661 protein-coding genes, 7 tRNA genes, 2 pseudogenes and 1 riboswitch are annotated in these 801,766 nt (G+C 46.8%); of the genes and pseudogenes, 408 read left to right on the top strand and 262 right to left on the bottom strand.

Annotated elements, in window-relative coordinates; all coding sequences use genetic code 11:
• Positions 1-1,617, bottom strand: a 1,617-nt coding sequence (locus ACO0KW_RS10215) for an Ig-like domain-containing protein (protein ID WP_423052971.1), incomplete at its 3' end; no start/stop codon positions are given.
• A 419-nt stretch (positions 1,618-2,036) separates the two neighbouring features.
• Positions 2,037-2,333 (bottom strand): DUF4286 family protein, encoded by a 297-nt coding sequence (locus tag ACO0KW_RS10210; RefSeq protein ID WP_423052970.1) that lies wholly within the window; start codon positions 2,331-2,333, stop codon positions 2,037-2,039.
• Positions 2,334-2,638: 305 nt separating this feature from the next.
• Between ACO0KW_RS10210 and ACO0KW_RS10205 the strand changes: the two genes are divergently transcribed.
• On the top strand, positions 2,639-5,062 hold the full coding sequence (locus ACO0KW_RS10205) for an EAL domain-containing protein (protein WP_423052969.1): 2,424 nt from the start codon (positions 2,639-2,641) through the stop codon (positions 5,060-5,062).
• A 14-nt stretch (positions 5,063-5,076) separates the two neighbouring features.
• Here the strand turns inward: ACO0KW_RS10205 and ACO0KW_RS10200 are convergent, their stop codons facing one another.
• Positions 5,077-5,652 (bottom strand): DUF6622 family protein, encoded by a 576-nt coding sequence (locus tag ACO0KW_RS10200; RefSeq protein WP_423053463.1) that lies wholly within the window; start codon positions 5,650-5,652, stop codon positions 5,077-5,079.
• Positions 5,653-5,797: 145 nt separating this feature from the next.
• Here ACO0KW_RS10200 and ACO0KW_RS10195 point away from each other — a divergent pair, with 145 nt between their 5' ends.
• From ACO0KW_RS10195 to ACO0KW_RS10185, 3 genes are all read left to right on the top strand, one after another.
• On the top strand, positions 5,798-6,256 hold the full coding sequence (locus tag ACO0KW_RS10195) for a DUF2721 domain-containing protein (protein ID WP_423053462.1): 459 nt from the start codon (positions 5,798-5,800) through the stop codon (positions 6,254-6,256).
• A gap of 122 nt (positions 6,257-6,378) precedes the next feature.
• Positions 6,379-6,912, top strand: a complete 534-nt coding sequence (locus tag ACO0KW_RS10190) for a hypothetical protein (protein WP_423052968.1) — start codon at positions 6,379-6,381, stop codon at positions 6,910-6,912.
• A 51-nt stretch (positions 6,913-6,963) separates the two neighbouring features.
• Complete coding sequence (locus tag ACO0KW_RS10185; RefSeq protein WP_423052967.1) at positions 6,964-9,246, top strand: UvrD-helicase domain-containing protein; 2,283 nt, start codon at positions 6,964-6,966, stop codon at positions 9,244-9,246.
• A 28-nt stretch (positions 9,247-9,274) separates the two neighbouring features.
• On the opposite strand, the gene coq7 is transcribed toward ACO0KW_RS10185, so the two are convergent.
• Positions 9,275-9,907: a 2-polyprenyl-3-methyl-6-methoxy-1,4-benzoquinone monooxygenase gene (gene coq7, locus ACO0KW_RS10180; RefSeq protein WP_423052966.1), complete on the bottom strand. Its 633-nt coding sequence runs from the start codon at positions 9,905-9,907 to the stop codon at positions 9,275-9,277.
• Between the two features lie 401 nt (positions 9,908-10,308).
• On the opposite strand from coq7, the gene ACO0KW_RS10175 reads away from it, so the two are divergent.
• From ACO0KW_RS10175 to ACO0KW_RS10150, 6 genes are all read left to right on the top strand, one after another.
• Positions 10,309-11,373, top strand: coding sequence for a porin (locus ACO0KW_RS10175; protein ID WP_423052965.1), 1,065 nt, complete (start codon positions 10,309-10,311; stop codon positions 11,371-11,373).
• Between the two features lie 286 nt (positions 11,374-11,659).
• Positions 11,660-13,873: a DUF5916 domain-containing protein gene (locus ACO0KW_RS10170; protein WP_423052964.1), complete on the top strand. Its 2,214-nt coding sequence runs from the start codon at positions 11,660-11,662 to the stop codon at positions 13,871-13,873.
• A 335-nt stretch (positions 13,874-14,208) separates the two neighbouring features.
• Positions 14,209-15,336 carry a homoserine O-succinyltransferase MetX gene (gene metX / locus ACO0KW_RS10165; RefSeq protein ID WP_423052963.1) on the top strand — a complete coding sequence of 376 codons (1,128 nt, stop codon included), beginning with the start codon at positions 14,209-14,211 and terminating at the stop codon, positions 15,334-15,336.
• Positions 15,333-15,938 carry a methionine biosynthesis protein MetW gene (metW, locus tag ACO0KW_RS10160; RefSeq protein ID WP_423052962.1) on the top strand — a complete coding sequence of 202 codons (606 nt, stop codon included), beginning with the start codon at positions 15,333-15,335 and terminating at the stop codon, positions 15,936-15,938. Before metX ends, metW begins: the two co-directional genes overlap by 4 nt.
• Before the next feature lie 3 nt (positions 15,939-15,941).
• Positions 15,942-17,231, top strand: a complete 1,290-nt coding sequence (locus ACO0KW_RS10155; RefSeq protein ID WP_423052961.1) for an AmpG family muropeptide MFS transporter — start codon at positions 15,942-15,944, stop codon at positions 17,229-17,231.
• A gap of 103 nt (positions 17,232-17,334) precedes the next feature.
• Positions 17,335-18,231 (top strand): M48 family metallopeptidase, encoded by an 897-nt coding sequence (locus ACO0KW_RS10150; protein ID WP_423052960.1) that lies wholly within the window; start codon positions 17,335-17,337, stop codon positions 18,229-18,231.
• A gap of 98 nt (positions 18,232-18,329) precedes the next feature.
• On the opposite strand, the gene ACO0KW_RS10145 is transcribed toward ACO0KW_RS10150, so the two are convergent.
• On the bottom strand, positions 18,330-19,100 hold the full coding sequence (locus ACO0KW_RS10145) for an exodeoxyribonuclease III (protein ID WP_423052959.1): 771 nt from the start codon (positions 19,098-19,100) through the stop codon (positions 18,330-18,332).
• A 150-nt stretch (positions 19,101-19,250) separates the two neighbouring features.
• Here ACO0KW_RS10145 and ACO0KW_RS10140 point away from each other — a divergent pair, with 150 nt between their 5' ends.
• From ACO0KW_RS10140 to ACO0KW_RS10110, 7 genes are all read left to right on the top strand, one after another.
• Positions 19,251-19,634, top strand: a complete 384-nt coding sequence (locus ACO0KW_RS10140; protein WP_423052958.1) for a hypothetical protein — start codon at positions 19,251-19,253, stop codon at positions 19,632-19,634.
• 1 nt (position 19,635) lies between these two features.
• Entirely contained in the window at positions 19,636-22,632 is a 2,997-nt protein-coding gene (locus ACO0KW_RS10135; RefSeq protein ID WP_423052957.1) for a glycosyltransferase, read from the top strand.
• A gap of 69 nt (positions 22,633-22,701) precedes the next feature.
• On the top strand, positions 22,702-23,370 hold the full coding sequence (gene pyrE / locus ACO0KW_RS10130; protein WP_423052956.1) for an orotate phosphoribosyltransferase: 669 nt from the start codon (positions 22,702-22,704) through the stop codon (positions 23,368-23,370).
• A 203-nt stretch (positions 23,371-23,573) separates the two neighbouring features.
• Positions 23,574-24,611 carry a GDP-mannose 4,6-dehydratase gene (gene gmd, locus ACO0KW_RS10125; RefSeq protein ID WP_423052955.1) on the top strand — a complete coding sequence of 346 codons (1,038 nt, stop codon included), beginning with the start codon at positions 23,574-23,576 and terminating at the stop codon, positions 24,609-24,611.
• Positions 24,595-25,575: a GDP-mannose 4,6-dehydratase gene (locus ACO0KW_RS10120; RefSeq protein WP_423052954.1), complete on the top strand. Its 981-nt coding sequence runs from the start codon at positions 24,595-24,597 to the stop codon at positions 25,573-25,575. Before gmd ends, ACO0KW_RS10120 begins: the two co-directional genes overlap by 17 nt.
• On the top strand, positions 25,572-26,804 hold the full coding sequence (locus ACO0KW_RS10115; RefSeq protein ID WP_423052953.1) for a glycosyltransferase family 4 protein: 1,233 nt from the start codon (positions 25,572-25,574) through the stop codon (positions 26,802-26,804). The genes ACO0KW_RS10120 and ACO0KW_RS10115 overlap by 4 nt, the downstream gene beginning before the upstream one ends.
• A gap of 51 nt (positions 26,805-26,855) precedes the next feature.
• Positions 26,856-27,968, top strand: a complete 1,113-nt coding sequence (locus ACO0KW_RS10110) for a glycosyltransferase family 4 protein (protein ID WP_423052952.1) — start codon at positions 26,856-26,858, stop codon at positions 27,966-27,968.
• Positions 27,969-28,015: 47 nt separating this feature from the next.
• On the opposite strand, the gene ACO0KW_RS10105 is transcribed toward ACO0KW_RS10110, so the two are convergent.
• From ACO0KW_RS10105 to ACO0KW_RS10095, 3 genes are read right to left on the bottom strand one after another with little or no spacing between them, the layout of a single operon-like run.
• Positions 28,016-29,278: an ABC transporter ATP-binding protein gene (locus ACO0KW_RS10105; protein WP_423052951.1), complete on the bottom strand. Its 1,263-nt coding sequence runs from the start codon at positions 29,276-29,278 to the stop codon at positions 28,016-28,018.
• Entirely contained in the window at positions 29,275-30,069 is a 795-nt protein-coding gene (locus ACO0KW_RS10100; RefSeq protein WP_423052950.1) for an ABC transporter permease, read from the bottom strand. Before ACO0KW_RS10100 ends, ACO0KW_RS10105 begins: the two co-directional genes overlap by 4 nt.
• A gap of 60 nt (positions 30,070-30,129) precedes the next feature.
• Complete coding sequence (locus tag ACO0KW_RS10095; RefSeq protein ID WP_423052949.1) at positions 30,130-31,581, bottom strand: mannose-1-phosphate guanylyltransferase/mannose-6-phosphate isomerase; 1,452 nt, start codon at positions 31,579-31,581, stop codon at positions 30,130-30,132.
• A gap of 310 nt (positions 31,582-31,891) precedes the next feature.
• Here ACO0KW_RS10095 and ACO0KW_RS10090 point away from each other — a divergent pair, with 310 nt between their 5' ends.
• From ACO0KW_RS10090 to ACO0KW_RS10080, 3 genes are read left to right on the top strand one after another with little or no spacing between them, the layout of a single operon-like run.
• Entirely contained in the window at positions 31,892-33,334 is a 1,443-nt protein-coding gene (locus ACO0KW_RS10090; protein ID WP_423052948.1) for a class I SAM-dependent methyltransferase, read from the top strand.
• A 13-nt stretch (positions 33,335-33,347) separates the two neighbouring features.
• On the top strand, positions 33,348-36,836 hold the full coding sequence (locus ACO0KW_RS10085) for a glycosyltransferase (RefSeq protein ID WP_423052947.1): 3,489 nt from the start codon (positions 33,348-33,350) through the stop codon (positions 36,834-36,836).
• Positions 36,830-37,792 carry an acyltransferase family protein gene (locus ACO0KW_RS10080; protein ID WP_423052946.1) on the top strand — a complete coding sequence of 321 codons (963 nt, stop codon included), beginning with the start codon at positions 36,830-36,832 and terminating at the stop codon, positions 37,790-37,792. The genes ACO0KW_RS10085 and ACO0KW_RS10080 overlap by 7 nt, the downstream gene beginning before the upstream one ends.
• Before the next feature lie 16 nt (positions 37,793-37,808).
• On the opposite strand, the gene ACO0KW_RS10075 is transcribed toward ACO0KW_RS10080, so the two are convergent.
• On the bottom strand, positions 37,809-38,513 hold the full coding sequence (locus tag ACO0KW_RS10075) for a Crp/Fnr family transcriptional regulator (protein ID WP_423052945.1): 705 nt from the start codon (positions 38,511-38,513) through the stop codon (positions 37,809-37,811).
• A 318-nt stretch (positions 38,514-38,831) separates the two neighbouring features.
• On the opposite strand from ACO0KW_RS10075, the gene ACO0KW_RS10070 reads away from it, so the two are divergent.
• From ACO0KW_RS10070 to ACO0KW_RS10040, 7 genes are all read left to right on the top strand, one after another.
• Entirely contained in the window at positions 38,832-40,199 is a 1,368-nt protein-coding gene (locus ACO0KW_RS10070) for a FecR family protein (RefSeq protein WP_423052944.1), read from the top strand.
• 86 nt (positions 40,200-40,285) lie between these two features.
• The gene (locus ACO0KW_RS10065) at positions 40,286-42,277 is read left to right on the top strand and encodes a CHASE2 domain-containing protein (RefSeq protein WP_423052943.1); all 1,992 of its coding nucleotides are present in this window, start codon (positions 40,286-40,288) and stop codon (positions 42,275-42,277) included.
• A gap of 332 nt (positions 42,278-42,609) precedes the next feature.
• Positions 42,610-43,743, top strand: coding sequence for a hypothetical protein (locus tag ACO0KW_RS10060; protein WP_423052942.1), 1,134 nt, complete (start codon positions 42,610-42,612; stop codon positions 43,741-43,743).
• Between the two features lie 332 nt (positions 43,744-44,075).
• Positions 44,076-56,501, top strand: a complete 12,426-nt coding sequence (locus ACO0KW_RS10055; protein WP_423052941.1) for a DUF4214 domain-containing protein — start codon at positions 44,076-44,078, stop codon at positions 56,499-56,501.
• A gap of 131 nt (positions 56,502-56,632) precedes the next feature.
• On the top strand, positions 56,633-57,499 hold the full coding sequence (locus ACO0KW_RS10050; protein ID WP_423052940.1) for a SapC family protein: 867 nt from the start codon (positions 56,633-56,635) through the stop codon (positions 57,497-57,499).
• A gap of 282 nt (positions 57,500-57,781) precedes the next feature.
• On the top strand, positions 57,782-58,378 hold the full coding sequence (locus tag ACO0KW_RS10045; protein WP_423052939.1) for a calcium-binding protein: 597 nt from the start codon (positions 57,782-57,784) through the stop codon (positions 58,376-58,378).
• 73 nt (positions 58,379-58,451) lie between these two features.
• Entirely contained in the window at positions 58,452-59,048 is a 597-nt protein-coding gene (locus tag ACO0KW_RS10040; protein WP_423052938.1) for a calcium-binding protein, read from the top strand.
• A 651-nt stretch (positions 59,049-59,699) separates the two neighbouring features.
• Here the strand turns inward: ACO0KW_RS10040 and ACO0KW_RS10035 are convergent.
• Positions 59,700-65,867 carry a DUF4347 domain-containing protein gene (locus tag ACO0KW_RS10035; protein ID WP_423052937.1) on the bottom strand — a complete coding sequence of 2,056 codons (6,168 nt, stop codon included), beginning with the start codon at positions 65,865-65,867 and terminating at the stop codon, positions 59,700-59,702.
• A 485-nt stretch (positions 65,868-66,352) separates the two neighbouring features.
• On the opposite strand from ACO0KW_RS10035, the gene ACO0KW_RS10030 reads away from it, so the two are divergent.
• Both ACO0KW_RS10030 and ACO0KW_RS10025 read left to right on the top strand, forming a co-directional pair.
• A complete protein-coding gene (locus tag ACO0KW_RS10030; RefSeq protein WP_423052936.1) occupies positions 66,353-68,452 on the top strand; it encodes a tetratricopeptide repeat protein in 2,100 nt (699 codons plus the stop codon).
• A 314-nt stretch (positions 68,453-68,766) separates the two neighbouring features.
• On the top strand, positions 68,767-69,381 hold the full coding sequence (locus tag ACO0KW_RS10025) for a calcium-binding protein (RefSeq protein WP_423052935.1): 615 nt from the start codon (positions 68,767-68,769) through the stop codon (positions 69,379-69,381).
• 96 nt (positions 69,382-69,477) lie between these two features.
• Here ACO0KW_RS10025 and ACO0KW_RS10020 read toward each other — a convergent pair whose 3' ends face one another.
• The gene (locus tag ACO0KW_RS10020) at positions 69,478-69,783 is read right to left on the bottom strand and encodes a hypothetical protein (protein WP_423052934.1); all 306 of its coding nucleotides are present in this window, start codon (positions 69,781-69,783) and stop codon (positions 69,478-69,480) included.
• On the opposite strand from ACO0KW_RS10020, the gene ACO0KW_RS10015 reads away from it, so the two are divergent.
• From ACO0KW_RS10015 to ACO0KW_RS10000, 4 genes are all read left to right on the top strand, one after another.
• Positions 69,769-71,289, top strand: coding sequence for a class I SAM-dependent methyltransferase (locus ACO0KW_RS10015; protein ID WP_423052933.1), 1,521 nt, complete (start codon positions 69,769-69,771; stop codon positions 71,287-71,289). The genes ACO0KW_RS10020 and ACO0KW_RS10015 overlap by 15 nt on opposite strands.
• A 332-nt stretch (positions 71,290-71,621) precedes the next feature.
• Positions 71,622-73,448, top strand: coding sequence for a type I secretion system permease/ATPase (locus tag ACO0KW_RS10010; protein WP_423052932.1), 1,827 nt, complete (start codon positions 71,622-71,624; stop codon positions 73,446-73,448).
• Positions 73,449-73,450: 2 nt separating this feature from the next.
• On the top strand, positions 73,451-74,806 hold the full coding sequence (locus tag ACO0KW_RS10005; protein ID WP_423052931.1) for an HlyD family type I secretion periplasmic adaptor subunit: 1,356 nt from the start codon (positions 73,451-73,453) through the stop codon (positions 74,804-74,806).
• A 2-nt stretch (positions 74,807-74,808) separates the two neighbouring features.
• Entirely contained in the window at positions 74,809-76,161 is a 1,353-nt protein-coding gene (locus ACO0KW_RS10000; protein WP_423052930.1) for a TolC family outer membrane protein, read from the top strand.
• A 72-nt stretch (positions 76,162-76,233) separates the two neighbouring features.
• On the opposite strand, the gene gatB is transcribed toward ACO0KW_RS10000, so the two are convergent.
• From gatB to gatC, 3 genes are all read right to left on the bottom strand, one after another.
• Entirely contained in the window at positions 76,234-77,706 is a 1,473-nt protein-coding gene (gatB, locus tag ACO0KW_RS09995) for an Asp-tRNA(Asn)/Glu-tRNA(Gln) amidotransferase subunit GatB (protein ID WP_423052929.1), read from the bottom strand.
• A gap of 124 nt (positions 77,707-77,830) precedes the next feature.
• Complete coding sequence (gatA, locus tag ACO0KW_RS09990) at positions 77,831-79,285, bottom strand: Asp-tRNA(Asn)/Glu-tRNA(Gln) amidotransferase subunit GatA (RefSeq protein WP_423052928.1); 1,455 nt, start codon at positions 79,283-79,285, stop codon at positions 77,831-77,833.
• Between the two features lie 120 nt (positions 79,286-79,405).
• Positions 79,406-79,708 (bottom strand): Asp-tRNA(Asn)/Glu-tRNA(Gln) amidotransferase subunit GatC, encoded by a 303-nt coding sequence (gene gatC, locus ACO0KW_RS09985; protein ID WP_423052927.1) that lies wholly within the window; start codon positions 79,706-79,708, stop codon positions 79,406-79,408.
• Positions 79,709-80,240: 532 nt separating this feature from the next.
• On the opposite strand from gatC, the gene ACO0KW_RS09980 reads away from it, so the two are divergent.
• From ACO0KW_RS09980 to ACO0KW_RS09955, 6 genes are all read left to right on the top strand, one after another.
• The gene (locus ACO0KW_RS09980) at positions 80,241-81,275 is read left to right on the top strand and encodes a rod shape-determining protein (protein ID WP_186941084.1); all 1,035 of its coding nucleotides are present in this window, start codon (positions 80,241-80,243) and stop codon (positions 81,273-81,275) included.
• Between the two features lie 131 nt (positions 81,276-81,406).
• Positions 81,407-82,522, top strand: coding sequence for a rod shape-determining protein MreC (mreC, locus tag ACO0KW_RS09975; RefSeq protein ID WP_423052926.1), 1,116 nt, complete (start codon positions 81,407-81,409; stop codon positions 82,520-82,522).
• Positions 82,519-83,034, top strand: a complete 516-nt coding sequence (gene mreD / locus ACO0KW_RS09970) for a rod shape-determining protein MreD (protein WP_423052925.1) — start codon at positions 82,519-82,521, stop codon at positions 83,032-83,034. The genes mreC and mreD overlap by 4 nt, the downstream gene beginning before the upstream one ends.
• An 18-nt stretch (positions 83,035-83,052) precedes the next feature.
• Positions 83,053-85,185, top strand: a complete 2,133-nt coding sequence (mrdA, locus tag ACO0KW_RS09965) for a penicillin-binding protein 2 (RefSeq protein ID WP_423052924.1) — start codon at positions 83,053-83,055, stop codon at positions 85,183-85,185.
• Position 85,186: 1 nt separating this feature from the next.
• Positions 85,187-86,296, top strand: a complete 1,110-nt coding sequence (gene rodA / locus ACO0KW_RS09960) for a rod shape-determining protein RodA (protein WP_423052923.1) — start codon at positions 85,187-85,189, stop codon at positions 86,294-86,296.
• Between the two features lie 12 nt (positions 86,297-86,308).
• Positions 86,309-87,469, top strand: a complete 1,161-nt coding sequence (locus tag ACO0KW_RS09955) for a septal ring lytic transglycosylase RlpA family protein (RefSeq protein WP_423052922.1) — start codon at positions 86,309-86,311, stop codon at positions 87,467-87,469.
• 10 nt (positions 87,470-87,479) lie between these two features.
• Here the strand turns inward: ACO0KW_RS09955 and rsmI are convergent, their stop codons facing one another.
• On the bottom strand, positions 87,480-88,388 hold the full coding sequence (gene rsmI, locus ACO0KW_RS09950) for a 16S rRNA (cytidine(1402)-2'-O)-methyltransferase (RefSeq protein ID WP_423052921.1): 909 nt from the start codon (positions 88,386-88,388) through the stop codon (positions 87,480-87,482).
• 40 nt (positions 88,389-88,428) lie between these two features.
• On the opposite strand from rsmI, the gene ACO0KW_RS09945 reads away from it, so the two are divergent.
• The 5 genes from ACO0KW_RS09945 to ACO0KW_RS09925 all read left to right on the top strand — a co-directional run bounded on the left by ACO0KW_RS09945 (position 88,429) and on the right by ACO0KW_RS09925 (position 92,923).
• Positions 88,429-88,815, top strand: a complete 387-nt coding sequence (locus ACO0KW_RS09945) for a YraN family protein (RefSeq protein WP_423052920.1) — start codon at positions 88,429-88,431, stop codon at positions 88,813-88,815.
• Between the two features lie 136 nt (positions 88,816-88,951).
• Entirely contained in the window at positions 88,952-89,560 is a 609-nt protein-coding gene (locus ACO0KW_RS09940) for a phosphoheptose isomerase (protein WP_423052919.1), read from the top strand.
• Positions 89,553-90,224, top strand: coding sequence for a BON domain-containing protein (locus ACO0KW_RS09935; protein ID WP_423052918.1), 672 nt, complete (start codon positions 89,553-89,555; stop codon positions 90,222-90,224). Before ACO0KW_RS09940 ends, ACO0KW_RS09935 begins: the two co-directional genes overlap by 8 nt.
• 60 nt (positions 90,225-90,284) lie before the next feature.
• The gene (locus ACO0KW_RS09930) at positions 90,285-90,872 is read left to right on the top strand and encodes a LemA family protein (protein WP_423052917.1); all 588 of its coding nucleotides are present in this window, start codon (positions 90,285-90,287) and stop codon (positions 90,870-90,872) included.
• Between the two features lie 53 nt (positions 90,873-90,925).
• Positions 90,926-92,923 (top strand): M48 family metallopeptidase, encoded by a 1,998-nt coding sequence (locus tag ACO0KW_RS09925; protein ID WP_423052916.1) that lies wholly within the window; start codon positions 90,926-90,928, stop codon positions 92,921-92,923.
• A gap of 17 nt (positions 92,924-92,940) precedes the next feature.
• Here ACO0KW_RS09925 and ACO0KW_RS09920 read toward each other — a convergent pair whose 3' ends face one another.
• The 4 genes from ACO0KW_RS09920 to ACO0KW_RS09905 form a co-directional block, all read right to left on the bottom strand.
• Positions 92,941-93,366, bottom strand: a complete 426-nt coding sequence (locus ACO0KW_RS09920; protein ID WP_423052915.1) for a BLUF domain-containing protein — start codon at positions 93,364-93,366, stop codon at positions 92,941-92,943.
• Between the two features lie 61 nt (positions 93,367-93,427).
• Positions 93,428-94,132, bottom strand: a complete 705-nt coding sequence (gene folE / locus ACO0KW_RS09915; protein ID WP_423052914.1) for a GTP cyclohydrolase I — start codon at positions 94,130-94,132, stop codon at positions 93,428-93,430.
• 154 nt (positions 94,133-94,286) lie between these two features.
• Complete coding sequence (locus tag ACO0KW_RS09910; RefSeq protein WP_423052913.1) at positions 94,287-94,493, bottom strand: zf-HC2 domain-containing protein; 207 nt, start codon at positions 94,491-94,493, stop codon at positions 94,287-94,289.
• A 21-nt stretch (positions 94,494-94,514) separates the two neighbouring features.
• Complete coding sequence (locus ACO0KW_RS09905) at positions 94,515-95,099, bottom strand: sigma-70 family RNA polymerase sigma factor (RefSeq protein WP_423052912.1); 585 nt, start codon at positions 95,097-95,099, stop codon at positions 94,515-94,517.
• Between the two features lie 91 nt (positions 95,100-95,190).
• Here ACO0KW_RS09905 and argB point away from each other — a divergent pair, with 91 nt between their 5' ends.
• From argB to slmA, 4 genes are all read left to right on the top strand, one after another.
• Entirely contained in the window at positions 95,191-96,114 is a 924-nt protein-coding gene (gene argB, locus ACO0KW_RS09900; protein ID WP_186941068.1) for an acetylglutamate kinase, read from the top strand.
• 22 nt (positions 96,115-96,136) lie between these two features.
• The gene (locus tag ACO0KW_RS09895; RefSeq protein WP_423052911.1) at positions 96,137-96,529 is read left to right on the top strand and encodes a hypothetical protein; all 393 of its coding nucleotides are present in this window, start codon (positions 96,137-96,139) and stop codon (positions 96,527-96,529) included.
• Between the two features lie 311 nt (positions 96,530-96,840).
• Entirely contained in the window at positions 96,841-97,539 is a 699-nt protein-coding gene (locus tag ACO0KW_RS09890) for a pyrimidine 5'-nucleotidase (RefSeq protein WP_423052910.1), read from the top strand.
• Positions 97,540-97,562: 23 nt separating this feature from the next.
• A complete protein-coding gene (gene slmA, locus ACO0KW_RS09885; RefSeq protein ID WP_423052909.1) occupies positions 97,563-98,135 on the top strand; it encodes a nucleoid occlusion factor SlmA in 573 nt (190 codons plus the stop codon).
• Positions 98,136-98,141: 6 nt separating this feature from the next.
• Here the strand turns inward: slmA and ACO0KW_RS09880 are convergent, their stop codons facing one another.
• The 3 genes from ACO0KW_RS09880 to ettA form a co-directional block, all read right to left on the bottom strand.
• Entirely contained in the window at positions 98,142-98,729 is a 588-nt protein-coding gene (locus tag ACO0KW_RS09880) for an IMPACT family protein (protein WP_423052908.1), read from the bottom strand.
• 27 nt (positions 98,730-98,756) lie between these two features.
• Positions 98,757-99,197 (bottom strand): flagellar basal body-associated FliL family protein, encoded by a 441-nt coding sequence (locus tag ACO0KW_RS09875; protein ID WP_423052907.1) that lies wholly within the window; start codon positions 99,195-99,197, stop codon positions 98,757-98,759.
• A gap of 102 nt (positions 99,198-99,299) precedes the next feature.
• On the bottom strand, positions 99,300-100,967 hold the full coding sequence (gene ettA / locus ACO0KW_RS09870; RefSeq protein WP_423052906.1) for an energy-dependent translational throttle protein EttA: 1,668 nt from the start codon (positions 100,965-100,967) through the stop codon (positions 99,300-99,302).
• Between the two features lie 561 nt (positions 100,968-101,528).
• Here ettA and ACO0KW_RS09865 point away from each other — a divergent pair.
• The 5 genes from ACO0KW_RS09865 to ACO0KW_RS09845 all read left to right on the top strand — a co-directional run bounded on the left by ACO0KW_RS09865 (position 101,529) and on the right by ACO0KW_RS09845 (position 107,521).
• Positions 101,529-102,578, top strand: coding sequence for a GGDEF domain-containing protein (locus ACO0KW_RS09865; RefSeq protein ID WP_423052905.1), 1,050 nt, complete (start codon positions 101,529-101,531; stop codon positions 102,576-102,578).
• A 93-nt stretch (positions 102,579-102,671) separates the two neighbouring features.
• Positions 102,672-103,604, top strand: a complete 933-nt coding sequence (locus ACO0KW_RS09860) for a LysR substrate-binding domain-containing protein (protein ID WP_423052904.1) — start codon at positions 102,672-102,674, stop codon at positions 103,602-103,604.
• A complete protein-coding gene (locus ACO0KW_RS09855; protein ID WP_423052903.1) occupies positions 103,577-104,683 on the top strand; it encodes a sensor histidine kinase in 1,107 nt (368 codons plus the stop codon). The genes ACO0KW_RS09860 and ACO0KW_RS09855 overlap by 28 nt, the downstream gene beginning before the upstream one ends.
• A 2-nt stretch (positions 104,684-104,685) precedes the next feature.
• Positions 104,686-105,432, top strand: coding sequence for a LytR/AlgR family response regulator transcription factor (locus ACO0KW_RS09850; protein WP_423052902.1), 747 nt, complete (start codon positions 104,686-104,688; stop codon positions 105,430-105,432).
• A 133-nt stretch (positions 105,433-105,565) separates the two neighbouring features.
• On the top strand, positions 105,566-107,521 hold the full coding sequence (locus tag ACO0KW_RS09845) for an alpha/beta hydrolase family protein (RefSeq protein WP_423052901.1): 1,956 nt from the start codon (positions 105,566-105,568) through the stop codon (positions 107,519-107,521).
• Between the two features lie 137 nt (positions 107,522-107,658).
• Here ACO0KW_RS09845 and ACO0KW_RS09840 read toward each other — a convergent pair whose 3' ends face one another.
• Together ACO0KW_RS09840 and ACO0KW_RS09835 are read right to left on the bottom strand one after the other, a co-directional pair.
• Complete coding sequence (locus ACO0KW_RS09840) at positions 107,659-109,848, bottom strand: M56 family metallopeptidase (RefSeq protein WP_423052900.1); 2,190 nt, start codon at positions 109,846-109,848, stop codon at positions 107,659-107,661.
• Between the two features lie 13 nt (positions 109,849-109,861).
• Positions 109,862-110,245 carry a BlaI/MecI/CopY family transcriptional regulator gene (locus tag ACO0KW_RS09835; protein ID WP_423052899.1) on the bottom strand — a complete coding sequence of 128 codons (384 nt, stop codon included), beginning with the start codon at positions 110,243-110,245 and terminating at the stop codon, positions 109,862-109,864.
• Positions 110,246-111,084: 839 nt separating this feature from the next.
• Between ACO0KW_RS09835 and ACO0KW_RS09830 the strand changes: the two genes are divergently transcribed.
• Positions 111,085-114,702: an indolepyruvate ferredoxin oxidoreductase family protein gene (locus ACO0KW_RS09830; protein ID WP_423052898.1), complete on the top strand. Its 3,618-nt coding sequence runs from the start codon at positions 111,085-111,087 to the stop codon at positions 114,700-114,702.
• Positions 114,703-114,999: 297 nt separating this feature from the next.
• Positions 115,000-118,278, top strand: coding sequence for a fused isobutyryl-CoA mutase/GTPase IcmF (gene icmF, locus ACO0KW_RS09825; RefSeq protein ID WP_423052897.1), 3,279 nt, complete (start codon positions 115,000-115,002; stop codon positions 118,276-118,278).
• Positions 118,279-118,971: 693 nt separating this feature from the next.
• Here icmF and ACO0KW_RS09820 read toward each other — a convergent pair.
• From ACO0KW_RS09820 to ACO0KW_RS09810, 3 genes are all read right to left on the bottom strand, one after another.
• Entirely contained in the window at positions 118,972-119,466 is a 495-nt protein-coding gene (locus ACO0KW_RS09820; RefSeq protein ID WP_423052896.1) for a hypothetical protein, read from the bottom strand.
• Between the two features lie 216 nt (positions 119,467-119,682).
• Positions 119,683-120,558: a hypothetical protein gene (locus ACO0KW_RS09815; protein WP_423052895.1), complete on the bottom strand. Its 876-nt coding sequence runs from the start codon at positions 120,556-120,558 to the stop codon at positions 119,683-119,685.
• 110 nt (positions 120,559-120,668) lie between these two features.
• Positions 120,669-121,235, bottom strand: a complete 567-nt coding sequence (locus ACO0KW_RS09810) for a hypothetical protein (RefSeq protein WP_423052894.1) — start codon at positions 121,233-121,235, stop codon at positions 120,669-120,671.
• Between the two features lie 326 nt (positions 121,236-121,561).
• Here ACO0KW_RS09810 and ACO0KW_RS09805 point away from each other — a divergent pair, with 326 nt between their 5' ends.
• Positions 121,562-122,113 (top strand): REP-associated tyrosine transposase, encoded by a 552-nt coding sequence (locus tag ACO0KW_RS09805; RefSeq protein WP_423052893.1) that lies wholly within the window; start codon positions 121,562-121,564, stop codon positions 122,111-122,113.
• Positions 122,114-122,260: 147 nt separating this feature from the next.
• Here ACO0KW_RS09805 and ACO0KW_RS09800 read toward each other — a convergent pair whose 3' ends face one another.
• Positions 122,261-123,085, bottom strand: a complete 825-nt coding sequence (locus tag ACO0KW_RS09800; protein WP_423052892.1) for an alpha/beta hydrolase — start codon at positions 123,083-123,085, stop codon at positions 122,261-122,263.
• A 298-nt stretch (positions 123,086-123,383) separates the two neighbouring features.
• A complete protein-coding gene (locus ACO0KW_RS09795) occupies positions 123,384-124,715 on the bottom strand; it encodes a hypothetical protein (protein WP_423052891.1) in 1,332 nt (443 codons plus the stop codon).
• Between the two features lie 415 nt (positions 124,716-125,130).
• Between ACO0KW_RS09795 and ACO0KW_RS09790 the strand changes: the two genes are divergently transcribed.
• Complete coding sequence (locus tag ACO0KW_RS09790) at positions 125,131-126,108, top strand: hypothetical protein (RefSeq protein ID WP_423052890.1); 978 nt, start codon at positions 125,131-125,133, stop codon at positions 126,106-126,108.
• Between the two features lie 158 nt (positions 126,109-126,266).
• Here the strand turns inward: ACO0KW_RS09790 and ACO0KW_RS09785 are convergent, their stop codons facing one another.
• Both ACO0KW_RS09785 and ACO0KW_RS09780 read right to left on the bottom strand, forming a co-directional pair.
• Positions 126,267-126,758, bottom strand: a complete 492-nt coding sequence (locus tag ACO0KW_RS09785; RefSeq protein ID WP_423052889.1) for a hypothetical protein — start codon at positions 126,756-126,758, stop codon at positions 126,267-126,269.
• An 85-nt stretch (positions 126,759-126,843) separates the two neighbouring features.
• Entirely contained in the window at positions 126,844-127,479 is a 636-nt protein-coding gene (locus ACO0KW_RS09780; RefSeq protein WP_423052888.1) for a LysE family translocator, read from the bottom strand.
• 151 nt (positions 127,480-127,630) lie between these two features.
• On the opposite strand from ACO0KW_RS09780, the gene ACO0KW_RS09775 reads away from it, so the two are divergent.
• From ACO0KW_RS09775 to ACO0KW_RS09765, 3 genes are all read left to right on the top strand, one after another.
• On the top strand, positions 127,631-128,086 hold the full coding sequence (locus ACO0KW_RS09775; RefSeq protein ID WP_423052887.1) for an Lrp/AsnC family transcriptional regulator: 456 nt from the start codon (positions 127,631-127,633) through the stop codon (positions 128,084-128,086).
• A 315-nt stretch (positions 128,087-128,401) separates the two neighbouring features.
• Complete coding sequence (locus ACO0KW_RS09770; RefSeq protein WP_423052886.1) at positions 128,402-132,475, top strand: DUF4214 domain-containing protein; 4,074 nt, start codon at positions 128,402-128,404, stop codon at positions 132,473-132,475.
• A complete protein-coding gene (locus ACO0KW_RS09765) occupies positions 132,381-134,537 on the top strand; it encodes a hypothetical protein (protein ID WP_423052885.1) in 2,157 nt (718 codons plus the stop codon). Before ACO0KW_RS09770 ends, ACO0KW_RS09765 begins: the two co-directional genes overlap by 95 nt.
• A 240-nt stretch (positions 134,538-134,777) precedes the next feature.
• Here the strand turns inward: ACO0KW_RS09765 and ACO0KW_RS09760 are convergent, their stop codons facing one another.
• From ACO0KW_RS09760 to ACO0KW_RS09750, 3 genes are all read right to left on the bottom strand, one after another.
• Entirely contained in the window at positions 134,778-136,892 is a 2,115-nt protein-coding gene (locus tag ACO0KW_RS09760; protein WP_423052884.1) for an SPFH domain-containing protein, read from the bottom strand.
• Positions 136,893-137,174: 282 nt separating this feature from the next.
• Entirely contained in the window at positions 137,175-137,768 is a 594-nt protein-coding gene (locus tag ACO0KW_RS09755; RefSeq protein ID WP_423052883.1) for a 2OG-Fe(II) oxygenase, read from the bottom strand.
• A 166-nt stretch (positions 137,769-137,934) separates the two neighbouring features.
• Positions 137,935-138,645, bottom strand: coding sequence for a hypothetical protein (locus tag ACO0KW_RS09750; RefSeq protein WP_423052882.1), 711 nt, complete (start codon positions 138,643-138,645; stop codon positions 137,935-137,937).
• A gap of 313 nt (positions 138,646-138,958) precedes the next feature.
• Here ACO0KW_RS09750 and ACO0KW_RS09745 point away from each other — a divergent pair, with 313 nt between their 5' ends.
• The 4 genes from ACO0KW_RS09745 to ACO0KW_RS09730 all read left to right on the top strand — a co-directional run bounded on the left by ACO0KW_RS09745 (position 138,959) and on the right by ACO0KW_RS09730 (position 141,572).
• Complete coding sequence (locus tag ACO0KW_RS09745) at positions 138,959-139,774, top strand: class I SAM-dependent methyltransferase (RefSeq protein ID WP_423052881.1); 816 nt, start codon at positions 138,959-138,961, stop codon at positions 139,772-139,774.
• Positions 139,775-139,878: 104 nt separating this feature from the next.
• On the top strand, positions 139,879-140,505 hold the full coding sequence (locus tag ACO0KW_RS09740) for a hypothetical protein (RefSeq protein WP_423052880.1): 627 nt from the start codon (positions 139,879-139,881) through the stop codon (positions 140,503-140,505).
• A gap of 173 nt (positions 140,506-140,678) precedes the next feature.
• Positions 140,679-141,206, top strand: a complete 528-nt coding sequence (locus ACO0KW_RS09735; RefSeq protein WP_423052879.1) for a GNAT family N-acetyltransferase — start codon at positions 140,679-140,681, stop codon at positions 141,204-141,206.
• 15 nt (positions 141,207-141,221) lie between these two features.
• Positions 141,222-141,572: a hypothetical protein gene (locus ACO0KW_RS09730; RefSeq protein WP_423052878.1), complete on the top strand. Its 351-nt coding sequence runs from the start codon at positions 141,222-141,224 to the stop codon at positions 141,570-141,572.
• 21 nt (positions 141,573-141,593) lie between these two features.
• Here ACO0KW_RS09730 and ACO0KW_RS09725 read toward each other — a convergent pair whose 3' ends face one another.
• The gene (locus ACO0KW_RS09725; protein WP_423052877.1) at positions 141,594-142,520 is read right to left on the bottom strand and encodes a hypothetical protein; all 927 of its coding nucleotides are present in this window, start codon (positions 142,518-142,520) and stop codon (positions 141,594-141,596) included.
• A gap of 277 nt (positions 142,521-142,797) precedes the next feature.
• On the opposite strand from ACO0KW_RS09725, the gene ACO0KW_RS09720 reads away from it, so the two are divergent.
• Positions 142,798-143,124, top strand: coding sequence for an NINE protein (locus tag ACO0KW_RS09720; protein ID WP_423052876.1), 327 nt, complete (start codon positions 142,798-142,800; stop codon positions 143,122-143,124).
• A 135-nt stretch (positions 143,125-143,259) separates the two neighbouring features.
• Positions 143,260-143,763, top strand: coding sequence for a GNAT family N-acetyltransferase (locus ACO0KW_RS09715; protein ID WP_423052875.1), 504 nt, complete (start codon positions 143,260-143,262; stop codon positions 143,761-143,763).
• A 130-nt stretch (positions 143,764-143,893) separates the two neighbouring features.
• Here the strand turns inward: ACO0KW_RS09715 and ACO0KW_RS09710 are convergent, their stop codons facing one another.
• The gene (locus ACO0KW_RS09710) at positions 143,894-144,328 is read right to left on the bottom strand and encodes a MarR family winged helix-turn-helix transcriptional regulator (protein WP_423052874.1); all 435 of its coding nucleotides are present in this window, start codon (positions 144,326-144,328) and stop codon (positions 143,894-143,896) included.
• Positions 144,329-144,604: 276 nt separating this feature from the next.
• Here ACO0KW_RS09710 and ACO0KW_RS09705 point away from each other — a divergent pair, with 276 nt between their 5' ends.
• Positions 144,605-144,997 carry a DUF2845 domain-containing protein gene (locus ACO0KW_RS09705; protein ID WP_423052873.1) on the top strand — a complete coding sequence of 131 codons (393 nt, stop codon included), beginning with the start codon at positions 144,605-144,607 and terminating at the stop codon, positions 144,995-144,997.
• A 62-nt stretch (positions 144,998-145,059) separates the two neighbouring features.
• Here the strand turns inward: ACO0KW_RS09705 and ACO0KW_RS09700 are convergent, their stop codons facing one another.
• From ACO0KW_RS09700 to ACO0KW_RS09690, 3 genes are all read right to left on the bottom strand, one after another.
• Positions 145,060-146,952, bottom strand: a complete 1,893-nt coding sequence (locus tag ACO0KW_RS09700) for a potassium transporter Kup (RefSeq protein WP_423052872.1) — start codon at positions 146,950-146,952, stop codon at positions 145,060-145,062.
• Positions 146,953-147,019: 67 nt separating this feature from the next.
• Positions 147,020-147,739 carry a response regulator gene (locus ACO0KW_RS09695; protein WP_423052871.1) on the bottom strand — a complete coding sequence of 240 codons (720 nt, stop codon included), beginning with the start codon at positions 147,737-147,739 and terminating at the stop codon, positions 147,020-147,022.
• Positions 147,736-149,280 carry a DUF4118 domain-containing protein gene (locus tag ACO0KW_RS09690; protein WP_423052870.1) on the bottom strand — a complete coding sequence of 515 codons (1,545 nt, stop codon included), beginning with the start codon at positions 149,278-149,280 and terminating at the stop codon, positions 147,736-147,738. The genes ACO0KW_RS09695 and ACO0KW_RS09690 overlap by 4 nt, the downstream gene beginning before the upstream one ends.
• A 134-nt stretch (positions 149,281-149,414) precedes the next feature.
• Between ACO0KW_RS09690 and ACO0KW_RS09685 the strand changes: the two genes are divergently transcribed.
• The 8 genes from ACO0KW_RS09685 to ACO0KW_RS09650 all read left to right on the top strand — a co-directional run bounded on the left by ACO0KW_RS09685 (position 149,415) and on the right by ACO0KW_RS09650 (position 158,849).
• Positions 149,415-149,552: a hypothetical protein gene (locus tag ACO0KW_RS09685; RefSeq protein ID WP_423052869.1), complete on the top strand. Its 138-nt coding sequence runs from the start codon at positions 149,415-149,417 to the stop codon at positions 149,550-149,552.
• Positions 149,552-149,641, top strand: a complete 90-nt coding sequence (kdpF, locus tag ACO0KW_RS09680) for a K(+)-transporting ATPase subunit F (protein ID WP_423052868.1) — start codon at positions 149,552-149,554, stop codon at positions 149,639-149,641. Before ACO0KW_RS09685 ends, kdpF begins: the two co-directional genes overlap by 1 nt.
• Complete coding sequence (gene kdpA / locus ACO0KW_RS09675; protein ID WP_423052867.1) at positions 149,641-151,461, top strand: potassium-transporting ATPase subunit KdpA; 1,821 nt, start codon at positions 149,641-149,643, stop codon at positions 151,459-151,461. Before kdpF ends, kdpA begins: the two co-directional genes overlap by 1 nt.
• A gap of 16 nt (positions 151,462-151,477) precedes the next feature.
• Positions 151,478-153,637, top strand: a complete 2,160-nt coding sequence (gene kdpB / locus ACO0KW_RS09670) for a potassium-transporting ATPase subunit KdpB (protein WP_423052866.1) — start codon at positions 151,478-151,480, stop codon at positions 153,635-153,637.
• 31 nt (positions 153,638-153,668) lie between these two features.
• The gene (gene kdpC, locus ACO0KW_RS09665) at positions 153,669-154,259 is read left to right on the top strand and encodes a potassium-transporting ATPase subunit KdpC (RefSeq protein ID WP_423052865.1); all 591 of its coding nucleotides are present in this window, start codon (positions 153,669-153,671) and stop codon (positions 154,257-154,259) included.
• A gap of 30 nt (positions 154,260-154,289) precedes the next feature.
• Positions 154,290-157,055 (top strand): two-component system sensor histidine kinase KdpD, encoded by a 2,766-nt coding sequence (kdpD, locus tag ACO0KW_RS09660; RefSeq protein WP_423052864.1) that lies wholly within the window; start codon positions 154,290-154,292, stop codon positions 157,053-157,055.
• A complete protein-coding gene (gene kdpE, locus ACO0KW_RS09655; RefSeq protein WP_423052863.1) occupies positions 157,052-157,777 on the top strand; it encodes a two-component system response regulator KdpE in 726 nt (241 codons plus the stop codon). The genes kdpD and kdpE overlap by 4 nt, the downstream gene beginning before the upstream one ends.
• A gap of 325 nt (positions 157,778-158,102) precedes the next feature.
• Complete coding sequence (locus ACO0KW_RS09650; protein ID WP_423052862.1) at positions 158,103-158,849, top strand: TorF family putative porin; 747 nt, start codon at positions 158,103-158,105, stop codon at positions 158,847-158,849.
• A gap of 106 nt (positions 158,850-158,955) precedes the next feature.
• Here ACO0KW_RS09650 and corA read toward each other — a convergent pair whose 3' ends face one another.
• A complete protein-coding gene (corA, locus tag ACO0KW_RS09645) occupies positions 158,956-159,921 on the bottom strand; it encodes a magnesium/cobalt transporter CorA (RefSeq protein ID WP_423052861.1) in 966 nt (321 codons plus the stop codon).
• A 348-nt stretch (positions 159,922-160,269) separates the two neighbouring features.
• Here corA and ACO0KW_RS09640 point away from each other — a divergent pair, with 348 nt between their 5' ends.
• From ACO0KW_RS09640 to ACO0KW_RS09615, 6 genes are all read left to right on the top strand, one after another.
• Entirely contained in the window at positions 160,270-163,926 is a 3,657-nt protein-coding gene (locus ACO0KW_RS09640) for an ATP-binding protein (protein ID WP_423052860.1), read from the top strand.
• A gap of 110 nt (positions 163,927-164,036) precedes the next feature.
• Positions 164,037-165,236 (top strand): pyridoxal phosphate-dependent aminotransferase, encoded by a 1,200-nt coding sequence (locus tag ACO0KW_RS09635; protein WP_423052859.1) that lies wholly within the window; start codon positions 164,037-164,039, stop codon positions 165,234-165,236.
• Positions 165,237-165,493: 257 nt separating this feature from the next.
• Positions 165,494-166,264 (top strand): substrate-binding periplasmic protein, encoded by a 771-nt coding sequence (locus ACO0KW_RS09630; RefSeq protein ID WP_423052858.1) that lies wholly within the window; start codon positions 165,494-165,496, stop codon positions 166,262-166,264.
• A 201-nt stretch (positions 166,265-166,465) separates the two neighbouring features.
• Positions 166,466-167,176 carry a putative metalloprotease CJM1_0395 family protein gene (locus ACO0KW_RS09625; RefSeq protein ID WP_423052857.1) on the top strand — a complete coding sequence of 237 codons (711 nt, stop codon included), beginning with the start codon at positions 166,466-166,468 and terminating at the stop codon, positions 167,174-167,176.
• A gap of 41 nt (positions 167,177-167,217) precedes the next feature.
• Positions 167,218-167,421 (top strand): hypothetical protein, encoded by a 204-nt coding sequence (locus tag ACO0KW_RS09620; RefSeq protein ID WP_423052856.1) that lies wholly within the window; start codon positions 167,218-167,220, stop codon positions 167,419-167,421.
• Between the two features lie 146 nt (positions 167,422-167,567).
• On the top strand, positions 167,568-168,548 hold the full coding sequence (locus tag ACO0KW_RS09615; RefSeq protein WP_423052855.1) for an alpha/beta hydrolase: 981 nt from the start codon (positions 167,568-167,570) through the stop codon (positions 168,546-168,548).
• A 91-nt stretch (positions 168,549-168,639) separates the two neighbouring features.
• Here the strand turns inward: ACO0KW_RS09615 and ACO0KW_RS09610 are convergent, their stop codons facing one another.
• Complete coding sequence (locus tag ACO0KW_RS09610; protein WP_423052854.1) at positions 168,640-169,197, bottom strand: cytochrome b; 558 nt, start codon at positions 169,195-169,197, stop codon at positions 168,640-168,642.
• A gap of 276 nt (positions 169,198-169,473) precedes the next feature.
• On the opposite strand from ACO0KW_RS09610, the gene ACO0KW_RS09605 reads away from it, so the two are divergent.
• From ACO0KW_RS09605 to ACO0KW_RS09575, 7 genes are all read left to right on the top strand, one after another.
• Positions 169,474-170,679, top strand: coding sequence for a sensor histidine kinase (locus ACO0KW_RS09605; RefSeq protein ID WP_423052853.1), 1,206 nt, complete (start codon positions 169,474-169,476; stop codon positions 170,677-170,679).
• Between the two features lie 43 nt (positions 170,680-170,722).
• Positions 170,723-171,517, top strand: coding sequence for a LytR/AlgR family response regulator transcription factor (locus ACO0KW_RS09600; protein WP_423053461.1), 795 nt, complete (start codon positions 170,723-170,725; stop codon positions 171,515-171,517).
• A 467-nt stretch (positions 171,518-171,984) separates the two neighbouring features.
• The gene (locus ACO0KW_RS09595; protein WP_423052852.1) at positions 171,985-173,478 is read left to right on the top strand and encodes a M4 family metallopeptidase; all 1,494 of its coding nucleotides are present in this window, start codon (positions 171,985-171,987) and stop codon (positions 173,476-173,478) included.
• Between the two features lie 479 nt (positions 173,479-173,957).
• Entirely contained in the window at positions 173,958-175,586 is a 1,629-nt protein-coding gene (locus ACO0KW_RS09590) for a DUF1800 domain-containing protein (protein ID WP_423052851.1), read from the top strand.
• Positions 175,583-176,950 (top strand): DUF1501 domain-containing protein, encoded by a 1,368-nt coding sequence (locus ACO0KW_RS09585; protein WP_423052850.1) that lies wholly within the window; start codon positions 175,583-175,585, stop codon positions 176,948-176,950. Before ACO0KW_RS09590 ends, ACO0KW_RS09585 begins: the two co-directional genes overlap by 4 nt.
• A 12-nt stretch (positions 176,951-176,962) precedes the next feature.
• Positions 176,963-180,124 (top strand): DUF4214 domain-containing protein, encoded by a 3,162-nt coding sequence (locus ACO0KW_RS09580; protein ID WP_423052849.1) that lies wholly within the window; start codon positions 176,963-176,965, stop codon positions 180,122-180,124.
• 232 nt (positions 180,125-180,356) lie between these two features.
• Entirely contained in the window at positions 180,357-181,748 is a 1,392-nt protein-coding gene (locus tag ACO0KW_RS09575; protein WP_423052848.1) for an amino acid permease, read from the top strand.
• 14 nt (positions 181,749-181,762) lie between these two features.
• Here ACO0KW_RS09575 and ACO0KW_RS09570 read toward each other — a convergent pair whose 3' ends face one another.
• The 13 genes from ACO0KW_RS09570 to ACO0KW_RS09510 all read right to left on the bottom strand — a co-directional run bounded on the left by ACO0KW_RS09570 (position 181,763) and on the right by ACO0KW_RS09510 (position 197,709).
• On the bottom strand, positions 181,763-182,800 hold the full coding sequence (locus ACO0KW_RS09570; protein ID WP_423052847.1) for an oxidoreductase: 1,038 nt from the start codon (positions 182,798-182,800) through the stop codon (positions 181,763-181,765).
• Positions 182,801-182,857: 57 nt separating this feature from the next.
• Positions 182,858-184,423, bottom strand: a complete 1,566-nt coding sequence (locus ACO0KW_RS09565; RefSeq protein ID WP_423052846.1) for a S41 family peptidase — start codon at positions 184,421-184,423, stop codon at positions 182,858-182,860.
• A gap of 236 nt (positions 184,424-184,659) precedes the next feature.
• Positions 184,660-185,073: a hypothetical protein gene (locus ACO0KW_RS09560; protein WP_423052845.1), complete on the bottom strand. Its 414-nt coding sequence runs from the start codon at positions 185,071-185,073 to the stop codon at positions 184,660-184,662.
• A 61-nt stretch (positions 185,074-185,134) separates the two neighbouring features.
• Complete coding sequence (locus tag ACO0KW_RS09555) at positions 185,135-185,584, bottom strand: hypothetical protein (protein ID WP_423052844.1); 450 nt, start codon at positions 185,582-185,584, stop codon at positions 185,135-185,137.
• Positions 185,585-185,635: 51 nt separating this feature from the next.
• Entirely contained in the window at positions 185,636-186,172 is a 537-nt protein-coding gene (locus ACO0KW_RS09550; protein ID WP_423052843.1) for an SRPBCC family protein, read from the bottom strand.
• Positions 186,173-186,238: 66 nt separating this feature from the next.
• On the bottom strand, positions 186,239-186,700 hold the full coding sequence (locus ACO0KW_RS09545) for a WapI family immunity protein (protein WP_423052842.1): 462 nt from the start codon (positions 186,698-186,700) through the stop codon (positions 186,239-186,241).
• 67 nt (positions 186,701-186,767) lie between these two features.
• Entirely contained in the window at positions 186,768-187,115 is a 348-nt protein-coding gene (locus tag ACO0KW_RS09540) for a hypothetical protein (RefSeq protein ID WP_423052841.1), read from the bottom strand.
• A 73-nt stretch (positions 187,116-187,188) separates the two neighbouring features.
• On the bottom strand, positions 187,189-187,662 hold the full coding sequence (locus ACO0KW_RS09535; RefSeq protein ID WP_423052840.1) for a hypothetical protein: 474 nt from the start codon (positions 187,660-187,662) through the stop codon (positions 187,189-187,191).
• A gap of 103 nt (positions 187,663-187,765) precedes the next feature.
• Positions 187,766-188,029, bottom strand: a complete 264-nt coding sequence (locus tag ACO0KW_RS09530; RefSeq protein WP_423052839.1) for a hypothetical protein — start codon at positions 188,027-188,029, stop codon at positions 187,766-187,768.
• A 101-nt stretch (positions 188,030-188,130) separates the two neighbouring features.
• Entirely contained in the window at positions 188,131-188,535 is a 405-nt protein-coding gene (locus tag ACO0KW_RS09525; protein ID WP_423052838.1) for a hypothetical protein, read from the bottom strand.
• Between the two features lie 102 nt (positions 188,536-188,637).
• On the bottom strand, positions 188,638-189,000 hold the full coding sequence (locus tag ACO0KW_RS09520; RefSeq protein ID WP_423052837.1) for a hypothetical protein: 363 nt from the start codon (positions 188,998-189,000) through the stop codon (positions 188,638-188,640).
• A 368-nt stretch (positions 189,001-189,368) separates the two neighbouring features.
• Complete coding sequence (locus ACO0KW_RS09515) at positions 189,369-193,493, bottom strand: DEAD/DEAH box helicase (protein WP_423052836.1); 4,125 nt, start codon at positions 193,491-193,493, stop codon at positions 189,369-189,371.
• Between the two features lie 115 nt (positions 193,494-193,608).
• Positions 193,609-197,709 (bottom strand): two-component regulator propeller domain-containing protein, encoded by a 4,101-nt coding sequence (locus ACO0KW_RS09510; protein ID WP_423052835.1) that lies wholly within the window; start codon positions 197,707-197,709, stop codon positions 193,609-193,611.
• Between the two features lie 426 nt (positions 197,710-198,135).
• Between ACO0KW_RS09510 and ACO0KW_RS09505 the strand changes: the two genes are divergently transcribed.
• Positions 198,136-199,830 (top strand): response regulator, encoded by a 1,695-nt coding sequence (locus ACO0KW_RS09505; RefSeq protein WP_423052834.1) that lies wholly within the window; start codon positions 198,136-198,138, stop codon positions 199,828-199,830.
• Between the two features lie 52 nt (positions 199,831-199,882).
• On the opposite strand, the gene ACO0KW_RS09500 is transcribed toward ACO0KW_RS09505, so the two are convergent.
• From ACO0KW_RS09500 to ACO0KW_RS09470, 7 genes are all read right to left on the bottom strand, one after another.
• Positions 199,883-200,959, bottom strand: coding sequence for a branched-chain amino acid ABC transporter permease (locus ACO0KW_RS09500; RefSeq protein WP_423052833.1), 1,077 nt, complete (start codon positions 200,957-200,959; stop codon positions 199,883-199,885).
• 72 nt (positions 200,960-201,031) lie between these two features.
• A complete protein-coding gene (locus ACO0KW_RS09495; protein WP_423052832.1) occupies positions 201,032-202,042 on the bottom strand; it encodes a branched-chain amino acid ABC transporter permease in 1,011 nt (336 codons plus the stop codon).
• Positions 202,043-202,078: 36 nt separating this feature from the next.
• A complete protein-coding gene (locus ACO0KW_RS09490; RefSeq protein WP_423052831.1) occupies positions 202,079-202,816 on the bottom strand; it encodes an ABC transporter ATP-binding protein in 738 nt (245 codons plus the stop codon).
• Positions 202,809-203,588, bottom strand: a complete 780-nt coding sequence (locus ACO0KW_RS09485; protein WP_423052830.1) for an ABC transporter ATP-binding protein — start codon at positions 203,586-203,588, stop codon at positions 202,809-202,811. The genes ACO0KW_RS09490 and ACO0KW_RS09485 overlap by 8 nt, the downstream gene beginning before the upstream one ends.
• Positions 203,589-203,611: 23 nt before the next feature.
• Positions 203,612-204,847: a substrate-binding domain-containing protein gene (locus ACO0KW_RS09480; protein ID WP_423052829.1), complete on the bottom strand. Its 1,236-nt coding sequence runs from the start codon at positions 204,845-204,847 to the stop codon at positions 203,612-203,614.
• Positions 204,848-204,942: 95 nt separating this feature from the next.
• A complete protein-coding gene (locus ACO0KW_RS09475; RefSeq protein WP_423052828.1) occupies positions 204,943-205,827 on the bottom strand; it encodes an alpha/beta fold hydrolase in 885 nt (294 codons plus the stop codon).
• 209 nt (positions 205,828-206,036) lie between these two features.
• Entirely contained in the window at positions 206,037-208,322 is a 2,286-nt protein-coding gene (locus ACO0KW_RS09470) for a TonB-dependent receptor (protein ID WP_423052827.1), read from the bottom strand.
• Between the two features lie 562 nt (positions 208,323-208,884).
• Between ACO0KW_RS09470 and ACO0KW_RS09465 the strand changes: the two genes are divergently transcribed.
• The gene (locus ACO0KW_RS09465; protein WP_423052826.1) at positions 208,885-209,796 is read left to right on the top strand and encodes a LysR family transcriptional regulator; all 912 of its coding nucleotides are present in this window, start codon (positions 208,885-208,887) and stop codon (positions 209,794-209,796) included.
• Positions 209,797-209,911: 115 nt separating this feature from the next.
• Complete coding sequence (gene pbpC / locus ACO0KW_RS09460) at positions 209,912-212,326, top strand: penicillin-binding protein 1C (RefSeq protein ID WP_423053460.1); 2,415 nt, start codon at positions 209,912-209,914, stop codon at positions 212,324-212,326.
• 52 nt (positions 212,327-212,378) lie between these two features.
• On the opposite strand, the gene ACO0KW_RS09455 is transcribed toward pbpC, so the two are convergent.
• Positions 212,379-213,794, bottom strand: coding sequence for a methyl-accepting chemotaxis protein (locus ACO0KW_RS09455; protein ID WP_423052825.1), 1,416 nt, complete (start codon positions 213,792-213,794; stop codon positions 212,379-212,381).
• 185 nt (positions 213,795-213,979) lie between these two features.
• Positions 213,980-214,609: a hypothetical protein gene (locus ACO0KW_RS09450; protein WP_423052824.1), complete on the bottom strand. Its 630-nt coding sequence runs from the start codon at positions 214,607-214,609 to the stop codon at positions 213,980-213,982.
• Positions 214,610-214,830: 221 nt separating this feature from the next.
• Here ACO0KW_RS09450 and ACO0KW_RS09445 point away from each other — a divergent pair, with 221 nt between their 5' ends.
• On the top strand, positions 214,831-215,313 hold the full coding sequence (locus tag ACO0KW_RS09445; protein WP_423052823.1) for an FKBP-type peptidyl-prolyl cis-trans isomerase: 483 nt from the start codon (positions 214,831-214,833) through the stop codon (positions 215,311-215,313).
• A gap of 44 nt (positions 215,314-215,357) precedes the next feature.
• Here the strand turns inward: ACO0KW_RS09445 and ACO0KW_RS09440 are convergent, their stop codons facing one another.
• Entirely contained in the window at positions 215,358-216,104 is a 747-nt protein-coding gene (locus tag ACO0KW_RS09440) for a helix-turn-helix domain-containing protein (protein ID WP_423052822.1), read from the bottom strand.
• A gap of 214 nt (positions 216,105-216,318) precedes the next feature.
• On the opposite strand from ACO0KW_RS09440, the gene ACO0KW_RS09435 reads away from it, so the two are divergent.
• Complete coding sequence (locus ACO0KW_RS09435; RefSeq protein WP_423052821.1) at positions 216,319-217,128, top strand: hypothetical protein; 810 nt, start codon at positions 216,319-216,321, stop codon at positions 217,126-217,128.
• Positions 217,129-217,486: 358 nt separating this feature from the next.
• Here the strand turns inward: ACO0KW_RS09435 and ACO0KW_RS09430 are convergent, their stop codons facing one another.
• Entirely contained in the window at positions 217,487-218,350 is an 864-nt protein-coding gene (locus ACO0KW_RS09430; protein WP_423053459.1) for a LysR family transcriptional regulator, read from the bottom strand.
• Positions 218,351-218,468: 118 nt separating this feature from the next.
• On the opposite strand from ACO0KW_RS09430, the gene ACO0KW_RS09425 reads away from it, so the two are divergent.
• Positions 218,469-219,455, top strand: coding sequence for a sodium-dependent bicarbonate transport family permease (locus ACO0KW_RS09425; RefSeq protein ID WP_423052820.1), 987 nt, complete (start codon positions 218,469-218,471; stop codon positions 219,453-219,455).
• 115 nt (positions 219,456-219,570) lie between these two features.
• Here the strand turns inward: ACO0KW_RS09425 and ACO0KW_RS09420 are convergent, their stop codons facing one another.
• Complete coding sequence (locus tag ACO0KW_RS09420) at positions 219,571-220,467, bottom strand: DMT family transporter (RefSeq protein ID WP_423052819.1); 897 nt, start codon at positions 220,465-220,467, stop codon at positions 219,571-219,573.
• A 13-nt stretch (positions 220,468-220,480) separates the two neighbouring features.
• Positions 220,481-221,554 (bottom strand): MBL fold metallo-hydrolase, encoded by a 1,074-nt coding sequence (locus ACO0KW_RS09415; protein ID WP_423052818.1) that lies wholly within the window; start codon positions 221,552-221,554, stop codon positions 220,481-220,483.
• Between the two features lie 222 nt (positions 221,555-221,776).
• Here ACO0KW_RS09415 and ACO0KW_RS09410 point away from each other — a divergent pair, with 222 nt between their 5' ends.
• The 23 genes from ACO0KW_RS09410 to ACO0KW_RS09300 all read left to right on the top strand — a co-directional run bounded on the left by ACO0KW_RS09410 (position 221,777) and on the right by ACO0KW_RS09300 (position 245,514).
• Entirely contained in the window at positions 221,777-222,178 is a 402-nt protein-coding gene (locus ACO0KW_RS09410; protein ID WP_423052817.1) for a MerR family transcriptional regulator, read from the top strand.
• A 219-nt stretch (positions 222,179-222,397) separates the two neighbouring features.
• Entirely contained in the window at positions 222,398-223,582 is a 1,185-nt protein-coding gene (locus ACO0KW_RS09405; RefSeq protein WP_423052816.1) for an isovaleryl-CoA dehydrogenase, read from the top strand.
• A gap of 219 nt (positions 223,583-223,801) precedes the next feature.
• The gene (gene aceK, locus ACO0KW_RS09400) at positions 223,802-225,568 is read left to right on the top strand and encodes a bifunctional isocitrate dehydrogenase kinase/phosphatase (RefSeq protein ID WP_423052815.1); all 1,767 of its coding nucleotides are present in this window, start codon (positions 223,802-223,804) and stop codon (positions 225,566-225,568) included.
• A 161-nt stretch (positions 225,569-225,729) separates the two neighbouring features.
• On the top strand, positions 225,730-226,911 hold the full coding sequence (locus tag ACO0KW_RS09395) for an acetyl-CoA C-acetyltransferase (protein WP_423052814.1): 1,182 nt from the start codon (positions 225,730-225,732) through the stop codon (positions 226,909-226,911).
• Positions 226,912-227,124: 213 nt separating this feature from the next.
• Positions 227,125-227,793 carry an SDR family oxidoreductase gene (locus ACO0KW_RS09390; RefSeq protein ID WP_423052813.1) on the top strand — a complete coding sequence of 223 codons (669 nt, stop codon included), beginning with the start codon at positions 227,125-227,127 and terminating at the stop codon, positions 227,791-227,793.
• 21 nt (positions 227,794-227,814) lie between these two features.
• Positions 227,815-228,267 carry a hypothetical protein gene (locus ACO0KW_RS09385; protein WP_423052812.1) on the top strand — a complete coding sequence of 151 codons (453 nt, stop codon included), beginning with the start codon at positions 227,815-227,817 and terminating at the stop codon, positions 228,265-228,267.
• 51 nt (positions 228,268-228,318) lie between these two features.
• Positions 228,319-229,452, top strand: coding sequence for an acyl-CoA dehydrogenase family protein (locus ACO0KW_RS09380; protein ID WP_423052811.1), 1,134 nt, complete (start codon positions 228,319-228,321; stop codon positions 229,450-229,452).
• A gap of 44 nt (positions 229,453-229,496) precedes the next feature.
• Positions 229,497-230,102, top strand: a complete 606-nt coding sequence (locus tag ACO0KW_RS09375; protein ID WP_423052810.1) for a 2-hydroxychromene-2-carboxylate isomerase — start codon at positions 229,497-229,499, stop codon at positions 230,100-230,102.
• 111 nt (positions 230,103-230,213) lie between these two features.
• Entirely contained in the window at positions 230,214-230,612 is a 399-nt protein-coding gene (locus ACO0KW_RS09370) for a rhodanese-like domain-containing protein (protein WP_422996231.1), read from the top strand.
• A 100-nt stretch (positions 230,613-230,712) separates the two neighbouring features.
• Positions 230,713-231,090 carry a YchJ family metal-binding protein gene (locus tag ACO0KW_RS09365; protein WP_186922282.1) on the top strand — a complete coding sequence of 126 codons (378 nt, stop codon included), beginning with the start codon at positions 230,713-230,715 and terminating at the stop codon, positions 231,088-231,090.
• 44 nt (positions 231,091-231,134) lie between these two features.
• Positions 231,135-232,757: a carboxyl transferase domain-containing protein gene (locus tag ACO0KW_RS09360; RefSeq protein WP_423052809.1), complete on the top strand. Its 1,623-nt coding sequence runs from the start codon at positions 231,135-231,137 to the stop codon at positions 232,755-232,757.
• A gap of 10 nt (positions 232,758-232,767) precedes the next feature.
• The gene (locus ACO0KW_RS09355; RefSeq protein ID WP_423052808.1) at positions 232,768-233,115 is read left to right on the top strand and encodes a ribonuclease E inhibitor RraB; all 348 of its coding nucleotides are present in this window, start codon (positions 232,768-232,770) and stop codon (positions 233,113-233,115) included.
• Positions 233,116-233,187: 72 nt separating this feature from the next.
• The gene (locus ACO0KW_RS09350) at positions 233,188-233,970 is read left to right on the top strand and encodes an enoyl-CoA hydratase/isomerase family protein (RefSeq protein WP_423052807.1); all 783 of its coding nucleotides are present in this window, start codon (positions 233,188-233,190) and stop codon (positions 233,968-233,970) included.
• Between the two features lie 319 nt (positions 233,971-234,289).
• On the top strand, positions 234,290-235,663 hold the full coding sequence (gene bioA, locus ACO0KW_RS09345; RefSeq protein WP_423052806.1) for an adenosylmethionine--8-amino-7-oxononanoate transaminase: 1,374 nt from the start codon (positions 234,290-234,292) through the stop codon (positions 235,661-235,663).
• Complete coding sequence (bioF, locus tag ACO0KW_RS09340; RefSeq protein WP_423052805.1) at positions 235,660-236,844, top strand: 8-amino-7-oxononanoate synthase; 1,185 nt, start codon at positions 235,660-235,662, stop codon at positions 236,842-236,844. Before bioA ends, bioF begins: the two co-directional genes overlap by 4 nt.
• A 250-nt stretch (positions 236,845-237,094) precedes the next feature.
• A complete protein-coding gene (bioD, locus tag ACO0KW_RS09335; RefSeq protein WP_423052804.1) occupies positions 237,095-237,781 on the top strand; it encodes a dethiobiotin synthase in 687 nt (228 codons plus the stop codon).
• Positions 237,782-237,801: 20 nt separating this feature from the next.
• Entirely contained in the window at positions 237,802-238,848 is a 1,047-nt protein-coding gene (gene bioB / locus ACO0KW_RS09330) for a biotin synthase BioB (protein WP_423053458.1), read from the top strand.
• 76 nt (positions 238,849-238,924) lie between these two features.
• The gene (locus ACO0KW_RS09325; RefSeq protein ID WP_423052803.1) at positions 238,925-240,919 is read left to right on the top strand and encodes an acetyl/propionyl/methylcrotonyl-CoA carboxylase subunit alpha; all 1,995 of its coding nucleotides are present in this window, start codon (positions 238,925-238,927) and stop codon (positions 240,917-240,919) included.
• Between the two features lie 199 nt (positions 240,920-241,118).
• Positions 241,119-241,490, top strand: a complete 372-nt coding sequence (locus ACO0KW_RS09320; RefSeq protein ID WP_423052802.1) for an endonuclease domain-containing protein — start codon at positions 241,119-241,121, stop codon at positions 241,488-241,490.
• Between the two features lie 151 nt (positions 241,491-241,641).
• Positions 241,642-242,571: a 2-hydroxyacid dehydrogenase gene (locus ACO0KW_RS09315; RefSeq protein ID WP_423052801.1), complete on the top strand. Its 930-nt coding sequence runs from the start codon at positions 241,642-241,644 to the stop codon at positions 242,569-242,571.
• A 2-nt stretch (positions 242,572-242,573) separates the two neighbouring features.
• Positions 242,574-243,506, top strand: coding sequence for a hydroxymethylglutaryl-CoA lyase (locus ACO0KW_RS09310; protein ID WP_423052800.1), 933 nt, complete (start codon positions 242,574-242,576; stop codon positions 243,504-243,506).
• 8 nt (positions 243,507-243,514) lie between these two features.
• Positions 243,515-244,579, top strand: coding sequence for an acyltransferase family protein (locus ACO0KW_RS09305; protein WP_423052799.1), 1,065 nt, complete (start codon positions 243,515-243,517; stop codon positions 244,577-244,579).
• 143 nt (positions 244,580-244,722) lie between these two features.
• Positions 244,723-245,514: a TIGR00266 family protein gene (locus tag ACO0KW_RS09300; RefSeq protein ID WP_423052798.1), complete on the top strand. Its 792-nt coding sequence runs from the start codon at positions 244,723-244,725 to the stop codon at positions 245,512-245,514.
• Between the two features lie 230 nt (positions 245,515-245,744).
• Here ACO0KW_RS09300 and ACO0KW_RS09295 read toward each other — a convergent pair whose 3' ends face one another.
• Both ACO0KW_RS09295 and ACO0KW_RS09290 read right to left on the bottom strand, forming a co-directional pair.
• Positions 245,745-246,284 carry a GNAT family N-acetyltransferase gene (locus ACO0KW_RS09295; protein ID WP_423052797.1) on the bottom strand — a complete coding sequence of 180 codons (540 nt, stop codon included), beginning with the start codon at positions 246,282-246,284 and terminating at the stop codon, positions 245,745-245,747.
• 1,049 nt (positions 246,285-247,333) lie between these two features.
• On the bottom strand, positions 247,334-247,651 hold the full coding sequence (locus ACO0KW_RS09290; RefSeq protein ID WP_423052796.1) for a DUF6916 family protein: 318 nt from the start codon (positions 247,649-247,651) through the stop codon (positions 247,334-247,336).
• Positions 247,652-248,251: 600 nt separating this feature from the next.
• Here ACO0KW_RS09290 and ACO0KW_RS09285 point away from each other — a divergent pair.
• The 4 genes from ACO0KW_RS09285 to ACO0KW_RS09270 all read left to right on the top strand — a co-directional run bounded on the left by ACO0KW_RS09285 (position 248,252) and on the right by ACO0KW_RS09270 (position 253,111).
• Positions 248,252-248,965, top strand: coding sequence for an aspartyl/asparaginyl beta-hydroxylase domain-containing protein (locus ACO0KW_RS09285; protein WP_423052795.1), 714 nt, complete (start codon positions 248,252-248,254; stop codon positions 248,963-248,965).
• 241 nt (positions 248,966-249,206) lie between these two features.
• Positions 249,207-249,884 carry a phage tail protein gene (locus tag ACO0KW_RS09280; protein WP_423052794.1) on the top strand — a complete coding sequence of 226 codons (678 nt, stop codon included), beginning with the start codon at positions 249,207-249,209 and terminating at the stop codon, positions 249,882-249,884.
• A gap of 141 nt (positions 249,885-250,025) precedes the next feature.
• Positions 250,026-252,182 carry a DUF4214 domain-containing protein gene (locus ACO0KW_RS09275; protein WP_423052793.1) on the top strand — a complete coding sequence of 719 codons (2,157 nt, stop codon included), beginning with the start codon at positions 250,026-250,028 and terminating at the stop codon, positions 252,180-252,182.
• Positions 252,183-252,493: 311 nt separating this feature from the next.
• Positions 252,494-253,111, top strand: a complete 618-nt coding sequence (locus ACO0KW_RS09270) for a DUF4124 domain-containing protein (RefSeq protein WP_423052792.1) — start codon at positions 252,494-252,496, stop codon at positions 253,109-253,111.
• Between the two features lie 76 nt (positions 253,112-253,187).
• Here ACO0KW_RS09270 and gshA read toward each other — a convergent pair whose 3' ends face one another.
• Positions 253,188-254,789, bottom strand: coding sequence for a glutamate--cysteine ligase (gene gshA, locus ACO0KW_RS09265; RefSeq protein ID WP_423053457.1), 1,602 nt, complete (start codon positions 254,787-254,789; stop codon positions 253,188-253,190).
• A 401-nt stretch (positions 254,790-255,190) separates the two neighbouring features.
• On the opposite strand from gshA, the gene ACO0KW_RS09260 reads away from it, so the two are divergent.
• Both ACO0KW_RS09260 and ACO0KW_RS09255 read left to right on the top strand, forming a co-directional pair.
• A complete protein-coding gene (locus ACO0KW_RS09260; protein WP_423052791.1) occupies positions 255,191-256,468 on the top strand; it encodes an Hsp70 family protein in 1,278 nt (425 codons plus the stop codon).
• Positions 256,469-256,610: 142 nt separating this feature from the next.
• Entirely contained in the window at positions 256,611-258,842 is a 2,232-nt protein-coding gene (locus ACO0KW_RS09255; protein ID WP_423052790.1) for a bifunctional diguanylate cyclase/phosphodiesterase, read from the top strand.
• Positions 258,843-258,924: 82 nt separating this feature from the next.
• Here ACO0KW_RS09255 and queC read toward each other — a convergent pair whose 3' ends face one another.
• The 3 genes from queC to ACO0KW_RS09240 form a co-directional block, all read right to left on the bottom strand.
• Positions 258,925-259,641 (bottom strand): 7-cyano-7-deazaguanine synthase QueC, encoded by a 717-nt coding sequence (gene queC, locus ACO0KW_RS09250; protein WP_423052789.1) that lies wholly within the window; start codon positions 259,639-259,641, stop codon positions 258,925-258,927.
• A gap of 89 nt (positions 259,642-259,730) precedes the next feature.
• Complete coding sequence (locus ACO0KW_RS09245; protein WP_423052788.1) at positions 259,731-260,483, bottom strand: DUF3108 domain-containing protein; 753 nt, start codon at positions 260,481-260,483, stop codon at positions 259,731-259,733.
• Between the two features lies 1 nt (position 260,484).
• Positions 260,485-261,618 (bottom strand): DUF3108 domain-containing protein, encoded by a 1,134-nt coding sequence (locus tag ACO0KW_RS09240; protein WP_423052787.1) that lies wholly within the window; start codon positions 261,616-261,618, stop codon positions 260,485-260,487.
• A gap of 110 nt (positions 261,619-261,728) precedes the next feature.
• On the opposite strand from ACO0KW_RS09240, the gene ACO0KW_RS09235 reads away from it, so the two are divergent.
• Complete coding sequence (locus ACO0KW_RS09235; RefSeq protein ID WP_423052786.1) at positions 261,729-262,544, top strand: PhaM family polyhydroxyalkanoate granule multifunctional regulatory protein; 816 nt, start codon at positions 261,729-261,731, stop codon at positions 262,542-262,544.
• 117 nt (positions 262,545-262,661) lie between these two features.
• Here the strand turns inward: ACO0KW_RS09235 and ACO0KW_RS09230 are convergent, their stop codons facing one another.
• The gene (locus ACO0KW_RS09230) at positions 262,662-263,222 is read right to left on the bottom strand and encodes a glutathione peroxidase (RefSeq protein ID WP_423052785.1); all 561 of its coding nucleotides are present in this window, start codon (positions 263,220-263,222) and stop codon (positions 262,662-262,664) included.
• Between the two features lie 188 nt (positions 263,223-263,410).
• Here ACO0KW_RS09230 and rfaE2 point away from each other — a divergent pair, with 188 nt between their 5' ends.
• On the top strand, positions 263,411-263,887 hold the full coding sequence (gene rfaE2 / locus ACO0KW_RS09225) for a D-glycero-beta-D-manno-heptose 1-phosphate adenylyltransferase (RefSeq protein ID WP_423053456.1): 477 nt from the start codon (positions 263,411-263,413) through the stop codon (positions 263,885-263,887).
• A 127-nt stretch (positions 263,888-264,014) separates the two neighbouring features.
• A complete protein-coding gene (locus tag ACO0KW_RS09220; protein ID WP_423052784.1) occupies positions 264,015-264,773 on the top strand; it encodes an Hpt domain-containing protein in 759 nt (252 codons plus the stop codon).
• A gap of 75 nt (positions 264,774-264,848) precedes the next feature.
• On the opposite strand, the gene ACO0KW_RS09215 is transcribed toward ACO0KW_RS09220, so the two are convergent.
• The 9 genes from ACO0KW_RS09215 to ACO0KW_RS09175 form a co-directional block, all read right to left on the bottom strand.
• Positions 264,849-265,937 (bottom strand): protein-glutamate methylesterase/protein-glutamine glutaminase, encoded by a 1,089-nt coding sequence (locus ACO0KW_RS09215; protein ID WP_423052783.1) that lies wholly within the window; start codon positions 265,935-265,937, stop codon positions 264,849-264,851.
• Positions 265,937-266,428 carry a chemotaxis protein CheD gene (locus ACO0KW_RS09210; RefSeq protein WP_423052782.1) on the bottom strand — a complete coding sequence of 164 codons (492 nt, stop codon included), beginning with the start codon at positions 266,426-266,428 and terminating at the stop codon, positions 265,937-265,939. The genes ACO0KW_RS09215 and ACO0KW_RS09210 overlap by 1 nt, the downstream gene beginning before the upstream one ends.
• A gap of 35 nt (positions 266,429-266,463) precedes the next feature.
• Positions 266,464-267,297, bottom strand: coding sequence for a CheR family methyltransferase (locus tag ACO0KW_RS09205; protein WP_423052781.1), 834 nt, complete (start codon positions 267,295-267,297; stop codon positions 266,464-266,466).
• Positions 267,287-267,862 (bottom strand): chemotaxis protein CheW, encoded by a 576-nt coding sequence (locus ACO0KW_RS09200; RefSeq protein ID WP_423052780.1) that lies wholly within the window; start codon positions 267,860-267,862, stop codon positions 267,287-267,289. Before ACO0KW_RS09200 ends, ACO0KW_RS09205 begins: the two co-directional genes overlap by 11 nt.
• Before the next feature lie 9 nt (positions 267,863-267,871).
• A complete protein-coding gene (locus ACO0KW_RS09195) occupies positions 267,872-269,974 on the bottom strand; it encodes a methyl-accepting chemotaxis protein (protein ID WP_423052779.1) in 2,103 nt (700 codons plus the stop codon).
• Between the two features lie 172 nt (positions 269,975-270,146).
• The gene (locus tag ACO0KW_RS09190) at positions 270,147-272,354 is read right to left on the bottom strand and encodes a chemotaxis protein CheW (RefSeq protein ID WP_423052778.1); all 2,208 of its coding nucleotides are present in this window, start codon (positions 272,352-272,354) and stop codon (positions 270,147-270,149) included.
• A 32-nt stretch (positions 272,355-272,386) separates the two neighbouring features.
• Complete coding sequence (locus ACO0KW_RS09185; RefSeq protein WP_423052777.1) at positions 272,387-272,662, bottom strand: STAS domain-containing protein; 276 nt, start codon at positions 272,660-272,662, stop codon at positions 272,387-272,389.
• A 15-nt stretch (positions 272,663-272,677) separates the two neighbouring features.
• Positions 272,678-273,046 carry a response regulator gene (locus ACO0KW_RS09180; protein WP_423052776.1) on the bottom strand — a complete coding sequence of 123 codons (369 nt, stop codon included), beginning with the start codon at positions 273,044-273,046 and terminating at the stop codon, positions 272,678-272,680.
• A gap of 41 nt (positions 273,047-273,087) precedes the next feature.
• Entirely contained in the window at positions 273,088-274,188 is a 1,101-nt protein-coding gene (locus ACO0KW_RS09175; RefSeq protein ID WP_423052775.1) for a methyl-accepting chemotaxis protein, read from the bottom strand.
• Between the two features lie 419 nt (positions 274,189-274,607).
• On the opposite strand from ACO0KW_RS09175, the gene ACO0KW_RS09170 reads away from it, so the two are divergent.
• On the top strand, positions 274,608-275,024 hold the full coding sequence (locus ACO0KW_RS09170; RefSeq protein WP_423052774.1) for a response regulator: 417 nt from the start codon (positions 274,608-274,610) through the stop codon (positions 275,022-275,024).
• A gap of 89 nt (positions 275,025-275,113) precedes the next feature.
• Here ACO0KW_RS09170 and trmL read toward each other — a convergent pair whose 3' ends face one another.
• Positions 275,114-275,584: a tRNA (uridine(34)/cytosine(34)/5-carboxymethylaminomethyluridine(34)-2'-O)-methyltransferase TrmL gene (trmL, locus tag ACO0KW_RS09165; protein ID WP_423052773.1), complete on the bottom strand. Its 471-nt coding sequence runs from the start codon at positions 275,582-275,584 to the stop codon at positions 275,114-275,116.
• A 96-nt stretch (positions 275,585-275,680) separates the two neighbouring features.
• A complete protein-coding gene (locus ACO0KW_RS09160; protein ID WP_423052772.1) occupies positions 275,681-276,292 on the bottom strand; it encodes a ComF family protein in 612 nt (203 codons plus the stop codon).
• 263 nt (positions 276,293-276,555) lie between these two features.
• On the opposite strand from ACO0KW_RS09160, the gene ACO0KW_RS09155 reads away from it, so the two are divergent.
• From ACO0KW_RS09155 to ACO0KW_RS09125, 7 genes are all read left to right on the top strand, one after another.
• Complete coding sequence (locus ACO0KW_RS09155) at positions 276,556-277,467, top strand: methyltransferase domain-containing protein (protein WP_423052771.1); 912 nt, start codon at positions 276,556-276,558, stop codon at positions 277,465-277,467.
• A gap of 216 nt (positions 277,468-277,683) precedes the next feature.
• Positions 277,684-278,874: a cytochrome c oxidase subunit II gene (coxB, locus tag ACO0KW_RS09150; RefSeq protein WP_423052770.1), complete on the top strand. Its 1,191-nt coding sequence runs from the start codon at positions 277,684-277,686 to the stop codon at positions 278,872-278,874.
• Positions 278,875-278,891: 17 nt separating this feature from the next.
• Positions 278,892-280,505, top strand: a complete 1,614-nt coding sequence (gene ctaD / locus ACO0KW_RS09145; RefSeq protein WP_423052769.1) for a cytochrome c oxidase subunit I — start codon at positions 278,892-278,894, stop codon at positions 280,503-280,505.
• A gap of 41 nt (positions 280,506-280,546) precedes the next feature.
• Positions 280,547-280,651, top strand: coding sequence for a cytochrome oxidase small assembly protein (locus ACO0KW_RS09140; RefSeq protein WP_222612416.1), 105 nt, complete (start codon positions 280,547-280,549; stop codon positions 280,649-280,651).
• A 56-nt stretch (positions 280,652-280,707) separates the two neighbouring features.
• Entirely contained in the window at positions 280,708-281,295 is a 588-nt protein-coding gene (locus ACO0KW_RS09135; RefSeq protein WP_423053455.1) for a cytochrome c oxidase assembly protein, read from the top strand.
• A 12-nt stretch (positions 281,296-281,307) separates the two neighbouring features.
• Entirely contained in the window at positions 281,308-281,523 is a 216-nt protein-coding gene (locus ACO0KW_RS09130) for a DUF2970 domain-containing protein (protein WP_423052768.1), read from the top strand.
• A gap of 48 nt (positions 281,524-281,571) precedes the next feature.
• Positions 281,572-282,432: a cytochrome c oxidase subunit 3 gene (locus tag ACO0KW_RS09125; RefSeq protein ID WP_423052767.1), complete on the top strand. Its 861-nt coding sequence runs from the start codon at positions 281,572-281,574 to the stop codon at positions 282,430-282,432.
• Positions 282,433-282,509: 77 nt separating this feature from the next.
• Here ACO0KW_RS09125 and ACO0KW_RS09120 read toward each other — a convergent pair whose 3' ends face one another.
• Positions 282,510-282,710, bottom strand: coding sequence for a twin transmembrane helix small protein (locus tag ACO0KW_RS09120; protein WP_423052766.1), 201 nt, complete (start codon positions 282,708-282,710; stop codon positions 282,510-282,512).
• 32 nt (positions 282,711-282,742) lie between these two features.
• Here ACO0KW_RS09120 and ACO0KW_RS09115 point away from each other — a divergent pair, with 32 nt between their 5' ends.
• From ACO0KW_RS09115 to ACO0KW_RS09095, 5 genes are read left to right on the top strand one after another with little or no spacing between them, the layout of a single operon-like run.
• On the top strand, positions 282,743-283,462 hold the full coding sequence (locus ACO0KW_RS09115; RefSeq protein ID WP_423052765.1) for an SURF1 family protein: 720 nt from the start codon (positions 282,743-282,745) through the stop codon (positions 283,460-283,462).
• Positions 283,443-284,036 carry an SCO family protein gene (locus ACO0KW_RS09110; RefSeq protein ID WP_423052764.1) on the top strand — a complete coding sequence of 198 codons (594 nt, stop codon included), beginning with the start codon at positions 283,443-283,445 and terminating at the stop codon, positions 284,034-284,036. The genes ACO0KW_RS09115 and ACO0KW_RS09110 overlap by 20 nt, the downstream gene beginning before the upstream one ends.
• Before the next feature lie 10 nt (positions 284,037-284,046).
• Positions 284,047-285,111 carry a COX15/CtaA family protein gene (locus ACO0KW_RS09105; RefSeq protein ID WP_423052763.1) on the top strand — a complete coding sequence of 355 codons (1,065 nt, stop codon included), beginning with the start codon at positions 284,047-284,049 and terminating at the stop codon, positions 285,109-285,111.
• A 9-nt stretch (positions 285,112-285,120) separates the two neighbouring features.
• On the top strand, positions 285,121-286,005 hold the full coding sequence (gene cyoE, locus ACO0KW_RS09100) for a heme o synthase (RefSeq protein WP_423052762.1): 885 nt from the start codon (positions 285,121-285,123) through the stop codon (positions 286,003-286,005).
• A gap of 52 nt (positions 286,006-286,057) precedes the next feature.
• Positions 286,058-286,618 (top strand): SCO family protein, encoded by a 561-nt coding sequence (locus ACO0KW_RS09095; RefSeq protein WP_423053454.1) that lies wholly within the window; start codon positions 286,058-286,060, stop codon positions 286,616-286,618.
• A gap of 115 nt (positions 286,619-286,733) precedes the next feature.
• Here ACO0KW_RS09095 and rpoH read toward each other — a convergent pair whose 3' ends face one another.
• The 4 genes from rpoH to ftsY all read right to left on the bottom strand — a co-directional run bounded on the left by rpoH (position 286,734) and on the right by ftsY (position 290,677).
• Positions 286,734-287,633, bottom strand: a complete 900-nt coding sequence (gene rpoH, locus ACO0KW_RS09090) for an RNA polymerase sigma factor RpoH (RefSeq protein ID WP_423052761.1) — start codon at positions 287,631-287,633, stop codon at positions 286,734-286,736.
• Between the two features lie 239 nt (positions 287,634-287,872).
• Complete coding sequence (locus ACO0KW_RS09085; RefSeq protein ID WP_423052760.1) at positions 287,873-288,790, bottom strand: cell division protein FtsX; 918 nt, start codon at positions 288,788-288,790, stop codon at positions 287,873-287,875.
• A 28-nt stretch (positions 288,791-288,818) separates the two neighbouring features.
• On the bottom strand, positions 288,819-289,517 hold the full coding sequence (locus ACO0KW_RS09080) for a cell division ATP-binding protein FtsE (protein WP_423052759.1): 699 nt from the start codon (positions 289,515-289,517) through the stop codon (positions 288,819-288,821).
• Between the two features lie 32 nt (positions 289,518-289,549).
• Positions 289,550-290,677 carry a signal recognition particle-docking protein FtsY gene (gene ftsY / locus ACO0KW_RS09075; protein WP_423052758.1) on the bottom strand — a complete coding sequence of 376 codons (1,128 nt, stop codon included), beginning with the start codon at positions 290,675-290,677 and terminating at the stop codon, positions 289,550-289,552.
• A 170-nt stretch (positions 290,678-290,847) separates the two neighbouring features.
• On the opposite strand from ftsY, the gene rsmD reads away from it, so the two are divergent.
• From rsmD to ACO0KW_RS09060, 3 genes are all read left to right on the top strand, one after another.
• The gene (gene rsmD / locus ACO0KW_RS09070; RefSeq protein ID WP_423052757.1) at positions 290,848-291,528 is read left to right on the top strand and encodes a 16S rRNA (guanine(966)-N(2))-methyltransferase RsmD; all 681 of its coding nucleotides are present in this window, start codon (positions 290,848-290,850) and stop codon (positions 291,526-291,528) included.
• Positions 291,529-291,629: 101 nt separating this feature from the next.
• Positions 291,630-292,118, top strand: a complete 489-nt coding sequence (coaD, locus tag ACO0KW_RS09065) for a pantetheine-phosphate adenylyltransferase (RefSeq protein WP_186917029.1) — start codon at positions 291,630-291,632, stop codon at positions 292,116-292,118.
• A 90-nt stretch (positions 292,119-292,208) separates the two neighbouring features.
• Positions 292,209-292,469: a YfhL family 4Fe-4S dicluster ferredoxin gene (locus ACO0KW_RS09060; protein WP_423052756.1), complete on the top strand. Its 261-nt coding sequence runs from the start codon at positions 292,209-292,211 to the stop codon at positions 292,467-292,469.
• Positions 292,470-292,482: 13 nt separating this feature from the next.
• Here the strand turns inward: ACO0KW_RS09060 and ACO0KW_RS09055 are convergent, their stop codons facing one another.
• Complete coding sequence (locus ACO0KW_RS09055; protein ID WP_423052755.1) at positions 292,483-293,571, bottom strand: DUF484 family protein; 1,089 nt, start codon at positions 293,569-293,571, stop codon at positions 292,483-292,485.
• Positions 293,572-293,881: 310 nt separating this feature from the next.
• On the opposite strand from ACO0KW_RS09055, the gene ACO0KW_RS09050 reads away from it, so the two are divergent.
• Positions 293,882-294,730 carry a hypothetical protein gene (locus ACO0KW_RS09050; RefSeq protein WP_423052754.1) on the top strand — a complete coding sequence of 283 codons (849 nt, stop codon included), beginning with the start codon at positions 293,882-293,884 and terminating at the stop codon, positions 294,728-294,730.
• 127 nt (positions 294,731-294,857) lie between these two features.
• Here ACO0KW_RS09050 and ychF read toward each other — a convergent pair whose 3' ends face one another.
• On the bottom strand, positions 294,858-295,949 hold the full coding sequence (ychF, locus tag ACO0KW_RS09045; protein ID WP_423052753.1) for a redox-regulated ATPase YchF: 1,092 nt from the start codon (positions 295,947-295,949) through the stop codon (positions 294,858-294,860).
• A gap of 133 nt (positions 295,950-296,082) precedes the next feature.
• Positions 296,083-297,468, bottom strand: a complete 1,386-nt coding sequence (locus ACO0KW_RS09040; protein ID WP_423052752.1) for an MATE family efflux transporter — start codon at positions 297,466-297,468, stop codon at positions 296,083-296,085.
• Between the two features lie 198 nt (positions 297,469-297,666).
• On the opposite strand from ACO0KW_RS09040, the gene ACO0KW_RS09035 reads away from it, so the two are divergent.
• The 4 genes from ACO0KW_RS09035 to ACO0KW_RS09020 all read left to right on the top strand — a co-directional run bounded on the left by ACO0KW_RS09035 (position 297,667) and on the right by ACO0KW_RS09020 (position 302,634).
• On the top strand, positions 297,667-298,590 hold the full coding sequence (locus tag ACO0KW_RS09035) for an SPFH domain-containing protein (protein WP_423052751.1): 924 nt from the start codon (positions 297,667-297,669) through the stop codon (positions 298,588-298,590).
• Between the two features lie 148 nt (positions 298,591-298,738).
• Entirely contained in the window at positions 298,739-299,218 is a 480-nt protein-coding gene (locus tag ACO0KW_RS09030; RefSeq protein WP_423052750.1) for a hypothetical protein, read from the top strand.
• 6 nt (positions 299,219-299,224) lie between these two features.
• Complete coding sequence (locus ACO0KW_RS09025; RefSeq protein WP_423052749.1) at positions 299,225-299,410, top strand: hypothetical protein; 186 nt, start codon at positions 299,225-299,227, stop codon at positions 299,408-299,410.
• Between the two features lie 428 nt (positions 299,411-299,838).
• On the top strand, positions 299,839-302,634 hold the full coding sequence (locus tag ACO0KW_RS09020) for a TonB-dependent receptor plug domain-containing protein (protein ID WP_423052748.1): 2,796 nt from the start codon (positions 299,839-299,841) through the stop codon (positions 302,632-302,634).
• A gap of 186 nt (positions 302,635-302,820) precedes the next feature.
• Here ACO0KW_RS09020 and pth read toward each other — a convergent pair whose 3' ends face one another.
• Positions 302,821-303,399, bottom strand: coding sequence for an aminoacyl-tRNA hydrolase (pth, locus tag ACO0KW_RS09015; RefSeq protein ID WP_423052747.1), 579 nt, complete (start codon positions 303,397-303,399; stop codon positions 302,821-302,823).
• 171 nt (positions 303,400-303,570) lie between these two features.
• The gene (gene uvrA, locus ACO0KW_RS09010; protein ID WP_423053453.1) at positions 303,571-306,438 is read right to left on the bottom strand and encodes an excinuclease ABC subunit UvrA; all 2,868 of its coding nucleotides are present in this window, start codon (positions 306,436-306,438) and stop codon (positions 303,571-303,573) included.
• Between the two features lie 370 nt (positions 306,439-306,808).
• Between uvrA and ACO0KW_RS09005 the strand changes: the two genes are divergently transcribed.
• From ACO0KW_RS09005 to ACO0KW_RS08995, 3 genes are all read left to right on the top strand, one after another.
• The gene (locus tag ACO0KW_RS09005; protein ID WP_423052746.1) at positions 306,809-308,056 is read left to right on the top strand and encodes an MFS transporter; all 1,248 of its coding nucleotides are present in this window, start codon (positions 306,809-306,811) and stop codon (positions 308,054-308,056) included.
• Between the two features lie 117 nt (positions 308,057-308,173).
• Complete coding sequence (gene ssb, locus ACO0KW_RS09000; RefSeq protein ID WP_423052745.1) at positions 308,174-308,689, top strand: single-stranded DNA-binding protein; 516 nt, start codon at positions 308,174-308,176, stop codon at positions 308,687-308,689.
• A 187-nt stretch (positions 308,690-308,876) separates the two neighbouring features.
• Complete coding sequence (locus ACO0KW_RS08995; protein WP_423052744.1) at positions 308,877-309,668, top strand: EAL domain-containing protein; 792 nt, start codon at positions 308,877-308,879, stop codon at positions 309,666-309,668.
• Positions 309,669-309,739: 71 nt separating this feature from the next.
• Here ACO0KW_RS08995 and ACO0KW_RS08990 read toward each other — a convergent pair whose 3' ends face one another.
• Complete coding sequence (locus ACO0KW_RS08990; protein WP_423052743.1) at positions 309,740-310,156, bottom strand: hypothetical protein; 417 nt, start codon at positions 310,154-310,156, stop codon at positions 309,740-309,742.
• A 636-nt stretch (positions 310,157-310,792) separates the two neighbouring features.
• Between ACO0KW_RS08990 and ACO0KW_RS08985 the strand changes: the two genes are divergently transcribed.
• The 7 genes and pseudogenes from ACO0KW_RS08985 to ACO0KW_RS08955 all read left to right on the top strand — a co-directional run.
• Positions 310,793-311,971 (top strand): sensor histidine kinase, encoded by a 1,179-nt coding sequence (locus ACO0KW_RS08985; protein ID WP_423052742.1) that lies wholly within the window; start codon positions 310,793-310,795, stop codon positions 311,969-311,971.
• 12 nt (positions 311,972-311,983) lie between these two features.
• On the top strand, positions 311,984-312,607 hold the full coding sequence (locus tag ACO0KW_RS08980) for a response regulator transcription factor (RefSeq protein WP_423052741.1): 624 nt from the start codon (positions 311,984-311,986) through the stop codon (positions 312,605-312,607).
• Between the two features lie 162 nt (positions 312,608-312,769).
• Positions 312,770-313,156 carry a response regulator transcription factor gene (locus ACO0KW_RS08975; RefSeq protein ID WP_423052740.1) on the top strand — a complete coding sequence of 129 codons (387 nt, stop codon included), beginning with the start codon at positions 312,770-312,772 and terminating at the stop codon, positions 313,154-313,156.
• A gap of 247 nt (positions 313,157-313,403) precedes the next feature.
• A complete protein-coding gene (locus ACO0KW_RS08970; RefSeq protein ID WP_423052739.1) occupies positions 313,404-313,913 on the top strand; it encodes a chemotaxis protein CheW in 510 nt (169 codons plus the stop codon).
• A gap of 66 nt (positions 313,914-313,979) precedes the next feature.
• Positions 313,980-315,686 carry a methyl-accepting chemotaxis protein gene (locus ACO0KW_RS08965; RefSeq protein ID WP_423052738.1) on the top strand — a complete coding sequence of 569 codons (1,707 nt, stop codon included), beginning with the start codon at positions 313,980-313,982 and terminating at the stop codon, positions 315,684-315,686.
• 121 nt (positions 315,687-315,807) lie between these two features.
• The gene (locus ACO0KW_RS08960) at positions 315,808-319,461 is read left to right on the top strand and encodes an ATP-binding protein (protein ID WP_423052737.1); all 3,654 of its coding nucleotides are present in this window, start codon (positions 315,808-315,810) and stop codon (positions 319,459-319,461) included.
• A 92-nt stretch (positions 319,462-319,553) separates the two neighbouring features.
• Positions 319,554-319,742: pseudogene (locus ACO0KW_RS08955) on the top strand (hypothetical protein); the annotation flags it as partial.
• Positions 319,743-320,408: 666 nt separating this feature from the next.
• On the opposite strand, the gene ACO0KW_RS08950 reads toward ACO0KW_RS08955, so the two are convergent.
• Positions 320,409-320,843, bottom strand: a complete 435-nt coding sequence (locus ACO0KW_RS08950) for an Lrp/AsnC family transcriptional regulator (protein WP_423052736.1) — start codon at positions 320,841-320,843, stop codon at positions 320,409-320,411.
• Positions 320,844-321,129: 286 nt separating this feature from the next.
• Here ACO0KW_RS08950 and ACO0KW_RS08945 point away from each other — a divergent pair, with 286 nt between their 5' ends.
• Together ACO0KW_RS08945 and ACO0KW_RS08940 are read left to right on the top strand one after the other, a co-directional pair.
• Complete coding sequence (locus tag ACO0KW_RS08945; RefSeq protein ID WP_423052735.1) at positions 321,130-322,278, top strand: ornithine cyclodeaminase; 1,149 nt, start codon at positions 321,130-321,132, stop codon at positions 322,276-322,278.
• 232 nt (positions 322,279-322,510) lie between these two features.
• Positions 322,511-322,837 (top strand): hypothetical protein, encoded by a 327-nt coding sequence (locus ACO0KW_RS08940; protein WP_423052734.1) that lies wholly within the window; start codon positions 322,511-322,513, stop codon positions 322,835-322,837.
• 99 nt (positions 322,838-322,936) lie between these two features.
• On the opposite strand, the gene ACO0KW_RS08935 is transcribed toward ACO0KW_RS08940, so the two are convergent.
• Positions 322,937-323,932 carry a tetratricopeptide repeat protein gene (locus ACO0KW_RS08935; RefSeq protein WP_423052733.1) on the bottom strand — a complete coding sequence of 332 codons (996 nt, stop codon included), beginning with the start codon at positions 323,930-323,932 and terminating at the stop codon, positions 322,937-322,939.
• A gap of 419 nt (positions 323,933-324,351) precedes the next feature.
• Between ACO0KW_RS08935 and ACO0KW_RS08930 the strand changes: the two genes are divergently transcribed.
• Entirely contained in the window at positions 324,352-326,421 is a 2,070-nt protein-coding gene (locus ACO0KW_RS08930) for an esterase-like activity of phytase family protein (protein WP_423052732.1), read from the top strand.
• Positions 326,422-326,594: 173 nt separating this feature from the next.
• Here ACO0KW_RS08930 and ACO0KW_RS08925 read toward each other — a convergent pair whose 3' ends face one another.
• The 8 genes from ACO0KW_RS08925 to ACO0KW_RS08890 all read right to left on the bottom strand — a co-directional run bounded on the left by ACO0KW_RS08925 (position 326,595) and on the right by ACO0KW_RS08890 (position 337,672).
• A complete protein-coding gene (locus ACO0KW_RS08925; protein WP_423052731.1) occupies positions 326,595-327,638 on the bottom strand; it encodes a DUF475 domain-containing protein in 1,044 nt (347 codons plus the stop codon).
• Between the two features lie 121 nt (positions 327,639-327,759).
• The gene (locus tag ACO0KW_RS08920) at positions 327,760-330,555 is read right to left on the bottom strand and encodes a molybdopterin-dependent oxidoreductase (RefSeq protein ID WP_423052730.1); all 2,796 of its coding nucleotides are present in this window, start codon (positions 330,553-330,555) and stop codon (positions 327,760-327,762) included.
• Positions 330,556-330,589: 34 nt separating this feature from the next.
• Positions 330,590-330,934: a nitrite reductase small subunit NirD gene (gene nirD, locus ACO0KW_RS08915; RefSeq protein ID WP_423052729.1), complete on the bottom strand. Its 345-nt coding sequence runs from the start codon at positions 330,932-330,934 to the stop codon at positions 330,590-330,592.
• A 205-nt stretch (positions 330,935-331,139) separates the two neighbouring features.
• Positions 331,140-333,566, bottom strand: a complete 2,427-nt coding sequence (nirB, locus tag ACO0KW_RS08910; protein ID WP_423052728.1) for a nitrite reductase large subunit NirB — start codon at positions 333,564-333,566, stop codon at positions 331,140-331,142.
• A gap of 40 nt (positions 333,567-333,606) precedes the next feature.
• Complete coding sequence (locus ACO0KW_RS08905; RefSeq protein WP_423053452.1) at positions 333,607-334,419, bottom strand: ABC transporter ATP-binding protein; 813 nt, start codon at positions 334,417-334,419, stop codon at positions 333,607-333,609.
• Positions 334,420-334,439: 20 nt separating this feature from the next.
• Entirely contained in the window at positions 334,440-335,246 is an 807-nt protein-coding gene (gene ntrB, locus ACO0KW_RS08900) for a nitrate ABC transporter permease (protein ID WP_423053451.1), read from the bottom strand.
• 141 nt (positions 335,247-335,387) lie between these two features.
• Positions 335,388-336,572: a CmpA/NrtA family ABC transporter substrate-binding protein gene (locus tag ACO0KW_RS08895; protein WP_423053450.1), complete on the bottom strand. Its 1,185-nt coding sequence runs from the start codon at positions 336,570-336,572 to the stop codon at positions 335,388-335,390.
• Positions 336,573-337,024: 452 nt separating this feature from the next.
• Positions 337,025-337,672, bottom strand: coding sequence for an ANTAR domain-containing response regulator (locus ACO0KW_RS08890; RefSeq protein WP_423052727.1), 648 nt, complete (start codon positions 337,670-337,672; stop codon positions 337,025-337,027).
• A gap of 397 nt (positions 337,673-338,069) precedes the next feature.
• Between ACO0KW_RS08890 and ACO0KW_RS08885 the strand changes: the two genes are divergently transcribed.
• Together ACO0KW_RS08885 and ACO0KW_RS08880 are read left to right on the top strand one after the other, a co-directional pair.
• Positions 338,070-338,657, top strand: a complete 588-nt coding sequence (locus tag ACO0KW_RS08885) for an outer membrane beta-barrel protein (RefSeq protein ID WP_423052726.1) — start codon at positions 338,070-338,072, stop codon at positions 338,655-338,657.
• A 209-nt stretch (positions 338,658-338,866) separates the two neighbouring features.
• Positions 338,867-339,184, top strand: a complete 318-nt coding sequence (locus tag ACO0KW_RS08880) for a hypothetical protein (RefSeq protein ID WP_423052725.1) — start codon at positions 338,867-338,869, stop codon at positions 339,182-339,184.
• Between the two features lie 199 nt (positions 339,185-339,383).
• Here the strand turns inward: ACO0KW_RS08880 and ACO0KW_RS08875 are convergent, their stop codons facing one another.
• Positions 339,384-340,934 carry a DUF4214 domain-containing protein gene (locus ACO0KW_RS08875; RefSeq protein WP_423052724.1) on the bottom strand — a complete coding sequence of 517 codons (1,551 nt, stop codon included), beginning with the start codon at positions 340,932-340,934 and terminating at the stop codon, positions 339,384-339,386.
• Positions 340,935-341,183: 249 nt separating this feature from the next.
• Between ACO0KW_RS08875 and ACO0KW_RS08870 the strand changes: the two genes are divergently transcribed.
• Positions 341,184-341,891: a transposase gene (locus ACO0KW_RS08870; protein WP_423052723.1), complete on the top strand. Its 708-nt coding sequence runs from the start codon at positions 341,184-341,186 to the stop codon at positions 341,889-341,891.
• Between the two features lie 132 nt (positions 341,892-342,023).
• On the opposite strand, the gene ACO0KW_RS08865 is transcribed toward ACO0KW_RS08870, so the two are convergent.
• Positions 342,024-342,749 carry a hypothetical protein gene (locus ACO0KW_RS08865; RefSeq protein WP_423052722.1) on the bottom strand — a complete coding sequence of 242 codons (726 nt, stop codon included), beginning with the start codon at positions 342,747-342,749 and terminating at the stop codon, positions 342,024-342,026.
• A 190-nt stretch (positions 342,750-342,939) separates the two neighbouring features.
• Between ACO0KW_RS08865 and ACO0KW_RS08860 the strand changes: the two genes are divergently transcribed.
• A complete protein-coding gene (locus tag ACO0KW_RS08860) occupies positions 342,940-344,607 on the top strand; it encodes an amidohydrolase (protein WP_423052720.1) in 1,668 nt (555 codons plus the stop codon).
• An 84-nt stretch (positions 344,608-344,691) separates the two neighbouring features.
• On the opposite strand, the gene ACO0KW_RS08855 is transcribed toward ACO0KW_RS08860, so the two are convergent.
• A complete protein-coding gene (locus tag ACO0KW_RS08855; RefSeq protein ID WP_423052718.1) occupies positions 344,692-346,071 on the bottom strand; it encodes a M28 family peptidase in 1,380 nt (459 codons plus the stop codon).
• Positions 346,072-346,157: 86 nt separating this feature from the next.
• A complete protein-coding gene (locus tag ACO0KW_RS08850; protein WP_423052716.1) occupies positions 346,158-348,968 on the bottom strand; it encodes a TonB-dependent receptor in 2,811 nt (936 codons plus the stop codon).
• 183 nt (positions 348,969-349,151) lie between these two features.
• On the opposite strand from ACO0KW_RS08850, the gene ACO0KW_RS08845 reads away from it, so the two are divergent.
• Positions 349,152-349,634 (top strand): Lrp/AsnC family transcriptional regulator, encoded by a 483-nt coding sequence (locus ACO0KW_RS08845; RefSeq protein WP_423052714.1) that lies wholly within the window; start codon positions 349,152-349,154, stop codon positions 349,632-349,634.
• A gap of 256 nt (positions 349,635-349,890) precedes the next feature.
• On the opposite strand, the gene ACO0KW_RS08840 is transcribed toward ACO0KW_RS08845, so the two are convergent.
• Together ACO0KW_RS08840 and ACO0KW_RS08835 are read right to left on the bottom strand one after the other, a co-directional pair.
• A complete protein-coding gene (locus tag ACO0KW_RS08840) occupies positions 349,891-349,989 on the bottom strand; it encodes a hypothetical protein (RefSeq protein WP_423053449.1) in 99 nt (32 codons plus the stop codon).
• A 116-nt stretch (positions 349,990-350,105) separates the two neighbouring features.
• Positions 350,106-350,651: a DUF4256 domain-containing protein gene (locus ACO0KW_RS08835; protein WP_423052712.1), complete on the bottom strand. Its 546-nt coding sequence runs from the start codon at positions 350,649-350,651 to the stop codon at positions 350,106-350,108.
• Positions 350,652-350,982: 331 nt separating this feature from the next.
• Here ACO0KW_RS08835 and ACO0KW_RS08830 point away from each other — a divergent pair, with 331 nt between their 5' ends.
• The 3 genes from ACO0KW_RS08830 (at position 350,983) to ACO0KW_RS08820 (ending at position 358,124) form a co-directional block, all read left to right on the top strand.
• A complete protein-coding gene (locus ACO0KW_RS08830) occupies positions 350,983-354,624 on the top strand; it encodes a two-component regulator propeller domain-containing protein (protein ID WP_423052710.1) in 3,642 nt (1,213 codons plus the stop codon).
• 522 nt (positions 354,625-355,146) lie between these two features.
• Complete coding sequence (locus tag ACO0KW_RS08825) at positions 355,147-357,456, top strand: DUF5916 domain-containing protein (RefSeq protein ID WP_423052708.1); 2,310 nt, start codon at positions 355,147-355,149, stop codon at positions 357,454-357,456.
• A 149-nt stretch (positions 357,457-357,605) separates the two neighbouring features.
• Positions 357,606-358,124 carry a hypothetical protein gene (locus ACO0KW_RS08820; protein ID WP_423052706.1) on the top strand — a complete coding sequence of 173 codons (519 nt, stop codon included), beginning with the start codon at positions 357,606-357,608 and terminating at the stop codon, positions 358,122-358,124.
• Positions 358,125-358,212: 88 nt separating this feature from the next.
• Here the strand turns inward: ACO0KW_RS08820 and ACO0KW_RS08815 are convergent, their stop codons facing one another.
• A complete protein-coding gene (locus tag ACO0KW_RS08815; protein ID WP_423052704.1) occupies positions 358,213-359,001 on the bottom strand; it encodes a hypothetical protein in 789 nt (262 codons plus the stop codon).
• A 176-nt stretch (positions 359,002-359,177) separates the two neighbouring features.
• Positions 359,178-360,077: a MipA/OmpV family protein gene (locus ACO0KW_RS08810; RefSeq protein ID WP_423052702.1), complete on the bottom strand. Its 900-nt coding sequence runs from the start codon at positions 360,075-360,077 to the stop codon at positions 359,178-359,180.
• A 512-nt stretch (positions 360,078-360,589) separates the two neighbouring features.
• Between ACO0KW_RS08810 and ACO0KW_RS08805 the strand changes: the two genes are divergently transcribed.
• From ACO0KW_RS08805 to ACO0KW_RS08790, 4 genes are all read left to right on the top strand, one after another.
• Positions 360,590-361,903: a M20 metallopeptidase family protein gene (locus tag ACO0KW_RS08805; protein WP_423052700.1), complete on the top strand. Its 1,314-nt coding sequence runs from the start codon at positions 360,590-360,592 to the stop codon at positions 361,901-361,903.
• A 729-nt stretch (positions 361,904-362,632) separates the two neighbouring features.
• Positions 362,633-363,226, top strand: coding sequence for an ECF-type sigma factor (locus tag ACO0KW_RS08800; protein WP_423052698.1), 594 nt, complete (start codon positions 362,633-362,635; stop codon positions 363,224-363,226).
• A gap of 24 nt (positions 363,227-363,250) precedes the next feature.
• The gene (locus ACO0KW_RS08795) at positions 363,251-365,986 is read left to right on the top strand and encodes a protein kinase domain-containing protein (protein WP_423052696.1); all 2,736 of its coding nucleotides are present in this window, start codon (positions 363,251-363,253) and stop codon (positions 365,984-365,986) included.
• 121 nt (positions 365,987-366,107) lie between these two features.
• Complete coding sequence (locus tag ACO0KW_RS08790; protein ID WP_423052694.1) at positions 366,108-366,959, top strand: hypothetical protein; 852 nt, start codon at positions 366,108-366,110, stop codon at positions 366,957-366,959.
• 278 nt (positions 366,960-367,237) lie between these two features.
• Here the strand turns inward: ACO0KW_RS08790 and ACO0KW_RS08785 are convergent, their stop codons facing one another.
• The 8 genes from ACO0KW_RS08785 to ACO0KW_RS08750 all read right to left on the bottom strand — a co-directional run bounded on the left by ACO0KW_RS08785 (position 367,238) and on the right by ACO0KW_RS08750 (position 374,568).
• A complete protein-coding gene (locus ACO0KW_RS08785) occupies positions 367,238-370,315 on the bottom strand; it encodes a beta-propeller domain-containing protein (RefSeq protein WP_423052692.1) in 3,078 nt (1,025 codons plus the stop codon).
• 110 nt (positions 370,316-370,425) lie between these two features.
• A complete protein-coding gene (lepB, locus tag ACO0KW_RS08780; RefSeq protein WP_423052690.1) occupies positions 370,426-370,875 on the bottom strand; it encodes a signal peptidase I in 450 nt (149 codons plus the stop codon).
• Positions 370,876-371,059: 184 nt separating this feature from the next.
• Positions 371,060-371,818 (bottom strand): 3D domain-containing protein, encoded by a 759-nt coding sequence (locus ACO0KW_RS08775; protein ID WP_423052688.1) that lies wholly within the window; start codon positions 371,816-371,818, stop codon positions 371,060-371,062.
• Between the two features lie 117 nt (positions 371,819-371,935).
• Complete coding sequence (locus ACO0KW_RS08770; protein ID WP_423052686.1) at positions 371,936-372,457, bottom strand: hypothetical protein; 522 nt, start codon at positions 372,455-372,457, stop codon at positions 371,936-371,938.
• 132 nt (positions 372,458-372,589) lie between these two features.
• Positions 372,590-373,039, bottom strand: coding sequence for an SLATT domain-containing protein (locus tag ACO0KW_RS08765; RefSeq protein WP_423052684.1), 450 nt, complete (start codon positions 373,037-373,039; stop codon positions 372,590-372,592).
• Between the two features lie 157 nt (positions 373,040-373,196).
• On the bottom strand, positions 373,197-373,391 hold the full coding sequence (locus ACO0KW_RS08760) for a hypothetical protein (protein WP_423052683.1): 195 nt from the start codon (positions 373,389-373,391) through the stop codon (positions 373,197-373,199).
• Between the two features lie 11 nt (positions 373,392-373,402).
• Entirely contained in the window at positions 373,403-374,242 is an 840-nt protein-coding gene (locus ACO0KW_RS08755) for a hypothetical protein (protein ID WP_423052681.1), read from the bottom strand.
• Positions 374,218-374,568 carry a hypothetical protein gene (locus ACO0KW_RS08750; protein WP_423052679.1) on the bottom strand — a complete coding sequence of 117 codons (351 nt, stop codon included), beginning with the start codon at positions 374,566-374,568 and terminating at the stop codon, positions 374,218-374,220. Before ACO0KW_RS08750 ends, ACO0KW_RS08755 begins: the two co-directional genes overlap by 25 nt.
• Positions 374,569-374,727: 159 nt before the next feature.
• Here ACO0KW_RS08750 and ACO0KW_RS08745 point away from each other — a divergent pair, with 159 nt between their 5' ends.
• The gene (locus ACO0KW_RS08745) at positions 374,728-374,862 is read left to right on the top strand and encodes a hypothetical protein (RefSeq protein WP_423052677.1); all 135 of its coding nucleotides are present in this window, start codon (positions 374,728-374,730) and stop codon (positions 374,860-374,862) included.
• Between the two features lie 605 nt (positions 374,863-375,467).
• Here the strand turns inward: ACO0KW_RS08745 and ACO0KW_RS08740 are convergent.
• From ACO0KW_RS08740 to ACO0KW_RS08710, 7 genes are all read right to left on the bottom strand, one after another.
• Entirely contained in the window at positions 375,468-375,803 is a 336-nt protein-coding gene (locus ACO0KW_RS08740; RefSeq protein ID WP_423052675.1) for a YciI family protein, read from the bottom strand.
• A gap of 375 nt (positions 375,804-376,178) precedes the next feature.
• Positions 376,179-376,895, bottom strand: a complete 717-nt coding sequence (locus ACO0KW_RS08735; protein WP_423052673.1) for a hypothetical protein — start codon at positions 376,893-376,895, stop codon at positions 376,179-376,181.
• Between the two features lie 168 nt (positions 376,896-377,063).
• Positions 377,064-377,405 (bottom strand): YciI family protein, encoded by a 342-nt coding sequence (locus tag ACO0KW_RS08730; protein WP_423052671.1) that lies wholly within the window; start codon positions 377,403-377,405, stop codon positions 377,064-377,066.
• Between the two features lie 14 nt (positions 377,406-377,419).
• Positions 377,420-377,758: a hypothetical protein gene (locus ACO0KW_RS08725; RefSeq protein WP_423052669.1), complete on the bottom strand. Its 339-nt coding sequence runs from the start codon at positions 377,756-377,758 to the stop codon at positions 377,420-377,422.
• A gap of 93 nt (positions 377,759-377,851) precedes the next feature.
• The gene (locus ACO0KW_RS08720) at positions 377,852-378,238 is read right to left on the bottom strand and encodes a hypothetical protein (protein WP_423052667.1); all 387 of its coding nucleotides are present in this window, start codon (positions 378,236-378,238) and stop codon (positions 377,852-377,854) included.
• A gap of 92 nt (positions 378,239-378,330) precedes the next feature.
• A complete protein-coding gene (locus ACO0KW_RS08715; RefSeq protein WP_423052665.1) occupies positions 378,331-379,023 on the bottom strand; it encodes a hypothetical protein in 693 nt (230 codons plus the stop codon).
• A gap of 93 nt (positions 379,024-379,116) precedes the next feature.
• The gene (locus ACO0KW_RS08710; RefSeq protein ID WP_423052663.1) at positions 379,117-379,431 is read right to left on the bottom strand and encodes a hypothetical protein; all 315 of its coding nucleotides are present in this window, start codon (positions 379,429-379,431) and stop codon (positions 379,117-379,119) included.
• Positions 379,432-379,968: 537 nt separating this feature from the next.
• On the opposite strand from ACO0KW_RS08710, the gene ACO0KW_RS08705 reads away from it, so the two are divergent.
• From ACO0KW_RS08705 to ACO0KW_RS08695, 3 genes are all read left to right on the top strand, one after another.
• Positions 379,969-384,651 (top strand): glutamate synthase-related protein, encoded by a 4,683-nt coding sequence (locus ACO0KW_RS08705; protein WP_423052661.1) that lies wholly within the window; start codon positions 379,969-379,971, stop codon positions 384,649-384,651.
• Between the two features lie 262 nt (positions 384,652-384,913).
• Positions 384,914-386,377, top strand: a complete 1,464-nt coding sequence (locus ACO0KW_RS08700; RefSeq protein ID WP_423052659.1) for a glutamate synthase subunit beta — start codon at positions 384,914-384,916, stop codon at positions 386,375-386,377.
• A gap of 193 nt (positions 386,378-386,570) precedes the next feature.
• The gene (locus ACO0KW_RS08695; protein WP_423052657.1) at positions 386,571-387,035 is read left to right on the top strand and encodes a hypothetical protein; all 465 of its coding nucleotides are present in this window, start codon (positions 386,571-386,573) and stop codon (positions 387,033-387,035) included.
• An 18-nt stretch (positions 387,036-387,053) separates the two neighbouring features.
• On the opposite strand, the gene ACO0KW_RS08690 is transcribed toward ACO0KW_RS08695, so the two are convergent.
• The 4 genes from ACO0KW_RS08690 to ACO0KW_RS08675 all read right to left on the bottom strand — a co-directional run bounded on the left by ACO0KW_RS08690 (position 387,054) and on the right by ACO0KW_RS08675 (position 390,064).
• Positions 387,054-388,424: a hypothetical protein gene (locus tag ACO0KW_RS08690; protein ID WP_423052655.1), complete on the bottom strand. Its 1,371-nt coding sequence runs from the start codon at positions 388,422-388,424 to the stop codon at positions 387,054-387,056.
• A gap of 18 nt (positions 388,425-388,442) precedes the next feature.
• Positions 388,443-389,387 carry an ABC transporter ATP-binding protein gene (locus ACO0KW_RS08685; RefSeq protein ID WP_423052653.1) on the bottom strand — a complete coding sequence of 315 codons (945 nt, stop codon included), beginning with the start codon at positions 389,385-389,387 and terminating at the stop codon, positions 388,443-388,445.
• A complete protein-coding gene (locus ACO0KW_RS08680; protein WP_423052651.1) occupies positions 389,377-389,772 on the bottom strand; it encodes a GntR family transcriptional regulator in 396 nt (131 codons plus the stop codon). The genes ACO0KW_RS08685 and ACO0KW_RS08680 overlap by 11 nt, the downstream gene beginning before the upstream one ends.
• Positions 389,773-389,896: 124 nt before the next feature.
• Positions 389,897-390,064: a hypothetical protein gene (locus tag ACO0KW_RS08675; protein ID WP_423052649.1), complete on the bottom strand. Its 168-nt coding sequence runs from the start codon at positions 390,062-390,064 to the stop codon at positions 389,897-389,899.
• 141 nt (positions 390,065-390,205) lie between these two features.
• Here ACO0KW_RS08675 and ACO0KW_RS08670 point away from each other — a divergent pair, with 141 nt between their 5' ends.
• Entirely contained in the window at positions 390,206-392,122 is a 1,917-nt protein-coding gene (locus tag ACO0KW_RS08670) for a methyl-accepting chemotaxis protein (RefSeq protein WP_423052647.1), read from the top strand.
• Between the two features lie 102 nt (positions 392,123-392,224).
• Here ACO0KW_RS08670 and lpdA read toward each other — a convergent pair whose 3' ends face one another.
• From lpdA to ACO0KW_RS08650, 4 genes are all read right to left on the bottom strand, one after another.
• Positions 392,225-393,634 (bottom strand): dihydrolipoyl dehydrogenase, encoded by a 1,410-nt coding sequence (gene lpdA, locus ACO0KW_RS08665; protein WP_423053448.1) that lies wholly within the window; start codon positions 393,632-393,634, stop codon positions 392,225-392,227.
• A 192-nt stretch (positions 393,635-393,826) separates the two neighbouring features.
• Positions 393,827-395,143 (bottom strand): dihydrolipoamide acetyltransferase family protein, encoded by a 1,317-nt coding sequence (locus tag ACO0KW_RS08660; RefSeq protein WP_423052645.1) that lies wholly within the window; start codon positions 395,141-395,143, stop codon positions 393,827-393,829.
• A gap of 1 nt (position 395,144) precedes the next feature.
• Entirely contained in the window at positions 395,145-396,182 is a 1,038-nt protein-coding gene (locus ACO0KW_RS08655) for an alpha-ketoacid dehydrogenase subunit beta (protein ID WP_186921805.1), read from the bottom strand.
• A 2-nt stretch (positions 396,183-396,184) separates the two neighbouring features.
• Positions 396,185-397,417: a 3-methyl-2-oxobutanoate dehydrogenase (2-methylpropanoyl-transferring) subunit alpha gene (locus ACO0KW_RS08650; RefSeq protein ID WP_423052643.1), complete on the bottom strand. Its 1,233-nt coding sequence runs from the start codon at positions 397,415-397,417 to the stop codon at positions 396,185-396,187.
• A gap of 637 nt (positions 397,418-398,054) precedes the next feature.
• Here ACO0KW_RS08650 and ACO0KW_RS08645 point away from each other — a divergent pair.
• Positions 398,055-399,587, top strand: coding sequence for a methyl-accepting chemotaxis protein (locus tag ACO0KW_RS08645; protein ID WP_423052641.1), 1,533 nt, complete (start codon positions 398,055-398,057; stop codon positions 399,585-399,587).
• Positions 399,588-399,637: 50 nt separating this feature from the next.
• On the opposite strand, the gene ACO0KW_RS08640 is transcribed toward ACO0KW_RS08645, so the two are convergent.
• Positions 399,638-400,222 (bottom strand): RNA polymerase sigma factor, encoded by a 585-nt coding sequence (locus tag ACO0KW_RS08640; protein ID WP_423052639.1) that lies wholly within the window; start codon positions 400,220-400,222, stop codon positions 399,638-399,640.
• 1 nt (position 400,223) lies between these two features.
• On the bottom strand, positions 400,224-400,433 hold the full coding sequence (locus ACO0KW_RS08635; protein WP_423052637.1) for a YgaP family membrane protein: 210 nt from the start codon (positions 400,431-400,433) through the stop codon (positions 400,224-400,226).
• Between the two features lie 241 nt (positions 400,434-400,674).
• On the opposite strand from ACO0KW_RS08635, the gene ACO0KW_RS08630 reads away from it, so the two are divergent.
• Positions 400,675-400,989 carry a hypothetical protein gene (locus tag ACO0KW_RS08630; RefSeq protein WP_423052635.1) on the top strand — a complete coding sequence of 105 codons (315 nt, stop codon included), beginning with the start codon at positions 400,675-400,677 and terminating at the stop codon, positions 400,987-400,989.
• A 66-nt stretch (positions 400,990-401,055) separates the two neighbouring features.
• On the opposite strand, the gene ACO0KW_RS08625 is transcribed toward ACO0KW_RS08630, so the two are convergent.
• A complete protein-coding gene (locus ACO0KW_RS08625; RefSeq protein ID WP_423052634.1) occupies positions 401,056-401,820 on the bottom strand; it encodes a substrate-binding periplasmic protein in 765 nt (254 codons plus the stop codon).
• 178 nt (positions 401,821-401,998) lie between these two features.
• Between ACO0KW_RS08625 and ACO0KW_RS08620 the strand changes: the two genes are divergently transcribed.
• From ACO0KW_RS08620 to tatC, 25 genes are all read left to right on the top strand, one after another.
• The gene (locus tag ACO0KW_RS08620; RefSeq protein ID WP_423052632.1) at positions 401,999-402,298 is read left to right on the top strand and encodes a helix-hairpin-helix domain-containing protein; all 300 of its coding nucleotides are present in this window, start codon (positions 401,999-402,001) and stop codon (positions 402,296-402,298) included.
• A 429-nt stretch (positions 402,299-402,727) separates the two neighbouring features.
• Entirely contained in the window at positions 402,728-403,543 is an 816-nt protein-coding gene (locus ACO0KW_RS08615; protein WP_423052630.1) for an ABC transporter ATP-binding protein, read from the top strand.
• Complete coding sequence (gene mlaE, locus ACO0KW_RS08610; RefSeq protein ID WP_423052628.1) at positions 403,540-404,319, top strand: lipid asymmetry maintenance ABC transporter permease subunit MlaE; 780 nt, start codon at positions 403,540-403,542, stop codon at positions 404,317-404,319. Before ACO0KW_RS08615 ends, mlaE begins: the two co-directional genes overlap by 4 nt.
• Positions 404,320-404,395: 76 nt before the next feature.
• Positions 404,396-404,869, top strand: a complete 474-nt coding sequence (gene mlaD, locus ACO0KW_RS08605; protein ID WP_423052626.1) for an outer membrane lipid asymmetry maintenance protein MlaD — start codon at positions 404,396-404,398, stop codon at positions 404,867-404,869.
• Positions 404,866-405,654 (top strand): MlaA family lipoprotein, encoded by a 789-nt coding sequence (locus tag ACO0KW_RS08600; protein ID WP_423052624.1) that lies wholly within the window; start codon positions 404,866-404,868, stop codon positions 405,652-405,654. Before mlaD ends, ACO0KW_RS08600 begins: the two co-directional genes overlap by 4 nt.
• A 210-nt stretch (positions 405,655-405,864) precedes the next feature.
• The gene (locus ACO0KW_RS08595) at positions 405,865-406,491 is read left to right on the top strand and encodes an MlaC/ttg2D family ABC transporter substrate-binding protein (protein WP_423052622.1); all 627 of its coding nucleotides are present in this window, start codon (positions 405,865-405,867) and stop codon (positions 406,489-406,491) included.
• A 30-nt stretch (positions 406,492-406,521) separates the two neighbouring features.
• The gene (locus ACO0KW_RS08590; RefSeq protein WP_423052620.1) at positions 406,522-406,806 is read left to right on the top strand and encodes an STAS domain-containing protein; all 285 of its coding nucleotides are present in this window, start codon (positions 406,522-406,524) and stop codon (positions 406,804-406,806) included.
• Positions 406,807-407,062: 256 nt separating this feature from the next.
• Entirely contained in the window at positions 407,063-407,992 is a 930-nt protein-coding gene (locus ACO0KW_RS08585) for an ABC transporter ATP-binding protein (RefSeq protein ID WP_423052618.1), read from the top strand.
• Positions 407,989-408,741: an ABC transporter permease gene (locus tag ACO0KW_RS08580; RefSeq protein WP_423052616.1), complete on the top strand. Its 753-nt coding sequence runs from the start codon at positions 407,989-407,991 to the stop codon at positions 408,739-408,741. Before ACO0KW_RS08585 ends, ACO0KW_RS08580 begins: the two co-directional genes overlap by 4 nt.
• 69 nt (positions 408,742-408,810) lie before the next feature.
• Positions 408,811-409,044 (top strand): BolA family protein, encoded by a 234-nt coding sequence (locus tag ACO0KW_RS08575; RefSeq protein WP_423053447.1) that lies wholly within the window; start codon positions 408,811-408,813, stop codon positions 409,042-409,044.
• A gap of 2 nt (positions 409,045-409,046) precedes the next feature.
• A complete protein-coding gene (murA, locus tag ACO0KW_RS08570) occupies positions 409,047-410,297 on the top strand; it encodes a UDP-N-acetylglucosamine 1-carboxyvinyltransferase (RefSeq protein ID WP_423052614.1) in 1,251 nt (416 codons plus the stop codon).
• Between the two features lie 25 nt (positions 410,298-410,322).
• Positions 410,323-410,976, top strand: coding sequence for an ATP phosphoribosyltransferase (hisG, locus tag ACO0KW_RS08565; RefSeq protein ID WP_186921818.1), 654 nt, complete (start codon positions 410,323-410,325; stop codon positions 410,974-410,976).
• Positions 410,976-412,301, top strand: coding sequence for a histidinol dehydrogenase (gene hisD / locus ACO0KW_RS08560; RefSeq protein WP_423052612.1), 1,326 nt, complete (start codon positions 410,976-410,978; stop codon positions 412,299-412,301). Before hisG ends, hisD begins: the two co-directional genes overlap by 1 nt.
• A gap of 165 nt (positions 412,302-412,466) precedes the next feature.
• The gene (locus ACO0KW_RS08555) at positions 412,467-413,396 is read left to right on the top strand and encodes a DNA-methyltransferase (RefSeq protein ID WP_423052610.1); all 930 of its coding nucleotides are present in this window, start codon (positions 412,467-412,469) and stop codon (positions 413,394-413,396) included.
• Between the two features lie 72 nt (positions 413,397-413,468).
• Positions 413,469-414,566 (top strand): histidinol-phosphate transaminase, encoded by a 1,098-nt coding sequence (hisC, locus tag ACO0KW_RS08550; protein WP_423052608.1) that lies wholly within the window; start codon positions 413,469-413,471, stop codon positions 414,564-414,566.
• 33 nt (positions 414,567-414,599) lie between these two features.
• On the top strand, positions 414,600-415,190 hold the full coding sequence (hisB, locus tag ACO0KW_RS08545) for an imidazoleglycerol-phosphate dehydratase HisB (protein WP_186891067.1): 591 nt from the start codon (positions 414,600-414,602) through the stop codon (positions 415,188-415,190).
• Between the two features lie 74 nt (positions 415,191-415,264).
• Positions 415,265-415,903 (top strand): imidazole glycerol phosphate synthase subunit HisH, encoded by a 639-nt coding sequence (gene hisH, locus ACO0KW_RS08540; protein WP_423052606.1) that lies wholly within the window; start codon positions 415,265-415,267, stop codon positions 415,901-415,903.
• A gap of 96 nt (positions 415,904-415,999) precedes the next feature.
• Positions 416,000-416,791 carry a 1-(5-phosphoribosyl)-5-[(5-phosphoribosylamino)methylideneamino]imidazole-4-carboxamide isomerase gene (gene hisA, locus ACO0KW_RS08535; RefSeq protein ID WP_315468117.1) on the top strand — a complete coding sequence of 264 codons (792 nt, stop codon included), beginning with the start codon at positions 416,000-416,002 and terminating at the stop codon, positions 416,789-416,791.
• Positions 416,788-417,552, top strand: coding sequence for an imidazole glycerol phosphate synthase subunit HisF (hisF, locus tag ACO0KW_RS08530; RefSeq protein WP_423052604.1), 765 nt, complete (start codon positions 416,788-416,790; stop codon positions 417,550-417,552). The genes hisA and hisF overlap by 4 nt, the downstream gene beginning before the upstream one ends.
• Complete coding sequence (gene hisI / locus ACO0KW_RS08525; RefSeq protein ID WP_395012372.1) at positions 417,549-417,947, top strand: phosphoribosyl-AMP cyclohydrolase; 399 nt, start codon at positions 417,549-417,551, stop codon at positions 417,945-417,947. The genes hisF and hisI overlap by 4 nt, the downstream gene beginning before the upstream one ends.
• A 14-nt stretch (positions 417,948-417,961) precedes the next feature.
• Positions 417,962-418,309 (top strand): phosphoribosyl-ATP diphosphatase, encoded by a 348-nt coding sequence (locus ACO0KW_RS08520; protein WP_423052600.1) that lies wholly within the window; start codon positions 417,962-417,964, stop codon positions 418,307-418,309.
• Between the two features lie 44 nt (positions 418,310-418,353).
• Positions 418,354-418,710: a histidine triad nucleotide-binding protein gene (locus ACO0KW_RS08515; protein WP_423052598.1), complete on the top strand. Its 357-nt coding sequence runs from the start codon at positions 418,354-418,356 to the stop codon at positions 418,708-418,710.
• 48 nt (positions 418,711-418,758) lie between these two features.
• Entirely contained in the window at positions 418,759-418,968 is a 210-nt protein-coding gene (tatA, locus tag ACO0KW_RS08510; RefSeq protein WP_423053446.1) for a Sec-independent protein translocase subunit TatA, read from the top strand.
• 26 nt (positions 418,969-418,994) lie between these two features.
• Entirely contained in the window at positions 418,995-419,498 is a 504-nt protein-coding gene (tatB, locus tag ACO0KW_RS08505; protein WP_423052596.1) for a Sec-independent protein translocase protein TatB, read from the top strand.
• 42 nt (positions 419,499-419,540) lie between these two features.
• Positions 419,541-420,299 carry a twin-arginine translocase subunit TatC gene (tatC, locus tag ACO0KW_RS08500; protein WP_423052594.1) on the top strand — a complete coding sequence of 253 codons (759 nt, stop codon included), beginning with the start codon at positions 419,541-419,543 and terminating at the stop codon, positions 420,297-420,299.
• A 5-nt stretch (positions 420,300-420,304) separates the two neighbouring features.
• Here tatC and ACO0KW_RS08495 read toward each other — a convergent pair whose 3' ends face one another.
• Together ACO0KW_RS08495 and ACO0KW_RS08490 are read right to left on the bottom strand one after the other, a co-directional pair.
• Positions 420,305-420,982, bottom strand: coding sequence for a DUF2461 domain-containing protein (locus ACO0KW_RS08495; protein WP_423052592.1), 678 nt, complete (start codon positions 420,980-420,982; stop codon positions 420,305-420,307).
• Between the two features lies 1 nt (position 420,983).
• The gene (locus ACO0KW_RS08490; protein ID WP_423052590.1) at positions 420,984-422,150 is read right to left on the bottom strand and encodes a S1C family serine protease; all 1,167 of its coding nucleotides are present in this window, start codon (positions 422,148-422,150) and stop codon (positions 420,984-420,986) included.
• 9 nt (positions 422,151-422,159) lie between these two features.
• On the opposite strand from ACO0KW_RS08490, the gene ACO0KW_RS08485 reads away from it, so the two are divergent.
• The gene (locus ACO0KW_RS08485; protein WP_423052588.1) at positions 422,160-422,927 is read left to right on the top strand and encodes a Nif3-like dinuclear metal center hexameric protein; all 768 of its coding nucleotides are present in this window, start codon (positions 422,160-422,162) and stop codon (positions 422,925-422,927) included.
• A gap of 77 nt (positions 422,928-423,004) precedes the next feature.
• On the opposite strand, the gene mscL is transcribed toward ACO0KW_RS08485, so the two are convergent.
• Positions 423,005-423,436 (bottom strand): large conductance mechanosensitive channel protein MscL, encoded by a 432-nt coding sequence (mscL, locus tag ACO0KW_RS08480; RefSeq protein WP_423052586.1) that lies wholly within the window; start codon positions 423,434-423,436, stop codon positions 423,005-423,007.
• Positions 423,437-423,801: 365 nt separating this feature from the next.
• On the opposite strand from mscL, the gene petA reads away from it, so the two are divergent.
• From petA to ACO0KW_RS08450, 6 genes are all read left to right on the top strand, one after another.
• Positions 423,802-424,416, top strand: a complete 615-nt coding sequence (gene petA, locus ACO0KW_RS08475) for a ubiquinol-cytochrome c reductase iron-sulfur subunit (protein ID WP_423052584.1) — start codon at positions 423,802-423,804, stop codon at positions 424,414-424,416.
• Complete coding sequence (locus ACO0KW_RS08470; protein ID WP_423053445.1) at positions 424,416-425,828, top strand: cytochrome b; 1,413 nt, start codon at positions 424,416-424,418, stop codon at positions 425,826-425,828. Before petA ends, ACO0KW_RS08470 begins: the two co-directional genes overlap by 1 nt.
• Before the next feature lie 25 nt (positions 425,829-425,853).
• Complete coding sequence (locus ACO0KW_RS08465; RefSeq protein WP_423052582.1) at positions 425,854-426,618, top strand: cytochrome c1; 765 nt, start codon at positions 425,854-425,856, stop codon at positions 426,616-426,618.
• Positions 426,619-426,721: 103 nt separating this feature from the next.
• Positions 426,722-427,333, top strand: a complete 612-nt coding sequence (locus tag ACO0KW_RS08460) for a glutathione S-transferase N-terminal domain-containing protein (RefSeq protein ID WP_186921835.1) — start codon at positions 426,722-426,724, stop codon at positions 427,331-427,333.
• 82 nt (positions 427,334-427,415) lie between these two features.
• A complete protein-coding gene (locus tag ACO0KW_RS08455) occupies positions 427,416-427,898 on the top strand; it encodes a ClpXP protease specificity-enhancing factor (protein WP_423052579.1) in 483 nt (160 codons plus the stop codon).
• Between the two features lie 69 nt (positions 427,899-427,967).
• Positions 427,968-428,043 (top strand) — tRNA-Thr (locus ACO0KW_RS08450).
• Between the two features lie 213 nt (positions 428,044-428,256).
• Here ACO0KW_RS08450 and ACO0KW_RS08445 read toward each other — a convergent pair.
• Positions 428,257-428,856 carry a UbiX family flavin prenyltransferase gene (locus ACO0KW_RS08445; RefSeq protein ID WP_423052577.1) on the bottom strand — a complete coding sequence of 200 codons (600 nt, stop codon included), beginning with the start codon at positions 428,854-428,856 and terminating at the stop codon, positions 428,257-428,259.
• 12 nt (positions 428,857-428,868) lie between these two features.
• A complete protein-coding gene (gene grxD, locus ACO0KW_RS08440; RefSeq protein ID WP_422995489.1) occupies positions 428,869-429,180 on the bottom strand; it encodes a Grx4 family monothiol glutaredoxin in 312 nt (103 codons plus the stop codon).
• A 277-nt stretch (positions 429,181-429,457) separates the two neighbouring features.
• Here grxD and ACO0KW_RS08435 point away from each other — a divergent pair, with 277 nt between their 5' ends.
• Both ACO0KW_RS08435 and ACO0KW_RS08430 read left to right on the top strand, forming a co-directional pair.
• The gene (locus ACO0KW_RS08435; protein ID WP_423052575.1) at positions 429,458-429,883 is read left to right on the top strand and encodes a DUF2141 domain-containing protein; all 426 of its coding nucleotides are present in this window, start codon (positions 429,458-429,460) and stop codon (positions 429,881-429,883) included.
• A gap of 11 nt (positions 429,884-429,894) precedes the next feature.
• Positions 429,895-431,415, top strand: a complete 1,521-nt coding sequence (locus ACO0KW_RS08430; RefSeq protein ID WP_423052573.1) for a carotenoid oxygenase family protein — start codon at positions 429,895-429,897, stop codon at positions 431,413-431,415.
• A 96-nt stretch (positions 431,416-431,511) separates the two neighbouring features.
• On the opposite strand, the gene ACO0KW_RS08425 is transcribed toward ACO0KW_RS08430, so the two are convergent.
• Together ACO0KW_RS08425 and ACO0KW_RS08420 are read right to left on the bottom strand one after the other, a co-directional pair.
• Entirely contained in the window at positions 431,512-433,869 is a 2,358-nt protein-coding gene (locus tag ACO0KW_RS08425) for a Tex family protein (protein ID WP_423052571.1), read from the bottom strand.
• 138 nt (positions 433,870-434,007) lie between these two features.
• Positions 434,008-434,700, bottom strand: coding sequence for a hypothetical protein (locus tag ACO0KW_RS08420; protein WP_423052569.1), 693 nt, complete (start codon positions 434,698-434,700; stop codon positions 434,008-434,010).
• Positions 434,701-435,373: 673 nt separating this feature from the next.
• Here ACO0KW_RS08420 and ACO0KW_RS08415 point away from each other — a divergent pair.
• From ACO0KW_RS08415 to ACO0KW_RS08340, 16 genes are all read left to right on the top strand, one after another.
• Entirely contained in the window at positions 435,374-436,162 is a 789-nt protein-coding gene (locus ACO0KW_RS08415; protein ID WP_423052567.1) for a type II secretion system protein, read from the top strand.
• An 18-nt stretch (positions 436,163-436,180) separates the two neighbouring features.
• The gene (locus tag ACO0KW_RS08410) at positions 436,181-437,032 is read left to right on the top strand and encodes a type II secretion system protein (RefSeq protein WP_423052565.1); all 852 of its coding nucleotides are present in this window, start codon (positions 436,181-436,183) and stop codon (positions 437,030-437,032) included.
• Positions 437,029-437,538 (top strand): hypothetical protein, encoded by a 510-nt coding sequence (locus tag ACO0KW_RS08405; protein ID WP_423052563.1) that lies wholly within the window; start codon positions 437,029-437,031, stop codon positions 437,536-437,538. The genes ACO0KW_RS08410 and ACO0KW_RS08405 overlap by 4 nt, the downstream gene beginning before the upstream one ends.
• A complete protein-coding gene (locus tag ACO0KW_RS08400) occupies positions 437,535-438,875 on the top strand; it encodes a hypothetical protein (protein ID WP_423052562.1) in 1,341 nt (446 codons plus the stop codon). The genes ACO0KW_RS08405 and ACO0KW_RS08400 overlap by 4 nt, the downstream gene beginning before the upstream one ends.
• Positions 438,872-439,417 carry a hypothetical protein gene (locus tag ACO0KW_RS08395; protein WP_423052561.1) on the top strand — a complete coding sequence of 182 codons (546 nt, stop codon included), beginning with the start codon at positions 438,872-438,874 and terminating at the stop codon, positions 439,415-439,417. Before ACO0KW_RS08400 ends, ACO0KW_RS08395 begins: the two co-directional genes overlap by 4 nt.
• A 94-nt stretch (positions 439,418-439,511) precedes the next feature.
• Positions 439,512-440,168: a hypothetical protein gene (locus ACO0KW_RS08390; protein ID WP_423052560.1), complete on the top strand. Its 657-nt coding sequence runs from the start codon at positions 439,512-439,514 to the stop codon at positions 440,166-440,168.
• Entirely contained in the window at positions 440,168-440,911 is a 744-nt protein-coding gene (locus ACO0KW_RS08385; RefSeq protein WP_423052559.1) for a type II secretion system protein, read from the top strand. The genes ACO0KW_RS08390 and ACO0KW_RS08385 overlap by 1 nt, the downstream gene beginning before the upstream one ends.
• Before the next feature lie 202 nt (positions 440,912-441,113).
• A complete protein-coding gene (gene mshL, locus ACO0KW_RS08380; protein ID WP_423052558.1) occupies positions 441,114-442,781 on the top strand; it encodes a pilus (MSHA type) biogenesis protein MshL in 1,668 nt (555 codons plus the stop codon).
• Entirely contained in the window at positions 442,778-443,923 is a 1,146-nt protein-coding gene (locus ACO0KW_RS08375; protein ID WP_423052557.1) for a tetratricopeptide repeat protein, read from the top strand. The genes mshL and ACO0KW_RS08375 overlap by 4 nt, the downstream gene beginning before the upstream one ends.
• Positions 443,920-445,449 (top strand): AAA family ATPase, encoded by a 1,530-nt coding sequence (locus ACO0KW_RS08370; protein WP_423052555.1) that lies wholly within the window; start codon positions 443,920-443,922, stop codon positions 445,447-445,449. The genes ACO0KW_RS08375 and ACO0KW_RS08370 overlap by 4 nt, the downstream gene beginning before the upstream one ends.
• A gap of 80 nt (positions 445,450-445,529) precedes the next feature.
• Positions 445,530-447,224 carry a GspE/PulE family protein gene (locus ACO0KW_RS08365; RefSeq protein ID WP_423052553.1) on the top strand — a complete coding sequence of 565 codons (1,695 nt, stop codon included), beginning with the start codon at positions 445,530-445,532 and terminating at the stop codon, positions 447,222-447,224.
• Between the two features lie 2 nt (positions 447,225-447,226).
• Positions 447,227-448,477 carry a type II secretion system F family protein gene (locus tag ACO0KW_RS08360; RefSeq protein ID WP_423052551.1) on the top strand — a complete coding sequence of 417 codons (1,251 nt, stop codon included), beginning with the start codon at positions 447,227-447,229 and terminating at the stop codon, positions 448,475-448,477.
• A gap of 24 nt (positions 448,478-448,501) precedes the next feature.
• A complete protein-coding gene (locus ACO0KW_RS08355; RefSeq protein WP_423052549.1) occupies positions 448,502-450,760 on the top strand; it encodes a type II secretion system protein in 2,259 nt (752 codons plus the stop codon).
• Positions 450,757-451,914 (top strand): type II secretion system protein, encoded by a 1,158-nt coding sequence (locus ACO0KW_RS08350; RefSeq protein ID WP_423052547.1) that lies wholly within the window; start codon positions 450,757-450,759, stop codon positions 451,912-451,914. Before ACO0KW_RS08355 ends, ACO0KW_RS08350 begins: the two co-directional genes overlap by 4 nt.
• The gene (locus ACO0KW_RS08345) at positions 451,911-453,128 is read left to right on the top strand and encodes a type II secretion system protein (protein ID WP_423052545.1); all 1,218 of its coding nucleotides are present in this window, start codon (positions 451,911-451,913) and stop codon (positions 453,126-453,128) included. Before ACO0KW_RS08350 ends, ACO0KW_RS08345 begins: the two co-directional genes overlap by 4 nt.
• 53 nt (positions 453,129-453,181) lie before the next feature.
• Positions 453,182-453,874 (top strand): type II secretion system protein, encoded by a 693-nt coding sequence (locus ACO0KW_RS08340; RefSeq protein WP_423052543.1) that lies wholly within the window; start codon positions 453,182-453,184, stop codon positions 453,872-453,874.
• A 21-nt stretch (positions 453,875-453,895) separates the two neighbouring features.
• On the opposite strand, the gene ACO0KW_RS08335 is transcribed toward ACO0KW_RS08340, so the two are convergent.
• From ACO0KW_RS08335 to ACO0KW_RS08325, 3 genes are read right to left on the bottom strand one after another with little or no spacing between them, the layout of a single operon-like run.
• The gene (locus tag ACO0KW_RS08335; RefSeq protein WP_423052541.1) at positions 453,896-454,339 is read right to left on the bottom strand and encodes a GNAT family N-acetyltransferase; all 444 of its coding nucleotides are present in this window, start codon (positions 454,337-454,339) and stop codon (positions 453,896-453,898) included.
• Positions 454,340-454,350: 11 nt separating this feature from the next.
• Entirely contained in the window at positions 454,351-455,211 is an 861-nt protein-coding gene (prmC, locus tag ACO0KW_RS08330) for a peptide chain release factor N(5)-glutamine methyltransferase (protein ID WP_423052539.1), read from the bottom strand.
• Positions 455,211-455,711, bottom strand: coding sequence for a disulfide bond formation protein B (locus ACO0KW_RS08325; RefSeq protein ID WP_423052537.1), 501 nt, complete (start codon positions 455,709-455,711; stop codon positions 455,211-455,213). The genes prmC and ACO0KW_RS08325 overlap by 1 nt, the downstream gene beginning before the upstream one ends.
• Before the next feature lie 321 nt (positions 455,712-456,032).
• Between ACO0KW_RS08325 and ACO0KW_RS08320 the strand changes: the two genes are divergently transcribed.
• The 6 genes from ACO0KW_RS08320 (at position 456,033) to ACO0KW_RS08295 (ending at position 466,665) form a co-directional block, all read left to right on the top strand.
• The gene (locus tag ACO0KW_RS08320) at positions 456,033-458,111 is read left to right on the top strand and encodes a molybdopterin-containing oxidoreductase family protein (RefSeq protein ID WP_423052535.1); all 2,079 of its coding nucleotides are present in this window, start codon (positions 456,033-456,035) and stop codon (positions 458,109-458,111) included.
• Between the two features lie 323 nt (positions 458,112-458,434).
• Positions 458,435-460,141: a long-chain-fatty-acid--CoA ligase gene (locus ACO0KW_RS08315; RefSeq protein WP_423052533.1), complete on the top strand. Its 1,707-nt coding sequence runs from the start codon at positions 458,435-458,437 to the stop codon at positions 460,139-460,141.
• A 222-nt stretch (positions 460,142-460,363) separates the two neighbouring features.
• Positions 460,364-460,573 carry a hypothetical protein gene (locus tag ACO0KW_RS08310; protein WP_423052531.1) on the top strand — a complete coding sequence of 70 codons (210 nt, stop codon included), beginning with the start codon at positions 460,364-460,366 and terminating at the stop codon, positions 460,571-460,573.
• Between the two features lie 884 nt (positions 460,574-461,457).
• Positions 461,458-464,403 (top strand): TonB-dependent receptor, encoded by a 2,946-nt coding sequence (locus ACO0KW_RS08305; protein WP_423052529.1) that lies wholly within the window; start codon positions 461,458-461,460, stop codon positions 464,401-464,403.
• Positions 464,404-464,519: 116 nt separating this feature from the next.
• Positions 464,520-465,878, top strand: a complete 1,359-nt coding sequence (locus tag ACO0KW_RS08300; protein ID WP_423052527.1) for a pectate lyase family protein — start codon at positions 464,520-464,522, stop codon at positions 465,876-465,878.
• Positions 465,879-465,915: 37 nt separating this feature from the next.
• Positions 465,916-466,665, top strand: a complete 750-nt coding sequence (locus ACO0KW_RS08295) for a sulfite exporter TauE/SafE family protein (RefSeq protein ID WP_423052525.1) — start codon at positions 465,916-465,918, stop codon at positions 466,663-466,665.
• 28 nt (positions 466,666-466,693) lie between these two features.
• Here ACO0KW_RS08295 and ACO0KW_RS08290 read toward each other — a convergent pair whose 3' ends face one another.
• From ACO0KW_RS08290 to ACO0KW_RS08250, 9 genes are all read right to left on the bottom strand, one after another.
• Positions 466,694-468,586: a glycoside hydrolase family 28 protein gene (locus ACO0KW_RS08290; protein WP_423052523.1), complete on the bottom strand. Its 1,893-nt coding sequence runs from the start codon at positions 468,584-468,586 to the stop codon at positions 466,694-466,696.
• A 214-nt stretch (positions 468,587-468,800) separates the two neighbouring features.
• Positions 468,801-470,036, bottom strand: a complete 1,236-nt coding sequence (locus tag ACO0KW_RS08285; RefSeq protein WP_423052521.1) for a DUF4861 family protein — start codon at positions 470,034-470,036, stop codon at positions 468,801-468,803.
• Positions 470,037-470,058: 22 nt separating this feature from the next.
• Complete coding sequence (locus ACO0KW_RS08280; RefSeq protein WP_423052519.1) at positions 470,059-471,465, bottom strand: glycoside hydrolase family 88/105 protein; 1,407 nt, start codon at positions 471,463-471,465, stop codon at positions 470,059-470,061.
• A 682-nt stretch (positions 471,466-472,147) separates the two neighbouring features.
• Positions 472,148-472,846, bottom strand: coding sequence for a FadR/GntR family transcriptional regulator (locus tag ACO0KW_RS08275; RefSeq protein WP_423052517.1), 699 nt, complete (start codon positions 472,844-472,846; stop codon positions 472,148-472,150).
• 163 nt (positions 472,847-473,009) lie between these two features.
• Positions 473,010-474,449, bottom strand: coding sequence for an amidohydrolase family protein (locus ACO0KW_RS08270; protein WP_423052515.1), 1,440 nt, complete (start codon positions 474,447-474,449; stop codon positions 473,010-473,012).
• 63 nt (positions 474,450-474,512) lie between these two features.
• Complete coding sequence (locus ACO0KW_RS08265) at positions 474,513-475,169, bottom strand: methylamine utilization protein (RefSeq protein ID WP_423052513.1); 657 nt, start codon at positions 475,167-475,169, stop codon at positions 474,513-474,515.
• A 37-nt stretch (positions 475,170-475,206) separates the two neighbouring features.
• Positions 475,207-476,091 carry a hypothetical protein gene (locus ACO0KW_RS08260; protein ID WP_423052511.1) on the bottom strand — a complete coding sequence of 295 codons (885 nt, stop codon included), beginning with the start codon at positions 476,089-476,091 and terminating at the stop codon, positions 475,207-475,209.
• Complete coding sequence (locus tag ACO0KW_RS08255) at positions 476,078-478,489, bottom strand: putative bifunctional diguanylate cyclase/phosphodiesterase (RefSeq protein ID WP_423052509.1); 2,412 nt, start codon at positions 478,487-478,489, stop codon at positions 476,078-476,080. The genes ACO0KW_RS08260 and ACO0KW_RS08255 overlap by 14 nt, the downstream gene beginning before the upstream one ends.
• Positions 478,490-478,729: 240 nt before the next feature.
• A tRNA-Phe gene (locus ACO0KW_RS08250) sits at positions 478,730-478,805 on the bottom strand.
• Positions 478,806-478,976: 171 nt separating this feature from the next.
• Here ACO0KW_RS08250 and ACO0KW_RS08245 point away from each other — a divergent pair.
• From ACO0KW_RS08245 to ACO0KW_RS08225, 5 genes are all read left to right on the top strand, one after another.
• A complete protein-coding gene (locus tag ACO0KW_RS08245) occupies positions 478,977-480,182 on the top strand; it encodes an FAD-dependent monooxygenase (protein ID WP_423052507.1) in 1,206 nt (401 codons plus the stop codon).
• Positions 480,183-480,213: 31 nt separating this feature from the next.
• The gene (locus ACO0KW_RS08240; protein ID WP_423052505.1) at positions 480,214-480,969 is read left to right on the top strand and encodes a DsbC family protein; all 756 of its coding nucleotides are present in this window, start codon (positions 480,214-480,216) and stop codon (positions 480,967-480,969) included.
• A gap of 40 nt (positions 480,970-481,009) precedes the next feature.
• The gene (locus tag ACO0KW_RS08235; RefSeq protein ID WP_423052503.1) at positions 481,010-481,594 is read left to right on the top strand and encodes a nucleotidyltransferase family protein; all 585 of its coding nucleotides are present in this window, start codon (positions 481,010-481,012) and stop codon (positions 481,592-481,594) included.
• Between the two features lie 160 nt (positions 481,595-481,754).
• Positions 481,755-482,210: a DUF3429 domain-containing protein gene (locus ACO0KW_RS08230; protein ID WP_423052501.1), complete on the top strand. Its 456-nt coding sequence runs from the start codon at positions 481,755-481,757 to the stop codon at positions 482,208-482,210.
• A gap of 18 nt (positions 482,211-482,228) precedes the next feature.
• Positions 482,229-484,043, top strand: coding sequence for a M61 family metallopeptidase (locus tag ACO0KW_RS08225; protein WP_423052499.1), 1,815 nt, complete (start codon positions 482,229-482,231; stop codon positions 484,041-484,043).
• A gap of 95 nt (positions 484,044-484,138) precedes the next feature.
• Here ACO0KW_RS08225 and ACO0KW_RS08220 read toward each other — a convergent pair whose 3' ends face one another.
• Genes ACO0KW_RS08220 through ACO0KW_RS08210 form a run of 3 tightly spaced genes read right to left on the bottom strand, consistent with a single transcriptional unit; the run spans position 484,139 to position 487,143 of the window.
• Positions 484,139-485,308, bottom strand: a complete 1,170-nt coding sequence (locus tag ACO0KW_RS08220) for an FAD-dependent monooxygenase (protein WP_423052497.1) — start codon at positions 485,306-485,308, stop codon at positions 484,139-484,141.
• Between the two features lie 18 nt (positions 485,309-485,326).
• Positions 485,327-486,085 carry an N-acetylmuramate alpha-1-phosphate uridylyltransferase MurU gene (gene murU / locus ACO0KW_RS08215; protein ID WP_423052495.1) on the bottom strand — a complete coding sequence of 253 codons (759 nt, stop codon included), beginning with the start codon at positions 486,083-486,085 and terminating at the stop codon, positions 485,327-485,329.
• A 17-nt stretch (positions 486,086-486,102) separates the two neighbouring features.
• Positions 486,103-487,143: an aminoglycoside phosphotransferase family protein gene (locus tag ACO0KW_RS08210; protein WP_423052493.1), complete on the bottom strand. Its 1,041-nt coding sequence runs from the start codon at positions 487,141-487,143 to the stop codon at positions 486,103-486,105.
• 378 nt (positions 487,144-487,521) lie between these two features.
• On the opposite strand from ACO0KW_RS08210, the gene ACO0KW_RS08205 reads away from it, so the two are divergent.
• From ACO0KW_RS08205 to pgi, 5 genes are all read left to right on the top strand, one after another.
• Positions 487,522-489,777 (top strand): LPS-assembly protein LptD, encoded by a 2,256-nt coding sequence (locus ACO0KW_RS08205; RefSeq protein ID WP_423052491.1) that lies wholly within the window; start codon positions 487,522-487,524, stop codon positions 489,775-489,777.
• A 90-nt stretch (positions 489,778-489,867) separates the two neighbouring features.
• Positions 489,868-491,316 (top strand): peptidylprolyl isomerase, encoded by a 1,449-nt coding sequence (locus ACO0KW_RS08200; protein WP_423052489.1) that lies wholly within the window; start codon positions 489,868-489,870, stop codon positions 491,314-491,316.
• Between the two features lie 31 nt (positions 491,317-491,347).
• Positions 491,348-492,412 (top strand): 4-hydroxythreonine-4-phosphate dehydrogenase PdxA, encoded by a 1,065-nt coding sequence (gene pdxA, locus ACO0KW_RS08195; protein WP_423052487.1) that lies wholly within the window; start codon positions 491,348-491,350, stop codon positions 492,410-492,412.
• Between the two features lie 109 nt (positions 492,413-492,521).
• Entirely contained in the window at positions 492,522-493,295 is a 774-nt protein-coding gene (gene rsmA / locus ACO0KW_RS08190) for a 16S rRNA (adenine(1518)-N(6)/adenine(1519)-N(6))-dimethyltransferase RsmA (protein WP_423052485.1), read from the top strand.
• A 32-nt stretch (positions 493,296-493,327) separates the two neighbouring features.
• Positions 493,328-494,974, top strand: coding sequence for a glucose-6-phosphate isomerase (pgi, locus tag ACO0KW_RS08185; RefSeq protein WP_423052483.1), 1,647 nt, complete (start codon positions 493,328-493,330; stop codon positions 494,972-494,974).
• 104 nt (positions 494,975-495,078) lie between these two features.
• Here the strand turns inward: pgi and gloA are convergent, their stop codons facing one another.
• The 6 genes from gloA to glyQ all read right to left on the bottom strand — a co-directional run bounded on the left by gloA (position 495,079) and on the right by glyQ (position 501,455).
• Complete coding sequence (gene gloA / locus ACO0KW_RS08180; RefSeq protein WP_423052481.1) at positions 495,079-495,483, bottom strand: lactoylglutathione lyase; 405 nt, start codon at positions 495,481-495,483, stop codon at positions 495,079-495,081.
• A 142-nt stretch (positions 495,484-495,625) separates the two neighbouring features.
• On the bottom strand, positions 495,626-496,525 hold the full coding sequence (locus tag ACO0KW_RS08175; protein WP_423052479.1) for a M48 family metallopeptidase: 900 nt from the start codon (positions 496,523-496,525) through the stop codon (positions 495,626-495,628).
• 147 nt (positions 496,526-496,672) lie between these two features.
• A complete protein-coding gene (locus ACO0KW_RS08170) occupies positions 496,673-497,407 on the bottom strand; it encodes a lysophospholipid acyltransferase family protein (RefSeq protein WP_423052477.1) in 735 nt (244 codons plus the stop codon).
• A gap of 87 nt (positions 497,408-497,494) precedes the next feature.
• The gene (gene gmhB, locus ACO0KW_RS08165; protein ID WP_423052475.1) at positions 497,495-498,064 is read right to left on the bottom strand and encodes a D-glycero-beta-D-manno-heptose 1,7-bisphosphate 7-phosphatase; all 570 of its coding nucleotides are present in this window, start codon (positions 498,062-498,064) and stop codon (positions 497,495-497,497) included.
• Between the two features lie 227 nt (positions 498,065-498,291).
• Positions 498,292-500,376 (bottom strand): glycine--tRNA ligase subunit beta, encoded by a 2,085-nt coding sequence (gene glyS, locus ACO0KW_RS08160; protein ID WP_423052473.1) that lies wholly within the window; start codon positions 500,374-500,376, stop codon positions 498,292-498,294.
• A gap of 80 nt (positions 500,377-500,456) precedes the next feature.
• Positions 500,457-501,455, bottom strand: coding sequence for a glycine--tRNA ligase subunit alpha (gene glyQ / locus ACO0KW_RS08155; RefSeq protein WP_423052471.1), 999 nt, complete (start codon positions 501,453-501,455; stop codon positions 500,457-500,459).
• Positions 501,456-501,816: 361 nt separating this feature from the next.
• Here glyQ and ACO0KW_RS08150 point away from each other — a divergent pair, with 361 nt between their 5' ends.
• The 3 genes from ACO0KW_RS08150 (at position 501,817) to ACO0KW_RS08140 (ending at position 504,038) form a co-directional block, all read left to right on the top strand.
• Positions 501,817-502,668, top strand: coding sequence for a c-type cytochrome (locus ACO0KW_RS08150; protein WP_423052469.1), 852 nt, complete (start codon positions 501,817-501,819; stop codon positions 502,666-502,668).
• 207 nt (positions 502,669-502,875) lie between these two features.
• The gene (locus tag ACO0KW_RS08145; protein ID WP_423052467.1) at positions 502,876-503,229 is read left to right on the top strand and encodes a hypothetical protein; all 354 of its coding nucleotides are present in this window, start codon (positions 502,876-502,878) and stop codon (positions 503,227-503,229) included.
• Positions 503,230-503,276: 47 nt separating this feature from the next.
• Entirely contained in the window at positions 503,277-504,038 is a 762-nt protein-coding gene (locus ACO0KW_RS08140) for a head GIN domain-containing protein (protein ID WP_423052465.1), read from the top strand.
• A gap of 119 nt (positions 504,039-504,157) precedes the next feature.
• On the opposite strand, the gene ACO0KW_RS08135 is transcribed toward ACO0KW_RS08140, so the two are convergent.
• Entirely contained in the window at positions 504,158-505,153 is a 996-nt protein-coding gene (locus ACO0KW_RS08135; RefSeq protein WP_423052463.1) for an aldo/keto reductase, read from the bottom strand.
• Positions 505,154-505,499: 346 nt separating this feature from the next.
• On the opposite strand from ACO0KW_RS08135, the gene ACO0KW_RS08130 reads away from it, so the two are divergent.
• Entirely contained in the window at positions 505,500-506,855 is a 1,356-nt protein-coding gene (locus ACO0KW_RS08130) for an amidohydrolase (RefSeq protein WP_423052461.1), read from the top strand.
• 69 nt (positions 506,856-506,924) lie between these two features.
• On the opposite strand, the gene ACO0KW_RS08125 is transcribed toward ACO0KW_RS08130, so the two are convergent.
• From ACO0KW_RS08125 to tyrS, 4 genes are all read right to left on the bottom strand, one after another.
• A complete protein-coding gene (locus ACO0KW_RS08125; RefSeq protein ID WP_423052459.1) occupies positions 506,925-509,114 on the bottom strand; it encodes a TonB-dependent receptor plug domain-containing protein in 2,190 nt (729 codons plus the stop codon).
• 132 nt (positions 509,115-509,246) lie between these two features.
• Entirely contained in the window at positions 509,247-509,900 is a 654-nt protein-coding gene (locus tag ACO0KW_RS08120; RefSeq protein ID WP_423052457.1) for a histidine phosphatase family protein, read from the bottom strand.
• Complete coding sequence (gene dtd, locus ACO0KW_RS08115; protein ID WP_423052455.1) at positions 509,897-510,367, bottom strand: D-aminoacyl-tRNA deacylase; 471 nt, start codon at positions 510,365-510,367, stop codon at positions 509,897-509,899. Before dtd ends, ACO0KW_RS08120 begins: the two co-directional genes overlap by 4 nt.
• On the bottom strand, positions 510,364-511,623 hold the full coding sequence (gene tyrS / locus ACO0KW_RS08110; RefSeq protein ID WP_423052453.1) for a tyrosine--tRNA ligase: 1,260 nt from the start codon (positions 511,621-511,623) through the stop codon (positions 510,364-510,366). The genes dtd and tyrS overlap by 4 nt, the downstream gene beginning before the upstream one ends.
• 292 nt (positions 511,624-511,915) lie before the next feature.
• Between tyrS and ACO0KW_RS08105 the strand changes: the two genes are divergently transcribed.
• From ACO0KW_RS08105 to ACO0KW_RS08095, 3 genes are all read left to right on the top strand, one after another.
• Positions 511,916-513,310 carry a peptidoglycan DD-metalloendopeptidase family protein gene (locus ACO0KW_RS08105; protein WP_423052451.1) on the top strand — a complete coding sequence of 465 codons (1,395 nt, stop codon included), beginning with the start codon at positions 511,916-511,918 and terminating at the stop codon, positions 513,308-513,310.
• A gap of 97 nt (positions 513,311-513,407) precedes the next feature.
• Positions 513,408-514,523 (top strand): anhydro-N-acetylmuramic acid kinase, encoded by a 1,116-nt coding sequence (locus ACO0KW_RS08100; RefSeq protein WP_423052449.1) that lies wholly within the window; start codon positions 513,408-513,410, stop codon positions 514,521-514,523.
• 22 nt (positions 514,524-514,545) lie between these two features.
• Positions 514,546-515,202, top strand: coding sequence for a DsbA family protein (locus tag ACO0KW_RS08095; protein ID WP_423052447.1), 657 nt, complete (start codon positions 514,546-514,548; stop codon positions 515,200-515,202).
• Between the two features lie 482 nt (positions 515,203-515,684).
• On the opposite strand, the gene ACO0KW_RS08090 is transcribed toward ACO0KW_RS08095, so the two are convergent.
• On the bottom strand, positions 515,685-516,014 hold the full coding sequence (locus ACO0KW_RS08090; RefSeq protein WP_423052445.1) for an SHOCT domain-containing protein: 330 nt from the start codon (positions 516,012-516,014) through the stop codon (positions 515,685-515,687).
• Between the two features lie 489 nt (positions 516,015-516,503).
• Here ACO0KW_RS08090 and ACO0KW_RS08085 point away from each other — a divergent pair, with 489 nt between their 5' ends.
• The 9 genes from ACO0KW_RS08085 (at position 516,504) to purH (ending at position 525,571) form a co-directional block, all read left to right on the top strand.
• Positions 516,504-517,394 carry a hypothetical protein gene (locus tag ACO0KW_RS08085; protein ID WP_423052443.1) on the top strand — a complete coding sequence of 297 codons (891 nt, stop codon included), beginning with the start codon at positions 516,504-516,506 and terminating at the stop codon, positions 517,392-517,394.
• A gap of 237 nt (positions 517,395-517,631) precedes the next feature.
• Positions 517,632-517,835, top strand: a complete 204-nt coding sequence (locus tag ACO0KW_RS08080; RefSeq protein WP_423052441.1) for a hypothetical protein — start codon at positions 517,632-517,634, stop codon at positions 517,833-517,835.
• A 4-nt stretch (positions 517,836-517,839) separates the two neighbouring features.
• On the top strand, positions 517,840-518,151 hold the full coding sequence (locus tag ACO0KW_RS08075; protein WP_423052439.1) for a hypothetical protein: 312 nt from the start codon (positions 517,840-517,842) through the stop codon (positions 518,149-518,151).
• An 81-nt stretch (positions 518,152-518,232) separates the two neighbouring features.
• Positions 518,233-519,150 carry an aldo/keto reductase gene (locus ACO0KW_RS08070; RefSeq protein WP_423052437.1) on the top strand — a complete coding sequence of 306 codons (918 nt, stop codon included), beginning with the start codon at positions 518,233-518,235 and terminating at the stop codon, positions 519,148-519,150.
• A 197-nt stretch (positions 519,151-519,347) separates the two neighbouring features.
• A complete protein-coding gene (locus tag ACO0KW_RS08065) occupies positions 519,348-521,708 on the top strand; it encodes a putative bifunctional diguanylate cyclase/phosphodiesterase (RefSeq protein ID WP_423052435.1) in 2,361 nt (786 codons plus the stop codon).
• Positions 521,709-521,814: 106 nt separating this feature from the next.
• Positions 521,815-522,351: a TlpA family protein disulfide reductase gene (locus ACO0KW_RS08060; RefSeq protein ID WP_423052433.1), complete on the top strand. Its 537-nt coding sequence runs from the start codon at positions 521,815-521,817 to the stop codon at positions 522,349-522,351.
• A 250-nt stretch (positions 522,352-522,601) separates the two neighbouring features.
• Positions 522,602-523,636, top strand: coding sequence for a tRNA dihydrouridine synthase DusB (gene dusB / locus ACO0KW_RS08055; RefSeq protein ID WP_423053444.1), 1,035 nt, complete (start codon positions 522,602-522,604; stop codon positions 523,634-523,636).
• Between the two features lie 114 nt (positions 523,637-523,750).
• Entirely contained in the window at positions 523,751-523,984 is a 234-nt protein-coding gene (locus ACO0KW_RS08050; protein ID WP_186892113.1) for a helix-turn-helix domain-containing protein, read from the top strand.
• A gap of 21 nt (positions 523,985-524,005) precedes the next feature.
• Positions 524,006-525,571 carry a bifunctional phosphoribosylaminoimidazolecarboxamide formyltransferase/IMP cyclohydrolase gene (gene purH / locus ACO0KW_RS08045; protein WP_423052431.1) on the top strand — a complete coding sequence of 522 codons (1,566 nt, stop codon included), beginning with the start codon at positions 524,006-524,008 and terminating at the stop codon, positions 525,569-525,571.
• Here purH and ACO0KW_RS08040 read toward each other — a convergent pair.
• Positions 525,568-525,771, bottom strand: a complete 204-nt coding sequence (locus tag ACO0KW_RS08040; RefSeq protein ID WP_423052429.1) for a hypothetical protein — start codon at positions 525,769-525,771, stop codon at positions 525,568-525,570. The genes purH and ACO0KW_RS08040 overlap by 4 nt on opposite strands.
• Before the next feature lie 60 nt (positions 525,772-525,831).
• Here ACO0KW_RS08040 and ruvC point away from each other — a divergent pair, with 60 nt between their 5' ends.
• The 6 genes from ruvC to ACO0KW_RS08010 all read left to right on the top strand — a co-directional run bounded on the left by ruvC (position 525,832) and on the right by ACO0KW_RS08010 (position 533,075).
• Positions 525,832-526,374, top strand: a complete 543-nt coding sequence (gene ruvC / locus ACO0KW_RS08035) for a crossover junction endodeoxyribonuclease RuvC (protein WP_423052427.1) — start codon at positions 525,832-525,834, stop codon at positions 526,372-526,374.
• A 613-nt stretch (positions 526,375-526,987) separates the two neighbouring features.
• Entirely contained in the window at positions 526,988-527,569 is a 582-nt protein-coding gene (gene ruvA, locus ACO0KW_RS08030; protein ID WP_423052425.1) for a Holliday junction branch migration protein RuvA, read from the top strand.
• Between the two features lie 17 nt (positions 527,570-527,586).
• Positions 527,587-528,654: a Holliday junction branch migration DNA helicase RuvB gene (gene ruvB / locus ACO0KW_RS08025; protein WP_423052423.1), complete on the top strand. Its 1,068-nt coding sequence runs from the start codon at positions 527,587-527,589 to the stop codon at positions 528,652-528,654.
• A 260-nt stretch (positions 528,655-528,914) separates the two neighbouring features.
• A complete protein-coding gene (alr, locus tag ACO0KW_RS08020; protein WP_423052421.1) occupies positions 528,915-530,066 on the top strand; it encodes an alanine racemase in 1,152 nt (383 codons plus the stop codon).
• Positions 530,067-530,113: 47 nt separating this feature from the next.
• Entirely contained in the window at positions 530,114-531,391 is a 1,278-nt protein-coding gene (locus ACO0KW_RS08015) for a D-amino acid dehydrogenase (RefSeq protein ID WP_423052419.1), read from the top strand.
• Positions 531,392-531,518: 127 nt separating this feature from the next.
• Positions 531,519-533,075 carry a sigma-54-dependent transcriptional regulator gene (locus tag ACO0KW_RS08010; protein WP_423052417.1) on the top strand — a complete coding sequence of 519 codons (1,557 nt, stop codon included), beginning with the start codon at positions 531,519-531,521 and terminating at the stop codon, positions 533,073-533,075.
• Position 533,076: 1 nt separating this feature from the next.
• Here the strand turns inward: ACO0KW_RS08010 and ACO0KW_RS08005 are convergent, their stop codons facing one another.
• From ACO0KW_RS08005 to ispB, 7 genes are all read right to left on the bottom strand, one after another.
• Positions 533,077-533,271 (bottom strand): DNA gyrase inhibitor YacG, encoded by a 195-nt coding sequence (locus ACO0KW_RS08005; RefSeq protein ID WP_423052416.1) that lies wholly within the window; start codon positions 533,269-533,271, stop codon positions 533,077-533,079.
• 26 nt (positions 533,272-533,297) lie between these two features.
• A complete protein-coding gene (zapD, locus tag ACO0KW_RS08000) occupies positions 533,298-534,053 on the bottom strand; it encodes a cell division protein ZapD (protein WP_423052414.1) in 756 nt (251 codons plus the stop codon).
• Positions 534,054-534,152: 99 nt separating this feature from the next.
• Complete coding sequence (coaE, locus tag ACO0KW_RS07995) at positions 534,153-534,755, bottom strand: dephospho-CoA kinase (RefSeq protein ID WP_423052412.1); 603 nt, start codon at positions 534,753-534,755, stop codon at positions 534,153-534,155.
• Between the two features lie 66 nt (positions 534,756-534,821).
• Complete coding sequence (locus ACO0KW_RS07990; protein WP_423052410.1) at positions 534,822-535,688, bottom strand: prepilin peptidase; 867 nt, start codon at positions 535,686-535,688, stop codon at positions 534,822-534,824.
• Positions 535,688-536,920 (bottom strand): type II secretion system F family protein, encoded by a 1,233-nt coding sequence (locus ACO0KW_RS07985; protein WP_423052408.1) that lies wholly within the window; start codon positions 536,918-536,920, stop codon positions 535,688-535,690. The genes ACO0KW_RS07990 and ACO0KW_RS07985 overlap by 1 nt, the downstream gene beginning before the upstream one ends.
• An 18-nt stretch (positions 536,921-536,938) precedes the next feature.
• Positions 536,939-538,666, bottom strand: a complete 1,728-nt coding sequence (pilB, locus tag ACO0KW_RS07980; RefSeq protein ID WP_423052406.1) for a type IV-A pilus assembly ATPase PilB — start codon at positions 538,664-538,666, stop codon at positions 536,939-536,941.
• A gap of 380 nt (positions 538,667-539,046) precedes the next feature.
• Positions 539,047-540,027, bottom strand: a complete 981-nt coding sequence (ispB, locus tag ACO0KW_RS07975; RefSeq protein ID WP_423052404.1) for an octaprenyl diphosphate synthase — start codon at positions 540,025-540,027, stop codon at positions 539,047-539,049.
• A 369-nt stretch (positions 540,028-540,396) separates the two neighbouring features.
• On the opposite strand from ispB, the gene ACO0KW_RS07970 reads away from it, so the two are divergent.
• The 6 genes from ACO0KW_RS07970 (at position 540,397) to ACO0KW_RS07945 (ending at position 545,445) form a co-directional block, all read left to right on the top strand.
• Positions 540,397-541,365 (top strand): glycosyl hydrolase family 18 protein, encoded by a 969-nt coding sequence (locus ACO0KW_RS07970; protein ID WP_423052402.1) that lies wholly within the window; start codon positions 540,397-540,399, stop codon positions 541,363-541,365.
• Between the two features lie 176 nt (positions 541,366-541,541).
• Positions 541,542-541,853, top strand: coding sequence for a 50S ribosomal protein L21 (rplU, locus tag ACO0KW_RS07965; protein WP_186892095.1), 312 nt, complete (start codon positions 541,542-541,544; stop codon positions 541,851-541,853).
• A gap of 51 nt (positions 541,854-541,904) precedes the next feature.
• A complete protein-coding gene (gene rpmA, locus ACO0KW_RS07960) occupies positions 541,905-542,159 on the top strand; it encodes a 50S ribosomal protein L27 (RefSeq protein ID WP_315472469.1) in 255 nt (84 codons plus the stop codon).
• Positions 542,160-542,540: 381 nt separating this feature from the next.
• On the top strand, positions 542,541-543,650 hold the full coding sequence (gene cgtA, locus ACO0KW_RS07955) for an Obg family GTPase CgtA (RefSeq protein WP_315485208.1): 1,110 nt from the start codon (positions 542,541-542,543) through the stop codon (positions 543,648-543,650).
• Positions 543,651-543,832: 182 nt separating this feature from the next.
• Positions 543,833-544,951 carry a glutamate 5-kinase gene (proB, locus tag ACO0KW_RS07950; RefSeq protein ID WP_423052399.1) on the top strand — a complete coding sequence of 373 codons (1,119 nt, stop codon included), beginning with the start codon at positions 543,833-543,835 and terminating at the stop codon, positions 544,949-544,951.
• A gap of 320 nt (positions 544,952-545,271) precedes the next feature.
• The gene (locus tag ACO0KW_RS07945) at positions 545,272-545,445 is read left to right on the top strand and encodes a hypothetical protein (RefSeq protein WP_423052397.1); all 174 of its coding nucleotides are present in this window, start codon (positions 545,272-545,274) and stop codon (positions 545,443-545,445) included.
• A gap of 201 nt (positions 545,446-545,646) precedes the next feature.
• Here the strand turns inward: ACO0KW_RS07945 and ACO0KW_RS07940 are convergent, their stop codons facing one another.
• Together ACO0KW_RS07940 and ACO0KW_RS07935 are read right to left on the bottom strand one after the other, a co-directional pair.
• Entirely contained in the window at positions 545,647-545,928 is a 282-nt protein-coding gene (locus ACO0KW_RS07940) for a PsiF family protein (protein WP_423052395.1), read from the bottom strand.
• Positions 545,929-546,322: 394 nt separating this feature from the next.
• Complete coding sequence (locus ACO0KW_RS07935) at positions 546,323-547,105, bottom strand: substrate-binding periplasmic protein (protein WP_423052393.1); 783 nt, start codon at positions 547,103-547,105, stop codon at positions 546,323-546,325.
• Between the two features lie 282 nt (positions 547,106-547,387).
• On the opposite strand from ACO0KW_RS07935, the gene ACO0KW_RS07930 reads away from it, so the two are divergent.
• Both ACO0KW_RS07930 and ACO0KW_RS07925 read left to right on the top strand, forming a co-directional pair.
• Positions 547,388-548,335 (top strand): hypothetical protein, encoded by a 948-nt coding sequence (locus tag ACO0KW_RS07930; RefSeq protein WP_423052391.1) that lies wholly within the window; start codon positions 547,388-547,390, stop codon positions 548,333-548,335.
• 2 nt (positions 548,336-548,337) lie between these two features.
• Positions 548,338-549,849 carry a sensor histidine kinase gene (locus ACO0KW_RS07925; RefSeq protein WP_423052389.1) on the top strand — a complete coding sequence of 504 codons (1,512 nt, stop codon included), beginning with the start codon at positions 548,338-548,340 and terminating at the stop codon, positions 549,847-549,849.
• A 302-nt stretch (positions 549,850-550,151) separates the two neighbouring features.
• Here ACO0KW_RS07925 and ACO0KW_RS07920 read toward each other — a convergent pair whose 3' ends face one another.
• The gene (locus ACO0KW_RS07920) at positions 550,152-550,766 is read right to left on the bottom strand and encodes a DUF938 domain-containing protein (protein ID WP_423052387.1); all 615 of its coding nucleotides are present in this window, start codon (positions 550,764-550,766) and stop codon (positions 550,152-550,154) included.
• Positions 550,767-551,101: 335 nt separating this feature from the next.
• Between ACO0KW_RS07920 and ACO0KW_RS07915 the strand changes: the two genes are divergently transcribed.
• Both ACO0KW_RS07915 and arsC read left to right on the top strand, forming a co-directional pair.
• On the top strand, positions 551,102-553,618 hold the full coding sequence (locus ACO0KW_RS07915) for a TonB-dependent receptor plug domain-containing protein (RefSeq protein ID WP_423052385.1): 2,517 nt from the start codon (positions 551,102-551,104) through the stop codon (positions 553,616-553,618).
• Positions 553,619-553,848: 230 nt separating this feature from the next.
• Complete coding sequence (gene arsC / locus ACO0KW_RS07910) at positions 553,849-554,274, top strand: arsenate reductase (glutaredoxin) (RefSeq protein ID WP_423053443.1); 426 nt, start codon at positions 553,849-553,851, stop codon at positions 554,272-554,274.
• 107 nt (positions 554,275-554,381) lie between these two features.
• On the opposite strand, the gene ACO0KW_RS07905 is transcribed toward arsC, so the two are convergent.
• A complete protein-coding gene (locus ACO0KW_RS07905; protein ID WP_423052383.1) occupies positions 554,382-554,834 on the bottom strand; it encodes a YciI family protein in 453 nt (150 codons plus the stop codon).
• Positions 554,835-555,110: 276 nt separating this feature from the next.
• Here ACO0KW_RS07905 and ACO0KW_RS07900 point away from each other — a divergent pair, with 276 nt between their 5' ends.
• Positions 555,111-555,971 carry a hypothetical protein gene (locus ACO0KW_RS07900; RefSeq protein WP_423052381.1) on the top strand — a complete coding sequence of 287 codons (861 nt, stop codon included), beginning with the start codon at positions 555,111-555,113 and terminating at the stop codon, positions 555,969-555,971.
• Positions 555,972-556,152: 181 nt separating this feature from the next.
• Positions 556,153-559,161 carry an alpha/beta hydrolase family protein gene (locus ACO0KW_RS07895; RefSeq protein ID WP_423052379.1) on the top strand — a complete coding sequence of 1,003 codons (3,009 nt, stop codon included), beginning with the start codon at positions 556,153-556,155 and terminating at the stop codon, positions 559,159-559,161.
• 102 nt (positions 559,162-559,263) lie between these two features.
• On the opposite strand, the gene ACO0KW_RS07890 is transcribed toward ACO0KW_RS07895, so the two are convergent.
• The gene (locus ACO0KW_RS07890) at positions 559,264-561,129 is read right to left on the bottom strand and encodes a DUF885 domain-containing protein (protein ID WP_423052377.1); all 1,866 of its coding nucleotides are present in this window, start codon (positions 561,127-561,129) and stop codon (positions 559,264-559,266) included.
• Between the two features lie 258 nt (positions 561,130-561,387).
• Here ACO0KW_RS07890 and ACO0KW_RS07885 point away from each other — a divergent pair, with 258 nt between their 5' ends.
• The 21 genes from ACO0KW_RS07885 (at position 561,388) to ACO0KW_RS07785 (ending at position 583,602) form a co-directional block, all read left to right on the top strand.
• On the top strand, positions 561,388-562,134 hold the full coding sequence (locus ACO0KW_RS07885; RefSeq protein WP_423052375.1) for an MgtC/SapB family protein: 747 nt from the start codon (positions 561,388-561,390) through the stop codon (positions 562,132-562,134).
• Positions 562,135-562,269: 135 nt separating this feature from the next.
• A tRNA-Tyr gene (locus tag ACO0KW_RS07880) sits at positions 562,270-562,354 on the top strand.
• 43 nt (positions 562,355-562,397) lie between these two features.
• A tRNA-Gly gene (locus ACO0KW_RS07875) sits at positions 562,398-562,471 on the top strand.
• 42 nt (positions 562,472-562,513) lie between these two features.
• Positions 562,514-562,588 (top strand) — tRNA-Thr (locus tag ACO0KW_RS07870).
• A gap of 91 nt (positions 562,589-562,679) precedes the next feature.
• A complete protein-coding gene (gene tuf / locus ACO0KW_RS07865; protein ID WP_315472496.1) occupies positions 562,680-563,873 on the top strand; it encodes an elongation factor Tu in 1,194 nt (397 codons plus the stop codon).
• Between the two features lie 73 nt (positions 563,874-563,946).
• Positions 563,947-564,022, top strand: a tRNA-Trp gene (locus ACO0KW_RS07860).
• 37 nt (positions 564,023-564,059) lie between these two features.
• Positions 564,060-564,440: a preprotein translocase subunit SecE gene (secE, locus tag ACO0KW_RS07855; RefSeq protein ID WP_186941269.1), complete on the top strand. Its 381-nt coding sequence runs from the start codon at positions 564,060-564,062 to the stop codon at positions 564,438-564,440.
• The gene (gene nusG, locus ACO0KW_RS07850) at positions 564,440-565,045 is read left to right on the top strand and encodes a transcription termination/antitermination protein NusG (protein WP_315472494.1); all 606 of its coding nucleotides are present in this window, start codon (positions 564,440-564,442) and stop codon (positions 565,043-565,045) included. Before secE ends, nusG begins: the two co-directional genes overlap by 1 nt.
• 126 nt (positions 565,046-565,171) lie before the next feature.
• Entirely contained in the window at positions 565,172-565,603 is a 432-nt protein-coding gene (rplK, locus tag ACO0KW_RS07845; protein WP_315469670.1) for a 50S ribosomal protein L11, read from the top strand.
• Positions 565,603-566,298, top strand: a complete 696-nt coding sequence (rplA, locus tag ACO0KW_RS07840; RefSeq protein WP_186891710.1) for a 50S ribosomal protein L1 — start codon at positions 565,603-565,605, stop codon at positions 566,296-566,298. Before rplK ends, rplA begins: the two co-directional genes overlap by 1 nt.
• Positions 566,299-566,604: 306 nt before the next feature.
• Positions 566,605-567,141 carry a 50S ribosomal protein L10 gene (gene rplJ, locus ACO0KW_RS07835; RefSeq protein WP_423052372.1) on the top strand — a complete coding sequence of 179 codons (537 nt, stop codon included), beginning with the start codon at positions 566,605-566,607 and terminating at the stop codon, positions 567,139-567,141.
• Positions 567,142-567,190: 49 nt separating this feature from the next.
• The gene (gene rplL, locus ACO0KW_RS07830) at positions 567,191-567,562 is read left to right on the top strand and encodes a 50S ribosomal protein L7/L12 (protein WP_186921956.1); all 372 of its coding nucleotides are present in this window, start codon (positions 567,191-567,193) and stop codon (positions 567,560-567,562) included.
• Between the two features lie 268 nt (positions 567,563-567,830).
• Positions 567,831-571,937 (top strand): DNA-directed RNA polymerase subunit beta, encoded by a 4,107-nt coding sequence (gene rpoB, locus ACO0KW_RS07825; protein WP_423052369.1) that lies wholly within the window; start codon positions 567,831-567,833, stop codon positions 571,935-571,937.
• A 273-nt stretch (positions 571,938-572,210) separates the two neighbouring features.
• The gene (gene rpoC, locus ACO0KW_RS07820) at positions 572,211-576,440 is read left to right on the top strand and encodes a DNA-directed RNA polymerase subunit beta' (RefSeq protein ID WP_423052367.1); all 4,230 of its coding nucleotides are present in this window, start codon (positions 572,211-572,213) and stop codon (positions 576,438-576,440) included.
• A 155-nt stretch (positions 576,441-576,595) separates the two neighbouring features.
• The gene (locus ACO0KW_RS07815) at positions 576,596-577,390 is read left to right on the top strand and encodes a biotin--[acetyl-CoA-carboxylase] ligase (protein WP_423052365.1); all 795 of its coding nucleotides are present in this window, start codon (positions 576,596-576,598) and stop codon (positions 577,388-577,390) included.
• A gap of 57 nt (positions 577,391-577,447) precedes the next feature.
• Positions 577,448-578,218 carry a type III pantothenate kinase gene (locus ACO0KW_RS07810; RefSeq protein ID WP_423052363.1) on the top strand — a complete coding sequence of 257 codons (771 nt, stop codon included), beginning with the start codon at positions 577,448-577,450 and terminating at the stop codon, positions 578,216-578,218.
• Between the two features lie 30 nt (positions 578,219-578,248).
• Positions 578,249-578,920 (top strand): SPOR domain-containing protein, encoded by a 672-nt coding sequence (locus tag ACO0KW_RS07805; RefSeq protein ID WP_423052361.1) that lies wholly within the window; start codon positions 578,249-578,251, stop codon positions 578,918-578,920.
• 73 nt (positions 578,921-578,993) lie between these two features.
• Entirely contained in the window at positions 578,994-579,830 is an 837-nt protein-coding gene (hutG, locus tag ACO0KW_RS07800; RefSeq protein WP_423052359.1) for an N-formylglutamate deformylase, read from the top strand.
• Positions 579,831-579,832: 2 nt separating this feature from the next.
• On the top strand, positions 579,833-581,218 hold the full coding sequence (locus ACO0KW_RS07795) for a formimidoylglutamate deiminase (protein ID WP_423052357.1): 1,386 nt from the start codon (positions 579,833-579,835) through the stop codon (positions 581,216-581,218).
• Positions 581,219-581,325: 107 nt separating this feature from the next.
• Entirely contained in the window at positions 581,326-583,158 is a 1,833-nt protein-coding gene (locus ACO0KW_RS07790; protein ID WP_423052355.1) for a DUF885 domain-containing protein, read from the top strand.
• Between the two features lie 168 nt (positions 583,159-583,326).
• Complete coding sequence (locus ACO0KW_RS07785; RefSeq protein ID WP_423052353.1) at positions 583,327-583,602, top strand: hypothetical protein; 276 nt, start codon at positions 583,327-583,329, stop codon at positions 583,600-583,602.
• Positions 583,603-583,646: 44 nt separating this feature from the next.
• Here the strand turns inward: ACO0KW_RS07785 and ACO0KW_RS07780 are convergent, their stop codons facing one another.
• On the bottom strand, positions 583,647-584,291 hold the full coding sequence (locus tag ACO0KW_RS07780) for a YcbK family protein (RefSeq protein ID WP_423052352.1): 645 nt from the start codon (positions 584,289-584,291) through the stop codon (positions 583,647-583,649).
• Between the two features lie 149 nt (positions 584,292-584,440).
• On the opposite strand from ACO0KW_RS07780, the gene ACO0KW_RS07775 reads away from it, so the two are divergent.
• Both ACO0KW_RS07775 and ACO0KW_RS07770 read left to right on the top strand, forming a co-directional pair.
• Positions 584,441-585,214: a phytanoyl-CoA dioxygenase family protein gene (locus ACO0KW_RS07775; RefSeq protein WP_423052350.1), complete on the top strand. Its 774-nt coding sequence runs from the start codon at positions 584,441-584,443 to the stop codon at positions 585,212-585,214.
• A 241-nt stretch (positions 585,215-585,455) separates the two neighbouring features.
• Positions 585,456-586,013, top strand: coding sequence for a hypothetical protein (locus ACO0KW_RS07770; RefSeq protein WP_423052348.1), 558 nt, complete (start codon positions 585,456-585,458; stop codon positions 586,011-586,013).
• Between the two features lie 235 nt (positions 586,014-586,248).
• Here the strand turns inward: ACO0KW_RS07770 and lysA are convergent, their stop codons facing one another.
• Positions 586,249-587,499 carry a diaminopimelate decarboxylase gene (lysA, locus tag ACO0KW_RS07765; RefSeq protein ID WP_423052346.1) on the bottom strand — a complete coding sequence of 417 codons (1,251 nt, stop codon included), beginning with the start codon at positions 587,497-587,499 and terminating at the stop codon, positions 586,249-586,251.
• 132 nt (positions 587,500-587,631) lie between these two features.
• On the opposite strand from lysA, the gene ACO0KW_RS07760 reads away from it, so the two are divergent.
• The 17 genes from ACO0KW_RS07760 (at position 587,632) to pssA (ending at position 606,192) form a co-directional block, all read left to right on the top strand.
• The gene (locus ACO0KW_RS07760; RefSeq protein ID WP_423052344.1) at positions 587,632-588,093 is read left to right on the top strand and encodes an Lrp/AsnC family transcriptional regulator; all 462 of its coding nucleotides are present in this window, start codon (positions 587,632-587,634) and stop codon (positions 588,091-588,093) included.
• Positions 588,094-588,136: 43 nt separating this feature from the next.
• Positions 588,137-590,287 carry a DUF6311 domain-containing protein gene (locus ACO0KW_RS07755; RefSeq protein ID WP_423052342.1) on the top strand — a complete coding sequence of 717 codons (2,151 nt, stop codon included), beginning with the start codon at positions 588,137-588,139 and terminating at the stop codon, positions 590,285-590,287.
• Positions 590,288-590,355: 68 nt separating this feature from the next.
• Complete coding sequence (locus tag ACO0KW_RS07750; protein WP_423052340.1) at positions 590,356-591,312, top strand: glycosyltransferase family 2 protein; 957 nt, start codon at positions 590,356-590,358, stop codon at positions 591,310-591,312.
• A complete protein-coding gene (locus ACO0KW_RS07745) occupies positions 591,309-591,656 on the top strand; it encodes a DMT family transporter (RefSeq protein WP_423052338.1) in 348 nt (115 codons plus the stop codon). The genes ACO0KW_RS07750 and ACO0KW_RS07745 overlap by 4 nt, the downstream gene beginning before the upstream one ends.
• A gap of 402 nt (positions 591,657-592,058) precedes the next feature.
• On the top strand, positions 592,059-593,327 hold the full coding sequence (locus ACO0KW_RS07740) for an efflux RND transporter periplasmic adaptor subunit (RefSeq protein ID WP_423052336.1): 1,269 nt from the start codon (positions 592,059-592,061) through the stop codon (positions 593,325-593,327).
• A gap of 67 nt (positions 593,328-593,394) precedes the next feature.
• Positions 593,395-594,123, top strand: a complete 729-nt coding sequence (locus ACO0KW_RS07735; protein ID WP_423052334.1) for an ABC transporter ATP-binding protein — start codon at positions 593,395-593,397, stop codon at positions 594,121-594,123.
• A gap of 17 nt (positions 594,124-594,140) precedes the next feature.
• On the top strand, positions 594,141-595,454 hold the full coding sequence (locus ACO0KW_RS07730; protein WP_423052332.1) for an ABC transporter permease: 1,314 nt from the start codon (positions 594,141-594,143) through the stop codon (positions 595,452-595,454).
• Between the two features lie 18 nt (positions 595,455-595,472).
• A complete protein-coding gene (locus ACO0KW_RS07725; RefSeq protein ID WP_423052330.1) occupies positions 595,473-596,720 on the top strand; it encodes an ABC transporter permease in 1,248 nt (415 codons plus the stop codon).
• Positions 596,721-596,844: 124 nt separating this feature from the next.
• Positions 596,845-598,182, top strand: a complete 1,338-nt coding sequence (locus ACO0KW_RS07720) for a sigma-54-dependent transcriptional regulator (RefSeq protein ID WP_423052328.1) — start codon at positions 596,845-596,847, stop codon at positions 598,180-598,182.
• A gap of 69 nt (positions 598,183-598,251) precedes the next feature.
• Positions 598,252-599,652 (top strand): sensor histidine kinase, encoded by a 1,401-nt coding sequence (locus tag ACO0KW_RS07715; RefSeq protein WP_423052326.1) that lies wholly within the window; start codon positions 598,252-598,254, stop codon positions 599,650-599,652.
• Between the two features lie 160 nt (positions 599,653-599,812).
• Positions 599,813-600,484 (top strand): glycerol-3-phosphate acyltransferase, encoded by a 672-nt coding sequence (locus ACO0KW_RS07710; RefSeq protein WP_423052324.1) that lies wholly within the window; start codon positions 599,813-599,815, stop codon positions 600,482-600,484.
• 109 nt (positions 600,485-600,593) lie between these two features.
• Positions 600,594-602,282 (top strand): aminotransferase class V-fold PLP-dependent enzyme, encoded by a 1,689-nt coding sequence (locus ACO0KW_RS07705; RefSeq protein WP_423052322.1) that lies wholly within the window; start codon positions 600,594-600,596, stop codon positions 602,280-602,282.
• A 161-nt stretch (positions 602,283-602,443) separates the two neighbouring features.
• Positions 602,444-602,995, top strand: coding sequence for a cob(I)yrinic acid a,c-diamide adenosyltransferase (locus ACO0KW_RS07700; RefSeq protein WP_423052320.1), 552 nt, complete (start codon positions 602,444-602,446; stop codon positions 602,993-602,995).
• Positions 602,996-603,064: 69 nt separating this feature from the next.
• Positions 603,065-603,625, top strand: a complete 561-nt coding sequence (locus ACO0KW_RS07695) for a DUF5946 family protein (RefSeq protein WP_423052318.1) — start codon at positions 603,065-603,067, stop codon at positions 603,623-603,625.
• Between the two features lie 12 nt (positions 603,626-603,637).
• Positions 603,638-603,976, top strand: coding sequence for a VOC family protein (locus ACO0KW_RS07690; RefSeq protein ID WP_423052316.1), 339 nt, complete (start codon positions 603,638-603,640; stop codon positions 603,974-603,976).
• A gap of 125 nt (positions 603,977-604,101) precedes the next feature.
• Positions 604,102-604,728, top strand: a complete 627-nt coding sequence (locus ACO0KW_RS07685; protein ID WP_423052314.1) for a hypothetical protein — start codon at positions 604,102-604,104, stop codon at positions 604,726-604,728.
• Positions 604,729-604,830: 102 nt separating this feature from the next.
• On the top strand, positions 604,831-606,192 hold the full coding sequence (gene pssA, locus ACO0KW_RS07680) for a CDP-diacylglycerol--serine O-phosphatidyltransferase (protein WP_423052312.1): 1,362 nt from the start codon (positions 604,831-604,833) through the stop codon (positions 606,190-606,192).
• Between the two features lie 98 nt (positions 606,193-606,290).
• On the opposite strand, the gene ACO0KW_RS07675 is transcribed toward pssA, so the two are convergent.
• Complete coding sequence (locus ACO0KW_RS07675) at positions 606,291-607,190, bottom strand: dienelactone hydrolase family protein (protein WP_423052310.1); 900 nt, start codon at positions 607,188-607,190, stop codon at positions 606,291-606,293.
• 244 nt (positions 607,191-607,434) lie between these two features.
• Between ACO0KW_RS07675 and ACO0KW_RS07670 the strand changes: the two genes are divergently transcribed.
• The 6 genes from ACO0KW_RS07670 to ACO0KW_RS07645 all read left to right on the top strand — a co-directional run bounded on the left by ACO0KW_RS07670 (position 607,435) and on the right by ACO0KW_RS07645 (position 613,904).
• Positions 607,435-608,463: a sulfate ABC transporter substrate-binding protein gene (locus ACO0KW_RS07670; RefSeq protein ID WP_423052308.1), complete on the top strand. Its 1,029-nt coding sequence runs from the start codon at positions 607,435-607,437 to the stop codon at positions 608,461-608,463.
• Positions 608,464-608,876: 413 nt separating this feature from the next.
• On the top strand, positions 608,877-609,752 hold the full coding sequence (locus tag ACO0KW_RS07665) for an EAL domain-containing protein (RefSeq protein WP_423052306.1): 876 nt from the start codon (positions 608,877-608,879) through the stop codon (positions 609,750-609,752).
• Between the two features lie 123 nt (positions 609,753-609,875).
• A complete protein-coding gene (gene cysT / locus ACO0KW_RS07660; RefSeq protein WP_423052304.1) occupies positions 609,876-610,730 on the top strand; it encodes a sulfate ABC transporter permease subunit CysT in 855 nt (284 codons plus the stop codon).
• Complete coding sequence (gene cysW, locus ACO0KW_RS07655) at positions 610,730-611,629, top strand: sulfate ABC transporter permease subunit CysW (RefSeq protein WP_423052302.1); 900 nt, start codon at positions 610,730-610,732, stop codon at positions 611,627-611,629. Before cysT ends, cysW begins: the two co-directional genes overlap by 1 nt.
• A gap of 254 nt (positions 611,630-611,883) precedes the next feature.
• Positions 611,884-612,954 carry a sulfate/molybdate ABC transporter ATP-binding protein gene (locus tag ACO0KW_RS07650; protein ID WP_423052300.1) on the top strand — a complete coding sequence of 357 codons (1,071 nt, stop codon included), beginning with the start codon at positions 611,884-611,886 and terminating at the stop codon, positions 612,952-612,954.
• An 8-nt stretch (positions 612,955-612,962) separates the two neighbouring features.
• Positions 612,963-613,904 carry a CysB family HTH-type transcriptional regulator gene (locus tag ACO0KW_RS07645; protein ID WP_423052298.1) on the top strand — a complete coding sequence of 314 codons (942 nt, stop codon included), beginning with the start codon at positions 612,963-612,965 and terminating at the stop codon, positions 613,902-613,904.
• Positions 613,905-613,973: 69 nt separating this feature from the next.
• Here the strand turns inward: ACO0KW_RS07645 and dxs are convergent, their stop codons facing one another.
• From dxs to ACO0KW_RS07630, 3 genes are read right to left on the bottom strand one after another with little or no spacing between them, the layout of a single operon-like run.
• On the bottom strand, positions 613,974-615,818 hold the full coding sequence (gene dxs / locus ACO0KW_RS07640; protein ID WP_423052296.1) for a 1-deoxy-D-xylulose-5-phosphate synthase: 1,845 nt from the start codon (positions 615,816-615,818) through the stop codon (positions 613,974-613,976).
• 2 nt (positions 615,819-615,820) lie between these two features.
• Positions 615,821-616,708 carry a polyprenyl synthetase family protein gene (locus ACO0KW_RS07635; protein WP_423052294.1) on the bottom strand — a complete coding sequence of 296 codons (888 nt, stop codon included), beginning with the start codon at positions 616,706-616,708 and terminating at the stop codon, positions 615,821-615,823.
• On the bottom strand, positions 616,705-616,962 hold the full coding sequence (locus tag ACO0KW_RS07630; protein WP_423052292.1) for an exodeoxyribonuclease VII small subunit: 258 nt from the start codon (positions 616,960-616,962) through the stop codon (positions 616,705-616,707). Before ACO0KW_RS07630 ends, ACO0KW_RS07635 begins: the two co-directional genes overlap by 4 nt.
• Before the next feature lie 459 nt (positions 616,963-617,421).
• On the opposite strand from ACO0KW_RS07630, the gene ACO0KW_RS07625 reads away from it, so the two are divergent.
• The 6 genes from ACO0KW_RS07625 (at position 617,422) to ACO0KW_RS07600 (ending at position 626,158) form a co-directional block, all read left to right on the top strand.
• Positions 617,422-619,929: a DUF1631 family protein gene (locus ACO0KW_RS07625; protein WP_423052290.1), complete on the top strand. Its 2,508-nt coding sequence runs from the start codon at positions 617,422-617,424 to the stop codon at positions 619,927-619,929.
• Positions 619,930-620,467: 538 nt separating this feature from the next.
• Positions 620,468-621,754, top strand: a complete 1,287-nt coding sequence (locus tag ACO0KW_RS07620) for a Glu/Leu/Phe/Val family dehydrogenase (RefSeq protein WP_423052288.1) — start codon at positions 620,468-620,470, stop codon at positions 621,752-621,754.
• 310 nt (positions 621,755-622,064) lie between these two features.
• Positions 622,065-622,943 (top strand): amino acid ABC transporter substrate-binding protein, encoded by an 879-nt coding sequence (locus ACO0KW_RS07615; RefSeq protein ID WP_423052286.1) that lies wholly within the window; start codon positions 622,065-622,067, stop codon positions 622,941-622,943.
• 176 nt (positions 622,944-623,119) lie between these two features.
• Complete coding sequence (locus ACO0KW_RS07610; RefSeq protein WP_423052284.1) at positions 623,120-624,160, top strand: DUF6174 domain-containing protein; 1,041 nt, start codon at positions 623,120-623,122, stop codon at positions 624,158-624,160.
• Positions 624,161-624,297: 137 nt separating this feature from the next.
• On the top strand, positions 624,298-625,350 hold the full coding sequence (gene pyrC / locus ACO0KW_RS07605) for a dihydroorotase (RefSeq protein ID WP_423052282.1): 1,053 nt from the start codon (positions 624,298-624,300) through the stop codon (positions 625,348-625,350).
• Between the two features lie 7 nt (positions 625,351-625,357).
• Positions 625,358-626,158 (top strand): DUF3025 domain-containing protein, encoded by an 801-nt coding sequence (locus ACO0KW_RS07600; RefSeq protein WP_423052280.1) that lies wholly within the window; start codon positions 625,358-625,360, stop codon positions 626,156-626,158.
• A gap of 306 nt (positions 626,159-626,464) precedes the next feature.
• On the opposite strand, the gene ACO0KW_RS07595 is transcribed toward ACO0KW_RS07600, so the two are convergent.
• The 5 genes from ACO0KW_RS07595 to ACO0KW_RS07575 form a co-directional block, all read right to left on the bottom strand.
• Complete coding sequence (locus tag ACO0KW_RS07595) at positions 626,465-626,710, bottom strand: YdcH family protein (protein ID WP_423052279.1); 246 nt, start codon at positions 626,708-626,710, stop codon at positions 626,465-626,467.
• Positions 626,711-626,803: 93 nt separating this feature from the next.
• On the bottom strand, positions 626,804-627,682 hold the full coding sequence (locus tag ACO0KW_RS07590) for a MurR/RpiR family transcriptional regulator (protein ID WP_423052277.1): 879 nt from the start codon (positions 627,680-627,682) through the stop codon (positions 626,804-626,806).
• 378 nt (positions 627,683-628,060) lie between these two features.
• Positions 628,061-628,513, bottom strand: coding sequence for a DUF2147 domain-containing protein (locus ACO0KW_RS07585; RefSeq protein WP_423052275.1), 453 nt, complete (start codon positions 628,511-628,513; stop codon positions 628,061-628,063).
• Between the two features lie 442 nt (positions 628,514-628,955).
• Positions 628,956-629,942, bottom strand: a complete 987-nt coding sequence (locus tag ACO0KW_RS07580; RefSeq protein WP_423052273.1) for an SRPBCC family protein — start codon at positions 629,940-629,942, stop codon at positions 628,956-628,958.
• Positions 629,917-630,285, bottom strand: a complete 369-nt coding sequence (locus tag ACO0KW_RS07575) for an ArsR/SmtB family transcription factor (protein ID WP_423052271.1) — start codon at positions 630,283-630,285, stop codon at positions 629,917-629,919. The genes ACO0KW_RS07580 and ACO0KW_RS07575 overlap by 26 nt, the downstream gene beginning before the upstream one ends.
• A gap of 379 nt (positions 630,286-630,664) precedes the next feature.
• On the opposite strand from ACO0KW_RS07575, the gene ACO0KW_RS07570 reads away from it, so the two are divergent.
• Positions 630,665-631,456, top strand: a complete 792-nt coding sequence (locus ACO0KW_RS07570; RefSeq protein ID WP_423052269.1) for a hypothetical protein — start codon at positions 630,665-630,667, stop codon at positions 631,454-631,456.
• A 379-nt stretch (positions 631,457-631,835) separates the two neighbouring features.
• Entirely contained in the window at positions 631,836-632,384 is a 549-nt protein-coding gene (locus tag ACO0KW_RS07565; RefSeq protein ID WP_423052267.1) for an STM3941 family protein, read from the top strand.
• A 135-nt stretch (positions 632,385-632,519) separates the two neighbouring features.
• On the opposite strand, the gene ACO0KW_RS07560 is transcribed toward ACO0KW_RS07565, so the two are convergent.
• Entirely contained in the window at positions 632,520-633,056 is a 537-nt protein-coding gene (locus tag ACO0KW_RS07560; RefSeq protein WP_423052265.1) for a DUF2058 domain-containing protein, read from the bottom strand.
• Between the two features lie 398 nt (positions 633,057-633,454).
• Between ACO0KW_RS07560 and ACO0KW_RS07555 the strand changes: the two genes are divergently transcribed.
• The 5 genes from ACO0KW_RS07555 to ACO0KW_RS07535 all read left to right on the top strand — a co-directional run bounded on the left by ACO0KW_RS07555 (position 633,455) and on the right by ACO0KW_RS07535 (position 636,688).
• Positions 633,455-634,540, top strand: a complete 1,086-nt coding sequence (locus tag ACO0KW_RS07555; protein ID WP_423052262.1) for a potassium channel family protein — start codon at positions 633,455-633,457, stop codon at positions 634,538-634,540.
• Positions 634,541-634,560: 20 nt separating this feature from the next.
• Positions 634,561-635,235: a tetratricopeptide repeat protein gene (locus ACO0KW_RS07550; RefSeq protein ID WP_423052259.1), complete on the top strand. Its 675-nt coding sequence runs from the start codon at positions 634,561-634,563 to the stop codon at positions 635,233-635,235.
• An 80-nt stretch (positions 635,236-635,315) separates the two neighbouring features.
• Positions 635,316-635,681: a hypothetical protein gene (locus tag ACO0KW_RS07545; RefSeq protein WP_423052257.1), complete on the top strand. Its 366-nt coding sequence runs from the start codon at positions 635,316-635,318 to the stop codon at positions 635,679-635,681.
• 242 nt (positions 635,682-635,923) lie between these two features.
• Positions 635,924-636,391: a VOC family protein gene (locus tag ACO0KW_RS07540; protein ID WP_423052255.1), complete on the top strand. Its 468-nt coding sequence runs from the start codon at positions 635,924-635,926 to the stop codon at positions 636,389-636,391.
• A 174-nt stretch (positions 636,392-636,565) separates the two neighbouring features.
• Positions 636,566-636,688, top strand: a complete 123-nt coding sequence (locus ACO0KW_RS07535) for a hypothetical protein (RefSeq protein ID WP_423052253.1) — start codon at positions 636,566-636,568, stop codon at positions 636,686-636,688.
• Positions 636,689-637,600: 912 nt separating this feature from the next.
• Here ACO0KW_RS07535 and ACO0KW_RS07530 read toward each other — a convergent pair.
• The gene (locus tag ACO0KW_RS07530; protein ID WP_423052251.1) at positions 637,601-640,420 is read right to left on the bottom strand and encodes a valine--tRNA ligase; all 2,820 of its coding nucleotides are present in this window, start codon (positions 640,418-640,420) and stop codon (positions 637,601-637,603) included.
• 484 nt (positions 640,421-640,904) lie between these two features.
• Here ACO0KW_RS07530 and ACO0KW_RS07525 point away from each other — a divergent pair, with 484 nt between their 5' ends.
• The 11 genes from ACO0KW_RS07525 to ACO0KW_RS07475 all read left to right on the top strand — a co-directional run bounded on the left by ACO0KW_RS07525 (position 640,905) and on the right by ACO0KW_RS07475 (position 652,769).
• Positions 640,905-643,049 (top strand): diguanylate cyclase, encoded by a 2,145-nt coding sequence (locus ACO0KW_RS07525; RefSeq protein WP_423052249.1) that lies wholly within the window; start codon positions 640,905-640,907, stop codon positions 643,047-643,049.
• A 179-nt stretch (positions 643,050-643,228) separates the two neighbouring features.
• Positions 643,229-643,330, top strand: a riboswitch (TPP riboswitch).
• Between the two features lie 84 nt (positions 643,331-643,414).
• Positions 643,415-645,328: a phosphomethylpyrimidine synthase ThiC gene (thiC, locus tag ACO0KW_RS07520; protein WP_423052247.1), complete on the top strand. Its 1,914-nt coding sequence runs from the start codon at positions 643,415-643,417 to the stop codon at positions 645,326-645,328.
• 8 nt (positions 645,329-645,336) lie between these two features.
• Entirely contained in the window at positions 645,337-645,537 is a 201-nt protein-coding gene (thiS, locus tag ACO0KW_RS07515; protein ID WP_423052245.1) for a sulfur carrier protein ThiS, read from the top strand.
• A gap of 183 nt (positions 645,538-645,720) precedes the next feature.
• On the top strand, positions 645,721-645,834 hold the full coding sequence (locus tag ACO0KW_RS07510) for a DUF559 domain-containing protein (protein WP_423053442.1): 114 nt from the start codon (positions 645,721-645,723) through the stop codon (positions 645,832-645,834).
• A 21-nt stretch (positions 645,835-645,855) separates the two neighbouring features.
• Positions 645,856-646,650, top strand: coding sequence for a thiazole synthase (locus ACO0KW_RS07505; protein WP_423052243.1), 795 nt, complete (start codon positions 645,856-645,858; stop codon positions 646,648-646,650).
• Positions 646,650-647,525 carry a bifunctional hydroxymethylpyrimidine kinase/phosphomethylpyrimidine kinase gene (gene thiD / locus ACO0KW_RS07500; RefSeq protein ID WP_423052241.1) on the top strand — a complete coding sequence of 292 codons (876 nt, stop codon included), beginning with the start codon at positions 646,650-646,652 and terminating at the stop codon, positions 647,523-647,525. The genes ACO0KW_RS07505 and thiD overlap by 1 nt, the downstream gene beginning before the upstream one ends.
• Positions 647,522-648,184 (top strand): thiamine phosphate synthase, encoded by a 663-nt coding sequence (gene thiE / locus ACO0KW_RS07495; RefSeq protein ID WP_423052239.1) that lies wholly within the window; start codon positions 647,522-647,524, stop codon positions 648,182-648,184. The genes thiD and thiE overlap by 4 nt, the downstream gene beginning before the upstream one ends.
• A gap of 166 nt (positions 648,185-648,350) precedes the next feature.
• The gene (locus tag ACO0KW_RS07490; protein WP_423052237.1) at positions 648,351-649,226 is read left to right on the top strand and encodes a response regulator; all 876 of its coding nucleotides are present in this window, start codon (positions 648,351-648,353) and stop codon (positions 649,224-649,226) included.
• Between the two features lie 516 nt (positions 649,227-649,742).
• Complete coding sequence (locus tag ACO0KW_RS07485; protein WP_423052235.1) at positions 649,743-650,858, top strand: aromatic ring-hydroxylating oxygenase subunit alpha; 1,116 nt, start codon at positions 649,743-649,745, stop codon at positions 650,856-650,858.
• 91 nt (positions 650,859-650,949) lie between these two features.
• On the top strand, positions 650,950-651,885 hold the full coding sequence (locus ACO0KW_RS07480) for a DMT family transporter (RefSeq protein ID WP_423052233.1): 936 nt from the start codon (positions 650,950-650,952) through the stop codon (positions 651,883-651,885).
• Between the two features lie 20 nt (positions 651,886-651,905).
• Positions 651,906-652,769 (top strand): sulfurtransferase, encoded by an 864-nt coding sequence (locus tag ACO0KW_RS07475; protein WP_423052231.1) that lies wholly within the window; start codon positions 651,906-651,908, stop codon positions 652,767-652,769.
• Positions 652,770-652,786: 17 nt separating this feature from the next.
• On the opposite strand, the gene ACO0KW_RS07470 is transcribed toward ACO0KW_RS07475, so the two are convergent.
• Complete coding sequence (locus ACO0KW_RS07470) at positions 652,787-653,539, bottom strand: ZIP family metal transporter (RefSeq protein ID WP_423053441.1); 753 nt, start codon at positions 653,537-653,539, stop codon at positions 652,787-652,789.
• Between the two features lie 267 nt (positions 653,540-653,806).
• Positions 653,807-654,322 carry a hypothetical protein gene (locus ACO0KW_RS07465; RefSeq protein WP_423052229.1) on the bottom strand — a complete coding sequence of 172 codons (516 nt, stop codon included), beginning with the start codon at positions 654,320-654,322 and terminating at the stop codon, positions 653,807-653,809.
• An 89-nt stretch (positions 654,323-654,411) separates the two neighbouring features.
• Here ACO0KW_RS07465 and ACO0KW_RS07460 point away from each other — a divergent pair, with 89 nt between their 5' ends.
• The 3 genes from ACO0KW_RS07460 to ACO0KW_RS07450 all read left to right on the top strand — a co-directional run bounded on the left by ACO0KW_RS07460 (position 654,412) and on the right by ACO0KW_RS07450 (position 658,181).
• Positions 654,412-655,608: an RCC1 domain-containing protein gene (locus ACO0KW_RS07460; protein ID WP_423052227.1), complete on the top strand. Its 1,197-nt coding sequence runs from the start codon at positions 654,412-654,414 to the stop codon at positions 655,606-655,608.
• Positions 655,609-655,799: 191 nt separating this feature from the next.
• Positions 655,800-657,608, top strand: coding sequence for a Wzy polymerase domain-containing protein (locus ACO0KW_RS07455; protein WP_423052225.1), 1,809 nt, complete (start codon positions 655,800-655,802; stop codon positions 657,606-657,608).
• Between the two features lie 24 nt (positions 657,609-657,632).
• Positions 657,633-658,181, top strand: a complete 549-nt coding sequence (locus ACO0KW_RS07450; RefSeq protein WP_423052223.1) for a hypothetical protein — start codon at positions 657,633-657,635, stop codon at positions 658,179-658,181.
• Position 658,182: 1 nt separating this feature from the next.
• On the opposite strand, the gene ACO0KW_RS07445 is transcribed toward ACO0KW_RS07450, so the two are convergent.
• The 3 genes from ACO0KW_RS07445 to ACO0KW_RS07435 all read right to left on the bottom strand — a co-directional run bounded on the left by ACO0KW_RS07445 (position 658,183) and on the right by ACO0KW_RS07435 (position 660,967).
• Positions 658,183-658,707 carry a glutathione peroxidase gene (locus tag ACO0KW_RS07445; RefSeq protein WP_423052221.1) on the bottom strand — a complete coding sequence of 175 codons (525 nt, stop codon included), beginning with the start codon at positions 658,705-658,707 and terminating at the stop codon, positions 658,183-658,185.
• Positions 658,707-659,843: a PilT/PilU family type 4a pilus ATPase gene (locus ACO0KW_RS07440; protein ID WP_423052219.1), complete on the bottom strand. Its 1,137-nt coding sequence runs from the start codon at positions 659,841-659,843 to the stop codon at positions 658,707-658,709. The genes ACO0KW_RS07445 and ACO0KW_RS07440 overlap by 1 nt, the downstream gene beginning before the upstream one ends.
• Before the next feature lie 80 nt (positions 659,844-659,923).
• Positions 659,924-660,967: a type IV pilus twitching motility protein PilT gene (locus tag ACO0KW_RS07435; protein WP_423052217.1), complete on the bottom strand. Its 1,044-nt coding sequence runs from the start codon at positions 660,965-660,967 to the stop codon at positions 659,924-659,926.
• A 126-nt stretch (positions 660,968-661,093) separates the two neighbouring features.
• On the opposite strand from ACO0KW_RS07435, the gene ACO0KW_RS07430 reads away from it, so the two are divergent.
• From ACO0KW_RS07430 to ACO0KW_RS07415, 4 genes are all read left to right on the top strand, one after another.
• Entirely contained in the window at positions 661,094-661,810 is a 717-nt protein-coding gene (locus ACO0KW_RS07430) for a YggS family pyridoxal phosphate-dependent enzyme (RefSeq protein WP_423052215.1), read from the top strand.
• Complete coding sequence (gene proC / locus ACO0KW_RS07425; protein WP_423052213.1) at positions 661,800-662,636, top strand: pyrroline-5-carboxylate reductase; 837 nt, start codon at positions 661,800-661,802, stop codon at positions 662,634-662,636. The genes ACO0KW_RS07430 and proC overlap by 11 nt, the downstream gene beginning before the upstream one ends.
• Before the next feature lie 51 nt (positions 662,637-662,687).
• Complete coding sequence (locus tag ACO0KW_RS07420) at positions 662,688-663,542, top strand: PA4780 family RIO1-like protein kinase (RefSeq protein ID WP_423052211.1); 855 nt, start codon at positions 662,688-662,690, stop codon at positions 663,540-663,542.
• A gap of 119 nt (positions 663,543-663,661) precedes the next feature.
• A complete protein-coding gene (locus ACO0KW_RS07415) occupies positions 663,662-664,297 on the top strand; it encodes a TMEM175 family protein (RefSeq protein ID WP_423052209.1) in 636 nt (211 codons plus the stop codon).
• 24 nt (positions 664,298-664,321) lie between these two features.
• Here the strand turns inward: ACO0KW_RS07415 and ACO0KW_RS07410 are convergent, their stop codons facing one another.
• The 7 genes from ACO0KW_RS07410 to ACO0KW_RS07380 all read right to left on the bottom strand — a co-directional run bounded on the left by ACO0KW_RS07410 (position 664,322) and on the right by ACO0KW_RS07380 (position 669,884).
• Positions 664,322-664,738: a YqjK family protein gene (locus ACO0KW_RS07410; RefSeq protein ID WP_423052207.1), complete on the bottom strand. Its 417-nt coding sequence runs from the start codon at positions 664,736-664,738 to the stop codon at positions 664,322-664,324.
• Positions 664,739-665,152, bottom strand: coding sequence for a phage holin family protein (locus ACO0KW_RS07405; RefSeq protein WP_423052205.1), 414 nt, complete (start codon positions 665,150-665,152; stop codon positions 664,739-664,741).
• A gap of 7 nt (positions 665,153-665,159) precedes the next feature.
• On the bottom strand, positions 665,160-665,471 hold the full coding sequence (locus ACO0KW_RS07400; protein WP_423052203.1) for a DUF883 family protein: 312 nt from the start codon (positions 665,469-665,471) through the stop codon (positions 665,160-665,162).
• 125 nt (positions 665,472-665,596) lie between these two features.
• Positions 665,597-666,463, bottom strand: coding sequence for a 4-hydroxybenzoate octaprenyltransferase (gene ubiA / locus ACO0KW_RS07395; protein ID WP_423052201.1), 867 nt, complete (start codon positions 666,461-666,463; stop codon positions 665,597-665,599).
• A gap of 110 nt (positions 666,464-666,573) precedes the next feature.
• Complete coding sequence (locus ACO0KW_RS07390; RefSeq protein ID WP_423052199.1) at positions 666,574-667,518, bottom strand: LysR substrate-binding domain-containing protein; 945 nt, start codon at positions 667,516-667,518, stop codon at positions 666,574-666,576.
• Positions 667,519-667,833: 315 nt separating this feature from the next.
• Positions 667,834-668,499: a LytR/AlgR family response regulator transcription factor gene (locus ACO0KW_RS07385; RefSeq protein WP_423052197.1), complete on the bottom strand. Its 666-nt coding sequence runs from the start codon at positions 668,497-668,499 to the stop codon at positions 667,834-667,836.
• 80 nt (positions 668,500-668,579) lie between these two features.
• The gene (locus ACO0KW_RS07380; protein ID WP_423052195.1) at positions 668,580-669,884 is read right to left on the bottom strand and encodes a sensor histidine kinase; all 1,305 of its coding nucleotides are present in this window, start codon (positions 669,882-669,884) and stop codon (positions 668,580-668,582) included.
• A gap of 345 nt (positions 669,885-670,229) precedes the next feature.
• On the opposite strand from ACO0KW_RS07380, the gene ACO0KW_RS07375 reads away from it, so the two are divergent.
• Positions 670,230-671,123: an ABC transporter ATP-binding protein gene (locus tag ACO0KW_RS07375; protein ID WP_423052193.1), complete on the top strand. Its 894-nt coding sequence runs from the start codon at positions 670,230-670,232 to the stop codon at positions 671,121-671,123.
• Between the two features lie 26 nt (positions 671,124-671,149).
• Positions 671,150-674,740 carry an ABC transporter permease/M1 family aminopeptidase gene (locus ACO0KW_RS07370; RefSeq protein WP_423052191.1) on the top strand — a complete coding sequence of 1,197 codons (3,591 nt, stop codon included), beginning with the start codon at positions 671,150-671,152 and terminating at the stop codon, positions 674,738-674,740.
• A 122-nt stretch (positions 674,741-674,862) separates the two neighbouring features.
• Here ACO0KW_RS07370 and ACO0KW_RS07365 read toward each other — a convergent pair whose 3' ends face one another.
• A complete protein-coding gene (locus ACO0KW_RS07365; protein WP_423052189.1) occupies positions 674,863-675,354 on the bottom strand; it encodes a GNAT family N-acetyltransferase in 492 nt (163 codons plus the stop codon).
• 150 nt (positions 675,355-675,504) lie between these two features.
• On the bottom strand, positions 675,505-676,017 hold the full coding sequence (locus ACO0KW_RS07360; protein ID WP_423052187.1) for a peptidylprolyl isomerase: 513 nt from the start codon (positions 676,015-676,017) through the stop codon (positions 675,505-675,507).
• A 345-nt stretch (positions 676,018-676,362) separates the two neighbouring features.
• Between ACO0KW_RS07360 and ACO0KW_RS07355 the strand changes: the two genes are divergently transcribed.
• From ACO0KW_RS07355 to ACO0KW_RS07345, 3 genes are all read left to right on the top strand, one after another.
• Positions 676,363-677,745 carry a DUF3422 family protein gene (locus ACO0KW_RS07355; RefSeq protein WP_423052185.1) on the top strand — a complete coding sequence of 461 codons (1,383 nt, stop codon included), beginning with the start codon at positions 676,363-676,365 and terminating at the stop codon, positions 677,743-677,745.
• 314 nt (positions 677,746-678,059) lie between these two features.
• The gene (locus ACO0KW_RS07350; protein ID WP_423053440.1) at positions 678,060-678,995 is read left to right on the top strand and encodes a histone deacetylase family protein; all 936 of its coding nucleotides are present in this window, start codon (positions 678,060-678,062) and stop codon (positions 678,993-678,995) included.
• A gap of 78 nt (positions 678,996-679,073) precedes the next feature.
• The gene (locus ACO0KW_RS07345) at positions 679,074-681,752 is read left to right on the top strand and encodes a GNAT family N-acetyltransferase (RefSeq protein ID WP_423052183.1); all 2,679 of its coding nucleotides are present in this window, start codon (positions 679,074-679,076) and stop codon (positions 681,750-681,752) included.
• 8 nt (positions 681,753-681,760) lie between these two features.
• Here ACO0KW_RS07345 and ACO0KW_RS07340 read toward each other — a convergent pair whose 3' ends face one another.
• Positions 681,761-682,531, bottom strand: coding sequence for a helix-turn-helix domain-containing protein (locus ACO0KW_RS07340; protein WP_423052181.1), 771 nt, complete (start codon positions 682,529-682,531; stop codon positions 681,761-681,763).
• Positions 682,532-682,734: 203 nt separating this feature from the next.
• Between ACO0KW_RS07340 and msrA the strand changes: the two genes are divergently transcribed.
• The gene (msrA, locus tag ACO0KW_RS07335) at positions 682,735-683,265 is read left to right on the top strand and encodes a peptide-methionine (S)-S-oxide reductase MsrA (RefSeq protein WP_423052179.1); all 531 of its coding nucleotides are present in this window, start codon (positions 682,735-682,737) and stop codon (positions 683,263-683,265) included.
• 84 nt (positions 683,266-683,349) lie between these two features.
• On the opposite strand, the gene pdxH is transcribed toward msrA, so the two are convergent.
• Both pdxH and ACO0KW_RS07325 read right to left on the bottom strand, forming a co-directional pair.
• Positions 683,350-683,985: a pyridoxamine 5'-phosphate oxidase gene (gene pdxH / locus ACO0KW_RS07330; protein WP_423052177.1), complete on the bottom strand. Its 636-nt coding sequence runs from the start codon at positions 683,983-683,985 to the stop codon at positions 683,350-683,352.
• Between the two features lie 138 nt (positions 683,986-684,123).
• Positions 684,124-684,660, bottom strand: a complete 537-nt coding sequence (locus ACO0KW_RS07325) for a hemerythrin domain-containing protein (RefSeq protein ID WP_423052175.1) — start codon at positions 684,658-684,660, stop codon at positions 684,124-684,126.
• Between the two features lie 207 nt (positions 684,661-684,867).
• On the opposite strand from ACO0KW_RS07325, the gene tcdA reads away from it, so the two are divergent.
• A complete protein-coding gene (tcdA, locus tag ACO0KW_RS07320) occupies positions 684,868-685,683 on the top strand; it encodes a tRNA cyclic N6-threonylcarbamoyladenosine(37) synthase TcdA (protein ID WP_423052173.1) in 816 nt (271 codons plus the stop codon).
• A 27-nt stretch (positions 685,684-685,710) separates the two neighbouring features.
• Here tcdA and ACO0KW_RS07315 read toward each other — a convergent pair whose 3' ends face one another.
• The 8 genes from ACO0KW_RS07315 to ACO0KW_RS07280 all read right to left on the bottom strand — a co-directional run bounded on the left by ACO0KW_RS07315 (position 685,711) and on the right by ACO0KW_RS07280 (position 694,997).
• On the bottom strand, positions 685,711-686,610 hold the full coding sequence (locus ACO0KW_RS07315) for a DMT family transporter (RefSeq protein WP_423052171.1): 900 nt from the start codon (positions 686,608-686,610) through the stop codon (positions 685,711-685,713).
• 52 nt (positions 686,611-686,662) lie between these two features.
• Positions 686,663-687,763, bottom strand: a complete 1,101-nt coding sequence (locus ACO0KW_RS07310) for a M48 family metallopeptidase (RefSeq protein WP_423052169.1) — start codon at positions 687,761-687,763, stop codon at positions 686,663-686,665.
• A gap of 27 nt (positions 687,764-687,790) precedes the next feature.
• The gene (locus tag ACO0KW_RS07305) at positions 687,791-689,002 is read right to left on the bottom strand and encodes a YjgN family protein (protein ID WP_423052167.1); all 1,212 of its coding nucleotides are present in this window, start codon (positions 689,000-689,002) and stop codon (positions 687,791-687,793) included.
• 120 nt (positions 689,003-689,122) lie between these two features.
• A complete protein-coding gene (locus ACO0KW_RS07300) occupies positions 689,123-690,073 on the bottom strand; it encodes a metallophosphoesterase family protein (RefSeq protein WP_423052165.1) in 951 nt (316 codons plus the stop codon).
• 150 nt (positions 690,074-690,223) lie between these two features.
• Positions 690,224-690,406, bottom strand: coding sequence for a hypothetical protein (locus ACO0KW_RS07295; protein ID WP_423052163.1), 183 nt, complete (start codon positions 690,404-690,406; stop codon positions 690,224-690,226).
• A gap of 296 nt (positions 690,407-690,702) precedes the next feature.
• Positions 690,703-693,525, bottom strand: coding sequence for a M16 family metallopeptidase (locus ACO0KW_RS07290; RefSeq protein WP_423052161.1), 2,823 nt, complete (start codon positions 693,523-693,525; stop codon positions 690,703-690,705).
• 119 nt (positions 693,526-693,644) lie between these two features.
• Entirely contained in the window at positions 693,645-694,382 is a 738-nt protein-coding gene (locus ACO0KW_RS07285; protein ID WP_423052159.1) for an SOS response-associated peptidase family protein, read from the bottom strand.
• A 42-nt stretch (positions 694,383-694,424) separates the two neighbouring features.
• On the bottom strand, positions 694,425-694,997 hold the full coding sequence (locus ACO0KW_RS07280) for a 5-formyltetrahydrofolate cyclo-ligase (protein ID WP_423052157.1): 573 nt from the start codon (positions 694,995-694,997) through the stop codon (positions 694,425-694,427).
• A 34-nt stretch (positions 694,998-695,031) separates the two neighbouring features.
• Here ACO0KW_RS07280 and ACO0KW_RS07275 point away from each other — a divergent pair, with 34 nt between their 5' ends.
• The 5 genes from ACO0KW_RS07275 (at position 695,032) to ACO0KW_RS07255 (ending at position 701,208) form a co-directional block, all read left to right on the top strand.
• Positions 695,032-697,053 carry a transglycosylase SLT domain-containing protein gene (locus tag ACO0KW_RS07275; RefSeq protein ID WP_423052155.1) on the top strand — a complete coding sequence of 674 codons (2,022 nt, stop codon included), beginning with the start codon at positions 695,032-695,034 and terminating at the stop codon, positions 697,051-697,053.
• A gap of 59 nt (positions 697,054-697,112) precedes the next feature.
• The gene (locus tag ACO0KW_RS07270; RefSeq protein ID WP_423052153.1) at positions 697,113-697,832 is read left to right on the top strand and encodes a glutathione S-transferase family protein; all 720 of its coding nucleotides are present in this window, start codon (positions 697,113-697,115) and stop codon (positions 697,830-697,832) included.
• 61 nt (positions 697,833-697,893) lie between these two features.
• Complete coding sequence (locus ACO0KW_RS07265; protein ID WP_423052151.1) at positions 697,894-699,129, top strand: multifunctional CCA addition/repair protein; 1,236 nt, start codon at positions 697,894-697,896, stop codon at positions 699,127-699,129.
• A 168-nt stretch (positions 699,130-699,297) separates the two neighbouring features.
• Positions 699,298-700,128 carry a hypothetical protein gene (locus ACO0KW_RS07260; protein ID WP_423052149.1) on the top strand — a complete coding sequence of 277 codons (831 nt, stop codon included), beginning with the start codon at positions 699,298-699,300 and terminating at the stop codon, positions 700,126-700,128.
• A 63-nt stretch (positions 700,129-700,191) separates the two neighbouring features.
• Positions 700,192-701,208, top strand: coding sequence for a PstS family phosphate ABC transporter substrate-binding protein (locus tag ACO0KW_RS07255; protein WP_423052147.1), 1,017 nt, complete (start codon positions 700,192-700,194; stop codon positions 701,206-701,208).
• Positions 701,209-701,277: 69 nt separating this feature from the next.
• On the opposite strand, the gene ACO0KW_RS07250 is transcribed toward ACO0KW_RS07255, so the two are convergent.
• Positions 701,278-701,856, bottom strand: a complete 579-nt coding sequence (locus ACO0KW_RS07250; RefSeq protein WP_423052145.1) for a M10 family metallopeptidase C-terminal domain-containing protein — start codon at positions 701,854-701,856, stop codon at positions 701,278-701,280.
• Between the two features lie 151 nt (positions 701,857-702,007).
• Positions 702,008-702,337: pseudogene (locus ACO0KW_RS07245) on the bottom strand (Lrp/AsnC ligand binding domain-containing protein); the annotation flags it as partial.
• On the opposite strand from ACO0KW_RS07245, the gene ACO0KW_RS07240 reads away from it, so the two are divergent.
• Positions 702,335-703,078 carry a substrate-binding domain-containing protein gene (locus ACO0KW_RS07240; protein WP_423052143.1) on the top strand — a complete coding sequence of 248 codons (744 nt, stop codon included), beginning with the start codon at positions 702,335-702,337 and terminating at the stop codon, positions 703,076-703,078. The pseudogene ACO0KW_RS07245 and the gene ACO0KW_RS07240 overlap by 3 nt on opposite strands.
• Positions 703,079-703,147: 69 nt before the next feature.
• Here ACO0KW_RS07240 and ACO0KW_RS07235 read toward each other — a convergent pair whose 3' ends face one another.
• Positions 703,148-703,711, bottom strand: coding sequence for a hypothetical protein (locus ACO0KW_RS07235; RefSeq protein ID WP_423052141.1), 564 nt, complete (start codon positions 703,709-703,711; stop codon positions 703,148-703,150).
• 153 nt (positions 703,712-703,864) lie between these two features.
• Entirely contained in the window at positions 703,865-704,380 is a 516-nt protein-coding gene (locus ACO0KW_RS07230; protein ID WP_423052139.1) for an Lrp/AsnC family transcriptional regulator, read from the bottom strand.
• Positions 704,381-704,580: 200 nt separating this feature from the next.
• Between ACO0KW_RS07230 and hppD the strand changes: the two genes are divergently transcribed.
• A complete protein-coding gene (hppD, locus tag ACO0KW_RS07225; protein ID WP_423052137.1) occupies positions 704,581-705,699 on the top strand; it encodes a 4-hydroxyphenylpyruvate dioxygenase in 1,119 nt (372 codons plus the stop codon).
• Positions 705,700-705,779: 80 nt separating this feature from the next.
• Complete coding sequence (gene phhA, locus ACO0KW_RS07220; protein ID WP_423052135.1) at positions 705,780-706,664, top strand: phenylalanine 4-monooxygenase; 885 nt, start codon at positions 705,780-705,782, stop codon at positions 706,662-706,664.
• A 378-nt stretch (positions 706,665-707,042) separates the two neighbouring features.
• On the opposite strand, the gene ACO0KW_RS07215 is transcribed toward phhA, so the two are convergent.
• From ACO0KW_RS07215 to ACO0KW_RS07205, 3 genes are read right to left on the bottom strand one after another with little or no spacing between them, the layout of a single operon-like run.
• Positions 707,043-707,993 carry an alpha/beta fold hydrolase gene (locus ACO0KW_RS07215; RefSeq protein ID WP_423052133.1) on the bottom strand — a complete coding sequence of 317 codons (951 nt, stop codon included), beginning with the start codon at positions 707,991-707,993 and terminating at the stop codon, positions 707,043-707,045.
• A 35-nt stretch (positions 707,994-708,028) separates the two neighbouring features.
• The gene (locus ACO0KW_RS07210) at positions 708,029-708,928 is read right to left on the bottom strand and encodes a lipid A biosynthesis acyltransferase (RefSeq protein WP_423052131.1); all 900 of its coding nucleotides are present in this window, start codon (positions 708,926-708,928) and stop codon (positions 708,029-708,031) included.
• Complete coding sequence (locus ACO0KW_RS07205) at positions 708,925-709,785, bottom strand: lysophospholipid acyltransferase family protein (RefSeq protein ID WP_423052129.1); 861 nt, start codon at positions 709,783-709,785, stop codon at positions 708,925-708,927. Before ACO0KW_RS07205 ends, ACO0KW_RS07210 begins: the two co-directional genes overlap by 4 nt.
• Before the next feature lie 304 nt (positions 709,786-710,089).
• On the opposite strand from ACO0KW_RS07205, the gene metK reads away from it, so the two are divergent.
• The 5 genes from metK to ACO0KW_RS07180 all read left to right on the top strand — a co-directional run bounded on the left by metK (position 710,090) and on the right by ACO0KW_RS07180 (position 718,143).
• A complete protein-coding gene (gene metK / locus ACO0KW_RS07200) occupies positions 710,090-711,268 on the top strand; it encodes a methionine adenosyltransferase (protein ID WP_423052127.1) in 1,179 nt (392 codons plus the stop codon).
• A gap of 73 nt (positions 711,269-711,341) precedes the next feature.
• Positions 711,342-712,211: a M14 family zinc carboxypeptidase gene (locus ACO0KW_RS07195; protein WP_423053439.1), complete on the top strand. Its 870-nt coding sequence runs from the start codon at positions 711,342-711,344 to the stop codon at positions 712,209-712,211.
• A 178-nt stretch (positions 712,212-712,389) separates the two neighbouring features.
• Positions 712,390-714,474 (top strand): prolyl oligopeptidase family serine peptidase, encoded by a 2,085-nt coding sequence (locus tag ACO0KW_RS07190; RefSeq protein ID WP_423052125.1) that lies wholly within the window; start codon positions 712,390-712,392, stop codon positions 714,472-714,474.
• Between the two features lie 102 nt (positions 714,475-714,576).
• On the top strand, positions 714,577-716,328 hold the full coding sequence (locus tag ACO0KW_RS07185) for an ABC transporter ATP-binding protein (RefSeq protein ID WP_423052123.1): 1,752 nt from the start codon (positions 714,577-714,579) through the stop codon (positions 716,326-716,328).
• Positions 716,329-716,397: 69 nt separating this feature from the next.
• Complete coding sequence (locus ACO0KW_RS07180; RefSeq protein WP_423052121.1) at positions 716,398-718,143, top strand: ABC transporter ATP-binding protein; 1,746 nt, start codon at positions 716,398-716,400, stop codon at positions 718,141-718,143.
• Positions 718,144-718,157: 14 nt separating this feature from the next.
• On the opposite strand, the gene ACO0KW_RS07175 is transcribed toward ACO0KW_RS07180, so the two are convergent.
• Positions 718,158-718,511, bottom strand: coding sequence for a hypothetical protein (locus ACO0KW_RS07175; protein WP_423052119.1), 354 nt, complete (start codon positions 718,509-718,511; stop codon positions 718,158-718,160).
• A 500-nt stretch (positions 718,512-719,011) separates the two neighbouring features.
• Between ACO0KW_RS07175 and ACO0KW_RS07170 the strand changes: the two genes are divergently transcribed.
• Positions 719,012-721,255 (top strand): penicillin-binding protein 1A, encoded by a 2,244-nt coding sequence (locus ACO0KW_RS07170; protein ID WP_423052117.1) that lies wholly within the window; start codon positions 719,012-719,014, stop codon positions 721,253-721,255.
• 226 nt (positions 721,256-721,481) lie between these two features.
• Here the strand turns inward: ACO0KW_RS07170 and ACO0KW_RS07165 are convergent, their stop codons facing one another.
• Complete coding sequence (locus tag ACO0KW_RS07165) at positions 721,482-722,078, bottom strand: DUF2242 domain-containing protein (protein ID WP_423052115.1); 597 nt, start codon at positions 722,076-722,078, stop codon at positions 721,482-721,484.
• A gap of 72 nt (positions 722,079-722,150) precedes the next feature.
• On the bottom strand, positions 722,151-723,230 hold the full coding sequence (locus ACO0KW_RS07160; protein ID WP_423052114.1) for a 3-deoxy-7-phosphoheptulonate synthase: 1,080 nt from the start codon (positions 723,228-723,230) through the stop codon (positions 722,151-722,153).
• A gap of 265 nt (positions 723,231-723,495) precedes the next feature.
• Between ACO0KW_RS07160 and ACO0KW_RS07155 the strand changes: the two genes are divergently transcribed.
• Positions 723,496-724,026, top strand: a complete 531-nt coding sequence (locus tag ACO0KW_RS07155; RefSeq protein ID WP_423052112.1) for a hypothetical protein — start codon at positions 723,496-723,498, stop codon at positions 724,024-724,026.
• A 106-nt stretch (positions 724,027-724,132) separates the two neighbouring features.
• Here ACO0KW_RS07155 and ACO0KW_RS07150 read toward each other — a convergent pair whose 3' ends face one another.
• From ACO0KW_RS07150 to ggt, 5 genes are all read right to left on the bottom strand, one after another.
• Complete coding sequence (locus ACO0KW_RS07150; RefSeq protein ID WP_423052110.1) at positions 724,133-724,621, bottom strand: hypothetical protein; 489 nt, start codon at positions 724,619-724,621, stop codon at positions 724,133-724,135.
• A 105-nt stretch (positions 724,622-724,726) separates the two neighbouring features.
• On the bottom strand, positions 724,727-725,473 hold the full coding sequence (locus ACO0KW_RS07145) for a response regulator (RefSeq protein ID WP_423052108.1): 747 nt from the start codon (positions 725,471-725,473) through the stop codon (positions 724,727-724,729).
• A 40-nt stretch (positions 725,474-725,513) separates the two neighbouring features.
• Positions 725,514-727,193, bottom strand: a complete 1,680-nt coding sequence (locus ACO0KW_RS07140; protein ID WP_423052106.1) for an ATP-binding protein — start codon at positions 727,191-727,193, stop codon at positions 725,514-725,516.
• A 180-nt stretch (positions 727,194-727,373) separates the two neighbouring features.
• Positions 727,374-728,165 carry an MBL fold metallo-hydrolase gene (locus ACO0KW_RS07135; RefSeq protein WP_423052104.1) on the bottom strand — a complete coding sequence of 264 codons (792 nt, stop codon included), beginning with the start codon at positions 728,163-728,165 and terminating at the stop codon, positions 727,374-727,376.
• A gap of 171 nt (positions 728,166-728,336) precedes the next feature.
• The gene (gene ggt / locus ACO0KW_RS07130) at positions 728,337-730,130 is read right to left on the bottom strand and encodes a gamma-glutamyltransferase (protein WP_423052102.1); all 1,794 of its coding nucleotides are present in this window, start codon (positions 730,128-730,130) and stop codon (positions 728,337-728,339) included.
• Positions 730,131-730,381: 251 nt separating this feature from the next.
• Here ggt and ACO0KW_RS07125 point away from each other — a divergent pair, with 251 nt between their 5' ends.
• Positions 730,382-732,841 (top strand): GspE/PulE family protein, encoded by a 2,460-nt coding sequence (locus ACO0KW_RS07125; protein WP_423052100.1) that lies wholly within the window; start codon positions 730,382-730,384, stop codon positions 732,839-732,841.
• Between the two features lie 99 nt (positions 732,842-732,940).
• Here the strand turns inward: ACO0KW_RS07125 and ACO0KW_RS07120 are convergent, their stop codons facing one another.
• The 6 genes from ACO0KW_RS07120 to ACO0KW_RS07095 all read right to left on the bottom strand — a co-directional run bounded on the left by ACO0KW_RS07120 (position 732,941) and on the right by ACO0KW_RS07095 (position 738,440).
• Positions 732,941-733,528: a 50S ribosomal protein L25/general stress protein Ctc gene (locus ACO0KW_RS07120; protein WP_423052098.1), complete on the bottom strand. Its 588-nt coding sequence runs from the start codon at positions 733,526-733,528 to the stop codon at positions 732,941-732,943.
• Positions 733,529-733,693: 165 nt separating this feature from the next.
• On the bottom strand, positions 733,694-734,650 hold the full coding sequence (locus ACO0KW_RS07115; protein ID WP_423052096.1) for a ribose-phosphate pyrophosphokinase: 957 nt from the start codon (positions 734,648-734,650) through the stop codon (positions 733,694-733,696).
• Positions 734,651-734,800: 150 nt separating this feature from the next.
• A tRNA-Gln gene (locus tag ACO0KW_RS07110) sits at positions 734,801-734,877 on the bottom strand.
• 110 nt (positions 734,878-734,987) lie between these two features.
• Positions 734,988-735,875 (bottom strand): 4-(cytidine 5'-diphospho)-2-C-methyl-D-erythritol kinase, encoded by an 888-nt coding sequence (ispE, locus tag ACO0KW_RS07105; protein WP_423052094.1) that lies wholly within the window; start codon positions 735,873-735,875, stop codon positions 734,988-734,990.
• A 37-nt stretch (positions 735,876-735,912) separates the two neighbouring features.
• Positions 735,913-736,554, bottom strand: coding sequence for a lipoprotein insertase outer membrane protein LolB (gene lolB, locus ACO0KW_RS07100; protein WP_423052092.1), 642 nt, complete (start codon positions 736,552-736,554; stop codon positions 735,913-735,915).
• A 41-nt stretch (positions 736,555-736,595) separates the two neighbouring features.
• On the bottom strand, positions 736,596-738,440 hold the full coding sequence (locus ACO0KW_RS07095; protein ID WP_423052090.1) for a tetratricopeptide repeat protein: 1,845 nt from the start codon (positions 738,438-738,440) through the stop codon (positions 736,596-736,598).
• Between the two features lie 194 nt (positions 738,441-738,634).
• Here ACO0KW_RS07095 and mutM point away from each other — a divergent pair, with 194 nt between their 5' ends.
• From mutM to ACO0KW_RS07060, 7 genes are all read left to right on the top strand, one after another.
• On the top strand, positions 738,635-739,456 hold the full coding sequence (gene mutM / locus ACO0KW_RS07090) for a bifunctional DNA-formamidopyrimidine glycosylase/DNA-(apurinic or apyrimidinic site) lyase (RefSeq protein WP_423052088.1): 822 nt from the start codon (positions 738,635-738,637) through the stop codon (positions 739,454-739,456).
• 84 nt (positions 739,457-739,540) lie between these two features.
• Positions 739,541-741,466: a dynamin family protein gene (locus ACO0KW_RS07085; protein ID WP_423052086.1), complete on the top strand. Its 1,926-nt coding sequence runs from the start codon at positions 739,541-739,543 to the stop codon at positions 741,464-741,466.
• A gap of 74 nt (positions 741,467-741,540) precedes the next feature.
• On the top strand, positions 741,541-742,653 hold the full coding sequence (locus tag ACO0KW_RS07080) for a WD40/YVTN/BNR-like repeat-containing protein (protein WP_423052084.1): 1,113 nt from the start codon (positions 741,541-741,543) through the stop codon (positions 742,651-742,653).
• A gap of 38 nt (positions 742,654-742,691) precedes the next feature.
• Positions 742,692-743,867, top strand: coding sequence for an A/G-specific adenine glycosylase (gene mutY, locus ACO0KW_RS07075; RefSeq protein ID WP_423052082.1), 1,176 nt, complete (start codon positions 742,692-742,694; stop codon positions 743,865-743,867).
• Positions 743,868-744,069: 202 nt separating this feature from the next.
• On the top strand, positions 744,070-745,539 hold the full coding sequence (locus tag ACO0KW_RS07070) for an alpha/beta hydrolase (RefSeq protein WP_423052080.1): 1,470 nt from the start codon (positions 744,070-744,072) through the stop codon (positions 745,537-745,539).
• Between the two features lies 1 nt (position 745,540).
• Positions 745,541-746,365 (top strand): ATP-binding cassette domain-containing protein, encoded by an 825-nt coding sequence (locus ACO0KW_RS07065; protein WP_423052078.1) that lies wholly within the window; start codon positions 745,541-745,543, stop codon positions 746,363-746,365.
• Complete coding sequence (locus ACO0KW_RS07060; RefSeq protein ID WP_423052076.1) at positions 746,362-747,525, top strand: ABC transporter permease; 1,164 nt, start codon at positions 746,362-746,364, stop codon at positions 747,523-747,525. The genes ACO0KW_RS07065 and ACO0KW_RS07060 overlap by 4 nt, the downstream gene beginning before the upstream one ends.
• Positions 747,526-747,863: 338 nt before the next feature.
• Here the strand turns inward: ACO0KW_RS07060 and ACO0KW_RS07055 are convergent, their stop codons facing one another.
• Positions 747,864-748,037, bottom strand: coding sequence for a hypothetical protein (locus ACO0KW_RS07055; RefSeq protein WP_423052074.1), 174 nt, complete (start codon positions 748,035-748,037; stop codon positions 747,864-747,866).
• On the opposite strand from ACO0KW_RS07055, the gene ACO0KW_RS07050 reads away from it, so the two are divergent.
• The 4 genes from ACO0KW_RS07050 to ACO0KW_RS07035 all read left to right on the top strand — a co-directional run bounded on the left by ACO0KW_RS07050 (position 748,037) and on the right by ACO0KW_RS07035 (position 752,706).
• Complete coding sequence (locus ACO0KW_RS07050) at positions 748,037-750,001, top strand: acetate--CoA ligase family protein (RefSeq protein WP_423052072.1); 1,965 nt, start codon at positions 748,037-748,039, stop codon at positions 749,999-750,001. The genes ACO0KW_RS07055 and ACO0KW_RS07050 overlap by 1 nt on opposite strands.
• A 143-nt stretch (positions 750,002-750,144) precedes the next feature.
• The gene (locus ACO0KW_RS07045) at positions 750,145-750,597 is read left to right on the top strand and encodes a hypothetical protein (RefSeq protein ID WP_423052070.1); all 453 of its coding nucleotides are present in this window, start codon (positions 750,145-750,147) and stop codon (positions 750,595-750,597) included.
• Between the two features lie 48 nt (positions 750,598-750,645).
• Positions 750,646-751,848 carry a cytochrome P450 gene (locus ACO0KW_RS07040; RefSeq protein WP_423052068.1) on the top strand — a complete coding sequence of 401 codons (1,203 nt, stop codon included), beginning with the start codon at positions 750,646-750,648 and terminating at the stop codon, positions 751,846-751,848.
• Positions 751,849-751,854: 6 nt separating this feature from the next.
• Positions 751,855-752,706 (top strand): hypothetical protein, encoded by an 852-nt coding sequence (locus ACO0KW_RS07035; protein ID WP_423052067.1) that lies wholly within the window; start codon positions 751,855-751,857, stop codon positions 752,704-752,706.
• A 9-nt stretch (positions 752,707-752,715) separates the two neighbouring features.
• Here ACO0KW_RS07035 and rapZ read toward each other — a convergent pair whose 3' ends face one another.
• The 7 genes from rapZ to ilvA all read right to left on the bottom strand — a co-directional run bounded on the left by rapZ (position 752,716) and on the right by ilvA (position 760,708).
• On the bottom strand, positions 752,716-753,579 hold the full coding sequence (gene rapZ, locus ACO0KW_RS07030; RefSeq protein WP_423052065.1) for an RNase adapter RapZ: 864 nt from the start codon (positions 753,577-753,579) through the stop codon (positions 752,716-752,718).
• A gap of 6 nt (positions 753,580-753,585) precedes the next feature.
• The gene (gene hprK, locus ACO0KW_RS07025) at positions 753,586-754,530 is read right to left on the bottom strand and encodes an HPr(Ser) kinase/phosphatase (RefSeq protein ID WP_186941900.1); all 945 of its coding nucleotides are present in this window, start codon (positions 754,528-754,530) and stop codon (positions 753,586-753,588) included.
• 109 nt (positions 754,531-754,639) lie between these two features.
• A complete protein-coding gene (locus ACO0KW_RS07020) occupies positions 754,640-755,104 on the bottom strand; it encodes a PTS sugar transporter subunit IIA (protein ID WP_423052062.1) in 465 nt (154 codons plus the stop codon).
• A 160-nt stretch (positions 755,105-755,264) separates the two neighbouring features.
• Positions 755,265-757,901 carry a sensor domain-containing phosphodiesterase gene (locus tag ACO0KW_RS07015; RefSeq protein ID WP_423052060.1) on the bottom strand — a complete coding sequence of 879 codons (2,637 nt, stop codon included), beginning with the start codon at positions 757,899-757,901 and terminating at the stop codon, positions 755,265-755,267.
• 238 nt (positions 757,902-758,139) lie between these two features.
• The gene (gene queF, locus ACO0KW_RS07010; protein ID WP_423052058.1) at positions 758,140-759,000 is read right to left on the bottom strand and encodes an NADPH-dependent 7-cyano-7-deazaguanine reductase QueF; all 861 of its coding nucleotides are present in this window, start codon (positions 758,998-759,000) and stop codon (positions 758,140-758,142) included.
• A 17-nt stretch (positions 759,001-759,017) separates the two neighbouring features.
• A complete protein-coding gene (locus tag ACO0KW_RS07005; RefSeq protein WP_423052056.1) occupies positions 759,018-759,155 on the bottom strand; it encodes a hypothetical protein in 138 nt (45 codons plus the stop codon).
• A 17-nt stretch (positions 759,156-759,172) separates the two neighbouring features.
• On the bottom strand, positions 759,173-760,708 hold the full coding sequence (gene ilvA / locus ACO0KW_RS07000; RefSeq protein WP_423052054.1) for a threonine ammonia-lyase, biosynthetic: 1,536 nt from the start codon (positions 760,706-760,708) through the stop codon (positions 759,173-759,175).
• A gap of 260 nt (positions 760,709-760,968) precedes the next feature.
• Here ilvA and ACO0KW_RS06995 point away from each other — a divergent pair, with 260 nt between their 5' ends.
• From ACO0KW_RS06995 to ACO0KW_RS06955, 9 genes are all read left to right on the top strand, one after another.
• A complete protein-coding gene (locus tag ACO0KW_RS06995) occupies positions 760,969-761,460 on the top strand; it encodes a YqaA family protein (RefSeq protein WP_423052052.1) in 492 nt (163 codons plus the stop codon).
• Between the two features lie 224 nt (positions 761,461-761,684).
• The gene (locus tag ACO0KW_RS06990; protein ID WP_423052050.1) at positions 761,685-765,677 is read left to right on the top strand and encodes a DUF3683 domain-containing protein; all 3,993 of its coding nucleotides are present in this window, start codon (positions 761,685-761,687) and stop codon (positions 765,675-765,677) included.
• An 11-nt stretch (positions 765,678-765,688) separates the two neighbouring features.
• A complete protein-coding gene (locus ACO0KW_RS06985; RefSeq protein WP_423052048.1) occupies positions 765,689-766,108 on the top strand; it encodes an HIT family protein in 420 nt (139 codons plus the stop codon).
• Between the two features lie 141 nt (positions 766,109-766,249).
• Entirely contained in the window at positions 766,250-766,681 is a 432-nt protein-coding gene (locus ACO0KW_RS06980; protein WP_423052046.1) for a gamma-butyrobetaine hydroxylase-like domain-containing protein, read from the top strand.
• Positions 766,682-766,852: 171 nt separating this feature from the next.
• The gene (ubiE, locus tag ACO0KW_RS06975) at positions 766,853-767,611 is read left to right on the top strand and encodes a bifunctional demethylmenaquinone methyltransferase/2-methoxy-6-polyprenyl-1,4-benzoquinol methylase UbiE (RefSeq protein ID WP_423053438.1); all 759 of its coding nucleotides are present in this window, start codon (positions 766,853-766,855) and stop codon (positions 767,609-767,611) included.
• Between the two features lie 78 nt (positions 767,612-767,689).
• On the top strand, positions 767,690-768,649 hold the full coding sequence (locus ACO0KW_RS06970; RefSeq protein ID WP_423052044.1) for a Tim44 domain-containing protein: 960 nt from the start codon (positions 767,690-767,692) through the stop codon (positions 768,647-768,649).
• Between the two features lie 115 nt (positions 768,650-768,764).
• The gene (locus tag ACO0KW_RS06965; protein WP_423052042.1) at positions 768,765-769,403 is read left to right on the top strand and encodes a ubiquinone biosynthesis accessory factor UbiJ; all 639 of its coding nucleotides are present in this window, start codon (positions 768,765-768,767) and stop codon (positions 769,401-769,403) included.
• A complete protein-coding gene (gene ubiB / locus ACO0KW_RS06960; RefSeq protein ID WP_423052040.1) occupies positions 769,400-770,971 on the top strand; it encodes a ubiquinone biosynthesis regulatory protein kinase UbiB in 1,572 nt (523 codons plus the stop codon). Before ACO0KW_RS06965 ends, ubiB begins: the two co-directional genes overlap by 4 nt.
• Positions 770,968-771,591, top strand: a complete 624-nt coding sequence (locus tag ACO0KW_RS06955) for a methyltransferase domain-containing protein (RefSeq protein ID WP_423052038.1) — start codon at positions 770,968-770,970, stop codon at positions 771,589-771,591. The genes ubiB and ACO0KW_RS06955 overlap by 4 nt, the downstream gene beginning before the upstream one ends.
• A gap of 132 nt (positions 771,592-771,723) precedes the next feature.
• Here the strand turns inward: ACO0KW_RS06955 and ACO0KW_RS06950 are convergent, their stop codons facing one another.
• From ACO0KW_RS06950 to kynU, 4 genes are all read right to left on the bottom strand, one after another.
• The gene (locus ACO0KW_RS06950) at positions 771,724-773,826 is read right to left on the bottom strand and encodes a M13 family metallopeptidase (protein ID WP_423052036.1); all 2,103 of its coding nucleotides are present in this window, start codon (positions 773,824-773,826) and stop codon (positions 771,724-771,726) included.
• 199 nt (positions 773,827-774,025) lie between these two features.
• Positions 774,026-776,869 (bottom strand): TonB-dependent receptor domain-containing protein, encoded by a 2,844-nt coding sequence (locus ACO0KW_RS06945; protein WP_423052034.1) that lies wholly within the window; start codon positions 776,867-776,869, stop codon positions 774,026-774,028.
• Between the two features lie 910 nt (positions 776,870-777,779).
• Complete coding sequence (gene kynA / locus ACO0KW_RS06940) at positions 777,780-778,637, bottom strand: tryptophan 2,3-dioxygenase (protein WP_423052032.1); 858 nt, start codon at positions 778,635-778,637, stop codon at positions 777,780-777,782.
• Positions 778,638-778,720: 83 nt separating this feature from the next.
• Positions 778,721-779,974 (bottom strand): kynureninase, encoded by a 1,254-nt coding sequence (kynU, locus tag ACO0KW_RS06935; protein ID WP_423052030.1) that lies wholly within the window; start codon positions 779,972-779,974, stop codon positions 778,721-778,723.
• A 216-nt stretch (positions 779,975-780,190) separates the two neighbouring features.
• Here kynU and ACO0KW_RS06930 point away from each other — a divergent pair, with 216 nt between their 5' ends.
• A complete protein-coding gene (locus tag ACO0KW_RS06930; RefSeq protein ID WP_186941862.1) occupies positions 780,191-780,664 on the top strand; it encodes an Lrp/AsnC family transcriptional regulator in 474 nt (157 codons plus the stop codon).
• 45 nt (positions 780,665-780,709) lie between these two features.
• Here ACO0KW_RS06930 and ACO0KW_RS06925 read toward each other — a convergent pair whose 3' ends face one another.
• Together ACO0KW_RS06925 and ACO0KW_RS06920 are read right to left on the bottom strand one after the other, a co-directional pair.
• Positions 780,710-782,923 carry a phosphocholine-specific phospholipase C gene (locus ACO0KW_RS06925; RefSeq protein ID WP_423052027.1) on the bottom strand — a complete coding sequence of 738 codons (2,214 nt, stop codon included), beginning with the start codon at positions 782,921-782,923 and terminating at the stop codon, positions 780,710-780,712.
• Positions 782,924-782,963: 40 nt separating this feature from the next.
• A complete protein-coding gene (locus ACO0KW_RS06920; RefSeq protein WP_423052025.1) occupies positions 782,964-784,889 on the bottom strand; it encodes a beta-galactosidase in 1,926 nt (641 codons plus the stop codon).
• 626 nt (positions 784,890-785,515) lie between these two features.
• Here ACO0KW_RS06920 and ACO0KW_RS06915 point away from each other — a divergent pair.
• The 3 genes from ACO0KW_RS06915 to ACO0KW_RS06905 all read left to right on the top strand — a co-directional run bounded on the left by ACO0KW_RS06915 (position 785,516) and on the right by ACO0KW_RS06905 (position 792,668).
• Positions 785,516-788,623, top strand: a complete 3,108-nt coding sequence (locus ACO0KW_RS06915; RefSeq protein WP_423052023.1) for a TonB-dependent receptor — start codon at positions 785,516-785,518, stop codon at positions 788,621-788,623.
• A gap of 102 nt (positions 788,624-788,725) precedes the next feature.
• The gene (locus ACO0KW_RS06910) at positions 788,726-789,358 is read left to right on the top strand and encodes a 2-dehydro-3-deoxy-6-phosphogalactonate aldolase (protein ID WP_423052021.1); all 633 of its coding nucleotides are present in this window, start codon (positions 788,726-788,728) and stop codon (positions 789,356-789,358) included.
• Between the two features lie 322 nt (positions 789,359-789,680).
• Complete coding sequence (locus ACO0KW_RS06905) at positions 789,681-792,668, top strand: TonB-dependent receptor plug domain-containing protein (RefSeq protein WP_423052019.1); 2,988 nt, start codon at positions 789,681-789,683, stop codon at positions 792,666-792,668.
• Positions 792,669-792,742: 74 nt separating this feature from the next.
• On the opposite strand, the gene ACO0KW_RS06900 is transcribed toward ACO0KW_RS06905, so the two are convergent.
• Positions 792,743-793,201 (bottom strand): rhodanese-like domain-containing protein, encoded by a 459-nt coding sequence (locus ACO0KW_RS06900; protein WP_423052017.1) that lies wholly within the window; start codon positions 793,199-793,201, stop codon positions 792,743-792,745.
• 595 nt (positions 793,202-793,796) lie between these two features.
• Here ACO0KW_RS06900 and glnA point away from each other — a divergent pair.
• The 5 genes from glnA (at position 793,797) to ACO0KW_RS06875 (ending at position 799,572) form a co-directional block, all read left to right on the top strand.
• On the top strand, positions 793,797-795,212 hold the full coding sequence (glnA, locus tag ACO0KW_RS06895) for a type I glutamate--ammonia ligase (protein ID WP_186944221.1): 1,416 nt from the start codon (positions 793,797-793,799) through the stop codon (positions 795,210-795,212).
• 117 nt (positions 795,213-795,329) lie between these two features.
• The gene (locus tag ACO0KW_RS06890; protein ID WP_423052014.1) at positions 795,330-795,833 is read left to right on the top strand and encodes a DUF4124 domain-containing protein; all 504 of its coding nucleotides are present in this window, start codon (positions 795,330-795,332) and stop codon (positions 795,831-795,833) included.
• Positions 795,834-795,911: 78 nt separating this feature from the next.
• Complete coding sequence (glnL, locus tag ACO0KW_RS06885) at positions 795,912-796,973, top strand: nitrogen regulation protein NR(II) (protein ID WP_423052012.1); 1,062 nt, start codon at positions 795,912-795,914, stop codon at positions 796,971-796,973.
• Between the two features lie 96 nt (positions 796,974-797,069).
• Complete coding sequence (ntrC, locus tag ACO0KW_RS06880; protein ID WP_423052010.1) at positions 797,070-798,524, top strand: nitrogen regulation protein NR(I); 1,455 nt, start codon at positions 797,070-797,072, stop codon at positions 798,522-798,524.
• Positions 798,525-798,744: 220 nt separating this feature from the next.
• On the top strand, positions 798,745-799,572 hold the full coding sequence (locus tag ACO0KW_RS06875) for an HDOD domain-containing protein (protein ID WP_423052008.1): 828 nt from the start codon (positions 798,745-798,747) through the stop codon (positions 799,570-799,572).
• Between the two features lie 123 nt (positions 799,573-799,695).
• Here the strand turns inward: ACO0KW_RS06875 and ACO0KW_RS06870 are convergent, their stop codons facing one another.
• Entirely contained in the window at positions 799,696-801,318 is a 1,623-nt protein-coding gene (locus ACO0KW_RS06870) for an NAD(P)/FAD-dependent oxidoreductase (protein ID WP_423052007.1), read from the bottom strand.
• Positions 801,319-801,766 lie beyond the last annotated feature (448 nt).

Here is an 801,766-nt window from a genome sequence, read left to right as displayed (position 1 = left end):
TGTATAAATAATGGAGAGTCCACTGACGCTGGCAGTTCCGTTACTTGGTGAGCTGAACAGGGCAATACTGCTAGCATTTCCGGTAATACTCGAAATAATGACGTTGTTATTACTGTTTTGCAAAACACTCGCACTAATCGTATTGGCAACTGCAGGAACCCCCTTTACATCAACACTGATACTCGCAATGCTCGAGGTACCATAGGCGTTGCTGGCAGTATATTTAAAGTTGTCTGTGCCAACAAATCCTGGGCTTGGCGTGTACAGAATATTCATCCCGCTCACAATCGCCGTACCATGAATCGGCGTGCTAAACAGGTTGATACTAGAGGCATTGCCTGTCACGTTGCTGGCAATCGTATTATTGCTACTATCTTGCAATACGCTAGTGCTGACACTAGTCACGCTCGGGGGAATGCCGTTGACATTGATATTGACAGATGCAATCGCAGACACCCCGTAGTTATTTGTCGCGGAGTAGGTGAAAGCATCGCTACCGACATAAGCGGCGCTTGGCGTGTAGATGAAATCTAACCCGCTGATACTGACGGTACCATGCGCTGGGGAGCTGGCTATTGTTACGCTAGTCGCCGTCCCAGTAATATTGCTGGCAATGGTGTTTGCACTACTGTTTTGTAATACCGTCGCGTTGACTATGTTCGTAACAGGTGGAATACCATTGACGTTAATACTGACTCCAGCGACCGATGATGTGCCATAAAAATTACTGGCGACATAGTAAAAATTCTCCGTGCCGGTAAAGCCTAGCGCTGGGGTATAAATAATGTTGAGCCCGTTCACGCTGGCTGTTCCGTGGCTCGGAGCGCCAATTAATGCAATGCTGGATGCGCTGCCGCTAATATTCGCGGCGATTGAATTGGCGCCGCTGTTGAGCACCACATTGGCGCTAATCGGGTTCGCTGTCGGCGGCAGACCGGTCACAGTGATATTAACACTGGCGGCGGACGAAGTTCCTGCTGTGTTTGTGGCAGTGTAACTAAGGCTATCCGCACCAATATATCCAGCGCTTGGTGTATACAGAATTTTGAGGCCACTGACGCTGGCCGTACCGTGAGATGGTGGGCTGCTGATTGCAATGCTGCTGGGGCTTCCTGTGATGCTGGGGTTGATCAGATGGTTAATACTATTGACGGTGAGCGTGGTGTTAACTGGATAGCTTGTCGGTACTACTTGCAAGACCGTAATCGAGACCCGAGCTGGAGCTGATACGCCAGCAATATTGGTTGCGGTATAAAAAAAACTATCAGCACCCGAATAATTTGCGGCCGGGGTGTACAAAAAATTCAGGCCGTCGACGATCAGAAAACCATGCGTAGGTGGGCTAGTAATTTGTAAGGTATCCACGGTACCCACAGTTTGTGCTGGTAGGACATTTGCCACAGTGTTTTCGATTACTGTGGTGCCAAAGGGATTCGCGGTTGGCGGCCCAGATGTAGATTGCGCTAAGACCATTGATGGTGACACCAGCAAAAACAATAATGCGCTGAATATCACGCGCATCATCAATTGCAAATAGTGATTGGTCTCATTCTGACGGAATAATTCTTCGATGGATGCTGGATTCGAAAAAGTATCGCTATGCTGGATGTTCATCATACAAAATCCCTTTGGTAAGCAAGCTTGTATCTGTAGGCTAAATTTCGTTTAAATTTAGCTTAAGTATAGGACGATTATGCAGTCGAGACGAGTTTGTTTTTCAATACTTTTTATATATCGAAAATATCCTTGTCAGTGAAATTGATGCAAGCAAGCTGATTGCTGTTGCGTGTGTGATGTAGATCCGCAACATGGATTTTGGTGTTAGTGTCAGCTTAATGATTCTCGCGATAAAGTGTCCCAGCCGCTATAGGGGAACCTGGTCTACGCTGGATAGACAAAAATCATGTTAGTCGGGTGTCGACCTGCCTGTCCTGGTATCTGACGCGAATTGTATCGGAGGACAAATGTGTCGAAAACAGTAGTTCTGCATACCGCAATGAGTGTCGTAAATTCGCCACCTGCACTCGGTAAAAAGGCTATTTCCAAATTTTTTGCGTATGCCAGAGCTGTCGCGTTACTGTACAGCCCTCCGGAAAATGTTGCATGAAATCGGCTCGCATGGAAGCCGCATGCTGATCGATATAACGTTCATAATCAGCGAGACTGGCGGCCTGGTAACTAGTGCGATAGTGGGTTGCCTCGTCTTTATCAAAATGAATTTGACGAAAGCATGTCGTCGCCCAAATTTCAGGAATATGTTTGTTCTGCATATATTCTTCAAAAGCGACACTCATATCGGCACGAACGTGGACACTGACTTCGTATAAGACCATAGCTGCTCTTCGAAAATAGATCAGAAAAAAGTGATTATCCCAGTTTGCATCGGCCCTGTCATCTCGGCCATTTCATTGTCTGTACACCATTCGAGTCTTTGAATTATCTTGCCGATTCAAATTTATTTCTTGTACTACTTCGTTGAAGTTTGCCGCAGTTTGTTGTTTTGCAATCTAAATTATCTATTTTCTATTCGCTCGCGAGTAGAATGCCTGCACCGACAGAGAGATTGACGAGCGCTGATTTTTTATCCAGTTCGTGCTTTTAAAAATTATATTAACTTTGTGAATAGCATCTACCCGCCATGCCGAATCAGTCGTCGCCCAGTGTGAATTTTGAGCACAATACCGAGCACGAAATTGCGATGCTGCGTGAACGCAATTCTTTACTCAATATTTTGAGTGAGTTTGCCATCGCCTTGTTACGTTTGCGTACGCGTGAAGAAGTATTGTGGTACACCGCAAACGAGGTTGTCGGGCAGATGGGTTTTGATGATTGCGTGATCTATCTGTGGGATATACCCACCCAGACTTTGATTCAGCAATCGGCATTCGGACATAAAATTTCTGAACAAGGCTCGGTGAATAATGCGCTGACTTTGCGTTTGGGTGAAGGCATAGTAGGGCGTGCCGCTCTGACCAGAGAAACGATTGTGATTAATGACCTGAGTATAGAACCGAGCTACGTGATGGATATGCAGCAGGCCGGTTCCGAATTGGCGATTCCGATTATTCACTCGGATCAGTTGATCGGCGTGATTGATAGTGAAAATCTGGCGAAAAATTTTTATACGGCGGAACACATCAAAATACTGACTGCGGTCACCTCAATGGTTGCAGCAAAGTTGGCGCAAGCGGACCTGATTCACCAACTGGAATCTTCGATTAGTGAATTGGAATACGCGAAGAAATTGCAAAGCGTTTTGTTTAACATCGCTGCACTGACTTATGAAGATGAAAATTTTTTCAAAGTTTATGAAAAAATTCATCATCTGATTGCCGAACTTCTCTACGCAAAGTCTTTCTTTGTAGCGGTCTATAACGAAGAAACTCGGCGCATAGAATTTCCCTATTTTATTGATGAACGTCATCCCGAATTAGCAGCTGATATTGGACCGGTCGATATCGAAATGCGCGGCATGTCGGCTTGGGTCATTTTTAATAATACCTCCCTATTGTTGAGTCGCGAAGAAGTATTGGCGCGCGCGAATCGCGGCGATTTTGAAATTTTGGGCACGATTGCCGAATCCTGGTTAGGTGTACCAATCCATGCTGGAGATGATTTAAAAGGTGCTTTGGTCGTACAAACTTATTCACCTTTGGTTTCCTACCTAGAAAAAGACCGCGAATTACTGAGCTATGTTTCGCGTCACGTATCGAATCTTTTGAAACGCAAGGTCACGGAAAAAAAATTACAACATCTGGCCTTGCATGACCCCTTAACTGGCTTGGCGAATCGAAGTCTATTTTTGGATCGGGTATCGCACGCCTTGAAGAAACAAGAGCGACAAGAAAATCGCATGTGTGCTGTGCTGTATATGGACGTCGATTTGTTTAAAACAGTGAACGACCGGTATGGGCATGCGGTGGGCGATGCTTTATTGAATAAATTTGCCGCATTGCTCACACAGCAAACGCGCCAACTCGATACGGTCGCACGTTTAGGTGGCGACGAATTTGCTTTATTTTTAGAGGATATCGAGCAGCACGACACAGCCATTCAACTCGCCGAGCGCATCATTTTAGCCTTACAGCAACCGATTGCCGCGAACGAAGCGTTGATTACCTGTTCGACCAGCATCGGGATCGCTTTTATCAATGATACGTCGATATCGGCGACAGAGATTATTCGACGTGCGGACACCGCGATGTATCAGGCTAAGGCGGCTGGGCGGGGGAATTATCAGTTATATGATCCACTGCTTGATCGCGCTAATGTACGCGATTTGGTGTTGGGCGAAGAAATTCATACCGCACTCGCTGAGCAACAGTTCGTCTTGCATTATCAACCAGTGATTGATGTTGCGACGGGTGTTGCGGTTGGGTTTGAAGCCTTGATACGCTGGCAGCATCCAGAACGTTCTTGGATCGCGCCCAATGAATTTATCGACTATGCCGAGAAACATCGGCTCATTGAAAAAATCGATCGCTACGTGTTGCGTCGAGCGCTCCAACAAATGTGCGCTTGGCGTGCCAGCACGGGAATGTCGCCCAAAGTGAGCGTGAATATTTCAGGGCGTCATTTTGCCAGCGCAGAATTCATCAATACTGTCTTGAGCTTGCTGGAGGAATTCGAAGTTCCACCGAACACGCTGGGGATAGAAATTACCGAACGTGCGGTGATTGATAAATTTGCGATTGCGCAAAACAATATTCAGATTTTGCAAAAACATCACATTCGTGTTTTGCTGGATGATTTCGGGACTGGCTATTCTTCACTGAATTACCTGCATCAATTAACATTAGATGTACTCAAAATCGACCGTACCTTCGTAAGAGGAAGTCGCGGTAATCAACAAGACAATCCAATCATAAACAGCATCGTGGCACTAGCTGCGGCAATGAATTTAACCGTTGTGGCAGAAGGCGTAGAAACCGAGGATGAGCTGAAGGTTCTGCAAGCCGCTGGCTGTGATTTATGTCAGGGTTATTATTTTTCTAAGGCCTTACCAGCTGACCAAGCAATCCAGTATTTTCTTGAACATCAAACCCTCGTTGTCGGCGCCTAATTTGCCTCAATAACTTATACTTTTAGAACCGTTGGTGCGGTTTGAGTGAGCTGTTCCTGAACGCGATTTCTTAATCGTATCAACTTGATCGGTCGCGCTAAGAAGGCACCGTTAAACACCCCAAAGAGAATAGCAAAACCAAGTGTGAAAGTGGTATGTTGTGCTAGTTCGGGACGTATCGCTAAGCTGATATTCAAGGCATATTTAGCGATAAACATAGCAAGTATCAGGAACAATGGTAGCCAACTACCAGCAATCGTAAACCGTTGAGTGGTGAGATCATATTGGTGTTTCTTTGATAGTGGGCGACGTACGAAAAGCATGCAGCTAAGCGCTACGCTGAGGCCCCACGCTCCCAACGTGATTAGTTCCGAGCCGATACCACTATGCATACTAGTGAGAGACAATATCAGCATCACCAGTGGCAATGTCAATACGCGTTGTAATGAAACCTCGCGGGTTCTAGTTTGGCTGAAACCGAGGAAACATAGGCCAGCTAACAGTAACCAGACCCAAGTTGGGGTGTGTGTAAAAATTTGCGCCATAATTTCCTCCTGAATTGATTGAATGACGCTACTTTGCCTAAGCATGGCGGAGACGACGATAGAAATGCGACGAAGCGTCCTAATTTGACGTGACCCTCGCATTATTGGCGCGAACGAATGTACGGCGGCGGGTGACTTCGGTGTATGCCTGTTAAAATATCGCTTCCCATCCAGCACAGAGACTATCGTGATCAATTTACATCTAGGGAATATCGGTCAAATTATTCAATTAGCAATTGCCCCCGTATTTTTGTTGACCGGCGTTGGCACCAATCTGACCGTACTGACGAATCGCTTGGCACGCATTATCGACCGTTCCAGAGTATTAGAAGAAATCGTCACTACCCAGGGTGCCGATGGCTTAACACCGAATATGCGGATCGAACTCGACGAGTTATATCAGCGTTCGCATTTGATTAACCGTGCAATTACTCTGAGTTCTACCTGCGCCTTATTGGTGTGTTTGGTGATCGCCGCTTTATTTCTCGGCGATGCTTTAGACCTGCACTTAGACAAAATCATTGCGTCACTATTTGTTGGCGCTGTATTTGCTTTGATCGGTAGTTTTATCTTCTTCTTACGCGAGATTTTTGTCGCGACCAAGACGCTCAAGCGTCAACGCGAACACGGTGCGCGTTACCTGCCTTAAGGGCAGTTCGAGACATGCTCCAAAAAACCACGCCCAGCACCAGATCTGGCGCAAAGATCGCAGCAAATCTTGCTTTGTCGAAAAATTAAGGCACAATGGAATTCCCCTACCCTTGTTAAGACATGGGATTCCCTATTCAGGAGTTGGCGATGATGACCGTGCCCATCATTATAGATTTTGAAGCATCTGGTTTCGGACAAGGTAGCTATCCGATTGAAGTTGGATTTTCCGGTCGTCACGGTGAAGGCTGGTGCTCATTGATCCGGCCGGAGGACGATTGGACACACTGGGATTTAGATGCCGCGCGCTTACATGGAATCGCCCGTGAAATATTAATTGAACGCGGTAATACAGCTCAGTTTGTAGCGGCGCAACTCAATTTCTTTCTGGGTGGACGCACCGTCTACACCGATGCCTGGGGTCAAGATTATGTCTGGATGGCACGATTGTTTGATTCCGCGCAAATCACGCCGAAATTTAAATTAATAGACTTATTTGAAATAATTGAAGATGGTCAATTGCCGAATTGGGATGCGACCAAAGAGCAAGTCATGAAAGAATTATGTGTCGCCAGACATAGAGCTAGTAGCGATGCGCGCGTATTGCAACTAACGTGGTTACGTACTTATGACGAAGCGAAGAAACAAGCTGTATAAAAAATCAGTCTTTTTTGATGATGCCTGCTGACACTCCCGTATAATATCGGGATGCAAAATCTCCTACACAATCTCAATCCCGAGCAGCTCGCTGCCGTCACTTTACCAGCACAATCTGCCTTAATTCTGGCGGGCGCTGGTTCTGGTAAAACCCGCGTATTGACCACGCGTATCGCTTGGTTGATTCAAACTGGACAGATTTCGCCAAACGGTGTGTTAGCGGTGACGTTCACCAACAAATCAGCGAAAGAAATGTTGACGCGTTTGTCGGCGATGTTGCCGATCAATACGCGTGGGATGTGGATAGGGACTTTCCACGGTTTATGTAATCGATTGTTGCGTGCACATCATCGTGACGCGGGTTTGCCGCAGACTTTCCAGATTCTTGATTCGGGCGATCAGCTTTCCTTCATTAAGCGCTTACTAAAAGCGAATAATATCGATGACGAAAAATTCCCGCCTAAAACTTTGATGTACTTTATCAACAGTGCCAAAGACCAGGGCTTACGTGCAGCCCAGGTGGATGCCTACGACGATTTTAATCGCAAGATGGTGGCCTTGTATGACCTTTACGATCTGCAATGTCAACGTGAAGGTGTGGTGGATTTTGCCGAACTCTTATTGCGCACTTACGAATTACTGAGTCGAAATCAACCTTTGCGCGAACATTATCAAGCGCGTTTTAAACACATCTTGGTCGATGAGTTTCAAGACACCAATGACCTGCAATACAAATGGCTTAAGCTGATGGCGGGTACGCATGGCGCAGTGTTTGCGGTGGGCGATGATGATCAAAGTATCTATGCGTTCCGTGGCGCGAATGTCGGCAATATGGCCGCATTTGAAAAAGAATTTCGCGTCGAAAATCTGATCAAGCTAGAACAAAATTATCGTTCGCACGGACACATTCTGGATACCGCGAATGCGCTAATTGAACACAATAGCAAACGCCTCGGAAAAAATTTACGCACCGATGCGGGGCATGGCGAGCTGGTCAGAATTTTTGAAGCTAGTAGCGATATTCAAGAAGCGCAATGGATCACGGAAGAAGCTAAGAATCTGATCCGCGATGGTTTTGAGCGTAGTCAAATCGCAATCTTGTATCGCTCAAATGCACAATCGCGTGTGATTGAACATGCCTTGTTTTCGGCGAATGTACCGTATCGCGTTTACGGCGGCCAGCGCTATTTTGACCGCGCAGAAGTCAAACATGCGATTGCCTATTTGCAGTTAATGGACAATCCACACAATGATTCAGCCTTTATGCGCGTAGTGAATTTTCCTACACGTGGCATCGGTGCGCGCTCGATAGAGCAACTGCAAGATGCGGCTAAACAATACAATATTTCTTTGTATGCGGCGGTGCCCTATGTGTCGGGTAAAGCAGGTTCTTCGCTAGGTGGGTTTGTCAAGTTGATTGAAGGCGCGCGCTTTGAAACACAAAACTTGCCTTTGCCAGAAATGGTGCAAGTGGTACTTGATCTGAGCACTTTACTGACGCATTATCAAACCGAAAAAGAAGGCGCGGATCGCATAGAAAACTTGGAACAGCTGGTGAATGCGGCGACTTTGTTTGTCTCCGAAGAAGGCTTCGGGCATGATGCACCAGCCTTGGCCGGACCTGTATCGCGCCCAGCGAGCAGTTTGATTGCGAATGCAGATGGCATTGAGATCATAGATGCTGATGCCGCCTTGCCAACCGTGATGTCGCCGTTGTCTGCGTTCTTGTCGCACGCATCCTTGGAAGCAGGTGATAATCAAGCGCAAGTGGGGCAAGATGCTCTGCAATTAATGACCGTGCATGCTGCCAAAGGTTTGGAATTTGATGCGGTGTTCATCGGCGGTTTGGAAGAAGGCTTATTCCCGCACGAAAATAGTAGTCAGGAAGAGTCTGGTGTAGAAGAAGAAAGACGTCTGATGTATGTGGCGATCACCCGTGCTCGGCAACGTCTGTATATGACCTTTTCACAGACGCGTATGTTGCATGGACAGACCCGTTACAACATGCGTTCGCGATTTTTTGAAGAGATGCCGGAAGAGTCACTGAAATGGCTGTCGCCTAAAATTCAACCAAGCTGGTTTGCACGTCCAAAATCGGCGTGGGATGAAACACCAGAATCAGGTGCGAACGCGATTGCACAAAATTTCCAAAAGGCCCAAGTAAGCAATGGTAATAGCTGGCGCATAGGCCAAAACGTCGCACATGCGAAATTCGGTGAGGGCGTGATAGTGAATATCGAGGGCAGCGGCACGAATGCGCGCGCCCATATTAATTTTGGCAAATTTGGAATGAAGCTGCTCGATCTGAGTATCGCCAAGTTAGAAAAGTGCTAGGCGCGCCTTGATCTGACACAAATGTAAGTTACAAATGATAGGCGGCAGTCGTCATCACTTTTGCCATTCCCTGCATCAAGATTTTTACAGGAGTTGGTAGGTTCGTAGCACCGAGTGCATCAGCTGCCGCACCATGCGCGATTTCATCGACCCGCATCTGCTCAACGATGGCACGTGACTTTGCGTCTTGTAGTGGGAGCTTTTCTAAATGACTGGCGAGATGTGCTTCGACTTGTTTTTCGGTTTCCACTACAAAGCCCAGACTAACGGCATCGCCGCAGCGACCCGCAATTAAGCCGCATGCATAAGCACCGGCGTACCACAACGGATTGAAAACGCTGGTATGCGAATTGAGCTGCTGCAGACGTTCTGCGGTCCAGGCAAGGTGATCTTCTTCTTCTATGCTGGATCGCGCGAATTGTTGTTTGACTTCGTTTGACTTAGAAAACACGGCTTGCGAATCATACAAAGCCTGCGCGCAAATTTCGCCTACATGATTAACACGCATCAGACCAGCACTATGCTTTTGCTCTGCTTCAGAGAGATCTTGATCCAGACATTGCCTTGCCGGATTTTGACGCGACGCCCTTGCTTGCCCTGAAATGACGCGTAGTGCGCGGTCAAAGTTGATAATCGTGCTGTCTATGGATGGCAAAAACATGGCTGATCTGTCTAGGCTGGAAAAACATCAATTGTAATGCGATTAAGCTCAAACGCCGCCGTAAATAATGAAGAAATAAGGCACCGAAGTTTGCGCTACAGCAAAACTGGCGTTAACAGAAAAATTATACTTGTGGCAGCTTTTTTGAGTGAAATTCGGGCTTTGTTGTTGCAATGCCACATAAATCTTGAATATGTTCTATAATAGCGTAATTCTCTTTGCCCAAAATAGCGCATTTTGTTCAAATGCCACTTAGTATACGAGGCAAAAGTAGCTATGTTTTTATAACATGGTGCTAACAAGAGACAAAAATTTTCGTTTGATATGTTAGTAGTCGGTAAGAACGTCAGTAATATTTCATATCAGACAAAAAAATTCATTAACCTTTGGAGAGTTTTTCAATGAAAAAATCACTTATCGCTTTCGCAGTTTTGGGTGCATTCGCATCCGCCGCTTCTGCTCAATCTTCTGTCGTTTTGTACGGTATCGTAGATGCATCTACTTCCTACATGTCTAACCAAACAACAACTGGTGGCAAAAAATTCTCTTTGGATAACAGCAACATGTCATCTTCCCGTTGGGGCTTCAAAGGTTCTGAAGATCTGGGTAATGGCTTAAAAGCAAACTTCCAATTGGAAAGCTCTTTGAGCGTTGATACTGGTACAGCAGGTTCTTTGTTTGACCGTATTGCAACAGTTGGTGTTTCTGGTGACTTCGGTACATTGAACATGGGTCGTCAAACTAACCTGGCTTACGATACATTGATCCAAGTTGATCCATTGAACGTAGCGCATGTCGGCACTAACCCAAACATCGCTTTAGGCGGTTTGAATAACGCGACTTTGTACGGTACACACGGTTCTAGCAACGGCTTTAGCTCTGCTACACGTCAAAACAATTCCGTGAAATATGCATTCCCATCAGTTTTGGGTGGTATCAATTTCGGCGCAATGTACGGTTTCGGTGAAAAAGCTGGCGATGCTTCTGCAAGCAGCTACATGGGTGCATCTGCTGGTTTCAACCAAAATGGTTTGACAGCTGTATTCTCTTACGGCCAAATGAAAGACGCGACAAACAGCTCTACATTGCGCGTTTATACAGGTGGTGCGAAGTTTGTAGTTAACGAAGAATTCACTGTAAAAGTGACTTACGCTGAAAACGAATTGAATACAACAGGCCGCACGATCGGTGTATTCGGTGCTGGTGTTGATTACATGTTGACTCCACAAACAACATTGACAGCTGCTTACTACGCTAATCGTCGTTCTGGCGACATGAAAGCAAAAGCGGATCAATACGTAGCAGTTGCTAAGTATGCTTTGAGCAAACGTACAGCATTCTACGGTTCTTTCTCTTATGCTAAAGCTGGTACAACAGCTGCTAAAGATCAAGAATTGGGCTTGTTCATCGGCGCTGGCAACAAGACAGCAACTCGTACAACAGTTGGTTTGTTGCACGCATTCTAATCATAGCTGTTTAGAACTGCCTCATAAAAAAGACTGCTTCGGCAGTCTTTTTTTTTTGCCCAGCACTTTCATGTTCATTGGTTCACATGAACGGCATTGTGTTCTCATCAGATCAAACGGAATCGACGTAGCACCTAGGTAGCTTGAGTTGAGCTTAGGATCATTGAACTCAGATTGAACATAGGTTGAACTTAGGTTGAACTATATGGCAACACAAAGCTCTAAGTTTCCTTGATAGAAACTTGTTAAAATACTAGTTTTACAAATTACTCATTTTTGAATGCCTATGAAAGTTTTCCTCTCCGTTCTTGTTAGCACTTTGCTTTTTTCTAGCGCAGCCCAGGCAGGATTTCAGGCGCACCAATTGCAGAAAAAAGAGGTGATCAAGTTAGATGGAAAATTGGATGAAGCGGTTTGGAAGCAAGCAATTCCGCATACAGAATTCTTTCAGACACAACCCTTCGATGGCGTTGCAGCGCATCTAAGAACGGAAGTCAGAGTTTTATATGACGACAAGTTTTTATATGTTGGTGTAACAGGTTTTGATAATGAACCCAATCAAATCCGCGACTCATTTGCGCGCAGAGACAAGATTAGTATCGATCAGGACTTTTTCACTTTATATATTGATCCGAGTAGCGGACATAAGGCAGCGCAGGTGTTTTATGTGAACGCACGTGGTGCTGTCATGGATGGTATTTACAGCGATACCATGGGTGACGATACTGCACCGGATTACGAGTTCTCCGCCAGCACGGCACGCTTTGACGGCGGCTGGAGCGCAGAATACAAAATTCCTTTCTCTTCGATCGCTTACGATAAACATTCAACGACTCCGTGGAGTCTTTTGGTATTGCGCAATATGACACGCGATCAGCGCTACCGTATGTATAGTGGTGCTGTGACGCGGGCAACCAGTTGTAACTTATGCTTTTCTCATCCTATCGAAGGTATGCAAAACCTGCCTTCCGGCATGAATTGGAATGTCACGCCACAATTGGTTAGCCGTCGCAATAGAGATCAAATTGAAGGTAAGCCCGCGCCTTCTAGTTCATCCAGTGATGTGAGCGTAGATTTCAAATTTAGACCGACTTCTGCCATCACGATTGATGCGACCTTGAATCCTGACTTCTCCCAAATCGAGTTAGATTCTCCACAGCTGTCTGGTAACACACGCTTTGGCATTTTCGTACAAGAAAAGCGCCCATTCTTTTTGGAAGGCGCTGACATATTCCGTACGCCTTTGAATGCGATCAGTACACGCACGATCGCGAATCCTGATGTCGGCTTGCGTTACACCCAACGGGATGCGGATAAAGATTTTAGTATTCTCACGAGTCGCGATACAGCTGGCGCACTGGTCATGGTGCCGCGCACCTATTACACCGCGTATGCGAACAGCACGGTCGCTTCGACCGCAACCGATGCCAGAGCCAATTTTCGTTTGGGCTCATTGTCCTTAGGTGCGATTGCGACTGATAGACAATATGCCGATGGACAAGGTTACAACCGTGTCGCTGGGCCGGATTTCGTCTGGCAAATCGACCGAAATCAATTGATGCGTGGCCAGCTTTTGATGAGCTCAACCAATGCACAATTAGATTCCAAAGGAAATATTGCGCGCGCTGACGTCACAACTGGCCATGCAGCTTATTTCGACTGGTCGCGCGGCAATGATGACTATGGCATGTCAGTCAGTGTGCGTGATTTTAGTAAGGATTTTCGTGCCGATAATGGATTCTTCTCACAAGTCGGTTTCCGGAGTGTGAACTCTGACATCACCAAAAAATTTGGTCGCATGGGTGAATTGCATGAAGTGAATGCCTACGTCTCTGCCGAATACAAAGTTGATAGCGACGGAAATATTCTGTCAAAAATTCTCAGCCCCGGCGTCAGAGTTGCGGGTCCGTATGATAGCTCGGCGTATCTAAATATTAGTCCCACTGTGCGTAGTCGCGTGAATCAACAAGGGGAGTTATTTTCTATCGGCCGGTTTGCCTGGGGCCTTGCTGCCAGTCCGGGCAAACAAGTCGCTCGTATCGCCGCTGATTTTAGCGTAGGCGATGTGATCGACATCTTGGCCAATCGTTTGGGGCGCGGCGGTTCGTATTCTATGAGCGCCAAGTTGCGACCGCTTGATCGTCTTGAGGTGGAACCTAGTTTTGCGACCAATTGGATTAATGGAAGCGGTGAAGCCGCGAGTCAGGCGCGTGCTTACAAAGAGACGGCGCTGCAAATTAATAGCATCTTGCATTTGAGTCCTAAAGATACGATACGCATGATTCTGCAAGATGCCCGCACCAAACGCGATCCTCTAGCGTATATCGTGGTGGTCGCCCCTGATAGTAGCCGTAGCGTGAATTCCTTCGTGTACACGCATCGTGCAGGCGTCGGTAGTGCCGTGTATTTAGGCTGGACCATGACTAAATCAGAAACACCGGGCTTTGTGGCGCAGCGTAAGCAAAGTGAATTGTTTACCAAATTCTCCTGGCAGATCTAAGAATGTATGAGTAGTGCGGTTTGAACTGAGGTCAGCTTAGGTGAGCTTAGGTCAGAACAATTCGGTCAATATGGATTGAAATTATTTAAAAAGCATCGAAAATCCGGGCAAATTTGACGCTAAGCCCAGACTTCGCTATTCTTCGCACATTGCGCCGATTTGAAATCAGCTTGCGGGCGCAGTTTAAATGTCTGAAAAAGAGATTTGAACAAATAAATACGGCTAAAGCGAGCTTGAATGCCGCAGTACCTCTCTCCTCATTCAGCCCCTCTTTTAGCCCCTTTTTAAATTTGTTTTTTTAAAAATGAGACCTCCATAGTCTCAAGGGAAAATCTATGTCATCCGTTGGAATCGTCACGCCACAAGCGTATCGCTTCAGTGATCCTTTACTTTTGCAAAGCGGTGCCAGTATCGTCGACTACACCTTAATGGTCGAAACTTACGGCACCTTGAACGCCGATAAGTCGAACGCCGTACTTGTCTGTCATGCCTTAAATGCCTCGCATCATGTCGCCGGTTATTATGCTGATCAACCAAAAAACATTGGCTGGTGGGATAACATGGTCGGCCCAGGTAAGCCGCTAGACACGAACAAATTCTTTGTCATCGGTATTAATAACTTGGGTTCTTGTTTCGGTTCGACCGGCCCTATGCATATCAATCCTGCTACCGGTAAGCAGTACGGTGCAGATTTTCCGGTCGTTACGGTGGAAGATTGGGTACGTGCTCAGGCGCGGGTGGCTGATGAAATGGGCATCACCCAATTTGCTGCAGTGATGGGCGGCTCGCTCGGTGGCATGCAAGCCTTGGCGTGGAGCATTTTATTCCCTGAACGATTGCGTCATTGTGTGGTGATTGCATCCACACCTAAACTCTCAACGCAAAATATTGCGTTCAATGATGTGGCGCGGCAGGCGATTTTGACTGATCCTGATTTTCACGGGGGGGATTTTTATGCACACAAAGTTGTGCCTAGAAATGGTCTGCGCGTGGCGCGCATGATCGGTCACATCACCTATCTTTCGAATGACGATATGGCAGAAAAATTCGGGCGTGAACTGAAAACCGCGGACTACCAATTTGGCTATGGTGTGGAATTTGAAATCGAATCCTATCTGCGCTATCAAGGCGATAAGTTCTCAGATTACTTCGATGCGAATACTTATTTGCTGATTACCAAGGCGCTCGATTATTTTGATCCGGCGCGTGAGCATGGCGGCGACTTAAGTAAAGCCTTGGCCGGTACGAAAGCACAATTCTTACTCGCTTCGTTTACGACTGACTGGCGTTTCTCACCAGAGCGTAGCCGCGAAATCGTCAAAGCCCTGGTCGATAACAAACGCACCGTCAGCTACGCTGAAATCGACGCCCCGCACGGACACGATGCCTTCCTCTTGGAGGATTCCCGGTATCTCAATTTTGTCGCGGCCTATTACAATCGCATCGCGCAGGAGTTCGCATGAACGTTCAAGAATTAAAACGGCATCGTCCCGATCTCGCTTTTATTGCAGATTGGATTAAGCCTGAATCACACGTACTGGATGTTGGTTGCGGCGATGGCGTCATGCTTGACTATCTGCGCACCGATAAACAATGTAGTGGCTATGGTATCGAGATTGCCGATGACAAAGTATTGGAATGCGCAAAGCGCGGTATCAATGTCATCCAACAAGATATGGAAAATGGCCTGAGCATGTTTGGCGAACATGCGTTCGATACGGTCTTATGCTTATCCTCGTTGCAAATGATGAAGCATGTAGAGCCGCTCTTGCGTGACATCGCCCGTGTCGGTAATGAGGCCATCGTATCTTTCCCTAACTTCGGTTACTGGCCGCATCGCACTGCTTTATTGCAAGGAAAAATGCCGGTGTCAAAGTCACTGCCGTTTGAATGGTACGACACCCCTAACGTGCGGTGCGCGACGATTTATGATTTTGCTGACTTAGCGGATGACGTTGGTTTACAAGTGATGGAATGCGTCGCGTTGCATGAGGGAAAACAGATACACTGGCTGCCTAATTTGCGTGGTAGTCTTGCGGTTTTCCGCCTCAAGAAGAGAATTTAAGATATGAGCGATCAAGATCAGAAGCCCGAACAGAAACAGACGGCACTCGCCGTGAATAAGTGGCAGACCTATTTCAATAAACGTATGTTGATTTTGGTCTTTCTCGGTTTCAGTTCAGGCCTGCCGTTGTTCATTCTGATCAATCTAGTCCAAGCGTGGCTGGCGAAGTCCGGTATCGATATCAAGAAATTGGGTTTGTTCACCTTGGTGATGTTTCCCTATCCATGGAAATTTATCTGGTCGCCTTTGATGGATCGATTTAGTTTCGGCTCACTTGGGCGACGCCGTGGTTGGATGGCATTTACCCAAGTCGCCTTGTTCTTGTGTGTCGGCGCTATGGGCATGCTTGATCCCATCTCCCAGTTTGCATGGGTGATCCCGCTGGCAATTGCGGTTGCATTTTTCTCGGCAAGTCAGGATATTGTGATCGATGCATTTAGTCGTGAAATTCTTGACGATAATGAGCAGGGTTTAGGTGCGGCAGTTAAAGTGAATGCGTATAAAGTCGCCGGTCTTGTGCCGGGTGCTTTGTCACTGATTTTGGCGGATTTAATTTCTTGGACGTGGGTATTCTGGATCACTGCAACCTTCATGCTACCCGGTCTGTTTTGTACATTGCTGGTGCAAGAACCTAAGACCTATGGCGAACCGCCAAAAACTTTGGAAGATGCGGTTGTGCTGCCTTTTCGTGAGTTTGTCACGCGCTCGGGTTGGTTGAACGCCTTTTGGATTTTGGCTTTCATCTTTTTGTATCGTCTTGGCGATACGATGGCGGCAACGCTGGCGACCAAGTTTTTCCTCGACTTGGGATTTCAACTTACACAAATCGGTACGATTGCTAAGCTGACTTTGTTCTGGGGCAGTATCGCTGGCGGTGTGGTCGGTGGTGTCTGGATGATCAAATTAGGCATTAATCGTGCTCTCTGGATCTTTGGCGTACCACAAGCCTTGAGTATTTTAGGTTTCGCTATTCTGGCGCAGATGGGACCAGATCCCTTGATGCTGGGCATTGTGCTGGCATCGGAAGCCTTTGGTGTTGGCTTGGGCACGGCCGCTTTTGTTGCCTATATTGCGCGCACCACCGACCCCCGCTATACGGCAACGCAGTTCGCCCTCTTCACTAGCTTGGCAGCGGTGCCACGTACCTTTACGACTGCGTTGATTGGTTATATTGTGGCAAGTACCGGATGGTTTAATTTCTTCCTGATTTGCTTTGCCTTGGCGATTCCTGGCATGTTGTTGTTATTTAAAGTCGCACCTTGGAATGGTGATCAGAAAACATTGTCAAACTGATCATCGTTGTAGCTATGCATAATTAACATTCGTTTGCCTTGGCGCTTAAGTTAAAACGAACCTCTTCTGTTACCATCTCTGCGATAGAAATGGAGATTCCCTCATGATGAAAAAATCGTTATTAGCCTTTGCCATTAGTTCGGCCTGTTGGATTCCAGCCTTGGCTTCAGCACAAGAGCATGAACCGCAAGACGGTGTCAAAGTCGGCAAAATGTCGATGATGCGCAAGCTCGGTAACCTCGGCGGAAATTTAGATCAGCAAGCTGCCACGCAGTACATGCAGACGATGAAGGACGCAGAGCAAAAGCGCGCTTTGGCACCGGACAATCACCCACAGGTCATTCGCTTGCGTGCCATCGCAAAAAAACTGATCCCTTTTGCACTGCCATGGAATGACCGCGCCGCAGAATGGAAATGGGAAGTGAATTTGTTAGGCTCGACGCAGATCAATGCTTACTGTATGCCTGGCGGTAAGATCGCTTTTTATACGGGCATACTCGATACTTTAAAACTGACTGACGATGAAGTCGCGATCGTGATGGGGCATGAAATCGCGCACGCCTTGCGCGAGCATGGCGCTGAGCGTGCTGGTAAGTCTCTCGCCACCAATATTTTGGTCAAAGGTGCAGCGCTGTTTGCTGAATACAAAGGCTATAACGGTCAGGCTGTCGCTGGTATCGGTGGTGCTGGTGCGAATTTGGCGATGTTGAAATTTTCGCGCGATGATGAAACGGAGGCAGATATAGTCGGCCTCGATATCGCCGCCCGTGCTGGCTATGACCCACGCGCCGGCATCGCCCTCTGGCAGAAAATGGGCATCGTGAATAAGAAAGCACCACCAAAGTGGCTATCGACGCATCCTGCTGGTACAGACAGGATTAACGAAATCCGCAAGCATTTCCCGGAAGTGATGCCTTTGTACGCGAAAGCGAAAGAGGTAGATTTGTCGACCTTGCCGCCGTACCGCAGCAATGTGAAGGGCGTTCCTGAGGTGAGATAAGCAGACGCAATGCGAACATGAAAAAAGCTTGATAGAGAATTCCTCCATCAAGCTTTTTTCTTATCGCGTGCAGCAAATTATCCGATCATGCACAATATTCAGTAAGTAATAATCAAAGGCGAATGATCGCTAAAGCGTTGCTCTTTATAAATCGCAGCCGATTTTGCTTTGGCCGCGATACCTGGTGTCGCGACGTGGTAATCAATGCGCCACCCCACATTATTCGCCCAGGCCTGACCGCGATTACTCCACCAAGTGTAAGCTTCACCGGTAGTCTCCGGATGCAGGCGGCGATAGACATCGACCCACCCCATTTCTTCAAATAAATGCGTCATCCATGCGCGTTCTTCTGGTAAAAAGCCGGAATTTTTCTGGTTGCTCTTCCAATTTTTTAAATCAATCTCTTTGTGTGCAATATTCCAATCGCCGCAAATCACCAACTCTCTGCCGGCATTGATTAAGTCTTTTAAATGGGGTGCAAATTCTTGCATAAAACGAAATTTCGCTTCTTGCCGTTCGGGGGATGACGAGCCGGACGGGCAGTACACCGAAATCACCGACAAGTCGCCAAAATCGCAGCGGACATAGCGTCCTTCGGCATCAAATTCTGCGCTACCGAAGCCAATGTGGACGGCATCTGGTTTCTGCTTGCTATACACGCCAGCTCCCGAATAGCCTTTCTTTTCGGCATAGTGGAAATGGCCATGGTAGCCATGTGGTTGCAAGAAGTCTTCCGTCATATCATCAGCTTGCGCTTTCAATTCCTGCACGCACAGGAAATCCGGCATTTCTAGCTTCATCCAGTCGAAAAAACCCTTTTTTGCGGCGGAACGTATGCCATTCAGATTGGCGGAGATGATTTTTGTCATGATTTGTAGGGGAAATGTCCGTAATTGTCTAAATGCCAGAATTATAGAGGGAGAATAGCAGATACTTTCAGACAAAGTCATACGGATCAAGCCAAAGAAAATCAGCATGGATGGTTTATACTAGCGCACTTCTTCAAATCTTGTCGAAATATGAACGAAAAGCAATTACGTGCCGAATTGGAAGCTGTGTACGGAAGTATCTCTTGGCGTATTACAGCCCCGCTTCGCTACTTTTCAGCTTTTGTGAAACGCTATATTTTGCGTCCACTGTCGCCCAAAGTCTGGTTGCGTGCATTCGTCGCGTTTGTTCTGCGCAGGCCGTCACTGGTGGCATTCTTAAAAAGTGCTTTGACGTATGTCCCTTGGGCAAAGTCTTGGGCGCAGCGTTTGTTTCGAAAAGGAATGCCGGCGGTGCAACAGACGCCTTTGCCACCTACCGTTGAATTGCATGCAGAAAGTCAATTGCCCGCTATATCGGCGGCTTCATCGTTGATTTACCGAGAATTGCAAGCCGCGATTCAGGAACAGGTTTGAAATGCGTTTGCTAATTGATCTTCAGGCATGCCAGTCGTCCGGAAGTAAAACACGAGGTATCGGTCGATACTCCATGGCCTTGGCAAAAGCCATGGTCAGGCAAGGCGCTGAGCATGATATTCACTTATTGCTCAATGCCGCGTTTCCAGTGGCAGTACAAGAAATCCGTGAAATATTCGCCGAACTTCTACCGATCGAAAATATTCATCTGTGGCATGGATTGACGCCTTCGTCTGAATTAGAGGCACAGAATAGTTGGCGACTGCGCGCTAATGAATTTATCCGTGAGCAGGCAATTCGCGAACTTGCACCCGATATCGTTCATATCAGTAGCCTGTTTGAAGGCTTGAGCGATGACGCGGTGACCAGCGTTGCCAGTACGGACAAGCAAGCGGCACCGGTCGCGATCACGCTATACGATTTGATTCCACTCATTAATGCGCGCCCTTATCTTGAAAATGAGCAAGTTCGTGCCTGGTATTATCGTAAAGTGCAGGCATTAAAACGCGCGGACTTATTATTAGCAATTTCTGAATCCTCCCGACAAGAAGGTTTGGATTATTTGTACTTGCCCGAGTCCCGTGTGGTGAATATTTCTTCCGCCGTGGATGAACGATTTTACGTTGCAGAATGGCCCGCCTCTGCATTGCAGGAATTGAAGCTGCGCTATGGTTTGACCCATCGTTTTGTGATGTACACCGGCGGGATAGATTTACGTAAGAATATCGAAGGTTTGATTGAAGCCTACGCGAATTTGTCGTCAGACATTCGCGCTCAGCTGCAGTTGGCAATCGTGTGCAGTGTGCATGAAAATGACCGCATTCGTTTGCAAAAATTAGCCAAGACTTTCGGCCTGGAAGACGATGAATTGGTGATGACGGGCTTTGTCCCGGACGATGACCTTCCCAAGCTTTATCACGCCTGCGAGTTATTCGTTTTTCCATCTTGGCATGAAGGTTTTGGACTGCCCGCATTAGAGGCAATGGCCTGCGGTGCGCCCGTGATTGCGGCTAATACCAGTAGTTTGCCAGAGGTAGTCGGGTGCGATGAAGCGCTGTTTGATCCGCGCGATATCGCGAAGATGACGGCGAAGATGGAAGAAGTGTTACTTGATCAAAAAATGCGTCAAAGATTAGTGATGCATGGCGTTGAGCAAGCTAAGAAATTCTCATGGGATGCTTCGGCACGTCGTGCTTTGATAGCTTTAACGGCGTTGGTTGAGAGTCGAAAAAGCGATACATTAAATTCGGTTGCAAGCGTCGCACAATACCGACCTAAGTTAGCCTATTTTTCACCGGTACCACCAGCACAGTCAGGCATTGCAGACTATAGCGCTGAATTGTTACCGGAGTTGGCGGCGCACTACGATATTGACATCATCGCAGATCAGACTCAGATTGCTGATCATTGGATTGCGGCCAATTTCCCGATACGCGACTTGAATTGGTTCGAGCAGCACGCGAAGAGATTTGATCGCATTTTGTATAACTTCGGGAACTCCATGTTCCATGAATACATGCTCGATGCGATGGAACAATTTCCTGGCATCGTCGTTCTTCATGACTTTTATCACAGCGGCCTAATTTCTCATTTGGATCTGACTGGTAAGAGGAGGGGCATTTGGGATACCGCGCTGTTCCAAGCCCATGGATATTCAGCGGTGAATAATAAAATGCGCACCGACGATTTGAATCAAATTATTTGGGAATATCCCTGCAATCAATTGGTTCTCGATCGCGCGCACGGCATTATTGTTCATTCCGGGTATTCAAAAACACTCGCACAGAAATGGTATGGCGCCCACGCTGCGGATGCGTGGCATTTGATTCAGCATCTTCGCGTTTTGCCACAAAAAATTGACCGCCAACAAGCGCGCAAAAATCTGGGATTGCAAGAAGAAGATTTCTTGATTTGTTCGTTTGGCATTCTAGGCCCGACCAAGTTAAATCATATCTTGTTACAAGCGTGGCTTGATTCAGTTTGCGCATCCGATGCCCACTGTCATCTCGTGTTTGTTGGCAGAAATGATGGTGGCGAGTATGGCGTTGAATTGCTAGAAACGATACAAAAATCTGCCGCTGCTGATCGTATCAAAATTACGGGTTTTGCGGATGTTGATCTGTTCAGAACCTATCTGCAAGCAGCGGATATGGCTGTCCAATTACGTGGTCTATCACGCGGGGAAACCTCCGGTACCGTACTTGATTGTCTGGCTTATGGGCTTCCCACGATCATTAATAAAAATGGTTCTATGGCCGAGTTACCGGATGAGCCTTTGATCAAATTGGAAGAGCAACCAGATGCGGTGCAATTACGTGTGCATATAGAAAGACTCAGAGCACAAGCCACCGAACGTGTTGAATATGGTACAAAAGCACGTGAATATATTGCGGCCAAACATGCGCCAAATCAAATTGCTGAAGAATACCGCACCGCGATTGAAGGCTTTTATCGGACAAGTGAGTCCGTTCAATTACGTCAAACAATCACTAAGTTAGCCCAGCTTGATGATCCGTTTACCCAACAAGATTTGATGCGGGCAGCGACGTGCATGCAAAGAAATCGAGTGTCGCATCATCGCCCAAGATTACTTATCAATTGTGGTAATTTCTATCCAAGGGTTGACGATGAGCTTGACGATGAAATTTTGCAAAACTGCTTGCGCGCATTATTGAATGTTGTGCCGGTTCATATCCAAGTTGTGCCGATGGTGTTTGCGGATGGTTGTACACGATTGGCAGCGAGAAGCTTTGAGCGCATCCTTGGCATCCATTCTTATATTGGCGCGCAATTCGATCTCGAACCCATCGATCTGACAACGCAAGACAAGGTACTTTCAATGATCCGCGCGGGTGATGATTTGGGTGTCTCAGATGATCTGCTTTTGCATCTATCATGGCTTGGAATTGTGCATCGTGCTGTAAGAATTGTAGACCCGGCCGGTATGGATGTCGATGGCTCTGAATTCTTAAAAAATATAGCGGAAATTTGGCGCTGAGCGATGTCAGTATCTACTTAGTACGACCGTCGCATAGTATTGAAGTCTTTGAATTTTGAAAGTTAAAAAATGAGTACAAATCTGAAACAAGAATTTATTCAATTCGCCGTTGATGCACAAGTTATTCGTTTCGGTGAGTTCATCACCAAAGCGGGCAGAACATCACCGTATTTCTTTAATGCTGGCTTGTTCAATGATGGTGCCAATCTCGGCAAAATCGCCAACTACTATGCACAGACTTTGCTCGATTCTGGTGTTGAGTTCGATATGTTGTTTGGGCCTGCCTACAAAGGCATCACTCTCGCTTCAGCAACTGCAGTCGCATTAGCCGCGAAAGGCCGCAATGTACCGTTTGCTTACAATCGTAAAGAAGCGAAAGATCATGGCGAGGGCGGCACCATTGTTGGCGCAAAGTTGCAGGGTAAAATTGTGATTGTCGACGACGTGATTTCTGCAGGTACATCGGTGCGAGAATCCGTCGAATTGATTCGTGCAGCGGGCGCGATGCCTGCAGCTGTCTTGATTGCACTTGATCGTATGGAACGTGCTGGCAAAGACGATGATTTGTCCCCGCACTCAGCCGTGCAGGAAGTTAGTCGCCTGTATGGCATCCCAGTAATCGCTATCGCTAACTTGAATGATTTGTTTGAATGCTTGTCGAGTGCGACCGCCGATGCCTCTTTATCCCAGTACAAAGAGGCTGTAGGTGCGTATCGACAAAAGTACGGCGCAATTTAATATAAATAAAATTAGTATAATTTGAATTGTTGACAGCATTTGCTTACAAATAAATGACAAAAAATTACTATTGGACATACTAAGTGAAGGTATACTGCGAAAATGTGATGTCCATCACAGAATAAGTAGGCGCAACGTGGAAATATTCGTTATAGCGCTAAAATTAGTTAAAAATTAATATTCGCTCAGGCGAAAGGTTTTGCATGAACAAGAAAGCATTAGTCACTGGTATTACTGGACAAGACGGCGCCTATTTGGCCCAACTTCTGTTGGAGAAGGGGTATATCGTCTATGGCACATATCGCCGTACCAGTTCCGTGAACTTTTGGCGTATCGAAGAATTAGGAATCCAAAATCATCCGCAACTGCATTTGGTGGAATACGATTTGACTGACTTGTCTTCCAGTGTACGTTTGATACAGTCAACTGGTGTAAGCGAGGTTTATAACCTAGCTGCACAGAGTTTTGTTGGTGTTTCGTTTGAACAGCCTGTGACGACGACGGAAATCACAGGTTTGGGTGCACTCAATTTATTGGAAGCAATTCGCGTCGTTAATCCTAAGATTCGTTTTTATCAGGCGTCCACTTCCGAAATGTTCGGTAAGGTTCAAGCTGTGCCACAGGTAGAAAGTACGCCGTTTTATCCACGCAGTCCGTATGGCGTTGCCAAGTTGTATGCCCATTGGATGACTATCAATTATCGTGAGTCTTATGGCATTTTTGCCTGCAGTGGTATCTTATTCAACCACGAATCTCCTTTGCGCGGACGAGAGTTTGTCACACGCAAAATTACTGATTCAGTCGCTAAAATCAAACTGGGTAAGCTTGATTGTCTGGAGCTGGGCAATATGGATGCTAAGCGTGACTGGGGCTTCGCGAAAGAATACGTAGAAGGTATGTGGCGCATGCTACAAGCCGATGAGCCAGATACTTTTGTGTTGGCGACTAATCGCACTGAAACCGTGCGGGATTTCGTGACAATGGCGTTTAAGGCGGCGGAAATTCAATTGGAATGGGAAGGCAGTGCAGAAAATGAAATCGCACGCTGTTCCGTGACGAAGAAAATACTTGTGAAAGTTAATCCTAAGTTTTATCGCCCCGCTGAAGTGGAACTGTTGATTGGTAATCCGCAAAAAGCAAAAGATGTATTGGGTTGGGAACCAAAAACCACTCTAGAACAACTGTGCCAGATGATGGTGGCAGCAGATATACAGAGAAATACGCATGGACACTCATTCTAAACATGCGCGACCACGCGCGCTGATTACGGGCTTACGCGGTTTTACCGGTGAGTATCTGGCGCGTGAATTGCGTGCATGTGGATATGATATTTTCGGCACCGCCTACGGAAATGAAGCCTTGGGTCAGGGTGTTTATTACGTTGATCTTTGCGATCCTGTGGCTATGCAAGAGGTCGTCAACCAGGTGCAACCCGATATTGTTGCTCACTTGGCGGCGATTTCGTTTGTAGGGCATGGCAATGTTGAAGATATATACCGTATCAATGTCGTCGGCACCCGCAATTTATTGGCTGCTTTGAGTAATTTGCCGACACCACCACGTTCGGTGTTGGTCGCCAGTAGTGCAAATATCTATGGGAATTCAACTGCCGGTGTGATCGCAGAGACCGAAGCGGCTCACCCTGCAAACGATTATGCAGTAAGTAAGTTGGCGATGGAGCATGTTGCCCGCTTGTGGATGGATAAGCTGCCGATTTTTATTACGCGCCCATTCAACTATACGGGCATTGGTCAAGCAGACAATTTCCTATTGCCCAAAATTATCAGCCATTTCAAACGTAAAGCGACGCAGATTGAATTAGGTAATCTGGATGTTGCCCGCGATTTTTCTGACGTGCGCAATGTCGCGAAGGCCTATTGCGAATTACTATTGAAAGCACCAGCTGGGCAGACTTTTAATATTTGCACAGGTAAAGCTTACACCTTACGCGAAGTCATTCAATTGGTAGAAGAACTTGCCGGTTATTCTATTCAAGTCCAGGTGAACCCCGCATTTGTGCGGACGAATGAAGTGCGGATTCTTGTTGGTAATCCCGATAAACTACGTAGTTGTATCGGTGAATTGCCGACGATTGAATTGCGACAGACTTTGCAATGGATGTTGTACGAACAAGCCTTGGTGCATACGCCTGTGAATTTCCCCTCAGTTCAATTACGACCTGTGGTGATCGAGGCCGCGGCTTGAAGATCATCCTCTCAATAGAGGCGATTCACGCACCACTCGCAGGAATTGGACGTTATGCTTGGGAATTGGCCACCCGCGCCCCCGCCCACCCTGCAGTTGAGTCCATGCGTTTTATGTCTGATGGGCGTTGGGCAAACTTACCTGAAATTGAGCCAGTTGGCAGTTCCAGTACAAGTACAGAACAGAATCAATCATTGGCGCACACTTCCGCCGTTGTCCTTAATTACAAAGGCAGAATGCGGCAACGTTTGGAAAATATTCCTACGCAATTGCGCCGCAATTTCGGACAGATTCCGCTGGTCTCGCGCCTGTATGGCAAATTGATGCCAGGTTTGGTCGCTGGACAATTAAAGAAAGTCAAAGAGGGTATTTTTCACGGCCCCAATTATTTCGTCCCGCCCACGCATCTGCCAACGGTTCTAACGATTCATGATTTATCGATTTATCGTTATCCGCAATGGCATCCGAAGGCACGGGTTGATCGCATGTTGGCAACGATTCCTGAGTCAATCCAGCGTGCCAATTTAATTTTGACTGATTCAGACGCGATACGGCGCGAATTGATCGCGCAATTTAATTTATCCGAACAGCGGGTTAAGACGGTTCTGTTGGGCGTGGATCAGATCTATTTCCCACGCTCCGTTCAGGAATTGCAACCTGTATTGGACAAGTTTGGATTACAAGCAAACGGATATTCATTGTTTGTATCGACGATAGAGCCTCGCAAAAACTTACAAAATTTGATCGCTGCCTATCGCGCATTACCCCCAGCGGTGAAACAGCGCTGGCCTTTAGTGTTGGCAGGTGGACGGGGCTGGGAAAGTGAAGCCATTCATGCCGATATGCTGCAAGGCGAAGCAGAAGGATGGTTGAAATACCTTGGCTTCATCGAGCAATCTGCACTGCCGTATTTATATGCTGGCTGTCGCTTGTTTACCTATCCTTCCTGGTATGAAGGATTTGGTTTGCCGATTGCCGAAGCGATGGCGAGTGGTGTCCCCGTGTTGACAGCGAACACATCCTCGATGCCCGAGGTTGCTGCCGGTGCCGCCATGTTGGTAGATCCGGCAGATCATGACGATATTCGTACCGCCTTGATGCGTGGATTAGAGGATGAAGTATGGCGTTTGCAAGCGATCTCACGCGGATTACAGCGTGCTAAAGAATTGAGCTGGGATGCTTGTGTGAATAATACAGTAGCGGCTTATCAAACCGTTTCTCAGCATTGATACTGATTTTTCCTCGATCTTTGCTGAGAGTTGTCATAGAAATAGTCAAGAATGAAAATACTTCATTTTTATCGCACCTACTATCCCGATAGTTTTGGTGGTGTAGAGCAAGTCATACGGCAGATGGTGACGGGTTCTGCACGTTTGGGTATTCAAGCTGAAGTGTTAACCCTGACACGTGAAAAACAAAACATGGAATTAGAGTTTGAAGGACACACAGTGCATCGTGTTCCTTTGAACATCGAAATTGCTTCAACCGGATTTTCATGGTCGGCATTTTCCCGACTGAAACAACTGGCCAAGACGGCTGATATTGTCCACTACCACTTCCCTTGGCCTTTTATGGATATGGCCCATTTTGCCTGCCAGATCAAGAAGCCCAGCGTCGTCACTTATCACTCCGATATTGTGCGTCAAAAGTATTTGTTTAAGTTGTATCAGCCACTGCAAAACCGGTTCTTAAATAGTGTCGACAAAATAGTTGCCACTTCCCCTAATTACTTGGCGACCAGCGCAACCTTGGCGCGCTATCGGGCAAAAACAGAAGTGATTACTTATGGCCTAGATGCAGCGATTTATCCTACGCCATCGAATCAATTGCTAGGTGAATGGCGAGCACGTTTTCCTGCACCGTTTTTCCTGTTTGTCGGCATGCTGCGCTATTACAAAGGCTTGCATGTTTTACTCGATGCAGTCGCTGGTACGCAGATCCCTGTGGTGATTTTGGGCGACGGTCCGGTGGAAGCAGAGTTGAAGCGGCAAGCGCAGAGTCTGGGTTTGCAGAATGTGCATTTCCTTGGTGCTTTGCCAGAAGAAGATAAAGTCGCTTTGATGCAGCTCTGCTATGGGTTGGCATTTCCGTCGCACCTTCGCTCTGAGGCATTTGGAATTACTTTGTTAGAAGCGGCTATGTATGGAAAACCAATGATTTCTTGCGAAATCGGTACGGGTACTTCGTATGTAAATGTGCACGAAAAAACAGGACTAGTCGTCCCTGCCAGCGATCCACTCGCGTTTCGACAAGCGATGCAATACTTGCTGGCGAACCCAGAGCGAGCGCAGCAAATGGGTAAGCAAGCGGCGCAGCGTTATGCAGAGTGTTTTACAGCTGAGCGTATGGCACGCAATTATCAGACGCTTTATCAACAAGTACTGAAGAAGTGAAAGTAAATTCGCGAACCGAAATCAGTCATAGAAACGATGGCTAATGGCTAACTTGGTTCCGATTTTTTCTGTACATTCACAATGAATTTGGTGTCAAACCAATGACTGCCAATAAAGATGTCTTTGTCGACGTTGATGACATCAAACACCAATAAATTGTCTGACCATTCAAAGTTTTGATCCAAGTGTGATTCGCCACGAGTCAGCGCGGTTGTGACTGAGTAAGAACCTGCACCAAGATTGCATTCAAACGGCAGAACAAAACGCAAGCCGTCACCCGCTTGCAGATTCGTTTGCAATTGACCTGTATGCCAAGTATTGCTTCCCCAAATAACGCTGCCTTGCTTGTCGCGTAACATTATCCCTAAGACTAACTCAGGAATGGCGCCCAGTACGTCGACTTCGCAGACTAATTCAACTGCTTGACCAACTTGCGCAGCGGCCACTTCGGCGCCAGTTTTTTGATCCTTCAACTGCAAGCGTTTGACGACGGCTGTGCCAGAACCAGAGCGTGTTTTCAACCATCCTTGTGCATCACGATTTTGTTCAATCGCGAGCTTGGCATTTTCTTTTTGTGCAATGAGAGCATTATAAAAATCGACAACCTCATCTGGCGCGCCCTGTTTGAGCATGCGTCCCTGGTCGATTAAAACAACGTGGTCGCACAGTGAGCGCACATCGCCCATGCCGTGCGTTACTAAAATAATGGACGTGCCTTGTGCTTTAAATTGACGGATGCGATCAAAACTTTTATGTTGAAAATAGCTATCGCCCACCGACAAGATCTCATCGACAATCAGAATATCTGGACGCACTGCAGTAGCCACCGCAAACGCCAAACGCGCCTGCATACCGCTAGAATACACACGCAAAGCTTGGTCGAAAAAATCGCCGATCTCGGCAAAGGCTTCGATTTCCGGCATTAATCGATTGAGTTCCTGATTGCTCAGTCCCATCAATCCACCCGCCATGTACGCGTTTTGACGGCCAGTAAATTCGGGATTAAATCCTAATCCTAATTCCAGCATGGCGCTGATACGTCCATTCACCGTAATGCTGCCTTGGGTCGGGCGTACTGTGCCAGTAATCATTTTCAGTAAGGTACTTTTGCCAGCGCCATTCTGGCCGATGATGGCAATCGCCTGGCCAGCTTGTACTTGGAAACTGATGTCCTTGTTCGCCCAATATTCATAGGCAGGTTGAACGTTCAAACCCATCCAGTTGAGCAGGCGCGAAAAATTTCCATGGTATTTGGCATAGCATTTACCTACGCCGTCAATGTTCAATACGCTGTGATTTGTCTGACTCATAATGCATCCACCAAATCAGCACTAGCGCGACGGAAAATCCAAAACGCGAAGAGAAATAATCCTGCACCAATCGCAAAGGGCGTCAGTAGATTTTCCCAGGCGGGAAATCTTCCATATAGCAAAGCGTCCTGATAAATTTTTACCAGGCTAGACATGGGATTAATTCCTAAAATAAAACTGAATCGTTTGGGCAAACTGTCTGCTGTATAAACCACCGGCGTTAACCAAAACCATAATTGCATGACGATGGTCATGACTTGACCGACGTCGCGTGAGAAGACATTCAATAAACCCAGCAATATGCCAAGTCCAAATGCGAATAAGACGATTAAGAGCATACCGACGGGGAGCGTCAGCCATGCCAGATTCGGGGGGTGTCCCAGACACAGGAACACGAATAGAATCGCTAACAGTAACAGACAGTGATTGAGTAATGCACTACCACCGACAATCAATGGTAAGCAGATGCGCGGGAAGGCAATTTTCTTTAAGGTATTGGCATAATCAATAAACACTGTACTGCAACGTGTGACGATTTCCGCGAATAATCCCCACGCTGCAGTGCCTGCCATCAGATACACGGCATAAGCGGATTTACTATCGACGTGGGGCAGTTTGGCCGCCAGTACTTCTGATAATACGATCGCAAATATCGTCGCCTGCGCGAGTGGGTTTAAAATCATCCACAGCGCGCCTAATTTGCTACGTGCAAAGCGACCACGAAATTCGGCCTTGATGGACGAGAGCATAAAATGCCGGAACGCCCAGATAGAAGCTAATAGCGCTTTCAATTAACTGCTCGCAATTCTAGAAATGTGATGAGTGTCAGGATGAAACAAACCGGCCAAACCTTATTCAACACGTCCATAAATATCGCCAAAACGAACGATGTCATCTTCACCAAGATAAGTGCCCGATTGTACTTCGACCACTTCCAGATCGATCGTGCCGATATTTTCTAATCTGTGTTTAACGCCGAGTGGGATATACGTAGATTGGTTTGCGTTCAAGTGCAAGATGTCATCACCACGGGTGACACGTGCCGTACCGGAAACCACAATCCAATGCTCTGCGCGATAATGATGCAGCTGCATCGACAAGCTGCCACCAGGCTTAACGACAATACGTTTTACTTGAAAGTGTTCACCGCTATCGACGGAATCATAATGACCCCACGGACGATAAACTTTTCGATGATTATCGGTCTGCAGATAATTATTATCTTTCAAGCGAGTAATGATGCGCTTGATATTGCAGGTATTTTGTTTGTTCGTGACTAAGACTGCATCGGGTGTTTCGACCACGATCACATCTTCCAATCCTAAACATGCCACTAGTCGGCTATCAGAAATCACCAGACAATCTTTGGAGTCTTCCATGATGACATCGCCGCGTGCCGAATTACCTTGCGCATCTTTGTCTGATACTTGCCAGACTGCATCCCAAGCACCAACGTCAGACCAGCCAGCATCGAACGGCACAACGCAGCCGCGGATGCCGAGCTCTGGTGTGTTGGCGAGTTTTTCCATCACCGCGTAATCGATAGAATCTGAGGGGCATTCAGCAAAAGCAGTTTTGTCGATTCGTACAAAATCACAATCCACTTTGGCTTCCCGGATGGATTTTTCGCAGGCCTGATACATAGCCAAATTAAAATGTTGAATCGCTTTGAGCCAGACGCTTGCACGCATCATAAAGATGCCGCTATTCCAGACATAATCACCACTTGCCACATATTGTTGTGCGACTTCATGCGACGGTTTTTCGACGAAATTTTTCAATGCGACCGGTGCGCCACCGTTAATCGATTCACCAATTTCTATGTAGCCGTAACCAGTTTCAGGCCGGGTTGGTACGATACCAAAGGTCACCATTGCACCTTGTAGTGCTTGTGGCAAACCATTGGCTACTACTGCATGAAATTTTTCTTCATCCGCGATCACATGATCAGCGGGCATGATCAACAGCACGCTGTCTTGATCTTCAGCGCAGGCGTTCAATGCAGCGAGGGTCACAGCAGGAGCAGTATTTCTTCCGAAAGGTTCCAAAATCAAGGCACAATTTTGGTAATCAATTTCACGTAATTGTTCGGCTGTGATAAACCGATATTCTTCGTTGCAGACAACGATCAGTTTGGGGCTGACTTCAATTTCACCCTGAAATTTCCTGACGCGTTGCGCGGTCGCTTGTAACATCGTTTCATTGTTAAAAAGCGAAAGTAATTGCTTTGGATGTTTTTCGCGTGACAGAGGCCACAAGCGAGTGCCGGAACCGCCCGACAAAATTACCGGTTGAAGTAACATGCTCTTCCTTCAGATTTGAATCTTATTGATATTTACTGATGTGATGAATTTTTTTGCTGGCGCCTGCTGCGCTTTAGGTCGGACTAGCTGTGCGAACAGGCTAAAAACTGATGAAATAAGGCAAATAATAAAGTCGCTTATTGTACATGTAGATCCGGTCAGTCTTTGTCGAACTTTGTCTGAATATTGTAGAAATATTAAATCAATAAAGCGGAGAGGCGACCTGATCATTTATACTGAACTATTTTTTCAGCGCAGCACTAATTTATGTTGAATGATGCCGACGGTCATGGCGAAGAGTAATGATATTATGAAAACACAGCAGCAACTTGAGGCAGAAGATGTCTTGATTCGCCAACGCATACAATCAAATGCGGGTGCCGCGCACAACCGACCCCTTGATCAGCGGAGCGGCTCAAGCCAGATCGACGCGAATATTTTTGCACAGAAACCGCCTTTTCCTTCTAGTCCTGAAAACTTGCAGCAGGCATTGCCGCAAGAGCTGCCAGGAAAGGTATGGCCACGTGGCATTATTCCTTATTTTAAAGCCAGAGTGGCGGCAGTGTTTGACGCGAGTTTGCCTTTAAAAAACCGGCTGCGCTCCTTGCCGGTTTTGGGTTATGGATTTGGCTGGTTAAATGCCTTGTTGCGTTTGCCATTGACGCGTTACCGACATACCGTCGCAATTGATGTGTTGCGTCAACAAAATATTCTGTTGCATGCGCAGATACAAAGCTTAAATCATCGAATTAGTTTGTTAGAGCCTTACATAAATCATCTATGGCAAGACCTAGAAAAACTGCAAGAAATACAAAGTGCATCACGCCTGCGGAAATTAGAAAATTTTGATATCGGTAACCGATTAATGCAGCTTGAACAATTAGAAATTGCGCGTAAATTTAAACAAATGACGCACTTGATTAGCCTTGCTCAGCGTGACCGCCCGCACAACCAACCCGATTACACGGAATTGTTAAAGCGCTTGGAAGTTTTGGAAAAGAATGCGCGCGGGTCTTCCGATCTTGCGCAGACAAAAGCAAATCCTTCCGAACACGAAATTGCCTCAGAGGCATCGTCAACTGCACCAGACCTAGCCGATTTTTATGTGGAGTTTGAAGAACTGTTTCGTGGCTCGCATGCCGACATTAAACGACGTCAAGAAGTTTATTTGCCGTATTTGAGTGACATAACGGCGCAAGCTCCGGAGCACAGAAAATTATTTGTGGATATCGGATGCGGTCGTGGTGAATGGTTGGAACTATTGAGCGAAAGCGAAATTCCCGCGTTAGGAATCGATTCGAACGCCAGTATGGTGGAAGCCTGTTTGCGCAATGGATACGCGGCGAAAGTCGCGGATGGCATAGAATTTTTGCGGCAACAACAAAAGTCCAGCCTGTCAGGCGTCAGTGGATTTCATATTATTGAACATCTGCCCTTTGAAAAATTGATCGCTCTGTTTGACGCTGCCTATGCCGCACTAAGTGATGGTGGTCTACTGATTTTCGAGACGCCCAATCCTGAAAATCTGATTATTGGCGCCTGTAATTTTCATTACGATCCTACGCATCTGAAACCTATAGTGCCAGATGTAGCGCAGTTTATTGCGCGCCAGCGTGGCTTCCGTCAGGTCGAAATTAAGCGCCTTCACCCTTTTCCAGAACGTGCCCAGATGACGGGCGATAGCCAACTTGCTCAGACTTTGAATAAGTTTCTTTTCAGCGAACAAGATTACGCTGTGATCGCGCGCAAATAGTTCGACACTTTCTATGACAGATATTATTTCAAATACTTCGTCGACGATGTCGCTCAAACAAATTCACCAATACTATTTGGCGTTGGAAGCAGATCACGAGCTTACGAATAGCATGTTTTATATTCGACGGCTATTACGTGATTTAGGTTTTATTTCTCACATTTATGCCGACACGGTTCCAGTTGATCTACAGGGCGAAGTGTTCGATATCGCGCAGTTGCCGGCGCAAGAAAATGTTCTGTTACTCGTCCACCATTGTTCGAGATACTCAGCAGACAATCACTGGCAACGTCTAATTGAATTGCCGTTTCCTAAAGTGATGGTGTATCACAGCCTAAGCGCGTCACCATGTTTGTCAGGCGAAGCAGGTATCGTCGAGCGCGAACAACTGAGTCATTGGGGATCGCATTTTCTCGGTGCGATCGGCATGTCAGCACGGCATGCGCAAGAACTTCGGTCATGTCATTTTACGAATGTGGCGACAATTCCTTTGCAGTTTGATGTTGAAAAATGGCTGAATGTGCAACCAGATGTAGCGGATTTCACGCAATTACGGAATGCTTATAATGTGCTGTTTGTCGGCGATATTTGCGAAGACCAACAGCAACTTGAACTGCTAGATTTAATTTGGCACTTAAAACATAATTCACCAACACCTGTTCGTCTGATACTAGCGGGTGCCGCGAAGAACGAAGCCTACCGGGCATTGTTAGACCAAATTATTGCAGAACGTGGCTTGCAAGACGAGGTGCTCTTCATTGGCAAGCTGAGCGATGAAAAATTGCTTGGGTTGTACCGTTGCGCTGATGTGTTTGCGAGCTTGAACGCGCATGAAGAATTTGATACTCAGTTGCTTCTTGCGATACGTCATAGGTTACCGATGGTGTTGCGAGCGAGCCGTGATATGACCAATGCAACGGGCTCCGGTGGATTAGTGCTGCCAGCCGGTAGTAACCCGTGGGATTTTGCTCAGGCAGTCTGGACTTTGTCGCAGGAGCCAGGCTTGCGGCGCCAGATTATTGAACGCCAACTTAGTCATCTGCAGCGTGTTTCAGGCAAGTCTGCGCGCTCTCAGCTGCACGACTATTTGCAGTCAATACAGATTGAACTCTCGGTTATCGCGCCGCCCTTGAGCGCAGGTAAGTTGACACTCTCAGCTCACGCAGACGAGAGAAGCTCGACATCCACAACCAGCGAATTAGATCAGTCCAATGACTGGCAAATTGAAGGGCCATTTGATTCCAGCTATAGTCTGGCAATTGTGAATCGTGAATTGGCAAAAGCATTTGATCAGTTGCACATCCCCTTACGTTTGCGTTCGCATGAGGGACATGGCGATTTTGTGCCAGCGCCTGAATTTTTACAAGCGGACGCGGTGTGTCGACGTCTCTATCAGGCGTCACTCACGGCACACCTGCCGCCCGCCGTCGCTCTGCGATTTTGTTATCCCCCACATCTTGATGATATGCCGGCGACAGTGCGTGCGATTCATTCTTACGGTTGGGAAGAAACAGGTTTTCCAGGCGCGTATGTAGAAGAATTTAATCGACGCCTTGATTTGATCTCGGTGTTGTCGAAAACCGTCGAAAAAATCTTGCGTGACAACGGCGTGCGGGTACCTATCGCAGTGACGGGCGCTGGCGTTGATCACTTATTGCGGACTCTGCCGGGCGAATTGCCAGCGGCTCTGACTACATCATGCAAGGCATTCCGTTTCTTGCATATTTCTTCTTGTTTTCCGCGCAAAGGCGTGGACGTATTGTTGCGGGCATATGGTGACGCGTTTCGGATTCAGGATGAGGTCAGCCTGATCATCAAAACTTTTACAAATATTCACAATACAGTTGCCGCGCAACTGCAGGAACTACAACGAGTCGATGCAGATTTTCCGCATGTCGTGCTGGTGAATGAAGATTGGGACGACGCAAAAATCGTCGCGCTGTACCAATTTGCCAATGCCTTCGTTGCGCCAAGTCGCGGTGAAGGTTTAGGTTTGCCGATGGCCGAGGCGATGTTATTTGAGTTGCCGGTGATTACGACCGCGTGGGGTGGGCAAACGGATTTTTGCGATGATACGACAGCCTGGTGTTGCGATTATAGTTTTCAAAAAGCACAGACCCACATGCAATTGACCCACACTTTATGGGCTGAGCCAGACCAGCGACACCTGACACAGTTGTTAAAGCATATTCATACGATGGACGATGTGCAAAAAAATGCCAAAACCAAGGCCGCACGTCAACGTGTGATGCGCGATGTGAGTTGGGCTAAAGCCGCGCAGAATGTACAAGCGGCAGTTGGTGCATTAACTCAGCAGACCACTTTACGACGTGAACCAAAAATCGCTTGGATCAGTACGTGGAATGCACGTTGTGGTATCGCCAATTATTCGGATTATCTGACCCAGGCATTCCCACTGGGTCGATTTACGGTTTTGGCAAATCACATTGCTGAGCGTATGGAAGTTGATCAATCACACGTGATTCGTTGCTGGATTGCGAGCGAAAGCGAGCACCTCGATTACGCGCTCGAAATTGTCGAAGCGCAAAAATTTGATGCGGTCGTAATTCAATATAATTTCAGTTTTTTTAGCCTAGAGACTTTGGCCGCGACGATAGAGAGACTTAAAGCAGCTGGCAGGCAAGTGCATCTCTTCTTCCATTCGACTGCGGATGTCTTATTGCCTGGCCAAGCCAAAACTTTGCGCAGTATTGCCGCGCAGTTAAGGCTGGTAGATAGAATTTTTGTACACGGCATTGACGACATGAATCGTCTAAAAAATTGGCAGTTGGTCGACAATGTGACCTATTTCCCGCATGGTATTGCACAATCATCTGCGCCCGTAATGACAACGCAGATGTCGGAACGCGATGTCACAAGAACCGTGATTGCCTCGTATGGATTTTTGTTGCCGCACAAAGGGATCCCTGAACTGATAGAAGCGTTTTCTTTGCTTGATCATGAACGTGAAAATCTTCATTTAATGTTAGTGAATGCCTTATATCCAGTACCAATATCGACTGAATTAAAAAATAGCTGTCTAGAATTAATTGAGCATTTAGGCTTGCAGAGCAAAGTAAGTCTGCTGACGGATTTCTTATCGGATACCGAAACACAGAGTTTATTGGCGCAGGCGGATGTCATCGTTTTCCCTTACCAGCAGACCCAAGAATCATCGAGTGCCGCGGTACGTGTTGGCCTAGCCAGCGGGCGGCCAGTTGCGGTCACGCCTTTGACGATCTTTGAAGACGTGGAAGATGCGGTGACCAAGTTGCCAGGTACGACGCCGGTCGAACTGGCACACGGTTTGGCGCAAATGATAGCGTCATTGCACGCAATCGCGTCATCACATTCTGTAGCGTCACCAAGCATGCATGAAAAAAAGGCCCGTGCCGAATTGTGGATGCAAGAACGACGTTGGCCTGCACTATCTAGGCGCTTGTTGAACATAATAGATGGGATTGCGAATCAATTACCGCAGAAAGACGATACATCATGTTAGGAAGTTTTCGATTGATGTTGGCGATTTTGGTCGCCTTGAGTCATGCCGGTTTTCGGATCGCCGGACTCAACCCCGGGGTCTTTGCCGTGGTTTGTTTTTATCTGATTTCTGGCTATGTGATGACAGGTTTGCTGCGCCGGCATTATGCTGGGTGGCACGATATCGGCGCGTTTTACACGGACCGCGGTTTGCGTTTGTTGCCGCAATATTTTGCTCTCGCCCTATTGACACTGTTATGGTTCTACGGGGCGCACCAGTACACCGCGTTCCTACAACATAATCCGGACGGGATGGAATTGTTAGCGAATTTTTTGGTCGTCCCTTTGAACTACTTCATGTTCAACCACAGTGATCAATTTACTTTGATTCCACCGGCTTGGTCGCTCGGGGCAGAGATTCAGTTTTACTTATTGATGCCGCTGATTTTGTTGTGGCGGACGCGTTGGCTGGTTGTGGTCGGCAGTTTGCTGGTATTCGCTACGGCCGCATGGGGGATGATTCATACCGATTATTATGGCTATCGTTTATTGCCAGGCGTGTTGGTCTTTTTTATGCTCGGATCTTTTTTGTATGACTATCGTGAGCAAGCGGTACAGCGCAAAACGCTCATTGTTATTGCCCTCGCTACAGTATTGAGTGGCGTCGCGGTGTTAGGGTATAGCGGACACCTGCAGCTTCCATATAACCGTGAGACTTTACTTGGGGCCGCAATCGGCGTCCCGGCCTTATATTTCTTAGGTCGTTTGCCTCAGCGCCATTGGGATAATCGCTGTGGCGATTTATCGTATGGCATATTTCTTAATCATTTTCTGCTGCAATGGAGCTTCATCGGAGTGCCGCAGTCAACAGGAGCTTGGGGATTATATATCGCTAGTTCCATAGCATTGTCGTATCTCACGCAAAAACTGATAGAGCAGCCCGTGCTGCAGTGGCGCAAGAAACTACGTAAGGCGTAAAAGTAGGCAGGCGAGATTATTTTTTAGGAACGCTAGCTTCGTCGACACCGACAGTGGCGGCATGTTTAAGTTGTTCTGGTTTTTTTACGATCAGGATCGTGCCCTGCTTTTCGACAATATTTAATTTCATCAAAGTGTGAATGGCGCGCGATACAGTTTCACGACTGGTGTTCACCATAATCGCGATTTCATGTTGCTTTGGTAAGCCTTCGATGATCTGCCCATCTTTTGAATCTCTGACAAAGGTATGCAGCTGTGCATAGACACGTTGAAACGCATTTGGAATACTCAAAAGTGTGCGTTGATTCGACGCTGCGCGCACAATTTGTGCAAAATGCGTCATGAGTCTTTTAGCAATCAGCGGGTGATGAAAAATTAATTCCCGGGCGTGATTACTGGGCAAAAAAGCGACCTCGGAAAGTTTGACTGAGATCACCGACGCAGAACGCGGCTGCCCATCAATGACGGATAATTCGCCAAAGTAAGCTCCAGGCAAAATGAAGTGAATGCCAATTTCTCTACCCTCTTCGCTAAGATCGACTACTTGTAACTTACCGCTTAATAAAAAGCCCAGACTGTCAGCGGTTTCTCCTTTGCGCATCACAATGTCGTGGCTCAAAAAGCTACGGCTGGTCATCAGCTGTGCCACTTTCTTGAGCAACGGTTCGTCAAAATCTTTGAACAGGGGAATGTTTGCTGCTACTTCAAATGCAATGGACATGTAGATAGGAAAAAGACTTGAATTGAAAGAAAATTATCTTATTGTGAATGCTTCACGTCGACAAACTTATTGATTAATATCACTTAATTGTGTTTTGTGTAAAGTTCATACTGTGCTCTTATCTGTTTGGACATCGAAGAATAGACGGGTTTCGTCACTTTAAGCGCCATATTCTCGTGATTCAAATTAAAACAAAACGTCCTTAAAAAACAACAAGATAACTGAAATAATGTAGAATCGCGTGTAGAGTTACCAAGCGGCAAATGAAGCATCGTTCGCCAAAAAGAATTTTAGCTGTTTTACAGGTTATTAGGTGCTATGCAGGATTTTATATTCAAATTAAATAAATGGATGTTCGCGACGGTCTTGGTGTTTTTGACACAGGGCATGGCGTACGCGCAGCTTGGTGCAGGCACTGTTTCTTTCGTTATTGGTGACGCCAATGTATCGACAGCCTTGACGCCTGATCAAGCAATTCATCGTGGAGATCAAATCGCCGCCGGACAAATCATTTTGACTGGAGCGAATGGTCACGTACATTTGAAAATGATTGATGGTGCTTTCGTCAGTATTCGTCCGATGTCCCGCTTTCGTATCGAAGAGTACAAATACGATGCAGAAAATCCGAAAGACAGTCGCGTTAAGTTCACACTCGAATCCGGCACGGTACGCAGCATCACAGGTAAGGCTGGCCAGTCAGCAAAACAATCTTTTCGCCTAAACACGCCCTTGGCCGCAATTGGCATTCGCGGGACAGACTTTGTGGTGCAAGCTGGCGCCGACGTCACTCGCGTGATGGTGCAAAGTGGTGCGATTGTGATGACGCCATTGAACAAAGAATGTTTGTTCGCGGAACTTGGTCCTTGTAACTCCAATGCGGCTCGTGTGCTGACATCGGCGATGCGTGATGCCTATCTGGAATTACGTAATCGTAAAGAAGCACCTATACTGGTGCCGGCAGCGAAGTCTTTAAATTCGCCCAATTTATTATCACCCCCACGCCCTGAAGAACCTGCAGTGGATAAGGCCAATAAGGGCTCAAATTCGTCTGCTACTGAAAATGGTCAGGACAACGCCCAGTCAGTTGCGGTCGCCACGGTGAAAAGTCATGTGGATGCTTTGGTGAAAGACGCGAAACCTCCTGAAATTGCACCTGATAAAATAACGCAAGGTCCACCACCAGTCGCATTGCCGACCGCACCAGCCAGAATTTGGTGGGGGCGCTGGGCGATTGCCGAAGATGAGGGACGTTCTTTTAATTCAGTCAATACCTCTGATCGCGAAGTGACGATTAGCAATGTAGTGTTTGGCATGCTACGTGAAAAAGGCGAGGCCTTTGTTCCTAGTTCTGGTGTGGCTAAATTTTCCCTAGCGGAATCGGAGTCGTATTTGTTGAATCCAGACCGGTCTTTGACGGTCGCCAATATTACCGACCCGAAGTTGACGATTGATTTTGGACGTAAGAAATTCGATACTTCGCTAATAGTCAACGTCAAAGGTCTAGTGCCAACTGAAATTCGTGCGACTGGCGAAATTACGCTCCAAGGATTGTTTATGAGTGAAACAACTTCACCAGAGACAATTTTGGCCGGATCTTTATCGAAAAGTGCAGACCAGGCTGGATTTATATTTCAGAGAACAACCTCTGGCGGTATAGTCACTGGTGCAACCCGATGGGTTCAATGAGTAAGTGACTTTTAATCCATTTACTTACGCAGCACAACCATCGAAAATCAGGAGTCCGCTCCTGATTTTTTTATTCTGAACAATTTATGCGTTTTCCACAGACCCGGTTCTTGACTTCACTGTGTGTCTTATTGGTCGTGGTCTTTGCCGGCCATTTCTCTCCTGAATTTACTGGGCCGATAGAGAAATTCCTCGGCGATTGGCGTTTCCGTGCTGCCATCAACTGGACCAGTTATCAAGCGCGGCAACGTTCGCAAGATAACAAAGAGCGCCGCCTTGTCCTCATTGATATCGACGAAAAAAGTGTCGCTGTCGAAGGTGCTTGGCCTTGGCCACGGACAAAAATCGCGGCATTGCTCGAGAGTTTGATTGAACATTATCAGGTGTCAGGTGTGGCACTCGATATTGTCTTTCCAGAGGCACGCGACAACGATGATGTTTTGGCAAAGCAGATGACAAGATCAGCGGTAACTGGTGCAGTTATCTATGATTTACAAAGCCGAAATTTGCCACAAATCAGCTATGATTTGCCCTCAATGATCGGGTCGGAATTCCCCAAAAACGCGCCGCGAATAATTGGGCATGCGACGACGAGTAATTATCCATCCATCTTACCAACACGGGTGGGACATATCACGCCAGTGATTGACAGCGACGGCGCGATCCGAAAAATTCCTGGCGCGATCTGCGCCCCGGGAATAACTATCAAGTGTGTTCCCTTGTTTGAAGCGTCAATCATGAGTGGCTTACTTGAACAACCTCAATTGCGTTTGCAAGCTGGCGCAAGTATCTTCTCCTCGCCGTGGGAATTACTGGTGTTGGATGGAAGCGAAGGTAGTGATGCGGCGATTGCGCACATTCCGCTAGACAGAGATGGGTTACTAGTGATTCCCTACCGGCATCTTCCCACTGACTGGATCGCATTTTCGGCGACGGACATACTGCGGCGTCAAATCGAGGTACAAGATTTGCGTTCGACGATTGCCTTAATTGGATCTACCGCAATGGGTATGGCGGACGTTATCGCAACGCCGATTAACCCGAATGCCGCTGGCTTAGAGCCGCATGCGGAGATTTTGTCAGCCATGTTAGATGATAGTTTTGCCTATCAACCAAAGTATGCTGAGCTGCTGGTTTTGAGTGTACTTTTCCCTCTCCTATTGTTATTGAATTATGCAAACCGGCGCTGGAAAACATCCTTGCTCGCTTCCTTGATTTATCCAGCCTGGCTGATCATTACTTGTGGATGTGGTTTTGTATTGTCGTTGTGTTTCTATTTGTTTGCGAATCTGCTACTGCCACTTTTTGGATTCTTGATTTTCCCCCCTATCGCTATCTTGATTTATGTTTTGTTCGCTTTGTACAAATCAAATACAGCCTACTTTGGTTTGCAAAAACTGATGAGCGTTTATTTACCAAGACAAGTCACTAATCAGCACGATGATGCAGTGCGGGCACCGCGCATTATGGATACCAGCATCGATGCGGCGCGCCGAGAGATTACCGTTTTGTTTGCCGATGTCCGAGGGTTCACTGGTTTGGTTGAGACGCAGAGTCCTGAAGTGATCGCAGTTCTCATGGACAAAATTTTTAGTGAAATGGCGAGTGCGGTGATTCACCACGGCGGAACCATCGATAAATTTATCGGTGATGCGGTCATGGCATTTTGGAATCCTAACGAACAAGTTGTCGCGCGCAATAATGAGCAAACCATTGGAAGTGTAGACAAACATGCGAGGTCTGCATTGATGGCGGCTAAAGAAATGCACCAACGTATACAAAATTTGGCGGATTTTTGTACGCAACTCGGTGTACCGCCAGTCAGTATTAGTATAGGCATTGAATCCGGGATGGCGATAGTCGGACACTTTGGCTCAGAACAAAGACGGACCTACACAGCCTTCGGCGATGTCGTGGTGGTGGCAAGTCGTTTAGAGGCCCTAGCAGCGCAATTCCAGGAGCATATTTTATTGGGGCAAGGATGCTCGCAACAATTGGAACAGAACGAGCTCCGCCATTTGGGGCAAACGCAAATTCGTGGTCGGTCACAATCAATTCAAGTGTTTGCACCGCTTTGATAGATTGCCGCAGTCGCCGCACTCCCTGCAATCGCGTCGATTGCACAACGATGACACTCTATAGATAGCTTATGTACTTTTCGATTTTCCAAATTTCTCGAATTTGTTTGATGGTGGGGTGTTTGACGATTGCATGGTGTGGTCCGCTGTGTGGTTCGGCGTACGCCCAAAGCTCAAGTCAGGCGAGCGATGTTCTGATGCAAAAATTGAGAACATTTCCAGCGGCCTACGAATCCTTTATGCAAGCAAAGGTGGCTGATGCGATTCAGATCTTGGATGCGCAATCGATAGCGTATCAAGATGACGCCGAGTACTTTAATTTGGTTGGTGTATTGCAGTTAAAACAAAAAGACTATGTTGCCGCTGCCAATATGTTTGAGCGGGCGGTCTTGATTGATCATGATAATGCCGGTGCGTGGATGGATCTCGCCATCGCCACATTCGAGTCTGGAAACGTCATCAGCGCGCAGAGTTACTTCGAATATATAGAAACGAAATTTCAGCCGCCAGCCGCGATCAGAAAACTGATTGATGCTTATAAGAAGCGAATCGAACTTAAATCCTATTCACCCAAACCGTGGCAAGCGCTTGCTGAATTTCAGGTGGGGCATGATTCGAATGCGAACAGCGGGCTGCAATCGAGTGCTATTCCCATAACTTTTGGTGGTGAAACAGTTAATCTCCCTTTGGATTTGAGTTTGAAGGCGCGCGCAGATCAATTTATACAAGCCGCAGTGTCGGGTAATTATCGATACGCTGGTGAGAATTACCTGATCGAGGTTGGTGCTGGCGCAAAGAATCGTACCTATCAACAAGAGAAGGCCTTCTCCAGCACTGAGTTATCGGCCAATGCTGGGTGGCAATTCTGGACCAGTCAAGGCATTATCGCTACTGGCCTCTATATAGACCACAGCCAATTATCAGGCCAAAGCCTATTAAATAACCTTCGGTTGAATGCCGCATGGGATCGCCAATGGAAAACTTGTCGATATGATCTTGGTTCTGAATTGGAATTGCGAAGATACCTTGCATTACAGCCGTTGAATGCTAATATTGTTTGGATGCAATTGGCGGGTGCCTGTCATGCCGAACTGATAGATCGGGACATCCAGGTATCCATGATTACCCGTTTTGGCATTGACGACGCAACGGGCATCAGGGCAGGAGGCAACTCCCAGCGCAAAGAATGGATGCTGCAATTAAGTGTGCCAATAAGCAACAAAATCAATTCCCAGATAAGTGTGAACTTTTCCTCGACCTTAGACGCAAAAGGTTACAGCGATTTACTTGAAAATAATGCACGTAGAAATTTAACTAGAAAAAGTTACGGTTGGCAATTTTCCGCACTCGTTTATCCCAATGTAAATGTTCTATTCAAAATAGAAAAAAATCTCATTCAATCCAATTTGTCTTTGTTCAATCAGTCTGGTCAACTTGTTAATTTAGGGCTGAAAGTAGGGTTTTGAAAAGCCTCGCTTGATAATTAGTAAAAATATTAGATAAAAGTATTTTTTTACAATGTTAATACAAACAAGTGTTTACATTCAAGGCAAGTTCTGCAGTAGAATTGTCGGTTACTGCGCATACAAGTTTCAAACTAAAAAGTTTGTTAGGCGGTAAGAGTAAGTAAATCTGTTGTTTTTACTGATAAAAGATAATAAATGTGATACGCATCACATTTGTTTTCATTCTGTTTCTTTATCATCTAGAAGACAAGTAACCCGACAGGCGAACTTGCTGTTTTTAAGCTGTTTTTTAAGCAGTTTTTTTTATTAATTTCCTTTTAGGAGTTACACACATGGCTGTTACTACACAAATGCGCACGCAAGTTGCTCAATTGTACGTCTCGCTTTTCGGCCGCGCGCCTGAAGCAGAAGGATTGAGCTACTGGGCTAAGCAATTGGAAGCAGGCAAATCGTTTCAAACAATTGCACAAGACATGTTTAACGTTGCCCCAGCGCGCGATTACTATCCAAGCACATTCACAAACCAAGAAATCGTTGCTAAGTTCTACCAAAACGTATTGGGCCGCCCAGCAGATGCACAAGGTTTGGCGTATTGGACAGCACGTCTGAACACTGAATCTACAACAGGTACGACGGCTTCCAAAGCAATTGCAGTAGGTACAGTCATTACTGAATTGTTGACAGCTGTTTCTAACTACAGCGGTACTGATGCAGATGCAATCAAATCTCAGTCATTGTTAGCGAACAAAGTTGATGTAGCTTTGTACTATGGCGTGCAGAAGGCAGACGATGCCAAGATTCAAGCAGCCTTGGTCGATAAAATGGCAACAGTTGCCAAAGACGTTATTGCAATGGTTGTTCCAGGTGCAACTGGCGCTGCAGCAGCAAAAGCTTATGCAGATCCAACACATATCTTCACGTTGACTGAAAGCTACACTCCAGGATCATCTGGTTCTGAAGGTACTAAAGTTGTGTATTGGGGCTACAACCCAATCGCTCCAGGCAATAGCGGCACTGGTGCTCCAAGCACTGGCGGTATCCCAGTTGAAGACTTGAAATCATTCTTGTTGACAATCACTGGTTTAGATTTAAAAGAATTGGGCTTGATCGATGCTGACGGCAAAGATCCATTCCAAAACGTAACAAGCTTGACATTGAGCAATCCATTGTCCAGTGGTGCTAATACAAATGGTTCTGGCAACAATGCAAACCAAAGCTCTGGCAACTCATTGACAATCAGCTTCGCTGACGGCACAAGCCTGAACGCAGAAGTTAAATTGGGCGAAGCTTACTTCAAGTTCTTGAACGATTTGTTGTTCGACAAAAACGGTAACACACGTTTGTTCGAAAAAGTTATCGGTGCAACTTCTGGTACAGAATCAAGCTTGCAACCAATCAAATTGACACCAGCAGCAAACAACGGTGGCACTTTGGAAGAAGGTTACACAACTTTGGGTGACGACGTTATCGTTGCTGGTCGTTTAGAGTTGTTGCATCAAGCTTACATCGACGGTGGTGCTGGTTTCAATGTACTCGAAATCGATGCAAAAGGTACATACGCACAACCTACACAACTCTTGAATATTCAAGAAATTCGTGTAACAGATTTGCCAAATTTCTACACCACACCATACGGTCAAGGTTCAGGCAATCTGGAAAACACAAATACCAACAATTCTGGTTTCCCAGTTCCTGCAGGTACACAAACAACTAACGACAGCTGGATCGATTTGAGCCGTGCAACTGCATTGGGCAACACAGTCAATGGCGTTAAAGGTAAGTTGATTGTTACTGATCAAAGTGTAGATTCTGGTAACTTGACTATCGTTGGCGTACGCAACGGCGCAACTTTGCGTTTGGAAGGCAACTTCGGCGGCGGTTCTACAACGATTCAATACGGCGTTGGCCAAACTGGCACATTGAACATGGAATTGGCAGTAGGTGATGTTACTGCACCAATCAACGTGTTGCAAAATGCTTCTAGCTTGAACATCGACAGCCAAGGTATCGAAAATCATTTCCATACTTTCTTCGCTGGTGGTTCTGTCAGCAACATGACAATCAAGGGCACAGGCGTATTTGGCGTTGATCAAGATTTGTTCTCAAGCTTCAACTCAGGTCGTCCAGCAGTGATCAATGCATCTGCTAACACAGGCGGTCTCGATGTAACTTTGAACAATCACTACAACGTGAAAATCACTGGTACAGCAGCTGACGACGAAATCACAACTAACTACACAAGCTCTGGCACATTCAAGTCAGTGATTGTTGCTGGTAACGGTGATAACACAATTACTGCAAACGGTAACGGTTCTGCAATCACAACAGTAAGCATCACTTCAGGCACAGGTAACGATGTTATCTCCGCATTGAATGGTACTAACGTGACGATCAGTGCTGGTGATGGTAACAACAACATCATCGCTGACACATCATTGGCAAACGCAAATGTTTCCGTAACATCTGGCGCTGGCAATGACGTTATCCAAGTATTGACAACACAAGCTAGCGGTACAGCAGTGGTGATCGATGCAGGTAATGGCGCGAACAAAGTGACTGTATCTGGTGCAGACGTTACTGTAACTACTGGTACAGGTAACGACACTGTTACTATCAATGGTACAAACAACACGTTCCTGAACGGCGACAACAACGGCAGCGACAACAACGGTACAGACTTCGTAGGCACTATCGCTAACAGCGGCGTATTGTTGAAATTAGATCTGGGTACAGGTACTAACGTATTGAATCTGGGTCGTTTGAGCGCAGGCGTTGTAGCGTTGGAAGGTTCCAGCATCACTGGTTCTAACATCACGATGTTTGTAGAAAACAATAGTGATTTGCGCGAAGCTACTTTAACTGGCATCACTAAAGTAACGATGAAGCAAGAATTGACAATCACTGATGATCAATTCAAAGCAATCGGTGCAAATGCTTTCAGCACATGGCATGCTTCTTACGGTGCGACAGAAGATCTGCGTATCGTTGTTGACTCCAATGTTGTGTTGACAGATTTGTTGAACGGTAAAGATTTGAGCGCAAACGTACGTTTGAACTTCGAATTGCATAACGGCGCAACATTGACATTGACAGCTGAACAATTGCACAAATACGTTGCAATTGGCGGTATCGCTGGTGCAGATGGCTTGAACGGTAAAGTTATCATCAATCAAGCTGGCGCAAACTTCGACCCATTCAACAGTGGCAATAACTACTTGGTAATCGACGGCGGCACAATTTCTGCTGGTAACTTGTACGGTGCGGAAGACGTTACTATCATCCGTGACGGTTCTTACGAGCGTCCAACAACAGGTCCATTGCAAGACTCAATGACTTTGGGTTCAGCAACAGCAACTGCAGATTTGACAGTAGCTAATTTGGTGACTGAAGCGCAAGTATTGAAATTGATCGGTGCACAAAACATCAAGTTCACAGGCGTTGTTGATCTGGGTGGCGAAGTTTCCTTGAGCGGCAAAGATGATGTCAACAATGAAACTGATGCATTCTCAGTCGATTTCTCTGCTGTAACTGGCAAAGTAACTGGCTTGACTTTGGATCACTTCCAAGACGTTAAATCTATTCGCGGTAACGGCCAAGCTGGCAACCGTGTCGATGTTATTTTGAACGGTGACGTTGGTAGCACAGGTATCAACCAAGGTTTGAACACTAGTGGTGTTGAAACTTTCATGGTTACTCGTATCGATACTAAGTCTGGTAATGCAAACGGCGAAAACGGTTCAGTTGACGGCCAATTCGGTGATGCAGCTGGTTCAGTGACAATCAACCTGTGCGATTTGACAAAAGATGTCAAGTTCATCGGTTTGAAAGGCAACGTTGGTAATACACTGACTTTGAACAGCGTACCATGGGGTGCAGTTGCTCCGCACATCGTCTTAGAAGGCGACGGCTATGCAAATGCAAGCCAAGCTATGAAAGTTGATGGCAGCCCAGACACATCTGATGTTGGTAATATCGTTGCTAACTTCTACGGTTCTAATGCAACTGCAGTTGTTGACATCAACAACGCTGGTGTAGAACTCGGTACAACGACAACTGGTACAGAGCGCAAATTCAGTGTTGGTGGTATCACATTGAACAACGCATCTACAGTAACTATCAATGTTGCACAAGGTGATGCAACTATCGCTTCTGTTGGTGGTAACAGCTTATCTACATTGACATTCGTTGGTACAGAAGACGTTGCTGTTACTTCTTCATTGCCATCAAGCGTGGCATTGATCGATGCAAGCGGCGTAGCTGGTGCATTCAGCGCAACTTTGGTTGATCCAGGTAATCACAAAGTGTCCTTCGTTGGTGGCGCTGGTGTTGCAAACTTGACCTTGAGCGATGTTCAAATCAGCGCAACTCTGGGCGGTGACTACGGTAGCTCTATCGTCGGTGGCGCAGGTGGTGTTAATTTGACAACTACCGGCACTAACGACTTGTCTGCTGCAACTTTGACCAATGTTAAATCTGTAGCACTCGCAAACGGCTCAATATTGACATTGTCTGTTGCAGAATTAACAGCCATTGGCCAAGCGAACATCAATGTTGCAAAAGTAGTGGCATCTAACACAGCAACTTTGAACTTCAATGGCTTGGATAGCGCAACAGTATTTAACGCAGCTGGCTTCAGCAGCGGTCTGACAATCAACACAGTAACTGTAGCAGCTGGCACAACATCATTGAATGCAGCAACAAGCCTGAAAGGTGTGGCAGTATTGTCAATCCCTACTGGCACAACTTTGAGCATGACAGCAGCACAATTCATGCAGTTGCCAAATTCAGCAGCCGTAGTTTCTGGTGCTGGTCGTGTGAACATCACTGACGTAACACAAGCTGACGTAACAAATGGCTTGTTGGTACGTTTGGGTAACGTCAGCTCATTGGCTGGTTCAATCACATTCAAAGAAAGCGTCACATTAGGTACGTCTGACACATTCGCTGCATTCAAGACTTTGAACTTGGGCAACGACATGACATTGACAGCACCAAGCGTAGCGCAATTGGGTGGTACAGCACTGAGCACAACTGCAATCACTGTCAACGGTGGTACAAACAGTACAATCGTCTTCACAGACAGCACATTCAACACTGGTGCTTTGAATGCAAACGGTTCTGACGTTATCAACGCATCACGCTTCAACGTTACAACAATCAAGATGTTGGATACATTGGTAGCAGGTCAAAACATTGACCAAATCTTGACTGGCTTGAAGAGCACTGTCACTAAAGTGGTGTACAACGCTGCTGGCGCAACTTTGATCGACCAAGTGGTTAACCTCGACGCAGGTGTAACAACTGCGGCTGGTATCATCACATTGAACCCAGCTAGCACATCTGCTGAATTGAATTCAATCACATTGAATTTGAACGGTGGCGTGAACTTGGATGGTGGTATCGATTTGCGTACAGGTGCAAAAGACGTTGTCGATAATGCTATGGCACGTTTGAAACTGGTGACAATCAACTCTACTGGTACAGCAACTAACGTTCACTCTGGCGACGCAACTAACATCATCAACGGTACTATTACTGGTGCTGGTACTGGTGGCGTAACAGAAAACAATCTGTTGAACGTTGTGGTTAATGCTGACCAAGCTTTGAAGATCACTGGCGGTATCGTGTTCAGCTCTCATAACGATGGCTTGGCAACAACAACATTTGACTCCAAAGCAACAGCATCATTGACAATCAACGGTTCGAAGAGCGTCAGCTTGGGTAACTTGGATACAAGCGATGCCGACGTTGTTGCATTGAAAGTCAATAACGCAGGTACAGGCGTTGTTACAGCAAATATCGGTTCTGGTGTTCAAGCAGCTGATGCATTGTCCTTCACTGGCACAAACATCAAGTTGAACTTGACTTCCACACGTGATATGACAGCTGACGTGTTGACTGGTGTGACTGACATCACAGTGTCTAGTGCGCAAATATTGTCTTTGACAATGGCACAAGCAACAACATTGGGTGCTTCTCACCTGACAGTTTCTGGTGCAAGTGCAACATTGAACTTAGTCGGTTTGTCTAATCAAGCATTTGCAGTTGCAGATTACTCTGCTAAGTTCACAATTGGTTTGACATTAGCGAACGATCCAGTTGTTACTCTGAACAGCGCAACTAGCTTGGCAGGTATCAACTCCTTGACAGTTCCAGATGGCACGACATTGAACTTGACAGCTGCGCAATTCTTGCAATTGGCACCAGCTGGTGGTATCACAGGTTCAGGTACTGCTACTAAAGGTACTGTCAATATTACTGACTTGACACAAGCAGATATCGATGCAATTGGCGCTTTCAATTTGGCTACCATCACAGGTGTTAATTTTGGTTCCATCACGTTGAAAGAAAGCGTTGCTTTGGAAAGCGGCGACAGTTTGGGTTTCTTCAAAGTTGTCAACATGGGCGCTGGCATGACCCTCTCCTTGCCAACGATTACTCAAGCTGATGGCTTGACAATCAATGGCGGTGCAAACAGCACGTTGATCTTTACGCAAACAGATCCAGCAACATGGTTGACACACATCGATGCATCTGGCTTCCATGTTTCCACATTGAAAGTAACGGCAGACGCAATCGCTGGTTTCAATATCGACAGCGTATTCACAGGCTTGTTGGGTAGTGTTTCTAAACAGATCACAACAGACAGCCTCAATGCACCAACGCAAATTGATCAAATCGTGACTGTCGACGCAGGATCAACTGTAGCTGGCCGCTTGATTTTCAATCCAGCTGCTGACACAGAAGAGTTGCATAGCCTGACATTGAACTTGAAAGGTGGCGTGAACGTTGGCGGCGATATCGTTCTCGATGCACACAATAAAGCAACTGGCTTGAAGTTGAAATTGTTCGATACATTGACAATCAACTCTTCAGGTACAGCGGGTAACGCGAACTCCTTCGATCCAGCCAATATCATTAGCGGCAAAATCACTGCGTTCTCTGCATTCGGCGGCAACGTTGACAACAACTTGTTGAAAGTGAACATCAATGCAGATCAAGCATTGAGTGTTAACGGCATCGAGTTCTCTTCCGTCAATGATGGTGCAGCTTACACAACTTACGACTCTACAGCGGTAGCAGTTGTGAACGTAACTGGTACGAAGAATGTAAGCTTGGGCGAAGTAGACACTAGCGATACAGACGTTGATGGTTTGACGATCAACAACACTGGTACAGGCACAGTTTCTGTTACTTTGAACTCTGCAAAAACACCAGACGCAGACGTGTTGACATTCTCAGGTAGCAAGATCGCTGTAAAAGTGACTTCTACTTCGACATATGACTTCACTGGTGACAGCTTGGCAGGCGTAAGCACATTGACTTTGGATGGCAACGCGACAGCAACATTGTCGATGACGCAATTCAATACATTGACTCCAGCTAACATCAAAGCAGATACAAACGTCCTCACAACAGCGCACTTGAACATCGTTGGTTTGGATGGCACTGCATTCAACGTAGCATCTTTGGCGTCCGGTATTTCTCTGGATTCAGTCACAGTTGCTGCAGGTACAACAACATTGAATGCTGCGACAAACTTGACTGGCGTACAAACAATCTACGTACCAGAAGGCTCTGTATTGAACCTGACAGCAGCTCAGTTCCAACAACTGAAAGGCACAGGCACTATCGTTGGTGTGAATACTAACGGTAACAATACTGACGGCAACAAGTTCACATTGAACATCACTGATTTGACACAAGCAGATGTCAACAAGGATGACTCTTTGACAGTTGGCGGTTCTGCTGGTTTCAGCCTCGCTGGTGTACAAGATAATGCAACTGTCAATGTGACGTTGAAAGACGCTTCTGTCATGCTTGGTAAGTTTGTTTCAGGCACAGGTTACACAATCACTTCCGACATCGCTGTTGGTGGTGTAGGTAATACTGCAAACTTCAACTTAACTGCTGGTCAAACATTGGGCGTGACAACTTACGCACAAGCGAATGGCTTGCATGTTGTTGGTGGTGCAAACTCCACAGTCGTGTACACATTCGGTGCTGGCGCGGTAACTGGCTTGAATCAGATCGATGCGAAGAACTACAGTGTTACAACATTGAAAGCTTTGGCAGCGTTCTTCACAGCAATTCATTCGAACGTAGAATACACAATCGATGATTTGGCAAGCGCAGTTGAATTGCGTCTGTATCAAGATGCAGCGGCAATGGGCGTTGATTTGTTCGCAACAGATCGCGTTGTAGTGATCGAAGCTGGTATCACAACACCGTCTCAATTGGTATTCAATGACTGGGATACAACTGACGAAGTACGTTCTTTGAAATTGTCTTTAGAAGGCGACGTCAATTTGAACGGCAACTTGCGTATCCCAACACGTACCGACAAGACAGGCACGATGACGCAGAAGTTCTTCGATACATTGACCATCGTATCTGAAGGCGCAAAAGTCAATACCATCACTGGTAGCGTGACAACTGTTCCAGCAATCGGTGCTCCAGCAACAAGTCAAAACAACTTGTTGAAAGTAACGATCGATGCGAAACAAGACTTGGTGATCACTGGTGACATCGCGTTCCAATCCGCTGGAACAGATACAACTGACGACACAGCAAGCTTGACATTGACTGGTACGAAAAACGTCACAATGACGCATTTGAGCACAATCGATGGCACAAATGACGGTATCGCGACATTGAACATCGTCAATAACCTGACAGGCGGCGGCACATTGACAGTGACAGGTAACACACCTGCTATCTCTAGCGATGGTCACCTCGAAACAATCAACATGTCTGGTACAGGTAATGTTGTGTTCGATACTAAAGGTGCTTTGAGCGAAGGTATCACAAGCGCAACTTTGTCCGTATTGAACGCTTCTGGTTTGTCAGGTAACTTGTCCTTGGGCGATATCACTGATGTTGACTCTGAAGACTTCACATTCACATCTGGTACAGGCGTGACGAAGTTGAAATTCGGTGGCGACACATTGGATGCAGCGGCAACGCATGCAGCACAATGGAAATTTGACTTGTCTAAAGCAGCAGCTGGCAGTGAGTTCCACTTAGGTGCGAATACTTACGGTAACGGCCTCGATTTGGCAAGCGCAACTGAGTCCAATGCCTTGGTTATCGATTTGGGTGCTAATGCAACGCTGTACATCGATGCAAATACTGACTTCACATTGCTCGATACATTGAGCATCACAGGTCTGAAAAACATCGTATTGAAAGATGGCGTCACATTAAAAATGACTGCTGCACAAGCAAACGGCTTGCACATTGTTGCTGGCGCAGACTTGGACAGCAACCCATTGACTAACGGTACAGTCAACATCGTTGATCTGAGCACTGCAGCAGTTGATTTGAGCGGCATCGCGGTTGAAGTTGCTGGTGTTGTAACCTTGAAAGAAAGCAACGCTATCACTCACGCAGCAAACGTGACGTTGAACGCTGCTACTAACTTGGGTAACTTCACTGTTCAATTGTTCGACGTTGGTGGTGATAACTCAACATTGGGTGGTCAAACTATCCAAATGCAAAACGTTGCACAAGCAGCACATAAGATCACGGTTGTTCAAGATGTTCTGGATCTCAATCCATCAACTTCTACTAACGTGGTTTGGTTGTTCACAAGCGTAACTGGTCCAGTGAATACCAATGGCTATGCAGCGAACTTGGGTCGTGTATTCTTCCCAGAACAATTGGTCACTAACCAAAACGTTGAGAACTTGTTCACATCATTGCCAACACAAATCTTGCGTGTTGACTTCCATAGCCTGACAGATTTGGCAGCAGCTTTGGATAATTCAGTAGGCGTTGATCGTGTGATCGAATTGGCTTCATTCACCAATGTAGCGAATTTGGCATTCAGCGATCTTGATCGTTTAGAGAATATCCAATCTCTCGACATCCGTATGGGTGGTCAAGTGACTGTTGGTAACATTGAAATCGACAACTTGGTAGTACCAGATGTTGCACCAGCATCTATCCACTTTGACTCTTTGACTATCCGTTCAGTATTGGCGGATGACACAGGCGATTTGTTGGCACGTTGGGGCTTCAATGAAACTAAACATGTCAGCCCAACTGGCGTGAATACAATCGGTAACATCGCTGTTGGTACAGCTAATGGCTTGGATCTCAAAGAAGTCACGATGTTGACAGGCGCTGATTTGCTAGGTAACAACACAGATCACACTGCGAATGTATTGACAGGTGCTGCTTTGGTAGCTGGTACGATCACATTTGATGCAGAAGCTCCTGCAGCAAAAACGATCAACACTGCTACGTTGAAATTAGATGGCGCAAATAATGTAACGTTGAAGTCCTTGAATGTCATGGATACAGACTTTGCAGCAGCGACTATCGATTTGACTGACATCATTCCAACAGGTACTGATGGCACAACTGGTTTCGCAGGCACATTGGCAATCACAGGTGCAAGCCCAGCAGTGAATTTGAACGCGAAAGCCGAAACATTCACAATCAAAGGCGATGCAGTCAGCAAAAACGCAACAGCAACGATCACTTTGGGTTCTAACGATTTGTTAGGCAAAGTAGTCAACGCTGGTGTAGCAGGTGCTGAATTGAGTGATATCAAAGTCACGAACTACGACGGCACATTGAACCTCGGTACATTGTCTAGCATTGATGGCACAGATGATGTGGCTGAAGGCGGCAATTTGACGAAGTACGATGCAGCGTCTGGTGAAGAAGCGTTCACATTCGTTACTGGTGCTGGCTTAACTACAGCAACATTGGCAGCAGTAGCTGGTCAAGGTACGCCAACATTGACGACAGGCAGCCATTGGGTGTTTGATTACACAACAGCAGCAGCAGGCAGCTTCTTGGCCTTCGGCGCTGGTTTGGTATTGCAAACTGGTTCATTCTTGACATTGACTAACGTACCATTGGTCATCGAAAGCTCTATCGATTTGACATTGATCAACTTGACGATGAACTCTGCAGCTGGTATCGAAGTTAAAACAGGTCAAACATTGACATTGACACCTGCTCAAGCAGATACATTGGCATTGGCTGGCGTGAACATCTTCGGTGCAGGTACAGTGAAACTGGTTGGTAATGCTTCTAACTTGGCATTGGGCGCTAATTTGCAAACAGCTATCGTAGACATCTCTGGCGCGACATTGATCGTTAATCCAGCAGTTGGCTTCGATACAGATGCAACTTTGTCCTTGACTTTGGGCGATTCCAACATCGGTTCTATCGGTGGCAAAGCAGTGTTGTCTGGTCCTACAGTAATCGGTTCTGCAAATGATGACGCAATCACATTGACAGGCACGAAAGACGCAACAGTGGCTGGTAATGGTGGCAATGACACAATCGACGAATCTGCTTTCAGCGGTATCGTGACACACAACATTACTGTTGGCATTGACACTATCGTTGGCTTGATCGGCGAAGTTGCTCCTGGCACACAGCAAGACGTGTTGGTAGTTTCTGCTGGTGCAACTGTTAATGCTAGTTTGACTAACGACATCTCTGCAGGTGTACGTGGTTTCGTAGCGACAGCAGCATCCGCTAACAACGGTGGTACTGTGAACTTGACAGTAGATATCGGTGCACCAGCAAGCAAAGTGGATATGAGCTTGGCGACAGGTACTAAGGGTTACAGCCTGTTGGGTAGCGCAGACACTGCAACTGGTACTGATACTTTGATTGGTAGTGCATTCGCCGATATCATCGGTGGCGGCAACAAAGATCAAACTACAGCGTTGGCAATTGACACAATGACCGGTGGTTTGGGTGCTGACGTGTTTGAGTTCATCGTGGGTACAAGTACTCCATTGGTAATGACGACATTGACGACAACACCTGGCCATGATCGTGAGAACATCACGTTCACAGGCAGTCCAACTCAGTCTGGTATTTTGGTGGTCAATTACTCTGTCAACGGTGCAGTCGCAACTGGTCTGAACGTGGCATTGGTTGCTACTGATACTCCAGATCAAGTGGCCGCGAAAGTTGCAGCAGCGTTCTCTGGATTGACAGGCTTCACGGCAATCCCAGTAGGCGGTGGTTCAGGAATCGTTACTATCGAACCAGCGACAGGCAACTCCATTACAATTGGAGCGATTGACGAAACAGCTGTAGAACTCGCGGCAATTGACTTCACTGCAACAGCAGGTCCAGGCGCTGACGTTGCTCAAGTTCAGACTTTGACTGTTGGTACGGCAGCAGGTGATCTGTTGGTAGCAGGTGAGAAATACACATTCACCTTTACACCAGCAGGTGCAGCAATTAGCACAGCAATCACGTTGACAGCTCTGGCACTCGAAACAGCAGGTGGTATTGCTGCTCGCTTCCAGTCTGCAATTGATGCACAAGCTGACGTTAATGCGACAGTGTTGGGCAACGTTGTAACAGTTACTGATGCAGTTGCTGATAACGGTGGCTTCTCAGCTTCTGCTATCACTAAAGGCGGCTTCAGTGGATCTGGTGCTTCTGAAACTGGTGCGTTCGATATCGCAACTGCCGACGTGATCACGGACTTCTTGTCAGGTACTGATAAGATTGACTTGAACTTGTTGAGCGGTAGCTTGACGAACTACGCTGAAGCTGCTGGTGTTGCAGATTACGCTACTGCTTTGGCAGCAGCAAATGCAGCATTCGGTGCAAGTCCAAATGTGGTTCAGTACTACTTGACATCAGTTAATGGCGCGAGTGGTTACGGCGTGTTGTTCTTCGATGCAAACGGCGACGGTACAGTTGACGGTGTAGTGAAATTGGTTGGTATTACTGCAGCTAACTTCACACACACTGACATCATGGCTTAAGTTGATGTAGTGCACGGAACCTGAGACGTTTTCAGGTTCTAACAGTGAGAAGCCCCTCGGATCCGGCCGGATTCGGGGGGTTTCTCTTTATGAGAGCTGTATTTTTCTTCTTACTATCGATATTTTTATTTATGACACCTACTATTCAGGCAATTGATCACATCACCGGGGTTCAACATGGTTTTCGTCCGGTCAGCAATTATCTCTTCGCAAAAGAGCAACCAGCGCTGCCGATACAGATCTCTGAAATAGGCGCTTTAGTCGCTAGTTTGCCCTTGGCGTTTGCCAAAATGCCAGATGGCATGTTTGTGCTGGTCGCTGTGACCGGTTTTAAAGATGGACGCAATCTCTTAGTCGACGAGCAAGGTCGCTGGGGCGGCAAATATTTGCCGAATCATTTGCGTGCATATCCATTTAGTTTGCAGGCTGCGGGCGCAAAATCCGCTACCGAGCAGCAATTCCAACTCTGCTTTGATCACGCGAGTGGTCTGTATCGCGAAAATCCCGATGCGAATCAAGGCGAACTTCGCTTTTTTGATGACGCAGGTGCGCAGCAAGAAACTCTCAAACAAGTGATCCAATTTTTGTCAGACATCGTGATCAAACAAACCCTGACGCAGACTGCAGTCAATTCTTTGGCGGCGGCGAATTTATTCAAACCGTGGACGCCGATCATGAACACCGCCGGCATCACCGCCGAGAACACGACGACCGTTCCAGCAGGTCTATTCAGCATTGATGAACAAGCCTTGCGCACGGTCGACGATGCGACTTTGGTGCAATTACATCGCGATCACGCCCTGGCGATTGCGTACGCGCAATTGCTATCGATGACGCGTGTCACCGTTTTGGTTGAATTATTAAAGCGTCATCAAGCAGTTGCTACCGCTGCGCAAGCCAAAGCCGCAGAGAAACCCATGTTTGTCGGCACCAAAGATTTGGCACAAATGCTGGGCGACCCGCAAGGCGAGATTTTAAAATTTGATTGGATGAAGTAGCCAGTAAAACAATGCTATTGAATTGTTTTGATTTTAAATAAATTCCAAAAATTTATGAATTGAAAAGCATCCTCACAAGTCGTGATTTCCTGTGCATTTGTGTCGGAAATTCGCCAAAGCTTGTGACGATTTGCAAAGTTTCGCTTGACCAATGTTCTTGATTCGCTATCATGGGCGAGGTATGCGGTTAAATCAAAATTTGATTCAATCATTCACGCAAGAATCTGCTTCAAAAAATTTACTCAAAAAGAACAATTTAGTTAAAAACGAAAAGGAAAAATAATGCCAAAAGTTTCGAAAACCCAGTATTTGACCGACGGCGATGATTTCGTTACAGGCACATTCGGCAATGATATTATTTACGGCAATGCTGGCAATGACGTGTTGTTCGGTGAAGATGGTAATGACTACCTGTACGGCGGCATTGGCGACGATATGCTCATGGGCGAAGATGGTAATGACCATCTGTTCGGTGGCGACGGCAACGATCAACTCAATGGCGGCACTGGTAATAATGTATTGGCCGGTGGGTATGGCGCAGATACATTTATCTTGAATGATTATCAGGTCATTACGTTTGGGGGATTCACGCAACCAACGAACCTGATTGCCGATTTCGTTTCAGGTGTAGATAAGTTGCGCGTTATGGATCCTGTGCTAGGTATCAATGTGCATTCAGGTCCGATCGACCCGGCTTTCTTTGTCGCCGGTACTGCCGCAGTCGATAACAACGATTATTTTATATATGATCGTACTACCGGCAGCTTGTATTTTGATGCAGATGGCAGTGGCGGTGGAGCGAAAATTTTGATCGCTACTTTGCTTGGTCATCCAGATCTGAAAGCAAGCGATATTGAAACGGGATACATTCCGGTTTAATAGCAATACGCTAATTGAATATCACTGTTGTTTTCAAAGAACATGAATTAGTTAAAAACGAAAAGGAAGAATTATGCCAAAAGTTTCTAAAACCCAGTATTTGACCAACGGTGATGATTTCGTTGTAGGCACAACCGGTAATGATATTATTTACGGCAATGCTGGCAATGACGTGTTGTTCGGTGAAGATGGTAATGACTACCTGTACGGCGGCATCGGTAACGATACACTCATGGGTGAAGATGGTAATGATCATTTGTTCGGCGGCGATGGCGACGATCAACTCAATGGCGGCACAGGCAACAATGTATTGGCCGGTGGGTATGGCGCAGATACATTTATCTTGAACGATTATCACGTCATCCCGTTTGGTCCTTTTGTACAGCCGGTGAATACGATTGTTGATTTTGTGTCTGGCGTCGATAAGCTGAGTGTATTAAATCCCCTGAATGGCTTTATCCCTCTGAGCGGTCCACTTGATCCTAACTTCTTTGTTGCAGGTACTGCCGCAGTCGATAACAACGATTATTTTATCTATGATCGTACATCCGGCAGCTTGTATTTTGATGCGGATGGCAGTGGCGGTGGAGCGAAAATTTTGATCGCTACTTTGCTTGGTCATCCAGATCTGAAAGCAAGCGATATTGAAACGGGTTCCTTTCTGCTTTAATCGTAGTAGGTTGATTGAATTACGCGTAGGTTTTTTATTGACGCCTTCTTGTTTACGGGTTCTGTGAATTCCTTGATTGAATTCATTGATTGAATTCAATGATTGACTTAATAATCAAATAAGAGACGTGAATGAAAGACAGGAACTAGTTAAGTTCGATAGAAAGACCGCCCAACACATGTTCGGCGGTCTTTTTTTGTTGTGTGGCAGCTCAGAAATAGATTGTAAGTTTTCCTCCTGGTTAGATGGAACATCAATGTTAGCCGTGAACATGTGGAAACGCATGACATACTGCGGATCTCACAGCTCTCCTTCCCGAGAGCATGTTCGTCTGAGGAGATTTTTACGCGCTTGGCTTTTCACTATTTTCGCAGGGGTGATTCTAGTCAGGCAATGAGCGGTCATGCGCAATCAGCACCCTGCTTGCATTCTCCACCTCACCCTTCGTAAGAGGGATCATTGTTGACGATCACTGATTGAGCGCCATTTCCGCCCGTTGAACAGCGTGCGCTGTTTTATACCCTTCGTTAGTGCTGAAGGCATTTGATCCCCGCAAAAAAAACGGCTAAGCAGGGTAGGCTGCTTAGCCGATTCTTGTATCCAATTTAGCGCAACTTCAGGTGCGCGTTCCGATCCAAATTGGTAACGCTATCAGAAATAAACTTCAGCGATATGGTGAGTACCGATGAGCTCAGTTTGCATCAACTGCGCCATGTCATCCGCCACGTGATTGTTGGCATCTGGTGTGTACACAGGCGACTCTAAGGCACCAAAATGCTTGCCATAGAAGTAGGCATCATGGGTATCGTTCGCGCCGAATGAGGCTGCGATGGCGTTGGTTGGTATGGTGCCACCATTGGAACTCGGGCCAGCAAAAGCGAAGAGGTTTGCCGCTGCCACCGCTGCCGTAGGCGCAGAGGTCACGCTTTCTTCGGTATTACCCAGATCGGTATAGTACACTTTGACCGTAATCTGTTTGCCCAAATCACCTGTTTTGAGTGTGTAACTTGGTGAGCTGGCACCTTTGATATTGACGCCATCTGCCATCCAACGATAATAAACTGTTCCCATCCCATCGAGGTCATTGACAGTGCTATTCACGCTCAATGTTTGTCCAACTTTTGCGATGCCATTTAGGGTGACAGTGCCAGTCGGCGCATCATTCACATTGATTACCGCAGGGCTTGAACCTGAGTTGACGCGCTCGGTGTTACCTAGCAGATCAAGATAAATGGCGGTGACGGAAATGTACTTGCCCACCTGAGCTTGGCCTAAGGTGAGCGTCGGATCGTTCGCTCCTTCGATGTTGACGCCATTCGCACGCCATTGATAACCAACCGCGCCCATGCCATCAACGTCTGCCAAGGTATTCGTTGCGGTGAGGGTTTCGCCTTGTCTGTTGATGCCAGTGAAATTCACCGTACCAGTTGGCACGTGGTTATTGTCGGTGACGACGCCGGTCGCAGCAGACGCAACGTTTTCAATGTTCATTTGTTGATCGGTATAGGAAGCGTTGACCGTAATTGTTTTGCCAAGGTCAATACTGCGTAAGGTCAAGGTGGCTTCGGTCACGCCCCTGATTAATGATCCACCAGATCGCCAGGTGTAAGTGATTGGCCCCATGCCATCTTGATCGCTAATGGTGCTGTTCGCAGTCAGCACTTGTCCTACATTCAAATTGCCAGTGATAGTCACAGAACCTGTCGGCGCATCGTTGACTGGGGTAACATTAATCGTCCAGGTCGCTGCATTTGACAGTGAGTCGCCATCGCTGACTTTAAATCCAAAGTTAGCATACCCATTGCCGAACGCATTGGCGGCAGGCGTGAAGCTTACGTGTCCACCCGTAATATCTTGTACGCTGATGGTTTGGTTCTGCGTGACTGGACTGCCGTTTAAGCGTAGCGTGCCTGCACCAGGTAATGTGGTGACCAAAACCGATTGCAAGGAACTACCACTGTCTAAGTCAGAGAAACTAAAGTCCGCAGCAGAGAAGGTGTAGCTCACATCTTCGTTGGTAGTACTGAGGTGATTGCTGGTGCTTGGGGCGCGATTGACTACTTCGATGGATACGTCATCTCCGCTACCGTCATTGCCGGCGATATCCGTGTATTTACCGTTTGCTACTTGTATGGTTGCGATGCCGCTCTTATTTGGTGTGAAGGTCGCCGTGCGTTGCAATCCGGTACCTGCGATAGGACCGACGCTTCCTCCATTTACGCTGATATCACTGAGGGTGAAGCTAGAACCCGGATCTTCACTGAAATTAAAAGTCAGATTGGCGGTTTGACCGCCATTCATGGTTTCAAGATTACTACTGAGCGACAGAGTTGGTGCGGTGGTGTCGATTTTGAACGCTTTAGACAAAGCAGTACCGCTGTTGCCAGCTGTATTGCTGACGACGACTTTGATCGTATCGTTGCCACTTAAAGTCTTGCCTATCGTCCAGGCTTTTGAACCTACTTCGGCCGTGGCATTACTCCACGTTGCGCCATTGTCGATCGACACCTCAACAAATTCGTCTTCGCCCAAAATGGCGCTGAGCGTTCCTGAGATTGTTTGTGCGGCTGTTTTGGTAATGAAGTCGTTGGACAAGGTGCCGGTGTCTGCGGACAGGCCAGCCGTCGCGATCGTTGTTGTCGGCACAACGGTGTTCAGTACATACACCTGCGACAAGGTCGTGCCGCTATTGCCTGCGGTGTCAGACACTCTGACTTTGAGTGTACTGCTGCTGCTGAGTACTTTGTCGATACTCCAGGTACTTAGGCCTACCGTGGTCGTGGCATTTGACCATGTTGCGCCATTGTCGATCGAAACTTCAACGCGTTCGCCACTGGCGATGTTGGCGCTGAGTGACCCCGAAATCGTTTGGCTCGCGGTGTTGGTAACGAAGTCTGAATTGGAGACGCCGTTGTCGACAGAAAATTGTGCCGAGGTGATGGTTTTGGTGGGGGCGGTGGTATCCAACACATAGGCTTGCGTCGCTACTGTGCCAGTATTACCCGCAGTATCAAAGACACGTACTTTGATATTGTCATTGCCGGCGATGGTGCTATCTATCGACCAGTTTTTGCTGCCTGTTGTGCTTGTCGCTGGTAGCCATGTACTGCCATTGTTGACTGAGACTTCAACCCCTTCATCTGCGGCGAGAGCGGCCGTTAAAGAACCAGAAATGGTCTGACTTGCGGTGTCGGTAATGAAGTCGGTGGAGGAAGTTCCATGATCGGCGGACAGCGCCATGCTTCCGACGGCATTGCTCGGCGCAGTTGTATCTATCGTAAAACTGTGTGAATAAGCGGCGCCGTCATTTCCTGCAGTGTCGCTGACTTTTACTTTGATGGTATTTGCGCCGATCAAAGTTGTGCCTAATGACCATGCTTTGCTGCCCACTGACGCGGTGGCTGGATTCCATGTATAACCATTATCGATGGACACTTCGACCTTTTCGCCCGACGCCAAATTCACACTGAGGGCACCAGAGATCGTCTGACCTCCTTTATTAGTAACGAAATCGTCGGATAAGCTACCGTTGTCGGCGCTGAGTTGTGCAGTTGCGATGGTGTTAGTTGGTGCCGTCGTGTCAATCACGATGCTTTTTCCACCTGCTAGTGATGCGCCCGCATTGGTCGCTGGTAAGCTGAGATCAACGTCAGTAACATCATTCGCATTTTTGATGCTGGCACCAGACACACTTAAGGCTGAAACACTTTCGTAGTTGAGATCGGCGGAAGTGTCACCGGCTTGCACGGTGTAGGTGAAGTGTAAAGTGTTTGTACCTGTGCCACTTGCGTAACTCACTGAACGATCCGTTGCACCCGTTTCTAATAACAATTTTGGTACGCCTGTGACGTCAACCGCTTTATCAAACACGACAGTGATGTCGATGATGCCGCCTACTTTATAGGCGCCATCCGCGGTTGTCGCACTGACCGCTGTCACGACCGCAGGATTGGTTGCGGTCGACAGTAATACCCGGCCTTCAATACCCGCATTGCCTGTACCGTCAGAGTCATTGTCAACCCACACTACCGCAAATTTGCCAGAAGAAAGCGCGGTGACCGCCGGTGAATTTTGGTCACCTTTGCGATATTGATTGACTTCAAATTCCGCCGCATCAGTGGCGACGCCGGAGGAATCAAATCGTCGGGCGAAAATACCATTTTGATCGTAGTCACCTAAATCAGACTGCCAAGTGATGATGAAGCCACCATCCGAAGACGCCGCAATCGAGGCTTCATATTTTTTGGAATTAGCAGTGGGGTCAACGTTCGCTTGGGTAATGCCGCCTAATTTGGCACCGGCACTGGAGAAGCGTTGAAAGAAAATATCTGAACGCAAATAGCTAATAGGAGTATTTGCTGCACTATCCCAGGCAATGACAAAACTACCATCGGTCAAGGTTGTGACGCGCGGCAAAGGGTAACCTTCATCGATAGAAAAGGCGCTGGCATCGGTTGTCACGGAAATGATTGTGGATGGCGCTGCACTACGCACTGCGTGAATGTTACCGTTGCCATCGCCCCAAGTGGTTACGTATTCACCATTGGCGAGTGCCGCGATCGTGGGATTGGCTAAGCCCAGAGGCGTATCAGGATCATCTGCAACAATAGTGATTTCGCCGCCGATTTTTGCTCTGGTGGTTGGATTAAATTTTTGTGCATGAATTTCTTGTACCGACTCCGTCGTGACCCAGCTCACTAAGACGTTGCCGTCAGATAGCGTCGTGATTGTTGGTGAAATTTGCGCATCTGCTAAAGTTGTATTGGCAATGATTTCGCCTTCGATGGTGCCGTTTGCTGCGACAAAGCGGACGGCAATATCTGTGGAAGTGCCATCCGTGGTGTAGGCAACTGCAAAGCGGCCAGAACCGAGTGCAGTGACGACCGGCGCAATATCATTGGTGCCATTCGCAGCGACCGTAATCGCAAACTCCGAGCCGACTGCGACGCCCGCTTCTGTATAAATTTGTGCGTAGATCCCGTTTTTACCAGCAGCTTCGCCTTGACCGTCAGATTGCCAGACGGCGACAAAATTGCCGTTGCTCAGTGTCGTAATTGTTGGGCGCAGCTGGGCATTAGTTGCCGTGGTACTGGTATTGATATCGTTCGAAAAATCAAACTCTTTGGATTGATCATCGACGACGTGAAACGTAAATTGTTTTGCAATGCCTTCACCTGCGATTGGCGTATTGTTGGCATTGTATTCAAAAAGATCGTAAAAATGCGCAGTGAGTGTCGCTGTCTGTCCTATTGCTGGTAAGGTGCCTGCGCCGATGCCAACTGTTGCTGAGTTCAGGCCATTGCTACCGTTGTTGTCGGAAGTAAGTGTAAATAAATTCGCATTTGACTGGGTATCAATTTGCCAGAGGCCGTTATTGGTGTCACCCACATCAGTAGGGTTTAACTTGGCAAATGCAGTACCGTTGGTGGAGTTGGCCAGAATGTAAATATTGTTCGTGTTGATATCAGTCGGGGCTGTATCCGCCACAATAGTCAAACCTGTGGTGGAAGTGCCGCCACCTTCAGTTGCACGATAGGTGTAACTAATTACGTCATACGCTGGCGTTGTCGTTAAATTCTTATCGACAAAACGCCAAGTTGTTCCTGCAGTTGGAACGAAGTTAATTGGACCATTGCCGTTATTGTCTTTCGACGTGTCAATGTAATCGATCCAGCTTGTACCACCATTGGTGCTGTACTGAAACAAGCCACGTGTCAGAATCTTACTTTGTACGGGAACGTCGAAAAAACCGGTGTCGAAGATACCGGTAAATGTCCAGGTGAAACTAGTGCCACCAGGGCGCGCATAAATGCCATAGATTTGGGGCGCAAATGTCTTTTGTATATAATCAACGGAAGTAGAGATCACAGTCGTCGTACTATTATTCACCACGCCAGAGTTACCATCATTGACGCTGATCGTGAACGTAGTCGTCTCTGTGCTGCCAGTAGCAACGCGGTTATCTGAAGGATCAAACACCAGTTGACGAATCGCCGCTTGCACGGTTGCAGGGCTGGCGGCTGCGTGGGTGTAGCTCAATCCGCCATTCGATGTAGAGAAACCAGAGGCGGTTAATGAGGCGGCTGTAAACGTGCCTTTCGCTGCGTTATCCAAAGTAATCGTCACCGTTTCACTGGCACCACCGTCTGCATCGTTAATCGTCACATTTTCAAATGGTTTGAGTGTTCCGACGTCATGGACGGTTTGGCCTGCAACTGTGCCGCCTATCGTTGGTGCTGCCAACGCATATTGGTAGGTTTGGAGTTTGGCTTGCTCAAATGGGGAGACAGTTTCAATGGGTCCTGTTGATTTTTCTAAAATCCAATTGCCGCCCAAGACTTGGCCACCTGTTAAGTCATTCGAGGCGTTTACGTCAGCGCCGAGTTTTAAAGACAATGCTTCGATCAATGCAACACCCGTGGCATTTGCTGCGACATCGCAAGCGTAAATGAGTACATCTGCGTTACTCGACAAGCTGCTCTTGATCGCACTGAGTGCCGTATCAAACTCAGACAAATTACTCATAGTGAGTTGTGCATTCCCAACGTCAATGACGCCGTTTGTGCCGTGCGTAATTAGGTGGATTGCATCAACATCGCTTCGGTTTGCCAAGATAGTCGCAATCTGTTGCAAGGCATTTTGCGTGGAATCCAAGATATGTACTTCGACATTCGATTTTAGCGAGGCGATTAAGCGCGCGTAGTCTTGGATGTTATTCGCAATAAAAGCGATTTCTTTTCTTGTTGTAGACGCCATGTTGTTGGCACTATTGAATTGGATGCGACTATCGTCGATAGATGCTGGTGTGAAAGTAGACATGGAGACGTTCCTTCGTATGGGAAAAATGGGATGGGGCAATCGCAGCCACAAAATGGGCGAACTCTATGCGCATACGCAATATATGTGCCCGCTGAAATCTCTATCCTTAGGGAAATATTATGATTTTTTACTAGGTGAATAATGAGAGTAAGATATTTTCGTTAACTTAAATTTACATGTAAATAAGTGAATATTTTATGTATTTACGTGTAATGTGAATTTGTTGACGTCTCTTTTGAATAGGACGTTGAGCACACGGCATTAGCGGAACTCAGATCGACAAATAGTGCTTGCTTGCCCGCCGGCGCAGACTGATCATGCTGAAGGCTTTGAATGTAGATTCATTGCTGTCACAATATGACTATTCAATCGCGGCTGTGCCAGACGAATTGACGTTTTCTTGAGCGGATACCGGTGAGAATTTTGCTATGCCCTATCCGCCCAGTTTTTAAACTACTGAACTAGTCACTCACGACAAGAGCAACGTGCAGCAAACATCTCTAGCCATTTTGATCCAACGCGGCCTGGCCTTACATCGACAAGCGAAATTCGATGGGGCACAGAAATTTTATGAGCAGGTCCTAGCGCAACAGGCGAATCATTTTGATGCGCTATATCTATTGGGTACTTTGTCAGCACAGCGTCAGCAATTCACACGTGCTGATGCGCTTTTGTCGAAAGCATTGCAAATCAATCCACAGCACGCGGGATGCTATTCGAATCGCGGCAATGTATTAAAGGCGCTTAAGCGTTTAGATGAGGCCTTATGTAGCTACGATGAAGCGATTCGCCTTCAGCCCGATTTTGCGCAAGTGTACGCAAACCGTGGCAATGTTTTGCAAGAACTTAATCGATTTGATGATGCACTTTGCAGTTACGATCAGACGATCGGTCTGCGGGCCGGTGACGCTGAATGTTATTCAAATCGTGGCATCGCATTACAAAAGCTCAAGCGATTGGATGACGCTGTATTGAGTTACGATCAAGCGATTGCGGCGAATTCCGCGTACGCGCCAGCTTACTTTCATCGCGCGAATGTTTTGCACGAGCTAAATCGATCAGATGAAGCGCTCACGAGCTACGATCAGGCGATAAAGCTCAAGCCCGAGTACGCGCCTGCTTACTACAATCGCGGCAATCTATTACACCAACTACAGCGTTTCGATCAGGCACTATCGAGTTATGATGAGGCGATCAGATATCAACCAGACTATGCTGACGCTTATGCAAATCGCGGTATAGTTTTGCTGGAACTCAATCGCCTTGATGAAGCCCTTTTGAATTTTGATCTTGCGCTGACTTTGCATCCCGATGCTGCGCAATTTCACTTTAACCGTGGTAGCGCACTGCTCAGATTAAAGCGTTTTTCCGAGGCGTTATCGAGCTTTGAAAATGCAATTCGCATGCAAACTGATTGCGCTGATTTTTATTGCAATCGCGGCCAGGCACTTCAAGAACTCCTTCGATTTGAAGACGCATTATTGAGTTACGATCGAGCGATTAGCATCAAATCTGATTACGCGTCAGCTTATTACAATCGCGGCTTAGCCTTGCGTGAACTTCAACGCTTGGATGAAGCCATCATGAGCTATCAACGAGCGATTCAAATTAGTCCTGATTTTGCAGAAGCGCATTGGAATCTCGCGCTATGCCATTTGTTAGCAGGTAATTTTAAAGATGGATGGCAGGGATTTGAATGGCGCTGGCGCGATGCGCTGGCCTTCAAATTTCAAGAGCAGAGAAATTTTTCGCAACCATTATGGCTTGGCGAAGCATCGCTCGAAGATAAAACCATTTTGCTTTATGCGGAACAAGGTCTGGGTGACACCCTGCAGTTCTCTCGCTATGTTGAAGGCGTAGTTCAGTGCGGGGCAAAAGTGATCTTAGAAGTTCAGCGCCCTCTAGTCAGCTTGTTAGGCCATTTGGATGGTATTAGTCAAATCGTGGCACGGGGTGATGCGCTGCCTGCGTTTGATTACCAATGTCCATTGTGTTCATTACCGCTGGCTTTCAAAACAGAACTACACACCATTCCTCAGGTGTCGCAACAGATCACCAGCGACAGCGATCACGTCGAGAAATGGCGCAGTCTAATAGGCCAATCCGGTAAACCTCGCATCGGTATCGTTTGGCGCGGCAACCCCATGCATAAAAATGATGATAAGCGTCGCATCAGTCTTGCACAGCTCATTCCGTATTTATCTTCACAGTTTGATTATTTCAGTCTGCAAAAAGAGCTAGGTGAAACTGATCGGGCGTTATTGGCTGATTGCGGTCGCATCAAACACTTTGGTGAGAAATTGGAAGATTTCGCTGATACGGCTGCACTCTGTACATTGATGGATCTCGTCATCAGTGTCGACACAAGCGTTGCGCATTTGGCTGGGACGTTAGGACGGCCGACTTGGATCTTGTTGCCCTATAGCCCAGATTGGCGCTGGCTGTTGGAGCGTGATGACAGCCCTTGGTACTCCTCTGTAAAACTCTATAGGCAAGAAACAACAGGCGATTGGCGTAGCGTGTTGGAGAAAGCCCGCTGTGACTTGCAGCAGCTTTTGTCAGATCGTGGGAATGTGATTTTCTAAATACGCCTCTTTGTCGCTTGTCTGCAACTGTGGAGGCGAGGACAGGAAATATGGCGGCCATTTTTTGTGTTCTATTGAGACTTCAGATAGTCGTTGAGAAAGGGATATTTGCATCTATCGAAAGCCGCGGGGGTAGTCGCGTTTTAAGCAAAAATTTTCTTCCTTAGTTTTGGCGTAGATGCACTACAAGTTCGAATATGCACTATGATTACGTTTGAACTTGTATATGAATTCACTACGATACAGATTCAGTATGCGATGGCTTAGTGTTTAAACCAAAAGCGATCGTTGTAGATAACTTGAGGAGTCAAGTAATGCCAAAAATATCAAGAACACAGTACGGTACAGATGATAATGATCAACTGATCGGCACTGCATTGGACGACACTATTTACGGTGGTGCGGGCGAAGACTACCTTGTTGGTGGCGACGGAAATGATCGATTATACGGTGGCGCTGATACCGACTACTTAATGGGCGGCAAAGGAAATGATTCCTTGTTTGGGGGCGATGGCTTTGATTTATTAGTAGGCGGCACGGGTAATAATATACTCGCGGGCGGCTATGATATGGATTTATTCGTGTTGCGTATGGACCTCTCCATATTCGTAGCACCGGGACACTTTGCAGAAAATTCTTTTGATACGATCGTTGACTACGTACCAGGCCTTGATAAATTCTATATTGGCGTGTTGAGTCAACAAAATGGTCAGGGATCACTGCCATTGTCTGCATTTGTTTCGGGTTATGGTGCGGTGGCGCAGGACGCAGATGATAGGCTTATTTATGACCGGTCGACTGGCAATCTGTACTGGGATGAGAACGGGAACGCGCCGGGCGGATCAGTATTGTTCGCGAAATTGCTTGGCGCGCCTGATCTAAAATACACCGACGTCTTTCTTGTGAATGTGACTCCAGTTGATCCCTAGTCTTTTTGTGACTTGACTGGTGTTTGTGTTTGAAGGGATGACTTGAAACAGGTCATCCCTTTTTGTTTCGTGGTTCTGTCTTCCGAATGTCTGGTTTTACTTTAAATCGGCTTCGATCATTTTAATCCACGCATTCAGTAAGAAATGGCTGGCCGAAGTTTCACGGCACTTCACCATGCCATTCATCGCTGCAAATTTCAGAATCGTCCAAAAGTGCCCAGATAAATCTCCGCCGATATTGTGCCGCGTCAACGGTAAGCCTGTTTCAACAGGCCGAATTGTTGTTGAACTGTCAGTGAATATGTAGAGGATGAGTAACAGCTCTGCTACACTGTCGGGATCAAAAATTGTGAATATGATTTCGACAACATCAAAAGGAGCAACATCTTGAACTGGAAACACGGCTATTTCGCAGACAGTGGATATACCTACGGATTTTATCCTGAGACCATGCCCTGGCGTCTGCATTGGGCGGCCATGTTGCAAGATCACCGCACCAATTTGCAAGGATTTCGTTACCTCGATGCAGGTTGTGGCCAAGGTTACAATCTAATTATCGCTGCCATTTGCCATCCAGACTCGGAGTTTGTCGGTATCGATTTTCTACCTGAGCATATTGCCCATGCACGCGGTTTGGCCGAGCGCTGTGGTGTGCGCAATGTGCGTTTTATAGAAGGCGACTTTATTCGCTTGGCAGAAGACCCTACATCGTTGGGTGAATTTGATTATGCCGTTTGTCACGGCATTGCCACTTGGGTCGCGCCGGTCGTTAGAAACGCCTTGTTTAAGTTGATAGGTCAGGTGTTAAAACCGGGTGGCGTTTTCTACAACAGCTATAACACGCTTCCTGGCTGGCTCAGTATGATTCCTTTCCAGCACTTGGTGCTGTTGGAACAAAAAACCAAGTCAGGCCACCTTGCGATTGAAGCCGCCACTTCTGATATTGAACGTTTGCGAACTTTGGCTCCGTCGATTATCAAAGCTTTGCCGGGAATGGAAGCACGTTTTCAAAACATGAAAACCCAAGATACGAGTTATTTGCTGCAAGAATACAATAATGAATTCTGGGAGCCTCTGTTCGTTAGTCAAATGATTGGCGATATGGCCAATGTCAAATTGAATTATTTGGGAACCGCAACATTACCAGAGTGTTTCGATGCTCTATTGCCCAAAGAATTGAAGGAGTGGCTGTTCACACAAGAGAGTGTGACGATGCGTGAGCAATTGCGTGATTACGCTCTGAACCAGAGCTTCCGTCGCGATCTGTATGTCAAAGGTGGGAATAAATTCTGGCAGCATGAAAAGTCCAAGGTCATGCACGAAACACGTTTTGTGTTTAATCCAATGATGAAACTGCCTGAAGAAGGAGCCCCGTTTGAAATCAAAGGCGGCATCTTGACCATTTCTGGCAAGCCTGAGATTTATCTTCCATTATTGAAATTCGTCAAAGATGCGGGCGCTGCTGGTGTCAGTATTACGGAATTGATGGCACGTTCGACTGATCCTGCAGAACGGCTGTCGGTGCAATCTACTGTCACATTAATGGTCCACTCAAATTATTTGATGCCAATTACCAATGCCGGTGTGCCTAGTCGTCAGGTTACCGCTAAACTAACCGAAGCAGTGTTGGCAGGCGCTCCTTATAAGTATCTTCCTTTGCCGACTGTTGGTACCGCGGTCACTATGGGAGAAGTTGATTGGGTATTGATGCATTTGTCCCTCACCGACGTGCCTTCAGATCAATGGAATAAAGCGCTGCCTGAATTCTTAAAACAACTTGGACGTAATCTGCTGAAAGACGGCGCGCCAATATTTGATGCTGCAACTCAAACCCAAATTGTCGATGGTTTAATTAAGATATGGGTTGATGTAAAGGAGCCCTTTTTCAAAGCAGTGAAAGCCATTTAAGGCTGAGATAGTACTTAATTTTGTCGGCAAAAAGAGGATGTGCATTGAATTGCACTTCCTCTTTTTCTTTTCAATGCACCCGAAAATCATCTCAGGTCATGCCTATTTGACCATCCAAAACCTAGGAAGTCGTCGCTTGTAAATTTGTTGGTAATTTAAGAATGCTATGTTACGATGTCGAAAATGTGACGTTCATCACATTTTTGATGAGTCAGGCAGACGATAATATGCCTAAGAAGTCGAGTGGTTTTTTTGCGTTAAGGCATTTGCTGGCGCGTTGAATCCGTTTTTTCGTTGGATCTCTAGGGCACGATGATGTGCTGAAATGGTTTATGAAATCAAATTCACAACTCCCAAGAAATGAAATAATTTCTCTTTTGGCCTCGTTCAAAAGTACATTTATTACAATCGGTGTGTTTAGTGCCATCATCAATTTGTTGATGTTGGCCCCCTCATTGTATATGTTGCAGGTCTATGACCGCGTGTTGCAAAGTCGTAATGAAATGACCTTGTTGATGCTTAGTTTGTTGATTCTGGGCGCTTATGCATTTATGAGTGCGCTGGAATTCATCCGAAGCTTCGTGTTGATTCGCGTCGGTACCAAACTCGATATGCAAGTCAACAAACGTATTTATACGGCGGCATTTGAACAAAACTTGAAGCGCGGCGGTGGCAACGCCGGGCAGTCCTTGCAAGATCTGACCACCATTCGTCAATTTTTGACGGGTAATGGTCTCTTCGCATTTTTTGACGCGCCTTGGTTTCCGTTCTACTTGTTCGTTATTTTTATGTTCGACACGTACATGGGTCTTTTCGCTTTGTGCGCCGTCGCAGTCATGGTTTTTCTGGCGTATGTGAATGAACGTGTTTCCAAACAACCCTTAGCCGAAGCGAATGCGATGGCGATTTCTTCTACCAATCTCGCGACCAATAATCTGCGTAATGCAGAAGTGATTGAAGCGATGGGTATGTTGCCAAATTTGATGGCACGTTGGTACAAATTGCACGGTCGTTTTTTACAACTGCAAGCAGAGGCGAGTGAAAAATCTGGGATCGTCACGGCATTAAGTAAGTTTGTGCGTGTTTCTGTTCAATCCCTGGTATTGGGTTTGGGTGCCATCTTGGTGATCGAAGGCAAAGTTTCGCCAGGTATGATGATTGCCGGCTCGATCTTATTGGGTAAAGCGACTGGCCCGATTGATCAATTAATTGGGGTTTGGAAGCAATGGAGTTCGGTCAAGGGTGCCTACGAACGGCTGAATCAATTGCTGGCTAATAATCCACCACGCAACCCTGGCATGGAATTGCCGAAGCCAGAAGGACATCTGGCGGTTGAAGGTGTGACCGCTGCGCCACCGGGTTCCCCAATTGCGATAATTAAAGCACTCTCATTCTCATTACAACCAGGCGATGTGCTCGGTATCATCGGCCCTTCTGGCGCTGGTAAATCTACACTGGCTAGATTGTTAGTTGGGGTCTGGCCTGCTGCGGTCGGCAAAGTGCGTTTAGATAGCGCCGACATTTACCAATGGAGCAAAGATCAACTGGGTGGCCATATTGGTTACCTGCCGCAAGATATTGAACTATTCGGTGGAACTGTCGCAGACAATATTGCACGCTTCGGTACGATCGATTCTGAAAAAGTCATTTTGGCGGCAAAACGCGCTGGCGTGCATGAAATGATTTTGCACTTCGCTAAAGGCTACGACACGATTTTGGGTGATGGCGGTGCAGGTTTATCGGGCGGTCAAAAACAAAGGATAGGCTTGGCGCGTGCCATGTATGACGATCCTTCTTTATTGGTGCTTGATGAGCCGAACTCGAATCTGGATGACGTCGGTGAACAAGCCTTGGTCGCTGCGATTAATGATTTGCGCGAGCGCGGCAAAACAATCGTGTTGATTACGCACAGAACCACCGTTTTGAGTGCGACGACAAAATTGTTGTTGTTGAATGATGGAACAGCCCAGGCATTTGGACCGCGTGAGCAAGTTTTACAAGCCTTGGCACAGGCAAGCCAACAGGCGCAACAAGCTCAGGCACAACAATTACTCGCACAGAAGTCGCAAACAGCAACCCCGCCAGCAGATACGCAAGCGCGCATTGAGGCGGCTGATGCTGATGCGGATGCTGATGTTGAAGAAGCTAAACAGGATTAATTATGAATAACGCTTTAGTGAAAAAAAATGACGTGACGGACGTGGTTCCTCACGAAGAGCCGGCGATTGATGTCGCGACGGATGCAGGTGGATATGCACGCCTCGGTTGGATTATTGTAATAGTGGGCGTAGTCGGCTTCTTCCTCTGGGCTTCGTTTGCACCGCTGGACAAGGGCGTCGCATTAAGTGGAACGGTGGCAGTTTCTGGTAATCGAAAAGTCATTCAGCATCAAACTGGTGGTACGGTTGATGCAATCTTGGTGAGTGATGGCGACGTTGTCAAAGCTGGGCAAGTCTTGATCAAGATGAATAGCGTGTCCGCGAAATCGAATGCCGAAGTAAGTCGCGTTCAGTGGTATACGGCATTAGCGACTGAGTCCCGTCTTAAATCTGAGCGCGATAACGCGTCAGCGGTGTTGTTTCCAAAGGAATTACTCTCTGCCAAATCAGATCCACATGTGGCTGACAGTATCCAGTTACAACAGCAGCTTTTCAGTGCTCGTACAGGCGCATTACGTAGTGAAATGGCTGCGTTTGATGAGAACGTCGCTGGCGCTCAAATTCAGTTAAAGAGTTTGGAAGAGTCGATGCAAAACAAGAAGCAGCAAATTTCATTTTTGAAAGAGCAGCTAGATAGTTTGCGCGAATTATCGAAGGACGGTTATGTTGCCAGAAGTCGTTTGCTCGATCTTGAACGTACGTATGCCCAAGTGACAGGCGCAGTTTCGGAAGATATCGGAACTATAGGCCGCGTGGGACGTCAAGTTGCAGAGTTAAAATTGCGTAAGGCACAACGTCAGCAAGAGTATCAACGTGAAGTGCGTTCGCAATTGTCCGACACGCAAAAAGAAGCTGAGGCTTTGCTGAATCGCCTGAAAGCTTTGGATTATGAATTGAAAAATGTGGACGTTAAGTCACCAGTCGATGGCATCGTGACCAGCTTAAACGTATTTACGGTAGGCGCAGTCGTCGGTAGCGGCTTTAAATTACTCGAAGTCGTTCCTGCAGATGATATGTTAATTGTAGAAGGTCAATTGCCAGTTCATTTGATCGACAAGGTACATGTTGGTTTGAGTGTAGATATTATTTTCTCTGCTTTCAACACGAATACGACTCCACACATTCCGGGCATTGTGAAGCAAGTATCGCCTGACCGTACTGTTGAAGAACGCACAGGGCAGCCGTTCTATAAGATCAAAGTAGTAGTCGCACCTGCAGGCGTGAAAATGCTGGGTAATTTGCAAATTCGCCCTGGTATGCCTGCCGATATGACGGTTAAAACCGGTGAGCGTACGATGATGAACTATTTAATGAAGCCTGTACTTGATCGCGTCCATTCTTCTATGAAGGAAGAGTAATTATGTTCAAACTACCTTTTCGTCTTAGTCTCATTTCAGGTGCCTGCGCATGCATATTGATACACGCGCAACCGGCAAGTGCGATTAGCCTAATTCAGGCTTACCAAGCGGCATTGCAAAATGATCCTCAGCATCGTAGTGCGAAAGCTGACAATGATTCGGGCAAGCAATACGAGGTAATTGGTCGTGCCGGATTATTGCCGCAAGCGCAGTATGGCTATTCGCTTACCCGTAATAAAGGCGAGTCTGTAAATCCGCCTAACTTTTTGGGTATAGTAACCAAAACGAATTTGGACTACTTGAGCAGCAGTAAAAGTGTTTCGATCCGTCAGACATTGTTCAATTTGGATAGCTACGCCCGTTTCAAACAGGGTGTAGTTCAAACGAAATACAGTGCTGCGCAATTTGATGCGCGTAGTAAAGATTTGATGTCACGTGTTTTAACCGCCTATGTTGAAGCCAAGTTCGCGGACGATCAACTAGCCTTATTTAAGGCGCAACGTGATTCTTACGCGGAGCAACGCAAGGTGAATCAGCGCCTGTTTGAAAAAGGCGAGGGCACGAAAACCGATATGCTTGAAACGCAAGCCAAACTGGACGTTGCTGAAGCAGTCATTTTGGAAGCGGAGGATAACTTATTTAATGCGCGTAATGCCTTAACTGCCATTATAGGGATGGACATTACCAGCTTAGATAAGTTGCGAGAAGGTGCGGAGTACTCCTATCTGATCGACGGTGATTTTGAGTCATGGCGTTCGATTACCACAGCGAACAATTCGGAATTGGCGGCAGCACAGTTAGCCGTAGAAATCTCAGAACAAGAGATTGCAAAAAGCCGTGCTGGACATGCCCCACGTTTAGACTTGAGTGCCAACTATAATCACGGGAAATCTGAAACAATTACCACGCTGCAGCAGGATAATAATGTTCGTTCACTCGGTGTGCAATTGGTGATTCCGATTTATTCTGGTGGCTATGTGAATGCTGTCTCAAAACAAGCCGTCGCACAAAAGGAAAAAGCCTTGGCTGATTTAGAATCTGTGCGAAATCGGGTGATGAATGAATTGCGTAAGCAATACAATGGTTTGAAAAGCAGTGTAGCAAAAATTGAGGCTCTACAAAACTCAGTGCGTTCAGCGACTATGTTGGTTGAAGCCACTAAACAAAGTGTTAAAGGTGGTGTACGGATCAATCTCGATCTGCTCGGAGCTCAGCAACAATTGGTCTCCGCTAAACGAGATTTGGCGCAAGCACGTTACAGTTATTTGTCTAGTTTTGTGAAACTCAAAGTTACAGCAGGAACAGCTAATTTAGATGATCTGCAAACAGTCGCTAGTTTTTTTACTGCGGACTGAGTTTAACGTCAGAACCTTCATGGCAAGTTGAAACAAAAACGGGACTCATATTATTCATGAGTCCCGTTTTTTTTACGCAGTCAATTTCTTCTTCAATAACTCATTGACCTGTGCAGGATTGCCTTTGCCCTTGGTCGCCTTCATTGCCTGACCAACGAGCGCATTAAAAGCCTTTTCTTTACCTGCGCGATATTCGTCGACCGATTGCTGATTCGCGGCCATCACTTCGTCGATAATTTTTTCCAATGCACCGACATCAGAAATTTGTTTGAGGCCTTTGGCATCGATCACTTGGTCTGCCAAATTGACATCAGTCGTTGGTGTTTGCCACATAGCGGCGAAGACTTCTTTCGCGATCTTGTTGGAGATCGTGCCATCGGCGATGCGTTGCAATAGCAAAGCGAGTTGTGCCGCATTGACCGGAATGCTGGTAATGTCCATGCCTTCGCGATTCAGTGTCGAGGAGACGTCGCCCATCAACCAGTTGGCAATTTGTTTTGCCTGTGCGGGCTTGTCACCAGCAGGAGAGGCGGCGATTGCTGCTTCAAAGTACGTCGCCATCGCTTTCGATTGCGTGACGATCATTGCGTCATAGTCGGATAATCCGTATTGCGCGATAAAGCGTTCACGCATCGCCGTTGGCAATTCAGGCATGGTGCTGCGGACTTGCTCTACCCATTCGCGGCTGATGCGTAAGGGCGGCAAATCCGGATCAGGAAAATAACGATAATCTTGCGAATCTTCTTTGCTGCGCATAGAGCGCGTTTCTTTGCGATCTGGATCGTAGAGGCGAGTTTCTTGCACTACCGTGCCGCCGTCTTCGATGAGTTCGATTTGACGACGTACTTCGATATTGATCGCCTCTTCGAGGAAGCGGAAGGAGTTCAAATTCTTAATTTCGCAACGTGTGCCGAATTCTTTTTGACCGACCGGACGCACAGAAACATTGGCGTCGCAACGGAAGGAACCTTCCTGCATATTGCCATCGCAAATGTCCAGCCACATCACTAACGAATGAAGTGCTTTGGCATACGCAACCGCTTCGGCCGCGCTGCGCATGACGGGTTCAGTCACGATTTCTAGCAGCGGTGTGCCAGCACGATTGAGATCGATGCCGGTCATGCCTTGATAGTCCTCGTGCAGAGATTTACCTGCATCTTCTTCCAGATGCGCGCGTGTGAGTTCAATGACTTTGACTTCGGATTTGCCATCCTTTTCGACCACGCAGGTGACCGTGCCACCTTGCACCACCGGGATTTCAAATTGACTGATTTGATAGCCCTTAGGCAAATCAGGGTAGAAATAATTTTTGCGCGCGAAGATGGATTCTGGTGCGATCGTGGCACCAACGGCTAACCCAAACTGTATGGCTTTTTCTACCGCGCCTTTATTCATCACTGGCAATACGCCAGGTAAAGCCAAGTCAACAGGGCTGGCTTGCGTATTGGGTTCTGCACCAAATTGTATGGACGAACCGCTGAAAATTTTAGAGTTGGTTTTGAGCTGTGCATGCGTTTCAAAACCGATAACGACTTCCCATTGCATAATGAATCCTTTAGTAATTCTTTATTGGCCTAGCTATGTTTGAAATTTCCTCTCCAGTTCGCGGGAGAGAGTGAGGTCGATTCAGAGAAGACAATAATCAATCTTCAACTGCATTCCTCATCGATTACTCCGGTGCCTTAGTATGCCAATCCGTCGCTTGTTGGAACTGGTGTGCGACATTGAGCAATTTCGCTTCCGCAAAATAATTACCAATAATCTGCAAACCAACCGGGCGCTTACTATTCTTTTCACCTTGACCAAAACCACATGGAATCGACATGCCGGGTAAGCCCGCTAAGCTGGTCGATAAAGTGAAAATGTCGGCTAAGTAATTCGCCACAGGATCATCTGATTTATCACCAAGATCCCATGCGACGGTCGGTGCAACAGGGCCCATAATCACATCACATTGTTCAAACGCAGCTTGAAAATCTTGCGCGATTAAACGACGGATTTTTTGCGCTTGTAAGTAGTAGGCATCGTAGTAGCCGTGCGATAAAACGTAAGCACCAGTCAAAATGCGGCGCTTCACTTCATCACCAAAACCTTCGGTGCGCGTCTTGCGATACATATCGTTTAAGTCTTTGTATTCTGCTGCGCGGTGACCGTAGCGCACGCCATCAAAACGACTCAAATTAGATGATGCTTCGGCCGGTGCAATGATGTAATACACGGGAATCGATAATTCCGTTTTAGGCAGAGAAATATCGACTAAGATGGCGCCCATTTTTTCGTATTCTGCCAAGGCCGCGCGGACTGCTTGTTCCACATCTTTGGCGAGCCCTTCGCCGAAAAATTCACGCGGGACACCGATGCGCAAGCCTTTGATATCTTGATTCAAGTCGCGCGAAAAATCTTCTTTGTCGCGCTGCACGCTGGTGGAATCTTTTTCGTCAAAACCCGTCATTGTGTTTAAGAGCCAACTGCAATCTTCTGCAGTCTGGGCAATCGGGCCACCTTGATCGAGCGAAGAAGCAAAGGCGATCATGCCGAAGCGCGAGACGCTGCCGTAAGTGGGCTTGATACCCGTCACGCCGCAGAAGGCGGCGGGTTGGCGTATTGAGCCGCCAGTATCAGTGCCGGTCGCTGCGGGCGCTAAACGTGCCGCAATTGCAGCAGCGGAACCACCGGACGAGCCACCTGGAACGGCAGTGATATCCCAAGGATTTTTGACCGCGCCAAAATAAGAATTTTCATTGCCTGAGCCCATTGCAAATTCATCGCAATTAAGTTTGCCTAAAGTGACAGTGCCTGCTTGATTGAATAATTCAACGACGGTCGCATTAAATGGGCTGACATAATTTTCTAACATACGAGAACCAGCAGTGGAGCGCCAGTCACGGGTCACAAAAATATCTTTGTGAGCGATGGGAACGCCAGTTAGCGCGCTTACATCACCTTGCGCCAATCGTTGATCCGCGATGGCAGCTTGTGCCAATGTCAGAGTGCGATCGACATGAGTGAAAGCATTCAGATGACTAGTTTCAATACGGTTCAAGTAATGTGTCGCTAATTCAGTAGCGGAGACTTGCTTACTTTGCAGTAAAGCGGAGAGTTGTTTCAATGAGTGCGTATGCATGGATTTTCTCAGCGTATTCTTGATGTCGTTGCGTCATGCCTGCCGGGCTATTGCATAACTTTTGCATAAGCGGCGGCGGGCACGCATAAAATTGCTCGTGTTGGCTGGTGATGGGGCGCTCTACTCTATGACTTTTGGTACCAGATAGAGGCCGTCTTGGGTCGCGGGTGCAACCTGTTGATATTCTTCACGATGATTGCTTTCGGTGACTTTATCTTCACGCAACCGCAGGCAGATTTCTGGCATCACAGTTGCAATCGGGTGGCTCAAAGGTGCCACGCCCGTGGTGTCGACCGCCTTTAATTGTTCGGCGATTGAGAAAAAGCCATTGAGCTTCTCTAGTGTGCTTGCGGCTTCAGCTTCAGATAATTCTAGTCGTGCCAGATTGGCGATACGTTTTACATCGTTGAGTTCTAATGACATGGTTTACAGCGCCCTTGGGCGCGCCAGAATGATGTTAATGATAAGAAATTGCTAGTAAAACGAGTGCATAGTTTGGCGTTTACTTGCACTTTTTTTATGCTTTTAAGATCTCATAAAAAAAACCGAAAGAAGTGCAAATTCATCGCGAATTAAGTGCAAATTCTATTTGGTGGATTACCTATGATTTCTAGGATTATAAGGTAGAATGTCGGGTTAATACTCTTAAAATCGCCGAAGATGTCGAGTTTGTTAATGGATCTGGTGATTTTGGTGTTGAGGTGTAAGAGATGCTAAATGGGGTACTTAATGCGAATGAGCTTTGTGATTTTCGCTCTTTTGTTGCTAAGTTCATTTAAAAAATCTTATTTTCGTTCCGGCTGAGCCTGTTTTTCGCCGTGTTTCTCATGAAAATACGACGCTTTTCTCGCCCTTTGCAGCAAAAAGAGTAACAAATTTTCGTGTAGCAAAGCTGCTGCACATGTCGGCATTACGTCGGCACCATATCGATAATACAGAATACACAGGAATTTACATGTTTGGTTTTTTTCGTAGTAATGATTTGGCAATCGATCTCGGTACAGCCAATACGCTCATTTATGTTCGTGGTCAGGGCATCGTATTAGATGAACCTTCCGTCGTCGCGATTCGTCAAGAAGGTGGTCCAAACGGCAAGAAAACGATCCAAGCCGTGGGTAAAGAAGCGAAGCAAATGTTGGGTAAAGTGCCAGGTAATATCGAAGCGATTCGCCCGATGAAAGACGGCGTGATTGCAGACTTTACCGTGACTGAGCAAATGCTCAAGCAATTTATCCGCATGGTGCATGACACTAAATTATTCAAACCATCTCCGCGCATTATCATTTGCGTTCCTTGCGGCTCGACGCAGGTGGAACGCCGTGCGATTCGTGAATCTGCCTTAGGTGCGGGCGCTTCTCAGGTATATTTGATTGAAGAGCCAATGGCAGCCGCGATTGGTGCGGGCTTGCCCGTGTCTGATGCGACCGGTTCCATGGTCGTCGATATCGGCGGTGGCACTACGGAAGTTGGCGTGATTTCTCTCGGTGGTATGGTGTACAAAGGGTCTGTGCGCGTTGGCGGCGATAAGTTTGACGAAGCGATTGTCAACTACATTCGCCGTAACTACGGCATGCTGATCGGTGAGCAAACGGCTGAAGCGATCAAGAAAACTATCGGTTCTGCTTTCCCCGGATCTGAGATTAAGGAAATGGAAGTCAAAGGTCGTAACTTATCCGAAGGTATTCCACGCTCATTCACAATTTCAAGTAATGAAATTTTGGAAGCCTTGACCGACCCATTGAACAATATCGTATCCGCGGTGAAGAACGCTTTGGAACAGACCCCACCAGAGCTCGGTGCCGATATTGCTGAAAAAGGCATGATGTTGACTGGCGGCGGCGCTTTATTGCGTGATCTGGATCGTCTGTTGATGGAAGAAACTGGCTTGCCAGTGTTGGTGGCAGAAGAGCCTCTGACCTGCGTCGTACGCGGTTCTGGCATGGCACTCGAACGTATGGATAAATTGGGCTCTTTGTTTTCCTACGAATAGTTTGTGTATTGTTTGTGCGTAGTGCGGTGATGTAATGAAATTACCGTACTCACAGTGTAAAGTCAGATCTGGCAGAGGTAGAATGCCAGATCTTTTTTTAAGTTTTATTGCTTGCTCGCTGGCGTCAACCTATGCAACATAGTCCACCTCCACTTTTTAAACAGGGCGCTTCAGCGCGCGTTAAAGTGGTGTTCTTCGCAGTTTTCGCGATCGCATTATTGGTCGTCGATTCACGTATCAATTCCTTGGTACGCGTACGCCAAGTCGTTGCTACGGCACTTTATCCTTTGCAAATGCTCGTGCTGATGCCGCGTGACGCGGTGAAAGGCGTAGGCAATTATTTTGCTTCGACCGTGAGCCTGCAAAAAGAATTAAGCGACCTGAAACAGCAACAAATTTTGCAGACGCAGATGCTGCAAAGAAGCACATTGCTGCAAACTGAAAACGCACACTTGCGTCGTTTGATGGAGTTGAAAGAGCGTACGCCAGGCAAGTCTTTGCTGACGGAGATTTTGTATGACGCCCGCGACGAATATGTGCGCAAAATTATCCTCAACAAAGGTATGCAACAAGGTGTTGCGCTCGGTCAGCCGGTGATCGATGAGCGTGGCGTGATCGGCCAAGTGACGCGAGTATTTCCGCTGACTTCCGAAGTAACTTTGCTAACCGACAAAAATCAGGCGATTCCGGTGCAGGTAGAGCGCAGCGGGATGCGCAGCGTGATTACGGGGCGTGGTCGTTCAGCGTATCTGGATATGCGTGTGACCAGCAATGCAGACATCAAATTAGGCGATATTTTAGTGACGTCGGGTCTGGATGGCATTTATCCAGCTGGCTTACAAGTCGCGAAAGTGGCCCAGGTTGAAAGCAAAGCATCGACTACTTTTGAAGTTGTTTTGTGTACGCCAATCGCCGGTATTGAACAACATAAACAATTGCTGATCTTATTGGTAGAAACTAGTCAACTGGCACCGCCTGAATCAGAAGAAGAGCGCACTAAGAAAGAAAAAATAAATCGTCGTATGACCCGCGACTCTGTTAAGGATGGCGATAAGAACCTGAGTAAGGAAGCCGTGCCTGCGGCCGCCGATGCTCTGCCTTCAACTTCGCCAGCAACCAATAATACGACTGCTAATGCAGCCAATAATGCAGCCAATAATGCAGCAACTAAAGCAGCCACAACTGCAGTTCCCAAAACCGAAGTGCAGAGCACCGCTGCCAGTCCAACGAAAGAGGATAAAAAATGAACCGTCCTCACTATATTTTATTGCCCGCCAATTCCTTATTTATCACCTTGAGTTTGGTGGTGGCATTTATGTTGAACTTGTTCCCTTGGGGCGCACGTGTCGGTATCCCTGATTTTGTCGCTTTAGTATTGGTGTTTTGGAGTATCCATCAACCACGCAAAGTTGGGATCGGCGTGGCGTTTACGATGGGCTTATTGATGGACGTGCATGATGCCGTTTTTCTGGGTGAAAACGCCTTGGCATTCACGCTGCTGTCGTATTTTGCGATCTCCATTCACCGTCGTGTTTTGTGGTTTCCACCGCTGGTGCAGAGCTTGCAAGTATTTCCCTTATTCTTGGGTGTGCAGTTGATTCAGTTAACCGTGCGCTTGTTGTCTTCAGATTCGCATTTTCCTGGCTGGACATTTTTTCTTGAATGCGCAGTGACCACTGCACTTTGGCCAGTCGCTTCTTGGTTACTTTTGGCTCCGCAACGTCGCCCTGTCGATAAAGACAATACGCGTCCTATTTAACCTTAGAGCGGAGCGAGTATGACGGAGTTAAAAAATACTGAGCGTGAGCTGTATCTATTTCGGGTGCGCTTGTTAGTCGTCGGTATTGTCGCCTTAGTTTGTTTTAGCGTCTTGATTGGGCGTTTTATCTGGCTGCAGATCGTTAAGCATGAATCGTATGCGACGAAGGCAAATGAAAACCGGATTTCAGTTGTGCCTATCGTGCCGAATCGCGGTTTGATTATGGATAGGAATGGCGTGATTTTGGCGCGTAATTATTCTGCCTACACCTTAGAAATTACGCCTTCCAAAATTACCCAAGATCTAGACGCATTGATCGATGAGTTAGCGTTGCTGGTTGATATCCAACCCAAGCATCGGAAGCGCTTGCGTAAGCTGATGGAAGAATCGAAAAGTTTTGGCAGTTTGCCGATCCGCACCCGCTTGTCCGATGAAGAAGTCGCCCGCTTTACGGCACAGCGATTTCGTTTTCCTGGCGTCGATGTGCAGGCACGTTTATTCCGTCAATATCCACTTGGTGATGTGGCTTCACATGTCATTGGTTATATCGGTCGCATCAATAAACATGACGCAGAATTAATTGAAGATAGCGATGACGCGCCGAATTACAAAGGCACTAATTACATCGGTAAGGAAGGTCTGGAAAAGAGCTATGAAAAGCTCTTACACGGTAATACCGGCTTTGAAGAAGTTGAAGTGTCGGCGGGTGGACGTCCGGTACGAACCCTGTCGCACAATTTACCAAGCTCAGGCAAAAACCTGATCTTGTCGGTCGATATAGAATTGCAGAAAGTCATTGAGCAAGCATTCGGTGACCGACGTGGTGCCTTGGTGGCAATCGAACCTGAGACTGGCGATGTGCTGTCCTTCGTATCCATGCCAACTTTTGATCCGAATCTGTTTGTGGAGGGCATCGATCAGCAAAGCTGGAATGAGTTGAATACGTCCGAAGATATTCCACTATTAAATCGTCCCCTAAGCGGCGCTTATCCACCTGGCTCTACCTACAAACCTTTTATGGCATTAGCTGCCTTGGAGCTGGGTAAACGTACGATGACGCAGGCAATTTCTGATCCTGGCTATTTCGCGTATGGCAATAAAATTTTCCGTGATGATCGAGTTGGTGGCCATGGCTTGGTCGACATGTATCGAGCCGTTGCCTTATCTTGCGATACGTATTTTTACCAACTTGCGAATGACCTCGGCGTCGATGCCATGCATGATTTCATGGCGCAATTTGGGATGGGGCAGATCACCGGCATTGATCTAGACAATGAACGCAAAGGTCTATTGCCTTCCACCGAATGGAAGCGTACAGCCTTCAAAAAAACCATCAATCAACGCTGGATTCCAGGCGATACAATTTCTCTGGGTATCGGACAAGGTCAAAACACGTTCACACCTTTGCAAATGGCGCATGCCACGGCGACCTTAGTCAACAATGGCATCGTCATGAAACCACATTTGGTGAAAATGGTGGAGGACCCACAATCTAAAATCAGAACCTTGACAGTCCCAAAAGAAAGTAACCGGATTCAGTTGAAGCCTGAAAATGTGGAATTCATCAAAAACGCCATGGGCGGTGTGGTGCGCGAAGGAACGGGCGCACGTGCTTTTGCTGGTGCAGAATATCAGTCGGGTGGTAAGACAGGTACAGCGCAGGTCGTAGCGATGAAAAAAACCGAAAAACACGGTACAAAACATGCCAATCAACGGTTTCGTGATCACTCATGGTATATCGCTTTTGCACCGCTAGATAAACCAAAAATTGCCATCGCGATTATTGTTGAAAATGGTGGTTATGGTGCGGAATCTGCTGCACCGATCGTGCGAAAGGCAATGGACTATTATTTGTTGGGTAAGCGTCCAAATGACAAAGCAGCTGCGCCTGTAGCTGCTAAAGTCAGTGACGATACAGAAATAATTGATCCGGCGATACAAAACGAAGAAGACCTTGTGAAAGCGATGTCGACGCAACAAGCCCCAACAAATCCGCCAGCAAATGCGCCTGCGACTATGCCAATTGGTCCGGCCAGCAATACGCCAAAACTTAGTTCAAGAGTGGCGCCTAAGAGCACGCCAGCGAAAACTCCGGCAAAAACTTTAGAATCGATGCCAGATCCGGTTCAAGCTGCTAAGGTGAAAAAATAAGATGGACAATAAAGCGGTCTACTGGCAGCGCATACGCTCCTTCTTTCTGGTGTTCGATGCACCTTTGTCGATACTTTTATTTTTGATTATGTCGACCGGTATCGTCACGATGTATTCGGCGGGTATGGATTTCCCCGGACGCTTAGAACATCATTTGCGCAACATCGTGATCGCTTTTTTTGTGATGTGGTTTGTCGCCAATATTCCGCCCCAAACCTTGATGCGCTTTGCCGTGCCTTTGTACACCTTCGGTATCGCACTATTGGTCGCGGTAGCGATGTTTGGATTAGTGAAAAAAGGGGCGCGGCGCTGGCTCAATGTTGGCACCGTCGTGCAGCCTTCAGAAATTTTAAAAATCGCCCTACCGTTGATGCTGGCTTGGTATTTTCAAAAGCGCGAAGGTGCCTTGCGTTGGAAAGACTTCGGTATCGCGACGGTGATATTAGCGATTCCCGCGGGCTTGATTGCGAAACAGCCCGATCTGGGAACCACTATTTTGGTTTTTGTGGCTGGATTTTCGGTGATCTTTTTCGCAGGATTATCGTGGCGTTTGCTCGGTGTTTTGGTGATATTAGGGCTCGCTAGTCTGCCGTTGGTCTGGCAATTCTTATTGCACGATTACCAGCGTCATCGGGTGGAGATTATGTTTGATCCCACGGTGGATGCGTTGGGTAAAGGTTTTCACATTATTCAATCGATGATTGCAGTCGGTTCTGGCGGTTTGACCGGAAAAGGTTGGCAGAACGGAACCCAATCACATCTTGAATTTATCCCTGAACACACGACGGATTTTATCTCCGCGGTTTACTTGGAAGAATTCGGATTTGTCGGTGCGGTGTTTTTAGTGGTGCTTTACTTTTTGGTTGTGGTTCGTGGCTTGATGATTTCGGCGAATGCGCCGACCCTGTTTTCACGTTTGATGGCAGGCGCTGTAACCATGATTTATTTCACTTATGCCTTCGTGAACATGGGTATGGTAATTGGGATCTTGCCAGTGGTCGGGGTGCCCTTACCATTTATGAGTTTCGGTGGCACCGCGATGGTCACGCTGGGGATGGGCGCGGGTATTTTGATGAGCGTGCAATATCATCGTAAATTGATGAAATCCTAAGGCTTAGAAATAATGACTATCCAACGTAGCTTATCCTACTTAAGCCAGAGCGCAGCCATTGCCGCCATCTTGTTATTGGCAGCTTGTTCGACGCCAGTCAAGGTTGCGCCCGCGGCGAAAGAAGCGAGTAAGCCAGTGAATGCAAACAATACTGCGTCCACGCCTAAGCCTGGTGTCAGCACTCTGCCCGCTTTGCCGAAAGCGAATTCAGGGCGCGGTGGTTATTATCAGGATGATGGTCCCGGTGACGATATTCCCGAAGGTTTGGAATCGACGGTGGATCCTATTCCCGTAGTCGAACCGTATTCGCGCACAGGCAACAAACCCTACAAAGTTTTCGGTAAAGAATACACACCAATTAACGACAGCACCACACCGTATAAGCAACGCGGTGTCGCCAGTTGGTATGGCAAAAAATTTCATGGCAAGCGAACCTCCTCCGGCGAGCCGTATGACATGTATAAAATGACTGCCGCGCATCCGCTGCTGCCGATACCTTCGTATGCACGCGTGACTAATTTGAGTAACGGCAAGCAAATTATTGTTCGGATCAATGACAGGGGACCTTTTCACTCCAGCCGTATTATGGATCTATCCTACACTGCTGCTTTGAAATTGGGTTACCTAGGAAAGGGAAGCAGCGAAGTAGAACTTGAACGTTTGCTGCCGGAAGATATCGCTAGAATGGCGGAGAACAGTCAAAATCAAGTCGCTCAGAATTCGTCAGCAAGTCGCGCCATCAGTGTGAGTAAAACGCCGGCTGCAACTGCAGACAAAGATGGCGTGACGCTGGAAACCATGATCGCTGCGCAAGAACGTAGAATGCCTACCGAAACACGACCAGTGGCAGCGCCTGAGCAAACGGTAAAAGTGGAGACCAAATCGCAAAACAGTAGTGAAACTAGTGCAGGATCGAGCGGAACTAATTTCTACTTGCAGTTCGCCGCGTTTGCGATTCGCGCCAATGCAGAAGCGAGCATGGCACAGCTAAAACAAGTACTGCAAAACCGAGAAAGTCGTGACGGTGCTGGAGCTGAAATCAATTTAGAAATTGTGCAGCAAGGTAATCTGTATCGCCTGCAAAGCGGCCCGTATACACAGCGAGATACCGCTCAGCGTGCGGCGCAAGAGCTTGCCGTCGGCAGCGCCAAACCAATTGTGATTCAGCGTTGATTGCTTACTCTTACGCTCGCTCTTTCATTTCTAAGGCCATTTGATACAGCGCGTTCTTTTTTTGACCGGTGATCTGCGCCGCCAATGCTGAGGCCTGCTTCACTGACAATTCTGTGAGCAAAATAGTCAAAATGCGTTTCGCTTCAAGATCGTCGTCCGCCTGATCAGGATTGGCTCCTTCGACAATCACAACATATTCGCCTTTTTCTCTGTGACTATCTTGCGCCAGCCAATGCGCGGCTTCGCCTAAAGTGCAGCGATGAATTTCTTCAAACAGCTTACTCAATTCACGCGCAAATACGATCCGCCGTTCGCTCCCAAAAACGTGCAATAAAGCCTGGCAAGATTCGAGTATCCGGTGTGGTGCTTCATAAAAAATTAAACTTGCGGGGATTTGAGTTAATCCTTGCAATACGCTCTCGCGTTGACCGGCTTTGGCAGGCAAGAAGCCGACAAAATAGAATTGATCATTCACTAAACCGCTGGCAGATAAAGCACTAATCGCCGCTGATGCACCAGGTAGCGGCGAGACACGCAAACCAGCGGCACGTACCGCATCGACAATAATCGCACCCGGATCGGACACCGCTGGCGTGCCCGCATCGGATACCAGGGCGATGCGTTCACCTGCTTGTAAACGCTGTATCAGTTTCGCGGCGACTTCGTGTTCATTATGCTGATGTGCAGCGATTAAGGGTTTATGGAGGCCATAGCGCGTTAATAATTGCGCGGTATTGCGGGTATCTTCACACGCGACTGCATCGACGATGTTCAACAGATGCAAAGCGCGCAATGAAATATCCGCACTATTGCCAATCGGTGTTGCTACTATGTACAGAGTCGCGTTAGGATAGCTTTGCTGTTTCACCGCTTCAAATAAGGCCGCAGGATTGAAAGCAGCATCGTGGTCTTGGCTCATGGGACTATTTCCATATTGTTCGTAACAAAGATTGTACGCTATGACAGAATCAAATTGGTTAGCACGACGACTGGCGTCTATTCGTACCAGTAAACAAAGAACGGGCGACGCCGCCGAGCAGCAAGCTTTGTTGCATTTGCAAACGCAGGGTTTGCAATTAGTACAAAGAAGTTTCTTGTGCAAAGGTGGCGAGATTGATTTGATCATGCGTGATGGTAAACATCTAGTATTTGTCGAAGTGCGCAAGCGCAGTTCGCGACAATTCGGCGGTGCTGTCGCTAGCGTGACCGCCAGCAAACAAAAGCGCCTTATCCACGCCGCTCAAGTGTATTTGCAGAGTATTAAGCCCTTGCCGGCCTGCCGTTTCGATTTGGTGGCGTTTGAGGGTGAACAACTGATCTGGTTAAAGAATGTAATTTCAGGCTGAGTTAAAATAAACACTCGAAATTGTCACTAAAATGCGCTGAAACATCGCTATTGTCAGCGTTGACGGTAATAAAATCCTTCTTTTACCTGAAAATCAGATACCTACTTGATCTGGACTCCCCTATAATCGCCCCACTATGAAAAATCCACGCATACTTTCGCACTTTCAAGAAAGTGCAGAACTGAAAATGATATCGGCTGAATTACTCGCCGAGCCTATCGAGCAGGCGATCGAGCTGATGTTCACTGCTTTATCAAATGGAAATAAGATTCTTGCCTGTGGAAATGGTGGATCTGCAGCGGATTGCCAGCACTTCGCTGCAGAATTGGTTGGACGTTTTGAACGTGAGCGTTTGCCTTTACCTGCACTCGCACTGACTACCGATAGCTCGATTATGACGGCGATTGCGAACGACTACAGCTTTCAGGAAGTGTTCTCCAAGCAGGTGCAAGCTTTCGGGCAGGCTGGTGATATTTTATTGGCGATTACGACCTCAGGAAATTCACAAGGCGTTTTGAATGCAGTTGACGCTGCACTTGAGCGTGATATGCGGGTCATTGCCTTGACAGGCAAAGGCGGCGGCGAAATGAACAACAGGCTGACTGAAGCAGACGTGCACATTTGTGTTCCACATGACAGAACCGCACGGATTCAGGAAGTTCATTTATTAACGATACACTGTATGTGTGACGGCATTGATGCCGCTTTATTTGGAGGCGATTTTGGAGACAGTTCGGATGAATAAATCTTTTTGGAATCCGGTAGTAAAAAGTCTGGCGCGACCGTTTTTGGTAGCGAGTTTATCTTGCGCGGCGCTAGTGAGTCTGCAAGGCTGTGTGGCAGTTGTGGTTGGCAGTGCGGTGATGGGAACGTTAGCGGCCACTGACAGACGCACTTTCGGCGCTCAAACCGAAGATAAAGCCATCGTGTTGAAAGGTGAGCTCGCGATTAAACGTGTTTTGGGCGATGCCGCGCACGTCAATGTAAATAGTTTTAATCGGGTGGCTTTATTGACTGGCGAAGTTGCAGATAACGAAGCACGTGCCGCAGCTGAGAAAGAAGTGCGCGCAGTGCAGGGCGTTATGAATGTACAAAACGAAATACTGGTTTCGGGCTTGTCGAATTTCTCGGCACGCTCATCGGATACGGTGATTACCACAAAAGTGATTGCTTCTTTGGTTGACACTAAAGATCTCTATCGCAGCGCATTTAAAGTCATCACGGAAGGTGGTACGGTCTTCTTGATGGGACGCGTGACGCATCGTGAAGGCGACTTAGCGGCACGTGTAGCGGCAGGGGTGAACGGTGTGCGTAAAGTGGTCAAGGTGTTTGAATACATCACTGAAGATGAGTTGAAAACCATGCTGGCAACCCCAAACAAAGTGGATTTGAACGAGGAATCTAAGTAAGCAAAAAAACTATAGAGCTGCAGAGTTACGATTTGCAGCTCTTTTTTTCAGGAGAATGATATGGGATTTATTATTTTTTTACTTATCGTTGGCGCGCTGATTTTTTGGGCCATTAGTACCTATAACAATCTGGTGAGTTTTCGTAATCGTTTTAAAAATGGATTTGCACAAATCGACGTGCAGCTTAAACGTCGCTACGATTTGATTCCGAATTTGGTGGAAGTTGCCAAAGGTTATATGAAGCACGAGCGCGAAACTCTGGAAGCAGTGATCGCAGCGCGCAATCAGGCAGTCACAGCCAATGCGCAAGTGGCGGCTGATCCAGCGAACGCGGCTGCAGTGCATCAGTTGTCGAATGCCGAAGGCGCTTTAGCTTCGTCTCTAGGAAAAATGTTTGCGTTATCAGAATCGTATCCAGATCTGAAAGCGAATGAAAACATGCTGCAATTAACAGAAGAATTGACCAGCACAGAAAATAAAATTTCATTTGCTCGTCAAGCGTATAACGACAGTGTGATGCAATACAACACGGCGTGCGAGCAATTTCCGGGCAATATTTTTGCCGGTATGTTTGGCTTTAAAACAGCCGAATTATTGGAAGCGACCGAGGCACCGGAAGAACGCAAAGCCGTCAAAGTTTCGTTCTGACGCTACTGAATCTCTTCTTCACTGCTTAATTCGCACAGCTTAAGTATGCACCCATGAACTTCTTTGAACATCAGGCGCAAGCACATCGCGAAAGTAAGAAATTACTCTTCCTGTTTGTGCTGGCCGTGATCGCAATCGTGCTGGCAGTCAATGCTACTTTAGCTTTGCTATGGTTATGGTCAAAAGGCCTGCACGCGGCGGGGACTTTCACCTATCCACGCGGTTTCTTTTTTACGAATACTGCCGTGACGCTTTTGTTTATCGTCGGTGGTACTTTGTTCGAAATGGCGCGCCTAAAAGATGGTGGTGATGCCGTGGCGCAGATGGCAGGAGGGCGTTTGGTGCAACCCGACTCGCGCGATATTCAGGAACGTCGTCTTTTGAATATCGTGGAAGAAATGGCATTAGCCTCAGGTATCGCTTGTCCGCGTGTCTATGTGATGGATGAAGAAGATGCGATTAATGCGTTTGCCGCAGGTTATCATCAGAATGAAGCGGTGGTGGCAGTCACACGCGGCACTTTATCGCGCTTAAGCCGAGATGAATTGCAAGGTGTGATCGGCCACGAATTCAGTCACATTTTAAATGGCGATATGCGCATGAATGTGAAACTGATCGGCGTTTTGTTTGGTATCCAAATGCTGGCCAGTTTTGGTCAGCATTTGATGGAATGGGGTGCCCGCATGGGTGGCTCCCGTAGCCGTGATGAAAAAGGCCCATCCTTACAATTGATGATGATCGTGTTTGGTGTAGCCTTGTTCGTGATTGGTTACATCGGTATATTTTTCGGACGTTTGATTAAATCAGCAGTATCGCGTCAGCGTGAATTTTTAGCCGACGCCAGCGCCGTACAATTTACCCGCAATCCGGATGGGATAGGCGGTGCTCTGCGCAAAATTGGTGGATTAACGCGGAAAAACAAATGTGGTTCGCGGATTAATAATCCGAATGCTGAACAGTTATCGCACATGTTCTTAGGCGCGGCGCGGCCCAATTTATTGTCTGGTTTATTTGCTACCCATCCGCCCATAGAGACGCGCCTACAACGTTTGTATGGTCGTAATGTGGAGCTGCTGGATGCCAGTGAATTACCGGCAGAAGTGGATCACCTTCCTGTAATGGGCGTCGCTGCCTCAGGCTTTGCTCCAGCCTCACCGAGGGCGCAGCTGCCGTCCGCCATTGCGGTTTCTACTTCTAGCTTTCATCCAGAGTTCGGCTATCAGGCTGCAACGCCGTCGGTTGAAACACCCTTAGCAAACCAGTTACCTGCTGCCGCGACCAACAAGATGGCGGTAAGTATTCCTGCTGAAATTGTACAAGCTGCGCGTGACCCCAAAGCGGCTAGCGCCTTGGTCTATGCTTTATTACTGGATCGTAGTGATGCCGCCAATTTTCAAATTCAACTCGATATCTTACGTCAAGCGGTCGCTCCACAATGTGCGCTCGTGACCTTGTTGCATGAGTTGACGGAAACGATGTCGGCAAGCATGCGTTTGCCTGTCTTGGATTTAGCCATGCCAGCGTTGAAATTATTAAGTGCGGAGCAGGCCCAACAATTATTGGGTATAGCAGCGCGTCTGATCGCCGCGGATCAGGTGGTGACGCAGGCGGAATTTGTCGTGCAAACTTTGTTGCAGCGACGCTTGAGTTCGCAAGCGGGTCGTGATGTGAAAGTCAAATATGCAGGGCTGCATCAATTGTCCGCAGAAACTGCCTTGCTGATCTCATTAATGGCAACGACAGAATTTGCGGCGGAGCAGGCAGAGCAAGCCTTTCAGACGGCCTTGAACAACATGCCTGATCTCGGTTTGGGCGCTGCACGGTTTGTACCTCGGGCAGCGGTAGATTACTTTGACGTGAAGCAGGCGCTCGACAAATTCCAGCAATTAGCACCCTTGGCGAAACCATTTTTGGTTCGCTTGATGCTCAAGGCTAGTGGAGAGAAAATAAGTATCGCTGGTGCCGATTTATTGCGCAGTGTTTGCGCAGCATTAGATGCACCGATACCAGAAGTAGTGAGTGCCAGCTACGCATCGATACCCACTTCGTAACACTAAGAAAGTATTAACTAGGCTCGCCCTACAATCGCTGCGGTTGCCATTAACTCTTCGATCAAAGCCAACGACATTTTCCCTGACATTCTGTGTGGATTAAGTTCAGGAAGTGCCGAGTATTTTAATAAAATGGACGGATTAATTTTGCCTAGGTTGGCTTGCCCCATGGTCCAACCAGCATAGCGGCGTTGGCTGATCTCTTCGTAATCTAAAAGGATCACATCGGTGTGGCGTGGGTCGCGCAAGATGTGACCATACAGCGTATTAATCGCTTCGCGCCCGCCTTCTAAAACTTGCATAAATACTTGATCGCTGTGACAGAGAATGCCAGTAATTCCATGCTGCGGATTATGATCGCGCGATTGTTGCATGATGTTTTGTACGGTCTCACTTAAATTGCCATCGATGGCACGGCTCGCGTATAAAAGACGGACTAACATGCTGGTTTTCCTATCACGGTTGAAATTGTGGCTAGCGTTATTTCTTAAGTTACTTCCCAAATTATTTCTTAATCAGCGATAAAAACTCACGACGTAAATTTGGATCTTTTAAAAATGATCCATGCATCACGCTATTGATCATTTTTGAATCCATATCTTTCACGCCACGCCAATGCATGCAGAAGTGATCGGCCTCCATAACTACCGCTAATCCATCGGGTTGCATCTTTTCTTGCAAGGCGTCTGCGAGTTGCACGACCGCTTCCTCCTGAATTTGCGGGCGACTCATGATCCAGTCGGCAATGCGGGCGTATTTCGACAAGCCGATCAGATTCGAATGTTCGTTCGGCATCACACCAATCCAGACCTTACCGATGATCGGGCATAGATGATGCGAGCAGGCTGAGCGCACCGTAATTGGGCCGATGATCATTAATTCGTTCAGGTGCGACGCATTCGGAAATTCCGTGACCGGCGGCATAGGCAAGTAACGACCTTTGAAGATTTCGTTCAGATACATTTTGGCGACACGGCGCCCAGTATCCAAAGTATTGTGGTCGCTGGCGGTATCGATGACTAAGCTCTCCAATACGCCACGTAGTTTGCCTTCGACCTCGGCCAACAGCAGATCGAGTTCGCCTGGCTCGATGAAATCGGCGATATTGTCATTCGCGTGGTAACGAACCTTAGCGTTGACGATACGCTCACGGATACGCTGTGAGACAGGGATCGTAGGAACAGCTTGAAATTTGGAGTCAGTTGGCATTATTTGTCCAGTCGGCGCGAACGCCAAAAGCAAGATTTCGTGCGAGAAGTGATGCTGAAAGGTGCTATGGTAACTGAATCAGACACATTGTGTTTTTCACTGTGGTTCTTTTAGCGGTTCAACTCAGTGACATCGCCGCTTTCTAAGCCATAATTCAAGGCTCATGCTGGTCTGAAGACTTGCCTTTCGCCATTTCTTGCATTGCTATCCGTATGGTGCGCATTTGCGTGCCAAAGTTAGTACAAGAACGACACATACTCAAATGAATTTTCAATTGAGTACGTTCCGTTAGGCTCAACTCACGATCTAAGTTTTCGGAGAGTTTTTGGTGGGCCTGCTTGCAGGTATAAAAGATACGCATAAGAAAACTCTGGTAAAGATGCTATTTCGCAGCAGGTGTATGGGCAAACCAATTGAGTTCCAGGCATTCACGCAAACGTAAGCGCGCACGATAGAGCAGAACCCATAGATTAGACGTACTCAGAGCCAATTCCTTACAAATTTCTTCGGTGGATAATTCCAGCCACTCACGCATCATGAAAACACGGGCCGTTTGTGGCGGCAATTTTTCCAAGCAAATTTCTAAAGTTTTGAAAAAATCTTGCTGCTGCAGACTCGCCTCCGGTGCACCCCAAGCGCTAGCGACTTCTATCGTATGCCCATTCGCATTAAATAAATGATCGACAACATCGTCATCGGATTGGTCTTCACCGGCAAAATCGGCGAACTGCGCTTCACGATTCCCTGCACGGAGAAAATCAATGATTTTGAATTTTAAAATGCCAATAACATACGTTCGCAGACTGGATTTGCCGCTGAAACTATCGGGCTTTTCCAGCACCGCCAGCAAGGTTTCTTGCACGGCATCGTCAGCATGTACAGCATTTCTCAGCTGCAGCAGAGCAAAACGCTGCAAGGCTGGGCGCATGATCTCAAGCTGTTGATGCAATTCCGCAATGTGGGACATAAATAAAAATACCTAATCAGGTTTTAACGGGCATCGCTTTTGCCTGTAAAATTCAGGCTAAGATCTCGATACTTCATAGGATAACCTTAATATGAGCATTACGACAAACACTCTCGACGAAACACCCGATCGCTTAGCTGGGGTAGAACCTGAAATTAAAGCGGAGATTTTGGCAGAGGCATTACCGTATATCCGTAAATTTCACGGTAAAACCATCGTCGTGAAATACGGCGGTAACGCGATGACCGAAGAACGTTTAAAACACGGCTTCGCACGCGACGTCATTTTGCTCAAATTGGTGGGTATGAACCCAGTTGTTGTCCATGGTGGTGGTCCACAAATCGACAACGCCCTGAAAAAAGTCGGCAAACAAGGCACTTTCGTCCAAGGCATGCGCATCACCGACGAAGAAACCATGGAAGTGGTGGAGTGGGTGTTGGGCGGTGAAGTGCAACAAGATATCGTCATGCTGATCAATCATTACGGCGGTCAAGCGGTCGGGTTAACAGGCAAAGACGGCGGCTTAATCCGCGCCCGTAAAATGAAAATGCCAGACCGCGAAAACCCTGGTGAATTCTTAGACATCGGTTTCGTCGGCGAAATCGACGCGATCAATCCAGCGGTCGTTAAAGCCCTGCAAGACGATGCCTTCATCCCGATTATTTCCCCTATCGGTTTCGGCGAAGACGGCCAAGCCTACAACATTAATGCCGACTTGGTAGCAGGCAAAATCGCCGAAATTCTGAAAGCCGAAAAGCTGATCATGATGACAAATATCCCTGGCGTCTTAGACAAACAAGGCAACTTGGTAACAGACCTATCCGCCAGAGAAATCGACGAAATGTTCGCAGACGGCACGATCTCCGGCGGCATGTTACCGAAGATTTCTTCCGCCTTAGATGCCGCAAAATCAGGTGTGAATACGGTCCACATTATCGATGGCCGCATTCCGCATTCTTTGCTACTTGAGATTTTAACGGAGCAAGCTTTTGGTACGATGATTCGTAGTCATTGAAAATCATTATTAGGGATGAGAAATGTACGCACTTAAAGTTCAGGTCAACGAAAGGACTCCAATAGTTGGTGGGACGGAGGATCTTGGTGTTTTGAGTGCGATATTATCTTGTTCTGGAAAATTAGGTAGTGCGACTAACTCACGCGGACGTGATGATACAAAGGATTTTTCCTTTCGTCTCGGAGGATTGACAGCACGTTTTGATGGTGTTCAAGATGAACATTTAGTTTGGTTGGAAGATAATAATTTGGCGTTGGGCGATAGAGTTACCATTGAGATTGTGGAAGTTAATTTGGCAGACCCTATAATCCGTGGTCAGGAGGCTGAAACGAGAGCAGAAGATGAGAGGGCATACTTCGAACATTGTAAGCGCACATATTTTGAAATGCGTGAAAAATATGAAAGCGATGTTTAGTTTGAAGATTCTTTTGAATTAATTTGACATCACGTTTTACTGTCGACGTTCGAGACCTTGAGCTTTCCGCTTCTAGCGATGCCAATTGTGCGATACGGAAAATGGAAAGAGAAAGCTTCGTTGTTTGAGCGAAGCGAGTTTCGAAGCTTTCCCATTTTTTGTTTCGCACAATTGGGAACCCGAAGGGCAGCGATAGTGCGGTCGCCTTTTTTGGGTTACCTTTTTTGGCGAAGCAAAAAAGGTAACTGGCTGTCGGGCCACCCCCGACCTGTGAACGATGAGCTTTGCTCAAAACGTAAAGCCAAAGCGAAATGCAAGCAAAACAAACCATCTGGCTATTCGACCTAGACAACACCCTACACAACGCCAGCGCAGCAGTCTTCCCCAGCATAGCCAACAACATGACCCGCTATATGACCCAAGTCTTAGCAGAGGCCAATCATCCTTCAGACCCAGAAACCGTCAACCAACTAAGAATCAGTTACCTGAAACGTTACGGCGCCACGCTAAAAGGCATGGTCATCCACCATGGTGTGAATGAAAAAGACTTCCTGCGTGAAGCGCACAAGTTCGATCACTTACCAGATCTGCTCAGACGAGAACGCGGATTGTCGAAAATACTTGCGCTATTACCCGGCAAAAAAATCTTGTTCACCAATGCCCCGCAAAGCTATTCACAACAAGCCATCAGGCACTTTCAAATTCATCGCCATTTTGCTGCGCATATCTCCATAGAAAACATGCGCGTGCATGGCAAATCTCACCCTAAACCCAGCAAGCCCTATCTGCGCAGGCTGTTAGCGCAACATGGCTGGCACCCCAGTCAATGTATTTTGGTGGAAGATAGCGTGGCCAATATCATCGCTGCTAAACAATTAGGCATACGCACGGTGATGGTGACGGGGCACGGACAACACGTGCAACAGAAAAGTATTTCTGCCAGCGCCGATATCACAGTAAAATCAGTGTTCGACTTGCCGCGACGCTTACGTCAGTTGCACATTTCTTAGTCTTCACCAATTACTTTCAAGCTATGTCTATCACGAAACCCGGCGAGCGTAAGCTCCAGATCTTACAGGCCTTAGCAGGCATGTTAGAAAACCCTAAGGGCGAAAAAATTACCACGGCAGCATTGGCCGCTAAAATCGATGTGTCAGAAGCGACTTTATATCGTCACTTTGCCAGCAAGGCGCAGATGTTTGAAGGCTTGATCGAATTCATTGAAACAACCGTGTTTGGCCTGATTAATCAAATCAGCCAACAACATAAAGACGGCTTGCAGCAAGCGCAGGGAATCACCTTGATGTTATTGAGTTTTGCTGAGCGCAATCCGGGCATGACCCGAGTGTTAATTGGAGATGCTTTAGTGCATGAAGATGACCGCTTACAACTACGTATTAATCAATTGATGGACAGAATTGAACTCGCTTACAAACAGGCACTCAGACAAGCGGGTGCACAAGGACAAGTCCCAGAATCGGAAGTGGCGATGCGCGCGAATTTGTTGACGACTTTTGTGCTCGGACGTTGGCAGCGTTATGCGAAGACGGGTTTTAAAGCTAGCCCGACTGAGTTGGCGACCTTGCAAATCGCCGTGCTGCTCTGATGGAAATTATTCTTCCGACAGCCGTTCCAAATTGCCACGTAATAGATTGAAGGCTTCTTGGTAAAAGGCATCGACTTGATTGGCTTTGAGTTTGATCGTTAATATTGCTCGGTCCGCATAGTCGACTTGCAAAATACTCGCCTGATAATGATCGCATACGCGTCGTAATTGCGATTCATCAGCGAAGTTAGCCGCTAATTGGATTTCACTCAATACTTCAATGGCGATTAATTCTGCATTCTTAAACGCATCTGAAATCGCCTGACCGTAAGCGCGGGTTAATCCACCTGCACCTAGCTTGGTGCCGCCCCAATAGCGCACTACCACTGCCAACACATTGAACAATTCTTTATGTACCAGCACGTTGTACATGGGCTTAGCGGCAGTGCCAGAAGGCTCGCCATCATCATCTAAGCCGGAGTCACCCTCGCACAATAAGACCCAACAAACGTGCACTGCATTTGGATGTTGGGCGCGAATTTGACTGAGTAGAGTTTGTGCTTCGTTGCGGCTAAAAATCGGATAAAGCTGACCAAGAAAGCGACTTTTTTTTATTTCGATTTCAGCAGCGACTGCCGATTTGAGTTGATACATAGAGACCGATGATGGGGGATGTCGCGATTATTGTACGACGAAGTTTTCAAAGAAGACATCGGACACCATTTCTTTATCCCATTGCGTTAAAGCTTTGTTGAGCTTTTCGCGCAGTTCATCAATCAGGAGCTTCTTTCCAGCCGTAGTCAACATATCGGTCGATTCCTTGGCACTCAGTGCCATGATAATGACATGGCGCACGATAGGCGTGAGCTGTTTAATTTTTTCAGCCGCTTCCGCATTCGTTAGTTGCAAACTAACAATGGTTTGCAGATAGCGATCAAAGCTCGTCAGGTTCACGACGAAAGGTTCTAGGCGTGAGATAGGCAAGGCGGTACTGTCACCACTTGCAGCTTTCTCATTAAATGCCTGGGCATTCCCCGTTATCAGGGTTGCGCTGAGCAACAAGCAACCTGAAAGAATAAATTGGCGTATTCCAGCCCGTGTGACACGCATCTTATCGATCATACTCATACTCTACCATTATGCAAAATAAACGAAGGATTTTTGACTTGATTCATGACAGTGTGGAAAGCGATTGACGATGCCGTCAACCGCTTTGTACTCAACTTATACCGTCAATGGTTTGTAACGAATACGCTTAGGTTTTGCACCCTCTTCACCTAAACGTTTTTTCTTGTCGGCTTCATATTCCTGATAGTTGCCATCGAAGAAGCTTACTTGTGAATCGCCTTCAAACGCAAGGATGTGTGTCGCAATACGATCTAAGAACCAACGATCATGTGAGATCACCATTACGCTACCAGCGAATTCCAATAAAGCATCTTCTAAAGCGCGTAAAGTTTCTACGTCTAGATCATTCGATGGCTCATCGAGTAATAAGACATTGCCGCCTTGTAGCAAGGTTTTTGCCAGATGCAAACGACCACGTTCACCGCCAGACAAATTGCCGACGATTTTTTGCTGATCGCCACCTTTGAAGTTAAAGCGTCCGAGGTAAGCACGGGAAGGCATCTCGAAACGTCCGACCGTCAAAATGTCTGCACCATTCGCGACATCTTCAAACACGGTTTTGGTATTACCCAAATCTTCGCGTGATTGATCGACCAGTGAGATTTTTGCAGTCTGACCGAGCACAACTTCACCGCTATCTGGTTGTTCAATTCCTTTGATCATTTTGAACAAAGTGGATTTACCGGCGCCGTTCGGGCCGATGATACCGACGATTGCGCCAGGTGGAATCTTAAAGCTTAGATTGTCGATCAAGAGGCGATCACTAAAAGATTTACTGACGTTTTTGAATTCGATCACTTCATTACCTAAACGCTCTGCTACAGGAATAAAGATCTCCTGTGTTTCATTACGTTTTTGGTATTCATGTTCACTCATTTCATTGAAGCGTGCTAGACGTGCTTTACTCTTCGCCTGACGTGCTTTTGGATTCTGGCGTGACCATTCCAATTCTTTTTGCAAGGCGCGTTGACGTGCCGATTCAGTCGCTTCTTCTTGTTTCAAGCGTGCTTGCTTTTGATCTAACCAGGATGAGTAATTGCCTTTCCAAGGAATACCTGCACCGCGATCCAACTCCAAAATCCATTCAGCGGCATTGTCCAAGAAATAGCGATCATGCGTAATCGCGACGACGGTGCCAGGGAAACGTAATAAGAATTGCTCCAGCCAATCGACTGATTCTGCATCCAGATGGTTGGTCGGTTCATCAAGCAACAACATGTCAGGCTTAGATAACAACAAACGGCACAAAGCGACACGGCGTTTTTCACCACCCGACAAGACCGCAATTTTGGCATCCCAAGGTGGCAAGCGCAAAGCATCCGCAGCCATTTCTAATTGCAGTTCAACATTGTCCCCGGCTGAGGTAGAGATAATCGCTTCTAAGCGAGCCTGTTCATTCGCCAGCGCATCGAAATCGGCGTCTTCTTCCGCATAAGCGGCATACACTAATTCTAGTTTGGCTTTTGCTTCAAATACTTCGCCAAGCGCACCTTCAACGGCTTCACGTACGGTTTGTTCTGGATCGAGTTGTGGTTCTTGCGGTAGATAGCCGATATTCAGATTCGGCATGGGTACCGCTTCGCCCTGAATATCTTTATCGATACCTGCCATGATTTTCAATAGAGATGATTTACCCGAGCCATTCAAACCCAAGACGCCGATTTTGGCACCCGGGAAAAAAGAAAGGGAAATATCTTTTAAAATTTGACGTTTAGGTGGGACGATCTTGCCGACCCGGTTCATGGTATAGACGTAATTTGCCATTTTGGGGGAGTTCTTAGAGGGAAAATTGGAAGCCGCTAGGATACCTCAAGAGCAGGGGTAAGCGCGCTTTGGATAAGAAAAATAGTTGCTGTAAAAATGCGATCTACCTGCGCGAAGCATTAAGAGTTTGTCCTTGATAGGGTATCTGTTGCGGTTTCAAGATGTTGAGTAGCTTTTCTGATATCACAGTGACGGCTTGTTCGCTCTACTTGGCGATTATTGTTGTTTCGTTAAAGGACTACGAAACAACAGTAGTTTGATAATTCTCATAGGCAATCTGAAAGCCTTGCTATCAATTGTCATATAAAGTTAAGATGAACAAAACCAAGTTCAAAATGGTTAGAAAATAAACAAAATACTGGTATAGTCGACGTTTTACTAAGCTCTTTGCCCGATTCCTGCAGTTGACTTGCGGCTAGCTATGGCGGAAAACAGTCGTGCGCAGTAAATGACATAGATATTGATGGCAGTGCTCGTGTTGGATCTTGTGCTTGAGGCGATTCACTTTTTTGCAGTTTTTCTTGTTGTTTTTTCTTGGACCTCGTTCCTTAGATCGTATTTATGGAATCAATCATTAAACATTTGATGGAGATTACGGGTCATCGTGACCATGATCTTCTCAATATCTCTGTGATATCTGCGCTCAGTGAACTCACGCATGCGGCGCGCGCACGCGTCTTAGACATTTTGCATGTTGGCGATAAGGTGTTGGTTAAAGCGCAGATTACTGTGGATCATGGAAAAGTCGCGGTCAACGAAGAGCACTTGGTACATCTGGTGCCGGAACTGCCGATCGAGCATTTCCCCTCGCTGTTCAAGGGTCTAGGGCAACAAGAGAGTGTTATCGAACAGCTCGACGAGCAAGGAAATCGCACCATCTGGTTACCAATCTGGATGAATGAAAAGGTCAATGTTTGTCTGGAAATTCACAATCCTGCTGTGTATTCCGAGAATACGAAAGAAGTGATGAGCGGTATTCTGGTTGTCTACCGTAATTTCCAGAATTTGCTCGATTATAGTGAGCGCGACTCCTTGACCGGATTATTGAATCGCAAAACTTTTGATGATAACTTTTCAAAAATCTTGCGTACCAGCGTGCAAAAACAACTATCCGAGGAAATTGACCAACCCGATGTGGAGCGCCGTCATAACGACAAAGAGAAACAACATTGGTTGGCGGTACTAGACATCGATCACTTCAAGCGTGTCAATGATACGTTCGGACATTTGTACGGAGATGAAGTGTTGATCCTGGTCGCAAATCTCATGCGTACTTCATTTCGGCCTAGTGATAAATTATTCCGCTTTGGTGGGGAAGAATTTGTGATCTTATTGCGCTCGACCGGCAAAGATGATGCAAAGATGATTTTCGAGCGTTTCCGCGAAAATGTCGCACGTTATCCTTTCCCACAAGTCGGCACGGTGACAATCAGTATTGGGTTTGCACATATCGATCCGTTCGAGCCTGCGGTCGGCATTATTGGTCGTGCAGATCAAGCCTTGTACTTCGCTAAGAGTAATGGGCGTAACCGTGTTTGTCACTATGAAGACTTGGTCAAAGCTGGTGATTTGCATATCGAACAATCGCATGACAGCGTCGAATTTTTCTAATTAATTCGGACACTCATTGTTTTGACTTAGCGGTTTTACAAATCGTTAGTTTTGCGCTCTTTTTATTGATTTCTTCTCCCACTTTTCCCACGCATGGAACTACGTCAACTACGCTATTTTGTTGCTATTGTTGATCACGGTTCCTTATCGCGTGCAGCGCGAGTCTTGCATATCGTCCAGCCTGCTTTGACGCAGCAGATTCAACAACTCGAAGAAGAATTGGGCGCCAGTCTTTTGCATCGTTCTGCGCAAGGTATGCAGGCGACTGATGCTGGAAAAATTTTTTACGAACACGCTTTAGCGATTTTGAAACAGGTCGCCGATGCTAAGTCTGCAGTGAATCAAACGACCGATAAACCAAGTGGCACGGTGGCACTTGGCATTCCTCAAAGTGCTTCGGGCGCTTTGGCGTTTCCGCTGTTGACTGCGGTACGTGCAGCATTCCCAGATATCGTTTTTCAATTGACTGAAGAATTGACTGGTAATTTGACTGAACAGCTAGCCTCTGGTCGTTTGAATCTGGCAGTACTTTTTGACGACGGTCAGCTTGGAAAATTCAATACCAAAGCTTTGGTCGAAGAACAGATGATGTACATCACACGCACTGATTCTCAATATGCGTGCAAGCGTAAATCCATCACACTCGATAAGGTCCTGCAAGCACCGTTGATACTGCCGAGCATTCAGCACGGTGTAAGGCCACGCATAGAACAAGTCGTGCGCGAACAGGGCAAACAAATTGCGAACGTCATCGACATTACGTCAATTGCGATTTTGAAGTCCGCGATTTTGGCCGATATGGGAGCGACTATTTTGCCTGTATCGCCGTTGTTGGCCGAAATTGAACGCGGTGATATGCGAGCAAGTGTGATCAGTGATGCCGCGCTATCACGCACCGTGACTTTGTGCTCCTCTAAAAATATCCCGCTCACCAATGCTGCGCAAGCGGTGGAAAAATTGGTACTCGATGTCAGCCGTGACTTATGCCAGAGTGGCAAATGGCTGGGTGCAAAGAGTTTGATCTGATGCCCAGCCTGACACAACAACGTATCGGTCGTCTCAGCATGATAGGCGGTGCGATTTTGTTCTGGGCATTGATGGTGGCGGTTGCAATACAGGATTACTGGCGCGACGGTGGTCAGAATTTGTGGGAACCTATATTTTGGGAAAGCTCTTCGGCGCTGGTGGGCAGTTTTCTGTTTTATCTGCAGTTACCGGTCTTGACCGACAGGCAGCTACTGCAAACGCCGCGGCGCTGGTTCTTGCGCCAGATCGCTTATTTGCCGCTGGTCTGCATCGGTTTTATTGTACTGACTTTTTCGCTCCGTCATGGCGTATATGCCCTATGTGGCCTCACATATAAACACGATCCGTGGCTAGAAGTTTTTGTGTATGAATCGATTAAATTATCGATCTTTCTTGGCCTATTTTACGTGGTCATTTTCGGCGTGCAATCCTATGTGTTTTTGTTAGAAGAGAAAAATAACGCTGAGCGTGCGACCAAATTATTACAGGTCGCACATATACAAAGATTAAGTCAGCAAATACAACCACACTTTCTATTCAATGCCTTAAATGCGATTTCCTCGCTCATGTATACCGACGTCGACGCGGCAGATAGAGCACTCAGTCGCCTCGCCGCTTTATTACGCCATACGTTGGATTTAGGTGAGGAAACCGAAACCAGTTTGGAGCGCGAACTTGAACTCTTGCATGCCTATGCGGATTTGATGCTGATACGATTTGGCGAACGGGTGAGTATAAGCTGGCAAATCGACCCCCAAACCTTGCGCTGTAAAGTACCTACCATGTGTTTGCAAGTGTTATTGGAAAATACCTTTAAGCACACTGTTGAAAAACGTTCGGGCTTGACGCAGATTAGCGTACAGGCAAATCTGTTGGCAGATCAATTGCAATTGATTGTGGAGGATGATGTTGGGCACTTAGTTACTGGCCCAAGCAGCAATCCGCCTGGCATAGGCGTACATAATTTGCGCCAGCGTTTGGCTGTGATGTATGGGGAACGAGGGCGCATCCAGATTGAAGCAAGGCTTCCAGCTGGAGTTCGCAGTGAGATTATTTTGCCTTTGCAGAATGAAGGATAATCATGGCTGAACAACTGCGCGTTTTAATTGTCGACGACGAACGGCCAGCACGCGATAAACTGCGTCGTTTGCTTAGCGCGCATTCATTGGTCAGTTTTATCGCTGAAGCACGCGATGGTGTCGCGGCATTGCAAGCCTTGGCGCAAAGTACTTTTGATATAGTCTTCTTAGATATTCAGATGCCAGAGCTCGATGGTTTGAGCGTCGCACAACAAATCCCCGAACCAGCACCACAACTTATCTTCGTAACAGCATACGATCAATTTGCCTTGCAGGCATTTGATGCCAATGCGGTTGATTATTTGCTCAAGCCATTTGACGAAGAGCGGTTTTTACGTGCTTTCAACAAAGCCAATAATGCCGTAGTGGCTGCGACGACTTATGCAGCGCAGCAAGTAAGCACGCGTGCGTCCTTTAAAGCTGCGCCTTTGATCATTCAGGAGCGCGGCAGTATGTATATCGTGCCAGTGGAAGAAATCCACTGGGTCGAAGCTGCTGATAATTATGTCTTGCTACACACTGCACAGGCTAACCACATGCTGCGCCAAACCTTGTCGGTCTGCGCGCAAAGATTAGGTGGCGCATTCTCCCGTTGTCATCGAAGTTATTTGGTCAGACGCGATCAAATTATGCGCTTTGATGCGAATGGAAAAGGGGATGGGGAGTTTCATTTGCGGAGCGGTGCGGTGGTGCCCTGTAGCCGCCAATATCGCGAAGAAATTCTCGTAAGCCTGCAACAACCTAGTTAGATCGTCGTGAGTTTTTAGCGTAAGTTTGCAAGCTAGTTTGTGTGGCAAGCACGCAGAAAAGACGCGACGCATAAAAATGCTATATCTCTCTTCATATTGGCGTTATCATAATTGCTTTTAATTACAGAGACTGATGATGAAGCGTCTAATTCCTTTTTTGTTATTGGCGGTGAGCGCTGCCGCGAATGCGCAAAAATCCGATCAAGTGGTGCCAATTGATGCTTTCGTTGAAGAGCAAAAATATAGTAATCCGAGGTTGTCCCCCGATGGCAAACACTTAGCCGTCAATGTGCGAATCCAACGCCGCGACCGTATCGTCCCCACGATGACGATTTACGCGCTACCCGACCTGAAAATTGTGAACACTTTCGTGCTGCCTGGGTATGAAGTTCCGATTGATTTTGGTTGGATCAAGAATGATCGATTGGTGATTCAAAAAGGAATTGAAGTTGGCTATCGCGAGAGACCAGAAGCGACCGGCGAAGTTGTTGCCGCAAATATGGACGGTAGCGAAATTGAATATCTGTACGGGTACAACGGTTCAACTCAATCAAAACGTGCATCGCGTTATCACGACGATTTGGGTTATGGAATCATCAGCCATATTCCAGCATCAATGGACGGTACGATACAACTGACCTCAAATGAATGGCGAGTCAATCGAACCCAATTATATGAAATCAATACCTATAGCGTCTTCCGAAAATTGTTGGCAGATATTCCCTTGCGTCGTCTGAGCTTCGTGCATCAATCCGATGGTAAACCACGTTTTGCGATTGGTTCTAGTGAGACAAATGATACGATCGTATTACGCAAAGACGACGCTAGTGGTGCGTGGAATAGTATTGACAAAGCATCCTTGGATTTGCATTTGCAGCCTTTCGACTTTACCGCTGATGATAGTGCTTTTTATGCGCATTTTAGTCAAGACGACGGTCCGTATGGTTTGCTGCGTGAAGATGTCAAAACTGGGCAGCGTAGTATCATTATGCAAGACAAATTGTCTAACGTTGGCACCATAGAATACACATCACATCCGTCGACGCCGTTTGCATATACCTTGAGTGTTGGCGTTCCAAAAGCGCGCTATCTGGATGAAAATTCAGCCGACGCACAGCTGCACAAATCTTTGAGTGCTTCTTTCCCCGATGCCTATGTGCACTTCATTAATTTCACATTGGACGGACAAAAACTTTTGTTCAGTGTGAGTAGTGATAAAGATCCGGGTTCTTACTTTATCTTTGACCGGAAAACTGGCAAGGCGGATATGTTGTTGACAAATATGCCGGGGATTAATGCAGAACAAATGGCTGAACGTCGTGCGATTAAATTCAAAGCGCACGATGGAATGGAGATTGCTGGCTATTTGACGATGCCGAATAATCCGGATGGTAAAAAATTACCGATGATCTTGTTGCCTCACGGCGGACCATTTGGCGTCAGTGATACGTGGTATTTCGATGACGAGGCGCAGTTTTTGGCAAGTCGTGGCTATGCCGTATTGCAAGTGAATTTCCGTGGTTCTGGCGGACGGGGTCCAAAATTCCGTCGTGCTGGCTATCGCGAATATGGCGGCAAAATGATGGACGATTTGATTGATGGCGTGAAGTGGGCGAATAATCATCCAGAAATTGATAAAGACCGGGTATGTGTATTTGGTATTAGTTTCGGTGGCTATGCAGCCTTGATGGCACCAATCAAGGCGCCAGGCATGTTCAAATGCGCAGTGGGCTACTCAGGGCGTTATGACCTGTCAAGTCGTTTGAAACGCGAAGACATTAGTTCCGATAAGCAAGCAACAAATTTCGTTGTTGAATCGATGGGAAATGATCCGGTATCACTGGCGCAACAATCACCGTCGAGCCAGGCTGAGAAAGTAAAAATTCCGGTATTTTTAGCACATGGCACAAAGGATGAAACGACGCAATTAGATCAAGCTGAAAAGATGCGTGACGCATTGATTAAAGCGGGTAATACACCGGAATGGATGCTGGCTAAAAACGAAGGCCATGGCTTTTACGATAGTGAACATCGCCGTGATTTCTATATGCGCTTAGAAGCTTTCTTGAAGAAACATCTCTCTAAGTAAAATCACATCCCACAAAAAAAATGAAGCGTTGTCGAATAGAATTTCTGCAATGCTTCATTAAGGGGAGATTCTTTTTTTGTAGCCTGCTGGTTACTTTCGTTCTTTCAACGCTTCTTCAGCCAGCAATATTTGATCTTCTATTTTGTGTTTGGACTGACATTGGGATTCGTGGATGTAGTGATGGTGCGAATACCCGTCTCGACTTCGACTTGCGGCCGTAGCATTCTTGCAAAATGCGCTTGTTCCATTTCGCGTTTTATGATTTCATTGCGCATGACTTGATTACTAATGTCAGCTCGCCAGAGTTGATTCTTATTGTCGAACTCCGCGAGCATTTGTTCACTATTGCGCATCGCTTGTACACCCATTTCATAGTAGACGTTTTGCACCAGCTGTTTAGATTGTTCAATTTCGTCAGCTCGCATTAAGCGGCGCAGGTCAGCACTCAGATAATTTTCACTCGCTAAGCTTTGTTTGAGGTTGGCGACATAGCTGTTGTAGCACGTTAGATTTGCATTCAATTTGTCGATGATTCCGGTGTATTCTTTTGTCGCAGGTCGAGTGCTGGATAGCGTTGGACGCTCGCAAGTCTGCTCTGTCCACTTCAATTTGCCGCCATCGAAATTCTGCGTAAGATAGTTCAACTCGGTTTGATGTTGTGCTCGCTGCGCAAACAGTTCCACGTATTTCTGCGCTTTCATATGGCCCTGGCCAGCGGCTTGGCTCAATAGCGTAATAGCCGCTTCCGGATTGACTTTTTCACCTTCACCTAGCCATAACATTTCACCTGCCGCGAATTGTGCTTCGGCGTGACCACTTTTCGCCAATTCTCTAAATAATTGCAAGGCAAGTGGGAAATTTTTACTATGATAAGCCGCTTGTGCTTGCTCGAACACCGCACTTTGCTTGCTTGAGGTGGAAAGACTATTCTCGGCCTGAACGGCGGGTGTGGCGAGTTTGCTAGGTGGGTTAGCGATGTTGCTGGTCGTCGTGTAAGTTGGGACGTCGATGGCCGCATCGTTTGGTCTATCGTTTGGTGCATCGGCTGGTCCACCTATTGTTACCGACAAATTGTTGGCATGCGCTGGTTCTGACAGTGTTGCTAACTCGACTGACGTTGTCTTCGCGAGGGTCGGCGAATTGTTGGTGTTGGTGTTGGTCGCTAGGGCAGGTATCGACTCACTAGCAAAGTGTATGGCAGGCATGGCAAAACTGATTCCCGATAAACTTAACACCGCGAATATGCCCAGGCCAATTGCTCCTGCGTTTGCTTGCTTAATATGTTTCTCTGAAATCAAATTGTACATAGCGTCCTCATTAAAAAGAAGATTGATACGACGTAGTAGTGAAGAAGGCGTTGCCATGGAGCTGGCAAAAACGGGGGGGGTATTGGCGTAGTACATTTCCGCACAACGTAATAAGCTGCGGGAATAGTTTTCGACTGAGCAGCTCTGAATCGCGCTGTGGTCGCAGTCGATTTCTGCTAAAAGCTGCAATTGTTGGTTGGCGTAACGATTCAGCGGCTGGAAGAAAAATATCGATGTGATTAATTGTTGTGCGATCCGCCATTTCCCATCGGCCCTGAGGACGTGTTGGACTTCGTGTGTCAGCATCGCATATGTCTGCTCAGGATCGACATCTTGAAGCGCCCACGCAGGCATACAAATCGTTCCGTCAGGGCAAACGAAAGGGCTACTCCAGGTGCGATGGTGGCAGATCCGAATCGAAATCTTTGCATGCGGTGCTAAGCGTTGCAATAGAGCTTGCAAATCGGCACGCTCTACTAAAGGCAGGCTGGCGGCTAGGCGGTGCAGGTATCTGACCGAGATAGTGGCCTTTGCAAGAATGAAACCGATGTAAAGCAGCCAGGCAATCAAAAGTGCGCGAGTCAGTTGTTTAAGGTTTTCTGGAATTTCCCATGCGGCAGTGACAACTGTCGATGTCGATGCCGCGCTAGAAATTTGTCCTCCAGCAGACTGCGCTTGAAAAGGCGTTGATAAATTATGGGTAGCGATGGACGGCGGCAGCACACTATTCGCCTGACTTTGTGGGAAATCATCACTAAGCGCAACCTTGGGTGAGATTGTTTCTACAGCGATGGTGGTTGGTGGTGCTGATTGAAAATTCATCCACAAAAGGCTGCTTAGTATGCTGCTCAACAGACCGCCAAATAGCGCAAAGCGCCATGCTCTTTCTGCCAAGCGTAATGGTTTTAGCATGCCAAGATGTTGAGCCGCGGTCGCTACACATAACAATGCAGAGCTATGCAGAAAATAGCTGATCAGACCATAGACGATTACTGCCAAAACATTATCTATACTATTCATGCTCACACCCACTTTAGTTTTTTTGATTCAAGCGTTGACGAATTTGCTCCAGATCTTCTGCTTTAATCTCATCTTCTTTTAGCAAATGACTGAGCAAAGCTTTGGCATTGCCTAAGAAAACTGACGACAGCAATTCAGCCACCATAGATTTTTGGACTTCCGATTCGGATAAATTGGCGCGATAAATTAATTGGCGCCCCTCTTTAGTGGCGGTTATTAAGCCGCGCTTTTCCAGACGCATCAACATCGTCGCAATCGTTGTATGCGCTAGGGGGCGGCTTTGGCGCATCGCGTCGACTACTTCGATCACGGTAGAGTTTGGCTTGCTCCAGAGGACACGCATCAGTGCCAGTTGCGGCTCACTGAGTGAAACATTTTTTAAGTCGTCTTCCATCATTATTCTCTCTACAAAAATTTTTGTATGAAGCTTGGTTGCGCGTAATTTCTTCGCCTTTGTTTGGTTTGACGTTGCGAGCTAGCTTCAACTACTTATGTAGTTCTACAACTGTAGTTTTTATTGCGTGGAAAGTCAACAAAATTTTTAGGATATATTTTTTGTTACTATTTTCTGTGGAGATGGCCATCAAAGACTTGTCATGAAATGCGCGGGCTGAAAAAAAACATAGCTATCATTTTTTACGATACCCCTATTTTTATTCCGTATTTTTCAAACGACTCCATTCTCACTACACTGTGAACACAGCAGATTTCAAAGGAAGTCGAGAAAGCGCTGCAGCGAATGGGTGTGGACTCCATCCCGGAATTTCGAAAGCTTTCTTTGATGTCTCCGATTCAGATTTGCCTGATACCAAGTTGAAACTAACTAGAAGTATTAAAACCTGATTCTCAAACAAGCCTCAAGCGCAGTGCGGACAATTAGGTTTTAAGAAACTTTTAAAGAAAATTGCCGAATGTATAGGCAACGCATTGAGGAAACTCAAATGTTTGAGGCGTCGTTCCAGCGAAGGCGGGAACCCAGTGGCGTGTGGCTAGAACGCCAATGGATCCCTGCCTACGCAGGGATGACATCGCAGCGTTTTGCTATAAAGCGAGTGGAATTGCGGCGGTTTTTCTTGGGAATCAGGCCTGAATTGAATTAAAATGGCTGCTATCTCAGCCGATGCAACTTGAACTTATGGCGATTACCTTCCCATAAGCTCAGAACAGACTTGTGTCTTACCGGACGCAGCCCAAGTTCTTTGCACACAAAAATCACAAATTTTTTGGAGCTCTACAATGTCATCCGACACAGCAATGAAATCTGCTGGTCTGGTGGAAGCGTCTTCGCTTTCGTCCGCCACAGCATCTGAAGCAAATTCAGCAACATCCTCCGACGTCACCAATTCCGCGCCGCATTTGGCACCCGCTTTGGCTCCCGTTACGCTCGACGACAAATACACATCAAACACCGGCACGATTTTCTTATCAGGCATTCAGGCATTAGTGCGCTTGCCCATGATACAAAGACAGCGTGATCTCGCTGCTGGCTTAAATACAGCTGGTTTCATATCAGGATATCGCGGCTCACCGCTCGGAGGTTTGGATGAAACCTTGTGGAAAACCAAAAAGCTTTTAGAACAACATCACGTCAAGTTCGTACCTGGTGTCAATGAAGACCTCGCCGCCACCGCGGTATGGGGGACGCAAACTGTTGATCTGATCGGTCCAGCTAAATACGATGGCGTGTTCGGCCTGTGGTACGGCAAAGGCCCAGGCGTTGATCGCAGTGCCGACGTTTTCAAACACATGAACCATGCAGGTACCTCGAAACATGGTGGTGTGATTTTGGTGGCAGGTGATGATCATGGCGCTTATTCTTCAACGCTGCCGCATCAATCGGATCACATTTTTTCTGCCTGCATGATTCCTATGCTGTATCCAGCGAATGTCCAGGAATACTTAGACTTGGGTTTGCATGCATGGGCGATGTCGCGCTTCTCTGGTTGTGCAGTGGGCTTCAAAGCTTTGGCTGATACCGTCGAATCCACGTCATCCGTTGATGCCGATCCTTTCCGTTTGAAAATCACAATTCCAGAAGATTTCGTGATGCCAGAAGGTGGCCTAAATACCCGCCTGTCGCTCGATACTTTAGGCATCCAAGCGCGTAAGCAAGAAGCCTTGATGCAAGATTACAAAATCTATGCGGCGTTGGCGTATGCACGTGCGAATAAACTCAATCATGTCACGATTGATAGCCCGCATGCCAAGCTCGGTATCGTCGCTTCAGGTAAATCTTACCTTGATGTGTTGGAAGCATTTGAAAACCTCGGCATCGATGAACAAATGGCGGCGGATATTGGTATTCGCTTGTACAAGGTGTCTATGCCTTGGCCATTGGAGCCAGATGGCGTAAGGGAATTTGCACAAGGCTTGGACGAGATTTTGGTAGTTGAAGAAAAGCGCCAAATGGTCGAGTACCAACTTAAAGAACAACTCTACAACTGGCGCGATGATGTGCGTCCACGCGTGATCGGTAAATTCGACGAAAAAGGTGAGTGGGTTGCGCCACGCGGTGAATGGTTGCTGACATCAAAAGCCGATTTCTCCGTGTCGCAAATCGCACGCGTCATTTCCGCACGTATCGCCCGCTTCCACACCAGCGATTTGATCAAAGCACGTTTGGCTTTCCTCGAAGCCAAAGATGAAGTATTAAACAAACAGGTTAATACGCCAGCCCGTCCTGCTTACTATTGCTCAGGTTGCCCACACAATACTTCAACTAAAGTACCAGAAGGTAGCTTGGCTTTAGCAGGTATTGGTTGCCATGTGATGGCGACAGCGATTTATCCTGAGTTCAATAAGTTAACGACGCACATGGGTGGCGAAGGTGCACCATGGATCGGTCAGGCAGCATTCTCGACTTTGCCTCATGTGTTCCAAAATCTGGGTGATGGTACTTACTTCCATTCCGGTTATCTGGCGATCCGCGCTGCGGTGGCGGCAAAGGTCAATATTACTTACAAGATCTTGTATAACGATGCGGTAGCGATGACAGGTGGTCAGCCCGTCGATGGCACCATCAGTGTGCAAATGATGGCGCAGCAAATGGCAGCCGAAGGTGTGAAACGCATCGCCTTGGTGACAGAAGATTTAACACGTTACACAGATCGCAGCGGCTTACCAGCCATCATCACTTTGCACGGCCGCAAAGACATGGATGCGGTACAACGTGAGTTGCGTGAAATAGAAGGTGCAAGTGTCTTGATCTACGATCAAACCTGCGCAGCAGAAAAACGCCGTCGTCGCAAAAAAGGCCAATTCCCTGACCCGAATCAACGCATGTTCATCAACGAAGCGGTATGCGAAGGTTGTGGTGATTGCGGTGTGCAATCGAACTGTACTTCCATCATGCCGTTAGAAACAGAATTGGGTCGCAAGCGTGCGATTGATCAGTCTTCCTGCAACAAAGACTATTCCTGCGTGAAGGGCTTCTGCCCAAGCTTCGCCACGGTCGAAGGCGGTAAGTTAGTGAAGTCGAAAACGGGTGTCACACAGAAAAATCAGACCGATGACTTCGGCGATTTGCCTTTGCCAGTTTTGCCTAGCTGCGACACTTCCTACAACATCTTGTTGAACGGTATTGGCGGCACAGGCGTGATTACCGTGGGTGCTTTGCTCGGTATGGCAGCACATCTCGAAGGTAAAGTTGCATCCGTGTTGGATATGACAGGCATGTCGCAGAAGAATGGTTCTGTGACTTCACACATTCGTATCGTTGAAAAAGTCAGCAAACTACGCGCGCAACGTATCCCAACAGGCGAAGCGGATCTAATTTTGGGTTGCGACATTTTGACCGCAGGTCAACATGATGCGATCTCCAAAATGCGTGCAGGCCGTACGCGTGCTGTCATCAATAGCCACGAACAACCGACCGGCGCATTTGCGAAAAATCCTGATTGGCAATTCCCACTAGAATCGACTGAACGGTTGATCTCTGATTCAGTTGGCGGCAATGTGGATTTCGTCAACGCGACGAAACTTGCTACCGCTTTGATGGGCGATTCCATTGCAACCAATTTGTTCATCCTAGGTTTTGCCTTCCAAAAAGGCGCGATACCTTTATCTGAAGCGGCTTTGTTACGTGCAATTGAATTGAATGGCGTAGCAATTGATGCCAATAAAAAAGCCTTCTTGTGGGGACGTAGAGCTGCAGTAGATTTAGCGCGCGTAGAAAAAATTGCGATCCCAGCGCAACCAGTCGTGATTCAAATGCCGCAAAGTTTGGATAGCATCATCAAACGTCGCGTCGCCTTTTTGACTGATTACCAAGACGCCGCTTACGCTGCACAATACGAAGAACTTGTTGGCAAAGTGCGCGCAGCTGAAGAAAAAATCGGCGGGACTAAGCTAGCAACGGCAGTAGCAAAGTACGCCTATAAATTGATGGCGTACAAAGACGAATACGAAGTAGCACGTTTGTACACCAATGGTGAATTCACTGAAAAATTGAAGCAACAATTTGAAGGTGATTTCTCAGTCAAATTCAATTTGGCACCACCTTTGTTTTCCAAAAAAGACGGTCAAGGTCATTTGATCAAAGCGCAATATGGTTCATGGATGTGGCAAGCATTTAAATTGCTAGCAAAGCTCAAAGGTCTACGCGGTACGAAGTTAGACGTGTTTGGCTATACAGAAGAGCGTCAAAAAGAACGTGCCTTGATTACAGATTATCGCGATACGATATTGTCGTTGCTGACTAAACTCAACACTGACAATATCGATCAAATCGTCGCGATTGCTAGCTTGCCAGAAAAAATCCGTGGCTTTGGTCATGTGAAGGAAAAGGCAATGCAGGCTTATCATGTTGAAAAAGCGGCTTTGATGAACGCGCCTAGTAAGCAGCAAGCAGCTTGATTTTCCAGTCCCCTCTCCCGCAAGCGGGAGAGGGCTAGGGTGAGGGAAGCTCAGAAATAGTACCGAATGAAGCGAAGCAGAAAAGTGGTTTTGTTCTGACTTGTATTTTCTGTATCCGAATCTGAATTTCCGTCAAAGCATGCTTTGACTCCCCAACCCTTCTCCTGCTTGCGGGAGAAGGGAGTGAAAACCAACACAAAACCACAATTAATAAGTGACGTGAACGTAAACGTAAATCGAAACGTCATATAATCGAAAAAATACCCAAACCATGCCACAAGCATCGAAGGAATGAAAATGACTAACCTGTCTATCACAGAAAAACTCACCGAATACAAACCTACCAACAAAGTCCGTTTTGTGACTGCAGCGTCCTTGTTCGACGGCCACGACGCCTCGATCAATATCATGCGCCGCATCTTGATGGCAAATGGCGCTGAAGTGATCCATTTGGGCCACAACCGTTCGGTAGAAGAAATCGTCACCGCAGCATTGCAAGAAGATGCGCAAGGTATCGCGATTTCGAGTTATCAAGGTGGGCACGTCGAGTATTTCAAATACATGATCGACTTGCTCAAGCAACGTGGTGGTGAGCATATCAAGGTATTCGGTGGCGGTGGCGGTGTGATCGTGCCAGAAGAAATCGCGGATTTGCACGCCTACGGTGTGACACGCATTTTCAGCCCAGAAGATGGTCAGCGCATGGGTTTGGTGGGTATGATTTTGTCGATGATCAAGGCGTGTGATATCGATCTATCACCATTCGCACCAACAAGCTTAGATGTGTTGCAACAAGGCGAACTCGCTGATAAACATCGTCCACTCGCGCAACTGATTACCGCTTTAGAAAACGATAAAGTCGACGCAGCTTTGCGCGCGACCATTATCGAATCCGCGAAAGCGATCAAGACTCCAGCCTTCGGTATCACAGGCACTGGCGGTGCCGGTAAATCTTCCTTAACTGATGAATTGATTCGACGTATTCGTCTCGATCAAGATGATGAACTAAATATCGCTTTGATCTCCATCGACCCATCACGCCGTAAGTCCGGCGGTGCTTTGCTCGGTGACCGTATTCGTATGAATGCGATCAACCCGTGGAAGGGCAAAGTCAAAGTTTTCATGCGTTCATTAGCGACACGTGAAGCCGGTTCAGAGATCTCTCAAGCCTTACCTGATGCGATCGCTGCCTGCAAAGTGGCAGGCTTTGATTTGGTCATCGTCGAAACATCCGGTATCGGCCAAGGCGATGCAGCGATTGTGCCGCACGTGAATTTATCGATGTACGTGATGACGCCAGAATTTGGTGCCGCTTCACAACTAGAAAAAATCGACATGCTCGATTTCGCTGATTTTGTTGCGATTAATAAGTTCGACCGCAAAGGCGCACAAGACGCGCAACGCGATGTCGCGAAACAATACCAACGCAACCGCGAAATGTGGACCAAGAAGCCGGATGAAATGCCAGTCTATGGCACACAAGCGTCGCGCTTTAATGATGACGGCGTTACCGCTTTGTACCAAGGCATTTTGCCTGAGTTAGTCGCACGTGGTCTCAAAGCGAAACCAAGCAAACTCGCGCCAGTGAGCAGTAAAACATCTAGCGCACAAAACGTCATCGTGCCTCCAGCCCGCAGTCGCTACATGGCAGAAATCGCCGATAGCGTACGTGCTTACCACAAACATACATACAAACAAGTTGGCATCGCCCGTGAACGTCAGCAATTGCAGGCGACTAAGCAGATGCTGACTGTGGCTGGTAAAACAGCCGACTTCGACGACTTAATTACAGAACGAGATAACAAGCTCGATGCAGAATCCAAGAAGTTGGTCGCTATGTGGCCAGACATGCAGAAAGCCTATGCGGGTGATGAATACGTCGTCAAAATCCGTGACAAAGAAATCCGCACGCAATTAATCAGTAACACTTTGTCTGGCACAAAAATCCGTAAAGTCGCCTTGCCACGCTTTGAAGATCACGGCGAAATCTTGCGCTGGTTGATGTTAGAAAACGTGCCTGGTTCTTTTCCATTTACGGCAGGCGTGTTTGCCTTCAAACGTGAAGGTGAAGATCCAACGCGTATGTTTGCCGGTGAAGGCGATCCATACCGTACCAACCGTCGTTTCAAACTCGTGTCACAAGGTATGGATGCGAAGCGTTTGTCGACGGCGTTTGACTCCGTCACTTTGTACGGTGCAGACCCAGCGATTCGTCCAGACATCTACGGTAAGATCGGTAACTCAGGTGTATCAGTCGCGACTCTGGAAGATATGAAAGTTTTGTACGATGGTTTCGATCTGTGCGATCCAGCAACCTCTGTTTCCATGACCATCAACGGCCCAGCACCAACGATTTTGGCCTTCTTCATGAATACCGCAATCGATCAGCAAATGGATAAATTCCGTGCCGATAACAAGCGCGAACCAACCGCAGATGAAGCCGCAAAAATCCGTGCGTGGGTATTGATGAATGTTCGTGGTACGGTACAAGCCGATATTCTGAAAGAAGACCAAGGTCAAAACACTTGTATCTTCTCGACCGAGTTTTCACTCAAAGTCATGGGCGATATTCAAGAGTATTTCGTGCATCACCAAGTTCGTAATTTCTACTCCGTGTCGATCTCTGGTTACCATATTGCCGAAGCAGGTGCGAACCCGATTTCTCAGTTGGCATTTACCTTGTCGAATGGCTTCACCTTTGTTGAAGCCTACCTCGCACGCGGTATGCACATCGATGATTTCGCAGCGAATTTGTCCTTCTTCTTCAGTAACGGCATGGACCCAGAGTACACAGTCCTAGGTCGCGTTGCTCGTCGTATCTGGGCAGTGTCGATGCGCGACAAATACGGTGCGAACGATCGTAGTCAGAAGTTGAAATACCATATCCAAACTTCAGGCCGCAGCTTGCACGCACAAGAAATCGACTTCAACGATATCCGTACAACTTTGCAAGCTTTGATCGCGATCTACGACAACTGCAATAGCTTGCACACCAACGCCTACGATGAAGCGATCACTACACCGACCGATGAGTCTGTACGTCGTGCTTTGGCAATCCAACTGATCATCAACCGCGAATGGGGCTTAGCCAAAAACGAAAACCCTATCCAAGGTAGCTTCATTATCGAAGAACTCACCGACTTGGTTGAAGAAGCGGTAATGCAAGAATTCGAGCGCATCGCAGAACGCGGCGGTGTATTGGGCGCGATGGAAACTGGCTACCAACGTGGCAAGATCCAAGAAGAATCCATGCACTACGAACACCTGAAACACGACGGCACGCTGCCTATCATCGGAGTCAACACCTTCCGTAATCCTAAGGGCGGTGAAGCACCACAGAAGATAGAATTGGCACGTTCCACGGACGAAGAAAAGCAATCGCAATTAACGCGCTTGGCAGACTTCCATACACGTCATGCAGACGTTGCACCACAAGCGCTGGCAGCATTGCAGCAAGCGGCGATTAATAATGAAAACGTGTTTGCGAAATTGATGGAAGCGGCGCGGGTTTGTTCGCTTGGGCAGATTACGACTGCGTTGTTTGAAGTTGGGGGGCAATATCGTCGCAACATGTAAATGACACGCCGTTAAATTCAATTGGCGGGCACAGCGCGTTGTAAGGTGCTGAAGCTGCGATCCTCGCAATACTTCAGTATTGTTGAGGGAAGCGCCTAGCTCTGTATCCCGCTAATTGAATTTTCTGGCATGTCATTGCGTTAGTGGGCACTCGCAATATTGACGATTCGCTCGGTCGTACGTGCTTTACAGCATTCTTCAATTTGAGGCATAGTGCACATCAAATCAAACTAGGAATTTGTAATTGCTAAGTTTTCTTCGAATTGTTCACCCATTATTCAGTTGGTTGGTTTTTTTGACCTTAGGTCTTGAAGCAATACACCGAACTCTTTATCTCCCTATGATAATTGTTTCTCTTGGGCTAGCAGGCATGTCTCAAACGTTTTGGAGAATCCAACTAAAAGGAAAGGAGAAGGGGGCGAAAGGTGATATTGCTTCCTTTTTCTTGGGAGTCATTCCTTCGATTGTTTTTCCGTGCATGGTTGTGGGTAGCCAATATATGTAGGGCGGGTGCAACCCGTGCTGTCAAACAATCGCGACGATTTATCGTTCATTTTTTTCGCATTAAATTACCATCACGGCAACTTGAAAATCTAGGCTGCGCTGAATGCAACTATCCTACGAGATTGCTCGCAGCGAAGAACCAATTATCAAAAAGCAAATTAGAAATTAATGAATCAGCGAGTAAAATCGTTAACGCATGCAAGTCGTAGTGACTTCGGCTTCTTTGTATTTCGCGTTGATCGGAAAGGTGTGAAGTTCTTTTGCGTTTAATTTTAAGACGCGTGAATGAGAGATCGGTTTTGCCGTAACCTGTTCTTCGAGAACTTTCTGTCCCATCGCTTTTGAAATGAATGGATCGGTCGCGCTAATGAACTCTTCTTTGGTTGATTGAGTTTCTAACACCTTGCCTTTAATCTCCCAGCGCCCTTCGCTGCGGTAGATTGTTGAAAACGAAGGCCTATCAGTTGGGTCTACTTTAGTGCTTGTCAGTTCAATATATGTGTGATCAGGTAGGTAGTTGACACTCCAACTAGCAGTGACTGTCGCTTGTGGACCTTTCATAATTGCAGGGCCACAATTCCATTTTCCCAAAATGTCACGCTTGGTATTGGTCGCGTTCGATTCCGTAGAAACCAGAATCGCGAATACGAAAAACAAAGGAGCTAATCGCGTCGTTATTTTCATGAGGAATATCTTCGAATGCTATGTGATTAAGTGATAATTGTAGCCGAACCATGGACGGGTGTGACCTAAGCCGCAAAACAAGATTTACGGTTTGTCGTTCAAATATTTTTTCTTGCTTCGAATTACCATCACGACACCTTGAAAATTCTAGCATTGCGGATTGCTCCTAAACTATCAAGTTCTTTAATTGGTTTTCGATGAAATTGGAGGTGCGACTTAATCCTCGATCGCCACAGAATCCTTCAAGTTTTTCATCATTTTATTCTTTTCACTTTTTGAGATTTTTAATTCTTGGATCAATTTTGTTAGGGAATCTTTATCGTAGCTAGACATTTGGAGACTTGAAAGATGCGCGATTTCAGGTTTCAATAAGTTGATACCGGCACCTAAATCATGCAAATAATAGATGGGAAAAGGAGGCTTAACTTGATTGCTGTCAACACGTAAGCTCTGTTTCAAAGCCCGAATTATTTGTGCTTGACCTCGGTAAAGTTGAATAAGAATTCGGAGAGCATCATCCCTTCGTTCACTATTTTCATAGGACAATAGTCCGACTAAAAATGGGATAGCAGCATCGGCATTGTCTTTGAAGTCGGGGAAACGAGACATGGCTTCTTGACTTCCAGCAATGCTAGCTTTGATGAGAAAGTCGACGGCTTGTTTGGGATTTTGTTTTCCGGCGACATCAGCGTAGAGTAAAGAAGCATTTTCTAGCAAAGTAGGTTCGTTGATTTGTTCTATAAGGACTTCACTAAGTTGAGGATAATCGGGCACTAAATGTGCGAGTGTGCGTGTCGCTGCTCCAGCGCGGTTCAAGTCGAGTTTGGATACTTTGAACAATCGATCGATTGTTGTTTGATCTGCGTTGGCGAGTTCACCCAGAAAAAATCCTGCTGTTTCTGACTGTAAAGCTGTGCCATTTTCCATGAAATCAAGTAATTCTGGTTTGAGAAAATTAAGTAATACTTGTTTGCGAGATTTGACCTTACTTGATTCTGTAGCGTGAGCCGAGAGGCCGAAGTCTAAACTGCGGAAGGTCTCTTGCGCCTGGCTAATGTTACTGGGGTCGCCTGACGATAGTAGAGATAACAAATCATCCTTGTAGTACGTTAACGCTTCGGTTGGAGTTTCTTTGGATTCACTGATAATGCGTTCGAGAAACGCGGTGAGGCATGGTCTTTCCTCTATGTTTAAGGTATTTCTTAAATTCCAGATCGCATTAACATCAGGCAGTGAAGCGAGGGGAAATCTGTTCGGGTATAGGTCTGTCCAACCTTGAAGCCATTGATCGGCGACACACGAATTAGGTTATCGACGTCAGCATTGTTTAGCTTGCTAATTAGCTTTTGTTTGATTAATCGCTTAATTGAAATATTCTTTGATTTCTTTTTGAGAAAATCACGCTCTAGCTTGTCGGTGTTGAAGGTATAAATTGCATTCTCCGAATCTACTTTCGAATCAAATGGCTGTAAGGATTGAATAGTTGCCGCGATTATCTTCTTTGATTCACCCTCGAAAATTTCAAAGTCGCTTGCTCTTATGTTTGGCAGTTGATGCCTTCTTACGATCATTACTCTGGGGCCTTCGAAATGAATGATGTCCGGAATAAAAGGGCTCAAAAAGAGCACTCCCTTAGCGTTCACTGGTAGCACCTTAGTGCTGGCATGAATAAAACCAGCATTGATTTGTCCCGCACACGAACAGGCATACATCATTGGCGAAAGAAAGATGCATAGAAATAAAAAGCCAGCGTTAATCAATTTTTTCATCGCAATTTATTGTGAATAAGAGTTGATATTGAATATATGATTGTAAATGGAATTGATTCGTCACCGTTTACGAAATAGGAATATTTGAACTTCTTTGGCATTGATTTTTTATTTTTTGTTTTAACCACGTAGGGCGGGTGCAACCCGCGCTGTAAATCACTTCAACGATTTATCGTTCAAATATTCTTTCAAGCGTCAAGTCACGATCTCGGCATCCTGAAAATTCTGGCGGCGCGGGTTGCACCCGCCCTACGGTGTTCGTCGTTATTTTCGATTCGATTGCTTCGTGATACGCTCGCGGTTTTCAATCAATTGCTCACCTATTTATGTCCCGCTACCGCCGCGCTAACATCAAAGGTGCCACGTATTTCTTTACGGTGGTGACCGAGCGTCGGCAACCGATATTGACGAATGCGGATTTGCGAGATGCTTTGCGTGCCGCAATCGTGAAGGTGCGAGCATCGTATCCTTTTGAGATTGATGCTTGGGTTTTACTCCCTGATCACTTACATTGTATTTGGACTTTACCGGAAGGCGATGCCGATTTTTCGACGCGCTGGCGTTTGATCAAACGCGAAGTCACGGTGGCGGTTGGCGCTAAATATTTTCGTGAAGAATTTCAAACCGAACGACGTGCACAAAAACAGCAAGGCACCATCTGGCAACAGCGATTCTGGGAGCATCTAATCCGCGACGATGATGACTTTGCGGCGCATATGGATTATTTGCATTTCAATCCCGTTAAACATGGATTGGTGAAGACCGTGAATAAATGGCCTTGGTCTTCGTTTCATCGTTTGGTCAATGACGGTGTTTATCCTTCGAATTGGGGTGGTGAAGGCTCTGATGCCATTGTCCTCAAACACGATGAGAGTTAATAAATTGTAGGGCGGGTGCAACCCGCGCTGTCAATCAAATTTAACGATTTATCGTTCAAATATCTGTTCAGGAATCAAATTTCCCTCATGGAATTCTGAAAATGTTGGCGGCGCGGGTTGCACCCGCTCTACAAATTTGGTCTACGCTCACCGCAATTCCTCATTCAGAAACGGAATCACCCGCGCCCGATAGGCATCCGCCGCATCCCGATAAGCAAAGGTATGATCAACACCTGGTAATACCATCAGTTCTGTTTTCGCTGCAGTACCGAAGGCGCGTTGTAGGCGTTCGCCGTAATGTGGTGGCGTATAAATATCGGCGTCGCCATGTATGAGTAGCACCGAAGGATTTCCTTTGACCAGCGCAGCTTGACGTTCTGGTCTGAGATTTCTTTCTAGAGATGGCCAGACGACTTGTGACATGCGTAGTGCTGCGTTGGCGACTGGGTAGTGTTTCCAAAAATCCGGCAGTGTGGGAAAGGCGGCTTCTAATACGGCTGCTTGGTAAGGGCTGCCTTCGCGTGCGAGTGAGCATAAACCCCAAGCAGCGCCGAATGAAGCGCCGATGAGTCCGACTGGTAGATGTGGGTGACGTTGCTGCGCCCAGATACCTGCAGCGAGTATGTCGGCGGGATAGTCGAAGGACTTGCCTTGGCTCTCGCCGAAGCCGTTCGCATCAAACACCAGCACATTAAAACCCCCTTGGCGGAATAGCTCGGCGTGCCCATAGCGCAACCAGAATCCTTTAGCCGCTTTGCCCATGGGATGCGCTAGCACGAGGGTAGCATTAGCGTTGCCCGCATCTTCTGTTTCGCTTGCCGCTGCGCCCCACAAGCCTTGTAGATGCGCACCATTGCCACTTTGAAAGCTGACGCGTTCCCAGTCGGATTGCTCACTATTACTTGGCCAAACCCATGGTACTTCAAAACGCCCGAAGAACGGTTTGCGGAGAATTTTGTGCGACAGACTCATGGGATTTCCTTCATCGGCGGGTTGGGCGCATCGTCGTCAGTACTAGACGTAGGATGGATTTGTCGATGATAGCTTAATCAAAAATTTGCTTCAAAGTGCAACCGCTCTAATCTAAGAATGCACATTGATAACAACTGTTTGCGCGGGTTGCGCTGTGCGTACTATTTACCAATTAACCGCCTGTCACTTCATGCGCGTATTTAGCCCATGGTTTCGAGCCCATGAGCCAAATTCTGAGACCCCAATAATGCAAACGAATTGAAATTGAGGACGTTTGTTCATTCGCCACGTGAATTGACTATTTCTCGCGGAACACTTCCACAAAATTCTCAGCATCAGAGGAGATCAACACTAGTTCAATTGGATTTCCAAGCGTGCCGGTGATCGTACGATTGAGGAATAGTTGATTGTTCGCGACACTGATACGTATAGGTGCCGTTGTTCCAGGTGTGTTTTTCCAGGTCAAGCCATCCTGGCTACGGAAAATGCCATCTGGGCTCACCGATAGCCAACTGCCCTTGAAACTGGCGACAGAAAAAATTCTGGAATTGGTCGTCTGCAGTGCAGATTTGTTCCATAGTTTACCGTCTTTACTTACTCTTACCTGATCGTAGCCGAGCAATAAAAATTGCGAATTTTGAAGTTGACCATCATAAACATAACCAGTGAGATCGAGTGAGATTGGTGACCACTGACGACCATCGCGCGAATAAAATGCGAGATGACAATTTATCGAGAATAGTATGACGCAGTTGACATTGAGATTCGTTTGACCCGTGGTTGTGCGGATATTCGTATAGTTTTCTACCGCGATGTATCCAGCATCTGAACCGACCACTAGAGAGGCGTTGAGATTTTTTATACGACTGTCTGATCCCTCAATCACAGACTGCACCCACGTGATCCCATCGTCGCTACTATAGTCGCCACCTTTGATTGGGAGACCTGTGGTGAAGATACGATTGCCTTGAACACTGAGATGACTTGTACCTGTATCCCAGGCGAGTATGAAGGGCAATTCGCTCTCGTCTAAAACGAGATCGCAGCGTGTTGTCCAATTTATGCCATCGCTACTGGTAATGAGATAAGAGCCCTTGCTTGCTCCATTGTTCTCTTCAGCATAGGCGATATAGCGTGAGTCTTTAAAGACTAGTTTGCGAATCGTTAGCGGCAAATCTAACTGTCGCCATTGCTTCCCATTTTTGCTTACAATGAGTTTGCCATTGGCAATCGCCCAAAACTGATCATTGATAAAGCGTAGTTGTTCGACTTTGATCGTGGACCCGGATGCGCGCACTTGCAATCGTTGATCCCAGTTAGTTCCGTCATTGCTAATGCGGCTAATCGACGAGTTGAGATAGACGCCGTTGCCATACACAATGTAACCAAAACTCAACTTTGAATCTGCGGCAGTCGTGGTGTTTTGATCGGTGATGCCAACACTCGCGTCTGGCAGAGCGCTTTCAATGGCGGTGTAAGTCTTTCCGTTGGTCGCGCACGTTTTCGCGGGCGAAACGGCGATGCTACCCGATGAGCCAGCCGTACTTGCTGGTGCTGATCCACCGCCTCCGCAGGCGCTAAGGAGGATAAGTGCAGGCAGGAGCGCGAGAAAATTAGAGAATTTTTTCATAAGATAAAGATAAAAAATAAAACATTCTTGCTAGATCATAGTCTTCTGCTCCTGTCGGGTCAATCCCACAAAAAGGTGGCGTAAGCCTATTTCTTCCGTAAATTATTTAGCACTCCTTCGTCGGTTCACTATTTTCTAGTGCATTAAAACTGCATTGCAATATCTTGAAAATTCCGGGGGGCGAGGCTCGAGCTCGTCCCATGAAGATTATCGTGATCGTCGCTTTGATCTCAGTATTGGCATTGGCGGCATAGGCAATACACAGACATTCACTTCTACGTGTTATTAAAATGAATTGGTGTATTGGAAAATTTCTCATACAATGCTCGCACGCCCTCGGCAGAGAAATCCTATGGAGAGGGTGCAAGCACCATGGCCTCTTGCGACATTTTTTATAATCTACTTGAACACTCTCATGAAAATTATAGCCCCACTTTTTTTAGCAAGCCTTGCTTTGTTCCCTGTGCATGTTAGCGCGCAATCGTCTGGATTTAGTCTTAAGAAGATCATTAAGGATAGTGTCAAAGAAGGGCAGCAAAGTGCGTCTAAGCCTGAGCAAACTGCGGGTACTTCCACTAGTCCAACCACTTCTGCTACGGCAGGTAGCATAGGATCTACTCCGGTTAAAGAAGGCGTTGTGCAATTGGATGGGCAGCCTATTCCAGGTTCTCCGGGTCTGCTGCTGGATTCGAATTCTTTCGTCAAGTTTGCAGGGTCTATTCGCAAACCTGAAATTGGTGGTATCAGCTTAGGGATGAATGTGAATGATGCCTTACCTCTCATCAAAAAGCTCAATCCAGCTTATCGGGTAGAAACGCTGAAAATTATGGTGAATAATTATCGAGGGGTGACGGCGAAAGCTGGCCCTGCGAATGCGATACCTACGGATCAGTTTACGGTGTATTTTAACGAAGCAGGTAACATTTGGCTGGTTAATCGCCGCATCGAGCTGCCGAAAGATCAACCGCTTCTATTGGACACATACAAAAAGGCCTTATTTGAGAAATACGATGCCCCAAATACGCTGATCTCTGAACGTAATCGTGCGAATTACCCACATTTTGCTTGGTCTTTTGGTATGAATGGTCAGCAATATGCATCGCATAATCTGGATTCCAAATCGGGACCTTGTGCCTCACTACCGTACACAATGTATGTACCGATTACGGATTCTGTGACCATCCCAAATAATTTCCGCAATACTTGTGCGTTAGCGCTGACAACTAGTGCATACATGCAATCGAACACAGATTTGATTCAAAGCTACACCATGCTGATGTATTCACCTGCGCTGATTCGTGATGTGAACACGATGAACTCGCAGCAGGCCGAATACCTAAAGCAAAAACGTGAAGCGGAAGAGAAAGCGCGGGCGAATAAACCGCAGTTCTAATTGCATCAAAGTGGCGGCTTGAGTTTGCCGAGAGCAAAAACATCGCCGCCAACTTTGAAACCGCAAGTCTCATCGCATCTCGAGTTTGATAGGGTTTGACGATGCGGGTTCCTGCTGATGTGGTCAGCAGCAAGATAATGCAAAGCGCATCAAAGGCATCAAGCCACTCTTACCCAATCCATCACCCAATTCGTTTGCCAAGTCTCGCCGCCGTCATTAGAACTGGCTTGTTGCCAGCGGCAAGTGGTGGCTGTAATGTTATCCCACACGCCCCGCACTTGAGTGGTTTGCTCACCATCTTGGCTTTCTTCAATAAACACGCCACGCCCCTCATGGAAGCAACCTTCTACGCCCGGGGTCATGAGTATGCCTCTTTTGGCATTCATCCAAAAATCCGACCAGACTTGTTTTTCCTGATTTAATATACGTAAGCCCATGCCGCTAAAATCGCGCGCTGGAATCCGTAGTTCTTCTATGCTGACGGTGCCTTTTAAGATAGACCAGCAACTGGCTTCTCCCTCGAAACTATCCCAGACTTCTGGTTGACTAGATTTGAGTTGGCGATGTTGAATCTTCCAATGCCCTGATAAAAAATCGAAATCGCCAGCTTGTGCGGGTGTGATCTTACTTGGTTCTGTAGTGTTACTCATGTTCATTTTTCTGTAGTTGAAATGATTAATTTTCTGGTTTGGTAGTTGTGAGCTGTGTTGATGACGCGCCGTGGTGGAGGTGTTTCTATTCTCGTACCAAGCCGCTATAGAGTGTCAGCCCAGCGGCAGCGATGAGGATCAGACCTATGCTTTTGGCGAGGATGGCGCTGACGCGTGGTCGATTAGATAGCGCATACTGCGTGCGCACTGTCATGATGGCCAGTGTGCCGTAGACGACGATTTGCGTTGCGGCGGTGATCAGCGAAAGTATGCTTGTTTGTGCCCAGACTGAATTGCTGCCTGGTCGTATGAATTGGGGGAAGATCGCGAGCATGAAAACATAGGCTTTGGGGTTGAGCATACAAGTGGCAAATGCGCCAGCGAAGCTTTGCATGATGCTGGCGTTCCCTGTACTCAGTGCTAGGCCGCCCATGCTGCTGGCCCGGAGTAGACCTATGCCTAGCCAGGCAATGTAGCCTGCGCCGGCGATCAACATACTGGTGTAAGCCCAGGGAATGAGGGTAAATATCGCGGCGAGTCCGGTCGCGCCTATGATCATGTGTAGCATGCCGCCCACCACAGTGCCAGCGACTGCGGCAAAGCCAGCACGAACGCCGCCTTTGACGCTGCTGCTCATCACAAATGCCATGTCGAGTCCGGGTAGAATAATGACGCCAGAAATGACAAGAAAATAGAGCCAGAGATGGGTGTTTGCTGTCATAGCGTTTCCTTTTTTTGATGTGAATGCGGGGCGATTACGAACAGGTATGGAGCTATGTATGGTAGTGTGATGTGCCCGTGATCACCATGCAAAGTTCAAAGAGTTCTTGGCTGTGCAGCGTCACATTTAAGGTTTTTTTGTGAGGTTTACTTTGAAGTTTGAATTAGATAACCATGACCGGAAAATTCTGGCACTTTTGCAGGAAGACGCCCGCCTGAGCTTTTCGGAAATCGGGCGCCGCATTCATCTGACTTCACCCGCAGTGGCAGAACGCGTGCGGCGTTTGGAAGAGGCGCAAGTGATCACGGGCTTTGCTGCCAAGCTGAACTTACGCGCGCTAGGTTATAGTTTTGAAGCCTTAATTCATATCACCTTAGATTCTCACGATGATCTCGATCGTTGGGCGAAGCAGCATTTGGAGGTGTTGGCGGTGTACGCGACCACCGGTGAGCAATGCGCCTTGATTCGGGTCGCTGTAGTGGCACCTGAACACTTGCAAAGTATGATTCAGTCGCTGGGAAAAATTGGCAAAACGCAGACCTCGATTGTGCTGTCGACACAGTTTGAAGGGCGCGGATACCTGCCTGCTGATCAGATTACGTGGTAGCCATACCTAGTCTTGATCAGCGATATTGGATGACGTTCAGGCGACACGTCTGTATTGCGAGTTGATGCAGCAACTCGACCAATGTTCATGACTCGTTGATATAAGCCATTATGATTTGTGCGTTTACCTTCACGACTGATGACGGTGTTTTGACGCATAAGCCGGGCGAGTATGAGAGCACCTAATTTCCTTATTCTTTATCGATAGAAAATATAGATTTACTTGATCTTGTTTGCTTGTTATTTACCTAGAAAGCGACGACAATTCCGGGTTAATTTTTGCAAATATAGTTTTTGATAACCGAAAAAATCGTCTATGCCTATCGTTACCCTGTCTCAAGAGAAAATTATCCAATGTTATGTTTCGTTGTTTGGTCGTGCGCCAGAAAGAGCGGGGTTAGATTATTGGGTGTCACAGATTGAAGGTGGGCGTACTTGGCAGCAAGTAGCACAGGACATGTATAACGTGCAACCGGCGCGTGAGATGTATCCAGACTGGCTCTCAAATGAGGGCGTTATTCAACGGTTCTATACCGGGGTATTCGGCAGGGAACCGGATGCTGAGGGCTTGAAATACTGGTCCAAACAGCTAGAGGCTAAGACGCGTGGTGAGGTAATTTGCGATTTGATAACGGCTGCTGTGAATTATGGTGGAACCGATCCGGCAGGCTTGCTCTCTAAGAGCTTGTTCTCGAATAAAGTTGATATTGGAGTCGCATTTGCGTTGGAACACAACGGAAGTGATATCGCGTTCTCGAAGACGCTGCTGAAATATGTGAAAGCGGGGTCTGAGGGAAAAGCGGTGCCGACTCAGTTGATGACTCAACATTTTGATAGTAGTGCTTCGACTCCTGTAATACGCCTGAAGATAGATTCGGGAGCCTCAAGTGATGACCTCATCACGAATACTGCAGAGATAGAAGTGACGGGGGCAGAAGCGGGTGCGCTCATTTCCTATAGTCAAGATGGTGGGAGCGTTTGGTCTGACCGAATTGATGCAAGTGCAGATGGACTCAAAAACCTTGTAGTGCGGGTATATGAACCAAATAATCAAAAGACTAGCCTCGTCCTTTTTTCGTTCACGCTCGATACCACTGTCGTAGCGATATCTGATGTTGCATTGAAAAACGACACTGGAGCGAGCAACAACGATAAGGTCACCAGGATAGGCGAGCTCGACGTCAAGACTTCAAGTGAATCATCGGTTCTTTATAGTACAGATAGCGGCAAGAATTGGGGAACTAGCTATGTACCTAGAGAAGGACACAATCTTGTATTTGTGCGTGCCATTGATATCGCTGGTAATTATTCTGAAGTGCGTACTATTGAATTTGATCTAGACACATTAATTGTTACGCCGACGCTGCGATTGAAAGTGGATTCTGGAAATACTTCGACCGATAGTCTGACGAATGAATCCGAGGTGGTGGTTGTCGGTACCGAAACAAATGCTGATCTTGCATACAGTTGGGACGCTGGTGCGACCTGGAGTAGTAACTATGATGCTGGAACGGATGGCGAAAAGACTTTGTTAGTAAGGACGACGGACAAAGCCGGCAATCAGGCGGGGTCAGCAGCATTTAAATTTATCCTCGACGTCACCGCTCCTGCGAAGCCCATAGTAAGTCTGTTGTCAGACTCTGGCGCATCCGATCATGACCATATATCTACTTCCCCAACCCTCGCTTTGACGACTGAAAGCGGTGCGAGCATTGCTTATAGTTTTGATGGCGGAATAAATTGGAATGAGGTGTATAACCCGGGTGGTGACGGCACGAAGGGGGTCTTAGTTCGTTCGACCGACAAGGCTGGTAATGTCTCACAAAGTGTGCCATTTAATTTTACGCTTGACACTAGTACCACAGCACCAATTGTGATCCTTGCTAATGACACTGGAAATTCGAATACGGATCGTATTAGTAAAGATGGCAACCTAACGATTAGTAATATAGAAGCAGGCGCGACTTTGTCGTATAGCTTGGATGGAACTACGTTTACCAATGAATTTGTGGCTGCGCAAGGAGAAAACACGGTCATTGTCCGCGCAAATGATGTTGCGGGAAATAGCGCGCAAACCTTGTTGAGCTTCAAGCTTGACACTGTGGCGCCAATGGTTCCAAGCGTGAATCTGTTTGCAGATAGCGGCATGTCAGTGATCGACAAGATAACGAAGACTGCCTTGCTCAATGTGGTAGCAGAAGTAGACTCCACCACGAGTTACAGTTTCGATGGTGGTGTAAGTTGGAGTGAAACTTATGCGCCCGGTGCCGATGGCACGAAGATAGTGTTTGTTCGGTCAACCGACAAGGCTGGCAATGTCTCACAAAGCTCTGCCTTTAGCTTCACACTCGACACCAGTACAACGATACCAAGCGTGGCTCTTGCGAGCGACACTGGGGCTTCAAATGATGATCGGATTAGTAGAGAAACTACTTTGTCCATTGCCAATGTGGAAGCAGGTGCATCCTTAACTTATAGCATTGATGGTGGAACTCTGTTCACCACCAGTTTTACCGCTGTACAAGGGGAAAATGCGGTCATCGTGCGCGCAACGGATACTGCAGGAAATACAGCGCAAACATTATTTAATTTTAAGCTCGATACCGTAGCGCCGTACGCCCCAAGCGTGAGTTTACTTACCGACAGTGGCTTATCTGCGAGCGACAAATTAACCAAGGTCGCAACGCTCAATGTGACAGCGGAAGTCGCAACCACAACAACTTATAGTCTCGACGGCGGAGCAAATTGGAGTGAGAATTATGTTTTGGGAGCTGACGGTGATAAGACCGTTTTAGTGCGTTCTACTGACAAGGCTGGCAATATCTCTCAAAGCGCTGTATTCAACTTCACGCTCGACACCAGTGTCGCTACACCGGGTGTTGGCCTCTTGAACGACACGGGACGATTCGATAGTGACAGACTGAGTAACGATGGCGTTTTGTCGATTGTCAATCTGGAAGCTGGCGCAAATTTATTTTTTAGTATGGATGGTGGCGTGAACTGGAGCGAACGCTATGCCCCAGGTGCAGATGGCATAAAAACAGTCTTAGTTCGCGCAACCGACAAGGCAGGCAATATTTCACAAAGTTCGGCACTTAACTTCACGCTAGACACTACTACAACAGCACCAAATGTAGTCTTGAAGAACGATACCGGAAATTCAAATAGTGATCGTATCAGTAGAGACAGCAGCCTGTCGATAAACAATGTAGAAGCAGACGCAACTTTATCCTACAGTACAGATGGTGGAAACTCGTTCACCGCAAATTTTGTCGCAGCACAAGGAGAAAACGCGGTCATTGTGCGCGCAACGGATCTTGCGGGGAATACGGCACAAACCTTGTTGAACTTTAAGTTTGATACGGTGTTACCTGCAACACCAATAGTGAATTTGCTCACAGATAGTGGTGTCTCCAGCAGCGATAAATTGACCAAGTCTGCAGCGCTGAATTTGACAACGGAAGAAGGCACAACCACCAATTATAGTTTTGATGGAGGAGCAAGTTGGCTTGAAGCCTATGCACCAGGCATTGATGGCGTGAAATCCGTTTTGGTTCGTAGCATCGATAAGGCCGGTAACATATCTCAAAGTGCCGCATTTAATTTCACGCTAGACTCCAGTACTAACGCACCACGTGTGGTGTTAGCAAGTGATACAGGAAGTTCGAATAACGATCGCATCAGCAAAGATGGCGGCTTACTGATTAGCAATGTCGAAACCGGCGCGACTTTGTCCTATAGCATGGATGGAAACACGTTCACGAATAGCTTCATTGCAGTACAAGGAGAAAATGCAGTCATCGTCAGAGCAACGGATGCTGCTGGGAACACAGCACAAACCTTGTTGAATTTTAAGCTTGATTCGGTGGCTCCCATCGCACCTACTGTGACTTTGTCTATCGATAGTGGGACTTCAGGTAGCGATAAATTGACTAAGTCCGCAGCGCTCAATATTACAAAAGAAGACGGTGCATTTTTGACTTATAGTTTTGATGGTGGTGTAAGCTGGAGTGAAGTCTATGCAGCTGGCGCAGATGGCATGAAAACGGTCTTAGTGCGTTCCACTGATGCGGCAGGTAACACGTCTCAAAACACGGCATACAGTTTCACGCTCGACACCAGTATAAGCGCACCTGTCGTTGCCCTTGCGAACGACACCGGAAGCCTAAATAGTGACAGCATTAGCAAAGACGGCAGCTTAGCAATTAGCAATGTCGAAGCAGGTTCGATCGTGTCCTATAGTGTCGACGGTGGAAATTTATTCACTTCTGCCTTTGTCGCCGTACAGGGAGAAAATGCGGGTCATCGTCAGAGCAATGGATGCGGCAGGAAACACCGCACAGAGGTTGTTCAATTTTACGTTCGACACAGCTGCGCCTATTGCACCTAGCGTGAGTTTGGCGACTGACAGTGGGACTTCTTCCAGCGATAAGTTAACCAACGCAGTGACTCTTAACTCAATAACAGAAGCTGGCGCAACAGTGACGTATAGCTCTGATGGAGGAGTGAATTGGACTGAAATTTATACACCAGGCGCGGACGGTGCAAAGACGGTTTTAGTGCGCTCAACAGACAAGGCAGGTAACACATCGCAAAATTCTGTAGTCAGTTTTACGCTTGATACCAAAACGACTGTACCAAGTGTTGTTCTCACCAACGACACTGGCAACTCAAATGGTGACCGTATTAGCAGGGACGTCACCTTATCAACTACCAATGTTGAAGCAGGTGCGAGCTTGTCGTATAGCCTAGACGGCGGCCTCAGTTTCACAAATAATCTGGTCCCCAAGCAAGGAGCGAATTCTATCATCGTAAGATCAACGGATTTGGCGGGTAACTCAGCACAAGCGAATCCTATCGTGATTACCTATGACTCAATCGTGCCTGTAATGTCTTCTTCCCGAATTACCTACAATAATCAAGGAACAAAATTTGATGCGACAGATGATGAATGGTCGCTGGAATTTGAAGATGCAACCTCATTGTCCATTGATCCGTCTTTGCTGCAAATTACCAATGTCACGAGATCGAGTTCGATACTCCCAACGTCGGCGACTTTTGTCGGCAATACTTTGAAAATTAAAGCCAGTGCTTTGCCTTCGAACTGGTATTTCGGCGATGCTATCGATTTCTCTTTTGCGAGCGGCGCAATACGGGATCTGGCAGGGAACGTGAGCGCAGCCATCCCAATCACAGGCAATTTTGATACTGTGTCTTTGAATGCAAAGGTAGCTGTAGTTAATATTGCAGCAGGTCAAACTTATCAAGGGGTAGCTGGTTGGAATGACCAATTCACTGGTAGCTTGGAGAACTTAGTCGGCACGACAATCAATGGAGATAGCGGTGATAAAGAAACGGTGACATTAACAACTGCGGGCACGTTCCGAATCAATCACGGTTGGATGCCCGCAGGTTTCTTGAGGAACATATCGACTCTTAACTTAGCTAATGGCAACAACGATATTTTTTATAGTGGGGATGCTGTGGACGCTTATTTGCGAGGAGCGCATGGCGTACGTGAAATTAATGGTGGGACTGGGAATGATTTGATTTCGTCAGCCTTTTTCCCAGCAGGAACATCAATTAAATTGACTGGTGGAGCTGGTGATGATCTACTTAACGTTGACGCGGGAACGGAGATTGTCGCCGCCACTCTCGAAGGTGGTGATGGAAACGATACTTTGCGTACTAACCTTATTGCTGAGCCAGTGATCAATGGTGGAAATGGAATTGACACATTCGTTCTTTTCAATAATAGCGGCAGTTCAGTCACAGTCACTGATGCTAATTTTGCTAAGGTGTCGCAAATTGAAAAATTTAATTTATCGTTAATTTCTGAGAGCGTGAGCTACATAACCTTAGGGAAAAATGCGAATGCCGCATTTGCGAATGGCCTTACCTTTATGACTCCTACTATTGTGAACTTTAACGGCGCTGCACTGACTGTCCCTTCGACGATAGACGGTAGCAATTCCAATGATGTTATTGTCACAGGCTCAGGAAATGATCAGATCTTTGGAGGCCCTGGCGCTGATACACTGAACGGCGGAGCAGGGAATGATATTTTCCGCTATTTTTACTCAGTTGATTCATTGTGGTCGGGCTTTGATACTGTTTTTGTCAATGCAGGTGATAAATTGTCAGGAATCTATGGATCTAGTGGAATTATTAAGGTAACGAGTGGTACTCAGGTCACGACAGATTTGATTACCGTTACCGATTTCGTAAATGCTCTTCAAGAAAAAATTAAGACTGGAACGGGTGCGATTGGCGGTGTTTATTACCTCAGCATTACCGATTCGCAGCAAACGGCTGGTGTAAATTATAGTGGAACATACATCGTCCAGACCGTTACCGGTGAACCTTCAAAGATTGACTCATTTGATACTGTGATTAAGTTAATTGGGGCGGCAGGAGTTTCGGTGGTGGGGGCAGATTTGCTGATTTTATAATCAGCGAAATTTGTCCTATGTCAATATCAAGAACTGTAATCTATTGAACTGCAATCTATTTGAAACGAACGGCGGTGTATTTTTTTGTGAGTCAATAGATGCTTTTCAATACATCATTCTTGTAGGTCTGTTGATCCTGTTCTTGAACTTTATTCATAGAAATGCTTTGTTAAATTTAATGTTACCAAGAGAATGGTGAGTACCCAAAAAAGTACTCTCCATTTTCATTAGGCCAGCGTCTTAAATTTTTCCACTATTCGCGGCCTTAGACTCAACAACAGGCTCATTGATCTTCGTTGCGCCCGCCAAGTTCTGACTCACCAAATTAGCCAACAAGACATTCACCAAAGAGCCCGAACCTTCTGCGCCATTGCCGCCCGCGATGATCTGCGGTACCAAAGGAATCTTGGCTTCTGCTAGAGCTCTGCCGACTTCGATCAGCGCATAATTGCTTTGTCCCACTGCCGTCGTTTTACGTTGTATAACTTCGGCTTCGGCGGTACCAACTGCCAGCGTGTTTTCGGCTTTAGCTTTACCGACTACGCTAAACACTTGGGCATCCGCCTCGGCGTTGACGATTTTTGAACGGGCATCGCCTTCGGCGTTTAACACGCGAGCGTTCTTATCACCTTCTGCTTTTTTCACCATCGCACTGGCTGAGAATTGTGAGATCTCAACTTCACGTTCTGCTGCCACCACTTTGGATTGCGTGTCGGCGATCGCTTGGGCTTGCGCCAATTCCTTGCGTGCTACCTGTGCTAGCTGCTGCGTTTTAAACGTGACTTGTTCTTGTTCGGCGATCTTTCTGTCGGTCAGCGTTTTCATCAAAGCATCTGGTGGCGAGATATCGCCGATCAGGGTATCAACTGCGACCACATTATATTCACGCAGCGCTTCGGCGATACGGTTCTTAGCATCGGATTGGCGTTGTGCGCGACCTTTTAAGAAGTCGATCACATCTGAACCTTGCGCTGTATTGCGGAAGTAATTGCCGATAGTCGGTTCTAATACTTGCGTGACCAGATTCGCCACATTACCAAAGCGTGCGATGACTTTTGGTGCATCGGTGCGCGGGATGTGAATGATCTGCGACACGTCCAGATTAAAGGTGAAACCGTCTGAACTACGTACTGTAATCGTCGATAAATTCTTATCCAAATTATGTGCTTCGGTTTTACCCGTCGCCCAGTTCAACACCACGTTCGCAGTCGGCACGCATTCCACTTTATGGGTGTAAGGATTGATAGGATATTTGCCTGGATCGAGCGGCTCTACCCACACGCCTTTTTGGCTTTTTCTAACCAGATTGCCGTGTTTAAAACTATCGCCTGTGACATCCTCACCTTCACCACCGACATAGGCGATCACTACGCCCGCATTGGCGATAGGTACCTTAGTCATCTCGACGATTTCCACAGTCGCGAACATAGGATTGATAAAATAACGACCCGCCAAAATGACTTGTTCTTGCAAACCTTTATAGCCACCTGCATCGATAAACGCTTGCCCATGCTGATACATATTGTGATTCGCGATTTCTTTACCCGCGATCTCACCAGTATTTAGCGGTGCGCCTTCTTTGGTCGTGACGACCCCGACCATATTGTCTGGCACGTCGATGACATTCACGGCTTTCACGCTAAACAGGCGCGGATTGATACGGTACTGACCATTCGGTACGACCGAGATTTGCGGGCCACGTTCGCCACCGCCGTTTAAGAATGCCTGCGCGTCCTGAAACATATTCGATTCAACATGACGTGCCAGCACGCGACCATTCGGAATTGGCGAGCCACCATGAGCTTCTACGATACCGATCTGATTTTTTTCGATAGAAGTGACGGGTTCTTTGTTCACGCGGAACAGCAAAGTATTGATACGATACGAGCCCTCTGGTACTACCAAACCTTGTGGGCCACGTTGGCCACCACCAGATAGAAAGGCGCGGGCATCTTGATACATATCGCAATCGACATGCTTGCCGATGATGTCGCCATCGTTCAAGGGACTACCGTCACGTGACTCGACCATGCCGATAAAATTTTCAGGGATGATCGTTAATTCTGCATTCACAACCGTGTATTGCCATGGCCATAAAGCATAGTGCACGCCGGACGCCAGGGTATCGACTTGATCACCTGCTTCGCCGTTTAAGGCCACGATTTTTCCGGGTGGCAGATCTTTGTGATCACCCCATAGAACGAACTTCTTGGTCACCAGCCCGATCATATTGTCGGGGATGATAATGACACCAAAAAACCAAAGTACGCGCCGCCATGCCAGCACGAGTAATACCAACACGACTACCCATGAGTAGGACCAAGGTAAGGCACCCACATTCTCAAAACCATTCATTTTATACTCCTTCAATTGGATGTTAACGAGACCGCCATCCGCCTTTTCGAAATCAACAGAGATTTTCTTTATGTCGTTTGTTGACCTTGATACTGCGGATGATATTGCAGCTAATGCCGCGGTTCGTGTGAGTAGTATAGTAATTGAATATTTTTCAACAATGGCAAATTTTTGAATTTTTAACCAGCCGGTTTTTGTTGATTATTTGCGTGATAAGGCGTGCAGAATTGAGTCATGGAAAAAACCTTCGAACAGGATCGGTGAAAGATGATGAATGAATTCTTAAGCGTTTGTGCGTCGTCGAAACCAACCAGTCAAAGACATTCTGTCCCGCGTCGCTGGTAAGACTTCATGTAGCATCTCGGCCGATAGAAAGACCACCATGCGGCAGGCCATTGGTGAGATATCCTGTGTCGGACAATCTAGAGGATGTAAGCGCAGTGCGCCGCCTTGTTCTGTTTGCCAGTGATCGTTGAGATAAATCACGATAGAAACAGTACGGGCATCATCACTGTGAAAGCGATCCACGTGTTTGCTATATGACGCGCCGGGTGCGTAGAATGAAAAATGACTCTCGTAGTCGTCTAGTCCTAAATATAAAGTTTGATTCAGTAAGACACGCACTCGTTCCATCATTCCTAAATAGGTGTCGCATGCAATCGATTGTCCGGCATGTAGCCAGGCGATTTGATCGCTGCGTATTCTCGTTTGTAGGGTCATTTGATCGCCTTGACCGACACGCGCGAGTTTCAAGCCATTCGTCTCATGTAAGGTGATGCACTCGGCAGCCAACAGTGCATTGAGTTCTTTGGATAAAAATAGATTGTGTTGTGACCAACCATGCAGGACTAAGTTGTCACACAGGGTGGTGAGCACCTGATTGGAAAGAACTTCCTCAACAGGGGTACTTCCGTGATACGGAGTGCGTGAAATAGGCTGCCTCTTTTGAGTTGAGATAATCGTGCATGTGCATCGTTTGACCCAAGAAAGAGGGGAGTTTTTTTGTTAGTAGTTGAGTAGGTTGCGTGAAAATGCGGTTTGGCTATTCGCCTAACAAGGCTAAAGTGTCATGCCATTGCACCGTCCAAGGCATTAAAAATTCATGCTCCATGAATACGCGCTTTAGACGCGACATAGGAACGCGATAATTGTCGTTCAGACCCAACGCGAGCGTCACGGGATTCCACAGCCATTTATTCTTCGCGGCTTTAGTACTGCTTTTGATGCGCGCACCGTCGTCGCCAAAAATTGCTTCACCACTCATTAAAGCTGCTTCTAAATTGATCTTCACCAGACTAGCAAAAGCGAGTATCGCTTGTTCTTTGGTGATGCCTTTATTTGATTCCACGATTGTCGGCTTTTGCTCTTTGGCAGGCAGCGCATCTTTCTTTATTTGTTCCAACAATCGGCTCAAATCTTTACGCAGAAAGCGCAAATCGTCTAAGGGCGCGCTTATGCCGGGTGATGGTAACTGAATCGCTATCTTGTCCGCATCTTTGGTCATGGTAATCAACACGTCTGCACTACCTGCAGCTAATCTTTGTGTATCGTCTTGAAAGAAGATAGGCGCTGCATAACCGCCAGTGGCATCGCCGAATAACTCTGGAAACTGATCGTTATAGTCCAACCAAACATAAGGCGTAATACCGTGCGCGATCAAGCTCGCTAAGCTCCATGTTTTGCCTGTTTGTGCGTGCAACCAAGTACAGGCTTCTGCCAGCGTCGCGCGGTAGGCTAGTTCGGGGTGGTTCATGGAAAGCTCTTTGAAGAAGTGAGATGAAGTACCTTAAGCGGACATTGCTTTTGTCGTGCGGGATGAAAAATCATTATAGGCTAGTGCAGAACGTATGGATATGCTTATCGACGCATAGGACTGACATAACCGCGAAGCTCCAGTCACGTCAATGTGTAAAGTTCCTAGAGCGAAAAAACGGTGAGAAGGCATAACAAAAAATCTATGCAGATATAAATTGCATTATGATGTCATTTGATTTCGGGCTAGCTGGAGCACATCATGGTGCTAATGCTTTAATCAAACTCAAACAAATATTCACTAAAGGATACACATGAAAAATTGGATCTACGCCGTACTGATGGCCACAGTCACCGCAGCCGCACTATCTAGTCCCGTGTACGCAGAAGATGCAGCACTAAAAGCCGCCGTGGCAGCGCCTACCCGCAACAAAGACAATGCGACCCGAGATGCGGCGCGTCACCCTTATGAAACTTTAAGTTTCTTTGGAATTAAACCGAATATGACCGTCGTAGAGTTGGTGCCTGAAGGTGGCTGGTACACAGAAATTCTCGCTCCGTATTTGCGGGCAAATGGGACTTTAATTGGTGCTGGCGATCCTTTGACCGAAGACCAAGAAGGCTTCTATACTCGGCTATTTAAAAAACTGCTGGATTCTAATCCCGCGGTGTACGACAAAGTAAAAATGGGAGTGTTCCAACCCTCCAAGAAGAAATTTGATTTTGCCAAAGATGGCAGTATCGATATGGTCTTAACTTTCCGCAATGTACACAATTGGGTGAGTAAAGGCGATGAAGACGTACGTGCCGCTTTCAAGGCCGTTTTTGCCAGTCTGAAATCGGGTGGCGTGTTTGGTGTTGTCGATCATCGCTTACCTGCTGGTATGCGTCAGGCACCGGATGCACGCGGTGGTTATGTGCATGAATCTTATGTGATTCGTCTGGCAGAGGAGGCTGGCTTTAAATTAGCCGCTAAGTCAGAAGTCAATGCTAATCCAAAAGATCTGGCGGATTATCACAACGGTGTCTGGTCTTTGCCGCCATCGTTTGCGAATGGCGACCACAATCGCGCTCGTTACGCAGCGATCGGTGAAAGTGATCGTATGACCTTGAAGTTTGTAAAGCCTTAATTACCAAGCAGCCGATTAGCCGCACAACTCAGAATCTATTTCATATGAACATGCTCAAACGAAATTTATATAGGTCGCTCTTTGCTGTGGCGACGGCAACCGCAATGTTGACCAATATCGCTCAAGCTCAGACCACGGTTAAAGGGATGGAAACCGTCGGTGTAAAAATCGGTGATACACAAGCTGAGATGGAGTTGGCGCTGAAAAACGAAGGCTATTACTTTTGGCGTAAGAGTGCGTTCAAAGCCGAAGCGGGTTTGCCCGAGCGTATCGCAACCGCACACTACAAAAAAGATGGTAGAAATTTGGAACCAGATTTTTTGATGGTGGCATTTAGCCCCGTAACTTCTAAAGTCGTTGCGCTTAGCCGTAGTGAACGTTATAACGTGGAAGTTTTGGTACCTGACTTAGTCAAAAATATGTCGGCCAAATACGGAACACCCGCCGCCGTGCGCGGCACTACCGAGGCCTCATGGGTAGAGAAACGTGCTGGTAAAGACGCTACGCCGTTGACGCAGTGCGAAGCGGCGGCGGGTTTGCAAATCAATTATGCTGCGACCATAGACAACTACGCCAATTGCAAACGCGCCGTGCGTCTGGCGATGAGTCCAGGTTCCAAACCACAAATCGTATGGAGAATGACGCTCAATCTGGTGGACTTTGAGACCATGTATGACGAAACGATGCAGTTGAAAAACGCATTGAAAGATAAGGTCGATATCAAGCATTAGTGGTTGACTGAGTTTCTTACTAAGGTTTTCTTGGTTCGAGATGCAAGTCGAGAATTAATTGAAAGCTCATTTAGTAACTCATTTAGTAACTCATTTAGTAACTAATTTAGTAACTCAAATGATGGTCTAGTTGTGTGTAAGTTCATGATCGTTTTTTTAGATCTCATGTTGATATGAAAATTCTGGAAACCCCCCGTCTGATCTTGCGTAAGATGTCAGTTGATGACGCAGCGTTTATGTTGACCTTACTCAACGATCCTTCATGGTTGCGCTTTATTGGTGATCGTGGAGTGCGTACACTCGACCAAGCGCGTGACTATATTTTGCAGGGCGCGATGGCAAATTATGCACGGCTTGGGTACGGATTTTATGTGGTCGAACTGAAAGAGATGGGAATCGCGATTGGCATGTGCGGCTTGGCAAAACGCGATTATCTTGATGATGCGGATATCGGCTTTGCATTTTTGCCCGACTATTGCGGCCACGGTTATGCATTCGAGGCTGCGGTTGCTACACTCGATTTCGCACGTGATCAGTTACATTTGCCACGCGTCGTGGCAACAACCCGGCTCGACAATTTGCCATCATCTAAGCTGCTGGAAAAATCAGGTATGCGTTTAGAAAAAAAGTTCTCGCATCCGGATGGTGACAGAGAGTTAAATTTGTACGCCATTGATTTTGATCAATGTGAGCAGCTGTAGAAACCTATTATTGATATGATGATGCCGCGCTTGATGCCGCTAATTTTTTCCAACGCTTACCTTCATGGCGCATTGACCTTCGCGTTGTTTTTAGTCGTTTCCATCCTCACTGCGGATATGCCTATCGGATTTTTTCTGGCATTGATCTTGAGTGGCATATCAAGTTGGTTCCGTCCTTGCTATAGCCAATTTGTGTTTGGCGCGATGCTTGCGTTGACGCTTTTCGGGCTGCTGAGTTTGCTGGTGATAGAAGGAAGCGCCGCAATCGTGATGTTTCCTTTGGTGGCAATCGTATCGGCTACTGCGCTGTTGTCTGGATGGTTGATTGCCAGGGTGCTTCAGTGGATATTTCTAAGAGGTCAGTAGGTCTATCCGGCATTTTTTAAGCTAGGGTTTGAACCATAATTTTGGATTCTGCAGAGGCAAACTGCGGTCATTGATGAGGGGATTTTTTAACTCAAAAATGACGCGATTTTTGATGTCGGCATCTTGAATAAAACGTTGAAAATAGCGATTGAAGGTGCGCTCAAAACTACCATCGGCAACCGCTTTTTCTAAACCGCGAGTCAGATCCGCAGCGAGTTTTTTTTGATTCGGTGCGACGAAAAAATAAAAGGCTGTAGGGTAGTGCAAGATGAATGTTTTATCGATTGCCAGGTTGCGATATTGATGATTTTTTTGTTCGTTCCAAATCGCGATGACCGGACGTGGAAAATAATCGAAACGTTTTGCCCGCAACATATTCGCCAGTGCTTCATCACTTCCCGTTATTACAGGCAAACCATTGCTCCGTAAAATCTCAGTGTCAGGCCACAGAAAACCTTGCCCTGCCTGGAATTGTGACAAGTCTTTAATCGTTTTGACGCCTTGTAATAATTGCGGATTGTCAGCGTGAACGAAGGCAATACGCCAGCCAAAAAATCCTTTATCAATCGGAATCCGTATTGGCAAAATTTGTCGTTCTCGCTCGTCACTGGTCATGGTCCAGATCACGTCGAGCTTGCCTTGATTTTGCGACATTTCAACAATTTGCCGTGCTTGAGGTATTGTCGCTTCGGTTGATTTGACAATGATGTAGTCATCACCACTTTTTCGGATCGCTAATGCGAGTACTTCGACTATGTAGGCAGCAATCGGGTCGCCCGTCTTTTCTAAATCTTGAATACGAATGGGGGTTTGCGGTTTTGCTTGTGCAGCACGACATGGATCGCTGGCAATGATGATGAAGATGCTAAACAACAGTCGGGCAACAGTTCCCCAATCACGTGTTCTTGATGTGGATGAGACGGAATTTCGCAATTGACTCGACTTCATTCTTGGCCTAGATTGATGGATTTCTTATTTCATCTAAGTCTAACCCACTTCACTCGTACGTAACACCGCCTATTTGTAAGTTTGCGGTGCAAATCGCGGTGTTTTCTGAATATTTAACCTATGTTGGAAAAATAATAGTCGCTACAAATGCTTGCTCTCTCATTTTCAAAAAGATAATATTCGTTGCGTTATCTGTACATCATCGTGCGCCAATCAACTATTTGCTGTTCAGCCTACGATGATGAATGAATCCAACTAAATAACCCGGGAAGAAGCAATGGAAGAAAAATTTTGTCGAGATTGCGGTGCTGGAATTCACAGCCTGGCAGAAATTTGTCCTAAATGTGGGGTGCGACAAATGCCAGTACCAAGTGCCGTCGGCCCATTGGCAGCGAATGGAAAAAGCAGAGTTGTAGCCGCGCTATTATCTTTCTTTTTAGGTTGGTTCGGCGCGCACAAATTTTATCTTAATCGCGGAGGTTGGGGCGTGGTGTACCTGATCTTCTTTTGGACGGGAATTCCTGCAGTAGTCTCTTTTTTCGAATGTATTTTGTTGTTAGTGATGAGCGATACCGAGTTTAATTATAAATACGGACAGCTATGAGCATCGCTTGAATTTTTCCGGTCGTATAGGAATAATTTATGTCGATCTTCTCAAGGGATATTTCGGGAATGAATGGCTGCGCCAAGTTGTCTGGGGCGCTAGCACATGGCTCTATTTTGTAGCGGAGGTTCCTACATGCAAACACGTTTGTACTGCCGCTTGCCGCAACAAACTGATCTTGATTTTGTATTCCAATTGTATGCCGATCCACTTACTGCCGCGCTCAGTCCTGTGGCTGCGTTGACTTCCAAATTAGATGCGCAAGTGATGTTGAACGAATGGATCGCGCATTGGCAAGCACATGATTTTGGCCCGTGGATGATAGGATTAAGTGTCGCACCCGAGTACTTGATTGGTTGTGGTGGCATCAGCCTGCGTGATTTTGCTGGCGAATGTTTGCCGAATCTTTGGTATCGCTTTGCACCAACGGCATGGGGGAATGGTTATGCAACCGAATTTGCTGGCGCAGCGATTACGCATTTTCGACAATTGCGGCGTTTTAAAGAGTTGCACGCCTTAGTGCTGTCAAAAAATGGCGCTTCGATTCGGGTACTAGAGAAGCTCGGTATGCAAGCGAACGGCGAACTGCCTGGCAAAAGCGGTGCTGATGCCAGTCTACGCTTTCGTTTGGTGCTTTGATCCTAATTCCTCTCCAAATTGACCGCAATACAAAACGCGCCTATTTGGCGCGTTTTGTCTTTTTATCGATTAACTCCCATTGCTCCAGCATTGCGCCAGTGCTAACACTAGTTTGACAAAGCTCTTGGTTTTATCTGATATGCGCCATTAATTGATCGAGTTGTTCGATTTGTGAGTTATCAAGTCCGCTAGTCAGATTTGACGCACTATTTTCAAAGCTCACCAAGGCATCTTGTAACAGTGCAATACCTGCATCCGATAACCTTACCAGACTCACTCTGGCATCGCGTGGGTTTTGCTCTTTTTCGATCAGGTGGATTTTCTCCATCGGTAGCAACAAGCGCGTTACACCTGAGGCGGTGAGACTGACGCTATCAGCTAAATCTACACGACGTAAAGTGTAATTAGGGGCTTGGTATAAATGGTGCATGACCATGAACTCAGTGAAACTGATTCCGTGCGCGCTTAGCTGGGCATCGATTTTTCTGAGCATTCGTGCTTGCACAGAAGCTAAGTTGAGGAGGAGCTGCATTGCAGGTGAAATCGACGGAGAATTGCTGTTCATGAAGGACCTTTGTATGGGTATGGTTAATTGATGCTTGAATTATGTTTGAATTATGAATGATATATACTTGATTGGTCAAGTAAATGTTTCGCACCTAACTTCATATTGACGAGCACAAGTGGCTAGTTTTGAGATCGGATCGTGGTTACACAAACAATCTCCCTTGCCAATGCACGGCCGTCAACCATGCTATGGTCTCAGACGTTGATCCTAGGCTATGCACTTTCGAGCATGATCAATCCGACTGGATAAACTGTCCTTTTTTTGAGTCGCACGATGAAACTAATCCTCTCCACCATTCTTGTTGGCGCCAGCCTGATAGGACTTTGCGCGCCCGATTCTGCTCAGGCACTCGCCTTTCGTTGCAATTCTTATGTGATTGATGTCGGCATGCACAAAACTGAGGTGATACAAAAATGCGGCAATCCCATGACGCGCGATCAGCGCGTTGAGCGTCGCCGGCTAGGTGTGCGTCAGAGCAGTACAAATCCACAGCTCGCGCCAACCATGCCACCACAAGTGACGCGTGGCGGTGTTGAATATGAGCGTGAAGTAGAAATTCAGATAGAAGAATGGGTGTATAACTTTGGATCGCAACGCTTCATGCAATTGCTGGTTTTTGAAGATGGACGTTTGAAGGCGATACAAGATTTAAGCTACGGTCAGTGAATGCAAAGCTGGCGATATCAAGCGATGATAGGCCAGCTTTGTCCTCACACATGTTGACAGAGTCAAATCTGTACCCGTGTACCCAGTTCGATCACACAGTTGTTTGGCAGATGAAAGAAATCGACCACACTGCGAGAGTTGCGCGACATTAAGGCGAACAAGAGTTCACGCCAGTGTGCCATCCCTGTGCCTTTGGTAGGTACCACGATTTCGCGACTGAGGAAATATGAGGTTTCGAATAAATTGATCGGTAAACCATGCTGTTCGCAAAGTTCCAAGGCTTTCGGTAAATCAGGTTCGTTTTTAAAACCGTAATTGACTTTCACCTTCCAGAATCCAGGTACTAACTCTTCAACCTGTACCCGCTCCTTGTCTTCGATCCATGGCACATCATGAAACACCACTGTCAAAATCAGATTGCGTTCATGCAGCACTTGATTATGCTTGAGATTATGCATGAGTGCTTGCGGCACCGTATCGGGATTTGCCACAGCGTAAATTGCCGTGCGCGCTGCGCGATGCATATTATCAGCGGATAAGGCGGTGATGAAAGGCAGCAATTCAGGATCATCTTGCTGAATATGCTTGATCAGCAGTTCGCGCCCACGGCGCCAGGTCGCCATGATGGTGAAAATTAGCGCGCCCAGAATTAATGGGAACCAACCGCCTTCGATAATTTTCAAAGAACAGGAGACTACCAGTAATGCGTCCAAAGCCAGGAACACGCCGGTCGCAATCAGTGCCAGAGGCAGGGGATAGCGCCAACCATGTCTGACCACAAAAAAAGTTAGCAAAGTCGTGATCAACATCGTGACCGTCACCGCGATGCCATAAGCGCCAGCCATCGCAGAAGAGCTGCCAAAACCGAATACTGTCAGTAACACACCTGCCAATAAGATCCAGTTCACGCTGGGGATATAAATCTGTCCAATTTCTTTGACGGAAGTAAAGTGCACGCGCATGCGTGGCAGCAAGCCAAGTTGCATCGCTTGCTTGGTCATTGAATAGGCGCCAGAGATCACTGCTTGCGAAGCAATCACCGTTGCGATGGTGGCCAAAATCACCGCTGGCACTAATAACTGATCAGGGAATAATTGAAAGAAGGGATTATCGATAGCACTTGCGTCATGCATCAACAATGCTCCTTGCCCCATGTAATTCAAGGCCAGTGCTGGTAAAACCAAACCTGTCCAAGCCAGACGGATTGGCTTCTTGCCGAAATGCCCCATGTCCGCATACAGTGCCTCGGCACCGGTAAATGCTAGTACAACCGCGCCGACGACAATGAAAACATGTGCGCCTTGCGCCCACAAAAATTGAATCGCATGCACCGGATTTAAGGCAGACAAAATCGCCGGTTCCTGGGCAATTTGGTGGATACCAACAATCGACAATGCGGCAAACCAGAGCACGATAATGGGGCCAAACAATTTGCCAACCACTGCAGTGCCATAGCGTTGCATCGCAAACAATGCCAACAAAACGGTCGCTGAAATCGGTAAAACATAGGGTTTGAATTGCGGTGAAATTACTTCTAGGCCTTCGACTGCACTTAATACCGAAATCGCGGGGGTAATCACGCTATCGCCATAAAATAAAGCTGCGCCCAACACGCCGATCAATAGCAACGCAACCCGACGCCCATGCGTACTCCCCGCCGCTTTGCTGGCTAAAGCAGTTAAGGCCATGATGCCACCTTCGCCGCGATTGTCGGCGCGTAATATCAACGTCACATACTTGAGCGTCACGACCATCATCAAGCCCCAAAAAATCACCGACACCACACCAATGATATGTTGTGCATCCAGCGGAACGCCGGTATGCGGGCTAAAAATTTCTTTCATGGTGTACAAGGGACTAGTACCGATATCGCCGTACACGACGCCGAGGGCGCCCAAGGTCAGTGCTGCCACGCTTTCGCGTTGGCTATGTTGACTATCCGTTATTGAGCTCATAAGAACCTGATAAAAATTGAACAGGTTCCTATTGTCTTAGCTCGGGTGTTAGGAAGGCATAAGGATCTTAATTAGCAGTGGAATTATCCTTGGAATGGTCGTCGGAAATAGCGAGTCGATAGCCGACTCCCGTTTCGGTGAGCAGATAACGTGGTTCGGCCGGATGATCTTCTATCTTGGCTCTGAGCTGTGCCATGTACAGACGCAAATAATGCGTATGCTCGACGTATTCTGGTCCCCAGACATCACTGAGCAATTGTCGGTGTGTGACCAGATAGCCGGCACTGCGTACCAAGCGCGCGAGTAAATTGAACTCTGTCGGGGTTAAATGTAAAACCTGATTACGTAAGCTCACTGTATGTTTCGCTAAATCCACGTGGAGATCTTGATGCGTATATTCTGTGATGGCAGCCGTCAGGCGAGTACCTCGATGACGTAGGGCGACGCGCATCCGCGCTAAGAGTTCTGGGACGCTAAACGGTTTCACCAAAAAATCGTCGGCGCCGGCATCAAGTAAACGAATTTTTTGCGCTTCTTGATGACGAGCAGAGATAATCAAAATCGGTAAACTGTGTTGTAAGCGTAGATGCCGCACTAATTCTTCGCCATCACCATCGGGCAGTCCCAGATCAAGTAATAGTAGATCGGGTAAATCATGCTGTAGCATCGCACTCGCTTCGCTAATGGACGTCGCAGTCTGTACATTGAAGCCCTCCACGTTTAAGCTTGCACGTATCAGATTGCGAATTTCTTTATCGTCTTCAACGATGAGTACACGGATCGTCATAGAATATTTGTGGCTAATTCGGGATTGAAATTTGGTAGCGCTGGAATGGGCAGCGAGAGTAAGAAACAACTGCCGCCACCATCCCTATTTTTCACGACTAGATTACCGTCATGCGCTTGGGCAATCGCACGACAAACTGCTAAACCCAAACCAGCACTGCGTTGATTTGCCTGATCGTGCTGCGCCAAGCGTGAGTAGGCTATAAAAATACTGTCATGTTCCGAGTCGGGAATGCCTGGGCCGCGATCTTTGATAGCCACTTGTAATGATGCAGGCTGCGTTTCATGTTGAACGCAGACGTCTAGTTCCACCATGTCATCACTATATTTCAAAGCATTGTCTAATAAGTTACTGAGTAACTGGGCAATCAGCACAGGGTCGAGACGCATGAGTGGCAAGTCTTTTCCTAACGTAACTTGAATACGTGTTTCATTATTTCCCTGTTTGATTCTGGCTAGGATAGCGCCGACGATTTCTTCTATTGATTCCCAATCGCGCCGCAGACTGTTTTCAGCTTGGCTCAGACGTACCAGCTGCAAGGTGTTTTCCGTGACACTGGTCAGGTAGTTCGCTTCATCTACAATATTTTTTAGCAAACGATCCTGCTGATCAGGGGCGAGTTTTTCACGCTGACTTTGTAGTGCGCTCGCTGCGCCGACCATCACTGCCAGAGGTGTGCGTAAATCATGTGAAATCGCGGCGAGAAAGGTGCTTTGAAGTTGCTGTTTCTGCGCTTCGTTTTGCGCTGTTTGCATGCTTGTATTTAATTGCAATCGCTCGAATGCCTGCGCGAGGAGGGAACAGATCGCCTTTGCGTGTTCTAGTCCATCGGTGTCGTCGCGCGGTGCTGCCTGAATTAGGACTGCGCCAATAATTTGGCCTGCCTTTCCTATCGGAATATACCAGTCATTCAGCTCGCCCCAACGTAGACTACCTGCGCCAAGAACTTGTGCTTCCTTCATGCAGTATCGCAAACCATCAATCTGTTGTTGTGATGCTGCGCCAAGCGTCTTACTGTTGAAGTCGTCACCTGTTAATGCTAATAAACTTCGATCGTCAAAGGCGCGGTTAAATGCCTGTTGGCCAAGGTGGCGAATATCCGCGACACTTTCTGTTACCGCTACGCGTATCGCCAACTCCTGCAGCTGGCGTGCCCGTTGTTCGTTGAGGTGCGCGAGCACAGTTTCTAACTTCAGGCGGGTAGCCAATTGATTGATAGTCAATGCCACGATCAGCATCGTCCCCAACGCAATCAAATGTTCAGGCTGCTCGACATGGAAGGTCCAAGTCGGCGGCACGAAAAAGAAGTTCAACAGTAAAACGGAAAGTACTGCGCAGACCACGGATTGCACTCTGTCTAATTGGTACGCGGCGATGGTCACGACCAACACGAAGATCATTGCCTGGCTGGTAAAGCTGACATAACGGTTAAGTAAAAACGACAGCAAAGTCGCTATGGATAGCAATAAGAGCAGGCTTAACCATGCTCGTAATCGCGGAAAAATTTGGGTAAAAGTGATCGTCATACGAAAGCCTAACATAGGGCTCATTAGAAAAGCGTTAGGAAACGCCTCAATTTTTACACTTTGTTTACAACCAACACTCTTCTTTTAACAAGATTCTTACGTCATTTTCACTATCCTTCTATCTGCAGAAAATGCTTATGGAGGATGGGATGGCTAACTTGATTGAAAACTTGATCGATATTTTATATGTAGGAGGAATCTTGGGATTCTTCTTGCTGGTCGTGGCTTTGGCGGCGATGTGCCACAGCATGGATAACAAGCAGGATAACAAACAGGAGCGCAAATAATGAATAGCTTTTATGTTATCGGCAGCGTGGTCGCGGCGGCATTGCTGGTGTATTTGGTAGTTGCATTGTTAAATGCGGAGGAGCTGTAATGACTAGTCAATCTTTACTCTTAATGCTGGTTTTCTTCGTGGTGTTGCTGGTCTTGGCCTATCCATTGGGTAAGTTAATTAGCCAGATCGCTGATGAAAAAGCCAAGGTCTCTGGTTTAAATTGCTTGGGCTATTTAGAACGTGGCTTATACAAATTGGCGGGTGTTAAAAGCGATCAGGAAATGGGCTGGAAAGGCTATGCAATCGCTTTGTTAGTATTCAATGCCTTTGGTACTTTGATGGTCTATGCGGTCCAACGCCTGCAATTCTGGTTACCCTTAAATCCTCAAGGCATGGCGAATGTCAGTGCCGATTCTTCTTTTAACACCGCCGTGAGTTTTGTCAGCAATACTAACTGGCAAGGCTACGTCGGCGAAGCGACCATGAGCTACTTGACTCAAATGTTGGTGCTCGCTGGACAAAACTTCTTTTCCGCAGCGACTGGGATTGCGGTGGTGTTTGCTTTGATCCGCGGCTTCTCGCGTCACTCTTCTAAATCCATTGGTAACTTCTGGGTTGATATGACGCGCTCAACGGTGTATTTGTTGTTGCCGCTGTCGGTGATCTTCGCGACCTTCCTGATCAGTCAGGGCGTGATTCAAAATTTCTCCTCGTACAAAGAAGTGCAGTTAATTGAACCCTTAACGTACAGTCAGCCTGTCAATGGTCCTGATGGACAAGCATTGAAAGACGACAAGGGCGCGCCTGTCATGGAAACCTTGACGACCAAGACCCAAACCTTGGCAATGGGGCCGGTTGCTTCACAAGAAGCGATCAAAATGTTGGGCACCAATGGTGGTGGTTTCTTCAATATGAACTCAGCTCATCCGTTTGAAAATCCAACAGCCTTGACCAACTTCTTCCAAATGATTGCGATCTTCTTGATCCCAGCTGGCTTGTGTTTCGCCTTCGGTCGCATGGTCGGTGATCAGCGTCAAGGCATCGCAGTACTTGCCACTATGAGTATCCTGTTTGTGGTGATGACTCTAGGTGTGATGGCGGCTGAACAGCAAGCCCATCCTGCCTACGCTGCTCTGAACATCGACCAAGCGCAGAGCGCTTTTCAAGCTGGCGGCAATATGGAAGGCAAAGAAAGTCGCTTTGGCATCAGCGCTTCGACTCTATTTGTGGCAGTGACGACAGCAGCATCGTGTGGTGCGGTGAATTCTATGCATGATTCTTTAATGCCGCTCGGTGGTTTAGTACCACTGGCTTTCATGCAATTTGGTGAAGTGGTGTTTGGTGGTGTTGGCTCTGGATTATACGGTATGTTGATCTTCGCGATTCTCGCCGTGTTTATTGCTGGTTTGATGATAGGCCGCACCCCAGAATATTTGGGGAAAAAGATTCAAGCTTACGAAATGAAAATGACTTCCATCGCGATCTTGGTGACACCGATTTTGGTGTTGGCCGGTACGGCAAGCGCTGTCATGAGTGAAGCTGGTCGTGCAGGTATCTTAAATCCTGGTGCGCATGGTTTCTCTGAGGTGCTGTACGCCTTTACTTCAGCGGCGAATAACAATGGTAGTGCCTTTGCTGGCTTGTCTTCCAACACGCCGTTCTACAACATTATGTTGGCGATTGCGATGTGGTTTGGACGCTTTGCCGTCATCGTTCCGGTGCTCGCGATTGCTGGTTCCTTAGCAGCGAAAAAACGCTTGGAAGTGAATGCCGGCACGATGCCTACCCATGGCCCTATGTTTATCGCGCTGTTAGCTGGCACCGTGGTGTTAATCAGTGTGTTGAATTATGTACCCGCTTTGGCTTTGGGACCTGTGGTCGAACATTTGCAAATGTTTAGCTCAGCAAGTCCACGCTAAGCCTTAGGAGAATCTGATGTCTAATACGAATTTACAAAAAAATCTAACCGGCGCTAAGGCTGAACAAGTCGCTAGCGTGGATATTGCCAGTACGAAAAATCGTCTGGCGCTATTTGATGCGAAGCTGATCAAGCCCGCCATTATCGATGCTTTCCGCAAATTGACGCCACGTACGCAATTACGTAGTCCAGTGATGTTCGTGGTGTATGTCGGCAGCATTATCACCAGTATGCTGTATGTGCAAGCCTTGCTCGGTAAGGGCGAAGCTGATGCAGGCTTTATTCTAGCGATCTCTATCTGGTTGTGGTTCACGGTTTTGTTTGCGAACTTTGCCGAAGCACTGGCTGAAGGTCGCAGCAAAGCACAAGCGGCCTCATTGAAAGGCTTAAAGCAATCCACAATCGCCAAGAAATTGGCAATACCGAAACATGGTACAACTTGGTTGCCAGCGAACGTGCAAGATTTACGCAAAGGTGATGTGTTTTTGGTCGAAGCCAATGATGTGATCGCGATTGACGGTGAAGTGATCGAAGGTGTTGCGACCGTGGATGAAAGCGCCATCACTGGTGAGTCTGCGCCTGTGATCCGTGAATCGGGTGGTGACTTTTCATCGGTCACTGGTGGTACCCGTGTACTGTCTGACTGGTTGGTGGTGCGCGTCACTTCCAATCCGGGTGAAGCCTTCATTGATCGCATGATCGCCATGGTCGAAGGTGCTAAACGCCAAAAAACACCGAACGAAGTTGCATTGACGATTTTGCTGATTGCCTTGACGATCATATTTTTAGTCGTGACTGTGACCTTGTTACCGTTTTCTTTGTTTAGCGTGAGCGCCGCAACCGCCTTAGGTTTAAGTTCTGCACCTGTATCCATCACAGTCTTGATCGCTTTACTTGTTTGCTTGATCCCGACGACGATCGGTGGCTTGTTGTCAGCGATTGGTGTCGCAGGGATGAGTCGTATGATGCAAGCGAATGTGATTGCGACTTCTGGTCGCGCAGTGGAAGCTGCGGGTGACGTTGATGTCTTGTTGCTGGACAAAACCGGCACCATCACTTTGGGCAATCGCCAGGCATCAGAATTCTTCCCCGCGCCTGGTGTGACGGCAGTGCAATTGGCAGATGTAGCGCAACTCGCCTCTCTCGCTGATGAAACACCAGAAGGCCGCAGTATTGTGGTGTTGGCAAAACAGCGTTTCAATTTACGTGAACGTGAGATGGCTTCTTTGCAAGCGAACTTCGTGCAATTTACTGCACAGACACGCATGAGTGGTGTCGATATCGGTGAAGGTGTGGTTCGTGTCGTACGAAAGGGCGCGGCTGATGCAGTGCGTAAGTTTCAGGACGCAGCAGGACGTGCTTTCCCTGCGGAAGTGACTAAGACTGTCGATGATATTTCTCGTCGCGGTAGCACGCCACTGGTGGTGGTCGACGATGGCAAAGTCATGGGTACGATAGAACTGAAAGATATCGTCAAAGGTGGTATCAAAGAGCGTTTTGCCGAATTGCGTCGCATGGGTATCAAAACCGTGATGATCACGGGTGATAACAAGTTGACCGCCGCAGCAATCGCTGCTGAAGCCGGCGTCGACGACTTTTTAGCAGAAGCCACGCCCGAAGATAAATTGAAATTGATACGTAGTTATCAGGCAGAAGGACGTCTAGTTGCGATGACGGGTGACGGCACCAACGATGCGCCTGCTTTGGCTCAAGCCGATGTGGCGGTAGCGATGAATTCTGGTACGCAAGCCGCGAAAGAAGCGGGCAATATGGTGGATCTTGATTCTAATCCGACTAAGTTGTTAGAGATCGTTGAGATTGGTAAGCAAATGTTGATGACGCGGGGTTCTTTGACCACCTTCTCAATTGCAAATGATATCGCCAAATATTTTGCGATCATTCCAGCGGCATTTGTTGCGACTTATCCGCAACTGAAATCGCTAGATATCATGCAATTGACCAGTCCAAATTCAGCCATTATGTCAGCGGTCATCTTTAATGCTTTGATCATTGTGTTCTTGATTCCTTTGGCATTAAGAGGTGTGAAATATCGTGCAGTTGGTGCGTCTTTGTTATTGCGTCGTAATCTTCTGATCTATGGGCTGGGCGGGATAGTCTTGCCGTTCGTCGGGATTAAATTGATCGATATGATTTTGACTTTTTTGAATTTGGCTTAACCGATTCATTTGCATAAATATAGGAAACATCATGAGTACAAATAATTCTATCCTGTCCACTTTGCGTCCAGCAGTCATGCTGTTTGTGGGACTGACCGTCGTAGTTGGAATTGCTTATCCACTAGCCATGACAGGCATCGCGAAAGTCGCCTTTAACGATCAGGCAGAAGGCAGTTTGATCGTCAAAAATGGCAAAGTGGTCGGCTCTAGTTTGATCGGGCAGTCCTTTAGTTCTCCTCAATTTTTTTGGGGACGTCCTTCCGCGACGGGCCCTATGGCGAATAATGCTGTCAATTCTAGTGGTTCGAATTTAGGCACGACGAATGCTGCGCAGTTGGATAATGTCAAAGCACGAGTAGATGCTTTAAAAGCGGCTGATCCAGGCAATGTGAAGGCGATTCCAGTGGATTTGGTCACTGCATCAGCCAGTGGTTTGGATCCTGAAATCAGCTTGGCAGCTGCGTATTATCAAGTCCCTAGAATTGCGCGTGAGCGTAAAATGACGGAAACTCAGGTACGTGCGCTGATAGAACAATTCGCCCAGAAGCCTGTCATGGGTTTGTTTGGCGAAGCTCGTGTGAATGTTTTGCAGTTGAATCTAGCACTCCCGCAAGTTAAGTAATTTAGTGTAATCGACAACACGCATATTTTTATGGGAATCAACACTGACCAACGCCCCGATCCTGATGTCCTGCTCGCCCATGTGCAGGCGCAGGAACGGCGTGCAACGCGTGGCAAACTACGCATCTATTTTGGCGCCTCCGCCGGGGTCGGCAAAACCTATGCGATGTTGTCTGCCGCGCATAAATTGCTGAAAAATGGTGATGAAGTCTTGGTCGGTGTGATCGAAACCCATGGGCGTGATGAGACTGCTGCACTGTTGGATGGACTAGAAGTCTTGCCCTTGAAAGCGATCAGCTATCGCGATAAGACTCTACATGAGTTTGATATCGATGCGGCCTTAGCACGTCAGCCCGCATTGATCTTGATGGATGAACTCGCGCACTCGAATGCGCCGGGATCACGTCATCCTAAGCGCTGGCAAGATGTCGATGAATTGTTAGATGCCGGTATCGATGTGTTTACCACGGTGAATGTCCAGCATCTGGAAAGCCTGAACGATGTAGTTGGTGGTATCACTGGCATTCGCGTCGCTGAGACTTTGCCCGATACAATATTCGACGAAGCGGATGAAGTCGTGTTGGTGGATATTCCGGCCGATGAATTACTCGCTCGCTTGAAGTCTGGGCGTGTCTATAAAGTGCAACAAGCCGAGCGTGCCGCGAAGAATTTTTTCCGCAAAGGCAATTTAATCGCTTTACGAGAACTCGCCTTACGCCGTACCGCGGATAGAGTCGAAGATGATGTCCAAGCCTATCGTATAGAAAAATCAATTAACGCGGTGTGGAAGACGGATGCTGCCTTGTTGGTCTGCATAGGGCCTCAAGCCAATGCCGATCATGTGGTGCGCAGCGCAGCACGTTTGTCTAAGCAAATGAATGCGGAATGGCAGGCAATTTATATTGAGACGCCTAGTCTGCAGAAATTGCCAGCGGCAGCACGCGAACGTATTTTAAAGAATCTAAAACTGGCACAAGATTTAGGTGCCAAGACGGCCGTATTGACGGGCAATGATGTTGCACAAACCATCGTCGATTATGCCAACCAATACAATTTTTCACGCATTGTGATTGGCCGCCGCAAAGCGGTATTCAACTGGCGTACCACATTGGCACAGCAGTTGGCGGCACGTGCCCATAATCTAGATTTGATTGAGATTGGTGGTGAATCAAATCAACTTGAAGCTAATCCAGATACTCGCACCTCAGATGTCAAGCCAGTACCGCTAGAAAACGGTAATCTAGGAAAACGACGCGCATTGCGCTACGCGTATGCGGCACTCGCCAGTGTATTCACTGCGGTAGTGGCAACGCCTTTATTGGCGGTATTTAATCTCGTCAATATTGCGATGCTATTTCTGCTGACGGTGGTATTGGTCGCCGTGCGTTTCGGACGTGGCCCCTCGGTTTTGGCGACGGTCGTGGGCGTGTTGGCATTTGATTTTTTCTTTGTACCACCGCGCTTCTCTTTTGCCGTCAGCGATCTGCAATATGTGATGACCTTTGGCGTCATGTTGGCGGTCGGTTTGATCACTGGACATTTAACTGCTGGCCTCAGATATCAAGCCAAAGTCGCCTCACATCGTGAAGCACGCTCGCTGGCTCTGTATGAATTCGCGCGTGATTTGTCAGGCTTTTTGCAAAGCGAGCAAATCACCGAAGCTACGCAAGCGGTAATACAAAGGGCCTTTCGTGCAAAAGCTATTTTGTTACTGCCTGATGATGAAGGGCGCTTGCAATTGCCAGAATCCATGGCGAGCGGTTTGGACATGGGGATTGCACAATGGGCCTTTGATAAAGTCGAACCTGCGGGTATCAGCACCGATACTTTGCCTTCGAACCCGTACTTTTATTTACCTCTAGTCGCACCGATGCGTACACGTGGTCTGCTGGCGATTTCACCGGAAAACCGTAGTTGGATTTTGATCCCAGAACAGCGTCAACAACTCGATACTTTTGCAGCGTTGGCGGCGATCGCTTTAGAGCGCGTGCATTATATTGAAATCGCACAAGGCGCTTTACTTCACATGGAATCGGAGCGCTTGCGCAATTCTCTCTTGGCCGCTTTATCGCATGATTTGCGTACACCCTTGACCTCAATAGTAGGCATCTCCGAAACGCTGAGCACATCGAAACCTGAGCTCAGTCAAAAACAACAAGATATGACGCAAGCCCTGTACGCTGAGGCACTGCGCATGAGTGCACTGGTCGCGAATTTACTGGATATGGCACGCATACAAAGTGGCGAAGTGAAATTGGATTTACAGTGGCAACCACTCGAAGAAGTGGTGGGCAGCGCGTTACGCATCAGCGCTCCGCAGTTGAGAGAGCATCAAGTGCAAACGCTGTTGGCGAACGACTTGCCATTAGTGAATTTTGATGCGGTCTTGATAGAACGTGTTCTCTGTAATTTGTTAGAAAATGCAGCGAAATATACACCAGAGGGTTCGCGCATCACATTGAGCGTGAATCTGCTCGAGAGCGATTTACAAGTGATGGTCTATGACAACGGACCGGGTTTGCCAGTGGGCAAAGAGGAAGCGATTTTCGAAAAATTTACCCGTGGTGAGCGAGAATCGTCCAAGCCCGGTGTAGGCTTAGGTTTAGCGATTTGCCGCGCGATAGTGGAAGCACATCATGGCAACATACGTGCGGCGAAATCACCGGATGGTGGTGCTTGTATTTTATTTACTTTGCCATTAGGCGTGCCGCCACAAATGCCGGATTTTGAAATGATGAATGCCTTGCATACCGAGCGACCATTAGCCATGATCGTTGAAAAACAGGAACAACAATGAGTCACAGCCATACCACGAAAGATCCTAGCGTTAGCACACCGAGTGCACTTTTAGTTGAGGATGAACCGCAGATTCGTCGTTTTGTGCGTTCAGCCTTGGAGGAAGAAGGCTGGCAGGTGAATGAATCGAGCACCTTGCAACGGGGCTTGATTGATGCCGGCACCAGACAACCTGATTTGGTGATACTCGATTTGGGTTTGCCGGACGGTGATGGCATCGATTTCATCAAGGATGTACGACGCTGGTCTAGCGTGCCGATTATCGTCTTATCGGCACGGGTCAGCGAAGTCGAAAAAATCCGTGCACTCGATGCCGGTGCCGATGATTATCTGACCAAACCGTTTGGGATTGGCGAACTACAAGCCAGAGTCAGAGCGACCTTGAGACGGCAGCGTCAACCGGGCGTTGACGTGAGTGGCATCGTGCAATTTGGCGATGTGAAGATCGATATGAAGGCGAGATTGGTGACCAAAGCGGATGATGTCGTGCATCTGACACCGACCGAATTCAGATTGTTGAATGTATTGGTGAATAGTGCAGGCAGAGTGGTGACCAATCCACAATTGCTCAAGGAAGTCTGGGGGCCATCGCATGGCGAGAACGGTCATTATCTCAGGATATACATGCGTTACCTGAGGCAAAAATTAGAAGACGATCCTACCCAGCCTAAATATTTATTAACTGAAACGGCGGTTGGATATCGCTTGATGCTTCCGCATTAGCTAGCTACAAATCAAAACCTCAATGCGTAGAAATCGATGATCAATTGATCTGTCGATAGGGCTTCTGTACGCCTAATTTTTGTAGCGTCGATTATTAGATAGGTAGAAGCAATTGAAGTACAACAGGGAATAGACGTACCGCAAATGTCGTCATTCCCGCGTGTTGTTAGCGGGAATCCAGTGGCGTTGTTTGATCAACCGAAGACACTGGACTCCTGCCTACGCAGGAGTGACACAGTAAAAAAGTATTTATGTGCTTGCTGAACGCTGATTCAACAAGAACATTCACCAGAACGACATGGTCGTTAATTTGAAAGGACGTAAGATGAAAAAAGTATTGTTAGCAGCAGCAATGGCGACTTTGTTTAGTAGTCAAGCTGCGCAAGCACAAGACGCAGCACCAACGGTGAAGCCAGAACATGAAGTTAGCTTCAACGCGGCATTGGCGTCAGACTACCGTTATCGAGGTATCTCACAAACACGTCTGCAACAGGCTTTGCAAGGCGGCGCAGACTATGTGAATAATCCTTCAGGCTTGTATGTAGGTGCTTGGGCATCCACTATCAAATGGACCAAAGATGCTGGCGGCGGTGGTAGTGTTGAAGTCGATTTGTATGCGGGAAAACGCGGCTCGTTGACTAGCGATATCAGTTATGACGTCGGTGTCTTGGCCTATGTGTACCCATCGAATGGATTAGCGGTCAGTGCGAATACGACGGAAGTGTATGGTCAACTCGGTTATGGTCCCGCGTATGTGAAGTACTCGCACGCCACCACGAATTTGTTTGGTTTTGCGAACAGCAAAAATAGTGGCTATCTAGACCTCGGTGCGAATATCGACATTGATAGTGGCTTGGTCTTGAACTTGCACGCAGGTCATCAACAAGTGAAAAACAACAGCATTTCAGCCTATACGGATTGGAAAATTGGTGTCACTAAAGATTTCGGTATCCTCAGTGCTTCCTTATCCGTGATCGGCACCAATGCAGGTGAGATTGCTTACGCCTCACCAGTGAATGGAAAATTTCTGGGAAAAACTTCATTTGTCGCGATGGTGAGCAAGACGTTCTGAGTAAGTAAGAAACTTTATCACTAAGTCGTTGAAATTAAGGACAGACCTTGAGCATGCCATCAAGCTGAAGATGCTCAAGGATGGTGAGAAAAAGCGATTGAGCGGCCTACAACCAACCCGATTTTTTAAATCGGTAATACAAATAAGCGCAGACACTAACCATGGTGCCCAATGCGGTGGGATAACCGTATTCCCATTTGAGTTCGGGCATGTGCTCAAAATTCATACCCCAGATCCCGGCGAATGCGGTTGCTACCGCAAAGATCGCGGCCCAAGCGGCCAATCGCTTATTCACTTCGCTTTCATCGATATTTACTAGTGACAGACTCACTTGTATCGCGGTACTAATGGTGTCCCGGATTGATTCTATGGAGGTGTTAATTCGATAAAGATGATCGTGTACGTCGCGGAAATATTCTTGCGTGCCTATGCAGATAGGCGGCACGCGGCCACCATCGAGCTTGCCTACTGCTTCTAAGAGTGGGGCGACCGCGTGTTTTAGCGTCATAATTTTGCGCTTGAGCTGATACAGTTGTTCAATATTCAGACGTTGCGAGCCCTTGGTGAAGATATGTTCCTCGATGGCCTCAAGTTCTGATTCCAAAGAATCAATGACTGGGAAGTAACGATCTACGACCGCATCCATCAAGGCATACAGCACAAAGGCAGAACCCTTCATCAAATGATGCGGTTCACGTTCACAACGCGCACGCACACCGAGAAATCCTTGTTGGCATCGATTGCGGGTCGAGAGTACATAATTCTCTCCGACAAAGACATCGACTTCGCCTACCGATAATTCGCCATCGATAATTTCGACGGTTTGCATCACCGCGAATAGAGAATCGCCATATTCTTCAATTTTGGGCCGTTGATGCCCCTTCATTGCATCTTCTAATGCTAATTCGTGCAAGCCGAACTCTCGCTGCATTTGTGCTAATTCTTCTGTTTCTGCATCCTTCAACGCTACCCACACGAAACAATCTTTTCGTTTGATATATTCGCTGATATCGTCGACTAAAATATCCGCCAGTTTTTTACCTTCTTGATAGGCAACGCAGTTGATTAACATGGATAAATCTTTCGAATTTTTTTGATGTGAAGGTAAATCGATGATTCGCTAGTAAGGAATTTACGACGATATTGAGGTCTTCATGATGCCGCGGATGCTATACGCCATGTTTGTCATAAGATCTGCGTGAATTTGAGGCAATTGGCAAGGGAAAGTTGACAATAGGATTCACCATAATTTATTTCATAAATCACGCTAAGAATAGCTTTGCACAACAAAAACAGTGATTTGCGACAATTTTTTTATGGAAATTGCTAGAAACATGCGCTTCACCTTTAGAATCGACCCTTAACTAATTCTGCCGTAGCATCGCTTAAACGGCGACTCCTATTTTAGCTGCAAATACCAATGACCAAAGCCTTATTGTCCAATCTGCAATTTAAGATCCTGATGTTGAGCATGGTCGTGATTTTTGGTGCGCTCGATTTTTGGGCCAGTAGCTTTTGGCAACGTAGTGCGGCACCGCACGTTGCGGCGGAGCTCGGCGCGGTCTTTGGTGCACCGGATGAATACTATCGTTTGCCGATAGAGAAATTGAATCCCGAATCACCTCTGACATTAGCAGGCGCCAAGCCCGGCGACCATCTCGTGTTTGACCGGCTTGGTGATCAGACCCGCCTATTGGCAACAGATGACCGTATTGGTGTGCGGTGGTTTAGCGCAAATACGGCAAACAAAATAGCGCCCGCTGCGAGTGCTGGAGTGCCTTTGCAGTTACAGCCAGTTCCCAAGAATCTTCGCCATGCAGAGATCTGGCTAGCGATTACGCTGACTCAATTTTCTACCACCGTTATCGCGCTATTCATCATCAGCATGCTGGTCTGGCGTCATGCGAATAGTGTTCCCATGCGTGCCTTAGCAATAGCGATGCTGGCGATCATTCCTGATACCTTCATTCCCTATTTGCCCGGTGGCGCACTGCAAGACTTCCTTTCTTTATATGTATTTCCGATTGAGTTATTTGTCGGATATGTTTTTTTTACTTATTTTTGCTTGATTTTCCCCGAGGATCGACCACATTGGCGCTTACCGGCAGTGCGGCAACTTTTTTACATCTATACCTTATGTTTTGCCAGCTATACCTTATGTCATATTCTGATCAAGCTCGGCATCTTGCCGTGGGAGGTGCGTGAATGGATCAATCTACGTTTGTGGCGACGTGCTTTGGCGATTGCGTCGGTGATTTTTTCCTTGGGTGCGTTGGCGATTTCTTGGCGCGTGAGTAGTGGCATTACCCGACAACGGCTGGCTTGGATAGGCTTTTGCATGGGAAACATTTATGCGATTTACCTATTTCATAATTTGTTTCGCATGATGGATGAGGAGCGTGCGCTGGCATACTTTGAGTCTTTCAACTCCTCGATTATTTTTCTGGCGTATGGCGGGCTCGGTTATGCCTTATTGAAAAATCGCCTATTTGACTTTAGTTTTGCGATTAATCGGTTTAGCGTCTATGTCTTGCTGAGTATTGGGTTGCTAACCGGGCTGGCGTTTATGCAGCTGGTGGTGGCACCGCAATTAGACCTGGAGGTGCGCTGGAAAACTTTACTGTTCGACGTGGTGTGTGGTTCATTGTTATTGGCTTTGTATAAACCTTGGCGAAAATTTTCGGAGCAATTGGTGCGCACTTGGTTGTATCCAAAATGGCGAGCACAACAAGAAGCCTTACAAATTGCACTAGCGAATGCGCCGGAAATGCAAGGGCAAAGTCAGTTAGTTGCCCACTATTTGAGTCCTTTCTGCGCGTACACTGGTGGTGCGCACAGTGCCATCTACACCTATCATGAGGCTTATTGTCGGAAAATTGCGGGCGATTTTTTGGACGCACCTGAGAAAGTTTACGCGCTAGGAGGGGATCTGGCGCGTATTTTGACTTCACGCCTACCGCTATCACTGCAAGACATCGCGGGCGAAAACGCGCTCTTAATTCCATTTACTCATCGTGGACATCTGACCGGGATGTTACTGGTCGGCGGCAAACCTGATTTCAATCAATATCGACCAGATGAGATTCGGACGATTGCAGATACAGCGTCATTGCTCGATCAGGATTTACAGGCTGAGGCACAACGCTCACACCAGCAAATGCTTGCGGACAAAATGGCGGCAGAACTGCATGCAAGGGAAGCTGCGGAGCTAGCGAATCAAGCAAAGAGCGCATTTCTGGCCACCATGAGCCATGAAATACGTACACCAATGAACGCGATTATCGGTTTGGCGTATTTGTCTTTGCGAACAGACTTGAATTCGAAACAGCGCGATTACCTCAACAAGATACATGACGCTGGTAATGCTTTGTTGGGGATCATCAATAGCATCTTAGATTTTTCAAAAATCGAAGCTGGCAAAATGGAAGTTGATTTCAGTCCATTCTCATTGGATGACGTGATTAATCACGTGACGACCATCACCGCACAAAAAGCCCAAGAAAAAGGCCTGCTATTGCAAATCGATGTGCCTGCGGGTATGCCACGTTTTCTGGTGGGCGATGCGATGCGCTTAGGGCAGGTGCTGATTAATTTGGTCAACAATGCGATTAAATTTACAGAGCGTGGCGAAGTGCGTTTAAGCGTGTCTAATGATGACCGCCATCAAGTTACAAATGGCGCAGGTTTACTGTTGACGTTCACTGTTGTCGACACCGGAATCGGAATGACCGAGGAGCAGGTCGAGCGTTTGTTTTCGGCATTCACGCAAGCCGACAGTTCTACTAGTCGTAAATTTGGAGGTACTGGTTTAGGACTATCGATTTCGCATCAGTTGGTGAACTTGTTAGGCGGTTCTATCCAGGTAGATAGCCAGTTTGGGCATGGCTCATGCTTTACCTTTAGTCTGCCGTTCGATAGCTGCAGTGAGGCGACGTTACTACAAATGGGCAGTAGTATTTCCGATCATCAGCACCAGTATGCTGATGCCCTTATTTTGCTGGTTGAAGACAATGAAATCAATCAACAAATTGCAGTCGAATTATTAGCCACTGTGGGTATACAGGTGGTGGTGGCAAACGGTGGACAAGAAGCCCTAGCGCAACTTGATCAGGTTGCTGCAAATACTTTCGATTTGATTTTGATGGATCTCGAGATGCCTGGGATGGACGGACATCAGGCAACACAGCACATTCGCCAGCAAGCCAGATTTAATCCTATTCCCATCGTCGCGATGACGGCGCATGCGATGGCCGATGTACGGCAACGCTGTATGGATGAAGGAATGCAGGATTTCTTAGCAAAACCAGTACAGCCGAATGCCTTATTTACAACCTTGGCGCGGTGGTTGGGACATAAGGTCAGCATTCTCAATGCGGACGAATACGTGTATCAGGACGAGTCGCCATTACCATTGGAGCAATCGCTACAAGCGTATGAAAATCAAGCGGACAAGCTAGCGAGTTTTGATTTCCAGCGCTTTAAACATATCGATAGTCATCAAGGCTTAAGTTTGATGATGGGAAAACGCGATCTGTATTTGAAAGTCTTAAGTCGTTTTGTCGAAAGTCAGGCACATACTGGCAAGCAGCTGCAGGATGCTCTGGCAGTCGCGAATGATGCGCAAGCCTTTATCTTGACGCATACATTAAAAGGATTAGCAGGCAGCATCGGCGCTATTCAGCTCCATGCAGATGCATCACAATTAGAGCTTGCTTTACAAATGGCGCAGCAGGACTCCAGTTTGCGCAATGGCTGTAAGCCTCTTTGCGTGAAGTTAGTGGTATCGTTGACTCAAGTTTTAACAGAACTCAGGCAGCTTTTGCCGTCTTCATTTAGTAATGCAGCGATGTCCGTCGGAATCGCCGCGATTAGCCATGAAGAGGTACAGTCGAGGTTGCAGCATTTAATGGAGCTGCTGAGTAATTTTAGTGGGGATTGTCCACAATATTTCGAAGAACAACGCACCATTTTCTTGCAGGCACTTGATGCACACGTTGTCGCCAAGCTCGATCAACATATTCAACTCTATGATTACGATGATGCTTTGTCGGTATTACGTACCGCACTAAAGCGCTAGCCTGTGAAGGGCTATCACTTTGTCTGATAGGGCAATCGTCACTTAGTATTTCCCAAAAAACTGGCGCCCCATTACACTATCGAGTTCCGTCTTAGCGCGCAGGCCGAATCATGCAGTCATTAACTCCTACCTATAGTGCCCGTAGTAAGGCGATTGAACCATTTCATGTGATGGCCTTACTCGCACGTGCCAATGAATTGCAAGCTGCCGGTCACGACGTCATTCATCTAGAAATCGGCGAACCTGATTTTGTTACCGCCGCACCGATTATCGCGGCTGGACAGGCGGCGTTGGCTGCTGGACATACACGTTACACCGCGGCTCGTGGCTTGCCACAGTTAAGGGAGGCGATCAGCGAATTTTATCGTCAACGTTACGGCGTAAACATTGCTCCACAGCGAGTTATGATTACGCCGGGTGGTTCGGGAGCCTTACTGTTGACCACCAGCCTATTGGTTGATCCCGGTAAGCAATGGCTGATGGCCGATCCCGGCTACCCCTGCAATCGCCACTTCTTGCGCTTGATAGAAGCGTCCGCGAAGTTGGTTCCAGTCGGGCCTGAAGTCCGATATCAATTGACCCCAGAACTGATTGCCGAATATTGGCAGGACAACACTGTCGGTGCTTTATTGGCGTCTCCTGCGAATCCGACTGGCACCTTACTGAGCCGTCAGGAGCTGGCGGCGGTATCGCAGGCAATTCATCAAAAAGGCGGGCACTTGGTAGTCGATGAGATTTACCATGGCTTAACGTATGGGGTGGACGCGGCCAGCGTGCTGGAAGTTGATAATGACGCCTTTGTTTTGAATAGTTTTTCGAAGTATTTTGGTATGACAGGCTGGCGTCTGGGCTGGTTAGTCGCGCCAGAGGCGGCGATTCCCGAGTTAGAAAAGCTGGCGCAAAATCTCTACATCAGTGCCTCAAGCATGGCACAACATGCGGCCTTGGCATGCTTCGAACCAGCGACCATCGCCATCTTTGAAGAACGTCGCCACGCCTTTGCTGAACGACGAAATTTCTTATTGCCGGCACTACGTGACCTGGGATTTACGATCGCGGTTGAACCGCAAGGGGCATTCTATTTATATGCCGACATGAGTGCGTTTGGCGGTGATGCATATGCGTTTTGCCAACATTTTTTGGAGACCGAATATGTCGCTTTTACGCCCGGTCTGGATTTCGGTCATTTCCAGGCGCAGCAGCATGTGCGTTTCGCATACACGCAGAATTTGTCACGGCTGCAGTTAGCAGTCGATAGAATTGCACGTGGCTTAAAAAGCTGGCGTGCAATACAAGACAAAACAGGATAAAACAAAACAAAACTCAAATGACATGATGCACTGGTGAAAAATAGCATAAAGACTTTGTGTATTGGTATTCAATGAAGTGTTTTGCACGCATTGCCTGCGAATAAGGCTCACCTTCAATATTTTTTTGTATGTTCGCCAGCAACAATAAGTATGCCGTCCAGTGATTTTTGCTAATATTGGTTCGCTCAATTTTGCGCTCAAATTTGCGCTAAATTGCGCTTGGTTTATCGCGCGCTTTGCTTACTGGACAAAACCTTATGCCGATTCGTCATTATTTATTGGTGGTATTGCTGGCCTTGCTTCCCTTAGAAAATTTGTACGCGCAAGGAAAACTGTTACTGGCAGATGCAAGACCAAGGCCACCAGAAATTCTGGCCGATGAGAGGACTGGCGTTGTCTCAGGTCCGATCGTCGTGATTTTAAATGAGGCTGCTGCGAATTTGGGTTATCAGCTGCGTTGGCGCATTGCACCCTTCCCACGTACTTTAGAAGATCTCAGAACGGGCATCACTGATCTGGTACCTGGCATCTTCAAAAATGAAGAGCGGGCGACGTTTATGGATTTTTTAGGGCCGATAGGCGTTGAGAGCAACCCGGTGCTTTTCTTGACAAGAGCCGGCGAAGAACAGCGCATCAAAGCCTACGAGGACTTGAGAAAACTGAAAATTGGTGTGAAGCGAAGTACCTTATATTTCCCCCAGTTTGATATCGATAAATCTATGCAGCGCGTAGGCTCGCACGACGATAGCAATATGGTAAAGATGCTGCTTGCTGGCCGTTTCGATGTCATGATCGTGAATGATAAGGAATCGGTTCTAGCAGCGTTAACGCCTGCAGAAAAAGCGCATGTTGGATGGAGCGAATATCAGGCAACACGGTCACTTTCTCGTTATTACGGGATGTCGAAATTTTCCAAACACAAGCACCTAGCGCCAGCCTTGTCGAAGAGCCTGAGGGATATGATCAAACGGGGTCGCGTGGCCGAAATTTATCGCGATTTTGGCTTGTCGTTTAAAACGTATCAATAGGCAAACAATGGCACTTGAACCAGCCTGAACTGCCCATCCGTCAGCCACAAATTGATTGGTGACGAAATCAAAAAAGAGATACTTCGCGATCGTCCCTTTTGCGTATTGATTGATGTCCCTTTAACAAATCATGCTCACCTGCAAACTTTGCTAATTAAGTCCGGAATGACTATCCTGTAAGAAGATGACAGGAGCCTCAACATGGGCATGAGTGGCGTTTCAACATCGGCAATCTCGGCAATCGCCGCGATCACAACGATTGATGCAAGCAACCGCAGGCAGTTGTTGGCCGCTGCACAAGCTAAAAACGCGGTAGTACAAAATGCTGCCCCGTCTAGCAATCAAAGTTCCTCCCAAGATACGAATGAAACGAATGCGACGGTGGCCGACACAAATGCCGTCGAATCTTCTTCTAGCGCCAAGAAATCCGCGCAGTTCAGCGCCGCTGACACTGCGCAACTAGCGAAGTTACAAGCACGTGATCGGCAGGTTCGCTTGCATGAAATGGCGCATCTCGCGGCCAGTGGTGGCCTTGCGACATCTGGGGCAAGTTTTACTTATCAAAAAGGACCGGACGGCGTGGATTACGCTGTTGGCGGCGAAGTTGGTATCGACACTTCTCCGGGGCGCACCCCAGAAGATACGATTGCGCGCGCCCGCCAAATCCAAGCCGCGGCATTGGCACCAGCAGACCCGTCTGGGCAAGACAGGTCGGTTGCCGCCATGGCGCAACAAATGGAAATCGAAGCAAATACACAGCTGATGTTACAAAAAACGAGTGAGGGCTTGGGGCAATCAAATGGGGTGGTAGATACCTCCAATGCGCATCACAGCGTACAGAAAAAAATCAATCAGGTTCAGCAAACCTACAGCACGAGCACTATCAATTCTATTATCAGCGTGTATGCCTAAAATATAGGTTTGTGCCTATCGCGGCACAAAGCGGATACAAATTGCCCCACATCGATGACTTAGATATCGCTGACAATTTAGCTGGTAATTTAGCTGGCAATTTAGCTGGCAATTTAGCTGGTAATTTAGCTGACCATTTAGCTGACAACTCAGGCAGGTCCATTGACTATGCGCTGGGATCAGGTGTTGCCTTGTTCCTTCTTGTCTTTGTCCATTTCGGTCTTTTCCCGTTATTGCCTATTTAGCTAACAGCGTTTATCCATTAAAATCTCACGGTAAGAGAGCGAGTACGCTCTTTTTTACCGCTCGAATTGTCTGTATCAGTGGTCAGCTTATGCGTTCATTTTGGCTCACTGTCACTTACTTTCTACTCACTTGTTTGGAGAAGTTCATGCGTCTATTTCCTTTAGTGCAGCGTTGTATTTGTTTATGGCTATTCTTGACTTTCACTCCGGCACGGGCAGAATTTATTCAAAGCACGATCACGGTGGGTGAAGGGATCAACACCTTGTATGGCAGTTTATTGATCCCCGGGCACAAAATTAAACCACCAGTCGTATTGATTATTGCTGGTTCTGGACCAACAGACCGTGATGGCAATAGTCCCGCATTACCGGGAAAAAATAATAGTTTGCGGATGTTGGCTGAAGAGTTGGCGATCGCTGGCTTTGCTTCTGTGCGCTATGACAAGCGCGGTATCGGCGAGAGTTTTGCGGCGGGCGGAGCGGAAGAGAATCTCCGTTTTCAAACTTACGTCGAAGATGTGCAACATTGGATCAAATTACTCAATAACGATCCGCGTTTTGGCGGACTCGCAGTGATTGGGCATAGCGAAGGATCTACGTTGGGTATATTGGCGGTGCGAGACAATAAAGTGCAAGCCTTTATCTCGATTGCAGGACCTGCACAATCCGCAGCGAAGATTTTACGGACACAGTTGGCAAATAAGCTCCCGCCTGAATTGGCAAAAATCAATGAAAGCATTTTAAGTAGCATGGAAAAATCGGAATTCGTGAAAGATGTTCCCGCACCGCTATTAGCACTCTATCGTCCTAGTGTGCAGAATTACCTGATGTCTTGGTTTCCGATTGTACCTGCCGAAGCGATTCAGAAATTAACAATCCCGGTCGCAATATTTCAAGGCGATACCGATATACAAGTGAGTGTCGGCCAAGCCGTATCATTGGCGCAATCCCAACCTAAAGCGGAGCTCAATATCATCAAAGGCATGAATCATATTATGAAGACAGTACCTGCGGAGAATGCTCAGCAAGTTGCTTCGTATAGCGATCCAAATCTGGTGTTGGACGCAGAGTTCGTGAAGAAATTAGTGACGTTTTTGAAGAAAAATTTTCTGATGAAAGTCTCTTGAGTCCTCAGAAAAAGGCTGGAAACAAAGTTCAAAAAAATAGCGCACCCTTGTTGGTGCGCTATTTTTTTGTTACAGATAAATCCGCGTTAGCTTAATGCGGCAGCATACGTTTTAGCGTATTGTCTTTGACGATGTAGTGGTGATACAAAGCAGCTAAGGCATGCAGGCCTATCAAAAAGTAGCCAGCTTTGCCAAAAGTAGTGTGTAAGTCTTCAATGCTTTCGGCCAGATCTTTGTTGGGCGCGATCAGAGGCGGTAGCTCTAAACCGAAAAATGGGATGACTTGGGCTTCGCCGCTAAGTATCATCCAGCCAGCTAGCGGCATTCCGAGCATTAATCCGTACAGCGCGATGTGCATGATTTTTGCAATCAGTTCCTGCCACGCGGGTGGTGTTGGAATAATCGCTGGAGTTTGCTGACGCAAGCGAACAACCAGACGCAGCAAGGCAAATGCTAGTACCGATAAACCTAACATGAAGTGCCATAGTTTCATGGCTTTACGCGGATCACTGCCTTTAGGAAAAATTTCACGTAATTCTATGGTCGCATACACCGCAATTAATAGCAGTAGCATAAGCCAATGTAAGCCGATACTAAGCTTATGATAACGGTCATGGCTGACGGTAGGGAGAGCTTTCGGGATGGACATGAGATTTCCTTGGTGGTAATCGACCTTTGTATCATAGGCGATGTCCGCTTCTTCTTGTAAAAAATAAGCGCTAGAAGTGTCGTATTCAGCACAATTATAAAAGCAATGCGGTCGTATTTGAGCCAGATCAATTCGTCATTGGTCGTAATCGTCTGGAGTTGGCGCAGTTGTCCGGTTACATTGGCATCGTTGGCTAGGTACCCGGCTGTACGTAGTCACATGCTGTGGTGCGCGGTTGTGCTCAGCACAATCTATTGAATAATGAGGAAAATGACGATGTGGAAGAAAATAGCTACGTGGTATCAGGATTGGAATAATGAGATGTTGGATGTCTTGTTGCATCCTGACCAAGCACAGCAAATTCCTGTTCGATGGCGTCGTCATGTGGCTCTCCGCTTGACTAAACTGACATCCATTGAGCGCTCACAACTGCATCAATTTTCGGTTAAATATCAAGGAGCCACGTTGTGGATGGCGGTTTTGAAGTTAAGTGTCTTGTTTTCTATCATTGGTTTTCTCTTACACTTTTTTAGACCCAAATTGGACTGGTGGATTTTGGTCGCTATTGCCAACTTGATTGGTTGGGCCGTCGCGGTTTCTTTGATCGGCATTTGGTTCAACTATAGACGCTTGGCGTTTCGACCTTTACGCTTTTTATCGAATGCTTTTTTGGGGGTATCTTCTGGCTTGCTAGGCGGTACTGTGTTGGGCGCCATGCTACGTGGCAAAGATATCTGGACCAGCATTGTGCAAGACGTACCGAGAGTCTTGATGGTTGCAGGCATTATGGGCTGTGTCTATGCTCTGTTGGTGGGCATCGTAGCGGTCTGGCGCAACAAAAATTACGAAGCCATCACGGCGCAATTAGAACTTGAAGCTGAGCGCGAAAAAAATGCGCGCCAAGCGAGTGAATCGCAATTGCGATTATTGCGCGCTCAAATCGAACCGCATTTTTTGTTCAACACCTTGGGCGCTGTTCAACAACTGGCGGAGCAAACCGCGCCGCGAGCCGCAGAACTTACCGCTAACCTGATCGTTTTTTTACGTGCCAGCATGAGCGATATGCGTAGTGAGAAAATCACTCTGGCAGAGGAATTTCGTTTGATACACGCCTATTTACAAGTCATGAAAGCCAGAATGGGGGCCAGGTTGGATTTTCATCTTGAATTGCCCGACGATTTGAAGACCATCAGCATCCCTAGCATGATGCTGTTGACCTTAGCAGAGAACGCGATTAAACACGGCATAGAACCCTCTTTACGCGGTGGTCGGATCGACATTCGTGCGAAAAAAACGGGAACCGACTTGATAATTACTGTTCAAGACAGTGGAGTAGGCTTAAGTTATATGCCAAATAATGGCATCGGTTTGCAAAATGCGCGCGATCGCTTACGTTTGCAATATGGTGTGCCGGCAGCGCTCTCGATAGTCGAAGCAGAACAAGGTGGCGTGATTGCTGAGGTGAGTATTCCGCTGTCATAGATTTATTATTATCAAGTCGGACGAATAGGAAAGAAAATAAGTGATGAAAACACGCGTGTTGATTGCCGAAGACGAACCCTTAATGCGTGAGAGATTAATCACGCAATTGGCGAAGGTGTGGCCCCAAGCTGAGATCGTCATGGTGGCAGAAAATGGAAATGATGCCTGGGATGGATTTTTAGAACATGAACCAGCGGTCGTTTTTTTGGACATTCGCATGCCAGGTTTATCGGGCATTGAAGTCGCACAAAAAATTGGGCGATCAGCGCACGTTATTTTTATTACAGCGTATGACCAATATGCGATTGATGCCTTTGATGCTGGCGCGATTGATTATTTGCTGAAACCCGTTCAAGAAGAGCGCTTGTATAAGGCGGTACAACGTGCACAAGAAAAGCTGCAGGCATTGTTCAGTGATGTTGGTGTGCATAAGCTTGCCACCGCGGATAGTAGAACGATGGATTTAAGTGCTATTTTAAGCAGCATACGGGCGAACATGGCAGACGCAAAACCACCCAAAATGAAATGGATTAAAGCCAGTGTGGGAAAACAAATCAAATTGATCGACGTTGATGACGTCTTGTTTTTTCAATCAGATACCAAATACACCCGGGTGGTCCTGGCGGAGTATGAGGCTTTGCTCAGGACGCCATTAAAAGACTTGTTAGACGGCCTTGATGGCGATCAATTCTGGCAAATTCATCGTTCCACTGTGGTCAATGCTAAGGCCATTGCCGCGGCAGAGAGGGTCGATACGGAAAGAATGCAGGTATTTCTGAAGGGGCACCCAGAGAAATTGCTGGTCAGTCGTAATTTCACCTACTTATTTCGCGAATGAGGTAAGTGGTATGGTGATTGATCATCTTTTGGAAAAGTAATTCCAACGTGCCAAATAGGCAATTTAATTAATTTTTAAATATCGAAAATTATCTAAATAATATGCATTAATTGGTCGAACGTTTGTTTTTTACAACTGCATAAAATATTTTTTAAAGTGTATTAAATTTAGTATTTCCCTATGAAACCCCACAATTCTCGAGTGTATTTAGAATCGTCTGACTAAAAATTTTGTGTCGTACAAGTTGATACTTGTTGATACACTTTTTATACAAACTCAGAACCCAAGAAAAATACCGATGAATTGGGTCAAGTCGAACGTTCAGGGAGATACCGGTAGCCAAAAGCTAACGGCGCTGAAATCAAGGATAGGTATTTGAGATCGGTGTGAAACCAGCAAACATGTTTTGCGAATTTCGATAACTTCTGTCTGTTCATAATTATTTACAATTTTGGGGATACATAATTATGGCAAAGCAGCACAACATCGTAGTACGTCCAGCTTTAATCGCAGTGTTGATCGCCGGTGCTTTTAGTGCACACGCGGCTGATCGTGAAGTTTTAACTGGTTCAAGTAAAGTCAATAGCTCAGTCCTGGGCGGTAATCTTTCTCTCGCTATTGGTGGAAATCACGCCGCCGAGCTTAAACCTGAGCGTGCTATGACCTATGCAAGCGGTTTAAAGGTCGTGCGCCATCAACAAATGTTCCAAGGTGTTCCTGTCTGGAACGAAGCAGTGGTTGAACATGTCGCCAAAAATGGCGGCTCAACAATGACTGGTGCGGTGTTGCGTAACATCGAACGTGACTTGCCTAGTATTCGTCCAATTTTCTCCAAGAACGATGCGCTGATCCAAGCAAAAACACATGCGCAAATATTTGAAACTGAAAACGAACAAGCCAAAATGTTTGTGAAACGCGGCGAAAACGGCGTGGCGCATTTGGTCTATGTTGTTTCATTCAATGCGACTAACACCGACGAACCACGTCGTCCTTTCTACATGTTAGATGCCAACACGGGTGCTGTGATCAGTCACTGGGAAGGTATTAACCATGCATTGGTCGGCACAGGTCCTGGCGGCAACACAAAAACTGGCCAATACGAATATGGCGTGAAATACGGTAAATTGGATGTGACTCAATCAGGTTCTACTTGCTCGTTAAACAGCACTAACGTAGCAACCTACAACATGAATTCCTTGACCAAAGTTCCGTCTGCACCTCACAGCTTTACGTGCCCACGTAACACTGTGAAAACGATTAACGGTGGTTACGCACCAATGAATGACGCACACTACTTCGGTGGCGTGGTATTCAATATGTACCAAGCTTGGGTTGGCGTTCGTCCAATCAGCCAAAAACTGTTGATGCGCGTACATTACAAACGTGCTTATGAAAATGCATTCTGGGATGGTACAGCGATGTACTTCGGTGATGGTGCAACGACTTTCTACCCACTGGTTTCTTTAGACGTTACTTCGCATGAAGTGAGCCATGGCTTTACTGAGCAAAATTCTGGCTTGGTTTACTCCGGTATGTCAGGCGGTATGAATGAAGCGTTCTCTGATATGGCAGGCGAAGCGGCAGAGTTCTATATGAAAGGCTCGAATGATTTCTTGGTCGGTCAAGAGATCTTTAAAGCATCTGGCGCATTACGTTATATGGCTAACCCACCGCAAGATGGCCGCTCTATTGACAATGCATCTAAGTACACAAGTACATTAGACGTGCATTACTCCAGTGGCGTGTACAACAAGGCGTTCTACTTGTTGGCAACAAAAACTGGTTGGAATGTACAAAAAGCCTTCCAAGTGATGGCAGACGCTAATCGCTTGTACTGGACAGCTAATAGCACGTTCAACCAAGGTGCTTGCGGTGTAGAAACAGCTGCGGTGAATCGCGGCTACGTGAAAGCAGACGTGACTGCAGCGTTCGCTTCAGTTGGTGTTACTTGCGCACCTTAATATTGACAGCTGTGTGATTTAAGACTGTGTGACTTAAAACGCCTGGTGGCGACACCAGGCGTTTTTTTTTTCGTCAGTTATTTCCAGAGTGTCGATGTCACAAGTGCTTGTTGGCGGAGTAAGTATTTTTGCCAAGTTTGGATTGTTATCATGTGATTTGAAGTAAGAACACGCGGATTTCTTATCATTTAAGTTAACGAATCTGGCTGCTATTTTTACCTGACGTACATTGCGATGCTGAAAATAATAAACATCACGGCAGGCCAAGCGCTGGGATCGGTATGCAAGTCAATTTATCGTGCAATGCCGGCACAATCGTTGTACTATCTTTCGATCAAAATTTTGTCATTTGGATTCAGCGCAACGCTGATTTGATTAAGTTCTTACTTACTAATCGAGCAAATACAATGATAAGCCGATCTCTTAATTTATCCCGCCTAGTTTCCTTTTCCTGCCTGCTGTGTTTTTGTGCCGGACTGATGAGCTGTGGCCAAAGCAACAAATTGGAAGAAGTCACATCCAAAAATTCATCGGGACAAGTGAGTAACAAGCCAAGCACGACCGTTACCTACTACGCCGCAGCCCGATTTGCTGATCAAGTCAGTTTTGGCGCGACGCCGGCATTGATAGAAGATATTTCCAAATTGGGTTTTGAAGCATGGATCGATGCACAGATGGCACTGCCACTGACAACCAGCGCCATCCCGCGCAGTTATTTTGATTACAAAGAAACCGATAATGCGGCAGTCAGCGCGCTCGATAGCTATGCGCATGAAGTGTATTGGCAGCGTGTACTCGGTGCACCTGATCAGTTACGCCAAAGAGTAGCGTGGTCTATCTTTGAATTTATTCCGACTTCACAGGGGCAATCGAATGGTCGGTATGAGTATTACAACTTGTTAATCAACCGTGCTTTCGATAACTACGGCACGCTATTACATGATGTCAGCATCCATCCGATGATGGGTTTTTTTCTGAATAATGAATTGAATCGGCCGAGTTCACCGATGTGTTTGGGCTGTGCACCGAATGAAAATTACGCACGTGAATTGATGCAATTATTTTCTTTGGGTGTCGTACAACTGAATACTGATGGTAGTACCAAACGCGATGCACAAGGCAAGCCGCTCGAAACCTATACACAGAAAGACGTGGAAGAGTTAGCGCGTGCTTTAACAGGCTGGCGTCAGCCACCCAATAATACGGGCTTACCGGATTACGCCTGGCCGCATTTTGGTACGCCTATGTTACCGGAGTCCCAAGCTTTCTTTCATGACAGTGCTGCTAAAACCGTCTTAGGTACGCCATTAGCTGCTGGCATGAATGCTGCGCAAGAATTGAATGCTGTCATCGCGATATTAATGAAACATCCCAATATCGCTCCCTTCATCAGTCTACGTCTCATCCAACATCTGGTGACTAGTAATCCCAGTCCGCAATATTTGACGCGTATTTCCAACGTATTTCGCAATAATGGTAATGGTGTTGCCGGTGATTTAAAAGCGGTGGTACGTGCCATACTTTTGGACCCAGAAGCACGTGCTGGGGATCAAATTGGCTCTAGTCCAAATTCCTTTGGAAAATTGCGTGAACCCGTACAATGGTGGTCCGCAATGTTGCGTGGCATGAATTGTAAAAAGCCTCTTCACTACCCAGCAAATGATGATGGAGTCAGATGGGTAATCGAGCCGCAAAATCAAAACGCCACTTACCCTCCGAATGTTTTTTCTTTCTACCAAGCGGGTGACCGGGCACCCGGTAGCAATCTGTTGGCACCCGAACAAAAACTCTTGAACACGATCGAATTCACCAGCCGTATCGGTGCTTTAAACTGGACCTTGTTAGATAAAAATAATTCTGCGGCGGCCGATAATTACACCAACTCTGGATGTGAAGTTGCGGAGCTCGGCAAAGCATTTGCGCAGTCACCCAAAGCGATTATCGATCTGATTAGCCAACGCTGGTTCCGCGGTGCGATGCCACCAACGCTACGTTCGAATTTGCAGGCGTTAATACTCGGCGACAGAAATTGGAGTTCTCCTGAAGAGGGGGCTTTGGTCATATTGCAAGTCGCCTTAAGCAGCCCTTACTTTGGAGTGATCAAATGAATCGCAGAAATTTTCTAAAGGCAGGCGGCATTCCACTAGGCATTCCACTACTTGCGGGTCTTGGTGGGGTAAGTATGTTGTCTGGCCTCAGCGATAGTTTGGCCGCAAGCACGGGTGATTACAAAGCGCTGATATGTCTTTTTCTTAATGGTGGGAATGATGGGCACAACACACTCATCCCGACTGATGCCGCATACACAGACTATAGCAACGCGCGTCCTATCCTCGCTTTACCAAAAGATTCTTTAATTCGTCTCGATGGCAATAGTGCTGGTCATAGTTACGGTCTGCATCCGGGTTTGTCACCGCTTGCCGCGCTCTATAATAAAAAACGCTTGGCCTGGATTGCGAATGCCGGTTTGCTCATCGTGCCGTCAACTGGTGAACAGGTAATTAATCATTCAGTACCAATTCCCCCATTCCTACAATCCCATAGTGACGCTACTGCCTTGCAACAAGGTTGGGATGGCGATTCCGACCTGAGTGGCTGGGCAGGACGCACGTTGGAACAATTACCGTCCGGTCTTTCGAATCGCTTAAACGCGGTCACCATGAGCAACAACCGTACCTTTGTTTTGGGACGCAAATCATCGGTGTCCTTTATGTCGCCGTTCGGAGCGCGTTACTGGGGACGCGCCGATCTGGCGCAACCACAAAGCTACTGGTCGCAATCATTGAATAACATGGCACGCTCCCAATTCGCCAATCAATATGAAGCTGAATATGCGCGTACCTTCAATGAAAGCGTGTCTGAATCCACCATACTGACGCAAGTATTTTTAGCCGCAAAACCACCTACTGCAAATTTCGGAACTGATGATTTAGCCAGCAAATTAAGTGCCTTAGCTTCGGTCATGCCCGTGTTCAAATCGATGGGTTATCGACGCCAAATCTTCTTAGTCGAGTGGGGCGGGTTTGATACACATTACGGTCAACGGGGTAACGATAGTCGCACGCAAGATGCGCAACTCGATATTGTTGGTCGCGCTGTAGCTGCTTTTGATCAAGCCAATATCGCGGCTGGGATGGATTTGAATGTCACCACGCTTATGCTTAGCGAGTTCGGGCGCACCCTGCGCCCGGCATCTGGTGCGGGATCGGATCACGCTTGGGGCAATAATTGGTTTGTGCTTGGTGGCGCTGTCGCCGGTGGTCAGGTTATAGGGCAATTGCCATCCTATATTTTAGGCGGTGTCGATGATGCCGATCCCGGTCGCGGCGGTCGCATGGTGCCGTCTACGAGCACGGACCAAGTTGGCGCGACGGTCATGCAATGGTTGGGATTGCCGACGAATCAGCTCAATACTGTTTTCCCGAATTTGGTGAACTTCCCTAAGAAGAATTTGAATTTTATGCATAGCTAATTGGAATTCAACATGGCCGATCTCAATTTAACCGACAGTGATGATACCTACGTACAACCAATAGCAAAAAAGGACAGCTACGACAATATTTTCGGCAAAAAAGGCAACGATATCATCCGTGCCTATGGCGGTAACCTGATCGGTGGTCCTGGCAACGATACCTTAGAACTCATCAACGTACCGAATGAGCCTTGGCGCAATGTCATTGCCGCTTACTGGGATGGGGCGCCAGGGAAAATTATTGTTGATCTGGAAGCTGGCTGGGCGCAAGACGGTTGGGGCGGTAGAGATACCCTGATCGGCGTACAAAATGTCGCTGGCAGTTGGAATGACAATGAGTTTTATGGCTCTTCAAAAGACAATCTATTTTTCGTCGGCGGCGGCAACACTATCGTTGATGGCAGAGGCGGCTATGACGCTATTTTTATGCCCGGATTTACAACGGCTCCGCCGGTCTGGAGCGACTTTAATATCAAAGTGAGTATCGACGGCTTAAGTGCCGTCATCACCAGCCCGAGCCGCACCAATTTTTCCTTGACCATCAGTAATGTTGAAGTCCTGCAGATCTGGAATGGCAGCAGTACTGAGCAACGTTTGTTAAGTAGTTTTATTACTCCTCAGGATTTAGCGATTGATGGCTTGGTACAAGGCTTAAATAACCGTTGGAACGCGGGCAGTGCAGTCGGCACTTCTGTCGAAGTGACATACAGTTTCGTGTTGCAGGCCCCAGCGAATGGCGTAGGCGCGAATCAATTTCACGCCTTCACTGCGGCTGAACAAAGTGCTGTTCGCGATATGTTGTTGAGTATCAGTCAAGCGACTGGGCTCAGCTTTCGCGAGGTGAGTGAAGCCAACGGTGCATCCGGCAGCATACGTTTTGGCGCCAGCCAGCAAGCCGCTACCAAAGGCGTTACCAATTTTCCTGCGCAGAATAGTGAAGTCGCAGGTGATGTGTGGATGGATCTCGATTCCCTCATTAATCTGGCGCCAGGATCGGAAGGTTACGCCGCCTTATTGCACGAAATCGGCCACGCTTTAGGGCTACGCCATACGCGCAACGTTGATCCCAATGATCACTACGCACAGCAATTCATTGCGGAGTATGACCTCACCAGTTTAAGTGTGATGTCGCAAAACGTCTCATCCGATGGTTTATTCCCTTCGACATTCGGTGCTCTGGATATCGCCGCGTTGCGCTATTTATATGGCAGTAAATCAGTCCATGCCAGTAACGATACCTATCAATTTAATGGCGTACAATTTCTGTCCGAAACCACATTAATAGACGATGGTGGTACCGATACGCTGGATGCTTCTCTTTCTAAAATTGGGGTTTCTTTAGATCTGACGCCTGGCCACTTGAGCAGCGTCGGCGTCACCGCAAACGGGATCCTTGCGACGAACAATTTAGCGCTCGCTTTGGGTAGTAATATTGAGAATGCGATCGGTACCGCATTTGATGATGTCTTGCTTGGGAATGATCTTGCTAATCAACTGACTGGGGGCAACGGCAATGATTGGATCGACGGTGGCAAGGGAGTCGACGCCGCGATTTTTGTTGGCGCACGCAGCGACTTTCTGATTAGTACCGCGTTCGGTAATACCTTCATCACGGCGCGCGATGGTACCAGTGGTTTTGATACCCTTGTGAATATCGAATCCCTGCGGTTTGACGATCAAACATTGACGTTTGGTAGCGCCGCTTTTGGTTCGGATATCGAGATTACGATGGATCAAGGTCTGAGCGCCAGCGGGCAATTACCCGACCCCAGCGATCTTAGTCGCGATCTGGTGCGCTATCAAATAAAATCCTTGCCCGCACATGGCGAGCTAACGCTGAGTAATACGGGGAGTTATGTATATACCCCGAATCCTACTTTTAGCGCTGCGGATAGCTTCGCCTATACCCTAACAGACAGCAAGAACAATACGAATGTCTACATGGCTTTTATCAATGTCCATGCAGTTGCCCCGACTCTGCCTTATAGCCTAGTTCCTGATACTACGAAGGTCGATGAAGGGGGAATTATTCACTATTATTTGTACACAAATGGTATTACGGCAGGTAGCGTCGTTAATTACAGCTTAAGTGGCATTAGCGCAGCGGATATCGCGGGTGGCGCACTGAACGGTAGCATCACCATCGATGCCAGCGGCATCACGATATTCCCTGTCAACTCGGTAGCAGACAATCTCACCGAAGGCACAGAGACGCTCATTACTAGCATTAGTTTAACGCCGGGCGGAGCCGCCGTTTCCAATGCAGTTGGTGTGACCATTAATGACAGTTCACGCGCCTTGCCACAACTGATTGAAGGCACTGCGAATAGTGAGCAATTAACAGGGGGCGCGGGCGACGACACCATTAATGCGAACGCTGGCAATGACAGCATCACCGGTGCTGCAGGGAATGATGTGATCGACGGCGGTACAGGAGATGACATCGCTAACTTCAGCGGCAATCTCAATACCTACCACCTTACCCATAGCGGGGCCAGCTACACCGTGCAAGCCAAGACGGGTAGTGACGGTACCGATACGATAAAAAATGTTGAGACGCTCAAGTTTAATGATTTCAAAGTGAATTTGTCGATACAGAGTTTAGCTGCCAGCGCACCGCAAGCTAATGTGCAACGCCTGATGGAATTGTATGTTGCTTTTTTTAATCGGGTTCCTGATGCAGAAGGTTTAGCCTATTGGATAGGCCAAATGAATGCGGGCCAAAAGACAAACCAGATTGCCGAAACTTTTTATAACGCAGGCATACAATATTCTGACCTGACGGGTTTTTCAGCGAGTATGAGCAATACTGATTTTATTAACGTCGTCTACAAAAATGTCTTGGGACGCGCGACTGGCGCGGATCAAGATGGACTCACTTATTGGAATGGCAAACTGTCTAGCGGGGCAGCGACCCATGGTTCATTGGTATCCGATATCCTAACCTCAGCACATAATTTTAAAGGTGACGCCACCTGGGGCTGGGTTGCCAATTTGCTCGACAACAAAATCCTTGTCGCTAAAACCTTTGCGATTGATTGGGGACTGTCGTTTAATACGGCGAATGAATCCATCGTCAAAGGCATGGCCATTGCAGCTGCCGTCACGTCAACGAGTACAGTCGATGCCTTAACGCTGGTGGGAATTTCTGCGGCTGATATGAGTTTGCTGTGATGCGCGCGATTGACGACATTCAGGGAAATGACCCAATGTAAGTGCTACCGCAGATTGGCAAGGTAAGAGGGTAAGACGGTAGGATAGCGACGCTTGGTCATTCCGCCATCGTCCCAAAAATCGGTCTGATAAATCTACACCACACTCCCGTCGACATTTCTGCTGAGTGCGCCTCATCGTTCTATAATGCGCGATCACATTGACATAACAACACGGCGCTCAAGGAACGACTATGCAGAATAATAATGACGGCAGTTTCGACCAAATCGTCGCGCGCGAGCAAGGATTGAAGCGCAGCTTAAATAGCAAACAGATGGCTATGCTGGCGATCGGTGGCGCGATTGGTACGGGTTTGTTTTTGGGCAGTGGCTTTGCGATCAGTTTTGCTGGTCCCAGCGTGCTGCTCAGTTATGCCATTGGTGCCTTGATCGCTTTGTTACTAATTGCTTGTCTCGCCGAGATGACGGTGGCGCATCCGACCTCGGGGTCCTTTGGTGCCTTTGCTGAACATTATGTGAGTCCTTGGGCTGGTTTTGTCGTGCGTTATTCCTACTGGGCAGCGAACGTGCTGGTGATCGGCACTGAGGTCACGGCGATTGCTTTGTATATGCAATATTGGTTGCCCGATTCGCCCGCGTGGTTGTGGATTGGCTTATTCTCTGCCAGCTTAGTGTTTGCGAATGCTTTGAGCGTGCATGTATTTGGCACCATCGAGTATTGGTTTTCAACGATCAAAATTATCGCGATTGTGGTGTTCATTGTGCTTGGCGCGTGGATGGTATTGTTCGCACCCGAGCAGTCTGCACAAAGCACGATAGGATTTGCCAACTACACGCAGCACGGCGGCTTTTTTCCCAAGGGCTTGACTGGCATGTGGCTGGCAGTGATCGTTGCGCTGTTTAGTTATCTCAGCATAGAAATGATCGCTGTCGCGGCGGGCGAAGCCAAAGATCCTGAGCAGGCGATCACACGCGCTTTCCGCTCTGCGCTGGTACGCTTAGTCGTATTCTATATTTTGACTTTGATTTTGGTCTTGGCGATTGTCCCGTGGACGCAAGCCGGGCAAGGTAAGAGTCCGTTCGTCACCGCGATGGAGGCGGCCCATATTCCTGGTGCGGCGGGGGTGATTAATTTTGTGATTCTGATTGCCGCTTTATCAGCCATGAATAGTCAGCTCTACACCGCAACACGGATGATGTTCAGCCTTTCACGCGGTGGTTTTGCGCCCGCCGTATTCGGCAAATTAAATCGTCAGGGCGTGCCTATGCAAGCACTATTCTTGTCGTGCGCAGGGATTGCAGTGGCTGGAATTTTGAGCATCCTGTACCCCAAATCGTCATTCGTATTGATGATGGCGATCTGCATGTTCGGTGCGATGTTTACGTGGTTTATGATCTTCGTTACGCATTGGATGTTTCGCCGTTATTGGGACAAACACAATAAGCCGAAGTTGCCATTTCGCATGTGGGGCTTCCCGTGGCTGACTTTGCTGGGGGCTGGCTTGATGCTAGCGTTGATGATCACAACGGCGTTCACCGAAGAATTTAAAATGACATTGGCGACGGGCTTGCCATTTTTGATTGTATTGAGTGTTTTGTATTTTGTGTGGTATCGCAAGCGCTGATACGCACTCCCAATTTAGCATTTCACTAGACGACCCTCACTAGCACTGAGCATACCGGCTTCCAATAGTTGCATTACCTGCAAAGCCTCAGTAGCGGGCACAGGATTGGGCGCGCCGTGCAAAATCGCATCACGTACGGCGGCGTAATAACGCATATAGTCACCGCGTTCATTCGCTACCTGCGAGTGTTGCATCCAAGTGCCGCGCATGACGTCGAGTCTGCCCATGGTTTCATCGACGCCCCATTCTTTGTCACTTGGGCGCAGGCCAGCTTTGAGCGCATCTTCTTGTGGATCAATGCCTTCTTTGGTGTAACTGCCTTTCGTGCCGTGAATGACAAAGCGCGGGCCTTCATGTGCCACCAACATACTCGCATGCAGGATCACGCGTAATTCGCCATAGCCGAGTACCGCATGAAACCAGTCATCCGCCAATGCACCATCGCGTTGCAGAATGCGGTCTAAATAAATCGTCTGCGGCATACCGAACAGGCAGATTGCCTGATCAAGTAAATGAGGGCCCAAGTCATACCATAAACCACTGCCAGGGCCTGCACCTTCGCGCCAGCGTTGTCTGACTTCGGGACGAAAACGATCAAAGTGTGATTCAAAATGCGTGATACGTCCTAGCTGACCCGACGCCACTAGCTTTTGTACCGTCAAAAAATCCGCGACCCAACGTCGGTTATGAAACACCGATAATAGTTTTTGCGCCGCATCGGCACGCCTAATCAAATCACGCGCCTCCGCGGAATCCAAGGTAAAGGGTTTATCCACCACCACATGCTTGCCCGCAGCCAAAGCTTTCGCCGCCAATGCATGATGGGTATCGTTAGGAGTAGGGATCACCACTAAATCAATATCGGCGCGCGCGATGAGTTCTTCGGGCGTGTTAGACACTTGTAGTTGCGGCCAGTCGGCGTGCACCTTAGCTGCATTGCTACTCGAAATCGCGACCAATTCCAATCCCGGCACCGCATTGATTAATGGCGCATGGAAGGTTGCCGTAGCGTAGCCATAGCCGAGAATGCAGACTTTCAGTGTGGAGGACATGGATGCGAACTCTTTCGAATAAATTTGCTTGATAAATCTTCTTGATAAGATCCAAATCTAGCGCGGCTTCTTGCTAGCTAGATCGCTCTCAATCACTTTCAAAAACGTCGCACTAGACCAATTAATATCGGTCACCGGAATTGCTGGCATATAGAACACCCCCGCGCCGCGCGGACGATTCACATACATTTTGTTCGGAATAATTACCGTGGCTAAACCTGAGGGTAATTTCTTTTGACGCACTTCCATATACGTCGAATCCGCAGAACTCGGTGCGCCTATCAATTTTGTATTCTCAAATCGGGTGAAAACATCCAGCGCGTCCAGGCAGGCGCTCGCACATTGTCCTGGTACGATCACATACACGGGTTTTGTGAAGGCAAGAGGATCTTCTGCACGATCGATTTTTGCTTCTTCAGACGTCAGTGCAGTTTCTTTGTCGGCGTCTTTTGTTTTCATATAGTAAGTATCTCCACGTGCCAACGCTTGTTGCATACCGACCTGGGCTTTGCCAAATTCCGCCGCCGCTTCGACCTGTTTTTCTTGCTTTAAGTTGTCTACCAGCTCTGCCAGATACGCGGTATTCGCCTTAGAACTGCGCCACCATACCTCCTGTTTTTGTGCAAACGCTTGTAAGCGTCGATTGACTCTGTCATTACCCCACAAGGCCCGTGCGAATTGTTTGCTCCAGGCTGATGAGCCACCCTGGTTGTGCCGCAAATCGATCACAATAGCGTCGCTATCTAAATAACGCTGGCGTTGTGCTTCGATATCGGCAGTCAGCTGGCGATAAGCATCGCGTTCTTTTTCGTTCGGCTGAAAGCTCGGCATCGCTACCCAAATAAGTCCCGGACGAGGCTCGGTCATGCCCACGGCTAATTCGTCACCGTTATAACTTTCGTTGCGCCACTTATTAAATTTCTCGCTAGTCAGTTGCCATGTCAGAGTTTTGGAGAATGTCTTACCCTCATGCGCAAACTGGCAGCGCTTCGGCAGTGAGATAAACGGATTGCCTACGTCGTAAAAAGTCGCCCGCGGCAAAACCCACCACGCGCCAGGTTCACTGGCAATACCGCGAAACGCAAATAAATTCTTCATCACCAGATCACGTGTCTTGATGCCGTCGCAACTCAACACTTTTGCACCGGCTTCAGGGCCACCAGTTTCGCTAGCGTACACATACAAACCATCGCCGCGCCACACTGTGACAAAACCAGGCCAACGCATGGGAGGTAGGTCTTTCTCCGTCAAATTGGTATAAGCACCCGCATGGCCATCTTGCAAACTCACATTAAAACGTTCAATCGCCGCCTTGTAACCCGCCGCATTTGTCACCTTCGCCGCCAAGGTTAAACCGCTTTGTTTGGCGCGCTGTAAATTTTTGCGAAAGTCTGGATTTTGCGTGTCATAAACACCGGGATGATTGTCAAAGGTCTCTTGATAAGCGATCTGAATATCGTTCCGTGCAGCAGCCGACCAGGCTGCTGGTGTATTCGGTAAATTTTTATTCGCCTGATCTACATTTGTATCGGTGCTATGTGCACTGACAATCGATGATAGCGCGAGTACCGAGAAAAACAGCACGCCACGCAGGTGTGAAGATGGTTTTTGGATAGTAGGCATGTAGATCCAGGTTACTTGATTGAGCTTGGATTATAAGCGGAGCACTCATATTTTTTGAATGACTATTTACTGACGTCATCGCAGAGCATCGCTTTCAAATTACGCATTATTTCTGTGAGTATTCAGGTACGTGCGGCGCAGCAGAGTGATTCAATGTCTTGATTCCATGTTGTTCCTTGGTTGACTAGTTCGCCATCTTGCTCATATGTGTAGCAGAACTTCGCGCAACTCGCAGCCTAGTTCTTGCTCCAACCGAGCAATCTGCACCGCCGCGAGTCCCCGACTTTGGGATTCATGGCCGCTAGCGAATAGCTCGCGAAACCTGCTGGCCAGTCGTACTTCAGTTCATTTAATGAAACCGAAGCGCCGCAGCATGAGGCAACGCAATTGAGGTTGGTGAAGCCCGTTTGCGCGGCCGCTTCAATTGCATCAGCCCACCACGATTCAGTGTTTGCCTCACATGCCGGACAATGCGATCCCGAGAAATTCGCGCCACCTTTGAAGAAGGTTACCTCTTCATGGAACTTTGATTCCACTGATTCAAGCTCGGGCAGCCACGCGCGCAGCAATAACTCCGCCGTCGCTGCAGCGCTTGGCGATGGTTGGAAAGAGGGATCCTTCGGTACGTATTGGAGCCAGTTGTCGGACATAGTGGTTAGCGCAAAAATGAGCGGATGGCCGCTCAAAAAATTTAAAAAATACTGAACCGCTCTACAGCCAGTCCGATCGGCCATCCGCCTTGACGTCTTCGCTCCTATTCTTTGCCAGTCCCAAAAGGCGCACTATGATAGTGATGTAAGCCAATGTCATCACGCTATGAATAATTGGCTTCTCCCAAAACGTTCCAAGGAAAATTGAAATGATAGGAATAGTGGCAAAAACCAAAGCAATAATTTTTAAACCTAATGGGGAAATAAGTCGCTTATTCTTTTTAGGGCTGACAGTTAGCAAACGAAGAGAAATATAGAACATCCATAGGCTGCCCGCCAAAAACAGAGTTCCAAGTGACATCGTTAATAAAGTGCGAGGGACATTTGGCGCAAGTAACAGCGATCCAGAACCAATAACACAAACCATCGTGATTGGCGTGAATAGTAAACCAAGCGGGATGCTTACCCATCTTGGCAAAGCCATCGGCTCAATCTCTTCTAATTTGCCCATTTCTTACTCGATGCCTAACGTTGGTGCTCAGCTTGAGCGAGGGGTTAGGCATCACCGTTGATAATATTTCTGTAGTTCAGAAAGGGTGTACTCGTTACCGCGCTTAAAAAATTCACGCATCTTCGCCGACTCTGGGTCATCAGAGAAACCCAGACCAACTATGCGGAGCGTAGTTCTAGACTCTCCATCTGGCAAGAAATAGAGAACCGTCCACATATTCTTGACTGCGTTCGGGAACGGAAACTTTGTCGGTGCTCTAGACACCTGAATGGCGATCATTCTCTCTGACTCAAAGGCCAAGACTCGATTCTCGATGGTCCCATCGTCGCTAAGCGAGCCGCTTTTGCTGTAGTTCGTCCGCATCAGGCCGCCGAGGCGGAGATCAAATTCCGCGTGTGGCGCCAACCAGGCCTTTAGCCCATCCGCAGTTGTCCATGCTTTCCAGACTTCACGGACGGGAGCATTCACAACTCCGATCGCTTCAATTGGAGGAAGCTCCGCGGCCGTCGCCAGCGAAGTGGCAAGCGCGACTGAGATGGCAACTAAGAGGGTATTCTTCATGACGCGAAAAACAAAGTGAATGGTCATTGTGATGCCTAACGTTTTAGTTCACCGATGGCGAGGCCAACGGTGTGGAACGACAAGTTATATTTTTCAATGTTTATCTTCTCGTCCTCGAATTGGATATGCAGACAGAATTTTCGCACATTGAGTTGTAAGTGAAGGCAAATAACTTTGGTCAATTTCAAATTCAAATCTATGTTCTTGTGTAAGGTTATCAGGAGAGATTTGAACTACCATTTCAATCTTGCCAAGGGCTGACGTTTTTAATGACACTGATAACTCTGGCTCCATACATTCAAGATTCGCATTTTGCTCATGAGAGTCATACACCAACTGAACCTTCTGACCCCAATCGTCCAATTCAGTATTGCGTATAAAGGAACCGGAAACCCACACCTGTGCCCCACTCGCAGAAGCAATCGCCGTAGCACGCAACCAATTGCCATCCCAATAGTCCTCATTTGACTGAAATTGATAGCCATGTATCCATATTTTCAATCCTGCCAGTGAAATACTAGGCTCACCTAATTCGTCGATCGAGTTTCTATTCATTGGCGCGAAATATAACGCCAAGCTGACCCACGCGAAGCGTGGGCGTCGAGCGACGAGTTATAAGAAACTACCATTCGTAAATCTCTCCTTCGTCTCCAATGACTTTGGCATCAAGAATAGCAGCAAGCTTCGCTAACGCTAGACGGATCGAATTTAAGGGATCATCGAATTCTTCTCGGTTGCTAAATGTGGCTCGGCCTCTGCGAAATGAAATACCGACTGAAAAAGACGACGACGTTGAAATTTCTATGTCGCCTTCATTTCCCTTAACGAGGATTTTTTCACCAGAAAAAGGATTGGTTACGAGGCTTTCTGCTTCCACGTACCGGGCACCCTCAATTGTATCGACGGCCTTCTTCCATGCCTCAAGCGGGATAGGTCCCTGTGTGTTTTCGATATGGAGACTGTACGCCACCTTCTAATCCTTATAACGCCGAAATGACTGGCGTGAAGCGTCCATGTCGATTGTTAAGTTGGACAGCATGTTGCTACTTTTGCGCATAGTGAAGAACCGGGTCGCCCTTTTGTTCACGCTGCATGTCCCATAACGTGACATGCTCACCAGTAATTGAAGTATCGCCTGTCAGTTCGCGCCTAGCGAGTAGAATGAGGTCGAACGGAGTCTTTGCATCAGGCTTGTTCTGAAGCCGCTTGGCAAGTTCAATCGCGAGCTCAGAAGGCAGCCACAGTGATGACTGAAGAGACAGCTTGTTTAGCAATGTTCTTTGTTCCCGCGAAATAGGTTCGCAGTATGGTGTCTTCAGGTACTCCGCCAGCAACTCGGCTACCAACTCCACTTTCTGCTTCTGGTCTAGCTCGCGTTTAAAGAATTCAAATTGTTTTTTGTATTCCTGCTCAATCGAAGCCTTAAGCCGCGCCTGAATCCAAGACTTTCCCAAGAATGCAAGTACGGAGACTGTAACGGCAGCAGCTACTATGGAAGACAAAACGGATTCAAGCATCTAGAGCTTCCTTCATGGTGTTCAACGCAACGGTGAACGGCTGGCCGTCCAAGAATTAATAAAATACTGAGCCAAATCACGGCCAGTCCGATCGACCATCCTGTTATCCATTGGATTTCAATCTACTATAAAACCCCGACCACAGCTCAGGTTCTGGATAGGTCGTTTTCACTTGGAGCCGAACGACGCCGGGTTGCATCATCCACCAATCACGGAAACTATCCCAGCAATCTTCGCCAGCTCCCATGCGCCACCCGATAGAGCCATGAGGAATATTAGGATATTTGACCCAAGGTGGAACACGCAGCCCTACCGTGTCAGTATCGGGAATTGGTGGATTAGGAAAGGGCGCGGCGTTTTGGCTCATGGATAACGTTGATTTGAAAGGCGCGCACGCCAATCTGTAGTTCATAAAAAAGAGCTTATTTGCGCGTCATTTTCGAAAGTCATGTTATGACACAGCCAGCTCTATACCTTGCGCAGTAAGGGAGCATTTCTTGATATGACATTGACGCAACCATTACTTGTAGCGATGAACCATTCGGAGTATCCGCCAAATGAGTTGGTCACCATAAGCATTCCATCGGTCTGTAATTCTTGCATCATCCAACCACCACTCTCAATTTCGTACACGATGTTTTCGTGCCAAGAGACTTCTCCGCTTTTCCAATAGGGAATTAAATCGCCCTCGTCAAGGAATCGAAATCCTCTCATTTGACTGAAAAGTACCTCTAAATATTCTTCGTCTTCAGCGCCCTTTGCGATTATCTGGATAACAATACGAAGTCCAGATGGACCAAGCGTCAATTCCGCAATATCTGTGAGACGACTTCCCGTTTCACCGCCAGCGATTGGTTGAGCTTCAATAGTCATAACGCAGAGGTGTCGGGATCGCCGCCACCTGAAAATTAATAAAGAAGGAAATGTTCATCGGCGAATCCCCGACGACCGTCTTGTTAAACAATCGATTGTTAATCATTTCTTGGCAATAGCATCGTCAAATAGCACAAACTTATTTTTGGTAACTTGGTACAGCATAATTTTTTTGCTTTTTTTTAGTACGCGAAATGTATCAACTGTTGGCGCGACGCCCACATCTCCTGGACAGTTTTTGCCATTATGATTTTCGTAAATTTTAAAATCAAAATACACTCGCGTTTCATGTGTCTTAGTGAATCTAAGGCATTCTAACTTTTGACGCGTTTTATAAAAACTCGTTCCTTCTATTCTTGCGATCAATAGATCCAGCGCTTGATCTTCTGGAGTGTCACTCGCAACTGCATTAAATGAAAGCGCACAACAAACGCATAAAATCATCGATGAAATTATTTTTAGCATGAATTGTTTAACTTGTTTTAAAGTGAAAAAACCAAAGTTAACACATTAGTGAAAAATAGGCAATGAAATTCCAATCCTCTCGAAAGCTGCACCCAGCATAGCTCTTCTTTGTTTTATCTACCGCAAAAAGGTATAACACAAAGAACCTATGTTAGAAGGAGGGGTAATTGGAAATGTACAAAGCGAGTGGGGGTAGTTTCGAGAATACGGTGCCCAATCGAGCAGCTGACGGCACCTCTTACATGTGTATATTTATCACAGGCGTCCAAGTAAATTAAATCCGTCAGCATGAAGGTCGGCGACCATCTGTCGTCACTCAGTTCAGGACATGCATGCTTAGCAGGAAAATAAAACCAACCTCCAGCAACCTAAACCCCACCCTTCAACAACCGCAGCAAAGCCTCAGTATCAAGACGTCCGGCCATTTCGCCACCATCCAATAAACTATCCGCCAACTCGCGTTTTTCTGCATGCAAAGCGAGGATTTTTTCTTCTATGGTGTCTTGCGTGACTAAGCGATAAATCGTGACCGGGCGTTGTTGACCCATGCGGTGGGCGCGGTCTGAGGCTTGGTCTTCTACGGCGGGATTCCACCATGGATCGAGGTGAATCACGTAGTCTGCGGCGGTTAGATTGAGGCCGGTGCCACCGGCTTTGAGGCTGATCAAAAAGATGTCGCCGCTGCCTGCTTGAAATGCATCGACGCGTTTTTTGCGTTCGATGGCGGGTGTGCTGCCATCTAAATATTGATAGGCGATACCTTGTTCGTCCAGCCATGCGCGTACGATCGCTAAGTGATCGACGAATTGGCTAAAGACTAGCGCCTTGTGTTTATTGTCTAGCAGTTCTTCTACCGTGTGCTGCAAAACCGCGAGTTTGCTGCCGCTGATTTTGGCGTTTTTCATGACCAGTTTGGGATGGCAGCAAAAGCGTCTGAGTTTGGTGATCTCCGCTAAGACTTGCATGGATTTGCCTGCGGTCGGATCGATCTGCGCGATCTTGTCGATGGCTTCTTGACGTAGCGCTTCGTACAGATGACGCTCTTCATCGCTGAGTTCTACTTGCAAATTGATTTCTGTGCGCGGCGGTAATTCACTTAAGACTTGTGCCTTGGTGCGCCGTAAGATGAAGGGTTGCAGCAGCTTTTTCAGGTGTGCACGTACGAGTTTGTCACCACGTTCTATCGGGTGCGCAAACTTATCCGCGAAGTGATCTCTCGATCCTAATAAACCGGGGTTGATGAAGCGGAATAAATTCCACAATTCTCCTAAATGATTTTCCACTGGCGTACCACTGGCGATCATTTTGAAATCTGCACTTAATGCCATCGCCGCCTGACTGCGTTTGGTGGCAGCATTTTTAATTACCTGCGCTTCATCCAATACGACGCTGTGCCAGTGATGTGCACTGAACGCGGCGCTGTCTTGTTGCAACATGCCGTAGCTGGCGATCACAATATCGAATGCACCGAGATCTTGCAGTGAACGCTCTTGTTGATAGGCGCGGATCTTTAAAGTGGGAGCGAAGCGTGCGACCTCTGCTTGCCAGTTCATCGCCACTGAGATGGGTGCGATCACTAAGGCTGGGCCTTGTGGTGCGCGATCAACCAGCAGGGCCAGGGTTTGCACGGTCTTACCCAAACCCATATCATCAGCCAGACAGGCTCCCACGCCCCATTGCGCTAACTTCGCCAACCACTGAAAACCTTCTAACTGATAGTCGCGCAATTGGGCTTGCAAGGTCGATGGCACTTGCGGCACAAAATTCGCTAAGGCATCGAGTTTGTCGACTTGTTCGCGCCAGGCTTGATCCGTTTTTAATTCACCGACTTCATCAGCAAGTTCGGCTAATGCGGGCGCGGCTAAGGAATTAATGCGAATGCCGTCTTTGCCACTGAGTTCGCCGAAATGGCGTAATTCATCGAGGCGTTTGCGGAAGCTATCGGTCAGCGCCAGAAAATCATTGTCACCGAGTTTGAGGAAACGGCCTTTGCTGGTTTCTGCCATTTGCATCAATTCACGCAAGGCTAAAATGCGACCATCATCGAGTGTGACTTCACCGCCAGCGATAAACCATTCGCCTTGTTTTTTAATGCTCAGGCGCAGATTGCCGAGTGAGCGTTGGCCGTTTAAGCGGAAGCGTTCGCCTTCAGGCCAGACTAGCTGTAGTTGTAGCTGTAATTCTTGTTCAGGGATGGCTTTGAGTTGGCTGAGTAATTCCAGACATTGCTGCGGATCTTGCCATTGCCATTCATGATTATTTTCTTCTGCTTCAGTGAAGGCCGGGCAATTTTTGATGAGCGTTTGCAGATCTCGTTCTTCCTGAGCTAGATCACGGCTGGCTTGTACGGTTTTTCCTTCATGTTCACCTAAGACATTGCTCGCGCCTTTGCCGGGGGTGAACCAGCCACCTGTACTACCTTTATTCATATCTTGTACTTCACTCAACGGGCGCACGAGAATTTGCAAACGCAAGCCTTCTTTCAGCGGCAACAAATGCGCATATAAGGTGGTGTCGGCAGCGACGGTATGAATATGTTGCGCCAGTTCGGGCAGATCAGAATGAATAGATAGATGCGGTGCAATCGCGGCGATCACATCCACCAATTGCGCTTTGGCGGCACTTGGCACCGTCAAGCCAGAACCGAGTATGCCGGCGATTTGTTTAATCTCCGGGCTGGAGCTGTAAATTGCCAATCGCGTTGGCGTCTCTTTGCGCACGACGTAGGCTTGCTGGGCCGTGATCGCAGGCTCTAATTGCAGGCTGATATGCGCGTTAGCTTCTTTTAAAAACAATGCCAGTTCGCCCTGCACGATGTCGATACGTACATCTGGTGCATCGGTCCAATATACCTGCGGATGATTGATTAACAGCGGCAAAGCTTTGTCTGTATCTAACTGATATTCGGCGTTACCATAATAGGTGTCGACGCCGCGTCGTAAACATGTGGCGATTTGTTTATCCTGTTCGCTCAGATACGGCAGGCTGTCTTGTTCTTGTGCTAAACGTTTTAGTGCAATCGGACGCCCTTTGCTCCACACGCCTTTGGCGCTGAGTTTTTGTTCGCGCGGCTCAAGTCCCACTTCATCGCGTAGTAAGTTCAGTAACCACACTAGCCGCTGTTCGCTGCCGGATTTTGCGGCGTCTTTGTCACTACTTAAATTTAATTGACTGAGGGCGGTGAGGGCACGTTGCCAGGATTCTTCACGCTGCACGACTTGATATAAAGGCGTGCGGTGATGTTGCTCATGCCAATTGGGCATCTGTGCGACATCAGCATAGTGCTTACTGAGTAGTGCATCAGTCTCGGCTGCCAGCCACAGATAACCATGTTGGTGATATTGATTGAATACGGCACGTAAACGCTGATGCGCGTCGTCACGTACTGGCTCACTTTCCCAGAATAGGGCTAAGCCTTCAAATAAGGTTTCTACGCTGAGTTCGCGCTGCAGGACATAACGCTTGGCGGTCAGCGGTACGCCTTTTGCCAAATGGTTGACTAGCGATTCCAGCAGGTAATAGCAAAAGGCATCGTTCTGCTTGATGCTGTCATCCACATGCTCTTTGAGTTTTTGGCGATTTAATGGGTTATCGACGGCGAACAGAGAAACGGTGTAAAGCAAGCCCAGTACATCACCAAAATGGATCTTACGCTTGCCGGTTTTTTTCTTTTGCACTTTGGCGATCTGTTCAATGTGCACTAAAGCCGTTGCATAGTCTGCATGACGAATTGCGATCGCAAAATCGAGTGTCGCGCGATGTTCATCCTGACAGTGCGTTTCGAGTTGCGGCAGGAAATCAAAGTCTGCGCGTAGCAAAGCTTGCCAGATCAATTGCTCCAGGATGTAGGGCAAGCCGTCTGCGAGTTGCTCTAGATGGGTCTGCACGTAGTGATAAGCCTTACGACTATCACTCGCCAACCAATTTGCTTGATAAAATAAATCAGATAGCAAGACGCCTTTTGCCACATCCGAAAAATGCTCAAAGATCAGGATACCGTGATTGGTTTCAAATAAGAGTTCGGCCAGATTTTTTTTGTCACCCGTGCGTGCTTCAAAAAATTCGTGACGCCAATAACCTATGCCTTCAATTTCATTAATCAGGCATGAGTAAAATAATTCACGTCTGCAAAATGCGGCATTTTGAACTTTCCAATGCTTGTATTCTTCACGCTTGCTGAGTATCACCCGTATGCTGCGTACCCAATGCGGCATATCGTCATGTTCTAACAAATGCCGTATCAAGGGCATTTGTAAACCCTCAGCCAGCGTATAACCCTTGCCACTGATAGGAACAACTAATTGCTTTTCGTTGAGTACCGCCAACTGGTCACGTACTGCAATCACACCCGGAACTTCGCCCGCTTTGCTGAACGATACGCGTAGCTGCAATAGGAGTTCCAACATCACATTTTGACTTAGTGGTGCGTCGAGCAGTGCTAAGGCGTAAAGAAACGGGAATTCCTGCGCTTCCAGATGGTCGAACTGTTGCATGGAGGGAGATGAGGGTGACAAAATAAGCAGAGATTTTACCTGATTCGGGCTGAATATTCGCGAATGCCCTTGCGCTGTGAATGATTACATTCGCATTCAACTCGCGTCGTCTACATCAAGTTGCATAGGGTAAATGCACAAAGAACGTCGTTCCTTTTCCCTGCTCTGTTTCAAAGTGGATGTGGCCGTGATGTTTTGCTACGATTTTTTTGACGATATCTAAGCCCAAACCGCTACCTTCACCTATACCTTTGGTGGTGAAGAATACGTCAAAAATTTTATCGTGTATTGCTTCGGGGATGCCTGCGCCAGTGTCACTGACGGAGACAACCGCCTCACCATCTATTTTTTGTATGCGTATCGTTAATTTGCCTTTGTAGTCCATGGCTTGCAAAGCGTTGTGGATCAGGTTGACCCAGACTTGGACGAGCTCATCTGGCCAGCACGCGATGGCAGGGATATCGTCAAATTGGCAGATCAGTTCGCTGCCTTTATTGATCTTGCTTTGGTAGAGCGTCAGCACTGTCTCCATGCCTTCGCGCAAATCCACCACCGTTTTCTCGTTGCTGGTGCCGATTCTGGAAAAGGACTTGAATGCAAAAACAATTTTTGAAACGCGGTCAACGGCGACATGGATATTTTGCGCACTATTAATGATGGCAGCGATTTCGTTGGCAGCGTGCAAGATGCGTTCACATTCTGCATGACGTAGTAGCGGTAGATATTTTTCTAATTGCGTGTGTGCACGCAGCTGGACTAAAACAGTTGCATGTCGTCTGCTATTGGCGATGCCGAATTGCTCCAATTGCGCACCGCATTCACTGATGAGCTTGCGTTCTTCCCGTGTATTCAGAAAACTGATATTGAGTTTGACCTCATTAATCAACGCTAAAAATAAGTCACGATGAGTCTGGTCAAGTAAATACATTAATTGGGACAGGTCACCCATCGCTGTATTCAAGGCTTGTGAAATGCTGTCGCCACTCGATTTAATTGCTCCGATAGGCGTATTAATTTCATGCGCAACATTCGCCACTAATTGTCCCAAAGAGGCCATTTTTTCTTGTTGCGCTAATTGCTTTTGCGCTTCTAACAGATGTCGATGTGAATTCGAATTGGCGATCGCAATCGCGACGTAATTCGCGATTGCCCGTAAGAACTCTAATTGGTCTGGCGAGTAGGCATTTTTTCTTGGGCTCTGCGCAGTCATGCAGCCGACCACTTGCTTCTCGACAAAGAGTGGAATATAGACGATAGATTCGGTGGGCTGCCCCGAGCGTACCGGCGCGATAGTGCTGACGTAACGGAGTAACTCTTGAATATTGCTGGTGATGAGTTCTTGTTGATGCGTGACGCACCAGACGGCTGGCCTGTCGGTTTCATCGAGTGTGTAGTGAAATTGCTCCTGACGCACCCCGTCTTCGACCATGTAATCGACTTCGATCACATGCGATTGTTGATCGAAAAATCCTATTCCGAATACATGCGCATCGACGCGCGCCAAGACTTGTTGATGGATGCGTTCAAAGGCTTGTTCAATGTCTAATGTGGCGGTCAGGCTTTGGCCAATTTCGCCCAAATTAAGAATGTCGGATGTGCGTTCGGCCACCATTTTTTGCAGGCTGCGTTTTTCTTCTTTAATTCTTGCCATGCGCCAGCGATACAAACTGTAAATACTGCCGCTTATGGATAGCAATACGAGAGCGATGAACCAGCTGGTTTGCCAGAACGCTGGTAAAACATGGATGTTGATGCTCAGTGCATCGTGGCCCCAGTCGCCAGTGGGATTGCTACCTTTGAGTTGCAATTGATAGTCGCCCGGCCATAAATTGCCGTAGCTGACATTGCGATGAGTGGCATCTGATTCTATCCAATTGTTTTGATAGCCGAGCAAGCGATAAGCATAGCGATTTTTTTCTGGTGCCAGATAATCGAGTACGGCATATTCAACTTCAAAATTGCGTTGCTCAGGGCGTAAAGCGATTCCTTCAACGGTATCTCCCAAAGCTTGTTCTACACCATCAATTTTCAAACGGGTCGCGATGACCGGCGGTTGATAATTCCAAGTCTCAAAAGATTCTGGTTGAATTAGCGCAACGCCCTTAGTCCCACCATACAAAAAACGCCCATCTTTGGCGCGCATATACGAAGCTACCCATGCTGTGCCCAGATCCATCCCGTGCACTTTAGATAGTTCACTGAGTTGATTGAGTTTGGGATCGTAGACAAACCACTGAGTCCAGATTCTGCCGCGCTGATCTTCTAATAAGTTCGCGCCGAAATAGAGGCCTGGGCGGCCGACTTTTTCGCTGATATGTTCAAACTCGACGTTCTTGTCATTCCAACTCGATAAACGATCCAGCCCTTGCGCGGTATCGACCCAGAGTTGTCCCCGATGATCTATTAGTAAACCGTTAACCTCATTTGAGCTTAGGCTGTTTTTCTCGTGCGCCGTATGTTGAATTTGTCGCATCGATTTCTTTTCTGCGTCATACAACCACAAACCGGATTCGCTACCTATCCATAATCTGCCTTGCGCATCTTCCGCGAACGATGTCACATAGCTATTCATCGGTACCGCTTGATCCGATTGAAATCCGACGAAACGTTTTTGGGTGTTGTTCCATAGCGCAAGCCCTAAAGTCGTTCCTATCCATAATTCATTTTTTCGGCTCACAAACAGACTGCGAATCTGGTTGCTCGGCAAGCCGTCTTTGACGGTATAGGTTTTCCACTGCAGATTATTCGGATTATTTTGGCTATTGCCCGGCAAGCTTTGTAAACCTGATTGACGAGTACCTGCCCAGAGCGTGTGATCTGCGGTTTGCGCCAGCGCCAGCACCGCAAGTGCAATACTGTTTTCTGGTTGTTGTGGATGATTGCGATAGCCACCGATTAAGCCCGCTTGGCGATCGAAGATGTCGATACCATTGCCATCTGTGCCAAATAGGATGCGGCCATCATGAGCTTCCAACATACTGCGTACATTCGCCCGCGATAAACCATTCGCCTGATTGCTACTGTGCCGTATCATCTGTATCGCCTCTTGCTTGCTGCTATAGCGTTGTAAACCACCGCCCCAGGAGCCTATCCACAGAATGCCAGAGCGGTCTTTGAAAATAGCACCGATCTGATCAAACGCCAGACTGCCGGGCAAGGCCGGGTCGTTCTGAATTCTTTGTAGGATATTGCCGGTTTTTGCATCCAACACGTAGATGCCGTAGCCGTAACGAGATAGCCAAATTTCATCTGGCCTTACTTGGGTGATGATGTCCACCACGTTATCGCCCAACTTATTTAAACCGGGCGTTTCTAATTTGATTAATTGAATGGTTTGTGTGGATGGGTCGATCCACGCCGCGCCATTCTTAGCAAAGCCTAACCAAATTTTGCCATCTTCCGCTTCGTACAGACTGCGAACTTCTTGCCCCGCAAAGGGCTCTTTGCTCTGTGCCTGACCTAGTGCATGAGTGGTGATTGATTCAAATTTTCGGCTACCTTCGGCAAGTTTTTGTAAGCCGTTCACCATCCCTATCCACAGATTACCCTGACGATCTAGCATCAGGCTGCGTACTTTGTCATCCAACAAGCTGTTAGGGTCAGCGGCTTGGTGTCGATATTGTGTGAGAGTTTTGAAGTCTGCACTTAAGTGATGCAAGCCGGATTCACTTCCGACTATCCAAACGCCACCTTGTGGATCACCTTTGATGATTTGTATTGCCCCAATGTCGAGCGGCGTGTTCAAACCCGCGCCATGCAAGAGCGGGCTGAATTTTCCGGTATGTGGATTAAAAATTGAAATACCACCGCTTAAGGTACCAACCCACAATTCACCATTGGGAGCAGCCCACAAGCACTTGATATAGTCGCCCGACAAAGAGGATTTGTCGCGATTAAAATGCGTGAATTTTTCGAAGCGATAGCCATCGTAACTCACCAGGCCCGCTTGCGTCCCTATCCACATTAAACCGCGTTGATCTTGAGCGATGGCAGTGACGACATTGATTGGTAAGGAATCTTCATTGCCGACCCGCTCAAAATAACGATGCGCGTAAGGGAAATGAAAAGCGCTCGGCGAAGTGTTGTTTGGTACGCTTTGTGGGTAGACTGCGCCGGACGGTTGCAAGCTCAGCATAGCCAGAATCAGTAAATACCAGCGCTTGCCGGATTGAATGCGTGGCAAAAGATGAAACAATAGGGAAAACAACAATCTCATCGTAGGTGAATTCGCAGGTCAGTGAAGCTGATTCGCTTAAGTATCTTAAAATTATGAGAAATGCTTATGTTTAACGATGCAGACAGCATATCGCTAGTCTTACATACAACGATCCGGTTGCGCTTAGCCGCAGTGTAGCATTCTGCGTGCTGCTTAAGGCTTGAGTGTGGACATTTTGCAATGGTGATGCTTTTTCCGTTTTTGTCGATGAGCAGACAACTATGATGCTAGCCAAGATGTTAACTAATACGCCGCATACAATGCCAAATGCTTTTTTGATAGGACAAGATCCTATAAATCTTTCTTGCGGTGCTCTGCAAATTAGGGAATACTTTTAACTAAGTTTTTTCAAACTTCCTCAAGCGCACTTCGTAGTTCCCCCTTACCGACAGCATTTTGATAGTCTTTTAAGCACGGATCTGAACTATGCAGGACAGTGGAATTATTTTGTGTGTAGATGATGACACCACAGTGTTGGTGGCATTACGTACCTTGCTGACGCATGTATTTGGTAGCAGCCATCTGGTAGAAATCGCCGAGAGCGGCGCAGAAGCGTTAGAAATTTTAGGCGATCTGGATCAGCAAGGACAGCATTTGAGCGTCGTCATTTCAGATTTCATCATGCCAGGTATGCGTGGCGATGAATTGCTAATCGAGTTACATCAACGCAGTCCAAAGACGATCACCATTATGCTCACGGGGCAGAGTGATTTTGAAGGCGTTAAAAAAGCCATTAACCAAGCCAATCTCTATCGGTTTTTAGAAAAGCCATTTCATCACGATGACATCATTCTGACGGTGAAATCGGCGTTCCAAGCCTATGAGCATGAGCAGACTCTCTCTGAGCAAAATACGCAATTACGTGGCCTGAACACCGCATTAGAAGTCATGTTGAAAAAGGTGCAGGAATCAGAACGTTTGCTAGAAGAGCGAGTGGTGCAACGCACACAGGAGTTAGACGAAAAAAATCAAGCACTGCAACAAGCATTGCGCACCCTCGAAGATGTTGAAAGAATCGCGCGCCATGATTTGAAAACCCCGTTGGTGAGTATCTCCGCTGCCCCCAGCCTATTGCGTGCTGGTAGAACCATGAGCGCACATGAAGAAGAAATACTTGGAATGATAGAAGGCGCGGCAAATCGTGCGCTCAGTATGGTGAATCTTTCTTTAGACTTATTCCGGATGGAAAGTGGCAGCTATGTATTTAGGCCAGCTATTGTCGATCTGAAATCTATCGCTGCGAGCATCGCATTTGGTTTAAGTGCGCAAGCAATGTCTAAGTTCGTCAGCCTGCAAATTATTTGTGCCGAGCCGCAGATGTACGTTGAAGCGGATGATTCTTTGTGCTATTCCATCATCGGCAATTTGACCAAAAATGCCATCGAAGCGGCGCCAGAGCATAGCACTGTCAACTTAAGCCTGATCAATGGTGATGAGGTTCGTTTAGTCATCCATAATTTAGGTTGTGTTCCACACGAATTACGTGAAAATTTTTTTGCCAAATATGCGACTTCTGGCAAATCTGGCGGTACTGGCTTAGGAACCTATTCCTCACATCTGTTGGCGACAGTGCAAGGTGGCAAATTAGAAATGCAGACCTCGGAAGAGGCGGGTACGCATTTATGTTTAACCTTGAAAAAAGCGAATGCACCAGCCAATGTGAATCATCGACTAGACCCTTCCATAAGCCCACCGCATGAAGGTGCGCTGCTGACTCAGAGCACTGCGAGGCTGCGAGTTCTGTTAGTCGATGACGATGACTTCAATCAAATGGTGATCAGTGATTACATTCCTGAAAGCTGCTTTGAACTAGACACTGCGATCAATGGCAGAATGGCCTATGACAAAGTCACGCAGCATAGGCCAGACATTATCGTCATGGATTTAGAGATGCCCATCATGGGCGGCCTTGAAGCCTTACAACAAATACGTCAATGGCAAACTGCGCAGCAACATGATGCCAGTTTTATCATCGCCTATTCTGGCAACGATGATGAACCTAGCCGCAATACATATTTAGCGCAAGGTTTCGATGCCTGCCTTAATAAGCCTTGCGGACGTGAAGAAGTGTTGGCGATGTTGCAGCAGGCAGCGAATAGTTTGACTAGGCGGGGTGCTTAGTCGTTCTTAGTCATTGCTCAGTGATCGCGTAGTCAGCTGACGTGTGGTTTCGCTAAAGTTTTTTCTGCATTCCGCCACGAAGTTTTCCCACTATCCCAGTCGGGAAAAAGTACACGGACAAAATAAACAAAACTCCCAACCATAACATCCAGCGATCAGGATGAAAAATTTGCGCCAGAATTGGAAAATCGACTAGGGCTTCGGAACCTTGCGCCATCACATTCTTTAAGTAGTTTTGTGCGATGATGAAGAGCGCAGCGCCAATCACTGCGCCGTACAAGGTCCCCATGCCGCCGATCACGACGATGAGTAAAATATCCGTCATAACTTCAAAACTGAGCATGGTTTTAGGACCGACATAACGTAGCCACAACGCCATTAATGCGCCTGCTAAAGCTGCCACCAGTGCCGCCAGACAGTTCGCCAGAACGCGGTAAATCACCGTGCGATAACCAAGTGCTTCGGCGCGGAATTCATTTTCGCGTATCGCCTGCAAAACCCGACCAAATGGCGAGTTGACGACGCGTAGCAAAAATAGAAAAATTGCTACGCAAGACAAGAACACGATGTAGTAGGTGATTACCTTGCCGTCGACGATGCGGCCAAATATTTCGCTGTCAAATAGTTGAAAGCCGGGCGTCAACATTTCGGGTACGCGAAATGTCTTCCCATCTTCACCACCAGTGAAGTCGGATAATTGTGAGGCTAGCACCGCAAAGGAAGACGCAACGGCAAGGGTGATCATAGAATAAAAAATCGCGCGTACACGTAGGGCGAATAACCCTATCACCAATGCCAACAGCACGGTTAACATTAGCGCGATCAAGATGCCGGTGAACATGCTTCCCCAGCTGACGGAGTCCCCAGATAAAGCTAAACCAACACCGTAGGCACCAATGCCAAAAAACATGGTGTGCGCGAAAGACACGACTCCGGTGTAACCAAGTAATAGATCATAGGACGCGACTAGAATGATATAGATACAAATTGTTGCTGCCGTATTCAGTGGCCGTGCACCGCTGGTGATGAAGGGCGCGCTTGCCAATGCCAGCAAGATGATGAGCAAGAGAACAGACAGTAAGCGGCTACGCGGTAAATCATCGGAGAATAAACGTCTGAGCAGGTTCATAGGATATTTTGCAGTCAAATAGGTAGTAACGATAAGGGCTGATCTGGTTATATTTTGCTGAGCATTTGCAACTTATGCGCCACGTCTGCCAACAGAATACAGCCCTGCAGGACGCCATAATAAGATGGCCATCATCAGTCCAATATTCGACACCAACGCGATTTTGGGTGCCAAGAAGCCGGCATAATTGCTGACCAGGGCCATCAACAATGCACCGATAAAACAGCCCCCGACCGAACCCAAGCCACCGATGATGACGACAATAAAAACCATCACCATGATTTCGCTACCCATGGCACTGGTCAGCGTCTCTTTGTACAAGCCCCACATCACGCCACCTAATCCGGCGAGTGCGGAACCGGCCGCAAACACGGCGATGAACAGTCGGCGAATACGGTAGCCTAGGGCTTCCACCATTTCGCCATTCTCTACGCCGGCACGGATTAGCAAACCTAATTTGCTACGATTTAAGATCAGATACATCGCCACAAACACGAACAAACCAATCGCGACGGCAATTAAGCGATACTTTTCAATCGCTGCATCGCCAATGAAAATCGCTCCTCGTAAACTGGCAGGCAAGGGTAGGGGGATTTGTTCCGCACCCCAAATCACGCCGATGATTTGTTCCGCCACGATCATGCCACCCATGGTGATCAAGATCTGTTTTAAATGTTGACCATACACCGGCATGATGATCACTCTCTCGAATGCCCAACCGATAATCGCTGTGACCAGCATTGCGACCAGCATTGCCAGTCCCAGTACGCCGAGATTGAGTAGCAGAGAATCGATTTCTAACCAGCCCTTGAGTGGGATTAAGACCATGGTCGCGGCGTACGCGCCAACCGCAACAAAGGCGCCATGACCAAAATTGAGCACATCCATCAAGCCGAAAATCAGGGTCAAACCGCTAGCCATGATAAAGATCATCATGCCCATCGCCAGACCCGCAACAGTCAGAGTTAGCCAGCTTGGAAAACTGCCAACTAAGGGCAGCATTACCAAGGCCAATCCTGGTACCAGTAACAGTGGTGCGAGATCGCGCGGCGTGCTCGGGAGTTCTGTATTATTTACGCTCATCCTTCATCCTTGTTTGAACCTTGTTTGAACTTCGTCTTATTGATGACTGGCGAGAGACAATCCCAATAAGCGTTGCTGCAATTCTTGATTTTCAGCCAGGCTACGCATGCTGCCAGCGTGCACGATGCGTCCATCATCCATCACCGCAACTGTATCGCCGAGATTTTTGACGACGTTGAAATTCTGTTCCACTAGCAGAATTGTTGTGTCGTGCGACTTCAGTTCATTGAACACGGCGATTAAGTTGTCGATAATCGCCGGCGCTAAACCTTTGGTCGGTTCGTCGACTAGCAGGAGCTTGCGCGGTTCAATGATGGCGCGTGCGATCGCGACCATCTGTTTTTGTCCGCCTGAGAGGTTGCCCGCTGGGTAGTTCCAGAATTTTTTCAAGGCCGGAAAGAAATTAAATATCCATTCCAGTCGAGCTGTGTCCATGGGGCCATTGCGTGCCGCCAGATGTAGATTTTCTTTGACGGTTAAATCGGAAAAAATCGCCATACTTTCAGGCACATAGGCGATCCCCGCCTGGGCGATATCGGGCGTAGCGTGAGCGGTGATATTTTGTCCTTCGAACAGGACACCGCCTTGGCTGGCTTTCCATAATCCCATGATGGTGCGCAAAGTCGTGGTTTTGCCTGCACCATTTCGACCAAGTAAAACGGTCATGCCAGCACGCGGCACAACCAGATCAACGCCCTGCAAGATATGATATTCGCCAATGTGGGTATGCACACCTTGCAATTCGAGCAAAGCAGAGCTTGCTTGATCAGGCATGTTCTACTCCCTTGCCCAGATAGGCTTCCTGCACTATTGCCGACGCCATCACTTCGACGGGATCGCCGTCCGCGACCATACTGCCGTTGTGCAAGACGATGATGCGGTCAGCTAAGGAGCGCACCACATCCATCTTGTGTTCGACTAATAAGATCGTTTTGTTTTTGTCTGTTTTCACTTCTTGAATTAAATCCAAAATTACGGGCACTTCATCTACGCTCATGCCGGCAGTAGGTTCATCAAACATCATCACTTCAGGTTCGAGCGCGAGCAAAATCGCTACTTCGAGTTTGCGCTTATCACCATGCGAGAGCGTGATGACTTTATCGTGTTGACGCGCAGCGAGTGCGACGCGTTCTAAAAAATGTTCGGCGCGTTGGATCAGTTCCGTATGGCTTGCCCATCGGGAAAAAATATTCAAACCCATACCTGCCCGACTCTGCACCGCCAGCCTCACGTTCTCGATGACCGTCAAATGCGGAAACAAATTCGTCAATTGAAACGCACGACCGATGCCTGCACGTGTGCGTTTGGCCGCGCCCAATGCAGTGATATCTTGACCGAATAAGCGAACGCTGCCCGAGCTGGCAGCAAGTTGGCCAGAAATTAAATTGAAATACGTGGTCTTACCCGCACCATTCGGGCCAACGATTACCGTCAGGCTACTCGGATAGAAATCCGCGGTCACTTGATTGACCGCGACATGTCCACCGAAACGTATACTCAGGTCGACGGTACTTAAAGAGGGAGAAGGCTTACTATGGGTTTGCATGAGTCGGCTAAATGTTGAATGGCTTATCGCTTATTTTTTACTGGTACAGGAATATCACTGGCCGGAATCTCTCGCACTAGCTCCAGTAAGTCCCATTCGTTCTTTTGATCTTTTTTGATCTTGAAGTGATACATGGATTGCAGTGCCTGATGGTCTTCTTTGCGGAACAACATCTTGCCTTTAGGCGTATCGAATTCCATGCCTTCCATCGCGCTGATGAGTTTTTCAGTGTTGTTTGATTGTGCCTTGTTTAAAGCTGTATAGACCGCGCTCGCGGCGGCAAAACCACCGGCAGTAAAGAAATCGGGTGGCGCCTTAAAACGTTTCGTGTGTTCGGCGACCAGCCAGTCATTCATTTTGTTTTTTGGGAAATCATAATAGTAGTAAATCGTGCCTTGGGTGCCAGCATAGGATTTCCACAATTTCATAACCGGCAAAATATTGCCACCCGGCGCTAGGTTGATTCCAAAGCGTTCTGGTTTTAAATCTGCCAATTTGTTCATAGGATTAGGGCCAGCCCAGACGATTTGTAACAGGCGTGGTTCTGGCTTGTTTTTTAAGGCATCAAAGATACGTTGTGCGGCAGCGGTGAAGTCGGTCGTGTTTTGTGCTGCGTATTCTTCGTGCACGACCGTCGCTTTCGAGCCTGCGGTCGTTAGCGCTTCTTTTGCTGCTTTGACTGCATCGCGGCCAAACGCATAGTCTTGCGCCAAAAAGGCGATGCTGCCGCCGCCTTTAATTGTACTCGCCGCCGCCAAGGCATCTTGCATAGAATTGCGACTGGTGCGGAAGATGTAACGGTTCCATTTCTCGCCAGTAATGGCATCGGCAACGGCCGGCTCCACGATCAGAATTTTTTTGTATTCTTCGGCCACAGGTAGCATCGCCAAGGCGGAACCAGACGAGGAAGTGCCAACGGCGATATCGACTTTATCGTCGCCGTAAGCTTCGGCTAATAAAGTGCGCCCCATATCCGGTTTGCTTTGATCATCTTTGATGATCACTTTAATTTTCTTACCATTGATTTCCATCTTGCCATTCGTCAGATATTCCAATCCCATCATAAAACCGGTTTCGGTTTCTTTGGCATAAGACTCGAGTGCACCGGTCTTACCTGCGATTAAGGCGATCTTGATGTCTTGCGCGTGGGCGCTGGTCGTGAACAGGTTGATGGAGAGTGCGGTGGTGAGCGTCAGGCCAATATGCAATGCCATTTTGCGCATGCTTTGCTGAGTTTTTTCTATGTGTTTGGTAGACATGTGTGCTCCTTAAATACGGATTTTTCTGATATCGCTGAAATTGCTAAAGTTTGCTGAAATGGTGGATAGTCCGATGCGTTTCGACAAATCCTTATTTATTCTACTTGCTGTAAAAATGTTCGTATTGCCTGCGCAGATGCCGATTCGGTGAGCATAGGTGCATGACCGATTCCAGCCACTTCTGCATACTGTAAACTGGGCGCAACACGCTGCATGTAGTGTGCTTGTTCCGGTTCAAGCAAATCTGAAATCGACCCGCGTATCAGCAAACAAGGGCGCTTATTGGCTAAGCGCCGGAATGCCCAACGTGCTAGCCACGAACTCGCTTTCAATTTACCCGTCTTGAGCGGCATCGCAATCAAAGGATCATACTGCAATTCGAGTTGGCCTTGCGCATTCTCAGCGAAGGCGCGGCGTGCCCATTTGTCCCATTCCTCATCACTATTGTCGGGGAATGCGGATTGGTTGATATTTTTAATGTACTGACGTGCCTGTTCCCAGCTATTAAAGCTGGCACTTTCTCCCGCATACGAGGCAATGCGGTTGAGACCCTTTTGCGATAAAACTGGGCCTATGTCATTTAGGATAGCGGCGGCAATCAGGGAGGATTTGCGCAATGCGAGTGTCATCGTGATTAGACCACCCATGGAGGTACCGATAAACACGGCACGTTGTATCCCTAAATGCTGCGCTAGGGATAAGATATCATTGGCATAAACCATGGGATGATAATGCGCAACTTTGCGGGCATGCTGTGATCGGCCACGACCACGCACATCCACCGCCAATACGCGGCGCCCTTGCTGCGCAAGCCACGGTGCTAGTTCATCAAAATCAGCGGCGTTGCGGGTCAGACCATGGATACAAATGACAGGTAATTTGGTGGAGGGCGAAGTTGCAGGCTGGATGGCCGCATAGTCGCGCGCATACAGGCGTAAACCATCTTTGCTATCGAAGTAAATTTCTTTGAAATCGCTCACGGTGATTAAGCCTTGATGGAGTGTGAGTTGTGGTCGTTTGAATACAGCGCAACGACAACAGACAAAAAAATCGACCAGCCCAGATTCGAGCTGGTCGCAAATTTCCTAAAACCTAAAATTCTGTGAAGACAAATGCATACCAGATTTGTCTTGCACTAAAGTTTTAGAAACAAGAAAAACGAAAATCAGAATCGTTCATGAAGCCCATCTTAGAAACGATAATCCAGCGTTAATGTATAAGTGCGTGGATTGCCGTAAAACGCGGTGGTGCTGCCCTCACCCAAAGTTGGGAACAGATAGCCTGCCACTTTATAACGGGTATCGCTGAGGTTTTTGCCATGCAGACCGATGCGCATACGATTGTCTGAGCGGCTCCATACCAAGCTTGCATCCCACAATTTGAAACTATCCTGATCCAACAGTGGCGTAGGCGTTTCAAACTGATAGGTCTTGCCACGGAAGGCGAGGCTACTGCTCAAAGATAATTTGCCCGATTGACCTAAGAGTGCCATGTTCCAGTCATAGTTGGCGCGAATGCTGGCAGTTTGCTTCGGTGTATTTTGGAATACACGTAAAGCTGTAACATCCGCATTGCCCGCTCCAATGTACTTAGTGTATTTCGCATCAATGTAACTGAACATGCCCGACATGCTAAATGCGTCGGTAATGCGCGCCGTTGCTTCGAATTCCAGGCCATCAATTTTCGCTTTACCTGCGTTCGTAGTGACGCCGGCGAAGCTATCGTCTTTGCCATCGCCATTGGTGTCGATTGCCACTGAGCCAGGGATTTGTACATCTTGATAATCGCTATGGAAGACAGCGATATTCGTGAAGACGGAGTTGTTCACAAAAGCGGATTTCAAACCCAATTCGAAGGTAGAAATCTTTTCAGGCAAAAAGCCTTGTTTGGCTTTGTCTAAAGTTAACTTCGTGCCGACCAGATTCAAGCGTGGATCAAAACCGCCGCCTTTAAAGCCTTCAGTCCAGGACGCATACATGGTTTGATCGCTACTTGCTTTCCAACTGGCAGAAATACGTGGCGTGAATTTTTTATCTTCGCGGTGCAAATCGCCTTTCGTTAAATTGGTATCAGTACGGAATAAGACCGCCGCTGGATTACCCATGCCAGGTGAACCATCTGTACCCAAATAGATTTGGCGCAAGATGCTGGCTTCACGTTTATCTACTGTGTAACGACCACCAACTGAGAGGCTAACATCTTTACTTAAATCAAAACTCATGTCAGCAAACGCAGCCCAAGCCTTCGTATCAATGTCGCCTTCGGTGAAAGTCGACGTGCCGAGCAAGCGCACATCAAATTTGTCGTAAGCATTCGCGTCGATGTAATACACACCTGCTACGCCTTGGAAGGCTTTGCCGGTATAAGTTAATTGGAATTCTTGGCTAAATTGCTTGTTCTTGTACAGCGCTGGTACGTCGAAATCAACTTTGTTTAAAGAGTCGAAATCGATCGGTGCGTACGATGTGTCATGGCGTGAAGCGGTGACAGATTTGAACAGCAAATCCGGTTGCATCTGATATTCCACTAAAGCAGATATGCCAGATTGCGTCACCTGTTGCTTGTGACCTAGCGCTTTGTTCAAATTGGCGCGGGTGTCATACACATTATCGAGGATAGGTGCGTTGCTGATTTTTCCCACGGTTAAGCGATGGCCATGCTTAGGGTTAGAATCATCTTGGCTGGTATCGCCAGAAATGCGAATGAACAAATCGCTGCTCGGCATAAATTCTGCACTCAGACGCGCAGCGGAGACATCTTTGTTGTAGTTGTCTTCGCCAGTCGCTAGATTAGTACCGAAACCATTGCGTTTAAATTTTGCTAGTGTGCCGCCAACGCGTACAGTGTCTGACAGTGAAGTGCTGGCAGTCAGTACGCCATCCATTTGACCATAGCTGCCGACTGAGGCTTTCAAGCGGACATCGGTAGCTGGTCCCATTTTGCGCGTCACATATTTGACCGCGCCACCAATGGTGTTGCGACCATATAGAGTTCCTTGTGGGCCGCGTAAAACTTCGATGCGTTCTACATCATAAATTTCAGCGACTGCCCCTTGTGGGCGCGCCAGATAAATGTCGTCGAGATAAATACCCACACCGGCTTCAAAACCAGCGAGTGGATCTTGTTGGCCGACGCCGCGCATGAAAGAAGTCAAAGTTGAATTAGTGCCGCGTGATGCACTCAAGGTTGTATTCGGTAAAGTTAAGGCTAGTCCAGTGACGTCCGCGATGCCGCTTTTAGAAATCTGGTCTGCACTGTAGGCGGTTACTGAGACTGGCACATCTTGCAGAGTTTCCTCACGGCGGCGTGCGCTCACGACGACTTTCGCAACATTAGTATCATCACTTGCTTTAGCTGTAGCGTCGGCTGATTGTGCTTGTGCATAATTTAAGCCACTGCCATAGATCGCCAGGACCGCGGCTGCGGACCGGCTGAGTAAAACCAAATTGCGCTTAGATTTCTTTGATGGGTTCATGAATTGTCTCCAGAGTTTTTGTTGGTTTCGATCTAACCGGAGCTTGCGAATGAAGTGCAATGAGCGGTCTATCGATCTTATTTCAAGGGTTCTTGCTGCTATCTTTTGTCTATTTTTTCGGCTATCTGTTGTTGATTTGTTGTTGCTGGTGGTATGCGACTGCATTAACACGGAAGTCAGTGTCGCTGAATTCAAAGCGCTTCGAAACCCGTGCAGCTGCTCACCCACTGTGCATAAATGCACAGTAATGCTATTTACATATCGAAAGTGCTGTTTTAGCCTCGTAAATCCAATTTTTCAGTAAAAATTGCGACATTTAGCCCCAAATTTGTGCACCGCACGCACGTGGTAAGTGCGCAACAAACTGGACAATGCGCTAATTCGGCGCATTTTTCTCTGGATAAAAGATTACTTTTCGCAAAAAACAAGGTGATTGCTAAACTTCTGTGCTTTGATGCACAATCGTAGCGTTTGAAATTGGACTGGTGAATTCGCTGTCGAATTTGTGGTTTTTCACCTTAGCATTTTTGCTCGCACGATCGATTTTCTGACCAGGAAATATATGAACACTTTGCCCGAATGGACGGATCTACGTTTCTTTTTGGAGTTAGCTCGTTCCGGCACGTTATCCGGCACGTCGCGTAGGCTTTCTGTAGAGCATACGACCGTGGCGCGACGCATCGACAGACTTGAAGAGCAATTGGGAACGACTTTATTCGATCGCAGTCGTGAAGGCTATCAGCTCACCGAAATGGGCTTAGCATTATTGCCGCACGCAGAAGCGATGGAGAGTGCCGTGACAGCGGCACAAGATGAACTAAGCGGTGCACAAATTTCAGTGCGCGGCATTGTGCGCCTCGGCGTGCCAGAAATTCTGGGGTCACGGGTGGTCGCACCGGCGCTGGTCGAACTGCTGCAAGCACATCCGGATCTGAGTGTCGATTTGTTGCTGCTGCCACGCTTTGCCAATCTGGCGAATCGCGAAGCCGATCTCGGTGTGATGCTCGATCCGCCTAGTACTGGGCGATATATGGTGACGCGTCTGGCGAGTTTTCGTCTGTACATCTACGGTGCACCATCGTATTTGGCCAAACATCCGCCGATTACAGAACACGCTGATTTGATCAAGCATGACTTTGTCGACTATGTGCAAGACCGGCTTGCCAGTAGCGGGCTGAACTACATGGGGGAACTTGGATTTACACCTCATAGACGTATGTGTTGTACTAGCTTGGCGGCACAATGCGAAGCGGCAGCATTGGGACTCGGCTTAATTTTGGCACCACCGTATGCAGTGCCCAATGATGGTCGTTTAGTACGCGTATTGGAAAATAATTTTTACGCCGAGCGTTCATTCTGTCTGGTGGCACCGACTGATTTGTATCGCTTGCAAAGAGTGCGAGTAGTGTGGAATTTACTGCGCGATTTGGCAGAAAAAAATCCAACGCTCTTTATCATTCCAGAATCGTCTTGAATGCGTCTTGTGAATTACGAACGCATGTTTGATACGTAAAAATATTCGTGCTGCCAACATAGCTTCGCATCCTTATTCCTTCTACAATGCAGGCTTCCGTTTTCACACACAAGCTATGCATTTTTTTTCGTCCGCAGGATATCTTTCACGCTTAAAACAGGCGCTGCAGTGGTGTCGCCAGCATCCCGTGCGTGCGCTGCTGGCGTTTGTGTTAACCTTGGCTTTGCTCGCAGATCAATTATTTCCGCCCCCGATTCCACACGATGAACCCGGGATGGTGGTAGTGGCGCGCGATGGTACGCCATTACGTGCCTGGCCTGATGCAGATGGCGTTTGGCGCTTTCCAGTGACGCCCGACAAAGTATCGAAGAATTATCTGGATTCCTTATTGATCTATGAAGACCGCTGGTTTTATTGGCACCCGGGCGTCAATCCTTTGGCATTGCTGCGTGCGGCTTGGCAATGGCTGGCGCATGGCGAGATCGTGTCTGGTGGTTCGACTTTGAGTATGCAGGTGGCACGCGCGCTTGAACCTGTGCCACGCAGTGTACCCGGTAAGTTACGTCAAATTGCACGCGCCTTGCAACTCGAATTACGTTTGTCGAAACGTGAAATTTTGACGCTGTATCTCAACCACGCACCTATGGGCGGCATCGTCGAAGGTGTGGAAATGGCGAGTCGCAGTTACCTCGGCAAGAGTGCGCAGACTCTGTCGGCAGCGGAAGCCACCTTGCTCGTGGTTTTGCCGCAAGCGCCATCGCGTTTGCGGCCGGACCGCCATCCCGAAAAGGCACAGATCTATCGCGATAAAGTATTACGACGCATGGCGCAATTGGGGCATTGGACGCAGGTCGATGTGGATGACGCTTTGATAGAAAAAGTCGGTGCTAATCCTCCGCGCTTAGCGTGGCTAGCACCACTCGCGGCAGAACGCTTGCGGCAAGCCAGTAAGCGGCAACATACGCAAAAGAGATCATCGGCACTCACTACACATTTGGGCAATCTCAGCGCAGCAACGATAGTGCAATCGACCTTAGACCGAGAGATACAAACTATATTGGAACGGATGCTGGCAGATAAAGTCGGGCAATTGCCGCGCTTCGTCTCGATGGCAGCAATCGTGATGGATAGCAAAAGTTTGGAAGTGCTGGGCTATGCCGGTTCCGCGGATTTTTCGGATGCGCGACGTTTTAGTCATGTTGATATGGTGCGCGGTATACGTTCGCCAGGATCGACTTTAAAACCTTTTTTGTATGCGATGGCTCTGGACGATGGATTGATCCATTCCGAGAGTTTGTTGGCGGATACGCCGCAATCGTTTAGCGGCTACGATCCGGGTAATTTTCAGGCAAATTTTTCGGGCCCTGTGAGTGTGTCGGAGGCATTGCAACGTTCCCTTAATGTACCGGCAGTCGATCTACTTGATCGGATAGGTTCTAGTCGTTTCACGGCGCGTTTATCGAGTGCTGGTTTGCGCCTGCGTTTGCCAAAAGATGCGATGCCCAATCTGAGTGTGATCTTGGGTGGTGCAGGAACCAACTTAGAGGAGTTGGTAGGCGCGTATCGCGCATTAGCAATGGATGGTATGGCCGGCGCACCGCGCATTACGCCTGATGCACCAGTGCGTGAAGCGCGCATGATGAGTGCTGGTGCAGCGTTTATCATCCGTAGTATTTTGGAGGGTGGAGGGCATCCCGATCAGCCCTTTGTTGAAGATGACGGCAGCGGTGTGCGTTTAGCGTGGAAGACCGGTACCAGCTATGGTTTTCGGGATGCGTGGGCCGTGGGTGTCAGCGGTCGGTATACGCTGGGCGTGTGGGTTGGGCGCCCAGATGGCACACCGAATCCTGGTTTTTTTGGTGCAAATGTGGCGGCTCCGTTGTTGCAGCAAATTGCGTTCGCTTTACCTCGTAGCGCGCCTCTGAGCCAGCAACGACCTGCTGGCGTCGGCACTGCACAGATCTGTTGGCCGCTTGGTGTGGCGGCAGATCAGACTGCCGCTGCGCATTGCCATGTCAAGCGTAGTGCATGGATTTTGAAAGATACGATACCACCAAGCTTGCCGGATCGCTTACGTGCCCGCAGTTTAGTGGAAACGATTTGGTTAGATCCCGCTACGCATTTGCGCACAACGCCGGATTGTCAACCCAAGGCACAGCGGCACGAAGTCGCACGCTGGCCGTCTTTGCTGGAAGCCTGGCTCAGCCCTGAACGCAAACAAGAATTAGGTTTGGTGCCATGGTCGCCGGATTGCCAGCAAACGAATGTGGTGGGGAGCATCAAACTTATGGGGATCAATAGTGGGAGCCGCTTGCGCACCGCACCGGGAAAACAGGATGTAGTCGTCACGGTGGATGCAGTAGGCGGTAGTGGTCAACACTACTGGTTGTTAGACGGCAAGCAAACGGAAAATGCCAACGGCAAGAAACGCCAGAGTTTTGTGATTGACTCGGCTGGCGCACATAGTATTACTGTGATTGATGCCGGTGGCCATGTCGACAGTGTCGCATTTAGCCTTGATAAGAAATAGTTTCATGTCTTATGTTTGTTTGCTCGCAAATACATCTACTTCCTTCTCGCCATTAGGTAGAAAAATGACTGACAATTTCCTGTAAATATCTGGCTTGTTGCATCAAACTGTCTGAAGCTGCAGCGGCTTGTTCAACTAATGCGGCATTTTGTTGTGTCAAATCGTCGATATTGTTGACTGCCAAATTAATTTGCTCAATCCCCGCATTTTGTTGTTCGCTTGCGGTCGCAATATTTGCCATGATGTCGGCAACTTGCTTGACGCTCGCTACAATTTTTTCCATCGTTCTACCCGCTTCATCGACAAGCTTGCTACCTTGATCGACCTTTTGCGTTGAATTCCCAATGAGTTCCTTAATTTCTTTGGCCGCATTCGCACTACGTTGTGCAAGGCTACGAACTTCTGATGCGACGACTGCAAAGCCTCGCCCTTGTTCGCCAGCCCGTGCAGCCTCAACCGCTGCGTTCAAGGCAAGAATATTGGTTTGAAAAGCGATACCATCAATGACACCGATAATATCAACAATTTGCTTTGAGCTTTCTTTAATCGATCCCATTGTTTGTACTACTTCGCTGACAACCTCACCACCTTTGCGTGCAATACCTGAAGCATTCATCACCAAATTATTTGCTTCTATCGCATTAGCGGTATTTTGCCTGACTGTTTCTGTCAATCTCTCCATCGTCGATGCAGTTTCATCTAAAGAATTCGCTTGAGTTTCGGTCCGACGCGACAGATCTGCGTTGCCATCCGCCATCTCGCGCGATGCATGGATAATGGCATCTACCCCTTGTTTTACTTGGCTAACCGAATTGCCCAAAGTATCAATCACATACGCTAAGGATTTTCCAGAATCGCTGACGGGATTTTTTTGGAGGCTACGTAAATTGATGTTCTCGTTTTGGCCACCGAGCTCCTTGGTGTAATTCATTAGTTCGATTTCTTGTATGCGGTCTTTGTGAATCTGTACTGAGATATACGACAGTACAGCAGCTTCAACAACGACATAGGAAGCATGCACAATCAAAATGCCCAGACTAGGCTTGGTGAAGCAAATGACGCCAAATCCTAGCTCTTGCATATAACCGAAACTCGCATGATGAATCGCGACGGTCGTTGCAGCGGTAAGGATGACGCGCCAGTCGGCATAGATCAGTAAAAAGGCGAGAAATGCAAAAATCCCGAAGTGTAACTCTGTCATTCCCATCGCTTGTTGTATGTGCAAGGCGCAATAGGACATCAGCGCAATCCCATTCAATAAACGGGTCATTAGTTGACCCGGAAAAATATAGACGAGATACGCTGGAATCAGCAAGAAAGGGAGGCCGGCAAAGAATGCCAGCTTCCAGGTGTCGTACCAACTTGCCAATGCAAAGCTAAATAATTGCATGGCGACCAAAATAAATAAAATCAGTTTATCTGAACGTGCGTAGGACGCGTCGAGATTAGAATGAGCTTGATTTCTCACGGAATTTCCTGAATATAGGTTGAAATGGTAATTAAATCGACGGCGAAATCGAGTGGCATTCCGGGCATTGGAGTGCACTTTTGCGATTTCGACTCGTCTTAGTTGTGATGCGTAATCACATGTGATTTGATCTTACATGAACAAAACAAAAGCTGCAGATACGACCGCACGAGCAAATTGTTTTTTTAGTAGCTCAGAATTCCCGTTTCTGCGACTAAAGTTGGCGAACTGTTCGCGCCGCGGGGGGTGGGCCTGGATGTTGTTTTCGCAATTCTGTGGCGAAGAAATTCTAAGTACAGGGTTTGTGCTTTTAAAGAAAATCCCGCCGAGTATGGGTTCATAAAACCATGCTTAGTACCAATCGCCACTTCTGCCTGATGTCCGCGTTGACGCAGTGCCTGCACCAGTAATTGCGGTTGATAGGCGTTTTCCTGTTCTGCGAAAATGCAGTGTGTATTACAGACGCTTTGAATGTCCAGATGATCGCGAATTCTAGATCCATAGAACAGGCTCGCGCTTTGCAAAGCGTGTGCATACTCGGCACAGCTCAACCACCAAGCGCTGGCACCCGCACTGAAACCAACGACATGCCTTAGTTGCGGCTGCTGCCGCACAAATTCGCGTAATTTGATTGAATAGGCTTGCACGCCGCCAGCAGCTAAAAATGCTTGGTAGGCTTGCTGTTCATTGTGAACAGAAAAGTCAGCTTCAAATGGTGATACAACCAAACATGGTAAGCCCAGATAGCGTTGCAAACTGGCGATGGCAGGAGTGTGACCGAATACATCGGTAATGATTAATACGTTGGCGGTCATGAAGGCGGATGGCGCTGCGGTCAGTGTATTGCAACAGGCTGCAGTGGAGCTAAATCATAAAACAAAAAGAGCGCGCAGCTTAACGGCTAGAAGCTTCGAATGCAAGATCAATTCGCGTGTGCCGCGCAATGATGATTCTCTAACAGCGACTATAATCGAGGTTTTCTCATCTTCGATCACCATCGAATACAATCCACCAACGCCAACATAAAGGACATACGATGTTCACAAAGTCATCTCCGGTATTTTTAACGGTGCTTAAGGGCACGCTCACGCTCAGCCTGATCTTAGGTCTATCTGCCTGCAATCGTGGAAGAGAGGATGTCAATGCATCGCCCACGGTTGTCGACGCAAGCGGCATCGCTACTCTGCAGACAACCGATATTGCAATTGGAAACGGCGCGATAGCGCAAGCGGGCAAGCAAGTGTCCGTGCACTACACTGGCTGGCTGTATGATCAAACCACCGCCAATAAGCATGGCAAGCAATTTGATAGCTCGGTGTCGCGCGGCACACCGTTTAGTTTTCAATTGGGTGATGGTCAAGTGATTAAGGGCTGGGATCAGGGCGTTGCTGGGATGAAGGTTGGCGGTCGTCGCACTTTGGTGATCCCCTCTGATTTGGCGTATGGCCCGGACGGACGCGGTCCCATTCCACCAGCTGCGACCTTGGTCTTTGATGTGGAATTAATTGCGGTCAATTGATTTGGGAGCAGATGGAAAGGCCGCGTGGACGCGGCCTAATTGTTTCAGAATTTTTTTCGGTATTTCGAAAAACTAACCGGCTCCCACGGCCGCATCGCCATTAATAAACCTGTGCCATGCCGTTTATGCAAAGGTGCGCTAATGCTCTCCGCGTGCAATTCGGCAAATTTATGTTTTAATTGGCGCAATTCATTTTGCAATTTATTGACCGCGGCCTCGGTCAACATGCCATGCGTGAAGGTGAAATTCTCCATCTCGGCATGAAAGCCTGCGTCCAAAAAGTCCGCCATGCCTTCTTTGCGAAAATAGCTGCGGATAGGACCACCCGGCAACCAGTCAAAATCGCGACTGATATTCAGACGAATCCGATTCCCCGGCAGCAAGGTAATCAGGCGTAGTTGATCAAGTTTGAGCAGATGCTTCAAACATTCGGGTTCGCTCAATTGATAGATGCTGCGTATATCGTCCATACTCCAGTGATTCACTGCACACACCGCCACCATCAGCAATACGCTATCAGACACCAATTCTTTTTCCTGTGCTGCGCTCAATGTCGTTAAACGAGCATGCGACAGACTTGCCTCTTGCGCCAGTTCCGCGAGACTAAATCCCAAGAAATGACTGATTTGAACGATGCGCTCTATCGTGATCGGTGCATCGCTACTGGCGCTGAACATACGTTTGATACTGGCTTCCGATAAACCTAGGGCCTCGGCCACATCACGATACGTTTTGGCTTGTTGTTTCAGTTGGTATTTAATCGTATTCAACAGTTGCGTGATTTCGGTCATGGTCTATGTGTCTGAGTGTGGATGGTAAGTGCAGACGCTAGGGCTCAATTCTAGGTGCAGCACTCTGGAGTATCATCTTGTGCAACTATCTTGCCTAATTCCCGCCACTTTGTCCAAACAAGTTTTCATTCGCTGTAAATAGCGTGATCCTGCGCAGCTTCTTCTTAATCTGACCTTAGTCTAACCTTAGTCTAAAAATAAGGGCTTGAATCGTATGCGTAGTCGCTTAGTTTATCTGCCTGGCTTGTTCGTTTTGCTGATGAGTACTGCGCTCATATTGCATGGTCCAATAACGCAATATGCGCATTACCATGCGTTTGCTGATACTAGTTCGCATTGGGGCATTCCAAATGCGCTGGATGTGTTGAGCAATTTTCCGTTTGCTGTGGTGGGAATAATCGGCTTGATCGGTATCGTTGCCACCATTTTCCGCGCGCATGATTTCAAACCATATGCAATGAACAATGGCGCGCTGCAGTGTGCTCATTTCGCATTTGCCTTGAGTATCTGCGCGACCAGTTTCGGTTCTACCTATTATCACCTTGCTCCTGACGATGCCCGCTTGTTTTGGGATCGCTTACCAATTGCCTTGGCCTGCGCGAGTTTGTTGGTGGCGGTGCATATCGAAGCGCGAAATACATCGTCGATTGCGGGAGCGCAGAATCGCCGTGCTACTTTTTTGGAGTATGGAGAACTATTGATCATGCTGCTGTTCGCCATCGTTTCTGTTCTATGGTGGCAGCACACTGGCGATTTGCGTTTGTATCTTGGTCTGCAAGTGATGGCAATTATCCTGATCCCACTTTGGCAATTTATTTACCCTATCGCACGAACTCACCGCATCTTTTTTGGCATGGCAATCGCAGCGTATGTGTTGGCAAAACTGACTGAAATTGGCGACGCTGCAATCCTCGCACACACTGGCTTGATCAGCGGCCACAGCATCAAACATCTGTTCGCCGCTGGCGCTGCTGGCTTAATTCTGTACGTCTGGAGAATAGATAACTCTGAAATGAAGTATTAAAAAATGCTACTGCTGGTCGCGGTTTTTCGTACTTCTGAAATAGCCGTCGATAAATGTATAACTCGCGTAGGCAGCTGTGTTCAAATCCGGCATCTCTTAAGTTTGGATAAACAAGCTATGCCATATTATCGCGTACTTCCGCCGTTGTTTGATGGCACTTCATCGCCTCCGCAGGATCGAACTTCAACGACGACGATTGCACTAAGGATGTTGACGCCAAACGTGATGGTATCTAAATCATATTTAAAGACTTGGATGATACTAAGCTTGATCGTCGGCACCGCCTGTTTAATGCTATGGGCGTTTTTTTGTTTTGATCGGTTTGTAGTCTAAAAAAGTGGCGATCGCCTGCATGGTGTCAAGAACATCTCTGTAGATGCTCTAAAAAAATTGTGGCGATGGGCGATAGACGCTTCCCCTTTGGAAAAATAATCCACCAATTTGAATGGATAGGGAAGTTGTCAACCGGAAGAATCACCAAGCCATCCGAGATAGGATCAGGTGGAAGAGCATGAAGCGAAATAATGGCAAGACCTAGCCCTCCTGCGACAGCCTGTTTGATTGCTTCATTACTACCCAGCTCTAGCCTTACTTTCGGTCTCAAATCGAATTTTGTAAAAAAAGCTTCGCAAGCTAAACGCGTCCCAGATCCTTTTTCTCGTAACACAAACATGTCACTTTGTATGTCTTGAAGCCGAATTTTCTTTCGTTTTGCTAGCCTATGATCTGCAGGAGCAATAATGACCAAAGGATTATCTAGGAAACGATGTTTTACCAGATCCATATCTGCAGGTGGCACGGACATGATATACAAGTCATCTGCATTTGATTTGAGTCTTGATACAACACCATCACGATTGAGTACTTCAAATGCAATATCAATGTCTGGATACTGTTTGTAAAAAGAACCGAGCATACGCGGCACAAAATATTTTGCTGTACTCGCCAACGCGACACGCAAACGTCCTTGGGTATGTCCTTTTATGGCACTGATCGTTTGATCGAGAAAATCGATTTCATCTTGCATTAACCTAGCAAATTGCGCTATTGCTTCGCCCGCTGCCGTTAAAAAAACGCGCTTCCCAATCACCTCGTATAAGTCCAATCCAACTTCATTTGACATGGCTTTAAGCTGCATTGAGACAGTGGGTTGCGTCACGAAAAGAGTCTGTGCAGCAGTCGTGATGCTCCCATGTTCGGCAACTGCCAACAATATTTTCATTTGTCGGAAAGTAATATTCATCGATTTTTATCTATGATTTAAATAATTATTATTGATTTTACTCTATGCTACTAGATACCTACAATGAGCGGCAATTTAACTCGCAGAAAATAAGCTCATGAATAGTTTTACTGATCCAGCCATTCTCTTTTTCATTTTTGGTCTATTCGCAGGCCTCTTCAAATCTAACTTAGAAATACCAACTCAAATATCGCGCTTCCTCTCTTTGTATTTATTGATGGCGCTTGGCCTGAAAGGTGGGTTTGCGCTTGCGAAAACCGGTTTTACGGCGGATGTCTTAGTCAGTCTTGGTTGTGCTGTTTTACTAGCAATCACGATTCCACTACTTGCCTATCAAGTGCTGCGGAAATTTGTGTCAGGATTTGATGCTGCTGCGGTGGCGGCCACTTACGGCTCCGTCAGCGCGGTCACTTTTATTACTGCAACGCAAATATTGGACTTAAAACAGATTGAATATGGTGGCCACATGGCAGCGGCTATGGCTTTGATGGAGTCTCCAGCCATTATCATTGCCATAGTTCTTGCTAATGGTTTGCGTAGGAAGCAAATGGGGAGTGATGTTGGGGGGGGGGCGATAAACACACTAAGCGAGACCCGTTTGTCGGTTCGTAAGCTACTACATGAATCTTTTACGGATGGCGCGCAATTGTTGCTGTTAGGTTCTTTATTGATCGGTATCGTGAGTGGAGAGGCTGGTCAAATTGTTATGCGACCGTTTTCAGTTGATTTATTTAAAGGATTGCTCGCATTCTTCCTGTTGGATATGGGTTTGCTGGCCGCAAAAAATATACCAGGACTCTTGCGTCAGTCTGCTTTGGTTTTTGTATTCGGAATTATTGCTCCACTGTTCCATGCGAGCTTGGCGTTGGGATTAGCCAAGCTAAGTGGTTTGTCTATAGGTGACACGATTTTATTGATGGTATTAGCTTCCAGCGCATCCTATATCGCCGTGCCTGCAGTCGTCCGTTATGCTATTCCCGAAGCGACCCCCTCACTGTATGTGGGTTTGTCTTTAGGATTGACGTTTCCGTTAAATCTGTTATTCGGGATACCTTTGTATGTGCATTTGGCGAGTGCTGTGTGATTCGGAGAATTGATCGTAAAAATGATCAGGAAAATAGATCAATTCGCGGCGCGTTTTTGGTGTTGTAACGAGTGTGTCACGTATCGGTTGAGTTTTCCTCCACCAATGTTGAGTGCTAACGTACTCGATTCGTCAAAGACACTCCCACAATCACTAACGCGCCGCCGATGATCATAGAAATTAAGATGGGTTCATTCAACATCAAGCTGCTGAGGCTTACACCGAACACCGGCACCAAATTATTAAACACGGCGGTGCGTGCAGGACCTATGGCTTTAACTCCTTCGTAATACCAGACAAAGCCGATCACTGTGCCGAAAATCCCAAGGAAAGCAATGGCACTGAGGACTTGCCAAGTCAGTTTGCTGGTATCTAATAGAGGTAGTTGATTGAGCGCACCCATGCTGAGTAAGAGTAAGCCCCACAGCGATGCATAGGTCGTCGCTGCAATCGGCGTCAACCCTTTTAGCGCGTGTTTGCCAAGTATGGTGTAAGCGGTCCACGAGCCAACTGCACCGAGCATGAACAATTCGCCCGCGCCCATAGAACTAGAAATATCATGGACTACGGTAAAGACATCACCGCGAGTTAGTACGATGGCGGCGCCAACAAAGGCAATCGCGATGCCTAACCATTTAAGTCCACCTAAACGTTCGCGGAACAGGACCGCCATGCTTAATGCTGTGATAATGGGACTGAGGGAAACGAATAGTGCGCTACGACCTGCGGGCATGCGTTCTAACGCGGCAAGAAAACAAATGTTGTACAAAAAAATCCCTGTCGCCCCTAAGCCAAAAGTCGCATGTTTTTGTTGTCGTGTGAGCTTAGGCAAGCCACCTTCCACGCGCCATGCAAGCAATAATAAAAACACGCAGGCCACCAAAAAACGCCCGGCGGCCGCGATCATGTGCGGAATTTCTGTTGAGACGATACGACCGGCGATAAAAGTACCGCCCCAGAATAGGGCGACGCAAACGAGTTTCAGATAAACCGATAGAGGTGGTTTGTTCATCGTCTTGACCAAATCAATTAGTCGAACTGCGAACAAAGCGATAGACATCATCTGCATCCAAGCGGCGCTTCAATTTACCTTCGAACCAAAGATGATGGCAATGTGCCAAAGCTTCACCGAGCGCGAAGGTCAGTTGATGCGCATCGAGTGGACGCGGAAACATGATGGGCACAATATCGTGCGCCGAAAGCGGCGTCGTGCAAGCATCTAACACTTCTTGCAAACGTTCTGCATGATGATCGTGTAATTGTTGGATGCGTGTGTGAATGCCGACGAAAGGCTTGCCATGCGATGGCAATACTAAAACATCTTCGGGCAGATCTGCATACTTGGTTAATGAATCCAGATATTGTTTGACCGGATTCGCTTCCGGTTCTGCTGCAAACACTGAGACATTGGTAGAAATGCGCGGTAGCACCATATCGCCAGAAATTAGGCAATTCAAGGCTGCACAGTACAGCGAGACATGCTCTGGCGAATGTCCGAAGCCTGTGATGATGCGCCATTCGTGTTGCCCGATAGTGATGTTATGCCCATCTTGCAGGCGGTGGTACGAGGTCGGCACGGTCGGTACTAAGCGCGTGTAATAAGTCTTACGTTCTTGTATTTTGTCTTGCATCTCTGCCGTCACCAAACCATGCTTGCGGAAATGCGGAAACATCGCCGAGCCATCGACGCCGGGCAGGCCGGCCGACATCATGCGCGCAAAGGCGTACTCGCCAGTGCTCATATACAGTGGCGCATTCCATAGCGTACACAGCCAGTCGGCGCTGCCAACATGATCTGGATGACAGTGGGTCGCTATCACCCGTACGATGGGCAAACCTTTGAGATGCGAGGCAAACAAAATTTCCCAGGCATCACGCGTGGCATCGCTATTGATGCCGCAGTCAACGACTGTCCAGCCATGGGCTGGGCCTGTATCGGTTTGGTATACATCTTCGATCAACCATAAATTGATATGATTCAGCGCAAACGGCAGACCCATCCTAATCCACAACACTCCCGGTGCAATTTCTATGGTTTGACCCGCTTCAGGTAGTTTTTCATTCAGCGGGTAATGTAATGCTTGTTCTAGTTGATTCATGGCGTTGTGTATGTGGCGCAACAGTGTATTGATGCAGAGTTTTGGGGCAGTGTTGCAAATTGACGTTTACGTTAACTGCGTTTCAGGTAAGATTCTAAGTTCAAAACGCAATTGATGTTGGGCTTATCTCGATTTTTACGAGTATTCACTGAGATTTTTTGGGTGTTTTTTAGGCAATTTTCTTGTGTCTCATACAGAAAAACTTTTGAAAAAACTTTAGCAATGGCAACTTATACAATTACCGATTTGGCAAAAGAGTTTGATATTACGCCACGTGCAATTCGCTTTTACGAGGACCAGGGTTTGATCAGTCCAAGTCGCGAAGGCCCAAGCGGGCGCAATCGTGTGTACTCGGCACGTGAGCGCACACACCTCAAATTAACCTTACGGGGCAAGCGTCTGGGCTTAAGCTTGTCGGAAATTAAGCATTTGGTGACGATGTATGACTCACCTAAAGACACAGAAGTTCAGCTAAAAAGCTTTCTCGATGTGCTAGCGAAACACCGCGCTTCGCTGGAGCAACAAAGAGAAGACATCGAAGTCATGCTGGATGAAATCACCGCACATGAAGAAGAAAGTCAGCGTTTGTTGGAAATTGTTAATAAGGCAAAAGTAAGTGCGTAAGAAATACGATTAAATAGTTTGAATTGACGTTTACGTTAACGTCAATTAGAAGTATCATTTTTGACTTGCGCAAAATGGTCTTTAAATTCGTTTTGCCAACTCTTTCGACATTCAGGCGGGCATATAATCTTAAGCTCACTTTCTACCGACTTTGAGTAGAACGAGCGAGCGACAGCAGCTTGAAGTCATATCATCATTACTACCTAGATTGGGGACATTATGTTGCACTTACCAGGTTTAACGTTTGATCATGGCGAAGACATCGCCGCTTTGCGCGAAGCAGTTCAGCAATTTGCTGCTGCGGAAATCGCGCCGCTGGCTGCCGAAATGGACAGAACCGACCAATTCCCTATGCATCTGTGGAAGAAAATCGGCGACATGGGTTTACATGGCATGACGGTGTCCGAAGAATACGGTGGTGCAAACATGGGCTATTTGGCGCATATCATCGCCATGGAAGAAATTTCCCGTGCCTCTGCCTCCGTCGGTTTGTCTTACGGTGCGCATTCCAATCTGTGCGTGAATCAAATTAATCGCAATGGTAATGATGAGCAAAAAGCAAAATATTTACCAAAACTGATTTCTGGCGATCACGTCGGTGCGCTCGCGATGTCCGAGCCGAATGCCGGTTCTGACGTCGTCAGTATGAAGTTGCGTGCTGATTTAAAAGGTGATCGCTACGTTTTGAACGGCTCTAAAATGTGGATCACGAATGGTCCTGATGCGGATACTTTGGTGGTCTACGCGAAGACCGATCTGGAAGCTGGCCCACGCGGTATGACTGCTTTCATTATCGAAAAAGGCTACAAAGGTTTTAGCATTGCGCAAAAACTCGACAAGCTCGGTATGCGCGGTTCTCATACTGGCGAATTAGTATTCCAAGATTGCGAAGTGCCAGTAGAAAACGTGTTGGGCGGCGTAGGCAAAGGCGTTAACGTTTTGATGTCCGGCTTGGATTTCGAACGCACTGTTTTGTCTGGCGGCCCGCTCGGCATTATGCAAGCTTGTATGGATGAAGTCGTTCCTTACATCCATGACCGCAAGCAATTTGGTCAAGCTATCGGTGAATTCCAATTGATGCAAGGCAAACTCGCGGATATGTATTCCACCATGATGGCATGCAAAGCTTATGTCTACGCAGTTGGCCAAGCTTGTGATCGTGCCAAAACACCAGAAGCAGTGCGTGCATTACGTAAAGATGCCGCTGGTGCGATTTTGTACTCCGCAGAAAAAGCGACTTGGATGGCCGGTGAAGCGATCCAAACTTTAGGCGGCAACGGTTATATCAATGAATATCCAGTTGGTCGCTTGTGGCGTGATGCGAAGTTGTATGAGATTGGTGCTGGTACGAGTGAGATTCGCAGAATGTTGATAGGACGTGAACTCTTCGCAGAGACCATGTAAAAAGCTTTAGCCGCAGAGGCGCAGAGAACGCAGAGATTTTTGTTAATAGCATTTCGTAGGGCGGGTGCAACCCGCGCCGCCAGTCCATCGAGCACCTGTGCGGCGCGGGTTGCACCCGCCCTACAAATCGGAGACCTCGTGAATTGTTGAAGGCTGAGTGGTTTAGGATGTTCGACAAAAACATTTCTTCGACCTCTGCGCCCTCGTGGTGAAAAAATTATGCCCCAAATCGCCTTTCCTAAATTGTTGTCTTCGCAAATTGCATTCGACATTGCAAGGACCATACTCGACGGTTTTGATAAGCATTACCGTTTGTTTCGAGCGACGACTCAAATGGCGAAGCAGCGTTTCGAACGTGGCGATTGGAAAGCAGCGCAAGAAGATGCGCGTGAGCGGATTGCTTACTATGACAAGCGTGCCAAAGAATGCGTACAGATTCTCGAAGATGAATACGATAGCGACGATCTGACCGATGAAGTATGGCGTGAAGTGAAGCTACATTACATGGGTTTGCTGATCGATCATCTGCGTCCCGAGTTGGCAGAGACTTTCTTCAATACCGTCTGTACCAAACTTTTGCACCGCACTTACTTCCATAACGATTTCATCTTTGTACGTCCCGCAACGGCGACCGACTATATCGAACGCGACGATACACCCGCGACCTATCGCGTCTACTATCCCGCAGCCGACGGTTTGAGCTTTAGCCTGAAACGCATCGTTACCAACTTCCAGCTGCAAACACCGTTCGCGCATCTTGATGCAGATTTGGCGAAAGTGGAAGCGCGCCTGCTTGAACAATTTGGCGATATGCGCTTCGAACCGAATCATCAGTTCCAAGTCTTAGCGAGTTTGTTCTTCCGCAACAAAGCTGCCTATATCATCGGCAAGAGTATTAACGGCAACCAAGAAATGCCTTTCGTGATTCCCATCATTCACAATAAAAATCGTGAATTGATTTTGGACACGGTACTGTTCGATAACATGCACATCACCGTCTTGTTCTCATTCACGCGTGCTTACTTCATGGTCGACATGGATGTGCCATCGGCCTATGTGCAATTCATACGCAGCATTTTGCCGCGTAAACCGCGCAGTGAAATTTACACCATGTTGGGTTTGCAAAAGCACGGTAAGAATTTGTTCTACCGCGATTTCTTGCATCACCTCAAATATTCATCCGACATGATCGAAGCCGCGCCTGGTATTCGCGGGCTCGTGATGTTGGTATTTGCACTGCCATCATTTCCTTACGTCTTCAAGTTAATCAAAGATAGCTTCCCGCCACCGAAAGAGACCACTAAAGCTTTGATCAAAGAGAAGTATCAACTGGTTAAAAATCATGATCGCGTTGGTCGCTTGGCAGATACCTTGGAATATTCGGATGTGGCGTTTCCGCGCGCTCGTTTCTCCGAGGATTTGTTGGCAGAAATTCGTCGTTACGCACCATCAATTTTGGAAGTTAATGATGATGAAGTGATTATCAAGCATCTGTACATCGAGCGCCGCATGACGCCATTGAATATCTGGCTCACAGAATCCGAGCAAAAAGGCGATGACGCGGCGATGGAACATGCGATAGTCGAATACGGCAATGCAATCAAAGAATTAGTCGGGGCGAATATTTTCCCTGGTGATATGTTGTACAAAAATTTCGGCGTAACGCGTCATAAGCGTGTCGTTTTTTATGACTACGATGAGATCGAAACTATCGTGGATTGTAATTTCAGAACGATCCCTTTGCCACGCAATGAAGAAGATGAAATGTCGGCCGAGCCTTGGTATCCAATCGGGAAGTACGATGTATTTCCTGAACAGTTCGGCACCTTCTTGTTGGGCAATGCCAAGGTCAAACAGTATTTTATGAAGCACCATGCCGACTTGCTGACAGCGAAGTATTGGCAAGATCGGAAAGAACGAATTGTGAAGGGTAAGGTGGATGATGTGTTTCCTTATCCTCAATCGATTAGATTTGGAGGCGGCTGACGAAATCGCGCCCCAGCGTTGTTGAGCCGTGATTGCGTCAGCTTCTTAGATGGATTTTGTAGGGCGGGTGCAACCCGCGTAGGACAGTAAAAGATTTGCTCTGCTTATTTGCAGGCTAAAAAAAATTTTAAAAATCGTTATCAATAATTTTGGAGAAAACCATGAATGATCCTATCGTAATCGTCGGCGCAGCTCGTACTCCTATGGGCGCGTTTCAAAGTGATTTCGCGTCTTTGACTGCGAGCCAATTAGGTGCAGTGGCGATCAAAGCGGCAGTCGAACGTGCAGGCCTTAAGCCAGAGTTGGTCGAAGAAGTTTTGTTCGGTAACTGCTTGATGGCAGGCCAAGGCCAGGCACCAGCGCGTCAAGCTTTGCTGGCTGCGGGTTTGCCATTCTCGACTGGTGCGGTCACTTTATCTAAGATGTGCGGTTCCGCGATGAAAGCGACGATGATGGCCTATGATTCCCTGCTGGCTGGCAGCAACGAAGTGCTGGTCACTGGCGGTATGGAATCGATGACGAATGCCCCATACATCATTCCAAAAGCACGTGGCGGTTATCGTATCGGTCACGGCACGATCATGGATCACATGATGCTCGATGGTTTGGAAGATGCCTATGACAAAGGTCGTTCTATGGGCACTTTTGCAGAAGATTGCTCCGAAAAATACGGCTTCACACGTGAAGCACAAGACGCATTTGCGATTGCCTCCGTAACACGCGCACAAAACGCAGCGAGCAGCGGCGCATTTTCTTGGGAAATCGCTCCTGTGACGGTATCTGGTCGCGGTGGTGATGTCGTCATCGATAAAGATGAGGGCCCATTGAAGGCCAAGCTCGACAAGATTCCTAATTTGAAGCCCGCATTCAAAAAAGACGGCACGATCACAGCAGCATCTTCCTCGTCCATCAATGACGGTGCAGCAGCCTTGGTATTGATGCGCGAATCCAAAGCCAAAGAATTGGGTTTAACTCCTATCGCCAAAATCTTGGGTCATGCGACCCATGCACAAGAACCAGGCTGGTTTACCACAGCACCAGTTGGCTCAATCGAAAAGCTCTACAAGAAAATCGGCTGGACAACAGCGGATGTTGATTTGTTTGAAGTCAACGAAGCTTTCGCTGCAGTGCCAATGGCAGCGATGCATGACCTCGGCATCCCGCACGACAAAATGAACGTACACGGCGGTGCCTGCGCATTGGGTCATCCAATCGGCGCATCTGGCGCGCGTATTATCGTGACCCTGATCGGCGCTTTGAAAGCCCGTGGCGGTAAGCGCGGTGTGGCGTCTTTGTGTATCGGTGGTGGTGAAGCGACGGCGATGGCGATTGAGTTGGTGTAATCGAGAAAGTCCCCTCTCCCGCAAGCGGGAGAGGGCTAGGGTGAGGGTGGTTCAGCGTTTGCATAGTTAAATTAACGTGTGAGCATCAATACATAAACTATGTATTTCCCCGATATTATGCAGATGACTGCACCACCCTCATCCCCGACCCTTCTCCCGCTTGCGGGAGAAGGGAGGATTAAATGAGTAATTGGAAAAACGGAGTAAACCAGCATGCCAACAGCCTTAATCATCGGAGCCTCACGCGGCATAGGTCAGGAATTTGCGCGGCAATACAAAGCGGCAGGTTGGCGTGTGATCGCTACTGCACGCAAGTCCGACGACCTCGCGCAATTGACCGCACATGGTTGTGAAGCGCTGCCTTTGGATGTAAACAACTTGAATGATTGCGCAGGATTGGCTTGGCGCCTCGACGATGAAAAAATCGATGTCGCTATTTTGAATGCGGGTGTATTTGGTAGCCGAACAAATGGTTTGCAATCGCCGCAGCAAGAAGAGTTTGATCAAGTCATGCATATCAACGTGTTAGCAGCGATGCGCTTACTGCCTTTGGTGTTGCCGATGGTGGAAAATGCTGGCGGTAAATTAGCCGTGTTGTCCTCACGTATGGGTTCCATCGGTTTGCGTGAAAACAATGTGGCATGGCTGTATCGCGCCAGCAAAGCAGCCTTGAATTCCGTATTGAAAGATGCTTCGCTCAGCACGCAAAAAGCGACATGCATCGCATTTCATCCGGGTTGGGTGCAAACGGACATGGGTGGCGCAGGCGCTGAGATTAGCGTCGATGTCAGCGTGACTGGCATGCGCGAAGTGATTGCAAATAGTAGCCGTGCGCAGAATGGACAGTTTTTGAGTTATGACGGATCAACGCTTGATTGGTAGTTTTTTTGAAAAGGGATTCGAATGGCTGCTTGGCAATTTGTAGTTGACTTGATTCCCAATTCTTGGATAGCTGAGGGTGGGAATGCCAATGTGTTGAAGAAAGATTTTGTTGGCACTAGTCCGGCTTGGTCAGGTTGTTCAATAAGATTGGATGATGTCATTCATTCTATTTCATTTGTAGAAAAAACACTTTCATGGGACCCAAATTTGACAATATGGGGGGACTTGGAAAAAACAGATATTCAGATTTGGGCGGAAAATGGAAGTATCGATTCAATACAAATACGCTTAGATTTACGAGAAGATTTTTTGAATTTAGTGAATGAAATATTCGTTTTGTCTAAAAGAATTGGATGCTCAGTGCTAGTCCGAGAAAATCTTATTTTCGTTGAAAATGAAGACGAATTGCTTTCTGCAATTAAGACTTCTCGTGCCGCGATATTTGTTCAAGAACAATCAAGCGTTATGTCGTGATTTTTTGTATCTTTTTGTTTTATTAGATCGATTTTAAATTTAGGTAAGAGCATGCAACTAACATCAGAACACGAAATGATCCGCGACGCAGTGCGTAGCTTTGTGCAAGAGCGCATCACACCAAATGCTGCACGTTGGGATAAAGAACATCATTTCCCTGCAGAGGAATTGAAAGAACTCGCAGCGATGGGCGCGTATGGTGTGGCGGTGCCAGAAGAACTGGGCGGCGCAGGTATGGATTATTTGTCTCTAGCATTAGTGCTGGAAGAGATCGCTGCCGGTGATGGTGGAACCTCGACGGTCGTATCAGTGAATAACTGTCCTGTTTGCAGCATAGGCATGATGTACGCGAATGCCGCGCAAAAAGAACAATGGCTGCGTCCACTCGCACAAGGCGACATGTTGGGCGCTTTCTGCTTAACAGAACCCCATGCTGGCAGTGACGCTTCCGATTTGCGCACTACGGCAAAGCGCGAAGGCGATGAATACGTCTTGAATGGTGTGAAGCAATTTATCACCAGCGGTAAACATGCAGATGTGGCGATCGTGATGGCGGTGACCGATAAAGCCGCAGGAAAAAAAGGAATTAGTGCATTCTGGGTCGATACTAAAACGCCAGGGTATATCGTTGCCAGCCTCGAACATAAAATGGGTCAGCACTCTTCCGATACAGCGCAAATTCTGTTCGAGAATTGCCGCATTCCTGCCGCTAATTTAATCGGCGAAGAAGGTCAGGGCTATAAGATTGCTTTGTCTGGACTAGAAGGCGGCCGTATCGGTATCGCTTCACAATCGGTCGGTATGGCACGTGCTGCATTCGAAGCAGCTTTGGCCTATGCGAAAGATCGCCGCACGTTTGGTAAAGCAATTTTTGAACATCAAGCCGTGCAATTTCGCTTGGCGGATATGGCGACGCAGATTGAGGCAGCACGCCAATTGATCTGGCACGCGGCGAGTATGAAAGATGCTGGCAAGCCATGTTTGAAAGAAGCAGCGATGGCGAAATTGTTTGCGTCGGAAATGGCAGAAAAAGTGTGTTCCGATGCGATTCAAATTCATGGTGGTTATGGCTATGTCAGCGACTTCCCAGTCGAACGTATTTATCGTGATGTGCGTGTGTGTCAGATCTATGAAGGTAGTTCGGATATTCAGAAGATTTTGATTGGTCGTGGTTTGTTGGATTGAGTTTTAAAATGCATTTTTTTGTGTGGAAAATTTGAGGAGTAGTAATGAACAATCGCATCGATTACTGGTTTGACTACGTTTCACCGTACGCCTATTTGACCACGCAAGTAATCGAAGAGCTCGCAGCAAAATATGGTCGCGAGATCGATTGGAAGCCGATGTTATTGGGCGTGGTGTTCAAGACCACCAACTCCAGCCCATTAACGATGCGCCCGCCGATGATGGCGAGCTATCACAAGCAAGACATGTTGCGTTCGGCGCGCTATGCGGGTTTGCCATTTGTTTTGCCAGAGCCATTTCCTATCAATACCCAAAACACAGCACGCGTTTGTTTGTGGATGAAAGAAGTCGCACCTGAACGTGTTGGTGAATTCACGCGTGGGGTGACGAAAGCTTACTTCTCTGGCCCTGCGGGATTGAATGATATTGCGTGGTTAGCAGAATACGTAAATCAAATGGGCTTAGATGGTGCAGCCGCTGCCGCAGCATGTAAAGACGAACGATATAAGGCGCAGTTGAATGCGGCCTGTGAAGAGGCAGTGAGCAAAGGCGTGTTCGGCGCACCATGGGTGATTGTCGATGGCGAACCATTCTGGGGCAATGATCGCTTGCCACAACTAGAAAAATGGTTAGCGACAGGCGGGTTTTAATTTTGTAGGGCGGGTGCAACCCGCGCCGCCAGCACTTTGAGCTACAGAGCAGCGCGGGTTGCACCCGCCCTACGAGAACGAGCCGACCTAAGAAGCGAGATTGGAAGAGACATGAAAAAAGGCTACAAACAATTAGTCGACGAAGCAAACGCGCAGATCAAAACCTATAGCGTAGCCGAAGCGCAGGCGAAGCTAGGCGATCCGCAAGTGCAATTCATCGACGTCCGTGATATTCGTGAGCTCGAAAGAGAAGGCATCGTCCCCGGCGCGTTTCACGCACCACGCGGCATGATCGAATTTTGGGTCGACCCTGATTCGCCTTACTTCAAACCCGTGTTCGGCGAGAACAAAGAATTCATTCTATTCTGCGCAGCCGGCTGGCGCAGTGCTTTGACGACCAAGACTGTGCAAGATATGGGCTTAGAAAATGTCGCGCACATCGATGGCGGCTTCGGCGCATGGAAAGCAGCAGGGGCGCCTACGGCGGTGAAAGAAAGTAAGAAGACGTAATTGGACACAGTGACAAATGTAGGGCGGGTGCAACCCGCGCCGCCCGACGCTTGAACAACAGCGCGGGTTGCGCCCGTCCAAAAAAATGATTAGGTAAAGTGTGAGTAAAACAATCTGCCCCTGTGGCTCAAACAAAGAATTCGAGCAATGCTGCCAACGCTACATCAGCGGCGCAGAGTTCGCACCAACAGCAGAAGCTCTGATGCGTTCCCGTTACACCGCTTATACGCTCAACGATGAAGCGTATCTGCGAGCAACTTGGGATGAGCGTACTTGCCCCAAAGAGCGCATCGTTGACGGCGGTGCATCGAAGTGGTTAGGTTTAGAAGTGAAGAAACATGAAGCGCAAGAAAAAGAGGCGATGGTGGAATTTGTCGCCCGGTACAAAATTGGTGGCAAAGCCCATCGCTTGCACGAGAAGAGTCGGTTCGTGAAGTTTGATGGTAAGTGGTTTTACGTTGATGGTATTTATGAGTGAGCACCTCACATTGCTGAGGCTGTAGAGAAATCGGATAAACAATTATGACAACCCTAGAATCCAAATTAAATCCTCGCTCTGAGGACTTCAAAGCCAACGCTGCGGCAATGCAATTGATCGTCGATGACCTCAAAGAAAAGGTCGCCAAGATTGCGCTGGGCGGCGGTGAGGAAGCACGCCAAAAGCATCTCGGTCGCGGTAAATTATTACCACGTGATCGTGTGCAAAACTTGCTCGATCCAGGCACGCCTTTCTTAGAGTTTTCTCAGCTCGCTGCCTTCAATATGTACAAAGAGAAGAACGATGCCGATGCTGCACCAAGTGCGGGCGTCATCACAGGTATTGGTCGCGTCGCTGGGCAAGAATGCGTGATCGTGTGTAACGATGCGACGGTGAAAGGCGGTACTTATTATCCGCTCACGGTCAAAAAACATTTACGTGCGCAAGAAATCGCCGAGCAAAATAATTTGCCTTGTATTTATTTGGTGGATAGCGGCGGTGCGAATTTGCCGAATCAGGAAGATGTATTTCCAGACCGTGATCACTTCGGTAGGATCTTCTATAACCAAGCGAATATGTCGGCCAAAGGTATTCCGCAAATCGCCGTGGTAATGGGCTCTTGTACCGCCGGTGGTGCGTATGTGCCAGCGATGAGTGATGAGTCTATTATCGTTAAGAATCAAGGTACGATTTTCCTCGGCGGCCCACCATTGGTGAAAGCGGCAACGGGCGAAGTCGTTAGCGCGGAAGACTTGGGTGGTGGCGACGTCCACACACGCTTGTCGGGTGTGGTCGATCATTTGGCACAAAACGATACGCATGCCCTCGCGATGGCGCGTCAAATTGTGTCGACCTTGAACCGTCAAAAACCACAAACCGTGGTGATGAAAGCCGTGGAAGAACCAAAGTATCCTGCGAGTGAATTGTATGGCGTGATTCCGGTTGATACACGCAAGCCTTTCGATGTGCGTGAAGTGATTGCGCGTGTGGTCGATGGTAGCCATTTCGATGAATTCAAAGCGCGTTATGGCACAACTTTGGTCTGCGGTTTTGCGCACATCCATGGCATGCCAGTCGGCATCATCGCCAACAACGGTATTTTGTTCTCTGAATCTGCATTAAAGGGCACGCACTTCATCGAGCTGTGCTGCCAGCGTAAGATCCCACTGATATTTTTGCAGAACATCACGGGCTTTATGGTTGGACGCAAATACGAAAACGAAGGTATTGCGCGTAATGGTGCGAAGATGGTGACAGCGGTAGCGACTGCAAACGTACCTAAATTTACCGTGATTATCGGCGGTAGTTTTGGTGCAGGTAACTACGGTATGTGTGGTCGTGCATATTCACCACGCTTCATGTGGATGTGGCCAAACGCCCGTATTTCGGTGATGGGTGGCGAACAAGCTGCCAGCGTATTGGCGACTGTACGCCGCGATGGTATCGAAGGCAAAGGCGGTAGCTGGAGTGCGGAAGAAGAAGCCGCATTCAAACAACCGATTAAAGATCAGTACGAACATCAAGGACATCCTTACTATGCGTCTGCACGCTTGTGGGATGACGGTGTGATTGATCCTGCTGATACGCGTATGGTGTTGGGATTGGGATTGAGCGCTGCTTTGAACGCACCGATTCCAGACGCCAAGTTCGGCATTTTCAGGATGTAGGAACCAAGGTATGTTTGGATTTTTCGAATTCCCAAATGATGAGAACGGAAAAGTTTTACGCCAGATGAAACGAAATGGGGACAATCTCTCCATTGCTCGTAATATTGATTTTACGATTGTATTTCCAGATGAAAATGCTGCGAAGACTTTCGCAGCTCATTTTCAGGAGTTAAATCATGAAGTGAGTATCGAAAATAGTAATTGCGTGGCTGAGCTTCCGTGGGACGTTCTCGTCGTAAAGAACATGGTTCCAATACACTCCGCAATTACAGATTTTGAAAATCTTTTGCAAAATTTAGCCGAGAAACATGGGGGTAGAAATGACGGTTGGGGATGCTTCAATCAAAAAGAACCATAAATCCGTGTTGTTCAATACTTTCGTAAAACATCTCGATTTGATTTTGAATTGTAATTGATGAAAGCAATTTTTATGTACCAAACCCTAACACTCACCCGTGACAACAAAGTCGCGACAGTCACCTTAAATCGCCCAGACGTACGCAATGCATTTAACGAAACGACAATTGCTGAGATTACGCAGGTATTTAATGAATTAAGTAGCGATAACAGTATTCGTGCGATTGTATTGGCGGCAAATGGTCCTGCGTTTTGCGCTGGAGCTGATCTCAATTGGATGAAGAAGATGGCGGACTACACGCACGCTGAAAATCTCGCCGATGCGGGGCAACTAGCAGCGATGTTGGCAGCGATTTATACCTGTAGCAAGCCAGTGGTTGCGCAAGTGCAGGGCGATTGCTATGCCGGCGGTATGGGCTTGGTGGCTGCATGTGACGTCATCGTCTCCGTCGATACCGCGCAATTTTGTTTGAGCGAGGTCAAGTTAGGATTGATTCCTGCGACGATTTCACCGTATGTGATTAAGGCCATGGGTGAAAATGCCGCACGTCGTTATTTCCTGACTGCAGAGCGTTTCGATGCGGCGCAAGCCTTGCGCATAGGTTTTGTGCATGAAGTGGTCGGCGCAGATGTGCTAACAGCGAAAGTGGCGGAAATCGTTAAAGCGCTGGTGACCAACAGCCCGAATGCAGTCGCCCAAGCCAAGGTATTAGTGCGCGATGTGGGCGGTCGTGAAATTACGCCTGCGTTGATTGCGAATACTGTAGAAGGCATCGCCGTGATTCGCGCCTCGGAAGAAGGGCGTGAGGGTGTGCGGTCTTTCTTAGAAAAGCGCAAGCCTAGCTGGCTCAGTTGAGCAAGAATTGATCACGTATAATGGCGGGCTAGGTAATTTTGCTCCCTTCTCCCGCAATCGGGAGAAGGGTTGGGGATGAGGGTGGTCTAGGTTTCTGCAAGGCAAGCGCAGTACTAGCATTGCAAATTTCTGAATCCCCCTCACCCTTTCCCGCCTGCGGGAGAGAGGATGAAAAGCAAATTCGTAGGGCGGGTGTAACCCGCGCCGCCTGACAGTCGAACAACAGCGCGGGTTGCACCCGCCCGACATGTTAGATATTGCAGAAAAAAGCTCGGTACAAAGTAGCAAAGTGAATCGTTAAGAAGAATTAGGAACAAAGTTGACCGCAGTGAATACCGAATTGAAAACACCGAGTAAGTCATGGGTAGAACGTAGCCTGCAAAGCGTGTGGCATCCGTGCACCCAAATGCAGCATCACGAGACCATGCCGCTCATTCCTGTCAGTCATGGTCGTGGTGCCTGGTTGGTCGATATGGATGGTAAGCGCTATTTAGATGGCATCAGTTCCTGGTGGGTGAATTTATTTGGTCATGCTAATCCGCGCATTAACGCAGCATTAAAAGAACAGCTCGATCAATTGGAACATGCGATGTTGGCAGGCTTTACGCATGAGCCTGTGATTCGTTTATCGGAAAAACTGTCAACTTTAACCGGTGGTGTACTCGGTCATTGTTTCTACGCATCGGATGGTGCGTCGGCAACGGAAATCGCCTTGAAGATGAGTTTTCATTTTTGGCGTAATCAAGGTCAATCTGAAAAACAAGAATTTATTTGCCTCAAAGGCAGTTACCACGGCGAGACCATAGGCGCTTTAGCAGTCACTGATGTTGCATTATTCCGCGATGCCTACGGCCCTATGATACGCAATGCCCATGTTGTTGCGTCGCCTGATGCACGTCAGGCGCTTGATGGTGAAACCGCGATCGATGTCGCACGACGTGCTGCTGCTGATATGGAGCGCTGCTTGCAAGAGCGCGCAGGCAAAATCGCTGCGGTGATTTTGGAGCCCTTAGTGCAGTGCGCGACAGGTTTTGCGATGCACGATCCTGAGTATTTGCGTTTAGTCCGTGCGCTCTGCGATCAATATCAAGTGCATCTGATTGCCGATGAAATCGCGGTCGGTTGTGGTCGTAGCGGCACTTTTTTCGCGTGTGAAAATGCGGAAATCTGGCCCGACTTTGTTTGTCTATCTAAGGGCATCAGTGGCGGTTACTTGCCATTGTCTTTGGTGATGACACGCGATGACATTTACCAAGGGTTTTATCACACCGATGTGCGTCGCGGGTTTTTGCATTCGCATTCCTATACGGGCAATCCATTGGCTTGTCGCGCAGCCTTGGCGACTTTAGAAATTTTTGAGTCTGACGATGTGCTGGCACAAAATCGTGTGAAGGCTGAAGCAATCACGCAGGCATTGCATCCACTAGCGCAACACGCTCAAGTCAAACATTTCCGCCAACAAGGCATGATGTGGGCTTTCGATGCGGTGTTTGATGGAACGAAAGATGAACAAGCAGCGAAGACATTTTCGCGCCGTTTCTTCACACAGGCTTTGCAAGAAGAATTATTGTTGCGCCCAATCGGCAACACGGTGTATTTGATGCCACCGTATATTTTGAATCAAGAAGAAATAAGTTTAGTTGGCGAGCGCATGCTGAAAGTCTTCAACCACGTGATGGGAGAAGCAGCGTGATTTTGCTAGATCAAATCCAACATGAATTAGCGGCTTTAGATAGCAAAAGTCTGCGTCGTCGCCGTCGTCATGCAGAGAGTCCGAGTGCGCCACGGGTCAAAGTGGATGGTCGCGACATGTTGGCATTCTGTAGTAATGACTATCTTGGTCTGGCGGCGCATCCTAAGATCGTCGCAGCCTTGCAAGAAGGTGCGGATTTATATGGCGTCGGTAGTGGCGCCTCGCATTTAATCAGCGGCCACAGCCGCGCCCATGCTTTGCTCGAAGAGCGTTTGGCTGAGTTTGTCTCGCCACATCTTCATCAAGCACGTGCCTTGTATTTCTGCACGGGCTATATGGCCAATCTCGCGGTGTTGGCGGGCTTGGCAGCGGTATCTGGAAAAGACACGGAATTGTTTTCCGAATCCTTGAACCATGCATCTTTGATCGATGGCGCTAAACTCTCGCGTGCGAAGTTGCATGTTTTCCCGCACGGCGATGTCGCACACTTACGAACGCTATTGCAAGCCTCGACTGCAGCGACCAAGATAGTCGTCAGCGATAGCGTCTTTAGTATGGATGGCAATCTGGCACCAGTGCCCGAATTACTTGCAGTGTGTGAAGAGTTCAATGCGTGGTTAGTGATCGATGATGCTCACGGTTTTGGTGCTTTGGGTGCTAATGGTCGTGGGGTTTTAGAGCATTTTAATTTGTGTTCGCCAAACATCGTCTATATGGGAACGCTAGGCAAGTCCGCTGGTGTTGGCGGCGCCTTCGTTGCGGCGCATAAAGATGTGATTGAGTGGTTAGTGAATAAGGCGCGTCCTTATATTTATACCACCGCAGCGCCACCAGCTTTGGCACATGCTTTGTTGGCGAGCTTGGATATCATTCAAGGCGAAGATGGACATGCGCGCCGCGCACATTTGCAAACTTTGATTGCGCAATTACGCCGTGATTTAAAACTGAAACGTTGGACTTTGATGCCATCTGATACCGCGGTACAGCCGATTGTGATTGGCGATAATGCAGAAAGTTTACAAGCAGCGGCGAGTTTGTATGAACAAGGATTTTGGGTGCCAGCGATACGTCCGCCGACCGTGCCTGTGGGAACGGCACGTCTGCGCATCACTTTGTCTGCTGCACATACTAGTGAAGATCTGGCTTTGTTGATTGATGCTGTGAATGGTTTGGAAGTTTGATGTTTTAAAGTCCCCTCTCCCGCAAGCGGGAGAGGGCTAGGGTGAGGGTAGTTCAGCAACTGCAGAGTAAATTTGAACAGATAGTTTTCGCTTCCCTTGAAGTATGTGTTGGAACATCTGAACCACCCTCATCCCCAACCCTTCTCCCGCTTGCGGTAGAAGGGAGAGAAGATACAGCATGGCGTGCACCCGCCCTACGAGATTGACAGCGCAAGAAATAGAAGTATTTTTGAAGAGCGAAGTTTAATAAATGCAAAACAGAAAAAACGATTATTTCATCACGGGCACCGATACTGAAATCGGTAAGACGTTTACCACGTCAGCTTTGTTGCGCGCCTTTGCCAAGCAGGGCAATTCGACATTAGGGCTAAAACCGATTGCTTCTGGCGCCGAAGAGATCGATGGTGTTTTGCATAATGAAGATGTCGATAGTTTAGTCGCAGCATCAAGCATCAAAGCGCCACAGGAAATCGTTGTGCCGTATTTAATGCGAACACCAGCAGCACCACATATCGTTGCGGCGATGGAAAGCGTAAAGATGGATGTGCAGCACATTCAGTACTGCTACCAACAAGCGCAGCAATTAGCAGACGTGGTTTTGGTCGAAGGCGTAGGCGGATTTTGTGTGCCTTTAGATGATGAAACCAGTACCGTCGACTTGGCGCAGCGTTTGGCCTTGCCGGTAATTTTAGTAGTTGGTATGCGTCTCGGTTGCATTAATCATGCATTATTGACGGCGCAAGCAATCAACGCGAGTGGGCTACGTTTGGCGGGCTGGGTGGCGAATACGGTTGATACAGATATGAAGTTTTTTGAAGAAAATGTGCAGGCGCTGAAACAGCGTTTAGATGCACCTTGCCTAGCTGTGATACCTCGTTTAGCTTTCAATGAGATTGAGCAAGCGAGCCAGTATTTAGATTTGAATTTATTGAAGTGAAGGAAATGAACATGGAACACATGGAACAAGCGGTCGATAACGCAAAAGCTAAAGAGACAGTGCAAGGCATACAGTTTCACGCACCAGTGAAAGCCATCGAAGCGGAAACCTGGCCGGTTGACGATGTGATGGCATTGTTTGATTTGCCTTTTAATGATTTGATGTTCAAGGCACAGGTTCTGCATCGTGAAAACTTTCCGAATGCCGACGTGGAACTGGCGACTTTGCTGTCGATTAAGACTGGTGGCTGCGAAGAAGATTGTGGTTATTGTCCGCAAGCAGCACGCTACGATACTGGCGTTGAAGCGAAGAAATTGATGGACGTACGCGAAGTATTGAGCGCAGCCAAAGCCGCCCGCGAAAGTGGCGCAACCCGTTTCTGCATGGGCGCAGCATGGCGCTCGCCAAAAGATCGTGACATGGAAAAAGTCGAAACCATGGTGCGTGAAGTTAAAGCCATGGGTTTAGAAACTTGTGCGACCTTGGGCATGCTCAAAGAAGAACAAGCGCAGCGTTTGAAAGATGCTGGCCTCGATTACTACAACCACAATCTCGATACCGCACCTGAGTTTTACGACAACGTGATTTCCACACGCGACTACCAAGACCGTCTCGATACCTTGGGTCACGTGCGTACCGCAGGTTTAAAAGTATGCTGCGGCGGTATCGTCGGTATGGGTGAAACACGTCGTCAACGTGCTGGCTTGATCGCACAATTGGCGAACTTGAATCCGTATCCAGAATCAGTACCGGTGAATCATCTGGTGCAAGTGGAAGGCACGCCTTTACATGGCCTTGACCCACTAGATCCTTTGGAGTTCGTACGTACGATCGCGGTAGCACGCATCACGATGCCGAAAGCACGCGTTCGTTTATCTGCAGGCCGTCGTCAAATGGGCGAAGCGGTACAAGCGATGTGTTTCTTGGCTGGCGCGAATTCGATTTTCTACGGCGACAAATTGTTGACGACCGATAATCCAGAAGCGGAAGACGATAAAGTTTTGTTAGAAAAATTAGGTTTGAAGACGCGTGGTGTGGTGGAGAAAAAAGCGGGAAATTGCGGCTAATTATGGCTAAGTGATACGGCTATTCCCGGATATTAAAAGAACTAGTTCAGAAAACGACGAAAGAAAGACAAAAATCATGTTTAGCAAAATCCTCATCGCCAATCGTGGCGAAATTGCTTGCCGTGTTGCGGCCACTGCGCGTCGCATGGGTATTAAAACGGTGGCGGTATATTCCGAAGCCGATGCCAATGCCAAGCATGTGGCGGTGTGTGATGAAGCGGTCTTGATTGGCCCTGCGCCAGCGAAAGAAAGTTATCTGCGCGCCGATAAAATTATCGAGGTCGCGTTGGCGACCGGCGCACAAGCGATCCATCCTGGCTATGGTTTCTTGTCTGAGAACAGCGAGTTTGCGAATGCCTGCGCCAAAGCAGGCATCGCATTTATTGGCCCACCAGCTTCTGCGATTGAAGCGATGGGCAGTAAATCTGCAGCAAAATCCTTAATGGAAAAAGCCAATGTGCCTTTAGTACCTGGCTATCACGGCGACAATCAAGATCCTGATTTCTTACAAACGGAAGCAGATCGCATCGGCTATCCTGTATTGTTAAAAGCCAGTGCTGGTGGTGGTGGCAAAGGCATGCGCGTGATTGAAAAGTCGGCTGACTTCAAAGATGGTTTAGCTTCCTGCAAACGCGAAGCGATCAATTCTTTCGGCGACGATAAAGTCCTTGCTGAAAAATATTTGCAGCGTCCACGCCATATTGAGATTCAAGTGTTTGCCGACACACATGGTAATTGCGTTTACTTGTTCGAGCGTGATTGCTCAGTACAACGTCGTCACCAAAAAGTTTTAGAAGAAGCACCAGCCCCAGGCATGACGGCAGAACGTCGCGCAGCGATGGGCGAGGCTGCGGTCGCAGCAGCGAAGGCGGTCGGTTATGTTGGTGCAGGTACGGTCGAGTTCATTGCCAATCAAGACGGTTCTTTCTACTTCATGGAAATGAATACGCGTCTGCAGGTTGAGCATCCAGTCACCGAGATGATCACGGGTACTGATTTGGTGGAGTGGCAATTGCGCGTCGCTGCTGGTGAACAATTACCTTTGCAACAATCTGAACTGCAGATTCACGGACACGCGATTGAAGCACGTGTGTATGCAGAAAACCCAGAAAAAGGTTTCTTACCTTCGATTGGTACTTTGCGTCATGCACGGACGCCAAGCGCCGTCAATTTCGAACTCGGTGGTTCACCAGATCCGGCATCATTCAGAATAGATAGCGGCGTACGTGAAGGCGATACGATTTCCCCTTTCTACGATCCTATGATCGCGAAGATGATCGTTTGGGGGAAAGACAGAACAGAAGCCTTGGCGCGCATGGCACAAGCTTTGTCTCAATATCAAATTGTCGGTTTGAATTCGAATATCGCTTTCTTATCACGTTTGATTACTAGCCAAGCATTCTCAACTGCGGATTTGGATACCGGTTTGATTGAACGTAATCAAGACGCATTATTCCCGACACCAGCACCAGCGAGTTTGCATGCGTTGTCCTTTGCCGCAGTGGCATTGATTAGTGCAGAAAATACTGGTGGCAGCGATCCTTGGCAAAGCAATCAAGGCTGGCGTATGAATACGCAAATGCAACGTGGTTTGCAATTTGTGGAAGAACATCAAACGCATGCAGTGCAAGTAACTTACACGAAAGACGCTTGGGTAATTGCAGCGAATGGCAGTAGCCAATCGGTACGACTTGTACGTCAACATGCAAATGACTATGTGTTGGCAATCGCTGATCAAACTGTTACCGCGACGGTAGTGCGCGATGGCGAACATTTCCACGTCTTTAGTCAAGGTGTGCATACCGATTTGCATTACAACGACGTATTGGCGCATGCAGGAGAAGCCGAAGCGGAAGGCGGACGTTTAACTGCACCAATGCCAGGTAAGATCGTTGCGGTGGTGGTCAAGAATGGTCAGGAAGTCAAAAAGGGCGAAGCCTTATTGATCATGGAAGCGATGAAGATGGAACACACGATCTCCGCGCCGCATGATGGTGTGGTGGAAGAAGTCTTGTACGCGGTAGGTGATCAAGTGACTGAAGGTGCGCCGTTGTTGAATTTTAAGCAGTGAGTTTTCTCCCCTCGCCCGCAAGCGGGAGAGGGGCAGGGGTGAGGGTGGTTCAGGCTAGCTGCAAACTCTAAGAATATGTTGAAATTTTTTAGACGGTAATAGAGCATCATAAAATTTTCTTGATCAACCACCCTCATCCCTAACCCAACATGACAAATTCGCCGCTTGCGGGAGAAGGGAATAAAAAGCGAAGGCGATAATGGAAAACATTTCTCCCCACCATCCGCAACAGATCCCCGAAGATCTCAAAGCGTATGCACGAGAAATGCGTAAAGCTATGCCAGATGCGGAGCAACTGCTGTGGTGTTTGCTTAGGAATAGAAGAGTCGCAGGAGCAAAGTTTCGCAGGCAGCATCCCGTTGGTCGTTATATTCTCGATTTTTATTGTGTAGAAAAGAAGCTAGCGGTAGAACTAGATGGTGGTCAACATAGTGAGCAACAGACTTATGATCAACACCGCGAGGTATATTTAAAGCAACAAGGTATTGAGGTTCTACGATTCTGGAACAATCAAATGCTGTTAGAAACCGAGGCAGTCCTAGAAGTGATTTATTCAAAGATCACCAAATAAACCCCTCGGCCGCAAGCGGGAGTGGGGCAGTCTCGTAGGGCGGTTGCAACCCGCGCTGCTCAGGTGCTTGAAAGTTCGGCGGCGCGGGTTGCACCCGCCCTACAATTTGGCTTAATCATTCATTTGTTTCTCCAATCGGGTAAATGAAAACATGAACATAATTTATTACGCAGCAGGTGCCAATCCTGAAGTTTGGTTAAACGCTTTTCACCACTATCTTCCCGAGGCGACTATTCGAATTTGGGAAGAGGGCGATAACGCGCCAGCCGATTATGCGCTGGTGTGGAAGCCACCCGCAGCCATGTTGCGTGGACGCACCGATTTGAAAGCGATCTTTAATCTCGGTGCTGGCGTCGATGCGATTTTGCAGCTGGCTGATAATTTACCGCAAGGCGTCCCCTTGATCCGTGTCGATGACGCTGGCATGGGGGTGCAGATGGCGGAATATGTTAGTCACGCCGTGTTGCGCTATTTCCGCCGCTTTGATGAATACGATGCGCTGCAAGCCGACAAGCAATGGCGCCCTTTGCCACCGCATCGTAAAGAAGATTTTAGTATTGGTATTTTAGGGCTCGGTGTTCTCGGCCATTGCATCATTGACGGATTGCGTAGTTTCGGTTTTCCGCTGCTAGGTTGGAGTCGTTCCGCAAAGCAGATTGAAGGCGTGCAATGCTTTCATGGCGACGATGGCTTGGATGCCTTCTTAAGTCAAACCAAAGCCTTGGTCTTGATTTTGCCATTGACCAAAGAGACCGAAAACTTGATGGATAAAGCCAAGCTGGCAAAGTTAAAACAAGGCGCGTATATCGTGAATGTCGCCCGTGGCGCGCACATCGTAGAAGACGATTTATTGGCACTGATACAGCAAGGCCATATCGCAGGTGCGACACTCGACGTGTTCCGCGAAGAACCATTACCGCCTACGCATCCATTCTGGAATGAAAAACGCATCCACATCACACCGCATATTTCTGCACTGACGGTGCGCGAGGAAAGCGCGAAACAAATTGCTAATAAGATCGCCGCTTTGCAGCGCGGTGAGTCTGTTATCGGCTTGGTTGATCAAAGTAAGGGATATTAAGAATGAACACACCAATGAACACACAAGCGAGTTTGCCTAAACAAGTCAAGATCGTTGAAGTTGGCCCACGAGATGGATTGCAAAATGAAAAAGAAACCATTTCCGCTGAGGTCAAAATCGAGCTAGTGAATCGTTTGACACAGGCCGGTTTTGTGAACATCGAAGCGGCCTCCTTTGTCTCGCCGAAATGGGTGCCGCAAATGGCGACCTCGACTGAAGTGATGGCGGGTATCACACGCAAAGCGGGCGTCATCTATTCCGCTTTGACACCGAACATGAAAGGCTTTGAAGCCGCTTTAACAGCAGGTGCAGATGAAGTCGTGATTTTTAGTTCGGCGTCCGAAGCCTTTGCACAAAAGAATATCAATTGCTCGATCGCGGAATCGATAGAGCGTTTCCGCGATGTTGCGGCTGCGGCGAAACAACATGGCCTGCGTTTGCGTGGCAGTATCAGTTGCTCCTTTGGTTGTCCCTATCAAGGTGAGGTCACCCCAGAGCAAGTTGCCGATGTAGTGAAACTGATGCGCGATCTCGGCTGCGATGAAATCGATATCGCCGATACGATAGGCGTTGGCACCCCGCGTCATGTGCAAACCGTGATGCAACGCGTCGCACAAGAATTTCCTATCGCGCAAATTTCTGGCCATTTTCATGATACCTACGGTCAGGCATTGGCGAACATTTATGCCTGTATGGAAGTTGGTGTTAGCATTTTCCATTCTTCCGTTGCGGGTCTCGGTGGTTGCCCGTACGCCAAAGGTGCGACTGGCAATGTTTCGACCGAAGATGTACTGTTCATGATGCAGGGATTGGGTGTCGAAACCGGCATTGATCTGAATGCTGTGGTCGATGCTGGTCAATTCATTTCCCAACACTTGGGACGTAAAGCAGTGAGTCGTGCAGGTAATGCGATCGCGGCCAAACGCGTTTCTTAATTGTTCACGTGCTGAAATTATTTTCTTCCTCGCCTAATCTGGGCGAACTCGCGGTTGGTAAGGACAATAATTTCAATTTGTTGCGCTTACTGGCGGCGTTTGCTGTCTTGTTCAGTCATAGCTTCGCCATGCTCAGTCAGCCTGAGCCTTTTGCCGCCAGTGTGGGTAAAAACCTCGGCGCAATGGCGGTTGATGTCTTCTTTGTCACCAGTGGTTTTTTGGTTTGTGCGAGTTTGATGCGTAGCCGAAATGCATTGGATTATTTGCGGGCGCGCGCGTTTCGAATTTTTCCCGCCTTATGGGTGATGCTGGTGTTCAGCGTTTTCATCTTGGGAGCTGGTTTTAGTCGGCTTGATTTCGCGAGCTATCTGCATGAGACCCAGACTTGGCGTTATTTTTTGAAAAATGCGGTCTTGATGGGCGGCGTGGAATTTTACTTGCCTGGCATGTTTGAACAAAACAATCTGACGGGCGTAGTGAATGGCTCACTTTGGAGCATGATCTATGAGCTGAGTATGTATGTTTTATTGCTGCTCTCGTGTTCTGCCTATTTTTATGCGTCGAAATTTCGCTCGCATGCTGTGGCTTTGACCGTCGCACTCGTGATGTTTTTTTGTGCTTGGTTTGTGTCGGATCGCTTTTATTTGTTAGCGCATGGTGAGTTGCTGCGATTTGTCTGGTTCTTTTCTATTGCTAGCGTTTTTTATTGGATACGTCATCGAGTGCCGATGTCAGGAACAATTGTCGCAGGTATAGGCGTTGTGAGTTTGGTCGCATTGAGTATCAGTCGCCATGCGTTTTTGATCGTGTATTACCTTGCTTTACCCTACGTACTCTTCTACCTGGCTTATGTGCCCGCTGGAAAGATCCGTGCATTCAATCGCTTCGGCGATTATTCCTATGGTGTGTATTTATATGCATTCCCTTTGCAACAAGCTTTGCTTGTTTGCTACTCTGGCTGGACTGTGGCAACGCTTGCCATCAGCGCCGGCGTGTTGACTTTGATGTGTGCGATATGTTCTTGGCACTGGATAGAACAACCGGTATTGGCCCTGCGCTCACGTTCTCGCTAAGTACGCCCAGCGGTATTCACCGAAAATTTTTACCGGAAAATTTTTCTAATCGATCAGAAAATTCTAGTTAAAATGCACAGCACTTTCTGCAATCTTACGAATCTTCGGCAGAATTAATTTAATCAATCATAGAGGGACTCATCATGGCAATGGATGTAATCGATTATCAAATTTTTGGCGACGACATGCAATTCGTAGAAATTGAACTCGATCCGCGTGAAGCTGTGGTGGGTGAAGCTGGTTCTATGTTTTACATGGAAGATCAGATCCAGATGGAAACTATCTTCGGCGATGGTTCTGCTTCTCAAGGTGGCTTGCTCGGTTCGCTGATGGGCGCAGGTAAGCGCTTGTTGACGGGTGAATCCTTGTTCACGACGGTGTACACGAATCAGGGTTCGATCAAGCGTAAGGTAGCGTTTGGAGCGCCATATCCCGGGCGAATTATTCCTATGCATTTGGATCAATTGGGAGGCACTCTGCTGTGTCAAAAAGATGCCTTCCTGTGTGCCGCGAAGGGTGTGTCTTTGGGGATTGCTTTTCAAAAACGCTTAGGTGCGGGCTTCTTTGGTGGTGAAGGATTTATTCTGCAAAAACTGGAAGGCGATGGACTGGCTTTTGTTCATGCTGGCGGTGCCTTGATTGCAAAAGATTTACAGCCAGGTGAAACTTTGCGTGTTGATACAGGTTGTGTGGTGGCATTCACCAGCAATGTTGATTTCGATATTCAATTTGTCGGTGGCGTGAAAACCGCCTTGTTCGGTGGCGAAGGAATTTTCTTCACGACCCTGCGTGGCCCGGGCAAAGTTTGGTTGCAGTCCTTGCCGTTGGCGCGTATGGCGAACCGGATTGTGGGCGCTTCCAAGATGGGAGGTAGTCGAGGTGGAGAAGAGGGTTCAGTTTTAGGTGGTTTAGGAAATCTGTTTGAGCGGGATTAGATTTCTAAACGGGGTTTTTTAGCGTCGAACTAAATAACGGTCAGTTAACTACAAATTGTACCCAATCACGAAAACGAGGTTTGATTTTGGTTGCTGGGTAGTAACTGGCCAATCCACAGGGCTCAACGACGGTGGAAAAGCAAAGCCGAACGTGCGTATTTCAGATGCATAAGGTGCTTTCATGATGAGCTTCTTTTAAGCGCTTAAGTCGTATTCTGTGTTTGGTGATGTTAACTTTCACTGGTTGGAGTTGGAACTTTCACAATCCAAAGATACGGACCATGCTGTTCAATTTCTTTAAATCCCAAACGTTGATACAAACGACGAGCTGGATTGTTCAGTTCTACATGGGCTGTTAATCGTTGATTGGTATTGTTTGCTTCATCAATTAAATTTCTTAATAGATAGCTGCCAATACCGTGCTGACAATGCGCCGACAAAATTAAGATATCGACGATCAGTATTTCTTGCTGTCCACGTTCAACGTAGAGACGACCTATCACTTCATCGTTAAGCAAAATGAGTTCATACGAGGCGTTCGGATAATGCGTTTGGTAGTGCTGATGTTGCGCATTGAATTGCATTTGTAAAAACTGCGCACTTTGTTCAGCCGTGAAAGGGAAATGCTGCATTTCTTGAGCGCGAGAATCTGCATACATTGCCTTCAATTGCGGCATGTCATTGGCTGTAATGCCACGCAAGCGCAATGAATTCAACATCACAGTTTGATGTTCAGGTGCTGCAGGTATGGATGAAGATAGTGCAGTCATTTATCCCAATACAATTGCGTGTTGTTGCGGTTGATTCACTTGCGCATTGCCTATTTGATTGACCAAGACCTTAAATGAACCGATAGTCGATTGAAAAAAATCGTGGATCTCATTTGGATTTGCGCCCCTTTTTTTTGCGACAAAAATCTCTAGTGCTGCGTAAATTAAATAATGCTTCGTAGCGAATTCGATTACGATTATGCGTCGCCCGCAATGACCAAAGAAAATGTTTGCTGCCTTTGGTTGATGTTTGCCGGTGCAATGGCTCCAATTGTAGTGACGGTTTTCAAAACGAATGAGGTGTCAATTTCTGAATTCTAGCGCACTTTAAATGCGCTAATAATGACTCAATAAATATGTTGTGGTGTTGCAATTTCAGAGGTCAAGATAACTTAAAGTAAGGCGGAATATGGTTTGAGTTGATTGATGTAAGTCAAGGAAATACAGACGCAAATATTTGGTAATGCACAAAAAATCTCACAGAGATTTTGTAAGGAAAACGTCCGAAGTACACGCTATCTATCAGACCATTAGGTCCTTTTCAAAAAGCCATGCGCTGAACAGCGTTCACCACATCTCTAGGCGGAAAACTGACCGCCAAACGCTTGAGTTCATCTTCGGGCCGCATGCGATTTCGCGACAGTGAATAAAGAGTAGTGGTTAGTGTCAGCATGCCAAGCAGTAAACCCGTTTTCGCCAATTTTGGAATTAAGGCGCACGCCCTTCTCAAAAATATTCAACAATAATCAATAGCAATACAAGAGCCCCAAATTTTTCGCCGAAATAGAGAGACCTTACGTGTAAATTTACATGCTAGGGCAGGCAGAGCGTGTTGACATTGCGTTTGGCCAATGTGTGTTCCGCAAGATGTCGGGTAGCAAAGAGTACTTCTCGCCGCTTGATTATGTGCGGTATTCGATGCGAGGTTGTCAATTGTGCGTTTTGACAGAAATCCTTTTGGTCTGGTTAGTTTGTTTGTCCGTACGCACAAATCTAATGCCGTGCACATGTCATGCACATGCCTTGCAAGTGAGGCGAGTGTCGTATTTCTAATTAAATAGGACTTGATAAAACATAAGAGGTTCATTGTTGACTGTCACCGGCGGATTGCGTGGTGCCTGTACGGGAGACATCGCCCAATATTGCCGACCTAGCTGTGGATGATCGATGTGGTAGTTATCTTGCGTCAAAAGAGGAGACGCTGGTGCAGAGAAAATTAAGGCCATGGGCATGCGAAACTCAGTCGGCATGCCTCGGCCCGGAAGTTCACTCGCTTCAATCAGACGAAGTTCTACTGTACCGACTGAGGTATGAGCAATAAAACTGGTATTGAGTATTTGTTGTGCTTGCGTAAATGTAAGTGACATGAAAAATCCTTGTGAACTAAAATTTATTTTAAGAATAGTAACAAAAATATGCTGTAATGCTATTTATTGTGCGATGTTTTACTGACGATTTGCAAGACCTGTGCCACCTTTGCGCAACTCCCGGCAATTTGCCGTCGCGCGAGCTTTCGGTATCTAAATTGATTTTACTGTCAGAGATTCGAGTGTTTTCCAGCCTTAGGATTCCATTTTTGCATTGGTGAGCACTAGTCCCGAGACTGCAGTATTTATTCATGCCATCGGTGAATGACGAATTGCTTGATGGTGGATCAAGGCTCACAAAACTCAGGTGTCGGCGATGTTAATACGCGCATATTGGCAAGGATTTCAATTTCGATTATCCATGGCACAAAACTCGCTTGTTCAGAGAAATAGTGTTTTGGTCGAGCCAAAGTAGATACGATTAGTCGATACAGTTTGACGCATGCTTGTTGCGTTTCGCAGAAAGAAAAACCGCGAATAACAAATAACCAGCAAACTTTCGCAGGCAACCTGAAAACACTCTTGGCAGTTACCGATCTTGGATTAATCGTCCAAATGCCTGATCCCGCTTCAGTTTTAATTCAGAAGGAATTGAGATTAATGTCATCTGCAACCCACTTGAAATTGCCATTGACTTTTGATGTACTGCGCCTCCAGGAGGACCTTGCGCGCGCAGCTACATCGAACTGGATACGTCATTTCAATACCCGTGATTATGTAAAAGAGTGGTCATGTATTTCTCTACGTTCGGTTGATGGGCGTACTGATCATATTCTTCCTCTGGATAACGCCAATTTTCAAGACACGGAAATTTTGAGGCAATGCCCCTATTTTCAGCATGTGATCGCGCAATTCGCCTGTGAGAAAACGTCGATACGCTTGATGTCGCTGGAGGCTGGTGGAGAAATAAAAGAGCATCGCGATCAGGGAACTTCTTTTGAGGATGGCATCACACGTTTGCATATCCCGATTCAAACTACACCTCAAGTGTTGTTTCGCCTGGATGGAACTGAGGTACATTTTTCGGCAGGTGATACGTGGTATTTGAACGCAAACTGCTTACATGGTGTGCGCAACCAAAGTCAGCAAGCGCGCGTCCATTTGATGCTCGATTGCGTCAGTAACGATTGGTTGCAACAGCTATTTCTTGAGTCCGGATGGATTGCTCCCGAGGCAGCGCGTTATCCTGACCCGAATATAAACGATGCCAATGTCGCTGAGGTTGTTGCAGCACTTCGTCGGGGTGGACAACCTTCAGCGCTGTTAATGGCGAACGAACTTGAAGCGATTGCTGCTCTGACTCTTGCTCCTTGAGTCTTGAGGCAGCAATGGAGGATCGCTATTGATCTCGCAATCCCAGTCAAAAAAGCTGGCATGTCAATTGCTTAGTAATCTTTACTAAAAATAACATCCAGAAGTCAATTTAATTTAAAAATACCTTTTTTACATAAAAAGAAATAAAATTAATAGTGTTTTTTGCTTGTATTTTTAGAAGTCAAAAGCAAGCGCTTGCACAATGCGCTTTTTATTGCAGTACTAACTCCAAGGAGATGAAATGGAAGCATTTATGGGCACGGTTTTGCCAGTGGCGTTTAATTATCCGCCACGTGGCTGGTTGTTTTGTAACGGTCAAACAATACCGATTTCACAAAACTCTGCAATGTTTGCTTTGCTCGGCACGATGTACGGGGGCGACGGACAAGTTACCTTCGGCATCCCCGATTTGCGCGGGCGTGTGGTCGTTGGCTCTCAAGGAGCGGGACCCGGAATTTCAAATGTATCGCAGGGTGAAAAAGCAGGAGTAAATAGCGTCACGGTGATCGCGAATGGCAATGTTTCATTTACACTCAATACCGCAAATTTACCTGCACATAATCATCCTGCCACTGTCAGTTTTAATCCATTTAATGCCTCAACTCAAATTACCGTCGGGTCTGCAACCACAGGTGGATTGACTGCTGCTGCAAATAATGGCGGATTGACTGCTACCGGCGCAGGCACTACCGGTGCGGCAATTTATCTGCCAGCGGGAACTTCACCAACAAACCCCGTGAATCTTGGCGGTGTTTCTACATCTGTGAGCGGAAGTGGTACTGTGGCAACACAGAATACTGGTAGCGGCACACCAGTGACAGCACCATTTACGACTTCTAGTTTGGTTTCAGTGATGCAACCTTACCTTGGTTTAAACTACATCATAGCGATGGAAGGCATTTTCCCGTCAAGAAATTGATAGCGCGGGTAAGCTAAAGAAAGCCAGTGTCGATAAGGCATTGGCTTTTTTTTTGATTTTGATGCATCAAATCAGGGCATTTTAGGCAATTGCAATCAAGCTAGGATTAAAATAAACGTCTTTAGTTAATTTGGAGTTCGCATGTCAATTGTCACAACAACGCCGCCTCGCGTCCTGTGCCACTGGTTTTCTGCAATGGTTTCAGCCGCTACGCTGCTTTGCCTAGCTGCTTGTGGTGGCAATCAAGACAGCGAAAGCAAATCAGCATTTGCCGCAATGCCCCCACAGGCAGCGCCTGCAGTGGCCGATGTGCAGATCGTCAATGGTCCACGTGAAAATTATACGATTTCAAAAATTAGCACTGGTTTTGTCATTACCGATAGGATAAATATCAGCGATATCGTGGTTGCAAAAAATAAGAAACAGCTACGTTTCACCGATGTGACGGTTAACTTGGAAATTGGTGACTTGAGTGTACAAGTCAATCCCAATCAATTGCGTTCAATCATCGATTTGTATGTAGCTTTCTTTAATCGTGTGCCGGATGCCGATGGTTTGACCTATTGGTTGCAGCAGCTCAAAGCAGGCGTGAGTATTGAGCAAATCGCGAATAGCTTTTACAGTGCTGCGGTCACCTATTCTGCGCAGACCGGTTACTCCGCCTCGATGACCTATCCGGAATTCGTCAAGATTATCTATAAAAATGTCTTGGGGCGTTCGGGTAATTTAGCGCCTACCGACCCTGAGGTAAATTATTGGGCGAGCGAGTTGACGCGCGGCGTTAGCAAGGGAAGCATGATACAAGCCATGCTAAATTCGGCCAGAACCTTTTACAACGATGCAAACTGGGGCTTCGTTCCAGCGCTGCTGGATGGGAAACTAGAAGTCGCTAAATATTTCGCAGTTGCACATGGCTTGACTTACATCAGCCCAGAAGAGTCCATTCTAAAAACGGTGATGATTGCCGCTGCTGTGACGCCAACAAATACGGCTAACGCCAAGGCCATGGTTCCGGTAAAAGATGTGATGACCAATTTAGCCGCAGCGCCGAATGTCGAGAATGTCGCTGGAATTTGTACACCAACAGCTGAAAAAGCCTGGACTCGAGGATATTTGGATGATGTCTACTTGTGGTATCGCGATATCGCTGAAACACCGCAAAATCGACAGATGAGCACGGCTGAGTATTTCGATAGCTTGCTCGTGCGCTCTAAGGATCGATTTAGTTTTACTATGTCACAAAAAGATGCCGATGATTACTTTCAATCGGGTCTCAGCTTCACTTACGGCTATTCTTTAATGCGTGAGGGAACGCGTTTGCGGGTCCTATATGTGGAGCCGGGATCGCCAGCTGATTTAGCTGGCATAAAACGTGGAATGACCATTGCCAGCATTGATAATACATCGTTGGCACAACCGGCAAACGATACTCAATATGCGGGTCTATATCCAAACAAAGCAGAGACCCATACTTTCACTATCGTCGAATTGGATGGCGCTGTTTCACGCAATGTGCAGATGACTGCTGCCACGATCGTGAAGTCGCCAGTATTGGAATCTAAAATCTTGACTGATCAGGGGCGTAAGATTGGTTATATGGTCTTTAACGATCATATTCGGACTGCCGAGCAACCATTGATTGATGCCATTAATTCTTTCCGTGAAGCCCGGATTAACGACCTCGTCCTGGATGTTCGTTATAACGGAGGTGGCTACTTGTATATCGCCGACGAATTGGCCGCCATGATTGGTGGCTACAGAACTGCAGGGCGCATTTTTGAAACATTCAAATTTAACGACAAGTATCCGCAGAAAACGATTGATTCCACGTCATGGTTTTATGCGTATGATACAAATAACCAAGTACTGCCATGGCTCAATTTGTGGCGCGTGTTCGTCCTGACTAGTAGTAACACGTGCTCCGCCAGCGAGTCGATAATCAACGGGCTATCACCGTTTTTAGAGGTGATAGTGATTGGTGAAAATACTTGTGGGAAGCCGTATGGATTCTATCAAACGAATAATTGCAATACCGCCTATTTCGCTATTGAGTTTTCAGGCGTGAATGAACTTGGTAAGGGCGATTACGTCAATGGTTTTGCGCCAAGATGTCAGGTAGCAGATGATCTCGATCATTTGTTGGGTGATCCTAGTGAGAAGCGTCTTAATGCTGCATTAAACTATGCAAGAACGGGTAACTGCCCAGCACCGACCGGTTTTAGTCAACAAGCTATGCCACCTTCGCAAGCAAGGGAACGAGACCCTTACCCTTGGCGTAGTATTCGTTTGCTTCGATAGGCGTTGATTACGGGTGATGCGATATGTCACCCTTCCAAGACAACACATAACGAGACGAGTGATGAGGATAGTGAGGAATGAATTCCAATTCTTCAACAATCATAGTATGTCGCTCATGTTATTAAAAAAACGTTTAATTAAAATAATATTGCTCACTAGTCTTTGTAAAAGCACGACGGTCGCGCAATAGACGAACAACTAGTTGTACTAAGAAGTAAGAATTCGTGTAAATTCCAAGCTAACTGTGTGCACAAGTGCAAGTTTTTTTCCTTGTGTCGATCAAATAGCATTCTCCTCAAGTCGATTGTGAGATGGAAAAAACAAGCTTTTCGATGCTTAGTTTGATGTGCTTGGTCGTGCTCAATGAAGCGCGAGCCGATATATATCGGTGTGCGAATGCGCAAGGTAGGGTGGTGACTTCTGATCGGCCTATCCCTGAATGTGTAAGTCGGGGCATGAAAGTTTACTCAAACGCGGGTAGATTTAAGAATGATGTCGCGCCTCCACCCAGTGCGGAAGAAAAGCAAAAAAATGCGCTAGAAGCAGAACGTAAAAAGCGTGAAGACTTTGAAGAACAAGAGCGCAAAAAAGAAGAGCGCTATTTGTTAGCACACTACCAAAGTGAAGCAGATATCGAGTCTGCCCGCAAGCGTGCGGTTGATTCACTCAATGAAAAGAGAGGCTTGGCCAAAGAGCAACTGGAGGGCTTGAGCCAATTAATTCTCGGATTACAAGACGAATTAAAAAATTCGAAAAAGACGACGCGAGAATTTGAATCGATTCGGCAGCGGGCTGATGAGCTGTCAACGAACATCAATAATACCCGCAATGCAATCGCATTCTACGAGCAAGAAATTGTTCGCACAAATCATGATTATGATGAGACTCTAAAACGGTATCGCACGATGATTAGTAGAAACCGCCGTTAATTTCGCTCCATGCTTCACTGCCTCTCTTGCCGCGCAGGCTAGGAGAGGATGCACCCGAAATTCACAAATAGTGCTTCTAGCCACCCAAGCCATCGCAACATATTTGACTAGAAGTTCGTGAGCGGTAATCTTCGATGAACTCATCAAAACTACCAGTTTGCGTCGCTTCCATTGTGGTCTGCTCTTCGATTGAGCTTGCGGCCAATTGCTCAAAATAAGTGGTGGTCTCCGGCGGCGGTGGATTGTCCTTAAAGTAGGCCGCAAAGTGCTGACTTTGTGCAAGTGCGAATTGAGAAAAAGAGTTTTGATGATTGTCTATTTCGACCAAAACCCGAGCGGATGGCGTTAATGCTGGATCACGCAATTTCTCACGCTGCAGAGCTAAACTTTCTAGATGCTCATGAGTGTGACTTTGCTGATCAAGTAAGGTCGCGAGTGGTAAAATTTTCTCTAGCAATCGCTCTCCCCAAACTTGTAAGCTAATTTTTTCCCCTTGATCTTGCAGCATTAAACCGGGCTGACGACCGTATTTTACTGTCAGCGAAAAGTTTTCCGTATTCTCATCACCCTCGACAGAATTAGTCGGACGGCTCTCTTCGAGTGCGCAGAATAATAGGAAAGCATCCAGAAAGCGAGAAGTGGATAAATTGATTCCTAAAGCTTCAAATGGATCGACATCCATGCAGCGTACTTCTATGTATTGAACTCCGCGCGCACACAAGGCCTCCACCGGGCGTTCGCCACTTTTGATAACCCGCTTAGGCCGTATCGTGGCGTAAAATTCATTTTCAATTTGCAGTACGTTGCTATTGATTTGCATCCATTCGCCGTCCTTTTTAATCCCTAGCTCTGCGTATGGTGGATAGGGCTTACGTACAGCCATTGATAAGCTGCGCATATACTCGAGTAGCGTGTTATACGGCGGTACTAATCCATCTTGGACATTGTTTTGGTAGCCCAAATCGCTCATACGCAAACTGGTTGCGTACGGCAAGTACAAAGTGTCTTCGGACAAAGATTCTAAATTATGCTGACGGCCACGCAAAAAGTTTTTGGGAAGTGCGGGTGATGCCCCGAACAAATACATTAATAGCCAACTATAGCGATGAAAATTTCGGATGAGTCCTATGTAACTTTCGGATTGGAAATCGCGACTACTACGTGTATCTCCTTCAGCCTTTGCGATCAGTGCCCAGAGATCTTCGGATAGCGAATAATTGTAGTGAATGCCGGCGATGCATTGCATGCTCTTGCCGTAACGTAGCGCTAAGCCACGTCGATAGACATGCTTAATCATACCAATGTGAGAATGGCCATACCAAGCAATTGGAATTTCGGCTTCAGAAGGTAGTTCGCAAGGGATAGAATTATTCCATAGCATTTCACCGTCGAATTTGGTGTAGCTAAAACGATGGATCGCATCTAACTTATCCAAAGCAATTGAAATGTCTTGTTCGGCGGGCGTAATAAATTCAAGTAGGGACTCGGAATAGTCGGTCGTGATGAGAGGGTTGGTGAGCGCTGAGCCCAAGGCCTTAGGATGTGGACTCAACATGAGTTTTCCTTGCAAATCTACACGCAAAGTCTCTCGCTCGATTCCGCGTAAGCCTTGCTGTAGCAGCGGCAAATTGTTCGGAGTATCGATCAGTTGCAGACGTTGTTTGAGTAAATCGCTGATAGGACTAGTCAAGGTAAGCATCCTTTGCTTGTAGTGGTCTGAAGGTAAGTTAGAACAGAAGTAAAAAACTTGTCAGAAAAAGTATGCATAGCATAGCCGAATTTTTGAAAACACATATTTTCCTCTCAATTTTTTAGTTTGTGTGAGGTGTTCAAATTGCCTTGCGCCAGCGCAAACACAATGGATGAATGGGCTTTTTTTTGCTTACTTTCTCGTGAAACAATGAATGTAAAATCGCCAACTAGGAGGGGGACGGGTAATTCTTGACCTAATCACAAGAAGTTAGCCCATTTTGCCTATAGAACTGATCACTGTATTCGTATTATTGCGCACACTGCGCACCAACTAGTTTAAGATCTCACCTTCGTAAAAATAGCTTGAATAGCGGGATAGGATGTTGAATGAATAATGTATGTGGTTTGGATTTTGGTACATCAAATTCAACAGTAGGGTTTCATGATGGCAGTCAGGTCAGATTGCTGAATCTGGAAGATGATAAGGTGACTTTGCCATCGGTCATTTTTTTTAACGCAGATTTGGATGAGGTCACATATGGACGTGCCGCTTTAACTTCCTACCTGGATGGATATGAAGGGCGCTTAATGCGCTCGATGAAAAGTTTACTGGGTACGTCCTTGATTGACGGACAGACCGAAGTCCAAGGGCGCAGGCTCGCTTATAAACAACTGTTAACGCAATATATTACGGAGTTAAAGCAACGATCCGAAGCAGCAGCGCAAACGCATTTCGAGCATGTTGTGTTTGGGCGGCCCGTCTTTTTCATTGATGACAATCCAGCCGCAGATCAAAAAGCTGAACAAACTTTACGCGAAATTGCAGAGGCAGCAGGATTTAAAGATATCGCATTTCAATTTGAGCCTATCGCTGCTGCCTTGGACTACGAGTCTAGACTGACGCAAGAAGAATTGGTTTTGGTGGTTGATATTGGCGGTGGTACCGCAGATTTTTCAGTCATTCGATTGGCGCCCGCACGACGTCAAAAAATCGACAGACAATCAGATATTCTCAGTAACACTGGTGTGCATATTGGTGGTACAGATTTTGACAAATACCTGAGTTTGCAACAATTGATGCCGCTGTTTGGTATGGGCGGGCGTCTTAGTAATGGTATGGAAATGCCATCTGCCAATTATTTTAATCTGGCGACTTGGCATACCATTAATTTGGTGTACTCGCAAAAAGTCGTTCGGGAAATTTTGGATGTTTGTCGCGATATTAGTGACCCGGAATTGCGGTATCGCTGCGAGTGTTTTTTGCACCTGATTGATCAGCGCGACGGGCATTGGCTGGCTTTGAAGGCGGAAGAGACAAAAATTCGGCTGAGTGACAGCGATCATGTCGAGATCGCATTAGAGCGTATACGAAGCCGTGACATGCGCACGCAGCAACATACCTTGAGCATGAATCGGACACAATTAGATGCCGCTATTGCCCCATTGTTTGCGCAACTTAATCAAACTATTAGCAATGCCATCGCAAGCGCCGGTGTACAGTCTGCACAGATTGATACTGTCTTTTTTACAGGCGGTGCTAGCGGCGTTCGTGGCTTGCGCCAAGATCTGAAGAGCTTACTACCGAATGCAAAAATGGTGCAGGGTGATGTGTTTGGAAGTATCGGCGCCGGATTAGCGTGGGATGCGCAACGACGCTTTAGTTGATCGTGCGGAAACCTGCAGATATTGAACGTTGTTTTCTTCATTCCTAACCGCGGGTAAGCTGCCAATTTGTTGTTGCGTGGAAAGGTAGTTGGGATATACTGAAAAGACTTGTTAATGTGAGTTTCCATTGAGTGGGGGCGGCATGTCAGAACACCTGGATGATGACGAGATACTGATTGAGGAAGACCTTGATACAGATGCCTTGGCCAATATCTCGCAACGCACATGGAAAATCGCGATTGTTGACGATGACGAAGATGTCCATCGTGCTACCGAATTTTCTCTCCTCGACGTCAAGATCTTAAATCGCCGTCTGGAATTCATCCACACTTATTCAAAAGCGGAAACGCACGAACGTTTTGCGGTTGAGTCAGACATCGCTGTGGTATTACTCGATGTCGTGATGGAGACTGAACACGCGGGTTTGGATCTGGTTTGTTTTATCCGTGATGATTTAAAGTGGCGTGATACTCGGATTATCTTGCGCACGGGTCAGCCTGGTTATGCCCCAGAAGAAGACGCGATTCGTGATTACGATATCAACGACTACAAAACGAAAAATGAGCTGACACGTAAAAAATTGCTCACGGCATTGACCGCCGCAATCCGGTCCTATGATCAGTTACGCACGATTGAAGCTAGTCGTCGCGGCTTACACCAAATTATTACCTCGAGCGCGGCCTTCTCGATGCAAGATGGCATCGAGGGTTTTGCTTCGGGTGTTATTACGCAAATTGCTGCTTTATGCGGTGTCCCCTCCGAAGGTTTACTGTGCGCGCAGTGTGATGAAGCACTGCAATTTGATAATAGTTTTCGCTATAGCGTGATCGCCTCCGCAGGGCATTACCGCAGCCTGATGAATCGGCCTATCGACGAAATTGATAATCCGGTGATTCGTGATTCTTTGCGCCGTGCTTTGTCGGAGCGCACCTCCTTGTTCGAAGAACACAACATGACCTTGTATTTCTCAGGTCGGGGCAAACGTGCGATTGCGGCTTTTATTGAATTACCTTATGCCTTGTCTTCGATAGATCAGCAATTATTAGAGATATTTTGCTTTAATTTGGGAGTCTGTCTCGATAACTTGGGGCTGGTCAGTCAACTAAAAAGCTATGCCTTCCGTGATCAGTTACTGATGTTGCCAAATCGCTTACGATTTATTGAGCAAATAGGCACAGTCATTGAAAATCGAACACCAGACCAAATGGTCGTCTTAATCGATATCGACGATTTTGCTGAAATCAATGATGTGCTTGGGCATCGATATGGCGACTTACTATTGCGGGCAGTCGCTACTCGTTTGCAAAAAGCTCTAGGAGAACAAGCTTATCTGGCACGCATCGGTGGCGATGTGTTTGGATTGCTGGGAAATAGTATGCTGTTGCCGCCAGCTGAATTGCAGAAATTGTTTATTGATCCCTTCATTATTGACGATACCTCGCATGCGGTATCGATGTCGATGGGGATGGTTGCGCTCGATTCCTACGCGCAGTCTGGCGCGGATGTGTTGAAAGATGCCAGCATCGCATTAAAGAGAACTAAAAGTTATCAGCGCGGTTCTCATACATTATTTACCAGAGAGATGGGGATCGCCATTCGTGAGCGTGCGATGCTGATGCAGCATTTGCACAAAGCATTTGATGCTGAACGTCTATACCTGATGTACCAACCGCAAATTGAACTGACGACCCGTCGGGTTCTTGGTTTTGAAGCTCTATTGCGCTGGAGAACCGATGATGGACGAATGATTTCTCCGACTGAATTTATTCCTTTGGCAGAGCACTCTGGACTAATTATAAGCTTGGGCGCTTGGGTACTGCGCACTTCATGTTTCATGATGCGTCAATTGCTAGATAAAGGTCATCAATTGGAGCGAATCGCAGTGAATGTTTCGGTGATCCAATTTCGCCAACCGGAGTTTATTAGCTTGGTAGAAAGTGCATTGCGCGATAGCGGATTAGCGGCGCATTATCTCGAATTAGAAATCACTGAATCGGTGACCATGAATGGTGCCGGCATGTTTGAAGAAGCACTCGGCCATTTGAAATCCTTAGGGATACAAATTGCGATTGATGATTTTGGAACAGGATTTTCATCATTGAGCTATCTTGATAAGTTACCAGTTGACCGTCTAAAAATCGATCGCGCATTCGTGACGCAAATCGACACGAAAGATGGGCCAAGGATCGCTGAATTAATTACGCAACTCGGCAAGAAATTAGGTTTGAAAATTATCGCAGAAGGGATTGAAAGCGATTTGCACTGGGATGTGTTAACAAAAATGAGATGTGATGAAGGTCAGGGCTTCCTGATTGCCCGACCTATGTTAGAAAGTGCAATCGAACCATGGCTGCGTGATTGGAAGCGCGGCTAGTTCTGATCGTGTGCACGCTTGTTAGAGATGCCGATGTGTGTCTGTAATGGCGACAGTCATCAATGCGTTCGCTTGTGTTTGTTTATTGAGTATCGTCGGTAGTGATAAATTGTTGATATCCATTCGCCCGTAGTTCACACGCAGGGCAAGTGCCGCAGCCATGTCCCCAGATATGCATTTGACCACGTTCTCCCAAATAGCAGGTATGAGTGTCATGGCGAATTAATTCAATTAGTTCAGTGCCGCCAAGTTTTTGTGCGAGGCGCCATGATTCTGCTTTGTCTATCCACATTAACGGCGTTTCAATGATCAGTCGACTAGCCATTCCCAGATTGATCGCGACCTGTAATGCCTTCAGACTGTCGTCGCGACAATCTGGATAACCAGAAAAATCCGTTTCACACATCCCGCCCACCAGTACACCTAGTTGACGTCGATAGGCAAGTGTTGCTGCGACAAGCATGAACATTAAGTTGCGTCCGGGTACAAACGTATTTGGCAAACCATTTTCCTGCATCTGTATGGCAATGTCTTCGGTCATTGCAGTATGCGAAAGTTGCGAAATGAGCGATAAATCGATGATGTGATCCTCACCCAAGCGATGTCCCCATTCGCTCGATAAAGTACGCATTTTTTGCAGCAATTGTGGACGCATCGTGAGTTCGATTGCATGTCTTTGTCCGTAATCAAAACCGATTGTCTCGACATGTTGATATCGATTTAATGCCCAGGCCAGGCAGGTGGTAGAGTCCTGGCCACCGCTAAATAAAACTAAAGCACGTTGGTTAGCTGCTGTCATTGTTTTGCTCGTTTAGAAAAGAAATTGTAATGGTCTGATCCGATTGGGGCAGATATTATCGCGTTTTTTGAATAGGCGATTCGTGATGCCTATTTTGATAGCTTTGTAATGGAAATGATTCTTTGATCTACCTGATCGCCGTTGTTGTCCTGAAAGCGTATCCAGACTGGGTAATAATCGTAGCCGGTTGCCAGCCACAGTTCGACTTTTTGGCCTTGTGCATCTGGCGGCGGCGCTTTCACGATATGCAGAACATCAAGTTCGCCCAGACTGGTCTTGATTTTTGCTGACTCCATTAAGGTAAAAACCCATGGATCAGCATCACGCTGACCTGCGACAAACATTTTCCATTCGCGTCCTACCTTATTTTGCTCAGGTTGATTACGCACTAAGGCAACCAATTGCCACGTTGCGCTTAAGCGATCCTGCTCGCCACCTTGGATCGGATAGTTCAGATCAGATTCCGAAAAATGAATTAATTTTCGCTCACGGTCAAAGTGGGTGGTCGATTCGGCACGCCGGAAACGCTTTTCGACAAATCGATCTGGCGCTAAACCAAAATCCATGACGCTACCTGTGCTGCTGCTGACCAGAATTTTACCGAACAGCGGGACTTTAGTTTCTGACGTTAAACGATAAAGTTTGGGCTGAGAATCGCTATCGGTGACTTGCCAGTTAATTTTCGCTTCACCACTGACAGGAATGCCTTTTTGGCTTGACTTCAGGCTATAAAGTAATTCGGCAGACGGCGCGAGTTTGAATTTCTCCGCGTAGCTGGTGCCGTGTAAGCCAATGCCCGCCGCGACGATCAGTAAGGTGATAAATTGCCTGAAACTAAACATATTATTTTTCAAGATTAACTTTTTGTTTGAGCGCAATGACACGCTGATTGGTGACGGTACCACTACTTTCGGTATTGCGAATTTGCACCGGGTACCATCCTAACGACGGCGCCAGCCAGATATCTAGTTGAGAATTATAGAAGCCAGGCTTGGGGGGGCGCGTGATATGTATTGTTAGTAATTTATTGTTAGTGGGATCTAATGGGCTGATGATTTCCTCTTCACCAGTGACCCGAAATAAAAATGGCGTGGCATCACGTCCTTCTGCCACTTGTATAGAAAACTCCTTGCCTGCTGACAATTGCGTCGGGTCCGCATAGCCTATTGCTGCCAATTGGATTAAAACGCTCACAGCATCTTGCGCACCATTTTCCATCGGGATAACTTTGTTGGACGAGGAGAAGCTGATTGTTTTTTCCTGGTGATTGAAATGTATCGCGGTCGCCGCGCGGTTTTTTCGGATATCGTTACTAACAATAGGCATTAGCCCAAACACATCAATATACCCTTCACTGGTGATGGTTAATAAGTTGAGTGTCGTGATAAAGAGATTGACCCCTGCTTCTATCGAGATCTTGTACTTACCGTTATAACTTTCCCACAATAAGCTACCAACGCCAGTAGTCGGGCTGCCGTTGACCTTCGTATTAGTAATTTCTAATTGCATCTCAGCGGTTTCAGGGATGCGCAATCGAAATTCGGGCAAGCCGCTTGTACTCATTGTATCTGCCGCGTCCGTGACTTTTGGATCGGCGTCGATCGTTGTGACGAGCTTGTCGGATGAAAGGTCCTGTTGGACAGTATTTGGTGGTACGTCTTGAACATTGACTGAGACGGCTGAATCGGTGGTTCCTACTGCAGGTGCAGGAGTGACTTTGTTTGGCGTTGAAGCGATCGCCTTCACTGGCTTTGGTGTGTCTGTAGAAGGATCGGTCCGAGCGCTATCCGAGCTCTCAGGACGTAAGCTTACCGTAATATGTGGTGCACTTTCTATGACTGGTTTAGGTGACCAATCTTTCCATGCAGATGACTCCAGCAAGAAAATATGCAGTAAGATAGTTGCCAGTATAAATAACCAAGTGCTCCACTTGGTGAACGCTGGTAAGAAGGGGGACGAAAAAAAATGCTTGCTCATAACGATAGTGTAATCGTTCTGACTTAATCTTGCGATAAGTCATCTATGCGGGTCTGGAATCCTATTTTTGGGTAAATTTTATATTGACACTGTCACAAGGAGAAATGCACATGCAAAATCCCTTTCAACAAGCAGCAGGAACGAATTTGAATGACCCTTTGGGTTTCGTAAAAAAACTTTGGGGAGACATGCAGTTACCTGGCATGGTTACACCTACCTTGTCTGTCGATGAACTCGACAAGCAAATTAAAGATCTGAAAACTGTCGAGTCTTGGCTAAATGTGAATATGAATATGCTAAAGGGCACGATACAAGCACTGGAAGTGCAACGTGCGACGATTTCAGCACTCAAAACGATGGGCGAAAGCTTTGCACAGGCCAATAATGCGGCGCAATCGGCTGCGGCGCCTGCAGCAGCCAACGCAAGCTGGCCCATGCATGGAACCCAGCAAGGTTCTACATCGCAAGCCGTTCCCGAACCAACAGTCGAAGAAAACGAGGAAGAGAATGAAGAGGAAAATGAAGAGGACGATGTTGCAACTGAAGAGATAGAAAAACTGAGCCCGCAACAAGAAGCCACGTCCTCAGCGAGATTGACACAGAATGAATCGCCACAATTTCATAATCCTGCAGCATGGTGGACGGTCTTACAAGATCAATTTAAGCAGGCTTTGACTCATGCGTTGAAAGATGAGGCCGCAGAGTCAGACTCTGTCAAACCAGAACAATCGACAATCAAGCGTGCTGCCAAGAAACCTCCAGCGAACGGCTCTGCAAACAGCAGATCGACGGTAAGAAAAGCAACGGCAAAGACAACTGCTAACAAGCCACAAGCTAAATCATCCACGAAGGTAACGGCAAAGAAGACTGTCTCCAGAGCAAAATCTGCAGCCCCAACTGTACGTAAGAGTTCGACTAAGAGCTAAGCAAATCGAAGGGAGTGAATGAGATGGAGTCTCTCATTTTCATGAAGAGGCGCAGAACAGTATGGACGTACTGCTGTCTGCGCCTTGCAAGGAAGCCGATTTGATCGACTTGATTTTCTAATTGCCGAGGGCTTTTTCTATGGCAGCCACCAGGCCTTTGTTGTCTGGTGTCGTCGTGCTGGCGTAGGCACTTAACACCTTGCCATTACGATCGATCAAGTACTTATAAAAGTTCCATTTCGGAGTCGTGTTGGTAGCCTTGATTAACTGTGCGTAAAACGGATTGACTGCATCGCCTTGCACCGAAGACTTGGCAAACATCGGAAACTTTACACCATAGGTATTAAAGCAAAAGTCCGCAATTTCTTTACTCGTGCCAGGTTCTTGTTTGCCAAAGTCATTGGATGGAAAACCTAATACGACCAACCCACGATCTTTGTATTTCGCATATAAGGCTTCTAAACCTTCATACTGTTTTGTGAAGCCGCAATAGCTCGCCGTATTGACGATTAAGCTGACTTTACCTTTGTATTGGCACAGATTTTGGGGCGCATCGTCTTGTAGACGATTGAAACTATGCTGTAAGACTTCCGGACAGGTATCAGTTTGTGCGCTCGCATCAAGTGTAAAACAACCGAGTAGGGCGGCGAGGGTAACAAATTTAGAAAATAAAGACATGACAATTCCTTCTGATGGGGTTTGAGATCCTTTTTTTAAAATAGGAACTAGCGGCCTATCTTAGCGTAATTCCTTCTGGTCTGCTGCCAGTTGCTGATTTTGTCGCTGCACGTTAAAGTGTGCGGTGTAATGGTTTTGGCAGCGTCGCTGTGATGTCTGCTAATTTACTTGAAAGTGACTGCGTTGTTATGCCAGATTTCGAATCCAAACTGTGTGAAAGCGATCAATTGGTGACAAGACTCAAAGACTTGCCACATCCGGTCGTATTGACGAATGGCGTTTTTGACTTATTGCATCGCGGGCATGTTACCTATTTAGCACAGGCGAAAGCTTTAGGTGCCTCTTTGATTGTCGCAGTCAATACTGACGATTCGGTTAAGCGTTTGGGTAAAGGTGCCGATCGGCCGATCAACACTTGTACCGATCGTATGGCCGTGCTTGCCGCACTCGCGTCGGTTGATCTGGTCGTTGCATTTTCTGAAGATACAGCATTGGAGACGGTGACCTTGGCGCGACCCGATATTTATGTCAAAGGGGGCGATTACGATATGAATAGCATCCCAGAAGGTCAGGCTGTGCTGGCGTATGGTGGCCAAGTACGAGCGGTTCAGTTTGAACACGATAGATCTACCACGAAGACCTTGCAGAAAATGCGTCAGATTTGAGCATATTTTGCATTCGTTCACATCATCGGAGCTGCATTTTCGTTAAAGTCATGTGGTGAATAGTAAGGCCTCTATGCAACCGTATTTTTATTATCAGCTTATTTGATCTCCACCCGATAAGGCTTCCATGGACAAGGTACAGGCAATGCTAGCGGTATTGCGCGACAATTATTTGCGCGATTTACCGGGTCATATTGATGACATAGAGCAAATCGTATTGCACTTGGAGCACACAGGTTTTCAGTTGGAGTCTTGCCAAGAGCTGTATCGACAGGTGCACAGTTTGAAGGGTAGTGGCGGCACCTATGGAATGAGTTTTATCAGCGATATTTGCCATCCACTTGAGGACTCATTAAGTCATTTAATCGAACAGCCGCAAGGTTTGTTGGATTTCAGTGCGACAGCTTTAAATTATATCGATTTGATGCGCAAAGCTTGTTTTAGTTACACGGGGGGCTTAGAACCTAGTGCGGAATTAAAGTCTGCATTACATCAAGTACGTCAATCTGCTTCACAAACAGAGTATTCTGCATTGATCGTTGAATCATCAGAAGTAGTGATTGGTATTCTACGGGGGATACTAGTGGCTTCAGGATTTCGGGTAGAGGTTTTGCAAGATGGTTATTTGGCATTGGGACGAATGCTATCTGAACCCTTTGATGTCTTAGTCTCCGCTTTAGAATTGCGACGTTTGAATGGCATTGCGCTCATTAGCGCAGTACAAAAATCCGGTGGTCGCCACGCTAAGGCGTGTACCGTGTTACTCACAACCTCGGACCATCTTGATGAGGAAGTTTGTCCAGATTTTATCTTGAAGAAAAACGCTGATCTGAAAAACAACTTCCGGAGTTGTATTAGCAAACTGATGTCAGATCGTCAGCGATGAACTGTAGTGTTGTCATGGCAGCAGACCTTATGTTAAACAACATCTTACAAGAATAAATTGCTGAGAGTAGTATCGCTACCTTTTTCCGTAATTCTCTATTAAGCCTGAAATCGTGTCTAACGGGACGATTTTGTCGACGGCACCAAGTTTGACGGCCTCTTTAGGCATGCCGTAAACCACGCAAGTCTTTTCATCTTGGGCGATGGTCTCGGCTCCTGCATCATGCATATCACGCATACCTAGAGCACCATCGTCTCCCATGCCTGTCATGATAATTCCCAGAGAATTTCTACCCGCACATTTCGCTACTGAGCGGAATAATACATCGACCGAGGGACGATGCCGATTGACTGGAGGGGCATCCAAAATTTCCACATGGTATTGTGCACCGCTGCGTTTGACTTGCATGTGACGACCACCGGGAGCCACTAGAGCGCGCCCAGGAATCACACGATCGCCATTTTTCGCTTCCAGTACTTCCAAGGCACAAATCCGATTGAGACGATCTGCGAAGGCTTCAGTAAATTTTTCAGGCATGTGTTGAACGATCACTATGCCCGGAGCCGTTCTGGATAATTTGGTCAGTACAACTTCGAGTGCCTGCGTGCCACCGGTGGAGGTTCCTATTGCCACCAGTTTGTCGGTTGTGACTGCCATAGCGCTGGCGAAATTGGCGTCGAGCGCTGGCATTACTTCATCGATTTTCAGTTTCGCCGCTGGGGTGAGTACTTGCGCAGTCAAATTACGAATTGAGCGCAGATTGGCGGATGCCGCAGCTTTCACCGCTTGTACGATATCGCCTGCATCGACTTCGAGAAAACTCTTTAAGCCAGCTTTTGGTTTCGTCACTATGGCTACCGCACCCGCAGCTAAAGCTTGCATAGAGGTGGCTGCACCTTTTTCAGTTAATGTCGAACAAATGATGACCGGTGTTGGTCGTATCGACATAATTTGCTTTAGGAAGGTAATCCCATCCATGCGCGGCATTTCAACATCAAGCACGATCACATCGGGCCAATTGGCATTCATCTTGTCCATCGCAAAGATAGGATCGGGCGCTGACGCGATCACTTCTATTCCACTGTCTTTGCTTAACAATGCAGTTAACACCTGTCTTACCACCGCAGAATCATCGACCAGCATGACTTTAATTTTTGAATTCATTATTCGATAATTTTATCAACGTGTTTGACCCAGACGTCGCCTGACCATAAATCAAATTTAATACTGCGGTGACCATTACCGCCAAGGTGTTCTGATTTGATTTTGAAACCGTACTGCGCTAGCAGCTTTCTGCCGATTTCGACATTCTGTTCTGAGACTGAAAATACGCGTCTGTCTTGTCCAGGAAATTGGTTTCCGCCACCGAAAATTTTGACTTCATAATCATGCGCAAGCGTATGTGCCTTTTTTATTTCATGTAAAAAAAGATGCATGACATCTTCCGCGTATTTTCCATCTAAGGCGTTGTGATGTCCACCCCGTTTATTTTTGGGTAGCATATAGTGACACATGCCACCTATGTGTTTTTTTGGATGCCACATAGTGATAGAAACACATGATCCTAAGATGGTTCGAATGCGAGTCTCTCTATCGCCAAAATAGAAATCACCCGGCTGTAAAAAAATATCGATGTAAAAACCCGGTTCATTCATAAATTTTAAGGCGGCTCATAATGAATAGTAAATGTTCATACCGGTTTTTGGTAAATTGAAGGCGCAACTAACTTTAGTGGAGAATCAAGTCCATTGAGCGTCTCAGAGTGACTAATGATGAAATAGCCACCAGGGCATAATTTCTCACTAATTTTTTCGACCAATTTTTTCTTTGTCTCCTTGTCAAAATAAATCATCACATTTCTTAAGAAAATCACCTCGAACATTCCCAAATTCGGTAAAGGTTCAATTAAGTTAGCAATGCCAAATTGAACGCGTTGTCGAATGAGTGGATCGATCAAAAAGAAATCCTCGAATTCGTCACAGCCTTTTAAACAATATTTTTTTAAGTAATTTTTGGGGATTTTATCAGCGGCTAGCATTGGATAAAGGCCTCGTCGAGCTTTCTCTACCACTCGTGTTGAAATATCTGTACCGATCACTTCCCAATCAATGTTGGCAAACGTTTCTGCTAGTGTCATGGCTATTGTGTACGCTTCCTCACCACTGGAACTCGCCGCGCTCCACACGCGGAAATGACGCTTAAGTTTAAATTCGGGGTAAATTCTTTTTTGTAAAAATTCGAAGTGTTTTGGTTCCCGAAAAAAATACGTTTCATTTGTTGTGAGTAGATCGATTGCGACTGTGGTTTCATCCTCATAGCCGGGGCGTCCAAGTAAGGCAAAGTAGTCGCTGTAGGAATTGAGGTGCCGACTTCTTAGGCGCTTATCCAGTCTTCCCATTACCAAAGCTTGTTTTCCATCATTGAGTGCAATACCTGTGCGCTCATATAAGAAGCGCGATATCCACTCAAATTCGTGCCTTTCCAGAGTGACAGGGAGACTAGATCGAAATGCCTTATTGTTCATGTTCCGTCTCTGCTGAAAGCGCGAGCGGCTGGTCAACAGATTGACCGAGCGCCAACATTTCATCAATTGATAATACCTGATTCAGATTGAGCACAATAATAAATCGACCGTCTTTCTTTGCCATTCCACTGATAAAGTCGGGACGAATTTTTGCCCCAAAAGAAGGTGGCGGTTCGATGTCGGTAGTGGGAATTTCAATTACCTCGTTGACGGCATCTACGACGATTCCTATGCTTTGCGCTTCAAACTGATTACTTTGTTCCATTTCTATGATCACGATACTAGTACGACGTGAGATGCTGGTTGTACCGCGATTAAAACGGGCGGTCAGATCAACGACCGGCACGACGCGTCCGCGCAGATTGATCACGCCACGAATAAAATTAGGCATCATGGGTACTTCAGTCAGATCGCCATATTGAATAATTTCTTTGATATTTAATATGCCGAGCGCAAAAGTTTCGCCGCCTAGTGCAAAGGTGAGAAACTGCCCGGAATCGGACGATAGCTTGTCCTTATCGGGATTTACAGCGTGTTTGTTATTGGTTTTGCTGATCGCATTCATATCAGTCCCCTAAAACCTTTCGAACTTCGATTCATCAACGCTGTTGGAGTTGAAATTTTGTTTGATGCGTTTGGGGGTCGCACGTGTGGCATTCCGTTCGTACGTCGGGTTGGAAGAAACTGTACGATTGTTTTGACCGATTTGGAAGAAGCTCACGAGGTCCAATAATTGCTCCGCCTGACTTGTCATTTCTTCCGCCGTTGCCGCCAATTCTTCACTTGACGAGGCATTTTGTTGCGTGATCTGATTCATTTGATTCATCGCGGTGTTGATCTGTCCAACGCCTGCGGATTGTTCTTGTGATGCTGCCGCAATTTCCTGTACCAGATCCGAAGTGCGGCCAATACCAGGCACAATTTCATCAATTAAATCGCCGGCCCGTTCAGCAGTTTTGACACTGCCGCTGGCGAGGTCACCAATCTCTTTGGCCGCGATCTGACTGCGCTCCGCTAATTTTCGCACCTCAGCAGCCACCACCGCAAAGCCTTTGCCATGTTCGCCTGCACGTGCAGCCTCAATTGCGGCATTCAGCGCCAGCATGTTGGTTTGGTATGCAATGTCATCAATGATGCCTATTTTTGAAGCGATCTCTTTCATGGCTGAGACAGTCAGTTTGACCGCGTCACCACCTTCGATCGCTTCTTTGGATGCTTTGCCTGCGATGCCATCAGTGACTTTGGCATTTTCCGCGTTTTGATTAATACCGGCTGCCATTTGTTCTATGCTGGCGCTAGTTTCTTCAACGCTTGCTGCCTGCTCACTTGCAGCTTGTGATAAAGCTTGTGACGTGGCGCTGACTTGTTCTGACGCATTCGATAAAGCATCGGTCGCATTGCGTACCTCACCTACGATCGTTGCGAGTTTTTCGCAGGCAGTGTTGGCATCGTCTTTGACTTGATTAAACATTCCTGGTGCGTCGCGTGTGATGCGTTGCCCGACATCGCCTGTTGCCAATCCACCAAATATGCGTGCAATGTCTTCGATGGTTTGTGTCAGTTTCTCACTGGCGGAATTGGCGTTCTGTTTTACTTCTTCAAACATGCCCGAGTATTCGCGCGTAATACGTTGGGATAAGTCACCTTCTGCAAATGATTCGAGTACACGACTCACGTCGTCGAAGATGATTGAGGTTGTTTCCATCAAGGAGTTGACGCCGGAACATAAAGCGTAAATAGGTCCGGTTTTTCCCTCTAGAGGAATCCTCTGACTCAAATCACCATCTTTTGCGGCGGAAGTGACTTTCTGTGCTTGCTCGACGGCTTCCTTGAGCATGTCTGCTGCGTTAACTTGTTCAGTAACATCAGTGGCAATTTTTACGATTTTGAAAATTCGGCCCATTTCATCTTTGACCGGTGCATATACTGCCTGTATCCAAATCTCTTTACGTGATTTGGTAATCCGCTTGAAGACATTCTTTTGTGCCTTCCCTGCGTTGAGGTCGGCCCAAAATTGCGCATACTCTGGCAGATTTGCTTGGGACGGATCAACAAACATACGATGGTGTCTACCCTTGATTTCATCAAAATGGTATTCCAACAGTGCTAAAAAATTCTTGTTTGCATGTAAGATGTTGCCGCCAAGATCAAATTCAATATAGCCATAGGATTCATCAATCGCATCTAACACACCCTTGGCATTTTGACGTTCGAGCTCTTGTACTGTGATGTCATAGCGCACGCCAAGGTACTTTGTCGGTTTTCCGTTTTCACCTAAAAATGGCGCAATGACCGCATCGACATAATAAGGTGTGCCGTCTTTGGCACGATTCTTAATTACCCCACGAAATGTTCCGCCGCGCCCGATGGTAGACCATACTTGCTTAAAAGTTTCTTTGGGCATGTCAGGATGACGGGTGGTGTTGTGCGGCCTTCCTATCAATTCGGATCGGTTATACTTTGATACCTCAATGAATTTCTCGTTGACGGTGACGATATCACCTTTGAGATCTGAAAATGAGACGATGCTGGTGAGGTCCATAATGTCCGAACGAACTTTCAGTTCTTGTGATAATTCGGCGACCTGTTTTTGTAATGACGCCAACTCCGCGGCTTGTGCTTCAAGCTGGGCACCACTGACCAGTTTCGAAATCCAAGATGTCTTGACTTGATTCATTTCATATCTCCTTATATAGCGTAATCGTGTGTAACGAACTTCGTTTTTTTATATTCATAGTCGGTGTTCTACAAGCCAATGAATTAAGCGGATAGTAAGCGGTTAATCAACCTTGAAATAATGCTTGTATCAAATTGCGCCATATCTAGCAGTTTGGAGAACACTATCTTTTTTATCTATTAGTACTTTGTGTAGTACCTAGCAATCTTTTCTGCTCCATCCTTGAATAATGTTGCGTCATGCTTGCTACACTTAATATCAAGGCGACTTCACCACTGCCTAAAATAGTAGACCCACCAATTCCTTGGAGATGACCAAATAATTTCCCTAAAGGCTTAATCACTGTTTGAAATTCACCCATCAGACGATCAACGACCAGACCAGTTTTGTTGGTGCCGCTACTGATGATCACCACATTTTGACGGCGTGGTTCTGCGCCTTCAATCTCGAACATTTTACGTAAGCGAATGAAGGGAAGCACTTCACCACGCAGATCCATGTAATCGCGCTCTTCACATTCTTTCGGTAGCTCTACACACTCGACTACTTGATCTAGTGGAATCACGAAAGAAGACTTGCCAACACCCACTAGGAAGCCATCTATGATCGCCAAGGTTAGCGGCATCCGGATACGCATTGTGGCACCGACCCCAACTTCACTGTCGATTTCTATACTACCTCGCAGCGAGGTCACATTTTTCTTAACCACATCCATTCCGACCCCACGACCGGAGAGATTCGAAATCTGATCTGCGGTGGAAAATCCCGGTTCAAAAATCAACGCATAAATTTCCTTATCGCTTAATGGCGTACCTGGTGTGACCAAGCCTTTTTCTATGGCTTTCGCAAGAATTTTATCGCGATGTAATCCGCCACCATCATCGCTGACTTCAATCACGATACTGCCTGACTCGTGGTACGCGTTCAATCGTAAAGTACCTTGTGCAGGCTTGCCTCGTGCAAGTCTGACTGCGGCTGATTCAATACCATGGTCCATGGAGTTGCGTACTAAGTGCATGAGCGGGTCGCCAATTTTGTCCACGACTGACTTATCAACTTCAGTGTCTCCACCAGAAATTTCGAGCACTATATCTTTGCCCAGCTCGATACTCACATCACGCACGACGCGCTGAAAACGACTGAACGTGGTACCGATAGGGACCATGCGCAACTGTAAGGCACTGTCACGAACTTCTTCGACTAGGCGCATGATTTCACTGGTCGCTTCGAGTAAGGCAATGTCACTTGATTTGCTTGCGCGTAGGTTGGCGCCGGCGCCGGCGATGACCAACTCGCCTACCAGATCAATCAGCTTATCGAGGCGCTCGGCATCTACTCGAATGTTTTGTTTCTCTCTAGCCTTGGTGTCTTTGACTTGCTGTTGCTTTTGTAGCGCCGCATTCAGAATCGGCTCTTGCAACATTTCTTGTTTAACTAAAATTTCGCCAATCGGCGCCTCATTCGTTGCGCTTTGAGTTTGGTGTTGACGTCTCTGCTGCAAGTTCAGGCATTCGTCCAACTCATGCTTCGTGAGTACACCACTCTTTATCAGAATTTCACCCAATAATTCGTCATCATCGGGAAGATTATTAATGATATCGATATACTCATCAATTTTGCTGCGCGGCGGGACGATACGAATCACACTGTCTTCGCGCACAAATTCAAATACATTTTCAATCGCTTCTTTTGTGGCGCTACTTTTGAGGACAACTTCAAATCCTAAATAGCATGTCTCGGCATCCATTTGATCGATGTGCGGGATATTGTCGGTGATCGTAATCAGATGAATGACGTCGCCCAAGGTGCTGAGATAACGTATGAAAGAGAGTGGATCCATACCATTACGCAAACAATCTTGACCAAAGCGCAAAGAGAGGTACCAGTTTCCTGAATCCACGACACCGCCGCCCGATGAATGTGCGTGATGTTCGTTGTCATGTGGAATAACCTCGGAACGTAAATCGGGTGATTCTCCACGCATCAAACTATGTAATTGTTGATGTAAAACGTCGCCAGCAGCTTTTTGTTCGATTGTTTCATCCATATTGCCTGCAGCGATTCCATCAATCAGGCCGCTAATATGGTCGCGGCAGGGAAGTAGGACGGCAACCAGCGCAGAAGAAATGGGAATCTCCTCATTTCGTAACATGTCTAACAGGCTTTCAACGACATGCGTGAAATGAACGATATGCTCAAGGCCGAACAAACCAGCGGAGCCTTTAATCGTATGGGCAGCTCTAAAAATTGCGCCGATAGCATCGCTAGGGTTGGCATCATGTTCCAATCCCAGCAGACCATCTTCCATATCTTGCAGTAATTCGCGGCTTTCAATGATAAAAGTGTCAAGTGCCGCTTTCATTTCGTCTTCAAAACTCATACCTGTCCTTCCGCGTTTGAACTCGTGTTAATTCAGGTAAGGATGACCTGGTCACCAAAAGCCGCTGTCATATTGCTCATTTCCAAGACTTCCAACACGGCTTTGCTATGCATGGAGTAATGCAATCTTTTTTGACGACGAGCTGCTTCTTGTTTCATCAAGATCAGAACTTGTAAACCAGCGCTATCCATTTCTGATACTTGTGACAGATTAAGTTCTAATTCATCAGCTGACTCAAGAAATTCTTGTAATTGCTGCTTTTCTTGGGCTGCAGTGTAAATCGTCAGTTCGCCAGAAATAGTATGCACATTCACGGGTCGCCTCTAAGGTAAAATCAATTTGGAAACGGCTGCAAGCATCTGTGCTGGCTGAAATGGTTTGACAACCCAAGCCTTTGCACCCGCTGCTTGACCTTGTAATTTCTTCCCTTCTTGCGACTCAGTCGTCAGCATGATGATGGGTGTAAATTTATACATCGGAAGTTTCTTCACTTCCTGCACAAACGCGATGCCATCCATGACTGGCATATTGACGTCTGAGATGATGAGGTGAACCTTTTGTCCTTTTAATTTGCTCAATGCATCCTGCCCATCGACACCCTCGATGACAGTGTAGCCCGCTCCACGAAGTGCAAGTCCGACGACTTGTCTGACGGAAGCGGAATCATCAACAACCATTACTGTTTTTGACATGTTTTACCCCATTTATTATCGGTGCTTGTTACCACAAAAGCTTAAAAGAAAGTGATATCGGATTCGGTTGGCGCTACTGGTTTGTTACTGGATTTTGACTGAGTGTGATTCATGAACTGATCATTCATCGTGTAGTATTTTTCTAGATCGCTGAGCCATATATCTGCTGATGGGAACACTGTATTCTGCTCAATCACATCTAAAAACTTGGTGATATCGCGGTCGAGTACGTTCAGAATCTGACTTGCACGATCTTGGTACTGCAAGGTCACCAATAAGTTCTCTACTTCATGTCGAATGACTTCACCTTGACTGCGCATCAAAGTTGCCGCGTCACCTAAATTTTGAACGTGGCCTAAAACTGCTTTTACAACGTTACCAGAACGTAACAGAATTGCTTTATCTTGTTCATTAGCCTTTTGCGCTACATGCAAGGTTTCTTTGACTGCACTGCCTATTTCACTGGCCCTCATCGTGATGGTTTTTCCAGTATCTGCGGATATCATAGATAAGCGTCTCACCTCCGCAGCAACTACTGCAAAACCACGCCCGTGTACTCCGGCGCGAGCTGCTTCAATGGAAGCATTAATTGCGAGTAAATTTGTTTGTGCTGCGATAGTCGTAACACTATCTGCCATATCCTTTAACGCTGCAGTTGAGGTGGCAAGATGATTAATCGTGTCCATTAGATTATTTTTGTTTTGAATCATCGTTTCCAGATGAGCAATGACAGGTTGTAATTCATCTTGGCATATCTTTAGCAGATACATGGTTGCAGTATGGCTAGAGGAATCATTTTTGCCGTCTTGAGAGACAAATCCGGCTGCATCAAATTGCTCAATAATTGAACTGAAACTTTCAATGAGCTGCCCAACGGATGATTCAGTTTGATCTTTTACCGACAACACATGGTTGCGCCAAACAGGAAGAACGGATTGGAAAAGAACTGTTTCGTTGGTAATTTCTAAGCCGTCGGTATCTTGTTCGATATCAGTTTCTGCGCTTTCGACGGGTTTCGATTGGCGCCAGATATACGCCACGACCATCACGCCGAATGTAGAAATGAATGTAAGCAGTTCCGGTTTGACATAAATCGGAATCAACGCGAAAAACAATAGCAATGTGGCGATCGGTAGATTCAAAGAGGTCCTAGAACTTGGAGTACTCGATTTATTGAAGCCAAAAGTGTTACTCATTTTGTAGATCCCAAATTTTTTTAGACCTGACTTTGAAACATTTTTTTAGCGTTTGTGAAGGATAGATACTTGGTGTACTTTGTATTAATTCGTGAAAGGTATCATGTATTGTATTCTATGCTAATGAAACGTTGCCTTGGCGACACATTTTTTTACATTTGTGGTTAGGCGGATTTTTTTACACGTAAGATGGTGCAAATATCTTATGAACTTAGCGAACTGAACTATTATGATTCCCATTTGGCGAACAAACTTAACCCAGGTCAAATTTTCGTCATTTTGGCTTTGATATTGATACGAAATTGTTAGTTAGAAAGCACTAATTGCGCTAGTTGTTTTTTTGTGAAATCAAATAGGTGATGTAAATGACAGAACAAGCTGCACTGAACGTATTGATTGTTGATGATTACGATATGACACGTTCTCTTTTGAAAATTATTTTGCGAGGTCAAAAATTTAACGTGGTCGGCGAGGCTGCTGATGGTGAGGCTGGGGTTGAAATGTGCTCGCGATTAAAACCAGATATTGTTTTGCTTGACGTAATCATGCCAAAATTAAATGGCTTAGAGGCTCTGTTGCGAATTAAGTCTCAGCGACACCAACCTATGGTGTTGATGGTGTCGAGCGCAGAGGAAACGGCGATTGTTCAAGAAGCGATGCAAAGAGGTGCTAGCGGATTTATTCTAAAACCTTTTAATACCGAAAGTATTATTGAGACCCTAAATGAGGCTCGCATTGCTTTTACTGTAAGTGAGTCGGCAATAGTGAAACGTAAAACTTAATATTTTTTGAAGAAAATTGAGATGAATTACAATCAAAATCACAATTTCTTAGTCAAAGACATTAATGATTTGATTGTTTTCGCATCTAATTAGATGCCTCCTGCAAATTCATTTTGGCGCCAAGCTTCATATACGACAATGGCGACCGTATTTGAAAGATTTAAACTGCGATTATCCGGCCGCATAGGAAGTCGAATCCGCTGATTGAGTGGAAATGATTCGCGCAATGCGGTTGCCAAACCGCGTGTTTCTGCACCGAAGACAAAGTAATCCCCCGGTTGAAACGCGATGCTGGAAAAAGTCGATGAGCCGTGAGTAGTCATGGCGAACAAACGTTCTGCGGGCGGTTGTTCGCTGTGAATAAATGCCTCCCAATTCTTGTGTACTTTCATTTTTGCGTACTCGTGATAATCGAGCCCCGCGCGTTTTAATTTACTGTCTTCTAAAGGAAAGCCTAGTGGCTCGATCAAATGAAGTTGCACGCCCGCGTTCGCGCATAGGCGAATAATATTACCGGTATTGGGTGGGATTTCCGGTTCGACTAAAACGACGTTAAACAAAGCGATTCCTTGAAGTTACACTGAGTTTTGCATGATAGCGCAAACTTCCACATCTATCCTCGAATCCATTGGCAATATTTGGTGCAATTGGTCTTCTCAATGCCGGTTAGTTCGGGCAAAAACAAGATTCGATACACGCGCCGCGCCATGGCGTTTTAGCGTTTGTGCGATTTCATTTAATGTGGTGCCAGTCGTCATTACATCATCGATGACCGCGACATGTTGACCATCAATGGCTGGATACCATCTTGGATTGACAGTGAATGCCCCTTGGATATTTTTGTGTCGCGCGTCGGGATGTAAACTACTTTGCTGCAAAGTTTCTTTGATTCGCCATAGCAAATCTGCTTGGAGTGGGACGCCCAATCGTCGGCTTAAAGGCCGACTGATTTCTAATGCTTGATTGAAGCCACGATTGACTAGCCGCCCTCGGCTAAGTGGCACCGGACAAAGTAGGTTTGGTAGTGCCGAGCGGAGTTTGCTTTGACGTAAAATGGCATCTGCAAGTTGTTGCGCAATGATTTCGGCGTAGCTCAACTTCGCACCAAATTTCAGTCCCAGCACCAGACTGTCAACGGGAGCTTCATATTGGATCGCCACTAGCGTGGTGTCGAAATAGGGAGTCTCTTTCAGGCAGGTGCCACAACGTTTATCCATGTCGGTTGGCAGCGGCAAAGCGCACTGTAGGCAGCGATGAAAAGGATCCATCAGGTAATCTTGCTGACACCCGTTACAAATGTTGGCTGTCGACTGCATTTTGCAGAGTGCGCAATAGTCAGGTAGCAGGTGCTGGAGTAGAGTGCGCATTGCTTGGTAGGTGCTTTCTTCGATGATAGGTCAACAGGCGTTAAACCGATAAATTTTCCAAAATCCGGCAAATCGCAAGTTGAGCGGTTAAACTCCTGCCAAAATTTAATTATTCCTAGCGCCTTAATCCCTAAGTGTAAACTTGAAAAGTATTTTTTGAAACTATGCAAAGTGCCCCTATTCATTTACCTTTAGTACGTCGTTTGTTTGCAACGCCAACTCGCCTGCAGGAATCACAGTTCTTGCGTCGCGAAATCGCTGACAGAATGGCGGAAAAGTTGGCACTAATAAAAATCGATGCGAAGCACATTGTCGATGCTGGTTGCGGCGATGGGGCAGATTTATCGCGTCTGAATGTACGTTTCCCCTTTGCAAAATCGATCATGGGAATTGATGCTTCGCAGCAAGCATTGATGCAGTCCGAATTCTTTGAGGTTCAACAAAAAAGCTCACTTAACGCACTATTTCAACGCCTTTTTCATTTAAATTCGGCTAACTCCGCGGCGGTGAGTTTGCTGTGTGGTGACTTTGCGGTCTTGCCTTTGGCACCCAATAGCATTGATGTCTTGTGGTCGAATTTGGCCTTGCATTGGCATCCGCAACCGGATCAAGTTCTAGGTGAATGGTTCCGGGTGTTAGCGCGTAACGGCATCGTGATGTTTTCCAGTTTTGGGCCGGATACCTTTATCGAATTGAAGCAAGCGTTTGCCTTGGTTGATACTTATCCACATACTTTGCCTTTCGTCGATATGCATGATTTTGGCGATATGCTGGTCGCAGCCGGTTTTGCCACTCCTGTGATGGACGTGGAAAGAATCACCCTGCGATATCAGGATCCCCGCCAATTACTCAAAGATGTCCGCGCACTGGGGGGAAACCCTTTGGCGAATCGACGCCAGACTTTGCTGGGGAAAGCCGCATTTACTCGTTTGCTCTCGAACTTAGAGCAAAAGCGTGAATCCGATGGACGCATCCCTTTAACGATAGAAGTTGTTTTCGGACATGCATTCAAACCGGTGCCGACAAAACTTGCCAGCGGGGAATCCATTATTCGTTTCGATCTCCCTAAAAAATAATTAAGTTTTTGAATATTTTTTATGATCAAACAGAAGCTTGCGTGGCAAATTTCGCTAGCAAAAATCTTGCCTGTCAATATGATTTTACACAGATGTACCATGATTTCTTCTTGATATAGCTCAGCTTTACGCTTTATACTCTCGCAGTTGTGGAAGTTGTCAGCGTAATTTTATGGCAACTTCTGTTGAAAATTCTAATAGGTTTTTGGGGAAATCATGAAACATGCTATGCGATTAAAGTCGAGAACGCTTGGCGCCTCTTTGGTGCTCGGTGCTTCGCTTTTGGCTGCTGGGATGCCAGCTTGGGCCATTAAAGATAGCCCAGGTGGTCCTGCCGTCAAGCAGTTAAACCTGCAAACACCCGTGACACAAATCGCGGAGCAAATCTACTCCATTCATAACCTCATGCTGTATATCTGCTTGGCAATTTTTGTCGCAGTATTCGGCGTGATGTTTTATTCCATTTTGAAACATCGCAAGTCTTTGGGTCATAAGCCAGCTACTTTCCACGAAAGTACAACGGTAGAGATTCTGTGGACTATCGTGCCTTTCTTTATCGTTATCGGTATGGCATTGCCTGCGACTAAAACAGTGGTGGCAATGAAAGATACTTCCAATGCCGACATCACGATCAAGGCGACCGGTATGCAATGGAAATGGGGTTACGATTACCTCAAAGGCGAAGGTGAAGGCATTTCTTTCTTGTCTACTCTGTCAACGCCACGTACCCAAGTCGGTGCACCAGGTTTGCCGCCGAGTGAAGCACGCGGTGTGAACTACTTGTTGGAAGTTGATAACGAAGTTGTCGTTCCAGTTAACAAGAAAGTTCGTATCATCACAACCGCAAATGACGTCATCCACGGCTGGACTGTACCAGCTTTCGGCGTGAAACAAGATGCGATCCCAGGTTTCGTTCGCGACACATGGTTCAAGGCCGAAAAAATCGGTACTTATCGCGGTCAGTGCGTTGAGTTATGCGGTAAGGAACATGCTTTCATGCCTATCGTCGTACGCGTTGTTTCCGATGCGGATTACACTGCATGGGTCGATGGCAAGAAAAAAGAAATGGCTGCGAAAGCGGATGATCCAAGCAAAGTCTGGACAGTTGATGAATTGAAGCAACGTGGTGAAAGTGTCTACGCTGCCAATTGCGTAGCTTGTCATCAGGCTACTGGTAAGGGTGTTCCTGGCGCGTTCCCAGCGTTGGACGGCTCTGCGGTAGTTACCGGTCCTAAAGCAGCTCAAGTGGATATCTTGCTGAACGGTATTCGTGGCATGCCAGCATGGAAAGCTACTTTGTCAGATACAGAAATTGCAGCGGTGATTACTTATACCCGTAATAGCTGGTCGAATAAGTCCGCAGAAAATATCGTCCAGCCAGCCGAAGTTGTGGCTGCGCGTAAGTAATTGAACAGGAGATAGAGATGAGTAATACAGTAGCTGATCACGCACACGATCACTCACATGGTCATGATGACCACGCGCATGATCACCACGATCATCCGCACGGCTGGCGTCGTTATTTGTACGCGACTAACCACAAAGATATCGGTAACTTGTATCTGTGGTTTGCATTCACGATGTTAATGGCCGGTGGTGTAATGGCTTTGTTGATTCGTAGTGAATTGTTTCAACCAGGTTTGCAATTGATGCAACCAGAGTTCTTTAATCAGTTGACCACCATGCACGGTTTGGTGATGGTGTTTGGTGCGATTATGCCGGCGTTTGTTGGTTTCGCTAACTGGATGATTCCACTGCAAATCGGTGCGTCCGATATGGCGTTCGCCCGTATGAATAACTTTTCATTCTGGTTAATGCCACCTGCGGCAATATTGTTGATGGCATCGTTCTGGGTGCCAGGCGGCGCGACTGCAGCGGGTTGGACTTTGTACGCTCCGTTATCGACACAAATGGGTCCTGGTATGGATATGGCGATTTTCGCTGTGCATATCATGGGTGCTTCTTCCATCATGGGTTCGATCAACATCATTACAACGATCTTGAATATGCGCGCTCCAGGCATGACGTTGATGAAGATGCCGATGTTTTGCTGGACATGGTTGATTACGGCTTACTTGTTGATCGCTGTTATGCCAGTGTTAGCAGGTGCGATTACGATGACTTTGACAGACCGTCATTTCGGTACCTCTTTCTTTAATGCCGCTGGTGGTGGTGATCCAGTCATGTACCAACACATTTTCTGGTTCTTCGGACATCCAGAGGTGTACATCATGATTTTGCCAGCCTTCGGTATTGTTTCTCAAATCATTCCAGCATTTGCACGTAAGCCTTTGTTTGGTTATGCCTCCATGGTGTATGCAACTGCTTCTATCGCGATTTTGTCTTTCATCGTGTGGGCGCATCATATGTTCACAACGGGTATGCCAGTAACGGCACAGTTGTTCTTCATGTACGCAACGATGTTGATTTCTATTCCGACTGGCGTGAAAGTGTTTAACTGGATTGCTACGATGTGGAAAGGTTCGATGACTTTCGAGACGCCGATGTTATTCGCGGTCGGTTTCATCTTCGTATTTACCATGGGTGGTTTCACAGGACTGATTTTGGCAGTGACACCAATTGATATTCAATTGCAGGATACTTACTACGTGGTTGCTCACTTCCACTATGTATTGGTCGCGGGTTCTTTGTTTGCTTTGTTCGCCGGTTACTACTACTGGGGACCAAAATGGACAGGTTTCATGTACAACGAAACTCGCGGTAAGATCCATTTTTGGTTATCTTTGATTTTCTTCAACGTGACTTTCTTCCCTATGCATTTCTTGGGTTTAGCGGGTATGCCACGTCGTTATGCAGACTACCCAGCACAGTTTGCAGATTTCAATATGATCGCTTCAGTAGGTGCTTTTGGTTTTGGCTTGATGCAAGTGTATTTCATGTTGTTCGTGGTCATTCCATCGATTAAAGGTGGTAAGCCAGCGGAAGCAAAACCATGGGATGGCGCGGAAGGTTTGGAGTGGACAGTACCAAGTCCAGCACCATTCCATACGTTTGAAGAGCCGCCTGTCATTAAATAAATACTGAGATTGACCCCGGTGCAAGCCGGGGTTGCGCAAAAATGAAAAACCAAAAGAAAAGTAATCTCACTACAGCATTAATTTTGGCTTCCGTCGTGCTGGTGTTTTTCATTGGCATCTTTGTTAAGCAAACTTTGTTTCGTTAAGGCTGAATCGGATTACCATGTCGGATGAACTAAAGCAGGAAACAAAGCAAGCAGTAATGCAGCAAAATAGTCAGTCAGATGGCGTAGAACAGACCGAGAATAAAAAACTGAATTTCTTGATGTTAAAGAAGTTACTGGTAATAGCGGTCATGATGTTTGGTTTTGGATATGCTTTGATTCCGCTGTATAAGCAGATTTGTGAAATCACGGGCATCAATGTTTTGACGCCGAAAGATATTTCTGCAGATGCTGTGGTGAATTCACAGATTGATAAAAGTCGTTTAGTGACTGTTGAATTTGATGCGAATACACAAGGGCCATGGCGGTTTCGCCCAATTGTAGCGAGCATGCAAGTGCATCCAGGTGAAATGGCACAAGTAGTTTATGAAGTCGTGAATAAGCAATCCTATAAAATGGATGCGCAAGCGATTCCAAGCTATGCGCCACAGCAGGCTGCGGCATTTTTCAAGAAGATGGAATGTTTTTGTTTTAAGCAACAGACTTTAGAAGCAAATGAAGCGCGTCAAATGCCCGTATCTTTTTTTATTGATCCTGCATTGCCAAAAGATGTGAAGACTATCACTTTGTCTTACACTTTTTTTGAAGTTGGCTTAAAGCCTGAGGCAAGTAAAACTGGACCATAAAGATTGGTAAAAATGGACGACTTAAAGCAAGCAACAAAACGCAAGGCATCGTTTTTGGCAACAATGAAAGCGGTGTTGTGGTCGTTCTTGGGAATACGTAAAAGAAGTGCTTATGAAAAAGATGCTGCGCAATTGAATCCTGTTCATGTGATTATTGCGGGTTTGATAGGCGCGGCAATTTTTATTACTGTCTTGATAGTGATTGTTAAAAACGTCGTAGCAAAATAAAGAAATTAGTTGTCAACTGAATTTAAAAAATTGTATCGGGAGATGGAAATGAGTTCTCACAACGCTAGTGCACCTTACTATTTCGTGCCAGGTCCTTCACAGTGGCCAGTCTTAGGTGGCACTACCTTATTGCTGACTATGCTCGGCGCATCCGCATGGGTGAATGGCGCAACTTGGGGTGCCTATTTGAATTTTGCAGGTATTTTCCTGACATTGGTAGTTTTGTATAAATGGTTTGGTGATGCAATCGCTGAATCTGAAGGCGGCAAATACAGTGCTCGTATCGACACTTCCTTCCGTTGGAGTATGAGCTGGTTCATTTTTTCTGAGGTGATGTTTTTCGGTGCATTTTTCGGTGCATTGTTTTACGCACGTAGTATTACCATGCCTTGGTTGGCTGACTTGGATCACAAAGTTTTGTGGCCTGATTTTGCTGCACAGTGGGGTAATATTGGTCCAGCTGGTACGGTGGAGGCATTTAAAACAATGGGCCCATTCCCAATTCCAACCATCAATACGGCATTGTTGTTGACCTCTGGCGTGACTTTGACAATTTCTCATCACGCTTTGCGCGAAGGTCATCGCGCTAAGACAGCGTTCTGGTTATTTGCAACCATTTTGTTGGGCGCTGTTTTCATGGGCTTCCAAGTTTATGAATATATGCATGCCTATAGCGAACTGAATCTGAAATTGACATCCGGTATTTACGGTTCTACTTTCTTCATGTTGACAGGTTTCCATGGCTTCCATGTGACCATGGGTGCGATCATGTTGTCGGTCGTATTGTATCGTTTGATGAAGGGGCATTTCACTGCCGACCACCATTTCGCATTTGAAGGTGCTGCTTGGTACTGGCACTTTGTCGACGTAGTATGGTTGGGTCTGTACGTCGTTGTGTATTGGCTGTAATCGACTGAATTGACCTCAACAAAAAGCCGCACTCAGTGCGGCTTTTTGTTCATTCAGTGAAATGCTTTATGTCGTGTCTAACGAATGCCAGTCGGTTGAATTAATCCGAAGTGGTTCGCGACCAAAATCAGGATAAACAGACTGATAGAAAAGCCGACGCGAAAAGCCAAAGCTTTAACGGTGCGATTACTTTTGCCTTTGTCCTTCATTAAATAGACTAAGGCGGAACCGAGGCTGACAAAAATCAGGATGAAGGCAATGGCGACCAGAATTTTCATGTTAATCACTTATCTGCAAAAGAGCTATTGTAATGCTTAAGTCGATTTTGACTCGCATCTTACCGTTTGTGGTCACAGCTTTATTATGTGTGGTAGGGGTCTTGCTGGGTAATTGGCAGACCAGACGAGCACTGGAAAAGGAGACATTGGCTATTGTGATACAGGCTCAACTGCGTCAACCCGCGGTAAGTATCCGTACCGCAGCTGAATTTTCCCAGCTACAAGCCTTTCACAAGGTCAAACTGAAAGGGCAATTTGTACGCAATTGGCCTATCTATTTAGATAATCGTCCTTTGTATGGTGTTGCTGGATTTTACGTATTGATGCCCTTCAAGTTGCAAAACAGTGAACACGCGATTTTAATTGCGCGCGGCTGGTTACAACGTAATGTTACGGATCGCACTAAAATACCGTTATTGTTGACAGATGACACTACGGTAGAAATTGAAGGCGTAGTGCGTGATCAACTGGATCGTACTATGCAGTTAGGCAAAGCCCCAGAGCTAAAAGCAGGAGCTATCGTGCAAGGTTTGTCGCTCGATGATCTGCGTCAGCAAAGTGGTTTAAAGATTGCTGATAAAGTTATTGAGCAAACTTCGGATGGTGGTGATGGCTTGATTCGCGATTGGCCGCAACCGTCCGCAGGAGCAGACAAGCATAGAGCCTATGCGTTTCAATGGTATGGCTTAGCCTTGATGGCAGCCATCTTTTTTGTTGTTACAGGAATTCGTCGTGGAAAAAGTAGAAAATAAAAAAGCAGCAGGTCGCTGGAAGTTATTCGCTGTTTTGGCAGTTTGTGCCTCGCCTATGATTGCCTCATACTTCACTTATTATGTGATTCAACCGGGCGCAAAAAATAATTATGGAACGCTATTAGATCCCCGTAGTTACCCGATGCCTAGTCTGAATCTTCAAAGCGTAGACGGCAAGTCATCTGAGTTGACTACGTTCAAAGGCAAATGGGTCATGCTGCAAATTGACGATGCGAGCTGTGCGGACGCATGTCAGCGCAAGCTGCTGGAAATGCGCCAGCTCCGCCTGGTGCAAGGCAAAGAAATGGACAGAATCGAACGTGTCTGGTTGATCTCGGATCAACAACAGGTTGCTGAGCAAATTAAACCTGGGATCGCGGGCACGCATCTGCTGCGCGCGGATAAAGCGAAATTGGAAAAATGGTTGCCTACCGAGGCGGGGACCAGTTTATATGATCACATTTATCTGATCGACCCATTGGGTAATCTGATGATGCGTTTTCCGAAAGATGCGGATCCTAATAAAATGAAGAAGGATTTGAGCCGTTTGTTGAAAGCATCGGCGATAGGTTGAGGCAAATATTATGCTGATTCAACTTGCGATTATAGGACTGTTGTTTGCGGTGTTTCCGTTGGCGATGGTACTCATTTCCAAAGAACAGAATAAGTTCCGTAAGTTGATTGCGGTTACTTTGTTTCTGACATTTGATCTGATTATTTTCGGTGCTTTTACCCGCTTAACGGATTCTGGTCTCGGTTGCCCGGATTGGCCAGGCTGTTATGGCGAAGCCAATCCATTTCAAGCCCACAGCGAGATCAAAGCTGCGGAAATTTTGCTGCCGACTGGACCAGTGACTGTCGCCAAAGCGTGGATAGAAATGATCCATCGCTATCTGGCAATGAGTGTTGGCGTGCTAATTATTTTGCAGATGGGATTCGCTTGGTGGAAACGTAAATCCATGCGTCATAGCCCATGGCTAGCGACCATCTTGTTTGTGCTAGTGGGAATTCAGGGTGCGTTTGGGAAGTGGACCGTCACCATGAAATTGCAGCCCATTATCGTGACAATACACTTAATGCTGGCGCTGACTATACTGGCCTTGTTAGTGTGGGCATGGCAACGTGAAGCAGTACTGGCTCCGGTAAAATTTCCGACACTGTTGGTGCGCGTCCTGCCTTTTGCATTTTTGATTCTAGCCCTGCAAATTGCACTTGGTGGTTGGGTTAGTACCAATTACGCGGCGCTTGCTTGTCATGATTATCCTTTGTGTAATGGCGAGATCGTTCCACAACTTGATTTTGAACATGCCTACACTTTATGGCGCGAACTAGGACGAACTGGCAGCGGAGATTTCCTGCCGTTTTCGGCGTTGATCACGATACATTGGGTGCATCGTAGTTTCGCTTGGTTGGTGTTGGCAGTACTCGCTAGCGTTGCTTGGCTGAGTCGACAGCAAGCAGAAACGAAACAATTGGGCAATGCGATATTTGCAGTATTGTTAATGCAGTTCATGACGGGTGTTGCCACTATCTATTTTTCCTGGCCTTTGGCCATCGCCGTTTTGCATAACGCCGGTGCTGCCATGCTCGTGCTGATCCTGAGCATGTTAAACTATCGGGTTCGCTCCAGCGCCGATCCAGTTTCTTAAGCACATATAATGACCAAGCCTCGTATTTTGATTAATCGTCTCTCGCAGTATGTTGCACTGACCAAGCCGCGTGTTACGCAGTTAGCTGTGTTTTGTGCTGTGATAGGCATGTTTCTGGCGACTCCAGAATTGCCTGACTGGCGCATCGTGGTGCCAGCGACGATAGGAATCTGGTTATTAGCCGGTGCCGCATTTGCGGTGAATTGTCTGGTCGAGCGTGAAATCGATGCGCGCATGGCACGCACAGCGCGGCGTCCGAGTGCGCAGGGTGAAATGACCACTCAGCAAATTTTGCTATTTTCCGGAGTAATCGGCGGAGCTGGCATGTGGATCTTATATGCTTTAGTTAACCCTTTGACGATGTGGCTGACCTTTGTGACTTTTGTTGGCTACGCGGTGATATATACGATTATTCTGAAGCCAGCAACGCCACAAAATATTGTGATCGGTGGCTTGTCTGGCGCTATGCCCCCAGCGTTGGGTTGGGCAGCGATCGCGAATGAAGTGCCGATGCAAGCGTGGTTGTTAGTGTTGATTATTTTCGTTTGGACGCCGCCACATTTTTGGGCGTTGGCCATGTACAGACGTGACGACTATGCGAAATCTGGTTTGCCTATGCTGCCAATTACACATGGTCTTGAATTTACTCGTTTTCATATCTGGCTGTACACGATAGCTTTATTCGCCACAACCTTGATGCCGTATGCGGTCAAAATGAGTGGCATGATTTATTTGGTCAGTGCGATTATTTTGGGCTTAGCTTTCCTATGGTATGCATGGCGAATTTACCGTCATTATGATGACGTATTGGCGCGCAAGACTTTTACTTTTTCTATTGTTTATCTGTCGCTGTTATTCGCCGCCTTATTGATCGATCATTACATTAAATTCTGATATGAAAACTCTTTCTTTGCACGCGCGCTGGACCCGCTCCATATGGTTGGCAATGACGGTTGCGCTTAGCTTGATGCTCGGTGCGTGTAGTAAGCAAACTGAGAAATTCGTGAATACAGATTTGACTGGATTGGAATACGCGAAAGATTTTTCGTTGATTGATCAAAACGGTCAGCCGCGTACTTTGGCCGATTTTAAGGGCAAGGCAGTAGTGCTGTTTTTTGGTTACACACAATGTCCAGATGTGTGTCCGACAACGATGTTTGAGATGTCCAAAGTCATGACGCAACTTGGTCCCTTAGCCGATCGCGTGCAAGTCTTGTTTGTTACCGTTGATCCTGAGCGCGATACGCAAGAATTGTTGGCCGCCTACGTACCAAATTTTGATAAACGCTTCCTCGGTCTGTATGGAAATGCAGAAGCCACCGCAAAAGTGGCAAAAGAATTTAAGGTGTTCTATCAAAAGAGTCCTGGTAAAACACCAGATACCTACACGATGGATCATACAGCGGCGAGCTACGTGTTTGATCCGGAAGGAAGAATTCGTCTCTATGTTCAGTATGGACAAAAGACCAACGCGATTGTGCATGACTTAAAGATACTGCTGCAGTAGTCATTGATCTTGGCACGGTAGGGACAGCTAGTCTGTATTTCAGATAAAACAAAAGGCACTCGATGAGTGCCTTTTTTGTGATCGCCAACTACGCAACTTAGCGAATCCGGTTGTTTCAAGCGTATTCGCTCAATGCGCCTTTCATCTTTTTCAAAGCAGCACTTTCAATTTGACGAATACGTTCAGCTGAAACGCCATATTCCTCTGCCAGTTCATGCAGAGTAGCACCTGAACCATCATCGTTCTGCAACCAGCGTGATTCAATGATACGGCGTGAGCGAGGATCGAGTTTAGCTAAAGCAGATTCTAGGCCTTCACCTTGCAAGCGATCATACTGCTGTGCTTCGATGACATTGCTTGGTTCACCAGCTTCGGTTTTCAAATAGGCTATAGGTGCAAATTTTTCGTCTTCGTCATCACTAGAACCATCTAAAGCGACATCACGACCAGAGAGACGCATTTCCATCTCGATGACATCTTCGCGCTTGACGTCTAATTTACTTGCTAGATTGTCGATTTGTGAAGGCGTCATTGAATCTAAGCCTTCTTTATTCGAACGTAGATTAAAGAACAACTTACGTTGCGCCTTAGTCGTAGCCACTTTCACCAAGCGCCAGTTTTTTAAGATGTATTCGTGCATCTCTGCTTTGATCCAGTGCATCGCATAGGAAACTAAGCGCACACCCTGATCTGGATCAAAACGTTTGACGGCTTTCATCAAGCCGATATTGCCTTCTTGAATCAAATCTGCATGTGGCAGACCATAACCTAAGTAGCCACGTGCAATTGAGACGACCAGACGCAAGTGCGACATAACCAATTGCTGCGCAGCACTCAAATCGTTGTGCAGTTTTAACTTGGTTGCTAGATCGATTTCTTCTTCCTGGGTTAACATAGGCAAACGATTGACCGCAGAAATATAGGCGTCAATATTGCCCAAAGTACCGGTAAACCCCAGTGCTAAAGCGGTGCTGTCCGAAGAATGCAAAAGGCCTTGTGCTGATGTTTGTGTCATGTTTCCTCCTGATATCAAATCAGATTGTATCTGTCGAGCCATACCCAACTACTTCAGGTATCTTCAAGTTCTAATATTAGCACTCAATCGAGATGAGTGCTAATAATCTGTTTATTTTGTCGAATTTCAAGTGCTTCGCTATTAAAAGCCTAATTTTTTTCGCTTATTCGCTATTTAATTGACAATGTAGACCGAAGAATACTAGGAAAGTTGCAGGTGGGAATTCGAATCGAGTCAGCTTAATGTGGAATTTTTGATAATTGTCGACGTACTGAAAGGTAGGCGCCACTCAAACCAAGTAACTTACTGACGACAATTAAACCTAGACTTGGCAATAGGCCGAGCGGGCTGAGATGGAATTCAGACGCGTATAGCTTGGCAAATTCCGCGATGGCTTGATTTAATGGCTGTAAAGAAAGCGCGACGAATCCCAAAGCGAGACCGCCTGCGAGTACACCTAACATCGCACCTGTGTAGTAATACGGCTTATGAATAAAGCTATTGGTCGCGCCCAACATCCGGCTCACGCTAATTTCGGCTTGGTGGGAGATCACTTGCAAGCGTGTCGCATTAAAAATTACGACAATCACGACGACTGCTAGGGTGCCGGCTAAGAACAACAAGGCCATCTGTGCCACGTGCAGTAACGCTGCCAGACGCTTGACCCACTCGGAGTCGACTTGGACTACATCGACATGATCGAGTCCACGCAAAGCTGTCGTGAGTTGCTCTAACTTGGCGCTGTCCGAATTCGAAAGCGATATGACAAAGGCGTCGGGCAAGGGATTGCCTCCCAATGTGGCTAACACTTCTGCCAGACTATTCGTGCCTTCCATTGTTGCCAACGCTTTGTCTTTGGCGACGAAACGCAGTTTGGCGTTAATTTGCAGGTCTTTAAGCGTTTTCTTGATGGGCGTTTGCAAGTTTGCCGCATCGGCGCTTGCCATTTCTGGTTTCAAAAAAACACTGACTTCCGGTTCTATCGACAATTGTGAGGCAACCGGACGAATGTTCTCCAAGATGGTCAGACCCGCGATTGGCAGTGATAAGGCAATCGCCACCACCAGCACGTTAAAAAGAAAATTGCCCGGCGCAGCTCGTAAATGGGTGAGTGCGCTACGCAAAGCATAAGCATGTTGGCGGAACCAGTTAGTCATGATCTTTGTATCCTAGCGAATTCTATTTTTAGGCAGTGATGGTGGCGCTGATGTTCGCGCTTACTGAGGAAGTCCAGGAATCTTTGACCTCTCCCTTGCTCAGATAAATTACCCGATTGGCTTGATCTAAGAATTGCTCATCGTGGCTGGAGATAATGCAAGTTACGCCTGAACGTTGAAAGGCCTTCAAAGCATTGATGACGATGATGGCATTATCGCGATCAAGATAAGCACTAGGTTCGTCAGCTAGAATGATTTGCGGACGATTCACTATCGCTCGCGCAATCGCTACACGCTGTTGTTCGCCGCCAGAGAGTTCGAGCGGCGATGAGCTCGCTTTGTCCAGCATATTAAGTCGCTCTAAAGCTGCGCGGGCACGGGTTTCTGCCTCGCTGACAGACTCGCCAACGACGATCATCGGTAGCATCACATTCGCCAATACACTGCGATCAAGCAGTAAACCTTGCCCTTGCAAAATTAAACCTAATTTGCGGCGCAGATATGGCAGGCTGCCAGCTTTTAATTTACTGATGTTTTGGCCGTTCATTAACACCATGCCATTGCTGGGCTTCTCCAGCCCGGCAATCATACGGAGCAAGGTTGACTTACCTGCACCAGACGGTCCTGCCAGAAACACTAATTCGCCATCGCCAATACTCAAGGACACATCGCGTAAGGCGTATACATCATTCGCATAAGCTTTGCTTACATGTTGGAATTCGATCATCGCAAACTTTCGTCTTTCGTGGATCAGTCAGATTATTGCAGCAAAGCGTCAACAAATTCCTGGGCGTTGAAGGCTTGCAAGTCTTCGATTTGTTCGCCCACACCAATGAAATACACCGGGATAGGGCGAGTCTTGGCAATGGCTGCTAACACGCCACCTTTTGCGGTGCCATCAAGCTTGGTAATGATCAAACCCGTCAATTGCAGGGCATCATCAAACGCCTTCACTTGCGCCAGTGCGTTCTGTCCAGTATTCCCGTCAATCACCAACAATATTTCTTGCGGTGCGCCGTCCATACCTTTGGCGATCACACGCTTTATTTTTTTAAGTTCTTCCATCAGATGCAGTTGTGTCGGCAAGCGACCCGCGGTATCGACCATCACGACATTCGTACCACGTGCTTTGGCGGAGGCGACAGCGTCAAACGCGACTGCCGCCGGGTCACCGGATTCTTGTGCGATCACCGTAATGTTATTGCGTTCACCCCATACCATCAATTGTTCGCGTGCCGCGGCACGGAAGGTATCGCCAGCGGCTAACACCACCGATTGATTATGTACTTGCATGTGTTTGGCAAGTTTGCCTATGGTAGTGGTTTTGCCAGCTCCATTGACGCCTGCGATCATCATGACCAGCGGCTGAAAGCGACCTAGTTCAAATGGTTTCTGCAAAGGGCTCAGCAAATCCAATAGCAGCACTTTTAGCGCAGCTTTGACTTGTTCGGCTTCAGTTAATTTTTCTTCTTTAACTTTGCGCTTTAGGTTTTCAAGCAAATGCATGGTTGCTTCGACACCAGCATCCGCGGTAAGTAAAGCAGCCTCTAACTCATCGTATAGATCATCATCAATACGAGCGCCAATAAACAGTGTTGTCAGGTTGGATGATGTCTTCGCCAGGCCTTGCTTGAGGCGTGCAATCCAAGATTGCTTGGCGGGTGCAGCAACTGGTTCAACGCGTGCCTCGGTGCTCGAGGCCACAGGTTCCTCTGTCGCGCGTTGAGTGCCCTCACTCGCAATATCTTGGCTGTTAGTGCCGCTGATGTCGTTCCTGGCTTCTGAGAGTGGGACAGAGGGCAAAGTGTCTGACTGATGTTCTTTGATTTCTACGCTAGGTGGCGTTGATATTGGCTCTGGCGTTTTTTTTCTGAAAAAGCTAAACATTGATGAATTTTTACGTTAAGAGTGGTGTTGAGATTGTTCGCTATCGATGCAAATGAGAGATGCAATCAGGAAAATACTTATCGCAAGGCAGACAATTGCGGTGTTGTGACGAAAAACCTTTAGAATGCTGCCATTCTAACAGAGCAGACCGTCGATTTTCCGCCCCCGCTATGAATCACAACAAGAATCGCCAGAATCCAGCATCGCAGCCTACGCAGCCTCTAGCGCGCAGCCCCCATCGTCAAGCCAGTCATCAGGTCAGAATCATCGGTGGACTCTGGAAGCGTACGCCTTTGACTGTGATCAGTGCCGATGGCTTAAGGCCTACCCCTGACCGGGTACGTGAAACGGTCTTTAACTGGTTGCATCATTTACTTAATGGTCAGTGGAATAATGTATCCTGCCTCGATATGTTCGCTGGTAGCGGAGCCTTAGGCTTTGAGGCGGCCAGTCGTGGCGCTAGTCAGGTGACTATGTTTGAGGCATTCGCCCCCGCGTATAAACAATTAGAACAAACTAAAGAGAAATTGCGTGCCGAGCAGGTTCGTTTGCTGCGTGGTGACGCACTCTTGTTGGTAAAGAATTTGCTGACTAGTCAACAAAAGTTTGATTTGATCTTTCTTGATCCCCCTTTTAATCTGGGATTTTTAGAAAAAATTCTGCCACTTTGCGCTGATTTGCTGAAGCCAGCGGGAATTTTGTATGTAGAGTCTGAGCAAGCGCTGAGGCTTGATTCAGGGACAATAGCACCGGCTTGGGCACAAGGTTGGCACATTTTGCGCGAGGATAAAGCGGGTAGTGTCTACTTTCATTTGTTGCAACGCAACACCGAGTCGGGTGAACCTGTATAAAATCTGGGATAATGCGCGTCTAAAATGAAAACTAAGTTGAGTGTTGCATAAGGACTTAGTAAAAACAAAATCACAAACACCATTCCACCAAGGGAAATGTCATGGTCACAGCAGTTTATCCTGGAACATTTGATCCGCTGACGCGCGGACATGAAGACTTAGTGCGTCGTGCATCTGGCTTGTTTGATACATTGATTGTCGGCGTTGCTGACAGTAAGAATAAGAAGCCTTTCTTCTCTTTGGAGGAGCGTCTTAGTATTGCGAATGAAGTATTGGGACATTATCCGAATGTCAGGGTGGAGAGTTTTTCAGGCTTGCTCAAAGATTTTGTACGCAAGAATGATGCGCGCGTGATTGTGCGCGGTCTGCGAGCGGTCTCCGACTTCGAGTATGAGTTTCAAATGGCAGGCATGAATCGCTATTTATTGCCTGACGTAGAAACGATGTTCCTGACGCCATCTGATCAATATCAATTTATTTCCGGCACGATCGTGCGTGAAATTGCACAATTTGGCGGAGATGTTTCTAAATTTGTTTTTCCCTCAGTTGATGCGTGGCTGAAGAAGAAAATTGCCGAACAAAACAAGTGAAACGCAGTGCGTAGTTTGTGGCAAACGAATAGTAAGTAAATAGTAAGTAGAAAATTAGCGCGTCAGCTGACGCCAGTAAAAAGTGAAATTATGGCCTTATTAATTACCGACGATTGCATCAATTGCGATGTATGTGAACCTGAATGCCCAAATGAAGCAATTTATATGGGACCAGAGATTTACGAAATCGATCCGAACAAATGTACAGAATGTGTCGGTCATTACGATGAGCCACAATGTCAGCAGGTCTGTCCGGTAAGCTGCATCCCATTTAATCCTGCCTGGCGCGAAAGCAAAGAGCAGCTAATGGCAAAATACGACGCCTTACAAGCGGCAGCTAAAAAAAACTAAGCTCGTTGCAGACTCATACATCCGGCGCTTCGCATACGCAGTTGCGCCCTTTCTCTTTTGCATCGTATAAAGCACGATCAGCTCTTGATAACAGCGCCTGCGCAGTGTTTTCAATTTCCCCTGAATTATGATTGTCAGATAAGGTTGCTATTCCTATCGACAAACTAACATCACAGGCGCCCGTCATGCTCAACAAGAAGGCTTTATCGGCGATGCTCTTCCGTATCCGTTCCGCGACGTGTTTTGCATTGTCGTGACTAGTGTTAATCAGAAGCACCACAAATTCTTCGCCGCCAAAACGTCCTATCGTATCGCTCAGACGCAATTCTGCTTTAATCCGTTTCGCAGCTTCTTTTAAAACTTCATCGCCACCTTGATGGCCATGAAGGTCATTGATTTTCTTAAAGTGATCTATATCCAGATACATGCAAGCTATGCTGTAATGTTGACGACGCGCTCGCGCAATTTCTTCAAGCATGCGTTGTTCCACGCAACGTCGGTTGCTGACGTTGGTGAGTGCATCGGTTAAGCCAATTTGTGTCAGGCGCTCACTATTGATCACGTTTTCCAGGCAAATGGCGATGATGGAAGCCAAACGTTCTATGAAGTCGGTACCCATGTCACTGACGAAGCGTTCAGGTTGTGCACTACCCAAATTTAAACTGCCAATTAATTTACTTTGCCGGATTAAGGGAATAATTGCAACGCTGACAGGTTGTTCGAAACAGCACGCAAACAAAGACTGGTGCATGGTCTGATCGAATTCGCCGAGTATTGGCTTTTTCAGAGGATGCCCTGCAATTTGTAAATCTGTTTCGGTTTGGGCGAACAAGAGAAAAGGGAATTCTTCCTTGTCGATTTTCAGATCGGCCAGCATCTCTTGCAAGTTGTGCTGGGTATTCACTAAACTCAGACTGACTTGATCAAGTTCGCAAATTTCTGCGAGCGTCACAAAAATATGTTGTAGTAATTCGCGAAAACTATGTGCCCCAATCAGTTGCAAATCCAAGGTTTGATGGCGGTTTAAAATCGACTGATTGTGGCGCGCTTCGCTGATAAGATCTTGTAGTTGTGCACGCACAATATGTACTTCATTATGCATAGCATCACCAAGATGAGTGGTACTGGTGGTCAATGACTTGTCCATAGAGTTTATGTGCCGAGAGAAGAAGACAAACAAATTTGCAACATTGGTATTAATATATCATGGTGTCGTTGCTGTGCGTGTCAACTCACATTGTTTAACAGGTGAGGGGACTTGAATCAGTTATCCCAAGGGGAAGATTTGTCGCCCTGAAACCACATTGTTTCGCTTGTGAATCAATGTGAAGTCGCAACACAATCAACTTGTTTGATCTACTGGTTTGCTACAAGAAGCAAATAAAGGACTTCAAATTCTTAGAAACAGGACTATGAGAAAATTTCCGCACCACTTGTTATTGCTCAGTGCAATCGCGTTATTGAGTGTCATGCAGCGATTAGATGCGCAAGAGCGTTTGCAAGAAAAAGACATTATTCAGGACGTCCGAACCGACCATGTGAGCCCGGATCAAACCGCGGATCAAACGGTAGAAATCAGCAGCATAAAAAATCCTGATTGGAAATCCTACCGCGTGATGCTCAAGGGCTTAGATGCTTTTGAAAAACATCATGCGCACGCACCGCAAGCATCGCCTCAATTCATATTGAAACCGCGTCGTCTGGACGTGAGTTTGTCAGGCTTGAATTTGCGACTAGCAAGCGATGAATACAGTCGCACAATTCCCTTGGCCAGTGACGGCAGTTTTGTGTTGCCGCGCGATGAACAGGCGGTCTCGCAACAAGCCGAGTTGATGATCAATCGAAAGAAGGAAATGTTTCGTTGGTGGCCACTGGTGCAAAGCACAGGTGTTGCTGTCAATCATCGGCGCTTGGGTGATTTACGACTTGAATGTGAAATGTTCTGGGCCATTCACTATGACGACTTACCATTCGTTGCACGTAACTTGATGCGTGCGGTCGGTGGTCCATGTCAGACTAGAAAAATGATTTTGAGTTTTCCAGCTGATTGGATGGGATTGCAGACAGCGACTTTGGTACAGGGCGAACGCCATATAAGTTTGTTAGTAGACAAAGAAAAGTCTACTTATTCCATCACTTTATTTAATCCAGATTTTAGTGATGATGCCTTGATTGAATTGCGCTTTGAAAATAATGATGAGACTGCGTCGCCGAAACAAGTTCGTAACGTGAATGGATTGAATGTGGCCGTGAAATTGTAAGAAAAATCTGGCTCGTTGAAGAAGTAAGCGCTTAAAGAAAAATCCCAGAACTGTGTCTGGGATTTTTTTTAGAAACGAAACGGCGAGCGTGCTATTGAGAAACTACTCGCGAGTGAGTATTGACGATTTAGACGTTAAACAAGAAGTTCAAAACATCACCATCTTTTACAACATATTCCTTGCCTTCGGCGCGCATTTTTCCGGCTTCTTTGGCGCCAGCTTCGCCTTTGTGGCTGATGTAGTCATCAAATGCGATAGTTTGTGCGCGGATGAAGCCGCGCTCAAAATCCGTATGAATGACGCCAGCTGCCTGTGGTGCGGTGTCGCCGACATGAATAGTCCAAGCACGCACTTCTTTGACGCCTGCAGTGAAGTAAGTTTGTAAGCCTAGGAGCTTGAATGCGGCGCGGATCAAGCGATCAAGACCTGGCTCCTCCATACCCATATCGGCTAAGAATTCGGTTTTATCTGCGTCATCTAAGTCTGCGATTTCAGATTCAATAGAAGCGCAAATTGCCACTATCGGCGCGTTTTGTGACGCTGCGTAGGTGCTTAATTGATCCAACAATGGATTGTTTGTGAAGCCGTGGTCAGAGACGTTAGCAACATACATCGCAGGCTTGGCCGTGATTAGGCACATCGGCTTGATCAGCGCCATTTCTTCTTTATCTAAGCCCATTGCGCGAATTGGCTTAGCATCGTTCAAGCCAGGCATGATTTTTTCAAGCAAGGTGACCAACTTCATCGCGTCTTTATCGCCAGAACGCGCTTTTTTGTTTTCTCGGTGGATGGCTTTTTCAACCGATCCCATATCTGCCAAGCAAAGCTCAGTTTGAATGACTTCGATATCATCCAATGGACTAACTTTGCCTGCAACGTGGATGACATTGTCATCCTCAAAGCAACGCACGACATTGACGATGGCGTCAGTTTCGCGGATGTGCGCTAAAAATTGATTGCCTAAGCCCTCACCTTTGGATGCACCTGCAACCAAACCGGCGATATCGACGAATTCGACGATGGCGTTTTGTACACGCTCAGGTTTGACGATTTCGGATAACTGCTTCAAGCGCGGGTCAGGTACTTCAACCACACCGACGTTTGGTTCGATCGTGCAAAATGGATAGTTTTCTGCCGGAATGCCTGCTTTAGTCAGGGCATTGAAGAGGGTAGATTTGCCGACGTTAGGAAGGCCGACGATGCCGCATTGAAGACTCATGATGAACTTTGCTCAGAAATAGATGCGCAAACAACTTCTTGCGCAAATAGAAAGATTATGGGAATTAATCCGTTATTTTACACTATGTGCTTTTAGGCTCGGCTTATTCCATCGTAGACGGGGCTGGTTCTGCCTATTCTGTCGAATTGAGATGATATGCAATTCGTGTACTCGATAGCCTATGTAAGAATAGGCCGAGCAATATTGCCGCTACCGTCAGCCCTAAAACTAAACCTATCCAAAATCCACTCGCTTCCATAGGCTTCGATGGCGCCCAAGGCACCCAAGCAGGTGCTAAGCCTAAGGTCAGTCCGATTGGTAAAGCGAATCCATAAAATGCCATGATGTGGATAAGCATGGGAATACGCGTCACTTTGTAGCCGCGCAGTGCGCAAGAAAAGGTGACTTGTGCCGCATCGGATAATTGGAAAATCGCTGCCAATAAAAGTAAGTTTGCAGCAACTTCCTGTACCGCTGGATCAGAAGTGTAGGCTGCCGCAACCTGATAGCGCATTAAGGTCATGAAGCTAGCTGAAATAACCGCGAACACTAAGGCAATACCGACGCCAGTCCAGGATACGAAGCGTGCATGAACCACGTTGCCCTCGCCCAAAGTCTGACTAACCCGCGTAGTCAATGCAATGCCCAGACTCATCGGTACCATAAAGATTAGGGAAGAAAAATTCAAGGCAATTTGATTTGCGGAGATAGCAATGACGCCAAATCTCGCAACCAGTAAACCGACTGCACAAAATGCAGACACTTCGGCGAAATAGGTCACACCGATCGGTAGTCCTATTTTTAGCATAGAGCGGATTTCGCTCCATTTAGGCGCTTCTCTGTGGGTAAACGGAAACGTCTGTTGATAGACCGGCGCGCGGTGAGTCCACCACAGCATGGCACCGAGCATTAACCACATGGCGATTCCAGTTGCCAGTGCGCAGCCGGTGGAGCCCAAATGCGGTAAGCCAAATTTTCCGTAGATGAACAAGTAGTTGACGACAACATTAAATGCTAACCCCAGTAGCGCGATCATCATCACGGGTTTGGTTTCATTCAAGCTCGTGGTGTAACTGTACAGCGCACGGTACATGGCAAACGCTGGCATTCCAATGCTGATCACGCGTACAAATTGGGTGGCTTTTTGTTGTACCAAGGTTTCGAGTTGTAAATAATCGAAAACGATAGTCGACATGTTTAATAGTGCACAAGCGATGATGCCGACACCAAATGCCATCCACATCGACTGCCGCATAATATGGGGGATTTTATCGAAAGCGCCGGCTCCGACTTCATGTGCGACTACTGCATTAATCGCGATCATAATGCCCATTACGGTCACTAATACAATAGACCACAGCGACGCACCGAGAGCAACCGCTGCCAAATCTTGTGCACTAAGATGACCTGTCATCGCAACGTCGGCAACCGACATGCCGACCGTGGCAAGCTGCCCTATGAGCACTGGCCATGCGATTTGCCAAAGCTTGCCTAGCTCAGTAAGTATTGTGGTTTTCATGGAGGGGGGTGGAATTCTTCTATAGCGGATCATCTTACCTGAACTGCTAATTGTGGTGGTTGTCGTACTCTGAAAATATTTTTCAAATTTGCTTGACATTCATCCCAGGTGATCCTAAAGTGATATCACTTTGATTTCAGTTGTAAAGCGATAAACAGGTAAGCATGTGCTTGCCAAGGTTTTTTCACGGAGAAGACGATGGATGCGGAAAAGCAAGTAATCAGTAAAAAACTGATCAGTAGAAAAGAAATTCAAGAGCGTCAATTACAGTCTATGGATGGCTATGCCATGCTGGCGTGTGGACTCATTTTGCATGTGGTGGGTATTTATTTATTGATCAATAATACAGAGACTAGTTTATTGAGTGTGCTGGCAAAGTTGGCTTTAAATGTATTCGGAACGATGATTTTTGCCGGTCTGTATATGTTGCAACCGAACGAAGCGGCGATGTTGTCTTTGTTTGGCGAATATAAAGGCACTGATCGTAGCGAAGGTTTGCGTTGGGCGAATTTTCTGTTCAATAAACGCAAAATCAGTTTGCGCGCCCGTACTTTGAATACGCCACCATTAAAGGTGAATGATAAGCGTGGTAATCCGGTTGAGATTGGCGCGGCGATTGTTTGGCGTGTTGAAGAGACTGCTTTGGCAATTTATAACGTCGATGATTTCGAGCGATTTGTCCATGTTCAGGCGGAAGCGGCGATTAGGCATCTGGCCGCGCAGTATGCCTATGATGATGGTGAAGACTTGGCAGAAGGCGAAACGACTTTGCGTGCTGGCATGGATGTCGTGGCGAATGCGATGCGTCAGGAATTGCATAATCGCTTCGTTGCGGCAGGGATTGATGTGGAAGATGCCAAGTTGACACATTTAGCCTACGCCCAAGAAATTGCTCAAGTCATGTTGCGTCGGCAGCAAGCTGAGGCCATTATCAGTGCACGTAAGAAGATTGTGCATGGTGCCGTGACGATGGTGGAAGAAGCTTTACTCGGCTTGTCTGAACGCAAGATTGTGGAGTTGGATGATGAACGGAAAGCCGCAATGGTAAGTAATCTTTTGGTCGTACTGTGTTCAGATAAAGAAACTCAGCCGGTGATCAATACGGGTACTTTGTACAATTAAAAGATCTGTTAAATTTGAGAAACTTTGGAGAGTGCCATGACAGCAGTCCTAATTATTTTGCTGATAGGAGTATGCGCAGGAGTCGCAGCGAACAAAAAATCGGTCAGCAATCAAGATCGCAAGTTCACCGATGAATCGTAAAAAATATATGAAAAACAGTAAGACGAAAAATTATCAATCACGGCAGTGGGTTGTCCTGCTGTGGGTATTGCTACCTTTAAGTACCTTGGGCGTCGCGTTGTTTGGTGTCGATGCCGCGCCAGAACAAAAAGCGGCGTTGCTGGTAAAGGTAATTGTACTGATGTCGCTGATCAATCTGATTGCGCTTGCGATGTTTGCACACTTAAGCATCCAACTCGATCAAGAGACTTTGCGCTGGCATTTTGGATTGCTGAAGTGGCCGAAGTGGGAGTTAAAGATTTCACAGATTCAGCGTGTTGAGCCGTGTCAAACCAAGTGGTATGAGGGTAAAGGAATCCGTTTTACCCGAGAAGGCATGCTGTATAACGCCGCAGGATCCGGTGCTGTAAGGATCTACAAGATGGACGGGAGCAAAATTCGTCTGGGCTGTGCCGAGCCGGAAGTTTTGTGCGAAAAATTGAACTTACAGCTTTCCAATTCAAATTAAATTGCAATGGCCAGTCCAAGTAAAAAATCTTTTCCCCTGCGTATCGATCCAGTGCTCTGGACTGAGATCGAGCGTATGGCTGCACAGGAGTTGCGCAGTGCGAACGCGCAGGTGGAATATTTGTTGCGTCAAGCATTGAAAGAGCGTGGTCGCAAACTCCCTATTGTTGATTCAAGTAAAGAGTCTGAATAAGTATCCGCCCGCGTGTTGCTAACATGAGCAACACATACTCGCAGGCAAACCAAAATTAAGTGCTGGCCATTCTGATGCATTGGCAGGCTTAGTTTATGTGATTCCTCATTTCCATAAATCGTTTTAAGTTAGGTCTTTGACAAGTGCGTAGTAAGCAGGTTACTTGTTTTTGGGTTTATATATTTTTATGAAATTTTATTTTCATAAAAATTAATAATTTCTTGCCATTAATTTTGCTGGTAAAAGGCCGATTAGAAGAGGAAATTCAAATAGTTCTAGATCTTGTGTGAAAACTTCTTGTATTATTGCAAGCTGCTTTACCTTAATAATGAAAATAATATTTCATAATTTAGTTTTTTTGTATCGAAGTGTAGATCGCAAAAATGCCTAGTTAATGAGAATTTTTCAACAAACTCAAGAGAAAAACTATGAAACTCAAACAGATGACTAAAGCCCTGATGGCGATCGGTGTGGTGCACACACTGGTTGCTATAGCACCTGCTTTTGCACAAGAAGCAGAACCAAAAGTACAGAAGATTGAAATTACTGGTTCCAGTATCAAGCGTACTTCTGTTGAAACATCCGCATCCGTACAGATCATGACGCGCGAAGATATCGAGCGCACTGGTGCAACGACTGCACTGGGTATTTTGACTGATTCCGTCGCGGTTGGTACTAGCTTGAATGCAGCGAGCAGCAGCTCTGGTAGCTTCGCAACGGGTGCGTCAGCGGCCGGTATGCGTGGTTTGGGTAAAGTCGCGACTCTGGTATTGGTGAATGGTCGTCGTATCGCCCCATACGGTTTGGCTGACGGTGCTCAAGACAACTTTACGAACCTGAATGCAATCGCAGCAGATGCGATTGAGCGTATCGAAATTTTGAAAGATGGCGCATCTGCGATCTACGGTTCTGACGCAATCGCTGGCGTTATCAATATCATCTTGCGTAAGAATTTCCAAGGCGGCCAAGTCAAGGCTGGTTACTCGACAGCAGAAAACTTCTCCGATCTGCGTAATCGTAATGTCTCCGCAATCTATGGATTCGGCGATGTGAATAAAGATGGTTTCAATACCTACTTGAATATCGAAGGCGTTAAGCGTGACGGTTACACGACGGGTGATTTGCGTAACCAATACCCAGAATGGCACCGTCAAACACCAGGTCGCTCGACTTGGGATGCGAAGAGCTCTTTCTCCCCAACGGGTAACTACTTCTTGAGCAGTACCAATATCGTCGCAGCTCCAGGTTGTCCAGCTGGTGACATCGATCCAGTCGACAAGCAATGTAAGATGGATATTCTGCCATACAGCGGCATTACCACTAACAGTGAGCGCTATGCATTGGCAAGTAGTACGCATTTCAAAATCGGTAAAGAAATCGACGCGAATTTCGAATTGACGTATTCCAATTCTTACGACTCCTATATCTTGACACCATTCAATGTCAGTAACGGATCTACCACGACTTCAAGCAGCATTTGGTACAACGTGTATGGCGGAAAAATGGTTGGTCCGTTCACCTATCCAAAACTGCCAGTCGGTCATCCAAATAATCCATACACAACGCCAGTTGAATATCGTGCGCGTATGATGGATACAGGTAATGGCTTCAACTTTAACAAGACGAACACTGACCAATATCGCGCGATGTTGGCATTGGAAGGCACTGTGGGAGCTTACGACTGGAAATCAGCTTTCGGCCACATGGAATCTTCTGCTGACAAAGCGACCCGTGCAGTCAGTGCAAAAGGCTACACAGATGCGATCATCAACAAGACCTATGTCTTCGGCAAGCAAAATGACCGCGCTCTGTTGGAAACTATGTTCCCGATTCGTACTACTAAAGGTAAGTCTACGATCTCTTTCTTAGACGGTACATTGACTGGTGAATTAATGCAATTGCCAGCGGGCCCATTGTCTTTCGCGCTGGGTGCAGACGTGCGTCGTGAAGCTTATGAAATGAAGAGTTCAGACAATGTCTTGAACGGTGAGTTGGTAGGTATCTTCGGTTTGCAAGTTAAAGACACACGTAATCAATACGCGATCTTTTCAGAAGCGACAATTCCAGTCGTCAAAAACTTTGAAGTCAGCGCAGCTTTGCGTGCGGATAAACAAGGCGACTTCGATGCCCACGTTTCTCCAAAACTCGGCTTGCGTTACACCGCAACAGACAGCCTGTTGTTGCGTGCAACGGCATCCGGTGGTTTCCGCGCACCAAACATTGTTGAATCTGGTAACGGTTTAGGTCGTAGCTCTGTTGCAACGGGTGTGAATGATTTGCGTCGCTGCCCAATCGCGACTGAATTGAATAACCTGATTCAGAACAGCAAGACAGCGACGACAGCGGACAAAGCCTTGGGTAACAGCTACCGTTCAAACGACTGTTCTGCTGGCTTACCAAGCTTTGTGGCATCCAATCCAAATCTGGCACCAGAGACTTCACGTTCTTACACTATGGGCTTGGTGTTTGCACCAACGAAGCAATGGTCTTTCGCGATTGATTACTTCAATATCGAACGCCAAGATGAAATCGGTACTCGTTCTGTGACGGATATCTTGAAAGGTGAAGCATCTTTGCCTGCAGGTCAGTTGTTGCGCGTTGATAATACAGCGACCGACAATGAGTTCTTGGCTTTGGTGAAAAAATATGCGCCGACTAATGCGGTAGGCTTTCAAAACATTGGTAAGTTGGGCTTGGTTTACAACCCATACGTGAACACAGGTAAAACACGTGCTTCTGGTTTTGATTTTGATTTGACATCCCGTATCAAGCTCGATGGCCTCGGTACTTTGCGTCTGCAATTGGAAGGTAACTACGAGTTGAACTACCAGACTTATAGTGTGGCAGACGGCAAGTGGAATAAGAACCTGAGCGGTACTTATGATCGCGGCGGACAGATGGAAGCGAAAGTTGTCGCTGCATTGAAGACAGGCAAGTGGGACAATGCTGTAATCGTTAATTACTTCAGTGGTTACAGCGCAAACAGCCTGGCTTCTCCAACCTACTGCGTAACGCAAAAAGTCGCGCCAGAAAACATGGCAACTTGTGAGCGTATCGATGCGGGTACATTTGTGAACTATAGCCTGACATATTCTGGCTTCAAAAACACAAAACTGAACTTGTACGTTGGTAATGTCTTCCAAACGGAAAATCCAACTGACTGGCGCGGTGGCTGGTCACCAAGTTTCCGTACTGTGTATGTGAACGCAACTTACAAGTTCTAATTTGTTTCTTTAATTAGTCCTTGTCATTGGAATATTGAACGCACGCTTAGTTCGTTCAATATTCCTTGAATGTTCACTCGATGTTCTATCGGTGCTCGTTCATCGCTAACGTAATAAAAAACCCGTCCAACTTCTGTTGCGACGGGTTTTTTATCACGCTGACTGCGAGCCAACTGAGAATCGAATTTACTTTGTGATCGTATGTAACTTTGTCATCGCATCCGCAAATTCGCCTTTCACTAATTGCGGAATGACTTCTAGCCCACGCGCAATTGATTCATCGATTAAAGGCTGTTCTTCTTTGCGTGGCCTATGCAATACAAAATCCGCGACGCCTTGTTGCAAATTTAAAGTACGTGGATGACCGATGCCTATGCGCATGCGCCAGTAGTCTTGGGTGCCAAGCGCTGCAGTGATGTCTTTGAGGCCGTTGTGGCCACCGGAGGAGCCGCCTTTTTTGAGTTTGGTGAGGCCTGGTGCGATGTCGAGTTCATCATGCACAACCAATACTTGCTCTGGCAAGATTTTATAAAAGCGACATATCGCACCGACTGATTGCCCAGATCGATTCATAAAAGTTTGTGGTTGCAACAGCCAAACTTCTTCATCTGCAATGCGCGTCTTCGCGACTAAGGCATTGAAATTTTTGTCGCGTTGTAAGCCGCTGCCAGCAAGTTGATCGACTAGCCAGAAACCTGCATTGTGTCGGGTTTGCTCATATTCAGGGCCTGGGTTGCCTAGGCCTACGATTAGTTTGATGCTCATAATAATTTAAAAGTTTTTTATGTCAAAAGCTTTGCCGCAGGGGTGCAGAGAGCGCAGAGCTTCTTCTTCCTTAATGCCGATGTATCCGTTTTTTGTAGGGCGGGTCAAACCCGCGCTGCTCAGTCGCTTAATGGTCTGGCGGCGCGGGTTTCACCCGCCCTACCACTGCGATCACTTCTTCTTCAACAAAGGCAGCAAATAATGCCCCGTCACACTGTGCTCATTCGCTGCCACATCTTCCGGCGTACCACTTGCAATAATACGTCCACCGCCAGCGCCACCTTCTGGCCCCATATCCACGATCCAGTCCGCGGTTTTAATCACATCCAGATTGTGCTCAATGATGACGACCGTATTGCCTTGATCACGCAAGCGATGAATAACCTTCAACAGCAAAGCGATATCGTGGAAATGCAAACCAGTCGTAGGCTCATCTAAAATATACAAGGTACGACCCGTATCGCGCTTGGACAATTCTAAAGATAACTTCACACGTTGTGCTTCGCCGCCCGACAGTGTAGTGGCGCTTTGACCGAGGCGAATATAGCCTAGACCCACGTCTAACAGGGTTTGCAATTTACGGGCAATCAAAGGCACAGGCTTGAAGAACTCATGTGCATCTTCCACCGTCATCGCCAAGATCTCGTTGATGTTCTTGCCCTTGTATTGCACTTCCAAGGTTTCGCGGTTGTAGCGTTTGCCGTGACAGACGTCGCAAGGGACATACACGTCAGGCAAAAAGTGCATTTCAACTTTGATTACGCCATCGCCCTGGCAAGCTTCGCAGCGTCCGCCTTTGACATTGAATGAGAAACGTCCTGCGCTATAGCCACGTTCTTTGGCGACCGGTACGGTCGCAAACAAATCGCGTATCGGTGTGAACAGGCCAGTGTAGGTCGCAGGATTGGAACGTGGTGTACGACCAATCGGTGCTTGATCGACGGCAATGACTTTATCAAAATGCTCTAGTCCGCTGATACTTTCAAATGCGGCTGGTTCAGTTTGCGATCCATAGAGATGACGCGATGCTGCCAGGTATAAAGTATCGTTGACCAAAGTCGATTTGCCCGAACCGGAAACGCCGGTCACGCAAGTCAGTAAACCGACGGGCAATCTCATCGTGACTTTTTTCAAGTTGTTGCCAGTCGCGCCTGAGATCACGAATTGTTTTTCCGGATTAAAGGCCGCGCGTTTTTTCGGTACTTCAATTTCTAAAGCGCCGGATAAATATTGGGCAGTCAACGAGCGCGTGCTTTGCATGATGTCGTCGAGCGAACCTTGCGCAATGATTTCACCACCATGCACACCTGCACCGAGACCCATGTCGACAATAAAGTCGGCGCAGCGAATGGCGTCTTCATCATGCTCAACCACGAGAACGCTATTGCCAATATCACGCAAATGTTTGAGGGTGCCGATCAAGCGATCATTGTCGCGTTGATGCAAGCCAATAGATGGTTCATCCAAAACGTACATCACACCCGTCAAGCCAGAACCGATTTGTGAGGCGAGGCGAATCCGCTGTGCCTCGCCACCAGACAAAGTATCTGCGCTGCGATCTAGTGATAAGTAGTCGAGACCGACATTGTTTAAGAATGTCAGACGTGAGCTGATTTCTTTAATGATACGATCTGCGATGTCGCGTTTCGATCCGGTGAGTTTTAACTTGCTGAAAAACTCCATGCCTTCACGCAAAGGCATCGCACTGATTTCATAAATTGCGCGTTCTTGTTTTCCCATGCCGACTTTGACGAATCGGGCTTCGACGCGCAAACGCGCACCTTGGCAGGACGGACATTCTTTTTCATTGATGAACTTGGCCAGCTCTTCTTTCACCGCCATTGAATCGGTTTCGCGATAGCGCCTTTGCAAATTGGTGACGACGCCTTCAAACGTATGTTCCTTGACGACAGTACGACCTTTTTCATTGATGTAGGTGAACGGTATGCTTTGTTTGCCAGAGCCATACAAGACCACTTGTTGTGCGGCTTCGGATAACTGTTCAAACGGCACGTCTAGATCAAAATCATAAAAGGCCGCCAGGTTTGACAGCATTTGGAAGTAGAATTGATTGCGTCTATCCCAGCCTTTGACCGCGCCGCTCGCTAAGGATAAATTCGGGAAAGCGACGATGCGCTTCGGATCAAAAAATTCTATGTGACCGAGACCATCGCATTCAGGGCAAGCGCCCATAGGATTATTGAATGAGAATAAACGCGGTTCTAATTCTTGCAAACTGTAGCCGCAGGTCGGGCAAGCAAATTTGTTAGAGAATAATTGCTCGTGACCGCTATCCATATCAACCACCAAGGCACGACCTTCGGCGATGCGCAGACAGGTTTCAAAAGATTCTGCTAAGCGTTGCTTGATGTCGGCTTTGACTTTGACGCGATCGACGACCACAGCGATCGTGTGCTTTTCGGTTTTTTTGAGTTTTGGTAAATCATCGACATCGTAAATCTTCGCATCGTGCGTGCCACTTTGCACGCGAAAACGTACGAAGCCCTGCGCCTGCATTGCTTCGAATAAATCGACGTGCTCGCCTTTACGATTCGACACCACGGGCGCCAAAATCATTAGCTTGCTGTCTTCTGGCATGGCTAATACCGCATCGACCATTTGCGAAACGGATTGTGCCGCTAAAGGATTTTCTGGGTGATCTGGGCAATATGGCGTGCCTACGCGCGCATACAGCAAACGCAAGTAGTCGTGAATTTCGGTGACGGTGCCGACGGTCGAGCGTGGATTATGCGAAGTCGCTTTTTGCTCGATAGAAATCGCTGGCGATAAACCTTCTATCAAATCCACGTCGGGCTTTTCCATTAATTGCAAAAACTGGCGGGCATAGGCAGATAAGGATTCCACATAACGACGCTGGCCTTCTGCATACAAAGTATCAAACGCCAACGAAGACTTACCTGAGCCTGATAAGCCGGTAATCACCACCAGCTTATTGCGTGGTAGATCAATGCTGATGTTTTTCAGATTATGCGTACGTGCACCACGAACCCGGATCGCGTCCTTTTTGGGGAGCGGCATGTCCACGAGATCGAATTCGATTTCTGCGGGCGCAGACTTCAGGGATTTCTTAGTTTTGCTAGTGGTCATGAAACAATTCCTGCGAATGAAAAGATGCTAAGTGCAATAAAGAAAAGAATATTTATTCAATTCATGATGTTTCCCATCTTTTGAAACGGGATTTAATCTCAGTCAATCGAACAAACGCAATTCTGAGCCGCAATTCGAAATGAAAAGCGAGCAACCTGATACTATAACGGGTTTTCAAAAATAAGCGCGGGTGTCGAATCAAATTGTCCCGAGAATCATGGTCAGGGATGCCGACACTCGGTTATTGCCTGAATTTTGCTGGTTTTTTTGCTGTATTAGTCTTATGAATAGCGCAACACCTATGAGCTCACAACCGCTCGCTTCCACATTGGTCTCAAGCAAGATGTCGTCGTCCGAAATTCGGGCTGGCGCGTCCTTGGCATCTATTTTTGCCCTACGCATGTTCGGCTTATTTTTGCTTTTGCCGATTTTTGCGATTCATGCCAAAACGTTGCCGGATGGCGATAATACGGCCTTGGTCGGCATGGCAATGGGGATTTATGGTCTGACTCAAGCCTGTCTGCAGATCGTCTTCGGTATGGCATCTGATAAGTATGGTCGCAAGCCAGTAATTATTGTCGGCTTGATTTTGTTCGCAGTAGGAGCGGTCATTGCGGCAATGTCTCACACGGTGATGGGTATCTTGATAGGCCGTGCAGTGCAGGGCGCTGGCGCGATTTCTGCGGCGATCACTGCATTACTTGCTGACACCACGCGAGAAGAACATCGCACCAAGGCGATGGCAATGGTTGGTGGCTCTATTGGAATTAGTTTTGCCCTGTCGCTGGTGTTAGCACCTGTTTTGTATCAACGCATAGGCATGGATGGCATTTTTATTCTAACCGCGATCATGGCGATTGCAGCGATCGGCGTCGTGACTTGGATTACCCCAGATGCGCCGTCGTTACCGACAGTGAAAGTACCGCTCATTGCGGTATTGAAAAATCCTGAATTGATGCGCTTGAATTTAGGCGTGTTTGTATTGCATCTGAGCCAGGTCGCTATGTTTGTCGTGGTTCCTTCGGCATTAGTGCAATACGCGCATTTGCCACTCGATCAGCATTGGGAAGTGTATTTGCCAGTGGTTTTTGGTTCTTTCTTTTTCATGTTGTTGGCGATTATGCGTGGCGAGCGCAGTGGCAAAATGAAGCAGATTTTTGTCTGGTCGATTGCCTTACTGATGTTGGTGCAATTGGGCTTTTGGGGTTTTCTGGAAAATGCCACGATGTTGATCGCCATGTTGTTTGCTTTCTTCCTTGCCTTTAATATTTTGGAAGCGAGCCAGCCTTCTTTAGTTTCCCGTCTGGCGCCACCTTCAGCGAAAGGTGCCGCGCTCGGTGTGTATAACACTTTGCAAGCGCTGGGTTTGGCTTGTGGTGGCTTTGTTGGTGGTTGGATGAAGCAACATATCAGTGCTAGTTCGGTGTTTATATTTACTGCAGTTTTGTCTTTGATCTGGCTTATAATCGCAAGCCGGATGCCGGAATTGCCCAAGCGCGCCAGCAAACCGGATTCTGCAAATTCTGGCGACATCGCTAGCAAGGTTTAGCCAACATTTACAGAAACGCAGTAAGCAAATTTGTCCTCCTGTATGGAAAGCATTTTTGATCTATTGAAACACGCGAGTTACGTTGATAAATTATTTTAGAGTGTAGGAGACTTATATATGGCATCACTAAATAAAGTGCTGATTATTGGCAATCTGGGACGTGATCCAGAAACACGCTACATGCCAAGTGGCGATGCAATGACCACCATTGCAGTAGCAACCACAGAATCGTGGAAAGACAAGCAAACCGGTGAAAAGAAAGAAGCGACTGAATGGCATCGCGTGACTTTCTTTGGCAAGCTGGCAGAAATCGCCGGTCAATACCTGAAAAAAGGTTCGCAGGTTTACATCGAAGGCAGCTTACGTACACGTAAGTACACCGATAAAGACGGCGTAGAAAAATACGCAACCGATATCCGCGCCGATGAAATGAAAATGCTAGGCAGTCGTCAAGGCATGGGCGGCGGCGGTGCTCCTATGGATGATGATGGCTACGGCGGCGGTGCTCCAGCACAGCGCCCACAGCAGCAGCAACAACAAGCCTACAGCGCGCCAGTTCAACAACCACGTCAAGCTCCTGCTCAGCGTCCAGCACCGAATTTCTCGGATATGGATGACGATATTCCGTTCTAAAGCCATTGCACTTTAGGTGTCAATAAAAAACCCAGTCGCACTTCTGTGCTACTGGGTTTTTTATTATCGATGTAGGATGTGTCATTACCAAGCGATTCATCAGTTCCATAAGGCAACTTCACAATATAGTGGTAAAGTAATAGAGAGTGCTTTTCAGCTTATGTACAGTGCGTAAAGGAAATTTCAAATGTCTTCAATTGTTCCAATTTTTTCGGAAAGTGGTGATGCAATTGCCGGCGGTGCTTGTGTTGGTTGTCGAAATGATAGTGCCTTTGAACTCGAATTTGATTTTGCCTATCAACCGATTGTCGACTTTGCATCCAGAACAATTTTTGCGCATGAAGCTCTTGTCAGGGGGCTAAACGGTGAGGGCGCGGCGAGTATTTTGGCACAGGTAAACGACAATAATCGTTATCGCTTTGATCAGTTATGCCGGGTAAAAGCGGTACAAGGTGCAGCTCGCTTGGGGATGAAAGAATTCTTGTCGATTAATTTTTTACCCAACGCAGTTTACAAACCGGAAGTCTGCATCCAAACAACATTTGAAGCCGCGCGCGAGCATCAATTTCCAATTGAGCGAATCATATTTGAAGTCACCGAAGGTGAGCGAGTGCAAGATCGTCCTCACTTGGTGAATATTTTTCGGCAGTATCACGATTTTGGTTTTAAGACCGCGATAGATGACTTTGGCGCCGGCTACGCTGGTCTAAATCTTTTGTCCGAGTATCAGCCAGACATTATAAAAATCGACATGGATTTGGTGCGAGGAATTGATACACAACATGCGCGCCAAGCGATCGTCAAAGGCATTGCTTCGATCTGCCTAGAATTGCAGATTAAGGTCTTAGCGGAAGGCATTGAAACTCGTGAGGAGCGAGATTTCCTCTCCTCAATCGGGATTAGTTTGATGCAGGGATATTGGTTTTGCAAGCCAGTGTTTCAAGGACTGGGTGTCATTCCAACTGCTGCCTGGGAATAGATCCGTTGTTAATCTTAATCCGCGGCATAACAGCGTCAAGTCAACTTATTTGGCACTGCTAAACATTTCTACTATTGTTCAAATTTATTGGTCTTCACATTGAACACTGTGTCAGGTATGCGCATTTGCGGCGCAATCGTATCGGGGGGATCTTCTGGCGTGATGGTATTGAGCCATAAATCCATTTTGCTATTTGCCATGATCCCGCTGTCTGCCTGCAATTTATCGTTGTGCGCTTGTTCTGCTCTTTTTTCAAGGCGACGTAGCTCCTCTGCAGCGGATACAGGATTGGATACCACTTGGCGCGCGGTCGGACTGTGATTTTTTAATAGGCGTTCGCGTCGCTGCTTTTCAGCGCTTTCCTTAAGCTCTCTTTGCTTACGTGCCTCGATTCTGTCCATCGCCGCTTGGATTTCAGGCGTACGCTTGATTGATGATTTTTCATCAGTAGACGTACTCGAACTAAATAATTTTTTCAAGAAATTCACGTGACATCCTGAGTTCAGTATATGCCTGAGAGCGACTAAGGCTGCTCAGTGTTAAAGATCGAGTATGTAGCAACAAACATGCCTGTATTTCAACATCGACGAATATTTCAGTCGATACAGCTATTTATCCGCCAAAACGCTATTTCATATATCGACCAATTCTGGTTCATACTTTAGCGTGATCATGTCAAGACCATGAGGAATGGCATGGGCGATGCTGAGAAAAAGTCAATTCGCTGAGTGCCTCGATACATGGTGACGCTAGTGAGATTCTAAAAATGCAGGAAGGTGTAAAGACCGGACTTACATTAACGTGTAAAGATTTACTGCATTTGCTCATTTCAAATTTTTCTTAGAATGGTTGAAGCTATTGAGTTTTGGTTTGGCATACGCGGCCGCATTGTTTTATGGCATAGCGTTTTCGGAAACTAAGTGAGGTAAGAAAATCGAAATGCAGCACTTCACCAATTTCCGCATGGTCATTTTATAAATGTTCGAATAAAGTTAAATTTTTTGATGTGTTGTAAATTGCATCAAAAGTGTTTCTCTTTACACGTTAAATGCGATTTAATGTCCTCTGGGCAATTTTTTTGAAGTGACAGTCACAGGCGTACGATTTCTTCATTTCATTTGACTATGGATGCAACTGGCAATCTTTTAATCGTCGACGATAATCCGAATAACCTGCAGATTTTGCATCGCATTTTGTCGCATGCTGGCTATAAAGTGCGGCCAGCCCTGTCGGGTGAAATTGCATTACGCGCGATTGAGTCGTCGCGCCCAGATTTGATTCTATTAGACGTCAGAATGGCGGGATTAGATGGCTACGAAACCTGTGAAATTTTAAAAGCTAATCCTGCGACTGCGGCGATCCCAATCATTTTCATTAGCGCCTTGCAAGATGTGCAGGATAAATTGCGTGGCTTTCAGGTAGGCGGAGTCGATTTTGTCTCGAAACCTTTTCAGGAAGAAGAGGTCTTGGCACGAGTGCATACACATTTTCAAATCCACCAGTTGCAAAAAGAGCTTGCCTATCAAAACGAACATTTGAACGAATTGGTCGAAGCGAAAGCTAAAGCATTGGCTGTGGTTGAACGCGAGTCGAGTGAACGTTTGAATCAGATTGCCCATTTAAATCGTAGCATTACCTCGTCGATTTTTTCGTCTGCGATCGCACACGATTTGCGTCAACCGTTGGCCGCTATTTTGAGCAATGCTGAAGCAGCAGAATTGTTTCTTGAGCAAGAGCCACCGCCATTGCAAGAAATTAAGGAGATCTTGGCGGACATTCGGCGCGATGATCTGCGTGCTTCGCAAATCGTGATGGGGATGCGGACTTTATTGAATAAGGGCGAGAGTGAAATTGCCTTGCATGATCTGAATAATGTAGTGCGAGAAGTATCTCAGTACCTCAACACTGAAGCAAAGCAACGTGGCATTCAGTTGGAAATGTGTTTGTATGATTCGTGTCTCTCAGTGAATATTGACAGGATTCAAATTCAGCAGGTATTAGTCAATTTGGTGATCAATAGTATGGATGCTTTAATGGCGATGCCCGCCCCACAACGCTGCATTCGCATCAGTACGATCAGTCATATCGCTTACGCGGAAGTTCGGGTAGAAGATAATGGACCTGGCTTTGGCGAGCATCTGGATCAAGCATGTGAATCTTTTTTTACCACGAAGGAACACGGTATGGGGATGGGATTACCAATTTGCGCTAGCTTGATTCATGTACATCAGGGCCACATTTCCGTGCAAGATAAAGACGATGGCGGTGCTGTTGTTTTCTTTAAACTTCCTCTACAAGAATAGATCATAAGTGTGATGAGCGAAAAAGCATTAGTACATATTATTGAAGACGATGCTTTCCTAAGCAAGGCCTTATCTCGATTGCTAGGTGCGGCTGGCTATAGAACCCTAGTGTATGGGACGGCGAACGATTTTTTGACGCAATTAGCGACACTGGAATCTGGATGTATTTTGCTCGATATGAATTTGCCTGGAATTAATGGTATGGAATTACATGCACAACTGCGTATGCAGGCGAATCGTATGCCACTCATTTATTTGACGGGTGAGGGTAGTATTGCGTTGAGCGTGCAGGCGATCAAAAATGGTGCTGAAGATTTTTTAACGAAGCCAGTGCAAAAAGACGCCTTGCTCAATGCCATTGCACATGCGTTTGATCAGTTTCAGATTGATGATCTACAGCATCATCGTCAACAAGAGCTTAAGCGACGACTAGGATCCCTTACTGTACGGGAAAAAGAAGTTTTTGATCTACTTATTCTGGGGCTGCTGAACAAACAAATTGCCTATCAATTAGGTAATGCGGAACGTACTGTCAAAGCGCACCGTCACAGTGTGATGGAAAAAATGTGCGCCAATTCCTTGGCCGAACTCGTGCTGATGGCAACTGAGTTGGGATTGCTTGATAAGACTTCATAAGTGCTTAAGCAGCCTAAGCAGCCTAAGCAGCCTAAGCAGGCTAAGCGGCCCAAGCGGCCCAAGCGGCAAATTTAAAACATAGCACCAAAGTACAAGTTACAAGCTACGCACTACACGTTATAGTTTTCTCACTGGGGTATGTAGCCCTAGCAGGGAAATCCGATGCCAAGTGCTAAACCCATCGTTGCCATTGTTGATAATGATTTGAGTCTGTTGAAAGCACTCGCCAGATTAGTGCGTGCGTTTGGATATCAAACCGAAATGTATGCTTCTGCCGAGGAGTTTCTACTCCGGGGTGATATCAGCGCAGTTGCCTGTCTGGTGCTCGATATAAATCTGGATGGAATGTCCGGCTTGGCCTTGCAAAAACGTTTGCGTAATACAAAATCAAAAAAACCTGATGCCGCTATTTTGCCCGTGATTTTTATCTCTGGTCGCGATGATCTTGCGACAATAGGTGAAGCGTTTGACGACCGATGTGCCGCGTATTTGCATAAACCTGTTGACTCGCATACTTTGCGCACTTTACTCAATAATTTACTAACCTGAACAATGGGTGAGCTCAGTACTCTTCCTGCTTTCCTGTTGGTGGAACAGCGCCGAATCCAGTATGAGCTGTGTTCAATTTTACAATTACTAACATCGTACAGGCTTGTTTTCTACACCAGAGTATTCCCTTTTTTCTACACGTAAAAACGAGTAATGGTGAGCAATCTATATAGCACCAAGGTGCAAGTTACAAATCCACGCACATTGTCTACAGTGACCTTATGTATTCAGTTGCTGGAGATTAATCATGTCTGAACTTATCAATGAAGCATCAGCGCAGAAAAGGGATCTTGGCACGCAAAAAGAAGTGCGGCAATTTTTGGCGTTTACTTTAGGCCTGGAAGAATATGGCTTGGACTTATTGCAAGTACAGGAACTGCGTGAATATGAAAAAGTAACTCATATTGCGAATGCGCCCGCTTTCCTCAAAGGGGTAGTTAATTTGCGTGGCATCATCGTACCAATTATGGATATGCGGATTAAGTTGGGATTCGATGAGGTGACTTATAACGAGCTTACCGTCGTCATTATTTTGAACATCCGGGGCCGCACCGTTGGCATGGTGGTCGATAGTGTTTCTGATGTGATTAATTTTGGTCCTGAAGAGGTGAAGCCGGCTCCTGAAATGGGCACAGCAGTAGATGCTGACTACTTAATTGGACTTGGTACGATTGATGAACGCATGATAATTTTGGTCGATATTGACAGGATGATGTCAAGTAATGAGATTGGTCTACTAACGCAGGCTGCAGCGTAATGCTCCTGCCTCTATCGAAAAACACTGCTGTCAGTATAAAAAGAGAATCGCGATAAGGGGAACACTATGTTAAAAAATACTATGATCAAGTCACGCTTAATTTTCGTGATTGGTTTGCTGTCTTTGCTGATGATTTTGATCGGTGGCTTGGGCTTGTCTAGCTTGGCTGGTGTAAATGAATCATTGAGAACGGTATATGAAGACAGGCTAATCGCGGTCGGCCAACTTGATAGTGTCATTCGCGGCATCAATCGCAATCAGTTGGCTATTGCTTCTGCACTCACAGGTGACACGGCCAAGGTAGAAAGTGAGATGGCCGAGGTGGATAAAAATAAAGCGGAAATTACGAAGGTCTGGGACGAATATATGGCGACTTTTTTGACGCCAGATGAAAAGAGGATTGCGGCACGCTTTGCCGATGCCCGGAAGATTTTTGTCGAGCAAGGATTGAATAAAGCGCAAGCGGCAATACGTGCACAGAACATGCCTTTGGCCACTGAGCTATTGCACGGAAAAATGGAAGCCGCATATCAAGATATACGTGTTTCATTGACTGAATTAATTAGCCTGCAATTGAATGAAGGAAAGAAAGAATACACAGAATCGCAAGCCAACTACAACAAAGTCCGTATGTTTTCTATTGCGATGATTTTGCTGGGTTTGGCTGCAGGCGTCTCTGTGGGTGTATGGTTGGTACGTGGTATCTCCGGCCCGTTGACGTACGCTGTGGGCATTGCCCAAGGAATTGCTGCTGGCGATTTAACGCAAGCTATCGAGGTTGAATCGAGCAATGAAACCGGTCAATTATTAGAAGCGCTGAAAGACATGAATCGTAGCCTGGTGCAGACGGTATCAGAAGTGCGTATCAGTACTGATACCATCGCCACTGCATCCAGTGAAATTGCTGCGGGTAATTTGGATTTATCCTCACGCACTGAGGAGCAAGCTGCCAGTTTAGAAGAAACGGCATCGTCGATGGAAGAACTTACCAGCACAGTGAGACAGAACGCCGACAACGCAAAACAAGCCAATCAAATGGTGGTATCGGCGTCTGATTATGCTGTGAAAGGTGGGCGAGTCGTGGCACAAGTTGTCGATACTATGGGATCAATTAAGGAAAGCTCCCGTAAGATTGTCGACATCATCGGCGTGATTGATGGCATTGCGTTTCAAACCAATATTCTTGCCTTAAATGCTGCGGTAGAGGCAGCGCGCGCTGGTGAACAAGGGCGCGGTTTCGCGGTGGTCGCGTCGGAAGTGCGTAGCTTGGCTCAGCGTTCCGCAGCAGCCGCCAAAGAGATCAAAGAATTAATCGGTGATTCGGTGGAAAAAGTTGATGCTGGTGGACGTCTGGTCGATGAAACAGGCCAGACCATGGATCAAATCGTCACTGCGGTCAAACAGGTGGCCGATATCATGAGTGAAATCGCTGCTGCGAGTGCTGAGCAAAGTTCCGGCATTGAACAAGTGAATATCGCGATTACGCAAATGGACGAGGTAACCCAGCAAAATGCTGCCCTGGTTGAAGAAGCGGCGGCGGCTTCGGCAAGTATGCAAGATCAGGCAGCGAACTTGGCAGCGACTGTCGCAGTGTTTAAGTTGGCACATGGCGCGCAATCGGGTATGGTAGGAAGACCGCAACTGGCTCGAGAGCAAAGGAGTCCAGCGAAGGCTAAACCAGCTCAAAAAACCTTGACGCAGCAAACTTCATCTCGCATTGCCACTGAGCGCAATCAGGTAAGCCGTCAAGACAATGACTGGGAAGAGTTTTAACTGGCAGCCAACGTCATTCACTAACCAGAAACCAGGTGGCATGAGATTCGCCAACCTAGTCGCCTGTGATGAATACGCTGGGCCACTATAGGCAGCGTTAATTCATTAGAGAGATGAGCAGATGAGCAAAACAAAACTGGCTCCCAAAACGAGTTTATATCGATTTTTTTGGTTGGCGAATGGTTTGTTTGCAGTCGTCTTGGTGGTAATGCTCTTAGTCAGCTATCAGCAGCATTTTGAGGATGCGCGTGCGCAAGCCAATAATACTGCCGCAACACTCGAATCGAGTGTGACTGGCATTTTGAATCAGGTAGATTTATCCCTGGTATCGTTGGTGCATGCCTTAGAATCAAACCAAGGTAGTCAACACGAATTGACATCATCCATGGGAAGCTTGATCCAAGATTTATCTAAAAAAACGATCTCATTCAGCCGCTTAGGATATTCAAATGTCGATGGTAAGAGTGACACCTTAGCAGGCTATCCCAGTGGTTCATTGAACTACAACATTTCCGATCGTGACTATTTCCAACAATTAAAAGCAAATCCTGAGCTGGGTCTGTTACGCACCGATCCTGTCAAAGGTCGTGTTACAAACAAGGACGTCGTTATCTTTGCGCGTGCTTATCGTGATAAGCAAGGGAAATTTGCGGGCGTTGTGTTCGCCAGCATACAGCTAGAACATTTTTCTAAATTATTTGGGGGTGTTAATTTAGGCAGAAACGCCTCGATAGATTTGATCACTGCGAAGAGTTATTTGCGCCTCGCCCATTTCTCTACAGTCCAATATTCCGTACCTATTGGCGTGAAGATTGCGACACCGGATGTTATTGCAGAGCTTGACCAAGGGGGACCTGTCCGCAATTTTGTAGCGATCGCGAAAGTCGATGGTAAAAAGCGATTGTGGGCGGCGCGCCTATTACCTGATTGGCCGTATTGGCTGGGGGTAGGCATGAACACGGACGAGATACTTTTGGTTTGGTATCGCGAACTGATCTTGAGTGTGTCTATCATGGGTATCTTCGCCATATTGACTTGGACTGCCCTGCGTCAATTGAAATTAGGCTGGGATAGTAGAGAACGTGATTTATCGATTCTGCAAAATACCTTGGAGGCCACGGAGAATGGTATTTTAGTCACCAGTGAATTTGGCACCGCGATTCATAGTAACTTGCGGTTTTCGCAGATGTGGCAGATACCTCCAGAGATGATCGCATCGGGAGATGAAAAATTAATGCTCACTCACGTCGTTCAGCAATTGCAAGAGCCGCAGGTGTTTTTTCAGGGTGTTGAGGATATTTACAAAGCCCATGGAAATCAAGCAGCGGACATGATCTATTTTAAAGATGGACGTGTGTTTGAGCGCTCCGTCAGGTCAATGTTGATCAATGGAAAAACCAGTGGTCGAGTCTGGAGTTTCATGGATGTCAGCGAACGTAAGCATATCGAAGACTTACTAAATTTTGTTGCGCAACGCGCCTGGATTGCGCAGGGCATGGAATTTTTACCTGCTTTGGCAAATTACTTAGGACGCCTATTGAACGCGGACTACGTATTGATCGATAAATTAGGGACGGAACTTCATACTGCAGAAACAGTGGGCCTGTTTGCGCGAGGTACATTGCAACCGAATTTTTCCTATGATTTAAAAGGAACGCCTTGTGAACGCGTGGTTGGCAATGATCCCTGTATTTTTGCTAGCAATATTCAAGAACTATTTCCCGAAGATCATTTGCTAGTGGAAATGGAAGTGCAGAGTTATGTGGGCATTCCATTTTGGGATTCGCGTGGTGATCCTATCGGCATTATTGCGGTACTGAATAAACAGCCTATGCACAACGCGGAAAGAATTAAATCATTGCTGCAATTGGTGGCCGCGGCTGCGGGTGCCGAACTGGAACGTTTGCGTGAAGAAAAAAATCTGCGTCGCGAACGAGATCGTGCGCAAGGATATCTTGATACAGTCGAAGCAATGATCGTCGTATTAGATGTGAATGCCCGAATCTTGCAGGTGAATCGTAAAGGATGCCAGTTATTAGGGTGGGATGAATCGCAGATGCTAGGGCAACATTGGTTTGCGCTCTGCGTCCCCCCATCAAGCGAGCAGGCATTGGCAATGGCAAATTTCGCGCACATGATGGCCGGCGTTATCGATAATCCAGGCTACTACGAAAGCCAGATTTTGACGAATGGCGGGGAGCTGCGCGACATCGCCTGGCACGCTTCGTTGTTGCGCGATGAGCAGGGACAGATCATTGGGTCCTTGAGTGCAGGTGAAGATATTAGTGATCGTAAGCGCCGAGATGTCGAAATTGAAGGTTATCGTCATCGGCTTGAAGAGTTGGTAGAAGTGCGGACTAAGCAATTAGGTAAAGCAAAAGAAGAAGCAGAGGCTGCAAATCGCGCTAAGAGTGTTTTTTTAGCGAATATGAGTCATGAATTGCGTACCCCTTTGAACGCCATTTTAGGCTTTGCCCGTTTGCTCGAACGTGATCCCGGAATTTCGCTAGAGAATAAGCGTAATTTGGCGACAATCAATACTGCAGGCCAGCATTTATTAGTGTTGATAAACGATGTGTTAGAAATCTCAAGAATAGAAACTGGCTATTCGGATAGTAAATTAACGGTATTCGATCTGCGTGAGGTGTTGCGTGAAATTGGCGACATGATACGCCTTAAAGCAGCACAAAAAGGCTTGATGTTTGAAGAAAGCTTCGCGCTTTACTTACCTCGTTATGTGAAGGGCGATGAACAACATTTACGGCAAATTCTCTTGAATCTGCTGGGTAATGCCGTGAAGTATACCGATCAGGGCCAAATCACTATTCGAGTCAGAGTGGCCAATGATCAATTTTCATTTGAGGTGAGTGATACCGGGCCGGGAATTTCCAACGAAGATCAAGCCCGTCTATTTCAACCTTTTTATCAAACTGAAGTGGGTGTACATCAAGGTGAAGGGACGGGTTTGGGTTTGGTGATCAGTCGTGAATGTGCTCGCTTGATGAATGGTGAATTAACGGTGGTGAGTCATTTGGGGGCAGGTAGTTGTTTTAGCCTAAGCATTCCACTCATCGCCGTGTCGCCCCCAGTTTCCAGCGCCAATCTTCAACGACCACAGGTGATCACTTTAGCGAAAAATTCTCATCATCGTGCAGAGTCACTGCGCATTTTAGTCGTCGACGATAAGGAAGATAACCGCGAATTGGTGCGACAGATTTTGCGCTTATTGGGAGTCGACGCGCATGCGGTTGAGAATGGCTTGCAGGCGATTGATGAATTCGTCGATTGGCACCCACAATTGATCTGGATGGATATGCGCATGCCTGTGATGAATGGGTATGAAGCGACCAGACATATACGTCAATTGCCGGGCGGCGAGGATGTCAAAATTGTTGCCATGACTGCGAGCGCATTTGATGAAGATCGGGATGCGATTTTGGCTGCCGGATGCGATCAATTACTCAGAAAACCAGTTGATCAGGATGCGATGTTTGAGATCATGGGCGAATTGCTGGGCTTGCGTTATGAATATGCTGAAGCCTCGGTGGTGCAGATTCCTGAGGCTATACTCGATCTTTCAGGCTTGCCTCTCCAACTGCTCGCCCAACTGCGACTCGCCTCGGAACAACTTGATCTTGAATCAGCACGGGATTTGATAGGACTCATTCGTCAACAGCATAGTGAGAAAATTGCCGATAGTTTGATGATGATTGTGCAGGAATACCGATTTGATCGGTTGGTCAACTTGTGCGAACAAGTGACACGGAGTGGATAATGAATGCGCAGGGCAGTATTGTTTTCGTCGATGACAACCCACCTAATCTGCAATTGCTCAGCCATATTTTGGAATAAGCAGGATCGAGAGTACGCACCGCGTCAACTGCGACGATCGCTTTGCGTTTGATAGCGAGTCTGCCGGCTGATGTGATATTGCTGGATGTCTGTATGCCAGATATCGATGATTTTGTAGCTTGTCGTCCACTGAATAAAAATCCACATTGCGTCGGTCTGCCGGTCACTTTTGTCAGTGCACTCAATCACCTCGAGATAGGGTGACCGCATTTTGAGTCGGGCGCGCAGATGATATTCTGAAACCATTTCATCCCCACGAAATTTTGGCCCGCGTTAAAGAGCCTATCGAGCAGTCGTAATCGCAATACCAATTGAGCACTTTAATAGAGCAGCGTGATTGTGCCTTGCACAGGTGCGAGGCACAATATGGCACCTTGTAGAACCACAATCCTATGGCCATCATGATTTATGATGCGTGCTCGTGGAAGTTTGTTGGCGTTAGTTCTGCTTACGCGACAGCGACAGCAATTCCAGCCTGCAGGAGAAGGCGCTGACATTGGTTTTACGAGGTGCGCAAGCGGCTGTGCTGCGTAGTTTGTGGGAACAACTTATCGAACAGAGTGTCGATCACAATCTGCTGCAAGTGTTGGCGTCTGATGTCGCGGAAAGGCGTTTCACTATGCACTTGCAAGCTCGTTATCAAAAGGCACGAGAACTGAGTTAGACACATCGGTGAAGGCGCTCGACTTTCCCTATTGCCAAGTTTGGATGTTAACTTGGAAAATCAATTAAGTTCGTTCATTAAGCATGAGTACCGTCAATCCGAAAATCACCTGATGTGCCTGCACAAGCTTTGCATTGGACGATCAATCGGCAGACATCAATCGACATACAGGATAAATATGTTTGTCCGGTATGAAACATGCCTCGCTAAGACTTACTTGAGGTTCTATACGTCTGTAAGTGAATACTAGTTTCTGTATTTTGTATTGCCTTAATCAAACGAATTCTTTCTAACACCGATGAGAGCTCAGATAAATTAGTTGCACGCAAACTCGCCAGTAAATCCCAGCGACCATTTGTGTCATGAATTTCTTCTATGCCGGGCTCACCCAACAACGCCGCGATGACTGCGCGCGTTTCATTACCCTCTACTGCAATACTGATCCAGGCGTGAATGTCGTTTTGTTGCGCGTCGGGGCGTAAACGCACGGTGTAGCCGACGATAATGCCATCGTCTTCAAGCTTGGTGATGCGATTGGTAATGGTGCCACGCGAAACTTTGAGTTTATGTGCCAGGGTGGCAATACTCATGCGGGCATCTGTGCGTAATAAGCTGATTAGTTGTTGATCTAAGGCATCCATTTTGTGCATTCCGATAATTTATGCTGTCATTTTGTCAGAAATTTGTTGAATTTGGTACATTTTTGCTGATTCTGTTTAACATCGACATCCCGTAAGATACTCCCATCAAGACTTTTTTAAGAACTTACGCAAAGTTGTTGCAGCGAGATTTACCCATCGATTGCTATTTGTATTCGGGTAAAAGTGCTTAGTTTTTCTCGGCTGGTTGTAGAAATTTTACGCAAGTTCTCATTCTCAGACCCCGTGGTTAGATCCTGCGGTCAGATTAATAATTATGGAGACTATTATGAGTACCAATCATTCAACAACACATTCAGCAAACCAATCCGAACACACACAAACCATCACGCCACGACGCGCTGTCACACAATACTTAAGCGCTGAACGGGTGGCTGAAATCATCAATAAGCGCGGTATCGGCGCCTGCATTACCGGTGTTGCGTCTTACATTAATCAAGATTTTTTACGCTGGAACTCTTTTGATAAATGCGCTCGTGTCGCGAATCACTCAGATGTAGGTGTGATTGAATTGATGCCTATCGCAGACGAAAAATCCTATGCTTTCAAGTATGTTAATGGCCATCCAAGCAATTACCGCTTCAATTTGCCAACAGTCATGGCATTCGGTGTATTAGCGGATGTAGAAACTGGCGTGCCAGAATTAGTAAGTGAATTGACCTTAACTACCGCTATTCGTACTGCCGCCATGTCGGCAGTCGCAGCACGCGCCTTGGCCCGTGACAATTGCAAAACTATGGCGATCATTGGCAACGGTGCGCAAAGTGATTTCCAAGCTTTAGCCTTCCATCATTTACTCGGAGTCGAAACCTTCCATTTGTTTGATATAGATAGCGCAGCAACCGACAAATTGGAAGTCAATTTGCATAAGATGGGTTTGCAAACTAAACGTTTCAACAGCACTAAAGAAGCAGTTAAAGGTGTCGACATCATCACGACTGTGACCGCTGACAAGACCAATGCGACGATTATCACACCAGACATGATAGAGCCTGGCATGCATATTAACGGCGTGGGCGGGGATTGCCCAGGTAAGACTGAGCTACATGCAGATGTGTTGCGTATGGGGCCAGTTTTCTGTGAATTTGAACCACAATCCCGAATTGAAGGCGACATGCAACAAATGCCAGCCGATTTTCCGGTAACCGAATTGTGGACCGTCTTGTCTGGCAAAGTCGTTGGCCGCAGCAGTGCCGATCAAGTGACTATTTTTGACTCGGTTGGTTTTGCTTTAGAAGATTATTCTGCCTTGCGTTTTATGCGCGATGTGGCGATAGAGTTGGGTATGAGCGAGACTTTATCGCTGATCCCCGCAATGGAAAATCCTAAGAATTTGTTCGGATTTATTGGCGACAATGCTATTCCAAACGTGGCACCCGCAGTTGCTACACGGGCGACACCAGCTTATGTAGGCTAAAATTGCCTGCATAATAGAAATAAATTTTTGCTAATGAAAAACCCGAAAGGTAAATCTTTCGGGTTTTTTTTCGATGTAACTGCGAGAAATCGAAAAAAAATTCGAAAAATCTTTAAAAAACTTTGTATTTGTAAGTATTTGTGTCAACCGGATCAAAGCATGCCGCGTTTTTTCTCCTAACAGTAGCTTTGTCACACATGAAACGACAAAGACAAATAGGGGAGTTATAAAAATGATTTACGAAATTTTAGTCCGCCCGTCATACAATAAATTGATGACATCCGATCATTTGATCTGGATTGATAGCAATATGCCTACACGTTTCTTTGAACAATGGTTGCGTGACCATGCATTGTTAGATGGCTCAGGACGCTCTCCTATTGTACGTTGGGGCATAGTACAAACACAACGTCCAGCACATTTTCAATTGGCGACACAGGAAGGTGAATTAACTGACCGTATCGCTGAGTTAATGAGCGGCGCGACACATTTGAACGAATTGCCGATGTCCGCACGTGATTCGGTGCAAGCGAAAGCGCCTGTATTCTTAGCAGCATAAATATTGTCAAGATTTAGCTGCAATGCGGATCGGAACTTAAGCCGCGCAAGCTAAAAAACAGCTGATAAGAAGCTCCGTCAATGTGAAGACGGGGCTTTTTTATTGCCGTCGCAAAGCGTTTAGTCGATCTGATTTGGCAGAGTACAAGGCAAAGTCTTTTTGTGTTGTGCTGTTCGCTTTGGCTACATCTAGTTCTCGTTGCGCTGCTTCAAATTCACCGAGCCGTAGGTGTGCCAATCCGAGCCAGAAATGAAACTCGTGATAATCAGGTGCACGTTGCAGTTCTTTGTGAAATAACATTTTTGCTTGTTGAAATTCATTCTTTTCCATAGCCTTCACACCCATATTGAAAAAATGAAATGGTGGATAGGGCTGCTTACTCAGCAATTGTTCTTTTAAATAGCTGGCCTCCGTAGTGCGCCCCAAGCTTTCTAGAGTCTGTACCATATTCGAGGCCGCCACTAAGCTGTCTGGGTCTAAGCGTAGTGCTATGTCCAATACCCGGTAGGCATCCTGATATTGCTTGTGACGCATATAAATGACACCTAGGGTGTTGTAGGCATAAGAAAATTGTGGATCGGCCGCGATGGCATCTTTGATCCACCAATAGGCTTCATCGGTTTGATTGCGCACCAGCGATTCCGCGGCGCGATTATTCATGTACATAGCAATAATAGTATTTTCTTCTATGTCTATCGTATGTTGGCTGGCGGTATCTTGTGGCGGTAAAAAATCGATGGTCATTTGGTAATTTTGATCGAGATGATTTTTCTCATCAAATCGTTTCTTCCCCAGCACAATATTTACATGCCCACTAGCGAAATAAAGCTCACCGCTGCGGCTCCAATCTTCTTTCACTAATACCTTTTGATACTGCACCGACAAGCCCATTTCTTTCGCCAACGCAGCCGTCATGATGACCAATGACAGGCAATTGCCGGAACGTGCAGCGAAGGCTTCGCTGGCGGTTCGGGTGTATGAAGAGTCGTATTCGAGACGTAGCTGTGCTTTGTTATATAGGGCGTTAAATAATGCTCGTTGATGGCTGGTTGAACGAAGTTGGCTGACGATCTCTTTTTCGATGAATGCTTTCATCGCGCTGTCTGCGGTGAAAATGCTGTTCTCGTGGCGTGACTTTGGGGTGGTAGCAAACAGGTCGTCACGGAAAAAATCTTGCCGAATGGTTTGAACAACGGGACGCGATACGCAAGCGCTCAATGCTATGACACAAATAAACAACATGAGTCCCGTGCATAGCATAGGCGGTAGGCGGGAAAATCGATATGTATGCATGGTAGCGTGCCCTTCTCAATTCCAGTTTTAGCTTCGAACTCCGGTTGCAGTTTGTAGCCTCAATCAAGTCTCAACTGCAGGATAGTTTCAATTGTTCACACATGCAAATTGGTATGGCGAACAGCGTATGTCATGTCCGAGTCATATTCCCCATTTACATTGCTGCACTTTAGCTGAGTTTAATTCGTCAGTGTTTCAATTCGAGTGTTTAGGGGAAAAAGATGCAAAATAAAACGATGGCCAGTTTGACTATATTAGCAACGGTAGTCGCTGTCGCTGCCTGTGGCGGGAATGACAGGGTTGATCAAACAGTGGTTCCAACGCCTGTTTCAGCCGTATTTTTGGATGCGGCAGTCGAGGGTTTGGAATTTTCTGCGAACGGCGCCGCAAAGCAAAGTACCAACGCAAGCGGTGGTTTGACTTGTTTCAATGGTGAGTCTATAGCGTTTAGTATCGGTGGAATCAATTTAGGTTCGGGGCCATGCAATACTATCTTTACGCCTTTAACTCTAGCTGGCAGCGATAAACTCAGAGATGATAAAGTCGTGAATCGTCTGTTAGCACTGCAACTACTTGATGCTGATAATGATCCTTCCAATGGTATTCAAATCACATCAGCAGTCAAAACAGCCTTAGTGTCACAGAGCTTGGATTTTGCATTGGCGCCAGCAGCCTTTAATACAGCCATGAGTGGCGTGTTGGCGAAGTTGCCTGCTAACTATCAGAGCCGTACTGTTGATAACGATAGACGTATTTTGGTGGGTGAACATTTTGAAGATACATTGGCCTCAAAATTGAATACGCCCTCTGTCGAAGCGATTACACAAACCAATACATTAGGCAGCGTCAATGCCAGTATTACGCGTTATCAAATTCAAGCAGCAGATAATTTTTATGTCACATACGAAGGAAATGTTGCCGCAATTAAGGCCGATTTTCCGAAAGGTTTCTTGCCCTCTTACGGCTCTGGTTTGACATTCAAAGGTAAGGCAAGCGATGGCAGTTTGGAATTCTATGGAATAACTGATCGTGGTCCTAACGGCGATGGTCCTAAAGTGCCAAATGCCATGATTACGGCGGGAGTAACAGGCACCAGCGATGGCAAATTTTTTCCAGCATCAAGTTTCACGCCATCAATAGGCGTCATTTCTGTTGGTAAAACCGGTGCAGTGTTGAAGTCTAGTATGCCAATTAAATTCTCAGCGACGATCAATGCTTCTGGTCTCCCTATAGCGGCGGGCAAAGTTGGCTCCTCTGGCGAAGTTCCTTTAACCGATGCCGCGAAGTACGACGCAAGTAGTAAAACCATATTTAGTGATTACGGTTTAGATACAGAATCTATCGTACTTGATAGTGCTCGCAATGCATTGTGGGTGTCGGATGAATATGGACCTTTTATACTGAAGATTGATATCAATAGCGGCATCATTTTGAAAAAATATCAGCCGGGGAGCGCCGCTACTGATTTACCTGCAGTGTTATTAAAGCGCCGTGCTAATCGTGGAATGGAAGGCTTGAGTCTGGAAATCGCGAGCGGTAAATTGCACGGTTTTATACAAAGTCCTTTGGACGACGGCAAAGCAAGTTACCTTGTGCCCGGTGCAAGTGCTGCCAGCAATGAAAGCATCAAAGATTATGCCAAATTTAATCGCTGGGTAGAATTTGATCCGACCACAGAAACGACGAAATTGTATGCTTATCCATTAGATGCCAGTATGTATTCAAGTGGCAAAACAGGCGGTGCCAAGTTAGGTGATTTGGTGTCACTGGGTAATGGAAAATTTATCGTCATTGAACAAGGTGCAGGTGTTGACGGTAAAGTGTTCAATCGTCTGATGCTGGTACAGATACCTAATAACGCAACGGACATTGCGGCTCTTGGAACCGATCTGGAAAAAAGTAGTATGACAGGTGCAGCCGTGAACGCGGCAAATTATGCCAACGTTATTACGCTCAAGAAAACACTGTTGTTCGACTTGAATGCAGCAGGCTGGCTGGCAGAAAAAGCCGAAGGTTTGGCGTTGGTAGATGAGAATACCCTGGCTTTGGTGAACGATGATGATTTCGGTTTGAAAACCATCGTACAAACTGCTGCTGGTGTGAATGTTGACGGTGCCGATATCACCAAATGTACAGTGGATATAACAGGTGCTTTGACCACAACTAGCTCAGCGACTGGCTGCACCGCGGGCAACACGACGCGCATCAGTCGCGGTGCGGATAGTGAGCGACCAAATCGTTTATGGTTGATTAAGTTCAGTAAGAAGTTGAATGAATTTATCGTCCCATGATTGATCGTTAAATTTCAAAAAAGCCGCTTTTTAAGCGGCTTTTTTGTTAGCTTACGCAGTGCCTTTTTAGCTTTCTTGCTATCATCACCTAGACGAAATAGGCTGATGAATCAATCAAAAGACCGGTTTCATCTTTCATGCTGTGTGTCGCAGCATTTCAAACGCGGAACATTTTATTGCTGAATTTTCTGATGCAGTCGTTTATGCCGGATCGACGACCACAGCGATGCCGCAATAAAGGTAACGCCGATTAAGCCGGTAAAAATTTCAGGGATATGAAATTTGATACTAGCAAACATAATTAAAGCCAAAATACCGATCGCATAATGCGCACCATGCTCCAAAAATACATATTCTTCTAGAGTACCCTTGCGTACCAGATAGACCGTCATCGAGCGCACAAACAGTGCACCAATCGCCAATCCCAACATAATGATAACGACATCACTCGTGATCGCAAATGCGCCTATCACACCATCAAATGAGAACGATGCATCGAGCACTTCTAAGTACAAAAAACCACCAATCCCGCCGCTTTTAACCATCGCACCGAGATCGATGTCAGTAGCTTCTTCTTTCTCTAACAAGGCACTGATAAAGTCAACACCGACATAGACGATGATGCCCCATACGCCAGACAACAGCACGGCAAATTGTTGTACTTCCTCGACCAAACTAACACTCGTTACAACGACGCCCAGCGCGAGTAATACGGGAATTGAGCCGATGCGTCCAAAGCTGGCGATCTTTGCTTCCATATTGCCCAGCCAATGGGTTTCCTTTTCATCGTCAAGTAAAAAATTTAAGAAGACCAATAGCAAAAATACGCCGCCAAACGCGGCAACTTCTGCGTGATGATTGATCAAGTGAGTAGAAAATTCCTTAGGGTCATTGAGCGCCATATTCCATACTTCTGGCATCTCTAAATCGGCAGCGAAGGCGACGATCACCAAGGGGAAGACGAGGCGCATACCGAACACCGCGATGATGATACCTACACTTAAGAATAAGCCTTGCCAAAAAGCATTCCAGCTTTTTAAGACGGAAGCATTCACGACCGCATTATCAAACGATAGAGAAATTTCCAGTACGGCCAGAATAAGGGCGATTCCTAAAGCGCTGACAGCAGCGCCTACGCCACCACGAATAAAACCCCAATAGCCAGCGGCGGCTAAGCAAATTAATGAGATGAAAATAGAAAGTCGAAAATGCTGCATGCGTGTTCAGTCTAAAGTGTTGCCGCAATAAGCTCGCAATCAGATTGCTAAGAAATTGCGGAAAATTGAACTGTGAGAGTGCCACACAACACGCTAGCGGCGCAAGCGATAATCGCAAGAGCTATGCGGATTCCATCAATACTACTTCACGCACAAGTTGCTTCAGTTCTGGTACGCAGGAGCCGCAATTGGTGCCACAGCCCAGAGCTTGCTGCAAATGACACATTCTTTGCTTTTCATCGCCAGCATGCAGCGACAGATTTTGTTTTATTTGTTGTGCTTTGATATTGAAACACGTACATACCACTTGATTGTCTTTGCTATTTTGCGGCGCGCTGCCAACAACAGGTTTCGATTGCGCTAGTAATGCAGGCGTAATCGGCAACACCTCTTCATCCAGCAACAATTGCTTGAGCCAGTTCTCAGCTGCAATATCTCCCGCTAATGCAAAACCAGCAATGCGTTTTTGTGGCGATAGATCAGGATCATTTTCTATCAGTAGTTGGCGCACGGTGCCGCGTTTCGCATCGCCATATTGCAAGACTAGCTCACCGTGCAGACCGAGTAAGCGACTAATTGTGGATGTAATGTCTGCCGTCACGGCAACGGTATTGGCAGCACGAAATAGCAAGCCTTGACGTTCGCGCCCAAACAAAACGCAACTTGCGTAGGCGAACTGCGAATAATACTGACGCAGTGTTTTCTGCAACTCCAGGATGCGTTCAGGGGCGACCCACACACAAGCGACAAATTGCCAGGCGAATTCTATCTTTGTGATTTTGACCGCACTATGTTTGAGTTCCGGTTGCTTTGAAATAGGATCGACCGCGGGATTACATAGGCTATTCACGCCGAATAGCGTTTGATTTTCTTGGTCCTGTTTGCGCTGTGTTCCAGAGACGAATTCTTCGCCCCAATGCATCGCGATAAACGTTTGCCCAGCCTTGAGTTGATCACTCGCTTTAGCAATCATAACTTGCGTGCCACGTTGATTGCTGACTTCGACAAAATCACCATCTTGTATGAAGCGACGTTGCATGTCTTGTGGCGCCATTTCTATACAAGGTTCTGGGGCATGCGCATAGAGTTGCGCGACCAGCCCGGTACGGCTCATGCCATGCCATTGATCGCGCAGGCGACCGGTATTTAGCGCAAAGGGATGACGTGGTGTTATTTTTTCCGCCGTCGCCACATAATTGCAATTGATAAAACGCGCTTTGCCAGTCGCGGTGGCGAACTGATGATCTTGATACAGTCGCTTTTCTCCTGTGCTGGCGCCCGCCGGAAACGGCCATTGTTGCGGTCCAAGTTCTTCCAATAATGGATAAGATAAACCGGTGATATCGAGATCACGTCCCGCTGTACTATCACGGTGTTCATTCCAAATCGTTTCAGGGCTGGTGTAAGAAAAATCGGGTTTTGCTTTATTTAATTTTCGCCCTAGAATTTGTGCAAACTGCGTCGCGATGTGCCAGTCGTGACGGGCTTCTCCGATGGCTGGCAGCGCTGCGCGAACTCGCGAGATTCTGCGTTCAGAATTGGTGACGGTGCCGGATTTTTCTGACCAAGTCGACGCGGGTAAAAGTATATCTGCATACGCGACCGTTGCCGTGTTGTGATAAGCCTCTTGCACGATCACGAGTTCAGCTTTTTCTAAAGCTTCCCGAATCAGATTTTGATCCGGCATGGATTGCGCGGGATTGGTACAGACTATCCAAATGATTTTGATTTCACCAGTACGTAATGCCTCAAATAATTCTACGGCAGTCTTGCCGCGTTGTTCTGGTACGGTAGGGATATCCCATAGCCCAGCAACTTCAGCGCGATGTGTGGGATTACTTAAGTCACGATGCGCTGAAAGCAGATTCGCCATACCGCCGACTTCGCGTCCACCCATCGCATTCGGTTGTCCGGTTAAAGAAAAAGGTCCAGCGCCGGGTTTGCCGATTTGTCCTGTCGCCAGATGCAAATTAATCAGAGCGCTATTTTTCGCCGTACCTGCACTTGATTGATTTAGTCCCTGACAATACAGTGAAAGTGCGGCTTTACTTTGCCCAAACCAACGTGCAGCTTGGATCAAGTCTTTCTCGGCGATACCGCAGATCTGTGCTGTAAAGGCCGGCGTGAAATCACGCACCGTTTGTTTGAGTTCGGCGAAGCCTTCGGTATGCGCAGCGATAAATTGCGTGTCGATCAAATCTTCCCATAAACACAAATGCAGCATGCCATGAAACAGGGCGACGTCGGTGCCGGGTAAAATTGCTAAATGCAAATCAGCATCACGTGCGGTATCGGTGCGACGTGGATCAACGACGATGACTTTGAGATCAGGATTTTCCTCACGTGCCTGTTCTATGCGGCGATAAAGAATAGGATGCGCATACGCTGTATTCGAGCCAGCGATGAAAATTAGATCCGCCAGTTCTATATCTTCATAATTGCATGGCGGCGCATCGGCACCTAGACTTTGCTTATAGCCCGCGACCGCGCTTGACATGCAGAGTCGCGAATTGCTGTCGATGTTATTCGTTCCAATCAAACCTTTTGCCAGCTTATTGAAGACGTAATAATCCTCGGTGAGTAATTGGCCGGAGATATAGAAGCCGACGCTATCCGCGCCATGCGTTTGTATGCAGGTCGCGAATTTGTCTGCCATCGTTTCTAGGCAGCTATCCCAATTAACGCGTTGCCTGTTTTGATCACGCGTTGTGCGCATCTCTGGATACAAGGCACGCACCTGTTGTTGCAGTAGCGGCTGTGCAGTCAAATGCAAACTACTTCCTTTGCTGCACAGCTTGCCGAAATTGGCGGGATGTGTAGGATCGCCGCGTACACCGGTGACCTGTACCCCATCGAATGCAATGATGACCCCGCAACCAACGCCGCAATAACAACAGGTAGATTTCGTTTCGTGCATAGTTTCCAACCTTGATTTCTGACTTTGAGTGAACTTAAGATTCGATCGCTAAAGTCAGCAATTCGTGACTACACAAATACACTTGATCGGCTTCAACCTTGACATTGAATTTCTGGGTGCAGCCTTCGTCAGGTGAAACTGCACAACCGGTCGGTAGTTCGATGTTCCAGTTATGCAAAGGGCAGGCGACTTTTTCGCCGAAGACGATGCCTTGAGACAAGGGGCCACCTTTGTGTGGGCACTTATCCAAGAGCGCGAAAATTTTATCTTCCGTACTTCTGAAGATTGCGACATCAGTTTTCGCCTGCCGTTTGACGACGCGCGCACCGAGGACTGGAATGTCGTCTACACGACAGATGATTTGCCATTCTTGGGACATGGTTTTTCCTTTGTTTGTTTTAGATTCCCTTCTCCCGCAAGCGGGAGAAGGGTTAGGGATGAGGGCAGTTGGGGTGCTACAAGCAAAATCACGATTCATATAAGAAGTTTGTGAGCATGCTTTGATTGATGTCTCAACTTTGCTGAACCACCCTCACCCCAACCTTCTCCCGCGTGCGGGAGAGGGGACATATTATCAATTCAACTCAACCAATCCGCTCAAACTGCCGCGTATCCACTTGCGCCTTCTCTGGCTCGTGCCAAGGATCAACCTCGCCTTCAAGTGAGAATAACAAGCGCTGATACAGTTCTTCGCGTCGTGCGGCATTTTCTAGAATCTGCTGTTTCACATAGTCGAGACCCACACGGGCAATGTAGTGCACGGTACGTTCCAAGTACCAGCCTTCTTCGCGATACAGCTGTAAGAAAGCGCCTGTATATTCCATCACTTCTTGGTGAGTTTTTAGCTTGACTAGGAATTGCGCGACTTCAGTTTTGATGCCGCCATTGCCGCCTACATACACTTCCCAGCCGGAATCAACACCAATCACGCCCACGTCTTTGATGCCAGCTTCGGCGCAATTACGTGGACAACCAGATACCGCCAGTTTGACTTTGTGGGGAGCATACATGCGTGCTAATTCGCGCTCTAATTGCTGCCCCATTAAGGTGGAATTTTGGGTGCCGAAGCGACACCATTCGCTACCGACGCAAGTCTTCACCGTGCGTAAACCTTTGGCGTAGGCAAGGCCGGATGGCATGCCGAGATCTTGCCAGACTGCGCGTAGGTCTTCTTTCTTCACACCGAGTAAATCGATACGTTGGCCACCCGTGACCTTGACAGTTGGGATATTGAATTTGTCGACCACGTCGGCAATTCGGCGCAATTCTGAGGCGTTGGTTTCTCCGCCCCACATACGTGGAATCACAGAGTAAGTACCATCTTTTTGGATATTCGCGTGGGAGCGTTCGTTGATGTAACGTGATTGCGGATCATCTACCGCTTCTTTCGGCCACGTCGAAATCAGGTAATAATTCAAAGCCGGGCGGCAACTCGCGCAACCATTTGGCGTGCGCCAATCCATAAATTGTTGAACCGCAGCCACAGTCAATAGATGATTGACTTTGATCGCTTCACGTACTGCATGATGTGAGTGATCGGTGCATGAGCACATCGCTTTCGCTTTGGGTGTCGCTGAATAATCGCCACCTGCCGTGAACATGATGATCTGCTCAACTAAGCCCGTACAGGAACCGCAGGATGCTGATGCCTTGGTATGTTTGCGCACATCCTCTAAGGTGAACAAACCTTTTTCTTTAATTGCTTTGACGATAGTGCCTTTGCACACGCCATTGCAACCGCAGACTTCGGCGGTGTCTGGCATCGCCGCAGCTTTGGTATGGCCTTCGTGCCCGACGTCACCCGTATTCGATTCGCCAAACATGAGTGAATCACGTATCTCGGCAATGTTTTTTCCTTCGCGCAGCAATTTGAAATACCAACTGCCATCGACCGTGTCGCCATACAAGCAGGCACCGATGAGCTTGTCATCTTTTAGTACTAATTTTTTGTAGACACCACCGATAGGATCGGACAAGATGATTTCTTCGGTGTCTTTTCCGCCAGAGAAGTCACCCGCAGAAAATAAGTCGATGCCGGTCACTTTGAGTTTGGTGGAGGTGACCGAACCTTGATAACGACCGATACCAAAATTCGCCAAATGGTTTGCGCATACTTTGGCCATTTCGAATAAAGGTGCGACCAAACCATACACCGTGCCTCGGTGATTGACACATTCTCCGACCGCATAAATACGCGGGTCGTAAGTTTGCATGGTGTCATTCACGATCAAGCCACGATTACAGTACAGTCCTGCCGATTCTGCTAAAGCGGTATTTGGACGAATGCCGACTGCCATCACCACGAGTTGGGTAGGAATTTCTAGGCCATCCGAAAAACGGATGGCTTTCACACGGCCGTTTTCATCGCCGAGTAGGGCTTCGGTATTTTTTTCGAGAAGAAAATTTAAGCCACGATCTTCTAAGGATTTTTGCAGCATCTTGCCAGCGGTGAGATCAAGCTGCCTGTCCATCAACCACGCGGGTAAATGCACGACCGAAACGTTCATACCGCGCATCTTTAAACCGTTAGCCGCTTCTAAACCGAGCAAGCCACCACCAATGACGACGGCATGCGTATGTTCTTCTGCCGCTGCGATCATGGCGTTGGTGTCGTGGATGTCACGATAGGCGATCACACCTTGTAGATCTTTGCCCGGTACTGGCAACATGAATGGTGTAGAGCCGGTGGCGATCAGCAATCTATCGTATTCTGTTTCCGTTCCATCTTCGGCGATCACCACACGTTTATAGCGATCAATTTTGACGATTTTTTTGCCCAAATGCAGGGTGATATTATTCTCGCTATACCAGTCAACATCATTGAGCATAATGTCTTTGATGGTTTGTTCGCCCGCTAAAACGGGTGACAATAAAATGCGATTGTAATTGGCGTAAGGCTCAGCACCAAAGACCGTGATGTCGTACAAATCTGGCGCAATCTTCAGCAATTCTTCGAGGGTGCGCACGCCTGCCATTCCATTGCCGACCATGACGAGTTTGAGTTTTTTCATAGCATTTTCTCTTAGTGATTCGGGGTCTTGTGTGAACGGATCAAGCGACTTCTTTGCTCGGATGCGAATGGCGGTGATATAGAAATTCCAGCACCGCGCTGCGATATTTGGCGTATTGCGCGTCGTTCGCCAGAGCGACCCGTTCGCGTGGCCGCGCTAATTCTACGGACAAGACTTCGCCTATGGTGGCGGCAGGGCCATTGGTCAACATCACGATCTTGTCAGACAACAGCACGGCTTCATCCACATCATGCGTCACCATCACGACGGTCGATTGCGTTTTGGCGACGATCTTGAGTAGCTCATCTTGCAAGTGAGCGCGGGTCAATGCATCGAGTGCACCGAAAGGTTCATCCATCAGTAAGACTTTCGGTTCGATCGCCAAAGCACGGGCGATGCCGACGCGCTGTTTCATACCGCCCGAGATTTCGTGCGGCCGTTTTTTATCTGCCGCGGTCAAACCTACTAATGCTAAGGCGTTGCGGGTACGATTGATGAGTTCACTTTTACCCTCGGTCGCTGCAAATACACGCTCTACCGCCAGATAGACGTTTTCAAAACATGTCAGCCAAGGTAACAGCGAATGATTTTGAAACACGACGCCACGCTCCGGTGAAGGTCCGGCGATTTCGCGATTTGCGCACAACAGTGCACCGGAAGTTGCCGTCGTTAAACCGGCAATCAGATTGAGCAATGTCGATTTACCGCATCCTGAGTGGCCAATCAGGGTGATGAATTCCCCTTTTGAAACGCGCAAATTGATATCGCGTAATGCATGGAAGCTGCCTTTCTTGGTATCGAAACGCATTTCTACATTTTGGATTTCTATGTATTTTTTATCGTTTGCGTCCATGGTATTTAGCTTATCCATGTTCATGCCCCTGTTTCTTCATAAGTGACAGCACGCGCCATTGTGACTAGTGCTAGTTCTAATAACAGACCGACTAAACCAATTACCACGATCGCGATAATGATGTGTGGTACGTTCAAGTTATTCCATTCATCCCACACCCAGAAGCCAATGCCGACGCCGCCCGTTAGCATCTCTGCTGCCACGATCACCAACCACGCCGTACCAATTGCCAGACGCACGCCTGTCAACATATAAGGCAGTACGCTGGGTAATAAAATGCGCGTCAAAATTTTCCACTCAGACAAATTTAGAACGCGTGCTACGTTCATATAATCTTGCGGTACGCGCTGCACACCTATCGCGGTATTGATTACCATCGGCCAGATCGAACAGATAAAAATCGACCAGATCGCTGCTGGATGTGCAGCTTTGAAAACTAACAAGCCGATCGGTAACCAGGCCAACGGCGAGACTGGCTTGAGCAAGCTAATAATGGGGTTAAACATGCCCGCCATAAAGCTGAAGCGACCTATCATGAAGCCTAGTGGAATGCCTACTACGGCTGCCAAACCAAATCCAACCGCTACCCGTTTTAAGGACGCATAAATATTCCAACCTATACCCTGATCATTCGGTCCATTTTGGTAGAAGGGATCAGAAAATAATTTGATCGCTTCTAGCAAGGTGACCCAAGGTGAAGGCAGTGCCGAATTTTTTTCAGCAATGATTGCCCACAGTAAGACCAGTATCGCCAAGCCCAAAAACTGTGGCAGGAGCTTGAAGGCGATGGCTTTGAGTTTGATAGAGAATGCTGAAGGCTTAGCCATCGTGACTTCTTTCTTTGGTACTGGCACGGTCGCTGATGCTGATGCCGAAGCTGCTGTTTTGCTAGCCTCATTGTTGTTTGCATTGGCATTCGCGACTGGCTCAGCGGAATAGCTTGAGAGCAACGTAGTCATCTCAGCACCTTAGGCTTTGATCTTAAAAGCTGCCGCATAGGCCGCAGGATTTTGACCATCCCACACCGTGCCATCAATTAGCTTGCTCTTACGCATGGCGTCTTTCGGCACACTGACTTTTGCCATGGCTGCGCCGTCTTTGTAAATATCGATACGATTGACCGCCTTTGCCACGCCCAGATAGTCTGGATCGGCTTTCAATAGACCCCAACGCTTTTGCTGGGTTAAGAACCACATGCCGTCTGACAGGTAAGGGAAATTCACCGCGCCATCATTGAAGAACTTCATGTAGTAAGGATCGTCCCACGTCTTGCCTAAACCATTTTGATAGCGACCCATGATGCGTTGATTAATCACATCGACGGAAGTGTTGACATAGGATTTTTCGGCGATGATTTCTGCCATTTTTTGTTTATTCATCAGCGAGGCATCAATCCAGCGACTTGCATCGAGAATCGCGGCGATAAGTGCACGAGCGGTGTTCGGATATTTTTGTGAGAACTCTGCGGTGCAGCCCAAGACTTTTTCAGGATGATCACGCCAGATATCTTGGGTGGTAGCGGCAGTGATACCTATGCCATCGGCAACGGCTCGATGATTCCAAGGCTCACCGACGCAGTAGCCATCCATATTATCGACGCGCATATTCGCCACCATTTGCGGTGGCGGCACTGTGATGACTTTGGCATCTTTCATTGGATTGATGCCGTGTGCTGCCAGCCAGTAGTACAACCACATGGCGTGCGTGCCAGTAGGGAAGGTCTGCGCGAACGTGTATTCACGCTTTTCACGCGCCATCAGCTTTGCCAGCCCCGCGCCATCAACGGCGCCTTTGTCGGCAAGTTTTTTCGAAAGCGTAATCGCTTGCCCATTATTATTCAGTGTCATCAGGATATTCATATCCTTCTTAGGGCCGCCGATACCGAGTTGCACGCCATAGACCAAACCGTACAAGACATGTGCTGCATCAAGTTCGCCATTGACTAATTTATCGCGTACGCTGGCCCACGACGATTCTTTGCTAGGCACAATTTTGATACCGTATTTTTTATCAAAGCCCATCACCGCCGCGATCACGACAGATGCACAATCGGTCAATGGGATGAAACCGATTTTGACTTCTTCTTTTTCTGGTTTATCGGAACCGGCCGCCCATGCTGAGCTAGCAGCACCAACTGTACTTAGGCCTAACATGCTGCTTGCGCCAAGACCGACCACGCTGCTGGCACTTTGTATGAATTCGCGGCGCGTTTGATTTTTGGCTGTGAATCCGGCCTTGAGTTCGCTAGAAGAATTTTCATTGAGAGCACCTGTTTTATTGGTTTTGAGGATGGACTTATCTTGCTTATGCATGGTCAGACTCCAGCGTGAGGGTTTTCAAATTACATAGTCAAAACGAAAAAAAGCGTCTTACTACCACGCTCATATGAGCAGGTAGGAAGACGCCTTTGTCTTGAGAAATTTGCCGCCGTTAGCAAAATTTCTGGGTGTACCAACGTTGGTACTTGAATTTGTTATTGCAAGTAGCGTGCCAACTGGTTCTATGCTGACGTTAACCTATCGCAGGGGTATTTGTGGATTTTTTAATAAAGCTTTGCACCGCTTTGGATGCCAACTTGGTGCGTTGCACCAAACCGTGGCACGGATTAGCCTAGCAAATCGGCCACATCCAAAATTCTTTGCGCCAGCTCGACCAACTTCAGATTTTTTTCCATCGCTTGCTTACGCAGGCGTTGATAGGCTTCATTTTCGCTGAGCTGATGGCGTGCCATTAATAAGCCTTTAGCGCGCTCTATGGTCTTGCGTTCAGCCAGCTTATTTTTGGTATCATGCAGCTCAGTGCGTAATTTCTGGTCAGCTTGAAATCGGGCAACTGCCACTTCCAGCACCGGTTTTACACGTTCTACTTGCAGACCTGCTACCACATAGGCTGATACACCCACGGCCATTGCCGATGCCAGTTGTGAAGGATTATCCTCTTCCGTAAACAAGACGATAGGGCGCGGTGCATCTCGACTAACTAGCACTAATTCTTCCAGCACATCGCGCGCATCAGATTCGGCATCGATGATGATCATGTCGGGTTGCAGCTGGGTTAAACGATCCACTAAGTACATATCGCCGGGGATGGAGGCGATGATGTTATAGCCAGCTTGCAGTAAGCCGATGCGCAAATTGCGAGAACGTTCCAGCTGCCGTTGCAGAGTCAGGTTATCGGGATCACTTTGATCCGTGGAATGGGTGACGGTATTGATTACGACAATTTTCAGGCTAGTGGCATGCAGCTCAGACAAAATCAAACTCCGGGGTAGACCAGCTTGTGTATTTCAACGAATTCGATGAAGCAAGAATGAGATTTTTTAATGACTCTCAGAAACTGGTATGCAATATTCGCGCCATCCACTGCGCTGTACAACAGTTCTGAATTTGCCGTAGAAAAATATCGAAACTAATCGGGCTTAGCCTCAACATCGCAGCGCAATCAATAAGTTTGTCTTTAAGTATTCCTATTAAAAAGTATCGCTTGCAGGTCCTTACGAGGGCAACCGGTAAGACTTTGAAATGAATTTTCAATAATAACTTCACTTTTAAGCAAGATTCGATTCCTGCATTTCGACGCAAACAAATTGCATCGGAATTGCGAGTCTGGATTCATCCATTTAATAGTGAAGATAGTGAAATGAGGTTGACATGATATGGAATAGAAAAACGTTAGCAGGACTATTCGTCGTTGCGACAAGTTTGATGAGCGGCGCTGCCAGTGCTCAAGGCTATGTCGGAGTCGCAGTCGGTAGTACTAAGTGGAGTTCGGTGTGCTGGGGCGAAAATCGATGCAGCTCTGGTACCACGACGAAATTGACTGCAGGGTATACATTGGATAAAAATTTTGCCATAGAAGGAAGTATTTACTCTTTGGGAAATTACTCTAACCAGCTCACCGCCTCCAATTTTTCGCAATCTGTGAAAGGTAAAGGCAATGGTGTCTCATTCGCGGGTGTGTTTAATTATGAATTCAGTCAAGATTTTTCGGGCTTCGCCAAACTGGGTATCGCATCCATGCATCGGGACGTCGCGTGGAATACCGCTAGTGCCAGTTCAACACCCGTCATAGCCAGTGAAGTACGTAATTCTACCCAAGCTGTTCTCGGTTTAGGTGTGAAATACAAACTGAATGATCGCGTATCTCTGACGTTGGAACTGGAGCAGTACCGCTCTCGCTATAACCTCAACAAACCTGAAGTACGCACAGTGACCACAGGTGTTCAATTCGCGTTTTAAATAAAGGTAAATAGAGTTCGGATACGAAATCGGTATGAAAAGTAGTCATACCGATTTCGTCTATTTTTTGCCGCCTATTCTGTCTAGCGTTTCTGATCATAAGTCCCAGCTGTTTGCGGGAAAATGGCCGCCCAACTACACATTCAGCACATACAGACTTCACACAGATTTTTTAGACTAAGCCTTGTTAGTCAACTCTGAGGTGAACGATGAAACCAAGCATACTCTTAATCAATTTGCCGCAAACGGCACTAGGGCAACGTCTGCCTGAATGTCATTTACCTTCGCAACGGTTATGGCAAATACATGCACGCTTATCTGTTGCGGGTCATTCCGTGGAAGTTGTGGATGCGGATTTTTATACGATGAATCTTTTCAATATCGTGCGGGCAATACGGTGGCATGCACCGCAAACAGTTTGGGTGGTAGAACAGAATGATAGTGCCATGAGTAAGTTACTCCATACTCTGTTGCAGGCGACCATGCCACACCTCAGGTGGCGCACTGTCATCGATAACATCGGTTGATCTTCTGCAAAATTTTTTAGGAGGTCGTTCTATCGATGCGGATCGGTTGCAGAGCCGATCACGGGTTGTCCGTCTCAAAAATGCTGACGGGGACGGCTAGTAAGCCTGGTCAGATAGTTGGAATTATCCATCTGACCAAGCAAGTTTGTGGTGAGTGAGGCCAGCGCTAAATTGAAACGCTGATTGCGTTATTCACAAATCAGTTGATGCTAAGTTTCGTCGCCACTGTGATGGAATCGATGGCTTCGACTTTGGCGACCATACCACGCCATTGACCTTCTGCAATATGCCAAGAATAGCTCGTAGTATTCATGTTATTTGCTGTGTCAATGTGCTTCATCTTGCATGTGTTAAACGTACCAGCCGGAACGGTGACTGATTCTATTCCTAAGAACGTCAATGATTCAGTTGTCGTCTGATCTGGAAAATTCATAGGATTGCCTGCAATTTCCTGTTTGGTCGTAAACGTTTGTTGATATGCTTGATTCACCGGCAAGGAGAATGGGGTGCGCTCCGGTGGTGTCATGCTGTTGGTGACGACATAATTCGTGGTGGTATTTACTTTCACATTTAAGACGCTGCCATAGGTCAGAAATTCATCGTTGGTAATGACCACATAGGACTTCAGTTGACTGATAGTACCCGCGGCGATGCCAGTGAGGGAAATCGTATCCGCAACCAATTCTTGAGTCGTTATTCCCTTAAAAGTTGTATTACCATTGACTGTATAGGTCACCACAAAACTTTCGGTAGCACCAGTACTCGCTATAGTCGAATTCATTTCAGTACGAAATACGGTTCCTGCTTTATATAAATTGGCGTTGAAACAATCTCTGGAGTTGCCGGTGCCAGACCCAGTTGGTGCTGTCATCAATAAATTGAAATTAGTGTCGGTCAGATTCACCAGTGTTTTTGCTGCGGCAGTATTGGTTGCAGTCACTAAGGCAGCGATGGCGACACCTTTACTAATAGAATCATTAGGATTGACATAACCGAGGCCTTGTTCAATCGCGAAATAAGTGCCAACGGCGATTTTATTGTCGAGTAATTGCGGTACCCAGCCCCAAGTAGGGTTGCCGACAAAACTGTGTGCAGAATTGAGCATGGTGGTCACTAAGGTTCCCTTGCTAGCTTTGCCAGAAGTTAATTCACCCGCCCAATAATTCACGTCAGCATCGGGTGGTGCGTTAGTGCCACTGCGTCCCAAGACATTTTTGTAAATGATCTTCACAAATTCGGCATTCGTCATCGTACTGGAATAACCGGTTAAGGTCGGATATTGGACCGCCGCCGCATAGAAATTATTCGCCAGTTGATCGACCGTCATACCCGCTTTCATTTGCTGTATCCAATACCCAAGCCCATCGGCATCGGGAACGCGATTGAAGAAGGCTATATACAGTTCTATCAATGTACGCAAATTATTTGCTGACAAGGTCTTGGATTGTTCACCGATCGTCAAGTTCACGGACATATCAGAAAACAGTAAGCTAGCGTCTGCCGCGACCTGTACTGCGGCGGCAATGCCTTTCAAATCACGTATCTCAAAGCCAGTGGCAGTACGTGTAATCAGATAATTATTGCGTGAATTAGGAAAGCTCACTGTGGCGCCAGGTGCTGCTGCCATCGGTGCCGCCTGTAACTTGAGGCTGCCATCAAACTGAACGGATTCGCCACCGCATGCGCTCAACATGAGCGCCAGCATCAATGCGATGAGGGTGCTTGGACGAAGTGGGTGGAGGTTGAACATACCTGGTTACCTTTCTAGTATAGGTCTGCAAGGTAAATTAACTTGCCGAGCATGCAATTAAAAGATGCTATTGTAATGTAAGCATGTTTTGTAATAATGCTTTTTATTTAATTGAAGTGTGAGTGGCTGGTTTTAGCCGATGTTCGGTTAGCTCGACTGTAGAGTGCAACTTGCAGAATTGTCTCTCGCCTCACCACCGGCTTTGTTCTACAATGGCCCCAACTTATTTGAACACTTTCGTGACTTTTCATGGCAAGACTTCCCCGTCTGGTAATCCCGCATCAAATTCATCATGTGACGCAAGCAGGGATAGATGGCAAAACCATCTTCGTTGATAGCGCTGACTACCATATTTTTTTGAATTGGCTGAAACTAGGTGCTAAGCAATTTGCTGTGCAGATTCATGCGTATGCTATTTTGCCGGATCGCCTGCATTTACTTGTCACGCCAGAGGATGAACTTACGCTAGGAAAAATGATGCAGTGGCTGGGGCGTTATTATGTGCCGTATTTCAACGCTAAATACAAACGGCATGGCTTGCTGTGGCAAGGCAGATTTAAAGCTACAGTGCTGGAGGCGGCGAGTTACTTTTTGCCGTGTTGCGTGATGATAGAAGAGATGCCGGTACGTCAGCATCTGGCATCAAGCTGTGATACCTATCCCTGGTCGAGTTGTCAGCATCATTTAGGGATGTGTTCTGACCCATTGGTCGCTGATCATGCGATGTACTGGGCTTTGGGAAACACGCCATTTCAGCGCGAAGCCGCCTATCGTGAACTGTTGGAAAAAGGCTTATCTTCAGTCCATTTCAACGCTATCAATGAGGCGACGAACAAGGCATGGCTATTAGGGTCTGATGCATATAAAGCCGAAATGGCGAAACTCACAGAACGTCGAGTGGAACCTGTGGCGCGTGGCCGGCCACGAAAAAAACTGCCTGCGCCTGCCACGGTCTAATTCCGATAAAAATCCAGATCGGTTTGTCGGGCGGGTGGTTAAGGTACTTCGAGGTTTAAGCCCATTATGAATGACATGGCCTCGGAAAGTGTCGCTTGTCCACCCTAGGCAAATTTTGCATCAGGGTGTTGATTAATCACCGACTAGTTGTACCGCATCGATCACTTTATAACCACGTTCCATGTTGTTGGCAATGCTAATTTTGACGGCTTTCACTTTGTACGAAGTGCGGTCAAAGTTGCGTACAAACCACGTACGATTGCCGCGTTGGTCACGGCGCTGGTCACTGATTCCATCCCATACCGTATTCCATTTTCCATCGGTACCCTGTATTGCAATTTTGTTGATTGCTTCGACTCCCGCACCATTTTCAAACACCACCCGCACCGCAGTCGCCGATACGGGTTTTTCGTAGCTCGTTTCTAGCCAATCAAATCCAATATCCTGATTATTATTGGTCCAGGCTTTGCCATCGACGCCACCTTTTACGTTAGTCACTGCGTTGACTGATGATGCCCCCGAGCTCGTATCATCGCCAAACGTCGTGCTAGCTTTTGCGCCATTCGCCCATTGCCCTTTGCTATCGTTGATGTAGTTGTCTTCCATTGTTGCGTATTCCATTAAGGCTTTTTTCTTTTCCAGTTCTGCCTGTTCTTCAGTTTGCTCAGCTGAACTCACTGCGCTGCCTTCACTCGCTTTATTGTTCTTACTATGTGCAGCGCTGGCTATACCCGGGGCTTCGGCGTTTTGGCCAGCAGCTGAAGCGGCGGCATTGGCTGAAGCTTCTGGACCTTTTTTATGACAGGCTAGGAGAAAGACGCAACTAATGGCTAACAATAAGCTGGAAGCTTTTTTCATGGAGAACTCATTTAAAAAAATAAAAATGAAAAATCATGCAGAACTGGCATGATGCGAAAATCCCATTTTATGCGAAATCACCTGTGTTGTGCAGACAGTCTTTTGAGGCTAGTATCAAACTCAATTTTCTGTTGCCACAGTGATGGATGGTGACACGTCGGATTTCATAATTTTCTATAAGCGGGGCAGCATGAAAAATTCCTTGTTCTCATTCGTTTTTTTATTCGCCATATCCTCGGCCGCTATCGCACAAAAGCCAGCCGCAGATTTGATCATTTATCACGCAAAAATATGGACAGCCGATCCTGCTAAAACACATGCACAGGCATTGGCGGTGCTCGGCGATAAAATCGTTGCAGTGGGTTCTGATCAACAAGTGATGCATTGGCGCGGTTCAAAAACCAAGATGATTAATGCGAACGGCAAGCGCGTCATGCCGGGCTTTAATGATGCTCACGTACATTTTGCGGATGGTGGCAATTCACTCTCAGAAGTGAGCTTAAAGGATGCCACCTCGACGCAAGAATTTGCACAACGGATTGCAGCGCATAGTGCAAATTTACCCGCTGGTGAATGGGTATTAGGTGGCAATTGGGATGATCAAGCCTTCACTCAACCAAGTCTCCCGACGCGCCAGATCATCGATGCACGTGTGTCCGAGCGTCCGGTCTTCGTGACGCGCTATGACGGCCACATGGCTGTCGCTAACTCTGTCGTGTTGAAGCTCGCAGGAATTAATAAGGACACGCCCGAATTACCGGGTGGTGAGATCGTGCGGGATGAAGACGGTAACCCCACCGGCTTACTCAAAGACGCGGCGATGGATTATGTCTTTAAAGTGATGCCCGAACCCAGTCCAGAAAAACGTCTGCGGACTATCCGTGCCGGTTTGCAACTGGCGGCGCAACTGGGCGTCACCAGTTTGCAGGATATGAATCCACCTTACGCGGATATCGCTGCGTATGCAGAACTGGCGGAGCGAGGTGAATTGAGTTCCAGAATGTATGTAGCACCGATGCTGTTGCAAGGCGAAGATATTCGTAAAATAGGAATCCGTCGTGGCTTTGGCAGCGACTATTTACGTATGGGGGCCTTGAAAGCGTACGCTGATGGTTCACTTGGCTCGAGTACTGCGTATTTTCATGAGCCTTATCTGGATGCGCCGCAGACACGTGGTTTGCTTGCTGCGGAAATGCAGCCCATCGACGGTATGCGTGAACGCATGATACTCGCGGACAAAGCCGGTCTGCAGCTATGCATACATGCGATTGGCGATGATGCGATAGCCGCGATACTTGATTTGTTTGAAGACGTCATCAAAATTAACGGACCTCGTGATCGACGTTTTCGTATTGAACATGCGCAGCACGTGGCGGAAAAAGATTTTGCACGCTTTGGTCAACTTGGTGTCATTGCCTCGGTGCAGCCTTATCATGCGATTGACGATGGTCGTTTTGTTGATAAACGTATCGGACAAGCCCGTGCTAGCAGAACCTATGCTTTTCGCAGTTTCTTGCAACACGGTGTGAAGCTCGCGATCGGTACAGATTGGACCGTCGCACCGCTCGATCCTATGAGTGCGATTCATGCGGCGGTGACGCGATCTACCTTGGATGGGCAACATCCGCAAGGTTGGTATCCAGAACAAAAATTAACAGTCGCTGAAGTAGTGCGCGCTTATACGATGGGTTCGGCCTACGCAGAATTTCAAGAGCATGTGAAAGGCAGTATCACCCCAGGAAAACTTGCTGATATAGTGATCTTATCGCGGGATATTTTTCATATGCCCGTACAACAGATTAAAGATGTGAAAGTTGAGCACACTTTGGTCGGAGGTAAGCTGGTGTTTTCGCGTTGATTTCTCGCGGCGTTTGATGCGAAAGACAGTATCGCGGTGTGAAAGGATGCGACGCGTGCTGAAACATCGCATCCTACTGATAGTTTAGCGCGCTGGCATCGGGTAGCTGGCAACACTGATATTGCCATCCTTGTCGACAGCTTGAACACCGAAGAATACATTATCTTTTGAAAGTGGCATCGAGACTGAAGTCACGTTGCCGACGTACTGACTTCCTTGCCACTGCGCCGCCGTAGTATCCCGCCATACAATTCGATAGCCTGCCAGATCTGGTTCTGCATTCGCTTGCCAAGTTAATTCTGTATGATTGTCCAGTTTTGCCGTGCGAATTTTCGCTTCTTGCGGAGCGGCAGGTGCTAACGCTAAGGTCGCCAAACTTGCTGCATTCACGCGTGCTACTTGCGCAATGTAATCAGGATCAATGAACTCTGGTAAATCACCGATTTTTTTATTGCCCTCGGTCCGTACATTTTGGTGCTGATGATTAAAGTCTTCCGCTGGTTCGGTAAAACGTAAGGCGGCAAATCCACGATCGAGGAATGGTGCATGGTCACCACCACGTAAGTAGCGGTCACGACGATTAACGATGTTGACCTTAAATCCTTTTACGTAACGCTCTCCAGCCTCCTTTACATGACGTGCTAGTTGTCGCGGTAAGGAATCGTTTTCTCCACCGGTTGCGATCAACGTGCGCATTTTTTCTGACATTTCTTTGGTAGCGGGTATGCCTTCTGCAAACAAGCGTACCTGAGAATTGTCGCGTTTTCCTTCTTCATTATATGAACTACCAATGATGTCATTGGTGAACATGCCTGCAATATTCAATTGCTTTTGCTTCGCTTGCTCAGCGTAGTGTGCGGAGCCATACAGACCTTGTTCTTCAGCGGCGACTGTCATAAATACTAAGGTCGCATCAAATTGATGACGCGCCATCACGCAGGCTAATTCCATGACTGCTGCAGTGCCCGAGGCATCATCGTTTGCGCCCGGTGAATCATTGATCGCGTCGGCATCATCGCTATTGCGTGAATCGTAATGTCCACTGACAACATACATGCGATCGCGCGACTCCGCTTGTGTTCCGGGTAGAGTTGCAACCACGTTGACGATCTCGGTCGGGCGCGATAACCGTCGGTCAATAGGATGTAGATGACTGTCAAGTGCTACTTGTAAGCGCCCACCCGCAGCCGCGCCACAACGTTCTAACTCGCTTTTGATCCATCGTCTTGCAGCTCCAATGCCGCGCGTTTCCGAGACTGTTTCTGACATGGTGTGACGGGTCCCAAAACTCACGAGCTTATCAATCGTCGCTTGAATGCGCTGAGGTGAAATTTCACGCAATATATCGTCAATTTGCGCCCGGCGCGCACCGATCTCAGGTGCTTTATAATCTGCTGCATAGGCAGCTCCCGTGGCCGCTAGCAATAAGGCGACCAGAGTTTTTTGTGGAAAATTAATGCGCATTTGTACTCCTTAGAATAAAAAACCAACCGGGTTAATGCAGCCAACCCGGTTGGGCCAAATAAAAAATCACGGTGACTTGTGATCGCTTACTTGAAACTATAAGCCGCTGTCAGATACACAAAGCGTCCACGTGGGTCGCCGTAGCTAACATCATAACCACCGAGGAAGTTAGACGTCAGATTCGTGTAAGGTGGAATCTTGTCGGTCAGATTCTTGATGCCCAGCGACAGCTTGGTATTACTCAAGCCGTTATACGCGAATTGCGCATCAAAAGTTTGATAAGCATCGACTTTGCGTAATGGAGAATCTACAGGCGCACGATTGCCACGTACATCGGTGTAACTCTTTTGATAGTTTTGCGAAAGCGATGCTGCAAACTTACCGATCTCATAGCTCAGGCTAGCATTGTGCTTCCAGCGCAATACCACACCGCCACTTGCATTCAGTGCGTTGTCCAATGAGCTGGTGTAGGTTCCGGCTGGGCCTTGCACATCGTATTTGTTCAGATAAGTTCCACTCATGCGAGCTGTCAAACGATCACCTGAAGTCAAACGCAAAGCATACTTCGCATCAAGATCAATACCTGCCATCTGCGTTTTAAACAAGTTGGCATTGGTTTGTAAAATGCCTGTAATCGGTCCCACACCGCTGGCATTGCCATCTGGAGTGCCACGACGAATAAAAGCTTCATATTGTTTCGCACGTTCTGAAGTGGCGAGGAAATAGGTGGATGACAGGCCGCCAACCACAATGGCATCTTTCAGGTTCACTCGGAAGGCATCGACGCTGATGGACAATTCTTTGATTGGCTCCAACAAAATACCAAAAGTGAATGACATCGATTTTTCTGGCTTCAAATCAGGATTGCCACCGGTGATGGTGGAAAACTGAAAACTACAATCGCCAGGCGCGCCGGTTTTAATGTCAGGACAGCGGATAGGATCACGGGTACCGTTGGCAGTCACACTGGTGGCTTGTGATGTGTACAAATCGGTCAGTGACGGCGCACGGAATCCAGTACCGACGGAAGAACGCAACATGAAGCTATTGGTCGGCTGCCAACGTACCGATGCTTTTGGATTGACGGTACTACCCACACCCTGATAGTTATCGAAGCGCGCGGCCACATCTAGATCCAGCTTACGCGCTAATGGTGCACTCACTTCAGCATAAGCCGAACTTACCTGGCGTGATCCAGTGACCGGAAAGGCATTCCCACCCAAACCTGCAATATCCCCAGTTTGAATCGCTACTGAAGGATTGTAGTTAAATTTTTCCTGACGTAATTCCGCGCCTAGCGCTAACGCCACAGGGCCGTTGCTTAGGCTGAACAATTCACGTGAGGCTTTCAGATCTAATGACGTAATCGAGGTCTTCGTGGTGTAACTTGTGCCGCGGAATTCAGCTTCTTTGACGGCGGTAAGTGCTGATTTATCGGCAGTTTCACCAAATGGATTGATTACACCGCTGTTGAAAATCGGCAGTACTTTTGAGTATTGTGCATAACCAGCCAACAATTCCTCATTCACTTTGCTTTCGCTATAAAGCACAGCAGAGTCTAATTCCCAACCTGACCACGTACCTCGAATGCCAGTCATAAATCGTGCGCTTTCGGCGTTATCACGCGTATTTCGTACACCATTCGCGACATCGCGATAATTCAACAACAAGGGCATACCAGCCATGCCATTTGCTGCCGCAAAATCTTTAGGATAGTACGGGCTGGTCGGAACCAAAACAAAGCCGCCTAAAGCCGATGCTGGTTTGGTAGCCAGTGATGGATACTGTGCCATCAACAATTTGTAAGCAGGAACGTAGGGATTCGTGGCGGTTGTGATCGCATTGTAAGCTAGCGGAACCTGCTGCGTGGTCGAGGTAATTTTGTTGTTGGTATAGCTGCCTTCAAAATAGGCTTCAGCGTTCGCGGACAGCGATAGGCGTCCATTGCTCATCAGGCTTGCCTTTTGAGATGACGGTTGAATCGCCACAAATGGACTGTTATCGTAGCTGCAGCGTGTCGTGGAATAGGGCGAAACCAATGACACAGGTCCACAGTTTGGAAGCATAGGGTTTTTTAAGACCCCGCTGCCGTACAAGGTGACGTTAGCAGGAAAGGTGATCGATGATAATTGATCGTTTTGTTCAGCGACATTCAGACGGTTCGCGAATGGGCGGTCAACACCAAAAATCGCTTCGGTCTTTTGCACATTGGCACCGAAAGTGATGTTGTATCCGTTCTCAGCAAGATTACCAAATCCGGCAAATAAGCTCGCTTTTTTATCCTTACCATTGCCGCCAGCCGAGGGTTGTCCGTAAGTAGCAGAGAGTTCTATTCCATTGTAGTCTTTACGGAGGATGAAATTCACAACGCCGGCGATCGCATCACTGCCATATACCGCAGAAGCGCCATCTTTCAGTACTTCCACACGTTCGATGGCGGATAAGGGAATGCTGTTGATATCCACCGAGGAACCGGCCGCACCCGCTGAGCCACCACCATACACAGACACGCGGCGACCGTTGACTAATACCAACGTACGGCCACCACCGAGCCCGCGTAAGGACACGGTCGCGATGTTGGCTCCACCATAGCCAGACGCATTGGCGGCAGTCGTTGCACTACCAGCGCTACTGAGTGAACTCAATTGTTTGACTAGTTCTTCGGTGCTTGAAGCACCAACTCGGTCAATATCTTCCCGCTTCAAAATCTGCACAGGTAAGGCTGATTCTCCATCAATACGCTTGATGGAGGAGCCAGTCACAGTGACGCGTTCGATTTTGCTGTTGCTGCCTTCATTGCTTTGGGCGCTTGCGACTGCGGGTAGCAGTAAGCAAGCACCAAAAGCGGCGCTCAACATCGTGACAGAAGGTTTTAATTTGAATAATGGGCTAGACATGCAAGATCTCCTTTTTTTGGGCAGTTCTTTAAGAAAACTGAGTGGCTCTGGTGGTGTTTTTTATTGTGGTTTTATTGCCTCAGGGAAAATTATAGCTTTTAGTGCTTGCAATATTTTGCTATATTTATCCTGTGTAAATCATTTAATTAGCAATGAATATTCTAATAATGTGAGGAAATTGAAATGAAGAATGCGGGAGTGAAGCTAGATAGAACAGATAGAAAAATTCTTGAAGAATTGCAAGCTGATGCGCGCCTATCAAGCGCTGATTTAGCGGAGCGGGTCTCGTTGACGGCTTCACCTTGTTGGCGCCGCGTGAAACGCTTGGAGCAGGAAGGCGTGATATGCGGCTATCAAGCACGACTAGATTCTCGCAAGCTCGGTTATCAGGTCACTGCATTTATTCACATTTCCTTGGATAAAAATCAGACCCAGTATGTGCAAGAGTTTGAAGAAGCGGTGAAGTTGATACCACAAGTGCTTGCTTGTCATCGTATCTCTGGTCGTTACGATCATCAGCTCATGGTCGTTGCCGAAGATCTTGATGCTTATGGTCAGTTTGCCGAACAATTTATTAATGGCCTGCCGAGTGTTAAAGAGGTGTATACCTCGTTTGTATTGAAGGAAGTGAAAGCACCAGCGAATCCTCCTTTGCCGGCTACTTGAGTGACTTATTTAGGTTACTTATTTAAGTCACTTATTTAGGTTGTCTAATCAAGTCAACCAAGCCAATCATGATCAGTGCTGCTGTCGATCTGGCATTGTTCTCGCTTGATATCAGAAAACTTCATCACTCAATATTTGAGACAAATCAGCGCTAGCGCTAAATAAAAAGTCACCACAGCAAGGTGAAAGGACAAAACTCTCAATTGGCGTGGGTAGAGGATTTGCTTACCTTATCCTGTTGCCGTTAGCAGTAAAATTAATTGTTTGATTGACCCATGCGGGGTCCCTTTTGGCATGCCACAATTAAGTGCTGCAGGCGCTTAGTTCTGGTTTTGACTCGCTTCGCACTGGTAATCCAATGCAGAAGTGATTCCGATAAGCAGGGGGAAGAAGTTTGCGTTCTTTATCCGTCAGACAAACGGTAAAGTGAATTTCGCTTAGCTAAGCGATGAGTGTCTATCCTGCCAAATGTTAGACTTTAAGTACGCCTCGAAATCCACGCGCACCGTAATAGGATTGGGCACCATTATGATAAACAAAAACCTGATCGTAGCGACGATCACAAAACAAGGCGCCACCCAGCGTTCTGATCGAGGCTGGCGTTTGTATCCAGCTCGAGGTTTTTTTATCAAATTCGCCAAACTGCTGTAAGGTCCGATACTGTTCTTCGGTGAGCATATCGATGCCGATTGCTGCAGCCATATCGGTGGCGCAGTCTGCAGGCTGATGTTCCTTTCTTGATTCTAAGCCAGCACGATCGTAACAAAGGCTGCGGCGCCCGGCGGGACTTTCTGCTGAACAATCACAAAAAAATAATTCGCGACTATTCCCATCAAAGGCGATCACGTCTGGCTCTCCGCCGGTCTGTTCCATTGTCAACAGCACAGACAATTTTGCAGGATGTGCAGCAAGTTTTTCCTCCACTTCTTCCCATGTGATATTTCGATGGCGAGCTTGGTGCTGGTCGAAGCGTGCTTCGAGTGTATTGAGCAATTCTGAGTAATCTTTTTTTGTCATTTTGTCGATTCCTTTTGACTTCTTTTTTTGTGTCAGTAATGCAGGTTGAAAAGCTTGGCGTTGAAATATCCGCATCATACTTATTGCAAACCGGTGCGGCAAATGATTTGTAGTGAGAGTCTTTGTTGTAAAAAGGACGTTTCATTGCCATGTGGCTTATAGCAAAAGGGCGGCTTGCTGGAAAGGTGTTGACAGAGCAGTTGGCTGTTGGCACAGTGGATTGTAAGGTCGACTCGCGTGTCTGGCATTTGTCGGGTAATGTGGGCATGATAGAGATAACAGACATGACGAATTCAGCGTCAAAAAACGGTAACAACTCTCAGGTGATTCTTTGTATAGTTTGTTAAAACATAGTTGGAAGCGAATCGCATTTGCCGCGATGTTGAATATGCAACTGGTGCTGTTTTGCGCCGTGAGCTATGCCGCTTCGACATCGGAATTACGTTTTCAAAGACTTTCCTCACTCGGTGCAGATCAACTTTCGACTTTATCGTTGATACAAGACCGACAGGGGTTTATTTGGATAGGTACAAATAACGCTGGCTTGTATCGTTTTAATGGTTACCAAAGCGAGAAGTACCAAAGTCAGGCGACCAATTCCTCTAGTTTGCCGCATGACAGAATTTCTGCGTTATTTGAGGATAAAGAGGGACTGATCTGGATCGGCACCCAAAATGGATTAGCCCGTTTTAATGCCGACAAAAATAACTTTACCCGCTTTACACCTTCATCTGGCGTCAATAACCAACGTATCATTAAATCTATCGTCTCGGATGGCAAGGCTGGCTTTTGGTTGGCGACTTGGGGAGGTCTGCAACACTTCGATCCTGCAAGCGGCAAATTTAGCCTGTACTCACACGATCCGGCGAAACCCGACAGTCTTGCTACCAATGATTTAAATGCGATTGCAGTCGACCAGCGTGGTGGTGTGTGGGCTGGCACTTGGCCAGCAGGAATTGATTACTTGGCACCTGGCGCAACGGCTTTTCAACACTTTCGTATTGACGATGACAGTGCACCGGATTCTAAATTGAATATTGTCCGCTCTCTGTATTTGGATGCACAAAGCAATTTGTGGATTGGTACCGAAAATGGGGTAGTGCAATGGAATACCAATAACGACTGGTCACATCGACGGCGACTAGATAGCCCGAATAGTCGGGTGAATGCGATCTATGCTGATCATCATGGTGTGATATGGGCCGCTACATTGTCGGCTGGCTTATTAAAGTGGGATGGCGCGACCGGGCAGTTCAGGCAATTTGTGAAACAGGCCATTGATCCTTATAGTCTGCCTTCGGATGATGTCAGGGCAGTCTTGCATGATCGCGGCGGAATGCTGTGGGTCGCTACCTTAACTGATGGCATCGCTCTCACTAACTTGAACAGCACTGGTTTCAGACGCATTATCCCTTTTGATGCCGACGCGCAGAATCCCCGACCGAATAACTCTATAGGGCGAATTGTTGGTGCAGGTGAGGGACGGTTATGGTTGGCAAACAATAACGGTGTCGCTTTATTCGATCCCACAAATGGCAATGTACTGAAACAATTTCGTGCAGATAAGAAACGTAAAGGGGCGTTGAGTAACGATCTCGCGTATAGCTTGTATCAATCGAAAGATGGTCCACTGTGGGTTGGCACTTCAGTTGGATTGAATCGTCTCGATTCTTTGGAAAGTGGTTTTACCCTGATTCGATTTGATAGCATTGCGGATGACTATATCAATACCATCGCGCCGGGTGACGAAGGCATTTTATGGCTGGGGACAGGGAATAGCCTGATTCGTTACGATGTCAAAGAAAAATCACATACCAAATATTTTTCCGACCCGGCCGATCCTGATAGTCGCAGTGCTAAAGGTACGACGACAATCTTACAAGACAGCAGTGGTCGCTTGTGGGCTGGTGCTGAATGGGTAGGGGGAGGACTCGATCTTCTCGACAAAAAAACCAACAAGTTCCGACATTTTCGTCATGATGAAAATAACCCTTCCAGCATCAGTGCTGACAATATCTCTTCATTACATCAAGACGCAAAAGGGCGAATTTGGGTAGGTGCAGTAAACGGGCTCAATCAACTTATTACTGACAAAGAGGGCGCTATTAGTTTTCTGCATTACGACGCGAAAAACAGCGTGGGATCAGCAAAAATTGTGGCGATCGAAAGTGATTTGCAAGGCCAGCTCTGGCTAAGTACGGTCAATGGCTTGATACGCTTTGATCCCGATCGCGGCACGGCGGAGCACTTTACTGCGAGTGATGGGTTGTCGGATAATTTTTCGGGTGCATCGTATCGCGGTGCTGACGGCATCCTTTATTTTGGCGGTACTAAAGGAATGACGGCTGTCCATCCGAATGCGGTGGGGCGTCACTTTGCACCGCCACAAATCGCGATCACCGATATTAGTGTATTTAACCGATCGCTCAAATATGGTGAGCTACCGGCAGGCATTACGCTGCAAGGCTCAGTCACGGCACCGCAAGCGCTTAGTATTGCGCAACAGGAGTCCGTATTTTCTCTTGAATTTGCAGCCTTACACTTCACCAATCCAGCACAAAACCGCTACGCTTACCGGCTCGCCGGATTTGATCGTGAATGGGTAGATGTCGATGCTGATCATAGAAATGCCACTTACACTAATCTCAATCCCGGCGAGTATGTTTTTCAGGTCAAGGCGGCAAATGATAGTGGCCTTTGGAGTGAACAAATCGCTAGTCTGCCGATTTCTATTCCACCGCGTTATTGGCAAACTGTTTGGTTTCGCTGGTTGATGTTCGTATTGATCGTCGGGTTATTCGCGGGCATTTATCGGAGTCGGGTCGGCCGTTTGACGCGCGATCAAAGTCGACTTGAGTCGCTGGTCGCAGTCCGACTACAAGAGCTCACCGCACAGCAACAATTGAATCGCGACACCGCAGAGCGCATGCAAGCGATTTTGCAAAATGCAGCTGATGCGATTTTGACCGCAGACAAAAACTGGATCATCGAGTCTTGTAATCGAGCAGGTCTACAGCTATTCGGTTGGCGCGAAGATGAGATCAAAGGTAAGCCTTTTTCGACCCTGTGCGCCGAAGATGTCAGCGATACCTTGATGCAGCACGTGAGCAGTGATGACTTCTTACGTACAGGTTACAGCGAGATGGAGTTGCAACAAGTACGTGCTGATGGTGCCGTCTTTGTCGCCGACTTATCCCTGAGCGGGTTTGCCGATGCAGGACAACGTAAATTCATTTTGATCGTGCGTGATATTACCGAGCAAAAACGGGTAGAGCGCATGAAGACCCAATTTGTATCGACGGTCAGCCATGAATTGCGCACGCCACTGACTGCAATTCGCGGTGGTCTTGGTTTGATGGTATCCGGTGTAACCGGAACGCTTCCACCAGCCGCTGCTAAACTCGGACAGATTGCATTGAATAACGCTGAGCGTTTAGGCCGCTTGATTAATGATTTACTCGACATGCAAAAAATTGAAGCGAATATGATGGATTTCAATTTTCAGCGATTGCCGTTGTATGTTCTGGTCGCAGATGTACTCGAATCGAATCAGGCCTTTGCTCAGCGACTGGGTGTTTCCTTGGTCCTAGAAACGGAAATTCCCGCTTATTCCTTGCGAATTGATTCGGATCGATTTGCACAAATCATGGCCAATTTACTGTCAAACGCCTGTAAATACTCACCACCAGGAGAGCCGGTTAAGTTACGTTTGAATGTGAATGACAACGTATATGTGCGGATCGAAGTAATTGACCGTGGCCCTGGTATTCCGGCCAATTTTAGCGAACGTATTTTTCAGAAGTTTTCACAAGCTGATGCTTCAGACACCCGTGCTAAGGATGGTACTGGCCTAGGATTGACGATTGCAAAAGAAATGGTGGAAAGGATGGATGGTAAAATTGGCTTCTATACTAATCCATTAGGCGGCACGATATTTTTTGTTGATTTCCCTCTGTTTGCACTGGAGTCGTAATTCATCGAAGTTTGATGGTTACTGCTTATTGTCAATCAAAAATACGCTATCTAATATCAATCCAGCTTGAATCTAGTGGTCTTGATTGATATCCTGCCACCAGATATTCCAACGATATTTTCCTGTCGTCGCGCACCAATCTTATCGCCAAATCTGTCCTGATTCCTCCGTTGAAGAATACGCCAAAGCATGTATTAAAAAATTTCAGGACAAAAAATTCAAAAAAAAAGTTCAATTTTTAATTTTAAGAAATTGTTGAACTTGCATTTTTAAATTTAGTCGAACCGCACACAAATCAAGAAAACTTTCGCCATATTCTTGGCGTAGGATTATTTTTGTCGCAGATCTTTTTTGCGCCTCTACCCCAACGCCACATGCTTGTTGATCACAGGTGTCGTCTCCTTTTTTCTGCTGAGACTGCGCCTATTTTCGCTCGCCTACTGGAAGCGAGCGCGCTGCAAGATAGGTTTTATTCAGCACAAAAAAGCACATTAAAAAATAAGGAAGACCATGGATTACTTCATGCACATACCAACAACATTCAAGAAGAAAATTCGACAGCGGCAAGCATATGCCACTCCTGTGGCGATGAAGCGATTGTTCTGCAGCGCGGTGCTGCTTGTGAGTAGTTTAGGCGGTCTATTGTGTACTAACGAGTCAGCGTATGCCGCCGATGCGCTCACGATTCCACGTGCAGATAAACCACCTGTCTTGGCAGACTATGTAACAGGTTTGCCTGTTGAGCATGGCGTAGAGATCAACACGTTTAAGCAATATAAGCCAGGTAATGGCACACCTGCATCGCAAGACAGTAAGGCATATTTGTCGTATGACGACAAACATTTCTACGCGGTTTTTGTCGTCAAGGCAGATCCAAAGACTATCCGTGCGAATATCACTAAACGTGAAAATATCGTCGGTGATGATGAAGTCGTATTGGAGTTAGATACCTTCAATGATAAACAACGTGCTTTCGTATTCCATGCTAATCCTCACGGTGTGCAATTTGATGGCAAACGCACCGAAGGTATCGGTCTCGATTTTAATTTTGATACCCAATGGCAATCTGAAGGACAGCTGACTTCGGATGGTTTTGTCGTCAGCATGTCAATTCCGTTCAAGAGTTTGCGCTTCAATTCCGCTGATGTTCAAAAATGGGGTATTGCCGTCGGCCGTATAGTCGGCGGTATTAATGAATGGTCGTTCTGGCCTTACATCACCGATAAAGACGCCAGTTTTGTCGCGCAGATGGCCGAGATACAAATTCCAGCCAAGCTAGTGCCAGGGCGAAATTTTCAATTAAATCCCTCTCTTTTTATAGGGCAGAAAAAACTTCTTAGTAGTAGCAATTCAACTTCGCCGGTTTGGCAACAAGAAAATCGATCGCGCCCAGGCCTTGATGCAAAATGGGTGCTGAGTGAAGCGATGGCTTTGGATTTGACATTAAATCCGGACTTTAGTGAAGTGGAATCGGACGAGCCACAAGCGCTAGTGAATAAGCGTTATGAAGTTTTGTTTCCAGAAAAGCGGCCCTTCTTTTTAGAAAACGCGGGAATGTTTCAGACACCGCAAAATCTTTTTTTCTCGCGTCGTATTATTGAACCCAAAGGGGGCGCCAGATTGACGGGGCGAGAAGGCAATTGGTCGTTTGGCGGTTTGATCATTGACGACGCGGCTGTCGGCAAATTATTACCAGCGCAGCATACAAGTTATGGTGACAAAGCGAACATTGTCGTCGCCCGCGTTCAAAATGATTTTTCAAATGGCTCCAATGTGGGTGCCATGCTGACTGAGCGCAGGCTAGGCAATATCAGCAATTCCGTATTGAGTTTCGATATGCGCCATCAACTCGATAAAAACTGGAATATCAATGCACAACTTGCGCATAGTCAGACTAAGGACGGTGCGACCACTAGTCTGCAAGATGATCTTGGATTTCTCGAAGTGAAACACACTGGGCGTAATTTTTTGTGGACCAGCCAGTACCTCGATATTGGAGAAAATTTTGATCGCAAACTCGCCTATTTGCCGCGTAACGACATCCGTCAATTTACTCAGCAAATTCGCTACATTTGGGATTTCACCGATCCGAAGATTTTTAATCAGGCGGGTCCGCAATTGAAAGCGATCGTCACCCGCGACCATCAAAATAGGGTGCAAGACTGGAGTCTGGAGACCGATCTGATTCTACGCACCAAGTTTGCGACGGATATTACTTTGGTAAATATGAATTCGTATGAATTGTATGAAGGGATAGGTTTTCAAAAATATGGCAATGGCATAGGTATCGTATCGGAGGTACTCGACTGGCTAAGCATTAATTTTGTTACCGGTACGGATAAACTAATCAATTATGTGCCCGCCAAAGGACAAGATCCTAGTCTCAACCAAGCGCGGGATTTTTCTTTGACCCTGGGGTTTAAACCTCATTCGCAGTTACGCATCGACGAGACTTTGCTGTATAACGATTTACATAGCATGAAGCCGATAGCAAATCTTCCGGTTGATAGTGCGATTTATCGTGACCTGGTATTTCGCAGCAAAATTGCTTATCAATATAATCGTTTTTTAGGCGTTAGACTGGTGTTGGATTACCATAATTTGCAAACGAATCCATTGTTAAGCGGTATTAAATCCGGTAAACAGTTAAACAAAGATCTGCAATTGAGCTATGTATTAGGACCAGGCACTACCATATATGCAGGCTATGCTGATCATCAGGAAAACCTGGCGACCATTGGCAATCCGCTGCGAGTAGTACAAACCGATAAACTAGATTTGATGACTGGTCGTAGTGTGTTTGTGAAGCTTAATTATTTGTTTCAAATGTAAGGGCGTGGCGTTTTTCGGTTGAAAACCAGCTAGAAAACTCGGTGGAAAATTCAGTAGAAAAACCTTATTTAAAAACATCATTTGCAGCGACGGGAATGCAGAGTGTAGAACCAGCATTCCCCTTTTTTGAAATATTGAAAGGAGTAATCATGAATTTGAACAAACTCGCCATAACGCTATGGATCCTAATTTTCTTCGGCTTGGGTGAACCCGTTGCTTTAGCCCAAAATATCTCATTGCCGCGTAGCGAAGATGTATCGAGTATCGATGGTTTAATGCGAGCGTATTACGACGTGGTTTCAGGTGGACCAAATGTGGCGCGCGACGTACAACGTGATTTGTCTTTACACCACCCAGATGCCGCTATATTTATTCGAACTCGGAACTCTACGAAAGAACTGGTGCTGAAGCGCCACACTGTGCAGGAATACCATGCCAATTCGAAAGCCTTCTTTGATAGTGGATTTTTTGAAAATGAAATTAAGCGCGAGATAAAGCAATTTGGACATTCGATTCAGATCTGGAGTACCTATGAAATGCGCAAGACTCAAGATGGCCCCGTGATCGGGCGAGGCATTAACAATCTTATGCTGAGCTGGGATGGTAAGCGCTACTGGATATTGGCAGAAACCTGGGATGACGAAACGAAGGACAATCTGATTCCTTAGATTGGCACAGCTGGCACTGCACGCTGGTTTAGTTGTACCGTGAAAGTGCTAAGCTGTGCTAGGTGGCTTCGGGTGAAATCAATTGGCGTCAGGCAGAATCGCTAGGTGTGACAGGAACGGCGGCGTGATTTTTACGAAAAATTAGAAAACACAGCGCACCGATGGGCAGCGAGATAGAGACAATCCAAGGGCCATAAAATGCTGAGGAAGCCGATGCGCTGAATAGTTGAAGTGATACTGGAATAAAATTAATCGCGCCGCTTGTCCAATTCATCGTAAGCGTTCCAAAACCGGTCAATATAAACAGTATCCAAGGCCATTTGCGGCCACGTAAAGTCATACGGGCGCATATCACCAAAGCTAAGAGGGTCAGTGCCGGAAACACAACGGCAAGTGTCAACATTAGATAATGTAGCGATGATTTTCCTTTCATTGAAAATTGATTGATCTCTTCAATCGAGGCTAGCTGAGGAATGACGCTAAAGCCAATAATGCTAAAGCCGTCTGCGCGTTTTTTTACAGCGACATTCGTGAGAATCCATTTGCCAGAAAAGCCATATTCATAAGTCAAATTTAAGCTTGAGTCGTCGCCGGCAATATGACGCTGAGCACCAATCAAAGTCACAACCGAAGGTTCGCCGACGGGAATTAAATCCGCCATTTGCACCAGGCTCTTGTGCAAATTGGGATCGCGCAGCGCAGGATCAACGACTTTCTCAATGTCTTCAAACTGACGCAGCTGCAAATGCCTTATATATTGCTTGGCTAGCATCTGCTCCTGTGGCGATGCAAATTTTTGAAGAATTTCATCCTTGTTACATGCGCCAAGCGTCAACAGTGTCATCGCGAGAAGGAAGCGATATAAATTATTTTTCATGACAGTTTCGTGAGTTGGGTTTTGCGTGCGCTTCAACAAAGTCTTTGAAGCTTTGTATGATCATCAATTGAGTTGGCATTATGGGGAGAGGTTGATCCTAAGGTTTTCCTAAGCTACTAGACGGACTCTTCAGGCGCACAGAATATCGAAGCACTACCGAAGAGTCCAAATGAGCGTCAATCAAATTCAGGACGAGTCGAACGCATCCACGTATAGGTCAAACCTAATAAGAGTGAAGGAGCCGTTTGGCGTTTCACTAATGGGCTGTTTTCATTCGCTGCGCCTGCTAAACTGTCTAGCCGCAGGCCGCCAAACACGCGGAAATTATTACTGTAACTATGCGAAATAAAAGCGGATAAGCGCCATGAAATTAATCCTTGCTTAGCCTGATATGCCGGACGATCCGGTAATGCCTGATCTGGCCGCACCTGATAGAAAGTCTCGTTCATCTGGCGATTTCCCCATACCGTCGATAAACCTGTGCTGTAGCGCCAGCCACCAAATGCGCGCCGTTCGAATTCGATCTCTGGTTCGATCGTGTAGCCACGATGCTTGAATTGATTGCTGATATCAAATACGGCTCGCACCGGTAACTCAAAACGCCAGCGACCATTTGCTTCTGGCTCACTGATATTCCATTTCAAGCGCGGTCCAAATTCAATCAAGTTGCCCAATCTTTCCATGCCACGTCGGGCCGTAATTTTGTCCGAACTTGAGCCGAGCGCGCCCGCAAATCCGACATCAAATTCAAAGCGCGGGGTCTTGATCGCACGATAACCGGTATTGCCACGATCTATCCGAAAATGCTCGCCGCGATACAAAAAATAAGGCACCGCCAGCACCCGATTAGCATAGGTGTCGGAGCCAGGATAGGCCTGCTGACTGAGTGCGAATGCCGATACGCCGAGTTCCCATAATGGCAATGGCTCACTGTCTTTGACCAAGGCTGGTTTGTCGGTATTGGCATTGGCAGAGTTTGTGGTTACAACTTCTTGTGCGTTCACCGTGAAGGATAAAACACCGCAGGTGAAGAGTGACAATAGGGATGTCGTTAAGACGAGGTTTTTGTTTTGCATGAATAAACTCTGGTGACTATGTGAGTGCAGAAAAAAGTAGAAATGGCGAGATTCTGCAGTTTAACTCAGCTGGATGAGGCCTAGCGAATGTCTCTAGAAATATGTTGAAATTTTGTTTCAGCTTGAGCTGCTCTGCGCTGAATATACGATGAACCCACCCAAGGGTAGAGGTAACGTCGGGTCAGATTGCCCCGTAAGGAGCCTATAAAGGGTGAGATCTTGCTTTGATTTAAATTCAAATGACATGTGAATTTTTTCAAATAATCGCTGAATGTAAAAGATGATTGCTTGTGTGAGTCATACGGACTTCAAAGCGGCGCTAATGCAAGCGAAGATCGTGCTTGGACAGACTGTGGTTTCTATGTCGATGGCAGGCAGCTTTTGGATGTTTAGATTGTTTAAATGTCCAGCACACCCTAACATCGAGAATCTTGCGTGTGGATCGAAGCCCATTGATGCCATTCAAGTTCTCAACCCGAGATCAAATCACACACTGACTGAAAGTGACCACCATGAAAGCACGTATCATCGCCGGCTTGTTCGCAACATTTGGCACACTGACTTCCAGTGCAGTAATGGCAGACGATTTGTTTGACTATTACAAACGTTTGCATTCCAACCCTGAACTGTCACATTTTGAGGTGAATACTTCTGCCAACTTGGCTGCAGAGCTTCGTAAGGCGGGCTTCAAAGTCACCGAGCGTGTGGGGAAATACGCGGATGGCAGTCAGGCTTATGGAGTCGTCGCAATCATGGAAAACGGCCCCGGGCCCCGCTTATTGATACGCGCAGATATGGACGCTTTACCGATCGTTGAGGAGACTGGCTTAGCTTATGCCAGCAAGCTTAAGGTGAAGAGTGTGGCGGGGCAGGAAGTCGGTGTCATGCATGCATGCGGTCATGATGTGCACGTGACAACATTGCTGGGAACCGCGCGCGAACTCGCCGCGCGCCGCAAAGAATGGCAGGGCACACTGGTGCTGGTGGGACAGCCGTCAGAAGAGACTTTGGATGGCGCGCAAGCACTATTGCGTGATGGCCTTTATCAGCGTTTCGGGCGGCCTGACATGGCACTGGCGATGCACGATTCAGCAGGCTTAGCGACAGGCATGGTCGGTGTTTACGCTGGCGCGACCCACGCCGCGGTCACCTCTATCGATGTGAGCATACGTGGTATCGGTGGTCATGGAGCAGCACCACATCGTGGCAAAGATCCGGTAGTGATGGCTGCACAGTTTATCAATCAAATTCAAACTATCGTCAGCCGCAATGAAGATCCGATGGATTCGGCTGTCGTCACCGTAGGCAGCATCCATGGCGGTACTAAACGGAATATCATTCCCGATGAGGTCAAACTTGAACTGACCACGCGCGCACGTAGCGACACAGCGATGAAAATTATCGTGGACGGCATTTACCGAGCGGCTGAGGGCGTTGCCGTGAGCAACGGTCTGCCAGATGATCGTAAGCCCATCGTCAAGATCATCGAATCAGAAACCGGCCCCACCAATGTCAATAATGGACCGATGGCAGCGCGTGTAAAAAAAGCGATTGCGGGTGCGCTTGGCGCAGACAAAGTCACAGACGGCTTTGGCATTATGGGCAGCGAAGATTTCGCCCAATACAGCCTGCCACCCGAACGCGAGATTCCGACCGTTCTGTTTATTTTAGGTGTGGTTGACCCTGAATTGCTAGCAAAGGCCAATGCGGGTAAGGCGTATGTTGCAGGCACGCACACCAGTAAATTTGCGCCAATGGCTGAACCCGCTTTGAAGGTGGGGGTGAAAGCGATGAGTGCTGCGGCGATAGGCTTGTTGCAGAAATAAGAGGAACTTGTGGATGGCAAGAAAGTTGTGATGAGCATCGCTATTTTTATGAGCTTCAAAAACATGCGATGAAATGTAAAGATCCAACACGCAGGTACCGCAGAAAATACCTGCAAAAAGATCTCGAAAAGAAAGTTTTTTCCATTGGTCACTGACGACAGTTGCGGTTTTTTGCTGGCTGGCGCTGATTGACCTGAGGTCATAAGCCGCTGACCATGAACAAGAACCGTTTCTTCAAATGGATTATCAAAACTTGATTCTCGATTTTTTGTGACGTTTAACTTTGTTTGCGTCCGAGAATGATCAATTTTTTGCCCCATAGGATCATAAGATCAAATGGTTCATTTGATTGACATGCTGTTTTACGCCATAGTCGATTGAGTCGTCATAGAGTGAAGTCGATGGAGAATTGCAGAGAACAACTTAGGCGCATGGAGGGCAATTTTTATCGAGACTGGATTTCTTCTCTTCCAGATTCATCAAAGTTTGATTATTAAGACATGTAGCAACTGGGAATTCAATTCGCGATGAGCTATGACGTGCTCGCAGCCTATGATCAACAGTTTCTACTTATGCTAACAGCAAAGCTGTTGTTTGCTGCCCGCTACATGCATAATTGACCTTTGGCAAAAATAGAAAAGTAATAGAAACTTGTGCCGAGGCCTTACCTTACCCATCTGGAATAGAGCCCTAGCGCAGCATTTTGAAATCCGAGAAACGCATTAATTTATGAACCCAGCTTCCAAGCATGCTTTTTCTATTCCTATCGATATGCCCGACTGCCCCAAGGATTTGGAGACAATTGCGCCTCAATTTGATGCGCATGCTCACTGGCCAATTCTGTATAAGGAATTACACCGAATAGCGGAGCGCTTGATGGCACAAGAACGCAGTGGGCATACGTTGTCTGCCACTGCTTTGGTGCATGAGGCTTGGCTTAACTTGAGTGCAGGGAATAGTCCCGCTTCGGCGATTGACCGTACCCATTTCTTGTCTTTATCAGCACGCGCCATGCGCCACATATTAGTAAATCATGCCAATGCAAGAAATGCGGAGAAGCGTCTGGGTGAAATTTTTCTTGTGACGCTCTCGGCAGCTGAAGTTTGCGCTTCGGTACAGCAGGGGCCAGAAGAATTGCTTGCATTAGATCAAGCCTTAACGACCCTTGCCAAAGAAGATGCACGTGCAGCGCAAGTGGCGGAACTGAAAGTGTTCGCGGGTCTGCTAATCCCGGAAATCGCGGAAGCACTCGCCATCAGTGAGCCGACTGTGAAGCGTGACTGGGTTTTTGCACGTGCTCGTTTAGCGCAACTGATTCAATAAGATTTTAAAATTTAAGGCATAACTGTGACAAATTCAAATTCTCCTAGTCAATCTGATCTCATCAAAGATACGCTCTTTGCGCTCACAGAACTGTCTGCCAGCGCACGCGCAGAACGTTTACAAGCCTTGCAGAAATCAGATCCTGAGCTTGCCGCTGCCGTGCTTGCGCTATTGCCAGGTGCTTTACTAACCGATCCAGGTTTAGACGTGCCGCGAGATTGGATGCAATCTGTGATGAACACGAGCTTGCCGGAGCGTCTTGGTCCGTGGCGTGTGCTGCGAGAGGTCGGACGAGGAGGCATGGGCATCGTTATGCTGGGAGAACGTGCCGATGCGGCCTTTGAGATGCAAGTGGCAATCAAAGTCTTGCCTCCTATCTTACTCGGTAGCGATGGTGCCGAACGCTTGACTGCAGAGGCGCGGGTATTAAGTCGACTCACGCATCCAAATATTGCACGTTTGTTAGATGCTGGCTTTGAGCAAGGTTGTGCTTATTTGGTGATGGAGTATATCGATGGTGTTCCGCTGACGCAGTATGCAGACAAAGCACAACTCAGTATTGAAGATCGCGTTAAGCTGGTTTTGGACCTTTGCTCTGCGGTGCGTTTTGCGCATACCCAATTGTTGGTGCATCGAGATATTAAACCCGCCAATGTGTTGGTTGATAAGAATGGGCGGGTTCGTCTACTGGATTTTGGCATAGCCAAAGTCCTGCAAAATGAAGAGTTAACGCAAACCTTGCACCAAGCCTGCACACCTGCCTATGCAAGCCCAGAGCAGTTGCTAGGGCAAAATGTGTCAGTTGCCACGGATGTTTTTAGCTTGGGTGTCATTTTGTATGAATTGTTGGCGGGTCAACGGCCATTCGGTGCTGAATCGAAAGCCTCAGGATCAACCACGAAATTATCAGATTCGGATTATTCAACGACTTTAGCAACGATGCATGCGGTGCTTGAAACTGAACCATCAGTCACGCCATTGGCCGCAGCGCAGATTCCAACTGATTTACGAGCAATTGTTCTAAAGGCCTTAGAAAAACCCTTGACGCGACGTTATGCCACGGCTGAGGCGCTAGCATTGGATCTGCAAAGTTTTCTAGAGGGGAGGCCAGTGAATGCTCGCACCCCAAGTGCGCGTTATCAATTTCAAAAATTTGTCGCTCGACACCGTTGGGCGGTGTCCGGAGGTGCCATTGCCAGTTGTGCCGTGGTTGGCTTCGCTGTCTGGGCGATGGTCAACGCGCAACAAGCAAACTTGCAACGTACGATCGCGCAAAAACGCTTGGACGCTGTGCGCTCGATCGCGAATAAAGTGGTGTTTGACTATAACGCAGCATTGCGTCCACTCGCCGGTGCCTTAGCTGTGCGTAAGACTCTGGTCTCCGATGCGCTTGGATACTTGGATGCCTTAAGCCAAGATGCGCAAGGCGATCGGCAACTGGAAGCTGATATCGCTGCCGGGCTCGAAGCTATCGGCGATGTCCAGGGCCGCGGCGCTACTGAAGGCAATTTGGGAGACCTGCCAGGAGCAAAAAGCAGCTATGAAAAAGCGATTACATTGCGCCGTCAGCATTGTGATAACGCTACGCCGGGACAGGCAATGAGAGACTGCGCTGCCTATGCGCGTGTCTTGGTTCGTTTAGGCGACAATGTATTTACGTCGGCGCAGACACCTGAAGCGATCGCTTATTTCGAGACGGCTCTGCAGGTGACTGAGAAGGCCTTAGCACTGCCCGGTAAAGACCAAAACCTGAAAGCTAGCCTGCTGGATGCGCGTTTTGATGCAGCCCAAAGACTGGCGGGACTGAGTGGACGACAAACGGGCCCTGCCTATGCTCGCGGCTTAGATTTGGCACGCGCGCAATTGCAAGCAGCCCAAGATTTGGCCAAGATCAGACCAAGTGGAACAATGGATGAAAGCTTGCGTATCGCAAATGATTTGTTGGCTGTGCGTTTACTGAATAACGGACAAGCCGACCTCGCCCTCAACTATATGGAATCATCCATTTCCCTAGCCCGCAAAATACGGCAAGAACGACCAGGACGGGATGCAGACGTGTCTTTAGCGGTATCACTCACCCGCTTAGCAGAAATTCAAGCGCATCGATTGCAAGCAAGCGAAGCTAGGCTAGCCTTGACCGAGGGATTGACACTTGCACGTTCCTTCCATGAGTCGGACCCACAAGATATGCATTTACGTGCACGGTATGCCAATGTGGCGCGACGCTGGGCGCAGGTACACAATCAAATTGGCGATGCACAAGCCCTCAAAGACAATCGGCAAATCTTGCCAAGCATTCTCCTAGTGAGTGGGATATTTAAACCAGAAGATGGCGTTTTCTATTTACAGCACCAGCAACTCAAAATTGAGCTAGCACAGACGCTGCTGCTGACGGGTGACGCGCGTGGTGCGCTTCAAATGCTCGCTAGTTTTCCGGATGCCATGCCAACGCATCCGCGTGCGGCTGCAGATTTAGCGCCTGTGTTTGTGCTACGCGCGCAAGCCTTGATGACTATCGGGAAATCCGTCGAGGCTTCGACCTATTTTGGGCAAGCCCATAAAGTATTGCAGCAGGCAGTTGAGGCAACCCCTGCCGATGTGCAACAAGCCGCCAATTTATTGTATGCCGAAGTATGGGCGCTCAAACACCCGGCAATTGCCACGCAATATTCTTTATTAAAAGAGCAATTTAATGAGAAGCGTGCCGCATTGGAGGCTGCTGGGCAGTTGTCGGCTTGGTGGAAGCGAGCACTCTCGTAAAATAAAGGGCAAAAAAATATTTGCGAATTGATGATCTGTTTTTTTGTGAATTCTTGCTACAGAAGATAGGAGTAGTTCGGGCGACCTGGCCCATCCCTTCAATTTTTTTCTGGACGCAATTATGAAACTCAAATTTCCATCCTTACGCCTGATCGGTACTGTGTTCACTTTCGCATCAGCTTGTCTGCTGTCGAACACTGGCGCAGCCCAAAGTAGTTTTCCTCAATTTGAAAAATCCTCATGCCCATCTCCATTTACCACTAGTGGGGGCAAGTGCAGCACCAATAAACCTGGATACGAGGGAATGATCAATCCAAATGGCAAGGCAAGTTGCCCTGCTGGTTGGTCGCGCTCTACCAACTACTGCACAAGGCATACGAAAGAAGAGAAATCGGACAAACAAACAGCAAAAACGAGCAGTGCAGCAAGTGGCAGTTCCTCGCCACTCGATCCCGATAAAACGCATTTCGGCAAACCGGTAGTAAAGCGTATCAATAAAAAGGATGAACTCGACTTTTGTCCTAGTGGCTATTTCACGAGTAGTGCACGTCGAATTGAGTGCATAACCGATAAAATAGAAGCGCCTGATGTGACGGCAAAACAAGGAAAATGTCCAGCTGGCACCACGGAAGAGCAAGGACAATACTGTACGGGAAGTACCACACTCACCTACCAGCAATTGCACCAAGCATTTCTTTACGATTTTAATGGTCAATATTACAAACGCAAGAACAATGGACTAGAGACTGTGCGCGCCGATGTTGAGCCTGCTCTGTATGTACAAGCTAGAGCTGCTGCCGAAGGCAAGCCTGCTGCGAGCGCAGCAGCAACGTCGGAGTCCGCTTCAAGCCAAGCTAGTGCGAACGCTAGTGCCAGCGCGACTGCTACTGAGTCGAAGAATCCCGAAGTGAAAGAAGCAGCGAAGGCAATCGGCTCATCGTTGCTGAAAGGCTTTTTGAAGAAGGACAACTAAGAAGGGCTGAAATTCGGACGCCTATTTCAGTGGGGTATAAGAACACGGGTCTGATTGTGATGGAACTCTTTGTTAGTAATCGAGATGGTAGCGAAAGGCGCATATTCAGTCGTTAATTTTTTTGCCAAGCTGCTGACTACTCGCCAATTCTTGTTGGATACTGTCTGATGCGCCAGATCAGGGTGCAAAAATAGTGAATTTTGAGAGGAAAAAAGCGGAGAAGAAAATAGTAGATTTCTTCTCCGCTTTTTTTTGATCGACTGACCAGTCAAGAAATTTTATGGCGATGCAGGCATATTCACCGTATCAAGATTGAACTGATACACACCAAAATAGTTCGCCGGTAGATAGATATCCTTGTTCACGATGCTGAGACTTCCACTCCAGCTGATGGCAGGGAAATAAGCCTTGAGCTTCGGTGTCTTGGCGAGGCTGATATCGTATAAAAACAAGCCATACCAATCCTGCACTAGCAATTTACCAGGGCGTAAAATTGCCGAAGTTGCACCGCCTTCTAAAGGAGTACTAGATTGCAGCGAGAAATCTTTTACTGGCACTGCGTAGATGTCCATCTTGGTTTGGTAATTACTACTGTCCATGCTAGTTAGTACCACAGTATTGGTATCGGCCAAAAGTCCGATCGGATATTTACCGCTTAAATTTATACTCGCTTGTAAATAGGCGAGACTATTTTGCACGATCAGCATGTGCAAACTGGGTTCTATATTTCGTCCGACCATGGAATATTCTAGGCAATAAAATTGATCGCCGACGATGGCCATCAGTTGGCCAGGAATATTGATTTCCTTACCCAGTTGCGGATTCGCTGCTGCAGTAAGATTGAGCTCTTTGACAAAGAACTTACTTTGCTGCTCACCGTTAGCGCCGAGCTGCAATTGCGCTTTTTGGTAGTTGATCCACAAACTGTTACCGTTTTGAATCACATCAACATTTTCTTCATCTTTGGCCATACTGATTTTCGGCAGTAAGACTGGACGGTCGACATTTTCTAAATTAAGCACCTGAAAATTTTGATTACTCCAGTAACGCGCCGTGGTTTTTCCATCGGCGGATAGACTATTTTGCAGCGAACGACTGACAAAGACTAATGCCTTCCCGACTGTTAACACTTGAGTCGAGGCGTAGCCACCACAACGAATAATCCCGCAATCTGCGAGTTGATATGAAAAGTCATTGATTCCCAAGATGTCGTCACTGACAAAGTTGCTTGTGAGGCGAGGAGCGCTTGGAATGCTTAAGTCGTAAGTTTTAACGGTGGTGCGCATGACGCTCCCGACCATTTCACTCGAGACCAGACTGAGGTTATTGCCCACCTTGAACATTTTTGAACCAGCGGGGACGGCAACGCTCGCGATCGGTGTATCGCCATCGACATCATTTAGCGCAACCACTTCGATGACATCACTGCGCTGCGCCGCACTATTGCTACCCCACCACCCAAAATCATTGGCGCGATAGCGCACACCGACATTTGTTAATGCCACAAATTGAGAATAATTCGCGGCCAAGACCAGACTAGATTTTTTTACAGGCGCATCAGGATTCGCAATGTTAAACAGGGAAACTTCATTGCTAGCCAAATTGGCTGCAATATTTTGGCTGCTATCGCCCATGAAACTACGCCGTACCTGAGAGTCTTGCAGCATACTGCCGCGGCGTGTAAGTGTGGTCGCGGAAAAACTAAAAATCTGCACGCCGGTGCGATAGATAAAGCTGCCGCCATCCCATCCAGTGTAGGGTAACAAGACTAAACCTGTCTCTAAGGTTTTGCCATCGGCAGCGAGCACATTGGTTGCGTTATCAAGGACGGTGAACGCACGATCATCCCAGTTAGCCTCAGAAAAAGAATAGGCTAGATCAACTTCGGCGCGGGCGACTAGTGGCTGCTTGTTTTTTAAATTTGTGATGTCATACAAGCTGATCGCCAAGGCGCGGCGGTTGTTCGCATCGTTATGTCCGACCCCGATCATGCGGCTGTTCGCTTGCACAGGCACGAAAAAATCATTCCAGCCGGAGACGATAAATTCGTTCTCTTCTTGCATCACGCCATCGGGTGTAATCGAAAACGCATGGAAGGGATCTTGCCGTAAATAGGTCACGAAAAAGGCGCGGTCGGCTAAGAAGGTGGTGCCATATAATTGTTGTTCAGCGCCAAACGTATCGTGATCGATCGCGATCGGCTTCGCAATGTCAGCGATATTGAATGTTTCAACATGGTTGGTATTGAGATTGCTAGCTTGAGTCGTCGTGATAGTGTCGGTACCAATTGAAAGGTTGCCGCTTACACTTACTAAGGTAATAATGCCGCCCGTAGATGAGGATGAAACGATACGCATGATATTGCCTTGGATATGCATATTGTTCTTTTGTTTGACCACGCCAGATACCGGAACATCGGCGCCCTTGACCATCAAACCATCGGGACTGGAAATGTCGATCACGTTGACCCGTGAGCGCCAATTATTTGTGGACGCCGATGTGGTATCAAAGTTGGCGACCATTAGGCGGTCATTCATTGCCTGAATCGCCTGCACATAGGTCCCCAAACTGATGCTGGATTTGGCTTGCAAATTTCCTTGTGCATCAATCGCAAAACTTTTTACGACAGACTCGGTGACACCAGCGTTATATTGTTGTACGGTGAAATAGAGGGCGTTCTTGCCACCACCACTACTCATGCGTGATGCGCCAAGATAACCATCGATTGGTGTACTAGCCAACATCTTTGGTTGATTGCGATTTGAAATATCGACCGTGATCAAGGCCGCGCCATGAAATCGATCGAGCACTTCAGCACCATCTTTTTGCACTACGCGATACTGCGACCAAGAATTCATCAAAATATAGACTCGCTCGCCAATTCGATACATCTCAGTCGGCGTGCCCGTTATCGCCACTCTTCCTAGTATTTTTGGGGTAACAGGATTGCTCAAGTCAATGATCTGTAAGCCGCGATAGGGATTTAGATTGAGTAAAGTTTTGCCTGCATCGAGCACACGATAAATATCGCCTTCCGTTATCGTGCGGGTACTAGACGTGGCATTCGCGCTCGTAGCAACTGTCAAGGCGTCGTCGAGAGCACTCCCTGACCTGAGGACGGGATCGTAATTTCTGGCGCTGCCAACTAAAGGCGATGCAGACGGTGATACAAAGCTGGTGCGCCCACTGAGCGAGACTCCCTCCGGCGCGCCTATTTTCCCGGACACTCCGCCACCGCCACAGGCGCTTAACAATCCACACACTAACAGGCCGCCACCAAGCTGCGCAGCCCGACTTGCACCAAGAGTTGGATTCAATGACGCGAAAAACGCACTACAAAATTTGGAAATAGACATACTGACTCCGTGAAATGGACGTCGATAAAAGAGAAAGGATACAGTATGACTTTTTTTGCATTTTGATTTGTCATTTAATTGCATATACTTTGTATCGACACAAAATTTTGCTAATCGAAAATAGTCATTACCTTACCGACTATGTGATCCGCTGGAAGAAATCCCCAATAACGGAAATCGCGACTATGGTCGCGGTTATCACCCATCATAAAATAGTGCTCCGTCGGAACTGTACAGACAAATCCTGTCTCGTCAAATTCGCAACGCTCACTATACATAAATTCCCCTGAAAGCGACACGATGATCGGAGGCGGTTCTCGGTCAACCATCGCTTGATAGCTGCCAGACGCAAAATGCTCCCCATAGATTTCGATCTGCGCAGGTTTTTCGTTGCCGTTGAAATCTTCATGTCCCCGGTTCTGCGCGTAACCATGGCTTGTCCATTGGTCGTCAATTGTTTGTCGCAGTAAGTGATACGCGATACGGTCGCCAATTAAAATTGAATTTGGTGGATTTCTAGAATAACAAAATGCGCACTCAGAAACACCAATAACGCCCACGTTTCCATCAGGCGCTATGTAGACAGCAATGCATTTCAAACGTGACAAAACGGGATAAACGTCGTTCGCAGCTCATTGAGGCGCACGCTAAAGACATAAACTATTGTGGTTGATGGCGAGGCCAAGCTCTGCGCTATTAGTCGCCATTCCATTTGAAATTAATCAGTAGAGAAATACTTGATCATTACTGATGACGTGCAGACAAATTCTCAATGATGCTTGCATCAGTCACGATGATGGCCTTGAAAGTTTTTTTCGCGTCACTATGAATAAAGCTTGGGAAGCAATTCGTCGAAGTGGCTCCACAAAAAACATCTATATGTGCACCTTTAATAGCACCTCCAGTGTCACCTGCGTAAAAATAACCGTCATGATTAATCGACGTCCCATCTGGAAGACGAATAACTACTCCTTTGGCATCTGGGATAAATACGACAGTTCCAAAAGGTATGACTTTTTTATCGACGGCGATCGTCCGGTAGGGGACGAGTTTGTTTCCTTTAACGCCGTCACCAAACGGCCCAGCAGCCATCGTAAAGTATGATTTTCCGGTGGCTGAAATCCAGGGCTTGATGGCGGGATTGATCCTAAGAATGGACGCACAGTCGACTTGCGATTCTTTACCCGTGCCCGCATAGTTTAACGTCTTCGTCGAATTTTGGAACGATACGCGAACGGTTCCCTCAATCGCAGCTAAGCACCAATCGCGTGGCTGCACGTTGTCCGACAAAACTTTTCCGCTTTTGTCTTTAAACGGAATTCCGTTGGCGGTCGACATGGCTTGGTGCACGAAATAGTGCGTGGCCCAAAGATCCTTAGTCAGCTTCGCGTTTATTGGCGGTCCAGCAATTGCAAAATCAGATTGCGATTGGGCTGAACTGACGTCTACAAATAGAAATGCGGTAAGAGCGATAAGAGTGAGATGTAGGTGGCGTGTGGACATCGGTTTTCCTTTTCTGGAAAATGAAGTTGAGTAAATATTCCGAAAACTTGAATCTGCTCATTACAAATACGCATAACTAGCCACGCGATATCTGTTTGCCGAAACTAATAATGCAAGTCAATTGAAAATTCGTATATAGCACTTAGTTAAACTTGGCGCCCGATCTTTAGTCCAAACACCGTCACCTGAATTACTGTCACGATCACCTTTTTGATTGGTGTTTCCTTCGATGGTTTTTAATTTTTCTTTTGTTGATTGTTGATCCGCGATCACCAAGCCGATATGAGAAAAATCATATACCACGAAGTCACCAGCGCGTGCTTTCTCAGTTTCAGGAAGTACAGTAAGACCTCGCTGCCTCGCCCACTTTTCCCAACCAAACGCACTAGCATCGCGGCAACGCCACTTTTCTGCTGCTGAGAATGTTGGTAGCTTTAGAAGCTCTCTGATGGACCCATCTTCCAACCACTCTCGCATCAACCAACAAGTAAACGCTGCACACCATGGCCATGCTCCCGGTGCGAGCCAAGTCGTACCTTGATACTCGACAACCCGTGCGCCAGTGTTATTAACCGGGCCTTCTCTGGTGCCGACTTCCGTTTTTGCCAAGTCAATGAGTTTCTTAACTGCGTCGTTCATTCTATTCTCCTTGGTGGTTTGGGCTGAAAATTCATTTTTTGTTCAAAGCTGTTTTGAAGTCGTTGTTCGTTACGCAACCTTTGTTGATCATTGATGCTTGTAATGGGGCTGTATTTTTTTGTAATGCGATTTTTAATTATTCTTTCGAATTCGAAGCCATTCTTTTAAGCTTTCCTCGAGGATTTGATCTAATTCTTGCTTGATTGAGTCCAATATCGAATCATGATGAGAATCGTCAGGTGTATTCGATATTTGAAAATTCAACTCTCTCTTGAGATACAAGAGTTTGGACAGTACGAGCGTTTCTTGTACCCATAAAGTTCGTGGGTCAAAAAACGCGTCGTATGCACTAATTAGTGTGATGCCTGCACCTAATACAAGGGTGATATTTTCTCGGTAGAGATTTTCTGAAAATGGATCTGATTTCCATCCAACAAGTACAGTGATAATACCCGCAAGTGTGACTGCCGAGACTTTTAGAAGCAGAGCTGTTCGCTTGTGACGAACTCTTTCTTTTCGGTATTTTTGAATTAAGCTGGAGAGCTCATCTTTTAGAAATTGTTTTTTGCTTAGGCTAGACACATGAACTCCCTACTCGAGTTTTTTGGTCTTGCTTGAAGACCTTAAAGTGAATTCAAATTTTCGAAGGAGAATAGATCTTGGCGATAGCTATCTCAATCGATGATTCTGTCTAAAAGATAGGCTCGCAGCAAGCGCATAGTCGATCTTAACTTTGTACCTAAACTTTCTTTCCAATGAGAAGGTATGCGTCCGGGCAAAAAACAGCACCGCCTCCGAAAATAGAGGTGTCGATGGTGCTGCCATCGACCTTTCCTTCGTAAATAATCGTATGGTCGACTAGCATTGCTGCTCTCGCAGTAGCGATTGCGGCTGCGTCGTTTGCTTTTAGAGCTCGGATCACGATAGACGTCATTTCATTTCTCCTTAAAGTTTGCTGTGCAGTGCGTTAATGATGCTTGGCTCTGTTATTGCCGCTTGACCAGATAGAAAAGAGGAAACTTGCCCTAAATTTTTATATTCTTTTAGTTGTTTTTTTTGAGCATCATTAAGGGTGCTGACTTCAACAATTTCCTCCCATTTTGTCTGATTGAAAGTTCCATCTGTATTTATGACAGCTGCCACGATTACCCCATTTTTTGCCTTGAGTAGATTAGCCGTGGAGCTACCTTTCTCAACGGCTTCGTCGTAACCCTTTTGACCAAGAATACTTTTTAATCTGTTGGTAGCCTCATCCGCTTTTGCTTTGGAGGCGTTAGCGTTCTCGATCGCCAACGCAGTGGCCTCTGCATCTGGTGACTGAACCGAAACTAATCTGGCTCCTCCAGAAGTCGCTAAGTTTTGAGCGGCAATGCCGGTCGCAAAAAATTGCGCTAAGCCACCCTTAGCATTGACGCGAGCGTTGGAACCGGCTTCACTGCCGCCGCCAAAAGTGGCTCCAAAGCTGGCAAGGACGGAATAGGTATCGGTCTTGTTACCTTGGTTGTCCACACCGGTAAATTTGCAATTCGGATCCGTACAAGGACCTGGTTGCTTGGTATTGTTAGACGTAGCCTGGTTTGCAAGCAGTGGCATCCATACACCTTCGTTTCTCTTGTAGCCCACGGTTAGGTCTGGAGATCCGTTAAGTGGGCTAACTGATACGTCAAGTGCGAATTTGGTTGTCGTTCCAAACATTAAGGTGTTTGTATGTTCAGGCGTACTACTGCAAGCTGCTAGTGTTAAAACGAAAAATCCCAGACTTATTTTGGCGATATCGTGGCGCATAATTCATGTTCTCCAATTAAATGCATTTCCTTTAACATGTGATCAAGTTGTTTCTTGTCTTTGACCACGACTAAGACCCGACAATCCGTAGGCACTTGAATAAATTCATTTTCTTTATAGCCAAGCGTGAAGCCATCTCCTAAACTGAATCCAAAGAGCCGGACACCTGTCGAGGTGATTTGTTTTTCTGACGGATAGGTTGGTGGTTTAATGATCTTTACATAACCAAAATTATGTATTACCACTCTCCCTTGTTCATCCAATGACGTGGTCGAACAACCCGCTAAATAAAAAACAAGAAAAATAATTTGCCAGTGCTTGGTCATATTGCGTAGAACAAACTTATATCCATTTGATTTGATTGAAAAGGCTGCCGATTACGCTTTTTATTTCATCCATTACTCGCTTGCAATTTCGTTTAACGCGTCCGAATTGTTCCGTAACAAGTAACGAAGAAAAAGTTCAAATAATGGAATTGGCGCCTAATGAAAAGCAAAATAACCAGCACCATTGACGATCCCAATGGTGGATCGAGCAAAAAATGCGCCAGCATTACAGCGACCAAATTCTTTGATCATTTGCTCGCCTGCTTGGATCGCTGGCTTGTGAAACCAGATTAAGTCTCAAAGATAAACTTTTTTTGACATGGAAAATCGTGAAATTTACGTGTCAAGAAAAGTATCTTTCATATAAATTCAAATTTTGAATTTCAAATTTTATGTGCTTCTGGTTCCCCGTTCGCAATGGGGAGGTGTGTTCCAGTAATAGCGTCCTGCGGCACCGATGTCGCGTTGACTAAGCTGTTGTAGTCGGCAGCAGCGTTTTGGAAGTCAGTGACAGGCTAGGTAAAACTGATGAGCACAACAGCAAATTTACGTCTATGGAGGCGCGTGCGCCGAGCTTAATGCGTTTTTCTGTTGTCGGTTTCTCGCCGTGATAGAGAATGCGCCTCGCCGATAGGTATTTTGGATATCAGCGAGGTCTCCATAAGACGTTCATCTTTGGTTTGCGTATGGTGCAGGAGATTTATTCATTGTCGCTGTAGACCTTGAAGCTCCGTTCAGCCATTGTGTATTTGGAGTGAGCTTAAATCTGAATATGAACGCTATCGGACTCAACATGTAAACTTGATGTTCAATTTTTAAAGTCAGAATATTGGATTTTGATAATTTGAATCCCTGCTTGCTTACGTATAGGAAGCAAGATTTCAACGCCACACTTATGACTACGAATCTAATCCAAATACACGCAGCTCTTGCTCGCATCGGCAGGCCTTAGCGATGCGTGCGGCCCAAGTGACCGCCTCATCACGCGTAGCTAATTCCAATACAGTGAAGCCGCCATTCAGCACAGGCGCCCAAGCATAGCCACCTGAAGTGACCGACCCATCGGCAGCAACCAACACTGGCGGAATGCTTTCGTCGATTCCGCCAGCGAAGACATACACGCCAGCTGCTTTCGCTTCTTCAATGACCGCGTGCGCGTCGCGACCGACTTGTGCTAATTCGTGATCTTGTACTTGCATTGCTGCGCTGGGAAATGAGATTAGGTATTTGGGCATGGTGTTTTTCCTTAGAATTGATGGTGCTTTCTTTTAGCGTAACGCAGATGCAGGGGACGCCTTCAATCGTCAAAATATAGCAGGAATTATCATAGAAGATTCCCTAGCGTTTGTTTTGTGATGATTTTTCATTCACAAGCTCTTACGCAATAGGTAACCGATAAGCAACCGAAAAGTCACCGAATTTGATGCATACGACTTACGCCATGTAAGTATTCAGTCATCTCAAGTCGCTTGTAGATAGTCGCGACTCAGCTTGCGGCGAAAGTGAAAATGAGGCGATGCTCGCAACTCGTCGTGATTTTCTTGTTCTTCCTTGCTTCCGATTAACTTCATGCGCGATGAACTCCTGAAACAGAAGTCCGAATTAAAAATTCACTGCGCTGGTATCGGTGTCTTATCACAAGACATTTGCGCGTTCATGGGATTGAGATGATTGAGATGCGCACTAAGTTTTGAAATAGCGATCGCATATCGAGGTACAACACCAGTTGCGGTACGACGAAAATATTCAGGAAATTTTTCAACTCTATAAAGTCCAAATTCGTCTTCTGGAATTTCTAGAGATGATTCAAACGCATCACTAAAAATTTCCTCCTTCAAGTCAGACACTGAGCACGGTAACCACCAAATAGGATCGCTACTAAAGATCAACATAACCAAGTCATCTTTTTTATTTCTGATCAGTTTCTTTTTGGCATACCTAGGCATCCTAAAATTCTGACCGTCAGTCTTGATCATGACGAGAACTGAGTTCAGCCCTTTTTCGTACTCTCCCATCCCGAAGTGACTGTGCACGATTAGTTCTATCTTATCTTGAACATCGCCGCCATACACTGAAGAGCTAACTGTCGCTATAAGAGAAAATGGCGGCGGGTCCATGTCGATGCAGACAATATTTGGTTCACTGCATTTTGCAGATTTGGGAGGTCTAGCAAAATACGCACCTGGTGCGAGATCTGCAACAACCAAAAGTGGCTTCGCCAGTTTTTCATCAAATGTCGGCAAAACTCTTGCTGTTTGACTGTGTGAAACAAAAGGGAACAGCAGAAGCGCAATGGAAATTGGTAGTGATCTAGTGAAGTGAATCATGGCATTAAACGCAGAGAAAAAGGGCGGCTACAGGCTGAGCTTGAAGCGCAAAGCGTGCACCGACTGAAGACGTCCGACGAAGCGGCATTGATCGCTGTGTTGAAGGTCATAATAAAATACTTCTGATTGATGCATCGATGCCATCAGTCGCCTTCATGAAATCAACTATTAGTGAAACGGTCGTACTTCGACTGGTGCCCGACATGCAATCGCTGCTTTGCGCCCCCACGTCAGTGCTTCTTCCAAGTTAGCAACATCCAACACCCAAAAGCCACCCACATACTCCTTTGATCCCAGATATAAACCTTCAGTAACAAGCACCGTTCCATCGGGTTGTGTCCGCAGTGACCGTGCGCTACTTGGTGGACGTAAACCACCAACGAAAACCCTGACTCCAGCAGCCACCATGTCGTCGTTCAGCACATCAATGTTACGACCCATAGCCGGGTCTTCTGCGATGAATGGGTCGTAGTTCTCTGGGCGATGAATTGAAATTAGATACTGTGTCATGATTTTTCTTTTTGCTACTTTCGGATAGGGCCAGTGTGGAACGACGTGTTAAATTCAACTGCACCATATTCTCGAAGAATATCTGCGATCTGCGATAAACTGAAATCCACTTCTGCATGCCAAATTGGCGTTGCCGATGGATCGTCTTTTTGTGACAGATTCGGGTCAGAGCCAGCTTCCAGTAATATTTTTACTGCCGTTGGATCGCCGATAAATACCGCTGTGAGAAGAGGTGTAAATCCCACTTCATCATATTCATTTAACTTTAAACCGACAACTGCACTACGCATTCCTTCAATATCCGCAGAACGCAGAGCCGAGAAAAATTTGTCGAGCGCTATGTTAGAAGTCATAGAATTGACGCTGATTTGAGAGGCGCGCGCGCCAATCACTAAATTTTAAGAATGATCTGATTCGCGCGTCATTTTCGGAAGTCATGTTAGGCCTCACTTGGCCACTTTGGCCGACCGCAAATAGAACCATTGCGAATCAATTGGCGATGAGTTTTCAATCTTGTGGACATTGCGTCTTGTTAGAACAAGGTCGTGAATGTCACCCACTGAGAACTGCGGAATCTTTCCACTCAATTCTGGCATTTCGACGCACTCTACAACGACGACAACTTGCTTACCCAAAAGGTCTCGATCACCTGACATGATCTGATACGTCACGGGAGATCCGAACTTGATTATTCCGCATCCGGCTGCTGCCTGAAGGGAGACAATCTTGCCTCTTGCGTGAACATCCTTATCCATTTGCGCGGCAGAGGCATGGGTGCCGACGACGAATATTGTTGTAAGCGCGAGCCATTTGCTTTGGAATGTATGATTCATCGGATGAGGCCTAACGCAAAGTTGAAAGGCGTGCGCGCCAATCGATAAATTTCAAGTAAGCGCGAGTTCGCGCGTCATTTTCGAAAGTCATGTTAGCCCTTTGTAAGAACATCTTTTCGATTTCTTGTAATGATAGTTGGAGGCTTCATTCGTCTCCGAATGACAAAAATAGGTTTTGAAAAATCGTAAAATTCTTCTGACCACGGAGACGCACCAAGTCGAGCTAAAAGTTGTGAAACTCGTTCTTCGTTAAGCCGATCTCGCTTAATCCTGGTCTTATAAAGTTGAACATCTTCTTCGACCAACGGCTTTCCACTTTCGAAGAACAACCACTTTCTATCTTGCTGCGCAGCTTGTACGGTTCGCTCAAAAACATCTCCATCTTTCACGTACCGATAAGAGAAAACAGCCCCTGATTGCATGGATGTCCACTCGTCATGTGCCGACCAATGTAATGTAGTTAAAGCGTGGTTTATTGTAAGGCAGTGGCACAAAGAATCATATCCATCACATAAAAAACTATTATTCCAAAGCACAACCCATTTCGAAAATGTAGGGATCACCAAATAGAAAGTGGGAACATTGGCGAATTCGTTTGCAGCACCAAAAGCCCCGTCAAGATTTGGGAAAATCTCCCAATCACCATCAACAACTTCTTTTCCACAAAATCGCGATACTTCAGCGTGAACAGCCTTCGCCACAACATCGCAATCACCTTCGACGAGATCGAGTGCTTGTGTGGCTGGCCACCATTTCTGTATAGATTTGCTGCGGAGTCCGCTCATTTATTGTAGGGCTAACGCTGAGCTGCGCGGCTGGCCGCCAGCGAATCAAATGATAACCTGCGGCGCATCCGGCCAGTCCGAACGAGCGCCATGTTAGCCGGACCTTTGTTTATTAAGCAGCAATAACTCATGTTTCAATTTCTTGTATTGAAATGCTTTAATGCCAGATGCAATGCAGAAATATGCAATGACAACGACGAAACCTGAGTTTTGAAAGACCTTATTCATGAGCCATGCCGCGAGAAGGTAGGAACACGGCACCATTGGTATGTCCGGAAACAACGCCGCTCCGGCATTCGGCTCTCTTCCATTTTCCAAGTGAATAATGTTGCCGCGGGCGCACTGCAACGCGAACCCAATGAAGCACGAAACTACGGACAGCACAACGATCAGAAGGTAGATTTCCATTTGGCTAACTTGTTTTAAAGTGAAAAAACCGACGTTAACACATTCATAAATTTTTATCAACAAAGTTCCAAACCTCTCAAAACCCGCACCACGCCTTGCTCTTTTTTGTTATACCTGTGTCGAAACAGGTATAACAGAGGGAACATGAAAATCATGCATATTTGATCACTTTCATGTCTCCCATGTGGCTTGCATGCGCTAAAGCCTCGCTCAATTAGTTTTGCTCCTTCATGACCACTTCTTGCATGATTTGACGCTGGTGCCTCATCGCCACAGCGAATTTCATAGGCGCCTCAGCTATTCAATATAATAACTCCGTCCCCAATAAAAAATATCAAAAAATAAGACCAGTTTTTATAAACTCTGACCCTATTTATTCTTGTTGTGAAATCTTTTGCGCTGCACTATTCTTGAGCCCAAGTTTGATTTTTTTATTGTCGATTGGGTGATTTCCAAAACTTTATTTGGAATTGTCCAGCAAGCAGATTGAGGTACTTCGGTTGAGAAGTGCTCCAATGCAACAGCAGGAGAAAAGCTATGCAAGCACAAGGTTTATACGATCCAAGTAATGAAAAAGACGCCTGCGGTGTCGGTTTTATTGCGCATATCAAGGGTAAGAAGACGCATGCCATCGTTGAACAAGGCTTGTTGATTCTGAAAAATCTCGACCATCGGGGTGCGGTCGGTGCTGATGCCTTGATGGGCGATGGTGCGGGTGTCTTGATTCAGATTCCGGATCAGTACTATCGCGAAGAGATGGCGAAGCAGGGCGTGGAATTGCCGCCACCAGGTGAATATGGCGTCGGTATGATCTTTTTGCCTAAGGAACATGCTTCTCGTTTGGCTTGCGAACAAGAGATCGAACGTGCGGTGCGTGCTGAAGGCCAAGTCGTATTGGGCTGGCGCGATGTGCCGGTTGATCGCGAAATGCCAATGTCACCGACCGTACGTGAAAAAGAGCCTGTGATTCGCCAGATCTTCATTGGTCGCGGCCCTGACATCATGGTGACCGATGCCTTGGAACGTAAGCTCTATGTGATCCGTAAATCCGCAGTGCATGCGATTGAGGCTTTGCACCTCTTGCATGGTAAGGAATACTTTGTACCGTCGATGTCGGCGCGTACTATCGTCTACAAAGGTTTGCTGTTGGCTGATCAAGTTGGCGTCTACTACAAAGACTTGCAAGATGAACGTTGCGTTTCAGCTTTGGCTCTCGTGCATCAACGCTTCTCAACAAATACCTTCCCTGAATGGCCATTGGCTCACCCATACCGCATGATTGCGCATAATGGCGAGATCAACACCGTTAAAGGTAACTTCAACTGGATGCGTGCTCGTGAAGGTGTGATGAAATCCGCGGTACTCGGTGACGATCTGCAAAAACTCTATCCACTGATTTTTGAAGGCCAGTCTGACACGGCGAGTTTTGATAACGCGCTCGAACTCTTGGTCATGGCAGGTTATCCAATTGCGCAAGCAATGATGATGATGATTCCAGAAGCTTGGGAAAATCATACGATGATGGATGACAACCGTCGTGCCTTCTACGAATATCACGCGGCGATGATGGAGCCATGGGATGGTCCGGCCGCGATGGCATTTACTGACGGTCGTCAAATCGGTGGCACTTTGGATCGTAATGGTTTGCGTCCAGCACGTTACATCATTACTGACGATGACTTGGTCGTGATGGCATCTGAATCTGGCGTCTTGCCGATTCCAGAAGCACGCATCATTAAGAAATGGCGCCTACAACCAGGCAAGATGTTCTTGATCGACTTGGAAGCCGGCCGCATCATCGACGACAAAGAAATCAAAGACACGTATTCCAATGCCAAGCCTTACAAGCAGTGGATTAATTCTGTGCGTATCAAACTCAATTCACTTAAAGGTGAAGAAGACAATACGCCAGAAGCGGCATCGCTTTTAGATCGCCAGCAGGCGTTTGGTTACACACAAGAAGACATCAAATTCTTGATGGAGCCAATGGCCTTATCTGGCGAAGAAGCAATTGGCTCTATGGGTAACGACTCCTCCTTAGCGGTGATGTCGAATAAACTCAAGCCACTGTATAACTACTTCAAACAATTGTTTGCGCAGGTAACGAATCCACCGATCGATCCGATCCGTGAAGCGATGGTCATGTCTTTGGTCTCCTTCATCGGCCCAAAACCAAATCTGCTCGACACCAATAACATCAATCCACCTATGCGTTTGGAAGTGTCACAGCCAGTATTGGATTTCGCCGATATCGCTAAACTGCGCAACATCAGTGCCAACACTGGCGGCAAATTTAAATCTTACGAACTCGATATTTGCTATCCAGTGGCTTGGGGTAAAGATGGTATCGAAGCACGCTTGGCTTCAATCTGTGCAGAAGTTGTCGATGCGGTGAAATCCGGTCACAACATCATGATCATCACGGATCGCAAGATGGATGCGAACTTCGTGGCGATCCCTGCTTTGTTGGCGACTTCCACCGTACATCAACATTTAGTCAGCAAGGGTTTGCGTACTACGACAGGTTTGGTAGTTGAAACTGGCTCGGCACGTGAAACACATCACTTCGCCTTGTTGGCAGGTTATGGCGCAGAAGCAGTGCATCCTTACCTGGCGATGCAAACGCTCACAGATATGGCGAACAAGCTGAAAGATGTCGATGCAGAAAAAGCCATCTACAACTACACCAAAGCGATCGGCAAGGGCTTGCATAAAGTCATGTCGAAAATGGGTATCTCCACCTACATGTCTTACTGTGGCGCGCAGATTTTTGAAGCCGTGGGTTTGAATAAATCTTTGGTTGATAAATACTTCAAAGGCACAGCGTCGAACGTCGAAGGTATAGGCGTGTTTGAAGTCGCGGAAGAAGCCTTGCGCTTGCACAAAGCCGCGTTCGGCAATGATCCAGTATTAGCAAATGCGCTCGATGCGGGTGGTGAATATGCATTCCGTATTCGCGGTGAAGACCACATGTGGACGCCAGATTCGATTGCGAAGCTCCAGCATTCGACACGCTCGAACAACTTTAATTCCTATAAAGAATACGCCCAGATCATCAACGATCAATCCAAGCGTCATATGACTTTACGTGGCTTGTTTGAATTCAAAATTGATGCAAGCAAAGCGATTCCTTTGGATCAAGTCGAGCCAGCGAAAGAGATCGTCAAACGTTTTGCGACCGGCGCGATGTCTATGGGTTCTATCAGTACCGAAGCTCACGCGACTTTGGCAATTGCGATGAACCGCATCGGCGGTAAATCGAATACCGGTGAAGGTGGCGAAGATCCAGCGCGTTACACGCAAGAGTTGAAAGGCATCCCGATCAAGCAAGGCGCGACCATGGCCTCGGTGATTGGCGCTGAAAACGTCGAAGTCGACATTCCTTTGCAAGACGGCGATTCTTTACGCTCACGTATTAAACAAGTCGCGTCCGGTCGCTTTGGTGTGACAGCGGAATACTTAAGCTCCGCTGATCAGATACAGATCAAGATGGCACAAGGTGCGAAGCCAGGTGAGGGTGGTCAGTTGCCAGGTCATAAGGTGTCGGACTACATCGCAAAATTGCGTTTCTCTGTACCAGGCGTGGGCTTGATTTCTCCGCCACCGCATCATGATATTTACTCCATCGAAGATTTGGCGCAGTTGATTCATGACTTGAAAAACGTCAATCCACGTGCTTCGATTTCTGTGAAATTGGTGTCCGAAGTTGGCGTCGGTACGATTGCTGCGGGTGTGACTAAAGCGAAGTCAGATCACATCGTAATCGCAGGTCATGACGGCGGTACCGGTGCTTCACCTTTGTCATCAGTCAAACATGCAGGCACACCGTGGGAACTCGGTTTGTCCGAGACCCAGCAAACTCTGGTATTGAACGGTTTGCGTGGTCGCGTTCGTGTACAAGCAGATGGTCAGATGAAAACCGGTCGCGACGTGGTAATCGCCGCGATGTTGGGTGCCGATGAAATTGGTTTTGCGACAGCACCGCTGGTCGTCGAAGGCTGTATCATGATGCGCAAGTGTCATTTGAATACTTGCCCAGTTGGTGTCGCAACCCAAGATCCAGAATTGCGTAAAAAGTTTTCTGGTAAGCCGGAATATGTCGTGAACTATTTCTTCTTCGTCGCTGAAGAAGCGCGTCAAATCATGGCGCAACTCGGTATCCGTACTTATGACGAATTGATTGGCCGTGTTGATTTGCTGGATAAATCCAAAGCGATCACGCATTGGAAAGCCAAGGGCTTGGATTTCAGTCGCATCTTCCATCAAGTTGATGCAAGCGAAGAAGTCGCAACTCGCCATGTTGAAGAACAAGATCACGGCTTGGACAAAGCCTTGGACAACAAGTTAATCGCACAAGCCAAATTGGCTTTAGAAACAGGCGAGAAGGTGTCCTTCATCCAGCCTATCAAAAACTTGAACCGTACAGTCGGTGCGATGTTGTCCGGTGAAGTGGCGAAACGTTATGGCCATGCAGGTTTGCCAGATGACACGATCCATATTCAATTGCAAGGTACGGCAGGTCAATCTGCAGGCGCTTTCTTGGCGCGCGGTGTGACTTTGGATCTGGTGGGTGAAGGTAATGATTACGTCGGCAAAGGTTTGTCCGGTGGTCGCATCATCATTCGCCCTAACACCGAATTCCGTGGTTGGGCCGTCGATAACATCATTTGCGGTAACACAGTTCTGTACGGCGCGATCGCAGGTGAAGCCTTTATCAATGGTGTGGCAGGTGAACGTTTTGCGGTGCGTAACTCAGGTGCTTTAGCTGTCATCGAAGGCACCGGCGATCATGGGTGTGAATACATGACAGGCGGCACGGTCGTGGTACTCGGCGCGACAGGTCGTAACTTCGCAGCCGGTATGTCTGGCGGTATCGCTTATGTCTACGATCCCGATGGTGAATTCGCGCCTAAGTGCAATATGTCTATGGTGAGTTTGGAGTCGGTCTTAGCGGGTGACGAGCAAGAGAAAACGATTCCGAAATCACAGTGGCACGCCAAGACACGCGGCGCTGAGCCAGAGACGGACGAAGCGATTTTGCGTAACGCAATTGAACGCCATTTCAAACATACAGGCAGCACACGCTCACGTAATTTGCTGGACGACTGGGCACGTAGTCGCGCCAAGTTCGTCAAGGTATTCCCGCATGAATACAAACGTGCTTTGGGTGAGATGTATGCGGCGAAACAGGCTGAAGTGAAATTGGAAAAAGCGGCTTAAGGGATCGAGGTTCGATAAAGCCCCCTCTCCCGCAGGCGGGAGAGGGTTGGGGTGAGGGTGATTCAGGTTAGCGAAATCAATGTTTCACGATGATTGGTTCGAATTTGAGAACTCATAATCTAACGGAATTTCTCGTTAATCGACCTCCCTCATCCCCGACCCCGCATATGGAATTCGCCGCCAGCGGGAGATGGAAGCAAGAATCGTTGAGTTGACAAAGTTAAAACACGCGCATTGCGCCTAGCTAGATTGAGGTTTTATCATGGGAAAAGTAACAGGTTTTATGGAATACCAGCGCTTGCAAGAAGCGAGCGAAGCGCCTAAGACGCGCTTGAAGCATTACAAAGAATTTTTGATGCATCTGGACGATGGTCAAGCCAAGATCCAAGCGGCACGTTGCATGGATTGCGGTATCCCGTTTTGTAATAACGGCTGTCCAGTTAACAATATCATCCCTGATTGGAATGATCTGACTTACAACGGCAATTACCAACAAGCCTTGGAAGTGCTGCACTCGACGAATAACTTTCCAGAGTTCACCGGAAGAATTTGTCCTGCACCTTGCGAATCCGCTTGCACACTCGGCATCAACGAACTGCCTGTCGGCATCAAATCGATAGAACATTTCATCATCGATAAAGGTTGGGAAAACGGTTGGGTCACACCACAAATTCCTGCACAAAAAACAGGAAAGAAAGTCGCGATCGTTGGCTCAGGTCCAGCAGGTCTGGCTGCTGCTCAGCAGTTAGCTCGCGCAGGACACGATGTGACAGTCTTCGAAAAGAATGATCGTGTTGGTGGTTTGCTGCGTTATGGTATTCCAGATTTTAAAATGGAAAAATCGCACATCGACCGCCGCGTTGAACAAATGCAAGCAGAAGGTGTGACTTTCCGCACTAGCGTTTTGGTGGGTAAAGATTTTCCATCGACTATCACTAACTGGGCGAAAGAAACCGTCTCCCCAGATGATTTGAAAAAAGATTTTGATGCCGTGATCGTAGCAGGTGGTGCAGAAGTGCCACGTGATTTGCCTGTGCCCGGTCGTGAACTCAAAGGCGTACATTTTGCAATGGACTTCTTGCCATTGCAAAATAAGGTGAATGCAGGAGACAAGATCAAAGACCAATTGTCCGCTAGTGGCAAGCACGTCGTGGTCATAGGTGGTGGTGATACAGGTTCCGATTGCGTCGGCACCTCCAATCGTCATGGCGCAAAATCAGTCGCTCAATTTGAACTGATGCCACAACCGCCAGAAACAGAGAACAAACCGTTGGTATGGCCATACTGGCCAACTAAATTGCGCACCTCTTCTTCACACGAAGAAGGCTGTGATCGCGATTGGGCGGTGGCGACTAAACGTCTAGAAGGCAAGGGCGGCAAAGTAGAAAAACTGATCGCCTGCCGCGTTGAATGGAAAGACGGCAAGATGTCGGAGGTCCCCGATTCTGAATTCGAAATGAAAGCAGATTTGGTTCTGCTGGCGATGGGCTTTGTCTCACCAGTCGCCCAAGTCTTAGACGCCTTCGGTGTCGACAAAGACGCACGCGGCAATGCGCGCGCTACCACGGATGGCGAAGGCTGCTACAAAACCAACGTAGAAAAAGTCTACGCAGCAGGCGACATGCGCCGTGGACAATCGCTGGTCGTATGGGCGATCCGTGAAGGCCGTCAATGCGCGCGTGAAGTTGATGTGTTCTTGATGGGTGAATCCGTCCTGCCGCGTTAATAAGTCAATTTCTAATGCACAATTAGTTTTTGCGTAGTACTCAGTTTAAGCTTAAGGTTGCCCTCCAATGTGTCTTTTGTTAGATGTGTTGGAGGGTTTTTTTTATTCTATTAGGAATTGGAAAATTCATATTTACTTCAAGGCAAAAAGCTTTAAGATGCTATGTATATTTTGTAGATGACAAGGAATGAAAATGCGCTTTCAAATACATAGCTTGAAAAGTGTGAGTTTGGGATTAATGCTTGCTGGTAGCGTTTGCGCGCAAGAAATAACGAAAGTGACTGCACTGCAGCCGCTTGACGCACAAGAAGCTAAGAAACTAAAAACACCTTATGAATTTCGCGTTGCTAGTTTTGCGCAAGACGAAGGTTCGTATGGGAGTGGAGCCTTGGTATTGTTGGTCAGCAACGATACCAACACGGCAGTAATCAATTTACAAGGCGTTCGTACTGAATTGAAGGCGATGCAAAGCGTTGTGACGCCAATTTGTACAACGGGAGCGACACGCCAACAAATTTATGCCAAAGATCAATTGCGCCTGATGGTGAAATTTACATTGAAGGCGGGTGCTGAAGCCTGTTGGGCTGAGGGATTGGTGTCTATCCGTACCGACAGACACACGAATCGTTATTTGGTCAAAGGGGTTAGTGGCCTGTAATGGTACCAGCAGCTAGCCTTATAAATAGGCAAGCAACCGCTCGCGAGTCCAAAGCCTATTGGCATAAATCAATGCGCAAACGCCGATGATAAGCACACCAACCACATAGTTTTCGTTCATGGTGAAGATCGCTGTTTTTAATGGATTCATTTGCTGCAAATAGAAGTAGCTGGTGACAGCTGCTGCCATTACTAAGCAAGTCATAAACAAATAAAACAAGCTGCGCTCTGGTTTTTTACTTCCCCGAATTACCAGACCTATGCAGAATGCACAGACTAATTCGACGACCAAGGTGGCAATGCTGAACATGGACGCGTATGTCGTGCGCTGTAATATCTTTGGCATGTCAAAGAGTATCGTCGAGCCATACAAAAGAATAAACAGGATCAACGCCCAGTATCCGTAGTACGTCACACTCGATAGAAGTAAATGATTGGCTATGCGACCTTGTTGAAAATTGTTTGGCAATAGTATAAAACGCCAATGCAGGTCTTTTACCACGATGTAGGAGCTGGAAAACGCGGCGAACGCGACTAAGAGAGTCAAGTGAACTAAGTTCACCGATGCTCGCCATTCCAACAAGAAATTAGAGCTAAGCAAGAGAAACCAGATCAATCCTGCACTTCTAAATATTTTGTCTGATGTTGTTAGCGGATCTTTCTTCTGCCTCATACGCAATGAGCCAAGGTCGGTAAATCGATAGTAGAAGTGGCGCAGCTTGCTGATGAAACCTAGTTCCTTCAATTGTAAAAATAGAGATTTTCCCTTGTTCTCTGGCGGTTTTTCCCAGTACAGCAGTGCACCATGAACTAGTATTGGCCATGTCAGTATTGCAGGGAAATGCCATTCCCATGACGCATCTATCCATTGCTTAATTCCTGGACCTAAAATGATATACATCACGTACGATGCTACCGCAAAGAGTAGCAAGTAGCTTCGGCAATTCAGATAATTATTGAATGCCAATGACAAAGAAAAACCAGCGGCTAAACTCAATGAGGCCATTGCCAACAACGCTGTCGTAGGGAATAAACTTCGATGGCTGAGCTCCAATACGCTTATCGCGAAAAACACAATAGTCAGTAGTAAGCTTGCACGCGTCAAAATGGCGCGCTGCCAGGCTTGCCATAAACGAATAGGTGTTTGTATGTGATGGAATACCCGTGCGCCAGTTAGCAAAACGCGTCCCCATTTTAGGCCGCCTATCATCAAACTGAACAGGCATATGCTGGCAAAGATAGTCGCATAAAATGACCACTGCTTGTCATTCTCATGCAGCAATAATATCGCGTAAACAGCGGTTAGTGAGGTTAGGAATAAATTCGCCAGATAGCTGGAAACGCTACGGGAATAAGTAAACGAGAATCGTGGTTTATCTGAATTAGACATGGTGGCCATCATCGCGAATTAAGAATTCAAGGCGATAAAAAGATCATCGAGGCCGTTGATGCTTGGCGCTGTAATGATGGCGTCGATATCAACACCAGTCGCTGGATTTGTCTTTGTCCAGTTGTTTAGAGTACGAATGTCTAGGATGAGCTGTTCGGCATTTTCAGCGATGCAAAGCGATTTTGGCAGCTTGAATAAGGACTTCGGCAAGATCCGAATAAACTCCAGAACCACATCCCATTCTTCAAATAGTTGTATTCTGCCGTCGCGCATGAAGGCGACATGTGACACCACGCGCTCTAAGTCGCTCAATAAATGGCTGGAAATGAGTATGGTGGGCGTGTATTCGGCATTGCTGTCATGCTGATCATTTTCATCGATAGAATCAGCGAAGAATGGTCGTTCATCTTGAAACAAAGAACGCATGAAGTCACGTCGTGTCATAGGATCGAGACTAGATACGGGTTCATCTAAAATGATGAGGTCAGGCTGATGCGCGAGCGCGAGTACCACCGCTAATTTTTGTTGATCGCCTCCCGATAGCTGGCTGACTTCGCGCCCCATAGGCAGACGCAAGCGCAGCGCCAATTCTATGGCACGTCGTTCGCGCCATTTAGGATAGGCTTGTCCTATCATTTTGATGTGTTTTTCAACGGTCAACCAGGGAAATAGATCGGCGGACTGTGCCACAAAGCCAAGTCGTTCGCGTATGGTATCGTCCATCTCTAAGACTGGTGTATCGAACATCTGAGCTTGCCCTTGCTGCGGCTTATGCAATCCAACTAGGCAACGCAACAGCGTCGATTTTCCACAGCCATTGGCACCAATGAGGCCCACTACTGCGCCGTGAGGAATCGCTAGATTGACATCTTGTAGTATCGATTTAAAGCTATAGGAAAAATGGAGGTTTTCGCAAGAAATCGCGACTTGCTTGGCGGCTGATGCTGTGGTCTTAGTCTGCATTTTTCTTACTCTCGTTCTCAATCGTTTTAAGCGCTTGCTCAAATAATTTCAACGCTTGCGCCTTTTCCAAACCAAGTTGATGAGCCACTTGGGCTGCATTCAACATTGCAGGCATGGCCAAATTGGTTTTGTCTTTTGCCGTATTGCGCCGCTCTGCTATCACCATGCCGACCCCGCGCATACGCACTAATACACCTTCGATCTCCAACATGTTGTAAGCCTTGCTGACTGTCATGGGATTAATTGCATGCTGCAAGGCGACCGTCCGCACAGAAGGCAATGTATCGCCTGTGCGTAACTGTCCGCTGGCAATAAAACGCTTCACCTGATCGATGATCTGGCGAAATATCGGTGTGCTACTAGAAGGATGGATGTCGTAGTTCATTGCGAATTAGTGTATCACTACGATAATACGCATGGCAATCTCTGATTGAGGTTTGCGAAAGTCAAAATTGGCATCATATCGCGCAAGGGTTCTGCCACTTTCGCTTCGCTTATTGCACCAATGGTCAAAGTGGAATTTCATCCGTGATGGCAAATCGGTGACGACGTTTGCGCTGGTCGCCTGTGCAAAGGCGTTCAGTATCGTCCAATCGAGAACGATGATGCGTGTTGGTTTCTTGATCGGATAGTCGAGGTTTGTTGAGTAAAATCAAATGTTTCGTCTTCTTTAACATTGTTTCACAATTCGAATTTCTCTATGGAAATTTTGAGACCTATAATCTGTCACAGCCGTATTAGCGGCATCAATCGAGCGTTGTTGGATTAATCAGGAGTTGGGTTTGGCTATACATATTTTTGCCCCTGGAAAACAGCTTATGCGCAACTTGCGTATGCCTGCGAAATTTTCCATCATCGTCCTTACATTATTATTTCCCTTGATGATGCTGCTTTACTTGTATGTGAGTAAGGCAAATGCAGACATTGAGTTTGCAGAGAATGAGTCAATTGGCGTCAGTTTTCATACGCAGCTTAATCCCATTATGGATGCTGTATTGCAACATCGTGGTCAGGTCTTATTGCGCTTATTGGAAATTGAAGATAAAGCTTTGTCGAATGAAGCGATCAGTAAGGTGGAACAGGGGTTCTCGGGCATTGAGAAAAATCTGCGGGTTGCCGATCCGTATAAGTTATTACCGCTGCTAAACACGGCACGCGAAGCTTGGGACGATGCGCAGAAATCGACTTACACCGAGACCGCGCAAATTACGGCGAAGTACACCAAGATCATTGACGCTTTAGTGGCGCTCAGTCGACTGATTTCAGAGTCATCCAATTTGGCACTCGACCCAGATGTCGATAGTTACTACCTGATGCTCGCCTCTACCGATAAATTGCCCAGCATGACTGCTAACCTGGCTCCGCTCAGGGGCTTAGTAGCCTATGTTGCAGCGAAGCCAGACCAGGCCGAAACGATTCGAGTTCGCATTGCCGCATTTATGGCGTTGATTAAACGTGATCGAGCGGATGGCAAGGACGCGTTGGAACGCGTCGTCAAGTTTAACCCAGTTGCAGTTAAAAAGATGAATCTTGACGTGTTCGAAATCACGGATGATTACTTGAAGCTCATACAAAAAAATATCATGGAGCAAGTTAGTGCTGATGCGAAGGCGATTTTTAACGCGGGTACTAATGTGATTGATCTCAATTCCAAGCTGACTAGCGATGCATTACAGGCACTGGATACGGCTTTGCATACGCGCATAGAACAATTGACCCGCCATAGAAACGCCATGTTGGCCGGTGTTATTTTTGCGTTGGCGATTGCAATGTATGCGCTCTATACGTTTTACATTACCTCAATGAGTGGTTTTAAAAGTATGTCGAAACGAGTCAATATGCTGGGGCAGGGCGATTTGACTAGTTCTAATGTCGCTGTCGGGCGCGATGAAATATCTGAGTCGATCAATATTTTCCGCACTAGTGTGCATGCTTTGTCGCAGATTGTTGCGGGCGTGCGAGAATCAGCTGAATCGATTAGCCATGCCACTTCAGAAATTGCCGCGGGTAATAATGACTTGGCAGAACGCGGCGCCAAAATTGCTGGAACGGTGCAGGAGACTGCGGAGAACATGGATTCTTTGGCGGCTAAGGTTTCGCATAATTTAGAAAACGCCAAGCAGGCCGATCAACTGGCTACGTCGGCTTTTCAAATCGCGACCAAAGGTGGTGCTATTGTTTCGCAAGCAGTCGATACCATGAAAAAAATTACGATTTCTTCTCGTAAGATTGGTGAGATTACAGAGGTCATTAATGGCATCGCTTTTCAGACTAATATTCTTGCGCTGAACGCGGCAGTAGAAGCGGCACGCGCCGGTGAGCAAGGACGAGGTTTTGCTGTCGTTGCCTCCGAAGTGCGTAGCCTAGCGCAACGGAGCGCTAGCGCGGCGAAAGAGATTGGTGATCTGATTCGTGATTCGATACAAGACATCGAATCGGGAGCACGTTACGTGAATGATGCGGGTAGCACGATGAAAGAGATTGTCGCGTCGGTACAAAATGTGACTTCTATCATGGATGAAATCACGCGTGAATCGAATGAACAATCACGTGAGATTAATGATATGGCGGAAGCAGTGCGCGAGGTCGATTCAAGTACGCAACAAAATGCTGCAATGGTCGAAGAAATATCCGCAGCAGTTATGTCTCTCGAGGAAAGAGCGAATTTCTTGGCAGAATCCGTGAAAACTTTCAAAGTGGACGAAGTGAAGTTACCTAAATTAATTGGCTATTAAATTCGACTATGGCAGTTTCTTAGGATTGCTTAAACGATCTTTGTAATATATAAAAACCACCAGATATCTGCTAGATAGTCCTGGTGGTTTTTCTTTGTAAACTTAAATATGCAAAGCATGCCCGAGAGCACGCAGCGCAGCTTCTTGTACGGCTTCACCTAAAGTTGGATGCGAATGGATAGTGCCCGCCACGTCTTCGAGGGTTGCCCCCATTTCGAGTGATAAACCAAAAGCTGTACTCAGTTCAGACACGCCTTTACCAACCGCTTGCCAACCAAGAATCAAGTGATTGTCTTTGCGAGCGACTACGCGCACAAAGCCATCGGTGGATTCTAGCGTCATCGAGCGACCATTAGCGGCGAATGGGAACATGGCGGTGATGTATTCTATGCCGGCGGCTTGCGCTTCTTGCGGTGATTTGCCGACTACGACTAATTCTGGATCGGTGAAGCACACGGCGGGTATCGAAGCCGGTGTGAAATGACGGCGTTTGCCAGCGATGATTTCTGCCACCATTTCGCCTTGTGCCATCGCACGGTGCGCCAGCATGGGTTCGCCCGCCACGTCGCCAATCGCCCACACATCACGCATAGAAGTGCGGCATTGATCGTCGATTTTAATCGCCCGTCCATTCATGTCTAGCATCAAACCTTCTAAGCCGAAACCTTGGGTACGTGGACGACGCCCAACTGCGACTAAGACTTTATCGCATGCGAGTTCAGATTCTTCACCTGCCGCATTTTTTACACGCACGGCATCGCCTGCTGTATTCAAACCTTGCACGGTTAAGCCGAGATGGACTTCGATGCCTAATTGTTTGAGCGCAGTTTTGACAACCTTGGTGAGCTCTTCGTCGTAGGCTGGCAAGATGCGATCGAGCGATTCTACTACAGCGACTTCCGCACCTAGTTTGCGATAAGCGATTCCGAGTTCTAAGCCGATGTAACCGCCACCGACGACGACTAATTTCTTGGGAATGTCGGTCGGCGATAGGGCTTCGGTCGAGCTGATGACTTTGCTACTGCCAGAACCAAAGGGCATGAAAGGAAGTTCGACTGGTGTGGAACCAGACGCGACCAACAAATGTTGGCAAGTGATGCGCGTGACTTCTTTGCCGTCTTGCATGACTGCGACGGTTTTGCCATCCAAAATCTGCGCCCAGCCTTTGACGACTTGCGCGCCATTTTTTTTCAATAATGCGCCAACGCCTGTGGTTAAGCGTTTGACGATGCCATCTTTCCAGCTCACGGTTTGCGCGATACTGATGCTCGGTTCGCTAACTTGTATGCCGATGGACGAGCCATGTGAGTAATGCTTGGCTTTTTCAAATTCCTCGGCGGCATGGATTAACGCTTTGGATGGAATGCAGCCGATGTTTAGGCAAGTGCCACCAAGTTGATCGCCTTCGATCAAGATGGTGGCGATGCCCAATTGCGCGGCGCGGATGGCAGCGATGTAACCGCCGGGACCACCGCCGATGACGACTAGAGTTGTGGATTGTGTTTGCATGATGTGTTCCTTGAAGCAGTTCTTTTAACGTCTTCTAAAATAGGGATGAAGTCAAAATCAACGTATCAACATAAAGGCGTCGCTCCTGCGCAGGCAGGAGCCCAGTGGCTTTGGTTAATTGACCAACGAAGCTGGATTCCTGCCTACGCAGGATTGACATCAAAACTGTTACGCTTATCTTCTAGACTCGCAGTCTTACTCAATAAACAGCGTCGCCGGACATTCCAAATAGCTACGTATCGTTTGAATAAATTGCGCTGCATCCATGCCATCAACCACACGATGATCGAAGGACGACGATAAATTCATCATCTTCCGTGCGACCACTTGGCCATTGCGTATCATTGGACGCTCTACCATTTTGTTCACGCCGATAATCGCTACCTCAGGTGAATTGATAACCGGTGTCGACACAATGCCGCCTAAAGCGCCCAGACTGGAAATTGTGATCGTCGAACCCGATAATTCTTCACGTGTCGCTTTGCCTATGCGTGCAGCTTCTGCCAGTCTGCCCATTTCATTCGCATTACCCCACAAATCTCGTGCTTCGGCGTGACGCACCACAGGCACCATCAAGCCCGCAGGTGTTTGTGCTGCAATGCCTAAATGGACGGCAGCAAATTGTGTGACTACACCGGCTTCATCATCGTAACGCGCATTAATTTGTGGATAGTCACGTACTGCTAATACGACTGCGCGCATCAATAGTGGCAACAAACTCAGTTTGCCTCGCTCTTTGCCCCATTTCTGATTGAGCTGAGTGCGCAGTGCTTCTAGTTCGGTGACATCGACTTCTTCGACGTAAGAGAAATGTGGAATCCGACGTTTGGCATCCTGCATTTTTTGCGCGATTTTGCGACGCAGACCGATGACGGGAATCGCGGTTTCTTCGTGCAGTTCGCGATAGCTGTTGCCGCCAGAAGCGATTGGTGCAGATCCACGTGCGACGTAGGCGTCTAAATCGTCTTGCGTGATGCGACCTGCTGCGCCAGTGCCAGGAACGAATTGCAATTCCACACCAAGATCCCAAGCACGACGACGTACTGCTGGCGAGGCGATAGGTTTTTCACCGTTGGCACGTGCTGCGCTTGGAACGCTGCTGCTGGTTTTTGGTGCTGAAGTGGCGGCTGCTGCAGGAGCTTTTACAGGTGCTGGAGTAGCAGGCTTCTCAGCAATCGCCGCAGGGGCAGGCGCGGCGACAACTGGTGCAGCCTTCGCTGGAGCTGGTGCTGGCGCCGCCGAGGCAGCATTCGCATCGACGTTACCAGCACCTTCAACTTCAATACGAATCAACTCCGATCCCACTGCCATCACTTGACCAGCAGCACCGCCAAGCGCAATGACCTTGCCATGCACAGGACTAGGAATTTCGATTGTGGCTTTGTCAGTCATGACATCGGCCATGACTTGATCTTCGGTGATCATGTCGCCGACTTTGACATTCCACGCGACTAACTCAACTTCTGCAATACCTTCGCCGATATCCGGCATTTTAATGACATGAATACCCATCTTATTTCTCCATCGCACGTTTGAATGCCGCGGCAACGCGGGCTGGACCAGGGAAGTAATCCCACTCTTGCGCATGCGGGTAGGGGGTATCCCAGCCGGTGACGCGTTCGATTGGGGCTTCGAGATGGTAGAAACAATGTTCTTGTACTAGTGCAGTCAATTCGGCGCCAAAGCCGCTCGTGCGCGTCGCTTCATGCACGACCACACAACGGCCTGTCTTTTTCACCGAAGCCAAAATCGTCGGCAAATCTAACGGCCAAATGCTACGCAAATCAATGATCTCGGCATCGACGCCACTTTCCGCCGCTGCTGCTTCCGACACCCATACCATAGTGCCGTAAGTGAGTACGGTCAGGTCTTTACCTTCGCGGAATACCGAAGCCGATTCCAATGGAACGGTGTAATAACCTTCAGGCACATCGCCCATAGGATGTTTAGACCAAGGCACAACCGGTTGATCATGGTGACCATTGAACGGACCGTTGTAGATACGTTTTGGTTCCAAGAAAATGACGGGGTCATTATTTTCAATCGAGGCAATCAATAAACCTTTGGCATCGTAAGGATTCGACGGCATCACGGTACGCAACCCGCAGACATGCGTGAACACGGCTTCTGGGCTTTGGCTATGGGTTTGTCCTCCGTAAATACCACCACCGCACGGCGTGCGTATGGTCAGTGGTGCGATGAAATCACCGGCAGAACGGAAACGCAAACGTGCCGCTTCCGATACGATTTGATCGTAAGCGGGATAAATATAATCCGCAAATTGAATCTCGATTACCGGACGCAAACCGTAAGCACCCATACCGACCGCTGCGCCGACGATACCGCTTTCTGAAATCGGCGCATCAAACACGCGTGATTTGCCGTACTTTTTTTGCAGGCCTTCGGTGCAGCGGAACACGCCACCGAAATAGCCCACGTCTTGCCCGAACACCACCACATTATCGTCACGCTCCAACATCACATCCATCGCTGATCGCAGCGCTTGGATCATGGTCATGGGCGTAGATTTTCCTTTAACATCGTTACTCATCTTTAGATCCCCAATTGTTGGCGTTGTTGACGCAAATGCTCAGGCATGTGCTCATAGATGTCCTCAAACATTTCTGCGGGACTAAATACATGGTTGTCTGCCAGAGAGCCAAATTTCTCGGCTTCTTTCTGTGCAGCGATCACCATCGCCTCTAATTCTTTTTGGGTATCCTCATGTTCTTGTTCGGACCATGCACCTTGATTGATCAAGTATTGTTTTAAACGAGCGATAGGATCGCCCAAAGGGAAGTGAGTGGCATCATCCAAAGGACGGTATTTAGATGGATCATCTGAAGTTGAATGCGGACCCGCACGGTAAGTCACCCATTCAATCAAAGTAGGACCAAGATTGCTACGCGCACGTTCTGCAGCCCATTTCGATGCCGCATATACTGCCAAGAAATCATTGCCATCGACACGCAAAGCAGCAATGCCGCAGCCGACGCCACGCGCTGCAAAGGTGGTGTTCTCACCACCAGCAATCGCTTGGAAAGTCGAGATCGCCCATTGGTTATTCACTACATTCAAAATCACTGGCGCGTGATACACGTGGGCGAAAGTCAATGCGGTATCGAAGTCCGCTTCAGCTGTCGCACCATCACCAATCCATGCCGATGCGATCTTGGTATCGTTCTTAATCGCCGACGCCATGGCCCAGCCGACCGCTTGTATGTACTGTGTTGCGAGATTGCCGGAAATCGAGAAGAAACCTGCTTCACGTATCGAATACATGACTGGTAATTGGCGACCTTTCAGTGGATCACCCTCGTTCGACATCAATTGGCAAATCAAGCCATGCAAGGGCACATCCCTTGCCATCAAAATGCTTTGTTGGCGATAGGTCGGGAAGCACATGTCGTCACGATTCAAGGCCATCGCTTGCGCCGCACCAATCGCTTCTTCCCCCAAGCTTTGCATGTAGAAGGACATTTTCTTCTGGCGCTGTGCGATCAGCATACGCGAATCGAAAACCCGCGTTTTCATCATCGCCCGCATCCCCGCGCGCAAGGTTTCTATGTTGATGTCCGGTACCCAAGGGCCGACCGCATCGCCTTGTTCATCAAGCACGCGAATCAGCGAATAGGCCATATCACGCGTATCGACAGGTGTGACATCGACCGGTGGTCGACGGACTTCACCAGCGGGCGATAGTCGTAAATAGGAAAAATCGGTAGTCTGGCCGGGGCGGCCGGTGGGTTCCGGTACGTGCAGACGTAACGGTTCTGGGTGTGGCATGAAAGTCTCCTTGCTCAATTGTGTTGAGCAATGTTAATCATATTCTCACTGCGTCTTGTCGTGCGACGCAGCTTGTCTCTTTAGTGGCAACTTGATTTCTTGTGGAACTCAAATTACTGAAAGCATTCAATCTTTCTGGCGCAAAGTATCCACAAATCAAGCATGCTTGGCAAGCAAGAGATGGTGGTTTCTTGATCTGTCACGACAAATTTTTTGGTTGATTTTTTTGAGAATGTAGAGACGCCTGCATTGCTGCATCGCCGCATTTTTAATTTACTTAAAATAGATGAAACGACGCAAGATTGTAATTAACTGATCTTCGTCATGTAATGCCGGATCAACTCTGTTAAGAGAGTAAATGCCTTGATTTTCTTCTAAACTCGGTTCAAGCTTAGTTCAGCTGATGTTTCACAATAATTTCAGAAAAATTTGGCACAGGTTTTTGTGAGTATTTTGTTGTGGGGATTTTCTCGATGTAATTTAATTGACTTAGCTTAATTGTCCGCAAGGTTTTAGCACACCATGCTGATTGAATTTCACTCAGCCTGTTACGCTCTGTGAGTAAGAACATTCAGATTGGTATGTTGCTCATATTAAGCTGCGTAAGTTGAACTGAGCATTTAGCGGAGGCGTCTGTATGCACAATATGTTGCTGTTGCCAGGAGTTCGCTTGATGCGACACTTTGGTCTATTTGGCAAATTCTTTTTATTGATGATGGTCAACGGATTGCCATGCCTTCTCTGGATTCTTTCAAAGACCAACGCCTTCCAATGGGTTTCAATTGGCGCAGGTTCGAGCTACTTGGCATATTTGATGGCGATGATCTGGTGCATGGGCACTTACCTCGTTGTATCGCTTTATGTGAGTTTGTCCGAAGATCTCGTTGCGCTTCAATTATCCGCCGAAAAATTAGCACATGGCGATCTGCGATTAACGTCGAAACTGAATGGAATTGATGAACTTGCCAAGTTGATGCAAGAAATTATCAAAATCGCTGGAAATCTCTCTTCCATTGTTGCAAATGTGCGTAGTGGTGCTGCCTATGTGGCGTTTTCTGGTGGCAGTATTGCGCGCGGCAATCATGCCTTGTCTGAACGCACTGAACAGCAGGCATCGAATCTCGAAGAAACTTCAGCGAGCGTCGATGAATTGTCGACGACAGTCAAAGAAAGTACTAGTCGCGCCGATGTGGCAACAGAGCAGGCAACGCGACTGCGAAAAGTGGCTGATGCCAGTGCTGGTGCGATGGAGCAAGCGATCTTATCTGTCGATCAAATTCAACAAAGTACCAAAAAAATGGATGACATCGTCAGCGTCATTGATGGGATTGCTTTTCAAACCAATATTTTGGCATTAAATGCAGCGGTGGAAGCGGCACGCGCTGGTGAATCTGGCCGTGGTTTTGCGGTAGTGGCGAGTGAAGTACGTTCATTGGCGCAACGCTCTGCGGCATCTGCTAAAGAAATCCGGGTATTGATCAGTGCTTCGTCTGAATATGTCGACAGTGGTGTTAAGCATATCCGTGCGGTTGGCCAGAATATTGAACAAGTGGTTGAGGGTATTCGTCAGGTTGAATCGAATATGAAGGTTGTGGCTAGTTCGAGTGCTCTGCAAAGTGCTTCGTTGTCAGAGATCCGTTCTACCATGCACCAGCTTGATACGATTACGCAGTCGAATGCGACGATGGTTGAGCACGCAGTCGGGCAATCTGATGTGCTGGAAGAACGCGCGTCTGCATTGGACAGTTTGGTCGACATGTTTCAGCTGCAGCAAGGTTCTCCAGCGGAAGCTTTGCAGTTGGTCCAAAAGGCGATTGCATCTTACAAACAGCTTGGTTCGGACGAGCAGTTTTTACAGAACATCACAAGATCGGCTCAGCAATTTAGTGATCGAGATATGTATGTGTTCGCACTGGATAGACAGGGCCACTACCTGGCGTTTGCGGGAAATGTCTCAAAGGTTGGGAGTCGGGTGCAAGATATTCCCGGCGTCGATGGTGTGCGTCTGGTCGCTGCCATTTTCGCGCAGGCAGAAACTGAGCCGGGATGGGTCGAGTACGCGATTACTAATCCAAGTACAGGTACCGTACAAACAAAGATGTCGTATGTGACGATGCTCAATGACATGGCTATTGGCTGCGGTGTCTATAAGAATTTTGTGGGCCTATAGTCGCACAAAATTCTATCGCGCATTGCCACATGAATACGCCAACTGAAGCATTACAAAACATGCTGATTTTGCGGTGAAGGAAAATCCTCCTGCGCATCATCTTTTAGCCAATAACCGCTGGACATGAGCTGCTCACGAACCTGTGCTCTTGCCCGATGCAGACGACTTTTTACTGCTTCCAGGCTCAGTCCCAATTGAGCCGCCACTTCTGGCGCGGTCAATTCATGAACGTCACGTAAGATTAAGACTTCACGATAGGGCGGCGTCAGGCGTTCCAAAGCGCGAGTTAAATCCATCCGTAGATCTATAGGGACGCAGGGTTCGTAAGGTATATCTTGTTCAAGTAGCTCGTCTAAGGTTTCGGTTGCTTTCTTGCCTCGATAGAGCCGGTAACATTCACGTTCTACGATCCGGAATAGCCAGGTTGTAAAAGTCGCGACTGTGCGTAAGGCACCGACCTTTTGGTAAAGCTGCCAAAGTGCAATTTGCACTGCATCTTCGGCGTCTTCGGTAGTGGAACAAGTACGTCGTGCAAACCGCTTCAAATCAGGCTGACAGACAGTCAGAAGTTCTGAAATGGCAGTCTGGTCACCGAGGCAAGCAGCCTCAATCAGTTGCGGTTTGGTGCGTAGCATATTAATTATCCAGATAACGACGTCCGACCATAGCGCAAGCCGGGCAAAATCCTACAAAGGCGGTGAATGCCAAGGTAGCGGCGGTGCCATATGCCATCCAGGTCATGATTCCTTGGGTATAACCGTAAAACGCGAGGTAAGTGACTACAATGCCGCTGCCGATACGCAGAGCACGTTCCCAATGTGGAAGATTACGCTTTAAATGAAACATGATGAAGTCCTTTTTCTGGTTAGAAAGTGCATTCATTTGAATGACACTTACCTAGAGGGGGCAAATTTCCAAAAGGATTCAACAAATTTATAAAATATTCAAAGAAGTTCAAGAGGAGCGAAAACAAGGGCTATTCCTACCAAGGTCTCTTAAAGGTTTTAATAAGGAGACCTTCGTAGCCTCATCGGTCTTTTTTTTAAACGGTGCTAACTTTCGTGATCTGTCCTCGAATTTATTGCGTATGGCAACTTTAGCGGATGGCGGGCGTATTGACCTCGCCGCAGTAGAGAATGAAATCCAACGATTGCAGCAACGTAATCACCATACGGCGTTAAGTGTTAGTGAAAAGACAGAAAAGCTAGATCATCCAGATTGCTTAGCATTGAAAGATAACGTAGATCCCTTCGATCAGGTGCAGCGAGTCTACGTGATTCAGGTTTGTCGATCTGCGCACAATGCGTCAGAAGCAGGCCGGATATTTTTCGAGCATAGCCGTCAAAAAAGATGTCGAAGGATGCTGATCGTTTGCGTAATTATCTTGCAAGATTTGAGTTGAGTTTTGTGCAGGTTAAGGCTTGGTAGTAGGCTTTTGTTCTTTGGGAGAATTCTTCTGTGGTTTAGCTCAAGGCCGTAAAGGCTTAAATTGAATTTGCCATTGACGGTGTATCTGTGCGAGCGTTCCATCTTTTGACATTGTTTGGAATTCTGCGTTAAGTTGATCAACTAAGGCTTTTGGTGTCGTCTTTCCCAAAGCTATGTAAAGTGAAGTGTCACGAGGTAAATGCAAGGTCTTTTCAATTTCGTCTATCCGTAAATCGCAAGTTTGTAAGAACATCTTAATGCCGTTTGGATCAGAAGGTATCAAATCGACGCGCCCATTTTTAAATTTTCGGCAGTTGGATACATTGCTCGGAGCTGTATCGATCTTGGCACCATACTGTGTGAGAAGCGTGACAGTCGAACTGCTAGCAATATCCCCAATTGTGTATGTCCGAATATCATCGATTGACTTGAGCTGAATATCGTTGCGGCGTTTAAGTTTAAAAAGCCAGACTTCGCTGTTCGTGATCGGACCTATCCAATAGTAGAATTCTTCACGATCGGGATTTCTTGCGACGCTAAATACTAGGATCGAGGGGTTATCTTTCGCGGTTTGTAGTGCTCTGGTCCAAGGCTGTGCTTCCGCCTTTAGGGTGTAGCCAATTCTGGAGGTGAGGGCATTTGCGATATCAAATACTAATCCTTTGATTTGTTGATTATATTGATAGTTGTATGGAAATGCGTCAGCGTGGGTTACCGCTCGTATGATTTTTTCTTCGTAGCCTTGCGCGATCCGTGGAGCCAACACACTCGCGAAAATAAGGGAGAGTAAAATACGATATCTCATAAGGGTATTCGGCATAGTCATCATTTTTATGGTGCCTCATTACATTGAGTGGCCGAACTTCGATATGGACGAGCGGTACGTTTATGCAGGGCTTCTAGATATTATAAGTTTTTGCCGTAAACTGCTTGAATAGTTTTAAATAATTATGCTTGATTGACCTCCCACCAAAATTTAAAATATGCATCCCGATAAAGTTTGCCGCGAGAATGTGCGTTGCCTGACTGATTTGCCAAATATTGGTAAGGCTAGCGCTGCCGACTTAGTATTGCTGGGGATATTGCATCCGCAACAATTAATTGGACGCGATCCTTTTCAGATGTATCGGGAGCTTTGTGTACTTACACATCAAAGGCATGACCCTTGTGTTATTGATGTGTTTATTGCCATTACACGGTTTATGGCAGGTGAGCCAGCGCAGGAGTGGTGGAAATACACTGAAGAACGTCAAGAAATCCTGCGCCAGTCTAAGGCAGACTGAGTAAGTGCGGCTCACGCTATTTCACGCAATTCATAGAGTATTAAATTAACAATAAAGGTATTGTTTAGTAATACTTTTGGGATCGCGACTTAGTCGAAAAAAAATAATTCCGAATTTATCTAAAACTTCCTCCAGACTTTGCTGTCTGATGCTACTGACGATACATAAAAGACTGCATTAAATCCTAGAATTTTTGACTATCAATCCATAGGTGGCAGAAATTGATGACTCTACGTTCATTTATTTGTCATGAAATTGTGCAATGCGGCAGAATTTATGGGTGCTTATTTTACTTTGGCAAAATTTAATTTTGACAATTTGAAATTAATCCACTTTTTATTATTTTGTTACATTTTTCATAGCATTGTGAAACAACCCGATTTCACGATCTGGTTTACAATCTCGCCTTTATTATAGAAATCATTCGTCGTGCCCAATTTAGTTGAAATTCGCGATTTACAGTTTGGCTATGGCAACCGGAATATTTTGTCCGGTTTGAACATGGATTTTCCACGCGGTAAAGTAATTGCCGTGATGGGCGGTTCCGGTTCAGGTAAGACCACAATCCTGCGACTGATCGGCGGACAAATCACGCCACAGCGCGGTCATGTCGCGGTCAACGGTGAGATCGTCCACCATTTAAAAACTCTTGGTCTGTATGCCTTGCGTCGCAAGATGGGCATGCTATTTCAACACGGTGCTTTGTTTACTGATTTAAGTGTATTTGATAACGTCGCTTTTCCATTACGTGAACATGCAAAATTGCCAGAAACTATGGTGCAAGATCTCGTGATGATGAAGCTCAATGCGGTTGGATTGCGCAATGCTGCCAAACTTAAACCATCTGAAATTTCCGGTGGTATGGCGCGACGGGTCGCACTGGCGCGCGCAGTTGCGCTTGATCCGCAGCTCATTATGTATGATGAACCTTTCGCTGGTTTAGACCCTATTTCTATGGGGGTGACTGCGACTCTAATCCGTAACTTAAATAGCGCACTCGGCTCAACGAGTATTTTGGTATCGCATGACGTGCATGAAACTTTTTCAATTGCAGATTATGTCTACTTCCTGTCTCAGGGGAAAATCGTCGCTGAGGGAACGCCACAAGAGATGATGGAATCAACCGATCCCTATGTGAAACAATTTGTACATGCTGAGAGTGATGGTCCAGTACCTTTCCATTATCCGGGTAAAACCATGGCTGAAGAAATTGGCTTGAAGCCTGCGTCAGGAGAACGGACATGATTGCGAATTTAATCAGTCGGCTCGGACAGTTTTCGCGCGAGACCGTACAGGATTTGGGACATGCAAGTCGTAGTTTTGTCAGTATTGTAGTTAATTCGCCCAGCCTATGGCGACGCCCACAGCTAATCGCAGATCAAGTGCATTTTATTGGCAATTATTCATTGGTAATTATTGCTATTTCTGGATTGTTCGTTGGTTTTGTTTTGGGCTATCAAGGGTATTACACTTTGAACCGCTATGGTTCCGAAGAAGCATTGGGTTTGTTGGTGGCCTTGTCTCTGGTGCGTGAACTCGGCCCAGTAGTAACTGCCTTGCTGTTTGCTGGCCGTGCCGGTACTTCGTTGACAGCCGAGATTGGTCTAATGAAAGCGGGAGAGCAATTGGCGGCGATGGAAATGATGGCGGTGAATCCTCTGCAACGTGTGGTAGCACCAAGATTTATTGCTGGCGTCATTGCGCTGCCTATTTTGACTTTGATTTTTAATGCGATGGGCATCATCGGTGGTTATTTGGTTGGCGTGTCTTTGATTGGTGTCGATAGTGGTTCATTCTGGTCGCAGATGCAGGCTGGAGTCGATATTTGGAAAGATCTTGGTAATGGCGTGGTTAAGAGTATCGTGTTTGGTTTTGCTGTGACGTTTGTCGCCTTATATCAAGGTTATGAAGCAACCCCAACACCGGAAGGCGTAGCGCGCGCCACCACGCGCACGGTCGTCATTTCATCTTTATTGGTGCTATGGCTGGACTTTTTATTAACCGCCTGGATGTTCCAATAAAACTTTATTCCATTCGAATTTTTACAATCGCGTCTGTGTGCAATGACCTAGACGGATTTCAGTAAGAGGTAAAACTATGCAAAAAAAATCTATCGACTTTTGGGTTGGCGTATTCGTCTTATTGGGCGCTGCTGCTTTATTGTTTTTGGCCTTGAAAGCGGGCAATATGAGTAGCCTGTCGTTCGAACAGACCTATGATGTGACGACCAAGTTTGACAATATCGGCGGCCTTAAGCCGAATGCCGCTGTGAAGAGTGCTGGTGTAGTGGTGGGTCGCGTTAGTGCTATCAATTTTGACGATAAGAGCTATCAGGCGACGGTAGTATTGAAACTTGAAAAGCGTTATAGCTTCCCAAAAGATAGCTCTGCAAAAATTCTGACTGCGGGTTTGTTAGGTGAGCAATACATTGGTCTGGAGGCAGGTGGCGATGTCAAAAATCTGACCGCTGGTGACAAGATCACGATGACACAATCAGCGGTTGTATTGGAAAATTTGATCAGTCAATTTCTGTTCAGTAAAGCTGCTGATGGTAAGGAAGAGCAAAAATGAGAGCGCGCTTATTCACTTTCAGCATCTGGCGATCTCTGAGCTTACGCATCTTGATTTTGTGTGCCCTAGGCATGAGTATGACAGCGTGTTCGACTGTCACTAAAGTCAAAACTAAGGCTTTAGCCACTTTGGAAAAAGTCAGTGAAACGACGGGCATAGGCAATAATCCTGACGATCCTCTGGAGGGCTTCAATCGCTCCATGTTCAGCTTTAATGAAACCTTGGATGCCTCCGTGCTGAAGCCTACTGCACAGGCGTATCAAACCGTGACCCCTAGTTTTATGCAAACTGGTGTGAGCAATTTCTTTAGCAATATTGGTGACGTCTGGACTGCCGTGAACAATGTACTTCAAGGAAATTTCAGTGATGGTGTGAATGATATTATGCGCTTCGGGATCAATACGACGATGGGACTCGGAGGCCTGATTGATGTTGCCACAGAAGGTGGTATGCCCAAGCACCGAGCCGATTTTGGTCAGACATTAGGCGTCTGGGGAGTACCCGCCGGACCTTATGTTGTGTTGCCGATTTTGGGAGCATCCACCTTGCGTGACACTATTGCGACCCCGGTCGATTTCAAAGGGGATATTTTGTATTCACAAAGCTCTGGCGCAGTAAGAAACACCACTTCAGTATTGAAAGTAATCGACAAGCGAGCGTCTGCTTTGGATGCAGTAAATCTTATCGAAGAAGCAGCCCTAGATAAATACGTATTCATCCGTGGTGCGTATTTGCAGCGACGTGAAAGTCAGATCAGTGCAGGCAAGAAAGAAGAGCAGGATTAGTGTGAAATGTGACGTTCACTAAGGGCAACGAAAGAACGCTTAGAGTTTTGCGAAGCGTCAACCAAATGAAGGTTGGCGGGGTTAACGGAGAAATGTGATGGATTGATTCGCTGTTACAAGTTAGTTCACGAATAAATCAGTAAGCCATTGCAAATAATTCCGAGTAAGCAAAAAGATAAATATAAATAAGTACAAGTGAGAAAGAAAGTTATGAAAAAAATCAGTCAAATTTTAGTTGGTCTGTGTTTAGGATTCAGTCTGATGGCTGGGGCGCAGACGCAGGAAGCGCCGGATGTTCTGGTGAAGCGTCTGAGTACAGAAATTATCGATGCTGCGAAAAACGATAAAGATATTCAAGCTGGCAATCGCCAGCGGATCAATGATCTGGTAGAAAACAAAGTCCTGCCTTACATTAACTTTGAACGTATGACCTCGTTGGCTGTTAGCAAAAGCTGGCGTTCCGCAACACCGGAACAGCAGAAGCAATTGATCACGGAATTCCGTACTTTGTTAATCCACACCTACTCTGGTGCAATCACGCAGATTCGTGATCAGCGAGTAGAGTTTAAGCCTTTCCGCGGCGCGGCTGATGACACAGAAGTGGAAGTGAAGAGCTTGGTGATTCAAACGCGTGGTGAACCCCTGCAATTGAGCTATCGTCTTGAGAAGACTTCCGCTGGATGGAAAATATTTGACATCAATGTACTCGGTGCTTGGTTAGTAGAAACATACAAAGGCAGCTTTGCGGCCGAAATTAGCAAGAATGGGGTTGATGGTTTGATTAAGACTCTGGTGGAAAAAAATAAGAAGCTGGCATCGGCTTCTGTTAAGAAGTAATTTTGAATATTATCTAGTCTGGAGCCCAGCATGATCTTGTCAGATCAAGAATTAAATTTGCGTAATGCCGTAGCCGTTTCTGAGGCGGGACGGCAAGCAATTCATGCTGGTGTAGATCAGTTCGATATGTCACCACTGCAGATGGTTGATTCTTCGGCAGTGGCGGTCATGTTGGCATGGCAGCGTCAGGCACAAGCGCTTGATCGACGTTTGCAGTTTGTTGGCGTTCCTTCCAGTTTGTTAAGTTTGATATCTCTCTACGGTTTGACTGAGTTTTTTCATTTGATCGCCGCCAACACACCTGAGCGACATTGATCCTCTCCCATCTGTATCAATTTGTCTATACAAGCGGCGCAATAAAGCCCAACCCGTAATCAGGCAAAATCCCCTATAATCCTAGGTTTTCGCGACAATTGTCGTGATCTTGTTATATTTTTTATGCATCGTATTCTTCGGTCGTATTCGGTTTCGTATTTTCGATTCGAGAGTTCGTTAGTAAATTAAATAATAGCCTAGATTATTTTTAGCAAATTCTAAGTTCACAATCAATGCGCTAAAGCGCGAATGCCACATGGCCGCCATACAAATTAGCAATGTACAAAAATCCTATCAGTCCGCTGGTAAACCACTGCAGGCCTTAGGTGGTGTTTCGCTGTCGATAGAAGAAGGCGAGTTCTTTGGCTTACTCGGACCGAATGGTGCCGGTAAGACCACGCTTATCTCGATTATTGCGGGCTTAAATCGTGCCGATTCTGGACAAGTTTTAGTGCAGGGTCATGATGTGGTGCGTGACTACCGTGCAGCGCGTAGTAAGCTCGGCGTTGTGCCGCAAGAGTTGGTGTTTGACCCTTTCTTTACAGTGCGCGAAACTTTGCGTTTGCAATCAGGTTATTTCGGCATCAAGAATAATGATGCGTGGATCGATGAGGTGATGGAAAATCTTGATCTGACCAATAAGGCCGATGCGAATATGCGTGCTTTGTCTGGTGGTATGAAACGCCGGGTCTTAGTCGCTCAGGCACTCGTTCACAAGCCACCAGTCATCATTTTGGATGAGCCGACTGCAGGTGTGGATGTTGAATTGCGTCAGACGTTATGGAAATTTATTGCGCGCTTAAATCGCGAAGGTCACACCATCGTGTTGACCACGCATTATTTGGAAGAAGCGCAAGCTTTGTGTAATCGTGTTGCGATGCTGAAGGCGGGTAAAGTGGTGGCCTTAGATACGATGTCTGCCTTGATCAAGCGCATCTCTGGTTCGCAAATGAAAGTGCAATTAGCACAGGGCGAATTGCCGTCTTCGTTGCACAGCTTAATTATTTCGACTGAGTCGCAAGCGGAAGCAAACAGTTTCGCCCTGCGCATTACGAATTACGCTGAAGTTGAGCCGATACTCGCGAATCTGCGTAATGCAGGTTGTGTGATTGAAGATCTGCATTTGCAGCAAGCCGATCTAGAAGATGTATTCTTACAAATTATGGGTGGAGGAAATTCGCAATGATAGGCTTCCGCACCTTGTTGTATAAAGAAGTTCTGCGTTTTTGGAAAGTCGCGACGCAAACGATCACTGCACCGATCATGACTGCCATGATGTATTTGCTGATTTTCGGCCAAGCTTTGGAAGGCCATGTCAAAGTGCATGGTGTGACTTACATGGCGTTTTTGATTCCGGGTCTGGTGATGATGAGCGTTTTGCAAAATGCGTTTGCGAATGCATCTTCATCTTTGATTCAATCAAAAATCACCGGCAATTTGGTGTTCATCATGTTGCCACCGCTCTCGCATTGGGAAATGTTTTTTGCCTATGTTTTAGCAGCCGTGGTGCGTGGATTGGCGGTCGGACTCGGCGTGTTTGTGGTGACTGCCTGGTTTGCCCACCTGAGTTTTAGTGCGCCTTTATGGATTGCTTTATTCGCCTTAATGAGCGCATTCGTGCTTGGTACTATGGGTTTGATTGTCGGCATTTGGGCAGAGAAATTCGATCAGTTAGCGGGCTTTCAAAACTTTGTGATAGTCCCAGCGACCTTTTTGTCGGGCGTGTTTTACTCTATCAATTCACTGCCGCCGATTTGGCAAACCATTTCGCATTTCAACCCGTTCTTCTACATGATTGACGGGTTTCGATATGGTTTTTCTGGACAATCGGATGTTGATCCGGTTCGTAGCCTGTTGATCGTGACGGCTTTCCTGATCGTATTGACGGGCGTGGCGATGCAGATGTTGCGTAGTGGTTATAAATTACGACACTGAGTGCGTCACTGAGTTACTGTAATGCGCAACGTAGAATAAATTTTGGAAAATATTTTAGAAAGAATTATTGTGTTCCCTACACCAGACCAAATTAAAAATTACATCGCTTCCGGCTTGGAATGTACACATCTCGAAGTGGAAGGTGATGGTCAGCATTTCACCGCAGTGATCGTCTCCCAAGCCTTTGCAGGCAAGCGTTTGATTCAACGTCATCAATTGGTGTATGCCGCTCTAGGCGACCGTATGCGTGAAGAAATTCATGCGTTATCGATGAAAACTTTAACTCCGGAAGAATTTCAATAAACATGGATAAGTTACTGATCACAGGCGGTAACCGCCTGAATGGCGATGTCATTATTTCTGGCGCGAAGAATGCTGCGTTGCCGATTTTGTGCGCTGGTTTGCTGAGTGCTGGCGATGTCGTTTTGCACAATGTACCGCATTTGCAAGACGTTGCCACAATGTTGAAATTGCTCAAGCAAATGGGCTTGCAGGTCACCGAAGAAAACGGTGTCGTGACCTTAAACGGTGCAGCGATTGATAAGCTCGAAGCGCCTTACGACTTGGTAAAAACCATGCGCGCGTCGATTCTGGTGCTCGGTCCTTTGTTGGCGCGTTTTGGCGAAGCGAAAGTGTCTTTGCCGGGCGGTTGTGCAATTGGCTCACGTCCTGTCGATCAGCACATTAAAGGCTTGCAAGCGATGGGTGCTGAGATCACTATCGAAGCAGGTTATATTCACGCCAAAGCCAAGCGTCTGCGCGGTGCTCGTATCGTGACCGATATGATTACCGTGACCGGCACAGAAAATCTGCTGATGGCAGCGACTTTGGCTGATGGCGAAACGGTATTGGAAAACGCAGCACGCGAGCCAGAAGTCACCGACTTGGCGAATTTGTTAGTTGCCATGGGTGCCAAGATTACTGGCATTGGCACAGATCGCTTAGTGATACAAGGCGTCGATGCCTTGCATGGCGCGACACATACGGTGATCGCAGACCGTATCGAAACGGCGACTTTCCTTTGCGCGGTTGCGGCGACAGGTGGTGATTTGACAGTGAAAAATACTCGCAGCGATATTCTCGATGTGGCGTTAGATAAATTGCGCGAAGCCGGTGTGATCATTACGACCGGCCCAGATTGGATACGCGCACAAATGAGTGGACGTCCAAAAGCAGTCGGCTTCCGCACTACCGAATATCCAGGCTTCCCGACTGATATGCAAGCGCAATTCATGGCCTTAGATTGCATAGCAAATGGCACAGCGCGCGTCACCGAAACGATTTTTGAAAATCGTTTCATGCATGTACAAGAGATGAATCGTCTCGGCGCGCATATTGAAATTGATGGACATACGGCGATTGTGAGTGGTGTGGAAAAACTGATAGGCGCACCAGTGATGGCAACGGACTTACGTGCTTCTGCGTCTCTGGTGATCGCTGGTTTGGCGGCGCAAGGCGAAACCTTAATCGATCGCATTTATCACTTGGATCGTGGCTATGATCGCATGGAAGTCAAGTTGTCTGCGGTAGGTGCGCAAATTCAACGCGTTAAATAAACTAACAAACGAGCAAACAATCGATATGAGTTCTCAGCAACTGACTTTGGCCTTGTCCAAAGGACGCATCTTTGAAGAAACCTTGCCGCTATTAGAGGCTGCTGGTATCCACGTCACCGAAGATCCTGAAAAATCACGTAAGTTGATTTTATCGACCAACGATCCTGATGTACGCGTGATCATAGTTCGCGCTTCGGACGTACCGACTTATGTGCAATACGGTGCTGCGGATTTTGGTGTGGCGGGTAAAGATGTGTTGTTCGAACATGGCGGAGCAGGTTTGTATCAGCCTATCGATTTGGGGATTGCAAAATGCCGTATGTCGGTTGCGGTTTCGGTCGGGTTTGATTACGCGACCGCGGTGCGTCATGGTGCGCGCTTGCGTGTGGCCACTAAGTATACAGAAACTGCTCGTCAGCATTTTGCTAGCAAAGGTGTGCATATCGATTTGATCAAGCTGTATGGCTCGATGGAATTAGCCCCATTGGTTGGTTTGTCTGATGTGATCGTTGATCTGGTCAGCACCGGCAATACGCTACGCGCAAATAATTTGGTCGAAGTCGAAGAGATTATGGATATCTCTTCACGCTTGGTGGTGAATCAAGCTGCATTGAAATTGAAACGTGAACGCTTGCAACCTATTTTGCAAGCTTTTGAACGCGCTTCGGAGGGGAAATAATGTCTTTCACAACAGCGCTTACTCGTTTGGATTCTACACAAGCCGGGTTCGCTCAAACCTTGCGTCAATTATTGGCGTTTGAGGCTAGTGAAGATGCAGCGATCGATCAAAGCGTGATGCAGATTTTGCTGGCGGTGAAAACCCGTGGTGATGCTGCGGTGCTCGAATTCACGCAGCGTTTCGATCGGTTGTCGACAGTCAGTAGCATGCAAGCCTTGGAAATCCCACAAGCCGATTTGCATGCAGCGTTATCCAGTATTTCTAGTGAACGCCGCAGCGCGTTAGAAGCTGCAGCGGAGCGTGTGCGTGCTTATCACGAAGTACAAAAGCGTGAGTGCGGTTCTGCAGGTTTTTCTTATACTGAAGCAGATGGCACGGTGCTCGGGCAGAAAGTCACGCCTTTAGATCGCGTCGGCATTTATGTGCCTGGAGGTAAAGCGGCTTACCCATCTTCTGTACTGATGAATGCGATTCCAGCGAAGGTTGTTGGTGTGCGTGAAATCATCATGGTGGTGCCGACTCCCGACGGTGTGCGCAACCCTTTGGTATTAGCAGCAGCGGCAATCGCTGGCGTAGACCGTGTGTTCACAATAGGCGGCGCACAAGCCGTTGCTGCTTTAGCATACGGCACGGAAAGCGTTCCGCAAGTTGATAAGATCGTTGGTCCTGGCAACGCCTATGTTGCGAATGCCAAGCGTCGTGTGTTCGGTACGGTAGGTATCGATATGATCGCAGGCCCATCTGAAATTCTAGTGTTGTGCGATGGCACGACGGATCCGGATTGGGTGGCGATGGATTTGTTCTCGCAAGCCGAACACGATGAACTCGCGCAGTCGATTTTATTGTGTCCTGATGCGGCCTACATCGATGCAGTTCATGCGAGTATCGATAAGTTGATTGCAACGATGCCACGTGCGGAAATTATCCGTACCTCATTGAAGGATCGCGGTGCCTTGATTAAGGTGAGTGATATGCAAGAAGCCTGTGATATTGCGAATGATATTGCGGCAGAACATTTGGAAATTTCTGCAGAAAATCCACAGCAATGGGCGGATCAAATTCGTCATGCTGGTGCGATGTTCCTGGGACGTTTTTCATCTGAGTCTTTGGGCGATTATTGCGCGGGACCGAATCACGTTTTGCCAACTTCGCGTACAGCACGTTTTTCTTCACCTTTGGGTGTGTACGATTTTCAGAAGCGTTCTTCGATGATACAAGTCAGTGAACAGGGCGCACAGACACTAGGCAAGATCGCAGCGGAACTCGCTTATGGCGAAGGTCTACCAGCGCATGCCCGTAGTGCTGAATTGCGTTTGAAGTCTTGAGTATATTTTCTATGAATAGCATAAAACCTCTCAACACAGAGACTCAGAGATGTGGAGGAAAGACGGAGAAAAACTCTGTGTATCTCCGTCCCTCCGTGTCTCTGTGTTGAGAGGTTCTAAAGTTTCTTTTGATCGAACGATAAAAATAATGCGCGCCTTTGCAATATGACGAGTTTCCTCAATCAAATTTTCAACGAAGACGCCATCACAGGTTTGCAACGCATACCTGATGGCAGCATCGATTTGATTTTGACTGACCCGCCTTACGGTCTGGGCAAGGATTACGGTAACGATTCTGATAAACAAGAAGCGGCAGATTACCTTGCATGGACCGAGCGTTGGATAGACGCGGCGCTGCCTAAGCTCAAGCCGACCGGATCACTATATATCTTTTTGACCTGGCGCTATTCGCCGGAAATTTTTGTGATGCTCAAGCAGCGCATGACGATGATTAATGAAATCATCTGGGATAGACGCGTGCCATCAATGGGCGGTAGTACCCGCAGCTTTTCTTCTGTGCATGACACTATCGGATTATTCGTGAAATCGAAAAGTTACTATTTCGATCTGGACGCTGTGCGCATTCCTTATGATGCAGCAACAAAGAAAGCACGTTCGCGTTCTATCTTTGTTGGCGCCAAATGGTTGGAGCTAGGCTACAACCCGAAAGACTTATGGAGTGTTTCTCGACTACATAAAGAAGACGCCGAACGGGTCGAACATCCTACCCAAAAGCCTTTAGAAATTATTCAACGCATGTTGCTTGCATCTTGTCCCGAAAACGGTGTCGTACTTGATCCGTTTATGGGTAGCGGTACCACCGCGATTGCAGCGCGACGTTGTGGTCGACAATTTGTCGGCTTTGAATTAAATCCAGAATACTGCGCCATCATAGCGGCGCGTCTCCAATCGGCAGAGGCAGAATTACAAGTTCTGAATAATCAACCGACCGAACCAGTGCGGGCCAAACCTGTGCCGGTCAAAGCAAGTAAGCGTATTAGTAAAGCCAAAACTACAACTGTAGCTGTTAAGGCGAAAGCCAAAGGTGTGAAAACTGCTGTTCGTAAGAAGAGCGCAGTAGCACTTGAAACTTGATTCCGGTTTGAACGAATAGCCAACATTATTCCTGAAAATTATTCACTGATTTTTAATACGAGCAAAAGCCTCATGTCTTTAGTAGAAAATATTATTCGCGCTGATGTGCGCGCCTTGTCGGCTTATCACGTGCCGGATGCAACGGGTTTTTTGAAACTCGACGCGATGGAAAATCCTTATACGCTCACGCCAGAACTGCAGCAAGCGCTGGCGAAACGCTTATCGGAAACTGATCTTAATCGCTACCCAGTGCCAAGTTATGCTGGCATTAAGACCGCGCTCAGTACGCATTTTGGTGTGCCTGAGGGCTACGATCTGGTATTGGGTAATGGTTCGGATGAGTTGATCGCGATGATCAGCATTGCTTGCGCTAAGCTAGGCGCAAAAGTGCTAGCGCCTTTGCCCGGTTTTGTGATGTACGCAATGTCAGCCAAATTTGCAGGCATGGAGTTTATCGGCGTGCCCCTCAATGCCGATTTCACCTTGGACAAAGCAGCGATGTTGTCGGCGATTGCTGAACATAGGCCGGCGGTCACTTATTTGGCTTATCCGAATAATCCTACTGGTACTTTGTTTGATGCTGCGGATATGGAAGAGATTATTCGTGCGGTTGGTGATACTGGTGTGGTGATTGTTGACGAAGCTTATCAGCCATTTGCGCAAACCAGTTTTATGCCGCGCTTGCCAGAATTTTCCAATTTGATTGTGATGCGTACCGTATCCAAATTAGGCTTAGCAGGGATCCGTTTAGGTTATATGTCTGCATCGGCTGCATTGCTAGAAGAATTCGATAAAGTCAGGCCGCCCTACAACATCAATGTGTTGACCGAAGCTGCAATTATTTGCTTGCTTGAACACGCTGAAATTTTTGAAGCACAAGCAGCGCAATTACGTGCTCAACGCAGTGAGTTGTCTAGTCAACTTGCAGCATTGCCAGGGGTAGAAGTTTTCCCATCAGCCGCGAATTTTTTGCTGATACGCGTGTCAAATAATGCGAAAAGTGAGACTTATGGCAATGAAGTATTCACAAAATTGCTGGAACAAAAAATTTTAGTGAAAAATGTGGGTAAAATGCATGGTCTTTTGCAGAACTGTTTGCGTATTACCGTCAGCACACCAGAAGAAAACGCCTTATTTTTAAAAGCATTCTCCGTAGCTTTAGTTGTTTAAACTAAAAGCTGATAATCACCAGCCAAATTCATCATGCAACGTACAGCGCAAGTTACCCGCAATACCAACGAAACCAAAATTCGTGTCGCCATCAATCTCGACGGCACTGGCAAGCAATCATTGAAAACCGGTGTGCCATTTTTGGATCATATGCTAGATCAAATTGCTCGTCACGGTTTGATTGATTTAGATATCGAAGCCGATGGTGATTTGCATATCGATGCGCATCACACGGTGGAAGATGTCGGTATTACTTTAGGTCAGGCATTCGCGATTGCGATCGGCGATAAAAAAGGCATACGTCGTTATGGTCACGCCTATGTGCCACTCGACGAAGCCTTATCTCGTGTTGTGATTGATTTCTCTGGTCGTCCAGGTCTTGAATACCATGTTGACTTCAAACGTTCCATGATAGGTTCTTTTGATGTCGATTTGACCCATGAATTTTTTCAGGGCTTCGTCAATCATGCTTTAGTCTCTCTACATATTGATAATCTGCGCGGCGAAAATGCGCATCATCAATGTGAAACCATTTTCAAAGCCTTTGGTCGTGCGCTGCGTATGGCGGCAGAATTGGACCAGCGCGCCTTGGGTACAATTCCATCCACTAAAGGTAGTCTATAAAAGAGCTTAAGTGCTATAACGATCAACATGTCGCTGTAGCACCTATAACACCTCACTATGTCTACTCCTCATTTATGAATAAGATAGTTGTTGTCGATTACGGCATGGGCAACGTGCGTTCCGTCGCTCAGGCCTTCCGTGCAGTTGCGCCTGAAGCGCAGATTGTGATCTCCGGCAACATCGCCGATATTCGATCTGCTGACCGACTTGTTTTGCCAGGTCAAGGTGCTATGCCTGATTGTATGGGTTGTTTGCAAGAATCGGGTTTGCAAGAAGCACTTTTGCAAGCCGCTCGTGAAAAACCTTTATTTGGTGTCTGTGTCGGTGAACAGATGTTATTTGACGTCAGCGCTGAAGGTAATACACCTTGTTTAGGCTTGTTGCCAGGCAAGGTGGTGCGTTTTGATCTAAGCGGGCAATTGCAAGAAGATGGTTCCCGTTATAAAGTGCCACAAATGGGTTGGAATCGCGTGCGTCAGTCGCAAGCACATCCGCTTTGGAATGGCATTGCTGACGACTGTTATTTTTATTTTGTACATAGCTATTATGTTCAGCCAGAACAGGCGCAAGATGTGGTCGGTACCACTGAATATGGTCAGGTATTTACTTCAGCCGTGGCGCGCGAGAATATTTTTGCAACGCAATTTCATCCAGAAAAGAGCGCTGCAGCCGGATTGCAACTGTATAAAAATTTTGTACACTGGAACCCGTAGGCCTTGAATTATTGTACATACGTCAAACTTATTGTCTGTTTTATTGTCTGTAGCTTTACTCTACTTTTTTATTTTTAATTACCCTATAAATTCATCATGCTGCTCATTCCTGCTATCGACCTGAAAGATGGTCACTGCGTACGTCTTAAACAAGGCGATATGGATCAAGCCACTGTATTCTCTGAAGAGCCCGCCGACATGGCGCGTCACTGGCTAGAACAAGGCGCACGTCGTCTGCATCTGGTGGATTTGAATGGCGCTTTCGCTGGCAAACCAAAAAATGAAGCAGCGATTAAAGCGATTATCAAGACTGTGCGCGAATACGCAGAAGAAACCGATACCGAAGAAGTGCCTGTGCAATTAGGCGGCGGCATTCGCGATCTCGACACGATTGAGCGCTATTTGAATGCCGGTATCTCTTACATCATTATTGGTACCGCCGCGGTAAAGAGCCCAGGCTTTTTGGCGGATGCCTGTAGCGCTTTCCCAGGGCAAATTATTGTGGGCATCGATGCTAAAGATGGCAAAGTGGCCACTGACGGTTGGAGCAAAATGTCGGGTCACGATGTGATCGACCTGGCACAAAAATTTGAAGGATATGGCGTTGAAGCCATCATCTACACCGACATCGGTCGCGATGGCATGATGGGTGGCGTGAATATCGACGCTACTGTGAAATTAGCTCAAGCAGTGACCGTACCAGTGATCGCTTCCGGTGGTGTGCATGTATTAGCCGATGTCGAAGCATTATGCGCAGTGCAGGATGAAGGCGTAGAAGGCGTGATCTGTGGTCGCTCGATTTATGAAGGCACTTTAGATTTGGCCAGCGCGCAAGAGCGTGCCGACGAATTAAGTGGCGATCTCATTTACGAAGAAGACGAAGAATGACTTTAGCAAAACGGATTATTCCTTGCCTTGACGTGAATGCAGGGCGGGTAGTCAAAGGCGTCAACTTTTTAGAGTTGCGCGATGCCGGTGATCCGGTGGAAGTTGCGCGTCGTTATGATTTGCAAGGCGCGGATGAAATTACTTTCTTAGACATTACCGCGTCTTCCGATGACCGAGACTTGATTTTGCCCGTAATAGAAGCTGTTGCTTCACAAGTGTTTATTCCCCTGACCGTTGGTGGTGGAGTACGTACAGTAGCCGATGTGCGGCGCTTATTGAATGCGGGCGCGGATAAAGTTGGGATGAATACTTCCGCAGTAACAAATCCGCAATTAGTTGCAGATGCCGCGCATAAGTATGGTTCGCAGTGCATTGTGGTCGCGATTGACGCCAAAGCAGTAGCACCTGGAAAATGGGAAGTGTATACCCACGGTGGACGCAACGCGACCGGCTTAGATGCGGTCGAATGGGCACGTAAAATGGCGGAGTTGGGTGCGGGTGAAATTCTGCTGACCAGTATGGATAAGGATGGCACTCGCTCAGGCTTCGATTTAGCACTGACTCGTGCAGTGTCAGATGCGGTTGATATCCCAGTGATCGCCTCGGGTGGTGTAGGTGGTTTGCAAGATCTCGCCGATGGCATCAAACTCGGTGGTGCTGATGCAGTTTTAGCAGCAAGTATTTTTCATTTTGGACAGCACACAGTGCAGGAAGCAAAACAGTTTATGGCAGCACAACACATACCAATGAGGTTAGCATGAGTTTTCGTTGGTTAAATAAAGTGAAGTGGGACGAAGTTGGCTTGGTTCCCGTGATCGCACAAGAGGTCGGTAGTAACGATGTGGTGATGTTCGCCTGGATGAATCGGGAGGCTTTGAGCCGCACAGTAGAAACTGGCGAAGCGGTTTACTGGAGTCGCTCGCGCAAAAAGCTGTGGCACAAAGGCGAAGAATCGGGTCATGTACAAAAAGTCAAAGAAATCCGTTTAGATTGCGATGAGGATGTGATCCTTCTGAAAATTGAACAAGTCGAGGGCATTGCTTGTCATACCGGACGCCATTCTTGTTTCTTCCAAAAGTTCGAAGGTAATTTGGACGAAGGCGAGTGGGTGACTGTCGATCCTGTACTTAAAGATCCAGAAGCGATTTATAAATAAGCTCCAGACATACTATGACTCAAGAATCGATATTGCATCAACTTGCGGCAGTAATAGAGAGCCGTAAGGCGATTAATGGTGGCAATCCTGACACTTCTTACGTCGCCAAATTGTTTCATAAAGGCGATGACGCGATCTTAAAAAAAATCGGTGAGGAGGCGACTGAAACCGTGATCGCGGCGAAAGATGCGCGTGTTTCTGGCGATACTTCTGATTTGCTCTATGAGTGCGCCGATCTTTGGTTTCATTCGCTTGTTATGTTGGCGCAGTATAATTTGCACCCACAACAAGTCTTAGATGAGCTGGCTAGACGCGAAGGTATTTCTGGCATAGAGGAAAAAGCTTCTCGGATCGATAATTAATTGGGCTTTTGCGGCGTTTTTGTAACAAATTTTGGGTGAGTCGTATGGATAACTGTATTTTTTGTAAAATCGTCGCCAAGCAAATTCCGGCGACTGTTTTGTACGAGGATGATGAATTGATGGCTTTTAATGATATCAATCCAGCCGCCCCCGTCCATTTTTTGATCATTCCCAAGAAGCATTTGTCGAGTTTGGCCGACGCAAAAGCGGAAGATGCCATATTGTTGGGTAAAATGCTGGAATTAGCACCCAAACTGGCGGCCCAGCAAGGCTGCGCCTATGTGGAACATGCCGATGGATCGAAGTCGGGCGGATTTAAAACTGTGGTGAACACCGGTCCAAATGGCGGTCAAATTGTCTATCATTTGCACATGCATGTGATTGGCGGCGCCAAGTTGTAAACTATTTTATTGATCGATTTTTTGGGCGTTGCCCTAGAAGGAAGCATGATGGGTTCATTTAGTATTTGGCATTGGTTGATTGTTTTGGTCGTTGTGGTTTTGGTGTTTGGCACAAAAAAACTGGGCAATGTGGGCAGCGACCTGGGCAAAGCAGTCAAAGGTTTTAAAGACGGTATCAAAGGTGAAGAAGACAAAACACCTAAAGCCGAAGAGCAAAAAACTATCGATGTCGATGCAAAGGATAAGTCGACGCACTAATCTCCGGATAGTGTTAGAGCAGATTTATGATAGACCTCGGACTGACCAAACTCGCTTTAATTGGCGCAGTGGCTTTGATTGTGATTGGCCCCAAAGATTTACCCAAAGTGGCGCGCATGGCAGGCACCTTGTTTGGACGCGCCCAGCGTTATATTAGTCAGGTGAAATCTGAGGTGAGTCGCGAAATCGAAATGGAGGAATTGCGCAAGATGCAGAAAGAAGTTGAATCTGCCGCGCAAAATTTCGAGCAGGATGTGACCCAGCAATTTTCTGAGGCTGAAAAGGAATTAAATCAACTCGTGCAGCCAGAATCGCATAGCAATTATTCTGCTTACGATTTTGATCCAGCGCCTTCGACTGAGGCGATGTTGGCGAAGGCAAAGAACTTCCGGCGCAGAAAAGTCGCCAAGACCTCGAATATCCCCCATTGGTATAAAAACCGTCATGGTCATCGTAGCCAAGTCATGTCCGGTGCGGCGCGTATGGCTAAGCATCGTGTTAATGCGCGTTCGCCTTCGAGTTTTTTCTGATGCAACCACATACACAACTATCTACTCAAAAGAAAGCATGCCATGAGCAACGATAATTTCATGGGGATGCAAGAGAGCTTCATTTCTCATTTGGTCGAATTACGAGATCGCATGGTCAAAGCATGTGCTGGTATCGCGATTGTTTGCGCTGCGCTGTTTGCGTGGCCGGGTCCTTCAGCCATCTACGATTTTTTGGCGCAACCTATGCTGGCGGCTTTGCCCGCTGGTGCCAAGATGATTGCGACTGGTGTAATTTCGCCGTTCTTGGTGCCGATGAAAGTAACTTTGTTGTTGGCATTCTTGGTCGCCTTGCCCTGGGTGTTGTATCAAGCTTGGGCATTTATTGCGCCGGGATTGTATGCGCATGAAAAACGCTTGGTCGCGCCTTTAGTGGTTTCATCTTCTGTATTATTTGCCGCGGGCGTGGCATTTTGTTATTTCTTTGTGTTTGGGCGTGTATTTAAATTTATCTCTGAATTCGCGCCGACCTCGATTACAGTGTCACCGGATATAGAAAACTATCTCGATTTCGTGATGTCCATGTGTCTCGCATTTGGGTTGACCTTTGAAGTGCCTATCGTCGTCATCGTTTTGGTGCGTACTGGAATTCTGACGGTCGAGAAATTGAAAGCGATTCGTTCGTATGTGATCGTCGGTGCTTTTGTTGTCGCAGCAGTAGTGACGCCGCCTGACGTCGTCAGCCAATTGGCCCTCGCGGTACCGATGTGGATGTTATTTGAATTAGGATTGTTCGTCGCACCTATCTTCGTCAAAGCGACGCAGGCGCCGCCCGAGTTGTAATTGTCTTAGCTAAAGCTGGCGGCTCGTAGCCAGCTTACCAAGGGTAAGGCAGTTTTGAAACCGCTGACTAGCTTCTTGTGTACGTCTTCGTACAACATTCCATCAAGCTGACATTCAGTCCATACCATCATACTTTTCAGCTTCAAGTATTCGATCAGTGCATGCTCAGGATCGTAACCTTTAGGTGGGCGGACTAATTTTCCTTCTTCCTGTAATTCGCCGAAACATTCTTTCAACGCCTTGTTCTTGATGACTTTCTTGAAGCTTGCCTCATCTTCAATTAAGTGCAGGCGAATATTTTTCAGTCTGTCGCTCGGCGGCATATATTCGCCTACCGCGAAAAATAAACGATTGTCCTCGCTGATCTGGAAATAGTAAGCCGGACCGCCGCCTTCACTCGGCTTCTTGCGCCCGCTTGGCAATATTGAGGCAGAAAAATAAGTTTTATACGGCGATTTATCTTTACCGAAACGCACATCACGATTGATGCGAAAGAGCGCTTTTTTAGGATCGCATTGGGCAATCGCCGGATCACTCTTACTCAGTTCTTGGATTAAGCGCGTCACCATTTGTAAAAATTCTGCACGCAGAATGTCATAACGCGGCTTATTCATGACAAACCATGCGCGGTTATTATTATCTGATAATTCAAACAGAAAACGACTGAGTTCAGCGATATGCATCTTATTCCTCTGGCTTAAACGGTGGACGTTTACCGACGACGATATCGAGTTGAATTTCATTCGATTGACGTACCACTTTCAACTTAGCCTTTGAATTCGGCTTGAGCTGTGCAATTTGATTCATCATTTCACGACTATTCGAAAAAGGCTTACCGTTGATCGCGACACAAATATCGCCGGGTTTAACACCCGCCTGATCCGCAGGGCCACCGCGCACCACCGCGGCGACGATAGAGCCTTTGGTTTGCTTGATATTGAAACTTTCCGCCATTTCTTCCGTGATGTCCTCAGGACTAACACCAAGATAACCGCGCACTACTTGACCATCTGTAATAATTGCTTCCATCACCATTTTGATAGTGGAAACCGGAATCGCAAATCCTATGCCTAGGGAGCCGCCATTTTGCGAATAGATCGCGGAATTAATGCCGAGCAAATTGCCGTTGCTATCGACCAAGGCGCCTCCTGAATTGCCCGGATTTACAGCGGCATCGGTTTGAATGAAATTTTCGTAGGTATTGATGCCAACACTATTTCTGCCCAAGGCGGAAATGATGCCCATGGTGACCGTTTGCCCAACGCCGAATGGATTGCCGATCGCCAATACGACATCGCCGACATTGGCTTCATCCGAATGCCCTAGCGTAATTGCTGGTAAGTCTTTTAAGTCAATTTGCAGGACAGCCAGATCTGTATCGGGATCGGTACCAATGATTTTTGCCGTCGCTTGTCGACCATCTGCGAGGGCAACTTCAATTGCACCAGCACCTTGAATTACATGGTTGTTCGTTAGAATATGACCCTGCGGACTCATGATGACACCAGAACCACTGCTGGAGGGACGTTCGGATTTTGGTCGAGCCTGTTCCCCAAAAAAGCGTTTGAAAAAAGGATCATTCAACAAAGGATTGCCGCTATTTGAACTGCGCGAGGCGCTAATGTTCACAACCGAAGACATCGCTCGCTTGGCAGCAAAATTGTACGAGTTGGGCGAACTATGCTTGTTGCTCGGCGCTTCGATCAATGTCGCTGAGGAGGTCAGGCTCAGATTCTTATTGATCCCAAAACCTTGTTGTATCCAATTTGGCTTTAAGCTGGTTACAATAAACCACAGTGCCAAACCGACTGTCACGGTTTGAGCGAATAAGATCCATAGTCTACGTATCATGAGGAGTGTATGTTGAGAAAGTCAGTCGAGAGAAATACGCTTACGCAATTTATGTCCAATGAATTGCAAGTCGCACGTTACCGTGATTATTGCCCAAATGGCCTTCAGGTGGAAGGGCGGAATGAAATTAGACGAATCATTAGCGGGGTAACGGCTTGTCAGGCTTTGTTGGATGAGGCGGTTCGATTGGGCGCGGATGCGATCTTGGTGCATCACGGTTACTTTTGGCGCGGTGAAGATATGCGTGTGGTCGGGCAAAAATATCAACGCTTGAAAACCTTGCTTGAGCATGAGATCTCTTTGTTCGCCTATCATTTACCTTTGGATTCGCATGCGATTCTTGGGAATAATGCTCAATTGGCCAAGTTGTTTGGGTTCGAAGTTACAGGTCGATTTGGTGAAGATGATTTGGGATGGATGGGTACTTGTTCTGCCGCCGGTATATCAACGGTCGGGCAGTTGGCAGCACATATTTCTTCGATTTTGGGCCGCCAAGCGCTAGTGATTGGCGATCCCGATCAGCCTCTGAAAAGCGTCGCTTGGTGTTCCGGAGCGGCACAAAATATGCTGGGAGTCGCGATAGAAGCAGATGCCAGTGTGTATATCAGCGGTGAAATTTCAGAGCCAACAGTGCATTTAGCGAGGGAGGCGGGAGTTGCCTATCTGGCTTGCGGCCATCACGCCAGCGAACGCTATGGTGTGCAAGCTTTGGGAAATCTGATTGCACAGACGTTTGGAGTGGAACATCAATTTGTCGATATTGATAATCCGGTCTGAGTTTGGATTTCTAGCCGGTTGTAAACAAAATGCCACCCAATAGGTGGCATTTTGTTTAATGCGAAGCATTGCAAAACTTATTTTTTCAAAGCATCGCGAATTTCACGCAAAAGCGCAATGTCTTCAGGTGTTGGTGGAGGTGTGGCTGGTGCAGCTGCAGCTGCTGCGGCATCTTTTTTCTTCATCATATTTACCAAGCGTACCATTTGGAAAATAATGAATGCCAGAATAATGAAGTTCAGAGAAATGGTTAAGAAATTACCATAAGCGAGCACAGCACCGGCCTTTTTCGCTTCTGCTAGTGTCAAATTGCTGGCTTGGCCGTTCAAAGCTAAATAGTAATTTGCAAAATCTAGTCCCCCAAAGATTTTACCAACGATTGGCATGACAATATCGCCCACCAAAGAGTCAACAATTTTGCCAAAAGCAGCACCGATGATGACACCGACTGCTAAGTCAATGACATTACCTTGCGCGGCGAAGCTTTTAAATTCTTGCATCATGCCCATAAAATTCCCCTTGATTAATATATTTAAATTTAATTATTGAAGAAATTGCTTCAATAAATTGTGGTAAAACGGCAATATGATAATCTGCAAAACTCAGTAAGTCTGTCGATTTATTGTCAAATTGTGTGAACCCGCTTCGATTTTGTTGTTCTTTAAAGTGGAAGTGGCACTAAAAATATCAGAATCCATACAATTTCTACTGCGATCAAACTTATTTTGAGTCAAAAAGCCTGTAAATTGTCCTGTAAAGCATCTTTTTCTTTAAATCACCTCCCAGCTCCTTTATAATTTAAGGTTGTAAGAAGTGTAGGGTCATTAGGCTCTGATGCTTCGTCAAGTTTGATTTTTGATAGATTGGGGTTTGTATGAGTATCGAAAAGCAGGTCGATCCAAGTCGTCGCAGCTTACTCGTTGCTACCTGTGTTGCAGGCGGCGCAGTAGGAGTTAGCACGGCAGTTTCATTAGTGAGTACTTTTCAACCGTCCGAACGCGCAAAAGCTGCGGGTGCACCGGTCGAAGTGGATATCTCTTCCTTAAATCCTGGTGAGATGAAAACAACCGAGTGGCGCGGCAAGCCAGTCTGGATTTTGAAACGTACGCCAGAAATGATGGAAAGTCTGAAAAAGACTGAAGACAAAGTCGCAGATCCAAAATCTGAAAAGCCATACACAATGGCAATGCCAGAGTATTGCGACAAGCAAACACGGTCACGTAAAGAACATAGCGACATTTTGGTAACAGTCGGTATTTGCTCCCATTTAGGTTGCTCACCTAGCTCTAAATTTGCGGTTGGCGCACAGCCTTCGTTACCTGATGATTGGGCTGGCGGTTTCTTGTGCCCATGTCACGGATCTACTTTTGATCTGGCTGGACGTGTCTATAAAAACAAACCTGCTCCACAAAATCTGGATGTGCCACCTCACATGTTTTTATCAGATACCAAAATCATCATCGGTAAAGATGAGAAAGGCGAGGCTTAATCATGGCATTTGTTGAGAAAAAACTCCCGGATGATGCGCCAGCATTAGACAAGGCATTGAACTGGGTTGACTCCCGCTTCCCACTGACTAAATTGTGGAATGATCAATGGGGACAATACTATGCACCTAAGAATTTTAACTTTTGGTACATTTTTGGTTCCCTAGCGATGTTGGTGTTGGTGATCCAGATTGTCACTGGTATCTTCTTGGTCATGCATTACAAGCCAGATGCGACATTGGCATTTGCTTCAGTTGAATACATCATGCGCGAAGTGCCATCCGGCTGGCTGGTGCGCTATATGCACTCCACAGGCGCGTCTGCCTTCTTTATCATCGTGTACTTACACATGACCCGTGCTTTGCTCTACGGTTCATATCGCAAACCACGTGAATTGATCTGGTTGTTCGGTTTTGCAATTTTCTTGTGCTTGATGGCAGAAGCTTTCTTCGGTTACCTCTTGCCATGGGGGCAAATGTCCTATTGGGGCGCACAAGTTATTGTTAACCTGTTCGGTGCGATCCCTTTCATTGGTCCTGATTTGTCTTTGTGGATTCGTGGCGACTATGTGGTGTCTGATGCGACATTGAATCGCTTTTTCTCCTTCCATGTGATTGCAATTCCTTTGGTCTTGCTGGGCTTGGTTGTAGCGCATTTGATCGCTCTACATGAGGTGGGTTCAAACAATCCAGACGGCATTGAAATCAAAGAAAATTTAGATGCAGATGGCCACCCTGTTGATGGCGTGCCTTCACATCCTTACTACACTTTCCACGATATTTTTGGTGTGACTGTGTTCTTGACGATTTTCACTGCAATTGTGTTCTTTGCACCTGAAATGGGCGGCTACTTCTTGGAGTACAACAACTTCATTCCAGCTGATTCATTGAAGACGCCTCCGCACATTGCACCGACTTGGTATTTCACACCGTTCTACTCTATCTTGCGCGCAACGACTTCTGAATTCTTGTACGTCGTGCAGTTTGGTGTTGCTGCTTATGTAGCTTTGATTTGGATGAAATCGAAATTACCATTCATGATCAAAGCAGCGATTGCAGGTATCGCGCTGTTGGCGATCATTGGCATGATGCCATTCGGCCTGGATGCAAAATTCTGGGGTGTAGTTTTGTTTGGTGGTTCTGTTGTGATCTTGGCGTTCTTGCCTTGGCTTGACGTATCCCCAGTGAAATCGATCCGTTATCGTCCTGATTGGCACAAGTATGTGTATATCGTGTTCGGTATCTCATTCGTCATCTTGGGTTACCTCGGGGTACAAGCACCATCCCCAACAGGTGAGCGCGTATCCCAGGTTTGCGCATTGATCTACTACGGTTTCTTCTTGTTGATGCCATGGTGGAGTGCAATGGGTACTTTCAAACCAGTGCCAAAACGCGTGACGTTTGCTGCGCATTGATCAGATTAAGCGAGGAATAATTAGCATGAAATTACTTAAAAAACTGATCTTCACTTTGGCATTTGTGCCGGCTTTAGCACTGGCGAATAGTGGTGGTTATCCATTGGATCGCGCACCTGAGCGTACAACTGATTTAGCTGCTTTGCAAAATGGCGCAAAGCTGTTCGTCAACTACTGCCTGAATTGCCACTCTGCAGCCTCGATGCGTTACAACCGTTTGCGTGATATTGGTTTGACAGAAGATCAGATCAAGAGCAATTTGTTGTTTACCGGCGAAAAAGTTGGTGAATTGATGAAAACTAGCTTGAGCGCAAAAGACGCGAAAGAATGGTTCGGTGCAGTACCGCCTGATTTGTCTGTCATCGCACGTGCGAAAGCATCCAGTGAAGGTACCGGCGCAGATTGGTTGTACACCTACTTGCGCACTTACTACAAAGACGATAGCCGCCCAACAGGCTGGAACAATATGTTGTTCCCGAACGTTGGTATGCCACATGCTTTGTGGGAATTGCAAGGCGTTCGTGGTGCGAAATTTGAAGAAGTAAAAGATGCGCATGATGCGTCGAAAACTGAACATAAATTTGCGGGTTTTGAAACTTTGACACCCGGCAAAATGAGTGCAGTGGAGTACGATAATGCGGTAGGTGACTTAGTCGCTTATTTACAGTGGATGGGCGAACCAGCACAAAATAGCCGTAAACGTTTAGGCGTATGGGTTGTATTGTTCATGGGATTGCTGGCTACACTGGCTTGGCGCTTGAATGCCTCCTACTGGAAAGAAGTGAAGTAAGAGTAAATTAGTCGTCCACTGACTCTGTCGGCGGATGTGTCATCCCAGGGTGAGGTACGCTTAAATTGCGCCTCGCCCTAATCGTTTTTAAGGAACTATAAAAATGATGGTTCTCTACTCAGGTACAACCTGCCCATTCTCTCAACGTTGCCGCTTAGTCCTGTTTGAAAAAGGCATGGACTTTGAAATTCGCGACGTTGATTTGTTTAACAAGCCAGAAGATATATCGACCATGAATCCTTATGGTCAGGTACCAATTTTGGTTGAGCGCGAATTGATTTTGTATGAATCCAATATCATTAATGAGTACATTGATGAGCGTTTTCCGCATCCACAATTAATGCCCGCAGATCCTCTGCAGCGTGCGCGTGCGCGTTTGATGCTGTTCAATTTTGAAAAAGAATTATTCGTACATGTCCATACTCTGGAAAATGAAAAGAATAGTTCTTCTTCTAAAGTCTTGGATAAGGCGCGTGCGGAAATTCGGGATCGTCTGACACAATTGGCACCTTTGTTTGTGAAGAACAAATACATGTTGGGCGAGGAGTTCTCGATGCTCGACGTGGCAGTGGCACCATTGTTGTGGCGCCTCGATCACTATGGCATTGATTTATCCAAAACAGCGGCGCCTTTGTTGAAATATGCAGAGCGTATTTTCTCTCGCCCTGCCTATATCGAAGCATTGACGCCATCTGAAAAAGTAATGCGCCGTTAACGAAGTACTGTCCGGTGTAGTTTGCATGTTGCAACGATGCCGGACTACCGTAAGAATTCTGATTAGAAAGTATTGTCAGCTCATGCCAGGAATCTCAACAAAACCATATTTGCTACGCGCCATATATGAATGGTGTACGGATAATGGTTTCACACCCTATCTGTCGGTGAAGGTCAGTGGCGCGGTGCAAGTTCCTATGGAGTTTGTGCGTAAAGGTGAAATCGTGTTAAACGTTGCCTTTAGTGCGACCAGTGGCTTAAAGATGGATAACGATGCGGTGACATTTAAGGCGCGCTTTGGTGGCGTGTCGCGTGATATCTATGTTCCTGTTGCGAATGTGCAGGCGATTTTTGCTAGTGAAAATGGACAGGGCATGGTATTCGATGAAGTTGAAGTCGACGATAGTCCTGCAGCAGAAGTACTGGTAGAACCTGCAAAGCCAGTTTTAGGATTAGCCTCAGTCTCTGTTCGCGAAGAAGGTCCAGCAGCAGATTCCGATAAAACAGAAAATCCAGAAAAAAATCAAAAAAAATCAGAAAAACCTTCCCTAAAAGTCATAAAGTAGTCTATAATTTTGTTCTTCAAGATTCGTTGCAAAACAAATCGAATTGTAAAAAATCTTGAAACGATTTTCGCCGGTTTAGCTCACTTGGTAGAGCAGTTGACTTGTAATCATCAGGTAGCCAGTTCGATTCCGGCAACCGGCACCAGTAGTACTAAGGGCTCACAGAAATGTGAGCCCTTTTTTATTGTGTTTTTCATTGACTTCGTAAGGCACTAAAAAATAAGCTTAACTTCTTTGCGACACAAAGCTGCCGCAACGCTACTCCCAATAAATTCTTCTTTGGTTTCACGGCCAAATAATGGCGCAAGCAGATCCCTGCATTTTGCTCAGGAATTTGATAACTGAATCTCGTTGTGACTTAGATCGCCTTGTTCGTGTTGAGACCCGCCCAGCGTGGTGCGAGTTGATGTTCGATCTGAAACAAATCCAAAACACGAGCGAGGCTATGGTCGACCATTTCTTCAATTGAAGTAGGTCGGTGATAGAAATTGGGAAGCGGTGGAAAGATTATTCCTCCCATTTCGGTGACAGCAGTCATATTGCGCAAGTGCGCCAGATTGAATGGTGTTTCTCTAACCATTAATACGAGGCGGCGACGTTCTTTCAAGACCACATCGGCAGCGCGTGTAATCAGATTGTCGGCAAAGCCGTGTGCGACTGCTGCTAAGGTTTTCATGGAGCAGGGCGCGATGACCATACCATCTGATTGAAACGAACCGCTGGCGATGGTCGCACCGACATCGCGTACTGCGTGCACGACGTGCGCCATCGCTTCTATGTCTTTGCGTTTTAAATCTAATTCTTGATGAATATTTAAAACCCCGGCATCCGAAATCAAAAGATGACTTTGTATGCCTGGCAGGTTTTGTAAATGCTGAAGCAGGCGTACGCCATAGATAGCACCCGTCGCACCGGTAATGGCGACGATAATGCGTTTCGGTGCGAGTGGCGTGTTCATAGCGTAAATTGATTAGCCTTTGATCAGGGCTTGCAATTCGCCGCTTTCATACATTTCATTCATGATGTCTGAGCCGCCGATGAATTCGCCATTGACATACAACTGTGGCACTGTTGGCCAGTTTGCGTAGTCTTTGACACCTTGACGCACGACTGGGTCTTCTAATACGTTGATCGTGACTATATTTTCTGCGCCGCAGGCTTTCAATAATTGAATAGCACGACCAGAGAAACCACATTGTGGAAACTGTGCAGTGCCCTTCATGAACAGCACTACAGGGTTCGTGGTTACAGTTTCTTTAATCCAAATTTGAACGTCGCTCATGATATTTCCTTAAAAGATAGATCGATGGCCGCCATTATAAAGGAAACTGAGAAAACCCTGCGCTGGCAGATGAACTAGCTCAGGTGGATATGCTGTGTGGTGTATATGAAATGATTTAAATGCTATGGCGCTCGCGGTATCTGAGTATTTCTTTGTCCAAAATTTCGCGTCTTACCAATACCACTGACGCCAAAAAGCCCTCGCTTCGTCGCAAAGAACACTCCGCACAAAAAGCATTGATTACGATGCAGACCTACCCAATCACTCAGGAGGTTTTATGAAAATCGCAGCGACATTTATTAGTTTTGCGGCTTTATGTTCAGCACTGGCAAGTGGTGCTGCATCTGCGGGCGACCTAAAAGTTGAAGTAAATGGAATTACCGAAAACAAAGGTGAGGTCATGGTGGCAGTCTTTAATCAAAAAGGACAATGGCTAAAACAGGCGCATGTGAGTAAGAAAGTCAGTGCTAACGGTAATAAAGTCGTGGTGCAGTTTGATGGTTTGCCCGACGGTGACTATGCGGTTTCTGTGGTGCATGACCTAAATAGTAATGGCCGCCTTGATAGCAATCCTATTGGAATGCCAACTGAGCCTTATGGTTTTAGTAATGATGCCGTAGGCAATTTCGGCCCACCGTCCTTTGATAGCGCCAAGATCACTTTGACTCAAGCACCGCTCAGTATCAGCGTGCGTGTGAATTAAGGAGCCTCGCCATGAATCGCCGCCACTTCTTACAATCTATCGGCGCTGCTGCAGCAACGGCAGCAACCACGGCCGCAGTGCCTGCTTGGGCACAGCAATCTGATGCTGCAAGCGCTAGCTATCGACGTGCCCCCGAGCTGTTTCAAGCGAATCCTAGACTCACTTGCCTGCGCGGATTTCAAGGTCAGGATATTAGTAGTGATGCCGCGTGGATAGAGGGCAAGCTACCTGCTGATTTGCGCGGTGATTTTTATCGCAATGGCCCGGGTTTGTTTGAACGCGGCGGGCAACGTTATCATCATTGGTTCGATGGAGATGGTTTGGTGCATGCATGGCGTTTTGGCGATAAGGGAGTGTCACATCAGGCACGCTTTGTACGCACTAAAAAATTCGTCGCAGAACAGCAGGCGGGTGAATTTCTGGTGCCCGCATTTGGTACAGCGATCAAGCCAAAAATCCCTTTGCGCTCGTCGGATACGATGAATACGGCGAATACCAATGTCATCCGTATGGATGGGCGCTTGCTCGCATTGTGGGAAGGTGGCTCTGCCCATGCGATGGACGCGCAAAGTTTGGAAACCCAAGGTATCGTCAACTGGGCACCCGAGTTAGCTGGTATGCCGTTCTCTGCCCATCCAAAAATGGAAGCTGATGGCAGCTTGTGGAATTTCGGTACGATGATGGGAAAAATCGTTTTATATCATTTTTCTCCACAGGGTAAATTGCTGAAACATCGCATCATGAATGCACCAAGTACCGCCATGGTGCATGATTTTGCCATCTCGCAAAAGCACATGATCTTCTTATTTTCACCTATCAGTTTGAATATGGATGCGGTGCGTTCTGGCAAGAGCATGGTCGATGCGATGGAGTGGAAGGCGAATGAGTCGGTCAAGATCATGGTCGTCGAGAAAGCCGATTTTAGCCGATTCCGTATTTTAGAAATACCTGCCTTGATGCTGTTCCATTTTGGGAATGCCTGGGAGGAAAATAATGTGATTCATGTCGATTTTGTGAAGAGCGACAATCTGGATAATTTCCATACCTGGATGCCGAAAATCATGCGCGGTGAAGATGTGGTTTCTGAGCCATCTAGCCCTGCGTTTTTACAAATTGATTTGAATCGCAATAAAGTTAGCTTGACTGAGCGCAGCGAGAATTTAGAATTCCCGCGTGTCGATCCGCGCGTGGTCGGGCAAAGAAACCGCTATTTGTATTATCCCGTCGCAGTAGAAAAAACGATGAACAACATGCTCAATGGCGTGATGCGTTTAGATGTAGAAACAGGTAAAACAGATAGCTTTAGTTTCGGTGCTCACTGTCATTTAGAAGAGCATGTCGTTGTACCCAAAGCGGGCTCGACGAAAGAGGGCGAGGCCTGGTTGGTGGGTGTTGGGTTTGATATTCCACATCAAACCAGTTTTGCTAGTGTATTCGATGCCCAGAATCTGGCGGCAGGGCCGGTAGCACTTGCGCACTTACCGTATTGGTTGCCGCATTGTTTTCATGGGAATTTTTATGCAAGTACCTGATCTGGAAATGTTGCTCGTCAATTGAAAAAAATCGGGCAAGCAGATTAAATTCTGCTTGCCCGATTTTTTGTCATTTAAGTTTAACCCGGTTTAAGACTATGACCGCAGCTTAGCAAAAGCCGATGCCATTGCACTGTTCACCGGTGCCGCTGTTTGACTGTGTTGGCTTTGATTGCGGTGTTGATTCAAACGCTTCGCATCATCTCTATCCGCACGTTGCTCTGGCTTGCTACCTGCTACTGGTGCTGAATCGGTCAGGCGCATCGTTAAAGCAATACGCTTACGTTTTTCATCGATTTCTAATACTTTGACTTTGACTACCTGGCCGGCTTTTACGACGGTGTGCGGGTCTTTGACGAAAGTATTTGAGAGCGCTGAAATATGCACCAAACCATCTTGATGCACACCGATATCAACGAAGGCACCAAATGCTGCCACATTGGTAATCACGCCTTCTAAGATCATGTCTGGGCGTAAATCTCTGATCTCTTCGACGCCATCTTTGAAGGTGGCCGTGGTGAATTCTGGACGTGGGTCGCGGCCTGGTTTTTCTAACTCTTTCAAAATATCAGAGATCGTTGGTATGCCAAATTTTTCATCGGCGTATTTGGCGGGACTGATCGCCTTCAATAAGCCCGTGTCACCGATAATCGACTTCACATCTTTCTTGATATCGGCAAGAATCTTTTCTACCAGCGGATAGGATTCAGGATGCACCGCAGACGCGTCGAGCGGATTGTCGCCGCCCATCACGCGCAAGAAGCCTGCTGCTTGTTCAAAAGTTTTGTCACCCAAGCGTGGTACGGAGCGTAATTCAGAACGTGATTTAAACATGCCTTTGGCATCTCGATAGTTCACGATACTTTGCGCTACACTGCTGGACAAACCAGAGACGCGTGCCAGCAGAGGTGCTGACGCCGTATTGACATCAACACCGACCGCATTCACGCAATCTTCGACGACCGCATCGAGTGAGCGTGCCAATTGTGATTGACCCACGTCATGTTGATACTGACCAACACCGATCGATTTTGGATCGATCTTGACTAGCTCCGCTAAAGGATCTTGTAAGCGGCGGGCGATAGAGACCGCGCCACGGATGGTGACATCCAGATCAGGTAATTCTTTAGACGCAAATTCAGATGCTGAATAGACGGACGCACCTGCTTCGGAGACCACAATCTTGGTCAATTTTAATTCTGGTTTGAGCTTGATTAAATCTTGCGCCAGTTTGTCAGTTTCGCGGGAGGCCGTGCCATTGCCGATAGAGATCAGCGAGACATTATGTTTCGCTGCCAATTGTGCCAACACGTGCAAAGAGCCATCCCAATCATTACGTGGTTGGTGCGGATAAATGGTCGCATATTCCACCACTTTGCCGGTCGCATCGACAATCGCGACTTTGACGCCAGTGCGCAATCCAGGATCGAGACCCATAGTGGCACGTGGGCCAGCAGGCGCTGCGAGCAAGAGTGCTTTCAGATTGCGGGCAAATACATTGATGGCTTCAACTTCGGCCGTTTCACGCAGATTCGTCATGAGCTCAGTATCCAGATGCATGAAGACTTTGACACGCCATGCCCAACGTACGGTGTCGCTCAACCATTTATCGGCCGCACGACCTTTATTACTGACACCGAAATGTGCTGCGATACGACTTTCGCAAGGATTCAAAGGCGCATCCCATTTTGGTTTTTCTTCTTCGGTATCGAGGCGTAAAGTCACCGTCAAAAATTCTTCGCGACGACCACGGAAGATTGCTAATGCGCGGTGCGAAGGGATCGTACCTAAAGTTTCTGAGTAGGCGAAGTAGTCACTAAATTTTGCACCAGCTTCTTCTTTGCCCGCGACAACAGCAGTTTCAACGATGCCGTGGTCGAGCAGATATTCGCGGATAGCGTGCAGCAGCGTTGCGTCTTCGGCGAAACGTTCCATCAAGATTTGGCGTGCACCATCCAGCGCGGCTTTGACATCGGCGACGCCGGGATTGTCACCGTTTGCGGTGGAGAAGGCCGGTTTTAAATAGGCTTCTGCGACAGTCTCGGGAACTAAATTCGGATCTGCTAATAAGGCATCAGCCAGCGGTTGCAAACCTGCTTCAACCGCGATTTGTGCTTTGGTGCGGCGTTTCTGTTTGTAAGGTAAATACAAATCTTCTAAACGTGTTTTATCTTCAGCATGGTGAATTGCGTCGAGCAAAACCGGTGTCATTTTGCCTTGTTCTTCAATGGAAGAAATAATCGCGGCGCGACGGTCTTCCAATTCGCGCAAATAGCGCAAACGTTCTTCTAATAAACGCAATTGCGTATCGTCCAAGCCTCCCGTGGCTTCTTTACGGTAACGGGAAATGAAAGGCACAGTCGCGCCTTCGTCCAGAAGTGCCACTGCGGCAGCGATTTGTACAGGTTTAGCGGCGAGTTCTACGGCAAGGCGTTGTTCAATGGAAGGCAACATAAATAACAATCAATATTTCTGAAAAAAGGTGATGAGGCCGTGATCATACGCAATTTATGCAATTGCGCCAGTCTTGACATGCATGATTTTGTCGAGATGTGCGAATTTTTCTGCCATTGTCTGGAGGTGATCCGCTAATTAAAGTTGCGAGTTCAATTTTTGCGAATTTTTGTTGGGTGGCGAAATCGGCAGGCGACTTAAATTCTTATCTAATTTCAATTGCATATCTGTTTCTTGCGCACTATCTTGGGCAAATTGTTGAATGTTCTGACTGCTCATGTTCTTATTGGAAAGGGCGTTATCTTGTCCTGATCCACCGTAAATCATGTGCATTAGGTAGCCCAAACCAAAACAACTTACCGCGATTATCAGATACCTTAGATGAGTGAAATAGAGACGGCTATGCTGTGAACATTTTTCTGAGTTGGCCTTCTTAGAAAAATCCTCTGTTTGAAATAAGTCGTTAGCGTTTCTGTCTGCCTTTTGACTGCGATACAGCATCATTGCTTCAATTGGCGCATCGTTCGTGTCCAAATCGTGCCCTATATCCTGCAAGTTGTCGGCTAATGCTCGCGTACTAATCGGCGTCTGTAGCAACGTGCGTCGCTGCGCATGTGCTGCCTCTTTTGACGCTGAAAATTTTTCGGTCTTAACTAATGTTTGAATAGTTGAATTCGGTTCTACATTGTGCGCATCTAGGGTAGGCACGATGTCATCGGTTACAGGCTTGATCATTACCAGTGATGCGGTGTCTATTGTTGGCAATGTCGTTTGCATTAAGGAGTGACGTTTTGCTTCAGCGAGTTTTAATGCGTTGAGTAATTTGCTCATAAATGTCGTATGTCATTTCTTATGCTCTGAACTGCATCGGAATGTGTTTCTGCGTGCCTTAGCCAGCGATTGCAGTATAGCGAATTTAATTGGCTTTACGGATCTGTGTTTTCAGTGGCAAATAAACATGAATAATTGACTATTTTTTGTGAATTGACATTTACATTTTTGTTTTTTAATAATTGAAAATATACCAAATAAGTTGACATGTAAACATATGATCTGGACATCAAATCCTACATGTAAAAATCTGAGATTGGCGTAAAAAGTGTGTAAAAAAAGTGCATTTTTTAGCTTTCGCACCATAGTTAAGCTATTGATTTAAAGCAATATTGTTTGCGTCAAATGTTTTGTTGTTTAGTGTTAAAGGCTAGTGTTAATTACTTGTTAAATAACCTTGTTTTAGTGTCGTCATATTAAAGAGACAAAGTCAGAGAAACAACTAAAAACTGTTTAAGGTCAATTTTTTTTTAGAGTAGGATGCACCCGTGATTCACTTTTTCGACGCTTTGCAAAAAAAGAAAAAGCGTTTGATGATTGTTTAAGAGTAGTGGAATACCTGGTTTGAGTGGAGGTGGTTGAGTCGGGTTTTTCGACCGTGTAAAAGAGCCGGCAACGGATCAGAGCCGGCAACGGATCGAGAAGTCTTTGTAAATTTATTTAGGGGGTAGGGATGAAACGCAAACTACAACGCGGTTTTACATTGGTCGAAATGGCCATTGTCTTGGTGATCATCGGTCTTATATTAGGCGCGATTACTATCGGCAAAGACGTGCAACGAAATGCCGAATATACCAAGATTAAACAAAAATTTATTGATCAATGGGTGATTGCTTATAACGCGCAAACGCAAAGAAATGGCGTTGTATTAGGTGATAGTCAGGTGGCACCACGATTAATGGTGAATGGTGCGAATTTCGCTCCAGTTGGTACAGTGATTTCTGGTGGCGATATGACTGGGGCTAATGCTGTTTTCCCAGCAATTTGTCGAGGTGCAGCAGGTCCTGGAATGACCCATGCGATGGAAGCGACGGTTGGATTTGATTTGCGTTTAATGATGCAACAAGCAGGTGTTCGTATGCCACCGGGCCGTGCAGAAGGCTCTGAAGATCGTTATGTTTATCTTGATTCGAATGGCAATCCGCAAGAACTGCAAATTTGCTTTCAATGGAATCGTCCAAATGATCCAGCTGGTTCGGGTAACGTGATGGTCATTACTGGTTTAACGCCAGATTTGGCACGAGCCTTAGATCAGATGATCGATGGTAAGCCCGACGCACAGGAAGGCATGTTCCGTCAACAAGGCGTCGCAAATGGTACGGCGAATGCGCCAGGCGTTCAGTGGGCGCGAGACAATCAACACAATATTACACAGAGCGGTGTGGGCGCTGCCCCGGTTGGAACCAATCTTGATGAAAATCAAATCGCGACCTTGGTCGCTTATTACAAGATGAATCAATAATTTCTGGGAGATACGGTCATGGCTAACAATAAAGCGCAACACAGAATCGCCCAGCAGTCTGGTTTTACGCTCGTGGAAATTGCGATTGTTCTGGTGATTATAGGTTTGATTTTAGGGGCATTGGCAGTCGGTAAAGATGTACAACGCAATGCCGAGTATCAAAAAGTTGGAAACAAATTTATCTATGAGTGGAAACGCAGTTACGACGGCTATTACCAGCGTGCGGGTGTGGTTTTAGGCGATAGTCAGGTCGCACCGACGAATATGGTCGATGGTGAAAAAGTGACGATAGGTGGTCAGCCAGCTGCTACCGCAAATTTGAATGGTGCAGTGGCTGGTGTGCCTGCTAGTTATGCAAATTCAGGTGGACGTATCTGCAATGGACAAGGATTCGCGGCGAATTCTGTTGGCACGGGCGACCCCGCTGTCTCGGTGCAGAACTTACGGACTCTGATGCAACAAATCGGTAATCGCATGCCTCCCGGCCGCGGTGAAGGTAAAGAAGATCGTTATGTGTATACCGACAGCAATGGCAATCCGGCAGAGATTCAGGTTTGCTTTCAATGGAATCCGGCTGGCTTGGTGCACGGTGCGGGAAATGCTATGGTGATTCGTGGTTTGACGCCTGATTTAGCGCGCTTTTTGGATCAACTGGTTGATGGTAAGCCAGATGCAATGGAAGGCCGCTTCCGTCAACAAAACATAGCGGCGAACACCACAGCGACAAACAATCAGGCTGGTGTCCAATGGGGTGCGAATAATACCTACAACCAGGCTAACCCTGGTGCCGCCACGGCGACGGGTGTTGGACAAAGACTAGATGAAGATCAGGTCGTGCTGGTGACTGCCATTTGGGTGATGGATCAATGATTGCGGGCGCCCTTGACAAAGGCGCCTCCGCAGGCATACCGCTGAAATTGGTAATGTTGGGAGGCGCGGTCTTGCTATTGCTGGCAGGGGTGGTTTTTTTTGACCGTACCCGTGCGGCGCAATTGCAGGCAGAGAGACAATTGTCGGTGGCCGAAGCACAGCTCGCTGCTGCACATGATCGTCAGCAATTGGCGCAGCGAAATCGTGTCTTGATTCAAGAGGCGCAACAGTTGCAGAAGCAGGCGCAAATTACGGGATACACAGCGGCGACTTGGGGCGAGCGTCAAGTCAATATGAAAATGCTCAATCTGTCGCGCAATCAAGTGAATCCTATGTTGCTCTCTAGTGCCAGAAATAAATACCAATTACTTAAGCTCGAAGAATTTGATCTGGCCGTGACACACGCGGAAGAAGGTTTGTTTGATGTGATACTCGATTCACGTCAACCATTGTTATTAAGCTTTCGCGGCTCGCTGTACTTCAGATTATCTGAAAGGTCTTTATGAAGTCGTCTTTGCTATTAGCATTGCAGGGCAGCTGGCTAAGGTGTCGTGACGGCGTGTGGACGGAAACTTCTGCGTTTCCGCGCATGTCCTCCAACACCAATATTTTGGGGGATTTTGAAAATGCACCGTTTGGTGTCATGCCCGTGGATACGCGTCCAGATTTTGCTGCTGCTGTGATTGAAAAGAGCTTGCGTAGTGAGGGTTTAGTTGATGGTGAAGTGCACATGTTACCGCACCGGATTTTTGCGGTGGGCGGCGGCTCACGTGTGCTCTATACGGCTGTGCCACTCGCAATTTGGCAAAATACCTTTGCTTGGCTGGGCGCACAGACTGAAATTCATCTATTGTTTTCCGTTGAAACAGGTATGCAGGCATTGGCGCAAAAACATGATGCTGTTATATGTCGGATTGGTCGTCAATTTCGTCTGTTGGTATCGAATACGACGACACTAGTTTCGATTTCGGTCAATGCCTACTCGGATGATGTCGATGATATTGAAACTGCCTTGAATAATTTATGTGATCAGGCACGTGCACAATGGTCTCGCAACGACAAGATGCATGTTTTATGGCTGGATCTTCTGGCGCCAGGTAAAAGTGTCGAAACGACGCAAATTGAACACGTCGCAAAGCGACTTGGTGTCAGGGTCGAAGTGGCACCAACAGTCGTTGTGTCGGACAAAGAAGAAAAATCTTTGCATAGTGCTGCAGAGACGATGTTAGCCGAGCTGAATTGGCGCAATGCACTGAATCCAAGAATCGATAGAGTTGCGTCGGCATCCGACCGTTTCGGCATTCCAATTGCTGCGTTGACCGCAGTGTGTGGAGCCAGTTTATTGGCGGTGTCAGGATTTTGGAGTTTGCAGACTGCGCAGTCCGGTGATCGTGAACGAGAGATCGCGCAAGAGATCGCCAAGATTGATGCACAAAATGGGCGCTATGCGATGTCACCAAATGCTATTTTGGAACCCTACGCACAAACTACGGAATTCCTTGATAAGTTGGATGCCGCAGTCAATAGTCCTGATCCTTTAGAGCTCTTGACTGATTTGAGAAGGTCGGCCGAGCGCAAAGTTCGAATTATGCGGGTGCGTTTAATTCCTGCCGATGCCAGCTTTCGGGTAGAAGGTGTGCCCTATAACGATGGGTCGAGCGCACACAGTTTGTCGGGTTTTTTGGCTGAAATGCAAAGTTTAGGTTACCAATTAAAATCAGAAGATCCGGGTACACAAGGTCAACAGACTGGATTTTTCTCCTACTCCGTGATGAAAATAAAAAAAGTCGACAAACGCATCAAGTCGAATGTAGCTGAATCCGGTGCAGGAGGTAAATCATGAAAAAATATGCAGCTTTGAGCATGATCGTGATCAGCCTTTTGGGATTGATTTGGGTAGGACTGGTCTTAGCGAAGATACGCTTTTCCAATGCTTTTTTACGGTCGGATGTGATCGCAAATCAACAAATCGTACGTGAAGGGCAGAACGCCAGTGCGCAACTTCATAATTTGCGTTTGATGCTGACGAATATCGAGCAAATGCGCAACTTCAATGACGCGCAAACTGGTCCCTTGGCGCAAACGACTGAATTAAAACGCGACAAACAGGGCTTTGCCATGAACCCTGCTGCGACTGCTGCAGCCGCGGCTGCAGTGGCAAAAAAAGCCTTACCGGCAATCTCGATGATCTATGTCTCCTCGAGTATGCAAAAGGCGGTGATTAGTGGTCAATCTTATGAAGTCGGTGATCACCTCCCAAATGGCGGAAAGATCGTTGAAATAAGTCTTGATCAAGTTGTGTATGAATTGGGCAAACGTCGATTAACGATGAAAGCCCCGAAGTCACAAATTTTAGGTACGACGGTGAAGCCTTCGCTTGAGTAAGTTCATCCTTGTTTCATTGAACAATCGGGCAGTTGGAATAATGATTTTTTGAGTAAATCACTATTTGCTGAAATGCGTCGGGCAAGGAGTCCAAATGAATTCAAAGCTAATGCTGTTTGTGGGTGCTGCCATCATTGTTGTGCTGGGATTATTCTATGGGATGCGATCCCCCAGTCTCGATAGCAGTCCAAAACCAGCTGCGCTAGCTCAGCCAGGTGCAGTAGTCAACACTTCTCCTGCAACCAACAATGTGCCGGTTGATAACACGCCTTCACCTTGGGCAAACAGCGGCAATAGTTCGACAATTTCAGGGGCAAAAGAGTCCGCAATGAATGCGAATGATGCCAGGAATGTCGGAACTGTAGATGGCAAGAATGATGTGCGAAATGGTCTGACGGTACCCGGGAAAAAACTGACGGCCATTGAACTACAAAAGTTTCAAGATGAACTTTTGGCGACGATGCAGTCAGGTAATCCAGATTCAAAACGACTCAAAGAAATTCTAACAAGGTTAAAACAAACGCAAGGCAATACGATCGGTGGCGTGAATGTGGATGTCTTGTTGAATAATTTGGAAAAGTCACAGCAGATACAGGATGTGGCCGCACAGTTGCAAAAAGAGTCGCAGAAACCAGGCGGGCCGGATCAAAGAAAAATGCAAGACCACATGGACAACTTGAAGAAATTGCAGGCGCAAATGCGTACCGATGTCATGGTTGCTAATCCTGCGATGCAGACCCAAGCGAAGTAATGCAAGTGAAAGACGACGCCCTTACTTTGCGGACTCAGCTTAAGTGCAGCAATCACAGTGAACTTGGGTTTAGCCTTATAGAAGTGGTTCTGGCGATCTTTATACTTGGCATTATCGCGGCCGTTTCTTCCGTGACTTATTTGGGCTTGTGGCGCGATGTGGGTGGTAAGACAGGGATTGATTCTCGCTTGGTGTCATTGTCTGGCAGCGTAATCACTTATGTGAAAACAAATCATCGTTTGCCTTGTCCAGATCAGAATGGGGCAGGCTATGAAACACTGAAAGCTGATGGTACATGTATCGATAATCTGGAGGTTGGCTGGTTGCCTTATGTGAGTTTGGGTTTGAGTCCTCCAGCAGCAAGTCAACGCGCCTATTATGGTGTGCACAGAAATACGATGACGATACCTTCGGCAGATTTAACAGCGTCTGCGGATCTTAATACGCTGAGTGCCGCTGCGCAGGCGCCGCGTAGTTCGTCGTTTGTGTATGTGACTGGCGATGGAAGTACGACCAACGGGGCAGAAGATTGCGCAGCGACAGTTTTAAATAATCCAGCCTTTGTAATTTTATTGGCAGGCGAAGATAGAAATGGTGATGGTTCGAACTTGGATGGTGTCAATGTTGGTTTGGCAACGAGTAGTCGTTGTTTCAGTGCACCTTCCAGAGGCATAGATGCACGTTTTGACGACCGTAGTTTAGCGGTCAGTTTTTATGCTGTGATGGCTGAGCTAAATAAATAGTATCGATCAATAATTTACTAAAAGATTTGAGCAGAACCAGTCGTAGAAAAATCATCGCAAGGAAGTAGTGGATTAGTACGAAGCTCTACAAAATAAGAACAGCAGATAAATAATTATTAGTGAAAAGGCGAGTGAAGCAATGAAGAAATCTCCGTTTTCCCAAAAAACTGGCGCGGCTTACTTTGTCCATACAAAGAGAATCATGGCAGTCGCTAGTGCATCCGTGTTGGTCAGTTGTGCCTCGCCAACTCCTCGAAGCTTATCGACTCTGCCGGAAGTTGAAAAGCAAACGATTACCAAGGTGAATCAAAATATTGCGGAAGAGTCTGCAAAGTTTTCTGCTGCACAAGATGAAATGCGCAAGCTGATGGAAAAAAAGGAAGTGATTCCTATGCCCGAACCTGTGGCACCCAAGCATGACCCCTTGAACGATATTGTCGTGTCAGTGAAATTGCAAAACGCAACTTTGAGTTCGATTTTGCAAGTATTTTCCGAGCAAGCAAAAATGAATATGCTGGTCGATCCCGAGGTCTTGGCTTTGAATCGCCGTGCCAGTTTGTACTTGAATCGTGTCACTGCGCGTGAGCTGTATCGGCATATTCTCGACGTGTTTGATTTGTCGGGAACGGTCGATGGCAACACCATTAAGATCGGTATGTTTGAAGAAAAATTTTACAACATTGATTTCTTGAATTCACGCATGAATTTAGATATCACGTCCGGTGGAAATGTGTTCGGATCTAACTCCGGTGGCGGTGGTGGCGGTGGCGGAGGGAGTGGTGGCGGCGGAGGTGGTGGCGGATCGAGCAGCGATCAGATACGTGGCAATATTTCTCTCAGTGGCGGTAGTGGCAAGCAGGTTGAACCCTACGAACAGCTGGAATTGAATTTAAAGCGCATGATAGGGACCAGCGAAACGAATCAATCTGATAAAGATGATGATGTTAAGCGCAATGTATATACCTTGAATAAGAGCTCTGGCACTTTGTTTGTAAGGGCGCGACCCGCACAAATGAAGATGGTCGACAAAATGATAGAACGCTACAAATTGGTCATGCGTCGTCAGGTGTTGATTGAAGCGCAGTTAATGGATGTGCAATTGAATGATCAGTTTCAATATGGCGTTGATTGGAACGTGTTGCGCAATCATGTGGCTGGATTGGTTGGCGGTGCACCAATCGGTACATCCGCAGTGACTGCGATGTTACCCAATGCCAGTGGCAGCTTGCCAATACGTACCTTGAGTTTTCCATCTGCCAGTTTGGGCTATTCTGAAGGCCGTTCAACAGGACTGGCCTACAGCAATGGTAGTTTTTCAACGGCATTGAGCCTATTGCGTGGGTTCGGCAACGTGAAGATTTTGTCGAATCCTAGTATCCGTGTGCGAAATAATGTTCCCGCCTTACTCAGTGTTGGTAGTGCCAATCGTTACGTTGCTAAATCAACTGTAACGATCAGTAATCCAGGCGGTGGTGCCACTACAACCTCCACTGATGTTCAAACTGATTCAGTCTTTAGTGGTGTGATTATCGGCGTAGTGCCGTTTATTGGTGAGCAAGGCAACGTTGAATTGATGATTAACCCTATGCAGACAGAGGTCGATCAAACTAGTTTGCAATTGCAAGACGTCGGCGCGGGTGGTCGCGTCACTTTGCCCAAGATCAGCTTTAAAGGTATGACCACCACCTTGAATATCAAAGATGGCGATACGGTGATCATCGGTGGATTGATTGATCAAAGTAGTTCTGGAAATGATCGAGGGACGCCGGGACTATCCGACGTGCCACTTTTCGGTAAGTTGTTTGGCAATGAAGCGACGAGTCAACACACCCGAGAATTAGTGATTATCTTGAAAGTGAAATTGCTGTGAGTTTGATCTATAACGCGCTCAGTAAGCTGGAAAAGAAGATAGAAAACGACACGCCCAATATGTTAGGAAAAATGGGTGCTGATCAGTATGTGCTCAGTACTAAGTCTTCTGGCATGCCTGGCTGGGTGAAAATTTTATTGGTATTTTGCGTGCTGGGCGTCGTTGCTGGCTGGTTAGCGATGACCGTCTTAAAGGAACAACTTCAGACTTTGCAAGATAATCTCAAAACTAGTAAAACGCCGTTAGCAGCACAATCGGTACAAGCTGGTACAAAGCAAAGTCCAACTGCGCTCCCTTTAGCGACGGCACCCGCAATTGTCGCGCACGATGCGGGCACGATGCCGGCACCAGTCTTGGGTGGCGACAACGAACAAGCTGTGGCTTCAGTTGTCCCATCAATTACCCAATCAATACCTAGTCTGGAATCCAGATTGAGTATCGAGAAAGGGAATGTAAGCGCCGTCGATGCTGAGAAAAATTTAAAAGCAACGACAAAAAATCAAGGTGAACGAACCGCGGTGGACTCCGACGTAAAACCCGTCGCCACCATCCCTGAAAATGAAGTATCCCTTGTGGAGATTAAGCTTGAGTCCTCAGTCGCTAATCCTCCACCAGATGCGTCTTTGACGAGGCCGGCCAATTTGGTTGATCAAAAAAAGGGGCGCGAGCCAGCGCAAACGCGATCAATTAAGATGTCTAAGTCGGCGGTAGCTGAGCAACAATTAGCGGCTAAGAATGCCATGCTAAATGAGGCGGCGGCTCATGTTGAAAGCATGAATGTGCAGGAAATTTCACGCCTTACGCAAAGTATTAAGTCGGCGATCAGTGCCGGAAAGAAATCCGAAGCTGACGACATGATAGCGCAACTGGAAAAACGCTTAGAACCGGAAAGCTTGACGCTCTTGCATTTGAAAGCCTGGCGCCAGATGCAAGGTGGTAACCCACAGCAAGCGATCAGTTTGTATCAACAGATTTCTGAACGCAATCCCGATGATGAAACAGCGGCGATTAATTTAGCATTGTTACTCTGGCGAAGCGGGCAACAAACTGAGGCCCGTAAAGTGATCAATACTATCGCGGAACGTAAGCCAGATTCAGAAATCGTGCAAAGCTACTACCGTCAGTTTGGAGTGCAGAAATGAGTGAGACTGGCTTACTTCCGAGTCATCTGCTTGCCTTGGGATTTCATCGCAATCCTTTTCCCCAAACGCCGGATGCTGACTGCTATTTTCGTACCGAGAAAATTGCGCAATCGAGTTTGGAGGCATTTCATTGTCTGAAGGCTGGCAAAGGATTCGTCTTGCTGACGGGGGAGGTGGGGACGGGAAAAAGCACCTTCTTACGTTGTATGATGGACGAGCTGCATGCAGCCGACTGCGCGGTGTCGTTTGTTTTCAATACGTTTTTGCAAGGGCGCCATTTACTACTTGCGCTCAACCGCGATTTTGGTGTGGCGACGGGTGCTGATTTTGCCGAAGATATCGAGCTACTCAATCAATATCTGATTGAGCAATATGCAGCTGGCCGGTGTTGTGTATTAGTGATCGATGACGCACAAAATCTGGACGCAGAAAGTTTAGAGCTATTGCGTTTACTATCCAACTTAGAAACGCGTCAAAATAAATTACTACAAATCGTTTTGTCTGGTCAACCTGAATTGTTAGACCTATTAGACAAGCGTGAAACCAGACAATTAACCAGCCGGATTATGCAGCACATTCGATTGTGGTCATTTGATCGTTCTGCCTGCGCGCGTTATGTCAATTTTCGAATTTCCAGAGCGGGGACAGATGGCAGAATCAGTTTGTCGTTTTGGGCCAACCTTGCCTTACATTGGTACTCAAAAGGAAATCCACGCCGCATTCATAGCATTATGGATCGCTGTTTGTACGGCGTCGCGCCCGGTGTGCAGCAAGAGATCGGCGTTAGCTTAATCCGGGCGGGTGCGCGGGAAGGTGGCGTTGCACCGAGATCTCGATTTAAGCGCCCGCTGAGCGCCTTAGCAGTCAGTGTACTTTTTGCGGGCGCGTTCGCTTGGTGGTTGCAGCTAAAACCAGACTTCCAGGCGAATGCTGTGCCAAGAACTGCCATGACACCACAACCATCTTCAATTTCAAGCCGCCCAAAAGCACTTGTGGTATCGACTGCAGATAGAGCACAAATTACGACTTCACAAGTGAATGTGCCAGCGCCAGCTGACACCATAGTGATGAAGTGCCTGAAGAAATTTGATGCAGAATTTTTGTATGCCGATATCAGCAATGGCTTGGACTTACTTAAAAGGCGCACGATACTAAAAACGTTGGCTGATAAAGGTCTTGCTCTGGCATTTTTGCCTTCCGGATTACGCCTCCCAGAAATGACTGTTGACGCCGGATCAGAAGCGCTTTGTAGTGATCTTGGTAAAGCGGGAAGCTGGGTATTATGGCGACCCAAGTATTTGCCCTTTGAACTCAATCGATCCACTGGTACTGAGAAAATACGCTGGCTACAAGCCCAATTGGGCGCGAATAAATTGTATGGCGCCGAGCTTGATGGCATCTTTGGACCGCGCACTGAAAACGCCTTACATCAATTTCAACGCTGGCATGGCTTAGCGGTCGACAGCAGGGTTGATGCCTGGGTCTTGTTTTTGTTGGATCACGAAGTCGGGAAGATAAATACCTGAAGCACGAGTTAAAGATCAGTAATCAATTTGAACGCACGGAAACATCCTGCAGGCTGAACAGTCATATCATGGAAAAAGAGATGATGGTAGAAGATAAAAGTAATCTAATGGCGACAGATGCTGATCTTAGTTTTCTTGGAGAGCGCTTAATTTCCGCTGGGGTTTTAACGCCAGTGCAATTGGAATATGCCCTGCAAAAACAGGTTGTCGAAGGCGGTCGTCTCGGACAAGTGTTGGTGCAGCATGGACTTTTGACGGAACGTGATCTTGCCAAAAATCTGTCCGAACAACGTGGCTTCCCATTTGTCACCGCGGATCAAACTGCGGAGCCTGATCCTCAATTACTTGCGTTGTTTAATCGTGAGCTCTGTCTGACTCGTGGTTTCATGCCCTTGGCACGGAAAGGCGATCAAATCGAAGTCCTTTTGGGAGATGGTGATCCAGAAAAGTTGGTGGAGCTGATACAACGTCGCAGTGGCCATACCCCGATTTTTTATCAAGCAGAATTTACCCATGTATTGCAAAGAGTACGTCAGGTTTATTATTTTGCGCAAAATCCTGCTGAGAGTCTGATTAAACGCGAAATCGATTTGTTGTCTGACGATATTGACCATGCGCGTAGCCCAGAAAAATTACTGGAATATGTTTTGCATTTGGCGGTACGTGAGCGAGCGACCGACATTCATATAGCACCTTCTGTCAGCAGTTATCACATGTTATTTCGTATTGATGGTGTATTGCGTCCGATGTTTGCGTTGCCCAACTCATTATCGCGTTTAGTCGTGTATGTGAAACTGGGCGCAGAAATGGATATTTCCGAACAGCGACGTCCGCAAGATGGCAGCTTTCAAACCACGATTTTGGATACGCCATTTACCGTACGGGTCTCGATCTTGGTGACAGAACATGGCGAGCGCATGGTTTTACGCCTATTGCCAGAGAGTTCCGATTTGTCGCGCCTGGAACATTTGGGTTTTCGTGAAAAGGATATCGCACTACTACAAAGAATTTTCGCAAAGCCTTCGGGAATGGTATTACTTACCGGGCCAACTGGCTCCGGAAAGAGCACTACTTTGCATGCAGCTTTGCGTTTGCAAACCTTAATTGAACGCAATGTCTTGACGGTCGAGGATCCGATTGAATATCGCCTAGCAACTATAGGCCAGACTCAGGTGAATCGACGTGCTGGCTATGAATTTAGTACAGCCTTACGGCATTTTTTAAGACACGATCCTGACGTCATTTTAGTCGGTGAAATTCGTGATTCCGAGACAGCACAAGCAACAGTGACAGCATCCGCGACTGGCCATCTGGTTCTTTCAACCTTACACGTTGCGAGCGCATTCGGGGTGATCACTCGCCTAGTGCCTTTAGGCCTCGAGCCACAAACGATAGCGGAGAATTTGGTTGCCGTGATCAATCAACGTCTGGTGCGCTCTAATTGTCCGCATTGTGCACAGCCGACGCCTTTGACAGAAGCGCAAAATAAGTGGTTGGGTAAATTTGAATGCTTGCATAGCATGCACAGTACAGGTTGTGATCGCTGCGGTCATACAGGATTTTATGGGCGCTTGCCAATTTATGAAATTCTGATTGTGGATGAAATGATGGCGAATGCGATTTCAGAAAGCAATGGCCGTACCGCATTGAAAAAAGTCGCACTTGCTTCAGGTTTTGAACCCATGGTGGAAATGGCTAAATGGCGTATTTCTGAAGGGCAAACAACTTTTGAGGAAGTTTGGCGCGTAATCGGTGAAAGCCCGGAGCAAAGCTGATTATGAATACCTACTTCTATCGCGTGTTATTGGCTAATGGACGCACCCGTTTCGGTATGTTGCGTTTGATGGTGGAACGCGACCTCTCCGCAAAAGTGTGGTTGGAGCGACATTACGAAGCCGTCGTTTTACAATTATATCGATTGCCGTATTGGCTTGCCAGTTTGATTGGTGCCGGCGGTACGATAGGGCAGAAATTACCTCCCGTAGAGTTGAGCGGTCTGTTGCGTGATTTGGCGGTGATGACCAAAGCGGGTGTGCCCATTATTGAATCGCTTAAGGCAATTTCGGAGGAAACTGATACCTCTCAAAAACGGATTGCATCGACGGCGCGTTTGTTAATGTCTGCTTTGGATGCGGGTGCGCCAATTAGCGAAGCTTTTAATCGCCATCCCAATATTTTTCCAGAATCCGTGCGCAATTTGATGGAGATTGGTGAGGAGTCCGGTACTGTCGATAAGATGCTGTTGGAAGCCGCTGAACATATAGAACGCATGACCGCGCTCAGCCGGAATATGCGGCAGGCTTTGATTTATCCGGCTTTTGTCTTTGCGACGATGTTAGGTGCGGCATTATTTTGGATCTATTACGTGATCCCAAATCTGGCGGGCTTGTTTTTGCAAATGCGGGTGAAGTTACCAAAAATTACTCTGCTAGTGCTGGAAATGTCCAAGTGGATGGAAGGGCATGCGAGTGTTTCTTTATTTTTGATTCTGGGTTCTCTGTTTGTGCTCTGGTTATTGATCAAACTCCACCCAGGCGTGCGTAGGCTGACTTTCAGCATCGCGCATCGCTTGCCCATTTTACGAACCCTAGTGACAGCCTCAGGGATGGCATTTATTACAGAACATCTGGCAATTATGATTGCTTCGGGCGTCGATATTATGCGCAGCCTTGGTGTATTGGAGCGCGCCTTGAGCGACGAATACTACAAAGAGCGGATTAAGAATGTACGTACCGCTGTCGAACGAGGTGATCTGCTGGCATCGGCGATGCGTCAGGTCGGCGGCTTCCCGCCGATGGCATTGCGGATGATCGCGGTCGGTGAAGAAACCGGATCCCTGGATATGCAACTTAAGCAATTGGCGCAAGAATATAGGATGCGTCTGGCTCATCTGATTGCATCCTTATCCGAAATTATTAAACCCGTCATCATCTTGATGGCAGGCTTGTTTTTTATCCTGTTAATCGTCGCCTTATTATTGCCAATTTATGATTTGGTTAGACAAGCGTCGCTGATGAATATGGGCTAAGGGTAATAGGCTAAAGGAGGGCGTATGTCAAACAGAGTCAGCAGTCGATTGCGTGCGCAACATGTGCAGCGTATCAACGATCATCGCAAACAGCACGGCTTTTCGCTTTGGGAAATGGCAGTGATGGTTGGTTTGCTGGTGATAGGCATCGTTGCAGGAACCGTTTTTTTGCAATCGGGTGATCGCAGTCAACGCGAAACCGACCGCACCAAATTACTGCAGGCAGCCGATTTTGCGATTGCGGCATTTATTTCTGAACATGGGCGTTTGCCGTGCCCGGCATCGGACTTGTCCGGGTTTGAAGATTGCACCGGCACAGTACAAAAAGGCTGGCTACCAATCGCTTCTTTGGGTTTGGATGCGAGTGTGCCAGCCAAGGGTGCGCAACAAATTCGCTACATTGTTTATCGTGGCGCGAGTTCTGACTTAGCCAAATTGACCGATCAGTTCAATCCTAGTGGTTGGGAAAAGTATGCTAATCCCTCGGCTGGAGACCCGCTGAGTGTAGGGCAATTCAATGCACTGGATTTTTGTGAAGGTCTGAGTGCGGCGCTGCGTGCCAGCGCTAACACATCCAACGCCCATATCATGTTGCCGGGATCGGGTTTTATTAACGTCGCGTATGCTTTGGCAGAAGCAGGTATCGATAAAGATAGCGATGGCAATATTTTCGATGGCAACAAAAATTTCACGTTAAGCGATGCGGGTTTTGAATCCCCATTGCGTGGTGCGGATGGCGATTACGATGACCGTGTGTTAGCGCGTAGTTTCCTCGATGTGACGAATCACTTAAGCTGCCCGCAAAGTACGCGCAGTATGGATGCCTTGGCGCAAGCGGTGGAAACAGCCAATGAAGTAGCCGATCAGAAGCAAGACAATGCCGATGCCGCACGCATCGCTACGATCGTTGAAAGCGTGAAAGCCTTATTGTCTGCTGCCGATATTGCCGGTGGTGTGATTACGATGGTTGCTGCGGTCACCGCGATGGGCGTGGCTACGGCGGGTGTGGCAACTAATGCGGTATTGTGTGCGGCCATCATTACCGCGCCAGTGGGGTGTCCATTGCTGGCGACCTATAGTACCGCCTTAGGAATAGCGATAGCCGCGATAGTCGCGGCGGGGGTTGCGATTGCAGCGAGTACCGCGGCACTGGCATTGCAAATCGTGACGGCAGTGAAGACCTCGATCGTCGCGCAGAAGGCCAAAGCTTTGTCTGAACAAGGTCAGCCAACCGATATGGCGGGCATGATAGAACAAATGCGGCTCGCCTATGAAAGCGCGAAGTCCCGTGCCGCAACTGATTTAGCGCAATCTAATGCAGACAGAGCCGCCGCGAATACCGCTTTGACTAACTACAATAACGCTGTAGCGGATATGTATGCGACTGCACATACGACGGATGTCGCGAAAGCGAATGACCCTGAGTTGGCCATCGTTTTGCAAAACTATAAAGACTACAACGCGGCGTTTTTTGAAAGCCAGCGAGCCAAATCAAATGCTGATACCGCCAGGAAAAAGGCCACTGCTTTAGAAAACAATGTGACGACGGCAAAAACCGAGTGGGATGTCGCCAAAGCGATCACGCCTTCAACTGCCGCGAATATCATCGCCACCACACAAGCTGTAGCCGACCAGGCCGTTGCCGCAGAAACGGCAGCAAAAGCGGCAGCGGATGCCAATCCTAGCGACGCAGGATTGGCACAAGCGGCTGCAACCGCCAGTATGAAGTCGGCGAATGCCCAGATAGATGCAGGCAATGCGCGTTTAGACCCGACGAACTATGTCGCGAATAAACAGAAGGCGTATGAAGACCGTCAAAAAGATTGGGAGGATGCTAAGACCGAGGCAACCAATTTGGAAGCGCTGGCCGTGACCAAAAAAGCGAGTGAAGATGCCTGGGCTGCGACTTATAACAATAGCGTCGATTATGCAAGCAGCAAGAAAGATGCGAATAATAACTTTTATTATAATCAGACACCAACAGATGTGTTTGGCTGTCTCTTTGATAGTGGAAATCATCCCGAATATTGTTATTCTCAGGTAAAAAATAGACTTTTCACCGCTCGAAATAACTATAACGACTGGGTAGCGAAAGAAGACATCGCAGTGAAAAGCAAGCAACTGTCGGATGAATCTGCCAAGGCAGAAGCAGATGCGTTGAAGTCTTATAACGACCTTCGCAATACGCCATCTGGCGGTGACAGCACCGCAACCGGAATTTCACTATTGTCAGGCGCCGCGGCCATATTGGAAGGCGCTGATACGAAAGGAACTGTGAAATGATGAGCTTTTCATATCGGCGTTCTGCGGGTTTTACACTAATTGAGTTTGCTGTGGCGATCACGATCGTCGGCCTATTAGCGGTATCACTGGTGCTGTTTATCCCGAAGATAAAATCTTTACCCGCCTTCTCACAACATTCCGGCAATCCTTTGGATCAGGCAGCCAAAGCCATAGAGGGTTTTGTGATTGCGAATAGTCGTTTACCTTGTCCGGATACCTCTGCCAATAACACTGGCGTAGAAGATTGTACGGATGGCGCGATTACCGGATGGTTGCCTATCCGCACCTTGGGCATCAGTTTAGGTGAACCGATACGCTACGGTGCGTATCGCCAAGCGATGGCATCAACAGCTAACGATTATGACTTGGCGGTATTAAAGGATCGTTTTATTCCACTATTGCCATCAAGTTATGCAGCCGCTTATGGCATCAAGAAAAATGGTTTGGATTTTTGTATCGGACTTTTAAATCTGACAGAGAAAGGCGGAAGTGTGCTGACCGCTGGCGATATGATTCCAATTGCCTATGGAATTGCCTCAGCAGGTGTTGCCAATGCCGATCAACTTGACAATGGTGTGTATTCAAAATTTGATGGCTTGAATGTGGTTGCGAATCGTTTTGAAGTGACCGCTAAACCTAAGACTAATTTGTATGACGATGATACCAAAACAGTCGGCAGCGCTGAGTTTTTTGAACGCCTAGGTTGTACTCAAAAACTGGCGGCGGTGAATTCGGTCGGACGCGCGGCCTATGTCGCCTATGACGTTGATCAAGTCGCAGCTTTTTATGTCAAATTCCGTACCTTCCAAGTGCGTGTGAGCGAACTTGATAATTCTATGGTGGGGACAGCACGTGATCTGGCGATTGCAGATCTGGCGATTTCGATTGCCGGTATGGGGGTGGCAGTGGCGGGCATGTTTGAAAGCCCGGGACCGGCTGGGGCGTTTGGGATTGCCACCGCTGGTGCTGCGATTGCGATGGCCGGTTACTCCATGTCAGAGGCAATAAAAGAAGTCCCGAAAGCCGCCGCGGATCTACAAACGGCGCGTCAACAAAAGACGGCGTCCGATAATTTTAAAGTCCAGACAGGGATTGATTTAAGTACCGCGATCACGACAATTAATACACTGGACGGAAAAGGGATACGGCCATGAAGAAGTCACAGTCAGGTTATACCCTGCTTGAGTTATCGATGGGCCTAGTGATTCTGGGGGTGATCACGGTAGCCGTGATTTATTTCACCCGGATGGCGAATCAACGCGTCGCCCAAATTGAAGTGCCAAGATTATTGCATATCGCCGACGATGCGCTGGTCGGTTTTATCGCGGCTAAACATCGCTTGCCTTGCCCCGATACCGTGGGAGATGGCTTAGAACATTGTGCCGGCGATTTGATCGGTAAGTTGCCGTATAAAACTTTGGGCATTGCGCGTGCCGATATGACAGATATTCGTTACGGTGCCTTTGTCAAAGCGGACACTGTCGCCGCGAATGATATGGATTTGACCGCCGCGAAAGATCGATTTTTACCTTTGCTGGCGAATATCCCGATTGCCGCAGGGATTGCTCCCTTGGCAGTGAGTTCAACCTTAAACCAAATCAACGGTATCGATTTTTGCCAAGCTCTCCGAACCGCGAATGCATTGCCACGTGCGACACCAAGTTCTACCTCGTCGCAAATCACACAAATTGAGAGCAATTTGCATATAAAAAATGCGCTAGGTGTTACCTTGAAAAATGTGGCTTATGCCATTTCGCTGCCGTCTAGTAATAGCGATCCAGTCAATAAAATTAACAGCTTGCCTCGTGCCTTCGCTGCGCCCGCGAATCCGACGTCGGTCACTGACCAAGACACCGTGATTGCCATGGATTTTGCGCAGATCGCGGATCGCCTATCTTGTTCTGGCGTACTAGCGTCGACTAGTCATGCGCATCCGAATGTCGCCAGTGCGGCAGCGATTATGCGTGGCGCCATGCTCGACTATAAGGTGCAATTGGATTTGCAATTAGAAATGGCTGAGTTGAGCGTACTGTCTGCCGGCGTCGGTGTAGCTGGTGCCTTAGGCGCAACTTTAGGCGCGGTCTCAGAAACTCTGACTGCTATTTCAGAAACTATCTCTAGCTTTGGTGGCATGACTCCGGCAATTGCCATTGCGGCGACTGCTACCGCTCTGAGCATTGCTGCCACGGTGACGGCGGGTTTAGGATTGGATAGTGCTTTGACGACACGCACTCAAGCACAAGACAGAGTCAAAGAATTCTCTGGATCTGATGCTAGCAGCAAACATATTTTAGAAGACGCGGGAACGCTGGCAACCACGATACGGGCGCATGCCATTGCCTCCGACGCAGCAGGAATTTATCGATAATGAGGATTACTATGCAGTCCAAGCAATGGGCCAATTATAAGCAGAAGAAGTGCATGAAAAATATCCGCCATCAACGTGGTTTCACGATGATGGAAATGGCGATCGTGTTAGTGATAGTCGGCTTAATCATTGGTGCCGTTTCGATAGGATCGAACGTGCAGCGCGGAGCATCCTATCAACGACTCTCCAGTGATTTTGTGCAAGCGTGGGTGACCGCTTATGATCGTTTTTATGAGGGAACCGGGCGTCCACCTGGCGATGCTGTCGCAGCTCCAACTGGCTTGGTAAATGCCACTGTTGATTCGGAGTTGTGTGGTGCAAACTTGCGGAATGCCATGCTGGCAGCCGGGATAGAACTACCAGCCGGACGAGCTACTGGCTTTGAAGATCATTATGGCTATTTGGATAGTAATGGCAATCCGCAAGATGCCAGTGTTTGTTTTGTTGCGGTTTCATGGAGTGAGGCGGGTGCAACTGAGGGAACGCACGTTTCACGCAATCGAAACGTCTTGGTTTTACGAGGTATAACTCCGTCGGTGGCAAACCTGTTAGACAATATGTTTGATTCGCGATCGAATGCTTCGTTCGGCAAAATGCGTCAAATCGGGCAACATAATATTACTAGCAGCGGTCGTGGCCCTGTCGCATGGAGCAATACGGATCGGGATGATTTTGGCGGCAATACGGTTGATCTTGATGAGGCGCAAGTGGTGACTTTGAATGCCTATATCAAAATGAGTCGGTAAAAAAAGTCGTCCGGGATTTCGTTAAGCGAGATCAGATTTATCTGATTTCTTACGATATAGGTCGAGTCGGTTGATTTCCATCATGATCTGCGGTGATTCTAATGGCGTAAACCCAAAACGCTGATATAAACCGCGTGCATTTGAACTCGCCAGCATAAAGCGGCGCAGGCCCTGTAGTTCTGGGTGTGCCATGATAAATTGCACTAGTTGCAGACTATGCCCTTTGCCTTGATGTATCGGCAAAATGAATACATCCATTAGATAAGCAAATGTGGAGAAGTCGCTGACGACTCTTGCAAAGCCGATCTGAGCCCCGTCTTCATAGATTCCAAAACACAGCGAATTCGCAATGGATTTTTCCACTAATTGCTTTGGTATGCCAAGCGCCCAAGTACTTTGTGTGGACAAAAAATGATGAATCAAGTCTATATTTAGACGACTTTTATCGATACTTATTTCTATCATGCTCTCTGTCATTAAATCTTCGTGGTGTGATGGCTCAGGCGACCACCGCTTACACGCAAAATACCAGCCAAATCAGGCCAGCTTTGGACTTCTGAAAAACCTGCTTGTCGTAACAGATCCTGTATTGCTTCGGATTGATCGTAACCATGCTCGAGTAGTAAATAACCATCCGTCGTTAAGTAACTACGCGCACCATCAATGATGACACGATACGCACTTAATCCGTCAGCGTGATCAGTTAAGGCATCAATAGGCTCGAAGCGTAAATCGCCCTGATTTAAATGTGGATCATGTTGAACGATGTAAGGCGGATTGCTGACAATCGTGTGAAAATCTTTTGTTGGGATTGCTTGATACCAATCGCTGCGATAAAACTGGATAGGCTGACGGACGTTTAGCTTCAATAAACGCGCTGCATTATTTTGCGCAATGGCGAGTGCATCGATGCTAATGTCGCAGGCACTCACTTGTAGCGAGGGAGCGTGCACGGCAACGCTGATCGCGATGGCGCCTGAGCCTGTACCCATATCGAGTAGGCTCCCATTTGGTGGCGTGTGTTGTAAAGCCAATTCGACTAAAAGTTCAGTATCTGCGCGTGGAATTAATACGGCGGGGCTGACGGTGAAGTTGAGTCCATAAAACTCGCGCTCGCCCAACAAATAAGCGATCGGTTCCCCAGCCATTCGTTTCGCAATCAAGGCGTTCAGTGCTTGAATCTGTGTCGCAGTTAAATTATCTTCACTACGCGTGATCAATTGCACTCGGCTCAAACCCGCAACGTGAGAAATAAGCATGCGGGTTTCTAGCGCATCGAGTGGCGATTTTTTCTGACAGGTAGCGATGCTATCGCCAAGGGCAAACCATGTGCTCATCAAAACTTATTGGCGAAGATGCTTTGTTGTTTAGGTTTGTGTACGAGAAAAAAGATCGAGGCAATTGCGAACACCACGAACCAGAGGCAAGCCCAGGCGGGTATCGACAATCCCAGTATAGGGTCATACGGTGTTTCACAAAGACCATTTGCTTTGAACATCAGCGGAAATAATTTCGCCATGAAGAAACTATTCAAAGGACCAGAAATAGGATCGGTGCCACAAGAAGTTAATGGTTGGGAAATCACCCAAAGTTGATAACCCGCAGCACCGCCGCCCGATAAACTAGCCAATAAGCTGAGTGACATCGCGGGTCGTTTAAATTTCGGAGCTAAAAGGCAAATTAAGCAAGCGAGTGCAATTAGTGTAAATGCATAGCGTTGCAAAACGCACAATGGACAGGGCAGCATGTCTAATACTATTTGCAGATACAGCGCGAAGCCGAGTAAGCCTAGGCAGGCAAGAATGATGGCGATCAGAAAGGCTTGAGTACGTTGCATGTGTTTATCCGGAAAAACTTTCTAAATGAGGGCGTAAGGATACTAGATTTATGCGACTTAAAGCAAAACTGCCCGACTAACGGAATCTGCGGTCATCTTTGAGTCGGTTGATCTGACTCTGGCGACTAGAAAAATTCAATCAAGTGTCGCCAAATGCAGTTTGTTAAGGCTAGCTTAGGACTTCAAAGAGGAAATAAAGGTTCCCAACAGTTTTCCAGTGCGCCTGCTGGCAGATACTGGGGAAGCGGTCTATCATCATGGTTTTGGTGTTGATTAATTTATTCACCGCCTTGTCCTTTGCCATAAATGAAAGATTCTTCCATGACCAGTTCCATCGTTCGCGCCGTTTGTCCTCACGATTGCCCTGATACTTGCGCCTTATTGGTGACAGTGAAAGATGGCATCGCGACTGAGGTGAAAGGCGATCCTGATCATCCGACCACCGCTGGCGTTCTATGCACCAAGGTCGCACGTTATACCGAACGGACCTATCATCCAGATCGTTTGCTGTATCCACAAAAGCGAGTCGGCAAAAAGGGCGAAGGCAAATTTGTCAGAATTTCGTGGGAAGAAGCCATCACCACCATTGCCACTCGTCTAAAAGAAATCGCAGCACGTAATCCCTTAGCCATTATGCCGTACAGCTATGCTGGCACGATGGGTTTGGTGCAGGGCGAAAGTATGGCATCACGTGTATTGAACCGGATCGGTGCCTCGTTTCTGGATCGGACGATATGCGCATCGGCTGGTGGTGCTGGGTATAAGTACACTTTAGGCGATCGCATCGGTACGGATGTCGAACAAACCCAAAATGCCCGCTTAATTATTATTTGGGGCGGCAACCCTATTGCATCCAATCTGCATTTTTGGACGCGAGTGCAAGAAGCCAAGCGGAATGGCGCAAAAATTATTGCGATTGATCCCTACCGTTCTTTGAGTGCAGAAAAATGCCATCAGCATATTGCGGTGCGGCCAGGTACAGATTCTGCCTTAGCGCTGGGTCTGATGCATGTACTGATTCAAGAAGACTTGCTGGATCACGACTACATTACGCAATACACGGTGGGATTTGAACAATTAAAACAACGTGTCGCAGAATGGACGCCAGAAAAGGTCGCGGAGATTTGTGGCATCACAGCGGCGGAAGTTCTGGGATTGGCGCGTGACTACGGCGCGGGTGCCAAACGCGGTGAGCCGAGTTTGATTCGCATGAATTACGGCGTGCAAAGGGCGCATGGCGGCGGTATGGCGGTGCGTAATATAAGTTGTTTACCGGCCTTGGTTGGTGCTTGGCGTCACGCGGCTGGCGGTGCCTTGTTATCTTCTTCTGGTGGTTTTGTAAAAAATTCTGCGACCTTAGAGCGTCCAGATTTATTTCCGTCTGGGCAGCCTAGTCGCATCATTAATATGAGCGATATTGGGAATAGCCTGCTACAACAGGGATCGCCTGAATTTGGGCCGAAGATCGAAGCCGTGCTGGTGTATAACTCCAATCCTGTTGCCATTGCACCAGATTCTTCTGTGGTAGCACGTGGCTTTGCACGTGAGGATTTATTCACCGTTGTGCTCGAACATTTTCAAACTGATACTGCTGATTACGCCGATATTTTGTTGCCCGCTACCACACAGTTAGAACACGTGGATGCGCACGCTGCCTACGGACATCGCTATATGATGGCGAATAATGCGGCGATAGCGCCCATGGGGGAAGCGAAATCAAATACGGAGATTTTTCGCTTGTTGGCGAAAGCTTTGGGTTTCGACGATCCTTGTTTTAACGACAGCGACGATCAGATTGCAGCGCAAGCTTTTAATTATCAGCATCCACGTACGCAGCACACCAATTGGGAACAACTCAAACAGCAAGGCTGGTCAAAATTACAGATGCCGGAGGCAGCGTTTGCGCATGGTGGTTTTACGACGCCTTCCGGCAAATGTGAGTTCTATAGCCAGCAAATGGAAGTCGCTGGTCTCGACCCTTTGCCAGCCTACGTAGCACCTTATGAATCGGTAGTGAGTAATCCTGCCTTGGCTGAACGTTATCCGCTGTCCATGATTTCTCCACCGGCGCGTAATTTCTTAAATTCGACTTTCGTTAACGTGCAGAGTTTGCGCGATACCGAAGGCGAGCCACATTTGGATATGCATCCCGACGATGCTGCGCAACGCCAAATTGCGGCGGGCGATATGGTACGCATTTTTAATGACCGCGGCAGCTTTGTTGCGAAAGCGCGATTGACCGATAAGGCGCGTGCCGGCTTGGTCGTGGGTTTATCCATCTGGTGGAAAAAATTCGCTTCGGATCACAAAAACGCAAATGAAGTGACGAGCCAACAATTGACTGATATGGGCGGTGGACCGACATTTTATGATCTGCTGGTGCAGGTCGAAAAAGTCTGAGAGAGCCCATAAGAGTCGACGGCATTTTATGTTGCAACGCAAAAAATCCTAGAACCCTTACTCAGTTTTATCAGTTTTTGCGCGGCTAATTTGCACCAACAATGGTCATAGCACGATGCTTGGTGTATCGTGTTGGTGCAAGATCTTTTTAGAAATCAGCAATGATGCTTAGCTATTTGATGGGACTAAAAATATCCAATTAATGCTAATCAGTAGCGTATCTCCGGTATGGAGCAGGTTCGTACATGAGACCGATACGTTACCGGAGTTCACTGAGTTACTTAGCACGGTGTGACTACCTAATTAAAACAACGGAGACAACAATGACGACAGATACCAGTGCGGCAAGCAATAAATTTTGGCTGAAATCCTATCCGGCAAATGTGCCAGCAGAGATTGATGTTAGTCAGTACAAGTCTTTAGTGCATTTAATGGAAGAGGCGTTTAAGTCATTTGCAGACCGCAATGCTTATGTGTGCATGGATAAATTTTTGACTTATCGTGAAGTCGATGTCATGTCCAAGAAGATTGCTGCGTGGTTGCAAAGTCGGGGCCTAAAATCTGGCGCGCGCGTAGCGGTTATGATGCCAAACGTCTTGCAATATCCGGTTGCACTGGCAGCGATTTTACGTGCTGGTTATATTGTCGTGAACGTCAACCCTTTATATACACATCGTGAACTTGAGCATCAGTTAAAAGATTCTGGTGCGGAAGCGATTTTTGTTTTAGAAAATTTTGCGATTACTTTAGAGCAGGCAATTGCCCACACAGATATCAAACACGTTGTGGTTTGTTCGATGGGTGATTTGCTTGGTGGATTAAAAGGAACAATTGTTAATTTTGTCGTGCGTCATGTGAAGAAACTAGTACCCGCGTTTTCTTTGCAAGGTTCTTTTCGCTTCAATGATATTGTGGCGCAAGGCGCGGGTATGAAATTTCAACCTGTCGACATGAAGCTTGATGATGTCGCTTTCTTGCAATACACAGGTGGTACTACTGGTGTTTCTAAAGGTGCCGTACTCAGCCATAAAAATGTCGTAGCGAACGTCTTGCAAAATCACGCGTGGTTAAAACCTAGTATGGATGCGCATAAAGAGACGCCGCAGCTTGTGTTTGTGTGCGCTTTGCCGCTCTACCATATCTTCGCACTGACTGTCTGCAACATGGTCGGCACGCGCATCGGTGCGTTAAACGTTTTGATTCCAAATCCACGCGACATTCCTGGCTTTGTCAAAGAACTTAAAAAATATAAAGTGAATATTTTCCCGGCAGTGAATACTTTGTATAACGCGCTGCTACATAATCCAGAATTTGCCAATACGGATTTTTCTGGCTATTTGTGCTGCACTGGCGGCGGTATGGCGGTGCAAAAAGCAGTTGCTGAAAAATGGAAAGAAGTCACCGGTTGTGCAATTGCGGAAGGTTATGGTTTGTCCGAAACTTCTCCAGTGGCAACGGCAAATTATGCAGATTCCAAAGAATTCACTGGCAGCATAGGTTTGCCAATTCCTTCAACAGAAATCGCCATTTTGGATGATGATGGAAAGCCAGTTCCTTTGGGTGAAAGCGGTGAAATCGCGATCCGCGGTCCGCAAGTAATGCTGGGTTATTGGAATCGTCCAGATGAAACAGCGAATTCGTTTACAGCGGACGGTTTCTTCAAGTCTGGTGATATTGGTGTGATGGATGAGCGTGGATTTACCAAGATTGTGGATCGCAAGAAAGACATGATTCTAGTGTCAGGCTTTAATGTTTATCCGACAGAGATCGAAGGCGTGATTGCTGGACATCCTGGTGTGTTGGAATGTGCGTGCGTCGGCGTGCCCGACGAAAATTCTGGTGAAGCGGTTAAATTGTTCGTCGTGCGTAAAGATCCATCATTAACGAAAGAGGCACTGATGGCGTTCTGCAAAGAAGAGTTTACGGCGTATAAAAAACCCAAGTACATCGAGTTCCGCACCGAATTACCAAAGACGAATGTAGGCAAGATTTTACGTCGAGCTTTGCGGGATGAAAAAAACGCAGCCTGAAATTGATCTGTATGAATTATTGCACTTAAGTTGAAAAACGCCCGACTCACATCGGGCTTTTTTTTGCTCCGCTATTTTGACCCTCTCCGTTGGGTTGGCGTTGCATTGCCTTCAAATCTCTATTGCAGCGTCAGTGTTTTTCCACGATACGTGGATGTGGGTTTGCATAATGTAATTTTCCAACTAGAGTACTTCGTTAGTAAATTAACTTCGGCACTCACAATGGTTGATCCTATTGAAATTTATTCTGTAAAAGATCTGCTGGCCATTGTTGAAGCGACACCGACGATACCTCGTCGCGCAAGGTATTTGCGCGCTTGTACCGATTTGTTGGTCGTTTTCTTTCGTCTGGGATTTACTGGTTTGGCGTGGAATTCTGTCGATCAGCATATACGTGCCTTGATTTATGGTGGCATTCGTATGAAAGACTAGATATGAGGTATTTTCGGATCGACCATTAGTGGCGTTGATTGAGAAATTTTCGATGGCCAAATGTCTGTGACTGATCACGTTAGCCAATGATATTCTCGTGAAGGGAAAACTCTTGTCAAGCAAGTTGAACATGCCTATTTGCCGTGCGAATCTACTTGCGTCGATCTGCCAGCCGTTAGATGAAAATGCCGCCATATACCGGCCCATGCCACCTGTCTGAGCGACATGTGCTGGTGACTCCGTGCCATTCACACTTCCTGATCAATTGTTCTCAAATTTATTTCTTCACGGCATCACAATTTTGGTAGTAAGCGATCTGCCGAAGTCGCCTGTATTTTGCATATTTGACCGGTGAGAAATTGCATCGAATAGGTATTTTGGTACGACAGTTTCAAAAAGGTGGATTGACCAAAATAGAAATTTTGGTGAACCAAATAAATGTTTTGGTAAGACCAATTGTTGTTTTTTTGCGGTTAACCGAAAAATAAATTTCTCAACTTCTCTATGGTTATTCCTTTCTCCTAAGTAATTTTAGTGAAAATATGTTTATTGTACTAGAGAGTTTTTGAGTGAGGTAGTCGACTTTTTGATGAACTTTAAATGCCATTGAACGAATATAAATGGAAAAACACTAGCGCAAAATATCGCCCAAAATATGACATAAAAAACAATTTTTGTTGAAAATGTCTTTTTTTCTACAATAATAGTTCTCGCCGTATCGACAAAAATACTTTTAGAATCGAATCCAAGTTAGTCAGCAACAAAAACTTGCCCAAAGTTTGACCATTTATTTGCTTGAGAAAGAACTTCACCCAAGCGCCTATCGTCAGCGGCATTTGCTAGGCTACATCACAATAATTATTCGAGACTAAAGGATGACCATCATGCGCAACCGTAATTTGAGAAGAGATATTCAGCGTTTGGCACTAAGTACTTCTGTATTGGCATTGGCTATCAGTAGCGCCTATGCGCAGGAAGCAAAGCCCAAGTCCGACGAACAGCCGACTTTGGTCGTGATTACCGGGCTGCGAGCCTCTCTTGAAAGTGCTTTGAATAAGAAACGTGATGACAATGGCATCGTCGACGTCATTAAATCGGAAGACATGGGGAAGTTCCCGGATACCAATCTGGCTGAATCTTTACAGCGTATTCCGGGTGTCGTGATTGACCGCGATGCAGGTGAAGGGCGCAGTATTACGGTGCGCGGTTTGGGGCAAGATTTCACTCGCGTTCGCATTAATGGTATCGAGGGTTTGGCTACCACAGGTGGTACAGATAGCTCAGGTGGCGCTAATCGTTCACGCGGCTTCGACTTCAATGTGTTCCCTTCTGAATTGTTTAATTCCCTGACCGTGCGCAAGAGCGCTTCAGCTGATGTGGATGAAGGTTCTCTCGGTGCGACTGTCGATTTACAAACCATGCGTCCGTTTGACCTGCGCGGTTTTAATGCGACCGTGATGGCGAAAGGCCGATACAACGATTTGTCGCAAAAAACTGATCCTCGAGTCGGCTTCTTAATTTCCAATACGAATGCGGATAATACTTTTGGCGCTTTACTCTCAGGCGCTTTTTCTAAGCGTCGCGTGTATGAAGAGGGCTTTAGTACCGTACGTTGGGATAATGGGCCATCATCAGGCGGCTGGTGTGCACCGATTGGTATCACGCCTGCGAATCCTACAACTTCGACCGCGACCACCTGTGGTCCAGCCGCGCAAGGCGTGGCGCGTTTGGCGAATACGCCCGAAAATATCGCGGCCTATAACATCGCCAGTTCTGCGAATAATTTTGTCCCCCGCCTGCCACGTTATGGCCGCTTAACGCATGATCAAGATCGCCTTGGATTAACAGCATCGTTGCAATACAAGCCGCAACGTGGCACGGTTTTTTCTTTAGATTTGTTGTACTCCAAATTGGACGCGACACGTCAGGAGGACTTTTTGGAAGCGATCTCGTTTAGCCGTAGTGCCAGCCAGGGAGGCAAGCCGCAAACGAGCGTCGTGAAAACAGAATACGCACCGAACGGTGCATTGCTGTATGGGATGTATAACGGTGTTGATATCCGTGCTGAATCGCGCTTCGATCAGTTATCGACCACCTTTACGCAGCCGACCTTGAGTCTCGATCATCAATTTAGTGAGAGCTTGCGTATGAGTGCCAAGCTAGGCCGCGCTACCTCTAAGTTTGCCAATCCTGTGCAGACTACGACCACTTTGGATGCAATCAATGTAAATGGTTACGCGTTGGATTTTCGTAATAATGATCGACTACCAGTCATCACTTATCCATTTGATCCGGCGTCGAGTTCTGGTCCGATGACTTTGGCGTCGGTGCCGCAGGTAACGAGCGGAACACAAGCAGCAACCGTCGCCAATACAACTACCAGCGAAATCCGCATCCGACCGCAAGGGGCGAATAATCGCAATGATGTCGCGCATCTCGATTTCGCTTGGGATGCGATTGAAGATAAGTTGACCTTGCGTGCTGGTGTTGATGTGAAAAAGTATGCTTTCGATTCGTATGAGTCACGCCGCGTCAATCAAAATGACACCATTTTTGCACCTGCGGCCGGAACGACAATTGCCAGTTTAACGACACAACTCACCGGCTTTGGACGCGGGCAAAATTTGCCTTCCGGCACACCCACCTCTTGGTTGATTCCTGATCTGAACGCGATTGCGAAAGCTTACGATATTTACTGCAATTGTTTGAAAAGTGGTCCAGCAGGTGGTCCAGGCGATTTCACTTTATCCTCGATTACGAATGGCAATGCGCGTGGTAATAACCGCGCCGTGACTGAGAATGATAAGAGCGCGTTTGTCATGGGCGATTTCACAAACAATATTGCGGGCTTCCCAGTACGTGGTAACTTTGGTGTGCGCTATGTGCAAACTGAACAACTTGCTACTGGCTATCAAGCTAACGGTGGCGGCACCGAAGTGACAGTACGTAATTCGTATACCGATACTTTGCCTTCTGTGAATGTCGCGCTGAATCTGACAAGAGATTTTATTGCTCGCTTCGCCGCCGCGAAAGTGATGGCACGGCCGCAGCTCGGTAACCTCAACCCTGGCGGTACGATTTCGACGACTGGTACTTTGTCAGTGACTAGTGGCAATCCTTTATTGGAACCATTCCGTGCGAATACTTTTGATTCGAACTTCGAGTGGTACTTTGGGAAAAATGCCTTCATCGGTCTAGGTTTATTCCAGAAAAATATCAATACTTACATCCAAAGTATACGCACTAATGTCGCGTTTAAAGACACGGGTTTGCCTATGTCTTTGTTACCAACGAACTTCACAGGGGAAGAAGTATTTCAGGTCACAGCGCCAATTAATACCAAGGGCGGCAAATTGAGTGGATTTGAATTGAATTATCAACAGCCATTCACGTTCTTGCCAAGTTGGGGGAAGAATTTCGGTACGCTGCTCAACTACACCTATGTGAAGTCAAAGATTGAATATGTGGTATCACCAACCAGCGCCGTGACGATTACTGATGACTTGCTCAATCTCTCGCCGAAATCTTGGAACGCGACGCTCTATTACGATGATGGTGCTTTCAGTGCTCGCGTGTCTGCATCCAAGCGTTCGTCTTTCTTAACCCGTGTTCCCGGTCAGAATAATAACGATGTCGAAGGCAAAAATGGCACGGTCAACGTTGACATGTCGATGACTTACAAACTGAATGACAAATGGGAATTTAGTTTTGAAGGATCAAACTTGACGAATCAAGCGAATGATCAATTCATCAGTCGCGCACGTGACAGTGTTGTGGTGAATAACGTAACCGGTCGTGAGTTCTTGTTAGGCGTACGTTATAAGTTCTAAGCGTTTGCGTTTTGTTAAACATACGTAACAGCGTGAAGTAAGAGTGGCGCGGCTTAACGAGTAAATTGTTAAGCCGCGTTATTTTTTTACATGAACAAAATGAAGAGGAAATAGTGATGAGTAGACTGAGAAATAAACTGAAGAATCGTTGGTATAGTTGGCGCCTACTATTGACCTGCCTCAGTTTTGCGATGGTATCTGTTCATGTTTGTGCTAGCGATCTGCACAATGCTAAAAATACCGCGCAAAAAACGTACGCTTATCCAAGTGAGATGGCTTGGGTATCATCGATACAAGGTGGGGGCGGTGGACAAATATTACGCGTCACAAATTTGCAGAAAGAGGGGCCGGGCTCTTTGCGCGCCGCAATAGAGACGAAAGGACCTCGTCTTATTGTTTTCGAAGTTGGTGGCGTGATTGATCTGGAGCGTAGTGTCTTGCAAATAACGGAACCCAACGTCACCATCCTTGGGCAAACAGCACCAACGCCAGGCATTACACTTATCCGTGGCGGGATTAATATCCGGGCATCACAAACCATTGTTCAACATTTGCGTGTGCGCACTGGTGTGGATGGTCAAACTAAAGCGAGCGGTTGGGAAGTCGATGGGATTAATGTCTCGGCTGCGCACCATGTCTTAATTGATCATTGCAGCATCAGTTGGGCGATCGATGAAAACATGTCGGCATCAGGGCCGCGCTTTAAAGGTGATACGCCCGACGATTGGCGTAATGGCACCAGCCACCATGTCTTGTTCTCGAATAATCTAGCCGCGGAAGGATTAGCCGAAGCCAGTCATAGCAAGGGTGAACATTCAAAAGGCAGTCTGGTGCACGACAACGTCACGCAGATCGTTTTTTACCGCAATATCTGGGCGCACAATGTAGAACGCAATCCTCTACTCAAAGGTGGTGTGCAAGCGAGTGTGGTGAATAACCTCATCTACAACCCACGCGCAAAAGCGATTCACTACAATCTGATGGCATTGGAGTGGGGCGAGCATGCATATCAACTGGGTAAGTTGAATGTGGTTGGCAATGTGATGCGCGGCGGCTTATCGACTAAAAAAGGATTGCCTTTGATGAGTCTCGGTGGTGATGGTGACCTTGCTTATTTTGAGAAAGATAATATCGCCGTTGATCAATTCGGTGCACCTTTGCCCATGTTAGGACGCTACGGGCAAACTCGAGCACAGCTGTTAATCAAAGAGACACCGATTGATTGGCCTGAAGGTTTGCAAGCAATACCAGCCAAAGATGTAGAAACAGAATTGCTGCGGTATGCAGGCGCACGTCCCTGGGATAGGGATGCGGACGACATTCGTATTCTGTACTTCATCGCCGAAGGACGCGGCACGATTATCAATGATGAACGCGAAGTCAGTAACTATCCAAAAGCCAAGATGGTGCTGGCTGCGTTTAATGAACAAGATTGGGATATGATAAATGGCATACCGAAAGCAGCATCGCAATGAATGAGCGCAAGTGTCAACTCGGGCGTGGATGGTTGTTATGCATGAAATGAGCTTGCTAGCTTGGATAATCTGTGCGGTCGCTATTTTGATTACGGGTATTTCGAAATCTGCATTTGGTGGAGCATTGGGAGGCGTGGGCGTACCTTTGATGGCGATGTTTTTACCACCGCGATTGGTCGTCGCAGTCTTATTGCCGATACTGTGTGTGATGGACGTGTTCGGCGTGAAAGCGTATTGGAAAAAGTGGTCACTCGCGGAGTTAAAAATTATCTTGCCTGGTGGATTAGTCGGGATCGTTCTTGGTTCGTTCGCGATGGGCGTGTTTTCTGACAAACTTATCAAAGGCATGATAGGGGGCATTGCTGTGGCGTTTATGTTGGACAGGATGTTTCAACTGCGCCAGCGTCTGCGTTGGCAACAACAACCGGGCAAATTTTTTGCACGCGTTTGTGCCACGGTTTCGGGTGTGACCAGCACAGTGGCACATGCAGGAGGGCCGCCCATTTTGGTTTATTTGATGGCGAAAAATTTGGCGAAGGAACAATTCGTCGCAACCACAGCAGTGTTCTTTACCGTGGTGAATGCAGGTAAATTATTACCTTATATAGCACTCGGTTTTTTCACTTTGGATAGTTTGCAAATCGCCGCTTGCCTGGCGATTTTTGCACCGCTCGGTGTATGGATGGGTTTGCATGTGCTTCGAGTGATTCCTGAGCGCTATTTCTATTCCTTGGCAACAGGTTTGCTAGGAATTTCGGGCATCAAACTGATTTACGATGCGCTGTGATTTGTTGAAGATTAGACTTTAGCCATTTCTATATCTTCATCATCGGACCGTGCGAGGTGCACGATCCAATGATATCGAGAGAAAACGAAGTCGATAAATTCTCGGTGTAAGTTTTACCGTTAATCTTGATGTTTTCCAACTGTAGATTCTGCACATGATGCAAGAACCAAGGTGCATATTGATTGCGCACTGTACCGAAATCACAGTTACGAATACTGACATTCTGTATCGGTAAAATCGCTTGTTTTGTCTTGCCGTTATAACTCGATGCGACAGGTCCTAATAAGACGAAGGCTTGGTAAGCAGAGTAATTACCACCATCGTTATTCACCGTGCCGACTTTGACGTTTGAAATGTGGATGTCGGAAATCACAGGAGGACGTATGCGGACGCTATCGTCAGCGGGTGCGTAATCGCAATCGATAGTGATGACTGCACCTGCGCTAGAGGAAACCGTCTGCGCTGGAATTTGCGAATCTGGCAAAGGCTTATAGAAGCCTGCCGTCGTCTTCACGCCATTCGGTATCGTGATATTGCGTACATAAAAATGTCGCAAAAATCCACCGCGATTCATATTGGTTTTCATGCGTATCGCTGTGTTTAAAGCATCCTTATCCCAATGCATGTTGCGGAAATCTAAATCTTGCGCATAGATATGTTCGATACCCGCCGCCATTTCGCTACCTAAGGTGACCGCACCATGTCCGCTATTCATCACGCAATGTTGTATGACGATATTGCGTGTCGGGCCAAACTGGGTATCGCGGTTTTTACCAGATTTGATCGCAATGCAATCATCACCCGTGTTGAAGGTGCAATGATCGACTAGCACCGTGTCACAAGCTTCAGGATCGAAGCCATCGCTGTTCGGACCCATACTATCCATGTTCACTTTACTGATGTGCACATTGCGGCATTTGACTGGGTGATGCAACCAGAATGGTGCTGCTTGGATTTTATAGCCTTTTAATTCGACATTGGTACAGCCGATTAGCTCTATCATGCACGGGCGCAGATAATGGCCAACGCCAAAAATACGCGCTGAAGTTGGGATGCCGAGTTCTGACAATACCGGTAAAAAGCGCGAATCTGTGCGCCATTTATCACCAACGCCTTGCACTAGTTTTTTTGCTTCTTCGGTCAGCGATGGTGCTAGTAGATCGAGATTTTCCGGGTTATTCTGATTCACGTTCACTTCGGAATTGAGAATAGGTTTCTTGGGGTTTTTTCTACCTTTCCAATCCCACCAATTGCCCGAACCATCTTCAAACAAAGTACCACCTTGGCCATCTAAAATACTGCTCCAGTCTTCGCCGGTGATAGCAATATTATTCTCACCATAGGCATACACCATGGGTGAATAGTTTAAGCAGTCATTACCTTGCCAACGTGAAATGACCAGCTTGCCATTTTTGCCGCAATCGATATCGCCATATTTTGCATAGTCGGCTGGATTAGCACTAAAGAATACGCGGGCATTCGCTGCCAGATGTAGATGCACATTCGAGCGCAAACGGATGGGACCCGCGCAATACCAATTCCCTGCTGGGATCAGAACGCGACCACCGCCTGATTTGTTGCATGCCTGTATCGCATGTTTAATCGCTTCGTAACAATCGTGCGAGTGAGGTTTAGGTGTCAACACTTCGCCTTCAATAGCGCCTTCGGTATCGGATGCGATTTGCGCGTTGACGGTGAAGACATCACAAGTCATTGCGCCAAATTTCGTAATCGGAAAATCACGTTTGGCGAATTTGATGGGTTTGGAAAATTGTTTAACGATACTTGCAGCACGCTGCCATGGATCGTTTTCTGTTGAACTTGCCAGTTGCGATAAGCTGAGTGCTGGGATGCCGAACAGGCTGGCGGCGCTGGAGAAGCGCAGTAATGCGCGGCGTTTTACATTGATAGAAGTCGTCATATTTTTTTGAATTGGTAGTCTGTGATGTTTCAAACTCCCTTCTCCCGTAAGCGGGAGAAGGGACGGGGATGAGGGGCGTTCACCTTAGCTTTGAAAGAATCCCCAGAATTAGAATGCTTAAGGTTTTGGTCTATGGTTAATTCGAGATTTTGCATTTCTGAATCACCCTCACCCTAACCCTCTCCCGCTTGCGGGAGAGGGGATAGTTCCGAACTTATTTCTTGCCACTACTCAAACTAACTCTTATCGGATCTTGATAACGCGCGGCCATCTTATTCAGATACGCATCCCATTCTTCCTTAGTCTTAATATCACCCCAACGCTCCCAAATCGCACCAGCGTAATAGGTCATGGTTTTGCCGTTGTTCACAGGAGCCAAAATTAAATGATTCAAGTTGTCTTCAGCATACTCAGTGGCAGTCGGCAAAATAATCGCTGTGCCGAATGCGCCTTTAGTTGTCTGCTGTATCCATTGCGAGAGTGAGGTCGATTTAAGATTTTTTTCAATAATGATCTTTGGTTCTTGTCCTTTATCTGACGGCGTTTTATTTAAGCCCACAGCCGCGGTCAATGCAGTACTACCTGTGTACTGAAAAGTACTTTCTATTTTGTCGAGATAATGACCAGCATCTACCGTAAAACGTTTGGTTTCGGTGATCGCTACACCCGCTGCATCCCAGCTTTGATAGCTGAGTTCAAACACGGTACGTACTGGGCCATTGGCCAGGATTTTCCATTTTTCATAATTGATGCTGGTATAGAGTTGTTTGCCATCCCAGATGCCAGTACCACCGCAGCCGCGCGATTTGCCGACGTTGTACATGTCTAAGCCTTCGCCTTCATCTTTGTGGTAGTGGTCGTGACCTTTGTTGTACCAACGATCCACAATAGGGTAGGGCACACGCTTAAACCAGATATCAATTCCACTAGTGACTAAGACTTCTTTGGTGACGCCCACTGGCGCTGGTGCGGCTAAGGCCAGGCCATAAGTGCGATGAGCTATTTTGTCATTCTCCCACGCGAAATCATCGAGCCGCTCAGGCACATGACGGCCGAAGGCCTTGGTTTCAAATACGGGCGCTACCGTATCAATTTTCTCTATCGTGAAATCCGCTGCTTTCTCACCTGCGGCGAAGTTGTGTTGAAAGATCAATTCACCATAAGCGATACCTACGCCTTGGGGGTCTTTGGCCTGGGGTGCGACATTGGTAACTTGATAGGGCAATACTTTGCCGTTTTTATCCTTGACCGCGATTCTTTGTATCAAAGCATTGGGTAAGTATTGATTGACCTGTGACCAGGGAATCGTGATGGTCTCGGATGGGCGCGCATCGTTTAATTGATGCGTGACTGTGACCGTCAATCGTTCTTGTGCTTGGCTGTGCAGGGCAAACAAGCTAAGAGGAAGTAGACCTAAGCTGAGTGCAATGGCTTTACATTGGAGACGCATAATGGTGATCCTAAAGTGAAATTTAGTGATGTTCGCGATAGTCAGTTTTATCCGCACCAGTCGGTACGTAGTGATACGTTCTGACTTTATGCTCGACATTGAAAGCTGGATTTTTCAGCATCTGCAAAATCTCTGCACCCGCCATTAGCATGGGCCCATAGCCGTGCAATGCTTCAACACTAGTCGGGCGGTGATAGTAGTAAGTTTGATCGCTGGCAAAGGTCGTGCCTACGCAGATGCCTTCGATCTCGCCTTTCTCGGTGATTCGAGTGGATAAACCCGCCCAACCTGCTTGTGCGATTGAGCCCCAAGTCGTTGGACTGATCCAGCCTTGATTCACCGCGTGCGCAATCGCATAGACAAACATCGCACTTGCGGAGGTTTCTAAATAGGAGTCATGGCGGTCTAACATTTGATGCCACAGCCCTTGTCCCGATTGTTGTTCAGCGATGCCTTTCAAACTCAAACGTAGTTGGTTTAAGACTTTTGGGTAACCAGGATGATCTTTCGGTAAAACGTCGAGTAAATCCGACATCGCCAGCACGGCCCAGCCGTTAGCACGTGCCCAATAGAAGCGTGGTGCATCGGGATTGTTTGCGTTCCAGCCGTGTGTATACAAGTTGTTTTGTTGGTTGAACATGTAAGCAGACATCTGCAAGACATTGCGTACCGCATCATCAAAATAGGATTTGTCGCCCGTCAATCGTCCGATCTCTGCCAATGCGGGAACGCCCATATACATATCATCCGCCCACAGAGAAACTGCTTGTGGACGTTTGCGTGCCAACGTGCCATCGCTCAAACGGAATTGCTGTTTACTGACCCAATTGCTGCATGTTTGTATCATGCTATTCAGATCGGGGCCGACTTTTGCGAGGCGAACGCGTATCAATGCGGCGCACATCGAACCCACATCGTCGAGCGAACGTGGATCTAAAAAACGCGAAAAACTATTGCCACGTTCGAGGTGAAATTGATCTTCCTGCGCTTTGAAATAAGGCATCGTTTGCGCGAAGAACCCAAGGTGACGCTCGGTCATGTCCGTAAAACGCTTGTCATTGGTGGCAGCACGCACCTTCAATAGACCCGAATGGACCACGCCCATCTCATAGACCATGATGCCGTAGTCACCTTTACTCGGTTCAAAGATCGCTTCCTTGATTGGCATTTTAAAGTCAGTGATTACTGCGCCAGTCGATTTATTGATTACGCGGGTCGGTGTAGTGGATTCCAAATAGGTGCGAATTCTATGCAAGGCATCGGTCACTTCCTTAGCGACGGGCTTCTTGTAAGGGACAGGGTAAGTGCCTTCACCAGAATCAGCTAGATTGGAATTATCTGGATTACGGAATTTCCCATCTGCCATTGCGGCATTTTGAATAAACAGCGTACAAAGTGCAGCGCACAGAATTTTTACCTGAAGTTTCATAGTCGTCTCGAGTCGTTTTTATAAAATCGATGAAATACCTAAATTTGGTCAGACCATTTTAATGTGGTAAGACCAAATATGCAATGTGGACTAGCCGAATTTTGTGTTTTTGCTGAAGAATATTTTCAAATAAGTATCTGATTTATAAGCATAAGGGGCTTAGTTGTCATCATAGTCAATTTACTGTGGGTGTGAGAGGCGGACTGTGTGAACGCGGTACAAATGGTTTCACGAGATGGACATTGTGTGAGATTGATTGAACAGCGGTGATGAATGTTCGCTACGAAGAAGTGTAGGACAGTAGGGATAATTGTCGGGAGGGATAAAGTTCAAAATGAGCCGTGGGCCCAATGGATATTATGTTCCCGCCCCTTCAAGGGGCGGGTTAAGGTGGGGATGGGTTCGATTGGAGTAAGAGTTATCTTTATTTTCCCGACCAAAACCCATCCCCATCCCTAATGCTGTTCAGTTAAGCTCAAAATATCGAGGCGTCATCCCTGCGAAGGCAGGGATCCAGTGTCTTTAGGCTTTTACGTCGCTGGATTCCCGCCTTCGCGGGAATGACGATACGTGAAATTAGACTTAACTGAATGGGATTACATCCCATCACAGCCTTTTCATTGAAGGAGAAAAGCGAAGTATCTTAATAGATCCAATTTGATTTACTTAGCGCCAACTGAAATTAACCGCGAGAGAAAGTCCGGCTAACGCGATCCAAATGTGCCCGCATCGCCTGCTTAGCACCATTCGCGTCATGTGCGGCAATCGCTTCTAAGATGGCACGGTGATCGAGCAAGGTTTGTTTGCGTAATTCTTCCGTCTGAAAATGTTCTTTTAACTTGTGCCACAAGCTGCCGCGTTGATTCCATAAGTATTCAATCACACCAACCAGCGCGCTGTTGCCCGTTGCACGTGCAATCGCCAGATGAAAATTTCTATCTGCCATCTCGTTCTCATTGCGATTATCGTGATGGCGTTCCATTTCCAATACGGCTTTTAAAATTGCATCAATCGCCGAGTCTGTCGCATTTTTAGCGGCAATCGCAGCAACTTCGGATTCGATTAAGCGACGTGCTGACAACACTTCAAAAGGACCGGGGCCAACTTCGATTACATCGGCTTCCGCTTTTGCCTGTTCGCTGACGTAGACACCAGAGCCGCCTCTTACCTCGACGATGCCTCCGAGCTCTAAGGCGATCAATGCTTCACGCAAAGAAGCGCGGCTGACATTGAGTTTACTGGCCAAATCGCGTTCAGAGGGTAGGCGTTCACCTGCAGCGATGTTTTCCTCTTTGATCAGTTGTTGAATGCGGGCGGAGACTACGCGATACAAGCGTGGTTCAGGGGTGAGTGTGTCGACTGCAGCAGCAACTTTTTTCATTGAATCTAAGTGGATAAGAGAAGTAGGTGGGGATATAAATGACAAGGTTTATTCTAAATTGGTCTGTCCAATGTCGCAAGCGCTGTCGTCGTCTATGAACCTCAATTCGCGATTAAATCTGACGATAGCCCAGTTTTTTCCCGTGATCCAGCCCTCATGCCGATTATTGCGGATTGGCGACCCAGTTTTTGGTGTCTCTCAACATTTTCTCTAAGCTTGCTTTGTCAAAGATTTTACCCCGACTCATAACTAGATAAATATCCCGTGTGGCTTGAATATTTCTTAAGGGATTAGTATTTAAGACTAATAAATCCGCTACTTTATTTTCGCTGACGCTGCCATAGCGATCTGTTTTTCCCAGAAGACGCGGGCCAGCCTGTATTGCACTTTGCAAGGCCTGTGCCGGCGTTAAACCATACTTCACATACAAGGCAATTTCATCGTGTAAAGCGATCCCGGGATAGTCAAATGAGTTGAGAAATCCCGCATCCGTGCCAGCGATAATGCTGACGCCCTCTTGCGCCAGAAGCGGCAATAAAGAAGCCGATTTTTCGAATAGTGCGTGGCGCGTCTTAATCGCCTCGGCGTCATCTTGCGCCGCGCGTTGTACGCGCCAGTCATAAGTCGCGCGTAAACCTTTGCCTATGTATTGCAGATAAGCATCGTGACTGTGATCGTTTTGATCGAGATAAGCCGTCACGTAAGAACCATACAGGGTAGGCACAATCGCGGTGCCCGCCGCAGCCATGCGCCTAAAAGCAGCTCGTGCAGTTGCTTCGTCATAACTCGCAAGACTACGTTTCATCGCCTCCTTGCTGGTGATTTTTCCTTGAGCGACAGCTTCGGTCAACGTCGCCTCTTCCGGTGTGGCGGTGCGCAACAAATATGACTGATGTTCTATGCTACTTAATCCTGCCGCGAAAACCTGATCTAAAGTGAGTTGCACAGGAATATGCGCGGAACTGGCCATGCCACGGGCTTTGACTTGCTTTAGGCTCTCGAGATAGATCGCAGGGGTCATGGTGTTTTCTGTGATCTTCACAAAATCGACCTGCTGTCCTTGCAGCTTGTCGAGTGCTGCACTGACCTCTTCAGGTGTGCCAACTTCTATCGTTCCCTTCCAGAGAGGCTTGTAACCTTCTAACTTAGCGCCTGAAGTGAAAATGGTTGGGCCTTGCATTTGCCCACTCGCGATTTGCCCACGCCATGTCAATACTGTCTCGGACAAATCTCCGGCGCAATCGCGCACCGCGGTAATTCCATGCGCCAGATAGAGCGGCAATAGACGTTTATTTTCTTCAATTAATTCTGCGCCACCACCAAAATGCACATGCGTATCCCACAAACCTGGCATCAAATATTTGCCGCGCAAATTCACTGTGCGTTTTGGTGCATAGCGATTTAGGCCTTTTTGATCAACCACCGCCAAGATACTATCGCCACGAACCAAAACTGTTTTCCCTTGCAGGGTGCGACCGTTGGTCACGTCAATGATGCGTGCGCCAGTCAACGACAAATCGGCAGAGATTTTGTCGTGCGCAAATACCTCCATGCTGAATGCGATGGCGATGAGAAATGTCGATAGTGATTTGCGTTTGAACATAAGTGGCGGAATGTCTGAGAGTAGTTTTGAAAACTTAGCTTATACCCAATCGGTTCGCACGTCCTAGTATCCCGGACCTTGGCTTGAGCTTTTGCGAGAAATTCTTGTGACAGGTTTGACATTGATCTGCCAATTAAGTTGCGACACATTGCCGTCGTGGATGCTCACTTGTTTCCCAGTTTCACCTGCTGTCATTCCCATCCCCGGGTGCCAAATGCGCATTTGATAGTCGCCTTCCGGCAGGCCATCAATCAAGATCGTGCCATCCGCTTTCGATTTGGCAAAATAGGGTGTGTCAGCGACATAAATATACCCAAGCATCCAATCATGAATATTGCAACCAAGAACAACGATGCCGGGTTTTTCTAGTACTACTGGTGCGGCGGATTTACCCGAATACAGTTGGATTTCAAACGATTTTGCCGGCGAAAACGAATACACGTGATGACGCACATTGTCTTTGTTGGGAAAGAATACTTTTGATCCTGCGACCACAGGTTTGACGTAGGGCATAAACTCTTTATCAATTTGATCCACCACCTCATCTTTCGGTTTGAGTCGCGGCATTTTTGTTGGATCGACAGGTGTTAGCAGCAGCACCGCATCTTCCACCGGTTTCGCGTGTTGGTCTTTGACATTGACGCGAATCTCGCCTGCCTGCGCCAAACTTGAAAGGCATAAGAAAATTGCCGTCCATCCTTTGAAATTTAATATTTGCATGGCAATGGTCCTTAAAATTAAACCTTAAAATTAAACCTTAAAATTGATAGCTGGCGCTGAGGGTGAGGCCATCACGTTGATAGTTCACGCCACCCGGAATCGAGGTCCAGTTTTTTTGAAGATTGATATTCATGGACCAGTGAGCGTCTAGGCTTCGAGTGAATCCAACGGATATGGTCTGCGTGCTGCCATTTAAACGATAGATGTCGCGATCTGCACCAAAACTTTTGTCGGGTCGAATCGCGCGGGCAATCGCGTAGTTGTAAAGCAAATCCGCCTTGGTGGTGACTAAGACGTCGCCCTGACGCATTGCATAGCTCAGATTCCAGATACTTGATCCACTTTGAGCAAAATCAAGATTGAGTTTGTAGATACGATTACTAGTTTCAAATGTGTTGCCAGGAAAGTAGTACTCAACGCGCTCCTGATGGTCGGAGTGATTTTTTTCTGTAGTGACCGATGCCCAGAGATTAAAGCTGTCAGAAAGACGTTTGCTGGCTTTGAGTTCAATCTGATGCAATGTCGCATTACGCTCTTTGTCTCGAAACGCCTGACGTTCTAAGCCTAAACCCATACTCACGCTCGGTGAGTATGGACCGATGCCGAATTTTTGCTTTCCATTGATTTGCAGGCCGGCACTGGATCGACTTAATCCCGTGAGTTGATTGAAACTTTCATTTGAGAGCTTGGCCGCGTAGGAGAAATTGAGATTGCTATCATCGATAAAATGCTGTTTGCCGAAGGTAAAACTTGTCATTAGACTGCTATCGCTAACGATATAAGGCCGCTTCGCATTGCCGAGATTACTGTCGTAACGTAAGCGTGTATCGAATTGCGCGAAATTGTCGGCTTGTGCTATCGCTGAACTCGCGGTGACAAGCAATGTCGCGATGGATAAGAACAGGTGTTTATGAAGAGACATGGTTGGCGCCTGTTGGTAGATGACGATGAGCTGCAGGGCTAAATTTCCAATTTGCGTGCTGTAACCATTGCATTAATTTTTCGGCCGCTAATGGTCTGCTGACAAAATAACCTTGAATGGAGTCGCAACCCATCGCCATCAAAGCATCCCAGGTCGCTTGGTTTTCTACCCCTTCTGCAATGACTCGTAAGCCCATATTGTGGCCTAAATCGATGGTTGAGCGCACGATGATGGCATCGTCGGGATTGTTCTCCATATCGGTGATGAAGGACTTATCGATTTTGAGTTCATTCACCGGTAATTTTTTGAGGTAAGCGAGTGACGAATAGCCAGTACCAAAATCATCAATCGACATGTGTAGACCACTTTGATGCAATTGATTGAGTACATGCATTGCACCTTCGGGATCGGTCATGATGGCACTCTCCGTGATCTCAAGGCTAAGCCAATCCGGTGACGCATTATGCGTTTGCATCAACTGCGCAAATTTTGCAGGTAGTTTTGCATTCAACAAATCACGCGCAGAAATATTGACCGATATAGACAATGGGAAGCCCGCCGCTTGCCATGCACCACGCTGTTCTAGTGCACGTTCGATCACCCATTCGGTGATCGTCGCAATAAAGCCGGTACTTTCCGCAAATGGAATAAATTGATCAGGGGGAATGACACCGCGTTTCGGATGTATCCAGCGAATTAGCGCCTCAACTTCACTAATAGTATTACTGCGCAGATCTACTTTAGGTTGATAGTAAAGCTGTAGTTCATGATGCTCGATCGCGTGCTTCAGCTCCGCCATCAAAGATAAGTTTTGTTGCGTTGTACTTTCCAGACTTGGATCATACAACGCAAAGCCGCTGTTGCTGCGTTTTGCGGTGTACATCGCTAATTCAGCGTGGCGCAATAGCGCATTAAAATCCGCGCCATCCGTTGGAAATTGCACTACACCGATGCTGCCGCTGGCGATGAGTTGATGTCCTTCGAGCGAAATTGCCTGGTCAAGTGCGGCTAAGATAAGTTGCGACAATTTGATCGTTTCGTCTTGGTCTATGGTTGGAATAAAGATGCCGAATTCATCTCCGCCAAGGCGAGCAACAAGAACGTGGTTTTGATCAAGTGTTGTTTGCAAACGGTGTGAGATTTCTTGTAATAGCAGGTCGCCGATGTGATGACCCAGAATATCATTGACCTCTTTAAATCGATCAATATCGATGAGTAGAATGGAAAAGTTGTTCGTTTGCCCGGAGGGTTTACTGATCTCCTGATTGACGGCAATGCTAAACGAAGTGCGGTTGGCAAGCCCGGTCAATCGGTCTCGATAAGCGAGTTCACTGATTTTCTCCTCGCGACTCGCAATCCCTTTGGACATGTTTTGAAATGCTGTCGCAAGTTGCCCGACCTCATCGTCTCGCGATACGACCATCGCTTGAGAATAGTGTCCCGCTTCGATATCTTGTGCGACCAAACTTAAATCCACCAAAGGCTTGGAGATATTTCGTGCAATTTTGTATCCCGCGATCAAAGTCGCTATCAACGCGAAAAGGCCGAGTCCAGTTAGAATCCAACGCAAATTAAATAGCGGGGCGAGAGCAACATCAAGTGACTGCTGTAAAACCGTAATCGCTGCTGTGCCATCATCGATTTTTAAATGATCGATACGCGCTAAGTATTCTTCCTTGGCGAGTGTTAAAACCTTGGTGCTGGCACCGGAGGTTTCTGAAACTTTTTTTAGATCACTCGATAAATCTGAAGCACGATTTGCACTCAGCGTAGTGGCGAGTACATTCAGACGTTCTTGTCCAGAGACAGGTGTTAAAAAAGAAACCTCTAGCCCTGTCAATTCTTTCAGATTCTTCGCGAATTTATCATCGATCACAAAGCCTAAAGCGAGCCAGGCAACTGGTAACGGTGCCATGACAGGAACGACGATTAATTGGTAAAGCTTGCCATCTAGCATCACGATAGACGTGGTTTGCCCATGCTGCTCGGCACGTTTGATCAATTCGGGAAAGGGAAACTTTTGATCGGAAGCGCTGCTGCGAAAGGTATCGGCGATCAGGCGATTATCAGGGGCGACCAACATAGAGATGTCAGCATTAATTCGCCCACCATGATTGAGCAACACAGACACAATCGTATTGTGGTCCCCCGTTGCTGTTGCTTTAATAAACGCAAAATCGGAGGTCAGAATGCCAGCCGACTGCGAAAGGCGCTTGATATTGTCTTTTTGTATGGAGTTAAAAAGCCGTTCGCCCGCCAACAAATTATGCTCAACCGCCTCGTTCGCGCTCTGAGAAACTACACTATTCACCACTGCCAGTTCGACAATCAACACGATCGATAGCAATACAGAAAAGGCAAAGATGATCCGTGTATGCAGTTTGCGAATACGCATCATGTTAATTCCCAATAGCGGCAAGAAGAGACTGATTTCAATAAGTCACGAACGAGTCGCATAACTTAATAGAAAGAAACATCATAGCGCACTATTTGTGGGTAACAAAGAGAAGCCGTGTAGGGCGTGGTGTGCCAGATGAAAAAATAGGCAGGGAGACGCAGGCGATAAACAGCATCGAGAAGGTCAGGGCGAAAAAATGGCCTGCATTTCTGCAAGCCATTTTCTTTAATACGAATTTCTTGGTGGCCCGGGGCGGAATCGAACCACCGACACAAGGATTTTCAATCCTCTGCTCTACCGACTGAGCTACCAGGCCAAGACCAAGAATTATAGACACTTATCTTTGAAAAAGCAAATAATTTCTGTTTTGACCTTATCGATAAGCGCATATCAGTAGATATCAAGGCGTTCTTAATAAGAGAATTAGCTCACGTATAATAGGCGGCGAATGTGGGTTTCGCTGGATTTAGTTATATAAAGGTTAGCCATGAGTCATCAGATGATTCTTTCGGATATTTGTGTCGTCGGCGATGGTGCAGTCGGGAAGGCTGCGGCTTTGGGGTTGGCGCAGGCAGGGTTGTCGGTGACTTTGTTGAGCGCCGCTGCGACGCAGCGCAATACGGCACGGGCGTTACCTAAGGAATGGGATGTGCGGGTTTTTGCTTTAAATCATATTGCACATGACTTGCTCGATGGTCTCAAAGTATGGAATGCCTTGGATGCAACACGGATTGCGCCAGTGACTGCGATGCAAGTGCATGATGCGGCTGAGGCGGTGGACGGTAAGCTCGACTTCGATGCCTATGGTGCTTATATCAATGAGTTGGCATGGATAGTTGAAGATAGTAATTTGAACCATGCTTTGGATGCGGCGCTGGGTTTTGCACCGAATATTCAATATGTGGTTGGCCAAGCCGAAAAGCTTATTACAGACTCAAGCAGTGCCCGCATTAGTTTAACGGATGGCCGGCAGATACAGGCGCAGTTGGTTGTTGGTGCAGATGGCGCGCAATCGTGGGTGCGCGGTCAGGCCGATATCGGTTTGGATTACCGCTCCTATGGGCAGCAAGGGGTGGTCACGAATTTTGCCTGTGAAAAACCACATCATGGCATCGCCCGTCAGTGGTTTGTGGAAGCGCAGGGCATCATTGCCTTATTACCTTTGCCGGGAAATCAGGTATCCCTAGTATGGTCAGCACCAGATGCATTGGCTGCTGAGTTGATGCAGGGTTCTTTAGGAGAATTGACGCAACGCTTGGCGCCTTACGCTGCGTCAGCCTTGGGACAATTGACGCCTTTGCAACCAGAATCCATCAAAGCCTTTCCATTGCGTCTGATTCGCCCGCATAGCATGGTGGCAGAACGGATCGCTTTAATTGGTGATGCGGCGCATGCGGTTCATCCTTTGGCTGGACACGGCATGAATCTGGGTTTTGGCGATGTGCAGGGATTGTTGAAGATTTTGAATGAGCGTGAGGCGCATCGAGATTGTGGTGATACGAGACTATTGAGCCGCTATCGTCGTGCTCGCAGTGAAGAAGTCGCGTTGATGCAAATCACAACAGATGGCTTGGCGCGGCTCTTTGGTAGCGAATTTCCTGCCGTTCGTCTGGTGCGCAATGTGGGAATGAACTTACTGAACAGCTTGCCTGTCCTAAAAAGAAAATTGATTTCCCATGCGATGGGAAAATAAGCAAAACATGAATTTATTTGAGAAAGCTATTATGAAAAAGAATTTTTTTGCGCTCGCTATCACTGCGCTGATGACCGTCGGATCTGTTGGTGTTGCCGGAGCACAAACGCAAACAGAGGCGTATATCAAAAAAATGATTTCTACGAATATTGGCGGTGGGGTGAAGGTGGATTCCGTCACCAAAACGCCATATAGCGGCTTGTATGAAGTGCGTATGGGTAATGAGATTGTGTACACCGATGAGAAAGCCAAATACGTTTTTGTCGGTAGCATCATTGATGTCAAAGGAACTGTGAATTTTACGAAACAGCGTACCGATGAATTGAATCGCGTGAATTTTTCCGAGCTGCCTTTAGATGCCGCGGTTAAGTATGTGAAGGGTGACGGCAAGCGCGTCATAGCAATTTTTGAAGATCCGAATTGTGGTTATTGCAAAAAATTTAGAAAAACATTGCAGGCGGTCGATAACATCACGGTCTACACGTTTATGTACAATATTTTGGCAGAAGATTCGATTACGAAGTCACGTGACATCTGGTGTTCTGCCGATCGTAGTAAAGCCTGGGATGATTGGATGCTGAACGGCAAAGTAGCACCGGCTGCTGCCACTAGCTGTACGACTCCGCATGAAAAAGTACTAGCATTGGGCAAGAAAATGCGCGTTTCTGGTACGCCTACGGTGATTTTTACTGACGGTTCACGTCTGCCCGGGATGGTAGATGTGAAGGCTCTGGAAGAGAAATTTGCCAACCTGAAGACTTCTGCTCCGGCTGTGGCAGTGAAATAAACTAGTGTTTCTGGCTCCCCCACTAAGCCCTCACTAAAGCATGTCAAAGCCTTTTCTCTGTTACGGTGTCTTACTGGCCGCTGGGCAAGGGAAACGCTTTGACCCCAGTGGTTTGCAACATAAGCTTTTGCAGCAATTAGCTAACGGACGCTCGATTCTCAATACCAGTGCCATGAATTTGCAACAGGCGCTGCCACATTCCATCGCGGTAGTGGCGCGAGAAGCAGACGCAGTACACGATACGCTCAAGGTTTTAGCTATGTCGATGGTGATCTGCGAAGATGCACGATTGGGAATGTCAAACTCACTGCGTACGGGATTGCAGCATTTACCTGCACAGGTCGACGCTTTTATCATCGCGTTAGCGGATATGCCATTTGTTCGCGTGGAGACAATTCAGTCCATTGCGGCAAGCTTGGCCGCGGGTGCTGAGATTGTGGTGCCAGTTTTCGGCGGGCGGCGTGGCAATCCAGTCGGTTTTGCAAATAAATATCGTCAGCCGTTGTGTCAAGTAGAGGGTGATCGCGGCGCGCGTGAGTTATTGCAAAAATTTCCCGTGACTGAATTGATCGTGGCTGATCCTGGGATTTTGCGTGACATCGATCGCCCTGAAGATTTGATTTAAGCGTTTTAACAGTGATTTAGTGCATTTACCTCATTTACGTCATAGGTAGTTAAATAAGTTCCCTAGCTTTCATGGTAAATCGTCGCAAGCCCCTGCTATTTCGCCTAAAATAGCGGCTTTCTTTCTACGTTCGCTGCGACGCGATCTTCTTGCGCCTGATATGGATAATCTTGATAAACAATTTGCCACGCGACTCGGCTTGCTTGGCTTGGTTCCTTTCGTCTTATTGACTTTGTTGTGCTGGATAGTTCATCCAGAATGGATGCCGTTCTTTGTGGAAGCGCAACTGGTCTACGGAATCGCCATTTTGGGATTTCTCGGCGGCTTGCACTGGGGCTTGGCATTGATAGGTAAGGAGCGGAGTGCACAAGATGCGAAACGAGATTTATTGTCGGGTGTATTACCAGTCATTATTGCTTGGTTCGCGATGTCGCAAATAACAGTCGTGGGCTTTTTGGTGCAAATGGCAGCGTTCATTTACTCTTATCAATACGATAAACGCATGTACCAGCGTTTCGCAATGCCATCTTGGTTTGTCGAATTGCGCTTCCGTTTGACAGCGGTAGTGGTGACGACGCAAGTGTTTACCTTCCTTGCTGCAAATATTCGTTTATAACTTGGGGGAATAGTAATCATGACTAAGCAAACCCCCGCGGTGCACTACAGCATCACCTCACACGATTTGGCTGCTCATTTATTTCAAGTTACGTTGACGATCGCTGCGCCTGATCCTGCCGGACAAATTGCGTCCTTGCCGGTGTGGATCCCGGGCAGTTATATGGTGCGTGAATTCGCCCGCAATATCATTCGTATCAGTGCATCAGCCAATGGCAAAAAAGTCGCGCTGAAAAAATTGAATAAAACTAGCTGGCGGGCAGCGCCATGCGAAGGTGTTTTACAGATTTCATATGAAGTCTATGCCTGGGATTTATCGGTGCGGGCTGCGCATCTCGATCAGAGCCATGGCTTCTTTAATGGCACCAGCGTGTTTTTACAGGTGCATGGTCAAGAGCATTCGCCACACGTGTTGGAGATTCAAAAACCAGTCGATGCAGCGGCGAAAAACTGGCGAGTCGCGACTTCTTTGCCGGAATTAAAAGCCAAACGCTACGGCTTTGGTTCGTATATCGCTAGCGATTATGATGACTTAATCGATCATCCTGTAGAGATGGGCGAATTTGCCTTGGTCAGTTTTAAGGCGCATGGAGTACCACACGATTTCGTCGTGACCGGTAAAGTGCCGAATCTCGATCTCGCGCGCCTTGCTAAGGATTTGCAGAAAATATGTGAAACCGAAATCGCTTTCTTTGAACCTCGCAGCAAACAAGCACCGATGTCGCGCTATGTCTTTATGACGATGGCAGTCGGCGATGGCTATGGGGGTTTAGAGCATCGTGCATCGACCGCGTTAATTTGTAACCGTGCCGATTTGCCGACCAAGAATGATGCGAGTATGAGCGAGGGCTATCGTAGCTTTTTGGCCTTGTGTAGTCACGAATACTTCCATACTTGGAATGTGAAACGCATTAAGCCCGCAGTATTTGCGAACTACGATTTAAGTCAGGAAAACTACACGAGTTTGTTATGGTTGTTTGAAGGCTTTACTAGCTATTACGATGACTTGATTTTACGTCGCTGTGGATTGATTGACGAAGATGCATATCTGAAACTGATCGCCAAGACGGTCAACTCTGTGCAGCGCGGTAGTGGGCGCAAGAAACAAAGTTTGGCAGATTCTAGTTTTGATGCTTGGACGAAGTATTATCGACAAGATGAAAATTCACCGAACGCCATCGTCAGTTATTACGCGAAAGGTTCTTTGGTCGCACTCGGTCTTGATCTAAGTATACGTGCAGAAACTCAAGGGAAAAAATCACTCGATGATGTGATGCGCGCTTTGTGGAAAAAATTCGGTAAAGATTTTTATGCGAAAGTGCCATCAGGTAAGCAACAAGGCTTAGGTGAAGAAGAATTCGCAGGCTTGGTTGAGCAAGCAACGGGCGTCAATGTCAAACGCTTTATCGATAAATACATCAAAGGCACAGAAGACGTGCCATTGGCGAAACTGTATGCTGAATTTGCGGTGGATTGTCTGGATGCCGGTTCTGCGAAAAAAGCATCGTTGAATGTACGTTTTTCTAAGAGCGGTGCAGATTGCAAACTCGCGCACGTCTACGAGCAGGGCGCTGCGCATAGAGCAGGATTGTCGGCCGGTGATTTGCTAGTCGCGATCAATGGCTTGCGCGTGACTGCAGCTGATGTGGCAAATGGCGTGAGTAATCTGTTAGCGGCGTACAACATCGGTGAAACGGTGCAAGTACACGTTTTCCGTCGCGACGAATTGCTGAACGTAGATCTTAAATTGCAGGCGGATGACGCTCCGGCGCTGACGATTACTTTGGCCTCGAATCAAAAATTTGCGGGGGCAAAGAAACGCCCGTCGGCCTGATTCATCTTGGAAATATGTCAGCCATGGTCGCTCCTGTGTGGGCAGGAGCTCCATGTCTTTGTTGGCGCGTGGGGCAAACCGTTAAACGGTAAAGTCTAGCGCCAACCAAACATCAACTGCTCAGCTAATAATTTCTTCACAGGTGGCAGGAGATCGACCGCACACAAACTCATGCCGAGTAGACCTTGTACAAAGCTTCCATCCTGGCTGCTAGCGAAAATTTTCGCCATGGTGTCGGTGAGTTTGATTGTGGCTTGGCGATCTACTTTGCGTAAGTTTAAAAATTCTTGCAGTGCTGCTGCATTCGATGCATCCAGCGCTGAATGACGGTTCAGGCATTGCGCCAGTACATAGGCATCGCGTAACCCGAGATTCAAACCTTGTCCCGCGACAGGATGTAATGTTTGCGCTGCATTTCCTATACGTACGATGTGTTGACTAGCCTGTGGTTGCGCGTTTAGTCCTAATGGAAACGATACGCGTGGACTAACACTGAGAAAGCTCCCCAATCGATCACCAAAAGCTAGCTGCAGTGCAGACAGAAATTCGTAGTCGTTCAGGTTTAGGGCAGCGGTGGCTTGCGTTGGACGCATACACCACACTAGTGCATAGCCCTCTGCCTCAGGTAGCAAAGCAATCGGCCCCTGATCACTGAATCGCTCAAACGCACGATGGGCGATGGCACGTTCGACTTTAACATGTGCAATCACAGCGGTTTGTTGATAGTCGTGGTGTTGTATTCGTTTTTCTTGGTCGGCGAAAGTGCCACCTTCTGCTTGTATTACCACGTCAGCGGTACAGCGGCTTCCATCTTGTAACGCTATCTCGGCGTATTGCGCATGTTCAATGATACTAGTCACATGCACCGGTCTGTGAGTCACGATGGATGCGGTATGCAATGCCCGTTCTAAAGGGCTGATGATGTCACCATAGCGTGCAACATAGCCAAGTGCAGGCAGTTTGTAATCGTTGGCGCTGATAAAACTGCGCCCAAAATGACGACGGCGTGATACATGGATTTCTGTAATCGCAGTCGTTTTTTCTGGTTTGGCGCCAAGTTTGCTCAGGATCCGTTCACTGCCATAAGATAAGGCGATACTACGGGCATCTTGGCCGACTTGCGCATGCGTTTTCGCATCAAACAGCAGAATATCCTTCGCCGCGATGCCCGCCTGATGCAGGAGTAAAGCCAAAGCTTGTCCCACGGGGCCTGCGCCGCAAATGGCAAATCGTGTGTGATGAGGTAATGGCGCTAAGTTAGACATGCTGATGATCGAGAAGGTTTAGTGAGATGCATCCAGATTGATTTTACTTAAAGCGGAGTGTCCCAGTGGTGAATTTAAGGCCACCAATTGCTCTGGTGTACCGACGTTATGCCATTCGCCCCGATAAAGTTCGCCACCAAGTTGGCCTCGATCAGCATAGTCGCGCATGATCGGCGCCAATTTGGCGTAACTGCCAGCTTGAATACCCGAAAACATCTCAGGGCGATAGACGCCGATGTTGCCAAAAGTGAGTCTCTGCATATCGACGCGCACCTCATTTTTAAGTCCCATCAGACTTAAGGAGAAATCGCCCTGCGGATGAAATTCAGGATTTTTCACCATGTATAACCATGCCACATCGCGTTGATCGAGAGGATGTGGATTTCCCCACATATCTTTATCTTCCAGCGTATTCAGACATTCTGCAAAATTAAAGTGCGGAATATAAATATCTCCAGAGACAACGATAAAAGGGTCGATACCATCGCTGAGTAATGGCAGCGCTTTGGCGATGCCTCCTGCAGTTTCTAAGGCTGTTTCTTCTGCCGAGTAAGTCAGTTTGGCGCCGAATTTGCTGCCATCGCCGAGTGTGTCAACGATCATTTGACCGAGATGTGCGTGATTGATGACGATATCGGTTATACCTGCTTTTACTAAATTTAAAATGTGCCAGACGATTAAAGGTCTGCCACGTACTTTCAACAAAGGTTTGGGGCAGGTGTCGGTTAAAGGTCGCATACGTTCACCGCGACCAGCGGCCAATATCATTGCTTTCATCGGAGGACCTGAAGTAATTAAAATGTATAGCCGAACTTAGGCGCTGTTTCTTCCAGTACGTCCAATAAGCGCAGCAATGGGATCAGTTCTTTATAACGATGCGATGTTTTGCGTACGTATTCCATCACAGTCGGTATATCGTCGAGATAATGCTGTTTGCCATCACGGTGTGCGAGGCGGGCGAAAATGCCGAGAATTTTTAAATGACGTTGCAAGCCCATGAACTCGAAGTCGCGATAGAAACTGTCGATATCTGGGGCGACTGGCAAGCCAGCTTTTTTGGCTTTTTCCCAGTAACGAATCGCCCAGTCGAGTACCATTTCTTCGTCCCATTGCACATATGCATCGCGCAACAAAGAGACCAGATCGTAAGTCAAAGGCCCGTATAAAGCGCCCTGAAAATCGAGGATGCCGGGATTGCCTTTGTCCATCAACATCAAATTGCGTGAATGAAAGTCACGGTGTACAAAAACCTGTGGTTGTGCCACGATATTTGCCAACAAGGCATCAAATACTTGATGCAAACTGGCTTCTTGTGCTTCGGTCAGTGTCACGCCTAAATGCTGATTGATATACCACTCTGGGAAAATCATCAATTCACGTTTTAAGAATTCTCTGTCGTATTCTGCCAAAACATCGGGCTGGCTTTGGGTTTGTAACAAGATCAGGGAATCAATCGCATCTAGGTATAACTTATGCGCAGTGTCGCTATTGAGTACATGCGAATACATGGTTGTGCCCAGGTCCGTTAGTAGCAAAAAACCTTGCGCAGTATCTTGCGCCAACACTTCCGGCACAGTCAGGTTGATCTGTTTAAATAATGCTGCGACCTGGATAAAAGGTTTGACATCCTCCTGCGGTTGCGGGGCATCCATCACGATAAAGCTGTAGCGATGTCCTTCTGCTTCGCCATCAATCCGGAAGTAGCGGCGGAAGCTGGCATCGGCGGAAGCAATCCGCAAGCTGGCAAGATCGAGCTTAGGACTGACAATGCTGGCTAACCAAGTGTTTAATTCTTGCAGGCGTTGTGCATCTTGGGGAGTAGAGGCGGAGATCATAAAAGTATCAATAACAGAAAGTGTGAAGTGGAATCGTTGATGTTGGAATTGGTGTGGAATGAAAATATATTTTAATAACAAAAATAAACGCGCTTCGTTGAAGCAGTCTTACTAATCCACGCACGAAAGCGAAGTCAACAAGCGTTTGCGCTTGGTTTACGCCTATAATAGGCGGCTTTTGTAGACTGTAAAATTGCTATCATTGCTATCGGAAGCCAGCGTTGTGCTTAATTTCATAGCAAGGTAATTCACAAGTCTGTCAGCTCAAACGTAAGTGCCAGAGAAACATTTAATTTAATGTCATCAAATAACCATTCCATGCGCCGGAAAAGTCATCCAATAAAAACGCTATTATCGCATTCATCGACGCAAGCAGCTATGTTTCCGGCAGGTTCGGTATATGCTCGCACTTTGATGGCAAGTGTTTTGCTAACTGCCTTTGGTGCGGCACAAGCACAACAAGTCGTTCCAGCGCAAACCGCGAATACAAAAGAACAGTCTGGTCAGGACAAGAAAAGCACAGTGACAGAACCGATGATAACGCCTGTTCTGATCGGAAAAACAGACAACGCAGCCGCATTGACGACCGTCCTTAAAGCAGAACAAGTCTCGGGTCAGCCAGACCGTATGATCCAACTTGAACATCAGGTTGAAGTGACTCGCGGCAATTTAAATTTTAGTGCGGATCAGGCAACCTACTTGCAATTAGATGATCAATTAGATGCGGTCGGTAAAGTGACATTGAAGCGTAATGGCGACTGTTATCGCGGCGATGTGATGAGTTTTATTTTGGAAACAGGCGCAGGATTTGTACAAAATCCTAGCTATTTTTTCGCTAAAAATAATGGTCAGGGACGCGCTGAAAAAATTGAATTTGAAAGTGAAGAAAGAGCGAGAATTTCTAACGGAACTTACAGTACTTGTGAAGGTTTAGATCCGGACTGGTATTTGCGTGCGGATACCATGAGCCTAGATACGGGGTTAGATACCGGCGTGGCTGGTAAATCCGTCCTGTACTTTAAAGGCGTGCCGATTATGGGTACCCCATCGTGGCTGAATTTTAGTTTCCCTCTCTCTGGTGCGCGTCACTCAGGTTTATTGCCGCCCACGGTCGGGCATTCAAATAAAGGGGGTATCGAATTTGGTACGCCATACTATTTCAATATCGCCCCCAATCGTGATTTCACTTTGCATCCAAAATTCATCGCACGACGCGGCCTGCAGTTGGGAATGGAAGGTCGGTACTTAGGTGAGACTTATGCCGGTGAAACGGCAGTCGAAGTGATTCGCGATAAATTGACTGACACGACCCGTTATTCCGGTAGCTCTGTGCATCGGCAAAATTTTACGCCTGAATTGGTCTTGTCTTGGAATTTGAACAAGGCATCTGACAACGATTATCCTGCTGATTTTTCGAATTCGACAACCAAGACTGCGCAACGTTTGTTAGTGCGCGATATCGGATTTGATTATTATGGCAGTTTCTGGAATGCCGCCTTGCGCTCTACCAGCTATCAGGTTTTGCAAGATATTACAGCGCCGATTACGCTGCCTTACGAGCGTCTGCCACAACTTAGTTTCCACGCTGGACAGAGCGATGTGGCTGGCTTGGATTGGTCCGTCGATGCCTCAATGACGCGCTTTTGGCATCCCACTTTTACCCGTGGTCAGCGTGCGGTATTTAATCCACAAATCTCTTTGCCGTATATACAGCCTGCTTACTTTATTGTGCCGAAGCTGGCGTTTCATGCGACTAGCTACCAAATTGATAATCCCGCAGTTGGTAAGCCGGATAGTTTGCAAAGAACCGTGCCGATTTTCTCTATCGACAGCGGTTTAGTGTTTGAACGTCGCGCCAGCTTATTAGGTGAAAAAATGACACAGACGCTAGAGCCGCGTTTGTTCTATGTGAATACGCCATATCGCGATCAAAAAGATTATCCACTGTTTGATACCGCACTTGCTGATTTTAACTTCGCACAAATTTTTAGTGAAAATCGTTTCACTGGACATGATCGTATCGGGGATTCAAATCAAGTCACGACGGCGCTGGTGTCCCGTTTTATTGAAGACAATGGCGCAGAGCGCTTTAAATTTGCATTGGGGCAGCGCTTTTATTTCAATACGCAAAAAGTCAGTCTGGATGGTAAATCGAACCCTAGTCGCTCTGATCTATTATTGGCTGGTACAGGTCAGGTATCAGATACTTTGAATGTCGAAGCAGCTCTGCAGGTGAGTCAGAGTGATCGCCAGTCAGTGCGCTCGAATTACGCAATTCGCTGGCAACCCGCACCGAAGAAAATACTGAATTTGCAATATCAATTTCAGCGTGAAGTGTTGAAGCAATTGGAATTGTCTGGACAGTGGCCAATGGCGCATCGTTGGTATGTCGTCGGTAAGAGTAACTATTCTTTGCAAAACAATAAGTTGGTCGAAGGTCTCGCGGGCTTTGAATATCGCGCCGACTGCTGGGCTTTGCGCTTTGTTGCGCATAGGTTTGCGACAACTAACTTATCGAATAATTCCGGTTTTTCGATACAGCTAGAATTAAATGGCTTGGCAAGAATCGGTTTTGGCTCAAATCCGGTTGAAACTTTGAAAAAGAATATTTCAGGTTATCAGGCTACGAATTAGCGTGTATATTGCAGCTTTCGCCAGAAAATGGCGATAAAAGTCGAGGATGAATAGCTAGCGCCTCATTTTTATTATGAATTTTGGATCACTATGCGACACAATTTGCACATGAATCAATGGAAACGTCCGGCAGCTTTGACTCTTTCAGTTTGCCTGACAGCATTATTTGGACTTTCTTTTTCTGTCACCGCCGGCGCACAGACGGCCAGCAAGCCTGCAAGCCAATCTGCTTCACCCGTAGCGCCGATTGAAGATCCGTTGGCTGCAAGCGCGAAAGTTGCTCCGAAAAAAGCTTCTAAAAACCAAGTAATCAATGGCATTGCTGTCGTGGTGAACGATGAAGTCATTACTAAAATGGAAGTGGATGAACGGATCAACTCGATCGAACGTAACTTAAAAGCGCAAGGCACACCATTGCCTGCACGCGCTGATCTGGAAAAGCAAATTCTGGAACGCATGATTATTGATAGGCTGCAGGTTCAGCTCGCGAAAGAGCAAGGTATGCGCGTTGATGACATCATGCTTGATCGCGCTTTGCAAAGAATGGCAGAACAAAATAAAACGACGCTGCAAGAAATGCGCAATCAGATTGAACGCGAAGGTGCTTCGTTCGCTTCTTTCCGCGAAGAAATCCGCGACGATATTATGATGCAGCGTGTACGTGAACGTGAAGTCGATAGCAAATTACAAGTCTCCGAATTAGAAGTAGATAATTTCCTCGCAGCCGAAGCAGTGTCTCCAAGCAAAAATCAGGAAATTAATCTTGGTCACATCATGGTGCGTATTCCAGAAAATGCGACACCAGAAATCATCGCACAGCGCAATGCCCGCGCTCAGGAAGTCTACAAAAAATTGCGTATTGGCGACGATTTCGCGAAGTTGGCAGCGACTTATTCTGATTCAAATGAAGCTTTAAAAGGCGGTGAAGTCGGCTGGCGCGAACAAGATAAGATTCCGACGATCTTCGTGGAAGCTGTGAACAAGATCAGCTTCGTTGGTGGCTTCTCAGAAATCATCCGTAGCCCGAATGGTTTCCATATTTTTAAACTCTTAGGTAAGCGCGATATCGCTCCGGTTGCCGCTGCGAACACCGTACAAGAAACCAATGTGCGGCATATTCTGATGCGTCCTACTCAATTGATGACAGCCGCGCAAATAAAGAGCACGCTGGCAGAGTTGAAGCAAAAGATCGCGAATAAAACGGCGACTTTTGAAGAGTTGGCGAAGGCTAATTCTGTCGATTCTTCTGCATCAAAAGGTGGCGATCTAGGGTGGGTACATCCGGGCGACACTTTCCCTGATTTCGAAACGACTATGAATAAATTGGCGGTGAACGAAGTCAGCGATCCAGTCGAAACACAAATGGGTTTTCACTTGATTCAAGTGTTGGATCGTAAAGTGAGTGATGATTCAAAAGAACGTAAACGTGTCGCTGCTCGTCAATCAGTACGTGCTCGCAAATCAGAAGAAGCATTGCAAGACTGGTTACGTCAATTACGTGACCGTGCTTATGTTGAATTCCGAAATGAACAGAAGTAAGAATAAAAATTAAAAGCAAGCATCAAAAATAATGGGATCGAATCTACCTGTCATCGCGATTACTGTTGGTGAACCCGCCGGCATAGGACCAGAAATTTCCTTACTGGCGGCGTGGGAATTGCGTGCGCAGGTTAGACCCATATTGATAGGCGATGCCGCTTATCTGGCGATGTTGGCACATGATTTGGATAAAAATATCCGCCTCATGGGCGTTTCACAACAAGCTCTTCGACATAATGGTTTGCCGGGATGTGGCAAGGATCAAATCACCGTCATCGATTGCCCCCTGTCGGCGCATGTGCAAGCTGGGCAGCTTGATCCGCGCAATGGTCGGGCGGTATTGGCGACTTTAGATGTAGCGATTGACGCAATACAACGTGGCTGGTGCGATGCGATGGTTACCGCGCCACTTCAAAAGAGCACGATCAACGATGCGGGTGTCGCTTTCACCGGACATACTGAATATCTGGCACAGCAAACCCACACGCCCCAAGTGGTGATGATGCTGGCATGTGAGGCGTCCAAGCATTTACCTCAAGCTTTACGGGTAGCGTTAGCGACGACACATTTGCCCTTGCGCGAAGTACCTGATGCGATTCAATTCGATGACTTATTGCGGACATTGCAGATTATTCATCATGATTTACAAGAAAAATTTGGCATCGCTAAACCCAAGATTTTTGTTACTGGTTTAAATCCGCATGCAGGTGAAAATGGCTATCTGGGGCGCGAAGAAATTGACGTCATCAATCCCGTTATTCAACATGCACGCAGTTTGGGTATGGACGTACACGGAGCATTTCCGGCTGACACATTGTTCCAGCAAAAATACTTGAAAGATGCTGATTGCGTATTGGCGATGTACCACGATCAAGGCTTGTCGGTTTTGAAGTACGCTAGTTTTGGATTGGGCGTGAATATCACTTTGGGCCTGCCCTTGATCCGTACTTCAGTTGACCATGGTACCGCTTTAGATCTGGCAAAATTAGGTACCGGCTTAGCCGACGCTGGCAGTATGAAGGTCGCAATTCGTATTGCTGCAGAAATGGTAGCGCGCCAAAATGCCGGTCGAAATCAGGCTGCGAATCACAGTTAAAGCCTGTCATCGATCGCGATCAATACCGCCGAGCAGCATTTAGTGAGCATCGGATCATCGGGGCATCGGACCATCGATTAATCAATAAATAGTCAGACAATATAAAAATATGAAGCACATCGCACGTAAACGTTTTGGACAAAATTTTCTGACCGATCAGCAGGTGTTGAATGACATTATCAGTGTCATTAATCCGCAGCGCGGTGAGAGCATGGTCGAGATTGGCCCTGGCCTGGCGGCGATGACACGTCTGTTACTTGAAGGTTTGGACCAACTGCATGTCGTCGAACTTGATCGCGATCTGGTTGCGCGTTTGAAAAAAAGTTTTGATCCCACCAAACTAGTTATTCATGAAGGCGATGCACTGCAATTTGATTTTGCGTCAATTCCTGTGAATGAAGGTAAGAAGCTGCGCATCGTTGGCAATCTTCCATACAATATTTCCAGTCCATTATTATTTCATCTCGCTGAGTATGCGGAACAAGTAGAAGACCAACATTTTATGTTGCAAAAAGAGGTCGTTGAGCGCATGGTGGCAGAGCCGGGCGGTAAAGAATACGGTCGCTTATCCGTCATGCTGCAATGGCGCTATCACATGGAGTTGCTCTTTATCGTACCGCCAACGGCGTTTGATCCGCCACCGCGCGTTGACTCCGCCATTGTGCGTATGATTCCAAAAAAAGAAAAACTGCCGTGTAAATTGCAGAATTTGGAACAAGTCGTGACCAAGTCATTTTCGCAGCGTCGTAAAACTATACGCAACTGTGTCGCGGGTCTTTTCACTGAGCAGCAGTTGATGGAAGTCGGCATTGATCCGCAATTACGTGCGGAAGCGATTCCACTAGAACAGTATGTCGCACTCGCGAATTTGTTACCCGTTTAATTATGTAATTCAGATACGATGAGCCCGACATTATGAACCTGACGAATACACCAGAATGGCAAGCTTTGTTGGGTCACAAAGCGCGTTTGCAAAATCAACATTTACGTAATTTGTTTGCCGATGATGCAGAGCGTTTTAAACATTTTTCCTTAGAGCTCAATGGCTTGCTGGTCGATTATTCCAAGCAGCGTATCGATGTTGCGGCATTGAATGATTTGATCAAGTTGGCACAGCATTCTCAGGTTGAAGACTGGCGTGATCGCATGTTTGCCGGTGAAAAAATTAACTTCAGCGAAAACCGCGCCGTCTTGCACACAGCGTTGCGCCATACCGATTTCACGCCCTTCCCGAATGCGGAAAATGATGTCATGCCCGAAGTGCATGCAGTGCGCAAACAAATGCGCGATATCGTTGAGCGCGTGCGCAGTGGTTTGTGGCGTGGCTTCAAAGGTGACGCAATTCAGAATATTGTGAACATCGGTATTGGCGGTTCTGATCTCGGTCCGAAATTAGCGACACGCGCCTTGTCGGCGCTGCAGCATCCTGGATTGAATTTCTATTATGTGTCGAATCTGGATAGTGCTCATCTCGCGCCGCTGCTAGAAAAACTTGATCCGCATACGACTTTATTTATTGTGGCGTCGAAGACTTTCACCACACAAGAAACCAGTATTAATGCACATACAGCACGTACGTGGTTGTTGGCTGCAGCGATGGAAGAATGGGCAATTGCAAAGCACTTTATTGCGGTTACATCAAACCCGAGCAAAGCCCACGAATTTGGTATCCCAGATGCGAATATTTTGCAGATCTGGGATTGGGTGGGCGGTCGCTATTCCTTATGGTCTGCGGTTGGCTTGTCAGTCGCATTGGCAATCGGTATGCGCGGTTTTGAGCGTTTGCTTGAAGGCGCGGAAACCATGGATAAACATTTTTGTAGTGCGCCTTTGGACAAAAATTTGCCAGTATTGCTTGCACTTATGTCGATCTGGAACACCAACTTTCTCGGTGCAGAAACCACCGCAGTATTGCCCTACAATGAATCCATGCGGCATCTGCCCGGCTTTTTACAACAGCTAGAAATGGAATCGAATGGCAAGACAGTAGGGCGTGATGGCGAGCCCTTGAGTTGCCGCGCGAACCCGATTGTCTGGGGTGAAATCGGCGTGAATGGTCAACATGCTTTCTTCCAGTTATTGCACCAAGGCGGTTGGTTAATTCCTTGCGATTTTGTGGTTGCCGCTAGCAGCGATTACCCATTACCTGGACATCAAGCACCATTGTTAGCAAATTGCCTAGCGCAGAGTTCCGCTTTGGCATTTGGAAAAACTGAGCAACAGGCACGCATAGAATTAGCGGCCGCAGGTTTGCAGGAAGCTGAGATTGCGAAACTCTTGCCACATAAGGTTTTTGCCGGTAATCAACCATCGACTACGATTTTGATGACTAGCCTCGATCCATTTCAGTTGGGCATGTTACTGGCTTTGTATGAGCACAAGGTCTTTGTGCAAGGTGTGGTGTGGGGCTTGAATTCTTTTGATCAATGGGGCGTGGAGTTAGGCAAACAATTAGCGAATAGTTTGTTGCCGGCGCTTAAAGGTGATCAAGCATATGACGCGCAGCTCGATGATTCGACACGCGGATTGATTTCCTACTTCAGGCGTTATGGAAATAATTAAGTTTTGCAATCACCCTCGCCCACAAGTGAGTGAGGGTTGGGGGAAGGGCGATTCCGTTTAGAAAAATGTTTCGTTACGAAGACGAAAATTCTCGATGTATTCGTTTACAGCGTCACAGGCGTATCAAACTCACGCTCGATCAATTCTACTTTATAGCCATCCGGATCTTGCACAAACGCGATCACGGTGCGGCCACCTTTGACCGGACCAGCTTCGCGTGTGACATTCCCACCGCGCGCTTTGGCTGCGGCGCAGGCCGCAGCTGCATCTGGCACCGAAATCGCGATATGACCATAGGCGGTACCCATTTCATACGACTCAACACCGTAGTTGTAAGTTAATTCCAATTCAGCATGGTCGGGATTGCTGCCAAACCCTAAGAAGGCGAGCGTGTATTGATATTCTGGATTGTCGGAGGTGCGGAGTAATTTCATTCCTAATACTTCAGTATAGAAATCGATAGAGCGTTGCAGGTTGCCGACGCGTAGCATCGTGTGGAGTAAGCGCATGGAAGCCTCGAAAAAAAGTAGGGAAGGCAGGGATTGTACTCGCAAATAAAGTTGACTGCCTTGACGCAGCGATTCTGGAACTGAATCTGAATTTTAGTTTGCGTCTGCTGAGGTAGACGCAAACTAAAATCGAGTAGGGCGATCAGAACACAGGTAAATCAGCACTCGCATGTTGCCGCAATTGTTGCTTTGCGTGTTCATATTCTGGGTAGATGGATTCGACTGTCGCCCAAAAATCTGCGCTGTGATTCATCTCGCGTAAATGCGAAAGTTCGTGTGCCACGACATAGTCGATAATCGCTGGTGAGAAATGAATTAATCGCCAATTTAATCGTATCTTGCCTTGCGAGGTACAAGAACCCCAGCGTGTTCCAGCCGACGATAAACTCATGGAATGATACGTCACACCCAGACGCTGCGCGAAGATAGGAAGACGTTGATTAAAGATGCGTTTAGCTTCCTGTTGTAACCAGCTTTGCACGCGGTCTTTGAGTTGTTGCTCGTCGAAATCAGGCGGTAAGGATATCTGTAATATTCCTTGTTCTGCATCATGGGTGACTGCGGTACGACCCTGATGGGCGATACGCAAAGTCAGATGGCTACCTAAGTAAGGCAGATGAGCGCCATCTTCCCAGCGCATGGTTGCTCTTATACGTCGCTTAGCCAGCTCGCGTTTTTCTCTTAGTTTGCTGATGATCCACTGTTGTTTTTCAACGATGGCTTGCTCGATATCAGCCAGTATCACCCAGCGCGGCGCAGTGATGCGCAATCCTTCATCTGCAATCAAAAAACCTATGCTGCGGCGTTTGGAGCGTCGTAGTTCGTATTCGAGGACTTGGTCTTGGATTAGAATCTGGCGTTTGCGTGAGCCAACGCTGCTGCCGTGTTCCGGCGATTGAGGTGTCGGGGGACGCTTCTCAATGAAGACGTCCTTGTTCCCAAACAAATCATTGAAAAAATCTAATTGTAGTGCGCGTTGCAGGCCTTGTATCAAGGAAGGCTGTGATAACTTGCGGGCGGTAATTGGTTTTGCAGCGGTCATGCGATGTCTCTCAAAACGATGTAGCTATGAGCGCGCCGAAGAGAAAAATTGAAGCTCTAGAGCGCGTTCTAAGAGTGTAGCACGGCTGCAATGGAATATTTTATGCGTGATTTATTTACGGTTTTATGCGCATTTTTATTCGCATTTCTATTTGTAAATTTGCGGAGAAATCACCCGCATTTCGGCTTCTATCCACTCTTCCACTTTGGCCATTAATTCCGTCGCATTCATGTCACCTGGCGCAATTGGTTTGCCGACGGATACCGTGATGATGCCTGGACGCTTAATGAAAGAATTCTTAGGCCAGCATTCTCCAGAATTTAAGGCGATAGGAATCACAGGTGTATTTGTTTCAATAGCAAGGCGAGTACCGCCACCTTTGTAATTGCCTTTTTGCCCGACCGGAATACGTGTACCTTCAGGGAACATAATCACCCATTGGCCATCGGCTAAACGTTTGCGACCTATGGTGACCACTTGCGCAAACGCGTCCTTGCCTTTGCTACGGTCGATAGGAATCATCTTCATTAAAGAAATCGCCCAGCCAAAGAAGGGAATGTATGTGATGGATTTCTTAAAAACGAAAACTAGCGGACGTGGCGTCGACATCAAAAGAAAGATGGTTTCCCAAGCCGATTGGTGTTTGGACAAAACGATCACAGGGCCGTCGGGAAAATTTTCATAACCACGGGTTTGATAACGGATGCCGCAGATGACTTTTGCCGCCCAGATGATAAATACATTCCAACGCGCAGTTGCCCAATAACGCTGGTTATATGGCAGCGGTGCAAACAAGAAGCAAATTGGTGCCCAGATCACCGTCGCGATGATCATCACGAGGGCAAAAATTAAAGAGCGGATAAAACAAAAAGCTGAATACATTATGTGTCCTGAATTGAAATTTCAATATATGTCTTTAGTTATCAAAGTCGATAACGAATCGCTAATCAATCGTCAAACAATCGTCAATCAATCGTCTGCATCGGTCTGCGTGCTAAGCAAGGCATCCACCATGGCGGCCAAATCAGAGTGAATTTGCGTGCATGGCGGCAAACCGCCTTTGTTCATCGTGCCTTGGCCTTTGCCCGTTAACACTAAATTTGGTATGCAGCCGACCACAAATCCCGATTGCAAATCACGCAGCGAATCACCAACACAATGCACGCCTTTAAGCGAAATGTTGTAACGCGTTGCGATCTCCTGCAGCATGCCCGGTTTAGGTTTGCGGCAATCACAATTATCATCGGCGCTATGTGGGCAGAAAAAAACGGCGTCGATCACGCCGCCCACTTGCTCTACCGTTGCATGCATTTTTTGGTGAATTGCATTTAAGGTTGTCATTGGAAATAACTTACGCGCCACACCCGATTGATTCGTCGCTACCACGACCGTGTATCCAGCCTGATTCAAACGCGCAATAGCCTGCGCTGAGCCAGGAATGATATGCCATTCATCAGGAGATTTGATGAAAGCGTCGGAGTCCTGATTAATCACGCCATCGCGGTCGAGAATGATGAGTTTGGTGGTAGGGGTCATCATGGTTGCCTAATATTTTTCAATGCGGTTCAGAATGCTGTCGGTTTAAGTCTCCCTTCTCCCGCAAGCGGGAGAAGGGGCGGGGATGAGGGAGGTTCAGATTCGTCAACATGATATTGAAAGCAGAACTTGTCGATATTTTGCGACCTTGCACCTAAATGCTGTGCTGCTTCTGAACTTCCTTCACCCTAACCCCCTCCCGCAAGCGGGAGAGGGGATTTCAAGCTTACTTACGCCGCCAACTTAGAAATATCCGCGACCTGATTCAACATGCCATGCAAAGATGCCAGCAAGGCTAAACGATTATTGCGTAGCGCCAGATCTTCTGCATTCACCATTACGTCATTGAAGAAGCTATCAACGCCTTCGCGTAAAGCAGCGAGCGTCTTCAATGCACCTGTAAAGTCACCTGCGGCGTATGCGGCATCGACGCCAGGTTTAACATCAGCCATCGCTTTATACAGCGCTTGTTCAGCAGCTTCTTGCAATAGTGCTGGATTGATCGCTCCAGGTGTACCTTCGGCTTTTTTCAAAATATTCGTAATGCGTTTATTCGCTGCTGCCAGCGATGCAGATTCTGGCAATGCTGCAAAACTTTGCACCGCTTGCAAACGCTCGACAATGTTATCTAGCGTATCTGGATTTTGTGCTACGACCGCCTCGACTTCATTTTGAGAGAAACCGCGTTCACGTAATTGTCCGCGCAAACGGTCATACAAGAAAGCTAAGACATCGACACTGGGATCTTTGAAATTGCTATTACTTGTGAATAGATTTGTCGCTGTTGCGATTAAAGCTTGCAGAGAAATTGACAAACGGTTTTCCACTAACATACGCAAAATGCCGAGTGCATGACGACGCAAAGCAAATGGATCTTTGTCGCCAGTTGGTTGTAAACCGATACCCCAGATACCTACCAGAGTTTCAAGTTTGTCAGCCAAGGCAACGGCAGTGCCCGTCGCAGTCGCTGGCAACGCATCACCGGCGAAACGCGGTTGATAATGTTCAGAGGCTGCAGCGGCGACTTCAGGATGTTCGCCATCATGTAAAGCGTAGTAAGTTCCCATGATGCCTTGCAGCTCCGGGAATTCTCCAACCATGTCGGTCAATAAGTCCGCTTTCGCCAACAAGGCACCACGTTCTGCGATATTCTCATCGGCACCGACCATAGGCGCGATATGACGTGCCAAAGACATGACCCTGTGGGTGCGATCAGCCTGACTACCGAGCTTGTTGTGATACACAACATTGGATAATTGACCTAAGCGATCGCCTAGCGTTTTTTTCTTATCTTGTTCAAAGAAAAATTTCGCATCCGACAAGCGTGGTCGCACGACGCGCTCATTACCTTGAATGATGTGTTCTGGTGTATCGGTCGCTAAGTTAGACACGATCAAAAAGCGTGAACGCAATTTACCAGCAGCATCGGTCACAGCAAAATATTTCTGATTCGTTTGCATAGTCAGAATCAGACATTCTTGCGGCACAGCCAAGAACTCCTCTTCGAAGTGACATTCATACACGACTGGCCATTCAACCAACGCGGCAACTTCATCGAGCAAAGATTCAGGCATCAATACTAAGTCACCATTGGCTTTCGTCAGTAGCGCAGCACGGATTTTTTCTTTGCGTTCAGTGACGTTGGCGATGACCTTGCCTTGCTCTGCGAGCGCTGCAGCGTAGTGGTCGGCATGAACTATGGAAACTTCACCAGCTGATAAAAAACGATGACCTTGTGTCACCCGACCTGCGGTCAATCCGAGTGCCGCCAAAGGCAAAATGTCTGCACCATGCAAAGCAATAATGCTGTGGACTGGGCGTACAAAATGCACGGTCTCGCCATCAGGGCGTTGATAGCTCATGACTTTAGGGATAGGCAATTTGCTGATGGACTCTTCCAACGCCAATTGAAGACTGCCAGCCAACGCTGTACCTGGTGCGGTGTAGCTGTAAAAAAAGCTCTCTGCTTTACCATCAATCGCACGCTCCAACTCAGCAATTTGCAAATTCGGGAACCCCAATGCAGCGAGTTTTTTTGTCAGTGGTGGTGTTGCATTGCCATTGGCATCTAACGCAACAGCTACCGGCAAGACCTTCTCGCGCATTTGCTTATCGGGAGAAGTCGCGCGCACTTTGGTAATGCTCACCGCCAAACGGCGTGGAGAAGCAAAACTAGTTGCAATCGAATCTACCTCCAAGAAATCACGGGATTTCAAACCATTGACAATGCCAGCGGCGAAGGCTTCACCAAGTTTCGCTAACGCTTTAGGTGGTAGTTCTTCTGTAAAAAATTCTAGTAAAAGTGTTTGATTCATAGTCGATCTCGATTCTGTACTTGCGATGTTGCGTCAGTGGTGGCTAAGCTAGTTTAGTTTGTATTGTTTGCTTATTTAATCTAGTTAGTAGCAGTGGCTTGTGCGGCGGCTTTCGCTAATTGTGCTTCGATGGCCGCGACGACCTCGCGTTTATGCTGATCATCTTCCGCACACATAGGGAAACCGAGTTGGTAACGTGCCGACAGGTAAGCAGCTGCAACAGCCCGTGACAGATTACGAATACGTCCGATATACGCCGCACGTTCAGTGACCGAGATCGCACCGCGTGCATCGAGCAAGTTGAAAGTATGTGCTGCTTTCAAAATCATTTCGTAAGCGGGTAAAGCCAAAGATTTTTCAGTGACTGTTTCTGTAATTTCTAATAAGCGTTTCGCTTCAGATTCGTAATTGCCGAACAGAGAAAACAAGAAATCCGTATTCGAATATTCGAAATTGAAAGTGGATTGTTCCACTTCGTTTTGGTGGAATACATCACCATACGACAAGCGCACAGTTTTGCCATTTTCTTCTCGCTCAGTCCAGACTAAATCGTAGACGTTTTCTACGCCCTGCAAATACATCGCCAGACGTTCGATGCCGTAAGTGATTTCACCGAGAATAGGTTTGCAATCTAGGCCGCCGACTTGCTGGAAGTAAGTAAATTGCGTCACTTCCATGCCATTTAGCCAGACTTCCCATCCCAAGCCCCACGCGCCCAGTGTTGGGTTTTCCCAATCATCTTCTACAAAGCGAATATCGTTTTGTTGCAAATCCAAGCCTAAGGCCTTCAAAGAGCCAAGGTAGAGATCCAGAATATTTTCTGGTGCTGGTTTCAGTACGACTTGGTATTGATAGTAGTGCTGCAAGCGATTCGGATTTTCGCCATAGCGTCCATCTTTAGGGCGGCGTGATGGTTGCACATAGGCTGCGCGCCAAGGCTCAGGGCCAATCGCGCGTAAAAAAGTACCTGTGTGTGAAGTCCCCGCACCCACTTCCATATCAATCGGTTGCAACAACGCGCAACCTTGTTTGTCCCAATAGTCTTGTAAAGTCAAAATGATTTGTTGAAAAGTGAGCATAGCTCTTCTGCCTTTTTTGCTGGATGGTGACTTAATTCGCTCGCACAGGAATCGACATTGCCGCACGGAATTAAGGAATTTATAAACCTTTAATTTTAACCTTTTTTTGTCATGATTCGACGGCTTTACCCTAGCTTTTCACTCTAATTCCATGCTTTTTCTAGGAACTTTTCTAAACCTGTCGTCAAGCTGCATCTCAAAGAAGTTTTTTTTGTCAGTTAGCCTATACTTTCGAGACTCTGGCGCGAAGCACTTTTGCCTTGGCTCAAGTGTTACCTTAATCAATAAATTGCCTGCGGTGCTTATACGTTGGTTCTCCTTTTTTATTATTCATTATTCATTGTTCATTGTAGGGATAGGCATGAAAAATCTGTATTTGTCACTTAAGTCATGGGGTGTAGGTACATCTTTACTGATTAGCTTGGCTGGGATCTCATTGCTTTCTCAAGCACAGGAAGCCGTTTTGGAAGTTAAGACTGGTACCCAGGTGACACAATGGAGCCGCGAAAGACTTTTGGCAGAAGCGGTCAATATCTCCATCGCAAAAGACTCTGCTTATCAACGCAGCATGCATTACCGTGCCGTACCGTTCTCCAAATTGATGCCCGATGCTGGTCAATATAGCTCGGTGCAATTTGTTGCTTTGGACGGCTTTGTGGCGAACATCGCGGGTCGTGATTTGGTGGGGGCAGGGCAGCCATACCTCGCGGTCGAAATGCCGGACCAAGCTTGGCCATCAGTTAAACCAGATAATCCTGCTAACACTGCCAGTGCAGGTCCCTTCTATTTGGTGTGGTTAAACCCGACCGCAGGCAAAATCACGAATGAACAATGGCCGTACCAAGTTGTCAAAATCAGCGTTGAATTGCCTTTACAGCAAAGACATCCGCAGATCGTTCCACTGCCTAAGTCACAAGCTGGCTATACCCAAGCAATGCGTGGCATGCAGGTCTATATCAAAAATTGTGCGGTGTGCCATACGATGAATGGCGGCGGTGATGCCGCAATCGGGCCAGATTTGAATCTGCCGTTTAATCCGACTGAATACTTGCGTGAGCCGTTTTTGCGCCAGCTAATACGCCAGCCGGGATCCGTCCGTAGCTGGAAACAGTCCTTAATGCCGAGGTTCGATGAACAAACTCTCTCTAAGCAAGAGCTCGATGACTTAGTCACCTATTTGAAGCGCATGGCGAGCCAGCGTAAATCAAAATAAAAGCGGAAATAGCAAAAGCGAATGCGAAAGTCAGAGCAAATGACGATCTATTCCCCCTTTTTTGCAGTCTGTCGCAATCCACTGGAAGCGTCGAGGATGAATGCTTAGACTACAAACATCCGATAAGTACTCAGCAAAAAACAAAAAGCACTTATCGCTACAGGTAGTCATCAGTAATCATTCGGTAGTTAAAAAAGGGGAACTAAAATGAAAACTAATCAACGCAATATTTTTATCGCAATCGCTATTATTTTTACTCTGTTATTTTTGAGCTATCTATCTTTGGATACTTCACACATCGTCATCGACGGTGAAGAGATTGGTGATATCGGCGGTTTTGCCGGGTTCTTGATTGCTTGTGCGGTTGGGATCTGCGCGCTCTTCTTTGCTTTAAGTCTCACGGGTTTAATTTTGGCGGTAGTTGCCCTAGTAATGGTGGTTGTTTTAGGTGCGGTATTAGGTTCGTTCGCGCTCGCCTTATTGCCTTTGATGATTCCATTCTTGATTTTGTACGGCTTGTTCGCTTTGATTTCTCGTAGCTCACGTAAGAAAACTGTTTAAGCCAGACATACACGCATCGCAGCATTTCGTTAATCAAAGAGGAAATCATGTCTACATCTCATTTACGCCGTCACTTTTTGAGTTTGGCTTTACTCACGACCGCATTTACCGCGATGCCTGCCTCAGCCGACTGGAGTAGCTGGTGGGGCAAAGGTGTCGAAGGCTCTGGCAAGATTATCAAACAAGATCGCCCCGCCAAGGATTTTCGTGCGATACAGATATCCGTACCCGGCAAAGTGGAATTAAAGCAAGGTACGCAGGAGGGCGTGCAGATAGAAACCGATGACAATATTCAAGCGCTATTGGAAGTGGTAGTCGAAGGCAATACTTTGAAAATTCGCTCTAAAGAAAAGAACGTCTATCCAAAAACACGCAATCTTGTGGTTGTCGTGAACTTCAAAAATTTGGATGACTTTGCCTTAGAAAGCTCTGGCAGCGTGAAGAGCGACAGAATTGTCAGTACCGATCTGAAATTGCGGATAGGCGGTTCCGGCGAGATGGAAGTGACTGACCTCAAAGCAGAGACTCTGAAAGTGGCGATTGGTGGCAGCGGCAACTTCACAGCACGTGGAAGTGTGCCACAGATTTCCGGTTCAATTGGTGGTTCGGGCGAATTGGATCTCTCCCGTTTAGCCGCGAAAGATGTGCGTATCAGCATCGGTGGTTCAGGTTCAGTACAAACCTGGGTAAGTGACAATTTAAACGTCAGTATTGGTGGTTCGGGCAATGTCAGCTATTACGGCGATCCACGTGTGAATAAATCGATTGGTGGTTCCGGCAGTGTCACGCGCAAAGGTGCGCAGCCATAATTTTGTTTTCGTGAATGCAGACTATCGTGGTGGTATCTGAGTATAGATTCTCACATTGATAGTCTGCTCTCGTTCTTAGATCAGAGCTACCTCTTAGCACACTGGCCGTGGATTGTGAGTTACCTGTCAACCATCGCCATTCTTTCTGGACTATAACGCGACCCCGCCACTTGGCTTAGCGCCTTTTCTAACTGCGCCATTTCTTCTTGATTCAACTGAATTTTGGTTGCGCCGACATTTTCTTCCAAATAGCTTCGACGCTTAGTTCCAGGGATGGCGACGATGTCGTCACCTCGTTGCATCACCCAGGCGAGGGCAATTTGTCCCGCAGTGACTTGCTTACTGTGCGCGAGCTTGTGAACGGCTTGTGCCGCTTGCATATTGAGATCAAAATTCTCTCCCTGCAAGCGTGGATCAAGATGACGAAAGTCGCTTTCTGGATATTCCTCGGCACGTTTCATATTACCGCTTAAAAAACCGCGTCCCAATGGCGCGAATGGTACCAGACCAATTCCGAGCTCACGCAAGACCGGTAACACATCGAGCTCAAGATTGCGTTCCCATAAAGAATACTCACTCTGCAGCGCACTGATGGGATGCACCGCATGGGCTCGCCGGATATTGCTGACACCAGCTTCTGATAAACCTAAATACAAAACCTTACCTTCTTTGACCAAATCTGCCATAACGCCAACGACATCTTCAATGGGCACTTCGGGGTCGATACGGTGTTGATATAGCAAATCGATGTAATCCGTATTGAGCCGCTTTAAGCTGCCTTCGACGACTTCACGAATCTGGTGTGGATCGCTGCTTACTCCGGTCACCTCACCTTCTTCGATACGAAAACCAAACTTGGTCGCCAATACAACTTCCTGGCGACGGCCTCGTAGTGCTCGGCCTAAAAATTCTTCGTTGCGATATGGACCGTACACCGCCGCTGTGTCCAAAAAATTTACGCCCAATTCCAACGCGCGATACAAAGTCGCAACCGCCTCAGCATGATCTACCTGACCATAAGCATCGTCGCTCATTCCCATGCAACCAAGTCCGATTGCGGAGACACTCAAGCCCTGCGTACCAAGGCGACGTTGTCGAAGCAGTGTGGTGTTCATGCGCGTCCTTATTTAAGAATGTGGAGTGCGAAAGTGTAATCCAATTTTCTTTAGGCGATATTTTCTCGGTGCAAAGCACAGATCCAGGTGGTTACATAGCTGAGTTATAAGGAGTAAAGATTTTCTGGCGGGAGCCCAATGGAGGTCCAATGCGCACCTGCGCGGTTAACAAAAGCTTTTGACTAAGTCTTGATAAGTCTCTGACTAGATTATTTGGCTAGTCAGTTTTTGGTTTGTTGTTTCTCGACCAAAGTCATCTCTATGTCCTCAATAAAACAAGAGTGTCCTGGCGCTATTCAGGCACAATCCAACAGTATTTTTCAATTAACCGACTGGAGAAATCATCTTGAAATCGACATCGCAGTTTATCCCAAAAAGTTTGCGACCTTTTGGTCTGGCAATGGCAATCGCTACTGCTTTCAGTAGCGCCGCTTTTGCTGCAGACAGCGAATTGAAACTCGCTATCGCCAAAAATTACAACGCGCAACTCAAACCCTTGTTCGAGTATTTTCACCAAAACCCCGAACTGTCTTTTATGGAGACCAACACCTCCGCCAGACTCGCCAAAGAATTACGCGCGGCCGGCTTTGAAGTGACGGAAGGTGTAGGCAAAACTGGTGTAGTGGCGATGCTAAAAAATGGGCCAGGCCCTCTGGTCATGTTACGCGCTGATATGGATGGTCTGCCACTCGAAGAAAAAACGGGTTTATCCTACGCCTCGAAAGTGCAGCAAAAAGATCCCGACGGTAAACTACAAAACGTGATGCACGCCTGTGGTCATGATGTGCATATCACTAGTTTAGTCGGCACTGCGGTACAAATGGCCGCACGCAAAAATCAATGGTCGGGTACGTTGATGTTGGTTGGTCAGCCGGCAGAAGAGCGCGTTGGTGGTGCCGCGTTGATGATGAAAGATCAGATTTGGAAACGCTTCGGCCAGCCTAAATATGCGCTTGCCTTCCACGTCGATTCTGGCTCGGAAGCGGGCAAGATCACAGCAGAAGAAGGTTCGCCCTATTCAGGTGTCGATACGGTAGAAATTATTGTGCACGGCGTTGGTACGCATGGCGCCTATCCACATTTGGGCAAAGATCCCGTGGTGATCGGCGCGCAAATTGTAATGGCCCTGCAAGCCATCGTCACACGTGAAGTCGCGCCGCGTGAGCCAGCGGTGATCACGGTAGGTTCCTTCCATTCAGGCACGAAATCCAACATCATTTCCGACGAGGCAAAGCTGCAATTAAGTGTGCGCAGTGAAAGCAAAGAAACGCGCGCCTTACTGCTGTCCGCTATTAAGCGCGTTGCGATTAATACAGGGCGTGCCGCAGGCTTGCCAGAAAATCTCTTGCCGGAAGTATTTGAACGCGACACGCCAACACCGCCAACGCTCAATGACATTCCCTTAACTCAGCACTTGAAAAAAGTCTGGACTGAAAAACTAGGTAAAGACGCTTTTTCTAAACCGAAAATGCGCGACGGTATGGGGGCGGAGGACTTCCCATTCTTCGTCAGTGATCCGTATATTCCTAGCGTGTATTTTTCCATCGGTGGAACACCTAAGGAAGACTTTGAACGAGAAAGCAAAGGCGGGCCAGCGGTGCCGGGTCATCACAGTCCAATCTTCAAAATTACACCTGAGCCGGCAGTGCGAGCTGGAGTGGAAGCGAGTGTGATTGCTTTGATGGATTTGTTGAAGAAATAGTAGACGGGTCTTAGATATCCAAGCCGCTTGATGATTTTTATCGAGCGGCTTTTTTTGTGTTAAAAGGATTTAAAATTTGTGTTCGAGATTCAAAGATAACTTGCGATAGACGGGGCTGAAGGAATTGCTTGATGTGCGTAAATCTGAGAACCGTTGTTCTGACAAAGACAGCGATTGGCGTTTCAGTAGATTATCAACAGAAGCACGTAAGAGTGTCTTCTGATTCAATTTCCATAAAAAATACAAATCAAGTTCAAGCGGTGTTGTCGAGAAGCTGCGCTCACTAGCGCTGGTTTGCTGCCAATGGCTATCGCTATAGCGGAGGTTGTATCCTAAAGTTAGAGGTAAATTCTTGGCACGAAAATCCATACTCAGTTTCGCGTTGACAGTATTCGGGCTTAGAATATTATCCGGCGCCGGAAGATAATAAACCTTAGACCAATTTTTATTGAGGTCAAAACTGATATCTATATTCGGGGCACCTTCGATGAAGCACTTGAGCGGAAATTGTGTGTCGAATTCTAAGCTTTTACTGATGGCATCACCCGCATTGATAAAAGTTCGCCACCATGCATCTGCGTAAAAACTGATACTTTCCCTATGTAAATCTGAAATTCTGCGAAATTTGCTGCGGATCGTATAGTTCCACTCATTGTTCCCATTATGTTCATACGCAGCATCGAGTGACCACGCTAATTCTGATCGTAAGGCCGGATTTCCTCGAAAATTTGTCGATAGAATAGAATTGTTCAGAGACTTATAAATTGGTGATACCAAGAGAATTTCCGCAGGCGCCTGAAAACTTCTAGACAAGCCTAAACGTAGGCGATCGGTGTTATCTGGATTGAGTTGCCATAAGCCTTGAACAATGGGGCTGAGTATAGTCGATTGATGCTGCAACTTTTCCTGTAGCGTGCCATTGCTCACTATTTTGATTGACTCCCAACGCAAGCCGAAATAGGCGGATGATTGTTTGCGAAATCTCCATTCATCTTGAATGAAGAAGGCAACTTTATCGATAACAGCGCGGGTGGCTTGAAAATCCTCAGTCGTTGAAACAGGTAAATAATTCCATTGTGTTTCTTTCCTGTGAGTATCGTCTAGGGATTTTGAAGCAGTCCAGCCACCGACAATATCATGTGCTTCGCTGCTTGGCGCTGTGATTTTTCCAGTGTTGTTGTAGGCGCTTGTCTTGCGATGAGTGTAGACATTCCGATCAAAAAAGGATTTGTCTCGTGGATCGAATGTTCGGTCTTTGGAAGTGCTCGCGCTTGTGGATAAATTGACGCCTGCAATAATATCGAGCTTCAAGTCACCCGTACTGCTTAAGACGCGTAAGCTTGTATTTCCAAAGTTGCTATCGCTTCGATAATCCCGTAATATTTTTCCGATTGGGAGGGGCGATCCCAATTGAAAATCATATTCCGACTTGCTCATGAAACCAACACGATTAAGTATCAGTGACGAGGTTGAGGTGAGTGTCGTGCCAGCCTCAGAGTTGTAGTTAACGCGTGGATTGATACGGAGCGAGTATGCGTTAGCATCTCTCCTCATTATCTGCACGTATTTTTGAGTGGTTTGGTTTGTATCATCAAGAAAATCGTTAGCAATAAATGTTGGTCCAGATAGTGTTCCGCCACTATCCCTTATGTTGAGCGATAAAGAATAAGATAGATTTTTATGCTTATCGGATGCGAGCCATTCGAGTCCGCTGGTAGTTTTATAACTATTTGCAATATTCGCTTTAATCTGTGCCTGCGTGTTGCTCGGCACCCTCTTCAAAACAATATTAATTGTCCCCGCCATTGCTTGACTACTGAACTGTGCGTTACCGCCGCGATAGATTTCTACTCTATCAATGATATTCATGGGCAAGTCGGTAATCGCAATGCCACGCGGCGGTTCGCCATCAATTAAAATTTGTGTGTAACCCGCATTCATGCCCGGCAGCTGTAGCTGATCTTTAACGACAAGAACACCTGGAACCCGTTTCATTGCGTCGTTAATATTGGTGTCGCCAAAGCGCATTAATACTTCATTCGTAATAACCGTCTTTGCTGCGGTATCACGCTTAGCATTATCGACTTCGCTCTTAGCTTTGATGTCGACTTGTTGTGGCTTGTCTTTTGTTTCTACTGGGCTTACTTTTATCTCTGGCGTGACCTCCTTGCTCTCTTGTGCATGTGTCGATGTAATTGAAGACAGAAATAGAAAACCTGAGGTGGATAGGATAGAAAATTGGCTTGCGAGTGTTGGCATGAGATGTCGGCGTGATTGAGGCTATTTTTCAATTCACTATTTTCTTTCATGCATGCAAAACGGTCAATTTTTAATTACTATTTTTATAGGAGGTCACTTTTTTTGCGTTTGGCCGAATTTAATTGATTTTGCTTAATTCACTTCATCCAACATCGCGTCACCCAAATGCTCAATATCACCCCAACTGATCAATGATAGGCGTCCGCCTTGGTAGGAAAAACGATTGATGCTCGCGTTGAAAATCGTAATCGTGCGTTCGGCATTTAAGGGTAAATTCATCGCGGCGCGATACGCACATTCGAGTACGCCGCCGTGGGCGACTAAGGCGATTTTTTGACCCGCGAATTGTTCTGCGTAATGCACAATACAGTTTAATGTTCGATGCTGAAATTCACGGATGCTTTCGCCAACATTCTTGCTGTCATCAGGTTTCGGCGGGAAATGAAAATCAGGGTCACGCAGACGCCAGTGTGCGTATTCTTCGGGGTAAATTTCTGGTAATTCGCTATACAACTTACCTTCAAAATCACCAAAGCAACGTTCGCGTAATGCTGCATCAATGCGGGTTGGCAAGCCTTGCAGTCTAGCGATTTCGCCGGCGGTTTGTATGGCGCGTTGTAAGTCGCTGGAGATAATCGCAGTGAGTTTCTCTTGTTGCAAACCTGTGGCCAAGGCTTTTGCTTGGCGACGTCCTTCGGCATTTAGCGGGATATCTAAATGCCCTTGTAATTTGCGTACAGCATTCCAGGCGGTTTCGCCGTGGCGTATTAATAAAATTTCGGTCACGCTGATTTTTCTGATTTTTCTGACTTGGATTTGGTTTGTAACCAGAAGGTCACCGGGCCATCATTGGTGAGCGAGACTTGCATGTCCGCGCCAAATTGGCCGGTCTCAACTGCCGCATGTTTGCTGCGTGCCTGCGCAACAAAATAGTCAAATAATTGTTTACCCAATTCAGGTGGTGCGGCGGGTGTGAATGAGGGGCGGGTACCGGATTGCGTGTCGGCTGCCAAGGTGAATTGGGGTACTAACAACAAGCCACCTTGCACGTCAGTGACGCTGCGATTCATCTTGCCAGCTTCATCGGAAAATACACGATAGCTAAGCAATTTCGTTAGTAATTGCGCAGCATCTTTTTCTGTGTCATGGCGTTCAGCGCAAATCAGCACCATCAAACCTGCATTAATGGCGCCTATCGTTGCGCCCTCAACGACAACACTGGCCTGCGTAACTCTTTGCAGTAAAGCGATCATGCCGTCAACGTCACTTTTGCGAATTTACGCTTACCGACCTGCAGTACAACCGTGCCAGCTTGGACTTGACATTGTTTATCGCTGATCACTGCGCCATCAATGCGTACACCACCTTGGTCAACCATACGCATGGCTTCAGAGGTGGAGGCGCACAGATTTGCTTGCTTCAACAATTGTGCGATACCGACGGGTGCGCCGCTCAATGTGATTTCAGCGATGTCGTCGGGAATCCCACCTTTAGAGCGATTGACGAAATCCGCCAAGGCATCTTCTGCCGCTTGTTTGCTGTGGAAGCGCGTCACGATTTCTTGGGCGATGGCGACTTTGATATCGCGCGGGTTTTGTCCTTCTGCGACGGATTTCTTGTATTGTGCGATTTGTTCTAAAGAGCAGAATGAGAGCAAATCATAGTAACGCCACATCATTTCGTCAGAAATGCTCATGACTTTGGCAAACATCGTATTTGCTGGCTCAGTAATCGCAATGTAATTGTTCTTGGACTTGGACATCTTTTCGACGCCATCCAAGCCTTGTAATAGAGGCATGGTCAAAATACACTGCTGCTCTTGACCATAATCTTTTTGTAATTCGCGACCTACCAGCAAGTTAAATTTTTGATCAGTGCCACCCAGCTCCAGATCTGCATGCAAGGCGACAGAGTCGTAACCTTGCATTAATGGATACAAGAATTCATGCACAGAAATTGGCGTGCCTGCCTTAAAGCGCTTGGTGAAATCATCGCGTTCCATCATGCGTGCCACGGTGTATTTTGATGACAATTGAATTAAGCCACGGGAGCCAAGTGGATCGCACCATTCAGAGTTGTAGCGAATTTCAGTTTTGCTTGCATCTAAGACTAACGATGCTTGCTTGAAGTAGGTCTGGGCGTTGGCTTCGATTTGCTCGCGGGTCAAGGGTGGACGCGTAGCATTGCGGCCGGATGGATCACCAATCATGGAGGTGAAGTCGCCGATCAGGAAAATGACCGTGTGTCCCAAATCTTGCAGTTGGCGCATTTTATTTAGCACCACGGTGTGACCAAGATGTAAATCCGGGGCTGTAGGATCAAGTCCTAGTTTAATACGTAATGGCTTGCCCGATTTTTCGCTGCGCGCGAGTTTTTGCGCGAATTCGGATTCAATCAAGAGTTCATCCACGCCACGCTTGGTAACTGCTAATGCATGCTGCACCGCATCGGAAAGTGGCAAAAGAGTGGTCGCGCCTGGCGCTTTGTCATTGTGTTGTGGCGAAGTCATGATTTATTCAGCTAATTAATTAAACAAAATATTTAAACGAAATATTTAAACAAAATTCAAGATGGATCAAACGAGATCAAATAAGATTAAAAAGTTTTGTAACAGAGCTAGCGAAAAAAGTGCGCTCCTCGCATAATCGGCAGCTTGCATTATTCGCCGTTTGCTTTACAATCAGGCGACAATTTTTAAGCCCCACCTTAAGCTAATAAAAATAAAAGGAGTGGGTTTGCTAACACTCTGTTAACTGCCAGCCCCAAGATCCGGCAGCGAAACATCAATTTTAACTTATTGCATGCGTTTATCCGATAAATTCCGTCATTTAGCTGCAACTACACAAGTTAAAGCCCAGTCTTTGATTGCAATCAGTATTGCGAATTTGCGCGGTATGCGTGCTTCGCGTGTGATTCCTTTCACTGGCCTGTTCTTTGCTGTGTGTGCAGTCGGTGCGGTCGGTGTTGCTCCTTTAGCACCTGACGCCGCCAATCTTCCTGTTAAAACAATTAGTCAAGAATTGCAGATGCCATCTTTGGATGAGCAAATTTCTAAGATTATTTTGCAACAACAGCATTATGTCAAAGAAGAAAAGATTCAGCGTGGCGATAGCCTTGCATCGTTATTGCAGCGTTTGGGCGTCGATGACGTGAATGCTGCAAACTTCTTGAAAACAGATCCTGTCGCACGCAGTGTCTTACAAGCCCGCGCTGGCAAATCTATTCGTGTGAAGACTACCGATGAAGGTACGCTAGAGTGGTTGCGAGTAGGTTTAGATGGCAACGACAATGGCGCTAAGACTTTATTAGTGTCACGCAATGAACAAAATGGCTTTAAAGCGACGGAGGTCGTTGAGCAGTTAGAGCGCCGTATAGAAATGCGTTCAGGTGATATTCAATCGTCCCTTTTCGTGGCAACGGATAAAGCTTTAATTCCAGCACCAATTGCTGATCAAATCGTCAAAATGTTTGAAACCAGTATTGATTTTCGTCGTTTACAGCGTGGCGACTATTTCAATGTGGTGTACGAAACATTTTGGTTGAATGGTGAACTAGTTAAAACGGGTCGTTTGTTATCCGGTGAATTTAAAAATTCTGGCAAATTAGCGCAAGCGGTCTGGTTTGATGAAGGCGCTGGCGAAGGTGGTTACTATAGTTTTGATGGTAAGTCTTTGAAAAAAGCTTTCTTGAAATCACCGTTGGAATTCTCTCGCGTATCGTCTGGTTTTTCTATGCGTGTCCATCCGATTTCCGGTAAATGGAAACGTCATACAGGCATTGATTTTGCAGCAGTCAGCGGTACACCGATTCGTGCTTCCGCCGATGGTACGATTGAACATGCAGGTCCACAAGGCGGTTACGGCAATATGGTCATCGTCAAGCACTGGAATGGTTACAGTACCGCGTATGCGCACATGAGTCGTTTTGCACCGGGTTCACGTAAAGGCACGCGCGTCAGTCAAGGTCAAGTGATTGGTTATGTGGGCTCTACAGGGTGGTCAACTGGACCGCATCTGCATTATGAATTCCGTGTGAATAATGAACCACGTGATCCGAATACCATCAGCGTACAAAGCGCTGCTGCACTGGCAGCACATGAATTGACGCGTTTCAGAGTGGTCGCTGCAGACATGGGGCATCGTTTTGATTTACTGCGACCAGAACGAAACTCAGCAGCGTTGATGGCGGCGCGCTAAATTCTCAAGTTGTAAAAAGCCGAACCTAGTTCGGCTTTTTTATTGTCAAAAATTTAGAATTGATTGCTGCAGTAAAAACATAGAACTGACAAATTCAATGAATCTCAAAAATTACATAGGCCTGATGTCAGGTACCAGCTTGGATGGGGTCGATGGTGTATTGGTCGCCTTACCTGACAGTGCAGGAGAATATAATCACGCCGCCATGCAGCTATTGGCGAGCGCGCATATTCCATTTTCTGCAGAATTGAAACAGCAAGCGATGAGCTTACAGCAAGCTGGCGACAATGAAATTGAACGCGAAGCTTTGTTAGCAAATCAATTAGCCAGTATTTACGCCCAATGCGTGGCGGTATTGTGCCGACAACATCCGACTTTACACATTCAAGCGATAGGTGTGCACGGACAAACGACACGACATAGGCCTGAATTAGGCTTCACCCGTCAAACTAATAATCCCGCTCTATTGGCTGAATTGACTGGAATTGATGTGATCGCTGATTTTCGCAGCCGTGATATTGCTGCCGGTGGGCAGGGCGCACCGCTGGTGCCTGCCTTTCATCGTGCGGTGTTTGCTAAGACGGGAGAGTGCCGCGTGGTGTTGAATATCGGAGGCATCAGTAATATCAGTGTGTTGCATGCGGATGGTCGCACCACAGGATTTGATACCGGCCCCGGCAACGTCTTGATGGACGTTTGGATACAGCAGCATCAGGGCTTAGCCTATGACGCGAACGGTGTCTGGGCAGCGCAAGGTAAACCTGACCAGCAGTTATTGGCTAACCTGAGTGACGAAGTTTTCTTGCGTCAATCTCCACCGAAAAGTACAGGGCGTGACCTTTTTCATCTAACGTGGTTGCAACAAAAATTGCAAGCTTTTGCGCACCTCGCTGCGGTCGATGTGCAAGCGACTCTATGTGCGTTTACCGCCCAAAGTATTACGGACGCAATACGTCAGTTCGCGCCAGAATGTACCGCTGTCTACGTGTGTGGCGGCGGCGCATATAATGCCAGCCTGATGCACGCTTTAGCACAGGCTCTGCCGCAAGTGCATTGGGATACTACTGAGATTCTCGGCGTTGAAGTTCATCATGTAGAAGCACTCGCCTTTGCCTGGTTGGCGCAACGATTTGTTCAGCGTCAGTCAGGCAATCTTAGCGATGTTACCGCAGCGCGTGGTGAACGAATTCTCGGTGCTTTATACCCTGCATAATTGACTCGGACGGATAAATCGTATGACAAATAAATTCCTCTATATTGCCGACCCTATGTGCTCCTGGTGCTACGGATTTAGTCATGAGTTACAGAAGTTTTTAGCGGAAATTCCCGATGTTGAACTTGATATCGTATTGGGTGGATTACGCGCTTACAACACGCAGCGCATGGATGCGGATCAACGTGAAATGATTTTGTCGCACTGGGAAAAAGTGCGACAAGCGAGTGGATTACCGTTTGATATGACAGGTCTTGATAAGCCTGATTTTATCTATGATACCGAACCAGCATGCCGGGCAGTGGTTACCGCAAAAATCTTAACGGAAGACTTGCCGACTAAGATTAACTTCGCAGTTTTTCAGGCAATACAGCAGGCGTTTTATGCTGAAGCTAAAGATGTGACGAATGAAATGGTCTTAGCGGAAGTTGCAGTGCAAGCTTTGAATGCCTATGAAAACAGCGATGTTTTCGATGTTGTCAGCTTTTTAGAAACCTTGCGTTCCGCAGAAAGCAAAGACGAAACGCGTCAACATTTCGAGCAAGTTCAACGCTGGGGTGTACGCGGCTTTCCTATGTTGCTATTGGTGAAGGAAGACGGCTTGCATACCCTAAGTTCGGGCTATACCAAAGTGCAAGAGCTGACCGATAGTTTTCGAGATGTTCTTAAACGAACTTAGTTTTCAACTTGGTTTTCAATTTTATTCTCAACTTAATTATTTAAATCAAAAAATTCTGAATAAAGTATAAATATTCGTCAATTAAAATTAAACAAATAACATTGTTCGATATATAATTTCGCTTCAAAATTTTTTGAAAAACGTAAATCTAAAAAGATTGGAAATTCTCTAATGAAAAAAACTGTCTTATTGACTTCTTTGTTCGCGGTGTTTGCATTGTCTGGTTGCGCATCTATTTTGAACGACAAAACACAAGCGCTAGGAAACTAATGTGCTCCTATGAGAAAGCCCCTTAAAAACTATCAAGCCAGCTTTTTCATCTTTGGCACATTGTGGTCGTTAAAGTTCCAATGTGCGATTCCTTTGCTTTGATATTCAACAAAAGCATAGTAATAGTTTTCGAGAAATCCCCCTAATTTAGCTTTCCTATCCATTCGCCAATCGCAGTTTAAGTACTAACGATTGGCTAGTGCTGAGTTCTATTACATCTCACTCACTATTTTTACGCGCTTAGTTTCATATTCCTCTTTCGTGATCAGGCCTTTATCCAATAGGCCTTTAAGTTCGACGAGCTTCTGCGCGGGTGTCGATCCACCCTTAACGTTCCCTGTCTGGTCACCTTGTGAGCATCCCTTGTGAAGGTAGAGAGTGCTTAAATTCGATGAGCGTAAGTTAGCCGCTGCAATAGCTTCATTCGCGTTTGAATATGTTCCAATCATTGCAGGCCAGAATAGCAAAGCGGCGGCAATGTTTGTACCAGTAACTCCTTTTTCTTTCTCTGCTTCAGTGCGGAATCGTGCTGCCTCATTCATCTCTATCTCTATCTGATTGCAGCTGAGCATGTTGTCAGTGGGTTTGGTCGCTTGCACGACATGCGGACTTGCACACCCGCTCAGATAAATTGAAACACAAAGAACTGCCAAGAATTTGGACTTGCACATATTTGTTTTACCTTTTGATTTAAATTGAGTTTTGATTGGAAAGCCTGAGTGAGTTTGATGTCCAGCTTGTTACTCGTCAATAAAAAAATAGGTAGCTTAGCGACGAACAAGAAAGTAAAAGTGAAGTAGGAAAAAACGATGTTTTTACCCATCATTACATGTAAAAAAATTAGCCGTTTACATGTTAAAAAAGCGACTTTCTAAATATGTACATCGCCCATACTAATCGCTTTACCAAGTTAGTACGATTGCCGCATACTGCCGAGGGTAATCTTTAATTTTTTTGCATTACCCAGTAGCCGAAATCGATTTTTCTCAGAAATGTTTTTTCGATTTACCTTAAAATTTGATAGGATATTTATGTTTAGTTTGGACGAATTTGCTCGATGGACTCTAGTTCCGATTGTTTTTACTGTCGCGTTAAATGCAGCTCATGCTCAATCAAAACAAAATTCTCCTTTAGCAGAAGTACAAAAGACCTCTTCAATCGGTATCGAACAGCAATGGGAATATATTGTTGTTTCCTACGGAAAAACATTATTTGCCAGCCCGCAAAAGACACTGGCTTATAGATCGATAGGGTTAGTTAGTGGTCAAGAGGCTCCTGACTTGGAAAATAGTTTAGATATTTTGGGGCGTTTCGGATGGGAAGTTATCACTATCGTAGGTTCAATTGGAGGAGATCAACAGGTTGTATTGAAGCGAAAGTACAATCGAAATCTTGTCAGCAATGAATATAATGCCATCATCAAGGGTAAGGATCTGTATATTAAAGACCTTATCGATATTATGGAACGCGAACAGCGACTCCGAGAGCAAGCTGAGAAGAATGCTGCAATCGATAGAAATAAGCCACGCCTAATCAATTTAGATGAAGTCGACGCTCTGGCAAGAAAATTAGAAAATGATGCAGAATTAAAAGCCGCTTATCAAGAAGCTTTTGCAAAGACAAAAATGTCCAAGTATTCGACGATTGAAATAGATACGAGATATGGCGTTAACATTATATTAAACGCTGACGTCACAAAAATGTACTTGCAGAATGGCAATTCATATCGAAAATCCGATGTGGAATTATTTGTAGAGGCTCTATTGGCCTCATTTCGCTTCATGCACCCCGCCGTAGCCCGCTACAACACTGTTCGAATAAATTTGAATGCAATAATTATGTTCGAGGGAAATCCGATAATTGTCGCTAAGCGCAGCACATCAAAATATCAAGGATCATCATCCGATTGGGTAGATCAATAAATATCTAAGTTGTTACAAAATTCAAGCTTGTATTCAGCTATAGCGGCAGGTGTGAGTTTATTCATGCTGTAATTCACAAGCTTAATTCGCTGCACAAAACCTATTCATTCAGATTCACGCTGCCTGCTTCTTTTTGTTGGTGTGACCTCTATTAAGTATCTATTCAATACCTCACTAAATAATATGTGATTTTGTTCTGTTTGTTGTTGCTACTCGCCTTTATACATTGTTGATTCAATGCTTCTAGAACGTCCACAAGCTCTCGAAGTTGATGCTTACTTTCAACTCGCTGCGCAAAAGAAGCTGGCGGATCATCCAGTATGGTCGGCACTACTGCACGTCAGTGAAGGAAAGGCTAATATACGCAGCCAATCTTTTTTGTTGAGTGCTGCAGGTTTTTCTTTGACAAAAGAGCTTGATGCCACATTGAGGCTGCTGTAGGGCGGTGATCCTAAACAAGTCTGTCGCTTTACTGGGTATTGGTTTGGGACTAGGTTGGCGCATCGGTTGCACGCAATGCTATGTACAGCCAGAAGTTGGTGTCATTGCGCGTGAGATTTTAGATATGAAATCACGCCTTTCTGTGCAGCTGAAATCGAATCTGAGCGGCGACCAGGCACATTATGTGCAATATCATTTTGTACAGTCGAAATATTTTAAGGAAAAAGATTTTACGCTGCAGTTGAGTGTAGATACCTACAAAATGGGGCGGCGACAACAGCAAAGCTATGAGCTGAGTTTGAAAAAGATGTTTTAGCGCATAGCGGTGGTGAATTGAAAAATCGAAGATAATGGTACAACTCCCATTTTTCATTTTTTCAGACAGGATCAACGCGCTATGTCTATGATCAGTTCACGTATCAAAATTGCCCCGCAAGGACCAGAATTTTCTCGCATTGTCCTCGGTCTATGGCGTCTGTCTTCATGGCAGATGTCACCCGCCGAGCGCGTGCAATTTTTGCGAGCCGCGCTGGACTTAGGAATTACCACGATAGACCAAGCAGATATTTATGGTGATTATACGAGCGAGACTTTGCTTGGTGAGGCATTTGCATTAGCACCGGAATTACGCCAACAATTTCAGATTGTGACCAAGTGCGGTATCCAGTTTCCATCTGCACAAAGACCGCAACAACGAGCGCATATTTACAATACCAGCGCTTCACATATCATCGCTTCTGTGGAAAATTCTTTGCGTAGTATGCAAGTAGAAAAGATCGATTTACTGCTGATTCATCGACCAGATCCTTTGATGGATGCTGACGAAATCGCTGAGGCATTTACGCAATTACAGCAAAGTGGCAAGGTGACATATTTTGGCGTATCTAACTTTACTGCAGCACAGTTCGACTTGTTAGATTCACGTTTTCCTTTGATGACAAATCAGCTTGAATGTTCTTTGCTACAGCACGCACCCATCTATGATGGCACTTTTGACTTATGTCAGCGTAAGCGCGTGGTTCCTATGATATGGTCTGCTTTAGCTGGTGGTCGATTATTTAGTGACCTTGGCGAGCAACATCCACAAGGGCAAAAACTCCATCAAGTCTTAAATCGAATTGCCGACGAGCTTGGCCTGAGTCCCGCGACTATTGCTATCTCTTGGGTATTACATTTGCCGTCTAAACCCATGGTATTGACCGGTTCAAGCCGGGTGAAAGTGTTGGCCGAAGCAGTGCAAGCACTGGAATGTCACCTATCGCGAGAGCAGTGGTTCGATCTGTGGCGTGCTGCCACCGGGCTGGAGTTGCCATAAATTTGGCTGTAGTGAGGGCTTTTGCTGTGAACTTTAAAAAATACTTTTCAGCAAGTTAGAAACGGCGTATAAAAGAAGACTTGCTAGTCTTGACACCTTGCAATCCAATTGGGAGCTGATGCGCCTAGAATATATTTTGTGAAAAATATATTTTTTTACATGTCTATGTGGATCTTTGCAGCACTAGGGGGCAGTAATTGAAGATAGTTCGTCCTTTTCTACGTCGTTTTTTACGCGCCCAGCGCTTGCCGACAAGAGAACTGCAGTTCTGGCGTGATCAGATGCTTAGTGCGATTCTGTCTGTCGCCTTGGTGTTGGGTAGTGTGACTGCCATTCCTAGCGTATTAATGGCGATACGCGATCAACTTTATTCCATCGTGTTGATCGATGTGCTAGCGATAGGTTGGTTGCTTGTTCTATGGCGCTGGCGTACCTTGAGTTTCGCAGCACGTAGCTGGAACTTTTTGCTTATTGTCTATAGCGTTGGTGTATTTTTTCTATTTAAGGTTGGACCGGTAAGCCAGATTTATTTGATGGCAGTTCCGGTATTGGCTGCTTTGTTATTGGGCTTGCGACCGGCGGTGTTTGTGCTGGCGCTGAATGCGGTCACGTTGATTTCGATTGGCTATGCCTTTGATATCGATTTGCAATTTGATCGCTACCACGATAGACCTTTTCTGCGCTGGGTCATCATCACTCTAAATTTTTCCTTTATTAGTTCGGTTATCACAGTTTCTTGTGCGGTGTTGTTACGCCGTTTAGAAGAGTCTTTGCGGAAGCAAATGCAGATTAGCGTTTCCTTGCAAGAGGAGCAGCAATCTTTGCGGGACGCGAATGAAGATCTACGATTGATCTCAGCGGCAGTTGAAAATCTCAATGACATGGTGATGATCACCGACAATAATCTGCGTGATAATGGTCCACACCTCGTGTTTGTAAATAAAGCTTTTGAACGTAGCACCGGTTATAGCCGCGATGAAGCGCTAGGTAGCAATTTGGAAATGCTATATGGCCCAAATTCGGATATTCATGAAATTCACAGAATCCGTTCGGCGATGAGCACACGCCATGCGATACGTTCAGAAATTATTAGTTACACTAAATCCAAAGAAGAGTTTTGGTTGGAAGTGGATATTCGTCCTATCAATAATCAACAAGGACAATGCACCCACTACGTCGCGATTGAGCGTGATATTACGGATAGAAAAAAAGCGGAACTGGATATTTATCGATTGGCGTTCTTTGACGTATTGACGGGTTTGCCAAATCGCCGTCTTTTGCGTGATCGTATGAGCGTTCAACTCGCAAATGCGCAGCGCACTGGTAATTATAGTGCGGTCTTATTCATCGACTTAGACCATTTTAAAACGATCAATGATGCGCGTGGACATGCAACTGGCGACATTCTTTTAATTGAAGTCGCGAATCGCCTCAGTAATCTTTTGCGCGAAGTGGATACCGTAGCGCGTATCGGTGGAGATGAGTTCGTGGTATTAGTCGACAGCTTAGATCCACATATAGAAGTTGCTGGAAAATTAGCATTGACGATCGCTGAAAAAATTCGACACGCACTTTCACAAGACTTTTTGATTAACGATCAGGCTTACAGTTCTAGTTGTAGCATTGGCGTGAGCTTGATGCAAAAAGTTGGACAAAATGTGGATGATTTGTTGCGTGAATCCGATACTGCGATGTATCGCGCAAAATCAGCGGGACGCAATCAGATCGCGTTTTTTGAAGGGAATATGCAAACCGAAGTTGAGCATCGCCTCACTTTGGAGCGCGACCTGACAAAAGCCTTGGAACAAAATGAATTGCAAATGGTGATGCAAGCGCAAGTGAACTACGCAGGTATCGCTGTCGGTGCAGAATTATTGATGCGTTGGCATAGTAAAGAGCGAGGCATGGTTTCGCCAGCGATATTTATTCCATTAGCAGAAGAATCTGGTTTGATTGTAAGGATGGGTGATTGGGTTCTGGCGCAAGCCTGTTCGATCTTGAAACTCTTGCAGAATGAGGGACATCAATTTCCTTTGTCTATTAATGTCAGTCCTAAACAATTCAGACAAAAAGATTTTGTTGATAAAGTGACTGCCACTTTAGCGGCGCAAGAAATTAGCGGTCAATATTTAATCTTTGAAGTGACTGAAGGATTGTTTATCGACGATCTGCAAGAGACCATATCGCGCATGAGTAAATTGTCGGCGTTGGGAATTCGCTTTTCCATCGATGATTTTGGAACCGGTTATTCTAGTTTGAATTACTTGAAACGACTGCCATTGTATGAGTTGAAGATTGACAAGAGTTTTGTGCAAGATATCCCCGATGATGCGAACGGTACTGCGATTGTGGGTTCAATTTTATCTATGGCAAAACAATTTGGCTTGAAAGTGGTCGCTGAAGGGGTGGAAACCGAAGAACAGGCAAATTACTTAATTGCTAACGATTGTGACTCGATGCAAGGATTTTTATATTCGCGTCCGACCGCTCCAGAATTATGGCTGGCAAACCAAACCAGGCTCAAAGATCAGTTGCAAGCATTAACTATTTCTGTTTAAGAGAATCGTAGTCCAGCCTGCCACCTGAAGAGAAGCAAAGTATAATTTCGTCCAAATCGATTTATCTATAAAAAAACAACAAGCGATAAACAAATATAAAACGCTCATGACATCATCAAAATTAAATCAAATGAAACAATCGGGTTCTTTCAAACTAGGGGTATTGGTCGCTGTGGCGTTACTGCTGGCCGCTATCTTTTTCTATCAGTCTCTGGGTGGAAAGCAAGCAGCACCGAAATTGGATTTTACAAATATTCGAGGCGAAAAAATTAGCCAGCAAACTTTGCAAGGTAAAGTGTATATGGTCAATTTCTGGGCCACGTCTTGTGCGACTTGTATCAAAGAGATGCCGCAAATGATTGCCAGCTATGAAAAATTTCGTGCTCAGGGCTTAGAGTTTGTCGCAGTCGCAATGAGCTATGACCCGCCTAACTACGTACTCAATTTTACTGAAACCCGGCAATTACCTTTTCAGGTCGTACTTGATCTGGAAGGAAAAATTGCTCAGGCATTTGGCGATGTAAGATTAACGCCGACGACCTTCGTCATTGATAAACAAGGAAACATTATCAAGCGCTATGTTGGCGAGCCTTCTTTTGATGAATTAAATCAATTACTTGCTAAAGAATTGGCAAAGACCTGAACTAGCATTTCAGATTGTTTTAGTTGATCAAAATATCGCATCACAAATTGCCTCAGCAACCGACAAGCGCGCAGCACACCGCCAATGAGCAACAAGTCTCAAAAAAGTCTATCGAAAAACTGTTCTACATTTAAAAAAATTGTGCGCCTGAATCTGCAGTTTCGCGCAGTTTTGCTAATTATTTAGGCAGCTTTTCAGGTAGAATAGCGCTTCTCCGAAATCCCTCTTGACTCCCCAAGGTTTTAACATCGTGCAAATTGGCTCCTATCAGCTAAAGAATAATATTTTTGTCGCGCCTATGGCAGGTGTGACAGATAGACCATTTCGTCAATTGTGCAAAGATCTTGGTGCCGGTTATGCGGTGTCGGAAATGGCAGCGTCGAACCCTAAATTGTGGGAAACCGAAAAGTCTACGCGTCGTACCAATCACGAAGGCGAAATGGAACCTAAGGCGGTACAGATCGCCGGTGCTGATCCCAAAATGTTAGCAGAGTGTGCCAAATACAATGTTGATAAAGGTGCGCAAATCATCGATATCAATATGGGCTGCCCGGTGAAAAAAGTCTGTAATGCCTGGTGTGGATCGGCCTTGTTGCAAGATGAAAAATTAGTTGGTGAAATTCTTGATGCGGTAGTCTCTGCCGTTGATGTGCCTGTTACTTTGAAATTTCGAACCGGTTGGGATCGCTCAAATAAAAATGCGCTGCAGATTGCCCGTATCGCAGAATCAGCTGGCATCGCGATGTTGACTTTGCATGGGCGCACGCGTGCGGATGGTTATAAAGGTGCGGCTGAGTACGACACTATTGCTGCAGTCAAAGCATTGGTCAGAATTCCAGTAGTTGCCAATGGTGATATCACGACGCCGGAGAAAGCGAAGTATGTATTGGAAGTGACTGGTGCTGATGCGATTATGGTTGGACGTGCGGCGCAAGGCAGGCCATGGATTTTCCGCGAGATTGAGCATTATTTAAAGACGGGAACTTACCTGCCAGCGCCTTTGGTATCGGAGGTTAGTGCCTTATTAGATCGTCATTTGCGCGAACACTATGCGTTTTATGGTGAGTTTATGGGTGTGCGCACAGCACGCAAACACATTGGCTGGTATGTCGAAGATTTGGTGGATGGCGAAGCCTTCCGGCAGCAAATGAATAAGTTAGAAACTTGCGAGGAACAATTGGCGGCGGTCAAAATGTTTTTTGATAGTCGACCTGCAGAACGGTTACAATACCGCCCCTCCGAGGTGAACGCGAACGATGAATTAACTCAAGCATTGGCAGCTTGACTCAGTTTTGTCGATCTTGTTAGTACAATTTTGGTGGAAGTTTTATTTAGTTTAACCCTTGAATTCCCTGTCGTTTTTTTAAAGAGGAATTCATTAATAAGAAGAAAATTCAGTATGAGTAAAGAAAGCATTCAAGAAGCCGTCCACAAAAATCTGGAAAAATATTTCCGTGATTTAGGTGAACAACCCGCTTCAAATATTTACGATATGGTGGTGTTAGCGGTTGAAAAGCCGATGTTAGAAATGGTTATGACACGCACCGATAGTAATCAATCTCAGGCTGCAGATATGCTCGGCATTAATCGCAATACCTTGCGCAAAAAACTGCAGCAACACGGTCTTCTTTAATTTCATTTATCTATTTCAATCATGATCAAACAAGCTCTCCTGTCCGTGTCGGACAAAACTGGTGTTCTCGAATTTGCACGTGAACTCAATGCTATGGGCGTCAAACTCTTGTCCACAGGCGGCACTGCTAAGCTTTTGGCTGACAATGGTTTGCCAGTCACCGAAGTCGCAGATTACACAGGTTTTCCAGAGATGCTTGATGGTCGTGTGAAGACCCTGCACCCTAAAGTACACGGTGGTATTTTGGCGCGTCGCGATTTCCCTGAGCACCAAGCTGCTTTAGAAAAACACGGTATTCCAACCATTGATATGGTAGTGGTCAATCTCTACCCATTCCAGGCAACAGTCGCGAAAGCGGAATGTTCGTTGGAAGACGCGATTGAAAATATCGATATCGGTGGACCGACGATGTTGCGCTCGTCTGCGAAGAATCACAAAGACGTGGTCGTAATTTGTGACCCGATCGATTACGCAACGGTCTTGGTGGAAATGAAAGCCGGTAACAATGTAGTGTCTTATGACACTAAATTCATGCTGGCGAAAAAAGTGTTTGCGCACACGGCACAATACGACGGCGCGATCACTAATTATTTGACGAGTTTGGGCGAAGATAAAGCACACACAACACGTAGTGCTTATCCACAAACTTTGAATATGCATTTCGAAAAAGTTCAAGAGATGCGTTACGGTGAAAACCCGCATCAATCCGCTTCTTTCTACCGCGACCTGGCACCAGTGGTAGGCGCATTGGCGAACTACACGCAATTGCAAGGTAAAGAGCTGTCTTACAACAATATCGCTGATGCCGATGCAGCGTGGGAATGTGTAAAGTCTTTCGATACAGGCGCATGCGTGATCGTTAAACATGCGAATCCTTGTGGCGTGGCAATCGGTGCGACAGCATTGGAAGCCTACAGCAAAGCATTGCAAACAGACCCGACTTCAGCCTTCGGCGGCATTATCGCGTTTAACACCGTATGTGACGGCGCAGCAGCAGAAGCAGTTGCCAAACAATTCGTCGAAGTCTTGATCGCACCATCTTTCACTGCGGAAGCGAAGCAAATTTTTGCGGCAAAACAAAACGTGCGTTTGTTAGAAATCCCTCTCGGTTCTGGCGTCAATCAATATGACGTGAAACGTGTCGGTGGTGGCTTGTTAGTGCAAGCACCAGATGCGAAAAACGTCTTGCCAGCCGATGTGCGCGTCGTCAGCAAATTGCAACCTACACCGCAACAAATGGCCGACATGATGTTCGCATGGCGCGTCGCTAAATATGTTAAATCAAACGCGATTGTCTTCTGCGGCAATGGCATGACTTTGGGCGTAGGCGCTGGTCAAATGAGCCGTATCGATTCCGCTCGTATCGCGTCGATTAAAGCGCAAAATGCTGGTTTAACTTTGCAAGGTTCCGCAGTCGCGTCCGACGCTTTCTTCCCATTCCGCGATGGTCTCGATGTTGTGGTGGATGCTGGCGCAACTTGCGTGATTCATCCAGGTGGCTCTATGCGTGATCAAGAAGTGATTGATGCCGCGGATGAGCGTGGTGTGGTGATGTTGTACACTGGTGTGCGTCACTTCCGTCATTAATTTGTACTCAGAACGTCGTTAATCAAATGGCGTTCGTCTACATTCTCGCTAGTGATCTGATTTAACTCGTAGGTTGGCGCTGAGCGACGTGAAGCCCAACAATTGATGAACATGATTAGTTGTAGGGCGGGTGAAACCCGCGCCGCCAAAGTTGTGAGCACCTGAGCAGCGCGGGTTTCACCCGCCCTACGAAAACTCATTGAGATAATCAAATCTACGCGCATGTTTATGCGCTTAGATTTTTCTGAGAAAACGTCTAAATGAAAATCCTAGGCATAGACCCCGGCTTACGCACCACAGGTTTTGGTGTCATACATAAGCAGGGCAGTAAGCTCACTTACATCGCCTCAGGGACTATCAAAACAGTCGAAGGCACTTTGCCGGAACGCCTAAAAACTATCCTCTCCGGCGTTACCCAAATCATCCAAACCTACCAACCCGATTGTGCTGCGATTGAGAAAGTGTTCGTTAACGTCAATCCGCAATCAACACTACTACTCGGTCAAGCACGTGGTGCTGCGATCTGTGCTTTGGTGAGTGCTAACTTAGATGTCGCTGAGTACACTGCTTTGCAGGTTAAGCAGGGTGTAGTTGGTCACGGTAAGGCGAAGAAAGAACAAGTGCAGGATATGGTGCAGCGTTTGTTGAGTTTGTCTGGCACACCGAGTTCTGACGCAGCTGATGCGCTGGGTGTGGCGATTTGTCATGCGCATAGTGGGGATACTTTGAAGACGCTTGGGGCTATTGCGCCTGAGTTGGCTAAGAAGGGTTTGCGGGTTAAGGGCGGTAGGTTGATTGGCTGACTTAGCCCAGCAGGGATGTAAAAGTGAGATATTTAAAATTGATGGCCGATTATCAGTGTTTCCCACTTTGGGAGAATTCGTCAGATCTTGTAGGAAATGTTGATCCAACATCTCTCCCAATTTCTGAAAATTTGATCTCAAAGTTAAATGAATGGGCCGAAATATTTGATGCTGTACTAAATCTCGATGATCCAGTCCAATCAGGTTTCTTGTCAGAGAAATTGAAGATTGAGTTTCATGATAAAGGGCATGATCTATGTCTTTTACTTAAATCGGAACTTGGTAGTAATTATTCGGTCATTTATGTTTAGGCAATGTTGTGAAAAATGAGGTTAGAAAAAATTTAAAATTTAATTCTAAAATCGACTTGTAATAATTAGATCTAACCCTACTATTTTGTACTCACTTTAAATTAGATTTCTGTCCTCTGTGGCGACCTAAATTTTGTAAGTGATTTTTAGCTTGCAGGTCGGGCCACACCCGACCTGTGAACGTTCAGTTGAGCTAAGCAGTGGCAGGTGTTGAATTCAACAATTCAACAAAAACATCGCCACCACAAGACTTCAAGAATAGTTTACTATCACTGCTTATTTATACAGTACGAAAGCCCAGCATGATAGGTCGTATCGCCGGAACCCTAGTCGAAAAGAACCCACCGCAGATCATGGTTGATTGCCAAGGCGTGGGCTACGAAATCGACGTCCCTATGAGTACTTTCTATAATTTGCCGGCGCTCGGTGAGAAGGTGGCCTTGTTGACCCATTTAGCGATCCGTGAAGATGCGCATGTTTTGTTTGGCTTTGGTACAGCAGAAGAACGCACGACCTTTAAACAATTAATCAAAATCAGCGGCGTCGGTGCGCGTACTGCTTTGTCAATTTTGTCTGGCATGTCAGTGGCTGATTTGGCACAAGCGATTACTTTGCAGGAAGCAGGGCGTTTAACGCGCGTGCCTGGCATAGGCAAGAAAACGGCAGAGCGTTTGTTGCTTGAGCTCAAAGGAAAACTAGGCGCAGATCTCGGCGCCGCTGGCGTTGCAACAGCGGCTGGCGATCATAGTTCGGATATTTTGAATGCTTTATTGGCGCTCGGTTATTCCGACAAAGAAGCATTAGCCGCTTTGAAATTGGTGCCAGCTGGTTCTGGTGTATCCGACGGTATCAAAGCTGCTCTTAAAGCTTTGTCGAAGAGTTAAAACACGAATAGATAAACATGAGCATACAAACCGACAATCTTTCCACACAATTCGTGGATACCCGCATTATCGCGGCGACGCCATCTTCACCTAACGAAGAAGCGATAGAACGTGCTTTGCGTCCTAAGCAGTTGGATGAATATGTAGGGCAAGAGAAAATTCGTGATCAGTTGGAAATCTTCATCGGCGCGGCGCGTCAGCGTAAAGAAGCGCTCGATCACACGCTGTTGTTCGGTCCACCAGGTTTGGGTAAAACGACCTTGGCGCACATTATTGCGCGTGAGATGGGTGTGAATTTGCGTCAGACCTCCGGGCCAGTGCTGGAGCGTGCTGGTGATCTGGCGGCTTTGCTTACCAATTTGGAAGCGAATGATGTTTTATTTATCGATGAAATTCATCGCTTATCGCCAGTGGTAGAAGAGATTTTATATCCCGCTTTAGAAGACTATCAAATCGATATCATGATAGGCGAAGGCCCCGCAGCGCGTTCAGTCAAGCTCGATTTGCAGCCGTTCACCCTAGTCGGTGCGACTACCCGTGCTGGGATGCTCACCAATCCTTTGCGTGATCGTTTCGGCATCGTGGCGCGTTTGGAATTTTATACTTCGGAAGAACTGAGTCGCATCGTCACGCGCTCTGCCTCGCTGCTGCAAGTGCCGATTGACGATGAGGGTGCTTTTGAGATTGCTAAACGGGCGCGCGGCACACCAAGGATTGCGAATCGCTTATTGCGCCGCGTACGTGATTATGTCCAAGTCAAAGGCAATGGCGAAATTACTAAACCCATGGCAGATGCAGCATTGAAAATGTTGGATGTCGACGCGGTCGGATTTGATTTGATGGATAGAAAATTGCTCGAAGCTATCTTGTTTAAATTTGGTGGTGGTCCGGTCGGTTTAGATAACGTTGCCGCAGCCATTGGTGAAGAACGCGATACGATAGAAGATGTGTTGGAGCCTTATCTGATTCAACAAGGCTATTTGCAACGCACACCACGTGGCCGTATCGCTACTGCCAGCGCTTATGAACATTTCGGTTTGACTGCGCCGCGTATTAGTCCGAATGGAGATTTGTGGGGGGCTTAAATTTTCATCCTGTATTGTCAGCTTTGAGCACTTGTTTCTAATACTTAATTTGTTCTAAATTCAATACGCTGTATCAAATATAGTACGGTGGGCGTAAATCTCGCTTCTATGCAGAGGAAAATCTATTTTTCCTATCTCTATTCTTTTTGATTGTATTTATTTCGATACAGTCTATTCTGTTAAAATTCCCCGAGGATTCACTAAGTCATTGATTTCCGTCTTAAAATATAGCGACAAGCTATGTGGCACGGCGATTGCTAATGAAAAGCAGGTTTAGTTTGACAGAGGTCATCATGCAACAAGAAGCTGGGCGCGCTGGCGCTCTTCTCACTATCGATTTGAAAGCCTTACGGGCGAATTATCGATTTTTACAATCCCGTCTTGGCGCTGCGCAATGTGGTGCTGCCGTGAAAGCCGATGCTTATGGCTTGGGTGCCATTCCCGTTTCTAAAGCTTTAGTGGCAGAAGGTTGTCGTCATTTGTTTGTGGCGCAATTGGAAGAAGCCATCAGTTTACGTGCGCACATCGCGCGTGATGTGGCGATTTATGTCATGCATGGCTCCCCCGTGGGATATGAGGCAGAATTTATTGAATACGGCTGCACACCGGTACTCAATAGTCTGGAACAAATCACCGCTTGGCGTAATTTGGCCAAGGAACGCATGATCAATCTGCCTGCGATTATCCAAATCGATACTGGGATGGCTCGTATGGGCTTGTCTCAAGCAGAACTGTGGACTTGGTTGAATGATTTTTCTATCACCGAAGGCATAGATCTACGCTACGTGATGAGTCATTTGGCCTGCGCCGAAGATCAGCTTGACCCAATGAATCAAATGCAATTGAGTGCCTTCAAAAACCTGCTCGCGCAATTGCGTCAACAGTATCCTGACGTGAAGGCGAGTTTTTCGAATTCTTCCGGTATTTTCCTCGGATCAGAATTTCACTTTGATTTGGCGCGCCCTGGTGCTGCCTTGTACGGTGTCGCCCCAGTTGCGGGGCAAGAAAGCCCTATGGAGTCGGTGGTTCAATTGCAGGGTCGTATTATTCAGACGCGCGAAATTCCTATGGGTGCTTCAGTCGGCTACAGTAAAACGTGGCGCGCGACTCAGCCATCTCGTATTGCCACGGTGTCAGTTGGTTACGCCGATGGCTGGTTGCGTAGTTTAAGCAATTGCGGTGTCGCCCATATCGCTGGGATAGAAGTGCCTATGGTGGGTAATGTGTCGATGGATACGATTACTCTGAATGTGAGTCACGTTGATCCGCAACTTTTATACCCTGGTGCTTTGGTTGATTTGATCTGTCCAGACAATACCGTCGATCAGGTGGCAAAGCAAGCCGGTACGATAGGCTATGAAATTTTGACCAGCTTAGGGCCGCGCTACCAACGTCACTACGTTGATGTTTAGCAGCCATTCAAACAATTCATCAGATTCACCTTTACAGGAATTAGCACATGAAAATAGTTATCTTGGGAGCAGGCGTTATCGGTACGTCTACTGCCTATTATCTGGCCAAAGCCGGACATGAAGTCACGGTGATTGAGCGTCAAAGCGGTGCGGCTTTAGAAACTAGTTTTGCGAATGCCGGAGAAGTTTCTCCCGGTTACTCGGCACCATGGGCAGGACCCGGTGTGCCAATGAAAGCGATCAAGTGGTTGATGATGGAACATAGTCCATTGGCGATACGTCCAAGCACTGATCCAGCCATGTGGCGTTGGGTGTTTCAGATGTTGATGAATTGCACGACTAAGCGTTACGAAATCAATAAAGGTCGCATGTTGCGCATGGCGCAATACAGTCGAGACGTCTTGCAACAATTGCGTGAAGATACTGGTATTGCTTACGACCAGCGTACGCAAGGGACTTTGCAATTGTTCCGCAATCAGCAACAACTCGATGGTTCACAAGCGGATATCGATATTCTCAAACGCTATGGCGTGCCTTACGAAACTTTGAGTGGCGATGACTGTTTGCGGGTGGAACCAGCATTGAAAAATGTGCGTGAAAAATTCGTCGGTGCTTTGCGTTTGCCTGGTGACGAGACTGGCGATTGTTTTAAATTCACTCAGAATCTGGCGAAATTGGCTGAAGGTCTAGGTGTTAAATTTGAATATGGCGTGAGCATAGAACGTATCATCGCCGAAGGCGATCAGGTCAAGAGCGTACAAACTTCTAAAGGACATTTCACCGCAGATAAGTTTGTATTGGCGCTCGGTAGCTATTCACCGATCTTGTTGCGCGAACTGGGTATCAAAATCCCTGTATATCCGATCAAGGGTTATTCAATCACGGTACCGATTACTGATGCGACAGGCGCACCGGAATCGACGGTCATGGATGAAACCTACAAAGTGGCGATTACCCGATTGGGCGACCGTATCCGTGTTGGTGGAACCGCCGAAATCACCGGTTACGATTTGCGCTTGCGCGAATCTCGCCGCAAAACTCTCGTACATTCCGTGACGGATTTATTCCCGCATGGCGGCGATGTCAGTAAAGCAGAATTTTGGACCGGCTTACGCCCGATGACCCCCGACGGAACGCCGATTGTTGGGCCTACGCCATACCGTAACTTGTTCTTGAATACGGGACATGGCACCTTGGGTTGGACCATGTCTTGTGGCTCCGGTCAATTCTTGGCGGATCTAATTTCCGGCAAAAAACCAGCGATTTCGACCGAAGGCTTGTACATGGATCGTTATGGAAGCATGAATCGGCCGATAGCGATTTAAGATGCAGTGAGTCGCAGAGGCGCAGAGGCGCAGAGAACGCAGGGTGATTTGTGTATTTTTCTCGGTGTACTCTGCGCCTCTGCGGCAAGATGTTTTTGATTTCTTAATCCAGAAGGTCAAGTAAAGTATGCGCGTCAACATTCCCTTTGAAGATCGAGTTGGTATCGCTCACGAGATTCTCGCGGTGTTGGCACGTCAGGGATTGAATGTGCAGGCGGTGGAAGTTGATCCGCCAAATATCTATATCGATATTCCCGAATTAAAACAAAGCATGTTGGCCAGCTTGCAGGCCGACTGTGATCAGGTCGCGGGTGTTGGCACTATCGAAGTCGTCGATATCTTGCCCGGCATGCGGCGCAGCTTAAATCTCGACACGATTATGGCGGTGATGGAAGATCCAGTACTGGCGATCGATGCTCTCGGGCGTATTGTGATTGCCAACGCGGCAGCAGCGGAAGTGGCGCGTTGCAGCGAAAAAGAGTTGTGTCAAAAGTCCCTCTATCAAGTGTTGCAAGATAGCACTATCCAACACGAACTGATTGCCAATGAATTTTGTGCTCCAACGCGCGAAGTGCTGTTGAATGGCGAACCCTTCTTGATGGATGTCACACCCGTATTTGAACCCTTATCGGCGGGTACCGCCAGCGATGGCATGGCGGTAGGTGCATTGCTAACCCTGACAGCACCGAAACGCATAGGCGAGCGTTTGCATGCGATCTCGCGCGCCGAAATTGGTGGCTTTGAAGCCATTATCGGCGACTCGGAACAAATCCGAGTTTTGAAAAAACGCGCAGCGCGGGTGGCAGTGGTGGATGCGCCTTTGTTGATCACAGGTGAAACTGGCACTGGTAAAGAATTGTTGGCGCAAGCCTGCCATGGCGTCAGTGCGCGCAGCAATGCGCCGTTTTTGGAATTGAATTGCGCTGCCTTACCTGAAAGTCTGGCTGAGAGCGAATTGTTCGGTTATATGGCGGGGGCATTTACCGGCGCGAATCGTGGTGGTAAGCCAGGTTTATTTGAAATGGCGGATGGCGGAACTGTATTCTTGGATGAAGTCGGCGAAATGTCTCTGTATTTGCAAGCCAAACTACTACGCTTTTTGAACGACGGAAAATTTCGCCGGATTGGTGGAGACAAAGAAATTCAGGTTGATGTGCGTATCATCAGTGCGACTCATAGAAATCTACGAAAAATGGTACAGGAAGGCAGTTTTCGCGAAGATTTATTCTATCGCTTAAATGTCCTACATCTGGAAATGCCACCTTTGCGCGAGCGATCGGATGATATTTTACTGCTGGCGCGCCACTTCATCGAACGTGCATGTACGCAGGCCCAAAAGCCGGTCTCTAGACTGAATCAAGCGGCAACGGCTGCGATGTTAAATAATCGTTGGCCGGGGAATGTGCGGCAATTGCAGAATGTGGTCTTCCGTGCGATTACGATGTCAGATCAGCGCGTGCTCGATGCAGCCGATCTGGATTGGGCGGAAGATTCTATGCAAGCTGAAACGGTGGTGTTTGAGGAGGCGGATACTTGGGAAGCCTCAGTCAATCAATTTGAAACCGCCTTGTTGACCAAGCTGTACCAAGAGTTTCCATCCAGTCGCAAACTAGCAGCACGTCTCGATACTTCACATTCCATGATTGCCGCAAAATTACGCAAGCATGGAATTCCTAAGAAATAGCTTAATCGTTGGCAGGCCCTAAATCGGGATTATCAGGATCTTCAGGCAAATTCACCGCAGGAATTGTGTACTTCTCTTCAGCCCAGGCGCCCAGATCAATTTGTTTACAGCGATCAGAGCAAAACGGACGAAAAGCACTTTCAGGAGACCAAACGACTTTAGCCGCACAAGTCGGACAGGAGACAACAGTTGCCATAATGAAGTAGATTAAAAGTTACAGAGTTAGAAGTTACAGAGCGTCAGATCAAACGGCACGTCACCTTCGAACGGTTTCGGTTTCATATCACCATCTTGCGACATGATGCGTATCCACAACATGTATTTATTCGCTGAAATTTCAGGAATAGCACCCAAGCCTTGATCGATCGATACGCGTAATAATTGATATACCTTACCCTGTAGCATTTGTTGATAGCTGCCAGCTTGCGCGATGACTTTGCTAGTGCTGCCTGACTCGCGCAATAGGCGCAATACTACCCCAATGGCATCAAACAATGGCGCAATGGGTGCAAACCAAGTTGTAATGTCGGCAAAGCGCTTTTCTGCGGGAAGTTTTTTCCAAGCGTGATAACTCGGCAAATCAAATTCACACGCGCCACCAGGAATAATGGTTCGGCCACGTATACTCATCAGCCATTCGTTGTCACGAATATGTTGTCCGGTTTTACCGGTGGATGCCATCAAATTACTGCTGGCACGTTCGACGTCACTGATCACTTGATCTAGCATGTCTGCTTGAACATTCGGATTCGATTTAAAGCCAATCAAGGTATTTTTCTGTCTGTCCAATTCTTGGAGTAGATCAGATTTTAAGTCAGCGCGGCCTGCCACTTCAAGCATCTCAAAGATGGTAGCGATAGCGACGTGATGTTGCAGTGGATCAGACTGGTGCAAGAAAAACGAAAACTTTTCGTACAGGTCTTCTAACCGCAACAACGTGCGAATACGCTCGTTGAAAGGGTATTCGTAAACAATCAAAATAAATTCCCTGTAAATATGATGCCAAAGTAGTGCGCAATAAGTTTCACGTGATTCTGAACCAAGCTGAGGAAAATTACAAACATTGCGTGCGTTTGTTTAGCCTTGTACGCACATTTGTAGGTATTTTTGGTGCAGCAACTCGACATGCCGCTGTACTTGCACCAATTCTTGCTGAGAATTGATGACATCATCAGCATGTTCTAAACGTATTTCGCGCGTTACCTGGGTACGCATGATGCTACAAACCTGGTCTCGACTAAATTGGTTACGCTGCATCACGCGGGCAATTTGAGTTTCTTCATCACAGTCGACAACTAAAACCCTATTCACCCTTTGCAGCCAACTGCCCGATTCAATTAATAAAGGAACGACAAAGACGAGATACTTACCTTCAGCTGCTTCCGCAGCGTTTTCGCAAGCTAGGCGAATTGTCGGATGTAGAATATTTTCCAAACGTCGTTTTGCTTCGGGATCGTTGAATACACAGGCGCGCATTTTTTGTCGATCCATCGCATTATCGACGGTAATAAATTCTTCGCCAAACTCTTTCCGTATGGCTGGAATCGCAGCACCACCTGCCATTGTTAGGCTGTGCGCAATCAAATCGGTATCGATGACGCTGGCACCAAGATCTGCCAAGAAATTAGCCACGGTTGTCTTGCCACTGCCGATGCCACCAGTCAATCCCACCCTAAACATTTCGGTTTCCAGATGCACGGATTGCGCCCTGATTGACGTGGAAGTTGACATCGGTTTTGGCGCACTTCAATAGAATAAACCTAAATATTGGCTGTTGATGCTTTGTCCCCACAGTAAAGCGATCAAGCCAGCAATTGCCAGGTAGGGGCCGAATGGAATCGGCTTACCTTTGCCAAGTCTGCCAAACATCATCATGGAAATACCAATAACTGCGCCGACCGCGGAAGACAGCAAAATAATCAGGGGAAGCATACTCCACCCCATCCAAGCTCCCAGTGCTGCCAGCAACTTAAAGTCGCCGTAGCCCATGCCTTCTTTGCCAGTCACAAGCTTAAATACCCAATATACAGACCATAGGGACATATAACCGACCGCTGCGCCAATAACCGCATTGTCCAATGAACTGAAAGTGCCGTGCAGGTTGACCAATAGACCTAGCCACATCAAAGACAGTGTCAGATCATCTGGCAACAATTGGGTATCGGCATCGATGAAGGTCATCGCTACCAAGAGCCAGACAAACACTACGGCGGACATTCCTGCAAAACCGCTTCCAAAATGCCAAATCATGAAGGCACTAAGCAAGCCTGTTAGCGCCTCAATGATCGGATATCGAATTGAAATGGGTGCTTTGCAACCACGGCACTTACCGCCTATGATCAGGTAGCTGATCACAGGAATGTTTTCTAATGCGCTTATCTGATGGTTGCAGTGCGGGCATGCTGAGCGCGGAACAATCAGATTGTAGGGTGTTTGATGAGCGGGTTCTTTGCCACTTTCGATGGCGACATAGTTGTCCGATTCTCTTTGCATCATAATCGGTAGCCGATGAATGACAACATTCAAAAAACTACCGATTAATAGTCCAAATACGGCAAAAAAAACTGTGCTGGCGAGATTTTCTGGAGCGGTAAATAAAAATAACTCAAGCATCAGACCACCGAACCGAGTTTGAAGATAGGCAGATACATTGCGACCACCAAGCCACCAATGATGACACCCAGAATTGCCATAATCATCGGTTCCATTAAGGAGGATAAGTTGGCAACGGCTTCGTCGACTTCTTCCTCGTAGAAATCGGCGACTTTGCTTAACATGCCGTCTAATGCGCCGGATTCTTCCCCAATCGCCACCATTTGAGTAACCATGCTCGGGAACACGTTAGCGTTTTGCATAGCAACAGTTAAACTAGTACCAGTCGTGACTTCTGTCTGGATTTTGATGGTCGCATCAAGATAAACCGCATTGCCAGACGCGCCGCCAACTGAATCAAGAGCTTCCACCAAGGGAACACCAGCGGCAAACATGGTGGCTAAAGTGCGGGTCCAGCGCGCAATCGTTGCTTTACGTATGACGTCGCCGAAAATGGGAGCTTGTAGCAATATCCTATCCATGAAACGCTGCATTTCTAGTGAGCGTTGCCATGATTGGAAAAAGAAATATAAGGCACCGAAAATGCCACCGAATATCAAGTACCAGTTCGCCACAACGAAATCAGAAATACCCATGACAATTAAGGTTGGTGCTGGTAAGTCAGCACCAAAACTCTTAAATACTTCTTTAAAAGCTGGCACCACCCAAATCATGATCACCGCAGTGACGATAAAAGCAATGGTTAAAATTGCGATCGGATAAGTCAGAGCAGATTTGATTTTGGCTTTGATGGCCAAAGTTTTTTCTTTGTAGATCGCTAAACGGGTTAATAAATCTTCCAAAATACCAGCTTGCTCACCAGCACCGACTAGATTACAAAATAGTGGATCAAAGTACAGCGGATACTTGCGGAAAGCTTGGTTCAAACTTGTTCCAGTCTCGATGTCAGCGCGGATATCCAGTAATAGCTTCGACACGGAGGGGTTGGAGTGTCCTTTACCAACAATATCAAAAGATTGCAATAAAGGTACGCCAGCCTTCATCATCGTTGCTAACTGACGAGTAAACAAAGTGATGTCTTTGTCAGTAATTTTTTTGCCAGAGCTATAACTTTTCTTTTTTATTTTGGTGACCATCACACCCTGCCGACGCAAGGTTGCGCTGACTATGGCCTCACCGCCGGCACGTAATTCGCCTTTAACGTTTTTACCTTGCTTGTCTTTGCCTTCCCAAGAATATAGATGCTCCTTGATTTGCGAAGGTTTCGTACTTCTAGTTGCTGGCGTTGCCATCTCCGGATCCTTGTATTTTTATTCGTTGGTACAGCCAAGTACTTCTTCTAAACTGGTCAAGCCCTGGCGCACTTTTTGCAATCCAGAGCGGCGCAATCCCTTGACGCCTTCAGCTTCCGATTGTTTGCGAATTTCGAGCCCAGTGCCATTTGCCAGAATAATTTTTTCGATAGCTTCTGTGATCGGCATAATTTGATAAATACCAACACGACCCTTATAGCCTGAACCATTGCAGCGTTCGCAACCTATTGGACCATAGGGTTTCCAAGTGCCGTCTAATTCTTCTTCCAAAAATCCGGCTTGTAATAACACTTCATCCAAAATCTCAACGGGCTTTTTACACGTACAGAGGCGTCGCGTTAAGCGTTGTGCTGTGATCAAAATGACAGACGACGCAATATTGAACGGTGCGACACCCATGTTCATCAGGCGGGTTAAAGTTGAGGGCGCATCGTTCGTATGCAGAGTGGAAAAAACCATGTGGCCAGTCTGTGCAGCTTTGATGGCAATATCCGCAGTTTCGAGATCACGAATCTCGCCGACCATAATGATGTCTGGATCTTGGCGCAAGAAAGACTTAAGTGCAACCGGGAAAGTTAAGCCCGCTTTGTCATTAATATTGACCTGATTGACACCTGGCAAGTTAATCTCGGCAGGATCTTCAGCAGTGGAAATATTGATGCCAGGTTTATTGATGACATTCAAACAGGTGTACAAAGAAACCGTCTTACCCGAGCCTGTCGGTCCTGTCACCAGTACCATTCCGTATGGACGTTGAATCGCGTCCATTAGTATTTCTTTCTGGTCAGGATCGTAACCTAGGGCGTCAATACCCATCTGCGCTTGAGAACCATCCAAAATACGCATAACGATTTTTTCACCGAACAAGGTCGGCAAGGTGCTTACGCGGAAATCAATTGCTTTGGTGGGCGACATCACCAATTTCATGCGACCGTCTTGCGGAACACGCTTTTCCGAGATATCGAGCTTTGAGATAACTTTGATTCGTGACACCAATTTGTCTTTGATTGCTAATGGTGGTTGGGCGATTTCCCGTAACTCACCATCGACACGAAAACGAATCCGATAAAATTTCTCAAAAGGCTCAAAATGAAGATCGGATGCGCCCATGTTAATTGCGTCAACTAACATCTTTTGCAAGAACTTAACGACAGGAGCGTCATCAATTTCGGCAGCCTGTGTATCAGCGATACCAGAATTAAGGTCTTCTTCTTTGAATTCAAGTTCAAAGTCATCGCCGGCAAGATCCGCAATCGATTGTTCTGAAGACTTACTAAATTTCTCCACGAGTTTTTGCAATAAATCGTGTTGCACAATCACGATATCGACGCTTAACCCGGTCTGAAATTTAATTTGATCAATTGCAATTGTATTGGTGGGATCTGAAATCCCAATTGAAACTTTGTTACCTTTCTTAGAGAGCGCGATGACTCGTTGCGTCATCATCATCTTTGCATCGATGATTTTTTCCGGAAGCATTGCTTCGTCAAATACGCCCAAATCGAGTTGTGGATAGCCAAAAGTTTCTGAACAGAATGTAGCTAAGTCGCGAGCATTGATGGCGCCATTTTGTAAAAGAGCGTCGAGAAAATGACTTTTCTCAAGCGCCACCTTCTTCTGAATTACATCAAGTTGAGCAGGCGATACCAAATTTGCCTGTGCTAGTGCACGAGCTAGGCCCGAAGCGGGTGGAGCGGAAGCGGAATTTGGTGGGACAGCAGACATAGGTTTCGATAGTTAATAAAGGCTAAAGATGGTTGCTTTGTGATAATGCAACTAAGTAAGACTTTTGTAAACAGGCATCTTACTGTAAAGATACAGAGTACGTTTTTGCATATGTTTTCTTCTGGGGGTATTCGGCAGGCTTTAGTTTGTAAAAATAGCTAAAAATTTACATTTTTAATTCTATCTTTAGAAGATTTGACCCGGCGAATTGCGAAGATTGTACTCAAGTTTGTCGCAAATACACGCATGGACACCGACTAAGCATTTCTGCGATTGACACGACCATGATGCAGCCGTAAATTGACTTGTGAATCACTGGCTGTCAATGGTCGTCGGAAGGCGCAACTTGTTAGATTGAGGTGATAAATTTTTGATGTTTGCTAATGATTGCGATTTACCGCTAAAAATGCCAAATCCATCAAGGCCTGTTTGTAAGGTGAGGGCGTCAAATCCCCGATTGCCTGTGCCGCTCGTTCGGCCGCTTTGTCTGCCTCCGCTTTGGTGTAGTCTAATGCGCCGGACTGGGTAATCGCGCTCAAAATAGCATCAAACTTAGATTCATCACCTTGTTCAATGCAAGCTTTCACCAAAGCTTGCTCTTCGGCGCTACCATTTTTCATCAGATAAATCAGAGGTAAAGTAGGTTTGCCTTCACGAAGATCATCCCCCACATTTTTACCGATCTCTTCTGCTTTGCCTGAGTAGTCGAGAACATCGTCGATCAATTGAAAGGCTGTCCCTAAAGACCGGCCATATTCACCGGCTGCTGCGATTTGTGTCGGCGATGCGCCGCTAACTACGGCACCTATCTCCGCTGCCGCTTCGAACAATTTAGCAGTTTTGCAGCGGATTACCTCAAGATAACGCTCTTCTGTTACGTCAGGGTCATGCATATTCAGAAGTTGCAAGACTTCACCTTCTGCAATCACATTCGTGGCATCAGCGAGAATCTGCATGATTTGCATACTATTGATGGTCACCATCATCTGAAACGCACGTGAGTACAAGAAGTCACCTACTAAGACCGAGGCCGCGTTGCCAAACAAGGCATTGGCAGTCTGGCGTCCGCGCCGCATCGAGGATTCATCAACCACATCGTCATGCAATAGGGTTGCGGTGTGAATAAATTCGACAATCGCCGCCAGATCGTAATGGTGTTTGCCTTGGTATCCATAGGCATTTGCCATAAGCAGTACCAGTACCGGGCGAATACGTTTGCCGCCAGCATTGATAATGTATTCGGAAATCTGGCTTACCAGTGCGACATCAGAATGCAATTGTTGACGAATGACCAAATTAACCGCGTCCATTTCGGGTGCGATCAATTGGTTGATAGTGTTTTGGTTAGGCGTGGCAGACAAGAGTGTATCCCGCAAGAAAAGCAAAATTAAAAGGTGGCGTGATTATACGATGTTAGTGCACGATGCCAGAGCGAGGCAGTGTAAAAAGCCTGGTTTTACATTTGATTTTTGATGAATAGTCTGTTTTTCCTGCCTTGAATAATTAGTTCAGATTAGAAATCAACAATCTCGTTGTCAGCGCGCTGCAGACCAATATCCGAATTTGAAGGACAAAATCCAATCAGTTTTGTGAGAAAGAGTCATTATTTTTCAATACCAGTCAAATGCCAATTGAAAATTATTTGAATCTCTTCAAGAATGGCATCTGATTTTCTTTTCTCACTATTTATTATGGCCAAGTATCTAAAGCTGCTCTCGTTAGTATTGCTTTTGCAAATTTTATTTTTGAGTTGGCAGGCATCAGCTCAAAGCGCACAAACACAAGTGATCGGCTGGATTCCTGCCTATGGCTATGAGAAATCGATGCAAGCGTTGGAGGAAAACCCGCATGTCTCCGCTGGATTAACGCGGATTGGTCTGCAATTCTGGAATCCCTCAGCCGATGGTAAAAGTGTCGTGTTGGCTCCGGTGAATCACGACGGAGTTTTGCTGGAAGCTTCAAAAGTACGGCGCATAATTGCTTGGGCAAAAAAACGCAGGATACAAGTGCTCCTGACTGTCTATAACAATTCACAAGTAATGAAAAAATGGGATTGGGATTTGGCGAGGCGCGCTTTTAGAGATCATCCTCATGAATTTTCTGCCTCTTTAATTGGGATTATGCGGGAGTTTGACTTGGATGGCATTGATCTCGATTTGGAAGGTGAAGGGGAACTGGACTCAGATCGCGCTGACTATGCAAAATTTGTGAAAGCTTTAAGCAAACAGCTTAAAAAACAAAAGAAATTATTGACGGTTGATAGCTTTCACAGCCCATGCATCAACGCGCCGAATATGCGCTGGTGGAGTGATTGGCAGGGGCATATCAATGCAATTCATAGTATGGGTTATCAAGACTTATACGAAGGAAATACCAGAAGCTTCACGCCGGAAGGCAAAGCTGTGTGTGAGGGCGGCGCACCAATCTTTAAATATAGTTGGCAACTGGCCTATGCAAAGAAAGCAGGCTATCGTACTGATCAAATTGTGCTTGGCATGCCAACCTGGTTAGCGAATTGGGGCGAGTCCGGTTTAGGGTCAACTATTTCCGCACATCTGCAGGAGGCAAGGAACTTAGGACTAGGAATTGCATTGTGGGATTTGCAATTGGGTGCAGCAGATTGGCGTAGCCCGCAAACTTGGGCCGAAATACGGCAATTGCGCCAGACTAAGGATTACGTAAAAACAACTTCCCCATAATTATTGATTATTCGTTATGCCTTCATATTGTTCTGCTGAAAATTTACGCAAAAGTCTTTGACCGGCCATCCTAAGCTATGTATAATCCGCAGTTCCCTTGATTTTTTGTTGATGATTTCAGTATCTGTCAGTAAAGGCACTCGGGAATCCCTATTATTTATTTGATGAGGTTTCACATGTACGCGGTCATAAAAACCGGTGGCAAACAATATAAAGTTGTCGCTGGTGAAAAACTTAAAGTAGAACAGATACCTGCAGACATTGGCTCCGAATTCACTATCGATCAAGTACTCGCTATGGGTGCTGGAGAAACCATTAAATTTGGTACTCCGCTGGTCGCAGGTGCAACGGTGCTAGTTAAGGTAATCGACCAAGGTCGTCACGACAAAGTTCGTATTTTCAAAATGCGTCGTCGTAAGCATTACCAAAAGCGCCAAGGTCATCGCCAAAACTATACTGAACTGCAAATCGTTTCGATCAACGGTTAATTCCGTCGAACTACGTTAGCAATTTCACCAGAATATTCAAGGAGCTATTAAATGGCACATAAAAAAGGCGGCGGCACCACGCGCAACGGCCGTGACTCAGAGTCAAAACGCTTAGGCGTTAAAGTTTACGGCGGCCAAGCTATCAATGCTGGCGGTATCATCATTCGTCAACGCGGTACAAAAGTACACGCCGGTGAAGGTGTTGGTATGGGTAAAGATCACACTTTGTACGCTCTGGTAACAGGCAAAGTACAATTTGCAATCAAAGGCGCGTTACGTCGCCAAACAGTAATGGTTGTTGCTTAATTCATTAAGCGTACAATTTGCTGAACAAAAAGGCTCTGCCATAGGTAGAGCCTTTTTGGTTTTCAGAGGATTTATAATTTTCAGAGAATTGATCATTAAACCTTACATCTACATGCTAGAAGTTGGTGTTAGTGAATTTTCTTGCGAAAAACGATGGTCGTTCCGATCATCAAAGCTAATTGCCTTAGTCAATTAGCATACTTTGTCTTAGAACATTGCCTATTGCTGTGAGTGAAATAAAACAGCACAATAGCCCGTTCAGACTCTCAATTCGTAATCGCCCAGTGTTCAGTTTTTAAGCGCGTCTAGATCACATTAGATGCCACCAAAAAGAAAGACTGGGAATCAAGGCTGAAAAGCCCTTTCGTTTAGGCGGCAAACATGAAATTTATTGACGAAGCAAGAATCGAAGTCATTGCAGGTGACGGCGGCAACGGTGTCGCGTCCTTCTGTCGTGAGAAATTCCGTCCGTTCGGCGGTCCTGATGGTGGTGACGGCGGCAAAGGCGGAAGTATCTTCGCCGTCGGCGACCGTAACATCAATACCCTGGTCGATTTCCGCTATTCCAAATTACACAAAGCCAAAGACGGTGAAAACGGTCGTGGCGCAGATTGCTACGGCAAAGGCGCGGACGATATCCGCTTGCGTATGCCGGTTGGTACTTTGATTATGGATCGAGATACCGATGAAGTCATTGCCGATATCACGGAACATGGACAAGAAGTTTTATTGGCGCGTGGCGGCGAAGGTGGTTGGGGCAACATCCATTTCAAGTCTTCGACTAACCGTGCACCACGCCAACGCAGTGATGGTAAAGAAGGCGAACGCCGCGAACTGAAACTTGAATTAAAAGTGCTGGCAGACGTTGGTCTGTTGGGTTTGCCAAATGCTGGTAAATCGACTTTTATCACAGCTGTTTCCAATGCACGCCCTAAAATCGCTGATTATCCTTTCACGACTTTGCATCCAAACTTGGGTATGGTTCGCGTTAGTCACGAGAAGAGTTTCGTGATTGCCGATATTCCTGGCTTGATCGAAGGCGCAGCGGATGGTATCGGCCTCGGCGTACAATTTCTCAAGCATTTACAACGCACAGGTTTGCTCTTGCACATCGTTGATTTGGCGCCGTTCGATGATGATGTCGATCCAGTTAAAGACGCGAAAGCTTTGATTAAAGAATTAGCCAAGTACGACGAATCGCTGGCAGAAAAACCACGCTGGTTAGTCTTGAATAAGCTCGACGTTTTAAGTGCAGAAGATCGCAAAAAACGCGTCAAAGATTTCGTTAAGCGCTTCGGATGGAAAGGCCCAGTATTTGAAATTTCCGCCTTGAATCACGAAGGTTGCCAAGCTTTGGTCAACGATATATATGCGCATTTAGCAGAGAAGCGCCAAGCAGAACAACGTTCACAAGAAACCCAGATGAAAGAAGAAGCGCAGGGGATTTTGTCGATTGATCCGGATGACCCGCGTTTTAAAGTGATTGATTAATTTCGTCTTAATCGAATCGATTTTGATGCAAAAAAAGAGCCGACTCGTTCGGCTCTTTTTACGTTTGCCGCTCATTTTCACCATTTTAAATCAAAATAAAATTCCGAAAATTAAAACAAATTCAGAATAATGTATAATTTACGTCATTCAATTCCGAATGAAAACGTAATCTCTTATTCCTCATGCAATCCCTCATTCAAAACGCAAATCGCCTGATTATCAAAGTCGGCTCCTCACTCGTCACCAATGAAGGTCGTGGCCTTGATCGGGATGCTATCGCTAATTGGGCGCAACAAATTGCTGCCTTAAGAGCAATGGGTAAAGAGGTGGTGCTGGTCAGCTCCGGGGCGATTGCTGAAGGGCGACAGCGTTTAGGGTTTGAAGCACGCCCTACGGGTGTACATGAATTGCAGGCTTGTGCGGCGGTGGGGCAGATGGGTTTGGCACAGATTTATGAGACCAGCTTTCGCGCCCATGATTTGGGAACCGCACAAATCTTGTTGACGCATGCTGATCTGGCGGATCGTGAACGTTACTTGAATGCCCGCTCCACTCTGTTGACCTTGCTTGGTTTTGGCATCGTGCCCGTGATTAATGAGAATGATACGGTGGTGACAGATGAAATCAAATTTGGCGACAACGATACGCTCGGGGCATTAGTGGCGAATTTGGTAGAAGCCGACGCTTTGATTATTTTGACTGATCAACAAGGTTTATACACTGCCGATCCGCGCAAAAATCCCGATGCGCAATTTGTGCATGAAGCACGGGCTGGTGATGTGGCATTGGAGGCGATGGCAGGCGGTGCTGGTTCTAGTCTTGGTAGTGGTGGCATGCTGACTAAAATTCTTGCGGCAAAACGTGCTGCGCGTTCTGGTGCACATACCGTGATTGCATGGGGCCGTGAAGAAAATGTATTGGTGCGTCTGGCGAATGGTGAGGCGATAGGTACACAATTGAGTTCGGATATGGCGCCACTTGCAGCGCGTAAGCAATGGATGATGGACCATTTACAGACTTCGGGTCAAGTCGTGCTGGATGCTGGTGCAGTACTTAAACTACGGGATGAAGGTAAGTCTTTACTGGCGATCGGTGTCTGTGACGTTAGGGGTGAGTTTGGTCGTGGCGCAGTGGTCACTTGCGTGGATGAAAGTGGGGAGGCGATCGCAAAAGGATTAAGTAATTACAGTAGTGGTGACGCTCGCAGAATTATGCGCAAAGCTTCATCAGAGATAGAAAGTATTTTGGGATTTGTGGAAGAGCCTGAATTAATTCATCGCGATAATTTGGTATTGCAATAGGACTCAGTAGATTGTTATCTGCAGTGACCACCGGCGACAATTGGCGTCGATTGGTGTCGATTCGACTAGCTACTAAATTTGCCTAGTGAAGTTTTTGTTATGCTTTATTGATGTGTTTTTTGATACGGTAAAAGATATAAAAATGGGCAGAAAACGTTGCTTGGACGCGCCGTCACAAGTTGCGAATCGTGGGTTGGCGATCGTTAGAATTAGCGTTCGCTGATAATTTTGATGCATCCGCTACACGGATTTTGGCACCCCGAAAACTTGCCGCCGTTAGGCGAATTCTTATTTTCCTTGGGTTACCACGTGAGCACCGCATGAGCATGGACGGTGATAGTGATTCAGGCACCCGTCAGCCTCGCATCACTAGTGAGTCGATGCGCGATCGTCGCTTGTCTTGCACACACAATTGTCGTGTGGTTGGCATCCTGGATGTGCATGCACAAAACGCTTGGTGTGTCGCGGGGCCAGGAAGTGGTGGTATGGAGTGAGGATCTATTTTGCTGACTTGCTTGATTGGCGTGGTATGGGCACATTGGCCAAAATCTTCGGGTGCTTTGGGTGCTTCGGGTGCTAACTTATGATGTAGTCGATGGCCCTGATCTTTAAATCAAAACGAAACCTGAATCGATCTATGTAAGCCGTATCAATTCAGGTTTTGATCACCTTATTTTCCAAATGCTTCCTTCAAACTATTTTTTGAGACAGGTCGACATAAATTTTTTGCGCTCGTCGCCTTTCATTCCTTTTGCATCAACATTACAAGTTTTCATTTTTGATTGTTGTTCTGTCATTTCTTTTTCTTCCACGGCTGGTTTTGCGGACAAGCATGTTTTCATGAAGGCTTTGCGCTCATCGCCTTTTTTGCCGGTTGCTTCCTTATTGCATGTCGTCATTTTAGACTGCTGCGCGGTAGCAGCATGTGCCATCATCATTGGGCAAATCAAAGCGATTGCAAGTAATAGTTTTTTCATGCGAAACTCCATAGAAGAGATGGTAAAAAGTAAAGGGAGAAATAGACTAAAGGAAATGCAGAATCACTATAGAAGAGTTCTGCATTGAACGCAATTGTCGTGATTAATTTCTTATAACGCCTTGAGCTGGAACACATCTGTTTCAGGCATGCAAAAAGTGTGAATGCTGAAGTGATGATGACAAACGATTGCGTCAGGAAAGCTCTCTTAAAAAAGAGCTCCTTATGTCACCATGTAGTTTATTGTTAGAAAAGTTGATTTCACCGCGAACTGGACGTTAGCGCAAAATATTGTGGGTCGATACAGACATGCCGCGCTCTATTCGACGACTTCTGAGTTGATCTTCTTTTGGATTTCTTGCAGCGGTCTTGAACACGTAATATGTGATCATTACTTAACGTAGCCCAGCATTTTCTAGTAATTGTTGATAGGAAGGCGAATTCCGAACGGATTTAATTGCATTCCAAATTGCTTGAAACCGTTTAGGCTCGCGTTGATAGCGCTGTTGATTGATCGGCAGATACAAATGCAGACTAAGGTAAGGCAATGGCAGGCTTTGTAATTGGTCTTTAAAGCGAGGATCCTGTTTAGTCAAGTAGAGTGCATCAATGCCTTGCAAAATCGCAACTTCAGCATCGCCGTTGGCGAGTAGTTTTAAACCCTCTTCAAGCGTACGAATCTCTCGTATCTTGTAGCCTTTTTTTTCTAGAATTGTGCCAATCAAATAACCGCGTTGAACGATAATCGGTGAATTCACTTTTGTTAAGGATTTGCCGTCCCAACTCACTTTACTGGACTTATTAATAAAAACTCTGGTGTCGTCGACATTTAAGGCGCTCCCGGTGTCGATACTGCCATCTGCTAAGCTTGGATAAACACTAAAACGTTGGCGGTCAGCAGAGACGGCGGCGCCAAAATATCCGTCAATCACGCCAGTACGCACTTCTTCTTGACAACGTTTCCAAGGTTTAGAAATGAATTCAAAGTGTTCGCCTAATAACTCCTCCACCCGTTTTAATAACTCGATGTTGAGGCCAGTGCCATCGGGAACAGTCCATGGCTCCTGCGCTACATCTTCAAAGCAAAACTTGAGTGTTGTTTGTGCATGTAACGATGCCGTGCAGCTCATGCACAAAGAAAATATCAAACTGGTGATCGAACGTCGCGCCAATGTCATTGAAGTGCCCTGCTAAGGTCGATCGATTGGGGGAGTTGGCAGAATTATCCACTTATATCTTCGCATAAGATTTGGCTAGCGGCAATATGGATGTTGAATTTGTGAAGCACCAGACTGAACCAGAATGATGAACACCACAATAATTACAATAATTGCCGTAATGATAATTGGCTACGTTTTTACAACAATTTGTTTGGCGCGTCTTACAGCGAGATTATTGGGGTGACGGCTAAGCCATAAAATCAGCTAAGATGCTGAAAGAACAGTCATAAAGAAGTCCTCATGATCAATATCAAAAAGATTTTTTTGAGTGCACTGCCAGAGCGAAACATTCGCTTGAACATTTTATTCTTTGTAGTGATTATTGCAGTATCTCTATTGGCAGGAGCGCAATCGGCGCATGCGCAGTTTGTCGCGACGGCTCAAACACCGCAAACCGTAATCTATGCTTGGGCCGCCTCTATGGCAAAAGATGAACGCGGTCATTATCCAATTTCCCTTTTGAAATTAGCATTGGAGAAATCCGGTGCATCCTACGAAATCCAGCCTAGCAAGCATGATATGCCACAGTGGCGCACGTTACGCCATGTGCAAATGGGTAGAGAGTTGGATGTGGTTTGGACTTTTACGACGCCAGAGCGTGAGCAAACTCTACTGCCGATACGCATTCCGATAGATCGCGGTTTGCTGGGTTGGCGCCTTTTGTTGATTAATGCAGCCGATGCTGAGCGGTTCGCAAAATTAGATAGTGCTGAACAATTGCGTGAATTACGATCTGGGCAAGGACATGATTGGCCCGATTTTCCTATACTAAAAGCGAATGGATTTAACGTCAGCCCAAGTTCTAGTTATCAAGGATTGTTTGCAATGTTACAGCGTCGACGCATCGCTTACTTTCCGCGCTCTATGACTGAGATCGAACCTGAAGTGCGTGCGCATCAGAATCAGGCGTTGGTGGTAGCACCGCGTTGGGTTCTACATTATCCAGCACCACTATATTTCTTTGTCTCGAGAGAGAAACCAGCTTTGGCAGCCGCAATCGAACGTGGATTGCTCGTAGCCATAAAGGATGGAAGTATGCGACGATTGTTTCAATTACATTTTGGTGAAGCAATTGCCAAAGCTGATTTGAATCATCGTTCGGTACTGACTCTGAGCAATCCGTTTTTGACCAACGCCACACCTTTGCAGCGCACCGACTTGTGGTTTTCTCCCACGTTAGGATTCTGAGCATGCATGCAGAGACTTTTTACCCCGATACCGACCAGCAACGCAAACATATAGGTAGCAAAATTGTGTTGGTGGTGTTGGTCTACACGATCGTTGTCGCAAGCATAGTGACTGGCATACAAATTTATCGTGCTTATCAACTCGCCTTTGATAATTTGGAACAGCGTTTCGTAGAAATTGAGAATAGCTATCTACCTAGTTTAGCAGCAGGTTTATGGTCAGTCGACATGCCGCGCATAGAGGCTTTGTTAGACGGTATAGCGAAAGTCCCAGATGTGGGAAGTTTACGTTTGCAGGGTGAGTTACAAGATAGTTGGGAGCGGAAAAATCCCGGACACAACAAAACCTTGGCTGCACGTCGCTTTCAAATTGTGTATCGCGAAGGACAAGATGATTTTGTGATGGGAACCTTGTACGTTGAATTAATGGCGAAAAATATTGAGAATCGTATGTGGGATACCGCGACTAGTATCGCGATTACAACAACAGTAAGTTTGCTGATGTCGGCATTATTCGTGTTATTCATTATTCGTCGTTGGATAGGGCGACATCTCGAAAAAACGGCGAATTATCTCCAACAATTGGATCTCTCCAATTTAGAGTGTGAATTAACACTGGATCGCCCAAAAAGTGGAACTCAAGATGAGTTGGATTTAGTGGTATTTGCGATCAATGCAATGCGTACCAGTATAAAAAATGATATTCACAAGCGAGATTTATTAGATAAAGAATTGGTACTGTATCGCGAGCAATTGGAGCAATTGGTCGCAGAACGGACGCTTGATTTACAAAATAAAACTGTGCTCTTGGAGACTAAATCAGAAGAACTCATTTTACAAAATCGAGAATTGGATGCGTATGCCCATACTGTTGCGCATGATCTCAAACAGCCTATCAGTAATTTGATGGGTGCGTCCACTTTGTTAACGGCAGAAAATCTAGAGTTATCAGCAGAAAAGAATCGTGCTCTGTTAGCGAGCATCCAACAGTCATCGAAAAAAATGCACGCTATTATCGACTCTTTATTGTTGTTAGCCAGCGTTCGAAAAAATGATAATTTAAAGTTGGAAAAAATTAATCTTGAACATACTGCGCATGAAGCTTATCAACGTTTGTTTTCAATGACATTGGAACGTCATGCACACGTGGCGTTTACAGGTCATTGGCCGTATGTGATGGCGAACCCTCAATGGGTTGAAGAGGTGTGGGTAAATTATTTATCGAATGCGATTAAATATGGTGGCGATAGACCAGAAATTGAAATTGGCGTGACTAATTTAGCAAACGGTTTCGTGAAGTGTTGGGTCCAAGATTCTGGAATCGGACTGAATCTGGAACAGCAAGGCAAATTATTCGAACAATTTATACGTCTGGACGCCGCTGTGTCTGAGGGGCATGGGTTGGGGCTCTCGATAGTGCAACGTATTGTGCATAAATTGGGAGGGGAAGTTGGCTACGAAAGGTCATTGCGGGGCGGGAGTATTTTTTGGTTCACCTTAGCCCTTTCAGAATAATTTGATGGAGACAGAAGAGAGACGAAACTTGCTCTTACATTAATTGAAGTTTAATTTGCTGTGACATTTTATGATTTTAGTTCACGTCGAGAGCTGAAAAAAGCGCGCAGTTATCAAAACTCATTTCTTCAATAGAGGCGAGCTCCACTTGCACGTTTCACCAAGATTGTCGTCATCAATAAATGTTATTTATCGAGGAGGTTGGTATGTTGCAAAACTTAGCTATTCGCGCAAAACTGATTGCCAGTCTGGTGACTTTGAGCTTGGTCGAATTTTTTATCGGTGTCGGTGGATATACCAGCTTAGTCTGCAATTTGCATTACTTTCTTGAATACGAGAAGACGATTGTTCGCTGGCATTTCTGAATCTTCATGCAGATTGAACTGGTGTTGCATTGCAAGTTTTTGTAAATCACCGATATCTCGGATGCCACGATGACTTGCTTGCTGCTTCAATGCGGCGTCGAATTCCTGGTTGCTTAAACAGGTAAATTGTCCACCATAATTGAACGGGCCGTAGATGACGAATGTTCCTTCCAGCGGAAGCAACATACTGACACCGCCAAACATTTTTTCTACTTCTTCCCAATGCATAATGTGGCAGGTATTGGCGGTAAAAACAGCATCGTAAGTCGCCACAGGCCATGCCCCATCGGCCACGTCCAGCGCTAATGGCGCAAGTGTACGAGCACTTCCCTCTTCTGAAATCCACGCGTGAATGCTGGGATGATTTTCTAACCGATCACTCGTTTGCCAAATCAGGTGCGGTAAATGTTGGCTGAAATAGATGGCATGCTGACCAGTGCCACTACCAATTTCCAACACATGCTGGGCATGAGCAAAATGCGTTTTTAATTGCTGCAATATGGGTTCCTGATTGCGCTCGCAAGCAAGGGAGAATTGTTTTTGTGTGGACATAGATTGAATATCGAATTGAATGGTTTTAATTTGATCAATTTGTTAGGGAAAATAACCTGCATAGATTTACATTTCCGGTTTTAGCTCAGTTCAAGTGCGCTCGCATGGTGCGCGCTTGTCTTTTTCTGGTGCGTACCTGCGAACATAGTTGTTCTTAGTGAATGTCAATTGCACTGTTTTCGCACTGTATCAGATTCAGCTTGGGTTATTGTTGTATCCATGTGGACTTAAATTGACTTCGGTTTTTCTTGGTGTCATGATGAATTCACGTCTTTTGTCTGCGCACCCCATTTCTTTTTTCCACTTTGTGTGATTTTTTTGTTTGGAGGTTTTCAATGCAGCATTTCAGCCCCAAAAAATCAGTATTAGCAATCGCTATTACTTCTCTCTTTTGTGTTCCATTTGGTTTGGCACAGACCGCGCTCGCACAATCAGCACAAACCTCGCAGGTGCAAGACGAAAAACCCGTAGCGGTGATCGTGACCGGTACCCGCATGCAGAACCGGTCTGCGACGAATACCTCTGCGCCGGTCGACGTTATCTCTGCTGAGTCTTTACAAAATCTCGGCGTGAGCGAAATCAATCAAGCATTGTCCGTTGCATTACCTTCGCTAAATTTTCCGCGACCTGGTTTAACAGATGGTACCGATACGATACGACCTGCGACATTAAGAGGACTAGGACCTGATCAGACCTTGGTATTGGTTAATTCTAAACGTCGCCATTCGTCAGCGTTGGTGAATGTGAATGGTACGGTGGGACGTGGTGCCGCCGCGGTGGATCTCAATACTATCCCAAGCGCGATCGTCAAAAATATTGAGGTATTGCGTGATGGCGCATCCGCGCAATACGGTTCTGATGCGTTGTCAGGTGTTATCAACTTACGTCTACGGCAGGACCGCGATGGCGGCGAGGCGACTGCGAGCTATGGTGAACGTATCACTGAGTATGACTATATCCCGAGCGCACCGCCAACGGGTGCCAGTTGGACTGCACCAGCGACTTCTCGTAGTCGGCATGATGGCAATACCTCGACGATCAGTATTTGGAAGGGCTTGTCTTTCGGTGAAACTGGTTACGTCACTGTTGCTGCTGAATTGAAAGATCAAAAACATACTGAGCGTGCAGGGTGGGATTTTCGCCAACAATATCCTTTGGTGAATGGTGCTTTTGATCCGCGTGAAAAAAACTTCAATCGATTTGACGCATGGTACGGCGAACCACAACTCAAACAATCCACTGCGTTTATTAATGCGGGTGAGACTTTGGCGGGTGGTGTCAAAATTTATGGCTGGTCTAGTTATCAACGCCGAGATGCGATCTCGGCTGGTTTTTTCCGGAGACCATTGCAAGATCAAAATATCCTAGCAATTTATCCGGATGGATTTTTACCAAAAATCGCACCGCAGGTGGACGACTATAGTGCTACCGCTGGTGTCAGTTGGTTAGCAGGTGAATGGGATTTGGATGCCTCGCTCGGTTATGGTAAGAATAAAATGCAGTTCACAATCAAAGATACTTTGAACCGTTCAATTGGACCAAGCAGTAAAACACAGTTTGATGCCGGTGGGTTTTCTTACGATCAGTTGGTATTCAATTTGTCTGCGGTCAGAAGTTTTAACATGCCTGAATTTTCGTCTCCCCTGAGTTTCGCGACTGGTTTCGAGGCGCGTCGTGAAGGATATACTTTGTTTGCTGGTGAACCAGATTCGTATCGTTTTGGTGGCGAAAAGTTGGCCAACGGTAGTCCTACAGCACCAGGGGCACAAGTTTTCCCAGGGTTCACACCAGCGAATGCATCGAACAATAACCGTAGTGCGATCGGTGCCTACATTGATCTCGAAACCAATCTTGCCAAAGATTGGCAAGCGTCGGCGGCGGTGCGAGCTGAGCATTATTCAGATTTTGGGAATAACGTTACCGGAAAAATTGCGACACGCTACGATTTTAGTAAAGAATTCGGACTTCGAGGTTCCTTGCAAAACGGTTTCCGTGCACCTTCACCACAACAACAATTCTTTACGTCGACCGCGACCAATTTTATCAACGGCGTACCGTTTGAAATCACGACTTTTAAGCCGACTGATCCAGCCGCAGTTGCATTGGGCGCTAAACCTCTAGATGCGGAAAAATCTTTTAATCAGTCGCTAGGTGCTGTGTTTACGTTGGGGAAACTTGGCGTGACGGTGGATGCCTACCGGATTCAACTCAGTAACCGTATCGTACTTTCGGAAAATCTGACTGCAGCCAATGTCCGTAATTATTTAACGGCACAAGGTTTCATTGGTGTCGGTGGTGGTCGATTCTTTATCAACGGTGTTGATACCACGACTAAAGGTCTTGATATTGTATCGAATTGGCCTATGTTGACGGACTCTGTTGGGCGTTTCGATTTTACTTTGGCGGGTAATTTTACCAAAACAGAAGTGACCAAAGTACCGCAGACTGCGCAGTTAGCTGCCTTGACGCCAGCTCCAGTTTTGTTTGATCGTATTAATGTGCTGTCATTAGAACGTGGTCAGCCGCGCAGTAAAATTAATGCCAGTATTGATTGGAAGCTGGCTGACTACGCCGCCACAATTCGTGCAACGCGTTATGGTGAGGTGTTAGATCCGGGTACTACTGCGGCTCTCGATCAGACGCTTTCGCCTAAAACCTTGGTGGATATGGAATTTCGTTATTCCCTGACAAAACGATTGAAATTGGCTGTCGGCGCTGACAATATTTTTGATGTTTATGCTGACACCCGTCTACCCGTACTAAATACGACGGGAGCAACGTCGTTTTCTAATTATTCACCATTTGGACGTTCAGGACGCTTTGTCTATGCACGATTAAGTTATAGCCTATAAAGATTGATGAAGACTAATAACAGCGAGTTGGTGTGATGACACGCTGGGTGGAAAAGGGTTGAATTTGCTTCGATTTTTGTTCGCACAACATGTCTTGGGTGCATGAATAAAGGTCGAAGCGATTCAAGTTATCCCTAGAAGGGGACGATCCGCGATTGCAGCGGATGATACGAATTTATCGGACAAAGCGATATACTGAGGTTTTTCTGCCGATTACAGTAATCGTTCTCATCATGACCATCACGATTTATCACAATCCGAAATGCGGTACATCCCGCAATACTTTGGCTCTCGTTCGCAATAGCGGCAATGAGCCAGAAATCATTGAATATCTCAGCCATCCACCTAGTAAAAAAACTCTGCAAGAAATGATTCACGCGATGGGCCTTAGCGTACGTGAAGTTATGCGGCAAAAAGAAAACCTGTTTGAAGAGTTACAACTGGCGGATGCAAAATGGAGTGATGATGCACTGATTGATTTTATGATCGCACATCCGGTATTGATTAATCGTCCAATTGTCGTTACTTCTTTGGGAGTACGCCTGTGCCGACCATCTGAATTAGTCCTTGATATCTTACCTGGACCGCAGCTTGGTGCATTCAATAAAGAAGATGGTGAAGCGGTGATTGATGCGCATGGCCAACGTATTGTCTGAACACGCGATTTCGGCATCACAGGCGTAAGTCATTGCACCGTAATGACTTATACACATGTGCCTGTTGCGAGGATATGTGATCATTTCCTGAACTAAGTTGGCCGAGCTTACTTTTCACTCAACGTTTCGTGAATACGACCCACATCCATCATCGCGGCAGAGCCATACCATTTATGATATTCGGCGATCATTTCTCCCTTAATAATAACAGGGTCGGTCGCCGTCAATTGTTTCGCTTCTTCAATATCTTTGACAGCAAAAATAAATAATCCGCGCCAGCCATCAATGCCGTCAAAAGGCCCTGCTGCGGCAAGTTTACCTTCCGTCGCCAAGCGTGTCATGTTCGCGAAGTGACCAGCAAACATGTCATCTCTTTCCTTGCCGGCTGCAATTTTATTGGGACCAGTTTTGAGGACCACTAAGACATAACTGCGCATGCCACGTTGATCAGCACCTAATCGTCGTGCAGTCTCCGCATCATATTTAGGATTTTGGGCGAAGGCGCTGAAGCTTAGCAAAACGGCCAATAGGGAAAAAATAACTCTTGCTGTTGTAGACATGATGTCCTCACTAGTCGTAATAAATATTGTTATTTATAAATTTTAAATTTTTACATTGTCGTATTCGGCAGACAGGTTTCGCTTCACGCATAGCAATTATTGACGTTCACGCCAGTTCGCGTAGGCAAGTTGCTACTTTCGGCGCACAATAGAATCAACTCTCTTGCAACAATATGTAGGCTATTGCTATGTCGTGCGCCTTAACTCGTGCGCCTTAGTGATCGCACAGAATAGATGATAGCAAACTTCAGGTGTAGCAATTACATTGGAATCAAATTGAGCACTTGCCACCTATTAGCCAGCCGGCGAAATCGATGGATTTTTTTGACGCATTTGGTTTGCGTGCTGGGTCTTTTTTTTCTCGCGATTCACGCCGAGGCTGGCTGCTCCAGACCGATTCAGGTTCCAGTGGCTGTGGCAGGACTAAACGTGGTGTTTAAAGACAATAAATATAGTGGCATCATGCCTGACTTTTTGAGATTAATTGAGACTAAGTCTAATTGTCGCTTTGTTTATTACTACGTCCCGAAGAGCCGTCAAGAGAACCTGTTTGAAAGTGGTAACGCTGATCTGTTGATTGCTACCGTGAAAACGACACGACGCGAAAAATTAGGAACTTTCATCTCATTGGTGCAGCTGCGTGCAACCGTCATTTCTATCGATGATCAGCATCTTGCGATACAGAATGTGCGGGATCTGTTTGCGCGTAGTGAACTGCGTCTGGTTGTCGTTAGAGCATACGATTATGGTCCCGGTTATCAGGCAATCCTGGAGGAAATGAATCGGCAAGGTCGACTGACAATCGAGCCTGACCCCGTATCGGTGGCACGGACCATGTTGAATAATCCGCGTTATGTGACCATCATGGCGCCTACTTTATTTTCAGGTGTGGTACAAACGGAAGCAATGCTAAAACCGTTGATTGGTAAGTTACGTTATGACAAACTGGATGAACTACCTTGGACAGCGAGTGGTATTTATATATCCAACTCAGCGTTAAATATCAGTGATCAAATATATTTAAAAGCGCAATTGGAAAAGTATGCGGCGAGCGATGTCGTATGGAAGTCTTACCAAAGCCTTTATCCTCCTGAAGTCGTGAAAATAGGATTACGCCAGCGCGACACTGTCCCCTAGAGCGACAATTCTTTATAAAAACTTCAAGAAGCCATGCATGCCAAATGGCTGCGAATTACTGATGCTCATCTAGCAGCAAATTTTCAATGACAAATTAGCTTGAGTTGAACAGGAACTAAGCCAAGATTTGATGGTCAACATAAATTCGCTACTAATTTTACCAATCTGATCGGAGTGTGTAATGCATCCAGTTTATCCTGCAGTAACTTTAAGTTTTCTGTTAGCCAGCGTAGAAGCAATCGCGCAAGTAACAGCGACTACGAATAAAACTTCAGAGCCAGTGGCGCAAAAAACGGCACAAAGTGCGGACAATAAAGAGCAGGAAAAATCCGAAATCAAGGTCGATGCTAAGGTCACTATGCCAGCGATACCGAGGCCAGTTGACATTGCCGATATGGCGGCATGGAAAGCCATAAACTCTGTCGTTGTTTCTGCGAATGGTGCATGGGCAGCTTGGCGTCTGGCGGAAGCAGATGGCGATGCGAATATGGTTGTCAAATCTTTGTCTGATAAAGAAGAATATGTTTTCCCTGCAGGGCAGGGCACTGGAACGATTGAATTTTCAGAGGATGGGCAGTGGATGGCATTTACTGCACACATGACGAAAAAAGAGCAAGATGCCGCAAAAAAAGCGAAGAAACCAATACAAGCGAAAGTCACATTGGTTGATCTGAAAACGGGCAAAGCAACCACGCTAGAAAAAATCGCTAAGTTTGCTTTTGCGAATGAACGTGGCGGCTGGATAGCACTTCATAAAGCATCAGATGTTGCAGCCCCACCCACAGCGCCAGCATCGCCTGTTGTACCGGCTGGTGCAGCGCCTACTCCGGCGCGCGCTAAAGGCACAGATCTGCTACTCAAAAATTTGAAGACAGGTAGTTCACTTAACATTGGTAATGTGTCCGAATTCGAATTCGATCACCAAGGTCGTTACTTGGCATATATCGTTGACGCAAACGACAAAGCTGGAAATAGTATCGTCGTACATACAGTGGATAGTGGTGTGAGTCAGGTGCTGGATGATGGTGACGCTAACTATCAAAAATTGCTCTGGAACGATAAGGGCAATGGCTTGACCGTGCTTAAAGGTATTGAAGATAAATCGTACGAAGACAAATTATGGAATGCGCTTGGCTTCCGATTAGAAGCCAATCATCAGTTTACGAAGACGCTCGTCGATCCCCTGAAATTAAAAGATTTTCCCGTCGAGATGACGATATCTGGTGATGCGCAACCGCGTTGGAGTCAAGATTTTGCATGGATTTCTTTCGGCATTAAAGAGACAAAGAAGAAACCCAAAGATGATAAGAAAGATGCCGCTCCCGAAGCTGACGAAAAAGTAAATCTCGTCTTGTGGCATCACCAGGATAAACGTCTGCCAACACAACAGAAAGTTCAGCAAGAGACCGATAAGAAACGTTCTGCGGCAGCGATTTATCGTATTGCAGAACAGAAGTTCATTCGCGTGGGAGATGAAAAACTCACCATGGTGAATCTGCCATTGATTGGAGACTGGGCTCTGGCACAAGATGATAGTGAATATCAGCGTCAGACGAGTATGGACGGGCGTCGTTTCAGTGATGTGTATTCGGTAAGTTTAAAAACTGGCGAGCGCCGCTTGTTGAATAAGCAGGCTAGCTGGACTTTTGGTCTCGCCAACGATGGTCGCCATTATTTGCACTATGAAGATGGGCAATTTATTAGCATAGAAATGGCAACTGGTAAGCGTCATAATCTCACCGCCAATTTGAACACTAGCTTTGTCAATGTTGAAGATGATCACAATATCGCGAAGCCGCCTGTTGTTCCGTTTGGCTGGAGTACTGATAGCCGTTTTGTTTTGTTAAGCGATGGCTGGGATATTTGGAAACTTGCAGTCGATGGTAGTAAGGCGATACAACTGAGTACTGACGGTAAGCGCGATCAGATTAGGTATCAACGCCGGTTGACGCTCGATCCAAATGAAAAGGGAATTGATCTCAGTAAGCCGCAATACTTTAGTGCTTATGGCGAGTGGACGAAAAAAGCCGGCTTTTTACGACTTGATGTGAACGGGAATACGAAACGTCTCGCTTACGATGATGTGTCGTATCGCCGTTTATTGAAGGCAGAAAAAGCGGAAGTGTTTTTGCTCTCAAAAGAGACTGCGATCGCTGCACCGGATTTGTATGTGAGCGGTGATCAATTCAATGATGCACGCAAACTCACTGACCTGAGCGCGCAGGAAAAAAATTACACCATGGGTAGTGGTGCGATGTTAGTAAATTATGTGGGTACCGATGGTAAAAAACTGCAAGGCGCTTTATTTTTGCCTGCGAATTATCAAGCGGGAAAATCTTATCCGACAGTTGTGTATATCTATGAAAAACTCAGTCAGGGCTTAAATGCCTACGTGCAGCCAGCAGTCGGAGGAGGTGGATTTAATCGCGCCTATTACACCAGTCATGGCTACGCGGTGTTTAATCCGGATATCGCCTATCGCTTGAATGATCCAGGTGTTAGCGCTAAAGAAAGCGTGTTGCCAGCTTTGGAGGCTGCGATTGCCACAGGCGTCGTTGATGCGAAACGCGTTGGTTTGCAAGGACATAGTTGGGGAGGTTACCAAACCGCATTTTTGGTGACGCAAACCGATGCGTTTAAAGCTGCATCTGCAGGGGCTGCTTTAACCAATATGATCAGTATGTACAGCCTGGTTTATAAAAACTCAGGTAGCACAAATCAGGCGATCTTTGAGAGTAGTCAGGGACGTTTTCTCGGTGCTTACAACGATCATTGGGAAGCCTATGTGCGAAATAGTCCTGTCTTCTTTGCGAAGAAAGTTAACACGCCATTGTTGATGCTACAAAACGATGTCGACGGTGCGGTTGATTACACCCAAGGCGTTGAATATTTCAATACCCTGCGTCGGGCCGGTAAAAATGTCATTATGCTTGAGTACCCTGGTGAAAATCATGGCTTGGTGAAGAAGCCAAATCAAAAAGACTATATGCAACGCATGAAGGAATTTTTTGATTTCCATCTAAAAGATAAAACAGCGCCAGAGTGGTTAAATAAAGGTGTGGCGTGGCTGAAAATGGAAGAGCATTTGAAAGATCGAGCTAGCTTGGTCAAAGCTGCTGAGCCGAAGCCTGAAGTGAAGGCTGACACGAAAGCGGATGACAAGAAAGCGCCGGAAGTAAAAACGCAGTAGCCTGATTTGGTTTATCTGTTTGAATTCGGATTATAAAAAAAGCCATGGCAGCGAAATCTGCCATGGCTTTTTTATGTAAGCGCTGAAAGTTTGTGGAACGGCTTACTTTTTCGCGCTCTTTAGTTTATTTGCCCATGCCAGCATCTCGCTTTCTAAGATTGACAAAGGTACAGAACCCAAGCTCAACAACTTATCGTGAAATGCTTTTAAGTCAAATCGATCGCCAAGAATTGTTGCGGTTTTTTGGCGTACTTCTCGTATTTTCAATTCCCCTAATTTGTAGGCAAGTGCCTGGCCCGGCCACGAAATATAGCGATCAATTTCAGTCGTAATTTCATGTTCGGAAAGCGCGGTATTTTCACGCATAAATTCTAGGGCTTGATCGCGTGTCCAGCCTTTTGCATGCATGCCAGTGTCGACTACTAGACGAGATGCACGCCACATTTCGTACACTAGGCGTCCAAAATGTTGATACGGCGTTTCGTAAAATCCCATCTCCACACCCAGATGTTCTGCATACAGTGCCCAACCCTCACCAAATGCTGAGATGTAAGCTTTGCGGCGGAACTCTGGCTGCTCCGCTTGTTCTCCAGCTAAGGCGATTTGCAGATGATGACCAGGTACAGCTTCGTGTAAGGTAAGGGCTGGAAGCGCCCACATTGGACGTTGATCTAACAGTGAAGTATTCACCCAATAGTTTGATGGACGTTTTGGATCGCCACTACCAGCATAACGTCCAGCAGTGTATGTCGGCGCAATATCTGCTGGGACGGCTTGTATCCCATATGGTTTGCGTGGTAATTGACCAAAATAGCGTATCAGCATTCCATCTGACTTTTTTGCCCAGTACGAAGCTTCAGCCAATAATTCGTGCGGTGACTTGGCATAAAATTGTGGATCAGTGCGTAAGAAATGCAAAAATGCTTTGAAGTCGCCATTGAACTTTAAGTCGCTGATAATCTTCACCATATCACCGCGAATCCGTGATACTTCCGCTAAACCAACTGCGTGAATTTCGTCAGGTGTATTTTCTAAAGTAGTGTATTCAAAAATTTGCGCTTGATAGAAGGCCTTGCCGTTCGGCAGGTCGTAAGCCGCGATGGATTTGCGTGCTTTCGGCATGTATTCATTGCGAATAAAGCCGAGTAAATTTTGGTACGCTGGGATCACTTTCTCAGCGATTAAAGTCTTGGCGCGCTTTTGTAAATCGGCTTGTTGGCTTGGACTAATTGTGGAGGGTAATTGAGTGAACGTCTTGTAGAAAACACTATCACCAACATCCGCCACGACATGCCTTTGAATGCTGGCATCGCGACCATTTAGTACAACCTGTGGCATGGTCATGCCACGCGCTATTCCCAACTTCATTAACGCGATTTTTTGTTCAAAAGTATGTGGGATGCTTGAAAGTTGCTTTAAAAAGTGTTCACAGTTCTTAAGTGAAGTGCAGCGCGTTGATTCCGCAGCGCCTGCTGTCCCCGCCCAAAATTGACTGTCAGAATTAAATGTCAACAAATGCGCGTCGAGGCTAGTGGCATTAATCCGATTCGTAATCTGGTCTGAAAATATTTTGAAATTGATGCGCGACTCGCTAGATAAGGCTGCGGCATCAATCTTTTTTAAATCTTCGGCAAGGCTGCGCCAGACTTTCAGGCGGCGTTGTTCGGCTGCATCGCTGAAATCAGCTTGGGTAATTTCGTCCTCGTCATCTGCAGCACGTCGACCGGGGAATTCCTTATTTCTGAAAATGGCTTCTTTTTGAAAAATGGTCTTAAAGGCATTCTCTGCTTTAGTTTGCTTGCCAGGCATCGCAACGCCACTAATCTCGATGGTTTGCTCAGCCGCGTGCGCTTCCAGGGTCGTGCTAATGCAAGCTAAAGCGATAGCTGCACTGAGCGCCGTGAGGCCACAATAATGTGTCGGGGTTTTCTTGATCGATTGAATGTGCTTGGTGCGCGAGTGCGGCATGCTGGCTCCTAATTGCAAGGTGAAAGAATAATCGAGGAAATAAATATACTACGGATATACGATTCAAAGCTCTTGCTATCCGATTGCATAGCCGCCAATAAGTTCAGTGTTGTTGAAAAACGGCACTATGCTGAATTAAGGAGTACTTATTACATAGCAAATGCATCAATAAACGATAAAGATAGATAAATTTTAGACGGCAAGTGGGTGGCTTGATACACTCAAGATTCAATAATAGATGAAGAAAGAATATGCAGTATGACAACCTTAGCCTCCTATACCGCCGATTTTTGGTCGAGTGCTGAATTAGGCGCCAACACGATTATTTTCTTGAACCTAACCGGTGCCATGCTATTGGGCTTTGTGGTCGGGTATGAGCGTTCCTACCACGGAAGGGCCGCCGGAATGCGTACATATGGCCTAGTTTGTATGGCTTCAGCGGCGTTGGTTGTGATTGCTGGTTATCCTGACTTCTGGTTTGGTGGACGCGCACTGACTCCAGTGGCACTAGATCCATCCCGAACGATACAAGGTGTTGTGACTGGCATAGGCTTCTTGGGTGCTGGCGTCATCATGAAAGAGGGCTTTAGTATTAGTGGTTTAACGACTGCTGCATCATTATGGGCATCGTCAGCGATAGGAATTTTGGTTGGGGTGGGGTTTTACGCTGCGGCAATTTTACTTGCCTTTCTGTCAGCGGCATGCATGATCTGGGTGTTTAAATTGGAAGCTTGGCTGCCAGCGCGTCAGGCGATCTCAATCGTCATGCAATTTCGGGAAGGTTTTGTCGCAAGTGAGTCAGCTATCCGCCAACTGGCAATTGCGCGTGGCTACGATGTTGCCGGTGGTACTATTATCATTTCCTCAAAGGAGGGGAAGACCGAATGGCGTTTCGTGGCCGTTGCCTTAAATCGCAAGCAAGCGACCTCGATCAGTTCACTTTCTGAAGAAATGAATAAGTTTGAAGGATTAATTTCCTATCAGTTGGCGCATGCCCGAAATTAACTAAGTATTTGAATTATCGATGTAAATCTAATAGCATTAGCCGTCGCTTGAAAAGGTCAAAACAAAAAAATAGATTTCGACATTAAAAAGCTATTGACAGCTAAATCAAACATCTCCATAATTCGGGGTTCCCTGGGAGGGGTGGCCGAGTGGTTAAAGGCGACAGACTGTAAATCTGTTCTCTCTGAGTACGCTGGTTCGAATCCAGCCCCCTCCACCAGGCAGAATTTTGTGGCTGAAGTTTTTTCGAATCAGTTTCGTATGCGGGTGTAGCTCAATGGTAGAGCCGAAGCCTTCCAAGCTTAAGACGAGGGTTCGATTCCCTTCACCCGCTCCAAGTTTAAAGTTTTGTCTCTGCATGTGTGTTGTGCAAAGAGCTGCCCTTGTAGCTCAGTGGTAGAGCACTCCCTTGGTAAGGGAGAGGCCACGTGTTCAATCCACGTCAAGGGCACCAGTGTAGTTTTAAATCATCGTCTTCGCATTGTTATTATCAGGTGTGTGCCTGGTAGCTTAAGAAGATCTCTCACAATCGTTAGGAGTCTAAAATGGCAAAAGGTAAGTTCGAACGCACCAAGCCGCACGTTAACGTCGGTACAATTGGTCACGTGGATCACGGTAAAACGACATTGACAGCAGCGATTGCGACAGTATTGTCTAAGAAATTTGGCGGCGAAGCTAAAGCATACGATCAGATCGATGCAGCTCCAGAAGAAAAAGCGCGCGGTATTACAATTAATACAGCCCACGTAGAATACGAAACAGCAGCGCGTCACTATGCGCACGTTGACTGCCCAGGCCATGCTGATTATGTTAAAAACATGATTACTGGTGCTGCTCAGATGGACGGCGCGATATTGGTTTGCTCCGCAGCTGACGGCCCAATGCCGCAAACGCGTGAACATATCTTGTTGGCACGTCAAGTTGGTGTTCCATACATCATCGTTTTCTTGAACAAATGCGACATGGTTGATGACGCTGAGTTGTTGGAATTGGTTGAAATGGAAGTTCGTGAGTTATTGTCTAAATACGAATTCCCGGGCGATGATTTGCCTATCATCCAAGGTTCTGCAAAGTTGGCGCTCGAAGGCGACAAAGGCCCATTGGGCGAAGAAGCAATCATGAAATTGGCTGATGCTTTGGATTCTTACATCCCAACTCCAGAACGTGCTGTTGACGGCGCATTCTTGTTGCCAGTAGAAGACGTATTCTCAATCTCTGGTCGCGGTACAGTTGTGACTGGTCGTATCGAACGCGGTATCGTTAAAGTCGGCGAAGAGATCGAAATCGTTGGTATTAAAGACACAGTAAAAACAACATGTACTGGTGTTGAAATGTTCCGCAAATTGCTCGACCAAGGTCAAGCAGGCGATAACGTTGGTGTATTGTTGCGCGGTACTAAGCGTGAAGATATTCAACGTGGTCAAGTTTTGGCGAAGCCAGGTTCAATCAAGCCGCATGATCATTTCACAGGCGAGATCTACGTTTTGTCTAAAGATGAAGGTGGTCGTCATACGCCATTCTTTAACAACTATCGTCCACAGTTCTACTTCCGTACAACGGACGTAACAGGTTCGATCGAGTTGCCAAAAGATAAAGAAATGGTTATGCCAGGTGATAACGTTTCTATCACAGTTAAGTTGATCAACCCGATCGCGATGGAAGAAGGTCTCCGTTTCGCGATTCGTGAAGGTGGTCGTACTGTTGGTGCGGGTGTTGTTGCTAAAATTATCGTTGGTTAATAGTTTTAAGTAGTAAAGATGAGTTGGGTAGTTGCTTGAAAAAGTTGCTATCCCTCTCGTTTGTAAAAGCTGTAGGGGTGTAGCTCAACTGGCAGAGCGTCGGTCTCCAAAACCGAAGGTCGTAAGTTCGATCCTTACCGCCCCTGCCACCATCAAGGCCAAAAGGCATCGAAAGTAAAAATCAGCATGTCTAACCAAACCGTTCAAACTGTCAGCACTTCTAATGATAAATATAAAATCATTTTGGCGGTGATTGCTGCTGTTGCTGGTGTTGTTGCATTTTATGTTCTCGCTGGTCAGGCGAAATATGTGCGTTTAGGTGCTTTGTTTGGTGGTCTCGCATTAGCTCTGGTGCTGGTCTTTATTTCTGAGACTGGTCGTGAGTTGGTGTCGTTTGCCAAAGAATCGATTCGTGAAGCTAAGAAGGTGGTTTGGCCAACTCGTAAAGAGGCTGGACAGATGACGGCAGTGGTATTCGGATTTGTATTGATTATGTCAATCTTCTTGTTTACGACTGATAAAGTTCTTGAATATTTGATTATGAACGTAATTCTTGGGCTTAAATAATGAGCGAACAAATCTCAGATAAAAATACGGATGGCGCGCCAGAGCAGGACTCTGGTGTTTCTGTCCCTAAGAGTGCAAAAAAATGGTATGCTGTGCATGCCTATTCTGGTATGGAGAAAAGTGTTCATCGTGCATTGGTAGAGCGTATTGAGCGCGCCGAAATGCAAGATTTATTTGGACAAATTTTGGTTCCTACCGAAGAAGTGATAGAAGTTAAGAATGGCAAGAAAAGTGTTACAGAGCGTCGTTTGTTTCCTAGTTATGTGTTCGTGGAAATGGAAATGACGGATGATACCTGGCACTTAGTAAAGAACACGAGCAAGGTTACTGGTTTTATTGGAGGTAAATCGAATAAGCCAGCACCAATTCCGCGTCACGAAATAGAAAAAGTTCTGCAGCAGGTGCAGGATGGAGTAGAAAAGCCAAGGCCAAAAGTATTGTACGAAGTTGGTGAAGTAGTTCGTATTAAAGAAGGTCCGTTCACAGATTTCAACGGTAATGTCGAAGAAGTGAATTACGCTAAATCTAAAGTGCGTGTGAATGTCACTATCTTTGGGCGCGCAACTCCGGTAGATCTGGAATTTGGTCAAGTCGAAAAAGTATAAGCAGCAAATGTAGTAAGCGGGGCTGACACCGTACAGAAATGTGAATGTTGGTGAAAAAAAGCGAGGAGCCTGTTGGTTGGTCATCTGACCAAAAGGCGCTACCACTCAACCATAGAAGGAGCCATCATGGCAAAGAAAATTATTGGTTTTATCAAGCTGCAAGTCCCAGCTGGTAAAGCAAATCCATCCCCACCAATCGGTCCAGCATTGGGTCAACGTGGTTTGAATATCATGGAATTCTGTAAAGCATTTAATGCGCAGACTCAAGGTATGGAACCAGGTATGCCAATTCCAGTTGTGATCACCGCATTTGCTGATAAGTCTTTCACATTCGTGATGAAGACGCCACCAGCAACTTACATGATCAAAAAAGCAGCTGGCATCACTAAAGGTTCTGCTAAACCACATACAGACAAGGTTGGCAAAATCAGTCGTGCGCAAGCCGAAGAAATCGCAACAGCTAAGCAAAAAGACTTGACTGCTGCAGATATGGAAGCAGCTGTGCGTACAATCGCGGGTTCTGCTCGTTCCATGGGCATCACGGTGGAGGGTCTGTAATGGCTAAGTTATCTAAAAAAGCAAAATTGCTGAAAACAAAAGTAGATCGTTTGAAAGTTTATCCATTCGATAACGCTATCGCGTTGATCAAAGAATGCGCAACTGCGAAATTCAACGAATCTATCGACGTTTCTGTTCAACTCGGTGTTGATCCTAAGAAATCTGACCAAGTTGTTCGTGGCGCGGTTGTGTTGCCAGCTGGTACAGGTAAGACAGTTCGCGTAGCGGTATTTGCTCAAGGCGCAAAAGCTGAAGAAGCTAAAGCAGCTGGTGCTGATATCGTTGGTATGGAAGATTTGGCTGAGCGTATCAAAGCTGGCGATATGCCATTTGACATCGTGATCGCATCTCCAGACACTATGCGTATCGTTGGTACTTTGGGTCAAGTTTTGGGGCCACGCGGTTTGATGCCAAATCCAAAAGTTGGTACTGTAACTCCTGACGTGGCAACAGCGGTCAAAAACGCCAAAGCCGGTCAAGTTCAATACCGTACTGACAAGGCTGGTATTATCCACACAACAATCGGTCGTAAATCTTTCGCTGATGGCGATTTGAAGTCGAACTTGTTGGCCTTGATCGAAGCATTGAACAAAGCTAAACCAGCGACGAGCAAAGGTGTCTATCTGCGTAAAATCTCCATCTCATCCACTATGGGTGCTGGTGTGCGCGTAGATCACATCAATTTGTCTGCGTAATATTAAGAATTAAGCCCATTCATTTTTTTGGTGGATGGCGCATCTTTGGGCTGTTTGGTATTGCTTATTTTGGTAGGTAGTAGCAAACAGAGTGTCAAAGACCGTTGGGCTTTTTAAATTCGTTTAGAAAGTTAATTATTGAGAAGTGATTCTTGATGCCCAACGCAGATGGTGTACCCGAGTAAGTTTTGTAGTGACTACTGGTGATCCAGTGAAGCTCCTAACTTCGGACGCCGTGTTCGAAACGATATGAGGGAAGTGCATCATTGTGGTGTATCGACTGAATATCATTTAAGGAGGTTGACCGTGAGTCTCAATCTGAATGACAAAAAGGCTGTTGTCGCTGAAGTCTCTGCAAAAGTAGCAAAAGCACAGACTATCGTCGTAGCCGAATACCGTGGCATACAGGTCGGTCATTTGACGCAGTTACGTGCAAGCGCACGTGCTCAAGGCGTATATATGCGCGTGTTGAAAAACACACTCGCACGTCGCGCTGTTGAGGGAACTGTATTTGCAAGCCTCGCTGATGAAATGACAGGTCCGTTGATCTATGCGATCTCGGAAGATGCTGTTGCTGCTGCTAAAGTCGTTCAAGACTTTGCAAAAAGCAATGACAAGTTAGTCGTTAAAGCGGGTAACTACGCTGGTAAATCTTTGGATAAAGCTGGTGTTGTTGCGTTGGCAAGCATTCCTGCTCGTGAAGTATTGTTGGCGCAAGTGTTGGGTATGATGCAGGCTCCTGTATCGGCATTCGCACGTGCATTGGCAGCACTCGCAGCAAAACAAGAATCTGGTTCACCAGCAGCGCCGGCAGCAGAAGTTGCCGAAGCAGCAGCTGAATAAGATTTTCGTCAAATACCGAATCATAGTAATTTAAATATTGGAGTTTCAAATGGCAATTAGCAAAGACGATATCCTGGAAGCCGTAGGCGCGATGTCCGTAATGGACTTGAACGACTTGGTTAAAGCATTCGAAGAAAAATTTGGCGTTTCCGCTGCTGCAATGTCAGCTGGTCCAGCTGCTGGTGCTGCTGCCGCTGCTGTTGAAGAGCAAACAGAATTCAACGTAATTCTGTCTGAAGTTGGCGCAAACAAAGTTGGCGTTATTAAAGCAGTTCGTGAATTGACAGGTCTGGGCTTGAAAGAAGCTAAAGACGTAGTTGATGGCGCGCCAAAAACAGTTAAAGAAGCTGTTTCTAAAGCGGATGCTGAAGCTGCTAAGAAAAAATTGGAAGAAGCTGGTGCGAAAGCAGACATCAAGTAATTCCATGTTATACTGGCAGACTTTCGAGTTTGCCTAAGTCAAAGGAAGGAATCTTCTTGCAAGAGAAGGTTCCTCTTTGGCTTCTCTGTCGTTCTCGCGGCCGAAATGTTTGTAATTTGTAAATTTGTTGAAATTTCCTAAGCCGAATCTCATAAGGTGAGGGCTGAGACTTGAGGTTTCTTGATGGTTTTTCTTGTAGTGTCATTTACCTGGAAAAAAGTTTTGAAATCTGAATTCTCCATCCTTCCTTGCCACTCACGGAGTGTCCATGCACTACTCATTTACTGAGAAGAAGCGCATTCGTAAATCTTTTGCGAAACGCGCTAACGTCCACAACGTTCCGTTCCTGCTGGCGACCCAGCTCGAGTCATATTTGGGCTTTTTGCAAGCCGACAAAGCACCGTCGACGCGCAAAAACGAGGGCTTGCAGTCAGCCTTCACGTCCATTTTTCCGATCGTGTCGCACAATGGGTTCGCTCGTTTAGAATTTCTCTCCTACGTTTTAGGCGATCCAGCCTTTGACGTCAAGGAATGTCAACTGCGCGGTTTGACATTTGCCTCTCCTTTGCGTGCCAAAGTACGTTTGGTGATTCTGGATAAAGAATCTCCAACAAAACCTGTCGTTAAAGAAATGAAAGAACAAGAAGTGTACATGGGTGAATTGCCACTCATGACTAGCACGGGTTCTTTCGTCATTAACGGTACTGAGCGGGTGATCGTATCTCAGTTGCACCGTTCCCCTGGTGTGTTCTTTGAACATGACCGCGGCAAAACACATTCCTCCGGTAAGTTGCTGTTTTCAGCAAGAATTATTCCTTACCGTGGTTCATGGCTCGATTTTGAGTTCGATCCAAAAGATATTTTGTTCTTCCGTATTGACCGTCGTCGTAAGATGCCAGTAACAATTTTGTTGCGTGCTATTGGCATGACAAATGAGCAGATTTTGGCGAACTTCTTCGTCTTTGATAATTTCGGCTTGCATAGCGATGGCGCGGAAATGGAATTTGTTGCAGAACGTCTACGCGGTGAAGTTGCGCGTTTTGATATCTCTGACAAAGCTGGCAAGTTGATCGTAGCGAAAGACAAGCGTATCAATTCCAAGCATGTGCGTGAAATCGAATCCGCTGGTATCAAGATGATTTCTGTACCAGAAGACTACTTGCTCGGTCGCGTTTTGGCGAAAAATATCGTTGATGCCGATACTGGCGAAGTAGTAGCGAATGCGAACGATGAGTTGACAGAAGAATTGTTGGCGAAGTTGCGTGGTGCGAAGGTCTATGATATTCAGACTTTGTACACCAATGATCTCGATCAAGGTGCTTACATTTCACAGACTTTGCGTGCTGATGATACTGCCGATCAAATGGCTGCGCGTGTAGCGATCTATCGTATGATGCGTCCTGGTGAGCCGCCAACAGAAGATTCTGTAGAAGCTTTGTTTAATGGTTTGTTCTACAACGAAGATCGTTACGATCTGTCTGCCGTTGGTCGTATGAAATTTAACCGCCGTATCGGGCGTGATGAATTGACTGGCGCGATGACTTTGTCAGACGACGACGTTTTGGCCGTGATTAAGATCTTGGTTGAGTTGCGCAATGGTCGCGGCGAAGTCGATGACATCGATCACTTAGGTAATCGCCGTGTACGTTGCGTTGGTGAATTAGCTGAGAATCAATTCCGTGCTGGTTTGGTGCGTGTTGAACGTGCGGTCAAAGAGCGTTTAGGTCAAGCCGAAGCGGATAATTTAATGCCGCATGATTTGATCAACTCTAAGCCAATTTCCGCAGCGATTCGTGAGTTCTTCGGTTCATCACAATTGTCCCAGTTTATGGATCAAACTAACCCATTGTCTGAGATCACGCATAAGCGTCGTATTTCTGCTCTGGGACCTGGTGGTTTGACACGTGAACGTGCAGGCTTTGAAGTACGTGACGTTCATCCAACTCACTACGGTCGTGTATGTCCGATCGAAACGCCAGAGGGACCGAACATTGGTTTGATCAACTCATTGGCGTTGTACGCTCGTTTGAATGAATACGGTTTCTTGGAAACACCATACCGTAAAGTTATCGACGGTAAGATCACTAATCAGATCGATTACTTGTCCGCGATCGAAGAAGGTCGATACATTATCGCTCAGGCGAATGCGACTATCGATGCTGCTGGTATGTTAAGCGATGAGTTGGTTTCATCTCGTCAAGCTGGTGAAACGATTTTGGTCTCTCCAGAGCGCGTTCAGTACATGGACGTTGCGACAGGTCAGGTTGTTTCCGTTGCGGCTTCATTGATTCCGTTCCTCGAACACGATGATGCGAACCGTGCGTTGATGGGTGCCAACATGCAACGTCAAGCTGTTCCTTGCTTGCGTCCAGAAAAAGCTTTGGTCGGTACAGGTATCGAACGTACAGTGGCAGTCGATTCCGGCACAACTGTGCAAGCATTGCGCGGCGGTAAAGTCGATTATATCGATGCGGGTCGTATCGTTATTCGCGTGAATGACGCAGAAGCGCAAGCTGGTGAAGTCGGTGTTGATATCTACAATTTGATTAAGTACACGCGTTCTAACCAAAACACGAACATCAATCAACGTCCTATCGTTAAAGTTGGCGACATCGTTGCTAAAGGTGACGTATTGGCTGATGGCGCTTCCACCGATTTGGGTGAATTGGCGCTCGGTCAAAACATGTTGATCGCGTTTATGCCGTGGAATGGTTACAACTTCGAAGATTCGATTCTGATCTCTGAAAAAGTTGTGGCTGATGATCGCTACACCTCGATTCATATCGAAGAGTTGTCTGCTGTTGCTCGTGATACGAAGTTGGGTGCGGAAGAAATCACACGTGATATCTCCAACCTCGCTGAAAATCAATTGGCGCGTCTGGATGAATCCGGTATTGTCTACATCGGTGCAGAAGTGACTGCTGGTGATACGCTGGTCGGTAAAGTGACGCCAAAAGGCGAAACACAATTGACTCCAGAAGAAAAACTCTTGCGTGCGATCTTCGGTGAGAAAGCTTCTGACGTTAAAGATACTTCCCTGCGCGTGCCTTCTGGCATGGTTGGTACTGTCATCGACGTGCAAGTCTTCACACGTGAAGGCATCCAACGCGACAAACGTGCACAGCAAATTATCGATGACGAATTGAAGCGCTATCGCCTCGATTTGAACGATCAGTTGCGTATTGTTGAAGGCGATGCTTTCGAACGTTTGCAACGTATGTTGGTCGGTAAAGTTGCTAACGGCGGTCCAAATAAATTGGCTAAAGGCGCAACGATCACTAAGGAATACTTAGCAGAAGTTGATAAGTACCACTGGTTTGATATTCGTCCAGCTGATGAAGATGCAGCACGTTCTATCGAAGCGATTAAAGATTCTATCGCTGAAAAACGTCACCAGTTTGATCTGGCGTTTGAAGAGAAGCGTACTAAGTTGACGCAAGGCGATGAATTGCCACCAGGCGTACAAAAAATGGTTAAGGTCTACTTAGCTGTTAAGCGTCGTTTGCAACCAGGTGACAAGATGGCGGGTCGTCACGGTAACAAGGGTGTGGTTTCACGCATTGTTCCAGTTGAAGATATGCCTTACATGGCTGACGGTACACCAGCTGACATCGTGTTGAACCCATTGGGTGTTCCATCACGTATGAACGTGGGTCAGGTTTTGGAAGTTCACTTAGGTTGGGCTGCAAAAGGTCTGGGCTTGCGTATCGGCGAAATGCTGAAGGCGCAAGCAAAAGTGGAAGAGTTGCGTGGTTTCTTGAAACAGATCTATAACGAGTCTGGTAAGTCTGAAGATATCGATGGTTTGTCTGATCATGAAATCATGGAATTGACGTCCAATTTGAAAAATGGTGTCCCATTCGCAACGCCAGTGTTTGACGGTGCGCATGAATCCGAAATTCGACGTATGCTGGATCTGGCTTACCCAGACCATATCGCGAAACAACTCGGTATGACACCTTCGAAGAATCAGGTTACCTTGTATGACGGTCGTACAGGCGAAGCCTTTGAACGTAATGTCACAGTCGGTTATATGCACGTCTTGAAATTGCATCATTTGGTCGATGACAAGATGCATGCACGTTCGACCGGTCCTTACTCTCTCGTAACACAGCAACCATTGGGCGGTAAAGCACAATTCGGTGGCCAGCGTTTCGGTGAGATGGAGGTATGGGCACTCGAAGCATACGGCGCGTCTTATGTCTTGCAAGAGATGTTGACTGTGAAGTCCGATGACGTGAATGGCCGTACTAAAGTGTACGAAAATCTCGTTAAGGGTGATCACGTGATCGATGCTGGTATGCCAGAGTCCTTCAACGTTCTCGTTAAAGAGATTCGTTCTTTGGGTATCGATATCGATCTCGAACGTAATTGATTAGTTTTGAAAAAGTAGTTTAGTTGTAAAAACCATCGCCCGAATTCGTTTCGGGCGTTGGTCATTCAGATGGCGGTTATGTTTGGCGGTAGGCGTGGTTTGTTGTTCCCGGTATTGGCGGAACCTGTGTTAATTCATTCATTGACCAGGCTCTCCCGCGAATGCGAACAGGGTTAGACAGTAAGCTGCTTATTGGCATGGATAGCACCATTAGCTAAAAAAGCGTTTTGAGACCTTGCAAGAGGTTGCAAACACTTCACCGGAGTGAAATACATGAAAGCACTGCTCGATCTATTCAAGCAAGTTCAGCCTAACGAACAATTCGACGCCATTAAAATTGGTCTCGCCTCCCCTGAAAAAATCCGTTCTTGGTCCTACGGCGAAGTCAAAAAGCCGGAAACCATCAACTATCGTACCTTCAAGCCTGAGCGCGACGGCTTGTTCTGCGCCAAAATTTTTGGCCCAATTAAAGATTACGAATGCTTGTGCGGTAAATACAAGCGTTTGAAACATCGCGGTGTGATCTGCGAAAAATGCGGCGTTGAAGTGACGTTGGCAAAAGTGCGTCGTGAACGCATGGGCCACATCGAGTTGGCTTCCCCAACAGCCCATATCTGGTTCTTGAAATCCTTGCCATCCCGTTTGGGTATGGTGCTCGATATGACTTTGCGCGATATCGAACGCGTATTGTATTTTGAAGCCTACGTTGTGACCGATCCAGGTATGACGCCGCTGAAAAAATGCCAGATCATGTCTGAAGATGATTACGCAGCGAAGTACGAAGAGCATGGTGATGAATTCACCGCGTTCATGGGTGCTGAAGGTATCCGTGAATTGTTGCGCTCTATCGATATCGATCGTGATGCAGAAACTTTGCGTACAGAACTCAAAGAATCTAAATCTGAAGCGAAGATCAAAAAGTATTCCAAGCGTCTGAAAGTCTTGGAAGCCTTCCAACGTTCTGGCATTAAGCCGGACTGGATGATCATGGAAGTGTTGCCAGTATTGCCGCCAGAACTGCGTCCATTGGTACCTTTGGATGGTGGCCGTTTTGCGACTTCCGATTTGAACGATTTGTATCGTCGCGTTATTAACCGTAATAACCGTTTGAAGCGCCTGATGGAATTGCGCGCTCCGGAAATTATTACGCGCAATGAAAAGCGTATGTTGCAAGAAGCGGTCGATTCCTTGTTGGATAACGGTCGTCGCGGTAAAGCAATGACTGGTGCGAATAAGCGTCCATTGAAATCTCTCGCTGAGATGATCAAAGGTAAAGGCGGTCGTTTCCGTCAAAACTTGTTGGGTAAGCGCGTCGATTACTCTGGCCGTTCAGTTATCGTGGTTGGTCCACAACTGAAATTGCATCAATGCGGTTTGCCGAAATTGATGGCTTTGGAATTGTTCAAACCATTCATTTTCAATAAATTGGAATTGATGGGTTTAGCGACAACGATCAAAGCAGCGAAGAAACTCGTTGAAATTCAAGAGCCAGTGGTTTGGGATATCTTGGAAGAAGTGATTCGCGAACATCCGATCATGTTGAACCGTGCACCTACTTTGCATCGTTTAGGTATTCAAGCGTTTGAGCCAGTTCTGATTGAAGGTAAAGCGATCCAGTTGCATCCACTGGTCTGCGCAGCATTCAATGCCGACTTTGACGGCGATCAAATGGCGGTTCACGTACCTTTGTCTATCGAAGCACAAATGGAAGCACGCACATTGATGCTGGCTTCTAACAATATTTTGTTCCCATCAAACGGTGAACCATCTATCGTGCCTTCTCAAGATATCGTGTTGGGTCTCTACTACGCATCGCGCGAAGCCATCAATGGCAAGGGCGAGGGCATGATGTTCCCAGACGTTTCAGAAGCGATTCGTGCTTGGGATAATAAAGAAGTGGAATTGGCGACACGTATTACTGTACGTATTACTGAATATCCAAAAGACAAAGAGACTGGCGAATTCGTTAAAACGATTAAACGTTACGAAACTACAGTTGGTCGTGCGATCTTGTCTGAGATTTTGCCAAAAGGCTTGCCATTCTCAGTTTTGAATCGTCCTTTGAAGAAGAAAGAAATTTCTAAGTTGATCGATACATCTTTCCGTAAGTGCGGTTTGCGCGCGACGGTGGTGTTTGCGGATCAATTGATGCAGTCTGGTTTCCGTTTGGCGACTCGTGCTGGTATTTCTATCTGTATCGACGATATGTTGGTACCACCACAAAAAGTCACTTTGTTGGCAGCGGCTGAGCACGAAGTTAAACAGATCGAACAGCAATACGCGTCCGGTTTGGTGACTGCTGGCGAACGTTACAACAAGGTTGTTGATATTTGGGGTAAGACCGGTGATGAAGTTGGTAAGGCGATGATGGAACAACTGAAAGTTGAACCAGTCACACGTCGTGACGGCACAGTCGGTACGCAAGAATCCTTCAACGCGATTTACATGATGGCTGACTCCGGTGCGCGTGGTTCTGCAGCACAGATTCGTCAGTTGGCAGGTATGCGGGGATTGATGGCGAAACCGGATGGTTCGATTATCGAAACACCGATTACTGCGAACTTCCGCGAAGGTTTGAACGTTCTCCAGTACTTTATTTCCACTCACGGTGCGCGTAAAGGTCTGGCCGATACGGCGTTGAAGACAGCGAACTCCGGTTACTTGACTCGTCGTTTGGTCGACGTTACGCAAGATCTGGTTGTGATCGAAGATGATTGCGGTACAGCGAACGGCGCTTCCATGAAAGCCATCGTTGAAGGCGGTGAAGTTAACGTGCCTTTGCGTGATTTGATCTTGGGTCGTGTTGCTGCGAATGATATCGTTAATCCAGAAACACAAGAAACTTTGTATGCTGCCGGAACTTTGCTCGACGAAGTCATGGTAGAAGAAATCGAAGCCTTGGGTATTGATGAAGTCAAAGTACGTACGCCATTGACATGTGATACACGCTACGGTCTGTGCGCCATGTGCTACGGTCGTGATCTTGGTCGCGGATCCATGGTTAACGCTGGTGAAGCAGTCGGTGTTATCGCTGCGCAGTCCATTGGTGAACCAGGTACACAGTTGACGATGCGTACGTTCCATATTGGTGGTGCAGCTTCTCGTGCAGCGATTGCTTCTTCAGTGGAAGCAAAATCCAACGGTACGATTCGTTTCACAGCAACGATGCGTTATGTCACTAACGGTAAAGGCGATCAAATCGTGATTTCCCGTTCTGGTGAAGTCTTGATCACCGATGATCATGGCCGTGAACGTGAACGTCATAAAGTCCCTTACGGTGCAACTCTGATCGTTAAAGATGGCATGACAATTCGTGCTGGTACGGATTTGGCGACTTGGGATCCATTGACACGTCCTATCATTACTGAATACACCGGTCAGGTTAAGTTTGAGAACGTCGAAGAAGGCGTGACTGTTGCTAAGCAGGTTGATGATGTCACTGGTTTGTCCACTTTGGTGGTAATCGATGCGAAACGTCGTGGTTCTGCTGCTGGTAAGAGCTTGCGTCCACAAGTTAAATTGTTGAACGAAGCTGGCGAAGAAGTGAAAATTTCTGGTACTGAGCACGCGGTAACAATCGGCTTCCAAGTCGGCGCTTTGATTACGGTGAAAGACGGTCAACAAGTACACGTTGGTGAAGTATTAGCGCGTATTCCAACTGAATCACAAAAAACTCGTGATATTACTGGTGGTCTCCCACGTGTTGCTGAGTTGTTCGAAGCTCGTTCACCAAAAGACGCTGGTATGTTGGCAGAAGTGACTGGTACGGTTGCGTTTGGTAAGGAAACCAAAGGTAAGCAACGTCTGGAAATCACCGACATGGACGGCGAGAAGCACGAGTTCTTGATCACCAAAGACAAACAAGTCTTGGTGCATGACGGCCAAGTTGTAAATAAAGGTGAGATGATTGTTGACGGCCCAGCTGATCCACAAGACATCTTGCGTTTGTTGGGTATCGAAGCTTTGGCACGCTACATCGTTGATGAAGTTCAAGACGTTTATCGCTTACAAGGCGTTAAGATCAATGACAAGCACATCGAAGTGATCGTACGTCAAATGTTGCGTCGTGTTGTAGTGACTCAACCTGGTGATGCGAATTACATCATGGGCGAGCAAGTAGAGCGCTCTGATTTGTTGGGTGAAAATGATCGTGTTGTTGCACGTGGCGGTATCCCTGCAACGTATGAAAATATTTTGCTCGGTATTACTAAAGCTTCTTTGTCGACAGATTCCTTCATCTCTGCCGCTTCCTTCCAAGAGACCACACGTGTTCTCACCGAAGCAGCGATCATGGGCAAGAAAGATACTTTGCGCGGCTTGAAAGAAAACGTCATCGTTGGTCGTTTGATTCCAGCTGGTACAGGTTTGGCGTATCACCGCGCTCGCAAGATGAAAGAATCTTGGGAAGCGGACGAACGTGCAGCCTTGTTGCAAGCTGAGAAAGAAATTTTTGCTCCAGCAGCAGAAGTGACCACAACAGATGTAAATGCAGGCGAAGCATAAGGTTTAGAGCGCGTTGCTCAGACTCAAAAACGGCACCGTAGAACTTCTGCGGTGCCGTTTTTGTTTATCGAGTCGGTAATTACGAATAAAATTTGAATTGAAAATAGCTGAATAGTGGATAGGGCGCGTAATTGAAAAGAGCAAATATGGAGAGGATGCACATAGACGAAAAAGCGATAGAGCAAGCCTTATATCATCTCAATCAAGCGAATGAGTATCCCGCGCTCTCAATAGAAGTGGTGGAGCAGACGGGTTCAACTAACGCAGACCTGATGCAAAGAGCGAAAAGCTTAAACACACCGACTCTGTTGGTGGCCCGCCATCAGACAGCAGGAAAAGGTCGTGCTGGTCGTAGCTGGCTGTCAGCGCCAGATGGGGTGCTGACCTTTTCTTTGGCGTGGGAATTCACCAGTGGTGCCCAAACATTAATCGGATTGCCTTTAGCAGTCGGCGTGGCGATTGCCGAACGACTGCAGCAACTAGGTGTACCTGTTAAATTGAAATGGCCTAACGACATTCTCAAAGAGTCAAAAAAATTAGCCGGCATTTTGGTCGAATCGCAAGTAAGCAACACGGGCAGTACCTGGGCGATCATTGGCATAGGCCTAAATTTACGTGTGCCGGAGGCGCTGGAAAAAAGTATAGGACAAGCTGTAGCAGAAGCGACTTGGTTAGCGCAGATGGATAGAAATCAATTGATCGCGCAATTACTTCAAGCACTCCAAGTTGCATTGACGGAGTTTACAATGCAGGGTTTCGCTGTCTTCAATGAGCGATGGAATCGCTTGCATGCACATGCACAACAATTGGTGATGATTGTCGATCAGCAGGTTCTTGTGCAGCAAGGGATTGCAATAGGGGTCGATCATCAGGGAAGTTTAATTTTACAAACGGAAAATGGACCGGTGTTGATCCATTCTGGAGATGTCTCTTTGCGGCCTTTGCCGTAAAATGCTGATTTCTGAAAATCTATTTGGCGATAAATCAAGATGACTGCAAAGTGCCCGATGTTGCTAATGATTGACGCCGGTAATACGCGGGTGAAATGGTCATGCATTTCAAACGAAGCACCTTTGCAATTTCCACCTGCCTGGCAAGGGGTGGGGTCAGTATTGCATCAGGATCTTGGACAGATTGCACAATCAATTGCTCACTATCACATCACACGTTGTAAGATCTCAAACGTGGCTGGTGCAGGATTGCAACAAAGCTTGGAGCAACTGGTCCGGTCTCATTCACCTGACATCGCGATAGAGTCGTTTAGTGCAGCCGATCCAATTGCCGGTGTTCATAATCATTATCGCGAACCCATCAAATTGGGGGCAGACCGTTTTGCGTCGGCAATCGCCGCGCATTATCAATTTCCTGATGTTGATTTGGTCGTCGCTACTTGCGGCACTGCAACGACAATCGATGCGATTACGGCACAAGGTGATTTTCTGGGTGGTATGATTTTGCCGGGACTGCAGTTGATGGCGAGCGCACTGGCAAAAAACACAGCACAGCTACCGCAGATTGCGCAGCATTTTGAATTGCAGGATCTATTTGCCAATCATACCGACCAGGCGATTGCGAGTGGCTGCATCCACGCACAAATTGGCGCTATGCTGTGCGCGGTGCGTGATTTAGAACGAAAGCGTGGTAATGCCAAGCTAATTATTTCGGGTGGTGCAGCTCCCTATCTGTTGCCGCAACTTACCCATTGTCAGGCGATAGATTGGCAGGACGTAGAGAATTTGGTATTGACTGGCTTATGGGTGGCCGCCAAGTCATCTTAGTGTGCAAGCTTCTTACTTTGAAAATACATCATGTTGCGATTTTTCCTCTGGATTTTTTTGATCATCAATGCCTTGCTATTGGCCTTAAATTTTGGTTTTTTGGGAAAGTGGCCAACTGAGGAACGTGAGCCATCGCGTTTGAAACTGCAGAAAAATGCGGATCAAATCAAACTAATGAGTCCGAATGCGGCGCAAGATTTAATCGATGCTCAGACAAAAAGAACTGAACCTGTAATGGCTTGTGTGGAATTAAATGGATTCTCAACTGCGGACAGCAAGAGTTTTGATGAAAAGATCAAAGCATTATCCTTGGCGGCACGTTTAACCCGCACAGAAATGGCCGAGGTCGCCACGAATATGGTCTATATTCCTTCCCTCGGAAGCAAAGATGCTGCGGACAAAAAAGCCGCGCAGATACGTAAATTGGGATTCACTGAGTTCTATATCGTACAAGATCAAACACCGATGCGTTGGGCGATTTCCATGGGCGTTTTTAAAACGCCCGAAGCTGCCAAAGCGCACTTAGCCAATCTACAGAAAAAAGGTCTGAAAGAGGCTAAGTTGGCGCCGCGTACGGTCAGTGCCGCGAAAGTCAATTATCGTTTGCAAGATCTCAATCCAGAAGAAAAACAAACGGTTGATCAAATCAAGGCCAGTTTCGCTAGCGCACAAAGTCATGAGTGCAAGGCGAAGACCGAATAGGCACCCACATATTGCCTAAGTTGATTCTCATTTTCTGCACTAGCAACCACTTCGACTATCAGAGAAAAATATCATGTCTGCCGCTTTTCATTTCAAACAAGGAAGCCTTCCTTTGTTGATCTCTATGCCGCATGTTGGCACAGAGATTCCGGAACAAGTACTAGCTCAACTCGATCCTGTCGCGCAAGTCAAAGCCGATACGGATTGGCATTTACCCTTGCTTTACAACATGCTCGATGAACTAGGTGCTTCGTGCATTCATGCCAAATATTCGCGCTACGTCATCGACCTGAATCGCCCTTCCGATGATATGAATTTATATCCGGGTCAAGATACGACGGGATTATGTCCGGTAGATACTTTTGCTAAAGAGCCTCTATATAAAAACGGTCAGGGACCCGACGCTGCCGAAGTGCAGAACCGCATACAGCAATACTGGCAACCTTATCATCAACAACTACAGGCCGAGCTAATGCGTATGCGTGATCGGCACGGCATTGCGATTTTGTGGGATGCACACTCTATTGCCTCCGAAGTGCCGCGTTTTTTTGCAGGACGATTGCCAGATTTAAATTTTGGTACAGCTGATCAAAAATCGTGTGATCACGGATTGCAAACTGCCTTAGCGAATGTGATGCGCGATCATACTGCAACCGACAGCAATCCTTATACACATGTGTTTAACGGCCGATTTAAAGGTGGGCATATTACTCGTCAATACGGCCAGCCAGTGCAGAATATTCATGCTGTGCAATTAGAAATGAGTCAGTGTGTCTACATGAACGAGCAGTCGCCATTTGCGTATCGCGCAGATCTGGCGGAGCAGGTGCAACCTTTACTCAAACAACTTTTACAAACCTGTCTGAACTGGGCAGCAAAGTCTGCAAAGACGGCTAGTACCGGAAAATAATCATGAACACATCAACATCCAACACGGCGCAGACCTTGTATGCCAAGCAGGCACTATTACCGACTGGTTGGGCGAGTCAGGTGCGCTTGCATTGGGATGTAACAGGTAATTTTACCAAGATCGAAACCGATGTGACACCGGCAACGTATGAAATCCAGCATGGATTCGTTTCTGCAGGCATGACGAATTTGCATTCGCATGCGTTTCAGCGGGCGATGGCGGGCATGACAGAAATTGCGGGCGAAGGTCCGGATAGTTTTTGGACCTGGCGCGACCTAATGTATCGCTATGCATTGTCGATTTCACCTGAACAAATGCAGGCGATTGCTGCACAGTTATATTCAGAATGCCTGCGCCATGGCTATACATCCGTTTGTGAATTCCATTATGTGCATCGTGCGCCGGATGGCGCGTTCTATGCGGATATGGCAGAGACCGCGAAGCAAGTCATTGCCGCCGCCAATATGACGGGGATGGGCATCAGCATGTTGCCGGTGCTGTACAGTTACGCGGATTTTAAACAACTGCCTTTGCGTGAAGATCAGCGCCGGTTCAATACCAATGTTGAGCAAATCTTAAATATCATCAGCGCACTTGACGGGCAACGAAATGCGCAGGTGGAAATCGGGGTTGCTCCCCATTCATTACGTGCTGCTAGCACTGATCAGATACGCGAACTGGTGATAGGAATGCCCGCTGGACGTCCTATTCATATCCATATCGCGGAGCAAATGCGCGAAGTGAATGCATGTGTGGCAGCCACAGGAAAGCGTCCGGTCGAATTGTTATTTGATACGCAGACTGTGGATGAGCGTTGGTGCTTAGTGCATGCGACTCATTTAAATCAGCAGGAAGTGGCGAGCATGGCGGCAAGTAAATCTGTGGCCGGTATTTGTACTTCGACTGAAGGCAATCTTGGTGATGGTTTTTTTGAATTGTCTGACTACATCGCGGCAAGTGGACGCTTCGGCATAGGCACTGATAGTCACGCTTCGCAAAGTGTCGTGGAAGAAATTCGTTGGCTAGAATATGGACAACGCCTCAAGCAGCAAGGCCGTAACATTGCGAGTGTCAAAGGGCAGCGACGGGTTGCCGATTACATGTGGCAACAATGTTTGCTTGGTGGTGCGCAAGCAGCGGGGCGCAATGTTGGACAATTACAGCTTGGATGCCGTGCGGATTTCATCATCTTTGATGATCAGCATCCGAATTTACAAAACATCGATGTGGCGGATGTATTGAGTAGTGTGGTGTTTACCGGCAACGATAATTTGATCCGTGATGTGTATGTCGGTGGCCAAAAAGTGGTTGAAGCAGGACGACATCGCGAACAGGCACAAATCAATGCGAACTACGTGCGTTGCATGCAGCAACTGCGGCAACTTTGATCGCGGTAAAAACTAAAGTGACGGAAATAAGAACGGCAGAAATAAGAACGACAGAAATAAGAACGACAGAAATAAGTCGAAATCATTTAACAATAAAAGGGGAAGTTATGAAGAAATTTGCGATTAACAATTTAACTGGATTATTGATCAGTATCGGCATTTTAAGCGCTCCAGCATTTGCTGTGACGGCACAGGCAGAAACCAACATGCCTGCGGTTACCGTTGCAAAGGCGGATCGTCAAGATGCGACCTTGGCTGCGCGTCTGCAAGCCTTAGACAAGTTATTGGCTGAACAATGGGAATACGGTCTGCGTACCAACCCAGAATACGCCTCCATGTTGGGCGACAAGCGCTATAACGATCAGCTACGCGATTTTTCACAGGCAGCGATCGATCAAAATCTTAAGATGACGCGTGCGTTCTTAAAGCGTTTTCAAGCCATTGATACTAAGGGATTTAACGTCCAACAAAAACTCAATAAAGATTTGATGGTGCGTCAGCTACAAGAGGAAATAGAAGGTGCCCGCTTCAAGGGGTGGCAAATGCCCGTTCTGCAAAATTCTGGCTTGCATTTGGATACGCCAGAGTTAGTCACGATGCTGAGTTTTACCACGGTTAAAGATTACGAAGACTATATTGCGCGCTTACAAAAACTGCCAGCGCTGTTTGAGCAAACGATCGTACAGATGCGATTAGGCGTAAAAAACAAAATTATGCCGCCGCAATTTTTATTGCCAAAGATCGCCCGTCAATGTGACGATCTAGTTGCCATGAATATGGAAACTTCGCCATTCGCAAAACCAGTGGCGCAATTTCCGGCGGATATTTCTGCAGCGGATCAACAGCGTCTGAAAACTGCGGTATTGGATGCAATCAAAATCAAGGTGCTCCCTGCATATCAAAATTTTTCCAACTTTGTGCGTAGCGATTACGCACCTTATGGTCGTAAAGACGTCGGTTTATGGTCCTTGCCGGATGGGGCAGCTCGTTACAAATTGCAAGTGAAAACACAAACCACGACGAACAAAACGCCGGAAGAAATCCATCAAATCGGTTTGCGTGAAGTCGCACGTATCGAAGGACAGATGTTAGAAGTCGCAACGAAATTAGGTTTCGCCGACCTGAAATCCTTCAATGCTGCTATGGAAAAAAATCCTGATTTGCATCCAAAGTCACGGCAAGAAATTCTGGATCTGTACAACAAGTACACCGACCAAATGTATGCAAAAATTCCAGAGCTATTCGGTCGCTTGCCGAAGGCTAAAGTGAAGATCATGGCGGTGGAAGAATTCCGCGAAAAAGAGGCTGCAGGTGCTTCGTATAATCCAGGTGCGGCAGATGGATCTCGCCCAGGGCACGTGATGGTCAATACCGGTGACTTTGCGAATCGCATGACGCTGTCGATAGAAACTACGGCCTTGCATGAAGGTGTACCTGGACATCACATGCAAATCGCGATTGCTCAAGAGCTGGAAGGTTTGCCTCCCTATCGTCAACAAGGTGGCAATAACGCCTACGTAGAAGGCTGGGCTTTGTACTCTGAACGATTGGGGCGTGAGTTAGGATTCTTTAAAGATCCTTACAGCTACTATGGTCACTTGCAAGATGAAATGCTGCGCGCTATTCGCCTGGTGGTAGACACTGGTTTGCACTACAAAAAATGGGATAGACAACAAGTCGTCGATTTTTTCCGCAATCATTCTGGGATCGAAGAAGTAGAAATCCAGAGCGAAACTGATCGCTACATCGTCTGGCCAGGGCAGGCTTTGGGATATAAAATTGGCCAGTTGAAAATTTTGGAATTGCGCGATTATGCTAGCAAAGCATTAGGCACTCGTTTTAGTTTGAAAGAGTTCCATGACGAAGTGTTAGGCGCAGGCGCATTGCCGCTCGACGTCTTGGAAAGTCGGATTAAGGCGTGGGTCGCAACAAAGAAATGAATTCAAATCTTTAAATTAATTTAATTAGTTGAACAATGGGCAGCAAAACGGTGTGGTTTTGTTGCCCATTTTATTTTCCCAAGCGGAAAATAATTTCCTGAATCGAAGTTGCGCGAGTAGAATCAAAAGATTCACTTCGTTTCGACGTGTTACAAACAAGGAGCTGCCATGGGTGCCTTTGCGATGCCAGTTTATATGTTGGAATTTACGCCAAAAACCATAGCATCCCTGTTGTCGCCTGCGGCGATAGAAGGATCCTTAGTTGACTTGGATGTCTATGATAGACAAAACCTCGAGCTGAAACTGGAAGCGAAGGGCCAACGATTAAAAGATAATCCTGAGATGTTTCGAATTACGACCCTATACAATGGGGTTAGCAATGAACATGACTGGAATTTCACGATTTTGCGTGAATCCGCGGATCGTAGTCGTAAGAAAAAATAAGTGACTGCCAGTAAGAGTAAGCGCGGATTGATTCCTTTATCGCACTAACCTTTCCAGGTTCTCTGCAAGCCAGTATCCGTATGTACCCAGCCACCTTTGCTGCTGGCGCGAAAATAAAAGCCAACCCCACCTTGCTTAAAGCTTTGGATTAATTCGCCTAAAACTTCTTCATGCAAGTCGCCGATACGAATATCCGCGGCCCTGCCTTCCAAATGCAAAGATTTGCGAGCAGCCGGAATACCTTCTTCACGCAAGCGCTGATTCGACTCAGGCGTCCGGTAGCCGGACAATACTTCCAGTGGCTTGGTCATGCCGAAGCGTGCGATGAATGCTTGGGTAGCCCACAGTGTCTCTAATAGTTTAGGGTCAATCGCGGCGCTCTTTTTGCCATTCACGTCACGCAGTAAGTGACAAAATTGCTGGTAGGCGGAGTCAAGTACATCGCCATCCTTCCAATACAATAATTTGATCCGTTCGCCGCTTGCAGGCCGGATCAGGTCCAGGGTGCGGGGCTTCAACCAAAAATCAACATCTAGCACCTGTGCATCAAACAGATCTGGCGGCGGTGTTAATTTGCTGACCTTGGTGTCGCCATCCTGCGCCAAACTTAATAATGGACGGCTACCAATCAATAAACCACCGGCGGTCAGTAACAGGGACTTCTTAAAAAACTGGCGGCGATTATGCATGTTCTGAATGGCGAAAAACGAAGATAAGAAATTCTAACGGGTATCTGTTAGCTTGCGTACTTTCTATCGATTTTTCTTTAGAATGATTCAACATTCATGACCCACATGCTGCACGATCTGATTTCAACTTCCTACTATAATGCAGTTTTATGCCTGACTCTTTTAACCCCATGCTTACCTCCATCCAAATCGCGCAATTTCAGCAACAAGGTTTTTTGGTGCTGCCAGCTTTTAGTTCGCCAGACTATTGTCAGCAAGTGTTGGACTTTGCGCAGCAACAGTTAGATCAAGTCGTACTGCCGATTGAGTATGAAGCCGACACCCGTTATCCTGGAGCGCCAGCTTCACGCGATGCCGAAGGCGGGCAAACAGCGCGACGCCTATTACAGGCTTACGGGCGCTCTCCCTTGTTGGCTGATTGGGCGACACAAACCACGTTGAGTGTCGTGTTGAAGCAGCTATTGGGCGAAGGCGCAAAAATGTCGCAAGTTCACCATAATTGCATCATGACTAAGCAAGCACGATTTTCCAGCTTGACCGGTTGGCATAGAGATAGTCGTTACTGGAACTTTCAAAAGCCAGAACTGATCAGCGTCTGGCTAGCTTTGCGTGACGAGAAAATCGAAAATGGTTGTTTGTTAGTTTTGCCGGGATCGCACCAATGGCAAATCGACGCAGAACAATTGGACGGCGCGCAATTTTTACGTGCCGACCTGCAACGCAATCAAGACTTGCTGGCGCAAGCACAACCCGTACCTTTGCGGCAAGGTGATGTCTTGTTATTTTCAAGTAATTTGTTTCATGCCGCAGGTTGCAATCAAACCGGGCAGACTAAGTTTTCTATGGTGTTCACATATCGGGCGCAGGACAATCCGCCTACAGCGGGTACGCGTTCGGCAAGTTTGCCTGAGATCGTGATTTAAGTCGGTACACAGATTAGACCATCAATGCTTTGAGTTTATTAATATTCAACTGTATCGAAGCTAATAAAGTAGTCAGTATTGGCCTATTGTTTCAAACTTTCATGAGCATATTCCCACTCATAAAATCGAATCGCAGGATTCTGGGAGTAGCTTCCGCACAATGATCAATAATTTTCAGGGAATAAATAATTTTCGATTATTATGTATTTTTCATTTTAATTTCAATAAATTCCATCATTCCATGAAAGCTAAATTACTCTCAGCGTTCGCAATTACAATCGCACTTAGCGCGTGTGGCGGTGGCTCACCCGATGTGCCCAATAATCAAGCTTTCTCGACTGCCAGTTCAGCCACTGGTTCCAGTTCCGCAGCAAGCACTTCTGGAGCATCCGGCAGCTCGTCCAATACCACGTCTACCAATACACCATCAACACCCCTGATTACTTTGCGCAATCAGAGCGAAAGCCAAGCGCTGTTGCTATTAACTGAAGCTGCGAAAAAGAAAATAGGGCCTGAATTTCTCAGTCGAATTTTTAGAGAAGAGAAAACGGATTTTTTGATCGAGTTTGTCAATGACGTACCGTTGAACCTGGATCCAACGCAGGCAGCCTTGAAATTTGTGGAAATAAAAAATGCAGTATTTGCCGTCTTTTTAGCATCCGATTATGTTTTGCTCAAAGACTATAGCGCACTGCCGATGAGCTTCATAAGAACCAATGATCGCACTACCTTGGTTAATTTCCTTAATCACAATGGGGTTAAGGCGATTTACGAAAATGAAACGCTGGTTTTGAATTAAGTGTCTTTGCTCAGTAAGAAAACTGATTATTGTTGTGTACAACTTGAATTAATTGTTTGTTTGGTTCTAGTACAAATGATGTTACTGTTTTCGCCTAGATAGCGCCGCTACTCCAGAACCATCTTAGTATGCATCTCATTGCATTCTGCGCTACGCAAAATTATGTGTAAGCTTGAACTTAGCTTAATGAAAACTTGTAGAAAACCACTAAACCCAAGCCCAAGCATGAGCCGGATTAGTCGCTAATGATTTCTAGGTTCATCAATTCCTGAATAGTCTGCCGACGACGTATCAATCGCATCTCATCGCCATCCACCAACACCTCAGGAATCAAAGGTCGCGAATTGTAATTCGACGACATGCTGGCACCATAAGCACCGGCATCGTGAAATACCACTAAATCACCGACTTCGCAGGCGGGTAAATCTTGGTGTGTGACGACGCCACCTTCTTCTTGGGTGAAGACATCACCCGATTCGCAAAGTGGACCAGCCACGACGGTAGGGCGGGTATTACCCGTGCGTAGCTCGCCATTTGAAGTGTGGGCGCTGATACGGTGAAAGCTGCCATACATGGATGGACGTACCAAATCGTTGAAGCCGGCATCGACGAAGACGAAGAAATTACTACCGACTTGTTTCTGCGCGCGCAGCTCAGAGATCAAAATACCCGATTGCGCAACTAAGAAACGTCCCGGTTCGATTTCCATACTGATCTTGTGACCGAGATGCGCTTCTATCTGTTGACGTGCCAGATTCCAAATTTCAAAGTAATGCGCAGTATCTACTTCCGGTTCGCCAGCTTGATACGGGATTGATAAACCGCCACCGATAGAAATGGCTTGCAGGTCTAGCGGGCAGTTTTTAACTTGTGTGATCATGGCGTCACAGACGCTTTGTAAGTGATCGTAATCGACTCCGGAACCGATATGCATGTGCAAGCCAACTAATTGCAAACCATATTGACGGATTAAGGTGTACGCCTGTGGCAGTTCTTCATGCCAGATGCCGTGTTTACTTTGTTCGCCACCGGTATTCGTTTTACGGCTATGACCATGCCCGAAGCCAGGATTGATGCGTAACCACACTGGATGGCCGGGATGTGCTGCGCCTAGCTGTTCTAGCATTTGCGGTGAGCCGCAATTGACAGGAATATTTAATTCCACCACGCGTTTTAAGGCATGTTGGTCGAGGAGGTCAGCGGTGAATACGATAGGTGCATGTGCCGACGCCACGCTTGGATCAAAACCCGCCACCAAGGCGCGCTCGACTTCACCCAGCGAAACCGAATCCACCAACACGCCTTGTTCGCGCATTAAACGCAAGATATGAATATTGCTGCAGGATTTCTGCGCAAAGCGAATGACATCAAACTGACGCAACTGCGCAATTTGGGCACGAATCAAGGCAGCATCATAAGCCCAGCAAGGCGTCTGATAAGTTTGTGCGATGTGCTGTATTTGTGCTGCGGAGATGGCGTTAGACATAAAGAATTCCAGATCAAGTAAGGACATTTGAGATGCACTACTGTAACGCGTACAATGCCAAAACTAAATGGGCATTCAAAGGTGAAATTGCGCTTTCACCGTGGATTCACTAAAAATCATGAGGTTTTACTTATGAATCAAAAAATCGATCAATTCGACAAAAAGATCCTGCAATTATTGCAAGAAGATGCCCGCATGTCGCATGCGGAAATTGGCCGTCAGGTGCATTTGAGCCAGCCTGCGGTATCTGAACGCATCAAGCGCTTAGAAAGCAGTAATATCATTCGTGGCTATCGCGCCGATATTAACCCCAAGGCTTTGGGCTATGACATCACTGCAATGATACGGGTCTCGACCCAGCAAGGACGGCCGTATGCACAATATGTCGCGAATTGCCCTGAGATCATCGATTGCTATACGGTGACTGGTGAAGATGGTGCGGTGATGAAGGTGTTGGCGACGGATGTTGAGCACCTGCAGCGCATTATCAATGAACTCAATGCCTTTGGATCGACATCGACCGCGATTGTGCTGACCACGCATGTGGCTGGCAAGGTGATTGCAGTGCCGACTTTAGACGACAAATCTTCATAATAAATATGAACTGCTATACCAGCGATAAATATACCAGCGACAAATGAAAAAAGACATTCGAACAAATTACTTACTGCGCGCTTTGAACAATCAGGACTCTTTGAAGGTGACGGTGATGACCGGCGCTTTGGTAGCTGCCATGATTTTGTTGTACTTGTTCCCGCTATATTTTTGGGCGGGGCAAGGTGGATTTTTTGAAAAAATCGATGCGTCGCAGCATATCGCTGGTTGGCAATTTTATGCGCAAGATGAGTGGCACTTTCCATTATTGAAAACGACGCGGATTAATAGCCCAGATGGTGTGAACATCGCCTTCATGGATAGTATTCCTTTGGCGGCTTTGTTATTCAAACCGTTTGTCAATTGGTTGCCTGCGCAATTTCACTATATCGCTTTGTGGCATATCCTTGCCTTCCTTGGGCAAGGGATTGCCGCTAGTGTGTTAATGCGTAGCCTTGGCGCGCGTTCACTTTTTGCCGGTGCGGTCGCAGCGTTCTTTGCTTGTTTATGGCCTGCATTGATGTGGCGTTTCGGGCATACAGCTCTGATGACGCAGTGCCTGGTGTTGTTTGGACTTGCCGTGTATTTTCAAAAGCGCCGTGCGGGTATGGCGGTTGATACGGCGCAGCGCTATTTGTTGTTATTGAGTCTATTGGGATTACTCATCCACCCGTATTTCTTTGCGATGCTGTATTCCTTCTTTTTGTTTAGTCTCGTAGAAGAAGTGATTTTGCACCGAAGTTGGCGTCAGAGTGCAATGTATCTAGTCGCCTCGCTGCTGGTGTTTGCCTTCATTTTTTATGTACTCGGCTATGGTGGTCAACACACGACAAGCTTTGGGTTTGGTGAATACTCGATGAACCTGAGTTCGCCATTTTGCGGTAGTCATTTTTATTCCTGCGCCGCTAACGAGTCCGCACATCAGTTTGCCGCTTATCACTTTGCAGATCCAACGCGTGGACAATATGAAGGTTTGAATTACTTGGGACTCGGTGTTTTAATGCTTCTGCCCTTGAGCCTATTCACCATGCGTCAAAGGCTTTTAAGTCTGGCCCCGGAATATCGGTGGTTCATCGTATTTTTGTTAGCGTTGACCTTATATGCTTGTGCGAATCGCGTATTTTGGAACGAGCATCTATTATTTGAATACCAGGTTCCAGCAATCCTGCACAAAATTACAGACACCTTTCGTAGTAGCGGTCGTTTCTTTTGGCCAGTTGCTTATACCTTGTTGTTCATCGCTCTGGCGGGTTTGCTACAAACGTTGACGAGAGCAAAAGTGGCTATCGTTTTGCTTGCGTGTGCTGTGCAATTTGTCGATACGCGAGATTTTAGCCAACGCCTTTCTAACATCGCGAGTGAACCAAGTCAGGGCGACTTGACAGCATGGGAGCCTGTGATGCGCACGGTCGACGATATACATGTCTATCCAGCTTTTTCTTGCGGGGCAAATAATGAAAATATGGTTTGGTTTTTTCAGCGACTTGCAGCACATTATCGAAAACGGATAGACACTGGCTACATCGCGCGCGACCAAGTCGATTGCGTTAAAAATCGTGATTATTTCGCAGCGGATTTCGCGCAAAGTGCGCTGTATGTGATGGCCTTAAAAGATGTATTGAAAGCGCCGGCGGGCTTTGTGCGTGCGGCACATCAACATGCCTGTGTACAGTGGCAAACTTATCTTGTCTGTGTACCCGATGGGCAAGTACCACGGATGGAGCAACAGGCATTAGGCGCTGCGTTTCAGGGGAGCTTAGATGTGTTGCATTGGTCGGGTAAAGAATTATTTACCCAAGTTGGCGAGTATCAATCCGTCGACCAGGTTCAATTCCTAGTGAGCAATGGCAAGGCGGGCGTTCTCAGCTTTGGCCCGTATGCGCAACTACTGGAAGGGAACTATGAATTTGTGCTTGATTATCAGGCTGATTTATCCGAGCAAACTGAGCAAGCCAACTGGGAAGTTTGGGTGAATTTACCGGACGGGAAAGATCGTGGAAGACGTCTAGCAAGCGGTGTATTGATGGGAACAAAAAATCTACCAGCGAGTTTGACTGTGCCATTTGCCATCGCGAAAGACATCGTCAATCAAACGCTAGAATTTCGGACGTTTTATCATGCTCAAGGCAAGCTCACGATTCGTGCTTTGCATCTGAAGAAACAAGAAGTCATTAATAAATGGCCTACCAAATGAATGACCAAATAAGTCACCAAATAAGTCACCAAATAAGTCAGCCACTATCGCCGACAGGACCGCAATCTATGAAATCCGTGAGTATCGTCATCCCTGTGTATAACGAAGCACAAATGATACAGACCAGTATTCCCCATATACTTTCCGTGCTCGAATCGGCATTAGCCAGCGCGGGCAAGAGTGAGAATTATCAGCTGGAAGTAATTGCCGTGGATGATGGTTCGGTGGATCGTACGCCACAAGTGTTGGCAGCGATGCAGCAACAAGAACCACGTCTGAAAGCTCTGAGTTTTACGCGCAATTTTGGTAAAGAGGCTGCCATTTTAGCCGGCTTGCAGGCGGCAACTGGTGATGCGGTGATCGTGATTGACGGCGATCTCCAGCACCCGCCAGAATTGATGGCGTCTATGCTGCAATTGTGGGAAAACGGTTTGTTAGTGGTGCATGCAGTCAAAGTCCAGCGTGCGCGCGAAACCTGGTTGCAGAAACAATTAGCGCGCGCTTTTTATGCCGTGTTTAAGTCTATGTCTGGCCTTGATTTGCGCGGACACTCTGATTACAAATTGCTGGATAAACAGGTTGTCCAAATACTGCTGGCTCTGCCGGAGCGACAACGTTTTTTTCGCGGCTTGATTTCGTGGGCGAACTTCCCAAGTGGCCAATTGCCATTTGAAGTAGCCGATCGCCCAGATGGTAGCCACAGTAAGTGGAATCGAATCAAACTGTTGCGCTACGCGATTAATAACATCACGAGTTTTTCAAGCTTGCCTTTAAAGCTGGTCACTTATGTGGGCGCAACGACTTTCTTGTTTGGATTGATCATTGGCGTGATTAGCCTGATTCAAAAAATTGAAGGTAAGGCGATGGACGGTTTCACTACGGTGAATTTGTTGATCATCATTATTGGCGGCGCGATCTTGTTAAGTCTGGGTGTCATCGGCCATTATCTGGCACGCCTGTACGATGAAGTGAAAGGGCGTCCAGCCTTCTTAATCAAGCAGAATCTCACTCAGGAGGACAAATGAATTCCTTACTGTACGCTTTATTCGCGGTGGTCTGTAATGTGTCGGCGCAAGTGATGATGAAATTCGCCAGTCAGCGAGGATTTCAGTTATCCAACCTGCAAACTTATTTCACTTGGCAACTGCTTGTTAGTTTAGCGTTGTATGGACTGAGTTTTCTATTGACCTTACAAGTTTTGTCGAATACCGCGCTCAGCGTCGCATCGCCTTTGATGGCGGGACTGACTTTTATTTTCGTGGCGCTTTTGAGTAAGCTTGTCTTTGGTGATAATTTCGATACACAAAAAATCTTAGGTTTGGCGATGATTTTGCTCGGCATTTTGGTGCTGACTATCCGGCGCACCTAATTGACGGCGACTGTCGGACTCTTCCATTTTTATGAAGAGGGTTTGTATCATAGGAGTCGTAACAGGTTGAGAGTCGGATTGTTGCTCAGCGCTGAAATGTCTAAATCGCCACAGAAAAGTGTAAATACAGTTTGAAACGCGCCATTTCGAAATCAAAAAATCGTCTCGCGTGAATTGATGCTGTTACTAAGCTATGCATGCGCACCGTTTTGAGTACTGGGAATATTCTCGTGACAAGTCCACGGTGCGCGGACAACGGACGCTGGGATCTAATTCCGGACACTTTCAAAATTCTCAATAAGAAATTTATCTTATAAAAATCAATCAGTTAAGTGCGATCGCGTGATTGGCACGCTTCCTGCTAAAGCCTTGGTATTCGAACCACTTTGCTGAGGAAGTTCCATGATTCGTGATACATCAGGTCAAGATGCGGTGATTGCTGCAGTGCCCGTCTGGCGTCAAAAGAAATTGGTCGTTGGCATCGTGCTGGCGCTCGTTTTGCTGATTGCTTGTTTTTTCTTGTTTCGTGCTTTTGCCAACGGCAGTAAGTCAATCAATGCATCGCGTATCAAAATCGCCCAAGTGACTCGCGGCACTTTGGTGCGCGATGTGGCGGTGAATGGTCGCATGGTTGCAGCGATTAGCCCCACCTTGTATTCGACCGCATCGAGTACCGTTACTTTGAAAGTAAAAGCGGGCGATATGGTAAAAAAAGGCGACATCGTTGCTGAACTCGAATCGCCCGACCTCACCAATTTACTCAAACGCGAACAAGCGAATTACGACCAATTAGAAGCCGAAGTCGCGCGTCAAAAAATTCTGGCACGCAAACAAAAACTTATTGCCCGCCGTGATGCGGATCAAGCTGAAATCGAACGCATTACCGCTGCCCGTACATTTGAGCGCTTTGAAAAAGCGGGACCTTCTGGTGTGATTTCCAAAATTGATTACATGCGTGCACAAGACGCTTTGAAAACCGCTGAAATCCGCGCCAAACACGCAGAAGCCGCCACCAGTTTGGAAAATGAAGATGTCGATCTGAATCTCAAAACGAAAAGCGCGCAATTAGAACAGCAGCGTTTGGTACGTGACGATGCAAAACGTAAAGTGGAAGAGCTGCGTTTAAAAGCACCGGTGGATGGCATGGTCGGCACTTTGTCGGTTGCCAATCGTAGTGTTGTTGCGGCGAATACTGCCTTGATGACCTTGGTCGATTTATCGCAGTTAGAAGTCGAGTTAGAAATTCCAGAAACTTATGTCGCTGATTTGGGCTTAGGCATGACTGCAGAAATCACGATCAACGGCGTAACGACCAAAGGGAAATTGTCTGCTTTGTCACCTGAGGTCGTAAAAAATCAAGTGTTGGCGCGAGTCCGTTTTGATGGTGCACAACCGTCAGGCTTACGTCAAAGTCAGCGTGTTTCAGCGCGCCTCTTAATTGAAGAAAAACCGAATGTACTAATGTTGGCGCGCGGTCCATTTGTAGAAAGCGAAGGCGGTCGTTTTGTCTATGTGGTGGACAACAACGTCGCAACCCGTCGCCCATTCAAATTGGGCGCCACCAGTATCTCCGCTGTAGAAATTGTGGAAGGTTTGAAAGTAGGCGATAAAGTCGTCGTCGCCGGTACCGATCAGTTTGAAAACGCAGAAAAAGTCTCTCTCAATAATTGACCCTTAATTAATCCTTAATTAACCCTTAATTAATCTTATTGCCGTCAACAAGAATAAAGGAATCGCTATGTTACACATGAAAAATCTCAGCAAAGTTTATCGTACACACATGATAGAAACCCATGCTTTGCGCGGGTTTGAAATCCACGTCAAACAAGGTGAATTCGTGACCGTGACCGGCCCATCGGGTTCAGGCAAAACCACCTTTCTGAATATTGCTGGTTTGTTGGAAGAATATACCGGTGGTGAATATTTTCTGGATGGCGTGAATGTCACCGGTATGGATGACAATGCCCGCACACGTTTGCGTAATGAAAAGCTAGGCTTTATTTTTCAAGGCTTTAATTTAATTCCTGATTTGAATTTATTCGATAACGTCGATGTGCCTTTGCGCTACCGTGGCTTCGCTGCGAAAGAACGTAAGGAGCGTATCGAAGACGCTTTGACGCAGGTGGGTCTTTCTTCGCGGATGAAACACTATCCGGCTGAATTGTCTGGCGGTCAGCAACAAAGGGTCGCGATTGCACGTGCTTTAGCAGGATCACCACGTTTGTTGTTAGCCGATGAACCGACTGGTAACTTGGATACGCAAATGGCGCGCAGCGTGATGGAATTGCTGGAAGAAATCAATGCCAAAGGAACGACGATTTTGATGGTCACACATGATCCTGAACTGGCATTACGTTCACAGCGCAATGTGCACATTATTGATGGTCAGGTTTCGGATCTGGTGCGCAAAACACCGAGCCTGGTGGTCGAGCATCACAACGTAGAAACCAATTTGCACATCGCTTAAATTCATCAGGACTAATCATGTTTCGATACTATTTTTTATTGGGCATCAAAAGCCTGCGGCGCAATCCCGCTCTGACTGCATTGATGGTGTTAACACTTGCGATTGGTGTTGCTGCAAGCGTGTCAACACTGACAATCTTGCATGTGATGTCGGGTGATCCGATTCCACAAAAAAGCGATCGCCTCTTTACCGCAATCATCGACCCAGGTCAAAAAGAAGGTTACACGCCCGGTGACGAGCCAAATGACCATCAATTTACCTACAAAGATGTGATCAATTTGCTCGCAAGTCAGCAAGGTGTGCGACGTGCTGCGATGTATGGCATAGAGACGACACTTGAGCCAGCGCGTAAGGACTTGGGCGCGATGTCGATAGAAGGTTTAGCCGTGACTGCGGATACCTTTCCTATGTTTGAAATTCCATTTCTTTATGGCCAAGGATGGCAAGCCAGCGAGGACAAGAGCTCCGCAGATGTAGTTGTATTAAGTAAGCGTATCGCGGATAAATTGTTCGGAACGACCAATCCTATCGGGCAAAAAGTACGCATGCTGAAAGGTGATTTTACGGTCATCGGCGTGAGCGATAATTGGGCACCAAAACCAAAATTTTATATTTTTAACGGTCGTGAAGGCGCGTTTATGGATGAACCTGATTTCTTGCTGCCGATGAGCAATGCGATTCGGCGTGAGACGGCGCATAGCGGCAGCATGGGATGTACCGCCCGTTCGGAACCGGGTTGGGAAGGACGCTTGAATTCTGAATGTACTTGGTTTCATTTTTGGTTTGAATTGAAATCCTCGGCGCAGCGTGCCGATTTGCAAAACTATCTCGATAGTTATGTTGCTGAACAATTCAAATTGGGACGCTTTCAACGCCAAGCGAAAAATCGCTTGTTTAATGTGCGTGAGTTTTTGGTTGAAATGCAAGTGATCGGTGATGACAGTCGCCTTTCAGCATGGCTCGCTTTTGGCTTCTTGTTGTTGTGTTTAGTGAATACGGTCGGTCTGTTGCTCGCAAAATTCTCTGTGCGGGCATCTGAAGTCGGCGTGCGTCGCGCGCTGGGTGCTTCGCGTAGAGAGATATTCACACAATTTTTGATTGAGACCGCGGTGGTTGGTTTAGTCGGTGCCTTGCTCGGTGTCTTGCTGGCGATGGGGGCCTTGCAATTAATCGCCTTGCAATCAAAGGCATTGGCGGTGGTAGCACACATGGACTGGGAAATGCTGGGATTGACTTTCTTTATGTCAGTTAGCGCGGCCATGCTGGCAGGTTTGTTGCCAACTTGGCGCGCCTGTCAGGTAACACCAGCAATACAACTGAAATCTCAATAAAGATGGAAGCTTAAGATCATGAAAACATTATTTGAATTAAGACCGATTTTCTCCGCCTTGATGCGGAATAAGTTAGGCCCAGTATTGGTGGCAATGCAAGTTGCTTTGAGTTTGGCAATTCTTGCGAATGCTATCTACATTGTCAATCTGCGCCTTGAAGTGGCGGCGCGCCCAAGTGGTATTGGTGATGAGTTGGAAGTCTTTCGTGCACATGTCAGCAATCAAGTCTTGGGTGGCCATGAGGATCAGGTCGCTCTGCAAAAGCGCGAAGCCGAAACTATACGTGCTGTGCCAGGCGTGGTGTCTGTGGCGCGTGTCAGCTCTTTTCCCGTATCGCGTTCCGGCAGCAATACTTCGGTGTCAGTCGATCGTAAGCAGGAAGTGCCCACTGCGGTGACTGGCATGTTCGTTTCTGCTGATTCTTTGGTGAAAACTTGGAAGTTGCGATTGGTCGAGGGTAGAGATTTTCTGCCCGATGACTATGTGGAATTAAATCCTAGTGTGACGAATGATTTCGTGAAAAAAGTTATCGTCAGTAAGGCACTCGCTGAGAAATTGTTTCCAGGACAGAGCAGTTTTGTTGGTAAGGAATTTTTCTTTGGAACGGGGAGTAATGCGAATGGTGTGACGATTGTCGGCGTGGTCGAAACACTGCAAACTTCAGGTGCACAAGCTGGTCAACGCGGGGAATTGAGTACCATTCTGCCTGCCCGTTTATCTGGTCAGATTTATGATGGCTATGCGGTACGTGCTGAGGCAGGACAACGCGACCGCGTCATGAAAGAAGTGGAAGAAGCCTTACGCAAGGCATCGGCCACCCCGATCTATGTGAAAGCCAAAAGTGTGGAAGAATTCCGTACGGATCGCTATCGTAGTGAGAAAGGTCTAGCGTGGATGCTGCTCGCTGTCAGCAGTTTGTTGGTTGTTGTGACTGCCAGTGGTATCGTCGGGATGAGTACTTTATGGGTGGCGCAACGTCGCAAACAAATTGGTATCCGTCGTGCTTTAGGCGCTAGGCGAGTCGATGTGTTGGCCTATTTTATTGCTGAAAATTGGTTGATTACGACATGCGGTATTGTCTTCGGCATTGCATTGGCTGTAGGCTTAAATCATGTCTTGGTAGGGCAGTTTGAATTGCCTAAACTGCCGGTCAGCTATTTGTTATTTTCGCCGCTGTTATTTTGGATTTTGGGTGTGCTTGCAGTATATGCACCAGCTTGGCGTGCCGCAAGTATTTCGCCAGCAACGGCAACCCGTGGCGTATAGTATTGTGATTTGCTAATATCGCATTTCAGATAGCGATGTTGTGGAGCGCACGATGCTCCACAACATGCAAACTATTTTGACTATTTCTGATGATATGTGTCCCTTGCCTTTTTGATGCGAACCCATGCCCAATGTCTTAATTATTGATGATAATCCCTCCATTGCGATGGCTCTCGACGTCCTGTTGTCTTTGCATGACATCAACAGTTTTAGCGCGCAATCGCCGGAGCAAGGATTAGCTCTGCTAGAACAACAGGCGATTGATCTGGTGATACAGGATATGAATTTTACCGAGGACACAACTTCAGGTGAAGAGGGCGTCGCTTTATTTAAAAAAATCCGCGCCCGCCATCCTGACCTGCCTGTGATTCTGTTGACGGCGTGGACGCATCTGGATGCGGCGGTCGACTTGATTAAAGCTGGTGCAGCCGATTATCTGGCAAAGCCATGGCATGATCAACGTCTGGTCGCCAGTGTCAAAAATCTGATCGAGCTTGGGCAGGTCAACCGCGCTCTGCAGCATCGTGTGCAACGTGAGCGCAAGCAAAAGCGCGAGTTGGAAACTAAATACGATCTGCGCAATTTTGTGTGGCAAGACCCCGCGACCGAACGTGTATTGGGGATGGCCTGTCAGGTCGCGAAATCGGATGTCTCGATTTTGATCACCGGTCCAAATGGCGCTGGGAAAGAGCGGATTGCTGAAATCGTTCAGGCTAATTCTAAAGTCAAAGATGGTGCGTTCGTGATACTTAATTGCGGCGCCATACCGGCCGAACTCATTGAGGCAGAATTATTTGGTGCGGAAGCTGGTGCCTATACGGGTGCTACCAAAGCACGTGAAGGTAAGTTCGAAGCGGCAGATGGTGGCACTTTGTTTTTGGATGAAATTGGGAATTTGCCCTTAGCTGGACAAATCAAATTACTGCGGGTGTTGGAAACCGGTCGCTTTGAAAGATTGGGATCGAATAAAGAACGGCAGGTGAAGGTGAGAGTGATCAGTGCTACGAATGCGGATTTGCCTGCAATGATCAAGTCTGGCCAGTTCAGAGAAGATTTGTTTTATCGCTTAAACGTTATACAACTTAATTTACCCGCCCTAGCAGAACGTCCTGAAGATATCTTACCTCTAGCGGAAGCATTTCTGGAAGAGGGTAAGACTTTGCACGCGACCGCACGCAGCAGTTTGCTTGCGCATACTTGGCCCGGCAATGTGAGGGAATTAAAGAATGTGATGCAAAGAGCTTGTTTGTTAGCAAGTAACGACGATATTAAAGCCGACGACTTAGGTTTGCCCGTTGCTTCAAATGTGTTGAATCAAAACGATGCGGAGCCTGATCGCGAGGCGATCGAGCTGGCCTTAAGTAAGGCGCGTGGTGTCGTGGCACAGGCGGCTGCAGAATTGGGTTTGAGCCGCCAGGCGCTGTATCGACGCATGGATAGATTAAATATCAGCCGTTCTTGAGAGCACCTGTTGTTTCCACAATTTAGCGATCCGCGGCATAATCAGTTTTTCGCATAATTTCTTCTGGCTATGAATCTGCCTCCCGGTAATCTGAATTCTAATTCATCCATTAAGAAACCACGTCGTGGCTGGCGTGTGTCGCTGGCTGCGCGATGGTCGATGCTGATGATCTCAGTTTGCATGGCTTCCCTATCTTGCGCTGCGATTCTGGATTATTTTTTTCCGCATGAACTCTTGTTGGTGGCGGGAATTTGTTTAATGATTTTTGTCCCGATCTCGATCGCGTTGGTGCGAGCGCAGTTACGCCCAGCACTGGAATTATTTCGGGCGATGAGCGGCACGGTACTCAGTTATCAGGATAGAGATTTTTCCTTTGGTTTGCATTGGCAGCGCAATGACGAATTAGCCGATTTAGTCGATGCCCACAATGATCTAGGACATGTCTTGCGTGAACAACGTCTGGATTTGGTGCAGCGCGAATTGCTACTCGATAGTATGTTGCAAAATACGCCTGTGGCGATGCTCTTGGTTGGCTTGCGTGGACATGTAGTCTTCGGCAATATCACAGCAAGACAATTGTTGAATAATGGACGCAAGCTTGAAGGTCTAACGTTAGAAGAAATATTGCAACAAGTCTCGCATTCACTGCGGGAAGCGATGGAGCATGGTGGCGATGGTTTATTTACCGTGAACGCAAGTAAATCGCCGGCCGAAGATCATGCCGCCGATGACAGTGATGAAGATGAAATCTATCACTTGTCCCGTCGTAGTTTCACTTTGAATGGTACTGAGCACGAATTGTTTTTAATTCGTCATCTGACGGTAGAGCTACGCCGGCAAGAAGTGCAAACCTGGAAAAAAGTGATACGCGTGATTAGCCATGAACTGAATAATTCTCTGGCGCCGGTCGCTTCGTTGGCGAATTCTGCCGGTGCTTTAATCAGCCGTGGACAATATGAACGCTTGCCTGAGATCATGCAGATTATCGAAGAGCGTGCCAAGCATTTGGAAAGCTTCATACATGGTTATGCGCGTTTTGCGAAGCTCCCGACGCCACGCTTGGAAAGCATACATTGGCATAGCTTTATCGGACGTCTGCAATCACAGCTGAGTTTTCAATTGGTTGGCCGTTTGCCGGAAGAACAAGCGATGTTCGATGTGGCGCAAATGGAGCAGGCACTACTTAACCTTTTAAAGAATGCGCTGGAATCGGGTTCTCCTACTTCTGGCGTGACGCTGGAAGTGAAGCCGATGGTCGAAGGCGTACGTATCGAAGTCAGTGATCAGGGCAGTGGCATGAGCGATACCGTGATGTCGAATGCCTTGGTTCCTTTCTATTCCACTAAGCGTCATGGCACCGGTTTGGGTCTGGCACTCGCGCGTGAAATTATCGAAGCGCATGGTGGGCGCATCATGTTGAATAATCGTGAAGGCGGCGGCCTGACTGTCAGCTTGATTTTACCGGTTTAAATTTGATCTAAACACCGATACTCTTGGTGTTGTGAAACGCTACTTCTGTGGTGATTGGTCGCCATTAAGTTGTTTTGCCTTAGTATCGTTAGATATTTTCTGGGACACTAATTTTCTTCCCACGATTCTTTCCATTCACTTCACTACGGTATCCAAAGTCATGCTTACAGCCTCGCTATTCTTTGCGCTGACGATCATTGCTTACTTACTTGGGTGCCTAAATGCCAGTTTTTATCTTGCACGTTGGGCGGCGAAGGTCGATATCCGTGAGTTTGGCAGTGGCAATGCGGGTAGCCGTAATCTGTTGCGCAGTTTAGGTCGTGGTTATGCAATTTCCGCTTTTGTATGGGATGCTGCCAAAGCATTTTTTGCGGTATATGGCGCGATCCGTCTGTATCACCCGATGGCGCCGATGGCGTTGAGTTACTTGCCCTTGGTTTGTCTGTGCGCGGTAGTTGCGGGGCATATTTGGCCTATACAGTTGGGATGGCGTGGTGGCAAAGGGCTAGCATGTTTAATAGGAGGATTAGGCGCTTTCGATCCTCTTTTATTGGGTTTTTGCTTATTGCTGTGCCTGGTCATTATTATCATTTGTTGGCTGGGGTTTGCTTGGCGCCAATTTGATGCGGCTGTGTATCTGAGTGTATTGTTGGTGCCGTTGGTATTTCCTATTTATCGAATTGTTTATGCGCACTCTTCATTTCAAGAATTGTTGATAGAGGACTTTTTGTTAATGGGAGTGAGTGCGATAGTGTTGTACGCACATCGCAAGAATATTCGTGATTTATATGCGGGATCTGATGTGATTCAAAGTGTTGGTACCGAAAAATAAGAGAGTGTTTGATGATTTTCAGATCTAAAGACGAATGAAGAATTTGCACAAAGAGTTTTATCACCGTGATGTTTGTCGTTTCGAGTTGAAAATTGAGGTTGAAAGGATAATGCAGATGAAACAGTCGTCGATAGTGTTTAAAATCGCTGATCAAGAACACGAATTTGAGCAGATACATGGGTTGAATTATCGTACTTTTGTAGAAGAAATTCCTCAGCACGCCGCAAATCAAACGCGCCGACTGGTGGATAAATTTCATGCCGAAAATACGTATTTCATTGCGCTGCAAGATCAGCGTTTAATCGGCATGTTGACCTTGCGTGCAGTTCGCCCGTTTTCGTTAGACGATAAGGTCAGTAACTTAGATCAGTATTTGCCCGAAGCGACAGCGAAGACCGCCCATAAGATGTGTGAGATACGCTTGCTGGCGGTAGAGCCAGCCTATCGTCATACCCGTGTTTTTGCACGCTTGTTCAACTTTGTGTTGCAAAGCTGTTTGCAACAAGGTTTCACGCTTGCCTTGGTATCTGCGACTGTCTTACAAGAGAAGTTGTACGCGAATATGGGTTTTACGCCATTTGCCAATTTAGTGGGTAAGCCTGGTGCGATGTATCAACCTATGTATTTGGTCTTATCTTCGGCATTACGTATGCAGCAACGTTTGCAACGTAGTCGCCTAGCAGCAACCCATGCAAACAAGGATCAAACTTCGCACGCAGGTGGTGAGCTCTCTGCGCAATCGACTATCAGTTTTTTGCCAGGGCCGGTGGAGATTCATGCTGCTGTGCAAGCGGTATTTGCACGTGCACCGGTCTCACATCGCGCGCAAGAATTTCATACCCTGCTACAGCATACTAAGTCACGGCTTTGCCAATTGATCAAAGCGCGTGATGTTGAAGTCTTTCTTGGTAGCGGCACACTGGCAAATGATGTGGTGGCAGCGCAGATTAAGCGTTTGAATAGCCATGGTGTGATCCTGGTGAACGGAGAGTTCGGCGAGCGTTTATGTGATCACGCCCAGCGTTTTGGTATCGTATTCAAGTCATTTCATGCAGAGTTTGCGCATAGCTTTGATTTGGATGCCTTGTATCAGACTTTGAAAAAACAAAACCCGGGCTGGTTATGGATGACGCATTGTGAAACTTCCAGCGGCATTTTGAATCCGCTCAAGGCCATTCAAGCAATATGCGATAGTTTGCACATTAAACTCTGTGTCGATTGCACCAGCTCGGTTGCCTGTGTGCCGGTCGATGTGAGTCGCGCGTATCTTGCCAGCACTGTCAGTGGTAAAGCGATTGCGGCGTATCCTGGATTAGCCATCGTTGCTTATTCCCATGCGGTGGAACCTGACCAGCAAATTCCACGCTACCTCGACCTGGGTGTCTATCGTGCGAATGCAGGCATCCCCTACACGCATTCGTCGAATTTGGTAGCGGCTTTGCATCAAGCTTTGTCGCTGATTTCACCGACGCGCTTAGATGAGATCGCCCAAGCATCTCGCAGTTTGCGTACCAGACTTGAACTCGCCGGAATCGCGATTGTGAATCCGGCGCAGGAAAGTTCGCCTGCGGTAATCACTGTATGTTTGCCCAACCAACTTGATTCTGTTGCTTGCGGCGATGCGATGTCTGAGTGTGGTTTTTTGCTCAGCTATCGAAGTGGCTATCTGATAAAAGGGAATTTATTGCAAATATGTTTAATGGGACATACCGATCAAATGCAACAAGAGGACTTAGTGAAGCAGTTAATAGCTTACTGTACACAAACGGTCGGCTCTGCCGATCGGTATGCTGCATAGGAGACATAATCAACGCCTGTCGTGGGCAATAGCAACGCCAGCAATAGTGGTATCCACATGAGTTCAAAATTTGCCTGTTAAAATGCGTTTTCTTCCAGGCATCTGTTTAGTCACATATGCTGTGGTTGACATTTTTTTGCTATTAGATATGGGATAGATAGATGGGTAATCGACTTTCAAAAATTGCTACACGTACCGGTGACGCGGGGACCACGGGTTTGGGTGATGGATCGCGTATCGACAAGGACGCTTTACGGGTGCACGCGATGGGCGACGTCGATGAGCTCAATTCGCATATCGGCGCCTTGATCTGCGAAGATATTCCTGACGCACTGAAACAGGAATTATTTTCCATCCAACATGATTTGTTTGATATGGGCGGTGAGTTGTGTATTCCTGGATACACCATGATTACTGAGGCACAAGTTTTGCGCTTAGACGCTTTACTCGCTAAATACAACGCCGATTTGCCACCATTGAAAGATTTTATCCTGCCTGGTGGCTCCAGAGCTGCCTCGATGGCCCATGTTTGCCGTACCGTTTGTCGCCGTGCAGAACGGGCGATCGTGAGTGTGGGAAAGGCTGAACAAATTAACGAAGCGCCACGCCAATATATGAATCGTTTGTCAGATTTGTTGTTCGTGTTATCACGAGTGCTCAATCGTTTCGCTGGCGGGAGCGACGTTTTGTGGGAAAAAGAACGTCAACGCTAGTTAAAACTTGCAGCCTGTTTTATGATGGACATGAAGTCTCAAGGTGCGTCATAGCAATGGAGGTGGATTATGCCGAAATGGTTAGAACAGGCAGCAAAAAATGAGTTGGAGATCCTCGAAGATGGTCAGTGCCAGCTTTGTGGTTCAGATACTTTTCATGGCATCACCGAATGTGTGAGCACCGCGGGTAAGATAACCCATAAGATCAGTCAGGAAAAAGGCATACAGCATCAGACAATTTTCTTATGCGTGGACGCACATGCCTTACAACATACCTTGATCCATGGTCGCTGGAACAATCACTTCCATCTCGCGCGATTACATCTCATCTTGGTAGACCACATTCAATGGACTTATGATCTCACGACGATCTTGAATGAAGTGTTAGATGACCATAAGAAGCAGCATCCTAACGAAAAAATTGCCGAACCAGATCAAGCACACCAAGCAAAGCTAACGGTGATTGATGTCGACGCTAGCCATGACGATGATGAATATGTCCGACTGGTGTGGGAATGGGCGCAGCAAGTGTATGCTTCCTTTGCCGAACACGATGCCATCAATCATGCCATCGCGCAGCGTTTGGCGGATTCATTCAAACAAAAAAATCTGGCAATTACATCACAATAGAGTGAGGCTAGTTTGTCGCTATCTCTACTCCTCAGATGCCAAAATTTAATTCACACACGTGACTATTATCGTGACGCATTGGAATTCAACGTCACTGAAACCAGCGACTTGTCTTTAGTTATCAGTCGCTTCGATGTGAGCATCATGTTCACCGAGCTCAATCTGTGGGAAAACGATTTGCAGATGTCTGGGACGATCTATATCAGCGTGCCCGATGTTGATCGCTATTTCGCTCAAGTTAAAAATAAAGTCGATTTGGCGTGGGAGTTACAAGACATGCCCTATGGCACGCGAGAATTTGCGCTCAGAGATTGCAATGGCTACTATCTTGCTTTCATGCAAGGAGACTAAAGGTTAGTCATGGAGACGGATTTCACATCACAAGCGACTATAGCAAGGCTCAGGTTTTACTATGTAGATATCTTTTTGGGTAGCAAGAAATTGTCACATGACGATTTCTTTATTTTCCTCAACTGATGCAAAATAGAACTAACATCAACGCAAGTTTAGCTGCGTTCACTGCAACAATTACTCCAAAAAAATCGAGCCTATCTTTGGTGTCGGTGGCTTGGATTTTTCTGTTTTTTGCGCCTGTCGCCTATTTGTTCTCAACTCTAATAAATGGCCCCTTATCAATCGATGAGCGTGACTTGATTCCAGTAAACGTGCACACGCTGCTGTCACCGGAAATCATCCAGCCGACTAGGGGCGGAGATCGTTCACCATACCTTCAATTGTCGCTACAAGAGTCTGACCAGCTGCGGTTTATAGGTGTCGTGCGTGGTTGGGAGTTTCTGCAAAAGGAAACAAGCCAGATTCAGTTGTTAGCATTGCATGAAAATGAGTCGTTGGTGATTTTTGTCGCAGCAGAACATCAGAATAAAGATCTGCGCAGAATTTGGAAGATTCAAAAAAATGGGCAGGTAATTCTAGACTTAAAAGCAACGCAAAGAGCCGAGCGCTTTTTGGCAGAGTATAAGCAAGGGTCAGCTAATGTCATGATTTTTTTCTTCGCGGTGTTAGGATTGTGTGTCTTATCCATTGCAGGCTTACGTAAGTTTCGAAGAACGCAGGGGAATGGAAATTCTGACTTTGTGAGATAGCAGCAGGCTACTGCACTTGAATAATCCCAAGACCACCCCATAACCATTAGCGTGAACAAGCATAAATATTCTTAATTCGGTGTAAATGATGATGTTAACTCCATGCAATTTTTAAAACCTCGCAGTTCCTTTCTTGATCTTCCTGTGATTGGATTGCCTGCGCAGGCAATCGATATCCTCACTACTGCGGCTGCCTTTAAGCAAAGTCTCTTGCAGCAAATCAGTGACGCCAAAAGCAGAATTTTTTTATGCAGTTTGTATTTACAAAATGACGAAGCAGGGCAGCAAATTTTGGATGCCTTGTATGCGGCGAAACGTCGTCATCCTGCATTAGAAATCGGTGTGTTTGTCGATTGGCATCGAGCGCAACGCGGGCTCATCGGCGAAAAGAAAACTCCAGGGAAAGTGGCTGGGAACGCTGCTTGGTATCAAGCCCAAAGTCAGTTACATGAAGTTGCCGTTCCGATCTACGGTGTGCCAGTGCAAACGCGCGAATTGTTTGGTGTTCTGCATTTGAAGGGCTTCGTGATTGACGATGTGGTGACCTATAGCGGCGCCAGTATGAATAATGTTTATCTGCATCAGTTCGAAAAATATAGACATGATCGCTATTGGTTAATTCACGATCAGCGCTTAGCCGATAGCATGGTCACTTGGTTGCAGCATAATTTTTTGAATGCTAAGGCTGTGCATCGCCTCGATCAAGAGGAGGTGCCGCAGACGCGGGCAATTCGTTCCGAGATCCGTGATTTACGAGATAGCTTGAAGAAGGCCAGCTACACTTTGCCGGACGAGGGCATCTTGCGAGAGGCGCCGAAATTAAGTGTGACTTGCCTTTCTGGGGTTGGAAAAAACAATGCATTGAACCGTCATCTGTGTCAGTTGATTGCGGCAGCGAAAACGCAAATCAGAATTTGCACGCCCTATTTTAATTTCCCACTAGCCATCACCCGAGAAATCAATCGTGCTCTCAAGCGCGGAGTCCAGGTGCAGATCATCCTCGGAGATAAGACCGCGAATGATTTTTACATCCCACCCGAACAGGAATTTAAGGCAATTGGGTGTTTACCTTATTTGTACGAAATGAATTTACGGCGTTTCGCAAAAAAACATCAGGCAGAAATGGCGGACGGAGGTTTGCAATTCCATTTGTGGAAAGATGCCGAGAATAGCTATCACTTAAAAGGATTGTGGATAGATCAGCTTTACACGGTCGTGACCGGAAATAATTTGAACCCACGGGCGTTCCGCTTAGATTTGGAAAATGCCTTGTTGTTCACTGATCCAAAAGGGGAGTTGCATCAACAAACCGATGCGGAATTTTCCAGTATCATGCAGCACACCAGCTTGCTCACACATTATCGTCATTTGGAAAAATTGTCAGATTACCCGCCGCAAGTGCGTCAGCTCTTAAGTCGTTTGAGCAGGGTACGTCTAGATCATTTAGCTTATCGCGTGCTGTAAGGTCTTGCATTTAGGGTGGAACGCCAGCCGTTTGCCAGCATTCCACCCCAATTACCTACTGAACCACCAAGTTCGAACTGAGCGTAAAGTAAGTCGGCTTAACGCAAACGACGATTAAATAATTCCAAGGTTCTGCTCCACGCTAATGTGGCTGCATTCGCATCAAAACGTGGTGTGGTGTCGTTATTAAACCCATGCTCAACACCTTCATAGATAAATCCTTGATACTTCACGCCGGCGGCTTTTAACGCTTCTTCATATTTAGGCCAAGCCGCCACTAAGCGTTCGTCTTTGCTAGCATGGTGGACTAAAATTTCAGCTTTAATATTGGGCACTGCATCGAGTGCCGGAGCGCCGCCATAGAAAGGTACCGCGGCGGCGAGATCAGGAATTTTGCTCGCAAGGAAATTCGCAATTGAGCCGCCGTAGCAAAAGCCAACTACACCAACTTTACCGTTGCCACCCGCGATTGTTTTTAGAATGCTAGCAGCAGTGATAAAGTCTTCGCGGGTCTTGGCCTGATCAAGCTTAGGGAATAATTCACGCGCTTTATCTTCAGTGCCAGGATAACCACCAAGAGGGAATAAAGCATCTGGCGCGAACGCGATGAAGTTATCCAGCGCCAGTCTGCGTGCCACGTCTTCGATGTGTGGATTCAAACCACGATTTTCATGCACGACTAACACGGTTGGCAAGGGGCCTTTCGCATTCGCTGGCTTGACCAGATAGCCTCGCAAAGTACCATAGCCGTTGGGTGATGGATATTCTACGTAGCTGGCGACTATGCGCGCATCATCCGCTTTGACCTGCTGCGCCTGTGCAAAATTCGGACTTAACGCTAATAGCAAACCTTCGGCGGTGACAGCACCTGCTGCGTATTTGCCAGCAGAGCTCAAAAATCCACGGCGACTGATACCACCATGGACATATTGATCAAATAGTTTTAATACTTCGGGGTGAAAATCTTTGGCAGTTTTCTTTTGTGATTGTTGTGGCATCGTAGATCTCCTAGGTCGGCTGGTAGGGTACGGCAAGCATGACAATACCAGAATCTTGTCAAGTTGTTTGAACTCCAAAATTCATCATTCGCGGTCTCGATGTCGCGTTGTCTTTCATGTTTTTATTTTAGATAACATTTGAAAAACGCATAAACAAACTCGAAAGCATTCGTTCTCCACATTTCAAGATTTGCTTATGCTTAATCCATGTCTGATTCATTTCTAATTGTGGAGAACATAACCAATGAATGTTTTAAAAAAATCCCGCTCTGCCTTGATTTTCTCTTTACTAGTCTCAGCGACCTTAGCGGTTCTGATACCCTTGCATGTGCGTGCAGCGGATATCACGCTGCTCAATGTTTCCTACGACCCAACCCGCGAACTGTATCAAGATGTGAACGCTGGGTTTGCCAAATATTGGAAAGCCAAGTCTGGCGATAATGTGAGTATCAAGCAATCGCACGGCGGTTCCGGTAAGCAGGCGCGTGCCGTAATTGATGGCTTAGATGCCGATGTACTTACGCTCGCTTTGGCCTATGATATTGATGCCGCTGCCGAGAAGGGTTTGCTGGATAAAGTGTGGCAGAAACGCCTAGCGCATAACGCCTCGCCGTATACCTCAACGATCGTTTTTTTGGTGCGCAAGGGCAACCCAAAAGCGATTAAGGATTGGAGCGATTTGACGAAGCCAGGTGTGGCAGTCATTACACCAAATCCTAAGACCTCTGGTGGTGCACGTTGGAATTATCTGGCGGCATGGGGATATGCCCTTAAGCAGAAAGCAGGTGGCCAGGCGAGTGCTAAAGATTTTGTGCAGAAGTTGTATAAAAATGTGCCGGTGTTAGATTCGGGTGCGCGCGGATCGACGGTGACTTTTGTCGAGCGCGGTATCGGCGACGTTTTGATCACTTGGGAGAACGAAGCTTATTTGGCTCTGAAAGAATTTGGTGCTGATAGACTGCAAATTGTGACGCCAACTGTCAGCATTTTGGCAGAACCCCCGGTCGCAGTCGTCGACAAGACGGTAGATAAGCGCGGTACCAGAAAAGTAGCAGAAGCCTATCTAAATTATCTCTATACCGATGAAGCGCAAGACATTATTGGCAAAAATTTTTATCGTCCGACTGCCGAGCTTGCTGCAAAAAAATACGCAGGCCAATTTGCGAAAGTGAATTTATTTAAGATTGATGAAGTATTTGGTGGTTGGGCTAAGGCACAAAAAGAGCATTTTTCAGATGGCGGTATCTTCGATCAAATTTATCAAGCGAAGTAGTTCTATTCCTGTTACTTCACAGGACGGGATAGGTAACGACGCATTTTGTTCTTTTGTGATACGAGAAGATGCTGTATCTCCTAGTAGATTGGTTTGTGATCCCCCCAAATTTTTCATGTTCCAGAACTTCGAGATGCTCCGCTGTAGTGACGGTCACTATTTTTTCGGAAATTTTCCCCCTCCGGTTTCAAAATTATAGTGGCTTCATTTTCTGCGTAGTAGTGCGCGGTATTGTTGTATTTTCAGGTTTTTTCTGACTTGAAGATGCGTGCAATATCGCGCTTTTTTTGAGCTAAATTTTTGTGCAGTTTTCAACTATGTAAGTCTGAATTTCTTCGTTTTCCAAATTTGATTTTTCTTTTAGTCTCTTTGTTTAGAACTCATTTGTATCAAATCAATTATTCAGGAGAGAAATGATGTTGCAGAGGGGATTGGAAGTTTATTTGGAATGCTTGCGAAACAAGAACGTAGAAAATTTGTTTGTAGGAAATGATGGACGCATAGCCGCACGATTTTTTAACGCGCGTCTGAGTAGTGTATTTCAAGCGATACGTTCAGAGCAGAATTTGGAGTTGCTCGCCTATGAAGCCATGGTTCGCAGTTTTTCCATTAACGATACGGGTTTGAGTATCTTGAAATTGTTAGAACACGCGACGACTGATGATGAATCTATTGAACTTGATCGCTTATGTCGCTTGCTCCATGTGCTGAATTTTTTTCGTCAAAACTCTGGCCCAAATATTGACCTGTATTTGAGCGTGCACAGTCGCCTATTGACCGCTGTTGCAGGTAATCACGGTGCGGCGTTTCAGCGCGTGTTGACTAGCTTGGATATCCCTCAACAACGTATCGTATTACAACTGCCAGCGATTACCCCGAGTCAGGGTTGGGCAGTGGCACATGTCGCAAAAAACTATAGAAGAAATGGATTTCGTTTTGCGGTACATGCACGGACTGTGGAACAGGCGTACGAGCTGTTAGATAGCGTTAACCCTGACGTGTTGAAATTAAATGCAGAGAACGCACTCACAGAGAACGAACTTGGCCGATTCGATAAGCTTTTGTCGACGGCGGCGCGACAGCAATGTCGTGTGATTTTGCGTAAAGTTGACCAAATCAACTGGTTGCGACAACGACCGACTTCATCACAGCAACCGACGGCATTCGGGATTCAGGGGAATGCTGTGGATATTGCACGCTCGGTATTGCCTGCATCGCCGCACAATGGCTTAGTGCCGACTGCTGTTGCTAAGGCAGGTTATCGAGACACCCAGCAATGCTGTATTTGAAAGATTAACGTCGTTCATCTTATGCGGAAAACGACTATAGAAAGATGAAAAAAATCGTTTTCCATATAACTTAACCATGCAATCATGTGACTTCTATAGCTTAATCGGTAATAAAGGCGTCACATGGCATTTCTTTCAAAAAATCGGGCAAAGGCACGTCGGGTCATTCCTGGCTTTAGCCTGTCAGTTGGGTTCACCTTGTTTTATCTGGGCCTGATCGTCTTGATTCCACTGTCAGCAGTATTTTTCAAGACCTTCACGATGACTTGGGATGCGTTCTGGCATACCGTGACTTCCGAGCGCGTGATGGCATCGTATCGCCTGACTTTTGGTGCTTCTCTGCTCGCGGCTTTTATTAATGTGATTTTCGGCGGCATCCTGGCTTGGGTATTGGTGCGCTATAAGTTTCCGGGTAAGCGTTTGATTGATGCTTTTGTTGATTTGCCGTTCGCACTTCCGACTGCAGTGGCAGGAATTACGCTAGCGACTTTATATGCACCAAATGGTTGGCTCGGCAAGCTACTTGCACCTTGGGGCATTAAAGTCGCTTACACACCCTTAGGTGTTTTGGTTGCCTTGATTTTTATTGGCCTACCTTTTGTGGTACGTACCGTGCAGCCAGTCCTAGAGGAAGCTGAAAAAGAATTAGAAGAAGCCGCCATCAGCTTGGGTGCGAGTCACTGGCAAACCTTTATCAAAGTTATTTTCCCCACAATACTGCCCGCTGTATTGACTGGCTTTGCCTTAGCCTTTGCGCGTGCAACTGGTGAGTATGGTTCAGTGATTTTTATCGCTGGCAATATGCCGATGATTTCTGAAATTACGCCGCTATTCATGATCACTAAATTGGAACAGTACGATTATGCCGGCGCGACGGCGATTGCGGTGGTGATGCTGATTATCTCTTTCATTTTGTTATTGGCGATTAATGGTTTGCAGGCTTGGACGCGTCGCCGTCAAACTGCGGGGAGAGAATAATGATAAGCACAAGTATTGCTAGTAACACGACTTCCCAAAAACGTAGTGAGCCGCCCTTGCAATTGCAGGCAACCATGGAACCAATGTGGGTCAGAGTTCTCTTGATCGTATTGGCATTGGCTTTCGTAACGCTATTCTTGTTCGTGCCCTTGGTTGCCGTGTTTTCAGAAGCTTTACGCAAAGGGTGGGCAACTTATCTGACAGCGATTCAAGAGCCTGATGCGCTGTCCTCGATTAAATTAACTTTGATCTCAGCGGCCATTGCCGTGCCACTCAATTTGGTGTTTGGGGTTGCGGCGGCGTGGGCAATCGCCAAATTTGAATTCCGTGGCAAGAATGTTTTGCTTACCTTGATCGACTTGCCGTTCTCGGTTTCTCCTGTGATTTCTGGTTTGATTTATGTCTTGCTTTTTGGTGCGCAAGGTTGGTTTGGTGAGTGGTTACGGACGCACGATATTAAGATTTTGTTTGCCGTACCCGGCATTGTTTTAGCCACGGTTTTTGTCACTTTTCCATTTGTAGCGCGTGAGTTGATTCCCTTAATGCAAGCGCAAGGGAGTGAGGAAGAGGAAGCCGCCTTGGTGCTCGGCGCTTCGGGTTGGAAGACTTTCTGGCACGTGACTTTGCCGAATATTAAGTGGGGCTTGTTGTATGGTGTGATTCTCTGTAATGCGCGTGCCATGGGCGAATTTGGCGCGGTGTCGGTCGTGTCGGGACACATTCGAGGCGAAACGAATACCATGCCTTTGCAAGTCGAGATTTTGTATAACGAATATAACTTTACCGCTGCATTTGCTGTGGCGTCTTTGTTGACTTTGCTGGCTTTAGTGACGCTGGCGTTGAAGACAATAGTGGAATGGAAAACTGACGAATCACGTCAGGGTATTCCACAGGAATAGTAGTCAGTGCCTCTCTCGCAAGCGATAGGTAGAAGTAAGGATCAAGCTCCCTCTCCCGTGGGCGGGAGAGGGTAGGGGAGAGGGCGGTTCAGACTGGCGAAATGCCTATTTAATGTTCCCGACTCTATTTAGTATATGCAAATGAAACATCAATTGACTTACTTGACGACCCTCATCCCCAACCCTTCTCCCGCTCGCGGGAGAAGGGAGTATGTGTGTAAGTTTTTGAAAAAATTTGAAAGATTGGAAAAAACATGAGCATCGCTGTCAATCAATTGCAAAAACGCTTCGGCAATTTTACTGCCTTAGATAATGTGTCATTAGATTTTCCGAATGGCGAATTAACGGCATTATTGGGGCCATCGGGTTGTGGCAAGACGACCTTGTTACGTATCATCGCTGGTTTGGAATATGCTGACAGTGGTCAGGTTTTGTTGGATGGCGAAGATGCTTCAAATCAGCATGTGCGTGAGCGTCAGGTGGGCTTTGTGTTTCAACACTATGCCTTGTTTAAACACATGACCATCTTTGAAAATATTGCCTTTGGCCTGCGTGTGAAACCGCGTCATTTGCGCCCCTCTGAAGCGCAGATCAAAGAAAAGGTCACGAAACTTCTGGAGTTGGTACAACTCGATTGGCTGGCAGACCGTTATCCGCCGCAACTCTCCGGCGGACAGCGTCAACGCATTGCCTTAGCGCGTGCATTGGCTGTCGAACCACGAGTTCTTTTATTGGATGAACCCTTCGGTGCGCTCGACGCAAAAGTGCGTAAAGAACTGCGCCGATGGTTGCGTCGTTTGCATGATGAACTACACGTTACGAGTATTTTTGTTACCCATGATCAGGAAGAGGCATTGGAAGTTGCCGATCAAATCGTGGTGATGAACCATGGCAAAGTTGAACAGGTCGGCGCACCGAACGAAGTTTACCAACATCCTGCTACGCCGTTTGTGTATGGTTTCTTGGGTAACGTGAATCTGTTTCATGGTCGAGTGCACGAAGGTGTATTGGATGCCGATGGCGTAGCGTTTGATGCGCCCGGCCATGCCGATACGCGTGACGCGGTTGGTACTGGTTACGTGCGTCCCCATGAACTCGATATTGATCGCTATACGGCAGGTGCTACAGGCTTGGTAGTGAAGCTACGCCGTGTGCATGGCATAGGACCGCTTGCGCAGTTGGAACTGGTACGTGAAGACAATGGACAAGTTGTGGAAGCAATGATTAGTACTGAGCGCGCTGTGCATTTGGATCTGCAAGTGGGCGAAGCATTAGTGGTGAAACCGAAACGTCTGCATGTGTTTGTTGATAATGTGAGTGCCTAGGAACGACTATGAATTTCCAACAATTACGTTCCATCCGTGAAGCTTGCCGCTGTGGTTATAACCTGACTGAAGTAGCGAATGTTTTATACACATCACAACCTGGCGTCAGTCGCCAGATTCGCGAAGTAGAAGAAGAGTTAGGCGTCGATATTTTTGAACGCAATGGCAAACGTTTAACCGGATTGACGGAGCCAGGCAAGGGCATTTTGCCCATCATAGAAAGATTATTGTTAGAAGCTGAAAATTTGCGTCAGGCGGGCAACGATTATTCTGATCAAGCGCGTGGTACTTTAGCGATTGCAACGACGCATACCCAAGCGCGCTATGTGCTGCCGAAAGTGGTGCAGCAATTCCGTCTCGCTTTTCCTGAAGTGCGTATCGCACTCCAGCAAAGTGCACCCGAGCATATTGCTGAGTGGGTCTTATCAGGTAAGGCGGATATCGGTATAGCGACCGAAGGTTTATCGGCATTTAAAGATCTCGTGTCGTTCCCTTGCTATGAATGGAATCACGTGGTCGTGGTGCCGGATGGACATCCATTGCTAGCCCACGCGGAGCTAAGTTTAGAAGACTTGGCGAAGTTCCCATTGATTACTTACGATGTTGGTTTTACCGGACGTGGGCATATTGATGATGCGTTTAAACGGGCGGGATTGCGTACCGATATTGTATTAACCGCGATGGATTCGGACGTAATTCAACAATATGTTGCGCTTGGCTTAGGCGTAGGATTGGTCGCCTCGATGGCCATCGAGTCGGGCAATGAAAATCAACGTGCACAGGGATTGCGTACTATTTCTGCGAGTCATCTATTTCAATCCAATGTGACCAGATTAGCGGTGCGTCGCGGTGCCTATCTGCGTGCTTATACTTACGACTTCATTCAAAAATTTGCACCAGATTTAAGTCGTGAAGATATTCGTGCCGCGTTGGCGGAACAAGAAATTTAATCGTCAATAAAAAATGCCGGCAATACCTGCACTGGTATTGACGGCATTCATCATTAACTGGATTTTCTGTTAGATCTTTGCGAAGCGATGGCGAATAGAAGCTTCTATTCCTTCTGCATTCAGACCACATTGCGCCAACAGTAGGGCAGGATCACCATGATCGACAAATTTATCTGGCAGACCAAGTATCAATAATGGTTTGCTGATGTTGGCCGCTGCTAAGACTTCGGCAACAGCAGAGCCGGCACCGCCCATCACACAACCTTCTTCTATCGTCACCAGGGCGTCGTGCGTGTTTGCCATCTCTTGTATCATGTCCGTATCAATAGGCTTGATAAAGCGCATGTTAACCAGACTGGCATCGAGTGATTCAGCTGCTGCTAAAGCAGGGTGCACCATAGAGCCAAACGCCAGAATCGCGATTTTTTTACCCAGTCGTTTGAGTTCTGCTTTACCTAAAGGCAGTTCAGTTAATGCTGTTTCAATTGTCGCCCCGATGCCCGCGCCACGTGGATAACGAATCGCTGCCGGACCCGGATAGTTGTAACCGGTTGTCAGCATTTGACGACATTCATTTTCATCGCTGGCGGCCATCACTACCATATTCGGAATGCAGCGCAGATAAGCCAAGTCGTAATTACCTGCATGTGTCGCACCATCAGCACCGACTAAACCCGCACGATCTAAGGCGAAAGTGACATCGAGATTTTGTAAAGCGATGTCATGAATCAGTTGATCATAGGCGCGCTGTAAGAATGTTGAATAGATCGCGACTACGGGTTTCAATCCCTCAGTCGCCATGCCGCCAGCAAAAGTCACGGAGTGTTGTTCAGCGATACCAACGTCATAGTAACGTTGTGGAAAACGCTGTTCAAATTCCACCATGCCAGAGCCTTCGCGCATCGCGGGGGTAATGCCAATTAGCTTGTTATCGGCAGCGGCCATATCGCACAGCCAATCACCAAAGACTTGGGTATAAGTTTTTTTGGCTGGCGCAGCGGCGGGCTTGATGCCTTCAGCCGGATTAAATTTGCCTGGGCCATGATACAAAATTGGGTCGTTTTCAGCGAGTTTATAACCCTGACCTTTTTTCGTGACGACATGCAAAAATTGCGGGCCTTTCAGGTTCTTAATATTTTGCAACGTCGGAATCAACGATTCCAGATCGTGTCCATCAATAGGACCAATATAGTTAAATCCAAATTCTTCAAACATGGTCGCTGGAACGATCATGCCTTTTGCATGTTCTTCAAACCGACGTGCCAGTTCTAACATTGGTGGTGGCAAGACGGACTTACCGACATTACGTGCTGCGGCATAAAATTTACCCGACATTAAACGCGCCAGATAGCGATTTAAAGCGCCGACGGGTGGCGAGATCGACATATCGTTATCGTTGAGCACCACCAACATATTGATGTCATCGTAGACGCCCGCGTTATTCAAAGCTTCAAATGCCATCCCAGCCGTCATGGAGCCATCGCCAATGATCGCAACTGCATGGCGTGATTCGCCTTTGGTACGCGCGGCTAATGCCATGCCAAGTGCAGCAGAAATAGAAGTTGATGAATGTGCTGTGCCGAAAGTATCGTATTCACTTTCTACTCTGCGCGGAAAGCCAGAGATGCCATCGAGTTGACGCAGGCTATGCATCTGGTCGCGACGTCCGGTGAGAATTTTGTGTGGATAGGTTTGGTGGCCGACATCCCATACTAAGCGGTCCTCCGGCGTATTGAACACGTAATGCAGGGCAATCGTCAGTTCAACTGTGCCCAGATTGGAAGATAAATGACCGCCCGTTTTGGAGACGGAATCAATCACGTATTGGCGTAATTCATCTGCCAGTCCGCTCAGTTGCGTGCGATTGAGTTGGCGTAGGTCCGCCGGTGAGTTAATCGTAGATAGTAAGGACATGTTTATGCTTTCCGCTGAACAATGAGATCTGCTAAGTCATGCAGATGCTGGGCGGATTCTCCAAATGGGGATACGGCTTGATGTGCGTCTTGGCAGAGTTGATCAGCTAACTGGCGCGAAGCATCTAAACCTAAAAGTGAGACATAAGTCGGCTTGTTGTCGGCAGCATCCTTGCCGGCGGTTTTGCCTAAGGTCGCAGAATCAGCAGTCGCATCAAGCACATCATCGACAACTTGAAACGCGAGACCAATTGCGCGCGCGTAGTGATCGAGCGAGCTAATCTCTTCGGCTGTTAATCGCTTGCCGCTCATCGCTCCCAGCAACACAGAAGCACGTAACAGCGCGCCAGTTTTTAGTCTGTGCATTTGTTCTAGCTCAGGCAAGCTTAAGGCCTTACCGACGCTGGCCAAGTCGATCGCTTGACCGCCACACATACCGACAGAACCTGAAGCTTGCGCCAATAATTGCAGCATCGGCAGTTTGTGATCAGCGCAGGCTTCTGCTTCGCTTAATACTAAGAATGCCTGCGCCTGCAAGGCATCGCCAACTAACAGGGCCGTCGCCTCGTCATATTTCTTATGAACGGTCGGTTTGCCACGACGAAGTGCATCATCATCCATGCAAGGCATGTCATCATGTACCAAGGAATAGGCGTGTATCATTTCGACCGCGCAAGCTGCACGGGATAATAATTCTGTCGGTGCTTCAAATAATTTTCCTGCTGCAAATACCAACAATGGACGCACGCGCTTGCCACCATCCAATACGGCATATGCCATCGCTTCATGCAAGGTCTGTGGTGCTTGGTTCAGAGCGGGTAAATAGTTGGTAAGGGCAACTTCGACATCTGCTTGTATGGATTTCATCCATGCCTGAAATTGACTACTCATGCCTGATCCTCATGATTGCTGGCATCGGTAGAGAAAGGTTTTAACATGCCAGCATCGAGAATTTTGACTTGTTGTTCGACTTTTTCTAATTGAGCTGCGCAATATTTGATGAGGTCGGAGCCGCGTTGGTAAGCTGTGATGGAAGCTTCCAAAGGAAGTTGGCCAGTTTCCATTTGTGTCACCAATTCGCTCAGTTCTGCCATCGCACTTTCGAACGAATTTGGTGTGGCATTAGACGGTAATTTCTTTGACATAGAGTAGTATGCACGGTAGATTGCAGGAGCGGCAAATGAAGACTAGCCAGCGATCCTCGAAAACCCTGTATTTTAGAGCAAAGGGGCTGGCTGTGTGGAGTTATCCTACTACTTGTTATGAATTGCAAAGAGCTGAAATGAAATAGAAGTAAGCATGCGTTTAAGTTGGCTCAAATCGAATCAATCACAGTAGTTTGATGCAATAATTAAAATAAAAACATTATTTGTACGAGATTTATGCCAAAAAACCTGGTGTGGAACAAAAAAATGCCTAAAAAATGAGCGAAATTGCGTTTCGAACATTTCCATGTGGAAATAAATTGAATATAGTCGTGATTACTTATCCTCATTAATTTGGAAAAATTGTCGTAATAGCTATTTCATTATCGTATTGTTGTATTCTTGTATTGTTGCTAGTCCAGTAATTACTCATCCGATTAGTGTTGTTAAAATTCTTGTATGTCCAAAAATCAAGCACATCAGAAGCAAGTCGAAGGGAGTCAGAAGGTCAAAGCGCCAATTTCTTTGGATGCGCTCGACACCTGGCAGGCTCTTGTACAACACGCCTATCAATTAGTTTCTCCGCAGATCGATGCTTTTGCGGGGCGCTTGTCGCATGCTTTATTTGTCAAATCTGAAGAGGCGAGTGACGCTAAAGAAGCGGCGCTTTATTTTCACGGTGCGCAATTACTCAAGAACAGCACTTACACTTATTTTTACCTTTGCTCTGGCATTCTCGAAAAAACGCTCAAAAGCGAAGCTGCTGCGATTCGCAACCCAGAGCAAAAGACACCTGTCGGTCTAGCGGATGAAGGAATGACGCTCGTCTCGTATGAAGAGATGGATTTGAAATTGAGCATCAGTCGCGCAAGCCGCACTTTGGAATTAGATCACGCAGAAAGTTTGGCCGCTCTGAATATGCGATTGGCTAGCTTACTCGGAATTGAGACCCTGAATCTTACCCAAAATCCCTTCAGGCCAGAAGTGTTTCTGCGAGTTCTCAATACAGGATGGTGTGAGTTTAATCCTGAGAAGAATGCACATGATTATGTATTACCCCTAATTAGTGAGTTGATTTTTAATTTGGGACCGGTATACCAAGCTTTAAACGAGTTATTGGTGGTTCGTGGAATACTCCCTGATCTGCAAGAGTCTTATCGTATGAAACGCAAACAAGCGAGTGCGGAAGCAGCGCGTGTCGGCGAGGTGGTGAAGAACGAAGTTACCAAAAAACTTGAACAGTATTTTTCTGAACAATCAGGTATACCCGCAAATGCTGTGGGTAGCTCTGCAGGAGCTGCGGGCGCGGGTGCAGGCGCGTCGTCATCGCAGGCGGCTGGAGGATTTCATTTTCCAGGCCCGGCAACGAATTTCCAGCCCGCCAATTCCGAGTTGTTCCAGTATCTGGCAGGTGTTCAGAAGAACATGGCGATACATCAATTAGTATCGGGTGCTCAGCAAGCAGTACGCTTATCAAATATGCGCCAAGAAATGCCATCGATGTTTCATACCGGCGTTGAAAAGCATACCTTTGATTTGATGTCGCATGTATTCGACGGTGTATTAAGTAACCGTGAGATTGCCGATCCCATTAAAGAATTAATCAGTGCATTGCAAGTTCCCGTATTAAAAGCAGCCTTGATTGATAAAGATTTCTTCTTCCAAGATGCACATCCTGCACGTCGCCTGATCGACTTGTTATCGAAATACAGTGTTGAATTAGATCCAGAAAAAGGTCAGGACGATCCTTTGTTCCGCGAGATGCAACGCAATGTAATGCGGGTGCAAAAAGAATTCGATCAACAGTTGGATCTATTTGATGAGGTCGTCACTGATCTTGAAAATTTCATCAAGAAAGAAGAAGCGGCAACCATCGAATCTTTGCAAGCGCCGATTAATCGCGCCCTGCAAAGAGAAAAATTTAAGCAGGCCAGCATCTCCGCGACCAATGATATTTCTATGCGCATAGGGACTGGCGAAGTTGTCGCTTTCGTCGAGACTTTCTTGGAAAATCGCTGGACCAAAGTGTTGACTCTGGCTTACAGCGTACAAGATCAAAAGCCTCATGCGGTTGAAGACGCGATCAAGACCATGGATGATTTGATTTGGAGTATCAAACCTAAGATTACTTTGGCGCAGCGTCAGGACATGATTAACCGCCTGCCAGGCATTTTGGCGCGTTTGAATAAATGGCTCAGTTTGATTAAGTGGGAAGATGCAGATCGCGTACAATTTTTCGCCGATTTGGCAGAATGCCACGCGTCCATTGTTCGTGCCCCATTGGAATTGTCGCCAGAGCGTCAGATGGAAATCGCGGTCGAAGCTGCCAAGATTGCGACGGAACGCCGTCTGGAAAAACGGGCCAAAGCAGAAGCTGATGCCAAATTAAAAGCTCAAGCGGACGAAGCTGAAAAAATGGCGTTGGTTGCGCAAGCGCTAGAAAATGCGAAGATCGAAGCAGAGCAAAAAACGAGAGAAGAAACGCAAGCAAAAGTCAATGCTGCGCTTGCTGCGGCCGATGGCACAAACGAAACAGTTGCGGGTGTGGATGCAGCATCACCTACAGCCTCATCCGCAGATGCTGAACAGGTCAACGCATCAAGTCAGACAGTGCGTGTTACGCCAGAAATCAGTGAAGAATCCATTGTCGCTAAGCTAGAACGGGCGATTGAAGATGCGACCGCGGCCGTTGCGAATTTGGAGCGGGGCGAATGGGTGCAGTTCCGCAAATTGGACGACAGCTTACAAAAAGTCAGACTGGCATGGATCAGCCCCATGCGTAGTTTGTTTATCTTTACGTCCAGTCAAAAAGAAAAATCCTTCTCGGTTGCCGTCGATGAATTAGAAAGAAATTTCCGGGATGGTCGTGCGACGGTGGTATCCGTTGATCATGTGGTCGATAAAGCCTTGTTGGAAGCCTTGAGTAAGCCTAAATCGATGTCAGAGCCAGACCCAGTTTCCGCTTAAATCGGGAGAATATTTGTTCGTCTCCCGGCTCTTTTGCCCTCCCATTTTTTTATACGTTGGCTCGATCTCAAAGTCGTAAAGTTTGCAGTTTGCTTCTTTTGATAACGCAAATGTATTCCTCCAAATTTCAAAGTCGCTGCCGAAAATTTCTGATCGGCCTGCGCCAGCTCAAGAAAAATCACTTTTCTTAGTTTCCGAATATTCTTTCCGAATCCTGCTTCAAAGTCGTCTCTATAAGGTTTGCTCACTCTCTGGAAAGTCGACTGTAGCTTAAGGTTTTTGCGTTTTTGTTGAGGATCAGGCGAAATCCTCCGTGAAGAGTGAAAAATCACCATCTAAGTGCGCGAAATAGACATTATGCATTTCATGCATAGTTAGATGCAAACAAAGCATTGGAGAACGTGCAAGTACTTGCCTTAAGATTCGCTGCCTTTGATGGACTCGGTGCCAATCTTTAATCGTGCTGAATCCGGTCAAATATAAGAAATTAACCCCAAGAAGATTTATCCCAAATTTACTGAAATAAGCGAGACTTATCATGTCTAGTAATCATCAAATTCCTTCATATCTGACACCACATGCGACAGGTCCTTGGAATGTGTATCTGGAACAAATCGACCGCGTAACACCATACCTCGGCAGTTTGTCACGTTGGGTCGAGACTTTAAAACGTCCTAAACGTATATTGGTGGTGGACGTACCCATCGAACGTGACGATGGCACGATTTCCCACTTTGAAGGCTATCGTGTACAGCACAATACTTCGCGCGGCCCAGGTAAAGGCGGCGTGCGTTTTCATCAAGATGTGACACTGTCTGAAGTGATGGCTTTGTCGGCATGGATGACGATTAAAAACTCTGCAGTCAATGTGCCATACGGTGGCGCTAAAGGCGGTATCCGGGTTGATCCTAAGACCTTGTCACGTGGCGAATTGATGCGAATGACACGTCGTTACACGTCCGAAATCGGTATCATCATTGGCCCAGATAAAGATATTCCAGCACCGGACGTCAATACCAATGAACAAACGATGGCGTGGATGATGGATACCTATTCCATGAACGAAGGCCGTACTGCGACCGGTGTCGTCACTGGTAAGCCAATTTCCCTCGGTGGTAGTTTAGGTCGCCGTGAAGCGACGGGTCGTGGTGTATTCGTGGTCGGTTGTGAAGCCGCTGCGAAAAAAGGTGTGACGATTGCCGGTGCAAAAATTGCGGTACAAGGTTTTGGTAACGTCGGCGGTATCGCTGCACGCTTATTCGCTGAAGCCGGTTCCAAAATCGTCGCAGTCCAAGATCACGGTGGCACGATTTTCCACTCGAATGGGTTCGATGTACCGAAGCTGTTAGACCACGTCGCAACACACGGCAGCGTGGCTGGTTTTGAAGGCATAGAAGCAGTCTTGCCAAACAATGAATTCTGGTCAGTCAATTGCGATATTATGATCCCAGCCGCGTTGGAACAGCAAATTACGGAAGTCAATGCGAACGAGATCAAAGCCAAGATTATCCTCGAAGGCGCAAATGGTCCAACGACACCAGAAGCTGACGATATCTTGCGTGATCGTGGCGTGCTGGTGGTACCAGACGTGATCGCGAATGCTGGTGGTGTAACCGTATCTTATTTTGAATGGGTACAAGATTTCTCCAGCTATTTCTGGACTGAAGACGAAATCAATAATCGTTTAACCCGCATCATGAAAGAAGCTTTTAGCTCAGTATGGCAAGTCACCGAAGACAAGAAAGTTTCTTTGCGTACTGCTGCGTTCATTATTGGCTGTACACGAGTACTTCAAGCGCGGGAAGTCAGAGGTCTCTACCCTTAATTGAGCGCGGCGATAAATTCGATTCTCGGGCGCAGCTCGGCGTTGCAAATGCTCGCAATATTGACATATTGCTCCACCGAAGTTGAAAATTCGGCCTTGATCTGCATCCCGAGAATCAAATTTCTCTTGGCTCAATGATTCGTGATTTTAGATAAAGAAGGTGAGTGGCCGCCGTGTCACTCCCTGCCATAGCTCGCAAAGCTGTAAGTGAAAGAAATCCAAACCAAACCAATCCAAACCAGCACCCACAACACACAAACCCCTCAAAGTGTAAAATACCACGGCAATCATTTCCCCACGAAGGAACACCGTGTTCAAGCTGTTAAGTTATGCCTTAATCCTGCTATTCACCGCAGAAGCCAACGCCGCCGACACTCTGGCGCGCATCAAAGAGCGCAAAACCATCATCATCGCGCATCGCGCTGCCAGTATTCCGATTTCTTATTTATCTGAAGATAGCAAGCCGATAGGTTACGCGATGGATATCTGCGGCAAAGTTGTCGAACGAATCAAACGCGAAATCAAAGTTCCACAATTGGCGGTCAGTTATTTGTTGGTAAATCCCAGTAATCGATTTATCGCAATGCAGGAAGAAAAAGCCGATCTCGAATGTGGCACTACCGCCAACACCGCTGAGCGACGCAAGCAAGTCGCATTTACGATTCCCTACTTTTTCTCTGCTACACGGATATTGACGAAAGCCGATTCCACCATCAAGAATTGGCCTGATCTAAGCCAAAAACGTGTAGTCATATTGCGAGGTAGTACCACCGCGAATTTATTGCGCCAGCAAACACGCCTCAGCGATACTGCGTTAATCCTGATAGAGGTCAGCACTTCAAGTGCAGCGTTTGACGCATTGCTAACGGGTAAAGCAGATGCCGTCGTGATAGAAGAAATGAGTCTGGCAGGCTTGCGCGCTACCGCAACTCAGCCTGAAAAATGGAAAATTGTTGGCGATGGCCTAGGTATAGAAGCGCAAAGCATCATGCTGGCCAAAGATGATCCCGCCATGAAAGCACTGGTCGACAAAGAAGTCGCCAGAATGATGAATGACGGTGAACTGAGCAAACTCTACGATAAATGGTTCATGCAACCATTGCCGGTCTCTGGCCTTAATTACGCTTTGCCGATGAATTTCTTACTGCGCGACAGCCTGCGGTTTCCTTCCGATAAAGTATTTAACTAAGTCAGATCCCTCGCCTGCGCGCAGTATTGCTCGTGAATGTGAGGACATCTTTTCGAATGACATCGTTTTTCGAGATTACATCTGATACAGATTTCAGACAAATTTGAGAAGCAATTCGGGCTCAAATATTACTTTTTTAAATTAACATTCATTTACTTTTTTTGGGAGGTGAGTAAATGAAATCATTGTGCGTAATCTTATGCGTGGGCGTTTCTGGATTACTGGTCGCATGCGGTGGGCAGGGGGCTGATCAAGGCAGTCCGCAATATCTAACGGGCCTTGCTTTTGATGCGCAGCCAGTCGCTGGTGCACCGGTTTTAGCGAAATGTCGACGTGGCAGTGGAAGTGCGAAGACCGAGGCGGACGGAAAATTTAGTATCGCTGTACGGCAGCTTGAATTGCCCTGCATGCTAGAGCTGAGTACAGACAATGGCAAACAAAAGCTACATGCCTTGAGTATGCAAGGCGAAGCTGTGAATATTACCGCTTTAACTGAGCTATTAACGACCCGTGTATTGCGTTCTGAGTCGTCAGATTTTTTTGTGCATTTCAATCCAGATGTAATTACAAAGAATGTGACGCCAACTAGCATCACCTCTGCTGAAGAAGAAGTGAAGGACGTACTTCACAATGTACTCAAACTGAGCATGTTAAGCGACTTTCACCATCTCCCGCTAAGCCAGCAGGTAACTGATCTCTTTGCCTACAATGATCAACCAAAGACGGTTACCTACGCAGACAAACTTAGTGCAATGAAACAGGGATTGGCTACTGTGCAGTTTTCCCAAATCCTTACCATGATGCGGCAAATCACGGAGCGCAAAAATCTCATTCTCAACATTGATGCCTTATTGCTGAACGCTGGAAAACAGAAATGGGATGCCGCAAATGTACAAAATTATCACTATACGTATGCTTATGACTGTTATTGCTTGCCGGCTGAAGCAATCACCATTGTGGTGCGCAATGGACGCGTCACCGAGGCGTACACAAAGAACGGACATCTTCCGGTTGATCGAGGGATCAACGATAAGAATATCAAAACCATCAAAGACATCTTCGGTTTCGCTGATGAAGCCTTTGTAAAACAAGCCGATTCAGTACGATTGTCATTTGATGCACAGTATGGCTATTTGAAAAACGTCTTTGTCGACTATTCAGCAAATATAGCCGATGAAGAACTTGGAATTTATGTGTTTGATTTTGGACTAGATTAAGCTGACGGGTGATTGGTGGTAGTCGGTAGGCCTGTGGTTCTGTGATAGAAATCGATCTTTACGCACTAAAAAGGTAAAATACGGGCTATCCATGTGCGATCCAATACGCACTATCAACTTTAGCTCAGTGAGTTCTCATGACTTCTACCGCCACTATCCAAGAATTAAGAATCACCCGTCCAGATGACTGGCATCTCCACTTGCGCGATGGTGATGCTCTTAAAACCGTCCTGCCGCACACTGCTGCGCAATTTGCGCGTGCGATTGTGATGCCGAACTTGAAGCCACCGGTGACTACGACTGAATTGGCTGCAGCCTACCGTCAGCGTATTTTGGCGGCTTTGCCAGCAGGTATGTTGTTTGAGCCTTTGATGACTTTGTATTTGACCGACAATACGCCGCCTGATGAAATCCGTCGTGCGAAGGACAGCGGTTTTGTACATGCAGTCAAGTTATATCCGGCCGGTGCGACGACCAATTCCGATGCAGGCGTAACCGATTTACGTAAGTGTTATAAGACTTTAGAAGTCATGCAAGAAGTCGGTATGCCGTTCTTGGTGCATGGTGAAGTGACGAGCCCTGAGATCGATTTGTTTGATCGTGAAGCAGTCTTCATTGATACCGTGATGAAACCTTTGCGTGCCGACATGCCGGAACTTAAAGTCGTGTTTGAACACATCACTACCAGCGAAGCCGCAGCCTATGTCGCGGAAGCGAGCGGCCCGATTGCGGCGACGATTACTGCGCATCATTTGTTGTACAACCGCAATGAAATTTTCAAAGGTGGGATTCGTCCACACTATTACTGCTTGCCAGTATTGAAGCGCGAAACGCATCGTCAGGCTTTGGTGAAGGCAGCAACTTCAGGTAATCCACGTTTCTTCCTCGGTACCGATTCTGCACCACATGCTAAGGGCGTGAAAGAACACGCTTGTGGCTGCGCTGGTTGCTACACGGCTTTGCACGCGATGGAATTATATGCACAGGCGTTTGATCAAGTTGGTGCGTTAGATAAATTGGAAGGATTTGCGAGCTTCTTTGGCCCTGATTTCTATCAATTGCCACGCAACACGGGCCGCATGACTTTAAAACGCGAGAGTTGGACCTTACCGAATGAGTTGAGTTATCTCGATGGTACTTTGGTACCTTTAAATGGTGGTGAGACGATGAATTGGAAAGTGTCGGCGTAAGTTGACAATGACAAAGTTTTACTCGGTCATCGACTGGTCACGTCCGTGGCTGGCTTCCATTCTCCCCGCTGCCAATAAAATTTTGGTGCAGGAGGATTGGCGTGCCGGGTTGAATCTGGCCGCTCGCGAACAGGGTTTGCAAAATCATCGCGACTTGCCATTGCAATTTATTTTGCAAGAAGAATTGCCAGAAGGCGTTGCCTACGAAAGTCATATCAGTGCGGAAGCGAAAGTGCCGACGCGTGAGAATCTGCATGACTTTTTTAATGCACTTGTGTGGCTGAGCTTTCCACAAATTAAACGTCAATTGAATGCTTTGCAAGCGGCGCAAATCGCTAGTTTAGGCATAGGAAAATCGCGCGGCCCCGCCCGTGATGCCGCGACGATCTTTGATGAAAATGCGGCGCTCTTGGTATTGGAAAAATCCGAAGCGGGGCGAAGCATTTTAGAAGCTTTGCGTGCACATCAATGGCAGGAAGTTTTTGTACGCCAGCGAGCACAGTTTGCTGAAGTGGCACAGGTGTGGAGCTTTGGCCACGCCTTGATGGAAAAATTAGTACAACCCTATAAGGCAATTACCGCGCATGCCTGGGTGGTGTGGGTAGAGGCGGATTTCTTTCATCAAGATCAGGCACAACAAGCCCGACAATTGGATGCCCAAGTGAGTGAGCAACTGCGGACGCATGTGTTAAGTACAGCCGATTACACACCTTTACCTGTGCTGGGGATACCGGGTTGGTGGGAGGGGCAGGATGCTGATTTTTATGCGGATGTTTCTGTGTTTAGGCCCAAACGCATAGTTGCCTGAATCCTTTCAAATTCCCTGACGAATCGACACCTATTTTAAAGATGCTCTCATAGAGAGGATCATCAAATAAGAGTCAGACATGACACTGTTATGCTTTGGTGTTATTCAAGACATGATCTCTTAGTAGTCACGAAAGAGCGACGAAAGAGCAACGAAAGAAGCACTGAATAGCGACAAAACTGCAAAGATAAAAAAAGGCGAACCGAAGTCCGCCTAAATGGTGCTTATCGCTACTTGCCTGATACGCCGCACATCATACTGTCAGTAGAGGATATGCAGATAATGAACAGATTGTGTCGTACAAGTTTATGCTGCGTGAGCTTGCAACAACTGGAATAACTGGTCTTTCAAATTGATACGGATTTTTTTCAAAGTTTCCAACGCAGCATCTGCCAAATGTTCTACGCCATTTTCTGCGCGGTTAATGGCTTTGTCAGTGTCGGTGTATTCGTCAAACAATTTAGCGAAGTGTGCATTAGCCAATTTTAAAGTATGAATCGTCTCTTTAAATTCTGGAAATTCAAGTGCCAATGGGTGATGTTCAACTTGCATGAGTAAAGCTCCTATACATTTCTGGGGATTAAGTAATACCCAGTAATGATAGAGCCTAAGTCAAAGCCGGAACTGATCTAGATCAAGTAGTCGTTATTTTTTGCCGTGATGCAACCAAGGCAGCATCAATTCAGTCGTTTCTGCCGCAATATCGACGGAAGCTTCCGATTGATTGGCGACCGCAGCACATATCGCTTCGATCAGACATAGCACGATGCCTTCGGAATTAAATTGTGGTTTGGTTTGCGCATACAAAGTGATATCTGCCATCGCGGCAACCGGTGACGCAGGTCGGTCAGTCAGCGCCAAGATAGGCACCTTACGCTTTTTTGCCTGCGTCACTAAGGTGACCACATCACTGGAGTAACGTGGAAATGAAATCGCGATGACCAAATCACGTTCAGTGAATTTATAGAGAGTACGTGATACTTGCGCTGAGCCACCGGTACCGATGTTAGTCTGTACGCTGTCGCAATAATTGGTAAGCGCATGGCACATGATGCCGCCCAAATAGGCGCTGGCGCCATAACCGACAATGTAAATGCGGTCGGCTTCTAAAATCATATTCACCGCGTGTTCGCACATTTCTGGACGAAATTCACGGCGCGTGATTTCTAGATTGGCGATATCGTCGGCCAGCGATCTGCTGATAACTTCGGAGCTGCTAGACGCACGGCTGATCTCAGAACGGAGTTCTTCTATCGGTGCTAGCATGGTTTCAAAACCAGAAACCAACTCCGCACGAAATTGTGGATAGCCATCAAATCCCAGTGCTCGTGCAAATCGATTGGCTGTAGCGTTGGAGATACCGACTGCATCAGCTAATTCATCAATCGACATCGTGGCGGCTCTGAAAGAATTAGCGACGACGTAATCTGCGGTGATTTTGTGCGACTTCGATAATGAGCTGTAATGTTGACCTATACGCTCATTAATTGACCCCCCCCGGGCCTTACTCTTTTTTGGACTCATTATAATTTTCTTGGTGGTACTGATGATTGCTGACTTGCGCATCTCTGCAGGTGCTTGCAAATACTTATAAGTCAGCGAAAATTTCAGTCGGTTCTATTATTGAGTAAGCTTATTTCTGAACCTTGCTACTGACCATTTTTTAATTCATTCATCTTCTGAAAGTTTTGCTGACTATTTTGCTGTTTTCAGTGCTGATGAATTAATAGGCTGGAAAATACCACAGGAAGCCGGACTCATCAATCTTTGCGATGTAATCTGCTATCACAAAATTTGAATTGGCTATGTAAAAATTAATGAATTTTGCCTCGTCTCAAGTCAACAAAGTGAGACAAAAAAATGGCAGCCTAAGCTGCCATCGTCGATTCTTGCTGAAGAAACTTATTCTTCTCTGAGCCAGATCTGGGTGCGACCAAACATCGGCATTCCTATATAGCCGCGCACTTCCAGCTTTTTGTTGTTTTCAACTAACTTGAGTTTGCTGCTGTAGAGCTTGCCATTCGCAGGGTCGAGAATTTTGCCGCCACCAAATTCATCACCATCTCTCTTGATGTTAAATAAAATAGTTAATCCAATAAACGGTTGATCTTTGTTACTACCTTCACATTTGTCGCATTTAGGATTTTGATCTTGGTCAGCATCACGAAATAGCTTTTCGATTTTCCCCTGAAACTCACCGCCGCTCTCGCTAATGCGAACCAAAGATTTTACTTTGCCGGTCTTGTCGTCGATCGTTTTCCACAATCCTGTTGGGGAATTTTGTGCGCTGGCGATTTGCGCGACTAGAAGGGTTACCGCAGCGATACTGAATTTAAACAGACCAGATTGATTCATGTTGTCTCCAAATTATTGTTGGCTAGTTGTAAGTATATTCGGGTAGAGAAAGATTGCTCTTGGATTGTACGTGGCGTTTTTAACAGCTGAAACCAATTTACTAGAATAAGAACTTTAAATGACCGATATACAACATACTCGCCACGCCACATCTCCCGTTTCTTGATGAGTTATTGCGTCGATCTAGTGAAGTGAGTCTTGTAAATGGCAAAAGACGTGGTGGGTATCGGAATAACTTGCCCTCTCTCGCCAGTGGGAAGAGGGCTAGGGGGCGGGGGCAGTACCTGCGATATCTTCAATCGGTAGGAAACTGCAAGGACATGACCGTGCCTCTGTGGAACTGGTGAAGGCCTTAAGAAATGATCTCAATAGGCATGGTTGACCATACGTAAAATGGATCGCTAGTTGGCGAGGCGCAACAAACCGCCTCGCCATCACATCATCAGGTAGTTGCCAGCGTTGCTTTCAGCTGTGGTTCTAATTGAGCTTCCAACTTGTCGAAGGAACCTGTCCAACCCATCGTCATGCCGCCGCGTGCTTTCATGAACGTTTCTAATTCCTCGGCAGTGACCGCACCATGAGGCTCCCACGTCACCGTGACGCGGGTACGATCCTCTGCTTCTGCAGTAAATTGCACCGTCGTTAGCATTGTTTCTGGCCAGGTCGGTGCCATAGGATGACGCGAGATGTTTTCGTGTTCATCGCAAAACTGTTGGGTGTAGACGAGACGATTCGGTTTGTCCATTTCTAGGTAGGCGACGCGACCGTACATGGTGACGTTATTCTCGCTACTGCCATTCGTCATCAAATAGAACGAACCACCACCAACGCGAATATCGGCGCGTATAAACGACATGGTAAAACCTGTCGGTGGCGTCCATTTTGACATGTGCTCGGCTTGTGCCCACATGTCGTACATGACATCGATCGGGGCTTCAAAGCTACGGTTGATGACGAAAAGTTCTTTGCGTTCGATCTGTTCAGCCAGATATTCCGCAAAGCGATCCCAGGTTGATTCGCCACCTGCTTGCTTGATGAACTTGCGTGTCTCTGTGGCAGCTTCTGCTGTCGCCAAAGCCATCGTCATTTCCATCTGCGTCTTTTTACCAACCGTGGAAAATAAGACCGTGACGCGAAACAGTGGTGGCGTGAGTTCCGTCGCGCCGTGGTCATATACTAATTTTTTGTGTTGTTCGATTTCGTGGTAAGTCGCGATATTCGGATAGTCGGTGCCATCAGGTCCATGCATGGTGTAACGCCAAGTGCCACCGACGCTCAAATCTTTGCTGTGCGTAGTGAGCGTAAAACCACGCGGCCCCCACCACTGCGCCGCCTGCGCAGGATCGATCCAGGCATCCCACACCATGGCTAAGGGTGCGTCATACAGACGCACGAGGCGGATTTCATTTGCTTTTGGATTTGCGGACATTCTTTTTACCTTTCTTTTCAGCAGTGATGGTTTGTAGATAGAGATCAAGGCGATCAAAACTCTGTTCCCAAAACGCGCGATATTGATCAACCCATTCAGCTGCCAGTTTCAGGTTTTCACCATTGAGCTTACAAGGACGACATTGTGCATCGCGCGTTTTGGTAATCAGACCAGCAGTCTCGAGAACCTTGAGATGTTTCGTAACAGCAGGCAAGCTCATGTCATTCAGAAATGGCCGCGCCAAATCCGAGACATTTGCCTCACCTTGCGAAAGCTGCGCCAAGAGTGCCCGGCGCGTAGGATCGGCTAATGCCGAAAACGTTAAACTCAGTTGATCTTGCATAGTGTACCGATTAGTTAATTAACCGAATGGTTTAATACTAGTTTGAGTTTTTGGAGGCGTCAAGAAATTTTTTAGCGCAGGGTTTGGTGGGGAATATGTGAACGAGTCAACGGACACTTCATTCCGTTTCGTAGTTCTGCGACGTGCCTTGCCTTGTAATGATTTGATTCTTTATTCATTTGAGATACTCCAAAATTTCCACTCGTATTCAGTCTTGTTTATCGGGAGTATCTGTCGGAGCCTGATTTTGTGCATTTGATTTATCTAAATTTTCCTTTATGATCCTTGTTGTTGATAAATTAAGTTAGGCGGTTTAACTTTCAATTTTTTGTTCGTTTCAACTAAAGCCAAATAAAACTTTTTTAAATTGGAGCCAATAATGCAAAAGATCACTCTTCTGTTTGCTTTCCTTATTTTGAGCGCAAGCGGTTCTAATGCAATTGCGTCGGACTGTAAAGTCAATGATGGGGATATCGCATCCGAATACACCGGTGCGTGTCGTGATGGATTAGCAAATGGCAAGGGCACAGCGGCTGGCAGGGACAGGTATGTCGGCGAATTTTTGAATGGTAACAAGCATGGGAAAGGTACATATAAATGGTCAAATGGCGGTCGTTATGAAGGCGAGTGGGTGAACGACGGAAGGCATGGATTTGGCATTCATTACACAAGTGGGCCGGACGCGTTTCTTCCCGAAGGCATATCCGAAATTGGTAAGCAGCACGGTCCCATTATAGTTGGGTTGTGGCGTAGCGATAAAATCTATAAACGATTTTATTATGACTGTTCATCGAAAGTAGAATGCGAGCAAAAGGAATCCAAAGAGATTGCCGAAGGAAATGCGCGCAAAAAAGCTTGGGTGGGAGAGCTGAACAATAAGAACCCGCAAGCTATGTATTTGAAGGCCGGCACATTAATGCGAAATGGCGATATTGGTAAAGCGGTCGAATTGTATGAAGCCCTTATTACTAAGCATGCAAACAGTGTCTGGGCTGTGAAAGCCAGCGATCAATTAGATCAAAATCGTCGCGAAAATTCAACAAGAGAGTCTATTGGTCGTGCAAACAGCGATGCCGCTCGCCGTGCTTATCAACAATGCAAAATTGAAATGGACACTTGTTATAGCCGGGGAGGTAGCAATTGTTACAGAAATTGTGATTCGCTAAATTAGTCGTCTTGCCCAATCCCTCATCACATTGTATCGGTGTCGGAAGTTGCGCAGGCCTGTGAGCCCAAACCTTCAGCCTAGTAGGGCGGCTGCAACCCGCGCGGTATGCTAGTGGATCAACTGCATATAGTCTAGGCGGCGCGGGTTGCACCCGCCCTACAAGACTAGGATGCGCGTTTGAGCGAGATAGAACCATTAGACTGGTTGCAAATTTGCCTGCCGGTTGGCAAGCAGGGCGTGAATCAGTGAATGATCATTGGCTTCGCGTGCCAATTGAAGAAGATTCAAGTGATATTTAACATTGTACTGAAAAGACTTAGTTCTTTAAAAATGGTCTGTGCGACCAGCTGTTCAGTTCGACCTTATGAGAATTAGGAGTCCCATGAATAACACCGATGAAAAAGTAATAGAACTGAGCAAGACCAAAATACTGTTTCTGATAGCGGTTGCGTGTGGTTTTGTCGTCGGTGGTCTTTGGATGCTACAGTTGAATTCTGCCGAAATTGCAGCCCAACGTCGCTTCAATAGCCCCATCCTTGTTCATGGAATTGGTTTGGTATCGATTGCGTTCTTTGGTCTTTGTGGACTATTCGGCGTTAAAAAATTTTTCGACAAAAAGCCAGGGCTTATTTTGAGTGCGGCTGGAATATTCGATAATTCAAGCGGCGTATCAGCGGGACTGATTCCGTGGTCAGAGATAGTCGGGTTTGACATATTTGAGGTGCAAAAGCAAAAAACGCTGATCATCAAAGTCACTAACCCCGAACGGTATATCGAGGTCGGTGGTTCTATGAAACGCGCGCTCAATAGAATGAACTTCAAATTGTGCGGTAGCCCCATCGCCATCACATCAAACTCATTAAAAATCGACTTCGACGAGCTGCTCGCTGTCTGCAATAGGTATCTTGAAAAATATGGGAGAAATGCATAAATGACGCTCGACGAAAAGTCGTGAATCAAGTTTTTTCATTGCCATTTTTTTGCGGCGGCCACGTCAGCTTATACATTTAATGTGAACGAGGCCCGCCGTTTTGATTGTTTTTGATTGGCAGTTGCTGACAGGGTTTTACCAGGTAAAATCATCTGGAATCTGGTACGCAGCATACGGATCATCTTCATCAATCTCGGTGGATGTTTTCTTCACTCGTACTACCAGAGAAGCATCGCGTTCAGAAATTTTGTCCGCGACAATTCGGGGCACCAATTCTGTTTTTCCCTCCACACACACAATCACTAGTCGGCCAGCGATGAGATGTCCTTGTACTGCTGCCGACACATAGATCTTATCGATCTTGGTGCCATGGGTGTAGTAATAAGCGATGTCGCCATTGCCTTTGCTTTGTCGATTGTTCTGTACCATCTGCACAATTTGCGCAAACACGGCTTTTTGAGCAGCGGCCGCATCACGTTGGGCATTGAGTTCACGCGCGCGCTCGGCATTTTTTTGTTGCACTTCAAGCGCAGCCAAACGCGCCTCATCTACGTTCTCGCTACCTGTGCGGCGTTCTATTTTTTTCTGTTTGACCTTGTCCTGATGAACCAGCTTAGCCTTGTTTTTATCGACTAATCCTGCTTTTAAAAATTGATCTTGCAACGATGCCATATTACATTCCCATAAAATAAGTGCCACTGATCCAAGTCAACATTGCCGACCAATCGCAAGCTGCTAGCATAACAAAATTTATGAATCTGCGCCCTCTTGCATTGTCAGACTAGGAGGCGCTTCCTCAGAAATCACGATGAATCGTCAGAATAATAGTTGTGATCTTGTAAAAATGTGAACTTGCAATTCGTGACCCTTTCATCCGTGACCCTGTAATTCAAGAACGCTTTCATTCCTGTTGACAATGTGACTATCATTGATCAAAGTCAAACAGAGTCCAGAAACTGCCAACCTTGATTCACGAAAAAAACGACAGATTGCGCTTACTTGCACAAATGTCGCCGACGCAAAATCGCGCAGGGCTACAATGGCGACTAAAGAAAAAATCAGTTCAATTTATGCAGACTCCAGAAAAAAACAATCCGGCTTCGATGTCGACTATGCAGCCGCGCGGGGCAGGCGAAAATGCGCAACTTATGCGTATTCTGGCACGCATTGGTTGGGCGACTTTGATTCTGCTGGCTTTGATTGGCGTCGGCGTCGTTGGCTTCCATCATTTTGGTGACCAAACTAGCTGGGAGAATGCGATCTATATGACGCTGATCACGATCTCTACGGTTGGCTATGGTGAAGGCGTGCCGCTCACATCGTTTGGTGCCAAGGTCTTTGCCGGTGTGATGAGTATCGCAGGCTTGGGTGTGTTGACCTTTTTATTCACTAGTTTGACTGTGTTTTTTCTTGAAAAAGATCTGGACTATTCCCTGCGGAGACGACGAATGGAAAAACGTATCAAAAAATTGCGACAACATTTTATCGTTTGCGGCTTTGGGCGCGTCGGTCGTAATGTGGCTGACGAGTTGCAAAAAACAGGGCGGCGGTTCGTTGCCATCGATCCTGATCAAACTCATTTCGACGAATACTTAGACAAATTCCCTAACCTGCTTTATTTGCATGGCGATGCTTCTGACGACGATCTTTTGCTCGACGCTGATATTTTAGATGCGAGTGGTTTGTTTGCGGTGACGGGTGATGATTCACGTAACCTGATGATCATCATTACCGCCAAACAGTTGAATCCACAATTGCGTATTGTGGCGCGTTCACACGAGCTTCGTAATGTAGAAAAGATGCGTAAAGCCGGTGCCGATGAAGTGATCTGCCCAGACTTTACCGGCGGCATGCGTATGGCGTCGGCAATGGTGCGACCTCATGTCGTGAGTTTTTTGGATGAGATGTTGAAATCAGAAAAAAATTTGCGAGTTGAAGAGGTCGCGACACCGCATAATTTTCCTGCTACAGCCATGGGCAAACTGCGGCTTCGTAGCCCTGACTATATTTTGATTGCGGTTCGCGCTGATAGCGATTGGACCTTTAATCCAGATGATCAATACTTATTGCGTGCTGGCGATGTGATCGTGGCGATGACAAGCACTGAAGGGCGCGCCGAGATTGAACGCCATCTGTTGGATATGATCCGAGCCTAATCAGAAAGCGAGAGGCAAATATGAAATCGTTTTTGAAGTTATTACTGTGTGTGACTTTTAGCACCTTAAGTCTGTTTGTGCATGCCGATGATTTTTCGGATGGGGTCACGTTGTATGCCAGGCAGGATTTTCGGGCTGCTGCCGCTGCGTTTCGGAAAGCTGCAGAGCAGGGAAAGCCAGATGCCCAATTTAATCTTGGCCTCATGTATTTAAAGGGGGAAGGTGTCGCGAAGGATTACGTCGAGGCGAAAGCGCTGTTCGAAAAAGCAGCGCAGCAGAATAATGTCCGTGCGCAAGTCAATCTAGGACGTATGTACGCAAAAGCCAAGGGCGTCGCCCCCAACTACGGCATGGCTGTCTATTGGTTCAACAAGGCAGTGGAGCTCGGGTATGCCGACGCGCAATATAGTTTGGGGGTTTTATATGTCAATGGGATTGGTGTTTCTCGTGACTATGATAAAGCGCATGATCTTTTTCTCAAGGCGGCGCAACAAAAGGACGCCAGTGCGCAATATCAATTAGGACTAATGTACTTCAAAGGAAAAGGTGTTGCGGTCGATAAAGTTGAGGCCATGAAATGGTTTATTCTTGCTGGCGATTATGATGATGCCGTGACGTATCGTACCTATGCCGAGTCGCAAATGAGTGCGAAAGAAATCGAGGAAGCCAAGGCACAGGCGGCAAAAGCGCAGTGATAACTCCATTATCTACCGGAGCGATGTAGGTTGCTTGAAGACCTACAAGGCTACGAGTCTGTTGAAGCTAGGTAAATAATATGAATGCACTTCGGCAGTTATTGACCATCTTACTTATACCGCTTTATTTGTACGCAGGCGCTTTTTTAAGCGAATGGCTATCTAGAACTTTTGGTATTTGGCATATGTACGCCAGTGCATTTGTATTGCCATTCATCGGCTTAGTTAGCACTTATTTTATTGCTCCGTATTTTAAAGTCTATAACCTCCTCTTTATCTACATTGTCGGCCTTATCTTGGCTTACTGGTTGGCTTACCCCGCGCAATACCCGGAGGGTTCGGCGCACCCTTATCAATGGACATATAGACCGTTTGCATTGACAGTGATGTGGTCCACGATTTTATTGGCAGGCTGCCTATTTCAACTAAAACGTAAAAAGCAATAACAAGACATTGCAGCACCGCTTTAGAGTTTTGGACTTACGCACGATAGTTGTGGAGCGGCAGACATAAGGTATCGCTGCGCGAAGTTTTTCGTAATGGGCCGCACAGTGCATCATGCTTTGCTGAACCACATGTTGAAACCCTATCAAATTCAATAAAAATGTATCCGCTCTACAAGCCTAGATTTGTGTGAACTGAAATTAATCCCTACAATCATTCATCTCAACTTTTAAGGAGCAGTCCCATGAGCAATTCCATTCGCACTTGCCTCTGGTTTCGCGACGGCCGAGGCCAAGAGGCTGCAGACTATTACTGCTCTTTAATTCCCAACAGCAAAGTCGAAAATGCTTATGTGGGCGACAACGGCTATGGCGAGTTCTCTGTGATCGACTTCACGCTAGGCGGTGTCCCTTACCAAATCCTCGATGCAGGGCCGATGTTCACATTGAGCGAAGCTGTGTCGATTGCGGTTGCAACAGACGATCAAGCTGAAAACGACCGACTCTGGGCTGCATTCACCAGCAATGGCGGCGAAGAAAGTGTCTGTGGCTGGCTCAAAGATCGCTTCGGTGTGTCGTGGCAGATCTATCCTAAGCGCTTGCTTGAACTGACAATGAATGCCGACAAAGCAGTATCGAGCAAGGCGATGGCGGCGATGATGAAGCAGAAGAAGATTGATATTGCTGAGATTGAGGCGGCGGTTCGGGGTTAGCAGCTAGCGGCTTTATGGTTTGCTGAACACGAATGTTTTCAAAGGAATGTAGGGCGGGTGCAACCCGCGCGGTAGACTGGTCGATCAACTATGCACATAGTCTAGGCGGCGCGGGTTGCACCCGCCCTATAAGGCTTAAAAGGAAAAGGTGTTGCGACCGATAAAGTTGAGGCTATGAAATGGCTTATTCTCGCTGGCGATTATGATGATGCCGTGACCTATCGTAAGTATGCAGAGTCGCAAATGAGTAAGACAGAAATTGAGGAAGCCAAGGCAGAGGCGGCGAAGGCGCAGTGAGCGTTTACCCATCTAACGACGCTATGCGGACTATTTGAAGCAGGACAATGATGTAGGGCGGGTGCAACCCGCGCGGTATGCTGATCGATCAACTTTGCACATTGGTTAGGCGGCGCGGGTTTTACTCGCCATACAAGGTTGGTAGTCAAGTAGGATGCGTAAGCTTTCTGTGCCTATGCGGATTTGGCAACCATGGTGGATGGTGTTCTACGTGACTAAGCGTTTCATCTTGATAGACCATTATTTGTTGCAGATAATTGGGAAAGAGTAATACGATACTTGTTTAAGTTGAAAAGATATAAATAGATAGATATGCGTAAAGAAGCGATGGCTTTCGGACTTAGGCCCCTCAATATTTTGGCCTCTTGTGTGGTTGGCGTGCCATCGTGGTGGATTTTGTTTTCCAAATTCAGCACCACTCCACATCGAGATTCAGAATCAACAGTATTTATCATTCTGCTTGCCCCTCTGATCGGCCTACATTTGCCGCTTTTCTTTTATCTCATACGGAGAAGTAGGTTTCAGGCTGCATGTTGGAATATTGCATGTGCGCCATTTGTTTCCGTTTTTAACTTTTTTCTTTGTTTAGTGGTGACACTATTTGTCAGAGAGTACTCAATCGCAGTTGGGATAGTGACCCTAATTTGGTTATTTCCGTTTGTACGCATTACCTTTATTGATGAGGAAAATGTGACACGCTAGCCATGTAGGGGGGACACGTTTTTTTGCCCACGCAGATTTGGAAAACCTGGAGAGTGATGTTCTCGTAATTTATACTTTTGACCTTTATCGCCCCTTACGCGTGGGCAAGGTGAAGCCGTGCCCACCCTACGAATTTTCCTCGTCAAAACAAAAAAGCGCTTCAAAACCTCGAAGCGCTTTTTGCATTTACAACCAAATTAAAAAACCAAATCACCCCAACTTAGCAAACGACTCCTGCATCTTACTCAAAGTCGCAGAGAAGCCCGCGACGCGTTCTTTCTCTTGTTCGACAACGGCAGCTGGAGCACGTGCCACAAAACTTTCATTGCTGAGTTTGGCTTGAGCCTTGTTGATTTCGGCTTCGAGTTTTGCCATTTCTTTCGACAGGCGTTCGCGTTCTGCGGCGACGTCGATTTCTACTTTCAACATCAACTTAGTTTCACCGACGATGGAGACTGGTGCTGGTGAATCAGGAAGTACATCGACAATCTGTACTTCCGACAATTTTGCCAAGGCTGCCATGTAAGGTGCGTAGCTTTCCATGCGTGCTTTGTCAGCTGCGTTCGCTGGTTGCAGTAACAGCGGTACGCGGACTGCCGGTGACAATTGCATTTCACCGCGCAAGTTACGGCATGCATCGATGGCGGCTTTGAGACCTGTCATCCAGCTTTCTGCGGCTTCGTCTATCGCTTCCGCGTTCACCAATGGGTAGGCTTGCATCATGATGGAGTCGCCCGCTGGGTTCAAGGTTTTGCCTGCCAATGGTGCGACCGTTTGCCACAATGCTTCGGTGACAAATGGGATCACTGGGTGTGCCATGCGCAGCGTGACTTCTAACACGCGTAACAAAGTACGACGCGTTGCACGTTGCTGCGCTGGTGTGCCTTGTTGTACTTGTACCTTTGCGACTTCCAAATACCAATCGCAATATTCATCCCACACGAATTTGTAGATGGCGGAGGCGATATTGTCGAAGCGGTAGTCGGCGAAACCTTTTTCGAGTTCAGCCTCAGTACGCTGCAAGGTAGAGATAATCCACTTGTCGGCTTGTGAATAATCGAGGTCATTGTCGGTTGCTGTGCCAGTGAAGCCGCAATCCTGTCCTTCCGTGTTCATCAATACAAAGCGCGTTGCGTTCCACAATTTATTGCAGAAATTACGATAGCCATCGCAGCGACCTAAGTCGAAGTTAATGTTGCGACCGAGTGAGGCATAGCTTGCCATCGTGAAGCGCAACGCGTCAGTGCCGTAGGCAGGAATGCCATCAGCGAATTCTTTGCGTGTGGCTTTGTCGATGCTGGCTGCTTGTTTCGGATTCATCAAGCCAACGGTGCGTTTTGCCGCGAGTTCGTCAACCGTGATGCCATCGATCAAATCGATAGGGTCCAGCGTATTGCCTTTGGATTTAGACATTTTCTGGCCGCTAGAATCGCGTACCAAGCCGTGTACGTACACGGTGTGGAACGGCACCTTGCCAGTGAAGTGCGCGGTCATCATGACCATACGCGCTACCCAGAAAAAGATGATGTCAAAACCGGTGACCAAGACAGACGATGGCAAGAATAACTTGGCATCAACGGTGAGTTCTGGCCAGCCCATCGTGGAGAATGGAACGAGCGCGGAAGAGAACCAGGTATCGAGTACGTCGTTGTCACGGTTTAATGCACCAGCGTAACCAGCTGCTGCCGCTTTTGCTTTGGCTTCGGCTTCATCGCGTGCGACGAAAATTTCACCATTGTCACCATACCATGCTGGGATTTGATGACCCCACCACAATTGGCGCGAGATACACCAGTCTTGAATATTATTGAGCCATTGGTTGTAAGTCGTGCTCCAGTTTTCTGGTACGAATTTTACTTCACCGTTCGCGACTTTTTCGAGAGCGACTTCGGCAATTGATTTGCCTGGGAAGTGCGTGCCTTCTGGCGCCGCTTTACTCATCGCCATGAACCATTGATCGGTCAACATCGGTTCGATCACGACATTGGTACGGTCGCCACGTGGCACCATGAGTTTGTGTGGCTTCACAGATTCGAGCAGCCCTAATGCATCGAGATCAGCAACCATTTGCTTACGAGCGACGAATCTATCCATGCCTTGATAAACCGCAGGGCCGTTTTCATTGATCTTCGCATCTAAAGTTAAGATACTGATCATTTCTAAATTATGACGTTGTCCAACCGCGTAATCGTTGAAGTCATGCGCTGGTGTGATCTTCACGCAGCCAGTGCCGAATTCTTTATCGACATAACTGTCGGCGATGACGGGAATTTCTTTGTCGGTTAAAGGCAATTTCAGCATTTTGCCCACGAACGCGGAGTAACGTTCATCGGTTGGATCGACTGCGACAGCAACGTCACCGAGCAAAGTCTCTGGACGTGTTGTTGCAACTGTGAGGTGACCGCTACCATCTGCAAATGGATAACGGATGTGCCACATGGAGCCGTCTTCTTCTTCAGACACCACTTCCAAATCAGATACGGCGGTACCCAAGACTGGGTCCCAGTTCACTAAGCGCTTTCCGCGATAGATCAAACCTTGTTCTACCAGACGGACGAACACTTCTGTCACCACTTTGGAGCGCTCTGCGTCCATCGTAAAGTATTCACGATTCCAATCCGCAGACGCACCCATGCGACGCATTTGGCCGGTAATGGTGGAGCCGGATTTTTCTTTCCATTCCCAGACTTTTTCTAAGAACTTTTCACGGCCTAAATCATGGCGAGAAATCTTTTGTGCATCGAGTTGGCGTTCCACGACGATTTGTGTCGCGATACCGGCGTGATCGGTACCTGGTACCCATGCCGTGTTATGGCCACGCATACGGTAGTAACGCGTCAAGCCATCCATAATCGTTTGGTTGAAGGCATGACCCATGTGCAAAGTGCCGGTCACATTTGGTGGCGGCAACTGAATACTAAATGAAGGTTTGGATTCATCGGTAGACGCGGCGAAGTATCCGCGCTTTTCCCATTCTGTACGCCAGAAGGATTCGATGTTGGCAGGTTCAAAAGACTTAGCTAATTCCATGATGTATATGCAAACTCTCAGTTAGTAGGATCAGCAGCACATCTGAATGTGCTCGTCTCCGGGTATTTGATTGGCGAAACCTTTGATTATAAATGACTGTGAATGACTAGGATGTATTACTTGAATTATTCCCTTTGTTTTTCTTCGACTAGATGTCAGATACAGGCTTGAAAGCTCTCAATAGTGGAAGGCTTGCAATTAATTTAAGTAAAATTTCGATTTGCCTAAGTGGTTTCATAATGAGAGGAAAAATAGAAAATACTATTAAAATTAAATTTTTAAGTAACGGAAAATTGTAGGAAACTACTAAAACTGTGGCTTATTTCTACACCGATCAAAAAAAAGCAAAGATGCTTTTAGGAAAGTGCTAGCATACGGAAATCTGCACAATATAAGAAAAAACATGCACGCTGCGCCAGCAACTCTGGCTGCAAATGAATTTTTTTCGTGCACGCACAGGCAACGTGAACGAGGTGATTAGTACATGAAACGCTTTTTCAATTTCTTTGCTTATTCAAGCGACCAAAAATTGAGTGTTTTTGATGAGCTAAAAAACTACTCTTTGTTGCAAATATTCTCCCTCTTGATCATCGTTGGTTTTGCTCTGCCAAGCCTGGCTGATGATAAGCAGATCATGGCAGAAATCGACAATATTCAAGCTTTGTCTGACAAGAATAATGACGAAGGCTTACGCAAACTTTTAGAGTTTAAACAAAACTTACCCCTTGATACGAAACCTGCTATTCGGCTCGAAGTGTTGGCGATATTGAGTAGCCTTTATTACGATGCGGGAAAGGCAAAACTTGGTGAGCAGTCCGTCAAGGAGTTTCGTGAATTAGCAAAGGAATTGAAGGATAAAGAAGCCTTGCTTTTGCTGGAGATTTTCGACGCCTACGATATTTACGAAAAGTCAGGTTATGCGGGCGCGATTGCTCACCTAGATAAGTTGCAAGGCGTGGTTGCAAAATCGAAGAGCATCGAAGTACAGTTTAGATATTGTGCTAGCTATGCCGCGTTCTATAGCAATACCTTTAAATTTGATCAGGCTCTCAAGCAATATTTGGATATGCTCAAACTGAGCGAGCAGCTGCCACGTCGTCAATTGCAGGCGAAGATGCATACTTGGGATTTGATTTCAGGATTGTATCTGCAAATGAAAGATCCTGAAAAAGCGCTGGCAGCAACGACCGAAGCTCTGGCAGTATCCTCGGCTAGTCAGGCACCAAAAGCATTTGTCGCGATTTCGATTTCACGCGGCGTTGCTTTAAGTAGTCTCAAGCGCAATGATGAAGCACTTAAAGAGTATGAAACTGCACTGAAAATCGCGAAAGAAGAAAATCTTCCCTACTTGGTTGCCTTAGCGGTTTTCAACATGGCGGATCAATATCTGATTAAGAAGGATTTCAAACGCGCCGAGTCGTATGCTCGTGATGCGATGGCAAAATCTGAGGCGTTGGAGAATGAATGGGGAGTTGCAGGCGCTAAAGTCAATCTGGGTTTGGCGCTTGGCTACCAAGGCAAGGTCAAAGAAGGCGCGGATTTGGTCAAGCTAGGCATAGAATTTTTTGAAAAAGGCCATGCGCAATCTGATGTCGAAACCATCATGGGCGAACTATCGCAAATGTACGAGGCGGCAGGCTTGTATAAAGAAGCCCTTGCACAAGTAAGAGAGCAACAAACATTAAGCGATCAAATTTTTCAATCGGATCGCGCGAAGACAGTCGCGACTTTGCAGGAAGAATTTGATACTGAGCAAAGAAAAAAGCAAATTGAAATTTTAGCGAAAGATAATGCGCTAAAAGATGCCGATATCAAGAATCATCGTCTACAACAATTGGTAGCGGGGCTGGCGTCTTTGGTCGGCGTATTAGCGGGCTGCTTTATTTATATGTTGTATCGCCGTAGCAAAAAATTGAATGAACAATTGCAAGAAGTGAATTTGCAGTTAGAGTTTCATGCGATTCGGGATGCTTTGACCGGATTACATAATCGTCGTTCTTTTATTAGCTTAATGGCGAATCGCGTTGGTAAGGTTGATGTAGAGCGACGCGAGGGCAGTTATCGTAATCCTGATTGCATGGTATTGATGGATATTGATCACTTTAAACACATCAATGACACATGGGGTCACGCGGTGGGTGATGTGGTCTTAAAAGAAGTCGCCGTGCGTCTCAAGAACGTTGTGCGTGATGAAGACATGGTCATGCGCTGGGGTGGTGAAGAGTTTTTGATTTACTCCCCAAAATCGAATCCAGAGCAGATCACCAGTTTGGTGGAACGCGTCTTACGCACGATCGGTGACACACCATTTACGCACGGCGCTTTGGTTATTCCGGTGACGGTGACTGCTGGTTTTATTTCAGTGCCATTTTCAGATGTGCCAGAAGAATTTTGTGATTGGGAGCGCGCCTTACAAATTGCTGATATGGCGCTATATTTGGGTAAAACGCATGGCCGCAATCGTGCGTACGGCTTATCGAAGCTATTGGTCGGGCACGAATTGGCAATTCCAACCTTGACGCATGATTTAGCCGCTGCCATCAAAGAAAATATGGTCGAGATGATAGAAGTGCTGGGGCCGCCGCAAGAAACGACCACGATGCATACTTCTACTAGTTTGCATGCTTAAGGGAGTCAACTTGGTTGATGCGACTCAATTCGATTGATTCGATTCGATTGATTTAGTTTTCCTAGAATAAGTTGACATTGTGAGTTGGCTATTCCTAAGAATCACCGCTATAATGCGCCGGCAATTCCCACACAACGGGTGTAGTTAACGATTGCAGCAGTAACAGTAAAACAAACGAAGTAAAACGCTAGGGGTCCTGACGAGCTTGTATCTGTCGGGTGAGAAATACCCTTGAACCTGATCTGGATAATGCCAGCGAAGGGAAGCAGCCAAAGCCGTGATGCCACCTGAATGTGCGGTGTGCCATCACCCAAATTGGAAACTCCTTTGCTGGCTCCGTGCCGTCAATAAAGCAAAGGAGCCAAATGAACGCCAACCCACAATTTCTGTCCGCCACCGCCAAGGTCGACGAAGCCGCTATTCAAGCTTTACCGAATTCCCGCAAAATTTATGTGACAGGAAGTCGTGTTGACATCCGTGTGCCGATGCGTGAAATCTCACAAGCCGATACGCCAGCGATGTTCGGTGCAGAAAAAAATCCACCGATTTATGTCTACGATACTTCTGGCCCTTACACGGATCCCGATGCGAAAATCGATATTCGCTCAGGCTTAGCGTCTGTGCGTGGCGCTTGGATTGCGGAACGCAAAGACACCGAAGAATTAACTGGCCCAAGTTCAGAATACGGCATAGAACGTCTGCATGATCCTAAATTGCATGAGCTACGTTTTAACTTACAACGCAAACCGCGCCGCGCACTGCAAGGCAAGAATGTCACGCAAATGCATTACGCCAGACAAGGTATCGTCACACCAGAAATGGAATACGTGGCGATTCGTGAAAATATGCGACGTCAAGAGTATTTGGATAATCTGAAAAATTCCGGCCCTATGGGCGAGAAACTCGCTGCGATGATGGGGCGTCAACACCCAGGACAATCGTTCGGTGCTTCGATTCCTGCGCAGATCACACCAGAATTTGTACGGGATGAAATCGCCCGTGGTCGTGCAATTATTCCTGCGAATATTAATCATCCAGAAGTCGAGCCAATGATTATCGGTCGTAATTTTTTAGTCAAAATTAACGCGAATATTGGTAACTCTGCAGTCACATCTTCTATCGGTGAAGAAGTTGAAAAAATGACCTGGGCGATACGCTGGGGTGGCGATAACGTGATGGATCTCTCGACCGGAAAACACATACACGAAACCCGCGAATGGATCATCCGTAATTCGCCAGTGCCGATTGGCACGGTACCGATTTATCAGGCGCTGGAAAAAGTAAATGGTAAGGCCGAAGATCTGACGTGGGAAATTTTTCGCGATACTTTGATCGAACAAGCGGAGCAGGGCGTCGATTATTTTACGATCCATGCGGGCGTACTTTTGCAATACGTGCCGATGACCGCAAAACGACTGACTGGCATCGTTTCTCGGGGAGGCTCAATTATGGCGAAATGGTGTCTCGCACATCATAAAGAGAGTTTCTTGTACGAGCATTTCGAAGACATTTGCCAGATCATGAAGGCCTATGATGTGTCGTTTTCTTTAGGCGATGGATTACGCCCAGGCTCGATTTATGATGCAAACGATGAAGCACAACTCGGTGAGTTAAAGACGCTGGGCGAACTAACACAGATCGCGTGGAAACATGATGTACAGGTGATGATAGAAGGGCCAGGTCATGTGCCGATGCATCTGATCAAAGAGAACATGGATCTGCAATTGGAACAGTGCCACGAGGCGCCGTTCTATACCTTGGGACCACTAACGACTGATATCGCACCCGGTTACGATCACATCACGTCGGGGATAGGCGCAGCACAAATCGGTTGGTATGGCACGGCGATGCTGTGCTACGTCACGCCGAAAGAGCACTTGGGTTTGCCGAATAAAGTCGACGTTAAAGATGGCATCATCACGTACAAAATTGCAGCACATGCTGCCGATCTGGCAAAGGGACATCCGGGCGCACAAATCCGCGATAACGCTTTGTCTAAAGCACGTTTCGAATTTCGTTGGGAAGACCAATTTAATATTGGCTTGGACCCAGATAAAGCGCGCGAATTTCATGATGAAACGCTGCCCAAAGATTCTGCCAAAGTCGCGCATTTTTGCTCTATGTGTGGACCACATTTCTGCTCGATGAAAATCACGCAAGAAGTACGTGACTACGCAGCGACACAAGGTATTAGCGAAATCGATGCATTGAAAAAAGGTATGGAAGTCAAAGCCATCGAGTTCGTCAAATCCGGTGGGGAAATTTATAAAAAATCTTAGGTGCTGCGATGGAAATTCAACTTAATGGAGAGCTACGTGTTTTATCGCCAAAAACTGATTTGCATAGTTTGATTGTGGAACTGCAATTAGGTAGTCAAGCAATCGCGGTCGCAGTCAATCGTCAAGTGATACGCCGTACGCAGTGGCAGCAACACACGCTGCAGGCGGGCGATCAGGTGGATGTGGTACGGGCGATTGGTGGTGGATAGCTCGGGAGGGGCGATGAATTCAATTGTGGGGCGCTTTGCGTTGTTGAAAATGCTCGCAATACCGACGTATTGCTGCGCTTTGCGCCTAGCACAGCATCCCCAAAATTGAATTTCTCGCACCTCCCAAACACCGAGAAATTCTTTCGATGACGAGCTCACTACTAATGTTCTACAACTGGCTACATCGTTCTGCGATTTTGGAATAATCAAGTGATTGACGAGCTGGATAACGTGGCGGAAGAGATTTTTCGACAGGTGCAGATGAGCAAGATGGGTTTCAGTCAGATGAATGAGTAAAAAATTAATCAGGAAAATACCATGACAACACAAACCAAACCAAACAGCCTGACCATAGCAGGCAAAGCCTATAGCTCACGCCTCTTAGTCGGCAGCGGCAAATACAAAGACCTAGACCAAACCAAATTAGCCACCGAAGCCAGTGGCGCTGAAATCATCACGGTCGCGATACGTCGCGTGAACATAGGTCAAGATCCCAACGTACCGAGTCTGCTCGATGTGGTACCGATGTCGAAGTACACCATCCTGCCAAATACGGCTGGCTGTTACAACGCCAAAGACGCGATTTACACTTTGCAATTAGGGCGTGAACTCCTCGGTGGTCACAAGCTATGTAAGCTGGAAGTCTTGGGTGATGAAAAAACTCTTTTTCCCAATATGCCTGAAACTTTGGACGCTGCGAAATTCCTGGTCAACGATGGTTTTGATGTCATGGTGTACTGCAGCGATGATCCAATTCAAGCGCGCATGCTGGAAGACATCGGTTGCGTCGCCGTGATGCCACTCGCCTCCTTGATCGGCTCTGGCATGGGCATATTAAATCCGTGGAATCTCTCTTTGATTATCGAGCAAGCTAACGTACCTATTATCGTCGATGCCGGAGTTGGAACCGCATCTGATGCGGCGATTGCGATGGAGCTAGGTTGTGATGGCGTGTTGATGAATACGGCAATTGCCGGGGCGCGTGATCCGATTCGTATGGCGCGTGCCATGGGTCTGGCGGTAGAAGCTGGGCGGGAAGCATTTTTGGCGGGGCGGATTCCACGAAAATTCGCGGCATCACCATCCTCACCGATGGCAGGGCGTGTCGCTTGATGAGTGGACAGCTACATGGTCAGACACATGCGTGTGGAAATCGCCCTTGTGTCTTAGTATTCGCCGGACATGATCCTAGTGGTGGTGCTGGCATACAAGCCGACATTGAAGCGATCACAGCACAAGGGGCGCACGCCTTAACGATTATCACTGCCTTGACCGTGCAAGATAATAATCAGGTTCGTGCTGTTTACCCAGTTGATACGCACATATTGCGTGAGCAGTTTGAAACCTTGTTAGCGCAAGTGCCGATTGTCGCGGTCAAGGTCGGCATTGTTGGTTCGTTTGAAAATGCGACCTGCATCGCAGAGTGTATCGCACGTCTGCGCATTCTTTTGCCGCAGCTACCCGTGATCGTCGATCCTGTGCTCGGTAGTGGGCGCGGTAACGCACTGGCGATTCAAGATGCGGTGCAAGCAGTGCAACCTGTCTTAGTTTGTGCGAGTTTGCTTACGCCGAATTTGCCGGAATTGGATCGTTTGACAGAGCATATGACCAAAAACGGTCAGTTCGTACTAAACGCGACGGATGAATTACGTGCTGGCTATCTGGCAGAGAAATTTGCTTGTGATGTCTTGGTGAAAGGTGGGCATGCCAGTGGAAGTGAAGTCCATAATCGTTGGATAGCGTGGGATATAGAGACGCGCTCTGCGCATGTCACTCAATCTTGGAGTTGGCCACGTCAGACGGGAGAGTTTCATGGCAGTGGCTGTACTCTGGCTGCGGCGATTGCTGCGCAATTGGCACTGGGACACGGACTGGAGCTAAGTTTAGTGAATGCGCAAGCTTACGTTCAACGCTGCTTGGAAAGCGCGTACCAAATCGCACATGGACAATTTATTCCATCTCGATTCGACTATAAGGATGCAAGATGAATGTAAATCAAGATACCAAAAAAAATTCAGAGAAAAATTGGCAACAACAGTTACGTGGCCTGTATTTGGTGACGCCGAATTGGGATGATACCCAACGGCTGTTAAGTGTGACAGAGCGCGCTTTGGCAGCGGGAGTCAGTTTGCTGCAATACCGACATAAGACTGCGAATATTGAATTGCGTTATGCGCAGGCCAGCGCTTTGCACAATCTATGCAAGAAATATGCAGTGCCTTTCATCATCAATGATTTTGTGAATTTGTCCATGCAACTGAATGCCGATGGCGTCCATGTTGGTGGAAGTGATATTTCCGTGGCGCAAGCCCGCTCATTATTGGGGCCAGAAAAAATTGTCGGATCTTCCTGCTATGGAGATTTGGGACTAGCACGTTTAGCGCAAATCCAAGGTGCTAGTTATATGGCCTTTGGTGGTTTTTATCCCTCAATTGTTAAGCAATACCCAGTCACGACGAAGCCCGAAATAGTGGCGCTGGCGCGAGCAGAATTGCATCTGCCCCAAGTAGTGATCGGTGGTATGACTGTTGATCTGGCACGCCCTTTGGTAGAGCGCGGTGCAGACATGGTGGCAGCGATTAGTAGCGTGTATCACGCTGTGCAACCTGAGCAAGTGGTGAAGGATTTTATTGCCTTGTTTCAATAAATAAATATATTCAAAGCGATTGCATGTTGTGTAAATTTCTCAAATCGAACTTGAACCCTGAATTGGCGTTGTTATCCTGAAGAATTGCCCGCCTTTTTGCTTAACTTTGATCGCTTTATTGTATGATCCATGGACTGATGTTCAAAAAACAAAACCAGGTTAAGTAATGACTCAATCCACTTCCATGGTGGCAGCTCCAGAAGCCAGCCGCCGTTTTATTTTAGAAATGCGTGGATTTTCAGATGCTGAAAAAAGCATGCTAAGTTCCACTTTTCGCCTGACTAGTCGTCGTCAGATGTGCTACGTTGAGGCAGAAGAATCAGATACGCGTGCGGATATCTACTTAATCAACGCGGATAATCCCGAAGCTTTGGAAGAACTCGCTCGCAGAAATATTGGTGTACCAAATGCGCACTCACCTGCTGTCGTTATAGGTAGAACTGCCGTAGAGACGCCATGGCCTTTTGTCACCAAACCGATTCACTGGATGCGTTTATTTGAAAATCTGGATCAGGAAATGCAACGTGCTTTGCGTGAGCGCAGCGCGCGTGCTGCAGTCAATAACGATTGGGATGGTGCGACTTTACGACGTTCCAGTGATCAAAAAAACAGCGCAACACCAGCTCCGGTCGAAACACCGGTACGTGAAACTGTGTTAGTGGTGGATGACAGCGCAACGGTCCGCGCGTTTATGCGCATCAAATTATCGCCATTCCAGTTTGATGTTGATTTTGCAGAAACTGGTGAACAAGCGGTTGAAAAGGCGGCGGCGAAAGCCAACGATAAACCGTACAACTGCATTTTTCTAGACATTATGATGCCGGGCATCGACGGCTATGAAGTGTGTAAACGGATAAAGTCTAATTCGAAAACTAAATCATCTGCCGTGGTGATGTTGACAAGCAAATCCTCCATTATCGATAAACTGCGCGCGAATTGGTCGGGTTGTGATTCCTTCTTGAGCAAGCCGGTTTCAGAAGACGACTTGCTGGCAACCATTGCCAAATTTTTGCCGAGCGCGCGTGATTCTGGAAAAATTTAAGTTTGAATGATTTCTTGAGCCAATGTCTGCTTTAGGTTTGGACAAAATCCTGTTAATGGTAGGGTTTTGTCCAAATACAATTTCTGTCTTTCGCACTTAGCATGGTAATTTTGGTGTTGATATTAATGATTTAGTTAATATAATTAATGTAAATGTATTCACTAAATTGGCTCTCGTAAACGCCTTATCGGCGACAAGCTTTCATTTGCGGGCAGACTACTTTGCGACTAGGTTTTTATCTTCGTTTACTATCAAGTTGGCAAAATAAGTCGCAAGTTATTGAGTCAAAACAATCTTCACATGCCTGCCAGTCAAATAAATCTTAAGCAAAACAAGACCTTAGAAATGCTTTCGGGTATAATCCCGCGTTCTGTCCAAAATTTCCTCATCAAGTGCATTTGCTTATCGCTTGTTGTTCCTTGTTTGAATTTTCGACGCTGGTGAAAATCAATCGAAAATAGGTATTTGTGGATTCTTTCTCTCTTAGGTTGGTGCAAATTAATTTGGGGGGTGGGGATGTCCGATCTGGCTTCTTTGTCTACATTAGCGCGTTCTGACGCGCAACTTCCGGTGCATGTTTATTTTGATCAAGCTTTGTTAACGAGCGAGATCAAACAATTATTTCAATCTGGTCCACGCTACGTTGGTCATGAATTGATGATTCCTAACGTCGGCGACTATGCGACGCTCGCTTCTGAGAACGAAGGGCGTATGCTGGTGCGCGGCAAAGATGGTATCGAATTACTCTCGAATGTTTGTCGTCATCGTCAGGCTTTAATGTTTGGCGGTCCCGGTACGACCGGTCGCGGCAATACCAATCATATTGTCTGTCCTTTGCATCGCTGGACCTATGATCTGAAGGGCGAACTGATAGGCGCACCGCATTTCAAAGATACGCCGTGCCTCAATTTATCACGTACTCCAATTCAAAATTGGAATGGTTTGCTGTTTGAGCAAAACGGGTATAACGTCATGGAGAAAATGGCGACTTTATCCGTGACCAAGGATTTGGATTTCACTGGCTACATGCTTGATCACGTCGAAGTGCATGAATGCGATTACAACTGGAAGACTTTTATTGAAGTTTATCTGGAAGATTATCACGTCGAACCTTTTCATCCTGGTCTAGGAAGCTTCGTTACGTGTGACGATTTGAAATGGGAATTTGGTGAAGACTACAGCGTCCAAACTGTCGGTGTGCATAAAGGCTTATTGAAATCGGGCTCTGCTAAATATCAGGCATGGCAAGAACAAGTCTTAAAATTCCGTGGCGGCGAACCGCCAAAATACGGTGCGATTTGGCTGACTTTGTATCCGAACATCATGGTTGAATGGTATCCGCATGTGTTGGTGGTCTCAACATTGTGGCCAACCGCCACCGGCAAAACCAAAAATGTGGTCGAGTTCTACTATCCTGAAGAAATCGTTTTGTTTGAGCGTGAATTCATAGAAGCAGAGCGTGCGGCGTATATGGAAACCTGTATCGAAGATGATGAGATCGGTGCACGTATGGATGCTGGTCGTAAAATTTTGATGGATCGCGGCGAGAATGAAGTAGGTCCGTATCAATCACCGATGGAAGACGGTATGCAGCACTTCCATGAATGGTACCGAAGTAAGATGACGTTCTAAATACTTTAAACATGGGGAAGCGATGCTTCCCCATACTTTTTTCTGCCGTCGGTTTGTTAAAACAAATAGTTAATTAAGTTAAAGAGGATTTATGCAGGCACTCTGGATGTTGGTGGCCACTTTTCTGTTTTCTTTGATGGGGGTCTGCGTCAAGCTCGCTTCTGAAACTTACAATACGGCAGAGATTGTGACTTATCGTGGTGCGATTGGTGTTATCGGTATTTACCTTTTAATGCGCTGGCAAAACGGCACGCTGCGCAGCAAGATGGTGAAAGGTCATATCTGGCGCGGCATTTTTGGCGTCACCTCGTTGTGGCTATGGTTTTATTCGATTTCGAAATTACCTTTGTCGCTATCGGTGACCCTGAGCTATATGTCGTCGATATGGGTTGCAGTGATTCTGTTCGCGATGTCTTGGTGGAAAAATCGCGGCAAGGATGTCGTGCATCTGCCACCACATCTCGTATGGTCGATACTACTGGGCTTTATCGGCGTCGTCATGTTATTGCGCCCGACCATACGCGTTGAACAATTGCCCGATAGTTTGATTGCCTTATGTTCTGGCTTTATCGCAGCCATGGCGTATATCCAGGTGCGGCAAATGGGTGTGGCGGGTGAGCCAGAATATCGTGTGGTTTTCTACTTTTCTCTGGTGTGTACTGTGATGGGCTTGCTTGGGCAATTCTGGCATTTTAATACGCTCTCCGAATCGCAATTAGCAGCGCATGTAAATCATCACTTACTTGATCTCAAAGGGATTGCACTCTTGCTGGGCGTCGGCATCTTTGCCATGATTGCCCAGTTAGCGATGACACGTTCGTATCGGCTGGGCAATCCATTGGTCGCGGCGAATCTGCAATACGTGGGTATTGTGTTCACGAGCGCTCTCGATGTCATGATCTGGAAGCTTGATTTGAGCTGGATCAGTTGGTTAGGAATTGCAGTTATTTTGGCTAGCGGTATGATAGCGTCTTCGTTCAATAGTAACTCTGGCACAAAATCAGCAGAAGCTGATCAAGCCAGTTAAGTAGCCTCTGAGGAAAATCCATGTATACGACTTTGATTAGTGCACAACAACTAGTAGCGGAGCTAAGTAACAAAACGACGGTGATCGTCGACTGCCGTCATGATTTGATGGACGCGCAGGCCGGTAAAAATGCTTACGATGCCGGACATATTCCAGGGGCAGTATTCGCCAACTTGGATAGTGATTTGTCTGGCTGTAAAACTGATGCGGCGGGCGTTTTTGCCGGTCGTCATCCTTTGCCTAAGACAGAAGATTTGCTCGCGGCTTTACGCCGTTTGGGAATTAATCAAGACACGCAAGTGATTGCCTATGATGCACACGGCGGCATGTTTGCTGCACGTTTGTGGTGGTTACTACGCTCTATCGGTCATGCGCACGTAGCGGTTTTGGATGGTGGTATTGCGGCCTGGCTCAGTGCTGGTCAGGTATTGCAAGCTGAAACTGTCAGCAATATCGCGGGGAATATCGACGTGAAAGCTAGTCTGACCAAACAGGTCGATGTGCATACAGTGCTGCAGAATCTAGAAGCTGAAGTGGATACGACATTGCAAGTCATTGATGCGCGCGCGGCAGATCGTTTTCGTGGTGAGAATGAAACCATGGATCCGGTTGGTGGACATATTCCCGGTGCGAAGAATCGCTTCTTTAAAGACAATCTACAAGCTGATGGACGCTTTAAATCGGCACAAGAATTACGTCAAGAATGGCAAGGCCTGATTGCGGATCCGACCAAGGCCATCATGCAATGCGGCTCCGGCGTAACAGCTTGCCATAATTTGCTGGCATTGGAAGTTGCTGGCTTAGGTGGTGCAGCTTTATATCCAGGGTCGTGGAGTGAATGGTGTTCGGATGTTTCGCGTCCAGTGGCAACTGGAGTCGAATAAATCAGAATCAATCAGAATCAATGCTGATGCTGGGTCATAAACAACACCAGCATCACACCGCAACCAACCAAAATAATTTGCGGTATCGTTTCTTTCAAACTCGCACGGCGCTGCATTTGCGGCATGAGATCGCTTACAGCGATATAGATAAAACCTGACGAAGCCAGCACGAGTACATAGGGAATCAAGTTGCTGGCTTGGTCCAGGGTAAAGTAACCCAGAACGCCACCAACCACGGCCATCAAACTGCATAAGAGATTGTAGATGTATGCGCGAGTGCGGGAAAAGCCGGCATTTAATAAGACGATAAAATCACCAATTTCTTGCGGAATTTCATGCGCGATAATCGCCAACGCGGTGACCATGCCGAGACCCGGATCGGCCAAGAAAGCGGCTGCGATCAAGATCCCGTCGGTGAAGTTATGCATGCCATCACCAATCAAAATCATCCATCCTGCCTTACCCGCTTCGTGCGCATCATGACCATGCTCATGATGATGTCCATCACCTTCATGATGATGTGAATGGCGTAGGATCGCGAATTTCTCTAATAAGAAGAAAGCCAGCAAGCCACCGAGCAGACAGGCAAATAAGGAGCGTGGATCTGTGCCTGATTCAAAAGCACGGGGCAGTGCATGTAGTAAAGAGGTCGATAGCATGATGCCTACCGACAAGCTAACCATGCGTTCGACCAATTTGGACAATAAAGTAAACGAAAAAATCGCGGCAAAGCTAATGCTCAACACGCCGGCGATGGCTGTCGTAAAAATGATGGAAGTCAGGGTGGAATGAATTTTAAACCTCGAAACGAGAAATATGCAACTTTGTTGCAATTAGACCATAGATCGCTCATTTCCGCAATTTAGAGTCGTTTCGACCATGCCTTTGATTGGTGATTGCTTACCGATTGTTCGTTCAATATTTGACTCTTGATCTACCACCAATGATCTAATGAAAAGATAACGATTGGCTGATGAACATTGTTTCGACAGCCAGCTTTTTCAGCACAAGTTTGGTGGATTCATTCGTACTTGAACCTATTCAACCCTACAGCTTTTTAGCTTTTCTTTCACTTTTTTGATTTCTTCCAAGCGCTGTTCATCCTCCATCAAGATCGGTTCACCTTGTGCATTTTCGCCTGTCGTTATGGGTAAGCCGCTCAGCAATGAGTTTAAGCGTTTCTGATTTTGGTAGCATTTTTCTTCGTCGCGTCTTTGTTTATCGCGCTCTAGCGCCGCCTGTTCTTCTTTTTGTTTTTGACGTTCTTTAAATTCGATTTCTTTCGCCCACAGACTTTGTGTGGGTTTTTTTTCCGCTGGTTTTTGACCCAATCCATTTTGGACTGGTGTGACTTCAATCTCTTTCACGATGGTGCTGCCAAGTGGGCAACGACTCGCAAGAATTTTGCGACCTTGCGCATCTTTGCATTCAAATGTTGGAGTTTGAGCAGAGGACGTAACATTTAACAGTGGCAAAATAAATATTAACAAAGATATGTACTTTGCAGGTGTTTGCCCAAAGCGTCGTCTGTAGGAGTAAAACTGCGTATTCATTAAATTTCCTTTTTCTCAATTAATTTGGGAACTATTTGTTATAATTTCATGCTTGTCTACTACATGTTATTCCACAATTAGGATGGGTTATGAATTTAAAATTATGCGCTATCGCTTTGACCGCCATGACTTGCTTACTGAGCGCCTGCGGTGGCGGTAATTATCAGGATGAATCTACTGCAAAAGCGGTTTCTCCACCACCAGCTCCACAACTAAGTATCGCTAACGAAGATCGATTGTCGGGTAATTACCTTCATACGCTGGCATTGAGCACAGAGGGTAATGTTTATGCATGGGGTTATAATTATGAAGGTCAATTAGGTAATAATACGCTCAGTTATTCTACTATACCCGTACAGGTTCGAGGATTAAGTGCGATTGCCGCGGTCAGAACGGGTGAACGTCACTCGGTTGCTTTACATAATGACGGTAGTTTATGGGCTTGGGGCAGTAATGCAAATGGTCAATTGGGGATGTCTCAAGTGATGTCGATTCGCACTCCTATGCGACTCACAGGAATCAGCTCCGTGAAAGCGGTAGCGGCTGGTCAAAATCACACTGTAGCACTTAAAACAAATGGCACCGTGTGGGGGTGGGGGCGTACCGCGACTTCCTATGCAAACCTGCCGAAACAAGTTAATGTGACTAATGTAAAAGCACTGGCAACGGGTGCAGATTTTACGCTCGTGTTGAAAAATGACGGCACAGTTTGGGCTTGGGGTGCTAACGATTTTGGCCAACTGGGTAATGGTACTTACAATAATTCCAGTGTTCCAGTGCAGGTTTCTAATTTAAGTAATGTGAAAGCATTGGCTACAGGCTTGTCGCATACATTGGCATTATTGAATGATGGTACAGTTAAAGCGTGGGGTAGAAATAGTTCTGGGCAATTAGGAAATGGTAGCCTGAAAACAAATAATATTCCTACTTTTGTTTCTGGTTTAACGGGGGTAAAAGCAATCTCGGCTGGTGCGTATAACAGTATGGCTTTGAATGCGGATCGGAGCGTCTCTGCTTGGGGCGCAAATACGCAGGGGCAATTGGGCAATGGCAGCTATCACATGGAATCGAAGCCTGTGCGCGTCATGACGGTGGTGGATGCGGTGTCTATTTCAACTGGCACAGCATTTGGTTCTGCAATCCAGAGTGATGGTCAGGTTTTGACATTTGGAGCAAATGCGACAGGTCAACTCGGTAACGGTACGGTCACCAACTCAACTAAACCGGTCCGTGTGGTTGGTTTGAGTGGTGTAAATATTTTGAACTTGGGAAGTACCTCACGTTAAAAGTCGTAATAAAAATGCGAAATTCCGTAAGTTTCAATGATTGCGGAACGATGAAGTGATGAGTGTGTCCTCGATGCACTCATCTTTTTTATTTCTGCCAACGATATGTTGGAGCTTGCTAATGCGATGAAACGAGCTTCGTTTCGTCTCTTGAGATTTGTTGTTCAATTAAACGCAAGTAGACTTAGATTTTGACTACGCTATCTTACTCGTATCAACCACTCTGGCTATTGAAACTCGCTGGCATACTGTCAGCGTGCATGTTTAGTTTGCCATTTGTATTGCCTTGGCATTTCTTGCCGATTGCTTCCTTCTATTCAGAAGCGCTGGCCATACTTTTTGGCTTGCTTGCTGCATTGAGTTTTCTGGTGTGGACGATACGTCAAAAGCAAGCAATCAGTGCGCCGAAAATTATCTTATTACCCTTTTGTTTTTTATTGGTGATTGCTGCGCAGATGGTTGGCGGCTATTTTTCTTACGGGAGCAGAGCGCTCATTATCTCTGGCTACATGGTTTGGATGGCTATCGTCATCTGGACTGGACATATGCTGGCAAAGTACATCGATGATGTCAAAGTCAAATCCAATAGCATGCACTGGATTGCAGGCTTTTTGGCGCTAGCAGGTACTACCAATGCCTTGTTTGGCATTGTGCAATATGTGGGTATTCCCTCAATCTTACAAACCATCATCAATCCGAGACTTGCACCAGATGCCGGGGTATTCGGCAATATCGCTCAGCAAAATCACTTTGCGAGTTACCTGGCAATCTCACTTTGTTCCATCCTGTATTTATATCAACAAGCGCGGCTTGGCTTAAGCTGGGTGCTACCAATAGCGCTGACCTTAATCGCTGCGATGATACTTTCCGCATCACGTAGCGTGTATTTATATGGTGTATGGATTGCTTTTGTTTTTGTCCTGGCTTTTCAGTCAAATAGGACTAAATTCCATTTTCGTTGGCGCAACTTCTTGTGGCTGTCCGGTCTGATCCTTGTTGTGCTGGCATTGCTGATTAAAGTGGATGCGCCGCAATTACACAGATATCTGCAATTTTCAGAAACAATAGGCGCGCGCGTTTATCTTTGGCAGCATGCGTGGCAGATGTTTTTGAATAGTCCGGTGTTGGGCGTAGGCTTTGATACTTTTGCTTTTCAATTGATTCAACAATTGGCGCAAACTGGTGTAGTGAATCAATGGGGCATAGACCAATACGCGCATAATCTCATTTTACAAATGTTGGCTGTTAGTGGAATAGCGGGTTTTGTGAGTTTGACGTTGCCATTGATAACCTTTGCATGGGCTCAACGCACACTTCATCACACACTTCATCGTACACTTCATTCCAAACAGCAACGACTGTATATTTTTGCTTGTCTGGGAATCTTGACGATACATAGTATGTTAGAACAGCCACTTTATTATGCGTATTTTCTTGGTATTGCCGCCTTTTTTCTTGGTTATCTCGATGTGCGTTCAGTGCGTTTACCTGCGGCAAGAATTTTCCGAATAGGATATTTCCTCGTGTTACTTAGTTCGATTGTGCTCTTGTCAAAGACTAGCCTCGATTTTTATCGTATGGAACAAGGTTTATTTGCGATTGATGAAGCGCAGCAGATAGAGAATCAAACTTCAAGGGAAGCATTGATACAATCGCTCAATCACCATAGCTTGTTTCAGGCAGAATTAGAAGCATATAGTCCCTCCAGCTTTGTTTCTGTGCAGGCGTCGGTTGAACAAAAACTTGATTTGAATATGCGTTTACTGCGAACTGCTCCCGTCGAAGAGGTCGTTTTTAGGCAAGCATCACTTCTGGCAGAAAATGGACAAATTGCTGAAGCAAAACAACAATTGCGCGCGGCGATGTTGGCTTATCCAGCTGCGATTGACGTGTATCTGCCACGTTTCATTTGGCTTGGACAAAATGATGCAAACACGTATCAGGAACTAGCGCAATTTGCCCAGCTTGAAGTGGCAAGCTATAAACGGAAACAACCCTAAATGGCAAACTGGTGAGATTGAAGCATGCATGATACTGAATCAAAGTTAACTGTTGGCACGACATTGCTCACATCGATTGCCCGTCCTTATTGGCAAACAATGTCTGCTTTTGTCGAAGGTTTAGGAATCGCCATAAATTTTCGCGAATTAAATCATCCGACCTTTTTGCCAGGCCTGGACCTGGGCCCAAATTGTATTTATGTCGATAGCGATAAACTCTTATTTCCGGGCGATCTGTTGCATGAAGCTGGCCATCTGGCAGTGACCACGGCGGCGCAACGAGCGGCTGTGGGTAGTGCTGCTTTGGAATTGCCATGGCCTACTGATGGTGAAGAGATCGCCGCCGTATTGTGGTCATACGCAGCGGCAGTTCATTTGGATATTCCATTAGAGCTGGTGTTTCATGATGATGGCTACAAGAATGAGTCACGCTGGTTAATCGATAATTTTCAGCGTGGTCAATATATCGGTCTGCCATTGTTGCAATGGATGGGCCTTTGCTACGATGAACAACAAGCTACTTTGCATCAAGTGCAGCCATTTCCGGTAATGCGTCAATGGCTGCGAGCTTGAATTAGTTTCCTGTGTCTGCTTGCTGTGAAGATGATTTCGACTTCAGCAAATGTAGTACATCTGCTCGTATATCTTCAGGCGTGGCTTGAGGCGGATAACGTTTGACGACCTTGCCGTTTTGATCGACTAGGAATTTCGTGAAATTCCACTTAATCATTTCCGTGCCTAATACCCCTGGGGCATGCGATTTCAGATATTGGAATAGCGGATGCGCATCTTTGCCATTTACATCGATCTTGTCAAATACGGGAAAGCTAACGCCATAATTCTTTTCGCAAAATTGTGCAATGTCTTCGGCAGAACCTGGCTCTTGAAACCCAAATTGATTGCAAGGAAAAGCGAGCACGCTAAAGCCTTGTGGCTGACATTCGCGATACAGTTTTTCTAAGCCCTGATATTGCGGCGTGTAACCGCAGGCACTGGCGGTATTGACGATCAACACCACCTTGCCAGCGTATAGCTGTAAATCGATAGTCTCGCCTTGTAGATTGTTTGCCTGAAACGCCAATGCGCCCGCGGGCGCCATCAGATGATGCCCAGATGTTGCGTGCCGGCCGACAGATCGCGATTGCTGGCGTCTTTACCACGCAACTTAATGGCTAAACGCAATTCATTAACAGAGTCAGCATTACGTAACGCATCTTCATACGTAATCATGTCTTCTTCATGTAAGTTAAACAGAGATTTATCGAAAGTTATCATGCCTAATTCTTCAGATTTTTTCATAATCTCTTTGATTTCATGTACATCACCTTTGAAAATCAAATCAGAAATCAAAGGCGTATTGAGCATAATTTCAATCGCCGCGACTCGACCTTTTTGACCGCGCAAGGGAACTAGCCGCTGTGAGATCACGGCTTTTAAGTTCAAAGACAAGTCCATCAACAACTGCGGACGACGTTCTTCAGGGAAGAAGTTAATCATCCGATCTAAAGCCTGATTCGCACTATTGGCATGTAAAGTTGCCAGACACAAGTGACCAGTTTCTGCAAAGGCAATGGCCAGATCCATAGTTTCGCGCGAGCGAATCTCACCAATTTGAATCACATCGGGCGCTTGTCGTAAGGTGTTCTTTAGCGCGATTTCCCAATCATCCGTATCAATCCCAACTTCGCGTTGAGTGATGATGCAATTGCCATGCGGGTGTACATATTCAATCGGATCTTCAATCGTGATGATGTGGCCATAGCTATTCGCATTACGGTGACCAACCATGGCTGCTAGCGTTGTGGATTTACCAGAACCGGTTGCACCAACCATAATCACGAGGCCACGTTTGGTCATTGCGATTTCTTTGAGTTGGCTTGGCAAGCGCAGTTCTTCAAAGGTCGGGATTGCCGAGGTAATCGTACGCAACACCATGCCGACACGACCTTGCTGCAAAAATGCAGAGACACGGAAACGACCTAGGCCAGGTGGGTTAATCGCAAAATTACATTCTTTCGTCGATTCAAATTCTGACGCCTGTTTATCGTTCATGATAGCGCGCGCCAGATCGACCGTATGCGCGGCTGTTAATACCTGATTCGACACCGGTGTGACTTTGCCATCAATTTTGAAAGCTGGTGGAAAATCTGAAGTAATAAACAAATCTGAACCATTCTTGCTCACCATTAGCTTGAGCAAGTCGTTCATAAATTTGGTGGCCTGATCGCGTTCCATGACATTTCCCTTTTTCTTGATGCTATATTCTTTTATTGTGCTTGGCTTAACTTTGTTTCATTTAGTGCGGTGTTGCCATCTTAACCGGGGAAGTTATCTGGGATTTTCGCAGCAGCACGTGCTGTGGCAGCAGAGATGACATTGCGACGTAATAAATCGGATAAATTTTGATCCAAGGTTTGCATCCCGACATTGCTACCGGTTTGAATCGCTGAATACATCTGCGCGATTTTTGCTTCGCGAATCAAGTTACGAATCGCTGGTGTACCGACCATAATTTCATGTGCAGCCACGCGACCTGAGCCATCCTTGGTTTTTAACAAGGTTTGAGAAATAACCGCTTGCAAGGATTCCGACAACATAGAGCGCACCATCTCTTTTTCTTCTGCAGGGAAGACGTCGATAATACGATCGATGGTTTTTGCGGCTGAAGAAGTATGCAAGGTGCCAAATACCAAGTGACCGGTTTCCGCCGCAGTGAGCGCCAAGCGTATAGTTTCCAAATCACGTAACTCGCCGACCAAAATGACGTCAGGATCTTCACGTAATGCAGAACGCAAAGCGTTTGAGAAGGAATGGGTATGGGGCCCGACTTCACGTTGATTAATCAAGCATTTTTTAGAATCATGCACAAATTCGATAGGATCTTCGACGGTCAAGATGTGGCCGTATTCACTTTCATTGACATGGTTCACCATGCCGGCCAAGGTCGTGGATTTGCCAGAACCTGTTGGACCTGTGACCAATACTAGGCCGCGCGCTTTCAAAGAAAAATCAGCGAAGCACTTAGGTGCATTTAATTGTTCCAAAGACAATATCTTGGATGGAATGGTACGCATAACGGCTGCAGCACCACGTTCCTGATTGAAGGCATTTACCCGAAAACGCGCTAGACCCGGAATCGCAAAAGAGAAGTCGCATTCGAGATTCTCTTCATAATGTTTGCGTTGGCCGTCATTCATGATGTCATAAATCAGTGCATGCACATCTTTGTGTTCTAATGGTGGTAGATTGATCCTGCGCACATCACCATGCACGCGGATCATCGGCGGCAAACCAGACGATAAGTGCAAATCGGATGCGTTATTCTTAACTGAGAATGCGAGAAGTTCTGAGATATCCATTTATAATCCGATACGAAATGATAGACGGAATGTCGATATTGCTGAAATGATCATGCAATGCGACATTCTGAGTGAAAAATTTGAATGCTGTTTGCAACTCTTACCTGCTGTTCCATGTCCTTGATTATGTCCCCAATCTCCCAAAACTTGCAAGTCGTGCATGAGGCAATTGCACTAAGTGCGCTTCGCTATGACAGGAATCCAACTGAAATTGCCTTATTAGCAGTATCGAAGACCTTTGGCGCCGAACAAGTTGTACAAGCTTGGCAGGCTGGACAGCGGGCTTTTGGTGAAAACTATGTCCAAGAAGGGATAGACAAAATTGCTGAGGTGCGAAGTTTGTTGTCCTCGCAAGAAAATACTGAACCACCAGTTTGGCATTTTATCGGACCGATACAAAGTAATAAAACGCGACCGATCGCTGAAAATTTTTCATGGGTGCATTCGATAGACCGAGAAAAAATTGCGACTCGTTTATCTGAACAGCGTCCGGTAGCGGCGGGTGATTTACAAGTTTGCTTACAAGTGAATATCAGTGGTGAAACGAGCAAAAGTGGCGTGCACTCGAATGAATTATTGGCTCTCGCCAAGCATGTCGCCCAGCTGCCAAATTTGTGTTTACGTGGCTTGATGTGCGTGCCAGAAGCGAGTGAGGATGAAGCGGTGCAAAGACAAGCATTTCGTCAGTTAGCACAACTTAAACAATATTTACAAAACCAAGGAATTGTTATCGACACCTTATCAATGGGTATGAGCGCAGATATGCAAGCCGCCATCGCCGAAGGTAGTACGATCGTCAGAATTGGTAGTGCCATTTTTGGAAAGAGACATTATGCAGTCTAGTTTGCGGATAGCTTTTATTGGTGGCGGTAATATGGCCGGTGCTTTGATTAGCGGTTTGGTCAAAAAACTGGCATCACCGACGCAGATTCATGTGATCGATTTGAATCCAGACAGCTTGCAAAGTCTGGTTGATCGTTATGGCGTCAGCACTTGCACCAGCATTGAGACTAGTCCTGATGCACAATTGCGCGATGCGGATATGATCGTCTTGGCAGTCAAGCCGCAACAACTACATACAGTCGCCGCAAGCCTGTTACCGTTCGTGAAAAATCAGTTGATCTTGTCAGTGGCAGCAGGTATTCGGGCGGCGGATTTATCCCGTTGGTTAGGCGGCTACGCCAAAATTGTCCGTGCGATGCCGAATACGCCAGCAATGATAGGTTTAGGAATGAGCGGCCTGTATGCGATGGAAGCAGTGAGTGATCAAGAGAGCACGCTTGCACAGAACATTATGCAAGCAGTAGGGGAGACTCTGTGGGTTGATCAAGAAAACATGATCGATGCAGTGACGGCAGTTTCTGGTAGCGGCCCAGCTTATGTTTTCTACTTTATTGAAGCAATGCAAGAAGCGGCACAACAGTTAGGATTTAATGCTGAACAAGCACGCCAACTGGCATTAGCGACCTTTAATGGCGCAGCACAATTAGCGAAGCAATCGGACGAAGCGGTAAGTATTCTGCGTGAACGTGTTACCTCAAAAGGCGGCACGACCTACGCCGCATTATGTCGTATGGATGAGAGTTTGGTGAAGCCGGCGATTCATCAGGCTATACAGGCAGCAGCGCAACGCGGCAAAGAATTGGGGGATGAATTTGGACAAAATTAATTTGTCATCGTCATCGATTTGTGACAGCGCTTATCCGTACATGGATCTGCTATGAAAACACCTAAGCGCCTACAACCCTTAGTCGACGAAGGCATGATAGACGAAGTACTGAGCCAATTAATGAGTGGCAAAGAAGCGACCGTCTATGTCGTGCGATGTGGCGATCACATACGTTGTGCCAAAATGTATAAAGAAGCCGGGCAACGTAGCTTCAAGCAAGCCGCCGCTTATCAAGAAGGCCGCACCGTCAAAAACAGCCGACAAGCACGTGCTATGCAAAAAGGCTCGAAGTATGGCCGCAAGATGCAAGAAGAAGTCTGGCAAAACGCTGAGGTCGATGCCTTATTTAAACTCGCCGATGCGGGTGTGCGTGTACCGACACCGTATATCTGCTTCGAAGGCGTGTTGCTGATGGATTTAGTTAGTACGGACGATGGGCAAGTCGCACCGCGCCTGAACGACGTTAATCTCAGTTACGCGCAAGCTCTGGTGTATCACGAAGAATTAATTCAACAAGTCGTATTAATGCTGTGTGCCGGCATCGTCCACGGCGATCTTTCTGAATTCAATATCCTCTTAAACGAGCAAGGTCCAGTTATCATCGATTTACCGCAAGCGATCAATGCAGCCAGTAATATGGGCGCCGCCAGCATGCTCTACCGCGATGTTGATAATCTAAAAAATTACTTTAGCCAGTTTGCCCCAGAGTTCGCGCGAACGCAGTATGGTAAAGAAATCTGGGGTCTATACACGGCTGGCTTGCTACGACCTGACACGGTGCTGACCGGTTTCGTGGCAGAAGATAAACGCCCAGTTGACGTTGGTGCAGTGATAGAAGAAATTGAATTGGCGCGTCTGGAAGCGGAAGCAGAAGTGCAGCGGCGTTTGATGAATTCTGCGATGTAAGGCATATTTGCTACACATTTAGTGCAAGAGTAAATAAAATCAGACAAAGTTAGTCAACGCCCGCACCATTGAATACTAATACAAACTAACGACAATAAATTCTTGAAAACTTACCAGCCATGACAAAAAAATTTCACCTGCATAAAGCACGTTTAGAAACTTTGGTGGACGCAGTCTTTGCGATTGCAATGACGATCCTAGTATTGGAGGTTAAAGTTCCTCTAATTGTGGATAAATTTTCTGCGCTCGAGTTACTTCATGCACTTGCGCACGATGGCGTAGTGATTTTTGCTTATTTTGTGAGTTTTTCGGCCTTGGGTGTGTTTTGGGTTTGGCATCACAAACTTACAGAAAAAATTGGCGAGATCGATTTGCCCTTGTTGGTTTGTAGTTTGGTATTTTTGTCTTTGATCTGTTTCTTCCCTTTCGTTGCAGCACTGTTCGGACGTTATCCACTAAATCTCACGGCAAATATAGTGTACGTTGTGCTACTGGGCCTGATTTTGGCGTCCCAAACTTTGTTCTTTTGGCTCGCGATAAAGCGTAAGAAAATTGCAGAATTTATTCGACCTGATGAGGCACTTAAGACACATAGTACTAACCTGCTTAGTTTGGCGATTTTTTGTATTTCTTTGAGCGCAACGGGACTGCGGATTAGTATCTATGCAGCGTTCATTTGTATATTGGCGGGAATACTTTTTTTATGGCGTTTCAAACAATCGAAGAAGCAATCTACTAGTCAAAGTAAGACGTGATTTAGATAGTTGTCGAGCTCGTCGTCAAGAATTTTCATCTGCGTGTTTGGCAGTTTGCGCCTGAGTTTGCGAACTAGCACCTGTTGCCCCACTGGTTTTCTTGGTACGAATTTGCCAAGCCCGTAATACGGGCATTAACGGCATCAAGACTGGTGCAAATTTTTGCCATAGGCGCCAAGAAGAAAGACCTGTTTTTACCAACCATAGCGCGCGACGTGGCTTGATGATAGCGAGTCCAACAGTGATCGCCGCGATTAAGATCGGCGAAGCGCGCACAGTGCGGGCTGCGCTTAGCCCTAACTCAACAAAACGCAATTCATGATGGAGTTGCGCACCTTGCCAAACCAATTGTTGTCGTTGCAGGCGGCAACGTACGAGTAGCATTTGGCGACGGGCTTGCAAAATATCAGAACGACTTATCTTCTGTGTGTTGAACATCATTCAGAAACCTTCACTATCTGAATCGGCATTGTCGGCTGGTTGAGATGCTGCGCTAGTTTGACGCAAAGCTTCAATATCATTCTGTAATTCGTTCAGGCTGGCGGCGAGCAAGCGTGGTTTATTCTTGACTGCGTTTTTGATGTAGAAAAATATGGCGATACTTGCCGCAGCAAAGACAATGATCAGGCTGATCAGGGCGAGTTCGCGGTGTTGATCCCAGAACATAACTAAGACCAGTAAGACCAGCAACAAAACTGTGACTATTCCAAAAAACAATCCAAGTAAAGACAGCAGCAAATAGTTCGCAAAACGCCCGAACTCTTCTTCGATTTCAACCGAAGCGAGTTCCAAGCGTGTATGCAAGGTGTCAATCAGACTGGCGCCTAAGCGCATGATCGAATCCGTGATTGCCATCTTCTACTTATTTATTTTTGGCGATAAGCAAACCAACTAGCAAACCTACGCCAGCAGCGATGCCTGCCGTTTTCCACGGGTTCTCATGCACATAAGCATCGGTCGCGTGAGCTGCTTCTTTGGTTTTTTTGATGGCAACTTCTTCTATGTGTTGAATTTCTTTCTTGGCCGTTTTTAATGTTGCTTGCAACTTGTCTTTGGCACTTTGAAAGCCTTCACCAGCTTGCTGTTCGGAATTTTTGATGAGGTCTTCAGCATCTTTCAAAACCTGGTTCAATTCGCGCATCAGATTTTCTTTGTGTTGGTCAACAGAGTTCATGGTATTTCCTTGTAAGGTGAATTGGAATAACTACATTACTTCTGAAAACAGTCTAGAACGAAATTCGCATTTTGTTTTGCGTTAGCGCAAATACACGTTGATTGCTTGACGATGAAGCGATCAAGTCAGCGTACAGCGTAATCGAGCACAACGCCGGCAAATATTGCAGCACCCAACCAATTGTTATGCCTGAAAGCAGCAAAGCACAAGTCTCGATCACGCGATTTGATTAATTGGTAATGATATATCGCAATCGCAGCCGCTACTAAAATACCGGCAACAAATGGCCAACGTAATCCTAAATCCCATCCGCTCCAGAGTATCACTGTCAAGGTAACTGTATAACTCGCCATAATCGCAAATACATCCCACTGACCAAAGGTAATCGCAGAAGTCTTGATGCCTATTTTGAGATCATCGTCACGATCCACCATCGCATATTCTGTGTCATAAGCGATCGCCCAAAATACATTGGCGATCAATAGCCACCAAGCTTGTGAAGGTATCGCGTTCGTCACGGCAGCAAAACCCATCGGGATACCAAACCCAAATGCGATCCCCAAATAGGCTTGTGGAATTGCGAAGAAGCGCTTAAAATAGGGATAAGAGCCAGCCACAATGAGTGCGAGTACAGATAATTGTTTCGTTAGTGTATTGAATGGCAGAATTAATAAGAAGGAAATGAGTGCCAATACACCCGCCACCATCAAGGCTTCCCATGCGCGTATCTTGCCGCTGGTGAGAGGACGTTCTGCGGTACGTTTAACGTGTTTATCAAAATCACGATCCGCATAATCATTGATAGCACAACCTGCGGAACGCATCAGGGTTGTTCCCAGACAGAAAATTAATAGATGTTGCCAGCTTGGCTTGCCATCAGCAGCGATCCATAAAGCAGTCAAGGTCGGCCACAATAACAACAAAATGCCTATGGGTTTATCCAGACGGATTAATTTGAAATAAAGATTTAAGCGTTCAGTTACCTGGTTCATAGGGAACACGATGTGAAGAAGTAGACGTGCATATTATAAAGTTAATCAGTCTGACTCAGTAGCGCAAAGCCAGACATCGTGGGGTGGAGCGTGGATGTCAAACGGGAGTTTTACTGCGCCACCGCGATTTCATCGAGCATGGTTACACCGGGTAATTCGCAGCTCAATACAGCCTGACGTATTGCGTCAATGGCAGCATGGCGGGTGAAACTCTTGCGCCAGGCAATCACAACGCGCCGGTCTGGTGCGCGATTACTAAAAGGTACATAACGCAACATACTGTCCTTGGCATGCAAATCGGGAACAGATGCCATCGGCAAAACAGTAATACCAATACCGGACGCCACCATGTGACGTATTGTTTCTAGCGATGAGCCTTCGAAGGTACGGGCGATACCATCACTGGCAGTCGAGAAACGCGCCATTTCTGGGCAGACCTCTAACACCTGGTCGCGGAAGCAATGACCGCTACCTAGCAATAGCATGGTTTCGGTTTTGAGCTCTTCAGCCGAGACCGAGGCACGCTCAGCCCACGGATGATCTTTCGGCATCGCCACGACAAAAGGTTCGTCATACAAAGGCTGTACCATCATGCCTTGATCTGGCAGTGGCAACGCCATAATCGCTGCGTCGAGTTCGCCTTGACGCAATAACTCCATCAATTTGACGGTGAAGTTTTCTTGCAAAATTAAAGGCATTTGCGGCACTTTGGCGATCATGGTTTTGACCAGGCCGGGTAGCAAATATGGGCCTATGGTGTAAATAATGCCGAGGCGGAATGGGCCACTTAAGGGATCTTTATTTTGCTTTGCAAGCTCTTTGATGACGGCAGTTTGTTCTAAGACACGTTCGGCCTGTGCGACGATCTGCGCACCTAAAGGTGTGGTGGATACTTCAGTACCACCGCGTTCAAAAATCGTCACACCAAGTTCGTCTTCGAGTTTTTTGATGGCGACCGACAAAGTCGGCTGTGCGACAAAACAAGCCTCTGCCGCGTGTCCAAAATGCTTTTGGCGGGCTACTGCAACGATGTATTTTAATTCTGTGAGAGTCATGTCTTTAGTGTGGCACAGACTGGCGGACAAGTCAGTAGGCGCTTTTGCCTATTTTGATAAAAATGAGAAAACACATGAGTATTGCGTGGGTTGAAACACCTGGTTTTTAGGAAACACATGTGTTTACAGCCGAATCAAGAATTTACGGTCATGAAGAGCATGATCGCAAACTTGTTTTTTTTAAATGCATAACTTGAATCGCAACTGTTTTTGCGTGCTTGCGCTTACATAGACTTGAAGCGCCACGCATAAGTCTGACTGACTTTCAATTGTTCAGCATGATTTTTTAGCTCTACAAAAATATTTCCCATTTCATCACGGCGCGCGCGCGATTGCATGCGGATTGACCATGATACTACGGTGGATTTGCCAGAATTGCTCAGGTGCCAGACCTTTCTGCAATTCTTTGATTGAGGTGCGGATATGTCCTTCATCTGTCGCGCTCACTACGCGGGTATAGCGTAAATCAGATTCAAAAAACAAAACCTCTTCAATCGGGAATAATTTAATCGTATTGCCTGAGCTGGCGCTGATCCAGCGGATACGCTCACTTGCGACAGGTTCACGTAAACGTTGGTCGAGAGCCGCCATGACTTGCATTAGATCAGCGGGCACCGCTTCGGTTTTGGATTGCTGTTGTATGCGCGAAATACAATGGCGCAGTCGTTCTTCTGTAATCGGTTTGAGTAAGTAATCAATCGCCCCTAATTTGAAAGCTTCAATCGCGTGATTATCGTAGGCTGTCGTAAATACGACACGACATTGACCATCGCTGGCGCGCGCAACGTCCAGACCACTGAGTTCTGGCATACGAATATCCAAAAAGGCGATGTCCGGTTGGAGTTTGACGATCGCATCTAAGGCGTCGCCACCGTCTTCGCAATCGGCAATAATTTCCAACTCTGGCCAGACGATCTGTAACATGCGGCGCAGATCGGAACGCTGTAAATCTTCATCATCGGCAATGATGGCAGTTGGCATGGTAAACCTCGATGTAATGATTAAGTGCGGCGTGACTGATTAAGGTAGGATTGGATAAGTGACGATTGAATGAGACACGACTAATGGTCATCGAGCACGTTCAGTGGCAACACAATGCGGGCCTCGATACCACCTTGTTCACGCATGTTCAATTCTAGGCTGGCATCGTTTCCGTGCAATTGCCTGAGTCGTTCCCGTATATTGCTTAGACCTATGCCAGAACCTGAGCTACTCGCGCCGAAGCCAACGCCGTTATCCGCCACGCTTAGGCATAATTGCGCGCCCTGTTGCGCGTCAAATCGGCTGGCAGTGACATGAATTTCTACCGGACCTTTCTTCAACTCAATCCCGTGTTTCACCGCATTCTCAACCAAGCTGATGAGCATCAGTGGTGGAACCGCACATGTTTCTAGTTCTGGCGGACAAGTCACGCTAAAACTCAGGCGAGGGATCCGGGTACGGATGACGTTGAGGTAGGCAGTTACAGAATCAAATTGATTGCGCACTGTGGTCAGCATCAGATTGCCATCGCTGCGCATCTGTGGAATCGTCGAGCGTAAGTAATCGACCAGATGATCAATGATGGCAACACCGCGTGTTGGATCGTTGAGCATCGCCGCACGTACCCCTGACAGCGTATTAAATAGAAAATGAGGCTCCACCTGACTCGCCAGCACTGAGAGTCGCATTTGGGCCTGATTTCTTTCGTGTTTATATTGTTCCAGCTGCTCTTGCAGTAAGGCGTCTTTCATCTCTCGGCTCTGTCTTAAATAGGCGCGGAAATCCAGGGCGCCGCCCCACCAGAGCAAAAGAATGAACCAAAAAACATAGTTGAACAGATGGGACTTACGTTCTTCTTCATCGGTGATGATTAGACCCACTTTAACTTCATCGCTTTTCGTCAGATTTTGGATTTGCTGTCTGGTCTCAGGGCTAGTTTTCTTGACTTTTTTATCGAGAAAATGATCTGCAGAACTGAGCAGCGCATACGATACGATAAATCCAAACAATAGGGCGATCGCAATCCCCGCCGTTTCTTTTTTCTGTTGCCACTGACGTTTTTTTACTAATGTAGCAAGCCACCGTCCGCACAATAAATTCAAACAGATGCCGACAAATATAGCGGTGAACATGCTGTAAGGCTTGATCGTTTCTACCTGTGCACTCTTGTCATTGGCGATGACAAGCGAGAGCACGAGCAAAATTAGTCCTAATACACCAATAGGCATGGCAAGGCTTAGCGCTCGATAGCGAAACCAGGTTTGGCTGAATATCGGATAGTGCTGCGCCTTTACCGACCAACTACCTAGCTTATCGATCATTTTCCCAGGTAAAGGCTGGTCGGGGAGTTGGCTTGTTTTGACCGGCTTTTCAAAGTTCTGCATAGTGTTTTCGCAAAGGATTCAGAGTGCTTATTTGAACTCACAGAAGTGTGCTCGTTGATGTTTGCCACTATTCCAGTTTTACGCACGTGATGGCAAGTTTGCGATGGAAGCAGTAAAAAAACGCATCAGTTTACATTTGCATGACATGAATGCGGTGTTACTTCGTGGCAGATTTTCGTCTTTCATGTCGAAATTGACGCTTTTGGTCGCATGGCTGACTGAAATGCTTAATTGTCACGTATATTTCTCACTCAATGCAAAATCTATCGTGCTTGCCTGGACTTTGTCTACACGCAATTTCCATTCAGCAAATTATCAAACATATTAGAACAAGGGGATTTCATTATGCTGTCGATTAAGAATCTAAACAAAACCTACGCGAATGGCGTACACGCGACGAATAACGTCAACTTAGAAATCCCGAATGGTTTGTTTGGTTTGTTAGGTCCGAACGGGGCTGGGAAGTCATCTTTAATGCGCACTATTGCGACTTTGCAAGAACCTGATACGGGCTCGATTCATTTTAACGGCATGGATGTTCTGCAAAATAAGGAAGAGCTTCGACGTCAGCTAGGCTATTTGCCGCAAGATTTTGGTGTTTATCCGAAAGTTTCAGCGGAAGATTTGCTGAATCATTTTGCAGTCCTGAAAGGGATCACCAATAAAGCGGATCGTAAGCAATCAGTGGAAGGTTTATTACGTCAAACGAATTTGTGGGACGCGCGCAAACGCGCTTTAGGGACTTACTCCGGTGGTATGCGTCAGCGGTTTGGTATCGCTCAAGCTCTATTGGGATCTCCCAAACTGGTGATTGTGGATGAGCCAACCGCTGGTCTAGACCCTGATGAGCGTAATCGTTTTCTGAATTTGTTATCTGAAATCGGCGAGCAAGTCGTCGTGATTCTGTCTACCCATATCGTCGAGGACGTAACCGACTTGTGTCCACGCATGGCAATGATTGCGAAGGGCCAGGTACTGGTACAAGGCGAACCGCAAGCGGCGATTGAGCTATTGCAAAACAAAGTCTGGCGTTGCAGCGTCAGCAAAGAAGCACTACCAAGTTATCAAGAAAAGTTCACTGTATTGACCACACGTCTGGTCGGTGGTAAGCCGCAAATCAATGTGTATTCAGAAACCCAACCTGATGAAGGCTTCCGCCAAGTGGAAGCCGATTTGGAAGACGTTTATTTCCTGCAATTGCGCAAATCACAAAATAGCGCTCCAGCGCTGGCTGTTTAAGTGCTTAATTGTCTAAGGGGAATGTTATGTGGTTAGAATTTTTTAAGTTTGACTTACGTTATCAACTCAAGCAACCCTTGTTATGGGTCATTGCTTTGATCTTTGGTGCTTTGGCTTTCGGCGCTGCCAGCAGCGATGCGATTACCGTCGGTGGTGCGGTCGGCAATGTGAATCGCAATGCGCCTACGGTGATTGCACAATTTCTCGGCGTATTTAGTGTCTTGTCGATGTTTGTCGTCACTATCTTTATCGCTGGTGCGGTCTTGCGTGATACAGAGATCGGTATTTCCGACATGCTGTTCGCAACGCCTATGCGCAAACGCGATTACTTGATAGGACGATTTTTAGCCGGCTTAGTTGCTTGCATGGTGATCTTTCTGTTTGTGATTTTTGGCCTGTTAATTGGGCCACACATGCCTTGGGTTGATACTGCTCGTGTTGGTGCCTTCTCGCTGCAACCGTTTGCGTGGGGACTCGCGGTATTCGTACTCCCCAATTTACTCTTCATTGGTGCTTTGTTGATGCTGTTAGCGGCGACTACGCGCTCGATGATGATGGTGTATGTCGGCGTGATAGGTTTTTTTGTGTTGTGGGTAGTGGCTGGTTCGTTCACGCGCGACATCAATAATGAATGGGTCGCCGTCTTATTAGACCCGTTTGGTTTGCGCGCATTTGGACGCATGACGCGCTATTTTTCTACCGCCGAATCGAATTCCATCTTGCCGGTCTTGAATAGCTACTTATTGGTCAATCGCATCTTATGGACTGCGATAGGATTAGTCTTAGTCGCAATGACCTTAGTGTTATTTAAACCGCAGCGGGCCGGCACCGGACGTCGTTGGTTTGGTAAAGCAAAAGCGAATAAAGATACGGAAGTGGCAGCGCCGCAGTTGGCTAAAATCAGCTTGCCAAAAGTAGCCCAGAGTGCGGGCAATGCGACTGCCTGGATACAGTTCTGGGATATATTGAAATTCGATGCTAAAGCCGTATTCAAGAGCGTGCCATTTCTAGTCATGTTGTTGTTTGGTTTAGTGAATTTTATGGGTAGTGCGAGCCAATCCGGCGTGATGTTTGGCACCACGGTGTATCCGGTGACGACAAATATGCTGTCGATACTGGCGGGCAGTTTCAATTTTATGTTGATCATTATTATCACGTTCTATGCGGGTGAACTCATCTTCAAAGAGCGTCAGGTCAAGATTGCCGACGTCGTTGATGCCATGCCAGTACCAAATTGGGTTCCTTTGTTAGCCAAATCAGCCGCTTTGATTGCGGTGATCTTGAGTTTCCTTGGGGCTGGTGCGATGGCCGGTATGTTGGTGCAATTATTTAAAGGTGGTGCGCCGATTGAATTGGTTTTGTATGTGAAAGGTATTTTACTTGGCTCCAGTAGTTTTATTCTGCTGGGGTTACTGGCTTTGGTCCTGCAGGTTTTGACGAATAATAAATTCATCGGCTATTTGATGATGATCCTGCTGTTGATTTCACAAATTGTGTTCGGGACGCTAGATCTTGATCATAATCTTTACAATTTTGCCGGTGCTTCTGCGACACCTTATTCGGACATGAATGGCTACGGTCACTTCTTGACTGGTTGGTCGTGGTTCACCTTGTATTGGACGTGTTTTACGGTTGCTTTACTGATTCTGGCGCAGGCATTTTGGGTGCGCGGTTTGTCGCAAGAATGGCGCGTCCGTGTACGTCTTGCCCTAGCTAAATTGAATAGTAAAGCTGGTGTTGCACTAGCGACGAGTTTGGTTGCTTTCGTAGCGGTGGGAGGCTGGATTTTTTACAATACGAATGTCCTGAATCAATATCAGACCAAAACCGCAGCGATGAATGAGAATGCTGAGTACGAGAAAAAGTACAAGCAGTACAAAGGATTGCCGCATCCGCGTTTGACCGATGTACAGGCTAATGTTGATATCTTTCCCGAGCAACGTAAGATTGTGATCAATGGTCATTATGTACTGCAAAACAAGTCAGATTTAGCACAAGATACTTTGCGGATTCAGGTCAATACTCGCGTAAAAACCGAATGGAAGAATTTGCCCGCGCATAAGGTCGTTTTAGATGATAAGAAATTGGGCTTTAGCATCTTGAAGCTGGAGCAAGCATTGGCAGCTGGTACCAAACTGAACTTAGATTTCGTGACCACCGTTGAGAATCCTGGTTTTACCAATAGCGGTGCGGCGAATACGGTGAATTGGAATGGTACTTTCTTCAATAATCGAGAGTTCTTCCCGCAATTTGGCTATGCCGCAGATGCAGAGTTACGTGATCGCAATGAACGCAGAAAGCGTGGTTTAGGTGAGCCACAACGTATGCCGAAGTTGGAAGACGAATCAGCACGTGCCTATCATGCTTTGGGTAGCGAAGCTGATTGGATTAATTTCGATACGACGATTTCTACCAGCGCTGATCAAATTGCGATGGCACCGGGTTATTTGCAGAAATCTTGGGAAGAAAACGGTCGTCGCTATTTCCATTACAAAATGGACCGGCCGATGATGCCATTTTTCGCTTTCTTATCAGCGCGTTGGGAAGTCAAAAAAGGTGATTGGAAAGGTGTACCAATTGAGATTTATTATGACAAAAAGCACGCATACAATATTGATCGCATGCTAGAAGGCACCAAGAAATCATTGGATTACTTCACGACCAATTTCACGCCTTATCAGCACCAACAAGTGCGGATTTTGGAGTTTCCTAACTACGCTCGTTTTGCCCAATCCTTCGCCAACACGATACCGTATTCAGAAGCGATCGGTTTTATCGCCGACTTGCGGGATAAAGATGATATTGATTACGTGTTCTATGTGACAGCACATGAAATGGCGCATCAATGGTGGGGGCATCAGGTGATCGGTGCCAACATCCAGGGTTCGACGGTCTTGATGGAATCTTTGGCCCAATACTTCGCCTTGATGGTGATGGAAAAGGAGTACGGTCGTGAAAAGATGCGTCGCTTCTTGAAGTATGAATTGGATGGCTATTTGCGTGGACGTGGTGGTGAGTTGATAGAAGAACAGCCTTTGGCCCGGGTTGAAGGGCAGCAGTATATTCACTATCAAAAAGGCAGCTTGATTTTCTACCGTTTGCGCGACGAAATCGGTGAAGAAGCTTTGAATCGTGCACTGAAGCGCTTCTTGCAAGATAAGTCTTACCAGCAAGCGCCATACACAACGACTAAGGAATTATTGACTTATATCCGTGCTGAAGCACCGCCAGAAAAGCACGCTTTGATTGCGGATATGTTTGAGAAAATTGTGTTCTACGACAATCGTGTCACCGAAGCGAAGGCGGTGAAACGTGCTGATGGGCAGTGGGATGTGACGATGAAATTACATCTGGCCAAAATCGAAGTGGATGGCAAAGGTAAAGAAACGCCACGTATGTACGATGAGGCCGTTGAGATCGCGATCTTCTCGCGTGCGCCAGGTGCCAAAGAGAAAGATGAAAAAGTATTGTTTATCGAAAAACGTCAGTTAAAAGGGAATGATCCAAGTGTGACCATCACAGTCAAGGATAAACCATTTGAAGTCGGCGTTGACCCTTACAATAAGATGATCGATAGAGTTTCTAAAGATAATCGTAAAGAAGTTAGTATCGATTAAACCAGCAATTCTCACGCATAAAAAAGACCGCCAATTGTATTGAATTGGCGGTCTTTTTTTATCGTATTCTGATCGGGATTGCCCGGATTTTTGGGGCGTTTTTCTTTTATATTATTGATGGTTTATGCCGTCAGCCACTTATACATGACCAAGGCATCAACGTCGCCGAGTAATGGATGGTGAAAAGCACGTGGCAAATGTCCGACCGTTGCAAATCCTAATGTGGTCCAGAGCCTCACCGCGACTTCGTTACTGGAAACCACGAAATTAAACTGCATCGCACGATATCCTAGTGTCACTGCAAGCGCTTGCGAATGTTCGCACATCATGCGAGCAAGGCCGCGACCACGCGCATCAGGGCTCACCATGTAACCACAATTGCATACATGGCTGCCGCCACCAGTTTGATTGGTTTTGATGAAATAGCTGCCCAAAATCATGCCGTCTTCTTCTGCCACCAAAGTCTGTTTGGGCGTGCTCAACCAAAGTTGTTGGGCTTGCTCTTTGTTTGTCTCGCGTGGATAGGTATAAGTCTCACCTGCGGCGACGATGGCATGAAATATCGGCCAGATTTGTTCGAAGTCTTCAAGTGTCGCTGTTCGGATTTGTATCATGGCAAACTGACGTTAGTGTGACAACGTTGGTATTGATGTCGCCTGTGCTGCATAGCGAGGAAATCAGTGTACGCACAATGCGCAGATACACTGATTTTTGAGGTCTTTACAAATTTATCGATTACTGACTTGTAAAGCTGGGGGGCTAAATTAAGCGCGGGAATCCAACACTTCATTCCATTTTGCGACTAATTCGGCTTGCTGCGCCAACAATTCAGAGGTATCGCCTTCTATTGTCAATTTTTCGATCACATCGCCACGCACGATGCTGTTCACCACTTTTTGATCTTCTGCACTGACCACGACGCCGAAAACAGTGTGCTTACCATTCAAATGCGGGGTAGGACCGTGAGTGATAAAGAATTGGCTGCCATTTGTGCCCGGACCAGCATTGGCCATCGACAAAATGCCGGCTTTATCGTGACGTAATTCACTGGTGCATTCGTCTTTAAAACGATAGCCCGGGCCGCCCATGCCAGAACCGTCTGGGCAACCGCCTTGAATCATGAAATCATTGATGACGCGGTGAAAAGTCAAACCGTCATAGTAACCATGCTGAGCCAGATTCACGAAGCTAGCGCAAGTGACTGGAGTTTGATCGGCAAACAGATTTAAATTAATCGTGCCTTTATTGGTTTGCATAATGGCTTTGAGTTGGGTCATAGTGTCCTCTGGGATGATGGTTGCTGAATGTGGCTATGGACAGACCGGATGGCTGGCCAAATAAACCCGCATTTTACCAGCTTGGCGCTTGAATGCGCCTGATGCTGCAAAGTCACCGTCAGTCATTTTTGCTATTGGCGCCCATTTGTGCGATTTTTCTCTCAATACCAGCTAGCAACTTCTTTGTTACAATCACTCTCAGGCTCATCAAGGCCACAATGGTGATTAGACGTTCTTACAAAGACAGCTACGGCACAGTTTTCCGATAGCGAACACCAGTATCGAATTTGCTTTTTCGTTTTGCAAATTGTTTTCACTGCTCGTTTTGCTCATTCATATGCCATTATGTCTATACATTTATTTCAACTCAATCATCCTGCCCGCGTTCCCCTAGCTGCTGAGATTCATTCAAGGCCTTTTCTGAGTTTAAATGCGCCAGAATTGCTGTCGCATTTGGCGGTATATCACGAAGCGCCCACTGAATCCGTCGGTACCACGCAAGAGCAGCAGCATGCTTTATTACTCGCCTTGTGCACGCATTTTGGTGTTAGCGCACCCTCCTTAGAAGCAAAATACTTCTACTTTGATTTTGGACCATTTCGCCTGAAATGGGAATGTCATACAGAGTTTGCGACCTATACCTTTGCCCAACATCCAGAGGGCGGTTTAAGCCTGGAACAAGCATTGAATCGCATGCCGATTACGCGCATTCCCGAAGCTTGGTTACATCGCCTCCAAGGAAAATTGCTGGTGGCAGCGCACCTGATCTTAGACAATCGTACCTTGTCGGCCAACGAATTCGCAATTGAGATTCAAAGTCTGTTTAAGGGACATGCGCTGGCGGGTAGCAGGGTGATGCAGGGTGGAGAGTTTTGGTCAGATTTTGTCGTGCATGCGGATGGTTTTAGTCGTTTTGTGATCCGCGATGTCGATATGCGGGCACAGCAGGCGGGGCGCTTAGCGCAGCGGATTTTAGAAATTGAAACCTATCGTATGATGGCTTTGTTGGGTTTGCCAGTAGCTCAGCGCACCACACCTCAATTAAATGCGATAGAGAGTGAATTAGTGGATTTAGCTAGTGCAATGGTTGCAGCCGATCATGCGTTGGATGAATCTCAGTTGGATCAAGAGAACGATGCGGAGCGCCATTTACTAGAAAAAATCACACACCTTGCCGCGCGTATAGAAAAACTGTCACTGGAAAACAATTACCGCTTTTCCGCCTCGAAAGCTTATATAGGTTTAGTCCATGCGCGCATAGAAGAATTACGCGAACAAAGGGTGGAGGGCCTGCCCATGGTGGCCGAATTTATGGACCGACGTTTAACGCCGGCGATGAATACTTGTGACGCGGTCGCCAACCGCCAGGAAGCGCTCGCAAGGCGGATTGCTAACTCAAATGATTTATTACGCACGCGAGTCGGCATCGTGCAAGAAATGCAAAATCGCCAAATCCTCCAATCGTTGAATGCGCGCGCCGCGCAACAACTGCATTTGCAACAGGCAGTCGAAGGCTTGTCAGTTGCTGCGATTTCGTACTATGTGATCGGGCTGTTTGGCTATGTCGCCAAGGCCGCCAAAGAATTTGGCTGGCTTAGCCATACTGAAAGCGCTATAGGTATTGCCGTACCAGTGGTTTTGGCAAGTGTCTGGCTGGGTTTGCGACGTATGCATGGTAGTTTACATGCTAAGCGTATCGAAAAAGAGTATGGAAAAGCCATCGCCTAAGTCGCTAATACCGTTCAGTTAAGCCAAAAAAATCAAGGTGTCATCCCTGCGAATGCAGGGATCCAGTGTCTTTAGTCTTTTACGCAGCTAGATTCCCACCTTCGCTGGAACGACAATACCTAAGGCAAGGCTTAACTGAACAGCATTGCCATCTCCCCCTCTGAAACTCTTCCTCGCGCCGGTTTTTGTCGAAAATATTGTCGAAATCTAGTGTCTAGTCTTTGATGCAGCGCAAACCTGGCGGGCTATTGCTTTACTGCAAGCGAGCATCGGTCTAGAATCAATCGATCCTTCCTTGATCTGGAGTAATGACCTTGCTAGCCGCTTATATTACGCATACAGATTGCCAAAAACACGACATGGGTAATCACCATCCTGAGTGCCCAGAGCGCTTAGGTGCGGTCAATGACCAACTGTTGATTAAAGGTTTGCTCGACTATATGGAGCAGCTTGATGCACCACTTGCGACGCGCGAGCAATTGGCGCGCGCGCACAGCGCCAGCTATCTGGATGAGTTTGCCGAGATCGCACAACAAGTGCCTGAGGGGGGGCATGTGCAAATCGATCCCGACACCAATATTAATGAATTCTCGTATCAGGCTGCTTTACGTGCTGCCGGTGCTGCTGTGCTGGCTTCGAATTTGGTCGCAAGCGGGCAGGCACCGGTAGCGTTCTGCAATATCCGTCCACCAGGCCATCATGCAGAACGTAGCAATGCTGGGGGCTTCTGTTTTTTTAATAATGTCGTGGTGGGTATCCGTCATGCGTTGGCCCATCACGGTATAGAGCGCATCGCCTTAATCGATTTTGATGTACATCACGGCAATGGCAGTGAAGATATTTTATTCGATGATCCGCATGTGTTGATGTGTTCGATTTTTGAAAAAAATCTGTACCCGTTTTGCGGTGACGTACCGATGGGCGCGAACATGGTCAATGTTGGATTGCCAACCCGATCTGGTAGCGAGGCGTTTCGTCAGGCAGTGAGCGAGGTGTGGATGCCCGCGCTTGAAAAATTCCGCCCTGAGATGATCTTTATTTCCGCTGGTTTTGATGGTCATCGTGAAGATGATATGGGTAACTTGGCGTTGGTAGAAGCCGATTACGAATGGGTAACTAAACAGATTGTGCAACTCGCCCAACGCCATGCGCAAGGTCGGATCGTTTCGTGCCTTGAAGGTGGTTATGACTTGTCTTCGCTGGGGCGCAGTGCCGCTGCGCATGTGCGTGTTTTGATTGGCGCTGATTGATGAATGTTATGCAGCCTCTGCGGATATCCTCGCGCCAACTTGTTTGCTTGAATTTAAATTTCCTATCTTGAGAACACTATGAACAAGCATTATTTGAACTCTTTGTTTTCTCCTCGTTCGGTCGTGGTATTCGCGGGCGATTTGAATGCGCCAGCATTACAGACGCCGGTCACACGCGTGTTCTTGCAACATTTAGAAAATAAGGAATTTCAAGGCAGCGTGACGTATCTTGATAGCCGAGTCAAAGGTACCTTAGGTGATCTCGCGACATCGCGTGCTGATCTGGCGATCTTAGCCTTGCCGAACGAAGAATTGGCTGCTGCGTTAGAAGTGGTCGGTCGCATACAGTGCCGTGCGGCCTTGATTTTATCGATCGGTGTCGATGCCAATCTGGCCAAAAATTTGCACAAGATTGCTAAGCAACATGGGATCTCACTGCTCGGTCCAAATAGCTTGGGGTTTCAAAGACCGAAAGCGCATTTGAACGCTAGCGCTTTGGGTAAGTTAGCGCAACCGGGAGCGCTGGCGGTGGTATCACAATCAGGTGCTATTACCAGTTCGATTTTGGATTGGGCTGCGAAGAATGGGGTGGGATTTTCTGCCGTGGTATCACTGGGTGTGAATACTGCCGTTGACTTGGCGCAGGTGCTCGATTTCCTGGCGGACGATGCCGCGACCCAGACTATCGTGGTGTATATCGAGGGCATAAAAAATGCCCGTCGCTTTATGAGTTCCTTACGTGCCGCCGCCAATTCCAAGCCTGTCATCGTCTTGAAATCGGGCCGTAAGCCTGCTGGCTCGAAAGCGGCCTTAACACACTCTGGCAATATCGTCGGAAGTGACGCGATTTTTGATGCTGCTTTGCAGCGTGCAGGCGCGGTACGTGTGCATTCTATGGTGCAGTTATTTGCTGCGGCTAAGTGTTTGTCAGCGCGTTACTTACCGGTTGGACGACGCTTGGCTATTATTTCAAACGGTGGTGGTCCGGCGGTGTTAGCGGCAGATTTTGTCAACGAAGTTAATTTGGAAATGGCAAAGCTGCCTGCCGACGTGGTGAAAGATTTGTATAAGAAGATTTCACCGTATGCAGCGCTGGAAGAATTGATCGATCTATCGCAAGAAGCGAATGCTGAACATTACCGCGCTGCCGTGAATGCCTGCGCACATTGCAATCAGGTTGATGGCATCTTGGTGATTTTGTCGCCAATTGCCGGTGTCGATACCGGCGCAATTGCGCAAGTGTTGGCAGATCTGCAATCCACAGTGGGTAAGCCATTGATCAGTTGCTGGATGGGAGATGAAAAGGTCACTGCTGCACGCACCATCTTGTTTAAGGCAGGCATCCCGAGTTTCCGTACACCAGAAGCCGCGGTCGACGCGTTTAATCATGTATCGTTGTTCCACCGCAATCAGCAATTGCTACGCCAAGTACCGCCACCTCTATCGCAATTAGCCAAACCTGATTTGGAAGGTGCGCGGATCTTGATAGAAAGTGTATTGGCAGAGCGGCGCAAAGTGTTGACCGAAATGGAGTCGAAAGCCCTTTTGTCTGCTTTCCACATCCCCGTCACGAAAACCATGTTAGCGCGCAGTTCGACCGAAGCCATGCTGGTTGCGAATCAACTCGGTTATCCCGTTGCCTTAAAAATTGATTCAGCGGATATTTCCCATAAGTCGGATGTGCAAGGCGTCTTATTGAATGTGTTGAATGCGACGGGTGTACGTGATGGTTGGCAAGAAATGTTACAACGGGTTGGGAAATTACGCCCCGACGCCAAAATGAACGGCGTCACAGTGCAAAATATGTCGGGCAAGCCAGAAGGACGCGAATTATTTATCGGTGTTTCTACTGACGAACTTTTTGGTCCCGTGATTTCTTTTGGCGCTGGTGGTGTGATGATAGAGTTGATCGCCGATCGTGCAATTGAACTTCCGCCTCTTAATCAATTCTTAGCACATCGCTTGATTGATAGAGTACGCTGTGCAGAAATGTTAGGACATTGGCGCGGCACTCCGCCTGTACACAGAGAAGCTTTGGAGCAAATTTTATTGCGCGTCTCTGAGATGGTTTGCGCTCTGCCACAATTGCGTGAGATGGATATTAATCCGCTCATCGTGGATCAATATGGTGCGTTGGCAGTGGATGCCAGAGTGGTGGTGGATCATTCTCCAGCAGAGCCTGGTAATTACGAACATCTGGCGATTTCGCCGTATCCATCCGATAAAGAAACTGAATGGCCATTGCGCGATGGGCGTATGTATGTGGTAAGACCTTTGCATCCTCATGATGCTGAGATGCTGCAAGACTTGGTACGTCGATTGTCACCCGAGAGTCGCTATTTCCGCTTCGTGTCATCGATGCGTGAATTATCTGAGCGTATGCTGGCGAAATTTACGTTGATTGATTACGACCGAGAGATGGCCTTGGTGGCAATTTACACGGAACGCCAGCCGCAGGACGACGGGAGTTTTACCGAAACTGAACGTATCATTGGCGTATCGCGTTATGTGACTAATCCGGACAAAAGTACCTGTGAATTTTCTTTATTGATCGCCGATGATTTTGCGGGGCAGGGTTTAGGGACACGCTTGATGCAATCGATTATCGAAGTCGCAAGGAGTCGCGGTCTCGCCTATATCGAGGGGCTGGTGTTGACGAACAATTCGAATATGCTTAAGTTGATGCGTAGTTTGGAATTTGATGTGAAATCTTATCCAGAAGATCCTGATTTCCGGCTTTGTGTAAAAGCGCTGTAGGACGCTATTTACTTCTTGTTCTTACGTGCATAGTACTTCTGAATATAATCTGGTCTGACTAAAGCTTGGAAATAATTCGGAATCCATGGGCGCGCCGACAGCATAAAGCTCATCCTGTGTCTTTCCTCAAACGGTAGCGTCGCATCTAAACGATGTTGATCTGAAATATCGCGCGCCAATTGACGCAAACGCGTCAAAAAAATGGCGCTGGATTGTTTCGATAACATGACGCTGACAAATTGCATCATGTCGTGTTTGCCGTCAAAATTCGCATTTAGGTAATCGGCAAAGGATTCTCGTCGATGAAATTTTTGGATAGGGCCGTTTGGAATCCAACGAAAAATACGTGACAGCAAGAGCTTGATTCTGTTGTTCGGCATGAGCTCTAAAATTCCCAAGTGATCAAGACGCACCAGATAAGCGATCACTTCTGCTTCACTCATCGCATAGATATCGACGATTTGCTGCAAGCTCAAATAATTCATGGCTGATACAGCGACAATGAATTTTTTCGGATCGCTAATCAGCTCTTCTTCTTGCTCGTACGTCAGCTCATCGATCAAAGACTCTTCGTGACTACGTGCAGTCAATTCATGCAAGCTAATCTGTGCAGCATCCAGAATTTGATCTAATCTGTGCAGGCTTAAATTCTTAGAAGCGAACATGCGTTTAATACTTGATTCTGAAACCTCAATTTTTTGTGCCAATTCGTGATAAGTGATATGGCGTGATTTGAGTTCGCGTTTCAGTACGTCAATTAGAGCTGCGGCTTTGGTCATAGTTTATGAACTTGTAGAAAAGTATCGAAAAATGATACAGCAAGGTACGAATTCTGCAACTTTTTGATTAGAGATTGTAGGATTTCGAGACCTCCGCTGATAATGCTCAGGCTTTTTCGTAGGGATTTGGCTTAAGTACGCTTCATCACGTTACAGGCAGCGAGCAAATTCAAAAAGACTAATTTTGATCTGAGGGCGTTAATATGGCGTTAGAAACTGCAACAGTCGGTGGCGGTCGTTTTTGGGATCTGGCGGCAGTGTTTCAACATCTGCGTGGCGTCAGAGCAGTCACCTGTGGCTATGCTGGTGGACATAGTGATAACCCCAGTTACGAGACCGTGTGCAGTGGTGATACTGGCCATGCTGAAGTCGTCAGAGTTGAGTTTGACAATGAGGTATTATCATTTGAAAGCTTGCTTGAAGTTTTTTTTAAAGTGCACGACCCGTATGCGCCAGCAAGCGTAGGCGGGCAACTCGCTTCGCCATTACGCTCTGTGATTTTCTTTCATACACAAGAGCAGCGCCAGCTTGCACAAGAAATTTCCAAGCGCATCGGACGTGTTAATAAATTCGTGATCATGACCGAAATTCTGGCATGCACGCCATTCTTCGCTGCCGAGAGTGCGCATCAAAATTTCTATAAGAATCATAAAGATGATACTTACTGCCAAGAGTTTATCTTGCCAAAAATCATGCGCTCGCGTGAACTTTTTAAACGACGTCTGGCTGCCTGAAGTCAATACGATTAAAAAAAGGTTTAGTCGCACATGCCACTAAACCTTTTTTATTTTCTCAACCGATTACAGTTTTCACAACGCTCAAGGCTGTAAGCGTGAAATCACCCAAGTTTCATCGGCCTGACGAGTATATGCAATTCTGTCGTGCAGACGTGAACTGCGGCCTTGCCAAAATTCGATAAAGTCAGGTACTAAACGATAGCCGCCCCAGTGTTCCGGACGCGGCGGATGGTCACCATATTGCGCGACCACTTCCGCGAGTTTGTCTTCTAATTGCTGACGATTTGCAACAGGCTGACTCTGCGCGGAGGCGCAGGCACTTTGACGACTTCCTACAGGGCGGCTGTGAAAATATTTATCATTGTCTTCTTCTGAGACTTTGTGAATGCGCCCTTCGATGCGTACTTGACGCTCGAGCGCCGTCCAAAAAAACAATAAAGCCGCATGCCGATTTTGTGATAACTCTAGCCCTTTGCGGCTGTCATAATTCGTGAACCAAGAAAAACCACGGTGATCAAATTCTTTGATTAAGACGATGCGTGATGAAGGTTTTCCTTCTGCATTCACTGTGGATAGGCTCATCGCATTTGCTTCTGCTACTTCTGCTTTCAGAGCTTGTTCAAACCAGTGCGAAAACTGAATAATTGGGTCGTGCGCAACATCGGTTTCAGCGAGGCTGGCGAGTTGATAATCTTTTCTGAGGCTGGCGATAGACATACATCTTCCTTGAATATGAATCTGCAACTTCGCTTACCGCGAGTTTTGCAATGAGATTGGAAATTCGTTGAAAATCTGGTTAAGAATTTACGTAGCAACGAGGTTTTTTAAGGCATCGAATATAGAGTAACTGAAAGATTAAGTTGGATTAATACCGCGACGTGCCTGCATGGCTTGCCCCAATTTATGCATCTGTCCAGGATTAAATAAACGCATCGCCATTGGTGCTATTTGAGTTTCTTCAATTTGCATGTGCTCTTGGTAAAGCCCCTGAAATTGCGCCACATCGTCACTGCTGAGTACCGCTGAGCTACCGTCCGCGATGTTACTTAATTGTGCTTCCAGGCGGCGCCATTGATCTGCCATTTGCTGATGTTGTTGCAATATTTTTGGTAGTGTCGCTGACAGTAAGTCTGCATCGACACCAGTCGCCGTGCGCTGTAGCTCCGGTAATAAATCGACTTCCTCGTCGTCATGATGCAAGGGCGCTGCATTTTGAAAATATTTCAATACTGCTAAAACTGCCTTTTGTGCCTCTGCATCAGCACCATTCTTTTGTAAATGTGGCAGCAGTTTTTCTAGCGTCGCGAGTTGCTTGCGAATGCGATCGTGGCAATGCTTGAGAACTGCCAGAGGCTGATCGAAGCCAGGAGCGCTTGCAAATAGGATATCCATAATGCCTTAATTCTCGGAGTTTGATGAGTTAGTACCGAGAGCCGGTACGAAAAGAAAATTATCCCCCATTCTGGCGATTTGCGCAGAATTCTTGCTAGCGCCGCTTGCGCGAAATCAAGGTGGAAATGCTTATTTAACCCGAAGCTTGTAAAATAGCATTAGTCTTTCTTTTGCTTCAACTTCACATTTTATTGAAAATTACCTCTCATGCAACACGCAACTTCTTCCCCTGACGATGACATTGATTTTGAACGCCGTTTCGGTGGCATTGCACGTTTGTATGGTGCACAAGGTTTAGCACGTTTTCAGCAAGCGCATATTTGCGTGATCGGCGTCGGTGGTGTTGGCTCATGGGTGGTCGAAGCGTTGGCGCGCAGTGCGATTGGCAGTATTACGATGATTGATCTGGATAATGTGGCGGAGTCCAATATTAACCGGCAAATTCAGGCGACTAGCTTAACCGTAGGTAAGGCAAAGGTCACAGCGCTATCAGAACGTATCGCGACTATTAATCCGTATTGCAAAGTGCATGAAGTTGAGGAATTTATAGAGCCAGAAAATTTGCAGCAGTTGCTGGGCCAGCAGGGTTTTGATTATGTGATTGATGCGATTGATAGCGTCAAAGCGAAGACCGCCTTAATTGCATATTGCCGCGAGCATCAAATTCCCCTGATCACGATAGGTGCAGCGGGCGGACAGACAGATCCGGGCAAGATAGAAATCCGTGATTTATCAAGAACCGAACAAGAACCTCTGCTGGCATTGGTGCGCAAACGCTTGCGTCAGAATTTTGGTTTTCCGCGTGGTACTAAGAGTAAATTTGGTATTGATGCTGTGTTTTCTATGGAAGCCTTGACCATGCCAGAAACAGCCGAGGCTTGTGCCGTTGATGGTAGTGATGGTGCCAACGGTATTTCAGGTTTGAATTGCGCGGGTTTCGGCTCATCGATAGTCGTCACGGCTTCATTTGGCTTAGCGGCGGCGGCGCATGTGTTGCGTAAGCTCGCATTCCCAAGTACATAGCAAGGACACTACACGCATCAGTTTTTCCTACGTAGCTTTGGAGTCGCCACGCAAAGCCCACACCACACCGCCTAAACAAAACACCATGCCCAACCATTCTATTAAGCCGGGTTGGTAGTTCTCCAATTTAACGGATAGCAGTACGGAAATAATCGGGGTAATGACGCCAATGAAAACGGTTTTTTGTGCGCCGATTCTGTGGATTAAAGTGAAGTAGCAGGCAAATGCAATTACCGATCCAAATAGTGACAAATAAATGAGCGACAACCAATAGTTGGTAGTCGTGGGTATGCTCCAGTGCTGGCCGGTGATGATTGCAAACAGGCTGACCCAGAATGTGCCCCATGCCATAGCCCATGCCATCGTCAATAAGACGTTTTGATTTTTCTGCCGCACTTTGACGACTACCAGATTACCGAAAGTGCTAGCTAGTGTTGCCGTCAGGGCTAGTCCCAAGCCTAGTAAAAAGTGTGTGTCATGCCCTGTATGCGTTTCTTCCCAATTGCTTTTGAGCGCAGGAAAGAATAATAGGATCACACCGGTGATCGAGATAAACGCAGCGCCCCAGATACGCCAAGTGAGCGGTTTGTGAAAGAAAATTCTTTCGGTGAGGGGAGACCAAATGACCATCAAAGAAAATAACACCGCCACCAAGGCTGATACCAGATATTGTTCAGAAGAATATGTGCACAGGTAACTGAGCGAAAAAGTGAAGAAGCCTTGCAAAGCCAGCCATTTTTGCAGCTTCCACGGTAGAACCAATTTGTCTTTGCGCACCAGACACCAGATAAACAAAGTCAATGAAGCCAGACCAAAACGGTAAGCAACTGATACCGCGGGTGCGACTTCGCCCAGTTGTTGTGTGATCGCCCAAAAAGTCGAGCCCCAGATCAATGAGGCGATAATGAAGAGTAGTGAAGATGGCATAGCTCGCTAGTGTAACTTTTTTCTAGCGAGTGTGCTTGAGAAGACTTATATTTTAGTGCAAGGTTTCAGATGACTGTTCACTCGCCGCTTGCTTGAATCTTTGGATGCGTTGTTTGGTCGGTGGATGGCTAGACAAAAAATCTTCAATAGAATTGTCAAACCAAGCCGGCAGTATGTCGCCCTTTTTGCCATTTTTTTTAGCAGAGTAGCGTTCTAATGATTCAAATAAATGTGCCAGATGAATAGGAGAAAATCCTTTTGATTTTAAGAGTTGAATGGCATATTCATCGGCTTCACTTTCTTTCGCTTGTGAATACTGTGCTCCCAATACAGTACTGCCAGCTGTCGCGGCGATAGAACTAAAATCCCCAATCATAGAACCCACAAGCACGGTCACCAACGAGGTTTGCACCAGGTTATGCATGCTGTGGCGCAGTTCCACATGGGCGATTTCATGTGCTAATAAACCGGCTAATTCTTGTTCGCCTGCACTACTGAGCGTCGCACCTTCAGCTTTATCAAACTTTGATAACAGTGCATACATCTCGTCTGTCACATAGATTGCACCGTTCGGGAGGGCCAACGCATTCGGTCCAATTCTTGCACTTGCACGCATTTCCAATGTGAGTGGAATACGTGGTGATGCAGGTTTAATGCCACGAAACACCATGACAATTTGGGTATATTGCGGATCGCTAGTTTTCGTCGTGGCAAAGAATCCTGTGCCTAGAAATGTTTGTGCCTGCTCTCCTAAGTAATTGTCTGCAGTTTGCGGAATTATCGGTACGATCAGTTTGGCGATCCACGGACCACCGTAGCGATAAGCGGCGTAGAAGAAACTCATAACCAGCACGATTGCCAAGATCGCGATCTTCCAATTGGCTTGCCAACGTTCGACTCTCGTGGCCTGATAGTTCAGTAATGCCAGTATTTTACTTTTGTCTTGTTGATCGGCTATCTCACAATGTGAACCATCGTCAAATTGTAGAATTAAAGGAGCATGTTCATAAGGTTCCGCAATCTGAGTCTGGGCACGGGAGAAATTTCTTTGTGCGAGTTCGGAATGCACTGCGATTTGACCGGCATCGATTGCTAGGGTGCTGGCGATGCCTTGACTGCGCTGCGCATTGAAGAAGTTGGCGTTAATCATCATTTATCCTTATTTCCTAATGTGGGGTGCTTACCAGGAAAGATCAAAACCAAGAAATTCAGCGGAGCTCTCAGCAGCGCCATTCTCATTGTCGCAATGACTTTTTTGTGTATCGAAATCAGTGTCTTGTGCCGTAATTTCCATGTGCTGCAAGCGGTATTCATAGCTGCGCACTACGGCAAAAGGGCGGTATAAACCAAGACTGAGTATCGTCAAAATCGTATTGATGGTTTGTAGTCTGGTATAGCTCCAGGCCGACATACTGGCGTTAAAACGCAAACCATTGAGTTGCGTGTTATTCCAGCTGCGATTCCATATTTTGGTCTGTAGGAAGGGGCCAAGTATGCAGTACACGGTCAAACCTATGAGTGCCGAGATCAAGATTGGAAGCATAAATGCATAGCTTGCGCTGCTGTTGTTACTCGTACTCATGACACCTGCGCCGATTGCCGCAATGATGCCAGCAACGATCATGACGGCAAAAATATAAAGACCAGTGAGGAAGTACGGCCAGACGAAGGCAGAGCCGCTCAATTCGGAACGTGCATGCAGTTGACCATAGGCGACATTCCCATGTTGATAGCGTTTCATGCGAGCATGTAACCACGGCCATAGCAAATACAAGAGACTCGGAAGCGCAACATACCAACTTAACGGAAAAATCACTGCGACCAATGCTGGCAAGATGAACACCATGGCAACTGGTAGATAAGTACCGTAGGCAACGCTGAGCTTGCCGTCAAAATCAAAGCGCAGACCGCGGTAACTGGTATTGCGTAAACGGAAGCGTAAAGCGCTGCGCAACATCCAAGGAATGGCGAGAAATAATAAGCAAGCGAATACGATGGCAAAATTCTTGGATAAGCCAAATACATAGTGATACAGGAATAACAAGATCGCAGCGACTATGCGTCCACGCAAAATGACTTTCGGATCGCCATGAAAATTGAAAACACTGCCTGCGAATTCGGTGTTGCGATCAAAATACTGCAAGCGCCGGACTTTCGCCCACGCCGAGTAAATGCCGAATGTCATGAGTGTCAGACAGAGATTGACGATCCAAATTTTAAAATATTCTTTGCCGCTACCTGTAAATTGGGGTTGATAAACACGCGTGGCTTGCTGATCCAATTCAGGCGGTATCGTCTGCTCTTGTGGCGTGAGCAACAGCTGCGATTGTCGCTCAACCTGAGTCTCCGGGTCTGGGGCATTACTGGATTGATCGAATTGATCTACAGGCATCTCGACTCCGTGGCGATGATAATTCTAAGGGTCAAGAATCATAGCATGATTGAATTGTTAAATAGGCAAAATACTCAGTGCAAAAACTATTTCATCTCAATTATCGGACAATATATTTTTTTAGTGACAATTTGCTTGTCCTCGATCTAGTACTTGATGTGTGCTACTGAGAAATTCCCATTGATAAGTGTTTGCATGTAGTTGCAGCTTTAAGACACCATATTGATCATTCTGACGGATTGCACTGCCATTTTTGATCAAGAAAAGTGGCGTAAGTTTGGCGCCACCCGTGCCGACCACAAAGCTCGGAATACCGTTTTTGGGATCAGGCAAACCTTGCGCATTCAAAGCGGTAAATCGTTCGTAGTGATGATCATGGCTACTCAAAATGAGGTCAGCTTTTGCTTCGGCCAAGATCGTCCAAGCGTCTTGCATTACACCCTGATTCCCATGTGCGCCTGAGGACACGACAGGGTGATGCCAGAATGCCAGTACACACTTGCCTTGATATTCTTTTAGGGTATTTCTTAGCCACTGTAATTGCGTTTGCATGGCTTGCGCCTTGATATTGCTGTTTAAAGACAAAATCAGCCAGTTGCCTAATTTCTTTTGGTAATAGCCGCGCCGTTCCGTACCTGCGAGCTCATCGAAGTAGTTGTAGTAGCCTGCCGCCATAGGAACCCCGTAATCATGATTGCCGGGGGACGGTAAAGTACGATGTTTGAATTTGCCCCAGGTCTTGTTATAGCATTCGCGAAATTCTTCGGGTTTGCCTATAGGGTAGGTGTTGTCGCCCAAGGTAAGCGCATACGCATCTTTATCTTGAGCTAGGCCTGCTTCGACTAAGTCCGCTGTACGTGCAGCCATACTTTGTTCTGCGGGTGTTTTGCGGCAATCAGCAATATCACCTGCGGCGTACAGAGTGACGCTGCTGTTGTTGATTGTGAGCTCTGGTTTTGCTGTGCGAGTGCGGGTCTGTAGTGAGGTATTTTTCACCTCGGCATTTGTGGCCAGCGGTAACAATAGCGCTAGCAGCAAGAATGTCGAATAGGCTAATGTACAGACAGTCATAGCGCTACGACGGCGCGCGGGGTGAACTAGAGAAATGATCATCAACAAGGGATCAGTAAATGGGTGGTGGGGAAATGCGATATTTTACTCGCTAGCGCCCGCCACGTCCTGATCCCTGATGCTGAACAAGTTCGCTGTGCCGACGAGGCGCTATTTCTTTGAATCGCAACAACCGCAGCAAGTTGACCCTGTTTTTTCTGAGGAGATGGTTGTAGTGACAGATGTCGGTGTAGTCGTTGCCTTAGCTGGGCGGACATCAGACGAGGTCGCTTCGGTATTCGCCTGCGGCATCGTGATGGGATGGTTGACGATAATGTCGGTATTCGTGGTCATTACCTACTCCTGAAAATGTTGAACGCTGAGCTAGGCAAAAATTTGTCTAAGCTATGTCGCCAAAGTAACAGGCGAGATTCCTAGACGGCAAACACTTCGAGAATCGCGTGGACTTTGCTTGATATGGGATAAGATTTCGCGCGTAAATAAAATTAGTGCTCGGCTGTCGGGCTGAGGTTTGTGCAGAGCGATGATACAAAAAAAGGCAAAATTCGATTCGGAATTTTGCCCTTTCTTTTTTCTTTTGCTCATTCTGGTGTTAAACAATCACCAAAAAAATAACGCCCAATCACCGTCTATTTTCCAAGCTTAGACTGATCCCCCGCGTTGATAATCGTGATATTTTCAGATTTCAAATAGTGACGTAAGGCTTGATTAACTTGCGCCACACTCAAAGTCGCAACTTTCGTTTCTAAATCTTTGTCAAAATTCAATGACCGTTTAATTCCAAGATAGGCCGTTAGCTGTGCAGCGATGTTGACATCTTGCGTTCGTGCTACTTGTTCTGCCTGACGCCAGGCTTTTTTCGCCTCTAATAATTCTGATTCGTTGAAGCCTTTATCGAGAACTTTTTGTAATTCCTCGCGGAGCGCTGCTTCGACTTTTCCTGTGTTTTGTGGCGCGCTCATCGCATACGCGGTCCACCGTCCTGCAGGGTCTTGACTAGGCACATCGAGGAAAGAACCTACACCATACGATAGTCCTTCATTTTCACGAATTCTGTCAGCCAGTCGGCTGTGTAAAGCGCCGCCGCCCAACATATGATTTGCCATCAATAAAGCGGGATAAGATTCTGCGTCATCCTGCATTTCTATCGCCTGAAATGCAAGTAAGAAACTGCTGGCTTTGTCCGGTGTATCTAGCTGGATTTTTTGCGCAGGGATGGCTTTGCTGCTGCGCGGAATGCGTTGATATGCCTGTGTGGATTTCCATGCACCAAACAAATTCGCAATTTGCATTTTTAATTCCGCGGCATCGAAGTCACCGACTGCGGAGAAGCTGGCATTGTCAGTGCCATAGAATTCCTGATGAAAGCGTTTAATGTCATCCAACTTCACCGCTTTGGTCGCAACCACTTGTTCCGGTAAAGTCGATACATGTCGCACATGGCCAGACGCCGTGTTGTCGATTAACCGCGCCATTGCGTTGCTTGCCAAGGCTTGTGGTTCGGACATTGATTGTTCAATCTGACTGACCAGCGCTAATTTAAATTCTTCAAATTCATTGGTCGGAAAATTCGGTTTTTTTAATACGTCTGCCAACAAACTCAACGCTGCGCCTAGGTTGTCACGCGTGGTCGTAATGCTGGCTGTGACTCCTTCCGCGCCTCCCACGATCTGTACATCGGCATTCAATTTATCGAAACCATCTTTGATTTCTTGGCGTGAGAAACGCTCGCTACCTTTGTTCAGCAGATGTGCAGCGAATTGCCCGATTTCTGCTTTGCCTTGCAAGTTGCCGTCATTTCCCATGCGCAAACGTAGATTGACACTGACAGTAGCTCCTTTGGTTTTCTTGGGTAATAAAGCGATCGTCATACCATTTGGCAGTTGCAAACGTTGTGTGCGCGCTTCGATATTGGTCGGGCTTGGATCAAAAGCTTCTCCCTGTGCGACGATTGCATTCCCTTTGTAGTCTTTGACTAAACCCATCACATCCGGTGTTGCTGGAACTTCAGTACGATCGACGGAATCGGTGGGGATAAAACGACCAATGGTGCGATTCGTCGCTTTCAAATATTTTTCTGCAGCGCTTTGCACATCTTGCACCGTAATTTTTTCCAGACGATCACGCTCAATAAAAAATAATCGCCAATCTCCGGCAGCCATCGACTCGGTCAGCGCGATGGTTAATTCAGCGGTGTCATTTAGCGCAAGCTGAATGTGCTTCTTGGTATTTTGTTTGGCGCGATCTAGTTCAATTGCAGTAATCGGTTGATCTTTTAATCCTTCCAACACTTTGAGCATCGCGTTTTGCACTGCATCCAGATTTTGTTCTTTTGAAACCGTCACACCAAAGATGCCATAGCCGGGTTCTAAATTGCTGACACTGTTAAAAGAAATCGCTGAGGCTAACTTAGTTTCAACTAATGCTTTATGAAGACGACCAGCAGGGGCGTTGGTCAGAATATTCGCGAGCAATCCCAGTGTGGTGGAGTCAATATGTGCAGAAGGCGCCATGTGATAGCCGGCACCGATAAATTGGGTACCTCCATTGCGCCGCACTGTGACACTGCGTTCGCCATCTTGTACTGGTTCGGATGTATAGGTTGCTTCGATTGGTCGCTGAGGTTTGGGAATCCGACCAAACACCGAGTTGACTTGTCGGAGGATTTCCTTGTCGTCAAATTGCCCCGCGATCATTAACACGGCATTATCGGGCTGATAGTATTTTTGATAGAAAGCGCGCAGGCGTGGAATGTTCACTTGTTCAATATCTGAACGCGCACCGATAGTCGATTTTCCGTAATTGTGCCAGTCATACGCGACCGCTTGAATTCGTTCTGTCGTGACGCCAATAGGATCACTTTCGCCGATTTCAAATTCATTGCGTACCACTGTCATTTCACCTTTTTTTGTGACCGGGTTCCACAAATCATTTTGATTGATCGATGCATGCACCATACGATCTGCTTCCATCGCCAGCATTTGCTTCAAATTGTCTTGATTTGCTGGGAAAGTCGCGTAGTAATTGGTGCGGTCATACCAAGTCGTGCCATTAAAATCAGCACCCGTGCTATTTAGAATCTCTACGGGCGATTTCGTGCCTTTTTTTAGGCCGAAGTTGGCGCTAGGTTTGAATAGCAGATGCTCCAGCAAATGCGCCATGCCTGTTTCGCCGTAATTTTCGTGACGCGAACCAACCATGTAGATGATGTTGGTGGTGATTGTTGGCTTGCTCGCATCAGGAAACAAAATGACGCGCAAACCATTCGCTAACTGGTATTCGGTAATGCCTTCGACCGAAGTGACTTTGGTAATAGCTTTGGTAAGCGTGGGGGGCTTTTTGCCGCTGGTTGTGACTTGTGTAGTTGGTAGTGTATTTGCAGGCGTACTGGAAAATGCCAGGCCGGGTGACAAAATGCCGGCGCTCAGCATTAAAAAAGTAATCAGTTTCACAGGAGAAATCCTAAAATTTTCAACAAGGCGCACAACATAGTGGATTTGCCCACTATTTGCAATTAGCTAAAAGTAATAAACGAAATTTATCTCTGAAATTTCTGGGACGAATGCGAAATTTAGTGATCGCTAAAGAGCGAGGCCTGCTGAGGCATGGCAATAATCGTAGCGCCGTCATCTTCGTTTAACTTGGCTTTCACTTGTTTGCGCGAGGGCAATATTGCGGACTGCGCCCACATCTTGTGGGCTGGATAAAGCTGTAAAAAAGCACGGGCGATTTCGGGATTGCGACAGGCCAGCCATTCGTCGTAGTCTTCTTCAGGCAGAATCACTAGAGAACGTTTCTCATCATCAGGCTGGTGAAAGCGACTCATCAGGGGATGCTGATCTGCATTGATGGTGACTTGTGTGAATGAAAAACTGGTTTGACCATCGGCTTCTTCCCAAGTGCGGTATAAACCTGCAACCGCGAAATCCGTTCGTTCCTGGTCGTTAATGACACCTATTTGCCAACGCTCAGGCTTACCACTTTCGTAATTTGGCTCAAAGAAATCTTGCATGGGAATTAGACATAACTGCGCTGAGCGCCAGGCTTTGGCATAACTCGTCAGTTCACCTATCGTTTCAGCGCGAGCATTCATGGTACTAAAGCGTTTGACACCTGGTGCCAATTTATTTTTGGGAATCATGCTATACGCACCCAGTTGCGCCCGTCGACGGCGTAATTCATCGTGCGTAATGAATGGGGCCTGATAGTCTTGCCAGGCTTCGGGACGCCATTCTTCACCTGTTTGATCCAGTGCAGAAAACTTGGCACTAATCTGGTCACGGCGGGTTGGAGTGTAGTTGACGCACATGGTAAGAATAGGAGTTAAGAGGAGTTGATTATTCTGAATCGATCAGGGGTGGTTGCAAATGATCCTAGACAGCGCGATGTCGTGCTCTTCCGCTTTAAAATCACAAGCAGCAAGGTGATAGGCGACGCCTATGCTGGTAACGTGTGGTAATTCAGCCAGACTACGATCGTAAAAACCACCGCCGTAGCCTAGTCGATACTTTTGTTGATTAAAACCCACGCAAGGGATGAGTAATGTATCCGGTGCCACGTATGTATCGCGCCGATGTGGAATCGGAATCCCAAAATCATCGGTATCCATCGCATCGCCGGGTGCCCATTTAACAAAGCGTAGCGCTTGCCCTTTTGCAATGACCAGTGGCAGGGCAAGTTCTATCCCCGCGTGATGCAATTCTTGATAGCAAAGCTGTAAATCAGGTTCGGCCTGTATCGGCCAGTACACGGCCAGCCTGTGTGGCTGCATTTCCCGGATGATTGCACTGACTTGTTGGCTGATGTCCTGATCCCACTGTTGTCTTTGTTGTGGGCTGCTTTCTTTCCGAAGTCTGAGCAAATTGCGTCGCAGAGCTGGGCGCTCTGGTATTTGTTCTTTCCCGCTATCGAGTGGCTGTGTCATACTGTTAATAGGTTTGAATAGGATGTGCTTGAAAATGTTAGAACAAACAAAATTTGGCGCTTGCATGCGTCTGTCGCTCAAAGGGATTTTCTTCGCTAATCTTGCTATGGTAGCAGTTTTGCCAGCGATTGCAGCCAATCGTGCGACTGAGATGAACATCGCTGCGCCGTATAGCGCTCCGATGCCGGTGCCCGGGGTGATCAATGATGATGACCGTTTTATGGCTTTGCGCGATGCCGCGCTGCATGACGATGCCAAAGCTGCGCAAATGCATGCCTCGCAGTTGAGTCAATATGCGATTCCCTCCTACGTCGATTACTATGTTTTGCGCACCCGTATACGCTCAGCCTCGGCGGCGGAAGTGCAGGCCTATTTGAAAAAATACGAAGGCAGCGCGATTGCGGATCGTTTACGCAATGATTGGTTGCTGGTTTTGGGTTTTCGCGGTGACTGGACCAATTTCGATCAACAATTGCCTATGTATGTAGTCAATGATGATAGTCAAGTGAAGTGTTATTCGCTGTTGTCAAAGGTGGTGAAGCAACAGAGAGTCGCAGTGGAAGCGCGGGCCTTGATTACCTCGCCTAAGCAATATGGCGATGGCTGCTATCAATTGTTGAACGCATTGTATGATCAAGGCCAATTTACCGATGCCGATATCTGGTCGCAAATGCGGATCGCCGCGGAGTCCTCCGCCATGCCTTTGGCCAAGCGTTTAGGGAAAATGCTGAATATTCCTGAGAAACGCTTGATTGAAGCGATGGACAAGCCAACTAATTTGTTTAAGAAAGAACCTGCGAATGATCGCATAAGCCGCGAATTATTTTTACTAGCACTTGGCCGTGCTGCCAAAACTGATCCCGAGAAATCGGTCGTCGCTTTGCAAAAATTCGCCAACAAATTAAGCGCAGCAGAAAAATCTCAGGCATGGGCGAATATCGCTTTGCCAGCTTCGCAAAAACTTCAAACCGAAGCGCTGACTTACTGGAAGCACGCTGATAGTGCAAGTTTGAGTATGGAAGCCTACCAGTGGCGTGTGCGTATGGCCTTGCGAGAAGGTGATTGGAAAATGGTGAAATCCGCAATCGCCGCGATGCCGCCAGCTCTGAAAAATCTACCTGCTTGGGTGTACTGGCACGGACGTGCTTTACAACAAGAAGGCAAAAAAGAAGAAGCGATGGCCAGCTTTGCCAGTATTTCTGATCAGATGCATTTCTATGGACAATTGGCATTAGAGGAGCGTGGGCAAAAGATCGGTGCACCAGCTTTGATGAAGCCAGTAACGCCTGAAGAAATGACGCCGATCACACAAAATCCGAATTTGCAACGTGCACTCAAATTTTATGCGATGAATTTGCGTTTTGAAGGTACGCGTGAATGGAACTGGGCTTTGCGCAGCATGAATGAACGTGAACTGCTGGCAGCAGCTGAATTTGCGCGGCAAAATGAATTGTTGGATCGGATGGTGAACACCTCCGACAAAACCAAAGCCGACGTCGATTTTAATCAGCGTTTTCCTACGCCCTATAATGACAGCATGTATAAAGCAACGCAGGCGGTCGGCGTTGATATGGCGTGGGTGTATGGTTTGATTCGTCAAGAATCACGCTTCGCCACCGCCGCAAAATCACATGTAGGCGCATCAGGTTTGATGCAAGTTATGCCGAAGACGGCGAAGTGGGTCGCCAAGAAAATTGGTTTATCAAATTATGTGCCACATCAGGTCAATGAAGTAGAAACCAATATCGCGCTTGGCACCAATTATCTGAACATGGTATTGACCGATCTTGGTGGTTCACAAGCACTGGCATCTGCTGCCTACAATGCAGGCCCAGGACGTCCGCGCGCTTGGCGCTCGACCTTGAGTCGCCCGGTCGAAGGAGCGATTTTTGCCGAGACGATTCCATTCTTGGAAACCCGCGATTATGTTAAAAATGTTTTATCTAACGCGACCTATTACGCAGCGATTTTTGAGAAGAAGCCGCAATCCTTGAAGGCGCGTTTGGGGACGGTCGTACCAAAAGGTATGAGCGCTGACGAACCAGAGTACCAATAGATGCCAATAGGATTTAATAGAAATCATTAAGAATTAACAGGAATCAGTAGGAGAATGTGATGCAAATCAATGACCAAAATACCGATTTGGAAACCACACTGGCACCCTTGCAACACGCTATGCGTAAGAGTAATTTTCGTTTAGTCATTGGGAATAAGAATTACTCCTCATGGTCGATGCGGCCATGGTTGGTGATGAAGACCTTTGGGATTCCCTTTGAAGAAATCAAAGTGCTATTGGATCGCCCGGATACCACGCAAAAAATCTCAGAATATTCATTGTCGGGACGGGTACCGGTATTGCTGGGAGATGACTTGGTGATTTGGGATTCACTAGCGATATGTGAATATTTGGCAGAACGTTTTTCAACCCAGAATTTGTGGCCAGAGAGCGCTGCCGCACGTGCAACCGCACGCAGCGTGTGCGCTGAAATGCACTCAGGCTTTGGTCAATTGCGTACGGCAATGCCGATGAACATACGCGCCAACTTCTCCGGAAAAGGGCGTACCGCAGGATCACAAGCCGATATCGGACGCATCAGTGAAATCTGGGAAGAATGTTTGTCTACCTATGGCGCGCATCGTTTCTTGTTTGGTGATTTCTCGATAGCCGATGCCTTTTTTGCGCCGGTGGTGATGCGGTTTAAAACTTACGGCGTATCACTCGCACCAGCTTTACAGGCCTACTGCGAACGTATAGAGGCGCATCCTGCTGTAACGCAATGGGTGCTCGGGGCTTTGGATGAAAAAGACGATTTGCCTAAATATGATTTTCCTTAATAAAAAAAATCTTAAATAAAAATCTCCCAAAAGAAATTATCACCTAAGAGTTCTTGATCTGATGAAAACTTATGTAGTCGGTGGTGCAGTTCGTGATGCTTTACTGGGCTTGCCAGTCCAAGATCGAGATCACGTCGTGATCGGTGCAACACCTGAACAGATGTTAGCGAAGGGATTTACGCCGGTAGGGAAAGATTTTCCTGTATTCCTTCACCCGCATACGCACGAAGAATATGCTTTAGCGCGTACCGAAAGAAAAACCGCCGCAGGTTACAAAGGCTTCGTCTTTCATACAGACCCTAGCGTCACTTTAGAGCAAGACTTGGTCCGTCGCGATTTGACCATCAATGCAATCGCACGCGATGAACATGGCGTCTTGTTCGATCCCTTCAATGGCCAGCAAGATTTACAGAATGGCGTGTTTCGTCATGTATCAGCAGCGTTCGAAGAAGACCCTGTCAGGATCTTAAGATTGGCGCGTTTTGCCGCCCGTTTCTCTATAGCGCCGCATGCATTTGTGGTCGCCCCAGAGACGATGATTCTGATGCGAACGATGGTCGAAAAAGGCGAAGTTGATGCCTTGGTTCCAGAGCGCATCTGGCAAGAAATTTCCAAAGGCTTGATGGAAAAAAAACCATCGCGCATGTTCGAAGTCTTGCGTGAATGTGGTGCTTTAGCGCGCATTATCCCTGAATTGAACGCGCTCTGGGGAGTGCCGCAACCAGCGAAATATCATCCAGAAATTGATACTGGTGTGCACATCATGGCGGTCATTGATTATGCTGCTGAACAGGGTTTTTCTTTGCCCATACGCTTCGCCGCACTCTTACATGATCTGGGGAAGGGCACGACCGATCCGGCCGCTTGGCCGCGTCACCATGGACATGAAGAGCGTAGCGTAGATCTGGTGAAAACGGTGTGCGCGCGCTGGAAAGTGCCGACAGATTGTCGCGATCTGGCAATGATGACGGCGCGGGATCACGGCAATGTTGGACGCAGTCAGGAAATGCGCGCAGCGACTTTACAAACCATGCTAGAACGTAACGACGCTTTTCGTAAACCTCAGCGTTTTTTGGATATGTTAAGAGCCGCTGAGGCAGATTGCTTTGGTCGGCCTGGTCTCGAAAATATTCAGTTTCCGCAAGTCGTTTTTTTAACTTCAGTGTTGAATGCCGCACTATCAGTCAATGCTGGCGCGGTCGCGCAACAATACTTGGGGCAAGCGCAAAAAATTGCGGAAGCTATTCGCCTTGCTCGAATCGACGCGATACGTCAGCTTATACAGGAACTCAGCTAAGCGCCGACTAATTTCTTGTCATACCTTGTAATAATCTCGTCACATCTCCTCATTACAATTAGAACACAAAATAAAGCACAAAATTCGATCGGGCTCTTGTCTGATTTGATCGAAATTGATCGAAAGTTAGTGCGTATAAACCGATTCTAATTGCAGATGACTGAGAACATGATGTTACAAAAATCCCTGAAATTCGCCTTCATTTCTATATGCCTTTGCGGTACTGCGGCCAGTGCAGACTATCGGCCTGTTACCGTTCCCGGATCGAATGCAACGCCAGCGTTATTGACGGCTGGTATGTTTCGTTTGGAGTCGGAGCGTAGCTATAAACTTAGCTTGCAAATGGCACTCGGTATTTTGAGCGGTCACACAGAAGTTGAACGCTCACGTTCATTTGAAACCATTGCGCGCTTACGCAAGGATTTGTCGCGCCAAATGAAAACCGAGAAATCGGGTAAGGCATTTAACCGCGTCAACTTAGCGTTAAATGATCAAGTCGAATCTCTTCCAAAGCTGAACGCGAAAACTGCGGCGGCAATGTATGACGTGAACGAAGATCTTTTGATCAAGATGAACTTTCTTTCTTTTGCGATCGAGTCAGAAACCAATGACACAACCTCGCGCATCACGGGTCTTGCATTGCGTCAGGCATCGCTGGCACAGCGCATGGCAAAAATTGTATTGCTGCGTTCCATGGATAAAAACATGCAAGCGAAGCAGGGCTTGCAAGTCGATCTGGCGCAATCGCGAATTGAATTTGTGAATGGCATGAATTTGCTGGCGGACGAAGCGCAAGATGATAAAGCATTGAAGTCGCGTTTAAATCTCGCGCAACAGCAATGGATGTTTTATGAAAAAGCGTTGAGCGCACCAGCCTTGCGTGCGGAAGATTTGCGCAATATTTCGTCGACCAGCGACAGAATCGCACAAATGATGGTGGAGATTGTGCGTCTTGGTTATGGCTTGCCGCCAGATCCTAGCATTATTGCCGAACGCTAATTATTTCGAAGTCTCACTTCATTGCTGTCGCTTTATTCGAATTCAATTCAATCAGGAATTACTATGAAACCTTCATTACCGAAAAAGATTTTTGCGTCGATGTCGTTGTTGATGTTGGCGAGTGCATTGACTGCGCATCCACTAAAAGCTCAAGCGCAAACCATGATTAAAATTGATGGTTCCAGTACTGTGTTTCCGATTACTGAAGCTGTCTCTGAAAGTTTTCGTGAAAAAAATCCTGGCACGAAGTTCACGATTGGCATTGCTGGCACTGGTGGCGGATTTAAAAAATTCTGTAAAGGTGAAACCGATATTTCTGATGCATCTCGCCCTATCTTGAAGAAAGAAATGGCGGAATGCAGTAAGAATGGCATCTACTACATGGAATTACCAGTCGCATTTGATGCAGTGACGGTGGTCGTCAATCCAAAAAATAAATTCTTGAGCAAAATCACAGTTGAAGAGTTGAAAAAGTTGTGGGAGCCTGCGGCACAAGGCGTCATCACCACTTGGAATCAAGTCAATCCCGCTTGGCCAGCAACGCCGATTAAATTGTTTGGCCCTGGCGCCGATTCTGGTACTTTCGATTATTTTACGGAAGCAATTAACGGCAAAGCTAAGTCTAGCCGGACCGATTTCACGACATCGGAAGATGATAATGTGATCGTGCAAGCGGTATCGCGTGATGTGAATGCCTTGGGTTATCTGGGCTTTGCTTATTATTCCGAGAACAGCAAAAAATTGAAAGCTGCAGCAATCGTGGCTAAAGATAGTAAGAATGCCGTATTGCCTTCAGTGAAAGCGGTGATGGACGCCAGCTATAAACCATTGGCGCGCCCGTTATTTATTTATGTGAACGCAAAAGCTGACGAGCGTCCAGAAGTTCACGCCTTTGTCGACTACTACTTGAATAATGCGGAAGCCGTGGTGAAGCAAGTAAAATACATTCCTTTGTCGATGAAAGATTATCGTCACACCATGGTGAATTACAAAGTGAAAAAGACCGGTACAGCCTTTGGTGGTGAAGCGGAGGTCGGCGTGACCATCGAAGAATTGCTGAAACGTGAACCTAAAAACTAATTAAAAACTTAAATTTTAAAAACGGAAATACGTAGGCAAATACGTATTTCCGAGTGGCTTTTCTATTTATTAGATGCCAATAACAGAAATATCACTAGCTTTTACATCTGGTTGCCCAAGTAAGGTGGCAATGACGATCTGAGGTGCAATTCCATTTCCATCCGGATCATAGTACAAAGTGCCCGTTGACCGGTTGTAAATAACGTAGTCATCGCTGTCGCCAGCCGCATTTCCTAATTTATAGTTGGCACTATCTAATTGGCCAGATTGTAAATTGTTGATAGCGAATAAGCAAATTTGATCAACTCCTGGTTGGAAATCCGTTATTGTATTTTTGGCGGCAGGATAAAAATTATCGTAAAAGTTTTCTCCTGATAGGTAGAAAATATCTGAACCATATCCACCGACGAGAACATTATTGCCTTCACGTCCAATCAAAGAATCGTTGCCGTTCCCGCCATAAAGAAAATCATCTCCTACTGAACCATCCAAAAAATCATTTCCTCCGCCACCCGACAACACATCGTTACCAGTACTGCCATAAATGGTATCGTCTCCACTTCCTCCATAAACATGGGTAATAGTTAACGTTGCCTGGAAAAAAACTCCGTCATCACTCAAGTATTTTGTTTTAGATATTTTTGGCACTTTATTCTCCATTGAAAGTAATGTGATTTTAAAGAATTCGGTTTGGCATCCGAAAATCCACCAATTTAGATTAATCCATTTCTAATCCCTTGGCTAGAGATTGCAGCGAGTGAATAATCAGAATTTGCGAGAGACGCATGTGATGTTGGATTCAGCCGACACTATTTGAACTGCTGCCTACAGGTAATGCTGTAGTGTCTTTAAATTGTTGTAACGCGAAGCTAGACTTCACATCTAACACCGCCGGATGTTTTAAAAGTGTCTCCATCATAAAGCGAGAAAAGTGAATCATATTTTCGACTCGCACTCGTAACAGGGAATCCATTTCACCAGTCATTGCATAGCATGCGACCACTTCAGGCCATTGTTCTACTGAGGCTGCAAAACCGATACGCGGCAAACATGAACCGCCTTTGGCTGGAGTGTCTGTGTGTTTCTCCAGACGTACATTGATGTAGGCTAATAAGCCTAAACCAATTTGAAAAAGGAATTGGCGGAATGCAGTAAGAATGGCATCTACTACATGGAATTACCAGTCGCATTTGATGCAGTGACGGTGGTCGTCAATCCAAAAATTAAATTCTTGAGCAAAATCACAGTTGAAGAGTTGAAAAAGTTGTGGGAGCCTGCGGCACAAGGCGTCATCACCACTTGGAATCAAGTCAATCCCGCTTGGCCAGCAACGCCGATTAAATTGTTTGGCCCTGGCGCCGATTCTGGTACTTTCGATTATTTTACGGAAGCAATTAACTGCAAAGCTAAGTCTAGCCGGACTGATTTCACGATATCGGAAGACGAAAATGTGATCGTGCAAGCGGTATCGCGTGATGTGAATGCCTTGGGATATTTGGGCTTTGCATATTATTCCGAGAACAGCAAAAAATTGAAACCTGCAGGAATCGTGGCTAAAGATAGTAAGAGTGCCGTATTGCCTTCAGTGAAAGCGGTGATGGACGCCAGCTATAAATCATTGGCGCGCCCTTTATTTGTTTATGTGAACGCAAAAGCTGACGAGCGTCCAGAAGTTCACGCCTTTGTCGACTGCTACTTGAATAATGCTGAGGCCGTGGTGAAGCAAGTAAAATACATTCCTTTGTCGATGAAAGATTATCGTCACACCATGGTGAATTACAAAGTGAAAAAGACTGGTACAGCGTTTGGTGGCGAGGCGGAGGTCGGCGTGACCATCGAAGAATTGCTGAAACGTGAACCGAAAAACTAATTAAGAGCTTAATAGTAATAGAGAGAAATACGTAGTCGCCTACGTATTTCCGAGTTGCTTTGTTACTTATTAGTTGCCGCCAGCATAAAAATCACTTGCTTTGACATCTGGTTGCCCAAGAAGTGTGGCAATGACAATCTGTGGCAAGTTTCCATTTCCATCCGGATCAAAGTACAAATTGCCTGTTGATCGGTCGTAAATAATATAGTCATCGCTGTCGCCAGCCATATTTCCTAATTTAAAGTACGCACTTTCTAATGTGCCAATTGGCAAACCGTTGAATCCTTGTAGGTAAATATAGTCAACACCTGGTTGGAAATCCGTTATCGTGTTTTTGGCTGCAGGCGTAAAAATTTCCAGTAAGTAGAATGCGTCTGAACCATATCCACCCACGAGAACATTATTCCCCTCATCGCCGCCCAAAGTATCATTACCATCTCCACCATAAAGAAAATCATTCCCAGAATAGCCCCATAAAGTATCATTTCCTGAGCCTCCGGATAACACATCATTGCCGGCACTTCCATAAATGGTGTCGTCCCCGTTTCCTCCATAAACATGGTCAATAGTTAATGTTGCTTGGAAAAAAACTCCGTCATCACTCAAGTATTTTGTTTTAGATATTTTTGGCACTTTATTCTCCATTGAAGGTAATGTGATTTTTTAGGGAATCCTGTTTGAGGTCCAAGATTCCATAAATTTAGACTAATCGATTTCCATTCGGTTGACCAGAGATTGCTGCGAGTGAATAATCAGAATTTGCGGGAGACCCATGTGATGTTGGATTCAGCTGACACTATTTGAACTGCTGCCTACAGGCAATGCTGTAGTGTCTTTAATTTGTTGTAACGCGAAGCTGGACTTCACATCTAACACCGCCGGATGTTTTAAAAGTGTCTCCATCATAAAGCGGGAAAAGTGATTCATATCTTCGACGCGCACACGCAGTAAGTAATCCATTTCACCAGTCATCGCGTAGCAGGCAACCACTTCAGGCCATTGTTCAACGGAGGCTGCAAAGTCGATACGTGGTGAACGTGAACTGCCTTTGGCTGGCGTGTCGGTGTGTTTCTCGAGGCGTACATTGATGTAGGCCAATAAGCCTAAGCCAATTTTTTCTGCTTCTATTAGCGCTACGTACTTGCGTATTACCCCAGTGTCTTCTAGTCTTTTGATGCGACGTAAACACGGTGACGGCGATAAGTTAACGCGCTCAGCAACTTCTTGATTAGTAAGTCTGCCGTCGGCTTGCAAAATAGCCAAAATCTTGCGATCAATTTTATCGAGTTCTATTTGGGACATATTCTGCCTTTATGTGTATTTTGATGGCAATATTATTGCTCAAATAGCTGTATATGTGCAGTATTTTGGTATTTTATGGCGTAATACAGGCTTTATACTTGCGGATTGACTTGGCGCAAAGAAGTTTCTTTTAGATCGATTTGATGGTCGTTTGAAATAAAGCCTGCGTCATCACCATTGACATTAACCGGAGATAACAAATGACAATCCAAACTTGGGACAACCCAATGGGAACAGATGGCTTCGAATTTATCGAATACGCTGCGCCAGAACCAAAAGAATTAGAAAAGCTGTTCATCGAAATGGGTTTTACGGCGATAGCTAAACATCGCACTAAAAATGTCACTTTGTATCGTCAAGGTGATGTCAATTTCATTATCAATGCTGAGCCAGATTCATTTGCCCAACGCTTTGCACGTAAGCATGGCCCTTCGGTTTGTGCATTTGCGATCCGCGTGAAAGACGCGAACCATGCGTACAAACGCGCTTTGGAACTTGGCGCATGGGGCTTTGATAATCAAACAGGTCCTATGGAATTAAATATCCCTGCGATCAAGGGAATTGGTGATTCATTGGTGTACTTTGTCGACCGCTGGCAAGGTAAAGATGGTGCCGCACCTGGTGCTATCGGCAATATCAGTATTTATGATGCTGACTTCGTAGCGATTCCTGGCGTTGATCCAAATCCTAAAGGTCATGGCTTAACTTACATCGATCATTTGACGCACAATGTACATCGTGGTCGTATGGCGGAGTGGTCTGATTTCTACGAAACTCTGTTTAATTTCCGCGAAATTCGTTACTTCGATATCGCTGGTAAATTGACTGGCTTGAAGTCGAAAGCAATGACTTCACCATGCGGCAAGATTCGTATTCCTATCAATGAATCTTCTGACGATAAATCTCAAATCTCCGAATACCTTGATTTGTATCACGGTGAAGGCGTACAACATATTGCGATGGGTACTGACAATGTGTACCAGACTATCCGCGATATGAAGGCGGCTGGCGTGAACTTCCAAGATACCATCGATACTTACTACGACTTAATCGATCGCCGCTTACCAGGCCATGGCGAAAACGTTGAAGAGTTACGTAAATTGCGTATCTTGATGGATGGTAAGAGCACCGAGACTTCACGTGAATTGTTATTGCAGATTTTCACTACCACGGTGATTGGTCCTATCTTCTTTGAAGTGATACAGCGCAAGGGTGACCAAGGTTTCGGCGAAGGTAACTTCCGCGCCTTATTTGAGTCTATCGAATTGGATCAGATCCGTCGTGGTGTATTAAAAGACGACTCAACAACAACGGCATAATTTTTAAGTGATTTGAAAATTTAGCCTGAATAAAGAAAAGAAAAAAGCTGACATCACGTTGGCTTTTTTTTGGAGACAACATGGATACCTCAGTTTCAAATGAAGACTTTCTCGCCACTGTGGCAGAGAAGTCGAATGGCGCAGCTTTACGTGGTGATTATCAACATATGGACGCACATTATGTGGTCCAGCAGGATTGGAACGCCTATACAGAAGCAGAACATGAACTGTGGCGCAAGTTGTACCAGCGCCAGTCTGCTTTGTTGCCAGGGCGTGCCTGTGATGAGTTCATCGAAGCTCTGGCAAAGATGGATATTGGTGCTGGCATACCTGTGTTTGAAAAAACCTCGAAAGAATTATTTGCGGCAACGGGTTGGACTATCGTCGCGGTACCCGGCTTGATTCCTGAATTGACTTTCTTCGATCATCTGGCAAATCGCCGTTTCCCGGTAACCGTTTGGTTACGCACACCAGAAGAATTCAATTACATCGTTGAACCCGATGTGTTCCATGATTTCTTTGGTCACGTGCCCTTGCTATTTAATCCTGTGTTCGCTGATTACATGCAACGCTATGGGCAGGGGGGCTTGAAGGCTATGAAATTGGGCGGCTTAGATGAATTGGCGCGCTTGTATTGGTACACGGTGGAGTTTGGTTTGATCAATACGCCAGTTGGTGTGCGCATCTATGGTGCGGGTATTTTATCCTCCGGTGGCGAGGTCGAGTATTGCCTGACGCCGGGTACAAAATCCCGTCATATCCGCTTAGACATTGAACGTTGTCTGCGTACTTTATACAAAATCGATTCATATCAAGAAACGTATTTTGTGATCGATAGTTATCAGCAATTATTCGACGGCACCGCGCCAGATTTCACGCCGATTTATGAGAAGCTGAAGAGCATGGATGTGTTGCCAGCGAATTCTTTGCTGGATGGCGAAGTTGAGCTACTACCAGCACAATAAGATTTACTATTCTTAGATTCGGTGAGAGCACTAGTAGTGCGCTTTGGTTATTCTTTTTCTGATTTTCTCTGCTGTTTCGTATTTCAGTGCCACAGCTTGGAAGGATGGAGTTTTCGATAGCAGATAAGTTGTCGAATAATGAGAAAAATATGCGAATTTTAGTGGCAGTAAACCCGTGAATATGTAAGGTCGCCAAGGCGCTTTGTCGCAGTGTTGGACGAAAATGTATTAAGCGATACAAGAAAAAACGTGCGCGCCAACGCTGATGGCAAACTAGAAGCTGTGAGAAAAAGCAGTGCTTGCGAATGGCAGGTGCTGCTTTTTTATTGCTTGTTGATTTGTGCCTCAGGCCCAGCGTTGTTGGTCGTTAATGAATGCTTACTGAGAGATGCTTACTGAGGGATGCTTATTGAGAAAAGCAAACATACTGGAATTGAAAACAGTCGTTTGTTCCATTTGCGGCAAATGCCCAGATTGATCAATTTCCACATATTCAAGATTCTTAATCGCTGCTTTCACGATTGCCGCATTTGCCACTGGCAAAGTGGGATCTTGTTTGCCCCAAACTAGCATTACGGGTAACTTGGCCTGATCTATTGCTGCGTACATCCCTGCAAAGTCTGCTGTCGACAAGCGTAATGCAGAACGCCGCAGGGCGCGTCCGAAACCATGGTATTGCATTTGCGGACGATAACGATCCGCCCAGCCTGGAAATTGTTCGGGATGCAGGAAGTCCGAATTTTGCCCTTCTGCTTTACCCGGCAAATCGATGACCTGAAATAGGTATGCACCCAGTAGTGGTGTTTTTAAAATGGCGGGTGGGGTGGAGCGCGTGGTGCTCGGGTCGACTAACACTAGGCTGCGAATTCGTTGTGGATAATTGGCTGCGAAATGTGCCACGACATAGCCGCCAAACGATAAGCCAAATAGGTCAATCTGCTGCGTAATGTGCAGGTGATTTAGCAGGTCATTGATTTGGCGTGCGTACATCGCGCCATCGTATTGCCCATCGGGGCGATCCGATAAGCCACGACCATACAGATCCAAACGGATCACGCGATAACCAGCCTCGCGCAAGGCGAGGAATGTAGGATCCCAGATGTAAGACGGTACCGAGAAGCCGTGCACTAAGACCGCTACCCGACCCTCTTTCGGACCCGCTTCTTCGTAGTGGGTAATACCATCACTGAGTTTCACAAATTCACCACTCGCGCCTTGACGTGCTGCGTCATCAATGACGTGTTTCTCTGGATTCTTCACTTGGTAATAACCGAATAAAGTTGCAGCAGCTAAGCCTGCTACCAGAATTATTTTATGGACAAGCTTCATTGCGGAAACTCCTTCGTGAATCGATGGAAATGAAATTAGTGCTGGGTATCTTCAAAACTACTGGCTGACTGTTTGTAGACGTTGGCTTCACCTTCTGGGCGCGTTTTGAAACGCCTATGGGTCCAAAAATATTCCGCCGGCATTTTGAGAATTTCGGCTTCGATATATGCATTCATCTGACGTGTAGAACTAACGATATCGGCGTGTGGATAATTGGACCAAGGCTGATCAAATTTAACGTCCCAACCATCATAGCCCGGACGTATGCTAGCAATCACTGGAATCACTTTGGCATGCGTTGCTGCAGCAATGCGCGGAAGTGCAGTCAGGGTTGCGGCGGGTACTCCAAAGAAAGGAACGAACTCCGCATCTTTTGCGCCAAAATCCATATCGGGCAGCATGAAAAATGGCAGGTTTTCTTTCATCGCGCGAATGATGGGTTTGACTCCTTCAGCGCGTGAAAATAATTTCACGGGGCGAAAGCGCGAACGGCCTTTGCGTAGCGCTTTATCGAAGCTTTTGTTTCTCTGTGGTGTATAGATAGAGCACAAAGACGATTCCAACATCACTGCCACACCAGCCACATCCAAGCTGACAAAATGTGGGCACATGAAGATGGTCGGGCTGCTAACCATCTCCGCCATAGGCAACGCATAATTGACGTGAATTAATTTACGTAAACGACTTTCTGACGACCACCATAAAATTCCGCGTTCCAGCACGCTTCGTACATACACTTGGAAATGGCGGCGAGTGATTTTTTCTCGTTCTGATTCAGGCATTTTCGGAAAACACAGACGCAAGTTGGTCAGACAAATATGACGACGCCGACGCAAAAGTAAATACAATACATTACCGATGCCTTCACCTATTCGCCCCAGTATTGGCAGCGGCAACCAGTGCAGCAGCCACATAATTAACACCGCGACTCTCATGCGTTTTCCTGTGCTCTGATTTCATCTGGACCGATGACGCCATCGGGTTTTTTGTAGCGATGATAGCTCCAAAAATACTGACTAGGCGCATTGGCAATCAGTTTTTCCATTGCCGTGTTAATTGCCCGCGCTTGTTGCGCTGTATCGCCATCCAAAGATTCCTCAAACGGCACAAAGCGTTGTACGAAGCCGCGTCCGAATGGCAGGCGTTCTGCGTAGGTTAAAATAATCGGCGCACCTGTCATTGCTGCTAACTTGGCTGATAAAGTCATGGTGTATGCAGGCTTGCCGAAAAAATCTGCCCACACACCTTCGCCTTCTTGCGGCACTTGATCGGGCAATAAGCCGATTGCTTCGCCTTTTTTCAATGCTTTGGCCAAAGCGCGTACGCCGGAGAGATTGGCTGGCGCTAGTAACATACCGCTAGAGGCACGGGCGTCTTCGAGTAAGGGTTTGAGCGATTCTTTGCGAGGCGGGCGATACAAGACCGTCATCTTGGTGCGTAAAGCGATCGACTTACCGGATAATTCAAAACAACCCAAATGCGGCGTTAGAAAGATCACGCCTTTTTTTGCATCGATGGCAGCTTGGGCAATATCCCAGTTTTCTAATGTCACTTTAGCTGCCAAACGTTCTGGCTTACCTAGCCAAATCAAAGGCAGCTCCATGATATTTTTACCGGCTTCGCGCAAGGCAATGCCGAGACTGGATTCGTAACCCGCCAATGCCATATTGCTACGCATGCGTTTGCGATAGGTTGGCGATAAAGCAAAAACCAGATAGCCGAGAACAACGCCAATGAAGTGTAAAAATGGCAGGGGGAAAATTGATAAGAAACGGAACAGACGAATTAGCATGAGTCTGGGAGCGTAAATGAAAATAGTGAATTGCTAAGAATGATGGATTCTTTCATATTGATACACCTCAAAAATCTAAGGCAATTCGACATGAATCCCGTAAGAGGCGTAAAATAGCACACATTGGCATCCGAAAGAAATGACGCAGAGCTATCTGCGTATATATCTAGATAACTCTAGATAGCAAAAAGATGCCCCCGCCGAGTTAAACAGACAACTTGCGAAGCGGGTAATAAATTTCGCTAAAGCGTCGCAGGAACTCTTTTGACTGCGGCTTAACGTCACTTAAATATAGGAGCCTGCGATGGCAAATGAATTTCTCTTTACTTCAGAATCGGTTTCTGAAGGTCACCCAGACAAAGTTGCGGATCAAATTTCTGATGCGATTTTGGATGCCATTTTTGAACAAGATCCGCGTTCCCGCGTTGCTGCTGAAACCTTAGTCAATACTGGCTTAGTCGTATTGGCTGGCGAAATCACAACTAACGCGCATGTCGACTACATTCAAGTGGCGCGCGATACGATTAAACGCATCGGCTATGACAACACCGAATACGGTATTGATTACAAAGGTTGCGCAGTTTTGGTCGCTTACGATAAGCAATCCAACGATATTGCACAGGGCGTCGATCATGCCTCTGACGATCATTTAAATACCGGCGCTGGTGACCAAGGTTTGATGTTTGGTTACGCTTGCGATGAAACACCAGAACTGATGCCTGCACCAATTTACTATGCACATCGTTTGGTAGAGCGTCAGGCGCAATTGCGTAAAGATGGCCGCTTGCCATTCCTTCGTCCGGACGCTAAAGGTCAAGTCACGATGCGTTATGTCGACGGCAAACCGCACAGTATCGATACTGTAGTGTTATCAACGCAGCATAGTCCAGATCAAAGCGATGGCAATAAGATGAAACCATCTTTCATCGAAGCCGTGGTAGAAGAAATCATTCGTCCGGTATTGCCGGCAGAATGGTTGAAAGACACTAAGTTCCTGATTAACCCAACGGGTCGTTTCGTCATTGGTGGACCGCAAGGTGATTGCGGTTTGACTGGTCGTAAAATTATTGTCGATACCTACGGCGGTGCTTGCCCACATGGTGGTGGTGCATTCTCTGGTAAAGATCCTACTAAGGTTGATCGCTCTGCTGCCTATGCAGCACGTTATGTGGCGAAGAATATTGTGGCCGCAGGTTTGGCGAAGCAATGTCAGATTCAGGTTGCGTATGCGATTGGTGTCGCGCGTCCTATGAACGTCACAGTTTATACTGAAGGTACCGGCATAATCCCGGATGAGCAAATCGCCGCTTTGGTGAATGAGATGTTTGATCTACGTCCACGTGGCATCATCCAAATGCTCGATTTGTTGCGTCCTATTTATACCAAGACAGCGGCTTACGGTCATTTTGGTCGTGAGGAGCCTGAATTTACTTGGGAACGTACAGACAAAGCGCAAAGCCTGCGTGCGGCTGCGGGTTTGTAAGTCTATTGGATACGTTTTGATTGCTGCACAAATTCCTGTGTTCCTGAAAACGATTCAGCCAAATAAAAGAGCGATGTTGCTGTTGAGCGCATCGCTCTTTTGCGTTTTACAATTCGTTTGGCAATTATCAGTCGCTCCAGTTCACGCGCAGACTGTGAATGCGCAAAGTAAAATTGTGGCTGATTGGTGTAAACAAATCACTCCACGTCTACCGAAGATTTCTTTAGCAGATTGCCGCAACAGTAAACTTAGCCCCAGTGGTGGAAAATCTTTTAAGGGACTACCCTTAATGACGCGCGATTTTCAGGTCGATCAGCGTCAGAAAACAGCGATACGTGTGCTCCTGATCGGCGGCATACACGGCGATGAAAAAACTGCGACGGCAGTCGTGTTTAAATGGCTGGCTAGTATGCATAAAACTGGTCCGCAAGAATTTCAGTGGAAAGTCGCGCCATTGGTGAATCCCGATGGATTATTGGCATCGAAAGCAACGCGCGTAAATGCACGTGGGGTTGATCTCAATCGCAATTTTCCGACGCCAGATTGGGATAAAGAAGCTTTGCAATATTGGGAACAAAAGACCAAAAGTGATCCGCGTCGTTACCCCGGTAAAAAACCCATTTCAGAGCCCGAAAGTTTATGGGTCTTCAATACGATAAAATCATTTAAACCCGACGTCATTATTTCGGTGCATGCACCATTTGGTGTGCTTGATTTGGATGGGCCGGCACAACCACCGACGCGATTTGGGCGGCTCCATTTTAATCGGGTTGGTGTTTATCCGGGTTCGCTTGGTAATTACAGCGGTATGCATCAAGAAATACCGGTGCTGACAATAGAGTTACCGCATGCGCTAAATATGCCGAATCAAAATGAAGTCATTCGTATCTGGCAAGATATGCAGGGGTGGATACGGAATAATGTTGCGCGCCGTAAATCATAAGCTTTTCACACGAAGCTACTGCCAGTAACGTATTGCCAAGTAATTTTGTTGGCCATTAAATTGCCTATATTTTCTCCGCACTTTTCTAGAATCTAGCTGTCAAATTAGACTTCCGTTTATACTATTTGATTCATTTTCAGAAATGAATTCAATCAAATTAATTTTTTCGAGACTATTTATGAAAACAAGAATGAAGTTGATCGCGGCTACGGTATTGCTGAGTTGCACGTATGGCGCTATGGCACAGGTGGAGGATAAACATCAGTGGCTTGAAGATGTAGGTGGCGAAAAGGCTTTAGACTGGGTCAAAGCACGTAATCAAGAAACTCGCAAAAAATTAGACAATGATGCGGGGTTTTTGAAGATGCGCGGCGATTTGCAGGTCATTCTGGATTCTAAAGACCGCATACCCGGCATACAAAAAATCGGCGATGCTTTGTATAATTTCTGGATGGATGCCGAGCATCCACGCGGTATTTGGCGTAAAACCAGTATGGCGGAATATCGTAAGCCACAGCCAAAATGGGAAACCGTATTGGATATTGACGCAATTGCCAAAACTGAAAATGAAAATTGGGTTTTCAAAGGCAGCCAATGCCGTGAGCCGGAATACGATCGTTGCATTATCAATCTCTCACGTGGTGGTGCAGATGCGGTAACGATACGTGAATTTGATTTGAAGACAAAAAAATTCGTGAAAGACGGTTTTTCTTTGCCAGAAGCAAAGATGAATGTGTCTTGGCGCGATAAAAACACCTTGTTTATCGGAACTGATTTTGGTCCCGGTTCACTGACTGATTCTGGTTATCCACGCATCGTCAAAGAATGGACGCGTGGTACACCGATCAGCACAGCGAAGACGATTTTCGAAGGTCAGAAGGAAGATATTAGTGTATCGGCCGCGCGAGTCAGTCATCGTGGCATTGTGCATGAAATCGTGAACCGCGCGGTGACTTTTTATACATCAGAAGTGTTTCTGATGCGTGGTGCTAAGTTACAAAAGCTCGATATTCCAGCGCAGACTGGTTATGAGTTTTTCGGTAAGCAATTTGTTGTGACACCGAATGAGGCTTGGACTACGGGTGGCAAGACCTATCCACAAGGTAGTGTCTTAGCGATCGATTTTGATGCCTTTTTAAAAGGTGATCGCAATTTCACCATCTTGTTTCAACCGACAGAAGTGGCGTCATTCACTGGAATGACGGCAACCAAAAATGTCTTGTTAATGCAGTTGCTGCAAGATGTGAAAAGTAAGTTGGTTGAATTAAAATTTAGTAATGGCAAATGGCTGGCGCGTAACGTCAATTTGCCAACCATGGGAGCCGTAGGCGTGAGCGCTTTGGACGCGGATAAATCCGACGAGTATTTACTCAGCTATTCGGATTACTTAACACCCAGTGTTTTGCAATTGGCAAAAGCGGGTAGCGATCAACGCGAATTATTGAAATCTGCACCAGAATTTTTTGACGCAAAAAATTTCAAAATTGTACAAAAATTCGCCAACTCGAAAGATGGCACCAGAGTGCCTTACTTCATGGTGCACAAACAAGATATCAAACTTGATGGTAACAACCCTACGCTGCTATATGCTTATGGTGGTTTTCAGGTTTCTCTGACACCGTCTTACTCGGGTGGAATCGGTAAAGCCTGGCTGGAAAAAGGTGGCGTGTATGTAGTGGCAAATATTCGTGGCGGTGGAGAGTATGGGCCACGTTGGCATCAGGCGGCATTAAAACAAAACCGTCAGCGCGCGTATGACGATTTTGCGGCTGTTGCTGAAGATTTGATCAACAGCAAAATCACAACGCCACAACACTTAGGTGCGATGGGCGGCAGTAATGGTGGATTGTTGGCAGGCGTTGCTTTAACACAGCGTCCTGATTTATTTAACGCGGTGGTGAGCCAGGTACCGTTGCTCGATATGCAGCGATTTAATAAATTGTTAGCTGGCGCATCTTGGATGGGCGAATATGGCAACCCAGATGTACCTGCTGAATGGGATTACATCAAACAATATTCGCCTTACCAGAACGTCAAAGCCGAAGTGAAATACCCGAATGTCTTGTTCATCACATCGACCCGTGATGATCGTGTACATCCAGGTCATGCGCGTAAAATGGCAGCGAAAATGCTGGAACAAGGTCATCAAAATGTTTGGTATTACGAAAACACTGAAGGTGGCCATGGTGGTGCAGCAAACAATGCGCAACGTGCAGATATGTCCGCGATAACCTATTCATTCCTATGGAATATGTTGAAATAAAAAAGGCTTAGGCGCAGAGAATTCAGAGGTGAGTTTGTATATCAAAATTCTCTGCGTACTCTGCGCCTGCGCGGAGAAAGATCTCAATTTGAAAGTCCTAGCATGACCCTGTACCAACTCCTTGCCCAATTTATACGTCAACACTGGCGTGCCTATAGCGCTTCAGCTTTGATGTTATTGTTGGTGGCAAGCTTCACGATTCTCATTCCGCGCAAGATTGGCCAGATTATTGACGCCATGGTGCAGCACAATCTGGGCGGCGAAGCCTTGGTGTGGGAATTGGCCACGGTAGTGCTGATGGGTGTGGCGATTTATTTTTTGCGCGTGGGTTGGCGCTTACAATTGTTCGCAGCTTCCTACAAATTAGGGGCGCAGTTGCGCCTGCGTTTGTATCAACGGTTGAGCTTGCAAGGACCAGCATTTTTTCAACAACAGCGCATCGGTGATTTAATGGCGCTTGGTACCAATGATGCTGATGCCATCGAACTAGCTGCTGGCGAAGCCGCTTTGGCAGGTTTTGACGGCCTGATGACCTTTGTGCTAGTGATAGGCATGATGACTTTGGGCGTGGACTGGCGCCTCGCATTAGCAACTTTATTGCCGTTTCCCTTTATGGCATGGGCATTTCGAAAAATCACCCATCACGTACATGATGCATCGAAAGATTCATTAGAACGTTTTAGTAAATTAAACGATCAAGTGCAGGAAACTATTTCCGGTGTACGCACTTTGCGGGCTTTGGGTCTAGAGCAGCGCAGTGCAGCGCAATTTGCACAATTGGCGGAAGATGCCGCGGCTGCCAGCTTGAGTTCGCAACGCTGGGAAGCTGCTTATGAACCGGCGGTGGGCCTGACGCTCACTGCCGCTGGTGCATTGACCTTGGGCGTTGGTGCCTATCTTGTCTGGCATGATGAAATGACGATAGGTAATCTGACCGCTTTTAGCATGTATCTGGGGCAGCTCATCTGGCCTATGTTTGCTGCTGGCTGGGTTTTATCGTTACTAGAGCGAGGTAAGGCGGCTTGGGCACGATTGCGCCCGGTGTTGGAGGCAGATTTGGTGATACAAGACGCCGGTCAAATACAGAGTGATCCCCACGGAAGCGTGCAATTTGATAATCTCAGTTTTGCATACCCAGCACAAACGCATCTCGCCTTGAAGAATGTAAGCTTCCGTTTGGACTCCGGTCAAACTTTAGGGATAGTTGGACCGACTGGTGCCGGTAAGTCAACCGTGGTGCGACTTTTATTGCGTCAGTTTGAAACGCTACACGGACAAGTCTTGTGGGGACAATACCGCATAGATGCTTATCCGTTACAGCGTTTGCGCAATGCGATCAATTGGGTCGCGCAAGAGCCATTTTTATTTTCCGCATCAATCGCTAGCAACATCGCATTATCGAATCCACAGGCGACTCGAGAGCAGATTATGCATGCCGCTGAACTGGCTGCGATTCATGAGGACATCATGCGTTTTCCGGACGGCTATGACACGCCAGTAGGCGAGCGCGGTGTGACCTTGTCGGGCGGACAAAAACAACGCGTAGCGATTGCCCGTGCATTGCTGACTGAAAGCCCTTTATTACTGTTAGACGATGCCTTGTCTGCGGTGGATACCGACACTGAAACACGTATCCTGCGCCACTTGGCAGCACTGCGTGCAGCACGCCCAGAGCGCAGTGCCATTATCGTCAGTCATCGCTTAAGTGCTGTGGCTGAAGCCGATCATATTTTGGTGTTGCGCGAAGGCGTTTTGGTCGAGCAAGGTAATCATCAACAGTTATTAGCGCTAGAAGGTTGGTATGCCAGCCAATGGAAGTATCAACAGCTGGAAGCCGCACTGGAAGCAGCCTAGGTTGCCGCCGGCGTGAATCGCTAGCGTGTGCTTCAAAACCTCTTTGTATAGAAATAGACTATCCGCATAATGAAACAAATCGCTTCCGAAAAGAAACTCGCCGTACAGCTACTCTTGCAAGCCGCGCAACCGGAGAGGCGTCACGTCGTGCTGGGGATTTTATTCTTGTTTCTCGCATCAGGTTTAGAAGCTTTGGGGCCTATTCTTGGCAAAGCCTTCATTGATCACTATTTACTGCCACGAAAAAATGATGTGTGGATGATGGCGGCTTTACTGCTGACTTTTGTGCTGACAGGATGGTGGGCGACTTGGTTGCGTTATCTACAGTTGACGCGTTTGGCCGGGGTCGCGATGCGTTCCGTGCGGCGCTTACGGGAACAAGTTTACGCGCACGTGTTGCGCTTGCCGATGAGTTTTTTTGACAAAGCGATTACAGGTCAATTAGTCAGTCGCGTCACAAACGACACAGAAGCGGTCAAAAATCTCTATGTGCAGGTACTGTTTGTGATGCTCGATAGCTCGATTGTGGTACTTGGTGCTTTGCTGGCCATGGCATGGTTGGATTGGCGTTTGATGTTAATCGTCTTGACGCTGATCCCAGCAGTCGTTGTCATCGTCTGGTTTTACCAGCGTTGGAGTGCACCAGCAGTCACCCGCGCGCGTCAGATGCGCAGCGATATTAATGCGCAGGTAGCAGAAAGTATTAACGGTATGAGTGCACTACAAGCGTGTAATGCCGAGCGCGCGTTTGGCGAGCGTTTTGAAGCAACTAATCAACAACATTATGGCGCGCGCGTCGATGAATTACGCGCGAATGCCTGGCTCTTGCGTCCCGCTTTAGATTTACTCAATTCTCTGCTATTGGTCGTCGTCATTTTTGTCTTTGGGCAGCGTAATTTTTCAGGTTTAGAAATTGGTATTCTGTATGCTTTTGTCAGCTATATTGCTCGTGTAGTCGATCCTTTGATTCAAATTACTTTGCAATTCGGGCAAATTCAACAAGCAGTGATTTCTGCCGCAAGGGTAAATACCTTATTGCAAGAACCTGCGGCGCTTGTAAAAGACAATGAGGCTGAAATTAGCAGGGGGGAACTGCGCTTGGAAAATGTGGGCTTCGGGTATGACCCAGCGCAGCAAGTCTTGCATCAGATTAATTTGCACATTCCCGCCGGCAGCTTTTATGGCATCGTTGGACATACCGGCAGCGGTAAATCGACCTTGCTCAGTTTATTGCTTCGCTTTTATATAGCGCAAAGCGGCAAGATATTGATCGATGATCTGGACTTAGCCGAACTCAGCGACGAGCATTTTCGCGCGAGTGTAGGACTGGTTCCACAGGAGCCGTTTTTGCTGGCAGCGAACGCACGTGAGAATATTGCCATGGGACGTGATATCAGTGAAGAAGATATTATTGCCGCGGCCAAAGCGGCTCGTGTGCACGACTTCATTCTGCAGTTAGAGCATGGCTATTTGACTCCTTTGGGAGAAGGCGGAGCGAAGCTTTCTACTGGACAAAAACAATTGATCGCGATTGCCCGCGCTTTAGCAGGTAAGCCGAAAATTTTATTCTTGGACGAAGCGACATCCCATATTGATAGTGAGACCGAACAGGTGGTCCAGCTCGCACTGAATGCTTTACGCGGCAGTGTGACTATTGTCGCGATTGCCCATCGTCTATCAACGATACGGGATGCAGATCAGATTGTCGTGCTCAATCATGGTCGTTTGATTGAGCAAGGAAATCACACTGAGTTGATGACGATAGAGAATGGTGTGTATCAAAAACTGTATCTCTTGCAGACTTTGGAAGAATAATCTCAGAGAAATAATCAGCGCGGACAAATCACTTGCCGCACTTCTGCCTGATGTAAGTAAGTACGACCCGGATCGGGTGCTTTGTAGCAGCGCCCCTCGATTTTGCTAATCTGTGTCCCATCCCATGCTTTGAATGTTTCTATCTGTACATCTCGCGCCTTGCCCGCCTTCTCGATTTTGTGCGCAAGTTCGTCCCATTTATCTTTATACGGATGGTTTTGTTTATCCCAATATTCGCGCACGATTTGATTCGGTGGCTTAGCGGCTTGTAATTTCTGTTCCTCAAATCGCAGATCGCGTTCTAATAATTGGCTGATGCGGCCCACATCGCGATTGAGTTCGGTACCGTTGTTTTGCGCCTCATTCATAGCATCAACATCTGGTTTCGTTGCGGTGATACTTGTACTCGATGACTTGCTTACAGTAATTGAAATTGGCCGCCTTACTTTGGAAGCTGATCTGGCGTGCTCAGACTGAGCTACGTTTGGCAGTTGTTGCGCAGGGGAGATGCTTGATAAGTTAAGTGTTCGCATTTGTATAAACACTAGTTGCATGCCCGACCTAGATGGAGCGGATTGCGAACTGCGTAGATGACCGACTATCCATATTGCTGATAAATGTAGCAATAATATGAGGAGAAATACGAGATATTGATAGCGTGATGATGCAGGCATATTAAACAAGGCTAAATAGACATGCGCTAGCCTAAGCGCTCAGTTCAGGTAAGGCCTTGTTTGATTGCTGTGGCTAGGAGCACGCGCTGTCTGGTACTAAATCACGATACCCACCAAAGAAAAGCCTTGCGGTCAGATTTAGTCCGTTTACACTGTGCGTTTTCATTCTTCGCCAGTGATTCTGGTCGTCACCTATGAAATGGTTACTTGCTCTTGCTGCTGCTGCGACTATTTTTATGCTGTCGCTATTAGTGTACGTCTTTCTTATATTGGCACCCGGTTTGCCAGAATTGACGGCGGTCACAGACTATAAGCCTAAAATTCCCTTACGTATTTATACTGCCGACAACACTTTGATAGGTGAATTTGGCGAAGAGCATAGAGATTTTGTAGCGATTAAGGATATTCCTGAAAGCATGAAGAAAGCCGTGCTATCGATCGAAGATGCTCGATTCTATGAACATGGTGGGGTCGACTACATCGGTGTGGCACGCGCCGTGGTCGCTACCGTTACCGGCGGCGTACAGCAAGGCGCATCGACGATTACGATGCAAGTTGCGCGTAACTTTTTCCTCACCCGCGAGAAATCCGTCACGCGCAAATTGCGTGAAATGATGCTGGCGCGACGGATTGAAGGCGCATTGAGCAAAGATCAGATTTTAGAGCTGTACATGAATCAGATTTATCTTGGGCAGCGTACGCATGGTTTTTCCAGTGCGGCGCGGACTTACTTTAATAAAAGTTTGAAAGAGCTAACGATCGCTGAGACGGCGATGCTTGCAGGTATCCCGCAAAATCCTGCGCGGCACAATCCAGCAGTGAATTTTGAACGAGCTAAACAACGTCAAGTCTTAGTGTTAAAGAGCATGTTGAAACATGGTGACCTGACGCAGGCGCAGTTTGATGTCGCTAGCAAAGAACGTCTGCATGTGAGTAAAGTCGCGCAATTTGAATCCCATGCAGCCTATGTCGCCGAAATGGTGCGCCAAAAAATCTACGAGCAGTTCAAGGAAGATACTTATACCGCTGGTATCAAGGTCATCACGACAATCGACCGAGATGAACAAGATGCTGCCTACGAATCAATGCGCCGCAACGTGCTGACCTATGATCAGCGGCACGGCTATCGTGGCCCCGAGGCTTTCGTAGAGTTGCCGACGGAAGAGGATTTGCGCGATGATGCGATTGACGAATTTTTGCAAAAATTTCCATCCAGTGAAGGCTTGATTTCTGGTGTCGTCACAGCAGTGTCGCCTAAGCTCATTAAGGCCGATTTAGCGACTGGTGAATCGGTAGAAATTATTGGCGAAGGTTTACGTTTGGCGAATGCGGCATTGCAGCCGAAAGCGAATCGCGACTTAAAAATTCGGGTAGGTGCTTTGATCCGTGTAATGCAAGATGCGAAAGGCAAGTGGTCAGTGACGCAAGTGCCAGAAGTTGAAGCGGCCTATGTCTCACTGAATGCGAATGATGGCGCTTATCGCGCACTGGTCGGGGGTTTTGATTTTAATCGTAAGAAATTCAACCACGTAACTAGCGGCTGGCGCCAACCTGGATCCTCGATTAAACCATTTATCTATTCGGCAGCTTTGGAAAAAGGTTTTTCACCAGAAACCTTAATCAATGATGTGCCACTTTCTTCTACGACGGAAGAGGAGTTGAAATGGGATCCGCGTAATGATGACGGCAAATACGACGGCCCTATCGATATGCAACGGGCATTGGCGCAATCAAAGAATGTCGTGGCAGTACGTACTTTGAAAGCCATTGGTGCCAGCTATGGCCGAGATTATTTACCGCGATTTGGTTTTGATCAGAATAAGCACCCGGTCAATCTGACTTTGGCGTTGGGGACAGGCTCTGTCACACCTTTGCAATTAGCTAGTGCTTACGCTGTTTTTGCAAACGGTGGTTATCAAATCAAACCTTGGTTGATTCAAAAAGTCATCGACGGAAAAGGGGTGGTTTTGTTTGATGCAAAAATTCCTGAGTTGCCGGGTGAAGATGCCCGAGTATTAGATAGTCGTAATGCATTTGTGATGGATAGTATGTTGCGTGAAGTCGTGCGTTCAGGCACCGGTGCGGCCGCCACACAAAAGCTGGGACGTCGCGATTTAGCGGGTAAGACCGGCACAACCAGTGATGCCGTTGATGGTTGGTTTGCTGGTTATGCAGGTAATGTTGTGGCGGTGTCTTGGATGGGCTTCGATGATCCTAAATCTTTGGGAGGCCGAGAGTTCGGCGCAACCGTCGCCTTGCCGATTTGGATTGATGCTATGCGTCATGCGCTTAAAGGCAAACCAGAGTTTAATCGCCCAGTGCCGGAAAACTTAGCCTTTGTCGATGGCAAGTGGATGTACGCTGAATATCAGAATGGTGCTGGTGTTAGAACCTTGGATCTCGACGCGGTGCCAGCGATTATTCCGCCCGAACAGTAGGCAAAAAAAAGCCCGCAATGGCTTGCGGGCAAAATCCACACCCTTGGAGGAGTAGTCAGATGAGCCTTCATCATAGTCAGTATTTGTGACGCCTTGATGACGCTATGAAGTATGACTACTTGTTAAACCTTGTACGGTAAGTAGATTTTCGAATTTTGAAAATCTGTCATGATAGACACATGACATATGACACATGAGACATAAGACATGAGACATGAAAACAGAACTATTGCTGCGCGTGATTGGTTTCAGTAGCGGGTGCGGCTTTCGCCGATTCTGGTTCAGGTTTTTTGACATCATCCAGATAGCGTTCGACTAAGTCATAGAAACGCTCATACAGTTTCGCTTCAGAAATCGTTTCACTTGCTACCTTCACCATCGAATCGTTACTTGCGCCAAATGGCAAAGAAATTGATCCTATCCCACCGACCCCGAGACTTGCATTTGAGCTATTTTTCTTCAAGGCATAGCGGTCACGTACCGCGTTCGCAAAAATCGTCGCGCTATTACTGCCTTTGCTATTCGCGGCGCAGACGATATTAAATTCGATCTCGACGTGGGTTTCATCATCCGACTGAAATTTTCGCCTTCCTTTGACATTATTCTCGTTCGCCTCATGAATGATGTAGCCTTGGCTGAGTAGGGCGCGACGAGAGGCTTCACAGGCCTCTTGTTCATTGCCGGGCACCGCATAGGTGAACATGTCCGCCATGCCGAATTCATCCTTATGCAAGACAGTTTTCTTCGGTGTCGTGCAGGCGGCGAGACCACCTATCAATAAGATGGCACCAGTGAGGAAAAGACTTGGTTTCAGGCTTTGCATACGAGTCGCTTGGTTTGATCAATCTGAATAGACTGACATTCGCATTTCTTTGCTATGTCAGCCCGTGGTGTTTTAGGCTTGCGCTGCACTTTGATGGTGGCGTTGGCGCAGACGCAAGGCTGCTTCTCGTATCATCGTTTCGGTAGTGGCCCAGTCAACACAGGCATCCGTAACCGAACAACCGTAAATTAATTGGCTTAAGTCTTCCGGAATTTTTTGATTACCCGCAACGATATTCGACTCGATCATGACGCCAACCAAGGCTTGATTACCATTGACGACCTGATTGATAACATCGGCCATGACTAGCGGTTGCAGTTCCGGTTTTTTGTAACTATTTGCATGCGAACAATCGACGATAATATTGGCCGGCAATTTCGCTTTCTTTAACGCTTGTTCCGCCATCGCGACTGAGACTGTATCGTAGTTTGGGCGACCATCACCACCACGCAATACAACATGACCATATTGATTGCCACGGGTGCGTACCACGGATACCTTGCCCTGACCGTTTAGTCCCAAGAAAGAGTGAGGATGCGATGCCGATAAAATCGCGTTAATCGCGATACTGATATCGCCGTCAGTGCCATTTTTAAAACCCACCGGCGTGGATAAACCAGACGACATTTCTCTATGCGTTTGTGACTCTGTCGTGCGGGCACCAATTGCGGTCCAGGCGATCAAGTCACCCAAATACTGTGGTGAAATAGGATCGAGCGCTTCGGTCGCTGTTGGCAGGCCGAGTTCGCAAATATCGAGCAAAAATTGACGCGCTTTTTCCATCCCGAGATCGACTTGAAAAGAGTCATCCATTAAAGGGTCATTGATATAACCTTTCCAGCCAGTTGTGGTACGCGGTTTTTCAAAGTACACACGCATTACCAGCAGCATGCTGTCTTTAACTTCTTCCTGTAAGTTTTTTAAGCGACGTGCATAGTCCAACCCCGCAACCGGATCATGAATCGAGCAAGGGCCGACTACCACGATCAAACGTTGATCTGTGCGATCCAAGATATTTTTTAAACTTTCGCGTCCTGCATCGACCACAGCTGCCGCATGTTCCGACAAGGGCAACTTGGCATGTAATTCTTCCGGCGTTGGCATCGGTGCGAACGAGGTGACATTGATATTTTCTAAATCCTGGCTATTCATGGCGGGTTATCAGAGTAAAAGAGTAAGTAAGAAAGTACGAAGATGGCGTCTATTATAGGGCAGCAACGCTTTTTGGTTTATGCACTTAGCTTTGATTTTGATGCAGGAATCGCCATAAATACAAGAAATCGTCTGGTTTTTCCAGAGTTGCCCTGCTTGTGCAGGAATTAGCTGGTATTTAGGGGCCTATTCCAACGATAGGAGTTGCGGCACTTTTCTTACACTAGAGCCAATATCAATTAGTTAAACAATTGTGAGGTGCTTTATGCAGTCAACTTCTACGGCCCAGCAGCGTGCGCACTATCGTGAATCCAAGCCTTTACATGGTGTTCCCGGGAATGTTTATATCTTGCGTAATTCTGGTTTGAAAGAAGGTTTGGTGCAGATAGGATTAAGCCGGCGCTCTGGCTGGGCAAAGGCCTTAGAACTCAATCGCGACAAGACCAATACGATTCCGGGCAATTATGAGTGTGTGTTTGAAATGCGTGCACAAGACGGTGGTGGGGCGATTGAGGCAATATTTCAAGCTTTGCAAAATGTGCGTTGTGGTCGCCGAGAGCAAGATTTTTTTGAGGTTGATGTGCATCGTGCCGAAATTATTATCGATCAATGTATTCGCGATGCTGATTTGAAGTTTCAAAACCGCTTCCGACAAGAAGCGGCTTTGCGCGAGTATCTGGAAAAAGAAAATGCAGATCGGACAACTGACTCGCAATTTGCAAGCACCAGTACACCAGTAGTACGAGAGGGCATATTTAAGAAAGCCTTTTCATGGATGTCGGGCGTGATGAATTGATCGACCTTTATCTTTCAGATGCGACGCATACGCCACAGTGTGGCTAAGTCTTATCCGCTTTGTCAGCTCAGGTAAGATTTAGCGCACAAAATCGCGTGAGCTTGCTTCAAATTTGATGAAGAGAGATCTGACGGACATCCAACATCATCTTCCCATCACGTTTCACACAGGTTCCACCATAGTAGGCTGATTTATTGACTTGCCAGCTAGCGCTAGCGCCAGCGCTTTTGTTTTTGCACGCTTGATGAACCTCATTAGGAATAACTATTTCTGGTGGCTCTGGTGGTTCTGGTGGTTCTGGTGGTTCTAGCGGCTCCGGTAGCTCCGGTATGTCTGCCAGAGCTGGAGGCGCGGGCGGTGGAGGTGGTGGCGCAGGTAGGGGAGGTGGTGGCACTCGTGATGAATGTGGCGCAGGTGGTAATGGTGGTGGTGTTGGTTTCGTGCAATCTTTTTTCGCGGAGCCCGGTGAACACTTCACACCAATAACATGGCTTTGTATGCTTTTCGAATCAATCTCAACTTCGGACTGGGCGAGGCTCAATCCTGTTGCGCCAAAAGCCGCAAATAAAATAACTAAGGCTAGGGGTTTCATCATGTCTCCTGATAGGGGATAAAAATAATTGGCTTGTTTGCTTTGCCAATGTCGTCATGATGCAGAACAATTGTGGAGAAATAATGAGGAAATTCATGGCTGACGAATTCACTCGGATTGACTCGTTTGCCGCGCTTCAAAATTATCAATGCCATCAAAGCCATCAAAGCGATAGCCAAGACCATAGATCGCGTGAATGGGATTACATTCAGGCAGCACCTGATTGATTTTTCTTCGAAGATTTTTGATATGACTATCAATCGCACGATCGGTCACTTCTAAATTATCTTGCACGACAAAATCAAGTAATTGTGAGCGTGAATAGACGAGTCCCGGGTGCTCAATAAAATGACGCAGTAAGACAAATTCACTACGGGTCAATTCTAGTGCTTGCTGATGCAAGTAAATTTTGAATCCTTCCACATCGACCAGCACGTTGACTTTATCGCGTTTGATCTGCAAATTTGCCGGGTCTTCTTTGATCTGAACTCTACGCAAAATGACTTTGATACGCGCCATCAATTCGCGCGGACTAAAGGGTTTGCATAAGTAGTCATCAGCGCCGATTTCCAAACCGAGCAAACGGTCAATTTCTTCCACTTTGGCCGTCACCATGACGATAGGTACTTGCGAAAATTCGCGTACGGTGCGGCACAGGCTAATGCCATCAAGTCCCGGCAACATCAGATCAAGCACGATGAGGTTCGGGATTTGACGCTGTATGCGTTCTAGTGCAGCGCGGCCATTGCCGATGATCTCGGGCTGATAACCGGAAGCTAGCGCATAGTCGGCAATCAGCGACGCCAGATCGGCTTCGTCTTCGATAATCAGTATGTCAGTGAAGGTGTTTGGCATGGACAGACAATCAGTGTGGTGAGGAATGAAAGAACAGAATTCAGTTTGTCGTACGTTTGAAAACAATCGTGATCGCCAGTCCGCCCAATGTAGATGGCGCAAAGTCGATGCTGGCTTGATGCGCTTCCAAAATTCGGCGGCATAATGCGAGCCCCAGACCAGAACCACCAAAAGCGCGGTTGCGTGAATTGTCGACCCGATAAAAACGTTCGCCTAATCTTTGCAATGCATTGCTCGGAACCCCTGGTGAGCTATCTTCCCACGATAGGATTAATTGTTGTCCTTGATGCCTTAAACTGATACGGAGATGGCCTCCTGCGTCGGTATAGCGTAGCGAGTTTTCAAATAGATTATGTAACACCTGACGCAAACGCTCGTGGTCTGCATTGATGTCGGCATCGTTTGTTTGGTCTTGCGCTGGCAGATCCAGTTGCAGATGGAGTTTCGCCGCCTGAATTTTTTCGCGGAAGTTATCCGCTTCTTCTCGTATTAATGTGGTCAAATTGATTGTTTGCATCTGGTATTCCAATGTGCCGACATCGGCTTTGGAAAGGGCATACAGTTCGTCTATGAGTTTGTTCAATGAAAGCACCTGACGCAACATCAAGGCGATGTTTTCCGGGCTGGCACTGCGTATGCCATCTTGCAGTGCTTCTAATTGTGCGCGTAAGACCGAAATCGGCGTGCGTAACTCATGTGAAGTATCTGCCACCCATTGACGCCGGCTATGTTCGGCTTGCGCGAGTTTTTCGGCGAGTTGATTAAAACTCTGCGCGAGTTCACCCAATTCGTCACTGCGTTGTGCATCTAAGCGCGTATCAAAATGCCCATCTGCTAAAGCACGTGCGCCGTCGACTAGACGATGTATAGGACGACGGAAATGCAAGGCTAATAGCATAGATGCCAGTGCGCTCAAACTGATACTGATGACGATAATAATTCCAATGGTATCGGCTTGTTCCTGTAGAAAATCTCTCGACATGGCGTCACTGGGGATGCGCGACTTCTGCACTTTTAAATACCCTATGACTTTGCCTTGATGGAGGAGCGGGCGCAGACCACCTGCAATTTTATCTGGTATTCGCCCAGCCAGATATTGTTGTGACATGTCGACTAGACTGATACGGCTATTGAGGCTCTGAAATTCAGGTTCATGCTCGACCTCAGGCATGGGTGGCGTTTCAACACTTGATGGCACTGCAGGCAATTCTTCTGGGGATGGTGGTGGCAGAGGAGGCGGTGGCGGAAGTGGTGGCAAAATGGATTGCTCGGCGGCTGTTGATTCTTTCGCCACCGAGACGGCTGGAGATATAGGCGCGACAGGCTCTGCTGGCGCGGCAGGAGAGGCGGTTTTTGCAATGGCAGCAGAAGGTACAGAGGATGCAGGTTTTTCAATACGGAGTTTATTCTTGTTAATGTTGAATTCTTGGAGGTCAGCGCGTGGGATCGCTTTGGCTTGATATAGGCGTAGCAATTCCTGATTGATCCACAATTGTTTTTGTTGTGTATCTTGAGGTAAAAATGACCAGTCGCCATGTTGCGCGTATTGCTCTTGTATCGCGTCACCAATTTCCTGCAAGCGGTCTAATTCAATTTTGAGGGCATAGTCGGCAAAACTATGACTAACTTTTTCACGCATTAATAACAATGCGGCAGCAACTATCGTGATCAGCGAGAGTAACACTGCGAAAAACAAACGCCAGCCTATAGAGATTCTCACCTTACGATTCCGATGGATAAAGATCGCAGTGTAAAGTTTTGAGTCGCTTGCGCCAAGCGCTTTATCTGACTAGGGCTGGATTTGTTGCGCTTTTCATTTTTATGTTGAGACGATAGTGCGTTGCACACAATGTCTCCATCATTGTGTGAGCTCGATTATTCGTCGAGGTTTTTGGATTGATTATCGAACCGACAGTGGTCGGAAGCGGTAGTGTTCTTGTGTGAACAAGTCGATGCCGCATTGCAGGTTTTCTATCCAATCCAAAAAGCAGACAATCGCTTCTCCCTGCATGTAGCGGCCATGTTGTGGCACCAGCATCTCGATGTCCATCTCACGCACCATATTGACCCAAAAGCGACACACTTTATTTGACACCATGTAGCGCTTATGAAAGCCGCTCATTGTATGCAACTGATCATAGAATTCCGCTTTCGTCGTGATCGGAGTAGTGATGCTCTTGGCATCGACCAAGGACGCGCCCATATCGCCAGAAAACAAAATCTTCGAGGTGCCATCGTAAAATTGAAAGTTGCCTTCTGCGTGCAAGAAATGCGCGGGGATCGCATACAGTGTTGATCCCATCATTGGAATTGGCATGCCTTCGTCAGGAATTCCGATAATTCGACCATCAGCCCGGTTCAAATTGCAAAAGTGCGGTACAAAGCGTGACCATAATTGCGAAACATATAAATGACAGTCAGTGCTGTATAGCCATTTGTCGAGCGCACCGATAATATCGGGGTCTTGATGCGATGCGAGCAGAAATGCCAGATTCTTTTTCGGCAGATATTTTTGCATTGCCAGTGTTAGCGCGTTGTAAGTGATATTTCCAGACGGATCGATTAAGGCACCTTGGTCGTGTGAAACGATCAGGAACTGATTGGCTTGTACCGCTTCCTCGCTGGTATCGGTCACCAGATCATTGAACATGATGCAACGATGTTTGCCATTACTAAATAGTTCAATTGCCACACAGACTCCCGTTATAGATCACTAAGAACTTATTTTAGGTCAAGTAATAAAAGGAAATTTGATGTGGATTAAGTTTTTGCTGCAATTGCATAAAAAATGTGCAAATGCCACACATAAAAAAGCCCGAATGATTGATCCGGGCTTGAGTTTGTGAACGTTGGTTCTTTGAGCTTAGTAGCCGAGCGCGCGACCATCTGGATTGCGTGGATCAGCAAAGGCCTCAAAGCCTTCTGGCGTGATTTTAATTGTTTGCGTTCTGCCTATCGAACGCCCGATACTGAACTGATGCCCCTTTTGTTTTAATAGCTCCAACGTGTCAGCATTAAACCCCCGTTCCAGACGTATCATATCTGGCTCCCATTGGTGATGGATACGCGGCGTGATCGTCGCTTCTGCGGCATTGAGTTGATGGTCAATGATATTCAAAATGACTTGCAGTGTGGTGGTGATAATCCGGCTGCCGCCCGGGCTACCTGTGACGAGGAAAGGCTTGCCATCCTTTAACACCATGGTCGGTGTCATCGAACTGAGTGGCCGTTTTTTTGCAGCGACGGCATTGGCTTCACCACCGACTAATCCAAAAGCATTCGGCAATCCAGCTTTGACGGAAAAATCGTCCATCTCATTATTCAAAGTGATGCCGGTGCCCGTTGCAACGATACCGCTGCCGAATAGCAGATTTAAGGTATAGGTGGTGGCGACTACATTCCCAAATTTGTCGACCACGGAGTAATGCGTGGTTTGATCGCTTTCATATGGCAAAGGTTTGCCCGGTTTGATTTGCGCCGATGGCGTCGCACGATTTGAATCAATTTTCTTCACCAGCTCATCCGCATACTTCTTAGAGGTTAAACCCGCCACTGGTACTTTGACGAAATCCGGATCACCAAGATATTCAGCGCGATCTGCATACGCTAGCTTCATCACTTCCGTCATGTCATGAATGGTTTGCGCACTATTTACGCCGAGTTTGGCAAGCGGGAAGTGTTCTAACATATTGAGCATTTGGATGACGTGCACACCGCCAGAGCTTGGCGGCGGCATCGATACGACTTGATAGCCGCGATAGGTGCCGGTGACGGCGGTGCGCTCAACTGGCTGATAATTTTTCATGTCGTCGGACGTGATCATACCGCCATGATTTTTCATTTCAGCCACGATTTTTTTCGCGATGGCACCCTCGTAGAAGGCTTTTGATCCTTGCTCTGCAATCAGGCGCAAAGAATGAGCCAAATCTTTCTGTATTAACTTTTCGCCAGCACGCAAAGGTCGCTCGCCGTTAAAAAAAACCGCGCGGCTAGAAGGCCATTTGCCAAGTTGGTTCCGACTTGCCTCTAGTAACTGCGCCAAATAAGGTGTCACTTCAAATCCTCGCTCTGCCAACTTAATTGATGGTGCAATTAAGTCCTTTAATGACATCGTGCCATATTTACGTAAAGCCAAGTCTAAACCTGCTACGGTGCCCGGCACGCCTACTGCTAAATGGGTTGAAGTTGAACTACCAGGAACGATTTTGCCATCCGCATCTAAAAACATATCACGATGTGCTAAAGCAGGTGCCAGTTCGCGAAAATCTAAGGCAATGTCCTTGCCACTTTTGGCATCATGGATCAGCATGAAACCGCCCCCCCCGATATTGCCCGCGTGTGGCAACACCACTGCCAATGCGAAACCGACTGCGACTGCAGCATCGACCGCGTTGCCGCCGCGCTTTAAAACATCTAGTCCAACTTGGCTTGCTAGTCCTTGTTCACTTGAAACGACGCCATTCTTGGCGCGTACAGGACTGAGAATATCGTAGCTCGTGTCATATTGAATCTGCGCGCCAGTGCCTTGCGCGAAAGTGAGTGGCGAGTACGCAATTTGTGAAACTGTGAAGAGAGTGGTGATTAGCGCAAGGTGGACTTTTTTGAGTGAAAACACAGCGAGCTTCCTTATTCGAGGCAAATATTGGTGACAGTGCATCTGGCGCACATTTAGCCAGATTTTTGTAAAGTTTTTTACTTTGCAGAAACTTGATTGTCTCTAACTATGCTGAAGTTGTCGAGCCTTGATTCGGGACTGTGATCTAGTTAAAAAATAGAGAAGCTAACTATCTAAGATCATTTCCTGAAGCAGTCTTTCTTTATCTATCGACATTGGTATTTTCCTTTTCGGAAACTACAATTAGCCTCATGTCGCATCGTTGTTACATGTTCTTTTTGAAAGAAAATGCTATGAATAACGTATCGCAAACACAAGCTCAGCCACAAGCACAAGCACAAGCACAAGCACAAACAACCACTTATCCCAATCTCAGCCGTGCGCTTGCCCTTTATGGTGTTGAGGTCAAACAACTCGCGATGCAATATCCGCGAATTGTCACGATCATTGACAGTACCTGGGGCAGCGTCGATTGCTTGCACTACTTAGATAGTCTCTTGTTTTCTGAGCGCCCAGGCAGGCAGGGGTTCCCTACTGATGTGTTAGATGAAATTGTTTTTATAAAAAATATTTTTGAATTTAGTCATCCTCAGTTTGCGGGCAACCGGAATGACCCGATTAACAAAAATAAAATTGACGAGATACGCGGACACATACAAGAAATTGTGAACGGTGTGGACAAGAACACGGAAATTGCTACTTTTTCTGAAATTCGAGGCAAATTGAAAGAACGTGTATTCAATGAAAAGAAACACCAGCACGAAGTCGATTCACACCAAACTTTACGCAACAATGTGTCTATGATGGAAAACAACGCTTATCCGAAAGGTGCCAAGCGTGAACTATTGGGGCAGTATTTTGTAGAGAACGAGGTCCTTAGCGACACGACACTAGCTGACGCACTTAATTTGCAAAGTAAGTTGCGCACCAGGCACTTGCTGGGTGAAATTTTAATTGCGGATCACAGCATTACGGAAGCACAGTTAAATTGGGCATTGAGCAGGCAACGTGGAATTCCAATTGTAGATGTATCAAATTTGGAAATTTCACCTGAAGCGGTACGTCTGATTCCACTTAAAATCGCACACGCGAAACATGCAATGCCGATTGCGATATTTGATAATCGCATTGTGGTGGCAGTGGAAAATCCCTTTGATTCTGAGGTGCAGCGCTACTTTTCATTCTTGTCAGGCTACCGCGCCATTCTTGTGTATTCGAGTAATGAACAAATTAATGCAGCTCTTAATAGTTACACCGAATCGAAGCGCGGGGTCGTCAGTCACACAGAGCTCAATGGCGCAAAGAAAGATAATCAGTCAGCCAGCCATGGTGCACTGGTATCAACTGACTTGAATGGTCGACGACAGAAATTGGATGAGCTCAGTGGAGTCGAAAGATCAGATAAAGCTGCTTACGCTGACAGCCCGTCTGAGGATGAGGATTTGGACGAACAAACCGATGATTTTTCGAATCAGGCCAATGAAAGCCCTTCGTTAAAAAAAATTGATGAGAACGATGAAACTGTCATAGGTTTAATCAATAAAACGATTAATGATGCCATTCGTCTTGGCGCATCGGATATTCATTTTGAAGCATTCCCGCGCACCAGAAATTCGCAAATTCGTTTTCGTAAAGATGGCAAATTAGAGGTAAGTGCGACATACCCGATTAATTTCCATCCAGCTGTAGTGTCACGTATAAAAATTATGGCCTCGCTCGATATTTCCGAAAAAAGAAAATCACAAGACGGAAAAATCACTTTCGGTTACGCGAATAAGAAACTCGATTTGAGAGTATCTAGCATACCCACTTCAAATAGCTTGGAAGTGGTAACAATCCGGATACTTGGTGCCGGAAAGCCGTTGCCTCTCTCAAAAATTGGCATGCATCCAGACTCATTAGATAAATTTAAGCTGCAGATTAATAAACCGCATGGCTTGATCTTGGTATGTGGCCCAACCGGGAGTGGCAAAACCACGACTTTGCATTCGGTCTTGCGAGAGTTAAATAGCAGTGATAAAAAAATCTGGACCGCAGAAGATCCTGTAGAGATTGTTCAAAAAAATATTTCGCAAGTACAGGTCTTGCCTAAGATAGGCTGGACCTTTGCGAAGGCCTTGCGTTCATTTTTGAGGGCCGATCCAGACGTGATTATGGTGGGTGAAATTCGAGATTCAGAGACCGCAAAAGTAGCGGTTGAAGCATCGATGACGGGTCATCTTGTGCTTTCGACTTTGCATACCAATTCTGCCGCGGAAACCTTGATGCGAATGATGGATCTGGAAGTTCCCGCATTTAATCTGGCGGATGCGACACAAGCGATTTTGTCGCAACGATTGGCAAGGCGCGTATGCACTGAATGTGCCGAACGCTTTGAATTTACAATCGAGGATCTGGAGCAACTAGTGAGCGAGTATACGCTCAATACTGTCGAGAAATCTTTGAGTAAGCAAGAGCGGCAAAAGGTGATAAGTCGTTGGCAAACTGAATTTGGTGAAAATTCGCATATCTACGGACGTCGTGGTTTAGGGTGTTCGGCCTGCCATGGCACAGGATATAAAGGTCGTATGGGAATACATGAGTTGTTGGTGATGAGTGCCGAAACACGACGCTTGATTACCTCTGGTGCCAGCAGTTCAGAGATTTTCAAATTGGCAGTGAAGGAAGGAATGAAAACTTTGCGCCAAGATGCGATTGAAAAAGTATTGCAAGGAACGACCGATTTGGCGGAAATTCGTATTGTTTGTATTTAGTACTATATGAATCAAACTGTTTTTCAATGGGTAAAAAAAAGCCACCTGCGAGGGTGGCTTTTCAATTCAAAAGAACGAGTCTCTTAAATTATATTGCGATTATTTTGCGTCAGCTTCTGCAGAAGTTGCGCCAGCTGGTTTAACAGCGATAGCAACAGTTGCGTCATCACCGTGTACTACTGCAGAAACGCCTTTTGGCAATTTCAAGCTAGATACGTGTACGGATTGACCAGCTTCAACTTTAGACAAATCAACTTCGATGAATTCTGGCAAGTCTGCTGGCAAGCATTCTACGTCCAATTCAACAGCAACGTGACTAATCACTGCAGCAGACAATTTCACTGCTGGAGAATTTTCAGCGTTGATGAAATGCAAAGGCACTTTAACGTGGATCTTTTTGTTTGCATCGACGCGTTGGAAATCAGCGTGCAATACTAATTGTTTGAACGCGTGCATCTGGAAATCGCGCAACAATACTTTTTCAACTTTACCATCAACATCCATGTCGAGAATGGAAGAATGGAACACTTCTTTTTTCAATGCATGGAACAATGCATTGTGATCCAATGAGATGCTCACTGCTGGCTCTGTACCACCGTAGATGATGCCAGGTGTTTGACCAGCATTACGCAGGCGGCGGCTCGCTCCGGTGCCCTGTTCTTTACGTGCAAATGCGACTACTTTCATTTTAATACTCCAAAATAAGCAAATTTATACATGTCCAACATGCGCTAAATTTGCGTTGACTTTCCCGCGACCAGGAAAGTGAAAAATGCTTGCGAATATTAAAATACCCGCAAGCCGAAAAATTTTATCTTCGTTCTAAAAACTGCAACAAGAACCGCGCAGAAATTAATCAGAGAACAAAGAAATAACCGACTCACCTTTAGTAATCCGGCGGAAAGTCTCAGCCAGTAAGCTATCGCAAGACAATTGACGAATCTTAGAGCAGGCCTGTGCCGCAGCAGACAAAGGAATGGTATCCGTCACCACCAACTCATCGAGTGGGGAATTGTTGATACGATCAATCGCCGGACCAGACAAGACCGCATGCGTACAGTAAGCCAACACTTTTTTCGCACCGCGTTCTTTTAGTACTTCTGCTGCTTTCGTCAAAGTGCCCGCTGTATCGACCATGTCATCCATGATTACGCAGTTACGGCCTTCGACTTCACCAATAATATTCATGACTTCGGAAACATTGGCTTTTGGACGACGCTTATCAATAATCGCTAAATCGCAACCCAAACGTTTTGCCAAAGCACGGGCACGAACTACGCCGCCAACGTCAGGAGAAACTACCAATAAATCATCGTAATTCTTCGCGACCAGATCACCCAACAAAATCGGTGATGCGTAGATATTGTCTACTGGGATATCAAAGAAACCTTGAATTTGATCGGCATGCAGATCCATGATCAAAACACGGCCAACGCCCGCTTCTTCCAACATATTCGCGACCACTTTGGCTGAAATCGCCACACGTGCAGAACGTGGACGGCGATCTTGACGGGCATAACCAAAGTAAGGAATCGCTGCCGTAATACGGCCAGCTGAGGCGCGCTTCAACGCATCGACCATCAACATGATTTCCATCAAGTTGTCATTGGTCGGCGCACAAGTCGATTGCAACACGAAAACGTCTTTACCGCGCACGTTTTCATTGATTTCGACCATCACCTCGCCATCAGAAAACTTGGAAACGTCAGCCTTACCGAGACGAATGCCGAGTTGCTTTGCAACGCCTGCCGCAAGAGCAGGATTGGCATTACCGGTAAAGACCATCATGTTGTCGAGAGCGTGTGCCATGAGATCACCTAAGGGAATAAAAAAGCCACTTCAAGAGAACAATACTCAGCATCAAAGTTAGAATTCTTGTTGTAATGATTACTGAAAATACTGCCGTAAAAAACCGAAAAGCCGCCGCATCATTTTGTATGCGGCGGCTTGGGAATTAAATGGCAGGGGAGGAAGGATTCGAACCTTCGCATGCCGGAATCAAAATCCGGTGCCTTAACCAGCTTGGCGACTCCCCTACACAACTTTTTATCAATTGCTTACTTCGTTTTGGTATTTCGTTTGATAATCAGCGAAGCCGCTATTTTATCTCGAAATTCGCAATCGACCAAATTTTTTATGATGCAGTCTATAAATTATTGTGCAAATTTATAGGATGCTGTTGTAAGGCTTTTGCTATCCATGATGTCCAGTAATGAGGGACTTGCTGTAAAACGTTTTTTGCCGCGTCTTCATTTTGAAAGGCACAAAAAACACAAGAACCTGATCCCGTCATCTTGGCATCACCCTGATTTACTTCATATTGCTTGAGCCAGTTAATAGCGTTTGCAATTTCGGGATGTAAAGCACAAGCAACAGCTTGCAGATCATTTTTCCATTCAACTTTCGCTGCATTGGAAAAGTCCGTTATTCTGACGGGCTTCGTGTCTCTTGTCAACTCCTTGGCTGAAAATATTGTGGGAGTGGGTACATGCACGCCCGGTTCTATCACGACGAACCATTGTTCTGGCGTGGTGATTTCTTGCATTTGTTCTCCTATACCTTCGACGAATGCATTTTGCCCATAGATAAAGAAGGGTACGTCGGCACCCAGTTGCAAGCCGAGTTTCATCAATTGTTGCTTGTTTAAATGACACTGCCAAAGATGATTTAACGCCATTAAAGTCGTTGCCGCATCGGATGAGCCACCGCCGACCCCACCGCCCATAGGAAGACGTTTGTGCAGATAAATATTAACACCTAGATTTATCTTGCAATGTTGTTGTAGCAGGCGCGCTGCTTTAACCACTAAATCCGATAGCTCGGGCACGCCGGCAATTGCATTTACGCGATGAATAGCGCCATCATTTCGCACTTCAAAGTCTAAATAATCGCAATGATCAATTAATTGAAAAACACTTTGCAACAAGTGATAGCCATCCTCACGTCTTCCAGTGATGTGCAAAAATAGATTTAGCTTGGCTGGAGCGGGGCAATTGCTTAGCTTGGTGACGACAGTATTGGAGGGTGTATTCATTTGGTCGATATGGTCGAATTTGTCGATCCTGAGGAAGTTATTGCCATTCTTCGATCACGATGCGAATCTTCATTTCTCCGACTTGCTCGGTATTCTTATATAGATCAATACGTTTCGGATGAATAGTTCCGCCGTCGGCCTGCCAGCTGACGAAATCCAATTGCCAGCCCTGCGATTGCAAGCGATAGTAATCGGTCGCAGGTAAGGCGATTGTTTGCCCGTTGGCAGTCAAGTCAAACCCTTGTAGCCAGGCTTTTAATCCACTCACAGGGATTGCCCAGCCCAAATTTTCTACCAGTAAAGATTCAATGTCAGGCGCGACCCTTGGTTCTTGCTTCGCTTGTTCTAAGCGCGCTCCGGATGCGTCTTGTTGTATGGTGGCGATGGTCTGACCTAGTGGTGAGCTTAGACTAATGTGTAAATTTTGCGGCGTTTGCAGCCAGTCATAGCCCACGATGACAGTTTGTGGCTGATCGTTTTGCTGATATTGAATTGAAATGCGACCTTGCAGTTGAATTTGTTGTTGCAAGGTCCGGCTTTGGTTTTGTTGGGTAACGTTTACGGCTTTGGTTGTGCTGCATGCAGCGAGTATCAGGCCAACACTCAGCAATAATAAAACTTTTAAGATTGCAGTGAAATTTCTTGTCGCTTGCTGAGTCAGATAAATCAAGTGATTCATGTGCTTTACTGGTTGAAATGGAAGGACATCAAAGGACGTGATTATGGCAGCGTCAGCGTTAATCTTTGCAAAGTATTTTTGAGTAATGCATTTTGCGGATCTTTCCTATTTGCGTCGGTGAACAACTGCATAGCCTCCTCTTTCTTATCTTGCGACCACAGGATTTCTGCTAAATGAATCGAAACATCGGCATCCTGCCGCATGCTGAGCGACTGCCGCAGAAATTTCTCTGCCTCGTTATAGCTTTTTAAGCGAAATTTCACCCATCCTAAACTGTCTAAAATGTAAGGATCATTTGGGTTGAGTTGATTGGCAATTTCCAGTAGCGACAGTGCTTCATCTAAGTGCACGTTTCTATCCGCATAGGAATAACCTAAGGCGTTATAGGCTAAGGCATTGTTCGGCGCGACTTGAATCAATTGCTTGAGCGCCATTTCCATTTCGGGATAATATTTCAGCGACTCTGACAGCATGGCTAAGTCGTAAAGCAAGTCAGGGCTACCTGGAAACTCCCCAACTGCCATTTGTAATAAGACGAAAGCTTCTGTGGTTTGTCCCGCCTCGCGCATGATTTGCGCTTCGGTTTGTAATAACAATGCTTGTTCCGCCTCTTTGTTTGCATTAATAGTCTGTAAAAATTGCCGCGCTTCGCGGTACTTGCCATCACTGGCTAATAGTAAGGCTCTGCGCATTTGTATATTGAACCAAACCGGATTTGGTTCGTCTTTGTTGTCGACTTTACTTATTTTGCTTAGCCATAGGTCGGCATTCTGTTTGTCTTTACGCTGTAGAGCGATTTGCGCGAGGCTGATATACGCGGAGCTGCTGTCTTCGCCAGCGTTGATTTTTTCTATCATCTCTTTAAAAAAATTTTCCGCCGCATCCAGTTGCCCCATTTCCATTTCGATACTGCCCAAGGTATAGAGAACTTGAGTACGCGGCATGGCGGTTTTCTCTGGATTTTGCAAAAAGCTTAGAAATTCAGTTTTTGCCTGCCTCAGCTGCTTGCTTTCTAGCAGCATCGTTGCGTATGCCAGATGAACCTCTTTTGCTTGGGGATAGCGTTTTAAGAAGTCGGCGACTAGGGCAAATGCGACATTTTTTTCTGAAGCATGGGCTAGGGTCAATATCCCCAATTCTGAACTAGGTTCTATCGCCAGCGCTGCTTGCGCTTCTTGTTGTGCTCTGACCGCATCGCCACTGCGGTAGGCGGCGCGTGACAAGGCAATATGCCCTGCGAGCGACGAATTATCTTTGACTAATATTTTTTCCAGACTGAGTAAGGCGGCTTTTTTATCGCCAGTGCGGTTCAATGTAATTTGCGCCTGATGGATAAGTCCGTTTCTCTCTTCACCTGAGCTATTTTCTAGAAGCTTCAGGAAGAATTGTTCAAGCGCGACGTAATCACTTTTGATGACAATAAGGCTTAGATAGTATTGTTCCGCTTCAGGTGAATCTGTTGCGAGTTCTCGCCATAAGCGAACGGCCGCTAGAGATTCGTCGACTTGTTGTGCGGACATGGCAATCTCTGCCGCGCGCTTAGCCAGTCGCGGATCACGGGTTTGTTGCGCTAACCCCATGATGGTGATGAAGGGACTTTGCCACTCGCCGCGTTGCAGTGCGATATCCGAGGCTGTTAATTTATACAATATATCTTTGCTTAAACCAGATTCTGTTGCGGTGTTGTCCGTTTTTGTTTGGGGCGCAGTTGGCGTGGGCTTTACTTTGGTATTTTTAGTATTCTTAGTATTGACCGGTTTGGTATAGGGGATTTGGTCATTGCCCGATTGTGCCAGTGCCACATTGTTGGCTGCACCTAAGAGGCTGAGGCTGATCGTTGATATGAAAAGATTTAATTGACGAAACTGAGTAGGATTTTTTTTCATGCGTAAGGGGTCATCAGTAAGGGAAATGCAAAGTCCTGCTTAAGTCTGGGTACAATACTTCGCGTTGCAAAGAGATGAAATGATTTTACGCTGAAATCGCGCCTTGGCGAGGTGAGTGCAGCCAGTGTTTTGTGTCAACTTGTATATCTTATGTAACGAAACGCAGATTTTGATTTTATTAAAGAGAGTGATTTATGCCGGAATTGCCAGAAGTAGAAGTGACCCGACTGGGGATTCATCCCTATATCGAGGGGCGCAGAGTCAGCGGGCTCATATTGCGCCGGGATGGATTGCGTTGGCCATTTCCAGTAAATTTGCCGCAGTTAATTGTGGGGCAAACAATATTATCGACTGGCCGAAGGGGTAAATATTTGCTATTGCATTTCGGGCATGGAAGTTTGCTTATTCATTTAGGTATGTCGGGGAATTTGAGGATCATGCCGCCAGAAACTCCAGCGCAAAAACATGATCACGTTGATATTGTGCTCGGTGAACAAATGCTCAGGTTGACTGATCCCCGTCGTTTTGGTGCAGTCTTGTGGCATGACAATACCAATGGTTCCTTGGAAGAACATTTGTTATTAAGAAAGCTAGGTGTTGAACCACTCAGCGATCAATTTACCAGCGACCTGATGTTTCAACAAACCAGACAACGCTCAGCAGCGATCAAACAAGTTTTACTGGCTGGAGATGTCGTAGTCGGGGTTGGAAATATCTACGCCTGTGAGAGCTTGTTTAGAGCAGGCATTAATCCTAAAACGGCGGCAAATCGCATTAGTCGCAAGCGTTATCAGGCATTAAGCGTCGTCATTCGGCAAATTCTGGCGGAAGCGATTAAGCAAGGTGGCAGCACCCTAAAGGATTTTGTAGGCGCAGATGGTAAAACAGGGTATTTTCAACAATCTTATTTTGTCTACGACAGAGCAGGGGAAGCTTGCCGAGTTTGTCAAGGGACAATTAGACACATAACACAGGGTCAACGGAGTAGCTTTTATTGTGTAAATTGTCAAAAATGAGCCAGAATGTCATATTGTTGTGTTTCTTGGTAAAAACAAACTCGAAACCTGACTGCGCGGTACAAGAATAATTTTGAGGATACTATGAGTAATTTGGTTCAGAATTTTGAGGAATACAGTGGTTGGCGCAAAGGCGTCGCCCAGGCAATAGAGCAGTATCGCGCCTGGATAGCTGGTTCTGATTTCGCTGACGGTATTCTTGACCAACGCATTATGCGTCTGAAAGAGCGGCTGATTGATGACAAGCTGACGATTGCCTTTGTCGCTGAATTTTCGCGTGGCAAATCAGAATTGATCAATGCGATTTTTTTTGCAGATTATGGACAAAGAATTTTGCCGTCGTCTGCAGGACGCACGACGATGTGTCCGACAGAGCTTCTGTATGACGAAGGAATGCCACCTTGCATCCGCCTGTTGCCAATTGAAACCCGCAGTGAAACTCTGAGCACGACAGAATACAAGGGTAATCAACATATTTGGACAGTCTTGCCGCTAGATACGAAATCCGGTGACGGCATGTTGGAAGCCTTTAAGCAAGTGAGTTTGACCAAAAAGGTGAGTAAAGAAATCGCTAAATCCTATGGTTTGTATGACGAATCGGATCCGGATGCGGCTTTAGAAGTTGATGAAAATGGTTTGGTAGAGATTTCGCAATGGCGCCATGCAATCGTAAACTTCCCACATCCCTTATTGAAGCAAGGTTTAATCATCGTCGATACGCCAGGTTTGAATGCGATTGGTACTGAACCTGAACTGACCTTAAATCTGATCCCGAATGCACACGCGGTGCTATTTATTTTGGCGGCTGATACTGGGGTGACTAAGAGTGATGTCGAAGTTTGGCGCGATCATATCGGCAGTGGTCCGGGTCGCATGGTGGTACTGAATAAAATTGACAGCATGTGGGATGAATTGCGTACGCCTGAAGAAATCGAAACGCAGATTCAAAATCAAATTACTTCCGTTGCGCACACCTTGAGCCTAGAAGAAAGACAAGTCTTCCCGATTTCTGCACAAAAAGGTTTGGTTGCAAAAATCAATAGAGATGCGCCATTGCTGGCAAAGAGCCGTTTGCCAAAATTGGAATATGCCTTATCAAATGAATTGATTCCCTCCAAAAAGAATATCATCCGTGCTCAACTGGCGAGTGATATTCAAGAAATCACTGACGGACAATACGCTGTGATTAATGCACGCGGGCGTGGTGTCAGCGAACAATTACATGAGTTGCAAAGCTTACGCGGCAAAAATCAAAATGTGATTGAACACATGATGAAGCGTGTCACCCTCGAGAAGCAAGAATTTGATGCCAGTCTGATGAAAATGCAGGGTACGCGTTCCGTTTTTACACGTTTGTCGACTGAGGTGTATACCACCTTGGGTATGGATATTTTGAAAGAGGAAATTAAGACTGCCCGCGAAGAAATGGAGTCGAGTAAATTTTCTTTAGGTTTGAAAGAAGCGATCAAAAATTTCTTCACGCAGGTTAAACAGAATTTGCAAGCATCCAATCGCAAGACTGATGAAATCTCCGAAATGATGGCGATCATGTATCGAAAATTTTCCACCGAGCATGGCTTGGCATTGACCGCGCCTATGCCATTTTCGTTGGACAAGTACATGCAAGAAATTAATGCGATTGAGTCGGTTTTTCATCGCCAGTTTAGTGCGATCACTTTACTGACAACAGAGAAAAAAGTTTTGATACAGAAATTTTTTGATTCGATTTCGGCGCGCGTTAAACAGAGTTTTTCACAAGCGAATCGTGATGTCGAAGCATGGCAAAAAGTAGTCATGGCACCGATTGAAGCACAGATACGCGAGCACAAAAATCAGTTAAAAAATCGTATGCAATCAATTCAGAGGATTCATGTGGCAACTGATAGTCTGGAAGAAAAAATTTCCAGCTTTGAAGCGATGATGACAGAAGTTGAAGCTCAGAAAAAATCTCTAGAAAATTTGCGCAATAATATACATAAGGCGCTAGCTGCTGATACCAGTGCCATTTGAGATTCTGCGTTAGCAAACCTGAACGCTGATAAAATTTTTTATCAGCGTTTTTCTATTTAAAAAGAAGAAAAGTGATGAAAAAATTTACTCCCGTGAGCCTGCTGCAAGCACTCCCAAAGACTTTGTTACATATGCTCTTAGCTTGTGGTTTGACAGCCACTGCATACGCACAAGATGCCTGGAAAAAAATTGATGCAGGCATCAATACAGAATTGCGCGGTTTGTCAGTTGTGAGCCGCAACGTGGCTTGGGCCAGCGGTGCTAAAGGTACAGTGATTCGTACTATAGACGGTGAAAATTGGGAAAACGTTTCTATTAGCACCAAATTGCCAGAAACTAGCGCTTTAGATTTTCGTGATATTCAAGGCTTTGATAAATTTACAGCGATTGCGATGAGCGCTGGCCCGGGTAAGGCATCGACGATCTACAAAACCACCGACGGCGGTGCTCATTGGGAATTAATGACGGTCAATGGTGAGGCCACTGGCTTTTGGGATGCGATTGATTTTTGGGATGCGCAAAATGGAGTGATTTTTGGTGATCCTGTGAATGGACAATTTCAAGTTTTGATCACGCACGATGGTGGTAAAACCTGGAAAAATTCTGCACAAGATTTAAGCCAATTAAGCGCTTTAGCGAATGAAGGTGCATTTGCTGCCAGCGGTACTTGCATTTCTGTGAGTGGCAAAAAGGATGTTTGGTTTGCCACAGGTGGTGCCGAAAAAACACGCGTATTTCATTCGGCAGATCGTGGCCTGACATGGAGTTTTGCGGAGACAGCGATTGCTGCTGGTGCGCCACCGAAAGGTCTGTTTTCTGTCGCCTTCTCGGATGCGCAATATGGCTTTGCCGTTGGCGGCGATTATCAAAAGGCGAAAGCTGAAGGCTTGAATGCGGTGGTCAGCCAAGATGGAGGGAAGAGTTGGGTCGCGGCATCTGCGCTGCCGGTAGGATTCTTGTCGGTGGTCATCGCCGTACCAGGCCAAGAAAAAACGTTTGTGGTGGGTGGTTTAGCTGGCTCTGGTGTGACGAAAGATGGCGGAAGATCGTGGGAAGTTTTAGGCGAAACCCCATTGAATGCGGTAGGTTTTGCGGATGCCCTGCATGGTTGGGCTGTCGGTCCGAAAGGCTTGGTTATGAAGTATGCAGGTAAACGTCTGGTCAGTAATCTGAACTCAGTGAAGTAAATGCACGAATTACATCAAACGCAGACTGCCTAAACTACATGAAGAAAAGTATAGAAGTACGGAATCAACGCAGTGCGGCGAGCGATTCGGTTTATTATGATCCAAGTTTCTCGGCAGACTTGATCGCCTGGCAGCAACAGCACGGACGTCATAGTTTGCCGTGGCAAAATACCAGTGATGCTTATAAAGTCTGGTTGTCAGAAATTATGTTGCAACAGACGCAAGTCACTGCGGTAATACCCTACTATCAGCGTTTCTTGCAAACATTCCCCACAGTGCAAAGCTTGGCAGCTGCACCAGTGGTAGAAGTGATGGCCTTGTGGGCGGGCTTGGGTTATTACACTCGCGCTCGAAATCTGCACCAGTGCGCAAAACAAGTTGTAGAGAAGTATCAAGGAATCTTTCCTAGCGATCCCAAATTGTTACAAGAATTGCCAGGCATAGGACGTTCAACCGCTGCGGCGGTGGCTGCATTTTCTTATGGTAGTGTCGCGGCGATTTTGGATGGCAACGTCAAGCGCGTATTCGCTCGGGTATTTGGCGTGGAAGGCTATCCCGGGGCGAAGGCGGTCGAAGACGATTTATGGTTGCGTGCACAGGCTTTGTTGCCCGATAGAGATATTGGGGCTTATACCCAAGGTTTGATGGATTTAGGCGCGACGCTTTGCACCCGTAGCAAACCAGATTGCCCGCGATGCCCATTTCAAAACCGATGCGTCGCCTCTGCGCAAGGACGCACCGCCGAGTTGCCGGTACGCAAACCAAAAACGCAGCAAAAGGAAAAACACGCGGTCATGCTTTTGCTTGAACATGCGGGTGAGGTCTTGTTAGAGCAAAGACCAATGACAGGTATTTGGGGTGGTTTGGTGTCCTTGCCAGAATTAGATGGTATGCGTGAGGGCAATCACTTGGGTGCTGAGATGCTTGATGCCTTAGTCGCTGAAGCTGGCAGCGCAGCGCCTGAACGAGCCGAAATGCTGAGTTTTGTGAATAATTTTGGTTCGTCGGTATCAGCTCGCTCTTTCGCCTCATTCGATCATGTATTTACCCACTTCAAGTTGCATGTGCATGTGATTCACTTCAGTTTTTCTCATCGGTACGCAATCTTGGGCGAAGAACGATTTGCGTGGACTCCTTTGACGCAGGTCGAACAACTAGCCCTGCCGGCACCCGTAAAGTCCTTATTGCTTTCACACTATCAGTCGATTATTTGATGCGTGTCGTTTGGTGCTGAAGCCGCATAAAAAACTGTCTCCATTTTCATCCTCCCTGATTCGTGTTTCATCACGAATCAGGGGATTTCATCACATCAGTGTTTACTTCAAACGACGATCAAGCGACACTTGCGGCATCGATTTTGTATTAATTTTTGATATAGAAAGAACCTAATGAAAGGAGTTCATTTTGATTGATTCTATGACTACCAGAACCGCGTTAGCCCGTTTGCTTGGGGTAAGCTTACTGAGCCTTCCGTTGTGGGCACAGGCACAGACCAAGCCTTGTCGTATCGATAGCTTTCCGCAGGAAGTCAAGTGCGGGCAAGTTCAGCGACCGCTTGATCCAACAAAGCCGAACGGTAAGAAGATCGACGTACATTACGTGGTATTGCCATCGCAAGACCGAAATAAATTACCTGATGCTGTGTTTCTGCTGGCGGGTGGTCCAGGGCAAAGTGCGGTCGCCGCTGCGAGCTTTGGTGAAACAGTTTTAGGAAAGCTCAATCGGCGCCGGGATCTGGTCTTTGTCGATCAGCGCGGCACGGGTAAAAGCGCACCTTTGCATTGCGCAGAATTGGAAGAGAGCAATAAGATTCTAGACAAAGAAGCGACCCTTAAATTAGTGCAAAGCTGTCAGCAGAATTTGCAGAAATTACCTTACGGCGATTTGCAATTTTTCAGCACGAGTATCGCTGTGCAGGATTTAGAGGCCGTTCGTCTGGCGCAAAACTATGGTCCGATTAATCTGGTTGGTGCCTCGTATGGTACCCGGGTTGGGTTGGAATTTTTGCGTCAATTTCCACAATCGGTGCGCCGCCTTGTGATTGATGGCGTGGTACCACCAGATTTAAGCTTACTCGCTTCGGATGCAAAACCCGCTCTAGAGGGAATTTTTGCGGATTGCCTTAAGAATACCCGCTGTAATACTGCGTATCCAGATTTGGCAGGAAGTTGGAAGCGCCTGTTAGGCAGTACGCCACGCCAGTTCACTTTTACACATCCTCGCCTCGGAAACAGTATGAGTGCGCAAATCGGACGTGATGATTTGATCAGTATGGTGTTTAAAGGCCTGTATGCACCGAGCACAACGGCGGTATTGCCGTATGCGATTACCCAGGCTGAGAAAGGTAAGCTCGATCCTTTGCTGACTATGAGCGGTAGCTTTAATCAAGCTGGTCCCGGTGGTTTGGTGATGGGGATGCATTACTCGGTTTGGTGTGGTGAAGCCTATGCTAATCCGCGTGCTGTTGCCGTTAAAGGGGATGAATTTACAGAAGTGATGGGCAGCATGTACGACAAAATTTGTGCGAACTGGCCACGCGCAGAAATCCCAAAAGAATTTTTTACGACACCAAATTCCAAGTCGCCGGTGCTCTTGTTAAGCGGTGGTATTGATCCAGTCACGCCTACCCGCAATGGCGACCAAATCGCCAAAGCCTTGGGAAGTAAAGCGCGTCATATTAGTATCGACAATGCCGGTCACGGCTTGTTGATGCAAGGTTGTGTACGTGAAGTGGTGGATAAATTCCTCGCTGCAAAAAACGATGAAGATGCTTTAAAAGTCGATGCAACTTGCGTTCGTCAGATTCCACGTCCTTTAGTTTGGTTACCTCCAGTTTTAGGTAGTGATAGCGCCGTTGCTGGCGAAGCAAAGAAAGCAGGAGAATAAGATGATTATTGTTGAAGATCTGCATAAAGAATTCGTCAAATTGGGCAAGCCAAAATTTGGAATTGGCAAACGTAGCAGCGAGAAAGTGAAAGCCGTAAACGGCGTCAGTTTTACGGCGCAAGACGGGGCGATTTTAGGATTGCTCGGAGCGAACGGCGCTGGGAAAACGACCAGCTTACGTATGGTTGCGTCCATGTTGAAAATGGATAGCGGCATGATTAAGATTGACGATGTGCAAGTGAAAGAAGGGCAGACCGCAGCGCAGGCCAGATTGGGTATTTTGTCCGATGCCCGCGGATTGTATCCACGCTTAACTGCCCGTGAAAATATTCAGTACTACGGCAAGTTACATGGCATGGATAAGGGCTTGATAGAGCAACGTACTGATCAATTAGCACATTGGTTAGAAATTCATAATTTACTTGATCGCCGCACCGAAGGATTTAGTCAGGGTGAGCGTATGAAAATTGCATTGGCACGTGCCTTGATTCACGATCCCAAAAATATTATTTTGGACGAACCGACCAATGGATTGGATGTGGTTGCGACGCGTGCGCTGCGTGAATTTTTGCGCTGGCTCAAAAGCGCAGAAGGCGGTGGAAAGTGCATCGTATTTTCTACCCATATCATGCAAGAGGTGGAACGCTTGTGCGATACCGTTGTGATTGTTGCGCAAGGTAAGACGGTTGCCAAAGGAACTGTCACTGAATTAATGCAGCAGGCACAAGAGCGCGACTTTGAAGATGCTTTTGTGAAGCTGGCATTTTTAGATCAAGGCACAACACGCAATGTGGAGCAAACACTGAATCAAGGGAGTCTCGCATGAGAGAAATATTTGCAATTTATTGGAAAGAAATCTCAGACGCGATGCGTGATCGCCGCACGTTGATGATGGTCTTAGCGAGTTCATTGTTGCTCGTGCCGATGTTGTTATTTGTGTTTTCAACTGTAATGTCGCAAGTGGAGTCACAGGCTGTTGATCGCAGTGTGATGGCAGTGAATATGAAAGATGCCCCGGGTCTGGAAAATTACATCCTGCGTCAGGGTTATCAAATCAAACAAGCACCGGCGGACTATGAAGAAAAATCTCGCAGCAAAGAACTGATTAAACCGGTTCTGTTGGTTCCTGCCCATTTTGAAGAGGATGTCGCTCAACTCAAACGGGTTGAATTAGAGATCGCCTATGATACATCCAACCGTCAGGCAGAAATGGGGCTCAACCCTTTACGTCGCCTGCTTAACGGTTATGTGCAAGAGCGTAGCGGTTTGAATTTGATGATGCGCGGTGTTTCTGCTGAAGTCTTGCAAGCTGTTGTTGTCAAAGAGCGTCATATCAGCCGGCCAGATGAGCGACGCGTGACGATTACTGGCATGCTGCCCATGGTCTTGATTATGGCCATCGTCATGGGCGGTATGTTTGCCGCGATTGATAGCACTGCCGGTGAACGTGAGCGTGGTTCACTTGAGCCATTAATGATGAACCCAGTATCGGGTTTGCAATTGGCAATTGGTAAAACGGCGGCAGTCGCGACGGTCAGTATCCTGATCGTAATATTGACCGTTAGTAGTTTCTTTCCCGCGCAATCGGTGATCGCAAATGAAGCACTACGAGCTGAATTTCAATTCGGCGTGAAAGATGCTTTAGCGTTCTTGCTAGTTCTTGTGCCACTAGCGGCGGCATTGTCTTCTTTGCAGGTGGCTTTGTCATTAACCTGCAAAACTTTTAAAGAAGCGAATGTCAGAAACCAGTTATTGAGTTTGACTGTTTCATTCTTGCCGCTGTTCTTTATCCTAAATCCGGGCAAAGAACCGGCTTGGTTAGGGTGGGTGCCTGTGATGGCGCAGACGCAGATGATGAATCAAGTGCTTAAAGGTGAATTAGTCGGTGCAAATTCGATCGGTATCGCCTTATTGGTTTCTTGTTTGATCGTGAGCGGTAGCTTGTTATTTGTGTCGCGTAAAATGCGGGATGTGGTAATGGAGTAAATGATCGCCAGTAATTTGATCTCATCTGACAGGTACTGGGGTAAGCCAGTACCTGTCAGATGGAGTTTTCAATATCCTGCATACATATTCCCCACTTCACTATTTCCTGAAAACGCATGTTTTCAATATGAAGTGGGCTCATTTTTAAGTCGGCATACAGCCGAATAGATTTTTAGTCTATCTAATCGGTTTAGAAATAGCCTAGATGACTGTTTCTTTCCCTTTTTTCACATTACTCTGGCGTGTCGTGTTTCTGCATCTGAATGACCAGATAATAAATACAGTTTTTCTCAATCGCTTATTGTCCGTATAAAATGTGCTTAACAAGCGCTTTATCCCTATATGGCAATCAATACTAAATCCAGCATCACGCCAGTTGCGAATTCCATAGTAAATTCATCAGCCAATTCAGTCGCCGGCTGCGCCTGTGCTAATAGCGTGCAGAACGCGTGAGAATTTCTATTTTTTTTCAGCCCTAGATGGGTAATGACGTGTTTTTGAAAGTGTGGCAATGACAGTTCCTCGTCTGACGAAAGAAATTCTTAAAATTGTAGGGTATCGAAACGTTCCCGGATATTTTCCGAAGATGCGGCAAGCCGCTATCGTCGTTAATATTGAGTTAAATACGAAAGCAACTGATTCTCAGATATCAAATGCAATGCACGCAGAGTTCCTGCAGTTAATTCCAAATTATCAGGAAAAATTCGACAAATTGTCGGTCCTTCAAGATATGCCTCTCCGACAATTATTTTCGGCTTGTATGGGAATGCTGATGATGGCAGGCTTTCCGGCGGTCGATGAAATTGTGATTGATGAACGCTCCAATCACGCTAGTTCAATAAAATCACTGATCATGCCAGCCTTGAGCATGGGCTATTCAGCGAATCATTTGGCCTTGAACTGGTTGGTAGCGCGCATGAATTTCTTGCAACTACACTTCAAATCTGAAGAGTTCGCAGAAAATCTGGCTCAACCATTAGTCAAAGAAAGTTTGCAAAAGGCCATACAACAAATGGCCGTATTTGCCCCCATAGGACAAAATTCTTTACGTTTTATTCAAGCGGCTCAGCAATTGGATATTCCGTACGTAAGAGTCAACGCGAATGTCTTTCAATTCGGATGGGGAAGATTCGCGCGTTGGTTAGATAGTTCATTTACCGACGAGACTCCTAATATTTCGACCCGTATCGCGCGCAATAAAGTAGCTACTTCGCGTCTGTTGCGAAATATGGGAATCCCTGTCTGTCAGCAGCTTATTGTTAAGAGTGCCGATGAAGCGGTGGAGCAAGCCGAAAAAATGCAGTTCCCTGTCGTTATCAAACCCTCAGATCAAGATGGCGGGCGCGGGGTCCATGTAGGCTTAAAAAATGCAGAAGAAGTTCGCTACGCTTTTGCAGAAGCCGCAAAATTATCTGGCACGATTTTGCTTGAGAAACAGTTCATTGGACGTGATTATCGGATTCAGGTTTACCAAGGAAAAGTTTACTGGGCTGTTCACAGGATACCTGGTGGGCTAACTGGCGACGGTGAACATACAATCACAGAATTGCTCGACATCCAAAATGCCGATCCACGGCGTGGCGAACCGGGCAGTAATGCCCTGTTAAAACGGATTTATATCAATCAGGAGGCACAATCGTTGTTGGTAGAGCAGGGCATGGAATTGAAATCCGTACCAGCCCTAGGTCAGTATGTACGATTGCGTCAGGCCGCCAACGTCGCATCGGGTGGAAGTATCGTGCCTGTGTTGGACATTGTACATCCAGATAACCTGCGGCTGGCTGAACGTGCTGCACGAATAATGCGCCTTGATCTTGCGGGAATTGATTTGTTGATCCCAGACATACAACGCTCTTGGCTCGAAACAGGTGCCGCGATCTGTGAAGTCAATGCCCAGCCTCAAATGTCACCGCACCTTCCACTTGAAATATTGGGGAAATTGGTGCACAAGAAAGGCTTGATACCGATTATCGTTGTGTTGGGTGATATTGCCGACCCGAATTGGTCTCAACACTTGCAGGAGCAAGTTAACACTTTTTTCCCGACGCAAAGTTTGAAAATTGGAACAGTCGATCCGAATGCTTGTCGGATCGCAGGCGAAATCATTATGGCGAAACCGATAGATCCGTATACCGGCAGCCTCGCTTTGTTAGCTGATCCTGATGTTGCTGCCGTAGTGTTAAATTTCGCCGATAGTCAGTTTTTAAGTTCTGGATTAGCCGTTGATAGAATTGCCAATCTTGTTTTGTACCAGGATCATCAGCGTAAAAATAACGCGGATCTCAATGAATGGCTTTTTTGCACACAATTTTTAATCAAAATGCGCGTGGATAAAGTCAGTATTGCACGTCAACTGCAGCAACTGACAGCGCCTATCAAAATGCCAGAGGGCACGATTAAGGACTATTTTGAAGGTGATCTTGTGTTCCAATTGTCGCAAGAGTTAAACAAACATTTTCAGCGTGTGGAAATCTAAGGATGCTATCGAAATATTTTGGTACGATAGAATGGTAGGTACTCAAGAAGAATGATGGCCGATCGTAATTCTTAAAGATTAGGTGACGTTAAGTTACATTCCGAATTTATCGGTTATTAGAAAAAAGGGAAAATAGTTCAAAGATGAAATATCGACTAGATGACGCTGCAGTTGAACAAATGTCTTCGCACTATCTGAATGAAGGGCGTCAACAAGAACAATGGCAATTAAGTGAGATAGAAATTGATGATGACCGTTTGCAGGCGGTAGTAGGTATGCGATCTATCTACACTTCTGAAACAGATGTTGGTGGATTTCATTTAAGCATTTTCTCGACGCTGGAATTTCTGTCGCAATTAATGATCATTTATGGGCATGTTTGGTCTGGTCAGAATAAAAAAACGAAAGAAGCGTGGATGGTCGAGAGTCACACAAAGACAATTCGTGCGATTCGTAGTGCGCAGGGAATTCGCGTTGACATGAAAGTCAAAACTATGCGTCGCCGAAATGAGAGTTGTTATTGCGTCGCTGATTTCACCATCACTGATGCGCTTGATGGCTTGTTTGAAGTGCGCCTAAAAGGTTTTTTGGTTTAGGTCTGTGATTCTGGGTTCAGAACGACAATTTTATTGATTGAATGAATAATGACAGTGAACATACGGCAAGAGGATTTTTTTCAAAATCCATATCCTTATTATGCGGAAATTCGCCGTACTGGACAGCCGCTATGGCTACCGCATGAACAAGATAGCACTAGTCAAGGTGTGTGGTTATTTGCGAATTACGCAGACGCTTTGACGATTTTTAAAAATAATCATTCGATTTCAAAAAATATACGTACTGTACGCCCGCGTGCAATACAGCATCCGTTTGACTTACACCTCTTACACCGAGATGATGCTGATCATTTGCGATTGCGACGTCTGATCGCAGAATTCTTTTCACTGAAAGCGATTGCGCAGCTTGAACCCATCATCCAGCAACAAACAGATTACTTGATCGATGCTTTGACTGATAGGTTGCCCGATCGACAGTCATTTGATTTCATCGCAGAATTTTGTGAGCCCTTACCAGTGTTTGTGATTGCCAGTATGTTTGGCGTTCCTCAGCACGATATGCAAAAAATACGTCGCTGGTCTTTGATTCTCGGAGATAGTTTTGACTCTCTGCTGGTAAAACATGCGAATTTGGATGAACGCAGATTGGCTCTGAATGAATTCATTTCGTATGTTCAACATTTGATTCAAACGAAGCGAGACCAACCTGACGATAGTATGTTGTCGTATTTGTTGGAGCGCGAGGGGCAGCAATTAATTTCAAGTGAAGAGTTAATTGGGATGTCACTGTTCATCTTATTTGCAGGACATGAAACCACGATTAGTTTGTTGAGTAGTGGAACTAGTTTGCTGTTAAGTCATCCGGCACAGTGGGCCTTGCTGCAAGCAGAACCAGATTTACTGTCTGGCGCCATCGAAGAGGTGTTGCGTTTTGAAAGCCCTGAGCAACGAACTTCATTTCGCCTCACCATTGAGGATACTGAAATTTCAGGCTTTACGATACCAGCCGGTCAGCAGATCGGTGTTTTTATCGGCTCGGCAAATCGGGACTCTAGTGCCTTTGAACGTGCTGATGAATTTGACATCCGGCGACAACACAATCCTCATCTTGCTTTTGGAATTGGCATTCATCATTGTTTAGGTAAGACACTCTCTCGTGTAGAAGCGAAAATAGCGTTTGCCACTCTACTTAGTCGTTGCCCAGGACTATGCCTTGAGGAGTCAACGTTAACTTGGCGAAAAAATTCTTTCTTTCGCAGTTTGGAAACGCTGACTGTGAGTGTCGCATGAGTGCTCTTGAATACATCGAATTTTCGTATGCGTGAAATATGTCTAGTTGAGATTTCCACTAATGGCGCCTACAGCGCAGTTTATGTGGAACTAATAGGTGCATTGTCGACGGCGCTGAACCAACTTGGGGTCAAAGTACATTTTGCGCTCGATAGAATTCGGCCTGATATGCCGTGTTTGGTTTTTGCATGGTATCGGCAGTTTATTGATGAGCAACGGCCAGTATCAAAGCTTCCCTCAAATTGTGTGATTGTAAATTTAGCGCCCTTGTCGGGCGTTGAAAAAGCACCTTGGCTAGCACGTTATATCAAGTGTTTGTGTGATACGCCAGTGCTGGATTATTCCCATTACAACGTGGATATTCTCACGCAAATCGGAAATAAACAGACTTCGCTGTTCAGGTTTGGTTATCTGCCTTTGAGCGCATTTCGATTTCCTGAAAAAAGTTCTCACTACGTATTTTATGGAAAAGTTAACGAGCATCGTTTGCCAACACTTAAATACCTGAGGGAAGACTTGAAAATGCCATTGCGCATTCTGAATAATTCTTGGGGACATGAACGGGACATACGTATTGCGACCGCAAAGGCGACAATTAATATTGGAAAGTTCGATGCTAGTGTGCTCGAAGTCTACCGTATCTGGCATTCGTTGTGCCTTGGGACTCCGGTGATTTCAGAGCGTGGGGGCGATGAAAAATTGGTTCAGGATTGGCAGCAATACGTTCAGTTTGTCGACGGCAAAGAGGATTGGATGAAAATAGAAGTCGACCAGACCGCGCCTGCTCGTTATGCTCAACAGACCTCATTTATCACTGAAACTCAGCAACTACTGGACTGGCTCATTCAGTTAAAATAGTACAAAAGATCAATGTGTCTGGCGATGGCGAATCAACACGCGTTCTCTTTGCTGAAAATGTTTTGCGAGTTTTTCTACCATGTAGACAGAGCGATGTTGTCCGCCAGTGCATCCGATTCCTATCGTCAGGTAACTACGACTGTCGCGCTTAAATGCAGGTAGCCATTTGTCTACAAAATTGCGAATGTCGGAATAGAGGTCCTGCGCCATAGCCTGCGCCTCGAGGAAATCCACCACAGCTTGATCACGTCCAGTCAATGGCCGCAGTGCATGGTCATAATGAGGGTTCGGCAGAATCCGGACATCGAATACGAAATCTACATCGAGCGGTACGCCCACTTTAAATGCAAAAGATTCGAACATCAAAATCAGCGAAGCATGCTCAACTCCGATCTCATCCTTGATCCAATTGCGTAAGTGATTTGCACTTAAATTGGAAGTATCGATCACGTGCCCGAGAAATTGTAGCGGTGACAGTAATGTACGCTCAGCATCGATGCATTCTGTCAGGCTAAGCGGTGTACAAGATAGTCGTTGTTGCTGTAATAGATGTGAAAGGGGATGGCTGCGACGCGTCTCGGAAAACCGCGCAATCAAGGTTTCAGAACTCGCAGTCAAAAACAGAATTTTAACTTCGTGCCCCAATTGCCGTAAGCTTTCTACGGTTTCTCCAACACTTTGCAGTTGATGCGCGCTGCGCGAGTCGATCGCCATGGCAGCAGTTTTGACGCCTTCGGATTCCAGAGTCTTCACCAATTCAATTAATAGACTTGGTGGTAAATTATCGACGCAATAGTAACCCGCATCTTCTACGACATTCAATGCAACCGATTTGCCTGAGCCTGAAATTCCTGAGATTAATAATATCCGCATGATCCTTTATCCTAGCGTTTCATCCATCGCCCGACGTTGGCGTTCCATGAATTCTTCTAAGGTATTGATGCCACGCAGTTGTAAGATGGTATTGCGCACAGCGGCTTCTAATAAAACCGCAATATTGCGACCCGCAGCCACGGGAATAACGACTTTTTTAATTTGTAATCCTAAGACATCTTCCGATTGCGAATCGATAGGTAAACGCTCATAATTTTCTTCTAGAGTGCTGCGCTTGACCAGATGCACTATTAACTTTAAACGCATCTTGCGGCGTACGGACGTTTCACCAAAAATAGCTTTAATATCGAGCAAGCCCAACCCGCGAACTTCCAATAAATTTTGCAAGATAGGCGGACAACGGCCTTCTATCATATTCGGCGCAATGCGCGAAAATTCGACCGCGTCATCGGCCACCAAGCCGTGACTCCGTGAAATTAATTCCAGACCGAGCTCACTCTTGCCTAAACCAGATTCGCCAGTAATTAGCACGCCCACTCCCAGCACGTCCATAAATACGCCGTGCATCGTGACTTGCGGCGCAAGTTTTTTTGATAAATAGACGCGCAGATAATCGATGACCTGTGCAGCGGGTAAGGTGGTAGAAAAAAGGGGAATATTATTATCGTCGCACACACTTAAGAACGTTTGTGGTGACTCTAAACCCTGTGCAACGATCAGCGCAGGAGGTTGACCTGCTACCAATTCTTTAATCAGATTCGCGCGTGAACCGGGCGATAAACGATGGAAGTAATTAATTTCCTGATGCCCTAGGACTTGTATCCGGCCAGGGTGAATTAAGTTTAGGTGACCGACTTGATCAGAAGAGGCAGTAGCATCGTCAGTAATTTGTTTGTCACCACCAGAAAAGCCCGCAAACCAACCCAATTGCAAGGTGTCGCGATTGTCATCAAAAATCTTTTGTATAGTTAATTCTGTCGTCAGTGGCATGATGCTGATCCTGCATTGAGGAAGATGAGAATACGGTGCTGCATGTGACATAGACCTTCACATGAAGGTGATATTTGCAGAGTGCAATCTAGCGACGACTGCACCTTGCTTACATACTCTTGGGTTCCCAGGTGATGAGTTGTTTGTATACCAAACTTGCATCTTGTTGGGTTTGTAAAGCAGCCCGAAATTCATCATCTGACAGCATTTCAGCGATCTCTGACAAAATTTCAAGATGTTGTTGTGTGACGTTGTCTGGCATGAGGAGAAATATCAGCAGATTGACAGCTTGTCCATCGGGAGACTCAAATGGAATCGCTTCGTGCAAGCGTACAAAGGCAGCGATTGGATTTTTTAATCCTTTGATCCGACCATGAGGAACGGCAACCCCGTGTCCTAAACCTGTAGAGCCTAAACGCTCACGGGCAAATAGATTTTCAGAAACCGTGGAGCGGGCAATGCTGCAATTGTTCTCAAACAATAAACCTGCCTGCTCGAAAGCCCGCTTTTTACTCGATACATCTAAATCTAATAAGACATTCTCTAGGGACAGAATTTTTGCGATATTGGTCATATATAGCGGAATGTGAGGCCTGTGCGCGTGAACTAAATTTCTACAGTGGTGAACAACGCATGCGCTTGTACTTTGGTTATTCAGAACAAACTTGTCATCATACTGATCATCTTAGAGCGCGATTATAGGCTTCTTTTGCAGGTGTAGCTAATTTCGGCGATCAATTTATCTTGCTTTCTAAGGTATGGCGGTTGAGTAGTTGTGAAAAGTCCTCAACTGAAATTGGTCTACTGAAATAAAAGCCTTGAATCTCATCACAACCTGCATCTTTTAAGAAGTCTTGTTGTGCCAAATTTTCTACACCCTCTGCCGTGACGCTCATGCCTAATGCGCTGGACATCGCAATAATGGCTTTGGTCAATACGACAGAATCTTGGTTTTCTGGAATTTCATGAATGAAGGAGCGATCAATCTTCAGATTGTCGATAGGGAAGCGTTGTAAATACGATAAAGATGAAAATCCAGTACCAAAATCATCCAAAGAAATGCTGATTCCCAAGGTTTTGATGGCATCAAATACCAAACTCAAATGCTCTGCTTCAACCATTAAAAGGCCTTCGGTTATTTCTAATTGCAATGCATGTGCTGGCAAGCCGGATGCTAGTAGGACTTCTAAAATGAATTGTGGAAGCTTGGGGTCTTGGAACTGCTTAGGTGAAATATTGACGCTGATCTTGAAATCAATATCGAATTGCTGGCGCCATTTTTGTGCCTGTTCACATGCCTTCGATAAAACCCAGCGCCCCATAGGTACGATTAGTCCAATTTCTTCTGAGAAAGGGACGAATTCATTCGGTTCAATGACACCTATTTCTGGCATTTGCCAACGAATCAACGCCTCCGCGCCAACAATTTTTCCATCGTTCAAACTGACTTTTGGCTGGTAATACAAGATGAATTCATCATCGACTAGCGCACGTCGTAGATTCCTTTCCAACGTGTAGCGATGTTGCGCACGTATCATCAAATCAGAAGTGAAGAACTGATAATTATTACGTCCCAATTCTTTTGCGAGATACATGGCCGAGTCTGCACATCGAAGCAGCGTCGGGCCATCGGTACCATCGTGCGGAAATACACTGATACCTATCGATGTACCAAGATGATATTGATGCTGGTCAATTACAAATGGCTCACGCATTTTGGTCAGAATGCGATCTGCAAGCTCTTTTAGATGTTGCGCAGTATCGAATTCCTCCACCACAATCACAAATTCGTCGCCACCGAGCCGCGCTAACATGTCGGTGGCACGAATACACGAGCTTAGACGCCTAGCAACATCGCATAGCAAACCATCCCCAGCAGCGTGTCCCGCAGTGTCATTCACGTTTTTAAAGTGATCCAGATCCAGAAAAATGACAGCGACTTTTTGTTCGTAAGCATGTGCTAATGCTGTTGCCAGACGCTGTTGCAATTGATGGCGATTTGGCAGACCAGTCAAGGCATCGTGCGTCGCTATGTATTGTAATTGCCGTTCAGTTTCACGGACCTCGGTCGTATCAGTGAAGGATATTAAGACCGCCTCGGTTTTATTACTGCTGCGTGAATGATGAATCGGCTGTACGTTAACTAACAACCAGACAATCGCGTTGTCATGCAATTGCATACCGATCGACAGATTGGCGATGGCTTCGCCAGTACGCAAGACGATAGATGCAGGATCATCGCCGATTTGAATTTCGCTACTGTCTTCCCTGAAGATACGTTTGAAATATCGATGACGTCGTCCTGTCGCATCAATATCTTGTATCTTTAAGATGCGTTTTGCACTGGGATTGCACGTAAGAATCTTGCCACCCGGAGCAATCACCATGATACCTTCAGTCAGATTATTTACCACCGAGCGATAGCGGTCTTCGCTCGTGGCCAGACTGTGTTCCATGTTTTTCTTGTCAATCGCGAGTGCAATTACATGCATCGCATCCATAATCAAAGTTTGTTCATCATCGCTGGGATGTCGTTGATTAGGGTGATAAATATCGACCGTACCGAGTAGTGTATTAAAGGCCGTTTTAATTGGTACTGACCAGCACGAATGCATGCCGTAGCGCACTGGTATTTCGCGATGCCATTGCCATAATTCGCTTTGTGCAATATGGTCGGTAATCTTGATTTTTGCAGATTGGACGGCGACGCCACAGGTCCATTGCCCTAGTCCAATTTCCACATGATCCATTTCATTGAGGAAATCCGGATCCATGCCAGGTGCTGCAGCCAACTTTAGTTTTTGTGTTTCTTGATCGAACAACATAATGGCACAAACAGACCCATTATCGAGTAAGCGCTCCATGCGATCGCAAACGTCTTGCAAAATCTGGGTTAAAGGATTGTCCAGTGCAATCATCTCCAGAATTTCTTTTTCATGATGCAGAGCTTCGTGGCTTAAACTATTTTTAGGCAAGCCAGTCACATTAGTATTCACATGAAATGATTTCGCAATTGGTTGTGACTGAAGATTGCGCAACCGCAATACGTAAGCGGTTTGTCGTTGAATTGGAAAAGTATGTAATCGGACTTCTACATCAAGTAATTGTCCCAAGCGAGTTTTGAGTTGGCAAAATTCAGCGATAGCATTTGGCAATAGACTGCTACCAGCCTGCAAGTGTGTTTTAACTTGATTAGGATGAGAAAATTCTAAAAATGCATTCCAGCGCAAACCAGAAATTTCATTCAGATTTTTTGCACACAATAGTTGTATTGCTAAAGAATTTGCATGAACAATGGTCCCGTCAATTAATGCGATGACGGCATCTTGTGGATGTTGTTGTAGAAGCGCTTGCCAATTAACGGGATACATAAGACCAATAACAATCGAAGAAAATCAAAATAGCCAAGCGACGAAAAATCACGAGCAAGCTAACTAAATAAACAAATAAATGTACTCTATGCTAACACACCGAGCAAGTCTGCAAGGCCTTCTGTTGATGAGTTTAGCTTGATTTCTATCGTGGAGTTTCATTGTGGAAAGTACCTGAGCTTTTACTTTGATCTTGCACAGCAATAATGACTGTTGGAACAAATAGTCTTATTCAATGTTATTGCCGTGCGCTACGCAAATTCGAAGGCATTTTTCCTACGGAAAAATTACTACGCCAAGGATTAATATCTAAACCACCGCGACGTGTATAGCGCGCATACACAGAAAGTTTTTGCGGTTTGCAATATTGCATGACGTCGCAAAAAATTCGTTCCACACATTGTTCGTGAAATTCATTATGATTTCTAAAGCCAATGAGGTAGCGTAGCAACGCTTCTTGATCAATCGGTGCACCGACGTAAGAAATTTGCACGCTGGCCCAATCAGGTTGACCTGTGACCAGGCAATTTGATTTGAGTAAGTGCGATACTAATGTTTCTTCAATTGCTGGTTGGCTGTGATCAGCCTGTAGAATTTCTGGAATCGGGGCGTATTGATCGACTTCGATATCGAGCCTGTCTAGCAACATGCCTTCTAGCTCTTGAAATGCCGCTTTGCCGAATTGTTCTTGAAGCGTAATTGTGACCTGTACCGGCGCGCCGAAACCGTTTGATAAATCGGTTTGCAACAAACTCAGAAAGGCCTCAGATCCAGCCAGCTTGGTTTGATTGAATGAATTCAAATACAGTTTGAAAGATTTTGATTCGACGATATTCGGCGAATCCGCGGGTGCGAAAACACTGACGATCGCAACTTGCGGCTTACCACGCATATTTAGCCATGAAACTTCATACGCGTTCCAAAAATCCATCCCGAAAAAGGGTAAATTAATCGCTTTGCCTTCAACAATCTTGAAACCAATTTCAGCGCGTTTTTCAGCACGCGGAATCGGAAAAATTAAACTAGGATCATACTGTGTTTGATATGCCGACGTTTTACCTAGTTGCGATTGTTCAGGTGTATTGCTGGAGGTGCTCATGGTGTGTTTTGTTTCAATTAAAAATGTAAGCTGGAGGATGAACGTTCAGCCATCAAGTTAGCGGATTTATGTAGGGCGGGTGTAACCCGCGCCGCCAGATCTTCTAGCACCTGAGCTGCGCGGGTTTCACCCGCCCTACATTTCTGATGTGTCATATCCAACATCCGAGGATTTACCCCAGGAAAAGTTTATAAACAGGATTGTCGCTCTCATCCCAATAGCGATATCCGAGGCCATTCAAAAATTCTTTAAACGCTTTCATTTCTTTCTTCGGCACTTGTAAGCCAACTAAGGTGCGGCCGTAGTCGGCTCCATGATTGCGATAGTGAAATAGACTGATATTCCAATTCGGCGCCATACTGTTTAAAAAGCGCATTAAAGCACCTGGACGCTCTGGAAATTCGAAGCGATACAGTAACTCATTTTCTGCCAATTCACTCTTGCCGCCAACCAAATGACGGATATGGAGTTTGGCCAATTCATCGTCAGTGAGATCTAAAGTAGGGAAGCCATGCTTGACAAAATTTTTGGCGATTTTGCTGGACTCTTCACGGTTGGTGACTTGCACGCCGACGAAGATATGCGCTTCTTTTTTATCGCTGATACGATAATTAAATTCCGTCACATTGCGTGGGCCAACCAATTCGCAAAAGCGTTTGAAACTGCCTTGAATTTCTGGGATCGTCACTGCAAATACTGCCTCACGAGCTTCGCCAACTTCGGCACGTTCCGCGACAAAACGCAGACGGTCAAAATTCATGTTAGCGCCGCAGGCGATGGTTACCATAGTTTCATTTTTCAACGGTTTTTTATTCGCCTTGGCGCGTTCAATATAGGCTTTACAACCAGCTACAGCCAACGCACCCGCAGGTTCTAAAATCGAACGCGTATCCTGGAACACATCTTTAATTGCAGCGCAGACTTCATCAGTATCGACCAGAATCACTTCATCCACATACTGCTTCGCCAAACGGAAAGTCTCTTCACCAACAAGTTTCACCGCAGTACCATCAGAAAATAGGCCAACGTCCGTGAGTGTCACGCGTTTGCCCGCTTTCAGACTGCGGTACATGCCATCTGAATCAACCGTTTGCACACCGATGATTTTGATATCGGGACGCACCGCTTTGACATAAGCAGAAACCCCCGCGATGAGACCGCCACCCCCGATTGCGACAAAAATCGCATGGATAGGGCCAGCGTGTTGACGCAAAATTTCCATGCCGACGGTTCCCTGACCAGCGATGACATCCGGATCATCAAATGGATGAACGAAAGTGAGCTTGCGCTTTTTTTCTAAAGTTAATGCATGGTCATAGGCGTCGGAATACGATTCGCCATGCAAAACGATTTCGACTGCATCGCCGCCATGAACGCGGACTGCGTCGATTTTGACTGGTGGTGTGGTGGTTGGCATGACGATTACCGCTTTGCAGCCTACGCGCTTCGCACTCAACGCCACACCCTGCGCATGATTGCCGGCCGAAGCACAAATTACACCGTGTTTTAATTGTGTCTGGGTCAGATGCGCAATTTTGTTGTACGCACCGCGTAGCTTGAAGCTGAACACACTTTGCATGTCTTCACGCTTGAAGTGAATTTGATTGTCCATGCGTTTAGACAATGTAGGCGCTAGCTCTAAAGGCGTTTCTATTGCGACGTCATAGACGCGGGCGGTGAGGATTTTCTTGAGGTAATCAGTAGCCATGGATGAATTCTTTTTTTAAAAACTAAAGTCAAATGTCAAATTCGGACATCATGCAACATCGCCCTTGTAGCGGATGTAGCGATTCTGCGTTGATATGTACAGAACCGACCGTGATGCCGGCGCGGTGGCGCTGGCTTTAACTCGTATTTCAGGCTGCGAGCAAGGGTAATGCTCGTCAATGGCGATGAAATAAGTGCAAATTATTTAAGTCCCGTCTGAACCATTATAATGTATCCCTCTTGATCCTTAATGAAAAAGCCATGATAGAAGCGGCTGTTGCCTGGTTGTTTAGTGTTTTCGCTATTTCGAAGATCGGTTTGACGGCAGTTTTTGTTGTCAGCTTTGTCTCGGCAACTTTACTGCCGCTTGGTTCCGAACCTGCGGTATTTGCCATGATCAAAGCCAATCCAGACTTGTTTTGGTTAACGATCTTAGTGGCTACTGCTGGAAATACCTTGGGGGGGATGTTGAACTACTTCATCGGTTATGAGGCCAAGCAAACTTTTGCAAAAGAGCGCAATAGCCGCTGGTTTGCCTGGTTGGAACGGCACGGGGCCAAAACCATGTTGCTGGCTTGGCTGCCATTGATTGGGGACCCGATTTGTGCCTTGGGCGGCTGGCTAAAGTTGCCCGCTTTGCCTTGTTTGTTGTATATGGCAATTGGAAAGTTTTTGCGCTATGTGGCAATGACCTATCTTTTGCTTAGCGTGCCAGAAGGCTTTTGGCACAGGATAGCTGGCTGGTTGGCGTGAAGCGATCTAGCCGACTAGCACTGTGCAATCTCTGGCAAAAGCTGCAGTTTTCATGCTAAATATTCAAAGTTTTTGTGGAATGGCGGAATTTCCTCAGGCTTTTTTACAATAGTTCAAAAGATATCTGCATAAAAGTAAAGACTGTTTCTGCGTGGTGCAGCGCAATACGCTAGAATGGATCTAAATCCAATCCCATCCATTAAATACCGTCCAATCAATTGCAGATGAACGCTCCAGCCCACAATCTAGGTAGTCTTCCATTTAATGATGAGCATGCACCGCAAAGTGCCGCTCCTTCCCGATTACGAGAAATTCCGTACAACTACACGTCGTTTTCCGACCGTGAAATCGTCATTCGTCTACTAGGCGAAGAAGCCTGGGCTTTGCTTGATAGTCTGCGCGGCAAACGTCAAACAGGTCGTTCTGCACGTATGTTGTATGAAGTGCTTGGTGATATCTGGGTCGTGCGTCGCAATCCGTATTTGCAAGACGATATGTTGGAAAACCCTAAGCGTCGACAGGCATTGATCGATGCCTTAGATCATCGCTTACATGAAGTCGAAAAACGTCGGGTAGCGACCGATTCGATTAGTGCTGATGACGCAAGCCGTAGTAATTCAGTTGAAATTTTGGTGAATGCGGCACGTAAAGCAGTTGCGGATTTTGCGAAAGAATTCCGTGATACCTACGACTTGCGCAAAAAAGCCAACAAGTTGCTGGCGAAATACACGGCGAAGGATAATATCAAATTTGACGGTCTAAGCCGCGTTTCGCACGTGACCGATGCAACCGACTGGCGTGTGGAATATCCGTTTGTGGTGTTGACGCCAGATACAGAAGATGAAATGGCAGGTTTGGTTAAATCCTGTATCACGCTGGGATTGACGATTATTCCGCGTGGCGGCGGTACTGGTTATACCGGCGGTGCGATTCCGTTAACGCCGATGTCGGCTGTGATTAATACTGAAAAACTGGAGCAACTGGGTGCGGTCGAAATGATGCGCTTGCCCGGTGCGGATCGCGATTACGCCGTGATTTATTCAGGCGCAGGTGTGGTGACGAAACGGGTTTCTGATGCCGCCGATAAAGCGGGTTTTGTATTTGCCGTTGATCCGACCTCCGCCGAAGCTTCATGCATAGGCGGCAATGTCGCCATGAATGCCGGCGGTAAGAAAGCCGTATTGTGGGGCACCGCGCTAGACAATTTAGCGTCTTGGCGTATGGTTGATCCAAATGGTGACTGGCTGGAAGTCACGCGCCTAGAACATAATTTCAGCAAGATTCATGATGTGGAAGTGGCGAAATTCCAATTGGAATGGACGCATCCTGGTGAAAAGGCACCGTTCAAAACCGAGCTGTTAAATATCCCCGGACGAACCTTCCGCAAGGAAGGCTTGGGTAAAGATGTGACCGATAAATTCCTCGCGGGTTTGCCGGGCGTGCAGAAAGAAGGCTGTGATGGTTTGATTACATCGGCGCGCTGGATTTTGCACAAGATGCCGAAATTTGCGCGCACCGTTTGTCTGGAATTTTTCGGTCAAGCGCGCGATGCCATTCCTAGCATCGTTGAGATTAAAGATTACCTCGATGGCGAAACCAAAAAAGGTGGCGCGATTCTGGCAGGTCTTGAACATCTGGATGAACGCTATTTGAAAGCCGTTGGTTACACGACAAAATCGAAGCGCGGTGTAATTCCCAAGATGGCTTTGTTTGGTGACATCGTCGGTGACGACGAAAACGCTGTCGCACAAGCGGCATCGGAAGTTGTGCGTATGGCGAATGCGCGTGTCGGCGAAGGCTTCGTTGCTGTCAGCCCAGAAGCGCGTAAAAAATTCTGGTTAGATCGTGCCAAGACGGCCGCGATTTCTAAACATACGAATGCTTTCAAGATCAATGAAGACGTGGTGATCCCGCTCGATCGCATGGGCGAATATACAGATGGTATTGAACGCATCAATATCGAACTTTCGATACAAAATAAGCTGGCTTGTATCGCCGCTTTGAAAGAGTTTGTCTTACGTGGCAATCTGCCTTTAGGTAAAAGTGAAGATGTCGATGGCGACGATATTCCTGCGGCAGAATTACTGGAAGATCGCGTTTCGCAAGCGGATCAATTGCTGAGTGAAATACAAGCACGTTGGACCTACTTGCTGACACAACTCGATCAGCCTTTGCGCGATGCCCGAGTTGAACTCAATAAGTTAGGCCTCGATAAACTCGATTTCGTGTTTGAACAACGCCTGCAAAAGCAGCCCGATGCGACCCTGTTTGATGTATTGCAAGATCGTACCATCCGTGTCTCTTGGAAAACTGAAGTGCGTGCTTTGTTGCGCCAGATTTTCAACGGTGCCGCTTTCAAATTAATCTTGGATGAATGCACCGCGATACACAAAAAAGTATTACGTAGTCGTGTCTTTGTTGCCTTACATATGCATGCAGGCGACGGCAATGTACATACCAATTTGCCCGTCAATTCAGATGATTACGACATGCTGCAAGTCGCGCATCACGCTGTCGCGCGCATCATGGTGTTGGCACGTTCGTTGAATGGCGTGATTTCTGGCGAACACGGTATCGGGATTACTAAACTAGAATTTTTGACCGAAGATGAGATCAAAGATTTCCGCTCATATAAATTGCGTATCGATCCAGAAGGGCGCTTCAACAAAGGTAAACTTTTAAATCTGCCTGAGTTCGCGGCTGATCTGCGTAATGCGTATACGCCTTCGTTCGGATTGATGGGGCACGAATCATTGATCATGCAACAAAGCGATATCGGTGCGATCGCGAATAGTGTCAAAGACTGTCTGCGTTGCGGTAAATGCAAGCCTGTCTGTGCGACGCATGTGCCACGTGCTAACTTATTGTATTCGCCTCGAAATAAAATTTTGGCGACATCCTTGTTGGTGGAAGCCTTCTTGTACGAAGAACAAACACGGCGCGGAATTTCGATTAAACATTGGGATGAATTCTCTGATGTCGCTGATCATTGCACGGTTTGTCATAAGTGTGCGAACCCTTGTCCCGTCGATATCGACTTTGGTGATGTATCGATGAATATGCGCAATCTATTGCGTAAAATGGGACAGAAAAAATTTAATCCAGGCACCGCTGCGTCTATGTTCTTTTTGAACGCGACTGATCCTGCGACGATTAATGCGACCCGCAAAGTGATGATAGGCTGGGGTTATAAAGCACAACGATTTGGTCATGATTTCTTTAAGAAGTTTGCCAAATCACAGACTAAGGCGCCACCTGCGACAGTCGGTAAAGCGCCGATGAAAGAGCAAGTCATTCATTTCATTAACAAGAAAATGCCGGGCAATTTGCCGAAGAAAACCGCGCGTGCATTACTCGATATTGAAGACGATAAAATTGTGCCGATTATTCGTAATCCACAAACCACGACGGCTGATACCGAAGCCGTGTTCTACTTCCCCGGCTGCGGTTCTGAGCGCTTGTTCTCGCAAGTCGGCTTGGCAACGCAGGCGATGTTGTGGAATGTGGGTGTGCAAACTGTTTTGCCGCCGGGGTATTTGTGCTGTGGATATCCGCAACGCGGTGCAGGGCAGTTCGACAAAGCCGAAAAAATGATGACCGATAACCGTGTGTTATTCCATCGTATGGCAAATACTTTGAACTACCTCGATATCAAAACGGTGGTCGTATCTTGTGGTACGTGCTATGACCAATTAGCCACCTACGAATTCGACAAGATCTTTCCAGGTTGCCGCATCATCGATATTCATGAATTCTTGATGGAGAAAAACGTCAAACTCGAAGGCGTGACGGGTACGCGTTACATGTATCACGAGCCTTGTCATAATCCGATGAAATTGCAGGAATCCGGTAAGACCATCAACAGCCTGATTACGACGGTCGATAATGTAAAAATTGAAAAAAACGAACGTTGCTGCGGTGAGTCCGGTACCTTAGCCGTGAGTCGTCCTGACATCTCTACGCAAGTACGTTTCCGCAAAGAAGAAGAGATGACCAAAGGCGCGGATAAATTGCGCAATGACGGTTTTACTGGCGATGTCAAAATCCTGACATCTTGCCCATCTTGCTTGCAAGGTTTGTCACGCTATAACGATGATAGTGGTACACAAGCCGATTACATTGTGGTCGAAATGGCGCGTCATATCCTCGGTGAAAACTGGATGCCAGAATATGTCGCGAAGGCGAATAATGGCGGTATAGAACGCGTATTGGTATAGGCTTGAGAGCGATGGCAATGAATTGTGAATTATGCACGGTTGATGGTGGTGAACTGATCCTTAAAACCGACAAATTGCGCGTGGTCTTGATCGATGATGCAAATTATCCGGGATTTTGTCGTGTCATCTGGAACACCCATGTTAAAGAGATGACCGACTTAGCCATCGCCGATCGCTCGACGATGATGCAAGCCGTTTGCAAAGTCGAACAAGCGATACGTGATGTGATGCAGCCGCATAAAATTAATCTCGCTAGCCTCGGAAATATGGTGCCGCATCTGCACTGGCATGTGATTCCACGTTATCTTGACGATGCGCATTTTCCGAATCCTATATGGGCGGCGACGGATCGCGTGTCTGCGGAAATGGAGGCGAAGCGCGCTTTGTTGCCAGTCTTGCGTGAAGTATTGAAACGAGGGTTTGCTGCGTAATTACATCGAGAATGCGAATGCAGGGGCACGGTGGCGTAGTTTGATCTACGCAAGACACTGGATTACTGCTAAAAGCATGCAAAAATGATGGTAATGATGCTTGCATAAGATTCACTTAACTCCCTATCAAATAAGAAAAACATGAATCATCTACCACCTTCAATATCCCACAAAGTCCACCCAACAGCACTCAACGCCAGAACGGTATCGCGCCTTCTAGAAGTCGAATTCGACGATGGCAAACGTTTTGAACTGCCGTTTGAACTAATGCGCGTGTACTCACCCTCAGCCGAAGTACGCGGTCATGGCGAAGGACAGGAAGTTTTGCAAATCGGTAAGCGCTTAGTCAGCATTACAGGCATAGAACCAGTCGGTAACTACGCGATTAAGCCGATTTTTACCGATGATCACAGCACAGGTATTTTTACTTGGGAATATTTGTATTGGCTGGGGACGCATCAAGCAACATTGTGGCAAGACTATTTGGCACGCCTGCAAGCAGCTGGCTATGCTGGTGAGACTGGTCGTGACGCCATTCCTGCAGCCAAAACCGGATCAAAATGCGGTTCATAGGTAATTTCTAGAAATTTCTACCGCAGAAATATTGACTTAAGTCCGGGTCAGACTCCTGATTCGGCTCTATAATCCCGCCTGTCGATTTCCAATATGCCGCCTAAGTCTCGTCGACAAGTCTTAGGCCAAAGCATGGAAATCCCAACCCTTAATTCTCTGCAGAGTATCAAGATGAGTGAGCAAGCAAATAAAGTAGATGGGTCGACCACCCATTTTGGTTACACCACGGTGGCCGAAGAAGAAAAAGTACATAAAGTGGCTGAGGTTTTCCATTCAGTGGCAGCCAAATACGACGTGATGAACGATCTGATGTCCGCAGGTTTGCACCGCGTCTGGAAGATTTTCACAATAGCCCAAGCGGGCATACGTCCGGGTTTTAAAGTGCTCGATATCGCTGGTGGTACGGGCGATCTGGCAAAAGAATTTGTAAAAAAAGCGGGTAAAACGGGTGAAGTCTGGCATACCGATATCAATGAGTCGATGTTACGCGTAGGTCGCGATCGTCTCTTGAATAAAGGTCTGATTACCCCAACCTTATTGTGTGATGCTGAGAAGTTGCCATTTCCTGATAATTATTTTGATCGCGTCAGTGTCGCATTTGGTCTGCGCAACATGACGCATAAAGATCAGGCCTTGGCAGAGATGCGCCGAGTCTTGAAACCGGGTGGGAAATTGTTGGTGTTGGAATTTTCCAAAGTACCAGACGTTTTGCAGAAGCCTTACGACTTGTATTCCTTTAAGGTGCTGCCGTGGTTAGGACAAAAGATTGCGAATGATGCCGATAGTTATCGTTATTTAGCAGAATCGATACGCATGCATCCTGATCAGGAAACCTTAAAAACCATGATGCAAGAGGCTGGTTTAGAGCGTGTGGAATATTTTAATTTGACGGCAGGTGTAGCGGCGCTGCATACCGGAATTAAGTTATAAGGCAGTGAGTTAAATAGAACTCATTGTGGTTTCTTTATATAGTTGTTACCTAGTTTGTAGTGCAAAAAGGAGATTTACATGAAACATATTTTAATCAGTGTTGCTTTGTTATTTGGCGCAATGACTATGGTCGCGGCCGACGCTGATGCGCAGCGTATGGGCAAGCGTAGTTCGTTTGGTCGTCAGTCCAGCAATGTGACACAAAAAGCACCGCCAGCGACTACGGCAAATCCTGCGCAAGCAGCAAAACCTGGTGCGCCAAATGCTGCTACACCAGCCGTTCCACCAAAGCCATCGATTCCTTGGAAGGGCATTGTTGGCGGTTTGATCGGTGGGGCTTTGTTGGCAGGTTTGTTCTCTTCATTGGGCATGGGTGGAGGATTGGCTAGTGCCATGGGTTCCATTTTAACGTTTGCGTTGATAGGCTTTGCTGTGTTCTTCTTGTTCCGCTTGTTCACTCGCAAGAAAGATGGTGCGGCACCGAGTATGTTTAACCAGCAACCAGCGTATGCGGGCGTACCAGACAATAATGCATTGCCGGAAATTGGTTCACGTATTAACCCTGCACAACAAGCACCTGCGGCATTCACACCAGCATCTGTAAGTACCGCCAATTTAAATGGTACTGGTTCTGCACCCTTAGCGAATCAAGGCAATTGGACTATTCCAGCGGACTTTGATGTGACAGGTTTCTTGCGTCATGCAAAATCAAATTACATTCGTTTGCAAGCAGCATGGGATCGTGGTGATATCAACGATATCCGTGAATTCACTTCACCAGAAATGTTTGCGGAAATGAAGTTGGAATTGCAAGACCGTGGTAACGCGAAGAATGAAACCGATGTCGTGACTTTGGATGCAGAATTGTTGGGCATAGAAACTCAAGCTTACGATTATGTTGCTAGTGTTAAATTCACGGGCATGATCAAAGAAGGTAGTGCGACAAATCCAGAAGCATTCGCTGAAGTCTGGAACTTGGCGAAGCCAGTGAATGGTCAATCAGGTTGGTTGTTGGCCGGTATTCAGCAGTTGAATTAATTTCATTGATATCGGTACAGCTTTGTTTTCGGACAAACTTGTATCTGATTAAAGCCTATGAAATCGCCTGGTTTTAAGGTGTTTTAAGGGTTTGCTGTTAAACTAAGAACCGCGCATGATGTCATGCGCGGTTTTTTATTTTATTCCTATGATTTCCACTCCCTTTATTCTGTCTGTAAATCACTTATTGGCACAAGAACCATGGGCTGCTGCACGTTTGCAAAAACATGCAGGCAAGTCAGCCTGTATCGATATTGAGCTAATTCAGTTGCGTGTAAAAGTTGGCGCAGACGGCATGCTGCAAGCTGCGGAAGAGAAAAGCGAAACGAACGCTGATCATGTCATTTTGCGAATTAGGGCAGCCGATCTGCCTTTGATTGCACAAAATCGAGAACGCGCGGTGTCTTACGTGAAGATCGAAGGCGATGCCGACTTTGCGAATACCCTATCGCAATTGAGTCAAGATTTACGTTGGGATGCAGAAGAAGATTTAAGTAAATTATTCGGCGATGTAGCGGCGGTGCGCATGGTTGCCACTGGTAAGAACATCGTTGAAAATGCAAAACGCACACACAAGAACTTACAAGAAAATCTGGCTGAATATTTTTTAGAAGAAAACCCTATGTTGGTACGCCCTCAAGCGGTACGTGCTTTTGGCGAGCAAGTGAATAAAACCCGTGATGATGTTGAACGTCTGATGAAGCGCCTTGAAAGAATAGAAAGATTAGAAAAAATGAAGGTAGCCAAGCAATGATTTTAAATTCCCTACGCTTGTTTAAAATTGTTCGCATCGTTCTGAAATACGGTATTGATGAAATCGCGATGTCGGGCTTGCGTATTCCGCGCACCGCAAAGCTCATCAAAACATTATTGTTCTGGCGTGATTTATCCGCACCTCGTGGCGAACGTCTGCGCAAATCTTTAGAAGATCTCGGCCCTATTTTCGTCAAATTTGGGCAGGTGTTGTCTACCCGCCGTGATCTGATGCCACCGGATATCGCAAACGAACTGGCACTGTTGCAAGATCGTGTACCGTCATTCGATCCTGATCTCGCAGTCGCGCAAATTACGAAATCCCTCGGCGCGCATCCGGATCAATTATTCGCCAGTTTTGAACGCGTACCAGTGGCGTCGGCTTCGATTGCGCAAGTCCATTTTGCAAGCTTAAAAGATGGTCGCGAAGCGGCGGTGAAAGTGCTGCGTCCAGGAATGAAAGAAACCATAGACCGTGACGTAGCGCTGATGAAAATCGCCGCTGGCTGGTTAGAGTTTTTATGGGCTGATGGTAAACGCCTGAAAGCCAAAGAAGTCGTCGGAGAATTCGATAAATATTTGCACGATGAGTTAGACCTGATGCGCGAAGCCGCGAATGGCAGTCAATTGCGTCGCAATTTTGCTGATTCGGATTTACTGATCGTGCCTGAAATGTACTGGGATTATTGCTCGTCATCGGTGATCGTCATGGAACGTATGAAGGGCATACCGATTTCGCAAATTGACAAGTTGCAAGAAGCGGGTGTCGATCTGGCGAAGCTCTCGCGAGATGGGGTAACAATTTTCTTTACGCAGATTTTCCGCGATGGATTTTTTCATGCTGACATGCATCCGGGTAATATTCTGGTATCGATTGAACCTGCTACTTTAGGCCGATATATCGCGCTCGATTTTGGCATTGTCGGTACGCTCAATGATTACGACAAAGATTATCTCTCGCAGAACTTTTTAGCTTTCTTTCAGCGCGATTATAAACGTGTCGCCGAGGCGCACATAGAATCAGGCTGGGCTCCCAAAGAAACCCGCGTGGACGAACTGGAAGCCGCTGTACGCGCCTGTTGTGAACCCATCTTTGATCGACCATTAAAAGATATTTCATTTGGTCAGGTGTTATTGCGCCTTTTCCAAACCTCGCGTCGTTTTAATGTGGAAGTGCAACCGCAACTAGTTTTGCTACAAAAAACTTTACTCAATATCGAGGGTCTGGGGCGTCAACTTGATCCTGATCTAGACCTGTGGAAAACCGCGAAACCTTACCTAGAACGTTGGATGAGTGAGCAGGTCGGCTGGCGCGGTTTGCTTGATAAGCTCAAAGCGGAAGCGCCACGCTATAGTCATATTTTCCCGCAATTACCGCGCCTCGCACATCAAGCTTTGAGTCGTGCCGCCGAAGGTGGCAATAACGAAGTGCTGCTGGCAAGTTTGATCGCTGAACAGCGTGCGACCAACTCCTTATTGCGCGCAATTATTTATGTCGGCGTTGGCGTGTTAGCCGGGGTTATTCTAGCGTTTTCTTATGTGAATTTTTTCATGCTTCCGGCAGTATGACACCGCAATTTTCTAGTCGCGATCCGAATCATCCCGAGTTTTGGGATGAGCGCTTTCAACAAGGATTTACACCTTGGAATCGTGGCGCGGTACCACAATCCTTGCAAGATTTTGTTGCGCATTCTGAGGTGTCCGTATCGGGAACTCATCATTGTTTAATTCCGGGTTGTGGCCATGCGCACGAATTAGAAATTTTATCGGAAGCGGGTTGGCAAGTTACAGCGATTGATTTTTCCAGTAGTGCAGTCGTCACTGCAAAATCACAAGTCGGAAAATGGGCTGAGCGCGTGCAACAAGCGGATTTTTTTAAGTTCGTCCCTGAGCAAGCGCTGACATTGATTTATGAACGCGCCTTCTTTTGTGCATTGCCACCAGCGATGCGCAAAGCTGTTGTGGAACGTTGGGCGGTGTTGTTGCCAGTCGGTGCTAAGCTAATAGGTTTTTTTCTGCTGGACGATACTGAGGGCGCTAGTAAAAAAGGCCCGCCATTTCGTACACATCCTCAAGAATTTCAGACTTTAATGCAACCGTATTTCGTTTGTCTGGAAGATGCCGAAGTGAGTGATTCACTTGCGGTATTCGAAGGCAAAGAGCGCTGGCAAATTTGGCAGCGATTATAGGAAAAGAAACGGCAAAATTTCTCGAATTACCTGCGCTGAAACATCAGCTTGGTCGTCAAATCAAAGAACAAAAAAGCGGATAAATTTTATCCGCTTTTTTGCTTATTGTTTAAGGTAGAAAATACTTGACGACTACCAAACCCGAATACGTTTCTCTGGTGCTACATACATTTTATCGCCCGCTTTCACATCGAAAGCTTGGTAAAACTCTGGCAAATTTGTCAGTGGACCATTCGCGCGGAATACACCTGGTGCATGTGAGTCAGTCGCTAACAAACGAATGGTTTCGGCATCACGTGCTTTGCCGCGCCATACTTGCGCCCAACCCATGAACACGCGCTGATTACCGCTATAGCCGTCGATTACTGGCGCTTTCTTGCCATTGAGTGATAATTGATAAGCTTTGTAGGCGATGGATAAACCTGCATTGTCGCCAATGTTCTCACCTAAGGTCAGTTTGCCATTCACTTTATAGCCTTCGATAGGGCTGTAGCTACCATATTGTGCAACCAAGGCATCGGTGACTTTGCCAAAGTTTGCTTTGTCTTCCGCAGTCCACCAGTCACGTAAATTACCATCGCCATCAGATTGGCTACCAGAGTCATCAAAGCCGTGGCCAATTTCATGGCCGATCACCGCGCCGATGCCGCCGTAATTGACCGCGTCGTCCGCTTCAGGATTGAAGAACGGTGGCATTAAAATTGCCGCTGGGAAGACGATTTCATTTTGACGTGAGTTGTAATAGGCATTGACCGTTTGAGGACTCATGCCCCATTCGCTACGGTCGACTGGCTTACCAAGTTTATCGACTTGGCGTTGATAGGCAAAAGCGCGGCCAGCTTTGATATTCGAGACCAGATCGCCTTTAACGATAGTCAACTTGCTGTAATCACGCCATTTATCTGGATAGCCAATTTTTGGTGTGAATTTTGATAATTTGGTCAGGGCTTCTTTCTTAGTTGCTTCGCCCATCCAAGGCAAGGTTTCTATGCTTTGCTTGTAAGCCAATAAGAGATTGTTGACCAGTACCTGCATGCGAGCTTTATTCTCGGCAGGGAAGTGCTTTTCTACATACAATTGACCTAAAGCTTCTGACAGGCTTTCCTCAACGCGACCCACGCCACGTTTCCAGCGTGGTTGATTTTCTGGAATACCACGCAGTGTCACATTCGAGAATGAAAAATCCTGATCAACAAAGCGTTTACTCAGATACGGAGCATAAGCATTCAACACGCGCCAATTGAAATAGGCTTGCCAGGTTTCGAGTGGCGTAGCCTGAATCACTTTATTTAAGCCGGTGAGGTAGCTTGGTTGACGGACGATCACCGAGTCAGTCTTGCCGCCAGTACCCATTTCGGCGAAGTATTTATTCCAGTCAAATCCTGGCAAGAAGTCGCCGAGTTTAGCGATGTCAACTTTATTATAGGTTTTGACTGGATTACGATTTTCTACATTGCTCCATTGGATTTTGGCAATCTCCGTTTCGAGCGCCATGATGGAAGCGGCGGCTTGCTGTGCATTGCTGATTCCAGCCATGGACAACATTTTTTCTACGTGTGCCAAATAGGCTTCACGAACCGCTTTGAATTTAGCGTCTTCGAGCTTGAGATAGTAGTCACGATCAGGCAGGCTTAAGCCGCCTTGACCAACTGAAACTGTGTATTTTGATGAGTCTTTCGCATCTTGCGTGACACCAGAACCAATTGGCGTACCGACGCTGATACGCGCAAGATAGGCGAGCATCGCAGGTAACTCGGCCTTATCTTTGAGCTGTTGAATGCGGGCGAAGTCGGCTTGCAGAGGTTTGATGTCGAGTTCTTCCAAACGCGCTTCATCCATAAAGCTATTATAGAGATCGGCGATTTTTTGTTGGTTGGTACCTGACTTCAAATCAGACTTTTTAGCCAGATCTTGAATGATCGCGGCTGATTGTTTTGCTGATAATTCAGCCAATTGATCAAATGCACCATAGCGACCACGATCTGCCGGAATTTCTACCGTATCTAACCATTTGCCAGACATAAAGCGGAAAAAATCGTCCTGTGGACGAACACTTTTATCTATCCATTGCAGATCGATTCCTGATTGCAATGCTGCCTTTTTAGCCTTGACCGTTGCTTGTTTCTTTGTTGTGGTGGACGGAGAAGAGGGGGCATTGGTTTGCGCTAACAGGTTGGCACTCAGTGTGCTCACAAACAGACCAGAAATAATGGAGAACAACAGCTTTTGGCGCATATACGTTCCTTAGTGTGACGAGGCGAAGATTGAAAATGATTTGATAAACTAGCTTGTCTCTGACCATTAATGCGAAGAGGAGTTCCGGTAGTAGCGTCAGTGAAAGCGGATATATTTTGTGAAAATAAAAAAGCCCCAAGTTTCCTTGGGGCTTTCATTACCAACTTAGTTACTAAGTAATTCGTAGTTGAAGCAAAAATTAGAACTTCAAGTTACCAACGACGTAGAACTGACGACCCAATGGATCTGTGTAGCGACCATCGATGCCTAAGTGATTACCACCACCAGCATTGCGGATGGAGAGTGGAGGATCTTGATTAAACAAGTTCTTGATACCACCAGTGATAGTCAGGTTGTTGCTGAATTTAACTTTAGATTGCAAATCCAGTGTGTAGTACGCTCTTACTGTACGTGTCAAATCAACGTTATCACCTGCGCTGCCATCAGCATTGCGTAATGCCAATGAACCGTCGTTATCCGCCGTAATGACTTGATCAGTGTAGCTTGAGTGGTAGCCCAATGTCGCAGAATGTGTGTAACGGTCAGATGGTTTCCAGATTGCAGACAAACGTGAAATAACACGGAAAGTCACGTTGTTGTACTTATCGAAACGACCAACACTTTTCTCAGTAGCTTCGCCTGGGACGCCAGAATCACTATCCGCTTTCAACATGTAAGTACCAGTCCAGTTGAACGTTACTTTACCTGCAGAAGTATTCATTCTATAAGAATGATCCCAATCGATACCTTGGAATTTCGCATTCGCCAAGTTGAATGGGGAAAGTGTCGCTACCAATACTTTTTGCTTCTGGATCGGGTCATAGTAAGCAGAGAATAACGGCAAATATTTACCAGTTTTATCTTGGAATACCAATGACTGAGGCAAACTTGTAATTTGGTCTTTTAATTTTACTTCCCACAAATCGAAACCAACTGAAACACTTTGAATTGGCTCAACGCGGAAACCCAAAGTCCATTGTTTGGATTGTTCTGGTTTCAGTGCTGTGCTGCCAGTTGCAGAGTTACCGCCACTCAACAGACCGTATTCGGCATAGCCGTTACAGAGTGATGATAATGGACTTGATTTGACCGGACCTGGGCAATCGTAGAAATTAGAAGAACCACCATTAACGATAGGTTGCGTGATGCTCGTCATGTTTGGTGCTTTGAAGCCAGTACCATACGATGCGCGCAACAAAGTGTTATCCACAGGACGGAATGCTGCAGATAATTTGTAAGTTGCAGAGCTTTGTTTTGAACCTTGCGTTGCAGGTGCGCGCAGATTGCCTAAGTCATCAAAATTCTTGGCATTTTTTACCGCATCATAACTATCGTAACGCGCAGCAAAGTTAACATCCAAGTTTTTCAAAACTGGCATTTGCAACTCTGTAAAACCACCCCAGCTCTTACGTGATGCATCAACTGGCAAAGCACCAGTACCACCACCAACGTTAGTATCTGTCCAGTTAGGTTGTTGAATGTTTGGACCTTGAGCAATCGCGCTAGGATTATCAACATACTTTTGTGTCATCGCATCAGCACCCAAGCCGATACTTGCTGCACCACCAGCCATTTGGAACAAGCTAGTCGACGCGCGCAAATTCAAAACACTGATAGAAGATGTGCTAGTGTCCAGAACTTGATGCAAAACTGCTGGGGCTAAAGCCGCCTTCTGAGCTGCGGATGGCGCTAAGAATGGGTTGAATGCGCCAGATGCCATCAACGCGTCGAGTTTTTCGCCACTTGTGTAGCCAGCAACAGCGTTATCAATTGATTTGTTTTCAGAGAAAATATAACCAAGTGCGTAGTCCCAGTTTTTGAATGTACCTTCCAAACCTGTCGCCAAATGTTTGGAATTAGTTTCCCAACCATCTGTACGGCGGCCAGAATCAACTAAGCGTAAATTCATCGTTGCGCTAGTGACGTTTGCAGGGTTAAAACCCATTTTCACGTAGGCTGGGAGTGCGTTCGCCCAAACTTTGCTCTTCAAGTCTATGCCCAAAGGCTGTGCTGGCGCAGCAAAAGCCGCTGTGCTAGTGAACTTAGTAGCCAAAGTTTCAGCATAGAATTTCAAATCATCGTTGATTTGGTAGTTCAAAGTACCCATGAAGCTATCACGCTTCAACTCTGGCATAATTTGTACCGTTTGTGCATAGTCAAAACGGCAACGGTCACCGGCAGCAACAGTATTGAGTGCTGGGCAAGTGCCATTCAAGATTTTGTATGGGTTGAAGTTAACTGCACCACCATCTGAACGACGAACAGTAACGTTACCTGGCGTAGAGTTGCCTGAAGTCATCGTCATGATGTACTTTTTGCCATTTTCGTTAAATGCTGTTTGACCACCCATTTTGGTGAATTCGCGGTCAGCGGCATTCAATTCTGCTTGTTCATCATGGCTGTACGCTAACAATACGTTGTAACCATCTTTATTCAAATCGCCGAAACCTTTAGAAATCGCGACGTTAGTTGTTTTGCCTTTAGAAGATTCTTGTGGCGTGCTGTATGTAAATTCAATATTGAAATCTTTTTGATTTTTCTTCAATACGAAGTTAACAACACCAGCAATCGCATCTGAACCGTACAAAGCGGATGCGCCATCAGTCAAAATTTCAACGCGTTCAACCGCTGACAAAGGGATGCTTGCCAAGTTGACGGTGGAGCCAGTAGTAAATGGTGCAACACGGCGACCATTTAACAATACTAAGGTATAGCCATCGCCGATACCGTGGATGGACGCAGTTTGTGTACCGCCGCCGCCGCCGTTAACAGATGCGGAAGAGGATACGAAACCTTGCATAGATGGCAAAGAAGCGATCAAGTCAGCAGCAGTTGTTGCACCAGATTGTTCGATTTGTGCTTTAGACAAAGTTTGAACTGGCAATGCGCCTTCAACAGCGATACGTTTAATGGATGAACCAGTAATTTCGATACGTTGTGTTGCGTCTTGTGCGAATGCAGGTTGCGCGAGCATGCCTGCTCCCATCACGACGCCACTTGCAAACATCAGGCGTACTGAGCGGGATAAGATTTTTTCTACCATGTTAACTTCCTCCAGTTATTAAACAACAAAATGAGCTTTTAGAAACTTTTTGAATTTCTTTAAAACTTATTGGGAAATGAATTTTTTGTGGGGACTGCTGATTAAAAACTGCTTAGTTATTGTTAGTGTCCGTTTGATAAAAACCCATTGCATTTCAAATTATCAACAAAACTACCTAGCAACAAAAAATGTTATCTAATTAACCCTGAAAAAACATTCACCACGAATCAGACCATTCACCACCTATGAGTGTCAAGCTAGGCAATTTTCGACAAGTTTGAAAAACAACAGTCCTTGTTGCAGTCCAGATCAATACCAGTTTTGACTGAAATGCATAATTGTCTTGCTTGTAAATAAATTGATTGAATAGCAATTTACAAATGGTTTTTTTATTTGACGGAAGTGGTTCTGGACAGAATTTTGTTCTAAGAAGCTAGCGTATTTCGATTCGAAATTTGCACCTGAACTTGTTGCATGGGATTAACTGCGTAAAATATTTCAAATTAGCAATTTAATTCTTGAGTGCAACTCATTGTATTTTTAGTAAAAAATAAAAAAATAAATTTTGCGTGTTTTTGTGTTGCAGCATTTTTACAACAAAATTGATGTTTTTGAATTTCTTTACAACTTGCAAAAAAATATTCTGCGAACCCATTTCGACAAAATATGCATGTGAAAATGACACGAATGCTCCTGCTAAGGCGGTGCTTAAACGAGCAATTTTTGATGGCAGTATGTCAAGCAAAGACAGGGCGAGTGTTTTGAGGATTTTGCACAGCAAGTCAAGTGGCGAGAGAACAAGCCAGTGAGCGGAAGTTTTTAGCGACGCGTGAGCTACAGGTTAACAGGAAAGGCGATCGCTCGGCCTGACCTGTATTTTGTGAATGTGTTATTTAATTTCTCTTCCGACTTACAATTCTGTGCGAATCGAGAAGAGCTCCGGAAATAAGACCACATCTAACATTTTGCGCAAGTAACTGACTCCAGCGGTACCACCAGTGCCCGTTTTAAAGCCAATAATACGCTCCACCGTGGTGACATGACGGAAGCGCCAGATACGGAATGCAGTTTCCATATCGACCAGTTTCTCTGCTAATTCGTAGAATGCCCAATGTTGCTCAGGCGCCTGATAAACCTGTAACCACGCCTGCTTCACTGAATCATTGGCTTGCATAGGCTGTGACCAGTCGCGTTCTAAGCGGGGAATATCAATTTGAAAGCCGTTTCTTGCCATGTACATGATCGCTTCATCATAAATAGATGGTGAATTTAGAGCAGCTTCCAGGCTTGCATGAGCTTCGGGGGATTTTTCGTGTACCTGCAATAAGGCACCATTTTTGTTCCCTAATAAATATTCAAGTTCGCGGTATTGGTGCGATTGAAAACCCGACGAGTTACCGAGATAGGGGCGGATCGCTGTGTATTCACTCGGCGTCATGGTCGACAGCACATCCCAGGCATGCACCAGTTGATCCATGATACGTGCCACGCGTGATAGCATTTTAAAGGCCGGTGGCAAATCACCAAGGCGAATTTGATGACGTACTGCGTGCAATTCGTGCAGCATCAATTTGATCCATAATTCACTGGTTTGATGCTGAATGATGAACAGCATTTCGTTGTGATTCGGCGACAAAGGGTGCTGCGCCGATAAGATCTGGTCTAAGCCCAGATAATCGCCATAGCTCATATCTTTGCTGAAATCTAATTTTGCGCCATGCCAGTACATAGGGCATTTAGCGTTATTGTTTTGGTTGTCTGTGCTCATAGCAGATTTGGATTTCTATTTATTTTGAAAAATGTTTATGGCGGGTCGCTTAATGCAGATACGGATGTAAATGCTGGTAAGGCTTAGGTAACTGCATGTCGTTGAATATTCGCGTCGTATAATTGATTGTCGAGAATGTCAGTTAAAGCATCGACAGCATTCCAGACATCATCGAAACTGGTGTAGAGCGGCGTGAAGCCAAAACGCATAATCCCTGGTTCACGATAATCGCCAACGACACCGCGCCCGATCAAGGCTTGTATGACGGCATAAGCATGTTCATGTGTGAAGCTGACGTGACTTCCGCGCTCCGCATGTTCGCGCGGCGTGATCAGACTTAGCTGATGTTGCGCGCACCGTGCTTCTACTAATTTGATAAACAAATCCGTGAGTGCCAGTGATTTTCGTCGAATCGCGGGCATCGTAGTCTGCGCAAAAATTTGCAAGCCAGATTCAATCATTGCGAGCGAAACGATAGGCTGAGTTCCGCACAGTGCACGGCGAATATTTGGCGTAGCGTTAAAGTTAGGTTGCATGGCAAACGGTGCCGCATGCCCCCACCAGCCGGTCAGTGGATGATGAAACTGTGCCTGATGTCGCTGCGGTACCCAGATAAAAGCTGGCGCTCCTGGGCCACCGTTTAAGTATTTATAACAACAGCCAACAGCGAAATCTGCCTGCGCATGATGTAGGTCCACTTCGACCGCGCCAGCAGAATGCGCGAGATCCCATAAACACAAGGCACCATGCTGATGTGCCAACGTCGTGACTTGTGCCATATCGTATAGATAACCAGTGCGATAGTTGACATGGGTCAGCATCACTAACGCCGTATTCTGGTTAATCGCGCTATGTAATTCTTCGGGGGAATCGATTAAGTGAATTTGGTAGCCGCGATCTAACCACTTGGTCAATCCTTCAGCCATGTAAATATCGGTCGGGAAATTGCTCCGTTCCGTGATGATGACTTTGCGATGTGCCGCGTCGGCTTGCTGCGCTTGAATTTGCAGCGCCGCTGCGATTGCCTTAAATAAATTGATAGAAGTAGAGTCAGTGATCACCACTTCTTCCGCCTGTGCGCCAATGAGAGGCGCCAACAAATTACCTAAACGAGAAGGTAAATCAAACCAACCCGCTTTATTCCAGCTGGTAATCAGATCGTTACCCCATTCTTCTTGTATCACTTGCCGAGCACGATCAAATGCCGCTTTAGGCTGCGCTCCCAGCGAATTGCCATCAAGGTAAATCATATGGGCAGGCAAATTGAATTGTTGGCGTAATGCCGCCAAGGGATCTTGCAGGTCTAATGCGAGGCAGTCATTGTGTGTGATGTTCATAGCGATAGTCGTGATATTTTTTAGAAGTTGAATTGCGCAGAAGTGAACCGAAATTTGGATCTTGAATGTACAGGGATTGTAATGAACGCTCTGTGAACGAATTGTTACGGTATTTTATGTCGATTTTATTGGATTGTTCTTGCAAATTGCTATCGTTATTACTAATAAAATAGAATAATATGGCAAATATTGCGAATATAGTGATGGGAAATTTCAATGCAGCTAGATCCTACCGATTTAAAGATTTTGCAGCTATTGCAAGCTGATGGACGTATCAGTAATCAAGACCTGGCTGAAAAGGTATTTTTGTCACCATCATCGTGTTTGCGAAGGGTCCGGATGTTGGAAGAGAGCGGAGTGATCAGTCATTATCGTGCGGTATTAGACACAAATGTTCTAGGCTTAGAAGTTGACGCTTTTGTACAGGTGACGATGCGGCGTGATGTTGAACAATGGCACGAGAATTTTTCTAAATCCTTGCAGAGCTGGCCTGAGGTCGTTGGTTCGTACATTATCACTGGCGATGCTAACTATTTGTTGCGCGTGCGAGCTCGTAATCTCAAACATTACTCAGCCTTCGTGTTGGAGCGTTTGTATAAGACGACCGGCGTGCTGGACATACGATCGAATATCGTTTTACAAACGCTAAAAGAGAGCAGTGAGCTGGCGCCGGAATTGTTATCTGAGTAGCTAACTAAATGCCACTTACCAACCGCACGCTATGTTTTAGACTGGTTACGATTTGACGTCTCCTTCAGCGGTCTTAGCCTTGGGCAAAGCCGACATTAATTTTCCATTCGCCGGATCGCTGCGATTAATTCCAGCATGCTCTATGTGTCCGGCATAGCGCCGCAGGAAATCTTTGTCATCGACGATGCTAAGCTTGAGATCATACCAAGCGTGACTGTTTTCCAGGCTCCAATAAATGGTCTCGCTACCTTGCGCTGCGATAGCCAACTGTTGTGCTGGTGCGCCATAAAACAAATCTTCTAATTTAACTTCTTGCGCTTGCTTGCCGTGATTAAAGATGCGCAGTGTTAGCACCAGACTTTGATTGCTGACGACGCTGTTGCTACTGAGTTCTTCGATGTCAATTTCTATCTGATGTTTTGGTAGGCCTTGAAAGACTCGCAGAAACCCATTCGGGCCATGTAGACGTAGTGCATAGCGTTCATTCGCAAAATCTTTACATTGCCAAGATTCGCGAAAATTCTGTTGCGCACCTATCGTGTAGTACCAGGGGCCGCTATTGTGGCCGCTAGGATAAACCGTGAGCACGGCGGCTGCATTTCCCCAATTGCGCATCTCCAGTGAAAATCTTTCAGCGTCACCGCTGATTTTTCCATTCACCGCCAAACGATAAGGCAAAGAACGCGCGGGTCGGGTGTTGTCATTCTCAAATTCTTGCTGCGGTAATGTCGTCGTATTGAGTGGCAGTAAGCTCTTATCACCATTGCAGCTTTGTTGCGCTTGGCGCAAATATGTATGGTGCGGCGTATTAAATAATTGCTGCGGGCGTTGCAGAGAGGGGGCGTTGAAGTCAAACATCGACGTCATATCACCGCACACCGCACGACGCCACGCAGAAATGTTTGGTTCAAATACACCAAAGCGTTTTTCCAAAAAACGGATGATAGAGGTGTGATCAAATACTTCGGAACACACAAAGCCGCCGCGACTCCAGGGTGAAGCCACCAGAAATGGTAAACGTGCACCCAGACCAAAAGACTCACCGCCACTGATTTCACCATCGGTGGATATCGTACTATAGCCATCTGCACGGGTCGCGGGTGCTACCGGCGGTGGTACGTGGTCGAAGAAGCCTCCTTCTTCATCGTAACAAAGAATGAATACTGTTTGTGACCACACCTTGGGATCTTCTGTTAGCACATCAAGCAATCTGGCGCTCAAAGATTCGCCGTAGCCGGGCGGATTTTTTTCTGGATGTTCGCAAAATTTAGTCGGCGCAACGATCCAGGATACTTCGGGTAAATTACCTGAGCGCACATCTCGTGCGAACAGGTCAACCAAAGCTTGTGCATCGGCAGAATTGGTATTGAGTGGTAGGCCTTTCGCGTCAAGTTGCTTGGTTTCTCCGGCATACGAACGCGCGCGCTCATAACGCTCCCGTTGCGCCGGATCACTCACATCAAGATGACGAAACTGTGGAAAATAGGCGAGAGAATTATCACCGTAATTATCGTATTCCTGATACACCTTCCAACTGATATTGTGTTGACTAAGCCGTTCTGCATAGGTAGTCCACAGATATGGTGATTTCCAATCCTTCTTGTCGCGACTCATACATGCAGTTTCATTGCCATCATCGACATTCGACAAAGCATGACGACCATCGTGACCGACAGATACACCGTTGGTTCCAGAAAATAGATACATGCGATTCGGGTTGGTCGGGCCAAAGACAGACGCAAAGTAAGCATCCCCCACGGTAAATGCATCCGCCAGTGCATAATAAAACGGTAATTCAGAACGACTTAGATAACCCATACTCATTGCGGTTTTCTCGCGTACCCAAACATCGTAGTATGCCCACATCTTCTGACTGTATTTCCAACTGTGGGGTAAATCGCTTTGCATACATTGACTGCGATCAAATTCTGTACTGGCTTGCGCCTGTAATGGGAAAGGTAATTGAAAGCGACCATATTCGGCAGGCTGTTGCCATATCGGTTTGCCGTTCCGAGTCAGGATGGGCCGTGGATCACCAAAACCCCGAACGCCTTTCAAGCAACCAAAGTAATGATCGAAAGAGCGATTTTCTTGCATGAAAATCACCACGTGTTTGACGTCTTGTAGACTATTGGTGCTGCTAGTTGGCTCAATATTGAGGGCGTTCGCGACACTGCTTGGTAATGCGGACAATGCAGCGGTCGCGGCCCCCGACTGGGCGAAGAATTTCAAAAAATCGCGACGAGATGTATTAGTCATGGTCGTTCCAAAATCCCTGAAAACAAGAGGCTTATCAACTTTATACCAGACTATTGCGTAGGCTGATGCTAGTTGCGTCTAACTGGTGCAAGTCGAAGATCAGAATGTCATTACGTCCTTTTTTTAGAGATGTTGCAGGACAATACAAACGCTGCTGTGGCCCCAGTTGCCAATAGCGACCCAGTGCATGTCCATTCACCCAGACCACGCCTTTTGTCCAGTGTTGCATATCAATGTAGACATCACCTGTTCTTGTGAAGTCCAATGGAAGCTTAAAGAAATTGCCCGGGCGTTTGCTAACGGATTTTGACGCACGCAATTGTTGAAGAAAGTACTGATCCATTGGCAAGTGGTAGCACAACCAATCTTGCAATTCTTCTGACTGTGGATGGTCAGGATGAGTGCTTTGTAATATCACTTTAGAGCAGATACCTTTTCTGTCTACGGCAACCCGACCATAGTTAATTCTACCCATTGCTTCCACCAGAATGTCTAGTGTCTTCTTGCTGCTGGAATTGTCTGTCCAGGCAGGTAATGGAAACGCGTGTCGATGATTCGTGAGTTTTAATTTTGCGAAGCGTTGAGGATCAATTTTTGTGCGTGAAATCGCCCCACAGTATTTCTGATTAAGGTGAATGCTGGCGTAGTCGTGTAATTCGGCGATGTGCAAGCTCCGCTGTGGGTGTTGTATTTCTTGAGGAAGTTCTTTTTGATACAAAATGAAGCCTGAGGTTTGCCCTAAGCTTTCCATACTGGCCGGCTCTTTGGTTTTTACCGGAGCGGGAAGGTAATCCCAGAGCGAGCAAAAAAACTTGGGCAGGTATTCCTGTCGTGGATCGGTGCGTAGTTGCGGTATCGCTGCAGGAAGTGGCGCGAGTTTCTGTGCTAAAGCCTGCTCAATAATGGCACGATACTTCCAATAGAATTGATTTGGTTGACCCTGTTCATTGATGGGCGCTGCGTAATCGTAGCTAGTGATGTCAGGTTGATATTCGCCTTTTTCGGTATTCGCACCAGCGCTAAAACCGAAGTTAGTACCGCCGTGGATGACATAGATATTGAAGGATAATTTTTCTCGCATCATCGCGGCAATCGTCGCACTCATATCGACATCGGTGCCTTGCAATTGTGGATCCCCCCAATGTGTCAGCCAACCCGGGTATAGCTCACCACACATCACCGGTACTTGTGGATAGAGTTCGCGTGCTTTAATAATGTCTTTCACTTCGCCACCACTTAGACCGATTGCTGCCTCGGGTATGCTGGTTTTATTCGTGATTAATTGTGGCAAACCATCTTGCGTATAAAACGGTCCCGAAATGCCATGCTCGACCCAGAGTTGACGTAGCTCTTCCAGATATGCAGGATCGCTGCCATATGAGCCAAACTCATTTTCGATTTGCACCATAAGGATAGGGCCGCCGTGTTCCAACATCAGCGGTTTAGCGATGCTTGCCAATGCTTGAATGTAACGTTTGACAGCGTGCATGTAATGCGGAGCTGTTGTCGAATTGGCGCGCAGCACGATGTCGTCATGACGTAATAGATAAGCAGGTATCCCGCCCAAATCCCACTCGCCACAAATGTAAGGACCTGGACGCAACAAGACATACAAACCTTCATCCTGACACAGTTGCATGAAGTGCCGGATGTCGCGGTTCTCAGTGCTGAAATCGAAAACGCCTTCGCGTTCTTCGTGATAATTCCACATCACATAGATGGCGATCGTGTTCATGCCCATCGCCTTCGCCATTTGTATTCGATGTTTCCAATAGGCTTTAGGAATGCGCGCCGGATGCATTTCTCCGCTACGGATTTGAAAAGGTTTTTGATCTAATAAAAATTGATTCTCAGTCGTAGAAAAAGAAAATCTCTGTTGTGCTAAGAGAGAAGTGGTCGCGGCACTGATTTGGCTGCTGATGACACTAAGCGCGCTGACATGGAGAAATTGACGACGATTGAACATGGTGGTTTGCAGGGAAAAAGTTGATCTGGAGCGATTGAAAATTGATTCATCTTTAGCATAACTTAGGGTTTGCGTATGACTGGGATATGAATTTTTAAGGACGTATCAAATTTTTCTTAATGAGTCAGAGATTTTTGTCTAAGTCGGCGCTCAGAAAACATGGGTAGTAGCGATCGCGCTTGATGGCTTCATCAAAAAATGTGGTGAAACTACAACCGCTCGCTACCTATTTATTCTAGCTTGTGTCGCACACCTTTAAAAAAATTGAACGAGTGAAGACTTTTTTCTGTAGGCCAGCGACTACTCCAGTCTATCCCACATGTTTCGCTAGCAATGAAATCAGACTATCAAAACCATTTGATATTCAACAGCGAATGTGGATGTGTGTAGCTCATTAAGTAAAGCTCAATGAGAAGTCAAATTTATGTCGTTGGCGTGTGCTCAGAGATGTCTCTAGACTTTTTTATGTCATCACTATCCTGTTTTTTGATACGCACAATTTCACAAGAGTTGTGTAGCACCAGTCGATATCGATACCACTATTGGGGTCGCAGCCAGTGCGGCGATATTTCCAGGGATGGATGCAGATTTATTTTGTCCTGACATCACATTTAATTGAAAAGATCATGCCTAAAACTACACACACACATACGCTTAAACATTCGGTGATTGCCCATGCGATCGCCATTGCTTTTGGAACTGCGGTACTGACGCTTGGTGTCAGTACCAACATCATGGCGCAGTCAAATGCGACTGGTACTATTTTTGGTCAAGTTCCAGTCGGTGCCGGCACCGTTGTGGTTCTTGAAAACGTGGCGACCGGAGTTCATCGTAATCTTACGCCAGATGCTAAGGGCAGGTTTCAGGCGACATCTATGCCACCAGGTAAGTATCAAGTTAAGTTGATGCGCGATGGAAAAGTCGAGAAAGCAATTGAGGTGGAAGCCTTGATTGGTCAGGGTGTGGAAGCAAGTTTTGGCAATGAAGCTTCAGTGCAAACCGTAACTGTGCAAGCCAAAATTAATCGTATTGATGTCTCCAATACTAATAACGGAACGGTGTTTACATCGAAAGAATTGGCCAGCTTGCCGATATCGCAAAATGTGCAGGCGATTATTGCTCTCGCGCCGGGAACAGTGCGAAACGTTTCTGGTTACTACGGCAATGTCTCCAGTTTCGGTGGTGCCAGCGTTTCAGAAAACTCTTATTACATCAATGGTTTCCCCGTAACGAATATCTTGACGCAAGTCGGGGCCTCAGAATTGCCATTCGGCGCGATTGCGAATGCGCAAGTACTTTCTGGTGGATACAGTTCTGAATTTGGACGTTCGACAGGTGGTGTGGTCAATATTACGACCAAGAGCGGTACAAATAATTGGGTCGCTGGTGGCAAAGTGTCGATGGTTCCAAACCTGACCGGAAAACCGGCAAACACTTACTTTGAAAATACAGGCACTCATCCACTCCAAGACGGCAAACTGCAGTATTACAATCAAGCGAATACCTCATCTAGCAAAACTGCGGGTATTTATGCCGGTGGTCCGTTGATCAAAAATAAATTATTCATCTTTACTGCGATAGAACAAAGCAAATCAACTAGCGAATCGATTGCTGCCTCGTCTGATCGCCAAGAAAATCCACGCGGCTGGTCGGTGAATGAAGGCACGGTGGGACGGTATCTCGTTAAATTGGATTACAACCTGACTGATGATCACCATTTTGAATATACCTATATCAAAGACCAGTCAAAAAATGTTAATTCCAATTATGGTTTTAGCTATGCAACATTAACCCGTGACAAGGTGCTCGGTAGTGGCACAACAGTTTGGAACGCCGGCAATACGCGCGGTGGAAGTAGTGGCAGTAGTCCGGGCAGTGACGATAGTATCTTCAAATACACGGGTTATTTGAGCGATGATTTAACTGTGACCGCTTTATACGGACAATCAAAAACTTCGCCTAAAGTTGTTCCTTATGGCTATAACGCTGCGATCAGCTCAGTAGGAAGTTCGATCACATCGCGTGCTCCAGGGGTGGTTTATCCGGTCAATCCGCAACCTTATGGCGATCAGGTTCGTGCAGATAGTCGTGATGAACAACAGACGCTTCGTTTAGATCTGGAATACAAATTGGGTAACCACTATTTACGTGGCGGTATCGATTACAACAAAGCGAATTCTCTGGTCGGTGCAACCCGCCCCGGCGGACGTAGCTGGAACTACCAATATCACAATAATCCAACGACCTGGAAGCCAGCAGGTGCGAATGAGACCTTAGCGCAGGGCGGCGGATATGGTACGCAAGGCTTTTATGTCAGTGAAGGAACTTATTTCAAGTCTGGCGCACCTTCTACGACACAATCGGCACAGTACATACAAGACCGCTATCAAGTCACGGATAATGTATTGTTAGATTTGGGCCTGCGTAATGAGCAATTCCATAACTACAATAACAAGCACGAGTTAGTGATTTCACAGACTCGCCAAATCGCACCGCGTCTTGGTGTAACTTGGGACGTCAACCGTGATAGTAGTTTCAAAGTGTATGCGAATGCAGGTCGTTACTTCATGCCAGTTCCCACTAACCTAGTAGGGAACATGGGATCTGAGTTGAAAACAACGACACGTTATTACACTTACACCGGTGTTGATCCTACTACAGGCGTGCCACAAGGATTGCATCCTATCAGCGACGTTATTGTGAATATCAACACCTCGCCTGATGCACGTTCAGTTGCTGCAGAAAACATTAAGCCTTTCTATCAAGATGAAATGTCTTTGGGCTTTGAGAAAGCCATTTCTTCATCGCTTAATTTTGGTGTAATGGGCACGTATCGTACTTTGCGCACGACCTATGATGATACTTGTGATCCACGTCCTATTTTTGCTTGGGGTAAACGCAATGGTTATCCTAATTTAGAAGAAGATACAGGTGGCACGGACAATAGTTTGTATCCATCTTGGTGTATGGTGATTAATACGGGCGAAGCGAACACAGTATGGTTTGATCCGCACGGTTCTGGCAGCGGCAGCCCATTGGTTAAAGCCCATTTGACAGCTGAAGATATTGGTTTGCCTAAAGTTCGTCGTACTTATGAAGCGTTGAACTTCTTCCTCGAACATCCATTCAAAAATGGTTGGTACGGCAAAATCACTTACACATGGTCACGTAGTAAAGGGAATACGGAAGGACAGACAGATTCCGGCGTGGCGGGTGGAGACGTTGGTTTGAGTGCGGGTTCGGATTACAAAGAATTGGCCTATAACGCGTATGGCTTTTTGTCAGGCGACAGAACCCACGTGTTTAAAGGCTATGGCTACTATCAATTGACACCTGAATTGATGTTAGGCGCGAACTTACAATTAGCCTCCGGTCGTCCACGTAATTGCCTCGGCCAATTACCAGAATCAGCAGGGCAAGACGTTGGCTACTATGGTGGAAATTACTTCTTCTTCTGCGATGCAGAAGGCGGTAAGCCATCTCCGCGTGGTAGTCATGGACGTTTGCCTTGGACTTCGCAGTTGGACTTGAATCTCGCGTACCAAGCGCCTTTCTTGAAAGGTTTAACGCTGAGAATGGATTTGTTCAATGTGTTCGATGTGCGTACCATCAATTCTGAAGGTAGTGGTTCAAATGATGGTGAAGGTGGCATTAGCCCGACATATCGTCAAGGTGGGAATCGCACTGCGCCACGTTCTGCACGTTTGACTGCGGAATACAATTACAAGTTTTAAGAGTTAGTCATAGCTAGCTTTGTTTAGCCTGATCTTGTGGGAGCGCTCTCATCATGTTATGTTCGATGAGAGCGTTTTTTTATTTTCGAGAGTGAAGTATTAATGACATTAACTGATTACATGGCAGACCTGCCTTTGCTGGCTATTTTGCGCGGCATACAAAATCATGAATGTGTAGCGATCGCTGAGGTGCTGGTCGAGCTTGGTTTCCGTTGCATAGAAGTGCCACTCAATTCACCGAACGCGATTGAAAGCATACGATTGTTAGCACAACGTTTCTCAAGTGACTATTTGATTGGCGCAGGTACGGTGCTTACCTTGCAGCAACTGGAGGATGTACAGAAAGCTGGTGGCCGTCTGATCGTGATGCCGCACGCCGACGGCAAAATCATACGCGCTGCGAAACAGGCGCAGATGATTTGCGCGCCCGGTGTGGCGACGTTGACGGAAGCTTTTTCTGCACTTGAAAACGGTGCAGATGGCTTGAAATTATTTCCCGCTGAAAGCGTTGCGCCAACGGTATTGAAAGCGTGGCGCACGGTATTGCCAGTATCAACAATTTGTCTGCCGGTTGGCGGTGTAAAACCCGATGGTATGTCGACTTATCTGGCTTCCGGCGCGAATGGGTTCGGGTTGGGATCGAATCTATATAAGGCTGGTGATAGCCTGACTCAAGTCCGTCAGAATGCTGAAGCCTATGTGCAGGCTTGGCGACAACAGGCGACTGCAGTGTAAGTTGATAGCGTCTTTTTTTTACGAACTTGTTGTCACGTAATTCAGTCGCCAGAAGTTGTTCCGCATTCTGGCGATTTCCTATTTTCCTTTCTGCTATTTGCATCAAAAATTACTCGCCTACATCATAAAATTTTTCTTGATGCAGGCTTAATTATTTGTCGCTGTTGGCTTTTTCCATTCCCCTTTATTCTTGCCTATGTCGATAGTCAATTCTCAAGATTGCTCTGGGAATTCCTATCGCTTCGGAAAAAATCTGTTGCGGCAAGCTTTGCAAAATTGCTTGCCTGTCAGAGATTGAGCTAAAAAATAACAGGAGAACTCAATGAAATTAACTAGGATTGCCGCAGCATTATTGGCGATAGGATTTGCGTCTAGCAGCTTAGCTGCAGATGACGATGAAATAAAAAAAGACAAACAAGAGAAAGTAGAAAAAACCGAGAAAGTGCAGAAGGTAGAAGTTACTGGCTCTAGTATCAAGCGGGTGAACGCGGAAACTGCTTCACCAGTGCAAGTCATCAGCGCTAAGCAGATTGAAAGCATGGGCGCACGTACTTTATTGCAAGTGCTCGATAACTTACCTGCTGCGCGTCCGGCACAGCAAGATTTTCGTTCTATGTTTACTGGTTCTGATGGTGCGTCACAAGCGAATTTGCGTGGGTTAGGCGCACAGGGAACTTTGATCCTGTTGAATGGACGTCGGTTGTCTTTTTATGGCGCACCAGAAGGCTTTCAAACACAATTTGTCAACATTGATGCGATCCCGGCTGCGGCGATAGAACGAATGGAAGTACTGACCGATGGTGCTTCCGCAGTGTACGGTTCGGATGCGGTGGCGGGGGTGATCAATATCATTACTAAGAAATCATACAAAGGCTTTGAAGCCAGCGCGACGGTAGATAGTTCGCGCGATGTGAAATCGTATGGTGAGCGACAAGCAAGCGCCTTGTTCGGTTTCGGCGATTTGGCGACCGATAATTACAATGTTTATGGCTCTGTCAATTTGTACAAACGCGATCGCATCGCATTAGAAGATACTTACCTGAAACGACCTGAGCAGTTCTACATCAACAATCCTACCTATGTCAGTAATTTTCGCATCAATGAAGGTAGCCAACCAGGTGTGTTAAATCCTGGAACATTGTTTGTCTTCGACAAGAACGCAGCGAATAAACGGTACCAACAAGCTGCGTCTGGCTGTACCACTTTTGTGACCGAAGGCTCCGGTACCCGTTGCGTTTGGAATACCTTGCCGTACGCTCTGGATACTGGTCCAACCTCAGATCGCGCTACAGTTTTTGTTAGCGGCCGTATGAATTTGGGATCCGATTGGGAAGGCTTCGCTGAAGTCGCTTTCACCGACATCGATATGCGCGGTGAAAATGGTCCACGTACCTTCAGTAGTGGTGGCGGTACGGCAAACTGGTATTCGCGCAATACCGGCACAACACTTAATACGTTTAGCTATCCTTACTTAGGTCCGAATAATGTGTACCTGAAAAACATGAGTGCGGATCTCAAAGCGAAGATGGGTGGGGCTGCTGGCTTAACTTATTTATTGCAGGATGCGAACGGACATTTTGGTCAACAAAATACAGATAGAACTTATCGCGCCATGGCAGGTGTGCGCGGCGCATTTGGTCAGTGGGAATTTGAATCTGCGTTAGCGGTTGCAGGCAGTCATTCGACCTTATACCAAACCATTAATGTGAATAAAGATGGCTTTGAAAAAGCCTTCGGGCCATTCACGGTTGATCCTGTCACCAAGCGCACTTACATTGCGGACAATCCTGCGTATCAATTTGGTGTGATCAGTGACAGCAATGCCGCTTTATTGCGTCAGGCTTATCCAACTTTTGATATTCAATCTTGGACTAAGTTGGTGACTTGGGATGCCAAACTTGAAGGTAGTTTATTCAAGATGGATGCCGGTGATGCGCGCGCTGCCTTTGGTGTGAACCTGATGCATGAAGGCTTTGAAACGCCGGGTAATCAAGATGCAGCCAACGGTAAAATCACACAACAAGGTGGCTCATGGTTTGATGGTTCACGCACGATCGCGGCGATCTTCGGTGAAGCAATTTTCCCGTTAGCAAAGAATCTGGAAGTGAACACCGCGGCACGTATCGATAAGTATCCGAATTTTGCAGCGAATCTCGCGCCGAAGATAGGTGTGACGTATCGGCCATTGAGTGAACTCTTAATTCGCAGTACGTATTCGCAGGGCTTCCGTGCGCCGAACCTGGCTGAATCCGGTGTCGGTGGCGTGTACGCGCAACGTGGAGGTATGCGTGACACCGTGCGTTGCGACGAAACGAATGCGATCGCCAAGATGTTGATGAAGTCGGTCAGCGCAAGCGATCAAGATTTAGGTAAGTCCTTATTGAATTCAAATTGCAGTATCAATATTGGCGGTTTGACGCCACCGAACCCGGATTTGCAACCCGAAAAAGCCAAGATCAGCACATTTGGTTTAGTGTTCCAGCCGACCAAACAGTTTGATATTTCTGCCGACTATTGGTTTGTCTATCGCCGTAACGAAATCGTACGTCAGGATTTCACTGAAGTTTATGATCAAGCAGTTGAGAAATATGGTCCAGCGTTAATTGGCGCGCCTAATGCGGTTCGCGCACCAATTACTGATTTTGATAAAGCGAATATGGCAGCGGTGGCCGGGATGTGCGCTAATTCTGCCAACGCGGCTGCCTGTGCGGCTGGCGTACCGAAGTATTCTGTCGGGATTTTGGCAGGTTTGACGAATAAGTACATGAATCGTGGCCGTACTTTGCTCGACGGATTTGATATCGATGCGCATGCGCGTTTTGATCTCGGTGCTTACGGTAAGCTGAACTTTGGTACAGCAGCGACCATCATGAACCGGAATACCTACAATGGTGACGATGGATCTGGTTTCTCCCAAAACTATGTCGGCTATTACGGCAATCCAAAATTGCGTGCGAATTTCAATGTGGATTGGCAATATCGTGATTTCGGTGCCAGTGTATTTGTAAATTACACCGGTGGTTCTAAGTGGGCGTATGACAAGAATGACGAGGAAAACAATAACCCGACCTCATGTACTGCCGCTGATGTGGCGGTGGCACCAAATAATTGTGGTGGCGCACCCGCGTTTAAAACAGTCAGTTTAGGTTTGAATTGGACGCCGATCAAAGACCTGCGTTTGGGCTTGAATATCAAGAATGTGTTGAATACCAAACCCTTCTACGATCCGTATGGCTGGGAAGGTTACAATCATGGTTTGAATTTATTTGGGCGCGTGCTCAGCGTTTCGGCTAGTTACAAATTCAAATAAGCTGTCTGTTTAGTAAAAAAGCAGCGAAGGGATTCATTTCCTCGCTGCTTTTTTGCATAAACGCTGGTCAGACTCTAGGCACCGATCCAAGGCAAATCAGCTGAGCACCAGCCACCAACAGTTTTACGATGACCATGATGGTCTTTATCACCCTCGAATCCTTGCAAAATGTCATAGCAAGCGGTGTAACCGTTTTCTGTCGCCAACTTTGCGCCATGGCGTGAGCGCACACCAGAGCGGCATAAAAATAGGATAGGTGTATTTTTATCCGTGATCGCTGCAGTCAATTGCGCCATAAATTCTGGATTTGGCGCGCCACTAGGATACAGGCTCCATTGCACCGCCTTATGCTGTCCTTCCGCGATTTGCACGCGCCCGACCCAATCACGTTCCGCATTTGTACGCACATCGACTAATAGTACTTGATTGTTATCTTGCAACAATTGAAAAGCTTCCTCTGGTGTTACTGCGCCTGCATAAGGTAATTGTTGTTCTTGCCCGCGATGCTTTGCTTTATCGATTATGGTGTTCATTGGTTTTCCTTTGCTTTTATTTTGATTGATAGCGCCCGCTGGTGTGATCATCATCGCAGCTCGTTGCATTGTCTATTGTAGAACTTACGTTGAATTTCTGTTTGGCAATTTGCATGTGCGTTTTCAACATGGAGCATCGTTCAACAAGAAATGAATTTTGATGCGGAGAGGGAGTTACTTCGTGAAGTTTGCGCTGGCTTTCTCGTGCACCATTTCGACACTTCATATACGCACCAAATTGGTGCTTCATACTTTAAATGCATTATTTTGGTGCGTCCAATAATTTGTAGATATGATATCTAATTCATTGAGGTTGGATTTCTCTTTATAAAACAAAGACTTAAATCTACAGTTTTTCTTGCCTTCTTTCTCTTGTACATGGCACGCTTTCTGCTAATATCCTCGTCGTGTTCTCGATTCTTTTTTGCATTGTGATGGTGCGTTTTGCAAATTTTTGCCATCTTAGTGTCATAAAAAGGAGTGAGAATAGAGATAGATTGCAACAATACTGTCTATTTCTTATGCATTTTGATTTGATGTCGTAGTTCTAGAACTTATTTTTGAACGATTATTTTGAATGATTAAGGAGTTTCAAATGGCAATGACCCCAGCAGAAGTGTTGAAGATGGCGAAAGATAACGAAGTAAAATTCGTTGATTTCCGTTTCGCAGATACGCGCGGTAAAGAGCAGCATGTAACAGTGCCTATTTCTCACTTCGATATCGATAAATTCGAATCTGGTCATGCATTTGATGGTTCTTCTATCGCTGGCTGGAAAGGTATTGAAGCGTCTGACATGTTGCTGATGCCGGATCCAAACACGGCGAATATTGATCCATTTATGGAAGAAACGACATTGTTCATGCAATGTGACGTGATTGAGCCAGCCGATGGTAAAGGCTATGACCGTGATCCACGCTCTATTGCTAAACGCGCTGAAGCGTATTTGAAATCTTCTGGTATCGGTGATACAGCTTACTTCGGCCCAGAACCAGAATTCTTCATTTTTGATAGCGTACGCTGGAAAATCGACATGTCTGGCTGCTTCGTGAAGATTGACTCTGACGAAGCCTCATGGACAACAGGCGAAAAACTCGAGGGTGGTAACACAGGTCACCGTCCTACAGTGAAAGGCGGCTACTTCCCAGTGCCACCAGTAGACAGTTTCCAAGATATGCGTTCCGAAATGTGCTTGATTTTGGAATCCTTGGGCATTCCAGTCGAAGTGCATCACCATGAAGTTGCTGGCGCTGGTCAAAATGAAATCGGTACACGCTTCTCGACTTTGGTAGAGCGCGCAGACTGGACGCAAAACTTGAAATACGTTGTATGGAACGTCGCGCACACTTATGGTAAGACAGCAACTTTCATGCCAAAACCTATCGTTGGTGATAACGGTTCTGGTATGCACGTACATCAATCTATCTGGAAAGACGGCAAAAACCTGTTTGCAGGTGACGGCTATGCTGGTTTGTCTGATTTCGCGCTGTACTACATCGGCGGTATCATCAAACACGCTAAGGCATTGAACGCGATTACGAATCCAGGTACAAACTCTTATAAGCGTTTGGTTCCAGGCTACGAAGCGCCAGTGAAATTGGCTTACTCCGCTAAAAACCGTTCTGCTTCGATCCGTATTCCGTATGTCGCGAATCCAAAAGCACGTCGCGTTGAAGCGCGCTTCCCAGATCCATTGGCGAACCCATACTTGTGTTTCGCAGCTTTGATGATGGCGGGTTTAGATGGCGTGCAAAACAAGATTCATCCAGGTGAAGCAGCATCGAAAGATTTGTACCATTTACCACCAGAAGAAGATGCATTGATTCCAACAGTGTGCGCTTCTTTGGAAGAAGCTTTGGATGCATTGAACAAAGACCGTGAATTCCTGACGCGCGGTGGTGTGTTCAGCGAAAGCATGATTGATGCTTACATTGAATTGAAGATGCAAGATGTACAGCGTATGCGTATGACTACGCATCCAGCTGAGTTTGATATGTACTACTCACTGTAATTGGTGCAAAAAAAGCGGGGCTTGCCCCGCTTTTTTATTGAAAGCAAGAAGGGTAATTGTGCAAAATCATTGCTTGGCATACACTAAGCTCTTATTGACTACTCTACATTACCCACTATGAAGCAATATCTGATCGGTTTTGGCGCATTGTTTGGTCTGGCTTGTTTGACCAGTGTGCCTGTGCTCGCGCAGTCCGATGTGTATTTATGTGTTGATGCAAATGGCAAGAAAGAATACAAGAATACAGGTATTACCAAGGGATGTAAGTTGGTAGATTTGCCGCACGTGAATACGATTCCCGCACCTGCGTCTCCAAAAAAAGTCGCATCGACCACAGCGGCTAAGCCTACGGTGAGTCCAAGTGGTTTCCCGAAAGTGGATGAAGGAACACAAAAGGCCCGAGATTCAGACAGAAAACAAATTTTGTTGGATGAGCTGAAGGTGGAAGAGCAAAAATTAGAAGCGATTAAAAAAGAATATAACGGTGGTGAGGTTGAGCGCCGTCCAGATGAGCGTCAGCCATCTAAATATGTAGAGCGGGTGAATAATTTAAAAAATGATTTGGCGCGTACAGAAAAAAATATCGAAGCGCTGAAACGTGAAATTGGCAACCTGAAATAAGGTCTGCGGTTGCAGGCATATAAAAAAGGTCGCTGTTGCGGCCTTTTTTTAATCCATTTTCAAGAGCAATTCAACTTAATGAATAAATTCGCAGGATTAGATTTGTTGGCCTCCGCCGTATTAGTGATGGATCCGCAAGGATGCATCGTGTATGCCAATCCCGCAGCTGAGAACTTGCTTGAGCGCCCATTTAAATTACTCTTCAAATTGCGCCTGAAGGATTTGTTTTTGAATGGCGATGAGCTGCTGACAGGCTTTGAACAGGCGGTCGCGCAGCAGTTTGCTGATAGGCGGCAAGATCTGATTTTGGAAAGAAATGGACATGAGCCTTTGCACGTACATAGTATCGTGACTGCACTCGATCATCCAGATATGCCAGTTTTGATTGAGTTGCGCGAAAATGTGCAGCAGCTCAAGTTAGACCGTGAAGAGCGTATGCAAGACCAGAACAAAGAAAATAAAGAATTGATTCGCAATCTGGCACATGAAATTAAAAACCCATTAGGCGGAATTCGTGGCGCAGCGCAACTACTAGAGTTAGAGTTGCCGGAGCGTGATGCGAAAGAATTACGCGAATATACCCAAGTCATTATTAAAGAAGCTGATCGACTGCAGGTCTTGGTTGATCGCCTATTGGCACCGAATCGCTTGCCTCAAGTGATTGCCGACGTGAACATTCATGAAGTTTGTGAGCGTGTTCGTAGTTTGATTGTTGCCGAATTCCCCAAAGGTTTGTCGATTAAGCGCGACTATGATTTATCGATTCCAGAATTTCGTGGAGATCAACAGCAGTTGATTCAAGCCGTATTGAATATTGCCCATAACGCGGCGCAAGCCCTGCGTATGCGGATGGCAGAAGGTGACGCAGAGATAGTTTTTAAGACGCGCGTAGTGCGCCAAATTACGCTGGCAAAAATTCGCTATAGGCTGGCATTAGACTTGCATATCATTGATAACGGTCCCGGAATTCCTCCGAATATTCGTGACCGGATTTTTTATCCACTAGTGTCGGGGCGAGATGGTGGCAGTGGTCTTGGCTTGACGCTGGCACAGGCATTTGTTACGCAACACGCAGGGATAATTGATTGTGAAAGCCGTCCGGGATGTACCGATTTTCGGATTTTGATTCCTTTGCCGTGAACCAAAATCGCGCATGGATCGCTTGGAAAGATGCGCTCAAACGGTGCGCAAGTGGAACAAGCGGCAAGAAAAACTTAATTTATGAGATGCTGATCAATGAAGAAGAACATTTGGATAGTCGATGATGATGATTCGATACGCTGGGTTTTAGAAAAAGCACTAGCACGCGAAGGATTCGTCACACGTAGTTTTATGAATCCAGACGATGTTTTGACAGCACTGGATGATGAGTCGCCGCAAGTCTTAGTTTCGGACATTCGCATGAATGGCGCGTCCGGATTGGATTTACTGCAAACGATTAAGCAACGATTGCCGAGCTTGCCAGTGATCATCATGACAGCATTTTCGGACCTCGATTCTGCAGTGGCAGCATTCAAAGGCGGCGCATTTGAATATCTGGCAAAACCTTTTGACTTGTCGAAAGCGGTAGAGCTAATTCGTCGGGCGCTGGAAGAGAGTGCGCGCGAAGCGACGGTTGAATTGGTTGCTGATGTTGAAACAGAAATTCTCGGACATGCGGCCGCGATGCAAGAAGTGTTTCGTGCGATCGGACGTTTATCGCAGTCAAGTGTGACGGTGTTGATTACCGGCGAATCCGGTAGCGGTAAAGAATTGGTCGCGCGTGCTTTGCACAAACATAGTCCACGAGTAAATCAGCCCTTCATTGCGCTCAATACGGCTGCGATTCCGAAAGATCTGTTGGAGTCAGAATTGTTCGGACACGAACGCGGCGCCTTTACCGGCGCACAGTCTGCGCGGCGTGGTCGCTTCGAGCAGGCGGAAGGTGGTACGCTGTTCTTAGATGAAATTGGTGATATGCCATTTGATTTGCAGACGCGCTTGTTACGCGTACTGTCGGATGGGCATTTTTATCGTGTTGGCGGGCATCAACCGCTGAAGGCGAATGTGCGATTAATCGCCGCTACACATCAACATCTTGAAGAGCGCGTCAAAGAAGGGGTATTTCGTGAGGACTTATTTCATCGCTTAAATGTGATTCGTTTACGTGTTCCAAGTTTACGTGAACGGCGCGAAGATGTTCCTTTGTTGGCAAAGCATTTTTTAATTCAGAGCGCCAAGCAATTAGGTGTTGATGCAAAACGTCTGTCAGACTCTGCACTCAATTACATCTCTGGATTAGATTTTCCGGGAAACGTGCGACAGTTGGAGAATCTGTGTAACTGGATCACTGTAATGGCGCCTGGGCAAGTCGTTGAGATCGCTGATTTGCCAGGTGAATTGCTGCCATTATCTACAAATTCTTTGGTAAAGGACGGCGACGATACAGGGTTGTCGCAAGCGCATCTGACTCATCCACCAGAACAAATGTGGTTTTCAGCGTTGGAGCGCGAAGCTGAGCGGTTATTGCAGCAGGGTGTTCAGGAAATCATGCCAAAATTGAGTCGTGATTTCGAGAGCATAATCATTAAAGCGGCCTTAAGACATACCCATGGTCGTAAGAATGAAGCAGCAATCCGATTGGGAATAGGGCGAAATACCATCAGCCGGAAAATTCAGGAGTTAAGCATCGATGGTGTCAGGGATGAATGAGGTTTGGCGCAGGTGTCGTTTTTTTGCCCGCAGCTAGTGATTTAAAATATTCTCTTAAAGCACTTATCGGAGTATTATTTCTTTACGCAAACTGATGTTTAATCATAAACCTTGATTAGATGTAATTTGTGCCTTACGCGAACAATTCCGGTTCAACTACAAAACTTGATTGGTGCGTTATGCAAATATTCTTTGATGCTGCAATACTTGGGAGATGTCTATGAATTTCGATGCACTATTTCAGCAGCAAGGTGCTTTACCTACTATTCCAAAAGTCGTGCAAGAAGTGATTGATAGTTTTAATGATGATAACGTTTCGATTGACGAAGTCGCCCGTAAACTCGCGGCCGATCAAGTGTTGAGTGCGAAAATTCTACGTCTTGCGAACTCGTCTTATTATCACTCTTCGCGAAGCATAGGGACTGTCGATGATGCTGTGTTGATGTTGGGTTTTATGACTGTGCGAACTTTAGTCATTAGCAGTGGATTGACTGGTGGTTTTAAGGCGATGCCAGGTGTAGACCTAAAGCAGTTTTGGCGTTACAGCATGCACTCCGCGGTCATCGCAAAGTGTCTTGCGAAAAAAATTGGTGGTAACTCTGATTTTGCTTTTACGGTCGGTTTGATGCATGCAATTGGCCAGTTGGTGATGCATTCTGCAATGCCTGAGCAAACGCTGCAGATTGATAAGATAGCCGGATTGTTGGATGCTCGTCGTTTGGATGTCGAACGAACTTCGTTTGGTTACGATTTTTCTGATGTAGGTGCTGAGCTTGCGCGACGTTGGCGTTTTCCTGATAATTTTGCCAGTGTGATAAAAGGCTTTCCACATCCATTAGCCTCGGCTGATTTTGAACCTATGGCTGGCATAGTTCATCTAGCCGTCTGGCGTGCTCGAGCAGAGGAGAATAAATATTCAAAAGAAGAGATGGATGCGACCATTCCTACAGATGTGCTTGCAAGAGTGGGTATCTCGAGTGAGTATATGTTGAATGAAATGCCGCCAATCTCGGAATTAGCGGCAGGTCTTGAAGAATTGGTGAGTTAGTCCGGAAAGAAATTGAAGCCGATCTGCAAAAGTGAATCTTCAGAGACTTAACTTGCAATTGAGAATAAGCTTGGAGATGTAAAGCCGGATGAAGGAATTTAGTCCGGCTTTTTATTTCCTCGTTTATTTGTATTTGTGGTTAATACTTAATGCCACCGCCTCTGCGACTTTGATACCATCGATCGCCGCTGAAAGGATTCCGCCTGCATATCCAGCGCCTTCTCCAGCAGGGTAAAGGCCTCGAGTATTTAAACTCTGAAAGTCGTCATCTTTGCGTTTAATTCTGATTGGCGAGGAAGTACGAGTTTCAACACCAGTTAATATTGCATCTTTCAACGAGAAACCTTTAATTTGTTTATCAAACTCAGGAATTGCTTCGCGTATTGCTTCAATAGCGAATGCTGGTAGCACTTCTGCTAAATTGCATAAAGTAATGCCTGGTTTGTATGAGGGAACGACTTCCCCAAGTTCAGTTGATGCACGGTTGGCTAAAAAATCACCAATTAACTGACCTGGCGCGTTATAGGTTCCACCGCCAACCTCGAAAGCCTTACTCTCAAGTTTTCGTTGAAAATCGATTCCGGCAAGAGGATGTCCAGGATAATCAATTTCAGGAGAAATACCGACGACGATCGCACTGTTCGCATTGCGTTCATTACGTGAATATTGACTCATTCCATTGGTGACCACTCGCCCCGGTTCTGAGGTGGCAGCAACAACAGTGCCACCTGGGCACATACAAAAGCTATAAACCGAACGATCGTTTTTTGCATGATGCACCAATTTGTAATCTGCGGCGCCCAAAATCTTATTGCCCGCATTCGGGCCAAATCGCGCTTTATCTATGATTGATTGTGGGTGCTCTATTCTAAACCCTATAGAAAAAGGTTTCGCTTCGACGTAGATGCCTTTGTCATAAATTAACTGAAAGGTATCACGGGCGCTATGTCCAACGGCCAATACGACATGGTCAGTAAGTAGCTTTTCATCGTCGTTAATTGTTAGGCCGCAGATTTGACCTTCTTGGATATCAAAATCAGTCACTTTTTGCTGAAACCTGATTTCACCGCCCAATGCTATGATATTGCCGCGCATTTCCTCAATCATTTTCACCAGTCGGAAGGTGCCAATATGTGGTTTGCTCACATACATAATTTCTTCGGGTGCGCCCGACTTCACAAACTCTGTCAGTACTTTGCGCCCATAATGTTTGGGGTCTTTCACTTGGCTATAAAGTTTCCCATCCGAAAATGTGCCGGCTCCACCCTCTCCAAACTGTACATTTGATTCTGGTTGCAACTCTCGTTTTCGCCATAAACCCCATGTGTCCTTAGTCCGCTCACGAACAGCCTTGCCACGCTCTAATACAATAGGGCGATACCCCATTTGCGCCAGAACCAAGGCAGCGAATAGCCCGCAAGGACCAAAACCAATCACGACCGGGCGCAGAAAATGTGTTTCCTTGGCATGTGCAACAAACTTATAACTTGTATCTGGGGTTTGGCTTACTTTGTTTTGCCCTTTTACATCCTTTATTGCTCGTAGTAGTGTTTCTTCATCTCGCACGGTTACATCAACGGTATAGATAAGCACGATCGCGTTCTTTTTGCGAGCGTCGTAACTGCGCTTAAATATGTTGAAGTTCAACAGATCATCCGAATCGATTTTTAAACGCTTTAATATAGCGCCCCTTAAATCGGCTTCAGCATGGTCAAGTGAGAGTTGAATGTCGGTAATGCGTAACATAATTAGAGAGCTCAATAAATCAAAGCCGTATTTTAACTGTTACTGAATAAATGCCCCAAATAATCTAGGCTTGCGCAAACCACCAATTCTTTGCTATAGTTCGCCTCCCGCAGAAATGCGGGTGTGAAATAAGAGAAATGCAAGTAGCTGGTCGTTAAGTTCCTGATGTTTGAATTGAAGTTGAAGAAACTAAAATTTAGACGGTAGTTAAAACAGGGGGTTGACGGAAATAAAGAAGTGCTGCATAATCTCGTTTCTCTGCTGCTGACGAACACAACGCTTCGTAGCAAAACTCTCCGAAAGGATGAGTAAGTAGAAAAGAATTTAGATGATCTTTAACAATTAACAGTCAATAAATGTGGGCACTTGATAATGAGGCGACTAACTACTTCGGTAGTTAGGAAACTTAAAAAATATCAAATGTTCACAAGAAGTAAAGATAAGACGC

This window comes from Undibacterium sp. Ji22W (genome assembly GCF_049340305.1).
Lineage (GTDB): Bacteria > Pseudomonadota > Gammaproteobacteria > Burkholderiales > Burkholderiaceae_D > Undibacterium.
This window is presented reverse-complemented; position numbering and strand designations above follow the sequence as displayed.

Coding starts and splice junctions, on each gene's coding strand:
- ACO0KW_RS08390 (WP_423052560.1), top strand. CDS start 439,512: ATGAATTCAAAGCTAATGCTGTTTGTGGGTGCTGCCATCATTGTTGTG.
- ACO0KW_RS10045 (WP_423052939.1), top strand. CDS start 57,782: ATGCCAAAAGTTTCGAAAACCCAGTATTTGACCGACGGCGATGATTTC.
- ACO0KW_RS09605 (WP_423052853.1), top strand. CDS start 169,474: ATGTGGAAGAAAATAGCTACGTGGTATCAGGATTGGAATAATGAGATG.
- ACO0KW_RS08460 (WP_186921835.1), top strand. CDS start 426,722: ATGATGGTTCTCTACTCAGGTACAACCTGCCCATTCTCTCAACGTTGC.
- ACO0KW_RS09315 (WP_423052801.1), top strand. CDS start 241,642: ATGAACATAATTTATTACGCAGCAGGTGCCAATCCTGAAGTTTGGTTA.
- ACO0KW_RS09895 (WP_423052911.1), top strand. CDS start 96,137: ATGTACGCACTTAAAGTTCAGGTCAACGAAAGGACTCCAATAGTTGGT.
- ACO0KW_RS09220 (WP_423052784.1), top strand. CDS start 264,015: ATGGACAAGGTACAGGCAATGCTAGCGGTATTGCGCGACAATTATTTG.
- nirB (WP_423052728.1), bottom strand. CDS start 333,566: ATGAAAAAACTCAAACTCGTCATGGTCGGCAATGGAATGGCAGGCGTG.
- nusG (WP_315472494.1), top strand. CDS start 564,440: ATGAGCGAACAAATCTCAGATAAAAATACGGATGGCGCGCCAGAGCAG.
- ACO0KW_RS07210 (WP_423052131.1), bottom strand. CDS start 708,928: ATGAGAGTCGCGGTGTTAATTATGTGGCTGCTGCACTGGTTGCCGCTG.
- ACO0KW_RS07885 (WP_423052375.1), top strand. CDS start 561,388: ATGACAACCTTAGCCTCCTATACCGCCGATTTTTGGTCGAGTGCTGAA.
- ACO0KW_RS08040 (WP_423052429.1), bottom strand. CDS start 525,771: ATGAGTTTTCGTAGGGCGGGTGAAACCCGCGCTGCTCAGGTGCTCACA.
- ACO0KW_RS10075 (WP_423052945.1), bottom strand. CDS start 38,513: ATGTCCATTGCATTTGAAGTAGCAGCAAACATTCCCCTGTTCAAAGAT.
- ACO0KW_RS08710 (WP_423052663.1), bottom strand. CDS start 379,431: ATGGAAATCTACCTTCTGATCGTTGTGCTGTCCGTAGTTTCGTGCTTC.
- rplA (WP_186891710.1), top strand. CDS start 565,603: ATGGCTAAGTTATCTAAAAAAGCAAAATTGCTGAAAACAAAAGTAGAT.
- ACO0KW_RS08340 (WP_423052543.1), top strand. CDS start 453,182: ATGAAAAATATCCGCCATCAACGTGGTTTCACGATGATGGAAATGGCG.
- pdxH (WP_423052177.1), bottom strand. CDS start 683,985: ATGTCTATCGCCAGCCTCAGAAAAGATTATCAACTCGCCAGCCTCGCT.
- ACO0KW_RS07625 (WP_423052290.1), top strand. CDS start 617,422: ATGTCCAAAAATCAAGCACATCAGAAGCAAGTCGAAGGGAGTCAGAAG.
- ACO0KW_RS06965 (WP_423052042.1), top strand. CDS start 768,765: ATGATGTCATGCGCGGTTTTTTATTTTATTCCTATGATTTCCACTCCC.
- ACO0KW_RS07720 (WP_423052328.1), top strand. CDS start 596,845: ATGCCCAATGTCTTAATTATTGATGATAATCCCTCCATTGCGATGGCT.
- ACO0KW_RS07635 (WP_423052294.1), bottom strand. CDS start 616,708: ATGAGTAGTCAATTTCAGGCATGGATGAAATCCATACAAGCAGATGTC.
- ACO0KW_RS07050 (WP_423052072.1), top strand. CDS start 748,037: ATGACAGTTCCTCGTCTGACGAAAGAAATTCTTAAAATTGTAGGGTAT.
- ACO0KW_RS09140 (WP_222612416.1), top strand. CDS start 280,547: ATGAAAAACCAAAAGAAAAGTAATCTCACTACAGCATTAATTTTGGCT.
- ACO0KW_RS09880 (WP_423052908.1), bottom strand. CDS start 98,729: ATGTATCAACTCAAATCGGCAGTCGCTGCTGAAATCGAAATAAAAAAA.
- ACO0KW_RS07560 (WP_423052265.1), bottom strand. CDS start 633,056: ATGGCATCGTTGCAAGATCAATTTTTAAAAGCAGGATTAGTCGATAAA.
- ACO0KW_RS08755 (WP_423052681.1), bottom strand. CDS start 374,242: ATGCGCCACGATATCGCCAAAATAAGTCTGGGATTTTTCGTTTTAACA.
- ACO0KW_RS09830 (WP_423052898.1), top strand. CDS start 111,085: ATGTCATCCGACACAGCAATGAAATCTGCTGGTCTGGTGGAAGCGTCT.
- ACO0KW_RS08770 (WP_423052686.1), bottom strand. CDS start 372,457: ATGAACGACGCAGTTAAGAAACTCATTGACTTGGCAAAAACGGAAGTC.
- ACO0KW_RS09600 (WP_423053461.1), top strand. CDS start 170,723: ATGAAAACACGCGTGTTGATTGCCGAAGACGAACCCTTAATGCGTGAG.
- ACO0KW_RS09280 (WP_423052794.1), top strand. CDS start 249,207: ATGGAAGCATTTATGGGCACGGTTTTGCCAGTGGCGTTTAATTATCCG.
- ACO0KW_RS08090 (WP_423052445.1), bottom strand. CDS start 516,014: ATGAATGAGGCAGCACGATTCCGCACTGAAGCAGAGAAAGAAAAAGGA.
- ACO0KW_RS07550 (WP_423052259.1), top strand. CDS start 634,561: ATGAAATCGTTTTTGAAGTTATTACTGTGTGTGACTTTTAGCACCTTA.
- ACO0KW_RS09855 (WP_423052903.1), top strand. CDS start 103,577: ATGGCTGGGTGCAAAGAGTTTGATCTGATGCCCAGCCTGACACAACAA.
- prmC (WP_423052539.1), bottom strand. CDS start 455,211: ATGAGCACATGGTTTGCCCTTGGCGATAGCATCGCTACCTGTCAGAAA.
- ACO0KW_RS08445 (WP_423052577.1), bottom strand. CDS start 428,856: ATGAACACGCCACTCGCACCGAAACGCATTATCGTCGCCATTACCGGT.
- proB (WP_423052399.1), top strand. CDS start 543,833: ATGCAATCCCTCATTCAAAACGCAAATCGCCTGATTATCAAAGTCGGC.
- ACO0KW_RS06870 (WP_423052007.1), bottom strand. CDS start 801,318: ATGTTACGCATTACCGACATTCAACTCTCACTTGACCATGCTGAAGCC.
- ACO0KW_RS10010 (WP_423052932.1), top strand. CDS start 71,622: ATGAAATCAAATTCACAACTCCCAAGAAATGAAATAATTTCTCTTTTG.
- ACO0KW_RS09625 (WP_423052857.1), top strand. CDS start 166,466: ATGGGCATGAGTGGCGTTTCAACATCGGCAATCTCGGCAATCGCCGCG.
- ACO0KW_RS09425 (WP_423052820.1), top strand. CDS start 218,469: ATGAATAGTTTTACTGATCCAGCCATTCTCTTTTTCATTTTTGGTCTA.
- ACO0KW_RS07650 (WP_423052300.1), top strand. CDS start 611,884: ATGAGCATCGCTGTCAATCAATTGCAAAAACGCTTCGGCAATTTTACT.
- ACO0KW_RS06985 (WP_423052048.1), top strand. CDS start 765,689: ATGGCAATGAATTGTGAATTATGCACGGTTGATGGTGGTGAACTGATC.
- ACO0KW_RS09945 (WP_423052920.1), top strand. CDS start 88,429: ATGACAGAATCAAATTGGTTAGCACGACGACTGGCGTCTATTCGTACC.
- rplL (WP_186921956.1), top strand. CDS start 567,191: ATGGCAATTAGCAAAGACGATATCCTGGAAGCCGTAGGCGCGATGTCC.
- ACO0KW_RS08725 (WP_423052669.1), bottom strand. CDS start 377,758: ATGACTTCTAACATAGCGCTCGACAAATTTTTCTCGGCTCTGCGTTCT.
- corA (WP_423052861.1), bottom strand. CDS start 159,921: ATGTTAATCAACTGCGTTGCCTATCAAGAAGGTAAAAAACTGGCGGAT.
- kdpE (WP_423052863.1), top strand. CDS start 157,052: ATGAGTCACAGCCATACCACGAAAGATCCTAGCGTTAGCACACCGAGT.
- ACO0KW_RS07355 (WP_423052185.1), top strand. CDS start 676,363: ATGTCTATACATTTATTTCAACTCAATCATCCTGCCCGCGTTCCCCTA.
- ACO0KW_RS09910 (WP_423052913.1), bottom strand. CDS start 94,493: ATGCGTATCTTTTATACCTGCAAGCAGGCCCACCAAAAACTCTCCGAA.
- ACO0KW_RS09835 (WP_423052899.1), bottom strand. CDS start 110,245: ATGATGGAAGACGACTTAAAAAATGTTTCACTCAGTGAGCCGCAACTG.
- ACO0KW_RS07165 (WP_423052115.1), bottom strand. CDS start 722,078: ATGCAAAGCCTGAAACCAAGTCTTTTCCTCACTGGTGCCATCTTATTG.
- ACO0KW_RS07730 (WP_423052332.1), top strand. CDS start 594,141: ATGTTTCGATACTATTTTTTATTGGGCATCAAAAGCCTGCGGCGCAAT.
- ruvC (WP_423052427.1), top strand. CDS start 525,832: ATGAAAATCCTAGGCATAGACCCCGGCTTACGCACCACAGGTTTTGGT.
- ACO0KW_RS09470 (WP_423052827.1), bottom strand. CDS start 208,322: ATGAACCCATCAAAGAAATCTAAGCGCAATTTGGTTTTACTCAGCCGG.
- ACO0KW_RS08925 (WP_423052731.1), bottom strand. CDS start 327,638: ATGCAGCATTTTCGACTTTCTATTTTCATCTCATTAATTTGCTTAGCC.
- ACO0KW_RS10050 (WP_423052940.1), top strand. CDS start 56,633: ATGACACCTACTATTCAGGCAATTGATCACATCACCGGGGTTCAACAT.
- gmhB (WP_423052475.1), bottom strand. CDS start 498,064: ATGATGACCCCTACCACCAAACTCATCATTCTCGACCGCGATGGCGTG.
- ACO0KW_RS10035 (WP_423052937.1), bottom strand. CDS start 65,867: ATGTCTACTTTCACACCAGCATCTATCGACGATAGTCGCATCCAATTC.
- ACO0KW_RS07360 (WP_423052187.1), bottom strand. CDS start 676,017: ATGACCCAACTCAAAGCCATTATGCAAACCAATAAAGGCACGATTAAT.
- ACO0KW_RS09780 (WP_423052888.1), bottom strand. CDS start 127,479: ATGACAGCAAACACCCATCTCTGGCTCTATTTTCTTGTCATTTCTGGC.
- coaD (WP_186917029.1), top strand. CDS start 291,630: ATGGTCACAGCAGTTTATCCTGGAACATTTGATCCGCTGACGCGCGGA.
- ACO0KW_RS09650 (WP_423052862.1), top strand. CDS start 158,103: ATGAAAAAAGTATTGTTAGCAGCAGCAATGGCGACTTTGTTTAGTAGT.
- ACO0KW_RS09935 (WP_423052918.1), top strand. CDS start 89,553: ATGAATAAATCTTTTTGGAATCCGGTAGTAAAAAGTCTGGCGCGACCG.
- ACO0KW_RS06970 (WP_423052044.1), top strand. CDS start 767,690: ATGAAACATATTTTAATCAGTGTTGCTTTGTTATTTGGCGCAATGACT.
- ACO0KW_RS07570 (WP_423052269.1), top strand. CDS start 630,665: ATGCAAAAGATCACTCTTCTGTTTGCTTTCCTTATTTTGAGCGCAAGC.
- rsmI (WP_423052921.1), bottom strand. CDS start 88,388: ATGAGCCAAGACCACGATGCTGCTTTCAATCCTGCGGCCTTATTTGAA.
- pbpC (WP_423053460.1), top strand. CDS start 209,912: ATGCATTTTTTTTCGTCCGCAGGATATCTTTCACGCTTAAAACAGGCG.
- ACO0KW_RS09565 (WP_423052846.1), bottom strand. CDS start 184,423: ATGCCTACTATCCAAAAACCATCTTCACACCTGCGTGGCGTGCTGTTT.
- ACO0KW_RS08225 (WP_423052499.1), top strand. CDS start 482,229: ATGACTAAGCAAACCCCCGCGGTGCACTACAGCATCACCTCACACGAT.
- ACO0KW_RS09715 (WP_423052875.1), top strand. CDS start 143,260: ATGCAAACACGTTTGTACTGCCGCTTGCCGCAACAAACTGATCTTGAT.
- ACO0KW_RS09710 (WP_423052874.1), bottom strand. CDS start 144,328: ATGAACAGCAATTCTCCGTCGATTTCACCTGCAATGCAGCTCCTCCTC.
- ACO0KW_RS07345 (WP_423052183.1), top strand. CDS start 679,074: ATGAACAAGCATTATTTGAACTCTTTGTTTTCTCCTCGTTCGGTCGTG.
- ACO0KW_RS09725 (WP_423052877.1), bottom strand. CDS start 142,520: ATGAAGTCGAGTCAATTGCGAAATTCCGTCTCATCCACATCAAGAACA.
- ACO0KW_RS07710 (WP_423052324.1), top strand. CDS start 599,813: ATGCTTACAGCCTCGCTATTCTTTGCGCTGACGATCATTGCTTACTTA.
- ACO0KW_RS06875 (WP_423052008.1), top strand. CDS start 798,745: ATGAATTTCGATGCACTATTTCAGCAGCAAGGTGCTTTACCTACTATT.
- ACO0KW_RS06950 (WP_423052036.1), bottom strand. CDS start 773,826: ATGCGCCAAAAGCTGTTGTTCTCCATTATTTCTGGTCTGTTTGTGAGC.
- ACO0KW_RS09735 (WP_423052879.1), top strand. CDS start 140,679: ATGAAAATTCTGGAAACCCCCCGTCTGATCTTGCGTAAGATGTCAGTT.
- ACO0KW_RS07490 (WP_423052237.1), top strand. CDS start 648,351: ATGACTCAATCCACTTCCATGGTGGCAGCTCCAGAAGCCAGCCGCCGT.
- ACO0KW_RS07155 (WP_423052112.1), top strand. CDS start 723,496: ATGCAGTCAACTTCTACGGCCCAGCAGCGTGCGCACTATCGTGAATCC.
- ACO0KW_RS10080 (WP_423052946.1), top strand. CDS start 36,830: ATGTTAGGAAGTTTTCGATTGATGTTGGCGATTTTGGTCGCCTTGAGT.
- coaE (WP_423052412.1), bottom strand. CDS start 534,755: ATGTTTAGGGTGGGATTGACTGGTGGCATCGGCAGTGGCAAGACAACC.
- ACO0KW_RS08280 (WP_423052519.1), bottom strand. CDS start 471,465: ATGAAACTTCAGGTAAAAATTCTGTGCGCTGCACTTTGTACGCTGTTT.
- ACO0KW_RS07015 (WP_423052060.1), bottom strand. CDS start 757,901: ATGTATCCCGTTAATTGGCAAGCGCTTCTACAACAACATCCACAAGAT.
- ACO0KW_RS09135 (WP_423053455.1), top strand. CDS start 280,708: ATGCAGCAAAATAGTCAGTCAGATGGCGTAGAACAGACCGAGAATAAA.
- ACO0KW_RS08985 (WP_423052742.1), top strand. CDS start 310,793: ATGGATGCAACTGGCAATCTTTTAATCGTCGACGATAATCCGAATAAC.
- ACO0KW_RS08865 (WP_423052722.1), bottom strand. CDS start 342,749: ATGAAAAAAGCTTCCAGCTTATTGTTAGCCATTAGTTGCGTCTTTCTC.
- cysW (WP_423052302.1), top strand. CDS start 610,730: ATGATAAGCACAAGTATTGCTAGTAACACGACTTCCCAAAAACGTAGT.
- ACO0KW_RS07755 (WP_423052342.1), top strand. CDS start 588,137: ATGAAAAAAGACATTCGAACAAATTACTTACTGCGCGCTTTGAACAAT.
- ACO0KW_RS08625 (WP_423052634.1), bottom strand. CDS start 401,820: ATGAGATATCGTATTTTACTCTCCCTTATTTTCGCGAGTGTGTTGGCT.
- ACO0KW_RS07450 (WP_423052223.1), top strand. CDS start 657,633: ATGCATGATACTGAATCAAAGTTAACTGTTGGCACGACATTGCTCACA.
- ACO0KW_RS09430 (WP_423053459.1), bottom strand. CDS start 218,350: ATGAAAATATTGTTGGCAGTTGCCGAACATGGGAGCATCACGACTGCT.
- ACO0KW_RS09555 (WP_423052844.1), bottom strand. CDS start 185,584: ATGGGCAAATTAGAAGAGATTGAGCCGATGGCTTTGCCAAGATGGGTA.
- ACO0KW_RS08630 (WP_423052635.1), top strand. CDS start 400,675: ATGGCAACTTTAGCGGATGGCGGGCGTATTGACCTCGCCGCAGTAGAG.
- ACO0KW_RS08970 (WP_423052739.1), top strand. CDS start 313,404: ATGTCTGAACTTATCAATGAAGCATCAGCGCAGAAAAGGGATCTTGGC.
- alr (WP_423052421.1), top strand. CDS start 528,915: ATGAAAAGCAGGTTTAGTTTGACAGAGGTCATCATGCAACAAGAAGCT.
- hppD (WP_423052137.1), top strand. CDS start 704,581: ATGACAATCCAAACTTGGGACAACCCAATGGGAACAGATGGCTTCGAA.
- ACO0KW_RS09610 (WP_423052854.1), bottom strand. CDS start 169,197: ATGTCCATCCCGAAAGCTCTCCCTACCGTCAGCCATGACCGTTATCAT.
- ACO0KW_RS08145 (WP_423052467.1), top strand. CDS start 502,876: ATGAAAACTAATCAACGCAATATTTTTATCGCAATCGCTATTATTTTT.
- ACO0KW_RS09810 (WP_423052894.1), bottom strand. CDS start 121,235: ATGAAAAAATTGATTAACGCTGGCTTTTTATTTCTATGCATCTTTCTT.
- ACO0KW_RS10040 (WP_423052938.1), top strand. CDS start 58,452: ATGCCAAAAGTTTCTAAAACCCAGTATTTGACCAACGGTGATGATTTC.
- ACO0KW_RS07815 (WP_423052365.1), top strand. CDS start 576,596: ATGCACATAGACGAAAAAGCGATAGAGCAAGCCTTATATCATCTCAAT.
- ACO0KW_RS08855 (WP_423052718.1), bottom strand. CDS start 346,071: ATGCGCATTAATTTTCCACAAAAAACTCTGGTCGCCTTATTGCTAGCG.
- ACO0KW_RS08950 (WP_423052736.1), bottom strand. CDS start 320,843: ATGGATGCCTTAGATCAACAACTAATCAGCTTATTACGCACAGATGCC.
- ACO0KW_RS09255 (WP_423052790.1), top strand. CDS start 256,611: ATGTCAGAACACCTGGATGATGACGAGATACTGATTGAGGAAGACCTT.
- ACO0KW_RS07160 (WP_423052114.1), bottom strand. CDS start 723,230: ATGAATAGCCAGGATTTAGAAAATATCAATGTCACCTCGTTCGCACCG.
- ACO0KW_RS08935 (WP_423052733.1), bottom strand. CDS start 323,932: ATGAAAGCATTCATCGAAAAAGAGATCGTCAGCCAACTTCGTTCAACC.
- ACO0KW_RS07595 (WP_423052279.1), bottom strand. CDS start 626,710: ATGCAAGTTGAACATCACCCATTGGCACTTGAATTTCCAGAATTTAAA.
- ACO0KW_RS08655 (WP_186921805.1), bottom strand. CDS start 396,182: ATGAGTAACGATGTTAAAGGAAAATCTACGCCCATGACCATGATCCAA.
- ACO0KW_RS07565 (WP_423052267.1), top strand. CDS start 631,836: ATGAATAACACCGATGAAAAAGTAATAGAACTGAGCAAGACCAAAATA.
- kdpD (WP_423052864.1), top strand. CDS start 154,290: ATGGGAATCAACACTGACCAACGCCCCGATCCTGATGTCCTGCTCGCC.
- ACO0KW_RS08085 (WP_423052443.1), top strand. CDS start 516,504: ATGTTTAGTTTGGACGAATTTGCTCGATGGACTCTAGTTCCGATTGTT.
- ACO0KW_RS09060 (WP_423052756.1), top strand. CDS start 292,209: ATGGCCTTATTAATTACCGACGATTGCATCAATTGCGATGTATGTGAA.
- mlaE (WP_423052628.1), top strand. CDS start 403,540: ATGATTGCGAATTTAATCAGTCGGCTCGGACAGTTTTCGCGCGAGACC.
- ACO0KW_RS08820 (WP_423052706.1), top strand. CDS start 357,606: ATGAATTTGAACAAACTCGCCATAACGCTATGGATCCTAATTTTCTTC.
- ACO0KW_RS08850 (WP_423052716.1), bottom strand. CDS start 348,968: ATGTCTAGCCCATTATTCAAATTAAAACCTTCTGTCACGATGTTGAGC.
- ACO0KW_RS07460 (WP_423052227.1), top strand. CDS start 654,412: ATGAATTTAAAATTATGCGCTATCGCTTTGACCGCCATGACTTGCTTA.
- petA (WP_423052584.1), top strand. CDS start 423,802: ATGAGTATCGAAAAGCAGGTCGATCCAAGTCGTCGCAGCTTACTCGTT.
- ACO0KW_RS08740 (WP_423052675.1), bottom strand. CDS start 375,803: ATGCCCAAATACCTAATCTCATTTCCCAGCGCAGCAATGCAAGTACAA.
- ACO0KW_RS09160 (WP_423052772.1), bottom strand. CDS start 276,292: ATGGATCCTTTTCATCGCTGCCTACAGTGCGCTTTGCCGCTGCCAACC.
- ACO0KW_RS06990 (WP_423052050.1), top strand. CDS start 761,685: ATGAACGCTCCAGCCCACAATCTAGGTAGTCTTCCATTTAATGATGAG.
- ACO0KW_RS08345 (WP_423052545.1), top strand. CDS start 451,911: ATGAAGAAGTCACAGTCAGGTTATACCCTGCTTGAGTTATCGATGGGC.
- ACO0KW_RS09375 (WP_423052810.1), top strand. CDS start 229,497: ATGAACAATCGCATCGATTACTGGTTTGACTACGTTTCACCGTACGCC.
- ACO0KW_RS07325 (WP_423052175.1), bottom strand. CDS start 684,660: ATGGATATCCTATTTGCAAGCGCTCCTGGCTTCGATCAGCCTCTGGCA.
- ACO0KW_RS07020 (WP_423052062.1), bottom strand. CDS start 755,104: ATGACCAATATCGCAAAAATTCTGTCCCTAGAGAATGTCTTATTAGAT.
- ACO0KW_RS07205 (WP_423052129.1), bottom strand. CDS start 709,785: ATGCTAATTCGTCTGTTCCGTTTCTTATCAATTTTCCCCCTGCCATTT.
- rpmA (WP_315472469.1), top strand. CDS start 541,905: ATGGCACATAAAAAAGGCGGCGGCACCACGCGCAACGGCCGTGACTCA.
- ACO0KW_RS07445 (WP_423052221.1), bottom strand. CDS start 658,707: ATGGCGCCCGCGGGCGCATTGGCGTTTCAGGCAAACAATCTACAAGGC.
- ACO0KW_RS09050 (WP_423052754.1), top strand. CDS start 293,882: ATGAGAAAATTTCCGCACCACTTGTTATTGCTCAGTGCAATCGCGTTA.
- ACO0KW_RS10025 (WP_423052935.1), top strand. CDS start 68,767: ATGCCAAAAATATCAAGAACACAGTACGGTACAGATGATAATGATCAA.
- ACO0KW_RS09575 (WP_423052848.1), top strand. CDS start 180,357: ATGCAGAATAATAATGACGGCAGTTTCGACCAAATCGTCGCGCGCGAG.
- gatC (WP_423052927.1), bottom strand. CDS start 79,708: ATGTCATTAGAACTCAACGATGTAAAACGTATCGCCAATCTGGCACGA.
- ACO0KW_RS08490 (WP_423052590.1), bottom strand. CDS start 422,150: ATGATACGTAGACTATGGATCTTATTCGCTCAAACCGTGACAGTCGGT.
- ACO0KW_RS08520 (WP_423052600.1), top strand. CDS start 417,962: ATGACTCAAGAATCGATATTGCATCAACTTGCGGCAGTAATAGAGAGC.
- ACO0KW_RS09490 (WP_423052831.1), bottom strand. CDS start 202,816: ATGCCTGATCAAGCAAGCTCTGCTTTGCTCGAATTGCAAGGTGTGCAT.
- ACO0KW_RS07675 (WP_423052310.1), bottom strand. CDS start 607,190: ATGCCACAACAATCACAAAAGAAAACTGCCAAAGATTTTCACCCCGAA.
- ACO0KW_RS08360 (WP_423052551.1), top strand. CDS start 447,227: ATGAATACCTACTTCTATCGCGTGTTATTGGCTAATGGACGCACCCGT.
- ACO0KW_RS08790 (WP_423052694.1), top strand. CDS start 366,108: ATGAAACTCAAATTTCCATCCTTACGCCTGATCGGTACTGTGTTCACT.
- ACO0KW_RS10170 (WP_423052964.1), top strand. CDS start 11,660: ATGAAAGTTTTCCTCTCCGTTCTTGTTAGCACTTTGCTTTTTTCTAGC.
- ACO0KW_RS09215 (WP_423052783.1), bottom strand. CDS start 265,937: ATGAATTCAAAAATTAAAGTCATGCTGGTCGATGATTCTGCGGTGGTA.
- ACO0KW_RS08495 (WP_423052592.1), bottom strand. CDS start 420,982: ATGCATATCGCTGAACTCAGTCGTTTTCTGTTTGAATTATCAGATAAT.
- ACO0KW_RS09740 (WP_423052880.1), top strand. CDS start 139,879: ATGTTGACCAATATCGCTCAAGCTCAGACCACGGTTAAAGGGATGGAA.
- coxB (WP_423052770.1), top strand. CDS start 277,684: ATGAAACATGCTATGCGATTAAAGTCGAGAACGCTTGGCGCCTCTTTG.
- rodA (WP_423052923.1), top strand. CDS start 85,187: ATGGACAATAAAGCGGTCTACTGGCAGCGCATACGCTCCTTCTTTCTG.
- ACO0KW_RS07760 (WP_423052344.1), top strand. CDS start 587,632: ATGAATCAAAAAATCGATCAATTCGACAAAAAGATCCTGCAATTATTG.
- ACO0KW_RS09550 (WP_423052843.1), bottom strand. CDS start 186,172: ATGACCATTCACTTTGTTTTTCGCGTCATGAAGAATACCCTCTTAGTT.
- ACO0KW_RS08335 (WP_423052541.1), bottom strand. CDS start 454,339: ATGATAGAAATAAGTATCGATAAAAGTCGTCTAAATATAGACTTGATT.
- mscL (WP_423052586.1), bottom strand. CDS start 423,436: ATGGGCATGATGCAAGAATTTAAAAGCTTCGCCGCGCAAGGTAATGTC.
- ACO0KW_RS08140 (WP_423052465.1), top strand. CDS start 503,277: ATGTCTACATCTCATTTACGCCGTCACTTTTTGAGTTTGGCTTTACTC.
- ACO0KW_RS07190 (WP_423052125.1), top strand. CDS start 712,390: ATGAAAACAAGAATGAAGTTGATCGCGGCTACGGTATTGCTGAGTTGC.
- ACO0KW_RS07405 (WP_423052205.1), bottom strand. CDS start 665,152: ATGGCAATCACGGATTCGATCATGCGCTTAGGCGCCAGTCTGATTGAC.
- glyQ (WP_423052471.1), bottom strand. CDS start 501,455: ATGCTCACTTTTCAACAAATCATTTTGACTTTACAAGACTATTGGGAC.
- ACO0KW_RS07480 (WP_423052233.1), top strand. CDS start 650,950: ATGCAGGCACTCTGGATGTTGGTGGCCACTTTTCTGTTTTCTTTGATG.
- ACO0KW_RS09730 (WP_423052878.1), top strand. CDS start 141,222: ATGATGATGCCGCGCTTGATGCCGCTAATTTTTTCCAACGCTTACCTT.
- mrdA (WP_423052924.1), top strand. CDS start 83,053: ATGACGGAGTTAAAAAATACTGAGCGTGAGCTGTATCTATTTCGGGTG.
- ACO0KW_RS06910 (WP_423052021.1), top strand. CDS start 788,726: ATGACATTAACTGATTACATGGCAGACCTGCCTTTGCTGGCTATTTTG.
- ACO0KW_RS08105 (WP_423052451.1), top strand. CDS start 511,916: ATGCGTTTATCCGATAAATTCCGTCATTTAGCTGCAACTACACAAGTT.
- lysA (WP_423052346.1), bottom strand. CDS start 587,499: ATGTCTAACGCCATCTCCGCAGCACAAATACAGCACATCGCACAAACT.
- ACO0KW_RS08715 (WP_423052665.1), bottom strand. CDS start 379,023: ATGAGCGGACTCCGCAGCAAATCTATACAGAAATGGTGGCCAGCCACA.
- ACO0KW_RS09520 (WP_423052837.1), bottom strand. CDS start 189,000: ATGCTAAAAATAATTTCATCGATGATTTTATGCGTTTGTTGTGCGCTT.
- tyrS (WP_423052453.1), bottom strand. CDS start 511,623: ATGACTTCGCCACAACACAATGACAAAGCGCCAGGCGCGACCACTCTT.
- ACO0KW_RS07060 (WP_423052076.1), top strand. CDS start 746,362: ATGAGAGAAATATTTGCAATTTATTGGAAAGAAATCTCAGACGCGATG.
- ACO0KW_RS09445 (WP_423052823.1), top strand. CDS start 214,831: ATGTTCACAAAGTCATCTCCGGTATTTTTAACGGTGCTTAAGGGCACG.
- ACO0KW_RS08435 (WP_423052575.1), top strand. CDS start 429,458: ATGAAAATCGCAGCGACATTTATTAGTTTTGCGGCTTTATGTTCAGCA.
- ACO0KW_RS10150 (WP_423052960.1), top strand. CDS start 17,335: ATGATGAAAAAATCGTTATTAGCCTTTGCCATTAGTTCGGCCTGTTGG.
- rpoC (WP_423052367.1), top strand. CDS start 572,211: ATGAAAGCACTGCTCGATCTATTCAAGCAAGTTCAGCCTAACGAACAA.
- kdpC (WP_423052865.1), top strand. CDS start 153,669: ATGAGTACAAATAATTCTATCCTGTCCACTTTGCGTCCAGCAGTCATG.
- ACO0KW_RS08870 (WP_423052723.1), top strand. CDS start 341,184: ATGGCAAGACTTCCCCGTCTGGTAATCCCGCATCAAATTCATCATGTG.
- ACO0KW_RS09820 (WP_423052896.1), bottom strand. CDS start 119,466: ATGAAAATAACGACGCGATTAGCTCCTTTGTTTTTCGTATTCGCGATT.
- ACO0KW_RS07095 (WP_423052090.1), bottom strand. CDS start 738,440: ATGAAAAAAAATCCTACTCAGTTTCGTCAATTAAATCTTTTCATATCA.
- ACO0KW_RS07985 (WP_423052408.1), bottom strand. CDS start 536,920: ATGGCAACGCCAGCAACTAGAAGTACGAAACCTTCGCAAATCAAGGAG.
- ACO0KW_RS07255 (WP_423052147.1), top strand. CDS start 700,192: ATGAAACCTTCATTACCGAAAAAGATTTTTGCGTCGATGTCGTTGTTG.
- ACO0KW_RS08810 (WP_423052702.1), bottom strand. CDS start 360,077: ATGCAAAACAAAAACCTCGTCTTAACGACATCCCTATTGTCACTCTTC.
- ACO0KW_RS08430 (WP_423052573.1), top strand. CDS start 429,895: ATGAATCGCCGCCACTTCTTACAATCTATCGGCGCTGCTGCAGCAACG.
- ACO0KW_RS09360 (WP_423052809.1), top strand. CDS start 231,135: ATGACAACCCTAGAATCCAAATTAAATCCTCGCTCTGAGGACTTCAAA.
- ACO0KW_RS06900 (WP_423052017.1), bottom strand. CDS start 793,201: ATGAACACCATAATCGATAAAGCAAAGCATCGCGGGCAAGAACAACAA.
- ACO0KW_RS09685 (WP_423052869.1), top strand. CDS start 149,415: ATGGCTAACTTGATTGAAAACTTGATCGATATTTTATATGTAGGAGGA.
- kdpA (WP_423052867.1), top strand. CDS start 149,641: ATGACTAGTCAATCTTTACTCTTAATGCTGGTTTTCTTCGTGGTGTTG.
- ACO0KW_RS10140 (WP_423052958.1), top strand. CDS start 19,251: ATGAACGAAAAGCAATTACGTGCCGAATTGGAAGCTGTGTACGGAAGT.
- ACO0KW_RS07380 (WP_423052195.1), bottom strand. CDS start 669,884: ATGCAGAACTTTGAAAAGCCGGTCAAAACAAGCCAACTCCCCGACCAG.
- ACO0KW_RS08680 (WP_423052651.1), bottom strand. CDS start 389,772: ATGAACTACGACATCCATCCTTCTAGTAGCACACCGATATTTCGCCAG.
- hisD (WP_423052612.1), top strand. CDS start 410,976: ATGTCTTTCACAACAGCGCTTACTCGTTTGGATTCTACACAAGCCGGG.
- thiE (WP_423052239.1), top strand. CDS start 647,522: ATGAATGTAAATCAAGATACCAAAAAAAATTCAGAGAAAAATTGGCAA.
- mlaD (WP_423052626.1), top strand. CDS start 404,396: ATGCAAAAAAAATCTATCGACTTTTGGGTTGGCGTATTCGTCTTATTG.
- ACO0KW_RS08285 (WP_423052521.1), bottom strand. CDS start 470,036: ATGCGTCTCCAATGTAAAGCCATTGCACTCAGCTTAGGTCTACTTCCT.
- ACO0KW_RS08275 (WP_423052517.1), bottom strand. CDS start 472,846: ATGAAAAAAGTTGCTGCTGCAGTCGACACACTCACCCCTGAACCACGC.
- ACO0KW_RS09245 (WP_423052788.1), bottom strand. CDS start 260,483: ATGTTTAGTTTCAGGCAATTTATCACCTTACTGATCGTCGCGGCGGGC.
- ACO0KW_RS07700 (WP_423052320.1), top strand. CDS start 602,444: ATGGGTAATCGACTTTCAAAAATTGCTACACGTACCGGTGACGCGGGG.
- ACO0KW_RS07915 (WP_423052385.1), top strand. CDS start 551,102: ATGCAGCATTTCAGCCCCAAAAAATCAGTATTAGCAATCGCTATTACT.
- ACO0KW_RS09350 (WP_423052807.1), top strand. CDS start 233,188: ATGTACCAAACCCTAACACTCACCCGTGACAACAAAGTCGCGACAGTC.
- ACO0KW_RS07125 (WP_423052100.1), top strand. CDS start 730,382: ATGAATAACGTATCGCAAACACAAGCTCAGCCACAAGCACAAGCACAA.
- ACO0KW_RS09095 (WP_423053454.1), top strand. CDS start 286,058: ATGACGGTTGCGCTTAGCTTGATGCTCGGTGCGTGTAGTAAGCAAACT.
- ACO0KW_RS07310 (WP_423052169.1), bottom strand. CDS start 687,763: ATGATGATTAACGCCAACTTCTTCAATGCGCAGCGCAGTCAAGGCATC.
- cysT (WP_423052304.1), top strand. CDS start 609,876: ATGGCATTTCTTTCAAAAAATCGGGCAAAGGCACGTCGGGTCATTCCT.
- ACO0KW_RS07805 (WP_423052361.1), top strand. CDS start 578,249: ATGTTGCGATTTTTCCTCTGGATTTTTTTGATCATCAATGCCTTGCTA.
- ACO0KW_RS10210 (WP_423052970.1), bottom strand. CDS start 2,333: ATGGTCTTATACGAAGTCAGTGTCCACGTTCGTGCCGATATGAGTGTC.
- ACO0KW_RS07685 (WP_423052314.1), top strand. CDS start 604,102: ATGCAAAATAGAACTAACATCAACGCAAGTTTAGCTGCGTTCACTGCA.
- ACO0KW_RS09180 (WP_423052776.1), bottom strand. CDS start 273,046: ATGTCAAAAACAGTAATGGTTGTTGATGATTCCGCTTCCGTCAGACAA.
- ACO0KW_RS07705 (WP_423052322.1), top strand. CDS start 600,594: ATGCAGATGAAACAGTCGTCGATAGTGTTTAAAATCGCTGATCAAGAA.
- ACO0KW_RS09370 (WP_422996231.1), top strand. CDS start 230,214: ATGAAAAAAGGCTACAAACAATTAGTCGACGAAGCAAACGCGCAGATC.
- ACO0KW_RS06945 (WP_423052034.1), bottom strand. CDS start 776,869: ATGGTAGAAAAAATCTTATCCCGCTCAGTACGCCTGATGTTTGCAAGT.
- kdpF (WP_423052868.1), top strand. CDS start 149,552: ATGAATAGCTTTTATGTTATCGGCAGCGTGGTCGCGGCGGCATTGCTG.
- ACO0KW_RS08315 (WP_423052533.1), top strand. CDS start 458,435: ATGACGACAGATACCAGTGCGGCAAGCAATAAATTTTGGCTGAAATCC.
- ACO0KW_RS09695 (WP_423052871.1), bottom strand. CDS start 147,739: ATGACGATCCGTGTACTCATCGTTGAAGACGATAAAGAAATTCGCAAT.
- ACO0KW_RS09385 (WP_423052812.1), top strand. CDS start 227,815: ATGGCTGCTTGGCAATTTGTAGTTGACTTGATTCCCAATTCTTGGATA.
- ACO0KW_RS07575 (WP_423052271.1), bottom strand. CDS start 630,285: ATGCAAGATCAACTGAGTTTAACGTTTTCGGCATTAGCCGATCCTACG.
- ACO0KW_RS08245 (WP_423052507.1), top strand. CDS start 478,977: ATGAGTCATCAGATGATTCTTTCGGATATTTGTGTCGTCGGCGATGGT.
- ACO0KW_RS07695 (WP_423052318.1), top strand. CDS start 603,065: ATGCCGAAATGGTTAGAACAGGCAGCAAAAAATGAGTTGGAGATCCTC.
- ACO0KW_RS07115 (WP_423052096.1), bottom strand. CDS start 734,650: ATGGCACACGCTCTCGACAACATGATGGTCTTTACCGGTAATGCCAAT.
- ggt (WP_423052102.1), bottom strand. CDS start 730,130: ATGCACTGTCACCAATATTTGCCTCGAATAAGGAAGCTCGCTGTGTTT.
- ACO0KW_RS09030 (WP_423052750.1), top strand. CDS start 298,739: ATGAAAAACAGTAAGACGAAAAATTATCAATCACGGCAGTGGGTTGTC.
- ilvA (WP_423052054.1), bottom strand. CDS start 760,708: ATGGCTACTGATTACCTCAAGAAAATCCTCACCGCCCGCGTCTATGAC.
- purH (WP_423052431.1), top strand. CDS start 524,006: ATGATCAAACAAGCTCTCCTGTCCGTGTCGGACAAAACTGGTGTTCTC.
- hisC (WP_423052608.1), top strand. CDS start 413,469: ATGTCTTTAGTAGAAAATATTATTCGCGCTGATGTGCGCGCCTTGTCG.
- ACO0KW_RS08175 (WP_423052479.1), bottom strand. CDS start 496,525: ATGACCGCTGCAAAACCAATTACCGCCCGCAAGTTATCACAGCCTTCC.
- ACO0KW_RS09585 (WP_423052850.1), top strand. CDS start 175,583: ATGAATCGCAGAAATTTTCTAAAGGCAGGCGGCATTCCACTAGGCATT.
- ACO0KW_RS10005 (WP_423052931.1), top strand. CDS start 73,451: ATGAATAACGCTTTAGTGAAAAAAAATGACGTGACGGACGTGGTTCCT.
- ACO0KW_RS08270 (WP_423052515.1), bottom strand. CDS start 474,449: ATGTTCAAACGCAAATCACTATCGACATTTCTCATCGCCATCGCATTC.
- ACO0KW_RS08685 (WP_423052653.1), bottom strand. CDS start 389,387: ATGCAGACTAAGACCACAGCATCAGCCGCCAAGCAAGTCGCGATTTCT.
- tatA (WP_423053446.1), top strand. CDS start 418,759: ATGGGTTCATTTAGTATTTGGCATTGGTTGATTGTTTTGGTCGTTGTG.
- ACO0KW_RS07385 (WP_423052197.1), bottom strand. CDS start 668,499: ATGCCAACTGCCATCATTGCCGATGATGAAGATTTACAGCGTTCCGAT.
- nirD (WP_423052729.1), bottom strand. CDS start 330,934: ATGTCCCAAGAATGGCAAATCATCTGTCGTGTAGACGACATTCCAGTC.
- ACO0KW_RS08905 (WP_423053452.1), bottom strand. CDS start 334,419: ATGGACGCAAACGATAAAAAATACATAGAAATCCAAAATGTAGAAATG.
- mutY (WP_423052082.1), top strand. CDS start 742,692: ATGAAGAAAAGTATAGAAGTACGGAATCAACGCAGTGCGGCGAGCGAT.
- ACO0KW_RS08310 (WP_423052531.1), top strand. CDS start 460,364: ATGGTTGATCCTATTGAAATTTATTCTGTAAAAGATCTGCTGGCCATT.
- ACO0KW_RS09410 (WP_423052817.1), top strand. CDS start 221,777: ATGGCAACTTATACAATTACCGATTTGGCAAAAGAGTTTGATATTACG.
- ACO0KW_RS07400 (WP_423052203.1), bottom strand. CDS start 665,471: ATGAACTCTGTTGACCAACACAAAGAAAATCTGATGCGCGAATTGAAC.
- pth (WP_423052747.1), bottom strand. CDS start 303,399: ATGAGCATCAAACTAATCGTAGGCCTAGGCAACCCAGGCCCTGAATAT.
- ACO0KW_RS09275 (WP_423052793.1), top strand. CDS start 250,026: ATGTCAATTGTCACAACAACGCCGCCTCGCGTCCTGTGCCACTGGTTT.
- ACO0KW_RS07070 (WP_423052080.1), top strand. CDS start 744,070: ATGACTACCAGAACCGCGTTAGCCCGTTTGCTTGGGGTAAGCTTACTG.
- ACO0KW_RS09200 (WP_423052780.1), bottom strand. CDS start 267,862: ATGAATGCGATCAGCAAAACCAATAACAAACACGCTGTAAATCCCGAT.
- ACO0KW_RS09905 (WP_423052912.1), bottom strand. CDS start 95,099: ATGTCCCACATTGCGGAATTGCATCAACAGCTTGAGATCATGCGCCCA.
- ACO0KW_RS08265 (WP_423052513.1), bottom strand. CDS start 475,169: ATGCAAATATTAAATTTCAAAGGATGGACGGCAATTTTCTTATGCCTT.
- ACO0KW_RS09640 (WP_423052860.1), top strand. CDS start 160,270: ATGACCAAAGCCTTATTGTCCAATCTGCAATTTAAGATCCTGATGTTG.
- ACO0KW_RS07750 (WP_423052340.1), top strand. CDS start 590,356: ATGAAATCCGTGAGTATCGTCATCCCTGTGTATAACGAAGCACAAATG.
- ACO0KW_RS07485 (WP_423052235.1), top strand. CDS start 649,743: ATGTCCGATCTGGCTTCTTTGTCTACATTAGCGCGTTCTGACGCGCAA.
- folE (WP_423052914.1), bottom strand. CDS start 94,132: ATGCCAACTGACTCCAAATTTCAAGCTGTTCCTACGATCCCTGTCTCA.
- ACO0KW_RS08825 (WP_423052708.1), top strand. CDS start 355,147: ATGCACATACCAACAACATTCAAGAAGAAAATTCGACAGCGGCAAGCA.
- ACO0KW_RS10205 (WP_423052969.1), top strand. CDS start 2,639: ATGCCGAATCAGTCGTCGCCCAGTGTGAATTTTGAGCACAATACCGAG.
- ACO0KW_RS09170 (WP_423052774.1), top strand. CDS start 274,608: ATGACAGAACAAGCTGCACTGAACGTATTGATTGTTGATGATTACGAT.
- queF (WP_423052058.1), bottom strand. CDS start 759,000: ATGAGCACCTCCAGCAATACACCTGAACAATCGCAACTAGGTAAAACG.
- ACO0KW_RS09380 (WP_423052811.1), top strand. CDS start 228,319: ATGCAACTAACATCAGAACACGAAATGATCCGCGACGCAGTGCGTAGC.
- ACO0KW_RS07150 (WP_423052110.1), bottom strand. CDS start 724,621: ATGATGAAACCCCTAGCCTTAGTTATTTTATTTGCGGCTTTTGGCGCA.
- ACO0KW_RS08635 (WP_423052637.1), bottom strand. CDS start 400,433: ATGTTTCATTTAAAGCGTAATCTTCCACATTGGGAACGTGCTCTGCGT.
- rfaE2 (WP_423053456.1), top strand. CDS start 263,411: ATGCCAGATTTCGAATCCAAACTGTGTGAAAGCGATCAATTGGTGACA.
- ACO0KW_RS08940 (WP_423052734.1), top strand. CDS start 322,511: ATGATTTACGAAATTTTAGTCCGCCCGTCATACAATAAATTGATGACA.
- ACO0KW_RS06920 (WP_423052025.1), bottom strand. CDS start 784,889: ATGTTCAATCGTCGTCAATTTCTCCATGTCAGCGCGCTTAGTGTCATC.
- ACO0KW_RS08620 (WP_423052632.1), top strand. CDS start 401,999: ATGCATCCCGATAAAGTTTGCCGCGAGAATGTGCGTTGCCTGACTGAT.
- ACO0KW_RS07065 (WP_423052078.1), top strand. CDS start 745,541: ATGATTATTGTTGAAGATCTGCATAAAGAATTCGTCAAATTGGGCAAG.
- ACO0KW_RS08370 (WP_423052555.1), top strand. CDS start 443,920: ATGAGTGAGACTGGCTTACTTCCGAGTCATCTGCTTGCCTTGGGATTT.
- ACO0KW_RS07630 (WP_423052292.1), bottom strand. CDS start 616,962: ATGTCAAAGAAATTACCGTCTAATGCCACACCAAATTCGTTCGAAAGT.
- ACO0KW_RS06915 (WP_423052023.1), top strand. CDS start 785,516: ATGCCTAAAACTACACACACACATACGCTTAAACATTCGGTGATTGCC.
- ACO0KW_RS09530 (WP_423052839.1), bottom strand. CDS start 188,029: ATGAGCCAAAACGCCGCGCCCTTTCCTAATCCACCAATTCCCGATACT.
- ACO0KW_RS08700 (WP_423052659.1), top strand. CDS start 384,914: ATGGGAAAAGTAACAGGTTTTATGGAATACCAGCGCTTGCAAGAAGCG.
- tcdA (WP_423052173.1), top strand. CDS start 684,868: ATGCAACACGCAACTTCTTCCCCTGACGATGACATTGATTTTGAACGC.
- ACO0KW_RS09040 (WP_423052752.1), bottom strand. CDS start 297,468: ATGAAAACCACAATACTTACTGAGCTAGGCAAGCTTTGGCAAATCGCA.
- mreC (WP_423052926.1), top strand. CDS start 81,407: ATGCAACATAGTCCACCTCCACTTTTTAAACAGGGCGCTTCAGCGCGC.
- rpoH (WP_423052761.1), bottom strand. CDS start 287,633: ATGACACAAACATCAGCACAAGGCCTTTTGCATTCTTCGGACAGCACC.
- hisG (WP_186921818.1), top strand. CDS start 410,323: ATGAGTTCTCAGCAACTGACTTTGGCCTTGTCCAAAGGACGCATCTTT.
- ACO0KW_RS08425 (WP_423052571.1), bottom strand. CDS start 433,869: ATGTTGCCTTCCATTGAACAACGCCTTGCCGTAGAACTCGCCGCTAAA.
- ACO0KW_RS08210 (WP_423052493.1), bottom strand. CDS start 487,143: ATGATCTCCGCCTCTACTCCCCAAGATGCACAACGCCTGCAAGAATTA.
- ACO0KW_RS07435 (WP_423052217.1), bottom strand. CDS start 660,967: ATGGATATCTCAGAACTTCTCGCATTCTCAGTTAAGAATAACGCATCC.
- ACO0KW_RS07585 (WP_423052275.1), bottom strand. CDS start 628,513: ATGAATCAATCTGGTCTGTTTAAATTCAGTATCGCTGCGGTAACCCTT.
- secE (WP_186941269.1), top strand. CDS start 564,060: ATGTCTAACCAAACCGTTCAAACTGTCAGCACTTCTAATGATAAATAT.
- hisF (WP_423052604.1), top strand. CDS start 416,788: ATGACTTTAGCAAAACGGATTATTCCTTGCCTTGACGTGAATGCAGGG.
- ACO0KW_RS09025 (WP_423052749.1), top strand. CDS start 299,225: ATGGCCAGTCCAAGTAAAAAATCTTTTCCCCTGCGTATCGATCCAGTG.
- ACO0KW_RS07925 (WP_423052389.1), top strand. CDS start 548,338: ATGCATGCAGAGACTTTTTACCCCGATACCGACCAGCAACGCAAACAT.
- ACO0KW_RS10175 (WP_423052965.1), top strand. CDS start 10,309: ATGAAAAAATCACTTATCGCTTTCGCAGTTTTGGGTGCATTCGCATCC.
- ACO0KW_RS09310 (WP_423052800.1), top strand. CDS start 242,574: ATGAACACACCAATGAACACACAAGCGAGTTTGCCTAAACAAGTCAAG.
- ACO0KW_RS08730 (WP_423052671.1), bottom strand. CDS start 377,405: ATGACACAGTATCTAATTTCAATTCATCGCCCAGAGAACTACGACCCA.
- ACO0KW_RS08660 (WP_423052645.1), bottom strand. CDS start 395,143: ATGGGTATTCATGTCATTAAAATGCCGGATATCGGCGAAGGTATTGCA.
- ACO0KW_RS09785 (WP_423052889.1), bottom strand. CDS start 126,758: ATGAGTAACACTACAGAACCAAGTAAGATCACACCCGCACAAGCTGGC.
- ACO0KW_RS09080 (WP_423052759.1), bottom strand. CDS start 289,517: ATGATCGAATTCCAACATGTAAGCAAAGCTTATGCGAATGATGTATAC.
- gmd (WP_423052955.1), top strand. CDS start 23,574: ATGAACAAGAAAGCATTAGTCACTGGTATTACTGGACAAGACGGCGCC.
- ACO0KW_RS09930 (WP_423052917.1), top strand. CDS start 90,285: ATGGGATTTATTATTTTTTTACTTATCGTTGGCGCGCTGATTTTTTGG.
- ACO0KW_RS09155 (WP_423052771.1), top strand. CDS start 276,556: ATGCAAAGTGCCCCTATTCATTTACCTTTAGTACGTCGTTTGTTTGCA.
- ACO0KW_RS07170 (WP_423052117.1), top strand. CDS start 719,012: ATGAAATGGTTACTTGCTCTTGCTGCTGCTGCGACTATTTTTATGCTG.
- ACO0KW_RS06980 (WP_423052046.1), top strand. CDS start 766,250: ATGAATCATCTACCACCTTCAATATCCCACAAAGTCCACCCAACAGCA.
- ACO0KW_RS06925 (WP_423052027.1), bottom strand. CDS start 782,923: ATGACTAATACATCTCGTCGCGATTTTTTGAAATTCTTCGCCCAGTCG.
- proC (WP_423052213.1), top strand. CDS start 661,800: ATGCAGTCTAGTTTGCGGATAGCTTTTATTGGTGGCGGTAATATGGCC.
- ACO0KW_RS07340 (WP_423052181.1), bottom strand. CDS start 682,531: ATGACCAAAGCCGCAGCTCTAATTGACGTACTGAAACGCGAACTCAAA.
- ACO0KW_RS10055 (WP_423052941.1), top strand. CDS start 44,076: ATGGCTGTTACTACACAAATGCGCACGCAAGTTGCTCAATTGTACGTC.
- ACO0KW_RS09505 (WP_423052834.1), top strand. CDS start 198,136: ATGCAGGACAGTGGAATTATTTTGTGTGTAGATGATGACACCACAGTG.
- ACO0KW_RS08580 (WP_423052616.1), top strand. CDS start 407,989: ATGATAGGCTTCCGCACCTTGTTGTATAAAGAAGTTCTGCGTTTTTGG.
- ACO0KW_RS09570 (WP_423052847.1), bottom strand. CDS start 182,800: ATGTCCTCCACACTGAAAGTCTGCATTCTCGGCTATGGCTACGCTACG.
- gloA (WP_423052481.1), bottom strand. CDS start 495,483: ATGCGCTTACTCCACACGATGCTACGCGTCGGCAACCTGCAACGCTCT.
- ACO0KW_RS10185 (WP_423052967.1), top strand. CDS start 6,964: ATGCAAAATCTCCTACACAATCTCAATCCCGAGCAGCTCGCTGCCGTC.
- ACO0KW_RS09405 (WP_423052816.1), top strand. CDS start 222,398: ATGTTGCACTTACCAGGTTTAACGTTTGATCATGGCGAAGACATCGCC.
- pyrE (WP_423052956.1), top strand. CDS start 22,702: ATGAGTACAAATCTGAAACAAGAATTTATTCAATTCGCCGTTGATGCA.
- ACO0KW_RS07930 (WP_423052391.1), top strand. CDS start 547,388: ATGATCAATATCAAAAAGATTTTTTTGAGTGCACTGCCAGAGCGAAAC.
- ACO0KW_RS10145 (WP_423052959.1), bottom strand. CDS start 19,100: ATGACAAAAATCATCTCCGCCAATCTGAATGGCATACGTTCCGCCGCA.
- ACO0KW_RS07920 (WP_423052387.1), bottom strand. CDS start 550,766: ATGTCCACACAAAAACAATTCTCCCTTGCTTGCGAGCGCAATCAGGAA.
- hisB (WP_186891067.1), top strand. CDS start 414,600: ATGCAACGTACAGCGCAAGTTACCCGCAATACCAACGAAACCAAAATT.
- ACO0KW_RS10120 (WP_423052954.1), top strand. CDS start 24,595: ATGGACACTCATTCTAAACATGCGCGACCACGCGCGCTGATTACGGGC.
- ACO0KW_RS08405 (WP_423052563.1), top strand. CDS start 437,029: ATGATTGCGGGCGCCCTTGACAAAGGCGCCTCCGCAGGCATACCGCTG.
- ACO0KW_RS08415 (WP_423052567.1), top strand. CDS start 435,374: ATGAAACGCAAACTACAACGCGGTTTTACATTGGTCGAAATGGCCATT.
- ACO0KW_RS09300 (WP_423052798.1), top strand. CDS start 244,723: ATGGCAATGGATGTAATCGATTATCAAATTTTTGGCGACGACATGCAA.
- ACO0KW_RS09595 (WP_423052852.1), top strand. CDS start 171,985: ATGGCAAAGCAGCACAACATCGTAGTACGTCCAGCTTTAATCGCAGTG.
- ACO0KW_RS07280 (WP_423052157.1), bottom strand. CDS start 694,997: ATGACACAGCCACTCGATAGCGGGAAAGAACAAATACCAGAGCGCCCA.
- ACO0KW_RS08590 (WP_423052620.1), top strand. CDS start 406,522: ATGATCTTGTCAGATCAAGAATTAAATTTGCGTAATGCCGTAGCCGTT.
- ACO0KW_RS09485 (WP_423052830.1), bottom strand. CDS start 203,588: ATGCAAACCCATAGTAAGCCTTCTCCCTCTTTAAGTACCGTCGACCTG.
- hprK (WP_186941900.1), bottom strand. CDS start 754,530: ATGCCACTGACGACAGAATTAACTATACAAAAGATTTTTGATGACAAT.
- mreD (WP_423052925.1), top strand. CDS start 82,519: ATGAACCGTCCTCACTATATTTTATTGCCCGCCAATTCCTTATTTATC.
- ACO0KW_RS09750 (WP_423052882.1), bottom strand. CDS start 138,645: ATGAACCACCCCGAACTAGCCTACCGCGCGACGCTGGCAGAAGCCTGT.
- ACO0KW_RS07085 (WP_423052086.1), top strand. CDS start 739,541: ATGAGTAATTTGGTTCAGAATTTTGAGGAATACAGTGGTTGGCGCAAA.
- ACO0KW_RS10095 (WP_423052949.1), bottom strand. CDS start 31,581: ATGTTACTTCAACCGGTAATTTTGTCGGGCGGTTCCGGCACTCGCTTG.
- ACO0KW_RS07770 (WP_423052348.1), top strand. CDS start 585,456: ATGAAAGCTAAATTACTCTCAGCGTTCGCAATTACAATCGCACTTAGC.
- ACO0KW_RS07945 (WP_423052397.1), top strand. CDS start 545,272: ATGAGCATGGACGGTGATAGTGATTCAGGCACCCGTCAGCCTCGCATC.
- ACO0KW_RS08945 (WP_423052735.1), top strand. CDS start 321,130: ATGAGTACCAATCATTCAACAACACATTCAGCAAACCAATCCGAACAC.
- ACO0KW_RS09230 (WP_423052785.1), bottom strand. CDS start 263,222: ATGTCTTTATTTTCTAAATTTGTTACCCTCGCCGCCCTACTCGGTTGT.
- dxs (WP_423052296.1), bottom strand. CDS start 615,818: ATGTCCTTACTATCTACGATTAACTCACCGGCGGACCTACGCCAACTC.
- ACO0KW_RS08395 (WP_423052561.1), top strand. CDS start 438,872: ATGAAAAAATATGCAGCTTTGAGCATGATCGTGATCAGCCTTTTGGGA.
- ACO0KW_RS08295 (WP_423052525.1), top strand. CDS start 465,916: ATGCATGAAATGAGCTTGCTAGCTTGGATAATCTGTGCGGTCGCTATT.
- glnA (WP_186944221.1), top strand. CDS start 793,797: ATGGCAATGACCCCAGCAGAAGTGTTGAAGATGGCGAAAGATAACGAA.
- ACO0KW_RS08785 (WP_423052692.1), bottom strand. CDS start 370,315: ATGTCTATTTCCAAATTTTGTAGTGCGTTTTTCGCGTCATTGAATCCA.
- ACO0KW_RS09700 (WP_423052872.1), bottom strand. CDS start 146,952: ATGAGCTCAATAACGGATAGTCAACATAGCCAACGCGAAAGCGTGGCA.
- ACO0KW_RS09630 (WP_423052858.1), top strand. CDS start 165,494: ATGCCGATTCGTCATTATTTATTGGTGGTATTGCTGGCCTTGCTTCCC.
- ACO0KW_RS07525 (WP_423052249.1), top strand. CDS start 640,905: ATGAAACGCTTTTTCAATTTCTTTGCTTATTCAAGCGACCAAAAATTG.
- ACO0KW_RS09270 (WP_423052792.1), top strand. CDS start 252,494: ATGGAAAAAACAAGCTTTTCGATGCTTAGTTTGATGTGCTTGGTCGTG.
- ACO0KW_RS08385 (WP_423052559.1), top strand. CDS start 440,168: ATGCAAGTGAAAGACGACGCCCTTACTTTGCGGACTCAGCTTAAGTGC.
- ACO0KW_RS08690 (WP_423052655.1), bottom strand. CDS start 388,424: ATGTCTAATTCAGATAAACCACGATTCTCGTTTACTTATTCCCGTAGC.
- ACO0KW_RS08255 (WP_423052509.1), bottom strand. CDS start 478,489: ATGATGCGTATTCGCAAACTGCATACACGGATCATCTTTGCCTTTTCT.
- ACO0KW_RS08595 (WP_423052622.1), top strand. CDS start 405,865: ATGAAAAAAATCAGTCAAATTTTAGTTGGTCTGTGTTTAGGATTCAGT.
- ACO0KW_RS07735 (WP_423052334.1), top strand. CDS start 593,395: ATGTTACACATGAAAAATCTCAGCAAAGTTTATCGTACACACATGATA.
- ACO0KW_RS09390 (WP_423052813.1), top strand. CDS start 227,125: ATGCCAACAGCCTTAATCATCGGAGCCTCACGCGGCATAGGTCAGGAA.
- ACO0KW_RS07745 (WP_423052338.1), top strand. CDS start 591,309: ATGAATTCCTTACTGTACGCTTTATTCGCGGTGGTCTGTAATGTGTCG.
- tuf (WP_315472496.1), top strand. CDS start 562,680: ATGGCAAAAGGTAAGTTCGAACGCACCAAGCCGCACGTTAACGTCGGT.
- ACO0KW_RS08860 (WP_423052720.1), top strand. CDS start 342,940: ATGAAAAATTCCTTGTTCTCATTCGTTTTTTTATTCGCCATATCCTCG.
- ACO0KW_RS09415 (WP_423052818.1), bottom strand. CDS start 221,554: ATGAATCAACTAGAACAAGCATTACATTACCCGCTGAATGAAAAACTA.
- tatC (WP_423052594.1), top strand. CDS start 419,541: ATGAGCAACGATAATTTCATGGGGATGCAAGAGAGCTTCATTTCTCAT.
- ACO0KW_RS07430 (WP_423052215.1), top strand. CDS start 661,094: ATGTCCCCAATCTCCCAAAACTTGCAAGTCGTGCATGAGGCAATTGCA.
- ACO0KW_RS06955 (WP_423052038.1), top strand. CDS start 770,968: ATGACACCGCAATTTTCTAGTCGCGATCCGAATCATCCCGAGTTTTGG.
- ACO0KW_RS07175 (WP_423052119.1), bottom strand. CDS start 718,511: ATGAATGAGGCGCAAAACAACGGTACCGAACTCAATCGCGATGTGGGC.
- ACO0KW_RS07935 (WP_423052393.1), bottom strand. CDS start 547,105: ATGACATTGGCGCGACGTTCGATCACCAGTTTGATATTTTCTTTGTGC.
- ACO0KW_RS07775 (WP_423052350.1), top strand. CDS start 584,441: ATGCCTGACTCTTTTAACCCCATGCTTACCTCCATCCAAATCGCGCAA.
- ACO0KW_RS08815 (WP_423052704.1), bottom strand. CDS start 359,001: ATGAAAAATAATTTATATCGCTTCCTTCTCGCGATGACACTGTTGACG.
- ACO0KW_RS08205 (WP_423052491.1), top strand. CDS start 487,522: ATGTTTCCGGCAGGTTCGGTATATGCTCGCACTTTGATGGCAAGTGTT.
- ACO0KW_RS07890 (WP_423052377.1), bottom strand. CDS start 561,129: ATGCCGCACTCGCGCACCAAGCACATTCAATCGATCAAGAAAACCCCG.
- ACO0KW_RS08320 (WP_423052535.1), top strand. CDS start 456,033: ATGACCAGTTCCATCGTTCGCGCCGTTTGTCCTCACGATTGCCCTGAT.
- bioD (WP_423052804.1), top strand. CDS start 237,095: ATGCAAAACAGAAAAAACGATTATTTCATCACGGGCACCGATACTGAA.
- ACO0KW_RS07420 (WP_423052211.1), top strand. CDS start 662,688: ATGAAAACACCTAAGCGCCTACAACCCTTAGTCGACGAAGGCATGATA.
- thiS (WP_423052245.1), top strand. CDS start 645,337: ATGGAAATTCAACTTAATGGAGAGCTACGTGTTTTATCGCCAAAAACT.
- ntrC (WP_423052010.1), top strand. CDS start 797,070: ATGAAGAAGAACATTTGGATAGTCGATGATGATGATTCGATACGCTGG.
- hisH (WP_423052606.1), top strand. CDS start 415,265: ATGAATAAGATAGTTGTTGTCGATTACGGCATGGGCAACGTGCGTTCC.
- ACO0KW_RS08325 (WP_423052537.1), bottom strand. CDS start 455,711: ATGCAACGTACTCAAGCCTTTCTGATCGCCATCATTCTTGCCTGCCTA.
- ACO0KW_RS07370 (WP_423052191.1), top strand. CDS start 671,150: ATGTGGTTAGAATTTTTTAAGTTTGACTTACGTTATCAACTCAAGCAA.
- ACO0KW_RS09190 (WP_423052778.1), bottom strand. CDS start 272,354: ATGAGTTTTGAAGACGAAATGAAAGCGGCACTTGACACTTTTATCATT.
- ACO0KW_RS08005 (WP_423052416.1), bottom strand. CDS start 533,271: ATGGCAACTGTTGTCTCCTGTCCGACTTGTGCGGCTAAAGTCGTTTGG.
- hisI (WP_395012372.1), top strand. CDS start 417,549: ATGAGTTTTCGTTGGTTAAATAAAGTGAAGTGGGACGAAGTTGGCTTG.
- ACO0KW_RS07535 (WP_423052253.1), top strand. CDS start 636,566: ATGAAATGGCTTATTCTCGCTGGCGATTATGATGATGCCGTGACCTAT.
- ACO0KW_RS09205 (WP_423052781.1), bottom strand. CDS start 267,297: ATGAACAATAAGGCATTTCGATCTAGTCTCCCTGTCACTCTGGAAAGG.
- rsmD (WP_423052757.1), top strand. CDS start 290,848: ATGAATCACAACAAGAATCGCCAGAATCCAGCATCGCAGCCTACGCAG.
- ACO0KW_RS08805 (WP_423052700.1), top strand. CDS start 360,590: ATGAAAGCACGTATCATCGCCGGCTTGTTCGCAACATTTGGCACACTG.
- ACO0KW_RS08640 (WP_423052639.1), bottom strand. CDS start 400,222: ATGCTACGCACCAAACCGCAACTGATTGAGGCTGCTTGCCTCGGTGAC.
- ACO0KW_RS07080 (WP_423052084.1), top strand. CDS start 741,541: ATGAAAAAATTTACTCCCGTGAGCCTGCTGCAAGCACTCCCAAAGACT.
- ACO0KW_RS08010 (WP_423052417.1), top strand. CDS start 531,519: ATGCGCGTCAACATTCCCTTTGAAGATCGAGTTGGTATCGCTCACGAG.
- ACO0KW_RS07230 (WP_423052139.1), bottom strand. CDS start 704,380: ATGTCCCAAATAGAACTCGATAAAATTGATCGCAAGATTTTGGCTATT.
- ACO0KW_RS08240 (WP_423052505.1), top strand. CDS start 480,214: ATGAAAAAGAATTTTTTTGCGCTCGCTATCACTGCGCTGATGACCGTC.
- ACO0KW_RS07645 (WP_423052298.1), top strand. CDS start 612,963: ATGAATTTCCAACAATTACGTTCCATCCGTGAAGCTTGCCGCTGTGGT.
- ACO0KW_RS07620 (WP_423052288.1), top strand. CDS start 620,468: ATGTCTAGTAATCATCAAATTCCTTCATATCTGACACCACATGCGACA.
- pilB (WP_423052406.1), bottom strand. CDS start 538,666: ATGTCTGCTGTCCCACCAAATTCCGCTTCCGCTCCACCCGCTTCGGGC.
- ACO0KW_RS10135 (WP_423052957.1), top strand. CDS start 19,636: ATGCGTTTGCTAATTGATCTTCAGGCATGCCAGTCGTCCGGAAGTAAA.
- ychF (WP_423052753.1), bottom strand. CDS start 295,949: ATGAGTCTTCAATGCGGCATCGTCGGCCTTCCTAACGTCGGCAAATCT.
- ACO0KW_RS09955 (WP_423052922.1), top strand. CDS start 86,309: ATGACTATCCAACGTAGCTTATCCTACTTAAGCCAGAGCGCAGCCATT.
- ACO0KW_RS09020 (WP_423052748.1), top strand. CDS start 299,839: ATGAAACTCAAACAGATGACTAAAGCCCTGATGGCGATCGGTGTGGTG.
- ACO0KW_RS08695 (WP_423052657.1), top strand. CDS start 386,571: ATGCGCTTTCAAATACATAGCTTGAAAAGTGTGAGTTTGGGATTAATG.
- cyoE (WP_423052762.1), top strand. CDS start 285,121: ATGACCAAGCCTCGTATTTTGATTAATCGTCTCTCGCAGTATGTTGCA.
- ACO0KW_RS09195 (WP_423052779.1), bottom strand. CDS start 269,974: ATGAATCAAGTCAAGACATCTTGGATTTCGAAACTGGTCAGTGGTGCC.
- kynU (WP_423052030.1), bottom strand. CDS start 779,974: ATGAACATCACACACAATGACTGCCTCGCATTAGACCTGCAAGATCCC.
- ACO0KW_RS09480 (WP_423052829.1), bottom strand. CDS start 204,847: ATGTCTACCAAACACATAGAAAAAACTCAGCAAAGCATGCGCAAAATG.
- ACO0KW_RS09890 (WP_423052910.1), top strand. CDS start 96,841: ATGCAAGCAAAACAAACCATCTGGCTATTCGACCTAGACAACACCCTA.
- ACO0KW_RS08675 (WP_423052649.1), bottom strand. CDS start 390,064: ATGTTAAAGAAGACGAAACATTTGATTTTACTCAACAAACCTCGACTA.
- ACO0KW_RS07725 (WP_423052330.1), top strand. CDS start 595,473: ATGAAAACATTATTTGAATTAAGACCGATTTTCTCCGCCTTGATGCGG.
- ACO0KW_RS06905 (WP_423052019.1), top strand. CDS start 789,681: ATGAAATTAACTAGGATTGCCGCAGCATTATTGGCGATAGGATTTGCG.
- ACO0KW_RS09500 (WP_423052833.1), bottom strand. CDS start 200,959: ATGAACCTGCTCAGACGTTTATTCTCCGATGATTTACCGCGTAGCCGC.
- ACO0KW_RS08485 (WP_423052588.1), top strand. CDS start 422,160: ATGTTGAGAAAGTCAGTCGAGAGAAATACGCTTACGCAATTTATGTCC.
- ACO0KW_RS08455 (WP_423052579.1), top strand. CDS start 427,416: ATGCCAGGAATCTCAACAAAACCATATTTGCTACGCGCCATATATGAA.
- ACO0KW_RS09940 (WP_423052919.1), top strand. CDS start 88,952: ATGAAAAATCCACGCATACTTTCGCACTTTCAAGAAAGTGCAGAACTG.
- rsmA (WP_423052485.1), top strand. CDS start 492,522: ATGAAGCACATCGCACGTAAACGTTTTGGACAAAATTTTCTGACCGAT.
- ACO0KW_RS10000 (WP_423052930.1), top strand. CDS start 74,809: ATGTTCAAACTACCTTTTCGTCTTAGTCTCATTTCAGGTGCCTGCGCA.
- ACO0KW_RS08235 (WP_423052503.1), top strand. CDS start 481,010: ATGTCAAAGCCTTTTCTCTGTTACGGTGTCTTACTGGCCGCTGGGCAA.
- icmF (WP_423052897.1), top strand. CDS start 115,000: ATGACTAACCTGTCTATCACAGAAAAACTCACCGAATACAAACCTACC.
- ACO0KW_RS07120 (WP_423052098.1), bottom strand. CDS start 733,528: ATGAAAGTAGTCGCATTTGCACGTAAAGAACAGGGCACCGGAGCGAGC.
- ACO0KW_RS08350 (WP_423052547.1), top strand. CDS start 450,757: ATGATGAGCTTTTCATATCGGCGTTCTGCGGGTTTTACACTAATTGAG.
- ruvA (WP_423052425.1), top strand. CDS start 526,988: ATGATAGGTCGTATCGCCGGAACCCTAGTCGAAAAGAACCCACCGCAG.
- ACO0KW_RS09515 (WP_423052836.1), bottom strand. CDS start 193,493: ATGCAACAGTTCGACCATCTGGAAGCGCAGGAATTCCCGTTTCTTTAC.
- ACO0KW_RS07315 (WP_423052171.1), bottom strand. CDS start 686,610: ATGCCATCTTCACTACTCTTCATTATCGCCTCATTGATCTGGGGCTCG.
- ACO0KW_RS09325 (WP_423052803.1), top strand. CDS start 238,925: ATGTTTAGCAAAATCCTCATCGCCAATCGTGGCGAAATTGCTTGCCGT.
- slmA (WP_423052909.1), top strand. CDS start 97,563: ATGTCTATCACGAAACCCGGCGAGCGTAAGCTCCAGATCTTACAGGCC.
- ACO0KW_RS09925 (WP_423052916.1), top strand. CDS start 90,926: ATGAACTTCTTTGAACATCAGGCGCAAGCACATCGCGAAAGTAAGAAA.
- ACO0KW_RS06995 (WP_423052052.1), top strand. CDS start 760,969: ATGATAGAAGCGGCTGTTGCCTGGTTGTTTAGTGTTTTCGCTATTTCG.
- rplU (WP_186892095.1), top strand. CDS start 541,542: ATGTACGCGGTCATAAAAACCGGTGGCAAACAATATAAAGTTGTCGCT.
- ACO0KW_RS08555 (WP_423052610.1), top strand. CDS start 412,467: ATGACGAGTTTCCTCAATCAAATTTTCAACGAAGACGCCATCACAGGT.
- ACO0KW_RS07300 (WP_423052165.1), bottom strand. CDS start 690,073: ATGACTGTCTGTACATTAGCCTATTCGACATTCTTGCTGCTAGCGCTA.
- ubiE (WP_423053438.1), top strand. CDS start 766,853: ATGAGTGAGCAAGCAAATAAAGTAGATGGGTCGACCACCCATTTTGGT.
- ACO0KW_RS09845 (WP_423052901.1), top strand. CDS start 105,566: ATGATGAAGCGTCTAATTCCTTTTTTGTTATTGGCGGTGAGCGCTGCC.
- ACO0KW_RS07990 (WP_423052410.1), bottom strand. CDS start 535,688: ATGCTTGAGTTATTTTTATTTACCGCTCCAGAAAATCTCGCCAGCACA.
- ACO0KW_RS07375 (WP_423052193.1), top strand. CDS start 670,230: ATGCTGTCGATTAAGAATCTAAACAAAACCTACGCGAATGGCGTACAC.
- ACO0KW_RS10065 (WP_423052943.1), top strand. CDS start 40,286: ATGCGTTTTCCACAGACCCGGTTCTTGACTTCACTGTGTGTCTTATTG.
- ACO0KW_RS07415 (WP_423052209.1), top strand. CDS start 663,662: ATGACAAAAAAATTTCACCTGCATAAAGCACGTTTAGAAACTTTGGTG.
- bioB (WP_423053458.1), top strand. CDS start 237,802: ATGGAACAAGCGGTCGATAACGCAAAAGCTAAAGAGACAGTGCAAGGC.
- ACO0KW_RS07505 (WP_423052243.1), top strand. CDS start 645,856: ATGACAACACAAACCAAACCAAACAGCCTGACCATAGCAGGCAAAGCC.
- ACO0KW_RS08125 (WP_423052459.1), bottom strand. CDS start 509,114: ATGCCAACACTCGCAAGCCAATTTTCTATCCTATCCACCTCAGGTTTT.
- ACO0KW_RS07780 (WP_423052352.1), bottom strand. CDS start 584,291: ATGCATAATCGCCGCCAGTTTTTTAAGAAGTCCCTGTTACTGACCGCC.
- ACO0KW_RS10200 (WP_423053463.1), bottom strand. CDS start 5,652: ATGCTTAGGCAAAGTAGCGTCATTCAATCAATTCAGGAGGAAATTATG.
- ACO0KW_RS08100 (WP_423052449.1), top strand. CDS start 513,408: ATGAATCTCAAAAATTACATAGGCCTGATGTCAGGTACCAGCTTGGAT.
- ACO0KW_RS09320 (WP_423052802.1), top strand. CDS start 241,119: ATGGAAAACATTTCTCCCCACCATCCGCAACAGATCCCCGAAGATCTC.
- ACO0KW_RS08290 (WP_423052523.1), bottom strand. CDS start 468,586: ATGACGACTTCTATCAATGTAAAACGCCGCGCATTACTGCGCTTCTCC.
- msrA (WP_423052179.1), top strand. CDS start 682,735: ATGGCGTTAGAAACTGCAACAGTCGGTGGCGGTCGTTTTTGGGATCTG.
- ACO0KW_RS08015 (WP_423052419.1), top strand. CDS start 530,114: ATGAAAATAGTTATCTTGGGAGCAGGCGTTATCGGTACGTCTACTGCC.
- ACO0KW_RS09980 (WP_186941084.1), top strand. CDS start 80,241: ATGTTTGGTTTTTTTCGTAGTAATGATTTGGCAATCGATCTCGGTACA.
- ACO0KW_RS08920 (WP_423052730.1), bottom strand. CDS start 330,555: ATGCACGAAACGAAATCTACCTGTTGTTATTGCGGCGTTGGTTGCGGG.
- ACO0KW_RS07195 (WP_423053439.1), top strand. CDS start 711,342: ATGTTGCTGTTGAGCGCATCGCTCTTTTGCGTTTTACAATTCGTTTGG.
- coq7 (WP_423052966.1), bottom strand. CDS start 9,907: ATGTTTTTGCCATCCATAGACAGCACGATTATCAACTTTGACCGCGCA.
- ACO0KW_RS08895 (WP_423053450.1), bottom strand. CDS start 336,572: ATGTTAGGCCTAAGTACAGTTGGTGCTGCTAGCTCAGCATGGGCGGCC.
- ACO0KW_RS08060 (WP_423052433.1), top strand. CDS start 521,815: ATGACATCATCAAAATTAAATCAAATGAAACAATCGGGTTCTTTCAAA.
- ACO0KW_RS10090 (WP_423052948.1), top strand. CDS start 31,892: ATGAAAACACAGCAGCAACTTGAGGCAGAAGATGTCTTGATTCGCCAA.
- ACO0KW_RS08930 (WP_423052732.1), top strand. CDS start 324,352: ATGCAAAATAAAACGATGGCCAGTTTGACTATATTAGCAACGGTAGTC.
- ACO0KW_RS08650 (WP_423052643.1), bottom strand. CDS start 397,417: ATGCCACACCCAGAACCGTTACGTCTGCACGTACCGGAACCCACCGGC.
- cgtA (WP_315485208.1), top strand. CDS start 542,541: ATGAAATTTATTGACGAAGCAAGAATCGAAGTCATTGCAGGTGACGGC.
- ACO0KW_RS09635 (WP_423052859.1), top strand. CDS start 164,037: ATGCAGTCATTAACTCCTACCTATAGTGCCCGTAGTAAGGCGATTGAA.
- ACO0KW_RS10110 (WP_423052952.1), top strand. CDS start 26,856: ATGAAAATACTTCATTTTTATCGCACCTACTATCCCGATAGTTTTGGT.
- ACO0KW_RS09510 (WP_423052835.1), bottom strand. CDS start 197,709: ATGAGATTGTTGTTTTCCCTATTGTTTCATCTTTTGCCACGCATTCAA.
- ACO0KW_RS09560 (WP_423052845.1), bottom strand. CDS start 185,073: ATGTCCGACAACTGGCTCCAATACGTACCGAAGGATCCCTCTTTCCAA.
- ACO0KW_RS08875 (WP_423052724.1), bottom strand. CDS start 340,934: ATGTTCAACCTCCACCCACTTCGTCCAAGCACCCTCATCGCATTGATG.
- ACO0KW_RS08670 (WP_423052647.1), top strand. CDS start 390,206: ATGCGCAACTTGCGTATGCCTGCGAAATTTTCCATCATCGTCCTTACA.
- ctaD (WP_423052769.1), top strand. CDS start 278,892: ATGAGTAATACAGTAGCTGATCACGCACACGATCACTCACATGGTCAT.
- ssb (WP_423052745.1), top strand. CDS start 308,174: ATGGCATCACTAAATAAAGTGCTGATTATTGGCAATCTGGGACGTGAT.
- grxD (WP_422995489.1), bottom strand. CDS start 429,180: ATGAGCGACGTTCAAATTTGGATTAAAGAAACTGTAACCACGAACCCT.
- ACO0KW_RS09055 (WP_423052755.1), bottom strand. CDS start 293,571: ATGCATAATGAAGTACATATTGTGCGTGCACAACTACAAGATCTTATC.
- ACO0KW_RS09355 (WP_423052808.1), top strand. CDS start 232,768: ATGTTTGGATTTTTCGAATTCCCAAATGATGAGAACGGAAAAGTTTTA.
- ACO0KW_RS07410 (WP_423052207.1), bottom strand. CDS start 664,738: ATGATGTTCAACACACAGAAGATAAGTCGTTCTGATATTTTGCAAGCC.
- ACO0KW_RS07670 (WP_423052308.1), top strand. CDS start 607,435: ATGAATGTTTTAAAAAAATCCCGCTCTGCCTTGATTTTCTCTTTACTA.
- queC (WP_423052789.1), bottom strand. CDS start 259,641: ATGACAGCAGCTAACCAACGTGCTTTAGTTTTATTTAGCGGTGGCCAG.
- ACO0KW_RS07305 (WP_423052167.1), bottom strand. CDS start 689,002: ATGCCTGTAGATCAATTCGATCAATCCAGTAATGCCCCAGACCCGGAG.
- metX (WP_423052963.1), top strand. CDS start 14,209: ATGTCATCCGTTGGAATCGTCACGCCACAAGCGTATCGCTTCAGTGAT.
- mutM (WP_423052088.1), top strand. CDS start 738,635: ATGCCGGAATTGCCAGAAGTAGAAGTGACCCGACTGGGGATTCATCCC.
- glnL (WP_423052012.1), top strand. CDS start 795,912: ATGAATAAATTCGCAGGATTAGATTTGTTGGCCTCCGCCGTATTAGTG.
- ACO0KW_RS08050 (WP_186892113.1), top strand. CDS start 523,751: ATGAGTAAAGAAAGCATTCAAGAAGCCGTCCACAAAAATCTGGAAAAA.
- ACO0KW_RS07790 (WP_423052355.1), top strand. CDS start 581,326: ATGAAGAAATTTGCGATTAACAATTTAACTGGATTATTGATCAGTATC.
- ACO0KW_RS07185 (WP_423052123.1), top strand. CDS start 714,577: ATGACCCTGTACCAACTCCTTGCCCAATTTATACGTCAACACTGGCGT.
- ACO0KW_RS08965 (WP_423052738.1), top strand. CDS start 313,980: ATGTTAAAAAATACTATGATCAAGTCACGCTTAATTTTCGTGATTGGT.
- ACO0KW_RS09745 (WP_423052881.1), top strand. CDS start 138,959: ATGAAAAATTGGATCTACGCCGTACTGATGGCCACAGTCACCGCAGCC.
- thiD (WP_423052241.1), top strand. CDS start 646,650: ATGAGTGGACAGCTACATGGTCAGACACATGCGTGTGGAAATCGCCCT.
- ACO0KW_RS08995 (WP_423052744.1), top strand. CDS start 308,877: ATGTCTTCAATTGTTCCAATTTTTTCGGAAAGTGGTGATGCAATTGCC.
- kdpB (WP_423052866.1), top strand. CDS start 151,478: ATGTCTAATACGAATTTACAAAAAAATCTAACCGGCGCTAAGGCTGAA.
- ACO0KW_RS08400 (WP_423052562.1), top strand. CDS start 437,535: ATGAAGTCGTCTTTGCTATTAGCATTGCAGGGCAGCTGGCTAAGGTGT.
- ACO0KW_RS09420 (WP_423052819.1), bottom strand. CDS start 220,467: ATGAACAAACCACCTCTATCGGTTTATCTGAAACTCGTTTGCGTCGCC.
- ACO0KW_RS07365 (WP_423052189.1), bottom strand. CDS start 675,354: ATGATACAAATCCGAACAGCGACACTTGAAGACTTCGAACAAATCTGG.
- ACO0KW_RS08880 (WP_423052725.1), top strand. CDS start 338,867: ATGAAACCAAGCATACTCTTAATCAATTTGCCGCAAACGGCACTAGGG.
- ACO0KW_RS08515 (WP_423052598.1), top strand. CDS start 418,354: ATGGATAACTGTATTTTTTGTAAAATCGTCGCCAAGCAAATTCCGGCG.
- ACO0KW_RS07145 (WP_423052108.1), bottom strand. CDS start 725,473: ATGCCAAACACCTTCACTGACATACTGATTATCGAAGACGAAGCCGAT.
- ACO0KW_RS09840 (WP_423052900.1), bottom strand. CDS start 109,848: ATGAATAGTATAGATAATGTTTTGGCAGTAATCGTCTATGGTCTGATC.
- ACO0KW_RS08410 (WP_423052565.1), top strand. CDS start 436,181: ATGGCTAACAATAAAGCGCAACACAGAATCGCCCAGCAGTCTGGTTTT.
- ACO0KW_RS07465 (WP_423052229.1), bottom strand. CDS start 654,322: ATGAATACGCAGTTTTACTCCTACAGACGACGCTTTGGGCAAACACCT.
- ACO0KW_RS09590 (WP_423052851.1), top strand. CDS start 173,958: ATGAGCTGTGGCCAAAGCAACAAATTGGAAGAAGTCACATCCAAAAAT.
- pdxA (WP_423052487.1), top strand. CDS start 491,348: ATGGGATCGAATCTACCTGTCATCGCGATTACTGTTGGTGAACCCGCC.
- ACO0KW_RS09005 (WP_423052746.1), top strand. CDS start 306,809: ATGAGCTCACAACCGCTCGCTTCCACATTGGTCTCAAGCAAGATGTCG.
- ntrB (WP_423053451.1), bottom strand. CDS start 335,246: ATGGCTAAGCCTTCAGCATTCTCTATCAAACTCAAAGCCATCGCCTTC.
- ACO0KW_RS09260 (WP_423052791.1), top strand. CDS start 255,191: ATGAATAATGTATGTGGTTTGGATTTTGGTACATCAAATTCAACAGTA.
- ACO0KW_RS09235 (WP_423052786.1), top strand. CDS start 261,729: ATGCAAAATCCCTTTCAACAAGCAGCAGGAACGAATTTGAATGACCCT.
- ispE (WP_423052094.1), bottom strand. CDS start 735,875: ATGAATACACCCTCCAATACTGTCGTCACCAAGCTAAGCAATTGCCCC.
- ACO0KW_RS08885 (WP_423052726.1), top strand. CDS start 338,070: ATGATATGGAATAGAAAAACGTTAGCAGGACTATTCGTCGTTGCGACA.
- rpoB (WP_423052369.1), top strand. CDS start 567,831: ATGCACTACTCATTTACTGAGAAGAAGCGCATTCGTAAATCTTTTGCG.
- ACO0KW_RS07005 (WP_423052056.1), bottom strand. CDS start 759,155: ATGACACATCAGAAATGTAGGGCGGGTGAAACCCGCGCAGCTCAGGTG.
- murA (WP_423052614.1), top strand. CDS start 409,047: ATGGATAAGTTACTGATCACAGGCGGTAACCGCCTGAATGGCGATGTC.
- hisA (WP_315468117.1), top strand. CDS start 416,000: ATGCTGCTCATTCCTGCTATCGACCTGAAAGATGGTCACTGCGTACGT.
- ACO0KW_RS09795 (WP_423052891.1), bottom strand. CDS start 124,715: ATGAAAAAATTCTCTAATTTTCTCGCGCTCCTGCCTGCACTTATCCTC.
- ACO0KW_RS07270 (WP_423052153.1), top strand. CDS start 697,113: ATGCAAATCAATGACCAAAATACCGATTTGGAAACCACACTGGCACCC.
- ACO0KW_RS07795 (WP_423052357.1), top strand. CDS start 579,833: ATGAACACATCAACATCCAACACGGCGCAGACCTTGTATGCCAAGCAG.
- ACO0KW_RS08220 (WP_423052497.1), bottom strand. CDS start 485,308: ATGTCTAACTTAGCGCCATTACCTCATCACACACGATTTGCCATTTGC.
- ACO0KW_RS08845 (WP_423052714.1), top strand. CDS start 349,152: ATGAAGAATGCGGGAGTGAAGCTAGATAGAACAGATAGAAAAATTCTT.
- ACO0KW_RS09085 (WP_423052760.1), bottom strand. CDS start 288,790: ATGACTAACTGGTTCCGCCAACATGCTTATGCTTTGCGTAGCGCACTC.
- ACO0KW_RS07285 (WP_423052159.1), bottom strand. CDS start 694,382: ATGTGCGTCAACTACACTCCAACCCGCCGTGACCAGATTAGTGCCAAG.
- ACO0KW_RS08585 (WP_423052618.1), top strand. CDS start 407,063: ATGGCCGCCATACAAATTAGCAATGTACAAAAATCCTATCAGTCCGCT.
- phhA (WP_423052135.1), top strand. CDS start 705,780: ATGGATACCTCAGTTTCAAATGAAGACTTTCTCGCCACTGTGGCAGAG.
- ACO0KW_RS07440 (WP_423052219.1), bottom strand. CDS start 659,843: ATGGAACGCGATCAGGCCACCAAATTTATGAACGACTTGCTCAAGCTA.
- ACO0KW_RS07740 (WP_423052336.1), top strand. CDS start 592,059: ATGATTCGTGATACATCAGGTCAAGATGCGGTGATTGCTGCAGTGCCC.
- ACO0KW_RS07215 (WP_423052133.1), bottom strand. CDS start 707,993: ATGAAGCTTGTCCATAAAATAATTCTGGTAGCAGGCTTAGCTGCTGCA.
- rplK (WP_315469670.1), top strand. CDS start 565,172: ATGGCAAAGAAAATTATTGGTTTTATCAAGCTGCAAGTCCCAGCTGGT.
- rapZ (WP_423052065.1), bottom strand. CDS start 753,579: ATGCGGATATTATTAATCTCAGGAATTTCAGGCTCAGGCAAATCGGTT.
- ruvB (WP_423052423.1), top strand. CDS start 527,587: ATGAGCATACAAACCGACAATCTTTCCACACAATTCGTGGATACCCGC.
- ACO0KW_RS09615 (WP_423052855.1), top strand. CDS start 167,568: ATGCGTCTATTTCCTTTAGTGCAGCGTTGTATTTGTTTATGGCTATTC.
- pssA (WP_423052312.1), top strand. CDS start 604,831: ATGCAATTTTTAAAACCTCGCAGTTCCTTTCTTGATCTTCCTGTGATT.
- lolB (WP_423052092.1), bottom strand. CDS start 736,554: ATGAATCACTTGATTTATCTGACTCAGCAAGCGACAAGAAATTTCACT.
- dtd (WP_423052455.1), bottom strand. CDS start 510,367: ATGATCGCTTTACTGCAAAGAGTTACGCAGGCCAGTGTTGTCGTTGAG.
- ettA (WP_423052906.1), bottom strand. CDS start 100,967: ATGGCAAATTACGTCTATACCATGAACCGGGTCGGCAAGATCGTCCCA.
- murU (WP_423052495.1), bottom strand. CDS start 486,085: ATGAAAGCAATGATATTGGCCGCTGGTCGCGGTGAACGTATGCGACCT.
- ACO0KW_RS08600 (WP_423052624.1), top strand. CDS start 404,866: ATGAGAGCGCGCTTATTCACTTTCAGCATCTGGCGATCTCTGAGCTTA.
- ACO0KW_RS08135 (WP_423052463.1), bottom strand. CDS start 505,153: ATGAACACCACACTGCTTCGACAACGTCGCCTTGGTACGCAGGGCTTG.
- ACO0KW_RS09035 (WP_423052751.1), top strand. CDS start 297,667: ATGGATGCGGAAAAGCAAGTAATCAGTAAAAAACTGATCAGTAGAAAA.
- ACO0KW_RS09525 (WP_423052838.1), bottom strand. CDS start 188,535: ATGACTATTGAAGCTCAACCAATCGCTGGCGGTGAAACGGGAAGTCGT.
- hutG (WP_423052359.1), top strand. CDS start 578,994: ATGTCTGCCGCTTTTCATTTCAAACAAGGAAGCCTTCCTTTGTTGATC.
- ACO0KW_RS09295 (WP_423052797.1), bottom strand. CDS start 246,284: ATGACTGCACTATCTTCATCCATACCTGCAGCACCTGAACATCAAACT.
- ACO0KW_RS08080 (WP_423052441.1), top strand. CDS start 517,632: ATGCTTCTAGAACGTCCACAAGCTCTCGAAGTTGATGCTTACTTTCAA.
- gatA (WP_423052928.1), bottom strand. CDS start 79,285: ATGCATACGCACTCATTGAAACAACTCTCCGCTTTACTGCAAAGTAAG.
- ACO0KW_RS10155 (WP_423052961.1), top strand. CDS start 15,942: ATGAGCGATCAAGATCAGAAGCCCGAACAGAAACAGACGGCACTCGCC.
- ACO0KW_RS09495 (WP_423052832.1), bottom strand. CDS start 202,042: ATGAGCGTAAATAATACAGAACTCCCGAGCACGCCGCGCGATCTCGCA.
- ACO0KW_RS08070 (WP_423052437.1), top strand. CDS start 518,233: ATGTCTATGATCAGTTCACGTATCAAAATTGCCCCGCAAGGACCAGAA.
- ACO0KW_RS10085 (WP_423052947.1), top strand. CDS start 33,348: ATGACAGATATTATTTCAAATACTTCGTCGACGATGTCGCTCAAACAA.
- ACO0KW_RS09450 (WP_423052824.1), bottom strand. CDS start 214,609: ATGACCGCCAACGTATTAATCATTACCGATGTATTCGGTCACACTCCT.
- ACO0KW_RS09115 (WP_423052765.1), top strand. CDS start 282,743: ATGCTTAAGTCGATTTTGACTCGCATCTTACCGTTTGTGGTCACAGCT.
- ACO0KW_RS08095 (WP_423052447.1), top strand. CDS start 514,546: ATGACAAATAAATTCCTCTATATTGCCGACCCTATGTGCTCCTGGTGC.
- mshL (WP_423052558.1), top strand. CDS start 441,114: ATGGCAGTCGCTAGTGCATCCGTGTTGGTCAGTTGTGCCTCGCCAACT.
- ACO0KW_RS07580 (WP_423052273.1), bottom strand. CDS start 629,942: ATGTCCGCAAATCCAAAAGCAAATGAAATCCGCCTCGTGCGTCTGTAT.
- ACO0KW_RS08835 (WP_423052712.1), bottom strand. CDS start 350,651: ATGACAAAAAAAGATTACTCAGAATTGCTCAATACACTCGAAGCACGC.
- ACO0KW_RS09580 (WP_423052849.1), top strand. CDS start 176,963: ATGGCCGATCTCAATTTAACCGACAGTGATGATACCTACGTACAACCA.
- ACO0KW_RS09535 (WP_423052840.1), bottom strand. CDS start 187,662: ATGCTTGAATCCGTTTTGTCTTCCATAGTAGCTGCTGCCGTTACAGTC.
- ACO0KW_RS07715 (WP_423052326.1), top strand. CDS start 598,252: ATGAATCTGCCTCCCGGTAATCTGAATTCTAATTCATCCATTAAGAAA.
- ACO0KW_RS08260 (WP_423052511.1), bottom strand. CDS start 476,091: ATGTCTCTTCATAAACACCTGTTCTTATCCATCGCGACATTGCTTGTC.
- ACO0KW_RS07665 (WP_423052306.1), top strand. CDS start 608,877: ATGATGTTGCAGAGGGGATTGGAAGTTTATTTGGAATGCTTGCGAAAC.
- ACO0KW_RS09435 (WP_423052821.1), top strand. CDS start 216,319: ATGCGTAGTCGCTTAGTTTATCTGCCTGGCTTGTTCGTTTTGCTGATG.
- kynA (WP_423052032.1), bottom strand. CDS start 778,637: ATGAGCACAGACAACCAAAACAATAACGCTAAATGCCCTATGTACTGG.
- ACO0KW_RS08465 (WP_423052582.1), top strand. CDS start 425,854: ATGAAATTACTTAAAAAACTGATCTTCACTTTGGCATTTGTGCCGGCT.
- ACO0KW_RS10190 (WP_423052968.1), top strand. CDS start 6,379: ATGGGATTCCCTATTCAGGAGTTGGCGATGATGACCGTGCCCATCATT.
- ACO0KW_RS07940 (WP_423052395.1), bottom strand. CDS start 545,928: ATGAAAAAACTATTACTTGCAATCGCTTTGATTTGCCCAATGATGATG.
- ACO0KW_RS08705 (WP_423052661.1), top strand. CDS start 379,969: ATGCAAGCACAAGGTTTATACGATCCAAGTAATGAAAAAGACGCCTGC.
- ACO0KW_RS09790 (WP_423052890.1), top strand. CDS start 125,131: ATGAAAATTATAGCCCCACTTTTTTTAGCAAGCCTTGCTTTGTTCCCT.
- ACO0KW_RS08800 (WP_423052698.1), top strand. CDS start 362,633: ATGAACCCAGCTTCCAAGCATGCTTTTTCTATTCCTATCGATATGCCC.
- ACO0KW_RS10105 (WP_423052951.1), bottom strand. CDS start 29,278: ATGAGTCAGACAAATCACAGCGTATTGAACATTGACGGCGTAGGTAAA.
- ACO0KW_RS09210 (WP_423052782.1), bottom strand. CDS start 266,428: ATGAATGAACCGGGTTTTTACATCGATATTTTTTTACAGCCGGGTGAT.
- ACO0KW_RS08170 (WP_423052477.1), bottom strand. CDS start 497,407: ATGTATTCAGCTTTTTGTTTTATCCGCTCTTTAATTTTTGCCCTCGTG.
- ACO0KW_RS08750 (WP_423052679.1), bottom strand. CDS start 374,568: ATGACCAAGCACTGGCAAATTATTTTTCTTGTTTTTTATTTAGCGGGT.
- ACO0KW_RS09765 (WP_423052885.1), top strand. CDS start 132,381: ATGCGGGTCATCGTCAGAGCAATGGATGCGGCAGGAAACACCGCACAG.
- metK (WP_423052127.1), top strand. CDS start 710,090: ATGGCAAATGAATTTCTCTTTACTTCAGAATCGGTTTCTGAAGGTCAC.
- argB (WP_186941068.1), top strand. CDS start 95,191: ATGAGCATTACGACAAACACTCTCGACGAAACACCCGATCGCTTAGCT.
- ACO0KW_RS08960 (WP_423052737.1), top strand. CDS start 315,808: ATGAGCAAAACAAAACTGGCTCCCAAAACGAGTTTATATCGATTTTTT.
- ACO0KW_RS08230 (WP_423052501.1), top strand. CDS start 481,755: ATGGATAATCTTGATAAACAATTTGCCACGCGACTCGGCTTGCTTGGC.
- pgi (WP_423052483.1), top strand. CDS start 493,328: ATGAACCTGACGAATACACCAGAATGGCAAGCTTTGTTGGGTCACAAA.
- ACO0KW_RS08300 (WP_423052527.1), top strand. CDS start 464,520: ATGAGTAGACTGAGAAATAAACTGAAGAATCGTTGGTATAGTTGGCGC.
- ACO0KW_RS10070 (WP_423052944.1), top strand. CDS start 38,832: ATGCAGGATTTTATATTCAAATTAAATAAATGGATGTTCGCGACGGTC.
- ACO0KW_RS09800 (WP_423052892.1), bottom strand. CDS start 123,085: ATGAGTCTGTCGCACAAAATTCTCCGCAAACCGTTCTTCGGGCGTTTT.
- ACO0KW_RS07810 (WP_423052363.1), top strand. CDS start 577,448: ATGTTGCTAATGATTGACGCCGGTAATACGCGGGTGAAATGGTCATGC.
- ACO0KW_RS06890 (WP_423052014.1), top strand. CDS start 795,330: ATGAAGCAATATCTGATCGGTTTTGGCGCATTGTTTGGTCTGGCTTGT.
- ACO0KW_RS07265 (WP_423052151.1), top strand. CDS start 697,894: ATGAAAACTTATGTAGTCGGTGGTGCAGTTCGTGATGCTTTACTGGGC.
- metW (WP_423052962.1), top strand. CDS start 15,333: ATGAACGTTCAAGAATTAAAACGGCATCGTCCCGATCTCGCTTTTATT.
- ACO0KW_RS08980 (WP_423052741.1), top strand. CDS start 311,984: ATGAGCGAAAAAGCATTAGTACATATTATTGAAGACGATGCTTTCCTA.
- ubiB (WP_423052040.1), top strand. CDS start 769,400: ATGATTTTAAATTCCCTACGCTTGTTTAAAATTGTTCGCATCGTTCTG.
- ACO0KW_RS08150 (WP_423052469.1), top strand. CDS start 501,817: ATGAAAAATCTGTATTTGTCACTTAAGTCATGGGGTGTAGGTACATCT.
- ACO0KW_RS09240 (WP_423052787.1), bottom strand. CDS start 261,618: ATGAGCAAGCATTTTTTTTCGTCCCCCTTCTTACCAGCGTTCACCAAG.
- ACO0KW_RS09120 (WP_423052766.1), bottom strand. CDS start 282,710: ATGAAAATTCTGGTCGCCATTGCCTTCATCCTGATTTTTGTCAGCCTC.
- ACO0KW_RS09440 (WP_423052822.1), bottom strand. CDS start 216,104: ATGACCGAAATCACGCAACTGTTGAATACGATTAAATACCAACTGAAA.
- aceK (WP_423052815.1), top strand. CDS start 223,802: ATGCCCCAAATCGCCTTTCCTAAATTGTTGTCTTCGCAAATTGCATTC.
- ACO0KW_RS09465 (WP_423052826.1), top strand. CDS start 208,885: ATGAACACTTTGCCCGAATGGACGGATCTACGTTTCTTTTTGGAGTTA.
- ACO0KW_RS08720 (WP_423052667.1), bottom strand. CDS start 378,238: ATGAATCATACATTCCAAAGCAAATGGCTCGCGCTTACAACAATATTC.
- ACO0KW_RS07905 (WP_423052383.1), bottom strand. CDS start 554,834: ATGTCTACAACAGCAAGAGTTATTTTTTCCCTATTGGCCGTTTTGCTA.
- ACO0KW_RS09395 (WP_423052814.1), top strand. CDS start 225,730: ATGAATGATCCTATCGTAATCGTCGGCGCAGCTCGTACTCCTATGGGC.
- thiC (WP_423052247.1), top strand. CDS start 643,415: ATGAACGCCAACCCACAATTTCTGTCCGCCACCGCCAAGGTCGACGAA.
- ACO0KW_RS07180 (WP_423052121.1), top strand. CDS start 716,398: ATGAAACAAATCGCTTCCGAAAAGAAACTCGCCGTACAGCTACTCTTG.
- ACO0KW_RS07600 (WP_423052280.1), top strand. CDS start 625,358: ATGACAAAGTTTTACTCGGTCATCGACTGGTCACGTCCGTGGCTGGCT.
- pyrC (WP_423052282.1), top strand. CDS start 624,298: ATGACTTCTACCGCCACTATCCAAGAATTAAGAATCACCCGTCCAGAT.
- ACO0KW_RS08305 (WP_423052529.1), top strand. CDS start 461,458: ATGCGCAACCGTAATTTGAGAAGAGATATTCAGCGTTTGGCACTAAGT.
- ACO0KW_RS06930 (WP_186941862.1), top strand. CDS start 780,191: ATGCAGCTAGATCCTACCGATTTAAAGATTTTGCAGCTATTGCAAGCT.
- ACO0KW_RS07590 (WP_423052277.1), bottom strand. CDS start 627,682: ATGAGTCCAAAAAAGAGTAAGGCCCGGGGGGGGTCAATTAATGAGCGT.
- glyS (WP_423052473.1), bottom strand. CDS start 500,376: ATGAATCAAACACTTTTACTAGAATTTTTTACAGAAGAACTACCACCT.
- ACO0KW_RS07295 (WP_423052163.1), bottom strand. CDS start 690,406: ATGACCACGAATACCGACATTATCGTCAACCATCCCATCACGATGCCG.
- ACO0KW_RS08775 (WP_423052688.1), bottom strand. CDS start 371,818: ATGTCCACACGCCACCTACATCTCACTCTTATCGCTCTTACCGCATTT.
- ACO0KW_RS07045 (WP_423052070.1), top strand. CDS start 750,145: ATGAAATATCGACTAGATGACGCTGCAGTTGAACAAATGTCTTCGCAC.
- ACO0KW_RS08355 (WP_423052549.1), top strand. CDS start 448,502: ATGTCAAACAGAGTCAGCAGTCGATTGCGTGCGCAACATGTGCAGCGT.
- ACO0KW_RS08365 (WP_423052553.1), top strand. CDS start 445,530: ATGATGGTAGAAGATAAAAGTAATCTAATGGCGACAGATGCTGATCTT.
- ACO0KW_RS07785 (WP_423052353.1), top strand. CDS start 583,327: ATGGGTGCCTTTGCGATGCCAGTTTATATGTTGGAATTTACGCCAAAA.
- ACO0KW_RS07545 (WP_423052257.1), top strand. CDS start 635,316: ATGAATGCACTTCGGCAGTTATTGACCATCTTACTTATACCGCTTTAT.
- ubiA (WP_423052201.1), bottom strand. CDS start 666,463: ATGAACCAGGTAACTGAACGCTTAAATCTTTATTTCAAATTAATCCGT.
- ACO0KW_RS09130 (WP_423052768.1), top strand. CDS start 281,308: ATGGACGACTTAAAGCAAGCAACAAAACGCAAGGCATCGTTTTTGGCA.
- ACO0KW_RS09760 (WP_423052884.1), bottom strand. CDS start 136,892: ATGAATGGTTTTGAGAATGTGGGTGCCTTACCTTGGTCCTACTCATGG.
- ACO0KW_RS07040 (WP_423052068.1), top strand. CDS start 750,646: ATGACAGTGAACATACGGCAAGAGGATTTTTTTCAAAATCCATATCCT.
- ACO0KW_RS08200 (WP_423052489.1), top strand. CDS start 489,868: ATGCGACACAATTTGCACATGAATCAATGGAAACGTCCGGCAGCTTTG.
- ACO0KW_RS09875 (WP_423052907.1), bottom strand. CDS start 99,197: ATGATCGATAAGATGCGTGTCACACGGGCTGGAATACGCCAATTTATT.
- ACO0KW_RS09865 (WP_423052905.1), top strand. CDS start 101,529: ATGGAATCAATCATTAAACATTTGATGGAGATTACGGGTCATCGTGAC.
- ACO0KW_RS08760 (WP_423052683.1), bottom strand. CDS start 373,391: ATGACGTCTATCGTGATCCGAGCTCTAAAAGCAAACGACGCAGCCGCA.
- ACO0KW_RS09125 (WP_423052767.1), top strand. CDS start 281,572: ATGAGTTCTCACAACGCTAGTGCACCTTACTATTTCGTGCCAGGTCCT.
- ACO0KW_RS09705 (WP_423052873.1), top strand. CDS start 144,605: ATGAAACTAATCCTCTCCACCATTCTTGTTGGCGCCAGCCTGATAGGA.
- ACO0KW_RS09290 (WP_423052796.1), bottom strand. CDS start 247,651: ATGTCACTTACATTTACGCAAGCACAACAAATACTCAATACCAGTTTT.
- ACO0KW_RS09770 (WP_423052886.1), top strand. CDS start 128,402: ATGCCTATCGTTACCCTGTCTCAAGAGAAAATTATCCAATGTTATGTT.
- uvrA (WP_423053453.1), bottom strand. CDS start 306,438: ATGCCGCTCCCCAAAAAGGACGCGATCCGGGTTCGTGGTGCACGTACG.
- ACO0KW_RS07540 (WP_423052255.1), top strand. CDS start 635,924: ATGAGCAATTCCATTCGCACTTGCCTCTGGTTTCGCGACGGCCGAGGC.
- ACO0KW_RS09805 (WP_423052893.1), top strand. CDS start 121,562: ATGTCCCGCTACCGCCGCGCTAACATCAAAGGTGCCACGTATTTCTTT.
- ACO0KW_RS09860 (WP_423052904.1), top strand. CDS start 102,672: ATGGAACTACGTCAACTACGCTATTTTGTTGCTATTGTTGATCACGGT.
- ACO0KW_RS09545 (WP_423052842.1), bottom strand. CDS start 186,700: ATGAATAGAAACTCGATCGACGAATTAGGTGAGCCTAGTATTTCACTG.
- ACO0KW_RS09105 (WP_423052763.1), top strand. CDS start 284,047: ATGCTGATTCAACTTGCGATTATAGGACTGTTGTTTGCGGTGTTTCCG.
- ACO0KW_RS07390 (WP_423052199.1), bottom strand. CDS start 667,518: ATGACTCTCACAGAATTAAAATACATCGTTGCAGTAGCCCGCCAAAAG.
- ACO0KW_RS08735 (WP_423052673.1), bottom strand. CDS start 376,895: ATGATTCACTTCACTAGATCACTACCAATTTCCATTGCGCTTCTGCTG.
- ACO0KW_RS07475 (WP_423052231.1), top strand. CDS start 651,906: ATGTATACGACTTTGATTAGTGCACAACAACTAGTAGCGGAGCTAAGT.
- ACO0KW_RS07895 (WP_423052379.1), top strand. CDS start 556,153: ATGCATCCAGTTTATCCTGCAGTAACTTTAAGTTTTCTGTTAGCCAGC.
- ACO0KW_RS08645 (WP_423052641.1), top strand. CDS start 398,055: ATGCACAATATGTTGCTGTTGCCAGGAGTTCGCTTGATGCGACACTTT.
- ACO0KW_RS08975 (WP_423052740.1), top strand. CDS start 312,770: ATGCCAAGTGCTAAACCCATCGTTGCCATTGTTGATAATGATTTGAGT.
- ACO0KW_RS07555 (WP_423052262.1), top strand. CDS start 633,455: ATGCAGACTCCAGAAAAAAACAATCCGGCTTCGATGTCGACTATGCAG.
- ACO0KW_RS07610 (WP_423052284.1), top strand. CDS start 623,120: ATGAAATCATTGTGCGTAATCTTATGCGTGGGCGTTTCTGGATTACTG.
- ACO0KW_RS07275 (WP_423052155.1), top strand. CDS start 695,032: ATGTTAGAACAAACAAAATTTGGCGCTTGCATGCGTCTGTCGCTCAAA.
- tatB (WP_423052596.1), top strand. CDS start 418,995: ATGATAGACCTCGGACTGACCAAACTCGCTTTAATTGGCGCAGTGGCT.
- gatB (WP_423052929.1), bottom strand. CDS start 77,706: ATGCAATGGGAAGTCGTTATCGGTTTTGAAACGCATGCACAGCTCAAA.
- ACO0KW_RS07530 (WP_423052251.1), bottom strand. CDS start 640,420: ATGGAATTAGCTAAGTCTTTTGAACCTGCCAACATCGAATCCTTCTGG.
- ftsY (WP_423052758.1), bottom strand. CDS start 290,677: ATGTTTAGCTTTTTCAGAAAAAAAACGCCAGAGCCAATATCAACGCCA.
- ACO0KW_RS09690 (WP_423052870.1), bottom strand. CDS start 149,280: ATGTTAGGCTTTCGTATGACGATCACTTTTACCCAAATTTTTCCGCGA.
- ACO0KW_RS09920 (WP_423052915.1), bottom strand. CDS start 93,366: ATGTTAGTCCGTCTTTTATACGCGAGCCGTGCCATCGATGGCAATTTA.
- ACO0KW_RS08745 (WP_423052677.1), top strand. CDS start 374,728: ATGAAAAGCAAAATAACCAGCACCATTGACGATCCCAATGGTGGATCG.
- ACO0KW_RS09720 (WP_423052876.1), top strand. CDS start 142,798: ATGGAAGAAAAATTTTGTCGAGATTGCGGTGCTGGAATTCACAGCCTG.
- ACO0KW_RS09850 (WP_423052902.1), top strand. CDS start 104,686: ATGGCTGAACAACTGCGCGTTTTAATTGTCGACGACGAACGGCCAGCA.
- ACO0KW_RS07260 (WP_423052149.1), top strand. CDS start 699,298: ATGATGTTACAAAAATCCCTGAAATTCGCCTTCATTTCTATATGCCTT.
- ACO0KW_RS09285 (WP_423052795.1), top strand. CDS start 248,252: ATGTCATCTGCAACCCACTTGAAATTGCCATTGACTTTTGATGTACTG.
- ACO0KW_RS08420 (WP_423052569.1), bottom strand. CDS start 434,700: ATGAGCAAATTACTCAACGCATTAAAACTCGCTGAAGCAAAACGTCAC.